The organism is Diaminobutyricibacter sp. McL0608, from assembly GCF_039613825.1.
GTDB lineage: Bacteria > Actinomycetota > Actinomycetes > Actinomycetales > Microbacteriaceae > Diaminobutyricibacter.
In genome coordinates, this window is record NZ_CP154826.1 from 2,050,475 (window position 1) to 2,952,184 (window position 901,710).

A 901,710-nucleotide genomic window follows, 5' to 3' on the forward strand; every position below is an offset into this window, starting at 1 on the left:
GGACTGTCGCTGGCGATGCACGGCTGGGCGCGCGGAGGCAGCCTCAACAAGGTGCTCGAGGATGCGGACATGGCGGCGGGCGATTTCGTGCGCTGGACCAAGCAGACCATCGACCTCCTCGACCAGCTGTCACTGGTCGCCCAGGGACCGGTCGGCCGGACAGCACGTCAGGCGCTCGAGTCGATCCGTCGCGGAATCGTGGCGTATTCATCCGTTGCCTAGGCGTCTTTCGGCGCGCACCCACACGGATGCCCTAAGCTCTCACGACGTGAGTCCTGCCGTCCGTGCGCCGCTGCCCCTGTGGCTGGCGTTGGTCGTCGCGGCCGGGGCGGGGCCGGTGCTCGACGCGGGCTTCCCCGATCGCGATTGGTGGCCGCTCGCGTTCGTCGGCGTCGGGATGATCCTGTGGAGCCTGCGGGGGAGGAGCACCCGCAGTTCGCTTCTCGTCGGCTTCGTCGCGGGAGTGTCGTTCTACCTGTTCCACGTTCAGTGGACCGCCCTGTATCTCGGCCCGGTCCCGTGGATCGCCCTGTCAGTCCTCGAGGCGCTCTTCTTCGCACTCGGTTCCCTCCTGATAACTCTTGCCTACCGCTGGGTTCCGGCCGCCTGGCCGTCGAAGGTCGGCAGACTGGGCCTGCTCCCCGTCGTCGTGGCCGGTCTCTGGACCGCACGGGAGTACCTTGTCGGCAACTGGCCCTACGGCGGCTTCTCGTGGGGCCGGGTCGCCGAGTCGCAGTCTCAGAGCCCGTTCGCGCCGCTGGTCGCGTGGTTCGGGATGTCGGGCCTCACTTTCGTGATCGTGTGGCTGGTGGCACTCGTACTGGAGTGCGCCTTCACGGTGGATGTCCGGCGGGCGTGGCGGGTCTCGATCGCGGTCGGTGCGATCGCGCTCGTGCTGGTCATCCCGGCCTGGCCGGCCACGACCCACGGCACGACCAGGATCGCCGCCGTCCAGGGCAACGGTCCGGCGGGTTACTTCGACGACGCGGCCCCCGGTGACGTGATGGCGACGCAGGTGGCCGCGACGGAGAAGATCATCGACGAGAAGGCCGACATGGTCGTCTGGCCCGAGGGCGCCGCCGACATCGACCCGACCCGCGACCAGGACTCGGCGAACACGATCGACGACCTTGCGACCCGGATGAATGCACCGTTCGTGGTCGGGACGATCACCTACCGCAACCGCGAGTACTTCAACACGTCGCTCCTGTGGGAGCCCGGCAAGGGAGTCACCGACTACTACGACAAGAAGCACCCGGTGCCGTTCGGCGAGTATGTGCCAGACCGCCCGTTCTGGCGGATGTTCGCACCGACGCTCATCGACCTCATCGGTCGCGACTACACACCGGGCACCCGTGACAACGTGTTCGACATCAATGGCGTGAAGGCGGGAATCTCGATCTGCTTCGACATCGTCGACGACCAGCTGCTCACCGACATGATGAACGGCGGGGCGCAGGTGATCCTCGCCCAGACCAACAATGCGGACTTCGGCCGTACGGACGAGAACATGCAACAGCTTGCGATCGCGCGGCTTCGCGCGATCGAGGCCGGCCGGTCGCTGGTGAACATCTCGACAGTCGGAAGCAGCCAGATCATCGACCCGTCGGGTGGCACGATCGCGAGCATTCCGGCGTACCAGTCCGGGTCGATGATCTCGGACGTCCCGCTCGGCACGACCACGACGCCTGCGACCCTGCTCAGCCGAGGGATCGAGCTGCTGGTCTCCGGGGTGGGCCTGGCGGCTCTCGTCATCGCCTTCTTCGCCGTGCGGCCGGTGCGCCCGAGTCGCGCCTCCCGGTCCGGCCGTGCCGAGCCGGCGCAGGACAAGGAAAAAGCCGCCTCACACTCGGTGTGAAACGGCTTCGTCGTTCAGACAGGCGACGCTTGAAGCGTCAGGCGCCGATCTTGTGCTCGCCGCGACGGGCACGCAGGTAGGCCAGGCGCTCCTCGAGGAGCTCTTCGAGCTCAGCGCGTGTACGGCGCTCGAGCAGCATGTCCCAGTGGCTGCGGGGAGTCTTCGCGTCGGAACGGTCGACCACCACCGGCTCGTTACCGACGAGCAGGGTCGCCTCGTGGCCGCAGTGCTTGCACTCCCACGTCTCCGGCGCCTCGGCCTCTGCCGAGAAGATGACCTCGGTCTCCTTGCCGCACTCTGCGCACAGGTAGTTGTAACGGGAACGCGGGGAGTAGACGACGCCTTCTTCGCTCTGTAGGCTCTGGGCGCCAAGTCTCATTCCGCGCAAACTGCGATCTGCCATTGTGTGGTCTCCTTCTCGCGATGCATCCTCAGTTATAAACCGTCAAGCTGGGTTTTCTCTTTCCGTTTGCGACTTCTTCCCAGCGGGCTCTCAGATACGCGAGTCGACGACCCCTTTCAGAACGTCGCAGCGGTCGGTCACGATGCCGTCAACGCCGAGGTCGAGTAGCCGGTTCATATCCTCGGGATCGTTGACAGTCCACACGTGGACTTCCCGTCCGGCGGCGTGGATCGCCGCGACAGTGCGTCTCGTCACGACACGGAACCGCCCGGATCGTTCGGGCACCTGAGTGGCGACGAGGCCTGCCAGCGACCGGCGCACCAGCGGGGAGATTCCCAGCTTTCCGGCGATGACCGAGACCAGCACCCGGCTCACGGACGCGCTGCTCGCGACGCCGGGAAGCGCATCCGCCGTGCGTCGCCGCCGGCCCTCGTCGAACGAAGTGATGAGCACGCGCCGCGTCGCCCGTGCCGCCCGGATCGCTGCGGCCGCGCCTGCTTCGGCGGCCTCGGCTTTGATGTCGATGTTGAATCGCGCCTCCGGAAACGCGTCGAGCGCGTCGGCCAGCGAGACGAAGCTCTGGCCGGCTCCCAGGTCGATGCGTCGCAGCTCGGCCATCGTCAGCTGACCGACTGCGACCTCCCGCCCGACGAGGCGATTCAGATCCGGATCGTGGCTGATCACGGCGATCCCGTCGGCGCTCGCGTGCACATCCGTCTCGAGATGCGTCGCCCCCGCGCTCAACGCCGTGAGGAAGGCGAGGAGAGTGTTCTCGGGCGCGGCGAGCGCCAGGCCCCGGTGGGCGATGATCCTGGGATGCGACGTCGCGAAGAAGTCGCCCTCGTACCCTGTGACGTGCGGAGAGGCTGGTCTAGGCATCCGTTCCGGATGCTCCGGGCGCCGCCTCCGGCGCCGCGGTCTCAGGGGAAGCCGGTGTCGACGGAGCGGCCGGTGCGGCCGGAGCCGATGGTGCCGACGGTGCGACGACGGACGAGGTGGCGGGCGGCGCGGGCGGCGACGGTTCCACACCGGGCGCGCTCTTCTCGCCGAACGCCTTGCCGATACCCTGAAGCGCCTCGGTCAGCTCGCTGGGGATGATCCACAGCTTGTTGGCCGCGCCCTCCGCGAGCTTCGGCAGCGTCTGCAGGTACTGGTAGGCGAGCAGCAGGTTGTCGGGGCGCCCTTCGTGGATCGCACTGAACACGGTGGTGATGGCCTTCGCCTCGCCCTCCGCGCGCAGCACTGCTGCCTTCGCATAACCCTCGGCGCTGAGAATGGCGGCCTGCCGCTGGCCCTCCGCGTTCAGGATCTCCGACTGCTTGCCACCTTCGGCCGTGAGGATGACGGCGCGGCGGTCGCGCTCGGCGCGCATCTGCTTCTCCATCGAGTCCTGGATCGAGAGAGGAGGATCGATGGCCTTCAGCTCGACGCGAGACACCCGGATTCCCCACTTGCCGGTGGCCTCGTCCAGAACGATGCGGAGCTGTCCGTTGATCTCGTCGCGCGAGGTCAGCGCCTGTTCGAGGTTGAGCCCGCCGACGACGTTACGGAGGGTCGTGGTGGTGAGCTGCTCGACGGCGCCGAGATAGTTGGCGATCTCATAGGTCGCGGCCCGGGCATCCGTCACCTGGAAGTAGACGACCGTGTCGATCGAGACGACCAGGTTGTCCTCGGTGATCACCGGCTGCGGGGGAAAGGACACGACCTGCTCCCGCATGTCGAGGAGGGGGCGCACCCGGTCGACGAACGGCACGACGATGTTCAGGCCCGGCAGGAGCGTCTTGTGATATTTGCCCAGCCGCTCGACGACCCCGGCGGTCGCCTGAGGGATGATTCGGATCGACCTGAACAACGCGACCAGCACGAAGATCGCGATGACCGCGACGATCACGAAGATCACGATCTGCACCACGAATGCGGTGGGGTTGCTCAATGGACGCTCCTCTCAGCGGGCGCGACGACGGCGGTCGCCCCTTCGATTGCTACGACGGTGACGTTCTGGCCCGGGACGACATCGGGCGTGCCCGGGGCGGTGCGGGCCGTCCAGGTCTCACCGACGGCGAGCTTCACCTGGCCACCTCCCGGAGTGACGGTCGACACGACCGTTCCGGACATGCCGATCAGCGCATCCACCAGTGTCTTGGCCGGGTCGCCGCCACGCTTCAGCATGCGCAGGAGCGGCGGCCGGATAGTGAAGAGGAGCAGCACGGAAATCACAGCGCCGATGATGAGCTGGACCCACCACTCTGCGCCGAATAGGCCGCTGATCAGGCCGCCGACACTGCCGATCGCCAGCATGAGGAAGACGAGGTCGACTGTGAGCATCTCAATGATGACGAAAATCAGGATGAGAACGAGCCACACGATCCAGGCGAATTCGTCCATGAGCGCTCCCTTCTTCAGCTGATCTGACGCTATCAGTTCCGAGGGCGCAGAGGCGGAATGCACTTGGTAGTCTCAGGGAGGAAAATCCCGCGAAAGCGGGCAGTCGTTCGATCCCTAGGAGTGCTCCGTGTCCAACCCGCTCGCCCCCGGTTCCCTCGACGGCAGACGTGCCCTGGTCACGGGTTCGTCCCGCGGGATCGGCGCCGACACCGTGCGCTATTTCGCGGAGGCCGGCGCGAGCGTCGTCATCAACTTCCGTAACAAGGAGGCGCGGGCCGTGAAGCTCGCAGACGCCATCCGCGAGGCCGGGGGAACGGCGATGACCGTCGGTGCCGATCTGACCGATCCGGCATCCGTCGCCGCCATGTTCGACGCGGTCGGGTCGGAGCTCGGCGGCCTCGACGTCCTCGTGCTGAACGCATCCGGCGGCATGGAGTCCGGCATGGCCGCAGACTATGCCATGCAGCTGAACCGGGATGCCCAAGTCAACGTACTCACCGCGGCGCTCCCACTGCTTGCGCCGGGATCGCGGATCGTGTTCGTTACGAGCCACCAGGCGCATTTCATCCGCACGACGCCCACGATGCCGGAATACGAGCCGGTCGCCCTCAGTAAGCGCGCCGGCGAGGATGCGTTGCGTGCACTCATACCGTCGCTCACCGACAAGGGCATCGAATTCGTCGTCGTCTCGGGCGACATGATCGAGGGAACGATCACGGCGACACTGCTGGAGCGCGCGAACCCCGGCGCGATCAGCGCACGCAAGGACGCCGCGGGCAAGCTCTACAACGTGAGCGAATTCGCCGCCGAGGTCGCATCGGCGGCGGTCGACCCGGTGCCGGACTCCCATACCCGTTACGTCGGCGACACGTCCGACTTCGTTCCGGTGGATGATGAAAGCAACTGATCTCGACCTGCTCACCGGGGTCTCGGCCCCGACCATCCACCCGAACGGCGGGCGCGCCGTCGTCTCGGTGACGCGTCCTGACCTGGGTGCCGACGCGTACGTCGGCCAGCTCTGGACGGTCCCGCTCACCGGGCACGCGGCACCGAAGCGGTTCACCCGCGGGTTCCGCGACACGATGCCGAAGTTCTCGCCCGACGGACGGCTCATCGCGTTCCTGCGCGCGCCGGTCAAAGGCGCGGCACAGCTCTACGTCGTGGATGCGGCGGGAGGCGAACCGGTGCCGGTCACCGACCGCAAGCTCGGTGTCAGCGAGTTCGCCTGGGCGCCAGACGGACGTCAGCTCGCGTTCGTCAGTCGCGTACCGGAGGCCGGCCGCTACGGGACGGTCGAGGGCATCGATCCGAACGCGGAACCGCCGCGACACTTCACCACACTGAAATATCAGTCGAACGGGCTGGGTTACATCACAGACCGCCGGGCGCACGTCTTCCTCGTAGCGGTCCCCGATGTGTGGGGTGAGCCGGTCATGCAGCCGGCGCCGACGGCAGAGGGGGCGGCCGCGGTCGCGCCGACGGTCGTCGAACCGAAACAGCTGACGACGGGGGAGTGGGACGACTCGTCCATCGATTTCTCGCCCGACGGACGCACGGTGACGTTCATCTCGGCGCGGCACGCGAGCACTGACGACGACCTGCGGTCAGACGTCTATGCGCTTCGCCTCGACGGCAGAGGATCGGAGCCGACGAACCTGACGGGGGAGCATGGGGACTGGTCCATGCTCGATGCGGCATATGGGCTCAACGGCGCACTCTATTTCACTGCCCAGGATGTCGGCCCGACAGGCCGCGACTTCGTCGCTCGGAACGGCGCACTTTACGTCATCGACCCCGACGGCGGCGCGCCACGCCTGCTGACCGACCCGGAGACGGTCGATCTCACGGAATCGGACATCGTCGCCTATCAGGACGACTCGGTTCTCGTCCGTGACCGCACGCGTGGCGCACTCCGGCTCCTCGCAGTCGATCAGGCGGGTAGACAACGTGAACTCACCAATCGGAGTCGCGAGATCACTGGGGCGTCCGCTGTAGGGGAGACGCTCGTCGTGAGCTTTGCGGACGCGACCACCAACGGCGACGTGGCCGTCGTGGACGACCGCGGATCACTCCGCAAGCTCACCGACTTCTCGGCGCGCCTCCGCACGAGCGGAATGCTTCCCGCCCGTGAGCTGATCGTGACCGCGCGCGACGGGTACGACATCCACGGCTGGGTGGTCTCACCAGAAGGCGAGGGTCCGCATCCGGTGCTCCTGAACATCCACGGCGGGCCGTTCGCCCAGTACTCGGTGCGCGTCTTCGACGAAGCCCAGGTCTACGCGGACGCCGGCTACGCGGTCGTCATGTGCAACCCTCGCGGTTCCGCCGGGTACGGTCAGGAGCACGGGCGCGTCATCCGGCAGCGGATGGGTACCGTCGACCTCACGGACGTCCTCGACTACCTCGAGGGCGCACTGGACGCTAACCCGTCGTTCGATCGTGCACGGCTCGGGATCATGGGCGGTTCCTACGGTGGCTATCTCACGGCGTGGACCACGTCGCACGACCATCGCTTCACTGCGGCCATCGTCGAGCGCGGCTATCTCGACCCCGAGGCGTTCATCGGCACGAGCGACATCGGCAGCTTCTTCAGCGACGAGTACACCGGAACCGATCGAGACCTGATGCGTGCCCAGAGCCCGCAGTCCCACGTCGAGGCGGTCCAGACACCGACGCTCGTGCTCCACTCCGCCAGCGACCTGCGCTGCCCGCTCGGGCAGGCCGAACGATACTACGCGGCCCTGAAACGCAGGGGAGTGGCCGCCGAGCTGCTGGTGTTCCCGGGCGAAGACCACGAGCTGAGCCGCAGCGGCCGGCCGCGTCATCGCCGCGAGCGCTTCGACGCCATCCTCGACTGGTGGGCACGGTACCTGCCCAGCTCTGCTAACGCGCGCTGAGGCCCGACCTGCAGGAATGACGAAGGCCCCGGTCTCAGTGACCGGGGCCTTCGTCGTGTCGAGAACTACTTGGGCTGAGCTGCCAGTTCCTTGAGCGCGTCACGCCCGAAGGTGAATGCGCGCACGATGCCGATGACACCGAGGACGATCAGGATGATCGCCGAGATCAGCAGAAGCCAGAACGCCGACCAGCCCGGGATGACCAGCACGACGATTCCGGCGATGACGCTGACGATGCCGAAGGTGATCGCCCAGCCGCGCGATGCGGCGCGTCCGGACTCAGCGAGGGCCATCACACCCTCGATGATCCAGCCGATCCCGATGATGGCCACGATCAGGATCAGCAGGGCGGCCGCGGCGGTCTGCGAGTTCTTGATCGCGATGATGCCGGCGATGACCAGCAGCAAGCCGAACAGGATGTCGAGCGTACGGTGTCCACCACTGATGCCTCGGCTGAAGATGCCGAGCGCAAGGCGCACTATACCCGCGATCAGGAAGTAGATGCCGAGGAAGATGGCGAGGACGGACAGCGTTCGGTCCGGCCAGAAGAGCAACAGGATGCCGAAGACGAGCGCGACGATGCCGCTGACCGCGAAGGCCGCACGGATGCCGTTGATGGCAGATCTGGTCAAGTCCCTCGCGTCGAGGGAGAAGTAGGTTGGCTCGGCATCCAGGGGATCAACAGATGTCATGGGTTCGCACCTTTCTCCGCGAGCCGTGTGGCTCGACTGCATGTACTGCAGACGATAGCGCTGTCTCACACAGGTCGCACTCAGTTTTGCCGCCGTGTTACGAGAACTGTTCCCTTCGGCCATCGAGCGAGGGATCACGTTATGTCAAGTGATTGCTGCGAGCACGATGGTCCGTGCGATCTAGCGCCCGCGACCTGGCACTTGTTGTCGCCTTCCTCGCGTCGCAGCCGACAACGAGTGTCAACTCACGGGTTCGGGGCCTTCGGCGAACGGTGTGGGACTCGTGGGGTCGGCTTGGTCGGAGTGAGAACGGGTATTCGCTGGACCTCTCAACACACTTCCGCCTGGCGTTACCATAGCGCTGATAATGCACATTATGTCAAGTGGAAGATGGCTTATCCCCATTGGATGCGAATACGACACTTGGTACGACTCCCCTTGTTGGCTCTTGATGGATGAGCTCGGAGGAGGTCGCCGGGCGCCAATGTGTCGCCAGTTGATGCCATTGAGGTCAGGTTTGATTCGTCGCTGATCAGGGATTTCCCATCGCGACTTGCGCAATATTCGCAGCTAATGCGAAGCTTTCGCATATTATGCGACTGTCTGATGACCTGGTCCCAGGAGCCGTCCCGGCCTATCTGCGGTCCAGTTCGGCGGTCCTGAATGAGGCGGAAAACGTCTGGCTGGCGATGATGGATGGGTGGCGGGCGCAGCAGTTCGCCCGCAACCTTGCCCCGTCGACGGTTGATGCTCGCAGGTCGATCGTGTTGCGCTTTCGTGCCTTCGCCGAGTCCTACCCGTGGTCCTGGACGGCCGGGATGGTGGACGAGTTCTTCATGGAGTTGCGCGGCATCCGCGGAGCTTCCCGCTCGACGGTGCTGGGCTACCAGAACGCGCTGCGGATGTTCCTGGAGTATCTGACCGATCCGGCCTACGGCTGGAGCGAGCAATGCTGGGAACGCTTCGGTGATCACCCAGCGCAGGTGTTCCACGACTGGAACACCGCCCGGCACGCAGCGGAGTCGATCGCCGAACCAGGCAAGCGCCCCTACACCCGCGACGAGCTCGAGGACCTCTTCGACTGCGCCGACGAACGGGTGCTACGGATCCGCCGCTCTGGAGTGAAGGGCTGGCTGCCGGCGTTCCGGATCGCGACGCTGATGAAGGTCGCCTACGCCTGGGGGCTGCGCCGCAACGAGGTCCGCCAGCTAGATCTGGTCGACCTGGCCTCCAACCCGCGGGCCCGCCAGTTCGGCGACGCCGGAATCATCTACGTCCGGTTCGGGAAAGCGATGAAGGGTTCTCCCCCGAAACGACGGACCGTGCTGACGATGCCGGAGTTCTCCTGGGCCGTCGACTGCCTGCAGCAATGGCGCGACGAGATCCGTCCGCTCTATGCCCCGCCGGGTTCCACGAGCCTTTGGCCGAGCGAGCGCGGCAACCAGATCATCACCGCCGGCCAGATCAGCCGAGCCTTTGCCGAGGTCAAACGCGAAGCCGGCCTCACCGACGAACTCGACTTCCACTCGTTGCGCCGCTCCTACGTCACCCACCTGGTCGAGGAAGGCTATGACGCGTTCTTCATCCAGCAGCAAGTCGGCCACGAACACGCCTCCACCACCTCCATCTACACCGGCCTCTCCCCCGACTACCGGGCCCGCGTCGTCAATGACGCGATCGCCCGCATGGCCGCTCAAGCCCTCACCCCCAAGGAGTGATATTTCATGATTCGACGCGTTGAACACGGCTGGCGGCTACGAGAACTGATGGCTGCCCGCGGGATGACCACCATTTCCGACCTCATCCCGCACCTCGCCGACCGCGGCATCAGCCTCTCCGACTCGCAGCTCTATCGGCTCCTCAGCGGCACACCCGAGCGGATCAACCTCACCCTGCTCGGGGCGATCCTGGACACCCTGGACTGCAGCTTCGAGGACCTCGTCCCAGTCACCGTCACCGCGACCGACTCCCGCACCCGAGCGACCGGAACCAACGACGCGGCCCCTCTGGCCCGCACCGACGGGATCCGGCCAGCCCGAGCGCGAATCCACCGACCCAGTTGAGTCGGCCCCGCACTCCAGCCAGCTGCGCTCGCTGCGAGCGGACCGACGTCAGACTCGCCACCACCTGGCCGGAAGGTCGCATCTGCCGACGCTGCTACCAACGGGCCACACGCATCCACGGCACCTGCCCCGCCTGCAACATCCACCGGCTCCTCCCAGGACTTATCGGCGGGGAACCGGCCTGCCGCGACTGCGCAGGGATCCCGAAGGATTTCCACTGCACCCGCTGCGGCCGCGAAGACGAGCCCGTCCGCGCCGGCCTCTGCGCACACTGCTGCCTCACCGACGACCTGACGCACCTCTTCGACGACGGCCGCGGCCAGGTCGCCGCACACCTCCAACCCCTGTTCGACGCGCTCACCAGCCAGAAGCACGCCCGCAGCGCGAAGATCTGGCTCACCGTCAACCCCGACGCCACGACCCTGATCCGAGCCCTCGCACAAGGCGAGCTCCCGATCGAGCACCCCACCTTCACCGAACATCCGACCCCGCGCAGAGTCGCGTTCCTCCGCGAGCTCTGCATCGAGCACGGACTCCTCCCTGCCGTTCACCTCGATATCGAGCGATTTCAGAGCTGGCTAGCCAGCAAGACGGCGCTGGCACACCCAGACGATGGGCGGCTGATCACCCAATACGGGCGTTGGGTTCACCTCAACCGCATGCACCACCTCGCCGAGACCGGCCAGTTGAAGAAGGGCACCTTCCTCTCCGCCAAGCAGTCCACCACCGTCGCTCTCGACTTCCTGTCCTACCTTCGAGCACACGCAACGGCCCCAACCGCATGCAGCCAGGCCGACATAGATAACTGGCTCACTGGCGGCCCGACCACCCGCAGCCTGGCTCGCGGGTTCATCCGCTGGGCCATTCAGCACGGCCACATGCCTGCCATCGAGATCCCCTACCGGCTGGCTAAGACCACGCCCGTAATCACGCAGCAGCAACGCCTCGAGCACATCCAGCAGCTGCTCGCTCCAGCCACAGCATTGCGGCCGCTCGAACGCACCGCAGCATTGCTGCTCTTGCTCTACGGGCAGCCACTCGCGCGGATCGCCCGAATGCGACTCGACCAACTCCACACGACCGATGACGGCATCACAATCCGGTTCGCCACCGACCACCTGCGCATCCCAGAACCCTTCGCAGGAGTCGTCCGCGCGCACCTCGATGACCTGCCCAATCTGAACACCTCAGCCCACCGAGAAAACAGTTGGGTCTTCCCCGGCGTCCAGCCCGGCCAGCACATCCACCAGAACACACTGATGAACCTTCTGCGCGAGGCCGGCATCGACCTCCGCGGCGCCAAGAACGCCGCGCTCCGCGAGCTCGTCCTACAAATGCCCGCACCGATCGTCGCAGACTCGTTCAACTACAGCTACACAGTCGCCGAGCAACACCGCCGAAACGCCGGAGCCCAATTCACCGATTACCGGGCCAAGCGAATGGATAGCCTCTAACCGGGCTGGACAACCAATCAGCCCACGCCGGGCGCGATCTTCATCGCATCCGTCAGCCGCATCGCCAGCGCTCGCACATCGGCATCTCTCCACGTCAACGACCGCTTGCCATCGTCCGAAACCGGCACGATCGGGAGCTCCGTGAACCCAATGCCCGTCCGCACCCTCAAAACAATCGCCAGTGCAACTTGCGGATAAGGCGGTGAAGACCGCGTCTCAGCAACAGAAACGGCCTGAACGCTAGATACCGGAAGTTCCCACAGCGAGGTCTGCTTGCGCATGCCGACGAAACTCAGCCGTTCCGAATCAACCACTACGGCGAATCCAGACGGCAGGCGGGGTCCCCCCAAAGACCTCACGGCATGCACCGTGGTTGGAAACCGGACTGCACGGACCGCCGAACCAGCCGGGAAAGAAGCCATCAAATCGGACACTCTCGGATACTAGAACGTCGCGGCCCAGACGCGAATACGCCGCCGCTCAATACGCAGCCTCACCACTCAAAGCTGGGATGTCCGCATTGGACGCGAATCTGACAGTACTGATGTAGCTCCCGCCTGCTACGCCGAGCTTTGCGGATGAGCCCCATTGAAAGACGTTCGAATCGTCCTCAAAACGCGGAGTGCGGTTTCGCCGAGGAACAGAGTGGGCCCGTTCGTCTGATCTTCTTCGGACCCACTTCACTGAACGCTCCCAATGATGAGCAACACGCCGGAAATTGCCATCGCGCCACCTCCGAGTAGCGCGGGAAGCCTGTGGGACCAAATGAAGGGAATCGGCTTCGAGCGGAAGGCGTTGTTTGCGCGCAATGCAATCAATGACACACGGCGATTCCATATAAGCAGGATTCCCCCAACAAGCAGAAGAAGGATCCCGAGTGCCAGCCGACCGATATTCATTTCCGATTCGATCCAATCACTTTCCAAGCAGAATCCACGTAAATGACTTTCAGTGTGCGACGGTGGCGCCCGCGCCAGCCGTCGGGGCCCAGCCAACTGTCGCAACCCAAATTGCGGCGCCAGACTTATTTGTGCCTTCCGACGATTGCCACTCACCGCCGTATGGCCCAACGCCGCCTTGAATCGTTGTCGTTGTAACCGCGCCTTCTAGGTAGTTGCGGGCGAATTCACTTTGGCTCCGACGGGAATTCAAACCTGCGGCTGACATCCACGGCGCCCGTTGATCCGAGGGAACGCACACTCACGGATGACATTGGTGGCCAGAGTTTGCGCATAATCGAGACCTGGTTCCCTGATGGTGTCCCATAGAGCGCATAAATTCTCGTCGGTGATTGCGCGGAGGCAGGTCCAATGTCGTAGACGCTTGTGTCCTCCGCGGGGTCCCAATTCGCTTCGGAATCGTAGCTCCACCAATTGTCATGGTCTAAGACCACATCAAGAGCCTCCTGCTGCTGAAGGAGGATGTCGTCCACCGTGTCGCTTTCTCTGGTTTCGTAAACTTCAATCAGTCCGAGTTCGACCAGATGTCGAGCTGCCTCAGCAAGCTCTGTCACATATTTCTGCTTTCGGTTCCAATATGGGGCATCCTCGTTCGTGACCCACCCGTTTAATACCACCCAAAGCGGCTCGTACTCGAACGATTCGTCGAGAACGAGTTGTTCTGCCTCGGTTAGATCCTCCCAGGATGGGATCGCACCTTCATTCACCGCCTGCGCCGCCTGTCCCACCAAAAGTGAACTCGCCAGAGATGTCTACATTGCCGGTGCTCTCCCGACTGGTTACGTAGGTGTTCGGCAAGCTCGGGTCACCAATGACACTATTACCGGTCAGTGCCGCGTGATATTGCAAACCGCCAATATTTACCTTCAGGTATGTTCCGCCTGCGTGAACAGGTTCGGAGGAACTGGGAAGCCCAAACTCGGAGTACTCAACGTATCCTTGAGCTCCTGGGAACTTTCCTGCGGGATTGCTCCACTTCGCGAATTTCCGACAGGCGCAAGCCTGATCGTCAGTTTTTCGTTTGCTGAAGGTCTCTCGCGTCTTTCACAGGAAATCCGTTCCGCCGGAGATCCGCATCGAGCGCTCTTTTGAGGCGTCCTTGGCCAAGCCATCCGTCGATCGACCATCCCTGCGCAGTCGGACCGGCAACTTTCAGGACAATAGGCATCTCGAGGTACCCGTCTTCAATTCCGATGGCCAGTCCAACTCCTGCTCGACCTGACGCTAGCGCGATCTGGCGAACGTCTGCTTTCGATATTCGCGCGAGTAGCAAATCCGCCTTGGACACAATCAAGATCGCGTCAGGTCGTATTACCAGGTAAGACTTCCCGATCGGGGTCAGTCCAATGGCAAACGTTGCAAGGCCGGCGTCGCGGGACAGCCGTCTCACGCGTAGATGCCAGAGCTGTGAGGTGGCTAGGAACACATACCCAAGGACGGAGACTGTCACGATAGTGGCGGCAGGACCGATCCAAGCCGTCGTCGACAGCTTGCCGCTATTGGATTGGACCGTAACTACAACGAACAAGAACGTGAACGCCACGCCGAACCCGGTCAACATCGCCACAAGCTGGGTCCGTCCCCGGTCCCGGCGGAATCGGTCGAAAACGTCGTCTGACGACACTCTGTACTGCGTTTGCCCGAGCGAACTGATGTAACTTCCAGCCGGTTCCCCGAGCTTCTCCGATGACCCCCACTGAAAGACGTTCAAATCATCCATTAGCAGGTCTCTCCCAGTCGGCAGGAGGTGCCTCCTCCAGCGGAAAGGCCACCTCCGACGCCAACCTCACCGGAGACAAGCGCCATCCAAATATAGTCGCCTTTGGCGTTGAATCCCCACGAGTAGGTGCCTCCTACTCCAAGCCCGGTCGCATAGTCCCCGGTTGCCAACCAGGTCAAAGAATCTATGTCAGCGCGGGAAGTTGCGTTCGTGTAGCCAAAGCCCACGCCAATGCTCGCGCCAAGCTTTGTCGTCGGCCCGAGCGTGAAGTCGCCGCCCGCGGTGTTGGTGCTATCGAAGTTCCCTAGCTGAAAGTTGCAGATGCTGCCCGACGCGCCCACAACTATTGAACTCGCTTGCGCCGAAATACAGGTGACATGGCCGGGTCCCCCCTCACCGGGGAGGGCGGGCCGGCAGGCGCTGGAAAGATTCATTCCAACGCACACCTGGATTGGCTGCACAGTCTTTGGGGGACGGAGACAACTAGCAACGTTCGGCGACTCACACCCGTCAACGTAGGGCGAATCCTTGGGTTCATCACTCTTTGGCGGTTTGCCCCCATGCCCGCTGTCCGAAATCGGAATAGGCGCCTGATAAGCCGGCCCCGCCCCAGGAGCATTCGTTCCATAGCCACCCGCGCAATTGCTGTTGAAATCGAGCGAGTCCGTCGCCCCTTGAGTGCAATTGCCGCTCGGGTCACTCATCGTAATTGGGTTATCGCCCGCATATCGGTAGCCATTGTTTTGCTGCGGATTGAACGGAGCTAGGACAGGATCGACCGAGAGGAACCGGCCGGTGACAGGGTCGTAAGCCCTTGATCCCAAATGGGTAAGGTCACTTTGGCTTGAGGTTGGAGCGTTCAGATAGCCGTGTGTCGACGACCAAGGCAAGGATGTTGCGCCCCGAGGGACTCCGTACGGGTCGATGAACCGCCGCGAGAGGACGCCACTTCTCGCGTCAATCTCGAGGTCAGCGGTGTGATTCGCGTCGACCCCAAGGAAACACAATTGGGAACCGGAGACCCCGGCTGTGCTACTCCGTTCGGCTACCGGGATCCCATTTACACTGTAGGTGCGGACCGCAGACGGGGTGGAGGAACCTGCTGCGACCTGTAGTTCTGTGTCGCCGAGGAACAAGGTAGTGCCGTTCGTCGGGTCTGTCTGCATCAGCAAGGTTCCGTTGGCGTCGTAAATGTTCGACTGGGTAACCCCACTGGTGGTGACGGTGGCCAGTTTTCCGGTGGCATCGTAGGTGAGGGTTTGCCCGGGCCGGGTGGTGGTGTTCCCGATCTGGTCGTACCCGTAGGTGTCAGTCGAACCGGTGCCGGCGGTGTGGGTCACCGACTGCACTGCGTGCGGATTCGCGGTGCCGGCTGTCGGGTACGCGTAACTGTCGGTGGTGGGGGTGCCCGACCCGGTGGTGGGGTTGTTGGTGACCTTGGTGCGGTTCCCGGTTGCTGGGTCGTTCGTGTAGTTGGTCCAGTATGGGGCGGCTCCGCCGATTGTTGTGGCGGTGGGCGCGGCTGTGCAGTCGTTCGAGTTGGGGGTCCAGGCTTGGGTGAGGTCGTGGAGGTAGTCGTAGCTGAAGCATTGACTGTCCGCGCCAGCGGCGCCAGTGGTTTTGATTGCGGTGACGTCGCCGACGGGGTTGTGGCTGTAAACCCGGTCAGCTTGGGTCACAGTGGTTGTGCCGATGGTTGTGGCGTCTTTGATGTCGGTTGGTGCGCCCGTGGCGGGGTCATATTGGTAGTTGCTGTCGAGGCCGGCTGTGCCGGTGCGGTGGATCTGGGCGATCTGGTTAATGCCGGTGTAGAAGACACCACCGACGATTGTGTCGGCGCTGGAGAGGCCGGAGGCGTGCCCTTCAGAGTTGTAGGCGGTGAGGACGTCTTCGGCAGCAAGGCCGCCTTCAGCCGGGTAGGAGGCCTCACCGAGGGCACCGTTCTGGTAGTACTGCAACCCTGTGGTATAGGAGGTGCCGGCGAACGCGGGGGCACCGGCGGGGATGCTGACGGTGACTCCGGTTGGCCGGTATCCGGCATCGTAGCCGGTCACGGTCGACGAGTACGCAGCCCCAGGGGTGGTTGAAGTGGAGCCGACGTAACTGGTCGACGCGTCGGGCTGGCCTTTCGCCGCCGTGTCGTAGGTCCAGGCGGCGAGGATCGGCCCGGTCGTCGTTCCGGTGTGTTCGCTGGTTTTCCGGTTCAGGGCGTCGTAGGTGTAGGCGAGGGTAACGCCGCGGGCGTCAGTGCTGGTCAGCAGGTTGCCGGCATCGTCGTTGCTGCTGGTGGTGGTGCCGGTGTCGGGGTCGACAGCCGAGGTCTGGTGGCCGAGGACATCGAAAGACCATCCCCAGTGGTTGCCCGCCGGGTCGACCATGCCAGCCATTTTCCCTTGAACGGTGTAGCTGTAGCTGGTGGTCTCGGTGGCACTGCCAGTGGGGGTGCTGTTGAGGTACTGAGTGAGCTGGGTTTGCTGACCGAGGCTGTTGCTGATCTGGGTGGTGGGGGTGCCACCTCCGGGTGGGGTGGTGTCGACCCGATCGGCGCCGGTGTAGGCGACGGTCGTCTGGGAGCGTTGCACGCCGAGTGAGAACACGGTGGTAGCGGTGGGCCGGCCGGCGCCGTCGTAACTGGTGGTGGTCTCGTCCGGGATCGCTGACTCGCTCGACGGGACGAACAGGGTGGCCGACGGGGCGGCAGCGGTGGTCCAGTACGCACTGTTCGTAAGGCGCACCCGGCCGGCCGAGTCGCGCATGGTGTCGGTGACGATCGTGCCGTTGGCGGCGGATGGCGCCTGGGTTTGGATCGGCAAACCGAGACCATCGAACAGCTGGTACGAAGTCATTGTGTTCGTGGGGGCGAGGGTGGTCGTCGCGACCGTATTCGGCACTGTTTTCGACAGGGTGTATGCGTATCCGATCGACGGGGCGGTGGGGAATGACGCTTTGGTATGGTCGGTCAACCAGACCGCGGTGCGGCGGCCGAGCGCGTCATAGGTGGCGGTGGTGGCTTTTCCGTTCTGGTCGGTGACCTTTGTTTCGACGCCCCACCGCGGGTCGATCACGGTGGTGACCGGCCAACCGAACGGGGCCGTGTTTGTTACGGTTGTCGAGGTGGTTGCGCCGGATCCGGCGGCGGCACCGGCCGCGGGGGTGTACGCGGTGGTGGTGGTGTGGCCGAGGACATCGGTGGCCACGAGCGGGCGGCCCATGCTGTCGTAAGTGGTCCGCGCCATTTTTGCCCAGGTGGGGGCGCCGGAAACGTAGGCGTCGACGGTGTCGGTTTCGGTCGGGTCTCCCTTGGTCGGGGCGATGCCGAACGCGGCAGTGTCGTAAGCGGTGCGGGTGTCGCTGATCAGGTCCGCCGGGTAGGAGGCGGAGGCCAGCAGGGTGCAGTCCACCCCTACCTTCTTGATCTCGTACGGGGCGCCGATGATGCCGACGGCGCTGTTCGAAAGGTAGCTGGTGGTGGTACAGGTGTGCGGGGTGTCGGAGGGCGCGACGCTGACCTGGGTGGGGAGCCCTGTGGCCGGGTCAAGAGTGTTGACGGTGTGTACGGTGCGGTTGCCGCCAGTGGAGACCGGTTCGGTGGTGAGAACATCGCCGTCGCCGGTCAGCCGGGCGGTGATGACCCCGTTGTTGGCGGTGACCGCGGATGCCCACGGGGTGGTGACCGTGTCGCTGAGGGTGGCCCCTCCGACCCCGTTCACCGTTTTCGCTTCCCGGGTGCGACCGGCGAACCAGAGCGAGTCGGGCACACCGGGCGAGCCGGTGACGCTGACGGATTTGGTGCCGCCGGAGATGCCGGCCCTGTCGCCGTCGAGACCCTGGTAGAAGGTGTAGTCGGTGGTCTGTTGCAAGGTGGGGGCGCCAGGGGCACCGACTCTGATCTCAATAGTGTTGTAGCCGGCGAACACGTTCCAGGTGCGGGCGTTGTCAGGGATCAGTGGGGAGTTGTTGTAACGCCAGGCCGGCAGTCCGGTGTAGACGTAGTCGGTTTCCTGGGTCTGGTCCATCCCGTTCCCGGTGCCCGGGTTGGAGACCACACTGTTGACGACGTATTTGTGGAACAGGTCCGTCTGCGGCGCCTGCGGTGGCGTGACTTGCGGCGTCCACAATTGTGGGAAGCACCGTTTCGTATTCGTCGCCGGTGCCGCATTGATCGGGGCGACGTCCGCCGCACCGCACTGGGCGGCCGAATAGTTGATCGAGATGACCGCGCCGAGCGAGGTCTGCAACGTGGTGATCCGGTACCGGGCCAGCGGCGACAAACCACTGCCGGTCGTGAGGACCCGGTTGGTCATCGTCGCGCCGGTGAACGTCGTCGTCGGCTCGGTCAGGCTGGCCGTGCCGGCATACCCGGTGTGGCTGATCTGGGTCATCCACAACGCCGGGTTCGCCGTCTCCCCAGTCGGCGGGAACGAATGCCCCAACGTCCACACGTCCACGTTCGAATACGCGCCGGCAACTAATGCTTTCGTGGTGACCGTCGACAGCATGGAGGTGGTCCAGAAGGTGGGCGAAACGAACGCAGTACAAGTCCCGGTGATGCAGTTCTGGTCGAATGGGACATCCGGGTAGTAAGTCGGATGTGCCGGCGTTGTCGCGTACCCGGAGGCTGGCTCAGAAGTGCAGTTCGCGTGCGTCGCGTCGGAGCACCGACCGTACGGGTCGTAGCCGAAAACGACCTTGCCGGATGCGGCGTTCGTCGCGTAGGCGTTGCCGGAAGTGGTCGTGGAGGTGAAGCCGTAGTCGATGTGCTCGAGCTCGCCGCCGCGGGTGTAAGCGGTGGCCGTGGTTTTGTTCTTCGAGTAGATGTTCGTTTGCGCGTTGTAGTAGAACGATTCCGCATTCCCGTGCGTGTCGAGGACGAAGTCAAGGTTCCACCGCCAGGCCTGCAAACCAGACGACGCGGCGAAGGTAGACGCGTGGCACGGTTCCCCAGCGTCGTTCCCGAACACCGGCACGGTCCAGGTCGAGTTTGTCGTCGGCTTCCCGCTCACCCAGCCGGGTAGCTGGTTCTTCCCGAAGAAGTACTGGGTGCCGTCCCTGGTCGTCATCTTCCAGTAGTCGCCGTCAAAGGCCCCACCGGTTCCACAGCCCGCGGCCGCCGGGAAACGTTCGAACTTGGTGCCGTCATCGTTCTGCAGCTTCCAGGTCCCGCTGGTGGTGTCTTTGACCAGCTGCCCGGAATGCCCTGCGAAAGAAATCGTCGCGTTGTCGGTTTTCCAACACAGATCACCAGAGGTGGTAACCGGTACAGTGTCGGACGCACACGATACATAGCTGCGTTCGATGAACCCGGCCCCGGCCAAACTCCAACCGTCACCGATCGCGGACGCCTGGTTGTTCGTTGACCCGGTCTCCCCATCGATCGACTGCGAGTCATAGTTCACCGAGACAGACGGCGCCGGTCCCCCCGCAGCCGGCGGTACCCGGAACGGGTAGGACCAGGAGAAGTCGCCGGTCTGCGCCGACACATCCCACGTCGACGACGGCTTCAACGGGGTGGCGGTGAAAGAACCGGTCCCGGTCGAGGAGATCGGACCCGCCGTTGCGGCTAGCAGCATCGGCTCTGCACTCAGCATCGGGGTGGCCACCACAGCCGAGCTCGCCATATCCATAGTCATCGGCACTGGCTGTGCAGATGCCGGGGATGCCGTCTTCGTACTCGTGGCCGAGGCTGCTGCCGTGGCGGTGGCGGCCGGGTTCGCCCCGTCGACCTGCACCCACTTCAGCCGGGACGCGTAGTCGGCCCCATAGAGGCTGTTCAACAGTTTGTTCGGGATGCGCACGGCGACCGGGGCTGCGGTGGTCGCCGCGTCGGTGCGGGAGAGCTTGATCACCAAACCCTTCAGCCCGAACTTCTTCGCCTCGGCCGGGTCGAGGATCGTTGCCTTCACCGAGGCCACCGGGTTGTCGATCGTGCCTTTCGTCCGCGGTGCCGCCGTTTGGGAGGGTGTGGTGGCGGCCACCGCGATACCCGTGTCACCGAGGTTCTGCCACTGCCCGCGCTTCAACCCGCTACCGCCGTAAGTGGTTAACGGGGTTAGCGTACCGGCGAGCGGGGTGTTCGTCTGGAAGTCACCGGGTGCAGGGAGCTGACCGGTGGCGGGTGCCGCCGATCGGTTGCTGGCAGGCGACGGGTGGGCACTGATCGGTGCGGCGTGGTGGCCGGGCACTTTCGGCCCCCGATTGACCGAGACGGTTGAGGCCTTCTCGGCAGGAGCAACCGGGGGGGTGAACCCGGTCAGTCCGAGCGTTCCCACAGCGATCACCGCCACCGCAACAGTCAGTTTGCGTAGCTGAAAGCGAGCCTTCGCCATCACGTGTCTTCTTCCGATTCCGGGGTACTTGTCAGTCCAGCAGGTGGTGCCCGTAAAACTCGTTCTGTTGGTCACTGTCGATCACGCCCGGGAAAACGAACGGGTCGATGATCTGACCCGTCCAGGCCTGATACTCGGTGGTCGCCGTCTGGCGGGCGGCCCCAACAACGAACGGGCCGGCCAATGACGGCATGCTGCTGTTGCTTTTGACCCCGATCGGGGCGACGGTGTTGTCCTTCACCAACCGCAACTGCTGGGAGACAGAATCCCAGATGCCCGTCACGAGCACCCACTGGTTGGGGGTAACGCCGAGGAATGTCGCGCAGTTTGGGGTGCCCCCGTTGGTGACGCAGAACTTCCAGTTGCCGCCGTCTTGACTGAGCGTGACCACCGACCCAGCGGGGCCGGACTGCGATAGCGCCGTTTGAATCCCGGTTGTCGTGGTCGGGTACAGCCAGGCACCCATCGAGAAGCTGCCGCTCCCCGTCGCCGACGCGGTCGTGGTGTCCGCGTTACCAGACGGGGCGGTAAAGTCCAGTGGACTTCCACTCGGGTACGGGAAAGAGGTGTGAAGCGCCGGCGCCGTGGACCTGCCCGTCCCGATCGTCAACGGGAGCGAGCTGGGGCCGGAAGGCACAACGGTCTGGCCCGCGCTCAGTTGCACTCCCGGTTGATCGGTGAGCCAGGCGTAACCGTGCGCATAGTTCACCGCCGTCGACTCGAGCGCGGTCGTCGTCAGCGGGAACGTCGTAAGTGACACGTTGCCGGCTGCATCCCACGCCGCCACATTCAAGGTGGCGTTTTTATCCGGGGGCGCCACCGTGAGGCTGGCGACACCCGCGGTGACGGCGCAACTGAACACCGCGACCCCTGTGTCAACCAGAGGGGTCGCGGTGTTACAGGGCACCCCGGTCAGGCTGGTGGCGGCGACCGTCGGAACTGGGGGTGTCGCACCGCCGTTCCACCAATACTCGAACGCCACCGTGTCCGACGAGCTCGTCGCCGTCACCGTGAGGGGCGAACCCACCGTGCCCGTGCCGGCGGTAGCTGTCGGATCGTCCGGTGGTGTGTTGTCCACCCGGAAATAGCAGGTGTTCGACACAAGCGAGGTAGCGTACTTGTCGGTCGCGTCCACGTTGTACCCGTACGGCACGTTCTCCCTGAAATCCAAGGGCTGCCATCCGACGGCGTCTGGCGTGATGGCAGGTCCAGGCGCGACCAGCTTTGAGTCCCGATTCGAATACGGCACCAGAGGCGACCCATACAAGGTATGGAAGTGCGTCGTCAAAAGGTCACCGCTGTCGGCATCGGTGGTCGAGGCGTACGGCACCAACGCGACCGTCTTATCGTTCACCCACGCTGGCGCCGACGCATTCGTCGAACAGCCGCGTTGGGGGGTTTGAAACCCTTTCGCGACCGGGGTACCCGGTTTCGTGTCGTAGAGCACATCGAATGTGGCCGCCTGACTGAAATGACGGCGCGTCAACGTGTCCGTTTCGTCCTGTGCCCGCAACCCGATCTGCACAACACTGCTCCCCGAGTTTGCTGCCCAGATCGCCGCCTGTCCCGTGTTGAACCCCTCCGACTTCGCTGCCGCACAGGTGCTGCCGTCGGCCAGGCTGAGGGTGTCCTCGAGATGCACCCACTGGTTCGGGTCCGTGTTCCAGGTGAACCCGGGCGTCGCGACCCCGTACCGCCACGCCTGGATGGGTTTGACCGTGCAGGTGTTCGACCACAGCTCGGTCACGTCGAACCGCGCCGAAATGATGAATTTGTTGCTCAGTGTGCTGGTCGGGAACTGCCAGAACGCCCGCGACATGTACCCGCCGCCGTTGCCCACCGACTGGATACCTCCAGCCTGGTTCCCGTTCAGATACGACTGATCCGGGAACGCCCGATCGGTGAACCAGTACGCGTTCGCGCCCGGCTGCCACTCCGGATCCACAAAGATCGGAAAGATCACGCCAGAGGTTGCCGCAGCGCTGGCCACGCTCAACGAAACCGAATTCGTTCCGGTCGAGAACGGCAATGGCCGCACCTCGGATCCACCGGCCGGACCGTGACCGTCCGAGCCGGCGCCGGAGGAATCCCACCACGTCGGAGACGCCGACGTCACAACCGACCCATCAGAAGCGGTCGCGGTCACCGACTTTGTCGCGTTCGTGGTCACCGAAGCACCTGAAATACCCAACTGCACAGTCTTCAGATTCGGGTTCGCCGCAGCCGTCGCTGTCTTCACCACCAGAACTTCTGACATGCCGGCAGCGGTCGCGGTCAGCTGCAAATCCACCCCCGGGTACACCTCCGGATAGGTCGCTGTCGCCCCCGCCACCTGAGGAGCCGGAAGGCTTCCACCAGGCCACGTTTCGGAAACCCACTTGCCAGCGGCGGTCTGCACCTTCGCCATCAGATTCGAACCGCCAGCAGAGAACTCGACCGGCGCGACAGATGCAGCGGGTACGAATAGTCCGTCCGTCGCTGCCTGCAGAGACAGGTTAACCGGCACCCACGTGGTCCCCTGCTTAACCCGGACTGGCACCGAGGATGCCACCAACTGCATGGACCCGTCCGGTTGCGCGGAAACCTGCGACAACGGCGTGGTCGTCGCGTCGATCGCAACGGGATGCCCGAACTGCTGTGCGATCATCGTCGCCGTCGCTTCGTCGGTGGCACGATTCGCATCGGGCACGGCAGGGGCTGCCGCCGTCTGTATGCCAGAGCTGTCGGCCTGGACCGGGGAGGCTCCTATGCCGATCAAACCGACCGTCAGAATCGCCGCGAGCGACAGGGACCCGACGGAGCCGGCCCTTCGCATCTCAGGGCCGTCCTATAGCGATATCAGAGTCTAGATTCGCTGATTTTGGACACACCTCAAGCACCAATTGGCACTCCCCTAGAGTCGGACTTCGACGCCCGACTGGGTGTCTGCTGACAACGTAGTGGGTGCCAATCCAGAGACGGAAGCGAGTTTCCCCAAGATTTGGGAAATGCCCCTCGAACTGGGGTAAACAATCTCGGCGACAAGTGACTGAACTGCACACGTTTCGCTGGGTCACGCCGAGTGCAGACGAACTCGCCATGTACGGCAAACTCGCTCCCACAGGCCTACCGGGGACACCCCCTTTTGCCCGCCCAGAGCGACCGCAATCAGAGACGCAATAGGCCGCTCACGAATACGCATCTTCACCACTCGAAGACGTTCGCCCTCTCGGTCCTGCACGCACGCCAAGCGACTCGTTCTCGAGTTGGCGTAATGAATCGCAACGTTTCGCGCCCCTCCTTTCGAAGGCCTCCATTGCTTCGTGCGATTCACGCCTTCGAAAGGGAAGGACGACGATCAATGAAGTTCCAAAGCACGTCCATCGGGTCGAGCGTGAATCTGTCGGCGTCTGCGTGGCATGTCGCCTCGATCGCGAACCGTCACACCATGTTTGCCCTCGCGCCGGGCGTGCTGGCAACGGCCGGCTACTTCGTCGCCGTCGCAGTCACCACCCTGCACATGACCGCGCCGAATGCTGCATCTATCCTCGGGCGACGCAGCACCGCGCGAACAGGTCGCCGGGTATCGCGGAAGTAGGCGGCCGAGTCGGCACCTGCGCGCTCCCACAGCATCGTGCTGCAGAACATATCGCTCTATTTCACTCAACCGAGGAAAGCTGGCCCTGATTCCCCCTCGTTACCGAAACAGGCATAACGCAGGCTGCTACCAGTCGGCCCGGTGAAATTGACGCCTTGTCGTGGTTGTCGATCGCGCGGAGCTCCAAAGTTAACAAGACGTGTTGAAGTATTGGTGCTACTCAGCGCGGGTTCGGCACATCGAGACATCGCCGAGACCCTCTTCGTAACCATCCACACTGTGGCGCATCACATAACCGCCACGCAAGAAAGATTCGGGGTCAACAGTCGCTACGCTCTGGTCGCGGCCGGTTTCATTTCGGGTGTCCTCAGCGACCAGATATGGCCCCCATGCTCAACAGGGATTTTGTGCACTCGAATCCCGGCTGGCTCCTCTGAAGCAAAGAACAGGGGCGAGAAGCTGGCATATACCAGGCTTCTCGCCCCCGCCCCTAAGTGAGAAGTCGCTTAGCTATGTAGGCGCCGCTTTCCGGCGATGTAGTTCACGACCGATGCGAACAGGGCGCCTCCCAATCCAACGCTCAGGACTTGCCACAAGGGCCACCCGAAGGTCGAGAAAAGGAACAGCAGACCGGATCCAATAAGCACAAACATGAGGATGCTTGCCACGAGCGGGCTTCCCGCTTGACCTTTTGCGTTAGACATTTGCATCAGATTTTACCGAATTCAGGAGACAGACGATGTAGGTTCCGGCTGCGGTTCCGGCGATGGCAACAGCGGTACCGGCAGCAGTTACCTGGCCGACCGCGGGTACCCAGATTGCTGTTAGAGCAGTCAGACCGACGCCCCCGGCGGCCACGAGTCCAGCTGCGCTGCCCTATTTGATGCAATCGGCGACTTTCTGCCCTGCAGCATTCTTGTTGCTCGTGGAAACCGCACCCCCTTCCGGATTGAACGCCTGGAGCGTGGAAGTCGAGCCCCCGCCAGCAGCGATGATCTGGAATCGGTAGGGACTAGCCGTGGCGTCCTGATAGGGGAAGTTTGCGAAGGAAATCTGGATCGAAGTCGCTGAAGTTGTGAACCCCGCGTACGGACCCAAATATCCCTCTTTGGACACGATCACCGTGTACGAGGTCGCTCCTGGTGCAGCGCTCCAGCCCACCGTTGCATAGGACTTCGTGAACGAAACGTGCGCGTTCGACGGAGCGCCAGCCGCCGCATTTGCGGGAGCGCCAAGCCCCAAAACTAATGTCATTGCCAGCGCGATCGTTGGTCCGATCGCTTTCAGGTGTTTCAAATTGATTCCTTTCGAAGCGTCCCTCAACTGACGGGGACTCTTCGAAACTACGAATATCCATACCGAGAAACATGGTATGAATCCATAGGTTTTGAACCAGCCTCGGGCGGACGCCGTGTGATGCGATTCCGCCACGTCGGCCTCGCGCGATGTCAAGTCACCTTGACATCGCCTCCCACTCTGCCTACGATCGACGTATGACAAGCGACCTTGACACCGGCGGAGAATCGTCGATCGAACTGCGACGCGTTCGCATCTTCCGCATGCGTCTCTGGATCGGAGTCGGCTGTTACCTGCTCGCGAGCGTCGCGCTCGACGTGCTGGGTCATGCCTCCAGCCCGTGGCGTCTTGTCCTTGCAGTGCTGGCGCTGCTCTTCATGGTCTGGAATGTCGTCGTCATCGTGCTCCGCGTGCGTCAGCTGGACGAGTACCAGCGCAAGCTCTTCTTCCCCGGCCTGGCGGTGGGCTTCGCCGTTGCGATCTTCGCGGCGATCACGCTGGGCACCCTCAACGCTGCCGGGTTCGCCATCCCCGACTCGGGATGGCCCATTGCTCTCATCGGGGTCCTGGCCTGGCAGTTCACCAACATCGTGACCGGCGCTCCCACGGCCTGATGGAGAACCTGATCCGTGCGGAGCGCGAACTGCGGGGATGGACCCAGGCCGCGCTCGCCGAACGCCTGGAAGTGTCGCGTCAGACCGTCGTCGCTCTCGAGACAGGAAGGTACGACCCCTCGCTCCCCCTGGCGTTTCGCATCTCTCGCCTGTTCGACAAGCCGATCGAAGGCCTCTTCACGCCATCCCACAGCTCCTGACAGAGCCGCAGCTCGGCACTCACCGATCGACGTGAGCCGGTGTGGCGGGCAGCTCCACCGTGACGCGAAGCCCACCGTCGGCGCGAGGGACGAGGGCGAGGGTCCCGTCGTGCGCCCGCGTGATGCTATCGACGATCGCGAGGCCGAGACCCACCCCGGCATTGTCGGCGTGAACGCGTTCGGTGGCGCGCTGGAACGGCTCGGTGAGTGTCGGGACCAGCTCCGGAGCGAGCCACTCCCCTGTGTTCTCGACACAGAGCGTCACCGACCCCGGACGAGCCGCGGTGGTCACCCAGACCGTGCCACCTTCGGGACGATTGTGGACGATCGCGTTATGCACGAGATTCGTCGTCAGCTGCAGAAGGAGCGCCTCCGATCCGACCAGCGGCGTGATCTCTCCGGAGGGCTCGAGGGTCACTCCCAGCCTCTCGGCGAGAGGGAGAAGCGTCTCGGTGGCCTCGTCGACCAGGAGGGACAGGTCGACGTGTTCTCGGACGTGGGATCGCTGGTCGGACCTGCTGAGCAGCAGCAGCGCTTCAGTGAGGGCTATCGCCCGTGTGTTGACCGCGCTCAGTCGTTCTACGAGCACGCCGATGTCCTGGTCGGGGTCGTTGCGGGCGACCTCGAGAAGGGTCTGGGTGATCGCGAGCGGAGTACGCAACTCGTGCGAAGCGTTGGCCGCGAACCGTTTCTGCTCCGCGACCTGCGCCTCGAGCCGGGCGAGCATCGCATCGAACGCGTCGGCTAGCTCGCGGAACTCATCCTGGCGCCCCGGCAGCCGGATGCGATGGGCGAGCGATCCGTTCGCGGCCACGCGTGTGGCGTCGGTGATCCGCACCAGCGGTGCGAGGATGCGGCCCGCGATGATCCAGCCTCCCACCAGTCCGAACGCCAGCAGCAGGAGGAGTGCCCAGGTCGCTGCCGGAGCGAAGGCCCGTACCAGGTCGTCGCGGCCGGGCACGAATCCACTCTGCGTCACGACCGCCCTGGCCGGCACGTATCGCAGGAGGAACACCCACACCGCGGCGAGCAGCAATGCACCCGCGAGCATGAGGAATCCCGCGTAGCTGAGGGTGAGTTTGAGGCGGATGCTCAGCCCGGGCTCCCTACCCACGCTCGCCTTCCATGGCGCCGACCGGTCCCGAATCGATGCGGTAGCCGGCGCCGGCCACGGTGGAGATGATCCAGGGCTCCCCGAGTCGTTTGCGAAGCGCGGATACGGTGATGCGCACGGCGTTGGTGAACGGGTCGGCGTTCACATCCCAGGCGCGCTCGAGAAGTTCTTCCGAACTGATGACACCGCCTTCCGCTGAGACGAGGACCTCGAGCACAGCGAACTGCTTGCGAGTGAGCGGCACGTAGCGGCCATTGCGGTAGACCTCACGACGGAACGGGTCCAGGCGCAGACCCGCGAGCTCACGAACGGGTGGCCGGTTGTGCGCGCGTCTGCGGTCGAGAGCGCGGAGCCGGAGCACGAGCTCGCGAAGCTCGAAGGGCTTCGTGAGGTAGTCGTCCGCCCCGAGCTCGAACCCGGACGCCTTGTCGTCGAGTCGATCGGCAGCAGTGAGCATGAGGATGGGCATGCCGCTGCCCGAAGCGACGATGCTGCCTGCGATCTCATCACCCGAGGGCCCGGGGATGTCGCGATCGAGAACGGCGATGTCGTATGCGTTGATGCTCAGCAGCTCCAACGCGCTGTCACCATCGCCGGCGATGTCGGCCGCGATCGCCTCGAGGCGCAGCCCATCACGGATGGCCTCTGCCAGGTAAGGTTCGTCCTCGACGATCAGCACTCGCACGCCTCAATGCTACGAGTCCGCGCATATCGTCGAGATATCGAAATCCGCGTACGCGACGGCAACACTGCGCAGGCTTGGCTGAGAGCATGTCCTTCAGCAAAAGAACCCGCACGCCCGGTCGTCGTACCCGAACGAGAGTCTTCGCCGGTGTGGCGGTCGGCCTGGTGGTGCTCGCTGCGGCGACCGTCGCGGCCCTTGGCGGCCTGCCGTCGGCGCACTTGTCTTTGCCGGCAGCGCTCGATCACATCGCCGCCGGGGCTGGTCGCTCTCTCGGGGCGGACGGCAGCGTCCCTGACGGCGTGACCGTCTTCGACGACAGGTACGCTGCGGTGACCAAACTTCGTCGCGATCTGCTCGACGCGGTCAGGGCGGCCGCGACGGATGCTGCCCATGACGGCGTCACGTTCTACGTCAACAGCGGCTGGCGCTCCCCCTCGTATCAGAACCAATTGCTGCGCGAAGCTGTCGCGGAATACGGCTCTGCAGCCGAGGCCGCCCGATGGGTGGCCACCGCGCAGACGTCCCCCCACGTGCAGGGGAAGGCGATCGACATCGGCGAGTGGGACGCCGCTACCTGGCTCTCCGATCACGGCGCCGCCTACGGGCTGTGCCAGATCTATGCCAACGAGCCCTGGCACTTCGAGCTCCGTCCCGGAGCCCTCGACGACGGGTGCCCGGACATGTACGCCGACCCGACGTACGATCCGCGGATGAAGCAGTGAACCCGCACAGGATCCGGCTGAACTTCTTATTCGTCGGCTATCTCGTCCTGCTCGTCTGGATCGTGCTGTGGAAGCTCGGAGTCCCCTATATCGGAGGCGGCGCCTTGCGGGAGATCAAACTCATCCCGTTCGTCGCCGCGGACGGGTTCGGTACCAGTAACCCGCTCGAAGTCCTCGTGAATGTCGTGCTCTTCGTCCCTTTCGGGGCCTATCTCGGCGTCCTCAGGCCTTCCTGGCGGTGGTGGAAGACCGCCGGCGTGATCGCCGTGTCGAGCCTGCTGTTGGAGGTGACCCAGTACGTGCTCGCCATCGGGAGCTCCGACATCAGCGACGTCATCTCCAATACCGCGGGCGGACTCGCCGGGCTCGGACTGCTCGCACTGGCACGCCGCAGGCTCCAAGCGAGGACCGGCGCCCTCCTGCTGCGGTGGCTCACTCTGGGAACCGTGGTCGCGATGCTCGCGACCGCCATCCTCGTCGCCTCCCCCTTGCGCTATGCGCCTCCGCCGGACGCCGGCCGTCTCCATGCCCCCGAGCATCTCGGAAGGGATCGCGGCAGTCCTTAAGCTTCTGCCCGAGTGCCGGCTGCGTCTTGAATGTAGACGAGTCCGTTCCCGAACGGATCGTCGAAGAAGAACATCGGAGATCCACCGCCCAGGGAGATCGGCTCGTCGTTGTGGAGGGTAATGCCTGCTTCCTTGACCCGCGAGAACGCACTCTCCGCGTCCGCGGTGCCCAGACGCAGGGCGACCGGGATCTCGCTGTCAGCGGGAATCAGCACGATGCCCACGGACGAACCCGGCGGCACCACCTCGATCATCCGCGCACCGGGCCACGGCTCGCCGTCGAAACGCACCTCGCAGCCGAGCACATCGCGGTAGAACGCCAGGGCCTTGTCCTGATCCGGAACCGGGACCGTCACGCTGAGCACTTTCGTCGTCATCGCCATGCTGACAGACTCGTACGCGCGATCCCGTCATGGGAAAAAGAGAGACCTACTGCCCGAAAGCAACACAGGTGTCGTCGTGGGTGCCGATCCGAGGTGTAACGGTAGCCTGAGCACATGCGGGGGCGAATCGTCATGTGGATCGTTCTGGGAGCGGCCATAGTCCTGGTGTTCATCGGCGCAGCCGTGCTGCTGTTCGTGCCCGTCTCCTTCGGATGGGTCGGATACGCGACAGTCGCGAACTCGGCATCGTTCGAGTTCTCCGGGATGTATCCACTCACACCCGAACGGGCCGCTGGAGCCCTCTGCGTCATTGTGGGTCTCTTGCTTGGCGCAGTTGTCCTCGGCTGGGTTCTCGGTCGCCGATCGGCGGTGCGGTCTCGCTTTCGGACAGACCCGTCCGACGAATGACGTGAGTCGCCGCCGGGACGGAACCCGTCCGGTCAGTCCACGTCGACGACGACGACTTCGACGTCGGCCGCGCGCAGCCGGTCGAGTTCGGCCGGATCTGCGGTGCTGTCCGTGATCAGCATCGCCACCTGCGCGATGTCGGCGATCGGCGCGAGGGCGACCCCGCCGATCTTCGAGCCGTCGGCCACGACGACCGTGCGCTGCGCTTTCGCCACCATGGCCCGGTTGGTCCGAGCCTCGGTCTCGTCGTGCGTCGTCACTCCGCTCGTCGCGTTGATGCCGTCCGCTCCGAGGATGGCAGTGCCCACGTTCACGGCATTGAACGTGCTCTCAGCGAGCGCCCCGACGAGTTCCAGCGACTGAGGCCGCAGGAAACCGCCGGTCATGACGACGCGCACCCCGGCATATCCGGAGAGCAGGTTCGCGATGGTCAGGGAGTTCGTGACCACAGCGATGTCGCGGTGGTTGGCCAGCGCACGTGCGACGCTCGCGGTGGTCGTACCGCCGCTCAGCGCGATGACGTGCCGCTCGGACGGGAGCCGCTGCACCATCGCCTTCGCGATCGCGCGTTTCGCCTCCTGGAACCGGGTGTCGCGAAGGGCGACGGGGATCTCGCGACCGCGCTCGAGCGCTGACACTCCCCCGTGCGTCCTCACGATCAGGTGCTGGTCGGCGAGATCCGAGAGGTCACGGCGCGCAGTCGCCGCGGAGATTCCGAGCGTGTCGGAAAGTTCGGAGAGGCTGATCGACCCGCGTTCCGAGACGAGATCCAGGATCTCCACCATGCGCTGGGCGCGGCGCCCCGAGGTGACACGTGCGATCAGGGATTGGGCTGCCGGAGCGTCCATGTCCAGTCCTTTCGACGAGCTGATTGCAAATCGATCAATCAATTTGATCACTTTATCCGCAATTCGCTCATTTCGTTGCGCGGAGTAGACAGAGTATCGCAAAATCGCACCATGCCCCAGATTGTTTTCCTCGGCGCGGGAAGCGTCGTCTTCACCCGCCAGTTGCTCGCCGACCTCTTCCGATTCGACGACCTGCCTCCGCTGCGCATCGTCCTGCACGACATCAACCCGGAACGCCTCGACGTCGCCCGCGGAACCGCGGAGCAGGTCGCGGCACGCTTCGGCCGCACGGCCGAGATCGTCGCGACCCTCGATCGCCGCGAGGCGCTGACCGGCGCTGACTTCGTGATCAACATGATCCAGGTCGGCGGAATCGCGGCCACCAAAGTCGACCTGGAAGTACCGGCTGCGGCCGGCCTGCTCCAGACCATCGGCGACACGACCGGTGTCGGAGGCGTCTTCCGCGGCCTGCGCACGTTCCCCGTCCTGTCGGGTATCGCCGCCGACATGCTCGACCTGTGCCCGGACGCCTGGTTCCTCAACTACACCAACCCGATGGCGATGAACGTCTGGTGGATGTCGGTCGTGGCTCCCGAGATCAAGACAGTCGGCCTCTGCCACAGCGTCTACTGGACCGTGCACGACCTCTGCGAACTGATCGGCGTTCCGATGGAGGGCACGCACTTCCGCGCTGCCGGCGTAAACCACCAGGCCTGGCTGGTCGAGTGGTCGCGCGACGGCGAAGACCTCTATCCCCGTCTGCGCGAAGCGATCGAGCGCGACCCCGAGCTCCGCCGTCGTGTGCGCGTTGAGATCTTCAGCCGCGTCGGCTACTACCCCACCGAGACCAGCGAGCACTCCTCCGAGTACCTCTCCTGGTTCCTGCGCTCGCCCGAGCAGATCGAGAAGTTCCGCCTGCGGCCGCTCGAGTACATCGGCATCTCGGAGGAGAACGTCGCCGAGTTCGAGCACGCGAAGACTGCGCTGGCGGCCGGCGAGCCCCTTGAACTCGAAGACGGCGCAGCCGAGTACGCACCACAGGTCATCCACTCGATCCTGACCGGGACGGAGCGGACGATCCACGCGAACGTCGTCAACCGCGGACTGATCGACAATCTTCCCGAAGGCGCGGTCGTCGAAGTTCCCACCCTGGTCGACGCGACAGGCGTTCATCCCCTGCCGTTCGGCGCCATCCCGGCCCAGGGGGCCGCCTTCAACCGCACCTACCTCTCGGTGGCCGAGCTCACGATCGAAGCGGCACGCACCGGCGACCCGGAGCTCGTGCGCCGCGCGGTCCTCACCGACCCGAACGCCGCCTCGTCGCTCACACCGGAGCAGATCTGGGACCTCTGCGACGAGCTCATCGCACGACACGCGCCTCTCCTGCCGGTCGCACTCGGCGGCACGCTCGAGACGTCGGTGCTGTGACGCTCGCCACGACGAGTGAGCTGATCTCTGCGGCGGCAGCCTCAGGCAGGGCGATTGCGGCGTTCAACGTGCTCTCGCTCGACCATGCCGAGGCCGTCGCCGCGGGTGCCGCGTCGGTCGGGTCGCCCGCGCTCCTGCAGATCAGTGAGAACGCGATCGCATTCCGCGGCTCACCCGAACCGCTGCTCGCAGCGTGTCGCGAGATCGCTGCAGCGTCGGATGCGCCCCTCGGCATCCATCTCGACCACATCGAGGACCCTAGGCTCGTGGCGCGTGTGCTGGCAAATGCGACCGAGTTCGGGGTCGGCTCGATCATGTTCGACGCATCGAAGCTGGACTATGCGGACAATGTCGCCGCCACCCGCGACGTCGTCGCACGGGCGCACGATGCGGGCGTGTGGGTGGAGGCGGAGCTCGGCGAGATCGGCGGAAAGGACGGCGCGCACGCGCCGGGAGTCCGCACCGACCCGGGCGAGGCAGCGGCGTTCGTCGAGGCTACCGGAGTCGACGGTCTCGCCGTCGCCGTGGGCAGCTCCCACGCGATGCTGGACCGGTCGGCACAGCTCGATCTGGAGCTCATCGCACGGCTCGCGGAGGCGGTCCCGGTCCCCCTGGTCCTGCACGGATCCTCGGGCGTCGCAGACGAGGTGATCGCGGCGGCCGTGGCATCGGGCATCCGAAAGGTGAATGTCGGCACAGCGCTCAACATCGCTTTCACAGCCTCACTTCGGGAGGCACTCAGCGCGCAGCCCGACGCGGTCGACCCGCGCCGTTACACCCGCGACGCCCGCGCTGGGATGGTCGCCCTGGTCGGCCGGTTCTGCACGGTCGTGGCCGGGGCACGGCAGCCCGCCTGACGCCGAGCGAGGCTCCGGCGGGTGCCACTCCCCCGCCGGAGCGCTCAGTGTCGTCTGCGAACCCTCGTGCCGTCTGACGTCGTTGACGCGGGCACGCGGCTGTCGCACGCACGCCCGTCGTCAGACGGAATTCTGCGCGAGCGAACCCGTCGTCGCGCGCCCTTCGGAAACACCTCTGTAACAAACGATCAGCCAGAGTGAGCGATATGCACAGAATTGTTGTCAATCGCTCACTCTGCGCCAATGATAAGTCCAACGCGCACGGAGAGCGCAGCACCGATTACAACCACAGGAGCACCACGTGACACTGACTTCCCGCGAAATCGCCAGCCAGCCCGCCATCTGGCGTGAGGCGCTGGAGACGCGCGCAGACCGCGCAGCCGAGCTGCTCACAATGCCGGGCGCCCGGATGCTCGTCCTCGGCTGCGGCACCTCGGCCTTCATGGCCGAGTCGTTCGCTACGCTGCGCGAGCAGGCAGGGTTCGGCGTGACCGATGCCGCCTACGCCTCGGAGCCGTGGGCCTGGCGCGACTACGACGCGGTCGTCGTTCTCAGCCGCTCCGGCACGACCACGGAGGTCGTCGAAGCACTCGACGCACTTCCGGCGGGCGTGCGCACGATCGCTGTCACGGGCGTCGCCGACTCCCCCATCGCTGAACGTGTCGACGACGTACTGCTTCTCGATTTCGCCGACGAGGAGTCGGTCGTGCAGACCCGCTTCCCGACCACGTTCCTCCTGCTCGCCCGCTCGGCGTTCGGTGAGAACGTGAACGGGCTGCCTGCCGCCGCCGAAGCGAGCCTGTCCCGTCCGCTCGACCTCGACATCGCGGACCTCACCCACTTCGTCTACCTCGGTAGCGGCTGGACCTACGGATTGGCGCAGGAGGCAGCACTCAAGATCCGTGAGGCCGCACAGGCCTGGGCCGAGTCGTACCCGATGCTCGACTACCGGCACGGTCCGCTTGCGGTCGCCGACAGTCGCTCGATCGTCTGGATCATCGGCCGCGCAGAGCCGACACTGGTTGCCGACATCGAGCGCACCGGCGCCACTGTGCGCGTCGGAACGGCCGACCCGCTGATCGAACTCGCACAGGCGCAGCGCCTTGCCGTCGCGATCGCAGAGCGCAGCGGACTGAACCCGGATGCCCCTCGGCACCTGACCCGTTCGATCGTCCTCGGCTAACGTCCAGCATCCGCCATAGCAGAATATCAGTCACCAAGAACCCGAGAAGAGGAACCGAAGATGTTGACTCCACTCCATAAGCGCGTGCTCCGCGCTTCCAGCGTGCTGGCCGCCACGGGCGTGCTCGTCGCGCTCGCCGGCTGCAGCGGATCGCAGGGCGCGACCACGCTCGACACCAAGGCCAAGACCACCATCCAGGTATGGTCGGGCCAGACCGACGTGGCCGAGACTGCGATCGAAGGGCTCGCGAAGGACTTCGAGAAGGCCCACCCCAACGTCACGGTGGACCTCTCCCCCGGAGCGTCCTCGACCGACCAGCTGCTGCAGAAGCTCTCGGCGGGGTTCGCCGGCGACCAGTACCCGGACATGTCGTACGCGTTCGGTTCCTGGGCCGGCCAGCTGGAGGGTTCTGGACGCACCCTCGACATCTCGGCCGAGGTCAAGAAGCCCGAAGTCAAGTGGGACGAGTTCACGGCAGCCGCCCGCGGCACCGCCCAGCCGACCGGCAACAAGGTCATCGGGTTCCCCGCGGTCGTCGACAACATCGGCCTGCTCTACAACAAGACCCTGTTCGACAAAGCGGGTCTCGCCTACCCGACCCCCGACTGGACCTGGGACGACTTCCGGAACGCTGCGAAGAAGCTGACCGACTCGGCCAACCACGTCTACGGCTACGGATACTCCGTCTCGGGCAGCGAAGAGACCACCTGGCAGTTCTGGCCGCACCTCTGGCAGAACGGCGGTTCCATCATGAACAGCGCCGGCACCAAGTCGGAGTTCGCCTCCCCCGCCGGCGACGACGCGCTCACCTTCCTGCAGTCGATGGCGGTCGACGACAAGAGCGTCTACCTCGACCAGACCGATGAGAAGTTCGGGCAGCTCTTCGTGAGCAACCGCATCGGGATGATCACCTCTGGTCCGTGGGAGCTGTCAGACCTCAAGACCGGTGGCACGAAGTACGGCGTGGTGCAGCTGCCGGGCACGAAGGGCGACCACCAGACCGTGTCCGGCCCGGACATCTGGGCGCTGTTCGACCACCACGACAAGAACCGCGCATACTGGGCCACCCAGTTCGCTGAGTGGCTCACCTCGCCCGCCCAGGACGAGCGTTTCAACGTCGCGGTCGGCAACCTGCCCCTGCGCTCATCGGAGGCCACGTCGGACGCCGTGAAGAAGGAGTCCGCGACCTACCCTGGTTACGGCGTCTTCGTCGCCAATTCGCAGAACGTCAAGCAGACGCGCCCGACGAGCAAGGGGTACGCCGACCTTTCGGTAGCGATCGGCAAGGCGATCTCCTTCGTGCTCCAGGGCCAGGGAGAACCGAAGAGCGCTCTCGACCAGGCGGCGAAGACGACCGACGCCAGTCTTAGCAAGTAGCAGTGGAGCGTGGATGACCGATGGCTGACATGACCTCGCAAACCGTCGCACGACAGACGACACCCGATGCGACCAGCTCCCGCCGCCTCAAGCGGCGGCGGGGGCTGATGTCGGCCCTCACCGGGTGGGGGTTCGTAGCCCCCGCCACTGTGATCATCCTGGGACTTTCGATCTTCCCGGCGATCTGGGCTTTTGTGCTGTCCTTCCAGAGCTGGGACGGTTTCAACCAGGCGACCTGGGTCGGCGGCCAGAACTATGTGGACCTGGTCAGTGATGCAGATTTCTGGAACGCCGTCTCCAACACCGCCGGCTTCACGCTCCTCTTCGTCCCGTCGTCGGTGCTCGCAGGGCTGTTCCTCGCGGTCGCACTGAACCGGCGCATCCGCTGGATGGGTTTCTACCGCACGGCGATCTTCGTTCCGTTCGTGGCTTCCGCTGCTTCGACGGGCATCCTCTCGACCTACCTGTTCAGCCCGCAATTCGGACTGGTCAACAACGTGCTCCGTGTGCTCCACCTGCCGCAGCAGGGCTGGCTGGACGACCCGAAGCAGGCGATGCTGGTGATCGCGATCATGTCCCTCTGGGGTTCCGCGGCGTTCACGACGGTGATCTACCTCGCCGCGCTGCAGGATGTGCCTTCCGAGTTGATCGAGGCGGCGCGTATCGACGGCGCGAACCGCTGGCAGACCTTCTGGCGCATCGTCTGGCCACAGCTGGCCCCGGTCACCGTCTTCGTGGTCATCTGGCAGACCATCGAGGCGATCCAGCTCTTCGACCTCGTCTACACCACGACACGCGGCGGCCCACTGGATGCCACCAAGACGATCGTCTACTTCCTGTACGACAAGGCGTTCCACGCGTTGCAGTTCGGCTACGGCTCGGCCGCGGCTTACGTTCTCTTCGCGGTCACGCTGCTCATCACGATCGGCGTCGTCGTGTTCTCGCGACGCCGAGGTTCGGAGGCTTTCTGATGGCGACGGTACTCGACGAAGTCGCGAGCGCCTCCCGCACGGTATCGCGGGAAGTCGGTGCGAGCGGCGGACGACGCAAGCGGCGGATGAGCGGATGGCACTTCGTGCTGCTCCCCATCGCCCTCCTGTTCCTGCTCCCGTTCATCCAGATGCTGCTGGCATCGTTCTCCCCGGCGAAGGACCTGGTCGCGTTCCCCCCTCCGTTCCTTCCCTCGCGGCTGACCCTCGACGGATACGCCCAGCTGTTCGGGCAGACGGACATCCTTCTCTGGCTCGGTAACACGGTCATCGTCTCGGCGACCGCGATCGTGTCCAACATCGTGCTCTGCTCGCTGGCCGGCTACGGGTTCGCGCGGTTGAAGTTCGCGGGACGCAATTTCGGGTTCCTGATGATCCTCGCGACCATCATGATCCCGACGCAGCTCCTGATGATCCCGACCTACATCCTGTTTGCGAAGCTCGGCCTGCTCAACGGCCTCGGTGCTGCGATCGTGCCCTGGCTGGCGACGGCTTTCGGCATCTTCCTGATGCGGCAGTTCTTCATGACGCTCCCCGCGGAACTCGAGGAGGCGGGCGCGATCGACGGCTGCAACCGCTGGCAGATCTTCTTCCGGATCGTGCTGCCGCTGGCTCGTCCGGCGATCGCCACCCTGGCGATCTTCACGCTCCTCGGCGCGTGGAACGACCTCGTCTGGCCCCTCATCGCGATCAACAACCAGTCGGCGTTCACGCTGCAGCTTGGAATCGCGAACTTCCAGGGCACGCACCAGACGAACTGGAGTCTGATCATGGCCGGCAACGTCATCGCCACGATGCCGCTCATCCTGTTCTTCCTGTTCGCGCAGCGGCAGTTCATCGCCACGATGACCTTCTCGGGTTTGAAGGGATGAGCGGAATCGACGTCCTCGTCATCGGCGACGCCAATCCCGACCTGCTCCTCGCAGGAGACACCGTTCCGCGGTTCGGTCAGGCCGAGCAGCTGCTCGACTCAGCGGAACTGGTGCTCGGCGGCAGCGCGGCGATCGTCGCGTGTGGACTGGCAAGACTCGGCGTGCGTACGGCGCTGGCCGCGGTGGTCGGCGACGACCAGTTCGGTGCCGTCGTGCTCGAGGGACTCGGCGCCGCCGGGGTCGACGTCTCCGCGATCACCACCGATCCGGAGCGACCCACCGGGCTTTCCGTCGTTCTCTCGCAGCCGCACGACCGGGCCATCCTCACCCTGCCCGGCACGATCCCGACCCTCTCGGCGGATGCGGTCAGGGACTCCTGGAGACGGCTCCGACCCCGTCACGTTCACATCGCGTCGTACTTCCTGCAACCGGAACTCGCGGCGGCGCTGCCCGCCCTCCTCGACGAGATCGCGACATCCGGAACAACGATCAGCCTCGACACGAACTGGGACCCGGCAGAGCGCTGGACGGGTCTGGGCGAGGTACTCCGTCGCGTGGACCTCTTCTTACCGAACCGCGAGGAAGCCCTGGCGATCGCATCCGCGGTGCAGGGTCGTCCCATCCCTGACCTGGACGTCGCCGGTGCGACATTGTCGGAGCTCGGATGCCGCGTCGTCGTGAAGGCGGGCGCCGAGGGCGGTCAAGCCTTCGAGCACGGTAGCCGTGTGGCGGCTGCTCCCGGCCTCGTGCTCGACGTGGTCGACACGACGGGTGCCGGCGACTCCTTCGACGCCGGGTACCTCGCGGCGTACCTCGACGCGGCGGCCGACGAGATCGACCGTCTGCGCTGGGCCGCGGTGGCGGGATCGCTCTCAGTACGCGCACGGGGCGGCACCGGCGCCCAGGCCACACGAGCCGAGCTGGCGGGCGTCCTCGCGTGACCATCCACACGCTCGGGATGACCCCTGCTCTCGACGTGGTGTACGTGCTCGACGATGTTCGGCTCGGCGCCATCCACCGCCCGCCGGTGGTGATCCGCTCGGCCGGGGGCAAATCGCTGAACGTGGCGCGTGCGCTCGCCCGACTCGGCGAACCGGTGCGCGCGATCGCTCCACTCGGGGGACGGATCGGCGACCTGATCGTCGACCTTCTGGCCGAGGGCGAGGTCGAGGTGGACCGCATCCACACGGCTGTCGAGACCAGGCAGTGCGTGACGGCGTGCGACACGACCGCACGGGCCCTGACCGAGTTCTACGAGCCCGTGACCGCGTTCGACGTGCCGCTCGACGACATCGCACACCGGACGCGATCGGTGCGGCCCGGCGAGTGGCTGACGATCTCGGGGGCTGTGCCGGCGGGAGTCGACGCGGATGCGCTCGCCCGGCTGCTGGCCGCCGAAACGGCCCGCGGAGTTCAGCTCGCCGTCGATGTGCACGGACCCGCGCTCGGCGAGATCATCGTCCAGGCTCGCCCGCGCATCGTCAAGGTGAACCGCGCTGAGGCTGCCGGCCTGACCGGAGTCTCCGATCCCGAGCGGGCGGCCCAGCTCCTGGTCGAACGAGGCGCGCACACAGCGATCGTCACAGACGGCGAGGCCGGATCACACGCCGTCACCGTTTCGGGCGAGCACATCGTCAGTCGGCCCGTCGACCGCCCGGGACTGTTCCCCGTGGGAAGCGGCGACTGCTTCCTCGCCGGCCTGGTGAGCGTGCTCGCCCACGGCGGGACGCTGCGTGAGGCGCTCGCTGTCGCAGCGCGGGCCGGCGCGGCGAACGCCCAGGTGCCCGGCGCCGCCGTATTCGACGCTGGAACTGTGCGGGCCACGACGGTAGCGTCGGCCTATGGCACAACAGATCTCGGATGCTGAATTCTCCTCCGCCGACGGCGTCGATGAATGGCGCGCGCTCTACTGGGGCGCCAAGATCCTCTACGAGACGGGGGATTTCGCGACCGGCGCGCGGTTCGTCGCTGCGATCGCGGAGGTCGCGGATGCTATGGGTCACGCTCCCCTGATCGACCTCCGACCCGACACGGTGACGATTCAGGTCATCACTCCGGGCGTCGGCCTGAGTGATCTCGACCTCACACTCGCGAGAAGGATCTCCGAGGTGGCTGCCCGGCTCGGGCTTGCCGCGGATCCGTCGGCGGTGCAGCACATCCAACTCGCCTTCGACTCCGCCGAGCCGTCCGCCGTGATGCCGTTCTGGCAAGCCGCACTCGGCTACATCCCGATCGGCCCCGTCGACATCATCGAACCCAACCTGATCGGTCCGACCGTGTGGTTCCAGGAGAAGGGCTATGTCCCGCCGCGCAACCGCATCCATGTCGACGTGTCCGTGCCGCACGACCAGGCGCAGGCCCGTGTCGACGCCGTGCTCGCGGCCGGCGGACGCATACTCGGCGACCGGTACGCGCCGGCATGGTGGTCACTCGTCGATCCCGAAGGAAACGTGGTCGACATCGCCACCTGGCAGGGTCGAGACTGACCAGTCACCTGCGACACCTGCGGATCTTCTCAGATCGGATGGCCCGAATCGTCTGACGGGCTAGATTGTCGAGCATGATCCGGCGCCCGGCTCTCGCGACTGCCTTCGTCGCCCTCACGCTGGCGCTCGCCGCGTGCACCAGCAGCGCCGGCGGCCCGTCGGCCTCGCCGGGTTCGTCCTCATCGACATCGGGCACTCAGTCCGGGTCGCCCCGGACACCGCTCGCCTCGTCGCTGCAGCATGTGGTCATCATCGTCGACGAGAACAAGACGGCCACGTCGATCATCGGCAATAGCGCAGCACCGTTCCTGAACGGTCTCGCCCGGAAGTATGCGACCGCGTACCAGTACTCCGGTGTCACGCATCCGAGCCTTCCGAACTACCTCGCCATGACGAGCGGGACGACAGCCGGCATCAACACGGACTGCAACCCGCCAGGTGGATCGTGCCTGGTCACTGGACCAAACATCGCCCAGGCGCTCGATCGATCGCATCGCACCTGGAAGATGTACGCCGAAAGCATGCCGACGCCGTGCTCGGTCAGGAACACGAAACTGTACGCAGTGAAGCACATCCCCTTCCTGTTCTTTCCGAGCGTCACCAGTGATCCGTCGTACTGCGCTTCGCACGTCGTCAGGTTCTCCCAATTCGCCGCAGACCTCGCCTCGACCGACTCGCTCCCGAACTATTCGTTCATCAGCCCCAATCTCTGCAACGACATGCACAACTGCTCGATCGCCACCGGCGACGCGTGGTTGGCGGCGGTCGTGCCGAGCATCCTTCGCTCCCCCGCGTTCACCCAGCAGCGCTCCCTTCTGGTCGTCACGTTCGACGAAGGGGACTCTTCAGACAATGTGATCGCGTGCGTTTTCGCCGGGTCGGCGGCAGCTCCCCATGCGAAGTCGACGGCGCCGTTCAACCACTACTCGCTCCTGCGGACCATCGAAGGTGAATGGGGGCTGCCACCGATGACCGCGAACGACGCGAGCGCCCTGCCGATGACGCCCCTTCTCCGCTGAAGCTCCAACCATCCACCGAGTCGAAGCCCGAGACTATCGACGGCTCCGCGAGCGCGTCGTCCTCACTCCGTGAGGATTGCAGGTGGCCGGCGTCAGGGTACCCCTGTTCTTGCAACCCGTTCCGGCGTTGAATCGAGCGAACTCCCCGGATTCAGGGGGACACTGGCATCGAGGACCAAGGAGCGAGATGAAGGCAGAGACCCAGCAGCACAGAGTGCTCGATCGCATCTTCGTCGTCAGCCTGATCCTCAAGGGAATCGACGGAGTCCTGGAGCTCATCGGCGGGGTACTCCTCCTCGTCATCCCTGCGGACAAGATCGGCACGTTCGCACAGCTCATCACCCAGCACGAACTCGCTGAAGACCCCGACGACCTCATCGCCAACGCGATCCGCCATGCAGCCGGTGGGCTCAGTGCGTCGGCAACACTGTTCGGAGCGATCTACCTGCTGCTCCACGGAATCGTCAAGGTCGTGCTCGTCTGGGCTGTGCTGCGCAACCAGCTCTGGGCCTATCCGTGGATGATCGGCTTCCTCCTCGTCTTCATCGGCTTCCAGTGCTATCAGCTCGTCGTGGGATTCTCGTGGGGGCTTGTCGCTCTGACAGTGTTCGATGCGTTCGTGGCGTGGCTGACCTGGCGCGAGTACGGCTTCCATCGGGCCGCGCGGCGGTCGAGCCCGGCCCCGGCGATGGACTAGCACTCGCCGTCATGTCGCACGCGCGCTGACGGGGCGGACCCTCGGGATTGCTGTGCACGACCTCGGCGACCTTGTGCGGGACATGGCGTGGTGAAAGACTCGAAAAGACGTCCAGCTCCGTATGGGTCGGTCGCCATCGGGGCTGGTGGATGGTTCACCGATGTCACACACGCGCAGAGATAGCCGAGAAGGCCTGACGAATCCACGACGGGGGTATCCTCGCCGCGCGGGAGTGGTGTGCGCGATCGCCTCCCTGTGCCTGTTCGGGTTCGCCAATCCGGCGACCGTCGAGGCGACCTGCCCACCCACGGACGCTTCGACGACAGTCCCTGCCGATCCGAGCGCGACACCGATTCCTACGCCTGCGCCCTCGGACGGAACCGACGCCACGGGCGGCGAATGCGAGCCGGCGACTCCCCCGCCGACGACTTCCGACCCTGCCGACCCGTCCACGACTCCAGCACCCACGCCGACAGCCGACCCGACCCCTACGCCCACACCGGACCCGACACCCAGCCCAACGCCTACGCCGACCCCGACGCCCAGCCCCACCCCGACACCCAGCCCGACCCCGAAGCCGACCGCTCATCCACCCGTGGACGACGAGCCCGTCACGCCGGACGCGACGGCGCCGCAGCCGTTCGAACAGGCATCCCCGGATGCCGCCGTGAGCGCCCTGGCTGCGCAGTTCGAGGCCGAATTGGCGGCGACAAGTGCGCAGGTCGCCGAGGCTCGCGCGGCCTACGCGAGTGCCTCTGACGAGTACCAGGCGACGAAGCACGAGTTCGACCAGGCGAACCAGCTGGCGTCCGATACCGACCAGCGCGCCGAGGCGGCTGAACAGACCGCAACAACGTCTGCCCGACTGCTGTTGCGTGCGGTGCGTGCCGGAGGCAACCCGCTCGAGTCGGCAGACCCGCTTGCGGCGATCTTCGCCGGCACCGGGGGCAACCTTCTGCAACGCCTCGGCTCGCTCGATCAGCTGGCACGCGCGAGCGCGTCGCCCTCGGAGCTGGCCGCCCGCGCCGAGCACGACGCCGTCGTCGCTCGGGGGCTGCGGACACAGGCCGACAAAGCGAAGGATGCCGTGGGGACGATTCCCGTCGAAAGCAACCAGCAGGCCGTCGCGAGCGCGTCAGCTGCGGTCGATTCGGCGGAGGCGCGTATGGCCTCCGTGCAACTCCAGATCGCATCCACCGGAAGCGTGACACGATTCCCGAACTTCGTCGACGATGGCCGACTTGGCAAGGCGGCCTGGGTCGATCCCCTTCGCGGACAGATCACCGATGGGTACGGTCCGCGGCCGTCGCGTCCGCTCGGAACCGGGCCCTTCCATTACGGCGACGACATCGCTGCCGCGTGTTCGACCTGGATCGTGGCGGCCGCGGCCGGAACAGTCGAATCAACCGGACCGAACGGCTCCTACGGCAATTGGGTGCTGATCGACCATGGCCACGGCGTACAGACGGTCTACGGACACATCGAGAACGGTGGCACGCTCGTTCATGTCGGAGAGGCTGTGGTGGCCGGTCAGCCGATCGCACTCGTCGGCTCGACCGGCCTCTCCACAGGCTGTCACCTGCATTTCGAGGTTCGCATCGACGGACAACGCATCGACCCTCAGCCGTTCCTGGCTGTGCGAGGAGTCATCGTCGGACGTTAGCCGCGCACAACCGACGCCTCACGCGCGCTCCGCGACGGGCTATGGTCGCGGCCCAGCGATGTTCACCAGCCAGGTGACACCGAACTTGTCGTTGAGCATGCCGAAGCTGTCGCCCCAGGGAGCCTTCTCGAGAGGCTGGGTGATCGTTCCGTCGACGGCGAGCTTGTCCCAGTAGCCGCGCAGTTCTGCCTCGTCGTCACCGCTCAGGGAGATCGAGAAGTTGTCGCCGGGGTTATAGTCCATACGGTTGGGGGTGTCAGCCCCCATGAGGACCAGGCCGGTCGGCGACGTCAGCTGACCGTGCATGATCTTGTCTTTCTCGGCCGGATCGTCGCTCGCCTGGAAATCGCCGAAAGTGCTGAGGTTGAGCTCACCTCCGAACACCGTCTGGTAGAACTCCATCGCCGGCTTCGCTGTGTCTCGAAAGCTGATGTAAGGGTTCAGAAGCGTGGGCATATCGGGCCTCCTTGTTCATCGATTTGGGTTCAGGCTACCGACGACCGCTGACATGCGCACCGGTCGATTCCACAACCGGGCTCACGCCGGATGCAACGCCGGGCGCCGTTCGGTAGGCGTCGACGATCAGCGCGCCGCGAATCTCCCCGAGTCGATCGAGCACCCTGTCGACCAGCACATCGGACACACCCGATGCGGTGAGGTCGAAAGGGCCGATCGGCTGGAGTTTTCCGCAGCGGATTCGCACAACTTCCCACCCGACCGACCGAAGAAGCCTGTCTTTGCGACGGTCCGACAGCTCGCGACGACCCACATGTTCGAGGCCGTCTCGACCCGTGGTGTCGTACTCGATGGCGACTTTCAATTCGTCGATGACGATATCCGGCCACACCTCGAGATGGGTATAGAACGGCTTCGCGACCTTCACGGCGTTCGGCGTGAGGTCGACGGCGAGGACCATGCCCAGCTGCTGCCGGAGCTTCGCCTCTGCCGCGGACGCCGGCTGGGGCGCCCACGGGCTCACGAACGCCGCCCCGACCGGATAACGGTCCGCCGCGGCCCCGGCGTGACGGCAGATGGGACACCTGCGCCCGCGAAGCACCGAGTCGATGCTGGCCTCGAACGCCGGATGCCCGTTGCCGCACAGCCACGAATAGCGCCGGTCGACGCGCGTCTCGGATTCCAGTTCGTCTCTGCGCCCCGGGGACGCCATCCCCATCAGCGCCTCGCGCGAAAGTCCCGTCTCGGCGAGTCGTCGGCACAACGCGCAGCGCTCATTCGACTCAAGCTCGCCGACCGCGCGTGGATCCCGTGGATGGCCGCACGCGAACGCCACGACGGGTTCGCGAACGATGCCGACCGGCATCCGACGGCGCTGCGCCAGCTCCGCACACTCCGGGCACCACGTCGAACGCCGGCGCGAACCGCCTGGCCGGCTGCGCTGCTCTTCGGGAGTCGCCGCGAAGCGATGGCCGGAATCGCACTCCCAGACCAGATAGACGTCGGCACCCGGAGGCACCTGGCTCAGGACGATCCCCGCGTTCAGGTCCGGGTGATACTGACGGATCAGCGTCGGGTACCGCTCCCAGTCCGATCGGTACGTGCCCACGGCGTACGGCACGCGCATCCCTTTGGTCCACTGGCGGCGCGCCCACCACTGCTGCACGCTCTCCGGCACGACGGCTCCTCCTTCGACGAAATGTGGGCTCGTCGTACGAACTGTACGTCCGACCCCTGTCATCCGGCGAAGATCGGTGGGTGCCGTTCGATCCACGGCATCGCCTGCTCGAGCTGGGCGGCGACCTGCAGCAGCAGGTCTTCCCGCCCGAGCGGAGCGGCGAGCTGCACGCCGATCGGCAGGCCGGACCGCGACTGTCCGAGCGGCAGGCTGATGGCCGGATGCCCGGAGACGTTGAAGGCCGCAGTGAACGGACCGTACTCGAGGATGCGTTCGAGCCAGGTCCTCGCCGTCCAGCGGGGATCGTTGTAGTCGAGCGTGCCGTGCAGGAGTGGAAGCTCCGCGGTCACCGGGGTCACGAGAAGATCGGCCGTCGCGAACACCCGCTCGACGTCAGCGGTCACGCGATGCTGGGCATCCGCGAACCCGGCGACGTCCGCATCCGTCATCGCCGCCGTCTCTGCGACGATCGACCGTGAGACAGCCTCGAGCTGCCGCGTGTCGGGCCGGCGCGGCGCAAGCAGGAGGGCACGCCCTGCAGCGTGGATGGCGAGCAACTCTGCAGCGACCACGTCTCCCTGGTCGATCGCGGGCGACACCTCCGCGACGTCGTGCCCGATCCAGGCGAGCATGTCCGCGGTCCGCCTGGTGGTGTCTGCGATCTCAGGGACCACCGCGCCACGCGACCACGGCGCTACCGTGACACTGATCCGCAACCTCCCCGGATCGATCCGCACAAGCTCTTCGTAAGGCCGTTCGGGCGTTGCGAGACGTGCGTTCGGCGCTGCCACAGCATCCAGGAGCACAGCGGTGTCACGGATCGTGCGGCTCAACGCGAAATCCACCCCCATCGTCTCTCCCCGCTGCAGTTCGGGACCTGACGTCGTCCTTGCCCTGCTCGGCTTGAGCCCCACCACGCCGCAACACGCGGCAGGGATTCGGATCGACCCGGCACCGTCGCTCCCGTGCGCGACCGGAACCGCACCCGCTGCCACGAGCGCCGCAGCCCCCCCGCTCGAGCCGCCCGCGCCCCGCGCCAGGTTCCAGGGGTTGCCGGTGACGCCGTGCAGTCGGGATTCGGTCGCGAAGCTGAGACTCAGCTCAGGTGCGCACGTCTGACCGATCGCAGCGAGGCCGGCACGTCGAAAGCGGCGCATGAGTTCGTGGTCCTGGTCGGCGACTCCGCGGATCGCCCGGCTTCCGAAAGCGAACGAGACACCGCGGGCGAACGGTCCACTGTCCTTGATGACGAACGGCACGCCGCCGAGCGGTCCGTCCGCGTCGTACGCCAGCGCCGATTCGAAGAGGGGCTGCGTCAGTGCCCCGAGCTCGTCGGCGACACTCGTGACCGCATCCCTCGCGGCGGCCTCGACCTCAGCGGGGCTCACCTGCCCGCGCCGGATCAGCTGCCGCAGGCCGACAGCGTCGAAACGCGCATACTCGGTGCGATCCAGCGTGCCTCCCGATGGCTATGGTCCCCACCAGTCTGGCATCCGGCCGGCGTAAGCTCGCAGAAACGGCCGAGGGAGGACGTGGATGCGCATCCAGGGCGCGGTCGCACTGGTCACCGGGGCGAATCGCGGCCTCGGCCGAGCATTCGCCTCGGCGCTCCTCGATTCGGGAGCGCGTACGGTTTACGCCGGAGTGCGCGATCCATCGTCCGTGACCGACCCCCGTCTCTTTCCGGTGCGTCTCGACGTCACAGATCCGGGCCAGGTCGCGGCGGCCGCCGCACAGTGCGGCGATGTCGGGATCCTCATCAACAACGCGGGCGCGATGCGCGCGAGCCCGTTCATCGGCGCTCCGACCACGGACGGCGCGCGCAACGAGATGGAGGTCAACTATTTCGGGATGCTCAGCCTCTGCCGCGAATTCGCCCCTGTGCTCGAACGCAACGGCGGCGGCGCGATCGTCAACATGCTCTCGGCGGCGAGCTGGGTAACCCCGACGGCGACCGGCTCGTACGCCGCGTCGAAGGCTGCGGCCTGGTCGCTGACGAACGGTGTGCGCGTCGAGCTCCACAGCCAGGGCACGCTCGTCATCGCCGTTCACGCCGGGTTCATCGACACTGAGATGGCCGCGCGCGTGCACGTTGCGAAGCTCGATCCTGATGACGTCGCCCGACTGACGATGGCCGCGATCGAGTCCGGCACCGAGGAGGTGCTCGCCGACGATGAGACGCGCGCCATCAAGGCCGCACTCCCCACCGCGCTCGAGACTCTGTATCCGCCGATCCAGGCGCACTGGGATGAGCGGCATCCCCGCCGGAGCAGCTAGGCAGCAGGCCGCGACCCGCGGACTGCGACGACCTTCTTCTTGAGGAAGACCATCGGGAGGAAAAACGTCGCGAGCGACGTCACGAGCCAGACGACCATGGTCGCGAGGATCCAGGTCTGCCAGCCGCTGATGTTCAGTCCGCCTGCGAACAGCGATGCGATCAGGAGGGCGACGAAGGTCGACACCAGACCCACCCCGCCGAGGAAGGCGCGCGCGTGCTGTGCGGCGATCTTGGCGATGAACGGCGAGAGCACGCCCTGGACCACCGCGAACACGACGATCGTGATCAGGAATCCTTCGGCTGTGAGCCCGAACCCCGGCAGCAGCCACGAGGCCACGAGGAGCCCGAGCGCGGCGGAGACCAGGAAGATCGCGATACGGATGAGCAGACGGACCATGGTCCTCATTCTGTCGGAGCGTCCACCCCTTGTCACCGTTTCGCCCGGCGCGCTCAGAGACGCCCGTCGAGTTCCCGGATCACCGGCCACGCACCTTCTTCGGAGTTACTCAGCACGACCAGGTCGACCTCCTCGGACGGATAGCTGCGCACGATGCCCGAGGTGCCGGCGTTGATGCCCTCCTTGTACCAGGAGCGCACCGTGCCGTCCTCCTCGACGTCGAACTCCAGCCCGAAGCCGTAGAAGACCTGCTCGTCATGCTCCACCTGCGGGAGGAAGAACTCCTCGGTGAACTCGGGGCCGAGGAGCACTCCGCCTCGGGCTGCGTCGACGAATCGGAGAAGGTCGGATGCTGTCGCGTGCGCTCCCCCGTCTGGCGAGCCGATCGGAGGGTAGCTGAAGATGTTCTCGACCCAGCGTCCGTCGGCGTCGCGGTCCCATCCTTCCGCCACCCGCGGCTCGGCGTCCCGCCGGTCGAAGAATCCGCTGTCGGCCATCCCGGCGCGCGCGAAGACGTGTTCGCGCACGTAGTCGCGGTACCGCATCCCGCTGGCCCGCTCGACAGCCAGCCCGGCGAGGATGTACCCGACGTTGCAGTAGCGGCATTGCACCCCTGCCCGTGCGAGCGGCGGCTTGTGGACGAACTGCGGGAGGAAGTCTGCAGTCTCGATGACGGAGTAGCTGGGCTTGTCCACCCACAGTGCCGCGTAGTCTTCGCCTGCCTCCTCGTCCGCATCGTCGGCGATGCCGCTCGTGTGGGTGAGCAGGTGGAGCAGGGTGACGTCGGGCCCGATCGTCGTTCCGGCCAGGTCGACGTAGTAGTGGATGGACGTCTCGAGATCGAGTGCGCCGCGCTCAACCTGCTGGAGCACCGCGACACTGGTGAACAGCTTGGTGATCGAGGCGGTGTCGAACCGCAGATCGAGTGTGTTCGGGATGCCCCACCGCGGTGAGGCGAGCCCCCGTGCGGCTTGGAAGACGACGGCACCGCGCTCTCGCACGAGCACCACACCCGAGAAATCGTCGCCGAGTACGGATTCGAGATCGGAGGTGTCCACCATCCGATCGTACCGACCCGGTCGCCCCGGGGTGTCGGCTAGGCCGTCCCGGCCTCGAGATCGCCGACGGTCTTCTCGATCCGGCGCAGGCGCGTGTCGGCCGCCTTCGCCGCGTCGATCGCCATGACCAGTCGTCGCTTGTTGCTGTAGTTCAGTGCATCGAACGCGGCGCGCGCATCGGGGCGCGACGACAGGGCCTGGGCGAAGTCGGCGGGTACCTCGACTTCGCGTGGCGCGGTGTCCAGCTCAAGATCGACATCGATCGTGTCTCCGGCGACGACGCCGGTATTCTGCCTGACCTCGGCGCTGAGCCCGAGCAGGTAGCGGCCGCCCATCGACGCGACACTGCTGCGATAGGTGTACCCGTTGATGGTGACGCTGACCGGCGGCCGGCGGCCTCCCCCGAGTTGCTCGACGACCGCTGACGGTATTTCGATTCCCGTCGCCGACTTCCCGTGCGCTTCCACTGTCGCCTGGATCCTCATCCCCATCCATCCCCTCTGGTCAGCGCATGTGAAGCGGGCTTGTCAGGCCTCGCCGAAACCGGACTCAACCAGGGCTGCCAACGCGTTGACAGCCGTCTCGCCGCCCGGGTCGGAACTCGCGATCTCCGCCGACGCTCCGACGTTCAAACCGAGCGACATGATGCCGAGGAGGCTCCTGGCGTCCTTGCCGTTGACGGTGACCTTGGCGTCGAAGGTGTTCGCGAGCTTGACGAACTCCGCGGCCGGTCTCGCGTGCAGTCCGTCCTTGTTGCGGAGCGTCACTTCGCGCACGAAACGGACCACGGATTCGTCCGAGCCGGGCGCGTCGCCGGTCTCGGATCGAGCGGGAGAGGATGCAGTGGAAGCGGATGCGATCGGGCCGCCGCTCGCGGGCATCCCCTCCCACGCCTCCCGCGCCCCTTCTGCGGCGGCGACGACAGCCGTGAAATCGCCACGCGTCTCCGCGGCGACGGCTGCCGCGACACCGGCTTCGACGAACGGCGCATCCACGACGGCGACGCGCGAACGCCGGCTGTCGGGCAGCTGGTCCGCGACGGTCTCCGCGATCATCAGCGCAGAGCCCAGGTCGCTGAGCACGACCACGCCGGCACCCGCATCCGCCTCGTCGATCGCGGAGGTCACCTTGAGGAAGCTGGTGCCGACGCCGCCGTCGTCGGTGCCGCCGGCCGCGACCAGCGCGACAGACGGTGCCATCTGTCCGGCGACCTCGACGATTCCGCGGGCGAGGTCGGCGCTGTGGGAGACGAAGACGATGCCGACCAGCGGAGTGTCGCCGTCAGTCATCGCCCGCCACCGTCGCCGCAGCGCGGAGGATGATCGCTGTCGACTGGGCGCCCGGATCGCGGTGCCCGGCAGACCGCTCGCCGAGATAGCTCGCCCGCCCCTTGTGGGCGACCAGTGGCTCGGTCGCGACCGCGCCGGCTTCTGCCGCCGCCGCCGCCGCGGCGAGGATGGCGCCCGGGGAACCCCCCTCGTCCGCAGCGGACTGCGCGGCATCGACTGCCGGTGTCCACGCATCGATCATCGTCTTGTCACCGGGTTCCGCCTTGCCGCGCGAGACGATCCCGTCGCGCGCCGCTCTGAGCATCGAGACCACCTCGGCGCCGTCGAGGTCTGCGGTGTCGCCCACGGGCTCCGCGGCCTTCAGGAACGCCGTGCCGTAGAGCGGCCCGGACGCACCGCCCACCGTCGAGATGAGCGTCATCGCAACCGAGCGAAGCGCCGCCGCCGGGGTCGCATCGTCGGGGAGCGCGGCAAGAGCCGTCACGACGGCCGAGAGACCGCGATCCATGTTCTCTCCGTGGTCACCGTCGCCGATCTCCCGGTCGAGGTTGTTCAGCAGCGCCTTGTTCTCGGCGATCGCCGTCGCCGAGGCGCCCATCCAGGTCTCGACCCATGCCGTGTCCAGCTTCATGCCGCCACTCCCATCGTGTGTGCCCGCGCTTCCCGGTCAGACGCCCCAGCGGAGTGCCGGCGTGTTCACCGGCGCATCCCAGAGAGCGGTCAACTCGTCGTCCAGCTTGAGCACCGTGATCGACACGCCCTGCATCTCCAGCGAGGTGACGAGACTGCCGACGAGCGAGCGCTCGAGAGTGATTCCTCGGTCGTCGAGGATCTGGGCGGCACGGCGGAAGACGATGTACAGCTCGGACTGCGGAGTGCCGCCCATCCCGTTCACGAAGAGCAGGACCTTGTCTCCGGATGCGAACGGCAGGTCGTCGAGGATGGCCGTCATGAGCCGGTCGGTCAGCGAATCCGCGGACTCCATCGTGAGGCGCTCACGGCCCGGTTCGCCGTGGATGCCCACGCCAAACTCGATCTCGTCGTCGGCCAGCTCGAAACCAGGCTCTCCGGCGTGCGGGACGGTCCCGGCTGCGAGGGCGAGACCCATCGACCGGACCTGGCCGTTCACCTTCTCGGCGATCGCCGTCACCCTGTCGAGGTCGTCACCGCGTTCGGCTGCCGCGCCCGCGATCTTCTCGACGAGCACCGTTCCGGCGACGCCACGCCGGCCGGCCGTGTAGAGGGAGTCCTGCACGGCGACGTCGTCGTTGATGACGACAGCGCGCACCGCGACCCCCTCCGCCCCGGCCAGATCGGCGGCGGTCTCGAAGTTCAGAACGTCGCCCGTGTAGTTCTTGACGATGTGGAGGACCCCCGCGCCCCCGTCAGCCGCCTTGGTCGCACCGACGATGGGCATCGGTGTCGGCGAGGTGAACACTTCGCCGGGAACCGCGGCATCGAGCATGCCGAGACCGACGAATCCGGCGTGCAGGGGCTCATGGCCGCTGCCACCGCCACTGACGAGTCCGACCTTGCCCTGGACGGGACCGCCGGCTCTCGAGACGAACCGCGGATCATGGGACACCGTGACGATGTCGGCGTGCGCTCGGGCGAACCCGTCGAGGGTCTCGTCCACGACGTCGGGGACGTCGTTGATGAGCTTCTTCATTGAAACCCTGCCTTTCAGCGTGTGGCCGCAACCCACTCTTCGAGCTTCGAGGCAGCCGCCCCGGAGTCGATCGCCTGGGCGGCGACAGCCATTTTCGAACGGAAACGGTCCAGGATGGCATCCTGGACCCTCGACGGGTCGGCTGCGAGCTCGTACGATACGAGCCCTGCCGCCGCGTTGAGCAATACGATGTCGCGCACCGGACCTTCCTGTCCGGCGAGCACGGCACGGACGACGTCGGCGTTGTGCGCCGCGTCGCCTCCGAGGAGGTCGGCGATGGTGGCCCGCGGGATGCCGAGATCCCTCGGGTCGATGTCGTGCTCGGTCACCAGGCCGCGTGAGACCTCCCACACGTGGCTGTGTCCTGTGGTCGAGAGCTCGTCGAGCCCGTCGTCGCCCCGGAAGACGAGGGCCGTCGCACCGCGTGTCTGGAAGACGCCGACGATGAGCGGAACCCGATCCAGGTGCGCGACGCCGACGGCGGACGCCTCGGGGCGCGCCGGATTGCAGAGCGGACCGAGGAAGTTGAAGACGGTCGGGATGCCGAGCTCAGCGCGCGCGGGGCCCGCGTTGGCGAAGCCCGGGTGGAAAGCGGATGCGTAGGCGAACGTGATCCCGGTGCGCTCGAAGACTTCGGCCACCTTCTCTGCGGGCAGCGCGAGGTCGATGCCGAGTGCCGCCAGCACATCCGACGAGCCTGACGAAGAACTCGCCGCACGGTTGCCGTGCTTTATCACCGGAACGCCTGCTGCGGCAGCGACGATCGCCGCCGTCGTGGACACGTTCACCGTGCCGAAACGGTCCCCTCCCGTACCGACGATGTCGAGTGCCATCGGATTGATGGGAAGAGGGATGGCGTGCTCGAGGATCGCATCGCGGAACCCGACGATCTCGTCGACCGTCTCGCCCTTCGCGCGCAGTGCGACGAGGAATCCGCCGAGCTGTGCGGACGTCGCGTTGCCGGTCATGACCTGCTCCATCGCCCATGCCGCGTTGGCGACACTCAGGTCTTCGCCCCCGAGGAGCGACGTGAGGATGGACGACCAGCTCGGAGATTCCGTCATACAGCGATCCTACTGAGGCGGCGCAGTGCTGTGCCCAACCGCGTTGGAGCCTGCGAACTAAGGCAAGCCTAACCGGAAATAGGGTGCAGACAGACCCTATGAATGAGAAAACCCCGACTCCTTTTCGGCCATAATGGAACGGTGACGAGCACCTCAATTACTCCTACGGCGAGTGCGCCCTCAATCAACCGGCCCAACGTCGTGGCCGTCGGCACCATTGTCTGGCTTGGCAGTGAGGTCATGTTCTTCGCGGGGCTGTTCGCGATCTACTTCACGCTGCGTTCGACGTCCCCCGCGCTGTGGGCCGCCGAGACCGCGCACCTCAACATTCCGTACTCGCTGACGAACACGATCATCCTCGTGTCGAGCTCGTTCACCTGCCAGTTCGGCGTGTTCGCGGCCGAGCGCCTCCAGCCCCGATCGGTCGGCTGGAAGCCCAGCCAGTGGGGCATGGTCGAGTGGTTCACGCTCACCTATGCGCTCGGCGCCATCTTCGTCGCAGGCCAGATCATGGAGTACGCCACGCTCGTCACCGAGGGCATCACCCTGAGCGCGAATTCCTACGGCTCCGCGTTCTACCTCACCACCGGGTTCCACGGTCTGCACGTGACCGGCGGCCTCATCGCCTTCCTCCTCGTCATCGGTCGGGCCTTCGCGGTCAAGACCTTCGGTCACAAAGAAGCGACGAGTGCGATCGTCGTCTCGTATTACTGGCACTTCGTCGACGTCGTCTGGATCGGGCTCTTCCTGGTCATCTACGTTCTCAAATAGGAATCAGGAGCAGACCTCACCACCATGCGCGCAAAAACGCACACTACGGCCGGATCCCGGCGGCAGCCCCGCAAGGGCGGCCGCAGGCACCCGCTGGCCACGATCGCACTGATCGCGATCGGACTGGGGCTCACCGGGGGGGCTTACGCGGCATTCAACACGTCGACGGCCTCAGCCGAGCCGACGGTCGCTTCGCAGGAGTCCGTCGACCAGGGCAAGAAGCTCTTCCAGGCGAACTGCGCCACCTGCCACGGGCTGAACGCGACCGGCACCACCAACGGTCCGAGCCTCATCGGTGTGGGAGCTGCGGCTGTCGACTTCCAGGTCGGCACCGGCCGCATGCCGATGGCGATGCAGGGCCCGCAGGCCCAGGAGAAGCCGGTTCAGTTCACTGAGGCCGACATCAAGGCGCTCGCCGACTACGTGGCATCGCTCGCCCCTGGGCCGGCGATCCCCGACGAGTCACTGCTGCAGGGCAACGGCAACGCCGCGAACGGTGGAGAACTCTTCCGCGTCAACTGCGCCATGTGCCACAACGTGGCGGGCGCCGGCGGTGCACTCACCGAAGGAAAGTACGCTCCGCCGCTGAAGGGCGTCAGCGCCCAGCACATCTACGAGGCGATGGTCACCGGTCCTCAGAACATGCCCGTGTTCAACGACCTCAACATCTCCCCGAAAGACAAAGCTGACATCATCACCTACCTCAAGTACATCGAGAAGAACCAGTCCCCCGGCGGCTTCGAGCTCGGTTCGCTCGGCCCCGTGGCCGAGGGTCTGTTCCTCTGGATCTTCGGTGTGGGCGCGGTCATCGCGCTGACCGTCTGGATCACAGCGAAGTCGAACTAGACGGTACTTGACATGACACAGCGCACGAAGGAGAACAATGGCACAGGACGATAACGGCGGACACGAGCTGACCCCTGCCAGCTCGTCGGCCGTCGAAGTCCACAGGGAGGGCGACCCGGGCACCGCGGTCGTGCTCAGTGACCGTGTGGAGAATCCGGGCTTCCCGCCTCACCGCATGCGGGTGACGGACATCGACCCGAAGAAGGCACGCCGTGCCGAACGCGTGATCTACACGCTCTTCTACCTGTCGATCGCAGGCAGCGTCTGGGCCATCGCCGCATACATGGCGTTCCCGATCGAGGACAACGACCCGGGTTCGGTCCACCTGAACAACATGTTCATCGGCCTCGGCATCGCGCTTGCGCTGCTTGCCATCGGCATCGGTGCGGTCCACTGGGGCAAGGCGCTCATGCACGAGCGCGAGGGCATCGACCTGAGGCACTCGACGCGCGGCAAAGAGCAGACCACCGAACGCGCTGCAGAGATCTTCCGCATCGCCGACGAAGAATCCGGATTCAACCGGCGCACGCTCATCCGAAACAGTCTCATCGGTGCGCTCGTCGTGTTCCCGCTCCCCGCTGTCGTCCTGTTCCGCGGTCTCGCTCCGCAGAACGAGAACCCTGTCACACTCCTCTCCCACACGATGTGGAAGAAGGGGACCCGCCTCACCCGTGACCCCTCCGGTACGCCGATCAAGGCCGCCGATGTCACCCTCGGTTCCGCGTTCCACGTGATCCCCGAGGGGCTCAACGAACGTGAAGACGCACTCGAGCAGAAGGCCAAGGCCGCAGTTCTGCTCATGCGCCTCAAGCCGGAAGACCTCCACGTCTCCCCCGGCCGCAGGGACTGGAACTACGACGGAATCGTCGCCTACTCCAAGATCTGCACCCATGTCGGCTGCCCCGTCGCACTGTACGAGCAGCAGACCCACCACCTGCTGTGCCCGTGCCACCAGTCGCAGTTCGACATCACGCACGAGGCCGAAGTGATCTTCGGACCTGCGAAGCGACCGCTGCCGCAGCTGCCGATCACGATCGACTCCGATGGTTACCTCATCGCACGCAGTGACTTCACCGAGCCAGTAGGCCCGAGCTTCTGGGAGCGCAGTTGACAACCTCAGCAGCCGCATCGTCTGCGGCACATTTCGAAGGGTCCACCACGGACGCCCCGGCGAAGAAGGGCGGCTTCACCGCCGCTGCCGCGAACTACATCGAGGACCGCACCAGCATCTCCGGCGCCGTCAAGGAGTTCGGTCGCAAGATCTTCCCCGACCACTGGTCATTCCTCCTCGGTGAAGTCGCCCTCTACAGCTTCATCGTCATCCTGCTGACGGGAACGTTCCTGACGTTCTTCTTCCAGGCGTCGATGGCAGAGGTCGTCTACAACGGCTCGTACGTCCCGCTCAAGGGCGTCTCGATGTCCGCTGCCATGTCGAGCACGCTGAACATCTCGTTCGAGATCCGCGGCGGCCTACTGATGCGTCAGATCCACCACTGGGCGGCACTGCTGTTCGTGGCGGCGATCGGCCTGCACATGCTGCGCGTCTTCTTCACCGGCGCCTTCCGCAAGCCGCGCGAGCTCAACTGGGTCATCGGCTTTACGCTGTTCATCCTCGCCATGGCCGAAGGATTCACCGGCTACTCGCTCCCCGACGACCTGCTCTCGGGCAACGGGCTCCGGATCATCGACGGCCTGGTCAAGGGCATCCCGGTCATCGGAACCTGGACCTCGTTCCTCGTCTTCGGCGGCGAGTTCCCGGGTACGGCGATCGTCGGCCGACTGTACACGCTGCATATCCTCCTGCTGCCTGCCCTGGTGCTCGCCTTCATCGGCCTCCATCTGGTGTTCGTGGTCATCCACAAGCACACGCAGTACGCCGCGCCGGGTCGCACCGAAGGAAACGTCGTCGGCTATCCGGTCCTTCCGGTCTACGCGGCCAAGGCCGGCGGGTTCTTCTTCATCATCTTCGGTGTCATCGCACTGATCGCCTCGCTGTTCACGATCAACCCGATCTGGAACTACGGTCCATACGACCCGTCGCCCGTGTCCGCCGGAACGCAGCCTGACTGGTACATCGGCTTCGCCGACGGTGCCCTCCGCCTGATACCACCGGGCTGGGAGTTCGTGTGGCTGAACCGTACCTGGTCGTTCAACATCATCGTCCCGCTCGTCGCGATCGGTGTGTTCATCGTCCTGGCGATGTTCTATCCGTTCATCGAAGCCTGGATCACCGGTGACAAGCGTGAGCACCACATCCTCGACCGTCCCCGGAACCAGGCCACGCGCACGGCGATCGGTGCTGCCGGTGTCACGTTCTACGCGGCCCTGTGGGCTGCCGCGAGCTCCGACATCATCGCCACACACTTCAAAGTAACGATGGAGGGTGTTATCCACGCCATCCAGGCAATGGCGATCCTCGGTCCGTTCATCGCCTACTTCCTGACGAAACGCGTCTGCATCGCGCTCCAGAAGAAGGACCGCTCGATCGCCCTTCACGGCTTCGAATCGGGACGTATCGTCAAGTTGCCGGGCGGCGAGTTCATCGAAGTGCACGAGCCGCTCGACGAGTACGAGCGCTGGCGCCTGGTGAGCTTCGACACCTACGAGCCGCTGATGATCCGTCCGAATAAGCAGGGCAAGATCACGATCGGTACGCGAATGCGGTCCGGGCTTTCTCGGTGGTTCTTCGAAGACCGCATCCTGCCACCGACCAAGGGCGAACTCGAGTCGAGTTCGGGTCACCACTAAGCCTGTCGAGCTCTACGAATGCGCCGGCCGCGAGAGAGATCTCGGTCGGCGCATTCGCTGTTCACGGCATGCGGCGCGCACCAGGCCGCTGCACACACGACTGCTGCACGCGCAGTCGCCGCACACGACAGGAGGCGCCGTGTCCACTGAGACTCTCGCCGCGTGGCTGAGATGCCCCACGTGCACCGAGCCCCTCATGCCTGCAGCGGCGACCGTTCTCGGTTGTGTCAACGGCCATCGTTTCGACGTCAACAAGCGCGGCTATGTCACGTTGCTCGGATCGCGGTCGCGGGTCGTCGGCGACACGCCTTCGATGCTGGATGCGCGCGCACGCGTTCTCGAACAGGGAACCTACACGCCGATCGTCGAAGAAGTGAGTGCGTTGCTCGAGCTTCGCCAGGAAGAACATCGGATCCTCGACGCCGGGGCCGGCACGGGTTACTACCTGCAGTCGGTTCTCGCGGTGCGGCCGACCGCGCGGGGACTGGCTCTGGACCTCTCCCCCGCTGCCGTCGCACGCGCCGTCAAGGCTGCCAGTACAATCGACGGCCTCGTCGCGGACACCTGGCAGCCCCTGCCGATCCGTGACGGCATCGCCGACGTGATCCTGAACATCTTCGCGCCGCGCAATCTGTCCGAATTCCACCGCATCCTCGCTCCGAACGGAACGCTCGTCGTCGTGGTTCCGCGCGCCGAACATCTGCATGAGCTTCGCGAGAACGGTCGGATGCTGGACGTGCCGGCCGACAAAGCGCCGACGCTCATCGAAACGGCTCGCGACCAGTTCACCCTTGTCGCGAGCACCAGCGTCGTCCTCGACATCGCCTACGACGAGGTGCTAGCCGATTCGCTTGTGGCGATGGGGCCGTCGGCACATCACACGCCCGAGAGCGTGCACGAACAGGTCGGTCCGCTCGAAGTTCCTGCGCATGCAAGCGTCACCGCAGCTGTGGACGTCCTCGCCTTCGCGGCTCGCTGACGCCGATCTCGGAGTGCTGAGCCGGATGCCGTCCACCGCTACCTCAGGGGCGCAGCCCCGGTTCGGCACCGACGATGATCGATTCGACCACCTCTTCGACAGCGTCATCGTCCGGCAGGCCGCCGAGTTCTCCGGCGAACAGCAGGTGCCCGGTGCCGATCAGAGCGAATGCGAGTCTCTCCGTGTCCGCCTGCAGCGTCAGTCGCCCTAACTGTCGCTCGGCACGCAGATAAGAGGCGATCATTGCCGTCGATTCGGTGAGGATCGGGATGCCTGACGGGGTGCCCGCTCGCAACCTGACGCGAACGTCGTTGCGGGTGCCCGCCACGGCTATGAGCCCCAGGGCCGTCGGGGTGAAGATGCGCATCAGTGCGTCGGCAAGGTTCGACACGAGACTTCCCCTGCCGACCGATTCATCGAGCCGCGAACTCTCCACGCCGAGCAAGGCGATGTGATCGCGGATCAACTCGGCGAGAAAATCATCGAAGTCGACGAAATGACGATGTAGGACACCCTTGGCGACGCCCGCCTCCTCGGTTACCGCCCGGCTGGTCAATCCACCCACGCCGTCCCGTATCAGTACCCGCTCCGCTGCGGCAAACAAGGTCGCTCGCGGATCCTGCAGCGCGATTCCGGTCGGCACGAGACTCTCATTCGATACGTGGACAAATGGGCGAGCGCCCACTTAGAGTGGGCATGTGGTCACTCTAACGCCTCCTCCGGACCCGGTACCGCATCACCATCGCTCGATCGCCGAGTCCTTCGGCGATGACGCCACTCGTTATGATCGCTCCCGACCCCGCTATCCGCAGGCTCTCGCCGACGCAGTCCTGGCCGGCTTGACCGGTCGCCGGGTGCTCGACGTGGGTATCGGCACCGGAATCTCCGCGCTGCCGTTCCGTGAGGCCGGTGCAGAGGTCTCGGGCGTCGAGGTCGATCCGCGTATGGCTGAACTCGCACGCTCGCGCGGGTTTGCAGTCGACGTTTCTCGTTTCGAAGACTGGGACTCAGGGGGTAGATTCTTCGACGCGGTGATTGCGGGCCAGACCTGGCACTGGATCGATCCGGTAGCCGGTGCTGCGAAGGCAGCTCACGTTCTTCCGTCGGGGGGACGGCTGGCGGTCTTCTGGAACGTCGGCGACCCGGACCCAGAAATCGCCGCGGCCTTCGCGGACATCTACCGTTCCGTGGACACCGGATTGCCGTTCACGCCGTGGGTTGCACAAGCCCTGGACGGCTATGACGCCATCACCTCGAACACCATCGACGGGATCAGCACGAGCGGTGCGTTCGCGGAACCCCGACGACTGCGCTTCGATTGGTCGACCGCTGTCACGCGGGATGCGTGGCTCGACCTGGTTCCCACCATGGGCGGCCACAATCGCATTCCCGCGGACCGACTCGCCGAACTCCTCGCCCGGTCCGCACGCGTCATCGACGAGCATGGCGGCAGCTTCACCATGTACTACGCCAGCGTCGCCATCACGGCAGATCGCGCAGCCGCCTGAGAGGCTCCTGCGCGGCCTCCTGAGGCGTGTCAGCGCGCGAAGTAGCCGCGGTAGTACTCGTACGTCCAGCCGACCAGGCAGACGATCGTGAAAGCCACACCGATGTAGGCGATCCAGAAACCGACAGCGATTCCGAGCACCACGAGGCCCGCACCGAAAGCGAGAGCGATCGGCCACCAACTCCACGGGCTGAAGTGCCCGAGCTCCGGATCGCCGTCGTCGACGTTCGCATCGAGGCGGTCCTCAGGGAGTTCACCACCCTGTGACGAGTACGACCGACCGATGTAGAACGCGAGGAACGTCGCCAGGATCGTGCTCAGCGTGAGCGCGACGGTTCCGACCCACTCGACCTTGCCGTAGTACAGCAGGCTCCACACCGTGTAAAGCGCGGCCGAGAGGAGGAAGAATCCGGCGAGGATCCAGAACAGGTTCGAGTTTGCCCTCATCTCACTTCACCTTCTCACTGTCGAGGTCGTACACGGGTGTATCGGGTGCGTCTTTTCCGCTTCCGATTCCGAGCGGGATACCCGCCTCGGGGTGGTTGAGGTCGAACGCAGGCGACTCGCTGCGGATGCGGGGAATCGAGGTGAAGTTGTGCCGGGGTGGCGGGCAGCTGGTCGCCCACTCGAGCGATCGGCCGTAACCCCACGGGTCGTTCACCGTCACCCGCGGAGCATTGCGCGCGGTCAGATACACGTTCACGAAGAACGGGATCATCGAGACGGCGAGGATGCCGGCACCGATGCTCGACACCTGGTTCATCCAGGTGAATCCGTCCTGCGGCAGGTAGGTCGCGTACCGTCGCGGCATGCCGATCACGCCGAGCCAGTGCTGGATGAGGAACGTCGTGTGGAATCCGATGAAGAGGAGCCAGAAGTGCCATTTGCCGAGTCGGTCGTTGAGCATCTTGCCGGTCCACTTGGGCCACCAGAAGTAGAAGCCCGAGAACATTGCGAAGACGACGGTTCCGAAGACCACGTAGTGGAAGTGGGCCACGACGAAGTACGTGTCTGACACGTGGAAGTCGAGCGGCGGCGATGCCAGGATCACACCGGTGAGGCCACCGAAGGTGAACGTGATGAGGAAGCCGATCGCCCAGAGCATCGGGGATTCGAACGTGATCGACCCACGCCACATCGTGCCGATCCAGTTGAAGATCTTCACACCGGTCGGGACTGCGATGAGCATCGTCATCAGCGAGAAGAACGGCAGGAGCACCGATCCGGTCACGTACATGTGGTGTGCCCACACAGTGACGGACAGCGCAGCGATGGAGATCGTCGCGTAGATCAGCGTCTTGTATCCGAAGATCGGCTTGCGGCTGAACACAGGGAACACCTCTGAGACGATGCCGAAGAACGGCAGCGCGATGATGTACACCTCGGGATGGCCGAAGAACCAGAACAGGTGCTGCCAGAGGAGCACACCACCATTGGCCGCGTCATAGACGTGGGCGTCGAACACGCGGTCGGCCGCCAGCGCGAACAGCGCCGCAGCGAGTACCGGGAACGCCATCAGCACGAGGATCGACGTGACGAGTGCGTTCCAGGTGAAGATCGGCATGCGGAACATGGTCATGCCGGGAGCACGCATCGTGATGATCGTCGTGATGAAGTTCACCGCGCCGAGGATGGTTCCGAAACCGGACAACCCGAGACCGAGCACCCAGAGGTTGCCGCCCACGCCGGGTGAGAACGTCGTGCTCGACAGCGGCGCGTAGGCGAACCATCCGAATGAGGCCGCGCCCTGCGGGGTGAGGAACCCGGCTACCGCGATGAGCGAGCCGAAGCTGTAGAACCAGTACGCAAGCGCGTTCAACCGAGGGAACGCCACGTCAGGCGCACCGATCTGGAGCGGCATGAGTGCGTTCACGAAGCCGGCGAACAGTGGCGTCGCGAACATCAGCAGCATGATCGTGCCGTGCATGGTGAACAGCTGGTTGTACTGTTCCTTGGTCTGCACGACCTGGAGGCCCGGCTCGAAGAGCTGTGCCCGGATGATCAGCGCCATGACGCCGCCGATGAGGAAGTAGAGGAACGAGGTGACCAGGTACAGGTAACCGATGGTCTTGTGGTCCGTCGAGGTGATGTAGCTCACCAGGAGGTTGCCCTTGCGCTCCACGTTGCCTGCGGTGAACGCCTGCGTGGCTTTGGGGAGCGGGGTCGCCGTCGATGCGGGAGCGGGTGCTGTAGTCGTAGTCATGGATGCCCCTACTGGTTTACCTTCGGCGGGGTGGTGCCGGGCAGGTTGTTGTTGCGGTCGTACTCGATGCCGAGCTGTCCTTCGAATCCCTTGTCACGCAGCGACTGGATGTGCGCGTCGTATTCAGCCTGCGGAACGATCTTCAGGTTGAAGAGCATCGCCGAGTGGTACTCGCCGCAGAGCTCCGCGCACTTTCCGACGAATGTTCCCGTGCGGCTGGTCGTGCTGAAGTACATGTAGTTCGTCTTACCGGGGATGACGTCTTTCTTGTAGAGCATCGCCGGCACCCAGAACGAGTGGATCACGTCACGCGAGTCGAGAATGATCGTGACCGTCTTGTTCTCGGGGAGGTACAGGGTCGGGATCTTGCTCTCTTCGACCGCTCCCGGCTGCGAGCTCTTGTCATCCGGCTGCGCCTGGATTCCGGGGTCGTAGACGTTCTCGTTGACGTAGTTGAAGTCCCATGCCCACTGCTTCGCGAGGACGTGGATCTTGATGTCGGGGTTGGCGTACGGCTGCTCGATCGCCTCCTGATCCCTCGCCGTGAAGGCGAAGAATCCGAGAACGAGGATGAGCGGCACGATCGTGTAGAAGATCTCGATCGGCATGTTGTACCGCAGCTGTGCGGGAAGGCCCGTCTGCCCCTTGCGGCGGCGATAGACGATGACCGCCCAGATCACAAGGCCCCAGACGATCACACCCACGACCAGCAGGACGATCCAGCTCGTCACCCAGAGGCCGCTGATGCGCTCCGTGTGGTTGGTGACGGGAGGCTGTCCGGCTTGGAAGCCGGGCAGGAATCCGTGCAGCTGGGCCTCAGTGCACCCTGCGAGTACGAATGCAAGTGTCGCTGCGATCGGAATAGCAGCCCATCGGAGACGACGATTGTGACGCACCGGTGACCTTTCGAGAGACTCGTGAACAGTTCAGTAGCAACTGTATTGACCGTAACTACCCTACTCCGAGACACACGCCGGAATGAACCAGAAAGGGCCACCCCGAAGGGCGGCCCGAGCTGGATTCTTGTGGTAAAGAGCGGCTAGTGGAACGAGTCTCCACAGGCGCAGCTGCCCGATGCGTTCGGGTTGTCGATCGTGAAGCCCTGCTTCTGGATCGTGTCCTCGAAGTCGATCGTCGCGCCATCGAGGTATGGGACGCTCATCTTGTCGACGATCACCTCGACACCGTCGAAGTCCACCGTCGCGTCCCCGTCGAGCATGCGCTCGTCGAAGTACAGCTGGTAGATGAGGCCCGAGCAGCCGCCGGGCTGCACAGCAACGCGCAGGCGAAGGTCATCGCGACCCTCCTGCTCGAGCAGGCTCCGGACCTTGCCGGCGGCCGTGTCGGTGAGGCCCACGCCGTGGGCTCGGGTCTCAGCGAGTGTCGTGTCGGTCATAGTGCTCCTGACGAGTTGTGAGGGTGATCCATCGAAATCTAACGAGATTCTACGTCGGAAAACTCGAAAGTCGCCGTGATCATTCCGTCGTGCGCCGATCCAGCCGTGAAAGCAGGAGCGCCTCGGTGAGGACGGCACGCCTGAAGACGCCCAGGTGAAGGGACTCGTTCGGGCTGTGCGCCCGGGAATCCGGGTCTTCGACGCCGGTCACGAGGATCTGTGCGCCGGGGAAGACCCGCACGAGGTCGGCGATGAAAGGGATGGACCCTCCGACGCCCATCTCGACGGGCTCGGATCCCCACGCATCCGCCATCGCACGCTTCGCTTCGGCCACAGCCCAGCCCGACGTGTCCACCAGGAACGGATCGCCGAGGTCGACATCGTCGATCTCGATGTGGGCGCCGAACGGGGCGTTGTCGCGCAGGTGGCGCTCGAGGGCCGTGTACGCATCAGATGCTGCCTGCCCGGGCGCGATCCGCGCGCTGATGCGGACCGCTGCCGACGGAGCGAGCGTGTTGGATGCATTGGCCACGCTGGGTGCGTCGATCCCGGTCACGGTGATCGACGGCTTCGACCAGATGCGGCTCAGGATGGTTCCCGACCCGACCGGGGTGACCCCGTCCAGGAGGGCTGCCTCGTGGCGGAGCTGGTCCTCGTCGTATGCCGGGGTCTCGCCATCGTGCTCGGTGAGGCCTTCGACGCCGACCGACCCGTCCTCAGCGTGCAGGGTCGAGAGCAGCCGGATCATGGCGAGCATCGCATCCGGTACCGCTCCCCCGAACATGCCTGAATGCGACGCGTGCCCCAGCGTCCTGACGGTCAGGCGGAACGTGACGTTACCGCGCAGGCCGACGGTGAGCGCGGGAGTGTCGAGATCCCAGTTGTCGGAGTCCGCGACGACGATGACGTCGGCCGCCAGCGCGTCGCGATGGAGCTGGAGGAAGTTCGCGAAGGATCGGGATCCGAACTCCTCCTCCCCTTCGATGAAGACCGCGAGTCCCAGGTCGAAATCGTCACCGTGTGCTTCGAGGAGGGCGCGCACCGAGGCGACGTGCGCCATCACACCTGCCTTGTCGTCGGCCGCGCCACGGCCGTAGAGCCGGTCTCCGCGCACGGTCGGCTCGAACGGCGACGTATCCCAGTCCTCGTCGCGACCCTGCGGCTGCACGTCGTGGTGCGCGTAGAGAAGGACTGTCGGGCGCCCGTTGCGTGCCGCGCGCGTCGCGAGGACGGCCGGCTGGCCGAGCTCCGGGCCTTCGCCGATCGGCGCCTGAGCCACACGGACCTCGTCGAAGGCGCCGGTCCCCTCGAGGAGGGCCGCCACCGCCCGCGAACTCGCTGCGACGTTCTCGGCATCGAAGGCCGCCCACGAGACCGAAGGGATGCGCACCAGGTTCGACAGATCGGCGATCGTGGACGGGATGCCCCCTTCCACCGCTTCACGCACGCGTGCCTCGAGTGCCGCTGATGCGTCGTCGTTCGTTCCGGGCGTAGTCGACTGTGGATCATTCGTCTGTGGGTGGTTCGTCATGCAGGTAATCTTAGCCGGACACCAATCGAGGGCTTACCGTGGCAAAACGAGACACAACGCCGAGCGCGACCGCTCCGGCGAACCAGCCGGTCCAGGAGACCGCAGAAGAGACTGCAGCGCGAATCGCGGGCAAGGGAGCCCCGACGCCGACGCGCCGTGAGCAGGAGGCCGCCCGCAAGCGCCCCCTCGTGCCCAACGACCGTAAAGAGGCGGCACGCCAGGCTCGAGTCAAGACGTCGGAGGCACGCGAGCGCGCCCGCGTCGGCATGGCGGCCGGCGACGACAAGTACCTCACCGCGCGCGACCGTGGTCCTCAGCGCCGTTTCGTGCGCGACTACGTCGATGCGCGCTTCAACATCGGCGAGTTCATGATCCCCGTCATGCTGCTCGTCATTGTGCTGACATTCTTCCCGCAGCGCGACGTCCAGCTGTACGGCATCATCGCCCTCTGGGCGTTCTTCATCATCGCCGTGCTCGACTGCTTCTTCCTCGGCTACCTGGTCCGCAAGGGCCTCGGCGCCAAGTTCGGCAAATCGAAGGTGGAGAAGGGCGTCCGCTGGTACGCAGCGATGCGCGCCCTCCAGCTGCGCGTCATCCGTCTGCCGAAGCCGCAGGTCAAGCGCGGACAGTACCCCAGCTGACCGTGACGATCGTCGCTGCTGCGGACGGCTCTGCCCTCGGCAACCCCGGTCCGGCCGGATGGGCATGGTACGTCGATGACAACACCTGGGCCGCGGGCGGCTGGCCGCACGGGACCAACAACCAGGGCGAGCTGATGGCGGTCATCGACCTGCTCGACTCGACCGCCCATCTCGATGACGACCTGCGCATCCTGTGCGACAGCCAGTATGTGATCAATGCGGTCACGAAGTGGATGCCCGGCTGGAAGCGCAAAGGCTGGCGCAAGGCCGACGGCAAACCGGTGCTCAACCGCGAACTGCTCGAACGTCTCGACCGCGCGACCACCGGCCGCCGTTACACCTTCGAGTGGGTGAAGGGTCACGCCGGGCACGAGCTCAATGAGGCAGCGGATGTGCGCGCGCGCGCCGTTGCGACGGCGTACCAGAACGGCTCGCCGATTCCGATCGGTCCGGGATGGCCGGGGCGCGGAAGCGAGGGTCGGCCCGCTGTCGAGCCGGCGCCCGAACCCTCCGGCGAGCCCGTCACCGCCGTGAGCGCGCCGCCTGCTTCGACCGCGACGACGGCTCCCCAGCTGGACCTGTTCGGCGACGACGACATCGTGGCCCCGACGGACGACCATCAGCTGGTGGAGACCCTCGAACGCGAACTGCTGAATCCGACCGTCCGGGCGGATTCTTCTCGCGTCGCGGCCATCCTGCACTCCGAATTCGAGGAGATCGGGAGTTCGGGTCGCCTGTGGAGCCGAGACGCGATCGTCAACGAACTGGCCGGTCAGCAGCCAGAACGCATTGACTTCGAGGTGCTCGGGAGCGAACTGGTCGCACCGGATGCGATCCTTCTGACCGCGCGCACCTCCGACTCGCGCGGGTCAGCCCTTCGCAGCTCGCTCTGGCTTCGCGTCGACGGACGCTGGCGCCTGCGGTTCCACCAGGGAACGCCCGAATCCTGACCCGGCGCGGCGATGCGGCAAGCCGCGGCCGGATCAGCGCGTGACGAGGTTGCGCGTGACGAGTCCCCGGTTGATCTGGCGCGCCCAGAGCGGACCGCGATACAGAAACGCCGTGTAGCCCTGCACCAGAGTGGCTCCTGCAGCGAGCCGTTCGGCGACATCGTCGGCAGTTTCCACCCCGCCCACGGAGATCACGCAGAGATCGCTCGGCACGATCGACCTGATCAGGCGCAGCACTTCGAGCGACCGGGCTGCCAGCGGGGCGCCGGAGAGCCCTCCCGCGCCCGCCGCCTCGACGATGGCTGCTTCGGTGCGCAGGCCCTCCCGCGAGATCGTCGTGTTCGTCGCGATGATGCCGTCGAGTCCGATTCGGACGACGAGACCGGCGATCCTCTCGACCTGATCGTCGGTGAGGTCGGGTGCGATCTTCACGAGGAGCGGGACACGGCCGGCCTCGGCCTTGACCGATGCGAGCAGAGGTTCCAGCTGTTCGAGCTCCTGGAGGCCGCGCAGTCCGGGCGTGTTGGGCGAGCTGACATTGACCACGAGGTAGTCGGCCACCGGCGCGAGGGCGCGAGCACTCGTCAGGTAGTCGGCGGTGGCGTCTTCGACTGCGACCACCCGGCTCTTTCCGATGTTCACGCCGAGCACTGCCCGGGTCGTACGTCGCGCTATCCGCGCCAGACGGTCTGCTGCGGCTACTGCTCCCCCGTTGTTGAATCCCATCCGATTGATGACGGCGCGGTCAGGGATGAGGCGGAACAGCCGCGGCTTCTCGTTCCCCGGCTGGGCGATCGCGGTGATCGTTCCGACTTCGACGTGGCCGAAGCCGAGCTGGCCGAGCCCGATGACGGCTTTACCGTCTTTGTCGAATCCGGCGGCGACGCCGAACGGAGAGTCGAACTCGAGGCCAAGGGCTTTCGTCTTCAGGGTCGGGTCGGGGCGGGTGAATCGTCGCACCAGGCGACCGAAGCCGAGGGTCGGGAGCGCCTGGATGACGACGAACGCCAGATGATGCGCCCGTTCGGGGTCGAGCTTCGACAGGACGAGGGTGAAGAGTGTGCGATACATGCCTGTGTCAGCGTACCGGCATGGCCGACGTGACCGGCTCAGTTCGCAGCGTCGACGCGCTCAGAGCCGTGCTCGACCCGCAGCTGGGTGATCGCATCTTCGAAGTCGTCGAGAGAATCGAACCCCTGGTACACGCTGGCGAAACGCAGGTACGCGACCTCATCGAGTTCGCGAAGCGGCGGAAGGATCGCGAGCCCGATGTCGTTCGCGTCGATCTGGGACGCCCCGGTCGAACGGATCGTCTCCTCGACCTTCTGGGCCAGCACGGCAAGGTCGGAGTCGGTGACCGGGCGACCCTGGCAGGCCTTGCGCACGCCGCTGACGATCTTCTCCCGGCTGAACGGCTCGGCCACGCCGCTTCGCTTGATCACGCTCAGGCTCGCGGTCTCGGTCGTGCTGAAACGCCGACCGCATTCCGGGCACTGGCGGCGGCGGCGGATCGACATCCCGTCGTCGCTCGTACGGGAGTCGATGACGCGAGAGTCGGGGTGGCGGCAGAAGGGACAGAACATGGTGCTCGAATCCTAACCGAGTTCGGACCTACGGGGCCGTGAAGCGAGCCGTGACGGCCTCACCGTGGGCAGGGAGATCTTCTGCACCGGACAATGCGACGATTCGCTCGGCGACCTCGCCCAGGGCGTCACGGTCGTAGCGGATGACCTGCTGCGGCCGGAGGAACGAGTACGCACCGAGTCCCGGTGAGAATCGTGCCTGTCCGCCGGTGGGAAGCACGTGGTTCGAGCCGGCGAGGTAGTCGCCGAGGCTCACCGGTGAGTGCGCTCCGAGGAAGATCGCTCCGGCGTTCTCGATATCGGCCAGCACGGCCTCCGGGTCCGCCGTCTGGATCTCAAGGTGCTCGGGCCCGTACGCGTTGCTGAAGGCCGCAGCTGCTGCAAGATCGTCGACCAGCACGATCGCCGACTGCGGACCGGACAATGCAGCGGTGACGCGCACGGAGTGCCGCGTAGCGCGTGCGAGGCGTTCCAGTTCACGCATGACGCGATCAGCGAGCTCAGGACTGTCTGTGGCGAGCACCGCTGCGGCCGCCTCGTCGTGCTCCGCCTGACTCACGAGGTCGGCGGCGACGAGGGTCGCATCCGCCGAATCGTCGGCGATGACGAGGATCTCGGTCGTACCGGCCTCAGAATCGATACCTGCCTGTCCGCGAACCACCCGCTTCGCCGCGGCGACGTAGATGTTGCCGGGCCCGGTGATGACCTGCACCGGATCGAGTCCGAGCTCTTCCACCCCGAAGGCGAGCGCTCCGATCGCCCCGGCCCCGCCCATCGCGTAGACCTCGTCGATGCCGAGCAGACCCGCGGCACCGAGGATGGTCGGGTGAACGGCCCCGCCGAACGCCGCCTGCGGCGGGCTCGCCAGGGCGATCGAGCCGACACCGGCGACCTGGGCGGGCACCGCGTTCATCACGACGCTGGAGGGATAGACCGCTTTGCCGCCGGGAACGTACAACCCGGCGCGGGCGACAGGCTGCCAGCGCTGGACGATGGTCGCCCCCGGGCCGATCGTCGTCAGCACCTCGGCAGGGACCTGTGCAGCAGTAGCCTGCCGGACGCGGACGATGGCCTCGTCGAGCGCCTCGCGCACGTCGGCGGGAAGCCCCCGGACGGCCGCCTCGATCTCGGACGCGGGTACACGGATGCTCGTCGCACGGCCACCGTCGAACTTCTCTGCCTGTTCGTCGAGGGCGGCACGCCCGCGTGAACGAACATCGTCGATGAGTTCTGTCGCGACATGAAGCGCAACAGAGACGTCGACGGCGGGCCGCGGCACCAGACTGGTGAAGGCGGCGCGATTAGGCTGTATTCCGCGAAGATCGATGGTCTGCATCATGGCCTGTCAAGCCTATCCGTTCCGGCCTTCGCGCCCTGATCCATCCACAGGCAAGGAATAACCGTGAGGCGCGCGGCGCTTCATGCATACGTATGAACAGCTTCGCGATTCCCGAGAACCGGCTCCCGTCCGACAGGGTGGAGCCGGATGTCACGCCTGACCTGGCGGCGTTCCGGCAGGGATTCCGCCGTCATGCCGCCGGCGTCGCGATCATCACCGCCCTCACTGCCGACGGGCTCCCCGTCGGGTTCACGGCCACCTCGCTTGCGTCTCTGGCGGCGGTGCCTCCGCTGGCCACGTTCAACATCGCCCGGAGTGCGTCCAGCTGGCCCGCACTCGCCGAGACCGATCGGCTCGTCATCCACACCCTGGGCGTGCGGAATCGGAGCGTTGCGCAGAAACTCGCCGCCGACAACAGCGTGCGGTTCGACGGGGACCATTGGTATCCGGGGCCGCACGGACTGCCGATCATCAAGGACGTGACGAGCTGGATGATCGGCCGGATCGTCGAGCGGTTCCCGGTTCACAACAACGCCGTCGTCGTGGTGCAGATCGAGCAGGGCGAGCTCAACGACGACGACTCGCCGCTCCTTTATCACGAGCGCACCTACTTCGCGCCGGGCGATCCCGCCTGAGCCGGCGCGCGATTCTCGCTCCCGCCGCGACTCAGCTCAGGCAGTTCGGACCGAGCAGCCCCTTCAGCTCGCCGTAGAGATCGGCGCTTACCGACACCGGGTACGGCACTTCGAACACACGCGCCGTCTGGCCTTTGATGAGTCTCAGGCGCACTTCGTTCTTGCCCGCGTGCCGGATGAGCACATCGTTGAGCGCTTTGACCGTATCGGTCGTCGCCCGCTGATCGGGAAGTGAGATCACGAGCGGACCGGACCCCAGACTCTGGCCCAGGTCGGGCGTGAACAGACTGAACGCGTGGAGGTTCATTCCGTCGTCGCGCATGCTGACACGCCCACGGATGACCACGATCGAGTCGCCGACGAGCGCAGGCGCGAATTCCTGGTACGCCTTGCCCATGAACATCACGGTCATCTCGCCGCCGAAGTCCTCGACCTGGATCAAGCCGTACTGATTGCCCGAGTTCTTGGCCGTGCGGTGCTGCACCGAGGTCACCAGGCCCGCGATCGTGACCGTGTCGCCGTCCTGGGTCGATTCAGAGGCGATGAGGTCGGCGATTCCCGTGCTGGCGTGCTTTGCCAGTTGGAGTTCGAGACCGGCGAGCGGATGGTCCGAAACGTACAGACCGAGCATCTCGCGTTCGAAGGCGAGCTTGTCACGTTTCGCCCACTCGGGCCTGTCGGGAACGCGCTCGTGCACCTCGTCGAACTCGAACATGCCGGCGAACAGATCGACCTGCCCGTTCGCCTCGTTGCGTTTGAGGCTCACCGCCGATTCGACCGCGTCTTCGTGGACCTCGACGAGCGCACGCCTCGTCGCACCCAGCGAATCGAATGCGCCTGCCTTGATCAGGGATTCGATCGTCCGCTTGTTTGCGACATGGATCGGAACCTTCGACAGGAAGTCGTGGAACGACTCGAATCGCCCCTTCGCTTCGCGTGCAGCGCGGATGCCGTCGACGACGTTGGTGCCGACGTTGCGCACCGCCCCGAGGCCGAAGCGGATGTCGGACCCGACTGCGGCGAAGAATCCGATCGACTCGTTCACGTCGGGCGGCAGCACCTTGATTCCCATGCGCCGGCACTCGTTGAGGTAGATCGCCATCTTGTCCTTGGAGTCACCGACACTGGTGAGCAGCGCGGCCATGTACTCCGCGGGATAGTGCGCCTTGAGGTACGCGGTCCAATAGGAGACGACGCCGTATGCGGCCGAGTGGGCTTTGTTGAAGGCGTAGTCGGAGAACGGGAGCAGGATCTCCCACAGCTTGTTGACGGCCGCCATGGAATAGCCGTTCGCCTGCATTCCGGACGCGAAGCCCTCGAACTGCTTGTCGAGCTCGGACTTCTTCTTCTTTCCCATCGCGCGCCGGAGGATGTCCGCCTGGCCGAGCGAGAACCCTGCGACCTTCTGGGCGATCGCCATCACCTGCTCCTGGTAGATGATGAGCCCGTAGCTGGTCGAGAGGATCTCGGCGAGCGGCTCGGCAAGCTCCGGATGGATCGGCGTGATCTCTTGCAGGTGGTTCTTGCGGAGGGCGTAGTTCGTGTGCGAGTTGGCGCCCATCGGGCCCGGCCGGTACAGCGCGATCAGTGCCGAGATGTCTTCGAAGTTGTCGGGCTTCATGAGGCGCAGCAGGGATCGCATCGGCCCGCCGTCGAGCTGGAACACCCCGAGGGTGTCTCCCCGCGAGAGCAGGTCGTAGGCGGGCCGGTCGTCGAGCTCCAGCTCTTCGAGCACCGGCCGGATGCCGCGGTTGGCCTCGATGTTGTCGAGCGCGTCGTTGATGATGGTGAGGTTCCGCAGCCCCAGGAAGTCCATCTTGATGAGGCCGAGCGACTCGCACGCCGGATAGTCGAACTGCGTGACGATCTGGCCGTCCTGCTCCCGCTTCATGATCGGGATGATGTCGATCAGCGGATCGGAGGACATGATCACGCCGGCGGCGTGCACGCCCCACTGGCGCTTCAGGTTCTCGAGGCCGAGTGCGGTGTCGAACACCGTCTTCGCCTCCGCGTCCGTCTCGACGACGCCGCGGATGTCCGCAGCCTCCTTGTAGCGCGGATGATCGCGGTCGAAGATGCCGGTGAGCGGGATGTCCTTGCCCATGACGGGCGGCGGCATCGCCTTGGTCAGCTTCTCGCCCATCCCGAACGGGAATCCGAGCACCCGGGAGGAGTCCTTCAGCGCCTGCTTGGCCTTGATCGTGCCGTACGTCACGATCTGCGCCACGCGCTCCTCGCCGTACTTCTCCGTCACGTACTTGATGACCTCGCCGCGACGGCGGTCGTCGAAGTCGACATCGAAGTCAGGCATCGACACTCGGTCGGGATTGAGGAACCGCTCGAAGATGAGTCCGTGCCGCAGCGGGTCGAGATCGGTGATCTTCATCGCGTATGCGGCCATGGAGCCCGCACCGGATCCACGACCGGGACCGACCCGGATTCCGTTGCGCTTCGACCAGTTGATGAAGTCGGCGACGACGAGGAAGTAGCCGGGGAAGCCCATCTGCGAGATCACGCCGATCTCGTAGTCGGCCTGCGTGCGCACCTCGTCGGGGATGCCGGCCGGGTAGCGTTCGTGCAGGCCGTTCTCGACCTCCTTGATGAACCACGTCTCCTCGGTCTCGCCGGCGGGCACCGGGAATCGGGGCATGTAGTTCGCGGAGGTGTTGAACTTGACATCGCAGCGCTCGGCGATCAGCAGGGTGTTGTCGCAGGCTTCGGGGTAGTCCCGGAAGAGCTGGCGCATCTGCGCGGCCGACTTGAGATAGAACTCGTCGGCGTCGAACTTGAAGCGATTGGGGTCGTCGAGAGTCGAGCCGGACTGCACGCAGAGCAGCGCCGCATGACTTGTCGCGTCGTGCGCGTGCGTGTAGTGGAGGTCGTTCGTCGCCACCAGGGGCAGGTCGAGCTCTTTCGCGAGCCGGATCAGGTCGCTCATGACGCGGCGCTCGATGCCGAGCCCGTGGTCCATGATCTCGCAGAAGAAATTCTCTTTGCCGAAGATGTCGCGGAACTCGGACGCCGCCTTCTTCGCTTCGTCGTACTGACCCAGCCGGAGCCTCGTCTGCACCTCGCCGCTGGGGCATCCCGTCGTGGCGATGAGCCCGTCGGAATACTGGTTCAGAAGCTCGCGATCCATACGCGGCTTGAAGTAGTAACCCTCGATAGACGCGCGCGACGACAGCCTGAAGAGATTGTGCATCCCCTGCGTGGTCGCCGACAGCAGCGTCATGTGCGTGTACGAGCCCGCCCCGGACACGTCGTCTTCGCCGCCGTCGCCCCAGCGGATGCGCGTGCGATCCTGCCGGGCCGTGCCTGGCGTGAGGTAGGCCTCGGTGCCGATGATCGGTTTGATTCCGGCATCGGTCGCCGTCTTCCAGAAGTCGAACGCGCCGAAGACGTTGCCGTGGTCGGTGACCGCCACCGCGGGCATCCCCTGTTCGACGGCTGCATCGATCAGAGGTTTGACGCGTGCAGCCCCGTCGAGCATGGAGTACTCGCTGTGAACGTGAAGGTGAACGAACGAGTCGCCGCTTGATGGCACTGTTTCTCCGTCTGGCGATGGTGGTGGATGTCTAGCCTAATTCTCGCGGAGGACTGCGAGTGCGTGTTGGAGATCGCTCGGATAGTCGGAGGTGAAACTCACCCACTCGCCTGTGGAGGGATGGTTGAACGCCAACTGCACGGCGTGAAGCCACTGCCGGGTGAGGCCGAGCCGCGCGGACAGCGTCGGGTCGGCCCCGTACATGGCGTCACCGACGCACGGATGCCTCTGCGCCGCCATGTGGACGCGGATCTGGTGCGTCCTGCCCGTCTCGAGGTGGATCTCGAGCAGGCTCGCCGCGGGGAACGCCTCGATCGTCTCGTAGTGGGTGACCGACGGCTTGCCGTCGGCGATGACGGCGAACTTCCAGTCGGATCGCGGATGGCGACCGATCGGCGCGTCGATGGTTCCTGTGAGCGGGTCAGGATGCCCCTGGACGACGGCGTGGTAGATCTTCTCGACTTCTCGGTCGTGGAACGCACGCTTGAGCGCGGTGTACGCGCGTTCCGACTTCGCCACGACCATGAGACCGCTGGTGCCCGCGTCGAGCCGGTGAACGATTCCGGCTCGCTCGGCAGCTCCGGAGGTGGAGATGCGGAAGCCCGCCGCCGCCAGCGCGCCCAGGACGGTCGGCCCGGTCCAGCCGACGGACGGATGCGCGGCGACCCCGACCGGCTTGTCGATCACGACGATGTCGTCGTCGTCGTAGACCACCGTGAGCTCAGGTACCGCGATCGGCACGATGACCGCTTCGCTGCGCGGCTCCCAGACGACCTCGAGCCAACTGCCGGCGCGCAGCCGGTCGGATTTGCCGACGACCGCGCCGTCGAGGGTGACTCCCCCGGCCTCGGCCACCTCGGCGGCGAAGGTGCGTGAGAAGCCGAGCAGTTTGGCGATGCCGGCGTCGACGCGGCTGCCGGCCAGGCCGTCGGGCAACGGGAGGCTTCGTGACTCCATTGCGCGGCCTACGCTGCGTCGGAGCGCGACTCCGGCCTGAGCGGCGTTTCGCCGTCGGGGCTGCCGGAGGCGGACGTGCCGGATGCCGGGCTGCCGCCGTCTCCCGCTCCCCCGGCCTCAGCCGAGGTGCTCTCGTCGCCGTCGAGCGCGGATCCCGTTCCGGACCCGCCGTCGTGGTGGCGCGATCCGTCGAGTCCGACACCGCGAATCGTGAGGATGATGAACAGGACCATGCTCGAGACGATCGCGACATCGGCCATGTTGAAGATCGCGGGAAGAAGCGGGATCTGGATGAAGTCGACCACGTGGCCGACGCCGAAGCCCGGTTCGCGCAGCAGTCGGTCGGTCAGGTTGCCGAGGAGACCGCCCAGAAGGAGACCGAACAGGACAGCCCAGGCCACGGACTTGATCTTGGGTGCGTACCAGATCACGAAGATCAGCACGCCGACACCGACGATCGAGAAGATCCAGGTGGACCCGCTCCCGATGGAGAAGGCCGCACCCGAATTCTTCACGAAACGGAACTGAAGCAATTGGCCCAGGACCTGGACCTGCTCGTCCTCGACGAGGTTCTTGACGACGAGGAACTTCGTGATCTGGTCGATCGCGTACACGCAGAGTGCGACGATGGCCAGAACGACGAGCGCCCGAACGCTGACCTTCGCCCTGGCGCTAGCCTCCAAAGCCCTGGAACGTCGGCGGCTGCGGAGCCGACTCCTGCGAGCCCTCGTTCGCGGCCGGGAGCGCCGGCGCCGGAGCAGAGGCTACGACGGGAACCTGACCGGAGGCCGGCGACTGGCTTGCCTGCGCCGGCGCTGCATAGCTGCCGGTGCCCGAGACGCTGGACGTCTCGAGGTCGCGAAGCTGGCTCTCGATGTAGCTCCTGAGCTGCTGACGATATTCGCGCTCGAACGTGCGGAGCTCGTCGATGCGGTGCTCGAGCAGCGCACGCTCCTGGTCGAGCTGGCTGATCTGGGCACGCTGCTTCGACTCGGCCTCGGCGACGACCCGTGCCGCGGTGGCATGGCCCTCCGCGATGAGCGCGTCGCGCTTCTCGATGCCCTCGCGCACGTGCTCCTCGTGGAGGCGGCGCGCGAGCTGGAGCAGGTTGTTCGTGCTCGACGGGTCGACCGCGTTCGCGTCGACCGGAGTCGGTGCGGCGTAGGCGGCTGCGACCGGAGTTGCTGCAGCGGCGACGACCGGAGCGGCAACGGTGGCCGGCTGCTCGGGTGCCGCAGGGGCGGCCTGGGCGGCCTGTGCGCCGCTGCGCTGGAGTTCGGCGATGCGCGAGTCGCTCGCCACGAGTCGCTGCTTCAGCTCCTCGTTCTCCTGGTTGAGCCGACGAAGCTCTACGACCACCTCGTCGAGAAAGTCGTCGACCTCGTCCTGGTCATAGCCCTCACGGAACTTCGTCGGTTGGAAACGCTTGTTGACTACATCTTCCGGAGTCAGCGCCATGTCAAGCCACCTTAGATCTTGAAATGCGAACAGAAATCGTGTTCAGCCAACGCTAGCAAAGTCGAACCGGGGTCCGCACGCCGCACGACACGCCAGCGTCGGCTTCGCCTAACACTACAGCCCGGTCCCGCGCGCAACGACGAGCGACCTGAGCGAAATGCCGAGCGACCTCAGCGGAAGAGCACCGTCACGTACAAACCCACGATGACGACCAGCATCGTGAGGCTCCAGCCGAAGTCGATCGCCACCGGCCCCATCGACAACGGCGGGATCAGTTTGCGGAAGAACTTGATCGGCGGGTCGGTCGCCACGTACATGGACTCGGCGAGCACGAGGCCGAAGCCGTGCGGACGCCACGATCTGCTGAAGGCGCGCACCAGGTCGACCACGAACCGCGCCCAGAGGAGGAAGAAATAGAGCAGCAGCAGATAGTAGACGATGGTCGCGAGGATGGAGACGACGGAGGACACGAGTTAAGTATGCGGAAGCACGCGCGATGCCCGGTCATCGACCGGGCTGCGTGAGATCGCTCCGCTCAACCCTGCGCGAAGAAGGAGGCTTCGACCTCGGCGTCCTGGCCGCCGTGCTCGCCCGAGACGACGACGTGCGATGGCGAGAGCAGGAACACCTTCGCGGTGACCCGCTCGATCTTGCCGTAGAGGCCCTGCGACAGGCCGCTGGCGAAGTCGATGAGGCGACGCGCGTCGCCTTCGCTCATCTGGGACAGGTTGATGATGACGGGGATGCCCTCGCGGAAGGACTCGGCGATGACCTGTGCATCGCGGTACTGGCGGGGGTGGACCGTGAGGATCTCGTTCATTTCTTGGACCGTCGCATTCCGTGCGGAGTTCGACTTGCGCAGCGGCGTGACCGGTGCGCGACCGGGCGCAGGGGCGACCGGAGCGGGGTGGGGAACGGGTGCGACGGGAGACTGGTGCGCCTGAGGCTGGTGCTGCTGCACCGGCTGCTCGTCGTATTCGAGCTCTTCGTCGGCCAGGCCGAGGTAGACCATCGTCTTCTTCAGCGGGTTGGTCATCGCATCCTCCGTGTAAACCTTCGCGCGTGTGAACCGGGTCGATACGTCGCCGCACCGAACGGAACCTTCTCTTCGAGATTAACCGTGCTCCGGCCGTTTCCCGGTAATGGCCGTACCAATTCGAAGGTGTGTCGCTCCTTCGGCGATGGCGGCCGCGTAGTCCTGGCTCATCCCCGCCGAGATCGCGGTCGCGCTCGGCGCCAGGCGCCGCACCCGCTCGGATGCGCTCCGCACTCGCGCGAACGCAGCGCGCGGGTCCTCGTCGATGGGCGCCACCGCCATCACTCCGAGCAGCCGGAGCCCTGGCGTCTCGAGCACGTGCTCGACGAGGTGTTCGAGCTCACCGTCAGCGATCCCACCCCGTGCCGGGTCCGATGTCAGGTTCAGCTGCACGAAGCAGTCGACCGTGGACTCGTCGGAGCGGAGCGCGTCGACCAGCGCCCTCCGGTCGATCGAGTGGATGACCTGTGCGTACGACCGGACCTGCCGCGCCTTCTTGCTCTGCAGCTGGCCGACGAAATGCCACGTGAGCGCGAGGTCGGAGAGTTCGGCGGCCTTCGCGCTCGCCTCCTGGTGCCGGTTCTCCCCCACATCCGTCACGCCCAGAACCGCCAGCTCGCGCACCAGCGACGCGGGATGGAACTTGGTCACGACGATGGTGGTGAGCTCCTCCGGGTCCCGCCCGGCAGCGCGTGCAGCATCCGCGATGCCCCGGCGGGCGAACGCGAGACGCTCCGCGAGACCGCTACTTGAGGAAGTCGGGGATGTCGAGGTCGTCATTCTCGTCGTCGAAGGCGGGGTCGATGGGGGCGGCGTCTCCGACGGGGCTCTCGGCTGCGGACCACGCAGTCGCCGGGGCGGGGATGTCCTCGGGGTCGAGCGCCTGCGTGTCGGGGAGTTCCGCGCCGGAAGTTCCAGACGCGACGAACGTCGTGCGTCGCGCATCCACGGCGGAGTGACCGCCGGGCTCACCACCGTCGAAGCCCGCGGCGATGACGGTCACGCGGACCTCGTCGCCGAGGGTGTCGTCGATGACGGCACCGAAGATGATGTTCGCCTCGGGGTGCACTGCCTCCTGCACCAGCCTGGCGGCGTCGTTGATCTCGAAGATGCCGAGGTTCGAGCCACCCTGGATGGAGAGCAGCACGCCGTGGGCTCCGTCGATGCTCGCCTCGAGCAGTGGGGATGCGACGGCGAGCTCGGCGGCTTTGATGGCACGATCGGCACCGCGCGATGAACCGATGCCCATCAGGGCGGAGCCGGCGCCCTGCATGACCGACTTGACGTCGGCGAAGTCGAGGTTGATGAGTCCCGGGGTGGTGATGAGGTCGGTGATCCCCTGGACACCGGCGAGGAGCACCTGGTCGGCGGTGGAGAACGCCTCGAGCATGCTGATGCCGCGGTCGCTGATCTCGAGGAGGCGGTCGTTCGGAACGACGATGAGGGTGTCGACCTCTTCTTTCAGACGGACGACGCCCGCCTCGGCCTGCTCGGAACGCCGCTTGCCCTCGAAGCCGAACGGCTTGGTGACGACACCGATGGTGAGAGCGCCGATCGACTTCGCGATCCGCGCGACGACGGGTGCGCCGCCCGTACCGGTTCCGCCACCCTCGCCGGCTGTCACGAAGACCATGTCGGCGCCCGCGAGCGCCTCTTCGATCTCTTCTGCGTGGTCTTCTGCAGCGCGACGGCCGACCTCGGGGTCTGCGCCGGCGCCAAGACCGCGAGTGATCTCGCGGCCGACATCGAGTTTGACGTCGGCGTCGCTCATCAGGAGCGCCTGGGCGTCCGTATTGATGGCGATGAACTCGACGCCGCGAAGCCCGAGTTCGATCATCCGGTTGACGGCGTTAACGCCGCCACCGCCAATGCCGACGACCTTGATCACGGCGAGGTAGTTCTGGTTTGATGTCACGTCCGGCCTCCGCTGGGAACCTTCAACCTCAAGTCGAGGCTTAAAGTTATGCTCAGTATGCAATTCCTGATTCGACGTTAGGTGTCGCCTGCCCGCGCCCCGGTAGGCGACCCGCGTGTCGCAAAAGTCCAGTGTGCACTGGGCGCCTGATCACTTCCTGACGACGCTGTGCGGAGAGGACACGTCGAACACGCTGCCCGACGTCCCACCAGCCGACTTCATGATCGCAGCGAGATCAGCAGCTTTCAGCTCCGACTGGTCGGGGCTTCCCCAGACGACCTTCGCACCACTGCCGAGAAGCGTGAACGTCACATCGTCCCTCGTGGCCGCAGTGACGGTGTCCACCGTGCTGAGCACATTCGCCGGGAGCGCCTGCAGGACCGCGACGGCCGCGTCGAAACCGCTCTGCGCATCCGAGCTGCCCGCGGGGCCCGACGCGTGGATGATCGGAAAGCCGGCCGGACGCGAGGCGGACTGGCTGATCGTCACTTTCGCAGCGTCGACCAACCGGAACGTCGTGCCGTCGGTGATGATGCCGACCGGGACGCGCTCGACGATCCTCACGACGAGGGTGCTCGGTGGATGGCTCTCGGTGCTGAAGCTTCGGATCAGCGGGAAGGCGGCCAGATCCGCGCGGATCGCAGTGAAGTCGACCAACGGCAGCGGTCGCCCGAGCTGGTCCTTCAATGCGGCGCTCACCGCCGAAGCCTTGATCCGGCTGGTGCCCTGCACGTCGATCGTACGCAGCGCCATCAGCGGGGAGAAGGCGGTGAGCGTGACGGCGACCACGAGGAACACAGCGGTGCCGGCCGCGCTGATCCACATCATCCGCCGCCGCCGCGACCGCTTCGTGAAGCGGCGGACCTCGCCGCGTTCCACGCGCGAGCGATCCTTGCGGGCCCGGCGCAGCGCGCTGCGGACCTCCCGGTTCGACGGGGCGCCGTCACTCGATTTCGCGTCGCGCCGAGGGGGTTCTGCGGGTGCGGCGGACGTCGCGGACTCGGACGCCGTGGACTCGGACTTCGGTGCCGTCGGCGGCGGCGACGAAGAATCACGCGACGACCCTTTCGGGCCGACCAGCGAAATCGGCTCGGTGATGGTCCGGTCATCCGCCGCCGAGCGAAGCTGCGGCGAGTTCGACTGCGGCGTCGCCTTCGGCGGACGCGACGGCGTGGACGACCGCGCAGGCGCCGTGCGCGAAGGAACGGCCGGCGGCTGCGGTGGCCGGTCGAAACCCTGAGGACGCTTCATGCCGGTCGTAGCGTCAGCCGCGGACGCGCTGCAGCGAGTCGAGCAGCTGCGGGACGATGCGATACACGTCCCCGCAGCCGAGGGTGATCACGAAATCCCCGTCTCGTGCGATCTCGGCGGTGTGGTCGGCGGCGGCCTGCCAGTCGGCGATGAACGCGACGTGCTCCGGATGCTCGAACCGCTCGGACACCAGGGCGCCGGTCACGCCCGGCTCCGGATCTTCACGAGCGCCGTAGACGTCGAGCACCACCGTCTCGTCCGCGTACTTCTCGAGGGTCGCTGCGAACTCCTTCGCGAACAGACGCGTGCGGCTGTACAGGTGAGGCTGGTGCACCGCGATGATGCGACCGTCTCCGACCACCGTGCGGGCGGCGGACAGCGCGGCGGCGACCTCCGTCGGGTGATGGGCGTAATCGTCGTACACGCTGACTCCCCCGACGGTCCCGTGCAATTCGAAGCGGCGCTCGGTGCCTCCGAACGTCGCGATCGCGGCGAGCGAGGATTCAGGGTCGAACCCGAGGCCGACCAGGACGGCGAACGCGCCGGCCGCGTTGATCGCGTTGTGGCGCCCGGGATCCGCAGCCGGGCACTGTACTCGGAGCCCGCGAAGCTGAGAGAGAAGGCGACTGGACCGTCGGTGACGATCGAGTGGACCCGCACATCCGCATCCGCTGCCTCACCGAACGTGATGATGCGCTTGTCCGTCAGCCTCGACGTGACATGGACCGCTCCCGGGTCGTCCGAGGACACGACGACGAATTCGCTCGAGGCCTGGGCGAAGGTGACGAACGCCTGCTCGAATGCTTCGAGCGAGCCGTAGTGGTCGAGATGGTCGGGGTCGACGTTGGTGATCAGCGCCACCGCCGTCTCGTAGAGCAGGAAGCTGCCGTCGGACTCGTCGGCCTCGACGACGAACAGTTCGCCGTCCCCGGTCGCCGAACTGACGCCGAGCGACTCGATGACGCCGCCGTTGACGAAGCTCGGGTCCTCGCCGATACCGAGCAGACCGGTGATGATCATGCCGGTCGACGTGGTCTTGCCGTGCGCGCCGGCAACCGCGATGAGGCGCTTGTGGTGGATCAGCCAGGCGAGAGCCTGCGACCGGTGCAGCACCGGCAGGCCCTTCTCCCTGGCGAGGACGTATTCCGGGTTATCCAGCCAGAGCGCCCCTGTGACGACCAGCGTGTCGGCGTCACCGACGTTCGCGGCGTCATGGCCGATCGTGATGGTCGCACCGAGGTCGCGAAGCGCGTGCACATTAGACGAATCGCGCACGTCTGAGCCCGTCACCGTGTAACCCGCTTCGAGGAACAGGCGGGCGATGCCGCTCATCCCCGATCCGCCGATCCCTACGAAATGCAGAGAGCCGAGGTCGTCGGGGATGGTCATGGTCAGGTCGGGCTTGATCACGTGTACTGCTTTCCTTCTCGGTTCACTTCTCGGTTCGACCGGCCGCTCACGCGGCACCCTCCAGTATGACGCTACGCTCTCGCGAGCGAAGTGTGGATGAGCGACACCATGCGGTCCGAACCGTCCCGCACTCCGACGCTCGCCGCCCGCTCCCCCATCGCCGCCACCCTGTCGCGGTCGAGCAACAGCGGGATGAGCCGGTCGTCGACCCATTCCGGTAGGAACCGGGCGTCGTCGACGAGTATTCCGCCGTCCGCTCCGACCACGCCTGCGGCGTTGAAGCGCTGCTCGCCGTTGCCCACCGGGAACGGCACGTAGACGGCGGGGATGCCGAGAGCGGCGAATTCGCACACCGTCGCCGCACCGGCACGCGCGACCGCGACATCGGCGATCGCGAGTGCCAGGTCCATGCGGTCGCAGTAGTCGAGGAGGCGGTAGTGCTCGATGCCGGGATCGGTCAGCTCGCCGCGACCCCCCTGGATGTGGAGCACCTGGTAGCCGGCGGCGATCACCTGTGCGGCCCGATCGAAGACGGTCTGATTGATGCGCCGCGCGCCCAGCGATCCCCCGGTCACCAGCAGGGTGGGACGATCGGCGTCGAGCCCGAACTCCGCCGCGGCCGCGGGCCGGGATGCTGTGCGGTCGAGTTCCTCGATCTCCACTCGAAGCGGCATCCCCACGAACCGGGCGTGCGGCAGGCGCGTGCCCTCGAACGCCACACCGACGAACGGGGTGTAGCGCGCCCCGAGGCGATTGGCGAGCCCCGGCCGGGCGTTCGCCTCGTGCAGGACCTGCGGGATCCGTGCCTTACGAGCCGCCGAATATGCCGGCGCAGCCGCATACCCCCCGAAGCCGACGACGACGTCGATCCCGCGCTCCTGGAGGAGCGCTACGACACGAGAGATCGAGCGGCGGTATTCCGCAGGGAATCGAGCCGCGGCCGCATTCGGGCGACGCGGGAACGGCAGCCGAGGGATGGTCGCCAGCTCGTAGCCCCGATCGGGCACCAGACGCGCCTCCAGGCCCTCCGCGGTTCCGAGGACGAGGACGTTCGCTGCGGGGTCGTCGCGGCGGAGCCGGTCGGCGACGGCGAGCAAGGGGTTGACGTGTCCGGCGGTGCCCCCGCCGGCGAGCAGGTAGTTCGTCATGCGCGCGATGAGATCCCACGTGCTGCGCGTTCGTTCTCGCGGCTGGTCTCCCGGGCGAATGACAGGACGATACCTATTGCGATCATGGAACTGATCATTGCAGTTCCACCTGCGGAGATCAGGGGAAGCGGCACTCCGAGGACAGGGATGACCCCGAGCACGACGCCGATGTTCACGAACGCCTGGGCGATCAGCCACACGAGGATGGCGGCGGTCGTGATCTTCGCGAACGGGTCGCTGCTGGCGTGGATGATGCGCAGGAACGTGATCGCCAGCAGCACGAACAGGACGAGCACGACGATGGCGCCGATCAGACCCAGCTCCTCGCCGATGATCGCGAAGATGAAGTCGGTGTCGGCTGCCGGGAGCCAGGACCATTTGGAATGCGAGTTGCCGAGGCCGACCCCAAAGACGCCACCGGAGGCCAGCGCGTAGAAGCCGTTGTTGATCTGCCAGGTGACATCCGGGTTGGCCGCACTGTGACCACCGAAGAATGCCATGATGCGCCCGACCCGGCTCTTGCTCGAGAAGGCGATCAGCAAGGCGAGCCCCGAGATCACCAGGCTGCCGACAGCCAGGTGCCGGATCTTGACACCTGCGAAGAACAGGGCGCCGAGGACGATCCCGGCCATGATCACGGTCGTTCCGAGGTCGCCGCCCATGATGACCAGGAGGATCGCTCCGCCCGCCACCGGAACCACCGGGATGAGAAGGTGCTTCCAGTTGTCGAGCAGGTCGCGTTTGCGCGCCAGAACGACGCCGAGCCAGACGACGAGCGCCACCTTGATCGCTTCGGATGGCTGACCGGCGAACCCGCCGATCCGCAGCCAGTTGCGGTTGCCCCCGATCTCGACGCCGAGCGGGGTGACGAGCACCAGCAGTTGAAGTAGGCAGGCGAGACCGAGGAACACCCAGACCGTCTTCTTCCAGAACGCGGTCGGGAGTCGCGACACCAGCAGCATGAGCGGCAGGCCGACCAGGGCATAGATCCCCTGTGACCAGAAACGGGAGAAGAAGTTGTCGGTGTCGGTGTGCGACTCGACGGAGGACGACGAGAGCACCATCACCAACCCGAACACGACCATGAACAGCGTGATCCCGAGCAGCATGAAGTAGTTCGCGGATTCGGCCTGGAAGACCCGGCCGAGCGAGATGCGCGCGGCGGTGCCCGGAGCCTGCTCCCGCTCGGCGCCCCGTCCGGCGCCCTGCTCGTGCGCAGTCTGCCGTGGGACCGGCCGGCCGATGCCGCCCACCCGGGGAGCGCGCACGCTGCGGGGCGGATTCGTCATCCGGTCACCTGCTTTCTGGCGGACGTGAACTGTCTCAAGGCGGTCGCCTCCCAACCGGAAGACTAAAGGCACCGGCACCGCATCTCGTGGAGACCCGGCGGGCAGTTGCAATTTCACAGCGCGGCAGCCGCCGACGCGGCTCTGCGGCCGCGGTCAGTCGTCCGTCTCGTCGCCCAGCAAGTCGTTCACGGCCTGCTGGAAATGGCGGCCACGCTCCGCGTAGTCGGTGAACTGGTCCATGGATGCCGCAGCGGGCGCGAGCAGCACCGTGTCTCCCGGCTGGGCCGCCTCCGCCGCGAACCGTACCGCCTCGCGCATCACATCGGCGGGAGCATCCGCATCGACCTCGAACACCGGAAGGTCCGGGGCGTGACGCCGCAGCGCATCCCGGAGCCGTTCGCGCTCCACCCCGATCAGGACGGCGGCGCGCAGGTGATCCGCATGGCCTTTCACCAGCTCTTCGACTTCGACTCCCTTGAGAAGTCCGCCGGCGACCCAGACCACCGACCGGAACGCGCGCAGCGACGCGTCAGCGGCATGCGGGTTGGTCGCCTTGGAGTCGTCGACCCAGCTGATGCCGCCCTCGATGCGGATGAGCTCGATCCGGTGCGCGTCCAGCCGGAAAGCGGTGAGCACTTCACGGATGACCGCCGCCTCGACGCCGTACGACCGTGCCAGCGCGCTGGCGGCCAGGATGTTCGCGACCACATGCGGAGCGGCGAGTCCGGCTTCGCGGAGATCGTCGAGCGTTGTCAGCTCGATCGCACTGGTGAACCGGTCCTCGAGGAAGGCGCGATCGCAGAGGATGCCGTCGACGACACCGAACCCGCTCGGACCGGGAACATCGAGGCCGAAGCTGATGGCGCGGGCACCCTCGATCACCTCGGCGTCCTGCACCATCAACTCAGTGGCCGAATCGGCGCGGTTGTACACGCACGCCACCTGAGTGTTGTCGTACACCTTCGCTTTGGCCGCGCGGTACGCGTCGAAGGAGCCGTGCCAGTCGAGGTGGTCGTCGGCGATGTTCAGGCAGGCGCTCGAGAACGGCGAGAGCTCGCCACCCGGGTTGCGGTTGATCCAGTGCAGCTGGTAGCTGGAGAGCTCCACCACGAGCACGTCGAAGCCCTGCGGGTCGCGGATGGCGTCGAGCACCGGGATCCCGATGTTCCCGCACGGCGCCGCACGATAGCCGGCGGCTGCAAGCATCGTCGCAGTGAGCTGAACGGTGGTGGTCTTGCCGTTGGTGCCGGTGACCGTGATCCAGTCGGCGGGCTCCCCCACCTTGTCACGCAGACGCCACGCGAGTTCGACGTCGCCCCAGAGCGGGATGGCGCGCAGTTCCGCCCAGCGGAGCAGAGGGTGGTCGTAGTGAAAGCCGGGCGAGACGACAATCAACTCGGGGTCGAAGTCGAGCAGCCGCTGTGGCGGGTCGGCGAGGTCGGGATCTTCGACGAGCTCGGCGCCGATGACGCTCAGCAGCATCGCGCGCTCCTCGTCGGCCCTGGCCGCGACCACCAGCACACTCGCGCCCAGTTCGGTCAGCGTGTCAGCGACCGAGAACCCCGTTATCCCGATCCCGAGCACGGCGACCCGCAAGCCCGACCAGTCCGATCGCCAGCTGGTGAGCCCGGCGAGCCGATCTGCGGGGGTCTCCGAAGGTCCGGCAGAGGATGAGTCGCTCATCGCGCAAGCCACTCGAGGTAGAACGAACCGACGCCGGCCGCGACCAGCAGGCCGCCGATGATCCAGAACCGTACGACGACGGTGATCTCCGCCCACCCCTTCAATTCGAAGTGATGGTGGATGGGACTCATCAGGAAGATGCGTTTACCGTGCGTCAGCTTGAAGTAGAGGCGCTGCACGATCACCGACCCGGCCTCGATCACGAAGATGCCGCCGATCAGGAGAAGCAGAAGTTCGGTGTGGCTGAGGATCGCGAGCGCGGCGACCGCGCCACCGAGAGCGAGCGAGCCGGTGTCGCCGAGGAAGATCTGCGCAGGAGACGTGTTCCACCACAGGAAGCCGACGATGGCGCCGACGATCGCCGTCGCGACGATGGCCAGGTCGAACGGGTCGCGCACGTCGTAGCACTTGTAGATGTTCGCCGGGTCGATCTTGCTGGTGAAGCACGACTGGATCGACTGCCAGAAGCCGATGATGATGTACGAACCGAGCGCCAGGATCGAAGCGCCCGCCGCCAGTCCGTCGAGCCCGTCGGTGACGTTCACGCCGTTGGACGTCGCGGTGACGATGAAGTTGATCCACAGCAGGTACAGGCCGTAGGCCAGAATCACGCCGATCACGCCGAACCGGGTGAGCGACATGAAGTCGATCGGGGTGTCACGGATGAGCGACACGCTCGTCGATGCCGGCGTCACCCCGTTCTGCGGGAAGTTGATCGCGAGGATGGCGAAGATCGTGGCGACGACGACCTGCCCCGCCACCTTCGCCCATCCGCCCAGCCCGAGACTGCGCTGATTGCGGGTCTTGAGGAAGTCGTCGATGAACCCGACGATCCCGAGTCCCACCATCATGAACAGGACGAGGAGCGCCGAGACGGACGTCGGATCGCCGGTGATGAGAAGTGCGGTGAAATACCCGAACAACGTGGCCAGGATGATGATGATGCCGCCCATGGTGGCGGTTCCGCGCTTCGCGTGGTGGCTCTTCGGACCGTCGTCACGGATGAACTGCCCCCACTGCAACCGCCGGAAGAGGCGGATGAAGAGCGGGGTGAGAAAAAGGGTGAAAGCCATCGACAGGGCACCGGACGTCAGGAGAGCTCTCACGAGAACAATTCTCCCAGTCGATCGCCCAGAAACCGGAGGCCGGCCGAGTTCGAGGACTTCACGAGCACCGTGTCGCCCGTTTTCAGGGCGGTAGCGAGGTGCTCGTACGCCTCATCCGGCGTGTCGAAGTAGAGGGACTCGCCGTCCCATGACCCCTCGTTGATCGTCGAGATGTGCATCCGCCGGGCGGCCGGCCCGACGATCACGAGCTGGCCGATGTTCAGGCGGACCGCGAGGAGACCGATGCGGTCGTGCTCCTCGCCGGAGAACTCGCCCAGCTCGCTCATCTCGCCGAGGACTGCGACGGTGCGCTCGCCGGGGCCGGAGATCTGGGCGAGCGTCTTCAGGGCTGCAGCCATCGAGTCCGGGCTCGCGTTGTATGCGTCGTTGATGATCGTCACCCCGCGCGCGCCGCCCATCACCTCCATTCGCCACCGCTCGGCCCGCTGGACCGATTGGAGGGCCGAGACGATGTCGTCGATGCCGACGCCGAGCGTATGCGCTGAGGCTGCTGCGGCCAGCGCGTTCATGACATGGTGTTCGCCGAGCACGCGGAACCTGACGGGGCGCTCGACGGTCGCGGACGCACCCGTCGCACCGGGCTCGGCCGGAAGCACGAGGACGAACGAGGTCCCCTGCGAGCTCGAGACCACATCCGTCGCTCGGACGTCGGCGCGGGCGTCCAGCCCGAACCACAGCACCCGGGCCGACGTCTTGTCCGCCATGGATGCGACCCTCGGGTCGTCGAGGTTGAGGATCGCGACGTCGGTCGGGAGAAGGTCGGTGACCATTTCGGTCTTCGCAGTGAGCGTCGCCTCGATTCCACCGAACTCGCCGGCGTGGGCCAGACCGACTTTGAGCACGACCCCGATGTCGGGGCGCGCCATGCGCACCAGGCGCGTGATCTCGCCGATGCCGCTCGCGCCCATCTCGGCGACCAGGAACTCGGTCTCGTCCGTGACCTCGAGCATCGTGATGGGAGCACCCACCTCGTTGTTGAACGACGCGCGCGGCGCGATGGTCGGCCCGACAGGCTCCAGGATCGCCCGCAGCAGGTTCTTGGTCGTGGTCTTGCCGTTCGAGCCGGTGATGCCGACGATCCTCAGAAGGCCCCCGGCGCGCACGCGCGCGATGACCTCGGTCGCCAGGGCGCCGAGCGCGACGACCGTGTCCTCGACCACGAGCTGCGGAACGGGAAGATCGAGTTCGTGGTCGACGACGATCAGCGCTGCGCCGTTCTCGACGGCCTGTGGCGCGAAGAGGTGGCCATCGGTGAACTCACCGGGCTTCGCGAAGAAGATGGAGCCAGGAGTCACATCCCGGGAATCCGTGTGCGAGAGTCCTGAGACGGTCGTCGCGGGGGTCGAATCGGTCGGGCCGAAGACGAGCCTGCCCGCCGTCGCCCGGGCGATCTCTTCCAGGGTGAGGTCGATCATCTACAGCCACCCCGCCTCACGGAGGGCCAGCTTTGCGTCCTCACGCGCGGAATACGGGATCCTCTCGCCCGCGACCTCCTGGTAGTCCTCGTGTCCCGGCCCCGCATAGAGCACCACGTCGCCCTCGCCTGCCAGTGAGAGCGCCTTGCGGAACGCGGCGCGCGGGTCGGGAACTTCGTAGAGTTCGAGATCGGGAACCGCGTGACGGGCGCCCTCGAGGAGGGCGGCACGGATGGTCGCCGGATCTTCGTAACGCGGGTGGAAATCGGTGATGACCACGGCATCCGAGCCACGCGCAGCGATCGCGCCCATATCGGTGCGCTTGGTCGTGTCGCGGTCGCCGTCGGCACCGAACACCATCACGATCCGGCCGTCGGTGACCTTGCGGAGGGCGCCGAGCGTCGAGAGGAAGGCATCAGGGCTGTGGCCGTAGTCGATGAACACGACCGGTCCGGCATCGCCCGAGATACGCTCAGCGCGCCCGGGGATGAACGCGTCGATCCCGCCGTCGCGGTCGAGTGCCTGGGCGATGGCGCCGAGATCGTAGCCGGATTCGACGAGCATGACGATGGCGAGGGCGGCATTTGCCGCCATGTACCAGCCGAGGAGCGGCACACGGGTCTGCAGGTGGCGGCCGTCCGGCCCTTCGAGCACGAACTCGGTGTGGTCGACGCTCTCGTCGACCACGGTCATGGTCCACTCCGCGTCGCCTCCGGCGGAGCTCGACAGGGTGGTGACCGGGATGCGCGACCGCTCGACGAGGGTGCGCCCCCAATCGGAGTCCACCGTCACGACGCCCCGGCGTGCACGATCGGGCTGGAAGAGTTCGAGTTTCGCGGCGAAGTAGTCGTCCATCGCCGTGTAGTCGTCCAGGTGGTCGTGGCTCAGGTTCGTGAAGCCGACCACGTCGAAGACGATGCCGTCGACACGGTGACGGGTGAGCGCCTGGGCGGAGACCTCGACCGCGACCGCGCGCACCGCTTCTTCGCGCATCCGGGCGAGCAGGGCGTGGAGCTCGCTCGCCTCCGGGGTGGTGAGCTTGCTCGAGATCGCCGTGGTGCCGATGCGGCGCTCGGCCGTCGAGCTCAGCCCCGAGACGACGCCGAGCTGACCGAGGATGGCGTTCAGCAGATAGACGACGCTCGTCTTGCCGTTCGTGCCGGTGACACCGAACAGGGTCGCGGTGTTCTCGTCTGTGCGATAGATCCACGCGGCGACCGCGCCCAGCGCAGCGCGCGCATCCTGCGTGACGATGATCGGCAGCCCCGAGTCGGCGGCGATGGCCGCCCCCTCCTCGTCGGTGAGCACGGCGACGGCGCCGGCCTCCGCGGCTGCCGCGGCGAAACGGGCACCGTGCGCGTTCTTTCCCGGCACGCCGACGTACAGGTCGCCGGGCTCGACGGACGCCGAGCTGAGGGCCACGCCGGTCACCTCGACAGCGTCGAGATCACCGCGGCATTCGAGCCCGAATTCCGCCACGAGTTGTGCGAGCGGTCGGGCGACGGGATGCTCCGGGCGCAGTGTTGAGGGCGCCGATCCTGTCACGGGGCTCACTTTCAGTAGTACGGGTCGTAGTTCGCGGGAGCTGTCGTCGACGGCTTGACCCGGAACGTCTTCAGCACCTGGCTCATGATCGTTTTGAACAGTGGCGCCGCTGCTGCCGACGAAGTAATCGTAGTCGGGTACCCGATGTTGACCGAAACGACATATTGCGGATCGTCGACCGGAGCGACGCCCATAACAGAGACGTAGTAGCTCGGCAAGTAGCCGCCTCGTCCGTCCGGCTGCTGTGCCGTACCGGTCTTCGCAGCGACCCGGTAGCCGGGGATGTTGAGCTGCTTGGAGAGCTCACCCTGCTGCACGACGGATTCCATCATTCCCAGCGTCTGCTGCGAAGCAGACCGGGAGATCACCTGCGTCGCCTTGGGCTTCGGAACATCGGTCATGGTTCCGTCGGCCTGCTTGCAGCCGTCGATCAGCTGCAGCGGGATGCGCTTGCCCCCGTTCGCGAGCGCCTGGTACGCGCTCACCATTTGGATCTGGGTCGCCGAGACGCCCTGGCCGAACATCGTCGCGTACTTGGTCTGGTCGTCCCACGAGCTGACCGGGTGCAGGATGCCCGACGATTCGCCCGGGAAGTCGATGCCGGTGTCCTGCCCGATCCCGAAGGCCTTCAGATAGTTGTAACGGACCGTGTCGTCCATTTTGCTGCCGAGGATCGACATGCCGGTGTTCGACGACAGCATGAGCACGCCGGTCAGCGTGAGCCGTTCGGTGTCGTGGAAGCCCGAGTCGTGGAGGTCGGCCCCGTGGCCGGAGACGAAGCGGTACGGCGCCATGACCTGGGACGCCGGGGTCGCTTTGCCGTTGTCGATGAGCGCGGACGCGGTGAGCGCCTTGAAAGTGGAGCCCGGCTCGTACGGGGTCGTGAACGGCAGCGCACCCCAGTAGTTCGACGGCGTCCCGTCGACGTTGTTCGGATCGACGGACGGGTATTGCGCCACGGCGCGGAGCTTGCCGGTCTTGACCTCGGCCACGGTCACGAAGCCGAACTTCGCACCGAGCGCCGGCACGACCTGGGCGAGCTCCTGCTGGGCGAACCACTGCAGGTCGCTGTCGATCGTGGTGACCAGCTGGCCGCCGTTCTTCGCCGGCTTCTCGACGACCGTGCTTCCCGGGATGGCCACACCGTCGGCGCCGAGCTGCGATGTCTCCTTGCCGTTCTGGCCGGCGAGGCACGCGTTCTGACTCAGCTCCAGTCCGGCCTGCGCCTGACCCTCCCCACTGACGAAACCGACCAGGTTGCCGCCGACGGCGCCGTTCGGATAGGTGCGGGACGGTGTCTTCGTGAAGCTCAGCCACGGGATGTTCAGCTTGTCCAGCTGGTCGAACATCGTCACATCCATGCCCGACTTCACCAGGGCGTACTTGGACTGCGGATCCGACTTGAGCGCGTTCTGGATGAGCGCGAGGATCGCTGGTCCGCCCTTGCCGGTGATGCGGCCGATGTCGTTCACGGCCTTCGTCAGCGTGGACTGCCCATCCTGTTTCGCCGCCTCGTTCGCATCGAATGGCGACAGGGCCGCCGTGTACCGCCAGACGCTCCCGGCCAGGGTGTTCCCGGCTTCGTCCACGATGTCGCCGCGGATGCCGTACAGAGGCTGCGAGTACGACTTCGCGTTCACCGACTGCCGTTGCAGTTCGTCGGCACGCACGACCTGGATGTCCACCAGCTTGCCGCCGAGAACACCGACGGTCACGACGATGGCGGCAACCGTGACGGCCGTTCGGCGCCGCATCGACTTGCGGGTCATCACTGTGCTGGTCGTCCTTCCGTCAGCGTCACCAGTCCGCGTCGCGTCGGTGTCGCGTCCATGTCACGTCAGTGCGTCACCGGCGTCGGCAGCGCTCCGTTCAACGGTAGGGTCGTGGGCGCCGCGGGCGTGGCAGGCACGCTCGTGCTTGATGTATTCACAGTCTTCGGCGTCTTCGGGGGTGCCGCGTGCTGGTTCACCAGCGGGACGCCCGCCAGCAACGCGTTCGGAACCAGGTTGCCCTGGCCGCCCGTGACGGTTCCGGCAGCGGATGACGCGGCCTCGGGCGCGCCGAGGATCGCGCCGTCGGAGAGCCGGAGGTACGCGGGGCTGCTGTTGCTCACCATGCCGAGGGCGTTCGCACTGGCCGCCAGGTATTGGGGCGAGGCGAGGCGGTCGAGATCCTCCGACGCGGCCTGGTAGTCCCGCTGCAGTTGCTTCTGGCTGTCCTGGAGGGTGTTGAGCTGGTACGCACCCTGCGAGATCGTGATGCTCAGCAGAAGCTGCGCGATGACGATGGCGAGGAGGGTCGCGACAGCTACGATCGCGTAGACCGTGCGCGGACGAGCGCGACGCTGGCCGCGCGTCGAGACGACCTCGAGGTGGCTCGTGTGCTCCTCGTCGTGGGTGAGGGGCGCGGTTCGACCGATCCACAGCGCCCGGCGGTCTTCAGCCACGTTCGTGCTCATGAGCCCCTCCTCACTCGTTCGGCTGCTCGCAGGCGGACCGGAGTCGCGCGCGGGTTGGCCGCCTTCTCGTCGTCGTCCGCGAGCTCGGCGCCGCGGATCAGCAGTTTCAGTTCAGGTCGGTGCTCAGGGAGCTCGACCGGCAGGCCGGCGGGAGCACTCGAGGTCGATTTCGCCTGGAGGACGCGCTTGACGATGCGGTCCTCGAGCGACTGGTAGGCCTCGACGACGATCCGTCCGCCGACGGCGAGGGCGTCGATCGCAGCCGGTATCGCGCGCTCGAGCACGGCCAGCTCCTGATTGACCTCGATGCGCAGCGCCTGGAACACGCGCTTCGCCGGGTGCCCCTGACGTTGGACAGCGACCGGCGTCGCCTGCGTGATCACATCGACCAGCTGCGCCGAGCGGACGAACGGATGCTCCTGCCGGGCTTCGACGATGCGGTGCGCGTACCGCTGCGCCAGCTTCTCTTCGCCGTAGTCGCGGAAGATGCGCCGCAGGTCCGCTTCGCTGTAGGTCGCGAGAATCGTCTCTGCCGTCAGCTCGCTCGTCGAATCCATACGCATGTCGAGCGGGGCATCCTTCGAGTAGGAGAACCCCCGATCGACCCGGTCCAGCTGGAGGGAGGAGACACCCAGGTCGAACAGCACCCCGTCGATCTCGTCGAAACCCAGCTCGTGCACCGCATCTGCGATCCCGTCGTAGACCGTGTGCACCAGGTGTACGCGGTCGCCGAAACGGCCGAGCCGTTCTCCGGCGATCGCCAGCGCCTCCGGGTCGCGGTCGAGGCCGACGAGCACCAGTTCGGGGAAACGCTCGAGGAACGCCTCCGAGTGTCCGCCCATGCCGAGCGTGGCATCGACGAAGACCGCGCCGGGAGCCTGGAGCGCCGGTGCGAGCAGTTCGACGCAGCGCTCGAGGAGGACTGGCGTGTGGAGACGGTCTGCGGGAGTGTTGTCGGTCATGGCGGCGGGTGCTGCTCCTGATTCCTGATCCCCATCCATTCCGACCTGGCACCGGGGAAGTGTGTCAGGGCGGCGAATGGCTGGGAGTCAGGCGCCAGGGCTAGAAGAGTCCCGGGATCACCTCCTCCGTCGTGTTCGCGAATGAAGCCTCCTGCTCAGCGAGGTAGGTCTCCCATGCCTCTGCGTCCCAGATCTCTGCACGACTGCCGGCGCCGATGACGACCAGGTCGCGGTCGAGCCCCGCGTAGCTGCGAAGCGACTGGGGAACCGTCACGCGGTTCTGCTTGTCGGGTGTCTCGGCGCTGGCACCGGACAGGAACACACGGAGATAGTCACGGGCCTGCTTGCTGGTGACGGGCGCCTGACGGATCTTCTCGTGCAGCGACTCGAACTCGCGCTGGCTGAAGACGTACACGCAATGCTCCTGGCCGCGGGTCATCACGATGCCGGAGGCGAGCTCATCCCGGAATTTGGCCGGCAGGATGATGCGGCCTTTTTCGTCGAGCTTCGGAGAGTACGTGCCAAGGAACATCGGCTTCTCCCCCCACTCTTCCGGCCAAGGTTGCGGTGTGACTCCACTTTACTCCACTACCATCCACGATTCAATGAAATATGCTCGCTTAGCCCCACATTGGGGTCATTCGGCCGCCAAATATCAGGGATTTCAGCGGTGGAGGAAAATGGAGGCCCCGGGAGCCGGCCGAGGCCTCCAGGCACAAAAAAAGGGGCCGATCCGAAGATCGACCCAGATTCTGTTCCGCCGATGGAGGCGGGTGGAGGAGCGCCTAGTTGTTGTGGCCGTCCTGCCGCTTGTCCCACCGGTCGTTGAGCTTGTCCATGAAGCCCGGCTGCGCGGAGCTACTGCCGCCGTTGTGGTTGGCCGGGCGATCGGTCACGTCTTCCGGCGCTGCCGAACTGCGACGTGGCGGAGCGATTGCCAGGAGCACCCCGGCGAACATCAGGACGAATCCCACGACGCCGACGATCGGCACCTGGATGAACACGCCTGTGATGAGCACGCCGACCCCGACGACCGCGAGCAGGATGCCGAGGACGATCGACCGGTATGCTGGTCGACCCCGTCTGCCGCCCACTGTGGCTACGAAGTCTGCATCGTTGTGATAGAGGCTGCGCTCCATCTCTTCGAGGAGGCGCTGCTCGTGTTCTGAAAGCGGCATCCAGGTCCCCCTCTGCTCGGGTTCGACGCGTTGTGAAGCTGATTCTAACCCCGCTGGGGTAGCTAGGCTAGGCGTGTGGGAGAAAGCATACGATTCGTCGACCTGGTGCAGTCCCGAATCGATGATTTCCTCGACACCCGCTCCCCCATTCTCGTCTCGATCGGTGCCGAACTCTCCCCGATCCAAGCGTTCTCTCGGGACTTTCTCAGCGGCGGAAAGAGGTTCCGCGCCCTGTTCTGCTATTGGGGCTGGCAGAGTGCACGGTCCGTCGGTTCCGACCCCGATTCGGCATTCGTCGAATCGACCGGAGCGCTTGCTCCCGTGGTCTCGGCTGCAGGCGCACTCGAGCTCTTCCACGCCGCAGCTCTCGTCCACGACGACATCATCGACAACTCGGACACCCGCCGCGGTTCTCCGGCGGCCCATCGTCGATTCGAGACACTTCACCGTCAGGAGGGCTGGACCGGCGATCCAGCCGATTTCGGGTCGAGCGCCGCGCTCCTTCTCGGCGACCTGCTGCTCAGCTGGAGTGACGAACTCTTCGACGAAGGACTTCAGGAGCTCCCCAGCGCTTCCGGTCGCCGTGCCGCCCGTGCGGAGTTCAACCGGATGCGCATCGAGGTGACCGCCGGCCAGTATCTGGACATCCTCGAGGAGCGCGCCTGGAACACTCAGGACGAAGCCGAGCATCTGTCGCGCGCCGAGCGGGTGATCGTATACAAATCGGCCAAATACAGCGTCGAAGCACCGCTCGTCATCGGAGCCCAACTGGCCGGTGCGACGGTCGGGCAGATCGACTCCCTGCGGAGCTTCGGGCTGCCTCTCGGTATCGCGTACCAGCTGCGAGACGACCTGCTCGGAGTCTTCGGCGATGCATCGGTCACCGGCAAGCCGAGCGGCGACGACCTCCGTGAGGGCAAGCGCACGGTGCTCATCGCGCTGGCGAGGAAGCAACTGTCGAACGGGCAGCGACGACTCCTCGACGAACTCCTCGGCGACCCCGACCTCACCGCGCAGCAGGTGGACATGTTGCAGCGCACCATTCGGGAGAGCGGCGCAGTCGATGCCATCGAGGCCATGATCGCCGAGAACGTCGAGCGTGCCATCGCCGCAGTCGATGCCGCCCCTTTGGCGGCGCAGGCCCGTTTCCAACTCAGGGAACTCGCAACCACGGTCACCCGACGCGACTTCTGACGCGAACCTGTCCGCGTCTACGTGTCGGCATCGGCCTGGGCCGCTGTTGCGCGTCGAGTTCTCGCGGCGGTATCAGCGCGAATTGGCCCGGATCCCTTGCCCGTACCACTCTCCAACCGTTGTTGTGAAGAAGCAGATGGTGATGGCGGCAGAGCAGTACCCCGTCGTCGAGGTCGGTGCGCCCACCGGCGGCCCAGGGGTCGATGTGATGCGCTTCCGTCCAGGACGGCGGCCGATCGCACCCCGGCCACCGGCATCCGCCATCCCGTTCGGCGAGTGCGACGCGCTGCGAACCCGTGAACAGCCTGCGTGCGCGGCCGACGTCGAGCACTTCACTCGCTCCGCCGAACACGATGGGGAGGACACCCGCGTCGCACGCGATTCGTCGCGCAGTCGCCGCGCTGATCGGCTCCGCCGACGTCTCGTGCCTCGGCTGACGTCGTTCAGCTCACGCCGGAGATCTGTGTAATCGACCGAGACCCGAACTGCCGGCTTCGTCGCACCGAAGACGCGGCTGTCGTCGACTTCCCCTGCTATCCGCACCATCTCGACGACCGCATCGACTGCGAGTTGACCCACCGAACGGCCGTCGTCGACGACGCCCTCGGCTCGCCTCCTGTCGCCGACCTCGATGAACCTCGGACCACCCCGTCGGGGCGCCGTCACGGCATCGACGGCCGAGACGATCACTGCGGCCGACTCCGGGTCGAGGAGACCGCTGAGCCTCCGCATCCCGTCGATCTCGGGACCGATGCGGAGGAATCGCTTCTCACGCAGCACCTGCTCCCGCTCCGCAACGCCCTGTCGGTCGAGCGTGTCACGCGCCGAGGCAGCCATACGCGCGACTGCGTCCGAGTGGGTGCTCCGTGATTCACGGGCGAGGGCCCCGATCACCGACCCGAAGGCGGACGGGTCGACCGAGCCGGAAACCGGACTCAGCGACCTGAGGATGCCGTCAGCGGCATCCAACGCAATCGTTGCGTCGAGCAGCCCGGCGACAACCGGGCCGAATTCCACGCCCTGGGCGCCGACTCCTGGTTCGTCGACCGCGCCGCCGGACGCTGCAGCGATCGCAGACCCGACCCTCACCAGTGCGGCGGCCTCGCGGTAGCTCGACCCGGACAGCTGCCGCACCAACGATGCAGCGTTGCGATGCCCGTGCCGTGCCGCCAGGCCGGAATGCCCGGCCTCGCGCCCCGATCTGGTCGCGATCTCTCCCGCCAGCCGGGCACTCGCCGCGTCGACCAATCGCTTGAGCCGGGACACGTCGACCATGCGCCCCTGGAGCTCCCTGTCGGAAAGCACCGCCGGCTCCCCGACAAGGTCGTTCAGAGCAGAGCCGAGCAACGTTTCGCATGAAGCCTCGCCTCGGTTGCGCTGGTCGGTGGTCATGCCTTGAGTCAACCAGCCGCGACAACGGCGCGAAGGGCCGCGCTGCGATCGGTTGAGAGCAGATGCGTCGGGTCGATTGTGGAGGAGCCGCAGCTCAGACGGGCGAGGAACCGGACGCGCCGGCTGAGTACACCGCAACCAGTGAACCTTCGAACTGGGCGACCGAGCGAAGCGTCCCATATCGTTCATCCCAGGTCCCGTCAGCGAGGTCCCGGCCCAACTCCTGTTCGAAGCGTTCGTGAACATCCGCCGGAACGAAGCTCCACGCCGAGTTCGCGCGGCGGGCGCCCGGGTCGAGCAGCAGCTCGGGCCGGCCGTAGTAGGCCTCGCCGAAGCCGTCCACGCATGCCAGCGGAACCGGCACGGGCTCGACGATCGCGTCGTCACCGAGAATCCTCGCGATTCGCCGCGGCGCCGGGTAACGTCGGCGCTCGACCTCGATCACCTCCGGCGCATAGTCGACCAGCCAGAAGCGGTCGAGGGCGTCTGGATCGCACGTCAGGACGACCACCGGCCCCCTCGTGACCCGTCGCAGTTCCGACAGCCCGCGTTTCAGGTCGCGCCACTGGTGCACTGAGAACGTCGACATCCCGCCATCGAACTCGTCGTCGCGGAACGGCAGGTCCTCCGCCAACGCGTCCACGGCTGCCGGCAATTGGCCGCCTCGCTGCGATCGCATCACCGCGGACGGCTCGATCGCGGTGACCCGACGACCACGCGGTTCGTATGAGCCCGCCCCGGCGCCGACGTTGACGACAGTGACAGCCGAACCGAGCATCCGGTGGATGACCGCTGCGATCGCCGGCTCTTCGCGTCGATAGTGCGCGTACTCGGTCCCGATGACGCCATAGTCGGCGTCGCCTCCACGTGGGACAGCCTCGCGATCAGCCGGCGAGGCTCGGGAACTCGCCGACTCGTTCATCCCTGCAGACCCGCCGGCTACCACCACTACACGCCTTCCGTCAGGCGAGCGCCTGGGCGACCCGCCGTACTTCGGCCTTGCGTCCTGCCCGCAGCGCGTCGATCGGCGCGACTCCCAGTGTGTCGTCGTACTCCAGGAGCCAGGCCACAGCTTCATCGTCGTCGAAACCGTCGTCGCCGAGAACGATCAGAGTCCCCCGCAATTCGGTCAGTGGCTCGTCGTCCTTGATGAAGTCGGCCGGGACCTTGAGCACGCCGTCGACACGCATGGCAGCAAGGTGCCGGTCTTCGATGAGTCTGCGAACGCGGCTGACGGACAGCCCCAGACGTTCGACGAGATCGGGAATGGTCAGCCACTCACGGGCGGCGGATTGCTCGGTCACCCTCCTAGAGTGCCACGCGCAGCGCCCGCTGACGAACGCCCTTGATTGTTACGATTGTGTAAACTCAATTCACTTTCGTCACTCTAATTGACTCCTTACACATTGTGTGCCAGCGTTGGAGACCGACGAGGCAAACGGACGGGGGTCACGATGTCGCCACTTCACGCCGCGTTCGATCGACCAGAACACCAGCAGAACGAGCAGCCGAACAGGCCGCGCCACATCCGGTCACGCCAGGGCCGCCGTTCGCCGCGAGCCGTTCTGGCAACCGTGCCGATCGCCATAGCGAGTTCGCTGGCGATGACGCTGAGTCTGATCACGCCCGCGCAGGCGGCAGCACCCGTTAAGGGAGAGAGCGACCGACCCCGCGACAAGGCTCCGGATGCGGCGGGAAGCGTGACGTCGACGATCACGTCGAAGGACTCCGCATCCGCACCCAGATTCGCTGCGGCCGCTGCTCCCGCGCGCTACACCGTGGTATCGGGCGACACCGTCAGCGGAATCGCCGGGCGCTTCGGCCTGTCGACAGCGAGTGTGCTCGCGCTGAACGGACTCAGCTGGAAGAGCCTCATCTTTCCGGGCCAGGTGCTCGCGCTCGTGAGCGCGAATGCAGCCGCCCCGGCCCCGAAACGCGCTGCACCCGTCACTCACGCCCCGACGGTCGCGCGCCACATCGTCGTCTCCGGTGACACGATCAGCGGCATCGCCCAGGCGCACGGCGTCTCCACCCAGGCCGTCCTCTCGGCCAACGGACTCGACCGCTCGAGCCTCATCTTCCCCGGCCAGTCGATCACCATCCCGCTCGGTCTTGCGCTCGCAGCGCACAACACGCCCGTGTCGCGCCCGGCAGCCCCGGCTCCGGCCGCACCGAAACCCGCACCGAAACCAGCGCCGGCACCCGCGGCGCCCGCGCCAGGCAAGATCATCGCGCTGACCGACGAGATGCGTGCCAACGCCGCGATCATCGTCTCCGTCGGCCGGCGCGAGGGCGTCGACGACTACGGCCTCGTGATCGCGCTCGCCGCCGCCGCTCAGGAGTCCGGTCTCCGGAACGTGCACTATGGCGATCGCGACTCGCTCGGAATCTTCCAGCAGCGTCCGAGCACCGGGTGGGGAACGCCGGCCCAGGTCATGGATCCGTACCGCGCAGCGCTCGCATTCTTCGGGGGCCACCACAACCCGAACCCTGGCAGGACCCACGGCCTTCTCGACATCCGGGGCTGGCATTCGATGACGGTGACGCAGGCAGCCCAGGCTGTTCAGCTCTCAGCCTTCCCGAACGCATACGCGAAGTGGGAGGCATCCGCGCGTGTATGGGTCGCCCACCTCCGCTGAAGCCGCCTTCTCCCCCGCGTTCACGGTGTTTTGTCCGGTTCGTGAGCATCCCCTTCCTTAGACTCAGAAGGTGACCACGAGCCAGACCGATCCGATGATCGGCCGTCTAATCGACGGCCGATATCAGGTGCGCTCGCGGATCGCTCGAGGCGGGATGGCGACCGTCTATCTGGCCACCGATCTGCGCCTCGAACGCCGCGTCGCGATCAAGGTCATGCACGGCCACCTCGCCGACGACAACACGTTCAAGAGCCGCTTCGTTCAGGAGGCGCGTTCGGCCGCCCGTCTGGCACATCCCAACGTCGTCAACGTGTTCGACCAGGGTCAGGACTCCGACATGGCGTACCTGGTGATGGAGTACCTGCCCGGCATCACGCTGCGCGACCTGCTCAAGGATTACGGCAAGCTCACCCCCGAGCAGACCATCGACATCATGGAGGCGGTGCTCAGCGGACTCGCCGCCGCTCACAAGGCCGGCATCGTGCACCGCGACCTGAAGCCCGAGAACGTGCTCCTCGCCGACGACGGACGCATCAAGATCGGGGACTTCGGGCTCGCCCGCGCGGCTTCGGCGAACACGGCGACGGGGCAGGCGCTCCTCGGAACCATCGCGTACCTCTCCCCCGAACTCGTCACCCGGGGCGTCGCCGACGCGCGAAGCGACATCTACGCCCTCGGCATCATGATGTACGAGATGCTCACCGGAGAGCAGCCCTTCCAGGGCGAGCAGCCGATGCAGATCGCCTACCAGCACGCCAACGACACAGTGCCGACACCGAGCAGCAAGAATCCGTCGGTGCCACCCGAGCTCGACGAGATCGTGCTGTGGGCGACCGCGAAAGATCCGGACCACCGTCCGAAGGATGCACGGGAAATGCTCGATCGCGTGATCGACGCCGAGAAGTCGATCCGCGGTGAGACGGCGGCGTTCCACCAGACGATGGTGATGTCGCCTGCGCTGGTCGCTGGAGCCGGTGACGCGGATACGCAGATCATCAACCCGGCCATCCGCCAGCAGGTCGCCTCCACCACTCCCGACAATGTCACCCGCCTCACGCAGACGGCCCAGAAGCGGCGCGGTCGCGGCTGGTGGCTGTTCATCCTGGTGCTGCTGCTCGCGGGGGTCGCGGGTGGAACGGGCTGGTACTTCGGCTCAGGACCCGGCTCCATGGTCGCCATTCCCGACGTCTCGTCGAAGGCTCCGGATGCGGCGGCCACCACCCTGAAAGATCTCGGCTTCGAGACGAAGCAGGGCACGGCTTACAGCACGACGATCGCGAAGGGACTGGTCGCGAGCACCGATCCGCCCTCGGGCGCCCACGCCAATCGTGGAAGCACGGTCACGATCAACGTGTCGCAGGGGCCGGCCCCGATCACCGTGCCGACGCTCGCTGGCCTCACACAGGACGCCGCGATCGAGAAGATCACCGGGGTCAAGGCGGTTGTCGGAGCCGTCGACAAACAGTTCAACGCGACGGTGCCGAGTGGCATCGTCATCTCCGCATCGTCGGCAGACGGCAAGGATCTCTCCAACGGCGGACCGTACTTCGAGGGCATGAAAGTGAACCTCGTGGTCTCCGTCGGTGCGATTCCGAACGTCAAGGGCGCGTCCGTCGACGATGCGACCGCGAAACTGACGGCAGCGGGACTGAAGACGACACCGGGTCCGCAGTCGTACAGCGACACGATTCCGAAGGATGCGGTCATCTCGGCCAATCCGCAGAAGGAGGGTCCTGTGCGCCCCGGCGACACCCTGGCTCTCGAAGTGTCGCGCGGACCGGCGCCAGTGCCGGTGCCGGACAACCTCGTCGGGACGACATGGGACGTCGCGAAGAAGGCACTCCTGGACGCCGGCTTCAAACTGAAGTACAACGCCCTCGCCGACGTGGCGCCGGCAGCGTTCACTGTTTCGAAGGTCACCCCGGCATCCGGAACCGAGGTCCCGAAGGGGTCCGAGATAACCGTCAACTTCGCAGGGTTCTAGCCCGAGCACAGGCTCGGCGAACACCCGACGCTCTACGAGTGACGGCCGCCGAGCTCCTCAGCCACCAGGAACGCGAGCTCCAGTGACTGCATGTGGTTCAGCCGAGGGTCGCACAGTGACTCGTAGCGCGTGGCGAGGGTGGCCTCGTCGATCTGCTCGGAGCCGCCCAGGCACTCGGTGACGTCGTCTCCGGTCAGTTCGACATGGATGCCGCCCGGGTTCGTTCCCGCCGCCCGGTGCGCCTCGAAGAAGCCCTTGACCTCGTCGACGACGTCATCGAAACGACGCGTCTTGTAGCCGTTCGGCGTTGTCAGACCGTTGCCGTGCATCGGGTCGGTCACCCAGAGGGGATTGGCGTCGCTCGCCTTGACCGCTTCGAGAAGCGGAGGCAGCGCATCCCGGATCTTCCCGGACCCCATCCGCGTGATGAACGTCAGGCGACCGGGCTGCCGTTCGGGGTCGAGCTTGTCGATGAGCCGCAGCATGTCGTCGATCGTCGTCGTCGGCCCGAGCTTGACGCCGATGGGGTTGCGGACCCGCGAGAGGAAGTCGACGTGCGCGCCGTCGAGGTCGCGCGTGCGCTCGCCGATCCAGATGAAGTGGGCCGACGTGTTGTAGGGGGTACCGGTGCGCGAGTCGATGCGCGTCATCGGGCGCTCGTAGTCCATCAGCAGGCCCTCGTGGCTGGAGTAGAACTCCACCCGCTTCAGCTCGTCGAAGTCGGCACCGGCCGCCTCCATGAACTTGATGGCCCGGTCGATCTCGCCGGCGAGACCTTCGTAACGCTGGTTGGCCGGGTTGGCCGCGAATCCGCGGTTCCAGCTGTGCACCTGGCGCAGGTCGGCGAAACCACCCTGCGTGAACGCGCGAATGAGGTTCAGCGTGGATGCGGCGGTGTGGTACCCCTTCACCAGCCTGCTCGGGTCGGCCGCTCGCGACTCCGGCGTGAAGTCGTAGCCGTTGACGATGTCGCCGCGGTACGCGGGGAGCGTGACTCCGCCGCGCGTCTCGGTGTCGCTCGACCGGGGCTTCGCGAACTGGCCGGCCATGCGGCCCATCTTGACGACGGGCACGGAAGCGCCGTAGGTGAGGACGACCGCCATCTGCAGCACTGTCTTGACCCGGTTGCGGATCTGGTCGGCCGTCGCGCCCGCGAATGTCTCGGCACAGTCACCGCCCTGCAGGAGGAATGCCTTGCCTTCGGCCGCGCGCCCGAGCCGCTCGCGGAGCTGGTCGACCTCACCGGCGAACACCAGCGGCGGAAGCGTCGCGATCTCCGCGGATGCGGCACGCACCGCTTCGGCGTCTGGCCAGTGCGGCTGCTGCTTGATCTCGAGCGTGCGCCAATAGTCCAGCCCGGCAATCACAGATTCGTCAGCCATTACGACGGGATCGGTGGTGTCTAGCACTGGACTTCCGCTTCGTGATCGTGGGCGCGGCTGCAGCCGTTCGCCTCAAACTGGCAGGAAGGCGCCGCAGAAGTCGGCGCCCTGAACCTGAGCCTATCGCGAAAGGGCTCCTCGCTTTTCTTTCACGCTGGTCGCGTAGACGTCGACGTATTCCTGCTCGCTCAGTGCGTGCAGCTCGTACATGATCTCGTCGGTGACCGACCGGAGGATGAACCGGTCGCCCTCCATACCTTCGAACCGCGAGAAGTCGAGCGGCTTGCCGATGATGAGGCCGATGCGCCCGACCTTGGGGAGGCGGCGACCGATCGGCATGATCTTCTCGGTGTCGATCATGGCCACCGGGACGACAGGGACCTGGCCTTCGAGGATCATCCGGGCGACACCCGTGCGACCGCGGTACAGCTTGCCGTCGGGGCTGCGGGTGCCCTCGGGGTAGATGCCCAGCATCTTGTCCTGGGCGAGGACGGCAAGACCGGAGTTCAGCGAGTCTTCTGACGCCTTGCCGCCGGACCGGTCGATCGGCAGCTGGCCGGTGGCGAGCATGAAGTTGCGGGTCATCCAGCCTTTGAAGCCTGTGCGCGTGAAGTACTCGCTCTTGGCGAGGAACGCCACGCGCCGGTCGACGATCAGCGGCAGGAAGACCGAGTCGATGAACGAGAGGTGATTGCTCGCGAGGATCACACCGCCGGTCTTGGGCACGTTCTCCAGGCCGACGACCCACGGACGGAAGATGCCCTTCAGCAGCGGACCTGCGATCAGGTGCTTCATGATCCAGTAGAACATGGGGGCGAATTCTCCTCGACGAGTGCGACTCAGCCTAACGCTGCGAAGCGTGCAGGCGGGCGAGATCCGCGGCCCCGACCACACCGGCGTCGTTGACCAGTTCGGCGATGCGGAACTCGGGCTCCGGATGATATCCGCGCGCCGGCAGGTTCTCGAGGTACGCGAGACGGATCGGTTCGAGGAGCAGGTCACCGGCCTGCGCAACGCCGCCGCCGAAGACGAAGAGCTGCGGGTCGAGGACGGCGCCGAGGCTGGCGCAGGCCTGGCCGAGCCAGTCGCCCAGCTGACGCAGGGCTGCGATCGCGCCGGGATCGCCGTCGAGGATCAGCTTGCTGATGTCCTTGCCTTTGAGCGCACCCTTGCGCGTTCGCACATCGGCGAGGGCCTGACCGATCCCTCCCGCGTCGGCAAGTTCGCCCGCGAATCGTTCCAGCGCGCGTCCTGAGCCGTACTGTTCGATGCAGCCGTGGGCACCGCATCCGCAGGGCAGCCCGCCCGGGACGACCCGCATGTGCCCGACCTCGGCGCCGGCACCGAAGCCGCCCCGGAACAGGCGGTCGTTGCTGACGATCGCGCCGCCGACACCGGTACCGATGGTGAGGATGACCATGTCGCTGACCAGGCGGCCGGCGCCATAGCGGAACTCCGCCCATCCGGCCGCGTTGGCATCGTTCTCGATGATGATGGGCATGTCGAGTCGTGACTCGAGCTTCTCGCGGAACGGTTCGTGCCGCCAGTTGATGTTCGGCGCGTAATAGACGATCGACTGCGCAGCGTCGATGAACCCCGCGGCCGCGACACCGGCCGCGACGATCTCCTCCGGTCCGCCGGAGAGCCGCTCGATCATCTCGACGACAGTGTTCTCGATCTCCTCCGGCTGCCCGGCGGTCGTGGGCTGGCGGTCCTCGCGCACGATCGAACCGAACTCGTCGACGACGGCCCCCGCGATCTTGGTACCACCGATGTCGATACCGATCGAATGCACAGACGGGCGCCTTTCTCGAAGGTGGGGGTGAGGTGACTCGGATGTGGGGTACGCAGGCTCAAAACGGCGCTACCCGCACCATCTAGAGTGTAGTTAACCAATTTGCCGATGGCCATTTGGTGCGAAATCCACAATTGCACGGGTCGCGCCGTGGCCCCCACCGGTACCAAAGGAGTTACCGTGCAACAGTTCGATGTACCCGCCGTCGTCCCGGCAGACCCCGAGGCGAACGCCACCGACCTGCTGATCGACCGTGTCGCCGCAAGCCCGGATGCCGCCCTCTTCGCCACCCCGAAGGACGGCGGCTGGCAGGACGTCACCTCGGCGGAGTTCCTCCGCCAGGTCATCGCACTCTCGAAAGGCCTCGTCGCTTCCGGCATCCAGCCCGGCGACAAGATCGGCCTGATGTGCAAGACGCGCTACGAGTGGACCCTCATCGACTTCGCCACCTGGTTCGCGGGAGCCGTGCTCGTCCCCGTCTATGAGACGTCTTCACCGACCCAGGTCCACTGGAACCTGAGCGACTCGGGCGCGGTCGCCGTGATCCTCGAGACCCCCGACCATTTCACGAAGTTCGACGAAGTGCATCCCGAGCTCCCGCTGATCGGGAACATCTGGCAGATCGACCTGGGCGACCTGGACAAGCTCGCCGCAGCCGGCGTCGACGTGCCAGACGCGGAGATCGAGCGTCGCCGCAACCTCGCCCGCGGCGAGGACATCGCGACCCTCATCTACACCTCCGGTTCCACCGGTCGACCGAAGGGCTGCGTTCTCACCCACTCGAACTTCGTCGAGCTCTCGCGCAACGCCGCCGTCGCCCTGCGCGATGTGCTGGATGCGCCGGGTGGAGCATCCACTCTCCTCTTCATCACGACCGCGCACGTCTTCGCACGCTTCATCGCGGTGCTCAGCGTCCACGCCGGCGTCAAGGTCGGACATCAGCCGGACACCCGGCAGCTGCTCCCCTCGCTCGCGTCGTTCAAGCCGACCTTCCTCCTGGCCGTGCCGCGCGTGTTCGAGAAGGTCTACAACTCCGCCGAGCAGAAGGCCGAAGCCGGCGGGCGGGGCAAGATCTTCCGCAAGGCGGCGGACGTCGCGGTCGAGCACTCGAAGGCGGTCGAGGCCGGCGGCAGCATTCCGCTCGGGCTGCGCCTGCGCTTCGCCCTTTTCGACCGGCTCGTCTACAGCAAGCTGCGGGATGCCATGGGCGGCCGCGTGAAATACGCGGTCTCGGGTTCGGCTCCACTCGGCTCGCACCTCGGACACTTCTTCCACAGCCTCGGCATCAAGATCCTCGAAGGCTACGGCCTGACGGAGACCACGGCTCCCGCGACCGTGAACCTCGCAACCAAGTTCAAGATCGGCACGGTCGGCCCGGCCCTGCCCGGCGTCTCGGTGCGCCTGGCGGACGACGGCGAGATCCAGGTCAAGGGCGTCGACGTGTTCAAGGAGTACTGGAAGAACCCGGAAGCGACCGCCGCTGCGTTCGAGGACGGCTGGTTCAAGACCGGTGACCTCGGCAGCTTCGACGCCGACGGCTTCCTCACGATCACGGGGCGCAAGAAGGAGATCATCGTCACTGCGGGCGGCAAGAACGTCTCGCCCGCAGCTCTCGAGGACCCGATCCGCGCCAATCCGCTCGTCAACCAGGTGATCGTCGTCGGCGACCAAAAGCCGTTCATCGCAGCTCTAATCACGCTCGACCCCGAGATGCTTCCGGCCTGGCTCGCGAACAACGGTGAGGACAAGGAGCTGACCCTGAGGGAGGCGTCGGTGAACCCGGCCGTCCTCGCGGAGATCCAGCGGGCGGTCGACGTCGCGAACACCCACGTGTCGCGGGCCGAGTCGATTCGCAAGTTCGTGGTGCTCTCAACTGAGCTCAGTGAAGCCAGTGGCCACCTGACGCCGAAGCTCAGCATCAAGCGCCACGTCATCCTCGAGGACTTCGCCGACGTCGTCGACGGGATCTACAGCGGCTCACCGGCGACTCAGGGCATCTCGCTGTCCCACTAAGCGCGCTGGCCGGCGAGCACAGGAAAAGTCGGCTGAAACCTTCGGTTCAGGCTGACTTTTCCTGTGCTCGCGGGACCGGGTGGGCCAGGGCGGTACTAGACCGCGTCGCGCCAGGAGTGCGCCGGGGCGTAGCCGAGGACCCGTCGCGCCTTGTCGATCGAGAGCAGCGTGTCGTTCAGCCCGAGGTCACCCTTCACCGGCACGCCGGGGAAGACCGCTTCGACCAGGTCGACGTTGGGCCGGCTCATCACGGTGTCGGCGGCGGCGATGATGAAGCGGTGGAAGCCGGTCGCATCCCAGTCGAGCGCGCGGCGGACAGCCTGAGCCCCGTCGCGACCGTCGATGTAGCCCCACAGGTTCCACTTGCGGAGCATCGGATCGGCGTCGAACGAGGGGAACTCGGCGTAATCGGCGTCGTCCATCACGTTCGAGAATCGCAGGGCGACGATCTTGAGCGCCGGGTCCCAGCGCACCATCTCGATCGCCATCTGCTCTTCGAGGTGCTTGACCAGCGAATACGTGCTCTCGGGCCGGGCGGGGTAGTCCTCGTCGACCGGGATGTAGGGCGGCGGCACGTCGAACGGCAGCCCGAGGACGGTCTCGCTCGACGCATAGACGACGTTGCGGATGCCCGCCCGGCGCGCCGCCTGAAACACGTTGTAGGTGACGCGGATGTTGTTGTGGAACGTCGCCGCATCGCCGAGGATGCCCGGGGCCGGGATCGCAGCCAGGTGGACGATGGCGTCGAAGCCGTCATGCTTGTCGTCGATGCCGAGGATGGCATCGAGCGTCTGCCCGAAATCGGTCAGGTCGACTCTGACGAATCCGGGGCCACGCTCCCCCGCGGTGTCGAGATTGATGACCTGGTTACCCTCTTCGGCGAGTGTGCGCACAACGGTGCGCCCCAATTTTCCTGAACCACCGGTGACTGCAATGCGCATTGTCCAAGTCTAGGGAGCGAAACCACGCAACGGGTCAGAACCAGTCGCTCTCCCGAACCTGCTTCATCGCTTCGCGCCGGCGCTCCTTGTCGAGCCGGTCGAGGTACAGCGTGCCGTTGAGGTGGTCCGTCTCGTGCTGAAGCGCCTGCGCCATCACCCCGGTACCGGAGAGCTCGATGGTGTGGCCCTCCAGGTCGGTCCCGGTCACCCTGGCGAACGGATAGCGCATCGTCGGGAACCACAGTCCGGGAACCGACAGACAGCCTTCGTCGACGAGCTCCGGTTCGCCGGAGAGCTCGACGATCTCCGGGTTGAGAATGTACCCGACCTCACCGTCGACGTTGTAACTGAACGCCCGCAGGTTCACACCGATCTGCGGCGCAGCCACCCCGGCGCGACCCGGCGGCAGGACGCTGTCGATCAGGTCTTCGACGAGACCGTGCACACCGGCATCGATGGTGCCGATCGGGTCGGACACGGTCTTCAGCACGGGGTCTCCGAAGAGGCGGATCTGGCGTTCGGTCACGAATCTTCCTTCGTAGTCACAGGGCCTCTTCGGCCTTCAGCAGGGCGTTCTCGACGACTTCGCTCGCGGCAGGATGCGGCCAGTACTGACCGCGGGCGAGCCCACGGACCGAGATCCCGAAGCTCGCTGCCTGCACGAGCGGCTGGATCAGGATGCTCGCCTCCGGACCGATGATGTGCGCACCGAGGATCTCGCCGCTCTCCCGCTCGACGACGAGCGTGCAGAAACCGGTCTCGTCCTCGGTCGCCCACCCGTAGGCGGTGTGCCGGTAGTCCTGCGTGACGGCGACCGCGTCGATGCCGTCACTCAGCGCATCCGCCTCGGTGAGCCCGAAGTGCGCTATCTGCGGTCGGCTGAAGATCGCGGCCGGGATCGGGCCCGGGTCTCCCCCGATCGGCGAGTCCGGATGCAGGATGTTGTGGGCGACCACCCTCGCTTCATGATTCGCGACATGCTTCAGTTTCGTGACCCACGTGATGTCGCCGAGGGCGTAGAGCCCGGGCACTGGGATGCCGCGGCTGAGCATCCGCTGCTGGCTGTCGACCACCAGGCGTCCGTCGCTGTACAGGTCGAATCCGGCCGCGGCAGCACCGAGGGTGTCCGTGTTCGCGGTGCGGCCCTGCGCCACCAGCACGAGCTCGGTCTCGACCTGGCGACCCGATTCGAGCGTCACCACGAGGTGATCGCCGACGCGGTCGATCGCCTCGACCATCTCTTCGGTCAGAAGTCGCCACTTCTCGGCAGCGCACTCCGTGAACCGTTCCGAGACCGCGGCGTCGAGGCGGGTGAGGAGTCGTTCCGACCGGGTGACGATCGACACGTCTACCCCGAACGACGAGAAGATGTGAGCGAACTCGACCGCCACCGGGCCGCCGCCCACGATCACGAGCGACTCGGGCAGCGATTCGATGCGCATGACCTCATCAGAGTCGAGGATGGCCGGATCGGGGTCGTAGGACGCCAGCAACGGGCGCGGCCGCGACCCGGCGGCGACGACGATGCGGTCGGAGCGGAGTCGCACACCGCTCGCGCTCATCAGTGTGTGCTGGTCTTCGAAGCCGAAGGTCTCACGGAAGACGGTGACATTCGGCGAGGTCGCATCGCGGAAAAGGAGACCGGCTTCGGAGATCGCGTCGGTGCGGGCGAAGATCCTGTCCCGCACGCGCGCCCAGTCGACCGGGTCGACGGATGCGGTCAGTCCGAGCCGCGCACCCGCCGCGGCCGCGGCTGCGACGTCGGCCACCTGCACGAACATCTTGCTCGGGATCGACGCCGCATTGAGGCTGGCACCGCCGAACCGTTCGCCATCGTCGATCAGCGCCACCGACCAGTGTGCGAACTCGGGTCCCACGAGGGCGTTGCCGGAGCCGGCGCCGACGACGATCAGGTCGAAGGTCCGTGCATCCGCCCCAACGCCCGGGGCAGGCTCAGGAGCCACGGTTCGCAGGCAGGCCCTCGACCACGAGGGCTGCGAGCGTGCGGGCGGCATCCTTCGTATACGGCTTCAGGTCCTTGTACGAGATGACGGACCCCGCTGCGAGCTGCGGGTCGTAAGGGATGCGGACGATCTCGCGCACACGGGAACGGAAGTGCGACTCGATCTCGTCGAGCTTCACCAGGTTCGTGCCCTGCGTCGCCGTGTTGAGCGCGACGATTGCGTTGCGCACGAGCTCGCCGTAGCCGTTCGCTTCGAGCCAGGTCAGTGTCTCGGATGCGAGGCGGGCCTCGTCGACGCTGCCGCCGGAGACGATGACCAGGGAATCCGCGCGCTGGAGCGTCGCACGCATCACCGAGTGGACGATGCCCGTGCCGCAGTCGGTCAGCACGATCGAGTAGAACCGGGCGGCCAGGTCGGCGACGACGTTGTAGTCGTTCTCGTCGAACGCTTCGGACAGCAGGGGGTCGGTGTCCGAAGCCAGGATGTCGAGTCGTGTCTCATCGCGCGAGACGAGCGCCGAGAAGTCGGTGAAGCCGCTGATGCTCGGCGCCTTGTGGACGACATCCCGCACGGTCGCGCGGGTCTGCTTCGTCACCCGCTCGGACAGGGTGCCCCGGTCGGGGTTGGCGTCGACGGCGATGATGCGGTCTTCGCGGGCGTCGGCGAGAGCCATGCCGAGGAGTGTGGTGACCGTCGTCTTGCCGACTCCGCCCTTGCGGGTGAGGACGGGCACGAAGCGCGTGCCGCCCTCGAACTGCTTCTGGATGCGGTGATCGAGTTCTTTGCGCGCCCGCACCTTGGCGGAGTCGCCGAGGTTCAGGGTGTGGAACGTGATCGCGTAGACGAACCGGTTCCAGCCGCCCTCGGGGGCCGGCCGGGTCTTGCGATTGACCTCGAGGAGACGGTCGGCCGTCAGCATTGCCGCGGGCTCGGGCTGGGTCGAGTGCTCGCCGCGAAGGCGGTCACGGCGCGACTGGGAGAACTGGTCGGCGTGATGGACAGGTTCGGAACCGTCGGCGAGGGCCACACCGGCGATCGTGGCGGTCGGTCCGGTGGCGACCCGCGGAGTCACGATGGCCATCGACGTGGTGGTCGGCTCGCTCGCGTTGACGAAGCCGGGGTTGACCGGCACATCGTCGATCGCGACCGCGATCTCGTCTTCGGGGATCTCCGGACTCGGCACCGGCGGGAGGTCGACGACGATGCTCAGGCTCTCCGGAAGCGAGATCGCGAGGTCGTCGCCTTCGTCGGGAAGGAGTTCACCGTGGAACTCCTCCGCCGCATCCGTCGAATCGGATTCGAGGACCTGACCTTGCGCATCGCGCTTCTCCGGCTTTTCTGCCACGTGAACAGTCTCCTTCAATCGTCACAGTCCGTGACTCAGTTTAGCGTGGAGGCCGATCACACCCCGCCGCGGGGGCTCACACGGCAGGCGTGATGACGACCAGGAGGTCCCCGGCGTCGACCTGCTGGGTCTTCGGGATCGCGAGACGTTCGATCGTTCCGGCGATGGGCGCCGTGATGGCTGCCTCCATCTTCATGGCCTCGATCGACGCGACGCTCTGGCCAGCACCGACGACATCGCCGATGGCGACCTGGAGAGTGACCACGCCCGAGAACGGTGCTGCGACCTGGCCCGGCTTGGCGCTGTCCGCCTTCTCGGCGGCCTTCGCCTCCACGGTGATGCCGCGGTCGCGCACGAACACGGGCCGCAGCTGCCCGTTGAGCGTGGTCATGACCGTGCGCATCCCTTTGTCGTCGGCCTCGCCGATCGCTTCGAGGCCGATGTACAGGCGAACGCCCTTGTCGATCTCGATCACGTGCTCGGTGCCCTGCTTGAGCCCGTACAGGTAGTCGACGGTGTCGACGACCGAGAGGTCGCCGAACAGCTCGCGGATCTGCTCGAAGATGCGGGTCGGAGCAGGGAACAGCAGCCGGTTGAGTGTTGCGCGGCGCTCAGCGCTCGAGCCGTTCAGCAACTCCGCATCGGCTTCGCTCAGGTCTTCGACCCCCACCTTGACGGTCTTGCCGGCGAGCACCTTCGTGCGGAAAGGCTCAGGCCAGCCGCCGGGCAGCTCGCCGAGCTCGCCGGCCATGAATCCGACGACCGAGTCCGGCACGTCGTAGTTCTGCGGGTTCTCTGCGAAGTCGTCGGGGTCGGCGTGAACGGCGGCCAGGTGGAGGGCGAGGTCGCCGACGACCTTCGACGACGGCGTGACCTTGGGGATGCGGCCGAGGATGCGGTTCGCCGCGGCGTACATGTCCTCGACGAGCTCGAAATCGTCGGCCAGGCCGAGAGCCTTCGCCTGCTGGCGCAGGTTCGACAGCTGGCCGCCCGGGATCTCGTGCTTGTACACGCGCCCGGTCGGGCCCGGAAGACCGGACTCGAACGGCCGGTACACCTGGCGCACGGCCTCCCAGTACGGCTCGAGGTCGCTGACGGCGGCCAGCGAGAGTCCGGTGTCGCGCTCCGTGTGCGCGAGCGCTGCGACGAGAGCGGACGCTGACGGCTGGCTGGTGGTGCCCGCCATCGGCGCGCTCGCCACATCCACAGCATCCGCACCGGCCCGGCTCGCCGCGAGGAGAGTCGCGAGCTGTCCACCCGGGGTGTCGTGGGTGTGCACGTGAACGGGCAGGTCGAACCGTTCGCGGAAGGCCGAGACCAGCTTCTCGGCGGCCGTCGGGCGCAGCAGGCCGGCCATGTCCTTGATGGCGAGGATGTGCGCGCCGGACTGGACGATCTGCTCAGCCAGGCGCAGGTAGTAGTCGAGGGTGTAGAGGTCTTCCTTCGGGTCGAGCAGGTCGCCGGTGTAACAGACGGCGACCTCGGCGATCGAGGTGCCCGTCGACAGGACGGATTCGATGGCGGGGCGCATCTGAGAGACGTCGTTCAGCGCGTCGAAGATGCGGAAGATGTCGACGCCGGTCGCCGCGGCCTCGCGCACGAACGCATCGGTCACCTGCGTCGGGTACGGCGTGTAGCCGACCGTGTTGCGGCCGCGGAGCAGCATCTGGATGTTGATGTTCGGCAGCGCCTCGCGCAGTGCGGCAAGGCGGTCCCACGGGTCTTCGCCGAGGAACCGGAGGGCGACATCGTAGGTGGCACCGCCCCAGGCCTCGACCGAGAGGAGCTCGGGCGTGAGCCTCGCGACGTACGGCGCCACGGCGAGCAGGTCGCGTGTGCGCACCCGCGTCGCCAGCAGCGACTGGTGCGCGTCGCGGAACGTCGTCTCGGTGACCGCAAGGGCGGTCTGCGCGCGGAGAGCCTGCGCGAACCCGGCCGGGCCGAGCTCGAGAAGCCGCTGCCGCGATCCGGACGGGGCCGGAGCGTTCAGGTCGATCTTCGGGAGCTTGTCCTCCGGCTCCGCCCTCTCCGGCCGGGGGCCGTTGGGCAGGTTGACCGTCACGTCGGCCAGCCAGTTGAGCATCTTCGTGCCGCGGTCCTTGGACGCGCGGCCGCGGAAGAGCTCGGGTCGCTCCTCGATGAACGAGGTGCTGACGTTGCCCGCGATGAAGTCGGGGTCGTCGAGAACGGCCTGGAGGAACGGGATGTTCGTGGACACACCGCGGATGCGGAACTCGGCCAGCGCACGACGCGCGCGGCTCACTGCGGCGCCGAAGTCACGCCCGCGGCAGGTCAGCTTTGCGAGCATCGAGTCGAAGTGGGGGCTGATCTGGGCGCCCGGGTTGATGGTTCCGCCGTCGAGGCGGATGCCGCCGCCGCCGGGCGAACGGTAGGTGGTGATCTTGCCCGTGTCGGGACGGAAGCCCGCGGTCGGGTCCTCGGTCGTGATACGGCATTGCAGGGCGGCGCCGCGGATGTGCACCGTCTCCTGGCTCAGGCCCAGGTCGTCGAGGGACTCCCCCGCTGCGATCCGCATCTGGGACTGCACGAGGTCGACGTCGGTGATCTCCTCGGTGACCGTGTGCTCGACCTGGATGCGCGGGTTCATCTCGATGAACACGTGCTCCCCCGCACGCTCGCCCGCGGTGTCGAGCAGGAACTCGACCGTGCCCGCGTTGACGTAGCCGATGGACTTCGCGAACGCGACGGCGTCGCGATACAGGGCCTGGCGCGTCTCTTCGTCCAAGTTGGGCGCCGGGGCGATCTCGATCACCTTCTGGTGACGCCGCTGAACAGAGCAGTCGCGCTCGAAGAGGTGCATCGTGTTTCCGGAAGCGTCGGCCAGGATCTGCACTTCGATGTGGCGAGGACGCAGAACGGCCTGTTCGAGGAACATCGTGGGATCGCCGAAGGCACTGTCCGCTTCGCGCATGGCCTCTTCGAGTGCGCCACGAAGATCGTCCTTCGTGTTGACTCGCCGCATGCCGCGACCGCCGCCACCGGCGACCGCCTTCGCGAAGATCGGGAAGCCGATCTCGTCGGACTGCGAGATCAGGAGGTCGATGTCCTTCGACGGAGGCGTCGACCTGAGGACCGGTACGCCCGCGGCGATCGCGTGCTCCTTCGCCGTCACCTTGTTGCCCGCCATCTCCAGTACCCGCGGGGGCGGACCGATGAAGGTGATGCCGGCCTCACGGGCGGCCTCGGCCAGTTCGGGGTTCTCGGAGAGGAAGCCGTAGCCCGGATAGATCGCGTCGGCGCCGCACTCCTTCGCGACCCGGATGATCTCCTTCACATCGAGGTACGCGCGCACCGGATGGCCCGGCTCCCCGATCTGGTAGGCCTCGTCGGCCTTGAGGCGGTGCATCGAATTCCGGTCTTCGTACGGGAAGACGGCGACCGTCTGGGCGCCCAGTTCATAGGCGGCCCGGAAGGCCCGAATTGCGATTTCACCGCGATTGGCAACGAGGATCTTGCGGAACATAGGGACCTTTCGAGCAGGGGGCGCGCCACACAGCAAACGGTTAGGTTCTCTAAGACTAGTGAAGGTAACGTAGCTACTTGTGCACGTACTCAGCGTTAGTTCCCTCAAAGGTGGTGTCGGTAAGACAACGGTGACGCTGGGCCTCGCATCCGCGGCGTTCGCGAAAGGTTTGCGCACGCTCGTCGTCGACCTGGACCCGCAGTCCGATGTCTCGACCGGCATGGACATCTCGGTCGCCGGTCACCTGAACGTCGCCGACGTCCTCGCATCGCCGAAAGAGAAGATCGTGCGCGCGGCCATCGCCCCGAGCGGGTGGACCAAGGGTCGCACGGGCAAGATCGACGTGATGATCGGGTCGCCTTCTGCGATCAACTTCGACGGACCGCACCCGAGCATCCGCGACATCTGGAAGCTCGAAGAAGCTCTCGCCAATGTGGAACACGACTACGACCTCGTGCTGATCGACTGCGCTCCGTCGCTGAACGCGCTGACCCGCACGGCCTGGGCCGCGAGCGACCGCGTGACCGTCGTGACCGAGCCGGGACTCTTCTCCGTGGCCGCCGCCGACAGGGCGCTGAGGGCGATCGAAGAGATCCGCCGCGGCCTGTCACCGCGACTCCAGCCGCTGGGGATCATCGTCAACCGGGCGCGCGTTCAGTCGCTCGAGCACCAGTTCCGCATCAAAGAGCTGCGCGACATGTTCGGACCGCTCGTGCTGAGCCCTCAGCTGCCGGAGCGCACGTCCCTGCAGCAGGCACAGGGGCAGCGAAGCCGCTCCACGTGTGGCCCGGCGAGAGCGCACAGGAGATGGCGCACAACTTCGACCTGCTGCTGGAGCGTGTGCTGCGCACCGCCCGCATCGGGGAGTATGCAAATCAGGCCTAGCCTGATTTGCACCTACCGCACTAGATCTGCCTCGGCGCACTAGGTCTACTTAGTGCGCCCGGACCAAACTAGTGCGGTGACCGGGAACGCAGACGGGAAGCGGGTCAGGAGGCCTTGACGACGCGACGTGCGGCCAGCTCATCCATCGGATCGACCGTCTGGGTGTCCAGCTCGACCAGGCTGCTCTCGACCTCGCGGAGCACCTTGCCGACGGCGATGCCGAAGACGCCCTGTCCACGGCTGACGAGGTCGATGACTTCATCGTTCGAGGTGCAGAGATACACGCTGGCGCCGTCGCTCATGAGGGTGGTCTGGGCCAGGTCGTTGACGCCGGCTTCGCGCAGCTGGTTGACAGCCGTGCGGATCTGCTGCAGCGAGATTCCGGTGTCGAGCAGCCGCTTGACCAGCTTGAGAACGAGGATGTCGCGGAAGCCATAGAGACGCTGCGACCCGGAGCCCGCTGCTCCACGGACCGTGGGCTCGACGAGACCCGTGCGGGCCCAGTAGTCGAGCTGGCGGTAGCTGATTCCTGCCGCGCGTGCCGCGACCGCGCCACGATAGCCGGCGGTGTCGTCCATCTCAGGGAGACCGTCCGTGAAGAGCAGACCGAGGTCGTACTTGGGCGAGTCGTTGTTTCGACTGAGTTCACTCATTCGTTTGCCTCTCACCCCGGACTGGACCGCGCCGGTTCGACGACGCTTCATCCACGGTACCCATGCTCAGGGTCGCTATCAATGACATTCGGCGAAACCCGCCCGGCGTGTCGAAGTCGGTCACGGGATGAGCCGCCCGAGAGCTGAACGGATCAGGCTGTCACGCACGACCTCGAGCTGGGCCGCGATCTCCCGCGCGAGCTCCGCTGCCTGGGCGCGACCCGACACATCGTTGCGCCGGACGCTGGACACCAGTGCGCTCTCGATCAGCCCGAGCTCACGCTCTGCCGCAGCCCGGAATCCGCGCAGATGCCGAGGTTCGATCCCGCATTTCTGCAGTTCTGCGAGTGCCTTCAGCACCCCGAGCGAGTCTTCGCCGTATACCTCGGCCGGCACGATCAGTGAGGCCGACACCGCGTCCTGCAGGAGCGCGTTCGACGCTCCGGACTCACGCAGCAGGTCGGCCTTCTTGAAACGGCGTCCGGTGGCGAGCATCGAGGTCCCGGATGCGGCGGACGCCCCCGGGATCGCCGGCGACCGTCCGGCGTCCAGATCGTCGAGATAGGTGCGGATGACCTTCAGCGGCAGGTAGTGGTCGCGCTGCATCCCGAGGATGATGCGCAGCCGTTCGACGTCGCCGGGCGAGAACTTGCGGTAGCCGGATGCGGTGCGCGCCGGAGACACGAGTCCGCGCTCTTCGAGGAAGCGCAGCTTGGACGACGACAGGTCAGGGAATTCGGGAGTCAGGTGTGCGAGCACCTGACCGATGCTGAGCAATGCCGGCCCAGCGGTGCGAGCCTGAGCGGCCTGCCGCGCCACTAGGGTGTGTCTCCCGCTGCGTTGCGTGCGGAGCGCATCTAGCTGGACGCCGAAGCGGCGAGGTCGTGCCTGGATGCATAGAACGTGAGGCGGAACTTGCCGATCTGCACCTCGGCCGTGTCGGCGAGGAGGGCGGCTTCGATGCGGACACCGTCGTAGTAGGTGCCGTTGAGCGAGCCGAGGTCTTTGACCTCGAACACCGTGCCGCGACGGGTGAACTCCGCGTGGCGACGCGACACCGTCACATCGTCGAGGAAGATGTCGGCGTCGGGGTGGCGGCCGGCAGTGGTCACGTCGGCGTCGAGGAGGAACCGGGCCCCGGAGTTCGGGCCGCGTCGCACGATCAGCAGAGCGGACCCGGAGGGCAGCGCAGCGATCGCTTCCTGCTCTTCGATCGAGACGTCACCGTCGACCGGGTACATCTGCGACACGAACTCCTCGCCGAAGCGTGCAGTCGTGTCTTCATTCCCCCGGGACGCGTCGCGCAGGGGGTTCGCGGGCTCGTTCTCCGGTTTGTTCTCCGGTTCGTTCTTTTCGTCAGGCACCGTCGACCTCCTCTCCTTCCAGCGTATCGGATGGTCCCGGCCCGGCAGCGGCCGGAATCCGGATTACCCGACGAGTTTCGCCGATATACACGATTCCAGCCCACCAGTACAGGAATGCACCCCAGAGTGCGAATGCCCATCCGAGAGGTAACGATATCGGTGCGAACGCATCGAACGCCTCCCCCAACATGAGGAGGGGTAGGGCGACGAAGAGGCAGAAGGTCGCGACCTTCCCGAGGTGGTGAACGGGCAGCGGTCCGTACCCGTGGTTGGCGAGGATGACACCCAGAATCGCGAGCATCACGTCGCGCGCGAGGATCACAGCGACCAGCCACCACGGCAGAACATCCCGCCAGGCGAGACCGATGAGGGCCGCGAAGATGTAGAGGCGGTCGGCGGCCGGATCGAGCAGCTGGCCGAGCCGCGACACCTGGTTGAGGCGGCGGGCGAGGTACCCGTCGAGGAAGTCGGTGATGCTGGAGACGATGAGGACCAGCAGGGCCAGCGCGTCCTCCCCGACGATGATGAACGCGAGGAAGAGCGGCACGAGCGCAAGCCGGAAGAAGCTCAGGATGTTCGGCAGCGTGAACACCCGCGAGCTCACCTGGGTCACACCGTTTGCGTCCACAGCCTTCGAGTCTAGTAATCCATCGGCCTACTAGTATTCAGCCGTGGACCCCTTCTTCGCGTGCCTCTGGATTCTCACCGGCGCCTGTGCCCTGACCTGGATCCTGTCGCTGGTCACCGGCGAGCATTCCTGGGTCGACCGAATCTGGTCGATCGTTCCCGTCGTGTACGTCTGGGTATTCGCCGCTGCCGCCGGCCTGGCGGATGCGCGCCTCGACCTGATGGCGGCCCTGGTGACTCTGTGGGGCATCCGTCTCACCTTCAATTTCGCGCGGAAGGGCGGCTACGCACCGGGCGGCGAGGACTACCGGTGGGAGACCCTCCGCGGTCGCATGGCGAAATGGCAGTTCGCGCTTTTCAACCTCTTCTTCATCGTGATCTACCAGAACGTGCTGCTTCTGCTCATCGCACTGCCTGCGTGGACCGCGTTCCAGCACCAGCGTCCGCTGGGCATCCTCGACGTCGTCGCGACGGTCGTCTTCCTCGCCTTCCTGGTCGGGGAGACGGTCGCAGACCAGCAGCAGTGGCGTTTCCAGAACTGGAAGAAGTCGGAGACCGCCGCCGGAAGGACTCCGCGGCCGCGGTTCGTCCAGACCGGCCTGTTCCGTTTCTCACGTCACCCGAACTTCTTCTTCGAGCAGGCGCAGTGGTGGGTGGTCTTCCTGTTCGGCGCGATCGCGGCCGGGTCGCTGCTGCAGTGGACCGTGATCGGCGCGGTGCTCCTGACGGCACTGTTTATCGGGTCGACGATCTTCACCGAGAGCATCACACTCTCGCGCTACCCCGAATACGCCGCGTACCAGCGGACGACATCGCCGGTCGTTCCCTGGTTCCGCCGCGGAGCGCGCGACGCGGTCACTGCTCCGTAGCGACGCCCCGTGCTGCTTCGGCAGCTCTGCGACGAGCGGGCCGGGGGAACGCGGCACGCATGTGGTCGGAGTCGAGGTAGTCGGCGACCCCGATCAGAATGAGGCTGAAGACGATCTGTTCGGTCACCATCCAGAGCGGGTAGAGCCCGGGGATCGCGGCGATGACCAGGGTGACCACCGGGAAGATCTTGCTGAACAATCGCAGCCGCGAGTACGCCCAGTAGTAGCCGCTCTGGGCGCGCCAGGCGAAGTAGAACAGCGTCAGCGTCATGCCGAGGACCACGGCGCAGCGCATCCACACCGCCCACTGGACCGGATGCCCGCTCAGCTGCAGGACGACCGCCACGATGACCGCGGCGAGCCCGAGCACGAACTCCGCGACGAGCAGCCAGGTGATGACGACGAAGGCACGCCTCGTGCGAGGGTCGTCGCGCGCCTCGGCCGGGATTGTGTAGTCGGCGTGGCGGCCGCCCGCGATCCGGTCGAGCTTCGCCAGCAGGTTCTTCATCCTTCGACGATAACCCGCACGACATGCCGATTGCTGACTGCGCTGCCGGTGGCGAGCGCGTAGCGTTGAAGGATGTCGTGCATCCGTTTCAACACCCCGGCCCAGCGGCAGGCCATGCGCGAGCAGGCGCCCGTCATGCTCACGCCGGAGGAGGCCGCCGCCCTGCACCCGTCTCCGCCGGTCACCGAGAGCAAGATCCGCCGGCTGCGGCTGCTCGCCTCTCACGAGAACCCGAAGATCCGCGAATCGGTTGCGAGCAGCTACAACACGCCCGACGATGTGTTCCTGGCGCTGGCGACCGACCCCGACGAGGGCGTCAGGTCGTGCCTGGCCCGCAACGAAGCGACGCCCTGCGACGTGCTCCGGATACTCGCCGCCGACCGCTCGGAGACCGTCCGAGGGTGGGTGGCCGTGAATTATTTCGTCCCTGAGGACGTGATGGAGCGTCTCGCCAGCGACACGAGCCGGACGGTGCGCAGTCTCGTGAAGTGGAAGTCGCAGCTGGCCGACGCCGGATGAGCGGCCAGGTTCCCGCGAGCGTGCGGGTGGACAGCTGGGTCTGGGCGGTGCGCCTCACGAAGACGCGGTCGCTGGCCGCAGCCGCCTGTCGTGGCGGGCATGTGAAGGTCAACGGCGACAAGGCGAAACCGGCGCAGGCGGTGCGGATCGGCGACGAGGTGCGCTTCCGGGACGCGGACGTGGAGCGCATCGTGACGGTGCGCAGGCTGATCGTCAAGCGGGTCGGGGCGTCGGTCGCCGCCGAATGCTTCGACGACCTCACGCCGAAGCCGGTCGCACCCGTGGAGGTGCCCGCAGCGGTGATCCGTGAGCGGGGCGCCGGGCGCCCGACCAAGCGCGATCGACGCGTTCTCGATCGCCTGCGGGGTCACGGAGCGTGACAGAGGCGCGTGTGCGGGTCGGAATCTCCGGCTGGACGTACGCCCCGTGGCGGTCGATGTTCTATCCGCAGGGTCTCCCCCACAAGAACGAACTGCGCTACGCCGCCGAACGGCTGGACTCGATCGAGCTCAACGGCAGCTTCTACGCACTGCAGCGGCCGTCGAGCTACCGGCACTGGGCCGAGGAGACCCCAGCCGACTTCGTGTTCTCGATCAAGGGCGGCCGCTATGTCACGCACATCCGGCGTCTGCAGAACCCGACGGAAGCGCTCAGCAGCTTCTTCGCATCCGGACTGCTCACCCTCGGCGACAAGCTCGGACCGCTACTGTGGCAGCTTCCGCCGAACCTCCGCTTCGACAGCGACCTGGTCGACACCTTCTTCTCCACCCTGCCGCGCACGACCTTCGAGGCCGCGGCTCTCGGGCGCAACTCGACCCTCGACGAGAGCCGCACCTGGACGGCGGTCACGGTGGATCGCCCGCTCCGGCACGCGATCGAGGTGCGGCACGACAGCTTCGTCGACGACGCCTTCATCGGGCTGGCGCGGACTCACGGCATTGCGATCGTCGTGGCAGACACCGCCGGACGCTGGCCGCTCCTCCGCGAGGTGACGGCCGACTTCCTGTACCTCCGACTGCACGGAGACGAGGAGCTGTACGCGAGCGGCTACACACCGGAGTCCCTCGAGACCTGGGCGCGCGACGTCCGGGGCTGGGTCGCGGGCGACGCGTGCCCGGACGGCGTCGGACGCGATGTGTACGTCTACTTCGACAACGACACGAAGGTCAGGGCCCCGTACGACGCCATGAGCCTGCGCGAGCTGCTGCGCGGCTGAAGACGCTAGTCCTGGAGCACCGAGAGCACGTTGCCCGCCGGATCGCGGAACCAGGCGATATCCGGTCCCTGGCCGACGGACTTCCCGCGAGCGATGCCCTTCTCATCCGTGGGAAACGAGGCGTCGTCGTAGATTTTCGTCACGACACCGCGCGAGTTCAGCTCGTCGACAGCCGCGTCGATATCGTCGACCACGAAGTTGAGGATGGTGAAGCCCGCCGGCTGGTGGTCGGGCTTCGGGTAGATGAAGACGGTTGCGCCGCCCGGGAGGGTCAGGTCGATGTTGCCCATCGCCCCGTCCTTGGCGTCGAGTCCCAGGGTCTCGGCGTAGAAGGCTTTCGCCGCTGCGATGTCATCGACGCTGAAACCGCTGAAGCCGTGGACCGGTGCAAACATGGTGTTCTCCTTCGCCGGCGGTCTCGTAACCGCCTGCCCATCACGCTACCCCCGTAGGTGCGGGGTGCGGAGGGCTCAGACGAAGCGGATGCCCTCTTGCAGCCGCGTGCGCAGGTCGAAGACGCGGTCGACGCTCTGCCGCTCCGCACCGGATTCTCCATTCCGCAGCACCTGCGGGAGGAGGGAGCGCCGGATGAGCAGCGAACCGGCGAGGCGCCCGCGCTGGATGCGATCGTACGGGACGGCGAGCGCGTCGTCGGGAACCACGATGATCAGCCCGGTGAACCGGACACCGACGTAGCGCGAGAAGGTCTTGGCGTCGCGGTGGAGGTCGTGGAACGGCTCTTCGTCGTCGGCGATGCCGGCACCGACGATGTCACCCTTGGAGAGCTTCACCTCGGAGCCCCAGTCCTCGCTGCGCACGGCGAAGAGGCCGGCGGGCCCGAGAACGACATGGTCGAGTTTCGAGCTCGACTTCGGATGGACGGCGACGTCGTTCCAGATGGTGAAGCCGATGCCGAGGCCGGAGACCGCCGTGGCCGTCGCTTCTTCTGCCAGCGCTGTGGCCAGCAGGCCTCGGATCTCGCGCGGCGCCGACCGCACGAGTGCGGGATCGTACGGGTCCGCGAGTTCCCGGCCGCGGCCGACCCACTCGCGCATGAGGCGGAGGTAGTGCTCTCGTGCCTGGCCGCCGGGGTGGCCGTAGGTGCGCGCACGAACGGCCGTGCCGTGTGACGTGGGAGCCGCGAAGGTCGCGCTGAAGCCGTGCCCGGCCGCGCCTCCCGAGGTCGCCGCCGCCGTATCCGCGATACTCTCCCCGCGGTCGAAGGCGGCCCGGTCCGCCGGGTCTCCGACGAGTTCCCAGGCCCGCTGCACCTCGGTGAAGCGCACGGCGCTTCCTCCGGTGTCCGGATGCGTCTCCCGCAGCAGGCGCCGATAGGCGCGGCGCAGCTCGTCGTGGCTCACCGTCGCGCTCACGCCGAGCACCTCGTAGGGTGTCGGCGACGCGGGGCTCTCGCTCATGCTGCGTGCGGGTCCTTCTCGCTCGTGGGCGGCCGTTCGGCCGCACCATGACGATATCGAATGGCGGCTCGAAGTCCGCTCACAACTGGCTGTGACCGATTTCTATTGCGGCCAGAAAGTGACCGCAATGCTTCCTAGGCTGGAACCAGAGAGTACGACGGATCGCAAGAAGGTCTGCGATCCCCAACGAGAGAAGGAATGTCATGAACTGGAAGATCGAGCTCATCTTCGTCCCCGTCACCGACGTCGACCGCGCGAAGTCGTTCTACGTCGACCAGGTGGGTTTCAACGCCGATTTCGACCAGACGGTGAGCGACGAGATCCGTTTCGTCCAGCTCACTCCCCCGGGCAGCGCCTGCTCGATCGCCTTCGGCCGCGGCCTCAGCGACATGGAGCCCGGTTCGCAGCGAGGCATCCAGGTGGTCATCCCGAACGCCGAGGAAGCCCGTGCTCACCTCGTCGCGAACGGCGTGGACGCGAGTGACGTCGATCCGCAGCCATGGGGCCGTTTCGTCACGTTCTCCGACCCGGACGGCAACCGCTGGACCCTGCAGGAACTTGTTCCGCAGTCTTGACAGCACGGCGCTGGGCGGTATATTTGCCATATCAGTTATAGAACCGATTGGTTATAGATATGGCGACAGACCAGCTCAGCGCCGTCTTCGCGGCGCTGGCCGACCCGACCCGGCGCGAGATCCTCCTCCGGCTGATGGACAGTGACGCCAACGTCTCCGAGCTCGCCGAGCCCTTCGCCGTGAGCCAGCCCGCCATCTCCAAGCACCTCAAAGTGCTCGAGGGTGCCGGGCTCGTCTCGCGCACCCGGGTCGCCACCTCCCGCTTCAGCCACCTCGAAGCGGAGCCGCTGAGGGAGGCGACCATGTGGATGGAGCGCTACAAGCACTTCTGGAACACCGGCTTCGACAAGCTCGACGCGGCCCTTGCGGCGTACCAGGCACGAGAGAAGGCTGTCCAAGGCGACAGCACCGACGAACCGGAGGACGAAGACCGATGACCGACAGCAGACCGAGCGACGTCGCCGACACCGACGTCTACATCACGCGGGCGTTCGATGCACCCCGCGAACTCGTCTTCCGCTTCTTCACGCAGGCGGAGCACCTGGCGACCTGGTTCGGTCCGGCAGGCTTCTCGGTTCCGCTCGACACCGTCGTGGTCGAGCCGTTCGTCGGCGGCCGCTGGGAACTCGCGATGGTTGACGATACGCATGGCGGCTCCTACCCGATGCGCGGCACGATCGTCGAGTTCGTGGAGCCCGAGCTGATAGTGATCGAAGCATCCGCCGAGACCGGAATGGGCGACCTCGATGCAGTGATTCTGCGCATCCAGTTCCACGACCATGGCGACCGAACGCGGATCACCCTCCACCAGGGCCCGTTCGACCCCGAAGCCCGGCACGCCACAGAGGCGGGCTGGCTCCAATCCTTCGACAAGATCGACAGCATCATCGCCGCAGGAGCGGCGCCGGAGACAGGAGAGACCCGATGACCGAACAGACAGCCCTGCGCACCGAGACCGTCACCTCCGCGGACGGCACCCCGATCGCGTTCGAACGCGTCGGGACCGGGCCGGCCGTCGTGCTCGTCGACGGTGCGCTCTGCCACCGGGCGTTCGGTCCGTCGCGGCCGCTCGCCGCTGCGCTCCGTGCACACTTCACCGTCTTCACATACGACCGGCGCGGCCGTGGTGAGAGCGGCAACACCCTGCCATACAGCCCCCGGCGCGAGATCGAGGATCTGCGGGCCGTCATAGCGGCCGCCGGCGACGATGCGTACGTCTACGGCATCTCGTCCGGTGCGGGCATCGCCCTCGAAGCTGCAGCGGCCGGCGTGCGGATGCGCAAGCTGGCGACCTACGAGGCACCCTACGTCGCTGCGCGGTGGAAGGATCCGACGGTCGACCACCTCGCGCACATGGAGGCACTCGTCGCGGCAGACAAACGTGGCGCCGCGGTGAGCTACTTCCTCGTGCCGATGGTCGGCGCACCGGCATTCGTCCCGGTGATGATGCGGGCGATGCCGAAGGTCTGGAACCAGATGAAAGCGGTGGCGCCGACACTGCCATACGACCTGCAGGTCATGGGATCGTTCACGGCGCCCGTCGAGCGGTTCGCCGCGATCACGGTCCCGACACTGGTGATGGTGGGCGGCAAAGCCGCCCAGCCGATGCGTGACGCGCAGGATGCTGTTGCGGCGGCCATCCCGGGCTCGCAGTTCGCTGTGCTCGACGGACAGACGCACCAGGTTTCGGAGAAGGCGATCGCGCCACAGCTCGAGTCCTTCTTCACTGAGTAGACCGTTCTACCGAGCGAGCGCCGCGAACCAGATCAGCAGAAGGGTGACGACGAAGCCGCAGGCGTAGTTGATCCAGAGGAAGCGTCTCCACCCGCCGTTCGCGCGCTCGGAATCGGCATCTGTCACGGACCAGTATGGGACGGCGGCGAGGATGTACGGAACGGCGAGCACCGCTGCGAGCGGCCCCGGCCAGGCTGTCGCCAGCATCGTGAGCCCGGAAACAGTCCACACGGCGATGGCGAAACGCACCGTGCGGTGGGCGCCCAGCGCGGTGGCGACGGAGGCGAGGCCGCCCGCGCGGTCGGGCACGACATCCTGAACCGCGCCGAAGGCGTGACTGCCGACCCCCCAGAGGAAGAAGGCCAGCAGCACCGCCCACAACTGCGGGGTGAACGCGGCGCCGCCCAGCACCAGACCGTACAGGGCCGGACTCACGAAGTGCGTGCTCGATGTCGCCGAATCGAGAAACGGCACCTCCTTGAAACGCAGACAGGGGATCGAGTACGCCAGAAGCGCGAAGATGCTGACGGCGAGGACGAGCCACGACAGCGGAGAACCGACGACAAGTAACCAGATGAGGAACGGTGCGTTGCTCACCACGGCCGCGATCAGCACCCGGTGGTGGAGGCGGCGATCGAGCACGGCGCCCTCCACCCCGCCTTTGCGAGGATTGCGATGATCGGACTCGAAATCGAACACGTCGTTGATCCCATAGAGCGCGAGGTTGTACGGGATCAGGAAATAGAGAGTGCCCACCACGAACGTGACGTCTGCGGTTCCCGTCGTCAGCAGATAGGCGGCCGCGAACGGGAACGCAGTGTTGATCCAGCTGAGGGGGCGCGAGGCCAGCAGCAGCTGGCGCGCGACGTGCGGGACTGCCGTGTCGGTCATCCGTCACCCCGACCGCGGAACAGCACCCACAGCGCCGGAAGAAGAATGACGGCCGCCACCGGGTAGGCGAGATCCCAGGCCGGCATGAGGCCGATGGTCGGCCCCGAGATGTCAGGACCCGCGTAGCGCATGAGGCCCGCCGCGATCATGAGGTTGTCGAAGACGATGGTCAGGATGATGAGGAGAGCACCGGCGATCGCGACCGGTGCACGCCAGCGCCTGACGAGTGCGCGACGATCGCCCGCACGGACGAGAGCGCCGGCGAGCACGATGAGCGCTATCACGAGGAAGCCGGCGGCGAGCAGGGCGTAGGTCATCGCCGTCTCCTCGTGTCGAGCATCCGGCGCGTGCCCATCACCAGGATCATCGTGAGATAGCAGAGGAAGGCAAGGAAGAAGAGCTCTTCGATCGGGAACTCGGGCGCCACGAGCACACCCGTGCTGATCGGAGACGCCCCTCGCTCGAAGATGCCGAGTGCGATGCCCGCCAGGTCCCAGACGACGAAGAACAGCAGCCCGATCAGGGCCACCACGGCAGCGCGCCGCCCGTCCCGCCAGAAGAACAGCCGGAACCGGCGGTCCAGCAGCGACATGCAGCCCAGGCCGCCGATCAGGATGACGAGATAGAGGATGCTCACAGCGGCTCCGCGAGCGGTCCTGCCGACCGGTCGCCGCGCAGTCGCTTGACGACGAGCTCGGCGCTGATCAGGCACATCGGCAGCCCGATTCCCGGGACGGTGCTCCCGCCCGCGTAATAGAGGCCGCTGACGCGCGACGATACGTTCCGACCGCGGAAGAAGGCACTCTGCCGCAGCGTGTGGGCGGGTCCGAGGGCACCGCCCTTCCAGGAGTTGAGGTCGCGTTCGAAATCGGCCGGGCCGATGGTGCGGCGCACGACGACGCGCTCCCGCAGGTCGGGGATGCCCGCCCAGCGCGCGACCTGGTCGATCGCGGCGTCGGCGATCGCCTCCACCTGTGGCGACCCGCGGCCGTCGAGTCCGCCGAAACCGATACGGGGGTCGGCGGGCACGGGCACCAGTACGAACAGGTTCTCGGCGCCGTCCGGTGCGACCCCTGTGTCGGTCGCGCTGGGGCGGCAGACATAGAGCGACGCCGGGTCGGGCACTGAGGACGGGTCGCCGAAGATCCGTTCGAAACCTCCCCGCCAGTCAGCCGTGAAGAAGAGACTGTGGTGGGTGAGGGAAGGAAGCTCGCCCGTCACGCCGAGCAGAACGAGCACAGCCCCGGGACCCGAGTCCCGCGCATCCCACCAGCGCTCCGGATACGTGCGGTGCTCGGGAGGGAGCAGCCGTGTCTCGGTGTGGTGCAGGTCGGCCGTCGAGACGACGATGTCGGCCGCGATGCGTCGCGAGCCGTCCGCACCGGCGACATCCACTCCGACGATCCGGGGACGATCGTCACCGACGGTGAGAACGGCGGAAGCGATCGCCGTCGCGCGTGCACCGGTCACGATCTCCGCGCCTTCGCCATGCGCAAGCGACTCCACGCGCTCGATCAGGGCGGCGAACCCGCCGCGTGGATACAGCACGCCGTCCTCGAGGTCGAGATGACTCATCAGGTGGTACAGGCTCGGCGCAGCGAACGGCGAGGTGCCGAGGAACACGGCAGGGTAGCCGAGCACCTGCTGCAGCCTGCGGTCGCTGACGAACCGACGGATGAACGCATCCAGCGGCTGGAGCAGAAGACGGACGAGCCTCGGGGAACGGGCGAGGACGTCGCGCGTGAGCAGCGGCCGGAACGACGCGAACGTCGTGTACAGGAAACGGTCGACGGCCATCCGGTAGGTCTCCCGCGCGCTCCGAAGGTAGCGGTCCAGAGCGGCGCCCGCCCCGCGCTCGATACGCTCGAACGCTGCGATGTTCGCGGCACGATCGGCCGCGATGTCGAGGGGTTCGCCGTCACCTTCGAAGTAGACGCGGTAACCGGGCTCGAGGCGCACGAGGTCGAGTTGTTCGCCGGCGGTCGTGCCGAGCAGGCGGAAGAAATGGTCGAAGACCTCCGGCATCAGGTACCAGGACGGTCCCGTATCGAAGCGGAATCCGTCACGCTCCCAGGACCCCGCGCGGCCGCCGACGTCGCTCTGTGCCTCGACGACGGTGACGCGGTAGCCCTCGCGGCCGAGGAGCGCTGCTGTCGCGAGACCCGCGATCCCCGCACCGATCACGACGACGCGCTCGCCCTCCCGGCTGCGATCGCCGACCGTCACCGGACTCCCCCGCCCCACCCTGCGGTGGCGCGGACGAGGATGGCCAGCTTCGTGCGCGTGGGCACGCTCACGCGGGTCACGGTGAGCGACCGCGCGGGCGTCGCGCGAAGCCGGTCGCTGAGTTCCGCGAAGAGCCCGTATGCCGCCACGATCGCGCGACGGCGGTTCTCCGGCAGCTCGGGGATCGCCTCGGCCGCGGCGCCGAGATCCGCATCGATGTCGGCGACGACGTCGAGCTTCTGGCGATCCGTCAGCCGTGAGGGATCGATGCCGGGAAAGTAGTTGCGCCCGAGCTGGGCCCAGTCCACGGCGAGGTCACGGAGGAAGTTGATCTTCTGGAACGCTGCCCCCAGTCGGCGTGCGCCGGACTCGAGACGGAGGCGGCGTGAGGTGTCCACAGCCTCGTCGGCCAGGAATGCGCGAAGACACATCAACCCGATGACCTCGGCCGACCCGTAGATGTAGGCCGCGAGTTCGTCGGCAGTGAAGTCCACCGGGCTGAGGTCGCGCCGCATCGACCGGAAGAACGGCGCAGTAAGGTCGGGCCCGATTCCGATCTGCCGCGCCGTCGTCGCGAACGCATGGACGACCAGGTTGGTGCTGTACCCGGTTCGCATCGCCCGTTCGGTCTCCGCCTCCAGGGCATCGAGGAGCTCGCGCTGCCCCGCCAGATCGAGCCCGGCCTGCCCCGCTGCGCCATCGACGATCTCGTCGGCGATCCTCACGAGGGCGTAGATGTCCTCGACCTGGGGCCGCACGGCGGGCGCGAGCAGCCGGGTGGCCATCCCGAACGACGTCGAGTATTCGTGGATGACCTGCGCTGAACTCGCGTGGGCTGCGCGTCGGTACAGCGCAAGGTCGGTCGGCCGGTCGACAGGGGTGCGCGCGACCACCGCGTCCTCGCGGGTCATGCGATCCTCCCGACGCAGGCGTCCGCGAATGGTTCGAGCCGGACCGCCAGCCCTGCCGGAACGGCGGGCACGTCGAGCGCCGCGAGCGCCTCGCGTGCGTAGGTCGCCACCAGTGACTCGACGAAGGCGCGAGCACCGCAGCGTTCCAGCGCTGCCCGCAGGATGTCGACCTCGTCACCGCTGAGGTCGGGTCGCCCGAGCAGCCGGTCGATCTGTGGCCAGTCGTCGGACCCGCGGGCGTAGCTGATTATCGGGGTTCTCTTGCCTCCGCGCAGGTCGCCCGAGACGCTCTTGCCTGTGATGGCTTCGTCTCCGAAGGTGCCGAGGAGGTCGTCGCCCAGCTGGAACGCGATGCCGAGCCTCCTGCCGTATTCCCCCAGCGCGTCGATGCAGGCCCGGTCGGCTCCGGCGAGGAGGGCTCCCGCGACGAGCGGCGCCTCGAAGGAGTACGCCGCCGTCTTGCGTTCCGCCATCGCGATCACATCGGTCAGCAGCGCGTCGCTCATTCCGATGCCGTACGACACGTCGGCGAGTTCACCCGCCGCAGTGACGAAAACGCTGCGGTCGAGCAGGTCGAGCAGTGCGGTACGGGTGGAGCTGTCGATGTCGAGCCGGGCGACCAGAGACTGCGAATAGTGGATGAGCAGATCGCCGGCGAGGATGGCCCCGGTTCTGGCCCACTGCTCGGCCTTCGTGTCTCCGATCGCACGGCGACGCGCATCCGCACCGAATTCTCCCGCGAGGTTCGGAACGCCGCGCCGGACCTCGTCACCGTCGATGATGTCGTCGTGTAGGAGGAAGGCCGTGTGCAGCAGTTCGAAGGCGACGGCCAGGTCGACGGCGGCCTCGGCATCCACTCCGTCGAGACCCCGGTGCGCGACGAGGACGAGCGCCGGGCGTGTGCGTTTGCCTCCCCCGCTCGCGCGGGAAGCCGCCCACCACAGTTGCTCGTACTCGGTCCCGTAGACCGACGCCTCTGCGACGCGGTCCGCGAAGAATTCAGCCAGGCGCCGCTCCACATCGTCCATGAGATCGAGACGGTCTGCGGGCGACGTCAATTGGGTCTGCATCGTCGCCACTCTCCTTTAGCTAGCCAAGTTAGTAAATAACTTAGCACGCTTCTTGCCGGTGGAATAGGATGTTTCCATGCCATCGGGACGAGAGGACGCGCGGAGGATCTCGGGGTCGCTCCTCGACCCGCGCGTGATCGATCCGCGGCAGGAACTGGTTACCCACGACGACCTCGACGAGACGGAACTCGAGCAGGTCGTCGACGTTCTCACCGCCATCCGCGACTGGCGAGAAGCCGAGCAGCGCCTCAACTTCGAGTCCCGCACGCACATGAAGCTCAACGAGACCGACATGAAAGCCCTGCGCTACATCATCGCGTCCATGAACCAGGGCGTCGATGTCACCGCTGGGGCGCTCGCCGAGCATCTGCACGTCTCGACTGCATCCACCACCAAACTCCTCGACCGGCTGGAGCGCGCCGGCCACATCGAGCGGCACGCCCACCCCACGGACCGGCGGGTGATCACGATCGCGATCACAGCCGACACCCACGAAGAGGTCCGCCGCACCGTCGGTCGACAGCACGCGCGACGGTTCGAGGTCGCGAAGAGCCTGACGCCCTCCGAACGCGAGGTGGTCATCCGCTTCCTCACCGACCTCAGTGCGATTGGCGCACCCTCCGCAGACGACTGAGCGTCATCCGCTGCTGCGTCTCTGCGCACAAAAGAGTGGCGCAAGGGGATTGACAATCCGGGCTGACCCTGCACCCCCGCAGAAATGCATGTAGTGCGATGCGGTGTTGTAGTTTCTCAACATGGGCAAGCTCATTTACGGCACGACGACGGAGATCGGATTCGAAGACCGGGTCCTGGCGCACCTGCAGATCGTCATCGGCTTGAAGCTTCGGCGCAAAGAGGGATTCTTCTTCTCCTGGCGCGACGAACAGAGTGTCGGCGACGGGCGCAGCGCGATCTGGATCGACCCCGCGATCCCCCTGCTTTTCAGGTACAACGGCGGCCGCCAGCCCAAGATCAACAAGGAATGGCTGGAAGCCCTCACCCTCTCGTCGAACAGCGCGCAGGGCCTCCAGCTCACTGAGGAGATCGGTGCGCTCGGACGCGACGAAGCCAGCGCGGAGATCACCCAGCAGCGGCGATAGCGTCATTCGGGGTGGGCAGTCGGTTGTTCTTCCGCCCCGACACGCCTAGCGTGGGCTGTGGTGCCGGACAGCGGCGCCGGAAGCAGCAGGAAGCGAGGCTGAAGCTCATGCCGGCCACAGACTCCGGAACCCCCGGTTCCGCCACCCCGCAGGATGCGACGCCCACGACGGCGCCCGCCGGTGGAGCCGCCGACGCCGAAGATGCGGAAGACGACCGTCCGGGCGACATCCCGTTCGACCAGGCCGCGGCGGAACACGAGAACCCCGACCTCGCCTGACCTCGCGCCCAGCCGCGGGGACCACACACCTCAGGCGAGATACTCGCGCAGTTCGGGGCAGCGCAGCCGTTCGAGGCTCCGAGTCTCGAGTTGGCGCACCCGCTCCCGGGTGATTCCGTAGAGTTCGCCGACCTCGTCGAGCGTCAGAGGCTTGTGTCCGTCCAACCCGAAACGGAGCCGGACGACCCGTGCATCCCGCGGAGGGAGCGTGCTCAAGCGTTTCTCGAGGTCGTCGTGCCTGAATGACAGTTCCACGGCTTCGGGGGGACCCGGAAAGTCGTCGTCTTCGATGAGGTCCCCGAGTTCTGCTCCGTCGTTCTCGCCGACGGGCACTGCCAGCGAGACGGTCTCCGAATTGCTCCGCTCGAGCTTGCGCACCTGGTCAGGATGAAGGTTCGAGGCCTCGGACAGTTCGGCGAGCGTCGGCGTCCTGCCGAGCTCGCCGCCCAGATCACGACGGATGCGGTCGAGCTTGTCGATCTTCTCCACCGTGTGCACGGGGATCCGGATCATCCGCGCCGTGTCGGCGATGCCACGGAGGATCGACTGACGGATCCACCAGGTCGCATACGTCGAGAACTTGTTCCCCGTGCGATGGTCGAACTTCTCGACAGCGCGTACCAGTCCGAGGTTGCCCTCCTGGATGAGGTCCATGACCGGCAGCCCGCGTCCGGCATAGCGCTTGGCGATGCTCACGACCAGGCGCAGGTTCGATTCGATGAAACGGTCGAAGGCTTTCCGCCCGTCTTCGGCGAGCCAGATGAGCTCACGCCGCTGGGCGGGAGTCAGCCCCGGCCGCGTGAGCAGGCGCTCATCGGCGAGCACACCGACCTCGATGCGCTTGGCGAGGGAGACTTCCTCCTCGGCCGTCAGCAAGCGCGTGCGGCCGATGGAATTGAGATAGTCGCGAACCGGATCAGTCGTTACTTCGAGGGCAGTCATGGCGATCTCCGTCGTCTTCTTTTGTAGTGGCCGGCTACGATCGGGCATCCAGCCACGCCAAGGCTAAACATGGGCGAGATACCCCCGAAAGGGGTTGACATCGCGTTCGCCCTTCGGCTATAACCGCGCACCACCGACGGCTCGAAGTGTCAACCCCTGACGGTGAGAGACCCGCGATCGTACGGTCGTGACGTGACTACTGACGCGACGAAGCTCACGACGATCAACACCCTGATTCCGGCACGCCTGGACCGATTGCCCTGGTCCCGATTCCACTGGCTCGTTGTGATCGGACTGGGGACCGTCTGGATCCTCGACGGACTGGAGGTCACGATCGTCGGCGCGGTCGGCAGCAGGCTCACCGAGCCCTCCAGCGGGCTCGGACTGACGACCGCTCAGGTGGGGCTCGCGGCTGCGATCTACGTGGCCGGCGCATGTACCGGCTCGCTCGTGTTCGGCTATCTCACCGACAGGTTCGGCCGGAAACGGTTGTTCATCATCACGCTCGGCCTGTACCTGCTCGCAACGGTCGCGACGGCCTTCTCGTTCACGCCGATCGTCTTCTTCATCTGCCGGTTCTTCACCGGCGCCGGCATCGGAGGCGAGTACGCCGCCATCAACTCGGCGATCGATGAGCTGATCCCCGCCCGACGTCGCGGCGTGGTGGATCTGGCCATCAACGGCTCGTACTGGCTGGGGACGGCGTTCGGTGCCGTGCTGACGGTGTTCCTCCTGGATACGAGCATCTTCCCGCCGGAACTCGGCTGGCGCCTCGCGTTCGGGCTGGGTGCGGTGCTGGGGCTTGTCGTCCTGCTGGTTCGCCGCAACGTGCCGGAGTCGCCGCGCTGGATGTTCATCCACGGTCGCGACCAGGAAGCGGAGAAGCTCGTCGGCGAGATCGAGCACGACATCGAAGCCGAGACGGACGAGGCGCTTCCCGACGTGCCTCAGGACAAGGCGCTCGAGATCCATCAGCGCAGGTCGACCGGATTCGGCGAGATCGCACGTGTCGGATTCACCCAGTACCCCAAGCGTGTCGTGCTCGGCCTGTCGCTGTTCATCGGTCAGGCCTTCCTCTACAACGCGGTCTTCTTCACCTACGCGCTCGTGCTCACGAAGCTGCTCCACGTTCCGGCCGACGTCGCACCGTGGTCACTGGTGCCGATCGCCATCGGCAACCTGCTCGGCCCGGTCACCCTCGGCCATCTCTTCGATTCGGTGGGCCGCCGGGTGATGATCTCGACCTCGTACATCGGCTCGGGCATCCTGCTGGTCGGGACAGCGATGCTGTTCTCGGCCGGAGCGCTCGACGCGTTCTGGCTCACGGTCTGCTGGATGGTCGTCTTCTTCTTCGCATCCGCCGGGGCGAGTGCGGCCTACCTCACGGTGAGCGAGATCTTCCCGATGGAGACGAGGGCGATGGCGATCGCATTCTTCTTCGCGATCGGCACTGGAATCGGCGGCATCATCGGCCCGATCCTCTTCGGACAGCTCATCAGCGGTGGAATCCAGGCCGTCGCGATCGGCTACTACATCGGCGCCGGTCTGATGATCGCAGCGGGCCTCGTCGAGGTCTTCCTCGGCGTCGATGCCGAACGCAAGTCGCTCGAGGACGTCGCTGAGCCACTGTCGGAATCCGACACTGACACGTGACCGGACGGCGCGACCTCAGCCGATGAGCTCCAGCAAAGCAGGCTCCGGTGTGCGCCCCCGCGAGACGTCGATCACTTCGCCGGAGCGGTAGCGGTCGAAGACCCGCGGATCGATGTAGCTGTTGCGGGCGATCGTCGGTGTGTTGCCGAGAGCCGCGGCGGTCTCGGAGACGGCTGACGTCATCCGCTTCCTCCGCTGCGAATCCGTACCGGCCGTGCCGAGATGCGCCAGTGATTCGGCCGCGACGATCGTGCCGTGCAGGGTGCGGAAGTCCTTGGCGGTGAACTCTCCCCCGGTCGCCCCCTGAATGTACTCGTTCAGCGACGCCGGCCGGATGTTGTGCCACTGCGTGTCGCGCCACGACAGCAGCCGCGACCGTGGGCCGCGCTCGTCCGCGATCTCGCCGAGCAGCAGCGCGACGTCGGCATCCGTGATGGTGGACGTCCATTTCTGCGCGCTCTTCGCAGGGAAGGTCAGCGTGACCTCGTCGCCGTCGATCCGCACATGCCGACAGAGAAGTGTCGTCAGGCCGCGGCTGCCGTTCGCATGCAGGTACTCCTCGCTTCCGATCCGAAGGGAGCCGAGATCGATGATCCGGAAGGCGGCGGCGAGGATGCGGTCGCGCCCCAGCCCATCGCTCCGGAGGTCCCTGGTCACGCGGCTGCGCGCCGCAGGGAGGGTGCCGGCGAGCTGGAGCGCCCGGTCGAACTTGATGCGATCCTGGTGAACCCTCCACGACTCGTGGTACAGGTACTGGCGCCGGCCGGCCTGATCCGTGCCCACGGCCTGGATGTGCCCGTTCGCCTGCGCGCAGATCCAGACGTCCGTCCAGGCGGGCGGGATGACGAGAGACCGGATGCGCTCCAGCTCGCGTTCGTCGACGAGCGGGTTGCCCGCCTCATCGACGTAGCGGGGGCCTTTCCGCGAGTCGACACGGCGATACCCGGGTCCAGCCGGGTCGCTGTGCCGGAGTCGCGTCACGCGGGCTTGCGCTTCTTCGCTGGCGCAGCCTTCGCCGGCTTCTTGGATGCGCGGCTGCGCTCCACACTGCGCTGCAAGGCCTCCATGAGGTCGATGACCTCGCCGCCGCCCGTCTGCTTCTCCGCCTCCTCGCCGAACGTCTCGGCCGTGTCGACGGTGTCACCGCGCTCGAGCTTCGCGTCGATCAGCTTCCGGAGCTCCTCCTGGTACTCGTCCGCATACTTCTCGGGCGCGAAGTCGCCCGCGAAGCTCTCCATGAGCGCGTTCGACAGGTCGAGTTCCCGTTCGGTCAGGCGCGTGCGCTCCTCGAGTGCCGGGAAGCTCGCTTCGCGCACTTCGTCGTCCCAGAGCAGCGCCTGCAGCATGAGCACGTCGCCGTGGACCCGGAGGGCTCCCAGGCGGGTCTTCTGCCGGAGCGCGAAGAGCACGATCGCCGTGCGGTCCGCATCCTCGAGGGTGCGGCGCAGCAGTGTGTACGCCTTGACCGATTTCGAGTCCGGTTCGAGGTAGTAGCTGCGGTCGAACATGATCGGGTCGATCTGGTCGCTCGGCACGAACTCGACGACGTCGATCTCGCGGCTGCGCTCAGCGGGCAGGGACGAAAGGTCCTCATCCGTCAGGATGATGGTCTTGTCTCCCGCCTCGTACGCCTTCGCGATGTGCTCGTAGGGGATGATCTTGCCGTCGATCTCGCAGCGGCGCTGATAGCGGATGCGCCCCCCATCGGCGTCGTGCACCTGGTGCAGCTGCACGTCGTGGTCCTCTGTCGCGCTGTACACCTTGACCGGTACGTTCACGAGTCCGAAGGTGATGGCGCCCGTCCAAATGGCCCTCATGGCAACTATTCCATCACTGATCGGCCCTATTTCAACCTTTACTTGACGTTTTGGCCCGGCGTAGCGTGGTGGCGCACAGCGATCCCGACGGACGGACGAGGGCTGAATGGCGAACAACGACACCGAGATCGTGGACATCGACGGTCACCGGCTGAAGCTCACGAACCTCGACAAGGTCATGTATCCGGCCACGGGAACGACCAAAGCCGAGGTCATCCACTACTACGCCACGGTCGCGGATGTGATGCTCCCGCACACCCGCGGGCGCCCGGCGACCCGCAAGCGCTGGGTACACGGCGTCGGCACCGAGGACGAACCAGGCGAGGTGTTCTTCCAGAAGAACCTCGACTCGTCGGCGCCTGACTGGCTGCACCGCGGCACGATCAGCCACAAGACCAGCACGAATACGTATCCGCTCGTCGACGACCAGGCGACCCTCGTCTGGCTCGCCCAGATCGCCTCGCTGGAGATCCACGTTCCGCAGTGGCGCTTCGGGCGGAACGGGCAGCCCAAGAACCCCGACCGACTGGTGCTGGACCTCGACCCGGGTGACGGCGTCACGCTTGCGGAATGCGCGGAGGTCGCCCGGTTCGCCCGCGACATCCTGACCGACATGGGGCTCGAGCCGTTCCCGGTGACGAGCGGCAGCAAAGGAATCCACCTGTACGCGGCTCTCGACGGAAGCCAGAACTCGGATGCGGTCTCCGGCGTCGCGCATGAACTCGCGCGTGCTCTCGAAGCCGACCATCCTGACCTCGTCGTCAGCGACATGAAACGGGCGATCCGGGCAGGCAAGGTCTTCGTCGACTGGAGCCAGAACAACGCCGCCAAGACGACCATCGCGCCATACTCGCTGCGTGGGCGCCTGCATCCGACGGTCGCGGCTCCGCGCACCTGGAAGGAGCTCGCCTCCAAGGATCTCGCGCACCTCGACTTCGAGGAGGTGCTGCGGCGGGTTAAGAAGCGGGGCGACCCGCTCGCCGAGCTGTCGGCGGCCGAACTCGACGATCCCCACGCGGCGGCCGCGGACCGCCTCACGACATACCGGAGCAAACGCGACGCTTCGAAGACTCCGGAGCCGGTACCCGACGAGATCCCGCATTCGACGACCGGACGCACCTTCGTCATCCAGGAGCACCATGCCCGGCGTCTGCACTGGGACTTCCGGCTCGAGCACGACGGAGTACTGGTCAGCTGGGCGCTGCCCAAAGGCGTGCCGACCGATACCGGGACCAACCATCTCGCCGTGCACGTCGAAGACCATCCCCTGGAATACGGCGCCTTCGAGGGAGACATTCCTCACGGGGAATACGGCGCGGGCCACGTCGACATCTGGGATGCGGGCGACTACGACGTGGAGAAGTGGCGGGACGGCAAAGAGGTCATCGTCACGCTGCACGGGTCTCATGGCGGCGGCCTGGAGGGGGACAAGCGGTTCGCCCTCATCCACACGGGCGGCGAAGGCAAGGCCGACCAGAACTGGCTCATCCACCTGATGAAGCCGGCCGACGAGAAGGATGCACAGCCGAAGGGCTCACGAGCGAAGTCGGCGGCGTCGGCGACGAAGCGGGATTCCACCCCGCCGGCGCCGCGAGCCACCCCATCGACGATCGCTCCCATGCTCGCGACCCTCGGCAGCGCCGCGGAGATCTTCGACGAAACGGACTGGGCCTTCGAAATGAAGTGGGACGGCATCCGCGCGATCGCGACCGTCTCCGACGGGCGGCTGGCGCTGACCAGCCGCAACGGTATCGACCAGACGGTCAGCTACCCGGAACTCCAGGCGCTCGTCGACCTGGTCGGCGACCACGAGGCGATACTCGACGGGGAAGTCGTCACCCTCGATCATCGCGGACGACCCGATTTCGGGCTGCTGCAGACGCGCATGAAGCTCACCCGTCCGCACGAAGTGGAGGCGGCGGCCAAGCGAGCGCCCGCCCATTTCATGCTCTTCGATCTGCTCGAACTCGATGGGACGAAACTGGTCACGGAGCCCTACGACGACCGGCGCGACGCGCTGCAGAAGCTGGTGCGCCCATCCAAAGGCAGCAGCATCCAGGTGCCGCCCGCCTTTGCCGGCGACCTGGCGCACGCGGTCGCCAGCAGCAAGGAACTCGGCCTCGAGGGCGTGATGGCGAAGGAGCGCGACGGCACGTACACGCCTGGCCGCCGCGCGCGCACCTGGATCAAGATCAAGAACCATCGCGACCTCGAGATCGTGATCGCCGGCTGGCGACCGGGCAACGGACGTCGTTCGAACACCATCGGATCGTTGCTGCTCGGGTTCCCCGACGGGGATGGCCTCCGCTACGTCGGTCGCGTCGGCACCGGTTTCACGGATGCGGAACTCGACGACCTGCTGAAGCTGCTGCGGCCGCGCGAACGCAAGACTCCCCCGGTGAGCGATGTGCCGTCGCTGGATGCGCGTGATGCGCACTGGGTGCGGGCCGACCTCGTCGGTGAGGTCGAGTTCGCGGAGTGGACGCCGACGCGTCGGCTGCGCCAGCCGTCGTGGCGCGGGTTGCGATCCGACAAGGCGGTCGCGGACATCAACACTGCTGAGGCGTAGCCGTCGCCTCCTTCGTGCCGGATTTGATTCTCTCCTTCTGCCTGTGCTTGCATGTTATTTGACCGAGGCATAAATGCCCGATCGTGACATCGAGGAAAGAGAATTTGTGAAGACACTTGCCAAGACCGGAGCCACCGTTGGCCTCATCACCGCGCTCGTTCTTGGAGGGGGAACGATTGCGAACGCGACCACCGCATATCCGGAGGGCGGAACCTGGAACTACGGCGTCCGCTGGTTAGGCGGCAGCAACGATCAGGTGTACTCGGAGTACCAGCACAAGTCACGGAAGCACAAGGCGACTGCTTGCGCAACAGCGGGATGCGCTTACGGAGACTGGGTTAAAGCTGGCGTTGAGGCGAAAAAGTCCAGGCCCGCAGGCAGCTTTGGCAACACAGCGTTCTACAACGTGGGCTGAGCTATTGGTCATGCGCATCGTTCGCGCGTCCGTCATTGCTTTGATCGCCGTTCTTGCGTCGGGGTGCGCGACACACGCTTCCGGGGCCCGAGCGAAGCCTCCCAGCTTCGCCGGGCCCTGGGCTGGTGAGTTTGCGGACCATTACAAGGAAGCCGAGTCCGACTTCGTTCGCGAGGTGCTGAAGGACGGAAAGATCACCGACCAGGAACATCGAGAAATGACCGACAGGTTCCGAAAATGCCTCGCGTCGGCCGGCGTGACATTCACTGATTTCAACCCGGATGGGTCGATGGAGACCACGTTTGCGCCCTCCTTGGGGCCAGACAGAGCCAACGAGGCCGAGGTTCGATGTTCCAGGGAAGCTGGCGAGAACCTGATTTCGTCGCTCTACTTCTGGATCAAGAGCAATCCAGACAACCTGGACGAGCCCACAATCATGGCGTCGTGTCTGGTGAGAAAGGGCGTCGTTCCACCGGTCTATTCGCCGGAAGACTTTCGTCGCGACAGCGACACCGGCTCGTACCCATACGTTGACAAGCAGAGCGGCGACGAGGCGTACACGGCGTGCGCTTCGGATCCCCTGGGGCTGATATTCGGTACGCAGGCCGATCGATGAGAGTGATAGTCAAATTGATCGGTCTGACGGCGACAATCGTTGCACTCAGCGCGTGCGCTCCGGCCAAGTCACCACAACCAGCGGTGCCCGAATTTGAAGGCCCGTGGGCCACCGAGTTCGCCGAACAGTTCCGCGACGCCGACTTCGAATTCGTGCGCGACGTACTACGTGACGGGAAGATCGCGGAGCAGGAGTACGTAGAAATGACAGACAGATACCGAAAATGCATGAATGGGGCCGGCCTCATGACGACGGATTTCCAGTGGGACGGGTCCAGTGAATACACCTTCTCGCCGCAAATGGGACCCGACCGAGCGCATGCTGCTGCGATGAAATGCTCCGACGAATCCGGCGAGTATCCGATCGAATATCTCTACCGCAACATCAAAGCGAATCCCGAGAACCTCGATACCGACACGATCATGGCGGCGTGCTTCGTCAGGAAAGGTGTCGTTCCCCCTGGCTACGACGTCAAGCAGTACCGCCGTGACAACGACGGCGGCGCGTTCGCATTCCGGGACACGGAAAGCGGTCGAGATGTCTACGACGAGTGCGCGGCCGACCCGTTGGGACTGATCCGTGGGCAATAAACCACGCACACTGCAAGAGTCCCTGCGGGGCGAGTGGGCGGCAGCTGCCGTCGGTGCCGTTTTCGTGCTTGCCGTCGGGGTGGCGGGAACAGCGGTGCTCCTCTCGCCGTCGTCTCCGAAGGTGCTCGAGCCCGCTCGCGACGCCTCGACAGCACCTGTCACCCAGTCGACGTTCGGCGACGAGCGGTCCGTCGAACTCGAGCTCACACGGCTGCCGGAAGTGTCCGTCGACGCTCCCGCGGGCGGACGCATCACCTCGTCCACGTGCTCCGTCGGGGCCACGGCCACGTCTGGCGCCTCGCTCCTCTCGGTCGACGGCCGGCCGGCTGTGACTCTGGCCACCTCGATGCCGCTGTGGCGTGATCTGGCACGCGGAGACACCGGCGACGATGTGCGCGCGCTTCAGAGCGAGTTGGCCCGACTCGGCCACAAGGTCTCCGTCGACGGGGTGATGGGACGGTCAACGCTCTCGGCGTTGAACGCCGCGTTCGCCGCCGTCGGAGACTCGCGCGCAGCGCCTGAGGTGGCGAGCCTCTCCCGCATCGTCTGGATCCCGGCGCCAACCGTGACACTTGCGTCGTGTGACGCCGTCGCCGGAGCGACGGTGGGGGCAGGCACGCCCGTCGCGCACGTCGCAGGGGCACTAGCTCACGCCGGCATCCGAGAATTGCCGGCAGATCTCGTGCCCGGAGAACGCATCGTCGACGTTGCGGGAAAGAAGTTCCCGGTCGCCTCCGACGGCTCGTTCGGTGACACAGAACTGGCTGCGCTCACCCGACTCGTCGGGGCGAACGCGCGACTCACCAGCGACGAAGATCCATCCATCACTGTCTCGTTTGCTTTGGCCGCACCGATCGGCATCGCCGTGGTCCCTCCGAGCGCCGTCTTCAACGTCGTCGATTCGAAGGGCTGCGTGAGCACCGGTGGCGCGACGCGTCCGGTCACGGTCACGGGTTCGCAACTCGGCCAGACGTTCGTGACATTCGACGACTCGAAGCCTCCGACGAGCGTCCAGATCGCACCGAAAGTGAAGACATCGTGTCGATGAAACTCCGGAACGTGGGACACCGCTTCGCGAATCGCCCGTGGCTGTTCCGCGGACTGGACACGGAACTCATTCCCGGTCGTGTCTACGCACTGACCGGTCCATCGGGGTCGGGAAAGAGCACCCTCCTCAGCATCCTCGCCGGCTGGCTGCCGCCGGCCGAAGGCGATGTGGTCACGGACGCGCCCGCACGGGTGAGCTGGGTCTTCCAGAACCCGCACGGCGTTGCTCGGAGGACGGCCGTCGATCACGTGGCCCTGCCGTACCTCGCTGCCGGGATGGCCCCGGACGAAGCGGACGCGCGAGCGTTGGAGCAGCTCCAGCTGTTCGGGCTCGACCATGTGGCCGAGCGTCCGTTTCGTGAGCTCTCGGGCGGCGAAGCCCAGCGTCTGATGCTCGCGCGCGGACTTGCCACGCGACCCGGCGTGCTCCTCGTCGACGAGCCGACCGCCCAGCTCGACCCCGCTACAGCGGCCAGCGTGAACGCGGCGATCGCGGTCACCGCCAGTGAGGACACGATCGTCGTCGTCGCGACCCACGACGAACGGACGCGCGACGCCTGCACCGATCACCTCGACCTCGGCGACGTGCAGCCCCAACCGGACGGCGACGGATGAGGACACGAGCGGTCGCGCGGGAAGCGTGGCGGAACATCCGCTCGGGAACGACGCGAACGCTCACCTTCACGATTGCCTCCGGCGCAGTCGTCGTCTCGCTGCTCTGCGCGGACCAACTCGCGATCCGCCAGATCGTCCACGACGCCAACGAATTTCGCGCAGCTGGAGCATCCACGCTCACCCTGACGGCGGACGGCGGCATCGACGGCGCGAGGTGCGAAGCGTTGAACTCACTCGATGGCGTCACCGCCGCCGGTGCCGTTCGGAGCCGAGAGCCCTGGCTGCGACCAGCAGCCCTGCCGAACTCGCCGGTCAACCTGAAAGAAGTCACCCAGGGATTCCCGCGGCTGCTCACCGGCGAGTCCATGCAGGGCGCCGGGATCGTCCTCGAGGCCGAGGCCGCTGAAACCCTGCGGCTGAAGGCTGGGGACACCCTGGAGACGACCTCCGGCGCGACCACGGTCGCAGGAACGTTCGAGTACCCGGACGACGGCCGCAGAAGAGGGTTCGGCTATACCGCGCTGATCGTGACCACGGATGCCGACCCGTTCGACGAGTGCTGGACAGACGTCTGGCCGGCAATGCCCAACCTCGCGGCCATCCTCCTGACCACGCTGAGGCCGGGCGCCAGCGAGAAGGAGACCAAGCCGGTGCTCGGCCAGCTCAACTCGAGCCTCGGGTCCACCTTCGACGGGCAGGCTCGACTGGACGCCCGAATCACGCGAGCGGCTGCACCCGTGTCCGTTGTGGTGGGCATCGTCCTCGGCCTCCTCGCTGTCAGACTGAGGCGGATGGAGCTGGCCGCAGCACTGCACAGCGGGCTCGCACGCCGAAGCCTCGCCACGATGGTCGGCCTCGAGACGGCGAGCTGGGCCGTTCCTGTTCTTGGCCTGTGCACGGCTGTCGCCGCACTGTTCGCCGCCACAGGCAATCGCGAAGACGTCCTCTCGACGTTCGTCTCTGGTCTGCTCATCCCGTTCGCGGCGCTCGCCGGAATCTGCCTGGGCACTGCGGCTGCACTCGCACTGACTCGCGAGAAGAACCTCTTCCGCTACTTCAAAGATCGTTGATGCGGCAGTTCGTCGCCGCGCACTAATCGGCGAGGAGCCGCAGGGCGACCAACGGGCAGAGAGCCACTGCCTCATCGGCCGCCTCGAGGTCGGCCTGCCCGATCGGAATGTCGCTGCGGGCTGAGACGCCGCCGGTGAGCGCAGCCGGGTAACCCCACTCGTCGCGCCCGATCAGGTGCGGCAGGAGCTCCGCGCACAGTCCGCGCCCGTCGCAGGCGGTCCAGTCGATGTGCAATCGCGTCGTGGCCATATCAAGCCTCCTCAGGCCTCGGCCCGTGTGCAGCGACCACTGGCATGCGCTTCCACGTCATCGGCGAAGGCGACGAGCGCACTCCGCACCAGGCGTGCGGTGCCGTCCGGGTGATGACACGCGCCGCGCCCTGTGACCGAATCGGCGAGACGCGCAGCCTCCCCCACCGCATCCCGCTGCACACGACCGGCCGCCAGCGCGGACATCCGTTGTGCGAGAGCCGGGAGCCCGAACATGCACGGCCCGCACTGCCGCGCCGACTCGGAGGCCAGGTATTCCACGATGTCGGCCGTGGCGGCGACCCCGCAACGGTGACGGCCGAGCACGATGAGCACTCCTGCGCCGGGCGCGGCGCCGGCGGGCGCGAGTCCTGCGGCGGAGAGCGGCAGGTCGAGCTGATTCCCACGCAACCAGGTCCCGTGGTAGCCGCCCACGAGCACGGCCGAGACGGAGTCACGGTCGACGCCCGCTGCAGCCAGGACGTCCCGTACCCGCATGTCGCCGGCGATCTCGAAGACCCCCTCGCGGGAGACATCGCCCGACACCGTCACGAGCCGCGTTCCCGGATCGCGCACTGTGCCGGCCCCCCGGAACCAGTCCGCCCCGTGCCGCGCGATCAGTGCGACGTGTGCGAGCGTCTCGACGTTGTGTACGAGCGTTGGCCGCTTGCGCAGACCGCTCTCACTGAGGCGTCGCACGTGATCGCGCGGCCTCGCGTCATGGTTCTCGATCGCGTTCACGACCGCTGAGGCTTCGCCCGAGATGAACGTATCCGCTGAGGCGACGAGGGTGATGATCCGCGCATCCTGGCGCTCGGCAACGGCTGCCCGAACCGTGTCGAGACGTGCCTCGGAGGCATAGAGATAGAGGCGCGAGGTTCCCAGGGCCGCCCCGGCCGCCAGAAGTCCGTCGATGACGAGGTGTGGCGCGTTGTGGAGGAGCACGGCATCCTTCCAGCTGCGGGGCTCGCCCTCGGCGCCGTTCGCGATGACGGCCGCGGAACCTCCGAAGACGCGCTCCCCCGCTGCGTTCGCTGTCGCCTCGAGCTTCCGCCAGGCGGCGAAGCCGGCGCCACCGCGCCCGCTCAGACCGGAGCGCTCGAGCTCACGAAGGAGTCCGGGCGCGACTGCGCGCGGATCGAAGGCGCCGTGCGCGCGGAGATGGGTCGAAAGGTCGGCCGTGGCTCCGGCGGCGAAGAGGCGGTTGAGGTCCACCAGGGCGGCACCCTCGCGCCCGAGAAGGGGCGCGTCATCGACGATGGTCATGAGAGCGTCTCCTGTCGGGTTCGGGATGTCTCGCCGAATCGCGCCGAGAGACGCCAGATCACAGCGGCGAGCACCAGAGCGGATGCGACGACGGAGAAGAGGATGAACCATCCGCTCGTTCCGTTGGTCCCGTTTCCGATCGAGTGCAGCATGGCGACCGGCCACATGGCGTAGGTGAACCAGTGCACGAAGCGGAAGGTGCGCGCTCCGATCCGGCGGCGCAGCAGCCCTGTCACCACGATCGCGATCACGAGGTCGAACGCGACGGTCCCCAGGCCCTGCCATAACGGCTTGAACGTTCCGACGAACGGGATCACCACATCGGTGAGCGTGAGCTTCGAGAACGGGTCGAGGATCAACGTGCCGACGTGGAGTACGAGGAAGATGGATGCGAAGAGTGCGACGTTGCGGTGCACGAGCGCGACCGAGAATCGCGGCATTCCTGGCAGCGGACGGCCGGATCGGTTCGTGATGCCGAGCAGCACCGAGATGGTGAACAGAGCGAGGGCGATGACGCCGCTGGCGCGCCCGAACGCCCACAGTGCCTCATCCATGGCTCACCTCGAGCGGGATCCGGGCTGCTGCGCTCAGCGCATCGTCGGCCGGCCAGGCACCCGTCGTCACGACACGGCCGGCGCGATCGACGAGGCGCGCATCCGCACCCATCGCGGTCAACCAGGACGGAGCGTCCCTCCCGCGCACGATCGCGGCCGTGCTCAGCGCGTTCGCACCAAGGCATGATGGCGCAGCCACGGTCGCACTGCGCCAGACCGGTTCGACCGGGAGGCCGAATCGCGGGTCGAGGATGTGGTGACGCGTCACGCCGGACTGACTCCAGCGCCGCTTGCGGGTGCTCGAGGTCGCCATCGCTCCGCGTGCCGGCACGGCCACCTGCTGGGCGGGATCATCTGCCGTGTCCTGCACGAGGATCTCCCAGCGACCGCCGACGGCCGGCCCTGCGGTGGCGATGTCGCCGCCGAGCGACATGAGCACTCCGCACCCGAGCTCAGTCGCGATGCGTGCCGCGATCCGGTCGGCTGCGAACGCTTTCGCTGAGGCGCCGAGGTCGAGTCGCAGGTCATCGGGAAGGGCGAGGAGGTCCCCGTCGAGTGTGATCCGCCGCCAGCCGGGAGGGCGGCTGGATACCGCCGTCATCGTGAACGAACCGTCTTCGGTCGGCGGGGTCAGACGGGCGAGGTCGCGGTCGTAGCCGAGGGCGATCAGGTCGTTGCCGAGCGTCGGGTCGACAGCGCCGTCGGTCAGGGCGGCAGCCCACAGGGCCGCGCGAACGAGGTCGGCGAGCAGAGGACTGATCCGGACTGCCACGCCGTGGCGCGGCGAGGACTGGAGCTGTGAGAGCTCGGAGTCGTCGCGGAACCTGCTGCACGCCAGCTCGACCGCATCGGCGATCTCACGGGCCATGCGTTCTGCCGGTTCGAGCACACTGGGTTTGGTCACGACGAGATGGGCGGATGTGCTCCACAGATCCCAGCCGGCAGTCACGGAATTCATGTCATGACCCCGAGGACTGACCCTGGGTGGGGCCGCCCTGGCTCTGCCCGACAGACGAGGAGCCGGACGATGAGTCGGTGCCGGTCGACGACGAACCTGTCGACGACGAATCCGACGAGGACGAGTCCGACGACGAATCCGACGAGGACCCGGTGCCGGTCGAGGAGCTGTCCGACGACGATGATCCGGAGGTCGTGGATCCGGAGGTGGACGTCCCGGTCGATGCGGTCGACTGCGAACCGGCGAAGAGCACGACGGACGTGATGCCCGCAGCCGCCAGGCTCGACAGCCCGACGATCGATGTCACCACTGCTGCGGTGCGCTTACCTGCTGAACGGGAATCCATTTCTTCCACCTCCGGAGTCGAGCGGTTGTCGTATGCGATGGGTCAACCTTCGAACCCCGGCGTCCAAGCGCCCTGAGCATTACCCATCATTTGTCTAAGACCTGTCCGGCGCCGCGCTTCGCGGTGAAGGGTCGTCGCAGCGTAGGATTCTCGCTGTGAGCCAAGTACAGATCGCATCGAACCAGCACGAGATCGAGGTCGTCGAAGACGACGAGGTCGGCGGTCTCGTCCGCAGCCTCAGCGCTGAACTGCCGAGCGCGCTGGGCAACCTGCTCGCGACGCTCGTCGTGCTTGCGACGCTCGTCTTCGGCGTCTGGAGCCTCGTCGCCACCTGGACCTACCAGCCGCAGAATGCGCTGCCGCTGTTCCAGGTGTCCGTGGCGGCGACCGTCGTTGCGCTCAACGCGCTCTGGGCCCGGCGCACATTCAGCTATGTGATCACGCTCATCGGCGCCATCCTGTGGCTCTGGGTGTCCGTCACCCCGTTCCAGCCGTTCTTCCAGGTCCTTCTGCAGGCCGTCACCGTGACGATCATGCTCGCCGGTGTCGTGTTCTCGCTCGCTGCTGTGGCTCTGAGCAAGAAACCGCGATTCTGAGCGACCGGATCCGCGACCGAGGCGACGACGCGGAGCCGCTCGAACCGCAGGCAACACCCGCAGGGCCGGAAGGCCCCACACTGTCGCGACGTCGCCATTTCGTCGACCTCTCCCCGCTGAGGGAGAGTCCGGCCTTCGCACGGCTGTGGATCGGCGGCGCGATCTCCGGCATCGGTGGCCAGATGACGATCGTGGCGGTCGGCCTGCAGATCTTCGCCATCACCGGGTCCACTCTCGCCGTCGCCCTGGTCGCCCTTTTCGCCCTGCCGCCCATGGTGATCTTCGGTCTGTACGGCGGCGTACTCGCCGACTCGTTCGACCGGCGCACCGTCGCACTCGTGTCGGCGATCCTCGCGTGGACCTCGACCGCCGGAATCGCCGTCTTCGCGTGGCTCGACATCCGGGTCGTCTGGCCGCTCTATGTGCTCACCACGGTCAACGCGGTCGCTGCCACCGTGATCGGCAGCACCCGGCAGGCGATCACGCCACGCCTGCTGCCGACCCGGCTGCTCCCCGCAGCCAGCGCGCTCGGCGGGATCAGCATGGGCGTGATGGTGACCGTCGGCCCCGCGCTGGCCGGCCTCCTCGTGGCGACCGTGGGCATCCCCTGGACGTACACGATCGACGTGCTCCTGTTCACTGCAGCCTTCCTCGGCATCTTCACCCTTCCGCGCATCATCCCTGAGGGCGAGCGGCAGAGTCCTGGACTCGAATCCGTGATGTTCGGCCTGCGGTTCCTGAAGACGGCTCCGAACATCCGGATGACGTTCATCCTGGACATCATCGCGATGACTTTCGGGCAGCCCAGGGCGCTTTTCCCCGCGGTCGGAGCACTGCTCATCGGCGGCGGACCGGTGACCGTCGGAATCCTCACCGCCGCCGGAGCGGTCGGCACCCTCGTCTGCAGCGTCTTCTCCGGCCGCATCGGGCACGTCCGCTGGCAGGGCCGGGCCGTCGGGCGATCGATCATGGCGTACGGAGGCTGCATCCTCGGATTCGGCATCGTGCTCGCCGTTGTGGCCTTCGGCAGCGGCGGAGCGGCCGTCGGCCAGAACATCGCCGACGCCAACCTGCCCGCCCTCGTCGTCGCGTCCCTCTTCCTCGCAGGCTCGGGGGCAGCCGACAACGTGAGCGCGATCTTCCGCACCACCATCCTGCAGGCCTCCGTGCCCGACGTGATGCGCGGCCGGCTGCAAGGCATCTTCACCGTCGTCGTCGCCGGCGGTCCGCGTCTCGGCGACCTGTACATCGGCGTCCTCGCGCTCACCGGCGCGCTCTGGTTCCCTCCGCTTCTCGGTGGACTCGTCATCATCGTCGCGGTCGGAGTGATCGTGCGCGTCCAGCGCACCTTCCGTCACTACGACGCGCTCTCCCCCACGCCCTGATCCGGGGCGTCTGCCGCCCCGCCGGAGGTCAGTCGATCGGCGCGATCCGCCGCGCGAGCTGCGGGTAGTCGATGACGATGCCGTCCTCGTCCACCGTGAGGTCGGCGACGAACGACCGGTTCGCACTCAGGTACCTCACTACCGCGGACCGCGCATCCGCGTCGAAGGAACGCACGGCCCGGTAGACCTGGTCGCTTCGGATGACCCGCAGCGACGGCAGGTCCACCCAGGCCATGACCAGCTCGGTCTCCGGCGCCGTGGCGCCGAGGAGCCCCAGCCGCAGGATCGGCATCGAGTTCGTCACAGGACAGAGCGCGAGATCGCAGTCCAGGGCACCATCGATCGACGCCGGATCGGCGATGCCCGGGTGCGGAAGGTCGGCGTCGCCGCCCGTCTCCGCCTCGGACGACCAGTGACCGTCCGCGGCGCGCGTGAGGGTGAGGTGACGCCACCAGCCGTGCCCGGTGACGCCGACCTCGAGACGTTCGGTCACCCATCCGGAGCCCGTTTCGAGCGCCCAGCTCGTCGAATAGTCGGCGGCGCGCGAGGTACCGAGCGCACCGAACCGGTCCGCGCTGAGTGTGATGGTCGCAGCTTCAAGCCGGTCAGGATCGTCGTCGCCGCGCCAGGCGACGAATCGGGTTCGGTCGGCGGTGTGCTGGCTCACGGAAGTTCCTCCCGTCCGGTGGCGGTCGTGGCGATGTTCGTCAGGGTACGCGCACCCTCGGACACACGGTGGAGTCAGCTCACCCGCTCGACGTATCGGCCGACGGGCCTCAGCCGCAGAGGACGCTCCCGGTATTCCGCGAGGGCGTGGGCGATCCACCCGACCGACCGCGCCGTCGCGAAGATCGCCTCTCCGGCGTCGGCGGCCATCCCCGTCGCGAGGGTGAGTGCCGCCAGCGCGAAGTCGACGTTCGGATGCGCTCCCGTGCGCGCCCGGATCATCCGCGTCGTCCGCTCCGCCGCATCGAGCACAGGGGCTGCTCCGTCGACCGCTTCGAGCATCCCGAGGATGGCGCGCGCCCGCGGATCCGTTCCGGTGTAGAGCACCTGCCCGAAGCCGGGCACAGCTCCTCCCCGGCTGGCGACCGTGTCGGCGACAACGCGCTCGGGTGTCTCGCCGGCCATGATCCGGCCGAGCATCCGTGACACCTCCACGCTCGCGTTGCCGTGCAGCGCCGAGTCGAGGGCACCGAGTCCTGCCGTCACGACCGCGTACACGTTCGCGCGGGCGGAAGCGGCAGCACGGGCGGCCAGCGTCGAGATCGCCATGTCGTGGTCGATGAGGAGCACGAGGGCGGCATTCAGTGCGGCGATTCCGGCGGGCTGCGCGGGCCGTGGCGTGAGCTTCGGCCAGAGCAGTTCCGCGATGCGCGGGTCACGGTCGGATGCCGCTGTCACGGGCGCGCGGCCCACGTCGGGGAGGACGGCGACCATCCCGGCGACCAGCGACTCCCCTGCCGACACGACCGTCAGGGGGTCGAGTGAGTGTCGGAGCGGATCGAGCGTCGCGAAGGTCGTCACGGCCACCTGCTGGCGGTCACGAAGCGTCGCGGAGGGCGGCATCGCGTCCGACACGGAACGCGCCCGTGCGACCGACCCGGGATGCGCGCGGAACCGCATCCGGGCATCGTCGACGCCTGCGAGCAGCCAGTGCGCGACCTGCTCGAACGGCTCGTGCGCGGCCAGGTCGGTCGCATCGCGCCCGCGATAGAAGAGCTGGTCGTCTTCGATGAGCGCGAGGTCGGTCTCGATGACCATGAGCGGCTGTCCGTCGGAGTGGCCGTGAGCTGCGGTGCCCGCCGGGGCGGTGCGTGATCGCCTTGATGCAGCGAAGCGCTCGACGTCGAGCGGATCGAAGGCCGAACCCTCGGGTCCGCGTGTGCGCCGGAGACGCCCGCGGGCCACGTAGGCGTAGAGGGTTTCGAGCTTGATCCCGAGGCGCGCGGCGGTCTGCTCCGCGGTGAGCGTGGGCAGCTCCTGTTCCTGCATGGCACTCCCTGAAGAGGTTGATCGAATCAACGTTGACGCCCGCATTGAGCAATATCAGACTGAGGATAACACCAGCAGAGACCGAAGGAGAGGGCGATGCTCACCACCGACCGCATGGATGACACCCTCATCGACGTGCCTCGAGGACTCACCAACGTCGTGGCGGCAGAGACAGCTCTCGGCGATGTCCGCGGGCACGAGGGCTTCTACCACTACCGGCAGTATTCGGCGGTGGAGCTCGCTCGGTCGCGCTCGTTCGAGGAGGCCTGGTACCTCCTGCTCTTCGGCGACCTGCCGACGCGCCCGCAGCTCGACGCCTTCCGCTGGCAGGTGGCAGGGGCGCGGTCGATCCCCGATGAGGTCGTCGCGATGCTGCCCCGGATCGTCCGAGTGACCGGCGGAGCGGATTCCCTGGCCGGGCTGCGAATCGCGCTCGGTGCCGTGGCGGCGGCTGACGGCATACGACCCCTCTTCGACACGACGGCGGATGCGCGCATCGACACGGCCATCCGGGTCGCGGCCGTCACTCCCCCGCTCCTCGCCGCCCTCCACAGGCTGAGCACCGGAGAGAAGCCCCTCCCATCGCGGCCGGACCTCGGGCACGTCGCGAACTACCTGCACCTGCTGACCGGGGAGGTTCCGGATGCGCGCACCGAGCGCGCGGTCAGCGCCTACATGACCGCCGCGATCGACCACGGCTTCAACGCGTCGACGTTCACCGCGCGAGTGATCGCCTCCACGGGGGCGGACCTCGGATCTGCCGTCGTCGGCGCGCTCGGTTCGCTGTCCGGACCGCTGCACGGGGGCGCCCCCAGCCGTGCGCTCGACACGCTCGATGCGATCGGCACCCCCGACCGCATCGACGAGTGGGTGACCGACGCGGTGCTGTCCGGCGACAGGATCATGGGCTTCGGACATCCGGTGTATCGCACGGAAGACCCGCGGTCGCGGATGCTCCGGACGATCGCGCTCGGATTCGGAGGCGATCGGGTGGCCTTTGCGACTGCGGTCGAGTCGCGGGTGCTCGCGCTTCTCGCCGAACTCAAACCGGGCCGACAGCTGCACACGAATGTCGAATTCTATGCCGGCGTCGTCATGGAGCTGTGCGGGATTCCGCGGGACATGTTCACGCCGACGTTCGCGGCGGCGCGGGTCGTCGGCTGGACCGCGCACATCCTCGAGCAGGCGGTCGACGAGAAGATCATCCGGCCGTCGTCGCGGTACGTCGGCCAGGCGGCGCCTGCTGCGCTTCCGCCGACCGTGTGAGCGAGCCTGAACGCCGAGTGCGCCCGGTCCGGCCGAGCGCGCCAGGTGCGCCGGTCGCTTTCGACCGGAATCGACGTACTCGACGATGGGGCCCCGCGCGAACGTACACTCGAAGTGTGTCAGACGTCGGCTGGGTCGAGGCGTCCGCCCGCGACGTCGGCATGGATCCCGCCGGTCTTGAACGCGTGGTCGCCCTCATCGACGCGCGTCGGGCATCCGCCCAGCTCTGCGTCCTCCGCGACGGACAGGTCGTGCTCGACCGAAGCTTCGGATGCGCATCCGAAGCCCTGTTCTGGACGTTCTCGGTCAGCAAACCGTTCGTCGCCCTCGCCGTGCACCTCCTCGTCGAGCGCGGGATGCTCGGGCTGGACGACCCCGTCGCTCTGCACTGGCCCGAATTCGCGCGCAACGGGAAAGAGCGGATCACCGTTCGGCACGTGCTCACGCATCGGGCGGGAATCCCGTTCTCGAGTGGTGGGCTCCTCGGGGATGTCGCGGCCATGGCCGACTGGGACCGCTCCACCGCGCTTGCCGAGAACGCGACACCCTGGTGGCCCGCCGGACGCGTCGTCGGGTACCACATCCTCTCCTACGGTTTCGTGCTCGGCGAACTCGTGCAGCGGGTCTCGGGGATATCGGTGCGTGCCTTCGTCGAGGCCAGCCTGCTCACACCGCTCGGGCTCGGCGACATCCAGCTCGGCCTGACCGACGGCGCCTGGCCGCGGCACGTTCCCCTGCGCGGTCAGGTGATGACCGACCAGGTGCGCCGCGTCGTCTTCAACCGGAGGACCGTGCGGCAGGCGGTGATCCCGGCCGCGAGCATCTCGGCGACTGCGCGAGCGATCGCGACGTTCTACAGGATGCTGCTGAACGGTGGTGAGCTCGACGGGGTGCGGGTGCTGGCGTCCAGCACGGTCGACGAAGCCCGCCGCGTCTCCAGTGACGGCGAGATCGACCAGCTCATGCACCATCCTGTGCGATGGGCGCAGGGATTCCAGCTCGCCGGCCCGGCCGGGGCGCACCGTCCGACCGGGACCCACGCCGACCTGCGGACGTTCGGCCACAACGGGAGCAGCATCTGCAACACGTGGGCGGACCCGGGGCGCGGGCTGGTGTTCGCCTACCTCACGAACCTTGCTGCGCCGCGGCGGGCATCCCTTCGGCACAACTCGGACCTGGCCGACATGCTGCTCGACGCCTGCTCGTAGCCGCGCCCTGGATGCGACCGGCGCGCCCGGCTCAGCCGGCGAGCTCGTCGGTCGCCGCGCGGCCGGCGGCGGTCGCCCGTTCGAGGAAGTCCGCGAGCACGGCGAGCTGCGCCTCGTCGTAGTCGTCGAAGATGTCGTCCATGGAGCCGTTCATCCCCGAGTAGAGCCGGAACAGCTCCCCGGTGCGGCCGGGCAGGGCCCGCACCTGCACCGCGCGGCGGTCGGCGGCGTCGCGTTCGCGCACGATCCAGCCGTTCTTCTCAAGCCGGTCGAGTATCCCCGTGATCGTCGCCGGATGCAGTCCCGCGCGACGAGCGAGCTCGCTGGGGCTCATCGGCCCGTGCATCGCAATGACGTCCAGGCAGTCGAGGTCGACGTCACGGAGGTCGACGCGCGACCCGACCTGGTGGTTGAGGAGCGAGATCTGGTTGTTGAACTCGCGCATCGTGAGTTTGATCGACGTCGCGATCCGCCGTCGGCGGCGTGCGTCGTCCGCATCCTCAGTTAATTTGGTTTTCATATGATACCTTTTTCATATTGTACGGATAATTGAGGAGGACATGTTGAACATAGTCGTTTTCGGCGCAAACGGCGGGACCGGGCGCCTACTGGTGCGTCAGGCGCTGGATGCTGGACACACGGTCACGGCCGTCACCCGCCATCAGGACGCCTTCCCCATCGCTCACGAGAACCTGACCGTGCTCGCGGCCGACGTCTACGACCCGAACGCGGTCGACAGCGCGGTCGCCGGCCACGACGTCGTACTCTCGGCGCTGGGCGTGCCATACGGCCGCAAGCCCATCTCCGTCTACTCGACGGGCGTCGCGAACATCATCACGGCGATGGACCGGCACGGCATCCGCCGCCTGGTCTGCGTGAGCTCGAGCGCCACAGATCCCGCGACGCGGTACCACGACACCGGCGGCGGCTTCTTCTTCGAGAAGGTCCTGAAGCCGATCATCACGAAGACGATGGGCAAAGAGCTGTACGCGGACATGCTGCGGATGGAGCAACTGGTGCAGCAGAGCGATCTCGAATTCACGATCGTCCGGCCGTCCGGGCTCTTCGAGACCCCTGGGGTGACCGAGTACGTCGACGCGGCGATCGAGTTGCCCGAACGGTTCACGTCGCGCGCCGACCTCGCCGCGTTCATGATGCGCCTCGGCGAAGGAACCGAGTACTCGCGCACATCCGCGGCCGTCGCGACCGTCTCGACGCATCCGCGGGTCATCGACCTCATCCGCCAGGAGGCCCTGGGCCGCTCCTGATCGCGCCTACAGACCAATCGCGCGAGCACAGGGAAAAGCATCCCGAGTCGCGGATTCGGGATGCTTTTCCCTGTGCTCGGCGGCCGGCTGCGGCAGGCGGACGGGTGGCGCGAGCCGAGCGGCAGGCGGAAGATAAGCAGCGGGGGGCCGCAACGCAGCTGACTATCGGTGAGGATCGCCGCGCATGAGTTCAGAGGTTCCAGGCACGCGAAGCGATGCCGACAGGATCCGGATGCAGTTCGACACGCTGGCCGCGATGGCCGACGACCTGGCCGGGCACTTCGCCCTCGAGCCACTTCTGGAGCGCATCCTCCGCCACACCATGGAGCTGCTCGGCTGCGACTCCGGTTCCATCTGCACGGTCGACGAGGTCGCCGGCACGTACCGCAAGGATGTCGACCTCGGCGTCGGCTGCCAGGCCGGCGAGACCTATCCGCTCGACGAAGGCGTGACCGGCGAGGTGGTGCGTGCCCGGACATCCGTCATCTTCGACGAGTACGCGCAGGTGCGCCGCGGGCACATCTCCGGCCCGGACAGGGCTGCGCTGCACGGCGTGATCGGGGTCCCCATCCGCTGGAACGGCGCCATCATCGGCACCTGTGTGCTGTTCAGCCGCGACCCGGTGCGCAAATTCACCCAATCGGATGCGACCCTGCTCGAACTCTTCGCGACCCACGCCGGCATCGCGATCACGAACGCGCGGCTTCACGCACAGGCCGCCGACCGGGCGAGCGAAGCCGCGATCATGACGGAGCGCGAGCGGGTGGTGCGCGACGTCCACGACACGGTCGGCCGCGGCCTGGCGGCCATCCTGCTGCGGCTGGATGAGGCAGAGCGGGCGATCTACACGTCCGGCGACCCCCGAGGTGCACTGACCGGCGCACGCGACGCCGCCCGTTCTGCGCTGACCGAGACGCAGCGCACGGTGCTCGGGCTCGGCCCGGCACTGCTCGACGGCCACTCGCTGAGCGAGGCGGTCTCGCTCGAACTCGCCTGGGTGGAGTCGGCTGCGTCGCTCAGCACCCGGCTCGTCGTGGTGGGCGAGTCGCAGCCGCTCGCGCCGGAGATCGCGCGGCAGCTCTTCCGGATCGTGCAGGAGGCGCTGACGAATGTGATCGAGCATGCCGGCGCCCGCCAGGTGCGGGTCGGGCTCGTCTACGGGAGCCAGGCCGTGACGGCGTTGATCGAGGACGACGGCCGCGGCTTCGACGTCGAAGCCCTCGCCCAGCCGCCGGCCTTCCCGCTGCGCGGCCTCGGCCTGCAGGGTCTTGCCGCTCGCGCCCAGCACCTCGGCGGCTCGGTGCAGATCGAATCGACGCCGCTCTGGGGCACGCGCGTTCGGGCGGAACTCCCCTACTTCGGCGGCGGCCCGTCGGAAGCGCCTCGGTCACGGTGGCGGGTGCTGGTCGTGCACGAGAACGCGGTGGTGCGCGCCGGCCTCGTGCGGATGCTCGGGCTGGCCGAACCGGACATCCAGGTCGTCGGCGAGGTCGCGGATGCGGCGAGCGCGGTGGAAGCGTACGGGCTGCTGCACCCGCACGTGGTGCTTGCGAATCTCGACCTTCCGCACATCGACGGCGTGCAGTTGACGTCGCACCTGCGAGCGAGCGACCCGGCGGCGGCCGTGGTGCTGCTGATCACGACGGTCACGGATGAGCGGGTCAGGGACGCCGCGCAGGTCGGCGCCGCGGGCTTCGCCGAGTTCGGCACGGACGCGCCGGGCCTTGCGCGTTCGGTGGTCGCGGCGGCCAGGGGCGACCTGCTTGTGACTGCGGAGTTCCTCAGCCGGTTCACCGCATCCCTCGCCCGGGCGGAATCGGATGGCGACTTCGCCGACGACCCGCTGACTGCGCGGGAGCGCGAGGTGCGTGCTCTGGTCGAGCAGGGGCTCCCCGACAAGCAGATCGCGACGGCCCTCGGGATCTCCGTGAAGACCGTGGAAAAGCATGTCGGCGCGATCCTGCGCAAGACGGGAGCGGCGAATCGCACGGTGCTCGCCGGGCAGGCGCTCCACAACTAGCGAATCGATTCGCCGAAGACCGATCTTCACGGCCGGTGGGCTGGTCGTTCTTTGGCGAACGGATTCCGGTCTCGGGCCACGTGCGGGGTTCCCCTACCGCGCAGGTAGGGGAACCCCGCATGTCGCGTGTACCCGCACTCTGCCTACGGTGAGCGTGGACGACCGAGGAGGTTCCCATGCCAGTCGTGTCTTTGCAGGAGATCGTCGGGCGGGCATTCGATGAGCGTTACGGCGTGCCTGCGATCAACATCGTGAACGACCTCACGCTCGAGGCCGTCCTGGCCGGGGTGGTCGAGGCGCGTTCGCCGCTGATCGTCCAGACGAGTGTGAAGACGGTGAAGTCGATCGGCTCCGAGGTGCTGTTCGGCATGTGGACGACGATGACGAAGAACATCGATGTACCGGTGACCCTCCACCTCGATCACTGCCCGGAGCGCGCTGTCATCTCCGAGTGTCTCGAACGAGGCTGGAATTCGGTGCTGTTCGACGCATCCACTCTCGATGTCGCGGAGAACCAGCGGCAGACCGTCGAGGTCGTCGCTGAAGCGCGCCGCTACGGCGCCGGCGTCGAGGGCGAGATCGAGGCGATCAAGGGAGTCGAGGACGGGATCGGCTCCGACACCGAGTCGAAACGGCAGAGTCTGGAGACCGCGGTCACGTTCATCGAGAAGACAGGGGTGGATGTGTTCGCCCCGTCGATCGGCAACGCTCACGGCGTCTACTCGCACACCCCCGAACTGGACTTCCAGCGGGTGACCGACCTCGTTGCTGCGACGAGCACTCCGATCGCGCTGCACGGCGGCAGCGGCATGACGGATGCGCAGTTCGCCGACCTGATCTCGCGCGGCTGCGCCAAGGTGAACATCTCCACCGCCCTGAAGATCGAGTTCATGAAGTCGAGCCTCGCGTACCTGAGGGGGGCCGAGGAGCGGGACAAGTGGGATCCGCCGTCACTGTTCGCGGATGTGCGCCAGCACGTCGTCGATCTGGCCACCGGTCTTGCGGCTTCGTTCGGCAGCGCAGGAAAGGCCTGGTGAGGCCGGCATGCCGACCCTCATCTTCGACTGCGACGGGGTGCTCGCCGACACCGAGCGCAACGGACACCTGCCGGCGTTCAATCGCACGTTCGCAGAGTTCGGTCTTCACGTGCAGTGGAGCGACGAGGACTACGCCCGTAAAGTGCTGATCGGCGGCGGCAAGGAGCGCATGGCGACACTTCTCACCCCGGAGTTCGTCGCCGCGAACGGACTGCCCTCCGATCCTGACGGCCAGCGCGACCTGCTCGCTGCCTGGCACAAGCGCAAGACCGCCATCTACACCGAGCTCGTCGACGCGGGCGCCCTTCCTGCGCGGACGGGGATCCGCCGCATCGTCGAAGAAGCGGATGCTGCGGGCTGGGGCCTCGCCGTGGCCTCCACCTCTGCGGAACCCTCCGTTCGTGCTGTGCTCGTACACGCCGTGGGCGACCGTCTTGCCTCCCATTTCGCCGTCTTCGCCGGCGATATCGTCGCGCACAAGAAGCCGGCACCCGACATCTACCTGCTCGCACTCGAGCAGCTGGGGGTCGCGGCCAGCGATGCCGCCGTCGTGGAGGACAGTGGCAACGGAGTCGCCGCGTCCGTCGCCGCGGGCCTGCGCACGGTGGTCACCGTCAGCGCCTACACCGGCGACGACGACTTCACCGGGGCGTCTCTCGTTGTGAGTTCGCTGGGCGACCCCGGTGAACCCGCACGGGTGATCGCCGACCCGTACGCCATCGGCCCCAGCGACCAGGTGACGCTCGCCGACCTCGCCGCGATGCTCACGCATCCGCTACCGCAACACCCCACCGCCTGACGAGGAGAAGCCATGACGTCACAGAGTTTCGCCGACACCGAGTTCGTCGTGCGCACCATCGCGCAGACAGCCGTCGACAACGAGAAGTATTTCGGCGACCTCGACTCGGTCGTCGGCGACGGGGACTTCGGATTCTCGCTCGCTCGCGGCTTCGAGATCGTGCTGAACGACTGGGACGGCTACGACCGGTCCGACATCGGCACGTTCCTCCAGAAGATCGCTGTGGTGATCACGAGCCGCATCGGCGGAACGTCCGGACCGATCTGGGGCACAGCGTTCCTGCGTGCTGCCACCGTCGCAAAAGGCCGAGACGAACTCACCGGCGAAGATGTGGTCACGATGCTCCGCAAAGCGACGGAAGGCATCATGGCCCGCGGAAACGCCGAACTCGGTGACAAGACCCTGCTCGATGCGATCGCGCCGATGACCGACACGATCGAGGAACGCCTCGCGGCTGGCGATGCGTCGGATGCGGTGGTCGCGGCCGCAACATCCGCCGCCCGGACCGCCGCCGACGCCACCATCACGATGCAGGCGCGCCGGGGTCGCGCCTCGTACACCGGCGAGCGCAGCATCGGGTCGGTCGATCCGGGCGCGATCGCTGTCGCCGTCATCCTGGAACGCCTCCAGTCGACCTGGGCCGACCGCCCGAAGACCACCTGAGGGGTCGCCCCCAGGGACAGCAACAACACACGAGTACGTCACACGACGAAGTGGAGAGAGAAATGAAGAAGTTCGTCAACGATCCCCTGCAGTTCGTTCCCGAGATGCTCACAGGCATCGCGCTCGCCAACCCGGACACCCTCGAGTATGTGCCGGACTACAACCTGATCAAGCGGGCCGACTCTCCGCGCGACGACAAGGTCTCGATCATCCAGGGCTCCGGCTCTGGTCACGAACCCGCCCATGTGATGGTCGTCGGCCCCGGGATGCTCGACGCCGCGTGCCCCGGTGACGTGTTCGCCGCGCCGCCCATGGACTACGTCTACGAGACGACGAAGCTGCTCGCCTCCCCCAAGGGCGTCCTGCTGCTTGTGAACAACTACACGGGCGACCGCATGGCGTTCGACATGGCGCAGGAGATGAGCCTCGCGGACGGCGTGAAGGTGAAGACGCTGTTCATCGACGACGACGTGGCCGTGCAGGACTCGACCTACACGGTGGGCCGCCGCGGTGTCGCAGGCAACTTCTTCGTGATGAAGGCTGTGGGCGCTGCGGCCGAGGCGGGGGCCGATCTCGACGAGGTCGTCCGCATCGGTGAGAAGGTCAACTCGGTCACCCGCACGATGGGGCTCGCGCTGACCGCATGCACGCCTCCGGCGAAGGGGTCGCCGCTGTTCGAACTCGGCGACGACGAGATCGAGATCGGCGTGGGCATCCACGGTGAGCCCGGGCGCCGGCGCGCGAAGATCATGCCGGCGAACGACCTGGTCGACGTGCTGCTCGATCCGGTCGTCAGCGACCTGCCGTTCGAGAGCGGCGACAGGGTCGCGCTGATGATCAACGGGCTCGGCGGCACACCCATCAGCGAGCTGTATCTGGTGTACGGCATCGCCCACGAGAAGCTCGCTGCGAAAGGCATCACGGTCGGACGCAGCTATGTCGGCGAGTACTGCACGTCGCTCGACATGGCCGGCGCATCCCTCACCCTCGTCAAGCTCGACGACGAGATCGAAGGTCTGCTCGCCGCGCCCGCCGAGATCGGCCTGCGCATCTTCTGAGCGCGCCGAATTTCGTCGAGCACAGGAAAAGTCACCTCATCGTCGCGGTTCGGGGTGCTTTTTCCTGTGCTCGCGGGTGCGTGGGCGGGGCTGGGCGGCGCTGGCGTGCGCGCGTAGTGTGAGCGGTGGCGGCGATCGACGCCGATCCTGAGGTGTGGAGGTTCGAATGAGTGCGATCAACGACGACGACATCACGACCGATGCGGCAGGCAGCGGCGAAGGCCCGGCGGACGGGGGCGCGAATCCGGGCGGACACGACGGCGCGGCGGACGGCGGCGCCGGTGAGGGTCCCGCAGACAGCGGTGCGAACCCGGACGGCCACGACGGCGGGGCGGATGGTGGCGCGGCCGAAGGTCCGGCCGACGGCGGCGCGGGCGCAGGCGGAAACGACGGCGGCGCAGACGGTTCGGCTTGATGTCGGCTGACGGGCGCGGGTCGGGCGACCGGCCCGCGCTCTCGCGTTGCATCGCCGTCGATGCCGACCGGTTTGCCGCGGAGTTCTGGGGCGCCCGGCCGGTGCTGTCCCCCGCCGCCGAACTGGGCGAGGACTTCGCCGACCTGTTCAGCGCCGACGCCGTCGACGAGCTGATCTCGGGCCGCGGATTGCGCACTCCGTTCATCCGGATGGCCAACGAGGGCACCGTCCTCGCGCCCGCCCGTTTCACCGCATCCGGTGGCTTCGGGGCCGAGATCGGCGACCAGGTCAGTTCCGACAAGGTGTTGCAGGAGTTCGCCGACGGCTCGACGATCGTGCTGCAGGGACTTCATCGCACGTGGGGGCCGATCGCCGATTTCACGCGGCAGCTCGTCGCCGATCTCGGGCGTCCGTGCCAGGTGAACGCCTACATCACTCCGGCGTCGTCGCGCGGGTTCGACCCGCATTACGACGTCCACGACGTGTTCGTGATCCAGATCGCCGGCGAGAAGCACTGGACGATCCACGACCCCGTGCATCCGGACCCGTTGCGCGACCAGCCCTGGACCGACCACCGGGATGCCGTGGCCGCGCGCGCGGCCGAGCCCCCCGCGATCGATGCGACGTTCCGTCCCGGCGACGTGCTCTATCTGCCTCGCGGCTGGATCCATTCCGCAACCGCGCTCGGCGGCGTCTCGGTACACCTGACGATCGGCGTCGCCGCCTACACTCGCGCGGATGTCGTGCAGCGCGTGATCGCGCGGGCCGCCGACAACGCGGCCCTGCGCGCATCCCTCCCCCTCGGCGTCGACTTCGACGACCCCGCGCAGCTCGCGCCGCTCGTGGAGCAGACAGTGGATGCGCTGGTCGCCGAGCTCCGCGAAGCGGCAGCGGATGCCCGGACCACCGCCGACGTGGCCCGCACGCTCGCGACGCGGCTGCGCGACGACACGCGACCAGAGCCGATCCGTCCGCTCGCCACGATGAGCGCGCTCGCGCTGCTCGACGGGGACACGATCGTGCAGCTGCGGCGGGGACTGCGGGCGCGGTCGTCCGTCGACGGCGAGCGGGTGTGCATCCGGTTGGCGGGGAAGACCGTGACGCTTCCGGCAAGCGCTCGGGCTGCTGTCGACGCCTTGCTCGCCGGCGCACGTCTGCGCGTCGCCGATCTTCCCGACCTCGACCGTGAGTCGGCTGTCGTCGTCGCGCGCCGGCTCATCCGTGAAGGCGTGCTGGCGGTGCGCTGATGCCGGTCGACGTCGAGGGGTGGCAGCCGTGCAGTGACGGTTCGCTGCTGCGGAACGATCCCCTCGGGGGCACGGCCGGCTTCGGTGAGCGCTGGTTCCTGGTCGAGATCGACGGAGCGTGGGGTTCGCACGCCATCCTGCAGTCGCGAATGGATGGTGCCCTCGCGACTCGGCTGGTGTCGCGTGTGGAGCGGGCCGGCATCCGTCCTCTCGCCATCCGCCGCACCGGGCGCCGCGCCGACGAGCGTCGCGCCCAGACGGTGTGGCGGTGGGCGCTGGTCGACTCGCGGCCCGGGCGCGAATCCGTACTGTGGGGACAGGTCGACGCCCCCGAAGCGCTCCTCGAGGTGCCGCTCGACGGGAGCGTGGGCGAGCCGTCGGGCGAACCGGTGCTGTGCGTGTGCACGCATGCCCGGCACGACCAGTGCTGCGCGGTGAAGGGGCGGCCGATCGTGCAGGCGCTCGCACACGAGCATCCGGAACTCACCTGGGAGTGCTCGCATCTCGGCGGCGACCGGTTCGCGGCGACAATGGTGATCCTGCCCGAGGGGCTGCTCTACGGGCGGGTGCCGGTGGCGGATGCGTCGGGCCTGGTCACGCGGTACCGGGCCGGGTTGGTGGATGCGCGCTACCTTCGCGGCCGCACGGCGCTGAGCAACGTGGCGCAGGCGGCTGAGGGATTCGCCCGCGAAGCCACCGGCGACGAGCGCATCGCGGCGTTCACTGTCGTGAGCGAGTCGATGACCGTCGATGACGGTTGGATGGTGACCCTCGACCACGACGGAGCCGGCGTCACCGTCGAACTCGGCACGGCGCTCTCGGAGCCGCTGTACTCGACGTGCAATGCGACCCTCGCGATGCGCGTCCGCGAGTTCGTGCTGCGTTCGATCGCGTTCGGCCCTTCTGCTGGCCGAGCACAGGAAAAGTCACCCTGACCACGTGGATTGAGGTGACTTTTCCTGTGCTCGGTGCGGAAGCGGGGTGCGTCAGCCGGCGGCGGGACGCCCGCCCGGCGCCGCGACTCGCTTGGGCAGCGCGAACACCAGCAGCAGTGCCACCACACTGAAGGCCGCGCTGACCGCGAGAGCGTTGGCTGCGGCGGATGCGAACCCGTCCGCGACGGCCGCGGGGGTGTGCCCGGTGATCGTCAGCGATCCGAAGAGGACGGAACCGATGATCGCGATACCGATCGCGGAGCCGACGCGCTGCATCACGCTGATCACGCCACTCGCAGACCCGGCTTCGGAGCGGTCGACGGTCGCCACGATGAACTGCGCGTTCGGGGCGATGAAGAGCCCGTTTCCGAAACCGGCGATGAACAGGGGCGCGAACAGATCCCAGCTCGTGAGGTCGGATGCGTCGACCACCAGGAGCACCAGCCAAACCCACACGAGTCCGACGACGACGAGGCCGGTGCCGATGACCAGCACGTTGCGCCCGAGGAGTTTCGCGAGCCGGTCGCTGAGCGCCGAACCGATGATGCTCGCGATCGCGAACGGGATCGACACCAGGCCGGATTCGAGAGCCGTGTGTCCGAGGCCCGCCTGCCAGAGCAGCGAAATCGTGAAGAAGATGCTGGTGAACGCTGCGAAGTAGACGAACGCGAGCACGACTCCGCCGGTGAAGTTCGGGTGCGAGAAGAGGTGCGGCGGAACAAGCGGCGATCCATTGGCTTTCGCTACCCGCACCTCCCAGAACGCGAACGCCACCAGCAGAAGCACTCCGGCACCCAGTGTGACGAACGTCCAGGCGGGCCAGCCCTGGTCCTGGCCTTCGATCAGGGGCACGAGCAGCGCGATGAGCCCGGCAGACAGCAGGGCGAAGCCGAACAGGTCCCAGCCGGTGCGGCCGGTGCCTTCCTTGCCTGCGGGCAGGAAGATCGCAGCTGCGATCAGAGCGAGCACGCCGATCGGCAGGTTGACCCAGAAGACGAGGCGCCAGCCGTTCGTGTCGCCGAAGGCCTGGATGATCAGGCCACCGACGATCGGGCCGAGCGCGGTCGAGACACCGATCACGGCGCCCATGATCGCGAACGCCTTGCCGCGGACCTGCGGCACGAAGAGCAGCTGGATCGTCGCAGTGACCGCGGGCACGAAGATACCGCCGGCGAGACCCTGGACGACGCGCGCCACGATCAGCTGGAGGTCGTTCTGGGCGAGACCACAGAAGAGGCTCGCAACGGTGAAGAGCGCGAGACCGGTGAAGAAGACCCACTTGTGGCCGACGCGGTCGCCGACACGACCGGACGGGATCAGCGCCAGGCCGAACGCGAGAGCGTAGCCGGAGATGATCCACGACAGGGTGGCCTCGGACGCGTTGAGGCTGCTTCGGATCGTCGGCAGCGCGACGTTCACGATGGTCGTGTCGAGGAGGGCCATGAACATGCCCACCATGAGCACGATGAGGGCGTTCCAGGCGCGCTGCGGCACGACGGGCGCAGGAGGGCGGCCGCCGGCTGCGGCGGCGCCGGATCTGGCAGCACCGGTCGCGGCAGCACCCGATACGGTGGATGCTTCGGCTGCGACGGCAGTCGCGACCGCCGTTTCGGAGCGGGTCGCGCTCGCGTCGCCGCTCACAGCATCCGTTTCGACCGGAGCCGCGTGAGCGCCCGCGTGAGGTTCGGGGTTCGCCCCCTCGGGGACGACGTCGGGCAGCGCATGCGCACCGGCGTGGGCACCGTGGTGCGGGCCGTCGGGGTGTTCGGGTACCGGCTCGTTTGGCGGGGTGTCAGTCATGGGCGGGGGTGTCCTTTCGGGCGAGTTCGTCCGCGACGATGTCGGGGAGCTGTTCGAGGAGAGCGGTGTGCCAGGCGACTTCGGCCCGGAGTCGTTCGGTCTTGTGACCCATGACGAACTTCTCGGCTTTGGTCAGGTATTTGTCGACGTGGATGCGATGCGATTCTGAGTCTTCGATCATCGCTTGGAGCCCGCGGATGCGCGCCTGGACGGTTTCGGGCAGGTGTTCGAGCCGATCGGTGTCGAGTTTGGTGAGCGCGAGGTCGAACGGGTCTGGTTTGATCACGATGGCGCGGAGACCGTCGAGGCGCATGCTCCGGAGGGATTCGCGCCCCGCTTCGCTGATCTGCCAGACTTGCCGTTCAGGGTACGCGCCTTCGCGTTCGACCCGTGTCTCGACGATGAGCCCTTCTGCCGCAAGTCGTTTGATCGCTCCGTAGAGCGCGCCGACGGTGATGTCGGTCCACAGATTCACGTGTTCCTGTTCGGCCAGCAGTCTGAGCTGGTGACCGTGCATCGGGCCTCGCTCGTCGAGCGAGCCCAGGATGAACAGACGGATGGATGACACGCGACTACTCTCGCACGACTAGTCTTCCTCGTCAACTTTGGTCAAAGGTGAGTTGTGCGTTAAGCGGGTCGGCATCGCTGCTGTGTCACGGCGAGCGGCGAGGCCGGGCCGCGACGCCGGTGTGTCACGGGTTGTTCTGGGCGTTGAAGCCTCCGTCGTCGAACTTTTCGTCGTTGACGAAGCCGCCGCCGGATGCGTTGAGCGCGATGTTGTATGCCGTCTGCTCGCGTTCTTCTTCGGTGTCGGTGGTGCCGTTTTCGTAGTCGCGGACGACGTCGTCACCGTCGGCGATGGGTTCGCCGTCCCACTCGTATTCGCCGTCGTGCTTCTTATCCTTGTGCGTCATGGCTGCAGAGTACGCGCGCTCGGTTGTCGCAGCCATCCCCCGTCACGTGAACTTTGGGCGCCGCCGCGACGCGACAGGGCTCGCGCGCGCCGCTCACTTGGCCAGAAATGTCTTTATGGCAGGGTGAGAACGGCATCGGGCCAACCCGCGCCCCGACCAGAAGGGTGAATCACCATGCGACTCACTTATTTGGTCGCGTCGTGCGCCAAAGCGGCGGGGTGCGACGATACCGGCACCATCTTTGAGCCTCCGTGGTGGGTGTGGGGAATTGTCGCGCTGGTTGGCGTTGCCATCGTTGTCGCGTCCGTGATCTTCGCACGCAGAGGACGGTGAACCGGCCGTGGGTCTGGTGTCCTTCGATGTCTGATGCTCGGAGGGCGGGGCACCCTTGACGCCCGTTCCGCCGTTTCGCGCCGAATCCCGGTTCAGCGGGTGAACGGTACGGCGACGTCGCACACTTCGTCGGTGGGTCCGGCTGTTGTGGGCTCGGCGAGGAGGATTTCGCGGGGTGCCATGCACGGTGTGTAGCCGTGGTGGGTCAGCCAGCCGTAGAGCTCGTCGTAGATGCCGAGGATTGCCGGGTATTCGTATTGGGTGGCGGTGATGCGCAGGTAGGCCTGTTCGCAGCCGGGTTCGATGAACAGGATGGTGGGTTCTGCGATGTCGGATGCTGTCACGTCGTCGCGCACGGGCATCGCGTTTTGCACGTCGCCGTCTTCTTCGTCGCTGACGGGCCCGTGGAAGATGGTGGTTCGCACGCCGGTTGGGCCCCCGAGGGCGGTCGCGATCTCGTTGAGTCGTTGGGTGGATGCGCGCAGGAAGTCGCCGAGTTCGCGCGTGCCGACGTGGCGTCGTTCGCTGATGTAGGTTGTCGTTTCGGTGGTGCGGGTTTGGACGGCCATCCTTCGGCTCCTTCGCGTTGACTCATTGTCCCGCTGTTGGATGCTCTCTGGTGAGGATTTCTCGCACGACAGGGGTCTGCGGCCGCCGACTGGTGCCGGCGACCGCAGTGCTGTTGTCAGCTGTTGTATGGGACGGCGATATCGCAGACTTCGTCGTCGGGTCCTGCAGCCATGAAGTCGGTGAAGTAGATTTCGCGTGGCGCCAGGCGTGGTGTGAGTTTGTGCTCAGTGAGCCAGGCGTACACCTCGTCGTAGGCCTGCAGGATCTGCGGGTACTGCACCTGGGATTTGGTGATGCGGGTGTACGCCTCTTCGCCTGCTGCTTCGACGAGTACTTCGGTGGGCGGCTCGACGTCGGATGCCGTCACACCGGAGCGGACGGGTACCGCGTTGCGGACGTCACCGTCGGTGTCGTCGTTGACGGGTGTTTCGAAGATGGTGGTGAGTGGTCCGGCCCATCCCCCGAACCGGCCTGCCTGTTCGGCGAGCCTGTCGCCCGACCCTTGGATGAAGGCGGGGATTTCGGGTGGCGACACCCGTTTGATTTCGGTGACGTAGGTGGTTTCCGGAACGGTCCTGGTTTGTACGGTCATGGTGGTTTCCTTGTTTGCTGAGACTACCGAGATCACATAGGCGGCGAGGTTGTGTTGACCCCACAGCTGGGCTTCGCGCCTTTTCCAGTAGGCGTCGATCAGCTCAGCTCGTTCGACGTGGTCCGCGTTGATTACGGCACGGATGTTCGCGAGCGGCATTTCGAGGGCGCGCAGCATATTGATGAGTCGCGCATCGAGCAGCTGGTCTTCGCTGTAGTAGCGGTACCTGTTAGCGGGGTCGACGTGCACCGGCTCGAGGATGCCCTGTTCGGCATAGAGTCTCAGCGCTTTCGCGCTGAGCCGGCTTCGCACCTGGAAGGTGCCGCTCAGGATGAGTGCCATTGCGTTCCTCCCTCGTCCTGATCTCGTGTGGCGGCTGCCACTATTCCACTGTCAGGGGCGCCCTTGGGGCAAGGTCAAGCAGGATCACGGAACAGCTTGGGTGTCACGCACGAGCATGCCGGCGGGAGTCTCGGGAACGGGCCCCGGCCAAGGTCCGAGCTTCTCGCGTACGACCTCTGGCGGGATGAACACATACGTGTCGCCCGTGAGTGTGGGAACCCATCCCGCATCTCGGAAGGCCGACTCGAATTCAGAATGAGGCGCGTTCTTGAGCGTGAATGTTAGATCACGATTCGGCCGTTCGACGTTCACCGACCAAGCTAGCCGGAGAAGATATTCGGCGAAGACCGGCATCCTCGCTACTCTGAAGCCCGGCGACAAGGTCACCGATACTAGAGTTCCTGTTTCGCGCTGGAAGCCGTTGTAGCTTCCCTTTGCGTCAATGAAGACTTTTTCGATACCTTCGATTGCACTGATCTGGGCCAAGGCTTCATCATCGCTTTGCCCACCGACGGGAAGCTCCGAACACCCCGCACCCAGCGCGAGCGTCACCAGCAGAAGTGCAATCGTCCTAACCATCCGAAGGATCATGGCTGAGCGCTCTGTCTTTCCTTCGCGTAGTAGTCGGCTACTGTTAGGTCCCCCCTGAAGTATCTTCCAAGCACATCGGTGCCGAGAGGCAAATTGGCCGCTGCCATCCGCGCGTACCTATTGAGGTCGTGTGCCACCTCAGAACCGATCGTTCTTTGAGGGCTCTCGACGGCTAGGGCGAACGCGTCTTGGCGAATGGTTGTCCAACCTGGTGGATTCTCTCTGCCATCCAGTGCCCAGACCGGGTCCTGATTCGCCTCAAAAGCGAGGACTCCTACTTTGTCTGGGATGTTGAATGAACCGATTGGCGCACCTGCCGTAATCACATTTTGGATGTTAAAGCCAGTGTCGGCCGAAGCGATTGCTGCGGCCGTTATCCCCCCGAGGCTGAAACCACTAATGAGTATCGGTGGTCCATCGGGGCCGGAAGGAATACCGTTGGCCCTCATTGCGTCGAGCACAGCACGAGCGAGTGCAGTTTGACTTCCGGCGACCATTGCATGAAGGTCTGTAGTGAGATCGTTCGGCGCACCCTCCCGCCACGGGAGCGCGGATTGCGTGCTCGGAATCTGTACCGTGTATCCGGTGACATGTCCATCCGCGTCCGTACACGTGAGGATTCGTATCGTGGCAAATCCTTCTTTTCCAATGTGATCGATCTGTCGACCGCTAGCAAACAGCGATGCGACATCACTTGGAACGATCCGGTTCGCGTCGTCCAGTACGAGCGCCCCTTTGATCCCGTAAATTGCGCTCGAACTTGCCGCCGCCTGCTGTTTTGCTCGCCTGGCAAGTTCCTCCTCACTCAGCCCGGATGGCCCTAGCTCAGCATCGCGGTCGATGAAGAAGCCGAGGTTGTTTCCGCACGCGATCACGCCGCGGAGTATGTCGTCGAAGAACGGCCCGACGACTCCCAAGGAAGATTCGAAGCGGAGGATGCCCCGTGCGAACGCATCGCTCATCGCGAAGGATTCGCCCGTATTCGCCCCGAACAACATGCCGAACAGTCCCCCGCCACCGATCAGCAATTCCGGATGCGTCGCGTACTCTTTGATCGTCTTCTGTAGCCCAGGGCCGAGCGAGTCGATGAACTCGTCCGCGAATCCCGCGATGAAGGAATCGACTGCGATGCGAAGCGATATCGCAACCGTGCCGACCAGGACTGCTGTTGATCCGAAGGAAACGACTCCCGCGGACACCGCACCCACACCCTCAAAGATCGAGGAACCCACTACGCCACCGACGCCTCCTAGTTCTGACGCCGCAAGCGCAAGAGACTCCTCCATGAGGCGGTAGGTTGAAACAACGGTGGCCGATATGACGGCCATCCCTTCCGCGGCCATCACGTGAACGGCGAGTCCACCCATTGCGACCGCAACGGCGCTCCCTGCCTGCGCACCGGTGACCGGAGAAAGCGGAAGCGATACCGCGAAGTCCGGGTCGCCTGCCGTGCGCGCCAGATGGCCTATGCACGACCGAACGAACTCGGTGTGCGTCCGCACTGACGTCGACAATCGATCGACATCGTCGAACGCGATGACGAGACTGCCAGCATCATCACGCGACATCGCGAATCCTTCGAAGGCCCGCGACCAATTCGAGCAGGTCCGCTCGAATCAGTGAACGAGATACCTTGGCGAGGCGCATCCGACCGCTTTCTGCCAGCGACTGACCGGAAACCGGAAACTCGCCAGGTGCCACGGTCATCGAGATCCACCCGTCGGTGCCACGGAACCAGTCGCCAAGGTAGAGACACCGCGCCTCCTTGTCGAGAAGTTCAAGGTGAAAACCGGCATTCATCTGACCCGTCAGACTCGACATGAGCTCGACATCCGCTTCCGCATCAAGGCGCGAGGCCTCGGACTGGAGGAAGTGCTGGTCCCCAGCGCGCACGGCCTCGACCAGCGCTCGCGATTCGACAAGCCCGATGGTGGTCGATCGCGGCGGCGTCTTCATACCCGATGAGTTGTCCGCGACCAGCTCGAGAAGGTGCTTCGCGAGCTCGCCCAGATACATGAACGTCACAACGACCCGAGTGTTCGGGTCACCGACATGCGCTCCCCGTCTCTGGATCCGCCGGAGGCCCGCACATGCTCCTCTATTGACGCTGATCAATTCGCGCGCTTCATCTGCCGGACTCCACGAAAAGGTGCGGATTGCGCGGTCAGCCACTCCGTGAAGCGAGAGCGCGAAGAGTAGTGCGGGCACGACCGCATCTTGTTCGCTGTCCGCCTGCCGGATGATGAGGCCCCGCGCCTTCAATGAGGCGTATCCGGCCTCAAGGGAAATCACCCGAGCGGCAGGTTCCCCCTCATCGGGCGTCGGAACGAGGTCGCTCACGGTGTACCCGGCAGGCAGAACGAGTTCGGGAACCACGTCGCATACCGCGCGAAGCTCATTCAGGGACAATTCGAATCGCCAACTCTCAGCCACGGCTACACCCACCCCCTGTGTTCGAAGAGCTGTCTGAAATCGAGCCATTCTTTGGACCCTGCCGCGGGCACGTTCCTCGCGGCTGAGGCCACCGCGTTCTCCACGGCACCGACCGCACCCTCTCCTGCATCTCGGACTGCACGCGCGGCTTCATTCAGTCGCGCGGTGACCCACGCCTGAGCATCCTGAATCGCACGCTTTGTCCCTTCGGCAGCCGAGGCATGACGCTCGAGGGCATCGGCCGCCCCGTAAAGCGCGGACACGTGCGAATCGATGTCGCCCGCCAATCCGTGCAACTGCTCACGGAACGCATCTCCGGCGGACGACCGCCACGCCATCGCATCGCACTGCACGCTCAACCCCTTCGCGCGTCCGTCCAGTTCGTCTGCTATCTGCCGCAGCGCGGTCGCCCGGGCTCGCACTCTGACCATCTCGCCATACATGACGTGACTCCTTCGAATAATCGGATTGCAGCCCGGTCAGCGCCCGAGGCGAGCGGCCAGACTTGCGTCTACCTCCTGGAGTGTTTGGGCGGTCGTGCGAAGGAACTGCGCAAGGTCGTCGAGGCCGCCGATCGTGTTCTGCGCTCCAGATGTGAAGCGGTTGTACGCGTCCGCGAACGCCCCCGATGACTTGTCGGTGGTGAAGCCTGCAGCCGTGAGCGCTGAGATCTGGGACTGAAGCTTCGTGAGGGTCGAGTTGATTTCGTCGCGACCGACGACCAGACGGTCGGCGTTGCCGTTGATTTCCTGATACGAGACGTTGATATTTGCCATGATTTCCCCCTTGGGCATGTTGAAACGGGATGGGATGAAGGTTCATACCCCACCTGGAATGACCTGTCTCAACGAGTCTATGAAGACGTCACAGGCGGGGTCCAGCCAATCGGACATCTGTGGAGTGTTACAAAAGCCTTGCAAGTGTTTCGGGTTCGGGCCCGGCGAGCCGACGCTCGGTCAGCGCCACCTGGACGCGTTCATGCCGACCGGCGGATACGAGAATCCCTCGTCCAACAGGGAATTCTGAACGGCGGATTCGCGGAAACTGCACGCGGAAGAGCGCCATCCCGTCGCCCTCGTCGGGCTGAAGGACGATGCCGGATCGCGCAGCCCTCAGCTGGCCGTGAATTGCCCAGGCTGCTGGTCCGGTCACTGTGTCGGTCTCGGCGATGACCGTGGCGCCAGCTCGTCGCGCGACCCCGATGAGCCGTGCAACAGTGGAATCCGCGGCGGAGCCCTCGAAGTTCCCGACCTCCTCGATCACGATCACCACATCTTCCGGCTGAAGCCCATCAGGGGACTCGAGGGACTCGACGAGTTGCTCCGCCAGCGCTGATGCCGATGTCGACGATGTCGACGAATCTGCCCACTCCAGCTCGCCGGCGAGTTCTCCGCCCCGAACCGAAAGCAGCGTGAACGCGGCCTTCGGGCGGGAACTGCGGAGGTTACGAATGATTGTTCGCATGGTCGTCGTGCGTCCCGATCCGAGCGGACCGGTGACGACGAAGATCCCGTCCGGGCGAATCGCGATCGGACTCAGGGACTCGTGGCCCAGTCCGATGACCACACCTCCATCTTCGGTTCGAGGAAGCCCGTTCGAACGGATCGAATCGGGAAGCCGGGCGACGGGCGGCGCCGACTCGGCCCTATCCTTGAGCGCTTCGGCGAGTTGCGCGATCCGGTCTCCGTGGCACGCGGCGTCGCCTCCACCACCCGGCACCCCCACCTGCACCTCACGGTTGCCGGCGACCGCCCGCCCTGGTGGAGCACCGTCCAGCACGTCGGATGCGACCCCGGCTGCAAGGTATTCGCTCGCCCCGGCCAGACGAAGGACAAGGGTGGTCTGCACGTTCGCCTGTATCGCGGTCGGAATCGCACCTGGCCGGTCAGCGGTGAGGACGAAACAGATTCCGACCTGCCGACCGAGAGCGATCAGCCTTGTCACGTCGTCAAACAGTGATCCGGCCGGGCGGAACTCGTAGTCAGTTCTCAGCACTCCCATCCCGTCGACCAGAACCAGGATGCTCGCCTCTGGTCTTCCGGTGAGGCGCCGGTAGTCAGCGAGCGACGCTGCGCCGACGTCACGGAAGCGCCGCGCACGATCTTCGGCGAAATCGTCCAGCATCCCGATAAGCCGCGTCAGCCGTTCCTCGTCATCCCCCGCGATGATCGAGCCGACAGACGGGAGTTGCTCGATCGCACCGAGCGCGCCACCCGCGAAGTCGAGCCCGTAGATCCACGCAGGATGCTCATCCGCCTGTTGGGACGCGGCGAAGGCGATCGTGCGGAGCAGCGACGTCTTGCCGGAACCGCTCGTACCGATGATCGCGATGTTGCCATCGCGGCCGGGGCTGATCGTGAACGGAATCTGACGTTGCGCTTCTGGCTCGTCGATGAGACCGATCGGTAGCTCGCCACTACGGGAGGCAGGTAATGATTCGAGGTCGAGAACATCGGGCAGTTCGTCCAGCCACGGCCGTCGAGGGAGCGCTATTGCCGCGCTCATCCCCGCTCGAGTGATCGTGGAAACCATTCGCGCGCTGTCCTGCGGACCGGTCAGGGAGCGCGCTGTTCCAGGTTGGGGCCACTTCGCTGGAGGCCCGAACGCGAGGTCGGCGACCTCGATCTCGGCCACGGGACGCTCTTCGTCGGTCCAGCCGCCGACGAAGGCGGACTGGAAGTCGAGCAACCGACCGGGGCCGAGCTTTGCCGCAGCCCTTCCCGGCGTCGCGGGGTCGAAATGCGCCGCAGTGTCAGTTCCGAGCACGTCTGCACTGTCGGCTTCGTCCGCGACCCGGAGCGCGACGCGGAGGTTCGTGTTCGCTCGGAGGTTCTCGGTGATCACGCCTGCCGGGCGCTGAGTCGCCATCACCAGATGCAGGCCCAGCGATCGGCCCCGCTGCGCGACATCGATCACTCCGGCGACGAACTCGGGAACCTCCGCCGCGAGGGCTGCGAATTCGTCGATGACGAGGACGAGGGATGGGGGCGCATCCGGATCGGAGCGTCGCTCGAGCGTCTCGAGATCCTTGGCGCCGGTTCTGTTGAGGAGTTGTTCGCGATAGCGGAGTTCGGCTTTGAGAGAGGTCAGCGCGCGTCTGACGAGGCGTGGGGTGAGATCGGTGACGAGCCCGACCGTGTGCGGCAGGTCGACGCAGTACGCGAACGCGCTCCCCCCTTTGTAGTCGACGAGGAGGAAGGTGAGTCGATCGGGCGAGTACTCGGTCGCGAGGCCGAGGATCCAACTCTGCAGGAACTCACTCTTCCCCGACCCTGTGGTCCCTCCGACGAGTGCGTGCGGCCCGTGGGCTCGAAGGTCGAGCCGCAGTGGGGCGGCGACACCTTGCCCGACAGGGGCGTGGATGCCGCCCGGCTCTCGTTGGGCGTCACGTGACCAGAGACGCATGATGCTGTCGTTCTTCCGCCAGCGACGGATGACCGCATCCGCGTCGCTCGCCACCCGGTCGTCGAAGAGGTCGAGGAGTGCGACGCGTCGCGGGAGATCGGATTCGTCCAGGACTTGAGCGCCCGAGTCCTCGATCGGCGCGAGCGATCGAGCCGCGTTCTGGGCACTCAGCACATCCAGGTTCTCGACCTCGGTCAACGCGACTCGACGGCCGGTCCGGACGAAGCCGACAGTGGTGCGACCGGATGCCTCCACGTCGACGAAAGTGCGGCACGAGACCGGCAGGGTCGCCGCATCCGCCGCAATCCACAGGAGGAAGACTCCGTAGTCGGGTCCTCTCTCCGCAATCGTCACAAGTCGAGCCCGGTCGACCGCGTCCTCAGCGCAGACGATCGCCACGATCGCGGGCGTTGCAGGAAGGCGGACCACTGATTCGCCGTGGTCCGCGTCGAGAAGCGTGTTCTCGTCGAGCCGGGATCGCACGAGTTCCCCCTTGCCCGCACCAGCCGACCGTCGGCGTTCGATGAGCCCTTCGAGTTCGGCCATCAGATCGGTTGAGGAGCTGAAGTCGATTGCGAGACCGCCGCCCTTCAGAGGACTGTGTGGAGAGTCGACGTGGGGCAGCCACTTCAGCCATGACCAGTCCTCGGCTATGTCTTCAGTGCAGAAGGCTGCGATCGCGAGGTCGGCGGGCGAGTGCAGTCCGGCGAGTTGCATCACGATGGCACGTGCGACATCGGCGGCGAGGATGCCTGAGCCTGCGACACCGATCGCTCCGGCCCGTTCGAGGTTTTCGATCACAGGAACGCCGTCGAGATCGGCGAATCGTCGTGCAACATCCGTGAGCTCGTCCCAGTCTCCTGCCGCCGAGTTTCCTCGGGATGGGAGTGTGACCGTGTTTCGGGAAGGTAGAGCTCCGATCCCGAAGCGCACCTCGAGGAACGTTGCGTGCTCCGGCTTTCGGGTCCAGAGTCCGGGCGATCGCGTGCGGATGGCACCGACCACGTCTGCAGTCGATGGGGACTCTCCGAGTCGACCGGCTCGCTCACGTTCTCGCTCCGCGGTCAATGCGTCACGCACCCCCTCCAGCGAACCGGCGAATCGTGATGTCGCGTCGCGCATCCTTCGTCGGTGCTGGATCCGATTGTCGACCCAGGTGCCGATCATGATGATCGGTGAGAGCGCGATGAAGAGCAGGCTGATGACCTGCTGCGTGACCGCGAAGAGCGCCGCGCCCATCCCGAGCGGAGCGACTATTGCGAGCAGCGGGAAGCGCAGTCCCTCTGGTGCTCCCGGTGGTTCGGGCAGCGGGAAGTCCTGTCCCCGATAGACCACTTCCACGCGCGGTGAGCGCGTGAATGGAAGGCCGTGAGTGAGGCTCGGGTCTGCTGCTGGTGCCGCACCCGGCGCATGTAATCGGTCGGGCGCCGGAACCCAGCGAAGGTCATCATCACCGATTCGGATGCGGGACGTCGGGGTGAGTTGTGCACGGGCGGATCGACGTCCGTCGATTTCGACACCGTTTGCCGAGTTGAGGTCGGCGATCACGACCGTTTCGCCCACAGCGATGCTGGCGTGGCGTCGTGACACGAGTGTGTCGGCGAGTTGCACGTCGGCCGCGGGATCGCGGCCGATGACGGTCACTCCTGCCGCGACAGCGAACCGCACCCCGGCGTCGGGTCCAGCCACCACACGGAGCTCACCCGCGACCGCGCCTTCCGGGTCGCCCTCTAGGCCTCTGTCCGCGAGGCGCACCACTTCGATCGTGCATCCTGACCGCACCCCGGATTCGTGCACCGCGACGAGCGGGCCGAGCTGGTGCGATCCGAGGAGGCCCGGGTATTCGACGCGGAGGGTCACACCCGACGTGCTTGACTCCGACGCGTCGGCACGCGCAGAATCGGCGCGTAGCAGATGGCTTGCGAGCTCTCCCACTGTCGCGGTCACGTCGACCGTCAATTGGATGTCGCGGGTGGGTTTGCCCCGTTCTGCAAGTGATACCTTGAGTCGCATCTATCTCCCTGGCGCTCTGCTTTCTAGCCTAGGAGAATCGTGATTCGGCCGTTCGCGGCTGTGGATAACCTCGCTGTGCTCGCTCTACTCCACCAGCCGTATGAACGCGGTCAGCTCGAATGTGACGCGGGGCGGATCGTCCCGGATCGGTGACTCGCGAGCTATCGATCAGTGGCTGCATCACCCTCCCTGGCGCCCTGTATTCGAGCCCAGAACAACGACGATCGCGCCGCCAGACCAGCCCTTTCCCTTGAGTCGAATTGACCAAAACAGTACATACCTGCTTGCATGATATATGTCACATTCGACAGATCGTCGTCTGTGGCTTGGAGGCTTGGAATGAAAAAGAGTAGACAGCTGACACGAATTGCCCTCGGAGGATTAGCAAATGAGGCTCAAGCTCCTGTTTAGCAGGCAGACTTGGCACGCACTCGACGCTACGACAGGTCGCAAAATCGGGACGTGGATGGCTCTACTTGTTCCAGGCGCGGTTGGTTTGCTCTGGCCGACGTTGGTTCCATGGTGGGGTTGGATCCTGACGAACGTGGCCTTAGTTGTGGGATTGGCGCTCCTTGGGCGCTATTGGGTCGATAGAGATCTCCGTCTCACAGAGCCCAAGAAGGAGTAATGCATCCCGATGGGCGTGACAGAGTCGACTTGGGCTTGTCGCGCCCATCGGGAGCGCCTCCTACTCGACCAGCCGGATGAACGCGCTCAGCTCGGCGACGCCTTCGGGCCTGATGGGCAGGTACTCCGTCAGTTCGGGCGAGTAGACGAGGAATGCCGCCCATTTCGCCCGCGAGATCGCGACGTTGAGACGGTTCTTCATGATGAGGAACGACATTCCGCGCGGAACATCGAGTGCCGACGAAGCGGCCAGCGAGACGATCGCAATCGCGGCTTCCTGTCCCTGGAATTTGTCCACGGTCCCCACGCGCACCGCACCGAGCCCGGCCAGCTCCAGCGCCTCGTGCACCATCGCCAGTTGAGCGTTGTAGGGAGTGACGACGATCACATCTGCGACACCGAGCGGTTCGCCGAATCGCCTGACCGACGGATCGGTCCACACTCTTCCGAGGACGGACCGAACCAGCTCGACGACGACCGCCGCTTCTTCCGGCGATTCCGTCGCATTGCCCCAGTGCTCGACCGGAACCACGTGCAGCCCCGGCTCGACACCCTCAAGCAGCCGCTCTGACGCTTCGAGTTGCGAACTCAGCTTGCCCTCGTAGGACAGCCGCGAAACCGGAACAGTGAGTGCCGGATGCATGCGCCGGCTTTCGGCGAGAAAGTAGCCGAGCTCGGGCGGCAGCACGTCGTGTCCCTCGCTGACCCAGCCCAGCGCGGATTGGTCGACGGGTTCCGGATGCGTTCCCTGGCTGACCTGGGGCAGTTGCTGCGGGTCGCCGAGGAGCAGCAGATTACGTGCGGCGACGCTTGCCGAGATCGTCGATGCGAGCGAGAACTGCCCGGCCTCATCGATGACGAGCAGGTCGAGACTGTTCCGTGGGATGCGCGCCGCGTTCGCGAAATCCCAGCCGGTCCCGCCAATGACATAGCCGATCTCACGCCGTTCTAGCGCGAACATCAGTTGCCCGTTCTTCTCCAGTTCGGTGTATTCGTGCGTGCCGAGCACAGCATCCGCTTTGGGCACCTTGCCGACGAGTCGCGGGTCCAGGCCGGCGCGCACGACTGCATCGAGCAGATGTTCGACAACGCTGTGCGATTGTGCGACCACCCCGATCTTCCACTGGTGTTTCGCGACCAACTCCGCCATCACGTGGGCGCCGAGGTACGTCTTGCCGGTTCCGGGCGGCCCCTGCACAGCGAGGTAGGACCGGTCGAGGCCGAGCAGGCTGCCGACGACCGACGGGACGAGGTCGGGCCCAGGCGGCGGTAGGGCGCCCGTGCGAGTCCGCGGGGGAACGCGCCGCAGGATGTCGACCACCGGGTCGCGCGGCCATTGCGGTCCGGTGAGCTCGGTCTGCCGCGCGAGCAACGCGCTGCCCCATTCGTCGATCGCGGCGATGAGCCGATCGGCGCGCGGCGGGCTCGCCGGGGTGAGCGCTGTCGGCAGCACCGAGTAGTGCCCCACATCGCGCGGCAGCGTCTCCTCGATGAGCACCGAACCGTCGTCTTCCACTTCGAGGATGCGAACAGACTTCCAGGTGCGCGCCCCCGGTTCCGCCGTCGGATTCGAGAACGGCCCAGGATATTCGTAGAGCACGTAGGGTCCGGCTTGGTCGCCGGGCTTCACGTTCGAGCCCGGACCCCATTGCCCGCGCAGCAGCAGCTCGCGCCGGTCGGATCGCTGCCCGTCTTCGCGGTACCAGTCGCGGATGACGACCGCCGATTCGACGACGAGGGCGTCACGGGTGTCGCCCCATTCGTCGATCGGCTGCACCAGGCGTGTGAAGTGTTCTTGCCAGAAGGTCTTGTTCTCGCGCCGGTGATAGTCGATCGCGGCGGCAGCGAACGCGAGCGCTCGCTGGTCGGGGGTGCGTTCGGGATCGAGCGGGTCGCCCGCGAGGGCGAGCAGACCGTCGCGAATCGGTGACGGTCCGAGGTCGATGTCGGGCTTGTCGGGCGCCAGCTCGCCGACCGGAATGCCGGCGCGAGTCGCCTGTGCGAGGAGGTAGTCGCGGAGCCGAAGAGTGGAGACGCAGTCGTACCGGTTGTAGTCGGCGATGGAGTCAAGCATCCGCTGGCCTTCGGCAACGTCGCCGGTGTCGATCAGATCGCGGGCATCCGCGTATTCGGTGATGGACGCGGCCGCGTTCTGCACTTCTCCTTCACGGATCTCCTCACCCATGTAGAGGGGTTCGAGTTTCTTGATGGAGTACGACCGCGACCCGACGCGCAGTGCCTTGCGCACAATCGGATACAGATCGACGAGGACGTTCTCGCGCAGCAGCTGGTCGACCTCGTCTTCTCCGACGCCGTGACGCGCGGCCAGGCTGAGCAAGTGCGTTCGTTCGTAGGCGGCGTAGTGATAGACGTGCAAGTCCGGATACTCCCGGCGCCGCTCGCCGAGCCACTCGAGAAACGCTCGCAGCGCCTCCCGTTCCTCTCCGAAGTCGTGCGCCCAGAACGCCGTGAAGTCTTCGCGGACGTCGACCGAACCGAACAGGTAGTCGAGTCCCCAGCGCTCCCCCGCACCTTCGGTGTAGAGCGGGTCGCCTTCGAAGTCGAAGAAGACGTCCCCGCGACTCGGTGTCGGCAGGACGGCGAGGGCGGATGCGTCGTAGACGACCACGGGCGGCGGTTCGTCGGGGTGCGCATCCCGTTGGAGCTGCGCTTGCAGCGTGAGCGACGCGAGCGTCGCATCGGCAATTCCGGGAACCGTAGTGAGGTCGGTGGTCGCCAGGTCGTCGATGGTCAGGATGCCCGCTGCCGCGAGGCGCGCACGCTGCGTCACGCGCATCCCAGCCACCAACAGAACGTCGCGGGACGCCTGAATCTCGGCGTCGCAGTCATCGCAGTGTCCACAGACCGCGTATCGGGGGTCGCCCCACTGCACAGCCTGAGTGTCTTCGAGGCGTTCCTGCACGATGTGGAGGAGACGATGGCGTCGCTTGCGGTAGACCGGCGAGATGTCGTCGAGGCGGTGCACGCTGATCGTGCCGTCGCCGAGGAGCAGTTCGACGGTCGGTGCGACGCGCACGCCGAGGTGCTCGAGCTGTTCGGCATACGCGGCGAGCTGCAGAAGGGCGGTGACACGCGCGCTACGGGCCAGCTTGGTGTCCTGCACCTGGTAGCTGCCGTCGGCCTGCCGCACAATGAAGTCGGCGAACCCGAGGAAACTGCCGTCGAAGAAGGTCGCTTGAAAGACGACGTCGGCCCGATCGTCGAATGCTCGACGTGTCGTTGCGACGGCTTGCTCGAGGTTCTCGGCCGTCAGCGGCCCCTCCGGGCGCGGGATCTCGACCGTGCCGGCACCATGCTCGGCCTTGTACCGGTCGAGCACGCGCGCCTCGTGTTCGTCGCCGAGCCGACTCGTGCGCACGTACATCGGGTCTTCGGACACGTCGAGCTTCTCGATGCGGCCGAGCTTCACGTCGAGCTTGCGAAGGAACGCGAACTCGCACTTCGACGCTTCGGTGAGGTCGCTGGCACTCGTGACGACGCTGCCGTCGAGTATGAACACGCGACCCCCCTCTCGCTGCGATGTTGCCCGCTGCTTCGAGCGTATCGGGAGGAGGTGACAGTACCGCGTGGGAGCGACAGGATGTGGATAAAGAGAAACGAGATCGGGTGACCCAGTCAATCCACGTCGTCGCGGCAGTGATCATCGCGGGCGACACGACTCTCGCATGCAGAAGGTCACCTGCGAAGTCAGAGGCAGGCAAATGGGAGTTCCCCGGCGGAAAGGTCGAACCCGGCGAGTCACCGGATGCCGCGCTCGTCCGCGAGCTTCGCGAGGAGTTGGATGTCGCCATCCGGGTAGGCGAACCGATCAGCAGGACAGAGACGCGAGTGGGCGACGTCACGATCGATCTGGACTCGTATCGAGCGACCATCGTCGGACCGCGCCCGACTTCGAGTACCGATCACGACGAGCTTCGCTGGACCGCGATCCCAGACCTCCGGCAGCTCGACTGGGCGGCACCTGACCTGCCGACCGTCGAAGCACTCATCTCGGCCGAAACGCACGATTGACTTGCCGAGCCGACGCTTCCCAAAACCCCGCCCGCCACGCCATGATCGAAACAGCACTTCTTGAGCAACACTCATGGTTGAGGACGAAGCGGAAGAGGGCATCATGGGGGATCCAGCCGACGCAGCCGGTAAAAACGACGCGGAAACGCCGCCGGCGTCCGTGCCCGAGCACGCGCATCCGCACGCCCCGGCGAAGCCGCACCCCAAAGCGGCCGACAAGCCGCCCCGCCAGCGCAACACGCCACCGGTCCGCCTCCCCGACCGACGCCTCCTCCGCACCTACGCCTTCGACCCGATGTCCACGCGGCTCTCCGGACGCTTTCTCACCCTCGACATCCCGTTCGAGCGCGGTCTCGACCCGGGGCCGTCGGGCGAACTCATCCAGGTGATCGACTACGACGCCGCACACGACGTCTGGTACCGGCCGGTCGACCTGAACGATCCGTCGATCCTCGCGCAGAGCGGGCTGGTCCCCTCCGAGTCCGACCCGCGAACCCACCAGCAGGTCGTGTATGCCGTCGCCATGAGCGTCATCGAGCGGTTCGAGCGGTTCGGCGGGCGGCGGTTCCGCTGGCGGGGCGGGCGGGAACTCCGCATCGTGCCCCACGCCTTCGAGGATCGCAATGCGTTCTTCGATCCGGAGCGTCGTGCGGTGCTCTTCGGCTACTACCGTGCCGACGAGCGCGACCCGGGCTCCAATCTTCCCGGCCAGGTGATGTTCACGTGCCTGAGTGTCGACGTCGTCGCTCATGAGGTGACGCACGCGATCGTGCACCGCATCCGCAAGTATTTCTCCGAGGCGACCAACCCCGACGTGTTCGCCTGGCATGAGGCGTTCGCCGATCTGGTCGCGCTGTTCCACCACTTCCTGTTTCCGCAGGTCGTCTCCGAGGCGGTCGCCAACTCCCGCGGCGAGCTCAAGAAGGGCTCGGCGCTTCTCGATCTGGCCCTCGAGTTCGGCGAGTCCACGGGTCGCGGGGCGGCGCTCCGTTCGGCCCTCGGCTCGCCGCGCACGCCGAAACAGTTCCTCAACGCGACGGAGCCGCACGAACGTGGGTCCTGCTTCGTCGCCGCCGTCTTCGACGCCTACCTCGACACCTACATCAACCAGATCTCCGACCTGCGGCGCATCGCGACCGGCGGAACCGGCGTGCTCCCCCCCGGCGCGCTTCCGCCCGATCTCGTCAAACGGGTCACCATCGAAGCCATCCGCAACGCGGACCGGCTGCTCGGGATGGTGGTGCGGGCATTCGAATACCTGCCTGTCGTCGACGTGACGTTCGGCGATGTGGTGCGCGGAATCGTCACGGCCGACCGCGCGCTCTACCCGGACGACGCGCTTCACCTGCGCACCAACCTCGTCGAAGCGCTGCGGCGGCGCGGCATCTACCCGCCGGCGGTCTCCTCCCTCGCGGAGGCGTCACTGGTCTGGCCGACCCCGCCGGCGCCGCTCAGCCTCACCATGGGCGACCACAACGTCGACCTCGCCCCGCTCATCGAGGATGCGACCCGCAACCTCGACACCTACGGCGAGGCGTCCACGATGGTCACCAGCGCGCAGGACGACGACCCGGAGGAGACGGCGATGGATGCGGACGCGCCACCGGAACCGCCGTCGGCCGAGCACAACTCCTCCACGGCGGTCGACCTCATCGCCTGGGGCAAGGCGCACGCCCACGAACTGGGCCTCGACCCCGAGCTGAAACTCGAACTCGTCGGGGTGCACGCGGTCTACGTGCAGGCATCCGACCTGCAGCCGCGCCCGATCGTGGTCGCGCAGTTCGCCCAGCGCCACGAAGAACTCGAAGACCAGGCGCTTCCTCGGGGCAAACGGGTCCCCATCCGGTCGGGAACCACCGTGATCGCACGGGTCGACGGCGAGGTCGTGCACCTCGTGCTCAAGCCGTTGCCGCTCACGAGACCCGAGGTGCTCGACGATCCGCACGCGTTCGAAGACCATCCGTACGGCGATGCGGTCCGCGCTTTCGCGCAGTCCTGCAACGAGATCGGGAAGAAGCGGGCGAAGGCACTGCAGAACTGGAGTGACCAGGTCACGTCGGCGGATGCGCTGGCCGCGTGGACGGACCAGCCCTCGCAGCTGCGCCTCACCTTCGCGCAACTCCACGCCGACCAGGAACTGCACTCGCTGATCGCCGCAAAGACGGCGGCAGAGCGCAGACGCAGGCACGGGCACGGGCACCACTGGCAGGGGGCCGACCATGTCTGACGCGACCGTCGCCAGCACGACCACCGCGACCACCGCCGCGACCACCGCCGAAACGACCGTCTCCGTCCGCATGTACAACGTGGGCTTCGGCGACTGCTTCGTCATCACAGTGAGCCGCGCCGACCAGGTCTGGCGGATGCTCGTGGACTGCGGGGTCCACAACCAGGGGCGCGCGAAAGTGGATGGGGTCTCCCGCACCATCGCAGACGTGGTCAAGGCGGTCATCGCCGACCTCGCCGCCGTCACCCCGGCAGGTTCTCCCCCACGCTTCGACGTGGTCGTCGCGACCCACCATCACCAGGACCACATCACCGGCTTCGCGGTGCCCGACTGGGAGGAAGTGCAGGTCGGCGAGGTCATCATCCCCTTTGTCGAGAACCCAGCGGACAAGGATGCGCAACTGCTGCGCAACTCGCTCGTCTCGACGGCTAACAAACTGAACGGGATCATCGAGGCGACCGCCAAACGCAAGGAGAAGAACGGCAGCGGCTTCACGGACGCGCTCTCGCTCGCCAACTCGTTCGCGATCAACTCGATGGGGAACGCCGCCGCAACCGACCGGCTCCTGCACCAGAACGGCAAGCACTTCCTCGAGCCGACGCACGACATCTTCTTCGCACCCGACCGCGATCCGGCGAAGAACATCCTGCCGACAACGATCGACGGGGTGAGCATCCACATCCTGGGACCGTCGCGTGACCCGAAGCAGCTGTCCCTCATGAATCCGCCCGCCTCAGCCGAATGGCTGCAGCTCGACCCCGACCAGGGCCTCGAGGATGACGACACTCCGGCGTTGTTCCCGGCGATCTACGTGGTCCCGGATGACGAGATCGTCGAGCTCCCCGACGAACTCACCCGGGCCGGCCCATCCCTCCGTCTGTCTCAGCTGGCCACGAGTGACGAGGCTCTCCTCGGGGCGGCGGCCGTGCTCGAGCGCTCCGTCAACAACACGAGCGTGTACTTCGTGCTCGACGTCGCAGGAACCCGACTGCTGTTCGTCGGCGATTCACAGGAGGGCGCATGGGACCACGTCCTCGGCAATGACGCGTCACGCGAGCTGGTGAGCAACGTGGCCTTCTACAAGATCGGCCACCATGGGTCGCACAACGCGACGCCGAAGTCGTTCGTGGATTCGGTGCTGGGCGACGGAGCCTACGCGATGCTTCCGTGGGGGCTGGTCAAGAAGTGGGCGGACACGATCCCGAAAGCGGAACTGCTCGCGGCCCTCGCCGAACACAAGACGCACGTGATCCGGGCGGATGCTCCGGTCGCAGAGACGCCCCAGATCGAAATCGGTCCGGGTCAGCTCTGGAGCCAGGTGACGTTCACGGTGCCGTAGGGGCGACAGGCGCGGATGCTGGGGCCGGCGCGGCCGGTGTCGTCGGTGAGGCCGGTGTCGTCGGTGCGGGCGCGACCTGGCCGGGCAGCGGGTTGAGAGTCTCCCAGGTGGGATCGGCCCACTGGATGGTCGGGGTGATGCGCGGCACGTAACCCGCCGCCCCCTCGATGCGGGCGCGCACGCTCGAATGGAGCACCGCATCCGACGGGATGGGACGCGTGCGGTCGATGAAGATCTTGTAGATCCACGGGTTCTTGTGAATGATCCCCTTGACGTTGTCGGCGCTGACCGTGCACGACTTCGCGTACGCGGGCGGCTCCACGAGCATCCCTTCTTCGACCGCGCCCTCCACGATCCACTTCAGCGACACCGCCGACAGGCGGCCGTCGTCGGGGAAGGTACCCCCCACATCCGTGTGCACGCCGGCGAACCAGACCTCTTCGAGCTGCGAGTCGTCGGTCGGCGTCACGAGGTATTCGCGGAACGGGCGGCGCTTCTCGTCGATCGACACCGCGTGCCGCACCCGCGCGTCGTTAACGAGCTTGCGCGTGTACGGCCACTTGATGTCCCACTTCAGGATGCCTGCCGCTTTCACCGTGTCGAACGCACCGAGGTAAGCGACTGGGACAGTCGTGCGCTGCCCGGTGACTTTGCGGGAAAAATTGGCCGTGAACTCGTCGATGTCGGCCCAGTGGTCTTTGTCGTCGCCTCGCTTGCGGGCGAACTCGGCGACGGCATACGGCACGAGATTCTCCGACCCGGGGTAAAGCAGGCCGATGGTCCGCAGCATGCCCGACAGCGCGCGGGCGGTGTATGCGCCACGGCTGAAGCCGAACAGGAAGATGCGGTCACCGGGGCTCCACTGCTGCATGAGCCAGGTGTACGCCTCGCCCAGGTTCTGGCGCAGGCCGTTGCCGAACGCGAGACCGCCGACCCGGGACAGCCCGCGGGCCAGCGCGCCCCAGGATGCGGCCGACGAGAACGTTCCGACACCGGGATCGTAATAGGCGATCTGCTTGTCCGGATCGCTCAGGTCGAGCATCGAGAAGATCTTGATGACGTTCGAATCCCCGGTCGCGCGCGGCTGGGCGCCTGTTCCGTCAAGACAGATCACCAGGTTCTTGCCCATCGGACACCTCCGCACGTCGCCGTGAAGCTCGGTTGGGTTACACGGTAGTGGCGCGGCACCCGCGGTGGCTAGAGGTAACGCTCCGGGTGCTTACTCGGCCAGATGTACGGCAGGTCGGGCGGCACCCCGGAAAAGAGCGGGGCGTAGAAGGCGGGGTCCTTGCGGATCAGGTTCGACTGATGGCTTCGGTGGAGTTCGTCGTCGCCGATCCACCGGGGCAGTTCGAGCTCGTCCTGTCCGACGGCGTCGACCTCTGGGGCGAATGGCAGGACCTGGTCGCGAACGCTGTCAGGGCGCCCCTGGGCGATCCACTCATCCGCCATCACCAGCGTGTATTTCGTCAGCGCGGGGACATACCCGCGCCACATCGTCGTCGCCGGGTGGTGCTGCCAGCCGTACGTCGGGATCGTCACCGCCCGCAGGAGCTGCAGCCCTTCCACGCGCTGCTTGCCGAGTCGCGCACGATCGAGTACACGCGCACTCTCGAGGAAGGACGAATAGGGCAGGAACGTCTGCATCACCCGCCAGCGTACGCCCGGATCAGCCGAACGTGTCGAGCACGACCCTCAGGGCGAGACCTGCGAGCGGGATGCTGAAGGCGAAGACGAGGCCGAAGGCGAGTCCGGTGAGCCCGGGCCCGAGGCCGTGATACGTCCGGACCCGGAAGAAGCTCACGGCGGCGTACAGGATGGCCATGATCGCGATGCCGGTGCCGACGAGGCACAGCGCGACGGAGATCCAGCCGAGCACCCCGTAGGGCGATACGCGCCAGGCCAGGTCGGCGCACACCACGGTGACGACGAAGAGTATGGCGGCCGCAGCCCCGCAATTGAGACTGCGGTAGGCGAGCACGTTGCGCAGGCGCCCGCGGCCGACGACACCCGTGGCGACGCCCCCGGTGATGACGCCGGGCCGCTGTGGGGCGTAGCCGTCGTCGTCCTCTTCCACCGGCTGAGCATCCTCGGCGATGATCTCGGACACCGACCGCGTGCTCTCACGCGTGTGCTCGCTCCACGTCGCGCCCGTCCACCAGCGCTCGCCGAGGGGGCCGGTCGGGTCGGGGTACCAGCCGGCTTCGGGAGCGGGAGCGTCTGTCATGCAGCGGCCTTTCGTAGAACACAATGCCTCAACAGGCTAGTGAGCCGCGCATCCGCGTCACGAGCCCCAGAGCGCGGGCCACTCACTCCCCGGTGCCGCCCTCGAGGTACTCCTTCAGCCTCGTCATCATGCGCTGGTTCTCTTTCACGGTCGTCCGGACGACGATCGGATGAAGGGCGGCGAGAAACCCGCCGGTCACGATCTCGCCGGTCCTGACCACGCGTGTCCCTTCGGGTACCGGCGCGAGTTCGTAGCTGATCGTGATGGCCAGGTGGCCGTCGGACCGGGCCTGGTGGAAGACGAGTAGGTGATCGGGCTCGCATCGGACCACGGTCCCGTGCATCTGCATTCCCTGGATCTCGTCCGTGTAGGTCGTTCCTTCGACGATCGGGTCGTCGGAGATCCGCACGGTCGCGTGGTAGGTGCTCGACGGGTCCAGCCAGGCCCCGAATCCGGGCAGGTCGGCCAGGAGGGCGAAGACCGCGCTCGGCGGTCGCGCGACATCGGTCGTGATCGTCCGGATGGACTTCATGCCTCAGCCTTCGCCGGACGACCCCAGGTCTGCCGATCCGACATAGCGGTAGAGCACCCGGCCTCCGCGCTCCCACCGGCCTTTCTCGAGCGTGAACTCGGCGGCGAGGTTGTCGGCACCGTAGGTTCCGATGTCCCGGATGACCGGCGCGGGCTCTCCGCCGGACAACGACTCGATCGACTCCCGGTAGATGGTTCCGTCCGGGTTCACGAGCACCGCCGTGTAATGGCTGGATTCGCGCAGGTCGGCGACCGGATACCAGTCACGGTGGTCGATCTGCACCGTCGCCGTCGGGTCCAGGTCGCTCTTCGGACGCACACCGGTGGCCACTCCATCCACCCAGCGCTCGCCGTCGTAGTAGCTGTACAGGTTGCCGATGGGGGCTTCGAAGTCCTCGTCGTCGCAGTCGGAGGTGTTCAGGTGCGCGAGCGGGCTGGTCATGTGGCCGATGGTACTGCCGACAGGCGACCGGCGAAAGGGTCAGCCGTTCTTCGCCGCCGCCTTCGCCGCCCGCTTGAACTCGCGCACGCGGGTGAGGGATTCGGGGTCGACGATGTCAGCCACCGACCGGTACGAGCCCTTCTCACCGTAGGGAGCCGCGGCATCCTGCCAACCGGCCGCGGACACCCCGTACTGCTTGCCCAGCAGGGCGAGGAAGATCTTCGCCTTCTGCTCGCCGAACCCCGGAAGCGCCTTCAGCCGCGCAAGCACCTCGGCACCGTCGGGGTCGCCCTGCGTCCAGATAGCGGATGCGTCGCCGCCCCAGTCGGCGACGAGCGCCCCGCAGAGCGACTGGATGCGGCCTGCCATCGACCCGGGAAACCGGTGAACAGACGGCGGCTGCTTCATGATGGCGAGGAATGCGTCGGGGTCGTACGCGGCGAGCGTCGCCGCATCGAGGCCCCCCATCCGATCGCGCAGTTTCGCGGGACCCGAGAACGCCGTCTCCATGGGGATCTGCTGGTCGAGCTGCATGCCGATGAGCAGCGCGAGCGGGTCGGTCGACAGGAGGGCATCCGCCTCGGCGTCGCCGGTGATGTGAAGGTCGTTGGCCATTCATCCATCGTGGCACCGACCGGCAACACGGACCAACCGTCGCCTGCGAAGCTGTGGGAGACAGAGGCCTGTGGAGTCCGCATCCCCTGTGTTGGGGCTGACCGCCACCGGCGGTTGCTGAAAGGCTGGATCGATGGCGACCGGCAACCGACCCCGAGTCACGCCATGACTACGCGCGCATCCCTCTGGTCCATACGTACCGAGGCACCGAATCCGCTCCCGACGATCCTCCTCCTCACGGTCGCTTCGATCCTGCTCGTACCCCTCGCCGCTCTCTGCATCGTCGGCTGGCTTCTCGCTCCAGGCGTCGACGTCCGCGAACCGGAGAGCGTCGCGAGTGGGGTCCAGCTGACCCTCGCACTGGCCTGGTTCGTGCCGTTCCTCGGCACCGTTGCTGCAGACCTGATCTCGTTCGCGCTCTACCGTCGCAGGCGCGACCCGGTACTCGTCGGCGCGGCCGCGCTCGTGCTCGTCCTCGCCGGGTGGGCTGTCAGTCTGACGGTGCCCGCCATCCTCATCGCCTAGTCGACGCGACCGGCGCTCTCAGGCCGTGATGGTCATCCGCGTGATGGCGTCGGAGGCGACCAGGAACGTGAACGTCGACGGACCGTTGAACCCGCTGCCGCCCACGCGTGCCCGGACGGCGACCCCGTCGGGGATCTCCACGAACACCAGGTCGTCGAGCGTGACGTGCAGTCCGATGAACTCGCGGTCGCTCCAGTCACGGATCTCGTCCCGTCCGGTGAACACCCGCCCCCAGTCGTCGACGGTGCCCGATGCGGCGAAGGCGTCGAGGAACCGCTCGGTGTCGTGGGCGTTCGCGGCCTCGATGGCTTCACTCACCACCGCCGGCACGCCCTCGGGGACATGGATGCGCATGCACCCAGTGTGGGTCACGTAGCCCCCGAAAAGGGGGAAGCAGCGCGCGCGTCGTGGCGCGTTTCGGGGCTCTGGCAGCGATTCGGACTATCCGAAGGGGTCTCGAGGTTGTCAGATGGAGACGAAACCCAGACAGAAACGGAGCGAGTTCATGGCGCGAGTTGTGCAGTACGAAAAGGTGGGCGGGCCGGAGGAACTTCAGATCGTCGAAGTGCCGACCCCCATCCCGGGCGACGACGAGGTCCTCGTCGAAGTGAAGGCGGTCGGCATCAACCCGGTCGATCTGAAGCAGCGCTCCGGCCGGCGCGCCACCGCTGCCACCGGACCGCGGCGGATCGGCTCGGATGCGGCAGGCATCGTCGCGGCGACCGGTTCGGCGGTCGACGGATGGGCGGTTGGCGATGACGTGATCGTGCGGGGCGCGCGCGGTGCGTACGCGACACATGTCGTCGCATCCCCCGGCCAGCTGGTGCGCAAGCCGGATTCCGTCTCGTGGGAGCAGGCAGCAGCGATCGGAGTTCCGGTGAGCACGGCCTACCAGGTGCTGAAGTCGCTGGGGGTCGGACCCGGCACCACTCTTCTCCTCCACGCCGGCTCGGGAGCGGTGGGGACGGCGGCCATCCAGTTCGCGACGGCGTGGGGCGCGATGGTCATCGCCACAGGAAGCGAGGCGAGCCAGGTACGGATGCGCGACCTCGGCGCGATCCCGACGACCTATGGTCCGGGACTCGTCGGGCGCGTGCGCACGCTCGCGCCCGGTGGGGTGGATGTCGTGCTCGACGCAGCAGGAACCGACGAAGCGCTCGACGCGTCCTTCGAACTCGTGCCAGACCGCTCGCGCATCGGGACCATCGTCGTCGGAGCCAAGGCCGCCGATCTGGGGATCCGCGCGTGGGCCGGGGGAAGCCCCGTGCCGCTGACGCCCGGGGAGCAGGCGTTGCGCGCCGAAGCGATCGACGTGGTGGTCGGGCTGCTGGAGCGCGGCGAATTCCAGGTCGAGGTGGCACGCGTCTACCCGCTCGACGAGGTCGTCGCCGCCCACCGCGACCTCGAGTCCGGCGCCGTCTCGGGCAAGGTCGTTCTCGTCCCCTGACGCCTGCTGCCGAGGAGGGTGAGGCACGGAGCGCGCTTGTACACGGGGGCGATCGGGCGTGGAATGGGTCCGGGAGGCTGATCATGAGAATCTCATTCATCGGGCTGGGGCGGATGGGCCGCGAGCTCGTCGTCCACCTGATCGACGCCGGGCACGAGGTGACGGTCTGGAATCGCAGCGCTCCGGCAGCTGAGGAGATCGGCGCGCGCGGCGCCACGGTCGCCCAGAGCGCTGCGGCGGCGGTGGCCGACGCGGAGGTCGTCGTCACCGCACTGTTCGGACCCGACACCGTACGCGAGGTCGTCGTGAACGCCGGCCTCCCGTTCGCGTCCTCGGCTCTGTGGATCGATGTCACCACGGTCGCGCCCGGCGACGCCGCCGCCTTCGCGGCCTGGGCGTCTGACGCCGATGTGCGCTACGTGCACTCCCCCGTGATCGGCTCGCTCGCGCCTGCCCGGGCCGGGCGGCTGGCTGTGCTCGTCGGCGGCGAAGCGGATGCAGCGAAAGAGGCTGCGGGGATCGTGTCGGTCTGGTCCGACCCCGACAAACTGCGGATGGTGGACAGCGCACCGAAGGCAGCGACCGGCAAGCTGATCGCCAATCTCGCGCTCGCGGTCTCGATGGAGGGCGTCGTCGAGGCGCTCCGGCTCGGCCACTCGAACGGCCTGAGCACCGAGGACGTACTCTCCACGCTCGCACTGACGACGCTCGCGCCCCTCGCGGCGTTCAAGGGCGATGTCATCCGCGATCGCTCGTTCGACGACACCCAGTTCTCGGTCGACCTGCTCCTCAAGGACACACGCCTGATGATCGCCAGCAGCCGGTCGCCGCTCCCCACGGTGTCCGTGGTGCACGAAGCGCTGGAGGACGCCTCCCGCGACGACCGGGGCGCGAAGGACATCGCGGTTCTCGCCGAGCGCGACGCCTGACCGATCCCCCACCCGAACTGATTACTTGTATTTGCCTGTCCCGATTGGCTTTCATGCGCTTGCCCCTGGCTCTTTTCGCCGCGCCCCTGCTCGTGGCGTCCCTGTTCACCTCTGTCACGCCCGCAACGGCGGCCGACCTGAATGGGAGTGCATCGGCTGCCACCGTGCTCGCCCAGCTCACGGTCGCCCCCGCAGACCCGACCGGCTACGACCGCACCCTGTTCGTGCACTGGATCGACGCCGACGCCAACGGCTGCGACACGCGCAAAGAGGTGCTGATCCGCGACTCGACGACACCCGTGACCAAGGCCAGCGGATGTTCGCTGACAGGTGGAACCTGGACCTCCTGGTACGACGGCGCGAGCTGGACCAACCCATCGGACGTCGACATCGACCACCTGGTGCCGCTCGGCGAGGCGTGGGCGTCGGGCGCCAGTTCGTGGACTCCCGATCAGCGCCGTGCCTACGCGAACGACCTCGCCCTCCCCGTCGCTCTCCAGGCGGTCACCGACAATGTCAACCAGTCGAAGGGCGATCGCGATCCGGCCCAGTGGATGCCCCCTCTCCCGGGCGTGGCGTGTGAGTACGCCACCGACTGGGTGCTCGTGAAGTACCGCTGGAACCTCACCATCGACACTGCCGAGCAGGCGACCCTCTCCGGCATCCTGTCGGGCACCTGCGGCGACACCGTCGTCGCTGTCCCGGCGAAGGCGGGCACCACCGTGAACGCAGGCGTGGGACGTCTCGCCGGCGCGGACCGCTATGCGACCGCGGTCGCCGTCTCGGGTCAGTACCCCACCGGCGTGCCTGTCGCGTACATCGCGTCGGGCGCGAACTTCCCGGATGCGCTCAGTGCGGCACCGGCTGCCGCCAAGCAGGGCGGACCGCTCCTTCTCACCGCCCCCGGCTCACTGCCCGCCGTCGTCCGCACCGAGTTGCAGCGGCTCGCTCCCGACACGATCGTCGTCGCGGGCGGACCGGGCAGCGTGTCGGATGCGGTGTTCACCGAACTGAGCATGCTGGCCCCGCACATCCGTCGCGACGCCGGCGCGAGCCGTTACGCGACATCGATCGCGGTCAATACCGCAGCGTTCCCCGGTGGTTCCGCAGCCGTGTTCGTGGCCACCGGCCGGAACTTCCCTGATGCTCTGGGCGCATCGGCCGCTGCCGGAGCGCAGGGCGAGCCTGTGCTGCTCGTCGACGGCGCCGCCGGAGCGATCGACCAGCCCACGCTGGATCTGATGACGACACTCGGGGTCGCCACCGTGTCGATCGCCGGCGGGACAGGCGTCGTCTCGACCGGCATCGAGAATCAGCTTCGGTCCCGCCTGGGCTCAGCGAACGTCGTGAGACTGGCCGGTGCTGACCGCTACCACACCGCGAGCGCGATCAACCGGGCCACCTTCACCAGCTCGGCGACCGTCTACCTCGCCGCCGGAACCGGGTTCGCGGACGCCCTGGCCGGGGCAGCCCTCGCAGGCCGTGACCACGACGCACTGTACGTCGTGCCCGGCACCTGCGTACCCGATTTCATCAAGACGGACCTGACGGCGCTCGGCACGACGAAGCGTGTACTCCTGGGCGGCACGGGCACGCTCAGTGCGGGCGTCGCCAACTTCACGACCTGCGCGACTCCTCCGCCGCCTGCTCCTCCGAAGCCGCCGGCACCCCCGACGAAGCCTGGCAACCCCGGCGACACGAAGAACTGCACGGACTTCGCGACGCATGCCGCGGCTCAGGCGTGGTTCAACAAGTACTTCCCGTACTACGGCGACGTGGCGCACCTCGACTCCGACCACGACGGGATCGCCTGCGAGAGCCTGCCCTAGCGTTTCGGCCGCCGGGCGCCCCACCGCTGGCGCGGGCGACCCGGCTGCGGCAAGATCGAGCCATGGAACCCTCGGTATCGTCTCCCGTCGCTCCGATGCTCGCGAAGGCGGTCGACGCCGTCCCTGAACAGGACAGCGTCGCCGGCGGCCTCAGCTTCGAACCGAAATGGGACGGCTTCCGCGCGATCGTCTATTACGACGGGGACACCGTCGAGATCGGCAGCCGCGGCTCCAAGATGCTCACACGCTATTTCCCCGAGCTGACGGAGGCGTTCGCCCGGCTCCTGCCGGGTCCCTGCGTGCTCGACGGCGAGATCGTGGTGCCCACCGGCGCAGCGGGCAGCGAACGGCTCGACTGGGAGGCGCTGTCGCAGCGCATCCACCCCGCCGCCAGCCGCGTGCAGAAGCTGGCGGTCGAGACGCCCGCGATGTTCGTCGCCTTCGACCTGCTCGCAGAGGGCGACAGGAACCTCACGGGCGTGCCGTTCGGTGAGCGCCGCGCGGAGCTGGAGCGCCTGATCGGTCCGCTGCCGCATCCGCTGCACCTGACCCGCACGACGACGGATGTGGACCTCGCCCGCCGCTGGCTGGTCGAGTTCGAGGGTGCCGGGCTCGACGGAGTCGTGGCCAAGCCGCTGTCGTCGGCCTACGCGCCGAACAAGCGGGTCATGCTGAAGATCAAGCACCACCGGACGGCGGATGTCGTCGTGATCGGATACCGCATCCACTCGAGCGGGCGCGGCGTCGGTTCACTGCTGCTCGGTCTCTACGACAGCGACGGCCAGTTACGCAGTGTCGGCGGCGCGTCGGCCTTCAGCGACGCGCGGCGCCTGGAACTGATCGACGAACTCGACCCGTTGGTCGAACGGGATGCGGACGGCGAGATCGTCAAGGGCGAAGGCGAGCGCAGCCGCTTCTCGTCGGGCAAGGACGTGTCGTTCGTACGACTTCGACCAGAACGCGTCGTCGAGGTGCGGTACGACCAGATGGAGGGGATGCGCTTCCGTCACACGGCGCAGTTCGACCGCTGGCGCCCCGATCGCGAGGCGCGCTCCTGCACGTTCGAGCAGCTCGACCGCCCGATCGCCTACGACCTCAGCCAGGTCATCAGCTGAGCCCAGTTCAGCAGTTGTACATTGCGGCGACCGCGTTGTTTAGCGCTCCGGTGCCGCCGATGAGGGTGGCACGCGAGACGCCACGGCTTGCGAGGTCGTGCATCGACCCCTCCGGCACACAGCCGGGCTGAACGACGTAGAGCGGCGAATCGTTGACCGCTGCGAGGACAGCACCCGAAAGCGCATCCGCGAATTGCGTGCCGGTTGCGAAGTAGGCACCGGTGCCCGCCGTGAACGCGTCGGCGTTGATCAGCTGGGACGTGGCGTAGCGGTCACTGCCGTAGATGCGCGTCACCCGCCCGAAGTCACCCAGCTGGTTCGTAATACCGCCTGAGACGACAGTCGGGCCGCCGAGCACGGTGAACGCGTTCGCGCCGTGAGTGGTGAGGAATGCCGTCGTCGCCTGGTCGAGGGATGGATCGGTTCCGTTCACGAGAAGCACCGGGATGCCCGCGGCGCCTCCCGCAGCGGACGCCGACAGTGCATCCGGGAAGTCCTTTCCGGTCGCGACGTACACCTTCGTGAAGCTCGGGAAGGCCACGTCGATCACCTTGCGGGCGGTCTCGAACCGATCGCTGCCCGCCAATCGTGTGACCGTCGGAGCCAAAGAATGAAGCTGCTGTTCGACCGTCGTCGAGATGGCACCCGTTCCACCGACGATGTAGATCGTCGACGGTTGCAGACTCTGGATCTCCGCCTGGACGCTGGCAGGGAGACTGTCGGGATCCGTGAGGAGAAGGGGGCCGCCGAGTTGCGCAGCCGGCGCCGCGGCGGCCAGTGCATCCGCGAAGCCCGTGCCGGTCGCTACGAAGACAACGGGCGCGACGGTCGGGAACGCCGTCTTCGCCACCTCGACCGAGGTGAGGTAACGATCGGCTCCCGAGACGCGGCTGACCGTCGGGTTCCAGCGAGCCGATTTCACGTCGAAGGAAGCAACCATTCCTGGATATGGGTTGGTGAAGCCGTCGATGTCGACCCATGCTCGTTCGCCATCCGGAGTGAAGGCGATATTCGCCATGCCACCCACACTCAGCGGGAAACGTTCGACGACCGTCTCCGTGGCGACATCGATCACTGCGACGTTCGCGCCGTTGGTGTTGAGAACCCAGGCTTGCGCGCCATCCGGGGAGATCCTGATGGCAGCCGGACCGACCCCGACGTGGGAGATGGTCGAGGTGACCGTGTTCGTTGCGGTCGACACCACCGACACCGAACCGGAGAGGGTTCCGTCCCCGAAGTTCGTCGCGAACAGGGCGGACCCGTCGGGAGTGATGGCGATTCCCTTCGGCGAGATTCCGAGAGGGATCGTGGCGGTCACCGCACTCGTAGCGACATCGATGACCGAAATCGCGCCGGTGCCCGTGCCATTTCCGGTGCACAGGACGTAGGCGCGCGAGCTGTCAGGGCTGAACACGAGATCGGAGGGGGCCCGGCACACCGTGATGTAGGTGAGAACGGTGCGTGTGGCCGGATCGACGACGACCACGCTGCCGTTGGGGGTGCCCAGTTGTGGCTCGGTTGCGTAGACCTTGGATCCATCCGGGGTGAAGGCGACATTCCAGAGCGGGTCGGTCCCCGTTATCGTGTCGAGTTTTTTGTAGTTCACGAGGTCGACGACAGTCAGCCCACCCGAGTTGAATGGACCGCTCTGGTAGGTCGCGTAAGCCTGGGTTCCGTCCGGGCTGATGGCGACTCCGTTCGCCCCCACCCCATCGAGGTCGACCCGCCACTTCCACACATGCGTGGCGGCGTCGTACTTCGTGAGGGTGCCGTACTTGTAAAGCGGATCGTCATTGACGATGACCGCCGTCGAGCCGTCCGGTGTGAAGGCTACGCCTCGCGGGTTGTTCCAGACGTGGAACCTGTCGGCCCTGTAGGAGTCGGTGGCGGATGCGGGGGCCGAGACCGCCAGTCCCACGAGCGCGAGTGCAACAACGAAGAGAACTGCGACAGGCCCGCTCGCGCGACCGGTTGGTCGCGCTGATCCGTCTTTTGGCAGGCTGGTTCGTTCGCGCATTTCCCCACGCATTTCACCCATGGCGCGAACGGTGTCCGCTGCTCTGACGCAATTATGCATGAGCGCAGTTGAATGTGAACGGGGCGGTTCACCCCCCATTCAAGGGAGTGATCCGGACCAGTCGGCCGGGGAGCCGTTTGACGACGACTCCCCGGATCCGTCAGCAGTTGTGCATGGCTGCGACGGCGTTGCTCAGCGCTCCCGTGCCGCCGATCAGGGTGATGCCCGTGACGCCACGGCCGGCGAGGTCGGTCTCCGACACATCCGGCACGCAGGTCGGGTTGACGACGTAGAGCGGCGAACCTGTCACAGCCGCGAGCACGGCGCCGGAGAGCGCGTCCGCGAACGAGGTCCCTGTCGCGAAGTAAGCCTTCGTCCCCGAGGTGAACGCGTCGGCGTTGATCAGCTGCGACGTGGTGTAACGGTCGGCGCCGTAGATGCGCGTGACCGGTCCGGATGCGCCGAGCTGGGTCGCGATGCCGGCGGAGACGACGTTCGGGCCGCCGATGACCGTGAAGGCGTTCGCTCCGTTCGCGGTCAGGAAGTCCGTCGTCGCCGAATCGAGCGTCGGCTTCGTTCCGTTCACGAGGAGCACCGGGATACCGGCAGCGCCCGCTGCAGCAGACGCGGACAGCGCATCCGGGAAGTTCATTCCGGTCGCGACATACACCTTCTGCATGGCGTGGTGGAAGGCCACGTCGATGACCTGGCGGGCCGTGTCGAACCGGTCGACGCCGGCCAGTCTGATGACGTTCGAGGCGAGCGGACGCAGCTGGTTCTCGACCGCCGCCGAGATGGCTCCCGGGCCTCCGACGATGTAGATCGTCGACGGATGCAGATTCTGGATCTCCGCCTTGGTGCCGGCGGGGAGCTTCGACGGGTCCGTCAGCAGAAGCGGGCCGTCGAGTTTCGCCGCAGGAGCGGCCGCGGCGAGCGCATCCGCGAAGCCCAGGCCCGTCGCCACGAACACGACGGGCGCGATCGTCGGGAAGGCCTTCTGCGCCACCTGGACGGACGTCTGGTACCGGTCGGTTCCCGAAACGCGGGAGACCGTCGGGTTCCAGCGGGCCGACTTCACGTCGAAGACCGCGATCGTGCCCGCGTGATTCGAGTCGTTGCCGTCGATGGCGACCCAGGCCTGCTTGCTGTCCGGGGTGAGGCCCAGCGACCACGGGCCGCCGCCAGTCACTGCGTACCGATTCACGACGGCTTTGGTTGCGACATCGATGACAGCGACGCCCGTGCCAGGGTAGTCGAGGACCCAGGCCTGGGTGCCGTCCGGAGACATGCTGATGTGATTCGGATTGACACCGACATTGGAGATCGTCGCGGTGACAGCGTTCGTCGCGGTCGACACGACCGACACGGTGCCGCTGTGCGTTCCGTCTCCGCTGTTCGTCACGAACAGCGTGGAACCGTCGGGCGTGATCGCGACGCCCGACGGCAGAACTCCCAGGGGAATCGTGGCCGTCACGGCGCTGGCTGCGACGTCGATGACCGAGAGCGTGCCCGCGTTCGTGCCGTCGCCGTCGTTGACGACATAGGCGTGCGAGCTGTCAGGACTGAAGATGACATCGAGCGGGGCCTCACCCACCGAGATGTGAGTGAGAATGGAGCGCGTCGCCGGGTCCACGACGGCCACGGAGCCTTGCGGGGTTCCGAATTGGGGCTCGACGGCGTAGACCTTCGACCCGTTGGGCGCGAAGGCGTCGTCCCAGATACGGTGAGGCCCGACGATCGTGCCGAGTTTGACATTGTGTGCCAGGTCGACAACGGTGAGCCCGCCACCCACGGTCGATGTGTCGCCCATGAATGTCGCATACGCCTGGGTTCCGTCCGGACTGATCGCGACGCCGTTGGCTCCCGGTCCGTCGACGGTGGTCGACCACAGCACGGCATGCGTTGCGGTGTCATACGTGGTGATTGCACCGAAGTACGTGTTCGGATCTGCGGTCACGACGACGGCTTTACCGCCGTCCGGCGTGAATGCCACGTCTCCCGGATTATTGCCGGCGCGGAAGGCCGGCCCGTGATACGAGTCGGTCGCAGATGCAGGTGCCGCGGCTGCCAGTGCAAGGCCGGTCAGGGCAGTGACGGAAACTGCTGCGATGAGCTTCCGCATCCCGTTCTTCCGTCGTGTGATCCGATCAGTCGACACCGTTGTTCTTTCGCGCATTTCCCCACGCATTCCACCCATGGCGCGGACGAACATCCGCTGCTCTCCCGCAATTATGCATGAACGCAGAAACGCGCAGACCGTGCGGTCACCCCCCTTTCGGGTGCACGACCTGGTCAGTCGCAGTACTCCTTCGCAGCGCCAGAACTGTCGCCGACCCGGATCGAACCGACCATGCCGGTGTCGGTCAGGTCGGAGAACGCGATCCACCTGCCGGCGCCGTTGGATATCGCGTACTCGTCCTCGTTGGAGGCCGCCGCTTTCTTCTCGATGCCCGGGAGGCAGCCATCAGCTGGGCAAGCGACGCGTCGGCTCCGATGCCCGCATCGATCTTCGGCGAGTTCTGGGCCGCCGCCGCGGCCGCATGCGGTCCCCAGAGCGCGCCCATCACCAGGATGCGCGCGACCAGTCCACCAGAATCGGGGGCGAGCGCCAGGTCAGGGCCCTCCGGTCCGTCCAGGAACCGCACAGGACACGCGGCCAGGTCGGACTTGTCCGTGAACGATGTCAGTTCGGCGGCTTCGGCAGTGATGTCACCGCCGACTTTGACCGGTCCGACACCATCGAAACCGATTACCCACGACGACGGGTCGGCCTCGTCGACGGTCGGGGTCGGGGTCGGCGACGGCTGTACGGCCGGCGCGTGAGAACTCCCCGCTTCAGGCTGCGACGGGGAAGGACCGGGTTCTGAGCAAGCCGCCATCGAGCATGCGAAAAGCGCGGCCACAACAACGGCCGCACGGACGCAGGACCGAAGCCCCTCAGGTCTTGGCGCGCGGCTTCGGGAGCTTGGGCGGCAGCTCGGAGACAGCGGCCAACGCACGCTCGATCCACGGCGTGATCAACTCCGGCGAGTCCCACCACTCCGTCGGCAACGCGACATAGCCGCCCATAGGCCGCTCAGGCGGCCCGAACGGCCCAGTCCCCTCGACTCCGGCGAGTTCGTCGCGGGTCGCGTCATCAAGCACCTTCACGCCGATCATGTCGCCGTACAACCCCGCGAACATGTTGCCGTGCACGAACGCACCGAGGTTGCCGAACATGGGCTTCACCTCGACATCCGGCGCGTCCGGCACGACGGAACGGAACAGCGCCTTCGTCTCCTCAGCAGGCTTCGGAATGTGCATGTCAGGCGCCCATCGCCTTCGGCACGTTGTGGATGTTCGCGGCCTCGATCCCGACCTGCTTGGCGATCATCCCCTTCACCAGGACCATCGCCCCCGTGGGTGTGACATCGATCGTGAACGTGACCTCGGTGGTCCCCGGCACGATCTCCCGCAGCACGAACGAGCCGACCGGGCGGGCGGGACCGGCGATCGTCTCGAAGTCGATTCGCGTCGGAGACTCGTAGCGGGTGATGCGGTAGTCGCCCTTGATCGCGCGGCCGCCCGGTCCTTTCATCGTCTGCGCATACGTGGTCCCGACGCCGGGCCCGGTGTCCGCGACGAGCGTGATGGAGACGACGTCGGGCCGCCATTTCTGCTCGTTCAGGCCGTCCGCCAGAAACGCGAACACGTCAGCGATCGGCCGGTTCACGGTCACAGTCTCTGATGCGTGTGCCATCGGGCCCTCACGCTTCCTTGCGTGCCCGGCTCGGCTGCACACGCGGTGGCTCGCCGGGCATCTTGGGATAGTCGGGCGGGAACGGAAGCTCGCCGAGACCGTTCTCGAGGTCGCGGGCCCACCATCCCAGCAGCTGGTCGATGGAGCCGGGCTTCGCGCTGAAATCGGCCCACGGGTCGCCGACGGTCTTCAGGCGCTCCGGCACGGTGAGCACGGTGAACGTCTTCGGATCCGTGGTCTCGAGCTCCTCCCAGCTGATCGGGGTCGAGACCGGGGCGTGCGCGAGGGCTCGCGGGCTGTAAGCGCCGGCGATCGTCCGGTCACGGTTCGCCTGGTTGAAGTCCACGAAGATGCGCTCACCGCGTTCTTCCTTCCACCACGCGGTCGTCACCTTCTCGGGCATCCGCCGTTCGAGCTCACGCGCGGCCGCGATGACTGCGTGACGCACATCCAGGAACTCACGGACGGGCTCGACGGGGGCGAAGACATGCAGGCCGCGGTTGCCCGAGGTCTTGATGAACGCGTCGAGCCCCGCCTCTGCGAGGACCTTCCGCAATTCGATGGCGGCAGGGATCGCGTCGTCGAAATCCGTGCCCGGCTGCGGGTCCAGGTCGATGCGCAGCTGGTCGGGGTTGTCCGAATCCTCAGCCCTGGACGGCCACGGATGGAAGACGATCGTGTTCATCTGCACTGCCCACACCGCCGCCGCCGGTTCGTCGATGATGAGCTGCGGATGCGACCGGGCGCTCGGGTAGATCACCATCACCGAGCGCACGTAGTCTGGTGCGCCCTTCGGCGGATTCTTGGAGAAGAACTGCTCGCCGTCGATGCCCTCCGGGAACCGCTGGAGCGAAAGCGGCCGGTCGCCGTTCGCGGTGACGAACGCGTCGCCGACAGCGATGAGGTAGTTCGCGAGATCGAGTTTGGTGAAACCGAGGTCGGGCCAGAGCACGCGGCTCGGGCTCGAGATGCGCACCTCGCGATCGCCATGAGGACCGTTCACCGTGAGGACAACAGCTTCGCTCGCCATGCGACAACCGTACCCGCTGGGGGTTCACGAGAGAACGGTTCGCACCGCGCATCCGGGCAGTCCCATGAAATGTCAGCACAGGGGCCGTAGGCTGGCACGGTCATGAGGATCATCAGCTACAACCTGCGCAAACATGCCGCCGGCGGTGAACTCGCCGATCTCGCGGACGAACACGACGTCGATGTGCTGTGCCTCCAGGAGGCCGACAGCGAGGCGCTGCCCGACCGGCTCGGGCACCTCGTGCTGGCCGGCTCCACCAAGACGAACCGACTCGGGCTCGCCATCTACACGAGCGCGGAACGCTACGACATCCGCTCGACGAAAGTGTTCGCAGTGCACAAGTCGATGCACGACCGGGTGCTCGCGCCGGCCCACGAACGCCTGCTCGCCGCCCACCTCGTGGATCGCGCAACGGGTCAGGATGTGCTGGTCGGGTCGTTCCACGCGGCGCCGCTGACCGCATCCAATTCGCTGCGGCGCAAGCAGATCGCAGCCGCCCACGAAGGCATGCGGTCACTCGCGGCCGACCTGCCCGCGGTGATGGTCGGCGACTTCAACTACCCGTGGTTCATCCGCGGGCTCGAGCGTCGGCTGACGACCTCGGGTTATGAGCTCATGCGCAGCACCGAGCCGACGTATGCGCGCTACAAGTTCTTCACGGGCTACTTCGACTTCGTCACGTCGACGGGGTTCAGCATCGACCGGGTCGACGTTCTGCCGGCCGGTGCCTCCGACCACCGGCCGATCAGCCTGGCCGCGCACATCACCGCCGCCGCCTGAGCCGCCATCATTGGTTGCCAATATATTGGCAACCAATCGCGCCGCCGGGCGATCTTTTGGCAACCAATCCCACTCTCGACCGTGCGCGCCCGACGGCGTACGGTGGAGCCGGGCCACGGGGTGAGGCGATGGACTGGCTGGCTGCGAGCGACTACTGGTTGGCACGTGAGGTGCTCCAGCGCGGAACTGCGGCGATCTATCTGGTCGCGTTCGTCTCCGCGGTCAACCAGTTCCCGGCGCTCCTCGGCGTTCGCGGACTCCTTCCGGCGCCCGAGTTCCTGAAGACGAGCTACGCCCGCCGCCAGCCCACGCTCTTCCGCTGGCGGTACTCCGACGGCCTGCTCCTCACCGTCGCGTGGTCGGGCGCCGCGGTCTCCGCACTGCTGGTGCTGGGCATCCCCCAGCTCGCACCCGGCTGGGTCCCGCTCATCCTGTTCCTGCTGATCTGGCTCGCCTACCTGTCGATCGTGAACATCGGCCAGACCTTCTACGCCTTCGGCTGGGAGAGCCTGCTGCTCGAGGCCGGGTTCACGGTCGCGTTCCTCGGCGGAAGCCAGGAAGCCCCGCCGATCACGATGATCGTGCTGGTGCGCTGGCTGGTCTTCCGCCTCGAGTTCGGCGCCGGGATGATCAAGATGCGCGGCGACCGGTCATGGCGGGACCTGACCGCGCTCTACTATCACCACGAGACGCAGCCGATGCCCAATCCGGTCAGCCGGTACGCGCACCTGCTGCCGAAGTGGTTCCACCGGTTCGAAGTGCTCGGCAACCATTTCGCCCAGCTGATCGTGCCGTTCTTCCTGTTCGCGCCGCAGCCGGTCGCCTCCATCGCTGCGGCGATCGTGATCCTCACCCAGCTCTGGCTCGTGTTCACCGGCAACTTCGCGTGGCTGAACGTGATCACGATCGTCCTGGCGTTCTCGGCGATCAGTAATCCGGTGGCGCACGCCGTGCTGCCGGTCATCCCGGTGACCGGGCCCTCGGATGCGATGCCGCCCTGGTTCGCGTTCCTCGCGCTCACCGCATCCGCACTGCTGATCGCGCTCAGCTGGTGGCCGGCCGCCAATCTGCTGTCGCGCCATCAGCTGATGAACGCCAGTTTCAACCGCTGGCATCTCGTCAACGCGTACGGCGCGTTCGGCAGCGTCACCAAGGAACGCTACGAGGTCGTCGTCGAGGGGACGAGCGCCGACCAGCCGATCGCTACGGCGGACTGGCTGGCTTACGAGTTCAAGGGCAAACCGGGCGACCCGCGCAGGATCCCGCGACAATTCGCCCCGTATCACCTGCGTCTCGACTGGCTCATGTGGTTCCTCGCGCTCGGTTCGCGCGACACGCGCTGGTTCCTGGCGTTCCTCACTCGACTGCTCGAAGCCGACAGTCGAACCTTGAAACTGCTGCGCGTCGACCCGTTCGGGGGAACGCCGCCGAACTGGGTCCGGGCCAGACTGTACCTGTACCGTTTCGCAACACGGCGCGAACGGCGGGATGAAGGAGTGTGGTGGATGCGCGAAGAGGCTGGGATACTCGTCCCCCCGATCTCGCGGTCCACGCAGGCCCGCCGCGGGTACGGGCGATGATCGACGCGACCGTCGTCGGCAGCGGGCCGAACGGCCTGGCAGCAGCCGTCACGCTCGCCCGGGCGGGCCTCGAGGTCGTGCTCGTGGAGCGCGCGCCGACCGTCGGAGGCGGGATGCGCACCGCCGAGCTGACCCTGCCCGGCTTCCGCCACGACGTCTGCTCGGCCGTGCACCCGGCCGCGCTCGCCTCGCCGTTCTTCCGTGCGTTCGGCCTGACCGAGCGCGTGCCGTTCGTCATCCCGTCGGCCTCCTATGCGCATCCCCTCGACCGCGGTGTCGCGGGGATCGCCTGGCACGACCTCGACCGCACCGTCGAAGACCTCGGCCGCGACGGGAACGCCTGGCGCTCCCTGTTCGGCCCGCTGGTGGACCGCATCGCGTCGGTCACCGACTTCACCGGATCGCAGCTTTTGCGCATCCCGCCGCATCCGTTCGACGCACTCGTGTTCGGGTTGCGCGTGCTCGAACAGGGGACGCCCGCCTGGAACGAACGGTTCAGGGAGCGGATCGCGCCCGCGATGCTGAGCGGCGTATCCGCCCATGCGATCGTGGCGCAGCCGTCACTCGCCGCCGCCGGCACCGGACTGCTGCTCGGAGCCCACGCCCACGCGGCCGGCTGGGGGTTCCCGGTCGGAGGTTCGCAGGCGATCGCGGATGCGCTGGCCGACGACCTGCGCGCCCACGGCGGACGCATCGTGCTCGACACCGACGTGGGCAGCCCCGCCGACCTCGAACCGTCGCGCGTCACCCTTCTCGACACGTCGCCCGAGTTCCTCGCGGGTTTCGCCGGCGACCGCCTGCCCGCCGGCTACCAGCGGGCGCTGCGACGCTTCCCCCGCGGCCCCGGTGTCGCGAAAGTCGACTTCGCCCTGTCCGAACCGGTTCCGTGGACGAATCCGGATGTCGCGCTCGCGCCCACCGTGCACCTCGGTGGCTCGCGGGGGGCCATCGCCCGCTCGGAACGCGAGGTACTGCACGGGCGCATCCCGTCATCCCCGTTCGTGCTGGTCACGCAGCCGAGCATCCTCGACGACACGCGGGCGCCCGCCGGAAAGCACACCCTGTGGGCGTACGTGCACGTGCCGGCCGGGTCGATCTACGACCCGACGGAGGCGATCACGCGCCAGGTCGAACGCGTCGCCCCCGGATTCCGCGACACCATCCTGGCCAGCTCGACGATGACGGCGCGCGACGTCGAAGCCAACAACCCGAACGACGTGGGCGGCGAGATCATGGGCGGCGCGATGAGCGTCTACCGGCTGGTCGACCGGCCGGTGCTCTCGCCGACGCCGTGGGAGACGCCGGTCGACGGACTGTACCTGTGCTCGGCGTCGACCCCGCCCGGGCCGTCGGTCCAGGGGATGAACGGGTGGTACGCGGCTCGGCTGGCCGCCCGCAAGCACTTCGGCGTCGAGGTGGGGTTCGACGACCTGCGGCCGGACGGACGCTGAGCGAGGGGGGCTCCCGCGGGCCATACGCGCTTCCGCCAATCGCACTCGTTCGGATCGAGCGCACTCGTACGTACGCGCGCGCTCGGACAGAAGACGTGCGCGAGACAGCACACCCCGCGCGCAGCCTAGGCGACGAGCAGCAGCACTCCGGCGACGAGGGAGGCCAGCGCGATCAGCAGAGCGATCCAGAGCAGAACCGCGTGCACCCGCAGGAACCGCGTCGGCCGGCCGCCCGCATCCCGTACCCGTGGGTCGGCCGCGACGCGCTTGTAGAAGCGCGGCCAGGCGATGACGTTGAAGAGGGCGTTGACGAAGAGCACGATGGCGGCGAAGACGGTCATGGTCCGTCCAGCCTACGAGAGCCCGCTCAGAAGCCGCCGTACCCGCTGTGCTCCTCCTCCAGCCGGGCCAGGTCGCGCCGGATGAACAGGTTGAGCCGCGCCGGCCGCTCCCTCTCGTAGTCCTCCTTGGTCGCCTCAACGCCCGAGAACGCATCGAGCGAGGCTTCGATCGCCGAACCGATCTCGACCCAGGCGTCCTTCCTGGCCGTCTCGATGAGCTCGGCGAGAGCGTCCTCGTCGTCGGCCCGGCGTCGCAACGCGTTCGCCAGCTCTTCGGCGACCCGCTCCCGGCGGCGCAGGTTGACGTTGTCGATCGCCCGATAGTCGTGGATGTGCTCGCCCTGGCCGTCGAGGGCGAGAGCCAACTCGCGTTCCTCGGCGATGCGCGCACCGCCCGCATCCGATTCGTCGGCGAGCTCGCGAAGCGCTGCGGCGGCGACCGGAAGGTAGCGTGCGGTGTCGAAACCGGACTCGGTGCGGATGGCGTCGACGACGATCCGGTTCTTGACCGACATGCGCGCCGAATACTCCGCGATCATCAGGCCTTCTTCGAGCGCGTGATCGAGTGTCGACGGCACCGGGGACTCGAGCTCCGACTCATTGAACGGGCGCATGACGGGCGTCGCAGGCGTGCGTCGGCGTCTGAACCAGCGCATCCATTCCCCTCCGTCGCAGCTCCTCACACCATTGTCGCCGGTCGCCCTGCGAGGATGGAAAACATGTGCACAGGACGACACGGAACGCCGTATGACCCGCACCGCTGAAGTGGTCGTCGTCGGCGGGGGCGCCATGGGTTCGGCGACCGCCTGGCAGCTGGCCCGGCGCGGTCACGACGTGGTACTGCTCGAGCGGTTCTCGCCCGGGCACACGAACGGCGCCTCCCACGGCGCATCGCGCAACTTCAATGTCTCGTACGACCGGCGTGCCTACCTGGAGATGCTGGTCGAGGCGCTCCCGCTCTGGTGGGACCTCGAAGCCGAGACGGATGCGCACCTGCTGGACCTCGTCGGCATCGTCAATCTCGGCGGCGGCTCGCTCGCAGGCACACGCGACGCGCTGCACGCCGTCGGGATCCCCGGCGAGGTGTTGCCCGCGGCAGAGGCCCGCACGCGCTGGGCGGGCATCCGTTTCGAGTCCGAGGTGCTGTACACGCCGGAGGCCGGCCGGCTGAACGCCGACGCAGCCGTATCCGCTCTCCAGCAGGCAGCATCCGCTCGCGGCGCCGACGTGCGCCATGAGGTCAGGGCGACGCGGGTCGACGTGATCGGCGACGACCGGGTGCGCGTGACCACGGATGGCGAGACCATCGAGGCGAGGCGCGCGGTGGTGACCGTCGGCGCCTGGACGTCGAAGCTCCTCGGTGGCACGGTGCCGCTCCCCCGACTGGTCGTCACACAGGAACAACCGGCCCATTTCGCCGTCACCGATCCGGGCGCGGTATGGCCCGGTTTCAATCACTGGCCGTCAGGCGGCGACGAGTGGTGGCCATCGCAGATCTATGGGATGCTCACACCCGGGCATGGTGTCAAAGCGGGCTGGCACGGTGTCGGTCCTGTCACCGACCCGGATGCGCGGACCTTCCGTTCCGAGCCGCGCCAGCTCGAGCTGCTGAGACGGTACGTTCGCGAATGGCTCCCCGGCGCCAACCCTGACAGTTTCACGGAGATCAGCTGCACGTACACCACGACACCGGACTCGGATTTCGTTCTCGACCGCGTCGGGCCTATCGTCGTCGGGGCAGGATTCAGCGGCCACGGCTTCAAGTTCACTCCCTCAGTCGGCCGCATCCTCGCCGACCTCGCGCTGCGCGGAACGCCGGCGCACCCCGACTTCGCACTCGCACGGTTCTCATGATCGTGCCGCCCGCCCCGAACGGAGACCCCATGACCGAGACGACGATCGAGCGCGCCGAGCGGCCGGCGACGGAGGCGACCATCGTGCGTGTCGACTGGCACGATGAACGCGCGGTCGCACTGCGTGCGGCCATGGACGAGGAGATCTCGCCGCGCTACGCCGACCTCGCCGAGATCGCGGATACCGAGCGCGCCGCCGAGGTGGCCGCAGCGTTCGCGATCGACCCGGGTGACATCATCGTCACCTACCTCGTGCTCGATGGCGACACACCGGTCGCCCACGCCGCCCTGCGGTCGCTCCGCGGCGAGTGGGAGCTGAAACGCCTTGTGACGCTACCCGACTTCCGAGGACGTGGGTTGAGCCGCGCGCTGATCGCGGCCGTCGAGGACGACGTGGCGAGCCGCGGCGGGCGCCGGCTGATCCTGCAGACCGGCAACCGCCAGCCGGAAGCGGTACGGCTGTACGAGGGGCTCGGCTTCACGCGCATCCCGGTGTACGAGCCGTATCTCGCGATCACCGAATCGCTCTGCTTCGAGCGCATCCTCTAGCCACGCGAGCGGCGAGGGGGCCCGCGGGGCGAAACACTGGGTCACATGCCTCGCGCCGAAGCACCCCGATCGGCTAAGACCGTAAGACCATGTCTCGCATCTTCACCAGTAAGACGAACCCCGGCCGCGCGCGCTGGGAGCTCACTGTCAGCCCGGCCGGGGACGTGTACGCCTTTCCGCTGACGCTGCCCATCGCCGACCGGCAGGTGCTCGGCGGACACTCACGCTACCTCGTCGGCCACCTGGTCGAGCATGACGGCACCTGGACCGCGACGGCTGCGTACGGGCTCATCCTGGGCACGACCTTTCGCCACCGGCAGTCGGCGCTCGCCGCGATCGCCGACGAGGCCGAGCTGCGGCCCGTCTCGTAGGCGCTGCGCCGCCCCGCGCATCCGGTCGGTGCCGTCACGCGCATCCGATCAGAGCCGGGTCAGGCCGTCCGCGATGACGACGAAGCCGACGAGCACGAGGATCAGCGCCGAGACGATCCTGTTGTTGGCCTCGAGCCATTTGCGCGCATTCACCAGAGGGATCTCTGTGCGACGCGGCGCCACCAGTCGCGCGATGATCGGAATGGCGACGGTCGATGCCGCGACCAGCGTGTAGATCAGGACGACCACCGCCACTTCGCCCGGCGAAAGTCCGTCGCCCCGAAGCGAGAGACCGGCCGCCGCACTCAGCAGGATCGCCTTCGGGCGCACATTGAGCAGCAGCGCGAAGCCGAGAGACGACCAGGGCCCGAACGAGCTCACTGCCTCCAGCCACCGGGGCACGCCCGACGCCGGGTTGCGCCGCCCCCGCGTCCAGTTGAAGACGGAGAGCGCTATGAGCGCGACCCCGATCACGATGAGGGCGCTTCCGAGGGCCACCTGCGACTGCCTCGGCACTGTGCCCGGCACGGCCTGTGCGATCCAGGTCAGAACGACGAGCACGAGTGCTATCCCGAGGATCCAGCCGATCAGGAACGGGATGGAGGACCGGTTCCGGTTCTTGGAGAGCAGGATGAGGATGGTCGCCATGATCGGGATGGAGCTGAGTGCGAATGCGACCGCGAGCGGCAGCACATGCCCCACAGCTGCCAGCATCGTTCCCCGCCCCACTTTCCGGATAGCGCGCGGGCGCCCCTCCGTGAAAGATAGTGCGCACACCGTGCTCGTCCACATCACCCCGTTGGGATGATGTACCCGACTGCGTCGAACCCTAGCGTAAGGCCCATGAGCGGCACTCCAGGTTTTCCCAGGGGCACGAACATCCTCGTCGCCCTCGGCGCCGCGACGCTGACCGCGATCGGCATCAGCTCGATCAAAGGCATCCTCGCGCCTGTGCTGCTCACCCTCATCCTGACGATCTGCGCCAACCCGGTTCGGACCGGATTGCTGAAACGCGGAGTGCCCGGTGGACTCGCGACTGGATCCGTCATCCTCGTCGTCTTCGGACTGCTCGCCGGCTTCACCTACACGCTCATCCTGGCCACAGCCCAGTTCGTGGCCATGCTGCCCAGCTATTCGAAGCAGTTCGAGCAGATCGGCGCAAGCATCGGGGCATGGCTGACCAGCATCGGGGTCGGCCCCGACCAGGTGCAGGCGGTCGAGAAGGGACTCACGCCGAGCAATCTCGGACACATCATCTCGAGTGCGCTGGGCAGTGTGGTCAGCATCACGGGGGCACTCGTGATCATCCTGACCATGATGATCCTGATGGCAGCGGACGCTGCGTACGCGCGGACGATCCTCCACCAGCTGGGTACGCGCAACCCCGACCTGGTGACCTCTTTCACCGACTATGCGTCGAATGTGCGCCGCTACATGGTGGTGACGACGGTTCTCGGTGTCGTACAGGGCACGCTGAACGCGATCGCCCTCTACATCCTGCACGTGCCGGCCGCACTGCTCTGGGGCCTCCTGGCCTTCCTCTGCAGCTTCATTCCTAACATCGGCTACTTCTTCGCGCTGATCCCGCCGCTCGTCTTCGGTTTCCTCGTCGGCGGGTGGCCGACCGTCATCGCAGTCATCATCGTCTACGGCGTCATCAACGCGGTGGTGCAGTCGATCATCCAGCCTCGCGTCGTCGGGCACGCCGTCTCGCTCAGCCAGACCATCACGTTCTTCTCCGTCCTGTTCTGGGCGGTGGTGATCGGTCCGATCGGCGCGATCCTGGCCATCCCGCTGACCCTGCTCGGCAAGGCGATCCTCATCGACTCGAACCCCGCGGCGCACTGGTGGCGTCCGGCACTCGGGCCGACGACCGAGACGCGCGACCTCCAGAAGGCGGAGGAGGCCGAAGCCAAGCACGACCGCAAGGACCGGCGCGACGCGAAGAAGCACCCGTCGCAGACCGAGCCCACGCCGACCGACGCCTAGCCTGCGGTCGCGAGCACAGGAAAAAGCGGCTTATGTCTCGTTCATGAGCCGCTTTCTCCTGTGCTCGGCGAAGACGTGCGCGGTCAGAGGCCCGGCTGGGCCTCGAGACGGCCGGAGGCGATCGCTTCGAGGAACGCTTCGTAGTCCTGCTCGTTCTGGTCGGCGTACGCCTCGGCGAAATCGGCGATGATCTCGTCGAAGCGACTGCTGCCGCCCATGTAGGCCGCGATCGCCACCCGGTCGCCCGAGCGAGCATGGGCGCGGGCGAGTGTTTCGCCGCAGACCTGGGCGTAGAGCTTCACGCCGACCGGACGGCTGTTCTCGATCTCGAAGGAGCCTTTCCAGTCGTGCAGCTGACGGATGTAGAAGTCACGCTCCTGTCCGTCGTAGCCGGCGACCCTCTGCCAGCCGAGGAAGATGTCGCTCGCCGACTGCATCAGCCGCTGTCCGCGCACCACCCTTTCGCCGTGCGTCTCGTATTCGCTCGGCGCCACGAAACGCTCCAGTACGGAGGGCTGAGCCTCCTTCGCCTGCAACACCAGGTAATCCTTCTTGTTGCGGCCTTTGAGGAGGACGACCCACGCGCGCGTTCCGACGCTTCCGACGCCGACCACCTTCCTGGCCATGTGCACGTAGGAGTACTCCTCGATCGGGTGGTGCTTGAACAGCAGGGTTTGCGTGTAGTTCTCGATGATGCGCGAAATGAAGGCCTCATCCCGTCGCCGCTCCAGGGCATCGGGGACGATGTTCTCGATTGGTTCGATGAGGGGAGGATCCGGCAGGATGCGCAGCTCGCCGTCGACGACGCCGACGAGTTTCTCGAACGCACCCATGCTGTCCTTGGTCCGCGCCTTCGCGATGATCTGGGCGGTGCGTTCCGTCTGCTGGGCGCCGGCCTTCTCATCGCGCTGCTGCTGCTTCACCCAGTCGAGCATCTGGTCGGCGTCCATGTGGTCGTACCACGCGGCCAGGACCGGGATGGACGCCGAATAGCGCATCTGCTTGCGGTAGCCGCGCACGGCGGCGACGACGATCTCCCGACGCTCGATCGGCGAGAAGCCGCGGTATCGGGATGCGATCTCGAAGCTCGTGACCAGCCGTTTCAGGTCCCATTCCCACGGACCGGGCAGCGTCTCGTCGAAGTCGTTGAGGTCGAAGATCAGCGTGCGCTCCGGGGTGCCGAACAGGCCGAAATTCGAGAGGTGAGCGTCACCGCAGATCTGGGTGCTCATCCCGGAGTCGAGCGTGCCGGAGAGGTCGGACGCCATGATCAGTGCCGCACCGCGGTAGAAGGCGAACGGGGAGACCATCATGCGCCCGTACCGGATCGGCACGAGCTCGGGCACCCGGCTTTCGGCCTGCTCCGCGAGGAGCGACACCGGGTCGAGGCGGTCGTCTGGGGGCTCCCACAGGGACTGGACGGATCGCGGCGTTCGCTCACGGGCAGCGCGACCGAGCGCCTCCCGTGCTTCGAAATCGTGCAATGAGACTTCGATCGTCGACTCCATGACGCATCCTTTCGATTCAGCCCCCGGCGCTCAGTGGGTGAACGACGAGACCAGTCCTTCCGTCGGCATCGGCGACTCGAGTGCATCGAGGTAGGCGGCTGCCTCGGCGATGTCGATGACGAGGCTTTCCGCCAGGTTCCGGCTGAGCCCGTTGCGCACGACGATGCGCTGGACGACGATGTCGGTCAGGTCGTCGGGCATCGGGTAGGCGGGAATCAGCCAGCCCTTCAGGCGCAGGCGTTCCGACAGGTGATAGAGATTCCACTTGTCGGTGTGGCCCTTTGCGAGCTGCCAGGCGAAGACGGGAATGTCGGTGCCGTCGTTCCAGAGCTCGAAAGCGGGCATCCTGCCGATCTCGCTCGCGAGATACACGGCGACCTCCTGCGAGGCCTTCTGCACGCGGTAGTACCCGTCGAATCCAAGACGGAGGAACAGGTAGTACTGCAGCAGCACCTGCGCGCCCGGGCGCGAGAAGTTGAGCGCGAAGCTCGGCATGTGGCCGCCCAGGTAGGTGACGTCGAAGACGAGTTCCTTCGGCAGGTCGTCGACGGTACGCCAGATGACCCAGCCGAGTCCCGGGTAGACGAGGCCGTACTTGTGGGCGGAGGTGCTGATGGAGGCGACCCGGGCCAGCCGAAAGTCCCAGAGGAGGTCGGGCTGCAGGAACGGAGCGATCATGCCGCCGGATGCACCGTCGACGTGGATGGGGATGTCGAGCCCGGTGGACTGCTGGATGCGATCGAGCGCCTGGGCGATCTTCTCGACCGGCTCGTACATGCCCGTGTAGGTGACGCCCATGATCGCGACGACGCCGATCGTGTTCTCGTCGACGTACGACTCCAGGTCGTGACCGTCGAGGACTTTGTGTTCGAGCGAGATCGGAACGTAGCGCGGTTCGACATCCCAGTAGTTGCAGAATTTCTCCCAGCACACCTGCACAGCGCTCGAGAGGATGAGGTTCGGCTTGTCGGCCGGTTTGCCGTCGGCTTTGCGCGCGAGCTGCCAGCGGCGCTTCAGTGCGAGACCGGCGAGCATGCACGCTTCTGAGGACCCGATCGTGGAAGTGCCGATCGCGTTCTCCGGGTCCGGCGCGTGCCAGAGACCCGCCATCATCTTCCAGCAGCGGGTCTCGATGGCGGCGGTCTGGGGGTACTCGTCCTTGTCGACCATGTTCTTGTCGGCCGACTCGGCGTAGATCCGGTTCGCGAACGAGTCCATCCAGGTGCCGACGAAGGTGGCGAGGTTGAGTCGCGAATTGCCGTCGAGCATCGCTTCGTCGTGCACGATCTGGTAGGCGGTCTCGGGCAGGGATTCACCGGGCGGCAAGGCGTTGAGCGGAAAATCTGTCGACTCGCCCGCGCGCGCGAAGATCGGGTTGAGCTGGTTCTGGTCACCGATTCCGGTGAAAGCGTGGGGCACATCGCCGTGTTTGAGGGATTCGTTGGCGGTCGTCATGCCTGCCACGCTAAGAACTCGGGCCGACGATGGCATCATCCAATACGGGTGATGTGCCGCGCCTTCGTGAGCGGCGTGCGCAGGTTCACGGGTTCTCCGGCTTGGCGACCTCTGTGTTCAATGCGCCCTGCGCGGCCCCTGAGCCGGACGCGCCCCCGCCCTGGCCGCGCAGCAGGAAAGCCGCGCCGACGGCGACCACCGCGCCAGCGATCGGCCCCACCACGTAGACCCAGTACGACGCGAAGTCACCAGCGAGCAGGTCGGGGCCGAAGGTGCGGGCCGGGTTCATCGAGGCGCCAGAGATGGGGCTGCCCCACAGGCCGGCGAGGGCGATGTAGGCGCCGACACCGAACGCGCCGATGATGCCGAGGTTCTGGGCGCCCGAGGCGGTACCGAGGATGACGCTGACGAGGCCGAAGGTCAGCACCAGTTCCATGACGAACGCGATCCCGGCCGAGTATCCGCTCGCCGGGTAGTTCGAGCCGTACTTCGCCGAGACGGGCAGCACACCGGTCAGGAACCAGGCGGCAAGGGATGCGCCCGCCAACTGCACGATGATGTAACCGGGGACGCGCGCCCACGGGAAGTCGCCGCGCAGCGCGAACGCGATGCTCACAGCAGGGTTGAGGTGCGCGCCGGAGACCTTGCCCATGAACAGGATGATCGCGAACACCATCAGGCCGGGGGCGACGACCGCGTCGGTCCGGGAGATCGTGTTCGGGAACGCCTGGCCCATCATCCCGCCGCCGGCGGCGACGAGCACGAGGAAGAAGGTGCCGAAGAGTTCGGAGAAGAGCCGCCGCCACTCCTGGGAGCCGTCGTGGAAGTCTTCGATCGCCTTGTCCACACTGACGGGCAGGTGCATGATGCGCCCGTGAACCAGGTCGGACATCACGGCGTTGGCCGGCTTGTCGAGTTCGTTTTCGTCGCTCATGGCGACAATTTAGTCCTCAGCCCCCTGTCGGCGATCACCCGGAAAGGATGATGTAGCCGGGGAGCATCCGCGTTAGCTTGTGGCCGAGTGGCCGGCCCGACCCTCCGGCCGCGAACGGATCCGGGGAGTGTGTGATGAGTGCTGACCCGGTATTCCGCCTCCGGCGCGAAGCCTGGGGGTTCGCGATCGGCTCGCTCTTCTTCATGGTCGGAGCGGTTCCGTTCTACGCGGAGGCGGTCGGCACGACGGTCGACAACCTGACGTTCTTCATTGGCGCCCTGTTCTTCACTGGGGCTGCGCTCATCCAGTTGGGCCTGAGCGGCCGGCGGCCGCCGCGTCGCGGGACGAACCGTCCGGACTCGTTCGACTGGTGGTCGGCGGCGGTCCAGTTCGTCGGCACCCTGTTCTTCAACATCAGTACGACGGATGCGCTGCTCCACTCGATCAACGACGCCGCGCGGGTCAACGACGGGTGGCGACCGGACGTGTTCGGGTCGATCTGCTTCCTCGTCTCGAGTGCGTTCGCGGTGGTCGCGACGACGGAACGCGAACGGCTCTGGGATCCACGGGCGCGCACCTGGCAGTGCACGTGGCTGAACATGACGGGCTCGGTGCTGTTCGGCCTGTCTGCGATCGGTGCGTACGTCATCCCGTCGACCGGCGACCTGCTGAGCCTCTTCTGGGCGAACGCTGGCACGCTCCTCGGGGCGGCGTGCTTCTTCGTCGCGGCCCTGCTGAGCCGGCCCGCGCGGGTGCCGGCGCCCACGCCCCAGCACTAGTGCACCGGCTGCGCCTCGTCGCACTAGTTTCGGGACGGAAGTAGTGCGGCGACCGATCGGGGGCGCCGCAGCGGGCCGGCGGCAGCGTCAGGCGGCGACGGATGCGCGGACCGCCCAGGCGCGCGCGACCAGGGCGATGGAGCCGTCCGCCTCGATCGGCAGCCGCTCGCGGATGCGGTCGCGCAGCCGCCCACGCGCCGACTCGTCGAGCGAGGCGACATAGGTGGGAGCCGGACCCTGCCCGCCGAGGAACGGCTGCCAGTAGTCGTCGAAGTCGGCGAACGTCGTCGGAACATCGATGGACCGGGCGTGCGGTCCGGTGAGGCCGGCCCCCGCGAAGAGCTCCTCCAGGCGTCCCGGGTCGCTGATCGGAAACCGCGCCCCCTCGTCCGGCGCGGCGGGGTCGAGCTCGAGCGCCGCACCCCAGAAGTAACGCATCAGCTCCATGTGGCCGACGTAGTCCCAGACGTAGGCGGCGATGGTGCCGCCCACGCGTGTCACACGGCGTGCCTCGGCGACGGCGGCCCGCGCATCCGGAACGAAGTTCAGCACCAGCCCGGAGACGGTGACATCGACGGATGCATCCGGCAGCGGAATCGCGTCGGCGCCCGCCCGATGCAGCTCGACGCGGCCGCCCAGCCGTCGCATCGCATCCGCCACGAAGGCTTCGGACGGCTCGACACCGACCACCGACGCCGGCGCGCAACGGTCGAGGATCTCGGCGGTGAGCGCTCCGGTGCCACTGCCCACGTCGAGCCAGCGCAGACCGGGGGGCAGCTCCAGCCATTCCAGGAACACGCGCGCGACGAGGGAGCTCCAGCGTCCGATGTAGCGCTCGTAGCCGTCGCCACGCTCCCAGGTGTCGGGTGCGCCTGTCTGTGTCACGGCATCCTCCTCACCCGCGGTTGCTGCCTCTTCCAGTCTCCTCCGACTCGGCGACAATTCGTCAGTTTTTGCGAGAATGCGGCTAGCCGGACCCGGCGCTAACCGAAGGTCGTCAGGATGCGCTCCATGAGGTGCGGCGCGAGCGGCTGGTCCGTCTCGAGCACGACCGTCACTGTGCGCGCGAAGCCTGATTCCTCGGATGCGTCGACTGCGCGGGTGCGTCCGCGTTCGGGTCCGTCGGTCACATCCACCTCGATGGCGACGATCGCCGAGCGCGCGGACTCCACACCTCCCACCAGGAGCGCGGCCGCCAGCGGATCGTGCAGGCCGCAACCGCGCCGGCCCAGATACGACACGTAGAACCCGAAGTAGGTCTCCAGCATGACCCCCAGGTTCTGGGGCAGAGGATGCGCGGAGCCGAGCAATCGCGTGCGGTCCGGCTCCTCGAGGAGATGCTGCAGCGTGACGTCGAGCGGCACCAGGGTCACCGGCCATGCGGCCTCGACGACGGCGCGGGCGGCCTCGGGGTCGTGCCCGATGTTCGCCTCGGCGATCGGCGTGATGTTGCCGGGAACATACACGGCGCCACCCATGACGACGACCTCGCGCGCCCTCGTCGCGATGGTCGGGTCGAGCTCGAGCGCCAGCGCGAGGTTCGCGAGGGGACCCACCGCCAGCACGGTCAGCTCGCCGTCGTACTCGTGGGCGAGGCGCACCAGCATGCTCGCCGCGTCTTCGTCGACCGGCTGCAGCGTCGACGGCGGCAGCTCGACGCCACCGATGCCGTTCCCGCCGTGCACGTCGGGCGCACCCCCCGCATAAGAGCCGACCAGCGGATCGTGTGCGCCCACTGCGACCGGCACCTCGGGGTGGCCTGCGAGCGCGAGCAGGTCGAGCGTGTTCCGCGCCGCCTGTGCTGCATCGGTGTTGCCGCTCACCGAACCGATGCCGACGAGCTCCACCTCCGGTGAGGCGAGCAGATAGGCGAGCGCGAGGGCATCATCCACTCCCGTATCGCAGTCGAAATAGACCGGTCGTCGCGCGCCCATGGTCAGTGTTCCTCGTCTCTTCGCCCAAGCGATCCTAGCCCGACCACCCGGCACGAATCGGACGGAAGTCAACCCCTGCCGCTGGCGGGGTCACAGGAGTTGAGTGAGGTTCATGAAACACCGAAGACTCCAGACGTATGCCGACCTCGGGGTCGACGTCGTCGAGATCTCCTCCTCCGAATGGAGGGTGAGCCTCACGGACGGCGATGAAGCCGAGCCGCGCTCCCTCCTCGGCTTCGTACAGCAGGTCGACGGGATGTTCGAAGTGACGGAGATCTGCCGGCCGGGCAAACGGACCTACCATCGCCAGTTCGAGGCGGCCCTCGCCCAGTTGCAAGGGGCTCCCCCGCTGCACCGCGTGCTGGAAACGCCCGTGGAGCGATCGACGTGGGCGACCCCTGTCGCTCAGCACGCAGGTTCGGGAAGCTGGCTCGGGCGGTCGCAGGCCCGTCACCGCTGAGGTACCCGACGAGCCGGGCGTCAGCTCCCCCTCACGCCTTCCGCAGCGACTCGGTCGCCGGGCCTTCGAGCACTTCGCCGTCCGGCGCGAACCGCGACCCGTGCAGAGGGCAGTCCCACGAGAGGTCGGCGTCGTTCCAGTGGACGATGCCGCCCAGGTGGGTGCACACGGCCGAGAGCGCGCAGGTGCGGCCGTCGATCGTGGACACGGCGACCGGATGCCGCCCCGCGTGGCCCACGTGCCCGGTGCCTTCCGCAGGCGGGCTCATCTCCTCGGCGATGTCCGGCGCAGTAGTCTCCGCTGCGACCCACACTTTCGTCATGGTCGCCGCGACTTCCGCGTTCCTCCCCACCCCTGCGGCGAGGTCGGCCGGGTGCGTCCGCCGGTGGTGGAGCACCTCCGCCCAGTCGAGCTTTCCGCCGGTCAGGTCGGCGGTCAGGCTGAGCGCCGCAGCCACCCCGTTGGTCATCCCCCACTTGTTGTAGCCGGTCGCGACGTAGACCCGCCCGCGGCCCCGTGGGAACCAGCCGACGAACGGGATCAGGTTGCCCGAACGATAGTCCTGCGCCGACCAGCGATAGGTCTCGACCGCACCGGGGAAGGTGTCGATCCCCCACTGTGCGAGTGCGTCGACGTACGACCGCTCGGACTCGACGCGCCCGGTCGGATGCCCGTTGCCTCCGACCAGCAGCAGCTCACCGTCCGGGTCCGGTGCCGTGCGAAGGGAATGCGTCGGCCGCTCGATCGACAGGTACATGCCGCGCGGGATCGCGGCCACATCGCCCGGCACGCGCAGCGCGACCACGTACGACCGGCGCACGTCGGTCTTGGCGAAGTAGAGGCCGCGTTCCAGGATGGGCGCCCCGGTCGCCAGGATCACCGCATCCGCGGTCATCGGTCCGGATGCGGTGCTGACCGTCGCGGGTTTCCCCGCGTCGACCCCGACCACCCTTTCGCCCTCGACTACCAGTCCTCCGGCGGCGCGCACGTCGTCCGCCAGGGCGAGCAGCACATCCATCGGGTCGAACTGCGCCTGGTCGCGAAGCCGCAGAGCGCCTTCGATCGGGAACGGCAGTTCCGTCTGGTCGTCGCGCTCGACGGCGAGGCCGGCGACCCGGGAGGCGGCGAGTTCGGCGTCCAGGAGCGCTGCGCCGTCGCTCGTGGTCGCGAACGTCCACGCATCCCTGCGCTGTACTGCGACGGAACGCTCCTCGAGGTAGTCGAGCAGCCAGCGGCGGCCGGCCAGGTTGCCGTCGACATACGCCTGGAGCACGCGATCGTTGGTGTGGTGGCGGATGCTGCCCAGCACGTCGCCCTGGAGCAGGCTGAGTTTCGCGGACGTGTTGCCTGTGGCGGCCGCGCCGATCTGCCGCGCCTCGAGCACGGCGACGCGCATCCCCGCCCTGGCCAGCAGGAGGGCGGTCGTGAGCCCGGTGATCCCCGCCCCGACGATGATCGTGTCGACGTGTTCGCCCGCCGGGTACGGGTCGGTGTTGGCGCGACCCGCGCGCGCAAGCCAGAGAGATGTCATTGCGGCCCTCCTGCCGTGAAAGCCCCTGCGGCGCAGGGCCTCTCGCCGCACGGTACGCCTGATCGGGCCCAACGGTCCATCCCGGCGAAACTTCGGCCAGACTGGTCTCATGCCGGCACGCCGGCGACATCAGGCGAGAACGGCGAGAAAGAGGACCCATGGCTGAACCGGGTGACGGCCGCGTCGCCGTCTACATCGACTTCGACAACATCATCCTGTCGCGTTACGACCAGGTGAACGGCCGCAATGCGTTCCAGCGCGACCGGGCGAAGATCGCTGCGGGCGTCAATTCGGACACTGAGGTCGCGGACCGGCTCGCCCGCGCCCGTGTCGACCTGGGCGCGGTCATCGACTTCGCCTCGTCGTTCGGCACCCTGGTGCTGACCCGCGCCTACGCGGACTGGTCCGCGCCGATGAACGCCGACTACCGAGGCCAGCTCGTCGGGAGGGCCGTGGACCTCGTCCAGTTGTTCCCGGCGGCCGCCTATGCCAAGAACGGTGCGGACATCCGGCTCGCAGTGGATGCGGTCGAAGACCTGTTCCGCCTTCCCGATCTCACGCACGTGGTCATCGTGGCCGGCGACTCCGACTACATCGCCCTCGCCCAGCGCTGCAAGCGCCTCGGCCGCTATGTCGTCGGTGTCGGGATGGCCGGGTCGACCAGCAAGACACTGGCGGCAGCGTGCGACGAGTTCGTCAACTACGACGATCTTCCCGGAGTGGAGCCGGTTAAGCGGGAGACCGCGAAGGCGGCTCCGGTGGCCGCGCCCGCCGCTGCCCCGGCCGCAGTCGATGCGAAGGAGAAGCCGGCGAAGAAGGCGCCCGGGCGAGCCGCGCCTGTGGCCGAGACGGCCGAGACGGCCGAGATTCCCGCTGCCGCGGAGAATGCCGCCGAGACCCCAACGGAGACGGCTGTCGCAGCTCCGGCGCGCTCGCGCCGCAAGTCGCGGTCGGCCGGGCCTGCGGAGACGGCGGAACCCGAGGTCGTCGAGGCTGAACCTGAACCGGATGAACCCACGGAGGACCCGCAGGCGGTCGCAAGCCGGCTGCTCGAACGGGCCCTCCGCCTCGGCCATGAGAAGGACGACGCGGACTGGCTTCACAGCTCATCGGTGAAGTCCCAGATGAAGCGCATGGATCCGTCGTTCAGCGAGAAGACGTTGGGCTTCCGGTCGTTCTCGGACTTCGTGAAGTCGCGCCCCGAGATCGCGGAGCTCGACGAGTCGAGCACGACCCGGCTGATGCGACTCGCACCGGAGCGCGCGGGGAACTGAGCTCAGTCGTCCTGTAGCTGTGGAACAAATCCCTGCTGAGAATCGTTCTCATCAGAGGGAAAGGAATCCACTCATGAAGGTACGCAACTCACTCCGCTCGATGAAGGCTCAGCCAGGATCGCAGATCGTCCGCCGTCGCAACCGCACGTACGTCATCAACAAGCTCAACCCGCGCAACAAGGCCCGCCAGGGCTGACGCTGCGCAACCACGCTCGCCGAGCACAGGGTTGTTCCCGTTAAGAAGCGATCTTTTCGGGAACAACCCTGTTTTCGCGCGGGGTTCATTTTGGGGGCGCGCAGGGGGCATCGCTTCGAATAGCATTCGGATCAACGGGGAGTTACACCCCCCGGGACGGTCGAAGCGGAGCGGACAATGGGGACCCTCGTCTACAACGGCACTGCCGAATTCACCTTCGACGACCGCGTGCTCGCCCACCTGCAGATCGTGATCGGTCTGAAGCTCCGTCGCCGCGAAGGCTTCCTCATGACCTGGATCGACCGCACCACAGGCGACGAGAAGCTCACCACCGTGTGGGTCGACCCGTCGCTGAGTCTGCTCTTCCGGTACTCCGGGACGGAGATGCCGCAGATCAACAAGGAATGGCTGATACTGCTGACGGAGTCGTCGAACTCGTCCGCAGGACTTCGGCTCGACGACGAACTCCGGGCGGAGATCCGTGAGGAGCTCCCGCCGGGCACAGCCGCGAAACGCCGTAGGCGACCGCCGCGCTCTGACGACGTGTCCGTCAGTTGACGCCGGGGATCGCCACCCAGCGCAGGGCCAGCACGATCCACGCGGCGGTCAGGATGAGCGCGACGAGCGTCATCGCGCTGCCGCCGCGACGGCCGGGCAGCACCAGCTGAACCACCAGGACGATCAACGTGACGATCGCGAGCGTGACCGACCCGAACGGGATACCGGGAAAGAACAGCGACAGGACGAAGAGCGCGCCGGCCACGATCTCGATGATGCCGAGGATGGAGGTTCCGCGCCCTCGAGTTCGGGCGGCGCCGTCGACGACGGCGAGCACCCCGCCGACGAGGCCGATGATGAGGAGCCAGGAGAGTGTGAGCACGCTGCGCATCGTACGCCTCCGCTCTGGACCGGATCCGACGGTTGTCTCGCCCGCCGGTCTGGCGTACGGTCGCACGTGATGCGTGAGCAGGGGAGCTGACCTCGAAGGAGTTGGACCGTGATCCGTCGCCGTTTCGTCCTGCCCGTCACCGTCACCACCTTCGCGCTCGCCGCGATCGGCCTCAGTTCCATCAGCGCGAACGCCGCGACCGAGGCCGTGGGGTCGCCAGGGGCGGTGAGTCACCAGGGCCAGTCGCGCAAGGACTGCGTCGGCACCGCTCGCAATACCGGATCCCGGATCTGGTTCACTGTCGCGAACGGCATCCTGAGCGACGTGTACGCACCGACCGTCGACGCGACGAACGTCGAGACGATGCAATACCTCGTCACCGACGGCTCGACTTTCACCGACCTGCAGGAGCGCGACACGACGTACACCGTCGCCAACGACCCGACCGGCATGACCTGCACCGTGACGTCGACGGCGAGGAGTGGCGCCTACCGGTTGGTCACCAGCTATCTGACCGATCCGGCCAGGGACAGCGTCGTCGTGCACACGAAGTACGTGCCCCTCACCAAGAACGCCCGCAATTATGCGCTCTACCTGCGACTGGATGCGAACGCCGGCGGCAACGGGGGCGGCGGCTCGGCGAACGGTGGTGCGGACAACGCTGTCGTCGACACCTCGACGGGAAGCCCGGTCCCCGTCTCATTCGACACCCACACCACAAGCCAGGCCGATCGAACGGCGTATGCGGTCCCGTCGTATCTCGCCCTGCGCGCTGACCGGCCGTTCTCGACGGTGAGCAGCGGTTTCGTCGGGACGGCCAGCGATTCGATCATGCAACTCGACAGCATCCACTCGCTCAGCCCGGCCACGACGACCGCCACCGGCGGCAACATCGAGCAGACGGTCGGCATCAAACGCGGCCACGACGGATCGGCGACGATCGCACTCGGCTTCGGCACGACCCAGGCCGACGCCGTCGCAACGGCAGGTTCGACTGTTGACAGCTCGCTCGCGCGGCTGACGGCCGCCTATCTCCTGGGCTGGGCGAAATACGACGCCGGTCTCAAGCGACCCGACCTGAACGGCAAAGGACTCACGGGCCGTCAGCGCGCGACGGCGCTGGTCGACTACTACCAGTCCGCGAACGTCGTCAAAGCGTCGGAGGACAAGGCCTTCCCGGGTGCGATCGTCGCCGGCCTCGACGCGCCGTGGGGCCAGTCCATCGTCGCCAACGACCCGAACAACCTGTTCACGAGCGGCTACCGCGAAGTGTTCTCCCGTGACCTCTACGAGGCGTGGACCGCGCTCTACACCGACGGCGACCTCGCAACGGCACGGGACACCGTGCGATTCCTGCTGACGAAGAGCCAGCAGGCGAACGGGTCGCAGCCGCGCAACTCGCTCGTCGACGGCACCAAAGCGGCGGATGCGTTCAACGACCAGCTCGACGAGACCGCCTACCCGATCCTGATGGCGCTCCAGTCCGGGCTCGCCTCCGACAACACGCTGTGGCCGCACGTGAAGAGCGCGGCGAACTTCCTGATCAGCCACGGCCCGAGCTTCGGCGTCGAACGCTGGGAGGAGCAGACGGGCTACTCCCCCTCGACCATCGCAGCCGAGATCGCCGGTCTCATCGCCGCGGCGAGCATCGCGGACGTGCACGGGGATGCGGCGAGCGCGAGAGTGTGGCGCGCGACCGCCGACCAGTACCAGCGCACGATCAAGACGTGGGGCGTGACGACGACGGGTGCGCTGTCGACGTCGCCGTACTTCATCCGGCTGTCCAAGACGGGCGACCCGAACGCCGCCATCTCGTACAACGTCGGCAATGGCGGACCCACGCTCGACCAGCGCTCGATCGTCGACGCAGGGTTCCTCGAATACGTGCGTCTCGGCATCCTGCCCGCCGGCGATCCGGTCATCGCCAATTCCCTGGCCGTCACCGACGGCACCATCCAGAAGCACACCGCGAACGGACCCGGCTGGCTGCGGTACAACGGTGACGGCTACGGCGACTGCGTGGCGAACTCGGGCAATAACTGCACGATCACCGGTGCGCCCTGGACGAACGGCAACAGCGGTACCGGCCACCCGTGGCCTGTGCTCGGAGCCGAGCGGGCGCAGCAGTACCTGGCGCAGGGGCAGTCCGGCAACGCGGCGTCCGTTCTCGTGGCCATCAACGCGATGAACTCGGGCGCGGGCCTCGTGCCCGAGCAGGTGTGGGACCAGCCGAACCTCGCGCGGGCGCCGTACGGATCCGACCCGGCCACCGCATCCATCGGGTTCGCGAACGGAGAAGCCGACGGATCGGCCTCGCCGCTCTCCTGGGGCTCCGCCTCCCAGGTGCGGCTGACGGCCGACCTGGCCGCAGGCCGCAGCGTCGAGCAGCCCGCCCAGGTGCGGGACCGGTACGTGACCCACAGCCAGAAGGGAACGGCGCTGACCGTGACCTCGCCGGTCGACGGCACTGCAGCCGGAGCGACGATCACCGTCGCGGGCACAGTGGCCCCGCACGCTGTCGTCGATGTCGCCGATGTCGCCACCGACGGCAACTCGGTCACGACCCACGCGAAGGCAATCGCCGCAGACGACGGCTCGTTCAGCATCGACCTCACCGCGGCGGCGGGGACGAACGTGCTGGTGGTCACGAGCACGGCGCCCGGCGGCGGCACTGCGCAGACCGTTCGATCGGTCGTGAACGACGTGGTCAACGGCACGCTGATCTTCACCAGCGACGACCCGACCGGCGACGACAACGGCCCGGGCACCTACGCTTACCCGACGTCGGGTGACTTCCACCCCGGTGCTTTCGACCTGACCAAGTTCCAGGTCTACGACACCGGCACCACGGTGACGTTCCGCGTGCAGACCGCCGACCTGACACCGACGTTCGGCTCCACCAACGGCGCACAGCTCGTCGATGTCTATGTCGGCCAGCCGAATGCGGCGAGCACCTCGACCGCGTCGAGCTACCCGGGGATGAACTACCAGGTCTCCCCCGCGTGGAGCCGGCTGATCGAAGCGCAGGGCTTCACAGGGAGCAAGATCGTGGATGCGTCGGGCGCGTCGAGCGGCACCGTGACGGTGGGAGCGAACCAGGTCTCGCGGTACATCACGTTCAGCGTCGACAAGGCCGCCCTCGGCGGGACACCGGCGACCGGCTGGACGTTCGCTGTGACACTGACCGGGCAGGACGGAACGCACGGAGTCGACCAGACCCGCGGTTTCACGAGTACGCCCGGACAGTACAGCTTCGGAGTGTGCGGCTCGGGTGCATCGAGCCCGCTGTGCGCCGGTGACCCCAACGCGGTGCCGAAGGTGATGGACACGATCACGCCGTCCGGGGTCACGCAGTCCGACGAGCTGAACTTCCTCGTGCACTCTCCGGTCGTCGTGCAGGGCCTCACCGTGCAGTAAGGCGACGACCACAGGTGCTTTTTCCTGCGCTCGGCGCGTGAGCGCGGCGAAGAGCTGTCGCGGGATTATGCTGCGCGGCATGGACGCTTCATCGCGAACCATCAAAGCGGCTCTCCTCTACGAGGACGGCCAGACCCTCGACAGCGTCGTGGTCGTGCCGCTGATCGGCGGATGCCCGCCCGGCCAGATCCGCGTCACGACCACCTTCTGCGGCGCGCTCGCCTACGACGTCTACGAACTCGAAGACGACACGGACTACTCGCTGATGCCCGCCTACCCGTACCTGGCGACCATCCCGATGACCACAGAGGACCTGCGACAGGACGCCGCGACCTGACCTACCGCTTGGCGTGTGTCCACTCGAGAAGGCGGTCGACGCTCCACGTCGTGACGATCCGTTCGGCCGGTACTCCGTTGGCCGCGGCACGCTCGGCGCCGTAGGAGAGGAAGTCGAGCTGCCCGGGCGCGTGGGCGTCGCTGTCGATGCTGAACAGGCATCCGGCCTCGAGCGCCAGCTGGATGAGGTCGTCGGGCGGGTCCTGCCGTTCGGGCCGCGAATTGATCTCCACTGCGACGTCGTGTTCGGCGCACGCGGCGAAGACCCGCACCGCGTCGAACTCCGACGGCGGGCGCGGTGCGCGAGACCCCGAGACCAGCCGCCCGGTGCAGTGCCCGAGCACGTTGGTGTGGGGGTCGCGGATGCCGCCGAGCATCCGCTGCGTCATGACGATCGAGTCGGACCGCAGTTTCGAGTGCACACTTGCGACGACGACATCCAGGCGGCCCAGCACGTCCGCCTCCTGGTCGAGTTCGCCGCTCTCGAGGATGTCGACCTCGATGCCGGTCAGCAGGCGTACGCCGTCGTCGGGGCCGATGCCGGCTACGACGTCGAGCTGCTCGGTCAGCCGCTCGGCGGTCAGACCGTTGGCGACGGTCAGGGTCGGCGAATGATCGGTGAGCGCCAGGTAGTCGCGCCCGAGGAAGCGCGCCCCCTCCACCATCAGCTCGATCGGCGTCGTGCCGTCCGACCAGTTGCTGTGGCTGTGCAGGTCGCCGCGCAGCTGCGCTCGCAACTCCGCGCCACCGGATGCGAGGGGCTGCGTGTTCCGCTCGCGCAGCGTCGCGAGGCGATCCGGAACCGCGCCATCCACCGCCTGGCTGATGACGGTGAACGTGCTGTCACCGATACCCTTCATCGACTTCAGGCGGCCATCGCGAGCTCGAACGCTCACCTCATCCGGGCCCAGCTCAGAGATGATCGCCGCCGCCTTGCGGAACGCCTGCACCTTGAAGGTCGGGGCGAGCTCGCGCTCGAGCCAGAAGGCGATCTCGTTCAGTGCGTCCGCGGCGTCCACTGCTCCATCTTGCACCCGGCCCCGGCACCCGCGCTCTGGCACCCGCCCAAGCAGATCGACTTGAGGCGAATCACGGTCCCCGAGGCGCCGAGAGCCGGGTTTGCCTCAGGTCGCGGGCCACAGCGGCCGCTAAAGGCCGCCGGCGACCCGGATGACTGTTCCGGTGGCGAACTCCGAGTCATCGGAGAGCAGCCATGCGACGGCGCCGGCGATCTCATCGGGCCGGCCGGCCCGCTGCATCGGGGCGGTCAGGGCCACCTTCGCCGGCCGATCGGGGTCCTGGTGGAAGTCGGTCCAGATCGTCCCGGGAGCGACGCCGTTCACCCGGATGCCGAGCGGCGCGACCTCCTTCGCCAGACCCACGGTCAGCGCGTCGACGCCCGCCTTGGCCGCGGCGTACTGCACGTACATGCCCGGGCTGCCGAGCGTCGCCGCTGCCGACGAGATGTTCACGATCGCGCCTCCACCGGTCGCCGCCATCGACCGGATCGCGTGCTTCGAGCAGATGAGCGTGCCGGTCAGGTTGAGTTCGATGTCGCGCCGCACCTTGGCGATGTCGGCATCGGCGAGTTGCCCGACCCACTCGGCGGCACCGGCGTTGTTGACCAGACCGGTCACTGTACCGAAGTCCGCTGCGCGGGCGAACAACTCGATCACGGAGTCTTCGTCGGTGGTGTCCACGCGGACGGCGAGCGCACGTCTGCCCGCTCGCAGGACATCCTCGACCACCGCATCCGCCGCCTCGCCATTCGCGTGGAAGCAGACGACCACGTCATGCTCTTCGCGCGCCAGGCGCCTCGCGATGGCTGCGCCGATCCCACGACTCGACCCGGTCACGATCGTCAATGGATTCTCCTGCACGGTTCCCCCTCATCCCTCGATCGGCTGCCAGACCGATCCTACGGATCACGTCGACATACCGGGACTCTTTCGCCGCCCGGCCTCACGGGTCTAGCGTTACCGCAGGGAGGGCGCCTTGCTGCATACAAGCCTCATATTCCTGCACGCCACATTCGCGGTCGCCGGGTTCGTGCTCGGCGCCCTGCTGATGGCCAGGCTGCCCGAGACATCCCGCTCCCCGCGGTTCGTGGCCTATGACGCACTCATGGACGCCGCGATGGTGTGCCTGATCGCCGTGGTGGCGCTCGATTGGTCGACCCTCACCGTCACGAAGCGCATCGCATTCGGCATCCTGTCGCTGCTGGCTGTCTACCTGATCATCCGGGTGGAACAGGCGCGGCGCTCCCTGGTGAGGCAGCGTCCAGGATGGCGCAAGGCCTTCCTGGGTCACGTCGGCTTCGTCATGATCTCACTGTTCGACGGCTTCTGCATCGTGGCGGCGATCGACCTGAAGTTGCCGCCCGTCGTCATCGTCGTCGTCGCGGTGCTGGGCGTGGCGGTGGGCATCTGGGTGATCCGGCTGCTGGTGCGCCGGGAACTCAGCCGAGAGGCGGCGACCGCGTGAGTTCCGGGCAGACCGCCTTGTCGGCGCGCCGTACCTTGACGGCACCCGGGGCGCGTGCTTCTACTACTTTCATTCCGACCACCGAAATCGTCCCCCCAAAAGAGTGAAATGACCGAATTCCGCACTGCAGAGCCCGGATTACCTTCGGAATCAGCAGGTGCTACGACCGGCGAGCTGACCCGAACCAGCCCGACGGACACCGCGGGTGGAGCCCAGGACTCCCGCACGGCACAGATCTCCCTGCGCACCCTCCGCAAGACCTTCGGTGCCGTCACCGCCGTCGACGATGTCGACCTCGACGTCTATGACGGCGAATTCTTCGCCATGCTCGGGCCCTCCGGCTCCGGCAAGACGACCGTGCTGCGGATGATCGCCGGTTTCGAGACACCGACCTCGGGCTCGGTGTTCCTCGGCGGCACCGACGCGACAGCACTCCCGTCCTACCGTCGCGACGTGAACACGGTCTTCCAGGACTACGCGCTCTTCCCCCACATGACCGTCGCCAAGAACATCGAGTACGGCCTCCTCGTCGACAAGGTCGCGAAAGCAGAACGCACCCGGCGCGTCGGTGAAGCACTCGAGATGGTGCGCCTCAGTGGGTTCGGGGACCGCAAGCCCAACCAGCTCTCCGGCGGCCAGAGGCAGCGCGTCGCACTGGCGCGCGCACTCGTGAAACGCCCGAAGGTCCTGCTGCTCGACGAGCCGTTGGGCGCCCTCGACCTCAAGCTGCGCGAACAGATGCAGCTCGAACTCAAAGCGATCCAGCGCGACATCGGGATCACCTTCGTGTTCGTCACCCACGACCAGGATGAAGCACTCACCCTCTGCGACCGGCTCGCCGTGTTCAACAACGGGCGCATCGAACAGCTGGGCGATGCGCGCGACGTGTACGAGCATCCCACCACCGCGTTCGTCGCAGGGTTCGTCGGCTCCTCCAATTTCATCAACTCGGCTGCTGCGCAGTCGGTCTTCGGACTGACCGGCTCGTTCGCCGTGCGCCCGGAGACGGTCGCGATCAGCTACCGCGGCGAGCCCGTGCCGACGGGTGCGATCCGGGCCGACGGCGTCGTGCGCGACGTCGTCTACGCCGGCTCGGTCACCCGCATCGTCACCGACGGGCCGGCAGGTCTCGCCCTGAGCGCAACCGTGCTGAATGCGAGCGGCGGCCTCGACCCTCGCATCCAGCGCGGAAGCGAGGTCACCGTCTCCTGGCCGGAAGCGGCCCTCCGCCGGATCTCTGACTGACCGACCGCCCGAGCACCGCAGCACCGCCCGAACCCCCACCGCACATCCCAACACCCCACAGCAGATAAGAGAGGCACATCATGAAAACGATGTTTCGCACCGCGAGCGCCGGAGCGGCAGTACTGCTCGCCGCGACGGTGCTCCTGTCCGGCTGCAGCGCCGGCACGTCGACGACGACGGGCACCCGCGCGCAGCCGCCGAAAGAGAAGATGCAGGCCTCCGTCGGCACCGGCGAAGGCCAGCTCAACCTGATCGCCTGGGCCGGCTACGCCGAAGACGGCTCCAACGACAAGACCGTGGACTGGGTGCACCCGTTCGAAGCCCAGACCGGCTGCCAGGTGCACACCACCTACGGTGCCACCTCGGATGACATGGTCCAGCTCATGCGCACCGGTCAGTACGACGGCGTGTCCGCATCCGGTGACGCAACGCTGCGTCTGATCTACGCGGGCGACGTCGTCCCGGTCAACACCAAGCTCGTGCCCAACTACGACACGATCTCGCCCTTCCTGAAGGACGGCAACTGGAACTCGGTCAACGGTCAGATGTACGGCATCCCGCACGGCTGGGGTGCCAACCTGCTCATGTTCACGCCGTCGACCGTGACGCCGCCCCCCACCTCCTGGTCGGCCGTCTTCGGCGACTCGAGCAAGTACAAGGGCAAGGTCACGGCCTACGACTCCCCCATCTACATCGCGGATGCGGCCCTCTATCTGAAGGCCACGAAGCCGTCCCTGGGGATCACCGACCCGTACTCGCTCACGACCAAGCAGCTCGCCGCCGCCGTCGCAGTGCTCAAGAACCAGAACCAGAACATCGGCGAATACTGGTCCGACTACACCAAGGAGGTCCAGGCCTTCGAATCCGGGACGTCCGTCGTCGGCACCACCTGGCAGGTCATCGCGAACCTGATCAACTCCGACGCGAAGGTCAAGGTCGAGACGGTCATTCCCAAGGAAGGCGCGACCGGCTGGTCGGACACCTGGATGGTCTCCACGAAGGCGAAGCACCCGAACTGCATGTACGAGTGGATGAACTGGATCACCTCGCCGAAGGTCAACGCCCAGGTCGCCGAATGGTTCGGTGAAGCGCCCGCACAGACGCTCGCCTGCAAGGAGACCACCGACCCGAACTTCTGCGCCACGTACCACGCCACCGACGCGGACTACGCGAAGAAGATCGCATACTGGACGACCCCGACGAAGGACTGCGTCGACGGCAAAGGCACCGACTGCACCTCGTACACCGATTGGGTGAACGCGTGGCAGCAGATCCGGGGCTAGCCGCACGGCGGCCCAGCTACCTCTCCACGAGGCCCAGGGCACGGCTGGCGCTGCTTCTCAGCGTCCCGCTGCTCTGGCTCGTGGTGATGTACCTGGGTTCGATCGCCGTCATGCTCGTGTCGGCGTTCTGGACGGTCGACGACTTCACCGGCGCCGTCGTCCACACCTTCACGCTCGACAACATCACGCGGCTCTTCACGGATCCGCTGTTCGGTGAGGTCGCGCTTCGCACCATCCTGGTGGCCGTCACGGTGACGGTCATCGACGTGGTGATCGCCGTGCCGATGGCGCTCTTCATGAGCAAAGTCGCCTCTCCGCGGGGTCGCATCGCCCTCGTCGTCGCAGTGACGACCCCGCTGTGGGCGAGCTACCTGGTGAAGGCGTACGCGTGGCGCATCATCCTCGCGCCGAACGGTCCGCTCGCGGCCGTGACGGGAGGGCACACTCCCGGCTACGGACTGACCGCGACGATCATCACGCTCGCCTACCTCTGGCTGCCCTACATGATCATCCCGGTCTACGCAGGATTCGACCGAGTGTCCGATTCGCTGGTCGAGGCGAGCTTCGACCTGGGTGCGAGCACGTGGCGGACGATCCGTTCGGTGGCGCTGCCGCTGGTCTTCCCGGCGATCGCGGCTGGTTCGATCTTCACGTTCTCGCTGACCCTCGGCGACTACATCGCGGTCGGGATCGTCGGCGGCAAGACCCAGCTGCTGGCCAACCTGATCTACGGCCAGCTGGTCACCGCCAACAACCAGCCGTTCGCGGCCGCCCTCTCGCTGATCCCGCTGGTCGCGATCGTGCTCTACCTCTTCGCGATGCGCCGCACCGGCGCCCTGGAGAACGTCTGATGAAGCTGCCTCTCTCGCTGCGCGTCATCCTCACCATCTGCATGGTGATCGGACTCGCGCTCCTGTACATCCCGCTCGCGCTGATCGTGCTGAACTCGTTCAACAGTTCGCGGACGTTCGGCTTCCCGCCGACGTCGTTCACGCTCGAGTGGTGGCAGCGGGCGGCGGAGAGCAGCGGTGCCCTGAGCGCACTGGGCACGTCGGTGATCGCAGGACTCTGCGCGATGCTGATCGCCCTCCTGCTCGGAACGATGGCGGCCTTCGCGGTGCAGCGATTCGCCTTCTTCGGCAAGAGCACGATCAGCTTCCTCGTCGTGCTGCCGATCACGCTGCCCGGCATCGTCACGGGCATCGCGCTCAATGCGACGTTCGTGCAGGTCCTCGGACCGTTCGGCGTGGCACTCGGGCTCGCGACCGTCATCATCGGTCACGCGACGTTCTGCATCGTCATCGTGTACAACAACGTGCAGGCGCGGCTGCGACGCGTGGGGACCTCGCTCGAGGACGCGTCGGCGGACCTCGGCGCCTCCGGCTGGCAGACCTTCTGGCGGGTGACCTTCCCCGGAGTGCGCGGCGCGTTGATCGCGGGCGCCGTGCTGGCGTTCGCGCTGAGCTTCGACGAGATCGTCGTGACGACCTTCACGGCCGGGCCGGCCATCCAGACCCTCCCGCTGTGGATCTTCAGCAACCTGTTCCGCCCGAACCAGGCGCCGGTCGTGAACGTCGTCGCGGCGGTCCTGGTCGTCGTCGCGGTCATCCCCGTCTGGCTGGCGCAGCGCTTTTCGGGCGACTCCGCGACCAGCCGCATCTGACGCACGCGTTTCCGGCCCGCGAGCACAGGAGAAAGCGCCTTGTGAACGAGCCTCGACGTGCCTTTTCCTGTGCTCGGCGAACGTGGCGACGAAGGGTGCGCTAGGTCGAGGGGGTCGGGATGCGACACAATGGGCACGTGTCCAAGAAGATCGACTCCACGCTGAAAGACCTCCTCAAGGCGCTGAAGAAGCACGCCGAGGTCATGAGCGCTTCGCGCGTTCCCATCAAACAGGCGCAGAAGGCCAGCGCCCGCGTCCAGGCGGCGGCGAACGCGTACACCGAGGCCGTGCACACGCGCACCGGCCAGCCGAGTCCCTTCGTCGACCTCATCGAGCCCGGACTCGACGCCGCCACCCTGCGTTCGCTGAAGAGCGAGCGGGATGCGGTGCTCCGGCGACACAACATCCCGGTCACCTGAGTCCGGCTCGTTTCTGCGACATCACCCGATGCGGGTGATGCCCGGTCGGCCGTCACCCCGTTACGTTCAATCGACTGGCGTTCCCGTCGGGTCCGCATCGCATGAAAGGTCTACGCCGTGAACTTCTGGGACTTCGTATCGTTCTTCTTCTGGACTTTCGTCTTCATCGCCTACCTGATGATCCTGTTCTCGATCATCGGGGACCTCATGCGCGACCACAAGCTCAACGGCTGGTGGAAGGCTGTCTGGGTCATCTTCCTGATCTTCCTGCCGTTCCTCACGGCCCTGGTCTACCTGATCGCGCGTGGGCGCGGCATGGCCCAGCGGCAGCAGGCGGCCATGCAGGCTGCGCAGGCCGACACCAATTCGTACATCCGCACTGTCGCGGGCAGTTCCTCGCCCGCTGATGACATCGCCAAGGCGAAGGCCCTGCTCGACTCCGGCGCGCTCACCCAGGCCGAGTTCGACAACCTGAAGGCGAACGCCCTGGCCAAATCGGGAGCACCCGCAGCACCCGCAGCACCCGCCGCGCCAACCGCCTAGCACGCACGACGAGAACAGGGTTCCTCCCGATAAGACGTTGTCTATTCGGGAAGAACCCTGTTTTCGATGGGATGCGCGTCAGCGCGGGTGCGCGTCAGCGCGAGTGGGGATGCGCTTAGGCGGCTAGACGGAGGCCGGCGGGTTGCGCCGCGGCGACCGTGAGGGCGCCGTCGTGGGCATCGACGTGGACCGTCCCGCCGTCGACCAGCTCGCCGCTGACGAGCAGGTCGGCGATCCGGTCGTCGAGCTCACGTTGGATGAGCCTCCGCAGCGGGCGGGCGCCGTACTCGGGCTCATAGCCGTTCTCGGCGATCCAGGTGACTGCGGCCTCGGTGACGTCGAGAACGACATCCCGCTGCTGGAGCCGTGCCCCCGTCGCCGCGAGCAGCAGCCGAACGATGTCGCGCAGCTGCGCGGTGTCCAGCTTGCGGAACAGCACGATCTCGTCGATCCGGTTCAGGAACTCGGGCCGCATCGCCTCACGGAGCTTGCCCATCACGCGGTCGCGCAGATCCTTCTCCGAAGCGTAGCCGCTGGCGTCACCGGATGCGCCGACTGGCACGAATCCGAGCGCACCGCTTCTCGACGCGAGGAACTCCGAACCGAGGTTCGAGGTCATGATCACGACCGTGTTGCGGAAGTCGACCGTGCGGCCCTGGCCGTCGGTGAGGCGTCCGTCGTCGAGCACCTGCAGCAGCAGGTTGAACACGTCCGGGTGCGCCTTCTCGATCTCGTCGAAGAGCACGACCGAGTACGGGTTGCGCCGGACCCGCTCGGTGAGCTGGCCCGCCTCGTCGTAGCCGACATACCCGGGAGGGGCGCCGACCAGACGCGCGACCGTGTGCCGCTCGCCGAATTCGCTCATGTCGAATCGCACCATCGCCTTCTCGTCGCCGAACAGTGACGCAGCGAGCGCTTTCGCCAGCTCCGTCTTGCCGACGCCGGTCGGTCCGAGGAACAGGAAGCTGCCCACCGGACGGTGCTGGTCGCCCATCCCGGTCCGGTTGCGCCGGACGGCCTTCGAGACCGCGACGACGGCGTCGTCCTGGCCGATCACCCGTTCGTGCAGCTCCGTCTCGAGGCGCGCGAGGCGCTCACGGTCGGCTTCGCCGATGCGGCTGACCGGGATGCCGGTGGCGCGCGAGATCACCGCAGCGACCTCAGGCTCGCCGACGACAGCGTCCACCTGCGGCTTCGTGCTCACCGCGTCGAGCTCGGTCTGCACTCCTTCGATCTCGTCGCGCAGCCGCGACGCATCCTCGTAGTGCTCGGCCGCGACGGCGGAGTTCTTCTCCGCCTCCAGGTTCGCGAGGCGATCGAGGAGACCGGACGCGTCGACCCGCTTGCCGAGTGACAGGCGCAGTCGCGCGCCTGCCTGGTCGATCAGGTCGATGGCCTTGTCGGGCAGGAACCGGTCGGACACGTAACGGGCGGACAGCTCGACGGCCGAGCGGATGGCATCGTCGGTGTAGGTGACGCCGTGGTGCTCTTCGTAGACCTTGCGCAGGCCGGCGAGGATGAGCACGGCGTCTTCGATGCTGGGCTCGCCGACGGTGACCGGCTGGAACCGGCGCTCGAGGGCGGGATCCTTCTCAATGCGGCGGTACTCCTTGAGCGTGGTCGCACCGACGAGGTGCAGCTCGCCGCGGGCGAGGCGGGGCTTCAGGATGTTGCCCGCATCCATTCCGCCTCCGTCACCGGCACCGCCGGCGCCGACGACCGTGTGCAGTTCGTCGATGAAGACGATCAGCTCGTCGCGCCGGGCGCTGACCTCGTCCATGAGCTTGGTGAGCCGTTCCTCGAAGTCGCCGCGGTAACGGGTGCCTGCGAGCATGGCGGGCAGGTCGAGGGCGACGACCCGCTTGCCCTGGAGCTGCTCGGGCACGTCGCCGTCGACGACGGCCTGCGCCAGTCCTTCGACGATCGCGGTCTTGCCGACGCCGGCCTCGCCGACGAGCACCGGGTTGTTCTTGGTGCGCCGCGAGAGGATCTCGACAGTCTGTTCGATCTCATCGAGGCGGCCGATGACCGGGTCGAGCCGGCCGTCGCGAGCGAGCGCCGTCAGGTCGGTGCCGAACTGGTCGAGCATCGGGGTGTCGGAAACGGTGCCGGCCTCAGGTGCGGGCGAGCCGTCGGGTCCGACGCTCGTCGTCTGACGCATGGCAGAGGTGAGCGCTTCTGCGGTCACACCGGCAGACTGCAGGACCTGCCCGGCGGGCGAGTCCTGCACCAGCACGAGCGCGAAGAAGAGGTGCTCGGGGTCGATGTAGGTTGCACCGGATGCGCGGGCGACCTGGTAGGCGTGGAACAGTGCGCGCTGGGCCGAGGGCGTGATCGATGCGGAGTCCGCATCGACGATGCTCCCGCTCTGCGGGAGGCGCTGCTCGGCCGCAGCGGCGACGGCCGCGGGGTCGACGCCGATCCGGCGCATCGCGTCGGCGGCCGGCTCCTGCTCCACCATCACGCGGAGGATGTGCAGGGAGTCCAGCTCCTGGTGGCCGTGCTCGAGGGCGAAGCGGCCTGCCTCCGCCAGGATCTCCTGGGTGCGGCGGCTGAGGAAGCGGCTGATGTCGATCGAGCGCGCGGAACGGGCGCGCTCACCCGCGAGGTAGCGCGCGAGGAACTCGTCGAACGAGTTGCCGCCGTCGCCTTCGGGAGTGAAGTTGTCGGGCACGAGATCTCCTGTTTCTTGAAAGTTGAGTCGTGTACGCTCAAGTTCAACAACAGAGACCTCCGGTTATTCCCTAGCCCCCGGGCGGACTCGTCGGCGGTGCGGACGGCTGATCTGTCGGCCCGGGCAGCCCGGGTGCCCCCGGAGTCGGGGCCGGGGCCCCGCTTCCGTTGCTCACTTCGATCGTGACGGAATCCCCGCTGTTCACCCTGCTCCCCGCCGACGGGTTCGTCGACGCGACCTGGCCCGCGGGCTGCTGGCTGTCCACCTGGTTCGGGTCGACGGTCACCGTGAGGCCGAGGTTCTGCAGCTCGGACTGCGCCACCTGCGGTGTCTGGCCGGACACATCCGGGACCGTGACCTGCGTGCCGTAGAGCTGCGCATCCGACGGCTGAGTGAACGGCGCACCGCCGTACGCCTGGTCGATCGCCTGGAGGATCGGGCGCGCGATGTGGAACTTGACGTCACCGCCGCCGATCCCGTTGAAGTCGAGGCTGCGCAGCGGGGTCGCCCCCGACACGTTGCCCACCCAGGTCGCTGTGGACACCTTGCTGGTCGAGGTCACCAGCCAGTTCTGCAGGGAGTTGTCGGTGGTGCCCGTCTTGCCCATGATCGGTACGCCGTCGTCCGGGTTCGCACTGGCTGCGGTTCCACCACCCTGCAGGACGCCCTGCAGCGCGTAGGTCACGCCGGCCGCGATGTTCGGGGCGAGACCCTGCGTGCACTTCGACGGGGTGACGGCCCGCTCGGAGCCATCGGCGTTGACGACCCGGTCGATCGCCACGGGGGTGCACACGACGCCGCCGTTCGCGATGCCGGCGTAGGCGGTCGCCATCGTCAGCGGCGACAGGTAATTCGTGCCGAGGATCATCGACGGAAACGAGTTCAGCGGGTTGCCGGCGGATGCGGGATGCACGTCCAGGCCTTTGGCAGCGTTCAGGATGGAGCACAGGTCGACTTTGGTGCCCATCATCGCGAAGGCCGTGTTCACCGATTGCGCCGTGGCGGACAGGACGGACAGGTAGCCGGCCGATCCTTCGTCGTTCGACACCTGCCAGTCCGGCCCGTTGATGTCGGCACAGGTGTTGGTGAAGTCGGACGTCGGGAAGTCGTAATGGGTCGCGTCGATCGTGTCGTAGAGGCTGTGGCCGGCTTCGAGCCACGCCGCGAGGTCGAACGCCTTGAACGTCGAGCCGGTCTGGAACCCCTGGGATCCCCCGTACGCCTCGTCGGTGTTGTAGTTGACGGCGGTCGTGCCTGGAACGGCCTGGTCGGTGTTGTTGAAGGCGCGGTTCTCGACCATCGTGATGATGCGCCCGGTGCCCGTCTCCGTCGACACGTTCGACGCGCCGAGGTCGATTCCGTTGGCGGATGCCGGGATGTACGAGCTCAGCGATTGCTGGGCGACCGCCTGCAGGTCGAGGTTCAGTGTGGTGTAGATCTTCAGGCCGCCGCGGTTGAGGGTCGCCCATCGGTCGGCCGAGGTCGCGCCGAACGCGGAGTCGTTGAGCACGACGTCGCGCACGTAGTCGCAGAAGAAGGCCGCGTTGTAGCGGACGGCGGTCGCGCATCCTGACGTCGTCGGCGTGATCGTCGGCTTCACCGGCGTGGCCTTGGCCGCCGTGCGTTGCGCCGCCGTGATCTTGTGGTTCACGTACATCCGGTCGATCACGTAGTCGCGACGTTCCTTGGTCAGCTTGTAGCCGTTCGCAGCGCCGTTGGCCGCGTTCTTGGGTTGGTCGATCCGCAGGTCGGCCGGGTTGTTCAGGATGGCCACGAGGGTCGCCGCCTGCACCAGGTTCAGCTGGGCCGCGGTGACGCCGAAGTAGTAGTGTGCGGCGCTCTCGATGCCGTAGACCTGTCCGCCGAACCCGACGACGTTGAGGTAGCCCATCAGGATCTGGTTCTTGCTGTATTCCTTCTCCAGTCCGACTGCGTAGCGCATCTCCTGCACCTTGCGCGAGAGAGTCTGGCCTGCCGCGTTCTGGTAGCAGGCCTGGACTGCCTTCGCATCGGTTAGCGCGTCGCACTGCTGGACTTCGACGTTCTTCACGTACTGCTGCGTGATGGAGGAGCCGCCCTGCACCGACCCGCCGGAGACGGTCGAGAGCGCTCCGCGCACAGTGCCGAGGATGTCGACCGCCCCTTCCGAATAGAACCGCGGGTCCTCAGCGGCGACCGTCGCATCCTTCACGGTCTGCGCGACCGCGCCCCACGAGACGTTGACCCGGTCCTGGGCGTAGAAGGATGCGATGGGGACCTCGACGCCGCCCTTCTTCGCGTAGATGGCGGAGTCCTGCGCGAACGGCATGATCTTCAGGTCGGATGGGAGCTGATTGAACCCGTTGATGCCGGCGGATGCGGCGGCGCTGACCCCCAGGAACCCGGGAAGGACGACTGCGGCGACCAGCACGGCGGCCATGAGGCAGGCGATCCCGATCTGTGCGAACACGCCCAGGCGGGTCTTCGCCGGGGTGATCTCGTAGCGCCGCAGGGGTTCGAGCCGTCTCGAGAGGTCGGCCATCCGGTCACGACGGAAGAATTGCGGGGAGGTGTCCACGCTCCCACAGTCCCACCGGTTCCCTTGGGTTTCCCTGACGTGGTGGCGGGAAGCCTGACGAAACCTTCATGAAGCGCCCGCGGCGCTCCCACCTATTTCACGGCGACGATGTCTATTGGGGGATGTCCGGGTCCGTCGCCAGCAGATCGGGAGCCACCCGCCCGAGAGGTACCCGAATGTACGCCGCCGCCGGGGCCGCGATGCAGGCTCGCAACAATGTCACAGCCGACCCATCGACCGCGTGCGCGGCGTAGCCTTGGAGTGCGGAACGCGGCGCCGTGCCCATACCGGCGGTCTGCAGCGCGCCCCGACAGGAACAGGACTGCACCACGATGACACTTGCCGACCCGACGACGCGGGCTCTGACGACCGAGGAGGTCGACAGCCTCCGCCGCGATTTCCCGATCCTCCGGGAGCGGGTGAACGGGCATCCGCTCGTCTATCTCGACTCCGGCGCGACGTCGCAGCGTCCGCGTGCGGTGATCGACGCGGAGGTCGATTTCGCGGAGCACCACAATTCCGCTGTTCACCGCGGGGCGCACACGCTCGCGGCGGAGGCCACCGAACTGTTCGAGGATGCGCGGACGACCGTCGCGTCCTTCGTCGGAGTCGGTCACGACGAGATCGTCTGGACGTCCAACGCTACGGAGGCGATCAACCTCGTCGCCTACGCGATGTCGAACGCGAGCGCGGGACGCGGCGGAGAAGCAGCTGAGCGCTTCCGCCTAGGTGAAGGCGACGAGATCGTCGTGACCGAGATGGAGCACCACGCGAACCTGATTCCGTGGCAGGAACTGGCTGCGCGGACGGGCGCGTCCCTCCGGGTGATCCCCCTGACCGATGCGGGCACCCTCGACCTTGAGGAGGCGGCCCGGGTCATCGGCGACCGCACACGGCTGGTCTGCTACACCCACGTCTCGAACGTGCTCGGCACGGTCAACCCCGTCGAGAAGCTGACGGCCCTCGCCCATTCGGTGGGAGCTCTCGCCCTGCTCGACGCCTGCCAGTCGGCGCCGCATCGTCCCCTCGACCTGCGCGCGCTCGACGTCGACTTCGCAGCGTTCTCCGGCCACAAAATGCTCGGCCCGACCGGGGTCGGCGTGCTCTACGGCCGCGCGGAACTCCTCGACGCCCTCCCTCCGTTCCTGACCGGCGGCTCGATGATCACCACGGTGACGCTCGACCACGCGGAGTACCTTCCGGCACCGCAGCGGTTCGAGGCCGGCACGCAGCGTGTCTCCCAGGCGATCGGCCTGGCCGCGGCCGTCCGCTACCTCGACTCGGTCGGGCTCGACCGGGTGCACGACTGGGAGTCCTCGCTCGGCCGTCGACTCGTGGCCGGCCTCGCGGACATCCCGGGCATCCGTGTCCTCGGCCCCGCACTGGGCGACGAGCGGGCCGGGCTCGCAAGCTTCGACGTCGACGGCGTCCACGCCCACGATGTCGGCCAGTACCTGGACGAACTCGGCATCGCTGTACGCGTCGGCCACCATTGCGCCCAGCCGCTCCACCGCCGGTTCGGCGTCACAGCGACGACCCGTGCGAGCACGTACCTGTACACGACGCCGGACGAAGTCGACACGTTCCTGAACGCGGTCGCCGACGTGCGGCCCTTCTTCGGAGTCGGGCGATGAGCGACCACGGCACCGGATCCGAGGGGATGCCCCTGCGCGACCTCTATCAGGAAGTGATCATGGATCACGCCCGCAAGCCCCACGGCTTCGGGCTCACCGATCCGTCGAGTGCCGAGTCGCATCAGGTGAACCCGACCTGCGGTGACGACCTCACCCTGCGCGTCCTCACGGATGCGTCCAGCGGTCTCGTGGAGTCCGTGAGCTGGGAGGGCCACGGCTGCGCGATCTCGCAGGCGTCCGCATCCCTGCTGTTCGACCTCATCCGCGACCTCGACCGCGATGCGGTGAACGCACGGATCGACGCCTTCCGCACGATGATGCAGTCGAAGGGGACCCTCGACGGCGACGAAGAGCTCCTCGGCGACGCGGTGGTTCTCGCCGGCGCCTCCCGCTACGTCGCCCGCGTGAAGTGCGCCATGCTCCCCTGGGTCGCCCTCGAAGACGCCCTCACCCGGGCATAGGCCGCGCGAGCACAGGAAAAAGCATCCGATCGTCGCGATTCGGGATGCTTTTTCCTGTGCTCGCGGGTTGGTCGGGGCGAGCGGCGGGTCAGCCGCCGATGGCGCCCATGCTGCGCTCTGGGGGGATGAAGTCGGCGGCGTTGATCCCGTGGCCGGCCCATTTGCCCCACATGGCACCCCGCCACCATTGGGCGATCTCCGCGTCCGACGCGGCCCCGCGGAGCAACGGCCGCAGGTCGGTCTCCTCGTCGCTGAAGAGGCACGAACGCACGGTGCCCTCCGCCGTGATCCTCGTGCGGTCGCACGCCTCGCAGAACGGCCGCGTCACCGATGCGATGATGCCGACGGTGTGCGGGCCGCGATCCACCGACCACTCTTCAGCCGGCGCCGACGGGTCGTCCCGTCCGATCTCGGTCAGCTCGAAACGCTCGCCGAGCCTCTCGAGGAGTTCGGCCGCAGTGACGAGGTTGTCTCGTGTCCAGGTGTGGTCGGCGTCGAGCGGCATCTGTTCGATGAAACGCAGGCGGCAGCCGTTGGCGATCGCCCACTGGAGCAGGTCGGGCGCGTCATCGAGGGTCGACCGCATCATCACGGCGTTGAGCTTGAGCGGAGCCAGGCCCGCTGCGTGCGCCGCACGGATGCCCGCGAAGACCGAGTCGAGACGGTCACGCCGGGTGAGCTCGGCGAAGTGCTTTCGGTCGACGGTGTCGAGGGAGATGTTGATGCGGGTGAGCCCGGCGGCCACCAGGCGCGCGACACGGTGTTCGAGGCCGACGGCGTTCGTCGTGATCGACAGGTCTATGCCCGGCGCGACTGCGGCACTGCGAGCGATGATCTCTTCCAGGTCGGCGCGCATGAGCGGCTCACCGCCGGTGAACCGCACCTCGCGGATCCCGAGGTCGCGGGCGCCGATGCCGACGAGGCGCGCGATCTCGACCGGCGTCAGCAGGTCTTCGCGAGCGATCACGGGCAGGCCGGCCTCGGGCATGCAATAGGTGCAGCGCAGCGAGCACTTCTCCGTGACGGAGATACGCAGGTCGCGAGCTGTACGACCGAAACGGTCGATGAGGCCCGGAACCTCCGGGCGATCGGCAAGGCTCGGCATCTGCGCCGGGTCGCGCCGAATGCGTGGGATGCCCACGGTGACCTGGGTCATGGTGTCACTGTACGTCGACTTGCGCCCTCCGCACTAATTGTTCGCGACCGCCCTCGTACGTACGCGGGCGCTCAGAAAGAACGCGTGCGGTCGCTCAGCGCGACGGCCCCGGCGGACGGGCTCACCCGGTCTTCGCCTCGTCCCATTTGCGTCCGGCGACCTCGGTCGGGATGCCCTTCGAGAGCAGCAGGGAGCCGAGCGTGATCGCGATCAGGCCGAAGAACGCCGTTTCGAGTGACGACAGCTGGGCATCGGTGTAGACGGCTGCCAGCTGCTTGGACTGGTCTGCGCTGAGACCGTTCTCTTTGCCGATCTCGGTGACGGTCGCGGCCGGGACGATGGCGACTCCGCCCTCGGTCTCTGTGGCGACGGTCGCCTTGACGTCGCTGGGCAGCGTGCTGGCTGCGACCCCTGCCGAGAACGAGGTTGTGAGGGCCCCGATGAGTATGGAACCGATCAGCGCCGTACCGAGCGAGGAGCCGAGGTTCTGGAACACTCCCTGAAGGCCGCCGACCTCGCTCGTCTCCTTCTCGGTCACACTCGACATGTTCACCGCGCCGAGCTGCGATGCGAGCAGGCCGAGCGCGGCCCCGGCGAGGAACATCCCGAGCCCGAACAGGAACGACTGCAGGTCCGGGGAGACCGCGCCGAGCAGAAGGATCGCGCTGCCGACCAGGATCCACTGCCCGACCCGCACGATGCGCCGGGGAGACCAGATGCGCGAGAGCCGGGTGCCCACGATCGAGAACAGGATGAGGGAGATCGAGAGCGGGAAGATCCGGATGCCGGTCTGCAGCGCATCCAGCCCCAGTGTCATCTGAAGGTAGACCGGCACCATGAAGAACAGGCCGGCGGTCACTGCGTACTGCGCGCCCAGGACGCCCAACCCGCTGCGCAGCTGGCGGATGTCGAAGAGGCTGACGTGCACCAGCGGAGGCCGCCCCGTGGCGACCAGACGTCGCTGCCGCGCGATGAACGCCCAGAGCAGGATGGCCCCGAGGAGGATCAGCCACGCTGAGAGCGAGATTCCGAGCGGCTGGATCGGCACGCCGTTGATCTCCGGGGACGCAAGCGGGGTGATCCAGCCCCAGGTCTTGCTCTGCAGCATCCCGAGCACCACGAAGACGAGGCCCGCCGCCGAGAGCAGCACGCTCCAGACGTCGATGCGCTCGGAGCGTCGCCCGGCCTTGTCCGCGATGACCCGCGCGAACAGGACGACCACCGCCATGATGACCACTTCGGCGACGAAGACGTAGCGCCAGCTGAAATACGTGGTGACGAAGCCGCCGATCAGCGGTCCTGCGGCGACCGCGGCCCCCGAGACCGCGCCGATGATCGCGAAGGCCGTGATCCTGCTCGGGCCGGTGTAGTTGTCGGCGACGAGGGCGGCGATCGCGGGGATGACCAGCACCGCGCCGAGACCCTCGATGATCGACCAGCCGAGGAACAGCACCACGATGTTCGGCGCGAGAGCCGTGGTCAGCGACCCGATCGCGTAGACGATCGATCCGATCACGAACGCGCGGCGCCGACCCCACAGGTCGCCCAGCTTCGCCCCCAGCAGCATGACCGACGCCATCGTCAGCGTGTAGAAGGTGATGGCGGCCTGCATCGCCGAGACCGTCGTGTTGAGGTCGGCCACGACCGTAGAGATCGACACGTTCATGACAGTGCCGTCGAGCACCATGACGAACTGGGCTGCGCCGAGGATGATGACGACGGACCACTTCTTCATGTTCTGCCCCGCTTCTCAGCCGTTGTGTTCGTGCCTAGCGGCCGGCAGCGAGCCGGTGTCAGCCCAGTATCTTCCCCGCTGTCGATGGAGCGCAACGGTCGGACACGGTCATGTCGGTCGTATTCATGACCACGGCGGCATGCGCCTGACGCGCGAACGACGGTGAGAACGGCTTCGCTGCGTGCGAGAGAAGCCGCAGCATGCCGAGCGGGACGTGGCGGATGCGCGCAGGAGTCGAGGCACGCGCGACCGCCTCCTCGGCGATCTCGGTGAAGGTGCGGGCGAGCCGGGGCGTGACATCGAGCTCCCGGTTGCGACGCGGATGCTCGGAGACGGCTTCGGCGATCGCGTCGGCGACCGCGGCCGCTCGCACGAAGTCGATGGGATTGGTTCCGGACCCGAACACGAGCGCCTGGTGGCGGTCGTCGACATGGGCGCCGATGATTCCGGTCCACGTCTCGAGGAACGGTGCCGGACGGATGATCGTCCAGGAGACTGCGCTCGCCGAGAGTGCCCTCTCTGCGGCGAACTTGGCCCGGTGCAGGCTCATCGGATGCTGCGGGCCGGCCCCGTAGGCCGAGACCAGGACGATGTGGCGCACGCCGGCGGCTGCCGCCCGCCCGATCGCGGCGATGTTCGCATCCCGGTCGATGGTCTCCGGGCTGATCCCCCGCGGGCCGACGAAGCCGTGAGCGGCGAGAACGACGACCTCGCAGCCGCGCATCGCCTCTTCGACGGCAGCGATGTCACGGACGTCACCGACGACGACCTCGACCCTGTCTTCGGCGATGCGCGATCGATCACGCGTCAGGACCCGGACCTGCTCGCCGCGTGCCAGCAGCTCGGGGACGAGTATGCGTCCGAGGGTTCCACTCGCCCCGATCACGAGGGTCATGGCCGCGCACCCGAACCGCTGGCGTGCGTCACGCGTGCGATGGTCTCGTCGATGCCGACGTCGGCGACGGAGACGGGTTCGAGGTAGAAGCGCGCTTCAGTGATGACGTCGTCTCCAATCGTGAAGACGATCACGCCCCGCATCAGATGGGTCGACCCGTCGCGCCGTGTGCCCCCGAGCTCCCACTCGCTCCACACGGTCCGGTCGTCGACGGCCGTCGCGAGCAGGTTCGCCCGCAGGTCGGGTATGGCGGCGAACAGCTGCCCCCAATTGCGCCCGACCTGGGCGGAGCCGGTGAAACCCTGGGCCGGATGGACCGGCGTCGCGTTCACGTAGTCGTCGGCGAAACATGCGGTCAGAGCGTCGAGGTCATGTGCGTTCGTCGCGGACACGAGTCGCGCTATGACGGCAGTCGGATCAGTCGAACCTCTCATCGGAGGCCTCGATTCCATTATTGGTAGCTAGAATGAATACGGTAGCATAGAATGAATACGGTAGCATAGAATGAATCGCATGTCCACGGATTCGAAGCGCCGACCGTACGATTCCCGCGCACGTCGCGCGCAGGCGCACCGCAACCGAGCCGCGATCCTCCAGTCCGCCCGCAAGCGCTTCCTCGCCGACGGCTACGCTGCGACCACCATCGCGACGATCGCCGACGACGCCCAGCTCTCGATCGACACGGTCTACAAGACCTTCGGCGGCAAAGGCGGACTGGTCCGGGCAATCTACGACGAAAGCCTCCTCGGCAGCGAGGCGACGGCCGCACCGCTCCGGTCCGACGCGCTGCAGGACGGAGAAGCGGATGCACGCGCAGTCGTCCGCGGCTGGGGCGCGCTGACGGCGGAGGTCGCCCCGATGGTGGCGCCCATCCACCTCCTGGTCCGCGACGCGGCTGCATCCGATACCGAGATGGCCGCGCTCCTGCGCGACAGCGACGACAGCCGTCGCGCGCGGATGCGGCACAACGCACTGTCGCTGGCCGACCGCGGCCGGCTCAGGCCGGGAATCACGCTGGAGGAGGCGACCGACATCATGTGGGCGCTCAGTTCGCCCGAGCTGTTCGAGCTGCTGGTACTCCGAGCCGGCTGGTCGCCCGAGCGTTTCGGACGCTACGTCGCCGAATCGCTCGAGTCCGCACTTCTCCCCTGATCGCGGGCGGGGGTACAGACTTGAGCACATGGGATCACTGACCTACGGCGAAACGCAGACATTCGAGTTCGATGACCGAATGCTCAGCCACATGAAGCTCGCCATCGTGGCGAAGCTGCTGCGCCACGAGAGCTTCCTCCTCAACTGGTCCCTGCCGCCCGACAAGGGATCCGGCCGGATCAGCCTGTGGATAAGCAGGGAATCCCAGCTCACGTTCCGCTTCGTTGGAAGCCGGCCGCCGTCGATCAACCTGCGCTGGATCGAGGCGCTCACCGCGACCTCCGTGCGGACCGGTGGGATGCAGGTCATGGACGAGGCCGACGCGGAGATGATGCTGACCGCCTGACAGGTCAGGGACGCGGCACGAAGGCCGCGCGGAAGATCGACCGCGCTTGCGCTCCCACGCCTGCTCGTTCGTCCGCCGCGGTTCGCGCCAGCAGGAATGCGAGCATCGTGAACGCGAGCATGACGTCGGCACTCTCCACGTGCGAGCCGATCGTTCCCGCCGACTTGTCGCGGACCAGGATCGCGTCGACGACAGCGATCACCCGGTCGCTCAGGTGGTCCGCCCGAGGGTCCCCCACGCCCGATGAGACCACCTCGATGAGAGCAGTGGAGCCCAGTGCCTGCTCGGCGACCGCATCGAACAGGTCGCTCAGAGTCGCGTCCTCACGCGTGCCCAATGCCTCGAGTTCGGTGATGTTGTCGTCGAACACGGCCACGGCGAGGTCGAGGCGGTCGGGGAAGTGGCGATACAGGCTCCCTTGACCGACGCCCGCCCGGCGGGCGACAGCACTCAGGGGTGCGTTGTAGCCGGACTCCGCGAAGACCTCGCGCGCGGCCACGATCAGCGCGTGCCGGTTGGCCGGGCCCGCACTCGGCCCGCGATTCGTTTTCTTCGTGTCCGGCACGGGTGTAGCGTACTACCGGACAATGATGTCCGGTAGGAGCGACCCCTCAGACAGCGCTCCCCACAGAAACCAGGAGGAACACCCGCATGGCCAAGACAACCCGACTCACCGGCGACTCGTCGATCGGAACCTGGCTCGACGATCCGATCGGCGGACCGATCATCAGCGAACTGCTCGCGCAGTCCGGCCAGGATGCGTCAGTCATGAAGCCCGTCCGCCGGCTCGCGCTGAAGCGACTGGTGAAGCTCAGCCAGGGCGCCTTCACCGCAGAGATGGTCGACCAGCTCGTACAAGGTGCCGCGGCCGCAGCATCCGCGCGGGGTGCCGAGACCGCCGGAGCGGGTGACGCAGCGGATGACGCCGAGCCGACCGAGCCGACAGCCGAGACCCCGGTGTGGGTCGAGAAGACCACGAACGGCCGCTTCAGCGGCAATACCGTCATCGTGACCGGTGCCGGTTCCGGAATCGGCCGCGCAACCGCATCCCGCGTCGCACGCGAAGGCGGCCGCGTGATCGCGGTCGACATCTCGCAGCAGCGTCTCGACGAATTCGTCGCCGAGCACCCTCAGGCGCAGATCGTCCCCGTCGTCGGGGACATCACCGACGATGCCGCGATCGCATCGATCGTCGCCGCCGCGGGCGACAGGATCGACGCACTGGCGAACGTCGCCGGCATCATGGACAACATGACGCCCGTCCACGAGGTGGGCGACGATGTCTGGAACCGGGTCTTCGCGATCAACGTCGTCGGCACGATGAAGCTGATGCGCGCCGTCGTTCCCACGATGCTCGCCCAGGCGTACGGATCGATCGTCAACATCGCGTCGGAGGCCGCCCTGCGCGGGTCTGCTGCAGGTGCTGCCTACACCGCGTCCAAGCATGCGGTCGCCGGCCTGACGAAGAGCAGTGCGTTCATGTACGGACCGAGCGGGATCCGCGTCAACGCGGTCGCCCCCGGCCCGACCATCACGAACATCCAGGCGAGCTTCGCTTCTCCTCTCGGAGCCGAACGCGTCCAGCTCGCCATGACCGTGCTGCCCGACCCGGTCGAGGCGGATGCTCTCGCCGCATCGATCACGTTCCTGCTTAGCGACGACGGCGTGAACATCAACGGCGTCATCCTGCCGTCCGACGGCGGCTGGTCAGCGGTCTGAACCACCGCCTACGGGCAACAGAAATGGCTGGTGACGCACACTTGCGCACCAGCCATTTCTGACACCTCAGCACCCCTGCTAGCCGAGAAGCTTGGCTTTCGCCGCAGCGAACTCGTCATCCGAGAGGATGCCCTGCGTGTGCATCGTGGCAAGGTTCTGCAGCTGAGTCATCATGTCGTTCGCGGGCGCTGCTGCCGGAGCGGGTGCCGCCGCGGCCTGCTGCGCCTGCTGCGCTGCCACCGCCTGCTGCGCCGCGTAGTCCATCTGCGCCTGCTGCTGCTGCTGCTCGTATGCCTGTGCCTCCGCGGCCTGCTGCGACTTGGCGTCCTGCCGCGAGCGCATCCCGCCCGACACGGCCGTCGCCGTGCCCGCCACGACCGCTGTCGTCGCCGCAGCACGAACCAGCCCGCCTCGGCCCATCCGTCGTCCCAACATAGTGTTCTCCTTCAGACGATCTATTCGGCGCTGCTCAGCGCTGCGATTTCGTTGACGACCGGGGCCGGGATGCGTTCCGTGCGCAACACCGCTCCGCCCGCGTTGAAGAGGGCCTGGGCGAAGTTGCGGGCCCAGGTGTGCTCGACGACGAGCAACGCCGCCGACGTTCCCGGTTCGAGGTCGTCGGCGAAGTCGGCGACATCCTCCTCGCCGGCGATCCCGATCTCGAGGAGTTCGAACTCCGGGAGGCCGTACTCGTCGGCCACCTCATCGATCTCGAGGACCACCACGTCACCGGTCTCGAAGGACTTCGTGACGAAGAGGAGGTCGAGCAGTCTCACTGTTCCCGTCTCGACGACGTCGACGATCGCGTTGACCACATCGGGTCCCGGGCGCTCACCGTCGAAGCCGATGAGGAAGATCTCCACGGGTCCGTACTCGAAGTCAGCCATGATCTACCCCCGGACGCGAGAGTCGGCCCTGAACTGCGATTGTCATGTGTCTTCCCTTCGTGTGGATGGTTCATGGTCGGCGTCCGCGAATTCGCCCGGACGGGGGTTAACGGAGACGAGCTCGATGTTCAGGCTGGCCACAGTGTCGAGCAGTCCGTGAAGTCGCGCCTGATCCGGGACCGTTCCGACGAGGTGAGTGAAGCCCTGCTCCACCTCCTTGACGTGGAAACCGGGGAACGCACCGAGGACGGCCGGGCTGAGTGTGCCCCGGATCACGATCTCGTACGTTTCGTTGAGCACGACGCCCTCTCCCACACGGCTCCGACCTTTCGTGTCTCAGTGTCGACGCATCCCCTGCCGAGGGCATCATCCGAGGAGGGTGATACGTCCCGTCCCACCCCAATTCGGGTGTGGCTTCCGAGGCGATGTCCTGCCACACTGAGGGGGATAGAGAGAGCTGGGTTATGGGTGAAAACCGCAGCGTTCCGCGTCACGCGATAGACAGGCCGACACTTCGGGGAGTGCTCGACGGGGTCCTGTCACAGCCTCTGGCGCTTATCGTGGCGCCCGCTGGGGCTGGGAAGACCGTGCTGCTCGAGCAATGGGCCGCGGTGCATCCCGATCGGTCGTTCGTCTGGCTCGACGTCACAGCGGCCGACAACGATCCCAGTCATTTCGCCGCCAAGCTGATCGCCGCACTTGCCGCGGTCAAGCCGCACTTCCTCGATGTGGCGGCTCCCGTGGCCACCGCCGGTGGCCGGCTCGGTGAGACCTTCCTCGAGGTCCTTCCGTCGCGGCTGGCAAAGCTGCCCGACACCGTCGTCGTGTTCGACGATGTCCACCACCTGACCAACCGGAGCCTCCTCGACGACCTCGAGCGGATCGTCGAGTTCGCCCCTCCGAACATCCACACCGTCTTCTCGACACGATTCGATCTCCCCCTCGGCTGGAGCCGCCACCGCCTCAACGGCGACCTCGTCGAACTGCGCAGTGCCGACCTGGCGTTCGACACGGAACAATCGTCGGAGCTGCTCGCGCGGCTCTGCGGGCGCCGGTTCGACGCAGAGTCCGTGAACGCCCTGGTCGCCCGCACCGAGGGCTGGGTCGCCGGCCTCCAGCTGGCAGCGATGACGCTGAAGGGGCGCGACGACCCGGAGGAATTCATCGAGCAGTTCGGTGGAACGGACCGGATGGTCGCCGACTACCTCACCGACGAAGTCCTGCACGTGCAGCCGAGGCGCAGGCGCACGAGCCTGCTCCGCATGTCCGCGTTCGACGAGATGTCGGCCGACCTGATCACGGAGGTCACCGGCGAAGACGGCGCCCAGTCGTGGCTGGAGTCCCTCGAACGCGAATCGATGTTCCTGGTCCCGCTGGACACGCGCCGGGAATGGTTCCGCTTTCACCACCTGTTCCGCGACCTGCTCCGCTACCACCTGCGGGCCGAAGAGCCCGGCGCCGAATCCACCCTGCTGGCCGGGGCCGCTGACTGGTATCTCGCCCGTGCCGACGTGCAGCGAGCCGTGGAATACCTGCTGCGTGCCAGGGAGTGGGAGCGCGCGCTCATGATGGTGCGCACGCGCGGGGCGGAGATCTTCGAGCGCGGCGAACTGCGCACGGTGATCCGCTGGATGACCGACCTGCCCGACTCCGTGGTGCACGATCGGCTCGACCTCCTCCTGCTGCTCGGAGTCCTGCGCGGACTCGAAGGGCAGATGGTCGCTGCGGCCGATCCGTTGCGTCGCGTGATCAACGACCCGGATGCGACCGTCGGCCAGCAACTCGTCGCGCACGCGATCATCGCCTGCCAGGCGTGGTGGAGCCCGCATCCGGAAGCATCAGTGGATGCGGCGATCCGGTCGCTGGCGCTGCTCGAGGCGAATCCCGGCTCCTCCACTCCTGATCTGCTGGGGATCACCGACTTCGAGTCGCTCCGAACCATGACCCTGTTCTCGGGCGGGCGCGCCCATTTTCTGAACGGAGACTTCTCGGAGGCCCGACTCTGGCTGGAACGCGCGACACGGTCCGAGGGCGCCGGCTACGCGCCGTGGCGGATCAGTTCGCTCGGTTCCCTGGCACTCGTGGAGGCGTGGTGCGGGCACACGAACCGCGCGGAGGACCTCGCACTGGAAGCGCTCGCGATCGCCGAGGAGGCCGGGCTGCTCACGCACGCGTCGACGGCCGACGCCCATTTCGCCGAAAGCCTTGTCGCTACGGAACGCTCGGAGCCGGACCGCGCCGAACGCAGTCTCACCGAGGGCCTCGCGCGAGCGGTGCCGAACAAACGCACCCAGCTCATGTGGATCGCCCACCTCATCCATGCCGAGCTGGGCGGGACGACCACGGACGACATTGCAGGCGTGCCGGATGGCCCGCCGCCGCCCGTGGTCCGCGATCGGCTGACCGCGGTACGCCAGCGCGAGCGCCGGCTGTCGGGTCGGGATGCGCTCCCGTGGGCGGCGGAGCCCGAGGGCCAGGATGCGCCGGCGACGCGCTTCGAGCACACGGCGGCCGCTCTCGTCCACCAGCAGCCGCAGCGGGCACGGGCCCTGCTGGCGACCGATTCGGACACACCGAGCGAGGAACCGCTCCTCGTCGTCGAGCGACTGATCCTGCGTTCGTGGCTCGCGGATGTCGAGGGCCGGCCGACCGCGGCAGAACGAAGGCTCGGAAAGGCACTCGCGCTGGCCGAAGAGCACGCGCTCGTCGATGTCTTCCTCCGCGCCGGCCCCCATGTCGTCGGCCAGCTCTCCCGGCTCCCCGGTGAACGGTCCGCCTTCGCAGAGCGCATCCTCGACCGCGCGGCCAGCGCTCTGGCGCCGGCCGCGGTGTCCACTCTGAGCGAGCCGCTGACCGAGCGCGAGCTGGAGATCCTCGCGTGCCTTCCGAGCCGGTCGACGAACGGTGAGCTGGCGGATCGCTTCTACGTCTCGGTGAACACCATCAAGACCCACATGGTGCACATCTATCGCAAACTCGATGTGCCCAATCGGAGCGCCGCCATCGTCCGCGCCCAGGAACTGGGCCTGCTCCGCTGACCACTATCACCCTCTTCGCGTGATGCGGAACGTCCGCCCGCGGCGGTAGCGTCACCGCAGCAGGTGCCGCGCAGCAGCGCGGGAGCGCGACAGCGAAGGAGCACACCATGGCGGATGACGACCTCGAGCAGGCGGGACCGATCGATTTCGTGATCGTCGAGTTTCCTGCCGGCCAATCGAACTTCAGCGGCGAGATGGCCGACGAACTCGTGAAACTCGTGGATGCCGGAACGATCCGGCTGATCGACGCGATCGTCCTCGCGAAGGACGAGAACGGAGACGTCGAGGCGATGGAGCTCTCCGACCTGGACGATCTTGGGCCGCTCGCGGCACTCGAGGCCGAACTCGCGGAGTTCCTGGCCGAAGAGGATGTGGCGAACCTCGCGGCAGCGATGGATCCGGGCAGTGTCGCGGGAGTGCTCGTGTACGAGAACCTGTGGGCGGCACCGTTCGCTGCCGCAGCGCGACGGGCGGGCGGCCAGCTGATCGCCGACGGCCGCATCCACACGCAGGCGATCGTCGCCGCCCTCGAAGCTGAAGCACAAGCAGAACTCGAAGAAGAAGGAGCCTGACATGTTGCGAGCAGGTCGAGTCGGGCGGGTCGGCGTCGTACGCGCTCCGGTCGCCAAGGCAGCAGTCGTCACGCGGGCGGTCTCCCCCGGCCCGTCGCCGGTCGCGAAAGCGGCGGTGGTGGGTGCGGTCGTGACCCCGCGCCGGCGCCTCTGACGAAAATCCTGTCGGGCGTCTGACAGACGTATCGGTGACCCACGCACTCAGTCTGCGTGGGCCACCGATTTGGCCGCGTCGGTCGTCGCTCAGTGCGCGATGGCCGGCTCGGGAGCTGCGGTGGCAGCGGGTGCAGCTGCGCCCTGTTGCACGACCGCAGTGCTGCGGCGCCGGAACACCAGGGACGCGATGACCGCGCCGATGGCGAAGAACAGCGCACCCCAGAGGTAGGCGACCGAGTAGCTGTGCACCGCGGCATCCGTGACGACCGACGGGGTCGGCGGCAGATGTGACGCCACGTAGTCGGCGGCGGCCGTCGCCGCGAGCGTGTTCAGCAGCGCGGTTCCGAGAGAGCCGCCGACCTGCTGGCTCGTGTTGACCGTGGCCGACGCGACACCGGCGAAGGAGCGGTCGACACCGAGAGTGGCGGTCTGGATCGACGCCGGCATGATCGAGCCCATCGCGAAGCCCAGGATGAGCAGCGGTGGCAGGATGTCCGCGGCGTAGGTGCTGTGCTGGTCGAGGTGCGTGAGGTAGAGCATCCCGATCGCCCCCAGGGTCATGCCGAACGGGACCATCACTTTGGGCCCGAACCTCGGCAGGAAGAGGTTCGTCGACAGCTGCGCCGACACCACGAGCATCCCGATCATCGGCAGGAAGCCGAGCCCGGTCTGGATGGGCGAGTAGTGCAGCGTCTCTTGCATGTAGTAGGTAACGAAAAGGAAGATCCCGAACATACCTGCACCGGCGATGAGCACCGAGATGAAGGCCGCTCCGCGGTTGCGGTTGAGCACGATCGCCAGGGGCAGCAGCGGGTGCTTGGCACGGAGCTGCCAGAGCACGAATCCGACGAGCAGCACGACAGCCGCGGCGAGGAAGCCCCAGGTGAGAGGCGAATCCCAGCCGTCGGTCTCGGCGTTCGAGAACCCGTAGACGAGGCTGAACAGCGCGCCGGAGACGAGCACCGTTCCAGGGATGTCGAGCTTCGGCCGCGGACCGGTGCGCTGGACGCTCGTCACGAACAGGATGGCCCCGACGATCGCGACCATGGCGATGACGACGTTGATGTAGAGACTCCAGCGCCAGCTGAAGTACTCCGTCAGGACCCCGCCGAGCAGGAGGCCGATGGCACCGCCCGCACCCGCGATCGCCCCGAAGACACCGAACGCGCGAGCGCGTTCCTTGGGGATGGTGAAGGTCGTCGTCAGCACGGCCAGCGCGGTCGGCGCGAGCAGCGCCCCGAACGCCCCCTGGAGCGCTCGGGCGCCGACGAGCAGGCCGAACGTGTTGGCGGCGCCACCCAGCGCGGACGCGCCGGCGAAGCCGATGAGGCCGATGATGAACGTCCTCTTGCGGCCGATGAGGTCGGAGAGGCGGCCGCCGAGCAGCAGGAGGCTGCCGAAAGCAAGAGAGTAGGCCGTGATGATCCACTGGCGTTCGGCGTTCGTGAAGCCGAGGTCGGCCTGGGCGGACGGAAGCGCGATGTTGACGACGGTCGAGTCGAGGACGACCATGAGCTGGGCCAGCCCGACAGTGGCGAGAGTCCACCAGTGTCGTGCGGTCGTCGGCGTGTGCGCGACGGTTGGAATCGAGGATGTTGTGGGTGGCATGAGACCCACTATATCCGGAACTCGGCAGTTTCGGATATTAACAGTTCCTTAAATGTTATGATTTATGAAGAACCGCACAGACACAAAGGGAGATAGCCGCAATGACGCAGCTCGACCTGACCCAGAACGAGACGGCCGAACCGTCGAAACTCGGGCGCAAACGCGACCACACCCGCGACCCCGAGATCCTCGAGGCAGCCCTCGACGTCCTCGCCGAGACCGGCTACGACGGCATGACCATCGAGATGGTGGCCAACCGCGCCAAGGCGGGCAAGGCCACTCTCTACCGCCGGTGGGCCTCCAAAGGCGAACTCGTCGTCGACGCCGTCGCCTGCATGAAGACCGCCGACCTCGATCTGGACCACCTTCCAGACACAGGAACACTCCGTGGGGACATGCTCGCGATGGTCAAGCCGCACTCGATGCAGGACGGCGAGAAGAAGCTCCAGGTGATGGCCGGCCTGATGTCGATGCTGTCACGGACCCCCGAACTCGCCGATGCCGTGAACGCGGCGATCGTTGAGCCCCGGGCGAAAGCCAACCGCGTCTTCCTGCGCCGCGCAATGGAGCGGGGCGAGATCTCCCCCGACGCCGATATCGACGCCCTCTCGCTGCTCACCCCGTCGATGGCGGCCTATCGCTCACTCATCCAGCGCAAGCCGGTCGACCGGGCCTTCCTCGTCTCGCTGATCGACGGTGTCCTGCTCCCGGCCGTCGGGCTCACTCCCCCGAAACCCTGACCGCGCGGGCTACGGCTCTGGCCGCGCGGGCTCATGGTCAACCGCGCATCCGCGGAATATCCTGAGAGTCTGAACAGCCGTCCGGCCCGGAACCGCGCCCCAACTATCGGGAGATCTTCGACAATCCCCTAGAACTTTGTCAGGACCTGTGCGTACGCTTCGAGGTCCGTCGGTGTGTGTGCCGGGCTGAGGAATGGGGTGGATGGCATGGCGACAGGTTCGCAGAACGTCCCACGGGCCTCGCGCGCACCCCTGCGGGTGGGGATGATCTCGCGCAAGCGGCTCGAACGGCTCGCGCGTCAGGACGCCGCGACAGCTGCGCCTCCCGTGCAGTACGACGGCGATACGGAGCCCTCGACGCCGACGGTCCAGGCCATCCAGGCGCACGCGAACGGCTACTCACGCCGCGAAGAGCAGCGCTTCCATGCACGTGTCAGCGCGGAGCTGACGGAGTATCGGATGCTCATCCGGTCGCTCGACGACGACATCGCCGCCTACGAGACGAAGACCGACGAACTGGCACCACCCGACCGGGAGGCGATCGCCGAAGGCCGTGGACCGACCTTCGAAGAGCTGCGGCGCCTGGAGCGCAGGATCAGCAGGGGCCGGAGGCGCGTCGACGAACTCAGGGCGGTCATCCAGGCCCGCTTCACGGCTGCCCGACTGCGGGCCAACCGGTACTACGACCACTCGGACGAGAAGATCGCCATCTACTGGGGTGCCTACCGGCGCTCCGGCACCCACGATCGTCCAGTCGACCGCGCTCCGGTGCTGCGGCGCTCGGACTGGCTGACGAGCAAAGAGCAGACCAAGCTCCTCGAACTCTGGCAAGGGGGAACCGATGCCCAGACGTGACCGGCCGGTGGCCGACTACGACGTTCCCAAGACGGGACGCATCCGCCGACGCCTCTTCTGGCGCCTCCGACGGATGCGCGACGCCGTCGACGTGGAGACCCTGGAGGTCTTCGAACACGAGCTGTCCGCCTTCGAGCGGGCGGGAGTCGCCGAGATCGACCGTCAGCGCACACGCAATGTCGCGACGTGCGCCGAGCGGGTCTCCGACGCGCAGAAACGCGAAGAGCTGATCCGCGCCGCGATCGTGCGAACCGACGACCAGATCAAGCGTGCCGACCTCGCGGTCGAACGCCTCGACGCCAAGCTCCTCGGGCGCGACCCCGAGCTGCACAATTACGCGTGATCGGCTGAAGGAGAACACCATGGCCAGGGACATCGTCTCGAAACCGCCGCGCATCCGCTCGCGCATCGGTCACATCTCGCCGCTCGCGCACGTGCTCGTCTACCTGCTGCTGCTCGGCATGATCACCGTCGACTACATCCTGCTCGCGCAGGCGCTCACGCTGCTTCTGCGCAACGACAGCCAGTACGGCTCGATCGGGTTGCAGATGTACGTGATCACCCTGGGCATCTCGCTCGCCGTGGTCGCACTTCCGCACGTCGTCGCCATCCTGATGCGGCGGATCCAGGCCGGCGTCATGTCGCGCCGCTGGTCGATCCTGGTCATCGGGCTCTCGCTCATCTGGGTCGCCGTGCTCGCGGCGATCACGATCGCGCGGATCAAGGCGGGCATCGACGCCCAGAACGCCGGTGGCCTCACCGGCCTCGTCGGCGGCACGACCCCCTCCGGCCCGACCGGCTTCTCCTGGTCCGCGCCCGACACGATCATGGCCTTCCTCATGCTCGGCGTGCTCGTCACCTCGGGCGCGGTCAGCTTCATCGTCGCCTGGCTCACGACCCGTCCGCTGCTCAGCGCCGCAGAGAAGGCTCACGCCCACGCCGACAAGCTCCGTCTGTACCGCGACCAGCTCCTGGGCGAAGCGGTGCAGGCCCGCGAGACCACGCAGCAGACGCTCCGCCTCGACCACGAGGACGCAGTCCGCTACACCGGCGCGCGAATCACATTCGCAGCGCGAGTCGACCTGCTCCGCGCCCAGCTCGCGACCCGGCTTGCGCAGCACGAGCGCGACCCCGAGAGCACCAGCCAGATCATCCGCGAGCTTCGCGCCCGGCGGATGCCGGACCTTCCCGCCCCCGAGACGCCCGAGGTCGCGCCCAGCGTGCAGCCGTCGCAGCTGACCGACTGAACGAACCAGCCCGGACTAGCCCCCACGGCGCATCCGGCCCGAAAGGACTCACCAATGATCATCCGTCGATACGCCAGAGCCGGCCTCGCCATCGCCGCCGTCCTCGCGATCGGCGGCGGTCTGACCTCGTGCGCCTCGGCGACGGCTGCCGGCGCGGCATGTGACCAGTCCCAGAAACGCAACATGGGCGTCGTCGCAGGCAGCACGGCGAACGCGCCCGCGACGAGCCTCGCGTCGTCTGCGGTCGAGCAGCTCTCGGCAGTGAGCAAGAGCAACGGCAGTGTGACCGTGGTCGTCCCGTCCGGCACACCGCAGGTGATGGGGACCACCCTGGTCGGCTCGACGGCGCAGGATGCGATCGTCTGCCAGAACGACCAGCGCAACAAACTGAACCAGATCACGTCATACATCAACGGGTTGAAAGCCACTGCACCGCAGGTCGACTTCCTCGGGTCCATCGACCGGGCGGCCCGCAACCTCGGATCGAAGCCGATGGGGGTGCTCGTGATCGGAAGTGGTCTTCAGACGACCGATCCTCTCGATTTCGCGAGCAGCGGCGTGCTCTACGCCGACCCCGCCCAGGTCGTCAGCGACCTGAAATCGCGCAACCTCCTGCCGAGCGACCTGAACGGCGTCACCGTCTACTGGTCCGGGATGGGCGATGTCGCCGGTGCGCAGGCGCCGCTGACCATCCCCGCGCGCAGCAACCTCATCGCGATCTGGACCGCGATCATCAAGGCGGCGGGCGGCACACTGTCCCTGCTCCCGGAGCCGGCGTCGGGAACCGCCGTCTCCGGTCTTCCGGCGGTCTCGACCGTGCCGATCGAGGCGGTGCAGACGAAGACCGACTGGACGCATCCGATCGTCATCCGCAACAGCGACCTGCTGTTCGTGAAGGACACCGCGACGTTCGCCGACCAGGCGAAGGCACAGGGTGTCCTCGCGCAGTTGGTGCCCTCGATCGAGCAGAACGGCCAGCTGGTGACCATCACCGGGACTGCGTCGAAAGACCAGGCCACCAGCAACACGGCAGACCTCGCGCTGTCACATCAGCGAGCGGCTGCGGTGAAGGCCGCGCTCGTGCAACTGGGCGTTCCGGCATCGCTGCTCCAGACCGCGGGCGTCGGTCACGACTGGTGCGGCTGGAAGAGCGAGACGGATGCAGGTGGCGCGTACTCCGACGCCCTCGCCGAACAGAACCGCTCGGTCATCCTCACCTCCCCCGGAGTCGGCCTCTGCAGCTGAGCGCGCCGCTCGGTCAGGTCCGCGCGATGACGTACTCTCGGGGGTCGAACCGGCGCACGACGCGGCGGAACGACGCCGCCCTCCGCGGCCACAGCACCGTGTTGCGCCCGCTACCGGCATCGAGGAAGAAGTTCGTGCATCCGCTCGACCACACGCCGTCGCTCAGGTCGCGGCCCAGCGACCGGTAGTACGCCGCGACCGACTCGGGTCGCGCATCCACCACCGCATCGCCGCGGATTCGGCGCAGGGCGTCGATCGCATAGCCTATCTCGGCTTCGATCATGTAGATCGCGCTGTTGTGCGAGAGCGCGACGTTCGGGCCGTGCAGGAAGAAAAGGTTCGGGAACCCGGGGACAGCCGCGCCGCGCAGAGCGAACATCCCGTCGTCCCAGGCGTCCGCGAGCGTCGTGCCGTGCACGCCGACGATGTGCTCCGCGATCCTCGGCCGCGTGGCCTCGAACCCGGTGGCGAAGACGAGCACGTCGAGAGCGTGCCGCGCGCCGTCTGCGGTGACCACCCCATCCGGTGTGATGCGTTCGATGCGTTCGGTCACGTAGTCCACGTTCGGCTGCTGGATGGCCGGGTAGAAGTCGTCGGAGACCAGCACGCGTTTGCAGCCGACCCGGTAGTCGGGGCGCAAGCGCTCACGCAGTGCACGATCGGTGACCTGCGAACGCATGTGCCTGGTGGCGATGGCCTCGATCGCAGCCCCGAGCCGCGGGCGTGAGAACCCGAACCACCGGCTGTCGTACACGGCGAAGGTGAATGCCCGGCTGGCGCGCTGCAGGGCAGGGACGACCGCGAACAGGCGCCGCCGCGCGTTGGAGGTCGGCTTGTCACGGCGCGGGATGATCCACGGTGGCGTCCGCTGGAACACGGTCAGTCGAGCGACGGTCGGCTGCAGCGCGGGCACGATCTGGATGGCGGACGCGCCGGTTCCGATGACGCCGACGCGTTTGCCACCCAGCTCCACCGAGTGGTCCCACTGCGACGAGTGGAAGCTCTGTCCCGCGAAGGTCTCGAGTCCGTCGATCGCCGGGACGTGGGGGTCGACCAGTTGTCCATGCCCCGACAGCAGCACGCGGCAGGTCACTGTGCCGCCCGACGTGACGACCGTCCATCGACCGGCCCGGGCATCCCACGCCGCATCCTGCACGTCGCAGCCGAAACGGATGCGCTCACGTAGTCCCGGCCGACTCGCAACCCGCTTCAGGTAGTCGAAGATCTCCTGCTGCCCGCCGTACACCGAACTCCACGACGGGTTCGGCGCGAACGAGAAGGAGTAGAGGTCGCTCGGGATGTCACAGGCAGCACCAGGGTAGGTGTTGTCACGCCAGGTTCCACCCACTTCGTGCGCCCGTTCGAGCAGGACGAAGTCGGTGAAGCCGTTCTCGAGGAGCTGCCAGGCGGCCCCGATGCCGGCGATACCGGCGCCGATGACCGCGATGTCGACGGTGTCGTCGATGTCGTCCATCGCCCGGGTCCTCTCGTCACGAGCCCGCGCCGTCGGGAACGAGGGCTGAGTACCAGGCGGCGATCTGCGAGCGGGAACGAAAACCCATGCGCGCGCAGATCCGCTCGATGTGCGACTCGGCGGAACGCTCGGTGATGGTGAGCCTGGCCGCGATCTCGCGGTTCGTCATGCCATCGGCGACGAGTGCGGCGACCTCCCTCTGGCGCGGGGTCAGGGTCGGCAGTGCGTGGCCGCGAAGGGCGCCCAGGCCGAGGGAGCGCCGCACCTCGCGGGCGAGCGCGTCGACGTCCCCGACATAGGGCAGGTGTGCGCGGCCGGGAAGCGGGACGAGGCGTGCGCCGGGAATCAGCTCGGCCGCGGCCCGCCCCTGCGCGAACGGGACCGCGCGATCGTGCTCGCGATGGAGGACCGTCGTCGGCACCCGGACCGAGCGGAGCGCCTCGGACACGTCCACCTCATAGGAGAGGGCGAGGAGGTCGCGGGCCGTCGAAGCGGATGCGGATGCACGCTGGTAGCGAGCGAACATGGCGCGCGTCCGCGCGTCCACGCCGGGCGCGAAGATGTCGGCGAGCACATCCGACCCGAGACCCCAGTTCGCTGCGACCAGACCCAGCACGTGCTCCTGGATGTCAGGGGTCGCGAGAGCGGCTCCATCCGCCCACGCGCCGTACAGAGTGAGGTGGGACACGGCATCCGGATGCTCTGCTGCCCAGAGCACCGCGATGGCGGCCCCGAGGGAGGCGCCGAAGAGATCGAAGCGTTCGGCTCCGACCGCGTCGACGACGGCGTCGAGCCGCGAGGGCCAACGTGGTCGAGTAGGCGCCGTGAAGGGGGCCGGACAGGCCGCATCCCGGAAGGTCGTACCGCACGACGGTGCGGTCGTGCGCGAGGGCTTCGTAGAATCCCCGCTCCGTCGGCGTCGACCAGCCCAGGTCGAGGTGGCTGACCCAGCCGGGCACGCAGACGAGAAGGGGGCCGGCCCCGCTTGCGGCGTAGGCGACCCTGGTGCCGTCGCGAAGAGTGGTCTCGGCGATCCGCTGTTCCACGGGCCACACTCTACTCAGGGCGGGTGCGGACGGTGCAATGAGTTCTGCGGTGTTCATGCGTCAAGCGTGCGCGCCGGGGTGCGCGGACACAGCGTGGAAACCACGGCACTCTCGTTCGCTCGGGGGTCTCAGCCGCGAGTGCGGCACCGGAGTCGACCGGGCACACGCACCGTTGTCCCGGACTTCGCGATACGGAATAGTCGGAAATGCAAGTGAACCGGACGAAGGGGTACGTCAATGGAACAGAAGCCGCCGACCGAATCGATCGCGAACGCGAACAGGGAGCTCCTCGAAACGCTCCCATTCGAAGACACCCAGGACTTCGAGGATACGGAGCGCGGCTTCATCGCAGCTCTCGAACCGGGCGTCGTCAAGGCCGCCGACAGCACGGTCGTGTGGGACAACGACAGCTACGCGTTCCTCACCGGCGACGCTCCGAGTTCTGTGAACCCGAGCCTCTGGCGCCAGTCGATCCTGGTGTCCAGGCAAGGGCTCTTCGAGGTCGTCGACGGCATCTACCAGGTGCGCGGACTGGATCTGTCGAACATCAGTTTCATCGAGACCGACACCGGCGTGATCGTGATCGACCCGCTGATCTCGACGGAGACCGCGGCTGCAGCACTCGGCCTGTACCGCGCGCATCGCGGAGACAGGCCTGTCGTCGCCGTCATCTTCTCGCACAGCCACGTGGACCATTTCGGTGGCGTCTTCGGCGTCGCATCGGTGGCGGATGTCGAAGCGGGGAAGATCGCGATCATCGCGCCGGAAGGCTTCGTCGAGCATGCGATCGCCGAGAACGTGTACGCCGGCACAGCGATGTCACGCCGGGCCGGGTACATGTACGGCGCGGTTCTCGCCCGGGGGCCGCAGGGCCAGGTCGGTGCCGGCCTCGGCCAGACGACCTCCTCCGGGGAGGTCGGGCTGATCGTCCCGACCGACTTCATCATCACGACCGGTGAGACGCGCACGATCGACGGTGTCGAGATCGAGTTCCAGATGGCTCCCGGAACCGAGGCGCCGTCGGAGATGCACTTCTACTTCCCGAAGCATCGCGCACTGTGCATGGCCGAGAACGCGACGCACAACCTTCACAACCTGCTCACGCTCCGCGGTGCTCTCGTGCGCGATCCACACGTGTGGGCCAACTACCTCAGCGAAGCGATCGAACGGTTCGGTTCCCGCACCGACGTGGCCTTCTCCTCCCACCATTGGCCGACCTGGGACACCGAGCGCGTCGTCGAGTATCTGTCGACGCAGCGCGACCTGTACGCCTACCTGCACGACCAGACCCTCCGACTGCTCAACCAGGGTTACAACGGCGCCGAGATCGCCGAGATGTTCGAAATGCCGCCCGCGCTGCGGAACGCGTGGCACACGCACGGCTACTACGGTTCGGTGAGCCACAACGTGAAGGCGATCTACCAGCGTTACATGGGCTGGTTCGATGGCAACCCGGCGCGGCTCTGGCCGCACCCGCCCGCGGCTCTCGCGGCCCGCTACGTGGATGCGATGGGCGGCGTCGACCGCGTCGTCGAACTCGCGCAGGCTGCATTCGACTCGGGCGACTTCCGCTGGGCGGCGACGCTGCTCGACCACGCAGTGTTCGTCGACGAGAACCACGCCTCCGCGCGCGCCCTCTACGCGGACACGCTGGAGCAGCTGGCGTACGGCGCCGAGAACGGCACCTGGCGCAACTTCTTCCTCTCGGGGGCGACCGAACTCCGAGACGGCAACTTCGGAACACCGACGGAGACCTCCGCTCCGGCGATCATCGCCCAGCTCTCGCCTGAGCAGCTCTTCGATTCGCTCTCGCTGTCGGTCAACGGCCCGAAGGCCTGGGACCTGCACCTCGCCCTCGATGTGACACTCACCGACCTCGACGCGAACTACCGGCTCACTCTCCGCAATGGCGCCCTCACGACCGTGAAACGTGCAGCCCAGGACGACGCCGACGCCGCGATCACCACGACGAAGCCACGGCTGATCGCGATGGCAGGAGGGGACCTCTCCTCCCCCGGCATCGACATCACCGGAGACGCGAGCGCGCTTCAGACCCTGCTGGGCGTGCTCGAGCAGGGCGACCCGTCGTTCGACATCGTGACGCCGTAGGCCAGCGGTCGAGTCGTCGGAAACCGACCGACCCCGCCGAGCGTTTTCGGGGAGTAGTCGACGACTCGAAGTCGAGGTCTGGGATCAGCCGCCGACCCAGAAGCCGCGGCCACCGAACCATTCGCCGTACTCGCTGCCGAAATCCGCATCCGGGGCGGATGCACGCGATCCCAGGTAGGAGCTGACGACGGCGGCACCCAGATCGTCGAGCTCCGGGGCGACGACGCGGCCGGACACCCGCTTGGCCATCGACGCCACGAACCGGGCGAGCCCCGGGTCGTCGCCCAGACGGAAGAACGTGGTCTGGGCACCCAGCCGGCCTGAGTTGTCGAGCTCCTCGAACGTGCGCATGATCGTGCGCGGATGAGGCGGGTAGGAGAAGCTCACGGAACCGTCCGGTTCCAGATGCGAGGTTGGTTCGCCGTCGGTGACGATCAGCAGCACAGGCTGGGCGTTCGGATGCTTGCGGAAGTGCCGGTTGGCCAGCAGCAGCGCGTGGTGCAGGTTGGTGCCTTTGTCCCACATGGCGTCGAGTGCTGTCAGCTGCTCGATGTCCATCACTTCCGCGTGGCGGCCGAAGCCGATCAGCTGCAGGTGGTCGCCGCGAAAACGCGATCGGATGAGCGTGTGCAGCGCGAGCGCGGTCCGCTTCATCGGAACCCAGCGGTTGTCGAGGGCCATCGAGAACGACGTGTCCACCAGGAGCGCGACCGCCGCCTGGGTCCGGTCCTCGGTCTCCTGGATCTCGATGTCGTCGACCGCGACCAGTCGGCCACCGCCCTCGCCGACGCGGCGCCGGACCCCGTTCAGGATGGTGCGCGGGATGTCCCACGGCTCGGTCGCGCCGAACTCCCAGGGCCGCGTCGCCCCGGAACTCTCCCCCGCCGCGCCCGCCTGGTGCAGCTCGCGCTGTCCCTGCCGGCCCGCGGTGCGCGTCGCGATGTCCTTCAGGAGCGACTTGCCGAGTTGGCGCATCGCCTTCGGAGTGAGCTTGAGCGCTCCCGCCGAATCCCGGCGCAGCGTGCCGCTCTCCCGCAACGTCTTCTCCAGTTCGCGGAGGGTGCGAGCCGAAACGGCCGCCTCGTCACCGAGCTGCCGCGAGAGCGTATCGAGGTCGATGTCGTCCATCCGCGCGCCCCGGTACGACTGCGACAGCTGCTCGGAGAGCTCGTCGAGATCGGCCAGATCCTGCAGCACGCCGGTGCCGTCGCCCAGCCCGAGCGGCTGCTCGCCGTCGAAGCGCTGGGAGCCGCGCCAGTCCTCGCCTGGGCGGAGCGCCTGCAGGTTCGAGTCCAGTTGCGAGAGCGACTGCATCAGTTCGGGCGTGCCGAACGCCTGGGCGGACAGCTGCATCAGTTCGTCGCGCTGCTCCTGCGTCATCGAGTTGAGCATCCGTTGCGCCGCCGCGGACCGTTTGGCCAGCGAATCGATCAGCTCGTCCACGTTCTGCGGGTTGTCGGGGAAGAACTGCCCGTGCTTCGCCATGAAGTCGTCGAAGTCCTGCTGCGTGTCCTCGCCGAGCCGGTGCTTCTCCAGCAGGGAATTCAGGTCGGTGAGCATCTCGTTGATCGCGGCGCGGTCCTCGTCGGTGGCGCTCTCCATCGCCTGTTTCATGCCCTCGAAACGCTGGTCCAGCAGCTCGCGGCCCATGAGGTCCTTGATCTTCTCGTAGTCCGCGCGCGCCTGCGGCGACTGCCACGCGTAGTCGCTCAGTTCGGTGACGGCCGCTGCCGTTGAGGCCGGCAGGTTGTCGAGCCGCATCTCGGCGAAGGCGCGGTCATCGTCGTCCATGAGCGCGTCCCTGGCGAGCTGTTTGCGCTCTTCCAGCACGGCGTGGTCGAGCAGCTGCTTCACCTCGTTGAGGGTGCCGTCGAGGTTGTGCCGGCGTAGCAGATCGCGACGACGCTCCGCCACCCGCCGGGCCAGGTCGTCGAGACCGGTCTGGTGCCGGCCTCCACGGCGCAGGAACTCGTTCATCGCCCGTTCGGGCGACGTTCCGCCCATGACCGACTCGCCGATCGCATCCAGCGCCTCGGCGATGTCGACCGGCGGCGCGAGCGGATCCCCGCCGTCGTACCGCCGGAAGTGGGTCCGCCCCTCAGCCATACACGGTCTCGATCCCGTCCGTGTCCTTCCCGACCTTACGGGCCAGGTACAGGCCTTCGAGCGCGAGTTCGATGGCGGCGGCCAGCTCCCCGTCGCTCTGCACGTCCAGTCGGTCGCCGATGTCGTCGTACAGCTCCGATTCGCCCAGCACGGGCAGGTCGTCGAGGAACTGCCTGGCCGTCACCTGCTCGCCCGTCGTCACCATGGCGCCGTCCTCGATCGCTGCGACGAGCGGGCCGAAGTCGAGTCCGGCGAAGTGCTGGCGCACCGCATCCGCCGTCGCCGTCCGCAGAAGGTGGGTGAGCACATCCGATTCGCGTCCTTCTTCGCCGCTCTCGAATTCGATCTTGCCAGCGAGAACGTCGACGGCCGCCTGGAGGTCGACCACCCGCGCGACGGCCTCGTCCTCGCCCTGCATCGTCGCCCGGTGGAGGGCAGCTGCCGCGATCGTCTCGGCGCCGGCGATCGCGAACCGCGCGCTCACGCCGCTCCGCTGGTCGACCGATGTCGACTCGCGCAGGTTGCGGGTGAAGCGCGCCAGGATCTCGACGAGGTGGTCCGGAACGTCGGCGACCAGTTCGGCCTCCTGACGGATCACCGCCACTTCGGCTTCGAGCCTGGTCGGATAGTGGGTGCGGATCTCTGCGCCGAAGCGGTCCTTGAGGGGTGTGATGATGCGGCCGCGGTTCGTGTAGTCCTCGGGGTTGGCGCTGGCGACGACCAGCACATCCAGCGGGAGCCGGAGCACGTAGCCGCGCACCTGGATGTCGCGCTCCTCCATGACGTTCAGCATCGCCACCTGGATGCGCTCGGCGAGGTCGGGCAGCTCGTTGATCGCGACGATCCCCCGGTGGCTTCGCGGGATCAGGCCGAAGTGGATGGTCTCCGGGTCTCCCAGCGAGCGCCCCTCGGCCACCTTCATCGGGTCGACGTCGCCGATGAGGTCCGCGACTGAGGTGTCGGGCGTCGCCAGCTTCTCGACGTACCGCTCGTCGCGATGCCGCCAGGCCACCGGGAGCCGCTCGCCGAGCTCCAGCGCGCGCCGCTGCGACTCGTGGGTGATCGGATCGTACGGATGCTCACCCAGCTCCGCACCGTCGATCACGGGCGTCCACTCGTCGAGCAGGCCGCCGAGCGTGCGCAGGATGCGCGTCTTGCCCTGGCCGCGCTCGCCCAGGAGCACGACGTCGTGGCCGGCGATGAGTGCGCGTTCGAGCTGCGGGATGACCGTGGACTCGAAGCCGTGGAGGCCCGGCCAGGGATCATCGCCCGCCCGAAGCTTCGCCAGGAGGTTGTCACGAATTTCGACCCGCAGCGGCTTCTGGACATGACCGGAGGCACGCAGCTCTCCGAGTGTCGTGATGGTTGGAGCCTGGGTCACCGAGTTGGTCACCTTTTCAGGCTAGACCCGCGTCGAGGCGATTGGTCCGGACTCAGCGAAATGAGAGCATCCGGAAACGCGCACGACGCATCCGCCCGGATGCGCGGTGCGGCGTAGCGTCGGAGGCATGAGTTCACGACCAACGACAGTCCTGGTGTTCGGCGCGACCGGGAGCATCGGCACGCTCGCCGTCGCCGAGGCCATACGGCAGGGGTACGCCACCCGTGCTCTCGTGCGCGATCCGGGCACAGCACAGCTGCCTGACGGCGCCGAGGCCGTCGTCGGCGAGCTCACCGACGCGTCGACCCTCGGCGCGGCCCTCGACGGCGTCGACGCTCTGGTCTTCACCCATGGCTCGCACGGAACCGAGCCTGCCGTGTACGAGGCCGTCGACTACGGTGCCGTGCTGAACGCCCTCGAGGTGCTGGCCGGGCGCCGGGTGCGCATCGCGCAGATGACAGCGCTCGGTGTCACCGATCACACGGGCCCATACGACTGGCCCACCGAGGTGCACGACTGGAAGCGACGGGCCGAACGACTCGTCCGCGCGAGCGGCAACGGCTACACGATCGTGCGGCCCGGCTGGTTCGACTACAACGAAGCAGACGAGCACCGGCTCGTCTTCCGCCAGGGCGACACACACCACGCGGGCGACTCGAGCGACGGCGTCATCGCGCGCGCACAGATCGCCCGGGTGCTCATCGACAGCCTCAGCGCGGACGCCGCCGAGCGCAAGACGTTCGAACTGGTCGCCGAACGCGGTGAGGCGCAGACCGACCTGACACCGCTGTTCGCCGCCCTGGACGCGGACGCGCCGGGCTCGCTCGACGGGGCTCACGACCCCGCGAACTTCCCGGAGGATGCGCAACCCGAGCGCGTGCGCGCCGCCCTGCATTCCCTCGGTGCGTTCTGAGCGGCCTCACGCGCTAGGCTCCCGTGGTGGCTCCTCCTGACGACACCCCGCGCCTCCGGTTCCGTGAGATGACGGATGACGACCTCGACAGCATGTCGGCCCTGCTCGGCGACCCGGATGTCATGACCTACTACACCGCGCCGAAATCGCGGGCCGAAGCTCAGAAGTGGATCGACTGGAACCAGTCCAACTACGCAACCTACGGCTATGGGCTCTGGATCATCGAGACCCACGACGGGGAGTTCGTCGGCGACTGCGGCCTGACCTGGCAGCGCGTCGATGAGCGCCGTGAGCTCGAGGTCGGCTACCACGTCCGTCACGATCTGCAGGGGCGCGGATATGCGACCGAGGCCGCCCAGGCGTGTCGCGCGTTCGCGGCCGTGCTGGGTGAGCCGCACCTCGTCGCGATCATCCACCCGGAGAATGTCGCCTCCCAGCGCGTCGCCGAGAAGATCGGCCTGACGCTCGAATCGTCGTCAGCGGACAGCCTCGGCCAGCAGCGCGCGGTCTTCGGCGCGCGCCTCTGACGCGCATCCGAGCCTCCTCCCGCTCACCTCGAGCCCGCGACTGGGCAGTAGATGTCGCCTCGCGCATCCGGGGCGACGACGACAAGTGTCAACTCGTCACACCCGGACGCTGCCCGGGGCCGGTTAGAGGGCGGGGATCTCCTTGACCACGATGTCGGGGAGCCGGATCATCCGGAACGAGAGGAAGAGTCCGATCAGTCCGGCCAGGAGCGGCACGAGCAGCGCGATCTGGAGCGCGAGCGGCCGCGCCTCCGTGTTGATGCGGATCACTTCTGCCTTGACGTCCGCCGGCTGACCCTCCAGCTGCTTCTCGAGCTGGGTGTTGCTCATCACCTCGGCGTCGTGTTCGAGGGTCTGGACGATCTGCTGCTGCTCAGCCTCCGGCAGCACCGTGCTCGACGTCGTCAGGTCTGTGAAGATCGGCACGAGCGCTGCAAGCAGGATCGCACCGGCGAACGCCAGGCCGAACGACAGCCCGAACGACCCCGCCGCCGAGTTCACGCCGGCCGCCTCGCTGACCCGCTCATCCGAGATCGGCGACAGCGTGTAGTTGTTGAGCTGCGACACCATGAAGCCGAGCCCCGCCCCCGCGATCACGAGCGGTCCGAGCAGCCACCAGCCCGAGTCTGCGCGCGGCACGATCGGGATGAGGATGACCAGCCCCAGGCACAGCAGCGCGAAGCCCCAGCGGATGAGCACCACCGGTCTCCGGCGCCCGGCACGTCGACCCGCGAGTGCGGCGATCGCGAACATGGTCAGCGACAGCGGCGCGATCGACAGCCCGGCCTGCAGTGCGTTGTACTCGAACACCATCTGCAGGTAGATCGGCAACACGATCATCGTGCCGCCGAGCGCGATCTGCTGCAGCATCTGCTGCGAGATGCCGAAGCGGAAGTGCTTGGATCTGAACAACTCCGGGTCTAGCAGAGTCGCCTTGCTGAGCCGCTTGCGCCGCCTCAGCCAGAAGACGAGTCCGACCAGCCCGAGCACTCCGACGCCGAGCAGCACACCGACCGACCCGATGCCCTCCTGCCAGGCGAGGATGCTGAGGACGATCCCGCCCATCCCGACGACCGACAGCAGCGATCCGATCCAGTCGACCGCTCTCGACCCGGTGTACGGCACGTCGTGCACGAGTTTGATGCCGAAGAGCACGACGGCGATGATGACGGCTTCGAGGGCGAACGCGACCCGCCACGACAGGAACGTCGTGATGAACCCGCCGAGGAGCGGTCCGACAGCGGCGGCGATCGCAGCGGAGGCGCCCACGAGTGCGTAGGCCCTGGTCTGGCCCGCGCCGTGGAAGTTCCCGTGGATGAGCGACTGCATCGCCGGGAGGAGCAGGGATGCGCCCAGCCCGCCGATGATCGCCCAGAACACGATGATGGCGAGGATCGTCTGCGCGAAGGTCATCGCGATCGCGCCGGCCGCGTAGGCGAGGAGTCCGATGACGTACGCGCGTTTGCGGCCGATCAGGTCGCCGACCTTGCTCCCGATCAGGATGAACGCGGCCGACACCAGCGCTTCGAGCGCGATCGCCGACTGGACGCTGCTCACCGTGGAGTGGAGGTCGTGCACCACCGCCGAGATGGAGACGTTCATGATCGAGGTGTCGACGACGAGCACGAACATCGCCATCGCGAGGAGCAGCGCGAGCCGTCCGTTGAAGGCCGCGGTCTTGTCCGCGGCGTCGGTCTGCTCCCCGGTCATTCCCACACGATAGGGGCCGCGCGGGGTACCCGGCGTCATCCGTTCCGGGTGATCGCGTTAGTCGAACTTCGGAAGCACGTGAACCGGGATCGCGATGGACAGCGCGATGCACACGATGCCACCGAAGAACGCCAGCCCCTGCCAGGCGGGCAGCGTCGTCGCGTACCCGAGAACGACGATGCCGCCCACAAAGAGTACGAACGAAATGATGACTGCTATTCCTGTTCTCATGGTTCTGCCACCTCCGGTGCGGCCGGTGCCGCTTCGTCTCGTGTCCTGGTCGTATCCGATGGATCATGCTGCCGCCGGCTGGCGAAGAGGAACGGGATGCCGATCAGTTCGACCACACCGCCGATCACCAGCGAGGTTCCGTAGCCCCAGAGGTCGGCGGCACGGCCGAGGGCCGGCTGGATGAAAACCCCGCCGAGGCTTCCGAAGAGCGAGTCGAACGAGAGGACGGTCGCCCTCTGCTTCGAGGGGATCATGTCGTTGAGGTACGACTGCCGGATGGGACCGGCGACCGCGAACACGAATCCCCAGATCACGAGGAAGACGACGGCCAGCCAGAACAGGCTCGTCAGCCCGAGGACGATGAGGCAGACGACACTGGCCAGCGAGGCCCCGATGATCGTGCTGGTGCGCCGGGCGAACAGACCGCGGATGCGCGAGGCGAGCACGCCGCCTGCCACTTGCGACAGGGACAGGATGGCCGCTGCGAGGCCCGCGATGGAGTAGGCCGTCTTGTCGCCGTACAGCTGGAGCAGGTAGGGCTGCAGCGCGTAGAAGGCGTAGATGCCGACCCCGGAGGCGAACGGCGCTGACACGATCACGTACCGCACGGACCGCTTGCGGAGCCCGTGCTGGATGGACATGTCGAGAACGTTCTTGGTCGCCTTCAGCGGTCCCATCGACTTGTCGGGTTTGAACCCCAGGTCTTTCATGACGAACGCAGCGAAGACCAGCATCACGAGCAGGATGCCCGCGCGTATCAGGAAAGGGACCCCGAGGTTGGTCGCCTGGGCGATGATCCCGCCGAGGACGGAGCCTGCGAACATGGAGATCCCGGTGACGACGAGCCCCCTGCCGAAGACGGTCTCCAGGCTGCCCGTGTATTTGGTGAAGGTGAGGGCGTCGACGAGCCACGCATCCACGGCTCCCGAGAAGAACGTGAAGCCCAGGCCCAGCAGGATCGAGACGATCGCCCACCAGACGAACGGCGCGTGCCAGACCCAGAGCAACCAGTACAGCGCGGTCGTGACGGAGAGCGTGACCGTTCCGAGCACGTACGAGACCTTGCGGCCGACCGTGTCGGCGACGACACCGGTCGGGATCTCGAAGATCACCATGCCCGCAGTGAAGAAGGCGTTCGCAGCGAACGCCTCGAAGTTCGACAGCCCGGCATCGAGCAGGAAGAGCGTGTTGATGCCCCAGATGAAGGATGCGGCGAGTGTGTTGCCGAGGAGCAGCGTCAGGTAGATGCGCTGCACACGCCGCGCTGCCGGGTTCATGACCCGGCACCGTATGCAGCGGCGACTTCGCTCACAGACCCATCATCGACCTGTTGGGGTGCTGATGGCTAGGGTGCGGGGACTACCGTTGGAGGATGACGCCTCCCGAAACAGCGCCGAGCGAGGCAGACACTGCCAGCGAAGCGATCACCTTCTCTGACCTCGGGCTGAGCGATGCGACGCTCAGAGCCCTGAAGGATGTGGGCTACGAGACTCCGTCGGCGATTCAGGCCGCGACGATCCCGCTCCTGCTGGCCGGGCGCGACGTCGTCGGCCTCGCCCAGACCGGTACCGGCAAGACTGCTGCCTTCGCGCTGCCGATCATCTCGCGCCTGGACACCTCGCAGAAGACCCCTCAGGCCCTCGTGCTCGCCCCGACGCGTGAACTCGCACTGCAGGTCTGCGAGGCGTTCGAGAAGTACGCCGCCCACGTCCGCGGCGTCCACGTGCTCCCGGTCTACGGCGGGCAAGGCTACGGCGTGCAGCTCTCCGCCCTCCGCCGCGGTGTCCACGTCGTGGTCGGCACTCCTGGCCGCATCATGGACCACCTCGAGAAGGGCACGCTCGACCTTTCGGAGCTCAAGTACCTCGTGCTCGACGAGGCCGACGAGATGCTGAAGATGGGCTTCGCCGAGGACGTGGAGACCATCCTCGCCGACACCCCCGACGACAAACAGGTCGCGCTCTTCTCGGCGACCATGCCCGCCCAGATCCGCCGGATCTCGAAGAAATACCTGCACGACCCGGAAGAGATCACGGTCAAGAGCAAGACCACGACCTCGGCGAACACGACGCAGCGGTACCTGATGGTGTCGTATCCGCAGAAGGTCGACGCGCTTACGCGCATCCTCGAGGTCGAGAACTTCGAGGGGATGATCATCTTCGTCCGCACCAAGAACGAGACGGAGACGCTCGCCGAGAAGCTGCGCGCCCGCGGCTATTCCGCGGCGGCGATCAACGGCGATGTGGTCCAGGCACAGCGCGAGCGTACGGTCGAACAGCTGCGGGCCGGCAAGCTCGACATCCTGGTGGCGACGGATGTGGCGGCGCGCGGCCTCGACGTCGAGCGCATCAGCCATGTCGTCAACTACGACATCCCCATCGACACGGAGTCGTACGTCCACCGCATCGGCCGCACAGGACGCGCGGGCCGCAGCGGCGCGGCGATCAGTTTCGTGACCCCGCGCGAGCGTCGTCTGCTGTCCGCCATCGAGAAGGCGACTCGCCAGCCGCTCACCCAGATGCAGCTGCCCACCGTCGAGGACGTGAACGTCACCCGTCTCGCGCGGTTCGACGACGCCATCACCGAGGCGCTCGCGCAGGCCGATCGGATCGATCATTTCCGTGACATCATCGGCCACTATGTCGAACACCACGACGTTCCCGAAGCCGACGTGGCCGCGGCGCTCGCGGTGGTCGCGCAGGGAGACGAGCCGCTGTTGCTCTCGGCCGACGACGCCCTGTCCCGTCGCGTCGAGCGGGATGATCGCACGCGTGACGACCGCGGCGACCGCTACGACCGCGGGACCCGTGACGATCGCGGCGGCCGTGGGGATCGCGGCGGCCGGCCCGAGCGCCCGGAGCGGCGCGCACGTCCGAGCAGCGGCCCGATGGCCGCCTACCGCATCGAAGTGGGCCGGCGGCAGAAGGTCGAGCCGCGACAGATCGTCGGTGCACTCGCCAACGAGGGCGGTCTGAGCCGGGAGGACTTCGGTGCGATCAAGATCCTCCCCGACTTCTCGCTCGTGGAGCTGCCGGCCGATCTCCCCGGCGACGTGCTGGCGAGGCTGCAGGACACGCGGATCAGCGGAAAGCTCATCGAGATCCGGCCCGACCGCGGGCGCAAGCCGCGCCATGGCAATTAGGGTGCAAGCATTGACAGGCGCCCGCGTCGAGAATTGAATACGGGGCGTCGGCTTGGACTCCATCGGGGTCCGGCCCTGTCGGTAACCGCCTGAAGCGCAACCCGAGGCACGGGGGCAGTTGCGGGGCTTCCTCCGACCTGCCAGAAATCAGGTAATGATGCCACGATTCGGTTCATCGCGCTCCCGTGCCAGGCTGCTCGCGCTCGGGTCGCTCTCACCGTCGCCGGGCTCGGAACGGCTGAGGCTGCGACGGCCGCACCCCCGCCCCCGGTTCCTGCCTCTCCGGATCTCGGACCGAACGTAATCGTCTTCGATCCGACCATGCCGCAGAGCGAGATCCAGGCGACGGTCGACAGCATCGCAGCACAGCAGGTCGACAACGAGATGGGTACGCAGCGCTACGCGCTCCTTTTCAAACCCGGCACCTACGGCTCCGCTGCCAGCCCACTGATCTTCCAGGTCGGCTACTACACCGAGATCGCGGGCCTCGGGCAGTCCCCGTCCGACGTGACCATCAACGGTCAGGTGAACGTCTTCAACCGCTGTCTCGCGGCGGACAACTGCATCGCGCTCGACAACTTCTGGCGCTCGATGTCGAACTTGACCATCAACCCGGTCGGGGGCATGGGCTGCCGCGCGAACACCGAGTTCTGGGCCGTCTCGCAGGCGTCTCCCCTGCGCAGGGTGAACGTCACAGGCAAGCTGACCTTCATGGACTACTGCACCGCTGGACCGCAGTACGCCAGCGGCGGGTTCCTCGCAGATTCGAGGGCCGGCGACATCATCAACGGGTCGCAGCAGCAGTTCCTCACCCGCGACAGCAGCATCGGGTCGTGGTCGAACGGCGTCTGGAACCAGGTCTTCTCCGGCGTGACCGGGGCACCGGCCCAGTCCTTCCCGACGCCGCCGTACACGACGCTGGCGACGACCCCTGCCAGTCGTGAGAAGCCGTACCTCTACGTGGATGCGAAGGGCACGTACAACGTGTTCGTCCCGGCCGCGCGCACCGACTCCTCCGGCCCCACCTGGACCGGCGGCCAGACGGCCGGTCACTCGCTGCCGCTGAGCAGTTTCTACCTGGCGAAGCCGACCGACTCGGCGAAGACCATCGACAAGCAGCTGGACCGCGGAAAGAACCTTCTGCTGACGCCAGGCGTCTACAACGTCGACCGCAGCATCCGCGTCGACCGGCCGGGCACCATCGTGCTCGGGCTGGGCGTCGCCACGCTGACGGCCGTCGGCGGTGCCATGCCGTTGACCGTCGGGGATGTGCCCGGCGTCGACATCGCGGGACTGATGATCGACGCGGGCTCCGTGAACTCGCCGGCCCTCCTCCAGGTGGGCTCCGGGCACGGAGACCGCGGGGACCACGACGGCAAGGGGCACGGATCAGGATGGTCGTCCCAGCCGACCGCCCTGCAGGACGTGTTCTTCCGTGTCGGTGGTCCGCACACGGGCAAGGCGACGGTCAGCCTCGTCGTGAACAGCAGCAACGTCATCCTCGACGACATCTGGGCCTGGCGCGCCGACCACGGAACCGGGGTCGGCTGGACCGTCAACACGGCCGACACCGGAGTTATCGTCAACGGTGACAACGTGACGGCGACCGGGCTGTTCGTCGAGCACTACCAGAAGTACAACGTGATCTGGAACGGGGAGAACGGAACGACCATCTTCTTCCAGAACGAGCTCCCGTACGACGCACCGAACCAGGCAGCCTGGCAGCACAACGGTGTCCTCGGCTGGGCCGCATACAAGGTCGGCGACCGCGTGAAGTCGAACCAGCTGTGGGGCGGCGGCTCGTACATCTTCACCAATGTCGACCCGACCCTGCACGCAACGCGCGGATTCGAGGTTCCGGTGAAGCCCGGCGTCCAGCTCCACGACCTGCTCACAGTGAACCTCGGCGCGGGAACGCTCGACCATGTTGTGAACGACACCGGAGACGCAGCCACGACTGCGGCCGTCGGAACACCCGTATACGTCGTCTCGGCGCCGTAACGGAGTCGGGGGGGCGTGCGGCACCGCGCCGTGCGCCCCCTCTTCCGGCTATTGCGGCAGCGAGCGCGGGAGCCCGAACGACGGCAGCACGCTGCCCTCGAAGCGGGTGATCCCGCTCACGCCGTCGCGACGCACATCCAGTACGAAGAATCCGACGCCGTGACGGATGCCGCCAGCCGGCGCACGCAGGTACATCGCGAACGCGGGCTGGCCGTTCGCCCGCGTCGGGACCAGGTCGTAGATCTTGCCCGGACGGAAGACGACCGTCTCGAAGAACTCGCCGACCGCGTCGCGGCCCAGGTATTCGAGAGCCATCGGCGGCATCGTCATCCGCACGTCGGCGGTGAGCAAGGCGACCAGTGCGTCGACGTCGCCGGCCTCGTACGCCTGGGTGAACTCGGCGACAAGAGACCGCTCTTCTTTCGAGTCGGGTGCGGGCATCCCCTCGCTGCCGCTGCGCTGCGCGAGCGTCGTTCGAAGGCCTGCGCGCGCCCGTTTGAGCGCGCTGTTCACGGACTCGACGGTCGTCTCGAGCATCTCCGCGACCTCGGCGGCGCGGAACCCGAGCACGTCGCGCAGGATGAGGACGGCCACCTGGCGCGGAGGCAGGATCTGCATCGCCGTCACGAACGCCAGCGAGATGGACTCCCTCTGCTCGATGCGAGCCTCTGGTCCCGGCGGCACGGCCACCGATCCATCGAGAAGGGTGTCGGGATAGGGCTCGAGCCAGACGATCTCGCCCATCCTCGTGGGCTCGGGCGGTTCGACGTTGGGGATGTCCCACTCCTTCGCCGGGCGGCGACTGGCTGAGCGTCGGGCGTTCAGGCACCGGTTCGTGGCGATCCGGTACAGCCAGGTGCGGAGCGAGGAACGTCCCTCGAAACCGCCGAGGCCCTGCCACGCGGTCAGCATCGTGTCCTGGAGCGCATCCTCCGCATCCTGGAACGATCCGAGCATCCGATAGCAGTGCACCTGCAACTCCCGACGGTGCGGTTCGACCAGCTCGCGGAAGGCCTCGCCGTCCCCCGACCGCGCCCGTGTCATCAACTCGCCGGCGACCACGCTCATCCCTGCCCCACCCTCTCTCCGATTGCGTACACGTGTACAGACACCGGCCGGATCCGAAACTGGGCGGTGGATGGGCGCCCAGTTTCGCTGCCTCGCAGTGTCTGCATCGTCGACGACTCGGACGATCCGAGAGTACGTCACCGAACGAGAGGGAGACCAGCATGCTGCTGAACAACAAGGTCGCCGTGGTCTACGGCGCAGGGGGCGCCATCGGGGGCGCCGTCGCACGCGCGTTCGCCGCCGAGGGAGCCGACGTGTATGTCACCGGGCATCTGCGTGAGTCCGTCGACGAGGTCGCTGCAGAGATCGTCGCGGCAGGCGGGTCAGCCGAGGCGGCGCAGGTCGACGCGCTGGATGAAGGCGCCATCGACTCGCATCTGCAGTCGGTGATCGACCGCGTCGGGCGCATCGACATCTCGTTCAACGCCGTCGGGCTGCTCGATTCCACAGTCCTCGGCGTCCCGCTCACTGAGTTGCCCGCCGACCAGTTCGTGCTCCCCATCACGGCGTACGCGACGTCGTACTTCCTGACAGCGCGGCTCGCGGCACGGCGGATGGTGCCGAACCGATCGGGCGTGATCATGACGGTCTCGGCCCTCCCGGCACGCAAAGGCACCGCGCTGAACGGAGGCTACGGACCGGCTCAGGCTGCGAAGGAGGCCATGACCCGCGACCTGTCGGTCGAGCTCGCGCCGAGCGGCGTCCGGGTCGTAGCGATCCGCCCCCACGGCATCCCGGAGACGGCGACCATGCGCCACTCCTACGAGACGCGCCCTCCGGGACTGACCTGGGAGCAGTTCCAGGCGTACCTCGCCGGCATGACCCACCCGCGACGCACGATGACGATCGCCGAGGCGGCCAACGTCGCCGCGTTCGTGGCATCGGACCGGGCCAGCGGGCTCACCGGGACGGTCGTCAACCTGACGATGGGCAGCCTGGACGACTGATCGTCGGCGCTCGGGGCGGGCGGAGCGCTACTTCAGAAGGATCTTGAGGAGGATCGCCGACGCCCCGAGACTGGCGGTCGCGAGGGCCCCGAGCACGTGGCCGTACCACGGGATTCCGCGCTTCGAGAAGGCCACCCAGCCGACCGCGGCGAGGATGATCACGCCAGCCAGGAGCGCCGCCCAATACGCGGATTGTCCGCCGTGGAATCCGTTCAGACCGGCGACGAGGAAGAAGAGTGGCACGACCGCGGCGTACAGCAGCCCCTTGGCGCGGTGCAGTGCGAACCTCATCGAGATGAGCAGGTGGATGGGCTCATCCGGCCGCCTGCCCTCGGCCGCGACCGCCTGTGTGAAGACGTCGGTCGCCCAGAAGACGATCATGCTGACGACGGTGATCGTGAAGACGTCGAGGAGGCCACGGCTTTCGTCTGCCACGGCGATGATGACGCTCACCAGCACGGTGCCCGAGACGAACTGCGGGGTGACGAAATTGCGTCTGGCCCAGGACGCATGGGGCCGGTCGCCCTCGATGCGCTGGACCGGAGGGATCGTCCAGCCTTTCCGACCAGCCATGAGCCACAGCCTAGAACCGCGGACGTCAGGTTTCACCCGATTGAGGTGATGCATCCCTCCCGACTTTCCGTTGCGATGGGAACGTCCATCACCCGATACCCAAGATAAGGAACCCACCATGGCTGACTCCGACGCCCCTGTACTCGACCTGCTCGCCCAGATGACCGCCGACTCCCTGGCGGCCTCGACACTCGACCCTCAGACGCTGATGCTGGTGCGGATCGCCGCCCTCGTCGCCGTCGACGCACAGCCGGTGTCGTACACGCTGAACATCGGGGCGGCCGCCGACGTCGGCCTCGACGTGGAAGACATCCGCGGCGTTCTCACGGCCATCGCACCGATCGTCGGCACCGCCAAGGTCGCCGCTGCGACGGGCAACATCGTCCAGGCGCTCGCGGTCGAGCTCGAGGCTGCGGTCGAGGCCCTGGCCGAGCTCGAGGCCGAAGACGAGGAGTAGTGCCTACTCGGCGCGGGAGAACTCGGAGGCCCGGGCCACCTGCTCGGGAGTGAGTAGCACGCCGGTGTAGCGCTCGAATTGGCGGGCGGCCTGCAGTGCGATCACCTCCGCACCGGTGATCAGGTTCTTGGCCGCCGCGCGTGCGGCGGCCACGAGCGGCGTCTCCGACGGGAACGCCACCACGTCGAAGACCGTCGATGCCCGCTCGATGTGCTTCGGGCTGAACGCCAACACGTCTTCCGCGTCTCCGCGCATCCCGAGAGGTGTCACGTTGACGAGGATGTCGAAATCCGGTTCTGGGTCTTCGGCCACCCAGTCGAAGCCGTAGCGCTGGGCGAGCGCCGGACCGGCCACGGGATTGCGGGCCACGATCGTGACCCGCTCGAACCGCGCGTCGCGGAAGGCTGCAGCGACGGCCGACGCCATCCCACCGGACCCGCGAAGCAACACGCTCTCGGCCGGGTCCACCTCGCCTTCGGCGAGCAGCTGGGCGACGGCTTCGTAGTCTGTGTTCGACGCGGTCAGCACCCCGTCGTCGTTGACCACCGTGTTCACCGACTGGATGGCGACGGCCGACGGCTCCATGACGTCGACGAGCGGGATGATCGCCTCTTTGAACGGCATCGAGACCGAGCATCCGCGGATGCCCAGCGCGCGGATCCCGCGCACCGCACCTTCGAGATCCGTCGTCGTGAACGCTTTGTAGATGAAGTTGAGCCCCAGTTCGTCATACAGGTAGTTGTGGAAGCGCGTGCCGAGGTTGCTGGGCCGGGCCGCGAGCGACATGCAGACCTGCATGTCCTTGTTCAGGATGGGCATGGCCCAATCTTTTCAGGAGCCGGGGCTTTTCAGGACGCGGGGTTCTGCAGGGTCACCGTGGTCTTGTGTGTCTCGCCGTCGCGGAGGTACGTGACCGGCACCGATTCACCGGCCTTCGTCGTCATGACCGTCTGCGTGAGGAGGTCGACGCTCGTGGCCGCATGACCGTTGACCTCCGTGATCACGTCGCCTTCCTGGAGACCGGCCTGCTCGGACGGGCCGCCGGGGACCACCGAGACGACGTAGAGTCCGCCTGGGACCTTGAGCTCCTCAGCCGCGGCCGGTGGGATGGGCGCCACTGAGATTCCGAAGTACGGGTAGGTGACCTTTCCGGTCGCGATGATCTGGTCGACGATCGCGTGAGCGAAGTCCGAGGGGATCGCGAAGCCGATGCCGACGCTGCCACCACCGGTCTGCCCGGCCGAGTTCGGCACGGTCGCGATCGCAGAGTTGATCCCGATCAGCGAACCGCCGCAGTTGACCAGGGCGCCACCCGAGTTTCCGGGGTTGATAGACGCATCGGTCTGGATCGCGTTCGCCAGGATCGCGTTCTGGCCGTTGTCGCCCGGCACGGGGACCGTGCGACCGAGCGCGCTGACGATTCCCGACGTGACCGTGCCGGAGAGCCCGAGCGGTGCGCCCAGGGCGACGACTGGCTGACCGACGACCAGGGTCGACGACTGGCCCCAGGGAACGGTGGGAAGAGACGACGACGCGTCGATCTTCAGGACCGCGAGGTCGGATCTCGGATCGCGCCCGACGAGTTCGGCCGGCGCCTGCACGCCGCTGGAGAGGAGCACGCTGATCTGCCCACCCGACACGGCCGGCGAGATCACGTGGTTGTTGGTCACGATGTAGCCGTCGTTGCGGATGATCTCGCCGGTGCCGGTTCCTCCGCCCGACTCCCCCACCGCCGATACCGTGACGATGGCCGGCAGCACGTCGTTCGTCACGGTGATCGCGTTGCAGGTGTTGCCGTTGCCGGGGTTGCCGGACGACGCCGCCCGCGTAGCACCGAGGCGACCGATCCCCCAGCCGAGGAGGCCGCCGATCAGCAGAGCGACGACGACGGCGACGATGGCGATCGACCAGCCGCGCCGCCTGCGCGGACGCACGGCCGGCTCGGATGTCGCCGTCGGCGGTGTCGGCGTGCCGGACGCTGTCGACGCATCGTCGGGTGTCGGTGGTGTCGTTTCGGGGGCGGGTCCGTTGTCAGTCATGTCCACTCCCCGGTGCTCGACCCTCGTTCAGACGCTGCTGGACACGTTCGTGTCTACACCTCTGCGCACGGGACGTGCAAGCAAAGCCCTCGCCGGTTCGGACGAGGGCGAGGGCTTCGGATCAGTGCTCCGACTTGACGAAGTCACCGTGTCGCATCCGGGAGCTTCGCACGAGAGGCACGTGGCCTTCGCGTTCTGCCCCGATGTACGTTCCGACGATGCTCGGATCGGTTCCTTCTCCGTCGGATTCGGTGTACTGCCCCGGCACTGTTCTCGGCTCGGCCGGTTCCGGTTCGATCTGGGTGTACTTGCCTTCCAGCTCGTCGCGTGCGGATGCGGCGAGCGGCTTCTGTTCGGATGACGCGGACATGAGCGTCACCTCCTCTTTCAATTGCGTTATCGCAATTATTGCACCATGATAGGTAATTGTGAAGGATGCAGTCGGTGCCGCGCTCGCAGCGGCCAACGTGATGATGCGCGTTGCTGCACGTTCCGTCGTCGAGGTCGAAGATGTGGTCACGACGCCCCAGTTGCGCATCCTGATGCTGATCTCGGCCTCGGGCCCGCAAAGCATCAGCTCTGTCGCAACCGAGCTGAACGTGCATCCGTCCAATGCGACGCGGCCGTGCGAAAAGCTCGTTCAGTCCGGGCTCATCATGCGCTCCCCGGATCCGACCGACCGACGATTCGTTCAGCTCGAACTCACCGAGCGGGGCACAGCCCTCGTCGACCACGTACTGAGTGAACGACGCGCGGCGATGGCGGATGTGTTCGCACGCATGTCAGCCGACGAGCAGGCGGACGTCGCGGCTGCCTTCGAGTCGTTCGCGGTCGCGGCCCGAAGCGAACCAACGCATGACGGCCGGTTCACCTTCGCTCTTCAGCCGTAGAGCGCGTCAGTCTTCGCGCGGAACGCCGGCGGCGAGCTCCTCGAACACCTCGCGGGCGTCACTGAATCGCGCAAGCGACGCGGCCTGCCCCAGCCACAGGGACTGGAGCTCGCCGATCCCCTGTCGGGCGGCCTCCGCGCGGAACTGTCCGGTCAGCCAGTTCTGAACGGGGAACGGCGCAACGACTCCCTCCGCTTCGATTGTGCGGATGGCGCGGTTCGGCAGTCCCCGTGCGAGCCGACCGCTCATCGCGCGGGTCAGCACAGACGCGTCGGCTGCTGCGTCCGGGATGGCACGGCGATGCGCGTCGGTGGCTGCCGACTGTCTCGTCGCGAGGAAGGCCGTGCCGACCTGTACTCCGGAAGCTCCCAGTGCGAACGCCGCACGCACTCCGCGCCGGTCGGCGATCCCTCCCGCGGCCGCGACGGGCACGCGCACGGCGTCGGTGACCTGAGGGATGAGCGCGAACGTGCCGACGAGCGACTCTTCCGGGGTTCGGAGGAACGAGACCCGGTGACCGGCCGCCTCCATCCCGGTCGCGACGATCGCGTCGACGCCGCCGAAGTCGAGCGCCACCGCTTCGGCGACCGTTGTGGCCGTGCCGATCACGATCGCGCCCTGAGCGTGGGCACGTTCGACGACGTCGGTGGGCGGCACACCGAAGACGAAGCTGATCACCGCCGGCCCAGCCGCGAGCACCGCCTCGATCTGCTCCTCGAAGGTCGGCAGGAAGCGGGCGGGGCGGCTGGGGATGTCGAGGTCGAGCTCGTCGAAGAAGGGGCGGAGCGCCTCGGCGTAGTCTGCGAACTCCTCGTCGGTGACCGGAGGCTCGTCGCCGGTCAGCCACAGGTTGACCGAGAAAGGGCGCGCGGTCTTGGCCCGGATCGCCGCGACGGCCTGGGCGATGCGGTCCGCGTCGTACCCGTACAGCCCGTACCCGCCGAGCCCGCCGAGCTCGCTCACCTGTGCAGTCAGCCCGACCGACGACAGACCACCGAACGGCCCGAGCAGGATCGGGAGATCGACACCGAGCATCGTCGCCAATTCGCCACTCATGAGCGGAGCTCCCCGATGCGCACGCAGCATTCGCCTGCGGTCGGCTCGAGCCAGACGTCACGCGATTCGCGCGACTCGTCGGTGAGCCCGCGGACGAACGCAGTGTTCGCCGTGCAGATGAGGTCCGTATGACGGGCGGCCAGGTGATGGAACGGGCAGTTCGTGAGTTGGAAGCCACCGTCCTCGCATGCGACCGGTACATAGCCGATGCCCGCGAGGGTCTCGACCAGCGGGATGTCGTCGGAGCCGAGCTGGTGCCCCCGGTTCTCGGCGGTCGTGATCAGCGCATCCCGTACCGGCACCCCCGCCTGGTCGGAGTATTCGACGGCCGCCGCGAGCAGATCGCCCGCGAGCTCGTACTGCCGGGCCGGAAGGGATGCGGTGAGCTCGTCATGCGAGAGCGAATAGATCTTCGCGGGACGCCCGGCGCCCGGCCCGGTGCGACCCGAACGGCGCTCGAACCCGACGGTGAGGGCGCCGACTTCGACGAGGCGGTCGAGGTGGAACGCGGCGGTCGCCCGGGGAAGACCGGTCTGCTCGGCGAGTTCGTCGCGCCCGAGAGGGTGGTCGCTCGCTCGTAGTGCGTCATAGAGGGCGCGGCGTGTGGGATCCGCGAGCGCCGCGATGGCGAGTGTCGCGGTGTCCGCCTCCGGAGACTGGCTCATGCGGCCATCCTATCTCTATAAAAGTAAATCTTGACAAAAGAAACCTGACGAACTTACGCTCAGCACACAGCCGATGCTACGAGAAAGGGGCGGCGATGTCGCTGCTGCAGGAGACACGGGAACGGATTGCTGCTCTGCCGGATCGACGCGCGGAAAATGCGGTGACGGAGCTCCTCCTGGCACTCGGCCAGGACCTCGACGACCCCAACCTCGCGGACACCCCGCGCAGGGTGGCCGCGTCGTTTCGCGAGCTGCTCCGCCGCGAGCCGCTCACTCTGACGACCTTTCCGAACGAGGAGGGCTACGACGACCTGGTGCTCGTGCACGACATCCCGTTCACCTCGCTGTGCGCGCACCATCTCCTCCCGTTCCGCGGCGTCGCCCACGTCGGCTACCTCCCCGCGTCCCGGCTGCTGGGACTGTCGAAACTCGCCCGGGTCGTCGAGCACTACTCCCACGGTCTGCAGTTGCAGGAACGCCTCACCGTCGAGATCGCGGAATACCTGGAGAATGAGCTGCTGCCCAACGGAGTCGGTGTCGTGCTCGAGGCCGAACACCTCTGCATGTCCATCCGCGGCGCGCTGGCGCCGACGGCGCGGACCCGCACCTCACGCTTCACCGGTGCGCTCGCCGCCCACGGCCGGGAACGGTTCATGGCCTCGCTTCCGAGGCACAACTAGAACGAGAGAAACGACATGACAACCGCAGAACCCATCGTCATCGTGGGCGCAGCCCTCGCCGGCGCGACCGCGGCCGCGACGCTGCGGGAGGAAGGCTACGACGGGCACCTCGTACTCATCGGGGCCGAGGAGCACATCCCGTACATCCGCCCGCCGCTGTCGAAAGGGTTCCTCGCGGGCACCGACGACCGCGCATCCATCGACGTGCTCGACGCCGGCTGGTACGACGACAACGACGTCGACCTGCGCCTCGGGACCCGCATCGCCCGCGTCGACCGTCAGGCCGCGACCGTCGTGGACGAGAGTGGAACCGAGACACGGTACGACCGGCTTCTCCTCGCGACCGGCTCCCAGCCGCGCATCCTCACCATCCCCGGGTCGGACGCATCCAACGTCCACTACCTGCGGACCCTCGACGACAGCATCCGTCTGCACGAGGCGATCGCCCAGGGCGGCCGGAGGGTCGTCCTCATCGGGTCCGGCTGGATCGGGATGGAGGTGGCGGCGACCGCGCGCACCCTCGGCAACGAGGTGACCATCCTCGAGCGCGACCCCATCCCCCTCGCCATCGTGCTCGGCGACGAACTCGGCACCTTCTTCGCCGAACTGCACGAATCCAGAGGCGTCCGCATCCGCACCCGGATGATCGTCGAGGCGATCGAGACGCGCGACGGGATCGCGACGGGCGTGCGACTGGGCGGCGGCGAGATCGTGCCCGCGGACGTGATCCTCGTCGGTGTCGGCGCGCTCCCGCAGATCGGGCTCGCCGCGGACGCAGGCCTTCGCACGGGCAACGGGGTCGAGGTCGACGCGTCGCTGCGCACCAGCGACGACCGGATCTTCGCCGCCGGGGACATCGCGAACGCCTACCATCCCCTGATCGGGCTGAGGCTGCGCAGTGAGCACTGGGCGAACGCGCTCACCGGCGGCGCCGTGGCGGCGCGGGCGATGCTCGGGCAGCCTGCGGTGCACGACGGCATCCCCTACTTCTACACCGACCAGTTCGATCTGGGGATGGAGTACTCCGGTTTCGCGCCGCTGACGAAAGAGGCTGACATCGTCTACCGTGGCGACCGCGCATCCGGCGCGTTCATCGCGTTCTGGATGGTCGGTGCGCGGGTGGTCGCAGGGATGAACGTGAACACCTGGGACGTGAACGACGCCATCCAGGTGCTCATCCGCGAGGAGACGAAGGTCGACCGCCGTGCGCTGCAGGATCCGGATGTTCCGCTCGACCAGGTCGCAGCGGTGAGCGAGGGCATCGGCTCATGACAGCCACAGGCGACCTTCGACGCGCCGGCGTGAGCATCTGGCTGGACGATCTCTCGCGTGAACGGATCCTCTCCGGCGGCCTTGCGCGGCTGATCGCCGAACGCGACGTGGTGGGAATCACGACCAACCCGACGATCTTCGCCAACGCGTTCGAGGAGTCGGGCGCCTACGAACGCCAGCTCGCCGAGCTCCGCCGGATGGGCGCAAGCGCGGCAGATGCCGCTTTTGCGCTGATGACGGCCGACGTGCAGTCCGCGTGCGACGTCCTTCGGCCGACCTTCGACGCGACCGAGGGCCTCGACGGCCGCGTCTCGATCGAGGTCAGCCCCGCGGTGGCCCACGACTCCGCGGCGACGCTGGCTGAGGCGCACCAGCTGCGGTCGGCGGTCGACCGCCAGAACCTGTTCGTCAAGATCCCGGCCACGGATGCGGGGATCACCGCGATCGCGGACGCGACGGCGGCAGGCATCAGCGTCAACGTGACGCTCATCTTCGGGCTCGAACGCTACCGCCAGGTGATCGACGCCTCCGTGTCAGGGCTGGAACGCGCGAAGGATGCTGGACTCCCCCTCGGAGCGATCCAGTCGGTCGCCTCCTTCTTCGTCTCACGGGTGGACGTCGAGGTCGACCGGCGACTGGAGTCGGCCGGCGTCACCGACTCCCCACTCGCTGGACGCGCCGCCGTCGCAAACGCCAGGCTCGCCTACGAGATCTTCGAGCAGTCGGTGCGCAGTCAACGCTGGCTGGCGCTGGAACGGGACGGTGCCAACCGGCAGCGGCCTCTCTGGGCGTCGACGGGGGTCAAGAACACGCGGATGCGCGACACGGTCTATGTCGAAGAGCTCGTCGCCCCGCAGACGGTGAACACGATGCCCGAGAAGACGCTCGAAGCGGTGTGGGATCACGGCACGATCGCGTCGGACACGGTCACCGGGAACTATGAGGATGCGCTGCAGGTCGTCGACGGACTGGCCGCCCACGGCATCCTGCTCTCCGATGTCTCCGCGACGCTCGAGACGGCCGGCATCGCGACGTTCTCCGCGTCGTGGGAACGACTCGTCGACTCCGTGCGCGCCGGACTGGAGGCCGCGTGAGCGGATGATCATTGTGCCCGCGACCCTTGTAACGGCAGACTCAGTCTCGGAAGGGAACGCTCATGGACGATCTCACCGGAACCTCGGACGAACGGGCTCGACGGCTGGCAGCACTCGAAGGAGAGGGAAGCCTCTCGCCTGACTGGGTTCGACGCCAGCTCGACCTCGCTCTCAACGCATGGAAAGAGGACGAGAAGAAGCTCGATATCGACGCCGAGGGTCGAGAAGACTTCTGATGGCCAACGATCAGCTACCGCCCCTGATCGGCGGCATCCTGATCCTCATCGACCTGGCGATCCGCATCGCTGCGCTGATCATCGTGCCGAGGGACCGCAAACCCACGGCTGCGATGGCCTGGCTTCTCGCCATCTTCCTCATCCCCTTCATCGGCATCATCCTGTTCCTGCTGATCGGCAACGTAAAGCTGCCGAAGAAGCGACGGGAGAAACAGGCCGAGCTGAACCGGATGATCGAAGAGCGCTCGGCCGAAGTCGACCTGTCCGGCGACCGCTCCAGCTGGCCCAGCTGGTTCGCGGGGCTCGTGCACCAGAACCACAGTCTGGGAGCCCTGCCCGCAGCGGCTGGAAACAGCGCCACGCTGATCGGCGACTATACGACCTCGATCGATGCAATGGCCGCCGAGATCGACACGGCCACGCGCTTCGTGAACGCAGAGTTCTACATCGTCTCGTTCGATACGACGACCAAGGGATTCTTCGCCGCGATGGAACGTGCCGTTCAGCGCGGTGTGCCCGTGCGACTTCTGGCGGACTACGTCGCCTCCCGCCGCGTCGCCGCCCACGACGAGACCTTCGCCGAACTCGACCGCATCGGGGTGAAATGGAGCTACATGCTGCCGGTACGCCCCTTCAAGGGCGAGTACCAGCGGCCAGACCTGCGCAACCACCGCAAGCTTCTCGTCGTCGACGGCCGCGTCGGCTTCATGGGGTCGCAGAACCTCATCGACCGCAGCTACAACTCCCCCAAGAACATCAAGCGGGGACTGCAATGGCAGGAGCTGATGACGCGGATCACGGGACCAATCGTCACGGCGACCAACGCGGTGTTCCTGTCCGACTGGTATCTCGAGACCGGCGAACTCCTCGGCGACGAGGCGAGCCTGCGCGCGACCGACGTACCGGCTGATCCGTCAGCGGATGCGCTGGTCTGCCAGGTCGTGCCGAGCGGCCCCGGCTACGACGGCGAGAACAACCTGCGGCAGTTCCTCACGCTTGTCACGTCGGCGCAGAAGAAGGTCATCATCACGAGCCCGTACTTTGTGCCCGACGAGGCGATGATGTACGCGATCACCTCGGCGTGCGAGCGCGGACTGGAGGTGCAGCTCTTCGTCTCCGCGATCGGCGACCAGGGGTCGGTCTGGCACGCTCAGCGCTCCTACTACAAGCCGCTGCTGCAGGCGGGGGTGCAGATCTGGCTGTACCCCGCCCCGTACATCCTGCACTCCAAGCACCTGTCGATCGACGATGATGTCGCCGTGATCGGGTCGAGCAACATGGACATCCGCTCGTTCGCCCTGAACTCGGAGGTTACCCTGCTCGTGCGCGGAGAAGCGTTCGTCACGCAGATGCGCGCCGTCGAACAGGGATACCGGGATGCGGGGCGCCAGTTGACTCTCGAAGAGTGGGAGAAGGAGCCGGCGTCGGCGACCTTCCTCGACGGGGTAGCCCGCCTCACCTCCGCGCTGCAGTAGGGGCGCTCAGCCGAACGTGAAGACGTAGGCCCGCGCGCCGGGGTCGAGAAAGGTGATCTCGAAGGTCCGGTCGACCGCGGGACCGGCCAGGCGAAGCAGTTGGTACATCCGGGGCTCGACGATGGTGCCCTCGCCATGTTCGTCGATGTCCAGGCCGTGGCCGGTGCCGGGATCCCTGCCGTCGACGGTGACACGGAACCGTGCGTGCTCGCCCGGCGGCGGCGCGAGCACCAGGTTCGCGTCGCGCGCGTGGAACCGGAAGACGATCGACCCGCCCGCCCGGTTCACCAGGCCGGCGCCGCTCTCGATCGTCCAGTCGCCGGAGAGCGACCACTGGTTGAGCTCCAGCGGGCCCGGGGAAGCATACCTATGGGGTCGACCGAACGCTGCTTCACCCTCGGACACGAAGTTGCGACCCTGCTCATACCCGAGGTAGGTCTCGGGCGACTCCAGGTGCGCCCAGTCTGCCTGCGCTTCGACGCCCTCGTCGGGAACGCTGACCAGGTCGTCGCCGATCCCCTCTGCCCCGGCTTCGCGGAGCAGTTGCTGGATGACCCGCTCGCCTTCCTCGTATTCGCCTTCGCCGAAATGGTGGTAGCGGATCCTGCCCTGTGCATCGGCGAGGTAGATCGCCGGCCAGTAGTGGTTGGCGAACGCGTTCCAGACGCCGTACTCGGTGTCGACCGCGACGGGAAAGTCGATCCGCATCTCTTTCACCGCCCAGCGCACGTTGTCGAGTTCCCCTTCGAAGGGGAACTCCGGAGTGTGCACGCCGATCACCACCAGGCCCTGCTCCCGGTACTTGTCGGCCCAGGCACGCACGTAGCCGCGGGTGCGCAGCCAGTTGATGCAGGTGAAGGTCCAGAAGTCGACGAGCACGACCTTGCCGCGCAGCGCCTCCGTCGTGAGCACCGGCGAGTTGAGCCAGGCGGTGGCGCCGTCGAAAGGGGCCAGGCGACCCTCGAACGGCAGGTGGGCGGGGATGCTCGGGTCGGTCACGGAAACTCCTTCGTCAGCCGGCGACATCCGCGACGGCTGCCGCAAACGCTTCCGGCGCCTCCTGAGGCAGGTTGTGCCCGACGCCGCCGTCGATCGTGCGGTGCTCGTATCGCCCCGAGAACTTCTTCGCGTAGGCGCTCGGGTCGGGGTGGGGTGCGCCGTTGGCATCGCCCTCGAGAGTGATGGTCGGAACCGAGATGGTCGGGCCCTCGGCGAGCTGCTGTTCGAGCCTGTCGTACTGCGCTTCGCCCTCGGCGAGGCCGAGTCGCCAGCGGTAGTTGTGGATCACGACGGGGACGTGATCGGGGTTGTCGAACGCGGCGGCACTGCGGCCGAACGTGATGTCGTCGAACTCCCACTGGGGCGACGCCGTGTGCCAGATGAGCTTCGCGAAGTCACGGCGGTTGGCGTCGTAGCCGGCCCGGCCGCGCTCGGTCGCGAAGTAGTACTGGTACCACCACTGCAGTTCCGCAGCCGGTGGCAGCGGCTGGCGCCCGGCAGCCTGGTTGCCGATCAGGTACCCGCTGACGGAGACCAGCCCCGTGCAGCGTTCCGGCCAGAGCGCCGCCACGATGTCGGCCGTGCGCGCACCCCAGTCGAAGCCCGCCACGACCGCTTGTTCCAGCTGCAGCGCATCCATCAACGCCAGCGCATCCACCGCGACCACGGACTGCTGACCGTTCCGCAGTGTCTCATCGCTCAGAAAACGCGTCGTCCCGAAACCGCGCAGGAAAGGCACGATCACGCGGAACCCCTGATCTGCGAGGAGAGGCGCCACGTCCGCGAAACTATGGATGTCGTACGGCCAGCCGTGCAGGAGCAGCGCAGGCCGCCCATCCGCCGGCCCTGACTCGGCGTAGCCGACGTTCAGATCGCCGGCGTCGATCTGCTTCAGGGATCCGAGGGTCATCTCGCAGCCGTCGCTTCCTACGTCTCGTACTCTTCGGAGTCGATCAGCCGATACGAGTACTCCGAGGCACCGGCCTCCTCGGAACCTTCAAGCTCGAACGTCTCGTCGAGGAGGAATCCGGTCGCGAGAATCGTCGTCTGCCCGTACGTGCGCTGCGGCAGACCGTTGGGCGCGAACTCCACGCCCTCGACTGCTTCGCCGTCGTCCGAACCGGGTCGCCTCTTGAGAATTGCCGTGTAGGTACGCGACTCGCTCATGCACCGACGGTAGTCCTGTACGGGCCGCGAGGGAAAGACCGTCGGCCGTTATCGGCCCTGTCGGCCTACTTGCCGCCGCGCTCCGCGAGTTGCTTCTCGTATTCGGCGCGGATCTCGGTCATGTCGAGCGCACGCAGCTGCGTGATCAGGTCTTCGACCGCTTCGGCCGGAAGGGCGCCGGCCTGTGAGAAGAGCGGGATGCCGTCGCGGTAGGCGACGAGAGTCGGGATCGAACGGATGCCGTAGGAGCCGGAGAGCTCCTGCTCGGCCTCGGTGTCGATCTTGCCGAAAGTGATGTCCGAGTGTTTCTCGGACGCCTTCTCGAAGACCGGCGCGAACATGTGACAGGGACCGCACCAGTCGGCCCAGAAGTCGAGCAGGACGATGCCCTCGCTCACGGTCTCGTCGTGGTTCTGGCTGGTTATCGCTGTAGTTGCCATGTTGTGTGAAACGCTCCTCATCGCTCGATATTCCGGGCTTCCAGTCAGCGCGCAGCTTCCTCCAGCACGATCGCCTGCACCTCCGGGTCGGACAACCCGCGGAAGTGGCCGCCCTTCGCGACCACGCGATTGGTCGCACCGGCAAGAGTGCTCCCCTCCGGGATGTGCGGATCGAACGGCCCGAAGACCGAGACGATCCTGCTGTTGACGGACTCGTCGGCGCGCAGCGACATCCCGGCCGGATCCGTCGGTGAGAAGTCGCGCAAAGCGCGGATGGGCATGAACTGGGCGTAGCGCGACCCGGCGAACGGTGTGGAGATTGCAACCATCCGCACGACGCGCGGCAGACTGCCCTCCCCCACCATCACCAGCTTGCCGATCAGGCCGCCCTTGCTGTGAGCGACGATGACCACATCACTCAGGTCACGTTCCTCGAGCACGCCTTCGACCGTCGTCGCGGCCTCGCTGAGCACCTTCAGATTGGTGCCGAGCTCCGGCACCACATAGACCGGATGCCCGGCACCGTGCAGCGCGTCGATCAACGGTCTCAGGAACTGCCACGGCTCGTACACGCCGGGGATCATCAGCACCGGCCGCCCGGAGCCGTCCTCGAACACTGCCGGGTCCGTGCGGTCGAAGGCAGCGCGCGCCTGCCAACCGGCCGCATACGCGTAGTCCTCAGCCCACCAGCCCAGATTCTGAAGAAGGCCCGTCATGCAGCGCCCTGAGCGGGCGGTTCCAGACGTCCCCTGTGGAGTTCGTATGCGCGCGCGTGGCCGGGCGAGTCCGGATCGTCCACGATCGGCCGGTCGGCCATGAACTGGCGGATGACGTTGGCCAGCTCGCCGGGATGACTGAAGTTGATCGCGTGCGCCGCCCCCTCGATGACGACGAGCACCACCTGGTTCTCGATGTGGGCGGCGATCTCCTTCACACGCTCAGGCGTCGGCATGAGCGGATCGCGGTCACCGAGCACGACCAGGGTCTTGATGTGCAGGTCGAGCAGTCGTTCGAGCGACGGGTAGTGCATGAGCGCATGGAACATCCGTGCTGTGCTCGAGACGCCGAAACGCAGGTAGTCGGGAGTCGCGACCCGCACCAGCGCGCTCGGCTCACGGCCGCCGTCGCGGGCGAGCTGCGCCATCGCGCGGGAGAGCGGCTGGTTGTGCATCCCGCCGGCCGGGGACACCAGCACTGCGCGGTCGATGCGATCTGGGAAATCGTGCGCGAATTCGAGGATGACCGGGCACCCCATCGAGTTTCCGACCAGCGTCGCCTTCTCGACTCCCCGATCGTCGAGGAACTTCACCGCGGCTCTGGCGAGCCCAGGCACGTCGAGCGGTTTCGCCGGTTTCACACTCCGGCCGAACCCCGGGAGGTCGGGCACAAAGGTATGGAAGTCGTTCTGGAGCACCTCGGCGGTCGGCAGCAGGTACCGGCCCGAAAGGCCGAAGCCGTGCAGGTGCATCATCACCGGGGCGTCGGGCGGATCCTGCGACTCTCGGAAGAAGAAGTCCAGTCCGTCGATGGTGGTCCAGCGTTCGGCCAGGGACGACGCCGGCTTCCTGGGAAGCTTCGGTTCACGTCCGGGCTCATGCCGCGGTTCGCTGGATGCGCGTGACTGCGTCGCCATCGCTGACCCCCTGGGAAGAATCCAACACCCGACATCCCCAGTCTCCACCATCGCGGGCCGCGCCGGGCAGAAATTCTCCTCCGCCTCTCTCGCCGCCGCGCCCGGTGGCATTACCGTGTAGGAATGAGCACTCCACCGCGCGTAGAAAACGAGTACATCGTCGAATACGTCGACGGCCCGCTGGCTGGTACCACCGATCGACGGCTCCTGATCAATGGCAGCGTCGACGAGCGGATCGGCTCGGTCGCGGCGATCGAAGGTCTCGAGTCACTGTTCTGGTATGTGAAAGGCGCCGAGCGTCTCGTCAACAGTGAGAAGTACGTCGCCTATCACTTCGACGCGCCCGACAGCGATCCGGTCGAGACCGACAAGGATCACGAGTCGCTCTGAGTTCCGCGCTCATCCCCCGATGGGCTGCACGAGGAACCCCATCGCGGTGAGCACCTTGACAGCACCCGTCTTCCCACCCTCGAAGTCGGCCGAGCTGAGGCGCTTGCCGGTCGCGAGCTCGTAGGCCACCCCGAGGATCGCCTTCGGCGGGTAACGCCGTTTGCTCCATGACAATTCGTAGGTCGTCGCCGGCGCGAAACCGTGCTCGGCGAAGAACTGCTCGGGCCCGAGCCGGTCGTATTCTTCGAGCGCCTTCACGACGTCGTCGTTGCTCACCACATCCCAGTCGATGGCCGCCATCCTGTCCTCCCACCCTCGTTGTCGTTCCATTCTCGCCCGGGCGTGCCACCATCGGTCACCCCCGTTCGTCGACCCACTCCGGACGGAGCTTCTCGATGCCATCGAGGATGAGGTCCAGGCCGATCATGAACTCGACGTCGTAGTCGTAGCCGGCCATCCCGAGTTCCATCACGACCTCGATCAGGTACGGGAACTGTGCCGCCATCTCTGCCGGCTGCATGCTCAGCTTCTGCGCGGCGATCTCACCGGACTCCTCGGCGTTGTCGAACGGCAGCACTTTCTCCTGCAGGAGGAACCCGTAGGTATAGCTGTCGAGCGTCGAATACGCATGAACTGTCGTCCGGAACGAGAAGCCGGCCTGCCGGAGACAGGCCATGACAGCGTTGTGGTGACGCAGGTTGGCCGGCCCTGGGAGCATCCGGGATTCCATGAAGTTGACCGCCCACCGGTGGCGCACGAGCGCTTCCCGCATCGAGATGGACCGGTGGCGCATCGCGGTCTTCCAGTCGGGCCCGGTCGGGATGTCCACTTCGCTGAAGACGATGTCGACCATTCCGTCGAGCAGGTCTTCCTTGTTTGCCACGTGTTTGTAGAGAGCCATCGGGACGACGCCGAACTCCTGGGCGAGCGTGCGCATGGTGAGCCCCTCGAACCCGTTCCTGTCGGCGAGGGCGACGGCGGTGCTCAGGACCAGGTCGCGGCTCAGCCTGGTCCTGCGGGGCGCCTCCTGCTGCCGGGTCATTGTCATCTCCTCGGATAGTGCGCGAACCCTTGACAAGTGTACGGGGTACACCTATCGTAATCATCACCGGTGTACGTTGTACACCTTTCACACTTCATCAAGGGAAATCCAATGACCTCAACCAGGCGAACAGCGCTCATCGCGGGCATCCTGTTCATCATCACCATCGTCTTCTCGATACCGGGTGCGCTCCTCTACGGCCCGCTGCTGAGCGACCCGAACTACGTCGTCGGTCCCGGCGCCGACGCCCAGATCGCCCTCGCGGCGTTCATGGAACTCATCGTCGCCGCCGCCAACATCGGCACCGCCGTGGTGCTCTTCCCCATCGTCAAGCGCCAGAGCGAAGCCCTCTCGCTCGGGTACGTCGCCTGCCGGATCGTCGAGTCGACCATGATCGTCGTCGGCATCCTCAGCCTGCTCTCCGTGGTCACGCTCCGCCAGGGCTTCGCGGCGGACGCCGGGGCGGATGCGACCTCGCTCGTCACCGCAGGCAAAGCGCTCGTCGCACTCCACGGCGCGACGTTCCTCATCGGCCCGGGGCTGCTCGCCGGCCTCGGCAACGGCCTCATCCTCGGCTACCTGATGTACCGATCGGGACTCGTCCCGCGTGCGATGACCTGGCTCGGACTGATCGGCGGACCGGTCGTGTTCCTCTCCGGCATCGCGGTGCTGTTCGGCGTCTACTCCCAAGTCTCGGTCTGGTCCGGAATCGCGACGATCCTCGAGTTCGCGTGGGAAGCATCGCTTGGCGTGTACCTCATCGTCAAAGGCTTCCGTCCGGTGCCCATCCTGGATGCGGTGACCGCCCCCGCAATCCCGTCGGGACACCCCGTGGCGATGACCTAGGTTGTCAGGTCACCACTCATGGTTCCCGGGGGGGCTGGGCTCGCGACCAGGCGGTCGAATTCGGGATCGCGTTCGGTAAGGCGTGCCCGGACATCTGGGCTCCTATTGAAGAGTGGTATTCCGCGATTCATCGATCCGCGCTTTCGCAGGCACGCTCCCTCGTCCAGCGGATCAGCACCGAGACACGCCAGTGGGTGTTCTATCTTTCGCTGACAGCCGCGTTCGGCGGCGTGCTGCTGTTCTTCATCTTCTTGACCCGCGGGACCCCGTCAGCGTTGGATTTCGCGGTCGCGTGGCTTCTATGGACGCTCCTTTGGCTGGCCGCATACATCGTCGGCCGTTTCCGGCATCGACGAGTCGTGCGCATCCGGCAGAAACGGTTCGAGTGGCTCACCGAGGTCATCTGGACGATGGCGACGACACAGATCCTTCGGATGAAAGTCGAACGGCTCAAGTCGGGCCTGTGACGGAATCCACTGCTACTCTCCGGCTATGCGCATGCCCGACTCGCCGATGACACCATCCGGATTCCGGGCAGGCCTTGCGTTCGCATTGGAAGGCACCATGGTCACCGATATCGGCGCGAGCGAGGAACTCGACGAAGCTTTCGCCGACGTCGCCGTCTCCGAGCCCGGCACGCCTGAACGCGAGGCCGCCATCAATCGAGCACGAGCGGTCTATCAAGCGGAGCGGAAGTCCGGCACGCTGCCGGGCACTCCTGATCCCACACCCCAGGTCTGAGCGCTCAGTCCTTCGTGCCCTCGCCCTGGTGCGCGACCTCGTCGAGGATCGCGGTGATGTCGACGCTGTGCGTCGGCCGCACCTCCAGTGGATCGATGTTCGACATGTGAACCTCCCCTTCACCCCAGTCCTACTCGGGCAATCCGCCCCTCAGGCAGATCTCAGTTCGTCCCCGTGCACCGTGACCGCGTAGATGATCAGCAGGTTCATCGTGACGAGAACCAGCGCCCAGATGGGCTGAGTCGGAAACGCCAGTAGGTTCGTGACGGCATTCACACCGGCGATGATCACGGCGAGCAGCCGAGCCCACAGAGCGCCGCGGAACAGGAACACACCTGTGAGCAGCACGATGACGCCGAGGACGAGCGACCACCATCCCCAGGCTTGCACGTCGTACGCGACGAGAGCCCCATTGCTTCCGCGGAAGTATGCCCCGTCAGGCGCCAGCAGCGCGATGAACCCGAAGAGGATGTCGAAGGCCCCCTCGATGACCAGCAGTATGCCGGCGAACCACACCCAGCCTGCCCAACCGGAAACCCGTGACTCGCTCACCGGCCCACCCCCTCTGTCACCTGAAACGCTATCCGCGCGGTGTGGTGCGGTGGATCACCCCGTCCGGGTGATGTTAGACCGCAGGTGCGGTCCGAAGCTTCTCATGGGTGCCGCACCGCATGCGGCGGTGGTTTGCAGTCGGCCGCGAGAGGCGACCGCTCAAGATGGGAGTGATGGGATGGCTGATCAGCCGTATCTAGCGATTGCTGCGCAGTATGCGAGCGAAGACGAGGCGGTGGCCGACTTCGACAAGATTCACGCGCACTACAAGGAGGCGGGTAAGCACGCGGCGTTCGACGCGGCCGTTGTCGTGCGCGATATGGAGGGCAAAGTCTCCATTCCGAAGCGCGACGACGGCGCCAAGCACCACGGTGGCCGCAAGGGTCTCGCGATCGGGTTGGCGGGCGGTCTCGTGGTAGCCCTGTTCCCGGCCGTCGCCCTGGGCGGCGCCCTCCTGGTCGGCGGCGGCGCGGGTGGCGCGATCGGCGCACTTGCCGGGCACATCTCCAACAAGTCGTCGGCAGAAGACCTCAAGACGATCAGTGAGACCCTGGATGCCGGAAGCGCGGGGATCGTCGTCGTCGTCGAGCCGGCCGAAGCCGACGAGGTCGCAGCCTTACTGACGGGCGCGACGAAGGTCACCACGAAGGAGATCGCCGTCGACGACGAAGCGTTGGACAACGAAGTTCAGGACGCCGCTGAGTAGACCCGAACACCTCAGCGACGGGCGGGGCCGCCTCGGGGTGACCCCGCCTTTTCCATGCCCGGCTATTCCCCGATCAGCCCGGCTATTCCCCGATCAGCAGCGTGGCGAGGTACCGGGTCGGATTCCGCGTGCGGAACGCGTCCTCGAGAACCTGGCGGAGCGCATCCTCGTTCTCCGCCGATCCCTGATCCGAGCCCGCCCCTGACAGCGCCGCCTGCGCCCGGGTCTGCAGGATCGCCCGCTCCCCGACGTCGTGCCGCACGGCGTGGTACGCGTGGAGCGAGACCAGCGGCGCCTCGCCGCGCACCACCACGGCGAGCCGGGACGCGAGGTCGACGGCATCGAGCATCCCGACGTTCAGCGACGAGCCGCCGGCCGAGAACACGTGCGCTGCGTCGCCGGCCAGGAACACCCGGCCCACCCGGTACTGCTCGGCCTGGCGGCTGTTGGCGACCGTGGAGCGCAGCCATGTCGCGTTCTCGACCGGCACGTCGACACCGAGCACGCGGCGGATGCTTGCCGTCAGGTCTTCCAGCGTGATGCGTTCCGCGGACTCCTGCGCCCCGCGCGGCTCATGCGTGCTGACGATGTACCGGTCGCGTGACGCCTGCCGATCGAGGGCGGACAACGGAGCGAGGCTGAACGACCCGGTCGGGGTCGGGTTCGGGCGAAACAGCGCCAGCCGGCGACCATCGGCGAACTCGAAGGAATCCTTGGACACCCGCAACGCACCCGGGCGGATGGTGACGTGTCCGATCCGCGCGATGCGGTCGCTGGTCGTGCCGGGGAATCCGACCTCGAGAAGATGTCGTACGGAGCTGTGGGCGCCATCGCATCCGACCAGGAAGCCGGCCTCGACGACGTATGCGACCCCATCCGCTTCGACCGCGACTCGCACCCGCTCGCCGTCGTCAGCGAAGCCGACGACTGCATGGCCGCGCCGCACCTGCGCTCCGAACCCCAGGGCACCGTCCTCGAGCACCCTCTCCAGGCGGCGTTGCGGAATCGGCAGCACCATCAGCGGATGGCGACGCAGCGGATTCAGCCGCAGTGTAAGCGACCCGAACTGGTACCGCGGAACGGGGATGACGTGCAGCCCCTTCTGGCCCTTCAGCAGCCCGCGCTGTCTCACGACCGTCGCGATCCGCCCGACAATGCCGTTGCCTTTCGGCATCGGGTCGGGTTCGGATGCGCGCTCGAGCACCAGGGACCGAACGCCGTGCCGACCGAGTTCGAACGCGAGCATCAGGCCGACGGGTCCGGCTCCGACGATGACGACCGTCGCTCGTTCGCTCGGCGTTTCAGCGGTCGCCATCGATCCCCTTCGACGTCACGCGGGGGCGCCCGCCCGGTTCCAGAGCGCGAACGCGTTGTCGAGGTGGCCGACGTACGGCTCGAGCTCCGGGCAGTGGCGCACGAGAACCGAGCCCATCGTGTTGTCCTCGATCCACTGCATGCCCTCGCGGGTATACACCTCGTCCGTGAAGTGGGTGGTGAAGAAGCGGTCGCTGTTGAGCCGCCGCGACGCCATCAGGATGAAGATCCGGAAGGCCGTGTCGCTGAACGCGAACCCCTCGGGCCGGTCTTCGGCGAACATCCCGGGGATGAGGTCGACGGAGTCGAGGTCGTTGTCGTAGACCTCTTTCAGCTCGGCGACCCACTGTTCGTTGCTGGAGAGCTCGTCGAACGAGGTCGGCACCGGCAGGTGCAGCAGCCGACGGAACGCCGTGTACCGGGGAACGCCGAGTTCACGGCAGCGCAGGATGTCGGTCGCGGCAAGATCCATCAGTGTCCCCGTGTCAGGCCGGGTGAAGGTCTGCAGATATTTGGGGAAGTTGTGCAGCGTGACCAACCCGGGGTTCTCAGTGCCGAACGTGTAGAGGAGATCCACGAGGCGATTCGCCTTGAGCGCTTCGAGACCGGCGGGCCCCGCGAGAGTGTCGAATTCGGCCTTCCCGAGCGTCTCCGCATCCGTGTCCACCGACCGGAAGTCGAAATGGTCCGGGATGAGCGGGTGCATCCGGTAGACCGCGACGAACTCCTCGGTCAACGCGAAAGGAACCCCGAAGTCTTCGGTCCTGGCCCCCGGAATGCCGGCGATCACCTCGCTTTTGCTGAGGCGGCCGAAGAGCTTGTGGATCCCTTCGCCTTCGAGCCCCCACCAGTTCGCGTGCAACGCCTCGACGGCCGTCGGGTGCGCCGTCACCGCCGGCGTCCATTCGACCGTGTGGATGCGCGCGAGCAACCCTGACAGGATCAGGCGGGCGTGCTGGAACGCCGACTCGTCGTCGAACTCCGGATGCGCTTCAGCAAGCATGTCGCAGATCGCGTTGTGCTCTTTGATGAACAGGACCTGCAGCATCCCGAGCCCCAGCCAGAAGCCGGGAACATGCGTCGGGTTCTTCGCCGGGTCGTCGGGGATCGGCGGCGCGCCATCGACCAGGCGCAGCCTGCCTCCCTTGTGCTCACGCAGGAACTGCTGGTCGTCGAGCGTGTTCCCGTAGACCTGGGAGCCGTCCCACCAGTGGGTCATGATGTTGATGAACGTCGGCGGGTCCGCCGAGTCCGGCGGCGAGGTCGGGTCGGGTGGAGTGCGCATCACCGTGAGCGGAGGTGCCGGCCAGTCGTCGTCGGGCGTCAACGGAAGGATCCACGGATTGTCCGTCGGGCTCGTGCCATGACGGAACCAGTCGCGGATCATGAACTGCAGCCAGGAGGCGATCAGCACGTTGCCGCCGGACGCGGGGATGAGCTCCGAACGCGTCATGAGCCGGCGGCTGATCTCGCGCGGGTTCGGTTCGAGCATCCGTTCGCGGTTCGGCCAGGTCTCCGACAGCGGGACGTTGCGTCCGAAACGCGTGCCGGCCATCCCCATCTCCGGATGCTCCAGGTCGTTCCAGCTGCCGTCCGGGGAGCGCTCCGTGAGGAGTTTCTCGTCATACGGCGGCGGCACGACGGCGTTGACCGCGGGGAGCCTGGAGGTGTCGAACAGGTTCTTCTCGCGCAGAGTGTCGCGGATGCCGATCAACTGCCCGAGGCCGATCAGCTTCGGAAGGGTGTACCAGGGATGCTTCTGGTCGATCGCCTCGGCGACGCCGTCGTAGCCTCGCTGGAGCAGGCCCGGGTCGTCCGGGATGTCCGACGTGCTCTCCTCGCCGTGCAGGTCGGGCTCGGCTGTTTGGCTTTGCTCGTCCGGCTCGTCGTCTTCAGTCGTATCGTTCATGGCCGACCCCCTCGCGTGCACCCAGAACGTCACCGCCAGTATGGTCCTCCTCGCCCGGCAGCGAAAGGGGCGCGTCAGTCGGCCAGCTCGATGATCCTGGCGATCCGTGCAGGGTCGTAGATCGAGTCGATCTCGACGATCCGCCCGTCGGCGATGGTGAAGCCCATCACCGTCACGGCCCTGCCGTCCATCGCCACGATCACGCCGGCTCCGCCGTTGACGATCGCGGGCTGGAGCTCGGTGCCCGGGCGTGTGAGCGAGGTCTTGAGGCCAGCGCTCGTCTGCCGGGCCACGTCCTCTGCCCCGCGGACGACCATCGAGGCGCCTGGGGCTGCGGTGCCCGCGTCGACCCGCAACGTCGCATCGGGGTGGAGCACCGCGACGAGCGCGTCGAAGTCGCCGTCGCGGGCGGCCGCGAAGAACGCATCCACCACTTCGCGCTGACGGCGGCGGTCCTCGTCCGGTGCGGGCACCGGCGCACCCTTCACACGTCGCCGCGCCCTGCTCGCGAGTTGCCGGGCCGCCGCCGAGGTCCGCCCCACCATCGGTGCGATCTCGTCGAACGGAAGACCGAACAGATCGTGCAGCACGAACACGAAACGCTCCGCCGGAGTCAGGGTGTCGAGCACGACGAGCAGCGCGAGGCTGACGGAATCGGCCAGCACGGCCTCCTGCTCAGGATTGGATGCGTCGCTGCGCCAGATGATCGGGTCGGGCACACGAGCGTCGAGCGACTCCTCCCCGCGTGTCTTTCGGGTCCGCAACATGTTCAGGCAGACCCGCGCGACGACCGTCGTCAGCCATCCACCGAGGTTCTCGACCTCGTCGGTGTCCGCGTGCGACAGGCGCAACCACGTGTCCTGCACAGCGTCATCGGCGTCACTGAGCGATCCGAGCATCCGGTACGCCACCGCACGCAGATGCCCGCGATGCGCCTCGAACTGCCTCGCGAGCCACTCTTCTTCGTCCATCGGTCACATTCTCCCGTTCTCAGGTGTCAGAGCAATGACCCCCGAAACACGCGGAGTGTGACAGAGCGGGGAACGACTGGAAGGAAGAACCGCGATGCGAGTATTCGTTTCGGGAGCGAGCGGCGTGATCGGCGCGCGATTGATCCCCCGATTGGTCGAGCACGGTCACGACGTGGTGGGCACGTTCACATCGTCGCCGGAGAAGGCCGCCCGCATTCGCGACCTCGGGGCTGAAGCGGTCCAGCTCGACCTGCTCGACAGCGACGCCGTGCGCAGGGCGGTGCGGGATTCTGCGCCTGACGCCATCATCCACGAGGCGACCGCGCTCGCGGGCGGAGGGTTCTCCCGTTCCCTCGACAAGACCTTCGCGAAGACGAACCGGCTCCGCACCACCGGCACAGACGGCCTCCTCGCGGCGGCTCGGGATGCCGGCGTCCAGCGTTTCGTCGCCCAGAGCTTCGCGCCCTATCGTTACGCCCGCGTCGGCGGCATGGTCAAGACCGAGGACGACCCACTGGACTCGTCGCTTCTCGCCAGTACCCGGGAGACGTTCGACGCGATGACCCACGTGGATACCGCGGTCACCGCGGCCGGCGGAATCGCATTGCGCTACGGAGGCTTCTACGGTGACGCGAGCGACCAGCTGCCGGGTGCGGTGCGCAAAGGGATGTTCCCGATCGTCGGCGGAGGCGGAGGCTACATGTCGTTCGTGCACCTCGATGACGCCGCCTCGGCGACCGTCTTGGCGTTGGAACACGGCCAGGCCGGCATCTACAACATCGTCGATGACGAGCCGGCGCCCCTGAGCGACTGGCTGCCCGCCCTCGCGGAGGCGGTGGGCGCGCGCCACCCGCGCCGCCTGCCGGTCTGGCTCGCCCGACTCGTCGCCGGGGAGAGCGGCGTCAGAACGGCGACCGAGGCACGCGGTGCCGACAACGCGAAGGCGAAACGCGAGCTCGGGTGGACCCTCCGGTATCCCAGCTGGCGTCAGGGATTCGTGGCCGCGTACGCTGCGCCCGCGCCCACACTGAAGCCGCGTGTCGCTCCCTGACGTGTCTCGCGATTCTTGCAGCGCGGCCCGCTCACGCGCGCTCGCTCGAGGGGTCGACTTCCGCTAGTCGCCCGGGGCGGCACTAGCGGAAGTTGACCCTTCTGCGCGTCAGTCGGCGGATGCGCTGGGCCGAGTGAGCGAACCGGGCGTGAGCAGGATGGCTACGCCATCCGGATCGCGCACGACCGCGATGGTGAGGATGCCGCCCGGTGTTGTCTGGTCGATCCGACGCGGGGGCTCGGTGAAGCCGAGCGACGACAGCCGGGCGAGCGTCTCATCGACGTCGACGAAGTACGAGAGCATTGTGAGCCCCGCGTGGAACGCCTGCGGCCGCGGCTCTGGCGCGTCGGACTCGAACGCGTTCAGTTCGAGCACGCCCGCCTGACGATCCGGCACGTCCGGGTTGCCGAGGAAGACCGCCCGCAGCCGCGTCGAGGGCGCGCGGAACAGTGCGGGCCAGTCGCCTTCGACGTCGCGATCCTGAAGTACTGCGAGTCCGATGCCGTCGCGGTAGAACCGCAGGCTCGCCTCGATATCGCTCACGGTGATGACGGCGTGATGGATGGCCGGTATCGGGTTGGGCGTCATGACACTCGCTTTCCTGATCGTTACGACCTCAACGTTACGTCCGCGCGATTCGGCGTAGGGAGGAAAGCGCAGCCATTAAGCTGTGACCAAACGCCAAGCGCACGTCAGGAGTTCGATGGGCAAGCCCACACAGCGGATGCGCCTGACCGTTACGCGCTGGCTGTCGACCATCGGTGAGATCTGTGCAGGGATCGCCGATTTCTTCGTCCTCATGCTCAGCCGCTAGGGCAGCGCTAGCGACGGACGCCTCGCCGCGATCACGCCTCGTCGCTGATCGGGATCTGCTCGTTCTCGGGCTCGCCTACCACATACAGCGGGGGCGCCCAGTACCGGAAGTACAGGTACACGCCCAGGCAGAGAGCGCCGAAGACGATGAATGCGGCCATCCAGAGCCAGAACGCCGTGCCGAGTACCTCCCAGTTGCCGTCCCACGAGACCACGGCCACCAGGAACGCGGTCAGCGCGAAGAGGTAGACCGCAGCCCACAGAATCTTCGACCGCTGGTAGATCCGCTCACCCTCGAGGAAGCGGAACGGCAGCAGCACGACCACGAGCGCCACCAGACTCTCGGTCGTGACCGCGACCAGTGTCTCGGCCAGCAGCGCCGAACCGAACGACTCCTCGGTCGCATGCTCGCTCGCAAGCACGCTGAACGCACCCCACGCGACGATGCCCATCGTCAGCAGGATCACTGTGCGTGTGAGCACGACCTTCCACGCGGACGCCTGCACAGCCTTGCCGCTGGCGATCGTGAGGCCGAGGATCAACCCGACCAGGAATCCGGGCGAGAAGTGCAGGAACCGCGACAGGATGACGCCGATCACTGTGAGAATGAGCCCGAGCGGCCGCACACTGATCGCCACGTCGATATCCCACTGCCGGTGCGCGATGACCAGCGTGATCGCGTTCGCGACGTAACCGACGAAGAAGAGGGCGACTGCGCAGGCGAGGAAGAGGCGCAGGGATGCGAGGGTGAAGCCGAAGGTCGGATCCGCGAACCCGAACAGGAGCGCCGTGGTGACGACGATGGTGAGAACCCCGACGACCGGTTCGCGGTTGAGCCAGCCGGTCACCGCTTCCAGCCAGTGCGGCGGCTTCTTCGGCTTGGGCAGGCGCCGGGCGAAGCGTTCGTACTGTTCCGAGAGCGTCGCATTCAGGAGATGCGCGGGCAGCGTCGCGAAGATGATGAGGACCAGGCCGATCGCAACGGATGCGGACACCTTCTGCGGATGCGCGAGGATGTCCTGAAACGTCCGGATCGCATTGGTCAGGATGTTGGGAGCGACCGTCGCGGGCTTCGTCGCTGTGGGTCCGGCGTCGGGTTTGGTGCCCGGCGAGTCGCTTCCGGTCTGTGTCGCCACGGGCGGCTTCACGGCCACGAACGGGACCAGCGCCAAGGGGATGGCGACGGGTGCCACGACCGGAGTGTCCGCAGCGAGCGGGCTGGGCACGGGCACCGGAACCGGCTCCGGGCTGGGGACACCCGGCGGGGTGACGGCCGGCTCCTCCGCGAGCACTGTGACATGGACGCTCTTCTGCGCCGGCACGATCCCGGGCCCGCTGACCGACACGATGACGTCGTGTCCGCCGGGAACAGTGTCCGTCGGGACGACCGTATCGAGGCTGAACGAGCCGTCCTGCCCCACGGTCGCCGCGCCGAGCACCACCGGGGTGGAATGCAGTTCGATCAGGATCGACAGTCCGGTCGGCAGGCCGTGACCGGTGATCGTGAAGTGATCGCCCAGATGCAGCTTGCTGAGGTCGACGCCGAAGATGCCGAACGACCAGCTGTTCGGGTCGATCGTGACCGGTCCTGGTGGAGCCGGCGCCGCGACCGTCACGCTGACGGGATCCGTGCGAGGGGATATTCCGCCTGAGACATATGTCGCACAGTCGACGCTGCCGGAACCGCCCGACCCGCGGTCGACCTGGATCGCCGTGAAGGTGTGATCCCCGGGCTGGAGCGTGCCGCTCGTGCACGCCGACGTTCCCTCGCCGTCGACGGTCGCCGAGCACGTGCGCTCGTCCCCACCCCAGACGCTCACGCGATCGCCTGCGACCCCGGCGCTCTGGAATGTCACCCTCTGGTCGCCGTTGTCGACCGCGGCGAACGTCGGAGCCTGCGGGACGATGAAGTACACCGACCGGCCGAGCTTGAAGAACGCGTCGAACTCATGCCAGGCGTAGTGCGGCTTGAGTTCCCAGGTGCCCGGTGCGAGTCCGCCGAAATGGCAGACGGGCTTCGACCAGTTCCAGACGCACGCGCTGCTGAACGAGGGATGCCGACCGCTCACCGAGTAGAGGTCGATGCCGTTCGCCCCGTGCTGGAGAGTGCCGAAGGTGGATACCGCACCCGGCGAGAAACTGAACGAGACGGGCGGGACCTGGTCGTGATCATGATCGTGGTCGTCGTGGTGGTGACCCGGCTTCGGAGTCGGGGTGGGTAGCGGTGTCGGCGGCGAAGATGGGGCGGGTTTCGGCGTCTGGGTCGGGGCGGGCGTGGGCGTTGAGTGCTGGGTCGTGGGATGCGAAGGTACGGGGGCGCTCGGTGTTGGATGCGGCGAAGGGGCAGGAGTCGTCGCAGGCGGGCTCGCAGGGGCGGTCGGTACCGGGGCCGGCGCGGGCACAGGATCGGCGACCGGTACCGGCATCGGAGTCGGCGAGGGCTTCGGCGTAGGCGTCGGGGTGGGTGTCGGGGTCGGCTTCGGCGATGGCGACGGATGCTTCGTCGGGGCGGGCGCGTGCCAGCCCGACCCGTGGTCACCGTGATGAGCGCTCTCCGAGGCGGACGCCGGAATCGCGAGGAAGAGTGCCGCACTGAAGGCGAGCGCAAGCACGAAGAAGGCTGCGAGAACGCGTCGCACGCGGACTCCCTTCAAGCAGCGACGAACGTCGTGTGAGCGAGACCGGTAAACGTGGAGCGAAAAGGATCGAAACGCAGGTTTATTAGTGCGTGATGCCGATGGTAGCGCCGCGTCGTCAACTGCGCCACAGAAATACGACTATTTCTCACGTTCTCCAAAGTCTTGTCGCCGACGGTTTTCGGTCATACGGTGGCACATGGTTGGCCGACAACCGTCGGACGACCGACTTTGACGTCAGGAGATCCTTGATGCGTAAACATGCTTTTGGAGTGTCACTGATAGCGGTCGCGGCAGTTGTCGCGGCGCTCACGGGAGCCGGTGCAGCAACCGCGGCCCCCGCCTCGAAACCCATACCTAACTCGTCCCCCGGCTGGCTGGCCCACGGAAAGAACCTCGGCGTCGCTGCGGCGAGCGCCCCGGTCAGTGCCCGCGTGTACCTCGCGCCCAATGGAGGGCTCGCCGCACTGCAGGCCGCAGCGACCGCCGCGTCGAGCAGCAACCAGTACCTCACGCCGGCGCAGTATCACGCGAAGTACGACGCCACCACCGCCACTGTCAATGCTGTCAGTGGATGGCTGACCGGCGCGGGCCTCAAGGTGAGCGTCGGTGCGAATCACCAATACCTCGATGTCTCCGGAAGCGTGAGCGCCGCCAACAAGGCGTTCGGCGTCTCCATCGCCAAGTTCAGCCACGACGGCGAACAGGTCCAGGCGCCCACCGGCCACGCGAGCGCGCCCGACGGCGTCGCCGCATCCGTGATCGCCGTCTCAGGACTCGACACGACCGCCACTGTCGTCGCGCCTCTCACGACGAAGCCCTCACCGCCCAGCGCCGGGTTCCGTAACGCGCCGATCTGCTCCACGTGGTACGGCGACAAGAACCCGAACAACCTCCCCACGCCCGACGGAACGGTGCTGCCGAAGTTCAACGGAAAGGTCCTGCCGTACGCACCGTGCGGGTACACCGGCCCACAGCTGCGCAACAGCTACGAGGCTGGGGCACGCAAGGCTCTCACCGGTAAAGGCGTGACCGTCGCCATCACCGACGCGTACGCTTCGCCGACCATCGCATCCGACGCCAACCGTTACGCGACGGACACCGGCGACAAGGCGTTCACACCGGGCCAGTTCAGCCAGAGCCTTCCGGACTCGTTCACCCAGGTCGGCCCGAACAAGTGCGACGCATCCGGCTGGTACGGCGAGGAGACGCTCGATGTCGAGGCCGTTCACGCGATGGCACCGGCGGCGAACATCCGGTACTACGCAGGCAAGAACTGCCAGGACAAGAACCTGCTCGACACGTTCACCCGCATCAATAACGAGGGAGTCGCGAACATCGTGACCAACTCGTGGGGTGGCGCCGGCGACGTCGTGAAGACGTCGCTGCTCCAGGCATTCGAGCTCGCGTTCCTCCAGGGCGCGATCCAGGGAATCAGCTATGTGTTCTCCTCCGGCGACGCCGGTGACGAGGTCGCTGCGCTCGGTTCGGCACAGACCGACTACCCCGCCTCCGACCCGTACGTGACGGCGGTCGGCGGCACCTCGACGGCGATCACCCAGGCAGGAGTCACCGGTGAGACCGGCTGGCAGACCACCAAGTACACGATCGTCAACGGCGCCTGGTCCCCGACCACACCGTTCCTCTACGGTGGTGGCGGCGGATACTCGACCAACATCCCGGAGCCGAGCTACCAGGTCGCGGCCGGCATCCACAGCCCGACCGGTGGACGCGCGGTGCCTGACGTCTCGATGAACGGTGACCCGACGACCGGCATGCTGGTCGGTCAGACGCAGACCTTCCCCGAAGGCGTGGCGTACGACACCTACCGCATCGGCGGAACGAGTCTCGCTTCGCCGCTGTTCGCCGGAATGACCGCCCTGAAGATCCAGGCCAGCGGTCACCGGCTTGGTCTGCTCAACCCGCTGATCTACGCCAACCCGTCGGGCTTCCACGACGTGACCGGCGCAGGAATCGATGCAGGCAACATCCGCGTCGACTTCGTCAACGGGCTCGACGCATCCGCCGGATACACCTACTCGGTGCGTTCGTTCAACACCACGAACACGACCCTGAAGGTCGGCGTGGGTTGGGACACGGAGACCGGCTGGGGCAGCGCCCGGGTCGGATGGCTCGCAGCAGTGAAGTAGCACAGTGACAGACGAGTGGCCCGGCAGCGATGCCGGGCCACTCGTCTGCGCGGGACACCTTCCCGCCGGGAGCTACCCTGAGTGACATGTCGACTTCGCAGGCCGGTGTTGCGAAGGTGTCTGCGTGGGCGCCGCTCGCCATCCCCGCCTTCCGCGTTCTCTGGTTCGGCGACTATCTCGAGCGACTCGTGGCGCGCGATCCCGCCTGAGGCGTAGCCTGTCCCGCGTGGGGCGGTGGGTGTCGACGTGTGACGACCTGAACACCGGCGGCCAACCCACTCATCCGTCCCGCAACGAACCACACCACACAGGGACAGGAGTAGAGCTATGACCACGAACACCGCTGCTCAAGACGCAACCGGGGACGACGCATCGATTCGACCATTCACCGTCGATGTCTCCCAGGCTGACGTCGAAGATCTGCGCCGCCGACTTCAGGCCACCCGATGGCCGGAGCGCGAGACAGTCTCCGACCAGTCGCAGGGCGTGCCGCTGGCCACCGTCCAGGAACTCGCCCGCTACTGGGCCGACGACTACGACATGGGACGGTTCCAGACTCGACTGAACGCGGTTCCGCAGTTTCTCACCGAGATCGACGGCCTCGACATCCACTTCCTCCACGTGCGGTCGCCGCATCCGAACGCCCTTCCGCTCCTGATCACGCACGGCTGGCCGGGCTCGATCATCGAGATGCTGAATGTCATCGCCCCGCTGACCGATCCGCCCGATGCGGCGGATGCGTTCGACGTCGTCGTCCCCTCCATCCCCGGCTACGGCTTCTCGGCTGTACCCACCTCGACCGGATGGGACCCCTTCCACATAGCCGACGCCTGGATCACGCTCATGAGACGCCTCGGCTACACGCGATTCGTCGCCCAGGGCGGCGACTGGGGCGCGCAGATCACCGACGTGATCGGCTCGAAGGCGCCCGCGGAACTGCTCGGCATCCACTCGAACATGCCCGGCACCGTCCCTCCCGAGATCTCGAGGGCGCTCGCGACGAACGTGCTCGGCGCCGGCGACCCGCCCTCAGGCCTCAGCGCCGAGGAGCAGCGCGCATTCGACCAGCTCAACGCGCTCTTCACGAAGGGTCTCGGCTACGCGATCGAGATGGGGCAGCGCCCGCAGACGCTCTACGGTCTCGCGGACTCCCCTGTCGCGCTGGCCGCGTGGATGCTCGACCACGACACGCGCAGCCTCGCGGACATCGTGCAGGCGTTCGACGGCGATCCCGTCGGCGGCCTCACGCGGGATGAAGTCCTCGACAACATCACGATGACCTGGCTGACGAACACGGGCATGTCGTCGGGCAGGCTCTACTGGGAGAACACGCTCGGCTTCTTCGACATCAAAGGCGCGAACGTGCCGGCCGCCGTGTCTGTGTTCCCGAACGAGCTGTACCAGGCGCCCCGGAGCTGGACCGAGAAGGCCTACCCCAACCTGATCTATTTCAACGAGCTCGACCGGGGCAACCACTTCGCCGCCTGGCAGGAGCCCGACCTGTTCACCTCGGAGCTGCGCGCCGCCTTCCGCTCGCTGCGCTGACCGCATCCCCGCGCACAGTGTACCGGTATGCGGCCGAGGACGACTACCCCGTGCTGGTCCTCGATCAGGCCGAAGTCCTGGCTGCGGTCCGGGAGGGCGCCGCCCTTCCGAAGCACGCGGTCCCGGTCCTGGTGTACCCGCACAGCATCGCATCTGTCTGGCGGTAGGCCACCTTTACCAGCGGAGGCGGCAGGTGTACCGTCCGCGCTGGAATCCTGCGTCGGTGCAGCCCGCACCACGCAGGAGTGGCGAGGGGAGACGCTATGACGACGCCAGAAACACCGACCAGGGGTCCGGCCCGACCCGGCCCCTACATCATCACCGGGATCCTGCTCGCGATTGCGATCGTGCTTCCGCTGGCCGTACCGATCTACGCCCGTTCGGAGCCTGCGCTGTTCGGGATGCCGTTCTTCTACTGGTATCAGATGCTGTGGGTGCTGGTCGACGCGGTGATCCTGTGGATCTGCTACCGGATCATCCTGCGTGAGGATCGCCGCCGAAGGGATGCTGTCCGCGGCAACCCCGACCACCCGGCACACGTGCGATTCGGAAAGCGCGAGGGCCAGAAATGAGCGCGCCCGACGAGCAGATCATCGCTGCCGGACCGACCAATCCCGTGAACGGCGTCGCCCTGACCGTGGTCATCGTCATCTTCGTGGGCGTCGCGGTGATGGGTTTCGTGGCTGCGCGGTGGCGCGTCAGGCCCGAGGAGCGCGGCCTGAAATCCCTTGACGAGTGGGGACTCGGCGGCCGCGGGTTCGGATCCTGGGTCACCTGGTTCCTGCTCGGCGGCGACCTCTACACCGCGTACACGTTCATCGCGGTCCCTGCCGCCATGTGGAGCACTGGCGCGGTGAGCGGCTTCTTCGCCGTCCCGTACACCGTGGTGCTGTACCCGATCGTGTTTCTCCTCATGGGGCGCCTGTGGTCGGTGTCGCATCGGCACGGTTACGTCACACCGGCGGACTTCGTCGGCGGGCGGTACGGCAGCAAGACCCTGTCGACTGCCATCGCCGTGACGGGAATCGTCGCCACGATGCCGTACATCGCCCTCCAGCTCGTCGGGATCAAGGCGGTGCTGTCCGTACTGGGCGTCGGGAGCGCGACGAACGCGTTCACCCAGGATCTCCCGCTGATCATCGCGTTCGTCATCCTCGCCGCCTACACCTACACCGCAGGTCTTCGAGCCCCGGCGGTGATCGCCGTCGTCAAGGACCTCCTCATCTACATCGCCGTGATCGTCGCGATCATCTGGCTTCCGGCCCACTTCGGTGGCTGGGGCGGCATCTTCGACGCTGCCGAGCACAAGATGGCGACGATCAGCCCGGCCACGGGAAAGCCGATCGGCTCCGTGATCCCGGGAGCCGAGAGCTTCAACGCGTACTGGACGCTTGCCCTCGGGTCGGCGATGGCGCTGTTCATGTACCCGCACTCCGTGACCGGCGTGCTGTCCACGAAGAGCAGGAACACCATCCGGCGCAACGCGGTCGTTCTGCCCATCTATTCGCTGATGCTCGGCTTCCTCGCACTGCTCGGGTATGTCGCGATTAAGGCGGGTACGAACCCGGTCGACCTGAACGGCGCGATCAACCCGCAGCTCGTGGTGCCGAAACTGTTCCTCGATAATTTCCCGTCCTGGTTCGCCGGAGTCGCCCTCGCCGCGATCGCGGTCGGCGCGCTCGTGCCCGCCGCGATCATGTCGATCGCCGCGTCGAACCTCTTCACACGCAACATCTACCGTGATCTGTTCAAGCCGAACGCGACCAGCGAGCAGGAGGCGAAGGTCTCCAAGCTGGTGTCGCTGCTGGTGAAGTTCGGCGCGCTGCTGTTCGTGATCCTCATGGACCAGTCGGCGGCCATCAACATGCAGCTCCTCGGAGGGGTGTGGATCCTGCAGACGTTCCCTGCGATCGTCGCCGGTCTCTACACGCGGTGGTTCCACCGCTGGGCGCTCCTGATCGGCTGGGCTGCGGGCATCATGTACGGCACGATGGCCGCCTACAACGTCGTCAACCCGGTGACGCACGCGCATTTCGGCGGATCGATCGCGCCCATTCCCTTCACCAACGTCCCGATCTACATCGCCATAACGGCCTTCGTCATCAACGCACTGGTCTCCGTCATCCTGACGCTGATCTTCCGTGCGCTGAAGGTGCCGGACGGGCGCGACCGCACCACTCGCGCCGACTACGGCGCTGACGAGCACGACCCGAAGGTGGTCGCGATCGAGACGGTCGGCCGTTACGAGCCCGAGGGCACCGGCGAGCCCGCAACCGGAGGGCGCAAGTAGCTCAGCGGACGAGGGGCGGCGCGACTCAGCCGGAGTGCACGCGCGCGAGATACTGCTGGGTCGCGAGTTCGCGCGGGTGGTCGAACACCTGCTCGGGCGGACCCTGCTCGAGCAGGACCCCGTTGTGCAGGAAGATGATGTGGTCGGCGACCGTCCGCGCGAACTGCATCTCGTGTGTGGTCATCAGGATGGTCGACCCTGCCGCCTTCAACTCGGCCACGAGATCGAGCACCTCGCCGACGAGCAGCGGGTCGAGCGCGCTGGTGATCTCGTCGAGCAGCAGCAGTTCCGGGTTGGTCACGATCGCACGGATGATGGCCACCCGCTGCTGCTGGCCACCGGACAGCCGGTCGGGAAAGTCTGTGACCTTCGCGCCGAGCCCGATCCGTTCCAGCCAGCCCAGCGCCGTCGCCTCGGCTTCGTCGCGCCCGATGCCGTGTACTTTGCGGCTTGCGAGCGTCACATTGTCGAGCACGCTCAGGTGCGGGAACAGGTTGAACTGCTGAAAGACGACGCCGATGCGCGCCCGCGTGCGGTCGACGTCGATGCGGGGGTCGCTGATGTCTTCGCCTTTGAGGAAGATGCGGCCGTCGTCGACCCGCTCGAGCAGGTTGATCGTCTTGAGCAGGGTCGACTTGCCCGAACCGCTCGCGCCGATCGCGACGACGACCTGGTGCTGGTCGATCTCCAGGTCGATGCCGCGTAGCACGGGTGTGGTCCCGAAGCTCTTGTAGAGGCCTTCGACGCGCAGGACGACGTCGGCTTCCGCGGTGGTGCCCGTCGCGTCGCTCATACGGTGCCCCCGATCTGCTCGCGCTTCTGCGCTCGCGCCGACAGGTAGTCGGTGAGGCGGATGAGTGGCCAGCTGATCGCGACGAACAGCAGCCCGGCGACGATGTACGGAGTGAAGTTGTAGGTGTCGGCCGACGCGATCTGTGCCGCGCGCACCGCATCCACCGCCCCGAGCACGGAGACGAGGCCCACATCCTTCTGCATGGAGACGAAGTCGTTGACGAGGGCGGGCGTCACCTTGCGGACCCCCTGGGGCAGGACGACGAGCCGAAGTGTCTGGGCGTGCGAGAGGCCGAGCGAGCGGGCGGCGAGACGCTGCGACGGATGCACAGCCTCCATCCCGGCGCGCAGCACCTCCGCGACGTAGGCGGAATAGGTCAGGATGAGCGCCGTCGTTCCCCAGAATTCCGGCGACATGCGCGGGAAGACACCCAGGGCCGGGATGCCGAAGCCGACCAGGTAGAGGACGATGATCAGCGGCATCCCGCGGAACAGGTCGGTGTAGACCGTCGCGATGACGCGCAGCGGGAAGAACACCGGGCCGCGGAGGGTGCGGACGATCGCGATCAGCGTCGCGAAGATGGCCACGCCGATCGCGGCGAAGAACAGGATCTGGATGTTCAGCCACAGGCCGAGCAGGATCGAGCCGAGGTACTCCCAGCCGATCTTCACGTTGAAGAACGACTGCTGCACCAGCGCCCAGCCTGGCGTGTTCACCACGGTCACCCAGACCAGCACCGCGAGCACGATCGTGCTCACGAGGCTGATCAGTACCGACCGACCGGATTGTTTCTTGCGGAAGACGCGTCGGTCCAGCTCGATCTCGCTCAGCGGCGAACCGTCGAGATTGGTCTCCAGTGTCGTTGTTCGTGGACTCACGAGCCCACCCTAGGGGCCTCTGTTCGAGCGCGCACCGTTACTTGAAGACCGGGACGTTCACCGTCGTCGACAGCCACTTCTTGGTGATGGTGTCGAGTTCGCCGCTCGAGCGGAGCGCGTCGACAGCGGCGGTGACCTTCGCCGTGTTCGGCGAATCCTTCGGGAGGACGATCCCGAACTGGTCTCCACCGGAGGTGTCAGCGAACTGCCCGCTGACGACGCCGTTGTCGACCTGCGAGTCTGCGAGGTAGAACGCAGTCGGAAGGTCGGTGGCGACAGCGTCGACCTGCCCGGTCTTGAGGGCGAGCACCGCGTCGTCGTTGGAGTTGAAGACGGCGATGTTGTTACCGCCGATCTCCTTCTTGAGGAGCGTGTAGGTGGTCGTCGCAGTGGCGACACCGATCTTGATCTTCTTCAGACCGTCGATCGTCGTCACCGACGCGGCCGGCGAGGACTTCGTGGTCACGAGCGCCTGGCTCGTCGTGTAGTACGACGAGGAGAAGTCGACGGCCTTCTTGCGGTCGTCTGAGATGCTGAACTGCTGGATGTTCAGGTCGAAGTCCTTCGGCCCCGGTGCAATCGCGCTGTCGAACGTGGTGCGGGTCCACACGACGTCTTTCTTCGCGAAGCCGAGCTTCTCGGCGACGGCATACGCCACGGCGGACTCGAAGCCCTTGCCGTTCTCGGGCTTGTTGTCGATCACCCACGGCGAGTACGCCGGCTCACCGGTCGCGATCGTGAGCTTGCCTGCCGTCAGGGTCTGCAGTCCGCTTCCCGACGGGCTCGTGTTCGAGCTCGACGGGGTCGAACTGCAGGCGGCGAGGGCGGCGACGACGATTGCGACGCCGGCCACGGAGAGCGCACGGGCAATGCGGGAGGGAACAACAGACACAGGGGTACCTTTCATCCAGGTCTCGGGCGACCAATCATTCGATGGTAGAAGAAAACCGCGTGCCGCTCAGTTCACGTTACGGATTGTGTTCGTCGACGAGCGTGAAGTCGTCGAAGCTGAACCCCGGCGCGACCACGCAGCTGACCAGTGTCTCGCCGTCCGACGGCAGCGTGCGCTGCCAGACACCAGCAGGAACGAGCCCCTGGGCGCGCTGACCGCGGCCTTCCTCCGGGCCCAGCATGACGATCTCGCCGTCGACCGGCGAGGCTCCGTCTCCGCCGAGCTGAAGTGCCAGCGCGTCCGGCCCGTGCCAGAGCCAGAGCTCATCGGAGGCGACGACGTGCCAGGCGGATGCCTCCCCCCGCGGCAGCAGGAAGTAGATCAGCGTCGCCGCGGGTCGTTCGCCGCGTTCGGTGGCGACCTGCGCATCCGCCGCCCACGTCCTGCGGTACCAGCCGCCTTCCGGATGCGGTTCCAGCCCGAGTTCGAGGGCGCGGGCCGACGGCACCACCCACTCGATGAGCTCCCCCGCGACCGTGCGTCGCGCGACCGGCTCGGTCATGATCGCTCCGCTCCCGCGACACGCTGTCCGGTCCAGGACGGAGCCGACCATCGTGTCGCCCCGTCGAGGACGGTCGCGACCGCGAGACCGGCGCCGGCCTCGACGAGTTCGGCCAGGGCGTCGTCCACCCGGCTCACCGCGACATCGAAGAACGCGAGGTCGGCCCGGGCACCGACGGCGAGGTGCCCGATGCGTTCGGGTCCCACATCCAGTCCGATCGCGTGCGCACCGCCGAGTGTCGCGGCGGACAGGAGGCGCGAGTGCAGATCCGACCGCCCGTAGCCCTGTTCGCGCGCGATCGCGTAGAGCGCGGTGACGTCGCTCATCAGGTCGAGTGACGGGCTCGACGACAGCGAGTCCGTACCGACCGCGATCGCGCTCCCCTCGCGCAGATAGGCTGCGACGGGCGGAGGCGCAAGACCGATGACCTCGTTGGAGCGCGGGCAGAGTGCGACCGAGGTTCCGCGGGCGCGCAGCAGCGCCCGGTCCTTGGCCGTCATGTAGACGCCGTGTGCGACGTGGCAGTCGGGTCCCAGCACGCCGAGCCGGTCGACGAAGTCGGTTGCGCTCGTGCCGAAGCCGAGCGACCGGAGCGCCCGGAAGCTCTGGACTCCGACGAAATGCCAGGCCCGGTGCGTCTCGCCGCCCTCGGTGTCGACGCGCTCCTCCTCGAACGCGGATTCGCCGAGATGGATGTGAAGGCGCTGGCCGCGCTGCCGCACGATGTCCGGCATGTCCAGCAGCGGGACGGTGTCGAGCGAGTACGGCGCGTGCGGCGACAGGCCGGCGCCCGGTGTCGCCGGGATCCGCTCCAGGTCGGCGATGACCTGCTCGCGGCCGCGTTCGTTCCACTCGGCCGTCTCCCAGTTCATCACCTCCCAGAAGGCGATGCCGCGCATCCCGACCTCGTTGAGCACATCCGCCGCCTCCAGGTCGGTGACGATGTCGGCGACGGCGGTCACCCCGTACCCGAGGAGTTCATTCGCGCCGCGGAGCGCATCCGCCCGCCAGTCGTGCGGTTTCTCGTAGTCGACGGTGAACGCATCCGCCCAGTCGTCGAACCCGTCGTACCGTCGCGACCCCACCTCCGCCATGCCTGTGTACTGCAGGTGCGAGTGCGCGTTGACGAGGCCGGGGAGCACCGCGCCCGCCCAGTACTGTTCGAGGTAGGGAACATCCTGCTGTTCGAGCGAATCGATGACCCACCGCCGTTCGCCGACGTGCAGGATGCGGCCGTCCTTGACCGCGACCGCGCCGCGCAGGATGGGCGGCGCCGTCATCGGGACCACCAGTCCGGCCGAGTAGACCGTCACATCGCCCTTCATGCTTCGCCTCCGAATCGCGGCCAGATCTCCGCGGCGGGCGCGGGTCCCGTCCTGGTGTCGATGCGTACGCCGGCGGCCTTCAGGGCCTCCGCGGCAACGGCGTCGTCCGCTTGCGCGGGCAGTGGATGCACGCCGACAGTCAGCGACCCGGCCGATTCGACGAGCTGACGGATCGCCGCCAACTGGACCGCGAACGAGAGGTCCATGATCTCGATCGGGTTGCCCTCCCCTGCCGTGACGTTGATGCATCCGCCGTCGTCGAGGATCACCACGCTCGACCCCGTCGCGAACGTGAACCGCTCCCGTTTGCGCCCGATGGTCTCGCGCACAGCGCCCTGGGCAAGCGCGTCGTCGATCGCGACCTCCTGCGGTACGCCGCCGGCGACGGCGACCACCGCATCCCGAGCGCAGGCGAGCAGCACCGGGAGGCTGATGGTGTCGCGCACGCCGGTCGCCGAGACGACCAGCTGCGCCGACGCGACAGCCTCGAGGAGCGGGGCGACCCGGAAACCGTCGAAGGATGCGGCGAGCGCGCGAACAGGATCGAGCTCGGTGACCACGACTGTCGCTCCCAGGGCGCGCGCGTGGTGTGCAACGCCCTCGCCGACGTGTCCGTAACCCGCGACCACGACCGTGCTGGTGGCCAGGTCGACGTCGGTCAGCCCGAGGATCGTGAACAGGCACGACTGCCCGGTGCCGTACCGGTTGTCGAACAGAGTCTTGCTGCGCGCGTCGTTGACCGCGACGACCGGGATCTTCAGGCGCCCCTCCTCGGCCATCGTTCGTAACGGCCGCAATCCGCTCGTTGTCTCTTCGGCCGCGCCGATCAGACCGGCGAGCGCCTCCGGGGCCGTCTCGTGAGCCAGCCGGATCACATGAGAGCCGTCGTCTACCAGCACCTGCGAGTGCTCTGCCAGGAAGGCCGACGCGAGCTCGCGGTGCTCGGCGGGTCCCGCATCCGATCGCGCGTAGACGTGCAGCCCGGCATCGGTGAGCGCCGCGGCGACCGTGTCGTCGGTCTCGTCGGGATGCGCGAACACGGCGACCTCCGCGCCGGCCTCACGAAGCGTCAGGGCGAGCACCGCCGTCTTCGGCTCGAGCACCATGCTGAGGCCGACGCGGAGTCCGCGGACGGTGCCGTCGGCCTTCATTCGGGCAGCGAGGCCTTCGGCGGTTGACATGAAGCGGCGCGCCCAGGCGATCCGGGCGACGGCCGGGCTGAGTTCCGGCCCGCGGCGGTCGCGATCGAGACGCACGAGGACGACGTCGGGCACGTTCGTCGCCCACACGCCGTCGCGCAGCTGTTCGACGGGCGCGACGCCGCCATCGAGTGCGGGAGCTTGTGCGGATGCGTCGGCTGACGCGAATGCGGATGCGGTGGCGGATGCTTCCGGGGTCGCGTCGACGACGAGAAGCGGACGCGTGCCGCCGGCGGCACTCGGGAAGGAGAGATCAGCGCGTGTGAGCGGCGACGCATCCTCTCCCGTGCAGAACAGGTAATCCGGCCGCTCTCCGCGCTCGATCCGGCGCGCTCCGATCGCGGCCAGCAGTGCGCTCAGCGCCGGAGCGAGCGGACCGGCCCCGCGAACATCGAACCGCCGGCCGGCGATCGACAGGTTCGTCGTCTCAGCGAAACGGAGTACGACCGCTGTTGCCCACTGCCGGGGACTGGGACGCGCCTGCTCGAACACCGGTTCAGCCTATAGCTCGCCCCGGCCTCGCGACCCTCGCCTCCCGCATCCCGCATCCCGCATCCCGCGAGCACAGGAAAAAGCTGCGAATCCGTGCACGTTTGGCCGCTTTTTCGTGTGCTCGCCGCCGGTGCGAACCAAGAAGATAGGGTGAACGAGGCTCCGCTACGGGGGGCGACAGAGGGGGGATCCGTGGAATCAATCGAACAACCGAACGAGCAGTCGGCCTGGCGCCGGTTCTGGAACCGGGGCGGCTGGTGGAAAGCGCTCCTGGTCGCCGCGGTCTATTACGGCCTCTATCAGCTCGCAGGTGTCCTCATCAATCTCGCCTTCGGCGGCCTCGTCGACAAGGACAATGTCTTCGCGAACGGGCTGAGCGTCTTCATCGGCATCGGTGCCCCGATCCTCGTGGGCAGCATCCTGCTCGTCCTCTTCGGGCTCTCGCTCAGATGGCTGAAGGAACTCTTCGGCCGTCAGCCGGTCCGCGGCTCGTGGTGGATGTGGATCGGCGTCGCGATCGTCCTCGTGTTCAACCTCCTCCGATTCGCGAGCGTCGACTGGGCAGGCTGGAACGCGGGAGCGGTCGTCGGCGTGCTCATCTCCGGCCTCTGCATCGGCTTCGCCGAGGAACTCCTCACCCGCGGCTTCGCCGTCAACCTGCTTCGGCGCGGCGGTTACGGCGAGCGCTCCGTCATGCTTCTGTCGTCGCTGATCTTCGCGGCACTCCACTCAGGCAACCTGTTCACCGGACAGAATCCGCTGGTGGTCGGCATCACTGTCGTCTACACCTTCGCATTCGGCGTGATCATGTACACGTCGCTGCGCGTGACCGGCAACCTGATCTGGCCGATGCTGCTGCACGCCTCCACCGACCCGAGCCTGATCCTTCTCGGCGGGGGAATCGACGCGACCGGCGGCAACCTGCACCCCGGTCCGCTTGCGGGCGTCGCCAACCTCGCGAACTGGGCGGTCATGCTGTTCGCGATCATCCCCATCATCTTCGTGCGCGGACGCGTCGACCGCGCCGCTGCATACGGGATGCACGATCCAGCGATTCCTGCCACCAGCGTTCCGCCGGCGGCTCCGGTCAGCTAGGTCGGTCAGTTAGGTCCGGTCAGCGAGAGAGGTCGAATCGCCTAGCTTGCCGGCCCCTCGATCGGCATCGCCACAATGCCGTGCTCTGCGAAGGTCGAATCGACCTCGTCTTCGCTGATCACGAGCATCCCTCCTGTGCGGGCCGCATTCAGACCGAGCGCCTCGATCCAGCGACGATTGATCGCGGGCGGCCGGCTACCCGCGAACCGGAAGGTGAGCTGCGACTCCCGGCTGATCCAGATGCTGACCCGACCGGAGCCCTGATCGACCGGGACGGTCCAGTTCAGCAGGAAGCTCTCATGACGGAGCAACTTGGCAACGATCGCGAGCTTCATGTGCGCGAGCAGGCGATCTTCGAACTCGAACTCTTCGTTGCCGTAGTAGAGGGTGCCCATTCACTAATTGTGATGGCAGCGGAGGTGAATATCGATGGCTACTGTCCGCCTCGGTAGGCCGCCAAGGCCGTGAGCGCCTTCGCGAGTTTGTTCTTCGCGCCGGGGAGGTCGTTGGTGACTCCCGAGACCTGCACCCCGCTGTGGTCGATGATCGCGTCCGCCAGCAGGTCGGTTCGGTGTCAAAGCGGTACGCGGCGCCTGTCGCCCCGGGAACCGTCAGCGGCGTGGACGTGACACCGGCGGACGACTCCAGTTGCGACCAGATCCATTCCGCGCCGGGGAGCGCCTGGACGACGACCACCCTTGGTTGTCGGGCGCGTTCGACCACTCAGGTAGCCAGTCAACAGAAGGCCCGTCCAGTGGACGGGCCTTCTGTCTGCCGGCAGCGAGTGCTCATCCCCCTGTGAGTTGCACCTGCGCCAGCGCCGCGAGGATCGTCCGCCGGTATTCAGCGTTGGAGTTTCCGACCCGCGCGAAGAGTTCCGCGTCGTGCCTGGGCACTGTTGCCTGGCGTTTCCATTCGGCTTCGTAGAGTGCGTTTCGATATCCGGATGACGCCTGGCAGGCCACATCCTTGAGTGCGAGGTCGCGCTCCGCCTGGCTGACCGTCGACCCCTCGAGGCTCGTCGCGAAATGATCCGCGAGCTGCGGCGACGGCATCCGGGCGGGTGAATCTGCCACCGGCAGGTGCGGATCCGAACCCATGCACTCCTGCCAGCGGCGAGCAGCGGCGAGCACCGTCTGATCGTTCAGCGCGTCCTGATAGGCGGCGTTGCTGAGAGCGACCGCATCCTGATTCGCCTGGTCCTGCTTCACTGACGGGAGTGGAATCACCGTGCGGATCTTGTCGAAGCAGGCGTGAAGCGCCTTGTCCTCCGCGTCGCTGATCGCGGCCGCGTTCAACTCCTGGGTGGCGAGCAGTCCCGGATCGTTCGTCGACGCAGGATGATAGCCGCGCTCGTGTGCAACTGCCGCCGTCAACGGCTGCTGCACCGTCGCATCCCCGGTTCGATTGGCCGCCGCATCGATGTCACGCTTCGGTACGGGCCAGTGGTAGCCCGCGTCGGCCATGCACGGAATCGTCTGCCGATTCTCCACGTATTCCGGCACCACCGAGCTGACACTGATGTAGCGATCGAGCGGCATGACCCACGCATCCACATCCTTCGCCGGAAGGTTCGGCGTCGGCCCGGTCGCCCAGGCGGGAAGGCCCGCGAGAGCGACACCCCCGACCGCGAGCGCGGCCACACTCGCCGTGACGATCTTGGCGATCCGCTGGCGACTGGGGCGAGTCTGCCGATCGCGCTTGCTCGTGGTCTTTGCCATCACAGCCCTCTCCTTACTGACGTGGTCTGGGTGGGGATGAGCCCGTTCTCGTACACGTAGATGACGATGTGCACGCGGCTCCGGAGGTCCAATTTGCTGAGCACCGCACGCACGTGGGTTTTCACTGTGGCCTCGCTGAGGTGGGCGCGGGTCGCGATCTGGGAGTTCGTACATCCGTCGGCGACTGCCAGCATGACTTCGCGTTCGCGTGCGCTCAGTCGCTCGTGAAGCGAATCGTGTCGCTGGTCTTCGGAACCGAACTGGCGGATGAGCCCCACGGCGGCCGCGTCGGTCACCGTCGACTGCCCGCGATGGGTCGCGCGGATCGTGGCGAGCACGTCGTCCGGAGTCGCGTCTTTGGTGAGGAACGCCGAGGCGCCCACCCGCAACGCGCTGTACACGGCTTCGTCCTTCTGGATGGTCGTGAGCACGATCACCCGCGGCGTCTCGGCGGTCCCCCGACCATCCAGAATGCGCCGCGTGGCTTCGATGCCGTTGAGCACGGGCATCCGCAGGTCCATCAGAACGATGTCGGGCCGCGCGCGCTCGACGAGCGCGAGGCTCTCCTCACCGTTCGCCGCGATCCCGACGCATTCGAGGTCGGGCTGGGCTTCGATGAGCATCTGCATTCCGGAGGCGAACAGCGGCTGGTCGTCGACGATCACGACACGAATCGGAGACGCGGTCATCGCTCGAGTCCTGCGCCGGCGGTCATCCGCGGATGCGCGTCGGCCGGAATCGAGGCGGACACCACGAATTCGTCGTCCCCGGACCGTTCGGTGGTCAGCCATCCCCCAGCCAGCCGCGCCCGCTCCTTCATCCCCTGAATCCCGACTCCGGCACCCATTGCGACAGCCGACGGGTTGGCGTTGGCCTGGGTCACCGATGAGACCGTAACCTTCACATCGTTCTCCTCCCAAGCCAGCGACACTCTCACCGCGACGCCCGGTCCGCCGTATTTGAGTGCGTTCGTCAGACTCTCCTGCACGATCCGGTACACGGTGAGCTCGTGGGATGCGCTCAATTCCCCGGTCCCCTGGATGTCCAGGACCGCATCCATGCCGACCGAACGCATGTGGCTGACGAGTCCCGCGAGATCCGCTATCGTCGCGCGTGGCTCGATCGCCTCGTCGTCGTACTGGATGCGCTCGACGAGGCCCCGAACATCCATCAAGGCTTCGCGCCCCACCCACCGCGATGGCCTTCACCGATTCGGTGACGGCCGCCGGCCTGCTGTCCGCAACGGCGACCGCACCTTGCGCCTGGGAGACGATGATCGCGAGCGAGTGAGCGAGCGCATCGTGGACGTCGCGGGCGATCCGGGCGCGGTCCTGCGCCAGACGCAGCTCCAGATCGGCTTGTTCGTAGCGGATTTCCGACTTGTGGAGTTCGATGGCGACCTCGCGCCGAGTGACGAACTCGCGCAACGCCATGCCGATCGCCCAGGCCGCGGCGAAGATGCCGAACGCCGCCAGCGCGACCAGAGCAGCCAGACTGCGCAGTGACGCGCCCGGCCCCTGGTCGAGCGGGTTGGGCGAGAGCGGTGCGATCAACGCGAGGGTCATCAGAATGGAGGCTGCGGCGCCGGCAGGAAGTGCGAGGTAGCGTGTGATCCTGCTGCCGCGGAATCCTACGAAGAACGCAACGATCGCGGCTGCGAGGTAGGTCGCCCACGTCGTGTTGGTGGGCGGTGCCGCCAACCCGGCGCTCTGCAGCGCAGGCACCGCGACGATCAGTGCGAGCGAGAGCAGCGGCATCCAGGTCGAGACCGCGATCGCAAGCGCGAACAGGGCGAAGATCGCCGTGTTGGGAGCCAGCGCGGCTCGGGACCACTCGCCGACCACCCATAGAACGAAATAGACGACGGCCACGGCTGGAGCGAGCCACGTGCGGCTCAGCCGCGTCAACACTGTCATATCGTCACGCTATTGGAAGGCGGCCCCCAGCCTAGGTCGGTGCGCGCCGATTTCATCCGAAGTGATGAGGGGTTCGCGGCCGAATCGCGGACGACCGCGACGCGCCGGGGTCGTGGACGATCGCGTCACCCGACAACCACGGAGTCGATATCGCGGCGTGGCCGGACTTGACGGCGTGATTGCGCGTAACGCCGACTCACCCACGTCGGGTTCGCGTGGTCATCACCCGTTCGCGTAATGATATGGATGTTCTGTCATCCATTAGGTGAGGGCAGTTTGCGCACCGAGCAAACGCCGCGAAAGGCGTCAGCTGTGACTTCACGAGTACGAGCGTTCGCCGGCCTGGTCGTTGTCATGGCCGGGCTCCTGTCGACAGGATGCACGATGGAAAATGCGAGTCTGGGATCGCCGACCGCACCGGCACTGGTCGACCCGCTCACAGAGTTGACCGACGCGAGCTCCGACCGGTTCGTCAGTGAAAATCCCCACGCTGTCATCCATGAGCGAGGCAAAGGCTCTCAGACCTATGCCGCGACCGCGCTGCCCGCGCAATCGACGAAGCTCACCGTGTACATAGCGTGCGTTCCATCCGGCCCATTCACCGTGCGCGTTGGCGCCCAGTGGTATTCGGGCCACTGCGCGGAACGTTTTCAGAACTCCGGCGGGTTCCCCGTCTCCCCGGGCGACCGACCCACGGTCAGGCTGGAGATCTCCGACAAAGCGCAAACCTGGATGGTCGCGGTCCCCGAAGAGCAACCGCAGGACCGCTAGCAAGATCTATTCGCAGGCGACTCCATCGCCGTCACGGTCGAGTTTGCGCGAATAGCCTGGCTGGCCGACGTGCAAGGGTGCGGCCCCGGCCGCTCGGACTGCAGCGCAGTTCGCGTAATAGACGCCAGGAGCGGGTGCCGGAGCGGGGGCAGGCGCGGGTGCCGGCGCAGGAGCGGGGGCAGGAGCGGGAGCGGGTGCCGGCGCAGGGGCCGGAGCCGGCTTGGGGCTAGGCGCAGGCGCGGGAGCAAATACCGAGGTCACGGCAGGCTCGTTCGGGCAGGCCGACAGAACACGTTCGATGGCATCGTGCTCCGCCTGCGTCACCCAGAGTCCATACGTCGCCTTCACGGAAACCTGGTGCGCGACGTAGGTGCAGCGGAAATCCTTGCTCGGCGGCAGCCATGTCGCGGCGTCGCCGTCGCTCTTCTGCTCGTTCGTGGGCCCGTCGACCGCGTACAGGTTCATGGGGTCGTTCGCGAGCGTGACCCGCTGGGCCTGGGTGAGCTGCTGAGCACCGGTCTCCCACGCATCCATGAGCGCCACGACGTGATCGATCTGAACGGCTAGGGATGTCGTCGTCCCGCGAACGAAGTAGATCGTCCGCCCTGTGTACGGATCATTCAGCGTGCCGGAAAGCACCTTGCAGACGCCAGACTTCGTCGTCGGATGCAGGTCGCGGGAGAGGATGTCGTTGCGGGTATCGCATCCGTTCCGGTCGACATCGAGCCAGGCCGTCCCGAAGTCCCCGACACGGTCGTATCCGGTCTTCGGCGCCGAACCTTTGATCGGTAGGGTCGCGAGGAGAGTAAGGGCAGACGTCTTCGTGACCGAAGAATTCACGACCTGAACCGTCGCCTTGTCCCCGGCCGCCTCGACGTTGTCAGGAGCATCCGGTTCTGCGGCTGGATCCACTGTCGGAGTCGGCGTCGGGGAAGGCGATGAACTCGCTTTCGACCTGACGGGATGTGCATCCGCCTCGCTCTTCGGGTGCGCCTGACCCGCCATCACACTTCCAACAATTGTGAGGACAAGCCCGGCGACGAGAACGAAAGCGCCGAGGGAGCGACCTGCGATTCGCACCCAACTGCGCCTGCCAGTGATGAACACGTAGAACCCGGTCAGCAGCGCGATCAACCCGATGAACAAGAGCCCGCTCCCGAACCCTGCAGACGTCATGAAGACAAGCGTCAGGAACACGACCAGCCCGAGAAGAATCCAACTGAACACGCTGAACGACCGCACCCACACCACAAACGGGTTCCGGGCGGGGTTCGTCGTCGGACGTTCGGACGTCAGCACAGGCGGGGTGCTGATCAGCTCAGTAGGCGCAGGCGCTGTGGGGATCAGCTCGGTGGGCACGGGCGCTGTGGCCTCTTTGCGAGCCCTCGACGATCGCACCCACTTCCGCAGCAGGCGCGTAACGGAGATCCTGGGAATCCTGGGTGTCGGCTTTGGCACGCTGAGAATCTTCTCAGGAAGCGGCCTCGAACCGCGCCGCCCAGTATGGGTTACGCAGCCCGCGCTACAGCCACGCTCACGCCCGCAGCCGCGCCCCGAGCATCGCCTCGGCGACCGACACGATCAGCGCCACGACCTCGTCGCTCGACTTCGTGCCGGCCAGAATGTCCATCACAAGACCGTCTTCGAGTGCGACCAGCGCGACAGCCGCCTCGTCGAAGTCGAGACGCGGCTCGAAGACGCCCTCCGCCACCCCGTCGTCGATGATCGTGCGATAGATCGCGGCCTGGCGGCGGTCGAGCGCGTGGTCTGCATCGTTGAGGCGTTCATCCCGGATCCCGGCCGCCCAGAACTCGTAGAGGATGCGGGACTCGTCGCCCTCGATTCCGCCGGTCGAGCCCGCGCGGATGGCTGCGACCATCCGCTCGACCGGTGACTCGGCAGCCCCGACCGCGACCGTGATCGTGTCGATGAAGCGATCACTCGCCGCGAAGACGAGCTCCTCGATGATCTCGCCGAGGCCGTCGAAGTAGTACAGGACGGCGGACGGCTCCATGTCCGCCGCCGTCGCGATCGCCCGGAGCGTTGTGCCTGTCGCCCCCTCGCGCACGGCGACACCGCGGGCCGCTTCGAGGATGTCGAGGCGCCGCTCCGCGCGTCGGTTGGGCCGTGGCATGACCTCATTCTGCCGCACCGGGACGCCTTTTCCGCGCCGCGCGACACGATTATCTGAACACAATTCAGAAAACCCTTGACAGAGCCTGTCCGGAGTTGTTTGAATGCCATTCAGATTTCCTTGCCAACGACGATGAAGGAGAGATCGATGAGCTCGACACCCGTGGGGGCGCACCCCGCCCCAGACGCTCATGGCGCAGCCCCAGGCACGCACGGCGCTCACGACAAAGGACTGCGCCGCAACGCGATCGGACTCGGGCGCATCGTGGCGCTCGGGCTCGCATCCGTCGCCCCCGCCTACAGCCTCGCGGTGACCCTCGGCTTCGTCGTCGGCGCGGTCGGCTTGCAGACGCCGGCCGCGTTCCTGCTCGGCTTCATCCCCATCCTGTTCACGGCGTTCGCGTTCCGCGATCTCAACCAGGTCATGCCCGACTGCGGCGGCGTCTTCGTCTGGATCACCCGGGCACTCGGCCCCGTCGCCGGCTGGTTCTTCGGCGGCTGGGTCCCTCAGATCGCCACCTTCATCGCAACCGCCGCCCTCGCTGAGGTCGCGTCGGTCTACCTTTTCGATGCAGTCGGCCTCGAAGCGATCGCGGCCAACCCGCTGGCGACGACATCCTTCGCCGTCGTCCTGATCGCGATCAGCGCCGCGATCGCCGTGCGCGGGATCGAACTGGCGGCGTGGGTGCAGTACGCGCTCATCGCCCTGCAGATCGTGGCGATCGGCGGATTCTGCGTCGGCGCGTTCATCGCGATGTCGAACGGGACCGCCCCCGGCGCCGGCACGACACCCAGCCTCGACTGGTTCAACCCCTTCGCCGTGTCCGATCCGGGCGGTCTGGTCGGCGGAGTCATCCTCTGCCTGTTCATCTACTGGGGCTGGGATGCGCTCATCTCCGTCAACGAGGAGACAACCGACCGCTCGCGCACACCCGGTCGCGCGGTAATGATCTCGACGGTCATCCTGCTCGTGCTCTACTGCGGCGCATCCGTCGCGGCCATCGGCTTCGGTGGCATCGACCTCATCACCGACCCCAAGAACATCAACGACGTGTTGTCCGTGCTCGGGCCGATGGCGACCGGCGAGGTGTTCGGACGCGTCATCACGCTGGCGATCGGGCTCTCCGCCCTTGCCGCTCTGTTCACCGTCGCGGTCTCGACGCCCCGTTCGTGGCTGAGCATGGCCACCTACAAGGCGCTCCCGTCCGCCATCCGGCGCGTGCACCGCATCCATCGCACCCCGCACGTCGCCACCTACTGGTGGGCCGGCATCAGCATTGCAACGATCGTGCTGCTGACGCTGCTCGCGACCGACTTCATCGGGCTGGCCATCCTGGCGATCGGCGTGATGATCGCCGCCTACTACGCGGTGACGGCGATCTCGGCCATCGTGTACTTCGCGCCAGACATACGACGGAACGTGGGGCGGCTGATCGTGGCCGGAATCCTCCCGGGGCTCGGTGCCGTGATGATGGTGATCGCGTTCGTGGTGAGTGCCGTCCAGATGGCGGCGCCGGACTACGTGGGCGCCTCCATCCTCGGAATCGGCACTGTTTTCTGGATCGGGATCGGCGGGCTGGTGCTCGGGGTCATCGTGACCTACGCGCTGCGGCCGTACTTCCGGGACTTCTTCGGCGGCCGCACGATCCCGACCGGCAAGGTCGGCGACACGGACTTCGTCATCGCAGACCCGGTCGACTCCCCCGTTGTTCGCGGCGACGCGAACGCCGACCTCGCCGACCTCGAAACCGACTCCACCCTGATCCGAGAGGAGCGCTGAGATGCGCGTTCTGTCCATTGCCGCAATCCAGACGGCGCCTGTTTCGGGCGACCTCGAAGCCACGTGGGACCGATTCGAAGCGCAGGTGCGCGCGGCGAAAGCGTTGCGGCCGCACGTCAACCTGGTCGTGGTTCCCGAACTGCTGCTGGCGGCTCCGGGTCCGCTGCTTCTCGAGGATGCTGAAGCGGATGCTCGCGCCGCCACGACGGTTCCAGGCCCGGTGACCGACAGGTTGTGCGCGCTCGCGCGATCACTACAGATCTGGCTCGTGCCCGGGACGCTCGTGGAACAGACCGAGGACGGACGCCTCTTCAATACGGCGCTGGCGATCTCGCCCGATGGGGACATCGCGGCGCGCTATCGCAAACTGTTCCCCTGGCGCCCGTACGAGGAGCTGCTGCCGGGGAGCGAGTTCGTGACCTTCGACATCCCAGGGGTCGGGCGGGTCGGGCTGGCGATCTGCTTCGACGGGAGCTTCCCGGAAGTGTCGCGGCAGCTGGCCTGGCTGGGAGCCGAGGTGATCATCCAGCCCACTCTTACGACCACACGCGACCGCGAGATGGAGATCGTGATGGCGCGGGCGAACGCATTCGCGAACCAGGTGTATGTCGTCAACCTGAACGGGGCGGCTCCCGTGGGAGTCGGCGAGAGTGTCGTCGTGGACCCCGAGGGAACGGTCATGCAGACCGCCGGGGGCGGCGAAGAGGTGCTGTTCGCAGTGCTCGACCTGGATCGCGTGGCGTTGGTGCGCGAATACGGATCGCACGGGATCAACCGGCCGTGGGTTCAGCTGGCCGACCAGTGTGCCCGGCTGCAGTATCCGATGTTCGGCGGGGCGACGGTGCAGGCGCCGGCCTGGGTGACAGCGGACAGCTGACGTCAACTCGAAGGGGACGGCGACGGGCTCGACGAGGGTTTCGGCTGCTTCAGCTCGGCCAACGCCTTTTCGAATGCGCTGATGGTCGCAGCGTCCACCGTCCCGGTCGGCTCGACACCGAGCTTGGTCTGGAACGCCATCACCGCATCCGTCAAGGCGGGCGTCCACACACCGTCCACCGGGCCGTCCCAGAAGCCGGCGAGCTTCAGGGTCTGCTGGATCGCGGCTGTCGTCGCCGTGCTCTGCTGGGCGGCGGCGCCGCCGAGCGCCTGGAGTTTCGCATCCAGAGCTGCGGCCGTCGCCTTGTCGACCGCGCCGGTCACGGGCAGCCCGCTCGCCTTCTGAAGATCTTCGACCGCTGTGACAGTCTGCGGCCCGTAGATGCCGTCCACCTCACCCTTGTAGTATCCGGCGGCCGCCAGATCCTGTTGGAGCGCGGTCACGTACATGCTCACTGCCGCCTGGGCCTGCGGGTCGGACAGGCATCCCGCCTCGGCGAACAGGCGCAGCCACGCGAACTCGAGCGCGACCGCCGCACTGTTGAAGTTCTCCGATGCGTCCGCCAGAGTCGTCGTGTCTGTGATCGACGCTTGCGCGTCAGAGAAATCAGAGTCGGCCTGCTTGACGCGATCCACGGTGGCTGCCGGAACCAGAGAGGTCGCCGTCGGCGTGGGAGTTGCGGCAGGCGCGGGCGAGCCCGAGGGTCCCGCTTTCGCCCGGTCGAGCGCCGCTTGCGCCTCGGCGAGCTCCTTTTCGGCTTTCTCGAGCTCCTGCTGAGCTGCGACCGCAGCCTCGGCACTGTCGAACGCAGTCGCGCGAGGCCTCGCGAGGTCGGAGCCGGCATCCGTCACATCTCCGACTGTGGGGGCGGTCTGGGTGAGCACGTCGCCGTAGCGATCGAGGGCCGTGATGTAGGTCTTGCTCGACTGGCAGAACGTGTCGGACGCAGCCGTCTGCGCTGTTTTTGCCTCCTTGACCGCCTTCTCCTTGGCGGTCACCTGAGCCTGCGCCTTGTCGACTGGGCTTGCATCGGAGCACCCGGCAAGTCCTGCGACAGCTACAACGGCCACCACCAGGGCGGCCGCCCGAACGCTCCAGGCGGTTCCAGACTCGAGCTTCACGTGTACCCCCTGATCACGAACGCTGCCGAAGGATGCCACCCACCCGGATCGCGAGAACCGCACTATCGCTGCGTGGCCGGGTTGGGGTTCAGTATGCACCCCCAGGCGCAGGCGTCGAAAGGGAAGGCGAGCGCCACCCCGAATTGGGGGTAGACACCCTCTCCCGGTCCTGAAAACATGAGCGCGCGCCTCGGATAGACGGCCGCCAAAAACAGAACACGAGCAACTCCTGAGTCAGGCAGAGCTACGGTCCCGAGACAGAGGAGTGCTGTCTGTGCTGAAAAGACGTCGTTCGAGGATCATCGCCGGTTCTGCGCTCCTTGCGACGCTCGCGTCGTTGGCATCCGGCGTAGTCCTCGCCTCACCGTCTCTGGCCGATACCCCGACCTTCACGCTCAGCGGAACGATCACAGTGGACCAGCAGACCGGCCCGGCAGTGCCAGTCGGTTACGGGCAGATCTGGCTGTTCTCCCTTTCGGCGAACGGGGGCGCGCCTGTCCCGGCCCAATGGCCGACGGACGATCCGGAGATCGTCCAATCGCTCCAGTTCGCTCCCGGCGACAACGGCAACTTCTCCTTCTCCGGCGTCTCCCCTGGGCGCTATCGCATCTTCATCAGGCCCGACGGTCTGGCCCCGACGAGCTGGCTCGGCTCAGCGTACAAAGATGAAAGCACGGTCATCACCGTCACGGACAGCGATATCACTGGTCTGAACGATGAACTTCCGGCTCCGGGGTCCATCAGCGGCACCATCGCGACCACCCCCGCTTCGTGGCTGGCGGTAGGCGCGCCAAACGGTCTCATCCAGGCGGTGGCTTACCCGTACGACCCGATCACCGGCCTCCTCGACCCGGTGAATCGCTCACTGTCCCAGAACATTGCGAGCGACGGTTCGTACACGCTCGATGACCTCATGCCCGGCGACTATGTGGTTCGGGTCTCGTGGCCCAACACCGGTGGCGATGCCCCGAAGTTGACCACGCAGTACAGTCCGGAGTCCGGGCTGATCCATGTTTCAGCCGGCAGCACCACCACCGGCGCCGATGTCACATTGCCTTACAACGGCAACTATTGGGTGAATCGCTTTTCAGGTGCCGACCGCTTCGGTACTGCCGTGGCCGTCTCCAAAGTCTTCTTTCCGTCGCCTCAGCCGAAGGCGAACGTCGTCTTCATCGCGGACGGTCTCAACTACCCGGATGCGCTCAGTGCATCCGCGGCAGCCGCGCGCCTCGGCGGCCCCCTTCTGCTCGTCTCGCCGACCGGCATTCCCGCCACGGTCGTTGCGGAGCTCCATCGTCTGGGAGCACCCAGAATCGTTGTCGTCGGAGGTGTGAGCGCTGTCAGTGCAGCCGTCTATGCGCAACTCACAAGTTATGTCGCCTCGCCCGATGACATCACCCGCATCAGTGGAGCGGACAGATACGCGACCTCCCGGGCGATTGCGGACTTCGCATTCCAGGGCACGAATCAACAGACGCACCTCGATGCGGTGTTCATCGCCACGGGAGCGAACTACCCCGATGCCCTCGTCGCAGGAGGAGCCGCCGGCTATGAGCAATCGCCGGTGCTGCTCGTCAACGGGTCAGCGGCCACGCTGGACGCACCGACGATGGACCTCCTGACCACGCTGAACCCGGGCGACATCTATGTGGTCGGCGGCGCAGGTGCCGTCTCGGCGGGTATTCAAGCCCAACTCAACACGCTGGCGACACCCGAGGTGATTCGACTTGCCGGGCTCTCCCGCTATGACACCGCCGTCGCCGTCAACACCGAGATCTTCCCATTCGCAGACGAAGGTGTTCTCGCCACGGCATCCGGGTTCGCGGATGCGCTGTCCATTTCAGCCGTGTCCGGCGTCTCGGGCATCCCGATGTATCTGTCCACCAAGGCCTGCATACCGCAGGTTTCGTGGTCGGCAGCGTTCAGCCTCGGCGTGGTCACGTATTATTCAGTCGGCGGTCCAGCCGCCCTGAGCGATGACGTGGCCAAGGGACTCACGACGTGTAACAACGGCCCTGCCGTCGCCTCATTCCGCGCAGCGGCAGGTCCGCTGAGCGCGCCGGCCTCCCCCCAGCCGGCACCCGCACCGAGCCTTGTCCGCCCGCAGACCGGCCACTGACTCTTACCCCAGACCGACCCCTCCCCAGGACAGGCACACCGTATGAATCGCTCCACCACGCTCACGACCGCCGGCTCATCCTCTCGCTCAGCCGTCGGGAGAATGGTCGTCGTGGCCGCACTCGTCTTCGCGGTCGCTGTCTCACTCGCGGTGCTTCCGATCGCCCGCGCAGAAGCAAAGACGTACACACCTGTCATGCCGACACCGACGCGCATCTCCGGTGCCGACCGTTACCAGACTGCGGTCGCGGTCGCGAAAGAGCTCTACCCGAGCACCGCCTCAATCGTCCTGATCGCGACGGGCCTGGATTTCCCGGATGCGCTCGCTGCCGCCCCCATCGCCGCAAAGCTCGGCGGTCCGCTCCTGCTCACCGCACCAGGCTCGCTGCCGCCTGCGGTCGGTGCCGAGCTCACGTCACTCGACCCGTCGACGGTAGTGCTCGTGGGCGGATCCGGCGCCGTCTCCCCCGCCGTGGCGAGTACGATCTCCTCGCTCCTCCCCGCCGCCACGATCACGCGGATTTCGGGCGCCGACCGCTACGCGACTGCGCGCGCTCTTGTGGATTACGCCTTCCCGAACGGCGCATCCAATGTCTTTCTCGCGACCGGCGCGAACTTTCCGGATGCGCTGGCTGCGGCCGCGACGGCCGGCGCGCAGGGCGAACCCCTGATTCTGGTGAACGGCTCCGCCGGCTCGATCGATAACACGACCGTCACCTTCTTGTACAGCCTGGCTGTGACAGGTGTGTTCGTTGCCGGCGGCGGCGGATCGGTCTCGATGTCGATCCTCAACCAGGTCAACAAAATGGGTCTGCTCGCTGGAATGGCGTCAGAGATCGACCGCTACCAGACCGCGGATGCGATCGCGTCATCAGCATTCGGGCAGATCGGTTCGAACGCTCTGATTGCTACCGGCACCCAGTTTCCGGATGCCCTCTCCGCAGCGACGCTCGCCGCCGCAACGCATACTCCGCTCTACCTGAGCACGCCGACCTGCATCCCGGAAGACACCTACGACTCGATCCAGATCGTGACCCCGAAGGCGGTGACACTGGTCGGCGGAACCGGCGCCCTGAGTCAGGGCGTCGCCAACTACGCTCAGTGCGCGACGAACCATTTCGACGTGACCGAGAACGTCGACGTGGTGGCCACGAAAACCAACGGGAACTATTCGTCCACCTGCGTTCCGGGTGACAAGTACTACTGGTTCTTCCAACCGTTCCGGGGAGCGACGGTCCCGGGGCCCGTTGACTTTCTCTGGACCTACCGCGTGTCTGGACCGAATCTCATCATCTACTACTGCGCGAGTTGATCTCGTGGGGGCTCCAGCCGGCTCGGTTTATGCGCTGGCATACACAAAGATGAGGAATACTCTTAATTTGTGAATACCAAGCGAGCATATTGCGGCCTCCTCGACGATTTCGCTGCTCGGAACAACGACCCGCTGGCGATCGGGACCCTCGCGAAGCTCAATAATCACCTGATCTCCTCGGTGATCATCGGCGATCCGCTGCTCATCAACGACGGCTATCTCGTGATGAATCCGGCGCTCCGCGCAGCGATCGTGAACCCGAAGAAGAGTCCGTTTCAGGAGCTGGTCCGAAGCGGATTCATCAGGATCGTCTCCCGTAACGGCGGCGACCTCCCCGGCCTCCCCAAGCTGATGGCCGACCAGAACATCGAATCAGCCCTGAAACTGATCAGCGACCCGGCCTACGAGCGCGAAATCGCGCCAGCGCTCGAGAAGTGGTCGGCATCGCTCAACTCCGGGCAATCCGACTGGGCCAGACCGTGGCCGGCCCATCGCACGGATGCTGTCTTCGGCAAGCTCGGCCGCCGCATCCTCGACGCCCTCATCCAGAGGAACGGACCTGACCGCGACCAGGTGGTGCGTTTCAGTGACGCTCTGGGCGACCGAGTCGGCTCGCGCAACGCGTGGGAGAAGGTCGCCGCCGATCTCGTCAGGGCGCAGAATCTGTCCAGCCGGACCCGAGCCGAACTGATGGCCGCCGCCAACGAGTCCTACCAGTACGCGTGGGGATGCGGCCTGCTCGACAAGCAGAACCCGGTGAGCGTGCAGACACGCACGACCCGGTTTCTCTACGATCTCGACCTGCCCGGCGAGCAGGTGGCGGCCGAGTCGCGAGACCACGTTCGGGTCTTCGTTCCGAACCAGAAGGTCGTTGCCAAGAAGATCCGCAAGCATTGGGAAGGGCTGGGTCACGTCGCGGGCCCTACCTCCAGCACAGCTGAAATCAAACAGAAGTTTCGCGCAAGCGTAGCGGCGTACTACGCCGGTGAACCGGGTGCGGAAAAAGAGGTCAAACGCCTGTCGCGCGAGTATTCGGCTGCCCTTGCGGATGTGTTCTCGACCGGCGAATTCGCTCGCGCGGGGTTCGACGTCGTCTTTGCGGCGGTGGCCCTTGGCGTTCCGCTTCTCGTGGCCGGCCCACCGGGAATCGCCATCGCAGCCGGCATCGCAGTGGCCGGCATCGCCGCCAACCATACGAAGCCGACGAGCACCCTGATCTCCCGCCTGGGCCAGACGAAGCGGCACAAATGGATCGACAACCTCAGAGCATCCGACGCGAAGAACACGTCTTCCTCGTTCGAACTCAACCCGACAAGTGCGGCCGAGGTCATGGAGAGCATCCCCCTCTTCACTTCCTGAGCGCGCACCAGTGACATACCCCGGATCGCCTCGGATTTCGCCCCCTCCCGGCCGGTAATGTCCGCGGATACGGTGGTTGCATCACGTCAGGTGGCTCGCCGGACCGCATGATGCGGGCGGTAGTCTCGGGGCACCGGCGTGCGCTGTCTCGGGCGTGGCGTGGTTTCGCGTCACGCCCGAGTTCAGGTCCGTGGGCGTGGTAGTGCTGAGTCCGAACACATTGAGGCGGACGCACAGTGAGCGTACGGTGAGGCTCATGCTCATCCTGGTAATCGTGCTCGTCGTGCTGTGGATCATTCTGGCTATCGTCGGGTTCGCCATCAAAGGGCTGCTCTGGCTGGGCATCATCGGGATAGTCCTCGTGCTCGCCACGATCGCGATCGGAGCAATCCGGCGCTCGTCGTCGTCGAAGAAGTAGGCGTAGCGCCACGGGTTCACGCGAGAGGCGCGCGCCCCGGAACCGGGGGAACAGGACCCATTCCGAGGCGCGCAGTGGGGCATACCCGAAATGCCCCTCGGTAACGTTAACAGTCCGGCTGCAGCAAAGACAATTATTCGCCCCCGCGGGTCGCTCTGCGAGAGCTCACAGAAATGAGCCCTTATCGAACCCGTTCCCGCAGGAATCGCCCGATCCGCTCGGTCGCCTCCACGGCCTCCGGAGTGCCGAGCATCAGCTGATACACGTGCGGCAGGCCGTCGCCGACCTGCAGCCGCGCATCCACCCCGGCCTCGGTCGCCGCCGCGACCAGTCGCTCGGAATCGCTGAGGAGCAGATCGGATGTCCCCACCTGCACGAGCATCGGCGGAAGCCCGGAGAGGGATGCGAACAGCGGCGACGCCAGAGGCGTCCTGGGGTCGGCGCCGGCCAGGTAGTCGGCGGCCAACTGCTGGAGCAGGGCCGGGGTCGAAATCGGATCGTCCTCCACGCGCTCGGTCATGGACTCGCCCGAACTCGTCAGATCCACTGTCGGCGACATCAGCACCACGGCTGCGGGCAACGCGTCACCGGCGTCGCGCGTCGCGACGAGCAGGGCGACAGCGAGGCCTCCCCCTGCTGAGTCACCGGCCACCGCCATGGATGCTGCGCTCAGGCGCTGGTCGGTGCGAAGCCAGCGCCACACGGCCAGCACATCGTCGATGGCCGCGGGGAACGGATGCTCGGGAGCAAGCCGATACTCGACGAACAGAACCCGCATCCCGCCCGCGCGCCCCAGTCTGGCGGCCAGTTCGCCGTCGCTGTGAAGCGACCCGAACTCGTACCCGCCACCGTGCAGGAAGAGGAGCACCCGGCCGGGGTCGACGCCAGGAGCATCCAGCCAGTGCGCCGGCACCCCGCCCGCCCTGACGTCTGTCACGACCACATCGTCGGGCAGCGGATGAACGGGGCCGGCCGGGGCGAACGAGGCGCGCGCTTCGGCCACCGTCACAGGCGGCTGGTCGGCCCCGGCTCTCTGGCGTTGCCTCAACGTCTCCATCAGGGCGAGCATCTCCTGGCTCGGCATCGCCGTGTCTCCTGCTAGTTCGACTGGCCGGAGACGGTCGTCTCGAGAGGCTGCACCTCGCTCACGCGCCCGGTGTCCACATCGAAGATGAAACCCCTGACCGACACCTCTGCGGCGATCCACGGGTGCGACCGGGTCTTCTGCATCTGCTCCCGGGTGTTCTGCTCGGGATCGGTGAAGCTGTAGAACCTGGCCGGCGCGATCGGCGACATGCCGGTCTCATCGCGTAGACGCTCCTCGAGTTCACCATCGGTGAAGGTGGTCATCCCGCAGCCGTTGTGGTTGATGATCATGATCTCCCGGGTGCCGAGGACCCTGGTCGAGATGATGAGGGACCGGATGGAGTCGTCGTCGATCACCGTCCCGACATTCCTGATCATGTCGACGTCGGCGTCGGCCAGCCCCAGCATCCGCGCGATGCCGGAGAGCCGGGGATCCGCGCACGTGACGATGGCGATCTTCGGGGCCGGTGGCGCCCCCAGGGCCGGGTCGTACTCGTTGGCGATGGTCGCGTTCGCGGCCACGGCATCGTCGATGAGGCTCATGAGATTCTCCTGACGTGTGGACCGCTTCGAACAGGGAAAGAACATCTGCAGCGTGTCCAGAATCGACGATAGACCCGGGTCGGCCCGATTGGATAGCCACCCGACCGCATCACGTCGGAGGCGCTCGTCAACTCCGCCCGCGGCCCCCGATGAGCGTGTAGAGGAGTGGGACGACCGACGCGACCATGAGGACGGTGCCGAGAACGGCATCCGTTGACAGCACCACGGCACCCGCGATGAGCAGGGCGCCGAACAGGATCGCCGACACTGCCCGCCGTCCAGTGCGCTCCAGCCGGGCGACCCGCTTTTCGAGTTGAGGATTCGTGACGGCGACGTTGCCGTCCTCTATTCGGGTGAGGAGCGCATCCATCCGCTTCGGCAGCCGCAACGCGATGCCCGCGATCTCGACGGCCTGCTGCGCGACGTCCTTGACCACGTTGCCGCGCTCATCGCGCAGCAACTGCGCCGCATACGGTTCGATGGAGTTCCACATGTTGAATTCGGGATCGAGCGCACTGCACACGCCTGAGGTGAGTGACATCGCACGGATGACGAGCAGGAAGTTCTCCGGCAGCTGGAATGGCAACGAGCGCACCGTCTCCCCGAACTGCACGGCGAAGTCGCGGAACTCTCGCGGGTCCACCTCGCGCAGCTCGGCGAAGCCCATCCCGCCGAACCGGGCGAAGAGCTGCGTCATCGCCTTCTCGAGTTCCGTGGAATCGGTCGTCGGCAGCAGCACGCCCACGTCGCGCATCGCGCTGACCAGACCTTTTCCGTCGCGCGCGGCGGCCGCGAACAGCAGTTTGCGCAGGCCGCTGCGCGTGGTCGCAGTGACTTCGCCCATCATGCCGAAGTCGATGAACGTCAGCACCCAGGGATGCGGTCCGTCGGCGACAGGCGTCACGAAGATGTTGCCGGGATGCGGATCGGCGTGGAAGAAGCCGTTCGTGAACAGCTGGTCGAACATCACGGCAGCGAACACCGGCGCCACCTCGGCCGGGTCGATTCCGGCCGCCCGCAGCGCCTCCGCATCCGTGATCTTGATGGCCGTCACGTCGCCGAGCGTGAGCACGCGTCGGGTCGTGCGCTCCCAGACGACCGCGGGCACAGCCACCCTGTCGTCGCCTTCGAAGTCGCTCGCGAAGTGTTCGCAGCCCGCCGCCTCGTGCAGGTAGTCGATCTCCTCGAGGCTGGTACGCGCGAACTCCTCGACAAGCGCGGGCGCATTGACCCGGTCGGACACAAGACGCACCCTGCTGAGCCATCCGCCCACCCTGCGCAGTGCGGCCAGATCGACGTCGACGATCGCACCGATGCCCGGCCGCTGCACCTTGATGATGACCTGTTCGAGGCCGGTCTCGGCCGCATCCGCCGGGGAGAGCAGGGCACGATGCGCCTGGCCGAGGGATGCTGCCGCAACGGGAGTCTCGTCGACCATCGCGAACGCGCGCTCGAGCGGGAGGCCGAGTTCCGCCTCGGCGAGAGCGCGGATGCCGGCGAACGGCACCGGAGGAACCTCGTCCTGCAGCCCCTCCAGCTCGGCCGTGATCTCCGGCGGCAGCACGTCGAGACGCGACGACATGAACTGGCCGACCTTGATCATCAGGCCGCCGAGCTCCACCGCCAGCGCGTGGAAGCGCTGCGCGAAGTGCCGCATCCGTTTGGGCCGGGTGCGCGCCGAGACCCTCGCGAGCCCGATGCGCGGGAGGAACAGCTCGTACCACCACGTCACCGCCAGCTGCCGCCCGGCGAAACGCAGGATGCGGCGGTAGCGGGCGCGCGTGGATCTCGCGTCTGGTGCGCCCGGACCCGGACGGACCTGCGTCACCCGCTTCAGTCCTGAGCGAGGATCGAGTAGAGCCGGCGGCGCGCCTCGTCGAGGACCGCGACAGCCTGCTGGACCTGCTCCGGCGAGCCGGTGCGGCGTACCTGGGCCGCGGCCTGCGCCAACTCGATGCCCGCTTTGGGCAGCGCATTGAAGGCCGGGCCTTCACCCGTGGTCTCCCACGGCGCGGAATCGGCAGCACTGGCAGCCTCTTCGCGACCTTCGTCCGTCAGCGCATACGTCTTGCGGCCGTTAGACTCCTCCACGCTGATGAGCCCCTCATCCGCCAGCAGTTGCAGTGTCGGATAGACCGAACCGGCGCTGGGCTTCCAGCTGCCGCCACTGCGCTCCTCGATCTCGCGGATGATCTGGTAACCGTGCATCGGCTTCTCGGCCAGGAGCGCGAGCACCGCGGCGCGCACGTCGCCCCGGCCCACCCGCGTGCCCACGCGTTTCTCGAACGCGGAGAAGATCTGCTCCATCGTCTGCCAGATGCCCTCGCCAGGATTGCCGGCGCCGAAGCCGCCGGCCGGGAATGAACCGCCCATGATGTGCTCCTCAGAAATGCTCAACGATACTCAACGATATATCGTTAACGGGCCGAGCGATAGGGACCGGTGGCACTGGCGTGTGCGGGCCGCCTAGCCCCCTGCGCCCGGGCGACCTACGCTGACGGAATGACGAACGGCGCGGTCGTGAAGGGCGTCGAGATCGCTCTCGAACCGCGCGACGACGAGCCGAGACGCGTCGTCTTCCGGTTCACGGGTCCCCGCATCGCGTACGAAGTGAGCTCGTTCATGAGCTTCAGCGGTGGAAGCGCCGACCTGGGCAATCCGCGACCGGAGATCTCAGTGGGCGATCCTCCCCTGACCGTCGAGTTGCCGCGCACTGCCGCCGGAATCGATCACGTCGGGGTGATGTGGACCGAGCGGTCGGTGATCGGGCGCCGGTTCCGGGCGGTGCGCATCCGGCTGGACGAGACGCACACCGCCGAGGAATGGCGCATCATCCCCGTGATCGGAGTGTTCGCGCCCAACGCGGGCCACTGGGTCGTGCGGGCGAGTCAGGCGTGAGGAAGCGTCGGAGCTAGGCGGACATCAGTTGATGCGCTCGCTGATGAGATATCCCGAGTATCGATCCGACGTCACGCAGAGGAACGCCCTGAGAGGCGAGATCCTTCGCTAATTTCTGGGCGGCTTCGGCGGCTTCCTTTTCGAGGGCCGCCGCCCGTTCACGGTCGGTTCGGATCATTGCGAGTACTTCTTGAATCCCTTTTACGTCACCAACTGCTTCGACTCGCACATCCAACGCGAATGTATCCGCGCCTCTATCAAGGGTTGCAGCAACATAGTCGCTCGCCATTTGGGCAGCCTCTGAGAGTCGCCGTGCCTGTGTCAGGCCACCGATCTCCGGAATCGCGACCATCCACCATTTGCCTTCGCGAGTCACCGTGACGTCATACCGCTTCATTTCGCCGCCTCCTCAATCGCCTTGTTGACCTGTCTCACAACTCCTGGCGAAATAGTCTTGTGTCCGTCTGGAACAGTGACCGTGTGCCTTCCGTCGGCAGTCGCATATACCGTGTGGCTCCCGACAGTCCGGTCTGCAGAGAACCCCGCCGCCTTAAGCCGTCTGATCAACTTCCGTGTGGGTTCTTCGCTCACCATACAGAATAGTCTAGATAGCCTAGACTAAACAAGATAAACGCTCTCCACAGGCTCCAGGCGATCTATCTTCGAGTGATCCCGCACGAAATGTCGACGTCGTGCATTCGTTCCATTGGGTATATCGTCTGTCCCATCGCCAGTGTCAACGGTCTCGGATGGGCGTTCGGTCGAGCCGTGAGGTAAGAGCGAGTTACTGGGTTTCAGGCGGTTCGTCGGTGGATAGCGCCAAGCAGATCGCGGCTGGTCCCACTCACCGCCGAGCGCATCCGATGCGAGACGTCCGCAGGGTCAACTCAGCCGGCGGATGACGGCGAAACCGTCCCAGCCCTTGAGTCCCACGGTCTGGAGCGCGGTCGCCTCGAGTGACGGATTCCCGGCTACCTCCGCGAGTGCGGCGCGCATCCCCCGAACCTGGTCATCCGCACTCTCCGCGTCGATGACGGCGCCTCCGCGTACGACGTTGTCGATGACGATCACGCTGCCGGGATGCGTCAGCTCCAGTACGAGCCGCAGATACGCCGGGGTGCTCTGCTTGTCGGCGTCGATGAACGCGAAGTCGTACGGTTCGACTCCGGCGTCGACAAGCGCCTGGGCGGATGCGCGAGCCGGGCCGACGATGACGTCGACGCGATCGCCGACGCCCGCACGTTCCGCATTCGCGCGCGCGATCGCCGCGTTCTGCTCCTCGAGTTCGAGCGACGTGACGACGCCACACTCCCCCACAGCTCCGGCGAACCAGATGGCGCTGTAGCCGGCGAGCGTACCGAACTCGATGACGCGCCGCGCCCCGACGAGCTCAGCGAGCATCCGCAGCAGTCTGCCCTGGTTGGCTGTGACCTCGATTCCCGGTGCTGTCGTCTCACTGCTCGACAACCGCGCGGCAGCGAGCGCCTCATCCTCGTCGGCGAGAGTGTCGATCAGGTACCGGTCGACGTCGTTCCAGGATGCGTGCAAATCAGCCATCGTGTGCCTCCCTGCCGGCGTTGCGCCTCGGATGCGGCCATCCTATTCCTGCCGTTTCGTCCACGCCGATCCGCGTCCCCTTGAGAGGGGGATGTGCGGCACCCGTACTGGGGCTGAGAGTGCGCTTCGTGCTCTGTCAAGCTCGGCTGAAGACCCGACCGCTTCAAGAAACGTCAACGATGCCGCAACCCCCTCGCGAAGGCGACCAGCCACCTGTCCCTGCTGTCGTGGGGGCGCTCGGTGGATATCCACCCCTCGGTCCCCAGGAGGAACCCGAGCCGACTCCGAGAAAACGGAGCATCTGGCGGTGGCTCGGCCCGTCGATCGCCGCGTTCGTCGTCCTCGCCGTCGGTGCCGGCGTCGCAATCTTCATCCTGGCCGGGCACTAGGTGCTACGCGCACGTGCATCAGGGGTAACGTGAGCCACGTGCAGGGTAGATGGTTTCGCCGCTGGCGCTCCCGTCGAGTGAAATGACTCGGCACGTTCCGGCGCGCCGGGAAGGGGCCGACTCCGGGCCGCGCGAGAAACCAGGCGCGCCCCACGTGCCGGTCCGTGGGTCACGGGCCCTCGCGGTCGTCGCCATCGCGGCATTGGGCGTCGTCTTCGGCGACATCGGCACCAGTCCGCTCTACGCGTTGAAGACCGTGTTCCTTCTCGACGGCGGCGCCGTCCGGGCGAACCAGGCCGACGTCTTCGGCGTCGTCTCGATGATGTTCTGGAGCATCACGATCATCGTCTCCATCAAATATCTCGGCATCCTGATGCGCGCGGACAACGACGGCGAGGGCGGCGTGATGGCGCTGGCCGCGCTGGCTCAGCGACTGTACGCAAAACAAGCCGGGAAGGCCGGGATCCTGCTGGTGATCGGTATCGTCGGCGTTTCGCTGTTCTATGGCGATTCGATCATCACGCCCGCGATCAGTGTTCTTTCGGCAGTGGAGGGCCTTCAGGTCACCACGCCGGCGATCGCACACCTGATCCTGCCGATCTCGGCCGTGATCCTGATCGGCCTCTTCGTCGTTCAGCGCTTCGGAACGGGCAGGGTCGGAGGCCTTTTCGGCCCCATCATGGTGCTGTGGTTCGTCGTGCTGGCCGCAGCAGGTCTCGGGATGGTTATCCAGGACCCGGCTGTGCTGCTCGGACTGTCACCGACGTACGCGTTCGCCTTCATCTTCGCGCATCCGTCGATCTCGTTCGTCGCGCTCGGCGCGGTCGTCCTCGTCATCACCGGAGCTGAAGCCCTGTACGCCGACATGGGACATTTCGGACGCTCCCCGATTCGCCGCGCCTGGTTCTTCCTGGTCTTCCCCGCGCTGACGATCAACTACCTGGGGCAGGCAGCGCTGGTCCTCAACCATCCTGCCGCCAAGGCCAATCCGTTCTTTCTGCTCATTCCGGACTGGGGGCGTCTGCCCGTGGTGATCCTCGCGACCGTTGCGACCGTCATCGCGAGCCAGGCCGTCATCTCCGGCGCGTTCTCCCTTTCACGGCAAGCGGTCCAGCTGGGTGTGCTCCCGCCGCTGACCGTCCGGCAGACGTCGAGGCACGAAGGCGGTCAGATCTATCTGCCGGCCATCAACGCCCTGCTGTTCATCGGCGTCATGGCCGTGATGCTCGCCTTCGGGTCATCCGAACGTCTGTCCACGGCGTACGGCATTTCCGTGACGGGGGCACTCGTCGTCGACACCCTGCTGCTCTTGTTGGTCGCCCGACCCCTGTGGCACTGGCGACCCTGGAAAATCGTTGTGTCGGCGGTCGTCTTCGGCGGCCTGGAACTGGCGTTCCTCGCCGGCAACCTGTCCAAGGTCATCAACGGTGGCTGGGTTCCCCTGCTCATCGCTGCGGCGGTCATCACCCTCATGACCACCTGGCGAAGGGGCCGCCAGCTGGTTCAGCTGGATCGCAAGAGCAAAGAAGGATCCCTCTCCGACTTCATCGACGATCTTCGCAAGAAGAACCTGCCGAGGGTCCCGGGGATCGCCATCTTCCCCCATCCGAACAAAGACAGCACGCCTCTCGCCCTGCGCGCGAACGTGAAGCACAACCACGTGCTGCACGAACACGTCATCATCGTGTCGGTCATCACGGCTCAGGTGCCTCACGTGCCGAGACGCGAGGCCTTCGACTACGACGACCTGGGCTACGCGGACGACGGAATCGAAGCGCTGACCATCCGCTTCGGGTTCTCCGACGAACCCGACATCCCTCGCGCACTCCGCGCCGCCTGCTACGTCGGGGTACTCCCCCTCAAAGCGAAGGACTTCGAGTCCGCCTCGTATTTCATCTCGCGCGGGGCCATCCGCACCACGCGGGCAAAGGGGATGGTCCCGTGGCGGCGATCACTGTTCGTCGCCCTCGCTCACAACGCCGCGGACCCGGCCGCCCGCTTCGGGCTCCCCCCACTTCGCACGGTCACGATGGGTAGCGACGTCGAGATCTGACCGGCGCCGGAAAGGGGTCGCTCAGTACAGTCCCGCATCGCCCTCCGCGGTGAGCCGGAGCCACCGGTAGCCGTAGCCGTCGAGCGCCACCACGGCTCGGCCGTGCTCGACCGGGAACTCCTCGGCGGAGAACAGATCCCGGAGGCACATCCCCTCACCGCCGATCTTCAGCCGCAGCTCGCGCGGCTCCGGCGCGAAATTGTGCAGGGCCACCACCACGCGATCCCCCGACGTCAGACTGTGAGCGAGCACGGCCGCATCCGGCTGGTCGAGCACCTCGAAAGCGCCCCAGCCGAGTTCGCGCACGTTGCGGTAGTGCCGGATGAGCGTGCGCATGAATTGCAGGAGCGAGTCGGGGTCGCGCTCCTGCTGGGCGACATTCACATGATCCGGTCCGAACCCGCCTCCGGTGACCGGGACTCTCAGGCGAGACGGACGCGCCGTCGAGAAGCCGCCGTTGCGGGCGGCGCTCCACTGCATCGGGGTGCGCACCGACATCCGGCCGCCGACCTCGAGGTTCTCTCCCATCCCGATCTCCTCGCCGTATAAGAGCACGGGAGTTCCCGGAAGGGAGAAGAGCAAGCTGTAGACCATGCGGATGCGCCTTGGATCGCCGTCGAGCATCGGCGGAAGCCGGCGGACCAATCCTCGGCCATAGACCTGCATCCGCTCGTCCGGGCCGAAGGCGGCGAAGACCTCGTCGCGCTCCTCCGCGCTCAGCTTGTCGAGGGTGAGCTCGTCATGGTTGCGAACGAAGTTCGCCCACTGGATGTCGGGCGAGCCTGTGGGACGCGAGAGCAGGGCCGTCGCCAGGGGGCGCGCATCCCCCCTCGCGAGCGAGAGGTACAGGTTCTGCATGCTGATGAAGTCGAACTGCATGGTCAGCTCGTCTCCTTCGGCACCACCGAAGAAGTCGTTCTGCTCGTCACGCGACAGATTGACCTCGCCGAGCAGGATGCCCTCACCTGCCCTCCGGTTCAGGAACGCACGAAGCGAGCGCAGGTAGGCGTGCGGGTCGGGCAGGCGCCGCGCCCCGTCGATGACACCGTCGGTCTGCAACAGGAACGGCACGGCGTCCACACGGAAGCCCGAGACTCCGAGCTGCAGCCAGAACCCCATGACCTTGGCGATCTCGTCGCGCACCCGCTCGTCGGCGATATTGAGGTCGGGCTGCTGACGATAGAAGACGTGCTGGTAGTACTGCCCCGCCTTCTCGTCGTACTGCCAATCGCTGGTCTCCTGGTCGGGAAACACAGGCGCCTGCTGCTTCTTCGGCGGCTCGTCGCGCCACACGTAGAAGTCGCGGAACGGCGAATCCGGTCGGGACCGCGCAGCCTTGAACCACGGGTGCTGGTCGGACGTGTGGTTGACGACGAGGTCCACGATGACGCGCATCCCCCGGTCGCGGGCGATCTGAATCACCTCGACGAAGTCGCCGAAATGCCCGAGGCGGTGGTCGACACCGTAGAAATCGGTGATGTCGTATCCGTCGTCGCGGTCCGGCGACGGATAGAACGGCATCAGCCAGAGGCACATGACCCCCAGCTCCGACAGGTAGTCGAGTCGGGTGGCCAGGCCGCCCAGATCCCCGATGCCGTCGCCGTTCCCGTCGAGATACGTCTCGACGTCAAGGCAGTAGATCACGGCGCTCTTCCACCACAGGTCGCTGGTGTCGCTGACTTTCATTCGAGCTCCATGCCGCACACCGTACGCCCCGTACTCACGCTCAGCCGCATCCGTTCGCCAAGGAACGACCTTCCCGCGTTCTCGAGCGTCGATCTTTGGCGAACGGATGCGACTCAGCGGTGAGGGTGGGCGTCTGCCAGACCCCGACCCAGCCCGGGGCCGGTTGGGGACAACGCCGTGGCGCGCACGTCGTGGGGCACCGCCATCACTCGTTCCCGCCCCCTCGGTCACCCATCGAATTGAGGCAAAACGCGCTCTCGCCCCGCCTGTTGCGTTGTTTTGCCTCAGGTCGACGATTGCAGCGCGAAAGCGTTGCGCGTCCGGTGGGGAGGGGAGCAGACTGAGTTTCGCGACCGCCGGTTCCGACCGCTCGGAAGACTCGAACCGGGGTGTGAACACGCTTGGCGGGCTTGAATGCCCGGCTGGACGGACCGGAGGGGGCCGTTGTCGTGGACTTGGTGGATCTGGCTCGACTGCAGTTCGCGTCGACGAGTATCTACCATTTCTTCTTCGTACCGGTCACGATCGGGCTCGCGTTCCTTGTCGCCCTGCTGCAGACCGCGTGGTTCCGCTCGCACGATCCACGGCACAAGCGCCTGACGAAGTTCTTCGGCACACTCCTGCTGATCAACGTAGCAATCGGGGTCGTGACCGGCCTCGTGCAGGAGTTCCAGTTCGGTATGAATTGGTCGAAATACTCGGTGTTCGTCGGTGACGTGTTCGGCGCCCCGCTGGCGATGGAGGGGCTGGCCGCCTTCTTCCTGGAGTCGACCTTCCTCGGCTTGTGGGTCTTCGGCTGGAACGTGCTGCCCCGCGGCGTGCACCTGCTCTCGGTGTGGCTGGTCGCAGCCGGTGCGATGCTGTCGGCCGCGTTCATCATGGCCGCGAACTCGTGGATGCAGCATCCGGTCGGGTATGCGACCAGCTCGAGCACCGGGCGTCCGGTGCTCGATTCGATCGGCGACCTGTTCACCAACCCGGTATTCGTGTGGGGATACATTCACGTGATCATCGCCTCGCTGATCACCGGGGCGATGGTGATGCTGGCCATCTCGGCGTGGCAGCTCAGGCGAGGGCCGATGCCGTTCAAGACATCCGCACTCCTGTCGCTTGCGGTGCTGGTGCCGCTATCCGCTGTCCAACTCGGCGTCGGCAGCTACCTCGGTGTCATCGAGACCACCTACCAGCCCATGAAGATCGCCGCCGCCGAAGCGCAATGGACGACGTGCCAGCCGTGCTCGTTCTCGCTCTTCCAGATCGGCGGCGGCAACAACGACGAGACGCCGACGAAGATCATCGCGGTTCCGCACCTGCTGTCGATCCTCGCGACCGGCACCTGGGACGGCAAAGTCGTCGGCCTCAACGAACTGCAACAGCAGTCGGTCGAGCAATATGGGCCTGGCAACTACGTGCCGAACGTGTTCATCCAGTACTGGGCGATGCGTGTGATGGCCTACCTCGGATCCCTCGTGCTCATCTTCGCCCTGTGGGGCGGCTGGATTGCTCTGCGCCGAAAACTGCCGCCATCGCGGGCGTTCCTCTTCATTGCGACCTGGGCTGTGCCCGTGCCGTTCATCATGAACACCGCCGGCTGGTTCCTCACCGAGAACGGGCGACAACCGTGGATCGTGCAGGGGCTGATGAAGACGGCCGACGGTGCGTCGACGAGTGTCTCCGCCACCGACCTCATCATCAGCCTGGTCGTGTTCTTCCTCGTCTACATTCTGCTCGCCGTACTCGATGTCGTGCTCATGCTTCGCTACGGCCGCCGCGACCTGGAGCCGATCGACGAGGACGTCGATCATGACGCCCGTTCCGATACCCAAGTACTGACGTACTGACCGACCCGAGACGATGAGGAGGAACCCGTGAATCTCGCCGACCTGTGGTTCGTCATCATCGCCGTCTTCTGGACTGGGTTCTTCGTGCTCGAAGGCTTCGACTTCGGCGTCGGCGCCATCCATTCGGTCGTCGGCCGCTCCGAGACCGAGCGTCGTGTCGCCATCAACACCGTCGGCCCGTTCTGGGACGGCAACGAAGTCTGGCTGGTCGTGGGAGCCGCGGCCATCTTCGCGGCCTTCCCGGCCTGGTATGCGACCTGGATCTCGGCGTCGTACCTGGCGATCGTGCTCCTCCTGGTCGCGCTGATCGTGCGCGGGATCTCCTTCGAATGGCGCGGTCGCGGGCGCGGTGATGGATGGCGCTGGGGCTGGAGCCTCTGCCTCACGCTCGGCAGCATCGTCGCACCCACCATCCTGGGCATCGCCCTCGGCGACCTGCTCGCCGGCCTGCCGATCGACAGCGACGGCGACTTCACCGGCAGCTTCTGGAGTCTCTTCACCGGTTTCGGCGTCTTGACCGGCCTCACCGTTCTCGCGCTCTGCCTGCTGCAGGGTTCAACGTTCCTCGCACTGCGGACGACGGATGCGGTCCGCGGCCGGGCGCGCGCCTTCGGTCACGTGATCGGTTTCGTCGACGTGGCCATGGTCGTGCTGTTCGGGGTGTGGATGGCGCTGGTCGCGCATCCGGGACCGGGCACCTACGTGCTGCTCGCGGTAGCGCTGCTCGCGGTGGTCGGTTCGCTCGTCGGGCAGTTCCGCGCGCGCGACGGCCTCGCGTTCACGGCCAGTTCGATCGCCATCGGCCTGGCCGTCGCATCCCTGTTCGTCAGCCTCTACCCGCAGGTGCTCGTGTCGAGCACGAACGCGTCGTACAGCCTGACCGTCGCCGGCAGCGCATCCGGAGACTACGCACTGACCGTGATGACGATCGTCGCGGCGGTGTGCTTCCCGATCGTGCTCGTCTACCAGGGATATACATACGTGGTGTTCCGGCGCCGCGTGGTCGGCCCTTCGCAACCGACCGAACCGTCAGCCACCGAGTCCGTGGCGCCCGCCGCGGAATGACCCGACGATCACCAACAATTCACGTACGGAGACAGCGATGAACAGCTCAACCTCACCGACCACGACCCCGGCCGCAACTCCCCCCGCCGGCCAGTTTTCGGCGGTCGCCGACGTTCTGGTCGTCTTCGGGATAACGGGCGACCTCGCGAGGGTGATGACGTTCCGCTCGCTGTATCGTCTGGAACGCCGAGGGTTGCTCGACTGTCCGATCGTAGGCGTGGCCGTCGACGACTGGACTCTGGAGCAACTGGTGAAGCGCGCGCGGGACTCGATCGTCGCCACGGGTGAAGTGCTGGATGAGGACGTCTTCACACGGTTCGCCGGGCGGCTGGCTTACGTGCAGGGCGACTTCGGCGATGACGCGACCTACGAGCGCGTCGGCGACGCGATCACGGGCTCGAAGCATCCGGTGTTCTACCTCGAGATCCCGCCCTTCCTGTTCGCCAGGGTCGCACAGGGACTCGCGGAGGCCGGTCTCACGGCCGCCGGCCGGGTCGTGGTGGAGAAGCCGTTCGGTCACGATCTCGAATCGGCTAAGGCGCTGGCAGTGGAACTGCACAAGTACCTGGACGAAGCGCAGCTGTACCGGATCGACCACTACCTCGGCAAGATGGGCTACGAGGAGATCCTCTACCTCCGCTTCGCGAACACGATCCTCGAACCGCTGTGGAATCGCAGCTACGTGGAGTGCGTCGAGATCACCATGGCCGAGGACTTCGGGGTGGATGACCGCGGACACTTCTACGACCCTGTCGGTGCACTGAGAGACGTTGTGGTCAACCACATCATGCAAGTGGTGGCCGCAGCCGGGATGGAGCCGCCATCCGGACAGGGACGCGAGGCACTGCGTGACGCTGCCGTGACCCTCCTGCGCGCCGTCAAGGCCGCCGATCCCGCAAACTACGTGCGAGGCCAGTACGAGGGTTATCAGAAGATCGATGGAGTCGCCGAAGGTTCGACGACGGAGACCTACGCAGCCCTGCGGCTCGAGATCGACAATTGGCGGTGGCAGGGCGTCCCGTTCTACATCCGAACCGGCAAGAGGCTGCCCGTCACGCAGACAGAACTGCGCGTCGTCTTCCGGGAGCCGCCACCCGTTCACATCGGGCTCAGTGCCGGCAACGACCGAGGGCCCGTGCGTGACGAGTTCGTCGTCAAGCTGGATCCTTCCACTGGTGCCCGCCTGATCGTCGACGCTCATCGAGCGGACGCACCCGGCCCCGAGGCGATCACCCTGGACGCTGAGTTCGCCGATGAGGGCGGGGAGGGCGCTACGCCGTACGAGGTGCTGCTGCGCGCTGCGATCGTCGGCGATTCCGGCCGCTTCACGCGACAGGACCTGGTCGAGGAGAACTGGCGCATCATGCAGCCGCTGATCGACAACCCGCCGACCGTGCATCCGTATGCTCCGGGCACCTGGGGTCCCGCGATCGCGTCGACCCTCGTCGCCGATCATGGCGGTTGGCAGGGCCCCTGGATCGTCGAGTCGAACGGGGGCGCGAAATGAGCCTCTCGTCGCCGTTCCCGCCCATCGCCGACTACGCCTTCCTCTCGAACTGCCATACCGGGGCGCTCGTCGCTCCCGACGGTTCGGTCGACTGGCTGTGCATTCCCGCGTTCGATTCGCCCAGCACCTTCGGGAACCTCCTCGACCGGGGGGCCGGCTCGTTCCGGTTCGGTCCGTTCGGCATCAACGTGCCGACGCACCGGTCCTACGTTCCGGGCACCAATGTCCTGACGACGACCTGGCACACTCCCGGTGGCTGGCTGGTGGTGCATGACGCGCTCACGATGGGACCTCGAACGGGACCCGACCTCGTCACCCCGCACACCAGGCCACCCGCGGACGACGACGCAGAGCACGTCCTGCTGCGCCTGGTCGAGTGCCTCGAGGGCTCGGTCGAGGTGGAAATGATGTGCGAGCCCGCTTTCGACTATGGGCGCGAGCCCGCCGAATGGTCGCTCGTCGACCAGGACGGGCATGCCGCCGACGCCACCGGCGCCGGGCAGAAGTTTCGGCTGAGCACCGACATGTCGATCGGCCTGGAGGGCGGCTCGGCCCGAGCCCGGCACACGCTTTCGGCCGGCGAGAAGGCCTACTGCGCACTGTCCTGGGCGCAAGACTTCGCTTCCGCGACGGATGTCGAGGATGCTGCCGAACGGATCGGTCGCACAGTCACGTTCTGGCGGCGCTGGCTGGCGCGGGCGCGCATCCCCGATCACCCGCTGCGCCACCCTCTGGAGCGGTCGGCTCTGACGATCAAGGGCCTCACCTATATGCCGACCGGCGCGACGGTCGCCGCTCTCACCACCTCGCTTCCCGAGACGCCGGGCGGCGAGCGCAACTGGGATTACCGCTACACCTGGATGCGTGACTCCACGTTCACCCTGCAGGCCCTCCATTTTCTGAACCTGGACTGGGAGGCCGACGAATTCATGCAGTTCGTGGCCGACCTTGAACCGAACCAGGACGGCGGCCTGCAGATCATGTACGGGATCGACGGCAGGCGCGACCTGACCGAGTCGACGCGCGATGAGCTCTCCGGTTACGAGGGCGCCCGGCCGGTCCGGATCGGCAACGGAGCGTTCGACCAGCGTCAGAACGATGTCTACGGCGCGGTCCTCGACTCCCTCCTGTTGCACACACGTCGCAACCAGCACCTGCCCAGGCGCCTCTGGCCGCTGGTGGAGGCGCAGGCCAAGGCGGCGCTGGCGTCGTGGCGCGAACCCGACCAGGGCATCTGGGAGGCCCGCGGGGCACCGCAGCACTACGTCTCGTCGAAGCTGATGGGCTGGGTGGCATTGGATCGCGCAGCGAAGATCGCCGCGATCCGCGAGGATCTCGAACTCGAGAAGACCTGGACCGAGGCCGCGGAGGAGATCCGCGCCGACATCCTCGCCCACGGCGTGAGCGACCGCGGCGTGCTGCGCCAGCACTACGACACCGACGCGCTGGATGCTTCGACCCTGCTCGCGGCCATCTTCGGTTTCCTGCCCGGCACGGATGAACGGCTGAAGAACACGGTCGACGCGATCTCGAAGGAACTGACCGAGCACGGTTTCGTGCTGCGGTATGTCACCGGGGAGACCGACGATGGGCTCACCGGCAAGGAAGGCACGTTCCTGATCTGTTCGTTCTGGCTGGTCTCGGCGCTCTCCGTCGTCGGTGAGCGGCAGCAGGCCACCGACCTGCTGGAGCGCCTGCTTCGCGTCGCTTCACCGCTCGGCCTGTATGCGGAGGAGTTCGAGGTCGATCGAGCCCGGCACCTGGGGAACTTCCCGCAGGCGTTCTCGCATCTGGCACTCATCGAGGCTGCGGCCCGGATCATCCTCGCCGACCGACTCGAGGAGCTGTCGCTGTAAGCCGCACATCCACGCTCGCCCGGCTTGCCTGACGAAGCTGACCGCGTGGCTAGGCGCCCACCTTCACACGGGGATCGAGCACGCCGTACACGAGGTCGACGACGAAGTTCGCGAAGACGATGAGGAAGGCGGCGAACAGGGTGAAGCCCACCACGACCGGCAGGTCGAGGCTGCTCACCGCATCCAGCAGCAGCGCACCGAGACCCTGCATCGAGAACACCTTCTCGGTGATGATCGCGCCGCCGAGGAGCGCACCCAGATCGAGGCCGAAGATGGTGACGACCGGGATGAGGGCGTTTCGCAACCCGTGCCGCACGACGACGGTCGACTCGCTGAGGCCCTTCGCACGACCGGTGCGGATGTAGTCCTCCCCCATGGTCTCGATCATCTGGCCGCGGGTGAGCCGGGCGTAGATCGCCCCGTTGATGAAGGCGAGCGTGATCCACGGCAGGATCAGGTGCGTGAACCACCCGACGGGGTCGTCGGTGAAGGGCACGTAGCCGCCGGTCGGCAACCAGCCCAGGGTGAAACCGAAGAGCAGGATCGCCAGCAGCCCGACCAAGTAGCTCGGCGCGGACACGCCCGCGATCGCCAACGTCATCACACCCCGGTCGACTGCTGTTCCGCGCTTGAGCGCCGAGACGACACCGCCGCTGACTCCGAACAGCAGCCAGACGATCGCGGCGCCGACCGCGATCGAGGCGGTGACCGGGAAGCGGGAGATGATCAGGTTGGTGACGGTGTCGTTGAGGCGGAACGAGTACCCGAAGCAGGGGCTGGCGCACTCTATGGCGTCCTGGCCGGTGCCGAAGGTGCGGCCCATGACGATACCGCGCAGGAATTCCCAGAACTGCTGGTACCAGGGCAGGTCGAAGCCCATGAAGGCTTTCGCGCGGGCCAGGTTCTCGGGCGTACAGGGCTTGCCGCAGCTGAGCTGCGCAGGGTTGGTGGGCAGCAGGTAGAAGACTGCGAACGTGATCGCGGCGATGACCAGCAGCACGAGGAGCATGCCGAGCAGCCGGTAGGAGACGAAACGGAACATCCTCATTTGCGGACCGCCTGACGGGGGTCGAGTGCGTCGCGGAGCCCGTCACCGAGCAGGTTGAACGCGAGCGTGATCAGCAGGAGGGCGGCACCGGGAAACACCAGGTACATCGGGTCCGTCGCCACCCACGTCACCGCGTCGCCGATCGTCCGGCCCCAGGAGGGCGTGGGCGGCGGAACACCGACACCGAGGAACGACAGCGCGGCCTCGAGGCCGATCATGCTCGGGATGAGGATGGTCGTGTACACGACGATGGTTCCCGTCACGTTGGGCAGCAACTGCTTGACGAGGATGTGCCACGAGCCGGCACCCATGGCGGTGGAGGCCGTGATGAAGTTGCGTTCACGCAGCGCGAGCACCTGACCGCGCACCACTCGCGCCACCGTCGGCCATCCGAACAGGATGACGATGACCAGCACGATCAGCACCGGCCGCGGAAAGCTCGCGGCGACGATCGCCGTGATGGAGATCATGAAGATCAGCGCGGGAATTCCGAGCACCACGTCGATGACGCGGCTGACGATACGGTCGAACCAGCCGCCGAAGTAGCCGGCCGTCAGCCCCACGAGCACGCCGATCGCCACCGACAGCACCGTTGCCGTGATGCCGACGCCGAGCGACGTCCGCGCTCCGTAGACGACGATCGAGAAAAGGTCTCGCCCGGTCAGCGGTTCGACACCGAACCAGTGGGTGGAACTGATTCCGCCACCCCAGCCGATGGGTGCACCCGAATCGTCGAGCGTATTGAGGTGGTACGTGTAAGGGTTCTGCCCGCTGATGCCGGTCAGCCATGGCGCGAAGATCGCGGCGAGCACGAAGATCGCGATGGTGATCGCGCCTGCGGTCGCCCATTTGTCGGACCAGATATGCGCTGCGACGTGGCGGAACCCGGTCTTGCGACTGGATATCTGTTCCTGCTCGATTCCTGCGGTACTCACTGATGGTTCCTTGGGGCTGGATGGCGGTGGCTGGGTCTCTGGGCGCAGGTCACGCCACGAGCGCCCGCCATTCCTCGCGCCTGACCCGTTGCGCTTCGGGGTCGGGTACCGGCGCCGCCGCCAGTAGTCGCTGGGTGTATGGATCGGATGGTGACCGCAGCACGCTCGCCGTCGTCCCGGTCTCGACGATGCGACCGTCGTGCATCACGGCGACCTGGTCGGCGAGGTCATGGACGACCGCCAGGTCGTGGCTGATGAACAGGCAGGCGAACCCGTAATGGTCCTGCAGGTCGTGCAGGAGATCCAGCACAGTGGCCTGCACCGAGACGTCGAGCGCGCTCGTCGGCTCGTCGGCTATCAGGAGTGCCGGCCGAAGCGCGATCGCGCGTGCGATAGCGACGCGCTGGCGCTGACCGCCGGAGAGTTCGTGCTGGTAACGGTCGGCGAACGCGGTGTCGAGTTGCACAGCCGACAACAGCTCGCGCACACGTTCGCGCCGCTGAGCACCCGTGATCTCGGCGTGGAGTTTCAGTGGTTCCGCGATCGACTGTCCGACCGTGGCGCGAGGGTTCAGGCTCGAGGCCGGGTCCTGGAAGATGTAGCCGATGCGGCTCCGGGCCGCCCGCAGCGCCCCCCGGGACGCATGAGCGAGCTCGACTCCGTCGACGGTCGCCGATCCGGAGCTGAGCGGCACCAGTCCGGCGAGCGCGCGGCCGATCGTGGATTTGCCCGAACCGGACTCCCCCACCAGGCCGAAGATCTGCCCCGGCTCGATGAGCAGGGTGACATCGTCGACGGCGGCGACCGGGTGCGATCCCCAGCCACGGCCGCCGTAGATGACGGACGCGCCGTCGAGGCGGGCCGCCGCACGCGCGACCGACGCATCCGCTGCATCCGCGACCGGCCGGTGCGCGCGATCGGTGACGACCGCGGGATCCGTGAGCCGCAGCGCGTCGAGCCGTGGCACCGCAGCGAGGAGTCGCTGCGTGTACTCGGCGGTCGGATGCGCGAACAGCTCCGACGCATCCGCCCGCTCCACGACCCGCCCCTCCCGCATGACGACGACGTCGTCTGCGAGGTCGGCGACCACGCCCATGTCGTGTGTGATCAGCAGTACAGCAGTTCCGAGTCGGTCGCGGAGTTCGCGGATCAGGTCGAGGATGCCGGCCTGCACGGTGACATCGAGCGCCGTGGTCGGCTCGTCTGCGATGAGTGCCACCGGGTCGCACGAGATCGCCATCGCGATCATCGCGCGCTGCAGCTGGCCGCCGGAGAGTTCGTGCGGGTGCGACCGGGCGACACGGGCCGGATCGGCGATCCCGACCGAGGCCAGCAGGCTCGACACGCGGTCGCCCGAATTCGCGCGACCGCCGGCCAGGCCGTGCGCGGCCAGGGCTTCCGCGATCTGGCGGCCGATCGTGATGACCGGGTTGAACGCGGTCATCGGCTCCTGGAACACGGTGCCCACGCTGCCGCCGCGCACCTGGCGCAGTCGCGCCGGGGTCGCTCCGAGCAGTTCTTCGCCCTGCAGCCGAACACTTCCCGTGACCGTCGCGCCGGCCGGAAGGAGCCCGAGCGTCGACATGGCCGTCACGCTCTTGCCCGAGCCGGACTCGCCGACGAGGGCGAGGACCCGCCCCGCTTCGAGGTCGAAACTGACCCGGTCGACGACCTTGCGGGTGTGCGCCCCTTCGTGGTCGTCCCTGTCGGTGAACGAGATCGAGACCTCGTCCACCGACAGGATCGGCGCGTCACTCATCGGTGGGAGCTCACTTGCCGAGCGTCACCGTCATGTAGTCCGGGTAGGCCGGGAACGACGGGATGAAGAAGTTCTGCACGTTCGAACCGCGCAGGAAGGACTGCTTCGCGTACGACAGCGGCACGACAGGTGCGTCTTCCATGATCTTCTTGTCAGCCTGGGCCCAGAGGTCCTGTGCCTTCGACTGGTCGGTCTCAGCGGTCGCCTGGTCGATCAGGGCGTCGACCGCCGGGCTCGAGTAGTGCGACACGTTGTAGGCGCCGTTACCGATCTGGCTGGAGGCGAACAACGGCTGGATGTTGCTGTTGGCGCTCGGGAAGTCGGGCTGCCAGCTGAACAGGACCAAGTCGAAGTCACCGGCGTTCGCGCTGGCGTCGGTGTAGAAGGAGTTCTGGTCCTCGGGCTTGAGGGTGACCTTGATTCCGCTGCGCTCGATGCCCTGCTGAATAGCCTGCGCCTGGGCGAGCGACGACGAGTCATTCTGCACGAGGAATGTCAGGTTGAGGTTGCTGACGCCGGTCGACTTGGCGAGCAGCTCCTTCGCCTTCGCGACATCGCCATCCGCTCCCGCCGGGTACAGGTTGAACTGCTTGCGCCCTGCGATACCGGGAGTGATCATGGTCGTCGCCGGGATTCCGGCGTCGGCGCCACCGGACGCGATGAGGAAGGCCTTCTTGTCGACGGAATACTCGAGCGACTGGCGCACCGAGAGCTGCTTGAGGGCGCCACGCTGGGTGTTCATCGCGAGGTAGCTGATCGGGCCGGCCTGCGACGTGGCCAGGCGTGCCTTCGCACTCGGGTTGTTCTTGACCTGAGCGAGCTCTGCAGCACCGAGGAACTGGGCGCCGAAACCGCTCTTCGTCTCACCGGTGTCGGAGATCAGGCTCTGAACGGTCGTCGATTGGTTCTGGCTCTCCTTGAACACGACCGAGTCCGGGCCGGCCGTGCGAACACTGTCGGTCTTCGAGCTCCAGTACTTGTTGCGCACGAGAGTCAGCGCGGTGCCGTCCTGGTTCGCCTTCACCTGGTACGGGCCGGAGGCGACGGGGGTGTTCCCGTACGTGGTCGGGTTGTCCTTCGCCTTGGGCACCGGGGTGAAGGCGGGCATGGAGACGATCCACGGCCAGTCGCCGTAGGAGGCGTTCAGGTGGAAGACGATGGTCTTCGAGTCCGGCGTCGCGATGGATGCGAGGTCTCCACCGGTGTACGGGCCCTTGTAGTCGGCACCGCCGACGAGCAGCGTCTTGTGGTAGCCGAGGCCGCCGGTGAGCTGGTCGGAGAACGACCGCTCGACGCCGTACTTGATGTCCTGGCTGGTGATCGGGGTGCCGTCCTGGAACTTCAGGCCGTCCTTCAGCGTGTAGGTCCAGGTCTTGCCGCCGTCGCTCTGCGTACCGGTGTTGGTCGCAAGGTCGGGAACGACCTTCGCGGCCTGGCCCGGCTTGACCTCCCACGTCGTGAGACGACGCTCGATGAGGCTGAGCGTGGTCGTCGCCAGGTTCTGGCTCTTCGCGGGGTCGAGGTTGATCTGGGTCGCGGGAGTCAGGATCGTCAGCGTCCCGCCTTTCGCTGAGCCTGAAGAGGAGGAGGGGGTGCTGCTGCACCCCGCGAGAAGTATGGCAACGGCAGCGGCAACAGCCGCGGCCTTCGTCAGGTTTCGCATGTGTCGGTGGATCTCTCTCACTTGTGATTCGGGCGCGACCATACGGTCTTCTGCAGCGCGCTGTGATTGCAGTCGGGACTTCCAGTATCGTCGGCGTCCGGCCGCCCTCAAATTCGTGTCACGGACTGTGACGCCTCTGGGTCGAACCGCGCGGGCGTGCGCGGTATTCCGAGACTCTTTCCCGGGTCTGTCACGGTTCCTGTACGCAGGTACATGTTGGGCGCGTAACGTCCGAACATGACCGACATGACCGGCAGTTTGACGACCCACGCCATCGCCCAGGGGATTCGCGACGACCGGGAGAAGGCGACGCGGGCACGATGGGCGGCAAGCCAGCCGGCGACGTGGAACGAATCGACCGTGGTACCGATACCCGCTGCTCTGCGCGGGCCGGCTTCGCCCATCCGCCGCGAGACGCGAGCAGCGATCTACGAGGCGAAGAAATTCATCGAGACGCTTCAGCACGAGAACCTCGGTCAGCTTCCACCGAACCTTTTCAATGCGCTTCGCGCGATTCATGACGCGATCGAGCTGGTCGCAGACGACCTGGATGGGCGTGCCGCCTCCCCCGTTGACTCGGGTGACACAGTCGGCGGCTTCTGGTCGAATCGGCAGCGCGTCGGCTGAGCGTAGGCGCGTTGAGCACCCCCGAATGTGAGCGTACGGTGGGCGCATTCCCGTTGTACGAAAGGGGCACGCCGTGGCATTCGGCGAAGTGATTCCGTACCTGTACTACGAAGACGCGGACGCCGCACTCGACTGGCTCGAACGGGTGCTCGAGTTCGGGCCGTCGACCCGCTGGCGCCTGGGTGGACCGTCGACCAAGGAAGCCGACATCCTCGTCGGCGACAACCGAGTGTCGGTCACGGGTCGTCCGCCACGCATCGGTCAGGGCGCCGGCGCGCTCCTCATCGTCCATGTCGACGACATCGTTGCGTACCGCGCGCGGGTCGCGGAAGCAGACGGCAACACCCCCCTCAGCGCCGTCCAGCAGCAGCCGTACGGGCCCCTGACCTTCACCGTCGTCGACCCGTGGGGCTATCGCTGGAACTTCTGGCAAGGCGAGTCGTACCCGCCGACCGATTAGGGATTGCGACTCCCTGCCCCTCAGAGATCAGCGGTGGCGCGGATCCAGTCGACCGCGAGTTCGGGGACGAGGTCACCATCAGTGCCGTCGCTCCATTCGGGGAAATCGAAGACCGCGAGCATCAGCTGAAGCGGATATCGCGGAAGCGTACGACTGCGGTGGTGTTCGACGCCGTCGATCAAGAACGTGGCGTCTTCCTTTCTCCAGACCACCGCGTAGTCGTGAAATCGTGTCGGATCGATGCTCACGCGGGGCGTCGCGAAGTCTTCGACCAGTTCGGGGTCGCGGAATGGATGCACCCCCATACCCACCTCAACGGTGACCGTGTCGGAGTCGTTGCCGATGGACCGACCGAAGATCTCGGCCACGCAGATCTCCCCGCACCGTTGAGGCTCATCCTCGAAACCAACGAGCCACAGTGCGGCCATCGAACGCGGCGAGAGGGTCATGGCGGCGCGCATCTCGACTCGCCCGCCGGTCACGAGCAGTCCCCGGAACGAGTCCTGTTCTTCCATGACCGTCGGGTGGCCCGCGAACGGTTGCTGGCCGATCGTGCTCCCGAGAGGGCCGGAGAAGGTCCCTGACTGCATGCCTGAAACACGGATCGGAGGTTGGTGCAGCCCTTCGCACCAGATGTTGTGATCGATGGGAACATCCAGAACAAGCAGCGAGTCCGCCACCCGATAGCTGGCTGCCGTCTTCGCCCTGGAACTCCACTGCGGGAGATAGTGCGGAAACCAGATCTTCTCGTCGAGTGCCGGTCCGTCGAAGTCGTCCACGAAGGAATCGCTGTCTGTGGATGCGCCCCGCTGGTTCATCCCGCTGTCCGTTCGCCTCACGCCGCCTTTCGCTCACACACTAGACCGTGTCGCTCGACCGCGACCATGCCTATCCCTCAGCGGTCCGCACTCACTCCTTCGTCGCGAAGGAAGTCGTGGAGAATTCGCGCCGCCCGGCCCATGAGCGCCTCCGCAGCGGGCTGTTGCGGGCTCGGCACACGGGACTCGGTGAGGGCAGCGATTGCGAATGTCGGACCATCGCGATGTTCGACGACGCCGATCTCATGGCGGAGGTTGAGGACGGTTCCGGTTTTGGAAGACCACAGCGACGCTTCGGAGCCGAAGTCCGGTGCGAGACGCTGCCGAAACAGGTTTGCGCCCATCAGTTCCCGTACGCGACCGGCGACGCTGGCGTCGATTCGCGCCGGGCGCCAGAGGGCATCGAGGAGGTCGACGAGGGCACGTGCGGTGGAGACGCTTGCCACAGAGGTATTGAGCTGCGGAAGTCGGTGCCCATGACCATCGGTCGCCCCGAGGATTGCGAGTTCGTAGGCGAGATGCATTTCCTCGGCCGGCAGTCTCTCTGCGAGCGTTTCGGCCAGCTCTCCGGCGCTGTGCCGCACGGCTATCCCGTGCACGTCGAGCTCGGCCAGGATGCTGACGACCTCCTGCGGAGGAGTGAGTTCGAAAAGAGCGTCGGCCGCGGCGCCATCGCTGAGCGAGGTGCTGAGATAGAGCAGGTCCTCGATGGCGACGGTTGCCGCGTGCCGGAACCGGCTGATCCCTGTCGGTCCGGGGGTGGTTATCAGACCGGGGGCGACGACGACCGGCGTCGAACCGTCGAGCTCGCCCCGCCGCATCCGCTCGAGTGTCGCGACCGCCAGCGGAACCTTGACGACGGATGCGATGGGGTACGTGTCCTCGGGGTCGATTCCGATCTCTTCGCCGGTGTCCAGATCACGGACGAGAAAGGACCCGCGCAGGCCGCCGTCGTCAAGCATCAGGCGGACGTCGTCCATGACCGCGCGTTCTCTCATGCGGCGTCTCCGGCTCTCGTCGCGTGAAGGCACTGCGATATCGCGTCGCCGAGGATGTTGTGGATGCGGTTGGCGTCGACAAGGTCCTTCGCGGCGAGGTCAAAGCCGCGCACCAGCCGTAGGTCGCCGAACGGCTGCCAGGCCAGCCCGAGCCGGTCGGCCTCCTCTCTCGCGCACAAGAGAAGGTCCCGGCCTGCATAGACCTCTGCAACGGCGGTCGTGGTCGACTGCGTGACCTCCAGCTGAGCAGGTGCGAGTCCGTGGCTGTCGCGCAGTCGGGTGATTCGGTCGCGAATTCCCGGGACATCGTCCTCGGCCTGGATCCAGATCCGCGGTGGTGTCGCGGTGTCGGTCCGGCCGCGCCTGATCGTGTCGAAGAAGAACGGAGCACCAGTCCGACCGCGTACGCTCGCGACACCCAACGGCACCGACCACGTCGCCTCGGCGGGTGTCGCAGGCACGAGAGCGACGTGTACCTCCGCCGATCGAACCTGCTCGATTCGCTCGTCAGCGTCTGCCGTGACGACATCGATCCGCAAGCCCTTCAGGCGCGCATCCGCCACCAGCCGCGCGAGGTCGCCCACCTCCAGCCCCGACGGCAGCGACAGCCGCAGGGTGAGCGACCTGGCTCGTTCCGCATCCGCATCCAGGTTCACCGCCATGCGAACCAGGCGCTTCGCAGAGGGCAACATCGCACGCCCGAACGGCGTCAGAGTCGCCTTTCGGGAGCTTCGATCGAACAGCAGGTCACCGAGCCGCCCCTCCAGCGCCGCTATCCTCCGACTGGCCACCGATTGCGGCACCCGAGCGGCAGCGGCACCGACAGTGAAACTTCCACGCTCGCTCACGTTCACGAACGCCACGCAGGCTGCCACCAGGTCCATAGTCAGCAACCTTATGCCAAAACGGCATGAGAACCGGCGTTGGCGTCTTGGACAACATCAATCGCCCTGTCGAACATGGAACGATGACAGCCTCCCCCGTCGTGAATTCCTTCAATGAGGTCCGACCGTGAGCCGCTGGGCGGCGCTCGGCGCGTTCGTCGGCGCGAGTGCCGTCGCCGGTCTCCTGGTCACCGTCGCCGTCACTCCCGCGATCGCTGTCGCTGGAATGGCCACGAAGGGCAGCATCAGCGCCTTCGAAGGCCTCCCCGAATACCTGAAGATCGACCAACTCGCACAGCCGACCACGATCTACGCGAAGAAGGGCGATGCAGAAGTCACCCTCGCCACCTTCTACGCGCAAGACCGTCTCCCCGTGAAATTCGACCAGATCTCCCAGGCGGCCAAGGATGCGGCCATTGCAGGCGAAGACCCGCGGTTCTACGCGCACGGGGGAATCGACGTTCAAGGCACCGCACGCGGTGTCTTGTCCACGCTTGTAGGCAACCACGTCCAGGGCGGTTCCTCCATCACCCAGCAGTACGTGAAGAACGTCCTGCTCCAGAAGTGTGAAGCGATGACTGTCAAAACAGATGCCGACAAGACCAAATATCGGAACTGTGTCGACGACTCCACCGGCGTCTCCCCCGAACGCAAAGCCAGGGAGATGAGATATGCCATCGGTCTCGAGAAGAAATACTCCAAAGCCACAATCCTCGACGGCTACCTGAACATCGCCGGATTCGGCGGCACGGTCTACGGCATCGAAGCCGCGGCCCGCTACTACTTCAGCACTACCGCGGCCCAGCTGACGCCCGCGCAGGCCGCCAGCCTGATCGCGATCGTCAACGAACCGACGTCGCTGAAGCTCGACGACCCGACGAGTCCGACGAATGGAAAGGCCAACGGATACGCCGCCAACAAAGAGCGTCGCGACTACATCCTGGACAAGATGTACCAGTACAAGAAGCTGACCAAGCAGCAGTACGACGAAGCTCTCACGACGCCGATCACGCCCAAGATCACACCATCGGTTCGCGGCTGCCAGACAGCGGGCGGGGCAGCGTACTTCTGCGACTACGTTCAGCGGATCATCCTCAACGACCCGAAATTCGGGGCAACCGACGACGACCGCGCGGCCAACTTCAACCGCGGCGGCTACAAGATCTTCACGACTCTCGACACGGACCTCCAGGACACAGCCGAGCAGACACTCGACTCGTATGTGCCGAAGACCTACGCAGAGGCAAACCTCGGAGGCGCCCTCGTCGGCGTGCAGCCGGGAACCGGTCGGGTTCTCTACATGGCCCAGAACAAGCAGTACAGCCAGGACCCTGCCGTCCTGGACTCCGGGGCCCAGTACACCTCGATCAACTACAACACCGACGAACGATACGGCGGCTCCGGTGGATTCCAGGTCGGATCGACCTACAAGGCTTTCACCCTCGCCGAGTGGCTGAAACAAGGCCACACGCTCAACGAGACAGTCAATGCGGACATCCGCACCTACGACCAGTCGACCTTCACCGACAGCTGCGGGGGCCCCTGGGTCGGCCCATGGAAGCCCACGAACGACAGCGCCGGCGAAGAAGGCATCCAGAGCGCGCTCAGCGCGACCGCGGCATCCATCAACACCGCCTACGTCGCGATGGCCCGCCAACTCGACCTGTGCGATATCCGCAACGATGCCGAGGCCTTCGGCGTCCACCCTGCCACCGGCGGACACCTCGACACCAACCCCGCCAGCGTGCTCGGGACCAACAACGTGGCGCCCCTCACAATGGCAACAGCGTTCGCCGCAATCGCTGACGGGGGCACCGTCTGCACCCCGATCGCCATCGACAAGATCACCGACGCCAACAACCGGAGCATCCCCGCACCGACCACCACGTGCACCCAGGCCGTCACCCCGCAGATCGCCGCCGCCATGGCCTATGCCCTTGAACGGGTGACCACCTACGGCACCGCTGCAGGCATGAACCCGACGGGCACAGACATGCTGGCCAAAACCGGGACGACTGACGGCAATCAGCAGCTCTGGCTCGTCGCAGCGACAACGAAAGTCGCCGGCGCCTACTGGGTGGGCAACATCGACGGCCATGCGGACATGCGAACGATCTACCCGACCCACGGCACCACACCCGCGTTGGCCCGAACCGCAGTGATGCGCAATGTCATGGCGGCAGCCGTCGCGAAATACGGAGGCGACAGCTTCCCCGCGCCTTCCGCCTCCTCCGTCGTCGGAGCGCGGATCACTCTTCCCGACCTCACCGGGCAGACTCCCGACAGTGCCAAAGCAACGCTCAGTGCACTGGGACTGGGCTACCAGGACGGCGGCATGCGGGCGGGCGACCAGCCGGCGGGCGCCGTGCAGTCCACCTCCCCCAGCGCCGACAGCGCGGTCAACAGGGGCGACACCATCACCGTCTACCTGAGCTCAGGCCCGAGCCCGAAGCCCGCGCCGGCTCCCTCCGGCAAGCCCCGACCTGGTCCTACCGCTCCGGCGCCGACGGCCGGGCCACCGTCTGAAACCGGGCGGTAGACCGGCCGACGCGCTATCGGCTCAGGGTGCTGTGCAGATCCTGGCCCGTCGCCTTCTGGTAGGCCTTGAAGCTGGAGTATGTCTGCCCCAGCCATCCGAATGAGACGTTCGTCGTCCCACTTATCGCGAAGGTGTTGTGGTCGCTGACGTTGTGTCCGCTGACCTTGTCCGCGTCCGCTCGGTCCACGGTCCCGAGGACCGCACCCGCATCGTTGGTGGCAGTGACCGTGTTGTTCTGGAACACGTTGTCATGGGCGTAGAACTGAATGAGTATCTCGGGCGAGCCATCGTTCAGCTTGTTATTGTTGCGCAAGGTATTGCCGATGAACGTGTTGTCAAAGGATTGACCGGTCTTGACATCGCCGCAGTCGCTCGCGCCATCACAGTAGCCGCCGGTGGCGATCCCGACGTACAGGCTGTTGCTGATCGTGTTCGATCGCACCTCGACATGGTCCGCCGAACCACGCCCGTTCTCAGCTGCAACCTCGACACCGATGTCGTTACCCGTCACCACGTTGTTCCGAATGGCGATGTGCGCGCCGCCGTCGACATAGATGCCGTCGGCGCAATTGCACCACGTGCCGTCCTCCCAGTACGCAGGGTTGCCCTGCGATCGGATGTAGCTCACCTGGTTGCCCGAAATCACCCCGTTCCTGGCGCGATTGACATCGGTGTAGCGATCCGTGCCGGAGATCGTCGGTTCGTAGCCGATCGCATCGATTCCGATGTTGTTGTTGTCGTGGATGTCGTTGTTCGTGATCGACCATCCATCGACGTTCCCGTTCACGACGACGCTCTCACTTGCGCCGAGGCTCAGGTGGTCGACCGTATTGCCGCTGATCGTCAGGTCTCTGAGGGAATGGGCGGCGTTGTCGCCATACGCGGCGATCCCGTGGGCGTTGATGTCGAAGCTGCCGAGCGTCTGGTTGTCGTTGCCGAGATCATGCACGTGGTTGCCGCTGATGAGCAGGTGATCACCCGCTCCGTGGATGTAGATGCCGATCGGCATCGCGTTCAGCTGCTGCGACCGATAGTCGGTGATGTCCAGGCCGGTGAGCGCCACGTTCGAGCTGTTGTTGATGTTCACCATCGCGGATCGACCATCCGCCGGCTTGAACCGTGAGCCGTCGAGGATCACGTGCTCGTGATGATAGGCCTCGACGGTTATCTGGTTCACGCCGGTCAGATCGATCTTCTGGTAATAGCGCCCGCCACGGATGTCAACGGTTCCGCCGGCCGGGAGGCGTTTGACGGCCGCCTGGATCGTGGCGAGGGGTGAAGCAAGAGTCCCGGCAGCACTGTCGCTGCCATTGGCCGCAACGACGATCGTCTTCGACGTGGCGACTGCGGCAGTCGGCGCGGCGACGACCAGGCCGGCCACAGCAAGAGCGGCGAGCGACGATAGGAGGGTGGGACGGAGAGACGACAACATTGTGAATCCCATCTACGAATACCCCGCCTCGAGCAACCCTCTGGCGAAATGTGCCGGATCTACCGCGCGCGGCAGCCGGTTGGGCTCTTCGTAACAGTCGTGAAGTTACCACCCGATTCCACGCGGCGACACGAACGCGCAACTCGAGTGAGCGTTTGCGTGGCGCTCACAGTCCGAGCACGAACACCAGGGCGAGCGGTGTCGCCGCCGCTAAGAACTGGATTCCGAGCACGATTCCGGCGGGTGCCGGCGTCTTCGGCAGCCAGCGCACCGCGAAGACCACGACGAGCACGATCTCGACGAGCATCGTCACCTGGAAAATGTGTGCGGCGGTGTCTTCGTCCGACGTGCGTGGGACCTCGAACCAGCTGAGGTATGCGGCCATGAAGGTCAGCAGTGCCAGCGGCACGGCGATAGGCAGCCAGGCCGTGGGGTGGCGAAGGGTGCTCGCGATGGCGTGAGGCACGTTGCACCGCCGTCCTTGTGGCCGGGCTACGCCGGCTCAGTCAATCGGTTCGAGGTCGTTGAGACGCCACGTCTGGTCGAACCAGGGCTCGAGCGGTCCATAGATACGAACGATCGGGAACCACGATTTTCCGGGCAGTGTCTCGACCCAGTTCGACTCGCTGCCTTCCGGAGCGTCCGGACCGAAGTACAGGTCATACGATCCGTCGTCGTTCGCCTGGATCTTCCCATCGTTGCTCGCCACCGCCGGGTATGGGGTGGAAGGAACGATGAGCAGCGACCGAGTCTGCGTGTCATACACGTCGACCGACCAGAAGTTCTTTGCGGGAGGGTTCGGTTCGACGTGGAGCCGGTACGTGCGGGCACCATCGAGCAGATCGCCACCGGCGTCGTGCGCGGCATACGCGTATGCGGAACCGGCACCGACCTGAGCATGCGCCATGGCCGGAGTGATCACCGTCGCCAGGTAGTGGAACTGGGTTCTCGCATCCAGCAGCCGTGCGCCGTTACGCAGGAATTCGTAGCTGCCGCCGACGAACGCGTTCTTCCACGATCCATACAAGGTGGCATCCGGGTCGCGAGGAGCGTACGCGAGCACCCGCGCGATCGCGGCCCCCAGCGGCGCCGCCTTTCCCAGGATGGCGCGCATTCGCGCGTCGGGAGCAAATGGTTTGCCGTGCTCGATGCCGATGGACGCGAGCTGGCCCGCACGTTCGGCATCCAGTGCCTCGACCGGCTCCTCCTGGACGAGCGCGGCGACTTCCTCGAAGAAGCTGTAGTCGTTCGAGTGGATGGTGTTGAAGCGCCGCTCAGCAAGGTTGATGAATTCGTTCGGCGTCGGATCGTCCGCTTCGGACAGCGGGTAGATGCGCGTCTGCTTCATCGCCGGCACCCCACCCAGCGCCCGGAGGACGACGAAGTTCGTGAACGTCGGTGTTCGGAAGACGAAGTAGCCGTCGGGGACATCGCCGTCGTAGCCCGGCGGGAGAAAGAGGTACTTCCCGCCCTCGCCGCGGTCTGGTCCGGCGATGCCCATGTCGGTGACGTACCTGAACCAGAAATCGTCGACGACACAGAGCGACTGCGGTGGAGACTCGATCACCGTCGGACCCCACGCCTTCAGGTCGAGCATGACCGTGCCGTAGGTCGTCTCGGTGTTCGGCGTCAAGAACAGACTCCCCGAGTTGGCGCGAGGCTCGGTGATACCGATGGCCCGCAACGAGGTCATTCCGGCCGAGCGCAGACCGTTCCGGAACGCGACGAGCGAGGCGCCGGGAACAGCGTTCAGAAAGACCTCGATACCGCGCATCAGATCCAGCGCGTCATACGCCGTCTCGACAGTCTCGGCGACGGGAACGCCGTCGAAGAAGGTGAGGTCACCGAACGGCGACGCGACCGTGTCAGGCGTGCTCAAGGTCGCATTGGCCTCGTCGAACTCTTCTGGTGTCAGGCCCGGATGTGCGTCGCTCATGTGATTCCCCTCGATCGTTGCCTCCACTCTGGCAGGCGGTCCGATCGATGAGCAATGACCATAACGACCCGGTCCTCACCTCCGGTAAACGGAAGTGAGGACCGAAAGCCTGGCCGGGCGTGGTTTACGGATTGCCTGGCGTTTGGGGCCACGTCTCCAGTTGGTCGATCCAGCCGCCGAGGGAGTACCACCCGCTCCAGCCATTGCTGGGCGAGGTCTGCCACATGTGCCAGAGAGCGTCGTCGCCGCCACGGGCGAAGATCTCCATTCGGCCATCCGCGTTGGACGCGACCTTGAGCAGGTCGATCCAACCGCCGAGCGAATACCACCCGCTCCAGCCGTTGCTCGGAGCGGTCTGCCACATGTGCCACACAGCACCGTCGCCGCCACGAGCAAAGATCTCGAGCCGTCCGTCGGCGTTTCGGCCCATTTCCAGCCGGTCGATCCAGCCGCCGAGCGAGTACCAACCGCTCCAGCCGTTGTTGGGAGCTGTCTGCCACATATGCCACACAGCACCGTCGCCGCCACGCGCGAAGATCTCCAGCCGGCCATCAGCGTTTCGGGCCATGCTGATCAGGTCGATCCAGCCGCCGAGCGAATACCACCCGCTCCAGCCGTTGCTGGGCGCCGTCTGCCACATGTGCCAGATCGCACCGTCGCCACCACGAGCGAAGATCTCCAGCCGGCCGTCGGCGTTCTGCGCCACCTCCAGCATGTCGATCCAGCCGCCCATCGAATACCAGCCGCTCCAGCCGTTGCTCGGGGCCGTCTGCCACATATGCCAGAGGGCACCGTCGCCACCACGGGCGAAGATCTCGAGTCGGCCATCGGCGTTCTTGACGACATCCAGCCGGTCGATCCAGCCACCGAGCGAGTACCAGCCGCTCCAGCTTCCGCCGGGCGACGTCTCCCAGTTGTGCCACACGGCACCATCACCGCCACGCGCGAAGATCTCCAGCCGGCCATCGGCGTTCGTCGCGACCTTGATCAGATCGATCCAGCCGCCGAGCGAGTTCCAACCAGTCCAGCCGTTGTTCGGGGCCGTCTGCCACATGTGCCAGAGCGCCCCGTCGCTGCCACGCGCCGTCACGTGGATGCGTACGCCTTCCGACACGATAACGGTGGTCGGAACCCGCAGCCATGCCTCGTGAGTGATCGCTCGCATCGACGGCTCGTCGACGATACCGATGGTGTCCCAGGTGTACAGCGCGTAGCCCGGCTGGGAGCCGTCCACGCCGGCCGGCACGGTTACGCCGAGCTGTTGGGCAAGCCAGGTCATTGAGCCATAGCCACACAGCGCAACGCAGTGGTCCTCGTTCGAGTCGGCGTGCCATCCGGTCCCGAACCAGCCAGTGCGGCCCGTGTACGCGCCATCGATCTGGTCGGCGGCGACGCCGAGCTTCACCGGCCCCTGTGAGATGGCGTCCTTGAGGACGCCCGACTGGGTCCAATCGACCGACTGTTTGCCGCCGTCGTTGAACTTCTGGCCATCCTGATCGAAGCCGTCATTGACCATCCAGTCGAGAACCTGGTTGATATAGGCACCCTCCAGAACGCCGTGAGCGGTGGCCCAGTTGATGGCCTCTGCCTCGGTGATGAAGATTTCAGGCTGGTAGCAGGCTTTCGCGAAGGCCTCCTCAGCCGTCACGCAGTCGCCGTGGACATCGTTGCCCCACATCGAGAGTTGGGGCGGAATGACGATGTACTCCGGTGGCGCGCCCAAAAGACGGGCGGAGTACGGTGTGGCGGTTGCTAGCGCAGACCGCGGGGAAGGAAGCGCTCCGCGCTTCGGAGAGATCTTGTCGGGCATGGCGTGTTACTCCTGCCGATGATGGTGGATTACGTTGTCGGTGGTCGCGGCTCCGCATTGGGCCGCGGTGATCTGTCGTGCGGTGCTTAGCCGACCGCGCCAGAGGATGGTCGGGGCGGCGTTCCCGGAGTACCCACGCCGCCGCCAGCGCCCGATGACGAACTCGCCGCCGAGTCGCCGGAGGGCGGAGGAGGCGTGCCGGCCTTCCCCACATTGTCGGAGCTGGCCTGCTGCCCGCCGCCTCCGCCGGCCTGCGGTGGAGGCGGCGTACCGGGAGTTCCCTTAGTGCTGCCGTCGCCCGATTGCGAACCGGCAGCGGTGTCGCTGCCGCTCTCGGGCGGAGGAGGCGTACCTGGAGTTCCGATGCCTGAACCGGATTGCGCGTTTCCCGAGCCGGCCTTCTTGCCGGCGCCTGCGCTGCCCGGGGGCGGTGGTGGAGTGCCGGGGATACCCATATTGGCTTGCGTGTCGCTCACGATTGTTTCTCCTATCCCAGAGTCTGAACGGCCAGATTTTTCCGCAGAAGGTTCCGAACCCGGCTCGGACGCCGGGTCAGTGCTGGGTTCGAATGGGGTCGCCGATTCCAGGACGTCCTTGGGCGTCGCGATTGCTCCGCGCTTCGGCCTCCGGGTAACGGTGGCTTTTGCCGTCGGCTGCTCTTTTGCCGTCGCCGGCTCTTTGGCTGCCGGCTGGCGCTTTGCCGCCGGCCGGCCTTTTGCCGTCGGCTGGTCCTCGGCTTCAGATCCCCCGGCCCGTGCATTCACGAGTGCCATCTCCCCAGTGAGACGTCGACGAACAGTCCTTCTGCGCGACGAACTTCGGCGCATGGAAAGGCGTTCCAATCGACCCCCGATAAATCCTCACTTTATCACAGAGTGGACGAATGGTTCTACTCCGATCAGGAGATTGCCCATGTGCAACGATCGGGAGGAGACAGGGTGGTGGTTTTCGATGAGGTCTTCCGTTCCGATACCCGGCAATCCGTGGCCGCGCGACATGCGCCTCACGATCGAGAACGATTCACAGACGCTGCACGAACTCCTGTGGATCCGCGAGGCGTGGGCCCTCCCTCTCCCCTTGGACGATCCGCCTCGTCTGGTGGACACGCCTCAGCCCATGAGCCGGAGGGATCGCCTTATTGCGCCGAATCAGGAGTGGACGTCGGAATGGGTGCGACTGTGGGACGCGTGCGTTCTCCATGCTGCAACGCCACGCGATCCCGCTCTTCTGGAGCGGCTCTCTCACGACGCTATTGATCCCGAGGAACGAATCGAGCTGCTAGGACAGCTCTACGGCCCGTCGTGGCGAGGACATTTCGGCGACGCGGCATTACCGGATGCGTACAACGCTTGGGATGAGAAAGTCAGGCCGTCTGAATTGCCCGACCTCGCGTCGCCGGAACGAGACGCGTTGGATGCGCTGATCCCGGCATGGGAGCACGGGCTGACGCAGATCGTGGTCATCCCGTGCGTGGGCGATTACGCCAGACGCGTCCGCGACCATGGTCTGCTGGTCACCGCAACGACGCGAAACACACCCTCGCTTTACGAAGCAGCGCTCCGTGGATATGTGCGCCAATGAAGGCTTTCGGGCGCGGCGCCCTTCCACACGGGTGCTGAAGAAGTGCGCTCAGAGTCGGCGGAACCACCGACCGCCAACACGCTCGGTCAGACGCCATGCGCCCGTCTGCGCGAGCCCCCGGAGGCGCGCAACGGCGTGCTCCGCGACCGGGATCGCGTCCTCGACCCCATCCGCAGTGAAACGCACGGTCACCCTGGCCTCGCGGGCCACCACGTCGAGGCTGGACGCCTCGACGACCGTCCGCTCGGCCACGGCGTCGGCGACGGCGGGCAGGACAGCATCTGCGCGGACGCCCGGTCGAAGAAGACCGACAGCCACGATGACACGGAAGGACGGCACCTTTCGAGACTACTTGGGAGGATCCGGGCAAGCGTGATCATGCTGTCGGTGGGAGGATGTGATCGCGTCACAGATGAGGAGAAAACTCATGAGTGCAACAGCCACCGATGCCTTCCATCGGCCACGCGTCACCCCTGTAGGAACTGCCGTTCGCGGTGCGGTCGCAGGTCTGATCGGCACCATGGCGATGGACCTCTGGTTGTACGGCCAATACCGGCGAGAACACGGAAGCGAACCCTTCCTTGAATGGGAGTTCTCTGCCGACGTCACCGACTGGGACAAAGCTCCCGCACCGGCCCAGGTCGGACGACGCGTTGTCGAAGGACTCTACGAAGTCACGCTCCCCGACGCACGCGCTGCACTCGCCAACAACCTCATGCACTGGGGATATTCAGTCTCGGCAGCTGTGGGCTACACGATGGTCTCCGCTTCGCTACATAGACCTCGAACCGGCTACGGGCTGATCTTCGGCGCAGGCATGTGGGGCCTCAGCTACGCCATCCTGACGCCGATGCACCTCTACAAACGCATCACCGAGTACGACGCCAAGACCCTCGGAAAGGATCTGGTCGCGCACCTCGTGTACGGAGTGGGCACGGCGGCCGCCGTCTCACTGCTCTTGTCTCACGGGCGCAGCCGCCGGTGACGATTCGCTGAATCAGAAGCTCCACAAGCGACAGGAGAAACGATGGCAGATGACAGGCCCGCAACCGACCTACGCGAGTACATCGAGCATTTGCGTGCGACCGGGTACACGGTCCAGGGCGGGCACACTGCTGACCCAGACCTGATCGACCCGGAAGGCAACCCGGTCTACACCTGGCAGGAGGGATACCCGTACTCGGAGCGGATGACCCGCGAACGGTACGAACTCGAGAAGTACCAGCTTCAGGTGGAGTTGCTCAAGTTCCAGTACTGGCTCGAAGACAACGACCGCCGCGCTGTCATCGTCTTCGAGGGTCGGGATGCGGCGGGCAAGGGTGGGACGATCAAACGGTTCACCGAACATCTCAATCCGCGCACCTCCCGGGTCGTCGCCCTGTCGAAGCCGAACAGCCGGGAGCGAGGCGAATGGTACTTTCAGCGTTACGTTCAGCACCTCCCCACGGCTGGCGAGATCGTCATGTTCGACCGCTCCTGGTACAACCGGGCGAACGTCGAGCGCGTCATGGGGTTCTGCACCGATGAGGAGTACGAGACTTTCATGCTCCAGGCGCCCGCGTTCGAGAAGATGCTCATCGACTCGGGCACCCACCTCACCAAGTTCTGGTTCTCGGTGTCGCGAACGGAGCAGCGCACACGTTTCGCCATGCGCCAGCTCGACCCGGTGCGCCGATGGAAACTCTCGCCGATGGATATCGCCTCACTGGACAGGTGGGACGACTACACGGCGGCGAAGGAAGAGATGTTCCGTCGCACCGACAAGCGGCATGCACCCTGGACGATCGTGCGCTCGAACGACAAGAAGCGCGCCCGCGTCAACGCGATGCGCTATTTCCTCAGCCAATTCGACTACGAAGGCAAAGACCCTGCGGTCGTGAAACGGCCCGACCCGCTGATCGTCATGCGCGGAAAACAGCTCGACGCAGACGAATAGGCGGCGGATGCGCTGAGCGAGCGTGCGTCGAGGCGAGGGCTCTGCCCTACCTCAGGTATACGTAGAGCGAGCCGATGCGCCCGTCGCGGATGATCGCGACGTCCGTTCCGTTGACGACGGGCTCGGTGCCGGCAGGACCGTACGACCACTCGAGAGTGGCGAGGTCCTGGACTTCGTGGAACCGTCCGGGCACGAACACGAATCCGGGAGTTCGGACGTGAAGCTCGCGGATCTTCTCATTGATGACCTCGAGGCCGATGACCACTCCGTCGTGGTCGGCGAAGCGAGCATCCGGCGCATAGAGCGCCGTTAGGAGCGGAAGACGCAGCGACTCATCCCGCTCATTGAAGACGCCGAGCAGGTTGCGATGGAGCATATCCTCGAAGTTGGTCACACTTCTGTCTACACCCCTCACTGACGTGAGCTAATCTCACGAACGTGTTGACAGAAGTCTGAGAGAACTGACAGAATCCGAGGCACGCAGACGGTCGGTTCTAGTGAGCCTCCGAAAGCTCCGCCTTCCGATCGTGACGCGCTCTGCATGACGTCGTCACAGCCGCTTCTCTCCCGTGGTGACGGGCTATGCGTCGCGCCCAGAAGGGGCGTGAACCAGAGAGCAAGGCTCATGCGTACGCACACAACATCCCTCGTCGCCGTCTTCGTCGCCGCATCCACTCTGATGCTCGCCGGATGCACGGCGCCGACATCGGAGACGGCCTCTACTTCTTCGCCGGTGCCATCGGTCGCGAAAGTGACGCTGCACGTCGGCACAGACGACGATGTCGACGCGCCGGCCGCAAAAGAAATCCTCCAGTACGCGGATGATGTGCACCGGCTCTCCGACGGGGCGATCACCATCCTCGGTGCCTGGCATTCCGCCGGCGACACAGCCAACTGGGACCAAGCGGTTGCGCAGCAAGTCATCAGCGGCGAAGTCGAAATGGGTCTGATCCCAACCCGGGCCTGGGACATGCTCGGAGTCACCTCACTCGAACCGCTCAACGACCCGTTCCTGATCCAAAGCGATGACCTTGTGAAAACGATTGTCACCGGGCCGATCGCCGCCGACCTGATGGCGGGTCTGCCCGACAAGGGTGTGACCGGAATCTCCTTGTTCCCAGAAGGTTTGCGGCACCCGTTCGCCAACGCGAAGCCCCTCCTCAAACCCGCCGACTACAAGGGCGGCACGATGCGGGCGGCGACCTCGGCGGCTTCGACCGCCCTGTATGGCGCCTACGGCGCCAAGGTCACCGACAACGAGTCCGATACCGTCTTGCAGATCGGCACGGATTCCTCCTTCCTACTCGGCAACGAAGAATCCACGGCTACCGGGAATGTGACCTTCTACCCAAAGGTCAACGGGCTCGTGATCTCGTCAAAAGTCCTGGCCATGCTGTCGCAGGCCCAGAAAGATGTGCTCATCCAAGCCGCGAAAGACACCCAGAAATGGACATTCACACACATCGCCGATGAGAAGGCCAGTGCAAAAGTATTCTGCACCGCCGGCGGGTCCATCACCGCAGCGTCCGCCGAAGGCCTCGCCGCCCTCCAAGCAGCGGCAGCCCCGGTCGGCGCAACGCTCGCATCCCACGGCACCAACCAGAAGGTCATCGACGCCATCAGCGCAGCGGGTGGCGGCAAGCCTGCCCCCGACCCCGTCACTGCGTGCCCGTAGTTTCAGGCGGACGTCGGAAGGGTTGTGTCCCGACGTATGGTCGCGGCCCAACCCTCTGACTTGGACGTGGGCTGTTTACGAAACCTGCTAGCTCAACGATCGTGCCGGCCCTCTAATCTTGTTTTCCTCCAACCCGACCAACTCTTTCCTCCACATATCGCTTGCATTAGTGCGCACTCCGAAGTAGGCGCGAAATGACCACCAGGGTCTCCCGACTGAGGTGAGTACAAAGCACCAGGATGCTGACGCGAGGTACTTCATGATTGGCATAGCCAACCTCCTGGGCTTCGGCGAACACGCGCGGGACTCTCGCCGCCTCTAATGACAGCGGGTCCAGTAGCGGCGTGCCGACATCGCGTCGAACATCAAGAGTGCAATTGCAGCACTTCGAACTGATGAGCTGACCAAAGTTTCCGCGCCCGCTCCTCCGGATAGGGCAACTGCTGGGGTCCCGCGCCAGAGGCGAAGACTCCCGTCAATCGCTCCGGGTCACTGAATGCCGCCCAGCCGGGGTCACCTTCTGCGGCGAATGCCGTCCACGAGGCCTGAAGCAGTCTCGACATCTCCGCCGACTCCTCGGGCGGTCGCTCCCCGAACAAGTCTGGGGCCGCCTCGAGATTTCCAAAGACGAGTGGCACATCAAGGTAATGGCAAGCACCGAGAGCCCCGTTCGATGCGGGCGCCGAGTAGGTCAATTCATACAGGTGCGCCTTTCCGCCGCCTCCGGCCTGTGCCTGGGCCAGCTTCAGGGACGGCATACGCAAAAGCCAATCCGATTGCACGATAGTGAAGAGATCCTCCGGCGTCGCGTCGGGGTAGGTGGCGCGAACCGCTTGGGCGCCGCCAGGCTGAGGCCCGAACGTGTCGAGGGCCCACTCGGCGTCTTCGTCAACGATCTGTCCGGCCAGCCCAGTCATCGCAAGAAATAGTCTCCATTCATCACGAGTGTGACCAATGAGCAACGACACGTCCTTTGCGACGCCGGCCTGAAGTGCCGACAACGGGTCCAATGGCAACGCGTCACCATCAACCACCGGCGAAAATGCGGTGACGGTGCCAGCCATCGGACCCCATCTCGTGGCCAACTCACCTGCGCGCCCATAGATTGGTCCCATCCTGGCGTCTAACGCCAGCCCTGCCTCGGCCAGCGCATCCGGGGAAACGTCGCACAGGGCTGCGGCGGTTGGCAACAGTCCCAATGGGGACACCAACTCGCGAGCAATGTCGCGCGCAAGCTCGCGCGTGAGATAAATGCAAGGACAGCTCTGCGCAATCGCTCGTGTGAAGAGTCCGCGCGCAGCCGGGGCAACGAGGAGGTTTGCCACCGCACCAGCACCGGCCGATTCTCCAAAAATCGTGACCGCGTGACTTTCACCGCCGAACTTCGAGATATTCTCCTGGACCCACCGAAGCAATTCGATCTGGTCCAGTAGCGCCCGATTCTCCGGCGCGCCGCCCAACGACGCGTACCCTTCCATGCCGACACGATGATTCGCAGTGACCACGACAACGCCAGACTGAGCGAGTTTCCGTCCATTGATGTCGGGCGAACTGCTGGAGCCGGCGCGGTATCCGCCGCCATAGATGTACACCATAACGGGCAGACCGCGGGCGCCGGGATCAGGCGTCCACACGTTCACCGTGAGCCACTCGTCGGCGTTGTGACGTCTAGTCGGGCCAGAACTCGGCATTTCAGAATCAGCGATTGGCATCTGCGGAGGCGGCGGACCGAAAACGTCCGCCTCTCGCGTCCCCTCCCAGCGTTCTGGCGGTTCGGGTGCTTGGAAACGAAGGAGTCCGACAGGCGGAGCCGCGAATGGAATGCCCAGAAAGGTGCAGATTCCCTGCGCTTCGTGTCCTCGTACCGTGCCACTCGAGGTCAGGACGGAGATTGCTCCCTGGCTCGTCGTCATCTCGCTCCGATCGCAACGGCTGGCGCACGCGTCTGACCGTGTGCTGTGTCCTTACGCGAATCCCTCACAGGTGCGCCACGGGACGGTGGCCGTGATTAGTTCGGCCGAAAACCGCCCACCACGCGACGCTCAGCTTGCGCCGTGCGTCGACGACCGGTCGGCGGGACGATACGGTCGCGCCCCGGTCTGCCTGCGAGAGACGCAGTTCGTTCTCGCGCGCCAGGGTCGCCGCGCGGCGGGAGTCAATGCGGGAGGCGACGAAGGTGTCGTAGTTCATGATCTTTCCCTTCTACAAGCAGAACGGCAGGGTCACGGACTCGCCCGCGCAGTACTCACGAGCGAACTCGAGACTTGCGAGCCCCTCGGTGACGAGGCGCTCAGCGCACAGGTCGTGCGCGCGGGACCGCCAAGTCGGAGATGCGGACGACGGGTGCGGTCGGCGATGTGACTGTGAGGTGTGCATGCGTCCACGATCGCGTGGCGCGGTACTCGATCCCTCCTCGGCCGGTACTCGTCCGATACTCGCCGACAGCGACGAGCCTTGACGGCCTTCCGGATCGCGCCCACACTGTCCTCATGACCGTGAAGGTACTCGGTCCATTGGATACGGGGACCGAGCACACCCTAAGTCCGCGAGAGCGCGTCTTTCTCTCCGCACTGATAGTGCTGGCGGGTCGTACCGTCGCCACCGGCGAGCTAGCCGAGGCGTACTGGGGCGCGGACCTCCCGCGCACGTGGATGCAGCAAGTCAAGACATCGGTTGCGCGAATCCGTGCCGACCTCGGATATGGCGCGGTAATCACGCGAGGCTCGGAGTACACCCTCGGCCTCGACTCTGCGACGATCGACGCGTTCGAATTCGAACGCCTTGTCTCCGACGCCCGCAAGCACGCGATCCACGACGAGAACGACAGGGCGGTGGCCGCATACCGGAGGGCGCTCGCGATGTGGCGCGGCGCACCGTACCCCGAGCTGGCCGACTGGGAACCGGCTGCCGTCGAGGCCGAGAGGCTGGTCGAGATCCGCCGCAGTATCGAGGAGGAGCTGCTCGAGTCCAGGCTCGCGGAGGGCGAGCACAGCGCCGTCGTCGCCGACGCGGAGCGGCTGGTGCGCGAGTCACCGCTGCGCGAGAACCGCTGGGCGATCCTCGCGATCGCCAACTACCGCGCCGGCAGGCAAGCCGAGGCGCTGTCGAGCATCCGGACTGCGCGGGCGCGACTCGCAGACGACCTCGGCATCGACATCGGTGATCAACTGCGCGCGCTCGAATCGTCAATGCTGCAGCATGATCCGGCGCTGGCGCCGACCAAGCCGCTGCATCGCGTGAGCGACACCTGCCCCTACCGCGGCCTCCAGCCCTTCTCGCCAGCCGACACGGAGGACTTCTTCGGACGAGATGCCGACATCGATGCCATCCGCGAACGCGTGCGCGAGGGATCGCTCACCGTCGTCGTAGGCGCCTCCGGATCGGGCAAGTCCTCGCTCGTGCTGGCCGGGGTGCTGCCGCGCATCGCCGACGGACGACGCATCGCGGTGATCACGGCGGGTCGGGATGCCGCGATCGATCTGCGCGCTCGGATCGAACTGGGCGGACCAGCCGATATCGTGGTCGTCGATCAAGCCGAAGCGGTACTCCAGCTACCCGAGCGCGAACGCGCTGAACTGTGCAGTATCGTCGCAGAGGTGCTTGCCGGCGGGTCGACCGTGCTCATGACGCTGCGCAGCGACTTCCTCGACCGCGCAACGGGTCTCCCACACATTGGTGGTCTGATCGGCCGTGGCGTGTATGCCATCGGACCGCTCGATGCCGACGGTCTGCGTGAGGCGATCGAGCGCCCGGCCGCCCGCGCCGGCCTGCGGCTCGAGCCGGGGCTGGTTGAGCTGATCGTGCGGGATGCCGCTGATCGGCGCACCACCCTCCCCCACGTCTCTCACGCCTTGGCGGAGTCCTGGGTCCGACGTGAAGGAGCGACCCTCACGGTGGCCGGGTACGAGGCATCCGGTGGCATCACGGGCGCCATCGCCCAGTCGGCCGAGACGCTGTACCGCTCCCTCGACGCCCGCAACGCCAGCGCATGCCGGTCGCTCATGCTTCGCCTCGTGCACCGCGGCGCCGATGGCGCGTCCGTGCGACGCACCGCCTTGCTCGCGCCCCTCGTCGCCGACCCGGCGTGGCGTGGGGTTCTCAATCGCCTCGTGGCCGCCCGCCTGCTCACGACCGACGGCGACGACGTCACGGTCGCTCACGAGGCGCTCGCGACGGCGTGGCCGCGCCTGGACCAATGGCTGGAAGAGGATGCCGAGGGCGCTCGTCTCGTGGCGACGGTCGCCACCGCGGCCGAACTGTGGAACGGTTCGGGTCGGCGAGACGATGACCTCTTGCGCGGTGCCCGGCTGCAGGCAGCGCTGGACTGGCCAGACGGGTCCGAGCCGGATCTCACCACGGTGGAACGGGAGTACCTCGACGCGTCCGCTGAACGGGAGCGAGACGAGATCCGCGAACTTGCGGGGCGCGCTGCTCGCGACAAGCGCAACAACCGCCGGCTGCGTTGGGCGATGGCGGGTGTGGGCGTGCTGCTGGTCGCAGCGATATTCGGCGCCGGACTTGCCGGGGTGCGAGGCGGAGAAGCGGAGCGTGCTGCAGAGGACGCTCGCATCGAGGCACTCGTGGCGACGTCCCTCTCGCTGCTTGACAACGACCGGGAGACGGCAGCCCTGCTCGCGGCGGAGACGTACCGGCGCTGGCCCGACGATCCCCGGGTGCGCTCCGCGCTCTGGGGGGTCATGACGAGCACGGCCGGTCTCGTCGACACGCACCATGACGAGGGTGCACTCTTCCCCTCGATGGACATGCTCCCAGGCACGAGGACGGCGCTGCACGTCTCGTCCGGCCAGGACCGCACGGATCAGCCCGCCGTCGAGGTCGTCGATGTCGCCACGGGCGACGTCCTCCGAACTTTCGATCTCGGTCTCCCTGATGCACCGCCGGGCTGGGTCCGCGCCGTCGAGGTGAATGCCGACGGATCCATCGCGGCGATCCAATCGCCCGTCTACCCGGATCCCTCGAACACCGACGAGTGCTGCTGGACCCACCTCACGTTCTTGGATCTCACGACCGGTGAGCCGCTGCCCAGCACGGGGCTGGTTCGCGCGCAGACGTCGCCGACCATGACCTTCGACACAGCGGGGCGGACTCTGTACGTCGCGCAACCGGTCACCGCGGACATCATCGCGGTCGACACGACAACGGGCGAGGTGCGCTCGAGCGCTGCGATCTTCGATGACCATCCGAAAGGGATCGAAAACTTCTTCGGTGTGACGCTCCTCGACGACCGCCTTGTCGCTGTCGGTGCTGGCGACCGTCTCCGCCTGTACGATCTCGCGACGCTCGCGCTGATCCGAACCATCCCGCTCGAGGGGGACGTATCGAGTATGGATGTCATCACCGACGGCCAGGGAGGCATCGTGTCGACGGGATGGGACGGCACGGTGCGCGTCCTCCTCGCCACGGGCGAAACCCTCTGGCGACGGTTTCCAGATCCGACGCGAAATTGCTACTCCCTGCACCTCGCAACGGACACGACCATGGCGTGCGGGTCATACGAAGGAGTTGCACTCGTCGATCTTGCGACAGGCGAAACGAGAAGGGTACAGGCCGCGCTTCAGCTGAATGAATTTCCGACGTTTGAAACGATCGATGACGGAACCCTTCTCGTGTCCGTGAGCGAACCTCCGATCTGGATGCGCTGGCGGATCGACGGCGGTGGCACCGGTTCGGGCGTCGTCGCGAAGGGGCGCGAACTCGTGGATGGTCCGGAAAAGGGAGGATCGCTCGTCGTCACCCAGCCCGTCGGCGGTGGCGGGCGCATGCAACTGTGGGACCTGGAGCGCGACGCCCCGGTCGGCGAGGAGGAGGATCTGATCGTGCCGCTCGGCTCCGGTGTCGTGGCGAAGTACCCCCACTATGACTCGGAGAATCAGTCGGGCGAGCCGCGGCTGGAGCGTCAATCGACGGGCGAAAGGATTTCGCTTCGTATCCCCGGGTTGCCGAGATCCTTCAACGTCCTGCCTGGCGGATGGGATCCTCCCGCCTTCGCCTGGTGGCCGGACGGCATCGTCGCCTTCGACCCGTCCACGGGCAAGCCTCTGGGGCCCGTCATGACGGTGCCGGACGGTCAGTTCAGTGTCCTCTCGGCGAGCGAGACACCCGACTCGGCACTCGCTGTGGTCACGTGGTCGGTCGACCCGCCTCACTCGGAGACCGGTGTCTTCGATATCTCGACCGGAAAGCTTCTCGCGCGCGGCCTCTATGACCTCGATTCAAGCCACGCGCTCGACGGCGATCAGTTGATCGGTGTCGCGCCGGACTATGCGCGCCGCTACGACATCCACACCCTCGAGCCGATCTCGGCCCTCCCCCGAGCGATCGGCGGTGGTCAGGCCACGTCAGTCAGCACCGATGGCCGTACCCTCCTCAACGTCGGCTACAACAACGCGCTCACGCTGTACGACCTGACGGCAGACATTGCGCTCGCCACTCCGCTCGACAGCGATGCCCCGGGGGCGCGCCTGCGGGGTGGATACCTCACCGCCGACGGCGAGACCCTGCTCGAGGCTCTCCCCGACGGTATCCGCGTCTGGGACCTGCGCCTGGCTGAGCAGGCGTCACAGGCGTGCGCATTGGCGGGGCGCGAACTGACGGAGGAGGAGTGGTCGACATACTTCCCCGGCGAGGAGCGCATAGCAACGTGCGCCGCGCTCACGTCCTAGCGCTCGTGACATGCACAAGGCTGCCACAAGGGCGACCTTTCCATGCCTAGTCGGACTGCGCCCCACCGAATTTGCATTGGGCTGGACTCCGTCGACCGACGGCTGTGGAAGGGTTGGGTCCCGACGCATGGTCGGGACCCAACCCTCTGTCTTTGAACGTCGGGCTGCGCCCATCGGCACGGCCGTGAAGCCGCTGCGCGGCTCCTCGGAACCGGCGCGATGGGACCCAATAGTCAGCAGCGAGTGATGAAAAAGGGAAGGGTCGCCTTGCAGGCGACCCTTCCCTTTTTCAGAACGTCGGGCTGACAGGATTTGAACCTGCGACCCCTTGACCCCCAGTCAAGTGCGCTACCAAGCTGCGCCACAGCCCGAAGTCATCCGACGCCCGACGTTTTCAGCCGAGAGTCGAAGACAACTTGTCCATAGTACCGTGTCGGGCGGGGGCCGACGCACACCCACCGAGCACGCAAACGGAGACCAAGAGACGTCAGTCGAAGGCGAGCACGCGGACTGCTACGCCATACGGGTCGAGGGAAATGGACGCATCCGACGGCGAGCCGTCGAGCGCGACCAGCGTGCCGGGAACGACAGGCGTGAAGGTCACGGGGTCGGGGTGCTGGGAGACGAAGAAGACGAAGCGGCGGCCGTCGGTGTGGACGAGGGAGTCGACGAAGATGCGGGGGTCGTCGACCTGCACGTCGCGCTCGACGCCTGCGACGTCGGCGAGCGCGTCGTAGAGGCGCCAGGTCTCCTCGGGGTTGATGCGGCCCAGCACGGAGGCGAAGTACTCGAAGGGGTAGGTGCTGAGGACCGCCCTTCCGGTGCCGTGACGTTTGACCACGATGACGGGACGACCCTCGGAGTCGACGGCCACCACCTCCCCGTCCGTCACGGACACCGGAAGGAACGTTCGGGAATGCTCGTTGCCGGCGACGCGGAAACTCAGCGAGGAGCCGGCGGCGAGCGAACCGAAGGGAGCGACGAAGGTGACGCCGACCTCGGACCCTGCCTCGAGAGGCTCGACGAGACCGTAGGAGAGTTCGCGGGTGACACCGAAGAGTTCCTCGGTGTAGATCCACCACGGGCCGCGCTGGGCACCGCTCTCGCCGGCGCAGTACGAGGCGTAGACGGTGGCGCCACCGGCTGCGAGCTCCGCCAGCTTCAGCCAGGAGGGGCCGGTCAGTTGTTTGATCGAGGGCAGGAGATACAGGCCGTATCCGGAAGGGATGCCGCCGTCCTCGGCCTCGCGCACGACAGCGACGGGGATGTGCGCTTCGTGCGCTGCGACATACGCCTGTTCGCCGGCGGCGACGATGAGCTGCCGCTCGGACTCATTGGTGAAGGGGTAGTCGGCGGCGAGGTAGGAGCCGACGACGATGGCGGCGTCGACGGGGGCGCGGCGAGCGTTCGGCAGGTCGACCGATGCGAGGGTGTCGGCGAAGGCGGCCAGCTCGAGAAGCGGGGGCTTGGGTCGGCCGGTCGAGTCGGTGATGCCGAAATGCAGCTCGAACGGATGGTGCGAGTACGGCCGCTGCCCGATGATCGTGTCGTAGTCGGTGTTGTTCCACGCGATCCAGCCGGTGGCGCCGGCGAGCAGGGTGTTGTGCAGCAGCTGCCGGTAATAGGATGCGGCACCGGCCGGCGAGACGAAGTCGCTGGTCAGCCCGAACTCCTCCATGATGATCGGCTGCTCGGAGATGGCGCACAGCTCGGCGATGAACGCAGCCTTGAGGTGCTGGCGGATCTGGTCCGTCTCCATCCGGTACACGTGCGGGCCGATGAAATCGGTCACCCCCGCGAGGTCGACGGCCGAGAAGCCGTTGTCGTGGCCGGTCGTCTCGATGCCCCACGCACCGTCGCCGATCGAGACGGGCTGGGTGCCGCCGCCGGCACGCACGGCGTTCACGAGGATCTCGGCCCACGCGGCGACGACCGGCCGCGGAGCCTCTCCCCCGTAGATCGGCATCTCGTTGGTGATCAGCCACCCGGCGATCGCGGGATGCTCGGCGAACCGTGCCGTCAATTCGCGCACGTACCAGGACTGGCGACCGACGAACCAGATGTCGGAGTAGAGGTCACGGCCTCCCCGCCAGGCGGGGTCCCAGTTCTCCCCCGACATGTGTCCGACCAGGAAGGTGGGCACAGTGGTCAGGCCGAACTCGAGGTGCGCATCCAGAAAGTCCTGGAAGTTCGCGATGCACTGCTCGTCGAGCAGATCGGGCTCCGGATGGAAGTCGGGCCAGTAGAAGAAGGAACGCGTCAGGTTCAGACCGTGGTCGGCCAGAACGCGCAACTCCTCACGCACCACGGCGGGGTCGTATGTGGTCCACATGAGCGGTCCACCGCTGCGCGACCAGAAGTTGGCGCCGAGCCAGATCGCGGGTGTTCCGTCGACGGAGAGCAGGGGGGAAGGGCGTTCCATGGCTTCTTTCTTCGAGACGATGCGTAAAGGCCGCGACTACTTGACCGCACCGGCGGTGAGGCCGGCGACGAAGCTCCGCTGCAGCAGCAGGAAGGCGACGACGATCGGGATGCTCACCACGAGCGAGGCGGCCATGATCTGGTTCCAGTAGACGTTGGTCTGAGTCGAATACAGCTGCAGACCGACTGCGAGCGTGCGGTTCGCATCGGTGGTCATGACGGATGCGAACAGCACCTCACCCCAGCTGGTCATGAAGGCGTAGATGGCGACGGCGATGATGCCGGGCCTCGCGGCCGGAAGCACCACATGCCAGAGCGCACCCATCGGACCGCTGCCGTCGACCTTGGCCGCTTCGTCGAGTTCGCGAGGGATGCCATCGAAGTAGCCGGCCAGCATCCAGATCGCGAACGGGAGGGCGAAGGTCAGGTAGGTGATGACGAGACCGAAGCGGGTGCCGACGAGCTGGATGCCGACAGCCTGGTTGATGTTGACGAAGATGAGGAAAAGCGGCAGCAGGAACAACACGCCGGGGAACATCTGCGTAGACAGCACGGTCGTCGTGAACACTGTCCGGCCTTTGAACCGGTACCGCGAGACGGCGTAGGCGGCGAAGATCGCGATGACCACGCTGAGGATGGTCGCCGACCCGGCCACGATGAGGCTGTTGACGAAATAGTCGGCCAGCGGAATGGTGCTCCACATGTCGACGAACGCCTGGAACGAGATGTTCTTCGGCCACCAGGTGAAGGACGCCTGCACTTCGGGCAGCGTCTTCATCGAGGTCGTCACCATGACGTAGAGCGGAACCACCGTGAATATCGTCAGTACGACGAGGACGACCCAGCGGAACACTTTCGAGGGGGCTGTCTCACGCACGCTGCGACCTCCGGTTGATGACGAGCAGGTAGATGCCCGTGACGATGAGCAGGAAGATGAGCAGGAGCACCGACATCGCGGCTCCTGAGCCGAAGTTCCAGGTGAGGAACGACGCGTTGTAGATGTGGAACGAGATCAGGTCACCGGCTGCAGGTTGGGCGGTGCCGAACAGCACATACGGTGTATTGAAGTCGTTGAACGTCCATAAGAACATCACTAAGACGAGCACCGTGTTCACCGGCCGCAGCATGGGAACGGTGATCGCGCGCCACTGACGGAACGGCTTTGCGCCATCGACAGCGGATGCTTCGTACATCTCTTCTGGGACGCTCTGCAGTCCGGCCATCAGCATCAGGAACGCGAACGGCCACAGCCGCCAGATCGCGACGACGACGATCGAGATGAAGGCGTTGCCGCCGAGGAGCCAGAACGGCCTGCCTCCCGGGATCGCGAGGTTGTCGAACAGCAGATGGTTGATCGCGCCGGTGTCCTTCTGGAACATGAACTTCCACGCGATGATCCCGGCGTACATCGGGATGGCGTACGGCACCAGGAAGAGGGTGCGGAAGAAGCCGCGGCCCCAGAACTTGCGCTGCAGGGCGACGGCGGCGGCCATCCCGAGACTCCACGAGATGCCGACGACCAGGATCGTGAAGCCGCAGGTCACGAGGAACGACTGCAGCAGACCCGCCCCGACGGCGCCGTTGAAGTCGAGGGCGACCCGGTAGTTCTCGAGCCCGACGAACGGCGCCGCGCTCCAGTTGGCGATGAAGAATTTCGTCAGTTTGAGGAGGCTGATCCAGAGCCCTGTGAGCATCGGGATGACGTGGATGAAGATCTCGAAGATGATGGCCGGGGCGAGCAACGCGAACGGCAGCCACCACCCTTTCGGCCGCGGGCGCTTAGGACGCTTGACCGGGCCCTTCGTCTTGGTGCCAGCAGGGCTGGCGCTGCGGGGTATCTCCGCTGATGTCGTCGTCGACATGGAAACCTGTTTCACTCGTGGTCGGAAGTGAGAGGCGGTCCGTCGCCGTGGTGGACGGCGACGGACCGCCGTGGATGGTGCGACTACATGCCGGCCTTGACCTGATCCTGCGCGGTCTTCAGCGCCGCCTTGATGTCGGACTGGGAGACGGTTCCACCGGTCGCGATCTTGGCGAACATGTCGTTCATCGCCTTACCGACAGTGTTCTCGAACTGGTCCTCAGCGGGAACCAGCGGGAGCGGCTTCGACATGGTGTTGTAGATCTTCTGGAACGTCGCGGCCTCTTCGGCGTTGTCGGTGAAGACGGCCTTCGCGCCGTTGAGCACGGGAAGCGAGGAATACGGCTTGCCCAGGGTGGTCTGGGTTGCTTCGCTCGTCATGTACTTGACGAACTTGAGCGCCGCATCCTTGTTCTTCGTGTTCTTCATGATCGACAGGTTGATGCCGGCGACGTGGCTCGCGACGGGCTGGCCGCCGGTCGGCGACGGCAGTGGCACGACACCGTACTGGTCGCTCTTCATGCCGTTGGCGACGATCGAGTTGTCCGCGTTGTTCTGGTTGAGGATCATTGCGACCTTGCCTGTGGCGAAGTCGTTGACCGCCTGCACGCCGTTGTCGTACTGCGCGTTGGCTGGGTTAACGACCTTGGCGGTCTGCATCAGGTCGAGGAAGCGCTGGACGCCGGTGACGACGCCGTCAGACGTGAACGTCGGGTTGCCCTTGGAGTCGAACAGCTCGGCGCCGTTCTGTGCCGCGTTGATGAAGGCGAAGTGCGCGTTCTCGGTGTAGCTGCCCGCTGCGAGGGCGAAGCCGTATTTGCCGCCGGTGGTCAGCTTCTTCGCATCGGTGACCATGTCCTCCCAGGTTGCGGGCGGCGTGAGGCCGGCGTCACTGAACATCTTCTTGTTGTAGTAAAGGCCGTAGGCGAGGCCGTACAGCGGAACGCTGGTCACGGTCTTACCGGGCGCACCACCGGTGTCGAGCGCGGTCTTGACGAACTTGTCGGCGCCGCCGATGGCCTTCATGGCGGAGTCGTCGAACGGCAGGAATGCGCCGGTCGCCTGCAGCGACGCGGCCCACGTGTTGCCGATGTTGAGCACGTCGGGGCCCTGGCCACTGGTGACGGCGGTCTGGATGCGCGTCTGGAGATCGTTCCAGCCGATGACCTCGAGCTTCACCTTGATCCCGGTCTGCTTGGTGAACTCGTCGAGCACCGGCGTGAGCACCTGCTTGTCGTTGGCGAGGCTCGTGCCCTGGTTGCTCGCCCAGTAGGTGAGGGTCGAACCGCTCCCGGAGTTGTTCGAGTTGCCGCTGCATCCAGCGGCAACGAGGGCGACCGCGGCTGCGATCGCGCCGGCGAGAATGGCGCGTTTTCTCATGGTGACTTCCTTGTCTTCTCTTGGTGTGTGACCGTGCGTGGTCGGCGTCGGGCCTCCACCGAATATAACTGAACCGGTTCAGTTGTCAAGGCTTGTATTAGTGGCAATCCGCGGGTATGGCGTGTCGCCTCTGCTAAATGGCGACGCTGGTGCGGCGAACAACCAGTTCACTCGGGCGGGCGAGCGTCTCCGTCGGCCCCAGGCCGAGCAGCACTTCCAAGAGTACCCGGGTACTGCGGGCACCCTGCTCCTCCGGAAAACGATCGAGGGCCGTGATGGCCGGCGAAACGATGCGGCACAGCAGGGAGTCGTCCCAGCTGACCACTGCCACATCCGACCGTCCGAGGCTCCGCAGCGCGGCTGAAGCGCCGAGTGCGAGCAGGTCGCTCGAGGTCACGATCGCCGTGATCCCCGCATCCGCGCCGAGCTCCGCCAGCGCAGCGCTCTCGCCCGCCTCCATGCTGTAGTCGTTGTGGCGATGGGTCGCGCGGATTCCCGCCCGGGCACCGAGCTCGTCGAGCACCTCTCGGCGGTTGGCCTCGTGGACGAACTCGGCAGGGCCCGCGATGTGGAGGATCCGGTGGTGCCCGAGGCTCGCGAGATGGTCGACGATGAGTTGCGTGTCGTGGACGATGTCATAGGTGAGAACCCGCCCCGGCGCCACCTCCGGGTTGGCACCGTGCACCACGTACGCCATCCCCAGCTCGTCGAGCAGCGGAGGCCGCTCGTCGCCGTCGACCAGGTCGAACAGCATCACGCCGTCCACCCGGCCCTCGGCACTCCACCGGCGATAGGTGGCGACCTCGTCACGCGTGCTCGCCCCGACCATCCGGAGCAGCAGCGACTTGCCGGTCTCGGCCAGCACACTCTCGACCCCGGCCAGCAGGCTCATGTAGTACGGCTCCGAGCCGAGCAGTTCGGGATCGCGGCGCAGCACGATGCCGATGGCGTCGGTCCGCGACCGCGACAGTGCGCGTGCGCTCGAACTCGGATGCCACCCGAGCGACGTCGCCAGCTCCAGCACCCGGCGGCGCGTCTCATCGCTCACCCCCGGCTGTCCGTTCAGCGCGTACGACACCGACGCCTTGGACAGCCCGAGCTGATCGGCGAGTCCGCCGATGGTGACCCGGCTCATCCGGTGGTCCTTCCTGTGTGCAGCACAACCATAGTCGCGTGCGGCGCGTTCACTCCGGAACGGACTGCGCCGCCGCGCCGCGGGAACAAGCGTGCCGGCGGGGCCAGACGTGCACCACCCGATGCACACGAAGCCCCCGCCGGCACGGCATCCACCGTTGTACCGACGGCGCGTCTTTCAGCAGCCACCGGTCACGAGGCGAACGCCCCGGGACGACCACCCCGCAGCGGCGTCCCGAAGTCGTGCGTCGCCCGGGCGGGCTCGGGTGCGCCCGGGCGACGTCAGATCACTTTCCTGTCGTATCACCCGATCCGGCGGCCGGCGTCGCGGTGGAACCCGCGACGACGGCATCGATCTCGTCCTGGGTGAGCGGCGTCCACGGGGACGTGTCGGGGTCGCTCGAGGCGGCCTCGGGGCTGTCGCCCTGCGTCCACCACTTCGCCTGGAAAGGAACGCCGTCGAAGAGGATGCGCGCACCCTTGTCGTAAGTGGCGGTACCCGACCAGTCGGGGTAAGTCCCTGCAGGAAGCGTCGGCTGTGGGATGGGCGTCTCACCCGGCAGGACCGGGCCGACGAGATCCCATGGCGTCTCCCACGCGTTCAGCACGGGGTTGTCCGGAAGGTCGCCCTTCGTCCACCACTTCGCCACGTACACGTTGCGGTGCCAGACCACCTTCGTACCGGTCAGGTACGAGGCCGACGGCGACCAGATCGCGTACGGCGAGGTGGCCGGGTCGTCGGTCGCCTGGGCGGCCGCGGTCGGCTCCGACGTGGTGACGGCACGCTCGCCGAGGGCGATCCGCCCGTCGAATTTCGCCGACAGCACCGACGCGAACGTCGTCTTGCCCTGCTTCACGCCGCTGCACGCATCCGACACGATGGAGGTGTCCACGTAGTTCGACCCGCAGGTCTGGTCACGGTTCGCCGACCACATCGAGAGGCGTCCGACACCCTTCGAGACCGCCCACGCGTTGAAGGCCTTCGCGTCGGCGAGCGTGAAGATCTCGTCCTGCACGTCGTTCTGGCCGATCATCGGCGTCGCGCCCATCTTCGCCCAGAGGCTCGGGCCGCTGAGGTTGATGTGCGCTCGGGTGTAGAGCACGCCCAGCTGGTGCTGTGCGGCCGTGACGGAGTTCTCCGAGGCCTGCAGCATGCTCTGCTTCGCGTCCTTGGCCGTGCCGTAGTCCATCGTCATGACGTTGACGCCGGAAATGTCGACCTTGGCGGCGAGCAGTGCCGCGATCGCGTCCGTGGCGCCTGAGGGCATCCCGCTCGGCGTGACCGGAACGGTCACCCACACGGCCAGCGGCTTGCCGTCTGCGCGGCGCGCTTTCTGCAGTGCTGCGATGGCCGTTGCGCGGCGCTCCCCCGCGGCGGCGTTCGCCAGGCCGTCGCCCTCGAGGTCGAGGTCGATCGTGCCGGACTGGTACCGCTCGACGACGGTCTTGTACGCGGATTCGAGCGCGGTGACATCCGTGCATCCGACCGCGAGTTCCTGGTTCGCCTGGCCGCCGAACGACACGGCGACGCTTCCGCCCTGCTGCTCGAGCCGCGCGATGCGGCGGTCGAGGTCGAGGGATGCGCGCGCCTGGTCGAGGGTGTATGCACCGCCCCACGAGGGAGCGCACGCATCCTCTTTCGAGGACACGATGAACGAGAGCACAGCATCCGGCGTCTTCGTCGCACCGAGGTGCTCGAACGCGAACCGCGGTGTCGCAGTTACGTCGACGTAGCTGGCGAACCACGGTTTGGCGTCGACGTCGGCCTGCGCGCTCCACAGCTGGAAGCCGGCAAAGCCGCCGGCCGCGACGATCGCGACGACCACGGCTGCCCCGATGACACGCAGCGGAGACAGGCGGCGCTGGGGTTCGCGGGCAGCGCGAGCCTCGGGAGCCTGCGGCTCCCTCTGCACGACACTCATCAGGCGACCAGCCGTTCGGTGTTCGCGGTGACCGCTGCGTCGGAGGCCGTACCGGAGGCGTCCGAGTCGCTGGCGCCCTCCGCTGCCGTGCCGGCCTCGGTGACGAGCTCGTGCCCGGTCGTCGCGAAGTGCGGCACCGTGCCGTCGGCGTGACCGTGGTACAGCACGCTGCGCCAGTCGAGCACTTCGGCGTCGGTCGCGGCTTCCACCTTGACGCGCTTGCGGTTCTTCTCGACGTAGAGCGGCTTGGTGATGCCCATCCAGAAGTCGACGATCGAGTTGCCGATGCCGATGTAGGCGATGATCGCCCACGAGGCGAGGAAAGCGTTGAACGCGGCGAACGCGGCGTTACCCCAGTTCTGCGCGTTCACGTCGCGCCACAGGGTGAAGAGCGAGAACGCGACGATGAGCAGCGGGGTGATCACGTAGAGCAGCTGCACGGATGTGCGGTTCTTGACCTTCGGCGTGCGGGCGAACGGGATCTTCTTGCCGGTCAGCGCCTGCTGGATCGACTTGAGCACACCGGCCAGGTTCACCGGGAGGAGGATCAGGTTGAACCCGTAGATGCGGAACACATCCGACCCTTTGTAGCCCGCGTAACGTAGATCGCTGGCCATCGCGAGGAAGTACGGCAGCGCCGCCAGCAGCACGACCGGGCTGAGGAGCCGTCCGTCGTACGGATACGCGAGCAGGAAGACGAGTCCGAAGCTCGCCCAGGCGATCGAGGCCATGTAGTTGAGCCGCAGCATGAGTTCGGTGCGCGAGACGAGTTCTCCTCGGCGTTTGCGTTCGCGCACCTGGCGCCACAGCTTCGGCATGATGAGGAGGCCGCCGTTCGCCCACCGGCGACGCTGCACGATCAAGGACCCGAAGTCCGGCGGCGTGGCCGAGTAGCTGAGGCGCTCCGGGTAGTTCACGAGCGTCCAGCCGTGGGTTCCGAGGTCGATGCTCGACTCCGTGTCCTCGATGACGGTGCGGTCCTGGATGAACCGGCGCACCTCGAAGCCGCCGACGAACTCGGTCTCGACGATGTCTTCGAGCGCGCGCTTGCGGATCACCGCGTTCGCGCCGACCCAGAAGGTGGCGCCGAAGTGGCTCATCCCCTGGTGCAGGATGTGCTGGATGTCCGTGGTCGCGCCGGCGAGGCGCTCGATGCGGGTGCCGGCGCCGCGGAACGACGAGTACGGCGTCTGCGTCACGGCGACCCGCGCGTTGTCCGGCTGCTGCAGGAAGTACACGAGGCGCAGGCAGTAGTCGCGCAACAGGATCGAGTCGGCGTCGAGTGTCAGCAGGAAGTCGCTGTCCGGGATGCGGAGGTCGCCCGGCTTGCGGTCGGTCACCGGCTTCAGGACGGGACCGTCCGGTGTCTCATCGAGGCGGTAGGTGCCGCCCATGAGCGCGATGTACGCGTTGAGGTTCATCGCCTTGTTGGCTTCGTGCGACGTCGAGGCGTACTTCTTGCGCTCGAAGACGGCCAGTTCGGCGTCGAAGGTCCAGGCGAGGCGCCGGTAGAGCTGGTTGACGCGGTCGGCGGAGAGCGCCGCGCCCTCGTCCGCAGCGGCCGCGACAGCCTCGCCGGTGAGGGCGAGTTCGTCGGCGAGCGCACGCAGCACCTGGTCGGCGAAGAACAGGTCGACGTGGTCGTCGACGGCCTCGCGGTCGGCCACGTCGCGCAGCCAGCCGGCCGCCCAGGCGTACTCGTCGGCGAGCGCAGATGCTTCGGATCCGTCGACGAACGCGGCCTCGGAGCGCTCGAGCTCGAATCGGAGCAGGGCGTCGCCGAAGCGGAGCCGCGGTTCGGCGAGCAGGTCCATGATGTCCCCGGCGAGCGCGCGGGTCTCGTTGAGTTGCGCCGCGACCGCGGAGTCGGCCGGGTACGGGTTGTCGTCGAGCAGCAGCACGACCCGCAGCGACGGGTACTCCTGCAGCGCGGCGGAGAGCAGGGTGGCGCGCACGACGTGCGGCTCCTCCGCGTAGGACGGCACGAGCACGGTCATCGACGACTGGTGGTCGGCGAAGTGCCGGTCCAGTTCCGCGCGCGGAACGCGCACGTGCTTGCTGAACCGCTGAAGGGCGCCCTGGCGCGCGATGAGGTACATCAGCGCGGAGAAGGTGAGGAACGTGACGACCACGACGTAGCCGATGGCTTCCATCGTGAAACGGAAGTTCTGGGTTCCGCTGTCGAGGAACTGCCGGATGATCGTCGTGACGACATAGATCACCCAGAAACTCACGGTCAGCACGATCGCAATGCGGCTGAAAGTGATCTTCCGGTCCGAGGGGCGGGGGTGGACCGTGGGAAGGGGTTCTGTGCGGCGCTCGGCGCCGAACTGTCGTTTTCGGGCAGGCTGATATGTACTTGTAGAGCTCATTTTCGGGTAAGCGTCCTTGAGGTGGAGGGCCCGCACATTTCGGGTCTGTGCGGTCGGGAGCCCTCTTCTCACAGTGTAGGGGATGCGATAGACCGTTTTGTCTGTCCCCATGCCCCCCTTTGTGGGTGCAAAGTCAGTGAATCCATAGCTACGCGTCACCCGCCGTTCAGTTTCGGCCGTTCGAGCGCCGTTTTCTGTCGCACCGTGCGACCTGTTGGTAAGTTGACGCCATGACACCTGCACCGGGGCGGCTGCGCTTCGAACACGCCCACGTCGTGTCCTTCCAGGAGCGCTTCGACGACGGGCGGGCGGCGCGTTCGAGCATCCCCCGCGGTTCCCACGCCGAGTACACCCCGCGCAGCGACCGCGACCCCCTGGGCATCCTGGAGAAGCAGAACTCCGTCCGCCTCGCCGACCTCATCCCGCTGCGCACCACCCGGATGCTCGCCAACCCGTTCGCCTTCTACCGCGGCACCGCCGCCATCCAGGCCGCCGACCTGCGCACCGGTGTCGACACCAACGCCGAGATCGTCATCTGCGGCGACGCCCACATCGCGAACTTCGGACTGTACGCATCGCCCCAGCGCACGATGGTCTTCGACCTGAACGATTTCGACGAGGCGTCGTACGGGCCATGGGAGTGGGATCTCAAACGCATGGTCACCAGCGTGGTGATCGCAGCCAGGCACAAAGGGTATTCGGCGGCGGATGCGCGCGCCTCGGCCCTCGCATCCACTCTCGCCTATCGCGACTCGCTTCGCGCCGCGATGCAACTGGATGCGCTGCAGCGGTTCTACCTGGCCGCCACCGTCACCCCCGGCGTCTCACGGTTCGGCAAGAAGACCCAGAAGACGATCGACACCACGCTTCGTTCGGCTCAGAACCGCACCTCGGCGCGGGTCGTCGAGAAGATCACGGAGCTCGCGCCCGACGGCACCCGGGTCATCGTCGAGAATCCGCCGACGCTCACCCACGTCGACACCACCCACGAAGAAGAACTGATCGACGCGATGCGGCACTATGCGCTCACCGTGCCGTCGCACGTGGCGCTGCTGCTCTCGCAGTACGAGATCACGGATGTGGCGCGCCGCGTCGTCGGGGTGGGCAGCGTCGGGACCCGGTGCTTCATCCTGATGCTGACCGGGCCGCGCGCCGATCCGCTGGTCCTGCAGCTGAAGGAGGCGACGCAGTCAGTGGTCCAGCAGTTCGGCGGCATCCCCCGGCATGCCCTGCCCGGGGTCGACCCGAAGACGCGCGGGTCGCACAGCGGCGGGCGCGTGGTCTCGAACCAGCGCATCCTGCAGGCGGTGTCGGATCCGTTCCTCGGCTACCTGACCTTCGGCGGCTTCGACTTCTACGTGAGGCAGTTCCGCGACCGCAACGTGTCGTTCGACATCGACGCTCTCGGGCGGCAGCCGTTCACGGACTATGTCGCATCCTGTGGCGCTCTGCTCGCCCGGGCGCACGCGCAGAGCCCGAACGCGGCGTTCATCGCGGGCTACATCGGCTCGTCTGAGTCGATGGTGAATGCCGTCGTCGAGTGGGCGTTCGCGTACGCCGACCAGTCTCTCGCCGACTTCGAGGCTCTCCGCGGGGCAGTGGCCGACGGCCGCTTCGAGGCCGCCCCCTCCCCCGGCTGACGCGCCCATCCGGTCGCCGCACTACTTCCGTCCCACCGCACCAGGCCTACGTAGTGCGCCGAGACGAAACTAGTGCGCTGAGGCGAAATCAGGCGCGGCTCAGGTGCGCTTGCGCTTCTCCCGCACCCGCATGTTGAGGTTGATCGGCGATCCTTCGAAGCCGTAGATCTCGCGCAGGCGACGGATGATGTACCGGCGGTAGCCTGGGTCGAGGAAGCCGGTCGTGAACACGACGAATGTCGGCGGGCGGCTCGACGCCTGGGTCCCGAACAGGATGCGCGGCTGCTTGCCGCCACGGACGGGGTGCGGATGCGCGGCCGTCAGCTCTGCGAGGAACGCATTGAACTTGCCGGTCGGGATGCGCGTATCCCATGACTCGAGCGCAAGCTCCAGTGCGGGCACCAGCTTCTCCATGTGCCGGCCGGTCCGTGCCGAGATGTTGACACGAGGAGCCCACGCGACGTGGGCCAGATCCTGTTCGATCTCGCGTTCGAGGTAGCGGCGGCGGTCGTCGTCGAGGAGGTCCCACTTGTTGAACGCGAGCACGAGCGCGCGGCCCGATTCGAGCACGAGGTCGATGATGCGCACATCCTGTTCGCTGATCGGCTCGCTCACATCGAGCAGCACGACTGCGACCTCCGCCTTCTCGAGTGCCGCGCTGGTGCGCAGCGACGCATAGAAGTCGGCACCCTGCTGCAGGTGCACCCGGCGGCGGATGCCCGCGGTGTCGACGAAGCGCCACACCTTGCCGGCGATCTCGACCTGCTCGTCGACCGGGTCCCGGGTGGTTCCCGCGAGTTCGTTCACGACCACACGCTCTTCGCCGGCGGCCCGGTTCAGCAGGCTCGACTTCCCGACGTTCGGCCGACCCAGGATCGCGACCCGTCGCGGGCCGCCCACTTCCTGCTTCGCGACCGCGGAGACCTCCGGAAGCACCTTCAGGATCGTGTCGAGCATGTCGGCGACGCCACGTCCGTGCAGGGCGGAGACCGGCATCGGCTCGCCGAGGCCCAGCGACCAGAGCACCGCGGCGTTCGGCTCCTGCCGGCTGTCGTCGACCTTGTTCGCTGCGAGGAACACCGGCTTCTTCGTCTTGCGCAGCAGTCGGACCACATGCTCGTCGGTCGAGGTCGCGCCGACGTTGGCGTCGACGACGAACAGCACGGCGTCGGCGAGGTCGATCGCGACCTCGGCCTGGGCGGCGACGGACGCGTTGATGCCCTTCGCGTCGGGCTCCCAGCCGCCGGTGTCGACGACGGTGAAAGGCCGGCCGTTCCACTCCGCCTTGTACGAGACGCGGTCGCGCGTCACACCCGGGGTGTCTTCGACGACGGCTTCGCGCCGGCCGAGGATACGGTTCACGAGCGCAGACTTGCCGACGTTCGGGCGTCCGACAATCGCCAGGACCGGCAGCGCCGGAAGGTAGGTGATCGCGTTCGGGTCTTCGGTCGCGGCCTCGAGGATGTCGAGGTCGCCCTCGTCGAGCTCGTAATCGTCGAGTCCGCTGCGCAGGGCGGTGGCCCGCTGGTGGGCGAGGTCGTCGTCGAGGTCGCTGAGTCTTTCGACCAGGTCGTCTTCGGTCGCGTCGAACTCGTCTGGTTCGATGTCTTTAGGCATGGGCTTCTCTCTGGACGACTGCGATGACCGCATCCACGGTCTGGTCGAAGTCGAGGTCTGTTGAATCGACGGTGGTCACACCGTCGGCGGCGTTCATGAAGTCGACGACCCGGGAATCGGCCCGGTCGCGATTGCGGAGCTGCTCCCCCACCGTTGCGGCGGAATGGCCGGTCAGCTCGGCAGAACGCCGTGCCATTCTAACGGACTCAGCTGCGGTCAACAGGATTCTCACAGGTGCATCCGGCGCGACCACGGTCGTGATGTCACGGCCTTCGACCACGATGCCGGCCCGATCTGTCGTCGCCATGATGGCGCGGAACAGCTCGGTGAGCCGCACGCGCACCTCGGGCACACGTGCGATCGCGCTGACGACGGCGGTCACCTCGGGGTCGCGGATGGCATCGGTCACGTCGTGCTGACCGACCATGACGTGGTACCCGTCAGGATCGGTGCCGATGCGGTAGTCGAAGTCGGGAAGCGTTTCGGTGACGGCCCGAGCATCCGTCGGGTCGACACGACGCCGCAGCACGAACCACGCGAGCGCGCGGTAGGCGGCGCCGGTGTCGAGGTATGCGTAATGGAGGCGACGCGCAGCCGCCTTGCTCACGCTCGACTTCCCACTTCCGGCCGGCCCGTCGACGGCGACGACGACGACATCGCCCCACGGTTTGTCGACGCTCCCGTTCTCACTGCTCATCCGGCGATCCTCCAGCCCCGTGCGGTCAGGTCGTCGATCGTGCGCTGCAGCGCCTCGGGAAGTACGGCGATCTCGGCGAGCCCGACCTGCGCGCCCGGCGAGTGCTCGAGTCGCAGGTCTTCGAGGTTGACGCCGATCTCGCCCATCTCGGTGAACAGGCGCCCCAGTTCGCCGGGCTTGTCGTCGACCATGACGACCACGGAGGCGAACCGGCGATCCTGTCCGTGCTTGCCGGGGAGTCGTGCGACTCCCGCGTTCCCGCCGGCGAGTTCTTCGGCGAGCGAACGCCGTGATCCTGGGGAATCCAGGTCGCCGAGCGCGACGAGCACGCGATCGAGGTCGTCGCGGTACGCGCGCAGGATCTCGACCACCGCGGGCGCGTTCGCCCCGAGGATCTGCACCCACAGTTCCGGCTCACTGCCGGCGATGCGGGTGACGTCGCGCACGCCCTGTCCGGCCAGCGCGAGGGCGGCATCCGACGACCCCTGCAGGCGCTTGGCCATCAGACTCGAGACGATCTGCGGCGCGTGGGAGACCAGCGCCACGGCGGCATCGTGCGCGACCGTGTTCATCTCGATCGGCGTCGCGCCCAGATCGAGCACGAGCGCTTCGACGCGGGACACACTCGCACGCGACACCTCAGGGCGGGTGCAGACCACCCACGGCCGGCCCATGAACAGGTCGGCGCGCCCGGAACTCGGGCCGCCCCGTTCCCGTCCGGCGAGAGGATGCGACCCCACGTACCGGCTGATATCACGGCCCGACGCCTCGAGCTCGGCCATCGGCGCGACTTTCACGCTGGCGACGTCGGTGACCACCGCATCCGGATACGCGGCCAGCTCTGCGAGCACGACCGACGCCGTGACGTCGGGAGGTACGCACACCACGATGAGCGCGGGCGACTCCTCTCCGTCGCTCGTGCGGCCGGCACCGTAGTCGATCGCAAGGTTCAGGTTCGCGGGCGATGCGTCGTCGAGCACGACATCCACACCCCGCGCGCGGAGGCCGAGGCCGACGGATGCGCCGAGCAGCCCAGCGCCGACCACGCGGACAGGTCCGGTGAGCCGGGATGACGTGTCGTTCACGATGCCTCTCAGTCTGCGCGCCTTCCGGCGACGTCGGGGAGGCCGGGATGCGCACCCAGGTCCTCAGCGTTCGGCTGGTTTCTCCCGCGAGATCGTGAGCAACTGGCCGAGTTCTACCTTAGTCAGGTCGCGCACCTGACCCACTCGAAGCGTCCCCAGGTGCAGGGGCCCGAACTGGCGCCGGACGAGTTCGATGACCGGGTGGCCGACCTCGGCGAGCATCCGCCTCACGATGCGGTTGCGGCCGGAGTGCAGGGTGATCTCGACGAGGCTGTCCTGGCTGGCGGCGCTGCGCTCGAGCAGCCGGGCCTTGTCGGCGGCGATCGGTCCGTCTTCGAGGACGACGCCGCGCGTGAGTGTCGCGATCGTCTGCGGTGTCACCGCGCCTGTGACGCGCGCCACGTAGGTCTTCATCACCCCGAACGACGGATGCGCGAGAACGTGCGCGAGTTCGCCGTCGTTGGTGAGGATGAGCAGCCCGCTCGTCTCCGCGTCGAGCCTGCCGACGTTGAAGAGCCGCTCCTCGTAGGCCTCTGCGAACCGTGAGAGGTCGGGGCGACCCTGCTCATCGCGCATGGAGCTGACCACTCCGGCCGGCTTGTTGAGCATCACGTAGCGTCGTGACGGGTCCAGCTGAACAGCGGTCCCGTCGACGGCCACGAGGTCGTGATGCGGGTCGACGCGTCGCCCCAGCTCGGTCACGACGGTGCCGTTCACAGTGACACGGCCTTCGACGATGAGCTGCTCCGAGACGCGGCGGGATGCGACACCGGCGGCCGCCATCACTTTCTGCAGGCGTTCGCCCTCACCGGACGCGCCACTCTGGCCGGACGCCCCGCCGCCCTGTCCCGCCGAGCCGCCGCCCGACGGGGCCTTGTCAGCGGACATCGCCGTCGAACCCGTCCACGCCGTCGGCGAGCAGCGGTGAGATGCGCGGAAGGTCGTCGATCGAGTTGACCCCGAGCTGCGTGAGCAGCAGGTCGGTGGTGCCGTAGTTGATGGCGCCGGTCTCGCTGTCGGTGAAGAGTTCGGTGATCAGACCGCGGCCGAGCAGGGTGCGCACGACCGAGTCGACGTTCACGGCACGGATGGATGCGATGGCACCCCGGCTGATCGGCTGCTTGTATGCGATGACCGCAAGCGTTTCGAGCGCCGCCTGCGAGAGCTTCGTCGGGTTCTGTGCGAGCACGTAGTCGGCCACGACGTCGTCGTATTCGGCGCGCACGTAGATGCGCCAGCCTCCGCCGACCTCGCGCAGCTCGAACCCGCGCCGCACGCCGCCGTCCTCACCGTCGAAGTCGCGCACCAGGGCGTCGATCGCAGCGCGTACGCGTTTGACCGGGGCACGGACGGCGGTCGCGAGCATGACCACACTGAGCGGCTCGTCGGCGACCATCAGAATCGCCTCGAGAGCACGCTCGACGTCGATCTCCGCCTGGACGTCCGCCACGTCCGTAGCGCCGTCCACCTCGATGGCCGAGTCCTCGACTTCGCTTACGCGCGTTGCTTCATCCGTCATAGTCGGCTCCGAGGTTAGCAAGATTCTCCTGTGACCAGTGTTCGGCCGTCCATCTGAGGCTGAGTTCGCCGAGCGGTTCGACCTGCTCGAACGCGATCGCTGCGTGCCGGTACAGCTCCAGCACCGCCAGGAACCGGGCGATCACGACGCCTTTCTGGTCGGCGCCCGCGATCAGCTGCCGGAAGGTCAGCGTCTCACCGGAGCGCAGCATCCCGACGACGTGCGCCGCCTGTTCCCGGATGCTCACCAGCGGCGCGTGGAGGTGGTCCAGTCCGACGGTCGGCAGCTCGCGCGGCGTCAGCGCGAGGGTCGCGAGCGCGGCGAAGTCGTCGACCGACAGGGTCCACACCAGTTCGGGTGTCCGCTGGCGGAACTTGTCCTCCAGTCGAACGCTCCGCGCATGCCGGGTGGCCTCCGCCTCGAGTCCAGCCTGGAACCAGGCCGACGCCTCCTTGAACGCCCGGTACTGCAGCAGCCGCGCGAAAAGGAGGTCACGTGCTTCGAGGAGCGCCACGTCTTCCGCGTCCACGAGTTCGCCCTGCGGCAGGAGCCCTGCGACCTTCAGGTCGAGCAGGGTCGCCGCGACGACCAGGAACTCGCTGGCCTCGTCGAGGTTCTTGTCCGAGTCGATGGTGCGCAGGTAGCTGATGAACTCGTCGGTGACGCGGCTCAGCGAGATGTCGGTGATGTCGAGCTCGTGCTTGGTGATCAGGCTCAGCAGCAGATCGAACGGTCCCTCGAAGTGGCCCAGGTCGACACGGAAACTGCGCGCGACCGGCTGCACTGCATCCGCCTCCGTGCCCGCATCCGGAGCGGTCGGCTCGGCGGACGACAAAGCTGAAGTGGACGACGAGGCCGCAGCGGCAGCATCTGCGTCGGGAAGCTCCGCGTCGAAGCCGGTCGGGCTAGGCGACGGCGCCACGCGCGATCAGCTCTCTGGAGAGCTGCCGGTAGGCCTCGGCGGCCGCGTGCTCCGGCGCGAACTGGGTGATCGGCGTCGCGGCGACCGACGCATCCGGGAACTTGACCGTGCGGGAGATCACCGTCTCGAGCACGTTGTTGCCGAACGCGTCGACGACCCTTTCCAGCACCTCGCGCGAGTGCAGCGTGCGCGAGTCGTACATCGTCGCCAGGATGCCGTCGAGCTGGATCGCCGGGTTGAGCCGCTCGCGCACTTTGTCGATGGTCTCGATGAGCAGGGCGACACCGCGCAGGGCGAAGTACTCGCATTCGAGCGGGATCAGCACGCCGTGGCTCGCCGTCAGCGCGTTCACCGTCAGAATGCCGAGCGACGGCTGGCAGTCGATCAGGATCACGTCGTAGTCGTCGCTCACCTTGCGCAGAACGCTCGCGAGGATCTGTTCCCGAGCGACTTCGTTGACGAGGTGTACTTCGGCGGCCGACAGGTCGATGTTCGCGGGGATGATGTCGAGTCCGGGCGTCTCCGTGTGCTGGATGGCCTCGCTGACATCTTTGGTGCGCGACAGCAGCAGGTCGTAGATCGTCGTGACGTCGTGGGTCTGCGCACCGAGACCGGCGGAGAGAGCGCCCTGCGGATCGAAGTCGACTGCGAGCACACGCCGCCCGTATTCGGCCAGCGCAGCACCCAGGTTGATGCTCGTCGTCGTCTTGCCGACGCCGCCCTTCTGGTTGCAGAGTGCGATGATGCGGGCCGGGCCGTGGGTCTTCAGCGGCTTGGGCATGGCGAAGGAACGCAGCGGGCGACCGGTGGGGCCGAGCGGGGCGGGAAGGGACGCTTCATCCAGGCCGGGGAGCTCTGCTCGAACCTCGTTGCTGCGCGTCACCTGCGTGTTCCTCGTCCCTGTAGTGCGGTCCTTCAAACGCACAGTCTATCGGCGGTCTCCCCGGTTCGCGGGCCGCACCCGCCGCGATCCGCGAGGCCGTTCACCGAGCGCGCGGGTGCGCCGTCGTGTACATGTCGCGCAGGGTGTCGGCCGTCACGAGGGTGTAGATCTGCGTCGTCGCGACCGACGAGTGGCCGAGCAGTTCCTGCACGACCCGCACGTCGGCTCCCCCGGCGAGCAGATGGGTGGCGAAGGAGTGCCTGAGCGTGTGCGGTGACACCTCGACGCCGAGGTGCGCGCGCTCCGCCGCCGAGCGGATGATCAACCAGGCGTTCTGGCGCGACACCCGCTGTCCGCGCATCCCCAGGAACAGCGCCGGTGTCGCCTTTCCCCGCACGGACAGGGCCGGTCGCGCCCGCACCAGGTAGGCGTCGAGGGCCGCGCGGGCGAAACTTCCGAGCGGCACGATCCGCTGTTTCGAGCCCTTGCCGGTGAGTCGCACGATGTCCTCGTCGATCACGTCGTCGACGTTCAGGTCGACCGCCTCACTCACGCGGGCGCCGGTCGCGTAGAGGAGCTCGAGCAGCGCCTTGTCACGCAACGACTGGATGTCGTCGCCGTCGGTGGCCGCGAGCAGGGCTGCGACCTGGTCGATCGTGATCGCTTTCGGCAGGCGGCTGGCGAGTTTGGGCGGCTTCACCTCGCGGGCAACGTCTGCCGGGGCGAGCTGTTCTTCGAGCAGGAACCGGTGGAATCCGCGGACCGTGGACAGCATCCGCGCCATCGACGACGCCGTGAGCGGCGCGTCTTCGCGGGTTCCGAGGTGGCGCGCGAACGCCGACACCTGCGCGGAGGTGATGGCGGCCGGGTCGTCGACCCCTTCGCCGGTGAGCCAGTTCGCGTAGACACCGAGGTCGCGCCGGTAGGCGGCGACCGTGTTGGCCGAGAGGCCCCTCTCGATCGAGACATGCCGCAGGTAGGAGTCCACAGCCGTCGCGATGGTCACGGCCGCATGTCCCCGTCCGGCCGCTCGCGCTCGCCGGCCTTGCCGAGTTTGGGATGCCGCGGCCAGGGGCTGTTGGCGGCTCCCAGCTGCGACCATCCGGTCTCCCGCGCCGTACGGGCCGCGAGGGCTCCGACGATGAGTGACGGGTTCTGGATGCGTCTGGCGAGCACCGCATCCACCACCTCGTCGAGCGGGACCCAGCGCTTCTCGATGTCCGCCTCTTCTTCGGTGCGGTCGAAAGCCGCCGCAGTCGGGCGCACCGTGCGGGCCAGGTAGATGCGGATCGCCTCGTCGCTGCCGCCGGGCGAGGTGTAGAACTCGGCGAGCACGCTCCAGTCGTCGGCTTCGAGGTCGGCCTCTTCGGCGAGTTCGCGTTTCGCCGCGGCGAGCGGAAGTTCGCCGTGCAGATCGAGCAGCCCGGCGGGGATCTCCCAGTCGCGGTACCGCACCGGATGCCGGTACTGCTTGATCAGGAGCGCCCGGTCATCGTCGTCGAGGGCGAGGATCGCCACCGCACCGGTGTGGTCGACGAATTCACGGACGATGTCGTGACCGTTGTACCGGAACGTCTCGCGTCGGAGGTTCCACACCTTGCCCGTGAACACGTTCTCGGACGCGACGATGTCCGGCGTCTCGGGGTCGTCCGAGAGCAGGTCGTCGGTGCGGGCGCCCACCTGTTCAGGCGTCCTGGGTGACTTCGAACAGCCGGCTTGCCTTCTGACGATCGAGTGCCGCTCCCACGAGCCCGCGGAACAGCGGGTGGGCCCGGTTGGGCCGCGAACGCAGTTCGGGATGCGCCTGCGTGCCCACGTAGAACGGGTGGACGTCACGCGGAAGCTCGACGTATTCGACCAGGTGGCCGTCGGGCGACGTGCCCGAGAACCACAGGCCGGCGTCGGCGATCTGTTCGCGATAGCCGTTGTTGACTTCGTAGCGGTGGCGGTGGCGCTCGGACGCTTCGTTCGCCCCGTACAGTTCGGAGACGATGGAGCCTTCGGCGAGCGTCGCCGGGTACAGGCCGAGGCGCATGGTTCCACCGAGGTCTCCGCCGGCGATGATCTCCACCTGCTCCGCCATGGTGGCGATGACCGGGAATTCGGTGTCCGGGTCGAATTCGGATGAGGATGCTCCGGTCAGGCCTGTCTCGTGCCGCGCGTATTCGATCACCATGCACTGGAGTCCGAGGCACAGGCCGAGCGCCGGGATGCCGTTCTCCCGCGCGAAGCGGAGTGCGCCGACTTTGCCTTCGATCCCGCGCACACCGAACCCACCCGGGACGCAGATCGCATCGACGTCGGAGAGTTGCGTGGCGGCGCCTTCCGGGGTTCCACATTCATCGGAGGCGATCCACTTGAGCCTGACTTTCGCGTTGTGCGCGAAGCCGCCGGCGCGAAGCGCTTCGGTGACCGAGAGGTAGGCGTCGGGAAGGTCGATGTATTTTCCGACGAGTCCGATGGTGACGTCGTGGGCCGGCTCGTGGACAGCGTGCAGCAGGCTGGCCCAGCCGTCCCAGCTGACGTCTCCCGCGTCGAGGCCGAGCTGGTCGATGATGTAGGAGTCGAGGCCCTGGTCGTGGAGCATCGTGGGGATGTCGTAGATGCTGGGCACGTCGATCGCGTTGACGACCGCGGCTTCGTCGACGTCGCACATGAGGGCGATCTTGCGCTTGTTGGATTCGGAGACCGGGCGGTCGCTGCGGAGCACGAGCGCGTCGGGCTGGATTCCGATGGAGCGGAGCGCTGCGACGGAGTGCTGGGTGGGCTTCGTCTTCTGTTCGCCGGATGCGTTCATGAACGGCACCAGCGAGACGTGGACGAAGAAGCAGTTCTTTCGGCCGAGTTCGTGGCGCACCTGACGGGCGGCTTCGATGAACGGCTGCGATTCGATGTCGCCGACGGTGCCGCCGATCTCGGTGATGATCACGTCGGGCTGGGGGTCGTCCCCGGCCTGGAGGCGCATCCGGCGTTTGATCTCGTCGGTGATGTGCGGGATGACCTGGACCGTGTCGCCGAGGTATTCGCCGCGGCGTTCTTTGGCGATGACGGTGGAGTAGATCTGCCCAGTGGTGACGTTCGCGGACTGGCTGAGGTTGATGTCGAGGAAGCGCTCGTAGTGTCCGATGTCGAGGTCGGTCTCTGCGCCGTCGTCGGTGACGAAGACTTCGCCGTGCTGGAACGGGTTCATCGTCCCGGGGTCGACATTCAGATAGGGGTCGAGTTTCTGCATCACCACCCGGAGGCCTCGGGCAGTCAGAAGATTGCCCAGGCTGGCTGCCGTGAGGCCCTTGCCCAAAGAAGAAACGACACCACCTGTCACGAAAATGTGCTTGGTAATGCCGTTCGAATTGCCCGCGTCTGTTTTATCCACCACGGGCTTTTATGCTATCACCTTGCGCGCTGGAGCTTGGAACGACGCATCGCGTCGCCGCGACGCCAGCGCCGAGCAAGCTACGCTTGCTCGGATCACACCGAGGCGCCCGAAGCCATCTCGATGAGCTCCCGCGCGTGCGCGAGGCCGCTTTCGGAGTCGGGCAGTCCTGACAGCAGTCGCGCCATTTCGGCGATACGTTCGTCGCCGCCCAGCTGGCGCACGCTCGATGCGGTCACCGACCCGTCGCTGCCTTTGACCACGGTGAGGTGATTCGTCGCGAACGCCGCGACCTGTGCGAGGTGGGTGACGACGATCACCTGGGCGGTCTCTGCGAGCCGGGCGAGTCGCCTGCCGATCTCGATCGCGGATGCTCCCCCGACGCCGGCGTCGATCTCGTCGAAGATGAAGGTGGGCACCGGGTCGCTCCCCGCGATGACGACTTCGATCGCGAGCATCACGCGCGAGAGCTCGCCTCCGGATGCTCCGCGCCCGAGCGCCCGTGGCTCGGCGCCGGCGTGCGGCTGGAGCAGGATCGACACGAGGTCGCGGCCGGTCGCCGTGAACTCTTCGCGCTCAGCGACCTGCACGATGACCCGGGCGTCAGCCATGGCGAGCGCTGAGAGCTCATCGGACACGGCCTCGCCGAGTCGTTCGGCTGCAGTCGTGCGGAGTTCGGTCAGCGCTGTCGCGAGTTCGTCGAGCAGCACCCGGTCGTCGTCGACGCCGTTGCGCAGCTGGTCGATGCGTTCGGAGTCCCCGTCGAGTTCGAACAACCGCGAACTGCCGGTCTCCAGGTTGCGGATGACCTCGTCGAGTGTTGGACCGTACTTGCGGATCAGCGTGGTCAGCTCGGCTCGCCGCTCCTGGACGATCTCCAGCTCACGCGCGCCGTCGGTGTCGAGGCCGGCCAGGTAGGACGAGAGCTGGGCCGCGATGTCGGATACGAGGTAGTTGGCGTTTGCGACGGCTTCGGCGAGCGCGACGAGTTGAGCGTCGTGCGAGGACACACGTTCGAGGTTGCGGCGGGCCGTGTCGAGCAGTGCGAGGGCGTCGGCGCCTTCGGATTCTTCAGCGGAGAGGAGCTCTCGCGCACTCGCGGCGGCGACGCGCAGGTCTTCGAGGTTGGAGAGCCGTTCCGACCGCTCGGCGAGTTCTTCGTCTTCACCGGGCTGGGGAGCCACGGTCTCGATCTCCGCCATCGCGAGCCGCAGGTCTTCTGCTTCTCGTGCGCGTCGATCCTGGTCGGCCACGAGTTCGTCGAGTTCGGCACGGTTCTCGTTCCAGCGGTAGAACACGTGCTGGTAGTTCTGCAGCGCCCCAGCGAGTTCGGCACCCGCGTAGCGGTCGAGCGCTTCTCGCTGGGCGACGGCCGATCGGAGCCTGACTTGATCGGACTGCCCGTGGACGACGACGAGCTGCTCGCCGAGTTCGGTGAGTACGCTCACCGGCGCGCTGCGCCCGCCGACCACCGCACGGCTGCGCCCTTCTGCGGACACAGACCGGCTCAGCACGAGCTCGGCTGTTCCGTTGTCGATGGGGTCGACGTCGCCTCCCGCATCACGCACACGATCGACCACGTCTCCGGTATCGCGTACCCGCCAGCGGCCTTCGACCCACGCCTGCGGGCTGCCGAGCCGCACAGCGCCGGTGTCGGCGCGCTCTCCGAGGAGGAGTCCCAGCGCCGAGACGACCATCGTCTTGCCCGCGCCCGTCTCGCCCGTGAGTGCTGTGAATCCCGGTCCGAGTGGGAGTGCCGCTTCGGCAATGACGCCCAGGTCTTTGATCGAGATCTCCTCAATCACCGTCTCACCTCATTCACGACCCGCCGGCCCCCGCCATCCCGTCACCGGGAGATCGAACTTGTGGACGAGGCGGTCGGTGAATGGTCCCGGGTGAAGCCGCGCCAGCCGCACCGGGATCGGCGAACGCCGAACGACGACACGGGCGCCCGGCGGGAGGTCGAACGCGCGCCGCCCGTCGCACCAGAGGATGCCCGCACCGCCCGCCCTGTCGAGCACTTCCACAGCGAGCGAGGACTCCGCATCGACCACGAGCGGTCGGGCGAAGAGTGCGTGCGCGCTCAGCGGCACCAGCAGCAGGGCCGCCACCCCCGGCCAGACGACCGGGCCGCCCGCGGAGAACGAATACGCCGTCGATCCGGTGGGGGTCGACATCACGACGCCGTCGCAGCCGAAACTCTCCATGGGACGCCCGTCGACTTCGATGACGACCTCGAGCATCCGCTCGCGGCTCGCCTTCTCGACGGTGGCCTCATTGAGCGCCCAGCTTTCGTACACCACCTGGTTGTCGACCTTGACACGTGCCGACAGCGTCATACGCTCCTCGACCGTGTAGTCGTTGGCGAGCCCGCGGGCCACCGCCTCACGCAGGTCATCGCGCTCGCTCTCGGCGAGGAACCCCACATGGCCCAGGTTGACCCCGAGAAGCGGCGCGCCGCATCCGCGCACCAGCTCGGCCGCACGCAGGATCGTGCCGTCGCCCCCGAGCACGATGACCAGTTCGAGTTCTTCGGGGCGCACGTCCGCGCCGAGGACGGCGACTTCGACGAGCCCCGGCTCAGCCGCGAGCAGATCACGCCGCTCGTCTTCACTGAGCACAGGGGTGGCTCCGGCTTCCAGGAGCTGGGAGCAGACGGCGACGCCCGCATCGAGCGAATCCTGTCTGCCTGTGTGCGCAACGACGAGGATGTACCGTGCAGGTGCATCCATAGGCGTCACGCTCCAACCATCGCGTTGATCTCGTTCAACCATTCTGTCGGATTGCGACCCGTCGTCGCGCTCAGCCAGACAAGATACTCATGATTTCCTTGGCTGCCCACGATTGTGGAGGAGACGATGCCGGCCGTTCCGATGCCCAGATCCTGCGCAGCCCACAAGACGTTCGCCACCGCATCCGCCCTCAGCGCCGGCTCCCGAACGATACCCTCGCGGATCCCCGTCCGACCGACCTCGAATTGCGGTTTGACCAGGAGCACGAAGTCCGCGCCATCAGCGGCGGTCTCGACGAGCGCCGGCAGCACCATCCGCAGCGAGATGAAGGAGAGATCGCCGACGACGAGGTCGGGTCGGGTGGTCTCGCCGAGCAGACCGGCGAGCGACTCAGCTGTCAGGGTCCGCGCGTTGACGCCTTCGAACGATCGCAGTCGCGGCTCGCGCGTCAATTCCGGAGCGAGCTGCCCGTGGCCGACGTCGATCGCGATCACGAGCCGCGCATCCCGCTCCAGCAGGACCTGACTGAACCCGCCGGTCGACGCGCCGACATCCATCGCGACGCGTCCGCGGACCGGCACACCGAACGCGTCGAGGGCGCCGATGAGTTTGTGCGCCCCGCGGCTCACGTAGCGGTCGGTCACTGCGACCTCGATCAGCTGGTCGTCGCCGACCTTGGAAGCGGCCTTCACGACTCCTTCACCGTCGACGGTCACCAGCCCGTCGGCGATCAGTTTGGCAGCGTGCGAGCGGGAGCGGGCGAGTCCGCGCTCCGTCATCGCGACGTCGAGGCGGCCCTCAGCCATGGGTGCGCGGAACGTCCCCACCCTCGAGCAGCTGACGCAGTTCGTCGTGCACCTGCGTGTACGCCTCGGCGCGCGAAGCCAGCGGCTGGTCTTCGATCACGCGCAGGCGCGGCATGAGGGCGTCGTCGAGCGCGGTCGCAATGTCGTCGTCGGGTGTCACGTCTCTACGGTAGCGCGTGCGCACGCCATCACGGCTCAGGTGTACAGCCGTTCGGGCACGTTGAGCCCGTAGATCGCCCTGCCGGAGGTCCAGATCACCGCGGTCGCGGCTCGAAGCAGGTCGATCTCGGAGGTTCCTTCCGCCACGATCTGCACATCGTCACCGCTGATCCGGACGCTGGCGTCACCCACCGTCGCGGTCGAGTCGTCCTTGGAGAATCGCGTCTGCGGGTACGGCTCCGCGAGCCCGCGGAGATCCTCGAGGATGTACGTCGGGCGCGACTTCGCGTCGGCGGCGATGAGCTGTTTCGCACGGTCGATCCCCGTGAGAACGTGTACCGACGGGATGCCCGCCCGGTTCGCGCCGAGGATGTCCGTGTCGAGCCTGTCGCCGATGAAGAGCGGTGACTGGGCACCGAACCGTGCGGTCGCTTCTTCGAAGATCGCCACCTCCGGCTTGCCCGCGACGAGCGGCAGCCGTCCGGTGGCCGTGTGGACCGCGGACACCAGGGTTCCGTTGCCGGGAGCGATCCCGCGAGCGACAGGAATGGTCCAGTCCGTGTTGGTCGCGACCCAGGGACGCTCCTCGACGGTGCTGCGCTGCAGCGCGAACGACGCCTCCGCCAGGTCTTTCCAGCCGAGGTCCGGGTGGAAGCCCTGAATGACCGCTGCCGGATCGTCGTCGGCCGACCGCACCACGGCGAAGCCGGCCTTCTCGACTTCGTGCACGAGGCCTTCCCCGCCGACGACCAGGATGCTGGAGCCGGGCGCGACGTGCTGCGCCAGAAGCCGGACCGCCGCCTGCGGCGACGTGACGATGTCGGAGGGCTGGACGTGCAGTCCCAGGTCGGTCAGGTGCTCGGCGACGGATGCGTCTGTGCGGGACGCATTGTTGGTGATGTATCCGACGCGCACGCTCTCGGCCGCCGCGTTGAGACTTTCCACGGCGTGCGGGATCGCCCGCTGCCCGGCATAGACCACACCATCCAGATCGGCGAGGACGACATCGACACCGTCGAGCGGTGCCGTTCCTTCGCTACGCTTTCGCCGGAAGATCGCCATCGCGTCCGTCTTCGCCCTCGATCTCGTCCGCCGTACCGTCGTCGGCTGCGCTGTCGTCTTCGCCCTCGACGATCTCGATGTCGTCGTCTTCGTCCTCGAACTCGATGACGACGTCGCCTTCGCTTTCGTCGTCGAGCGTCGCGCCCAGCGCATCGCCGGCGCTCGGCGCTTCGGACGCATCGATGGCGACATCCGCGTCGGCATCGTCGCGTTCGATCTCTTCTTCGACCACGTCGACGGTCTCGTCGTCGCCTGCGCCGCGCGCCACCCCGATCGCCTGTTCGGCCCGAGCAGCACGGTCGCGCCACGTCGACGCGTCCTCTTCGCGCCCGAGTTCGTCGAGCACATCGCCGTAGGCGTGGAACAGCTCCGGGCTCCACGAGTACGCCCGGTTGGGGTCGAGCTGGGCGATCTCCAGCTCCGCCAGCGCTTCGTCGTTCTGGCCGAGGTCGAGACGCGCACCGGACATTGCGATGGCGAGTGAGACCTGCACTTCGGTGGGAAGCGACGCTCGGTCGACGGACCGCCCGAGCTCGAGTGCCCGGTCCGGACGCCCGACGCCTCGCTCACTGTCCACCATCAGCGGGAGTTGGTCGTTGGAGCCGCTGATTCGTCGGAAGGTGCGCAGCTCACGCAGCGCAAGCCCGAAGTCGCCGGTCGCGTAGGCGGTGATGGCCAGAGTCTCGCGAACGACTGCGACGCGGCCGGCCCGTCGTGCAGCAGAGAGCGCATGCTGGTGCGCGAGCTCGGGCTCGTCTTCGATGAGCTGGGCGGCCATCACCAAGTGGCGCGCCACCCAGTCTGCGTTGTCTTTGCTCAGTGTTTTCAGTTCAGCGCGCGCGACTTTGTCGAGGTCCCGGGCCTGGATGGCCTCAGGGATCTCGGGGTCGTCGTGTCGCGTACGCACCGAACGCAGTTCGCGGGCAAGGCGTTCCTCTTCGGTGAGGGCACGCTCGTAGTCGCGTGCGTCCCGGTCGCCGCGCGCAGGCTTGCCGTCGCGCGTCCACAGCTTCTTCGGACCGCCGTCACGGCCTCCACTGCTGTCGGGCTTCCCGTCCCGCTTCCACGGCTGGCCGCTCTTCGAGTCGCCGGGTTTGCCGTCCCGCTTCCACGGCTGGCCGCTCTTCGAGTCGCCGGGTTTGCCGCCCCGCCACGGTTCTCCACCCGTTGTTTTTCGGGGTGCGCCGCTCCCGTGCTTGTCGCCCGCGTTGCGGTCGCTGTTTCCGCTGCGCGCGGGCCGGCTGTGTTCACCGTTCCCGCTGGGCCGGCTGCCCTGGGGGCGTCCGCCGGTGTGACGTGAGATGTCCCGTCGCTGCCCGTCCCGCTGGGGCCGGTCGCCTTCGCGGTTGGGTTTCTGCTCGTCTGACGGTGAGTCGCTCACGTCTTCTCCTGTTTGTGTGGGGCGCAGCATTGCAAGCCTACGGCTGTGTCCCGGTGGATTTCTGGGGTGACTTAAACGCAAAATGGCCACCCATCACTGGGTGGCCATTTCACAAAGAAGTCCGGCGGTGTCCTACTCTCCCACAGGGTCCCCCCTGCAGTACCATCGGCGCAGAGAGTCTTAGCTTCCGGGTTCGGAATGTAACCGGGCGTTTCCCTCTCGCTATGGCCGCCGAAACACTATTGATGTATCAAAAGTGAACGAACAATCATTGCTGATTGATTCGGTTCTCGACCGTACATCGAGAACCACATAGTGGACGCAAGCATTCTCATGGCCCCTCATACCAGCCTTACAACATGTATGAGAGTAATGATTATCAAGATATCGGCTTATTAGTACCGGTCAGCTCCATGGGTCTTTAGTCCCCACTTCCACATCCGGCCTATCAACCCAGTAGTCTAGCTGGGAGCCTCTCGCCCGAAGGCATGGAAATCTCATCTTAAGGCCGGCTTCCCGCTTAGATGCTTTCAGCGGTTATCCATCCCGAACGTAGCTAATCAGCGGTGCTCCTGGCGGAACAACTGACACACCAGAGGTTCGTCCAACCCGGTCCTCTCGTACTAGGGTCAGATCCTTTCAAATTTCCTACGCGCGCAGCGGATAGGGACCGAACTGTCTCACGACGTTCTAAACCCAGCTCGCGTACCGCTTTAATGGGCGAACAGCCCAACCCTTGGGACCTACTCCAGCCCCAGGATGCGACGAGCCGACATCGAGGTGCCAAACCATGCCGTCGATATGGACTCTTGGGCAAGATCAGCCTGTTATCCCCGAGGTACCTTTTATCCGTTGAGCGACAGCGCTTCCACAAGCCACTGCCGGATCACTAGTCCCGACTTTCGTCCCTGCTCGACTTGTCAGTCTCACAGTCAAGCTCCCTTGTGCACTTACACTCGACACCTGATTGCCAACCAGGTTGAGGGAACCTTTGGGCGCCTCCGTTACTTTTTGGGAGGCAACCGCCCCAGTTAAACTACCCACCAGGCACTGTCCCTGAACCGGATTACGGTTCGAAGTTAGATATCCAGAGTGACCAGAGTGGTATTTCAACAATGACTCCACCGACACTAGCGTGCCAGCTTCAAAGTCTCCCACCTATCCTACACAAGCCACACCGAACACCAATACCAAGCTGTAGTAAAGGTCACGGGGTCTTTCCGTCCTGCTGCGCGTAACGAGCATCTTTACTCGTAGTGCAATTTCGCCGAGTTCGCGGTTGAGACAGCTGGGAAGTCGTTACGCCATTCGTGCAGGTCGGAACTTACCCGACAAGGAATTTCGCTACCTTAGGATGGTTATAGTTACCACCGCCGTTTACTGGGGCTTAAATTCGAGCTTCGCCGAAGCTAACCCTTCCTCTTAACCTTCCAGCACCGGGCAGGCGTCAGTCCGTATACATCGTCTTGCGACTTAGCACGGACCTGTGTTTTTAGTAAACAGTCGCTTCCCACTGGTCTCTGCGGCCTTCAAACGCTCCAGGAGTAAATCCCTTCACGCATCAGGCCCCCCTTCTCCCGAAGTTACGGGGGCATTTTGCCGAGTTCCTTAACCACGATTCTCTCGATCTCCTTGGTATTCTCTACCTGACCACCTGAGTCGGTTTGGGGTACGGGCGGCTGGAACCTCGCGTCGATGCTTTTCTTGGCAGCATAGGATCACCGATTTCGTCAATTAAGACTACCCATCGTGCCTGGGCCTATATGAGGGACGGATTTGCCTATCCCTCGGCTTACACACTTAGACCGGGACAACCATCGCCCGGCTCGGCTACCTTCCTGCGTCACACCTGTTAATACGCTAACCGCACCAGCATAGGGTCGTGTGCTAGGCCCGCTCGTCTAGGCCCGAAGGCTTCGATCAAGGGGATTCAGACACTTAGCATTACTGGATTAGTTTGGGCGGTTCTTCGCCGGTACGGGAATATCAACCCGTTGTCCATCGACTACGCCTGTCGGCCTCGCCTTAGGTCCCGACTTACCCAGGGCGGATTAGCCTGGCCCTGGAACCCTTGGTCTTTCGGAGGACGGGTTTCTCACCCGTCTTTCGCTACTCATGCCTGCATTCTCACTCGTGTAGCCTCCACGGCTGGTTTACACCGCCGCTTCGCTGGCCACACGACGCTCTCCTACCCATCAACACGGCTGGACCACGAAGGCCTACCACTAATGTCAATGCCACAACTTCGGTGGCGTGCTTGAGCCCCGTTACATTGTCGGCGCGGAATCACTTGACCAGTGAGCTATTACGCACTCTTTCAAGGGTGGCTGCTTCTAAGCCAACCTCCTGGTTGTCTGTGCAACTCCACATCCTTTCCCACTTAGCACGCGCTTTGGGACCTTAGTTGGTGGTCTGGGTTGTTTCCCTCTCGACGATGAAGCTTATCCCCCACCGTCTCACTGCTGCGCTCTCACTTACCGGCATTCGGAGTTTGGCTGACGTCAGTAACCTTTTGGGGCCCATCGGCCATCCAGTAGCTCTACCTCCGGCAAGAAACACGCAACGCTGCACCTAAATGCATTTCGGAGAGAACCAGCTATCACGAAGTTTGATTGGCCTTTCACCCCTATCCACAGCTCATCCCCTCCATTTTCAACTGAAGTGGGTTCGGTCCTCCACGACGTCTTACCGTCGCTTCAACCTGGCCATGGATAGATCACTTCGCTTCGGGTCTAGGACATGCGACTGAATCGCCCTATTCAGACTCGCTTTCGCTACGGCTACCCCACTCGGGTTAACCTCGCCACATATCGCTAACTCGCAGGCTCATTCTTCAAAAGGCACGCTGTCACCCCTACAAGGAGGCTCCAACGGTTTGTAAGCAAACGGTTTCAGGTACTATTTCACTCCCCTCCCGGGGTACTTTTCACCTTTCCCTCACGGTACTTGTCCGCTATCGGTCATCTGGGAGTATTTAGGCTTATCAGGTGGTCCTGACAGATTCACACGGGATTTCTCGGGCCCCGTGCTACTTGGGATACTCTTCGGGTGATTGCTGCATTTCGACTACGGGGTTGGCACCCTCTGTGACTGGCCTTTCAATGCCATTCGTCTATACAACGTTCTAACCCTTGCTGTTCGGCAGAATCAGCTGAAAAGTCCCGCAACCCCGACCATGCAACGCCTGCCGGCTATCACACATGATCGGTTTAGCCTCTTCCGGTTTCGCTCGCCACTACTAACGGAATCGCTTTTGCTTTCTCTTCCTGTGGGTACTGAGATGTTTCACTTCCCCACGTTCCCTCTACCCGCCCTATATATTCAGGCGGGAGTCACTGGGTCACCTTACGGGCCCAGCGGGGTTTCCCCATTCGGAAATCCTCGGATCAAAGTTCGTTTATCAACTCCCCGAGGCTTATCGCAGATTACTACGTCCTTCTTCGGCTCCAGATGCCAAGGCATCCACCGTTTGCTCTTAGAATCTTGAAATCACATGAGTTTGAATCGATTTCTCATAAGAAAAATTGACCAATGATTAGTCAGAACATCCCGAAGGATGTTCCTAAAATCTTTTGTGATTGATCCCGAAGGATCAATCTAAGATGCTCGCGTCCACTGTGTAGTTCTCAAAGTACGGGCGGTACCTTTTCTGCAACTCGAGTTATGAGCGCAAGAAAAGGTCCAGAGGTCCAGGTTCTCATCCAAGCGGATGAGGTCCGGTCCCTCAGGACCCAACAGCGTGCATGTGCGGTGCTTCCAGGTTCGTAGTGTTCCTTCTCCGAAGAGCGTACTGACTTCGAGCCGTTCGGCTCCGCACCAATGTCAATGTTCCACCCATGAGCTACCAGCTGAAACGTTTGTTCAGATCTGGCGTGCCTGGACACTCCGAGGAGTGCCAGATGCTCCTTAGAAAGGAGGTGATCCAGCCGCACCTTCCGGTACGGCTACCTTGTTACGACTTAGTCCTAATCACCGATCCCACCTTCGACGGCTCCTTCCACAAGGGTTAGGCCACCGGCTTCGGGTGTTACCGACTTTCATGACTTGACGGGCGGTGTGTACAAGGCCCGGGAACGTATTCACCGCAGCGTTGCTGATCTGCGATTACTAGCGACTCCGACTTCATGAGGTCGAGTTGCAGACCTCAATCCGAACTGAGACCGGCTTTTTGGGATTCGCTCCACCTTACGGTATTGCAGCCCTTTGTACCGGCCATTGTAGCATGCGTGAAGCCCAAGACATAAGGGGCATGATGATTTGACGTCATCCCCACCTTCCTCCGAGTTGACCCCGGCAGTCTCCTATGAGTTCCCACCATTACGTGCTGGCAACATAGAACGAGGGTTGCGCTCGTTGCGGGACTTAACCCAACATCTCACGACACGAGCTGACGACAACCATGCACCACCTGTATACCGACCTTGCGGGGCGACTGTTTCCAGCCGTTTCCGGTATATGTCAAGCCTTGGTAAGGTTCTTCGCGTTGCATCGAATTAATCCGCATGCTCCGCCGCTTGTGCGGGCCCCCGTCAATTCCTTTGAGTTTTAGCCTTGCGGCCGTACTCCCCAGGCGGGGAACTTAATGCGTTAGCTGCGACACGGAGACCGTGGAATGGTCCCCACATCTAGTTCCCAACGTTTACGGCGTGGACTACCAGGGTATCTAATCCTGTTCGCTCCCCACGCTTTCGCTCCTCAGCGTCAGTTACGGCCCAGAGATCTGCCTTCGCCATCGGTGTTCCTCCTGATATCTGCGCATTCCACCGCTACACCAGGAATTCCAATCTCCCCTACCGCACTCTAGTTTGCCCGTACCCACTGCAGGCCCGAGGTTGAGCCTCGGGATTTCACAGCAGACGCGACAAACCGCCTACGAGCTCTTTACGCCCAATAATTCCGGACAACGCTTGCACCCTACGTATTACCGCGGCTGCTGGCACGTAGTTAGCCGGTGCTTTTTCTGCAGGTACCGTCACTTTCGCTTCTTCCCTACTAAAAGAGGTTTACAACCCGAAGGCCGTCGTCCCTCACGCGGCGTTGCTGCATCAGGCTTGCGCCCATTGTGCAATATTCCCCACTGCTGCCTCCCGTAGGAGTCTGGGCCGTGTCTCAGTCCCAGTGTGGCCGGTCACCCTCTCAGGCCGGCTACCCGTCGTCGGCTTGGTGAGCCGTTACCTCACCAACTACCTGATAGGCCGCGAGTCCATCCTTGACCGAAATTCTTTCCACCCCCTGGAGATGCCTCCGAGGGTCGTATCCGGTATTAGCTTCGGTTTCCCGAGGTTATCCCAGAGTCAAGGGCAGGTTACTCACGTGTTACTCACCCGTTCGCCACTGATCCAGAGGAGCAAGCTCCTCTTTCACCGTTCGACTTGCATGTGTTAAGCACGCCGCCAGCGTTCGTCCTGAGCCAGGATCAAACTCTCCATAAATGTTTGATTGCTCGAAGCGCAAGCGCTTCGGCACATCTAGTGCAGAAGGCCACCGGAATGGGTGAGCCTCACTGCAAGTTTGAAACTGACAGAACAAATCATTACTGACTTGCTTTGTTGTTTAATCTGTTTCCAAAGGAATCTCTCACGTAGCCGAAGCTACGAGTCGAGGTTTTTGGCATTTGACATTGTGCACGCTGTTGAGTTCTCAAGGATCGGACGCTCCCAATTTTCAGCCTCTCGGCCTTCTCTTTGGGGCAACTTCTCTACCTTACCACTCTCATTCGCTTTGTCAAATCGGCCGTTTCGCGTTATTCCGGCGATCCGTATTCGGACACAACCGTTTCACGCGATCCGAGCCAGTTAGACCTGCTCAGTGAGTGGGTTTTCCATCCTATGCGCTCAGACAAACTCCTTCAAGAGGAGCTTTGCTTTATGCTTAGGATTGGTCCCGCTTGAGGCCGAGAAGCTCTTCCGCTTCCCGCACCTTTGGGGTGACAAGTAAGTACTTTACGCAGGTCCCCGGGACCTCGCAAATCTGGGATGCAGCCCGGGCGTGTCGCCCCCTTCACGCACCCCTCGTAGCGTCGGACTTCCGCGGAATCACACGGATCTGTGGGCGTATGAGCCCGCGGCGCTGCCTGAAAAGGCGCCCAGAAACGACGATGGCGCGCACCGGCCGAAGCCGATACGCGCCACCATCGAAGCGGGAAACCAGGGCTACTCGAGGAAGACGCCGGCGAGGGTCTTCTTGCCTCGACGGAGCACCGCCATGCGACCGGCCAGCAGGGACAGGCTGAGCGGCGCATCTCCGTCCGCCACTTTGTCGTTGTTCACATAGACGCCGCCCTGGGCGATCGCCCGCCTGGCTTCACCGAGGCTCGCAGTGAGTCCGGTGTCCACGAGCGCCTGGGCGACCGTGGCCGTCGGCACGGTCGTGGTGTTCGGCAGCTCCCGCAGCGCGCTCTCCAGCGTCACCGCATCGAGCTCCGCGAGTTCCCCGCGACCGAAGAGCGCCTCCGCCGCCTTGATCGCCGCATCCGTCGCCTCCGGTCCGTGGACGAGACTCGTCACTTCGTATGCGAGTCGGCGCTGCGCCTCCCGCCGGAAGGGCTCGTCCTTCACCGCGACTTCGAGCCTCTCGATCTCGGCGCGCGTCAGGAACGTGAAGACCTTGAGCCGGTCGATGACATCGGAGTCGTCGGTGTTGACCCAGAACTGGTAGAGCGCGTACGGGCTCGTGAGGTTCGGGTCGAGCCAGATGGCGTTCCCCTCGCTCTTTCCGAACTTCGTTCCGTCGCTGTTGGTGATCAATGGCGTCCCGATCGCATGCGCACCGACGTGCTCCACGCGTCGGATCAGATCCGTCCCGCTGGTGAGATTGCCCCATTGGTCGCTGCCTCCGGTCTGGAGGATGCATCCGTACGTTCGGAAGAGTTCGAGGTAGTCGAGGCCCTGGAGGATCTGGTAGCTGAACTCTGTGTAGCTGATGCCCTCGTCGGAGTTGAGGCGCGCGGCCACCGCATCCTTCTTCAGCATCGTGCCGATGCGGTAGTGCTTGCCTATCTCGCGGAGGAAGTCGATCGCTGACAGCGGGGCCGTCCAGTCGAGGTTGTTGACGAGTCGCGCTGGATTACCGCCCTCGAAGCTGAGGAACCGCGAGACCTGCGCCTGGAGGTACCCGACCCACTCGCTCACGGTCTCCCTCGTGTTCAGGGTGCGTTCGGCGGTGGGTTTCGGGTCTCCGATCAGTCCGGTCGATCCGCCGACGAGCGCGAGCGGCCGGTGCCCGGCCAGCTGGAGACGCCGCATCAGCAGCAGCTGCACCAGGTTGCCGAGATGCAGGCTCTGTGCCGTGGGGTCGAACCCGCAGTAGTAGGTGATCGGCTCTCCAGACAGCAGTTGTTTCAGCGCATCCGGATCGGTCGAGACATGGACCAGGCCACGCCAGACGATCTCCTCCCACAGGTCGTCGAAGGTCGGATCGTTGGCTTGAGCGCTGAGAATGGCCGAGTCTGACACGAGTTTTACAGTAGCAGCGCACTTCGGCGCGATTCACGTTATGCACAATGAGGTCTCAGGATCTATTTCATTCACTATTAGGCTTGAGAATCTAATGTGAAGTGAATTAGACTCTGAGGCCTAAGCAGGAGGTGTCATGTTCGTCATCACCGCCGACCAGGTCGACAGCCGGTCGCGCCCCGACATCGTAGGCGAAACCCTGAGCCGGCTCAACGAGGAGCACGCGGTTCGGCTCGTCCTCCCCGTGGACCGCAACGCCGGCGACGAGCTCCAGGTGCTCACCGATGACGCCGGTACGGCCCTTGCGATCGTCCTCGATCTCACCCGCGGCGGCTCCTGGAGCGTCGGGCTCGGAATCGGCTCCGTCCGACTCCCCCTTCCGGCCGAGACCCGCGAAGCCAGCGGGGATGCGTTCATCGCGGCACGCGAAGCGGTCCGGCGCGCCAAGAAAGCCGCGACGCGCTTCGCGATCGACGTCGTCGTCGCCGACACCGCGGGACGCGCGAACGTCGGGTGGCCGAGCGCCGCGGACGCGGAGGCACTGGTCAACCTGGCCCTCGTCATCCGCGAGCGCCGGACGGTTGCAGGCTGGGAGCTGTACGACCTCGTCTCCGCCGGTCTCACCCAGGCGGATGCGGCCGCGAAGCTCGGCATCACTGCCCCGTCAGCAAGTTCCCGGGCCCGCGCTGCAGCGGTGCGCCCGGAGCTCGCGGCCCTGCCTGCCCTCACTAGGCTGTTGGAGAACGTCGACCGAGCGAACACACGAACGGATCCCGCGGAATGACCCCTTACGTCCACCTCCTGCTCGCCCTCGGACCGATCGCCTTCTGGGCCGGAGTGCTCGTGATGGTCATGACGAGTCTCGTCTGCGCCGCGTTCACGACCCGTTTCCCGCGACGGGCCCTCGTCTACATCTCGGCGATCACGCTCGCGGTCGCGTTCGTCGCCGCTGCAGTGCCGGGTCCGGATGCGCCGCCGTTGGTCAGAGTCCTCCTCGGTGTCGGCGTGCTCGCGCTCAGCGTCGTCGGCGGCGGCCCGGCCGCACAACTCGTCCTCGCTCTCGCATCCCGCGGCAGCGTGACGGCGGGGCTGCACGGCGGCATCGTCATCGACCAGCGCGCGACCGCGGACAACCCGTATGGCGGAACGCGCGAGGTGCTGCGCGGCGGGACCTTCATCGGCTATCTCGAACGATTCGCCACCGCGGGGGCGATCATGGCGGGATTCCCGGAAGCCATCGCGGTACTCATCGCGATCAAGGGCGTCGGGCGATTCACCGAACTCGAAGCGGCCGAAGCCCGTGAGCGATTCATCATCGGCACGCTGGTCAGCCTGATCTGGGCCTGCGTGTGCGCCGGGGTCTTCCGGCTCGCGGTCGCCTGAGCCTCCGGTCGCCTGACACGCCCCAAGCCCCCGCGATCGCACTGTCCTCAGGCTTTCGGATGCCTGCGATACGGCGACACCGTCGGGTCCCCTGGTATCCAGTAACGCCAGGGGAACTCGACTCCGCCCCCTGCCCCGCTGACACCGGTCCTCGGTCCGCTCGCCGCGTCGACCGCATCCTCGGCCAGCCGAAGTCCGAACGGCGGGACGAGCAGATCGGCACCGCCGTCGTCGAGTGCGATGCCCATCGCGACGACCAGCCGGGCCGGCCCGCGTGCCAGGTCCCGGATTGGCACGGACAGCCCGCGCCGCTCGCGGGCGAGCTCCTCTCCCCCGACGATCTCGCCTCCGCGCAGGAGCACGGCCGACGCGACGCCCTCGGGAGAACAGACGACGTTGGCGCAGACGTGCATGCCGTACGTGAAGTACGTGTACAGGTGACCGGGAGGGCCGTACATCACGCCGTTGCGACGGGTGCGCCCGCGGAAGGCATGCGAACCTGGGTCGATGCCGTCGCCGACATATGCTTCGACCTCGGTGATGCGCAAGGAGACGGCACCCTCTGCGGTCTCGTGGGTCAGCACGGCGCCGAGCAGGCGCGGGCCGACCTCGAGGGCCGACGCCGCGAAAAACTCCCGCGAGGGGGTGGACAGAGCGGGCCCGGCCACTAGAACATCCGCCAGCCGTTCACGACGACGATCACGATTCCGACGACGACGATCACCCCGGCGACGACAGCGATCGCCGGGATGATCCACGGATACTTCGGTGAACGCTTCTCACGACGGGCGGAACCGGTCATGTCAGGTTCCTTCTGGCCGCCACGAAAGCCGGGGTCAGCATCCGCACCCGCTCAGTGAGAGCCGCGAGCTGCTCGCGCACGCGGTCCGGGGCGGTTCCGCCGACGCCGTCGCGACTGGACACCGACCCCTCGATGGTGAGGATGCCGCGCACGTCAGGGGTGAGCAGGGGTGAGACGGATGCGAGACCGGCGTCGTCGAGGTCGGCGAGCTCCAGGCCCCGCTCCTCCGCGTGCTTGACCAGGTTGCCGGTGATCTCATGCGCGTCGCGGAACGGCACCCGCCGCTTGACCAGCCATTCGGCGACATCCGTCGCGAGCGAGAAGCCCTGGGGTGCGAGCTCGGCCATGCGCTCGGTGTGGAACCTCATTGTCGCGACCATCCCGGTGAACGCGGGAAGCACGACTTCGAGGGTGGTCACCGAATCGAACACCGGCTCCTTGTCCTCCTGCAGATCGCGGTTGTACGCGAGCGGCATCCCCTTGAGCGTAGTGAGCAGTCCGGTCAGGTTGCCGATCAGTCGGCCGGCCTTGCCACGCGTCAGCTCGGCGATGTCGGGGTTCTTCTTCTGCGGCATGATCGACGAACCCGTCGAGTACGAATCGTCGAGCGTGACGAAGCCGAACTCGCGCGTGTTCCAGATGATGATCTCCTCCGCGAATCGCGAGAGGTCGATCCCGACCTGCGCCGTGACGTAGGCGAACTCGGCGACCACGTCACGGCTGGCCGTTCCGTCGATCGAGTTCTCCACGCTGCGCGCGAAGCCGAGCTCGGATGCGACCAGCCCGGCGTCGAGTCCGAGGGTGGAACCGGCGAGCGCGCCCGAACCGTATGGCGAGACGTTGGCCCGCTTGTCCCAGTCGGCCAGTCGTTCGAGATCGCGCACGAGCGGCCAGCAATGCGCGAGCAGGTGATGCGCGAGCAGGACCGGCTGAGCGTGCTGGAGGTGGGTGCGGCCGGGAAGGATGGCCGTCGGATGCGCATCCGCTTGGGAGGCGATCGCGTCGACTAGCGCGATCAGCTGCTCCGCGATCGTGCCGGCGTGGTCGCGCAGGTAGAGTCGCACCAGTGTCGCGATCTGGTCGTTACGGCTGCGCCCCGCGCGGAGTTTGCCGCCCAGCTCGGATCCCGCTCGGTCGATCAGGCCGCGCTCAAGGGCCGAATGCACGTCCTCGTCGGCCTCGTCCGCGGCGAACTCCCCCGATGCGACGGCCGCATCGAGGTCATTCAGCGCAGCGAGCATGCCGCTGAGTTCGTCATCGGTCAGATAGCCGGCCGCGGCGAGCGCTGTGGCATGCGCACGCGAGCCGGCGATGTCATATGCCGCGAGCTGCCAGTCGAACTGGGTCGACTTGCTCAGCGCGGCGAGCTCGGGCGACGGACCACCGGCGAACCGGCCGCCCCACAGGGCGCCGGCCTCGCCCGCGCGGTTCTCGGAATCGTGCTTCGTCACGGCGCCCTACTGGCCGGCGAGGTCGCGACGGGCCGAGATCTTGCTCGGCAGCGACCACAGCTCGATGAAGCCCTTCGCCAGCGACTGGTCGAAGGTGTCGCCCGTGTCGTAGGTGGCGAGGTTGAAGTCGTAGAGGCTCTCGCCGCTGCGGCGGCCGGTGACCACCGCGGTGCCGGCGTGGAGCTTGAGGCGGATGTCGCCGGTGACGTGACGCTGGGTCTCGTCGATGAAGACATCCAATGCCCTCTTCAGGCCGGAGAACCAGAGGCCGTCGTAGACGAGTTCGGCCCACTTGGCCTCGACACCGCGCTTGTAGCGGGCCACGTCGCGCTCCACAGTGATGTTCTCGAGCTCTTCGTGAGCCGCGATCAGCGCGATGCCGGCCGGAGATTCGTAGACCTCGCGGCTCTTGATGCCGACGAGGCGGTCCTCGACGATGTCGATCCGGCCAACACCCTGGCCGCCTGCGACGGCGTTCATGAGTTGGACGGCCTCGAGCGGCGTGACCGGCTTGCCGTCGATCGCGACCGGGACGCCCTCGCTGAAGCTGATGACGACCTCGACGGCATCCCGCGGCACGGCCGGGTCCTCCGAATAGGTGTACAGGTCTTCGATCGGCGCGTTCCAGGGGTCTTCGAGGAAGCCGGTCTCGACGGCACGACCCCAGACGTTCTGGTCGATGGAGTACGGGCTCTTCTTCGACTGCTCGATCGGCAGGTTGTGCTCGGCCGCGTAGACGATGGCCTTGTCGCGGGTCAGCGCGAAGTCACGCACCGGCGCGAGCGAGGTCAGGTCTGGGGCGAGTGCGGCCACTGCGGCCTCGAAGCGCACCTGGTCGTTGCCCTTGCCGGTGCAGCCGTGTGCGACGCTGTCGGCGCCGAGCGCCTTCGCGGTCTCGGCCAGGTGCTTGGCGATGACGGGGCGACTCAACGCCGACACGAGGGGATAGCGCTTCTGGTACAGCGCATTCGCCTTGAGGGCAGGCATCAGGTAGTCGTTCGCGAACTCGTCCTTCGCATCTACGACGACCGCTTCGACGGCACCGCAGTCGAGCGCACGCTGGCGGATCGCCTCCATGTCCTCGCCGCCCTGGCCGACGTCGACCGCGAGCGCGACGACCTCCTTACCGGTCGCATCCTTCAGCCAGCCGATGCCGACCGAGGTGTCGAGTCCGCCCGAATATGCGAGCACAACGCGTTCAGCCATGGTTCTCCTTCAATGATCAGTTCGAGTTTATGGTCTTGGGTGTCAGGGGGTGTCAGGCCGCGTTGCGTTCGAGCAGCCAGACGAGCAGCGCCTTCTGGGCGTGCAGGCGGTTCTCCGCCTCATCCCAGATGACACTCTGCGGTCCGTCGATGACGTCGGCGGTGACTTCGTAGCCGCGGTCCGCCGGGAGGCAGTGCATGAAGAGCGCATCGGGCTTCGCGAGAGACATCAGTTCGGCGTCGACGCGGTAGGAGCCGAAAACGGTCAGACGTTCCGCCTTCTCCTCCTCCTTGCCCATCGACACCCAGGTGTCGGTGACGACGACGTCGACCCCGGCGACCGCTTCGAGCGGGTCGGTGAAGAGTGCCACCGAGCCGCCGGTCGCCCGCGCGATGGAGTCCGCATCCGCCACGACCTGCTCCGCAGGCGAGTACGCCTCGGGCGACGCGATCCGCACGTGCATCCCCGCCGTCGCGCCCGCGAGCACATAGGACTGGGCCATGTTGCTGGCACCGTCGCCGAGGAACGCCAGGGTGAGGCCGGCGAGGCTCCCCCGCTTCTCCTTGATCGTCAGCAGATCCGCGAGGAGCTGGCAGGGGTGGAAATCGTCGGAGAGGGCGTTGACCACCGGGACGGTCGTGCCGGCCGCCATCTCCTCCAGTCCCGCCTGCCCGTAGGTGCGCCACACGATGGCCGAGACCATCCGCTCGAGCACCCGTGCGGTGTCCGACGGTGTCTCCTTGCCGCCGAGCTGGCTGTTGGCCGTGCTGATGATCAATGGGCTTCCGCCGAGGTCGGCGATCCCGACGGCGAAGGAGACGCGGGTGCGAGTCGACGACTTGTCGAAGATCACTGCGACGGTCTGAGGTCCGGCGAGCGGACGAGTGCTGAAGCGGTCGCGCTTGAGCACGGCGGCCAGTTCGAGGATCTCGGCCTGCTCGGCCGGGGTGATGTCGTCATCACGGAGGAAATGCCTGGTCATCGGTCGCTCTCTTTCGGGGGCGGTAAAGGTTCGGTCTGGGTGGGTGACGCCGGGTCAGGCGTGGAGCGCCTCGAGGGCGCGGCCGAATCGCTCGCGGAAGTCGGCGATCTCGGCATCGCCGACGATGAGCGGCGGTGCGATGCGGATGCTCGACTCGTTGGGTGCGTTGATGATCAGTCCCTGAGCGAGCGCGGCATCCGAGAGCCGATGTGCCACGGGCTCGTTCAGCCCGATGCCGACGAGGAGTCCCTGGCCGCGCAGCGCGTGGACCAGAGGCGACTCGAGCCCGAGGATCACCTGGCGGAGCTGCTCACCGCGCACGGCCGCGTTCTGCACGAGGCCGGCGCGCTCGATCTCGCCGAGCACTGCGTTCGCCGCCGCCGTCGCGAGCGGATTTCCGCCGAACGTGCTCCCGTGCTGGCCGCGGATGAACAGCTCGGACGCCCAGCCGAACGTGACCAGGGCGCCGATCGGTACGCCGCCGGCGATCCCCTTCGCGATGGTGACCGCGTCGGGGACGATGGCCGCGTGCTCGTAGGCGAACCATTTTCCGGTGCGGCCGACGCCGGTCTGGATCTCGTCGATGACCAGCAGGACGCCGTGTTTCTCGGTCAGTTCGCGAGCGCGCTTCAGGAAGCCGTCGGGGAGATCGATCACGCCCGCCTCCCCCTTGATCGGCTCGACGAAGAGCGCTGCGACGTGATCGTCGATCGACGCCTCCAGCGCCTCGATCGTCGAGTCGATGTGCTCCACTCCCGACGGCATCGGCTCGAAAGCCTCCCGCATCTGCGGCTTGCCGGTGAGGGCGAGGGATCCCATGGTGCGTCCGTGGAACGCGTTGTGGAGAGCCAGCACGCGAGAGCGGCGCCCGTGTCCCCGGTTCAGCCGGGCGAGCTTGAACGCCGCCTCGTTCGCCTCAGCCCCGGAGTTGCCGAAATAGACACGGCCCTCTACGCCCGCGCCGGTGATACGGGTGAGCCGTTCGGCGAGCTCCAGCTGCGGCGGGGTCGCGAAGTAGTTCGAGACGTGGGCGAGGGTCGCGATCTGGGCGCTCACCGCATCCACCAGCACGGGATGGGCGTGCCCGAGAGAGTTGACGGCGATCCCGGCGAGGAAGTCGAGGTACTTGCGCCCGTCGACATCCCAGACATAGCAGCCCTCGCCGCGGGCGAGCATGACCTGCGGGGTCGCGAGCGTGCGCATCATGGTGTGGCCGAAGCGCTCGCTCCAGTCTGTGGTCGGCGTCATGCCGGGACCACCTCCGTTCCGATGCCGTCCTGCGTGAATACTTCGAGAAGGATGGAGTGAGGGATTCGGCCGTCGATGATGGCCGCTTTGGCGACACCGCCGTCGACCGCGTCGAGGCACGCCGTCATCTTGGGGATCATGCCCGACTCGAGTCCCGGCAGCAGTGCGCGCAGCGCATCCGCATCGATCTCGGAGACGAGCGAGTCGCGGTTGGGCCAGTCACTGTAGAGACCGGCCACATCGGTGAGGATCACGAGCTTCGCCGCCCCCAGCGCGACGGCGAGCGCTGCGGCCGCCGCGTCGGCGTTCACATTGAGCGACTGTCCCGCCTGGTCGATGTCAGGGGCGATGGAGGAGACGACCGGGATGCGTCCGGCAGCCAACTGCGCGTGGACAGCCTCCGGATCGACCGCGATCACATCGCCGACGAGTCCCAGGTCGACCTCGACACCGTCGACGACCGCGCCGCGCCTGCGGCCCTTGAACAGCCCGGCATCCTCGCCCGAGAGCCCTGCTGCGAGCGGGCCGTGCTCATTGATGTGGCCGACCAGGTCGCGGCTGATCTGACCGGTGAGCACCATCCGTACGATGTCCATCGCCTCCGGTGTCGTCACGCGATAGCCGCCACGGAACTCGCTGGTGATGCCCAGCCGATCGAGCATTGCCGAGATCTGAGGGCCGCCGCCGTGGACGACGACCGGGTGGATTCCCGCGTAGCGCAGGTAGACCATGTCCTCGGCGAACGCCCGCTGGAGCTCGGGGCTCACCATCGCGTTGCCGCCGAACTTCACGACGATGATCTGGTCGTGGAAACGCTTCAGCCAGGGCAGCGACTCGATCAGGGTCGCTGCCTTCTCGGTCGCGTCGGCGTGGCTGACCGTGCCGGTCCGGTTGTCGATCTCGTCCTCCGTGTCCATGCCGGTCAGCTCGCGTAGGCGCTGTTCTCGTGCACGTAGTCGTGCGTGAGGTCGTTGGTGAGGATCGTCGCCGTGTTGGTGCCGGCATGCAGGTCGATGAGCACATGCACTGCACGCGGGGTCAGGTCGACGAGTCCTCGCGGCTGGTCGGGTTCACCGGCCGAGCAGATCTGGACCCCGTTGATCGCCACATCGATCCCGTACGGGTCGAACTCCGCACCGGTTGTGCCTACAGCGGCAAGCACGCGACCCCAGTTCGGATCGTTGCCGAAGATCGCGGCCTTGAAGAGGTTGCTGCGGGACACGGCCCGGCCGACCTCGACAGCGTCGTCTTCGGACGCTGCATTCACGACCTCGATCGCGATGTCGTGGGACGCGCCCTCCGCGTCCGCCTGGAGCTGCTCGGAGAGGCTCCGGCAGACCGAGGTCAGCGCGTCGGCGAAGACCGAAGCGTCCGGCTCGACGCCGCTCGCACCCGAACCCATCAGGGCGACGGTGTCGTTGGTCGACATGCAGCCGTCGGAGTCGAGGCGGTCGAAGGTGACCCGCGTCGCCGACCGCAGGGCTGCGTCCAGCTGCTGCGAGGTCAGGACGGCGTCTGTGGTGATCACGACGAGCATGGTCGCGAGACCCGGCGCCAGCATCCCGGCGCCCTTCGCCATCCCACCGACCGTCCACCCGTCGGGCGACGCGAACATCGCCTGCTTCGCGCGGGTGTCCGTCGTCATGATCGCTTCCGCGGCGGCGAGGCCGGCCTCGTCGGAATCGCTGCCGTCGGTCGCGATCGCAAGGGTCGCATCCCACACACCGACCTTCAGGAGGTCGAGGTCGAGCTGCTCCCCGATCAGGCCCGTCGAGCAGACCAGCACGTCGCCCGCCGACACCTCCAGTCGTGCCGCGACGGCCTCGGCCGTCTGATGGGTCGTCTGGAAACCTGCCGCCCCGGTGTAGCAGTTGGCGCCGCCGGAGTTCAGCACGATGGCGGAGACGACGCCGTCGGCGATGACCTGCTCGCTCCACAGCACAGGGTTCGCCTTGCAGCGATTGGTGGTGAAGACGGCGGCGGCGGCCTGGAGCGGCCCGAGGTTGCGCACGATCGCGAGGTCGCGCTTGCCGCTCGACTTCAGGCCCGCGGCGACCCCCGCGGCTGCGAATCCGGATGCTGTGGTGACGCTCACGGGGCGACTCCATTCACGTTGAGGCCGGTAGTCTCGGGGAGCCCGAGTGCAATGTTCGCCGACTGGATGGCCGCGCCCGCCGTGCCCTTGACGAGGTTGTCGAGAGCCAGCACGACGATGACTCGGCCGACGGCTTCGTCGAGGGCGAGTCCGATCAGGGCGGTGTTGGCGCCGAGCACGTCAGCGGTGCGAGGCACCTGGCCCTCGGGAAGCACGTGAACGAACGCTTCGCCGGCGTAGGCGGACTGCCACGCCTCACGCACCTGCTCTGCGGTGACCCCGGGCTTGAGCCGAGCCGTGACGGTCGCAAGGATTCCGCGGGACATCGGGACGAGCACCGGGGTGAAGGAGACCGTCGGGTTCTCGGCGCCGGCCAGCCTCAGGTTCTGCTGGATCTCCGGGATGTGCCGGTGCGTACCGCCGACGGCATACGGATTCGCGGAGCCCAGGATCTCGCTCGCGAGGTACATCGTCTTCAGGTTCTTGCCCGCGCCCGAGGGGCCGACCGCGAGAACGGAGACGATGTCCTGCTCCTCGACGATGCCGGCCGCGATTCCGGGAGCGACGGCGAGCGACACCGCGCTCGCGTTGCAACCGGGCGCGGCGATACGGGATGCGCCGACAAGGTGCTCACGCTGATGTCCGCCGCCGGCGAGCGGCAGCTCGGGCACCCCGTACGCCCACGCGCCGAAGTAGTCGCCGCCATAGAACGCCGCCCAGTCCGACTCGCTGGTGAGCCGGTGGTCGGCACCACAGTCGACGACCAGTGTGCCGGAGTCGAGCTGCGCGGTCAGTTCACCCGACTTTCCATGCGGCAGCGCGAGGAAGACGACGTCGTGACCAGCGAGATTCGCGGCGGTCGTCTCGACCAGGGTCAGGTGGGCGAACGAACGGAGATGCGGCTGGTGGGCGATCAGGGGCTGGCCCGCGTTCTGGAACGCGGTCACCGTGCGCACCTCGAAATCGGGATGCTCGGCCAGGATCCTGAGGAGTTCTCCGCCCGCGTAACCGGATGCTCCGGCTACGGCTACCGAGAAAGTCATGCTTCTACCTTATTGAGTGGACGACGTGGGAGAAGGACGGCGGCGCCCACGTCAAGCCCCCTCGGGGTCGCGCGTGCGTCGCCTAGATTCGGCGGTCGCCCAGGCGTCGACGCAGTGCGCCAGCGGCCACGAGGCCACGAGCGGAGAGGGTGCGCCGAACGGAAAGCATGCGGCAACCCTAGCGGGTCGCCGGGGTCGGGTCCAAGTCGGCGGGTGGCCGACCGATCAGTCGAGGGATCGGATGTACTCGACTCTGGGGTCGGCGGGGTCACCGGATGCTACGCAGAGTTCAGACGAATAGTGATTGTCATCCCACTGGTAGACCACGTTCACGTAGATCGCATCGGGGTCCCCGCTGGTGTGGTCGGACACGTAGGCGTCCGTGCCGGCAATGCCGAACGTGTTGTACTCCGGCGCGGGAGCCGGTCGCGGTCCCGACGGCCAGTTGCTCGCCGGCACGGCCGCTTCACACGCCGCGTAGACGGTCTGGATGTCGAAGCCGTTCAGCGTTTGCGCCGGCGGCGGCGCCGGTGTCGGTGTCGGTGTGGACGTCTCGGTGGGTGTCGGCGTAACAGACTCGGTGACCACCGGGGGCGCCGGTGGCTCGACGAACGGAAGATGCCCGGTAAGCGCGAGGGCGGTGCCACCGGTCGAGACGAGTACCGCGGCGACGATCAGCGAGACGAGGAAGGCGAGGCGGTGCGGCCGGATCCGCCGGGCGGAGTCATGCTCCACCTGTCGGACCAGCATGTCCGAGATCGCGTCGAGACGGTCGGAATCGAACGGGGACGCGTTGTTCGCTGCGTTCACTGCACACCTCCTGCGAGTGAGGTCGAATCCACCAGGTCGACGGTGAGGTCGACCAGCTTGCTCTTGGCGCGGGAGAGCCGGGACTTCACCGTTCCGACAGGGACACCGAGTGCGGCGGCGGTATCCGCGAGTTGCATCCCCTGGACGATGCACAACGAGACGACGTCCTGCTCCTTGGCCGACAGACGGGCGAACGCAGCTCTCACTGCGGCCCTCCTTGGCTCACCGTCGAGACGATCGTTCACTGTCGGTGCGAAGTCGTCCTGATGCCGAGGCGCAGGCAGACTTTCCATAGCCTGCCGATGACGGCGGCGCGTGCGTGAGAAGTTGCGGGCGACGTTGTTCGTCGTGACCAGGAGCCAGGGAACGATCGATCCGTTGACGATTCGGACCGAATCGCGTCGCCGCCAGGTCTCGAGGAAGACCAGCGCCGCGATGTCCTCGGCATCGTGGAACGAGTCGACCGAACGCATCGCCTGCCAGAGCACGCGCTTGCGGTACGCCTTGAAGAAGACCCCGAATGCGGCCGGATCGCCGGAGCGCGCGAGCACCCAGTCCTCTGGCTCGGCCCAGTCCTCGGGTTCAGCTTCCCCCAACACTGAAGACGTCATAACTCATAGTGTCCGGAAGTGCCGAAAAGGTTCCAATCACCCGCGAGGGCACGCTGGCGGGGCGACCGGGTGCCGAGACTCAGTCGCGGATGTGCGCGCCGAACAGCTCGGCCGCACGTGCGGCACCCGCGAGTTTTGCTTCGCTGGCCTCCGCCGCAGTGAGCGTGCGATCGTCTGCCCGGAAGCGAAGAGCGAAGGTGAGACTCTTCGTGCCCTCCGGAATCCCGGGGCCGCGATAGTCGTCGACCAGGCGGGCGTGCTCGAGCAGCTCACCCGCACCGTCGACGACGGCGCGCTCCACGTCGGCCGCGGGCACCTCGGCTGCGACGACCAGCGAGAGGTCCTGCGTCGCGGCGGGGAACCCGGTGATGTTCGATGCGACGAGATCACGTGGGGCCAGCTCGAAGAGCACGTCGAGGTCGAGTTCGAACACTCCGACGACCCGCGGGAGATCGCTCTCCTCGGCGAACGCGGGAAGAAGCTCCCCTGCGTATCCGATCCGGGTCTCCCCGTCGGCACCACGGACGATCAGCTCTGCCGTGCGGCCCGGGTGGAGTGCCTGATGCGCTCCCTGCGCAGGCTCGATGGCGACGCCGACAGCGGCTCCGACCTGCTCGACCATCGCCAGGACATCGGCGATGCCGGCGGCGACAGCGGGCTGGCCCGGCTGTTTGGGGATCACGTTGCCGACAACCAGTCCGGCGACATGCTGCGGCTGGGACGGAATACCCGCGTTCAGGCCGGACAGCACATCTTCTGGCGGAAGCGCAGCTCCGGGTGGAAGCGCGACGGAGCCGAAGGTCCCGTCCGGACTGGGCAGGAAGACGGTGCCGACCTCGTAGAGCTCCAGGTCGACCAGTCCGCGCGACAGGTTGCGCTTCGCGATCTCGATGAGCCCGGGGAGAAGTGACGTGCGCAGGTAGGGCACCGTCCCGTCGAGCGGGTTGGCGAGTTTCACCGCGGGCACGCGACCGGCGACCGGTGACCCGAAGGTGTCGTTCGCGCTCTCGGTGACGAACGGATAGGCGAGCACCTCGGTCGCGCCGTTGGCGGCGAGGGTCTCCGCCACCGAGCGCCGAAGCAGCTGGATGCGCGTCAGCCCGCGACCGGGAGGAGCGACAGGAAGCACGGACGGGATGCGGTCGTAGCCGACGATCCGCGCGACCTCTTCCGCGAGGTCGGACTTGTCGGTCAGATCGGGACGCCACGACGGCGGCACGACGCTCAGTCCAGTCGACGTCGCGGTGATCGCGCCGCCGATCTCAGCGAGGGCAGACTCGATCTCCGCGTCGGTGAAATCGACGCCGATCAGCGACGAGACGTAGCCTGCGGGCAGCCGGATCGCATCCGGGGTCACGCTCGTGTTGTGCAGTGAGCCGAGGTCGTCCGCGCGCCCGCCCGCGAGCTGCTCCAGCAGCTGGACGACGCGCGCCGCTGCGGCGACGGCGACCTGAGGGTCGACACCGCGCTCGAAACGCCGCGACGCCTCGCTCGGAAGCTTGTGCCTGCGCGCCGTTCGCGCGATCGACACCGGGTCGAAGTTCGCTGCTTCGACGAGAACGTTACGGGTCGACGAACCGATCTCGGTCGAGGCGCCGCCCATGACGCCGGCGAGCCCGATCGGCCCGGACTCGTCTGTGATCAGCAGGTCCTGGGGGTCGAGGGTGCGCTCCTGGCCATCGAGCGTGACCAGCTTCTCGCCCGCACGGGCACGTCGCACCGTGATGCCGCCGGTGAGCGCGTCGAGGTCGTAACCGTGGATCGGCTGGCCGAGTTCGAGCATGACGTAGTTGGTCACGTCGACGACGAGTGAGATCGAGCGGATGCCGGCCAGCTTGAGTCGCGCGATCATCCAGGCCGGGGTCGGCCTGCTCGCGTCGACATCGCGGACGACGCGCGTCACGAAGACGGAGGAGCCGACGCGCCCGCGGATCGGAGCGGCATCGTCGATCGTGACCGGGAAGGTTCCGCCGGTGGTGTGGCTCGGCAGCCCGCGCAGGAGCTCAGGCGCTGCCGCCGGGTCGCGGAATTCCACGCCGGTCGCGTGCGAGTACTCCCGAGCGATGCCGCGGATCGAGAAGGCGTAGCCGCGATCGGGCGTGACGTTGACCTCGACAGCGGTGTCGTCCAGTCCCAGGAGGCCGACCGCATCCGTTCCGACCGGAGGGTCGAGCTCGAGCGTGGTCAGACGAAGGATGCCGTCGTGCTCGTCGCCGAGGCCGAGTTCGCGAGCAGAGGCGATCATCCCGTCGGAGATGTGGCCGTACGTCTTGCGGGCCGAGATCGGGAACGGGCCGGGCAGCACCGCGCCCGGCAGCGACACTACGACCTTGTCGCCCGCGACGAAGTTGTGAGCGCCGCAGACGATCCCGCGAACGTCATCGCCGCCGTCAGCCGCCCGCGCGCCTTGCGGCGCCACGCGTACGTGGCACCAGCGAATGGTCTTGCCGTTCGACTGCGGCTCATCGACGAAGTCGAGCACCTGTCCGACCACCACGGGACCGGAGATCTCGAACGTGTGGACGTCTTCTTCTTCGAGGCCGACGGAGACCAGGGCTGCGTGCACCTGCTCGGCCGTCGTCCCCGGCTCGAGATCGACGTATTCGGCGAGCCAGCTGAGTGGGACGCGCATCAGACCACCATTCCGAACTGCTGCGAGAAGCGCACATCGCCCTCGACCATGTCGTGCATGTCTTTCACATCGTTGCGGAACATCAGCGCACGCTCGACGCCGACGCCGAACGCGAACCCGGAGTACACGTCCGGATCGATGCCGGCCGAACGCAGGACGTTCGGGTTGATCATTCCGCAGCCGCCCCACTCGATCCAGCGCGGCCCCTCCTTGAAGGTGGGGTGCCAGAGGTCCAGCTCGGCGCTGGGTTCGGTGAACGGGAAGTAGTTGGGGCGCAGCCGCACCTTGGCGTCGTCACCGAACATGTTCTTGACGAAGTGGTCGAGCGTTCCGCGCAGGTGGGCCATGGTCAGCCCCTTGTCGACCGCGATGCCCTCCGTCTGGTGGAACACCGGCGTGTGGGTCGCGTCGAGCTCGTCGGTGCGGAAGACGCGACCGGGTGCGATGCGATACAGGGGCAGGTCGTTCTCGAGCAGGGCGCGCAGCTGCACCGGCGACGTGTGGGTGCGCAGCACGAGGTGGGACGAGGTCGGCTCGACGAAGAACGTGTCCTGCATCGCGCGGGCGGGGTGGTCCTCGTCGAAGTTGAGGGCGTCGAAGTTGTACCACTCGCTTTCGAGCTCGGGGCCCTCGGCGACCTCCCAGCCCATGCCGACGAAGACGTCCTGGATGCGCTCCTGGAGCAGCGAGAGCGGATGCCGCGCACCCGGCTGCCAACGCGATGGCAGCGCGGTCACGTCGACCCGCTCGTCGGCGAGACGCTGTGCGTCCTCGGCGGCCTGGATGTCGGTCTCCTTCGCCGTGAACGCCTGGTTGACGCGAGCGCGGGCCTGCCCGACGAGCTTGCCGGCAGCTGCCTTCTGGTCGTTCGGCACGGAGCGCAGGCTCGCGTTCAGCCGCGCCAGCGGAGAGTGCTCGGCCGTGTGCTCGGCACGGACGACCTTCAGGGCAGCCGAGTCGGCGGCCCCGGCGATCGCCGTCAGCGCCGCCTGGACGGCGGCCTCGACCGCGGCTTCGGAGATTTCAGTGGGTTCGGACACGGAACCCAAGTTTAGTGCGAGCGGAGAGTCAGTCTGCCGCGTCCTGTGCGGAGTAGACCTCGTAGGCGGCATCCCAGAGTCCCTCGCGCCGGGGCGCATCAAGGCCTTCGAGCAGCAGGGTGAGACCGTCGACGAGCGAGTGCCAGCCGGCCGCGAAATCGGGGGCGGAACGGAGGCGACCCGCTCCGAATACGTCGGGGATCGCATCCTGGTCCAGCACGAGCAGCGTGCCGCCGTCCTGCTCGGCGAGACGGAACGTCACCGCAGAACGGGCCGGTCCCCAGGTGAACGAGAGCAGGCGTCCGGGCTCGAGCGCCAGAACCTCCATCGTGTGCGTCCCTTCCGGCACGTTCGAGTCGCCGAGCAGGAACGTGTCGCCGAGTTCGAGCGATCGCTCGCGGGCGGGATCGTCGGGCCACTCGACCACCGGCCAGAGCCAGCGGCCGATCCGGTCCGGCCGGCTCAGGGCATCCCACACCTGGTCGATCGGCGCATCGAGCAACCGCTCCAGGTGCACGCCGGACCGGCCGTCCGCGCGCACCATGCGCGCCGGGGTCAGGCCGGCCTCGCGACGGCGGTACTCCTCGAGCGCGGAATCGAACGCCGCGGGGTCGGCGGCCTCGCCGGCATAGCCGCGGTCGCCGAGGTCTCCAGGCTCCTCCTCGCCGCGGAGTTCGCGGTCGAGGTGGGTGAACACGTCTTCCCACACGGCTCCCCAGACGGCCGCGTTGACCGCCTGCGCCCGCCGGTGCGTGAGGGTGAGCACGACGTGGTCATCGCCGTGAGCGACGAGGTCCGCCTCGAGCTGCGCCTCGGCCTCGCCCGTGAACATCCAGAGCACGACGATGCGCTTCTCGGGCTCGCAGCTGAGCACGCGACCGGTCACGACGGGGAATCCGCCGCCCATCTGCAGCCGGTAACCGCCATCGTCACCGTCGGCCGAGTAATGGCCGAGCCAGCGCCCGAGGCGCTCGGGCTCGGTGAGCGCGCTCCACAGGTCGGCTGTCGTCGTCGCGTACTCGCGCTCCACCGTCACGGTGCGCCGGGACCCGTCGAGGGAGATGTCTCCGAAGATCGTCATGATGCCGCCTTCCCACTCTCGAATCGCGCGGCCTTCCCTGCCGCGATGCGCCCCCGCGCGAGTTCCGTCTCGATCGCATCGAGGTGCTGGTTCCAGAACGAACGGATGCCGTCCACCCACTCCGCGACGTCGTCGAAGGCGTCCGGGTCGAGTGCGTAGACCCGCTGCTGGCCGGCGGTGCGGCTGCTGACCAGACCGACCTCACGCAAGACGCGAAGGTGCCGGGATGCGCCGGGCTGGCTGATCCCGAACTTCTCGGTCACCGCATCGGACAGCAGTCCTGCCGTGCGCTCGCCTGCTGCCAGCAGTTCGACGATGTGCCGCCGGACCGGATCGCCGAGAGCTTCGAGCGCGTCCACTCGGCGAACATATCATCTTGCGTTTATATAACGCAAGGGTTAATCGATCAGGATCGCTGCGCGAAGGCCGACTCGTACAGGCAGACGGATGCAGCGGTCGCCAGATTCATCGACTCCGCGTTTCCGTAGATCGGCACCGTCACCGCGCGATCCGCGAGTGCGAGATCGTCGTCACCGAGGCCGCGCGCCTCGTTGCCGAACACCCAGGCGGTCGGCCGGGCGAGCAAGCCCTCCGTGCGCACCGCCAGGAGGTCGTCGCCCTTGATGTCGGCCGCCAGGATCTGCAGGCCCGCCGCGTGGGCCCGGCCCACCACATCCTCCAGGGTCGCTCCGACCGCGACCGGCACATGGAAGATCGAGCCGGTCGACGAACGCACGACCTTCGGATTGTAGAGATCGACCGTGCGTCCGGTCAGGATCACCGCATCCGCGCCCGCAGAGTCGGCAGCGCGGATGATCGTTCCCGCGTTCCCCGGGTCGCGCACCTCCTCGAGGATCGCGACGAGCTTCGGCTCCCCCGACAGGATGTCGCGAATCGACGTCGGAAACTGGTGGCAGACGGCCACGAAACCCTGCGGGGTGACCGTGTCGGCCATCGTCTCCAGCACGTGTTCGGAGGCGAACTCCACATCGACGCCGGCATCGACCGCCGTCTGGGCGATGTCGGTGTACCGTTCGAGCGCCGTGGGAGTCGCATACAACTCGACGACGAGCTCCGGACGGAACGTCAACGCCTCAGCGACAGCCTGCGGCCCTTCCAAAAGAAAGAGCCCGGTCTCAGACCGGGCTCCTCTTTTCGCCAGTTTCGCCACGGCTCGAACGCGCGGTGAGCGCGGGTTATCAAGCATGGCACCAGCCTATATGCGGTGACTGCAGTGCAGTGGCTACGCAGCCGCAGCCTTCGGCGCCGACGTGTCGGCGGGAAGCGCCTTCCTGGCCGTCTCGACGAGGGCCGCGAACGTGGCGGGCTCGTTGACAGCAAGCTCGGCGAGGATGCGACGGTCGACCTCGACACCGGCGAGACCCAGACCCTGGATCAGGCGGTTGTAGGTGAGGCCGTTCGCGCGGCTCGCGGCGTTGATGCGCTGGATCCACAGACGACGGAAGTCGCCCTTGCGCGCACGGCGGTCACGGTAGCTGTAGACCAGCGAGTGGGTGACCTGCTCCTTGGCCTTGCGGTACAGGCGCGACCGCTGACCGCGGTAGCCCTCGGCGCGCTCGAGGATGACCCGACGCTTCTTGTGGGCGTTGACAGCCCTCTTTACTCTTGCCATTTTCTTGTTTTCCTAACGTCGGGCGGCGTTACTTGCCGAGCATCTTCTTGATGACCTTGGCGTCGACTGGAGCGAGCACCTGGTCCTGGTTGAGACGGCGAGTGCGACGGCTGGACTTCAGCTCCAGGTGGTGGCGCATACCGGACTGCTGCTTCATGACCTTGCCGCTACCGGTCAGCTTGAAGCGCTTCTTCGCCCCGGAATGGGTCTTCTGCTTGGGCATTATTTCTCCTCGTTCGTCGCAGGCGTAGCCGGCGAACTCTCTTCGTCCTGCGCAGAAGGCTCTGCGGCAGCAGCCGATTCGTCCGCGGAGCTGTGGGCCCGCGCCTTCGAAGCGGCACGTTGTGCGTTGGCCTCGGCCTTGGCCTCTGACTTGTTCTTCAGAGGGCCGATGACCATGACCATGTTTCGACCGTCGATGGTCGGCGTCGATTCGACAGAACCGAACTCCGCGACATCTTCGGCAAATCTCTGGAGCAAGCGCACGCCCTGCTCTGGGCGGGACTGCTCACGGCCGCGGAACAGGATCATGGCTTTGACCTTGTCACCGGCCTTGAGGAAGCCCTCGGCGCGCTTGCGCTTGGTTTCGTAGTCGTGCTTGTCGATCTTGAGGCGGAAACGAACCTCTTTCAGGATCGTGTTCGCCTGGTTGCGCCGGGCCTCCTTGGCCTTCTGCGCAGCCTCGTACTTGAACTTGCCGTAATCCATGATCTTCGCGACAGGCGGCTTGGAGTTGGGAGCAACCTCAACCAGGTCCAGATCGGCTTCCTGCGCGAGACGAAGGGCGACCTCGATTTTCACGACGCCGACCTGCTCACCGCTGGGGCCGACGAGACGAACTTCGGGGACGCGGATACGGTCATTGGTACGGGGATCGCTGATGCGTTTCTCCTCTGATCAAAGCGATGCTTTCGGCCACGATCTCGTCGGGTGACGAAAGCGGCGAAGAGGAAATTCACGCACCACGAGCACCTGCGAAATAATTCGCAGGCCTGGTACGGCACCCTTGCTACCCTCGCGCTGGGTGCGCGACGGCGGAGTGCGAACAACCCGGTAACCTAGTAGCGGTCAAGCGCGGGTGGGAGAATCTCCACTTTCGTACCGAGACAGAAGCCTCGGAGCCCGAACGATTCTAACAGAGGAAATCAGTGAGCGACAGTTACACCCCTGAGGACGCCGACGCCTACGTCGACGAGGCCGTGCGAGACATCGCGGACGTCCCTGCTGTCGAGGTCATCACCACCACTGCAGTGCACCTCATGAGCGCCGCCGCGGTCAAGTGCGGGCTTGCCGACGACCCGTCGACGCAGACGGACCTGGACGAGGCGCGCAAGCTGATCGACGCGCTCGCGGGGCTGGTGACGGCCAGCGCTCCGCACATCGGCGACCAGCACGCGCGAAGCCTCCGCGATGGGCTCCGTTCGCTGCAGCTGGCCTTCCGCGAGGCCTCCCCCATCCCCGACGAGATCGGCAAAGGCCCGGGCGAGAAATGGACCGGCCCGGTCAACTGAGCTCTCTGGCTGCGCCGGTCCCCGCCCGGCGCAGCGTGGCTTCGCTGTGCCTATTGGCTGCGCCGGTCCCCGCCCGGCGCAGCGTGGCTTCGCTGCGGCCCGGCGCGACGGCCCTTCGCTTCGCTGCTACCGGACGTTGATCGCAGCCAAAGCTGTGCGGACGGGCCCGGCGCGACCGCCCTTCGCTGCGCGCTACCGGGGGTTGACCGCGGTGAGGGCGGTGCGGACGGCGGCGATGGTGCGGGCGACCGCGATCTCGTCGGTCGCCCAGTTGCTGACCGAGAAGCGGAGCACCGCGCGGTCCCTCCAGCGGGACGGCGAGGCGAAGACCGACCCCTCGGCCTGCAGCGCCGCGGCCAGGCCTGCGATCTCATCGTCGTCGTCCAGGGCCAGGCAGACCTGCGTGAACACGACATCGTTGAGGATGGTCACTCCGGGCAGCTCTGCAAGACCACGCGCGAGGGCTGCAGCGCTGTCCCCGAGCCGCTGGACGAGCGCATCCACGCCGTGCCGCCCGAGCCAGGCGAGGGTCGCCCAGACCGGAACACCGCGGGCGCGCCTCGACATCTCCGGGACCTTCTCGTACGGATCGAAGCCCTCGGCTGGACGCGGCAGATATGCGGCATGGATGCTGAACGCACCGTTCATCGCGACAGGGTCGGCGACGATCGCGATGCCGCAGTCGTAGGGGACGTTCAGGGTCTTGTGCGCATCCGTCGCCCACGAATCCGCAGCCTCGTAGCCGCTCGTCAGGTGGCGGAGACGGGACGCGGCGCCCGCCCACAAGCCGAACGCGCCGTCCACATGCACCCACGCACCCGCTTCGTGCGCGACCGCGATCGCGCCTTCGAAATCGTCGAACGCTCCCGAGTGCAGATTGCCGGCCTGCAGGGCGACGATCGCCGGGCCCTCGCCCGCCGCCAGGGTCTCGCGCAACAGGTCGACGCGGATGCGCCCCTGCTCATCCGACGGAACGGTCACGGGCTGCCCGAGACCGGCGTAGCGCGCCGCCAGGTCGACCGACGTGTGACGTTCGGCACCCGCGATGAAGCGGATGCGCGGGCCGCCCGCCAGACCGTCACGGTTCACATCCCATCCCGCCGCGCGCAGCACCTGGGTGCGCCCGGCGATGAGCCCGACCATGTTCGCGGTCGTAGCTCCGGTCACGAAGCCGACGTCGGCCGTCGACGGCAGCCCGAGCAGGTCCAGCAGCCAGTCCCCTGCGACTTCCTCGGCACCGACGACGCCGGGGGTGGCATCGCGCATCCCTGCGTTCTGGTCCCAGGCTGAGACGAGCCAGTCGGCACCGAGTGCGACCGGAAAGGTGCCGCCCATCACCCAGCCGTAGAACCGCGACGACTGGATGCCCATCAGGCCCGGTTCGACGGCACCGGTCAGCCGCTCCAGCACGGCATCCGGATCGGCGCCATCCTCGGGAAGCCGCTCGCCGAGCTGCTCGCGCACCTCGCCGATGCGCTCAGCCGGCGGGATCGGACGCTCCTCGAAACCGTGCAGCCAGGCTTTGGCGGTGGCCGCCGTCCGGTCGATTATGTCGTCGTAGTCTGCGTGCATCAGCGCACCCGCTTCCGTGCGCCGAGCGCACAGCACCGATTGTCCTACCGGCCGCCCAGTGGGGTCAACGCGCGGCCACGGGGTCAGGCGGATGCGGCGAGCTCGACGCGCAGGGAGTCCACGCGGGTGGCGATCACGTCATCGGCCGCCCAGCGCTGCGCGAGACGGCCGAGCACGGTGTCGAGTTCTTCCCGGGTCAGGCCCTGGGCCAGTTCCAGCCGGACGACGAGATCTTCGCCCGCGAGGCGCGCATCCGGGTCACCCGATCGCAGCGAGAGGTCGTGGACGCCGAGCTCGGAACCGATCGATGCGGTGAAAGCCGAGAACACCTCCGGGTCGAGATGGGAGGGAAGCCACGGCTGCGACTGCGCGATCGCCCACAGGGCCGGTCGGCGGAAGACGAACTCCGTGTCGGACAGAGGATCGAGCACGACGAGATCTGTCTGCTCACCTGCCGCCGCCAATGCGACACGAGCTCCGTCGGCCGGTACCGGCCTGGCCTTCGGATTCCAGCGCTGCATCGCCTGCACCGACGAGAACACGGGCAGTACCGTCCTGCCGTCCGGCCCTTCCACGGTCACGATGGCGAGCTCCTGCGATTTGTCCACCAGGTGCCCGGCTTCCGTCACACCCGTTTCACCGAGCTGGGCGACGAGCGGGATGAGCAGACGCACGTGGCGCACGGCGTCGACCACCACATCCGCTGTCGCTTCTCCCGATCGGAAGCGCTCGATCGACTGGATGAGCTCAGGCGGAGCCGAACCGTCATCCCCACCGAAGGTGCTCGGATCGAACTGGCGGCCCGCCCACGGCTGCCCCGCCGAGTCGGCGAGATGGCGGTGGTCGTCAGTCTCCGGCGACATCCAGCGCCTCGGGCAGTGTGAATGCGCCTGCGTAGAGCGCCTTGCCGACGATGGCGCCCTCGAGGCCGTTCGGGACCAGCTCGCGGAGCGCAGCAATGTCGTCGAGGCTGGAGATTCCGCCGGACGCCACGACCGGACGCTCAGTGCGCTCCATCACGTCGCGCAGAAGGTCGAGGTTCGGTCCCTTGAGCGTGCCGTCCTTCGTGACATCGGTGACGACGTAGCGCGCGCATCCTGCGTCTTCGAGGCGGTCGAGCACCTGCCAGAGGTCGCCGCCGTCCTGCGTCCAGCCGCGCGCCGCAAGGGTGGTTCCGCGCACGTCGAGCCCGACAGCGATCGCCTCACCGTACCGGCCGATGACGTTCGCTGCCCATTCCGGGTTCTCGAGCGCCGCCGTGCCGAGGTTGATCCTGGTTGCGCCGATGCCGAGTGCCGCCTCGAGCGAGGCGTCGTCGCGGATGCCGCCCGACAACTCGACGTTCACCCCCCGCACCTGGCGGATGACCTTCTTCAGGAGCGCGTAGTTGTTGCCGCGACCGAACGCGGCATCGAGGTCGACGAGGTGGATCCACTCCGCACCCTGGCCGGCCCAGTCCGCCGCAGCGTCGACAGGGTCGCCGTAGTTCGTCTCCGAACCCGCCTCGCCCTGGGTCAGCCGTACGGCTTTGCCGTCGGCCACATCGACCGCCGGAAGCAGCACGAGTCGGGGTGCGGTGTTGAATTCGCTCATTTCGTAGCTTTCATGAATCACGGCCCTGGCGCAGAGTGCCGAGCCAGTTGTGGAGAAGACGGATGCCAGCCGCGCCCGACTTCTCGGGGTGGAACTGCGTCGCGCTCAGCGGGCCGTTCTCCACGGCGGCGATGAACCGCGACCCGTGTTCGCTCCACGTCACACGTGGCGCCGGGAAGGGCGGCATCACGTCGAGGGTCCACTGCTGCGCCGCATACGAGTGCACGAAGTAGAAGCGCTCGTCGCGGATGCCCTCGAACAGTGCCGAGTCCGCCGGCGCATCGACGGTGTTCCAGCCCATGTGCGGCAGGACGTCCGCGTCGAGGATGTCGACTTCGCCGGGCCATTCGCCGAGACCCGGAGAATCGTTCCCCCGCTCGACTCCGTGCTCGAACAGGATCTGCATCCCGACGCAGATGCCGAGCACCGGCCGTCCCCCGGCGAGCCGACGGTCGACGATCTCGTCGCCGTGGGACGCGCGCAATGCTTCGGCGACCGCTTTGAAGGCGCCGACGCCGGGCACGACGAGACCGTCAGCGGCCTGCGCCTTCGCACGATCGCCGGTCAGTTCGACATCGGCGCCGGCGGCCTCGAGCGCTTTCGCGGCCGAGTGCACATTGCCCGTTCCGTAGTCGAAGACGACGACCGACGGTCGGGTCACAGCGCGCCCTTCGTCGACGGGATGCCCGAGACGAGCGGGTCGAGCGCTTTCGCCTGGCGGAATGCGCGCGCGAAGGCCTTGAACTCGGCCTCGGCGATGTGGTGCGGGTCGCGGCCGCCGAGAACGGTGATGTGCGTCGTGAGCGCGGCGTTGAAGGTGATCGCCTCGAACACGTGACGCACCATGGAACCGGTGAAATGGCCGCCGATGAGGTGGTATTCGAAGCCTGCAGGCTCACCGGTGTGCACCAGGTACGGACGGCCGGAGATGTCGACGACGGCCTGCACGAGCGCTTCGTCGAGCGGCACGAGGGCGTCGCCGAACCGCGAGATCCCCGACTTGTCGCCGAGCGCGGAACGGATGGCCTGGCCGAGCACGATGCCGATGTCTTCGACCGTGTGGTGCACGTCGATCTCGACGTCGCCGCTGGCGCGGACCGTCAGGTCGGTGAGGGAGTGCTTCGCGAACGCGGTCAGCAGGTGGTCGAAGAAGGGCACGGACGACTGCACGTCGGCGATGCCCTTCCCGTCGAGGTCGACGGTGAGCTGGATGCTCGACTCGCTCGTCTCCCGCTGGATCGTGGCCGTGCGATTGGTCATGACTGCGAGTTTAGTGTCGACGCGGTGACGCCCTCGTCTGTGTGACCGAGTGAGGCGAGCGCCGTCAGAAACGCCGTCGTCTCGGCCTCGGTGCCCGCGGTCACGCGCAGGTGGCCGGGGATTCCGACATCACGGATGAGGACTCCCTGGGCCAGGAGCGCCTGGAAGGTCGCGTGCGGGTCGCGCACACCGCCGAAGAGGACGAAGTTGCTCCCGCTGCGGTGCGGCTGGTACCCGAGCGCCGCGAGTTCGGTCACGAGCCGATCGCGCTGCGCGGAGATCTCGCCGACCATGGCGAGCATCTCGGCGGAGTGGGCGAGCGCTGCGATCGCCGCCGCCTGGGTGAGCGCGGACAGGTGATACGGGAGGCGCACCAGTCGGAGGGCGTCCGTGACGGCGGAGTCCGCGGCGAGGTAGCCGACCCGCGCCCCGGCGAAGGCGAAGGCCTTGCTCATCGTGCGCGAGACGAGCAGGCGTTCGCGTCCCGGCAGGAGCGTGAGGGCGGAGGGGCTCCCCGAAGGCATGAACTCGGCGTACGCCTCGTCGACCACGACGATTCCCCGTGCCGCGTCATAGACAGCAGCGATCGTCTCGATCGAGAGCGGTGTGCCGGTCGGGTTGTTCGGGGCGCACAGGATCACGATGTCGGGGTCGACGCGGCGGATCTCTGCGACGGCTGTCTCGGCGCTGAGTTCGAAGTCATCGCCCCGGGGGCCCGCGATCCATTGGGTTCCCGTGCCGGAAGCGAGGATCGAGTACATCGAATAGGTCGGCGCGAAGCCGAGCATGGTGCGCCCGGGTCCACCGAAGGCCTGCAGGATGTGCTGGATGACCTCGTTCGACCCGTTCGCCGCCCAGATCTGCGCAGAGGTCAGACCGTGCCCGAGATACCGGGCCAGGCTTTCGCGCAGCTCGACGAATTCGCGATCGGGATAGCGGTTGACCCCGTGGATCGCTTTGGCGACCGCGGCCACGATGTCTGCCGCCACGTCATCCGGAATCGGATGCGTGTTCTCATTCACGTTAAGCGCGACCGGAACGGTCTTCTGTGGTGCGCCGTACGGGGTCTTTCCCCGCAGGTCATCGCGAATAGGCAGATCAGAGAGGGAGGTCACCTACCCAATGCTAATGCGGCAGGACTGCGCGTCTCCTCGTGCCAGTTCTCACTGCCCGGTGCTGTACTGCGCCGGAATCGCGATGCGCTGACCGGGTGTCACGACGGCCGACTGCAGCTGGTTCAGCGACACGATGTCAGCGATCACGTCGCGCGGATCTGCACTCGGCGCGACCTTCTCGGCGATGCTCCAGAGCGACTGGCCGGAGTGAACCGTCACGTAGGCGAACTGCGTGTGCGTGCTCGAGCCGGTCGCGATGGCGCCCCCGCCGTTGACGGCGAAGAGAAAGGCGCCCACCACCAAAGGAACGGCCGCGAGCGTCGTGAGCACGGCACGACCACGCCGCGTGAGACGGAGGTGCGTGGACGGTTCACCGGCGGGGCGGGACGTCGCACCGGCGAAATGCGTCGGCATCTGAATCGCTGCAGTCATGGCCTGTCCTCCTGGGAGTATTCGCATCCGGCACTCGGCCGGGAGGGCCGGATGCGAAGCTATGTTCCGAATATATCTTCGAATGTCTGAAACTTCAACCACTCCACAGGCACTGATTATGGGACGAATATCGCAACACACTCGAACACATGTTTGTTTCAGCGCTGCATCGTGGATACAGTTTCGATTGTCTGGAGTTCACTCAACCAGGCACCACCGACATTCGTTCCAGAGCACGTCCCGGAACGGACGCGGAGGCGGTCACGAAGGGACGGGGAAGTGACGAACGACACTGGAGCAGGGCGCGAACGCGGCGGGACCCGCCGGCGCAAGAACCTCAGCGAGAAGCAGCTCGCCATCCTCGACGTGATCGCGCGCTCCGTCAGCCAGCGCGGCTATCCGCCGAGCATGCGGGAGATCGGCGACGCCGTCGGGCTCTCGTCGCTGTCGAGCGTGACGCACCAGCTGAACCAGCTCGAGCTGAGCGGCTACCTCAGGCGCGACCCGAACCGGCCACGCGCACTCGAGATCCTGATCGACGTCCCCTCCACCGCATCCGAAAGCCTCGACTACGAGAACCAGACCCCGGTCGGCGACGCCCGGATGGTCCCGCTGGTCGGACGCATCGCCGCCGGCGTGCCCATCACGGCCGACCAGCAGGTCGAAGAAGTCTTCCCCCTCCCCCGCCAGCTCGTCGGCAACGGAGACCTCTTCATGCTGAAAGTCGTCGGCGAGTCGATGATCGATGCGGCGATCTGCGACGGCGACTGGGTGGTCGTCCGGCAGCAGAAGACGGCGGAGAACGGTGACATCGTCGCCGCCATGCTCGACAGCGAGGCCACGGTCAAGGTCTTCCGCCAGCGCGACGGCCACACCTGGCTGCTCCCCCGCAACTCGAACTTCGAGCCGATCCTCGGCGACTTCGCCGAGGTACTCGGCAAGGTGGTGGCGGTCCTCCGCGCGGTCTGAGCATCACCGCCCCGCGTCAGGAGCCGTCGTCAGGGCCCCGGCGCGGACACGATGCCGGAGTCGTAGGCGAAGACCACGACCTGCGCCCGATCACGTGCGTCCAGCTTCGCCATCGCGCGCGACACGTGGGTCTTCGCCGTCGCCGGACTGATGTACAGGCGTTCGCCGATCTCCGCATTGCTGAGACCCACCGCGACCAGCGCGACGATCTCGCGCTCCCGGTCGGTCAGGAGCCCGAGCTTCTCGTCGACGGCCGCATCCCGCCGCGGCAGGGTGGCGAAGCGCTCGATCAACCTGCGTGTGACACTCGGCGCGAGCAGGGACTCGCCTGAGGCGACCACTCGCACTGCCCGCCGGAGGTCGTCCGGTTCCAGGTCCTTGAGAAGGAAGCCGCTCGCGCCCGCACGCAGCGCCTCGAACACCGTGGCGTCCAGCTCGTACGTCGTGACCACCAGAACCCGCGTGCCCGGGAGCGACGCGTCGGCGATCACAGAGGCCGTCGCTGCGATCCCGTCGAGGCGCGGCATCCGCACATCCATCACGATCACGTCCGGACGCATCCGGCGTGCCAGCTCCACCGCCTCGATGCCGTCCGCGGCCTCTCCGACGACCTCGATGTCGTCGGAACGCTCGAGGATCGCGCGGAACCCCTCGCGGATGAGCGCCTGGTCGTCGGCCAGGACGACGCGGATCACGCCGGCTCCTCGATCGGCAGCACTGCGGACACGAGGAAGCCGCCGGCCCGCGACGTGCCGGTTTCGAGCGTTCCGCCGACCGAGTGGGCGCGCTCGCGCATCCCGACCAGCCCGAGCCCGCGGCCGTCGCCGCCCGCAGGCGCGCCGCGGCCGTTGTCCTCCACCGTCACGAGCAGCGCGCGCGTGTCGAGGTCTGCGCGCACCGTCACCCACACTGTGCTCGCCGCTGCGTGACGCACGACGTTCGTGACGGCCTCTTGGACGATACGGAAGGCGGTCAGCTCGACGAACGGTGTGATCTCCGCGCCATCGACGGAGATCCGCGACTCGACCGTCAGGCCCGACGCCTCGAGTTCCGCCAGGAGGTCGGGAAGCCTGTCCAGTCCGGGCTGCGGAGCGGTCTCGGCACCGGGCGCAGGATCGCGACGGAGCAGTTCGAGAGTGCGGCGCAGCTCCGGAATCGCCTGGCGCGACAGCCCGCGCACCTTCATCATCGCCGTGCGGGCCGCATCCGGATGGTCGTCGAACGCGTCGAGGGCGACTCCGGCCTGCACCGAGATAACCGAGATGGTGTGCGCCAGCACGTCGTGGAGCTCGCGCGCCATCCCGAGGCGTTCGTCGGTCAGCTCCTCGCGCATCCGCGCCTCCGCCTCGCTCGCGGCGGCGGCCACGCTCAGCTCGTTGTTGCGTCGAACCTGCGCGGCCGTCGCGCCCAGCACCACCATGACCGCCATTCCGAGGGCAGGACCGGTGATGGCGAACGAAAGCCAGGGCACCGGCTCGGGGGGAAGGGACGGGATGATCATCCACGCGACGATGAAACCGGACGCCATGAGGATCGAGCGCCAGGTCGATCGTCCGTAGGCGCCGATCGCATATGACGTCGCGAACAGCACGAGGGCGGGTGACGCGCCCGGGTAGCCGGCGAAATGATAGACGGCGACCGCGGCGATCACGATGAAGGAGACCAGAACCGGATGCGTGCGCCGCCAGACCAGCGGCGCGCACGCGGCGAAGCCGAGCAGGTAGGCGCCGGCGGGAAACGCCTCGATCGCCGGGAAGGTCGTCGGGGAGGCGTAGGCCAGTTCGGCGTAGATCCCGGCCTCGACGATCACGAGCACCACCACCGCGATCAGCAGGTCGATCTGGAACGCGGTGATGCGGTGTCCGCTGCGGGTCGCCACCGCCGGGCTCGTCACCATGTCAGCCTATCGGGGGCTGCGGACGAAGCCGCAGCAGACGTGGGCGACGGTAGGCCAGGAAAGCGACACCGGACAGAGCCGCGGTCCACGCGACCAGGATGGCGATGGTGGTGGGATCGGGGACGCTCCCGCCCGCGATCTCCCAGCCGAGGTTCGCGAGCCGGTAGGTCGGCATCCACAGCGCCAGGTCGCTCATCCCCGACGGAAGGACAGCCGGAGGAACCCACAAGCCGCCGAGCGCCGACATCGCCATGTAGAGCCCGTAGCTGAGCGGGTAGGCGAGATCGGAGCCGACGAGGAAGCCGATGGCGATCCCGAGGGCCGCGAAAGTCGTGCTTCCGAGCCACAGGGCGGCGACCAGGGCGACCCATTGCCCGATCGACAGCGAGACCCCCTTCGCTACGGCCGCCGTCACGCAGACCAGCACGATCGCAGGCAGTGCGGTCAGGACGCTCGCGAAGACTTTCGACCCGAGTACGGTCGCGCCGGAGATCGGCATGGATCGCAGCTGCTGCAGCCATTCGGTCTGGCGCTCCTCAGCGATCCGAGGGCCAGTCGTGGACAGGACCGCCCAGATCGCGCCGTATGCGGCCATGGCGACCATGATCTCGACCGTGCCAGGGAGCTCGCCGGGCGGGGTCGGACCGCCGCCGAACAACGTCGCGAACAAGAGGTAGAAGCCGATCGGCGCGGCGACGGCCAGTGCGAGGTATTTGGGGTCGCGCAGCATGCGGAGCGTCTCCAGCCGGAGAAGGGAGCGGGTCATGATTGAGCCTCCTGGGTGAGGGTGAGAAAGGATTCGTCGAGGCTGGGCGGGCTCACCTCGAGGGACTTCCACCCGAGACTGCAGGCCGCCAGCGCTCGCACGGTCGAGTCGGCGTCGGTGGTGCGGATCGCGAATCGTCCCCCCGCGCGTGCGACGTCGACGACCCCGGGCAGGCTGCCGAGCAGCCCGTCCTGACCGTCGGCTGCCGGCTCCGGCACCGTGACGCGCACCATGGTCGTCCCTGTGCGTCGACGGATCTCGTCGGGTCGGCCGTCGCCGACGATCCGGCCGTTCGCGAGCACCACGACCCTGGTGGCGTTCTCATCCACTTCGTCGAGGTAATGCGTTGCGAAGACGAGAGTCCGTCCGGTCGCGGCAAAGGCGCGCATCGCCTCCCAGAACTCGGAACGCGCCTGGACGTCGAGTGCACGAGTGGGTTCGTCGAGAATGAGGATCTCGGGGTCGGCGACCACGGCGATCGCGAACCGGAGGCGCTGGGCCTGGCCGCCAGAGAGGCGGTCGACGCGACGACGCTCGAGACCCACGAGACCGGCGAGCTCGATGGCTCGCCCGACGGCGAGTGGCCGAGGGTAGATTCCGGCGCTGAAGCCGACCAGTTCGGCGACGCTCACTCCGGCCATGAAGCCGGTGTCCTGCAGCATGGCCGCGATGGCACCCCGGGCTACGGCCGCGCGGGGCGTCGAGCCGGCCACGCTGATCCGCCCGCGATCGGCGGCGACGAGGCCGACCATCATCCCGATGGTCGTGCTCTTGCCCGCCCCGTTGGGGCCGAGCAGCGCGACGGATTCGCCCCGCGTGAAGTCGAGGTCGAGCGAGCGGATCGCCTCGACACCGCCATAACTCTTGGATACGCCGTCGAGACGGATCGCCACATCCGGAGGCGTCGGGAAGGAGATCGGATCGTTCATGGCCCGATCCTGGCGTGAATGACGAGCGATCGCGTCCTCCGGCTGGATCGGCCGGCATAACGCAGCGGGAGTATTTCCCGCGGGCCCGGACTACGCCCAGCCGAGCTCGTGGAGGCGAGCGTCCGAGAGCCCGAAATAGTGGCCGATCTCATGCGCGAGAGTGACCCGCACCCGCCTGCGGAGCTCGTCGAGATCGGCGCTGCGCTCCTGGATGTTGTTCTTGAACAGGGTGATGCGATCGGGCAATTCGCCGTAGCCGTACACGCCGCGACGCGTCAACGGGTGTCCCGTGTACAGGCCGTAGAGCCGGGGATACTCTCCGCTCGGCTGGTTGTCGATCAGGATCGCGACATTGTCCAGCTGCCCGAACCAGTCGTCGGGAATGGCGTCGTACTCTTCGGTGACGATGCGTTCGAACTCATCGTCGGAGATCTCGACCATGCAGCAATCCTGTCACCGCGGACGCCGGCGAAGGAGAAACGGGCGCACAGGTTCGCTCCCGGCGCACAGGTTCGCTCCCGGCGCACAGGTTGCAACCTGTGCGCCGGTTCAGAACCTGTGCGCCCGACCGACCGTCCGCGACTAGGCGGGAACGCCCGCCTTCTCCCGGACGACCCGTGTCGCCTCGAGGATGTTCTTCAGCGACGCCACCGTCTCGTCGTAGCCCCTGGTCTTCAGCCCGCAGTCCGGGTTCACCCAGAGCTGGCGGCCGGGGATGGCGGCGAGCGCTGTCTCCAGCAGCTCGGTCACCTCGGCGACGCTCGGCACACGCGGCGAGTGGATGTCGTAGACGCCCGGGCCGATCCCGTGGTCGAATCCGCTGGTCTGGATGTCGTGGACGACCTCCATGCGCGAGCGGGCCGCCTCGATACTCGTGACATCGGCGTCGAGGTTGCGGATCGCATCGATGACGACGCCGAACTCCGAATAGCAGAGGTGGGTATGGATCTGCGTCTCGTCGCGCACACCCGCAGTGGCGAGGCGGAACGATCCGACCGACCAGTCGAGGTAGTCGGCGTGGGCGGCACGCTTGAGCGGAAGCAGCTCGCGGAGTGCTGGCTCGTCCACCTGCACGATACGGATTCCGGATGCCTCCAGGTCGCCGATCTCATCGCGGAGCGCCAGCGCGACCTGGCGCGCGGTCTCGCCGAGCGGCTGGTCGTCGCGCACGAACGACCACGCGAGGATCGTGACAGGGCCGGTGAGCATCCCTTTCACGGGCTTCTGGGTGAGGCTCTGCGTGTAGGTCGACCAGTCCACCGTGATCGGCTTCGGCCGCGAGACGTCGCCCCACAGAATCGACGGACGGGTGCAGCGGCTGCCGTACGACTGCACCCAGCCGTTCTGCGTGACGGCGAAACCGTCGAGGTTCTCGGCGAAGTACTGCACCATGTCGTTGCGCTCGGGCTCGCCGTGCACGACGACGTCGATGCCGATCTCCTCTTGGAGGTCGACGACGCGCTTGATCTCGTCGCGCATGAGACCCAGGTATTCGGCTTCGCTGATCAGGCCCTTCGCGAGCTGCGCACGGGCCCGGCGGATGTCGCCCGTCTGCGGGAACGACCCGATCGTGGTGGTCGGCAGGAACGGCAGGCCGAGCGCCTCCTCCTGGGCTGCCAGACGATCGCTGTACTCGCCGCGTGAGAAGTCGGCCTCAGTGAGGCCGGCCGTACGGGCGCGGACGGCGGCATCGCGCACGCCGGGCGCCGACCGGCGGTCGGCAAGCGCGTCGGATGCGGCGCGCAACGCATCCTGCACCGCTTCGTGGCCGTCGAGAAGGCCTGTTGCGAGTGTCGCGACCTGTCCGACCTTCTGGTCCGCGAACGCGAGCCACGACGTCAGCTGCTCGGACAGTGCCGGCTCGTCGTCGACGTCATGGGGCACGTGGAGCAGCGAGGTCGAGGTGGAGACCGCCACGTCCGGTGAGATCGACAGCAGGGAGGTGAGCTTTCCGAAGGCGGCCTCGAGGTCGCCGCGCCAGATGTTGTGGCCGTCGATCACGCCGCCGACCACGGTCTTGCCGGCGAGGGCGGCTGTGGTGGCCGCGTCGAGCCCGGACGGGACCGTTCCTCGCACGAGGTCGAGCCCGATCGCTTCGACAGGGGACGCCGCGAGGACCGGAAGGGCGTCGTCCAGGCTTCCGTACGGCGCCGCGACGAAGATTGCGGGGCGATCCGCTTCGGCGCCGAGCGTCGCATAGGCGGAGCGCACGGCTTCGAGCACCTCGGAACGCGCATCCTCGATGCTCTCGCTCACGAGGGCAGGCTCGTCGAGCTGCACCCACGGTGCTCCCACGGCAGCGAGCCGCGCGAGAAGCTCCTGGTAGACGGGGAGCACGTCGGCGAGACGGGTGAGGGGGCGGAAACCATCGGGGGCTTCGTCGCTCGGCTTGCTGAGGGCGAGGAACGTCACGGGGCCGACGATGACCGGCCGGGTCACGAATCCTGCCGCCTTGGCCTCCTCGAACTCACGCACGATACGGTCGGAGGCGAGTGCGAACGACGTCTCGGGACCGATCTCCGGCACCAGGTAGTGGTAGTTCGAGTCGAACCACTTCGTCATCTCGAGAGGTGCGTTCTCGCCCTCTCCGCGAGCGATGGTGAAGTAGCCGGCGAGGTCGACGTGACCGGCAGCATCCGCGAGGCCGGCGAAGCGTGAAGGCAGCGCGCCGAGCGTCACAGCAGCGTCGAGCACCTGGTCGTAGTAGCTGAAGCTCTCGGGAATCGAAGCATCGTCGCGCCCGAGACCGAGCCCGGCCAGCCGTTCGCGCGTGACGGAACGGAGTTCAGCGGCCTGCGCTTCGAGCTCCTCCGCGGCGATGGAGCCCGCCCAGAAGGCCTCGACGGCCTTCTTCAGTTCACGGCGGCGGCCGATACGCGGATAGCCGAGGATCGTCCCCGTCGGAAAGGCGGCGCGAGTCGTGGTGTCGGTCATTCTGTTCTCTCTTTCAGGTGGTGCTGGCTCAGGCGGTGGCGTTGTGCAGGAGTCCCGTGCGTTCCAGCACGGACAGGACGGCGTGGTGCTGGTTGAAGGTGTACAGGTGGATGCCCGGGGCACCGCCTGCGACGAGCTGCGAGACCACGCCGCTCGCCCACGCGATGCCGATCTCGCGCTGACCTTCCTCGGTCGGTTCGATCTCGAGCTGGATCGCGAGCTCGCTCGGCAGGTCCTCGCCGCTCAGTTCGAGCATCCGCTTCAGTCGCGCGGGGCTGGTGACGGGCATGATCCCGGGCAGGATCGGGAACTCGACCCCCGCATCCTTCGCGCGCTGGGCGAAGGAGAGGTAGTCCTCGGGGTGGAAGAAGAGCTGGGTGATGCCGAGGTTCGCACCGGCGGCCTGCTTCGCGAGGAGGGTGTCGATGTCCTGGCTCGCCGAGCGCGAGTTGGGGTGCCCGTTGGGGAACGCTGCGACCGCGATGCGGACGTGTTCGCGTTCGGTCCGCACCTCGCGCGCTGTCGGGATACCGGGCACGAGGCGCTCCTCGTACGGCACCCGCTCGGCCTGTACCCGGTGGATCAGCTGAACCAGTTCGCCGGCACTGTGAAGGTCCCCGAGTCCGGTGTCGCCGTCGCGGGCGTCCGCGGGCGGGTCCCCGCGCACGGCCAGGAAGCTGCGGACGCCGGCATCGAGGAATTCGCGGATGAGACGGTTCGCCTCGACGTGCGAGGAACCGACGCAGGTCAGGTGCGCCATCGGGCTCACCGTGGTGTTCGAGAGGATGTAGCGGAGCACATCCAGGGATGACGTGCGCGACGATCCGTTCGCGCCGTACGTCACCGAGATGAACTCGGGGCCGGCGGCAGCAAGCCGGTCGATCGTAGCGGGCAGGGCGGCCGCTGCCGCCCCGTTACGGGGCGGATAGAGCTCGAAGGAGAACGGGACGCGGCCCGGACACGGCACGTCGCCGGCGACGGCCGGTGCAGATCCGTGGTCGTTCATCGCATGTCTTCCGTCCAGGTGATGTCGGGATGACCGCATCCACGGGACGGCGGCCGCAGGCTTGCCGCGCACGCCCCTGGAGGGTCATGAGCCCGAAGGCTTTCGCGGGCGGGTGCCGGGCTCGGCTGTCGCTCCATGCCGCCCAGGAGATCCTGCGCGACAACGATTGATAGGCAGATTAGCAAGCACCGCAGCGCACCGACAGGCGTGTGTCGTCATATGACGACACCGCCCGGATCAGGCGACGGCGAACGCGCTGAAGACGGCCTCGTACTCCGGAAGGACGCGCGCCGTCACCTTGGTGCCGTCGTCCACGTACTCGGTCGACATCACCCGTCCGCGCTCGTGCAGCGCGGAGATCAGGTCGCCGCGGTCATACGGGATGACGAGCTCGAGCTCGATCGACGGGTCGGGGATGAGGCGGGCGATTGCGGCGAGGACGTCGTCGATGCCCTCGCCGGTGCGCGCGGAGGCGAAGATCGCTCCGGGCTCGAGCCCGCGCAGCACCAGACGCTCATCGTCGCCGACCAGGTCTGCCTTGTTGAAGACGACCAGCTCGGGCAGGTCGCGCGCACCGACTTCGCCGATGACATCGCGGACGGTCGCGAGTTGGCTCGCGGGGTCGGGATGCGACGCGTCGACCACGTGCACGATCACGTCGGAATCCGCCACCTCTTCGAGCGTCGACCGGAACGCCTCGACGAGCTGGTGGGGCAGGTTGCGGACGAAGCCGACGGTGTCGGCAAGCGTGTAGAGGCGGCCGTCGGCCGTGACGGATTTGCGAACGGTCGAGTCGAGCGTGGCGAACAGCGCGTTCTCGACGAGCACGCCCGCCTTCGTGATCCGGTTCAGGAGACTGGACTTGCCTGCGTTCGTGTACCCGGCGATCGCGACGGACGGCACCGAATTGCGACGGCGGTTCGCGCGCTTGGCCTCACGCGCGGGCTTGAAACCGGCGATCTGCTTGCGCAGCTTCGCCATCCGCGTGTGGATGCGGCGACGGTCGAGTTCGATCTTCGTCTCACCGGGGCCACGCGATCCCATGCCGGCACCCGCGCCACCGACCTGGCCACCGGCCTGCCGGGACATCGACTCACCCCAGCCGCGCAGACGAGGGAGGAGGTATTCGAGCTGGGCGAGTTCGACCTGGGCTTTGCCTTCGCGGCTCTTCGCGTGCTGGCTGAAGATGTCGAGGATGACGGCGGTGCGGTCGATGACCTTCACACGGACCACATCTTCGAGGGCACGCCGCTGGCTCGGGGCCAATTCCGTGTCGGCGATGACGGTGTCGGCGCCGAGGGCTGCGACGGTACCCGCGAGCTCCTGGGCCTTGCCGCGGCCCAGGTAGGTGCTGGGGTCCGGATGCGGTCTCCGCTGCAGGAGGCCGTCGAGTACGACGGCGCCCGCGGTCTCAGCCAGTGCCGCCAGCTCACGCATCGAGTTCTCGGCGTCCTGCAACGAACCCTGCGAATACACGCCGATGAGGACCACGTTCTCCAGCCGCAGCTGTCGATACTCGACCTCGGTGACGTCTTCGAGCTCGGTCGACAGACCGGACACCCGGCGCAATGCCGCGCGGTCTTCACGATCGAACTGCTCGCCGTCGTGCGATGTGTCGTCCACGGTCCCGCGCTGGAGCGCCTGCGCTCCGCTCGTGAACAGCGACACACCCGCGTGGGTATCGGCGTTCGCCAGTACGCGCGCCACGACATCGACGTCGGTGGAGCGTGTCTCTTCGCCGCTCTGCGGCTCATTCAATTCGGTATTCACCATCTCGGGTAACCCTAGTTCGTTCCTGTCCTGTACGTTTCCTCTATGGCCAGCGGCGATCACTACTTCACCTCTGCGCCCGAGAGCGATCCGGGGCTCCGCCCGTTCACGGTGCGGCTGGCCGGTCAGACCTTCGAACTGACCACGGCCAACGGGATCTTCAGCCCGGAGCGCGTCGACACGGGCACACGTGTGCTCCTCGACCATGTGCCCTCTGCACCGCCCGGAGGCCATCTTCTCGACCTCGGCTGCGGCTGGGGGCCCGTTGCGCTCACACTGGCACTCGAATCCCCTCATGCGACGGTCTGGGCCGTCGACGTCAATACCCGGGCCCTGGATCTCGTGCGCAGAAACGCGCAGAAACTCGGCCTCGTCAATGTCAACACTGCGCTGCCCGACGATGTTCCCGATTCGGTGAGCTTCACCACGATCTGGTCGAATCCGCCGATCCGGGTCGGCAAAAACGAACTCCACAACCTGCTCGAGCGGTGGATGCCCCGGCTCGAGCCCGGCTCCGACGCCTGGCTGGTCGTACAGCGCAACCTCGGTTCGGATTCCCTCCACCGGTGGATGCAGACGACCTTCGCCGGCACGCTCTCGGTGACGCGGGCCGCGACGAGCAAGGGGTACCGGGTGCTGCGAGCCCGACGTCGTTCGGACGAATCGCCCGCCGAATAGCCGGACGCACCGCGCATCCCCCCACCAGCAGGTCAGCTCAGTTCGAGATCACCCTCGAAGACGAGTTCGGCCGGCCCGGAGAGCGCAACGTGCTCGCCGTCCTCGGTCGGGAACATGCGCACTCCGACCATGCCGCCCGGAACATCCACCCGCCAGTTGTTCGGGGCTCCGCCGCCGGCCCAGTAGCGGGTGGCGAGCGCCGCTGCGGCCGCTCCCGTGCCGCAGGAGAGCGTCTCGCCGCTTCCGCGCTCGTGGACGCGCATGCGGATGCGGCCGACCCCGTCTTTGACCAGCGGCTCACGCGGAACGACGAATTCGACGTTCGCACCATCGGCCGGCGCCGGATCGAGGTGCGGGATGTAGGTCAGATCGGCGGTGTCGAGCTCGTCCTCGTCGGCCAGCGCGACGACGACGTGCGGGTTTCCGACATCGAGGCCCAGCCCGGGACGCGCCACCGGGAGTTCACGGGCGCGGACGAGCGGCTCGCCGCCGGACAGGGACCAGCGTCCGAGATCGACCTGGAAGCCGGTCAGGTTGCGCTGCACATCGCGGACACCGCCACGGGTTCCGATCGGCAGGGTGTCGCCGTCGGCCAGCTCGGCGAGGCCGGACTCGATGAGGAACCGGACATACACCCGGATGCCGTTGCCGCACATCTCGGCGATCGAACCGTCTGCATTGTAGTAGTCCATGAACCACTCGGCGCCCTCGTCTTCGGCGAGCGACTCGGCCCCCTCAGGGAGGTGGCGCGAGCGGACGGCCCGGATGACCCCATCCGCCCCCACACCGAAATGGCGGTCGCAGATGTCCGCGATCTGGGTCGGCGTCAGGTCGATCTGGCCGTCGGGGTCGGCGAACAGCACGAAGTCGTTCCCCGTGCCATGCCCTTTGGTGAAGTGGAGCGTTGTCGCCATGGCTACAGCCTATCGAGGGCGTGGTCGACGAGTCGGGGGTCGTCGTAGTCGAGCCAGTGCAGCCCAGGGTACCGCTTGAACCAGCTGACCTGGCGGCGGGCGTAACGGCGGGTGAGCTGCTGTGTCTGCGCGATCGCGTCGTCTTCGCTGAGCCTTCCGTGCAACTGCGCGAGCGCCTGCATGTAGCCGATCGCGCGACTCGCGGTGACGCCGCGCTCGATCCCTGCAGGCAGGAGTCGGCGGACCTCGTCGACGAGGCCGGACCGCCACATCCGCTCGACCCTGGCGTCGAGACGCGCGGTCAGTTCTTCGCGGGGCGCACGCAGACCGAGTGTCACGATCGGCATCCACGGCACCGGTTCTTCGGGGAGGGATGCGCTGAACGGCCGGCCCGTCAGCTCGATGACTTCGAGGGCGCGCACGAGGCGGCGCCCGTTGCTCGGGCCGATGGATGCCGCAGCGGCGGGGTCGACGTCGGCCAGGCGCCGATACATCATGCCGGGACCCTGCTGTTCGAGTTCCGTCTCGAGTCGTTCGCGGATGCCGGCGTCTGTTCCCGGGAAGCGGAGGTCGTAGATCACGCTCGAGACATAGAGCCCGGACCCGCCGACGAGGATGGGCACGGCCCCCCGGCGCGCGATCTCCGTGATGACGGCGCGCGCCCGCGGCTGGTAGCGCGCGACGGTGGCTTCATCGGTGACTTCGAGGATGTCGATCAGGTGGTGCGGGATCCCCCGCCATTCGTGCGGCAGGAGTTTCGCGGTACCGATGTCCATTCCGCGGTAGAACTGCATCGCGTCGGCGTTGACGATCTCGGGGTCGCGTCCTTCGGCGCGGATGCGTTCGGCGAGGTCGAGGGAGAGGTCGGTCTTGCCGGTCCCGGTCGGACCGACGACGACGATCAGCGGATGCGCGGCTTCGGTCGCCGGGTCTGCCGGCTGCGCCTCAGCGCTCGCCATCCGTCGGATCGTAGATGGGCATCGTTCCGACGCCCGGAACCGTCAGCGGCTCGCCGGTGCGGAGAGTCGGGAGTCCGAGCGAGACTCGCCCCTGGGTTGCGCCGGACGCTGAGCCGTGCGCGGGCACTGCGCACGATTCGGCCTCGGCACGATCCCAGGCGTCTCCGGCCCGGGTGCGGCGGATCGTGAGGGGTGCGCCGTCGGCCGAGTCCGCGATCAGGTGGAACGGTGCGGCGTGGGTGACGGTCACAGTGACGACGTCGCCCGGTCGCGGCAGTTCGGACCCGGCCGGAACTTCGAAGTGCACGAGGCGGCTGTCCTGCGCGCGCCCGCTCAGTCGATGGGTGTCGGCGTCTTTGCGGCCTTCGCCGTTGGCGACGAGCACCTCGACCTCACGGCCGACGACCTTCTGATTCTCTTCGAGAGAGATGCGCTCCTGGAGCGCGATCAGCCGGTCGTAACGGTCTTGCACGACGGCTTTCGGGACCTGGTCTTCCATGGTCGCAGCCGGAGTTCCCGGGCGGATCGAGTACTGGAACGTGAAGGCGGAGGCGAAGCGCGCGGCTTCTACGACGCGCAGCGTCTCCTGGAAGTCCGCCTCGGTCTCGCCGGGGAATCCGACGATGATGTCGGTGCTGATAGCTGCATCGGGGAGCTTCGCCCGCACGCGGTCGAGGATGCCGAGGAACTTCTCGGAACGGTAGGACCGGCGCATCGCTTTGAGAATGCGGTCGGACCCGGACTGGAGCGGCATGTGCAGCTGCGGCATCACCGCGGGCGTCTCGGCCATGGCGTCGATCACGTCGTCGGTGAACGCTGCCGGATGCGGACTGGTGAAGCGGATGCGCTCCAGGCCCTCGATCTCTCCCGTGGCACGCAGGAGCTTGCCGAATGCCTGCCGGTCGCCGAATTCGACGCCGTAGGAGTTCACGTTCTGGCCGAGAAGCGTCACTTCGATCGCACCGTCGTCGACAAGCGCCTTGATCTCGCGGAGGATCTCGCCGGGCCGGCGGTCCTTCTCTTTTCCACGCAGCGATGGGACGATGCAGAACGTGCACGTGTTGTTGCAGCCGACGGAGATGGAGACCCATCCGCTGTAGCTGGAGTCACGTTTGGTGGGCAGCGTGGACGGGAAGGTCTCGAGCGCCTCGAGGATCTCGATCTCGGCGGCGTCGTTGTGGCGTGCTCGCTCGAGCAGGCTCGGCAAGGATCCCATGTTGTGCGTGCCGAAGACGACGTCGACCCAGGGAGCTTTCTCGAGGATGACGTTCTTGTCCTTCTGGGCGAGGCACCCGCCGACGGCGATCTGCATCCCCTCGTGCCGCCTCTTGACCGACGCCAGATGACCCAGGTTGCCGTAGAGCTTGTTGTCCGCGTTCTCGCGCACGGCGCACGTGTTGATGACGACGATGTCGGCTTCTTCGCCGTTGGCGGGAACGTAGCCTGCTGCTTCGAGGGAGCCGCTGAGCCGCTCGGAGTCGTGCACGTTCATCTGGCACCCGTAGGTGCGCACTTCGTAGGTGCGCGCCCGACCGGTCTCGTCGACCGCCGCATCGGACGGCAGGATCACAGTGCGCGCTTCGGTGATGGTGCTCATGATGCACCTAGTTTACGGTCGGGCGGCGACGTGCGCCGACTCGTGAGCCGAGTGCCCACCAGGCGGGCCCCAGTCACTCGAAACGAACGTCCGGACGCTTGTTCCTGAGCATCGCGACGCTGATCGCGGAGTTCACCGTGTGACCGTCGTAGCCCTTGCGGGAGAGAAAGCCATGCACGCGTCTCTTGATCGTCTCGTCGTCGTACGACGAGAGCTGACGGATGCGCTTGAGCGCCAGCTCGATCGCCTTCGCCTCTTCTTCTTCGCCGTCGAGCTCATGAATCGCCGAGTCGATCTCGTAGTCAGGAATGTGCTTGCGCCTCAGCTCCTGCCTGATCGCCGCGCTGCCGAGCCCCTTGCGCTCGTGGAGGGTGGATACGAGGTACCGGGCGAGTGCGGCGTCGTCGAGCAGGCGAACGTCTTCGAGACGGTTGAGCTGCTGCTGGATCGTCTCGTCGTCGATCTCGCGCTTCTTCAGGACCTGTTCGAGCTCCCAGCGGGACATTCCGCGTCGTGCAAGCTGATCGAGCGAGAGCTTCGAGGCACGGTCGCGCGCCCTCTGCGCATCTGGGTCCGGTACGTCGACCGGCACCGCATCTGCGGCTGTCGGACCATTGATCTTCGTCACGCGTGCGCGCTGAGTCGTCGCCGGCTTGCTCTTCTCGATGAACCCTCCGTCGTCGTCGAACGTGCCTCCGAAGGTTGCGTCCTCGTCAGGATCGTCGAACCGCGTGAACGCGACACGCTCGCGTGCGGGTCTCCTCGGCTGAAGAAAGGTCACCGGAGCGACATGCTCATCGTTCTGCACCTCAGAGTTCTGCGAGCCGGAGTTCGGCGAGTCCGACGATGGCGGGAAACTCACCATGTTCGTCCTCCTTCAGGTGACCCGGTTGCCCGGTCACGCCCCCTTGCGAGCCTGGAGCTTCTCTTCGATGGACCCGACGTTGGACACAGGCTCGGCCACGGCGTTCGGGTCGGCCATGATGCCCAGCTTGATCTTGATCTTCGTCTCGATCTCATTGGCGATGTCGGGGTTGGAGATGAGGAAGTTGCGCGAGTTCTCTTTGCCCTGGCCGAGCTGGTCGCCCTCGTACGTGTACCACGCACCCGACTTCTTGACGATGGCATGGTCGACACCGAAGTCAAGCAGGCTGCCCTCGCGGGAGATTCCGACACCATACAGAATGTCGAATTCGGCCTGCTTGAAGGGCGGTGCCATCTTGTTCTTGACGACCTTGACACGGGTACGGTTTCCAACTGCTTCCGTTCCGTCTTTCAGGGTCTCGATGCGGCGGATGTCAAGGCGCACCGACGCGTAGAACTTGAGTGCCTTGCCTCCGGCAGTGGTCTCAGGGCTTCCGAAGAAGACACCGATCTTCTCGCGCAGCTGGTTGATGAAGATCATCGTGGTGTTGGTCTGGCTCAGACCACCGGTCAGCTTGCGGAGTGCCTGCGACATGAGCCGGGCCTGCAGGCCGACGTGGGAGTCACCCATCTCGCCTTCGATCTCGGCACGGGGCACCAGCGCCGCGACGGAGTCGATGACGATCAGGTCGATCGAGCCGCTTCGCACGAGCATGTCGGCGATCTCGAGCGCCTGCTCACCCGTGTCGGGCTGAGAGACCAGGAGGGCGTCGATGTCGACGCCGAGCTTGCGGGCGTACTCGGGATCGAGAGCGTGCTCCGCGTCGATGAACGCCGCGATGCCGCCGGCCTTCTGCGCATTCGCGATCGCGTGGAGGGTCAGCGTCGTCTTGCCCGATGACTCCGGACCGTAGATCTCGACGATGCGGCCACGCGGGAGGCCGCCGATGCCGAGCGCGACGTCGAGTGCGATCGAACCGGTCGGAACGACCTCGACGGGCGCGCGCTCATCGCTGCCCAGGCGCATGACGGAGCCTTTGCCAAACTGACGGTCGATCTGCGCGAGCGCAGTCTCGAGGGCCTTCTCACGATCGGCGGGTGATGGCATTTCGGTCTCTCCTTCTGGGCTTCGCTAACGAGTTCGACTGTACGCGTGGGCACCGACACTCACGCGCTGACGGGCCAGTATGTGGACAACCCGTTTTCGATTGCCGTTGTGAAGGAGCCTACCAACATCCGAACATATCTTCGAGAAATGCGAGCGGCGTGTCCGCGGTGTCAGCGCCTCGGCGCCGGCTTGCCCGCACCGTGCCAGTGCGACTTCGGCACATCCGTCTCACGGCAGAGCGCGAGCCAGACGTCGCGCGGAAGAACACCGGCCGCGAGCGCCTCGACAGCCGTGCGTCCGCCGAGTTCGCCGAGCACCAGGTCGTGCGTGAGGGCACGCCCGTACTCCACGCCGAACTCGTCGGACACCGCGCGCTGGAATTCGCTCAACTTCATGGGACCACCCTAAAAGCTCCTGCAGACATGACGGACGCCCCGGTCTCCGGGGCGTCCGTCGAAAGAATCGAATCAGCGTGAGACGAGGTCTGCGTCCATCGCTGCGACGAACTCGTCGGGGATCGTATCGGGGATGATCGGCTCGATGCCTTCGAGCACCGCCAGGCGGTCTCCCACCTCGCGCATGATCACCGAGATCGGTGTGTCCAGTGCGTCCGCGACCGAAGCGAGGATCTCGCTCGATGCCTCCTTCTGGCCCCGTTCGACCTCGCTCAGATAGCCGAGTGCGACGCTCGCCTTGCTGGCGACCTGCCTCAGCGTGCGCCCCTTCTGCAGGCGGAAGTCCCTGAGCACGTCGCCGATTTCCTGACGTACAAGAATCATTGGAGCCTCCTTTTCAACCCTGCCACCACGTCGGACGATAGATCCGGATGCCCAACACTACACGCATCCATTGCTTCACGATATCGACGGCGACTGGAGTTTTGTTGTGAATCTACGAGTTGTAACAGACCCGAAACAGGGGGTATTCCCACCTGTCACATACGGCTGATCCCGAGCTCCGCTGCGAGCTCTTCGATCGCCCTGACCACTGTCGCGCGACGGATCTCGGAGCGACCGCCGGACAACGCCAGCTCGACGACCCTCGTGCCCTCACCGAACGAGACCCCGACGAAGACTGTCCCGGGCGTACGTCCGCCCTGCCCGTCGGGTCCCGCCACTCCCGTCGTCGCCAGCCCGACATCCGCCAGCTTCCCGTCGACGGCGAGCCGCTCCCGCACTCCCCGCGCGAGCTGGACGGCGACCTCGGGGTGAACCGGCCCGTGCGAATCCAGGAGGTCCTGGTCCACGCCGAGCAGGGTGTGCTTCAGCGCGGTGGCGTAGACCACCGCACCCCCGAGCACAGTCGCGGATGCCCCCGGCACCCTGGTGAGTTCGGCGACCAGTTCGCCCCCGGTGAGGGACTCCGCCGCGACCACGGTGAGCGAGCGGGCGATGAGTTCGGCGATCACCCGCTCCGTGAGATCCGTCGCGGCAGCCGCATCCGACACAGTGTCCGGGTCAGTCACGCCGCGCCCTCCGGCCCTTCCAGGCCTGCCAGAGATAGTCGATGCCGGTCACCACGGTGAGGATGACGGCAGCGGTCATGAGGATCGTGTTGACCCAGTAGATCCAGTCGCCGAAGATCGTCCACAAGGGGACCAACGCGAACGAGATCGCGACCGACTGGACGATCGTCTTGATCTTGCCCCCGCGTGATGCCGCGATGACGCCCTGGCGGATGACGACGAAGCGGTAGATGGTGATCCCGACCTCGCGAACCAGAATGACGATCGTCACCCACCACGGCAGCTCGCCCAGGATCGAGAGCGCGATGAGAGCGCCGCCGGTGAGCACCTTGTCTGCGATCGGGTCGAGCAGCTTACCGAGCTCGGTGACCAGGTTGCGCCTGCGCGCGATGGCACCGTCGACGCCGTCCGTCGCGATCGCCAGGATGAAGAGGGCGGCCGCAGCCCACCGGAGCCAGCCGTCTTCGCCGTTGTCGGCGAGCAGCATCCACACGAACAGCGGCGCGAGAAGGATGCGCACGACCGTGATGACGTTCGGCAGGTTCCAGTTGCTCGGAGTTCGGAGCGGCTGGCCTCCCGCCGCTGCCGGCGGTGGGGCGTCGGGCACCGACATCGGTCTACTCCCTGTCGGTCAGCTGCCAGGCGTCCTCGTTCGAGTCGCCCTCCACTTCAGGATAGCCCTCGGTCATACGGGCGACAGGATCGCCGTCGTACGGGTCGTCGTAGGCCACGGCTGTGGCGTCCGGCCCTGCGGCACGCGCCTGAGGAGCGGCCGACGCCGTCCCCGGCGGTTCCTCGCCGCGCAGCCTCGCCAGTACCGACGGAAGCTGCTCCGCCGTCACGAGCACGTCGCGCGCCTTCGACCCTTCGGAGGGGCCGACGATCTCCCGCGACTCGAGGAGGTCCATCAGACGGCCGGCCTTCGCGAACCCGACGCGCAGCTTGCGCTGCAGCATCGACGTCGACCCGAACTGGGTCGAGACCACGAGTTCGGCTGCGGCGAGGAGGAGCTCGAGATCGTCGCCGATGTCGGAATCGATCTGCTTCTTCTCGGCCACGGCAGCGACATCCTGCCGGTACTCCGGCCGCGCCTGGCGCGTGACGTGGTCGACGACCTTCTGGATCTCCGACTCGCTGACCCACGCGCCCTGGACGCGTACGGCCTTCGATGCGCCCATCGGGAGGAAGAGCCCGTCTCCCTGGCCGATGAGCTTGTCCGCTCCCGGCTGGTCGAGGATGACGCGCGAATCGGTGACGCTGGTGACCGCGAACGCCAGCCTCGACGGCACGTTGGCCTTGATGAGTCCCGTGACGACGTCGACCGATGGACGCTGGGTCGCGAGCACGAGGTGGATTCCGGATGCGCGCGCCAGCTGCGTGATGCGAACGATCGAGTCCTCCACGTCGCGCGGAGCGACCATCATCAGGTCGGCGAGCTCGTCCACGACGACCAGGAGGTAGGGGTACGGCTTGAGCTTGCGCTCGCTTCCCGCAGGCAGGACGATCTCGTCGTTGACGACCGCCTTGTTGAAGTCGTCGATATGGCGGAAGCCGAAGCTCGCCAGGTCGTCATAGCGCATGTCCATCTCTTTGACCACCCATTGCAGCGCTTCGGCTGCCTTCTTCGGGTTGGTGATGATGGGCGTGATGAGATGCGGGACCCCGGCGTAGATCGTGAGCTCGACGCGCTTCGGGTCGATGAGCACCATGCGCACGTCAGCAGGCTTGGCCCGCATCAGCAGGCTCGTGATCATCGAGTTGACGAAGCTCGACTTTCCGGACCCGGTGGATCCTGCCACCAGGAGATGGGGCATCTTGGCGAGGTTCGCGACGACGTAGCCGCCGCCGACGTCCTTGCCGACGCCGATCGTCATCGGGTGCACACTCTTCGTCGCCGCGGCCGACCGCAGCACGTCGCCGAGTGAGACGATCTCGCGGTCGCTGTTCGGGATCTCCACGCCGATCGCGCTCTTGCCCGGAATCGGCGAAAGGATGCGCACTTCATTGCTCGCGACGGCGTACGAGAGGTTCTTGCTGAGCGCGGTCACCCGCTCGACCTTGACGCCCGGACCGAGTTCGATCTCGTACTGGGTCACTGTCGGGCCGCGCGAGAATCCTGTGACTTTCGCATCCACCTGGAACTGGTCGAGCACCTCGGTGATCTGCCGCACCACTTCGTCGTTGGCCGCCGAACGCGTCTTCGCAGGCGAACCGGCCGAGAGGATGGTCGGTGCCGGCAGACGGTACGGCGCCGGCGGGACCGGGGCGAGCGGACGCGCAGCACCTGCTGCCACCTCGTCGAAGTCGGCCTGCGCATCGGTCGAGAACCCCGGAAGCACTTCTGTCGCACCGTCGGGGCGCAGCCCGGTGGGATGCTGCCCCGCCGCAGACACCTCACCCGTGAACCGCTTGACCGCGTCTTCGGCAACCCGCAGCTCGTCGAGGACTTCGGTGCCGTAGTGGTCGGACTCCGGATCCGGCTCGATCGCCGACGCGAACTCGCCGTTGCTGGCCTGCGCGGGGGTGCCGAGGATGGCGGTGAGGTCGTCTGCGATGACCGGGCTGTCGTAGGCGGGATCGTCTTCGCGCTGCGATTTGTTGCGCCGCCACCAGGGAAGGTTCGCCTCGTCGGCAGGCTCGTCGATGTCGTCGAGCTCAACCTGCTGGGTCCTGGCCTCGCTCTTCGCATCCTTGGCCGCCTTGCGCTCCTCTTCGGTCGCAAGCTGCGCTCCGAACAGATACGCATACAGCTCGCGGATGCGCGCGCCGACCTTGTTGGGCGGGGTCTTGGTGATGATGAAGAGACTGAGGACCAGCAGCAGGCCGATGACGATCCCCGCGCCGACCCACGTGAGCACGATCGACAGCGGCCAGGCCAGGAGCCATCCGAGCACTCCGCCGGCTTCGGCCAGCTTCGTGATGCCGTCGGCCGGCATCGGGTGCGTACTGAACACGTGGCACAGCCCGGACACGGAGATCAGGAGGATTCCGAGCCCGATTCCGATACGTGTGTTGTCGTGGACCGAACTCGGATGACGGAACAGCCAGGCGGCGAACAGCACCATGATGACGGGCAGCGCGTAGGCGACCCGTCCGAAGAGTCCTCCGAACGTCCACACCTCGAGGGTCTGTGCGATGGTGTTGTCGATCAGGAACCATTCGGCGATCGCACCGGCGATCGCCAGCATGATCAGGAAGAAGGGGACGCCGTCTCGACGCTCCTCTTTCGCGAACTTCTCCGGTCCGAGCGCACGGAAGGCGCCGCCGACCATGTGCGCGAGCGCCATCCAGATGCGCACGAGGAGGGCAGGTTTCGGCTCGGCCGACGGGTATTTCACCGTCTTCTGGGCAGCCGTGTTCGCGGCAGGCTTGCGCCCCGTCGAACCTCCGCGCGCGGGGGTGTTCCGGGCGCGTGAAGTCGACTTGGTGCTCGTAGCCATGCCAACACGGTACTTTGCGCCGCCGTCATTGGCCCGGAAGAGCGCGGGGGTGTCTCCGGTACGCAACCGGCAAGCGCCTAGCGGATGGTCGCAACCATCGTGTCGGAGGACTCTCGCGATTCGATGGTCACGTAGCCCTCGCTCACATAGAGCCTCTGGGCGAAGTTCGATCGCTCGACGCTCAGGCTGAGCCGGGAATGCCCTGCGGAGAGCGCTTGCCGGGTGATCGCCTTCAGGAGCGCGCGCCCGACGCCCTGCGCGCGCCACTGCGGATTCACGCCGAGCGTCAGCTCGGGCACCCCCACAGCGACGAACCCGGTGCCGGGAGAATTCGGCGGGAACAACCGCGCCCAGCACGCGCCGATCGGGATGCCGTGGGAATCGATCGCGACCGACCCGAAATCACCGGGCCGCGGCCATCCCGCGATGTACCGGGAGACTTTCGGGTCGTCGAGGATGGCCACCCGCGGGCGCGCACGACTGACACTCCAGTTCGCGGCCTCGACCAGCATGTCACCCATGAAGCGGGCATCGGCCGGGGTCGCACTGCGGATCTCGAACCCTCCCATAGCGGGAGCGTACTCGCGCAGTGTTTCCGGCGGGTTTCGGTACGCCTCGATGCTGCGCCCATCCGTGACCGAGGCTACGCCTCGATGCTGCGCCCATTCGTGGCCGAGGCTACGCCTCGATGCTGCGCCCATTCGTGGCCGAGGCTACGCCTCGATCACCAACGGCACGATCATGGGGCGGCGCCGGTAGCTCGTGTTGACCCAGCGGCCGACTGTGCGGCGGACTACCTGGCTCAGCGCATGCGGGTCGCGCACGCCGTTGTGGGCTGCATCGGCGAGTGCCGCAGCGATCTTCGGCTTCACATCGTCGAACACCGCGTCGTCCTCTGCGAAGCCCTTGGCGTGGATCTCGGGCCCGGTGATGATGCGTCCACTCGCCGCCTCGACCACGACGATGATCGAGATGAAGCCTTCTTCGCCGAGGATCCTGCGGTCCTTGAGGTCCGCATCCGTGATCTCCCCGACACTCGAGCCGTCGACGTAGACATAGCCGACATCGAGCTGCCCGACGACCCGCGCGACACCGTCGCGGAGGTCGATCACGGTGCCGTCCTCGGCCAGGATCGTGTTCTCTGCCGGCACGCCGGTGTCCATGGCGAGCGCGGCGTTCGCGACCAGGTGCCGGTACTCGCCGTGAACGGGCATGACGTTCTTCGGCTTGATGATGTTGTAGCAGTAGAGCAGCTCCCCCGCCGCCGCGTGACCGGAGACGTGGACCTTGGCGTTGCCCTTGTGCACCACGCTCGCGCCGAGCTTGGTCAGACCATCGATGACGCGGTACACCGCGTTCTCGTTGCCGGGGATCAGGCTGGACGCGAGGATGACCGTGTCGCCCGGCCCGACCTCGATCTGGTGATCGAGGTTGGCCATACGGGCGAGGACGGCCATCGGCTCGCCCTGCGAACCAGTCGACATGTAGACGATGCGGTCGTCCGGCAGGTCTGCTGCCTTCTTGTAGTCGATGAGGATGCCTTCCGGCACCTTCAGATAGCCGAGGTCGGCGGCGATGCCCATGTTGCGCACCATCGAGCGGCCGAGGAGCGCGACCCGCCGGCCGTTCGCCTCTGCGGCGTCGAGCACCTGCTGCACGCGGTGAACGTGGCTGGAGAAGCTCGCGACGATGACGCGGCGGGGAGCACGCGCAATGACGTTGTCGAGCACAGGCCCGATCGAGCGCTCGAGTGGCGTGAAGCCCGGAACGTCGGCGTTCGTGGAGTCGGCCATGAACAGGTCGACCCCCTTCTCGCCCAGCCGCGCGAAGGCACGGAGGTCGGTGATCCGGTCGTCGAGAGGAAGCTGGTCCATCTTGAAGTCGCCGGTGTGCAGCACGACCCCGGCTTCCGTGGTGATGGCGACGGCGAGCGCATCCGGAATCGAGTGGTTGACCGCGACGAACTCCAGGGAGAACGGGCCGAGCGCCTCGTGCTGGCCCTCCTTCACCGTCAGCGTGTACGGCTGGATGCGGTGCTCCTTGAGCTTCGCCTCGACCAGAGCGAGCGTGAGGCCGGATCCGATCAGCGGGATGTCGGCGCGCAGGCGGAGAAGGTACGGCACGGCACCGATGTGGTCCTCGTGGCCGTGCGTGAGAACGACGCCGACGATGTCGTCGAGGCGATCGCGCACCGGGGCGAAATCAGGCAGGATCAGGTCGACGCCCGGCTGGTTCTCCTCGGGGAACAGCACGCCGCAGTCGACGATGAGGATCTTGCCGCCGAATTCGAAGACCGTCATGTTGCGGCCGATCTCCCCCAGTCCCCCGGTCGGGATGATCCTGAGGGTGCCCGGTTCGAGTGCGGGCGGGTCGGAGACGAGGTTGGGCATCTGCCCCTCCTATGCGTTTGCGGGCGCTGGGCGCTCCTGGTGATGCGATCCGGGCAGTGGCCAGGACCTAACGTGTTGTGCCGGCGATCTTGGGCAGCGCACCGCCGGCCGCGGCATTGCGGTCGGGCCGGAAGTTGCGGAAGTCCACGCCGGGGATGTCGGTGACGAGGTCGATCTCGTCTTCGATCTGGGCGGCCTCCCACTCCTCGGGGCCGACGAGGGGCAGGCGGACCCGCGGGCTGGAGATCCGTCCGAGCCCGTGGAGGATGTACTTGGCGGCAACCGTGCCTGGGACGTGGGTCATGACCGCACGCACCAGCGGCTCCAGCTTGCGGTGCGCCGCGGTCGCGGTGGCCAGGTCGCCGGAATTGACCGCATCCACGATCTGCCGGTACGGCCTGGCCGCAATGTTCGCCGTCACGCCGATCAGCCCGGAGGCGCCGATCGACAGGTGCGGCAGCACGTTCGCGTCGTCGCCTGAGAAGTACAGGAGGTCGGTCTGGTTGAGCACCCGGCTGACCTCGCTGAAGTCGCCCTTCGCATCCTTGATAGCCAGGATGTTCGGGTGCTTGGCAGCGCGGAGGATCGTCTCGTACGTGATCGGCACCCCGGTGCGGCCGGGGATGTCGTACAGGATCACGGGAAGGTCGGTCGCATCCGCGATCATTCGAAAATGCGTCAGGATGCCGGCCTGCGTCGGCTTGTTGTAGTACGGCGTCACGATCATGACGCCGTCGGCGCCCGCCTTCTCGCTCTGCTGGTAGAGCTGGATGGCGTGGGCGGTCTCGTTCGATCCGCCGCCGGTGATGATCTTCGCGCGGCCCGCGGAGACCGATTTTCCGACCTCGACGAGACGCAGCTTCTCGGGGTCGGTCAGTGTCGACGTCTCCCCTGTCGTGCCGGTGACGACGATGCCGTCGGCGCCGTCGTTGATGACGTCGTCGATGTGCTTCTCCACGCCGGCCCAGTCGACCTCGCCATCGGCGGTGAACGGCGTCACCAGGGCCACCAGCACCTGGCCGAACGGATTCGCGGAGTCAGACATGTTGTACAGGCTATCGCCTCGGCGCGGTCGGCAGAGCGTGCGGAATGCTCAGGGCGCGACCCGGCCGTTCGACTCGAACGCCGCGTGCGTCAGAGGCATCAGCCCGGTCCACAGATCTTCCATCTGCTCGGCACACATCTCGATCTCCCGCTGCGGGAACGACGGGAAACGGGACTCCGGATGCCGTGTCCGCAGCGACAGGAAGTTCATGAGCGATCGCGCGTTCATCGTGACGTACATCGACGAATAGATGTTCAGCGGGAGGACGATCCGAGCGACCTCACGCGCGACGCCGGCCTCGAGCATCCGCTGGTACGCCTCGAACGCCTGGCGGGACGAGGTCCTCGTCTGCTGCTCGACCAGCGCGGACTGCTCCGCGGAGCCGGGCGTGAACTCGTATGCGCCCGGCTTGCCGGTCTGCACGAGCCGTCGCTCGGTGTCGGGAACGTAGAAGACCGGACGGAGTTCGCGGTAGCGTCCGGACTCTTCGTTGTACGACGCGATTCGGTGCCGCATGAACTCGCGGAACACGAAGATCGGCGCCTGCACATAGAACGTCATCGAGTTGTGCTCGAACGGCGAGCCGTGGCGGTCGCGCATGAGGTAGTTGATCAGGCCGCGGTCGCGGGCGGTGTCCGTCTCGGTCTCGGAGCCGTCGAGCCTGCTCTGCTCGAGCGTCTGCTCGCCCTGCGTCGAGACGCGGGCGGCGAAGAGCACATCGGAATCGTGCGCGCTGGAACGAACCAGCTCCACGGTCATATCGGAACGAAACTCGATCTCGGGCACGCGCCAACCCTATCCGGATGCGCGGCCGGGACGTCACCGGCGTGCGCGCGTAACGTCGCGTCACACTTCACCTCGGCGCGCCCTCGCGCGCGTAGTGTCGGCGACACCATGAACGGGCTCGCCTCCCTCGCCATCGTGCTCGGCCTCGTAGCCGTCAGCACGGTGATCGGGCTGCTCTGGCGGTCGCACACGGGCCGCATCCGGAAACGCACGGACGATCGCTCCGTTGTGACGGCGGCGGGCGTCGACTCAACGCAGCCGTTCGGGTCGGCCGCTACGCTGCTGCAGTTCTCCACGGAATTCTGCGCCCCGTGCCGGGCGACAGCGGTCGTCCTCGGAGAGCTCAGCGCCGAACGCGAGGGTGTCGCCCATGTCGAGATCGACCTGACCGAGCATCCCGACCTGGCACGCCGCTTCAACATCCTGCAGACCCCCACGACCTTCCTCGTCGACGGAGCCGGCGTCGTCCGCGCCCGCGTCGGCGGGGCACCGCGGCGCGACGATCTGCGCGCCGCACTCGACGACCTCATCGGGAGATCCCATGTCACAGCCTGAAGCCGGATCAGCCACGCCGGCCGCGACCACAGCACCCGCAATCCCGGGACCCGCGGACGGGATCGACCCGCGCAGTCCGCGCTTCGGCGCCGGGATCACAGCGGTGCTCCTGCTGCTGACGATCTTCCTCGGCCTCGCCGGTCTGGACATCGCGGCGTTCGTCGTGCTCCTCGTCGTCTCGCTGCTGTTCGCGTGGGGCGCTTTCGCCGGCATCCAACTGCATCCCTACGGCCTGATCTTCCGCGCGCTGGTGCGACCACGCCTCGCTCCGCCGACCGAGCGCGAAGATCCGGCGCCGCCCACGTTCGCTCAGGGCGTCGGCTTCGTCATCACCCTTCTCGGCCTGGTGCTGGCCCTGTTCGGAGTGCCGTACGCCGTCGTGATCGCGGCGGGTCTCGCGTTCGTCGCCGCATTCCTCAACTCGGTGTTCGGCTACTGCCTCGGCTGCCAGATCTACCTGCTGCTCGTGCGCGCGGGCGTCATCCGCCGCACGGCTGCGAATCGGGTGTGACCTCGGTCGACGGCCGAGGCCGTCGATAGGCTGGAAGGGAATCCATCAGCCGACCTCAGGAGGATCCCCCATGGCTCTCACCAGCGAATCGACCACCGTCTGGAAAGGCGACCTGAAGTCGGGCGCCGGCACCCTCACCCTCGACTCGTCGCACGCAGCGGAGTTCCCGGTCAGCTGGGCGGCCCGTACCGAAGGCCGTGAAGGCATCACCAATCCGGAGGAGCTGCTCGGTGCGGCCCACTCGGCCTGCTATTCGATGGCGTTCTCGAACATCCTCGCGTCGTTCGGGACTGCGCCTGAGAGCATCCAGACGACCGCGGCCGTCACCTTCGACCCCGCCAGCGGCATCACCGGCAGCCACCTGCTCGTCAATGCGAAGGTCCCCGGCATCAGCGAAGAGGACTTCCAGCGCCTTGCCGAAGAGGCCAAGGCGACCTGCCCGGTCTCCCGCGCGCTCGTGGGCATCCCGATCACGATCGAAGCCGACCTGGCCTGAGTCGGATGCGCATCCTCGTCGCCGGCGCGTCCGGGATGATCGGCTCCGAGTTGCGCGACCGACTCGAAGCCGACCGTCACACCGTCCTCCGGCTCGTGCGCCACGACCCGCGCAGCGAGTCCGAGTTCACCTGGTCGCCGACCGCACGCATCATCGACTTCACGCTCATGGAGCGGGTGGACGCGGTGATCAACCTCGCCGGCGCGTCGCTCAGCCACCTGCCCTGGACCCGCCGTTACAAGAAGCAGATCCTCGACTCGCGCATCCACACGACGCAGACGCTCGCGGACGCCATGCGCATGGCGGCGACGGCGCCCGGCGTGTTCATCAATGCATCAGCGGTCGGATACTACGGTGACCGGCCGGGCGAACGGCTCACAGAGAAGTCGTCGAAGGGCTCCGGGTTCCTGTCCGACCTCGTCGACGCCTGGGAGTCCGCCGCCCGTCTCGCGCCGGAGAAGACCCGCGTCGTGACGGTCCGCAGCGGTGTCGTCGTCGGACGCGGAGGCGCGATGCGGCCGCTGCTCCCGCTCGCACGGCTCGGGTTGTCCGGTCCCATCGGCACCGGCGGCCAGCATTGGCCGTGGATCAGCCTCCACGACGAGGTCGCAGCGATCATCCACCTGCTCGACTCGTCGCTCGAAGGCCCCGTGAACCTTGTCGGGCCGACACCGATCACGGCGGACGGTTTCCTGCGTGAGCTGGCGGCGCAGGTCCATCGGCCATACGGACTCCCGCTCCCCGAGAAGGTCGTCGACGTCACCCTGCGCGATGCCGGCCAGGAACTGCTGCTGTCCAGCCAGAAGGTCATCCCCGAGAAGCTTCTCGCCGATGGGTTCGTGTTCGCCGACGCGAAGGCGCGCGACGCGATCGCCCGCCTCGTCGCGCGGCGGGCGCGCTGACGCGACCGGCGCGTGAGAGCGACGGCTAGGCCGGCTTGCGCTCGCCGTCGCGGTACAGACGGATCGACTCGCGCAGCGCAGCTCGCGCGCGTTTGCGGTCGCCGGACGCGTCGTAGGCGAGCCCGAGACGGAACCAGGCACGCCAGCTCAGCGGTTCGGCCTCCACTTCGGCCTTGTACTGCGGGAAATCGGCATCGGCGGCTTCACGGAGCGGCCGGCCGCTCGCCCGGTGCGGAAGATCGTCCACCGGCAGGCCGCCTTCCTCATCGAGGATGTGCACGAGCTTCTCGGTGCGCGCACCGAACAGAAGCTCACGACCGATCGCCCACGCGGCGATCACGGGGAGCACGAACAGCGCAACACCCATCACGATCGCGATCGGATCACCGGTCTGGATGAGCAGCACACCGCGGTCGAACACGAGCACGAGGTAGATCAGCAGTAGGACCGCCATGAGTATGGCGGCGAGACGGTTCTTCACGAGGTTTCACGCACGCTGGGTTCGGGAACGTCGCCGGCCGGTTCGGCGATTCCGAGGTCGATGAGCCGATCGAGTCCGACGGTCACGCCCCTGGCGGTCGAAGCGGCGCGGATCCCCAGGAGGATGCCCGCCTCATAGGCGCTCGAACCGATCGTGTCGTGCAGGATGGTGAGCGTCTCCCCTTCGCCGCCGAGGATGACCTCCTGGCGGGCCACGACGCCGCGCATGCGCAGGCTGTGGATGGGGACGCTGGCGACCTGCTGGCCGCGGGCGCGCTGGTCGGTGCGGGGAGCATCCACCGGTCCGCGTGACGCGCGTGCCGCACCGATCAGTTCGGCAGTGCGCACGGCCGTTCCCGACGGCGAATCGACTTTGTCGGGGCCGTGGGTCTCGATGATCTCGATCGAATCGAAGAACCGTGCGGCGACCGAGGCGAAGGCCGTGCCGAGCGCGGAACCGAGAGAGAAGTTCGGAACGACGACCGCCCCGACCTCTCCACGCTCGGCAACCCGGCGCTCGAGGTCGACGATGCGGTCGGCCGCCCAGCCTGACGTGCCGACGAGCACGTTGATGCCGTTCTCCACTGCGAAGTGCACGATACCCGGGCTCACCGCCGGGAGCGTCATGTCGACCAGGAGATCCGCGCCGATCATCGCTTCGAGCGGCGTGCGCGAATCGAGCGCTGCGAACAGTTCGAGATCGTCGGCCGACTCGATGAGCCTGACGGCCACGGAACCGAGTTTTCCGGTCGCACCAGCGACGGCCACGCGAATAGTCACCCGTCCAATCTAGATGATCACGCGGGCGATCTAGGCTGGGGGGATGGTGTCTTACGCCGACGTCCCCGTCACCGACCCGACAGCCCACCGGATGCTCGCCGCCTATTTCCAGGAGCGCGCGGCGGGGTTCCCAGCCCAGCTGGGCGCGTACCGCACGGCGTTCCCAGACCCCGAGCAGTTCATCCCCCCGGCCGGGGTCTTCCTTGTCGCCCACGATGAAGACGACAACCCGGCCGGCTGCGGCGGGGTGCGAAGCCTCGCTGCCGAGACGCGGGCGGATGCGGGCCCGGTAGCCGGCCATCGGGTGCGCTACGAGATCAAGCACCTCTGGATCGAACCCGCCCATCGCGGGCTCGGGCTCGGACGCGCGATCCTCAACGAACTCGAGGATCGAGCACGAGGTTTCGGCGCTACCGAGGTCGTGCTCGACACCAATTCGAGCCTCGAAGCCGCCGGCGGACTGTACCGGTCGAGCGGGTACGAGCCGATCGAGCCGTACAACGACAACCCGAACGCGACCGACTGGTTCCGCAAGACGCTCTGAGGCCGGCGGGGTTGCGAGGCCGGCTCAGACGGGCTGGAGTTCCGGGAGGCCGGTGCGCAGCTCGACCGGCAGGTGGCCCAGGTCGTTGTGGACCACGAGAACCGGCGGCTTCGCCGAACGGACCCGGATGATCGTGAGACCGCAGTGGGCCTGGTTGAGGCCCAGCCAGCGCCAATCCGGAGCATCGAAGACCTGCCGCACGAACCATCCGATGACGAAGTTGTGGGTGACGAGCAGGTCGTGCCGGTCGGCACGCGCCGGAGTCAGGAACTCATTGACGGCATCATCCATCTGGGCGCGCCCCGCCTCGATCTCAGCCGGGGTGACGGCGCCGAAGAACGAATCGAACGCCTTCGGCATGTCCGGGGTCGGACCGGACGGGATGCAGTCGAAGAGCAGGCTGGACGGTTCCGGGGTGAGCGCCGGCATCCGCTCCGCCATGATCGCCGCTGTCTCGGCCGCGCGCTTCAGCGGCGAGTGGTACATCGAGGTGAACGGGATGCCTCCGAGCCGCTCGGCGATGAGGTGCGCCTGACGCTTGCCCCGCGCTGAGAGCGGGCCGTCCGGCAGACCGTGTTCGGCATCCTGCTGCTCGCCATGGCGAACGAGGTAGAGATAATGCGGCACCGTAAACCCTTCCGGTGGTTCCTGTGATGAGGGAGCTGGGATCAGGACGTGAGCGAAGTGAACATGTCGTCGTCGACACTGCCGACAGCGGCGACCGTCACGTCACGGGACGCGAGGTCGACCGCCAGGTCGCGCACGTCGTCGGGTGTGACGAGATGGAGCCGCCGGAGGCTCTCGTCGAGGTCGACGAACTCTCCGAGGGTGATCTCGGACCGGCCGAGGCGCGACATGCGGGTGTCGGAATCTTCGAGAGCGAGCGCTGCTCCCCCGGACAGCTGGCCGACGGCGCGCCTGAGCTCGTCCGCGGTCACCCCGCCCGACGCCATCCGGTGCAGTTCGGCGAGCATCAGCTCGGCGACCTGGGTGGCCTTCGACGGCGCACAACCGGCGTACAGGCCGAAGATGCCTGCGTCGGAGTACGCACCAGAGAACGAGTAGACGGCGTAGGCGAGGCCACGCTTCTCCCTGACCTCCTGGAACAGGCGGCTCGACATGCCGCCGCCGAGGATGGAGTTGAGGACGCCCATCGTCACCCGACGCTCGTCGGTCGCGACCAGCCCGGGCACGCCGATCAGGAGGTTGGCCTGCTCGATGGGACGCTCGACCGTCACGATCGCCTTGCCCCTGCGGATCTCGGCCGGGGTGCTGGCGCGACGCGGGACCGGGGAGGAGGCGACGCTCAGGTTCCAGCCGGCAGCCACGAGCGCGCGTTCGACGTCGGCGACCAACAGGTCGTGGTCGACCGCTCCGGCAGCCGTGATCACGAGGTCCTGGGGGCGGTAGTTGGCGCGGTAATGCTCCAGCACGGCGTCGCGCGAGGCTGCGCGGATGGTCGCAGGGCTCCCACCGATCGGGCGTCCCAGCGGATGATCGCCCAGCACCGCTTCGAAGAACCGCTCGTTCGCGACGTCGGACGGATCGTCTTCGGCCATCGACAGCTCTTCGAGGATCACACCGCGCTCGTTCTCGAACTCGGTCGGGTCGAGCAACGACGAGGTCAGCATGTCGGTGATGACCTCGACGGCCATCGGAAGGTCGCGATCCTGCACCTTGGCGTAGTAGCAGGTGTATTCCTTGGCGGTCATCGCGTTGTGCTCGCCGCCGACCGAGTCGAACGAGATTGCGATGTCCAGGGCGGTGCGCGTGGGAGTGCCCTTGAAGAGCAGGTGCTCGAGGAAATGCGTCGAGCCGAAGGTGGCAGGGCGCCCTTCCGAGCCTTCGTTCGGGCGTTCAGCGGGAGTCTCGTCACGGGAGCCGACGGCGACCCAGTAGCCGATCGTGGCGCTGCGGGAGCCGGGAACGTGCTCGCTCAGGATTCGCACTCCGCTGGGGAGGATGGTTCGGCGGACCAGCGCCTCGCCGGATGCGGCGAAAGAGAGGTCGGCCAGACCGAGGGGGAGGTCGACTGCGCTGTTCATCCCCTCCACCCTACGCCAGCGGATATGGACTCGCTGTGACTTTTCAACTGGAGGACAAACAGACTGGTCTGTCTATGTATATACTGACCTGACGTACAACGCAGGTGACGAAACCCCAAAACGTCACGTGCCCCACCGTTAAGATGAAGCCGACCCGAACGCTTCACGAGAAAAGGAGTTGCGCCGGATGGTCGCAAGTGCCCGTTCGACCATCCGGCCGCCCGCTCCCGCGAAACTGAAGATCCTGGCTACAGCCGACGAGCTCTTCTATTCAGAAGGGATCCACACCGTCGGTGTGGATCGCATCATCGCGGGCGCCCGAGTCACCAAGGCGACGTTCTACAAGCACTTCCGCTCGAAGGACTTGCTGATCATCGCCTACGTCGAGGGGCGCGACCGCCAGATCCGCGAGTGGTTCGACGAGAAGGAGCGCACGCTCAAAGATCCGCGCGCTGTCGTGCGGGCGCTCGTCGACGAGATCAGTGTCGAAGCCGTCCGGCCGGGATTCCGTGGTGACCCCTTCATCAACGCTGCGGCCCAGTTCGCCGACCCCAACCATCCGGTCCGCATCGCGGTCACAGCACACCGCGACTGGTATGCGCACCGCATCGAGGAACTGTTCCGTCAGATCGGGCACCCGCACCCGGGTGACGCCGCCGACGACCTCATCCTGGCGCGCGACGGCGCTCTCGCCGGCGGCTACGTCGGCGACTCGATCGCTGCGAGTGCCGCGCTGCACCGCTCGTCGGAGCGGCTCCTCTCCGAGGCGTGACCCGCTGCGCTGCTCCTGCGGCGCACGCCCCCGCGGCGCGTCTGCGGCGGTTCGTTATGTCTGCACCCGGCTCGCGCATGGGCAGACTTTCCGAACACACGCAGACACGATGAACACGCGCTGAAGCGACCAACGCCTTCAGACGCGAGGAAAGTGTGCAGACACGACGAACAGCGTTAGCGCAGGGCGGCTGCGCGAACGCGTCCCGCTACTCGGAGACGCGGTCGAGTTCGAGCATCTGGGCGCGGGTGAGCCGGATGGCCGCAGCGGCCATGAGGGCTTCCACCTGCTCGGGACGACTCGCGCTCGCGACCGGGGCGACGATGCTGCGCTTGGCGAGCAGCCAGGCCAGGGCGATGCTCGCGACGGTCGACTCGTGTTCGCGCGCGACCCGGTCGAGCACGGACAGCACGCGCTGACCGCGCCGGTTGACGTATTCTGCCGCGCGGACGCTCCTCGCCCCAGCCTTCAGGTCGTCCTTCGAACGGTACTTGCCGGTGAGGAACCCGTTGGCCAGTGCGTAGCAGGGCATGACGGCCAGCCCCTGGGCGGACGCGACGATGCGCAGGTCGCTCTCGAACTCGGCACGGTGCACGAGGTTGTAGTGCGGCTCGATCGCGACGAACTTCGGCAGCCCCGTCGATGACAGGATGCGCGCTTCGATGAGCCGGTCGGCCGAGAAGTTGGAGGCGCCGAGGTAGCGCACCTTGCCGGACTCGATCAGCCATTCGACGGTGGCGAGGCTGTCTTCGAGCGGAACGGACAGGTCGTCGTCGTGGAAGTAGAGCAGGTCGATGTGGTCGGTCTGCAGGCGCTCGAGCGAGGCCTCGACCGCCCGGACGATACTCACGGACCCGAGGCCGTGGTTGTCCTGGTGACGGCCGACCTTGGTCGCGATGACCACCGCGTCGCGATTGCGTCGCTCCTGCATCCAGCGCCCGATGAGCACTTCGCTGCGACCTCCGACGTAGCTGTCGGCGGTGTCGACGAAGTTGCCGCCGAGCTGCGCGTAGCGGTCGAGGATGTTCAGCGAGGTCTCGCTGTCGGCGGTCCAGCCGAAGACGCTCGCGCCGAGCGCCAGAGGATAGACGGCCAGATCGGTCTCGCCGATACGCCGCGGTGCGACGATCGAGAGCGGGCCGGTGAGCTCCAGGGCCGGATCGAAAACGGGAAGCGCGGACGTCTCGACGCGCTCGTCAGCGTTCGTCCCGGCGGCCTTCGCAGCCCGGGAAGAGTGGTCGCGCAAGCGCAACGGCAGCAGCTGTGCCATATCCCCTCCCGGTCGTGCCTTGCCATCCCCGATTCGACTCGAGGACGTGAACCCCCCTGTCACGTACTTGCAGCGTACGACATGCCACCGACGCGGCCCGGGCAATCCGGTGAACTGTTACACAAGTTTGGATCACAGTTTGATTACGATGCGGCGCGGTGTCCCCCGAGCAGGTCACACGGCATTTCCGTCGACGACGCGAGCCCTCACAGGCAGGTTAACGCTGTGATCGTCGGAACCGCGCGAAGCCACGCGCGGACGTGCCAAGTCAGCTTCCAGCGCGTCGAAGAACCGTCTCGGCGTGACGCAGCACAGGGCCGTCGACCATGTGCCCGCGGAAGCGGAAGACCCCTGACTGCTCCCCCGCCGCCGCCAGGAGGTCGCGGGCGAACGCGACCTCCTCGTCGGACGGCCGGTACGCCGCCCGGATCACATCCACCTGCCCCGGGTGGATGCACGCCGTCGCCGCGAATCCGACAGCGGACGCGTCTTCGGCCTCCGCCGCGAGCCCGCCGAGGTCGCCGATGTCGACATGGACGGTGTCGATCGCCGCCTTGCCCCACGCGCCCGCAGCGATCAGAACCGCCGACCGAGCGTGGACGGCGACACTCCGGTAGCTCCCGTCGGCGTGCCGGCTCGCGGTGCCGCCGAGGGATGCGACCAGATCCTCCGCGCCCCACATCAGCGCGATGACGCCGCCCGTCGACGCGAGGTCACCGGCCGCCAGCACTCCGGCCGCCGTCTCGCACAGCGCGATCACCCGCAGGCCGTCGAGCGCGGCGAAGTCCGACACGCGCTCCGCCTTCGCGAGCATCACAGTGCGGTACGGACTCGCACGCACTGCCTGAACATCCGCCACGTGGTCCAGGGTCCCAGCGGGGTTGACCCGCACGATCACCCGCGCGGGATCCAGCCCGGAGGCGAGCAGCGCCTCGCGAGCAGCAGGCCGCGCGCCGGGATCGACGGCGTCCTCGAGGTCGATGATGACCGCATCCGCCCGCTCGAGCGCCTTGGCGTACCTGTCGGGCCGATCGGCCGGGCAGAAGAGGAGCGCGGGGCCCCACGGGAGGTCGGTCATGCGTTGCCTGCCGCATCATGCGCTTCGCGGGTCCACACGAGCGCGGAGCGCGTCGCCTTCGCGACGATGACGCCATCCTGGTTGCGACCGGTGTGCTCCATCGTCACGATGCCCTGGCCGGGCCGCGACGACGAGAGCCGCTTACCCGTCACCACCGTCTCCGAGTACAACGTGTCGCCGTGGAACAGTGGATGCGGGAATGAGACGTCGCTGAACCCCAGGTTGGCCACGATCGTCCCCTGGGTGAGCTGGGTGACGGATGCGCCCACAATGGTCGAGAGGGTGAACATCGAATTCATCAGGCGCTGCCCGAACGGCTGCGTCGCCGCCCAGGCCGCATCGAGGTGGAGTGCCTGGCTGTTCATCGTCAGGGTCGTGAACAGCACGTTGTCGGTCTCGGTGACCGTGCGGCCCGGTCGGTGGAGGTACCGCGTGTCCAGGTCGAACTCTTCGAAGTAGAGTCCCCGCTGCTCGACGTTCTTCACGACAGCTCGATCCGGAGCGGAGCGCCAGTGGCCGCCACGATCTCATCGACGGTCACGCCGGGTGCCACCTCACGGAGCACCAGTTCGGACGCCCCGTCACCGGAGCGCTCGACGTCGATGACGGCGAGGTCGGTGATGATCCGGTCGACGCATCTGCGCCCGGTGAGCGGGAGGCTGCACTCGGTCAGGATCTTGGGCCGGCCCTCACGGTCGACGTGCTCCATCATCACGATCAGGCGCTTGGCGCCGAAGACGAGGTCCATGGCCCCGCCCATCCCTTTCACCATCTTGCCCGGGATCATCCAGTTGGCGAGGTCCCCGGCCTGCGACACCTCCATCGCGCCGAGAACGGCGAGGTCGACGTGCCCGCCCCGCACCATGCCGAACGAGTTCGACGAGTCGAAGAAGGCGGCGCCGCGATTGACGGTGACGGTCTCCTTTCCTGCGTTGATCAGGTCGGGGTCGACTGCGTCCTCCGCCGGGTACGGTCCGACGCCGAGGATCCCGTTCTCGGAGTGCAGGATGACCTCCACGCCGTCGGGGATGTAGTTCGGGATAAGAGTGGGCATCCCGATGCCCAGGTTGACGTACTGGCCGTTCTCGAGCTCGAGGGCGACACGCGCCGCCAATTCGTTGCGAGTGAGGCTCATGAGCGGCTCCCATCGGCCAGTGCGACCGTTCGCCGCTCGATGCGCTTCTCGGTGTCGGCGGCGAGGACGACTCGCTGCACGAAGATGCCCGGGGTGTGGATGCACTCCGGATCCAGGTCGCCGGCCTCGACGATCTCCTCGACCTCGGCGATGGTGATGCGACCCGCCATCGCCGCGAGCGGATTGAAATTCATCGCCGCCGCATGGAAGACCAGGTTGCCGTAACGGTCGGCCTTCGCGGCATGCACCAGCGCGAAATCGGGGGTGACGGACCGCTCGAGCACGTAGTCGGCGCCGTCGAACGTGCGCACCTCCTTCGGCTCCGACGCGACCGCGACCGAGCCATCCGGGGCGTAGAGCCGCGGCAGCCCGCCCTCGCTGATCTGGGTGCCGACACCCGCAGGCGTGTAGAACGCCGGAATGCCTGCGCCCCCGGCGCGGAGCTTCTCGGCGAGCGTCCCCTGGGGCGTCAGCTCGACCTCGAGCTCGCCGGAGAGGAACTGCCGCGCGAACTCCTTGTTCTCGCCCACGTAGGAGCTGACCATGCGATGGATGCGACGGTCGGCCAGGAGGATTCCCAGCCCCCAGTCGTCGACGCCGCAATTGTTGCTGACCACTTCGAGGTCCGTCGTCCCCCTCTCGTGCAGCGCCTGGATGAGCGCACTGGGGATGCCGCACAGCCCGAAGCCGCCGACGGCCAGCGACGCGCCGTCGGGGATGTCCGCGACCGCATCCGCGGCACTCGCCACCACCTTGTCGATCATGGTCGATCTCCTCTTCTGCGTTGGAACCCTTCGGCGGGCTAGGCGTCGAAGCCGAGCGCCCGCGAGATGATCATCAGCTGCACCTCGGTCGTGCCTTCGCCGATCTCGAGGATCTTCGAGTCGCGGTAGTGGCGGGCGACCGGGTTCTCGTTCATGAATCCGTAGCCTCCGAAGATCTGGGTCGCGTCGCGCGCATTGTCCATCGCGGCCTCGCTACCCACCATCTTGGCGATCGAAGCCTCCATCTTGAAAGGCTTGCCTGCCATCATCTTGAAGACCGCGTCGTAGTACGCGAGACGCGCCGTGTGCACCCGGGCCTGCATCCGTGCGATCTTGAAGGCGATGTACTGGTTCGAGCCGATGGCGCGGCCGAACACGTTGCGCGACTTCGAGTAGCGGATGGCCTCCTCCAGGCATCCTTGCGCGGCGCCCGTGCAGAGCGCGGCGAATGCGATGCGGCCTTCGTCGAGGGTCTGGATGAAGTTCGCGAAGCCGCGGCCGCGCTCGCCGAGCAGGTTGGCCTCGGGCACGCGCACGTCGGTGAGGGTCAGCGGGTGCGTGTCGGACGTGTGCCAGCCGACCTTGTCGTAGGACGGCTCCTGCACGAGCCCGGCCGTGGGCACGGGCACCAGGATGGCCGAGAGCTCCTTCTTGATGCTGCCGTCGGGGCGGAGCTCCTCGCCGGTCACGGCGGTGATGGTGATCAGCCTGGTGATGTCGGTGCCGGAGTTCGTGATGAACTGCTTGGTGCCGTTGATGACCCACTGGCCGTCGCGGAGGACGGCGCTGGTCTTGGTGCCGGCCGCATCCGATCCGGCATCCGCCTCGGTGAGGCCGAACCCGGCGAGCGCTTTGCCGGCGGTGAGCATCGGCAGCCACTCGTTCCTCTGCGACTCGGTGCCGTTGCGGAAGACCGGCATGACACCCAGCCCGACGCCGGCCTCGAGGGTGACGCCGATGCTCTGGTCGACGCGGCCGAGCTGCTCGACGGCGAGACACAGGGAGAGGTAGTCCTTGCCCTGGCCACCGTACTCGACGGGGAACGGCAGACCGAAGAGGCCCATCTCGCCCATCTGGCCGATGATGTGGTACGGCAGGCTGCGCTTGGTGTCGTAGTCGTACGCCGCGGGAGCGACGACGTTGTCGGCGAAGTCACGCACCTCTGCGACGAGCTTCTTGTGGTCGTCGCTCAGCTCGAAGCCGGTGACCTCGGTGGCGGGCTCGGTTGCAGTCAATGTCATGGTCATCTCGGTACCTCGGTGTTCTCCGGTTCGGCCGATCGTGTCGGCGCTGTGGTGGGGTCGACGGTCGTGTCGTCGACGGGTGCTGCGGTTTCGGTGGCCGGGTCGGCCTGGGTGCCCGGGTCGGTTCCGGTGGTCGGCTCCACGTCGATCGTGGCGACCAGCTGGTCGAGCTTGACCAGGTCGCCGGGGGCGACGGTGACGTGAGCGATGCCGGCCACCGGGGCGGTGAGACGGTGCTCCATCTTCATCGCCTCGACGGTGACGAGAGTGTCGCCGGCTTCCACTCGGTCGCCCGGTGCGACGGCGACGGAGACGACGGTGCCCGGCATGGGCGACCGCACGTCGGGATGGGCGACGCCCTCGGCGCGCGTGAGGGTCGAAAGCTCTTCGGCGAGCACCGCGGCGCGGGTCAGGATGCGGAACTCGCGGGCCCGGCCCCCGGCACCGAGCCAGGTGCCCGACGCGGTCTCGGCGAAGGCGAAGTCGCTCGTCAGACCGTCGAGGGTGAGGGATGCGCGCGCCGCCACCCCCGGAAGCAGCACCAGTTCGGCCACGTGATCGGTGCCGTCGATGGTGACAGCCGCGCGCACCCGCGAGGCGGCGACATCCCCGGCGGCGTCGGATGACTCGAGCACGAGGACGTCCACCCGATCGACCGGGCCTGTCGCGATCCGGTACTCGGACGGCCGGGGCGCGGCGAGGCGCCAGCCGTTCGGCGTGCGCCACAATGCCGAGCTCCGTGCGTGATCGATGTCGTGCCCATCCACCGCCGGGTCCTCCCCGTTCCGACGACGCAGGTGGCGCAGCAGTGCGACAGCGGCGAGTTCGGCCGGGTCGGCCTCGGGTGCCGTCAGGTGCGAGAAGCGGCGGTCGATGAGCGTGGTGTCGATCCGTCCGGCGCGTACATCCTCGTCGGCGAGCAGGGTGCGCAGGTAGGAGACGTTGGTGGTCGCCCCCAGGATCACGGTTTCGGCGAGCGCCGCATCGAGCCGGCGCAGCGCAGTGTCGCGGTCGGCGCCCCACGCGATCACCTTCGACAGCATCGGGTCGTAGTCGGGAACGATGTCGTTGCCCTGCACCAGCCCGCTGTCCACCCGGATGCCGGGACCGGCCGGCTCGTGCAGCACCAGAACAGTCCCGTCGGTGGGGAGGAAGTCGCGCTCGGGGTTCTCCGCGTACACGCGCACCTCGATCGCGTGACCTCGGAGACGGATGTCGTCCTGTGCGAACGGGAGCGGCTCACCCGCTGCGATCCGCACCTGCCATTCGACGAGGTCGATCCCGGTCACGAGTTCGGTGACCGGATGCTCGACCTGCAGCCGCGTGTTCATCTCCATGAAGAAGAACTCGCCGGGAGCTGCGTCCGAGACGAGGAACTCCACGGTTCCGGCGCCGACGTAGTCGACGGTCGCGGCGACGGCGCACGCCGCCCTGCCGATGCGCTCGCGCGTCTCCGCGTCGAGCAGAGCCGACGGCGCCTCCTCCACGACCTTCTGGTGCCTGCGCTGCAGCGAGCATTCGCGCTCGCCGAGGTGGATGGTCGTGCCGTGTGCGTCGGCGAGCACCTGCACTTCGATGTGCCGGGGGGACTCGACGAGCCGCTCCAGGAAGAGTGTGTCGTCGCCGAAGGCCGCGCCGGCCACACGCCGTGCGGCGGAGAGCGCGTCGGCGAGCTGGTCGGCGGACCGCACCACCTGCATCCCTTTGCCACCACCGCCGGCGGACGGCTTGACCAGCAGTGGAAAACCCACCTCGGCGGAGGCTGCGATGAGTTGTTCGTCATCGAGACCCGGCTCGGCGACACCCGGGATCGTCGGCACACCGTGCTCTGCGACGGCCAGCTTCGCGCGGATCTTGTCGCCCATCACGTCGAGGGCGTGAATGCCCGGGCCGATGAACGCGATGCCGGCGGCGGCGCAGGCCTCCGCGAACGCCGCGCTCTCGGAGAGGAAGCCGTAACCCGGATGCACGGCCTCGGCACCGGATCGGCGGGCGGCATCGAGGAGCGCATCGATGTTCAGGTAGCTGTCGCGCGCGGCCGCAGGCCCGATGCGCACAGCCAGGTCGGCGAGGGCGACGTGAGGTGCCGTGCGGTCCGGGTCGCTGTAGACCGCGACGGAACGGATCCCGAGCTCGCGGAGCGTGCGGATGACGCGGCACGCGATCTCGCCGCGGTTCGCGACGAGCACGGTGGTGAACGGTGCGGCGGAGGGCGCGGGGCCCGTGGTGGCTGGATTCATGGTCGTCACATCCGGAACAGGCCGAAGGCCGTGTCGGCCAGCGGGGTACGCGAGCAGGTGTCGAGGGCGAGGCCCAGGATCGTGCGGGTGTCGGCCGGGTCGATGACCCCGTCGTCCCAGAGCCGGCCGGTCGAGTAGTAGGGGCTGCCCTGATGTTCGTACTGTTCGGCGATCGGCGCCTTGAACGCCGCCTCTTCGTCGGCCGACCACTCTTCACCGCGGGCCTCGAGCTGCTCCCGTTTGACGGTCGCGAGCACCGACGAGGCCTGGGCGCCGCCCATGACCGAGATGCGGCTCGCCGGCCACATCCAGAGGAAGCGCGGCGAGTACGCGCGGCCGCACATCGAATAGTTGCCCGCGCCGAACGATCCGCCGATCACCACTGTCAGCTTGGGGACACGGGTCGTCGCGACCGCGGTGACCATCTTCGCGCCGTGCTTGGCGATGCCGCCTGCTTCGTAGTCGCGCCCGACCATGAATCCGGAGATGTTCTGCAGGAACAGCAGTGGAACACCCCGCTGGTCGCAGAGCTCGATGAAGTGCGCGCCCTTGAGGGCGGACTCGCTGAACAGCACGCCGTTGTTGGCGACGATGCCGACCGGATGACCGTGGATGTGCGCGAAGCCGGTGACCAGGGTCGTTCCGTACTCCGCCTTGAACTCGTGGAACTCGCTCGCGTCGACGAGACGTGCGATCACCTCGCGCACGTCGTACGGCGCCTGGACGTCGACGGGCACCGCACCGTAGAGGGATGCGGGGTCCACGGCGGGCTCGCGCGTCTCGATGACCGGCCAGGCCGGCTCGGCGGGCGCCGGCAGGGTCGCGACGATGTCGCGCACGATCTGGAGGGCGTGCCGGTCGTTCTCGGCGAGGTGGTCGACGACACCGGACGTGCGAGCGTGGAGATCTCCGCCGCCGAGCTCCTCCGCGGTGACGATCTCGCCGATCGCCGCCTTCACGAGGGGCGGCCCGCCGAGGAAGATGGTGCCCTGGTTGCGTACGATCACGGTCTCGTCACTCATCGCGGGCACATAGGCGCCGCCTGCCGTGCAGGAGCCGAGCACAGCGGCGATCTGCGGGATCTTCGCGGCCGACATGCGCGCCTGGTTGAAGAAGATGCGACCGAAGTGGTCCCGATCGGGGAAGACGTCGTCCTGCATCGGCAGGAACGCACCGCCCGAGTCGACGAGGTAGATGCATGGCAGCCGGTTCTCCAGCGCGATCTCCTGCGCCCGCAGGTGCTTCTTCACGGTCATCGGGTAGTACGTGCCACCCTTGACGGTCGCGTCGTTGCAGATGACGAGCACCTGGCGGCCGTGCACGAGACCGATGCCGGCGATGACACCCGCGGCGGGGCATTCGTCGTCGTAGAGCCCGGTCGCGGCGAGAGGAGCGATCTCGAGGAAGGGGCTTCCCTCATCGAGCAGCTCGTCGATGCGGTCTCGCGGCAGCAGCTTGCCGCGTGCGACGTGACGCTCGCGTGAGCGCTCGGGGCCACCGGCTGCGGCGACGGCGAGACGCTCGTGCAACTCCTGGACGAGCGCGCGCTGGGCTTCGTCGTTGGCTGCGAAGCGCGGATCCCCGGTTTCGATCGCCGTTGTGAGCGTGTGCATGGGCTGTTCGCCGACTCCCTCGTCGCATCCATTCAGTTAGTAGCCACTAACTCACATTTAGGTTAGTGTTCATTAACCGAATTGTCCAGCGGAAGGAGCAGGCACGTGACAGAAGTCGTCGACGGAGCCCGTCCGACGCAGCGCAGCCAGGCCAAAGCGGACCGCCGCGCCGCCCTTCTCGAGGCCGCCGCCACGCTCTTCGCCGACCGCGGCTTCAACGGCGTATCGATCGAAGACCTGGGAACGGCCGTCGGCGTGAGCGGGCCGGCCGTCTATCGCCACTTCGCCGGCAAGCAGGCCGTGCTCGCCGCACTGCTGGTCGGCGTCAGCCGGGACCTGCTCGACGGAGGCCGCTCCGTCGTGGCGCAGTCCGCGGACGACACCCAGGCCCTCCGCTCCCTCATCGCGTTCCACGCCGACTTCGCGCTCGGCAACCCCGACGTCATCCGCGTCCAGGACCGCGACCTCGACTCCCTCGCCGACGAAGACCGACGCGAAGTGCGCAGCCTCCAGCGTCGCTACATCGAGCAGTGGACGGACGTGCTCAGCCGCCTCCACCCCGCATTCGACGCGACCGTGCTGCGTGTGCGGGTGCAAGCCACGTTCGGCCTGATCAACTCGACCCCGCACAGTGCGCGCACGCACGGCCGCACCGTCGACTCGGCGACGGCGCGGCCGGTGCTCGAAGCCATGGCCTGGGCCGGGCTCAACGCCCCGGTCCGCTGAACCCGCTCAGCCGGCCCGGGCATCCGCCCGTCCCCGTCAGACCATCGTCAGGACGGAACCCGGCTCCGAGAGGATCCGGCCGACGTCCGCGATGAAACGCGAGCCCTGCTCGCCGTCGACCAGGCGGTGATCGAATGAAACGCTGAGCGTCACCACATCACGGAGGGCGATCTCGCCGTGGTGCTCCCACGGCTGGCGACGAACCGCGCCGAGTGCGAGGATCCCGGCTTCACCGGGGTTCAGGATGGGCGTCCCGGCGTCGACACCGAAGACGCCGACGTTCGACACGGAGATCGTGCCGCCGGTCAGCCGCTCGGGCGGCGTACGACCCTCGCGTGCGACCGATACCAGCTCGGTGAGCGCCCTGGCGAGCTCGACCAGGGTCAGCTGGTCGGCATCCGGGATGGTCGGCACGAGCAGGCCGCGCGGCGTCGCGGCCGCGATCCCCAGGTTCACGTAGCCGTACTCGACGATCTCGTTCGCATCGGCATCCCACCGTGAATTGATCGACGGCGTGCGCGCCGCGGCGATGCACATGGCCTTCGCCACGACCGCGAGGAACGTCATGCGCACACCCTCGAAGGCGCGATCGGACTTCATCCGCTCCAGCATCGACACCGTCTCGGTCACATCGACCGTCAGGAAGACCGTGGCGTGAGGCGCGGTGAACGCGCTCTGCACCATCGCCTCGGCGGTGTGCTTGCGGACGCCACGGATCGGGATGCGCGTCTCGCGTTCGCGTACCCGTCGCTGCAGGCCGGAATCCTGCGTCGGGGTGCCCGCCGGAGCGGCTGGACTCTCGCTCGCCGTCTTCGCGCCGGCCGAGAACTCTTCGACGTCGTGGCGGGTGACCAGACCGCGGTCGCCGGTCGCCGGCACCGCGGCCAGGTCCACGCCGAGCTCACGGGCGAGCTTGCGCACCGGTGGTGTCGCACGGGGCCGCTCCAGAGTCGTGGTCGCAGTCGCAGCCGCAGGCGCAGGCGCCGTCCCGGTCGCGGTCGCCGGCGCTGCGGGCGTGACCGGCGCAGGGGTGCTTGCGGGCGCACGGATGCCTGCGGGCGCAGTCGGCGGGGTGCCGACCGGAGCGGGCTCGAGGCCGGGCCGCACGCGGCGAGCGGGACGCCCTGCCGCGTCGGCGCGCGCCCCGTAGCCGACCAGGTTGGGTTCGGGCACGTCGGGCGCGGCCGCCGCGGACTCACCCGATGAGTCCGTAGCCGCGCCCGGCCCGTTCGGCCGAGCACCGTCGTCCGGTTCGCCTTCCACCTCGAACGCGACGATCCGCTCCCCCACGTTGACCGTCACGCCCGGTTCGACATAGAGGCGGGAGATGACACCGGACCACGGTGCCGGCAGCTCGACAAGCGCTTTCGCTGTCTCCACATCCGCGATGATCTGGTTCAGTTTCACCGTGTCGCCCACGGCGACGTGCCATTCGACCAGCTCGGACTCGGTGAGACCCTCACCGAGGTCGGGGAGCGAGAAATCCTTGATCACACCCACGTCAGTCCTCCACACCGGTCAGCGAGTTCGGCCGGTCCATCACGCGGTCGACGCCGTCGAGGATGCGGTCGAGATCGGGCACGTGATACTGCTCGAGCTTCGCGGGCGGGTAGGGGATGTCGTGGCCGGTCACGCGGACCGGCGCATGCTCGAGGTAGTAGAAGCAGCGCTCCGTGATGCTCGCGGACACTTCGGCGCCGAGGCCGCCGGACTGCGCAGCCTCGTGGGCGACGACGAGTCGGCCCGTCTTGCGGACGGATGCCACCACCGTGTCGAAGTCCACCGGCGCGAGCGAGCGCAGGTCGATCACCTCGATCGAGACGCCCTCGTCGGACGCGGCGACGGCAGCATCCTTCGCAGTCTGCACGAGCGGACCGTAGGCGACGAGGGTCACATCCGATCCCGAGGTCACGATCTTGGCCGTGCCCATCGGGCGCGCGTCGTCCAGTGGGGTCAGCTCGTCGACTTCGCCCTTGACGTGGTAGCGCCGCTTCGGTTCGAAATAGAGTACCGGGTCGTCGCAGGCGATCGCCTGCTGGATCATCGTGTACGCGTCCTGCGGGTCGGCGACGCTCACCACGCGCAGGCCCGCCGCGTGGGCGAAATACGCCTCCGGCGAGTCCGAGTGGTGCTCGGCCGCGCCGATACCGCCGGCGAACGGAACCCGGATGGTGATCGGCATCTTAACCGCACCGCGCGTGCGATAGTGCATGCGCGCCACCTGGCTGACGATCTGATCGAACGCCGGATAGATGAAGCCGTCGAACTGGATCTCGCATACTGGGCGGAACCCGCGGTAGGCGAGCCCCACGGCCGTTCCGAGGATGCCGGACTCGGCGAGCGGTGTGTCCATGACCCGGCGCTCCCCGAACTCGGACTGGAGTCCGTCGGTCACGCGGTAGACCCCGCCGAGTTTGCCGATGTCCTCACCCATCAGGACGACCTTGTCGTCGGAGGCGAGCGATCGCCTGAGCCCGGCGTTGATCGCCTTCGCCATCGTCAAGGTGGTCATGATGCCTTCCTGTCCTGCTGGTGGAGCGTGTCGTGCTGGTCGAGCGCTGCGCTCGGGGTCGTGTCGTCGCCGACGAACGTGCGGAGGTAGCGGCTGTAATGGTCGCGCTGCCGGGATATCCCCGTGTGCGCCGTGCTGTACACGTGGTCGAAGACCGCCATCGGCTCGGGGTCGGGAAGCGCGATGCAGCCGGCACGCAGTTCGGCGGCCACCGCATCCGCCTTCGCCGACACGGCCTCCGAGCGCTCGTCGGTGAGGAGACCGCGTTCCGACAGATACGCGGCGAGCCGGGCGATCGGGTCCTTGGCGCGCCACGTCTCGACCTCGGATGCATCCCGGTAACGCGTCGGGTCGTCGGCGGTCGTGTGCGGACCCATGCGGTAGGTGACCGCCTCGATGAAAGTGGGTCCGCCGCCACCGCGGGCACGGTCGAGCGCCAGTCGGGTGACCGCCATCACGGCGAGAACGTCATTGCCGTCGACGCGCACGCTCGGGATGCCGAAGCCGGGTGCGCGCTCGGCCACCGGTCGCTGCGCCTGCAGCTTCACCGGCTCGGAGATCGCCCACTGGTTGTTCTGGCAGAAGAAGATCACAGGGGCCGAATAGGTCGCGGCGAAGATCAGCGCCTCGTTGACGTCGCCTTCACTCGTGGCGCCGTCGCCGAAGTAGGCGACAGCCACCGCATCCGACCCGTCATTCTGGACGCCGATCGCGTACCCGGTCGCGTGGAGCGTCTGGGCGCCGATGATGACCTGTGGCGTCGCCATGTTGATCGCGTACGGGTCCCAGCCCGAAGCCGTGGTACCGCGCCACACGCGGACAAGGTCGGTGAGGTCTGCGCCACGGCAGTAGGCGACACCGTTCTCGCGGTAGCTGGAGAAGACGAAATCGTCGCGGCGGAGGGCTCGGCCCGAACCGACCTGCGCGGCCTCCTGGCCGAGAAGCGGAGGCCAGAGTCCCAGCTCGCCCTGGCGCTGGAGGGCGGTCGCCTCGGTGTCGATGCGGCGGATGACCACCATGTCCTCGTACAGCGCGAGCAGCTGCTCGTCGCCGACGTCGGCCACCCAGGCGTCGTAGCGTGCGTCCGAAAGGCGGGAGCCTTCCGGGGTCAGGAGCTGAACGGTGTCGATGTCGCCCAGATGAAGCTCACCGAGATGGATCTCATCCATGCGCTCGGTGGGCTCGGCGGGTTCGATCCGTTCGTCGACGGAAACACTGCCAGCGGAAACATTCTCGGTTGACATGGGTGCACGCAGCCTTTGCTCTTCGCCCGGTCGTAGCGCTCGTGGCGCGCAGACCGGCCCTCGGCGTCCTTGCCGAAAGTACCTCTGACGGTACGCTTCGTGCTCACACAGCACAACTCGCAACACCCTCATAGTGCACAATGCACTGTTCTGGCGTGTCGCGAACTGCTACATTTCGCACTATGCGCACCCTCGACAGCACCGATTTCCAGCTACTCATAGCTCTCAGCCGCGAACCGCGTGCAACGTATGTCTCCCTGGCCGACGAGCTCGGCCTCAGCCGTAACACGGTCCAGGCGCGGATGGCCCAGCTGGAGCGCTCGGGGGTGTTCCTCGCGTTCGATCGGCGCATCGATCCGGCCGCCGCGGGCTACCCGCTCACAGCCTTCATCACGGTGCACGTGCAGCAGCAGAAACTGGCACGAATCGTGCAGTCGCTGGCCGGGATCCCCGAGATCATCCAGGCGCACGGGCTGAGCGGGCCGAGCGACCTGCTGGTGCGCTGCGTGTGCCTCGACGCCGAAGACCTGTTCCGCATCAACGGCGCGATCCTGGCGTGCGACGGGGTCGAGCGCACCGAGACGGCCCTCGACATGGGCGAGCTGATCCCCTACCGCATCCGCCCCCTGCTCGAGCAGCGCCTGCGTTAAGCGACGGATGCCCGCCCCGGCGAACCGGGACGGGCATCCAATTTCGAGCGGATCGCTACGCGATCACGTCCGCGTCCTCGCCCTCGGCGGGAGCCGCCGGAGCGTCACTGGACGCCTCGTCGGCGAGCACCGGAGCGAGCGACAGCTTTCCGCGGTCGTCGATCTTGGTGATCTCGACCAGGATCTTCTGGCCGACGCCGAGCACGTCTTCGACGTTCTCGACACGCTTGCCACCCGCGAGCTTGCGCACCTCGGAGATGTGCAGCAGGCCGTCCTTGCCAGGCAGCAGCGAGACGAACGCACCGAACGCGGCGATCTTGACGACGGTTCCGAGGAACTGCTCGCCGACCTCCGGGTTGGTGGGGTTCGCGATCGCGTTCACCTGGGCGCGGGCCGCCTCGGCCGACGGACCGTCGACAGCGCCGATGTACACGGTGCCGTCTTCCTCGATCGAGATGTCGGCGCCGGTCTCGTCCTGGATCGCGTTGATCGTCTTGCCCTTCGGGCCGATCAGCTCACCGATCTTGTCGACGGGGATCTGGACCGAGATCACGCGCGGTGCGGTCGGGGCCATCTCGTCCGGCTGGTCGATGGCGGCGTTCAGCACGCTCAGGATGGTCGTACGAGCATCCTTGGCCTGCTTCAGCGCACCGGCGAGAACCGCGGAGGGGATGCCGTCGAGCTTCGTGTCCAGCTGGATGGCCGTGACGAACTCGCTGGTACCCGCGACCTTGAAGTCCATGTCGCCGAGGGCGTCTTCGGCGCCGAGGATGTCGGTGAGAGCCGCGTAACGGGTCTCACCGTCGACGGTGTCGGAGATGAGGCCCATGGCGATGCCGGCGACCGGGGCGCGCAGCGGCACACCGGCGTTCAGCAGCGACAGGGTCGACGCGCAGACGGAACCCATCGAGGTCGAGCCGTTGGAGCTGAGAGCCTCGGACACCTGGCGGATCGCGTACGGGAACTCCTCGCGGCTCGGCAGAACCGGCACGAGTGCGCGCTCGGCGAGGAAGCCGTGCCCGATCTCGCGACGCTTCGGCGAACCGACACGGCCGGTCTCACCGGTCGAGTACGGCGGGAAGTTGTAGTGGTGCAGGTAACGCTTCTTCGTCACCGGCGAGAGCGAGTCGATCTGCTGCTCCATCTTGAGCATGTTCAGCGTGGTGACGCCCAGGATCTGGGTCTCGCCGCGCTGGAAGATCGCCGAACCGTGGACGCGCGGGATGACCTGCACCTCGGCGTCGAGCGGACGGATGTCGGTCAGGCCACGGCCGTCGATGCGGATGCCCTCACGCAGCACTCTGCTGCGCATGACCACCTTCGACACCGACTTGTACGCCGCAGAGAACTGCGAGAGCACCTCGGCGTCGAGCACGCCGGCTTCGACCTTCTCGGTCAGCGCGACCTTCACGCGGTCCTTGAGGGCGTCGTCTGCGTTCTGACGCTCGATCTTGTCGGCGATCTGGTAGACGTTCACAAGCTCGTCGTAGGCGAGGCCGGCGACGTTGTCGTAGGTCTCCTGGGAGTACGGCAGGAAGACCGGGTACTCGGCGATGTCCTTCGCGGCCTGCTGGGCGAGTACGTTCTGCGCACCGACCAGCTGCTTGAGGAAGGGCTTCGCAGCCTCGAGGCCCTGGGCCACGACCTCTTCGTTGGGCTTGGTGGCGCCGCCCTGGATGAGGTTCCAGCTGCCTTCGGTCGCTTCGGCCTCCACCATCATGATGGCGACGTCTTCCGTGCCGTCGGGAGCGGTGATCACGCGACCGGCGACGACGATGTCGAAGACGGCCTCCTCGAGCTGCGAAGCCTTCGGGAACGCGATCCACTGGTCTTCAGCAGCACCGTTGCCGGGGATGAGCGCGAGGCGCACCGCACCGATCGGGCCGCTGAACGGCAGGCCGGAGATCTGGGTCGACATCGAGGCCGCGTTGATCGCGAGGGCGTCGTAGAACTCCTCCGGCGCGATGCTGAGGACGGTGATGACGATCTGGACCTCGTTGCGGAGGCCGTCGACGAACGACGGGCGCAGCGGCCGGTCGATGAGGCGGCAGACCAGGATCGCCTCGGTGGAGGGGCGACCCTCACGGCGGAAGAACGAGCCGGGGATCTTGCCTGCGGCGTAGGAACGCTCTTCGACATCCACCGTCAGCGGGAAGAAGTCGAAGTTGTCCTTGGGGTGCTTGCTCGCGCTGGTCGCGCTCAGCAGCATGGTCTCCTCGTCGAGGTACGCCGCGACGGCGCCCTGCGCCTGCTGGGCGAGACGGCCTGCTTCGAAGCGGACCGTGCGCGTGCCGAAGCGTCCGTTGTCGAGAACGGCTTCGGCGAATTTGATTTCTGGACCTTCCAAGAGGTCTTTCTCCTTTGTTCAGTACTACTGACCGCCCCGTATGGGCGGCGAGGCACGACCCCGTATGGGCGGCGTCTCGTTCATCGGAGCAGGGGGAACAGGCAGATCGACACGCGTGTCTACGTGTACGTGCGGCCTCCCACCCGGTCGGACGTCTCTCGACGTGAACCGCTCGGTGGGCGCGCGTCTGGCCATCAGTAGAAATACACGGTTGCGTTCGAGCGTCGGGTCGCATCCGGATACCACCACCGAGGACCAGCTTCCTGCCAGCCTGCTCCGTTGGTGCTCTGTCTTCAGTTGTCGGCGACGGGAAATATCCACGTCAACCGCAAGAATCCTAGCAGGTGAGCTTGTACGCCGGCTGGATTCAGCGCGGGAGCGCGAGCGTCGCGAGCGCGGCATCGTGCAGGGCGCGACCGTACGACGGCCCGTAGGAGGCCGCGTGGACGGCGAGCGGATGCAGCTGGTGCAGAGGGATGCGCTCCTTCCAGAACCACGGGAGAGGCTTCGTCCGATCCCACGCCGCCGCCTCGTAGCCGGCCACGATCTCGTCGAAGTACGGACACCCGAACAGGGCGAGCATCGCCAGATCGGTCACGCGATGACCGCCGTGGGCGGCCGGGTCGATCAGGATGCCGCCGGCCACATCCCAGAGCAGGTTGCCGTTCCACAGGTCACCGTGGATGCGCGCCGGCTGCTCGTCGTCGTCCAGTTCGCCGGACTCGATGCGTTCGACCGCGCGCTCGATGTCCGGCAGGTGATCGCGACTGACGGCGCCCGATTCGACGGCGATCGGCAGGTACGGCAGGATGCGGTCCCGAGCGTAGAAGAGGCCCCAGGAGTCCTCGTGCGCGACAGGCAGCGGTCGCTTGCCGATGTAGAGAGGGCCGCGCCAGTGTTCAGGCGGCGCGCCGTAGGTATCCGCACCGGCCAGGTGGGTGATCGCGAGGCCGGCGCCGAGTGCTCGCGCCGCTTGCGCCGTCGGACGGACTTCGTGGATGCGGACCAGCTCGAGAAAGCCGGGCCTCACATCGATCACATCGACGATCCGCGCCCCCCCGTCGGCCTCGACCTCGCCCAGCCAGCGCAGGCCCGCAGCCTCGGCTTCGAAGAACAGATCGGGCGCATCCGGGCGCCGTTTCACGAACGTTGCGACGGCCATCCGCCGAATCTACTCGGCCCGGAACCGGCGAAAGGTGACAGAAGTGGTTCATTCGTCGACCGAATGCCACTTCTGGCACCTCTCGCGTGGATCACTCGGCCTGGAAGCCGCCGATCATCGAGCTGAAGTCGCCTTCGAGGGCGAAGGGATCCTTGATCAGGCTCGACCGGTCGGACGTGGCGACGAGAGCGGCGAATTCGCCGGCCGCTCGCTCGACGCGGTCGGGAAGCGCCTTCACGGTGTCGGCTCCGCTTCCCCAGTCGGCGGACGCCGCGTAGACCGAGGTCGGTACGACGGTGGCGTGCAGATAGGTGAACATCGGGCGCATCGCGTATTCGAGTGCCAGCGAGTGCCGTTCGGTTCCACCGGTCGCACCGAGCACGACAGGCATCCCCTCGAGCGCGGTCGGATCGATCACGTCGAAGAACGACTTGAACAGCCCGCTGTAGCTGGTGGTGAAGATCGGCGTGACAGCGATCAGGCCGTCGGCCGTCGTGACCTTCTCGATGACCTCGGCGAGCGACGGGCTCGGGAAGCCGGCCAGCAGGTTGTTCGTCACGTCGCGTGCGATATCACGCAGTTCGGTGACCTCGACCTTTGCGCTGATGCCCTGCTCCGCCAGACGGCTGACCGTCGCGTCCGCGAGGCGGTCGGCGAGCAGTCGGGTGGACGACGGCTGGCTCAGCCCGGCCGAGACGACCGCGATCGTGCGTTCGGTCATCGCCCGTTCGGTCATCGCCCGTTCGGTCATCGCTGCACCTCCGCGGTCTCGGTCGCGTCGGCATCAGCGACGGCGAGGTCTTCGGCGAGCTCGGCGGCGTCGCGCGCAGCCACGAGGGCCTCGTGCGTCGGACCGTCGGGTACGTTCGCCGGGCGGAGGGCGTCGAACTCCTTGCGGAGCACCGGCACGACCTCCTCGCCGAGGATGTCGAGCTGCTCGAGCACCGTCTTCAGCGGGAGTCCCGCGTGGTCCATCAGGAACAGCTGGCGCTGGTAGTCGCCGAAGGAGTCGCGGAACGTCAGCGTGCGGTCGATGACCTCCTGCGGGCTGCCGACCGTGAGAGGCGTCTGCTCCGTGAACTCCTCGAGCGAAGGACCGTGACCGTAGACGGGCGCGTTGTCGAAGTACGGTCGGAACTCGCGGACCGCGTCCTGCGAGTTCTTGCGCATGAACACCTGACCGCCGAGGCCGACGATCGCCTGGTCGGCCGTGCCGTGGCCGTAGTGCTCGAAGCGCTGGCGGTACAGCTGGATCAGGCGCATGTAGTGCTCCTTGGGCCAGAAGATGTTGTTCGCGAAGAACCCGTCACCGTAGAACGCGGCCTGCTCGGCGATCTCCGGGCTGCGGATACTGCCGTGCCAGACGAACGGGGCTACGCCGTCGAGTGGGCGCGGCGTCGACTGGAAGCCCTGAAGCGGCGTGCGGAACTCGCCTTCCCAGTCCACGAAGTCCTCACGCCAGAGCCGGTGCACCAGGTTGTAGTTCTCGAGGGCCAGGTTGATGCCCTGGCGGATGTCCTTGCCGAACCACGGATAGACCGGACCGGTGTTGCCGCGGCCCATCATCACATCCACCCGGCCGTCGGCCACGTGCTGCAGCATCGCGAAGTCTTCAGCGATCTTGACCGGGTCGTTGGTCGTGATCAGAGTCGTGGAGGTCGACAGGATGATCCGGTCGGTCTTCGCCGCGACGTATCCGAGCATGGTCGTCGGGCTGGACGGAACGAACGGCGGGTTGTGGTGCTCGCCTTGCGCGAACACGTCGAGGCCGACCTCTTCCGCCTTCTGGGCGATGGTCAGCATGGCCTTGATGCGCTCGTGTTCCGTGGGCGTCTGGCCGGTGGTCGGGTCCGTTGTGACGTCGCCGACGGTGAAGATTCCGAACTGCATTCTGCCTGCTCCAATTCAATGCGTTTGCATGGATATCTCACCAAACCATAGTGCCGGACTTTCTATTCCCGGGCTCGGGCCGCCCGGATCACGCGCACGACTGCAACGCCGATAGCCGCTCCAGCCGTGTTGGCGACGATGTCCCGCAGGTCGCTGAAGCGGCCCGGGATGAACAGCTGCGCCGTCTCGATGGTCACCGTCATCCCGAAGCCGATCAGCACAGCGACCCACCAGCGCCGCGGTGGCAGAAGCAGTGCCAGGAGTACTCCGACAGGGATGAACATGCCGATGTTCGCCGTGAACTCGAGATGCGAGTACCCGAGCCAGTGGAACAGCGGACTGGCGAGGATCAGCCGGATGAGCTGCTGCTCGAAGCTGTTCGGATCGGGGATCGCCGGCTGCGGGGTCAGCGTCACCCAGCCGACGAATGCGACGTACGCAGCCGTCGCAACGGCGAGCGCGATTCTGCCTCTGCGCGCGCGAGGGGCTCCCGACCGCACACTCACTTCTCGCGACATCGTCACCCGACCATCGTCGCGTATCTCTCCTAGACTGCGGAACATGATCCTCGAACACGCGTTGCTCCCGGTGAAGCCGGGGCAGGAGACGGCGTTCGAGGCCGCCTTCGCGACGGCACGGGGGATCATCTCGTCCACGCCGGGCTTCATCGATCTTGAACTGTCGCGGGGCATCGATTCGCCGAACACCTACCTGCTCCTCGTGCGATGGGAGAACGTCGAGGCTCACGAGGTCGGGTTTCGCGAGTCGCCGCAATACGAGCAGTGGCGGGGACTTCTTCACCACTTCTACGACCCGTTCCCGGTCGTGGAACACTTCGCGCGCGTCTAGCATCGTCGCGTCGGCATCGGGCGGGTTCGCCGCAGGGAGTCGATGTCGGGCGGCGGGATGAGGTCGAACTCGCCCCGGCCGCGGCTCCTCACCACCGACCAGCCGTTGTTGTGCAACAACATGTGGTGGTGTCGGCACAGCAGGATGCCGTCGGCGAGATCTGTGCGGCCTCCGGCGGACCAGGGCCGGATGTGATGAGCTTCCGTCCACGATGGCGGGCGATCGCAGCCCGGCCAGCGGCATCCGCCATCGCGAGCCGCGAGCGCGACCCGCTGGGATCGTGTGAAGCAGCGCTCGGTGCGGCCGACGTCGAGAATCTCGCTGCGGCCGCCGAACACGATCGGCAGCACGCCCACGTCGCAGAGGTAGCGTCGCGCTGTCGCCGCGCTCAGCGGCTCAGCCGATGACTCGACGTGCGCTGAACCGCCGCCGGCAGCCGACACCTCGGCGCGCAGCTCGTCCAGGGAAATCGTGACCCGGACGCCCGGCCGCGCAGTGCCGAAGACGCGACCCGGGTCCGCCTCACCGGCGATGCGGATCATCTCGACGACGGAGTCGAGAGCGAGCTGGCCGTGGGTCCGCTCGTCCTCGGCGATTGCCCGAGCCCTTTCCTGCTGCTCCGGGTCGACGAATCTCGGGCCCCCACGACGTGGCGCCGTCACCGCGTCGACCGCCGAGACGACGATCGCCGCGGACTCTGGATCGAGAAGACCCGACAGTCGCCGCATTCCATCGATCTCGGGACCGATGGTCAGGAACCGCCTCTCTCGCAGGCGATGCTCGCGCTCCGCGATGCCTGCCCGGTCGAGCGTGTCGCGGGCGGCTTTCGCCATGCGCGTCACAGCATCGGCATGCAATGACTCGGACTCGAGCGCAAGCGTCTTGGCAGCCGAAACGAATGCCACCGCATCGGCCTGCTCGGCGACCGGCGCGAGCGCCTTGACGATTCCGTCGGCCGCATCCATATCGATGCGGCCGTCGCGGAAACCATCTGCGATCCGCCCGAGACCCGCAGGCGAGGCCATCAACTCGCCGACGCGCACGAGCGTCGCGGCCTCGCGGTAACTCGAACCGCAGAGCTCGCGCACAAGCGACTCGGCGCTGCGGTGCCCTTCGCGCGCCGCCCACCCACTGTGGCCGTCGACCCTGCGTGACCGCGCCGCCGCCTCCGCGGCCAATGCCGCTTTCACGGCGTCGATACGCCGCCCGAGCGAAGCGGCGGTCTCGAGTCGCAGACGCAACTCCGCCTCTGTCAAAACTGTCGGATCACCCACCAGCTCGCGCAGCAGGTCCGCGATCACGGCCCCTGCATCGCGCGCCCCCGCATCCCGAGCACCCGCGTCGCGCACCCCCGCGTCTCGCGCACTGGGTCGGTCATCCGTCATGAATCCATCCAAACAGATGCCACCGATATAGGGCGCTGACCAGCACTTAAACTGTGGATAACTCGGCACTACCCCACACCTGTGAAGGAGAGGACGTCCGAGCTCCGCCCACCGACCCGGCGTGGCCCTAGTCTGTCTGCATGACGACGCCAACCGAGCCCGCGCGCGGCCGGCGGTTCCCGGGCATCCGCACGCGCATGTCCGGTCGCTCCGCAGACGAGGCCCATCGCGCCTCGAGCCCGCTCGAACTGTTGTTCGACCTGACGTTCGTCGTCGCGGTCGCCCAGGTCGCGTCCCAGCTCGCCCACCGCATCGAGGGCGGAGATGCCGCCAGCGGCATCGGCCCCTACCTCATGGTGTTCTTCGCCATCTGGTGGGCGTGGATGAACTTCACCTGGTTCGCGTCGGCCTACGACACCGACGATGTGCCGTACCGGCTGCTGACGCTGGTGCAGATGGGGGGCGTGCTGGTGCTCGCGGCGGGCGTCCCGAGTGCGTTCGCCGACGGGAACTTCACCGCGATCACCATCGGCTACCTCATCATGCGCATCGGACTGGTGAGCCAGTGGGTGCGCGCGGCGATCGAGCATCCAGAAGGACGCGTGACCGCGCTGCGGTATGCGATCGGGATCTCGGTCGTGCAGGTCGGCTGGCTCTCGCGTCTCGCCTTCCCACCCGAGTGGGGAGTCTGGAGCTTCCTCGTTCTCGCGGCCGCCGACCTGTCCGTCCCGCTCTGGGCGGAGCGCACCGGCAAGACTTCGTGGCATCCGCACCACATCGCCGAGCGTTACGGACTGTTCACGATCATCGTGCTCGGAGAGTCCGTCGCCTCAGCGACGATCGGGGTACAGCAGGGCCTCGACCACAGCGGGCTGACGGTGCCGCTCGTGACGATCGCAGCATCCGGACTCATCCTGCTGTTCGCGCTGTGGTGGCTGTACTTCCTCGAGCCCGCCGGCGACGGACTCGAAGCGCACCGCAGGCTGTCTTATTTCTGGGGTTACGGTCACTACTTCGTGTTCGCGTCGCTCGCAGCCGTCGGGGCGGGCCTCGAGGTCGCGGTCGAACGGGGCGCCGGCGGGATTGAAACGCCGGATGCGGTGGTCGAGTACGCGATCGCGATCCCCGTCGCCGTCTTCCTCGTGATGCTGTGGGTGCTTCACGCCCGACTGGTGGTCCAGCTGGTGATCCGCCCTGTCGCCATCGTCGTCGCCGCAGGACTCGTGCTCCTCCTCCCCCTTGCATCCCCGGCAATCGGGCTCGAGGGCACCGTGGTCGGCATCGCAGTGGTTGCGGCCGCCCTCACCGGCGTGACTATCGTGGATCGAGCGTACGCAGCGTCACGTGAACCGACACCGGAAGAGAGCTGAACAATGCCAACGATGATCTTCGTCAACCTCCCCGTCTCAGACCTCGAGCGATCGAAGGCGTTCTATTCGGCCCTCGGGTTCGACATCAACCAGCAGTTCACCGACGACAAGGCGGCCTGCATCGTCATCAGCGACACCATCTTCGCGATGATCGTGACGAAGCCCTATTTCGAGACGTTCAGCCAGAAGAGCACTGCGGACACGTCGACGAGCGTCGCGGCGATCAACGCCCTGTCACGCGACAGCAAAGAGGATGTGGATGCGATCGCCGACAAGGCGCTGACCTCCGGAGGCATCCAGACCAACGACCCGCAGGACCTCGGGTTCATGTACAGCCGCAGCTTCCAGGACCCGGACGGCAACATGTGGGAAGCGCTCTGGATGGACCCCGGTCACCTCGAGTAACGCATCCGCATCCAGCGAGCACAGACGACGAACGGGCCGCCACCCGGAGGTGACGGCCCGTTCGCAAGAAGTTCGCGGTGTCGAACGATGAGCTGCCGCGAGGACTCCCGCAGAAGTTATCGACGGAGGCCGAGACGCTCGATCAGCGAGCGGTAACGGTTGATGTCGATGTCTGCGAGGTAGCCCAGCAGGCGGCGACGCTGGCCGACAAGGAGAAGCAGGCCACGACGCGAGTGGTGGTCGTGCTTGTGCTCCTTGAGGTGCTCGGTGAGGTCCTTGATCCGCTTGGTCAGGATCGCAACCTGAACCTCGGGGGATCCGGTGTCACCGGGGTGGGTCGCGTACTCTTCGATGATCGCCTTCTTGACATCGGCTTCAAGTGCCATAGATGGGATCCCCTTTCTCTCGTTGCGCGGTGCCCGGGGCAGGATGCCTGGGCTCTCTTTCTCCGCGGCCGTTCAGACGGCAACCGAGTCAGTTTACCAGACCGCGACAGGCCGCCGGTCCCTGGGAGGGCCTACGCGGCGGCGTCACGTGCCCGGTCGACGAGCCGGTACGTCAGGGCGATGAACCCGAAGACGTAGGCGACGACGACAGGGATGGTCGCGAGCGGGATCAGGCGGGCGCCCGAATTCGGATTGACGAGGAAGAGCAGGGCTGTCACCCCACCGACCACGAGCAGGAAACCGCCCAGCGCGAAGGCGATCCAGCGACCCAGCTCCTCGGTCAGCAGGATGACCCGGCCGCGATCGAGACGTCTCAGTGTGTATGCGCTTCGCGAGGCGCGATAGGAGTCGGCGTCGCGGTAGGCGTCCGCTACGTGAGCGAAGTACCAGATGCCGATCGCGAGGATGGCGATGGTGGCGCCCGCGGCCCAGGCATAAGCGCCGAGCCCCGACCCGAGCCCGATGGTGAGCTGCGCAGCCACGGTCCAGGCGAGGGCGACCCCGACAAGCCCGTACAGGAACGCCGCCCACCGAAGCTTGAGACCGAGGTCTGCGACGATCTCGTCGTCGGCGGCGAGGAGCGGGTCGTTGACGAGCTGGCTCGGCGTGTATTCAACGGGCCGCGTATCCGCCGTCTCGAGAAGTGCCTCCTCCAGCACCTCGGCCGGGTCGGCATCCATGCGGTCCGCCCCGATCATCGTGATGTCGACGACGGTGTCGAGGACGACCGTGTCATCGTCGGATGTGTCCGGATCGCCGAACCCGGATGGCAAGGGCGGCGTTTCACCAGTGCCTGCATCGTCGGCGCGCTGCTGGCGCCGGGTCACCATCAGGCGGCCTCGTGTTCGGGTTCGAGCAGGGCGAACGCCCCTCCGAACGGGTCGACGACGACCGCCCAGCGCCCCACTCCGGATGCCGACATCGGAAGCGAGAGGGCCGAACCGCCGAGGCCGGCGAGTCGCTCGAGCGACGCATCGAGGTCGGCGACCTGGAAATAGGCGAGCCAGTGGCTCGGGGTGTCCGGGGAGGCCGGAGCCATGGCGCCAGCGACATTCGCATCGCCGACGTCGAGCAGCGTGTAGACGCCCTCGTTCAGCGGCATCTGGCTGACGCCCACCATGAGCACGTTCTCGTAGAACGACAGGGAATCCTCATAGCCCGTCGCGACGAGCTCCAGCCAGTCCACTGCGCCGGGCTCGTTCCGGAGCCAGGGAGATCCCTTCTCCTGCTGCCACAGCCCGAACACCGCACCCGTCGGGTCGGCGACGATCGCGAGGAAGACGCCGCGTGCGAGCTCGCCGGGCGGCACGAGCACCTGGCCGCCCTGGTCGGTCGCGGCGGCCGCGGCGCGCTCGATATCGTCAGTGACGAAGTAGGTGGTCCAGGTCGAGCGACCGCCGGCCTCGGCGATCATCTGCGGCAGGGGCCCGATCGCGGTGACGGGGGTGCCGCCCAGCGTGGCCACGGCGTAGCCGCCCATCTCTGCGGTCGCCTCCGCGACGTCCCAGCCGAAGAGGTCACGATAGAAGGCGGCAGCACCTTCCGGGTCCGAGCTCTGCAGATCGACCCACACCGGGGTCCCTTGAGGAAACGTGTCGATGACCGGCATGGCACACACCTTACGCCCGGCCTTTGCTCCGCGAACAGGGTCGATGTGCCCCATCCCGACTCCGGTGGCGTCGCTTCAGGACAGGGTGCCAGCCCGCGCGACCGCTCCGGCGAGGAGGCGCAGGCCGTCGCCGACGTCCTCGGGAGCGACACTTCCGAAGCCGAGGATGAGCCCCGGCTGCGCTTCATCGGCGCAGAATGTGGAAAGCGCCTGCACCGAGACCCCGACCGACGCCGCGAGCGCGACGACGCGCTCTGCGGCGAAGTCCGTGTCGGCTGGCCGGATGCAGAGGTGTAGCCCCGCGATCGACGGCACGACCCGGAAGGCGTCGCCGAACTCCGCGGCGACCTCGCTGATGATCTGCTGTTGTCTCGCACCGTATTCGCGGGTCGCGCGGCGGACGTGACGGGCGAAGTGACCACCGTCGATGAAGCGCGCCATCGCCGCCTGGTTCAGGTAGTCGGCCGACCAGTCGGTGAGGCGTTTCGCGCTTCGCAGGGCACCCCGGAGCGGCTCGGGCGCGACGAGGAAACCGAGACGCAGAGCGGGAAGCATCGTCTTCGAGAATGTGCCGACGTAGATCACCCGGCCATCGCGATCGAGGCTCTGCAGCGGGTCGAGGGGCCGGTCCGCGAACCGGTATTCGGTGTCGTAGTCGTCTTCGACGATGGCCGCGCCGCTGCGTCCGGCCCACTCGAGAAGCGCCACGCGCCTGTCGAACGACATCACGGCACCGAGCGGGAACTGGTGGGACGGCGTGACGTAGACCAGGCGAGCAGTGGCGGGAAGGGCATCCACCACCAGGCCGTGGTCGTCGACGGGCACCCCGACGACCACGGCACCGAGGGACTCGAACAACTGGCGGACCGGAGGATAGCCGGGCTCCTCCACCGCCACGACGTCCCCGGGTTCCACGAGCACGCGGCCGATCAGGTCGAACGCCTGTTGCGCGCCGCTGGTGACGAGTACGTCGTCGGGCGCGGCATCCACCGAGCGGGCGACCCCGATGTGGCGGGCGATCGCCGCACGCAGGCGCGCGAGACCCGCGGGGTCCCCGTATCCGCCGGCGTCGAGGATTCCCTTGCGGAGTTCGCCGGCGACGAACCGGCGCCACTGCTCGAGGGGGAACAGCCCGGGGTCGGGTGTGCCGACGCTGAAGTCGTACGCGATGGGTACGGGCTCGGTCCAGAGCGGGTCCGGGAGGTCCTGCCAGAGCGAGCGCGGATGCAGGGCCGAGCTGACGGGCGCCCGACGGCCGCCTGCCCGATGCGGTCCAGGAGTCGGGGCGGCGACGAAGGTGCCGGAGCCGACGCGGCTGACCAGGTAGCCCTCGGCGGCGAGCCGCTCATATGCGACGGCCACGGTGTTCCGCGAGACCGCGAGCCGGCCGGCCAGGTCGCGTGAGGGCGGCAGCCGCTCGCCTCGGCGCAGGCGACCATCGTGGATGGCATCCCGCAGTTGGCGGTAGATGCGATCCGATCGGTCGCCGCGACCTTCGATCCGTACGTGCACATCCATCGGGATCGCCCTCCGATTGGCCCAATGAGAACCGCCTGAATTGGATCTTACAATGGACCGCTTACGGAACTAGCGTCGAGGTATGACAGAACGAATCGACATCTCCAGTATCACTCCAGAGGGCTACCGCAAGGTCATCAACCTGGACGGCTACGCCGGCCAGAACGTCGAGAACCCCCTGCGCGACCTGGTCAACCTGCGCGCATCCCAGTTGAACGGATGCACGTTCTGCGTCGACATGCACTCGGTCGACCTGCAGGCAGCGGGCGTGCCGCTGCGCAAGATCTTCTCCGTCATCACCTGGCGCGAATCCGCGTGGTTCACCGCCCGCGAGAAGATCGCACTCGAACTGACCGAGGAGATCACCCGCATCCAGGGCGGCGTCCCCGACGAGCTGTGGGACAGGGCGCACGCCGAGTTCGGCGAACGCGGCCTCGCCGACCTGGTGCTCGCCATCAGCACGATCAACGTCTGGAACCGCATCGCCATCTCGACGCGGATGCTCCCGCCGGAACTCGAGCCGGCTCTCAGCTGACGCCGAGACCGGGAGGTCGAGCGATCAGCTGACGCCGAGGAGGTCGATCACGAAGATCAGCGTCTTGCCGCTCAGCGGGTGACCGCCGCCGGCCGCGCCGTAGGCGAGCTGGGGCGGCACCGTCAGCTTGCGGCGGCCGCCGACCTTCATTCCCGGGATGCCTTCCTGCCACCCGCGGATGAGGTTGTTCAGCGGGAAGTTGATCGACTGCCCCCGGCTCCAGGACGAATCGAACTCCTCGCCGGAGTCGAATTCCACCCCGAGGTAGTGAACATCGACCTTGGCTCCGGGGGTCGCTTCCGCGCCGTCCCCGATGACGATGTCCACGATCTCCAGGGCCTCGGGCGCGGGGCCCTCCGGGGCGTCGACTTCGGGCTTCTCAAACTTCGAATCAGTCATGGGTCCATCCAACCGTGCCCTGCGCGGCCGCGTCAAAGCTGTCCGCTTGTCGCGTATTCGCAGGGATGTCCGAAATCCGCTCTTGCAATCGGAGGAGCCTCGCGCCACCCTAGGTACAGATCAACTCATCGTTCGGGAGAGTCGCAGGCATCGCCGCACCGCCGGGCGATGAGTCTTTTAACCAGCGGGTTGCAGCTCACGGGTCGCAGCCGACTGCCGCCGCCAGACGGTCGCCGCGCGATCCTGTGAGATTCTGACCTGGTGAACACCGATTCCGCCCTCCCGCGCCGAGCTGCGGGCAGTCTGGTCAGCAGCGACGTGCGCACGCACAACCTCGCGCTCGTGATGCGCACGATCGCGGAGAGCGGCCCGAGTGCGCGCAGCGACCTCGCGACCGCGACAGGCCTCACCCGGGGCTCCATCACCGCCCTGGTGGGAGCATTGTCCGACGCCGGGCTGGTGCGTGAATCTGTCAGCGTGCCCGGTGAAGGTTCCGGCCGCCCCAAGACTCTCATCGGAATCGCCGCCGACCGGCTCGCGCTCGTCGCCGTTCAGATCGATGCCGACCTGGTCACCGTCGTCGTGCACGACCTCGCCGGAAGGGTGCTCGACCGCGCGGCGACCCACCACGGGCGCCCGATGGGCGACCCTGACACGATCCTCGATCTCGCGGCGGAACGCCTCCGCGCCGCCTTTGAGCGCATCGCCGACGCCGGCCGCCGTATCGCGGGCCTGACTGTGATCGTATTCGCGCCGGTGGGCGGCGATCCGCGCGTCGTCGTCGCGGACACCGACCTGGGCTGGGGCAGGGTCGACGTGCTCGCGGGCCTGGAAGCCCGCATCCCGGGTTTCCCTGCTGACGCGACGCTGACGGCGGATGCGCCCCTCGCGGCCCTCGCCGAACGCCGGCTCCTCGGCGATGTCGACGACGTGCTCTATCTCAAGAGCAACAGCGGCATCGGCGGAGCGATCATCTCGAATGGTCAACTGGTCGAGGGCGCCAACGCGATCGCCGGATCCGTCGGCCACATCGCGATCGACCACGACGGCGCACGGTGCGAGTGCGGCCAGCGGGGATGCCTCGTGACCGTTGCAGGTCCCGATGTCGTGCTCGGTCGCGCGGGGCTCGGACCGCTTCTGGCGTCGTCCGGGCTCACGGCAGCCCTGGACGAGCTCGTCGCCCGGGTGCGCGCTGAGGAACCGGATGCTGCAGCCGCGTTCGCAGACGCGGCCGATTGGATCGCGCGGGCCGTCGCCATCCTGCGGATGACGGTCGATCCGCAGGTCGTGGTTCTCGGTGGGTACTGGGCGGACCTCGCCGACCTCATCGCGGACGCCGCGATCCCTCGCCTCCAGCTCGCCGCGGATCCGTCACTGCGCGACTCGGAGACGGCCCGGTCCCTCCGGGTGGTCGCCGGATCCCTGGGTGGCGACGCCGCGCTCACGGGGGCGTTCTGGCAGTTGCGCGACGATCTGCTCGCCGATCCGCTGGCGCTCGTCGACCTGGCGTAGCAGTCGGTCATGACGTTTTAGTTCAACGCTTGAATTATTCGCGAGAAGGCTACATACTCGATACCTAGCGGCGCACGGTTTTGCGCTGACTCGGCCCTCGCAGCCGCAACCCACTCAACGACGAGGAGTGTTGTGTCCACGCATTCACCCGAATTCGACGCCGTCGAATCCGCCCCAGCAGCAGACGCCACCGCCCCCGAGGCCCCCACCTCGCCCCCGGCCACCCGCCGGCTCCTGCCATCGCTCGGCATCGCATCCCTGGTGCTGTTCGCAACGTACGCCGGCCTCATCTCGGTGCTCCTGCCGATCCAGGTCACGGCGATCGACGCCGCCCACAAGATTCCCAACCTCGCCATCGTGACGACCGTGTCGTTCGTCTTCACCCTGTTCGCCCAACCGATCGTCGGCGCGTTCAGCGACCGGACCCGAAGCCGCCTCGGCCGCCGCGCACCCTGGATGATCATCGGCGCTGCGGTCGCCGCCATCTTCCTGGTCGGGCTCGGCAGTCTGAGCTCGATCCTCTGGATCACCGTCTTCTGGGTGATCATCCAGGTCGCGCTCAATGCGCTGCAGGGCCCGCTGAGCGCGATCACCCCCGACCGCTTCCCGCGCAGCCGCCGAGGCATCGCCTCCGCGATGATCGGCCTCGGCACGATGGTCGGCGGAACGGTCGGCGTGATCGTCGCCTCGCAGCTGGCGCGCAACGTCGGCATCGGTTACACCGTCTTCGGTGCGGCAGTGCTGATCGTCACCCTGCTGTTCGTCGTGCTCAACCGTGACTTCTCCAGCAAGAACGTCGTGCACCCGCCGTTCAGATGGAAAGCGTTCGCCGCAGGCTTCTGGATCAATCCACGCAAGAACCCCGACTTCGCGTGGGCGTTCGCAGCGCGCTTCCTGTTCATCCTCGGCTACTTCGTGACGGTGACCTACCAGCTGTTCATCCTCACCGACTACATCAAGCTGCCCTTGGCCCAGGCGACCGGCACGATCGCGCTCCTGAGCATCGCATCGCTCGTGACCACGATCATCTCGATCTCGGTCGCCGGCTGGCTCAGCGACAAGCTGGGGCGCCGCAAGGTCTTCATCTACGTAGCGACCGTGCTGATGATCATCGGCCTTGCTGCGCCGCTGGTCATGCCGACCGTGACGGGGATGTTCATCATGAGCGCCGTCAACGGTCTCGGCTTCGGCCTGTACATGGCATGCGACACGGCCCTCATGACCGAGGTGCTCCCGGGCGGCGGCGTCGCAGCGGGCAAGGATCTCGGCATCCTGAACGTCGCGACCAACATCCCGCAGGCGCTGAGCCCGGTCATCGCCGCGATCCTGATCGGATCGCTCGGCGGTTACCCGGCGCTCTTCGTCTTCGCCATGATCGCCGTCGCGCTCGCGGCGCTCGTGCTCATTCCCATCAAGAGCGTTCGATAGGAGACGAGACCATGTCAGACGCTCGAATCGACGTCACCACCACAGCGGGTGTCGTCCGAGGCATCCAGCGAGACGGGTCGGCCGCCTTCCTCGGCATCCCGTTCGCCGAGCCGCCCGTCGGCGACCTGCGCTTCGCCGCGCCTGTCGCGCACCGCCGCTGGAACGGCGTGCTCGACGCCACACGCTACGGTGCGACCCCTCAGCGCAAAGCCCTCGCCGAGATCACCCTCATTCCCGAGCCGTCCATCGCCGGGACCTCGACGCTCAACGTGAACGTGTTCACTCCTGCGCCCGGACGGACGGATGCCGCACTCCCCGTGCTGGTCTGGATCCACGGGGGCGGCTTCGTCGCCGGTTCCCCGGCCAGCCCCTGGTACGACGGAGCGGCCTTCAGCCGCGACGGCATCGTCACGGTGTCCGTGTCGTACCGACTGGGCTTCGACGGTTTCGGCTGGATCGAGGATGCGCCCCACAACCGCGGGATCCGCGACTGGATCCTGGCCCTTGAATGGGTGCGCGACAACATCGCCCGGTTCGGCGGCGACCCCCGGCGGGTGACGATCGCCGGACAGTCCGCCGGAGGCGGGGCGGTGCTGTCGCTCCTCGCTGTGCCGTCCGCATCAGCTCTGTTCCACCGGGTCATCTCGATCTCCGGGGCCACCTCGGACCTGCCGCTGGCAGCATCCGAGGACGCCGGGCGCGCGCTCGCGGCCGCCGGAGGAGTGCTGCCGACCCGTACCGGGTTGAGCACGCTCGACGAGAAGGAGATCCTGCGGTTGCAGGCCGCCGTCGCCCCGATGGGCGGCGACTCCTCGGGTGATCCGCTCGACGGTATCGTCGCTCTCGCCGCCGGCGGACTCATCTGGGGGCCGGTCGTCGACGGCGACCTGCTGCCCGAACCGGTCGCGGTCGCGATCGCCAACGGCGTCGGGGCGGACAAGCAGCTGGTGCTGGGCGCGACGGACAACGAATTCAACATGGCCCTGGCCCCCGGCGCCGCGCCGCTCGAGGCGGTCGACCCGGCCCTCGTGCTCGGACGGATGGGTCTCCCCGAGGAGACGGTCGCCGGATACATCGCGATGCACGACACGCTCGGGACCGCAGGTGTCCTCGGCCAGTTCGTCACCGACCGGATGTTCCGCGCACCCGCCCTCGCGATCGCGAGGGAACGCATCCGCCACGACGCACCCACCTGGCTGTACCGCTTTGCCTGGCCGTCCCCGACGATGGGCGGAGCCTGCCACTGCCTGGACGTGCCGTTCTTCTTCGACAGCCTCGCTGCCGACCGGGTCGATGTGATCGCAGGGAGCGCACCGCCGCAGGAGCTTGCAGACACGGTGCATGGCGCGGCAGTGCAGTTCATTGCGACCGGCGACCCCGGCTGGACGGCCTTCGACGACGCCGACGAGTCCGCCCGCGTCTTCGACCTGCCGAGCGAGGATGTCGCTCACGGCTACGCGGATGCGGCGGCGCTGCTGCCGGTCGACGAGCGAGCCTGACAGAAGAGGTGCGGACCACGGGGCTGTCCGGGTCCGGCCGACACGGGAGCGGGCACATCGTTGGGGGTGTGCCCGCTCCCGATCTCAGTCGATCAGCCGAACACCTTGCCGGGGTTCATGATGCCGAGCGGGTCGAAGACGCCTTTCAGCTTCACCTGGAGCTCGTAGACGTCGTCGCCCAGCTCGTCCGCAAGCCACCGGCGCTTGAGCAGCCCGACACCGTGCTCGCCGGTCAGGGTTCCGCCCAGTTCGATCGCCGTTCGGAACAGCTCGCCCGCAGCATCCCAGACGCGGTCGGGAACGTCGTCCCCCTCGTACGTGAAATTGGGGTGCAGGTTGCCGTCGCCGGCGTGCGCGACCGTCGGGATGGCGACGTCGTACTTGTCACTGATCGCGCGGATCGCCTCGAACATCTGCGGCATGCGCGAACGCGGGACGGAGACATCCTCGATCAGCACATTCCCGTGCGCTTCGAGGGCCGAATGGAACGCACGGCGGATGGCCAGCAGCCGTTCGCCCTCGGCCGCGTCCGTCGAGACCCGCACGGTGCCTCCGGATGCGCGGATCAGCTCGGATGCGGCAGCCGCATCCGTCGCGGAGGCCAGGCCGTCGAACTGCACCAGAAGAAAGGCTGCTCCCCCGGACGCTCCCATCGCCGCCTCGATCGTCTCCGCGCCCAGATGGGCCGCGATGCTTTCGAGCGAGGGGCCGTCGAGCAGTTCCATCACGGCGGGCCGGAGCCGGGATGCTGTCACCCGGGCGGATGCGGCTGCCGCGCGGCCCACATCCGGGAACAGCGCACCGATCGTCGTGACGCCGCCCACCGGAAGCGGGAGGACCCGGACGGTCGCGTCCACGATCACGCCCAGCGCGCCCTCCGAACCGACGAAAAGAGCCGTGAGGTCGAAGCCGGTCACGCCCTTCACCGTGCGATGGCCCGTGCGGATCAGGCGCCCGTCGGGGAGGACGACCGACAATCCGAGGACGGCTTCGCGGGTCACCCCGTACTTCGCGCACAGCAGGCCGCCGGCGTTCGTAGCGATGTTGCCGCCGACCGAGGAGATCGCCTTGCTCGCCGGATCGGGTGCGAACCAGAGTCCGTGCGGACGGAGCGCGGTGTTCAGGTCGGCGTTGATCACTCCGGGCTCCACGACCGCGAGTTCGTCCTCCGGACTGATCTCGAGGATGCGGTCCATGCCCGCCACGCTCAGCACGATCGCACCGTCGGTGCCGTTCGCCCCGCCCGCGAGTCCCGTGCCGGCGCCCCGGGGGACCACCGGGATGCGGAACTCGGTGGCAGCCTGCATCGTCGCCTGCACATCGGCGACCGATCGGGCCTTCACGAGGGCGAGCGGCCTGCCCGGGGAGACCCAGCCGGACCGATCGGTGCGCAGCGCATCCAGTTCTGCCGGGTCTGTATTGAGGACGCCCGCAGCGGTGGCCTCCGGGCCGAGTGCCGCTGCAAGCCAGCTGATCGCATCCATGCGTGCCAGACTAGCCGCGTGCGGTCAGGTCCGATTTCCGCTACCAAACGTCGGTGGCGAGTGTCAGGCTGGAGAGATGAACGCGCCCCGACCGGAAGCACCGCTCACCGACCCCGTCTTCGCCGAGCGCTATCGGGCGATGTCGTCGCGGGACGCACGGTTCGACGGCCAGTTCATCACGGGGGTCCACACCACCGGAATCTACTGCCGGCCCAGTTGCCCTGCCGTGACACCCAAACCCGGCAACGTCACGTTCTATCTGACCGCGGCGGCCGCCCACGAGGCCGGCCTCCGCGCCTGCAAACGCTGCCTGCCCGATGCGGTGCCCGGCTCCCCCGAATGGAACATCCGCGATGACCTGGCAGCACGTGCCATGCGCCTCATCGCCGACGGCACCGTCGAACGCGAAGGCGTGCCGGGCCTCGCCCGTCGCCTCGGCTACACGCCCCGGCACGTCGGACGCGTGTTGGCCAGTGAGCTTGGCGCCGGCCCGCTCGCCCTCGCCCGCGCCCACCGGGCCCAGACCGCTCGCCTCCTGCTCGCCGGGACCGAACTCTCCATCACGGATGTGGCCTTCGCGGCGGGGTTCACGAGCGTCCGGCAGTTCAACGAGACCATGGCCGACATCTATCGCACCACGCCCGGGGCGATCCGGGCTGCGACGAAAGGGCGACCGGACCGTCCTGCACGCGCGCACCCGCACGCCGGCCAGGCAGCATCCCTCAGCCTGCGCCTGCCCGCCCGGGCGCCCTTCGACGGCGCCGCCCTCTTCTCGTTCCTGGCGGCTCGCGCCGTGCCGACGGCCGAAGCCGGGGACGCCACCACATATTCGCGCGCCATCGCGCTGCCGCACGGGCCGGCGGTCGTCACCCTCACGCTCGACGGAACCGCCACGAGCCCACACGTCAACTGCGAGGCGCACCTCGCGGACGTCGCCGACCTCGCCCCGCTCGTCGCACGTGTGCGACGGCTTCTCGACCTGGATGCGGACGCCGTCGCGATCGACGAGGCGCTCGCCTCCGATCCGGCACTGGCCGCCAGCGTGCGAGACGCCCCAGGCAGGCGCGTGCCCGGAAGCATCGACGCGGAAGAGATCCTCTTCCGAGCGCTCATCGGACAACAGGTGTCGGTGGCCGGTGCGCGTACAGCGCTCGCCCGGCTGACCGAAGCGCTCGGAACCCCGATCGAGGCAGCGCCGTTCACTCGGCTCTTCCCGACCGCGCAACAGATCGCGGAAGGCGGTCGTGACGTGCTCCGGGGCCCCACCCGGCGTGTCGAGACGATCCTCGCGACCGCCGAGGCGCTGGCCGACGGACGCCTCGTCATCGACGTCGGCGAGTCGCGCGAGGAACTCGAGGCGCGACTGACCGCGCTGCCCGGGATCGGGCCCTGGACGGCCGGATACGTGGCCATGCGGGTGCTGGGGAGCCCGGACATCCTGCTCACCAGCGATCTCGTCATCCGGCAGGGCGCAGCACGCCTGGGGCTCCCCGATGGTCCCCGCGAACTGGCCGAACGCGGGGCCCGGTGGGCTCCCTGGCGCAGCTACGCCGGAATGCACTTGTGGCGGGCGGCCCAGGCGTAGGATCGAAATCGAAGCCGGGACGGAGGAGGACGCGCACGTGCCTTCGATCACTGTGGTGATTCCGGCTCTGAACGACTCCGTCATGCTGGCGAGATGCCTGGCCGACCTTCAGGTCCAGTTGCGTCCCGCGGACGAGATCATCGTCGTCGACAACGGCAGCACGGACGACACGGCTGCGGTCGCCCGCGCCGGCGGCGCCCGCGTGCTCGAGCAGCCCGTGCGCGGCATCTGGCCGGCGACCTCGACCGGCTACGACGGCGCGACGGGCGACCTGATCGCACGACTCGACGCGGACTCACGGCCACCCGCGGACTGGCTGCTTCACATCGAGGCGGAGTTCATCGACTCCCCCGAGATCTCCGTCCTCACCGGGCCAGGCGTGTTCTACGACGGCAACCCCCTGGTCGCGGGCCTCGGGCAGTGGCTCTACATCGGAGGGTTCTTCTGGTCCATGTCGGTCTGGCTGGGCCAGCCCCCCGTCTTCGGGTCGAACTTCGCCATGCGGCGGGAAGTCTGGCAGCGCGTACGCGGACGGGTGCACCGTGACCTGCGCGAGATCCACGACGACCTCGACCTGAGCATCCACCTCGACCCCGACCAGGTCGTCCGGCTCGACGAACGGCTCACGGTCGGGATCTCGTCGCGCCCGTTCGCGACGTGGCGCGGACTGGGACGACGCCTCAGCTGGGCGTATTCCACTCTGCGCATGCACCTGCCGGAGGAGTCCCCGTGGCGGCGGCGCGCGGCCAGGCGCCGCTGGGAAGAAGAGCACGCCGAACAGGAACTCCCCGGCGCCATCGCCTGAGCCCCGCCCTGCTGCTCGCCCCATGCTCGCTCGCGAGAACAGAGTTGTTCCCGTTATCGGCTCGTTGGAGCGGGAAGAACCCTGTTCTCGGCGAAAGTGCCTGCGGGTCAGGCCGAAGCGAACAGGGCGAGCATGTCGCGGGCGAGCTGGTTCGGGGCCGTCTCGCAGGGGCTGTGGCCGGTGCGGTACACGGCGAGAGTGGCCGCGATCTGCTGGGCGAACGCCGCATGCAGGTGGGTCGGCCAGAGATCGTGGTTGCCGGTTGCAACGAGCTTGGGGATGGGGTCGGCCGCGACGTCCGCGCGAGTGTCGGGAACCTGCTTCATCAGACCCACGATGTCGTCGACGCTGGAGCGCTTTGTGAGCGCGAACCGTTCGCGCACGAAGGCCAGACGGCTCTGCGGAACCTTGTTCTTGTTCGTGACGATGCCCCAGATCATCAGCCCGGCCCCCTGACGCCCGTTCAGGAACCAGCTCAGCCAGCCGATGGTGCGCACCCCGCGGAAGGCCTGGCCCGGTTCGGGCGGCGTGGTGAGCAGCGTCAGGCTGCGGAACAGCTCTGGATGCTCCACCAGTGCGATCTGGCTGAGGATACCCGCGAAAGAGTAGCCGAGGACATGCGCCGGCGTTCCGGCGCGCAGGAATGCGACGACGTCGGCCACCAGCAGCTCGTAGGTGTAGTGGCCGCCCGGCACGGGCCCCGCGTCAGCGGACTCGTACTGCCCGGCGAGGTCGAAGCTCTGCACGAAGTAGCCGCCCGCGGCGAGAATCGGCGCCAGGAGGTAGAAGTCTTCTTTCGAACCGGTCACCCCCGGGATGAGCACGACGCGGGGATCGCTGGGGTTGCCCAGCGCGAAGGTCGCGAGCCGGCCGCTCGGAGCGTCGAACGTGGAGAAGACCGCGCCGACCGGAGCGATCGACCAGTCGATGTCCGGCAGGCTCGCATCGAGGCGTTCCGCCTCATCGCCTCCGCCCGCGAGCCCGGGCTGCCTTTCTCCGATGGACACACACCCACGCTAGCTGTTTCGACCGACGTTTTCCGGCAGCCGAGCCTGCCCGATAGCCTTGGAGCGTGAGATTCTCGCACCTCAGCTCCGCCACAGATCGCCATCCACGCTTTGCCGCCGTCGTCGGAGACGGGGCACTCTTTCTCGACGAGGTGATGGACGAGGCTCCGCGGGATCTGCAGGAGCTCATCGATCGCGGCGACGAGGGTCTCGCCCACGTCCGCGCCGTCGTCGACAACGCTGTGGCCAACCGGACCGAGCTCGAGCCCGTCCGCGAGTTGCGCCACGCTTCGGCCGTACTGCGCCCGCCGCAGGTGATCGCGATCGGTGCGAACTACGCCGCCCATGCCTCGGAGCTCAAGCTCCGCAGCGAGAAGGCCGCAACGGTCTTCTCGCTCTGGCCGAACTCCCTGGCCGGACACGAGGGCACCACCTCGTGGCCGGAGGACCTCACGACCCAGGTCGACTACGAGGCCGAGCTCGGCGTCATCATCGGCAAGCCCGCGCGCGACGTCCCTGTGCGCGATGCGCTCGACTACGTGTGGGGCTACACGGTCGTCAACGACATCACCGCACGTGACCTGCAGTTCTCCGAAGCGCAGTGGTCGCGCTGCAAATCGTTCGACGGGTTCACCCCGAACGGACCGGTCGTCGTGACCGCCGACGAGATCGCCGACCCGCAGGACCTGTGGCTCACGACCAACGTTGACGGCGCGATCCTGCAGGATGCGTCGACGGCCGACATGGTGCGCAGTGTCGCCGAGATCATCGCATTCCTGTCCCGTTCTGCCACCGTGCAGCCCGGCACGCTCATCTCGACGGGGAGCCCGGGGGGCGCGGGTTACTCCCGCACCCCTCCGGTGTTCCTGCGCGACCGTTCGACCGTGACGGTTTCGATCGGCGGGATCGGCTACCTCACGACGTACTGCCGCGTCACCTGAGCCCGGGCCGAATCGTCCGGGCGTTCATCCGTTCGCCGAAGATCGACACTGAGCACGCTCCGACGCACGATCTCTGGCGAACGGATGCGCCGTTCGGCTTATTTGATGATCGGGATCGACGTGGTGATGGCCTCGAGCCCGCTGAGGCGGGCCGGCGAGAGGAGCTTGGTGACTTCTTCGCGGCTCATCAGGTTGGCCTCGACCACCAGATCGGCGACGTTTCCCCCGGTGAGGAGCGCGGTCTTCGCGAGCGCAGCAGCGGCCGAGTAGCCGATGTGCGGCATCAGCGCCGTGATGACGACGACCGACGAGCCGACCATGGCACCGAGTCGTTCCTCGTTCGCCGTGATCCCGTCGATGCAGTTCACGCGCAGCGTGTGGAAGCCCTGGGTCATCCAGGTGATCGACTGCAGCAGCGAATGCGCGATGACGGGCTCGAACGCGTTGAGCTGGAGCTGGCCGCCCTCGGCCGCCATGGTGACGGTCACATCCGCACCGGCCACCGAGAAGGCGATCTGGTTGACGACCTCCGGGATGACCGGGTTGACCTTGCCGGGCATGATGCTCGAGCCGGCCTGCCGCGGCGGCAGGTTGATCTCGCCGAGACCGGCCTGGGGTCCGCTGGAGAGCAGCCGCAGGTCGTTGCAGATCTTCGACAGCTTGATGGCGGAGCGCTTGAGCGACCCGCTGAACGACATGAAGGCGCCCGCGTCGCTGGTCGACTCGATCAGGTCGGGAGCCGTCTCGAGAGGCAGCCCGGTGATCTCGACGAGGTGGCGGCACGCGGCCGCGGCGTAACCGGGGTCGGCCGTGATGCCCGTGCCGATCGCGGTCGCGCCGAGGTTGATCTCGGCGAGCAGCCACTTGGTCTCGGTGAGACGGGCGTGGTCTTCGGTGAGGGTCGTGGCGAAGCCGTGGAACTCCTGGCCGAGGGTCATCGGCACCGCATCCTGAAGCTGCGTGCGGCCGACCTTCAGCACGTGACGGAACTCTTCACCTTTGCGCGCGAACGAGTCGCGCAGCAGCGCGAGCTCGTCAAGCAGGTGAGAGAGGGCGAACGTGAGCGAGATCTTGATCGCCGTCGGGTACGTGTCGTTCGTGCTCTGGCTGCGATTGACGTCGTCGATCGGGTGCAGATACTGGTACTCGCCCTTGGCGTGGCCGTCGAGCTCGAGGCCGATGTTGGCGATGACCTCGTTGGCGTTCATGTTGGTGGACGTGCCTGCACCGCCCTGCATCACGCCGACGACGAACTGGTCGTGAAAGCGGCCGTCGATGATGAGCTGGCAGGCGCGGTCGATGAGGTCGGCCTTGTGTGCGTCGAGGACGCCGATCTCGAGGTTCGCCCGCGCGGCGGCCTGCTTGACGCTCGCGAGCGCGACGATGAGGTCGGGGTAGACGGAGATCGGTCGCTTGGCGATCTGGAAGTTCTCGAGGGCCCGTGAGGTGTGCACGCCCCAGTAGGCGTCGACCGGGATGTCGCGGGAACCGAGCGAATCGCTTTCGGTCCGGACGGGCCCGTGCTCTGCTGTCGGTGTCGGAACGTCGGACACGTTCTCAGACGCGTCGATGATGGGGATCGGGGTGGTGCGCGGGGGCGTTGCGGTACTGCCGGGGGTGTTCACTTTTGGCTCCATTGCCTGTCGTTGTGCGGTGGCATCGTGTTTCGTCGTCGGCGTGCTCGTGGCTGCCGACGAGTCGACTTTAGCGCGCGAACCTCGGGACATGGTGTCAGCCGAGCTTCCTGAGCAGACCTCGGATGAACCGGTCTTTTCCGGCTGTGTACGGGGGCGAGATCAATCGGATGGTGTCTGGCTTCAGCGGCTTGCTGAGCACGGCTTTCTCGTGGCTGAACGTCCGAATCGAGTGGTCGCCGTGGTAGCCGCCCGTTCCACTCTCGCCGACGCCGCCGAAGGGCAGGCCGGGCACGATGAGATGCGCTGCAGGGATGCCGAATCCGATGGCTCCCGAGCTCGTCTCGGTGAGGAAGCGGCGGCGGACCTTGTCGTTCTCGCTGAAGACGTAGAGAGCGAGAGGCTTCTCCCCCGCCGTGATCTGGCGGATGGCGTCGTCGAGCCCGCTGACGGTGACGATGGGCAGGATCGGGCCGAAGATCTCGTCCTGCATGATCGGCGCATCGCGGGGGACGTCCGCGAGCACGGTCGGCGCGAGGTAGCGGGATGCCGTGTCAGTGCTTCCGCCGACCACAGCGCGTCCCGAGTCGAGCAGCCCGGTCAGCCGTTCGAGGTGCTGCTCGTTGACGATGCGGCCGTAGTCCGGGTTGACGGCGGGATCGTCGCCGTACAGTTCGCGGGTGGCGGCGGCCAGTGCGGGCTCCAACCTGCGAGCGACCTCAGCCGTGGCCAGGAGGTAGTCGGGCGCGACACAGGTCTGGCCGGCGTTCATGAACTTGCCCCAGGCGATCCGTCTCGCCGCGGCCTCGATGTCGACGGTGTCGTCGACATAGACCGGCGACTTGCCGCCCAGTTCGAGCGTGACCGGCGTCAGGTTGGCGACCGCGGCCGCCATCACGATGCGTCCGACCCGGCTGTTGCCGGTGAAGAAGATGTGGTCGAAACGCTGTGCGAGGAGTTCGGTGGTCTCGGCGACACCGCCCTCGACCACGGCGAACGCGCGCTGGTCGAGGTACTGCGGCACCAGGCGCGCGATCGTCGCGGAGGTCGCCGGCGCGAGTTCGCTCGGCTTCATCACGACGGCGTTGCCCGCCGCGATCGCGCCCACCACCGGCGCGAGCAGCAGCTGCACAGGGTAGTTCCAGGGCGCGATGACGAGGACGACCCCGAGGGGTTCGCGGATGACGGATGCGCGGGCCGGCATCACCGCGCCCGGCACGCGGACCGCGCGGGGGCGCAGCCAGGAGCGCAGGTGCTTCAGCGCGTGGTCGATCTCGCCGACGACGAAGCCGATCTCGGCGAGCTGGGCCTCGGTGGGGTTCTTGGCGAGGTCGCTGTGCAGCGCTTTCTCGAAGTCGCTCCCGTGCTCGATGAGCATGCGCCGGAGTGCTTTCAACTGGTCGACACGCCAGGCGAAGGGCTTCGTGGTCCCGGCCTCGAACGTCGAACGGAGGCCGGCAGCAGTGCCGGCGATCTCGCCGTGGGTCATGCACCAATCCTAGGTCCGCCAGAGGCATGAACCGGGCAGACGGAGTGGCGTGTGAACGGCACTCGAACGGCCATTCTGTCTAACGGAACCTCGTTACTGGTGGAAGTACGGGACGATGAGGTAGATGCCGTAGAGCACCGCAGCTCCGCAGAGGATGAAGCAGGTGTAGGCGCCCAGCAGCGCCGCACGTTTCTGCCCGTCTGTCAGAGGGTTCTTCTTCGCCGCCTTGCGTTGCCGTTTCGCGGCTGCGGCGGCCTCCGCGGCGGTCACGACGGTGATCGCATCCGTGAACTCCACGGGATCGACCTGTGGTGCTCGGCCCGCAGCCGCCAGCAGTCGGGTACCCAGCGAGTAGAGCCCGACGACGACGCAGGTCGAGACGAGCGAGGCGAACGCCACCGACAAGAACGATCCCCAGTCGATGATCATGCGCGCTTCTCCTCAGCGTCGCGCTCAGTGTCGCGCTGGGTGTCGCGCGGCCGCATGCGCTGCTTCGGCCTCTTCAGCGGCTTGACCTTCTTGATCTTCACGACCGCGCCCGACTGGGCGACCTCGCTCACGCCGGTCACGCCGGACACCGGGCCGCCGGGGCTGACCGCGTTCGAACTGTCAACGCGGTTGCGGTTCGAGATGATGAAGATGGCGACGATGACGATGACGCCGACCACCATGTCGACGAGGATTCCGATCGGACCGAAGCTCGCGATCCAGGCCGCGACCCCGCCCACGACGGCTGCAGAGGGAAGGGTCAGCAGCCAGCCGACACCGATTCGGCCTGCCATGCCCCAGCGCACCGATGCGCCGCGGCGGCCGAGGCCCGAGCCGATCACCGAACCGGATGCGACCTGGGTGGTGGAGAGGGCGAAACCGAGGTGACTCGACGCGAGGATGGTCGCCGCCGTGCTCGTCTCAGCCGCGAAGCCCTGCGCGGGCTTGATGGCGGTGAGTCCTGTTCCGAGGGTGCGGATGATGCGCCAGCCGCCGGTGTAGGTTCCGAGCGCGATGGCAAGCGCGCAGGCCGTGATCACCCAGAGTTCGGGTCCGCTCCCGGTCGGCTGCAGGCCGGCCGAGATCAGCGTGAGGGTGATGACACCCATGGTCTTCTGCGCGTCGTTGGTGCCGTGGGCGAGCGCGACGAGGGACGACGAGAAGATCTGCCCGACGCGGAAGCCGCCGCGGCCATCCGGTCTCCCGTCATACCGCCTGGTGACCGCATATGCGAGCTTCGTCGCCGCATAGGCCACGAGGCCGGCGGTGAAGGGCGCGATGATCGCCGGCAGGATCACCTTGTCGAGCACGACGACGAAGTCGACGGCCTGGAGGCCGACGCCGACGATCGTCGCACCGATGAGACCTCCGAACAGCGCGTGGCTTGAACTCGAGGGAAGACCGAAGAGCCAGGTCACCATGTTCCAGATGATCGCGCCGATCAGGCCGGCGAAAATCAGTTCCGGTGTGATCTGGACCCCGCCGGGCCCCTCTTTGATGATGCCGCCCGAGATCGTCTTCGCGACCTCCGTCGACAGGAAGGCGCCGACGAGGTTGAGCACAGCTGCAAGGGCGACAGCGACCTTCGGCCGCATCGCTCCGGTCGCGATCGGCGTCGCCATGGCGTTCGCGGTGTCGTGGAAACCGTTCGTGAAGTCGAAGAACAACGCGAGCACGATGACCAGCACGACGATGAGGGTGAGATCCACCAGCGCCCTTCTCGTGGAATACCGGGCGTAATTCACCAGGATTTCATGCAAACCGACCGGCGTCGTTCGACAACCACGACGATACTCACATGCCACGCCGCGATGGTCAAACTCGTTCTCAGACGTGCGGCACGAACTCCTGCCAGGCGACCCGTTTCGTGGCACGCGGATCCGACTCGATCCGGTCGTGCGTGTCGATGATCAGGGTGAGTCGGTAGTCGTCATCCGACGCGGCGTCGTAGCGCGGCCACGCCGGATCGCGCGGACCGGGCGCCAGGTCCGCTTCTGCCGGGAGCGGGCCGTCGGGGTCGCCGGTCGCAGCGAAGGCGAGCCACCGCCGCTGCAGCCGTTCGCCTGCCGCGATGAAGGCCCGTCTGCCTCCGAGGGCGGTCATTGCGCGTCCGAACAGCGAATTCATCCGGTCGAAGACCGCGAACAGCTCCAGTCCGTGGGTAGCGTCGAATCCGAGCACCCGGATCAACCTCGGAGCAATGTCGAACCGATAGAAGTGCACCGGCGCGAACTGTGCGTGCCGCTCACCCACCTTGATGCTCGGGTACCAGAACGAGTAATCGCCGCCGAAGTCCGCGGCGGGCCGGCGGTCCGGCAGTCCCGGGTACTCGCGCTTGATCGCCTTGCGCGTCTTCTTGCGGGTCCGGGAGAAGATCGCCCGGATGCGCGCCGGGGACGTCGCGAGGATGTCGAGCCGCCCTATGAAAAGCGACCCCTCGCGGTCGTTGGTCCCGATGATGAGCGGCACCGGATGCGCATCCCCGCTCTTGAACGCGTCGAGCGGCCGCATCGGCAGGTAGTCACCGTCGATCACGGGACAGAGGCAGATGGTTCCCGGGTTCTCATCCGGTGTCCGGAGCTGAAGGGCAGTGGTCGCGCGCACGATGGCGGCGGTGCCGGCGTGTTCCAGCAGAGTGACCGCATCTTCGGGCGTCGTCGATTCGACGCTCGCCGGGACGACTTCGGCGCTCAGCAGTTCGACGAATTCGCCCGCCCACTTCGCGGTCAGGTCGGGAAGGTACAGCGCGTTCGGCGGCGCGCTCTGGGCGATGGCGCGGTGGAACAGCCCGCGCGCCGCCGGGGTCGTCATCAGCGTGGTCACCGCGTTTGCACCGGCCGATTCGCCGAACACCGTCACCCTGCCGGGGTCACCGCCGAACGACCGTATGTTGTCGCGCACCCATTCGAGCGCGGCCACCTGGTCGCGGAGTCCCAGGTTGCTCTCGAATGGGCGCTCGGGAGTCGAGTAGCGGGTGAAGTCGAGGTAGCCGAGCGCGCCCAGCCGGTAGTTCATCGCGACGTAGACGATCCCGCCACGTCGCGCGAGAGTTTCGCCATTGCGCGGAACGGAACCGATCGAGCCGACGCTGTAAGCGCCGCCGTGGATGAACACCATCACCGGCGCCGGCTCGGCATAGCCGCCTTCACGCCTGAGCACCTCCAGCGTGAGGCAGTCCTCCCCCATCGGCGTCCCCGGCTTCGCACCGAGGAACTGTCCACGGTGCGCCTGCGGCGACACTTTGCCGTGCTCGGCCGCAAGACGCACGCCCTCCCACGGGACCACCGGCTGCGGAGCGCGAAAACGCAGCCGCCCGATCGGCGGGGCTGCGTAGGGGATGCCGCGCCACGCATCCAGGCCCCGCTCGCGAACACCGCGGACGATTCCGCCGGACACCGGCACTTCGAGCGAAGAGGTGGTGCGCGTCTCGACGGTCACCCTCCGAGAGTAGACCGCGGACGCTGGATGCTGCGCCCCCCATCGCCTTTGAATCGGCTCCATCCCGCGTGCGCCGGGGCGGACCGGGACGCCAGGTCAGAGCCGATCGACGGCACGCACCCGGATGACGGCGACTCCGGCCTCTGCAGAAGCCCGAAGGTCGACATCGGCGGAGATCCCCCAGTCGTGGTCGCCCTCCGGGTCGGCGAAGATCTGCCGCACCCGCCAGGTCCCCTCGGCCGCTGCCGGGGTCTCATCCACGATGATCATCGCCGAGCTGCGCGCGTCCGCGTCCGTTCCGATCGCATCGTGTTCCGCGAAGTAGGCGTCGAGCGCATCCGCCCAGTCGAGTGCGGTGAAGCTCGGAACCGCCGCAGCGCTCACGCCGACCCCAGCCGCATCCGAACCGGACGCCGCCGCTTCCGCCTCGAGCGCGCCGAGTTCTTCGAACTTGTCGAGCGCAGCCAGCTGCACCCGGCGGAACAGTTCGTTGCGCACCAGCACCAGGAACGCACGCCGATTCGTCGTCACATTCTTCGGCGCCGGCGGTGCGATCGCCGACGCCTCGGCCGCATGCCGGGTCGCATCGGGATGCACGAGCTCCTCCCACTCGTCGAGGAGGCTCGAGTCGACCTGCCTGACGAGTTCGCCCAGCCACTCGACGATGTCGCGGAGGTCGTCGTTGCGGAGGTCGGACGGAACAGTCTGCCCGAGCGCCCGGTACGCATCCGACAGGTAGCGGAGTACAACGCCCTCGGAGCGCGCGAGTTTGTAGAAGGCGATGAACTCGCCGAACGTCATGGCGCGTTCGTAGAGGTCGCGGACCACCGACTTCGGGCTCAGCTCGAAGTCGTTCACCCACGGCTGGCTGCTCGCGTACGTCTCGAACGCCGCGGTGAGCAGTTCGTCGAGAGGCTTCGGATGCGTCACCTCCTCGAGCGCTTCCATGCGCTGGTCGTACTCGATCCCTTCGGCCTTCATCGCTGCGACGGCTTCTCCGCGTGCCGCGAACTGCTGCGCCGAGAGCACCGGGCGCGGATCGTCGAGCGTCGCCTCGACGACCGAGATGACGTCGAGCGCATACGTCGGGTTCGGCGCATCCTCGGTGCCGCGGTCGAGCAGCTCGAACGCGGCGAGCGCGAAGGGCGACAGGGGCTGGTTGAGTGCGAAGTTCGGCTGCAGGTCGACGGTGAGGCGGATGGCCTTGGTGCCGTCGCCCGCATCCACCGCCTCGACGACACCCGCCGTCAGCAGCGTGCGGTAGATGCCGAGAGCGCGACGGGCGAGTGCGAGCTGACGGCGCCACGGTTCGTGGTTGTCGAAGACGAGCGCCCGGACATGCGCGAACACGTCGCCGCCGCGCGCGACGACATTGATGATCATCGCACTGGTGATCTGCATGCTCGAGGTCAGGGTCTCCGGCTGGGCCTCGACCAGCTTCCGGAATGACGGTTCGCCCCACGAGACGAAGCCCTCCGGAGCCTTCTTGCGGACGATCTTGCGCCGCTTCTTCGGGTCGTCCCCCGCCTTCTCGATCGCTTTCAGGTTCTCCGTCTCGTGCTCGGGAGCCTGCACGACCACGGTCCCGGCCGTGTCGAAGCCGGCGCGGCCCGCGCGTCCGGCGATCTGGTGGAACTCGCGGGCGTTCAGCTGCCGCATCCGCACGCCGTCGAACTTGGTCAGCGCCGTCATCAGCACGGTGCGGATGGGCACGTTGATGCCGACGCCGAGCGTGTCCGTTCCGCAGATCACGCGGAGCAGGCCGCGCTGCGCGAGCTGCTCGACGAGGCGGCGATACTTCGGGAGCATCCCGGCATGGTGCACACCGATACCCGCCCGGATCAGCCGGGACAGGGTTTTACCGAAGCTCGTCGTGAAGCGGAACTCCCCGATCAGGTCTGCGATCGCATCCCGTTGCTCCCGGCTGGCGATGCGCGCGCTCGACAGCGCCTGAGCGCGTTCCAGCGCGGCGAGCTGCGAGAAGTGCACGATGTAGACCGGCGCCTGCCCGGTGCTCAGCAGCTCCTCGACGGTCTCGTGCACGGGAGTCGTCTCGTAGTAGTAGTGCAGCGGCACGGGCCGCTCCACGCCGGTCACCGTCGCGGTCTCACGACCCGTGCGGCGCGTCAGGTCCTCGGCGAGCGCGGTGACGTCGCCGAGGGTCGCCGACATCAGCACGAACTGCACCCTCGGCAGGGTCAGCAGCGGCACCTGCCACGCCCATCCGCGATCCGGGTCGGCATAGAAATGGAACTCGTCCATGACGACCTGGCCGACCGGAGTGTCCGCACCGTGACGCAGTGCCAGGTTGGCGAGGATCTCCGCTGTGCAGCAGATGATCGGCGCGTCCGGGTTCACGGCGGAGTCTCCGGTCATCATCCCGACGTTCTCCGCGCCGAAGATGTCGACCAGCGAGAAGAACTTCTCCGACACGAGTGCTTTGATCGGCGCCGTGTAGAACGTGCGGACGCCGCGGGCCAGCGCTGCGAAATGCGCGGCGACGGCGACCAGGGATTTTCCTGTCCCGGTCGGTGTGCTCAGGATCAGGTGCGCGCCCGAGACGATGTCGATGACCGACTCGTCCTGGGCCGGGTAGAGGCTGATGCCCCCCGACTCGACCCAGGTGACGAACACTTCGTAGACAGCGTCCTCGTCTGTTGATGGAAGGTCGGAGACGGAGAGGATGCTGGGCTGCGGGAGGGCGAGTGCCATGATGCTTCAAGACTGGCATGCATCCACACGCAGCATCCACGTCATAAGCACAGCATTCGCTCGTAGGCTCAGTGCATGGTGGTGCGAGACTCCCCCGCGCAGAGTTCTGCGCCCCCGACTCAGCCTGCACCCCGGCGCGCTCCGTGGTGGCTCGCCGCCGCCGTCGGCATCGCCGCAGTACTCGCCGGCATCGGTGCAGCAGAGCTGGTGAGCTCGTTCCTCGCCCAGAACGGCAGCCCGATCCTCGTGGTCGGGGCAGCCGTCATCGACCTCGTGCCGGCGTGGCTCAAAGAGGCCGTGATCTCCGTCTTCGGCACCAACGACAAGGCCGTGCTCATCATCAGCCTGGCGCTCGTGCTGCTGGTCGGGGCCGCTCTCGCCGGAATCGTCGAGGAGAGGCGACCGCCGTGGGGGCGCATCCTGATCATCGCGGGTGGCGCTCTCGGCGTGCTGGCCGCGCTCACCCGGGCGCAGGCATCTCTCTGGGACGCGGTGCCGTCCCTGGTCGCCATGGTGGTCGCCGCCGTCCTGCTCACCGTGCTCATCCGGATGCTGCACGGCACGATGCCCACCCGCGTGGCGCCGAACGGCAGCGTCACACGTCGCAGATTCGTCACCGCCACGGGAGCGACGGCAGGCCTCGGCATCCTCGGCATCGTGCTCGGGCAGTTCATCTCCGCCGGGTACCGGGCCGCGACCACGGCGCGCGCCGCCTTCCACCTGCCCGCACCGGCCTTGCCCGCCGCCCCCATCCCCGCCGGCGCATCGTTCGCAGTGCCGGGACTTTCGCCGATCATCACGCCGAACGGCCAGTTCTACCGCATCGACACGGCGCTGCAGATCCCCGGGATCGACCCGTCCGCGTGGAAACTGAAGATCACCGGCATGGTCGAGAACGAGGTCGAGCTCACCTTCGCGCAGTTGCTCGCCCTGCCTCTCGAAGAGAGCACGACCACCCTCACCTGCGTCTCGAACGAGGTCGGCGGAAACCTGATCAGCAATGCGACCTGGCTCGGCTACCCCATCCGCCACCTGCTCGCCCAGGCCAAGCCGACCTCGAAGGCCGACATGGTCCTCTCGCGCAGCCAGGACGGCTGGACGGCGAGCACTCCCCTCGAGGCCCTGACCGACGACCGCAACGCGATCCTCGCGGTCGGAATGAACGGCCAGCCGCTCCCGCTCGAGCACGGCTACCCGGTTCGGATGGTGGTCCCGGGCCTGTACGGCTACGTATCGGCCACGAAATGGGTGGTCGAACTCGACGTCACCCGCTTCGACCAGGTCACCTCCTACTGGACGGATCGCGGCTGGTCCGAACGCGGACCGGTGAAGCTGTCCTCCCGGATCGATGTTCCGTCCGGCGGCACGACCGTGAAGGCCGGCGACGTGGTCGTGGCCGGCGTCGCCTGGTCGCAGCATGTCGGCGTCAGTCGCGTGCAGGTCCAGGTCGACGGCGGTTCGTGGAACGACGCGACCCTCGCCGATGCGATCTCGGTCGACACCTGGCGGCAGTGGAAATGGGTGTGGCCGGCCGATTCCGGGCACCACACACTTCGTGTCCGGGCGACGGACAACACCGGCATGGTGCAGACGTCGAAGGAGGCGGATGTCGTACCGAACGGCGCAACGGGCCTTCACGAGATCTCGGTGTCGGTCGGCTGACCGGCGAACGTAGGGTGGATGCCATGAGCGAAGAACAGCGTCCCCCCGGACCGCTTGTGGAGCCCGGACCCGCACTGTCGGCCACGCGGCTCGAACGCTACTCCCGCACGCTCGCCCTGCCCGGATTCGGCGACGAAGCGCAGCGGCGCATCCGTGCTGCCCGCGTTCTCATGATCGGGGCGGGCGGACTGGGAAGCGCCGTCATCCCGGCTCTCGCCGCAGCCGGGTTCGGCACCATCGGCGTCGTCGACGCGGATGCGGTCGAGTCCAGCAATCTCCCCCGCCAGACGATCCACACCCCGGCGGATGTCGGTCGCTCGAAGGTCGCGTCCGCCCGGGACACCATCACCGAGCTCGACCCGGAGACGCGGATCGTGCCGGTCGGCGCCATGCTCGACTCGTCGAACGCCCTCGAACTCTTCGCCGATTTCGACCTCGTGCTCGACGGGAGCGACAACTTTCCCACCCGGTACCTCGTCGATGACGCCGCAACCCTCGTCGGAATCCCGGCCGTCTGGGGAGCCGTGCACCAGTTCGGCGGTCAGGCGGGCGTCAGCTGGGCGCAGTACGGCCCGACCTATCGCGACCTCTTTCCCGTTCCGCCCGAACCCGGATCGGTCGCCAGCTGCGAGGACGCCGGAGCCCTTCCTTCCGTCTGCACCGTCATCGGCGGCCTCATGGTCACCCAGGCGATCGCGCTCGTGACCGGGATCGGGGAGCCGCTCCTCGGGCGAGCGATCGTTCATGACGGGCTGCGGGGAACCTTCCGCGAGGTCCGGTATGAGCGGGATCCTCTTGCCGAACCGATCGTCGGACTGATCGACTACGACCTCTTCTGCGGGATCCGACCCCCGTCGTCGCTCTCGCTCGTCGAGCGGACCGGCGGCGGGCTGAGCATCCAGGCCTTCCAGGAACTGATCGCGCGCGGCGAGAAGATCACCCTCATCGACGTGCGGGAACCGTGGGAGGCTCAGCTCGCCTCCATCCCCGGTTCCGCCCTCGTCCCGCTCGGCGAACTCGAGGCCGACCTGGAGGAAGACGCCGAAGGGGTCGCGACCGCCCTGCGCGACGCGAGCGTCGTCATCTACTGCCACTACGGACCGCGTGCCGAACGCGCTCGGCGCCTACTGATCGAGGCCGGCGTCGCCGACACCGTCGTCCTGGTCGGCGGTATCGACGCCTGGGCACGCGAGGTCGACCCGGAGATGATGCGTTACTGAACGCGCCTCTCGGCGAGTGCGCGCCTGCGCGATACTGAACGCATGACGCCCGCAGCGACCGTCGACGACCACGCCATGCTCATCGACCGACTCCTCGCCCCCGTGATCGGCTCACTCGGCTCCGAAACCGTCGCGCTGCCGGCAGCCCTCGGGCGCGTGACGTCGACGGACATCCACAGCGACGTCGATCTCCCTCTCTTCCGCAACTCGCAGATGGACGGATTCGCAGTGAGGGCGAGCGATGTCGCCACCGCTCCGATCGCACTCGAGGTCACCGGTGACATCCCCGCGGGGCACGCGTCGCCGGTCACGCTGATCCCGGGCACCGCGCTCCGGATCATGACCGGCGCTCCGATGCCTGAGGGCGCAGACGCCGTCGTCCCCGTCGAAGACACCGAACTCGTGCTCGGACGCGACGATGGGCTCGAAGGGGCGATCGTCACCATCGCGCGAGGGCGAGAGGCCGGGGAATTCGTCCGCGAACGCGGCAGCGATCTGCGGCGGGGCGACCTGCTGATCGCCGCCGGCACCCGGCTCGCGCCGCGGCACCTCGCCGCCCTTGCCGCAGCGGGGGTCGGCTCAGTGGATGCGCGGAGACGGCTGAGGGTGGGCGTGATCACCACCGGCGCAGAGCTCGTCGCCGTCGACGAAGAACTCGCACTCGGCCGGATCTTCGATGCGAACCGGATCGCTCTGACAGCCGGCATCATCGACGCCGGCGCCGTCGTCTCCGTCGCAACGAGCAGCGATGACGATCCCCGCACCTTCCGCCACATCCTCGACGACGTGGTAGGCGCATCCGATCTCGTCATCACCTCCGGCGGCGTCTCCAAGGGGGCGTTCGAAGTCGTCAGGGAAGTTCTCGAACCGCTCGGCGCTTCCGTCGGCTCCGTCGCCATGCAGCCCGGCGGACCACAGGGGACCGCTGTCCTCGACGGCGTACCGATCGTGTGCTTTCCCGGCAACCCCGTGAGCACGCAGGTCTCGTTCGCGGTCTTCCTCGCGCCGGTCCTCCGGCGGGTTGCCGGCCTCCCCCCGGAGACGAGGGAATCGCGGGTCCTCGCGGCTGCGGTCGAGTCCGTCGCAGGCAAACGGCAGTTCCTGCGTGGCATCGCCGACGACGACGGGACCGTTGCGGTGGTCGCGGGTCCGAGCTCGCACCTCGTCGCTGCGATGGCGCTGGCCAACGCGCTGATCGACATCCCCCACGACACGACACGCCTCGAAGCCGGAGAGAAAGTGACAGTGTGGATGCTGTGAACAGTGACAACACCGGTGAGGCGCTCTCGCACATCGACTCCGAAGGCCGTGCGCGCATGGTCGACGTCAGCGGCAAGGCGGAGACGGCACGCGTGGCGATCGCGCGTGGCCGGGTTCAGACCACTGCCGACGTGGTCGCACTCGTGCGGGCGGACGGACTCCCGAAGGCGGATGTGCTCGCGACCGCACGCATCGCAGGGATCGCGGGAGCCAAGCGGACGTCCGACCTCATCCCGCTCTGCCATCCGCTGCCCCTGACCGGGGTCTCCGTGATCTTCGAACTCGGCGAATCCACGATCGACATCGAAGCCATCGCCAAGACGACCGGGCGCACCGGTGTGGAGATGGAAGCACTGACCGCCGTCGCCATCGCCGGACTCACGCTGCACGACATGATCAAGGCCGTGGATCCGGGGTCGACGCTCACCGACATCCGTCTCGACTTCAAGAGCGGCGGCAAGCGCGGCCGCTGGGAACGCGGGCGCACGGAATCGTCGGATGCGGCGGCCGGCACGGATGCTGCGGCTGACACGGATGCTGCGGCTGCGGCTGACACGGCAGGTGCGGAACATGCAGGACCCCGGCGCCGCACGGCACGCGTTCTCGTCGCTTCGACCCGCGGTGCCAGCGGCGAGCGCCAGGACACGACCGGACCTGTCATCGTCGACTGGCTCACCGCCCACGGCTTCACCACGGTTCCCGCACTAGTCGTGGCCGATGCCGACATCGCCGGCGCCCTGGCCGACGCGGTGCGCGATCAGCCATCCGTCATCATCACCACCGGCGGCACCGGCGTCTCTCCCACGGACGCGACTCCCGAGGCGACCGCTGCGGTGCTCGACCGCGAACTCCCGGGCGTCGCCGAAGCGCTTCGGGCACGTGGCATGGCCAGCACGCCGGCTGCCGCGCTGAGTCGCGGTCTCGCGGGCACCTCAGGACGCACCGTCATCGTCAACCTCCCTGGATCGCGGGGCGGTGTCGCCGACGGACTGGAGGTGCTCGACGGGGTGCTCGCCCATCTGGTCGATCAGGTGTCCGGTTCGGCCAGGCACGATGAACGATCGGCCCACTACGGTCAGCACCATGACTGACGTCGTCGCGCGGATCACCGCCGAAGTGATCCGACCGGGCGATCTCGACGACGTCGTGCTCTCACCGGCGAACGGCGCGCTGGTCGGATTCCAGGGGATCGTGCGCGACCACGACGGCGGTCGCGGCGTCAGCCTTCTTGAATACCAGGCCCATCCCGATGCCGAGCAGTTCCTTCTCGAGTGCTGTCGCGCCGTCTCCGACAGCACCGGACTACCCGTCGCCGCCATTCACCGGGTCGGCTCCCTCGCTGTGGGCGACCTCGCGCTCCTCGCCGTCGTCGCCGCGCCGCACCGCGCCGAAGCGTTCGCCGCGTGCGCCGCCCTCGTCGAGCGGATCAAAGCGGATGTGCCGATCTGGAAACGCCAGCATTTCGCCGACGGCATCTCGGAGTGGGTGGGGCTCTAACTTTCCGTATCGCATCCGCAGATTCGGCTCTACGATGTGATTCATGCCGCAGATTCGGGTTAAAGACGCCGCGCTGTACCTCGGAGTGAGTGACGACACCGTTCGGCGGTGGATCGAAGCCGGCACCATCGAGAGCAGTCGCGACGACGCCGGGCGCACCGTCGTCGACGGTCTCACCCTCGCCCAACTGGCCCGCAGCAATGCCGTGCTTCCCGCGGATCCCTCCGAGGTCGGCCGCTCCGCCCGCAACAGGTTCGTCGGGCTGGTCACCAACATCGTGACGGACACTGTCATGGCGCAGGTCGAGCTGCAATGCGGCCCGCACCGGGTCGTGTCCCTCATGAGCAGCGAAGCCGCTCGCGAACTCGGTCTCGAACTCGGTTCCGTCGCGATCGCCGTCGTCAAAGCCACCACCGTCATCGTCGAAACACCTCTCGGAAAGGACTGAACGGATCCGCGCCACCACCATCCCCGCCCGTGCTGGACGCCGTGTGCGCACCGTCATCGGAGCGGTGTCCCTCGCGGGCGCCCTCGCCGTCGGTGTGACTGCCTGCTCCGGGTCGGCCGGCACGACACCGACCCCGGCCGCATCCACCTCGGAGCTCAGCGGGTCGATCACCGTCTTCGCCGCCGCATCCCTGACCAAGACCTTCACCGAGATCGGCGACGACTTCCAGAAAGCGAACCCCGGCGCGACCGTGACGTTCTCGTTCGCCGGTTCGAGCGACCTCGTCTCCCAGATCAAGGAGGGAGCCCCCGCCTCGGTCTTCGCATCGGCTGACGAAGCCAACATGAAGAAGGTCATCGACGCCGGTCTCGCCAGTGGAACTCCGGTCGATTTCGCCACGAACGTGCTCGCCATCGCGGTCCCCCCGGGCAATCCTGCCAAGATCACCGGTTGGAACGACCTCGCCAAACCCGGCGTGAAAGTAGTGGTCTGCGCTCCGCAGGTGCCGTGCGGCGCCGCGACGGTGAAGGTCGAGCAGTCGACGGGCGTGACGCTGCATCCTGTCAGCGAGGAATCGTCGGTCACCGATGTGCTCGGCAAAGTGAGCTCCGGTGAAGCCGATGCCGGCATCGTTTACGTCACCGATGTCACAGGCGCAGGTTCCAGTGTCGAGTCCGTTCCGTTCCCCGAGGCTGCTGGTGTCGTGAACACCTACCCCATCGCCGTGCTGAAAGGATCGCCGAACGGCAAGGTCGCCGACGCCTTCGTCGAGTACGTCACCGGCCCCGAAGGACAGAAGGTGCTGAATGCCGCAGGCTTCGGTAAGCCGTAGAACGGCGGAACGCTTCGGCGTCCCTCGGTGGATCATCGGCGTCGCCGTCGTCGGCGCCCTCTTCATCCTGCTCCCGCTGGTCGCCCTGGTGACCCGGGTCGACTGGTCGAACTTCATCCCCCTGATCACCTCCCCGTCCTCGATCGATGCGCTTCTTCTGAGTTTGCGGACCTCACTGGTCGCGACCATCCTCTGCATCGTCCTGGGTGTGCCGATGGCGATCGTCCTCGCCCGGACGACCTTCCGTGGTCAGCGGATCGTGCGCGCACTCGTTCTGCTGCCCCTCGTGCTGCCTCCGGTCGTCGGCGGCCTCGCATTGCTGTACCTGTTCGGTCGTCGCGGCCTCCTCGGGTCCACCTTCGATTTCCTCGGGATCACCATCGCCTTCAGCACCACGGCTGTCATCCTCGCCCAGACCTTCGTGGCGCTGCCGTTCCTCGTCCTCAGCCTCGAGGGTGCCCTCCGTTCGGCGGGAACGCGCTTCGAAGCCGTCGCCGCCACCCTCGGCGCGCGACCGAGCACGGTGTTGTGGCGGGTCACCCTCCCACTCGTCCTCCCCGCGGTCATCTCCGGTGCCGTCCTCTCCTTCGCCCGCGCGCTCGGTGAGTTCGGTGCCACGCTCACCTTCGCCGGAAGCCTCCAGGGCGTCACACGCACCCTGCCGCTGGAGATCTATCTGCGTCGCGAAACCGATCCCGACGCCGCCGTCGCCCTCTCCCTCGTGCTCGTCGTCGTCGCCATCATCGTCGTCGCCGTCGCCCACGGTGCGGCCGAGCCCGCCAGGACCCGGCTGAGGGATGCGCGGTGAGCCTCCGTTTCGATGCCCGGCTGCGGGAGCGCGGCTTCGACATCGCACTCGCGGTCGCCGACGGCGAGACCCTTGCCGTGCTCGGACCGAACGGAGCCGGCAAGTCGACACTCCTCGGGCTGCTCGCAGGTCTCGTGCGGCCGGATGACGGAAATGCGACCCTCGGTGAACGCATCCTGTTCGACTTCGCGGAGACTCGGCAGACCTGGCTCGCATCCCACCGCCGCGGTGTCGCCCTCCTCGCCCAGGAGCCGCTGCTGTTCCCCCATCTCAGCGTGCGAGCGAACGTCGCCTTCGGGCCGCGCAGCACCGGTGCATCGCGATCCGACGCCGCCGCACGTGCCGAGCATTGGCTCGCCGAGACGGAGACCCTGGAGCTCGCCGACCGCAAACCCGGGGAACTGTCCGGGGGGCAGGCACAGCGCGTGGCCATCGCGCGTGCACTCGCGGCGGAACCGCAGCTGCTTCTGCTCGACGAACCTCTCTCCGCCCTCGATGTCGCGGTGGCGCCCACCATCCGGAGGATGCTCCGCCGCGTCATCGCCGATCGCACCACCATCGTCGTCACCCACGACCCGCTCGACGCGTATCTCCTGTCCGATCGCGTCGTCGTCGTCGGCACCGGTTCCATCGTCGAAGAAGGACCCACCCGTGCCGTACTCGAGCGACCCCGTGCCGAATTCACCGCACAGCTCGCCGGAGTGTCTCTCCTCACCGGTCGGCGCACCGCATCCGGTCTCATCACCGACGACGGTGTTGCGATCATCGCCGTCGATTCGAACCGAGTGAGCGTCGACAGCGGCGCAGTCGGGTCAGGGATCCGGCCGAGCGGCGACGTGGGGGTCGCTCCGACTTCGGGGGCTCGCGTCACCGCCGCGTTGAGACCCTCCGCCGTGCGCGTCGACCTGCCCGGCAACCGGACTGCGTCTGTCGCTTCTGCATCTGTCGCTTCGGAGGGCACGAATGTCCTCCACGCGACCGTTCGCGACCTCGAACCGCACGGCGACCTCGTGAGGGTGCGCACCGAGTGGCTGTCCGCGGATGTGACACCCGGACGTGTCGCCGATCTCGACCTCGCTCCCGGTACCCGGGTCGTACTGTCGTTCTCTGCGACCGACGTCGATCTCTATCCGGCCTGAGCGGTCCGGCCTGAGCCGCCCCGGGGTGTGGGTCAGCCGCCCGCGAACGGAGGCAGCACATCCACTGTCTCGCGGATCGTCCGTGACGGATCGCGGCTGACCACCGCATCCACCAGGAACGAACCCGAACCCATCACCCGCTCCATCGGCTCCCCGTAGCGATTCGCGAGCTCCGTGCGCAGAGCCGCGACCGTCGGTTCGTCGAGCGTTATCGTCTCGTCGTCGCGTCCGGCCGCATCCGCAGCCGCCGCGAAGTAGCGAACCACCACTGTCGTCTGCGTCACACCTTCACCATAGACCGGCAGTGGCGTGTGCGAATAAGCTGCCAATGATCCGCAGGGCACCGTGTGTGCCCCCTTCAGCCACCTCGCAGTGAGGAGCGAACCATGGGTATCATCTCGAACGGCTTTCTCGGTCGTCGCCGAACAGACGACCCCCGTCTCCCACCCGGCCAGTACCTCACCGAAGGGTTCCCCGTGCTCTCGGCCGGGCCGACCCCGAAAGTCGCCAAAGCCGAATGGGAATTCACCATCACCAACGAGACCGGGAAAGTGTACCGGTGGAGTTGGGACGAGTTCATGGCGCTGCCGCAGGATGATGTCAGCACGGACATCCACTGCGTCACCAGCTGGTCGAAGCTCGGCACGAGCTGGCGCGGTGTGAAGCTCGACACCCTTTTCGAAAGCGTCGACAGCGATTGCGAGTACACCATGGCGCACTCGTACGGCGGTTACACCACCAACGTCCCGCTGGCGGACCTGCTGGACGGGAAAGCCTGGGTCGCGCACCAGTTCGACGGAAAAGACCTCGCCCCGGAGCACGGCGGCCCTGCGCGTCTGCTGGTGCCGCACCTGTACTTCTGGAAGAGCGCCAAATGGGTTCGCGGCCTCGAAATGCTTCGACGCGACGAGCCCGGTTTCTGGGAGCAGAACGGCTACAACATGTATGGCGACCCGTGGCGGGAAGAACGCTATTGGTGACCAGCAGCTGGAAGGTGGCGGATGTCGTCGCCGTCCACGAGGAGACCTCGAACGCACGGACCCTTCGCCTGCGCGTCCCGAAGCTCATGGGGCATCTTCCCGGACAGCATGTCGACGTGAGGCTCACCGCTCCCGACGGGTACCAGGCCGTACGGTCGTACTCGGTGGCGTCTGCGCTTCCCTCGGATGAGCTCGAGATCACCGTCGAGGAGCTTCCGGACGGTGAAGTCTCGCCCTATCTCGTGCACGGTGTGTCCGTCGGAGATCAGCTCGAAGTCCGCGGGCCTGTCGGCGGATGGTTCGTATGGCATGCCGACGACGCCTCGCCGACCCAGCTCATCGCCGGCGGTTCCGGGGTCGTTCCGCTCATGTCGATGATTCGCGCACACGCCGTGTCTGCCAGTGTCGCCCCCTTCCGGCTCCTGTACTCCGTGCGGAACCCCGACGGCGTCTTCTATCGTGGCGAACTCGCCAGCCTGGCGATGCCCGGTGGTGCCACCCCGTTGGAGATCACGTATGTGTACACCCGCGCGGTTCCGGACGGATGGCCGACACCGCCCGGACGACTGGATGCTGATCTCCTCGCCCGCAGCGTTCTTCCCGCTGCGGAGAATCCCGCGTTCTTCATCTGCGGGGCCACCGGATTCGTCGAAACCGTGTCGGACTGGCTCGTGCAGGCCGGGCATGATCCCGACCGCATCAAGACCGAACGCTACGGCGGGATCGGAGGAGCATCGTGAGCGAACTCGTGGAGGACTTCGCGCGGCAGGACTTTCCGCGCAAGGACTACATGGACGGTAACGCCGCAGCGGGGGTATTCTCGGACATTTTCAGTGCGGACATCACCAGCGCTCGTGGCCAGTGCGCGAGTTGCGGAAACGAGGCGGTCGTCGCTGCCGCCCGGTTGTATCCGGATGACCACGGCATGCTGCTTCGCTGCGCCGTCTGCGAAAGCATCCTGGTGCGGGTTGTCGAGACCGATCACTCGACGTGTCTTGATCTGCGTGGGCTGACCTTTCTGGAGATCTTCGCCTGACGGCCGGTGAACATCTGGGTGCGGCCGCTGACTGATCGGTTGCAGTGCAAGGCGGTGGATACCGGCCCGGTCCTCGCAGTTGTGCCACCACTGTGGCGCGGGCCAACGAGCGTGGATAAGCACACCGGCGCACGTCAACACAATGCCACCAGTTCACGGGCGCGTTCACGGTGCCGCGGCATGAGTAGTCGGCGGGGCCAGCGATGCGGCATCGTCGAGTCATGGTGGTGCGCTTTCGGGGAGGCGGAGTCGTCCGCCTCGGCGCGGTGTCCGGGTTGGGTCGTGGTGGGCGGGTGGGGTGAACCAGGGGGTGTTGTCCCGGATGTGAATGTCCCAGCCGTCGTCGTGCACCCGATGATGATGCTGCGAACACAACAGGATCCCGTTGTCCAGGTCGGTCGGGCCGGTATCGCGGTCCCACCAGCGGATGTGGTGCGCTTGCGCGTAGGAGGGTGGGTGGGGGCAGCCGGTCCAGGCGCAGCCGTCGTCGCGTTCGGCGAGAGCAAGTTTCTGTGCCGGGGTGAACAGCCGTTTGCTGCGGCCCAGGTCGAGGACTTCACTGTTCCCGCCGAGGACCATCGGGATCAGCTGGGCGTCGGCGGCGAGCCGACGGGCGGTGCCGGCGCTGACCGGGGTGGGGACTTCGTCGATCTCGGCGGTGCCGTCCCCGCTACGCAGGTCATCCAACCCGACCCGGACGATCATGGTCACCGGCGGCCGTGACCCGGGGGTGCTGCAGCCGGCCAGGTGCCGGAAGGCGTCGACCGCCCCATCCGACCGCACCTGTGCCAGGGTGCGCGACTCCGGCATCACCGGTGTTGTCTCACCGGCAGAATCATCGAGTTCGGTGTCGTCCCGGAAATGCACCCCGGCAATCGGTGGCTGCTGACGGTCGCGAGCTGTCCGGTAGTCCTGGCTGACGTAGGCGGTGAGTTGCGGAAGCACATGCCCGGCGGACTCGGCGTCGAGGTACCAGTTGATGTGGGTCATCCCGTCTCGGGTGGTGCTGATCGTCAACGACCGGCGGCGGCGCTGCATCTGTTCGCGGGGTTCGGTGCCGTCCTGATCGAGCCGCTCCCGCACCTGGACGGCCAGTTTGCCCAGCTGCTCCACCGTCAACCCGGGCGCATGCTCGATCAGCACCCGTTCGCCCATCGCCCGCTCGTCCAGGCTGCAGCCGGGCCCGGTCTTCCCCAGTTCCCGGATCATCACCGCCGCTTGCTCCACCGACACCCGCGGACGCAGTCCATCGGCAACGTCCCTGGCGTCATCGCCAAGGTTCGCGGCGTCACCGCTGACCGGGTCGTCTCCGTGCTCCGAGCCAGCACCATTGCCGAGCAGCGCCTGGGCGAGATCGGGGAACTCCGCCGGCAGTTCCTCACCCTGCAGGGTGTGCCGGGGTGCTGTCGCGCGGGCTACTCCACATAACTGCCGGGCAGCCGGCAGTGGTGTCTTCCACAGTTCGGCCAGCAGCGACTCGACATTCGGATGCCCGGCCGCCTGCACCGGATCCGACTCCGGATCGAACGAACGCTCCCGTTCGAGCGCGGCGATCCGGTGCAGCGCCACCGCATCCACCGCCGACCGCACCGCACCCAGGACAGCCAACGACCGCACGAGCTTCTGCGCACTGGTCAGACCCAGCGCATCCTCTCCAGCACGCGCATCCACCCCGATTCGCGCATCCACACCAGTACGCGGATCCACGACGGCACGCGCATCCACCCCAGCACGCCCATCCGCGCCTGCTCCGCCATCCGCCTCGGCACCCGCACTCGCCTCGAGTGCGCGCAGCGCCTCGACGGCGGCGGCGAGCCGGTCGAGGTCAGCGTGCGGTGGGAAGGTCATGACTCAACTCAACCAGCAGCCACCGACATTCGAAGCCGCCAATAAACATCCCTGACCAGCTATTTTGCCTGTGGATAACTTCCGAATACCGACAATTGTGGAGGAGAGGATGAAATCCCCGGTCACGCACACAGGCACCCGCTCAGGCGGTCGCGAGTAGAATCCTCCGGTGCTGCACGAGACCCCCGCCGACCCGACAGAATCCGCCGACGACCCCGCGAACCGGGACGGCGCGGCGCCATCGGCGAGCACCCGGGCCCCGGACGCGCAGGCGACCACCGGCCCGAACGCAGCGTCAGCAACGGCCGAGTCCGAGCACCCCCAGCCGATCGACCCCGCAGACCTCGCGACGACACTCCGCGTCCTGGCCGCGATGCAGGACCTCGACGAGGACAGCGACACCTTCATCACCGTCCGCCGCGCGACAGCCCACATGTTCAAGGCCGTCAAGAAGGCCCGCCGACGGGAACTCCGTGACGCCGTCCAGGATGCCGACCGCGCTGTCGTCGCAGCGACGGCAACAGGTGCGCCGGACCGCATCGACGACGAGACCCGCGGAATCCACCTGGCGATCACGACGGGCGCGCCCACCGCCGGCACACTCATCAAGTCCCGCGCCTGCTACATCTGCAAGAAGCACTACACGCTGGTCGATTCCTTCTACCACCAGCTCTGCCCGGACTGCGCTGCCTTCAGTCACCTGAAGCGCAACGCCCGCACGGATCTCACGGGCAAACGCGCACTGCTGACCGGCGGTCGCGCGAAGATCGGGATGCACATCGCACTCCGGCTGCTGCGCGACGGCGCACACACGACGATCACGACCCGGTTCCCGCGTGACGCGGTCCGGCGATTCTCCTCGCTTCCGGATGCGCCCGAGTGGCTGCACCGCCTCCGTGTGGTCGGAATCGACCTGCGTGACCCTGCACAGGTCGTCGCCCTCGCGGACTCGGTCGCAGCACAGGGTCCCCTGGACATCCTGATCAACAATGCGGCCCAGACAGTCCGCCGCTCCCCCGGCTCGTACTCGCTGCTGGCGGATGCGGAGAGCCAGCCTCTTCCGGATGGTCCCCTCCCCGAGATGGAGACCTTCGGTCACACGAACGACCCCCACCCGCACGCGCTCGAAGCATCCGTCGCCAGCCACCCCATCCTGTCGGTCGCCTCCCTCGCGGGCACGATCGCCGAAACGGCCGCACCGGTCCTGACGGCAGACGACCTGGCCGCCCTCGCGATGGCTCCGGGCTCGTCGTCCCTGGCGCGCCATGCCGACGGAAGCGCGATCGACGCGGGCGGCCTCGTGCCCGACATCAACCATGTGAACAGCTGGACGCAGAACATCGAGGACGTCGATCCTCTCGAGATGCTCGAAGTCCAGCTCTGCAACACGACGGCGCCGTTCCTGCTGATCAGCCGACTCCGCGCATCGATGGCCGCGACGGAGCACCACCGCTCGTACGTCGTGAACGTGTCCGCGATGGAGGGCGTCTTCGGCCGACGCTACAAGGGTCCCGGCCATCCGCACACGAACATGGCGAAAGCGGCTCTCAACATGCTCACCCGCACGAGCGCGCGTGAGATGTTCGAGGCGGACGGCATCCTGATGACCAGCGTCGACACGGGCTGGATCACCGACGAACGCCCTCATTTCACGAAGGTCCGCCTGGCGGAGGAGGGCTTCCACGCGCCCCTCGACCTGGTCGACGGGGCGGCTCGCGTATACGACCCGATCGTGCGCGGCGAAGGCGGCGAGGATGTCCACGGGGTGTTCCTGAAGGACTACCGCGTCTCCGCATGGTGATGCGCCGACAGGTAATCTGATTCTGCGCACACCGGTGCGCGAAGCGAAGAAGGATGCAGATGTCCACCACCCCCGCGGAATCCACCCCGGTTCCCGGGCAGGCGCACATTCCGCCTCCCCGCCGCCAGTTGAGTCCGTTCCGGCACTGGCTCCTCAAGGGCATCGTCGACGAACGCGGCCAGCACCAGGGTCCGCACGGCCAGACGCCCGAGCGCACGCACACGTGGTGGCAGGTCATGTGCCTGACCGGTGTCGACTACTTCTCCACCCTCGGTTACCAGCCGGCCATCGCGGCGCTGGCCGCCGGGCTGGTGTCTCCGTTCGCGACGCTCGTTCTCGTCGCCCTCACCCTGCTCGGCGCCCTGCCGGTGTACCGCCGGGTCGCACGCGAGAGCTTCAAGGGTTCCGGCTCGATCGCGATGCTCGAACGACTGCTCCCGTGGTGGGCGGGAAAGCTCTTCGTGCTGGTTCTGCTGGGGTTCGCAGCGACGGACTTCATGATCACGATCACGCTGTCGGCAGCGGATGCGACGGCCCACGCGATCGAGAATCCGTTCGCCCCTTCGTGGTTCCAGGGCAACCAGGTCGGTATCACCCTCTTCCTCCTGGCGCTCCTGGGTGCGGTGTTCCTGAAGGGCTTCCGTGAGGCCATCGGCATCGCCGTGGTCCTCGTCGGCATCTATCTGGCACTGAACGTCGTGGTGATCGCGGTCTCCCTCGGCGAGGTCTTCACGCACGCGTCCACGATCACCGACTGGTGGGCGGCGCTCACGACCGCGCACGGCGACCCGCTGATCATCGTGGGCATCTCCCTGATCGTCTTCCCCCGCCTGGCCCTCGGCCTGTCCGGTTTCGAGACCGGCGTCGCGGTCATGCCGCAGATCAAGGGTGCGCCCGACGACGACCCGAACTACCCACGCGGCCGTATCCGCGGCACGGGCCGGCTGCTCGGCACGGCGGCGATCATCATGAGCGTCTTCCTCATCACGTCGAGTTTCACGACGACACTCCTGATACCGCAGAAGGACTTCCAGCCCGGCGGCCCTGCCAACGGCCGCGCGCTCGCCTATCTGGCGCACGAGTACATCGGAAACGGCTTCGGCACGGTCTACGACATCAGCACGATCCTCATCCTGTGGTTCGCCGGCGCATCCGCGATGGCAGGTCTGCTGAACCTCGTGCCGCGGTACCTGCCGCGCTACGGCATGGCACCCCAGTGGTCTCGCGCGGTTCGGCCGCTGGTGCTCGTCTTCACGGCGATCGCGTTCGTCATCACGCTGGTCTTCGACGCCAATGTGGATGCGCAGGGCGGCGCGTACGCGACCGGCGTGCTGGTGCTCATCACCTCCGCCTCCATCGCTGTGACGCTGTCCGCCCGGCGCAAGCGCCAGCGCAACCGCACGATCGCGTTCGCGGTCATCTCGGTGGTCTTCATCTACACCACGATCGACAACATGATCGAACGGCCCGACGGTCTTCGCATCGCGAGTCTCTTCATCCTCGGCATCCTGGTCATCTCGTTGGTCTCTCGGGTCGGACGGTCGTTCCAGCTGCGCGCGACCAGCGTGACCCTCGATGTCGCCGCCCTCGACTTCGTGCTCGAGGATGCGGAAGAGGGCGAGATCCGCATCATCTCGCACGAGCCCGACGAGGACACCGACAAGGAGTACGCCCAGAAGAACAAGGACGAGCGCCGCTTCAGTCACATCCCGCAGCGCTCACGCACGGTGTTCCTCGAGGTCTACCCGTCCGACTCGTCGGATTTCGAGGAGGACCTAGTCGTCCATGGCGTGGTCAAGCACGGCTTCCGTGTGCTGCAGGTGAGCAGCGGAAACGTGCCGAACACGATCGCGGCGGTCCTGTTGGAGATCAGGGATGTGTCCGGCGTCGTGCCGACGATCTACTTCGAGTGGACCGAGGGCAACCCGATCGGGAACATGTTCCGTTTCCTCATCACCGGTGTCGGCGAGATCGCCCCAGTGACACGCGAAGTCCTCCGCGAGGCGGAGAAGGACGTCAAGCGACGCCCTGCGGTGCACGTCAGCTGACGGTCAGATCGCCCGCACCGAGTTGTTGCGCGCGTCGTGCGTGAGTTCGACGTAGCCGAGCTGCTCGAGCAGGGGTGGCAGGTACATGCCGAACCGGCCCCGGTAGCCCTTGCGCAGTCCGTACCAGCCACCGACCGGGTTGCTCTCGTCGCGGCCCCAGGCCTCGACCGTTCCGTCCGTTGCGGCCTTCTGTTCGTCAGCGGCTCCGAGCGGTACCCAGTCGCCCTGCGCTGCCAGCCACGCCCGCAGGTCGTCGATCGCGCTGAGGTGGTACATCAGCTTGGTCGATCCCACCTGGCAGACGAGGGCGGGCGGATCGGCGCTCTCATCGCGGTACATCGTGTACTCGCTGGTTCCGGGTGCGGTCTTCAGCACCCACGGGTCGTCTTTGGTTCCCTGCGCCATCGTGCGCTCCTCGGTTCAGCCGCCGGTCGGGTCCGACCAGCTCAACGCTAGCGCCGTCCTCTGCGTCCCGCACCCCTGCTGCCGCGAGAGGTGCCCTTCGAGGCCGACCGGCGCGCGCCCGTCCTGGGTTTCGCGGCGCCCTTCCCCGCACCCGCGGCACCCTTCGCGGCGCCCTTCCCCGCACCCGCCGCGCCCTTCGCCCCGCCCTTGCCGGCACCTGCGCCACTCTTCGCGACGCTCCTCGCCGCTTCCTTCTCCCGTGCTTCCGCCGCCTCAGCCGCAGCGACCTCCGGATTCCGCGAACTGTGCGCGGTACGACCGCGCACGATGCCGATGAACTCGTCCACCCACGGGCTCTGCGACTCCCGCGGCCAGGCGAGGGCGACCTCGGCGGGATCCGCATCCTCGAGGAGCATGGCGACGACGTCGCGACGGCGGAGCGCTTTGGCGATGGACTGCGGCATGACGCCGATCCCCTCGCCGCCGGCGACCCGGCGCATGAAGGTCTCGTCCCATTCGTCGTCCGGCCCGGGAGCGACGATCGTCTCACCCTCGAGGTCGGCGAGGAACAGCTTCTTCTCCAGGGTCAGCACGTGCTCGTGGTGCATGGCCGCGACGACGTTCTCGGCGTACAGCGGGATCACGTGCAGGCCTTCGAGCTCCAGCGGGAGCCGCACGAACGCGAGGTCGACCTCGCCGAGATCGAGGCGCGTCTTCAGCTCGTCCGGACGTTCGCGCACCACGGAGAGCTCGACCTCCGGATGCCGCTCCTCGAACACGCGGGTCCATTTGCCCACCGTCACCCCGAGCGGGAATGCGATGGTGAAGGTTCCCGGTGCCATGAGTCGAGGGTAGCGCGGGATACCCTGAGTGCATGAGTGCCGACAAGAAGCCGCAGACCATGAAGCCGGCGACGGCAGCGAAGAAGCTCGGGATCTACCTCCCGGCCGCGCCCGACTCGTTCGGCGACCATGACATCACCCGCACCGAGCTCAACGGACTGCTCGCCGAACCACCGGAGTGGCTGGCCGAGCTGCGTCGCGAGGGGCCCCACCCGCGCGACGTCGTGGCGAATAAGCTCGGCATCTCGGTCTCGGGCCTGGCCCGTGGCGGGATCACCGAGGCGCTGACGACCGCGGAGATCAAAGACCTGCTCGCCGCCCCTCCGGAGTGGCTCGTGAAGGAGCGAGCGACACACGCCGAGGTGCGCGCGGAGAACGCGCGGGTCAAGGCGCGCAACGCTGAGCGCGCCGCACGCTCGGAATGAGTTCATGGAACCGGTGAGACGGCCGCCGACGAGCGTCGGCCGCGAAGCCCAGTCGGCCGTCTATCGCGACGGGGTCTCCGGTCGGCGTCCGCGCATCCCCGTCGGATGGGCGGAGCTGGAACGCACGGCGCGACGGCACCTGTCGCGGGCCGCGTTCGCCTACATCGCGGGTTCAGCCGGCCTCGAGCGGACGGACGCGGCGAACACGGAGGCGTTCCGCCAGCACCGGATCGTGCCGCACGTGCTCCGGGACGTCTCTCGCCGCGACCAGTCGATCGAGCTCTTCGGCCGAAGCCGGCCCACCCCGTTCTTCCTGTCGCCGATCGGTGTGCTCGATCTCGCGCATCCGTCCTCCGACGCCGCAGCCGCCCGGGCCGCCGCGCGGGCGGGCGTCCCGGCCGTGCTGTCCAGCCAGGCGTCGACGCCGATGGAGGCCGTGGCGCGCGCGATGGATGCGGGGCGCACCGCCCACGACACGGCGGCCCGCTGGTTCCAGCTGTACTGGAGTTCCTCCGACGACCTAGTCGTGAGTTTCGTGTCCCGGGCGGAACAGGCCGGATGCGAGGCCATCGTCGTCACGCTGGACACCCACGTGCTCGGCTGGCGTCCCCGAGATCTCGGCCTCGGCTATCTGCCGTTCAGCCGGGGCCGCGGGATCGCCCAGTACACGAGCGACCCGGTCTTCCAGCGCCTGGTCCAGGAACGCGTCGACGCCGCAGCGCGCGCAGCAACGCAGCGGGCGGACGATCCGGATGCTGTGCCCGCGCCACGCACCCGCGTGACACCGACCACGCTCGCCTCGTTCGCCAGCATCCTGCGGCGCCATCCGGGCAGCATGCTCGACAACCTGCGCTCACCGGTTCCCCGGGCGTCCGTCGAGACGTTTCTGGACGTCTTCGCGAACCCTGCCCTCACCTGGGAGCGGATCGCCTTCCTCCGCGAGCACACGAGCCTGCCGATCGTCCTGAAGGGCGTGCTCCATCCCGAGGATGCCCTCCGCGCCGTCGAGCTCGGGGTGGACGGCGTCGTCGTGTCGAACCATGGTGGCAGGCAGATCGACGGCGAGGTCGCGAGCCTGGATGCGCTTCCGGGCGTGGTCGCTGCCGTCGCCGGCCGCATCCCGGTGCTCTTCGACAGCGGGATCCGGAGTGGAGCGGACGCTGTCATCGCCCTGGCGCTCGGCGCATCGGCTGTCGGCATCGGCCGTCCGTACGCCTACGCCCTTGCGATCGCAGGCGAGGACGGCGTGCACGAACTTCTGCGCAACTTCTCCGCGGAACTCGACATCACGATGGGACTCGCCGGTGCGACCTCGGTCGCGGAGCTGACCCCGGACCTCCTCGAGCGTCAGCCGAACGCCTCCCGGATGCGGACGAGCAGCGCACGACCGTAAGCGGTCGCGGCGTCGGCGTCTTCGTACGCAGCGATCCCGCCGTTCGCACGCGGATCCTCCACCTCCACACGGAAGCCGTCGCCGGTGTTCTGGAGCGACCGGAAAGAGGCGCCGAGCAGTTCCCGCAGCTGGTCCTCCCTGGGCAGCCACAGCGCATCCTCGAGCGCCAGCGAGTCGAGCGCCCACTCGGTGGTCCCGTTGAAACCGAGGATGGTCCCGGTGTCGAACTCGTGCGGCTCGATCGTCATCTCGCTGACTGTGAAATGGTCGCCCTGCAGTTCCGGCCGGTCGATCGCGAACGCGTCGCCGGAGACGGGCCGCCAGCGCAACCCGGCATCCCTGAGGTCACGGGCGAGGACGGCGTCGATCATGCGCCGGCAGGCGGCCAGACGCCGATGATCAACGCCATGATCACGATGGTGACGAACTCGTGGGCGAGGTTCAGCACGGTGAGCCCGCTCGGCCGTCGATCGAAGGCGTCGTGGGTGATCATCCGGGCGGCCGTGAAGCCCGCCCACAGGATGATGCCGGTGAGCACGGCGTTCCAGAGGAAGCTGCCGCTGTAGAAGCGCCAGGTGATGTCGGCGGCGCCGGCGAGCACCCACGCGGTGATGAAGCTCACGACGACCGTGATGATCAAGGGGAAGGCGGCGCCGGTGCGCATCGACTCCTCAGTGTGCCCGACGGCCTTCAGCCAGTAGGTGCCGAAGACGCGGCGCGAATACCAGATGGCTCCGACGATCATGCTCGAAGCGGTGGCGAGCAGGACGGCCCAGTAGTTGATTGCGGGAACCATTCGACGAACTCCTTTGTCTCGACCGCAGACGGCCACCGCAGCGGTTCTACGGAGTCTATTACGGGAGTTCTCAGTCGGTGACGAGGATGATCTTTCCGCGGACGTGTCCCGCCGCGAGCTTGCGATACGCCTCGGCCGCCCGCTCGATCGGGAAGATCGAGTCGATCGGCAGCGTGAGCTCGCCCTGTGCGATCAGTTCGGCGACTTCTGCCAGATGCTCGTTGGTCGCCTCGCGACCGCCGGCCCGGGATGCACCGCGGGCAGCCGGACCGTAGGCGGCGATCGTGTTGATCCGCTCGATCGGCACGCCGAGTTCGAGCGCAGCGTCGATGGTCTCCGGACCGTGGTTGTCGAGAGCAGCCGTCAGCGGCTGGCCATCCGGCAGAGCTTCGCGGATGCGCTCCACCAGGCCGTCGCCGTATTCCACCGCGATCACGCCGAGTTCGCTGAGGAAGTCGTGGTTGGCGATGCTCGCGGTGCCGACGACCGTGGCTCCCGCGCGGATCGCCAGCTGGCACACGAGGATGCCGACGCCACCGGCCGCCGCGCTGACGAGGACGGTGTCGGACTCGTCGAGGTCGAGGGATGCGACACTCATCATCGCGGTTCGGCCCACGACGGCGAGCGCTCCGGCCACCTCGAAGGTGAGCGCGGCCGGCTTCGGGACGAGCTGCCCGTCGACGGGCACGATCACGAAGTCGGCGGCGGCCTCGAACGGTTTGGATCCGAAGACGGCGTCACCGGGCGTGTATTGCGTGACCCCCGCGCCGACCTCGTCGACGAAGCCCGAGAAGTCGTAGCCGATCCCCGACGGCAGGGTCAGTCCGAACGCGTTCGCCGCGGGTCCGCCCGCCAGGACTTTGTAGTCGACGGCGTTCAGCCCGATGGCCATCACGCGGACGCGCACTTCGCCGGGGCCCGGCCACGGCGGCTGGACGTTGACGACCTTCAGGTTCTCCGGCGAACCGTACTCGTCGAACTGCACGAAACGCGACATTCTCGTCCCCTCTTGCGGCGCCGCCGACTCGCAATGCGGGACCCGAGCCCGGCGCAGCCCATTAACCGAACAGTAGCGCCGCTTCGTCGTAACGCGACTGCGGAACGGTTTTCAGGCCGCCGGTCGCATCCGCGATGCTGACGTTGACGACGTCGGTGCCCTTGAGTGACACCATGGAGCCCCAGCGTTCTTCGAAGACGGCGTCGATGGCCGCCATGCCGAGGCGGGTGGCGAGCACACGGTCGTAGGCGCTCGGCACGCCCCCGCGCTGCATGTGGCCGAGGACGGATGCGCGGGACTCGATTCCCGTGCGGGCCTCGATCATCGGAGCGAGCATCTCGCCGATGCCGCCCAGGCGCGGGCGGTTGAACGCGTCGAGACCCTTGTGCGAGTGCGCCTCCTCCATCGTGTCGAGGTGGAAGCCCTCCGAGACGACGATCACCGGGGCCCGACCGCGATCGCGCACAGACTCGACCCATTCGCAGATCTGCTCGATCGACTGCGGCTGCTCAGGGATCAGGATGGCGTGCGCACCGCCGGCCATCCCCGAGTGCAGGGCGATCCATCCGACGTGGCGTCCCATGACCTCGACGACCATGCAGCGCTGGTGCGATTCGGCGGTCGTGCGGAGGCGGTCGATCGCCTCCGTCGCGATCTCCACTGCGGTGTCGAAGCCGAAGGAGTAGTCGGTGGCGGCGAGGTCGTTGTCGATCGTCTTGGGGACCCCGACGATCTTGATGCCCGCATCCGTCAGCCGCCTGGCCGCAGTGAGGGTTCCTTCACCGCCGATGGCGATGATCGCGTCGATTCCGTTCTCGTCCATCACGCGCTGGATGTTCTCGGGGCCGCCGTTGTCGCCTTCGAACGGATTGGTGCGGCTCGAGCCGAGGATGGTGCCGCCCTGGCGGGAGAGGCCACGAACGCTGTGGCGGTCGAGCGGCATGATGTCGCCGTCGACGACACCCCGCCAGCCGTAGCGGAACCCGGCGAACTCGGCCTTGTGCACGCGGTCGCCCTTGAGGACGGCACCGCGGATCACAGCGTTCAGTCCGGGGCAGTCGCCGCCGCTGGTGAGAATGCCGATCTTCATGGTGCTCCTAACCTCGTTTACGCCTCTGTTGATCTTGCCCGAGACAGGCTGTACCGCCAAAACGGCGACCGCAAGTTATTCGCCGAGCGAATCCACTCCGAGCGCACGCGCCAGCTTCGACGAGCTGACGGACACGCGTGCGCCCGCCTCGAGGACTCGCGCCTCGATCTCGTCGAGCAGGGCGGTCCGCCGCTCACGGGTGTCCGGCGCCCCCTCGAGGAGCTCGACCTCCCATTCGCGCCACCGCCGCTCGGGTGAGTCGGCCCGGGGGGCGCGCAAGCCCTCCGACCGCACGTGGTCGTCGCAGAGTTCCGCGATCGCGAAGCCGGCGGCATCCTGCAGGATCACAGTGGTACGCGTATTGGTGACGCGCGCGAGTGGTTCGAGGGGCGCATCCCCGATGAACGCCCGCACCGCGTCGACGACCTCAGCCGGCGGGCGCTCGGACCCGGACCCGGCTCCCTCCGCGTCCCCCAGCGGCCAGCTGATCTCGGTGCGTCCTTCGTCGCCCGGCAGCTTCACGGTCCAGCCGGCGTCGCCGCCTCCGTGCCGCACCCGGAGCGCGATCCTGTGATGGGCGAGATCGAGGTCGGGCGTGTCGAAGTAGACCGCGACGAGTTCGACGGTCTCGGGAGCGCTTTCGAGGGCGACGGCCCCGACACCGATGAGACGAGGAGGAACCGCCTTCGCGTCGACGTCGTATTTGCGTTCGATCTCGACCTGGCTGTGCTTGGTCATTCCCCTTGTCTAGTCGAGGTCGGGCCTGTCGCGAAATTACAAGGGGCCCGGAGGCCCGGGCTTTATCGTGTTGTTATGAGCGAGACGATCACAGCACGCTTCCAGGTGACCAGCTGGGACCCGGCAGAGCTTTCCGGAATCGACGGCGACTGGGTGGGAGCGGTGACCATGCGTAAGACCTACACCGCAGGCCTGATCGGCGAATCCGTCGCCCACTTCATCTCCTCGGGCGACGAGTCCGGGCGCGGCTATCTGGCCGCCGAACGGGTCACGGGAACGCTCGACGACGGCAGGTCCGGCTCGTTCACGGTCCATCACGGGGCGCTGCAGCATCCGGATGACGACTCGGCCTTCGGCTACATCGTCCCGGGCACCGGGACCGACGATTTCGCGCCCTTCGCCGGATCGGCGCGAATCGTGCACGACGAGGCAGGCCCGTTCTTCGTTTTCACCCTCGACTGATCCCGTTCGCCTCGACGAGCGGGCCGCGTCGCGCTCCTCACGGTCGCGGGATGTTCCGCAGATTCGTCTTCGCGAGTTTGACGGCCTCGCCGACGCCGCCGTTCATGACGACCTTGGACATCGCGAGGGCGAAGCCCTTCAGCTGCACGCCGGTGATCGTCGGCGGAAGCGAGAGAGCGAGCGGATCCGTCACCAGGTCGACGAGTGCCGGCCCGTCATGCGCGAACGCCGCTCTCAGGGCGCCTTCGATCGCGGCCGGCTTCTCGACCCGCTGACCGAAGATACCGAGAGCGTTCGCGACGGCGGCGTAGTCGACCATCGGCACGTCGACTCCGAAATCCGGGAAGCCGTCGACCAGCATCTCGACTTTGACCATACCGAGCGTGGAGTTGTTGAAGACGACGATCTTCACCGGCAGCCGATAGGCCGCGACGGTCACGAGCTCGCCGAGGAGCATCGAGAGGCCGCCGTCGCCCGACACCGACACCACCTGCCTGCCCGGGTGGCTGACCTGGGCACCGACAGCCTGCGGGAGCGCGTTCGCCATCGACCCGTGCAGGAAGGAGCCGATCAGCCGCCGCTTGCCGTTCGGATTGATGTAGCGGGCGGTCCAGACGTTGCACATGCCGGTGTCGGCGGTGAAGATAGCGTCGTCCGCGGCCAGATCATCGAGGATGGATGCAGCGAACTCCGGATGGATCGGCGTCTTGCGTTCGACGTTCTTCGCGTACGCACCGACGACCGAGTCGAGCAGCTTCGCGTGGCGCTTGAGTGTGCGGTCGAGGAACCGCCGGTCAGGTGTGCGGTCGACGAGCGGAGTCACGGCGGCGATCGTTGCAGCGACGTCCCCGTGGACGGGGACCGCCACGCTCGCACGGCGCCCGAGATGCTCGGCACGCGCATCCACCTGGGCGATGACGACGTCGTCCCCCTCACCCGGCAGGAACTGGTTGTACGGAAAGTCGGTGCCGAGCAGGAGGAGGAGATCCGCGTCGTGGATGCCGTCGTGCGCCGCACCATAACCGAGCAGTCCGGTCATCCCCACGTCGAACGGGTTGTCGTACTGGATCCACTCCTTGCCTCGCAGGGAGTGTCCGAGCGGTGCGGCGAGCAGTTCGGCGAAGGCGATCACCTCGTCGTGTGCGCCGGCGACACCCGCGCCCGCGAAGATTGCGATCCTCTTCGCGCCGTTGATCGCGTCGGCGAGGGCGCGCACGTCGGCCTCCGCGGGAACGATCGTGGGCGGACGGGTCAAAACGAACGCCGGAGCGGGTCCGACGGCGTCGAGCTCGGCGACGTCGCCGGGGAGCGAGACCACCGAGACGCCTTTCGTCGCGACCGCGTGCCGCAGCGCCGAGTTGACCACACGCGGCGCCTGTTCGGCCGTCATGACGAGTTCGCGGTAGCTGGAGCATTCGACGAAGAGGCGATCCGGATGCGTCTCCTGGAAGTATTCGGAGCCGATCTGCGCACTCGGGATGTGGCTCGCGATCGCGAGCACCGGCGCGCCGGAGCGATGCGCGTCGTAGAGCCCGTTGATCAGATGGAGGTTACCCGGACCGCAGCTACCTGCGCAGACGGCCAGCTCACCGGTGAGCTGCGCCTCGGCTCCGGCCGCGAACGCCGCGGCCTCCTCGTTCCGGACGTGGATCCAGTCGATTCCGCCGTTCTTGGCGCCGCCGGTCCGCCGAACGGAGTCGACGATCGGGTTGAGACTGTCACCGACGATCCCGTAGATCCGGTGGACCCCCGCGTCGATGAGCTGGGCGATGAGCTGGTCTGCGACTGTCGTGGCCATGTGCCCCATTCAACTCCCGGGCCGATCCGACCGCCAGAGCGGGGGTCGCCTCGCGACGACCGGCGGCGTACCCTTGCAGCTATGAGCGATCGAGGCACCGATCGGGACGAATCACTCGATGAGTTCATCGAGGCGCAGGACGGCGACTATGAGCCGGCGCCCAGCCATTTCGATGCCGACGACGTTCCCGTCGATGAAGAGGAGGACGAACTCGTTCCCGACGAGGAGCGTCCCGTTCCACTCGATCTCGACGACGCCGAACTCGAGTGATCAGCCCGGGCGCGGCGCTCAGGCCAGCGCAGCCGATCAGGCCAGGGCGTCCGTGAGCAGCCCGATCAGCGCTTCCAGCTGCACGGAGTCCGCTGAGCCCGGCTCGACGTCCGAGCCGTCGAGCGCGCGCGCCGCAAGGCCCTGCTTGGAATCGATCAGCTCGGCGATCTTGGAGTCGATGGTCTGGGCTGCGATGATCCGCCAGGCCGTCACCGGCTCTTCCTGGCCGATGCGGTGCACGCGGTCGATCGCCTGCGTCTGCTCCGCCGCGGTCCACGAGAGCTCCGCGAGCACGACGTTGGACGCGGCCTGGAGGTTCAGGCCGACCCCGGCGGCCGTGAGGGAGCACACCGCCACGGCGACGCTCGGATCGTTGTTGAACGCGTCGATCTCCCGTTGGCGTGCGATGGCCGTCTGGTCGCCGCGGATCGAGATGGTCTTCAGGTCACGGGAGGCGAAAGCCGCCTCCGCGGCATCCATCACGTCGATGTGCTTCGCGAAGAACACGACCTTGCCGACCGAGCGCGCGAGCTGCGCGGCGTAGTCGCTGGCCAGGTTGGCCTTGGCCTGGCCGATCTTGCGGACCATCGTGAAGACGTTCTCGCCGGTCTTGGCCGACTTCGACTCCTCGAGCTCGGACTGGGCGACCAGGCGGATGAGGTGGGCGCGGTGGGCGTCGTCGTCGCCGTCGAACGAGTCCGGCCTTCCCGCCGCGGATGCTCGCTTGAAGCGTGCGACGAGGCGCGCGGCCAGTTCTTTCTCGGCCTGGCGGATCGATCGGCCGAGATCGTCGTCGAGCTCGACCGGAAGGTCGACCACCCGGCGGCTCGGCAGGTCGGCAGCGACGTCGATCTTGCGGCGTCGAACAATGCCCATGTCGATGACCGCCTCGCGTGCGGCGGCGTAGAAGCCGAAGTCGGCCGGTGTCAGCTCGGTCTCTTCCAGCTTCTCCATGAGCTGGGGACGGGGTTTCGTGCCGTCGATCCACCCCAGGAACTGCCAGATGGCGCGGAAGTCGTCGATGTCGTTGATCAGCGGAGTTCCGGTCAGCGCGAGCAGCAGCGGGTCGCCCGCAGGCGCCGTGGCCCGGATCGCCTCAGCGAGCCCGAGCACGTATTTGCTGCGCTGCGAGTGGAGGTTCTTGATGAAATGTGCCTCGTCGACCACCATGCCCTTGAACCCGAGCCTGCTGAGCCAGGCGAGGTGCCGGTCGAGCACTTCGTAGTTCACGATGACGACGTCGGCGAACGCATCCAGCCCCTCGCCGTCGCCGTGGATGACCGTGGCGCGACGGTGCGGCGTCCAGCGCTCCACTTCGCGCGCCCAGTTCATCTTCACGACGTTGGGGACGACGGCCAGCAGCGGGTACGCGCCCGCCACAGAGGCGGCGAGGACGGACTGCGCCGTCTTGCCGAGCCCCGGCTCGTCGGCGAGAAGGAAGCTGCGGTGTCCACGACGGACCTCTTCGACGAAGCGGGCCTGGTGGTGCATCAGCTCGAGACCGGGGGGCGAGTAGCGATCGATGGCGGGCGCCGGGGGGAGGTCCATGCTCGCCGCCTGGCCCCCGGAGCCGTACTCGAACGACTTGAAGAGGGGTCCGAGCAGCTCCCACGAGTCGAGGCGCCTGCGGGGTGTCGACGTGGAGGCCGCTGCACGAGAGAAATCAGGAGCGAGGAACGGATTCGACAGCTGCCGGGCCTTCACCGACTGCGGGATGACCTGCTTCTCGGCCAGTTCCGGCGGGATGATCGACTCCTGCTTGGGTGTCGGCCGCTCTGTCGTGATGATCAGGTCGTCGGGGCTGAGCTCGGTCCCTGATTCGAGGAGCCAGTCACGGCGGAGTTTCTGCGCCGTCGCGCTCGGCGGCGCCTCGCTCTCGAGGAGGGAGATCAACGACGTGTCCCGAGCGGCCGTCTTCGCGAGGATGGTGGCGATCCCGTCCAGTCGCTTCAGCTGCTCAGCGCGGGCGGCATCCGTGAGCTCCTTGTCGGCCTTCGCCCTGGCGCGCTCTTCACGCATGAGGAAGGCGATCACCTGGAACTTCGTGCGGTTCGTCGGCCCGAGCTTCTTGCCGTCGGCGGCCTTCGCCTCGACCTCCCGTACTTTGCGCGCGAGGACGGGGATCAGTCCGTCGTTGTTCGCGTGCCGGGTGCGGCGCTGCTGTGTCGCGCGCGGCGAGGCGCTGCGTTGACCGGAACGGGGCATGGTCCTCCAGTGAGAGCGGGCGGTCTGCGACGACCGCAGCGCGCCGCCGGCAGAGGCGGGCGACGCCGTGTGGCTGAGATGTCAGCCGAGGCGACCGGAGTGGGTGATCCCGGCCGAGACGACGAGCGAGCGCGTCACGAAACCGGTGACGCACGCATCAGTTTACGCGGTAGGCGGCGGTTCGACACCATCCAACGCGAGGTCGCGCCTCCCGGTTTCGTCAGCGACGCTGGTCGACGGGGACTTTGATGACGACCCCGGCGGCGACGAACATGACGGCGGCGACGAGTTCCAGGCCTCGGAGCACCAGATCGTCGAGCGTGATCGGCCAGACAGGGTTCCAGATGACCGCGATCGGGAGAAGTCCAGCGAGCCACCACCACTGCTTCGCCTGCCCCGCGAACACACACAGGATGAGGGCGAGGATGCAGACCGCGTAGCGCACGTACAAGTACCATTCGCCGCCGATGAGGGCGAACCCCGCGATCAGGACGATGGCTCCGAGGAGTCCCGGGACGAGCGCGCTTCGCGAGAATTCGGGCCTGGCCGCCGGTCGTGTCATAGCTCACCGAGTCTACGGCACGGCGATGGAGCCCTTCGTCCAGCGGCCGACCGGCCTGGACGGGATCCCGACCGAGGATCCCGTCCAGGGGGCTCACGCGTGCCGCTTACGCAACGAGTGAGCGTTCCGACCGAATGCTTCGAGCACGCAGGCCGACCCCGCGAGCGTGACTAGCAGGTGCCTTTCCGCAGGACGAACGCGCACGGCGGGGCATCGGACCCCACACGGACGGTCACCACGGACTGGCGGGCGAGCGCGACGAATTCGCCGAGCTCGAGACGTGACATCGATACGCGGCGGAGTTCGGCATCTGACGCAATGCCGTTCACCGCGAACGCCACGTCTGGCAGGTCGGAGAGGGTGCCTGTGCAGTCGAGAAACGCTATGGGAGCCGGATCGTGACAGTCGAGCGGGACGACGCTGAGGATCGCGTCTGCCGCGGCCTCTGTCGTCACCTCACCGAGATGAATGACGGGTGAAACGATTTCTTCTTCTGGATAGCCGCTGCCGACCAACGTTAGGAGGTCGCCATCGTCCATGGAATCCAGAGCGCTCAAGAGCGCACCGGACAGCAGCGGGCTGAGGTTCTTCAGCAAAGTCGGGCCTTTCCTGTTAAACGAATATTTCTCAACCCCTACGCTGAGCATAGACCCGTCTGTTTAGGGCACCCACCCCCCGTTATGGGGTGATTCATGCGACGCGCCGAGAAACCAGACCCATTCCGGGGGACGAATCTGCTAGGTGCAAATGCGGCCCACGGCATATACCCGAGACCCGCGCAGACAAGGGGATCGCGAGGCATCCGTGGAGCGGGTCACGACTGGTCCAATCGTCAGGGAGGCCTATGTACGCGACGGGTTATGCGTTTCGGTGCCGTCGCAGCCGAAGGCTGTTCAGTACATTGGCATGTACCCCATAGGGGTATATGGGGCCGAAGGGTTATCCTTGACCCGTGATCGCAGACATCAAGAAGCGCGCCCTCCACCGCGCGCGCATCCTCGAAGGCCAGCTCCGGGGCGTCGAGAAGATGATCGAGAACGAGGACTACTGCGTGGACATCCTCACGCAGTCCCTCGCCATCCAGAAATCGCTCGGATCCCTCAACAAGCTCCTGGTGGAGAACCACCTCAAGACACACGTGTCCGAGATGTTCGAAGAAGGCGGCGACACCCGCGACGCGGCCATCGCAGAACTGCTGAAAGTATACGAACTGTCCAACAACCGTAGCTGACCATGGCCGAACTCGAGATCGTCCGCGGCGACATCACCGATGAGCACGTCGATGCCATTGTGAACGCAGCCAACAGCTCCCTGCTCGGAGGCGGCGGCGTCGACGGCGCCATCCACCGCGCGGGCGGCCCCGAGATTCTCGAGGAGTGTCGGCGGCTTCGCGCGACCACCTATCCGGACGGGCTTCCGACCGGTCAGGCAGTGGCGACGACGGCCGGCCGCCTGGATGCCCGCTGGGTCATCCACACCCTGGGACCCGTCTGGTCGGCGGTCGACGACCGCACCGCACTCCTGCAGGACGCTTATCGGTCGTCGCTCCGGGTCGCCCGCGAACTCGGCGCCCCCAGCGTCGCCTTCCCGGCGATCTCGGCCGGGATCTACGGCTGGCCGATGGACGATGCCGCCCGCACCGCAGTCAGCACGGTACGGGCCGTGCTCGCCGCGTCGATCGGGCCCGTCGAGCGTGTGCGCTTCGTACTCTTCTCCGATGCCGCACTCGCTGCCTTCCGCACCGCGGCCGGGGAATGACTACAGTCGATCCATGCCCGACCGCACCGTTAGCCCTGCCGCGCCCGACGCGCATCCGACGTCCCCGCCCGCCACGGCCGGCCTCGATCCGGCGCGCGCGGTGGAGCGCTTCCGCGAGCTGCTTCGCATCCCGACGATGTCGCGCAACGACATCGAGACCACGCGGTGGGAAGACTTCGACGCCTTCGTCGAGGCGCTCCCCCGGCTCTACCCCACGCTCCACGATGCGCTCGAACTGACCGTCATCGCCCGGCACTCCCTGCTGTACCGCTGGCCGGGACGCGAGCCCGGTGCGCCGACCGTGCTGATGGCACACTACGACGTCGTGCCCGCGACCGACGAAGGCTGGGAGCATCCGCCGTTCGCCGCCGACCTGGACGGCGAGGGCGAGGGACAGGTGATCTGGGCGCGCGGCGCGATCGACGACAAGGGCGCACTGGTCGCGATCCTCGAAGCCGTCGATTCGCTCGTGCAGGCAGGGCACCTGCCGCTCAACGACGTCTACCTGAGCTTCGGGCACGACGAGGAGACGGTCGGGAAGGGCGCACAGGCGATCGTCGCGCACCTGGCCGAACGTGGTGTGCGGCCCGCGCTCGTCCTCGATGAGGGAGGCGCCATCGTGGAAGGCGTGTTCCCCGCGGTGAGCGACCCGATCGCGATGGTCGGAGTCAGCGAGAAAGGGATCACCACCCTGCGGCTCCGGGTCGCGCAGGCCGGTGGCCACGCATCCACTCCGCCCCGGATGACCGCGACCGTGCGCCTCGCGCGGGCGATCACGCGGCTGAACGCCCGTCCATTCCCTGCGCGTCTCTCCGAGACCAACCTCCTCATGATCGAAACGCTCGGAGGCCACGCGACCGGCCCGCTCCGCCACGTCTTCACCCGGGCGCGCCTGCTGAAACCTCTGATGATCGCCGCGTTCGGCCGCCTCAGCGACGAGACACGGGCGATCGTGCGCACCACCACCGCCGTCACGCGCCTGAGTGGGAGCCTCGCCTCCAACGCCCTCGCCGAGGAGGCGCACGCAGACGTCAACGTGAGGATCGCGGTGGGGTCGACCGTCGAAAAGTCACTGCGGCACGTGCGTCGGGCGATCCGCGACCCGCTCGTCGAGGTGCTCGTGGTCGACGCCAACGAGCCGTCACCGGTCTCGCCGGCCAGCGGACCCGAATGGGACTCCGTCCGCGAGAGCATCACCGCGACCTATGCGGGCGTGATCGTGTCGCCGTACGTGATGCTCGGGGCGAGCGACAGCAGGCATTTCACGCGCATCAGCGACGCGGTCTACCGCTTCACGCCGTTCGAACTGAGCGCCGAGGACCGCGCCACACTCCACGCACGCGACGAACGCATCCGCGTCGCGACCTGGCTCCGCGGGATCAACGTCTACGCGACCCTGCTGCGTTCCCGCTGACCGGCTAGGCGTCGCTCCAGCTGCGACCGCCCAGGTCGGGCAGCTGGATCGAGCGGCTGGTCGGCGGCAGTTGCCGCAGGCGTTCGATCGCCGGCTTCAGCTCGGCGAGCCAGGCGCTGTACCCGGCTTCGTTGAGGTGCAGGCGGTCGTCGGAGTACGCGGGATTCAGTTCGCCGTCTTCGAGCGCCATTGCGGGCCACAGGTCGAGCCACATCGCATGCACGGTCGGAGCGAACTGCCACAGGTGCCGGTTCACATCCCGGATCTCGGAGGCGAACTCGTGCCCGCGCGGCATGACCGACTGCATGAGGATGCGCGTCTCGGGCAGGTCGCGCCGCAATGTCACGAGGATGGTCTCGACGTTGCGGACGATGTGCTCCGCGGACCTGCGCCAGGCGAGGTCGTTGGTACCGATCAGGAGGATCACGGATCCCGGCGCCGCCTCCACCACGTCGCCCAGCCTGGCGATCACGTCATCGGTGGTGTCGCCGCTCACACCGAAGTTCAGCACGTCCTCGTCGGGAAGCCAGTCGCGCCAGTTGCCGCCCTGGGTCAGGCTGTCGCCGACGAACGCAGTGGCTCCGAATTCCGACATGCCTCCATCATCACCCTCACGGGCGCGAACCGCCAGCGGGTTGCCTCTGCGGTCAGATCATGCTCTTCGTGTGCCAGACCGTCTTCGTCTCGGTGAATGCGATGATCCGGTCGAGGCTGGGAGCAGCGGCATCCGGCCCGTTCTCCGGGGGGAGGACACGCTTCAGCGTCTCGGCGGCCGCGATCTGGAGGTCGACCCAGTCGAGATCTCCTGCGCCGACGAGGTCGACCGCGTTCACATCGGAATGCGAGGCGAGCCAGGGGGCGATCTCGGCAGGTGACCCGGTCAGGATGTTGACGACACCGCCGGGGACGTCGCTCGTCGCGAGCACCTCGCTGAGACTGATCGCCGAGAGCGGGAAACGCTCGCTGGCGACCACGACGACGGTGTTCCCGGCCACGAGGGCGGGAGCGACGGCGCTCACGAAGCCGAGCAGGCTCGAGCCCTGCGGGGCGACGATGGCGACGACACCGGTCGGTTCAGGGATGGAGATGTTGAAGTACGGTCCGGCCACGGGGTTGGCATTGCCCGCGACCTGGGCGAACTTGTCCGCCCATCCCGCGTACCAGACCCAGCGGTCGATCGCCTCGTCGACCTGTGCGCCCGCGACCGCTGCCGTCGCGCCCTCGGCCTGGACGATCTCGTCGACGAACTGCGCGCGGCGGCCCTCGAGGAGTTCGGCGATCCGGTACAGCACCTGGCCGCGGTTGTACGCGGTCGCGCCCGCCCATCCGCTCAGCGCCGCACGCGCGGCTACAACCGCGTCGCGGGCGTCCTTGCGGGACCCCTTGGCCGCGTTCGCGAGGAACGCACCCTTCGCCGAGACGACCTCATAGGTGCGACCCGATTCGCTGCGCGGGAACTTTCCGCCGATGTACAGCTTGTACGTCTTCGGCACGGCGAGGCGGCTCATTTCTTCGCTCCCTTGGTCGATGCGGATGCTTTCGGAGCGGCGACAGCCCTGGCGGCCGACCCGGAGAGAGCCGGCTTCAGATAGGCAGCCAGGCCGTGGCGTCCGCCCTCGCGGCCGTAACCCGACTCCTTGTAGCCACCGAACGGGCTCGCCGGGTCGAAACGGTTGAAGGTGTTCGCCCAGACGACTCCGGCACGCAGCTTGTCGGCGACCGCGAGGATACGGCTGCCCTTGTCGCTCCAGATGCCGGCGGACAGGCCGTACGGTGTGTTGTTCGCCTTGGCGATGGCTTCCGCCGGTGTGCGGAACGACAGCACCGAGAGCACCGGTCCGAAGATCTCCTCCCGAGCGATCCGGTGACTGGTGGAGACATTGGTGAAGATCGTCGGGGCGAACCAGAACCCGTTCTCGGGGATGTCGCACTTGGGGCTCCAGCGGTCGGCGCCTTCCGCCTCGCCGATGTCGGACAGCTCGCGGATGCGCTGCAGCTGCTCGGCGCTGTTGATCGCACCGATGTCGGTGTTCTTGTCGAGCGGATCGCCGAGGCGCAGCGTCGACAGCCGGGTCTTCAGCCGGTCGACGACCTCGTCGTGGATGTTCTCCTGCACCAGCAGGCGGCTTCCCGCACAGCACACGTGGCCCTGATTGAAGAAGATCCCGTTGACGATGCCCTCGATGGCCTGGTCGATCGGCGCGTCGTCGAAGACGATGTTCGCCGCTTTCCCTCCGAGCTCGAGTGTCAGCTTCTTGTCGGTGCCCGCGACGGAGCGCGCGATCTCGCGCCCCACCGCCGTCGAACCGGTGAAAGCGACCTTATTCACGTCGGGGTGGTTCACCAGGAGACGCCCGGTCTCCCCCGCGCCGGTGACGATGTTGACGACACCGGCAGGCAGGTCGGCCTGCTGCACGATCTCGGCGAAGAGCAGCGCCGTCAGCGGCGTGGTCTCGGCAGGTTTCAGCACGACGGTGTTGCCCGCCGCCAGCGCGGGCGCGATCTTCCACGCCAGCATGAGCAGCGGGAAGTTCCACGGGATGACCTGGGCTGCGACGCCCAGCGCGCGGGGAGCCGGACCGAGACCCGCGTGGTCGAGCTTGTCCGCCCATCCGGCGTAGTAGAAGAACCATGCGGCCACCAGGGGGACGTCGACGTCGCGGCTCTCCTTGATCGGCTTGCCGTTGTCGAGGCTCTCGGCGACGGCGAGTTCACGCGACCGCTCCTGGATCAGCCGGGCGATACGGAACAGGTACTTGCCGCGATCGGAGCCGCTCATGCGCGACCAGACCCGGTCGTACGCACGACGGGCGGCGGCGACCGCCGTGTCGATGTCGCCGGCGTCGGCCGTCGCGATCGTCGCGATGCGCTCCTCGGACGCCGGGGAGATGGTCTGGAAAGCGGGACCGCCGCCGTCGACGAACTCGCCGTCGATGAAGAGCCCGTACTGGTCGCGCAGGTTCAGGATCGACCGCGATTCGGGCGCCGGTGCGTATTCGAGGAAACTCATTGTCCGTCCTTAGTCGATCGTCACGTAGTCGGCGCCGGAGTAGTGCCCGGTCGTCATCTTCTGCCGCTGGAGCAGCACATCGTTCAGCAGGCTGGACGCGCCGAACCGGAACAGGTGCGGCTGCAGCCACTCCTCGCCGGCGGTCTCGGCGACCGTCACGAGGTACTTGATCGCGTCTTTGGACGAGCGGATGCCGCCCGCGGGCTTCACGCCGATCTTCTCGCCCGTGAGACGGTGCCAGTCCCGCACGACTTCGAGCATCGACAGGGTGACGGGCAGCGTCGCGGCCGGCGACACCTTGCCGGTGGAGGTCTTGATGAAGTCGCCTCCGGCGAGGATGGCCAGCCAGGATGCGCGGCGCACGTTGTCGTACGTGTTCAGTTCGCCCGTCTCGAGGATCACCTTGAGGTGCGCGTAGCTGCCGTCGGAGCGGCGGCAGGCCTCCTTGACGGCGACGATCTCGTCGAAGACCAGTCCGTAGCGGCCGGCGAGGAAGGCACCACGATCGATGACCATGTCGATCTCGTCGGCGCCGGCGGCGACCGCGTCGGCCGTGTCGGCCAGTTTGACGGCAAGGGATGCGCGTCCGCTGGGGAACGCGGTCGCGACGGCCGCGACGGCGATGCCGGCCGGGTTCTTCGCGAGGTGCGCGTCGCCGAGAGCCGCAACGGCGAACGGGACCATGTCGCCGTAGACGCAGACGGCCGCGACGCGTGGGGTGCTGAGGTCGCCGGGGTCGGGGGTCAGCGCCTTCGCCACGAGCGAGCGCACCTTGCCCGGCGTATCCGCTCCTTCGAGCGTGGTCAGGTCGATGAGCTCGATGATCTTGTCGAGCGCCCAGCGCTTGCTGGTCGTCTTGATGGAGCGTGTGCCGAGGCCGGCCGCACGCTGTTCGAGGCCGACAGCGTCGACCCCCGGAATGCCTTCGAGGTAGCGGCGCAGGCTGGCCTCGGTGAGGTCACCGCCCAGCACGTCCACTGCACGTGCCGCCGGGGCGAGGGATCGCCCGGGCGGGGTGGTTTCGATGGTCACTTCACTCCTTCGGTTCTGACGTGGTCGCCGGCGGCGTAGCCGGCGCTCGTCGACCTGCCGAGCAGGTCGTTGGCGGTCGCTTCGTCGGTGATGAGCGTGGTGCACAGTCCGCTCGAGACGACCGCGTGGGCGATCCTGTGTTTGGTCTCACCCGCGATGACGGCGATGCTGACGCGAGCGGACCGCAGTTCGTCGAGCGTGATGCCGAGGGTGCGGCCGTTCAGCTCGTCGTCGGCGACCGAACCGTCTTCGGTGATGAAGCGGCCCACGACATCGCCGACGGCCCCCTTGTCGGCGAGGCTGCGGACATCGTCCGCGGTCAGGTAGCCGCTGTCGACGTGGACCGAGCTGGTGTCCACCACGCCCGCACTGAACAGGTAGGCGGATGCGTTCCGTGCGATCTCGAGGACGCTCTGAACCGCGCGGTCCGCTTCGATGGCGCGACGGGTCGCGGCCTGTTCGAAGATGGCGGGACTGGGGAGCAGGGTCGCCGTGCCCTGCGCTTTGCGCGCGATGACGACGGCGGTGTCGGCCGCCGCGGTGGCCTGGCGGGTGCTGCTCACGCTGCCGTTGATCTGCACGGGGTTGACCCCGACGGCCCAGCCCGGTCGCAGCCGCGCCGCGACCGCGTGGAGGGTGCGACCCCAGCTGACGCCGAGGATGCGGGGCACCGGCCGCAGGGTCGTGAGATAGTCGGCGGCCGCCTGGGCCACCCTGGCCTGCACGTCGGAGTCGGAGTCGATCGTGGGCACGACGACTGCGTCGTCGAGGTCGTAGAAGCCGCAGAGTTCGCGTTCGAGGGAGAAGCGCCGCGCACTCGGGTGCACGATCTCGATGCGCACAAAGCCCTGCTCACGAGCCTGCACGAGGAGCCTGCCGACCTTCCATCTGCTCACGCTGAGCGCGAGCCCGATCTCGTCCTGCGTCTTGCCCGCTTCGTAATAGAGCTCGGCTGCCTTCACGGCGAGGATCTCGTCGCTGTCATTCATCGCAGCTGTCTCCTTTCGCACGATCCGCCGTATTCAGCTTAGGAAGGCGTGCGCGGTCGAGCAACTCTTGCGCGCAGGTTGCTCATATGAGCATGAGGCATTTCCCTTACTCTTGACGGGTGCTCACACCCCTCGCCCTCGCCGTCGATTTCGGCGGCACCAAAGTCGAATCCGCTCTCGTCACCGCCGACGGAACGGTCGTCCCCGGATCGCGGCACCGCCAGCCCACCGGCCGCAGCGCGACGTCCGAAGCGCTCGAGCAGTCCGTCGCCACTGTCGTCCGTGACGCGCTGGCCACGGTTCCGGCGGAAGCCGAGGTCGTCGGCATCGGAATCGGCTGCGCGGGCCCGATCGAGCGCGTGGACGGGCTCGTCTCCCCGCTCAACGTGCCCGCCTGGCGCGGCTATCCCATGCGGTCGTTCGTGGCGGGAGTCGCGGCGGCGCAGGGGCACGCTGTTCCTGCCGCACTCGAAATGGACGGGGTCGCGATCACCCTGGCCGAGCACTGGGTCGGCGCCGCGCAGGGCGTCGACAATGTCATGGGCATGGTCGTCTCCACGGGCATCGGCGGCGGACTCATCGTCGGCGGCCGCGTCATCACCGGCCCGACCGGCAACGCCGGTCACATCGGCCACGTCGAGGTCGGCGGAATGACCGGAGAGGACACGTTCGGCAACCCCACCGCGCTGGAGGCGATCGCCTCGGGTCCCCACACCGTCGCCTGGGCGCGCAGCCAGGGCTTCACCGGCGCCACCGGAGAGGACCTCGCCGCCGCCTATGCCGCCGGGGACCCGATCGCGCGCCAGGCCATCGAACGCACCGGAGAGGCTGTCGGCCGCGCCATCGCATCCGCCACCGCCCTCGTCGACCTCGAGCTCGTCGCGATCGGCGGCGGGTTCTCGCAGTCGACCCCCGACCTGTTCGACATCGTCCGCGCGACGATCTCGCACCACTACTTCGAATTCGTGCGCAAGGTTCGGATCGTCCCTTCGGCGCTCTCCGGCGAGGGCCCGCTCATCGGAGCAGGCGCACTCGTCCACCGCGCGAACCTCCTCCCATAGCGCGACTCCCTTCGCGCCCACGCGCATCCGTCGAAGAATCGGCGCTCACGTTGGGCGCTCAACGGCGCGTGAAGCTGTCCTCGAGCTGGTGCGGGCGCGCCACGATCGAGCCGGCGACGGCGGCTGCTGCGGCTGTGGCCAGCAGCACGACGAGCGCCAGCGTCCACTGGCCGGTCACCTGGTGCAGCACGCCGACGACGAGCGGGCCGAGCGCGCCGAGTGTGTAGCCGACGCCCTGCACGAAGCCGCTCAGCGCGACAGCGCCCTCGTGGGTGCGTGTGCGCACGTTGATCAGCACGAGAGACAACGGGAAGAGCAGCGGGCCGAGGCCGGCGAACACCACCCACACCCAGGTGGCTGACGACGGCACCAGGATGAGGCCGAGATAGCCGACCACGAAACACACGACACCCGCGTAGACCAGCAGCGCGACATTCTTCAGGCGCGCCGCCAGAAGCGGGACGAGGAGGGCGGCCGGGATGCCCATCGCGGCATACAGGGAGAGCAGCGCGCCCGCCGCAGCGGGGTCGGAGCCGGCTGTGTCGTGCAGGATCTCGGGCAGCCAGGCGAACATTGCGTACGCGTTCAGCGACGACACCGCGAAGACGACGGCGAGCGACCATCCGATCGCGGTGTGCCAGACCCGTCCGAGCAGGCGCGGCTCCGGCTCCTCGACCTCGACGTCGTGGTCGGGATGCACGGGCTTGTGCGAGATCAGGATGCGCAGCCATGGCAGAACCGCGAGCAGGCTCAGCGCGCCCCACATCCCGACCGACACGCGCCAGCCGGCGCTGTCGGCGACCGGAACAGCAATGAGCGGAGGAAGGAGTGTGCTGATCGAGATCACGGTCGCGTACAGCGACGTGACCAGCCCGATGCGGTCCGGGAAGTACCGCTTCACGAGCGGAGGCAGCAACACGTTGCCGACACCCATGCCGGCGAACGTGATCGCCGACCCGACTGCCAGCACGACGAACGATCCGGAGAAGGCGCGAACCGCGTCGCCGAGGAGGATCGCCGCAAGCGCGAAGACCATGACCGTCTCGAGACTCGCACGGCGGGTGAAGGCCGGGGTGACGATTCCGAAGATCGCGAAGCAGACCGGGGGAAGCATCCCGAGCACACCTACCGCGATGCTCGAGATCGCGAAATCGACGCGGATCTCCGCGAAGATCGGCGAGAGCGCCGCAACCGCGGTACGCAGGTTGGCTGCGACGAGGAGGATGCCCAGAAGGGCGAGGGTTCGGCCGTGCCAGAGAGGACGTTGCGGTTGGTCTGGCACCATTCGATCCTATCGGCGCACCGGAGACCGCCCGCGCGACCGCGACACCCGGCCCGGATCAGGCGAGGATGGTGCGGGCCCGCTCGACGTCGGCGGCGATCTGGGCGATCAGCGGGTCGATCCCCGAGAATGCGACCATGCCGCGGATGCGCTCGACGAACGCGATCTCCACTCGGTGGTCGTACAGGTCGAGATCTTCGTCGAGCACGTACGCTTCGACCTGCTTGTGCGGTACACCTTCGAACGTCGGGTTGTTGCCCACCGAGATGGCGGCGGGATAGCGCACGCCTTCATCCGTCAGCCACCCGGCGTAGACGCCGTCGGCAGGGATGAGCCCCTCGGATTCGGGCGACAGGTTCGCTGTCGGAAAGCCGAGCTCCCGGCCTCGCGCCGCTCCGTGCACAACGATTCCGCGCACGCAGGGGACGTGACCGAGGAGGCGCGCCGCGTGAGCCACGTCACCGTCGGCGAGGAGCTCGCGGATCCAGGTCGAGGAGACGCGCCTGCCGCCCTCCGGCCGCACATCGTCGATGAGTCGTACGACGAAACCGAACTTCTCGCCCAGCTCCTCGAGCTTCGTCACGTCGCCGGCGCCGCGCGCGCCGAACCGGAAATCGCTGCCGACGAGCACGACCCGCGCGTGCAGCCGGTCGACGAGGATGCTCTCGACGAAGGCCTCCGGACTGAGGTCTGCCGTGTGCCGGTCGAAGGTCAGCAGCAGTGTCGCCGCTACACCGGTTCCCGCGAGCAGATCGAGCTTCTGATCCACTCCGGTCAGGGCGGGCGGGCATTTCTCCGGCGCGAGGAGTTCGAGCGGATTCCGGTCGAACGTGATCACCGTCGCGGTCAGACCTTGCGACGCCGCCACCTCATCCAGCGTCGCGATGACGGCTCGGTGACCGGTGTGGACGCCGTCGAACTTGCCGATCGTGACCGCGCTCGGACCGAAATCGGCCGGAACCTGATCGAGCGAACTGAAGACCTTCACGATCGGCCGGCCCGGTCCGGTTCGTCGGCCGCTTCGCTCACAGGCTTGTTCTTCGACAGCCAGATCATGCCGAGGATCGGCAGCACGAGAGGAATGAACAGGTAGCCCATGCCGTAGACCGACCAGACGGTCGCCTGGCGGCCGAACGGGTCGATACTGGTGAGGCCCAGCACTTCGGGCGCGAACAGGCTGAGAGAGCCGATCACGATCACACCCGCGAGTTCGAAAGAGATCGTGTACCACGCGACGCGGTACCAGACCGGTCCGGGGGCGATCAGGGCGATGGTGGCGACGATGTAGACGATCGCGGCGAGACCGGAGAGCGTGAACGCGATCGGGGCTTCGCCGAACCGGTCGATGATCTGGAAGACGCTCCGTCCGGTGGCGGCGAGCGCGAGGATGCCGTACACGAGGATGAGGAGGCGGCCGACGCCGGTGACACGCGGTCTTCTGGTCTTCGCCTTCTGGTGCACGGCGGGGGTCTGTTCTGGCATCGCCTTACGATTCTAGACGCGCGCCGCTATGCTCCCTGCACGAACCAGATCTGCCCCATCCGGTACACCATGACGGCGATCGCGAGACAGACGGCTCCGAGGATGACCGTGCTCCACCGGTTGCGTTCGATCAGCGCCCAGAAGCCTCCGGCAAGCGGCAGGATGAGCGCCGAGATCAGGTAGATGTAGAACTCGGCGAGACTGCCCGTCGGCTCGTTGCCCACCGCAGGCGCGACGATCGTCACGACGAGCTGGCCGACGAGCAGCACCTCGACGAGCGCGACGGCCCCCATCGTGAGATCGGACGGGACACGACCGGCAAGCCCCAGGACGATGCAGAGCACGCCGGCGATGCAGGCGACGATCACCTGGACCGTCGTGAACCACTCGATCATGCGAGCTCGTCCGCGGGGAAGTTCACCAGGGTCCGGGCTTCTTTGCCGTGGAACTCGATCAGCCCGACCAGGTGGCCCGTCGGCGCAATCGCGGCGACGGGCTCGCCTCCGCCGTCGTGATCGGGCACATGGATGCGCTTGCCGTGGCCGAGATCGATCGCCTGCTGGTCGGTCAGGTCGAGACGCTCGAAGAGCAGGGAAGCGGCGTCGGCAGGTGGGATGACGCGTGACGCGACGTCGAGGCCGTCGATGGGGTGCGCATCCTCGACCACGAACGGACCGACGCGCGTACGCCGCAGCCGGGTCAGATGTCCTCCGACCTCGAGGGTCGCGCCCAGGTCGCGCGCGAGCGACCGGATGTACGTTCCGGATGAGCACACGACGCGTACCGCCAGGTCGATCGCGACGGTCTCCCCGTCGACGACGACCCGCTCGGTGGCGAGGAGCTCGAACTCCGACACCGTGACCGGGCGCGCGGCCAGCACAACATCCTCGCCTGCGCGAACACGGGCGTACGCCCGCTTGCCGTCGACCTTGATCGCGCTCACAGAGCTCGGGACCTGCTCGATCTCCCCGGTGAGGTCGGCGATCCCGGCGAGCACGGCATCCGGTTCGACGGTGTCGAGTCTCCCGCTGCCCGCCTCCGAGACCAGCTCGCCCTCTGCATCGTCGGTCGTCGTCGAGGCGCCGAGCCGGATGGTCGCGTGGTACTCCTTGTCGGTTCCGACGATGTAGGTGAGGAGGCGGGTCGAACTCTGCAGGCCGAGGATGAGCAGGCCCGTCGCCATCGGATCGAGGGTGCCGGCATGGCCCACCTTGCGCGTGCCGGCCAGGCGCCTCGTGCGTGCGACCACGTCGTGGCTCGTCCAGCCCTCCGGTTTGTCGACGAGCAGGATGCCGCTCGGTGCGGGCGTCTGCGCCGGCACGCCGTCGGTCAGGCTCACGCGTCGGCCCCGACCACGCGGGGCCGGCCCGCGGCTTCGAGGGCGGCCAGTTCGAGGACCATCTGCAGCTTCGTGCCGAAGGTGGACTGGAGCAGCTCGCGGGCTGTCTCGTCGGTCAGGTATTCGTCGGGCATCCGCAGCCCGAGCACAGTGTTGAGGAGCATCCCGTGCGCCAGGAATTCGCGGGTCGTCTCGGCGTCGAACCCTGCCTCGTCACGGAGCAGGCGGTAGATCGTGAGGAACCCGTGGCGCGCCTTGCGGCCGACGACGGCGTCGCCACCCATGCTGAACGCCTGCATCAGGGAGAGCAGGATGCCACGGTCTTCGATGAGGTCGACGTATGCGAACCCGATGCGGCTGTGCAGGTCGTGGTCGGATTCGCCCGCATGTCGACCCTCTGCCAGAACGGTGCGGAAGGCTTCGACGAGTTTGTCGACCGCGCGGTCGAGCACTTCGAGGAAGAGGTTCTCTTTGCTGCCGAACATGCGAACGACGTAGGGCTGGCTGATGCCGGCAGCCCGGGCGATCTGGTCCGTGGTCGCGCCGAAGTAGCCGCGCTGGCCGAACACGAGGCTGGCCGCCGCCAGGATCGACTCGCGCCGTTCGCCTGCCGGGATCCGCTCGGCCGAATTGTCTTTCACGCTTGACAGGTTATCAGCCGATTACTACTCTGTCGCTTAGTAATCATTCAATAACCACAACCCTTTCTCATGAATGGAGTTGGGCGATGTCCTCACCCGCACGGCGCGTACCTCTCTGGCTCGCCATCATCGCAGCATCCCTCCCGATGTTCATGGCGACACTCGACAACCTCGTGGTCACCAGCGCCCTTCCGGTCATCGCCAAGGACCTGACGGCGTCCATCGAAGACCTCCAGTGGGTCGTGAACGCCTACACCCTCACCTTCGCGACGATGATGCTCATGGCGGTCGCCCTCGGCGACCGGTTCGGCAGGCGACGGGTGTTCCTCGCCGGCATCGTGGTCTTCACGGTCGCATCCGCGCTCAGCGCGCTGGCGACGGAACCGTGGATGCTCATCGCGGCCCGCGCGGTCCAGGGCGTCGGCGCCGCAGCACTCATGCCGCTGTCGCTGACCCTTCTGGCCGGCACCGTGAGCGAACGGCTGCGGCCTGCCGCGATCGGCATCTGGGGAGGAATCGCCGGACTCGGCGTCGCTCTCGGCCCGCTCATCGGAGGCGCGGTCGTGCAGGGCTGGAACTGGCAGGCGATCTTCTGGCTGAACGTCCCGCTCGGCATTATCTCGGTCCCCCTCGTGCTACTCGCGCTTCCGAACAGCTTCGGCCAGCGCGTGCGCGCCGACGTGGTCGGACTGCTCCTCGCCGGGTTCGGACTCCTGGGGCTCGTCTACGGCATCGTTCGCGGCAACCCCGTCGGCTGGGACAGCTTCGAGGTGGTCGGCTCGCTCGTCGCAGGCGCCGTGCTGCTCGTCGCCTTCGTGATCTGGGAGTCGCGCACCCCGTCGCCGCTCCTTCCCCTCCGCCTCTTCCGCGACCGCAGCTTCACGGTGGCGAATCTCGTCGGCATCACCTTCAGCTTCGGGATCTTCGGATCGATCTTCATCCTGATCCAGTTCCTCCAGGTCGTGCAGGGCCACACCCCGCTCGAAGCGGGCGTCATGACCATGCCGTGGACGCTCGCGCCCATGGTGGTGGCCCCGCTGACCGGTCTGCTGTCACCCCGTACCGGAACGCGCCTCCCGATCTTCATCGGCCTCGTGTTCCTGACCGCCGCGATGCTGTGGATCGCACTGACCCTGTCGGCGACCGAGCCGTACAGCGAGATGTGGCCCGCCTTCGCTGTCGCCGGCATCGGCATGGGCCTGGTGTTCGCGCCCAGTTCGACCGCGGTCCTCGCCAACATGGTGCCGGACGACCAGGCGAAGGCCTCAGGCACCAACTCGACACTGCGTGAGGTCGGCGTCGCCCTCGGTATCGCCGTGCTGACCGCGGTGTTCACCGGCGCCGGCGGAACGCTCACACCGAGCGGCTACGTGAACGCGGCGATCCCGGCCGTCTTCGTCGGGGCGGGCGTGCTCGGCCTCGCCGCGATCGTCTCGCTCGCGCTCCCGTCGGGCATCCGTCGCCGCGAGCCCGCCGGGATGACCGGCGCTCCCGCACCCGCGTCCGTCGCCGAGCCCGCCCGCTCCGCGTAGACCGGGCCGCGTGGCGATCGGATAGGCTCCTCCGCACCCGCGAAAGCGTTCCGGCAGGACCTGTCCGATCGGCGTGCACGCTCGTTCTACGCTGGTGGCATGCGAATCGGAGTGATCGGCGCGGGCGCGATCGGCGGAACGATCGCCGCGCTCCTCGACCGGGCCGGCCACAACGTCGAGGTCACGGCTCGCGGCGCCCATCTGGAGGCGATCCGGGCGACCGGACTGCACTTGTCGGGCGAGTGGGGCACCCACACCGCTCGGGTACGTGCCGCCGAGACCCTCACCACCGCCCCCGAGCTCGCCTTCGTCTGCACCAAAGCGCAGGATGCGGCCGCGGCGATCCGCGAACACAGCCCCCTGCTCGCGGGGATCCCCGTCGTGATCGTGCAGAACGGCCTGACCGGGCTCGGCGAAGCATCCGCCCTCCTCCCCGACTCCGACTGCGTCGGAGCGCTCGCCCTCTGGGCTGCGAGCTACCTCTCCCCCGGCCAGGTGAGCGTCACGACGCCCGCGACGACCTATCTGGGCTCCGGAGACGGCGCGCCGAATGCGGCGACCCTCACCGTCGCGCGTGTGCTCGGCGCGGTCATGCCGAGCGAAGCCACCGCGAATTTCACGGGGTGCCAGTGGACGAAGCTCATGGTCAACCAGATCAACGCCATGCCTGCGATCACCGGGCTGAGCGTGCAGGAGACCCTGAGCGACCGTCACCTGCGGCTGATCGTCACGGCGAGCCTGCGTGAGGCCGTACGCATCGCCCTCGCCTCGGGCGTGCGGTTCGGCAGCCTGCAGGGACTCACCGACACCATCCTCCGGTTCGTGGCCCGCAGTCCGCTCACCGTCGGCCAGGTCGTTCCGCTGCTGATGCGACGGCGGATGGGGCGCACACCGAACCCCGGTTCGACGCTGCAGAGCATCCGCCGCGGCCAGCCGACCGAGATCGACTTCCTCAACGGCGCGGTGGTCGACCAGGCCGCCCTCATCGGCCGGGACGCTCCGATCAATGCCGCCCTCGTCGGGCTCGTGCACCGGGTCGAGCACACCGGAGCGTTCGTCGCACCCGACGAAGTGCGCACCACCCTCGCGCCGCTCCTGTAGCGCTGCAGAAGGGCAGGTCTCAGCAGCTGTCGGCGAAGATCCGTCGTGGATGCGCGGGGTCTGCGTTGTCGACCAGAGCGTTCGCGAATTCCCGCGGGTTCGCCTCGGTGAAGTACAGTTCCTGGCCGTCGCGGTACCGCGCGTTCGCCAGCGCGTCGGCGTCCGGGTTACGGGCGTCGCGTTCAGCGAGGCGGCTGTAGGCGACATCCCACGGGACCTCGAGCAGGATCGAATAGTTCCAGATCCCGCGCAGTTCGGGCCGGAGCAGGAACACTCCGTCGACGATGAGCACGCCGTCCGGCTGACCGGTCACCCAGCGTGACAGCGTGGGCGCATCCCGTCTGACGTCCCACGCCGTGGTCTGGAACCCGGTGCTGCCCGCCATCCGGAACGGGTCGACCAGAACCCGGCGAAACGTCTGGTAATCGAACGAGTCGCGGTAGAACGACTCCGGAGACTCGCGCCCGTCGCGGTACCGCTCGGCACGCGACCGGTGGAAATCCTCCATGGATGCGCGGAAAGCGTCATGACCGGCCTCGCGGAACACCGCGGCCAGATCGTCGCCGAAAGTGGTCTTGCCTGCCCCGTCGACACCGTCGACCGCGACGATCACGCGACCGCGACCGTAATTGTGGGCGATCTCCCCCACGAGCTCCCTCAAGAATTCGTTGCGTGGCGTGGGCAGCAGCTGCATGTGTCGAGCCTAGGACTCCGGCGCCGCCTACGCTGGGTTCGTGACCGAACTCGCAGCCGCATCTTCGCCGCTGCCGTTCGCAGCGACGGTGATCGACTGGTTCCATGCGAACCGGCGCGACCTGCCGTGGCGCCGCGATGGTTTCACCGCCTGGGGAACCCTCGTCAGCGAGTTCATGCTGCAGCAGACCCCGGTCTCCCGCGTCATCCCCCACCTCGAGGAGTGGCTGACCCGCTGGCCCACGCCTGCAGATCTGGCTGCCGTCCCGCCCGGCGAGGCCGTGCGAGCCTGGAAGTCGCTCGGCTACCCGCGCCGCGCGCTCTGGCTGCACGACTGCGCTGTCATCATCACCGACGAGTACGGGGGTGTCGTCCCCGACGACGTGGATGCGCTCCTCGCCCTTCCCGGCGTCGGAGACTACACCGCGCGTGCGGTCGCAGTGTTCGCGTACGGCGGCCGGCATCCGGTCGTCGACACGAACATCCGCCGCGTCATCGCGCGCGTCGTCGACGGCAATGCGGACCCCGGCCCTCCGAGCACGCGACGCGACCTGGCCGCCATGGAATCGCTGCTGCCCGCCGAACGGGCCGCGTCGGTCGCGTTCAACGCCGGGATGATGGAACTCGGTGCGATCGTCTGCACCGCGCGGTCGCCGTTGTGCGATGGATGCCCGGTGCGCGACGCCTGCGCCTGGCGTCTCGCCGGATACCCGGCCTACGACGGTCCACGCAAACCTGTGCAGAAGAAGTTCGAAGGGTCGGACCGGCAGGTCCGCGGTCTGGTGATGGCGGAGCTGCGGGCGTCGCGCATTCCGGTGACGCGCACCGAACTCGAGGCGGTCTGGCCCGACGAGGTGCAGCGCGAGCGGTCGATCGCGGGGCTCATCGTCGACGGTCTGGTCGTCGACTCCGACGATGGCCTGACGCTGCCGTAGCGGCTGCGCTCAGCCTCCGAGGAGGGTTCCGTCCTGCCCGAACTCGAGCGGGTTCCAGTCCAGTATCCGCGAACGCCAGACGTGGCCTTCGGTGTAGAACGGGTCGTTCTCGCGAAACCGCTCCGCGGCCTCACGACTGCGGAAGACGGCCATGGAGCCTTCGGTCGCGGGATTGCCGAATGTCCCGATCATCACCACGTCGCCACTCTTGGCGAACTCGTCGAGGTAGGCGCGATGGCGCGGGTATGCCTCGATGATGCGTTCGAAGATCTTCGGATCGGCGTCGGGATCGCTGTCGTAGAACGATACGGCGTACATGCTCGAAGGCTACCGCCGTCGGCAGAGCTTCGGCTACGCCTTCTCGGCGGCCTCTTCGTCGGCAGCGTCGTCGTCGTCGGCGTAGAAGTCGCTTCCGAAATCGTCGTCCTCGCCGTCGGCCTCGAGGTCACGCGGCTTCACGTACGGATCTTCGTCTCCGGCGTACTCCGCCGTTGCGGCAAGACCGGCGACCTCCGTGTCGCGCTGGCGCGCCTCTCGGAGGAGGTCCTCGATGTGCGCGGCGTTCTCGGGGATCGCATCGAGGATGAACTCGAGCGACGGCGTGAGCCTGGAGGTGATGTTCTTGCCCACCTCGGTACGGAACATTCCGGTTGCGGCCTTGAGAGCGGCAGCGGTGTCGGCGCGCTCCTCATCGGTTCCGTAGACCGTGTAGAAGACGCTGGCGTGCTGGAGATCACCGGTGACCTTCACATCGGTGATGGTGACGAATCCCATCCGGGGATCGCGGATGCCGCGCTCCAGCCGTTTGGCGATGATCACTTTGATCCTGTCGGCGAGTTTCCTCGCGCGTTCCGGGGCGGCCATCGAAGTCCCCTCTCTCTCCCCACCGGGGAGTCACTGCCTGGGTGCCTGCAGAGAATGGCAGACACCGGATGGGCCGGAGGTGGTTGCCCACCCCCGGCCCCTGGTCGGTCAGACGCGCGGCTTCTCGCGCATCTCGATCGTCTCGATCTCGTCGCCGATCTGGATGTCGTTGAACTTACCGAGGCCGATACCGGCTTCGAAGTCGGTACGCACCTCGGTGACGTCGTCCTTGAACCGGCGGAGCGACTCGATTGCGAGGCCGTCCGCGACGACGACGCCGTCACGGATGACGCGCGCCTTCGCGTTTCGGGTGATCGTGCCGGACCGGACGATGACACCGGCGATGTTTCCGAACTTGGAGGACCGGAACACCTCGCGGATCTCGGCCACACCCGACTGGACCTCTTCGAACTCGGGCTTGAGCATGCCCTTGAGCGAGTTCTCGATGTCTTCGATCGCGTTGTAGATGACCGAGTAGAAGCGCACATCCACACCCTCGCGGGCGGCGCGTTCGCGGGCCTTGACGTCCGGGCGGACGTTGAAGCCGATGACGATCGCGTTGTCGATGGTCGCCAGGTCGATGTCGGATTCGGTGACCGCACCCACACCGCGGTGGAGGATGCGCAGCTGCACCGAGTCGTCGACCTCGATCTTCATGAGCGAGTCCTCGAGAGCCTCGACGGCACCGGAGACGTCACCCTTGATGATGAGGTTGAGCGATTCGACCTTGCCCTCTTCGAGTGCACGGGTGAAGTCCTCGAGGCTGATGCGCTTGCGGGCCTTGGCCAGCTGGGCGTTGCGCTCGACGGCTTCGCGCTTCTCGGCGATCTGACGTGCCGTGCGGTCCTCCTCTGTGACGAGGAAGGTGTCGCCGGCTCGCGGAACACTCGAGAGGCCCTGTACCTGGACCGGACGCGACGGGGTGGCCTCGAGGACCACATCCCCGTTCTCATCGGCCATGGCACGGACGCGTCCGTACGCCGTACCGGCGACGATCGCGTCGCCGACGCGGAGCGTTCCGGACTGGATGAGCACCGTGGCGACCGCACCGCGGCCCTTGTCGAGCTTCGCTTCGATCGCGACACCGCGGGCGTCCTTGTTCGGGTTCGCACGCAGGTCGAGCCCGGCATCGGCGGTGAGGAGCACTGCGTCGAGCAGGTCCTGGATGCCGATGTCGTTTCGGGCGGACACGTCGACGAACATGACGTCGCCGCCGTACTCCTCCGCGACCAGTCCGAACTCGGTGAGCTGCTGGCGCACCTTGGCCGGGTTGGCGTCGGGCTTGTCGATCTTGTTCACCGCGACCACGATCGGCACGTTCGCCGCCTGAGCGTGGTTCAGCGCCTCGATCGTCTGCGGCATGATGCCGTCGTCGGCCGCGACCACGAGGATCGCGATGTCGGTGACCTGGGCACCACGGGCACGCATGGCGGTGAACGCCTCGTGGCCCGGGGTGTCGATGAAGGTGATGGCCCTCTCGAGGCCCTCGTGCTCGGTCGTCACCTGGTAGGCACCGATGTGCTGGGTGATGCCACCGGCCTCGCCCGCGACGACGTTCGCGTTCCGGATCGCGTCGAGGAGTCGGGTCTTACCGTGGTCGACGTGGCCCATGACCGTGACGACCGGCGGACGGATCTCGAGGTCTTCGTCGGTTTCGTCTTCGAGCTCCTGGTCGAGATCGATGTCGAAGCCTTCGAGGAGTTCCTTGTCCTCATCTTCAGGCGAGACGATCTGCACCTTATAGCCGAGCTCTTCACCCAGGATGCCGAACGTCGCCTCGTCGAGGGACTCGGTCGCCGTCGCCATCTCACCGAGGTGGAAGAGGACGGTGACCAGGTTTCCGGGGCTGGCGTCGATCTTGTCGGCGAAGTCGGAGATCGAGGCACCGCGACGCAGGCGGACGATGGTGTCGCCGTCGCCGCGGGGTACGCTCACGCCACCCAGCGACGGGGCTTCCCGCAGCTCGAATTCCTGCCTCTTCGTGCGCTTCGACTTGCGCGCCTTGCTCTTTCCGCCACCACGGCCGAATGCACCAGCGGTGCCACCGCCGGGGCCACGACCACGGCCACCACCACCGGCGGGACGAGGCGCGCCGAAGCCGCCACCGCCACCGGCGCCTGCACCGGCGCCACCTGGGCGCTGGAAACCGCCACCGGCGCCTGCACCGGCGCCACCTGGACGCTGGAAGCCGCCGGTACGTGCTCCACCGGGTCCGCCGGGGCGCTGGAAGCCGCCGGGGCGCTGGCCCTGTGCGGGAGCACCCGGACGCGGCGAACCGGGTCGGGGCGCCGACGGACGCGGGATGTTCCCGGGGCTGGGACGCTGGCCCATGCCCTGCGAGCTCGCGAACGGGTTGTTACCCGGACGCGGGTTCGTCGGGCGCTGGCCCATGCCCTGGTTCGAAGCGAAGGGGTTGTTGCCCGGACGCGGAGCGCCGGGGCGCGGGATGCTTCCGCCGGGGGTGGGCGCCGAGGACTTCGCGACGTCACCATCGGCGGTAGCGGCCGCTGCCGGGGCAGGGGGCGTCTCGGCCGAGGCGGACTTCTCAGCGGCCGCCTTGTCGGCTGCCGCCTTCTCCGCGGCAGCCTTCTCTTCCGCGATCGCCTGACGTTGTGCGACCGAGAGCGGTGCGCTCGGAACGGGAGCGGACGGTGCGGCGACGGGCTCTGCGGATACAGGGGCCGGGGCGGCGACGGTCGCCTGGGTCGGGCGGGCCTTGGGGGCCGCGGGGGCCGGTGCGCCCGCGGGCGCGGCAAGGCCATCCGCCTGGAGGGCGGCGCGAAGCTTGCGCGCCACCGGCGGTTCGATGCTGGAGGACGGTCCCTTGACGAACTCGCCCATTTCCTTCAGTTTTGCAAGGGCTACCTTGCTGTCGACTCCGAGTTCGCTAGCGACCTCGTGTACGCGTGGTTTTGCAGCCACAATTCTCCTGTCTGGGCCTGACCCGGACAGGGCAGACCGTTAGTAACGGACGGGTCTCATTTCGAGCCGCTCATTAGTTGTCACTCATTTGAGTTCACTGTGCCGTTCAGCCTGTTCTCTCGTAGTGCGGCCTGGATGGCCATGGTGTCGAGCGTCCCCTCGACCCGCAGCGCCCGCCCGAAGGCCCGTCGCTGCAAGGCCTTGTCGAGGCACTCGCCAGTCGGATGCAGCCACGCACCACGCCCGGGCAGAGTGGCGGAATCGTCCACCACGAGTTCTGAACCCCGGGCGACAACCCTCAGAAGTGAGGACCGGGAGGCGCGAGAACGGCAACCGACGCACGTTCTTACGGGTTCCATCTTACCCCTCCTGAGGCGGAGGCGGCGCACAGGAGGGCCACGTCCATCGTTCAGGCTACCCCGGGCCCTGGACAGACAGCGTTGCCAAACCGCATGGGAAGGGGGACACTGCGAAGCGGGAGGACCGATGCCGGGGGTGCCACGCGAAAGAAATACGGGGTGGGGACGCGCGCTGCGGGTCGCGTTGGCGGCCGGCACGGCGGTCACCCTCCTCACGCTTGCCGCGGTGTCACCGGCGAGCGGCGCAACAGTCGCGTGGCCTCAGTTCGGCGACGGACCTGCTCATTCGGGAGTGAACTCGTCGGAGACCTCGATCGCTCCGACCACGGTCGGCAACATGAAACCGACATTTACAGCGTCGCTGCCCGGCGTGGCCGATGGACCGCCTGTGTATCAGCCGGGAGTCGTCACCGCCTCCGGCACTCGCGACCTGCTGTTCCTCACGACCAAGACAGGGTGGATCGTCGCTCTCGATGCCTCCACCGGATCGACGGTGTGGTCGCGCCAGACCGGCCCGGGCGGCTGCACCATCAACAACGGCGGCACTCCGTGCTACACGACCTCGTCACCGGCCATCGACCCGAGCGCGAAATACGTCTACTCGTACGGGCTGGACGGCCGCGTGCACAAGTACGCGACCGGCACGGGGGTGGAGGTCGTCGCCGCGCCCTGGCCAGAAGTCACCACCACGAAGCCGTTCGACGAGAAGAGCTCCCCCGCACTGACCATCGCGACCGTCGGCGCGACCTCGTACCTGTATGCGGCGAACGGAGGCTATCCGGGCGATCGCGGGGACTACCAGGGCCACGTGACCACGATCAACCTCGCGACAGGCACGCAGACCGTGTTCAACACGCTGTGCAGCGATAAGACGATCCATTTCACAGAGACGGCTGCCACCGACTGCCCGCAGGTCCAGTCCGCCGTCTGGGCACGGCCAAGCGTCGACTACGACGCTGCCACGCAGCTGATCTACTTCACGACAGGCAACTCCGTCTTCGACGGAGTACACAACTGGGGCGATACCGTTCTCGCCATCCACCCGGATGGAACGGGAGCGGGCGGCGGTCCGGTCGACAGTTACACACCCACCAACCAGACGCAGCTCAACACGTCAGACCTCGACCTCGGAAGCACATCGCCCGAGATCGTGACAGCGCCGCCCGGATCGACGGTGGCGAATCTCGGCGTCCAGGGGGGCAAGGATGCGATGCTGCGCCTGCTGGATCTGGCGAACCTGAGCGGAAAGGGCGGCCCCGGCCACCTCGGCGGGGAGCTGCAGCTGCTGGGCGTCCCCCAGGGTGGCATGGTGCTGACCCAGCCGGCCGCGTGGACCGACCCTGCGACGGGGACGTCCTGGGTGTTCGTGGCCAACGGCAGCGGACTCTCCGCGCTCAAAGTCGTCGCGGGTGCCGGGGGCAAGCCACAGTTGACTGCCGGGTGGACGCACACCGGGAGTGCTTTCGGCGGCACGACGCCGATCGTCGCGGGCGGAGTCCTTTTCTATCTGACGAACGGGGGCGCGCGCGCACTCGACCCGGCGACCGGGCTCACCCTGTGGACCGACACCTCGGGCACTGTCGGACTGCACTGGCAGAGTCCGATAGTCGTCAACGGCCACCTCTACTACGCGGACGGCAGTGGAAAGGTGCGGGCGTTCAGTGTTCCCGTGAAGACATCCTCACGGCTGTCCGGCCTCGACCGTTACGCGACGGGCGCTGCCGTGTCGGCGGCGACGTTCGCACCGGGAGTGCCGGTCGCCTATGTCGCGACTGGTATGGGCTTCGCGGATGCGCTCTCAGGATCCGCCGCGGCAGGTGCTGGCCGCGGACCTGTGCTCCTCGTCCCGCCCACGAACATCCCGTCGGCCGTCGCCGCCGAACTGACCCGGCTGCATCCGGCCAGAATCGTCGTGCTCGGCGGCACGGGTGCGGTGAGTGCCGCTGTCGAGAACCAGCTCAGCTCGTTCGCAAGCGCGACCAGGGTAGCCGGGGGCGACCGCTATGCGACCAGCGCTGCGATCTCGTCGACCGCGTTCGCGTCGGGGCCGCACCCTGTGGCGTACATCGCGAGCGGCGAGGACTTCCCGGATGCGCTCTCCGGCGGTGCGCTCGCTGCGGGCGCGACCGGCGGCGGTCCCCTGCTGCTGGTCACCCGGGACGCCATCCCTGCCGCGATCACCACCGAACTCAACCGCCTGCGACCTTCGAAGATCGTCGTACTCGGGGGTCCAGGCGCCGTCGGAGCAGCCGTCAGGGCGACGCTGGGGGCACGCGCACCGGTGACGACTCTCAGCGGGGCCGACCGTTACGCAACCAGCGCAGCCGTCGCAGACGGGTTCCCTGCAGCGGCATCGTCCGTCTACATCGCCGTCGGAACGTCGTACCCGGATGGGCTCGCGGCGGCAGCAGCCGCAGGAAACCGGAATGCGCCCGTGCTACTCGTCACACAGCACTCGATCCCGGCTGTCACCGCCGGCGCGCTGACGCGGCTGCAGCCGAACTCGATCATCGTCGTCGGTGGCACCGCCGCGATCGACAACGGCGTTCAGACCGCACTCGGGGCGTACGTGCACTGAGTCGGGCTGGATGGTGTGCTTGTGCGCCTTCGGCGGCCGAGTCGACGCGGCAGTGCCGCGACGGCTCGGCGCGAAGATCGACATTCAGGAGTTACTCTTCGTCGAGGATCGAGTCCGGCTGAATGGCTGTGCTTTTCGCCTTCGGCGACCGAGTCGACGCGGCAGTGCCGCGACGGCTCGGCGCGAAGATCGACATTCAGGAGTTACTCTTCGTCGAGGATCGAGTCCGGCTGAATGTCGATCTTCGCGCCCGTCAGTTTGGCGGCCAGACGGGCGTTCTGGCCCTCCTTGCCGATCGCGAGAGAGAGCTGGTAGTCGGGAACGAGCGCACGCACAGCCTTGAGCGACTCGTCGATCACGAAGGCACTGGTCACCTTCGCCGGCGACAGGGCACTCGACACGAAGGTCGCGAGATCGGGCGAGTAGTCGACGATGTCGATCTTCTCGTTGTTCAGCTCCGCCGTCACCGCGCGCACACGTTGCCCGAGCTCGCCGATGCAGGCGCCCTTCGCGTTGACCCCGGGCTGCGTCGCCCGCACCGCGATCTTCGTACGGTGCCCGGCCTCGCGGGCCAGCGACACGATCTCGACCACGCCGCTCGCGATCTCGGGAACCTCGAGCGCGAACAGCTTGCGGACAAGCGCCGGGTGCGTGCGCGACACCGTGATCGACGGCCCCTTCAGCCCCTTCGACACGCTGGTGACGTAGACGCGGATGCGCGAACCGTGCGTGTACTCCTCACCGGGAACCTGCTCCTCAGGCGGAAGGATCGCTTCGACGCTGCCCAGGTCGACGTGGATCATGCGCGGGTTCGGACCCTGCTGGATCACGCCCGCGACGATGTCGCCCTCGCGCCCGCGGAACTCGCCGAGTACAGCGTCGTCAGCGATGTCACGCAACCGCTGGTTGATGACCTGCTTGGCTGCGAACGCCGCGATCCGGCCGAAGTCGCTCGGGCTGTCCTCGGCCTCGCCGATGACGTTTCCCTCGTCGTCCAGCTCCGGAACGTAGACGGACACGTGACCGGTCTTTCGATCAAGGTGTACGCGCGCTGCAGGCGGCTGGTCCGTGTGTCCGTGACGGTGATCAGGCTGGTTGGTGTGCTTCAGATACGCAGTCAGGATCGCCTGTTCGATGATCTGCACCAGCTCGTCGAAGGGAATCTCTCGTTCGCGCTCCATGAGACGCAAGACGCTGAGGTCGATGTCCATGCCGGCCTCCTCTATTCAGATCTTGCCGCCGCGAACCGCGCGACGGACTCAGCTATCTACGGTACCCGATCGTGGGCCCGCCCGTAACGCTGGACAATGCCTCCATCGCGCGTACCGTGTGGATGATGACGGCAGAAGTGAAGGGGACCGCGCGTTCCGCGGAGAACAACCCCGCTGTGAAGATCCTCGCCCGTGTCGGCAATGTCGCCGTCGGGATCGTGCACATCCTGATCGGCGGCATCGCGATCAGCATCGCCTTCGGAACGGGTGGCGAGGCAGACCAGTCAGGGGCGTTCAATCAGCTCATGCAGACGCCCGGAGGTGTGATCATCGTCTGGATCGTCGTCGTCGGGCTTGTGGCGCTCGGTTTCTGGCAGATCCTGCAGACGATCGTGGCGCCGGGAGCGGATCCGAAACGGCGCTGGGCCACCCGGCTGAAGGAAGCCGCCAAGGGCGTCATCTATTTCGCGCTCGCGTGGGTCGGGATCGTGGTCGCCCTGGGAGGATCCTCGAATTCGGCGTCGTCCACCTCGTCGGCGAGCGCGAAGATCCTGAGCACGCCGGGCGGTGTCTTCCTGCTGATCCTGATCGGCCTCCTGATCTTCGGGATCGGCGTGGGGTACGTTGTGCGCGGCGCGACGAAGCGGTTCGCCCGCGACATCCAGACGCCGCCCGGCCCTGCCGGGGATGCGACGATCACGCTCGGTGTCGTCGGCTACATCGCCAAAGGCGTCGCGCTGGGCATCGTCGGTGTGCTCTTCGTGGTCGCCGCAGTGACCTTCGACCCGGCCAAGGCGAACGGTCTGGACGGAGCCCTGCTCACGCTGCGCGGGCTGCCCTTCGGCGTCTTCATCCTGTTCGTGGTCGCCGTCGGGCTGATCGCCTACGGCGTGTACTACTGCGTGCGAGCCTTCGTCGTCCGCCTCTGACTACTGCCGGCGAAACGGCCTCAGCGGGACAGGATCCCGGCGACTTCGGCGACCGGCACCTGTGTGCGCTCGCCCGTGCGGCGATCCCAGACCTCGACGACGCCCTCGGCCGCGCTGCGGCCGACGATGACGATCTTCGGCACCCCGATGAGTTCGGCGTCACCGAACTTCACGCCGGGTGAGACTTTCGGGCGGTCGTCGAACAGCACGTCGAGGCCCGCATCCTCGAGGGAGGCGGTGAGCGCTTCGGCGACCTCGAACACGACCGGCTCGCGTCCCGCCGCAACGACGTGCACGTCGAACGGCGCGACCGACTCGGGCCAGATCAGCCCCTTGTCGTCATTGTTGAGCTCGGCGAGGATCGCGAGGATGCGCGTCACGCCGATGCCGTAGGACCCCATCGTCACCGTGACGAGCTTGCCGTTCTCGTCGAGCACCTTGAGCCCGAGGGCATCGGCGTACTTGCGGCCGAGCTGGAAGACATGGCCGATCTCCATGCCGCGGGCGAGTTCGACCGGACCCGAACCGTCGGGCGCCGGGTCTCCGGGGTGCACTTCGGCGACCTCGACTGTCCCGTCACTTGAGAAGTCGCGTCCGGCGACCAGGCCGAAGACGTGGTGCCCTTCTTCGTTCGCGCCCGTGATCCAGCCGGAACCGTCGACGACACGGGGGTCGACGAGGTAGCGGATGCCCGTGCTGGCGTCTTCGCCGAGCACCGGGCCGAGCGCGGACCACGGACCGATGTACCCCTTCACGAGTCCGGGGTTCGCCAGGAAGTCCTCCGGGGTCGCCTGCTCCACCTCGGTGGGCGCGAACGCGACCTCTGCGCGCTTGAGGTCGACGTCGCGGTCTCCGGGCAACCCGACGACAACGAGCTCGCGACGCCCGTCGAGGTGAACGAGGGCGAGCACGACGTTCTTGAGCGTGTCCGCAGCGGACCACGCTCGCCCGTCAGGGCGCGGGTGCTTCTCGTTCGCCAGATCGACCAGGGTCTGGATCGTGGGAGTATCCGGCGTGTGGAGCACCTCGGCAGGCGTCAGTTTCTCGTAGGTGCGCGTGGGAGGCGCCACCGTGGTGAACGCCTCGACGTTGGCCGCGTAGCCCCCGGCGGAGCGAACGAAGGTGTCCTCGCCGACGGCGGTCGGGTGCAGGAACTCCTCGCTGCGGGAACCGCCCATCGCACCGGCGTCGGCCTGCACGATCACATACTCGAGGCCGAGCCGCGAGAAGATGCGCTCATACGCGTCGCGCTGCGCCATGTAGCTCGTGTCGAGTCCCTCATCTGTGTAGTCGAACGAGTACGCGTCTTTCATCGTGAATTCGCGTCCGCGCAGGAGGCCAGCGCGCGGACGCGCCTCGTCGCGGTACTTGTCCTGGATCTGGTAGATCGACAGCGGCAGGTCTTTGTAGCTGGAGTACAGGTCTTTCACCAGCAGGGTGAAGACCTCTTCGTGCGTCGGAGCGAGGAGATAGTCGCCGCCCTTGCGGTCCTTGAGCCGGAAGATGCCGTCGCCGTATTCCTCCCAGCGTCCCGTGGCCTCATACGGGTCGCGCGGAAGCAGCGCGGGAAAATGCACCTCGTGGGCCCCGGCCGCCTCCATCTCCTCACGGATGATCGTCTCGATCTTGCCCTTGACGCGCAGACCGAGCGGAAGCCACGCGAAGATGCCCGGCGCCTGGCGGCGGATGTAGCCGGCACGGACGAGCAGCCGGTGACTGGTCACTTCTGCGTCGGAGGGGTCTTCACGAAGGGTGCGGAGGAAGTAGTTCGACAGACGTGTGGGCACCGTTCCATGTTAGAGGGCGGCGACCGGGACGTTGCGCGGCCTGTGATTGGTGGCCCGCGGATCACGCTGCAGGACGCTGGAGCGCCTTCGAGACGGCCGCTGCGATCACCTGCTGGCCGGCGGGCGTCGGATGCACGTCGTCGGACTGCATCAACGCCGGCTTGCCGAACAGGGGCTGGCCGATGTCCAGCGCACGGCCGCCGACGGCGGAGACGGCGCGCACGACGTCGAGGTCGATGTCGTCCAGCTGGGGCGGGACGTTCTTGTCGTTCCAGACGGGGCTCACCGCGAGGATCTCCGCCCGCGGCAGCGCTGCGTGGAGAGCGCGGATCGTCGCAGCCGTCTCACCTGCGATCATCGTGTCGTCGCTTCCCAGATCGTTGCTGCTCCCCGACACGAACACGATCGACGGATTCAGGCGGGCCGCGACCGCCACCTGGTCGGCGAACGTGTCCCCGTTGTCGCCCGGCGTCACGAAACCGGAGCCGTCGCTTGCGAGGTTGGTGAGCCGCCAGCCGTACTCCTGCGCAAGGAGGGCCGGCCAGGCCTGACCGGGGTGGAGGCCATGGCCTTCCATGATCGAATCGCCGATGGCGACCACGGTCGGTCCCGTCGCGCTGGCTTCCGTGGTGTGCGCGACGATCGTCGGCCGCCCCGTGGCGGACGCGACGCCGACAGCGAGCGACACGGCGACGAGCAGCACGCCGGCAGCCAGAACTGCCGGAATCCTCTCCCGCCGCACACGCATGGCGACAGGATAAGCACCCGCTCCGCAGAACGGCTATGCGATACCTATGCGCTTGCCCGGGCTGGAGATGCTCAGCTGACCGTGACGACAGGCTCGCCGCTGGTCACGTCGGGCATTTCGGCCGCGAGCCGGTTGGCCTCCGCGATGAGAGTCGCGACGATCTCGGACTCCGGCACGGTCTTGATGACCTCGCCTTTCACGAAGATCTGCCCCTTGCCGTTACCCGACGCGACTCCGAGGTCGGCCTCGCGTGCTTCACCGGGGCCGTTGACGACGCATCCCATGACCGCGACGCGAAGCGGAACACTCATCCCTTCGAGCCCGCTGGTGACGTCGTTCGCGAGCTTGTAGACGTCGACCTGAGCCCGGCCGCAGCTGGGGCAGGAGACGATCTCGAGCTTGCGTTCGCGGAGGTTGAGCGACTGCAGGATCTGCAGACCGACCTTGACCTCCTCGGCCGGCGGCGCGGAGAGCGAGACCCGGATGGTATCGCCGATCCCCTCGGAGAGCAGGATCCCGAAGGCGGTCGCCGACTTGATCGTGCCCTGGAAACTCGGGCCCGCCTCGGTGACGCCGAGGTGGAGCGGCCAGTCGCCGCGCTCGGCCAGAAGACGATAGGCCTTGACCATCACGATCGGGTCGTTGTGCTTGACCGAGATCTTGAAGTCGTGGAAGTCGTGCTCCTCGAACAGGCCCGCCTCCCAGACGGCCGACTCGACGAGGGCCTCCGGGGTCGCCTTGCCGTATTTCTCCAGAAGCCGCGGGTCGAGAGAGCCGGCGTTCACACCGATGCGGATGGAGACCCCGGCCTCCTTGGCGCGGCGGGCGATCTCACCTACCTGGTCGTCGAACTTGCGGATGTTGCCAGGGTTCACACGCACTCCGGCACACCCGGCATCGATAGCGGCGTAGACGTAGTTCGGCTGGAAGTGGATGTCGGCGATCACCGGGATCTGGCTCTTCTTCGCGATGATCGGAAGGGCTTCGGCATCGTCGCGGCTCGGAACGGCCACACGCACGATGTCGCAACCTGACGCGGTGAGCTCCGCGATCTGCTGGAGCGTCGCGTTGATGTTCGGTGTCGGCGTCGTCGTCATGGACTGGACGCTGATCTGCGCGTCGCCGCCGACGAGGACTTTGCCGACTCTGATCTGCCTGGACTTCCGTCGCGGAGCCAGGACTTCGGGAACCTTGGGCATTCCCAGATTGATTGCAGCCACGGTTCTAGCTTAGGCGTCCAGCCACACGGAGGGGTGGGCGCGGGGGCTACTCTCAGCCGAAGAGGTTGACCGGCTTGACGATGTCCGCGTAGATGAGCAGCAGGCTCATGCCGCCGAGCACGACCACCACCGCCATGGTCAATGGCATCAGTTTCGCCATGTCGACGGGCCCCGGGTCGCGCTTCTTGAACAGTTTCGCCCAGCTGCGGCGGATGCCCTCCCACAGCGCCCCGGCGATGTGACCGCCGTCGAGCGGGAGCAGCGGGATCAGGTTGAACACGAACAGCGCGATGTTCAGCGAAGCGAGCAGCCCGATCATCGTGTACACCTTGTCGACGACCGGAACGTTGTTGAGCGCGGTGAGCTCGCCCGCCGCGCGACCGACGCCGACCACGCTGATCGGGCCATTCGGGTCGCGCTCACCCGGCCCGAAGGCCGCGTTCCAGACGCCGACCATGCGCTGCGGCAGGTCGACGATCATTCCGCCGACGGCGCCGATCTGCGTGCCGACGGCCGGAAGGACAGCGGTGGGCGGCTGCGGTACGAGTTCACGAAGCGGACCGATCCCGATGAACCCGGCCTGCACGGTCTCGGACGTGCCGCTCGCATCCTTCTGCACCGCGCCCTGCGCGTTCGTCACGTACTTCGTCGTCATGGCGGGCGTCACCGTGAAGGTGTGCCGGGTTCCGTCGCGCTCGACGACGACGGTCAAGGCCTGGTCGGCCGACTTCTGGATGATGGCGGTCGACTGGTCCCAGCTGGTGATCGCGGTGCCGTCGATGCTGACGATGCGGTCGCCCGGTCGAATACCGGCGTCATAGGCGGGCGCGGCCGGGTCGGACGCGCTGCACGTCTGGTTCGTGGCGGTCGGGGAGATGAGACAGGTGCTCACCGTGGCGACCGTGGTGCTGTTCTGCGCCGTGCCGAACCCGCACAGCAGAATGGCGAACAGCGCGATGCCGATGAGCAGGTTCATCACCGGGCCGCCGAGCATGATGACGATGCGCTTGGCGACCGGGAGGCGGTAGAAGGCCCGGCTGTCCTCGCCGGTCTTGATGGTCTGTGCGCTCTGCTCACGCGCATCCTGCACCATGTTCTGCATGAACCCTGTGGTCGCGTCGCGTGCGCCCTCACCGTTCTTGCCGGGAGGGAACATGCCGATCATCGAGATGTAGCCGCCGAGCGGGATGGCTTTGACCCCGTACTGGGTCTCGCCCTTGCGGAACGAGAAGAGCGTCTTGCCGAACCCGATCATGTACTGGGTGACCTTGACGCCGAAGAGCTTCGCGGGAACCAGGTGCCCGATCTCGTGCAGGCCGATCGACAGGGCGAGGCCGACCACCATGATGGCGACGCCGAGGATGAAGAGAAGCACGGATTCCACGCCGCAACACTACCGCCGGGCAGCTTGGAAGCAGCCGGAAGTTCGCTATGGACCGCCGGGCCGTTCAGTGAGCGGCGATCAGCCGGTCGGCCTCCGCTCGCGCCCGAAGCTCGGCCGCGCGGAGCGTCTCCCGAGTGAGATCGGGCTCCGGTACATGCGCGTCGACGACCCGCTCGACGGTGTCGAGGATGTCCAGGTAGCCGATCCGGCCGGCATGGAACGCGGCGACCGCCTGTTCATTCGCCGCGTTGAAGACGGCCGGATAGGTGCTTCCGGCCATGCCGACGCGCTTGGCGAGCGCGACCGCCGGGAACGCATCGTCGTCGAGCGGCTCGAACGTCCAGGTGTGGGCGGTCGACCAGTCGAGCGGGACACCGACTCCCGCGACCCTGTTCGGCCAGTCGAGTCCGAGCGAGATCGGCAGGCGCATGTCCGGCGGGGAGGCCTGGGCGATCGTCGAGCCGTCGACGAACTCCACCATCGAATGGATGACGGACTGCGGATGCACGGTCACGGCGATGTTCTCGTACGGCACGTCGAACAGCACGTGCGCCTCGATGACCTCGAGACCCTTGTTGACCAGGGTCGACGAATTCGTCGTCACGACGAGACCCATGTCCCAGGTGGGATGGGCGAGCGCTTCGGCAGGCGTCACGTCACGGAGCGAGGCGCGGCTGCGCCCGCGGAAGGGGCCGCCGGATGCGGTGAGCACCAGTCGTGAGACCTCGGCCGCGGTACCCGAACGCAGGGCCTGCGCGATCGCGGAATGCTCCGAGTCGACCGGGACGATCTGCCCGGGCTTCGCGATGCGCTTCACGAGGTCTGCGCCGACGATCAGCGATTCTTTGTTCGCAAGCGCGAGGGTGCGCCCGGATTCGAGCGCCGCCAGTGTCGGCCCGAGCCCCACCGACCCGGTGATGCCGTTCAGCACCACATCGGCGTCGACGGAGCGCACCAGTTGTTCGGCGTCCGCGGCACCGAGTGCCGTCTCCGTCACCGAGAACTCCCGGGCCTGTTCGGCGACGAGGTCGGCGTTGGTGCCGGCCGCGAGACCGACGACGGTGAACCTGTCGCGGTTCGCGCGGATCACGTCGAGGGCCTGCGTTCCGATCGACCCGGTCGAGCCGAGAATCACTACCCTGCGCACAGGGCCCATGCTACTTGCCTAGTGCGTCGTCTTCACGATGTCGATGACGAACACCATGGTGTCGGTGCCCTTGATGTCTCCCTTGCCCTTCGTGCCGTAACCGTCGGCCGGCGGGATGATCACGATGACCTGCGAGCCGACCTTCTGGCCTTCGAGCGCCTTGGTGAAGCCGGCCACGAAGCCGGTGACGGCACCGCTGTAGACGCCGCGGCCCCAGCTCTGGTCGAAGACTTTGCCGGTGCGCCAGAGGACGCCCTGGTACTGGAGCGAGATCGTGTCGGTGGACTTCACGACGGCGCCGTCGCCCTGCTTGAGGACCGCGATCTTGGTCGTCGTCGGCGGAGCGGTCTTGGGGATGGTGATGGTGGGCTGGCCGATGCTGGACAGCTTCACCGTCGGGAATCCGGCGGTCGGTGCGACCGGAGTGCCGTTCGCGCGGGTCGGGACAAGGTCGACGACGTCTGCGACGAAGACGACCGTGTCGGTCGCCTTGAGCCCGAGGCTCGACGTGTCCTGGCTGCCGAACGAGTCCTTCACCGTGGACGTCGTGACGACCCGAGAGCCGACCGGCACGCACTCGATCGTGCGGACGAGGCCGGGAACGTACTGCGTGTCGTCGACGACGATCGGCACAGGGCTCGTCTTGTCGAAGCCGCTCGCGCTGAGCAGCTTGCCGGTGGTGCCGTTGTACGCGGCGAGCGCGATGTCGACCGTGCTGGACGGCTTGACGTCGGAACCCTTGCCCTTGATCACAACGGTGCGCTCGGTCGAGGTGGCCTTCAACGGAGCCGAGAACTTCACGGTCGGCGTGGCGCGGAAGTCACCGGTCACCGAGACCGCCTTTGAGGTCGCGCCCGACGGCGTGCTCACACACTTCGCGCTGGCGGCCGACGTGCTGGTCGACGTCGGAGCCGGGGCACCCGAGCTGCAGGCCGCGAGGGCGAGGATGGCGCCGACGGCGGCGATCAGGGAGAGGGTTTTGCGCACGGGATCACTTTCGGAAGACGAAGGGGCAGGGACCCAGTCTGAACCATCGGGCTATGCCGAAGCTGACAGTGGTCTCCACAGATCCTGTCCATCCACCGGTTCAGGCCTCCGGTGACGAGCCGGAAACACGGCCGACCTACGATGGAGCGTATGACACGCGACTTCTCCGTTCCGCAGGCCCGCAAACTCGTCACAGACCTTCCTGGTCCACGATCGATCGCCTTGCAGGAGCGCCGCGTCGCCTCCGTCAGCCGGGGCGCCGGCACGCTCGCCAACATCTACATGGAAAGCGGCTCCGGAGCGATCCTGGTCGACGTCGACGGCAACCGGCTCATCGACCTGGGCTGCGGCATCGGAGTCACGACGATCGGTCACGCGCACCCCGCTGTGGCGGCGGCGGCAGCGGAGCAGGCCGCGAGGCTGACCCACACGCTCTTCACCGTCACCCCCTACGAGAACTACGTGCGCGTCGCCGAGAAGCTCGCACAGATCACACCCGGTGACTTCGAGAAGCACTCGATCCTCGTGAACTCCGGGGCCGAGGCCGTGGAGAACGCGGTGAAGATCGCCCGCAAGTACACGGGCCGGCGAGCGATCGCATCCCTCGACCACGCCTTCCACGGCCGCACCAACCTCACGATGGCCATGACCTACCGTCCGTGGCCGGAGCGCGCGGGTATGGGACCGTTCCCGGGCGAGCTCTACAGCGTGCCGATCAGCTACCCGTTCCGCGACCCGGAGGCCATGACGGGCGAGGAAGCGGCCGAACGCACGATCGACTACATCACCACGCACATCGGGGCGACCGAGCTCGCCGCGCTGTTCGTCGAGCCGATCCAGGGCGACGGCGGGATCATCATCCCGGCGCCCGGCTACTTCAAGCGGCTGAGCGAGTTCTGCACTGAGAACGGCATCGTCTTCGTCGCCGATGAGATCCAGTCCGGCATCGGCCGCACGGGAACCTGGTACGCGATCGAGCACCACGGCGTGGTCCCCGACCTCGTGACCAGCGCCAAGGGCATTGCGGGCGGATTCCCGCTCGCTGCCGTCACCGGGCGCGCGGAGATCATGGATGCGGTCCAGCCCGGCGGGATCGGCGGCACCTTCGGCGGCAACCCCGTCTCGACCGCCGCGGCTCTCGCCGTCTTCGACGTCATCGAAAGCGAAGGCCTGCTCGCCGAGGCGGAGCGCGTCGAGCGGGCCCTGCGGGCGCGCATCGGAGACTGGGCGGAGCGCTTCCCCGTCGTGGGAGAGGTGCGGGAAAGGGCGCCATGTTCGGTGTCGAACTGGTCCACCCCGGAACGAAGAAGCCCAACCCGGAGGCGCTGACCGCTGTGCTCAGGCATGCGACGACGAACGGCGTCATTCCGCTGGATGCGGGCAGCTGGGACAGCGTGCTTCGCATCATGCCGTCGGTGGTCATCAGCGAAGAACTGATCGACGATGCGGCGACGGTCATCGAAGAAGCGCTCGCGCGCTTCAGCTGAATCGGCACGGTATGGGACTCCGCGGCAGGGCCGCCACGATGATCGGCGCGGCGGCCGCAGCGATCGCTGTCGTCGTGACGGTCGCCGCGACACCCGCCTTGGCCGCATCCGACCCTCCGTTCACTCCCGGGCTGATCATCAGCGACGATTCGTTCTACAATTTCCAGTCGATGTCGGCGCAGGACATCCAGATGTTCCTCGAGGCCCGCACCTGCATGCCGAAGGATGCGTCGCCGTGCCTCGCCGATTACGCGACCGACAGCCGCAGCATCCCTGAACAGGGACCGGGCCACTGCGCCGCCATCACCGGCCGTCGCGACGAAGCGGCCAGCAGCATCATCGAGCGCGTGGCGCGGGCCTGCCGCATCAACCCGCAGGTGCTGCTGGTGCTCCTGCAGAAGGAACAGTCCCTGCTCACCGCACCCAGCGCATCCGGTTATTCGAAGGCGACAGGGTACGCGTGCCCCGACACGGCCGCCTGCGACAAGAAATATCTCGGATTCTTCAACCAGGTGTACCGGGCGGCCTGGCAGTTCCGCGAATACACCCTGCATCCCGATGAGTGGCGCTACCGGATCGGGCGCGTGCCCATCCAGTACCATCCGAACGAATCGTGCGGGTCGACTGCGGTGCACATCCGGAACCAGGCGACGGCGAACCTCTACAACTACACGCCGTATCAACCCAACGCGCAGACCCTCGCGCACCCGAAAGGTCCGGCAGGGCCGTGCTCCACGTTCGGCAACCTCAACTTCTCGCGCATCTTCAACTCCTGGTTCGGGTCACCACTCACCGTGCGATTCCCGGACTGGCTTCCCGCATGCCTCAATTTCGTCGGCGGTCACGATTGTCCGCCTGACCGGCCATTCGACTTCCAGAGCCTGACTCAGGGCGATTAAGAGCATGCCCCACAGGGCATACAAAACTCGCTACTCTCGATCACGTGACGGAAATCGAACCCGACGGCGGGGCGACTGAGGCGCCACGGCGCCCTGGTTTCCTCTACCTGTTCATCCGCACGGTCATCGCGCCGCTCGCCCGACTCATCTACCAGCCGACGGTGATCGGTCGCAAGAACGTCCCGCGCACGGGAGCCGTGATCCTGGCCAGCAACCACCTGTCGTTCATCGACTCGGTCGCCATTCCGCTGATGGCTCCCCGCCGCGTGCAGTTCCTGGCCAAGTCGACCTACTTCACAGGCACGGGCATCAAAGGCGCTCTTTCGCGCGCTTTCTTCACGGCCATCGGCGCCGTCGGAGTCGAGCGCGGCGCCGGCCAGGCCGCCCAGGAGGCGCTCGACCAGAGCAAGCGGATCCTCGACACCGGAGCCGCCTTCGCGCTCTACCCCGAAGGCACGCGATCGCTCGACGGCCGACTGTACAAAGGACGCACGGGAATCGCGTGGCTGGCGCTCACCACGGGTGCGCCTGTCGTTCCCGTCGGACTGGTCGGAACCAACGATCTGCAGCCGGTCGGGACGCGTCTGCCGCGTGTCCGTCCGATCACGATCACGTTCGGAAAGCCCATCGACCTCTCCCACTACGGGAGCGCGGAGTCCGGGCGCGCCAGGCGCCAGGCGACCGACGAGGTGATGGCGGCCATCCACGCGCTCACCGGCCAGACACTGGCCAACAAGTACAACGAGACGCCGCCGGTGACGACGGTCGAACGCGTCAGGCGCGCCATCCCCCACGAGCGCCTCTAATCGCCCAGGCGCTCCCTCAGTCGCCGGTCGTCGTCTTCGCGCGGTAGGTACGCGCCTTCTGGCGGTTGCCGCAGACGCCCATGCTGCACCAGGTGCGGGAGCCGTTCTTCGAGCGGTCGTAGAACGCCCACCGGCAGTCGTCTGCCGCACACAGCTTCACCCGGCCCATCGAGCCCTGGATGCTCAGCACCACGGACGAGGCGACGGCGGCTTCGGCGGCGGTGCGCGCCCGTAGCGCGACACCGCGGTCGCCGCAGGTGGTCTCGAGCTCGAGGCTGGGCAGGGCAGGCGTGCCGCCGTCGAGGAACGACCGCAGTGCATCCCTGACCGACTTGGCCTCGGACCGGTCGCCGGCACTCACCCCGTTCTGCTCGCACCAGGCATCGAACGCCGCCGGGTCATCGAGGACATCGGTGCCCTCGTCGACATCCAGGGTGTTGAGGAAGCCGACGAGGAGGTCCGCGCCGAGAACAGGTTCCGGCGCCTCTGTTTCAGGCTCCGTCGCCGTCTCGGACGCGGGTGCATTCGTACGCATGTAACCATTGTAACCCGATAGTGGGTTACGTTACGATGTAACTAGTAAAAAGGGTTTGCAGGTTACACCGTCGTAGGAGGACATCATGCATCCGCTGGCACTCTGGCTCATCAGCTCGTCGCAGCTGCACGAGCGCGACACCGAGGACCGTCTGATGAGGCGACAGCGCCACGCTCGGGAACGGGAAGCCGAACTCGAACGCGACGGGCGCTGGGCTTTGGCGATGCGTCGCTGGGCCGCTCAGGACGAGGCGGCGCGCGCGGCGTCGCCTTCTGAGGCGCCGGCGGTGTCGGTCACCACGGCACCCCACCGCGCTCGGCGGCGCTACCGGGTGGTCCCGACGCCCGGACGGAATCAGACGAGGACGAACGTCTCGGGTTCGTGACCGACGGGAAAGTTCACTGAGGCCGCAATGAAGCATTTCTCAGCGGCCTCGCGGTGGATCGCCCGAGCGGTCTCGAGCATCCCCTCTTCGAGAACGGTGACGCGCGGACGCAGGGTCACGCTCGTGAAGTGGCCCCCGCCGTTACCGGTCTCCTCCATGACGCCGGTCGCCTCGTCGGTGTAAGCGACGACGACGACACCGTGGTTGGTCGCCACGTGAAGGTAGCTGAGCATGTGGCACTGGCTCAGAGCGGACAGCAGGAGATCCTCGGGGTTCCAGCGGTCCCGGTCGCCGAAGAACACGCGATCCGACGAGCCCTGGATGTCGTGCTGCTTGCCATCCACCGACACGACGTGGTCTCTGCCGTAGGCGCGATAGGCACTCGTGCCCGTGCCCCGATTGCCCGTCCATTCGACGGAAACCGCGTAGTGGTGTGCGCTGTTCATGATTCGATTCTGTCAGCATCCGGCCCGGGCTAAACTTGCCCATCATGACTGAAACGCTGAGCACCTCTGCGTCCTCGGACGCCCCCGTCGTCTCCATCCCGCAGGAACGCCGCATCGTCACCGCGATCCCCGGACCCCGGTCGCAGGCACTGCACGAGCGGCGCCTGGCCGTCGTGCCGTCCGGCGTCTCATCGGTACTCCCCGTCTACATCGCAAAGGCGAACGGCGCCATCCTCGTCGACGTCGACGGCAACCAGTTCGTCGACTTCGGCGCGGGCATCGGAGTGACGACGATCGGCCACACCGAGAAGGCCGTCGTCGAAGCTGCAGCGTCGCAGCTCCAGGACGTCATCCACACCCTCTTCACCGTCACGCCCTACGAAGAGTACGTGCGCGTCGCCGAGCTGCTCGCCGAGCACACCCCCGGCGACCACGCGAAGAAGACCGTGCTGGTCAACTCCGGCGCGGAAGCCGTCGAGAACGGCGTCAAGATCGCACGCAAGCACACCGGCCGCCGCGGTGTCGCGGTGCTCGACCACGCTTACCACGGCCGCACCAACCTCACCATGGCCATGAACTTCAAGGCCATGCCGTACGGCACGGGTTTCGGTCCGTTCGCCGGCGACATCTACCACGCGCCCAGCTCGTACCCGTATCACGACGGCCTCAGCGGAGCCGATGCGGCAGCCCGCACGATCGCCTACCTCGAGAAGATCGTCGGAGCCTCCGACCTGGCCTGCCTCGTCGTCGAGCCCATCCAGGGCGAGGGCGGCTTCATGGTTCCGGCAGACGGCTACCTGCCCGCGCTCCAGGAGTGGTGCACGGCGAACGGGGTCGTCTTCATCGCCGACGAGATCCAGAGCGGAATGGCCCGCACCGGCGCGTACTATGCGAGCGAGCACTTCGGGCTCGTCCCCGACCTCGTGCTGAGCGCGAAGGGCATCGCGGGCGGTCTCCCCCTGGCCGCCGTCACCGGCCGTGCCGAGATCATGGACGCGTCGCACCCGGGCGGCCTCGGAGGCACCTTCGGCGGCAATCCGGTCGCCGCCGCCGCCGCAGTCGCCGTTTTCGAGGAGATCGAGCGCAGCAACCTCCTCGCCGAGGGACGCCGCATCGAAGGCGCACTCAAGCCGGCCCTTCTCGCGTTGCAGCAGAAGTACGACATCATCGGCGACGTGCGCGGGATCGGCGCCATGCTCGCGATCGAGCTCGTCCAGCCCGGCACGGGATCCACGACGAAAGAACCCAACGCCGCAGCGGTCAGCGCGATCGCGGCGTACGCGGCGCAGCACGGCCTGCTCATCCTCACCGCCGGCACCTACGGGAACGTCCTGCGCTTCCTGCCGAGCCTCGCCGTCACGGACGAGCTGATCGCCGACGCCGTGACGGTCCTCGACGACGCCTTCGCGGCCCTGTGACCCTGGGAACGACGCCTCTCGGCACCTTCACGGGCGGCGACGCGGTCGAACTGGCGGTCGTCGAGCGGGGCGGGTTCGCTGAATCGCGGCATCTCGGCTCGGCGATCGTGCTCGGGCCCGACGGAACGGTCGTCCGGACCCTCGGCGACCCCCGTGCGCTGATCCTCCCCCGATCGAGTATGAAACCGTTCCAGGCGATCGCGGTCATGGGCGCGGGAGTACCGCTCGACGGCCCGGCTGCGGTACTCGCGACTGCCAGCCACGGCGGGACACCTGCGCATCTCTCCGTCGTGCGCGGCCTACTGGCGCAGGCGCAGCTGACGGAGACGGCGCTGCAGTGCCCGCCGGACTGGCCACTCGACCCTGCAGCGCGTCAGGAGCGCGTCCGCGCAGGCGAGGCGAAGCAACGACTGTTCATGAACTGCTCCGGAAAGCATGCGGCGATGCTGCTCGCCTGTGTGACGAACGGCTGGCCGACCGACACCTACCTGGACCCGCAGCATCCGCTCCAGGTGCGCATCCGCGAGACCGTCGAACGCCTGACCGGCGAGAAGGTCGCCCTCACGGCGGTCGACGGCTGCGGCGCACCCGTCTACGCAATGTCGCTCGAGGGGCTCGCCCGGGGCATCCAGCGGATCGCCAGCGCATCCACCGGCTCGCCGTTCGCCCTCTACCGCAACGCGGCCATCCTCCGGAACGCCGTACTCGCCGACGGCTGGGCCATCGACGGCCCCGGTCGTGCGAACACTGTCGTTATCGACCGGCTCGGAGTGTTCGCGAAGCTCGGCGCCGAAGGCGTGATGGTGATGGCGGCGCCCGACGGAACGACCGTCGCGCTCAAAGTGCTCGACGGGAGCCTTCGTGCGGCCTCGATCGTCGCGCTCCGTCTGCTCGTCGACGCCGGCGCGGTGTCCGCCGCAGACGTGGACGCCCTGGAACCGGAACTCGATCTCGCCGTGCTCGGCGGAGGAGTGCCGGTCGGTGCGATCAGGGTGACCTACCCCGCGTGACCCGCTTCACCGACGTGGCCCGGCTCTGACGCTGCCGGGCCACGCGGTTCCGGGGTCTAGCGGATGCGCGCGAGCCGTCTGGCCCGGGCGGCAGCAGTGATCTGCGTGATCAGCACGACCAGGATCGTCAGGATGAACACCGCCGACGCGATCACGTTCGCCTGCGCCGGAATGCCGCGCGATGCCGCGATGTAGATGTACATCGGGAAGGTCGTCACGGCGCCGGCGTTGAAGTTCGTGATGATGAAGTCGTCGAAGCTGAGCGAGAACGAGAGCAGGGCCGCCGCCAGGATGCCGGGGAGCAGGAGAGGGAAGGTAATCCGCCAGAACACCGCATTCGGCGAGCCATAGAGATCGCGGCCGGCCTCCTCGAGCGCAGGGTCCAGGCTCGCCACCCTGGCCTTCACCGTCACGACCACGAAACTGATGCAGAACATCACGTGCGCGATGATGATGGTCCCGAAGCCCTTGTTCACGGCCAGGCTGAGGAACTGGGCCGCGAGACCTGCGCCGAGCACGACCTCAGGGCTCGCCATCGGCAGGAACAGCAGCAGGCTCGTTTGCGACCGGAAACGGAACCGGTAGCGCATCAGGGCGATGGCGATCATCGTGCCGAGGACCGTCGCGATCACCGTCGAGATGATGCCGATCACAATGCTCGCGGCGAACGCGTCGCAGATCCCCGGCGCATCGCAGACGTTGGTCCAGTTGTGCAGGGTGAACCCGCGCCACGAGATGTTGTTCTTGAGCGCTGCGTTGAACGAGAAGATGAACGTGTAGACGATCGGGATCAGCAGGAAGGCCAGGGCGAGCACCGAATAGGTGGCGAGGCCCAGCCCCCGGAAACGGAAGCGGGTTCGTCTCACAGCAGGTCCTCCGTTCCGCTCCGCTTCACGTAGAAGCCGACGATCACGAGGATGACCGCCATCAGGATGACCGACATCGCCGCCGCCGCCGGATAGTTCTGCAGCACCAGGAAGTTGCTCTCAATGACGTTGCCCATCATCGACGTGTCCGCGCTCCCGAGGAAGTCCTGCGAGGCGTTGATGTAGTCGCCCGCCGCAGGGATGAACGTCAGGAGCGTCCCGGAGACGATACCCGGCATCGACAGCGGGATGGTGATCTTGCGAAATGTGGTGAACGCGCCGGCGTACAGGTCGTTTCCCGCCTCGAGCAGCCGGGTGTCCAGCCGTTCGAGGGTCGAATACAGGGGCAGCGTCATGAACGGGATGAAGTTGTAGGTCAGACCGAAGACAACCGAGAAAGGCGTGCCCGTGAGGTGGGCATCCGGCGGGAGGATCGAGAGCGTCTTCAGGGACGTGGTGAACCAGGAGTCATCGGAGAGCAGCTGCTTCCAGGCGAGCGTGCGCAGCAGGAAGCTGATGAAGAACGGGGCGATGACGAGGGTCATCAGCAGGTTCTGCAGCAGCGGGAACCGCCGCACCTTGACCCCGATGAAGTAGGCGAGCGGATAGCTGATCAGCAGGGCGCACACCGTCGCGATGAGCGCGTAGCCGAACGAGCGGATGATCTGGGGCCAGTATTCGGTGACAGCATCCGTGTAGTTCTGCCACTGGAACGCGGCCTGGTACTGACCGATGTCGCCGCCTTCGACAGGCGCCTGGAACGACGTGATGATCAGCGAGACGAGCGGCGTCAGGAAGAACAGGACGAGATACAGCACCCCCGGCAGGAGGAGGACCAGCGCGATCCCGCTCTTGCGGCGCTGTGCGGGCTCCCTCGCCGGAGCCGCCGTCGTGAACGCAGCCAGCGCCACGTCAGGCCTCCTCGAGTTCGGACAGGAGTCGCTCCCGAGTCTGCGCCGCGATCATCGCCGTGTCCGCATCCTCGGAGAAGGGACCCTCCGAGTCTTGGTCGGGCTGGTCGTCGGCCAGGACGAACGTGTGCTCCGCGTCCCACGACACCCAGACCTCGCTGCCGAGCGTCACAACCGGGCCGGACGCCATGTTCTGGGCGAAGACCACGATGGTGCCCACTCCCGGCACATCGACGAGGTACTGCGTGCTCACACCGCTGAAGGAAACGTCGATGATGCGGCCCGGTCCGAGCTGGTTGCGCCCGCCCGGGATGCTCGCCGCGGCCGGATGGAGCGACAGCTTCTCCGGCCGCACTCCGGCGGTGACCCTGCCGTGCTGGCGCTGGGCCCGGCTCTTGGGGACGACCAGGCGGTGCCCTCCGATGTCCAGGGAGATCGTCGTTCCGCCGTCGTCGCGCACCGGGCCGACGAATAGGTTCGACTGGCCGAGGAAATTCGCGACGAACACCGTCGCCGGCTTCTCGTACAGCACCTCGGGCGACCCCATCTGCTCGATCGTGCCCTTGTTCATGACGGCGACCGTGTCGGCCATGGTCATGGCCTCCTCCTGGTCGTGCGTCACGTGCACGAAGGTCAGCCCGACCTCGGTCTGGATCGACTTGAGTTCGAGCTGCATCTGACGGCGGAGCTTCAAGTCGAGAGCGCCGAGCGGCTCGTCCAGCAGAAGTAGTGCCGGCCGGTTGACCACGGCGCGGGCGAGGGCGACGCGCTGCTGCTGGCCACCCGAGAGCTGGGCCGGGCGGCGCGCGGCGAGGTGGTCGAGCTCGACCAGCCGCAGGGCGTCATGCGCCCGCGCGACCGGATCCGCGATCCTCCGCCTGCGGAGTCCGAACGCGACGTTCTCGAGGATCGTCATGTGCGGGAAGAGCGCATAGCTCTGGAAGACCGTGTTCACGGGACGCTGGAACGGCTTCGTCGAGGTCACATCCTTTCCGCCGATGAGAATGCTCCCGGCCGTCGGCTCCTCGAGGCCCGCGACGAGCCGCAGGGTGGTCGTCTTGCCGCAGCCGGACGGGCCGAGCAGCGCGAAGAACGAGCCTGCCGGGACGGTGAGGTCGAGATTCTCGATCGCGGTGAACCCGGAAATCGCTTGGTGATCCCGACCAGCTGCAGGTCGGCGCCGGACTCGGCGAACTCTCCCCTGGCCATCAGGCGCCCAGGATCACCTTCTGGAAGGCCGCCTGGTACTTCTGTTCCTCCGCGGGGGTCAGGGAGCGGAAGATGTGGGCGTTCGACAGAGTGGTGTCGTCGGGGAAGATGAGCTGATTGTCAGCGAGGTCCGGGTCGATCTTGACCGCTTCGTCCTTGGCCCCGACGACAGGCGTGATGTAGTTCACCCAGGCGGCGACCTCGGCGGCGACGGCCGGCTCGTAGTAGTAGTTGATGAGTTCTTCTGCGTTCGCCTTGCGCGGCGATCCGATCGGGATCACGAAGTTGTCGCTCCAGAGCGTGCCACCCGCCTCGGGGAGCGCGAACTCCCAGTTGTCACCGGCCTCGGCGTTCAGCTGGGTGATGTCGCCCGACCAGCAGATGGCGGCCAGGGTGTCGCCGCTCTTCAGATCGTTGAGGTACGAGTTGCCCTTGATGTTGCGCACCTGGCCGTCGCTCACCTCCTTGGTGAGCTTGTCGATCGCCTTCATGTACTGGTCGTCGGTGAAGCTCTTCGAGATGTCCACGCCCTGCTGGAGCATGATCAGCCCCATCGTGTCGCGCATCTCGCTGAGCACGCCGACCTTGCCCTTGAGGCTCGAATCCCAGAGGTCGTCGATCGACTTCAGGCCGTTCGGGACCTTCTTCTTGTTCCAGCAGATGCCGGCGAAGCCGCTCTGCCACGGGAGGGACTTCTTGCGTCCAGGGTCGAAATCCGCGTTGGCGAGCGCGGGAGTGAGGTTCTTCTTGTTCGGGATCTTCGCTTCGTCGAAGCTCTGGACATAACCGAAGCGGATGAGACGTGCGATCATCCAGTCCGTCAGGCACACGGTGTCCGCGCCGATGTCTTTTCCGAGTGCCAGCTGGTCCTTGACCTTGGCGTAATACGTGTTGTTGTCGTCGACGGCGACGTCGTACTTCACCGACAGACCGGACTTCTTCTGGAAGGCTTCGAGCGTCGGGTATTTGCCGCTGTCGTCCTGGTCCAGGTAGGCCTGCCAGTTCGCCCAGGTCAGGGTCTTGTCGGTCGAGGACTGGTCCTTGGCCGGTGTGGGCCTGGCTGAGGCGCCTCCGGTCGAGCACGCGGCGAGGGCGAGGGCCGCGGCTCCGGCTCCGGCACCGGCAAGGATGCCGCGGCGGGTGACCTGGGTAAGACGGGCGTGCTGGATGAGGCTCTGGATCATCGGGTCCGGGGGCAGCTGCCTCGAGTTCACGTAGGTGCTCCTTCGATATACGACACTAGGGTTGCGTATTTCTTCCGCGACATTGCGGTGGATCGATACTGGCACAGGCATACATCCGAGCGCAGCACTCAATGGTGAAATCGGCCATTTGGAAACATAAACTTCACGAAATCAGCATCGAAGCGTACGTTCTCCGGTCGAAATCGTTGGTCTGACGGTTTACGCTGGTTGCAGCCGCACGGTCATCGAAGATGTGTTAGGAGCACCATGAAGGTCGCGATCCCCCGCGAAATCAAGAACAACGAATTCCGGGTGGCGATCACCCCGGCTGGGGTCCACGACCTCGTCGGAAACGGCCACGAGGTGTTCGTCGAGACCGGCGCAGGCGTCGGTTCGTCGATCCCCGACGAGGCATACGTGTCGGCGGGAGCGACGATCCTCCCCGATGCTGAGAGCACCTGGGAGATCGCGGAGCTCCTCCTGAAGGTCAAGGAACCGATCGAATCCGAATACCGGTTCTTCCGGTCCGACCTGGTGCTCTTCACCTATCTCCACCTCGCTGCCGAGGAATCGCTCACGCGCGCACTCCTCGCCTCCGGAGTCACGGCGATCGCCTACGAGACGGTTCAGCTGCCGAACCGGTCGCTCCCCCTGCTCGCGCCCATGAGCGAGGTTGCAGGACGACTCGCTCCCATCGTCGGGGCGAACACGATGATGAAGCCCAATGGCGGACCCGGCCTCCTGGTCCCCGGCGTGCCGGGAACGCATCCGGCCATCGTCACCGTGCTCGGAGGCGGGGTCGCCGGCACCAACGCGACCAGTGTGGCCGTCGGCCTCGGCGCCGAGGTGACGGTGCTCGACACCAACATCGCCCGACTGCGCGAGCTCGACGCCCTGTATGCGGGCCGCATCAAGACCATCGCCTCCAACAGCTTCGAGATCGACAAAGCCGTCGTCGCCTCCGACCTGGTCATCGGGTCGGTTCTGGTGCCGGGCGCGAAGGCGCCGAAGCTGGTCAGCAACGAGCTGGTCTCGCGGATGAAGCCCGGCAGCGTCCTCGTCGACATCGCCGTCGACCAGGGGGGATGCTTCGCCGACTCGCACCCGACCACCCACACCGACCCGACCTTCACGGTCCACCAGTCCCTCTTCTACTGCGTCGCCAACATGCCGGGCGCGGTCCCGCACACCTCGACCTACGCGCTCACCAACGCGACCCTCCCCTATGCGCGGGCACTGGCGAACCGCGGCTGGCGCGAAGCCCTGTCGGCCGACCCCTCGCTCGCTCTCGGCCTCAACACGCACGCCGGCATCGTCACCAACGATGCCGTCGCGGCAGCCCACGGGCTCACTGCGGGCACTGTGGGCTCGGCCATCGCGGGCTGAGCTCCGGGTCGCCGATCAGTCGACGCCGCCGAATCAGTCGACGTCGAAGTACTGGTCGCCGACCTCAACGCGCGAACCGCGGGCCACCCGGTAGCGTCGTCCGGGCTCGAACTGCCGGATGACGCCGCCCGGCGGCCGCACGATGGTCCCGTTTCCCGAATAGCGATCGCACAGCCAGAGCTCGTCGCCCTCGAGGCCGAATTCGAGGTGGGTCTTCGACACGGACCGCGTGGGATCGTTGATCGATACCAGCTGATCGAACGTCTCGCCGGGCTGTGCGATCGGGCGACGTCCGATCAGGCCGCCGCCGCTCACCCTCACCGTCTCCCCTGTGCTGAACGAAAGGGTGTAGGTCACTCGGGACGCATCGGGTTGGACGGCCTCAGTCGTGGGAGCGACGGCGGGCACAGCGTCGCCGGCGGGCGCAGCATCGACAGCGGGCGCAGAGCCGACGACCGGCGTTGCCTCCAGGGGCTCGACAGGAAGGGCGTCGTCCTCGCCGGCCCCCGGGAAGCGTCCGACGACCGCCGGCTTCGGCAGCGGCTCCACGATGCTCGTGTCTGACGGCCGGGGGTCGGCGACCGCCGGTGGACGAACACGCGTCGCCGTCACGGAGCTTCCGCACTCACCGCAGAAGAGTGCGCCCTCCGGCAACTCGCTCCCGCATACCCTGCAGTTCACTATCGAGGCCTCCGAACTTTCCGCTTGCGACTGACCCCGAGCGACCGCAGCGAGATGAGGGCGACGAACCGGCGCCACCGGGTCTGACGCTTTGCCAGCGCGTGCCGCAACTCGTCGACGGCGCGCCAGACCGTATCCGCTTCGTGCGGAGTGGGAGCGACAGGACTGAAGACCGCGCGGTCGGCCACCGACGCCAGTGCGGATGCACGGGAACCACCGATGGTGCGGGCGAATTCGATTCTCGTCGCGGCCGGCGGCGGATCGTAGCCGTGGTCGATCGCGGCGTCGGCGAACTCTCGCCAGCCTCCGCTGATCCGGTCGACGGAGGTGAGCGCTGTGCGGCGCAGAGTGCGCCTGCGCCATTTGGCGCCGACGACGGCGAGGAACGGGGCGGAGACGAGCGCGATTCCCAGGAGCGACCATCCGACGATGGTGAGTATCGCCAGGATCGTCGCGAGGAGGGGATCGGGGTTGTTCTGGTCGTTGTTGTCCACCTGCGCCTGCGGCGGCTCGTCCCGTTGGCTCTGCGTGTCGTCGACCGGCGGGAGCACGTTCGTCTGCGGGCGCGAGATCTGCGTAGGGGTGTCCGGCTGCTTCGGCGGGATGGGGCGGATGGGCGGAGTCGGGTCGACCGTCACCCAGCCGGAGTCGCGGGTCTGCACTTCGATCCATGCCGAGATGTCCGATCCGGACAGCGTCACCGGCGCGGTCGCCGTCGCGCCCGCAGGTGCGACGAAGCCTACGACCACCCGCGCGGGAAAGCCCAGCTGACGGGCCATGAGCGCCGCTGTGACGGCGTACTGCTCCTGGTCGCCCACCATCGGATCGTCGGTGAGGAGTTGCGTGATGCGGTCTGCCCCGTGGCCGGACCGGCTCACCGGCTCGTTGGGGCCGATGCCGTGGCTGATGTAGCCGTCCGCCTGGAGACCTTTGAGCGCTGCGGCGAGCTTCGCCCCTGGGGTGTTCTGCGAGGCGGAGTATTTCTGCAGGGTCTGGGTCAGCTCATCCGGAACCACGACCGGTTTGGGGACGGAGGCCGTCCCCGGTTCTGAATGGGCGAGTTGCGCAGGCCTGAACTGCGGCTTCACGACGGCGTCGAGCGTATAGGAGTCGCCGGCGCGCAGGCCACGGGTGACCGCTCCCGTGCCAGAGGTGTCGTTGTAGTAGAACGAGCCTGCAAGTGTTTCGGCGTTGCCGCCCGTGAAGGTGATCTGCTGCAGCTGCCCACTGCCCGGCACCCACGGACCGGAGTATGCGCGGACCGTGACCGAGATCGCATCCCTGGTGCCGTCGACGCCCGACTGCTCAAGTCGGTACGGAACGCGCGCGAACGACCCGGAGGCACTGGAGACCTGGTCGTTTCCGACCGAGTAGACGATTCCGTCGTAGGTGTCGAGGGTGGCGATCCGGATGCGATGGTCGGCGGGCAGGCCCGTCACGGTCAGCATCGGCTGGTCGGACTGCGCAGGCTCCAGGTAGTTGCGGAAACCACTGAGGGGGCTCGCGTAGTTCTGCGGATCGAATGGCTGCTCGATCGCAGTTCGTACGACCTGCCTGTCCGTGTGCGCGGGAAGCACGATGGCGGCAGCCGTTCCGGCCACGCCTGCGACGACGAGGATGACGGCAGCGCCGATGACAGTGCGCGCACCGGCGAAACGGCGCTCCCTGGGTGTTTCGACGAGCACGCCCGTGTGCTCGGCGAGCAGCCCGATCGATACCGACCTGCGCTGCCAGCGGAACCAGACCTGCCAGACCAGGAGGATGGCCATCAGACCGAGCGCCAGTCCGATCGGAAGAGACGACGAACCCGGGCCGAGCAGGATGCCCGCTGCCAGCAGCAGCACCGGCGGGATCGCCGCGAGTTCGCCGTGCTTCGCGCGCAGCGCGACCGTCAGGCCCACGACGATCGACAGAAGGATCAGGATGAACGCAGGAACGAGCAGCGCCTGATACGACCCGACCGGAAGCGAGATCGTGACGAGCTGCTTCCAGCTCTCCCAGGTGGCGGTCACGAGTGTCGCGAAACCCTGTGCGGTCGGCACGACGCCGCCTGTCGCCTCGCTGGGCACCGCGAGGGGCACCCCGAGCACGAAATACGTGGCCACGACCGCGCCGCCGACGACGATGCTCGGCCAGCGGAACAACGCACCGCACAGCGCGATCGCCGCACCGACGGCGAGAGTGACCGTGATCATCGTGACGAAGGCGGCATCCTGATAGATCGGCCAGAACGACGCGGCGGCGAGGCCCGTCGTCACGATGGCCAGGATGGTGTTGATCACCACGAAACCGGCGCGTGTCCTGTTCATGTCAGGCCGCCATCCGCTTCGCCAGGCTCTTCTGGAGGTCTTCGAGGTATCCGATGGTGAGCACGCTGAGTTCGGCGACCCGTCGCAGCCGTGGGGTGGCGCCGGTGTCGCACACCACGGCTACGACGTCGACTCCGACCGGGAAGTGCGCGGATGCGGACCGCAGCTGAGCGGGCGTGACCGCTGAACCGCAGACCAGGAACGCGATCGAGATGCCCGCAGCGCCTTCGGCAGCGATACGCGCGAGCTCGGGGACACGCAGGGCAGAATGCGCGGTCTCGACCGCCGAGAGGTCGTCGAGGAGCCTGCCGCGGTTCAGCGTGCTGATGCGGCGAACGGCGTGCACGACGCGTTTGGCGAAGTCGGGCGTCTCTTCGCTCGCGACCACGGAAAGCGTGCGCGAATCGTGGATCGCCCGCACGCCGAGCGAGGCCGTCGCGCTGACCGCCAGTTCGAACTCGTCGGCGGTCGCGTAGTCGTACTTCGACAGGCTGAGGGCCACCAGGAGGTGGCTTCGCCGCGTCTCCTCGTACTGCCTCACCATGTAGCTGCCGGTCTTCGCCGTGCTCTTCCAGTGGATGTTACGTCGTTCGTCGCCGGGCACGTACTCGCGGAGGGCGTGGAATGCGACATCGCTCGCCGTGAGGTCGCGCGTAGGGGCTCCCTCGAGGTCGCGGACGAAGCCGGTGCTCATGCTGGGGATCGCGATGGTCCTGGGGTGTACGAACAGATCCAGAGACTCCGCCCAGACGACCTCGCGCCGCAGCAGGCCGACCGGGTCGGCGCGGACGGTGCGGACCGGACCGATCGGGATGATCCCGCGCCGTGAGGTCGGAACGAGGAAGACGTCGCTGTGGCTGTCTCCACGTGGGAGGGAGGGCGCTGCGAACTCGGCCAGCCCGTTGCCGACGGGGACCTCGACGCGCACACCGGGAAGGCGCCTGCGGGTGGGGTTCGCTACGATCACTTCTCCCGGCGCCTTGTCGCCGACCACGACGCGATTGCCGGGGAGGCCGAGCGTCACGTCGTAGGCGTTCCGGCCGGCGAGGTACAGCGTCGCGATGGCGATCATCACCAGCGCGGTCCAGCCCACCACCACCGCTTCGACCCAGCCGAGCAGGTAGCCCGCCCCGAGGGAGATGAGACCGACGACGACGATGGACCAGCCGAGAGCCGTGATGACACCGGTCAGCCAGGCCCAGACGCGCGAGATCGCCGCACCCGTCGCGCGGGTGACACGCACGAGAGCGACGATGGTGTCGGCGAGCATGCCGTCGCGGGTCCCGACGATCCGGGCACGTGCGTTGGTGAGCTCCGTCTGGGAGAGTTTCGCGGTGTTCGTCACACGGCAGGCCGATCGATCGGCGGCGCGGTCTCGATGAGGATCTGCGCGACCACACTCGAGGAGGTCACCCCTTCGAACTCCGCCTCGGGGTCGAGGACCAGTCGGTGGGCCAGCACCGGTTCGGCCAGTGCCTTCACATCGTCGGGCGTGACGTAGTATCGGCCATTGGCCGCGGCGAGGGTCTTGGCTGCTCGGACGAGCGCGAGAGCGCCGCGCACGCTGACACCGAGGCGGACCTCCGTCGCCGTCCTGGTCGAATCCACCAGCCGTGAAACGTAGTCGTTGATCGAAGCGTCGACGTGCACGATCCGTGCGAGTGCCGCCATCTCGACCACGGTCGCCGCGGGCACCACCTCGGGAACGATGACCTCGTGTGCCTTGCGCTCCGATCCCTCGAGGATGCGGATGGTCGCCTCATGGTCCGGGTACCCGATCGACGCCTTCATGATGAAACGGTCGAGCTGCGCTTCGGGGAGCCGGTAGGTTCCGGCCTGCTCGATCGGGTTCTGAGTGGCGATCACCATGAACGGGCCGGCGACGGGGTGGGTGACACCGTCGACTGTGACCTGCCCTTCCTCCATGACCTCCAGGAGCGCCGACTGCGTCTTCGGGCTCGCCCTGTTGATCTCGTCGGCAAGCACGATGTTCGCGAACACGGGACCTCGGTGGAACTCGAAGTTGCCGGTGCGCTGATCGTAGACGTTGACGCCGGTGATATCGCCCGGCAGCAGGTCGGGGGTGAACTGCACACGGTTGCTCGTGCCGCGCACACTCTGGGCGATCGCCCGCGCAAGCGATGTCTTGCCCGTTCCCGGGAAGTCCTCCAGCAGCAGGTGCCCTTCGCTGAACAGGGCCGTGAGTGCGAGTCGGATGATGTGCGCCTTGCCGAGCAGGACCTGGTCGACGTTCGACACGATGCGCTCGAACACGCCTGAGAACCAGGTGGCCTGTTCCGGCGTCATCGTCATGGTCGGATCTCTTTCGATTGTGCTCGTCTGCGGTGCACTGCTCATCGGCGGCGTTCCATTCATCAGTATGGCGGTCGAGGGACTATCCAAGGTCGGCACTCCTCCAGCTGTGTTCGTAGGCGATTCCGTCGGCACCGACATAGACGATGAGGGTCGGATTCGTCTCTGTCGGCGTCACCGTGCACATCGGCGTCTGCCCGACGGCCGGCATGTCGGTGCGGGTGGCTCCGCCGTCGCAGCTGAAGCGCACATAGTCGTACGAGCCGGTCGGCCAGCCGGTCCAGCTGAACGAACGGGTCGTCGGATCGTAGCGCGCTCCTGTGAGCTGTGTACTGACGGGCGTCCCGAGTGGCTTCGTGAACATGCCGCTGCTGCAGATCGGGTCGCCGCCCGGATAGAGGTCGCAGACCTGGACCTGGAGCGTCAGGGAGACCCCGTAGTGACGCGTGCCTGCCGGTGCGAGCACTCCTCCGCCCAGTCCCAGCTGGCCGGACTCGGAGACACCCGCGCCGGTGAGCCAGTAGTTGACGACAGTCCCGTTGGTGCCGCCGCCCGCCCGGTAGGTGACGTCGGTGAGCGAGAAGTCGAACAGTCCGGTGCCGTCGTCGGTTGGTGGCGCGGTGGTCTGAACGTCCGTCGGCGTTCCCGGTGCGAGCCGCTGGACGGCCTGCACGACCGGCCCGGCCGTGCAACCCTGACCGTTGTACGCGTAGACGATGAAGGAGTAGACGTGGTTCGCGCTGAGCCCGCCGAAGTCGACCGACGTGGCGTCCGTCACCGGCTTGAAATGCGAATCGAAGCCGTCGTGAGACAGTACCGGCTGTCCGTTCTCGACACCCGTCACGGTGCACGACGGCGCGTTGTTGCCTTCGTACACACCCGCGAAGTACGACGTGATCGCGCGTCCGTTGTCGGCGAAGATGCCACCCCAGCTGAAGGTCGCCGTGCGGCCGTCGGCAGAGTGCGGCGTCGCGACGGGGACCGCACCGGTCGCGATCGGCCCGCCGGCCGGCACGCCGCTTCCCGTCGTCTGGTTCCAGACGGTTCTGCCGGCATAGAAGTCGTTCCGCGACGCGATGCTGTACGGAACGCTCGCGCCGTTCGCGATGCTCCCGTCCGTCAGGTTGAGCGAATACGACGTGCCGACGGCGTCTTTGCCGGAGACGGAGTAGGAGGCCGTCGCGCCGCCGAGCGTCAGGAGGTACGACGTGATCGGGCTCGCACCGGGCGCGTCGGCGGGCTTGTTCCAGCTGAACCTGAGGCCGTGGTCGAGCGGTGTCGTCGAGACGGTGGCGGGAGCCGTGGGGACGAGGTCGGACCAGACCGCATCCGTGTACGGGACGGGATCCGAGAGCCCGAGAGCGTTGCGGGCGGCGACAGTGATATGGACGGCGTTGTCCGGTCCGTTGCCCGGCGTGGGCACGGTGCAGGTCGTACTCACACAGGTGGTCGTCCCGACCACCTGGCCGTTGTCGGCGCGCGTCACGGTGAGGTCGTAGCCGACGATCGGCGAGTTGTTGAACGCCCCGGGAATCCACGACAGGGTGAGCGCGCGGTCGGCGAAGGTCGTCACCTGCACGTTCGAGACCGGCCCGGGGCGGTCCTGCACCGAGATGGTGACCGTGCCCCAGGCGTAGCGGTCCGGATCTCCTGTCGCGTCGGCGACTTCATACTGCAGAGTGGTGTCGGCGGGCAACGCGGTGGGCGAGACGGTCACATTCAACGTGCTCTTGTCAGCGCTCGGCTCGATCGAGACCCCGTCCGGAAGGTTGGAACTGCTCAGTCCGCGCACGCCGATGACCTTGAGCGGCTTGTCCGGGAACGGGTTGGTCGCATTGTCGTTCGCGAGTACGTCGACAGTGGTCGTCTTGCCTCGCGGGACGATGACCCGGTCTGCGGCGGGGCTTGCGAGGGGCCTGGTGGACGGCACGACATTGAGGTCGATCCTGCCCGCCTGACCGGCGTTGATCGCGTCCTTGACTCCGATGGAGATCGACGGGTTGGCGCCCTTGGGCGTGTTCGCATCGACGGAGATCGTCAGCTTCTGCCCGCTGAGGCTGAGTGCCACTCCCGCCGGCCTCGGATCATGGATGGAGTAGACGAGCTCGTTCTGGTCCTTCGCGTACGGGTAGCTCGTGAGCTTCGTGAGGTTGATCGTCTTGGACTGCCCCGGCTCGAAGTCGATGAGCGCGCCGGTGAACACGGGCGGCTGGTTCTCGCGCGGCGTCACGGTGATGGGAAGCACGATGGTCGCGACATTCGCGTTGGGATCCGTGTCGCTCGATCCGTCGGTGACCTGGAACGAGATCGACGCCGTGCCGAAGTACCGTGCCTCGCTGGTGAACTGCAGGGTGTCGTCGTTCACGACCAGGTCGTCGCCGTTCGAATGCGTCGCCCGCACTGTGGCCGCATCCGTCAGCCTGACCTTGCGGTCACCCACGGCCACGATGTAGTCGTTCAGGTGGATCGTCAGCTGCTTCTCACTCGGAACGCTCAGTTTCGTCGCACCGCGCTTGAGCTGCGGCAGGGCGTCGTCGTAGCCCGGCACGCGCACGAAGGCGTATGACGCGATCGACTCGTCGTCGGGATGGGCGACCTTGAACGGGATGATCTGGCTCTTTGCGGTGATGGTTACCCGGATGCGCTTGCTGCTCGTGACCTCCGCATTGTTGCCGTACCCGGGAACGACGGACAGCTTGAGGCTGCTGACCGGTCCGTCGGCGAAGAAGACGTTGGCGAGCACGTTCACCGAGACCGTGCGCTTGCCCAGGATGTCGGACAGGCCGAGCACGGTGTCGCTGGCGACGGGGCGGGCAAGGGGCGCGGTCTTGCTGACGGTGACCCGGATGAAGTTCTCGCTGGTTCCGCCGCGCTCGTTCTGGATCGTGTAGATGAAACTCGTGACGCCTTCGATCTTCGGCGCCTTCACGGTGACGATGCTGCCGACGATCTTCGCCGCTGCCTTGCCGTCGAGCGAGGTGACCTTCGTGATCGAGAGGGGGCTGCCGTCGGGGTCGGAGTCGTTGGCCAGCACCTGGATGGAGAGCGTCTTGCCGGGGCGTACGGTCACATCGTCCTCGACGGCGACCGGGTTGCGGGCGCCGTCGATCCGCGGCGCGATCCCCACCCGGATGACGCCGGTCGCACGGGCACCCAGCGCATCCACCACGGCGTAGGTGAACGTGTCCGTTCCCGCCGCGTACTCACCGGCCTGGTAGTCCATCCAGTCGCTCCCCGAGGCGATCACGGCGCCCTTCTGGGGGTTGGTCTCCTGCCCGATGAGCTGGACCGAGTCTCCGTCCGGGTCGATCCCGGACAGCGGGATCGTGATGCGGACCGTGTCGCCTGACAGGACGCGGGAGGTGACGGTCTTCGGCACCGGCGGGTTGTTCGTCGCCTCGTCCGTCTCGCGGACGGAGATGCTGACTTCGGCGGTGGCCCACTGTCCGTCCTCGCCGGTGACCCGGTAGACGGCGGTGAAGTTCCCCGGCTTCGACGGCGCCAGGTAGCGCAGGTGATCGCCCGACGCGAACAGCAGGCCGGCGCCCGCGGGCAGCGGGGAGGCGAGTGTCGGGTCGAGCGTCAGCTTGTCGCCGTCGGGCTGCACGTCATTGGCGAGCACCGGGATGTCGGCCACGTCGCCGACCCGCACGGAGACCGTGTCCGGGTTCGCGATCGGAGGCTGGTGGATCGTCAGCGGCGGGAGCTGGACGACCGTCACGGTTCCCTCGGTCTCGGCGAGACCGTTGCTGATGCGGTAGTGGAAATCGACCGGAGCGTCGAGCGGGCGGTTGAGCGTCACACGGAGAAGGCGCTGGCCGAGGATCTCGACCCGCACGCCCGAACTCAGGGCTGGAGGCGTCACCCCCGTGATCAGGAGCACTCCGCCCGACGGGTCGATGTCCGTCGCGAGGACGTCGACGGTCTGGGTCGTCTGCTCGCGGATGAAGGCGGTGTGCGGCACGGCGATCGGCTGGGTCTTGGCGCCGGGAGGGGCTTTGACGTCGATCCGGATCGTGCCGGTGGCCGTGAGCACCCCGTCGGTGACCGCGTATTCGAGGTTGTGCGTCCCCACCTGGTCGCTCGTGAAGCGGAAGGTGCCCCCCTGGTAGTCGGGGGTGATGGTGGAGTCAGCCTTCGCGGGCACGTTGCTGAGACGGACCGTGCCCGTGCCGCCGCGCACATGCAGGAGCGGGGAAACCGTGATCTCCTGGCCCTGGTACGCCAGCAGGGCGAAGGGGTCCGTGATGATCGGCACCGAGCCGGGCGAGCGGACTGTCACGGAGAGGGTGCCGGTGCCGTCGGCGCGCGAGTCGGAGACCACGAGCGAGACGTCTTTGAGTGTGCCACCCCGACCCTTGTCGGAGTATGCGACCGATCCCTGCGGCGTGAAGGTCACCGAATCCGGGGCCGGCACAGTGGCCGACGCGAGGAAGAACGCATCGCCGTCGGGGTCGTAGCAGTTGCCGAGCACCTGGCTCGTCACCCTGCCGCCCGACTGGACGACCGCTTTGGACGTGCGCGCGCACACCGGTGGAGCGTTCTCCGATGGCAGGCGCACCGTGACCGTGACGGAGGCCGAGGCGCTTCCACCGTGGCCGTCGGAGATCGTGTACTGGAACGAGATCCGCCCCGATGCCGTCTCGGGAAGGGTGATCTGCAGCAGCTGGTCGCTGTTGACCAGCTCGACGGTTCCCTGCGCGGCGGGGATGCCGGTGAAGGACCCGACGACGAGCACATCACCGTTCGGGTCGTAGTCGTTCAGGAGTACCGGGAGCGGGGTCGCCCGGCCCGGCCTGGCCCCGAAGGAGTCGCTGATCGCGACGGGCGGCTGCTGGGCCTTTGCATACTGCGGCGGCGTGTCCTGTTTGCTCTGGTCGACCTGCTCCTGATTGTTCTTCTTCTGGACGAGCTGGTCCCAGTTGTCGATGACGGCGTTGCCGTTCTGCACCGCCCACGCGACACCGGACTTCACGTCGTTGAGCACCACGCGCGATCCATTGGCCTTGAAGGCGAGGGATGCGCCCGGCGGCACCTGCGCCAGTGTCTGCGTCGTTCCCGGCGAGTTCTCGGAGCACGAAGTCCAGGTCGAGCCTCCGGTCCACGCCCCGTAGGTGCATCCGCCGACGACGACGGGAGCCGCCGGGACACCGGTTCGGCCGCCGACGCGCACGGCCGCGGCCGAACCGTCCAGGGGAACGCGGATGAGACTGGTCGAGGTCGCGATCGCAACGCTGTTTCCGGTGATGCTCGGTTGCTGGAGTACGGGATCGGTGGATGTCCCGAGAACGCCGGCCAGGTTCACCGTTCTGCCGTGGAGGTACAGGACGCGGCGATCCGGGTCGAGGAGCGCCCAGTGACCGGCGACCGTCGTGATGGTGTCGTTGACGCCCTGGGCCGCCTGCGGAACCTTCTCGGTCGTGCTCACCGTGTCTTGGCCCGACGTGTCGATACGGTGCACGACCCCCGTGTCCGGGAGGAAGGCATAGAGGACGCCGGAGGCGTCCATGGTCGTCTTGGCCGCCCCACCGAGGTCGAGCGTGGGGGCGGCGCCTGAGTTGAAGTTCGACAGATCGGCCACAGTGGTGAGCCAGATCTGGCCCGTCGCCTCGGAGGCGATGGCCACCCGGTCGCCCGCCAGGTGGATCGAGGGCTGCCGCGGAGGAAGCGGCAGGCTCTTGCCCGCTTCGCTCGTCGCCGGGTCGACGACGGCGACGGTGTTGCTCTCGGTGTCGACCAGGAGAACGTTCGTGCCGTCCTGGACGACGTCGACCGTGCTCCCGGTGGCGGGAACGACGGTGTTCAGACTGTTGATCTCGGTGTTGGCCCGGCCGATCGACTTCTTGGCGTCACTGGCCACCCAGACGGCTGCGTCGCCGAGGTTCATCCGTTGCGCGCTGTAGCCGCTCGACACGACGGCCATCGTCGTCACGAGGGCGACGATCGCCGTACCGCTCGTCGCCGTAGCGACGAGCGACTTGTGCGCTGCGAGCCACTTCCAGATCATGGGCCGGCGGACCGTTCAACACACTTCTGCGCACTGGGCTGCCCGGTGCGCCCGTCCCGGTTGACCGTGACGGTCACGCAGACCCGCGACCCCGGTTTGGCGTCGACCCGGAACTCGGTGCCGCGTTGGATGCTGGGCGGTGAGTCGCCGACGGCCACCTGGTAGGCGTCGTCGGGCTGGAGGCCCGGGTCGCTCCAGCTGAACACGACGGTGCCCTCGGTGAGCTGGCCGGAGAGATCGCGCACGACCGGGATGTCCCCGCTGGCCCCCACGCGAACCAGCACCAGTGTCGCTGTGATGGCCAGTGCCACCACCAGCACCGCGCAGGCCGCGATGCCGAGCACGAGCGCGCGCGACCACCGGGACGGCGCGGGGGACGGCGCCAGGTCGGAGCTGCCGAGGCTCTCGCGCACGATGGTGCTCGACGGAGTGCGCCCGGTCGACGCTCCCCCGCCTGACCTGCGGCGGCGGACGTTGGCCGACGGATCGATGCTCACCACGCCCTTGATTCGCGTGCGGTCTTCGGGGTCCGCCGCCGTCGCGAGCGCCCAGTCGTCCATCGCGACTTCGATCGGTGTCTGCGCGAGCCCCAGTTCGGACTCGACCGCCTGCAACTCGCGGATCAGCTCGAGCACCGAGTGCTGCCGGGAGTTGGGCTTCTTGGACATGGCCCGCTCCAGTACAGCGACCAGTCGGGGCGGCACATCCGGCCGATCGATCGGCTGCGGGCGACCGCGCGTGATGCGGGAGATCAGTTCGGCCGAGGTGTTCTCTTTGCCGGGGATCTCGAACGGCGATCGCCCTGCGAGCAGGGAGTAGATCGTCGCTCCGAGTGCCCAGACCTCGCTTGCGATCGTGCCGGACGTCTCGTCGAGCAGCACTTCGGGGGCCGACCACGGTATGGACAGCCCGATCGCCTCGGTGATGTCGGCCTCGCCGAGCGTGGCCGCGATTCCGAAGTCGCTGAGCACCGGATGCCCGTACACGGTGGTCAGGATGTTCGAGGGCTTGATGTCCCGATGGAGGACACCCGCACGGTGCGCCGTCTCGACGGCACTGGCGATGCGGATGCCGATGCTGAGCACGGTGGGCACCGGCAGCGGCTCCGTACGGTAGCGCTGGCCGATCGCCGCGGAGCAGAGCTCCATGACGAGGTACGGACGCCCGTCTGCGGAGACACTCGCCTGATAGACGGTGAGGATCGACGGATGGGTGCTCAGCTGGGCCATGAGGTTCGCCTCGGCCTGGAACATCTGCCGCACCTGGCTGGTCACGACCTCGGCGAGCATGACCTTGACGGCTACCTGGCGTCGCGGCAGGTTCTGCTCGTAGAGGAAGACGTCGGCGAATCCGCCTGAGCCGAGCACGCGGACATACGAGAAGCCGGGAAGGTTCGGTGGCTGGGATGGCAGACGCCTGGCCATGTCGCCTCCCGTATGAAATCGTGCACTCCGCTAGGCAGTGCGGCCTCTGTCGGTCTCATCAAAACGCCCGCCGGCACGGGTTGATTGGCAAACGTTTCCTTATTCTAGGCAGGCCCAGGCTGTGCTCCAGCCCCAGGCCGCCCTGTGGGGATAACCCGGACACCCCCAACTCGGGGGGCAAAACGACTGGACTTCGGGCACCCGCCTCAGTGTCGGCGGACAGCACGACGCGAGGAGCCCTCGCCGCGAGCGGCGCTCTCGGGCGTCTCCAGGACATCGATCACCACGACGGTCACGTTGTCGCGCCCGCCGTTGCCGAGTGCGGCATCCATCAGCTGCTGCGCCGAATCCAGCGGCGAATGGCCCTCCCGGAGGAAATGCCGGATGCCGTGCTCGGTCAGCTCCTTCGTCAGCCCGTCGGAGCAGACCAGCAGCCGCGTTCCCGCGACGATCGGGATGAACCAGTAGTCGGGCACAGGATCTTCATTGAATCCGACAGCCCTCGTGATCACGTTGCTGTGCGGATGGACTTCCGCCTCCGCGGCGGTGATCGCGCCCGCGTCGAGCAGCTCCTGCACGATCGAATGGTCGATCGTGAGCTGCTCGAGCACCCCGTCGAGGTAGCTGTAGACGCGCGAGTCGCCGATGTTGAACACCAGCCAGTGCGGCACACCGTCGACCAGGGTGAGCGCGAGGCCGGTCACCGTCGTTCCCGTACCGAGGTCGGTGTGCCCGACGCCGCGGCCCATGTCGTCGACCGCGGAACGCAGGGCATCGTTGATCGCGTCCTCGCGGACGAAGTTCACGGACACCTGTTCGGCAAGACGGGTGACGACGGCCGTGCTGGCGAAATCGCCCGCCGTGTGCCCGCCCATGCCGTCTGCCACGGCGAAGATCGGGGATCGGGCGAGGAGGCTGTCCTCGTTGACGGAACGACGATATCCCTTGTCGCTCAACGCCGCCCAGGCGAGCCCGACACGGGTGCCCGAGCCACCGGGGACGGCCACATAATGGCGTCTGTTGCTGCGACCGATCTGGGTCACGCGCATCCTCTCGTTGTCGTGCCTGACGAGTAGGTCATCACGGTACATCCCGGGCGGGTGTGATCTCGATGATATTACCGTCGCCGATGTCCACCCGCGCGCCGGGCAGCACCACGACCGACTCGCCGGGCTTGAGCCTGCTCTGCAGGCCCTCCCGCGACGACACCAGCGTGCCGTTGGTCGAGCGCATGTCGGTGACCACCACGGTGTCGCCGACCTGCTCGAGCTGCACGTGCGTCGACGAGACCTCCTGGTCGCGCGATTCCACCCCGATGAGCCGTGGCATGACACCTGCGACGACCCGAGGAGGTCGTGGGCTGCGTCCGATCAGCACCGGCAGATCGAGCTCGATGGGGTCGGCCGAGCCGATCCGGAACCCCAGCACCGCCTCCGGAGCCTGCGCGAGCACGGGGCGCCGTGCAGCCCGCACCGTGTCGTCGAGGGAGGGAAGGGCGATCGTCGCAGTCGACACGTCGGAGGCGGGTGGAACGCGCTTCGGCCGGATGATGGTCTCATCCGCGTCGCCGGCCCTGTGGGCTTCGTCGGCTTCGTCGGCGGCCGAGGACTCGTCGACCGGAGCGGCCGGGGCCTTGGCGAGCGGAGCATCCGCCACCGGCTCCGCGGAGCGCTCGATGGGATGCGTGGACCAGACGAGCAGTTCGCCGTCGACCACGCCCGTGCCGAGCGGCAGTGCGCCGCGAGCCGCGGTCGCGACGGGACCGGTCGGATGGTCGTCAGCTCCGAGGACGAGACCGATGACCGACCGGAACTCCGCGAGTACCCAGGGCTGGGTCCCCTTCGCCGAGAAACGGCGCGAGCCACCGACCGAGAACACGTCCGCAGACGCGGAGCCGCGCACCACGGCCGTCACAAGGGCCTCGCCGGTATCGTGCTGCATCGCGATCGTCGCAGCGGCGAACGAGCGGACGGCGTCGTCGCCGACCAGCGGAAATGCTCCGACGACAGACTCGATCGTGGCGAGATCCGACTCGGCCAGCCACCAGAGCGCGTCGACGACCGAATCGCTCGCACTGCTGTCGAACATCGCCACGAAGGTTCTGCCCGCGACGAAATGCCACTGCGATCGCCCGCCGTTCGGGGCATACCGCGTATAGCCGGGGGTCACTCCTGCTGCCTCCTGCTGCCGACGGTGCGTGGTGGTCCGCCCGGGCCGACCCGCTGCGGCCTATGAGCCGATGTAGCTCATGACGTGCTTGATCCGAGTGTAATCTTCGAAACCGTACATCGAGAGGTCTTTGCCATAGCCGGAGTGCCGGAATCCGCCATGGGGCATCTCGGCGACGATCGGGATGTGCGTGTTGATCCAGACACAGCCGAAATCGAGTCCCTTGGCGAAACGCATCGCCCGGCCGTGGTCGCGGGTCCAGACCGACGAGGCGAGGCCGTACTGCACGCCGTTGGCCCACCGCATCGCCTCGGCTTCGTCCGAGAACTTCTGGACGGTCTGAACGGGGCCGAAGATCTCCCGTTGCACGGCCTCGTCGTCCTGACGGAGCCCTGAGACGATCGTCGCCTCGTAGAAGTAGCCGTTCGATCCCTGACGGTGGCCGCCGAGCTCGACCGTCGCATGGTCGGGCAGACGATCGATGAAGCCGGACACCTGGGACAGCTGGTTGGCGTTGCTCACCGGCCCGAAGAGGATGCCCTCCTGGTTCGGTGCGCCCGTCGTGGCGTTCGTGCGGGCGTACGCGGCGAGCGCCGCGACGAACTCGTCGTGGATGCCTTCCTGGACCAGCAGCCGCGTGGCGGCCGTACAGTCCTGACCGGCGTTGAAGTAGCCTGCCGCGACGATGCCTTCGACCGCCTTCTCGATGTCGGCGTCGTCGAACACGATCACCGGCGCCTTTCCGCCGAGTTCCAGGTGCACGCGTTTGAGGTCGAACGAGGCGGCGCGCGCCACTTCCATGCCCGCACGCACCGAGCCGGTGATCGAGATCATCTGCGGGATCGGGTCCTGTGTCATCGCAGCACCGGTCGTGCGGTCGCCCGTGATCACGTTGACGACGCCCGCAGGCACGAACTCGGCGATGACCTCCGCGAGGAGGAGCGTGGACTGCGGGGTCGTGTCCGACGGCTTCAGCACCGTGGTGTTGCCTGCCGCGATCGCCGGCGCGAACTTCCAGACAGCCATGTTGAGGGGGTAGTTCCACGGCGTGACCTGCCCGACGACGCCGATCGGCTCGCGGCGGACGAACGATGTGTGGTCCTTCATGTACTCACCGGCGCTGCGGCCCTCGAGGTTGCGGGCCGCTCCCGCGAAGAACCGGATCTGGTCGACCGAGAGGAGGATCTCATCGTCGACGAGAGTCGTACGGGGCTTCCCTGTGTCCTGGGATTCGAGGTCGGCGAACTCTTCTGCGCGTGCCTCCATGGCATCCGCGATCCGGAAGAGTGCGAGCTGGCGTTCGCCCGGGGTGGTCTCGCCCCAGACCTCGAAGGCGTCGTTCGCGGCGGCATACGCTTCAGCGACGTCGGCTTCCGTCGAGACGGGCGACGTGCCGTACACCTCTTCGGTGGACGGGTCGACGAGGTCGATGCGCTCCGTCGCGCGGGATTCGGCGTAGTCGCCGTTGACAAAATTGCGGAGTTCCTGCGTACTCATGCCGCGAGTCTACTGATTTCGTCTGCGAAATGGGCCGATATATACGGAATCACTTGCCGAAGGCGAATCTCACTGACAGAATCGACCCATGAGCACCCTTCGGGCATCGACGCCAGGCAAGCCGATGCAGATCGATGATGTGTCAAAGGCGATCATCGAGCAGCTGCAGGCCGACGGCCGCCGCTCCTATGCAGAGATCGGCAAAGCGGTCGGACTCAGCGAGGCCGCCGTCCGCCAACGAGTCCAGAAGCTGACCGAATCCGGCGTGATGCAGATCGTCGCCGTCACCGACCCGATGCAGCTGGGCTTCTACCGGCAGGCGATGATCGGCGTCCGCGTGAGCGGCGACACGCGCGTCGTCGCCGACAAACTCGCGGCGATGCCGGCCGTCGACTACGTCGTACTCACAGCGGGGACGTTCGACATCCTCGCTGAGGTGGTGTGCGAGAACGATCTCGACCTCATCACCATGCTGAACTCGGAGATCCGCACCCTCGAGGGTGTGCTCTCGACCGAGACGTTCGTCTATCTGAAACTCCACAAACAGTTCTACAACTGGGGAACGCGGTAACACATGAGCACAACCACGGCAGCACCGACCACCTCGTCCGAAGCCGAGCTCCAGGCCAAGGCCAGGGATCACCTCTGGATGCACTTCGCACGCCAGTCCGTCATGGAAGACGGGCACGGAGTGCCGATCATCACGCGGGGTGAAGGCCACCACATCTGGGATTCCCAGGGGCGGAAGTACATCGACGGGCTCTCCGGCCTGTTCGTCGTCAACGCGGGTCACGGGCGGAAGCGCCTCGCTGAGGTCGCCGCGCGCCAGGCCGAGCAGCTTGCGTTCTTCCCGATCTGGTCGTACGCGCATCCGAACGCCATCGAGCTCGCCGACCGGCTCGCGAGCTACGCGCCAGGGGACCTCAACCGCGTCTTCTTCTCGACCGGCGGAGGTGAAGCGGTCGAGACCGCCTTCAAGCTCGCCAAGTACTACTGGAAGCTGCAGGGCCGCCCGACCAAGCACAAGGTGATCTCGCGCAACGTCGCGTACCACGGCACCCCGCAGGGTGCCCTGGCCATCACCGGGATCCCGGCGATGAAGGAGATGTTCGAGCCCCTGACCCCCGGCGGCTTCCGCGTTCCGAACACCAACTTCTACCGCGCGCCCGAGCACGGCGACGACCTCGAGGCGTTCGGTGTGTGGGCCGCGAACCGCATCGAGGAGATGATCGAGTTCGAGGGTCCCGAGACCGTGGCCGCGGTCTTCCTCGAGCCCGTGCAGAACTCCGGTGGATGCTTCCCGCCCCCTCCCGGCTACTTCAAGCGCGTGCGCGAGATCTGCGACAAGTACGACGTGCTCCTGGTCAGCGACGAGGTCATCTGCGCTTTCGGGCGCATTGGCCACATGTTCGCCTGCGACGAGTACGGCTACGTCCCCGACATGATCACCTGCGCGAAGGCCATGACGAGCGGATACTCCCCCATCGGCGCGACCATCGTCAGCGACCGCATCTACGAGCCCTTCAAGCACGGCAACACGTCGTTCTACCACGGCTACACGTTCGGCGGTCACCCGGTGTCTGCCGCGGTGGCGATGGAGAACCTCGACATCTTCGAGGAGGAGAAGCTCAACGAGCACGTCCGCGAGAATTCGCCGCTGTTCCGCGCCGAACTCGAGACGCTCCTCGACCTGCCGATCGTCGGCGATGTGCGCGGCGACGGTTACTTCTTCGGCATCGAACTGGTGAAGGACAAGGCGACCAAGGAGACCTTCGACGACGACGAGTCGGAGCGGCTGCTCCGTGGCTTCCTGTCGAAGGCGCTCTTCGACGCCGGCCTGTACTGCCGCGCCGACGACCGCGGCGACCCCGTCGTGCAGCTGGCCCCGCCGCTGACCATCGGACCCGCCGAGTTCAAGGAGATCGGCCAGATCCTCCGAGGCGTCCTCTCCGAGGCGTGGACCAGGCTCTAACCGACCACGAGCACAGGAGAAGTGGGCTCAAAGCGACGCTGTGGACCGCCTTCTCCTGTGCTCGACTTCTGTGAGGACGAGAGATGAGCGACGACTACCGGCGCGTCAGTTTCTGGATGGATGCGCTCGTCGCGTCGGGCGCGGATGATCTGGAGCCGCGCGCCTCTCTCTCCGAGGATGTGAGCGTCGACGTGTGCATCGTCGGGGGCGGCCTCACCGGCCTCTGGACCGCGTACTACCTCCAGGAGGCCGACCCGACCCTGTCGATCGCGATCCTGGACAAGGACATCGCCGGTTTCGGCGCGTCCGGACGCAACGGCGGCTGGAGTTCCGCGCTGTTCCCTCTGTCCGCATCCGCCCTCGAGTCGCGTTACGGCTTCGATGCCGCAGTGGCGCTCCGCCGGGCGATGGTCGATACCGTCGACGAAGTGGGTCGATCCGCGGAGGCCGAAGGAATCGACTGCGACTTCGTCCGCGGCGGTACGGTTGCCTTCGTGCGCTCCTCCGTCCAGCTCGCGAGCGCGCGGGCGGAACTCGAGGAGGCCACGCACTTCGGGGTCGACCAGGTGTCCCTGCTCGGCACCGACACCGTCCGGGAACGGTTCGGGGTGCCGAGCGCGATCGCCGCGACATTCGCAGCCGAGTGCGCACGCATCCAGCCTGCGAAGCTCGTGCGCGGCCTCGCGCGCGCCGTCGAGCGACGCGGGGCGACCATCTACGAGCGCACCGAGGTGCGATCCTGGGCGGACGGCCGAGTGGATGCGGTGGTCGGCGACACACCGCGAAGCGTCCGCGCTGCGACCGTCGTGAACGCGACGGAAGGATACGGTTCGGCGCTTCGTCAGGTCGGCCGCCGCATCCTGCCGCTGTACTCGCTGATGATCGCGACGGAGCCGCTCAGCGACGCCGTCTGGGACCGCATCGGTATCGAGCACGGCCAGACCTTCACCGACTTCCGCCACCTGCTGATCTACGGCCAGCGCACCGCCGACAACCGTTTCGCGTTCGGCGGGCGGGGCGCGCGGTATCACCTCGGAAGCGCCATCCGGCCCGCCTACGACCGCGTCGGCCGCGTCACACACCACCTGCGGCGGGCTCTCGTCGACCTCTTCCCGGCTGCGGCGGATGCGCGGATCACGCACGAATGGGGCGGCCCGCTGGGGGTCCCCAGGGACTGGCACGCCTCCGTCGGCTTCGATGCCGCACGCAAGGAGGCGTGGGCAGGCGGCTACGTCGGTGACGGGGTGAGCACCACCAACCTCGCCGGACGCACGCTGGCCGACCTCATCACTGGAGCGGACACCGAGCTGACCTCACTCGCCTGGGTGAACCACCGGTCACCGCGCTGGGAGCCGGAACCCCTGCGGTTCGCTGGCGCCAACGCTGGACTGGTGGGGATGCAGTTCGCCGACGCCGAGGAGCGCGTCACGGGTCGTCCGTCCGTCGCCGCCCGTCTCATGCGACCGCTGACCGGCCACTGACCGCACGCGAACGAAGGGCCACGCTTACGCTGTGACCCCTTGTTCGCGCGTGGAGGTCAGACGTCCTCCGAGATCGCCGCGGCGAACTGCGAGTTGTACAGGTTGTAATACGCGCCGCCGGCAGCGAGCAGCTGGGCGTGCGTGCCCTGCTCCACGATGCGGCCCGACTCCATCACGAGGATCAGGTCAGCGTCGCGGATCGTCGAGAGGCGGTGGGCGATCACGAAGCTCGTGCGGTCGGCGCGGAGCGCGCTCATCGCCTTCTGCACCAGCAGCTCCGTGCGCGTGTCGACCGAGCTCGTAGCCTCGTCGAGGATGAGCACGCTGGGTCGCGCGAGGAACGCCCGGGCGATCGTCAGCAGCTGCTTCTCGCCGGCGCTCACGTTGCCGCCCTCATCGTCGAGCACCGTGTCGTAGCCGTCGGGCAGCGAGTGCACGAAGCGGTCGACGTAGGTCGCGCGGGCCGCGTCGAGAATCTCCTCCTCCGTCGCGCCCGGCCGGCCGTACGCGATGTTCTCGCGGATCGTGCCGCCGAACAGCCACGTGTCCTGCAGCACCATCCCCATCCGGCTCCGCAGGTCGTCGCGCGTCATCGACGCGATGTCGACGCCGTCGAGCGTGATGCGCCCGGAGTCGATCTCGTAGAAACGCATCATCAGGTTGACCAGCGTCGTCTTGCCCGCGCCTGTCGGTCCCACGATCGCGACCGTCTGGCCCGGCTGAGCGACCAGCGAGAGGTCCTCGATCAGGGGCGTCTCGTCCACGTAGCGGAATGAGACGTCCTCGAACTCGAGGCGGCCCTTCGTTCCGATCGGGCTCTTCGGCGCGGCGGGGTCGACCGATTGCTCGTCGGCGTCGAGCAGCTCGAAGACCCGCTCGGACGATGCGACGCCCGACTGGAGCAGGTTCGCCATCGAGCCGAGCTGGGTGAGTGGCTGGGTGAACTGCCTCGAGTACTGGATGAAGGCCGTCACGTCACCGATCTGCAGTGCACCGGATGCGACCTGGAGGCCGCCCGCGACGGCGATGACCACATACATGAGGTTTCCGACGAACATCATGGCCGGCATGATGATCCCCGAGATGAACTGCGCGCCGAAGCTCGCCTTGTACATCTCTTCGTTCTTGAGCCGGAACTGCTCCTCGACCTCGCGGTGCCGACCGAACACCTTGACCAGGGCGTGACCGGTGTAGGCCTCCTCGATCTGGCCGTTGAGCTCGCCCGTGTGCTTCCACTGGGCCACGAACAGCTTCTGCGAACGCCGTGCGATCACCATCGTCACGATCAGCGTGAGGGGAATGGTGATGAGAGCGATCAACGCCAGCAACGGCGACACGATGAACATCATCACGACGACGCCGATCACGGTGAGCAGCGAGGTGAGCAGCTGGCTCAGCGTCTGCTGCAGGGTCTGCGAGATGTTGTCGATGTCGTTGGTGACCCGGCTGAGCAGCTCGCCGCGGTTCATGCCGTCGAAGTACCTCAGCGGAAGCCTATTGATCTTCTCCTCGACCTCTTCGCGCAGGCGGTACACGGTGCGCTGGGTGATCCCGTTGAGCACGTAGGCCTGCAGGTAGCTGAAGAGGGACGAGAAGATGTAGAGCAGCAGTACGACCATCAAGACCATGCTGAGGGCGCGGAAGTCGATCCCTTCGCCCGGGGTGAGGGTCATCCCACTCAGCAGGTCGGCCTGCTGGCCGTGCCCTGACGCCCGGAGTCCCGCGATGACCTGGTCCTGGGTCAGCCCCTTCGGCATCGTCTTGGAGATCGCCCCGGCCACGACGATGTTGATCGCGTTGCCGAGGATCTTCGGACCGAGCACGGCGAACGTCACGCTGAACACGCCGAGGATGGTCACGAAGACGACCCCCCAGCGCTCGGGCGCGAGCCGGCCGGCCAGTCGCTTGGCGCTGGGTCCGAAGTTCATGGCCTTCTCGACCGGACCCTGCATGCCGCCGAACGGTCCTCCACCGCCGGGTCCGCGCCGCGGCATCGGGCGGGGAGGCGTCTTCTCTTCTGTCGTGCTCATGCTGCTTCCTCCGCGGTGAGCTGGGACGAGACGATCTCCGCGTAGGTCTCGGAGGTCTCGAGGAGTTGTTCGTGGGTACCCTGGCCGACGATCCGGCCGTCTTCGAGCACGAGGATCTGGTCGGCGTCCATGATGGTCGTGACCCGCTGCGCCACGATGATGAACGTCGCGCCGGTGACATCACGCTTCAGCGCCGTGCGAAGACGGGCGTCGGTGCTCACATCGAGCGCGGAGAACGAGTCGTCGAAGACGTAGATCTCCGGGCGTTTGACCAGGGCCCGGGCGATGGCGAGCCTCTGGCGCTGGCCACCCGATACGTTGGTGCCGCCCTGGGAGATCGGGGCGTTCAGGCCCTCAGGCATCGCCTCGACGAAGTCGCGTGCCTGGGCGGTCGAAAGCGCCGCCCAGAGCTCGTCCTCCGTCGCGTCGGGCTTGCCGTAGCGGAGGTTGCTCTCCACGGTGCCCGAGAAGAGATAGGGCTTCTGCGGCACGAGCCCGATGCGCGACCACAGGAGGTCGGGCTCGAGTTCCGCGACGTCGACGCCGTCGACCAGGACGAGCCCGCTGGTCGCATCGAACAATCGCGGGATCAGGTTGACCAGCGACGTCTTGCCCGCGCCCGTGCTGCCGATGATCGCCGTCGTGCGGCCCGAGCGGGCGAGGAAGCTCACGTCGCTGAGGACCGGCTGCTCCGCACCGGGGTACGCGAAGCTCGCATCCACCAGTTCGACGGTTCCATGCGTTTCGAGAACGCTCACCGGGCTCGCGGCCGACGTGACCGTCGATTCCGTGTTGAGCACTTCCGAGATGCGGTCGGCGCAGACGGCTGCACGCGGAATGAGAACGGCCATGAACGTCGCCATCATCACCGCCATGAGGATCTGCATGAGGTACTGCAGGAACGCGGTCAGCGTGCCGATCTGAAGCGAGCCGTCCTGGATCTGGAATGCTCCGAACCAGATCACGGCGACGCTCGAGACGTTCAGCACGAGCATCACGATCGGGAACATCAGCGCGAACAGGCGGCCGGCGCGCAGTGCAGTGTCGGTGACTTCTTCGTTGGCCTTCTTGAACCGCCGGACCTCGACGTCTTCGCGTACGAACGCACGCACGACCCGGATACCGGTGAGCTGCTCGCGCAGCACCTTGTTGACCTTGTCGATGCGGGCCTGCATGAGCCGGAAGAGGGGCACCATGCGCACGATGATGAGGCCGACCGCGATCAGCAGGATCGGCACGCTGACGACGATCAGCCAGGCGAGCTGGATGGACTGCTGCAGGGCCAGGATGATGCCGCCGATCGCCAGGATCGGTGCCGAGATCAACAAGGTGCAGGTCATGAGCACGAGCATCTGGACCTGCTGCACGTCGTTCGTGTTGCGAGTGATCAGCGAAGGCGCCCCGAATGCGGAGACTTCCCGCTCCGAGAACTCGCCCACCCTCACGAAGATCGCGCCGCGCAGGTCACGCCCGACGCGCATCGCGACCTTCGCACCGAAGTAGACGGCGGTGATCGCGCAGGCGACCTGCAAGACCGTGACGCCGAGCATCCCGGCGCCCACCCAGAGGATGTAGTTCGTATCGCCCTTGACCACACCGTTGTCGATGATGTCGGCATTGAGGGTCGGCAGCCACAGCGACAGCAGCGACTGTCCGAGCTGGAAGAAGACGACGCCGACGAGGAGTCGCCAGTGCGGGCGCAGGAAGCGACCGAGGAGTTTCAGGAGCATTGTGGGTCCTAGTTCGTGACGGATGCGGCGGTTGATTCGGTACTGATGAATAGTGCTGGGGTGGTGCGGGAGAGCGTCTCGCCGATGTCGGCCGGATGCCCGGCGACCCCGTAGAGCACGAAGCGGGCGAGTTCGTCCACGCTGAATTCCATGCCCTCGTTCAGTGCGGGGAACGACGAGGCGACGCTGACCATCCGAACGATGTGCGCGACACGGTCGGCTGGCCAGTTGAGGGAAGCCGCCTCGGGTGCGAGCACCTCGGCGATGATGGCCGGGAATTCGTGACGCGCGTTCGGCACGGGCGGGCGCTCTCCGCCGATGGCCGCGATCATGCGGAACATGCTCGAGAACCGTTCGCGCATCAGATAGATCATCGCGCGGACCTTGTTCTCGAGCGGGAGCGCGGGGTCGATCGACCGGAGTGCCTGCCGGAGCGGCTCGGGGTCGAGATATTTCTCGATGGCAGCCGTGACAAGCGTGTCCTTGTCGCCGAATGCGCGGAAGATCGTGCCTTCGGCGATGCCTGCGGCTTCGGCGATCTGCTTCGACGTGACGGCACGGCCGTGCTCGATGAGCAGCGGGATGACCGCGTCGATGATCATCGACTGCCGCTCCTCGACCGACAACGGCTGCGCTCGCCGATTCTGGACCATGAGGTCGAGACTAGTTGAGTGAGTGCTCACTCACAATGCACGCCGCGTTCGCCGATGGCGAAAATCCCGGCGCGTCCGCCCGGCTCAGGAGAACAGGTCCGAAATGGTCGCGACCTCGTCATCGCTGGGCGTCCACGAAGTGGCCGCCTCCGCATTCTGCACGATCTGCTCGGGCTTCGTGGCCCCCGCGATCACGCTCGTGAGTCCGGGTTGGGCGAGCAGCCACGCGAAGGTCGCCTCGAGCATGGTCACACCGCGCACGTCGCAGAACTCCTGGTACTGCTCGATGACATCCCACGGTGCGTTGTCGGCGAGGTGCTTGCGGATCATCATGATGCGGCTGTCAGCCGGGCCGCCCTGCCGCGAGAATTTGCCCGTGAACAGGCCGTTGTAGAGCGGGAAGAAGGGAAGGAAGCCCAGTCCGAACTTGTTGACCGCCGGCAGCACCTCTTTCTCGGCACCGCGTACCAGCAGGCTGTACTCGTTCTGCGCCGAGATGAACTTCGGGTGGCCGGCGAGCTGCGCGGTGAACTCGGCCTCGGCGATCTGCCAGCCTGCGAGGTTGGAGTGTCCGATGTAACGGACCTTGCCTTCGGAGATGAGGTCGTCGAGAGCGGCCAGGGTCTCTTCGATCGGAGTGACAGCATCCGGCGCGTGCAGCTGGTACAGATCGATCCAGTCGGTCTGCAGGCGGCGCAGTGACGCCTCGACGGCGAGTCGAATGTAGCGTCGCGATCCGCGAGCGCCCCAGTCGGGCCCGTTCGCACCGCTCATGTCCATGCCGAACTTGGTCGCGAGCACGATCCGGTCGCGCTTTCCGGCGAGGGACTTGCCCATCAGGGTCTCCGACAGCCCACGTTCCGCCCCGTAGATGTCAGCCGTGTCGAAGAGGGTCACGCCGGCATCGATTGCCGCGCCGATCACGGCGTCGGTCCCCGCCTGGCTCTCGGATGCGGTCCCCTGCCTTCCGAAGTTGTTGCAGCCGAGGCCGATCGTGGAGACCACGAGGCCGGAGTTTCCGAGGGGGCGATATTCGATCTGAGCCATGTTTCAAGGCTAGCCGCCCCGGCACGTCCGCCCGACCGCGGGCGGCCCCGACGACGGAGGGAAGTCAGCCGACCGGGAGGTTCCCGAGACCGTCAGGGACCGGGATGGAGGCGAGCAGGCGTGCCGTGTAGTCGTTCGTCGGCGAGTTCCAGACCTGGTCGATCGGTCCGGTCTCGACGACGCGACCCGCCTGCATGACGGCGACGCGGTCGGCGATGACGCGGACGACCGACAGGTCATGGCTGATGAACAGGAGCGAGGCGCCGTTCTTCAGAGCGACGTCGCGCATGAGCTGGGCGACCTTGGCTTGAAGCGACGCGTCGAGCGAGGCGATCGGCTCATCGCCGATGAGCACATCCGGCCGCGCCGCGATCGCACGGGCGATCGCGATGCGCTGACGCTGGCCGCCGGAGAATTCGTGGGGGTAGCGGTCGGCCGCGTCCGCGTCGAGGCCGACGTCTGCGAGCAGTTGGGGCACGGTCGAGCGGTCGGGACCGGCGACGGCGAACGCATCCGCGATCTGGGCGCCGACCTTGCGGCGCGGATTGAGGGACGCATACGGGTTCTGGAACACCATCTGGATGCGACGCAGCCGCACCGGACGCGGCCGCAGCCTCAGACGCGGTATCGGTTCGCCGTCGAACGTGATCGTTCCGCCCGACAACGGCTCCAGCCCGCAGATCGCGCGCGCGAGCGTGGACTTTCCGCATCCGGACTCGCCCACCAGTCCGACGACCTCCCCTGTTCCGAGCGAGAGCGAGACATCGTCGACCGCAGTGAGCTTGCTCTGTCCGGGGCGGCGGTACTGCACGCTGACCCCGTCGACCACCAGTTCGCCGGTCATCCGTTCTCCTCCCGGTCGTCTTCGATGCCGGTCTCGACTGCCACCTCGTGGACAACCTGCGGTGGCGGAGGTACCGCGGGCAGCGACTCGATGAGCGACCGCGTGTATTCGGACTGCGGTTCTCGGATGACCTGGTACCGCGTGCCGTGTTCGACGATCGAGCCGTTGTGCATCACGGCGACAGTGTCGGCGACCGCCGACATGACCCCGAGGTCGTGCGTGACGAGCAGGATGGCCAACCCCATGGTGTCGCACAGTTCGCGCAGCAGCCTGAGGATGCCGGCCTGCACGGTCACGTCGAGCGCGGTCGTCGGCTCGTCGGCGATCAGGACCGACGGTTCGCAGGCGATGGCGATGGCGATGGCGATCCGCTGCAGCTGCCCGCCCGAGAACTGGTGCGGGTATTTGGCGAGTGCTGCCTCGGGCTCGGGCACGCGAACGCGCTCGAGAAGTTCGACAGCGAGTTCGCGTGCCTGGCGGCGCCCGAGACCCAGGTGAAGGCGCATGTGGTCGGTGAGCTGCCCACCGATCGAGATCATCGGGTGCAGGGACGCTGTCGGGTCCTGGAAGATCATGGCCAGTTCACGACCGCGGAGGCGGTTGAGCCGTGCCGGGGACAACGCGAGAAGGTTGTCGACCGCGGTGCGCGCACCATCCAGCCTGATGGTGCCCGTCACTCGCGAGCCGGCCGGCTGCAATCCGCAGACGGTGAGCCCTGTCACGGTCTTGCCCGAGCCTGATTCGCCGGCGAGTCCGGTGATCTGGCCCGACGGCACCTCCAGGTCGATACCGCGCAGGATCTGCTTCGGCGATTTCGGATCGCCCAGTTCCAGCTTCAGGTCAGAGATGGTGAGTCCGGTCACACCGACACCCCCTGGACCTTGCCGGCCGACCGCGGGTCGAGGGCGTCGCGCATGGCGTCCCCGAGGAAGTTGAAGGCCATCACCACAGTGAAGATCGCGAGTCCCGGGAAGGCGGACAACCACCAGGCACTGAAGTTCTGTACGCCGTCGGCGACCATCGATCCCCATTCCGGCGTCGGCGGGGTCGCCCCCAGGCCGAGGAATGAGAGGCCGGACAGGAGCAGGATGGCGTTGCCGAAGTCGAGGGTGGCGAGTACCAGCACCGGAGCGGCGACGTTCGGCAGCACATCGCGGCCGAGGGACCGGTATGCGCTCGCGCCGAGAAGCCGGCCGGCGATGACGTATTCTCGCGCCCTCTCGCCGAGCACCATCGACCTCATGACGCGGGCATAGCTCGGCCACGACACGACGAGCAGTGCGATCACGGCATTGGTGAGGCTGGGGCCGAGGGACGCCGCGACGATCATGGCGAGGATGATCGTCGGGAAGGCGAATACCAGGTCGGAGATTCGCATGATCACTTCGTCGACTCCGCGGCCGAAGTAGCCCGCGAAGGCACCCAGAACCGAGCCGATGATCATGGACGACACCACGAGGATGAGTGCGAGCGGAAGGGAGACGCGCGCCCCGTAGAGGGTGCGCGAGAGCACATCGCGCCCGACCGCGTCGGTGCCGAACCAGTGTTCCGGGCTCGGCGGGGAGAGCCGTGCGAAGCTCTGGGCGAGCGGATCGTATGGGGCGATCAGCGGGCAGAAGATGGCGATGATCAGCCAGATGGCGATCACGACCACGCCGATGACGGCCATCGGCCTCCGCCAGACGGCCGGCAGGATGGGGCGCTTTCGTTTGACGGCGATGTCAAGGGTCGCGGTCACTGGACCCTCACTCTCGGGTCGACCACACCGTAGATCACGTCGATCACGAAGTTGGTGATGATGTAGACCATGCCGACGATGAGGCCGACGCCCATGACCGCGGGCAGGTCGAGAGTGGTAGCGGCCTTGTAGGCGTACTGCCCGATCCCGCCCCATGAGAAGACCTGCTCGGTGAGTACGGTGCCCGACAGGAGTGAACCGAAGGCGAGACCGACGATGGTCAGGATCGGCAGGAGCGCGCCGCGCAGCGTGTAGCCGAAGACGACCCGCCGGGAGCTCAGGCCCTTGGCGCGCGCGGCCGTCACGTAGTCCTGGCCCAGGACGTCGAGCACGGCCGACCGCGCGAACCGGATGAGCAGTCCGACGGTGTAGAGCGTCAGCACCAGCCCCGGAAGTGCGAGGTGCGAGAGCGCATCGACGAACGTGTCCCACTGACCGGCGAGCAGGGCGTCGACGGTGTACATGCCGGTGACGGTCGGCGGGGCCTGTGCAGCGGGATCGAGCCGGCCGCTGCCGGGCGCCCAGTGCAGCTGGTAGAAGAAGATGTAGAAGACAGCGAGCGCCAGCCAGAACGTCGGAATCGAGATGCCGCCGAGACTGAAGATCCGGATGAGCTGGTCGGTGAAGCGATTATGTCGGAGCGCCGCGTAGAGGCCGAGTCCGATCCCGATGAAGATCGAGAAGACGATCACGAAGATCGCGAGCTCGGCCGTGGCGGGGAATGCGACCGCGAGATCCTGCGACACCGGGTTATGCGTCTGGGTCGAGACGCCGAGGTTGCCCTGGAGCAGGTGGCCGAGATACACGAAGTACTGCACGACCACCGGCTTGTCGAGCCCCTGCGCCTTGCGGAACTCTGCGACCACGGCCGGATCACTCGCCGCCCGCTCCCCCAATGCGGCCTGCGCCGGGTCGGCGGGCACCAGGTTGGTGAGGGTGAAGGTGACGAGAGTGACCCCGAAGATCAGCAGGACGCTGACACCCAGGCGGAGTGCGATGTAGCGGACGAGAGGGGGGAGGCGCCTACGCTCGTCTGAGACGAGTCTGGCGGGCGCGGGCGCCTCCAGGGTCGAGCTACTTGATTTCTGCGAGATCAACGGTCCACACGGGATTGAGTTCGAGCTGCTTGATCGACGTCGCGGTGACGACGTACTGACCAGGCTGGACGACGGGCAGGAACGCCCCCGTCGCGTTGGCCTGGGTCTGCCAAGCCTGGTACGCCTTCGCGCGGTCCGCCGAACCGACGGCCGATGCGGCAGCATCCGCGAGCGTGGTCACCGCCGGGTCCGCACCCTTCGCCCAGCCGGCACGGAGACCGAGCGACTCACCCGGGTTGAACACGAGGTAGTCGGACGGGTCCGGGAAGTCCGGCCCCCAGTACATGATTCCCGACTGGAGCTTACCGGCGCGGTAGGCGTCGAGGAAGGTCGAGATCGGCGACGGCGCAAGCGTGATCGTGATGCCGATGTCTTTCAGCTGCGCCTGGATCGCCTCGGCGAGGGTCTGCATCTGGAGGCCGTTGACCGTGATGTCGTTCGGGTAGGAGAACGTCACGGCCTGACCCGCGTATCCGGACGCTGCCAGCGCGGTCTTGGCCGCCGCCGCATCGAACGTGTTCGACGGGTCGGAACTCAGCGCGCCGAGGAACATGGACGGGACCATGCCGCCTGGCTGCGTCGAACCCGTTCCGGCGATGGAGAGGATCTTCGAGTAGTCGATGCCGTGCCTGACCGCCGTGAGGAACTCCGCCTTGTTGGTCACTCCGGCGCCGACCGTCGGGTTCTGGTTGTACCAGGTGTAGATCACGTAGGGCGAGACGCCCTTGATCACCTTGGTCGAGCCTCCATCGAGGCCCTGGACCTGGTCGGAGTTGAGGTCGAGTGCCACCTGGCTCGAGCCTGCCTGGACGTTGATCTTCTGGGTCGGACCCGCGACATTCTCGAGGACGACGCGGCCGTACGCGGGTGCATCGCCGACGTAGTGCGGGTTCAGCTTGAACACGACCTTGGTGTTGACGTTGTACGACTCGAGTTCGTACGGTCCGGAGCCGGCCGAGGTCTTGTTGAGGAACGCCTCCGCCTTGTCGGTGTCGTCTTCGGCTCCGCCGTTCTTCTTGACGAGCGTGGAGTTCAGGATTCCGAGCGACGGGTTGGGCAGGATGAACGGCAGGGCCGGGTTCGGGGTCTCGGTCGTCAGGGTGACAGTGTTGTCGTCGACCTTGTTGACGGTGACGCCGTCGAGCAGGAATGAGGGGTTTCCCTTCAGTCCCTGGACGCGCTTGAGCGAGAACACGACGTCGTCGGCGGTCACGGTCGTTCCGTCGGAGAACTTGTGCTTTCCGTCGAGCGTCAACGTGAGTGTCTTGTTATCGGACGACTCCTTGTAGGTGGCGAGCTGCGGCACGGGCTTGGTCACGTCGGAGCCCTTGAAGGTGAGCAGTGTCTCGTACAGCGCACGGTCGACGATGCTGCCCGTGAGCTCGAACGCCCGGCCCGGATCCGACGTCTTGAGGTCGAACGACTGATCGACCACGAGGGTCTTGGTGCTGGACGTCGTCTTACCGCCACTCGGTGAACAGCCTGTGATGACGAGTGCGGTGGCAATGCCGACCGCAATGACGCCCGCAATGGTGCGGCCCGTGTGAGACCTGGTCATGACTACCCCTTCTTCGCTGTGTTCGCCCAGCGTATGGCGCTCACGTTTCGCGCGAGTTTCCGACTCGCGGCGAATCAGAGTTCGAGGACGGGAACGCCGGGTTTCTGACTCGTGAAAGCGCCGTCGGTCGCACGCAGCACGCGAAGGATGTTCTCCCCGGTGAGGGCAGCGAGTTCGGAGGCTCCCCAGCCGCGCCGCGCGAGCTCAGCGAGCAGGGCAGGATAGCCGTCCACCCCGTCGAGGCCCTCGGGGAAGATGTCCGTCCCGTCGAAGTCGCCGCCGATCCCGATGTGCTCGAGGCCCGCAATCGCCCGCGCGTGCTCGACGTGGTCGGCGACGTCCGCGATCGTGACCGCCGGGGCAGGGTCGGTGCGCGGCCCTTCGGCCCATTCGGCGAAAGCCGCTGACAGGAACTGCGGCACGAAGGTGATCATGATGACTCCCCCGTTCGCCGCCAGCCGGACGAGCACGTCGTCGGGCACATTGCGCGGATGGTTCGAGAGCGCCCTGCAGGAGCTGTGGCTGAAGATCACCGGCGCCTCGGTCACATCGAGCGCGTCGTGCATTGTCGCGGGCGACACGTGCGAGAGATCGACGAGGACGCCCAGCCGATTGAGCTCGCGCACGTAGTCTCTGCCGCGCTCGGAGAGGCCTCCGAAACGGGGTTCGTCGGTTGCGGAGTCCGCCCACTCGGTGTTGTTGACATGCGTGAGAGTGAGGTATCGCACGCCGAGCGCGGCGAGCATCCGGAGCACGGCCGGGGAGTCGTTGATCGAGTGGGCGCCTTCGGACCCGAGGAGCGAAGCGATCCGCCCGGACCGGATGGCCGCTTCCACCTCGTCGGCCGTGCGCGCGAGAGCGAAGGTGTCCGGATAACGCGCGACGAGCCGGTGCACCCAGTCGATCTGCTCGAGTGTCCCCTGGACCGCGGATGGGCGGTCGGGCCCGTCGTCGATGTAGACCGACCAGAACTGGGCGCCCACCCCTCCGGCTCGCAGCCGGGGGATGTCGGTGTCGGAGGGAAGGGGTTCAGAGAAGCCCTCCACCGAGTACCCACGGTTCTCCCTGCACTCCCACGCCCAGTCGTTGTGACCGTCGATGACGGGCGAAAGCCGGAGTGCTTCCGCGACTATCGGGTCGATGTCTGCAGGCATGTCGTGAGTGTTCGGCATCTGCCAAGATTAGCCTTTCGTACCGGGCGCTCCGGCGTTCTCCACACCCCGGAGACGAGTTGTCCCCAATGTCCGATTTCCGCGCGTGCGTGTCAGCGGCTCCGTCTACAGTCGAGACATGAGCACTTCATTCGCGTATCTGATTCGCACGGACAGCCCCATCGGCCGACTCGAGCTCACCAGCGACGGCGAGGCCATCACGTCGCTCTCCATCGAGCGCGACGGTCACCTTCCGCTCGAGGAGCACCCCGAGCGAAGCGCCCCGGTCCTCGACGAGGCCGCCCGGCAGCTGAACGACTACTTCGAGGGAACCCGCAAGGACTTCGACCTCCCGGTGCGGCTGGAAGGCACCGAGTTCCAGCGGAGCGTCTGGGAGGCACTGGAGCGGCTCGAGTTCGGGCAGTACACCTCTTACGGCGAGCTTGGCGCAGAGATCGGCCGGCCAGGGTCCGGTCGTGCGATCGGCGGCGCCGTCGGGGCCAACCCGATTCCGATCATCGTCGGCTGCCATCGGGTCCTCTCATCGAACGGTCGCATCACCGGCTACAGCGGAGGCGAAGGCATCCCGACCAAGCTCTGGCTGCTCACCCACGAAGGGATCATGCTGGCCGCATGAGCGCTACCACCATCGGAGACGACGGACTGGCGCGCTGTGCCTGGGCCGGCAGCGATGCGGAGTACGGGCGCTACCACGATGAGGAATGGGGGCGCGAACAGCATGACCCCCGTGCGCTTTACGAGAAGCTCTGCCTCGAGGGATTCCAGGCCGGCCTGTCCTGGATCACGATCCTTCGGCGGCGTCCGGCCTTCCGTGAGGCCTTCCACGACTTCGAACCTGAGCGCGTCGCGTCGATGACCGACACGGACGTCTCGCGTCTCCTGCTCGACGAGCGCATCATCCGCCACCGCGGCAAGATCGAGGCGACGATCTCGAACGCGAGGGCCACCCTCGCGCTCGACGTCGGCCTCGAGGAGCTGATGTGGGGCTTCGCACCGGAGCCGGGTCGACCGAGACCGAGGGACTTCGGCGAGGTCCCTGCGGTTACCGTCGAGTCCACCGCCCTGAGCAAGGAACTTCGGAAGCGCGGCTTCCGGTTCGTCGGGCCGACGACGATGTACGCGCTGATGCAGTCGACAGGAATGGTCGACGACCATGTCGTCGGCTGCTTCCGCGCCCTGAACTGAGAAGGTCGGGCCGACGACAGCGTCAGAGTCGGAGCTTGCAGACTCTCGCTCGTGTGATCACCTCCGCACGTGCCCGACCGCAGGCGGAGTTGGGGGATCATCACGCGTCCGCGCTCCTCAACCCCAGCGCGAGGGGATTCGCGCTGTGTATCCGATGCGTCGGCCCGACAGATTGGCGGGGACCTTCGCAGCGGCCGACCGCCGCTGACCGAGAGCCCACCGAGGCTCAGTGCTCCTCCTCTGTTTCGCATAGCCCGATACGAAGCTGTGATTGAGCTTCACCTTGGGCTGAGCATATCTCACTTTTGGGTCGCATACCACCACGTTCTACTGCAGGTTTTCCGTGAGGAATCCCGCGAGATGCTCTAGCGGAGCGTTGCCATCAGCCGCCCGGGTTGACCGGTCACCGAGGGCACCACGAGTTCGAACTCGCGACCGTTCAGCGCGACCTCGTAGCCTTCGCCCACAGCCCAGTCGACGAGCTCCGACGCGTCGTGGAACTCGGCTCCACTCGCGACGATCGCTCGAGCGAAAAGGCCCTTGGCCTGCTTGTTGAAGTGATTCAGCGCTCGAACCCGACCCGAATCGTCGCGCGCCAGCACGCGCACGTAGATCGAGTCCAGAGTGGACGGCACCGGGCCCAGCCCGGCGTAGCCTTCCGACCGCAGGTCGACGATCAGACCCCGCGACCGCTCGAGTGCCGACGTGATCGGCGATCCCCACGCGCGCTTGAGCGTTGTGCCGGGGAGCCGCGAATCGAAGGAGAGCCGATAGGACGGAATCGAGTCCCCGGCACGGACCAGACCGAAGAGCGCAGAATGCACCGCGACCACCTCGTGCGCCCGAACCTGATCAGCCGAACTGAGAGTCCGTGCATCGAACGCGTCGTAGAGCACGCCCGAATAGAGGTCTATCGCAGGCATCGTCGGCGATCGGCGGATCACCCGGTTTCGATCGACCTCGCTGTGCTGCTTCGGCCCGAGCTTCAGGGCGCGGATGCTCGCGTCGCGATCGCGAGACAATTCACCGATCGCCTTCAGGACCGCCCGCCTGGTGTGCGTGAGCGAAGGAAAACCCAGCTCGCCGAGCCGGAGTGCACCACCGGCCCCGCTGTCGTTCTTCGTCTCCGACGGTGGCAGGAGGAGGAGCACTATCCGTCCAGGAAGGCGAGCGCTGTCTCGACGTTCTCACCGATGGTCGCTGTCGTGTCGATCGTGATCCTCGGAAGGGTTGCGCTGGCACCCCTCCATTCGTCGTACTCTTCAACACTCTGCTCGACGGCGTGCCACGAGGTCTCATCGACGTGGGGGAGACTGCGGATGCGCTTCTCTAGTCGCGCCTTGTGCAACTCCTGATCGCTGCAGACGACCTCGATCACGCGAAGCTTCACGTCGGCCCGTAAGGCGAGGTCGCGCCACTGGAGCCGTGCAGGCTCAACGGCATTGACCGCGTCGACGATGACAGACCCGCCCGCAAGGAGTACCTGCTCGGCGATCGTCTCGGCGACGAGGTAGGCGGCGAGACCGGTCGGCTGGTCTGAGTCGATTCCAGCGCTGAGGATCGCGGATTCGATCGGATCGACCGAGACGATCGCGGCTCCGAGACGCGCGCCGATGATCTCGGCGATGGTGGACTTTCCGGCACCGGGCAGACCGGCCATGGCGATGAGCACTGGTACACGCACATCCCCGAACTGCCGGTCGACAGCCGCCCCCGCTTCGGCCATCGCGCCTAGACCAGTTCCGCCTGGCGGGCGACGACCGTCACCGTGTCGTTCTCTACCGAGAGGAATCCTTCGTCGGCCTGCGCCGTCACGACGGATCCCCCGACCAGCGTCACGCGGACTTCACCGGCCGCCAGCATCGCCAGCAGCGGCTCGTGACCGGCGAGGATACCGATCTGGCCCTCGACGGTACGCGCGACGACCATGCTCGCCTCGCCCGACCACACTTCGTGGTCGGCGGCGACAACGCTCACCTTCAGCGGCGAAGCCATGCTCAGCCGTTCTCCTTCTGGATCTGCGCCCACTTCTCTTCGACATCGGTGATCGGGCCGACGTTGAAGAACGCCTGCTCGGCAACGTGGTCGAATTCACCGCGAGCGATCGCGTCGAACGACTCGATGGTGTCCTTCAGCGGAACGGTCGATCCTTCGACGCCCGTGAACTTCTTGGCCATGTACGTGTTCTGCGAGAGGAACTGCTGGATGCGGCGCGCACGCGACACCGTGATCTTGTCTTCCTCGGAGAGCTCGTCGACACCGAGGATGGCGATGATCTCCTGCAGTTCTTTGTTCTTCTGGAGGATCTGCTTGACCGTGGTCGCCACCCGATAGTGGTCCTCACCCAGGTAACGGGGGTCGAGGATGCGGCTGGTCGAGGTCAGCGGGTCGACGGCCGGGTAGAGGCCCTTCGACGCGATCTCACGCGAGAGTTCGGTGGTCGCGTCGAGGTGGGCGAAGGTCGTCGCCGGCGCCGGGTCGGTGTAGTCGTCGGCGGGGACGTAGATCGCCTGCAGCGACGTGATCGAGTGACCGCGGGTCGAGGTGATGCGCTCCTGGAGGACGCCCATCTCGTCGGCGAGGTTCGGCTGGTAGCCGACCGCGGACGGCATGCGGCCGAGCAGCGTCGAGACTTCGGAGCCGGCCTGCGTGAAGCGGAAGATGTTGTCGATGAAGAGCAGCACGTCCTGCTTCTGCACGTCGCGGAAGTACTCCGCCATCGTCAGTGCGGACAGCGCCACGCGCAGACGCGTTCCCGGCGGCTCGTCCATCTGGCCGAAGACGAGGGCGGTCTTGTCGAACACGCCCGCTTCTTCCATCTCGTGGATGAGGTCGTTTCCTTCACGGGTGCGCTCGCCGACACCGGCGAACACCGACACACCACCGTGGTCCTGCGCGACGCGCTGGATCATCTCCTGGATGAGGACCGTCTTGCCGACTCCTGCACCTCCGAAGAGGCCGATCTTTCCACCCTGCACGTACGGGGTGAGGAGGTCGATGACCTTGATGCCGGTCTCGAAGAGCTGCGTCTTCGACTCGAGCTGGTCGAACTTCGGGGGCTGGCGGTGGATGCCCCAGCGCTCGGTGATCTCGATCTTCTCGCCCGGCTCGCCGTTCAGAATGTCACCGGTCACGTTGAAGACCTTGCCCTTGGTGACATCGCCGACGGGAACCGTGATGGGGCCACCGGTGTCACGGACCTCCTGGCCCCGGACGAGGCCGTCGGTCGGCTTGAGCGCGATCGCGCGAACCAGGTCGTCGCCGAGGTGCTGAGCGACCTCGAGTGTGATCTCGTGTGATTCCTCGCCGATGGTGATCGTCGTCTTGAGGGCGTTGTAGATGCCCGGGATCGAGTCGTGCGGGAACTCGATGTCGACGACGGGGCCGGTGACGCGGGCGATGCGCCCGGTGGCGCCCTCGGCCTGCACCGGCGCGGTCTGCGTCTCGTCGGTTGCGATCGATGTCATTGTCTTCTCTTCTCGTTCTACGTCAAACGTGGTTCGTGACCGGATCAGTTGTCGGCGGTGGCCAGCGCATCGGCACCGCCGACGATCTCGGAAATCTGCTGGGTGATCTCGGACTGGCGCGCGTTGTTGGCCAGTCGGGTGTAGTCGCGGATGAGCTTGTCCGCGTTGTCGCTCGCCGACTTCATCGCCTTCTGCGTCGCGGCATGCTTCGATGCGGCCGACTGGAGCATGGCGTTGAAGATGCGGCTCTCGATGTAGACGGGCAGCAGCGAGTCGAGCACGGTCTCCACGTCGGGCTCGAACTCGTAGAGCGGGAGCACCTCGTTGTCACCGGGCTCCTCGATGCCTTCGACGACCTCGAGCGGGAGCAGACGGACGATCTCGGGTACCTGCGTCAGCATGCTGACGAAGCGGTTGTAGATGATGTGGATCTCGTCGACCCCGCCATCGGATGCGTCACGGAGGAAGGACTCGAGGACGGCGTCACCGATCTCCTTCGCCGTCTCGAACTCGGGTGCGTCGGTTCCGCCTGTCCACACGCGCTCGAAGGCACGACGGCGGAAGCTGAAGTATCCCGCCGCCTTGCGCCCGACGAGGAAGTAGACGACGTCCTTGCCCTGGCTGCGCAGGAGTTCGGCGAGCTGCTCCGACTCTTTGAGCACGTTCGAGTTGAACGCACCCGCGAGTCCGCGGTCGGAGGAGAAGATGACGATCGCAGCGCGCTCGATCTTCTCCGGCTCCGTCGTCAGGACGTGCTCAACGTTGGAGTACGTCGCGACGGCGGACACCGCCCGCGTGATGGCGCGTGCGTATGGGGTGGATGCTGCCACCCTCGCCTGCGCCTTCTGGATGCGTGAGGCGGAGATCAGCTCCATGGCCCGAGTGATCTTCTTGGTCGTCTGGGCAGACTTGATCTTCTGCCGGTAGACCCGAAGTTGCGCTCCCATGTCTCCTACTTACCTAACTCGTCGATGCGTCTCGTGCTGCTCGTCACTGCTTCTGGCGCGCCTCAGCGCTTCGCCTTGACGATGCGCTCCTGGTTGACGTCCTCTTCGGCGCTCGCCTCGAACTTCTCGCTGCCGACCGAGGCGAGGGGCTTGCCCTCTCCGGTCTGGAACTCGAGCTTGAACTTGTCGACCTCGGCCTCCAGCTTGCCGACGGTCTCGTCGGAGAGCTGGTTGGTCTCGCGCAGCACGTCGAGCACATCGGAGTTGCGGCGCAGGTGGTCGAGCAGCTCCGACTCGAAGCGCAGGATGTCTTCGACCGGCACCTCGTCGAGCTTGCCGTTCGTTCCGGCCCAGATCGAGACGACCTGCTCCTCGACGGGGAACGGCGAGTACTGCGGCTGCTTGAGCAGCTCCGTGAGGCGCGCGCCACGGGCCAGCTGACGGCGGCTCGCCGCGTCGAGGTCGGACGCGAACATCGCGAACGCCTCGAGCGAACGGTACTGGGCCAGTTCGAGCTTGAGCGTTCCGGAGACCTTCTTGATCGACTTGACCTGGGCGTCGCCGCCGACGCGGGACACCGAGATGCCGACGTCGACCGCCGGGCGCTGGTTCGCGTTGAACAGGTCGGACTGGAGGAAGATCTGGCCGTCGGTGATGGAGATCACGTTGGTCGGGATGTAGGCCGAGACGTCGTTGGCCTTCGTCTCGATGATCGGGAGACCGGTCATCGAGCCGGCGCCGAGCTCGTCGGAGAGCTTGGCGCAACGCTCGAGCAGACGGGAGTGCAGGTAGAAGACATCACCGGGGTACGCCTCACGTCCCGGCGGGCGACGCAGGAGGAGCGACACGGCGCGGTAGGCCTCGGCCTGCTTCGACAGGTCGTCGAAGATGATGAGGACGTGCTTGCCTGCGTACATCCAGTGCTGGCCGATGGCCGAGCCGGTGTACGGCGCGAGGTACTTGAAGCCTGCCGGGTCGGAGGCGGGGGCCGCGACGATGGTGGTGTACTCCATCGCACCGGCGTCTTCGAGCGCGCCCTTCACCGAGGCGATGGTCGAGCCCTTCTGGCCGATCGCGACGTAGATGCAGCGCACCTGCTTGTTCTCGTCGCCGGACTCCCAGTTGGCCTTCTGGTTGATGATCGTGTCGATCGCGATCGCCGTCTTGCCGGTCTGGCGGTCGCCGATGATCAGCTGGCGCTGTCCACGGCCGACAGGGATCATCGCGTCGATGGCCTTGATGCCGGTCTGGAGCGGCTCGTGCACGCTCTTGCGCTGCATGACGCCGGGTGCCTGGAGTTCGAGCTCACGGCGACCCTCCGCGGCGATCTGGCCGAGGCCGTCGATCGGGACGCCGAGCGGGTCGACGACGCGGCCGAGGTAGGCGTCGCCCACGGGCACCGAGAGGACCTCGCCCGTGCGGGTCACCTCCATGCCTTCGACGATGCCGTCGAACTCACCCAGGATGACGACGCCGATCTCGTTCTCATCGAGGTTCTGGGCGAGGCCCGAGACACCGTTCGCGAAGCGGATGAGCTCGTTGGCCATCACGCCGGGGAGTCCCTCGACATGCGCGATGCCGTCCGATGCGTCGATGACGTGACCGATCTCGGTCGCATCCGTCTTGTTCGGCTCGTAAGCCGAGACGAAGTCCTTGAGCGCGTCCCTGATCTCGTCGGGGCTGATCGTTAGTTCTGCCATCTTTGTTCCCTATCTTTGCGGGACACGTCGTCCCAGATGCCTGTTGAGGTGGTCGACCCGTCGGGTCAGCCCACCAGCTGAAGTCGTAGATCGTTGATGCGGCGTGCAATGCTTCCGTCGATCACATCGTCGCCGACCTGCACCCGCACTCCACCGATCACGGTGGCGTCGACGATTTCGTTGATCTTGAGGCGCGTTCCGTACTTCGCGGAGAGCACCGTCTGCAACTGCTCGAGCTGCGCTGCCGGCAGGGCACGTGCGCTGGTCACCGTCGCGATCGAGTGTCCCGACTGGTCTGCCACGATCCGCGCGGACTCGCGGAGCGCCTCGCGGATGGTGCGGCCGCGCGGCTGAAGCACGAGCTGCCGCACGATCGCCTCGGTCTGCGGCGAGGCCTTTCCTGCGAGGAGCCGGTCGACGAGCGCGGCCTTCTGCGCCGGATCGGCGAGCTTGCTGCGAAGCGCGAGTTCCAGTTCTGCATTGGAGGTCACGGCGCCTCCGAACGTGAACAGCTCGCCTTCGACATCTGTACCGGCCGGCGCCGACAGCGCGATGCTGCGGATGCCCAGCTCCTCGATCGCGGAGAGGAGGTCTTTCTGGCGCGACCACCGCTGTGCGGCGACCGTTGCGAGCAGCGAGACAGCGCTCGGCGAAAGCTGTGCGAACACGCGCGCGACAAGAGCCGCCTTGCCCTGCGGGTCGGCCGAGGGGTCGCTGACGACTGCGCGCAGCTGGGCGGAGTCGGCGACGACTCGTCCTGCGGCGAACAGGTCTTCAGCCGTCGCCAGATCGGCCTTGGCGCCGAGTTCGGCGAGTGCCGACACGGCGTTGGCCAGTGCTTCTCTGGTGGCGCTTCCCATTACTTGCCCGATCCTGCTTTCGCTTCGCTGGCTTCGAGGTCCGCAAGGAACCGGTCGACGATCGCTTGTGCCTTCTTGTCGTCGCTGAGCACTTCTCCGACCACGCCGGACGCCAGGTCTATCGCGAGCGATCCGACTTCGCCGCGCAACGAGACGACCGCCGCCTGGCGTTCCGCCTCGATCTGCGCCTGCGCCGTCGTGGTGATGCGCGCGGCCTCTGCCGATGCCTGCTCCTTCAGCTCGGCCAGGATCTTCTGACCGTCGGTACGAGCCTGCTCGCGGATCTTCGCTGCCTCGGCACGCGCGTCGGCCAGCTGCTCGGTGTACTCCTCGAGGAGTGCCTCCGCCTTGTGCTGGGCCTCGTCGGCCTTCGCGATGTTGCCTTCGATTGCTTCTGCACGCTCATCGAGCAGCTTCTTCATACGCGGAAGCACGAGCTTCCAGAAGAAGAACAGGATGATGGCAAAGCAGATCAGCGATCCGACGATGTCGTACCACGCCGGGATGAGCGGGTTGACCGTCTCGCCCGTTGCGGCTCTAACCACACCGTTGAGCATCGTTCCTCCTTACTGAAGAAAGATAAAGAGGATTAGACGAAGATGAAGCCGACGGCGATACCGATGAACGCGAGCGCCTCGGTGAATGCGATACCGATGTACATCAGGACCTGGAGGCGGCCGGCGAGTTCGGGCTGACGCGCGACGCCCTCGATCGTCTTGCCGACGACGATGCCGACGCCGATCGCGGGGCCGATGGCCGCGAGGCCGTATCCGACGGTGGCAATGTTGCCGGAGATAGCAGCGATGTCCACGTTATGTGTTTCCTTCCGTGATGTGAGCTGTGCGGGCGCGCAGCTCGATTAGTGTTCCTCGGCGACTGCGAGCTGAATGTAAACAGCCGTGAGCAGTGCGAAGACGTAAGCCTGGAGGACTGCCACCAGGATTTCGAACAGGGTGAATGCGAAGCCGAATGCGAACGTGCCGATGCCGAAGAGCGACCACCAGCTGCCTGCGGTGAAGAAGAAGAATGCCGTTGCACTGAAGAAGAGCACGAGCAGGAGGTGGCCGACGACCATGTTCATGAGGAGTCGGAGCGTGAGGGTGATCGGACGCAGGATGAACGTCGAGATGAACTCGATCGGCGTCACGAGGATGTAGAGGAACCACGGCACGCCGGGCGGGAAGAGCGCATTGCGGAAGAAGTTGCCGGGGCTCTTCTTGATACCGGCGTAGATGAAGCAGGTGTAGGCGACGATGGCCAGCACGAGCGGCACACCGATGACAGAGGTACCTGCGATGTTCAGGAACGGGATCGTCCCCGTCAGGTTCATGAACAGCACCATGAAGAAGATGGACGTCAGGACCGGCAGGAAGCGGGTGCCGTCTTTCTTGCCCAGGAGATCTTCGGCGATGTTGACGCGCACGAAGTCGAGACCCATCTCGACGATGCTCTGCCCGCGACCCGGGATGAGCTTCATGCGGCGCGTGCCGAGCCAGAAGACCAGGATGATGGCGAGGACGGCGACGAAGCGTACCAGCATGATGCGGTTGACTTCGAAGCTGCCGATGGAAAATACGGCCGGGGGAAAGAACTCATCGATCGACGGACCATGGAAGCTACCATCGTCGGTAGTCGTGGTCTGGACCAGCAGGTTCACAGCGTTAGCTAACAGCGCTATCTCCTGTTTCGGGGCGTCGAGCTAAGCTCTCGCGACGACGAACATGTGGCACCCGGGATTTCCACGAGAATCGCGGAGCGGGTGGGGGGAATCTCCGATAACTCTACAAGAGTTTCGCTGAGGTAACGAATCGGATCATGCTTTAGGGTTCTCCCCCGGCAGCGTGACGTCGCTGGCGTACGGGATCCTCGAGCGGAAGACGACGAGCACGTCGACGACGAGGGATCCGATGACCCCCGCGATGAGGCTCAGGAACATGATCGTCGGGTTGATCCACGGCTGCCCCTTGAGCGAGAACGCCAGGATGAGGAAGAGCACGAACTTGAGGAGCCACCCGCCCAGGACGATGCCGAAGAACGCCCCGACATAGATGTCCGAGCCGTAGAACCGGTTCGCGAGCAGGATGCTGGCGGCCGTGATGCCGAGGAAGACGACGGCCATCGCGGTGCCGATCAGTGCGCTTGCCACGCCGATCCAGCCGAAGGTGAGGTAGCCGACGATCGCACCGACGACGGCGATGCCGAGCGCGAGGATCCCGCCCCATTTCAGCACGCTGCGGAGCACCGGCTCCGACGACGGCGCAACCCTGGCGGGCTTCGGGTTCTGGTTGTCGGTCACTCACAGCTCCTTGGTGGTGGCGGCCGGGGTCGTGACGGGCTCGTCCTCGTCCATCGGCAGATCGTCGGATGCCCGGTCGAGCGGGTCGTATTGTGCGGTCTGGTTCGCCTCGGCGGACCCGACCGGTGTGAGTTCTGCGGCCGCTTCGGCGATCTTGCGCCTGCTGAGCGGGGCGAACGTGAACGCGGCGCAGATCACCAGGCCGATCGCGATGAAGACGATCGCCATCCAGTACGGCTGGAAGAAGAACAGCAGGCACCCGATGGAGAGCACTGCGGTCCACGCATAGAAGATCAGGACGGCGTGAAGGTGGGAGTGCCCCATGTCGAGCAGGCGGTGGTGCAGGTGCTTGCGGTCGGCGCTGAAGGGCGACTTGCCTGCACGGAGACGCCGCACCACGGCCAGCCCGAAGTCGAGGAGAGGCACGATCAGCACCGCGAACGGCAGGATGATCGGGATGAACGCCGGTACCAGCGCGGAGCGGCCGAGTGTCGGGAGCGTCTCGGGGTTGATGTTGCCCGTCACCGAGATGGCCGACGTCGCCATCAGCAGGCCGACGAGCAGCGCGCCCGCGTCGCCCATGAACATCTTCGCCGGGTGCCAGTTGAGCGGGAGGAACCCCGCGCACGCCCCGACGAGGATGGCGGCGATGACGCCGCCCAGGCTGAAGTAGTTGGTCGGGTTGATCTCGCGCTGCAGAAGATAGGTGTAGATGAGGAAGGTGCCGTTGGCGATCAGTGCGACACCGGCGACCAGGCCGTCGAGCCCGTCGATGAAGTTGATCGCGTTCATCACCAGCACGATCGCGAACAGCGTGATCACGATACTCATCAGCGGCGAACCCACCGTGATTCCGCCGATCGGCAGCGAATAGATCTGGACGCCCAGCCACGCCACGAGACCTGCGGCGACGAATTGGCCGGCCAGCTTGGTCATCCAGTCGAGATCCCAGACGTCGTCGGCGACGCCGATCGCCACGATGAGCAGCGACGCTGCCAGGATCGCGAGGATGGGACCAGGGTCGGCGAAGATCAGGTGGAGCACCTGGAACTGACTCGACAGCAGGTAGGCGGCACCGAAGGCGACGACGATGCCGAGGAACATCGCGATCCCACCGAGCCGCGGCGTGGGCCTGGTGTGCACGTCGCGCGCGCGGATCTTCGGGTAGAGCCGGTACTTGAGGCTGAGCCGATAGACGACCAGCGACATCACGAAAGTGATGACCGCCGAGATCAGCGCGAGAACGAGGTAGAGGGTCACGTGGTCGTCTCGCCTGCAGCGGTCTCGCTCGCGGCGAGCTGGTCGCCGACGACCGCGCGCAGCTGTTCTTCCGTGATCACTCCGTGACGGAGGATGCGCAGCGGACCTGCACCCGATGCGAGCGCCGTGGCATCGACGATCGTGGAGGAGGAGTCGGCAGCGCCATGGTTTTCGTAGCCGGCCCCGGCTTCGCCCCCGTCGAGATAGACGGCGACGGAGTCCCCCAGCATCGCTTCCGCCTCGGGCGCGGTGCGAGCGGAAGGACGCCCGGTCAGGTTCGCGGAGGAGACGGCCAGAGGACCGGTCTCGGACAGCAGTTCGAGAGCGATCGTGTCGCTGGGCATGCGGAGAGCCACTGTGCCCCGGGTCTCGCCGAGGTCCCAGGCGAGGGACGGCTGCGCGGGCACGACGACGGTGAGCCCGCCCGGCCAGAATTCGGCGACCAGGTCGCGCACGGCCTGCGGAACGGACTGCGCAAGAGCATCGAGCGTAGGGATTCCGGGGATCAGCACCGGCGGGGGCGATTGACGGCCGCGACCCTTCGCATCCAGCAGCCTCTGCACTGCGGCGGGATCGAACGCGTCAGCCGCAACGCCGTAGACGGTGTCGGTGGGGATGACGACGAGCTCGCCGCGGCCGATCGCCGCGCGTGCGAGCCTCATGCCGGTGAGGAGTTCGGATTCGACCGAGCAGTCGTAGATGGGAGCCATGTCGGCACCAATGATAGTTGAGGGCGGACCGGACACCCTGAGTACTGGGCGATACTTGACCCGATGGATGTCTACTTCTTCGACTGCGACAAGACGCTGTACGACTACGACTTCCACAAGCGGCTCCCCATGCTTGCGGAGCTCGGCGGTGTCAGCCAGTACCGACTCGCCTCACGTTGGTGGGCGGGTGGCTTCGAACGGGCAGCCGAGATCGGCGAATATGCGACCAGCGAGGAGTACCTGGCCGCGTTCGCCGAGGTGACCGGGGCATCCCTCACCCTCGAGCAGTGGCAGCGCGCCCGCAAGGCGGCGATGACCCCGATCCCCGGCGCGATCGACGCCCTTCACGAGGCCGCAACTCTGGGCACCGTCTCGCTCCTGTCGAACAACCCGATCCCGTTCCGCGACTCGCTGCCGGTTCTCACGCCGGAGATCGTGGATGCGCTCCAGGGCAACGACCTCGTCTCGGCCGTTCTCGGTGCGCGCAAGCCCGAACGGCGCATCTACACCCGCGCTCTCGGCCGCTTCGGCGTGCGGCCGGAGGACGCCATCCTGTTCGACGATTCAGCCGCGAACGTCGAGGGAGCACGCGACCTGGGGATGCACGCCTTCCAGCTCCGGCGCCGGCACGACGGCTTCGACACCGACGGCCTGGTCGCCGCGATGCGGGCGTTCGCCGGGCGGGAGCGCTGATGCTCTTCATCTTCGACATGGACAACGTGCTCTACGAGTACGACTGGCGTCACCGGATGGCCGCGATGACCGAGCTGACCGGCCTCGACCTCAGCCAGCTCCGCGAGCGCTGGTGGAACGACGAGGGAGAGTGGGCCGCGGAGGCGGGCGTCTACTCGACGGCGGACGACTATCTGAGCGCACTCCGTTCGGCGCTCGAGGTCGATGTCAGCGAAGAGGACTGGGTTCGCGTGCGGGCGGCAGCCATGACACCGTGGCATGACTCGCTGGCCGCGGTGAAGCGCGCATCCGAGCTCGGCACCATCACCCTGCTGACGAACAACGGAGCCCTGACGGCCAAGCACCTGCATGCCCTGGCACCCGAGCTGGTCCCGCTGTTCGGCGAGGATCACCTGTTCACATCCTCTGAGTACGGCGCCCGCAAACCGGACCCGATCGTGTTCCGGCGGGTGCTCGAACGATACGGCGCCGCGCCTTCGGAAACCTTCTTCGCCGACGACATGGCGCAGAACATCGCGGGTGCCGAGTCGATCGGGATCACCGCGCACCTGTTCAGCACTCCGGCCTCCCTGGCCGATGCGATCGAGGCCTTCGCAGCGTCGCAACCCCGCCGCGCCTGACAGGATCCTGTCTCCGCGGAATTCTGCGCTGGGGGGTTGACTTCGACTCTAAACCGGTTTAGCGTCTGGTTTACGAGGCCGTTAAACCGGTTTAGGTGTTTTCAAGGGAGATGACAGGGTGGCACAGCAACCGACCATCAACGATGTCGCTCGTGCTGCCGGTGTCAGCAAGGGCCTTGTCTCGCTCGCACTCAACGACCGTGCCGGTGTGGCTCCCGGGACACGTGCACGTATCCTCGAAGCCGCCGAAGAACTGGGATGGCATCCCAACCCGAGCGCGCGCGGCCTCACCAGCAGGCGGGCATACGCACTCGGGCTCATCGTGCGACGCGATCCGAGCATCATCGAGGCCGACCCCTTCTTCTCGGCGTTCATCGCCGGTGTGGAGATCGTGCTCGCCGAACGCGGACAGGTGCTCGTACTGAGCGTCGTTCCCGACGTCGAGAGCGAGCTCAAGGCGTACACCCGCCTGGCTCGCGACAAGCGGGTCGACGGGTTCCTCATCACCGACCTGCTCGACAACGATCACCGCATCCGGCTCATCGAGCGGCTCGGTGTGCACGCGGTGACGCTCGGCGAGCCCAACATCGACACCACCTTCCCGGTGATCAGCCGCGATTACGACCGCGGCATCGCGGCGCTCACTGAACACCTCATCGCCCTCGGCCACACGCGCATCGCGCACGTCTCCGGTGACGAGCAGATGCTTCACGGACGACTTCGCCGCGATCAGTTCGTCCGCTCGATGGAGGCCGCCGGCCTGAAGTACCGCGTCATCCCGACCGACTTCTCGCCCGAGCAGGGAGCCGCGGCCACTGACACCCTCCTCGACTCGGCGGAACCGCCGACAGCGATCATCTTCGGCAACGACCCGATGGCCATCGCCGGCATGTCCGTCGCCCATCGCCGTGGCCTTCGCCTCCCCGACGACCTGTCGATCACCGGACTCGACGGGTCCCAGATCGGAAGCTACGTGTTCCCGGCGCTGACGACGCTCAAGAACGACCCGACCGAATGGGGACTCGCCGCGGCCGGCTCCCTGCTGCGCCTCATCGAAGAGGGAGAAGCAGACGACGTGGCCCTCCCGCCCGCAGAACTCGTGGTGCGCGCTTCGACGGCGCCACCCGCCCGCCCGTGAGCCGCATCCGACTCTCCGGGCACCGCACCAAAAGAGACAAAGGAAAGCACACAATGCAACGACGCAAACTCCTCTTAGGGATAGCCGCCGCGACCACTCTCGCATTCGGCCTCACCGCCTGCAGCGGCTCAGGCGGGTCCACGACGGATGCGATGAAGGCCAAGGGTCCCATCACGATCTGGTACTCCAACAACGCCCAGGAAGTGCAGTGGGGCAAGGCGATGGTCGCCTCCTGGAACTCCTCGCACCCCAAGGAGCAGATCAAAGCGCAGGAAGTACCTGCCGGTAAAAGCACCGAAGAAGTCATCGGTGCGGCCATCACCGCAGGCACCACCCCCTGCCTCGTCTTCAACAACCTCCCGGCAGCGACCGGGCAGTTCGAGAAGCAGGGCGGACTCGTCGACCTCTCGAAGTTCAGTGACGGCAACTCGTACATCGAGTCGCGCAGCGGAAGCGCCGCGGCCCAGTACAAGTCACCGGACGGCGACTACTTCCAGATGCCGTGGAAGTCGAACCCCGTCATGATCTTCTACAACAAGGAGATCTTCGCGAAGGCCGGACTCGGCGACAACCCCGACCTGTCCACGTATGACAAGTTCCTCGCCGCGGCGAAGAAGGTCACGTCGAGCGGCGCAGCCAAGTACGCGATCTACCCGGCTCCGACGAGCGAGTTCTTCCAGCCGAACTTCGACTTCCTCCCGCTCTACGCTGCCCAGACCGGCGGCAAGGGCATGATCGAGAACGGCAAGTCGACTCTCACGAGCCCCGAAGCCACCGAGGTCGCGAATTTCTGGAAGACGATCTACAGTGACGGCCTGGCCGGCAAGGAACAGTACCAGGGCGACCCGTTCGCCGACGGCAAGTCGGCAATGGCCATCGTCGGCCCGTGGGCGATCGCCTACTACGGCGACAAGATCAAGTGGGGTTCCGTTCCGGTGCCCACCAAGGACGGTGTCTCGGCTGACAAGACCTACACCTTCCCTGACGCCAAGAACATCGGGATGTACAGCTCGTGCAAGAACCAGGGCACTGCGTGGGATGTGCTGAAGTTCGCGACGAGCAAGGACCAGGACGGCAAACTGCTGAACGTGACCGGCCAGATGCCGATCCGCGATCAGCTGGCGACCACGTACGCTTCGTACTTCGCAGCGAACCCCGCTTACAAGGAGTTCGGCGCACAGGCGGCGCGCACAGTCGACGACCCGTCGGGTCCGAACACCATCGCGCAGATGCAGGCACTGCGTGACGCATACACGAAGTCCGTGATCAGCGGCAGCGGCACTGTCGAGGATGCCTTCAAGACGGCATCCGACAAGATCGACCAGCTGCAGTCGCAGAAGTAATTCCCATGGCCGACACCAGCACGACCCCGGCGGCCGGAGGGCTCACTGAGCCCCCCGCCGCCGGGCGGCCGGGGCGCGACTCCCGCCGTGCGAATAAACCCCTTCGTGTTCGCGTCTTCGGGCGCAACCCGATGGGATGGCTGTTCAGCGCCCCCTACCTGATCTTCATCATCGCGATCTTCGCGTACCCACTCGTGTTCGCGGTATACATGTCGTTCTTCGACTACTTCTTCTCCGCACCGGGTGCCGTCGTCGATCGTCCCTTCGTGGGCTTCGACAACTACATCCAGGTGTTCACCGACCCGGCGATGCTCCAGTCGTTCGCCAACGTCGGCATCTTCCTGATCATCAACGTTCCGCTGACCGTGGTGCTCTCCCTCGTGCTGGCCAGCGGCCTGAACAGCATCAAGCGCTTCCGCAGCTTCCTCCGGGTCAGCTACTACGTGCCGTATGTCACGGCGAGCGTGGCGATCATCGGGGTGTGGCTGTTCCTCTTCAGCGGGGACGGACTCGTCAACCACATCCTCGGCCCGCTGGCACCCAACCCGACGTGGTTCATCAACCCGGTCCTGGCGATGCCGTCGATCGCGATCTACGTCACGTGGAAGCAGCTCGGGTTCTACATCCTGCTCTATCTCGCCGCACTCCAGAACGTGCCGACGGAGCTGTACGAGTCGGCTTCGACAGACGGTGCCGGGCGCATCCGCTCGTTCTTCTCCGTCACCGTTCCCGGAGTCCGCTCGGCAACCGTGCTCGTCCTGCTTCTCTCGACCATCGTGGGAGCGAACCTCTTCACGGAGCCGTACCTTCTGACCGGCGGCGGCGGCCCGAACGGCGCCTCTGCGTCGCCCGTGCTCCTCATGTACCAGCAGGGCATCGAACAGGGACACCCGGGCTTCGCGGCCGCGATCGGCATCGTGCTGGTCATCGGGGTCCTCATCATCGCATTCCTGGAAAACCGATTCGCCGGAGGGCGGGACAAATGACCTCGATCAGACCTGCGGTGGGCACCACTCCCCCCGTACTGAAGAAGCCCAAGCGGCGCCGGCGGGACATCGGATCGGCGAGGCGCCTGACCCGGGGCCAGGCGATCCTGCAGGGCATCGTGCTGGCCATCGGTGCGATCGCGTTCCTGTTCCCCTTCTACTACATGCTCGTCGGCTCCTTCCAGGCGCAGCCTGACACGACCGTCGCCGGCGCCTTCCCCAACCCGGCGAACCTGACGATCAACAACTACGTGAACATCAATTCGCGCATCAGCCTGCTCAGCGGGCTCGTCAGCTCCGGGATCTTCACCGGTGGCGTGCTCCTATGCACGGTCGTGTTCGGGGTGCTCGCCGGCTACGCGCTGTCGATCCTCCGGTGGCGCGGGCGAGGGACGACCTTCGCACTGGCATTGCTCGTTCAGATCGTGCCGTTCCAGCTGACGATCATTCCGCTCTACGTGCTCATCGCGCGCAACTACGGTCTGGCCGACAACTACCTGGGGATGATCCTTCCGTTCGCGATCAACTCGACCGCGGTGCTGATCTTCCGGCAGTACTTCCTGCAGATACCGCAGGAACTCTTCGACGCCGCCCGGATCGACGGTGCTGGAGAGCTCGCGGTGCTGTGGCGGATCGCGCTTCCTCTGGTCAGGCCGGCGCTCGTCACGGTCATCCTGCTGACCTTCATCGGACCGTGGAACGAATTCCTCTGGCCGTTCCTGATCACCAAAGAGGCGAGCCTGCAGCCGCTCGCGGTGTCGCTGGCCAACTACATCAGTACCGTGGCGGCGTCCACCACGAACCCCTTCGGCTCCATCCTGGCCGGAGCGGTCGTGCTCGCGGCACCCGTCGTCATCCTGTTCATCGCGGGCCAGCGCTACTTCATCTCGACGGACCTCGGCTCGTCGGTCAAGGGCTAGGAGGCCCCCGTACACATGCAGCAAGTTGACATCGGCGCGCTCAGAGACAGCTACCAGGCTGCTCTGAAGCACAGCAACGCCATCACCGACGTGATCTCCACCGACCAGTTCTCCGCCGGCTACGACGAGCGGCCCGACTGGGCGATCGGGCCTTTCTCGCGCGACGAATCGATGACGTTCGAGCTGACCGGGCAATGGGACGACCCGACAGGGATCGATTGGACCAGCGACTCGATCTTCAACCCGACGATGATCGCGCGGGGAGATGAACTCCATCTTTTTTACCGGGCATCCCCACGCAAGGAGTCGACGGCCAGCAGAATCGGCCACGCCGTTCACCGACCGGGGATCGGCTGGACGGATGATCCGGCCAACCCGGTGATCTACCCGACCCTCGAGAACGAGGCTCTGGGCTGCGAGGACCCGAAGATCTACACGGTCGACGGCCGCTACGTGATGTTCTACAACGCCATCCGCTCCATCGCCGGTTCGCCCCATCCGGACACGATGCCGTCGCCTGACTTCCCGTTCGGCGACATCGGCTGCGACATCATGGTCGCGGTCTCGGACGACCTGGTCAGCTGGGAGAAGCGCGGGCTCGTGGTGCCGTACGACGTGTCGAAGCTGTGGGCGAAGGGCGCCGTCATCCCCCGAAACGGAGCGGGCGAGGCCGTGAAGATCGGTGGCGAGTACCTGATGTTCCTGTCCGAGGGATGCGGTGGCGTGCCGACGATCGGGCGATCCAGCGACCTGCTGGAGTGGCGTTTCGAGCGGCAGCCCTACCTCGACCTCGGCGAACTGGGCGGCTCGCTCTACGAAGTCGCCTGTGCCGTCGTCGGGGCGCACGCGGAGGACGACCTCGTGCTCGACTTCTTCTACAGCGACGCCGACGGTCAGTTCGCCGCGGCACAGGCCCACTATTCGACGGACGCCCCGTTCACCCAGCTCGCGCTCAACCACGGCGGCTCGCTGGCGTGGGGCGGCCTGCTGCAGATCGACGGCGACTGGGTCTTCGCCCAGGGCTGGGACGCCCCGAAGCACACCCGTGAAATGTACCTCTACCGATCAGTACCGACAGACCGATCAGTACCGACAGAAGGAACCGCAACCGCATGAGCACCCCAGACGAATTCCCCTACTTCCTCGAGCGGGTCGGAGTCGTGATGACCCCGGAAGAGGGCAATCCACTCGAGTCGGAGGGTGTGCTGAACCCGGCGAGCGGCCGCGGCCCCGACGGCGAGCTCTACCTGTTGCCGCGCCTGGTCGCCGACGGGAACGTGTCCCGTGTCGGACTGGCGAAGGTGAACATCGTCGACGGCGTCCCCGCGAGCGTCACACGCGAGGGCGTTGTGCTCGAACCGGAACGCGAATGGGAGGCGGGGGCGAACAACTCCGGCGTCGAGGACCCGCGCATCACGACCATCCCGGCACTGGGACTCCACGTCATGACCTACGTCGCGTTCGGTCCGCTCGGCCCGCGCACCGCGGTCGCCGTCTCCGACGACCTCCGAACCTGGCGGCGCCTCGGCCCGGTCACGTTCGAGTACAACGACGAGCTCGGAGTCGACCTCGGCCTCTACCACAACAAGGACACGGTGTTCTTTCCCGAACCGGTGATCGCCCCCGACGGTGTCGAGAGCCTCGCCGTTCTCCACCGCCCGGTCTGGGAACTCGGCGAGGTGCGCCCCGGAGAAGGCAACCGTCCCCCGAAGAGCCTCCCCGACCCGCGCCCCAGCATCTGGATCGCGTTCGTCCCGCTCGCCACGGTGCGCGAGGACATTCGCGAACTCGCGCGCTGGCGGGGAAACAGGTTCCTCGCCGGCCCCGAGTTCGACTTCGAAGAGCTCAAGATCGGCGGCGGGCCCGCTCCGCGCCGGGTTCCGGAAGGCTGGCTGCTGCTCCACCACGGTGTCACCGGCGTGATCGTCAACTCGATGGCCCAGCAGCAGAACGTCAACTATGCGGCCGCCGCGATGATCCTCGACGGCGACGAGCCGTGGCGGGTGATCGACCGCACCTCGGCCCCTCTGCTGTCGGCCGAGACCGCCGACGAGCGCTCCGGCACCGTTCCGAACGTCGTCTTCCCGACGGCCATCGAGACCGTCGACGGCGTCGACTTCGTCTTCTACGGAATGGCCGACTCGAAGATCGGGGTCGCTCGCCTCGAGCGTCGCGCGAGCTGAGGCGTCCCGACGACGACGAAAGGTGCGAGAAGTGGTCTATCGCCTGCCGCGATCTCCACTTCTCGCACCTTTCGCGTGCGCGGACTGCGTCGGTCAGCCGCGGTCAGCGGCGGCCCGCCCTCCGGCGGAACAGCCAGGCGCCCCAGACCGCTGAGCCGACCAGGATGAGCAGGCACCAGCCGACGGCCCACCAGGCGTGCCCGCCGATCGGGGTGCCCATCAGCAGCCCGCGGATGGTCTCGATGATGGGCGTGATCGGCTGATTGTCCGCGATCCACTGCAGCCACTCCGGCATCGTGTCGGTCGGCACGAAGGCGCTCGACAGGTACGGCAGGAAGAGCAGCACGAAACCGTACCCGCTCGCCGCTGCCGCGCTGCGGGCGGCGAGGCCGATGGATGCGTACAGCCAGGTGATGGCGAGGATGAACAGTGCGATGAGTCCGAGTGCCCCGAGCCATTCCGCAGGGCCGGCAGTCGGACGGAAGCCCACGAGAAGGGCCACGCCGATCACGACACCGGTGGCGAAGAGGTTGCGCAGCAGGCTGGCGATCACGTGCCCGACGATGACCCCGTCGCTCCGCAGCGGCATGGTGCGGAACCGGTCGATGATCCCGTTGCTCATGTCGTCGGCCACGTCGACCGCCGTGCTCGCCGAGCCGAAGCCCGCGCAGAGCAGGATGATGCCGGGCACCACATAGTTCACGTAGTCGCCGCCCGGGTCGATGGCACCGCCGAACACGTAGGTGAACATCAGCATCAGCATGATCGGAAGGATGATCGCCATGCTGAGCACTTCGATGTTGCGCAGCGTGTGACGGATGCTGCGGCCGATGAAGACGAATGTGCTGGTCGTTGCCGGGACGGCACGGTCGACGGTCGCCGACAGGCCGGTCGTGGCTGCCGATCGAGGCGGCAGGAGTGTGGTGGACATCAGGCCGTGACCTCCAGTTGGTGTTCGCGATGGGTATCGGACGCGGTGAGTGCGAGGAAGACGTCGTCGAGGGTCGGTTTGCGGATGCTGACGTGCGTATCCGGAAGTCGCTCGGCGTCGAGTTCGTCGATCGCCCGGCGGAGGTCGTGGATGCTTCCGTCGGTGGGCAGCTCGTGGAGCACCGTGTCGTCGGGTCCGCGGAGCTCGACGACATCGCCGCCGATCCGCGCCTTCAGCTCGCCCGGCGTGCCTTCGGCGACGACGCCGCCGCCGTCGATGAGCGCGATCCGGTCCGCGAGGAGGTCCGCTTCGTCGAGGTACTGCGTCGTCAGGAGGATCGTGATCCCCTGGGCGGCGAGGCCGAGGATGGTGTCCCACAGCGTCTGACGACTGCGGGCATCGAGGCCGGTGGTCGGCTCGTCGAGGAAGATGACCGGCGGTGTCGCGACCAGGCTGATGGCGAGGTCGAGGCGTCGGCGCATCCCGCCGGAGTACGTCTTCACGCGCCTGCGGGCTGCTTCGCCGAGTTCGAACCGTTCGATGAGCTCCTGTGCGCGCCTCCGCGCATCCGTCGCCGTGTAGCCGGAGAGCCGTGCCATCATCCGCAGGTTCTCCTCTCCGGTGAGCACTTCGTCGACGGCCGCCGACTGCCCGGTGAGGCTGATGGCCGCGCGAACGCCGTTCGGATCAGTGACGACGTCGTGGCCGGCGACGACCGCCGTGCCGCCGTCGGGTGCGACGAGCGTGGACAGGATGTTGATGAGCGTCGTCTTGCCCGCTCCGTTCGGCCCGAGGAGGGCGAAGACGGTGCCGGCCGGCACGCTGAGGTCGATGCCCTGGAGCACGCGCTGGGCGCCGAAGGACTTTCGAAGTCCCTGCACCTCGATCGCGGGGGTGGCCATGTCGTTCTCCTTTCTGCGTATGACGCAAACTGTTTACGTCGCACACTGTTTTGTTTAAGTAATACACAGTTCTAGGATGGGTGTCAACGACCACACCGGAAGGCGGCGACAATGGCCGACGCAGTCGAAGACGCGCTCCCCCGCGCCGTCGCACTGAGCTGGGGCGTCGCCGAACGGCCGCAGCGCGGCCCCAAGCGCGAACTCAGCATCGAGCGCATCGTCGACGCGGCGATCGAGATCGCCGACGCGGAAGGCCTGAGCGCCGTCTCGATGAGCCGGGTCGCCGCATCCCTCGGCTTCACCACGATGTCGCTCTACCGCTACCTGACCAGCAAAGACGACCTGCTGCTGCTCATGCAGGAGGCCGTGTGCGCCGTGCCGATCCCGTCCGAGGACGACGACAGCGACTGGCGGCAGGGGATGCGCGACTGGGTAGCCGTGTCGATGGGCGTCATCAGCGCGCATCCGTGGTTCGTCGACATCCCCATCTCCGGCATTCCGATGACGCCCAACAACCTCGCGGTGCTCGACTGGGGCCTGCGGATCATGAAAGACCTGCCACTGAGCGACCTCGAGAAGATGTCGACAGCGCTGCTGCTCGCGTCGTACTCGCGCGCTTTCGGAATCGTCGAACGCGACGTCGCCCGGGCCGCCGAGCAGAACGGCGCAGACTCCGTCACCGGCGAAGCGTTCGCCGGCGCGCTCGCAGAACTCGTCACGCCCGAACGGTTCCCTTACCTCGGCCCGCTCGTCACGTCAGGCGCATACACTGCACCGCCAGGCGAAGACGGACAGGACGACTTCGCCTTCGGGCTGGAACGCATCCTCGACGGCATCGAGAAGTATGTGGACGCCCGCAACGCCGGCGAACCCGTCGCAGTCGCGCCGCAACGCCCGGAGCCGGTGCCGAACGACAAGGCCGTGCGCGAGGCGGCCAAGGCGCGGCGCGAAGCCGAAGTGCGACTGCGGGATGCACGCAAGCGCGAACGCGACGTCATCGCCAAGGCACGCGAGCGCGCGGCGAAAGAGGCGGCGAAGCGCGCCTGACCCGGCCGCGTCGACCGCGCTGGCCGCGCTGGCCCCGCGAAAAGTGCCGGAAGTGGACTCAGGGTGCGCGGAACACCACTTCTCGCACCTTTCGTCGCCGACGCGGCGGCGAGGTCAGCGAACGGCCGTGGTCGCGCGGTCGCGCGTCGTCAGATCGCGGTGCGTCGCCGGACCGCGCCAGCCATCCGCCGCGAGCAGGGCGCGGATCTCCGCACCCTGAAGTTCGCCGTGCTCGATCACTAGTGTTCCGCCGGGCCGCAGCAGGCGCTGGGCCGTCCGCGACACCGCGCGCACCACATCCAGGCCGTCCGCACCGCCGTACAACGCGTGCTCCGGGTCGAACAATCGCACCTCGGGGTCGCGCGGGATGGCGTCGGCCGGGATGTACGGCGGGTTCGAGATCACGACGTCCACGATTCCGTCGAGCTCCGGAAGCGCCTCCGCGAGGTCGGCGAAGACCACGCGCGCGTTCGCGGCTCCGGACTCGTCGACGTTGCGCTTCGCCCAGATGAACGCCTCGGGCGAATTCTCGACCGCGACGATCCGCGCGTGGGGCACCTCGGTGGCCATGGCGAGAGCGATCGCGCCGCTTCCGGTGCCCAGGTCGACGCCGACCGGCTCAGGCGAAGCGACAGCCCGCAGCGCGTCGATCGCGAACTGGACGACCTGTTCGGTCTCCGGGCGCGGGACGAAGACACCCGGACCCACGGCCAGTTCGAGTGACCGGAACGGCGCACGGCCGGTGATGTGCTGGAGTGGTTCACGTGCGGCACGGCGGTCTGCGAGGCCGAGGACGGCATCCCGGATGCTCGGATCGGCCACAGAATCCATGGCGACCAGCGCCTGGACCCTGCCCCGCCCCTCGCCGATGACATGGCCGATCAGGAGCTCTGCGTCGACCGCCGGATCCGGCACTCCGGCACGTTCGAGGAGGGACGCGACCTGGTCGCGCAAAGACCGGAACGTGGTCGGATCTGGTTCGGGAGCACTCGTCATCGCCCGTCGAGCTTATCTTCTGCCCGGATCCGCCCATCACACTCCGTCATACAAGCCCCGTGGGAAGGGCAGATGATTAGGCTGGTGGCGCCCACGATTCACCCGTCTTTCACAAGGAAGAGAGTCATGTCCGGTCACATCTACGCCAACGTCGCCGAAACGGTCGGAAACACCCCGCTGGTCCGGCTCAACCGCATCACCGACGGGGCAGAGGCCACCGTGCTCGTGAAGCTCGAGTTCGCCAACCCGGCCTCGAGCGTCAAAGACCGGATCGGGGTGTCGATCATCGATGCCGCCGAAGCCTCCGGCGAGCTGAAGCCCGGCGGCACGATCGTCGAAGGAACCAGCGGCAACACAGGCATCGCACTCGCGATGGTCGGCGCCGCACGCGGCTACAAGGTGATCCTCACCATGCCGGAGACCATGAGCAAGGAACGGCGCGTGCTCCTTCGCGCGTTCGGCGCGGACATCGTGCTCACGCCCGGTCCCGATGGGATGCGCGGAGCAGTCGAAAAAGCCCAGGAGATCGTCTCGAACACCGAGAACGCGATCTGGGCGAAGCAGTTCGCCAATGAAGCCAACCCGGCCATCCACCGCGCGACGACCGCCGAGGAGATCTGGGCGGACACCGACGGCGGCGTCGACATCTTCGTCTCCGGAATCGGCACCGGCGGCACCATCACCGGGGTCGGGCAGGTTCTGAAGGAGCGGAAGCCCGGCGTGAAGATCGTGGCCGTCGAGCCGATCGACTCCCCCATCCTGTCGGGCGGAAAGCCCGGACCGCACAAGATCCAGGGCATCGGTGCGAACTTCGTGCCTGAGATCCTCGACACGACCGTCTACGACGAAGTGGTCGACGTCACGTTCGACGACTCGATCGCGGTGGCGAAGCGTCTGGCCGCTGAAGAGGGCATCCTCGCCGGCATCTCGTCAGGCGCGATCGTCTGGGCGGCGCTCGAACAGGCGAAGCGTCCCGAGAACGCAGGCAAGACGATCGTCGCGATCGTGGCAGACACCGGAGAGCGGTACATCTCGACTGCCCTCTGGGCAGACCTGGTCGACTAGCGCGAATGTCCGTTCTGTCCCGCGTGCGCGAAGACATCGCCAATGCGCGCCGCCACGACCCGGCGGCCCGTAGCGGTGCCGAGATCTTCGTCGTGTATTCGGGACTTCACGCCATCTGGTCCTACCGGCTGGCACATCGCCTCTGGCTGGCGCGCGCACGCACCGTTGCCCGCATCGTCTCGCAGTTCACCCGCTTTCTCACCGGGATCGAGATCCATCCCGGCGCGACGATCGGCCGCCGGTTCTTCATCGACCACGGAATGGGCGTCGTCATCGGCGAGACCGCCGAGATCGGCGACGACGTGATGCTCTATCACGGTGTGACGCTGGGCGGGAAGGGTCGCGGCCACGGCAAACGGCACCCGACCATCGGGGATGGCGTGACGATCGGCGCGGGCGCGAAGGTGCTGGGCGCGATCACGATCGGCGCGCACAGTGTCGTCGGGGCGAACGCCGTCGTCGTACACGACGCTCCCCCGAGCTCACTGCTTGTCGGCGTGCCGGCGACGTCGCGACCGCGGACCGGCACCGAGCAGATCCCCGGTGACACCTGGATCGACCCCGGCATCTACATCTGACCCGCGCCCACGAGCCCCTGCCCAGGGCCGCCTAGAGCGTCGAGCACAGGAAAAGGCACCTCAATCGTCAGATTTGAGGTGCCTTTTCCTGTGCTCGAGCGTCTGGGCCGGGATCAGGCGTCGGCGCCGATGTCGGCGAGGCGGGACTCCTCGTCGGCCGTGATGCACGACTCGATCACCGGGTCGAGGGCACCGTTCATGACGGCGTCGAGGTTGTACGCCTTGTAGCCGGTGCGGTGGTCGGCGATCCGGTTCTCGGGGAAGTTGTAGGTGCGGATGCGCTCCGAGCGATCCATCGTGCGGATCTGGCTCTTGCGCACTGCCGAGGCAGCAGCGTCGATCTCTTCCTGCTGGCGGGCGAGCACGCGGGCACGCAGCACGCGCATCCCGGCTTCGCGGTTCTGCAGCTGACTCTTCTCGTTCTGCATCGCCACGACGATGCCGGTCGGAAGGTGGGTGATGCGCACTGCCGAGTCGGTGGTGTTCACCGACTGGCCGCCGGGACCGCTCGACCGGTACACATCGATCTTCAGGTCGTTGGGGCTGATCTCGACCTCTTCGGGCTCGTCGACTTCGGGGAACACGAGGACGCCGGCGGCGGAGGTGTGGATGCGGCCCTGCGACTCGGTCGCGGGAACGCGCTGCACACGGTGCACGCCACCCTCGTATTTGAGGTGCGCCCACACGCCCTGGGCCGGGTCGCTCGAGTTGCCCTTGATGGCGAGCTGAACGTCTTTGATGCCGCCAAGGTCGCTCGAGGTCTGCTCGAGGATCTCGGTCTTCCACTTCTTCGACTCGGCGTAGTGCAGGTACATGCGCAGCAGGTCGGCGGCGAAGAGGGCGGACTCCGCGCCACCCTCGCCCATCTTGATCTCCATGATCACGTCGCGGCCGTCGTTCTCGTCACGCGGGATGAGGAGGCGCCGGAGCTTCTCGGTCGAGTCTTCGAGCTGCTCTTCGAGCCCGGGGATCTCTTCGGCGAACGTCTCATCTTCAGCGGCGAGCTCGCGCGCGGCGGCAAGGTCGTCTTCGAGCTGCTTCCACTGGTGGTACGCGGCGACGATCCGGCTGAGCTCGGCGTAGCGGCGGTTCACGCGCTTGGAGCGCACCGGGTCGCTGTGCAGGTCGGGGTCGGCGAGCTGCTCCTGCAGGTCGTCATGCTCTGCGAGCAGACTGGTGACCGACTCGAACATCTCTTCTTCTCCCTCGGCAGCGTGGCGCTGCCTTCATTCTTCTCGTGGTGCACGTCTCGCACCAATGGAAAAGTGCCCGCCCGGTCGACTCAGGGTCGAACCGGGCGGGCACTTGCATAGTTAGCGGTGGTCGTGCTCGTTGGAGTGCGAGTGCGCCGTTCCGTGGGTGTTCGCCGGGGCCGCGGGCATCGACTTCTGGACCTGCATCAGGAATTCCACGTTGCTCGTGGTCTCCTTGAGGCGGCCGAGGACGATCTCGAGGGCCTGCTGCTGGTCGAGGCCGGCGAGTGCGCGGCGCAGCTTCCAGGTGATCTTGACCTCGTCGGCGCCCATGAGCATCTCTTCACGACGCGTGCCCGAGGCGTTCACATCGACCGCGGGGAAGATGCGCTTGTCGGCCAGCTGGCGCGACAGGCGGAGCTCCATGTTGCCCGTGCCCTTGAACTCCTCGAAGATGACCTCGTCCATCTTGGACCCGGTCTCGACGAGCGCAGAAGCGAGGATCGTGAGCGATCCGCCGTGCTCGATGTTGCGAGCGGCTCCGAAGAAGCGCTTCGGCGGGTAGAGAGCGGATGCGTCGACACCGCCCGACAGGATGCGACCCGACGCCGGGGCGGCCAGGTTGTAGGCGCGGCCGAGGCGAGTGATCGAGTCGAGCAGCACGACCACGTCGTGGCCGAGCTCCACCAGACGCTTCGCGCGCTCGATGGCGAGCTCGGCGACCGTGGTGTGGTCTTCTGCGGGACGGTCGAAGGTGGAGGCGATGACCTCACCCTTGACGGTGCGCTGCATGTCGGTGACTTCTTCAGGACGCTCGTCGACCAGGACCACCATGAGGTGGACCTCAGGGTTGTTCGTGGTGATCGCGTTCGCGATCTGCTGCATGACGATCGTCTTGCCGGCCTTCGGCGGCGCGACGATGAGGCCGCGCTGGCCCTTGCCGATCGGAGCGACGAGGTCGATGATGCGCTGCGTCAGCTTGCCCGGCTCCGTCTCGAGCCGCAGACGCTCCTGCGGGTAGAGCGGCGTCAGCTTGCCGAACTCGACGCGGTTCTCGGCCTCTTCGACGGTCTGGCCGTTGATCGAGTCGACCTTGACGATCGCGTTGTACTTCTGGCGGCCGTTGTTCTCACCCTCGCGCGGCTGGCGGATGGCGCCGACGACGGCGTCTCCCTTGCGCAGGTTGTACTTCTTGACCTGGCCGAGCGAGACGTAGACGTCGCTCGAACCGGGGAGGTAGCCGGAGGTCCGTACGAACGCGTAGTTGTCGAGCACGTCCAGGATGCCGGCGACAGGGATGAGGACGTCGTCTTCCGAGATCTCGGGATCGAGGTCGTCGGTCGCGCCCTGGCCGCGACGCTTGCGGTCACGGTAACGGCTGCGGCTGCTGCGCTCACCATCGACCTGAAGCTGGCCGGCAGGCCCGTTCTGGTTCTGGTTGTTGCGGTCGCCCTGGTTGCGGTCAGCCTGGTTGCGGTCACCCTGGTTACGGTCACCCTGGCTACGGTCACCCTGGTTACGGTCACCCTGGTTACGGTCACCCTGGCTACGGTCGCCCTGCGACTCGCCGCCCTGATTCTGACCGCCCTGATTCTGACCGCCCTGGTTCTGGCCGCCCTGGTTCTGGCCGCTGCGGTTGCGGTTGCGGTTACGGCTGCGACCCTGGCGGGGCTGCTCGGCACCGTCGGCCTGCACGGAGTCGCCCGCTTCGCCCTGCTCGCCCTGGACAGCCTCGGCGCCGGACTCGGCGTCCGCGTCCTGAGCTGCGGCACGATCGGTGCGCTCGGCACCAGGATTGTCGCGCTGGCCGCGGCGGTTGTTGCGCTGCCCGCCTTCCCGAGCACCGTCCTGCGCTGCCGCAGCCTGGTCGCCCGAGGGCTCTTCGGCACGGTCGCGCTCTGCAGCGGCGGCCTGGGCACGGTCGAGAAGGGCGTCGACGGCGGGGATGAGGGACTCGACTCCGGTCGCGCCGGAGTTGACATGCGCACCGGCCGAGACACCCGCGAGGGCATCGGCGCTCGTCGCACGACGGGGCGCACGCTTGCGAGGCGCGGTGGGCGCATCCGTGGCCACGTCGGCTGCCGCGCTGGTCGACGGCTCGGCGATGAGCGGCTCGATCAGCACCTGCGACGCGGCACGTGCGGGTTCGGTCTCTGACTCCGCAGGCTCGGTCACGACAGCGGCATCGGCCGCCCCGTCACCTTCGCCCTGGTTCTGGATCTCGGAGATGGCATCCACGAGTTCTCCCTTACGAAGCTTGTTGGCTCCCTGAATACCCAACTGGGCGGCGAGAGCCTGGAGCTCCACCACTTTGAGAGTCGTCAGTTTGCTCTTTTCCACACCCGGGGCGTGGAGATTGACATCAGTCACTAAGAGGATTCCTTTCCTCCGACGAGCGTTTTTCGCTTGCGTCCGGAGCGCGTGTCACGTGAACTGCCTTTTCACGCGGTGTGTTCTGATCCACACGGCGTCGGTACTCGGTGCTAGAGGCCCGGGTACACAGGCAGGAGTAACAGCTTGATTGCTAGAAAATCACCCGAAGACCAGATTCGCTCGTTACGCGGTTTCTCCCGGGTGCTGCCAGAAGTCTAACACCTCTGACCTTGGTGAATATTCCGTCACGCTGCAGGCGTGTCGGCCGTGCCGACAGACGTCTGCTGCACCGTCGCGCCTTTGAAGTCGACGGCGAGCATCAGGGGCTGCCACCGGGTCTCGGCCTTCTGGGCGACGAGGTCTGCGGCGGCGAGGCGCTGGCTGGGGTCACTGCACAGCACCAGGATCGAAGGGCCCGCGCCTGAGACGACGGCTGCGAAGCCGCTCTCGCGCAGGAGGGTGATGAGCCGGTCCGTCTCCGGCATCGCGGAGGCCCGGTAACTCTGGTGGAGTTTGTCCTCCGTCGCCGCGTGGAGCAGTTCGGGACTCTGGATGAGCGCTGCGACGAGCAAGGCCGATCGGGACAGGTTGAAGACGGCGTCTTCGTGCGGCACCGACTCCGGCTGGAGGCTGCGGGCGAGGGCCGTCGACATCACGTGCTCGGGGACGAAGACCAGCGGCGAGACACCACGGTGCACGATCAGCTTCTTGAAGCGCGGACCTTCGGGCGTCACCCAGGCGATCGTGAGTCCGCCGAACAGGGCGGGCGCGACATTGTCGGGATGCCCTTCCATCTCGTTGGCGAGGGCGAGCAGCCCCTGCGCATCGATCTCGACGATCCCTTCGAGGAGCCCTTTCGCGGCCATGATGCCGGACACGATCGCCGCCCCGGAGGAGCCCAGCCCGCGGCCGTGCGGGATGGCGTTGCGGGCGATGAGGTCGAGTCCGGGCATCGGGTGGCCGACGGCAGTGAAGGTGTGAGCGATCGCCCGCACGACGAGGTTGCTCTCGTCCGTCGGCACCTCGCCGGCGCCCACGCCGTGCACCTCGACCGTCGCACCGGGCTCGTCGCGGACGCGCACCTCGAGTTCGTCGTACAGCGCGAGCGCGAGCCCCAGGGTGTCGAAGCCGGGACCCAGGTTGGCGCTGGTTGCCGGGACCTTGACCGTGACCGAGCGTCCGCGCAGGTCGCCGGCGGCGTGGCTCACGCCCCGGCTCCCGCCGTCAGGCCGAGCACCTCGGCGATGGCGGTGACGTCGACGGGCACGATGGTGGGCTGCACGTCGGAGCCGTCGGCCGTGCGGAGCGCCCACTGCGGGTCTTTGAGCCCGTGGCCGGTGACGGTCAGCACGACGGTCGCGCCGGCCGGGATGACTCCCGCCGCGGAGCGCTCGAGGAGTCCGGCGACGCTGATCGCGGAGGCGGGCTCGACGAAGATCCCGACTTCGGCGGAAAGGATGCGGTGCGCTTCGAGGATGCGGGTGTCGTCGATGGCACCGAAGTAGCCGTCGCTGTCGGCGCGGGCGTTGAGCGCCAGATCCCAGGAAGCCGGGTTGCCGATGCGGATCGCGCTCGCGATCGTGTCGGGGTTCTTGACGGGGTGGCCGAGCACGAGCGGCGCGCTCCCCGCTGCCTGGAAGCCGAACATCCGCGGCAGTTTCGTCGATTCCCCGCGCTTCAGCTCTTCGGTGTAGCCGCGGTGGTATGCGGTGTAGTTGCCGGCGTTGCCGACCGGAACGATGTGGAAGTCCGGTGCGTCGCCCAGTACCTCGACGACCTCGAACGCCGCCGTCTTCTGCCCTTCGATGCGGTCGGGGTTGACGGAGTTCACCAGGTGCACGGGGTAGTTGGTGGCCAGGTCTCGTGCGATCTCGAGGCAGTCGTCGAAGTTGCCCTGCACCTGCAGGAGCTGCGCGTTGTGGGCGATCGCCTGGCTCAGCTTGCCCATCGCGATCTTGCCTTCGGGCACCAGCACGACGGCCTGGATGCCCGCGTGGGTCGCGTAGGCCGCGGCGGACGCCGACGTGTTGCCTGTGGATGCGCAGATGACGGCTTTCGCGCCGTGCTCGACGGCTTTGGAGATGGCCATCGTCATGCCGCGGTCCTTGAACGACCCAGTCGGGTTCATCCCCTCGAACTTGACGAACACGTTCGCACCCGTGCGCGCGGAGAGTGCCGGCGCCGGGAGGAGCGGCGTGCCGCCTTCGCCGAGCGTGATGATCGGCGTCGCGTCGGAGATGTCGAGACGGTCCGCGTACTCGCGCAGGACTCCGCGCCACTGGCGGCTGTTCGGGCGTGGGGTGTATTCGGCGGGCATTACGATCCTTCGACTCGGAGTACGGATGCGATGGCACTGACCACGTCACTCGCGCCCAGTGCCTCCACGGTGGCCGCCAGCGCGGCCTCCTCGGCTTCGTGGGTGCCGATTACAAGGGTAGCGGTGGCCGCCCCGTGTTCCTGACCGTGCTGGGCAGGAGCGTGCAGTCCTGGAATCGATTGCTGCACGGTCTCGACCGATACGCCACCGTCGCTCAGGATGCGTGCGACAGAGGCGAGCACACCGGGCTGGTCGACGACCTCGAGCGTGATCTGGTAGCGGGTGATGACCTGCCCGACGTCGAGGACGGGCAGCTGCGCGTGGGTGGATTCCGCGACACCGGGGCCCCCGACGACGTGGCGGCGCGCGGCCGACACGAGGTCCCCGAGCACGGCGGATGCGGTCTCGATGCCTCCGGCACCGGCACCGTAGAACATGAGGTCGCCTGCCGCGGCGGCCTGGACGAACACCGCGTTGTGGGCGCCGTGCACGGCGGCGAGCGGATGCGTGCGGCTGATCAGCGCGGGATAGACGCGTGCGGAGACGCCTTCGACCCCGGTCACTGGGTGCACGATGCGCTCGCAGATGGCGAGCAGCTTGATCACCGAGCCGCTGTCGCGCGCGGCCTCGACCTGTGCCCGGTTGATCGCGGTGATGCCTTCGCGGTACACGGACTCGATCGGAACGGTGGTGTGGAACGCGAGGCTTGCGAGGATGGCCGCCTTCTGTGCCGCGTCGTACCCTCCGATGTCCGCCGTCGGGTCGGCTTCGGCGTAGCCGAGCTCGGTCGCAGTCGCGAGCGCGTCCTCCAGGGTCTCACCGTTGACATCCATGCGGTCGAGCACGAAGTTGGTCGTGCCGTTGACGATGCCGAGGATGCGGTTGACCCGATCTCCGGCGAGGCTGTCACGCAACGGGCGGATGATCGGGATGGCGCCGCCGACAGCCGCCTCGTAGTAGAGCTGTGCTCCGACCTGTTCCGCCGCCTCGAAGAGTTCCGGCCCGTGGGTGGCGAGGAGCGCCTTGTTGGCCGTGATCACATCCGCCCCCGAGTTGAGCGCGAGCAGTACATAACTGCGCGCCGGCTCGACGCCGCCCATCAGCTCGACGACGATGTCGGCGCCGAGGATCAGGGATTCTGCGTCGGTCGTGTACAGGTGCTTCGGCAGTTCGACATCACGTTTCGCGTTCTCGTCGCGCACGGCGATGCCGACGACTTCGAGACTGGCCCCGACGCGGGCGGCGAGTTCGTCGCCGTGCTCCAACAGAAGCTTCGCGACCTGCGAGCCGACCGAGCCGGCTCCGAGGAGCGCGACCCTGAGGTTGCGGTATTCGATCATTCGGATGCTCCTTCGCGGAATCCGGCGTCGCGCGCCAGCAGGTCGGCCTCGGTCTCGCCGCGCACGATCACGCGGGATGCCCCGTCGCGAACGGCGACGACCGGCGGCCGCCCGAGGTAGTTGTAGTTGCTGGCGAGCGACCAGCAGTAGGCGCCCGTGACAGGAACCGCGAGCAGATCGCCCGGTCGCACGTCGCCCGGAAGGTAGTCGGCGTCGACGACGATGTCGCCGCTCTCGCAGTGCTTGCCCGCGATGCGGACCAGGGCCGGCTCGCTGTCGCTGACCCGGTTCGCGATGCGCACCGAGTAGTCGGCGCCGTAGAGGGCCGGGCGGGCGTTGTCGCTCATCCCTCCGTCGACACTCACATAGCGGCGGACCGCAGTGATCCCGTCGTCGGCGGTGGAGACGAGGACGTCCTTGGTGGTGCCGGCCGAGTAGATGGTGAATCCCGCCGTGCCGATGATCGAGCGGCCCGGTTCGAAAGCGACGACCGGGACCGGGATGCCGAGGGTCGCGCATCCTGCCGCCACCACCTCTGCGATGCGGTCGGCCAGCTCGCCGATCGGGGACGGGTCGTCGTGGGTCGTGTACGCGATACCGAAACCGCCGCCGAGGTTCAGCTCGGGCACGGGACCGCCGGCGAGGAGTTCGGAGTGCACGGCCAGCAGGCGCGCAGCGGACTCGGCGAAACCGTCGGAGCCGAAGATCTGCGACCCGATGTGACAGTGGAGCCCGATGAAGTCGAGGCCGGCGTGCGAGCGGATGCGCGCGACAGCGTCCGCCGTGTCGCCGAGCGAGATGCCGAACTTCTGGTCTTCGTGGGCCGTCGCCAGGAAGGCGTGCGTGTGGGCGTGGACCCCGCTGTTGACACGCAGCCGCACCCGCTGGACGCGGCCCTGGCCGGCGGCGGCCGAGGCGACGCGCTCGATCTCCTGCAGGCTGTCGATGACGATGGCGCCTACTCCGACCGACACCGCGCGTTCGATCTCGGCGACCGACTTGTTGTTGCCGTGGAATCCGAGCCGGCCCGGATCGACACCCGCGGCGAGCGCGACAGCGAGCTCCCCGCCGCTGCATACGTCGATGTTGAGGCCTGCCTCGGCCATCCAGCGCGCGACCTCGATGCTGAGGAACGCCTTGCCCGCGTAGTAGACCTTCGCCGACGATCCGACCCGCGCGAACGCTGACGTGAGCGCATCCCGCACCTCGGCCGCCCGCTCGCGGACGTGCAGCTCGTCGACGACGAAGACAGGTGTCCCGTAGCGTTCGGCGAGTTCACCGACCGTCACCCCGCCGACCGTGACCTCGCCGTTCGAGCGGGTGACCGTACGCGGCCAGAGCGCAGGCGAGAGCGTGTTGGCGTCGTCAGGGACGACCAGCCACTGCGGTGCGAGCGGATTCGAAGCCACGGGGAAACCTCACGGGTCGGGACGAGTGGGGGTCTCTCGGGGCGAGCGGACCCGGCTTGGTCCCTGAAGCCGTTTGGAGAACTGACGCGTCAAGCGCGCGGTACCGGAATTCTAGCGAGGATCGGTGACGGGCTTCGACTTCGTTACGAACAGCTTCCTTTGGTGGCGAGCGTCTCCTGCGAGAGCACGATGTCGTGGGCGGTCAGGTGGATGGTCGCCTCGCCGGGGACGACCGTGACATCGTCGACTTCAACACCGGCCGGGAGGTATTGCGCGACGCAGACCGAGAGCGGTTTCGAGACGACGGCGCCGAGCAGCTTCGAGAGGTCGAGGTTGCCCCCGCCCGCCTTCACCTCGGCCTTCGTGGGCTGCAGGAGGATCGACTCGCCGGCCGCCGTCGGCTCCACCGTCACCGTGTAACCGATCGACAGACCGAGGACCTTCGTGGTCCCGTCGTATTTGATCGTCCCGTCGCCGAGCGTGAGGTCGCCGGTGGCGCCCGGCAGGCGCAGAAGAGAGTTGATCGACGACTGGCTGATCGTGATCGTGCCCGCGATGTCGGACACCGGCTTCGTCAGATCGACGGGCACGCCCTGCGCCACGACGGATGCGGACAGCGGGACCCCTTCGACTGTCAGCTTGGGAGCATCCAGGGTCACCTGTTCGAACGAGCCCGACAGATACTGCGCGATCACCGAGGTGCCGCCGATCTGGACGGTGACGTCGCCCTGCACGAAATCGGGGAAGTTCTGCTCGATCTCGGCCTTGACGCGGCTTTCCGCATAGGCACGCACCAGACCGTCGGCGGCGAAGTAGAGCACGACGAGCGCGATGATCGAGATCGCGATCCAGATCATCGCCCACATTCCGCGACGCCGCCTGCGCGGCGCGGGCGCCGGTGCAGGCGCGGACGGGACGAGCGGTTCAGTCGGCTGGGTTGCGTCCGTCATCGCTTCATCCTCACATGCGGTCGGGTGCCGACACTCCGAGGAGGCCGAGACCGTTGCGGACCACCTGGCTGGTGGCATCGTTCAGCCACAGCCGGGTGCGGTGCAGGTCGGTGATGGGCTCGTCGCCGAGCGGGATGACCCGGGTCGCGTCGTACCAGCGGTGGTAGAGGCCCGCGACCTCTTCGATGTAGCGCGCGACGCGATGCGGCTCACGCAGCTCGGCGGCCAGCGCGACGACCCGCGGGAACTCCTGGAGAGCACCGAGGAGCGCGGACTCCGTCTCGTGGGTGAGCAGTTCTGGGGCGAACGCGCTGCGATCGACCCCGGCGGTCCTCGCGTTGCGGGCGACGGAACGGGTGCGGGCGTGCGCGTACTGCACGTAGAAGACGGGGTTCTCGTTGGTGCGCTTGCTGAGCAGGTCGAGGTCGATGTCGAGCTGCGAGTCGCTCGACGAGCGCACGAGGGCATACCGGCCGGCGTCGACACCCACCGCGTCGACGAGGTCGTCGAGCGTGACGATGGTTCCGGCGCGCTTGCTCATCTTCACCGGCTCACCGTCGCGAACGAGGTTGACCATCTGGCCGATCAGGATCTGCAGGTTGACGCCCGGAGTGTCCCCGAATGCCTCGACCGCTGCCATCAGGCGCCCGACATACCCATGGTGGTCGGCGCCGAGCATGATCAGGTTCTGCTCGAAGCCCCGCTCACGCTTGTTGAGGTAGTAGCCCAGGTCGCCGGAGATGTAGGCGGGCTCGCCGTTACTGCGGATGATCACCCGGTCGCGGTCGTCACCGAACGTGGTCGTGCGCAGCCAGACCGCGCCGTCCTCCTCGAAGATGTGGCCCTGCTCGCGGAGGCGCTCGATGGCGCGCTCGACCGCACCGGACTCGTGCAGCGAGTCCTCGTGGAAGTACACATCGAAGTCGACACCGAACCCGTGGAGCTTCGACCGGATCTCGGCGAACATCAGCTCGGTTCCCATCGCACGGAACACTTCCTGCTGCTGTTCCCGCGGGAGGCTCGCGATGTCGCCCTCGTAGCGCTCCACGACCTGCTCCGCGATGTCGCCGATGTACGCACCGCCGTAGCCGTCATCGGGCGTCGGCTCACCGAGGTAGGCGGCGAGAAGGCTGCGGGCGAACCGGTCGATCTGCGATCCGTGGTCGTTGAAGTAGTACTCGCGCGTCACATCCGCACCCTCGGCCGCGAGGATGCGTGCCAGGCTGTCGCCGACAGCCGCCCAGCGGACTCCGCCCATGTGGATGGGTCCGGTCGGGTTCGCCGAGACGAACTCGAGGTTGATCGGGATGCCCGCGTAGATCGAGCCGTTGCCGAACGCCTCACCGGCGTCGACGATCGTCTTCGCCAGCTGACCGGCGGCGGCGGCGTCGAGACGGAAGTTGATGAAGCCGGGTCCTGCGACTTCGGCCGAGGCGACACCGTCGATGCCGGATGCGGCCTCCGCGATCTCCGCGGCCAGCTCGCGCGGGTTCGCACCGAGCGGCTTCGCCAGCCGCATGGCGACATTCGTCGCCCAGTCGCCGTGCTCGCGGTTCTTCGGACGCTCGAGCGGAACGTCGGCGATGGTCACGACGACCGGCGGAGCATCCGGGTCGGCCGCTCGTCGCCGGTCGACGATCGGGGTCACGATGTCGAGCAGGGCGGCAGAGAGGTCGGCTGGAGTCACAGCCAGCAATTCTACCGGGCCGCGGCTGGACGCCGGACGGGAGTCGGTCGGGAACCGGTCGGGAACCGGCCGCATCGATTCCGCAACGAAGGCCGAGTGTGGACGGTTGCACCCATCCGCTCTTGATAAGGTCGCGATGACGCGCGACGGTGCGCGACTCACGACATTCCGCACACCCGCATCGCACAAGGAATACCCGACATGGTTGAACCGACCCGCAATCGATTCGCAGGCCTCGCGCGCGCAGCCGCCGTCGTCGTGGTCGTGGCCGGCACGATCGCCCTCAGCGCCTGCGCCGGCGCCGGCAAGCCGACCCCCACTGCGACTCACGCGTCCACCACGGCCCCCTCGACGGCGCCCAGCGCCGCGCCGACTCCGACCCCGACGCCATCCGATCCTCCGACGCCGGTGACACTCACCTGCGACCAGATCGTCACGGCAGACCAGATCTACGCCTACAACCCGAACTTCGGCGCGGACCCCGGCTACGCACCGGCGTCCGGTTCGCTCGAAGCGACCATCGCCGGTTACAAGGGCGTCGCGTGCGGCTGGCTGAACCAGACCAGCAACGACGTCATCGAGATCGCGGTGGCGAAGCCTCCGGCGAGCGAGCTCGACGGGCTCAAGAACACTGCGGTGACCAACAGCCAGCCGGTGCCCACGTACGGCGTGCCCCCGCAGGTCGAGGGCTATTTCGCGATGCGCGGCGCCAAGGGCGAGGTGCAGATCTTCACCGGCACGTACTGGGTCGTGGCGAATTCGCCCGCCTTCCAGGAGCCGGGCGACGCCGCGCCCCTCATGCAGAACGTGCTGGACAACCTGCCGAAGCAGTGATGCTAACCTAGGTTTCGCACTCCTGGCCCCCATAGCTCAGGGGATAGAGCGTCTGCCTCCGGAGCAGAAGGCCGTAGGTTCAAATCCTACTGGGGGCACTTTTTCCGGGTCGTTTCCAACGATCGCGTTCCGCGCTCACGCGGCGACTGGTCTCGCCGGGTCCTTGCCCCACTCGGCCCAGCCGCCGTCGTGCACCTTCACGCCGCTGCGACCCAGCAGATAGGTGAGCACGAACCACGCGGTCGAGCCGCGCCCGCCCACCGTGCAGTAGGTGATCATCCGCGTCGGTTCCGCTCCCTCGAGCGCGAACACCATGGCCAACGCCTCCCGGTCGCGATACCGCCCGGCTTCGTCGAAGACCCCGTCGAGGCTGACGTTGGTCGCGCCCGGAATGTGACCCGCGCGCCCGCCCGGCTCCATGCCTCCCGACGGCCAGAACTGCGCACCGTCGAACTCAGGGGGCGTCCGCATGTCGAGGATCCGGGTCCCGGGATCGTCGAGCAACGCCGCCACCTCGTCCCCCGTCGCGCGGATGCTCGCGTCGATCGCGGGCATCCGATACTCCGACGCCTCCGGAACCGCAGCATCCGTCGTCCACGGGAGCCCGGCATCCTGCCAGTCGTCGCGCGAGCCGTCGAGGATGAGCACGTCGGCGTGCCGATAGAGCTTCATCATCCAGAACGCGAGCGCCGGCGCGTACCCGTAGAACACGACGGTGGTGTCGGGTGTCAGTCCCGATCGGCGGAACAGGTCGACGATGGCCGATTCCTCGACCAGGCTGTAGTCCGCGTTGCGGAAATCCCGGTACACGTTCCACAGCAGTGCACCCCGGATGTGGCCGACCGCGAAGTTCTTCGCGTTGACGTCAACCTCGACCACCTGGATGCCCGGATCGTCGAGCCTGCTCGCGAGCCACTCCGGCGAGACGAGCACCTCCGTCTGGGTCATCGTGCGTGCCGCGCCTGCTGTTGCCTGAGACATCGTGGGCCTCCCTCTCGATCACTCCAACTGGATCCAGCTGAGCAGGTCCTCCTGCTCGACCGATTCGTAGAGGGCGGGATGGTCGGTCTTCATGTGCTCGCGGATGGCCGCGATCACGTCGGTGTCACTGTCGCCTCGGGCGATGTACCCGCATTCGCAGCGGATGATCCTGGACATCTCGTCCTCCTGTCGTAGGTGTACTCGGGGACTGTTGACAGAATGTTGGCATGACATTGGCGTCGCGTGCACCGACGCGGATCCAGCTGTGCGGCACGACGATCGTCGAGGCCGCCGGCGAACGTCTCGAAGGCAGGCTTCCCGGTCGCCAGGGACGGATCCTCTTCGCCTTCCTGGTGCTCAATCGCGACCGCCCGACGAGTCGTTCGGAGCTTGCCGAGGCCGTGTGGCCACGCGAATCGTCGCAGGCCGCCTCGGAGACCGGCCTCACCCCCCTGATCTCGAAACTGCGGCGGATGCTCGGCGCCGATCGTCTCGACGGGCACGCGACCATCCGGCTCGTCCTCGACGCGGACGCCCGCGTGGATGTCGAGGACGCCGTCAGTTCCGTCCATCGCGCGGAGTCGCAGCTCGCCCTCGGTAACTTCACCCGCGCCTGGGCACCTTCGATGGCGGCGCTGTATGTGGCCGAACGCGAGTTCCTGGCCGGCGAGAGCAACCCGTGGGTGGACGAGCAGCGACGCCTGATGGCCGGGGTGAGGATGCGCGCACTCGAGGCGTATGCGACGGCGTGCGCGGGTACGGGAGGAACCGAACTCCCCGCGGCGATTCGGGCGTCGCGGGACCTCATCCGCCTCGCTCCGCTGCGCGAGAGCGGATACCAGTTGCTGATGCACGCACTCCGCGACCAGGGCAATCCCGCGGAGGCCCTCGCGGTCTATGCCGACCTCCGTGCGGTCCTCCGTGACGAACTGGGCGTGTCGCCGAGCGCAGCCAGCCAGGCCGTCTACGACGAGCTCATCCGGGACTGATCCGCCCGGACCGGCTATCGCGGGAGCGGCGGGAACTCCGCATCCGGCAGCCTCTCGCCACGGGCGAGTCCGAGTCCGTCTGTGACCGGATGCTCGCCCCCGCTGAAGGTCAGGTCGCGGTCCACGTAGATGTTCACCTGCGCCCAACGGAACTCGTCGGTGTCGTTCGCGTTCGCGGTGTGGGGCGTATACCCGTTGTGGAATGTGACGTCGCCGGCACGGAGCGGGATCGTGACGCGCTGCTCCCAGACGAGGTCGGGCGCAGCCGTGAAAAGGTCTGTGCCTCCGGTGAGGTCGATCGCACGGATGTCGTGCCGGTCCTGCTGGGCGGGGATGAAGGTCATGCAGCCGCGCTCCACGGTCACGTCGGTGAGCGCGATCCACGCAGAAAGACTGTGACGGGAGTTCTCGTGCGGCCAGTACGGGGCGTCCTGGTGATATTCGGTCTTCGCTCCGTTGTGGGGTGCTTTCACCAGGAGCTGGTCGTGCCAGAGCCGGAGGGGAACGCCGGCGAGCTGCGTTGCGATGGAGGCGAGGTCGGCGTTGAAGGTGAGGGCGCGCAGCACGTCGTCCGTCTTCCACACCTGGATGATCTGGCGGAAGATGTTGCCTGCGTAGGCGAGCCCGGTGTCGGCGTCGTAGCGTCGGGCGGCCGCGTCGCGGTAGCGCTCGACCTCCTCGGCGGTGAGCACGGACGGGATGTGCGCGAAGCCGTCGCGCCGATAGGACGATACGAGGTCGTCGTCAAGACGGAACGGAGTCGAGACGAGGTCGGCACTGGCCATGGTTCGAGCCTTTCGGTGAAGTTGTCGTTCGGTGTGAAGGGGATGTTCGACTACGATTCTTTCTCTGCACCGAGCGATCCGCGTAGTACGATGCGACCAATAACTAGCACGATTCTGCATACGATTGGTCCCCCGCGTGGAGCTGTACCGACGCCGCGACATCTTCGTCGCGCCCGACGAGGAGGTCGGCGCCGCCCGCATCGCGGTCGACGGCGACATCGGCGAGCACACGCACGACTTCATCGAGATCGCGTTCGTCCTGCAGGGGCGCGCCCGCCATCGCTCGGTGGCCGGAACGGTCGTTCTCGAGCGCGGCTCCGTCGCCCTCGTCCGGCCGGGCAGCTGGCACGCCTACGAACCTCTCGAGCCCCTGACGGTCGTGAACCTCTACCTCGCGCCGGAACTCCTGCACGGCGACCTCTCATGGATCCTCGAACACCCGGCCCTCGCCTCCGCCCTGCTGCGCGGTGGTGCGCGGATCGCGACCATCTCCGATGCAGCGCTGGAACGCGCATCCGTCTGGCTTGCGCAGCTGGAGTTGCTCGAGGCTCCGCGCCGGCGCCCCGCGCTGCTCGGGCTCACGTCGTGCATCCTCGCCGAGCTGGTCGACGCAGAACTCGTCGGGCCGCCGACCGCCACCCGACCGCCGTCACCGTTCGTGCGCCAGGCGATGACCCTGCTGGCAGACGACCTCGACCGCCCGTGGACCATCGCGGCGCTGGCAGCGGCGACCCGGGTCTCGGCGCCCCACCTCCACCGGTCGTTCCGCAGCCAGGTCGGAGTTGCGCCGCTGGCGTGGCTCGACCAGCTGCGCGGTGAGGCGGCGGCGAGGCTCCTCGTGCAGACCGATCTGCCGGTGGCCGAGATCGGTCGCGCGGTCGGCTGGACGGACCCCAACTACGCCAGCCGTCGTTTTCGAGCGCGGTACGCGATGACGCCGACGCAGTACCGGCACCAGTTCACCCAGCCGGCCGGGTCAGGGCTACGCTGAATCGATACCGGGGACAGGGTAGAGAAGGAGCGGAACGCAATGGCTGCGACACGGACACTTTTCATCGGGGGCACCGGAGTCATCAGTTCGGCGTGTGTCGCCCGGGCAGTCGAAAAGGGCCACGAGGTCACAGTCCTCACGCGAGGACGCCCGACGAACCGGCCGTTGCCGAAGGGCGTCGAGGAGTTGCACGCGGACATCCGCGATCCACAGACCGTGCGCGCCGCTCTCGGCGAGCGTTCATTCGACGTGGCGGCCGAGTTCCTGGCGTTCACGCCCGAGCACATCCGCACCGACCTCGAGTTGTTCGAGGGCAGGGTCGGTCATTACGTGTTCATCAGTTCCGCGTCGGCGTACCAGAAGCCGCCCGCGCGGGTGCCCGTCGTGGAGTCCACTCCGCTGCGCAACCCGTTCTGGCAGTACTCGCGGGACAAGATCGCGTGCGAAGACCTGCTCGTCGAGGCGTACCGCGAGCGCGGTTTCCCCGTGACGATCGTGCGGCCGTCGCACACCTACGACCAGACGCTGATCCCCACCAGCGGCGGCTGGACCGACCTCGACCGGATGCGACGCGGCGCACCTGTCATCGTGCACGGCGACGGGACCAGTCTCTGGACGATCACGCACAACACCGACTTCGCTGTCGCCTTCGTCGGGCTTCTGGGACGCCCCGAGGCTGTCGGCGACTCGTTCCACATCACCTCGGATGAGGCGCCGACCTGGAACCAGATCTATTGCTGGCTCGCCGAGGGTCTCGGTGTCGAGGCCGACCTCGTACACGTCGCCTCTGAGACGATCGCGGCGGTCGTGCCCGAACTCGGTCCTGGCCTCGTCGGCGACAAAGCGCACTCCATGCTGTTCGACAACTCGAAGGTGAAGGCCCTGGTGCCGGAGTTCCAGACCCGCACCACCTTCGCGCACGGGGCCGGCGAGATCGTCGACTGGCACCTCGCGGACCCGGCGCGCCAGCGTGTCGACCGCGATCTGGACGCCGCCTTCGACCGGCTCGCCGACCTCGCGCGCTCGGTCTGACGGCTCAACTCCACCGTTTCAACACTCACCCGATCTTCCGTCTACAGTCGCGCCCGGAAACGGACTCTTTACTATTAAGAAACTTTCCTGATACATTCTGAAATCAGAATCGTTCCAACGAAGGGATGTGCGGCGCGTGACAACGAAACCGGTACCGGGAACGCCCTCGTGGCTCCGTGAGACCAACGACCGCACCGCCCTGGCCCTCCTGCTCGAGCACGGCGTGCTCACTCGCACGAGGATCGGCGAACTCTCCGGATTGTCCAAGCCCACCGCCGCCCAGATGGTCTCCCGTCTCGAAACCGCGGGCCTCATCCACGCGGTCGGCGAAGTCTCCGGCGGTCGCGGTCCGAACGCCGCCAGCTACGCCGTCCGTGCCGACCGTGTGCTCGGTGTCGCCGTCGACATCAACTACCAGGTGATGCGGGCGACAGTCGTCGACGCGAGCGGCCACGAGCATCCGACCGTCACGGTCACACTGTCGCGCTCCGCGAAGGACCGCTCCGCGGCGACGGATGTGCAGACCGCCATCGATGCGGCCTGCGAAGCCGCGGGCACGCCCGCCGACGCGGTACGTACGGTGGCCATCGGCGTCCAGGGCGCCCTCGATCCCCGCACCGACGAGCTGAGCTTCGTCGAGACGCTGCCCGGCTGGCCGCGCAAAGGCATCCGCCGCCACCTCGAAGACGCTCTCGGCATCAGCGTCCACATCGACAACGACGTGAACCTGGCTGCCATCGCCGAGCGCTCCGAGGGCGCGGGAGAGGACTCCAGCGGATTCGCTCTGCTCTGGATGGGCGACGGTCTCGGCCTGTCCGTCGACCAGGGCGGTGTCGTACACCGCGGAGCATCCGGTGGGGCCGGCGAGATCGGCTACTTACCTATCCCGAAGTCCGCCGGCAGACTCGACCCGGAAGCGTCGGACCTGCAGGGCCTCATCGGCGGGACGAGCGTCGCACGCATCGCACGGTCGCACGGGATCCGCGGGCGCAGTTACGCTGCCCTCGTCCAGGCGATCGCCGACTCTCCCCAGCGGGAGGCGGTGCTGCACGACCTGGCACCGCGTATCGCAGCCGGGGTCATCCCGGTCCTGGCGATCCTCGATCCCGAACTCGTTGTGCTCGGCGGACCGACCGGCCGAGTGGGCGGGGACCGTCTCGCCGAGCTCGTCGGCCAGCACGTGAGGCGTGCCTCCCGCTGGACCGCCACCATCGTCTCGACCGACGTGGCCGAGCATCCGGTTCTCCGCGGAGCGCGCGAGCACCTGCTCGCCGAAGTCCGCAACACGCTCTTCTCCGAGGTCAGCCGCATCACCGCCTGAATGTCCAAACCAACGAACAGTGAGGAATACACAGTGAAACACCGTTCCCGCCACATCATCGCTGCAGTCGCGGTCACCGCGGCCGCGGCTCTGACCCTCGCCGGGTGTTCCGGCGGGGGAAGCAGCACAGCCTTCCAGTCGACGGCGCCGTCGAGCCTGTCGGGCACCGTCTCGTTCTGGCACTTCTTCTCCGACCGCGAGGCGAAGGCGATCCAGTCGGTCGTCGACGACTTCGAGAAGAAGTACCCCAAGATCAAAGTCGAGGTGCACTCCGGTCAGGACGACGAGAAGCTCCGTAAAGCGATCGCGACCGGGAGCAAGGTCGACGTCGGAGCCTCGTACTCGACCGACATCGTCGGCAACTTCTGCTCGACGGGCGCGTTCCGCAGCCTCAACAATGTGATCGAGCGCGACAAGGTCGACATGAGCCAATTCTCGCCGACCGTCAAGAGCTACACCGAGTACAAGGGCAACCGCTGCTCGATGCCCATGCTCGCCGACGTCTACGGCCTCTTCTACAACAAGGATCTCCTCAGCGCGGCCGGGTTCAGCGCTCCCCGAAGACGCTGTCCGAACTCGAGAAGATGGCCGACAAGCTGACCACGTACAACCCCGACGGTTCCATCAAGACCCTCGGATTCAACCCGACGATGGGCTGGTACGAGAACGCCGCAGCGCACTACGGCCCCGCGGCGGGTGCCGAATGGCTGAAGGCCGACGGAACCAGCGCGATCAGCTCCTCCCCGGGCTGGACCGAGCTGATCAACTGGCAGAAGGCGTTCGTCGACAAGATCGGCTGGGACAAGCTGAACACGTTCACGTCCGGCCTCGGTCAGGAGTTCTCCGCCGACAACGCCTTCCAGAAGGGCAAAGTCGCCATGAACCTGGACGGTGAATATCGCACCGCGTTCATCGACGACCAGGCGAAGAACCTCAACTACGGAACGGCACCGTTCCCGACCGCCGACGACCACACCGAACTGTACGGCGGCGGCTACATGACCGGAAACATCATCGGCATCTCGAAGGGGTCGAAGAACCCCGAGCTGGCGTGGGCGCTCCTCAAGTACCTCACAACCGACACCGGAGCCGTGGTCAAGCTCGCCAACGGGCTCAAGAACGTTCCGACCACCACGGATGCGCTCAACTCGCCCGACCTCCAGGTCTCGGACCAGTACAAGACGTTCCTCGACGTCGCGGCGAACAAGAATGTCGCGACCACTCCGGCGAGCCCGCTCGGTGCCGGCTACCAGCAGTCCTTCCAGGATTGGTGGAACAAGTACCAGAGCGAAGGCGGCGACGTCCAGTCCGGGCTGAAGAGCGTCGACAAGCAGATCAACGACGCACTCGCTCTCGTCTCGGGTCCGTGACGTGACCTCGACGACCACACGCGAGGGGCGGGCGGCCACCGCCGGCCGCTCCTCGCGGGCGGGCAGGAAGCGGAAGCTGGCGACGCTCGCCCTTCTGACTCCGGCCCTCCTCGGCCTGCTGATCTTCTTCGTCTACCCGCTGATCGCATCCGTCTACTACTCGTTCACCCGGTTCGACCTCGTGTCGGCGCCGCAGTGGATCGGTCTGCGCAACTACGTCTACCTGTTCACACAGGACCCGAACGTGTGGACGGCGACCGTCAACACCCTCTGGTTCATCGTGTTCTGGGTGCCGGCGAAACTCGTCTTCGCGCTTCTGATCGCGGGTCTCCTGGCCCGGGCGAAGAAGGCTTCCGGCGTCTGGCGGACGATCTTCTACCTTCCCGCTCTCGTCCCACCGGTCGCCAGCGTCGTCGCGTTCGTGTTCCTCTTCAACCCGGGGACCGGACCGGTGAATCAGATCCTCAAGGTGTTCGGCATCCAGGGACCGCTGTGGTTCAACGACCCAGCGTGGTCGAAGCCGTCGCTGACGCTGCTCGGCATCTGGGTCATGGGCGACATCATGATCATCTTCCTGGCCGCCCTGCTCGATGTGCCCCGCGAACAGTACGAGGCCGCATCCCTCGACGGCGCCAACGGCGTGCAGCAGGTGCGCTACGTGACGATCCCCAGCATCGGGCCTGTGCTGCTCTTCGCCCTGGTCACCGGGGTGATCGCCGCCGTTCAGTACTTCACCGAGGCGGCGGTCGCGTCGGGCGTCGCGTCGGGCAAGGCGGTCGTCGGCGAAGGCATCGGCACGAACATCGGATACCCGGACCAGTCGCTGCTCACGTACACGCAGTGGCTCTACGTCCGCGGCTTCAGCACCTACCAGCTCGGGTACGCGTCGGCGCTCGCGGTCGTCCTGTTCATCGTCTCCAGCGTGATCCTCATCTTCCTGCTCCGCCGTTTCAAGGCGTTCACCCCGGAAGGCGCACAATGACCTCCGCAACGCTCACCGAGCGACCCGCTCAGCCGCCGGCATCGCCGCCCCCGCCGAAGCGCCACACTCCCCCGCTGCGGGGCCGACGGCTCCTGGGCTGGATCGCCGAACACACGCTACTGGTGGCGCTGGCCGTGGTGTTCATCGCACCGGTCGTCTTCGTCGTGCTCACCTCGCTGATGTCGAGCGACCAGACGCTCACCGCATCCCTCTGGCCTCAGCCGTTCGTGTGGAGCAACTACCTCACGGTGTTCCAGACGGTGCCGCTGCTGCAATGGTTCGGCAACTCCGCGCTCTACGCTGTGCTCGCGACCGCGTTCATGCTGCTGTCCTCAGTGCCGGCCGCCTACGCGCTCGCCAAGATCAAGTTCCGTGGCGCGAACGTGCTGTTCACGGCGATCATCATCGCGATGCTGCTTCCGCCGCAGGTCACCGCCATCCCGATCTACGTGATGTGGTCGCAGCTGAACCTGACCGGGACCCTCTGGCCGCTCATCCTCCCGAACCTCCTCGGGGACGCCTTCTCGATCTTCCTGCTGCGCCAGTTCTTCCTGACGATCCCCAGCGAGTACGCGGATGCTGCGCGCATCGACGGCTGCGGCGAGTTCGGGGTGCTCTGGCGGGTGATGATCCCGATGGCGAAGCCGGGGATCGCGGCGACCGCCATCTTCATGTTCTTCAATTCGTGGAACGACTACTACGGACCGCTCCTCTACACGTCGGAGAACTCGGACAACTGGCCGGTCGCGTACGGTCTCGCATCGTTCCGCGGTGTTCACGGAACGGACTGGGGGCTCACGATGACGATGACGATCCTCGTCACGGTCCCTGTCGTGATCATCTTCTTCTTCGCCCAGCGCGTCTTCGTCGAGGGCATCACACTCACCGGCGTGAAGGGATAGCCGTGAAACTGACAGTCGTCGGTGGAGGATCCACCTACACCCCCGAACTCATCGACGGGTTCGCCCGCATGCGCGAACTGCTTCCGATCGAGGAGCTCTGGCTGGTCGACACCGACCCGGAGCGACTCAGGCTCGTGGGCGGGATGAGCGAACGGATGTTCCGCGCTGCGGGTCACTCGGGGCGGATCGTCGCGACACAGGACCTCGTTGCCGGGGTGTCGGATGCGGATGCCGTGCTCATCCAGCTGCGCGTGGGCGGCCAGGCGGCTCGCCACGGCGACGAGACCTTCCCCCACGAATGCGGGTGCATCGGGCAGGAGACGACGGGCGCCGGCGGATTCGCGAAGGCACTGCGCACGGTGCCGGTGGTCCTGCGGGTCGCCGAGACGGTCCGTGCGCATGCGAAGCCGGATGCGTGGATCGTCGACTTCACGAACCCCGTCGGGATCGTCACCCGCGCACTCCTGCAGGAGGGCCACCGTGCGGTCGGGCTATGCAACGTGGCCATCGGATTCCAGCGCCGGTTCGCGAGCCTGCTGGGCGTCGACCACACGGCGATCACGCTGGGCCATGTGGGGCTCAACCACCTGACGTGGGAACGCGCCGCATACGTGACCGATGCGAGCGGAACCCACGACGCGCTGCCTGCCCTCCTCGCGGCCGACCTCGACCAGCTCGCCGAGGAGATCGAGCTTCCGGCTCCGCTGATCTCGATGCTCGGAAGCGTGCCGTCGTACTACCTGCGGTACTACTACGCGCACGACGAGGTCCTGAGGGAGCAGCTCGGCGCGCCCACCCGCGCAGAAGCCGTGCAGGAGGTCGAACGCGCGCTGCTCGACCTGTACGCCGACCCGTCGGTGGACACGAAGCCGGATGCGCTGGCCAAGCGAGGCGGCGCGTTCTACTCTGAGGCTGCCGTGGACCTCATCGCCTCCCTGACCTCCAACCGTCGAGACACGCAGATCGTGAACCTGCGGAACGACGGCACCCTGCCGTTCCTGCCGGACGACCACGTGATCGAGGTACCGGCCGTCGTCGGCACGGACGGGCTCACCGCGCTTCCGGTCGAACCCCTCCCTGCCGACATCGCGGGTCTCATCTCGCATGTCGCCGGGTATGAGCGGCTTGCGCTGGACGCCGCCGTGCACGGTGGGCGCGGCCGGGTCGTCCGGGCGCTGCTCGCGCATCCCCTGGTCGGCCAGTACGACAAGGCGGAGAAGCTCACAGACCTTCTGCTCGCCCGTAATCGCGAGCACCTGGCGTGGGCACGATGAGCGCGGCGGATAGCCAGGACGGCATCGTCCTCGCTGTCGACGGCGGCGGATCGAAGACGGATGCTGTCGCTCTCGACCTCGCAGGCCACGTCCTCGCCACGGCGCGTGCGGCGACCTCCAGCCCGCACATCATCGGGGTCGATGCGACGATCGCCCTCATCGACGGGCTCGTCGGCGAGATCGCGGCGCAGACCGACGGCAGACCGCTGCTCCAGGCGAACATCTATCTCTCGGGTCTTGACCTTCCTGCCGAAGTGGATGCCTTCTCCCGTTCGATCAGGGGCTTCAGCTGGGCCTCCGGTTCCGGCGGTCGTCCGGCGATCGTCGACAACGACCTGTTCGCGCTGCTGCGCGCAGGAACGAACGAGGCGGATGCGGTCGCCGTCGTCTGCGGGACCGGCATCAACTGCGTCGGGGTCCGGGCGGACGGGACGGTCGCACGCTACGCGTCGCTCGGGATGATCTCCGGCGACTGGGGCGGCGGCTGGCACCTGGGCGAGAAGGCGCTCTGGCATGCCGCGCGCGCCGTCGACGGGCGCGGGCCCGCCACCTCCCTCGTCAAGGCGGTTCCCGAAACATTCGGACTCGCCGACGTGCAGGCCGTGATCGAGGCGATGCATTTCGGGCGCCTCGCGAATGCCGAGCTCTCGGCGCTGAGCCCGGCCGTCTTCCGGGCAGCCCGTGAAGGGGATGCTGTCGCCGGTCGGCTCGTCGACCGGCAGGCCGACGAGATCGTGACCTTCGCAGAGACGACGCTCCGCAAGCTCGACCTGCTCGACCGGCCGACGCCGCTCGTCCTCGGTGGCGGCGTCATCAGCGCACGCGACGAACGGCTCATGGGCGGGATCGAGCGCGGACTGGCTGCGCGCGCACCCCTCGCCCACGTCGAACTCGTGACGGCAGCGCCCATCCTCGGCGCCGGGCTGCTCGCCCTCGAGGCGGTCGGCTCCGGCCGGGATGCCCTGGCGACGGCGCGCGCGGAGCTCTCGTTCCGCCAGGCGTCGTTCTCGGTGGCCGGCTGAGCGCATCCGGCGGTGGGACACCTTCCTGATTCCGCGACCCGGTGGTCTAATCGGAAGGAGGGAGGATCTCACGGCATACGACGACGCTCGGCGCCGGATGGTTCAGCGCCAGCTCATCCCGCGCGGGATCGGGGATCCGCGGGTCCTCGATGCGATGGGTCGCGTGCCGAGACACGAATTCGTCCCTCTCGACATCGTCGACTATGCCTACGAGGACCGGCCGCTGCCGCTGAGTGACGGGCAGACCATCTCGCAGCCGTACATCGTCGCGCTGATGGTCGAGAGCGCCCGGATCGGGCCGGACGACGTGGTGCTCGATGTGGGCACCGGCTCGGGTTACGCGGCCGCGGTGGCGGCGGAACTGGCCGACCGCGTCTACAGCATCGAACGCCAGCCGCGCCTGGCCGCAAGCGCCGCGACCCGTCTGCGCGGACTCGGCTATCGCGTCGAGGTGATCGAAGGCGACGGTTCGCTGGGCTGGCCCGACGGCGCCCCGTACGACGCCGTGCTCGCGGCGGCGACCGGGCCCTCGGTGCCGGATGCCTGGGTGGAGCAGCTCGCGCCGGGTGGCCGCATCGTGATGCCGATCGGTTCGCCCAGGGGATCCCAGCATCTCGCCGCGTTCACGCTCGACACCCATGGCCGGCTGCGCGAAGAGAACCTCGGAGCGGTCAGCTTCGTACCGCTCCTCGGCGCCCAGGCCTGGCCGGTCGACGGCTGAGGCTCGTCAGGCCGCGGCGCGCACGGCGACCGGAACGCGGTCGAGGGATGCGAGCAGTGCGGCGAGCTGGCCGACCGGGGCGCCCGGGTCTTCCGGATGCCACTGGACGCCGACGATCGGCGCGCTCTCGTGCTCGATCGCCTCGATGTCGCCATCGGGCGTGTGGCCGACCGCGATGAGACCGTCGCCCAGCGTCGCGACCGCCTGGTGGTGCGCGCTCTGGACCCGCACCGGGTCTGGGCCGAGCAGCCCGGAGATGGAGCTTCCGGCTGTGAGCTCGACCGGGTGCGCCGCCATGATCTCCTCGATCGGGGCGCCGTGGTTCTTGTGCGCTGTCGAGTCGCCCAGGTGCTGAACGATCGTGCCGCCGAGGGCGACGTTGATGATCTGGTGGCCACGGCAGATGCCGAGGAGAGGCGTGCCGCGGTCGAGCGCGCGGAGCACGACGGCGATCTGGCCTTCGTCTGCGGACGGGAAATGGGCGCTCTCGCCCTCGTAGCCGGTGTCGCCGCCATAGAACTCCGGCGCGATGTCCTCGCCGCCCATGATCACGACGGCGTCGGCGGAGTCGGTCTGCGCAAGCAACGAGGCCGGCCCGAGGTCCGCCGCTGCGACGCGATCGACCTTCCAGCCGAGTTCCGCGGCGAGCGCGATGGTGCGGCCGATCAGTACCTGGACGTAGTCGTGGTAGGCCGGATCGTGTGCCCGGAAACGCGTGACCTCGATGACGGCGAGGGAGCGGGATGCGGGCATGACATCCAGTGTGCCTGCGGTGCGCTGACCGCGCATCCGACGTGTAACACCCCGAAACACAGGCACCGGATTCGAAATACCGGGGCGCCCGCCGTCGTTGAACCTGACATGACCACTCTCGGACTGATCGGCGCAGGACACATCGGAAGCCAGCTCGCGCGCCTCGGCGTCGCGTACGGCTACAACGTCATCGTGAGCAACTCCCGTGGCCCGGAGACCCTGGCCGAGCTCGTCGACGAACTGGGACCGTCGGCTCGCGCGGCGACGGTCGCGGATGCGGCGCGGGAGTCCGATCTCGTCGTCGTGACCCTGCCGCTGAAGAACATCGGAACCCTGCCGGCCGACGCGTTCGACGGCAAGACGGTGATGGACACGAACAACTACTATCCGCAGCGCGACGGACAGATCGCCTCGCTCGACGACGAGACCACGACGGTGTCGGAGCTGCTGCAGGAGCAGCTGCCGGGCGCGCACGTCGTCAAGGCGTTCAACAACATCTTCGCGTCCGCACTCACCGCTGACGGGCTGCCCGCAGGAAACCCCGACCGGCGTGCGCTCGCCATCGCGGGCGACGACGCCGACGCGAAAGCCGCCGTCACCGCCTTCATCGACAGCATCGGCTTCGACGTGGTGGATGCCGGTCCGCTGTCGGAAGGCTGGCGGTACCAGAAGGACACCCCGTCGTACGGTGCCCGGCTGACTGCGGCAGAACTGCGCGAAGCACTCGCTTCAGCCAAGCGCTACCGCGACATGTAGGGCAGACTGGGCACGTGGCTGCACGCTTCCTGGTGATACCCCAATGGCAAGGCTCAGGTTCGTCGCGCGCGATGCGGCTCATCGACGGAGCGGCGGCCATCCAGGGCGACCTTCCCGCTTCGGCGACCCACGTCGTCGACGTTCCGATGGAGGCCGGTGAGGAACTCGAGACCGGCGTGCATCGGTATTCCGCGCTCCTCGCCATCCGCGACGCCGCGCAGACGGAACTACGCGCGCTCGAAAGTCCGGTCGTCACGATCGGCGGCGACTGCGCAGCCGACCTGGGCAGCGTGCAACACGTTGTGGCTTCGCGGCCGGCAGGCGAGGTCGCACTCATCTGGTTCGACGCCCACGGAGACCTCAACGATGCGGCGACGTCGCCATCGGGCGCCTTCCACGGCATGGTCCTCCGCGCCCTCCTCGGCGACGCCCCCGACGGTCTCGCGTCGACCGGCGCCGAGATACTGTCGCCCTCGAACGTGATCCTCGCCGGCACGCGCGCCCTCGACGACGGCGAGAGCGCCTACGTCGACTCTGCGGGCATCCGCGTGCTCGGCGTCGACGACCTGGCCGATCCGGCGATCGTCATCGCCGCGATCGAAGCGGCAGGCGCATCTTCGGTCTATCTCCACGTCGACCTCGATGTGCTCGACCCGGCCACCGTCGCCGGGATCGGCTTCCCGGAGCCGTTCGGCGTGCAGCCGGAACAACTGTGCGACGTGATCCGCGCCGTACGCGGCCGGTTCGAACTCGCGGGCGCCGCGCTCACGGAGTTCGCGCCGGAATCGGTCGACGCGGCCTCCGCCGACCTCGCGGTCATCCTGCGGGTGCTCGGTGCCCTGACGGCCCCGCTCCAGGCCAACGCGGCCGGGTGAGCGCTGCGGTCCGCGGCGGTAGCCTCGGAGCATGACCGAACCCAGGATCCTCACCGAACGTCGCGGGCACGTGCTGCTCATCGGCTTCAACCGGCCCGACAAGCGCAACGCCGCCGATTTCGAGCTCCTCACGCAGCTGGCCCTCGCCTACGGAGAACTCGAACACGACCCGGACCTCCGCGTCGGCCTGGTCTACGCCGTGGGCGACCACTTCACCGCCGGTCTCGATCTCGCCGACCTCGGCCCGCGCATCACAGCCGACGGCATCGACTACGTGACCGAAGGCGGCATCAACCCGTGGCAGGTCTCGGGTGAACGACTGACCAAACCGGTCGTGATCGCCGTGCAGGGTACGTGCCTCACTCTCGGGATCGAACTGATGCTCGCCAGCGAGGTTGCCGTCGCGGCGGAGTCGACCCGGTTCGGGCAGATCGAGGTGACGCGCGGCATCCTGCCCTTCGGCGGGGCGACCCTGCGCTTTCCGCGGGCCGTCGGCTGGGGCAACGCCATGCGCTGGATCCTCACCGGCGACACCTTCGACACCGCGGAAGCGCACCGGATCGGGCTCGTGCAGGAAGTCGTCCCCGACGGCCTGCAGTTCGACCGCGCCCTGGCGATCGCCGAGCGCATCGCAGCCCAGGCGCCACTCGCCGTCCAGGCGACCCTGACCAACGCCAAGCAGGCGATCCGCGAAGGCGACGCCGCGGCCGAGACCGAACTCCAGCCGGCGCTCGCCCGTCTGGCGCAGACCGAGGATGCACGCATCGGCATGGAGGCGTTCCTGCGGCGGACCGAAGCCGAATTCGTCGGGCGCTGAGGGACGCCACCTGTCGTTCGGACGCCGAGCGTACAGTAGCCCTCGGCGTGACACCGAGACCGTGACAACGCCGACACCGGAACCGGAACCGACACCGTGAAGGAGAACTCATGAACGCAGCCGAATACGACGTGATCGTGATCGGAGCAGGCACCGTCGGAGAGAACGTCGCCGACCGCGCCGCCCAGAGCGGAATGCGCACCGTCGTCGTGGAGGCCGAACTCGTCGGCGGCGAATGCTCGTACTGGGCGTGCATGCCGTCGAAGACACTGCTGCGCAGCGGCGCCCTCCTGCGGGCAGCGGGCCGGGTCGGCGGTTCGCGCGAGGCGATCACCGGCGAGCTCGATGTGTCAGCCGTGCTCAAACGTCGCGACTGGATGACGAGCGACTGGACGGACGACGGAGGGGTCGAGTGGCTCACGAGCGCCGGAATCGACCTGGTGCGCGGTCATGCGGTTCTCACGGCACCTCGCGAGGTCACCGTCACGGCCGCAGACGGCACCGTCACGACGCTCACGGCCACGCATGCGATCGCCGTGTGCACCGGCTCAGTCGCCATGCTTCCCGATCTCCCGGGCCTCCGGGAGAGCCGGCCGTGGACCAGCCACGACGCGACCAGCGTGAAACACGTTCCCACGAGTCTCGCCGTCCTCGGCGGCGGTGTCGTCGGCGTCGAACTCGCGACCGCGTTCGCCGGGTTCGGAACACGCGTCGACCTCATCGCCCGCACCACACTGCTGTCGAAAGAGGAACCGTTCGCCGGCGAGCTGGTCGGCGAATCGCTCGAGGGCCTCGGAGCGACGCTCCACCTTCACACCGGGGTCAGGCGCGTCGAACGCACCGCCTCCGACACCGTGCGCATCGAACTCGACAACGGCGACACCCTGGAGGCCGACGAGCTCCTCGTCGCGGTCGGCCGCGTTCCGCGCACCGGCGACCTCGGCCTCGAACTCGTCGGACTCGAATCCGGCGGCTGGCTGGAGACGGACGACACGATGCGGGTCATCGGCGCCGACGGGTCCCCGATCGAATGGCTGTACGCCGCCGGCGATGTCGCGCACCGCGTGCTCCTCACCCATCAGGGCAAGTACGAAGGGCGCATCGCGGGGGATGCGATGGCGGCGCGTGCGAAAGGGCGCACGCTCTCGACGGAGCCATGGACGACGTATGTCGCCACTGCGGACCATTCCGCGGTCCCGCAAGTGACATTCAGCGATCCGGAAGTCGCATCCGTCGGGCTGACCGCCGCTGCGGCCGAGAAGGCCGGCCACCGCATCCGCGTGGTCGACTACGACATGAGCGGGCTGTCCGGCGCGAGCATCGCCGCCGACCACTACGTGGGACAGGCCCGCATGATCGTCGACGAAGACCGGCAGGTCGTGCTCGGCGCGACGTTCGTCGGAGCGGACGTCGGCGAGATCCTCCACTCGGCCACGATCGCCGTCGTCGGCGAGGTGCCGCTCTCGCGCCTCTGGCACGCCGTACCGTCGTTTCCGACGCTCAGTGAAGTCTGGCTGCGGCTGCTCGAAACCTACGGACGACCGACGGAGTGATGTGAAAAGGCTTGAAGACCTGCTGTTCGATTCTGCGATCAGCCGCCTCGGCTATCTCTATGCGACTGCAGTCGGACTGGTCTGGGGCTTCATCTGGAGCACCGGGCCGATCGAACGCAGGGCCGGGCTGTTCGTGTTCCGTGGACTGCCGGCCTGGTCGTTCGGCCGCGGCGGGTCGTGCGTCGGCAGCTGCTATCTCACCGCGCAGAACGTCAGCGACGACGTCATGGAGCATGAAGCAGTGCACAAGCGGCAGTGGCAGCGGTACGGGATGATCTTTCCGCTGCTCTACCTGGCCGCGGGCCGCAATCCGCTGAAGAACCGGTTCGAGATCGAAGCCGGCCTCCAGAAGGGCGGTTACATGTGAGCGCGCGCAAGCGAACGATCGTCCTGACCGGGGCGAGTTCCGGCATCGGCGCTGTCGCCGCAGAGCGTCTCGCGGAGCAGGCCGCTGACCTGGCCGTTGTCGGGCGCAATCCCGAACGGACCCGCGCTGTGGCCGAACGGGTCGGCGGTACTGCGTTCCTCGCCGACTTCGACCGGCTCGATGACGTGCGCAGTCTCGCCGACGCACTGCTCGACCGCTACGAGCGCATCGACGTCCTGGCGAACAACGCCGGCGGACTCCATTCCCGCCGGGAAGCGACCACGGACGGGCACGAGCGCACGATCCAGAGCAACCATCTGGCCCCGTTCCTGCTCACGAACCTGCTGCTGCCGCGACTGATCGCCACGGCTCAGGACACCGCAGAAGGCGAGCGGCCACCGCGCGTCGTCTCGACCGCGAGCCTGGCGAACCTCTTCGGGCACATCCGCCTCGACGATCTGGACTGGGAGAAGCGCCCGTGGCTCGGCGGCTGGCGCGCCTACGGAACGTCGAAGCTGGCCACCATCCTGTTCATCCGCGAACTCGCAGAACGGCTGACCGGAACGGGTGTCGACGCCTACTCGTTCCATCCGGGCACGGTCGTCACCAGCTTCGGGCGGTCGAGCGGGCTCATCCGCTTCGGCAACTGGGTGACCCGCGGCAACTACGGCATCCCGGCCGACGCGGGCGCGGTGCCGCTGATCGCGCTGGCAGGCGACCTGCCGGTCGGCGCGCCGAGCGGAACCTACTTCGACGAGCTCAAGGCGAACGGGCGGATGCGTGCGCAGGCACGGGATGCGCAACTCGGGCGCGACCTGTGGTCGCTCTCAGCGCAGCTCACGGGCGTCGCCTGACGCTCGCATCCGCCGCGCTGCGCCGAGGGCGTCACGTGCGGTCGAGCGCGGCACGCGTGCCGGGCGCTCTCGTCCGGAACTGACGCGCTCGGCAGGCCGCACGGCGGGCGGGGCGCGCCGCCGTCAGTGGGATGCGCGGAGGCGGAACGCGGACGGCGCCGAGACCACGTCGGAGCGCATTCCGATCCCGTCGACCAGGTGATCGTAGACGTCGGCGACCAGCGCGTACCCGCCGGCGAGGATCGCGTGGGTCTCCCCCGGTCCGTCGCAGAGCATCTCGGCGGTCCAGGCTTTCACGGCACGCTGGGCGGCCTGGCCGCGGCGGCAGGGCTCGCCGGTGCCGGGTGCGCCGGCGCGGGCGGCACGCGGAAGCCAGGTGACCGTCATGCGCAGCGGAGTCGACAGCACCGAGACGTCCTCGGGCCGCTCGACTTCGATGAAGACGCGGCCGCGCGCACACAGCGGAAGGAGCGCGAGCTCGCTCTCGAGCTCGGCGAGCGACGACTCGTCGCCGACGACGAGGTACTGCACCCGATCATCGTGGTGCGCCGTCGTCTCGGTGTGCTTCGCGTGATCTGGCCGGTACATATCGCCTTCAGTATAGGCATGCCTTACCTAAGGAATTCTGAGCACGAAGCCGATCCTCAGCCGACTCACCAGACGGGCGGATGGCGCCGATCCCAGCGGATGCGCCGCTCCAGCTGGCGGGCAAGTGCGAGCAGTGTCGCCTCCCCGCCGGGCCTCCCGATCAGCTGCACGCCCATCGGAAGACCGTCATCGGTCTGCGAGACCGGCAGCACGATCGCAGGCAGCCCGCTCACATTGAGCATCGACGTGAACGGCGTGTACTGCACCTGCTGGGCGAAGTTGCGTTCGCCGTCCTCATGATCGAACCAGCCGAGCGGCCGGGGGGTCATCGCCATCGCCGGGGTCAGCACGGCGTCGAACCCCGACAGCTGACGGATCAGTGAGCGTTCGTAGGCGGTCAGCGCCGACAGCGCCTCGCTGAGCTGCCGGGCAGAGAGCTCGCGACCGCGCAGGACGAGCCAGTGCGTGAGCGGCTCGAGCAGGTCCAGCCGGTCGCCTTCGGCCGGGATGCGCGCAGCGCCCGCCTGCCAGATCGTGCGGAAGGCGGGCGCGTACGTCTCATCGTGCTCGAGAGCGGTCTGCTCGATGCCGTGTCCGAGCGCGTCGAAGGCCAGCACGGCCTCATCGAGGGCGGCGAGAGCCGCAGGGTCGAGGGTGATCTCGTACGCGTCGTCCCACGCCGAGGTCGTCATGACCCCCAGCTGGAAGCGCCCCTCCCCGCGGATCGCCGCGCCCAGAAGCGGCCCGTCGTCGTCATCGGGGGCACGAAGCGTGTAGTGGTGGTCGATGGCGCCATGCACCCGGGCGATCATTCCGTCGAGGAGGAGGGCAGCATCCGCCACAGTCCGCGCCAGCGGGCCGTCGACGACGAGACCGGCCAGCGAGTCGATCCCGCTCCCGGCCGGGACCAGTCCTCGGGTGGGCTTCAGGCCCACCAGCCCGCACGCCGCCGCCGGGATGCGGATCGAGCCTCCGCCGTCCGAACCGGGAGCGAAGGGCAGGAGACCCGCGGAGACGGCGACCGCGGCTCCGCCGCTCGATCCGCCGGAACCCAGGTCGGTGCTCCACGGATTGCGAGCGGGCGGGGCCGCGAGGCTCTCGGTGTAGGCCGGAAGCCCGAACTCGGGGGCATTCGTCTTTCCGAGACTGACGCCGCCCGCCGCGTCGAGCGTCTCGACGATCTCGTCGGACGTGTCCGGCACGTAGCCCGCCATCAGGCGCGAGCCGAACCCGGCCGGCACACCCGCCCTGAGCCAGAGGTCTTTGTCGCCGAACGGCAGCCCCCAGAGCGGAGCGGTGCGCGGCACCGCGTTCGTCACCTCTTCTGCGTGCTCGAGGGCAGCCTCCCTCGTCACCGTCACGAACGCACCCAGCTCGGGATTCAGGCGGTCGATGCGATCGAGGTAGTGGGTCGCGAGTTCGACCGGCGAGACGGAGCCGGCCTGCAGCTCCTCCCATTGTTCGAGGGCGGTCAGCTCATGCAGTTCAGCCATGTTGAGAGACTATCCGCGCAACTACAGTGAGGGCATGGATGCGAAGGAACCTGTGGAACAGGCGATCGCACGGTACACGGTCGGCGGCTTCGCGTCGCGCTATGAGGAACGCCATCCGAACTGGCTCGTCGACCACGCGCTGACGGCCGGATGGCTGTGGGCAGCCGTCTGGATCCTGCTGCTGGTGCCGGCGGACCATTTCAACTGGCATCACTGGATCTGGTTCGTCATCGCGATCTTCGCGGTGCTCCCGACCTTCGGGGCGACGGTCACTGTTCTCAGCCAGACACCCCATTCGCATCTGCGGCGCTCGGAGTCCGTGCTCGGCCACTTCTTCTCGAGGTTCGCCGGCTGGGTGTTCGCCTTCCTGGCCTGGACCATCTCGGTGGTGCTCAGCGCCACGATCGCATCGCAGCTGCAGGCGGAGGGGAAGAACAACGAGCTCACGACTCTCGGGCTCGGCCTCAGCCTTCTGGTCGCGTCGGCCCCTGTCGTCATCGTCTTCCTGTGGGTCGTGCTGCTGGTGCGCTACTCGTGGTTCCTGTCGCGGCTGCGCGGCTGGCGTGCGCGGCCCGCACACACGCGCATCCCGAAGGCGTTCCTCGCCGAGGCGCCGCGGACCAGCCGGCTGATCGTCGGCCTCGCGCATCCGGGGCTCTTCCTCGCCACCTGCCTGTTCGCCACCGTCATCGGCGGACTCCTCTACGTGGACGACGTCACGATCAACATCATCTGAGGTTTCTCCGAATCAGGTATTGACAAAGTCGGCGTCGGCTGGTTGGTTAGTTACATGAGTAACTAACCGATGAGGTTAGCCGACGCAGGGAGCAGCGCATGATCGAAGAAGGCAAGCCGATCTTCGTTCAGATCGCCGAACAGATCGAGAACGACATCATCGACGGCGTGTACCCCGCAGAGACACAGGTGCCGTCGACCAACGAGTTCGCGGCCTTCTATCGCATCAACCCCGCCACCGCCGGCAAAGGCGTCAACATCCTCGTCGATGACGGAATCCTTTACAAGAAGAGAGGGATCGGCATGTTCGTGGCCGACGGCGCCCGCGAGCGCCTCATCAGCAAGCGTCGCGACGCGTTCCGCGACGAATACCTCCGTCCGCTCCTCATCGAAGCGGCCAAACTCGGCATCGACCCGGCGCAGCTCGCCGCAATGATCGACAAGGAAGGGGTCAGCGCATGACCACCACCACCTCCATCGCCCCGGCCATCCGTGTCGACGGACTCACCAAGCGTTTCGGTTCGTTCACGGCTGTCGACGACGTCAGCTTCACCGTGAAACCGAACCGCATCTACGGCCTCCTCGGCCGCAACGGCGCCGGCAAGACCACGATCATGCAGCTGCTCACCGGCCAGGACTTCGCAACCCGCGGCGAGATCGCCGTCTTCGGGGAGAAGCCGGCCGAGAACGCGCGGATCCTGCAGAACGTGTGCTTCATCAAAGAGAGCCAGCGGTACCCCGACGACTACATGCCCAAGCACGTGTTCCGCGCCGCACCCTGGTTCTTCGAGAACTGGGACGCCGAATTCGCCGACCGCCTCATCGACGACTTCCGACTCCCGCTGAACCGGCGCATCAAGAAGCTGTCGCGAGGCCAGCTGTCGGCGGTGGGCGTGATCGTGGGCCTCGCGTCCCGGGCACCGCTCACGTTCTTCGACGAGCCGTACCTGGGGCTGGATGCCGTGGCCAGGCAGAACTTCTACGACCGCCTCCTCGAGGACTACTCCGAGCATCCGCGCACGGTCGTGCTCTCGACGCACCTGATCGACGAAGTCGCGAATCTGCTCGAACACGTGCTCGTCATCGATCAGGGGCGCATCATCATCGACGACGAGGCAGACGCTGTCCGCGGATCGGCGACGACGGTCGTCGGATCGCGCACCGCCGTCGACGCGTTCGCCGTCGGTCGCGAAGTGCTGCACCGTGAAGGTATCGGCGGTCTCGCATCCGTCACACTCGGCGCGCTGAGCCGCAGCGAGCGCGCGGAAGCCCTCGCTGCGGGACTCGAACTCTCACCTGTGTCACTGCAGCAACTCATCGTCCGCAAGACCAACGTCCAGGCGACAGAATTCGAGCAGAGCGCATGACCACCTACACCGCCGACCAGGCCGTCGTCAGGACGACCCCCGCATCCGGCCGCCGCATCTGGCGCATCGTCCGCCTGAACCTGGTCAACAAGATGACCACGATCTGGCTGCCCATCATCATCATGTCGTTCATCTGGATCGTGAACTACGCGATCTGGTGGATCATCTGGTCCGCAACCGCGCCGGCCGACCGCGCAGAGACGCTCGACCACACCCAGTACAGCGGGGCGGGCTTCTACATCTTCGTGTACATGCTGGTGCTCGGTGTGACGATCTTCGCCATGACGTTCCCGTTCGCGCTCGGTTTCAGCGTGACGCGACGGGACTTCTACCTCGGCACCTCGCTGACCTTCGGTCTGCTCGCGGCCGGATACTCGATCGCGTTCACGATCTTGGCGTACGTCGAGGAGTGGACGAACGGATGGGGACTCGGCGGCCACCTGTTCACCTCGATCTACTTCGGCGACACGCTGTGGGAGCGGCTCTTCACCGTGTTCGTGGGGCTGCTGTTCTGCTTCTTCGTCGGCTCGACGAGCGCGATCATCTTCACTCGCTGGAAGGTGAACGGGCTGCTGACCGCCGCCGCGATCCTGGTGATCATCCTGCTCGGCTCGGTCGCCCTCGTCACCTTCACGGACAACTGGGGCGCCGTCGGGTCCTGGTTCGTCGCGACCGGCACGACGGGCGTGGTCGCCTGGCTCCTCGTGCCGACGGCGATCGGTGCCATCGCCGGGTTCTTCCTGCTGCGGCGCGCGACGCCCAAGTCCTGACCCGGGTCGCTCGCTCGGCGAGCACAGGAAAAGGTGGCCAAAGATGTGGTTCTTGGCCGCCTTTTCCTGTGCTCGCTATTCGACGCGGGCGGCGAGGTCGGTGAGGAGCTGCTGGAAGGCGGCGGGGGCGTCTGCGATGACGGAGCGGCCGGTGATCGCGCCCGCCCAGTGTGCGGTCTGCGCGACGTTGATGAGTTCGTGTTCGACACGGCTGCCCTGCTCGTCCGGCAGCACACGGTATTCGCCGCGGTACCACCAGCCGCCCTGGAGGATGAGTGTGCGCGTGTCGTCATCGCGGAGGAAGAGGGTCACCTGGCCCTCCTGGGGGGTGACGAGTTCGGCGAGCGTGGCGAAGGTGGTGTCCACGTCGGCGTGCACGACCCCGGCCAGTGCCAGCAGCGGGGTGTGCTTCGCGGGCCGTTCGAGTGACGCTTCCTGCATCCCCCGATGCTACGTCAGCTCAACGCAGCGCCGAGCGCCACCGCGGCACCAGCGAAGCGAAGGGCCGCAGCGAAGCCACGCGGCGCCGGGCGGCCCGAAGGACAACCCGCGGCACCAGCGAAGGGAAGGGCCGTCGCGCCGGGCCGCAGCGAAGCCACGCGGCGCCGGGCGAGGACCGGCGACGCCAATAAATGGACGAGACCGGCAGGTCTCGTCCCTGCCGGTCTCGGTTTTCGCATCTGCCTCGCCACGATCCGATTGCTTTCTTTCCCGAGCATCCGGACCGTCGATGACGTCGATCTCAATCTAGGTCGGTTGCGAGCGCGCGGACGAAACCCCCATCGTTTCCGAAACCGGGTGAAAGGCAACGCTCAGGTTTCGGGTTCGCCGCGTTCTTCGAAGAGGGTGATGTGGAGTCCTGCTGGGGCGTCGAGTCGTGCATTGAGCGACTGCCAGGGCGTGACTGTGGGCGGCGCGACGAGGTCGGCACCCGCCTCGACGAGGGCGTCGGTCGCGGCGACCGTGTCGTCGACTTCAAAGGCGAGTCGGATGTGCGGTGCGACCTGGCGGCCGACTTCCACGTCGTCGATCATACGTTTCTGGGCCGGGTTCGCGATTTCGAGCGTGGCGCGTCCCGCATCGAGGATCGTGACCTGCGCGCCTCCGTCACCCGAGTAGGACTCCTGCTCGGCGAGTCCGAGCACGTCGCGGTAGAACGCGAGCGCTGCCCCGTAGTCGTCCGCCTCGACGACGACGCGAAGCTGCCTCACGCGGGGCTTGCCTTCGTTCGCGACCGGTTCATCCATGACTCCGCTCCTCCCGGCTCGCGCCGCTCAGAATTTGCGGGTGAAGGGCATCGGCTTGCGCATCCGGATCAGCAGCAGCAGCGGCACGAGGACATACGGGCCGTTGTACAGCAGGAAGATGATCGGCTGCGGCGTGCGCTGTGCGGCGTCGCCGAAGAATTCGACCCCGAAGATCGGGATGGCGGTCAGGCTGATGATCATGGTCGCGTAGATCACGCTCGGCAGCTGGATCCAGTTGTAACCCCTGACCAGGCAGATGTTGAGCAGCACGTAGAACGGCAGGTAGATGAAGGCCGATGTGCCCGTGATGAACCGCAGCCAGATCGGCGGATTCTCGTAGAGCGGGTCGTACTGCGAGGAGTACGTGTAGTTCCACTGCGCGAACAGGTTGTGGGTGGTCGCGGTCTGCGGAATGCCCAGGGTCGGGATGGCGTCGCTGATGATGCAGGTGACGATGAACAGCGAGAAGATCACCAGGAAGAAGATGTCGATCGGACGCTGGCGCAACGTAAGGTTCGCCGGGGCGGCGGCAGCGGATGCGGTTGCCTTGTCGTTCTGTGAAGTCACGGTGGTCACGAACGACACAATAGTCAATTCGCAAGCGGTTGCCGGCTAAGGCGCGGGCGCGGGCAGTGAAGAGACGACCCCCGGCTCAGCTGTTGCCTTGCGTGTAGCCGTTGTTCGTGAGCACCGCGCGTGCGAGTGCGACCAGCTGAGCGTCGGTCGCACCCGTTGCCCCGACCTGCACCCAGCCATCCGCTGCGATCACGTTCAACTTGCCGTCCCGCGTGAAGAAGGCGGAATCACCGAGACCTGAGATGTTCCGTGCGACGTTCGTCCTGACCTGCGTCGCGTAGACGGCTCCCCCTGGGAGCACGACGACGCTGACGCTTGCATTCGAACTCGTATCCGAGTCCCAGATGCAGTTGTACCCGCCGACCTGGCGGTCCGTGTTGAACAGTGAGCTCGAGTATTCGCCATCGTCGGACTTCACCGCGCGAGCATCGGCCAGCCCGACGGTCGCTGCCAGCTGCTCGGCCGTGGCCAGACCATCGCAGTCCGTGGTGCCGCGAAGGTCGGGGATCGGCTTCCACATCGGGTCCGGCGCGGCCAGACTCGATACGACGCCGTAGACGCGCTCGAGCAGCGACTGCGCTGCCGTGGCCTGTGTCTTTATCGGGGCCATGTGGGCGATGAATCCGCTTGCTCCGTAGTCGTCGGTGAGGAAGACGAACCCGTCCGCCGAGCCTTTTGCGCCCATCAGGTACGTGTCCGGTCCGACCGTCGACGGGGTCCCGCCACCGGATTCACCGCTGAGGAACGACTGGAATTCGTCGCGCGTCGCGTTCGGCGCAATCGTCACCAGTACCGTCACCGAGTCCGCGGCACTTGCCGTGCTTTGGTTCGACCACTCGCACTGGAGCGATCCGATTCTGGCGCTGCCATAGGACGCGGCAGAGGTCGTGTGTTCCCAGGCAACCGGCGACAGGCTCACTCCGGTCACCTGCTCGATCGTCGCGGTGGACACCAATTCGGCGCAGGTGGCATGCACCCGCACGGTCGGCCCCGTCGCTGCCGGGGTGGGCGTGGGCGTCGGGCTGGGAGCCGCCACAATGGGCGCGCTCGTGTGCGGCGCCACTGGTGCTGAGCATCCCGCCAGCATCGCAATCGAAGCCACCGCCATGATCACGGCGATGACGCGCCCGTGCTTCATATTCCCCCCTGAGCATGTGTCCATCCGGGACCCATTAGCGGGACTCTAGCCGACCGCGACCACCGTCACTACGAGGGATGCGAAACCGTTATTTGAGGGATTTCTGCATGAGCACGGTGCCGAGCCAGCGGTCGAACTTGTAGCCGACCCGGCCCATTTCGCCGATCTTGGTGAAGCCGAAGTTCTCGTGCATCTTGATCGACGCTTCGGCGCCCCTGTCGGCGATGACCGCGATCATCTCTTTCAGTCCCGCTGCCTTCGACTTGTCGATCAGCGCCTGCATGAGCACGGGCCCGAGGCCCTTGCCGGTGGACGCGGCGCCCAGGTAGATGGAGTTCTCCACGGTGAACCGGTATGCGCGCTTCTGCTTCCACGGCGAGACCAGGGCATAGCCCAGGATCTGCCCGTTCGGCGACACCGCGACGATGAACGGCATGTTGAGTTTCTGGAGGTAGGCGAACTTCGACTTCCATTCGCGCAGGGTCATCGCGTCTTCGTCGAAGGTCACGGTGCTGTTGGCGACGTAGTGGTTGTAGATCTCGCGCACCCACGGGAGGTCGGCTGCGACCGCATCCCGGATCGAATACTCGAACGGGGTCTCTTCGGGCGCAGGCTTGCGCAGGTGACGTGGCAGTTCACGTCGGGTCTCGTATTCCTCCTCAAGCACCATGCGAGTTTACGCCAGCCCTGTTTCGGCCACGTAAACGCTCCGTGGGCGAAGGATCAGGCTTCGAGATCCCAGTCGACCGGCTGGGCGCCGAGACGCGTGAGCAGTTCGTTCGCCCGCGAGAACGGGCGCGAACCGAAGAATCCGCGGGATGCGGAGAGCGGGCTCGGATGCGCGGACTCGATCACCGGCGTGGCACCCAGCATCGGTTTCAGTGTTCCCGCGTCGCGTCCCCACAGGATGGCGACGAACGGCTTGTCCCGGGCGACGAGGGTGCGGATGGCGTGATCGGTGACCTGTTCCCACCCTTTTCCGCGGTGAGACGCCGGCTCCCCCGGTCGCACCGTGAGCACGCGGTTCAGCAGCATGACGCCGTGCCGGCTCCACGACGTGAGGTCGCCATGTGCGGGCGGAGTGAGTCCCAGGTCGGACCGCAGCTCGGTGTAGATGTTCTGCAGGCTGCGCGGCAGCGGGCGCACGTGGCGCTCCACCGCGAACGAGAGGCCGATCGGGTGACCGGGTGTCGGGTACGGGTCCTGCCCCACGATCAGCACGCGCACGTCGTCGAGCGGCGCGGCGAAAGCGCGGAGCACGTTCTGACCCGCCGGAAGGTAGCCGCGGCCGGCCGCGGTCTCGGCGCGAAGAAAGTCGCCCATCGCCGCGACGTTCGCAGCGACCGGCTCCAGTGCACGCGACCAGCCGAGATCCATCGAGCCGTCGGCCGCGAGCTCCGCGAGACTCTTGGGCACCACGCGCTAAGCCCCGGCTGCGGCCGTCACCGGCGGCAGCGCCGACCAGGGGAACGTGATCCAGCGCGCGGTGCGGCGCCAGAAGAAGTCGGGCTCGAGGACGGTTCGCGGCTTCGTGTAGAGGCAAGCGGTGCGCACGACCGCTCCGCTCGCTTCGATCAGCTCGACGACCATGGCGAGCGTGCGCCCCGAATCCGACACGTCGTCGACGAGGAGCACCCGCTTGGCGTCCAGTGCGGTCTTGTCGATCATCGGCGGGAGCACCACCGGTTCGGGCAGACGCGAGTCCACTCCGGTGTAGAACTCGACGTTGAGCGCTCCGCACGATTTGATGCCGAGCGCGTAGGACATGGCACCGCCGAGAAGCAGCCCTCCTCGCGCGATCGCCACCACCAGATCGGGCTGGAATCCGCTCTCCACGACCTCGGAGGAGAGGTGCCGTGCGGCCTCCCCGAACTCGAGCCAGCCGAGCACTTCGCGTTCGGTCTCGGCGAGGACGGCGGTTCCGGAATCGTCGATGTCGGTGGCCATCCATCTACCGTACTCGGAGTGCGCCGCCGTGCTGTTAGCATCCTCGAATGACGTCATCGAAGACGGGTGCCCGAACCCGCACGAGCCGCACGATCGGCATCACCGCCGGCCTGATCGGGTGGCTGTTCCTGGTCGAGATCACGAGCGGGATCCTGCAGGGCTATTACGTGCCGCTCATCTCCGACATCGTCAAGCACCTGGGCATCCACGACGCCGACTACAACTGGTTCGAGGCGGCCCAGCTTCTGCTCTCCGCGCTCGTCGTCCCGGTGCTCGCGAAGCTGGGCGACATGTTCGGCCACAAGCGCATCCTTCTCGTCGCGACGGTGCTCACGGCGTTGGCGTCGTGGGGCATCGCGTTCGCCGGGAACTTCACCGGGTACCTCGTCGCCTTCGCCCTGCAGGGTTTCTACACCGTGTGGCTTCCGTTGGAGATCGCCCTCATCTTCGATCGCGGGCGCCGCACCGGCACCGCGGCGTCCAGGACACGCCGTGCGGCCGGGCTCCTGGTGGTCGCACTCGAGGTCGGCGCGATCATGGGCGCCCTCGCCGCGGGAAGGCTGTTCACGGCGTTCGGCGAGAACCTGCAGCTCACCCTGATCGTCCCGGCGATCGCCGTCTCGCTCGTCTTCTTCGCGATCTGGTTCGGCGTGCCGGAATCGGAGCCCATGCCGGGCAAGCGTCGACTCGATGTCGCCGGCTTCACCATGCTGACGCTGTCGCTGCTGCTGATCACCTCGGGCCTCACCTTCCTGCGCATCAACGGCCCGGGTGCGTTCTGGGTCTGGGCGCTCATCGTCGTGGGAGTCGCGGTCATCGTGCCGTTCGTGCGCTATGAGTTGAGACAGGACGATCCGGCGATCGACATCCGGGTGTTCCGGCAGCCGAACATGTGGCCGGTGCAGCTGACCGCCGGCCTCATCGGGATCAGCCTGCTCGGCGCGCAGGCGCCCCTGAGCACCTTCGCGGGCACGGATCCCAAGAACGGATACGGGCTCGGACTCGATGCGAGCGACCGGTCGACCCTGATCGGCGTCTACCTCGTCTCGATGATCATCGGCGCCGTCCTCTTCCCGCTGGTCTCGCGCTGGACGAAGCCGCGGGTGGCGCTGATCGGCGCATCGTTCCTGGTCGCGATCGGCTACCTCTTGTTCCTGCCGTTCCACCAGGAGACCTGGCAGGTGATGACGAACATGGCGATCGCGGGCATCGGGTCCGGTGCCCTCGTCGGCGCACTCCCGGCTGCGGCGGCAGCCGCAGCGCCACGCGGTCAGACCGGCATCGCCGCAGCCCTGACCAACACCACCAAGACCATCGGCGGATCGTTCGCCTCCGCCGTGTTCGGTGTCGTTCTGCTCACCGGCGCCACGGCGGTCACGGCGACGGCCGCGAGCCTTTTCGGCTACATGCTGGTGTGGACGATCTGCGGGATCGGCGCCCTCGTCGCGGCCGTGCTGCTGTTCTTCGTGCCGAAGCTCGCTTTCGCGGACACCGCGCCGGAGGAAGGCGTCGCCGAGGTTCCGACTCCGGTCGGCTGAGGCAGGCGGATGCGAGGCAGGCGGATGCTCCGTTCCGGATGCGCGGGGCTCAGCTGGGTTCCGGCCCGCCCGTGTCGTCGTCCTCGACCAGTTCCAGGTGTCCCGCGCGCTGCTCACGAGCGCGCGCGGTGACCATCCGGTCGTTGAGGAAGGACACCAGCGTTCCGCTCGCAGTACCGACGATGGCGATACCACCGATCATCAGGATGACGGCGAGCACCCGTCCCATGATCGTGATCGGGAAGTAGTCGCCGTAGCCGACGGTGGCCATCGTCACGCACGCCCACCAGATCGAATCGCCGAAGCTCGTGATGTTCGCACCTTTGGCGCCGCGCTCGGCTGCGTACTCGGCGAGGGAGATCACGTAGATGAACATCACGACGAATGTCGCTGCGATGATGATGACCCGGCGGCGCAGAGCGGCGCCCGAGTTGCCTCCGAGGAGCGGGATCCTGCCCAGGTACTTGAGCAGGCGGAACGGCCGGGCGATCGGGAGGATCACCGACAGCAGATCAACCTTGCTGTGGCCGATGAAGAACCATTTGTGCGGGCTCAGGACGATGCGCACGGTGTAGTCGACGATGAACGCGACCCAGACCACGGCGAGGATCACACCGATCACGATGGCCCCATCCGACGTCAAGGTCCTGTCGAGGATGCTCCACGAATAGGCGATCAGGAAGAGGACGGAGGCCGCCATGAGCGGCCACGTCGTGACATCTTCCCAGCGGTCGCGCGCCGCCGTGCTCTTCGTCGACTTCGGCTTTGCGGCCATCAGCTGTCGTCTCGGACGGCGAGCGCGCCTTTGTGGAACCGGTACGGCGCCGCCTGGGCAACCGGTTTGATCACGATCAGGTCGAGGTCGACGTGCGGCGGCCGTTCGAGTGCTGCGACGATCGTCTCGGCGACATCCTCCGCGGTCAGCGGATGAGGTACGTCGGCGTACACCGCGTCGGCGCGCGCCTGGTCACCGCCGAAGCGGACGAGCGAGAACTCCTCCGTCGCGACCATGCCGGGCGCGACCTCCACCACTCTGATCGGCTCACCGTTCAGCTCCAGCCGCAACACCTCGGTCAGCGCGTGCTCGGCGAACTTCGCGGCGTTGTAGCCGCCCCCGCCCACGTACGCTGTGTGCCCGGCGATCGACGTGATGTTGAGGATGTCCGCATGGCCGCTTTCGGCGGCACCGGCACGGAGCAGCGGAAGCAGCGCCTCGATCACCCGCTTCGTCGCGATCACGTTGACGTCGAACATCCGCACCCAGTCCTCGACCAGGGACTTCTCGACGCTGTCGAGCCCGAGCGCGCCACCCGCGTTGTTCACGAGCGAATGGATCGGCCCGGTCTCCTCCAGGTACCGGCGCAGCGCATCCACGTCGTCCTGGTTCGTGAGGTCGGCGGTGAACACCGACATGCCGGTCTCGTCGGCGAGCGCTGCAAGACGCTCTGCGCGCCGGGCGACACCCACGACATCCCACCCCTGGGTACGGAAGAGCCGCGCCGTCGCCGCTCCGATACCGGAACTCGCACCCGTCACGACCACTCGCCTTTTCGTCATGACCCCTATTTTCCTCGTCAGCCCGGATTACGCAGTATTTCGGCGTCATTGCCGCGTGCCGGATGCCCGCCTAGCCTGAGGATGCGGTGACAGGACCACGCTCACCGACCACCCGACTCCCAGGAGAGCACAATGACCAACGCCGCCGAATGGCAGTTCGAGACCAAGCAGATCCACACCGGCGCCTCGCCCGACCCCGTCACCAACGCGCGTGCGACGCCGATCTACCAGACCACGTCGTACGTGTTCAACAACTCGGCGCACGCCAAGAACCTGTTCGCGCTCGCTGAGTTCGGCAACATCTACACGCGCATCCAGAACCCCACCCAGGCGGTCGTCGAGGAGCGCGTCGCCGCACTCGAAGGGGGCACCGGTGCCCTCCTCGTCGCCTCCGGCCAGGCCGCGGAGACCTTCGCTGTGCTGAACATCGCACAGGCGGGCGACCACATCGTCTCGTCGAGCTCGATCTACGGCGGCACGTACAACCTCTTCAAGTACACGCTCGCCAAGCTCGGAATCGAGACCACGTTCGTCGAGAACCAGGACGATGCCGACGAGTGGCGCCGCGCCGTCCGTCCGAACACCAAGCTGTTCTTCGCCGAGACCATCGGCAACCCGAAGATCAACATCCTCGACATCACGCTCGTCGCAGACGTCGCGCACGAGGCGGGTGTTCCGCTCATCGTCGACAACACGATCGCGACGCCGTACCTGATCCGCCCGTTCGAGTTCGGCGCCGACATCGTCATCCACTCGGCGACGAAGTTCCTCGGGGGACACGGAACGGTCATCGGCGGCGTCATCGTCGACGGCGGAAAGTTCGAGTGGTCGAAGAACGTCGCGAAGTTCCCCGGCCTCACCGAGCCGGACCCGTCGTACCACGGCGCCAGCTACACGGCTGCCGTCGGCGACGGACTCGCCTACATCATCAAGGCGCGCGTCCAGCTGCTCCGCGACCTCGGGTCGGCGATCGCCCCCGCCAGCGCCTGGCAGCTCATCCAGGGCATCGAGACGCTCTCGCTGCGCGTGGAGCGCCACGTGCAGAACGCCCAGGAGATCGCCGAATACCTCGAGAACCACCCGGATGTCGCATCCGTCAACTACTCCGGACTCCCGACGAGCCCGTGGTACGCGGCCGCCAACAAGTACGCGCCCAAGGGCGTCGGCGCGGTGCTGTCGTTCGAACTCAAGGGCGGGGTGGATGCGGGCGCAGCGCTCGTCGACAACCTCTCGCTCTTCAGCCACCTCGCCAACATCGGCGACGTGCGCAGCCTGGTGATCCACCCGGCGTCGACCACCCACTCGCAGCTCACCCCTGAGCAGCAGCTGACCGCCGGCGTCACGCCTGGTCTGGTTCGCCTGTCGGTGGGTCTCGAGAACATCGACGACCTGAAGGCGGACCTCGACGCGGGGCTCGCCGCCGCACGCTCGGTCGCGGAGGCCGCGCGCGCCTGAGTTTGCTGGCGGCGCCGGTCCCCGCCCGGCGCCGCATGGCTTCGCTGCGGCCCGACGTGACGGCTCTTCGCGAAGCTGCGCAACGGGATACTCGAAAGTGGCCCGCGGTCTTCGGATCGTGGGCCACTTTTGCGCGCGGCGTAACACGGCGGCGAGTGCACGCACGGTCAGACAGAATTGGTCCATGGAGTGGCAGACATCGGCAGACACCGCGCCGTCGAGTTTCATCACCGAGGCCCAGGCCCGGTCGCTCCTCGGCAAGCCTCCGGCGAGCGGCGCGTGGCGTGAGAGCGACCCGGCCGGCAACCGGCAGTTCGCCGGCATCGGCGCCTTCACGTTCGAGAGCGGCGAGAACCTCCCCTATGTCCGGATCGCCTACGAGACCTGGGGCGAACTCTCCCCCACGCGCGACAACGCTGTCCTCGTTCTTCACGCACTGACCGGCGACAGCCACCTCATCGGAACCGGCGGTCCCGGGCATCCGACCGCCGGCTGGTGGGACGGAATCGTCGGCCCGGGCAAAGCCATCGACACCGACCGCTGGTTCGTCGTCGCCCCCAACATGATCGGCGGCTGCCAGGGAACCACCGGGCCCGCGTCCCTCGCGCCCGACGGTTACGAGTGGGGGCCGCGCTTCCCGTTCACGACCATCCGGGACCAGGTGAACGCGCAGGCCGCTTTCTCCGACGCGATCGGCGTCCAGCGCTGGGCGGGCGTCATCGGCGGATCGATGGGCGGGATGCAGTCGCTCGAGTGGGCGGTCGGCCACCCCGAGCGGGTCGAAAGGGTCGCCGTCATCGCCGCACCGCCGCGGTCCACGGCGGACCAGATCGCACTCAACTCGGTTCAGATCGAAGCCGTGCGCACCGATCCTCTCTTCCGCTCCGGGCACTACTACGACGCGGATGACGGCGACGGCCCGCACCGCGGTCTCGCTCTCGCCCGTCGGATGGCGCTCCTCAACTACCGCAGCCCGTCTGAGCTCAACAACCGGTTCGAACGGGAATGGCAGAGCGAGATCAGTCCGCTCGGCAAAGGCGGCCGGTTCGCTGTCGAGTCGTACCTCGATTTCCACGGAAACAAGTTCACGCGACGGTTCGACGCGAACAGCTACATCACCCTTGTCGAGGCGATGAATTCGCACGATGTCGGGCGTGATCGCGGAGGGGTGGAGGCAGCCCTGGCCCGCGCGACATCACGCGCGCTCGTCGTCGGGATCGACAGCGACCGCCTGTTCCCCCTCGAAGGCCAGGTGGAGATAGCGCGACACCTGCCCGGCAACATCGACGGAGACTCCACCGTCGTATTAGAGTCTGATTTCGGGCACGATGGCTTCCTGATCGAAGACGACCTGGTCGGGGAACAGCTCCGCCGTCTGTTCGCAGAATAGAGAGAAGGTCGAATGTCGCGCATCCAGAAGGAGCGTGATCGCCTTCTCAGCACCACGGCGCGCTACGTCGGCCTGACGGCGACGGCGACGACGCTGCTCTGCCTGAGCATCCCGGGCGCCATGCCTCTGCCTCTCTATCTGGCATCCGTGGTGCTGCTCGCCGGGCTGGCGTACGGCCAGTTGCGCCTCGGCTCGCTGCACCCCGGCATCTGGGTGGTCACGATCGTGGCCGCCGGCGTGGCACTCGTCCTCATGCAGGTGCTCCCCGATGTCCCGCTCAACCCGGCCGCGCTGAGCGCCGTGGGCATGCTCGCGGGCGGTGCCGTCGCATCCACCTCGATCGTGCTCGTCACCACGCCGAGGCGCGTCACGGCCCTGATCGTCTCGTTCTGCATCACCTTCTCGGCCGCTGCCGCCGCCCTGCTCATGACAGGATCGCGGCTCGCCGAACCGCTTGCCCTGACCCTCGCGGGATGGTGCGCCCTCACCATCACGGGCGTCTGGCTGTCACGCACCGTGCCTCGCACGCTCAAACGCATCACGACGATGAGCCGCGCCTACCGCGTCGAACGCCACGCCAGTGAGACCGAAGCCCGTCGACGCCAGGGCGCCCGGCTCCTGCACGACACCGTGCTCGCCACCCTCACCCTCCTCGCACACTCCGGTGTCGGTGTGAGCGTGTCCGCTCTCACCGAGCAGGCGGCAGAGGATGCGGCACTGCTGCGGCAGCTGCGGCTCGGCTTCAACCCCGACCCCACGGCTTCCGGCGACTACAAACTGAAGCCCGTCGAAGAGTCCACCCTCGGCAACACTCTCGAGTCGGTCAAGCAGCGCTTCAAACGCATGGGCCTAGAAGTCAACTGGCACGGGACCGGACAGGTGCTGCTTCCGAGCGAAGTGCTCGACTCGTTCCTCCTGGCACTCGCAGAATGCCTCGAGAACGTGCGCAGGCACAGCGGCGTCAGCGAAGCGCACGTGACCATCACCGACGACGAGACGACCGTGCGTGCCATGGTCACCGACTCCGGCAAAGGCTTCGACGTCGCCAGCATCGAAGAAGGGCGCCTCGGCTTCACGGAGTCGATCGTCGCTCGACTCCGCGACGTCGGCGGGAACGCCCGCCTCTTCTCGTCGCCCGGTTCGGGCACGACCGTCGTCCTGGAGGTGCCGAAGTGACCTCATCCCTCGCCTCCGCAGTGACGAGCGCGACCGAACGCGACGCGCTCAACCGGTCGCGCCTCGAAATCGGGTTCAACCTCACCGGGTGCGTTCTCATCGCCTATCAGGTGACGATCATGCTGCTCAACCTCGGGAGCTACCCGGCGATCCAGTACACGATCGCGGCGTGGGTGATCCTCATCGCGACGCTCGTCGTCGGGCTGATCATCCACCGCCGCTACTCCGAACTCCTGCCGACCGGGCTTTTCATCGGAGCGCTCGCCGCGTGGGCCGTCGTGGTCGGGCTGGACATCGCCGGTACCTGGAACTCCGGAGACCAGGGCGCCCCGCCGACCGCCGCCGTCGCTGTCGGAGCCGCCCTCCTGCTCTGCGTCACACTGCGGCCCCCGCGCGACATCGTGATCACGTCGATCGCACTCGGCATCATCCTCGCCGGAGCGTTCGCGTTGCACGGCCAGCACGACCCCTTCGCACTCGGGCCCGCATTCATCACGATCGCACTGTCCGTCGCGCCTCCCCTGCTCGGTGTGCAGATCGTGCGGTCGCTGCGCACCGTCGTGCAACTCGAGCTCGACCTGGTGCAGGTGCAGAGCACGGTGAGCTCTCCGCGGTTCGCGGTGGGCATGATGGCCAGCGAAGAACTCGCACGTCTCGACCTCGCGGCCGAACGCCTGCTCGACGGCGTCGCGACAGGACGCACCCCGCTGCCCCTGGACGAGCACACGGCCTCCGAAGCCGCGTCCATCGCGACCGAACTGCGGCTCCACCTCATCCAGGGTCGGCGCGAGACGTGGCTCTACCACGCCGTCACAGAATCCGCCCTGCTCGGCCCTGCCGTCACCGTGAGCGACCCCGACGGCCTTGCCGGACTCCTCACCCGCGATCAGCGCGACGGGCTCCTCACTGCCATCTGGCTGCTCATCAGCGATCCCGTGCGTCTGGGCCAGAACCAGCCGCGCGAACTCCAGGTGACGCTCGAACGGCGCGTCCGGGAGCACGGAATGGACCCGTCGGCCGGAATTCACATCCCGATAAGGATTTCAGCCACCGGTGTGCCGCGAAACGGGGTAGACCCTGCGGCGTGGCAAGCTATCAGGAAGGTGGGTCGATACGTCGAGACCTTCACGGGTACATCGCTGCTGATTGAAATCGAAAGCGTTGTCGACAATCCGGCCGACCTGTAACCGGAAGCCCCCCGGCGACCGCATGATGAAAGGCCACACGTGAGCGAGCCAGCGCAACCCATTCGTATTGCGATCGTTGACGACCACAAGATGCTTCTCGGCGCACTCACCGAGTGGATCCGCAGCGCAGCAGACGACATCCGCATGGTCGCGGCCGTCGCCAGCTGGCCGGAGTTGCTGACGCATCCTGAGTTCCCCGTCGACGTCGTACTCCTCGATCTCGACCTCAAAGACAACATCCCCGTGTCGTTGAAGCTGTCGACGCTGAAGACGACCGGCGTCCGGACTGTGCTCATGAGCACGTACTCGGAGCCGGCAGTCGTCCGCGAAGCCCTCGCGGCCGGGGCGCTCGGGTACCTCGTCAAGAGCGAAGACGCGGAGATGATCGTTGAGGCGATCCGCGCCGCGAGCAAAGGCGAGTCGTTCATCTCGGCAGAACTCGACCTGGCGCTCAACGCCGGCGAAGTGGGCGGTGCCCCCAAGCTCAGCGCTCAGGAACGCCGCGTGATGGCGCTCTACGGTGCGGGCGAACCCGTCAAGGCTGTCGCGTTCCAGCTCGGTATCTCAGACGAGACGGCGAAGAGCTACCTCAAGCGGATTCGTGAGAAGTATCGCGTCGCCGGGTACGACGTGGGAACGAAGGTCGCGCTGCGCAAGCGCGCCATCCAGGACGGGATCCTGCTGCAGGGCGACTGAGCCTGTACGTGCTGGCGCGCCGTGCTTGCTGGCGCGCTGTGCTTGCACGCCCGCGAGGGGTGCCAGAAGTGGGTTTCGGCCCGCGTGAATAGTACTTCTCGCACCTTTCGCGGGATCGAAGGTGACCGGCCGGCGCGTCAGAGGCGACTGGAGTCACAGCGCGACGGGAAGTCACAGCGCGACGGGGGCGGTGTCGGCGGGGACGGAGTCGCGGCTCGCAGGCGCCGGAACGGCGGCGGATGCGCGGCGGGAGCGTGAGCGGTCGATGCCGAAGCTCAGCAGCGACAGGGCGATACCCGCGATGCAGAGCCCCACGCCGACGGCGATCGGTGAGAGGTAGCCGAAGCCTGCGGCGATCGTGAGGCCGCCGAGGAACGCCCCGGAAGCGTTGGCCATGTTGAGTGCCGAGTGGTTGAGGGCCGCGGCGATCGACTGGCTGTCGTGCGCCACATCCATCAGCCGGGTCTGGATGGCCGGAGACAGCGCCGAACAGGCTGCCGCGATCACGAACAGCGAGAGCAGCAGGCCCACGACGTTTCCTGCCGTGAAGAACAGCACAGCCAAACTCACGAGGACGATCCCGAACGCGATCAGCATGAACCGCTTGAGGCTGCGGTCCGCTCCCCAGCCTCCGACGAAGTTGCCCACGGTCATGCCGATGCCGACGAGCACCAGCACGAGGGGAACGGCCGACGAGCTGAGGCCGGTTATCTCCGTGACGATCGGAGCGACATACGTGTACACGGCGAAGAAGCCGCCGAAGCCGATGGCGCCGATCGCCAGGGTGAGCCACACCTGCAAGCGAGTGAATGCGCGCAGTTCGCGGCGCATCGTCGCGGCCGGGTTGCCTGCCTGCCACGGCACCAGGAATGCGACGGCGACGAAGGTAAGCACAAAGATCGCTGCCACCACGAGGTAGGCGATGCGCCACCCATGTTCCTGCCCGAGCCAGGTGATCAGCGGCACCCCGATGACGTTCGCGATGGTGAGGCCGGACAGCACGAAGGCGACACCCTTGCCACGATTGCCCGGGCCCATCAGCGAGGCTGCGACGAGCGATGCGATTCCGAAGTAGGCACCGTGCGGAAGCGCCGTCAGGAACCGGGCGAGCAGCACCAGCCCGAAGGTCGGCGCGAGAGCGGACGCGACAGTGCCGATCGCGAAGGCCACGAGCAGCCAGAGCAGGAGCTTCTTTCGGGGCAGCCGTGCCGCCAGTGCCGCGATGGTCGGTGCGCCGACGACGACGCCGAGCGCGTAAGCGGAGATCACCCAGCCGGCCTGCGCGTTCGCGTCGGACGGCGACGCCGCATAGAGCGACGGCAGCAGGTCGTGCGCGAGGTTCGGCAGCAGCCCGATGGAGACGAATTCGGACGAACCGATGCCGAAACCGCCCATGGCGAGGGCCAGGAGCGCAAAACGAATACGGGCCGACGACAGCTGCGTCGGCCCGTTGGTGGCGGGGTTCACACGTCGAGACTACAGGGAAATCGTCGAAAATCGAATCGATTCGATAAATCCGGCGATTTCGGTGTCATGAACAGGTTCGGGTCCGACTCAGCCGCGATCGCAGTACGCTCAGCGCGTGGACCGCAGTCTGCTCAGCCCTCGGACGCCGACCGTTCGAGCGCGGCCTCCAGCCGTTCCACCTTGCCGTCGAGCTCTCCCGTGTGCCCGGGCCGGATGTCCGCCTTCAGCACCAGCGCGACGCGCGTTCCATACGCGCCCACCGCATCCGTCGCCCGTTTGACCACGTCGAAGACCTCGTCCCACTCCCCCTCGATCGTGGTGAACATCGAGTCCGTGTGATTCGGCAGGCCCGATTCGCGCACGATCCTCACTGCTGCCGCGACCGCGTCGTGAACTGATGCGTCGGGCGCTTCGCCGCCACTCGGCGCCACCGAGAATGCAACAAGCATGATTCCTACTCCTTCGTTTCGAGCGAACCGGATGCCGTCAGACTTGCGTCGTCGCCCGCATCCTCGCTTTCGACCGGAAGCGCGCGGAACGGCCAGACGCGCACCGGCACCTCATCAGTATCGTCCGTCGTCGGATGGGCGGCGCGCCAGAGCGACCAGATCGCCCACCCGAGCACGATGAGCAGCATGAGGTTGCGTGCGGTGAGGATGGCCAGCGCGGCCGGGTGCACGTTCAGGATGAGGTCGTACACGTTCGGATAGATGACCTGCGTGAGCAGGGCGGTCGCCGCGATCAGGATCGCCGGCGTGCGGAAGGCGCGGCCGCGATAGACGAGGCCGATCACGACCGGCGCGGCCAGCCACGTGATGTACTGCGGCGACCCGACCTTGTTGAAGACGATGAATGTCGCGACGAGCGCGAGACTCAGCGACGGCAGCAGCCGCGTCATCGGCGCGCCGGACCGCACCGCCCGGATCCCGAGGAGGAGCACGACGACGACCGCGATCCCCAGCAGCGGATTCATGAGGGAGCTGGCGACCGTGCTGCCGTCGCCGGTGACCTGGAAGGTGAGCAGCTGCGGGTCGTAGTAGACGAACGCATGGGGACGCGCGAACGCTGCCTCCCACATCCACGGCGTGCTGATCGGCGCCTCGATCTGCAGACTCCGACCGGTCTGCATCGTGATGAAGCTGAGCACGTGCCAGCCGCTGCCGAACGTGAGGGCGAGGATGAGGAGGATCAGGCTCGTCACCGCGGCGACCACCAAAACCTGCCAGCGGGTGCGGACCGATACGACCACCGCCGCGAGGATCGCAGCGGGCCAGACCTTGATCCAGGTGGCGGCGGTGAGCATCACGACTGCCACACGCTCGCGCAGGGTCAGCCAGAGAAGCCCGACGATCACGAGCGGTACCGAGACGGAGTCCAGCCGTCCGATCGCGACAGGGCCGAGTAGCAGGAGGAACCCGAGCCACCACCACGCTGCGACGAGCTGGCGGGGGCGGCGGCCGATGGTCAGCACCGCGAACGCTCCGGCGTCGAGGAGCAGCACGAGGGTCAGCCACGATCCGATGTAGTTGTCTGCGCCGAGGAGCAGCGGGAGCATGATGGGCACGATCGCCCCGATCGGGTACACCCAGTCGGACTGGATGCCCACCACCGAGCCGGCCTGCGCCAGCTGCGCCCACGGTTTGTAGACGAGGTAGACGTCGCCGAGGGGCTGGCCGTCGGAATGGAACGCCAGGAATCCGAGCAGCAGGTGCACGAGGAGGAACGCGATCCAGAGCGCGAGAGGGGATGCGAACACCCGGCGAAGCTCGGATGCGTCCGGTTCCGGCGTCGCCGAACCCGCTCGTAGTGCCGGTTCGAACGCCATAGACGCCCATCGTACCGGTGCGACATTGCATGCCGCCGCCGAACATCCGTCTCCGGTCAGGCCAGAAGCTCGGCGACCGTCACCGGGAGCGACTCCGTGATGTCCAGCGCCGCGATCGGGCCACCCGCGGAGGCGCGTTCTGCCGCCCGACCATGGATGAACGCCGCTGTCGCCGCCAGCATCGCGAGGGCTGAGGCATCCGCCGCCACCGCACGCGCGTGCGTAGCCACCAGCGCGCCGAGGATGCCGCCGAGGACGTCGCCGCTCCCGGCGGTGGCGAGCCAGGCCGGGCCTGCCGTGACGCGTAGCCGAGTACCCGTCGGATCAGCGACGTAGGTCGTGTGCCCCTTGAGCAGAACGGCGACCCGAAGGAGTTCAGCCGCCCGCACCACCCACTGAGCCGGATCCGCTGCGATGGCGTCCGCGCTGGGGGCGCCGGTGGTCCGCTCCGCCAGGACCTTCGCCAGCTCCCGGAAGTGCGGGGTGATGACGACGGGACCCGTGGCCGAATCGATCAGGTCGAGTGCGCCGGCATCGACGACGATCGGCTTTCCGTCGGCAAAAGCCGCACGCAGCCGGGTCGCGTCGTCCTCCGGGCGGGTCGCCGCGTCCATCCCGGAGCCGACCAGCCAGGCCTGGACCTGGCCTGACGCCGTGACCACCTCCGGACGTCGCTGGAGGACGAGCTCGGCAGGATGCGCGGCCCCGACGTATCGGACCATCCCGAGTCCGGTGCGCACGGCCGCCTCGACCCCGAGCACCGCGGCGCCGGGGTAGCGATCCGAGCCGGTCACGACACCGAGCACACCCCTGCTGTACTTGTCGTCGCTCTCCATCGGAGCTGTGATCCAGATGCTCGCGTCGTCTGCCGTCCAGTCGCGCCACGGGGTCTTTCCGTCCACAGGGGAAGCGCCATCCACAGCTCGCGCACCCCGGGCATTCGTACTCATGCCTTCACGATAGGTTGAAAACGATGAAAGAGGTCAGCACTGTGACTGCGAACGCGAGTATCAGCATTCCCGGCAAGGTCGTCGTCTTCGACTACGGCGAAGTCATCTCGGTCAGCCCGAGCGAGGCAGACCGCACCGTTCTCGCCGGAATGGCCGGTGGCGAATCGGAGGCGTTCTGGCCCGCCTACTGGCGGCATCGAGACGCGCTCGATCAGGGCACGATGAGCATCCGGGACTACTGGCGGGGCATCGGGTCGGAGCTGGGCGAACAGTGGAGCGACTCGAAGATCCATCGTCTGTGGCTCGCGGACTTCCGCAGCTGGCTGTCGATCGACCACGAGACCCTGGAGGTGCTGATCGACCTCCAGGAGGGCGGCACGCGCCTCGCATTGCTCTCCAACGCGGGTCGCGACTTCGGTTCGTATTTTCGCCACGGCTCCCTGGGCGACCTCTTCGAGGCCGTCTTCGTGAGCGGAGAGCTCGGCACGATCAAGCCGAGTGCCGACATCTTCGAGATCGTGATGAGCGAACTCGGAATAAGTGCGGCAGACATGATCTTCATCGATAACAGGGAGGACAACGTCCGCGGAGCCGAAGCACTCGGAATCACCGGACACGTCTTCACCGGCGCAACTGACCTTCGACGGTTCCTCACGTCGCTCGCCGCCTGAGCCGTCCACGATCCCCCGACCAGCGCGCCCGACCACGGAACGGAACTGACACTCCATGCCAACACTCTTCGACCCTCTGAGCATCCGTGGCGCGACCATGCGCAACCGCATCTGGGTCTCCCCCATGTGCCAGTACTCCGTCTCCAAGCGCGACGGCGTGCCGCACGACTGGCATTTCGTGCACCTCGGGTCGCTCGCCACCGGTGGCGCCGGACTCGTCATCACCGAGGCCACCGCAGTCAGTCCTGAAGGCCGGATCTCGCCCGAGGACACCGGAATCTGGAACGACGTTCAGCGTGACGCCTGGGCGCGCATCGTCGGCTTCATCGTCGATCGGGGTGCCGTCCCGGGCATCCAGCTGGCGCACGCGGGCCGCAAGGCGTCGACCTGGGCGCCGTGGGGTCACGATGGAAAGCACGGGTCGGTGCCGGAGGCCGACGGCGGGTGGCAGGCCGTCGCGCCGTCCGCCGTCGCGTTCAGCGGATACGACCAGCCCCTCGCGCTCGATGCCGCCGGCATCGACAAGGTCGTCGCAGACTTCACAGCCGCTGCGCGGCGTGCTGTCGACGCGGGTTTCCGGGTGCTCGAGATCCACGGCGCGCACGGCTACCTCGTACACCAGTTCCTGTCACCGCTCTCCAACCTGCGTGATGACGAGTACGGCGGTTCGCTCGAGAACCGTGCGCGGCTCCTTCTCCGCATCGTGCGTTCCGTGCGTGACGAAGTCGATGACGACATCGCCGTGATCGTGCGGCTCTCCGCATCCGACTACGCCGAGGGCGGCTGGGATCAGGAGCAGACCTCCACCGTCGCCACCTGGGCCGCCGAAGCCGGTGCGGACTTCTTCGACATCTCGAGCGGCGGCAATGTCGCCGGTGTCCGCATTCCGCTCGGTCCCGGATACCAGGTGCCCTTCGCCGACTTCGTCCGGCACCAGTCGGAGGTCGCAGTCGGGGCAGTCGGCCTCATCACGACGCCGCAGCAGGCCGCGGCCGTGATCGAAGAAGGCCGAGCGGATGCGGTGCTCCTGGCACGCGAACTGCTCCGTGATCCGCATTTCCCGTTGCGCGCGGCGCACGAGCTGGGTGTCGAACTCGACTACTGGCCGGGGCAGTACTTGCGGGCCCGCTGGCCGGAGGCCTGACCGGTGCCGCGACGCGATGCGCGGTCAGGCGCGACGCGTCGCATCCTGAACCTCGCCGACCAGTTCCTCGATGATGTCCTCAAGGAAGAGCACGCCTGTCGTGTCCCCGTCCGCGTTGAACACGCGTGCCAGGTGAACGCCTGACCGTCTCATGCTCGCCAGCGCGTCCTCGAGATCGCTTTCGGCGAAAACGGTGACGAGCCGGCGGATGCGCTTCGTCGGTACAGGAAGCTCGAACCCGGTCTCCTCCAGGTCGAGCACATCCTTCAGATGGAGATACCCGACCGGTTCCCCCGACTCGTCCAGGACCACGTAGCGCGAGAATCCGTGCTTCGCGACCGCCCGTTCCACATCGCGGGGGGTCGCATTGTGCGGAAGTGAAACCAGCTTTCCGAGCCGCAGCGCCACGTCGTGCACCTTCTTCTCGGTGAATTCGAACGCCGCCGTCAAAGCGCCGGTGCGGTCGGTGAGAAGGCCTTCCCGCGTGGACTGGTTCACGATGGTGGCGACTTCGTCAAGGGTGAAAGTGCTGGCTGCTTCCGCTTTCGGTTCCACGCGGAACAGGCGAAGAACCGCATTCGCCGACGCATTCAGCGCCACGATGATCGGTCGGAACACCCGTGCGATCGCAACCAGCGGCGGTGCAAGGAGCAGTGCCGCCCGGTCCGGCATGGAGAACGACAGGTTCTTCGGAACCATCTCACCGAACACGACATGAAGGAACGACACCAGAATCAGCGTGATGATGAACGCGATGGTGCCGATCACCTCATCCGGCCACCCGGTGAGTTGAAGCGGACCCTGCAGCAGGTGGTGGATCGCCGGCTCCGACACGTTCAGGATCAGCAGCGAGCACACCGTGATTCCCAGCTGGGTCGTCGCGAGCATCTGTGTCGCATGCTCCATCGCGTACAGAGCCGTGCGTGCGCTCCGCTTCCCGTGCTCCGCCTGCGGTTCGATCTGGGAGCGCCGCGCAGAGATCACCGCGAATTCTGCTCCGACGAAGAACGCGTTGACGAGGAGGAGCACCACCAGCCAGGCGAGTCCGGCCCAGTCACTCATCGCCGCCCTCCCGCCGTCGATCCGATTCGGTTGGCGGGGCCTCATCCGGGTCCGGGGTGAAGCGGATGCGGTCGATACGGCGACCATCCAACCGCTCGACGCGCAGCATGCCGCCGTCGATCAGGACCTCGTCGCCCACCACCGGAAGTCGCCCGAGCTCGTTCATCACGAAACCCGCGACCGTCTCGTAGGGCCCCTCCTCAGGAACCTCGACGCCTGCCCGTTCGAGCAGTTCGTCGGGCCGGAGGATGCCCGGGAATGTCAGCGAGTCCCTCCCCCGCACGACATCCGCACGCGTTCTGTCATGTTCGTCGGCGACTTCCCCGATGAGTTCCTCGACCAGGTCTTCGAGGGTCGCGATCCCGGAAGTTCCGCCGTACTCATCGACGACCACGGCCATCTGGTAGCCGCTCGCACGCAGCTCGCCGAGGAGCGTATCCAGGCTCATCGTCTCCGGCACGCGAAGCGCATCAGTCTGCAGCGCAGACACCGGCACCCGTTCGCGACGGCCACGGGGCACCGCGACCGCCTGCTTCACGTGAACCAGCCCGACCACATCATCCACGTCTTCGTCGACCACCGGGAAACGCGAGTATCCCGTGTTCCTCGCGAGATTGAGGACCGCCTGAGCCGGGTCCGTGCGCTTGACGCTCGCGATCCGAAGTCGTGGGGTCATCACATCGGATGCCGAGTGGCTCGAGAACGCGAGTGTGCGACTGAGCAGTGTTGCCGTATCCGCCTCCAGCACGCCCGCGCTCGCCGACCGCCGGACGAGCGACGAGAGCTCTTCAGCCGTTCGTGCTCCCGACAGCTCCTCCTTCGGTTCGACACCGAACAGGCGGATCACCCCGTTCGCTGTGCCGTTGAGGAGTGCAACGAAGGGTTTGAACACAGCGGTGAACACCGTCTGGAACGGAATGACCAGTTTGGCCGTCGCGAGCGGCAGCGCCAGAGCGAAGTTCTTGGGTACCAGTTCACCCAGGATCATCGACAGCAACGTCGCGACCACGATCGCGACTGTCGTGGCGATCACCGGTACGGCCCCGGATGGGACGCCGATGGATGTCAGCGGTCCGGACAGGAGTGAGCTGATCGCGGGCTCCATCGTGTATCCGGTGAGGAGCGTCGTCAGCGTGATGCCGAGTTGTGCGCTCGACAGGTGAGTGGACGTGATCTTCAGGGCCGCGATCGTCATGCCCAGGCGTGTCTCGCCGCGGGCGCGTCGTGCTTCGAGGTCGCTGCGGTCGAGGTTGACCAGCGAGAATTCACTCGCGACGAAGAGGCCTGTTCCGATCGTCAGCACCACTCCGATGCCGAGCATGATCCACTCATAGGCCATTGCGGCCACCGCGCATCCGGGATGAGCGCCCACTGAGACTCAGCGCGACCGCTGGCCGCGCCGAGGCGAATGGGCTATCGGCAGAAGGGGGGTCGTCCATTGTCAGGCCAAGTATACCGGGAGGGGTGCGGTGTTTTCGGTTGGCTCGGCGGTGACAACCACTCCTCCACAATTGCGGTTCTGATGGAGTTATCCACAGGCAAAATAGCTGGTCAGGGATGTTTATTGGCGGCTTCGAATGTCGGTGGCCGCTGGTTGAGTTGAGTCATGACCTTCCCACCGGCTTCCGACCTCGACCGGCTCGCCGCCGCCGTCGAGGCGCTGCGCGCACTCGAGGCGAGTGCGGGTGCCGAGGCGGATGGCGGGGTCTGTGCGGATGCTCGTGCGGGGATGGATGCGCTGGGCCTGACCAATACACAGAAGCTCGTGCGGTCGTTGGCTGTCCTGGGTGCGGTGCGGGCGGCGGTGGATGCGGTGGCCCTGCACCGGATTGCCGCGCTCGAACGGGAGCGTTCGTTCGATCCGGAGGCGGATCCGGTGCAGGCGGCCGGGCATCCGAATGTCGAGTCGTTGCTGGCCGAACTGTGGAAGACACCACTGCCCGCTGCCCGGCAGTTATGTGGAGTAGCCCGGGCGACAGCGCCTCGGCACTCCTTGCAGGGTGACGAGCTGCCTGCGGAGTTCCCAGACCTTGCGAAGGCGCTGCTCGGCAATGGTGCTGGCTCGGAGCACGGAGGTGAGCCGGTCAACGCCGGCAGCGACACCGCTGACGCGGACCCGGGCGACGACGCCGGCGACCCTGCGGGTGCTGCTGCCAGGGTTGTGCGGTCGTGGATGTCGGTCGCGCAGGCGGGCGTGATCATCCGGGAACTGGGGAAGACCGGTCCCGGCTGCGGCCTGGACGAGCGGGCGATGGGCGAACGGGCTCTGATCGAGCATGCGCCCGGGTTGACGGTGGAGCAGCTGCGCAAACTGGCCGTCCAGGTGCGTGAGCGGCTCGATCAGGACGGCACCGAACCCCGCGAACAGATGCAGCGCCGCCGCCGGTCGTTGACGATCACCACCACCCGCGACGGGATGACCCACATCAACTGGTACCTCGACGCCGAGTCTGCCGGGCATGTGCTTCCACAGCTCACCGCCTACGTCAGCCAGGACTACCGGGCCAGTCGCGATAAACCCGGGTCCGGTGTCAGCCCGACATCGTCAGACGCTGGCCCGGCCGGCGGGGTCCGGTTTCAACTCACCGACACGACCGAAACCGACGTGAACAACCCCGACTCCGACGGCACGAGAGCAGAGGCGGTGATGCCGGAGTCGCGCACTCTCGCACAGCTGCGGTCGGATGGGGCGGTCGACGCCTTCCGCCACCTGGCCGGCTGCAGCACCCCCGGGTCACGGCCGCCGGTGACGATGATCGTGCGGGTCGGGTTGAATGACCTGCGCAGCGGGGACGGCACCGCCGAGATCGACGAGGTCCCCACCCCGGTCAGTGCCGGCACCGCCCGTCGGCTCGCCGCCGACGCGAACGTGATCCCGATGGTCCTCGGCGGGAACAGTGAAGTCCTCGACCTGGGCCGGAAACAACGGCTGTTCAGCCCCGCCCAGAAGCACGCTCTCGCCGAACGCGACGACGGCTGCGCCTGGACCGGCTGCCCCCACCCACCCTCCTACGCGCAAGCGCACCACATCCGCTGGTGGGACCGCGATACCGGCCCGACCGACCTGGACAACGGGATCCTGTTGTGTTCCCAGCATCATCATCGGGTGCACGACGACGGCTGGGACATTCACATCCGGGACAACACCCCGTGGTTCACCCCACCGGCCCACCACGACCCAACCCGCACACCCCGACCCGGCGGACGCATCCGCTTACCTGAATCGGCACCACCGTGACCCAGATGTCAACGAACTCGAACGCCGGCACAAACACCAACACGAACATCGAAATCGACGAGCACACGGGAACCGAAACGGCTCGGGTTCGTGCGCGGCCGATACGCCCTGGCCCGCAAGTGATCGAGCACACTCATGCCACGAACCGATTCGTCGAGCACGGCCAGGTCACCCGTGACGGCTGCATACGACTCGACGATCCCGAACAGGACATGATCGTTGGCGGCGTAAGGGTTCCCCACCGGCAGCAGCTTGAAGGTGTCGAACGAGTGCGAAGCCTCGTACGGCTGCGCGTGCGCGGCGAGAATCCAGGCCCGCAGACCGACCGGTTCGAGCATGGCCGCGGTGCGCGCCCACTCCGACTGGTCCCCGTAGTACGTGGCGGTGGCTCCAGGCCGGGGGCCTCCCGTCAAGAAGACGGGACCGATCGAGCTCACCTTCGAATTCCGCAGGTACAACGCAAGCAGGGCACCGAGGTAGTACGCATGTGCGAGTTCGGCATCGGAGGTGACCAGGACCGGCAGATGCCCCGAGAAGCTGGCATTCCCGGGAGTGAACGCATCCACCCAGAGAGAGCGCCACCGGTCGGCGACGCCGGCGAGGCGTTCGACGAAAGCTGAGGGGGTGCGACGCACCGAGATTGGCCCCTTTGCGCATTCCGCCTCCTGATGCATCACCCGTGGTTGATCCATCGCATGGGAATACTCAGCCGAAGGACTCCAGCAGGTCGTTCGACGGAACGAAGAACGTCGTGCCCGTGGCAGCGGTCGAGAAGTCGAGGATGCGGTCATACGATCCGAGCGGATCGCCCATGAACATCCGCCGCAGCATCTGTTCGATCACCCACAGGTCCCGCGAATAGCCGATGAAGTAGGTGCCGAACTCGCCGCTCCCCGGCCTGCCGAACGGCATGTTGTCACGCAGGATGTCGTGCTCGACCCCGTTGGCGTCTGTGATGGTCGTGAGCGTCTTGTGCGAGGGCCGCTTCTCGGTGTCTCCGTCGAGTTCGACGTTGTCGGACTTCGTGCGCCCGATGATCCGCTCCTGGTCCTCCGTCGAGAGCCTGTCCCAGGCGCCCAGGTCATGAAGGTATTTCTGCACCACGACGTAACTTCCCCCGACGAACTCGGGATCCTCGTCGCCGATCAGTGACGACATCCACATCGAGTCGCCGGTCGGGTTCTCGGTGCCGTCGACGAAGCCCAGCAGGTCGCGCGAGTCGAAGTAGCGGAAGCCGCTCACCTCGTCGACGACGGTGACGGCAGCGCCGAAGGCCTCCAGCAGCAGTCGTTCGAGCTCGAAGCAGAGGTCGCTGCGCTCGCTCCGGATGTGGAACAGCACGTCCCCCGGTGTCGAGACGGCGATGTGGCGGGAGCCGTCTTCGCGTTCGGCACCGATGATGCGCGGAAAGACGTGCAACTGCGCCGGACGCGACGACTGCCCGAACCGATCCCAGGCCTCACGCCCGATTCCGACATTGCACGACAGGTGGGCGTTCAGGTCACGGAAGCCGACTGCGCGAACGAGCGCGCCCATGTCGGCGATCACCGAACGGGCTGTCGCCAGTGCCTCGGCCGATTCGCCGATGCTGACCACGAGGAAGATGGCGGATGCGGAGAGCGGCGCGTTGACGCTCTGCGGCTCGATCGGTACGCGGTTCCAGCTTCCGTCTGACATCCGGTCCTCCCCTGTCGCGATCAGGCCCTTTCGCGAACGAGCCCTGTCGTGAACGAGCCCGTAGCTCTCAGGCCCTGTCGCGTTCAGAGTAGCCGTCGCGTGCCACGGTTGGACAGAGTTTCAGCGCCCGACGGCGTAACCCTGCATTCCGCGCGGATTCGCAGCAGCCCGAACGATTCCGTCCGACCACGAGACGGCCGAAAGCCTGCCGAGCGACCAGGGGCCCGCCACGTCGATACGGTGCCCGAGACGGCGGAGTTCCTCGATGACCTCGTCGCCGAGACGGTCCTCGACGACGAGGCCCGCGGGCTCCCAGTCACGCGGCCAGAACGAGCTCACCAGCGAGGTGGTGTGGAAGCTGGGCGCATCGATCGCCGCCTGCAGGCTGTAGCCGCCGACGACGAGTCGGATCAAGAAGGGCAGCTGCCACTGCTCCTGCTGGTCGCCGCCCGGCGAGCCGAACGCGGCGTAAGGCCGTCCCTCCTGCACGAGCACTGTCGGCGTCAGGGTGGTGCGCGGCCGCAGACCCGGGGTGAGCGTTGTCGGGAGTCCGAGTTCGAGCCGGGTCATCTGCAGGCGGGTTCCGAGCGCGAACCCGACGGACGGGATGTACGGAGAGGACTGCAGCCAGCCGCCCGACGGGGTCGCCGCGACCAGGTTGCCCCACCGATCGACGACGTCGATGTGGCAGGTGTCGCCACGCGCTTCGCCGCGGACGCCGAGGGTCGGTTCGCCGGATGCTGCGGCAGCGACCGGCGCTTCGGTCGCCTCGACCGGTGCTGATCCGACCACGGGATGATCGCCGAGCGACCGATCGCCGTAGCCCGGGACGGAACCCGGCCGCAGCTCGGTCGAGGCGGCGCTGTCGATCAGCGCACGGCGTTCGGCCGCGTACTCTGCGGAGAGCAGGTGGTCGATCGGCACATCCACGCCGTCGCCGTAGTAGGCGTCGCGGTCGGCGAACGCGAGCTTCTGCGCTTCCACGATCCGGTGGATGCCGGCAGCCGTCGATGGGTCGAGCTCGTCATCACCGAAGCCGTCGAGGATGGCGAGCGCCTGGAGGAACGCCGGCCCCTGCGACCAGGCTCCCGCTTTCAGCACCGTCCGCCCGCGGAACGGTGCGGAGATCGGTTCTTCCCAGGTCGCGCGGAACCCGGCGAAGTCGGCGGCGGCGATCACGCCGGCGTGGCGCTCACCGGACGAGTCGAGCGCAGGGCCGGCGACGAACTCTTCGACCTTCTCGGCGACGGCTGCACCCGCCCAGGCTGCGCGCGCGCTGTCGATCCGTTCCTCACGTGTGCCGGCATCGCGACCCGCGTCGATCAGGAGCTCCAGGGTGTGCGCCCAGGCCCCATTGCGCACGATGGATCCCGGCGCCGGTGCGACGCCATCGGCGAGCCACTGCTCGGCAGAGGTCGGCCATTCCGTGCGGAACAGTTCCGCAACGGCGCCGATCGTCTTCACGACACCCGGGGCGACCGGATGCCCGTCGCGGGCGTAGCCGATCGCGTACTCCCACACATCCGCCAGCTCCCACGTGCCGCGGTCTCGGAGCAGCAGCAGCCAGGCGTCGACCGCGCCCGGAACCGCCGCGGCGAGGAAGCCGGACCCCGGAACGAGCCCGAGCCCGAGCTCCCGGTAGGCGGCCGCGGATGCGCCCGCCGGCGCCGGCCCCTGCCCCATGAGCACCTGCGGCTCTTCGCCGCTCGGTGCGACGATCGCGACCAGATCGCCACCCGGGCCGTTCAGGTGCGGCTCCACCACGTGAAGCACGAAGGCACCCGCGACTGCGGCGTCGAACGCGTTGCCGCCACGCTCCAGCACAGCTTGCGCACTCTGACTGGCCAGCCAGTGGGTCGATGCGGCCATACCGAAAGTGCCCGCAAGGGTGGGTCGCGTCGTGAACGCATCCGGCTGGGTGAAGGGGGCCATCGATGATCCTTTCGCAGATGCTTCACGCAGCTGAAGCATTGGCTCGTCTACCTCCACCGTATAGAGTGACGCACGAATCCCGGGACCGCACGGTGAGGTGCGCCTCCCGAATCGATGCGGCGAAGGGGGTTCGCATGACCGGCATCCGACTGAGCGACGGTTCCACGATCGAGGCGGTCATCGAGGGGGCCGGACCGGCCGTCCTGTTGCCCGTCGATCCGATACCCGTCACCGGCGACCGCGCCGCCGAACTCCGCAAGTGGGGCGTCGATCCGGCTCTCGGGCGACGACTCGTCGACGGACTGAGCGACCGCTTCCGCGTGGTGGCGTTCGACTATGAAGGCCACCTGGCCGAGCATCCGAAACCCGACAGCCTCACTCCGGGAAACGTCGCCTTCGATCTCCTCACCGTCGCGGATGCGGCGGGAACCGATCGTTTCGCTTACTACGGCTATTCGTGGCTCGCGCTCGCTGGGCTCCAGCTCGCCCTTCGCACCGACCGCCTCTCGGCGCTCGTGATGGGCGGCTACCCGCCGCTCGACGGACCGTACGAGGAGATGCTCGCGGTGACCGAGGCCGGACACGACCAGGCGATCGCAGCAGCCGAGCGCAGAGAAGCGGCAGCCGCGGCCGACGCGCCCGAGCCCGAGCCCGCACCCACTCCCGCACCCGGCACCGGCTCGCCCGACTCCCCCGACTTCGACCCCGCCGATTTCGACTGGACATCCGTCGAGATCACGCTCACCGAGGAGCAGACACGCCAATACCTCACGCTCTACCGTGAGCTGCAGGGATTCGACGACCGGTCGATCCAGGACCGCCTGACCATCCCGCGTCTCTGTTTCGCCGGCTCCGCAGACACGATCGACTACGACGGGAGTTGGGGAGGCGTGACGGTCGACCTCGCCGGCCCCCTCGTGCGCGAACGGGACACGCTCCAGAGGCTCGGCTGGCAGGTGCACGTGCTCGAGGGGCTCGACCACACGAGTGCGATGCAGCCGGATGCGGTGCTCCCGATCATCCGTCCGTGGCTGTCGGAGAACCTGCTCTGACCCGGCTACGCCCGGATGTCGAGAAACCAGTCCCGGCTCCGACTCCCCTGAGAAGCGCCCACCGGGCGCACCGATCCCTGGAGGAACCATGAAGTACATGATCATGATGTTCGGCAGCGCCGAGTCGATGATGGAGACGCGGACACCGGAGTGGGTGCGCGAGATGATCGGCGCCATGATCCAGCTCGACAAAGACCTGGAGAACGCAGGCGAGCTCGTGTACAACGAGGGCCTCGCCGACCCCGGCACAGCGAAGACCGTCCGGTTCGTCGACGGTGCGGTCACCGCGACGGACGGCCCGTTCGCCGAGGCGAAAGAGTCTGTGATCGGGTTCTGGATCGTCGACGTCGAAAGCGAGGCGCGCCTGCTCGAGATCGCCGAAGGCATCGTGAAATGGTCGGACGTCGTCGAAGTGCGTCCCATCCCGGGCGGGCCGCCGGAAGTGTGACCCGCCGGACCGAGACGGTGCGATTCGAGGAGGCGCTGCGCGACGCCGCGCCATATGCGCTCGGCACGCTGGTACGCCGGTACGGACAGTTCGACGCGTGCGAGGATGCCGTCCAGGAGGCGCTCATCGCCGCGGCGTCCAGCTGGCCGGCGGACGGCATCCCGGACAGCCCGCGGGCCTGGCTGACGACCGTCGCCGACCGCAGGCTCACCGACGCGTGGCGCAGCGAGAGCGCGCGACGGCGGCGGGAACTGGCGGTGATCGAGGCCGAACCGCCAGGTGAGGCCGCGGTGAGCGACGACGACGACACACTGCGCCTGATCTTCCTCTGCTGCCACCCGTCGCTTTCTGCACCGTCGCAGCTCGCGCTGACCCTGCGGGCGGTCGGCGGCCTGACGACAGCCGAGATCGCGAGCGCGTTCCTCGTGCCGGAGGCGACGATGGCGCAACGGATCAGTCGCGCCAAGCAGAGCATCCGTGCCGCGGGCGCCCGCTTCGTGCTTCCCGACGACGAAGACAGGTCGGACCGGCTCGCCGTCGTGCTCCAGGTGCTCTACCTCATCTTCAACGAAGGGTATGCGGCGCGCTCCGGCGATTCCCTGCAGCGTTCGGACCTCACGAGCGAGGCGATCCGGATCACACGGATGCTGCACCGGCTTCAACCCGACGAGGGCGAAGTCGGTGGCCTGCTGGCGCTGATGCTGCTGACGGATGCGCGGAGCGCGGCACGCGAGACCGAAGATGGTCGGCTGGTCCCGCTGGCGGAGCAGCGGCGGGAGCTGTGGGATCGCGCCGCCATCGCTGAAGGGGTGGCGCTGCTGACCCGTACTCTGGGGCGCGGAGTCGTCGGACCGTACCAGCTGCAGGCGGCGATCGCGGCAGTTCACGATGAGGCCCCGAATGATGACGAGACCGACTGGCGGCAGATCCTCGCGCTCTATGACGTGGTCGAGCGCGTCGCACCCTCGCCCGTCGTCACCCTGAATCGCGCGGTGGCGCTGGCGCGTGTCAGCGGACCCCGTGCGGGCCTCGCACTGCTCGGAACGCTCGACGGGGATGAACGACTCGCCACCAGCCATCGGCTCGATGCCGTGCGCGCGCACCTCCTCGAACGCGCGGGCGACCTGCCCGCGGCCGCCGACGCGTATGGCAGGGCCGCCCGAGCCGCCCTCAACCGGCAGGAGCGCGACTATCTCCGCACGCAGGCGGCGCGAATCGCGTCGGCGCTCGCCTGAGTAGCCGATCGCTACCGAAGCCGGTCGCTTCGGGCCGGCATTCGCGACATTTGAGGACATCGGCGGCCACGCCACAGCCGACTCAAAGGTACGGACCCCTAGCATCGAGATCGTACGTGTCGAGAAGCGTCGATGGGATGAATCCGGATGGCAACAGGCAAGGGCGCGAACGGTCCGACGAAACGTGACCGTCGCGAGGAGGCCCGCGAGCACGCGCGCCTGATGCGCGAAGAGGCTCGCAAGCGCGCCCAGCGTCGCAAATGGTGGCTCCAGGGCTCGATCGTTTTCGTCGTCATCGCGATCCTCGCCGTCGTCGGCCTCTTCGTCTACAACGGTGTCTCCGCGTCGGCGAACGTCGCCAACCCGAAGAACATGGTGAGCAACGGCATCCTGCTCACCAGCACGACCAAAGCGGTCTCGACGCCCGCCATCGCCAAGGGAGAGCCGCCGACGCCGACGACGCAGTCCAACGCGGCCGGCAAGGCGAACATCACGATGTACGTCGACTACCAGTGCCCATACTGCAACCAGTTCGAGACGGCGAACGCGACCCAGATCGGCCAGTGGCTCAACGGCGGCATCGCGACGGTGGAGATCCACCCGATCGCCATCCTCGACGCCTCCTCGAGTGGCACCAAGTACTCGACGCGTGCGGCGAACGCGGCGGCCTGTGTCGCCAACTACGACCCGAACAAGTTCTACGCCGTGAACAGCGCCCTGTTCGCGAATCAGCCGGCCGAAGGCGGTACCGGGCTCACGGATTCGAAGATCCTGTCCGTGCTGAAGGGCGCAGGCGCGAGTTCCTCTGCGATCACCAAGTGCGTGAACAATCAGACGTTCAAGGACTGGGTGTCGTCGGCGACCACGCGTGTGCTCACGAAGCCGCTGCCCAACTCCACGATGGCGAAGCTCACCGGCACGCCGACCGTGATCGTCAACGGCCAGCAGTACACGGGTTCGCTGAGCGACGCGAACGCGTTCCTGCAGTTCGTCGGCTCCGCAGTGCAGGCCGCCTCGTCGACTTCGTCGCCGACGCCCACGCCGACTCCGACGCCCTCGAAGTAGTCTCCTGCCTTCGCACTCCGGCAGGTCGCCGCGCATTGACGCTCCGACCTGCCGGAGTAGCGTTCACCTCATGAGCAACGAGAACATAACCCCGCAGTTCGATGCGGACGGACGCGATGCGCTGGGGTACGACAAGGACGGCGACAAGGATTACGCCCTCGATGACGCGATCGGTGACGACGACTTCGCGGATCACCTGGTGACAAACGACGCCGTCGCCGGCGAGACCGTGTGGTCCGGCGCCGGCGACGGCAACGATGGGCCGACAGGCGGGTCGCCCGGCGAGGCGTCACCCACCTACGACGAGCACAACAGGCAGGACGATCCGTTCGACGCGATCCCGAACGACGACGACTTCGTCGAATAGGTCAGGCGGCAGCCGGTCAGGCAGCCTGCGAAAGACGCACCATGTTGCCCGACGGGTCGCGGAATGCGCAGTCGCGCGGTCCCCACGGCTGGTCGATGGGCTCCTGGAGCACCTCCGCACCCGACGCACGGATGGCTTCGAAGGCCGCGTCCACGTCGTCGGACCGGAAGACGATCGGACCGAGAGCGCCCTTGGTGACCAACTCCTGAAGGGTGTCGCCATCGGCCTGCGAGCGGCCGGCGTGCGGGTCGGAGAGCACGATCCCCAGCTCGGGCTGCTCTTCGCTGCCCAGCGTCACCCAGCGGTGCCCACCGCTCGACACGTCGTTGCGTACATCGAGGCCGAGCGCATCCCGGTAGAACGCGATCGACTCGTCGACGTCGTTGACAGTGATGTTCGTGTACTGAAGTGAGATAGTCATACCGACAACGCTAGGCAGCGTCGGAGTCGGCCGCTTCTCGAATCCTGCTCGCCTTGCTCCTGGTGGGTCGCGTGCGAACCTTGGCGACGCACGGCGGCATCGCGGTCACCGCGTGGTGCTCGCGCTGGCGGTAGGAGCTGGGAGTCTCGCCGACGATCTCGGTGAACCGCGAGCTGAACGAGCCGAGCGACGTACAACCGACGGTCATGCACGCGTCGGTCACGGTCATCCCCTCCCGAAGCAGTGCCATCGCCCGTTCGATGCGACGGGTCATCAGGTAGGAGTACGGCGTCTCGCCGTAGGCGGCGCGGAACTGCCGCGAGAAGTGCGCCGGCGACATCAGGGCCTTCGACGCGAGGGTCGGCACATCGAGCGGCCGGGCGTACTCCCGGTCGATGAAGTCACGCGCCCGGCGCAGATGCGCGAGGTTGGCGAGCTCCTGAGGCGTCATGCAACGACAGTAACACCCGCCTGCGACACGTCAACCTCTGATTCGGCCACCCTGCGGCGCCGGCAGCGTGAGAAGCGACCGCCGCGGATTGCTACCCTGAACGGATGACCGCTGCCGACTCCGAGACGACCGTGCCGCCGGCCGCATCGGGAGCGCGATCCCGCTCAGTGGCGCTCGACGTGCTTCGTGTCGCCGCCATCCTCGGCGTCGTCGCCATCCACGTCTTCGCAGGCATGGTGACGAACCCGGCCATCCGCGGGTCCGGAAGCTGGTGGGTCGCGACAGCGCTCGACATCGGCAACGTGTGGGTCATCCCGGTCTTCGTCATGGTGAGCGGCGCGCTCGTTCTCGGGCCCCGAGCGCACGCGGCGGGACCGCGCGCGTTCTATCGCAAGCGGCTGCTCCGGCTTGGCCCGGCTTTCATCGGGTGGCAGATCTTCTACATCCTCGTCGTGCAGCAATGGCTCAGCCATCGCAACCTGAGCCTCGCCGATGTCCTGCAGCAGATCGCAGACGGCAAGACCTACACCCACCTGTACTTCCTCTACCTCATCGTGGGCCTCTATGCCGTCGCGCCGGTGCTGGCGGCGTTCCTTGCCGGCGGCGGCGCGGGGCGGGCCTACATCTTCGCAGGCACGGTTCTCGCGTCGACGCTCCTCGTCTACGTGATCGCCGACCTGTCCGCTCTCAACAGCGCACCGAGGCCGATCGTTCTCGGCGCGCTGACGCAATGGGTTCCCTATGTGGGCTACTTCCTGGCGGGTTGGGCTCTCCGCAACATCGCTCTTTCCTGGCCATGGGCGACTCTCGCGGCCATCGTCACCCTGGCCCTCCTCGCTGAGACGATCTGGCAGTACGCCAATTCGGGTCGTCACGTGCTCCTGAACGCGGTCTCCCCGCTCGGCTACCTGAGCGTGATCGTCGCCGCAGCGTCGATCGGGGTCTTCGTCGTGGGTCAGAGCATTTTCGCGAAGGTGAGCGGGACGGGCCGCGCCGCGCGTTTCGTGAGGGAACTCTCGGACGCGTCGTTCGGTGTGTTCCTCGTCCACTTCTTCTTCATCGTGCTCATCGTGACCCTGTTTCCCGGCTTCGCCGAACTACGCGCGACGAACCTCTTCGGCGCTGCGGCCTTCTGGGCGGTCGTCGTGGTCATCTCGTTCGCAGTGAGCATCGGTGCGCGACGGGTTCCCGTGCTCCGCCGCTTCTTCTGAGCGTCCCGGCCCGCAGTCCGGTCAGGCCCGCACCTTCGCGTCGAAGAGAGCGGACGGGTCCGCGGGATGGTAGGGGACGGTGAAGAAGCCGAACACTTCTGCCTCGTTGCCCGAGTAGGAGAATTTCGTCCCGCGCTCCGGGTGGGCGGTGCTGAACGTGATGGTGACCTCGGTGTCGGGGACATTGCTGTCGTAGACCGAGACGGTCGTCGTGCCGCCGTTGTCGTCGTAGGCGTAGGCCAGCACCTGGTGGTTCTTGCCGAGATCCATCGGATTGGTGGAGTTGACCAGGATCAGCCCGAGCGGACACGGGGTGCCCTTGTCGATCGCCTTCCGCAGCTTCGGGAGCTCCTCCTCGACCGTGCGATAGGAGGTCCCGTGGATGACCAGGCCGAACCCGACATCTTCGCGCCCCAGAACCATCCACTCGTAGTATTCGGCGACGCCGGCAGGGATGTTGAAGCTGTCGATGAGACGCCGCACGATGTAGTCGAAGGCCGGCGAGTCGGCCGGAGGGTTCTGGTTCGTCTCGGGCGGCTGCCGCTTGGCGACGAACAGGTCGGCGGCGGCGAACGCCATGCCTCCGCAGAGTCCGTTCGAGGCGTCACCGATCGGGATGGACCCGAAGGGCGTCGCGATCTTCACGTCCGGTTCGGACGGCCACGAATTGGGATAGTGCAAGCCACTCGTACCCGGCGTGAATCCCGTCAGCGTTCCCATCGTCGATCCCCTCGTCGGCATCGTTCGTGCCGAAACAGTAGCACGCGGGATGCGCATCCCACTTCCGAATTCTGACCATACGGTCTAATATCAGACCATGCGGTCAGATTCTGAATTGGAACCCCGCCTGACGCGCACTCAACGCGCACGCCAGGCGGACATCGTGAACGCCGCGATAGCCCTCCTCGACCGCGAGGGCTACGCTGCCGCTTCCGTGGAACGGATCGCCGCTGAGGCGGGCACGAGCAAGAGCACCGTGCTGTACCACTTCAAGACGAAGGAGGCGATCTACGAGGCGGTCGTCGTCGCGCTGTTCCAGGCCGGCGGCGCCTACATGACCGAACGCATCATGGCCGAAGACAACCGGTGCGACATGCTGCGCGCCTACCTGGCCTCGAACCTGCACTTCATCGCCGAGAATGCCGCGCACGTCAACGCCGTGCACCGCATCCAGGAGAACGGCGGACCCCCCAGCGACGGCTCGGATGCTGTCGCACCGCTGGCGCATCTTCTTGCGTCCGGTCAGGAGACCGGCGAGTTCGGTTCGTTCGATCCGGAGGTCATGGCACTCGCGATCCGCGCGATCGTCGACGGGGCATCCTTCCACTTCACCGCGCATCCGACCCTGGATATCGACCACTACATCAGTGAAGCGATCCAGCTCTTCGACAGGGCCACCGCACCCTGACGAAACACGAAAGGACACACCCATGACAACGAAATCCACGCCCGCGGACCGCGCTGCTGCCGCATCGGTCGCCCCCGGCTTCGGACCGGTCACCTGGCTGGTCGGCGCCTACGCCGTGCTGAGCATCCTGACGGTGATCGCGATCGCCATCCTCTCCGGCGTCGCGCCAGACCTCGTCAGCCCCCAGGCCTGGGTGCGCGGGATCATCATCGCGGCCACGTCCATCCTGACCTTCGCGTTCGCCCGCCGGGCCGCACACGGCTCCCCGCGAGCTCTTCTGCGGCTGCGCATCGTGGTCGCGATCCTGTTGGTCGCGGTCGTCGCGGTGCTCTTCTTCCTCCCGCTTCCGGTGTGGATGGTCGTCGAGCAGGCCGTGTGCGGCGCGCTTCTCCTCGCGACGGCGATCATCATCTTCCGGCCGCAGCCGTCACCCCCGGACGACGAAGGTTAGCTCGCCTCAGGCGAGCCCATCCCACGACCACTGCGGAACGGACAAGTCGGGCGGAACGTCGTCGGGCCCTTCCGGATAGCGCGCCATCGACGTTCTCGTGGCCCACGCGAAGTAGTCGTGCAGAACTCGACGAAGACGCTCGTCGTCGGCCAGTCCGGCGTCGGCGAGCGCCACGTCGAAGCACGCGATCGCGCGGTTGTCCATGTCGTGATGCTCGCCGTTTCCGCTGTGCAACCGCACCACACTGGTTTCGGTACCGTACCGAGCCGAATAATCCGCCGGACCGCCCAGGGCCTCGCCCCAGTAGGCCGCGAGCCTCTCGGTGTGATCGTCGCGGAACCCGTGGTGGAACGCATGAGCGACCACGGGTTCCGCCATGACCCTCTCGTGCCACGCGCCCGCCAGGCGCAGCATCCCATCCGCTCCACCGGCCGCCTCGAATACCGTCTGCATGGCACCAAGGCTGCCACTTTCCGGGGCGGCCGGATAGATGGGGATGCGCGGCAAATGCCTACGTGAGTGCCTGCACCGAACATCCCAGCCCCTGTTGACTTTGGGGATGAACGCGCCTACCGTCCGCCTAAACCGGTTTAGATCTCGCATACCGGCCTGAGGAAAAAGGAATACGCAACGATGCGATCACCCCACTCACCGACACCACACACCTCCGCACTGCGGCGAGGATTGGCGACTGTCGCCGTTGCCGCTACTGCGACAGCCATCGCGATCGCGGGCCAGATGCCCGCCTCCGCAGCGGTCCCGACCACCGCATCCGCACCATCCGCCACCGGAGCATCCGGCTCGCACCCGAACGCCCCGACCCCCAAGCTCACCAACCTCGCGCACCTGGACTGGCTGCTCGACACCGTGCCGCTGCCGGCGAACGTTCCCGGCCACACCACATATCGCCAAGCATCCGAACCGACCGCGACCGCACCGTGGGTCTACGCGAACCGCAACGCAGACGGCACGTTCACCGATGTCGGCGGCGGCCCGATCACGGATGCGGCCAAGGGCTATTACGCGCAGGGATCGTTCGACGCCGACGACATCTCGCGCTCGGCAGTGGTCTACCTGCGCGACTGGGCGCAGAACCACACGCCCTCGAGCAAACAGCACGCGTATGAACTGCTGAGAGAACTCACCTACCTGCAGACGTCGACGGGCCCGACCGCGGGCAACGTCGTGCTCTGGCAGCAGCACGACGGCACGCTCAACCCGAGCGCCATCCCGGTCGAATTGCCGAACCCGAGCGATTCGGCCGAATCATTCTGGCTCGCCCGCACTGTCTGGGCTCTCGGCGAGGGCTACGCCGGTTTCAAGACCGCGGACCCGGCTTTCGCCCAATTCCTGAAGCAGCGGATGGGGCTGGCTCTCGGATCCCTCGGCCGCCAGTCGCTCGCGAAATACGGGACGACCGAGATCGCGAACGGCGTGAAGGTGCCCGGCTGGATGATCGTCGACAGTGCGAGCGCGACCTCGGAGGCGGTCCTCGGCCTCAGCGCCTACGTGAAGGCGGCGCCGGATGACCGCACGGCCGCGACCGCCCTCGCCCGCTATGCGGACGGAATCAACCGGATGTCCAGTGGCGGCATCGGACAGTGGCCGTTCGGCGCGATCCTGCCCGAAGAGAATTCGCCGACGTTCTGGCACGCCTGGGGCGGGATGGAGCCGGCCGCGCTCTCGACAGCCGCAACCGTTCTGCGTCGCGGTGACTACCAGCAGACCGCAGCTGTCGACACGGCGCAGTTCACCGCCCAGCTGCTCGCGACCGGAGGGCCGGACAACGGCTGGACACCCACTCCCGCCGACCAGACCCAGATCGCTTACGGCGTCGACTCGCGGGTGGAAGGCCTGCTCGCCGTCGCCGACGCGACCCAGGCAGCCGGGCTCGATCAGCTGGCGGGCGCCCAGGCGGCCTGGTACTTCGGAGCGAATCCGGCGGGCGTGCCCGTCTATGACCCGGCGACCGGTGTCTGCGTCGATGGAATCAACTCCGACAAAACCGTGAACCGCAACTGCGGAGCCGAGTCGACCATCCACACCGAGTTGTCGATGCTGGCCCTGGATGCGCATCCCGACGTCGCCCGAATCGCCACGTCGCTCAACCGCACCACCGCGACCGACGGGCTGACCGTCGTCGAAGCCGAGAGCGGAAGGCTCACCGGCTCGGCAACCGTCGTCACTCCCCCGTCGGCCTGGACCGGTTCGGCCAACTGGTCGGGCGGCAAGTACGTGCAGGCGGGTGCCGGTGACACGATCACCATGACGCTCCCTGCGCTGACGGGTGCGCACCGGATTCTGCCGATCGCCGACCTGGGCAACCCGGCCGGTAACGGGACGACGTCGTGGATGGCTTCGGGCGGCTCGCGGCCGACCAGGCTCGGGAGCAGCTCCAACTCGACTCACGCGCCGCAGGGCATCGCGCCGACGACGGTGTATCTGCAGCCGCAGATGCTGCCGGGCACCGCGCCCGACGGTACGACGACGCTGACCGCGCGTGTGGGCGGGGCCGTTTCATTGGATGCAGTGATCGTGCAGCCGGTGGTCTCGCACCTCGGTCAGGCGGGCGTCGGGACGAGCCGCGACATCTACGTCAACGGAACGGATTCGCGCGCCTGGCAGAAGCTGAGCGCGACCCGTCCGGTCACAGTGCAGCGTTTCGACCGGTTCGGGCGTGCCGTGGGCGGCCCAGCTGTCGTCGGATCGCACGCGAACGTCACGGTGGAGGCCGGCGGGTTCACGGTGGTGAGCTCGCGGTAGATCGTTTTTCGGCGAGGCGAGGGGTCCCATTCGCGGGGCCCCTCGTGTTCGTCAGCCTGCCGTCACGCCGTCCGCGGCCTGCGCAGCGAAACCGCGGTAGTGATGGCGAGCACAACGATGCCGATCGCCTCGACCACGACCGTCTCAGGTACGAGGGTGAACGTCCACACCTCGCGGATGCCGAACAGCCCGACAGTCAGCGCGAGCAGCAGCGCGAGAAGGCTGGCGATGACGAACAGCAGACTCAGCACCGATGCGATGCCCAGGAGTCGGCCGCGCAGCACGAGCATCCCGATCGCGAGGACGACCGCCGCGATCACGTTGAGGATGAAGAGCACTCTGAGCGTGCCGCCGACGCCATCGAAGACAAGAAAAAGGTGAATTGCCGCAATCGCCAGAAGGACGATCGCGCTCAGGACTCGCATGACCGTGAGCAGTCCCTGTCCGCTCCTGGTCGCCTGCACACTCGTGTCAGTCATCTGCATACTCGCTTCCGGTTCGAGCCTTCCCGGTGGAGGCCCTCCATCAAAAGACACGAGGGAGCGGGCTGTTGGGTTCAATCTCGGGTTGTCGTTCGGGCCGCTGATGCTCACGTCGAACCTCACGCGGGCGGCTCCCACAGCTCGATCGGCAGCCCCTCAGGATCGTGGATGCGGGCGAAGCGCCCGTATTCGGTCTCCCACTCGGGTCGCCGTTCGACGGCGATATCCGCCGCCTCCAGCGACGCGGCCAACTCGTCCAGCCCGGTCACTCGCAGGTTGAGCATGAAGGACTGATCGGATGCGAAATAGTCGGTGTCAGCGGCGAACGGCGCGAAGACGGTCATTCCCGCTTCCTGTTCCCAGTTCGCCCGCGCCTCCGGATCACGACTGGGGAAGAACAGGCCGCCGATTCCTGTGACGCCCATCGTGCGCCTCGTCGGTTTTCAGGTTGATCACTTGTGGATGGGTAGGCGGATGCGACCTGCTCACTGCAGGCAGAACTCGTTCCCTTCCGGATCGCGCATCTGATAGTAGTGCTCGGTCACCGGCCCCCAGGCCTGATCGATGAGACGCGCGACGCTCGCGCCGAGGGCGACGAGGCGATCCCTCTCGGCGTCGAGTTCGTCATCGGTTGGGCGGCGCCCCTGCACGGCCTGCACGTCGAGGTGAACGCGGTTACGCCCGGTCTTCGGGCCATCCGCGTGGTGGAAGAACAACCGCGGCCCGGTGCCATCGGCACTTGCGGCGAGCGCTCGCTTGCCGAGATCGGCCTCGGTGAGGCCGCCAGCGAGGAGTTCCTCCCGGAGTTCGCCGTCGAAGCGTTGAGGCGGGTAGCGGAACACGCCTGCCCAGAAGTCTGAGAGGGCCTGTGGGTCGTTTGCGTAGAAGACGATGTTGGCGAGCGTGGCCACAGGGTGGTGTCCTCTCAGGAGTAGTTGGCGGTGGTGGTCCGATCATCGCCTGCAAAGGGCGCGGGCGTGGGTTCAGTCAGGCCGGTGGTTCGATCGTCAGGCGTCTCGGCGGGTCAGCTTCAATACGGGGATCGTTCGCGTCGTGCGGGCTTCGTAGCTCGTGAAACCGGGGCTGCGTGCAGTGAACTTCGCCCACGCCTCGTCGCGCTCGGCTCCTCTGAGCTCCTCCACGTGGACCTGCACCTCGCCCTCCCCGGGCAGTTCGACCGTGATATCCGGATGCGCGAGCAGGTTGTGGTACCAAGCTGGGTGGTCATCCGCCCCCGCTTTGGACGCCGCAACGAGCCAGCCGCCGTCCTCCGTCGCGATCTGCATGACCGGCGTGACCCGCTCGATGCCGGTCTTCGCGCCGATATGGTGCAGGAGCACCAGGCTGCGGCCGAACCCGCGCGAGGTCACGGTGCCGTCGTTCGCGCGGAACTCGGCGATGATCGGGTCGTTGAAGTTGTCGTGGCGGCGGTCGGTCATGCGTGGGTCCTTGGTCTGGGTGGATGACGTGTGAGGTCTCGTGGGCTCAATGCGAGATTACGCCGGGATGAGCGGGGCGGCGTCTTTCACGGGCTGCATAAGACTGGACACCGACCCACAACCGTCAGCGACGCGAACAGGCCGACTGCCCTCGTGCCAGATTTGGGGGAAGCGTACGATCCAAAGCGGGAATTGATCGCCGACGGAGACGAGTCAGACATGGAAACGAAAAGCATCAAAACGCCCGGCGCCGTGATCGTCTACGACATCGCCGACGCACGGAACGGAGCGGACGCACATCCACCGCTCGTCATGATCGGCCAGCCGATGGATGCGAGCGGCTTCCGTGCCCTGGCGTCGTATTTGCCCGACCGCATGGTGGTCACGTACGACCCGCGCGGCCTGGGGCGCAGCACCCGCAGCGACGGCGAGGTCACCAACACGCCAACTCAGCAGGCTGAGGATGTGCACGCGATCATCACAGCGCTCGGCGCCGGGCCGGTCGACATGTTCGCGAGCAGCGGCGGAGCAGTAACCGCACTGGCGTTGGTGGCCGCCCACCCAGACGACCTGCGAACCCTCGTCGCCCATGAGCCGCCGCTGCCCGGAGTCCTCCCCGACGCGGACGGCGCTGAGCGTGCTCTGGCGGCGGTCCACGAGGCCTACAACTCCAAAGGCTTCGGGTCAGGGATGGCCGCGTTCATCGCGATGACATCGTGGCGCGGAGAGTTCACCGACGACTACCTCGCCCAGCCCGCACCCGATCCCGCGATGTTCGGGATGCCGGCAGACGACAACGGCTCACGCGACGACCCCCTGCTCTCAGAGCGCTCGAGTGCGATAACTGATCTCCGACCGGACATCGACGCCCTCAAGGCTGCGCCGACACGCATCGTGATCGGAGTCGGGGAAGAGTCCGAAGGCATCTTCACCGGCCGCGCCTCTGTCGCCGTCGCCCAGCTGCTCGGCTCGGATCCGGTCGTGTTCCCGAGCCACCATGGCGGCTTTGCCGCCGAAGACTCCGGATATCCCGGGAAGCCGGAAGCGTTCGCCCGCCGGCTCCGCGAGGTACTCGACGAGCGCGGGTAAGCCAGCGCCGCGGATATCAAGTACGCGCGACGCGATGCGATGATGCTGGCATGCCGTCCTCCCAGTCGCTGAGCGAAGCTGATCGCCGCCTCGTCGCAACGTGGGCAGCCGACTGTGCTGAGCGCGTCCTGGTCTTGTTCGAGGCAGAGGCTCCGACGGACGACCGACCGCGAGATGCGATCGCGCGTGCTCGGGCCTTTGCTCGGGGTGAACTCGATACCGCCGGAGAGATTCGCCGCCGTTTCGTTGCCGGTCGGGCCGCGCACGCCGTGAGCTCACCCGCTGCGGTCGCGGCCGCGAGGGCAGCGGCACAAGCCTCCGGTGTCGCTCACATGGGCGCGCATGCTCTCGGCGCAGCCGCCTACGCGGCGAAAGCGGCTGGGCTGGCCGAACCGGACCAGCCCACCGCCGTCGCCGACGAGATCACCTGGCAACTCGAGCACATGAGCGCTCGAGTGAGCGCGGCGCTTCAGCAGCTGCCGCCACTCGGCGAGGACTCCGCCGGCCCACTCGGTCCCGGCCTACTCTCGTCGGGCATCCTCGGGTCCACCATTCGCACGATTCAGGCCGCCATCGGCAGCAGCCCACAGCTGGAAGAAACCCGATAGGCGAGCGCCCGCTCACGGCTCAAGGTCGGTCATCCCCTTGCCGCTGGCGAAGTCGAGCGGCACGGATGCTTGGTCGTGGGTGATCAGCCACTGACCGTCGACCTTCTCGAAGCAGAACGTGACCCTGACCCACATGCCGTTTGTGGCCGTGCCGTTCGTCAGGGTGCCGCTGATCCGACCGAACCCGTGCCCGAACGCCACGACATCGCCCACGGCGAGTGTCAGCTCGCGCACCTCGTAGTCCAGCTCCTGGAACATCGTGAAAACCGTGACCCAGTTGTTCAGCTTCGCAGCGAGCCCCACGTGCTGCAGCGGGGGCTCGACGTCGAACGACACGACATCCGGAGCGTAGATCTCCCTGAGTGCATCCAGGTCTTTGACTCTCAGCGCCCCGATCAGCGCGTCGAGTTGCTGTCTGATAATCGCCTCGTCCGCGTCCCGTGCCGTCGTGTCTACATCGTCTCGTGTCGTCATAGCCTCGCTTCTTTCGATTTACGGTCGATCCTTCAGAAGCTATGACGATTCAGAGGGGTGAATTGTCACATGGCGACGGAGGCAGCAGTCAGTCTCCCGCGTTGCCGCCACTGCTGCTCCCCTCGCGCCCGCGCTCCGCATCCGCCTGTTCCGCCTCGACCGCCCGGTGGATGTTGCCATGGATGTGGTCGGCCCCGACCATCTCGATCACGCCATCGCGTTCGAGCACGACCCGGGGAGCCGGCTTCAGCCGGGTGAGCCGGATATTCACGCCGGCGTCGCGACAGAGAGTCACGACGTCCGCCATCTTCGCCGCGCCCTGGGAGTCGATGAAGTTGATCCCCCCGCAGTCGATCACGATCCCGGTCAGTTCCGGGTTGGCCTGGATGACCTCCCGCAGATGGTCCTCCAGGGCATCGGCGGTGGCGAAGAAAAGGCCGCCGTCGAACCGCACCACCGCTACGCCCGGCAGAATCTCATCGCCGGGGAACGTGTCGACTTCACGGAAGACCTGCGTCCCACGCTCACGACCGAGCGTCGGCATCTCCGGATGCGTGGCCACCGCAACAAGCCAGGCCAGCGACAGTCCGATCCCGATGATGACGCCCGCGAGCACACCGAACACCAGCGTTCCGAGGAGCGCCACAATCGCGATCCAGAAGTCGACCTTCTTCACCCGGAAAAGCCGCCGCATCTCTGGGAAGTCCATCATCCCCATCACGACGGCCTCGATGATCAGCGCGCCGAGAACCGCCTTGGGCAGGTTCGAAAAGAGCGGCGCCAGAAACAGCAGGGTGAGCAGTACCGTGACGCCCGAGGTCAGAGAGGCCAGTCCCGTCTTGGCACCGGAGCGGTCATTCAACGAGCTCGCGGACAGGCTGGTCGAGACGGGCATCCCCTGGAAAAGTCCGGAGCCGATGTTGGCCAGCGACTGGGCAACCGATTCCTGGTTGATGTCGATCTGGTAGCGGTGCCTCGCAGCGAAAGTGCGCGCATCCCCCGCGGTCTGTGAGAAACCGATCATGACCAGCGCCACCGCGGCGAGCGCGACGGTGCCGGCGTGGTCCCACAGCAGCTGCAGATCCGGAACCTGCAGCGAGGGCAGCCCCCGCGGCACGTCACCCACCAGGGCCACGCCCTTTGCCCCGAGGTCGAACAAAGCCGCGGCCAGCAGCCCTCCGACGACGAGCACCAGGGCACCGGGGACTCGCGGCGCGATGGCTCGCAGTCCGAAGACGACGACCAGCGAGATCACGCCGACCAGCACCGTCGTCCCGTGCGCGTCGTCGAGCGTTCCGAACCATGACCACAGTTCCTGGATGGGGTTGGATCCGGTGGTCTCGGTTCCGGTGAGCTTCGGCAGCTCCCCGATCACAACGTCGATCGCGGCACCGAAAAGGAACCCGGTGACCACCGCGCGCGACAGAAATTGCGCGATCCAGCCCATCCTGAACACCGCGAGAAGCAGAAACAGGATGCCCGAAGCCAGCGTGATCCCGGCAACGAACGAGGCGACGTCCTGCTCGCCGGTGATGCTCGCGGCGAGCACGGCACTCGCGGCCACCGCCGCAAGGCCTGAACTCGGGCCCATCGAGATCTGGCGGGAGGTTCCGAAGATCGCGTACAGGATGGCGCCGGCAGCCGCCGCGTACAGCCCGTTCTGCAGTGGCACCCCCGCGATGCCTGCGTACCCCAGGTTCTTCGGGACGATGAGAGCGGCGACAGTGACCCCGGCGATCACATCACCGCGCAGCCACGACCGGTTGTAGGAACGGAGCTGGCCGATAATCGGGACCCGAGTGAGGCCTCGTCCCTTCGCCTTGGTCATGCGTCAGTCTTACCCAAGTTCGGCCGTTCCGCCAGAGCTCGAGTTTGCTCAGAGAAGACCTTCGCGCTGCCCGGCCTCGCGGTGCACCACGACACCTCGACTCTCCTCGTCGTTCAACGGCCTCTCACCGTAGATCGGTGGGACACTGAACTACGGCAATTCATCCTCGCGGAGGTGAGAGTTGAGCAAGTCGAACGCTGCGGTGGAAACCGCGCATGCGGCACCGGCAGCGGGCGTGCCGTTTCTGCGCGATCCCGTAATGGACCTTGCGAGGGTCGGCTGCCTCGCTCTCGTCGTCGTCGGCCACCTCCTGATGATCGGCGCCTCTGTCGGTTTCGACGGCAAGCTCGTCCTCCAACGAACGCTCGGCCTTCAGCCGTGGTTCACACCGGTCACGTGGATCGCCCTCATAATTCCGCTGTTCTTTGTGATCGGCGGGCTGGTCGGAGCGCAAGCGTGGCGGAGAACGGCGGCGCGCGGTGGTACGGCGGCCGAGTTCATCCGGGGACGGTTCCAACGCCTTGCGCGGCCAGCCATACCACTCTTCGCCTTCCTGTCGACGGCCATCCTCATCATGCGATTGGCCGGCCTCGACACGGATACGGCCAACAAGATCGCGGCCGGTGTCGCGTTGCCGTTGTGGTTTCTCGGCGCCTACGCGTTCTGTCAGGCGTTCCTGCCCGGGATGACAGCACTGCATGACCGTGCACCGATCCTGACCCTCGGTGGCGTCGCCGTCGCAGCGATCGCCCTCGATGTCGCTCGCGACACCACGGGGATACAAGAGTTCGGCCTGCTCAACATGATCTTCGTGTGGCTGTTCATCCAGCAGCTCGGAATCTGGGCCGCCGACGGCTGGTTTCGCGCTCGATCCCGTGGAGCGCTTGTCCTCCTCGCCACCGCGAGCTACTTCACGCTCGGCCTACTCACCACTGTCGGCCGATACCCGGCGAACATTCTCGACAATCTCAACCCGCCGACGGTGGTGTTGGCGGTAGTTGCCATCGCCCAGTTCTCGCTGCTGATGCTGCTGCATCCTCTCCTGACCCGGGCTATGCGCGGCCGGGCGATGCAGGTGATCGTCTCCGCGGTCGGAAGCCGATTGATGACGGTGTATCTGTGGCACCTGCCGATACTGGCGCTGATCGTCGGGTCGCTGCTCCTCACGCCGCTCCCGTCACCGGCGCCAGGCAGCGGGATGTGGTGGGCGACGCGTCCTCTCATCCTTCTGATGGGCATCCTCGTGCTGATCGTCGTCGCGCGTGTGCTCGGCCGATTCGAACGATCGGTTCCGACCTATCGGTGGTTCGGGTTCCGTGTGAGCGACTGGAGCATCGGCATTTCCATGTCGCTTCTGATAATTCCACCGTTCACCATCATGCTGTTCGGTCTCAACCTCACCGTCGCGATAGCGGGCACTGTGCTCCTCATGGTGGCCGTGTTCCTGCAGCGCCCGGCCGACAACACGGTACAGACCCGCCGCGCCAGCCGGTCACGCCTGACCACGCACGAACCCGCGATGTAGAGAACGAGCAAAGGCGCAAACGCCCTGCTCACGATGTTCCTCCTACGTCTCATTGCGCGACAGGTACAGCACAGCCGGCCCGGATGCGACCCGTGAGGTGAACTCGACCACGCTCGCGGTCTGGTCAACGATCAGTTCGTCTGCGCGCACGGTCTCGCGACGGTCGATCCCGAACCATTCCACCCCGTACACGCCTGGAGCGAGCTCGATCGTGAACCCGCGGTCGTCGCCATCCACCTGGAGGACGAGGTATTCGACGCCGGGGTTGACCAGCGCAAAACCGGCAGGACCGACATCCGTCCGCGGCAGCATATCGACCAGCCCAACCCGCTCAGCGAAACGGCGAGTGTCCCCCATCGCCCACCGTGCGGGCTCGTACGCTTCGAACGGCGGCACGCCGCTGTCGGCCGGTGCATCGCCGGTTGGTTCGAGTCCGGCGATGAGGCCGAAGTCCATCAGGATCGGGTGGTGACCGCGCAGGAACGTCTTCCACGCCCACAGGGCATCGCCGTGCCCGGGCGCATAGTGGTCGGTGTCGCTGATCACGACCTTCGCTCCGTCGGCGAGGGGAGGGTCGACATACCAGTGCGACGGCGGAGACCCTGGCGCCATCGGATGTCCTCCGTCCGCGAAGATCTCATCGTCGTACCCCGGTGAGATCCACTCGGCGCGGCTTGCGAGCAGCGGATCATTGACTGCGGTCTGCACCGCAACCGGAAACTGCATCGTCATGCCGATGGGATGCGCGTCGTAGCCGTGCGCTTGCTCGTGTTGTTTGACGATCTCGATCACCCCGTACTGCCATTCGGTGGTGTCTCCCCAGTCCGGCGTCGTCTCCAGACCGATGAATCCCGCGAATTCGTCGGTGACGGTTCCACCGCCGGAGGACTCGTTGGCCACCTCCCACAACACGTTGGGGAGGTCGTGGAGCGTGTCGACGACCCTCCGGATGTACGCATCCTGGATCGACTGCACGTGCGGGTCGAGCGGCAGCACCTGCAGGTCGTTGATCGATGCGGCCGCGATGCCGTTCACGTTGTTGTCCGCGTGAAACGGGTGTCCTTCGATGTGGTCGGGCGCAGGGCTGAGGTGGAGCGCCCATCCGTCGAAGAGCATGACCCCGATGTAGATGCCGGCTTCTCCAGCTGCGACGACACGGTCACGGAGCCGCTGGAAGTAGTCGTCGTCCAGCCCTTCCAGGTCGAAGCGCGGCTTGCCGTCCTTCGCGAAGCCCGGACCGGTTCGGGGCCACGGCTGCGGGCTCATGTTCAAGTGATAGCTTCCGCCGGCGGCCTGCGACCGGAACTGCTCCCAGCGCCACAGCCTGATGAAGTTGTGGCCGCGTTCGCTGAGGAATTCCAGGTAGGCGTCGTAGTCCATCCTCTCGGGTTCATCCGACCCTTCCGGTCCCGGGCCCATGCCGTCCTCCAGGTTGTTCCAGATGTGGGATCCGGTCAGGTAGACCGCGCGCCCGGCATCGGGTCCGGATGCTGGCGTGAAATACCGCGGGTTGCGCGCTGAGACGACGAGTGGTCCCGTCGCTGTCCGTGTGGTCGTCATAGTCGTCTGCTCCGTTCCTCAGGCCGGTGTCTGCGGTCTGTGCGACCATACTCCCGACAGGCGATCGATCGGAGGGCGGATGCGGGGCGAGGCCACCGTGTTGCACGCCGATCTCGACGCGTTCTACGCCTCGGTCGAGCAGCGCGACGCGCCTGCGCTGCGCGGCCGGCCCGTCATCGTCGGGGGCGGCGTGGTGCTTGCGGCGAGCTACGAGGCGAAGGCGCGAGGAGTGCGCACCGCGATGGGCGGCCGACAGGCGCGCGACCTGTGTCCGGAGGCCGTGGTCGTCCCGCCGCGGATGGATGCGTATTCCGCGGCAAGCAAGGACGTCTTTGCGATCTTCCGCGATACGACCCCGCTCGTCGAGGGATTGTCGATCGACGAGGCGTTTCTGGAAGTCGGGGGGCTCCGGCGCATCGCGGGCACGCCCGAGGAGATCGCGATGCGACTGCGGGAGCGGGTGCGTGCAGAGGTCGGACTCGCGATCTCGGTCGGGATCGCGAGGACCAAGTTCCTCGCCAAGGTCGCCAGCGCCGTGAGCAAACCCGACGGGCTGCTCATGGTCGAACCCGACCGCGAACAGCAATTCCTGCTCCCGCTCCCGGTGGAACGGCTGTGGGGCGTGGGCGCCGTCACGGCAGAGAAGCTGCACAGACTCGGCATCCGCACTGTCGGTCAGCTGGCCGAGCTCGAAGAGGCAACGGCAGAGAGACTGTTGGGAAGGGCGGCCGGCGCGCACTTGCACGCGCTTGCCCGGCTGAGGGATCCGCGCCCGGTCGACGTCACGCGGCGACGCGGGTCGATCGGCTCCCAGCGTGCGCTCGGTAGTCGCCCGCGCACGGGCGAGGAGCTCGACCTCATCCTCACTCAGATCATCGACCGGCTCGCTCGCCGACTCCGCGACGGCGACCGCACGTGCCGCACGATCGTGCTTCGGCTCCGCTACGGCGACTTCGCCAAAGCCACGCGCTCACGCACGCTCCCATTTCCGACAGACCGGACATCAGTGTTGCTCACCATCGCCCGAGGCCTGCTCGCTACCGTTCAGCCTGAACTCGCAGAACGCGGCATCACGCTCATCGGCATCTCACTGTCGCAGTTGGGACGAGCGGACAGTTTCCAGCCCGAACTGCCGATCGACTGGGACGACGGGGCGCGCCTCGACACCGTGCTCGACGCGGTTCGCGATCGCTTCGGCGCAACCTCGGTCGCTCGTGCCGCACAACTCGGTCGCGATCCAGGCTGGTCGGCGCCGCTTCTGCCAGAACACGAATGACGAGAGCTAGCGGCCCTGACGCTTCTTGAATGGCTTCGGCTGCCCCTTCACGGCCGGGGTGCGACCCTTGCCCTTCGAGGCTTTGGCTTTGCCGCCGGCCGGCTTGACAGGCTTCTCGACCGGGACGGGTACTGCGGCAATCTCTTCCCGCGCTGTGGCAAGAAAGAGGACTCCGGCCTTGGTCAGCCGAGTGGTGGGCTCGCGGATGAAGAGTGGAGTCCCCACTTCGTCTTCGAGCTTCGAAATCGACGAGTAGAGAGCAGCGAGAGGGATGTTCAGTGCGATTGCTGCACGCGGGAAATGCAGCTCCTCGGCCACGGCGACAAACCGGACGAGCAGGGTGATATTCACGTAAGCCCTTCAAGGATCTCGTCGCGGGCGCGGCTCAACCTTGCGCTTCGACCGACAGATGGTTCCATTTGTCCCAGGTCTCGATTCTGCTCGCGTAATCGGCCTTGGCCATCCCGATCGGTGCTGTGCCGAAGAACACGCGCAAGGGCGGCTCCGCAGCATCGACGAGCTCCAGCACCACCTGACCGGTCGCGCCTGGATTGCCCTGGGACGAGACTCGCGCCTTCCGTGCCTCGGCCGCCTTCTCGCGATACGCGTCGTACGCGGCCAGCGGCGCCGCGTGCTTGGCCGAGTCCCCTCCCCAATCGGTCGAGAACGCCGCCGGTTCGATCAGCGTGACCTTGATTCCAAAGTCCGCGACCTCCTGCGCCAATGCTTGAGTGAACCCCTCGAGAGCCCACTTCGAGCCGTTGTAGATTCCGATGTTCGGGAAGGCGCTGATGCCACCGATCGAGGAGACCTGCAGGATGTGCCCGTGGCCCTGCTCACGCATGAATGGCAGAGCGGCCTGAGTGACCCAGAGTGCACCGAAGACGTTCGTCTCGAATTGGTCGCGTGCCTCTTGCTCGGAGATCTCTTCGATCATTCCGAACTGGCCGTAGCCCGCGTTGTTGATGACGACGTCAAGGCTGCCGAACGTCTCATGCGCTCGCGCGACAGCAGCGAAGTCCGCGTCACGATCGTTGACATCCAGTTCGATGGGGAGCAGGTTGTCGCCGTATTTTTCGGACAGGTCTTCGAGCGTCTCGAGCCTGCGCGCCGTTGCCGCCACCCTGTCACCGCGGTCGAGCGCTGCGATCGCCCACTCCCTGCCGAAACCGCGGGAAGTTCCAGTGATGAACCAGTTCTTTGCCATGCTCCAAGACTAGGACGTTCATCGGCGGGGCCGCGTGGGCTCGGCAGATCGTCTCGCTTACTGTGCTGAGCGGCCTGATCGTGCGGCAGACTGGCAGCGTGATGACGATCGAGCGCACTCTCATCCTCCTGCGCCACGCCAAGTCCGATTGGTCCGGTTCCGCTCCGGACTTCGACCGACCCCTTGCCGAACGGGGCCGGGCTCAGGCCCCACTCGCCGGGCGGTGGCTCGCAAACCACGCCGACCGGATCAACCTGGCCATCGTGTCGCCTGCAAAGCGCGCCCGCGAGACCTGGGAGCTCGCGTCCGCCCAGCTCGCACCCGTGCCTCCTGAGCAAATCGACGACCCAATGTACGCGGCGTCCGCCGACCAGCTCCTCGAAGTGGTGTTTGATGTGCCGGACGATGTCCGCACACTGCTCCTGGTCGGCCACAACCCCGGCATGGAAGAGCTGGCCTCGCTTCTCGCTGGCGAGGATGTGATCATGCGAACCGCCGGCATCGTCGAGTTCGGTGTCGAGAGACCGTGGCCCGAACTCGACGCCACATCGACGGTGCTCCGCGCTGCGGGACGCTCCGACGGCCACGTCCTGAGTTGACGATACGCTCGCGCCATGGCGAATCTCGACGGAGTGACCTGGCCTCCTGCCCCGATCTCGACCGAACGACTCATCCTGCGCGCGGCCGAGGGAGGCGACCGCGAATCGATGCTCGACCTGTTCAGCGATGAACGGGTGAACCAGTTCGTCGGCGGGGCGGAGCCGCGCGAGCACCTCGATCAGCTGCTGCCCGCCATCCCCGGCCAGCGGGCCGGCTTCTTCGTCGTCGAGCTCGACCGCCGGGTGTGCGGCATCGTCACGTTCGATTCACGCGATGTCGCGCGGCCGGGTCACGTCCGCGATGGGGGCGGCGAAGTCGAGCTGGGCTACATGCTGTTGCCGGATGCCTGGGGATACGGCTACGCGACGGAAGCGTGCGCGGCGGCGATGGCATGGTTCCGTGCGGCCGCTCCGGATGAGCCGCTCGTCGTTTCGACTCAGCTCGCGAACGAGCCGTCGCTGCGCGTGCTTCGGAAGCTCGGGTTCACCGAACTCGAGCGTCACGAAGAGTACGGCGAAGCGCAATGGTTCGGAGCACTGAGCGCATCCTGACGATGCTCGAAACGCCTCACGGACTGACGCGGACGCTGCGTCCCTCGAAGGTGACGATATCGCCGAGTTGCAGTTGCCGTCCCCTGCGGCGATCGACCTCGCCGTTCACGGTCACGTAGCCGTCGATGATGGCCTCTTTCACGTTGCCACCGGAATCGAGGAGTCCAGCGAACTTCAGGAACTGCCCGAGGCGAATTGCCTCACCAGCGATCGGGACGTCGTCGATCGGAGCCGGGTTCGTCATTCCCGAATGCTAGCCCACCATGTGCCGGGCGCTGACTCGGTCGTGTCAAGAGCCAGGTCGATGGTTCGTAGTCTTCTTGACGCTTCCGTCGGGTGCGTAATACGTCCATACCCCGGTCTTGGACCCGTGATCGAAGTCGCCTTCGTCGATGAGAATCCCGCGGTCCGTCCAGCGCTTCCAGTGACCATGTTTCTGACCGTCGAGGAATCCGCCGTGCTGGCGAAGCTCGCCCGACGGTCGGAACCACACGCACTCTCCCGTGAGCTCCCCGTCCGCGTAGTGAAACTCCGATCGGACGCCGCCGTCGCGAAAGAGGTGGCGCCATAGTCCGGTGCGTTGGCCATCCTTGTACTCACCGGCGGTCGTGCCTCCGTGCGGGTCGGGTTCCTCCCAGAGACCTGTCTTGAACCCCGCAGCGTCGAGTTGGTTCACGGCATGCTCGCGATCTGGATCAGGTTGCCGCAGGTGTCGTCCAGCACTGCCGTGGTCACCGGCCCCATTGTCATCGGCGGCTGCGTGAATCTCACGCCCAGCGCAGACAGGCGCTCGAACTCGGCTGTTGCATCTGAGACGCCAAAACTCGTGAACGGAATTCCGTCCTCGACAAGCGCAGCCTTGAATACTTTTGCCGCCGGATGCTCGTCTGGTTCCAACAGAAGCTCGACGCCGTCCTGCGCGTCCTGGCTCACGACGGTCAGCCACCGGAATTCACCGGCCGGCATGTCGGTCTTCTTCACGAAACCGAGCGTGTTCGTATAGAACTCAAGAGCTCTGGCTTGATCGTCGACCAGCACGGACGTCGTTGTGATCGTGATGTTCATGACAGCTCCTCAATGAGGTGAGCGACTCGTGCCTGCGCCTGGACAAGCACAGTCGGGTCGAGGTGATGGATCGTGGTGCGGCCGCTCGTGGTCAGGTGGACCAGCCCGGCATCCCGCAGGGAAGCAACATGCTTCGCCACGGCTTGTCGGCTCAGGCTGTGGCCTCGGTTGATCAGACGCACGCACAACTCGAACAGAGTCTGATCGTTTCGTCGCGCAAGCTCTTCGACCAGGGCAAGACGGACCGGGTCACCCAACGCACGGAAGACTGCATCCACGTTGTCAGATTAGCAACCTTTTGGTTGCCAATCAATATCGATGGATCCGCGGACCGTGCTCGGTCGTCAGAGCGACCCGTTGACCGCCGCGTCCGACGGGTGGAGGCTTGTTTTGGAGGTTTCCAGGACATTCGCACGCCTGGACGGTGCTCGGTCGTGACTGCACCGACTGTCCGATCGGAAATTCGCGACAATGTGGATCGGACGTTGACGCTCGCGACTGCACTGGTGGCCTTCCGCACCTCATTCCAGAGGGCGAGAGCAGCGTTAGCAAGGGGGCGTTCACATGCAGGACAGTCAACGGTTCACGAGGGGCCTTGAAATTCGTCGTGAAGTGTTGGGAGACGAATACGTCGATAACGATCTGTCTGGGTCAGACGAATTCATGATGACGTTCCAACACATCGTGACGGAACTGGCTTGGGGGCTCGCGTGGGATGGCGCAGCCCTTGATAAGAAGACAAAATCGATCCTGAGCATTGGCATTCTCGCCGCTCTCGGCCGTTTCGAACAGGTCGAGATTTACACAAAGGGCGCACTTGCCACTGGCGTCACCGTCAAGGAGCTCGAGGACGTGTTGACCCACGTCACGGTCTATTGCGGCACGCCGACGGGTCGTGAGGCTTTTCAAGCCGCGCATAGAGCACTTCAGTCTGCGGGGATTGCGTAGAGGCGCAAACTCGGTCTCGGGGCGATGTGGCGATCCATACGTCAAAGAGCCCGCCACAGTTAGCTTCGGTTCGCGAGGCATCCTCTTCACTCTGGGCATCCTCGTCAACTGACGGTCTCGTTCACGGACTCTGAATATCCGGTCTGGTTGAACAAGTAGTAGATGCTGAGTGCGCCGTAGGCGGCGAGCATGATGGGCGCGCTCCAGATACCGATGACTGCCGTCAGCGGGTAGAGGATCGTCCCTGCCCCGAAACGGAGGACTGCCGAACGCCTCTGCGATCTCGTGATGGTTCCCGCAGCCAATCGTGTTGCACTGATTCGAGCGAACAGCAGGGTGAAGGCGACCGCCATGCCCGTCATCGACGCGCCATACAGAAGGGCGCCGATGCGGATGTCCTCACCGGTTCCGTGAGCAAGAGCGGCGGCGAGCGTGGCGGTGGTGAACGGGATCGTTGTGACCACCATCAGAAGGAACAGGTTCTCGAACAGAAGCACCCGATCCACAACCATGGCGAATCGGAGGACCGAATGATGGTTGACCCAGATCACACCGATGACCAGAAAGCTCAGCGCGTAGGCGACGAAGGATGGCCACTGGTTCGCCAGCGCCTCCGCGAGCGAGTGGCCAGGGCTGATGTCGACATGAAGATCGAGCACCAACAGCGTTATCGCCACTGCAAGCACACCGTCGCTGAACGCCTCAAAACGAGCCTTCGACATCATGCACCCATACTGCCCGACCGCCGCGAAACGGTGCTCTGCTCCGCGATCGCTTCAGCACACAGCGTGAAGCACTGTGTGAAACTGACCACCTCAACGGATTCGGAATGGGGACCATGGTGGACGGCAGCATGCAGACGGAGCTTCAGACGCGGGCTCCCGCGGGGAGCTGGAACCTGGGCGATGTGAGCGTCAATCGGATGGGGTTCGGTGCGATGCGCCTGGCTTCCGCAGCCGCGTTCGGAACCGGCCCCAGTCGTGACCGGGCCGAGTCGATCGCCGTTCTGCGACGTGCACGCGATCTGGGCGTCAACCACTTCGACACGGCCGCCTTCTACTTTTCACCGAGGCTCTCCGCGAACGAGCTCCTCAACGCAGCGTTCCCGAACCACGACGACGACATCGTCATCGCGACGAAGGTCGGTCCTGCACGGACTCCGTCAGGCGAGTGGGCTGATCCCGCGACGCCGGATGAGCTGCGCGGCCAGGTCGAGGAGAATCTGCGCCAGCTCGGTCGCGACCGTCTGGAGCTGGTCTATCTTCGTGTCTTCGGCAACGGATCGATCGCAGAACACCTTGGCGCTCTCGCCGACCTGCGAGCGGAAGGGCTGATCGGCAACCTCGGTGTGTCGAACGTATGCGTTGAGCAACTGATCGAAGCGGCCGCGATAGCACCGATCGTCAGCGTGCAGAACCGCTTCGGACTCGATGAGCGCACATCCCTGCCCGTACTCTCCGAGGCGGCAACGCGTGGGATCGCGTTCATCCCGTACTTCGCAATGGCCGGCAGTGGTCGAGAGCGTGGCAGAGCGACCGAGGAACGACGCGACGTGAACCAGCTCGCCGAGGCCCACGGCGTGACCGCGACGCAGATCCGCCTCGCGTGGACGCTCCATCAGGGGCCGAACGTCCTCGCGATTCCCGGCACCGGCGATCTGACACATCTCGAGCAGAACGTCGCGGCGGCCGCCATCCGCCTCAGCGACGAGGACCTGCGGATGCTCGACGCTGCGTAGAACCTTTCGAGGTCAGGCAGGCTTGATGTTCTGGTTCACGTGGAAAAAGTTCTCGGGATCGTACGTGCGTTTGATGGCCGTCAAGCGTTCGTAGTTGACCCCGTAGTTCTCACCGATCCTGCTCTGGTCGTCACCGTCCATGAAGTTGATGTAGCCGCCCGACGACGAATACGGGCGCAACGCTTCTGAGTAGCTGCGCACCCAGTCGATATTCGCAGCGTTGTCTGCGGGGTCATCCCACATGCAGGCGATCACGGGAGAGAATTTGACGTTGCGGTTGACGAAGGCCGTGTCCGTCTGACCCACGCGCTGCACGGCACCATCGATCGGATAGATGTGGACCGACGTCTGGACGCTCGGAACTTTGCTCCCGTACTCGAGATGGGCGGCAATGGCGCCGTCATTGAGTTCGGGGAGGAAGTTCGCCTTCCAGTAGGCCTGCATCCCTTTGGGCAGCAGCGGATCGAAGGCGGAGTTGAGCGCCGGGTACGGCATGACGCCCACCATCGAACCGGCCACGGGAGCCACATCCAGGAACGGCTGCCAGCGGGCTTCGCCTTCGGCGGGATCCCCCGTCCACATGCCGATGATCACGCAGACAGGTTTGCCGTGCCATTCCTCGGGGAGGAACGGCACGGGCGGTCCCTGGTGGAAGCCCATGAACGTCCCGAATTCCTCCGGGGCGGAGGCGATGTAGTCCCGGTAGAATTCAGCCACGGTCTTGGCGTGCTCGATGCCGTAGATGATGATCGCGGCATGGACCATGTCCACGGGGTGAAGTCTGTACTCCAGTGACGTCACCACGCCGAAGTTGCCTCCGCCCCCTCTCAGCGCCCAGAACAGGTCGTCGTTCTGGGTTTCGCTCGCCGTCAGAAACGTGCCTTCTGCGGTGACCACGTCTGCGGAGAGCAGATTGTCGCACGACAGCCCGTATTTTCGGGAGAGGTAGCCGATGCCGCCGCCCAAGGTCAGGCCAGAAATCCCGGTCGACCCCACGATGCCGCCCGTGGTGGCCAAACCGAACGCGTGGGTCGCGTTGTTGAAGTCTGCCCAGGTGGTTCCCGGCTCGGCACGGGCAGTGCGCGCTTCCGGATCGACACGGACTCCAGTGCGGTTGACAAAATCGATGACCAGGGCGTCATCCCAGGTGCCGAAGCCGGGCGCACTGTGGCCGCCGCCACGAATTGCCAGGGCTATGGAGTTGTCGCGCGCGAAGTTCACGCTGGCGATGACGTCGGCCACCTGCGCCACCCGGACGACACCGGCCGGGTGCTTGTCGATCATGCCGTTGTAGACAGCGCGAGCCGAGTCGTATTCAGGATCACTTGGTTCGACCAGTTGCCCGCGGAGCTGCTCACGCAGCCCGTCGAGCGATGTTCCGTTCATGGGTGTACCGCCGATTCCCTCTGATAAGACCGGATTCGTCCACCCGCCACTTCCCCACCGATGATGACGGCTGGGGGTTACGTCGCTAGGCCTACACCCAAGCCGCCGCCGGGTCAAGAGGACGCCAGCTTGCACGTTGGAGGTTAGCGGCCCTGACGCTTCTTGAACGGCTTCGCTGCCCTTTCACGGCCGGGGCGCGACCCGTGCCCTTCGAGGCACGCGGAGTAGTCCGCCGCCAGCCGCTTCCGCCAGGGCACGCCGATCCGGCGGCGACGCTCCGAGCCTTCCGACGGTGATCGCCGACGATTCGAGTGCCGTGCCGATGATCGACTGAACCGCGTCGAGCGTCAGACGCCGTCCGACCACGGCGCCGACGTGGTCGTCCTCCAGGCAGGCGAAGAGCAGCCCGGACATGAAGGCGTCCCCGGCTCCGATCGTGTCGACGACACTGACGGCGCGCGGTGTCACGGCGAACGAGTGCGCGGAGGTGCGTACCAGGCAGGGACGCGGACCGCGCGTGATCACGAACAGCGATACGCCGCGCTCGACGTACGCGTCGGCGATCTGAGCGTGCCCGACTTCGGGATACAGCCATCCGGCGTCCTCGTCGCTCATCTTCACGACGTCGGCCTGCGCGGCCAGTCGTTCGACGCGTTCCACGACCGTCGAGTGGTTACCAAGAACGGCGGGGCGGATGTTCGGATCGAACGAAACCAGGGTCGACGTTTCGGCCGCTTCGAGCGCCTCGAGCACGCGATCCGCTCCCGGCTCCAGGAGTGCTCCGATCGATCCGGTGTGGAGGACGTCGGCGGCACCCAGTCCGCCGAGTTCCGGATCCCACCGGATGTCGAAGAGATAGTGCGCCGCGCCCTCTTCGTCGATGTTCGCCGTAGCGCTGGAAGTGGCGGCTCCCGATACCGAGCCGGGCGCAACGCGGACACCGGACTCGGCCAGATGACACCCGATCATCTGGCCGAGCCGATCCGTCCCGAACCGCGTGTAGAGCGTCGTGTCGACGCCGAGACGCGCGAGACCTACGGCGACGTTCATCGGGCTTCCCCCGGCGACCTCACGAACGGCGCCGTCGGCGCCCACAATACGGTCGACCAGCGATTCGCCGATGACAGTCGCCGCGCTCATCGCGCCAATTGCCAGATCTTCACGGGCTCGGATGCGGCGATCTCGAGCGAGTCGGCCGCCGGCGCGACCGGCACTGCGAAGACTCCGCCATCGGTCGAGACCTCCAGGGTCGGGCCGTCGACGATGATCCGCACCGGTCCGTCTGAGAACGGCATCGGCCAGGATTCGCTGCCCTGCTGGATGCGCAGTCCCTCCCCGTCGAACACCAGGCTCGCGAGCACCGTGGGACCGGAAGCGACACTGAAGTGTCCGCCGGGAGCCGGCTGCCAGCTGCAGTCAGCCGCGAGCCCGGCGATCCGCGATGTCGTCACCTCGCGCCGGTATTTCTCGAGTCCGGCGTGTGGCGTTGCTACGAGAGTCTCGCCAACGAGCGACAGCGTGTGCGGGATGCTGTGGGCACTAGCCCAGCCTGCGTCCCGGTCTTCGACGTGGCGCAGCCAGAAGGTGAGGGATGGTTTCCCGTCGGCATCGCGGAAGAACGAGGGCGCATAGTAGCTGGGCCCATAGCTCAGGCGACCCCACGACGTCGGCGTGAAGTTGCCGTCGACATAGTCGCCCACGGCGTAGATCACGTAGTGGAGCACGTCGTCGTCCCAGACCGAGGTGACCATCACGTGCCGGCCGTCGAGTTCGAACAGCTGCGGGCACTCCCAGAGCGCCCCCGTCCACACCGGCTGGGTCTCGGTCGTGGACCGTTGCACCGCGATCTCGTCGTACGACCACTCCGCGAGGTCGGCAGACGAATAGGAGAGTGCAGTGGCGGTGCCGTCTGCCAGCCCAGCGCCGACGAACATGCGCCACCCCTCCCCATCCCTGAAGACGAAGGGGTCGCGGTAGGCGATGATGTCGAGCTCGGCCGGCGCCGTCGCGACCACGCCCTCCTTGGCCCAGGTGAGCCATTCGGGGTCGGCCGGATGTGCGCGGCGCACTCGACCGATGCCGATCCCGGGTTGTACGACCGAGGTGTAGAAGATGGTCGACTCGCCGGCGTCGTCGGTGACAAGCGACCCCGTCCAGATGCCGTCGTCACCGTCGCCGGGTGCGAGCGCCACCGGCTGGACTGTCCAGTCGAACAAGTCCGGCCCCGTTGCGTGACCCCAGTGGCAGTTCGGCGCCCAGACAAGACTCTCCGGCACGTACTGGTAGAAGAGGTGGTAGCGGCCATCGCGGTACGTGATGCCGTGGGGGTCGTTGATCCAGCCACTTGGGGCGGTGAAGTGGAACTCCGGGCGCGTCACTCTGCGACCCCCGCATCGAAACGGGCGCGGATGTCGCGAGCCTGGGTCACGTTGCCCGCCTCCCAGGTGTCGACCTCTTCCTGACGCTGTCTGCGCATTTCGTCGCGCGCAGCGACGAAGCGTTCCATCCGCTCGGCTGCCCGCGCTCGCGCATCCGTCTGCTCGTCAGTCAACTCGGGCAACGGCGCCTCGACGACGCGGTCGATCGGACGCAGCGGAAGGCGCTGCTCCACGGGAAGGATGGTGAGTTCGGGCGAGGGAAGCGTCTGATACCAGTACGCCGTAGACGACCAGTCATCGGAGAGATGGTTGCCGTGGCCATGCTCGAAGGTGACCTTGATGCGCTTGGAGAAGCGGATCGGGTCGGCCATGTGGAAGCGGTAGCTGTGGTGGAATCCGGGCACGTTGGCCTCGTGCACCATCGTTCCGTTGAACAGGTACGCGTTGTCCTGCATGCCCCACGCGTGCCCGAAGTAGTCCTCCATGCCTGTGCCGTGCAGGCTCGGCGGCCACGTGTCGTCGTCGATGAAGATCATGTCGTCGCCTTCACCCCACCACGAGCCCTGGAAGTGGCGCACCGCCAGGTTGCAGCCGACATAGTGTCCGCGTCCCTCGGTCTCGAGAACGACATAGTTGTCGTCACCGGTCAGGTTCGGGATGGTCGTCTCGATGCTGTTCGCCTGCAGGTCGGGACCCCAGCCCTGGTTGGGCAGCGCCCGACGCCAGTGGGCGTGGAAGTACACCGTGTCCTCAGGCAGCGGCTCGCGCACCAGTTCGTAGTCGATGTAGAAGTACTGCAGGTAAGGGATGTCGTTCTGGTTCTCGACGACGATCCGGGCGCGCGAGTTGAACGGCATCCGGAAGTAGCTGTTGAATGCGGCGCTTCCACCGAACGTGTTGAGCTCCGGTTCTTTGGCCGAAACCGAGAGCGGAAGCGAGTCGTACGAACCTGAGAGCGAGTTCATCAGGCCGAAGAAGTCTCCGAGGGGGGCGATCACACTCGGGGTGTCCTGGTCGTCCCAGTACATCTTGAGCACGATCTTGCGGTAGTAGTCCGGATCATGGACTTCCCAGCTCACGCCGAGCGCGTTGTGGATCTCCAGCATCGGCACGCCGACGACCGCCGGGTCGATCTGGCCAGGGCCGGGCTGGATGCGCGACGACTGCGTCATCCAGATGTGCGTGATAAAGCCCGGACCCTCGATGTCGGCAAGCACGCGCTCCTCGCCCGGCATCACGATCCAGTTGTCCCGGTTGCGGCCCGTCTGGTCGAAACTCGACGCCCGTGCGGTTCGGGTATCGCGACTCACGGTCAGGTTGCCGAGCAGGCCGCTCGGCAGGTAGGGGTTGTTCATCGGGGCTCTTCCTTGAGTGTGAAAGGAGTGTCTAATGCGTCGAAACGTTTGCGCAACTGATGCTAGCTGGCATAGTAGATGCTGGCAACTCGATACTGCGATCGACTCGACGCAGTACATTCCAAACGTCCGCCATCAGGACGACGAACAGAGGTAGACATGGCAACGATCGTCGAAGTAGCGGCACTTGCCGGCGTATCGACATCCACCGTTTCGCACGTGCTGAACGAAACCAGGCATGTCGAGCCGGCTACCCGGCGGCGGGTGATGGATGCGATCGAGAAGACCTCGTATCGTCAGGATGCGCTGGCCCGCGCCATGCGGCGATCGCGAACCGACAGCATCGGTCTCGTGATCCCCGACGCGGGCGAGCCCGCATTCGCCGAAATGGTCCACGGGGTGGAGCAAGCGGCCGCGAAGCTCGGCCTCACACTTCTCCTGTCGAACTCGGCCGAGAGCGCCGAGCGCGAGGCCAAGGCGGTGAAGGTGCTCCTCGAAAGACGGGTCGACGGGCTTATTCTCGCCCGGTCCGCCAACTCGTCAGAAAGCATCATCGACGAGCTGAAGAATGAGAGCGCGGCTGTGGTCCTTCTCGACCGCATGTCGCCAAGCTCACCCTTCGACCAAGTCGGCACAGAGAACCGACAACCCATGCGTTCTCTGGTCTCGCACCTCGTCGATGCCGGTCATCGCCGAATGGTCCTGGTCGCGGGAGACCGTCGTGTCTCGACTCTTCGAGAGCGCGCGGACGGGTTCACGATCGGGGTCATCGAGGCCGGACTGGATCCTTCCGACCAGATCGTCATCGCCTCGAACGGCCCGGAGAACCCGCTCGCTGCCGAAATCGCCAAGGCAATCGATGATCCGCGCGGCCCGACCGCCTTCATCGCGTGCAGCACAGTCCTCGCCGTCGCCACGCTCGAACAGTTGAAGGCCGCGAACAAGCGCATCCCCCGCGATGTCGCGTTCGCCACTTTCGACGGATTCAGCCATTCGGATCTGTTCGAGCCGAGCATCACGACGGTGCGGCAGCCTGCGCTCGAGGTGGGCATCGCAGCGGTCGATCTTCTGAAGGATCGCCTGGCCGGCTCAACATCGATGCCCAGGATTGTCCACCTCGAGCAGTCCATCGAATATCGCGAGAGCACGCGTGGCTATCGATTCGGTGCGCATCCGGATGAGACCATCTAGCACCCGCAATCACAGCCGCCGGATTCATCGACCGGCTTGACAACCCGACGCATGCACGTCTAGCTTACGAAATGAGACGCGCAAACGTTTCGATGAAACCCGGCTCCGGCGGCTCTGTAGACCGCCCCCATCAATGGAGATGAAATGCACAGCACGCACCATCCGAAGAGACTCGCAGCTGTAGTTGCTGTCGCGACTGCAGTCGCATTGAGCATCGCAGGATGCTCGGCCGGATCGTCCAGTGGTCCGACGAAGATCAGCCTGTCGATGCAGAACCCGAACGTGAAGACTGCTGACCCCGCGACCTGGGCCATCGTCCAGGCTTTCGAGAAGAAGTACCCGAACATCTCGGTCACCGTCACCGGTCAGCCCGTGGCCCAGCACCTCCAGGCCATCTCGGTCGCAGCCCAGAGCCACACGCTCCCCGACATCTTCTGGGTCTACAAGTCCACTGCGGAGCAGATGAACAAGGCGGGCGACCTCATGGATCTCGCGCCGGTGCTGAAGAGTCTCGGCCTCACCGACAAGATCGCCTCGAGCACTCTGGACAACTTCTCCACCGGCAAGGTCACCTACGGCGTCCCGTACCAGGGCCTCCTGACGGGCATCTGGTACAACAAGAAGATCCTCAGCGACAACGGGCTGACCGTTCCGAAGACGTTCGACGACTTCGTCAACGTCGCCAAGACCCTGCACAGCAAGGGCATCACGACCCTCTCCGACGGCGCCAACCAGTCGTCGTTCTCGGTCTGGTCCTTCCTCGTCGACCTGGATCGCTACGGCTGGGAGAGCAAGGAGGCTTCGATCCTCGCGGGCACATCCAGCTACGACAACCCGGACTTCATCAACTTCTATGACAGCATCGCCAAGCTCCGCAAAGCGGGAGCCTTCCCGTCCAACGTGACGACGCAGACCTACCAGCAGGCGGTCAACGAGTTCACCAGCGGCAAAGCGGCGATGCTGGATGCGGGCATCTGGGCTTCCAGCGCCATCCAGGATTCATCGGTGGCACCCGACGCCGGCTTCTGGAACGGGCCGACCTTCTCCGACGGCGTTGGCAAGCAGGACATCGTCATGAACGTCGCCTCGGCCCCGTTCGCGGTCAGCGCTGACGTGCAGAAGAATGACAAGAAGAGCGCGGCCGTCAAGAAGTTCATCGCTTTCTACTACAGCGACGCAGCGCAGCAGCTGCTCGTCGACAACGGACAGCCGCCCGTGACGAACTACACGCCCAAGCTCGACGCGACGAAGCAGAGCGTCCTGAAGGGCGCCCTCGAGGCGTCCACCGCCGCGGGGCTCACCAGCCCGAAGACGCAGCCCGACCTCGTCGTGTCCACCGCAGTTGCAAGCGCCATGTATGACAGCATCTACGGCGTGATCGAGGGACAGCTGACTTCAAAGCAGGCGGTCGATCTGGTGCAGAAAGCCATCGAAGCGGGCAAGTAGGTCGCTTCGACCATGATCCGCCGGGCGGGCAGCACCGCCCGGCGGATCATTTCTTGAACACAGCAACAAACGGAGGATCACGTGGTCTGGCTCAGCTCGCGCTGGCGAATCGCACTCATGGTCGCACCGGCGATCATCGTCTTCACCGGACTGATCGTCTACCCGGTGATCTATTCGGCCGGCTACAGTCTCACCGACTTCGCTGGGTTCGGCGACCCCGTGTTCGTCGGCCTCAAGAACTACATAGATCTGTGGAACGACCCGTTCTTCTGGTCGTCACTGAGGAACACCCTGATCATCCTCGTCGTCAGCATCGTCGTACTGGTGCCAAGCTCGTTCGGCCTCGCGCTGCTGCTGCGCCGTCGTTTTCCGGGCGGTGGTGCACTTCGCGCCCTGGTGTTCGCACCGGCGATCATTGCGCCGATCCTGATCGGACTCATCTGGGTCTTCATTCTCGACCCGAAGATCGGCATGCTGAACCACTTTCTCGGCTGGCTCGGCCTTCCCCAGCCGGAGTGGATCGGCGGCAACGTCTTGACCCCGTATTCCGTCGCCCTCGTCTTCATCTGGAGCAGCGTCGGCTTCGCCATGACCATCTTCTACGCAGGGCTGCAACAGCTTCCCGGCGACGTCATCGAGGCGAGCTCACTCGACGGCGCGAGCGGCTGGAAGCAACTTCTCTACGTGACGGTGCCTCTCATGAAAGAAAGCTTCGCGATCGCCTCCGTGCTCCTCATCACCAACGTCTTCAAGATCTTCGAACTCGTATACGTGCTCACGAATGGAGGTCCCGTGCACCGCTCGGAGACTCTCGTCAGCTACATGTACTTCATCACCTTCACCAACCAGCAATACGGATCCGGGATGGCGTTGGCCGTGATCATCACGGTTCTCGGGGCGGTCGTGTCGCTCGCCTACCTGTTGGTCCTGAGAGGCAGGAAATCCGAATGAGCTCCGCAGTGCAGACCGCGCCCACCGCCACCACCCCCACGCCGACACCGGTGCCGACCGCCGCACGGGAGCGACGCCGACGCAAGGGTGGAATCATCGCGGCCGTCGCCGCGTACCTCATCACTTTTCTCGTGCTGCTGCCCATCGTCTGGATCGTGCTGCTCTCATTCCAGTCGAGCTCGAAGATCCTCTCGAACCCGCTCGATCTGAGCTCGCTCAGCCTGACGAACTACGTCCACGCACTCACCTCGCTCCCGCTCGCCCAGATGTACGGCAACACCATCCTTCTTGCCGTCGTCTCGGTGACGATCGGCACCGCCATCTCATTCATGGTCTCGTTCGCACTGACCCGAATGATCTTCCGGCGCAGGCGGGTGCAGTCAGCGCTACGGTTCTACCTGCTCGCCGGCCTCGCCGTTCCGGTCTACATCCTGCTGTTCCCGGTCTATCGGCTCGACCTCGCGATCGGCGTCTTCGGCTCCTATGCGGCACTCATCATCCCCTATGTGGGTGTCTCGATCCCCTTCAACACGTTGCTGTTGACCGGCTTCCTGCGTGACCTGCCGAGCGAGATCGAGGAGGCCGCAATCATCGACGGCGCCGGGCTCTCTCGGCTCATCTGGAGCGTCGTGCTGCCCGTCATGCGTCCCGTCATCGCAACCGTGCTGATCTTCAACGTCGTCTACGTCTTCAACGAGTTCCCATTCGCGTCCATCCTCATCAACAATCCCGACATGGTGACCGTTTCACTCGCGGTGTCGCAGTTCCAGGGCCAGTACAGCATCGACTACGGCGGGATGATGGCTGCGGCGACTCTTGTCCTCATCCCCCAGCTCGTGATTTATGCGATCTTCCAGAAACAGGTGATTGCGGGGATGACCGTGGGAGCCGTGAAGGGCTAGCCGACGCCAGACCCATCGACCGTCAGGGGACTGGCCGCCGTTGCCATCAATGCACCATCGATCGACGTCGGCTCGTCAGAGACGCAAACCACAAAGAAGCTGACGCTTCTGTCTGAGGTCTGGCTCCGCGACAGGAACCGCCTCGAGGTGCGCGCGACGCCCACAACGCGGCAGCTGTCGCCTTTCTGACGGAGAGCGGCACCCCGGTCCCTGAGGCCGTTCCCAAACCCGTCGCGCCAGCTCGGGTAGGTCGGGCTCCACCCGAGCGCAGCCTCCCCCTGCGCCGGTGACGGGTCCCTTGACGATACTCGGCGGGTGATAAGGCATCGCTTGCCCGCAAGAACCCAGGGAACGCCCACCGGCACTGGGCCAGTGGGCGTTCCGTTGTCCTGTCCGAACCTGCCTAGAGGTAGGGCTGGGTGATGAGTTCAATGGCGTGGCCGGCGGGGTCCTTGAAATAGACCCCTCGTCCGCCGTGCTCGGTGTTCGTCTCTCCCGAACGGGTCATCTGCGGGTCCGCCCAGTGGGTGACGTCCCAGTCGACCAGGCGTGAGTACGCGCGGTCGAAGAGTTCCTCGTCGACCAGGAATGCATAGTGCTGCATCTGGATTTCTACGGGCGGTTCCGCGAACTGCAGCATCACGCCGCCGTCGAGGAGAATGTTGCTGAACGGCCCCCAGGATGGGGCTTCCGATGCTTCGATGAGTTCCCGATAGAACTGGGCGGACTCGTTGCGATCCTTCGAGGCGATGATGGTGTGGTTGAACGTTGCTGAAATGATTCTTCTCCTGTTTTTTGCTCTGCTTAGCGTTTGTTGATGCCATTGGAAGCCGGGGCATGTGAATGGCTCGCCGAACGCGGCGGAGCCCGCGAGCGTTGAGGCGTGTGCTCGAGCGAGGAGGAGATCGGCCGGAACGGTCGTGGCGACCGCCCGAGCCTCAGAGAACTACCGGTTTACCAACCTGTGCATGGCGTACAGCCGATCCGGTAATCACATGCCCACCGTAGCGAAAGATTGCGCGCAAGGCGATCGGTCTGCGGGCCGGATCATTCGTGAGCGGCGTCGAGCATGCTCTTGGTCAGGACGGACACGGTCGTCAACTCGATCGTGTCGAGGATGTTGTGGCCAGGGTCAGATCGATCGATCGCACAGACCACGGTGTGCACCCGCGCACCGAGGCTCCGGAGCGCGACCGCGGCGTTGCGCACGGCACCCCCGGTCGTGATGACGTCTTCGATCAGGGTGACCTGAATACCGGCCACATCGTCACCCTCTGCAAGCTTCCGCGTGCCGTACGGCTTGGCTTCTTTCCTGACGAACAGTGTCGGTAATCCAGTCAGCGAACTGACCATCGTGGCGATCGGCACCCCGCCGAGCTCGAGGCCGCCCAGCGCTTCGGTGTCCGTCGGCAGCAGTGGGACCATCGCCTCGGCGACGCGACGCAGCAGCCCCGGCTTGGTCTCAAACCGGTACTTGTCGAAGTACTCCGAGGAGATCAGGCCGCTCCTGAGCGTGAATTCACCGGAAAGCCGGCACGCCGCGTCTATATCCCGCGCAAGTTCGCTGATCGGAGCATCCACGACACGATCATCCCATCCACCCCCCACCCGATGCGCACAAGCGGATCACTCACCGCTCTGTTGTGTCAGGGTTGCGATCTGAAGGCCACCTCGAATACCTCGGACAGCGGGGACTCGAGTCGGGCTTCGGCCTTCCAAAGCAGCAAACTCAAACAACCGCGCCCACTCATCGGTTGTCAGAAGCGCGCACGCTTACCCAAGTGGGTCGCATGCGCAAGCGGATCGGCCATCGGCGACATCGGTCGCCCCTGGGAAGCCAACTCAGAGGTCACCTATTCGTACAGCGCACTCGTGCAGTCTTTCACCGGGTTTGCCCCCCGATGTACTCTGAGCATTAATACAGGGGGGCTCACTATGACCGAAGGCATCCGCAAGGGGAGCCGGTTCCGTCGGGTGCTGCGTTTTTTGACCCTCCGCGACCCGGAGCAGGAATACGGTCCTGAGCAGGTCGACCCGGCGATACAGCGGCAACGCGAGATCCAGGATCGGATCGCAACCGATCAAGCCGCGCGGGAAGCCACGACCGCATTCTGGCCGTGATCGGCCCTCGCTGTGCGACAAGCAAGCCCATGCGCGGCAACGTATCTGGCGTGCGTGCCGCCCGCTCGTCCGCATCGCTCGAACTGACTGCCCGCAGAGCGGTCGATCATCGTGCGCGAATAGCGATCCCTCAGCGAGCCGGCGGTAAGTAGGCACGGACTCGCCAAAGCGGAGCCATCCTCGGGCTCGATGTCAGGCGATCGGCCCGTTGAGAGGTCCCCCGGGTCAGGCAGTGAGCTGAACCGCTAGTTCGGAGAGTCGGTCCTCAAGCGACTCTTCGTGCGCCGTGATCGTAACAACGGCGTCGCCGTGCACAACGACGAACTGGCCGTATCGCCCCTCGAGTCGCCAGGCGTCGTCCGGTCCCGCCCAGGTCGCTAATCCGTATCGGTCCATAGGTGACGGGCGCCCCGTTTCAACCCAGGATGTGTGCATTGCATCTACCCAGCCCGGTGACACGAGAACGTCGCCCTTCCAGCTCCCGCGATCGATGAGTACATCGCTGATGCGCGCCAGTTCGTTGGTGCGAAGTTCAAGACCGGTGCCGCCAAGGATGAAGCCGAGCGGGCAACGATGCCACTGCGGGTTTTCAATCTCCAATGGCTCGAACAGGCGTGGCATCAGCCAGTCGCGAACATCACCCACCTGCTCGGCCAGTATCCGCATCGCCACATACGTGCTCACGTCGGAGTACTGGAAGCGACGACCGGCAGAGGGGCGGCGAAGCATTTCCGCCGCTAAGTCGGGCCAGGGAATCGGCTCGTGGCCGAACCACAGGAAGTCAATTCCGCTGGTCATTGTGAGCAGATGTCTCAGGGTGACATCACCAACTCCCGGCCCGAGAGGGAAGTCCCCGAAAACGTCGATGATCCTCCGATCCAGGTCGAGCAGGCCCTCATCGATGGCGATGCCAGTGGCTAACGCGCACACGCCCTTGGACACCGAGTACAAGTTTTCGCGATCATCGCTACGCCAACGGTGCGACGCCGTCTCCTTGCCCACTCGGATGTGTACACCGTAAACGCCCAGCCGTTCCGAATCGACCGCCGCCACGAACCGCGCCAACACCACTTCAGCAGAGGTCGCCCCCATAAACGTTCATCCATTCTTCTTCATGCACGGAAATCACGGCCCATTGGCTCGAGCAAAAAACCCGTAGGCCATCGCTCTTCATCCGCATGATGTCAGGCACACTGCGACTAGGACCGGAGCATGCCACGCGAGTCACGGTTTGCGATGGCTATTTGCTCACGGAAAGCGATGGTCTTAGGCCGTGTTGCTAGACGGCAGCAGGTGGAGGACCTTGCGGATGTATCGGTCGTATTCGTCGAAGTCGATCGGGTTGAACAGGCGCGCAATCACGACGACGAGGAACACGAGCCCCACCAGGACGAAATAGGTGGCCGTAACCTCGACGACGCCTTGCTGCAGCGATTCGGCCGAAACGCTGGAGGGCAAGCGGCTTACATAAGCAGGGTCCACGGCACGACCCGCGAAGACGTTGTGGACGCCAAGCACACCCCACAGGATCGCTACGACCAAGAACCCGGCAAAGCCCCACACGTCCGACGCTCGGCTTCGCGGCACCCGCCGCTTGCGCAGCTGGAGCTGGTAGTGGATCCCGTCGTTAGTGCTCAGGAGCTGGAACATCCACGCCCACATGATCACGAAGAGTATGTCGATGTAGTCGAAGGTGCCTCGCCCCAGCTGGGCGACGGCCGGCGAGACGTACAACCCGGCGACGCCCGACACGGCCAGAAGTACGAATGCTCCAAGGGCCACCAGACAATTGCGCGTAACGGGATCGCTGATCGGCTACGTACCGTGAACCGGGATGGGTCGATCTCTTGTCGTCAGGTTGTGCTGATGTTTTCTGCTGCGTCCCTGAGTTGATTCGCCGCTTCGTGAATGCGTGAGGCCAGTGTGGCTTCACGAGGGGCAGCCGCCCACCGATCGAAGCCTCTGCGGAAAATCGCGACACCGACGTCCGCGAATAGCTCGGCTGCCGATGGATCGGCGCCACGTTCACGCAGTCCCGCGGCGAGGCCGGCGGCGACGGCGGCGAATTTCGCGTGCCCGCGCTCCTGTAGTTCAGGGCTCGCGGCGATGACCTCACGGCGCTGCGATGCGTACTCGGCGACGCGCTCAGCGAGCATCTCGCTGACGTCAGCCAGGGCCTGAAGCATGGCCTGGAACGGGGCGAGAGTGGAGTCCACCCGCCGCATTGCGTCTGCGAGTGCGCCTGGCAGTTGGTCCGAGCCCGCGAAGAGTACGTCACGTTTGTCGGCGAAGTAGCGAGAGAATGTGCGCCGAGTCAGGCCTGCACGCTCCGCGATCTGCGCGACGGTGACGTTCTCGTAGCCGCGCTCGAGGAACAACTCGATGGCGGCCGCGCGCAAGCGTTCCTCGGCGTTTGGCTCCCACCTGGTCATGAGCCCAACCTAGCAGCATGTCTCAATGAGACATAACTGTGCTAGCGTCTTGATGACGCAATGAGACATGACACTCGCATCGGAGACAGACATGAGCATGGACGGACAGCAGGTCATCATCGTCGGAGGAAGCTCCGGCATGGGGTTGGCGACGGCGCGGGCAGCAGCACGCCAAGGTGCGAACGTGACCATCGCATCAAGCAGCCGGCAGCGCATCGACGCAGCGTTACGCGAGCTGCCCCACGGATGCGCGGGTGCCGTGGTGGATGTTCGAGACGAGGCCCAGATCGCGGCCGTCCTCGAGCAGTTCGACGAGATAGATCACCTGGTCTTCACCGCCGGCGATGACTTCACACCCAAGCCGCTGGCCGAGCTCGACCTCCGGGATGCGCGCTCCATCCTCGACGTCCGATTCTGGGGTGCCGTCACGGTTATCAAGCATGCGATAGGGCGACTGCGCTCGACCGGCTCCATCTCGCTCACCACCGGCACGGTAGGGCAACGTCCGATGCCTGGCGCCGCGCTCGCGGCCGCAGGTGCCGGTGCAACGGAAGCGCTCGTACGAGGCTTGGCTGTAGAGCTTGCCCCGATCCGCGTCAACGCCGTCCGGGCCGGCGCAGTCCGGACCCCGATGTGGGACCGCGTCGCCGCCCCGCAGAGAGACGCCATCTTCGCTCGCCTCTCGCAGCGCACACTTGTCGGAGCCGTCGGCGAACCGGAACAAATTGCTATGGCACACCTCTATCTGATGCACAACGGCTACGTAACTGGCACCACCCTCGCGGTCGACGGAGGCTCACTGCTGACCGCGAACTAACACCGATGCGGCCGTGACCAGCGCCGCACGCCGGTCCCTCATCGCACACGGTTTTATCGGCGACGGGCAGGATACTGATAAGCGTGGAGCGGGAGCGGGCAGCCAAGCCTGAAGATCTGAGTCGACTGTTCGTCGCCCGTGCCAACGCGGGCGATGTGGACGGACTGACTGAACTGTATGAATCAGAAGCAGTGCTCGCATTGCCGGGCGGCCGGCCGGCAGTTGGGGCCGCCGCGATCCGGCACTTCTACGAACAGTTGCTCGCCAATCGGCCGACGTTCACGCCGGGACCACAACGGCAGGCGCTACTCAGCGGTGATTACGCACTGACCTCGACGCGGATTCCGGGGGGAGCTACCACCGAGGTAGCTCACCGGCAGCCGGACGGCACCTGGCGATGGATTATCGACCAGCCCAATATCCTCGGCGACTAGCGGCCAAGCATGTACGCAAGAGGGTCGCTCAGCGGAGCGGTCGGCACGATCGGAGACCCGCCCGTGAAAAAGCCCGGTGAAGGCCCCTCAAACGCAACAGTCGGCGCATGCTTATGGGTTACGCCCGCGTCTCCACCAACAGCCAAGACCTCACCGCCCAACAAGATGCGCCTTGCACGCTGTCGACGCCGAGAACACCCACGTTGACCACGGGCTCACCGGCACTAACCGACGACCAGGATCCGCTCAAGCACTCCGCACCCATCACCGATCGGACTCGTGACAATCGGAATCGACCTGCACTGGATGGACGAGCGGTCGACACTGCGCACAACGTCCCCAATGCATAAGACGACGGATTCGACAATCGTGCCGCAAGGACCAACTTGGCTAGCACGTACAGGTCGCAGTGGATCGTCCGACAGTGGCTTTGTTTAGGATCAACTCCGGCATCGCGATACACCGTGGGGGTGCGAATGGGCTCAGTAACCGCATATGAGACCTGCGGGTGGTAGGCGATACCGGGTCCGCTACCGAAAGCCCGATCATTCGCAAAACCGACAAACGTGGGTTTCGCACCAAACGCGAGGCAGAACTGATCATCACTTTTGTTTTGACCCAAAAGTGCCCCTGGAGGGACTCGAAAACTAGCACAAGGGTTTAATGCCTGTTCAGGCCCGATAAAATCCGCGGAATTCCGGGCTTTTTGAACTCGTTGAGCCCGTTACGATCTCGTTGGATCTTCCACAAGTGTGGGCAAAATGTGGGCACGGATACCCTCCGCGAAGTGAGTGTGCATTGTGATGTCTCAAGACATCCCTGACAAAACTGTCTCAGGACATCTCTGACAGTTGATGTGTCAAGAGAGGGCGAAGCGGCCTCGGCAGGAGCGCCCGGGGTTACAAGGAACCTGCCACCTTGTTAGGAGCCCATCCCCAACTACTGGGCGCCAGGCCATGCAACCAGACATCTAGCTGACCAGTCGTGAATACGGGCTGGTCGGCAGGCCGATCAAACTACGTGTCCACCTGGCGCCGCGATATTGCTGAGACGTCGGTCTCGCGCGTCACAGATGCGCGTAGCGATATCTCGAAGTGAGGCGGAGAGCCACATATCGGCATCAAGGCCTTCGCTATAGTCCGCTCGCGCGATGCTGTTGACACGCCCGTCGTCCTCTAATCGCTTCACATTCTCGTAATTTGTTGGATCGGTCCAGACGCCCAGGGTGGCGCCCCCTTGACGCCCTACCAGCGAAAAGACCGGAACGTCGCTAGGGCCGTCCGCGATATAGATCATGTGCTGAATCGGCACTCGCCGTTCGTCGGGATCCATGCGCGCATTGACGTCAAGACCCGGCTCGACATTGACGCCCTTATTAATTTCGAAAATCGCTCGAGTCTTAGTCGTGTTGTCCAACACGTAACCGACTTGAGTCAACTTGTCAGTCATTTCCATGGAGCTTAGTTCTTCAAGATAGCCATTTCGCGGCGGGTCGGAAAGCAACTCGCAGGCCCAGATGCCGTCGACATGCTTGCGAATTGGGTTTCCCTCGATCATCTGTCGGAGTCCGGTGGAAACGATGTAGTGCTCGACTTTGATGTCGTTGTGCATGAACCGATCATTTTCGGAAACGATCGCGCGCATACGATCCATGAGTTGGGGCATCCCCGGCGCGAGTGGGACTAACGCGCCTAGCTCGCGCAACTTGGCGTTAGTTAGCCCCTCGAACGGTCCCCCGTCAATGTAGCTCAGCATGTGACCCAGATATGCCGTGTCTTTCGAGACGAGGAGCCCCCTCGACGCATAATGGCCCACCAGCGAGTTGACTTCATCCCAAAAGGCTCTGGCGTCGACACCATATTCGTCAAACAACGGTTGTTGCATGTATCCGGGTGTGAGCGTCTTATCAAAATCCCAGATGAACGCGATTACGTTCTGAGAGTTGAGCGGCGGTGGCATTAGGCCATTTCGACAGGCGAGAAGCGCATGGCTGCCTCGCGCGTCCACCAGCCTTGAATGCGTGCTGCAGTCCCGCGTAACCCTTCGTGCGCTGTGCCCAGCGCCGCCAGAGGCGCCAAGACGGTCACATCCCAGCCCCGGTCGGTGAGCGCATTAACCCCAACGCACACTCCGCGCCAATCCGGCCGATCTTGGATAATGCATTCAACCGAGTTGGTACGGCGCACGATTATGGCTTCGCAAATGTTGCTTGCCCCACAATCCGCCAGGCCAAATTGTTTTACAAGACTTTCCCAGGTGACAACCTCGGTCTCCTCACCAGCCGCCCTCCAGCGAATGCACGCCTCCTCGGCCACATCCGGGACCCCCACGTCGCGCAGTTCCTCTACATCGAACATGGACGAAGCCTACGGCCACGCAACGCTGCAGCGCTTCCGAAGCCGGTTCCGACACTCCGCACGAGAGCGAAAGAAGTCCTAGAGCCGTTGAGGTTGCCTTAATAGTGCATACGACGAACGCATTTCTAGGCGAGGGCCCGAATCGCTCGAGCGCAGTACGCCTAGACGGTCCACCCCATAACATTGACCCATGATTGGTCTGCCGACCCGAAACGCGCCTGCACCTGGCGCCTACATTCCAGCCGTACGCTTGCTGGCGGCATCGAAGGACTGTTGAGGCAGCGTGTTTACAGTCGATGCGAAGACGGCCGCCGAGATCTGGGACGCGGCTTGGTCGGAGATCACCACTCGAGGCAATCATCGGACGCATGTCCGAGGAAACTACCGTGAAGCACTACATTCCGTATTGTCACTTGAAGATCCACGGCAGCGTTGGGTGACGACCAGAGTTCCTCCGATCAATCCAGCATTTGCCCTTGCAGAAGTCATCTGGATATTGCGCGGCCGCAACGACTCAGCTTTCTTGACAGCCTGGAATGGCAAGCTTCCGTTTTACGCCGGTGAGGGCGCCGAGTTCTATGGTGCCTACGGTGAACGGCTCCGGTCCAGATTTGGTTTTGATCAGTTGTCGAGCGCAGCCGAGGTGCTCCGCTCCAGGCCAGACCAACGTCAGGTAGTCCTGCAGATCTGGGACGCGAGTTCAGACTTCCCGACAGGATCGGGAGACAGTCGCTCACCGGACATTCCGTGCAACGTTTCTTCCTTGCTGAAGGTAGTCGACGGACGGCTCGAGTGGCTCCAGGTGATGCGGAGCAATGATTTGGTGCGCGGCCTACCGTACAACCTAGTGCAATGGACAACCATCCAGGAGGTACTAGCGGGGTGGCTCGGCTTGGAGGTCGGAAGCTATGTTCACATTAGCGACAGCCTCCACATTTACGACGTGGATTCTTCCCAGTTCTCCGCGAGCACAAGCGGCGAGCTCCCGCTAAGCAGCGCTGACCTCCGCTTAGACGAACGGGAAAGTGAGCGGGTATTTGCCACTCTGGAGAACGCGGCGAATTCGCTCGCCGAGAGCGACTCGCCCGAAGCCGTATTGGCTCGCGCCGAGCCCGACGTACCCTCCGCTTACGCAGACTGGATCAAAGTGTTGGCTGGTGAACGACTTCGAAGACTTGGCCAAGCGGCCGAGGGGCTCGAATTGGCCGAGACGGTGGAGGACCGCGCGCTGCGAGCTGTCTCTCGTGCGTGGCATCTGAAGGCGCAAGAACGGGCCTAATGAGCGACCTGACGTTGGTTCAGTGGAGCGACCTTCATTTTGCTCCCGATGGATCACAAACGCTTCCGCCGAGCAGGGCGGTTGCGCTCGCTTCGGAGGCAGTACGCCGGGATTACGGCGGTGTGGCTGTGCAATTGGCGCTGTCCGGGGACATCACAACAAAGGGAAGGCAGCTTGGGTATGCCGAGGCAGCGACCGCTGTCCAGAGCGCAATTGCGCTTATGAACGTTTCTGCCGTCGTCGTATGCCCGGGTAATCACGACATCGGTGCCGTAGATCCAACCGGCTTCGTCGACTTTAACAGGTTTGCGTTCCGGGTCACGAACGATCCGAATCAGCAATGGGATTCGCGGAACCCGGTTCGAGTAGTGACCATGGGCGCTTACTCGATGGTTCTCGTGAATAGCGCGTACCGCGGCGACCACACTGTCGGAGCTGCGCCGCTTGCAGCCCTAGAGACGGCTTTAGGACGCACCCGATCTACGCACCAAGTTGTTATCTTGCATCACAGCCCGATCTCGAGCGCTTACGCCGGCGGAGGCATGGCCGACGCTTATGATCTGCTTGCCCTCGTCAGCAAGTTCGAAGTGTCTGCGGTACTCCACGGACACGTCCATAGTGATCAAGGACTCTACTTCGGCGGATACCCCACACTTCTATATGGCGCCGGCTCCCTTGGATACGAACCCGACCCAAACATGAATAACCAGTTCGTCGTCCACGAGTTCTCCGAGGGAAGGGCGTCACGACCTCGGCTCTATCGCTACTATCGCAATTTGGACCGATTTGGGAGCGACTCCGCATGATGCATATTGACAAGGACACCCCCGAAGAAGCTGTGGCCGAGGCAGTTCGCATTTGCTCGACCGAGGTTGTGATGAACCTCACACTCAGCTTCCGTATGGAGCTTCCTGCTACGTCGAGTGGGCTTCTATCTACCTTTCGAGAAGAGGCCGAGCGATGGCAGGAATCTCGGCGTCCGCAGAGCCTTCACCTCAATCATGGCGAATATATGTACGCACACGGAGACTGGCTGGACTCTATCGAAGGAGAACTTAGACGGAAACCCAGCTCGAATCGGGCGTGTGTGAGTCTGGTCAATTCTGCTCCAATTTTCGCCAGCGGCGATGGCCCACTGCCGAGCTTCATGCTTGTGCAATTCGGCTTCAGCGGTCCCGCACGCGACACCCTGTACGTCACCTCGTATTACAGGGCGCTAGAGGTCACGGCTTTCCTCCCCCTGAATGTGACAGAGATGGCACTAGTCGCCGAACGGCTGGCGGACAGGTTCCCGTCCATTGAGCGCGCCGAGGTCACTATGCATTCGTTCCGGGCGCACGCGAACCACGGATTTCGCGCCCACCAACGGTCGAAGCTCGACATGGCCACGCCGACACAAATTCACAGGTGGGTTGTTGATCGCAACTACTCGGAGCTCGCAGACTTGCTCCAGGAAAAGTCAGCTCCGGCGAGTATTATCGAGGACTCAGGCCTGACAATTCTCTGGAACGAGGCTCAGTCGGCGGGGTGGCAGAATGAGTTGCTCGATGAGTTAGAGCGGGCTTTGGGTCTCCTAACCGCTTTGCGAACAATGCGCGAGGTCGGTACGCATGAGAACCGAATCGACAGCCTTCAACGCCAGCTAACCGAACGCCTTCTCCGATGCGCAGAAATGATAAGACATGAGCAATGAACAAGCCGATGGAGCAAGCCTGAAGGCCCTCATCGCAATGCAGCAACGGTTCGACACCGAGCGCAATACAACCTTCTCTTGGGCGAGTCCAATCACCGAAAACGACGTACGGCCATTGCTTCACAACGTCTTGTCGCTAGCTGGCGAGGTGGGCGAAGTGGCGAACCTCGTCAAGAAGTTCGACCGCGGTGACTTCGAGTTCGAATCACTGATCAGGGAGCTACCGTCCGAGCTAGCAGACGTCGCCATCTATCTCTTCAAACTTGCATACCAATCAGGAATTGACCTTGAGATGGCGATCCTAGAGAAGATGAAAGTCAACGAAAACCGATTCCCAAAATCCGTTGACGAAAACGAAAAGCCATCGACACATTCGCTGGTAAGTACTGCGCAAGACCTCGCTGCCCTCCTGGAAGAGCGTGAAGTCGCGGCGCTCAGACGCCTCTACACTCTCGCGGAGGTGGTGCCGCCTGCAAGGACGAGCGAAGTAGTCCTCGGAGCCTTGCTTGCCACCGAGGTAGCCAAGCTTGCGGACGCAGAGGGGGACCACATCGGTCAAGAGCTTCGGTGGAAGGAGCTTCAACCTGCGGCCGCTTCCGCCGGCATGACCTACAGCGATCTAGTCCAGCTTGCGCGGCACGATCAAACAATAGCGGCAACGGTGGAACCACTCCTTTCGTCTGTGAGCGCGTCCACTGCATGAGTATCACGACGCGGGGACGCTTCATTGTCTTCGAGGGAATCGATGCGTCCGGAAAATCCACGCAAGTAAATCGGCTCGCCGAGATGGTAAGTGCGGCGGGCAGGAAGGTGCACATTACTGCCGAGCCCACAACAGGACCAATCGGTTCGCTTATTCGCCAGGCATTTAGTGGTCGCACACCCCTCGATGATCGAGTTATCGCCGCGCTATTCGTTGCCGATCGGATCGACCACCTCACGAATGAACGTGATGGCATCCTTGAGCTGCTCGGCCGAGGCATCGACGTCATTAGCGACCGCTATTACCTCTCGTCAGTTGCTTACCATTCGAGTGACATCGACATGAATTGGGTTGTCCGTGCCAACGAGCTGAGTACTGACCTCCTGCTTCCTGACCTGACGATCTATCTTGATGTCGCGCCAGCCGTCGCACTGCGCCGCCTCCAATCGCGAGCGCAGCAAACCGACAAGTTCGAAGTTTTCGAGCGCCTGAGTGCAGCACACAACAACTATGAGCGCGCTATCGAGCTGCTCGGAACCCGCGACAACATCCAAGTCATTTCGGCCGACGGAACTCTTGAAGAGATAGCGGTGGAGGTTCAAGCGGTAGTGAATAGATCAGCCGGGGATGTCTTCCAACAAGCGATTTCGACTGTGTGAGGGTCTGTGCTTTTCGAAGGTAACCTGGCCCGACTGCACGCCGCGGATTGGCAATAGTCAGCTGCTGACTTTCATTTAGTGTCTGCGCTGGCGAACAATTTCGCCTGCTCAAGCACCAGCTCGATCGCCTTTTCCTCCTGATCGGGCGGATAGTCGTAGCGGTCGAGGAGCTTTCGGATCTTCGAGCGCATGGTCGCCTGAACGCTTTCCTTGAGGTTCCAGTCGATCGTCGCGCTCTGTCGAACTGCGACAACGAGATTGCGCGCAATCTCCTTCAGCACATCGTCCCCGAGCTCCATGACAGCTGCGTCGTTCTGGGCGACTGCATCGTAGAAGGCGACCTCATCCTCTCGTAGGCCGAGAGCTTCGTGTCGCTTAGTGCTGTCGCGCATTTGCTTTGCTAGCTTGACGAGTTCGGCGATGATCTCGGCGGTCGTGAGCGATCGGTTTGTGTATCGGTTGATCGCCTCTTCGAGCTGCTCGGAGAACTTGCGCCCCAGCACGAGATTAATACGCTGAAGCGAGCGGATCTGATCGTTGATCAGGCGACGTAGTAGGCCCATCTGAAGGTTCGGCTTATCCTTACCGGCGAGCGAGTCAAGGAAGTCGTCCGAGAGAATCGATAGCTCAGGAGTCTCAACGCCGGCAAGCGCGTAAATGTCCATCACCTGGTCCGCGGCAACGGCTTCGTTGACGAGTTGGCCGATGGCTGTGTCGATCTCGACCGCTCCAACTCCCCCGCGTCCAGCATCCGGGTTGAGGATCTTGAGAATTGCAGAGCGAACATCAATGAACATTCGTACGTCGTTTCGAATTGCGGCTGCCTCGTCTCGTGCACCGCACAGGGCGAAGACCTTGGCCAGCGCAAGTGCCTGGTCATTGAATCGCGGTATCCGATCGGGATCAGCCATCACGAAGTCAAGCACCTTGGCGTGCTGCGCAAGCCGTTCAGCGGGCGGAAGATCCGGCGACGAGTTGTACTCACAGCCGTGGATGATGCCACGGACAACATCGTGCTTATCGAGCATCGCGTCGACCAGCTCTTCGATCGGCACCCCGGCCTGGTCGCGGTCGGACGGTGAGTATTCTTGCAGTGCTTCCTGAAGCTTTGAAAAGACCCCGATGTAATCGACGACCAGCCCACCTGGCTTGTCTCGAAACGTACGGTTGACCCGGGCGATCGCTTGCATTAGTCCGGCGCCCTGCATGGTCTTGTCCACGTACATCGTGTGCATCGATGGCGCATCGAAGCCTGTAAGCCACATGTCGCGAACGATCACGAGTTCGAGCGGATCATCCGGGTTCTTCGCCCGCACCTTGAGCTCCTTACGAACATCTTTTGAGTGGAGATGCGGCTGGAAACTTGCGGGATCGGCCGCGGAGCCGGTCATCACGACCTTGATCTTGCCCATTGCCAAGTCGTCAGAGTGCCAGTCCGGCCGAAGAGCAACGATCTTCTCGTAGAGACAAACGGCGATGCGACGGCTCATCACGACGATCATGCCCTTGCCGAATAGAGCCTCGCGGCGCCTCTCCCAATGCTCCACGATGTCGCGTGCCACCATGTCGAGTCGGTCCTCGGCACCCACGATTGCCTCAAGCCGCGACCAGCGGGACTTCGCTTTAAGGGCCTCGGACTCCTCCACCTGCTCGGTGATCTCATCCGCCATTTCATCGAGGGCCTCATAGTCGCTGGTGCTGAGTTCGACTTTTGCGAGACGGGACTCGTAGTAGATCTTCACCGTCGCGCCGTCCTCGACCGCGCGGGTGAGGTCGTAGACGTCGATGTAGTCACCAAACACAGCCCGCGTGGACTTATCGTTCGATTCGATCGGTGTGCCGGTGAAGCCGAGGTAGGTCGCTCCGGGAAGTGCATCGCGAAGGTGCTTGGCCAAGCCAGCGCGCAATTGCCCCTTCGAGTCGAGCTTCTCACCGAAGCCATACTGCGAGCGATGGGCCTCGTCGGCGACCACAACCACATTGCGACGGTCGGCGAGAACCGGAGCGCGATCGCCGTCTTCGCCTGGTGCGAACTTCTGCAGCGTCGTGAACACAATGCCACCCGATGCCCTACGGAGCAGCTCTCGGAGCTCTACTCGGGTATCGGCCTGAACTGGCCGTTCGGGAAGGATGCGGGCAGGTGCAAAGACCTCGCCGAAAAGCTGGTCGTCGAGATCGTTTCGGTCAGTGATGAAAACCAGAGTCGGATTACTCATACGCGGATCCCGCATAATCTTCGCGGCGTAGAACACCATCTCGAAGCTCTTGCCCGATCCTTGGGTGTGCCAGACGACTCCACCACGGCGATCGCCACCCGGGCTCGATGCCACTACCGTCGACTCAACGGCGGCGTTGACAGCCCAGTATTGGTGGTACTTTGCCACGCGCTTGACAAGGACTTTCGTCGGCTGCCCGCTGGCCTTGTCGGTCGTGGTTTCTTCGCTGAACACCACAAAGTTGCGGATGATGTCGAGGAAGCGCGCCTGGTCGAAGACGCCTTTGATCGCCGTCTCCAGTGCAGGAAGGTTGGTGACAACTTCGCGGCCCTCAATGGTCTTCCACGGCGCGTAGTGCTCGAAGCCGCCGGTGAAGGAACTCATCGCAGCCGAGGTGCCGTCCGAGATGAGGCTAACTGCGTTCGCTGTGAACACCGACGGGATGTCGGATCGGTACGTCTGGATCTGGTTCCAGGCGCTCTTTAGCGTGGCGTTCTCGCTGGCTGGGTTCTTCAACTCCAGAAGTCCGAGCGGCAGGCCGTTCAGGAAGAGCAGGACATCGGGTCGGCGTTTTTTGCCATTCTCAACGATCGTGTATTGGTTAACGGCTAACCAGTCGTTGTTGTTTGGCTCGTCGAAATCGATAAGCCAGATGCGCGTCGTGCGTACCTCGCCGCCCTCGTCGCGGTACTCGACAGGCACGCCTTCGGTGAGGAGCTTGTGGACGCGCGCGTTCTCGTCGACCGGGCTCTGTGACTCGGCACGCTCTAGGCGTTTGACCGCCTCATCTAAGAGCGTTCGGTCTACTCCCGGGTTGATTCGACGAACGGCATCGCGAAGACGACCGTAGAGGTATACCTGCTCGAACGACGTCCGTTCCTCGCCGGGTTCGCCGGGCGCCAACAGCGGGCCATAACCCGTGTGATAACCCAGCTGACGGAAGTAGTCCAGCGCGGCGAGCTCGACCAGGTTCTCGTTCATGTTTCCGCTCAAGAGGCCGTCTCCACGATTGACCCGTCAACCCAGCGCGCGAGAACGCTCAACGCAGCGAGATACTCCAGCGCGACGTGCTTATCGATGTCTGCCGGGTCCTCGTGATTGAACGGGTTACGGATGCCGGCGTAAATGCCCTCAGCAAAGGCCATCGCGCCGCGCTGTACCGAACTGTAAGTGTCACTGCTGTCCGGCTCCATGCGGCGTAGACGCGGCCTGCCTGCTTCCGCCGGTTTTTCCGTGAAGGCCTCCTGGAACAGCCTCGTCTCGCTTAGGTCGCGACGCCCTAGCTTGTTCTGAGTCTCGGCGTTCACCTTCTTGGCTGCGTCCTCAACCGCCGAGCGGAAGTGTCCAGACTGCCAGAGCGAGCGGGCGCCGCCCCAGACCCACGGATGAAGATCGGCAGCCGAGATTTCAGGAGCGTCGTCGCCAAGGTTCGACGTGATCTCTTGTTGACGCACGAGCGCTTCGCGTGCCCGAATCGCAGCCTCTCGGTGGCGGGTCCAACGGTTCTCCTTCGACAGCTCGACTTCGGTGCGCCAGCGGGGGAGGACACGATCCAGAATTTGCTCTACCACTTGCGCTTGCTTTGCCACATCTGCATCAGATGCCGCAGTACTCGATTTATTCGAGATAGAGACGATGCCGTCGCCAACGAAACTGTTGTTGGTCAATACAGTCTGCTCGATGAACTTGTCGAACTCGCCAAGCGCCCATTCTGTGTTGAGACCCGTCACGGCGCGAACTCCAAATCTGCCAACGACTCACCAGTCCGGAGACCACCAGACAGCAACTCAGGCATCAACCCATCGCGGAGAGCGGTCAGGCGTACGATTTCGCGCTCGGCGTGCAAGAGCCAGTCCCACACCGGGGACAACTTTGCGTCGAGCACGCGGAGCGCGTCAGCGCTTGGCACCGCAACGGCTGTGGATTCGAGGTGGCCGCGTTGAATATGCCCCATTGTCGTCGCCTTATCCTTCGCGACAGCCTGGAACAAAGGCATCACTGCTTTGAGCCGATCGAACACAAACCATGCCGGATAACCCGAGGGGATCACTTTGAATATGTGCTGATTGATAATCGCCTCGTCTAGGGCCCATCGGTAGACCCCCAACGACCCTGACCAAGACATAAGGATGTCGCCGGCTCGCGCCGTCTTCGTCTCTGGCACCTCAATGTCGTTGTAGACCGTCGAGCCACCAGGGCCGGAGTTGAGTTCCGCGATGCGGATAACCATCCGTCCAGTACCGGTGGCGCCCTTTGTGTACGCGCCGCCGTTGACAAATGCCGCAAGGCTCGCGACCGGATTCCGTGTGCTTTCATCTGCGAGTGCCTCCGCCACACACGCCGCAAGGAGAGCTGGCACGAGCTCGACCAGTCGACGATTCGACTCGACCTTTTCGTCGAGGGCACCGAGCATCGCAGCAATGGCGCGCTGCTCATCGACTGACGGCAAGTCCAGCTCAATCTTCACCAGTTCGGACTGACGTATACCTGACACAGTCGTCCCAGTGGTACGCGACATTAGTTGATGTCGCACATGGCCTCCGCGTAGCAAGTACGAGAGATACCGGCCGTCAAGGATCTCCGGTCTTCCTCTGAGGGCAAAAAGCCGCTGGCCAACCGCCCAATCGACGTCCTCAGCGATGTATGCCACTTCTCCTGTTGGCGCTTCGGACGTAAGGAGGACATCTCCAGCCCGCAGAGGCTCCTTCATCCATTTTGTGTAGAGTCGATCGTCCACGTAGTGATGGTCGTTGTCGTCCACTCGATTGCCTTTAACGTTGAGCGCAGACACGACTCGATGTCCCGCCGCCGACCAGTCTCCACCCAACTTCTTGGGAGTCATACCGCGGTGATCGATAAGCGCCGCAAGCGCATCTCCGAGGCGCAAATGCGTTCTCACCTCAAAGCCCCTAGGCGCGCTTTGATCTCATCTTCGAGCCGCCGCCCGCGCTCAAATTCGGCAAAGAGTTCCTCGGTAAGGCGTTCGATCTTTTGATCGAGAGGCTCCACATCCACTTCAGCCGCCTCGGCGCCAACATACCGACCAGGTGTGAGCACAAACTCGTGCTCACGGATCTCCTCAAGCTTGGCTGATTTCGCGAAGCCCGGCACGTCGACGTACCCGCCATCGTGATTACGCCAAGCGTGATACGTGCCAGCAATCTTCTGGATGTCTTCGTCGGCCAGAACCCGCAGCCGACGGCTCTCCATCGTGCCAAGATTCCGGGCATCGATGAACAGCACCTCGCCCCGGCGCTCACGATGGCCATTGCCGTGGCGTTCCTTCGATACAAACCACAGTGATACTGGGATGCCGGTGTTAAAGAAGAGCTTGTCGGGCATCGCGACGATGCAGTCCACCAGCTCTGCCTCCACGAGCTTGCGACGAATGATGCCTTCTCCCCCGCTCCTTGAACTCAGCGAACCGTTCGCAAGCACAAAGCCCGCAGTCCCCCTCGCACTCAGGTGATAAATGAAATGCTGCACCCAAGCGAAGTTGGCGTTACCTTCAGGGGGCGTGCCGTACTTCCAGCGTGGATCGTCGGCGAGCTTGGCATCCCACCAGTTGCTGACGTTAAACGGCGGGTTGGCAAGAATAAAGTCGGCGCGAAGGTCGGGATGCAGATCATTGGTGAATGAATCACCCGATGATTTGCCGAGGTCAGATTCGATTCCACGTAACGCGAGGTTCATCTTGGCAAGCTTCCATGTGGTGTCCGTGTACTCCTGGCCAAATACTGAGATGTCGTTGCGCTGGCCGCCGTGTGCCTTCACAAATTCGGCGGACTGAACGAACATGCCGCCCGAGCCGCAAGCTGGGTCGTAGACGCGGCCCTTGTACGGCTCGAGCATCTCTACGAGCGTCTTGACGACGGAGCGCGGTGTGTAGAACGCACCGGCGTCCTTGCCAGTTTCCTTGCCGGCGAACTGCCCGAGGAAGTACTCATATACGCGCCCGAGCACATCGTCGGAGCCGTGATCGTCGCTTTCGGTGAAGCCGATCGAGCCAATTAGGTCGACGAGCTGCCCAAGGCGACCCTTGTCTAGACCCTCTCGGCCGTAGTTACGCGGGAGGACGCCGCGGACGCTTGGGTTCTCCTTCTCGATTAGGTCCATAGCAGTGTCAATATCCTGCCCGATGCTCGGGAGCTTCGCCTGGGACTGTATCGTTCCCCAACGCGCCTGCTCGGGCACCCAGAAGACGTTGTGGCTTGCGTATTCGTCCCTGCTTTCGAGGTATCGGCCGCGACGATCTGGATTCGGGATATAGTCCTCGGACCCTGGGTCGCTCAGCGATGCTTCAATAGCCGCTCGACGCTCTTCAAAACGATCCGAAATGTACTTAAGAAACACCAAACCCAGTACCACATGCTTGTACTCACTCGGCTCTTGGTTTCCCCGGAGGGCATCAGCAGCGTCCCAGAGGCGCTGCTCGAGTGTCTTTTGCAGCTTGGGTTTCGCGGGCCGTTCCATCGGTGCTCTTCCTCCTGCGCGTTGTTTCGCGCGAATGTCGTGAAATCCCAGTGTTTCTTTCTCAGAGTATCCAGCAGCGGCCACCTTGCTAGGGAATGCGCCCGCCGGAACTTGTCGCGTCTCGTGAGGCACTGCTCACCCGTTGCACGTCGCCTGAGTGGCTCGCTGTTGCCTCTCCTTGGGAGTTGCCGATTTTCGGCGTCCGCCGGCACCAGCCACGAACGGGTCTCACAAAGAACTGGCGGCGAGCGAGTTGCGCCGAGAAACGAGTGAAGGAAGGAAGAAAGGAAGAAAGAAAAGGACCGACGGAACCAAGGCGAACGGAATGGAGAGCGTGAGTGAAATGAAGGACGAAGCGAAGACCAAGGAAAAGGGACAAAAGAGAAAAAGTGGATGCACGCAGGCACCCTGCCGGGATGTGCGCGTCATTTGCGCGCGAATGCTGTACGGAAAACGGAATGTACAGGTATGCGAGGTGGTGTGGCCCGCTGGAAGCGCGGGCAAAGGTCCCAAGGGGTGAAGCAAGCGGTTCACTATGCCTTCGGTGGGGTATGCGACTCGACCCTGACCGCTAAGACAGCTGACGGTGCTCTGGCCGCGGCGGACTACGCGGACGCGGTAATGACCCGATACATCGTAGAGAATGGTGCCATCCGCGATGACCTTCTCACGCGTCGCCAGCTCAGGGACTGGGTGGATGGGGTCGACCCGCTTACCGATGAACGGCGGGGCACGAGTATCGATTCTCCGGCCGCGGATCTGATCTTGGACACGACGATTAACGCGCCGAAGTCCTACTCGATCGCTGCCATGCTCGACCCCGACTTGGCTGCCGCGTACGAGGACCTGCAGGACCGGTTGCGAGACCGGATTATCAAGCTCTGGCGAACCGATCTCAACGCCCGCCGGGGCCACGGTGGCGCCATCCGCGAAGGCCTCGCGCGTGTGGAAGTGGTGGAGTTGCGGCATGAGCGGTCACGTTCGCTGGATCCGCACAAGCACCGGCATCTCTGGCTGAACGTCAAAGTCCAAGGCATCGACGGGAAGTGGTCGAATGTGGACACTCGCGTGGCGTTGCGGTTCCAGAACGTAATCAACGCTGAAGGCGACCTCGCCTCTCGCACCGACCCTTCGTGGATTTCCGCCCTCGCCGCGAAGGGCTTCACACTCGACGCGGACGGCGAGATTGCGCAGCTGCTGCACCTGGTCCGGCCTGTGTCGAAGCGGTCCGGGCAGATCGAGGCGAACAAAGCCGTCCGGACACGCTGGTGGAAGGACCAGCATCCTGGCCAGGAGCCGTCCCGGGATGTTCTGAACCAGATTGACCGGTGGGCATGGGCGGCCGGCCGGCCGGACAAGCCCGGCCAACTCAACGAGGACGATTGGGCCGAAGTTGTCCGCGACGAGCTGACAAACGCTGACCCGCGACTCAGCCAAGCGCGCAGTTCTCTATCAGTCTCTAGCGAGTCCATTGCGGAGCTGGACCTCGAGCTGTTGGCGGCCAAAGCGATCGTGGATGCCGACGCCCGCTCGACCGGTACCGGTGGGCGGTTCAGCGCGATGGACGTACGGGCCGGCGCGATCCGGGCCATCGCCGCGTCTCGCATAATCGTGGACAGAGACGAGCTGGACTCACTAATCGATGACGTCACGTCGGACGCGATCCGGACTCACGCGGTCACACTCCTTTCGGCGCCGAACGTCCCCCTGCACATCAAAGGGCTAATGGCGACCTCAACAGCCGCGTTAAAGGCAACCCTCGCTCGCCGAATCGAATCAATATCCACGCCGGGCGAAGCCCTGGTCTCGGATCAGATCAAGAAAGTCTGCAACGCACTCGAAACCGAACGCACCCTGGACGCCGGACAGATCGACGGCGCCGCTGCAATCGCGGGAACAGCCCGAAGCGTCGCCATCCGCGGTGCCGCAGGAACGGGGAAGACGACCATGCTCAAAGTAGCCGGCGCCGCCCTGCGACGTCACGGACACGACATGATCATCGTGGCGCCAACCAAGAAGGCCTCAGCCGTCGCCGGCCTCGAGACGCAAAGTGCCTCATCGTCGCTCCACCAGCTTCTCCACGACTACGGATGGCGGTGGACCACCAACGACGCCGGAGCTACGAAGTGGACGCAGCTCCGGGCTGGAGAGTATGACCCAAGCGCGGGAACTATCTATGAGGGGCCGAGGACCAAGATCCGCGCAGGAGATCGAATCGTCGTCGATGAAGCCGGCATGCTCGACCTCGAAGCCGCAACCGCTCTTCTCGACGTGCTTGAGCGGACGGACGCAGGTGTCGCCGTAGTCGGCGATGAACGCCAAGCCCTCCCCGTCGGACACTCCGGGGCGATGGCTCTCTTCTGGCGCAACGCGGCCGATCGAGTCGAGCTCACGACAATTCACCGTTACGACGATCCTGCTTGGGCCGATCTAACAGCTCGGCTCCGCGACGCCGGCAGTAGGGAACATGCAAGGACTGTCGCCGAAGATCTGGAGCGAACCGGACATGTTGTTCTCGCGAACAACGATGTCCAGGCCCGCGAGGCGATGGTGAAGTCCTGGTTCGATGCGTCTCGGAAGGGGCAGAGAATCGCTCTTGTCACTGCAACGCATGCGGAGGCTCAAATCGTCAGCGAAGCGATCCAAGCCCAGCGCATTAATTCAGGCGACGTCGCTGTAGAGGAATCAACCTTGGGCCAATCGGCCCAGACCATATTCAAGGGTGACGTTGTCCAAACTCGCCGTAATGACAGTGCTTTCGATGTACAGAACCGTCAGAGCTGGATCGTCAAGACGATCACTCCCGGCCATGTGATTCTCGAGTCGGTCTTCGACTCATCCGACCTTCGCAAGGTCTCCCACGAATATGCGGCTTCATACGTTCACTTGGCATACGCCTCGACCGTATACGGCGTTCAGGGTGAGACTACAGACCAGTCCCTCGTGGGACCTGGCGTCGATGCCGCTGGGCTCTACGTCGGCCTGACCCGAGGAAAGCAACACAATGCCGCCATCGTGATCGCCCCGACAGAAGAGGATGCGACATCACAATTGGTCGAGACAATGCAAAGACAAGTAATCGAAGAGACGCTCGAGAAGTCACGCCTGGCAGCTCGAGCCGAACTGACCCGCGCAGCCCGAACAGAGGTCAATCCGCTGAGCCTTTCAACGGCTGTGCGCACCGCATCAGCAGGGATGCACTGAAGTTTCAATCCGAGGCCTTATTGGGGAATCAGCCCCCTCGCACAGATTACTCTTCCGACCGTATTGCCGCCGCCCAAGGATCCTTCCTGAGCGTCGTACCAAAAGAGCGCCACTCCCAGCGCATCTGCCCGTTCTCTGGCGATAGGTCGCACGCCACCACGGAGGAAGATCAAGGCACGACGGCCGTCCGCGGCTGAAAGCCTCGACGCTCGTTCCACAGCCGCCACATCAAGGTTCCCGTGTTGATCAAAGACCCAACCGAGGTAGTGACCGCTGTAAAGGTCGCACAGCCGTCGCGCCTGACCTGAAGCCGCGACAGTCTCGGAAGCGCCGAGGTACACCATCCACTTCCGGCACCACTCGACGGCTTCCTCGCCCGACACCCCGTATGGTCTTGGCCCTGGCTCCTCGGCTGGCACATTAACAGTTCCCATCAGACCACCGGGGCTCCGCCCCCTTCAGCCACCGGCTCCACGTGCCAAAACGTGCTTAGGCGTGGCGTTAGAGTGCGGCGTCGCGCGGCGGTGAACTCCGAATCGTAGTCTGCCGAGACCTCTGGGATGGCCCACGCCGCAATCACTTCAGGTGGGGTGTCGGCGTGGTGCTCGCGAAGCCTCGCGGCCGAAGGCTCGCTCGCGTCAGCCACAAGGACCTCTACGGCGTCGGAGTTCCGCAAACCGCATAGCCAGGGCCTGAGGCATCGGATGCGTCAGGGTCCATCCCTGCACCCCAGTCAGCCGACCGACCTCATCTAGCAAAGCGACCGCGACCGACATGGTCAAGTCAGACTGAGAATGCGCGACGGTGGTGTTGCGATATCGGCGAATAGTCTCGTGCACCGGCAGCAACGGAATTGGGATACCGGGAAACTGCGGCATTTGATCCAGTCGAGAGCGCACGTTGGAGTGGATAAAAGGGCGGATATAGGCGGTCACCGCGTGCATTGTGAGTGGAGCCCACAAGTCGCTGCCCGCTCCGGCTTCCAAAGCCAAATGCAATGTGTGTGACGCCTCGGACAGATCAGATGCGTGGCTGGTCAACTCGACGAGCAACCGAGCGTCGGGCGAGTCGGGTAGGACGGCACTACTGGGCACGGACTTGTCAGTCATAAGAATCCCCACTGCTCGCGACCGAACGGAACATCAAACAATCAGTAGCCTCGCATGGCGCGAACGCGGGCGGCGAGCACTCACCCAGCCACCAAATGTATCGACTCCTCGGGCGCACGGCATCGGCAGGGTCTAATTCCGCTCCTGTCTGAACAGTCGTCGCCTAAGGCGAACGGGTGTCTTTCCGACTGCCGACCATAGGTCACTCCCGACGCTAACCGTGCCGCGCTTTCGCGGCATATCCTCACTCCGCTCCGCTCCCCTCCGGTAATCCACGACACGGCACTACCGCGCCATCCGCTCCCCTATCGGTCCCCTGTCGAAAAGACAACCAAACCGAACGACAGACAGAGGAGCCGGACAATGCAAACACGCATCATCGACGGGAGCAGCTACGGAGAAGTAGGTAAACGCGGCATCGTCGCAGTGACCGGACCCGACCGGCCCACTACCGAAGAGAAAATCGAATGCGTCGAGACCGTCACCAAACTCGGCGACGACGGATGGGCAATCGCAGCCGACCTCACCACGCCCATCGGGAAACTGACCAGACGCGCAGCCGACGCTATCAACGCACCCTTCATCGACGTACGCCAAGCGTTCACGTCGACAAGGCCCACGTAATGGAGCCAGTGTAACGAGAATTGGCGTTCGCTCCGCCGCATCAGAGGGACACGGCCGGGCTGTCACGCGGGCCTACGTCGGCCGGCAATATGCTGCTACTAAATCCAATTGTGGAAGGCGGCGTCGTGAAGCGGATCAACGTTGTTGGAGCCGTGATTGTCCGCGACGGGCTGATCCTCTGTGCGCAGCGAAGTTTCAAGTCGGACCTTCCAGGGCTCTGGGAGTTCCCGGGGGGAAAGATCGAGGACGGCGAGACTCCGCGCGAGGCATTAGAGCGCGAAATTCGCGAGGAACTCGACGCCGAGGTAAGGACCGGCGAGCAGATCGAGACTACCGTGCACGAGTATGCCTTTGGCGAGGTCGCTTTGACAACGTTCTATTGCGACCTGCTCTCGGGCGACGTGACGCTCGTAGAGCATGAGTCCGTGAAGTGGCTTCCGCCGGCCGAACTCGCGACGCTCGAGTGGGCACCCGCCGACATCCCTGCCGTCCGCACGATCGCAAATCAGTCGTCCGCAGCGTGAGCCACCGAACGTTCGACGAGTACGGCGCGATCGGTCGTGACGTCGGCTTCGGCTACCTCGACCAAGCGCTCCACGCCCCGAGGCGACTTCACCCGCAACTCGTACTCAATAACGACCAAGGCACGGTCCTTCAGTCTCTTCGTGCCGAACTGAAGACCGCTTCCTCGTTTACATTCTCTGTGGCCTTCGTCTCAGCGGGTGGGCTTGCCCTCCTGAAGCAGGCTCTCATCGACTTTGTCGGGGTCGGTGAGATCATCACCTCTGACTACCTCGGGTTCAACTCTCCCGCGGCCTTTCTCGAGCTCCTGGCCCTCCGTGAGCTCGGCATCAACGTTCGGCTTCACGACGCCGGCGCATTCCACCCGAAGGGTTACGTGTTCCGCCGGACCGACGGAATAACCGCGATCCTGGGCAGCTCCAACCTCACCGCTGGCGCGCTTATCTCGAATCATGAGTGGAACATCCGCGTATCGGCCGCGACGGAAAGTGATCTCGCCGAACAATTCACGAACCTGCTCGACGGCGAGTTGCAGCACTCCTCCACCCTGACAGCGAACTGGATCGTCGACTATGCACTTGGCTGGGCTCCGCCAGCGAGGCCGACTACGCACCTTCGCTCCGCTGAAGAGCTAGAGCAAGCAATCATCCCGAACGCGATGCAGTCCGCAGCGCTCGATTCGATTGCCGAGCTTCGAAAGTCGGGCGAGCGGCGAGGACTAGTCATTTCGGCGACTGGTACGGGGAAGACGATCCTCGCCGCGCTCGACGTACGGGCAGCCCGGCCAGAACGAGTGCTCTTCGTGGCCCACCGTGGACAGATCCTCGACCGCGCGATCGACGAGTTCCAACGAGTACTTGGTGCACCCCACAGCCACTTCGGAAAACTTGTCGGCCAAACACATCAGGTCGATCGTCACTATGTCTTTTCGACCGTGCAGACGCTGTCTCGCCCAGACGTGATCGCAAGTCTTGATCCGGAGACCTTCGATTACATCCTGATCGACGAGGTGCATCGCGCGACTGCCACCACATACCAACGGGTGATCGACCACTTCAACCCGGCGTTCCTACTCGGCTTGACCGCCACCCCGGAGCGCACCGACGGAACAAGCGTTTACGAACTCTTCGACTTCAACGTGCCTTACGAGATCCGACTCGGTGCTGCCCTCGAACAAGACATGCTGTCCCCCTTCCACTACTACGGCGTCGCCGACTTTACCTTCGAGGACGGCACAACTACTACGGATGCCACTCCCCTTTTCCGCCTCGTCGCCGAAGAGCGGATTCGTCACCTCCTCCGTACCCTGCATCGGTACGGCCAGGCTGGCGTCCCTCCACGGGGACTGATTTTCTGTAGTCGCACAGAAGAGGCTAAGCAGCTCTCTGCGGAACTGAACCGGTGCGAACTTCGAGGGCGACGTCTTCGAACAATCGCACTCTCCGGCGAAGACGGAATCGAGGAACGCGAGCTACAGGTCCGTCGCCTCGAATCAGGGAAACTCGACTACATCCTCACGGTCGACATATTCAACGAGGGGGTCGATATTCCCTCGGTCAACCAGGTCGTCATGCTGCGCCAGACTCAGTCCGCAATCGTGTTCGTGCAACAGCTCGGCCGTGGCCTCCGGAAGGCGCCGGGCAAGGAATACCTGGTTGTCATTGATTTCATCGGCAACTATGCAAACAACTACCTCATTCCGATCGCACTGTTTGGCGACGATTCGCTAAACCGCGAGTCGATCCGACGTTCGCTTATCGCCGCTGAGGAGCGGGGCGCAATCGCCGGCCTTTCCAGCGTCCAGTTCGATCGGATCGCACAGGAGCGTGTGCTGCGCTCGCTTCACACCGCTCAGCTAGACAGCTTGCCAAACCTCAAGGCAGCGATTGAGACGATCCGAAACCGGCTCGGCCAGATGCCAAAGCTCCAGGATTTCCTTCGCTTCGAATCGGTCGACCCAGTGATCCTCGCGAACAAGGTCGGTTCCTATCCCGAGCTGCTTCGGAAGCTGTTCAAGATCGAGCACGGGTTCACCGACCTTCAGTCCGCCTATCTCGCGATGCTCTCCGGCGAGATACTCACCGTCAAACGACTGCATGAATCAGTTCTGTTGCGCGCACTGTTACAGCACCGCAGACTCAGCATCGACGAAATTGGTCGAACACTCGCGGATGCAGGACTGCAGTCGGATGCTTTCTCGGTGCGCTCCACCATCGACGCACTCACTCTGGACTGGAACACCCAAAACGAGCAAGCCCGCTACCGCGGTGCTGCACCAGCCGCCCGATCTGGTGACCTCGTCGTGCTCGTTGATGAATTCAGCTCGGCCTACGACCACTCGGCTGCCTTTCGAGCAAACGTCGATGACCTACTCGAGACGACGCAACGACTCGTTCTCGATCGATTCGCGATCCGCGAACCATTCACCCGCGGGCGCCAATACTCGCGTAAAGACGCAAGCCGTTTGCTGTGCTGGTCCAGCAACATGTACTCAACCATTTACGGCTACCGAGTCGACCAGGAGACAGCAACCTGCCCAGTCTTCGTGACGCTTCACAAGACTGAGGAGGTGTCTGCCAGTACCGCCTACAACGACACTCTGCTCGATCCGAGCACCCTTCTGTGGTACACCCGCAGCAGACGCACACTTGCGAGCGACGAGGTCCGGGCGATAGTGGACGGCTCAGTCGAGGTGCACGTCTTCGTCAAGAAGGACGACGCAGAAGGCGCCGGTCACTACTACCTTGGACGCGCTACCGCGCACCAAGCCGAACAAACGACTATGCAGCAGGGCGAGCCGTTGCCGGTCGTCCGTATGGAGCTGCGGTTCGAGCAGCCGATCGACTCGGGCGTTTTCAGTTACTTTCACCCCGCGCTCACCTCCTAAGCCCAACTCGACGGGGTGCTTCCTGCGTTCTGCGAGCGATCAGGTCTTCACCTGCCGCGCCGCTTGGACGCTGGCCGAGACATCGACCTGACATACCTGGATTCTCCTTTGTCCGCTCGTTCTCCCCGTTCTCTGCAGGAAACATGCACCCCCAAGTGGGGACCGCGGCGCCCGACGCCCAGGCGATATGGTCGAGACCGCTGGACCCGCAACCCGTTGGTATCGGCTCGACACGATTGCGGTTCATCTCACGGCTGCAGAACAAGGCGGGGACATTTGACCAACCAGCTAGGTCCGCGAGACTGGCTATCCGGCGGACGCCACTGGGATGAGATCCCAGTCGCTGGCAGGTCCTCTCCCCCGCGCCGGCCCCCCATCGCCGGGTTCAGTACTGCGCAGTCAGCGCGGCCCCGTCGAAGCTCGGGGTTACTGAGTCTGCTTGCCTTCGTTATCGGCTGCGGTGCCCTCTTCGCGCTGTACGCATCATCCCAGTGGCCCGATCGCGTTCCAACGAGTCTTGGCTTGATCAGCGGCGTTATTGGACTCGTGTTCGGGATCATTGCGTGGAGCCGCCGTCGCCGCGGAAGAGCGAGCTCCATCGTCCTCCCCGCGGCGGCGATTTCTGCCGGTCTTTAAGCATCATGACCGCCGCCGCTCTGTCCGGTATCGTGACGACAGCTCCGACTGCCCCAGCCGCGGCCATCGCGCCGGCGCACCAAGCATCTGTGTCAGGGGTGTCCCCGACCGCGCCTGCAACCTCCATTTCAGGAACAGCGGCACCCGCTCCCGTTCCCGTTCAAGTTCCCGCTCAAGCTCAAGTCCAATCGCCTGCCCGCCTCCCGGCGACCCAAATGACAATGGCTCAGACACTCGGCACCCTGCAATTCGTTCTAAAGATGACGCGTGGGCCCGACGGGCTTCAATCACCAGCGTTGGCGGTAACGAGCGCCGGCGGTGTCTTCGACCCCTTCTCCGCCACGCCGGAGCGGATCCTCACAATCCTTCCGGCGAACACCACACTCAGCTACACCGTCTCCGTCGACCGCCGTAACTATGCCGTTACGCTCACGGACGATGCGAACTCAAGCCTGGTCGCGCGATACGACACAGTGAACGGAAGGATTGAGTTCGGCTGACGTTCAATCGCGTTCCGCTTTAAGGCCACTGGCCGCGCCATCCGTCTGTATCTGGCCACCGCCGATGCGCGGGCTGCGGTGTCGTGAAGCGGCCCAATTCGACAATGAACAATGGGGCCGATCTAGCCTTCGTGGTCTCCGCGCCGTCGGAGCGCTCGCTCGGCGATCCCGCTGGAGAGCTTGCCCGCCACTGATCTGGCCCTGTCGACCGTTTCGTCACCGATGAGCTTGGCGGCATGGACGCCCTCAGATCCCGTAGCGAGTACCTTCTTCCTCACTTCCTCGGCCGCATCCATCCACCGTCTCGCCTCCAATGACTGTCGACTGCGGTCGATGCCGAGCCTGCCGTTGAAGTCGACGATTCCGGTCGCGACGAGGTTGCTCGAATCCACCACGGCCCGGGAGGCGATTGGGTGAAGCAGCACCTTGGTATTCGCCCTGCTGGCGGCCGCGTCTAGGCGAATCATTAGGCGCTGTGTGCTCCGCGCGATGAGGTCCAACCGGTTCTGCCGCGCTGCCTGAAGTCCGAGGCGATGCTGATCCAGGTCCTCCGGGGCCGCGTTCAGCACCCGGTCGAGTTCGAGCACCGCGATCGCGTCCTGCAGTTGGAAACAACGAGCCAGAATGGCGAGCCACTCGTGAACCGTGGACTCGGCTTCCTTCGATGTTTTGGCAAGATCGCCGGCGTTGGTCTTCTTTTCGAGCTTGTCCGCGAGCGCGTCGAGTTGACGCAACGTGTAGGCCTGTGTTCGTGCGACCGTCCCAGATGTGGCCTGCACCTTCGACCACGTGACCTCGGAGACGCGGCCAACATGTTCCCGAACGACCATGGCCTCCTCGATGATCAGGTCCACACCGATCATGTCTGCGAACACCGCGTCTTTCTGGGCTCGCAGGAGATCGTCGACCTTCTCGTCTATCGTGGCGAGATAATCAGTGATCTCCTCCATCGCCTGTTGCATGGCCAACTGCGCCATGATCCCCGCAGCGCCAGCCAGAACCGCCGGGCTCGTCAGTTGCGATCCTGGTCCTTTCGCGAACTCGACGATCCCCTTGATCTTGCCACCGTGCGCCTGCACCACCCCCAGGCTGAGCCCGTTCGAGCCCTTCATCAGCCCGTACTGGTTGATGGCTTTCACGGAGTTATCCGACAGCTGCACCCAGCGACCAGAGGTGGCAGCGATGCCCGAACCTGCCTTTGCGACTCCGGCCGCGACGCCGAGGGCGGGCCGGAGCCGATGCAGTCCAAGGTCTTTCGACGGCAATCCCTCCGAGTGGAGAAAGCGTTCGACCGCTGTCGGATCGCCGATGACCGCCAGGCCATCGCCGTCGCTGATCAGCTGAATCTCGTTATCCACCGGACTCCTAAAATGTGGGCAGGAAAGCGCTGCGAAAGGGTGGGGACGCTTCTTAGTTCGCGGTTGACGAAATCATCCAGGGAGAGGGCGATTTCGGCGGACGCTAGCTCCCGGACTTTCCGAGCCCGTATGTGTATTCGCCTGTGGTCCAATTCACGGTCGCGTTGAAGAAGTAGCCCGATTGTGTGCCGTCTCCGTTGTCTTTGTTTGCGACAAAGCAGTCGAATGTTGTGGTCGTGTCGGTGAGATCGTCCGTAGAGCCCGAAACCGGATTGCACGTGACTGCGATAACCGGTCCTGTCAGCAGATTCTTCGCGATGTCATCTTGGGCCAACTTCTTGACGGACGCCTCGACCTCAGAAACGGTGGCCTGACGTTGTGCTCGCTCCGCATCATCTGCAGCCTTCTTCGCGTCGTCAGCGGCTTGCTTCGCTTCGGCAGCGTTCTTCGCTCGCGCTGCATCCAATCGCTTCTGCGCTGCCTTCTGGTCCGCCACCTGCTGCGCCTGGACGTTGCTCACCAGTACTGTCGTGGTGACTCCCCCGACGAGAACCACGGCGACCACAATCGCCAAGGCAATCCAAAACCGCCGACGGCTTCGTTTCGGTTTGACCATGGGTGTTTCGGCCCCGACCGAAACCAATTCATCCGAAGGAAGATCCGTTCCATCGCTGACTTCTGTACGGGTGGTCGCACCGAAGATCGGCCGAATGTCGCCAGTCCAGTTGTCGCCGTCCCAGTAGACCTCTTCTTCGGGGTTCGATGGATTGGGAAACCATCCGGGTGGGGTACTCAAACAGATTGCCTCTCGTTGCGGTGCCGAGCCAACGCTATCGAACCTGAGGGAACCTTCAGGTCCCCCAGTTCTGGGGTTTAGCGGCCGTTCGGACGCCCAAAAGGTATCCAACCCATCCCCTCCTCTGGGGCAAGCCCTTCGCCCAGTTCGTCCGATAGCGTCGGGGATCGTGGGAGACGACAGCGACGACTCGACGCAGGACAGTGTCGGGCGAGTCGACTTCGCGGGAATCAACGCGCTCTCTTCACGCCCAGCCGGGTATGCCGTTGCATTGAAATGTTTGCAGATTCAGGCTGACGCCGAAGACGTTGACCCGTCTTTGAGAACGGACAAGCGCGTCAAGCTGCACCCGGACGCATGGCCCTGGTACCAGGGCGCCCTCGGAGAAATCGAAGTCGGCGAGATACTCACCGGTCTTGGGCCGGAATGGTTCGTGAGACACTCCGTTCCCATCGGGGCAGACACGAAAGACGTCGATCATCTGGTGATCGGGCCAGGGGGTGTCTTCTCGATCAACACCAAGCACCATCGGGGAGCTTCCGTATGGGTCGGCGACCACGTGCTCCGAGTGAACAATGCGAACACGCCGCATCTGAAGGTGGCGCGAAGCGACGCGCTCGATGTGAGCGGCCGACTCACCAAGAAGGTCGGCTTCCCTGTGCCTGTAACCCCCGTCATCGCAGTGCTGAACGCCGGGTCGATCAAGGACGCACGATCTCCGCAGAATCGCGCGGTGTCAGTCGTGGGAGCCCACAAGCTGGTCTCATGGCTGAAAGCCCAGCCGGCCTCGCTCGGCTCCACAAAGATCTACTTACTCAAGCTCGCCGCCGAGGAACCCGAGACCTGGCACGTCGACCCGCGAGCCGCAGACACATTTCGCATCATGCAGCGATTCGAGCGGCTCGTCGGCCGCGTGGGCGCTCCACACGCGGGTTACCCACCGGTGGCTCCGTCGGCTAGCACTCACCGTCCGACGAGACGTCCAACGCGCCGGCCGGCAGCAGGCCGGACGACCAATGGCCATCCGGCTCTTCCCGACATCATCCGGTTGTGGTTCGCAACGGCGATCATAATTACGGGGCTGCTGATCATTCGAGGCGTTGCAGACCAGCCCTGCGGGTCACCGACGGCGTGCCTGTTTCCAGCCGTCTACATGTCCTTGAAACCGCTCCTGGTACTCGCTGGCATCGCCGTAATTGGGCGCGCGGTCATCAGTACTGTCCGTCTTCTGCGGCCCAGCAATTCGCGGCGACGACCGTAGTAGGCCACCCCCGCCGTCTTTAGGGAAGCTCGAGAACCGCTCGACAGTCGAAACGATTCCGGAAGCCCGTTCGTCCTTCACCGCCGCCGGACCGGCAGCAGTCTTGCGCGTCCAGCGCGTTCAATTCGAGTCGAGTTAAGGGGGCATCAGTGATTAGCCGACGAAACTGTTGCTCTTGCCGAGGTTGCAGGATGCACACAACGTTCGCGCCATTCGTTCGACAGCGGGAACCTGGGTCGACTAGCTCGAGTTAGAGCTCCCGACGCGCCCTGTTTCTCACGCGTTTCGATGGCGATTTCCCACAGCGCTTGATTGACTACAGGAGTCAGCAGTGGCTGTACGCCTACAAAGGAGACGCGCGTGACTGATCAGGACAAAAACGCCACTCGTGCGCGAAACGCTCTTGGCGTTCTCATCGACAACGGTGGCCGTCTTCCGAGAGCGCAAGTTTGGAGGGAGGTCACGTCGACGACGCCGCTCGGCGACGATGAGCAGGACCTGGTCGCGAGCGGCGGCCTCCGCAGCGAGGTCGACTGGAATTGGAGAACCGCCGAATTCGTCAAGGCTGGGTGGCTGACAAAAGGTGGCGCCGAGGGATGGAGCATCACGGACCTCGGCCGCGAGGCCTACTCAGAGCTAACCGACTCCAGCGAGTTGGTCAGGCAGTCGCGACTCTTGTACACCGCGTGGGATCAGACCCGTGCGAAGGATCGGTCACGAGCACTTGCAACTCGAATCGTTCCTCATGACGTTGGTGAAGAGGAAGTGATCCGCGCTGCGGGAGTCTTCGTGGACCGGGCACTGGTTGCTGGTGCGTCCGTGTTTTCACCCGGGCGGAGGATTTGGACGGAGTCAGTGATCACCGAATTGGAGAAGATCTCCATCGGGACAGAAGCGACGCCAGGGGCTACATTCACGCAGCAGCTGGCCGTGCAACTTGAACGCGCAAGTGACGACGCCAAGCTTCTTATGGCGGAGCTCGTGATGTTCCAACTATTACCCGTTACAACCGATTCAATCGGCGCGCGAAAAAAAGCCGAGCGCGTTGAGTCCGTCCTCAGCGTGATGGAGCACCCTGTCCAGATCTCAGCCGAGTTCAGTGCGGCCTTTCTGCATGGAGCGTTCAACCCTGGTACCAGAATGTTGAGCAACCTCGGTGGGGCAATGAAAATCATTGTCAACTTTGCTGCGGCCTGGACGCGAACTGGCAGCGATCGGCGTGAAGAGCTTTTGGAAGATCCATGGGGGTTTCGCGAGTTCGTACGCGAGGTTCCAGGCGAGACGTTTCCATCGCAGCGATGGTCGCTGATGTTTTTGGTGCATCCCCAAGCGTTCGTCAGCATCGTCTCTGAGGACCACAAGCGTCGTATCCGTGACGAGTTCATCGGCGAAATTACCGGCTCAACCGGCGACCTCGATAAGGACCTACTCAGCATTACAATCGCGCTTCAGGTCAAGAACAACGGCCCCGTCAACTACTACTTGTCCCCCCTTAGAGAGAAGTGGCAGCCGCTCGCTCCGGTCCCGGTCTCGGTCCCGGAGCCTGTCCAGCCCGGAACTTCGTCAGCCGGCACGCGAACGCCCTTTCCGCACGCGACCGCGGCTTTGAAAGCAACAACGTATATCGACGAAGACTGGCTACAAGACGTACTCGAATTGCTTGAGCGTCGGCGGCAGATGATCCTGTATGGTCCTCCCGGCACTGGAAAGACCTTCATCGCTAAGGCGTTAGCTCAGCACGTCACGCTTGGATCGGATCCGGACATTGTGCAGTTCCACCCAAGCTACTCGTACGAAGACTTTGTCGAAGGGTACCGACCGGTCGTCGAAGGCGGCCAACTCGTATATCGGCTCAAGGACGGCCCATTCCTCACAATCGCACGAGATGCGCGCAACAACCCCGAGACGAACTATGTTCTGGTCATCGATGAGATCAATCGCGGCAACATCGCGAAGGTGTTCGGCGAACTCTACTTTCTCCTCGAATACCGCAATGACAACATCACGCTGTTGTATGGAGACGAGCGCTTCCAGCTGCCCAGCAACGTGTTCATCATTGGCACAATGAACACGACCGATCGCTCGATCGCGCTGCTCGACGCTGCGATGCGTCGTCGGTTCGCGTTCGTAGAATTGCACCCCGACAGAGAGCCCGTCTCAATGGTGCTCCGTAGTTGGCTCGCAGACAAAGGGATCGACGACGAGCCTGCGCGGATGTTGGAGACCGTGAACACGCGAATAGTCGATAGCTCGGCGCGCATCGGGCCGAGCTATCTGATGCCCGAAGACGGCGATTTGTCAGAAAGACGTCTCCGCGAGATCTGGCGCTATGAACTGATGCCGCTGCTCGAGGAGGCGTACTACGGCGAGAATCGCGATCTGGAATCAGAGTTCGGTCTCGACGCACTACGACGAGCTCAGGCGGTGAACGGCTCTGACGACTGAGCTGCGATCGATCCCGCTGCGCGAAGCAGCCGGCGAGACTTTTCTGCGGATGTCAATGGAGACGGCGTCGGAGATTGCGCGCCTTGGGATCGCATCTGTTAGCCCGACTCCCAGCGGCGAATGGCGCGTCAGTGGGGTATCGAAGGTTGGTGTCGTGAGGTTCGGCGATGCCCAAGTCAGCATCGAGCCGAAGGTTCCGCTCGAGCGTCTCTTCTACCTGCTGGCGCGCGGTCGCGAATGGGGTAACTGGTTTGAGCAGAGCGTGCATCTCGATACCATCGCCAATCTGTACCCAGCAATCGCAGAAGGTTTCGCAACGTGGGCCGAGCGCGTGTTTCGCACAGGCGTTGTTCGCGGATACCGCACGGTTCGCGCAGCGGAGCCCGCCATTCGCGGACGATGGCTTGTCTCCGAGCAAATTCGGGTCCGACAGGGACTGCCGTTGCCCGCCGAACTTCAGTACGACGAGTACACCTCGGACATCGCCGAGAACCAGCTCGTGCGATCGGCCGCCAGGCGACTCGTGACATTCGTCGGGCTGCCCGACTCTGTCCGCGCCCGCATCCTTCGCATCGATCTGCACCTCGGCGACGTCACTCTGCTCACTCGAGGCGAGCCATTGCCATCCGTTCACTTCGATCGCCGCAATTACCGTTACCGCCCGCTTGTAGCCCTGGCCGAGCTAATCCTCACCAACGGTTCACTCGACCATCGAGTTGCAAGCACGGCTGCGAGTGGATTCTTGCTGGACCTCCCGCGAGTGTTCGAACAGTTCGTCGAAACTGAAGTGACCCGCGCAGCCAATCCTTTTGGGGGCGAAGTTGTGCCACAGTTCGATTCCGCGCTCGATGAAGATGGTCACGTGCACATCCGCCCCGACCTCGTTTGGCGTCGGGAAGGGCGCGTGCAAGCGGTGTTCGATGCAAAGTACAAAGCCGAAAAACCTGCGGGCTATCCAAACGCGGACATCTACCAGATGCTCGCGTACTGCATCAGACACGAGCTGACGACAGGCCACCTCATCTACGCTGCTGGCAACTCCGTTCCGCCTCGATACACGATCGCTCAGGCGGGCATCGAGATCTATTGCCACTCGATCGCTCTCGATCAAACTCCGGAAGAGATCTCGCGACAGGTAGACGAAATCGTGGCAACAAGTATGCACACATCGTCGATGTAGTCATCTCTCATCCGCAACCCGTCAGGCACATATCGAACCGCGCCACCGCTTGCGAGAAGTATCTGCCCACGGCTCCGTCCATCAGGTGGAGTGCTTGATCCCGCCTCGCACTCCCTGATCGCAGCGAGATAGGGACACTGGGTTAGCCGCCCGTTGACCAGATGCTTGACTCCGCCAGGTGCAGCCCTCCCACCTCCCCCAACAGCCCTCTAGGCTTCATGCACAGCGCCTCGACCTTCATCCGAAGACAGCGTCAGGCATTGAATAGTTCCGCAAACGCAGCGTCGGCCGCGTCCTCGCTAATGATGAGCTTCCCTCCCGTGCGAGCCGCATTCAAGCTGATCACCTCGACCCACAGGCGGGTGATCGCCGACGGCCCGCGGACGGCGAATCGGAGCGAAAGACCGCGATAACTCAGTCCTTGCCTGGGATGTCTACTAATCGGCCGGCGCTCGCATTTATGGCGACACGGTTGGTTGTGTATTGGGGACGTGCTCGCGCGATGTTGATGTCCGCGACCAGCGCTGATAGAAGGGTGTCGTACAGCGACTGGAATTCTAGAAGAGATTCCCGCGAGATGTCCTCCTCATCTCGTAGTGCGAACATCGTGTCCCATTCGTCGGACCAGGCAGGAGTGCTTTTCCACGACTGACGACGCCGATACGCGCTGCTGTTGATGCGCGCATCCTTGCCCCACGCGCCGAACGAGACAAAGGCTGTTTCAATAAATTCCTTGTATGCGCCTTCGACGTCTGAACTGAATAGCGGCGCAGCCGGAAAGAAGGTCGAGTCTAGCGTCCGCTTCAGCCTTATGATGTCGCCGGGCGAGTCATCTCGCCACGTACCAATGAAGGTCAGGTAGCTCATGAGTCGATTCAGGTCGGGAGCTAACTGCTTGTAGTATTCGAGCCGCACACGAACAAGCTCCTCGTTACGAGACTGCCCACGACCAAGATAGATGCCTAGTACGACTACTAGGACTGGGACGGCGGCCGACGAGATGGCAGTCACGACGTCAGTCCAGTTCGGTTCGCTCACACTTGTATCGTTGCGGACGGATCGCGTTGCGCCCACAGGGCGCGCGGACGAACCTTCTCAATTCAGAGCCGTGACGAGCGCCATACGAGCAATTCACACTGACGAGCTCGTTCTCACGAGCGCGGAGCACAATCCGAGTCGGCGAGCGCTAGAGGGGACGACCCGTAGCGGTCCGGCGCTTACGCGACCACCGCCGGGTTCTCACAGACCCAGACGACCTCGGGACAAGTGCCGAGCATGATGAGCAGCGCGGAGGAAGAAGCCCGCCGACTCGACCGGGATCATAAGGATCGCGTCCGGCGCCTCCTCACGGCACGTCTAGAGAGTCTCGTGACCGTCCCTTGCTCGATAACCGCCCACGGACCGTCGGCCAAGGGCACGGAATCTACACAGTGCGCATTGTCAATGTTGAACACCGCGGCGGCCCGACCAGTCTGAGAGGACCGGTAGAGCATTCCAGTCGCCTCCGCCTTTGCACCCCGCGCACCGTAAACCTTCAGCAAGTACTCGGTGAGAATCTGGGTCGGGATGTACTCAACGTGTTCGTCGGCCGCCGAGATCGGTTTGCTGAGTTCGTCGACGAATTGGTGGAGGAAATGAATCTGACGATGGTATGCACCAAGTGTCGGATGGAAAATGGAGGGGACGTCGCGCAGTCGAGTGAAGTCAACAACCTTCACATCGGATCTCATCGTGAACGCGCCGATCGTCACTCGCTGCTTCTTCTCCACGGCGTGGGCGATCACTTCGGCGAGAGCGGTGTCCTGATCTGCCGCCCCGTAGAACATCGGAATCCCTGCAGGATTCATTCGATTTGACACCGTGGCGCGCTCGATCGGACTTGTGCCCAACCGAGCGGCCGTGCTGGCGACTCGCCGCTCCCGATGTGCTTGAGCACGCCACCACAGTTCGTCTGGTTCAACTGAACGCGTAATTCCAAGAACGTCGATCAACTCACCGATTTCGTCGAGGATTCTCGCGGCGGGAACCTCGCCGGCTCGGAGCAACTCTTCATCGGACGATCGATCAGACAGCCAAATCACAAAGCGAGTTTTGAACTTGACCGCGGAGCAGAACTGAGCCCATGCGTCCCGCAAAACCTCATCCCGTCGCCGCCATGCGAAGTCCTTTTCAACCCAGGTGGTGTCGTTGAGATGTGACTTGACTGCTTCAATCACGTCGTCGTTGGCGAACGCACCTCCGTATTCATCAACGAGATCCCAGGAGTCCCAGTGATCGCCGAGAAACTGATACCCACCTTCTGCAGAGTCGTAGTAGACCTCGTCGATTGCTTCCTCATGCTCGTGGCGAAGTCCACGTACGAAGGCCTCCATCAAGACATCGAAACTGGCTGCGGGCGCGCCGCCACAAAAGTCACAAACCTCTGTGTCTTCGGCCGAATCCACCACCGCCTGCGACAGCGACGTGTCAGCGATGCAGTTGGCGCAAACCGCCTCGTCGGAGAAGGACCATCCCTGGTCCTGCTCGTCCTGCATCTTCTCCTTGGCACGACCCAAAGTCGAGTCCTCCTTTCAGCTGTTCACAACTCGACCGGCAGTGCAAAAACCCGTGCGCCCGCGCAAAGGGTCGACGCATAAGCCGTCTCTCTCCACACTCAGACGGCGAGGCCGAGGATCATCGCGGAGTGGTCAGTTACCCCGTCTAGCCGCGGAGTGTGGTCGTACTCGCAGCTGACCACCATCGTCTCCAGCCGCGACTGGAGATACGTCTGGTCGAGTCGGAAGCCGTTCCCTGAGTTCGAGAACCAGGAGTACTCCCGGATCGCCGGGTGTCGCGTCCGCCAAGCATCGGTGAAGCCGGCCCGTAGAAGTAACGGGATCCTGTCGGCGCCCTCGTACCTGACTCCCTTTGGGTCGCGGTCTAGGAGGTTGTCGCCGGTGTTGAAGTCGCCGATCAGCAGCTGTCGTGAGACGCCGGCGGCGGCTTCGGTGATGAGCGCGTCCCAGTACGGCAGCTTCGCCTTCAGGTTCGGCATGTACACGCCGCCCAGGGTCGTCCAGCCGAGGTCGGCCGCCCAGAGATGCCGCCGGTCGGCCATGCTCTCGCCCATCGGCCGCGCACTAAGGATCGGAGACCTGCTCGCGATGAGCACGGCATTGGCGGAGGGCGTGACGTCTGGGTGCGTGACCTCGTAGCCCGAACTAATGAGAGCGTCGACGAGGAATTTGCCGTTCGCGCCGACGCGGAACTCCGTCACGACTAGGACGTCGGCGTCGAACTTCTCAAGCGTCGCGACGACGCGCGCGAGCCGCTCGGCAGCGCCACCGCCGCGCCTGATGTTCATCGTCGCGATGCGGCGCACTATTCAGCGACCATCTCGACGATCCTTGCGCGTTTCAACTCCACCAAACGACGCGGCGTCTCGCCGTCCGCCGGCTTCACCACAAGCATTACGTCAGCACCGACGGTCGGCGTAAAGAATTCGAGCACCTTCCAGACGGGTTGTTTGCGTCCGTCTCGCACGAGCATCCCCTTGCGGATCCCGGCAGCGGCCGCCTGCTCCCTGGCATAGCGGTCGGCCTTGCGAGACTCGGCCATCCGATCGAGTTCCTGAGTAGCGAGCTCCTCTGCCCTTTCGCGCGTCGCGCCTTGCCGTAGGAAGCGGCGCACGGTGTTCTCGAAGTTGGTCACCGGCTCGAGATGCTCCGGCCGGATGCAATCGCGCCGCTCGCACGTGTGATCCAGCTGCATGCCTTCAGGGATCGGGCCAACGCGCGTCTCGTAGCTGAGACGGTGCGCCCGGAACGTGCGTCCTTCTAATGAGGCCAGGCCATACCCGTCGCGGTCGAGCGCGCCGGTCCAGAGAAGGCAGCCGCTCTCCTCGTGGACGCAGGACTTCCGATCGAGGAGATCTTCGCGCGGTTTGTAGCGCTCGATCGTGAAGGTGATCCTGCCGACAGGGACTGTGGTTCCGACTTCGTACACATCTCTCCTCGGTCGGGTCAGAAGTAGGGCAGCACAAAAATCGGGCTGGACATGATGTAGACAGTCTAGGTACTCGAGCGCGCTCGCCTATCGACACGACGGCGACAATACCGACGATGCCGACGATGCCGACGATGCCGACGATGCCGACGATGCCGACGATGCCGACGATGCCGACGATAGAGCCGAGTGGGCTGCGCCGGTCGAGTGGGAGCACGCCGTTCCACGGGAACAAGGCTTCTGGAAACCGGGGATGTTCGCTACCCAGGACATGGCCACCAAGCTGCGCATTCAGTTCACTTTCGACCAGGTGTCAAAGGTATTCGGGCGGGAGGGCTGAAGAGACGATCGAACGGTGGCCATGCTTTCTGGATGACGCTTGAGCAACACCTCCGGACATCGACGATGGAATGACATCTGTCAGGGGATCTCCCTAGGATCAAGTAGAAGCCTCACATTCGCACTCGGGGGAGGAGAGCATGGGCTCGGTAGCCGCATACGAAACCGCGAGTGGCAGGCGCTACCGTGTCCGCTATCGAAAGCCTGATCACTCCCAAACTGACAAGCGGGGCTTTCGCACCAAGCGCGAGGCAGAGCTCTTCCTCGCCACGGTGGAGCTCTCGAAAGCGCACGGGTCATACTTGGACCCGGTCGAGGCGCGGATCACGGTCGGAGAGCTCGGCGCCGAGTGGCTTGCGAATAAGGAGCAAGCGCTCAAGCCATCTAGCTTCTCCCCCCTCTCAACAGCCTGGCGAGTCTACGTCGCCCCACGCTGGGCAGGAACGTCCATCGGAAGGATCCGACCCTCTACGGTCGAGCAGTGGGTCCGTGAGCTCGGTCAAGGTAAAGCGCCAACCGTCCGTGCTCGAGGCGAGCACTTGAATAAGCCGCGATCTTCGAGCGTGGTAATCCGGGCAGTCGGGATTCTCGCTGGCATTCTCGACGTGGCCGTCCGAGACGGCCGCCTCGCGCGGAATCCTGCACGTGGGCTCTCGAATCTGCCTCGGAAGGTGACCAAGAAGCAGCGCCGGTATCTGACAGACGAAGAGGTCTTCCGGTTCGCCGAATCCGTCCACGATCCGATGCGCAGCACACTGATCCTCACCCTCGCCTACACAGGGATCCGGTGGGGCGAAGCCGTCGCACTTCACTGCGCCGACATCGACCTTGATCGCCACCGGATTCGCGTCCGAGAATCAGCGACGGAGGTCGAGGGCTACATTCACGTCGGACCACCAAAGAGCTGGGAAGCCCGAACCGTGCCCTTTCCCGAGTTCTTGGACTCTTCGCTCGCCCAGCTGTGCGCGGACAAGCCGCTCAACGCGCTTGTCTTTGCCGGCCCGTTGAACGGCTACCTCATGCGACCCGACACCAGTGAGAGTCGACAGTCCTGGTGGCTGACGGCCCTCCGCGACGCTGGAATCGAGCGATTGACCCCGCACGACCTGAAACACACTGCCGCAAGCCTCGCGGTCAGCGCGGGAGCGAACGTCAAGGCTCTCCAACGCATGCTCGGGCACAAGTCCGCGGCGATGACCTTGGACACCTACGCGGATCTCTTCGACGATGACCTGGGCGATGTAGCCGAGCGCTTGAATGACCGTGTCATGGCCAAGGATGTGGGCAAAATGTGGGCACGGATTCAAAATGAAGAGGAAAAATCGTCTGAAACTAGCAGCTGATCAGCACTTTTATTTTCATCCAAAAGTGCCCCTGGAGGGACTCGAACCCCCAACCCTTTCCTTAGGACGGAACTGCTCTTCCATTGAGCTACAGAGGCTGACCAGCCGAGTTTACCGGAGCGGCCGCTAAGACGGCGTCACCGCAGGCTCCGCCCGGGGTTACGCTTGCCTGATGAGCGACGATGCGTTGAGAGCGACCCGTAACACCGTGGATGGACTGCTTTTGACGGAGTCCGACCTGATCGGCGGAGACCGCATCGCTCGCCGGTTCGCAGATTTTCGCGCGAACATCGACGCCATCTCCGACGATGAGCCGTGGCTGAAGGCCTGGCTACGGCAGGAATGCACGAAAGGCGGGGAGCTGTTCCTCGCCGCGAAGGCCGACCGGAGCAAGAACGGTTCCCTCGACGCCCCGGCGTCCGATCCGAATTCCCGCGCAGCGATCATCCGCCGCTTCAACGCCTGGAGCCCAGACGTGGTCGCCCACATCGATGCGTACAGGAACTCGCCGCGCACGCAGGCCGACGTTCAAGCCTGGCTCGACGACCTGACGCTCACCCAGCGCGCATCCGGCTGAACGCGACTCACTGCATCCGGTAGCTCTCGAGCGTCTCCGCCAACGCTTGCTCCACCGGGGTCGCCCGCGCACCGAGCCGCTCGGCGATGGCGCTGCTGTCGACGACGAACGGTTCCTCGAAGAGGTACTCCATCTCGACGAGTTCGCGCACGGTTCCGCTGAACACTCCGATCCCGCGCAGCAACGCGGGCGGCAGCGCCCGCAGCCGCGTCTTGTCCTTGCCTGCGAGACGGTAGACGATGTCGACGAGCTGGCGGGTGGTGCGCGTGTCCGGATCGTTGGGGAGATGCCAGACGGCACCGGGCGCATCCGGATGCTCACCCAGCACCGCGAGTCCCTCACCGATGTCGGGGATGTAGCTGTAGGTGTGCGGCTGGTCGGGGTCACCGAGCACGCTCGCCGTCTTTCCGGCAAGCGCTGGCCGGATGACCCGGTCGCCCAGGTTCGACTGCGCTCCCCCGCGGGGACCGAAATAGTCGGATGCGCGCCCGATCGCGACCTCGACGCGCCCGGCGCGGTGCGCCTCCAGCAGCTCGCGCGCCATCGCGCCACGCAGCCGGCCCTTCTTCGTGTGCGCATCGTAGGCGCGATCCTCAGTCAGTGGACGACCGGCCGGACGCCCGTACATGTACACATTCTCCATGCTGACCAGGCGCGCCCCGCCGGCTTCGGCGGCAGCGAGAACGGCTGCCTGCAGAGGCGGGAACTTGGCCGTCCACTCCGCATACGGCGGGTTCAGCACCTGGTAGATGACGCTCGCGCCGTGCGTGACGGAAACCGTGAACTCCGGATCGCTCGCGTCACCGCCGACGACCTCGACATCCGGCGGGACATCAGCCCGGCCCGAGCGGTTGACCATCCGCACCTGCTCGCCTCGCCGCCGCAGGGCGTCGAGCGTCGCGAGCCCCACGGCTCCGGCCCCGAACACGACGTGCCGCGGAGCGGTCATGACGCTGTCATCGCGCTGTGGGTCTCACGCAGCGGGCGCGAGATACCCCTCCCATTTCGGCTGCGTGCTCTCGACACCGCGCACGACCCACGAGACGTCGTGCGGCATCCGCGGGTCGGAGCGGAGCGACCAGCCCATCTCCGACGGCGTGCGGTCGCTCTTGAGGTTGTTGCAGCGCAGGCAGCACGCGACCAGGTTCTCCCAGCTGTCGGCTCCCCCGCGCGACCGCGGCATGACGTGGTCGATGGTGGTCGCCGTCTTGCCGCAGTAAGCACAGCGGTGGCTGTCCCGTCGGAGCACGCCACGACGGCTCACCGGCACGGAGCGACCGCGCGGGATGCGCACATAACGCGTCAACAGGATCACCGCCGGCCGATCATAGCTGCCGGAGGTTCCCCATACCGGGTGGTCTTCGTCGATCTCGACGACCGTGGCTTTCTGATTCATCACGAGCACGAGAGCCCGCTTGAAGGACACGACGGCGAGCGGCTCATAGCCGGCATTGAGGACCAGTGTGCGCATATCAACCCTTTCTGAACCGGCTGGATGGCTTCCAGACGTTCGGCGGAACGACAGCGGTCGGAAAACGGGTGCAGACAAACAAAAAGGGCACTGTCACACGGACAGCGCCCATCGAAGCCACGGAATGGTGGCGGCAGGTTTGACTGCTGTGCCGGAGGTAGAAAAGGCCGCGCGCGTCCGCGGTGTGGACGCTGCACGACCTAACCATGTGGCACTCCCGGGATCTCTCACGGTGTCAGGGCATCAGGCTAACGCAGAATCGGCGCGCCACATATTCGAGGCGCGCCGATTCCGTGCTGTGAAACCCACTGTTCACACAGTGTTGCTGGACCGTTGGGGTCAGCGGAGTGGATGTGACGAGGTCAGATTCCGAGCCGGACGACGTAGTAGTCCGAGGTCCAGATCGGGCGGATCGAGATCTCACGACCTGAATCCGGGGCGTCCATGATGTTGCCGTTGCCTGCGTAGAAGCCGATGTGGCCGGGCATGACGATCAGGTCGCCGGGAACAGCATCGGCGATCGAGATGGTCTTGCCTCGTGCAGCCTCCCCGGAGACGGAGTGCGGGAGCGAGATGCCGAACTGCGCGTAGACGAACATCACGTAACCGGAGCAGTCGAACCCGGCGGGTGTGGCACCGCCGAAGACGTACGGCGTGCCGATGTACTGCTTGGCGACGTTGAAGACCTGCCCGAGGCTGAAGTTCGGATACGGCGGGTTGGCGAGGAAATCACTGACCGACGGGCCACTGTAGGCCCGGCTGTATGCGGCGAACTGCACAGCGACCTTCTGGCGCTCGGCTTCCGCCCTCTGGTTCGCCAGCGCTGCTTCTGTCGTCGCGCTGGCCGCGTCGCGGGTGACGGCGGCCTGGGCGACGGTCTGCGACACCTGCACGCTCTGGGGCTGTGCCTTCTTCATACCGTCGATGGCGGAGGTCTTGAACTGCGCGCTTTCGGCAGACTGCGGGTTGAAGGCGTAGGCGGGAATGGCCATGGTCGCGACCAGGCCGGCCGCAAGGGTCATGACGGCGATGTTGATGACGCTGCCTTTGACACGTTTGCGGGAAGGCTTCTTCGCTGCTGCAACCGGGACGACGACGGATGCGCGGGCGGACGATCGCGGGGCGACGTTGGAAGGCCTGGCCGGCGGCACTGCCGGTGTGGCCGACTTCACGGAACGATCCTTCGATGCCGACTCCGCCGCGCGCAGCGATCTGCGGGTTGCGAAGTCGTTCGACGGGGTTGCGCTGTGCGGGGTCGTCGGATCGGGTTCGGGGCGATTCTCTTCAGAATCGGGTGTACCTAATGGGGCCAAGGTATAAACCTCCTGCGCTCCGACAGCACTAGGTAGCTGCCCCGTCCTTGATGCTTATAGCTTCGGCTTCGCGGTAAAGGAGACGGGATGGGGGGTGGAGCGTCCTTTTCCGGGTCCAGCGGCCGGCTTCTGGCCTGTGAACTCGTTCGACACTACGGGACACCGCTCGGTTTGTCACATCCCCCAAAGGGGTTTTTAACAAACTGGTAACAGTTATGCGGCGTCAGCGAAGATGTGCGCTGCCAGTTCGTTCGGCAGTTCGAGGCCTGTTTCGAACCCGTCGATCTGCACGAGAACGTAGGAGCCGGCGGCGGAGAAAGTACCGGTCGAGCCAGGAAAGACGCCGGCCTGCTTGAGCTGGAGGAGAAGCTCTGGGTCGACCTGCGCCGGCTCTCCGAGGCGACGGATGCTGGCAGTCACCCCCGAATTCTGTCCACCGACCAGGTCGACGAGGTTCAGAAGTCCCTGGGTCGACCGCGGATCCGGCGCATCGCCGAGCTCGTCGAGACCGGGAATGGGGTTGCCGTAGGGGGACTCGGTCGGGTGGCCGAGCATCGTGAGCAGCTTGCGCTCGACCTGCTCGCTCATCACATGCTCCCAGCGGCACGCCTCTTCGTGCACGTACTCCCACTCGAGTTCGATCACGTCGCTGAGCAGGCGCTCTGCAAGTCGGTGCTTGCGCATGACGTGAACGGCCTTGCGCCTGCCGTCGCCGGTGAGCTCCAGGTGGCGGTCGCCCGAGACGACCACGAGACCGTCGCGCTCCATGCGCCCGACGGTCTGCGAAACAGTGGGACCGGAGTGGCCGAGCCGCTCCGAGATGCGCGCACGAAGTGGCACGATGTTGTCTTCTTCGAGTTCGAGGATGGTGCGGAGGTAGATCTCCGTCGTATCAATCAGATCGGTCATCGCCACCTCCACCTCAGCGCCCAGAATTCGGGCGTCAACAACGTTATAGAGCCTACTGGCTGGGCATGACACCCTCGCTCCTCCTATCCACAAGTGCCAATAGACTCGGTTTATGCCGGATGTGACTATTCCCTCTGAACTGCTGCCCGCCGACGGTCGATTCGGTGCCGGGCCGTCCAAGGTCCGCAGGGAGCAGCTCGAGTACCTCGCAGGCGCCGGCGCGTCCCTCCTGGGCACGTCGCATCGGCAGGCTCCGGTGAAAGATCTCGTAGGTCGCACGCGCAGCGGCCTCGCCGACCTCTTCCGCATCCCCGACGGCTACGAGGTCGTGGTCGGCAACGGCGGCTCGACCGCGTTCTGGGATGCTGCGGCGTTCTCGTTGATCGAGACGCGCAGCGAGAACCTCGTCTTCGGCGAGTTCAGCAGCAAGTTCGCCGCGGCGGCGAAGGCACCGTGGCTGGAAGCCCCACACGTGATCGAGGCGCCGGCCGGCTCGCGCTCCGAGGTGGAGCCCGTCGCGGGTGTCGACGTCTATGCCTGGCCTCACAACGAGACGTCGACCGGAGTGATGGCGCCCATCCGTCGCGTGCACGGTGACGCTGGCGCGCTCACAGTCATCGACGCGACCAGTGCTGCCGGTGGCGTCGACTTCGACGCGTCCGAGGCCGACGTCTACTACTTCGCGCCCCAGAAGAACTTCGCCTCCGACGGCGGCCTGTGGTTCGCCCTGTTCTCCCCCCTGCGATCGAACGCGTCGAGCGCATCGCCGCCGGCGACCGCTACATTCCGGAGTTCCTCAGCATCAAGAACGCGATCGACAACTCGCGCCTCAACCAGACCCTCAACACGCCTGCGATCGCCACCCTCCTGCTGCTGGAGAACCAGGTCGAGTGGATGAACGCCAACGGCGGTCTCGCCTGGTCGTCGGCGCGCACGGCCGAGTCGTCGGGCGCGCTCTACGAGTGGGCCGAGCGCGTTGACTACGCAACGCCGTTCGTCACGAACCCCGCCCACCGTTCACAGGTGATCGCGACGATCGACTTCGACGACTCCGTCGACGCTGCCGCCGTCGCGAAGATCCTCCGCGCCAACGGGATCGTCGACACCGAGCCGTACCGCAAGCTCGGCCGCAATCAGCTGCGCGTCGCGACGTTCGCCGCGATCGAGCCCGACGACGTCCGCGCATTGATCTCGTCGATCGAGTACGTCGTGGAACGCCTGGGCTGAAGCGGATGCGCCCCAGCGAGCGAGCGGACGATGAGACTCTGGCTGCGTGACAGCGAGCGCCGGCCCGACCCGGTGCCCGTTGCGACCGATGACCGGAAGGCCATCGCAACGGGCCTCGTGCTCTGGCTCGTCGCGCTCGTTCTAGTGCTGGTCTTCGCCGTCCCGCTCGCCGCCGCCGGCGACCAGTGGTGGTTCTGGACCGTCATCATCGGAATCGGCCTCGGCGTCGTCGGACTCGTCTACGTCAGCATCAAGCGCCGCTGACTCCTCGGCCTCGAGGTCGAGCGCGGGGTCGAGGTCGGCGTCGTCGTCCAGATCGGGATCGTCGAAGTCGATATCGACACCGTCGATGTCGCCGCTGTGCAGGACAGGCACGACGTCTCCGTCGTCCTCATCCTCATCCTCGTCGTCGTCCTCGTCGTCGTCGTCCGACTCCTCGTCGTCCTCGTCGTCCGACTCCTCGTCGTCGGACTCGTCGCCCTCGTCCTCGTCGTCGTCCGACGCGGCCTCGGCGGCGAGTGCCTCCTGCGAGGCCTGGTAATCGGCAAGGCGCTCCGACCACGGAACCCAGTCGGGTGCGAGCAGCGAGGCTTCACCGGGCATGAGCTCCGTCTCGAGAACGAGCGGCTCCGCCTCACTGTCGACGCGGGAGATGGTGACCGACCAGCGCCACCCGGGGTAGCCGGGCAGAGCGGACTCGAAGAGCAGGGTGAGCACGTGTTCGCCCTCGACGATGTGGCCGACGACGGGACCGACGGTCTCCGCAGGCGTCACATCGAGGAGTGCGTTCCGCGCGAGATCGACGGATTCGAGCAGGGCTGCGTCGGCAGCGATCAGTTCGCGATCGGCAACGGCCGATCCACTGTCGGGTGAGCTCAGTTCGTCGTCGTCAGGCATCCAGGTCATCCGCAACACGGCGGAGCACGGCCGCGATCTTCGCACCGTGCGCCTTGTCGGGGTACTTGCCCCGCTTGAGGTTGGAGCCGATGCCGTCGAGGAGCTTCACCAGGTCTTCGACGATGATCGCCATGTCGTCGGCCGACTTGCGGCTCATCTTCACGAGGCTGGGCGGCGCATCCAGAACGCGCACCGACAACGCCTGCGCGCCGCGCTTGCCGTCGGCGATGCCGAACTCGAGCCGTGTGCCCGATTTGACCACGGTGCCGGCGGGCAAAGCCGAGGCGTGCAGGAAGACCTCCTGGCCGTCATCGGAGCTGATGAAGCCGAAGCCCTTCTCGTCGTCGTAGAACTTGACCTTGCCGGTAGGCATGGGAACCTCTTTCACATGGGGAATCTTGTGACCAACCTCAATTATCCTTGATTTCGTGACCCAACAGACCCCGCCGGCCCCGAGCCGCCTCCAACGCACCCTTGCGTTCATCATCGCCGGCCTCTTCATCCTGTCTGTGCTCGCCATTGTGGCGATCATCGCGGGCACGGCCATGGGCGCATTCGCGGCACAGGGTTCGGGGAGCGGGATCTGGCCGACGATCTTCTTCATCCCGCTGATCGGCCTGCCGATCGCCTTCGTGCTGCTCATCGTGGTGCTCATCGAGAGTTTCAGGCAGAGGAGCCGCGCGAATCGTAATTCGCAGCGCTGAGGCCGGAACAGCTGACGTGCGCGGGCGCCGGAGCCTCCGATGACGAGTGCGTTGTCGCTCGCCGCCCGCCTGCGCGCGGTCGATGATGATTCGCTCGCTGCGATCATCCAGCAGAGAGGTACTCCGCGCTACGGGGTGGCCGACTTCTTCGACCTCGCCGACGCGCTCCTCGATCGCGAGTCGGTGCAGCGCGCGCTGACGGTCTTCGACCGACCGACGCTGGCGGTCCTCGCGGCGCTCACCGCATCCGCGCCCCTCACGCCGAAGGCGGTCGCGGCTGCCCTCGCCACGAGCGGCGCGGTTCCCGTGCAGTCGACGGATGCGGTCCGCGGCCGACTCGACGCCCTGGCGTCCGCGCTCCTCGTCTACTGCGAGGGCGACTCGTTCGCGCCGTACGACGCCGTGAGCGCGCAGCTGGCGTCCTGGCCGACCATCGGGCTGCCGGGCCCCACCGCACTGATCCAGGCCCCGCCACCGTCCGCGCTCGCGCCCGTGCCGGACACCGAGCAGCGATTCACCGATCGGCTCTCGTCCGAACGCGCGTTCGCCGCTGTCGCAACGGTCACCGAGCTCATCGCCGAGCTGACCCGGGAAGGGGCACGCGAACTGCAGAAGGGCGGACTGGCGCTGCCGGCCACCAAACGCATCAGCGCGGCCCTCGCGATCGACGTCACGGATGTCCCGGCCGTCGTCTCTGTGGCAGCACGCGCCGGCCTGATCGCTCTCGAGAACACGATCTGGCTGCCCACCGATGAAGGCGCGGAGTGGCAGCACGAGCCGACCGCCGACCGCTGGGAGGCGCTGGCGATGGCGTGGCGCGACGCACTGCCCGCCGACCTGCGGGGCGTTCTCGCCGAACGCGCGCACGCGGCCTGGGGCGACAATCTGCGCGAATTCGTCGAATGGGCGTATCCGGCCGGCGGCGCAGCCCTGCAGCTTCGGGTTGCCGCATACACTCGCGACGCGGAATGGCTCGGCATCACCGCCCGCCAGATCCCGAGCACAGCGGGAACCCTGCTCCTCGAGGCGCGACCGGATGATGCGGCTGCGGCCATCGGTTCGCTGTTCCCTCCCGAAGTCGACCGCGTCTACCTCCAGCACGACCTGTCGATCGTCTCGCCCGGCCCGCTGGCGCCGGCGATCGACGCGAGGCTGCGCACCATCGCCGATGTCGAGAGCCGGGCGCTGGCATCCACGTATCGGGTCTCGGCCGGCAGCCTCGGTCGCGCGATAGCAGCCGGAGAGACGGCGGACTCGATCCGGTCGTTCCTCGCCGAGATCTCCCTCACCGGGGTCCCGCAACCGCTCGACTACCTGATCACCGACGCGGCGGAACGCTACGGTCGCGTGCGCATCGGCGACCTCGACGCCATTCGCGGGTCCGGCGGCCCGACAGGTGAGGCGGAGGAATCCGCCCACACCCTCATCCACTCAGAGGATCGCGAACTGCTCAAGACGATCGAAATCGATCAGGCTCTCAGACCGATCGCGCTCACCCGGACGGGCGCGACGCGGCTCGTCAGCAGATTCCCGCGCGACGTCGTGTTCTGGGCGCTCAGCGACGCCCGCTACCCCGTTGCCGCAGAGGAGGCCGATGGAACGATCGTCGGCCTGCACCGTCACCGGGTCGCGCGCCCGACCGGATCGGAGGAGGCGAACCCCGCCGGGGCCCTCGTCGAAAGGTTGCGTGCCGCGGAGCTGGCTGAAGAGTCCGATACCAGCGAACAGTGGATGGCGCGTCAGATCACCAGCGCCATCCGCGGCAAGGCGACCATCACGGTCAGCGTCGCTATGCCCGACGGACGCGTCGTCGACTATGTGCTCGAGCCGACCGGCATCGGGGGCGGTCGCCTGCGCGGACGCGACCGCGATGCCGACATCGAGCGCACGCTGCCGTTGTCGAGCATCCAGGGTCTCCGCGAAGGCCCTTAGCTGCCGGGCGCCTAAACGTGCGGCGGGCCGATGCGTTAGCCGCGCAATTGCGGGATGATCGGCCCACTGCGACACCCCTGCGACACGATTCGGAACCCACTGAGACGCCAGTCCGGGATCGTGGTTCGCATGAGACCATCCCTGACGCTTCCCGCACCCGGTTCGACGGCGCCCCCGACCGCACGACGCTCGTACGTTCCCGCGCTGGACGGGATCCGCGGGATCGCGATCATCGGCGTGCTCCTCTTCCACACCGGCTCGTTCGCGGGAGGCTTCCTCGGGGTAGACCTCTTCTTCGCCCTCTCCGGCTATCTCATCACCGACCTCCTCCTGCGGGAGACGGCCATAAACGGCCGGATCTCACTACTGGGTTTCTGGGCCCGCCGGACCCGGCGCCTCCTTCCCGCCCTGGCGGCAATGTTGTGCGTCGTCGCGGCGGCGGTGTGGATGATCGGAGACGCGGATCTTGTCCGCTCGACGCGTTCGGACGGGCCATGGGTCGCGGCGAACCTCACGAATTGGCGGATGATTGCGGAGGCGGCCGGGTATTGGAACCGTTTCGGCGCTGACAGGGTCTTCGAGCACCTCTGGAGCGTTTCGGTCGAGGAGCAGTTCTACCTCGTCTGGCCGCTGATCGTGCTGCTCGTCGCGTGGAGGGGAGTCCGAGTCCAGGGCAGGGTGGCCGCGATCGCGCTCGTCGGGGCCGGCGTCTCGCTCGCCCTGATGATCGCGTTCGTCGACCCGGCCGATCCGACCCGCGCGTACATGGGGAGCGACACGCGAGCGTTCTCGATCCTCCTCGGCGCCGCCGCGGCCACCGGTCCGGTGCGCTCAGTGCTGCGCCGGGTGACCGGCCTCTGGCGGGATGGGATCAGCGTGGCGCTGATCCTGGTGCTCGCGGCGATCTGGGTGATGGCCGACGGCACCCGGTCGACCTGGCTGTTCACGGGCGGCCTGTTCCTCCACTCGGCGCTGTCGGCCGGGCTGATCGGCCTCATCGCGAACGGCTCGGGAGGTCCCGTCGCGTCGCTTCTCGGCTGGCGGCCGCTGCGCTGGGTGGGACGGATTTCCTATGGCCTCTACCTGTGGCACTGGCCGGTCATCGTGCTGCTGACAACGCTGAATACGGGCCTGACCGGCTGGCTCATGACGGCGACGGTCGTCGGCATAGCGACCGTTCTGGCAGCTCTCTCCCACCGATTCGTCGAGAACCCGGTCCGTTTCCACGCCGGGTGGGCTCGCGGGAGGACCGGAACGGTGCTGTGCGTCCTCACCGCCGCAGTCCTCGTCTTCGGATGGGCGCTGCTTCCCGAGCCGCCGGCGACGATGATCGACGTCGACGTCCTCTGATCGATGACGATCAGGGCAGCACCGGACACCTTCTCGGGGCGTTCGCACCCGCCTGCGCGATAGTGAACTCCAGCCGCACCGTCGCGGTCCGCGATCCCCCGGCCTGGATGTAACTGGCGAGCGCTGTGCAGACGATTTGATCGATCCCGGTCGGCGTGACATCGCGCTCCGCGAGGGGCAGCCTGAGTCCGATGCTCCCCTGCTCGGAGAGCAGCTGGACCTGGGTATTGTCCGTCTGGGCGATCTGCGTGTGCAGTCCGGATTCGCCCGGACCCGTCAGGAGGAGCGAGACGGTCTCGGCTATCGTCCCGAGCCTCTCCGTCTCCCTCTCCTGTGGCTGCAGCGTCCCCTGGCCGTCGATGAAGTAGAGAGTGACACCCGGAGCGACCCCCGTCGGCGCATCCTCCCCGCCCGTTACGGCCGAGGGCCGGATGGCGCAGCCCGAGAGCGCGAGGAGGAGCAGGAGGGCTGACGCCGCGACATGTCTCACGATGCCGGCCCCTCGCGAGGCGGAAGCGGGAGCATGAGCACGAATCGAGCGCCGGCTTCTTCGGCCGCGCCGACGATGACATCCCCGCCGTGCAGACGCGCGTTCTCCCTGGCCAGCGCCAGACCGAGGCCGCTTCCCGGGGTGCGCGCTCGCGCGGTGTCGTGCTTGTAGAACCGGTCGAACACGTGAGCGGCCACGTGTTCCGTCAGACCGTCGCCGTGATCGACCACCTCAACGAGCGCGGCCCGGTCGTCTGCGTGGACGCGGACCAGCACGGGCGGGGCACCGTGACGCAGAGCGTTCCCGACGAGGTTCGCGACGATCACGTCGAGTCGGCGCCGATCCAGTCGCATCGCCGGGATGTCCTCGACGACCACCTCCACCCGGTCCGCCCACCCGCGGGCGCGAATGCTCGCGCGCACGGCATCGCCCAGGTCCACATTGTCCACGCGCACCCGCGCAGTCCCCGCGTCGAACCGCGACACCTCCATCAGGTCCTCCATCAGGGTCACGAGCCGCTGCGTCTCTGTGATCGCGAGCTGCGCCGACTCCTGGGCTTCTGGCTCCATGCGGTCCGCTGCGTCGGCAAGCACCTCCGTCACCGCGGTCAGAGTGCTCAGCGGCGTGCGAAGCTCGTGCGAAACGTCGGCGGCGAACCGCTTCGCCTCCGCCTCCATCCTGTTCGTCGTCGCGACCGACTTCTGCACCGCGCCGGCCATCTCGTTGATCGTCGCGGTCAGCTCCGCCACCTCGTCCGCTCCACCGGAGGGCGATCGCGCGTCGAGGTCGCCGGCGGCGAGACGGCGGGCGGTGTCGCGCAGCTCCCGCACTGGACGCAGCACGCTGCGCGCGACGAGCAGGGCGAGCACGATTGCGAGCGGGAGCGACAGCGCGGAGGTGAACCCCGCAGAGCGGACCAGCCCGTCGATCTGCGACTGCACATCGCTCAGATCACGCGCCTCGTACACAACGATGCCGGAGGCGCGCCGAGCGCCGTCCGGCGACGTCAATGCGACCGGCGTCCCCAACAGCAGCCATGGCCGGCCGTCCGTGACCACTCGCTGCATCGAGACGCGATCCCCATCGGCGACCGCGCGACGCAGCTCAGGTGTGAGCAGCCGCGAGGTGACACCCGCTCCGGACTCCAGGCCGCCGAAGACGACCAGGCTGTCGTCACCAACGGCCGAGTGGAGTGCGTCCAACGCGGCCTGATCCGGCGGGAACCTCAGCTGCGGGGTGACGGCACCGATGCGATCCGCGAACTCGGCTCCGAGCCGCTGCTCGCTGGAGGCCACCAGAGCCGCGCTCCCCGCTGCGACGCTGGCCCACGAGGCAAGGCCTGCCCCCGCCACGGTGACGATCACGAAGGCGACGACGAGCCTCGGCCGCAGCCCGCGCAGCCACACACGCCCGCTCAAGCGGTTCCGAATCGGTAGCCGAACCCGCGAACCGTCTGGATGAACCGGGGCGCGGACGGATCGTCCTCGATCTTGGCACGGAGCCGCTGCACACAGTTGTCGACGAGGCGTGAGTCGCCGAGGTAGTCGTGATTCCATACCTCCTCCAGAAGCTGCTGCCGGCTGAGTACGCGCCCAGGTGCCGCGGACAGTGTCAGTAGTAGTCGGAGCTCGGTCGGGCTCAGCGAAAGTACCTCGCCGCGCAGGGTCACCGTGAGTGAGGCGGTGTCGATCTGCAGCTCGCCGACCGCGCGCACCCCGTCGTCCACCGGGTCGCTCCGCCGCAGGACAGCCCGGATCCGGGCGTCCAGCACGGTCGGCTGCACGGGCTTGACGACGTAGTCGTCCGCGCCTGCCGCGAGCCCCTGCAGCACGTCGAAGTCGTCGCCCCGCGCGGTCACCATGATCACCGGGACATCGCCGATCGCGCGGATTCTCCGACACACCTCGAACCCGCTGAGTCCGGGCAACATCACATCGAGGACGACGAGGTCGGGCATGTCTTCCCGGAACAGACGCAGGCCACCCTCTCCGTCGTCGGCGACCCTGACATCGTGACCGTGCCGTTCGAGAGCGAGTTGCATGCCCCGCTGGAGCAGAGGGTCGTCCTCTACGAGGAGAAGTGATGGCACGACACAAGTATCACCACTCGGCGCACTCGGTCACCAACCGGGGGCGGCGTACCCGGCGTCATCACAGCCGGTTGCTACACGACCGGGACATGCGGGCGATCGGGCCGGGACATCCCCGGGGGAGGCTGATTCCCATGACCACACGACACCGGATTCTCGCCGGACTCACAACCCTTCTGCTCCTGACCACAACCGCGTGCTCCAGCCCGCCCGACTCGAAGCCGTCGATATCGGCGGAATTACAGACGGAGCTCCCCGCCGCCGGGGACGGTCTCTCCCGGGTGCTGTTCTTCGGAGACTCGATTGCCGAAGGCTTGGCGTTACCCCTCTCCTTCGCATTCGATGCCAGCCGGGTCGAATTCAGTTCGAGCGCTGCGGCCGGCGGCGGAACGGTCGTCGGCGAGCTGTCGGCGAGCACCTGGACGATGCTTAACGACCGGCTCGCCCATATGAAGCCCAGCACCGTCATCTACCAGATCACGACCTACGACTGGGGCACCCAGGCCGAGCTCGAGGCGGCGTACCAGCGCCTGTTGAGAGCGACCTCCGCCGCGCACGCAGACCTGGTCTTCGTCACCATGCCCCCGATCCACCCGGACGACTTCTACGCGCCCCACATGGAGGACCTGACGCGAACCGCAGACGTTGCCCGCCAGGTCGTGGACGGCTCGAACGGGCACGCGCACCTCTTCGACGCTCACGAGGTCTGGGGGAAGACTTTCAACAAGGATGTGGACGGGAAAAGGTTCCGCAGCGACGACGGCATTCACACCTGCCCTCAGGGAGCCGCGAGTTTCACGAAATGGCTCCTGGAGCAGCTCAAGGGTGTCTACCCGTCGTTCTCCCCCGCCGCACCCCACGCATGGGCGAACACCGGATGGGCCTCGGACAAGCACTTCATCGGCTGCTGATGTCGATGAGCGGCCTCACGTTGGTTCTCCACCCAGCTGCTTTCCGGCCGATCCCGTAAAGCGGTCGTCCGCCGGGCGTAGACTTGCTCGTTATGTCCGACGGCCCACTGATCGTCCAGAGCGACCGCACCGTTCTCCTCGAGGTGGCGCATCCCGCTGCAGAAGACGCGCGGCACGACCTCGCCATCTTCGCGGAACTCGAGCGCGCCCCCGAGCACATCCACACCTACCGGATCACCCGGCTCGGCCTGTGGAACGCGCGCGCGGCGGGCCACACCGCCGCCGACATGCTCGCCACCCTCGAGAAGTATTCGAAGTTCCCGATCCCGCAGACGGTCGCCGTGGACATGGGCGAGACGGTCGCCCGGTACGGTCGGCTCATCATCGACCGCGCCGACGACGGAACCCTGGTGCTGCGATCGACGGATCTCGCCGTGCTGACCGAGATCGCCGGAGCGAAGAGGGTCAGCCCTCTCCTGCTCGAACGCCTCGATGACACGACGTTCGCTGTCGCCGCGTGGGCACGGGGGCAGCTGAAGCAGGAGCTCGTGAAGCTCGGCTGGCCGGCCGAGGACCTCGCGGGCTACACCCCGGGAACCCCCCATCCGATCGACCTCGTCGAAGAAGGCTGGCACCTCCGCGACTACCAGAACAAGGCGGTCGAGAGCTTCTTCGACGGCGGCTCCGGCGTCGTCGTGCTGCCCTGTGGTGCGGGCAAGACACTGGTCGGGGCGGGCGCGATGGCGACCTCGAAGACCACCACGCTCATCCTCGTCACCAACACGGTCTCGGCACGTCAGTGGCGCTCCGAGCTCCTGCGCCGCACCACGCTGACGAAGGAGGAGATCGGCGAGTACTCCGGCCAGGTGAAAGAGATCAGGCCCGTCACGATCGCGACCTATCAGATCCTCACCGCCAAGCGGAAAGGCGAATACGCCCACCTGGCCCTGCTCGACGCGCTCGACTGGGGCCTGGTCGTCTACGACGAGGTCCACCTGCTCCCGGCGCCCGTCTTCAAGCTGACCGCCGAACTCCAGGCACGCCGGCGCCTCGGCCTGACCGCGACCCTGGTGCGCGAAGACGGCCGCGAGGGCGACGTCTTCAGCCTCATCGGCCCCAAGCGGTTCGACGCGCCGTGGAAGGAGATCGAGGCGCAGGGCTTCATCTCGCCCGCGGCGTGCTTCGAGGTGCGCATCGACCTCCCCCAGTCGGATCGGCTCTCCTACGCGGCAGCAGCCGATGATGAGCGTTACCGTCTCGCCGCGACCGCCCCGGCCAAGCTCGACGTCGTGCGCCGGCTCGTGACCAGGCACGCCGGCGAGCGCATCCTCGTCATCGGCCAGTACCTCGACCAGATCGACGAGCTGGCGGATGCGCTGGGTGCGCCGAAACTGACCGGCGCGACCCCGATCGATGAACGCGAACGCCTGTACCAGGAGTTCCGGGAGGGCATCACGCCCGTTCTCGTCGTCAGCAAGGTGGCCAACTTCTCGGTCGACCTCCCCGAGGCGACCGTGGCCATCCAGGTCTCGGGATCGTTCGGCTCCCGGCAGGAGGAAGCGCAGCGGCTCGGCCGGCTGCTCCGTCCGAAGGAATCGGGGCTGTCCGCGAACTTCTACACCCTCGTGGCCCGCGACACGGTCGATCAGGACTTCGCGCAGAACCGCCAGAGGTTCCTGGCGGAGCAGGGGTACAGCTACACGATCCTCGACGCGCACTCGCTGGCGGCCTGACCGGCCCTCGGGCGGGTTGACCGGCCCTGAGGCGCCCCTCTCGGGCCCTGCGCCCTCGGGGCTCAGGCGCGCACGTAGCGGAGCAGGAGCGAGTCACCCGACACGAGCACGTGGGCCAGCCTCATGCCGACCGGCACGATCGGCGATTCGCCGGCTGCGATGCGGGATGCCTCCCCGGCCTCGAGCCGCGGACTCACGGTGAGGCAGAGCTCGTCGAGCGCCGACCCCGCGATCAGGTCGCCGAACAGGTGCGGGCCGCCTTCGCAGTGGATGCGCCCCAGCCCGCGTTCGGCCAGCGCCCGCACCAAAGCTTCCGCCTGTACGCGTACGCGTCCGCAGATCACGACGTCGGCGACCGCCTCGAGCGCGGCGCGCGTGCTGCTGCGTGAGAGCTCCGTGGTCACGATGATGGGCCGCACCGGCGCGTCCGCGAAGATCGGGCTCGACGGGTCGAGGTCGAGGCTGGCCGAGACGAGGGCGAAGACCGGATGCGGTGCCAGCCCGGCCGCGACGCGCGCCCGTTCTCCCGCCTTGTCGACCCGCATCGCGCCGTACCCTTCTGCGCGAACGGTGCCGGCCCCGACAACGACAACGTCGCAGAGACGGCGCAGCAGGTCGAAGACGCGGTGGTCCGCGGCACCGGACAGTCCCGCGGAGAGCCCCTGGTGCGTCGCCGCCCCGTCGATGCTGGAGACGAAGTTGACCCGCACCCACGGCAGCGGACCGACGTCCGCGCTGTAGAGGCGCGTGATGTCCTCGTCGCTGAGCTCCTCGATCGCAGGCAGCGGGAACGCCCGCGTGATCGAGGCCTCACTCATTGGCTTCGCCCATGTTGTGACGGAGGCCTTGTGGTGTCCACAGACCCAGGATCGCCTCGGTCATCCTCGCCGCAGCGACGGACGCGGCGACGTTATGCATCCGGATGATGCGCGCACCGTTCATGATCGACACGACCGCCGCGGCGATCGAGCCCTCGAGTCTCGCCGCACGGTCGGCCTGAAGGGTCTCGCCGATGAAGTCCTTGTTCGAAACGGCCGCCAGGGTGGGAAATCCGAGATCCGCGATCTCGGACAGGCGCCGCGTCAGCTCCAGCGATTGCAGCGTGTTCTTGTTGAGGTCGTGGCCGGGGTCGACGATGATCCGCTCCTCCGGCACGCCGGCGGCCATCGCGCGATCCACCCGCTCGGACAGGAAACGCGCGACATCTACCGCGACGTCCTCGTAATGGGGCCGCGGGTACTGCGTGCGGGGAGCTGCGAGGCTGTGCGTGATGACGAGCGTCGCCTCGCTGTCGGCGACGATCGCGAGCAGCGCCGCGTCGCTGAGTCCGGTCGTGTCGTTGACGACCGTGGCTCCGGCGCGGATGGCGTCACGGGCGACCTGCGCATGGAAGGTGTCGACCGAGATGACCACATCCGATCCCGCCCGCAGTTCGGCGATGACGGGGACGACGCGCTCCGCCTCCTCGTCGACCGGGATCGGTGCGCCCGGCGCGAACGGCGCACCACCGATGTCGACCCAGTCCGCCCCCTCGGCGACGGCGGCGAACGACGCCGAGACGGCAGCGTCGAGCTGGAAGGTGCGGCCCCTGTCGTAGAACGAGTCGGGAGTGCGGTTCACTACCGCCATCACCGCCACCTGCCGGGAGAAGTCGAACGTGCGCGCGCCGATCCGGCGGACGGGGATCCGCAGGGGCGGCAGATACGGCGGGCGGGTGCCGGTGGATGCGGTGGGCAGGCCGTCAGAGCGCGTCAAGGGGGACGTCCTCATCCGCCAGCCGGGCACGGTCGATCTGCGCACCCGACCGGATCAGCCGCTGCACCTGGTCGTTGACATCCCACACGTTCACGTTCATGCCGGCGACCACGCGGCCGTCGCGCACCCAGAACGAGATGAACTCACGTGATGCCCGATCACCGCGGTAGACGATTTCTGCACCGCGTGCGAGCGGTGCGTAGCCCGAATACTCCATCCCCAGATCGTATTGGTCGGTGTAGAAGTACGGGATGTCGTCGTACTGTGCGTCTTCGCCCAGCATCGCCCGGGCGGCGACCGTGCCGCCGGCGATCGCGTTCGCCCAGTGCTCGTTGCGCAGGTGCTGACCGATCGCGGGAAGGTACGGGTCGGCGACATCGCCCGCCGCGAAGATCCCCGCTGCGCTGGTCAGCATCGCTGCACTGGTCGTGATGCCGTTCCCGAGCTCCAGTCCGGCCCGCTCCGCGAGAGCGGTATTCGGCGTCGCGCCGATTCCGGTGACCACCACATCCGCTGCCAGCCGGTCACCCGCATCCGTCGTCACCTCCGCCACCCGCCCGTCTGAGCCGTGGAGCTCCGCCACCGAGCTCCGCATCCGGAACGCGACGCCGTGCTCGCGATGGAGCTGCTCGAAGACCGATCCGAGCTCGGCGCCGAGCGCGCCCTGCAGCGGGATGTCGCCGTGGCCGACGACCGTGACCTCGTTGCCGTACTGGCGAGCGGAGGCGGCGACCTCGAGCCCGATCCAGCTGGACCCTGCGATCACGACGCGCCTGCCTCCCGCCGACAGCTCGTCGCGCAACGCGTCGCTGTCGTCCAGCGTGCGGAGCACGTGCACACCGTCGAGGTCGGAACCCGGCCCGGTGAACCTGCGCGGGCTCGCCCCGGTCGCGAGCAGGAGGTTCGCATAGCCCAGGCGGCCCCCATCCTCGAGGACGACCTCGCGGGCACCGGGATCCAGCGCGCTGACCACCGTCTCGAGCACCAGATCGACGGCGTTGTCCGCGTACCACTGCGCAGGATGCACGAACACGTCGTCGCGGTCTCCCCCGTTCAGATACTCCTTCGAGAGGGGCGGGCGGATGTACGGACGGTGCGATTCCGCACCCACCAGCACGATGCGCCCGTCGTACCCGTGCTCGCGAAGAGTCGTCGCCGCCGTCGCGGCTGCGAGACCACCTCCGACGATGACGATCGTGCGCTCCGTCATAGTGGTTCCTTCCATCGCTGCCTGTGCCGAAGCTAAGCTCCGCCGGAGGGTTCGTCAAGGACTGTCACACGCCCACCACCGACCGCACACCGCGGCCTCACAGCCAAGTCTCAGTCAACGCGCAGATACTAGTTCCCATGAACGCCGGACCACGTATTCTCATCGTCGACGACGAGCCCAACATCCGCGATCTCCTCACCACCAGCCTCCGCTTCGCCGGCTTCGCCGTGCGAGCTGTCGGCAACGGTGCGCAGGCCATCTCCGCGGTCCTCGAAGAGGAGCCCGACCTCATCATCCTCGACGTCATGCTCCCCGACATGAACGGTTTCGGCGTCACCAAACGGTTGCGCGGCGCCGGATACACGGCCCCCATCCTGTTCCTCACGGCGAAAGACGACACCGAGGACAAGATCACCGGCCTGACCGTCGGCGGCGACGACTACGTCACGAAGCCGTTCAGCCTCGACGAGATCGTCGCCCGGATCAAGGCGATCCTCCGCCGCACCATGCAGGCAGACGAAGACGCGGTCATCCGCGCCGGCGAACTCACGATGGACCAGGACACCCACGAGGTGTTCGTCGGCGACACCGCGATCGAGCTCAGCCCCACCGAGTTCAAGCTGCTGCGCTACCTGATGCTCAACCCGAACCGGGTGCTGAGCAAGGCGCAGATCCTCGACCACGTCTGGGAGTACGACTTCAACGGCGACGCAGGCATCGTCGAGTCCTACATCTCCTACCTGCGCCGCAAGGTCGACGCCCACTCGAGCGAACCGCTCATCCAGACCAAGCGAGGCTTCGGCTACATGCTCAAGGCGGCGAAAGTCTAAGCCCACTCACTGTTGGCCCAGCTTCGCTGCATAAACTGGCGGCCTCATGCACGAATCACTCCTGGATCGATGGAACGCGATCTCGCTCCGTACCAAGATCACGGGCGTGACCGTCCTGATGCTGACGCTCGGCCTGCTCGTCTCGGGCATCGGCACGATGGCGATGCTCAAGCCCGTGCTGCTGGCGCAGCTCGACGCGCAGCTGAACGCGGCATCACAGCCGAACAACCTCAACTCGTACCTGGCATCGCGCACCAGCAACAGTGACAAGATCGCATCCGACGGCAGCGCATCCGACTACTTCGTCGCACTGTACAACGCCGACGGCAACCTGATCGACTACAACTGGAAGAACGAACCGACCGCGGAGCGTCCGGTCGTCCCGTCAAAGGTCGACCTCACCCAGGGCCGGGACATGAGCCAGGCCGGGTTCTACCTCAACAGCCGCGACAAGCACACGCTGTATCGCGCCAGCGCGTCGCTCGTGACCTTCACGTCGCCGGCCGGCGCCTACGGCACCGCGATCGTCGCCGCATCCACACACCAGATCGACACCATCATGGCCAGCTACCTGGCCATCTTCCTCGGCTTCGGCGTGATCGTCGTGATCGTCGGCGCGGGGCTCACGCGGATGCTCGTGACGACGACCTTCGCCCCCTTGCGAGAGGTGGAGCAGACGGCCGCCGCGATCGCCGACGGCGACTTCAGCCAGCGCCTCGGCGGCGCGACCCCCAACACCGAGGTCGGGCGCCTCAACCGTTCCCTCAACACGATGCTGAACCGTATCGACAGGGCGTTCAACGATCGCGCACGCACCATCGAGCAGATGCGCCGCTTCGTCGGAGACGCCAGCCACGAACTGCGCACGCCCCTCGTGTCCGTGCGCGGCTACGCCGAGCTCTACCGGATGGGCGCGCTGCAGAGTCCCGAAGAGGTCGCGCAGGCCATGGATCGTATTGAGAAGGAGGCGATCCGGATGGGCGGGCTGGTCGAAGACCTCCTCGAACTGGCCCGTCTCGATGAGACGAAGCCGCTCGACCTGAAGCCCGTCGACCTCGTTCCGATCGCCCGCGATGCGGCGCTGGACGCGATGGCGTCCTCGCCCGGACGCGTCGTCACGGTACTCACGCCTGAGCCCATCCTCCCCACCTACGACATTCCGACCGAACCGTTCGAGGCGATCACCCCCGGGGCGCTGGCGCGGGCGCAGTCGAACACGAACACGGCCACCGGACCGATCGCCTTCGCCGGCGCGACCCTCGCCCGCCTGCGGAGCCGGCGTCCGCGGCGCACGGGCGGAACAGTGGTCATCGCCGAGCCCGTCGTCTCGGTGCCGACGCAACCGCCGAGCGATCCGGCGATCGTCATGGCCGAGGAGAACAAGATCCGCCAGGTCGTCACCAACCTCATGGGGAACGCGATGCGGTTCACGCAGAACGACAGCCCGATCGAGATCCTCGTGCAGGTCAACCACCAGACCGACCGCGCGATCCTCGAGGTGATCGACCACGGCGAGGGCATCCCCCCGCAGATCCGCGAGAAGATCTTCCAGCGTTTCTGGCGCGCCGACACGTCCCGCGCCCGGGAGACCGGCGGAAGCGGCCTCGGGCTCGCGATCGTCTCGTCGATTGTCGCGGCCCACAACGGTACCGTCGAGGTCATCGAGACCGAGGGCGGCGGCGCAACCTTCCGCGTAGCGCTCCCCCTGGCCGGCTCCCCGAGCGCCCCGCAGTCGATCGCGCCCGCCGCCTAGCTGCGCCCGCGCCCGCGCCCGCGCCTAGGCGCGGCGCGGCGGCCGAGCACAGGAAAAAGCACCTCAATCGATCGATTTGAGGTGCTTTTTCCTGTGCTCGAGCGTCGTCACATCAGTGGTGAGCGAGCACCCATGTGCTGAAGGCGACAGTGCCGGCCGCAGCGTTGGTGTTCACCGTCGGGCTCGACACGGACAGCCAGTCGTTTCCCGTGTGGCAATAGTTCTGGGCGCGGTCGCCACCACGAGATGGGTAGGTGCCGTAGTTCGCGCCGGGAGTGGACGTCGACGGGTACCATTCGGCGAGCTTCGTCCAGGCCCCGTCAGCGTTCGGCAGCACCTCGATCGTCAGCGTCGCACCGTGCTTCTCGATATCGGCGGCCTCGGGGCTCCCCCACAGGCACGAGCCTCCGCCCGCCGCTTCGAGCTGGGAGAAGGTCCGGTTGATATCGGTGACTGCGCGTATGCCAGCGTCGATCGCACCTGCGTCAACACCGAGAAGCGAGGAGACGGCGTCGTTCGATGCCAGCGTGGCGCAGTCCAGCGCCAAAGCCAGGTCCTTCGTCGGCGTTGGAGTCGCAGCCGAGGTCGGCGCTCGGGTCGGCTCCTCTGAAGCCCTGGCGGCGCATCCCCTCAGCACGATCGCCAGGACAGTCGCGACGACGACCCCCGCGACCCCCGTGTATGCCCCCGTGCGCATATGATCCCCCAAAACGCTCAGCCCCCAAACCTGTCGAGCACAGGAAAGATCACCCTATCGTTGCGACTTGACGCGACTTTTCCTGTGCTCGACGAAGGGCGGGCGCACCAAAGAGGGCGCCTCCCGAAGGAGACGCCCTCTTCACGAGTTGCGCTGGACTTAGAAGTCCATGCCACCGGTCGGGTCGCCGACCGGAGCCTGGTTCTTCTCCGGCTTGTCGGCGACGACGGCCTCGGTGGTGAGGAACAGGCCCGCGATGGACGCTGCGTTCTGCAGCGCGGAGCGGGTGACCTTCACCGGGTCGTTGATGCCGGCGGCCAGCATGTCGACGTACTCACCGGTCGCGGCGTTGAGGCCGTGTCCGACGGGCAGGTTGCGGACCTTCTCGACGACGACGCCGGGCTCGAGGCCTGCGTTGATCGCGATCTGCTTCAGCGGAGCCTCGATGGCGACGCGCACGATGTTCGCACCGGTCGCCTCGTCGCCGGTCAGCTCGAGCTTCGCGAACGCGTTCTTGCCGGCCTGGATGAGTGCGACGCCACCACCGGCGACGATGCCCTCTTCAACGGCTGCCTTCGCGTTGCGCACGGCGTCTTCGATGCGGTGCTTGCGCTCCTTCAGCTCGACCTCGGTCGCGGCACCCGCCTTGATGACGGCGACGCCGCCGGCGAGCTTCGCGAGACGCTCCTGGAGCTTCTCACGGTCGTAGTCGCTGTCGGTGTTCTCGATCTCGTTGCGGATCTGGGCGACACGGCCCGCGATCTGCTCCGGGTCTCCGCCGCCTTCGACGATCGTGGTCTCGTCCTTGGTGATGACGACCTTGCGGGCCGTACCGAGCAGGTCGAGCGTGACGTTCTCAAGCTTGAGGCCGACCTCTTCGGAGATGACCTGGCCGCCGGTCAGGATCGCGATGTCCTGCAGCATGGCCTTGCGGCGGTCGCCGAAGCCCGGAGCCTTGACGGCGACAGACTTGAAGATGCCGCGGATCTTGTTCACGACGAGCGTGGCCAGAGCCTCGCCGTCGACGTCCTCAGCGATGATGAGGAGCTGCTTGCCGGCCTGGATGACCTTGTCGACGACAGGCAGAAGGTCCTTGATGTTCGAGATCTTCTGGTTCGCGATCAGGATGTACGGGTCTTCGAACACGGCCTCCTGACGGTCAGGGTCGGTCACGAAGTACTGCGACAGGAAGCCCTTGTCGAAGCGCATGCCCTCGGTCAGTTCGAGCTCGGTGCCGAAAGTGTTCGACTCCTCGACGGTGACGACGCCTTCTTTGCCGACCTTGTCGATCGCCTCGGCGATGATCTCGCCGATCGTGGTGTCACCAGCGGAGATGGACGCGGTCGCAGCGATCTCTGCCTTGGTCTCGACCTCTTTGGCAGAGGCGATGAGCTCGGCCGTGACAGCCTCGACAGCCTTCTCGATGCCGCGCTTCAGGGTGATGGGGTCTGCGCCGGCGGCGACGTTGCGGAGGCCTTCCTTGACGAGGGCCTGAGCAAGGACGGTGGCCGTGGTGGTGCCGTCACCTGCGACGTCGTCGGTCTTCTTCGCGACCTCTTTGACGAGCTCGGCACCGATCTTCTCGTACGGGTCGTCGAGTTCGATCTCCTTGGCGATGGAGACACCATCGTTGGTGATCGTGGGAGCGCCCCACTTCTTCTCGAGCACGACGTTGCGACCGCGCGGGCCAAGCGTCACCTTCACGGTGTCGGCCAGAATGTTCAGGCCACGCTCGAGGCCGCGGCGCGCGTCCTCGTTGAAAGCAATGATCTTTGCCATGGTTGTTTTTCGTCCCTCCCGGACGTCTGCGAAAGATACGGAACTTCCGGGCGAATGCCCGGGTTCATTGTTAGCACTCGAATGCGTCGAGTGCTAGAACGATTCTGGCACTCGGATGCCGCGAGTGCAAGTGAACAGACACGCTGGACGCGAACGAACGCCGCCCGGAGAACCGGACGGCGTTCGAATCAGTAGTCGTGCTGTGCTACGCCAGACGCACCGACTCGGCCTGGGGGCCCTTGTTGCCGGTACCGACCTCGAATACGACCTGCTGGCCCTCTTCGAGAACCTTGTAGCCGCTCATGTCGATTGCGGAGTAGTGAACGAAAACGTCCTGTCCCCCACCATCGACGGTGATGAAGCCGTAGCCCTTTTCAGCGTTGAACCACTTCACGGTTCCGTTCGCCATGTATTACTCCCATTGCTGTGTTTCGTCCACGCGTAGCACATTCACCAGCGCGTTGAAACCAGATACTAATGCTTTCGGGGCCCGCAATGAATGGCGATTTCGCCAATAGGTCGTGAAATTACCCGAATTGCGCATGAATTAAACACGCCGGAAACATCGGCGACCGGAATCCCAGATGAGAAGCGCTATCCCGTCGGAGCCTTGTAATCGCTGCCGACGACCACGGTGAGGTCGGCGCCCGTCTCGGCGAAATCCTGCGTCAGCATGACCGTCGCACCCGGCAACGACTGGGCGGCGCCGAGTGCAGCTGCCTCGTTCTTCGGGTCCGAGTAGTAGACCACGGTGCTCGTGATGTTGGACTGGCTCGCGTTGGCGCGCGACTGGACCTTCCATCCCTTGGCGGCGAGTGCATCGCCGACCTGGTTCGCCAGGCCGGCGGTCGTCGTGCCGTTGAGCACGGTGACATTCAGCTTCGGGTCGACCGTCGGGACGATGGTCGGTGTCGGGGTCGAGGTGATCGACGGCGACGGGGTACCCGCCGGGGAGCCGTTGAAAGCGATGCTGCCATTGATGAGGTAGAGCCCGAACACACCCACGCCGACCAGCAGAATGGTGGCGACCGCGGCCCACGCGAAGCCGATCCAGCCGCGACCTTTCTGGTGAGGAGCTCGGTGCGCGCCGACACGCTGGATGTCGTCGGGGATCGCGTCGAAGCGGTCCTTCGGGAATTTCTCTGCCATCGGTTCGGTGGGGGTCCTCAGTCGTGGGGCGTCAGCGTTCGCGCGCTGCGCGCGGCCGTTCGTGCGTCGCGGAGGCGTTGCAGCCTCTTGACGAGCATAGGGTCGTGGGCGAGTGCGGCCGGCGAATCGATCAGAGCGCCGAGCAGCTGATAGTACCGCGCCGCCGACAGTCCGAAGTCCTGGCGGATAGCCTGCTCCTTCGCCCCGGCGTGGCGCCACCACTGCCGTTCGAAGGCGAGGATCGCCTCGTCGCGTTCGGTCAGCTCATCGGTGGTCCCGGAAGAGCGGGTGCGATCTTTGGATGCTTCCGCCATCGCTCACCTCTCTCGACCGACCCCTGACTTGCGCTTCATACTATTTGCGCGTGTCTGAGTGTTCGCCCAAGCGGGCGGGCAGGTCGTGTGATGACGTTTAGGGTTGAAACGGGCCTTTCTCAGGCCTGATCGATGCAGGAAGGACGCCTGGCCCATGGAGTACAACGTCACGAAGAGCGACGACGACTGGCGCTCTGAGCTGAGCCCCGAGCAATTCGCCGTGCTGCGCGAGGCTGCCACCGAGCGCCCGTGGACGGGTGAGCTGCTCGACGAGGAGCGCGCTGGGCTCTACACCTGCGCCGCCTGCGGTGCCGAGTTGTTCAAGAGCGGCACCAAGTTCGATTCCGGCTGCGGCTGGCCGAGCTTCTACGAGTCCGTGCGTCCGGAAGCGGTCGAACTGATCGAGGACCGCACCCTGGGCATGGTGCGCACGGAGGTCCGGTGCGCCAGCTGCGGTTCGCACCTCGGCCACGTCTTCGACGACGGGTTCGGCACGCCTACGGGCGACCGCTACTGCATGAACTCGCTGTCGCTCGACTTCACGCCGGCCGAGTAGCGTAAGTGCGGTCACTGGTCGAAGCCGTCGCGAGCAGGCGGTCGTACTCGCGCGTCACCGACGCAGCCCCGACGCACGCCGAGCTGCTTCCGCTCGTGGCGGCGGCCGGCCGCGTCGCCGACCACAGTTCGCTGCGCCCCTGGCGCATCATCGAGTTGCGGGGGGATGCGCGGGGCCGGCTGGGCCGCGCGTTCGTGAAGGATGCGGGTGCCCACGGACCGGACGCTGAGAAGCTCGAGCAGAAGCCGTTCCGCGCTCCTCTCCTGCTGGCGATCGTCTCGGTGCGCCAGAAGAGCGAGAAGGTTCCCGGGTGGGAGCAGGACGCGGTCGCCGCCGGGGTCGCACACACGCTGAGCCTGCTCCTCGACGACGCCGGCTGGGGTGTCTTCTGGCGGACGGGCACCCACACGCGGTCGAACGCCGTGTCCCGAGCGCACGACCTGGCGAAGAACGAGCGCCTCCTCGGCTGGCTCTATGTCGGCGGCGTGCCTGACGGTTCGCGCGAAGGTCACCGCACGTCGATCGATCCGGAGCGCTACCTCACTGTGCTCGGCTGACGCCAGCGGATGCTCGCCACCGCCACTGCGACGAGGGCGAGCAGGGTTCCGGCGACGGTCGTCCAGGCGATCGGCTGGTTGGAGCTGGGCAGCGCGAGGTCGAGCGCCAGCGCGGTCAGCAGCTGGCCGGCGACGGTCGCGAGACCGAGGATGAGCACGCCGGTGATCCTGACGAGGAGCGATGAACCGGCGATGAACACGCAGCCGATCGCCCCGCCGAGGTAGAGCCACCACTCGGTGGGCAGTGACGACGGCCAGCCGGCGAAGACGGAGTGGACGGCGGTCGCGATGACCAGCACGGTGGTACCGACGACGAAGTTGATGAAGGTCGCGCTCAGTGCGCTGGAGGCGACGACACGGACCTGCCCGTTCACGGCTTGCTGCCACCCCATGCCGAGACCCGCGATCAGCGGCAGGATCAGCATCCAGAGGGGAACGCTCGTGGTGAGTTCTGCGGAAACGGACCAGGTGACGGCGACGAGCGCGAGAGCCGCACCGGTGACCCGCGCGGCGGTGAGCGGTCGGCGACCGCCCGGGCCGAGCCCGCTGCGGTCGAGCGCCAGGCCGCTGACGGTCTGCCCGGCGACGATCGCGACGGTGAAGAGCGCGACGCCGAGCACGGCGGCGGTCAGTCCCTGCGAGAGCACGAGGAAGGCACCCGCGCTCCCGCCGAGCACGTACCACCACGGCAGCGTCCGTGACTGCAGGGCGGACCGGACACGGCCGAGCCCGCGACGCCCGGCGGGCGCGATGGTGAGCGCGACCAGGAGGATCAGAAGGCCAGAACCGAACGAGATCGTCGCTGCGACGAAGCCGTCGCCGAGTCGCTGGCCCAGTTCGCCGTTGATGCGCGACTGCACCGCGACTCCCGCACCGCAGAGCAGCGCGAACACGATCGCGAGCCACACGGGCACCGGAGTGCGGCGAGGCTTCGGTTCGTCGGGCACCACTCCAGCCTATGACCGCGCGCGGGCCGACCGCCTTCCGAACGCTTCGTGATCGTCTCAGGCGGGAGGGGCATCCGCCAGCAGGTCGAACGGATGCTCGATCGAGTCGGCGACGGCCCGCAGCATCCCCGCAGCCACCCCGCCATCGCACACGCGGTGGTCGAAGACGAGGGAGAGCTGGACGATCCGGCGCGGCACGATCGTTCCGCCGACGACCCACGGACGTTCGATGAAGCGTCCGACACCGAGGATCGCCACCTCAGGATGGTTGATGATGGCGGCGCTGCCGTCGACACCGAGGCTGCCGTAGTTGTTGATCGTGAAGGTCGAACCGGCGAGTTCGGCGGGCGCGGCCCGTCCCTCGCGCGCGGCGCCCGTGAGCCGGTCGAATTCCCCGTTCAGTTCGCGGAGGGTCAGCGTCTCGGCGTGGCGGACCACGGGAACGACGAGACCGCGCGGTGTGTCGACGGCGAATCCGAGGTTCACTCCGTCGAACTCCTCGATCGCGGTGGCGTCGGCGGTGAGACGCCCGGCGAGCACCGGATAGGTAGCGAGCGCTGAGAGCGTGAAGCGGGCGATGAAGGAGAGGAGCGAGGGATGCCGTTCTCCGAGCCGCATCCGCGAGCGCAGCTCCCACAGGTCGGTCGCGTCCACATCCACCCAGACGGTCGCTTCGGGGATCTCGCTGCGGCTGCGTGCCATGTTCGCGGCGACGGTGCGGCGGAAGATGCCGAGCGGGGTCGTGGAGCGGATGCCGAGGGCGGTGCGTGCATCCGCGCCGCTATCCGCCCCGACGAGCGTCGCAGGGGCGGCGCTGGGGGTCGCGTTCTCGACGTCGCGTCGCGTGATGAGGCCACCGGGGCCCGATCCGGCGAGGGATGCGAGGTCGAGACCGCGGGTCTTCGCGAGCTGGCGGACGACCGGCGAGATCACCGGGTGGTGGCTGGTGCGTGTCGGCGCGGCGACGGCGGCCGGGGCCGGAGCGGGAGCCGGCTGCGCGGCGACACGGGTCGGCGCGCCCACCAGGGTCGCCCGACGGCGGCGACCGGTGTGCCGCGTCTCGGTCGTCCCGTAGCCGACCAGCACGTTGCCCGAGCGCTGCGCGACCGGTTCGGATGCCACCTGCGAGCCCGACTGACCGGATTCGGGCGACGGGCTGCCGCCGCCGGCATCCACCTCGATCAGCGGCGCGCCGACGCGGAGGTCCTCGCCTTCGTCGCCGTGCAGGGCACTGATGACGCCGCCGAACGGCGACGGCACCTCGACGACCGATTTCGCCGTCTCCACCTCCGCGACCGGCTGGTCGACGACGACCTCGTCGCCGACGCTCACGAGCCAGCGCACGAGGGCCGCCTCGGTGAGTCCTTCACCGAGGTCCGGAAGCCGGAACACCTGGACGCTCATGCTCCCTCCGCCTCGTCGTCCCACTGCAGCCGGTCCACCGCGTCGAGCAGGCGATCGACGCTGGGCAGGTAGAACTCTTCGAGTTTCGGCGGCGCGAAGGGGGTGTCGAAGCCGGTCACCCGGAGCACGGGTGCCTCGAGGTAGTGGAAGCAGCGTTCGGAGACCCGTGCGGCGATCTCGGATGCGACACTCGCGAATCCGGGCGCCTCGGCGACCACGACCGCTCGTCCCGTCGAGCGCACGGCGGCCATCACGGTCTCGTCGTCGAACGGCACGATGCTGCGCACGTCGACGACCTGGAGGCTGCGGCCCTCCTCGGCCGCCGCATCCGCCGCCGCGAGCGCGACCGGCACCGACGGGCCGTACGCGATGATGGTGGCGTCGGAGCCCTCGCGGATCACCTGGGCGCGCCCGAGTTCGGGCAGGGGCGCGGTCGTGTCGACCGGTCCGCTCGTCCAGTAGAGCTTCTTCGGTTCGAGGAAGATGACGGGGTCCGGATGCGCGATCGCCGCGCGGAGCAGTCCGTAGGCATCCTGCGGGGTTGCCGGCGTAACGACGGTCAGTCCGGGAGTGTGCGCGTAGTACGCCTCCGACGAGTCGGAGTGGTGCTCGACCCCGCCGATGCCGCCCGCGAACGGAATGCGGATGACCATCGGAAGGCGCACGGCACCGCGCGTGCGGTTGCCCATCTTGGCCACGTGGTCGACGATCTGCTCGAAAGCCGGGTACGCGAACGCGTCGAACTGCATCTCGACGACAGGGCGCATCCCGTTCATGGCCAGGCCGACAGCACTGCCGACGATGCCGGCCTCCGCGAGCGGGGTGTCGAAGCAGCGCTGCTCGCCGAACCGGGCGGTGAGCCCGTCGGTGATGCGGAAGACGCCGCCGAGCGGCCCGACGTCCTCGCCGAACACGAGAACCGAAGGGTCGGCCTCGAGGGAATCTGCGAGCGCACGGTTCAGCGCCTGCGCCATCGTCATCGTCGGTGTCGGAGTCGTCTCCGGACGCAGGTCGGCGTCATGCATGAGAGTCATCGGAGTCCTTCCGTCCCGGTGGCGTCGCCGGCGACGACCGCGTCGGCCTCGATCTCGGCCGCGAGCATGGCCGCCTGCTCCTGCAGCTGCGGGGTCCGCGTCGCGTAGACGAAGTCGAAGAGATCGGATGGGTCGGGCGCGGTGTCCGCGTTCATCCCGTCGCGCAGGTTACTGGCCACCCGCTCCGCCTGGCTGTGGATCTCGGCTTCGTCTCCGTCGCCGAGCTCGCCGAGTCCTCGCAGATAGGTGCGGATGCGCACCAGCGGGTCCTTCTCACGCCACGGTGCGACCTCGTCGTCCGTGCGGTAGCGCGTGGCGTCGTCAGCGTTGGTGTGGGATTCGATGCGGTAGGTGACGGCTTCGATGAGTCGCGGCCCGGCCCCGGAGCGAGCAGCGGAGACCGCATCCCCCAGCACCGAGAGGAGCGCTGCGAGATCGTTGCCGTCGACGCGCTGGCCGGGCATCCCGTAGCCGATCGCCTTGTGAGCGATCGACGGGGCCGCGAGCTGCTTGCTCAGGGGCACCGAGATGGCGTAGCCGTTGTTCTGCACGAAGAACACGACCGGCAGGTGGAAGACGGCGGCGAAGTTCAGCGCCTCGTGGAAGTCGCCCTCGCTGGTGGCCCCGTCGCCGCAGATCGCGAGCACGACGGTGTCCTCGCCGCGCAGCTTCGCGGCGTGCGCGAACCCGACGGCGTGGAGCAGCTGGGTGGCGAGCGGGGTCGACTGGGGTGCGACGTTGTGGCGGTGCGGGTCGTAGCCCGAGTGCCAGTCGCCGCGCAGCAGTGAGAACGCCTCGACGGGATCGACGCCGCGGCTGAGCACAGCGACGGTGTCGCGGTAGGTCGGGAAGAGCCAGTCCTGGTCGCTCAGCACCAGCGACGCGGCGACCTCGCACGCCTCCTGGCCGTGCGAGGAGGGGTAGACGGCAAGCCGGCCCTGCCGCACGAGCGCGCTCGCCTGGTCGTTGACCCGCCGCCCGATGACGAGGTGGCGGTAGCCGTCGATCAGCCGGTCACGCGTCGGGAGCGCGTAGGTGTCGTCGGGCGTGACCGTGCCGGACGGGTCGATCAACTGCACCGGATCGCGGCGTGGAAGCAGGCTCTCGGGCAGCACTGTGTCGGGGAGCATCCGTTCTCCTTTGAAAGACGTCTCTTCCTCTCAGAGTGAGCCTTTCGGATCCACGGCGCCAGTTCACGCGCATTTTCGAGACGAAGGGCGGCGGATGGACTAATTCTGCGTCATACTGTCCACCATGGGAACGGATGGCGGCGGTCGGCTGGACGGAATGCGCGAGCCGGCGGACGACGTCGATCTGCGCATCGTGCAGGAGCTGCGCCGTGACGGGCGTGCATCCATCACCGCCGTCGCCGAAGCCGCCCACATCTCGCGCGCGAACGCCTATTCGCGCCTGTCCCGCCTGCTCGACGACGGGGTGATCACGGGGTTCACGGCGAAAGTCGATCCGCGTCTCACGGGCCGAGGATCGTCGGCCTACGTGACGATGCGGGTCGACCAGTCGTCGTGGCAGGAGCTGCGCGATCAGCTCGGCAACATCCCTGAGGTGGAGCACATCGCTCTCGTCGGCGGAGACTTCGACGTGATCCTCCTGGTGCGCGCACGCGACAACGAAGACCTGCGGCGCATCGTGCTCGAAGAGCTGACGGCCATCCCGTCGGTGCGGGACACGAAGACCGCCCTGATCTTCGAGGACCACGACACCCGCTGAGCGACCGGCCGCGCACAGGTCGACGGGCCGCAGGTTGCCGGGCGCATAGCGATCTGCAAGAATTACTTCCCGAACGATCGGTCACTAATTATCGATCCGGCGCCTGGTCCGCGCAAAGGACCCGAAGACAACGCGGTCGGGAGAGAGCATGGCAGAGGCCTACCTCGTCGGAGGCGTGCGCACAGCAGTCGGACGCTACGGCGGCGCCCTCTCCGGGGTGCGCCCGGACGACCTCGCCGCCCTCGTCGTCCGCGAAGCACTCGAGCGCGCCGGGGCAGACCCGTCCACAGTCGACGACGTCGTCCTCGGAGCAGCCATCCAGGCCGGCGAAGACAACCGCAACGTCGCGCGGATGTCCGTGCTCCTCGCCGGGTTGCCGGATGCTGTACCCGGCATCACGGTCAACCGGCTGTGCGCATCCGGACTGTCCGCCATCACACTCGCCGCGCAGGCCGTGCGCGCAGGCGACGCCGACCTGATCATCGCCGGAGGAGTCGAGTCGATGACCCGTGCTCCCTGGGTGCAGGCGAAGCCGGAGCGGGCCTTCGCGAAGCCGGGCCCGCAGTTCGACACCTCGATCGGCTGGCGGTTCACCAACGCGCGGCTCCTCGCCCGCGACAAGGCCACATACTCGATGCCCGAGACGGCCGAAGAGGTCGCGCGCGTCGACAGCATCTCGCGCGAGGATTCCGACGCGTTCGCGCTGCGCAGCCACCAGCGTGCGGCCGCAGCGGTCGACGCAGGACGGTTCGACGACGAGATCGTCGCCGTCGCGACGCCGAAAGGCCCCGTGACCGTCGATGAGAGCATCCGTCGCGACACGAGCCTGGACGCGCTCGCTGCGCTGCGGCCCGTCGTCGCCGGAGGGTCCGTCGTCACGGCGGGCAATTCGAGCCCGCTCAACGACGGCGCATCGGCGATCGTGGTGGCCAGCGGCGACGCCGTCAAACGCTACGGCCTGGTCCCCCGCGCACGCGTGATCGTCGGGACCAGTGTCGGCCTCGCGCCGGAGATCATGGGGCTCGGGCCGGTCCCCGCCACCGAGCGCGCGCTGGCCCGCAGCGGCCTCTCGCTGAGCGACCTCGGCTCGATCGAACTCAACGAGGCCTTCGCCAGCCAGTCCATCGCGTGCATCCGGCGCCTCGGCCTCGACGAGACGCGCGTCAACGCGGACGGCGGCGCCATCGCACTCGGGCACGCCCTCGGCTCCAGCGGGTCGCGGCTCGTCGTCACGCTGCTCGGACGCATGGAACGCGAAGACACCCGGTACGGGCTCGCGACGATGTGCATCGGAGTCGGCCAGGGCGCGGCACTCATCGTGGAGCGCGTCCGATGACGACACTCGCCGTCGAACGGTTGTCCGACCGCACGATCGTGCGGCTCGACCGGCCCGAGACCCGGAACGCCATCAACCAGGAGATGGTCGACGAGCTCCACGCGGTCTGCGCGGAACTCGAGGCGAGCCCGCGCATCCTGATAGTCCTGGGCAGCAACGGCGTATTCGCCTCGGGCGCGGACATCGCCGAGCTGCGCGAACGGCGGGCGGCGGATGCGCACCGCGGCATCAACGCCGGCCTCTTCCTGCGCATCGCGGCCCTCCCGATGCCCGTGATCGCGGCGATCGACGGCTACGCCCTCGGCGGGGGCGCCGAACTCGCGTACGCGGCGGACTTCCGGATCGGAACGCCGATGCTGAAGATCGGGAACCCCGAGACCGGGCTCGGCATCATCGCGGCGGCCGGCGCATTGTGGCGACTCCGCGAACTGGTCGGCGAGCCTCTCGCGAAAGAGATCCTGCTCGCAGGGCGGATCCTGGGCGCCGATGACGCGCTGGCAGCACGGCTGGTGACCGAGGTCCATCCGACGGAGGAGCTCGAGGCCGCCGCCAACGCCCTCGCCGATCGGATCGGCGTGAACGACGCGCTCGCGACCCAGTACACGAAGGCCGTGTTCCACGCGGGCGACGACGAGCATCCGCGAGCCGACCAGGACGCGCAGGCCGTGCTCTTCGAATCGCCCGAGAAGATCCGCCGGATGACCGAGTTCCTCGAAAGGCGACGCCGATGAATGCCGTTCCCGACCGTGTCGGCGTGCTCGGCGGCGGCCGCATGGGCGCCGGGATCGCACACGCCTTCCTCCTCGCGGGCGCCGAAGCCGCCGTCGTCGAACGCGATCGGATGTCCGCTGACGCTGCCCGCGCCCGCATCCTGCGCGCCGTCGAGGCCAGCATCGAGCGCGGCACGACCACGTTCCCCCTCGAAACGCTCGCCCCCCGACTTCACGTGGGCGTGGATCTCGACGTCTTCGGGCATGTCGCACTCGCCGTCGAGGCCGTGCCGGAAGACCTGGCGATGAAGCACGAAGCGCTGGCGGCCGTCGAAGCCCGGCTACCGTCGGGCGCCGTCCTCGCGAGCAACACCTCCTCGCTCTCGATCGACGACCTCGCGGTCGTCCTGGAGCGCCCGGAGCGGTTCCTCGGGCTGCACTTCTTCAACCCGGTCCCCGCATCCTCTCTCGTCGAGGTGGTGACCGGGACCGCGACAGACGCCGGCCTCGTCGCCCAGGCGCAGGACTGGGTGCGCGCTCTCGGCAAGACGCCGGTCACCGTCGCCGACGCACCGGGCTTCGCCTCATCACGCCTCGGTGTGACCCTGGGTCTCGAAGCGATCCGGATGCTCGAAGAGGGCGTCGCCTCCGCCGAAGACATCGACGCGGCCATGGTGCTCGGCTACAAGCACCCGATGGGGCCGCTCCGGCTCACCGACCTGGTGGGCCTGGATGTGCGCCTCGGCATCGCCGAATACCTCGCCGAACGGCTTGGCCCGCGTTTCGAGCCGCCAGAGCTGCTGCGCCACCTCGTCGCCGAAGGGAAGCTCGGCCGCAAGACCGGCCAAGGGTTCTACGACTGGAACGACGCCTGATGGTGCCGGTGTCAGTCGGCGGCCTCGTCGAGGATGAGGTTCGTGATGCGCGCCGTGCAGACCCGCTTGCCCTCCTCATCCGTGACGACGACCTCGTGCGACGCGATCTTGCGACCCAGCCGGATCGCGGTGGCCACACCGGTGACCGTGCCCGAGCGCACGCCCCGGTGATGCGTCACGTTGAGGTCGACGCCGACCGCGGTGCGGCCTTCGCCGGCGTGGAGGACGGCAGCCCACGAGCCGAGCATCTCGGCGAACGCGGCGGACGCACCCCCGTGCAGCAGGCCGTAACCCTGGCGGTTGCCCTCCACCGGCATCGTCGCCACCATGCGCTCGGGCGACTGCTCGAGGATCACGATCCCGAGCTTGACGTCGAGTTCACCCAGTTCGATGGTCCAGTCCCGGTGTGCCATGGTCCGCATCCTTTCATCCAGCGCTTCTCCGGCGCTCAGTGTACCCATCCGCCGACCCGTTCGATTTCGAAGAGAGCACAGCCATGACGAGTATTCTTCCCAGCTACGTGAACAGCGCCTGGTGGTCCCCGGCCGATCCTGCGGCCGAAGCCGACGCCGCACTGGTGCGCGACGCATCGACCGGCGAGGTCATCACCGCGGTCAGCACCGCCGGTCTCGATCTGGCCGCTGCACTCGACTACGCACGGACCGTCGGCCAGGCGTCGCTCGGCCGCCTGACCTTCCACCAGCGCGCCATGCTGCTCAAGCAGATGGCGCAGGTGCTCAGCGAACGCAAGGACGAGCTGTACGCGCTCTCGAGCCGGACGGGAGCCACGAAATCGGACTCGTGGATCGACATCGACGGCGGCGTCGGCGTGCTGTTCACCTACTCCTCGAAGGGCCGCCGCGAACTGCCGAACGGCACCGTCTACGTCGACGGTCCCGCCGAGCAGCTCTCGAAGGACGGCTCCTTCCTCGGCCAGCACATCTACACGCGCCTGTCCGGGGTGGCGGTGCAGATCAACGCCTTCAACTTTCCCGTCTGGGGCGCGCTCGAGAAATTCGCGCCCGCGTTCCTGGCCGGCGTGCCCAGCCTGATCAAGCCCGCGACTCCGACCGGCTACCTCGCGGAGGCCTTCGTGCGCATCCTCGTCGAATCCGGGCTGCTGCCCGACGGATCGCTGCAGCTGGTGTCGGGCGCCGTGCCCGGGCTGTTCGACGCTCTGAAGCTCGGCGACCTGGTCGGCTTCACCGGGTCGGCGTCGACCGCCGAGCGGCTGCGCGCCAACGACTCCGTGCAGACCGGCGGAGTGCGCTTCACGAGCGAGACCGACTCGATCAACGCGTCGGTGCTCGGTCAGGATGCGGTGGCCGGCACCCCCGAATTCGATGCGTACGTGAAGCAGCTGGTCGCCGAGCTCACGGCCAAGTCCGGCCAGAAGTGCACCGCGATCCGCCGCGCGATCGTCCCGAACGCTTCCGTCGACGATGTAGTCGCGGCCGTGCAGGCGCGGATCGACGAACGCGTGGTCATCGGCGACCCGCGTGCCGAAGGCGTCACGATGGGGCCGCTCGCCTCCCTCGAACAGCGCGACGAAGTGCTGCGTCAGGTGGCGCGCCTGCGGGAAGGCGGCGGCGAGATCGTGATCGGCTCGACGGATGCGCCCAGCGTGCGGCGGGCCGACGGGTCGGTCGGCGAAGACCCCGCGGGCGCCTACGTCGCGCCGATCCTCCTGCGCTTCCCGGACAACACGGCGAGCGCCGCGCACACAGTCGAAGCGTTCGGTCCGGTGGCGAGCATCCTCGGCTACGGCTCCACGGCGGAGGCGATCACGACGGTGGCACGCGGCGACGGTTCGCTCGTGACCAGCATCGCGACACACGATCCCCAGGTGGCGGTGGAACTCGTCGGGGGCATCGCCGCACTCAACGGGCGCGTGCTGATCCTCGACCGCGACGACGCGCGCACGTCGACGGGACACGGCTCGCCTGTCCCGCACCTCGTGCACGGCGGCCCCGGGCGTGCCGGCGGCGGTGAGGAACTGGGCGGCATCCGGGCCGTTCTCCATCACATGCAGCGCACGGCGGTGCAGGGGTCGCCCGACATGCTGACCGCGATCACCGGGGTCTGGCACACGGGTGCGGCCGTCGCGACCGAAGGAGCGCATCCGTTCCGCAAGTCGCTCGCCGAACTGCGCATCGGGGACAGCGTGCACTCCGCCAGCCGCACGGTGACCCTCGACGACATCGAGCAGTTCGCCCAGACCACCGGCGACACGTTCTACGCCCACATGGACGAAGAGGCCGCTGCCGCGAATCCGTTCTTCCCCGGGCGTGTGGCGCACGGCTACCTCCTGGTCTCGTGGGCAGCCGGACTCTTCGTCGACCCGGCGCCCGGGCCGGTGCTCGCGAACTACGGGCTCGAGAACCTGCGCTTCGTCACTCCGGTGTCGCCCGGGGACAGCATCCGCATCGACCTGACCGCGAAGCAGATCTCGCCGCGCGAGACCGACGAGTACGGAGAAGTGCGGTGGGATGCGGTCATCCGTAACCAGAACGACGAGACGGTGGCGACGTACGACGTACTCACGCTCGTGGCGAAGGAGCTCGCCGCCTGAGCCGGGCCACCCGAGTGGCCAGTGCGTCGGAGCACATCTCAGACGCGGAGACCGTCGAATGCGACGGTGAGCACATCCTCCGCCAGCTGGTCGGCTCCCTCGGCGCCTCCCGGCCGGTACCACTCCACGATCGAGTTGATCATGCCGAAGAGCAGGCGTGTGGCGACGCCTGGGTCGACGTCGCTGCGCAGCGACCCCTCGTCGCGCGCCTCGACGACGAGCGCTGCGACGGCGCGGTCGAAGGCACGCCGTCGGGCGAGCGCCCGGCGCTCGACCTCCGTGTTGCCGCGCACACGCAACAGCAACGTCACGTACGGCAGCTTGTCGGTGAGCACACGAACAGCGCCGCGCAGCACATGGGCCAGCCGGTCCGACGCGTGGCCCGCGAGCGCCGCCTCGTCGCGCAGCACCCCTTCGAGGCCGTCGAGCGCCTGCCCGAGGGCCAGTTCGAGCAGCTCGTCCTTCGACGCGACGTGGTGGTAGATCGCCGACTTCGACAGCCCGAGGCGCGCGGCGAGAACACCCATCGACGTGGCGTCGTAGCCGAACTCGTTGAACGCTCCGACTGCGACCTCCAGGATCCCCTGCTGGTCGTAGCCCGGACGCCCGCGCCGCACACCCGTCTCTGTCATGCCCCAACCCTCCCGCGATCGGTCAGTTTTTGCCTGAATGGCGTGCCGGATGCGGCAAAAGTCGTCCGACGGGCCGGCGCCCGCGTCGGCTAACGGAGGTCGTAGACGCGCTTCAGTTTGCCCGCGCTGCGTTCGAGCGTCCCCGGTTCGACCAGTGCGACCGCGACAGTCGAGCCGATGCGGTCCTTGACCCGTTCGATGAGCAGCGTGCATGCGCGTTCGCCAGCGGACGGATCCGCACCCTCGGCAGGCTCGATGCGCACCGTGAGCTCATCCATCCGGCTCGGCCGGGTGAGTTCCAGAACGAAGTGCGGCGACAGGTCGTCGATGCCGAGCACAATCTCCTCGATCTGCGTCGGGAACAGGTTGACCCCGCGGAGGATGATCATGTCGTCGTCGCGACCGGTGATCTTCTCCATCCGCCGCATGCCGGGACGCGCGCTTCCGGGCAGCAGCCGGGTCAGGTCGCGGGTGCGGTAGCGGATGACCGGGAACGCTTCTTTAGTCAGCGTCGTGAACACGAGTTCGCCGAGCTCGCCGTCAGCGCGCACACGCGTCGTCTCGGGATCGATCACCTCGGGAAGGAAGTGGTCCTCCCAGAGGTGGGGGCCGTCCTTCGTCTCGATGCACTCGTTGCCGACGCCCGGTCCCATCACTTCGCTCAGGCCGTAGATGTCGACGGCATCGATGTCGAGCCGCTCCTCGAGTTCGGCGCGCATCGCGTTCGTCCAGGGTTCAGCACCCAGGATGCCCACCTTCAGGCTCGACGCGCGCGGGTCCAGGCCTGCCTCGGCCATCGCATCCGCGATCGTCAGCAGGTAGCTGGGAGTGCACATGATGGCGTCGGGCTCGAAGTCGTGGATGAGCTGCACCTGCTTGCTGGTCTGGCCGCCCGACATGGGGATCACGGTCGCGCCGAGCGCTTCGATCCCGGCGTGGGCTCCGAGGCCGCCGGTGAACAGGCCGTACCCGTAGGCGTTGTGCACCCGCATCCCCGGCCGCACCCCGGAGGCCCGCAGGCTCCGCGCGACGAGGTCGGCCCAGTTGCGGAGATCCGTCGTGGTGTAGCCGACGACCGTCGGCCTCCCGGTGGTGCCCGACGAAGCGTGGATGCGAGCGACCTGGTCCATCGGCACGGCGAACATGCCGAACGGGTAGGTCAGCCGCAGGTCTTCCTTGGTGGTGAAGGGCAGCAGCGTTACGTCGTCGAGTGTGCGGATGTCATCGGGATGCACGCCCGCTTCGTCCAACTTGCACGTGTAGAGGGGGACGTTCGCGTAGGCGTGGCGCACTGTCCACTGCAGCCGCTGCAGCTGGAGCGCCTGGAGCTCGTCCCGCGACAGGCGTTCCTCGGGGTCGAGCTCGTCGGGCGAGGGCGCGTGGAGCCGCTCGCCGCTCATCGCTGCCTGCTCGTGGTGTGGCTGCGGCCGCGGAACTCGGCGACGGTCTCTCCGGTTTCGTCGGTGACGCTCACGTCGTAGAGTCCAGTACGTCCGCTCCTCGCGCGGACGGACGCGGTGGCCGTGAGCGTCTGTCCTGCCGTGGTCGGCTTGAGGAAGGTGATGTCCGCGCCCGCGGCGAGAGTGATCTGCTCATCTTCGTTGCAGGCGATGGCGAACGCGGTGTCGGCGAGCGCGAAGACGATGCCGCCGTGGGTCACGTCGAAACCGTTGAGCATGTCTTCGCGGATGCGCATGGTCACGACGGCGTCGCGGGCTGAACTTCGGACGACCTGCATGCCGAGAGCCGCGGATGCGCGGTCCCTCTCGATCATGGCCTCAGCGGCGCTCACGGTCGGTTGGGACATCCGTCCTCCTCGTCGAGTTACGGCTTGTCGGCTGATTGCCGGTCGATGACCTAGACTATATACTAACCGAACGATCAGTAAGTAATGCGATCCGCCCACGAGGCGATCCGTTGAGCGCGATCCAGGAGTCGACGATGACCACGCCTGCAGAACTGCTTCCCGACGCTTCCAGCGACAGGGCGGCCGACGCCACCCCCGACGGGAAGAGCCCGGAGGAGCGCCGCTTCACCGAACTCATCGACGCCGACTCGCGCGTCGAGCCGCGGGACTGGATGCCTGCCGCCTATCGCAAGACGCTCATCCGCCAGATGTCGCAGCACGCCAACTCCGAGATCATCGGCATGCAGCCCGAATCCAACTGGATCACCAGGGCTCCGAGCCTGAAGCGCAAGGCGATCCTCATGGCCAAGGTGCAGGATGAGGCGGGCCACGGCCTGTACCTCTACTCGGCCACCCAGACGCTCGGGATCACGCGCGACGAGATGACGGAGCAGCTCATCGCCGGCAAGGCGCGCTACTCGTCGATCTTCAACTACCCGACCCCGACCTGGGCGGACATGGGCGCGATCGGCTGGCTCGTCGACGGCGCGGCGATCTGCAACCAGGTGCCGCTGTGCCGCGCGTCCTACGCCCCGTACGGCCGGGCGATGGTCCGCATCTGCAAAGAGGAGTCGTTCCATCAGCGCCAGGGGTTCGAGATCCTGCTCGAGCTCATGCACGGCACCGACGCACAGAAGAAGATGGCGCAGGACGCGGTCGACCGCTGGTACTGGCCTTCTCTGATGATGTTCGGCCCACCCGACGACGACTCCCCCAACTCCGCCCAGTCGATGGCCTGGAAGATCAAGCGGTTCTCGAATGACGAGCTCCGGCAGCGCTTCGTGGCGATGCTCGTGCCCCAGGCCGAGGTACTCGGGGTGACCCTTCCCGATCCGGACCTGCGCTGGAACGAGGAGCGCGGCGAGTACGACCTCGGCGAGATCGACTGGACCGAGTTCCACGAGGTCCTCGCGGGACGCGGCCCGTGCAACGCCCAGCGCCTGCAGCGCCGGCGGGACGCCCACGAGGAAGGCCGCTGGGTGCGCGAGGCCGCGGCCGCCTACGCCAAGCGCGAGGCCGAACCGCAGGCGGTCGCCTCATGAGCGCTACGCCCGCATCCGCAGCCGAATCGACGCCGGAGACCGCCGGTCACACCGAGACCTGGCCGCTCTGGGAGGTGTTCGTGCGCTCCAGCCGCGGACTCAGCCACGTCCACGTCGGCTCGTTGACCGCACCCGACGAGATCATGGCCGTGCGCAACGCACGCGACCTGTACACCCGCCGCAACGAGGGCGTCTCGATCTGGGTCGTCCCGTCCGACGCCATCACGGCCAGCGATCCGGATGCGAAGGGCGCGTTCTTCGAATCGCCCGCGGGCAAGAACTACCGCCACGCGGTCTACTACACGAAGAGCGAAGGGGTGAAGCACCTGTGAACCAGCGCATCACCGTCGACGGTCTGGACCTGGAGACCGAGGTCATCGACGCCGGCTCCGCGACGACCGAGGACATCGCCGAATACGCGCTCTGGCTCGGCGACGACTCGCTCGTGCTCTCCCAGCACCTCGGCGACTGGATCTCGCGAGCACCCGAACTCGAAGAGGATGTCGCGCTCGCCAACATCGCGCTCGACCTGCTCGGCCACGCGCGCTCGCTGCTCCATCACGCGGGCACCGCATCCGGCCGCACCGAGGACGACCTCGCCTTCTGGCGCGACGAGTCCGAGTTCCGCAGCGCCCAGCTCTTCGAACTGCCGAACGGCGACTTCGCCCACACGATCGCCCGCCAGCTGGTCGCGTCGCACTACTTGTTCGAGCTGTACGACCGTCTGCGTGCATCCGCCGATCCGACTCTTGCGGCCATCGCCGCAAAGGCGGTCAAAGAGGTCGACTACCACCGCGACCACTCCGCCCAGTGGGTGCTCCGCCTGGCGCTCGGGACCGACGAATCGCGCCGCCGCATGACGATCGCGCTCTCCGATGTCTGGCCGTATGTGGACGAACTGTTCGTCGACGAACCGCTTCTCGACCGGCTCGAGGGCGTCGCACCACGGCCGTCCTCGCTGCGGTCCGCGTTCGACGCGACCGTCGCGACCGTGCTGGCCGAGGCCGAACTGGAGGAGCCGCGCGGGTTCGTCTCGAGCGGCGGCGGCCGACGCGGGGCGCACACCGAGCATCTCGGTCCGCTTCTCGCCGAGATGCAGGTGCTCGCCCGGCAGCACCCGGGAGCGAGCTGGTGAAGGCGGCGACGATGATCACGATCGATGAACTCCGCGCGGAGCCGACGGCGACCCCGGCGACCCCGAGGATCCGCAATCGCGGCGTCCTCGCCCAGCAGGCGTGGGCGATCGCGGCCGAGGTCGCAGACCCCGAGGTGCCGGTGCTCACCATCGACGACCTGGGCGTGCTCCGCTCTGTGCGGGTCGGTGACGACGACGTCACCGTCGACATCACGCCGACCTACAGCGGATGCCCCGCGATGGAAGCCATCCGCGACGACGTGGTGTCCGCGCTGAACGCCGCCGGATTCGAGAACGTCGTCGTCAACATCACGCTGTCGCCGGCCTGGACGACCGACTGGATCTCCGATCTGGGCAGAGCGAAGCTCGAAGAGTTCGGCATCGCAGCCCCGAGCGGCCGGTCGAGCGTCGCCGGCGGACCGGTGCGGATGCGGATGTCCGTGAAATGCCCGCAATGCCAGTCGCTGAACACGCGCGAGCTCTCGCATTTCGGCTCGACGTCGTGCAAGGCCCTGTACCAGTGCCTCGACTGCCTGGAGCCGTTCGACTACTTCAAGGTGCTCTGACGTGGCAGCTGTGAACCTGGGCACGAAGAAGCGCGCGAGGTTCCACACCCTGACCGTCGCAGACATCCGCCCGCTCACCAACGCGAGCGTGGAGGTGACGTTCGCGGTGCCTGAGCAGCTCCACGGTGCGTACGACTACGCACCTGGACAGCATGTCGCGCTGCGTGCGACGATCGAGGGCCACGAGCTGCGGCGGAGCTACTCGATCTGCCGGCCTCCGACACCCGGCTCGATCAGTGTGGCGATCAAGCGCGACCTGGGCGGCGCGTTCTCCACCTGGGCCAACGAAGAGCTGCGCGTCGGCGACCGCATCGACGTGATGAGCCCCCAGGGAACGTTCACCACCGACCTCGACGACCTCGACGACAAGCACATCGTCGGCATCGCGGCCGGCTCCGGCATCACACCGCTGATGTCTCTCGCGCACACCGTGCTGGGGCGCAGCGAGACCTCCCGCTTCACCCTCGTGTACACGAACCGCACCGCCGTCGACGTGATGTTCCTCGAAGAGCTGTCCGACCTGAAGGACCGGTACCCGTCCCGGCTGGCGCTGCATCACGTGCTGTCACGCGAACAGCGTTCGGCTCCCCTGCTGTCCGGCCGCATCGATGAGGAGCGGCTGCGTCGGATGCTCGACACGATCATCCACCCGGCCGCGGTCGACGAATGGTTCCTGTGCGGACCGTTCGAACTCGTTCAGTTGTGCCGCGACACCCTCGAGAGCGTCGGCGTCGACCGGGCACACATCCGTTTCGAGCTGTTCACGACGGGCGACCCCGTGCAGGTCGCGGGCGATGTGGGGCGTCCGGTGCTCGTGCATCCGGGCGAGAAGTCGTTCGAGATCGAATTCACCCTCGACGGGCAGACGGCGACCGTCACGACGCCGGTCGACGCGAACGAGTCGGTGCTGAACGCCGCCCTGCGCGTGCGACCGGACGTTCCGTTCGCCTGCGCCGGCGGTGTCTGCGGGACCTGCCGCGCACGGCTCGTCTCCGGCGACGTCCGGATGACCGAGAACTACGCCCTGGAACCCGAGGAACTCGAACGCGGCTACGTTCTCACCTGCCAGTCGCATCCACTCACAGACAAGGTCGCCGTCGACTACGACGTGTGACAGGCCCGACGAAAGGACTCCCCCCTGTGATCGACCTGACCATCGCCGACGGCGTCGCCCGGATCGTCCTGAACGCGCCCGAGAAGCTGAACGCGCTCGACGCCACGGCGCTCGGCGAACTGTCGGAGGCGTACGACCGGGCGGAAGCCGCGCAGGTCCGTGCGCTCGTCCTCCGCGGCGAGGGTCGCGCGTTCTGCGCGGGTCGCGACATCTCGGCGGTCGACCCGCGGACCGACGACGTTTCCGGGTATCTCGACGGCCTCGTCACGCCTCTCCTCAAGCGGATGAGCGCCTTTCCCGCCCCGACCTTCGCGGCCGCCCACGGCGCCTGCCTCGGCGTGGGCCTCGGTCTGCTCATCACGACGGATGTGGTCTACGTCGCCGATACGGCGAAGATCGGCTCGCCGTTCGCCGCGCTCGGCGCCACCCTCGATTCCGGTGGTCACGCCCTGTTCTTCGAACGCCTCGGTGCCCACAAGACCCTCGACCTCATCTATACCGGCAGGCTGATGTCGGGCACCGAGGCTGTGCAGTCCGGGCTGTTCAGTCGCGTCTTCCCGGCGGACGAGCTGACGGATGCGGTGCTGGGGGCTGCCACGAAGGCCGCGTCCGGCGCGACGCAGGCTTTCCTCGCGAGCAAGGAGCTCATCCGCGCGCTGCGAGACGAACGCGTCGGCCTGTGGGATTCGATGACCGCGGAGAACGCGGCCCAGGCCGCTCTCTGCGACACCGACGACTACCGCGAAGGCTTCGCCGCCTTCCAGCAGAAGCGCACGCCGACGTTCGCTGGCCGTTAGTCCAACTCGCCCGGCGTGCGCTCCGGCGCGCGCCAGACGTTCACACGGCCGATCACGTGTGCTGCGGAACATCCACTTCCGGGTCTGCCGCCTCGACGACGCGGCTGACCGCATCCGGAGGCGACGCCTGCCCGCCTGTGTTGCGCAGCAGGACGATCAGCCAGCTGAAGATCAGGGAGAAGGCGACGAGCTCGACCGCCGTCAGGTTGTAGTAGCCCGAGATGAAGAACGCGGCCAGGACGACGATCACGCCCACATAGACATAGCCGAGAATGACGAACACGCGAGGGATCGACGGAACCAGCCACGGGAAGGCGATCACCATCACCACGTAGACGAGCGCCATCCCGCTCGCCGAGAAATTGTGGATCTCCTCGTTCCGGTCAAGCGGAAAGGCACCCACGCACGCGAGCAGGATGCCGATGATCATGAGCCCGACCCGCACGAGAGTGCGACCGCGAGCCTCGGCGCGCGTCGTCGCCGGGAGGGGAGCAGTCGCGTAGTGGGCGATCGTCGTGACCATGATGCCGGCGATGATGAGCGTCACGTTGAAGGTGAGCGACGAGATGTCATTGCCCATCCCCAGCGTGCTCAGGTTCTTCTGCCACCAGAGCGGATCCGTCGCGCTCATCATGCTCGTGATCGCACCGCTCACGATGAACGCGGCGAGCACGAGCGAGAGCAGCATCGCGCTCAGGTGCACAGACGAGAGGAAGACGACGTAAGCCGTGAGGGCGACCGCCACACCGGCCAGGATGACCGCCGAGAGGCTGAAGACGACAGCGCCCTTGAAGCTGATGGCCATCAGGGCGGCGAGCCCGGTCCAGGCGAGCAGGGCGATGACACCGTGCGCGAGCGCGAGCGCGCCGATATCGAACCAGCGCAGGCGCACCCCAGCGGCGTCGTATTCCGGGTTCTGGCCGGCGCCCTGGCGAGAACGGCGGGTACGCAGGACCATACGGGCGAAGATGAACACGACGAACGCGATGATGCCGCCGGTGATCGCCACGAACTGCCCGACCGACCCGTGGCCTGCGATCGGCACGTCCTTGCCGCCGAACGCGATGAACGCGATGACTGCGGCGACGACGAAGACGGCGGCACCCACGACCAGCGCCGCAGACTCCAGTGTCTGCCTGCTCTCGGCGGGATGACGGAACACCCGGCCAACCGACTGCGGTCCGCTCATGACACCCTCCCCGATCCACCGAGACGGGCCTCGGCAGGCACAGTATGCCTTTCGTCGCGATCGAGCTACATCATCCGATCCGGATGATGTAGCACCGCTCAGATGCGCATTACATTCATGCCAATGGCGCACCCGTTTGGTGCACCCCAAGCGAAAGGCCCTTCGATGAGCTTCTGGGATTTCCTCTGGTTCTTCTTCTGGACGTACATCTTCATCTCGTTCATCATCATCCTGTTCCAGATGTTCGCGGACCTCTTCCGCGATCGCAACCTCAACGGGTGGGCCAAGGCGCTGTGGATCATCTTCCTGGTCTTCATCCCCTTCCTCGGCGCACTGATCTACCTGGTCGTGCGTGGTCGGGGAATGGCCGAGCGGCAGGCAGCTCGCATGATGGTGGCCCAGTCGGAGAATGACGCGTACATCCGCACGGTCGCAGCATCCTCCCCCGCCGCCTCCGGGTCGGCGACCGACGACATCGCGAAGGCGAAGGGTCTCCTGGACTCCGGCGCGATCACGCAGGCCGAATACGACGCCCTGAAGGCCCGCGCCCTCAGCTGATGCGCTGACGCTCTCATTCGACTGAAAGGACGGATCACATGTTCTGGGGTTTCATCGGCTATCTCTTCTGGACGTTCGTCTTCGTGGCCTACCTGATGGTGCTCTTCTGGATCATCGCCGATCTGTTCCGCGACGACTCTGTGAACGGCTGGGGCAAGGCGATCTGGATCATCTTCCTGGTCTTCGTGCCGTTCCTCACTGCGCTGGTGTACTTCGTTGCGCGCGGCTCGGGGATGGAGGCGCGGCGGGCCGGCGATTACGCTACCGCCCGATCGGACACCGACGCCTACATCAAGCAAGTGGTGACGACACCGGCCGCCGACCAGATAGCCCAGGCGAAACAGCTGCTGGACGACGGCACGATCAGCCAGGCCGAGTACGAGACGCTGAAGGCCCGCGCGCTGGCCTGACTCCCGGATACCCGGGGCCGGGCCGGCGGATGCGCGCGGTCAGCGGATGGGCGCGATCAGTGGATGAGCGCCTTGAGAATGATCATCGCGACGCCGAACACGGCCGTGCCCAACGCACCGAGGATGCGCACCAGCCACGAATCACCGCGCAGGGAGAACACGATGAATCCCAGCACGCCGAGAATGATGACGCCCAGCCACAGCGCCGTCCAGATCGCGACGGCGTCGTCGATCGCCTGCGTTGCGCCGAGAAGCAGGACGATGGAGGGCGGAAGCGCCGAGGTGAGGAATCCGACGGAGCGTCGGAGAGCGCGGCGGAACGCCGTGAGGAGCGACGAGTCGCCTTCCACCTCTTCGGAGACGCCGTGGCCGGCGATCGTCCCGGCGTAGACATGCGCCGCCCAGAAGACGACGACCGTCCCGAAGACGCTCAGGAAGACCTGCCACGAGGTCGCCCCGTACGAGCCGGCGACGACGATCATGCCGCTGACCAGAACCGTCCCGTAGACCGATTCCTCCGTGATGTAGTCGAGACGCGCCCGCTGAAGCGCTTCAGAGGACAGCCTGCGAGTCTGAGTCATTTCGCCCCTTTCACGACACGCACAAGTATCGCCTCCACGTCGATCCATCGGAAGAGGGTCTCATGAACGACTACCCACAGATCGCCGACCACGGCCTCATCGGCGACCTCCAGACGGCAGCGCTGGTCTCCAGTGACGGAACGATCGACTGGTTCTGCAGCCCGCGATTCGACTCTCCGAGCATCTTCGCCTCGCTGCTCGACCGGGAGAAGGGCGGTCGCTTCAGCATCAGCCCGAAAGCGGAGACGTTCGAGGTGAAACAGCTCTACTTCCCTGACACGGCCGTCCTTGTCACACGCTTTCTGACGGAGGAGGGCGTGGGCGAGCTGATCGACTTCATGCCGGCCACAGGTGAAGCTGCAAGCGAACGCCACCGACTCGTGCGGATCGTGCGCTGCGTGCGAGGATCGATGGACTTCGACATCGAGGTCTCTCCGCGATTCGATTACGGACGCAGCAGTCACCAAGTCACGGTCGGCGACGGGGTGGCCACCTTCACGACGGATGCGACCGTTCTGACCGTCAGCCTCGTCCGCCATCCGGACGATGAGAGACTCGCGGAGATCGACCCGGCACCGGATGGCGACCTCCGCGCATCCGTGCGGCTCGTGGAGGGCCAGTTGCGTGGCATCGTTCTCGAGACGGCACCGAGCGGCGCTCCGGGCGTCGTCCCCGTCGCGGAGGCCAAACGGCTTTTCGACGACACGGTGCACTTCTGGCAGGACTGGGTCGAGCAGTCGACCTACACCGGCCGCTGGCGCGAGGAGGTCCAGCGCTCGGCGATCACCCTGAAACTGCTCACCTACGCACCGACCGGCGGACTCGTCGCCGCGCCCACCGCAGGGCTTCCGGAACAGATCGGCGGCGAGCGCAACTGGGACTACCGCTTCACCTGGGTGCGCGACGCCTCCTTCTCTGTGCGCACCCTCGTCCGGCTGGGATACACCGCCGAGGCTGCAGCGTTCGGCGCCTGGCTGCGCGACCGAGTGACCGAGCAGGCGGGCAGCGCCACCGGACCGCTGAACATCATGTACCGGGTCGACGGCGACCCCGAGCTCGACGAGGAGACCATCGAAGGCTGGGAAGGCTACCGCGGCTCGTATCCGGTGCGGATCGGCAACGGAGCGGCCGGCCAGCTGCAACTCGACATCTACGGCGAGGCGCTCGACGCCGTCTATCAGGTCGACCGCAGCGGAATCGAGATCGGACAGCCCGGCTGGAAGGCCCTCACGCAATTGCTCGACTGGCTCGCCGACAACTGGGACCAGCCCGAAGAGGGCATCTGGGAGACGCGCGGAGGACGCAAGGATTTCACGTACGGCCGCCTCATGTGCTGGGTCGCCTTCGACCGCGGCATCCGCCTCGCTGCCACGCACGGCCGACCTGCGCCGCTGAAACGGTGGAGGTCGGCGCGCGACGCGATCTACAACCAGATCATGGAGAAGGGATGGAACGAGGAACGTCGCGCCTTCGTGCAGCAGTATGGCGAGACGGTACTGGACGCCTCACTCCTCAAGATGTCGCAGGTCGGGTTCATCTCGCCGCAGGATCCGATGTGGCTGGACACCCTGCGCGCTATGGAGGAAGAGCTCGTATCCGACAGCCTCGTCTACCGCTACGACCCGAGTGCCTCACCTGACGGGCTCGCAGGCTCCGAAGGAACGTTCTCGCTGTGCACCTTCCTGTATGTGGATGCGCTCGCCCGCGCGGGCAGGCTGGCGGAGGCCCGTATCACCTTCGAGAAGATGCTCACGTATGCCAACCGCCTCGGACTGTTCTCCGAGGAGATCGCCCTGACCGGGGAACAGTTGGGCAACTTCCCGCAGGCTTTCACCCACCTCGCCCTGATCGATGCCGCGCTGACCCTGAACGACCGACTCGACGGACATCATCCAGATCGGGTGATGTGAGCGCCCGATCGCTCGCGATAGCTTCCGAACACGATGCACCACAAAGCATTCAGGGAGGGCAATCATGAGCACTACGAAAACAACGGGTTGGCTCGGCTGGGGTCTGTTCGCCGGTGCGATCATCCTCATCAGTGGCGTCTTCAGCGTGATTCAGGGATTCGTCGGCCTCATCGCCCCTGACACCTACTACGTCAAGACGAGCGGCAGCCTCTTCATGTTCGACGTGCAGGGCTGGGCCTGGTGGACGCTCATCATCGGCATCCTTCTGGTGCTCACCGCGCTCGCACTGTTCGCAGGCCAGCTGTGGGCTCGGATCATCGCAGTGATCCTGGCATCGCTGAGCGCGATCGGCAACCTACTCCTGGTGCCCGCCCAGCCGTGGTGGTCGCTCATCCTCATCGGCGTCGACATCCTCATCATCTACGCTCTGACAGCCCACGGACACGAGCTCGGCAGGCGCGAATAGCTCGTACTTCGTCCCGCCGCACTTGCTCCGTCCCGCCGCACTTGTTTGTACTAGTGCGGCGGGACGAACCAAGTGCGGTAGCTGTTACCTCACCGCGTCAGAGCCAGTCCTTCTTCTTGAATGTCGCGTAGAGCGCGATGCCGCCGCCGACCATGATGATCGCCGAAGACCAGAATCCGCCCAGGCTGTTCGCGCCGGGGAACGGCACATTCTGCCCGTAGAACCCGGTGACCGCGGCCGGCACCGCGAGGATGGCCGCCCAGCTCGTCACCTTCTTCATGATCACGTTGAGCCGGTTGCCCTCCATCGAGATCTGGGTGTCGGAGAGCGCGGTGACCAGATCCCGGATGCTGTCCGCCCACTCCGCGAGGTGGACCGCCCGGTCGTACAGCCCCTGGAAGAGCGGATAGAGATTGGGACTGATGCACGCTGCTTCGCGGCGCAGCAGCGCATCCACCCCGTCGCGGAGCGGCAGGATGCATCGCCGCAGACCGGCGGTCGACTTGCGGAGCTGATATGTGCGCGTCTGAACCGGCACCGGCGTGGCGCCCGGAGCGAGCAGGCTGTCTTCCACGTCGTCGAGTTCGCTGTCCAACGTCTCCAGGGCCGTGTTCATCTCTGCGAGAAGCTCGTCGATCAGGATCCAGAGCAGGTAGCCGACGCCTTCGTCGCGGTGTTTGGTGGCCGCGGCGAACCGGCGGAGGAGCTCGGTCGAATCGAAGGACCCGTCGTGGTCGATGATCAGGGCGCGCGGCAGCACGTAGACGCGCAGGTCGGACACCGAAAGCTGCAGGGTGGGGATGTCCAACTCGAGCCGGCGGGCGGAGAGCATCACGTGGGAGTCGACCTGGGTGATCGCCGCGTGTCCGGATGCTGGCGCCGGATGCCGGAGCAGCTCCGGGTCGCCGAGGGCCTGCGAGAGTTCTGCGAGTTGATCGTGGCTCGGGTCGGCCAGTTCGACGAACACGAATGTGTCTGCGTCGTCCAGCTGGTCGCGTAAGACCGAGGCGGTCGTGATCTCCATCGACGTCGCCGGGCTGAACGCGATCCCTCGCAGAGACGGCATCGTCTCCTCGAGAACATGCTGCATTGGTGCTCCTGTCTGGGCCATACCGTTATCCCCGACGGCGATGGCGAGTCTAGCCGCGACGTCCGGCATTTCTCGGCTCTGCGGTCGCCCCGCCTCCGGGGGTCTTCTTGACGGGTAGGTTTTTTCCTACATATGATGGCGACATGGCTAACCCTTCTCTGGTCATCCAGACCGTAACGATCCCCGTCGCCGACCAGGAGCGCTCCCTCGCCTTCTACCGCGACGTCCTCGGCTTCGAAGTTCGAGCCGACAACGTATTCGGTGGCGCCCGCTGGCTCTCCGTCGCCCCAGCGGGCAGCTCGGTCGACTTCACGCTTCACCTGCCTTTCCCCGGGCAGGCCGGCCCCGGATGGCAGCAGGGCATAGTCCTCCACACCGACGACATCGCCGGCGTGGTCGCGACCCTGCGCGCGGCCCAGGTGGAAGTGTCGGAGCCCGAAGCTCAGGGCTGGGGCACGCAGGCCCAGTTCACCGACCCGGACGGCAACGGATTCGTCCTGCTCCAGCAGGGCGCCGGAGCCTAGGCCTCCTGGTGCCCGTCCGTTCGAAGCAGTCCCCCACCGACCTGTTGTTCGGCGCGCTCGCCAACCCGACGCGACGCGACATCCTGACGCTGCTCCTCGACGGCGAGTGCACGGCAGGCGAGATCGCCACACGCTTCGAGATGAGCCGGCCATCCGTATCCGAGCATCTGCGAGTGCTTCGGGATGCCGAACTCGTCGCGGAGCGCGCGGATGGACGCCACGTGTTCTACTCGTCGACCCCGGAGCCGCTGATCGCTGTACGGGACTGGCTCACCCCGCACGAACGCTTCTGGCGCGAGCGCCTTCGACGGATGCGCGGGCTTCTTGATTCGATGCCGGAACACCGCTTGGCAGCGGAAGACGCTGACGCAGAAGGCGGTGTCCGGTGACGAACCTCGGGAATCTCGAGGTCGACGAATTCATGGCGCATCCACCTGCGAAAGTCTGGCGAGTGCTCACCGAACCGGACTTGATGGATGCGTGGCTCATGCCGACCGAAGGATTTGCGCCGGTCGTAGGGACACGCTTCCGGTTCCGCACCCAACCGGCGCCGAAGACGAACTTCTCCGGCCTTGTGGAGTGTCAGGTTCTCGAAGTCGATCCCCCGCGCCTCCTGCGCATCTCCTGGTCGGGCGTCGGCACTGCGCTCGACAGTACGGTCACCTGGGAGCTCGTTCCCGAGGGTCGGGGAACCCGGATGCTGCTGACCCACACCGGCTTCGATCTCGACGACCCCGAGCAGGCGCGTGCGTTCGAGATCATGAACGGCGGCTGGCGCTCCCACGTCCTCCGACGGATGATCGTCGCCCTCGACGCCCTCGCTTGACGGTTGGGCGCAACGCGCCAGACAAACACAGAGCCGGCCGCGGGACTCGAACCCGCAACCCCCGCTTTACAAGAGCGGTGCGCTACCAATTGCGCCAGGCCGGCCTGAGACGGGCTTGCCGTCTCGCCTGTCAATACTAAAGGGATCGGCGACCCCGCGACGTCACTTGGAGGGTGACGGGCTGGGCGTCGCAGTCGAGTACGCGTCGCCCTGCGCCTGCAGGACGAATGCTTTGAAGTCGTCCGCGCTGGTCAGCGAGCCGGTGTACTGCTTGCCGTTGACGATCACGAGTGGCGTACCGGTCAGCTTGCTGACGTTGGAGTTGGGGATGGGCCCAGCCAAGGCTCGGTCTGTCGCGTTCGCAACCCACGTCGTATAGGTGCCGTCGTCGATGCATTTGTCGATCGAGCTGACGTTCTTGGCACCTGCGGAGCTCACGTAGCCCTTGAGTTGCGCATCCGTGAGCCCGGCACTGCCCTCCTGCGGCTGGTTAGCGAACAGCAGGCGGTGGAAGTTCCAGAACTGGTCACCCGAATAGTTGGCCACGCAGGCCGCGGCGTTTGCGGCGCGCAGCGAGTATTTGGTTCCAGCCGAGTGGCTGGTGAGGATCGCGATCGGATGCACTTCGACGGTTGCGGCGCCCGACTTGGCCCACTCTTCGAGCTGGTCACCGTTGGTCTTCTCGAACTCACCGCAGAACGGGCAGAGGTAGTCGACATAGAGGCGGATGCTCACCACACTTCCCGAAGGGTCTGGTGTGGATGCGATGGGCGAGGCGTCGGCCGCGAGCGATTCCGTCGGAACGACTTTCAGCCCGGTTCCGACCACGACCCCGTCGCTCGCCATGTTCGCCGGTCCCGGAACGGGTGGGCGGATGGCGCTGACGATGATCAGGACGACGACAGCAGCGACCGCCAGTACGCCGACGATGATCCCCGACTGCAGGAAGACTCTGTTGCGCCGATCGCGCTTCTTCTGCTCTTCGCGGAGCTGGCGAGCCTTCTCCCTGGCCGCCTCACGCCGGTCGTTTCTGGAGGGACGGCTGTCGGTCGGTCCGCCGTGGGTCATGAATGTTCACTCCGGGGTTGGTCTGGGGCGGTTCACAGTTCATGCAAACGCAATGGAGATAGTAGTTCGGCAGTCTGGGAAACGACCAAACGGCGCCTGAGCCTGAGCGGTGCGCCTCATGAGAACCCGGGTAAACGGCACCGCCGCCGATGACATACTATGGGTCGTGGTCGCTGTCGCCCATATGGGGCAGCACCATATCCATTCACTACGGATCGTCCGGCACGTACCTGCCGGTGAAGGAGTCATTACATCATGGCGTCAGTAACATTCGACAAGGCAACCCGCCTCTACCCGGGTTCCACCCGCCCCGCCGTCGACGAGCTCGACCTTCAGGTCGCAGACGGCGAGTTCCTCGTCCTCGTCGGTCCCTCCGGCTGTGGAAAGTCCACCTCCCTGCGCATGCTCGCGGGCCTCGAAGAGGTCAACGACGGCAACATCTTCATCGGTGAGCGCAATGTGACGGATGTTCCGCCGAAGGATCGCGACATCGCGATGGTGTTCCAGAACTACGCTCTCTACCCGCACATGACGGTCGCCGAGAACATGGGTTTCGCCCTGAAGATCGCCGGTGTCAACAAGGATGAGCGCGCCGCTCGCGTTCTCGAAGCTGCAAAGCTGCTCGACCTCGAGCCGTACCTCGGCCGCAAGCCGAAGGCCCTCTCGGGTGGTCAGCGTCAGCGCGTCGCGATGGGTCGCGCGATCGTGCGTAGCCCACAGGTGTTCCTCATGGACGAGCCGCTGTCGAACCTCGACGCCAAGCTCCGCGTCCAGACCCGCACCCAGATCGCGTCGCTGACGCGTCGTCTCGGTGTCACGACCGTCTACGTCACGCACGACCAGACGGAGGCTCTGACCATGGGTGACCGCATCGCGGTCCTCAAGGACGGCGTGCTCCAGCAGGTCGGCACCCCGCGCGACCTGTACGCGCAGCCGAACAACGTGTTCGTCGCCGGCTTCATCGGTAGCCCGGCCATGAACCTGTTCTCGGCCGACGTGGTCGACGGTGGCGTGCAGTTCGGCACCGCGGTCGTCCCGCTCGAGCGCGAGACGCTTGCCGGCGCAGGCAAGGCGGTCACGATCGGTGTCCGTCCCGAAGACGTCGTCGTCTCCACCACAGAGGGCACCGGCCTCAAGGTTGCAGTCGACCTGGTCGAAGAGCTCGGCGCCGACGGCTACCTCTACGGCCACTCCGAGATCGACGGCAAGCGCACCGACATCGTCGGACGCGTCGACGGTCGCATCCACCCCAACGCGGGCGACACGGTCTACATCGCCCCGAAGCCGGGCCACGTGCACGCCTTCCACGCAGAGTCGGGCGAGCGTCTCGGCGGGGCAGTCGTCGACTAATCCGTTCCATCCGTTTCACGCACAGTGCCGTGGCTCCTTCCGGGGTCGCGGCACTGTGCATTTTCGGGCTTTCCAGCCTCGTCCGATAGGTTTCTTCCATGAGCGGTTCACTCAATATCACCGCGGCCACCGTCGATCCGGCCCTTCTCGACCTCCCGTGGAACCTGCCGCTCGACGAATGGTCGAACGACCACATCGCGATCCTGCCGAAAGGCATCTCGCGCCACCTGGTGCGATTCGCGAACCTCTCCGGGTATGTCATCGCGATCAAGGAGACGTCGTCGGAACTCGCCAAGCGCGAGTACGAGATGCTTCGCACGCTGCAGCGCGTCGACATCCCCTGTGTCGACCCTGTCGCCGTGATCAACAACCGTACGGATGACGAGGGCGACGCACTGAAGTCGGCGCTCGTCACCCGCCACCTCAAGTTCTCGCTTCCCTATCGCGCCCTCTTCTCGCAGACGCTGCGCCCCGACACGGCCACACGCCTGGTCGATGCGCTGGCGGTGCTGCTGGTGCGCCTCCACATCGTCGGCTTCTTCTGGGGTGATGTCTCGCTCTCGAACACGCTGTTCCGCCGCGACGCCGGCGCGTTCGCCGCGTACCTGGTGGATGCGGAGACCGGCCAGCTCTATGACGGCGGCCTCTCGAACGGGCAGCGCGAGAATGACCTCGAGATCGCCCGGGTCAACATCGCCGGTGAACTGATGGATCTCGAAGCCGGCGGGAGGGTGGATGAGGAGCTCGACCCGATCAAAGTGTCGAACGGTATCGTCGCCGCCTACCGGTCACTCTGGAAGGAACTCACCGGCAGCGAGTCGTTCGCTTCGTCGGAGCGCTGGCGGATCAGCAAGCGTGTCGACCGTCTGAACGAGCTCGGCTTCGACATCGAGGAACTCGCGATCAAGACGGACGAGAAGGGCACGACGGTGCGCATCCAGCCGAAGGTCGTCGACGCCGGGCACCACCAGCGCCGGCTTCTTCGTCTGACCGGCCTGGATGCTCAGGAGAACCAGGCGCGCCGCCTGCTGAACGACCTCGACTCGTACGCCGCGACCCTGGGCAAGGCCGGACTCGACGAGGAGGCGATGGCGCACGAATGGCTGATGCGTGTCTTCGAGCCGATCGTCCGCGCGATCCCTGCCGACCTGAAGGGCAAGCTGGAGCCGGCTGAGGTGTTCCACCAGTTGCTGGAGCACCGCTGGTTCATGTCGCAGGACGAGGGCCGCGACGTGCCGCTGGCGGAGGCGCTGAGTTCGTACATCAAAGATGTCCTTCGGCACCGTCGCGATGAGGCGACCGTGATCGGCCCCCCCACCGAGACGTTGAGCATCCCCGTGATGACAGGCGCGATCGGCACGATCACCGACGACGAAGACGACTGGCGCGCGAAGGTCTGAGCCGGTGGTGGTTGGCTGCGCCGCTCCTCGAAGTAGCGAGCGCTGCTATTTGGTCGAGCGTAGTTTCGAGATCTCGTAGAGGGTGACGCTCGCGGCGATTCCGGCGTTGAGGGATTCGGTCGCGTCGCTGATCGGAATCGAGACGATCGCATCGCACGTCTCTGTGACCAGGCGCGACAGGCCTTTCCCTTCGCTGCCGACCACGATGACGACGGGACGATCGGCGAGTTCGAGCCCGGGCAGCGAGACATCTCCGCCGCCGTCGAGACCGAGGACGAACACGCCTCGCTCCTTCAACGCTTTGAGGGTCTGCGTCAGGTTGCTCGCCATAGCGACGGGAGTGCGGGCGGCAGCGCCTGCCGAGGTCTTCCACGCTGACGCCGTCATGCCGACCGAACGTCGCTGCGGCACGATGACGGCGTGGCCGCCGAACGCTGCGGTCGAGCGGATGATCGCTCCGAGGTTGCGAGGATCGGTGATGCCGTCGAGCGCGACGAACAGCGGCTTCTTTCCGCGGCTGATGGTCAGGTCGAGAAGTTCCATGGGGTGCGCGTACTCGTACGGCGGCACCTTGAGGGCGACGCCCTGATGGACCGAGTCACGCCCTGCGATGCGGTCGAGTTCCGGCCGCATGACTTCGAGGATCGGGATGCCGCGGCCCGTCGCGATGGAAAGGATCTCCTTGACCCGGTCGTCGACCTCGATGCGCGAGGCGATGTAGAGCGTCGATGTGGGGATCTTGGCCCGAAGCGCCTCGAGCACGGAATTTCGCCCGGTCACGACCTCACTCTCATCGGCCGCCTTCGGGCGTCGAGTCTGTGTTCGGGGTGCCGTCTCGATGCGCCCACCGCGAGTCTGCTGTCCGGGCTTGCCCTTTCCGCCCGCCGCCGAGTAGCGATCGCGGGCAGCCTTCGCCTTGCCTGCCGGGTGATACGGGCGGTCTTCAGCCTTCGGGGTGGGTCCTTTGCCTTCGAGGGCTTGACGCCCCTGGCCGCCCGAGCCCACTTGGGGACCACGTCGTGCTTTGCGCACGGCTCCCGCACGGGGCTTTCCGCCACTGTTCTTCACTGTTCAACACTCCAATGCGCACCCGATGGGGTGTCTTCGATGGTGATTCCGGCGCCGACGAGTTCGTCGCGGATGCGGTCGGCTGCAGAGAAATCGCGATTCGCTCGCGCCGACTGCCGGTCGTCGAGCAGGCGCTCGACGAGTGCGGACAACGCGGAACGAGCGCCCGAGTCCTCCGCAGAGTTCCAAACGGGTGCGAGCGGGTTGATGCCCAGCACGTCCGTCATCGCGAGTACCTGCCCGCGGGCGACGGCCGCCGCCTCCAAGTCTTCCGCATCAAGCGCCGCGTTTCCTGAACGCACGGTGTCGTGCAGTACGGCGAGGGCCTGGGGCACGGCGAGATCGTCGTCCATTGCGTCGGCGAACGCGGCCGGGATGACCGGCGCGCCCGACCCGGCGAATCGCGTCGGGGCCAGCCGACGATCGACACGTTCGAAGAATCCGGAGATCCGTTCGAGCGCCGCCTCGGCTTCGGCAAGCGATCCGTCGTGGAAATCGATGGTCGACCTGTAGTGGGCCGCCCCCAGGTAGTAGCGGATGACCAACGGCCTGGCCTGTCCGAGCAGGTCTGCTGCGTAGACCGAGTTGCCGAGCGACTTGCTCATCTTCTGGCCGTTCACATTCACGAGCCCGTTGTGCACCCAGTAGTTGGCGAAGGCGTGACCGGCCGCAGTCGACTGGGCGAGTTCGTTCTCATGATGCGGAAACCGAAGGTCGAGGCCTCCCCCGTGGATGTCGAAATTGGTGCCGAGGTAGCGTTCCGACATTGCAGAGCATTCGATGTGCCAACCCGGCCGACCGGATCCCCACGGACTCGGCCACGACGCCGATTCGGGCTCGTCCTCTTTTCGTCCCTTCCACAGGGCGAAATCGCGTGCGTCACGTTTGGCACGCGGGTCTGCGTCGGCGGCGGCCTCCATGTTGTCGATGCTCTGCCGGGTGAGTTCGCCGTACGCGGGCCAGCTCTTCACGTCGAAATAGACGTCGCCGGATCCGTCGTCGGCGACGTAGGCATGCCCCGTGTCGACGAGGCGGCGGATGATGTCCTGCATCTGGGGGATGCTCGCAGTGGCCCGCGGTTCGTAGGTGGGTGCCATCACACCCAGTGCCGTATAGCCGGCGGTGAATTCGAGTTCGAACCGGTAGGCGAGTGCCCACCATTGCTCCGAACTGCCCTCGGCCTGCGCCGCCGCCGAGTTGACGAGGATCTTGTCGTCGATGTCGGTGACGTTGCGCACCAGCGTCACAGCGAAGCCACGGTGGGTGAACCACCGGCGGAGGATGTCGTAGACGAGGGCCGAACGCAGGTGACCGATGTGCGGGGAAGACTGCACCGTGGGTCCGCAGACGTACATTCCTACCGCACCATCCGTGATGGGTTGGAAGTCCCGCAGCGCCTGGGCCCGGGTGTCGTAGAGTCGCACAGTCACGCGTCTAGCCTACGGGCAGGCCTTCGTCGCCGCGGCGCTGCCGTCTTATGTGTCAGAACGGCTGACAGCTCCCGCATTGTGGAGGAGAAGTGCCGTCGCGATGACGGCGACGCCTTCGCCACGACCGGTGAACCCCAGGCCGTCGGTCGTGGTCGCGCTGATCGAGACCGGCGCCCCGACGAACTCGCTCAGCAACGCTTCCGCCTCATGACGACGTGCGGCGAACCGGGGGCGGTTGCCGATCACCTGAACCGCGACGTTCCCGACACGGAAGCCCGCGTTCTCGACCAGGCGGCGGGCTTCGCGCACGAACACCTCGCCATGGGCGCCCTGGAACCGGGGATCGTCGGTTCCGAAGGTGCCTCCGATGTCGCCCAGCCCGGCCGCGGAGAGCAGCGCATCCGTTATCGCGTGCGACACCGCATCCCCGTCGCTGTGGCCGGCGAGTCCGGCCTCGCCCGGCCAGTGCAGGCCGGCGAGCCACAGCTCTGCAACCGGGTCGAAGCCGTGAGTGTCCGTGCCGACGCCGATCCGCGGGCTGTCATCCGGACGCGAGACGAGTTCCTCGGCCCGACGCAGATCCCACGGGGTGGTGATCTTGAAGGCCATCGGGTCACCGGCCACGACGCTGACCCGGCGTCCGGATGCACTCACCAGCGCAGCATCGTCCGTCGCCTCTTCCCGCGCCCGGGCATATGCCTCGACGAGGTCGCCCTTCGGGTAACCCTGCGGCGTCTGGACCGCAGAGAGTGCGGACCGATCGACGGTCTCGACGATGTCGTCACGCGCATCCACGCGTTTGACCGTGTCGCTCACGGGAAGTCCGGGTACGACACCGTGACCTCGGGCATCGACTTCGGCGATCACGCGTTCGAAGAGCGCGCTCGGAGTCAGCGCGCGGGCGGCGTCGTGGACGAGCACGACCTGCGCGGAGTCCTGCACCCGGTCGAGGCCTGCCAGTACGGACTGCTGGCGCGTCTCGCCGCCTGCGACGACCGTCACCGCTGCGGCGGCGGCTCCGGCGACATCGGCAGCGATCACTCGGGCATCGTCGACGAACTCGGACGGGGCGACGATGATGACCTGCGCGTGCTCGCTCATACCCAGGACGGAATGGAGAGAGCGTCCGAGAAGCGTGACACCGCCGACGGGAACGAACGCCTTCGGCGTCGCAGCTCCGAGCCGTGTGCCGCTACCCGCGGCGACGACGATCACGGCGACGCGCGGCTCGCTCGTTTCGGTCATGCGTTCGAGCGTACGCGATCGCGCGCGTGTCGAACACGTGGAGCACGAACACGAGCAGCCCGTGCACGCCCAGCGCGAGCGCGCAGAGCGCGAACGTGACAGTTCCGGTCGAGCATGGCAGTTCTACCTGTCACATTCGACCGGAACGGTCACGCTCGGCACTTAGGAAGCGAGTACCTCGTCGAGCAGGCTCGACGCCTTCTCGTCGTCGGTCTTCTCTGCGAGTGCGAGCTCGGAGATGAGGATCTGACGTGCCTTGGCAAGCATGCGCTTCTCACCAGCGGAGAGGCCGCGGTCCTGGTCGCGGCGCCACAGGTCGCGCACGACCTCGGAGACCTTGATCACGTCGCCGGAGGCGAGCTTCTCAAGGTTCGCCTTGTAGCGGCGGGACCAGTTCGTGGGCTCCTCGGTGAACGGAGCGCGAAGCACCTCGAACACGCGGTCGAGGCCCTCTTTACCGATCACATCCCGGACGCCGACGAGGTCGACGTTTTCGGCCGGAACCTCGATGGTCAGGTCGCCCTGAGTCACATTGAGCTTGAGGTACAGCTTCTCTTCACCCTTAATGGTTCTCTTTTTGACTTCGGTGATTGTCGCGGCACCGTGGTGCGGGTATACGACGGTTTCGCCAACCTCGAAAAGCATAGATTGATGTCCCTTCAGCAACCTCTAGGATACCACAGAGACCCAGTGGTAAGGTTCGCCCTGGCCACCCCGGAGGCCCTCCCCCGATACGCTAAACTCGAAGCGCATTCCGCCCATCGACGGACCTCATCGAGGCCATGCGGAACGACTTGGAGGGTCTTGTGAGAGCTCGCATCGCGGCATCCATCGTCTTGGCGATCGCGGTCACGTTGGGTACTGCAGGGTGCGGGTTCCTGGCGCCTCAGTCGACTACGAGGCACTATGACGCGAGCGACGGCGTGAGCGGAAACGTCGGCGACATCGCCGTGCGCAACGCTCTCATCGTGACCGGCGACGGCACCACCGGCAACCTCGTCGTAACGCTCGTCAACAGTGGCGCGGTGGCTCACCGCGTGCAGATCGAGCGGGGGACCGGCTCACAGGAATCGACGTCCGTCGTCGTCGGTGCAGGGCAGACGAAAGAGCTCGGTTCCAAGGGCGACACGATCATCCTCTTCCGCGACCTCAACTCGATCCCGGGCAGCCTCTACCCGCTGTACTTCCAATACGGCGCCCAGACCGGACTCCCGCTGCGGGTACCCGTGCTCGACGGCGGCCTGCCGGAGTACGCCGACCTGACGCCCGCGCACGTGGCTGCGGACGCTCTCAGCACACCGACGCCTTTGCCCAAGCCCGCACCCGCCCTCACTCCGACGCCGACCCCGACCTCCACTCCTTAGGCTGTCCGCACCTCACGCATTGAAGCGGTAGCCGAGCCCACGTACCGTCACGAGCATGGACGGCTCGGAGGGGTTCTCCTCGATGCGTGACCGGATGCGCTTGATGTGCACGTCGAGCGTCTTCGTGTCGCCGAAGTAGTCGCTCCCCCACACCCGGTCGATCAGCTGGCCGCGGGTGAGCACGCGTCCGGCGTTGCGCAGCAGCAGTTCGAGCAGTTCGAATTCCTTCAGCGGCATGGAGATCTCGCTCCCGCTGACTGCGACCGTGTGCCGGTCGACGTCCATCCGCACGGAGCCGGCTTCCAGGATTCCGTCGTCATCGAGTTCGTCGCTTTCCACACGGCGCCGGAGCACAGCGCGGATGCGCGCGAGAAGCTCCCGCGTCGAGTACGGCTTCGTCACATAGTCGTCGGCGCCGAGCTCGAGTCCGACGACGATGTCCACTTCGGAGTCCTTGGCCGTGAGCATGATGATGGGCACGGTCGATCGCACCCGGATCTCCCGGCACACCTCGGTCCCCGGGATCCCAGGGAGCATCAGGTCGAGGAGGATGAGGTCGGCTCCGAGCCGATCGAACTCGGCGAGCGCGGTCGGGCCGTCCTCTGCTACCGATATGTCGTAGCCTTCGCGTTTGAGCAGGAACGCGAGCGGCTCGCTCAACGCTGCTTCATCCTCTACAAGAAGGATGTGGGTCACGTGGTTTCTCCTATCGCGGGACGCGCGGCGGCGTCATGGGATGCTTCGGGCAGGCGGATCGTGAAGGTGGAGCCGCGTCCGGGTTGCGACCAGACGCGGATGTCTCCGCCGTGGTTCTGTACAGCGTGCTTCACGATCGCGAGGCCGAGGCCGGTTCCGCCGGTGTGACGGGAGCGCGCCTGGTCGACCCGGAAGAAACGCTCGAAGACGCGGTCGAGGTCTTCTTCGGGGATGCCCTCGCCCTGGTCGGTCACGGCGATCTCGACGACACCGTCGATGGTGCGCACACCGATCCCGACGCGCGAGCCACTCGGCGAATACTGGATGGCGTTGGAGATCAGGTTGTGCACGGCGACGACCAGCAGGGTCTCGTCGCCGAAGACCTCCGCCTTCTTGTCTCCTCGCATCGCGAGTTCGATCCCGCGCGCCTCGGCGGCGACCCGGTTCTGGTCGACGGCGGAACTGATGGCCTGGGTGACGGAGACGACCTCGGCACCGGTGAGCGCATCCGCCGCCTGCAGTCGCGACAGTTCGATGATGTCCTGCGTGATGCGGGCGAGGCGCTGTGACTCTTCCGAGAGGCGGTGGGCGAATCGCCGCACCTGCTCCGGGTCGTCGGATGCACTGTCGAGGGCCTCCGCGAGGAGGCCGACCGCGCCGATCGGCGTCTTGAGCTCGTGACTGATGTTCGCGACGAAATCCCGCCGCACGTTCTCGAGCCGGAACGACTCCGTCCGGTCTTCGGCCAGCAGGAGGATGTAGCGGGCGCCGAGGCGTGCCACCCGAACACTGAGGTGGATGTTCGCATCACCGAACGGCCCACGCGCGAGCTCGCATTCCTCGGTGATCGGCTCACCGGTGCGGCGAACCCGATCGACGAGTTCGACGAGGCGCGGATGCACGAGCGCCTGGTTCCAGACGAGTCCGATGGACAGCGCCCCGGGCGAGGCCTTGATGACATTGTTCGACGGGTCGAGGACGACGCCCGCCGATTCGAGCGCGTCGATGACCTGGTCGACCCCATCGGGCACGGCGGGGCTGGCGACCTCAGCGGCTCGCGCGCCACGGCGTGCAGCCACATGAAGGATCGCCACGAATCCAGCGCCGACCACAAGGCCGAGTGCCAGAGACAGCAGCACCAACCAGGTGGAGTCCATAATTGCAAGCGTACTGAACGGCACGGGCGGCGAGGCACGAGAACGGCGTGCGGGCGGCGGTACTTTAGACAGTGTTCAGGCTCACGGCACCGTTCGTTAACCTGTTCTGGACATCATGAGTCCGGGGCCAAAGGGCTCCGGCATCTGCGCGCGCTCGCGCCAGGAAGGACCAGGAGACCGATGCGTGAAGTATTCCAGCAGGAGTTGCGTGAAGTTCAGGATCGCCTCGTCGAGATCGCTGAGCTCGTCGTCGTCTCCATCAAGAATGCGACGCAGGCGTTCAATGATTCCGACGTGACGCTCGCCGAGACGGTGATCGCCGACGATTCGAAGATCGATGAGCTGACCGTGATCCTCGACGAGCTCTCGATCCAGATCCTCGCTCGCCAGCAGCCGGTCGCGCGCGACCTCCGTATCGTCGTCAGCGCACTGCGCATCAGCGCGTCACTCGAGCGGATGGGGGACATGTCCGAGCACATCGCCCAGCTCGCTCGGTACCGCTTCCCTGACAAGGTCGTACCGAAGAGCCTGCGCGGCACGTTCGCAGAGATGGGCCGGCTCGACGTCGTCATCGCCGAGAAGCTCGCCGAGCTCCTCCGCACCCAGGACCTGGAACTCGCCGACGAGATCCGCAATGAGGACGATCGCATCGACGAGCTGCACGTGAGCGTTTTCGACAAGGTTCTCGGCGAGACCTGGAAGGGTCAGGCCGTCGACACGGTGGATGCGACTCTCGCCTCCCGCTATCACGAGCGATTCGCCGACCACGCCGTGTCGATCGCCAAGAAGGTGCACTACCTGGGCACCGGCGACTGGGCCCCCGAATTGGCCAGCTGACCCCGCCGGGCTCCGCGGATCCGCGTTAGGGGTCCACTTGACCCGAGGACGTGGGTATCGACGTCGGACTCGTCCGCCGCGATAATCCGAATATGACCGACGGACCACGCGTGCTGCCCTCCGCCGGGTGGTTTCAGGATCCTCATCCGCAACCGCAGTTCCGCTGGTGGGACGGTCACGCCTGGACAGACTACGTGGTGCGCCCTTCGGACGCCCCTGCCGCCGTCTCCGCTGCCGCCGGGCAGGCGCACGCTGCACCCGGCAGGCCCGGCGACCGGAAATGGCTGGGCAGATGGGGCGGACTCATCATCATCGCCGGATGCCTCGGGATCTGGTTGTGGATGTTCGGAACCAGCCTCGCCCTGCACGCGATCAACTCTCACGCCTCGGACTCGGGCGAGCATCTGAGCTCGCTTCCGTCGATGCTGATGATCACCGGAAGCTGCGCGGTGGCCGCCGCCTTCCTCTACACGATGGCATACCGGCTCCAGCCGTTCGATCGCCTTCGGCCCTCATTCCTCGTTCTGGCAGCGGTCGTCGGCGGCGGCGCGGCAACACTCGTCGCCGGTCCGGTCAACGGCGTTGTGAGCATCCTGACCGGGTCCGCGAGCGTGCGAACCAGTTCGGCCGCACTCGCGACCGCCGGACTGGTCGAGGAATTCCTCAAGATCGCGCTAGTGATCGCCCTCGCCTGGCGCCTCCCGGTGAAGAACGCGCGGACCGGCCTCTTCGTCGGTGGGGCCGTCGGTTTCGGGTTCAGTGCCTTCGAGAACATGGACTACCTGCAGCTCGCGAACGACCTCGGCCAGCCGCACGGAACGTCGCTGCTCCAGGTGATCGTGACGGTCGTCATCCGGGAGTTCACGGGACCGTTCCTGCACCCGTTGTTCACCGCACTTCTTGCATCCGCTCTCTTCGCCGCTTCACGGAATGGGCGTTTCCGGGTGACGATCGGGGTCGTCGGCGCCTACCTCGGCGTCGCCGCCGCGCACGGACTCTACGATTCGGCGGGCACCATCACGGCGTTGATCACTCCGAATCGCGTCGCCTCGGGTGCGCTCGCGTTTCTCCTCTGCGTGCTCGTGATGCTGGCCACCGGCTTCGTCTGGCTGCATGTCGCACGGCGGGCGCGAGCATCCGCTTTCGCGAGGGCGGCAGCGGGTGGGACGCAAGTCGGTGATCCCGGAACACTGACCTCAGCGGCATAGCCGATCGCCTAAGCTCCAGCGCGCTAAGCTCCAGCGCGTTACTTGCGCCCTTGCGCGGCAACCGCGGCAGCACCGGCCGCCGCCGCCTCGGGGTCGAGGTATTCGCCCGGAGCGAGCGGTGCGAAGTTCTCGTCGAGCCTGTACACGAGCGGGATGCCGGTCGGGATGTTCAACTCGGCGATGTCTTCGTCGGAAATCCCGTCAAGGTGCTTGACGAGTGCACGCAGCGAGTTGCCGTGCGCCGTGACGAGGACGGTCTTGCCCGTGGCGACCTCGGCCGTGATGTCCGACTCCCAGTAGGGCAGCATGCGATCGATGACGTCTTTGAGGCATTCCGTGCGCGGCAGGTCGTCACCCAGTCCCGCGTACCTGGGGTCGTTCGCCTGTGACCACTCGCTGTCGTCGGAGAGCACCGGCGGAGGCACGTCGAACGACCGGCGCCACAGCTGGAACTGCTCAGGACCGTACTTCTCGAGGGTCTCGGCCTTGTCGAGGCCCTGGAGGGCACCATAGTGGCGTTCGTTGAGCCGCCAGGATCGTTTCACGTCGATCCAGAGCCGGTCTGCGACCTCGAGCGCGTAGTTCGCGGTCTGGATGGCCCGCGTCAGCACCGAGGTGAACAGGACGTCGGGAAGAAGTCCCGATTCTGCGAGCAGTTCGCCGGCACGCTTGGCCTCGGCGATGCCCTGTTCACTCAGCCGGACGTCGACCCAGCCGGTGAAGAGGTTCTTCTGGTTCCACTCGCTCTGACCGTGGCGAAGGAGGATCAAGGTGTATGGCGCAGACATGCTTCTAATCTACCGGCGCCGAAGATCGGCGCGAACCGGCCTGCAACGGGCCGACACGCGCCAGGATGCGGCCGCGGATGCGCGACACTGGATGCATGGCGACGCGCGGACCGATCGGAACGGTCACCCGCGGCACGACCAACACGAACCGCCTTCGACGCGTCGATCGCTGGATAGCGACCCTTCCCGCCCTGCGTCGGACTCACGACCCGCTCGTCATCGATCTCGGCTACGGAGCCAGCGGGGTGACCGCGTTCGAGCTGCAGCAGCGGCTCGCGCACACGCGACAGGATGTGGAGGTGCTGGGTCTCGAAATCGAGCCGGGTCGGGTGCGCACCGCCCTCGCGCAGTTGGCAGAGGTGCGTGACGGCGCGACTCCCTTCTCGTCGGATGCCCGGGTCGGTTTCGCGCTCGGAGGGTTCGAAGTGCCTGTTCCCGGCGACCGCCGCCCGGCCGTCATCCGGGCTTTCAACGTGCTCCGCCAGTACGACGAGGCGGAGGTCGTCGGCGCGTGGCACCGGATGGTGGGCCGGCTTCAGCCCGGCGGCGTGCTCGTGGAGGGCACCTGCGACGAGATCGGCCGCGTCTCCAGCTGGGTCGATGTCGGCGAGAGCGGGCCGGCTCACCTGACCATCTCGCTGCGGCTCGACGGACTCGCGGCGCCATCCATCGTCGCTGAGCGCCTCCCCAAGGTGCTCATCCATCGCAACATCGCCGGCGAGCACGTCCACGACCTGCTGGCCGAACTCGACCGGCAGTGGCGTCACGCGTCACCGCTTGCCACCTACGGCCCCACGCAGCGCTGGATCGCGTCCGTCGAAGCCATGCGGGATGCCGGCTGGCCGGTCCGCGCGGGCCGCACACGCTGGAAGCTGGGCGAGATGACCGTCGACTGGTCGGCGGTCGAACCGCGCGGGTTCGCCTGGAGTTAGCGCGGCGGGCGCGTGACGGCGCCGAGCCGTGGCAGGCGCGGAACGTGCGCTTCGGCCCCGGCGCCGGGTGGCACCACGATGACCTGAGCGGCCGCCAACGTCAGTTCGTCCGCCTCGACCAGCAGCGTCGCATCCGGATCCGTCGACCGTTTGACCACGGCCAACGCGATCGGACCGAGCTCGTGGTGCAGCGCACTCGAGGTGACCAGACCCACCGCGCGCCGTTCCCCGGCGACCTCGATGGAGACGACGCTTCCGCGCGCGGGCAGCACACCCTCGGATCCGTCGAGGTGCAGCATCACGAGCCGGCGGGGCGGGTGCCCGAGGTTGTGGACCTTCGCCACGGTCTCCTGGCCGCGATAGCACCCCTTGGTGAGGTGGACGGCGGTGCGCAGCCAGTCCAGTTCGTGCGGAATGGTCTTCTCGTCCACTTCCGTCGCGAATCGCGGTCGCCAGGCGGCGATCCTCAGTGCCTCGACGGCGAGGAGCCCGGCGACGCCGAACTCGCCGTTGCCGACCCTCGCCACGACGGACCGCAGTGCCTCCCGCGGGATCAGCGTCTCGCTCCAGGTCCAGCCCGACCCGGGGTGCTCGCCGACCGCATACTGGTGCCCGCCCGGAGCTACCTCGCGCCACGGGTCGTTCCAGACGAGCGGAATCCCGTTCGGCGCAGCGATGGGCAGCGCCGGCGTGCCGAGGGAGCCGATCGTCGCGAGTTCGGCTGTGTGGTCCGCGAGCTCGACCCGGAGCATGAAACGCATGCTCTGCAGCCACGCGAGCAGCCCATCCGCCTCATCGTGTTCGACGAGGAGCCACAGGGTCTCACCGTCCTCGATGAGCCGCACGGCGTATTCGAGGCGCCCCGTCGCGTCGAGGAGCAGGGTCTCCGAGGACTCCCCCGCGGCCAGCCCGAGCAGGCTCTGGCTGGTGATCGAGTTCAGCCAGCTCAGCCGGTCGGGGCCGGTGATCGAGAGCACCGCCCGATTCGACAGGTCGACGATGGCGCGACCGGCCTCGAGCTCGCGCTGTTCGACCACAGGATTGCCATAGTGTGCGGCGACCCCGGCATCGCGACCTGTCGAGTCGACTGCGCCGGGAAGTTCCAGAAACGGGGATGCGTTCGTCACCGCTCTCACTCCGCCTTCGCCAGGCGCCCGGACGCATGCGAGGCGAGCTCTTGCCCGAGAGCTGCGATGTCCCATGCCCAGAGGAGATGGTTCTCCACCAGCCCGTAGAGCCGGGTGGCAGCCGCGTAATCCTTGGCGGACGCGGTGCGCATCACAGCATCCGTCGCCAGATCGATGCGCGGACCCTTCACCTGGCCCAGATAGATCTCGCTCACTCCGTCAGGATGGACGATGGCCACCTCGATATCGAACCCTCCCGCCGAGTTGCGGAGTGCTTCGACGGATTGCGCCGTCGTGAACGGCCTGGTGCCGACCCCTGGCAGCATCGCAGGGCCGGGATCGCCCTCGATGAGCAGCCGGCCGAGACGCCAGTATCCGGTCTCCGCCACGAGTGGCGTGCGATCGTCGTCGATGAGCCAGGAATAGGAGTTGTAGTTCAGATACGGCAGGCCGTCGTGACTGAAGCTGATGCGCTGCCCGAACTCCAGCTGCACGTGTTCGTCTCCGGCGGTGTAGTCGAGAACACCGGAACCCTCCCAGACTCCGATGAGCCAGGAGAGCGGAACGAGTTCGGCCGGAAGGTCGGTGGGGATCTCGATCATCGCTGAAGACCTCGTCGCGTCTAGCGCTGACCCCGGAAGAGGTTGTAGACGACCACGACGGAGACGCCGGCTATCGCGAGGGTGGCCAGCCCGAGAAGGCCGACGAAAAGGAGTTCGAGGGTCACCAGCATGATTCGAGTCTAACGGTTCCGGCTCACCTGACCGCCGCCACCAGCGCGAGCACGGCGCCGGCGAGTCCGAGGATGACGAACGCCCCGACGACACTCGCGGCCAGCCTGTCGACGAACCCCTCCTTCTGCTGGGTCGCGAGCTGCGCGATGAGCGCGCCGATCACGCATCCGGCGAGCGCGAGCGCCAGCCAGGACGCATACGCGTGCGGGTCGGAGACGACTCCGATCACCACAGCGAAGACGACCGCCGCTCCCCAGATCGTCAGGAGGCTCGTCCAGCGCAGCGCCGGGGGCAGGTTCTCGGACTCGCTCACGCTCCTATTCTGCCCCCGGACCGGGCGAAGCGGGCGCACACGACTCCGCTAGGATTGCCGCACAGCACGTACAGGAGGTCTGGGTGGCGCAGTTGTTGATCCTCACCTCTGCGCCCGACGCGGAGGTGCTGCCGTCGCTTGCGCTCCTCAGCCATCGCACGCGGCAGATTCCCGCCGAGCCCGCCGCGCTTGTGAACGCTCCCAGTTGCGACCTGATCTTCGTCGACGCGCGTCGCGACCTGGCGAGTGCGAAATCCCTGTGCAAGATCTTGACGACGACCGGCATCAACGTGCCGCTCCTGCTCGTCCTGACTGAAGGCGGTCTCACCGCGGTGAGCGCCGACTGGGGCGTCAACGACGTCGTGCTCGAGAGCGCGGGACCGGCAGAAGTGGATGCGCGCGTCCGCCTCGCCATCGGCCGCCAGACGCAGGAGCACTCGCAGACCAAGATCCAGGCCTCCGGCGTCACCATCGACGAAGCGAGCTACTCGGCGAAGGCGCACGGGCGGCAACTGGACCTGACGTTCAAGGAATTCGAACTGCTCCGCTTCTTCGCAACGCATCCCTCCCGGGTCTTCACACGGGAGCAGCTGCTCAGCGAAGTCTGGGGTTACGACTACTTCGGCGGGACTCGCACCGTCGACGTGCACGTCCGGCGGTTGCGCGCCAAACTCGGCGACCTCGAATCGCTGATCGGCACCGTGCGGAACGTGGGGTACCGGTTCAACGTGTACGAAGAGGACAATGAGCGACTCCCTACGCCTCTCCGTCCCTGACCTGGCCGACCCCAACGAGTCCACCGGGTTCTTCCGGGTTGCGGATGCTGCCATCGATGTCGACGGCTACGACCCGTTCAACGAACAGGCCCGTCTCGACGTCCAGTCCGGCCGCCGCACCCCCATCGTGGCGACTGTCTGGTCGGAGGCCGAGCACACCCGGCCGATCGGCGCGGCCATCGTGGGCCGTGGCGAACTCGACCTCGTGATCGATCCGCTGTTCCGTGGCAAAGGCTACGGCTCCGTCGCGCTCCGCGGGCTTCTCGCGACAGCCCGCGGCAATCTCACTGCGTGGTCCCACGGCGACCATCCCGCGGCGCGCGTTCTGGCCGATCATCACGGGTTCCTGCCCGTGCGCCGGCTGCTCCAGCTGCGATCCGGGGTGCTGAAATCCGTGGCCGACGGTGCGGGCGCATCCGGCACACGGCCGCATGACGGCGTGACGATCGGGCCGTTCCGCCACGGCGACGAAGCCGAGTGGGTCGAGCTGAACGCCCGGATCTTCGAATCTTATCCGGAGCAGGGAAGGCTGACCGTCGACGATCTGCGGGCCCGGCAGGCCGAGCCCTGGTATGAGGCGGGGGACTTCCTCGTCGCCAGGGACGCTCACGGACGCATCGTCGGCTACGACTGGGTCAAGGCCGAACCGGATGCGGCCGATGGCGAGATCTACGTGCTCGGTGTGGATCCGGTGCACGCCGGCAAGGGGACCGGGAAGGCCCTGCTCCTGGCGGGACTCGAACGACTCGCCCAGCGTGGACGTACCACCGCCACCGTCTCGGTCGAGGGCGACGACCCGTCGGCGGTGCGTCTTTACCATCAGCTCGGGTTCACCGAACACACCGTAGACGTCCAGTACCGGCGCCGGATCGACGCAGACGGAGCGTTTTCCACACATTAACCTCGCGCGGCACCACGGGTTGCGCTCCGGTGCAATGATGTTGGAATGGACGGCGAGAACATCCTCCTCGATACAGGGCTCGGCAGCGACTTCGACGACGACTTCGCGCCCTTTGTTTACGAGCCCGACCCGAGCCTGCCCGAAGACCGGTATCTCGACCGTGAACTCAGTTGGCTCGCGTTCAACCAGCGTGTTCTCGAACTCGCCGAAGATCCCGACCTCCCCGTTCTCGAGCGAGCGAACTTCCTGGCGATCTTCGCAAGCAACCTCGACGAGTTCTTCATGGTGCGCGTCGCCGGGCTGAAACGGCGCATCCTCACCGGGCTCGCCGTGCCGACCAACGTCGGGCGGGCCCCGCAGGATGTGCTCGCCGACATCTCCGAGAAGGCGCACGAACTCCAGGCCAGGCACGCCGCGTGCTACGCGGAGCTCGTGCTTCCTGCGCTCGAGGAGTCCGGCATCACCGTCGTGAACTGGGATTCCCTCGACGCAGCAGACAAAGTGCAGATGCGCGATGTCTTCTCCCAGCAGATCTTCCCGGTGCTGACGCCTCTCGCCGTCGACCCCGCGCACCCGTTCCCGTACATCTCGGGGCTCTCACTCAACCTGTCCGTGCGCGTTCGCAATTCCCGCACGGGCAAGGAGCAGTTCGCGCGCCTCAAGGTGCCGCAGATGCTGCCGCGATTCGTGCGCATCGACCAGCGCGAGAGCGTCGACCAGCTGAGGTTCATCCCCCTCGAAGACCTGATCGCCAATCACCTCGGCGATCTCTTCCCCGGCATGGAGATCCTCGACCACCACATCTTCCGGGTCACCCGCAACGAAGACGTCGAGGTCGACGAAGACGAGACCGAGAACCTCATCCAGGCGCTCGAGAAAGAACTCCTGCGACGCCGGTTCGGCCCGCCCATCCGCCTCGAGGTCACCGACGACATGGACCCGGTCACTCTCGGCCTGCTGGTGCGCGAGCTCGACGTCACCGAGCAGGAGGTGTACCGCCTCCCGTTCCCGCTCGACCTTGGCGGCCTCTTCGATCTTGCGAAGATCGACCGCCCCGACCTGCACTATCCGAACCACGTGCCGACGACGGCCCCGCAGCTCATGCCGCGCGAGCCCAACGCGCAGCCCGACGTCTTCGCGTCTGTGGCGCGGCAGGACATCCTTCTCCACCATCCGTACGAATCGTTCGCGACGAGCGTCCAGGCGTTCCTCGAGCAAGCGGCGGCCGACCCGCACGTGCTGGCGATCAAGCAGACGCTGTACCGCACGTCCGGCGACAGCCCCATCGTCGAAGCGCTCATCGACGCGGCCGAGTCCGGCAAGCAGGTGCTCGCCCTCGTCGAGATCAAAGCCCGGTTCGACGAACAGAACAACATCTCGTGGGCGCGCAAGCTCGAGAAAGCCGGAGTGCACGTGGTCTACGGGCTGGTCGGGCTGAAGACGCACTGCAAGCTGGCGCTAGTCGTGCGCCAGGAGAAAGGCATGCTGAAGCACTACAGCCACATCGGCACGGGCAACTACAACCCGAAGACGAGCCGCATCTATGAAGACCTCGGGCTGCTGACGGCCGATGACCAGGTCGGAAAAGACCTCACCCGTCTCTTCAACGAGCTCTCCGGCTACGCGATCGAGAAGAAGTTCAAGCGGCTGCTCGTCGCACCGCTCCACCTGCGCAAGGGGCTCCTGAAGCGGATCCAGGTCGAGACGGAGAACGCGATCGCCGGCAAGCAGTCTGGCATCCGCATCAAGCTGAACTCCGTCGTCGACGAAGCGATCATCGACGCGCTCTACCGGGCGAGCGAGGCAGGCGTTCCGGTCGACCTCTGGGTCCGCGGCATCTGCGGGCTCCGGCCCGGCGAACCCGGTCTGTCATCGAACATCCGCGTGCGATCCGTTCTGGGCCGGTACCTCGAGCATTCCCGCATCTTCTCGTTCCTCAACGACGGCGACCCGCAGGTCTACATCGGCAGTGCAGACATGATGCACCGCAACCTCGACCGCCGTGTCGAAGCGCTCGTCAGGCTCACCGACCCATCGCATCTGGCCGAACTCGACGCACTCTTCAACCGCGCCTTCGACGAACGCACCTCGGCGTGGACCCTCGATTCCGAAGGTGTGTGGACTCGGCACCACCTCGACGAGCACGGCGAACCGCTCGAAGACCTCCAGAACAAGCTCATGCAGCAGATCGCCCATCGGCCACGCGTGGGGTCGAGGCGGTGACGGCAGCGATCTATGCTGCGGGGGCCGTCTGCTGGCGCGTCGTCGACGGCAGGACGATGATCCTCGTCGTCCACCGAACGAAGTACGGTGACGTGACCATCCCCAAGGGCAAGGTAGACCCCGGAGAGACACTTCCCCAGACGGCGGTGCGTGAGATCCACGAGGAGACAGGACTCGCCGTCGCCCTGGGCGTACCGCTCGGCGTATCGACGTATCCCCTCTCCAGCGGCCGCGACAAGATCGTCCACTACTGGGCGGCCGAAGTCAGCGATGCGGCGATCGCGCGATCGACGTTCGTGCCCAACGGCGAGATCGCCGCTCTGGAATGGGTGACCATCAAGAAGGCGCGCACCTACCTCACCTACGAGCGCGACGTCGAGATCCTCGACACGTTCGCGAAGCTGCTCGCCGAAGGAGTCAGCACCACGTTCGCGCTCATCGCGTTGCGCCACGGCAAAGCCACTCCTCCCCAGACCTGGGACGGGCCGGACAGCACGCGGCCTCTGACCGAGCGGGGTGTCCACCAGGCCGCAAGCGATGCGCCGACCATCGAGGCCTGGCAGCCGCGCAAGATCGTGACCAGCCCCGCCGTGCGGTGCGTGGCGACCGTCGCGCCGCTCGCCGCATCCACCGGCATCGTCCCCAAGCACGAGAAACGCATCAGCCAGGACGCCTACGAGAACGGCGACGCCGATGTCCGGGACGTCGTCGGCAAGCGGGTGCGATCCCGCAAAAGCGCCGTTCTCTGCAGCCACGGACCTGTGCTGCCCGAGATTCTGCGCGAGATAGCGCTTGCGACGGGAACACTCCCCGGCTCCTACCTGAGCAGCGCCGCCGACCTCGAGACCGGCGGTTTCTCCGTCGTGCACCTCTCATCGACGAACCCCAGTTCCGGCATCATCGCGATCGAGACCTACTCGCCGGCAGTCTGAGAGACGAGCCGGCGGGTTCCCTTCCACCGCCAAGTACACACCGCTCGTTAACCTTCCGTTTACCACTACGGGGGACGCTCGTAAGGCACCGGGAATAGCGTCGCTGGCGGGTCAGCACCGACCCGCGTCCTGTCAATGATCCCCGGAAGGGACAACTGTGAAACTCAAGCGTTATGGCGCTCCTCTGGCCATCCTGGCCGCTGCCGCTATCTCCCTCACTGCGTGCGCGTCTAATGAAGGCGGCAGCACGGCGTCGACAACCTCCAAGGCACCCTCCAACCTGTCGGGCACGCTCAACGGCATCGGCTCCTCCGCCCAGGGCACTGCGCAGACCACCTGGATCGCAGGCTTCCAGACCGACAACCCGAAGGTCACCATCAACTACGACCCGCAGGGTTCGGGAGCCGGCCGCACCAGTTTCATCTCCGGCGCGGCCGACTTCGCCGGTTCCGACGCGTACCTCAAGGACACCGAGCTCGCGATGGACTTCAAGGGCTGCGCCGCCGGCACCAAGGGAATCGACCTCCCGGTCTACATCTCCCCGATCGCCATCGCCTACAACGTCGACGGTCTGACCGACCTCAAACTCGACGCCGACACGATCGCCGGAATCTTCAACGGCTCGATCAAGACCTGGAACGACCCGAAGATCGCCGCGCTCAACTCGGGCGCGACGCTTCCCTCGGCCGCGATCACCGTCGTGCACCGCTCGGACGACTCGGGCACCACGCAGAACTTCACCGACTACCTCTCGCAGAACGCACCGACGGTGTGGACGAAGCCGGTAAGCCAGACCTTCCCCTACACGGTCGGTGACGCCGCCAAGGGAACATCGGGTGTCGCCGACGCGACGAAGAACGCGAAGAACAGCATCACCTACATCGACGAGTCCGGCTCGGCCGGCCTCAGCATCGCGCAGCTCAAGGTGGGCGACGCGTTCAACAAGATCAGCGCAGCCGGAGCCGCTGACGTCGTCGCCAAGTCGCCGCTGGCGACCGGGCGTCCCGCCAACGACCTCGCCATCGCGATCGACCGCAAGAACACCGACCAGGGTGCCTGGCCGCTGGTGCTCGTCAGCTACCTCCTCACCTGCCAGCAGTACAGCGACTCGGCCAAGGCCGACCTCGTGAAGGCCTACGCAAGCTACGTCGTGAGCGACGCGGCACAGCAGGCAGCAGCACAGCAGGCCGGTTCCGCCCCGCTGGCGAAGGACCTCGCCACCAAGGTCAACACCTCGATCGCTACCATCAAGTAGCACCTCAGGCGTTCGGCCTGGACGCGCGAGTGTCCAGGCCGAACCGCTGGGCTTAACGGCCCCACACCCTCAGACCCGATGAGAGAAAGCCAGGAATGACCACCGGAACAGCAGGTGCCATCAGAGCCAAGGTCCGCCTTGGCGATCGCGTCTTCTCCACCAGCACCGTCGTCGCCGGATCAATCATCCTGGCCACGCTCGCCGCGGTCGCGATCTTCCTGATCATCCAGAGCATCCCGGCCATCACCGCACCCTCCGGAACCCTGCCGAACAACGCATCCAACTTCTGGGTGTACGTCTGGCCCCTCGTCTTCGGCACGATCTGGGCCGCCCTTCTCGCTCTCATCATCGCGACTCCCCTCTCCATCGGGATCGCGCTCTTCATCTCGCACTACGCACCGCGCCGAGTGGCACAGACGCTCGGCTACATCATCGACCTGCTGGCGGCCGTCCCCTCCGTCGTCTACGGCCTCTGGGGCATCGCCACTCTCGCGACCTTTGTGCAGCCCTTCTACGTCTGGCTGGGCACCTATGTCGGCTGGTTCCCACTCTTCGCACCGCCGGTCTCCGGTACCGGCCGCACCATCCTGACCGCATCCATCGTGCTCGCCGTCATGGTCATCCCGATCATGACGGCCATCTGTCGTGAGGTCTTCCTGCAGACCCCGCGCCTCCATGAGGAGGCCGCCCTGGCCCTCGGCGCCACGCGCTGGGAGATGGTCCGCATGGCCGTTCTTCCCTTCGCGCGCTCCGGCATCATCTCCGCCATCATGCTCGGCATGGGACGCGCACTCGGCGAGACCCTCGCGATCGCGATGGTGCTCTCGCCGGCCATCGTCGTGAAATTCGCTGTGCTCCAGGCGCAGAGCCCGAACACCATCGCGGCGAACATCGCACTGCAGTTCCCGGAGTCGACCGGCATCTCCACCAACGCACTCATCGCATCCGGTCTCGTGCTCTTCGTCGTCACGCTGCTGATCAACATGCTTGCGCGCTACATCGTCAATCGCCGCAAGGCCTTCTCCGGAGCGAACTGATGACCACTGCGACGCTCAACCGGCCCATGGCCAACTCCCTGACTGCGGGCAAGCTCCCCCGCGGGTCGACCTGGATGATCCTCGTCGGCAGCTGGGTGATCTTCGGCGCGATCTTCGCCATCCTCGCGGCGGCCGGTGTCACGAAGGACTTCAACATCGTCGGCGCTATCTTCTTCGGGACCGTGCTTTTCGATGTGGTGATCTACCTCACCTCCCTCCTCGTCGAAGGGGCACGCAAGGCCACCGACCGGCTCGTCACATCGCTGGTCGCAACCGCGTTCATCATCGCACTGCTCCCGCTCGTGTCGCTCGCGTGGACGGTCCTTGTCAACGGTCTCGCCCGCTTCGACGTCACCTTCTTCAGCGAGTCGATGCGCAATATCATCGGCGACGGCGGCGGTGCACTCCACGCGATCGTCGGCACGCTCATCGTGACCGCCCTGGCAGCGTTGATCTCAGTGCCGATCGGGTTGCTCACGTCGATCTACCTCGTCGAGTACGGTCGCGGCGCCCTCGCACGCGGCATCACCTTCTTCGTGGACGTGATGACTGGCATCCCGTCGATCGTCGCCGGTCTCTTCGCCTACGCGCTTTTCGCGCTCATCTTCGGCCCGGCCATCCGCAACGGTTTCATGGGCTCGATCGCCCTGTCCGTGCTCATGATCCCTGTCGTGGTGCGATCGAGCGAGGAGATCCTGCGCCTGGTCCCCAACGAACTCCGCGAAGCGTCCTACGCGCTCGGCGTTCCGAAGTGGCTGACCGTTCTCAAGATCGTCCTGCCCACGTCGATAGCCGGACTCACGACCGGCATCATGCTGGCCATCGCCCGCGTCATCGGTGAGACGGCGCCGCTCCTCATCGTCTGCGGTTTCACGACGAGCATGAACTACGACCCCTTCAGCGACCGGATGATGACCCTGCCCGTCTTCGTCTACACGCAGTACACGCAGGCTGCCGGTATCAACGCCCAGGCATCGATCGACCGGGCGTGGACCGGTGCACTCGCCCTCATCATCATCGTGATGCTGCTCAACCTCATCGCGCGCATCATCGCACGAGCTTTCGCCCCCAAGTACGGCCGCTGAGCGACCGCCCGACCAATAGGAACACAGTGTCCAAGCGCATCGAAGTCAACGACCTCAACGTCTACTACAGCAGCTTCCTCGCTGTCGAAGGCGTCTCCCTCACCATCGAACCTCGCACGGTGACCGCCTTCATCGGCCCGTCGGGTTGCGGCAAGTCGACCTTCCTCCGCACTCTCAACCGGATGCATGAGGTCATCCCAGGCGCACGTGTCGAAGGCGATGTCCTGATCGACGGCAACAACCTCTACGGCCCCGGGGTCGACCCGGTGCTCGTACGCCGCCAGGTCGGAATGGTCTTCCAGCGGCCGAACCCGTTCCCGACGATGTCGATCCGCGACAACGTCCTCGCCGGCGTGAAGCTCAACAACCGGCGGATGAGCAAGAGCGAGTCCGACGGCCTCGTCGAGGAGTCGCTCCGCGGTGCCAACCTGTGGAACGAGGTCAAGGACCGTCTTCACCTGCCCGGTTCGGGCCTTTCCGGTGGACAGCAGCAGCGTCTCTGCATCGCGCGGGCGATCGCGGTGTCCCCCGACGTGCTGCTCATGGACGAGCCCTGCTCCGCGCTCGACCCCATCTCGACGCTCGCCATCGAAGACCTCATCGAGGAGCTGAAGAACGACTACACGATCGTCATCGTGACCCACAACATGCAGCAGGCGTCACGCGTCTCCGACCGCACTGCGTTCTTCAACATCGCGGGCACAGGCAAGCCCGGCAAGCTCATCGAGTACAACGACACCAACATGATCTTCTCGAACCCGAGCGTTCAGGCCACCGAGGATTACGTCTCGGGCCGCTTCGGCTAGCCCGTCAGCGCGAGCTCGATGTGATGCGGTATCCGGTCCTCGGGTGCCGCATCAGCTTTGGATCGCGACGATCGGCTTCGTGGTCGGCTGCTTGGAGCCGCCCTTCGGCTCGACCGTGACACCAACGCTGTCGCCCGCGGACATCGTTCCCTCGAGTACTCGCCAGGTGGCGCCGTTGCCGCTCGGAGCCATCGTTCCCGCCGGCGTCGCCTCGCTTCCCCGGATGTACCAGAGCTCGTAGGTCTTGTCGTCGGGCAACTGCGGCAGCCCGGTTGTGACGAGTGCCGACTTGCCGAGATCCCCCGACCAGACGAGCGTCGCAGTGCCGCCTCCTACGACTGGACTCGTCGTGTGCTGGACATCGGCGGCCGAATTGATCTCGGCGAGCGACGCAGCCTGCTGGGCCTCGAATGAGTTGTTTCCCGAAATCGCACTGCCGACGAACACACCGCCGACGAAGAGCACCAGAGCCGCCGCGGCCGCTGCGGCGATCGCGATCGGCCGGGTGAACCAACGAGCACGCGCACGAGTCTCGGCCGGGTCGGGAGGCTCGATGGCCCGACTGTCCGCATCCACCTCGGGCACCGCATCCGATGCGTGCGCGCCTTCAACAGCCTCGGGGGCGAGCTGCGGCGTCGTCGCCAGCTTCGCCATGATGCCCGCCTTCAGCGCGGGCGGCGGCTCCACAGGCTCTGCGGCGAGGCCGAGCTGCGTCGCCACCTCCGCGAACTCTGCGGCCTCGTCGGGCGTCTCGGCGCCCATCCGGTAACCGCTGTGCAGGGGCGACCGGTCCTCGCGATCGGTCACGACGTCACCCCCAGCTCATCTCTCAGACGAATCATCCCATCGCGCAACCGTGTTTTCACTGTGCCGAGAGGGATGCCCAGCCTGTCTGCGATCTCCGTCTGGGTGAGGCCGCCATAGTAGGCGAGGCCGACCGCCTCGCGCTGCGATTCCGACAACCGCGCCATCGCTCCCATCACCCTTCGATGCTCGATCGTCACCTCGGCCGACTCGGCCACCTGATCGAACTCCTGCGGCAGGTCCCGGATGCCGATACGCACGTCACGTTCCCGGCTGGCCTGCGACGCGCGGATCCGGTCCACCGCACGACCGTGCGCGATCGTCATGATCCAGCCGATCGCCCGACCCTTATTCGGATCGAAACGCGTGGCGGATTGCCAGACCTCGAGAAAGACCTCCTGGGCGACCTCTTCGGATTGCGCCTGATCGACGACGAGCCGCCGGATCAGTCCGAGCACCCGCGGCGCCAGTCGATCGTAGAGTTCGCCGAAAGCGGCCTGGTCGCCGTTCGCGGTGCGCTCCAGGAGGTCGTCGATCGCGGGCTCGACGACGCTGTCGTCGGTGTCGCTCTCGCTTCCTGGTGGCACGTTCACCAGCATCGCAGGTCAGGTGGGCGATCGTCGTGCACACGCCCTGCGAACAGAAGAGGCCGGGCCGCAGAACGCCTCTCGGCGCGAGGCCGCTCGGAGCGGCGAATATTGGAGCCCGGGGTTACTGCGGCCCGGCCGACAACAAGTTTACCCGAGCCGCCGGGTCGGAAAAGGCCTGTGGTGTTCGCGACGAGTGAACTATTCGAGCGATTCGTGGCGCCAGAGCCGCGCGCAGCTGGTCAGCTCCTCGGCGGTCTTCGTGAACCGGAGTGCGCGGGTCGTGAGTTCGCTTGCACGCACCGGCTCCGTCGCATCCAGATCGTCGGCGACGCTCGTGCATCCGGCCGCCGTGACTCTGCAGAACGCTGCCGCGCGCTCGAGCGCCACAGCGAAATCGCCTTCGAACACACCACGGAGGATGCGATCGGCAAGTTCGATGATCTCGGCGGGGCCGGTGGGCATGGATGCTCCGGCCACCACGGGATCGATGGTCGCGATCACTTCAGTGCCCCGCTGGAACAGGAAGGCCGTGCCTTCTGGATCCTGCCGGATGAGCAGGCGGATCAGGTAGATGCGCCAGAGTGCGCCCGGCAGGCTCTTCGGGTTGGCCCGGGCCCAGAGCTCCGCGATGGCGTCGATGCCGTTCTCATCGGTGAACGTGACGAGACGGTCGAGGACCTCCGGATCCGGGTCGTTGCGCACCCGGGCGAGAAGCGCGTTCGCTGTCTCGTGGGCGACCCGGCTGATGTGGGCCGGATCTTCGCCTCCCTTGAAGGACTCGAACTTGCTCCCCGAGAACTTGGTCGGCTTGTGGAATTCTTCACCCATACGGTCGTGCCCTCCTTCGAAACCGTGGCTGTCGCGCGCGTGCGCAAGTGGTTCCAAATCCACGGTAGATTAGTTCGGTACGGGCCTGTAGCTCAGTTGGTAGAGCATCGGCTTTTAATCCGCGGGTCGTGGGTTCGAGCCCCACCGGGCCCACCCTTACAATCACTGGGATCCCAGCCATCGGCGGTCGAATCAGGCGTTCGGGTTTTGGGATTTGCCCGTTACTTTGTTGGTGGCCCCTCGGGGTGGGACTCTGAGGGGTAGTGGCCTGCTGCGTCCGGCATGACGTATTTGCCCTGTCGAGCGATGATCCTTTGTGTGTTGTCACCGGGCGTGGCTGGTCGTGAGTGATCGCTGATAAGGACCCGGCCGAAGTGTTGAGAAGGCCATCCGTAACGTGGCTGCCGAGACTTACGATCGTGGGCTGCTGTCGAAGAGGACGGAGCGGTCATGATCGAGAGTCACGATGCGGTTGATGTGTTCGTTGGCGTTGATGTTGGCAAGTCCGCGCACCATGCTGTCGCGTTGGCGCGGGACGGCAGCGTGCTGCTGGATCGTGGCCTGCCGAACGATGAGGCGCAGTTGCGGGAGATCATTGGCGAGCTGAAACGGGTGGGCATCGTGCTGTTCGTGGTGGATCAGCCGGCGACGATCGGGCGTTGCCGGTCGCCGTCGCCCAGGCCGAGGGTGTGCTGGTGGGGTATCTGCCAGGGTTGGCGATGCGGCGGATCGCGGACCTGCATGCCGGGCACGCGAAGACCGATCCGCGGGACGCGTTCATCATCGCTCAGGCCGCGCGGACGCTGCCGCACGCGCTGCGCTCGATTAGCGTCGAGGCGGAATCGGTTGCCGAGCTTGGGATGCTCTGCGGGTTCGACGATGACATTCTCAAGCAGATCAACCAGACGGCCAACCGGCTCCGCGGCCTGCTCACCCAGATCCACCCTGCCTTGGAGCCGGTGCTCGGGCCGCGACTGGATCATCCGGCCGTGCTCGAGCTGCTGCAACGCTATCCCTCCCCAGATGCGTTGCGACACGCAGGGCAGACGCGGATCGGGAACGTCCTGGTGAAACGGGCGCCGAAGATCGGACGCGACCTCGCCAGCCAGATCATGGTCGCGTTGAAGGAACAGACCGTGGTCGTGGCCGGGACCGGCGCCGCCGGGCTGGTGATTCCTCGGCTCGCGGAACAGTTGGCCACCCTGCGGCGGCAAAGGACTGAGATCGGCACCGAGGTCGAACGTCTCGTGGAGGCGCACCCTCTTCACCAGGTCCTGACCAGCATGCCCGGAGTCGGGGTCGGGACCTGCGCCAGACTCCTCGCCGAGATCTCCGGCCGTCATTTCGACACCGCGGCCCACCTCGCCGCCTACGCCGGGCTCGCGTGCAATTCTGCGTGCGTGAGGTACGGACGCTTCTTAGGACGGATACGGGGCAGCCGGATGCCGTCTGCCGGATTACGCCTCAGACGCCCATCACGAACCGCATACTTCAGAATCATCGAGAACACACGATGGTACGAACGAACAGTCCGCGCGCCGACTCGGCTGTTCTCCTCCGAGATCCACGACTGGGTATCGGCGTGCGTGATGCCGTTCAGTGGCGTCGATCCCCACTGTGGTTCAGCCGCCCGCGCGTGATCGAGACGTAACCCTGCAAGGTGCTGGGCTTGACCTGCACGAGCGAGACGATCCACCGCTCGCTCCAGGTCCCGAACGTGACACCGGCATGCGAGGCCGGCACATAGTCCCCTCGAGCCTTAGCCAGTTCGAGCGAGGCGAGGTAAAGCTCGGCCTCACGCTTCGTCCTGAACCCTCGCTTGTCTGTCTGCTGGCGCCCTGGCGTTCGGTACCGCACTTGATAGCGCCGCCCCGTGGCCGTGTCGCACGCGCTGATGCTTCCCATTGAGCTCACCTCGTCGCTGAGTATCCAACCGCGCGCCGACATTCGACCGGCGCGAGAGGAACCGGTGCGACCCCGGCCCTCACTTACAAGTTGTGATCTCGGCCTCGATTCGGCGCGCAGAACACAACATTGCGAGGAATGACACAGTTCTTCGTCCGCCCCAAACGGCTGAGGATGGCGCGTTGGGCGACCGTGTCAAGGGCGCTATGCGTCGCTCCGCGATGCAGCGGAGCTGCACCCTTGACGCGGTCGTTCAACCTGCGAACATACCTTGGGTGCGGCGGACGAAGGGAATCGAGCTCCGGCGAGGCTCTGATGGGGCGAGAAACCGTGAAACGCAAAGACGTATCTAAGGCGGGCGTCGCCCGCGAGGTTCTGTGGTCGCGAACTGGCGGGACCCCACGCACGGAAGCGGATCCCTCAGCGCGCGCGCTGCCGCAAGCGCTTGCCAGAAAAGGCAACGTCACCATCGGCCAAAAGCCGCCCGTCGACGAACACCAGCGCACACGCGTCTTCATGTCGCCAGGCAAGCCGTTGGAGATGTGGATGGACGCCGTGATGGAGCGCAGCGTCCGCGACGTCGACTGGCCCAACCTCAGCCGAGATCAGGTCATCGAGCACGTCGCTGACCTCCACACGAACCTCACTCGCGGATCAGGTTCGTGATGCGGCTCGTCGAGCAGCGCCGCTCGGCCTCGTCGGTCACCACGATCGGCCCTCGCCGCCCTGCTGCGGCGAGGTAGTTCGCATGCATCGAGCCGACTCGCCCAGAACGCAACAGGCGCCGCTGATCGCCGCCCTGAGCGCAATCGCCGGAGTGCACAGAGTTTAACTCGTCGATGAGGACGACCTGGAGTAGCGGTCCGCCCTGCAGAGCGGGCCGCAGGCTCAGGACCGGGGGCAGGGCGCAGGCTCAGGACGCAGGCTGAGCGAAGTGCAGGAGGAGCAGCTGCGGACGGCCGGAGACCGCGCGCGTCGCCTCGGGCACGTATGCCATCAGAGACCATGGCCACGCCGGCCAGTCGCCGATCTCGGTGCTCGGCCTCGGCAGCGGCGAGTCGTCCCAGTGGAGGGCCGGCTCCTCGCAGCCGCGCAACTCGAGTCTCGCGGCGAGCGCGGCCCGAAGATAGTCGCCGAGGGGATGCCGGAATGCCGGGGCGAGGCGGCGCTCGCCGTCGGGTCCTAGACCCTTGATGCCCGAGCCGATCGTGGTGAGCTCGCGATGCACGTCTGAGATGAGGAGCGCGCCACCCGGGCGCAGCACGCGGGCGAACTCGGCGAACACCGGGCCGAGATCGCTCACGTGGACGAGCGCGAGCGCGCACACGACCACATCGACCGATCGGTCGGCGAGAGGCAGTCGATCGACTGATCCCAGGTGGAAGTCGCCCTCCGGGACACGCTCTCGGGCCAGCTCGAGCATGCCCGGTGACCCGTCGACGCCGATCACGGTGTGGCCGAGGTCCGCGAGAATCCGCGCGAATCGCCCTGTGCCGCACGCGGCATCCAGGGCGACGCCGACCTCGCGGTGCGCCAGCCATTCGGTGATGACCGGCTCGTCGATCGCGAAGAGGCCACCGCCCGCATTCGCGTCGTAGGCGGGCGCCTGCTGCTGATAGGTGACGTCAGCGGCCACGCGCTCCGCGAGCACCCCGCGATTCTGGAGTTTCCCGTCGGCGAGCAATCGGCGGATCTCGGCGACCCGGTCTTCGACGAAGGCTTGATCGTGGTCACCGGCCCATGCGTCGAGCAGAGCGGACCCTTCGATGCCGAGCAGATACGCAAGAGGGTCCTGATAGATCACGATCAAGGAGCGTAGCCAGCGCCACGCGCGCAGATCAAGGCACGGCTACTTCCTTCGGGCACCCGTTCAGGGAGATCAAAGGCCGCAGCGCACGCATGTTCCTCGACCACGGGCTCGAGCAGACCAACTACCAGGCCGACTACTCGGCCGTCGACGCCGAGCGCTGGGCCGTCGCCAGCGCGCAGTCCTTCCACCCTGGCCTCCGGCCCGCCGAAGGCCCGCTCGAATACACGGGTGCTCCGCGAGCTCTTCAAGGAAGTCATAGTCGACCGCCCGCAGACGGCCGACGAGAACACGGCCGAGAGCGCCCAGAATGCCGCTCTCAACGCGTCATGGGCGGCTGCGCATCCTCCAGCGCCGACGCACCGTGCGCCGATGCACCCCGTGCTTGCGCGCGAGCTCCCGCATCGAGAGCCCCTCGACCCTCGCATCACGGCGAATCTGCGCGAACAGCTCCAACCTGACCGACCTCATCCCAGGCCCTCCCCGTCATCAACAACACCGACGGGACCACGCTCAGGTGGGTGCAAATAACACCGACACAGCCACCCCGGCGAGTCAGCAACTGGGGCCACTCAACTCCGACAAGTGGGGCCGTTCAACGCTGACACAGCCAGACACTATCGTCGGGGCGCCAGGGCGCCCGATAGCCGGTCGGTCACCGCTCTTCACGCTCGAGCTTCACGAGCGTGGTGCCCTCCCGCACGGCGATGTACGTTTACCCCGTACGGTGACCATGCGCGGTGAGCGGGGGATAACTGCAACCGTCATTCCCGTCTCGTACCCCTTAGGTTGCGAGACGTCTGGGCGGGGCGCGACGACTTACACTTCGGCGTCTCGAGGGGCCGAGCTTCGTAGTCCGTCCAGGTAGCCGCGCCGCTGTCGACTCTTACAATTCGTCGACGAGCCGACCGGGGCCGCACACCTCGACCTGGGTATTGCGTCGCCGGAAAGACGCGATCCCAAAAGCCAACAAGATAAGACAGGGAGCCAAAAGGCCTAAGGCTGAAATGAAGCAGAAAGCCAAGGAGCAAGGACAAGCCGTCGAGAACACTCAATGGACGACTGAATCCAAGCAGCCGGCTAAGTGCAATGCACGCAGGCACTTTGAAGTGGACCGCTCCCCCAGCCCAGTGAATAACAGGGGTCGCGTGTAAACCTGGTTGCATGGCAAATCGGGGGATTTCGAGCCAGGCCGGGCGACGCGAAGCATCTTATGCACGGCAGCGTCAGGCGCACGATGCCGCCGCGATCCGACACTCTGAAGACCGCGAGCGCGAAGCCGCACAGCGGCGCGCCGCCGACGCGTTGTTGAAGCTTGAGGCCAAATGGGGCACTCGCGGCGACGCCCTCAAGCGACTGACCCAGGTCTCACGGACCCTCAGTCGACTCCGGGACGAGCAGGACACCGCACTTCTCGAGAGGGACGACCTCATCGCTCACCTCCGAGAGGTGGGCGAGAGCTGGAACGCCCTCGCCGCACGAACGGGCTTGAGCCGGCAAGCACTCAACAAACGAAACCCTCGCGCGGAACGAGCGGACGAGCATTAGCATCCCTTCCCCGCATCCAATCGTGGTTGGGCTAATACGCGCTACCTTGAATGGATGGAGACCGTGACGCGTCCTGAGATGCGCAACCGCAGTGCCGACATCCTGCGCCGCGTCGAAGCCGGAGAGTCGGTGCAGGTAACGTACAACGGCCATCTGGCGGCACTCATCATCCCGGAGAGTGGCGACCCGCTCGACGGACTCATCGCTCGAGGCGCGGCACGGCCCGCGCGCTCCGGCGCCGACACGCTAGCAACCATCAAACGCGTTGTATCGCCGGTGAGTTCGCGCGAGTTAATCGAGATGAGCCGCGGCCGCGGGTAACGATTGTCCGCCTGCACGCCTCGCCAGTGATGACACGCGCAACGGCCAACCGAGCTGGCTGCTAGGTTCCTGTTCGTGGCGGTATGGGAAGCGGACAATCAGAATCCCGGATTCAACATGATCCAGAACGGGTTCATCACGAAGTTTCGTGCGGTGGCGGTCCTCGACGACGCTCTGTTGTCGTTTCGATCAGCGGGCTATCGAGTGGTCAGTCTTGACGCCGGTCATTGGACGACCGAGTCAGCGCTGCATCAGGCCTTTTCCACGACACTCCGCTTCCCGTCGTATTACGGCCGCAACCTTGACGCATTGTCAGACTGCCTTCGTGATGTCGCCGAGCTGGACTACGGATGGGCCGATTCGGACGCCGGCCTGATCCTGGTCATCGATAACTTTGACCGCTTCTGTTCTGCGATGCCCGAGACCGCCAGCACAGTCCTGGACATCGTTAGCCGTGCAGCACGTCTCGGCGCACTACTCGGCAACCGGATCCTATGTCTCATCCGATCAGACAATCCGTGGCTAGAGCTGGGGAGAGTGGGAGGAGACGAGCCGCAATGGAATCCTCGCGAATGGCTCAACTCCAATCGGGTTGATTAGCCTCAGACATTGGCGGCCGGCACGTTCTGTCTCCTACTTGGAGTGGTATGGGGGTGGGCTCTTCGCATGCCAATATTGGCCAATGACGTCGGCTGACAAACTGCGGTCCAAGCTCAAGTCGTATATCGACAGTGAACGGATCGTGTGCCTACGTCGGCACTCGCACCCGTACTACACGATCAACGGATTCGTCCTCGCCGTCGGACGCAGCTGGGTGCTGCTGTCCAGAGCCATGGAGGGCGGATACTTTGACGGGTTCGCAGCGATTCGAATCCGAGACATCAAGCGGCTCCGTCGTGACACTTCGTTCCAACCCGAATTCGCCAAGACCCGACCAGAGTGGCCTCCAACCCTCCCCACGATCGAGGGGAACCTTGACTTAGACAGCACGCACGGAATGCTGCGTTCGCTGCTTCGGGGGGAGCACGTCTACGGCATCGAGCGGGACAAACGCGTCGACGCGATCTGGATCGGAGTGCCGAACGAACTCAGAAAGCGATGGCTGTACATCTGGGAAGTCGACGCACAAGGGCGTTGGCATGACTCCCCACTCGGATACAAGGTCGGCACTATCACCACGGTGATCTTTGACGATCATTATCAGACGGCGTTGAGGGCTATAGCTGGAGATCCGCCGTCAGAAGCGTCGGCGGACTGGTCACCGACTCATCTGGCAACTAGTTGAAATCACAGACCTAGGTCGAGTTCAGAAGAGGGCTCGGTCGTAGCCTTGCCGTCAGAACAGAGTGGGCTCTACAGGCGGCGCAGACTCCGGGCGAAGGAGCAGATCTAAGAACTTCACATTGATGAAGATCCGCTCGCGGCCGGCCCGGACATCCTGGAGTACCTCTCCAGCGACGAGGCCATTGAGCCAGTTCGTGGCGGTGGGTCGCGAGACCCGGCATCGCTCGACAACGTTCGCGATTCGACAGTAGGGCTGCTCGAAAAGGACGGCGAGCAGGTCCGCGTTCGCTCCGCCGGAGGTCAGCTCCCGGATCCGACCGAGCGTCTCGTCCTGCAACTCTTGAATCTGATCAATCTTCTCGACAGTGCTCAGAGCTGTTTGGCGAATGCCTTCGAGTATGAAGAGCACCCATTCTTCCCAAGCACCGTCGCGAGTAACGGCGAGGAGCAGTTGGTAATACTCGTCTTTGTTTTGGATGATGTAGCGCGACAGGTAGAGGATCGGTTCACCAATCAAACCCGCGTTCATAAGCATGAGGACATTGAGGATCCTGCCGGTGCGCCCGTTGCCGTCCTCGAATGGATGGATCGCTTCGAACTGATAGTGGGCAGCTGCCATCGCGACGAGAGGGTCGAGTCCGGCGGGAGCGTGGATGAATCGCTCCCACTCGCCGAGCTTGTCGCGGATGACCTTCTCCCCTACCGGAGGCGTGTAGATAGCCGCGTGGGTCGATGGATTGCCGATGTACGTGCCCGGTTGCCGGCGGACGTCCATCTGACGACCCTTCACGATCGTGCAAACCTCCGTCGCAGTCGTCACCGAGAGCGGTCGAGCTCGAATCAAGTCGACTCCTGCAAACAAAGCTTTGCGATAGTTCAGCGTCTCCTTGGTGGCGGGGTTGCTCGCGGCGGACTCGTCCTGAGCGAACTTGAACAGATCGTCCGCTGTCGTGACAATGTTCTCGATTTCAGAACTCGCTTGGGCTTCCAAAAGTGGAATCGAGTTGATGAGAACTGTGGGGTTGGTGATTCGGCGCGCTGCTTGGTCGAGCGCGGCGAGCGCGGCTCGCGCCTCGACAGTCGCCTTGAGGACAGCCTTCGTCTCAATGTCCTGGGTCGGCGGCAAGGCGGGAAGGTCGTTGTACGCGGCTTCTGCTCTCCACACCATGTGTCAAGACTAGTGACAGATCTCTGGGACGTGTAAAAAAACACGCCCGAAATTTACACGTCGAGTCGTCGTGTCAAAACCTTTGCAGTTCGGATTACGGTCCCCCTCGACCCACCGTCCGTGCCCACCGTTTGCCCACAGTTGAGGAAGATCCAACGAGATCGTCGTGATCTCTATTAGTTCAAAAGGCCCGTAATTCCGCGGATTTTCGCGGGAAACGTCGCTCTGACGCGGGTCTCGGACCAACTTTAATCCGCGGCTCGTGGATTCGAGCCCCACCGGGCCCCACCCTTACTATCGCTGGGATCGCAAGCCGTCAGCGGTCGAATCGGACGCTGGGTCTTTGGGATTGCCCAGACTTTGCACACAACTTCTGGATCCCCAAGGCGCCTCAATGTTTGGTGTCTTCGGTCGCATCGGCCGGAGGCGCTCGGACCGGCGCCATCCTACTGGCGTGTGGAACGCAAGTACCCCCAAAACGGGTCGAATGGGCTCTTTTGACGGTTCGGCGGTCCAACGTTCTGTAGGCTCAAGCGCCGACTCAGGAGACGCTGCGAGTCGCGAAAGGTAACCCGAACTGAATGAAAAAGAAGCTGATTGTTCCGATCGTGGCGGCGGCCGTCGTCGTCGCAGGCATCACCGCAATGTCGTCACCTGCAAGTGCATCGACGACCACACATGATCGTATTTCGGGCGCGGACCGCTATGCGACCGCGGTCTCGGTAGCGCAGCAGCTGTACCCGTCGCACGCAGACACGGTCTGGATCGCCTCCGGCGAGAACTTCCCGGACGCCCTTTCTGCGGGGCCCGCCGCAACGATGGAGAACGCTCCGCTGTTGCTCACCGCGCACTCATCGCTCCCGGCGTCGGTAGCAACGTACATCAGGGCCCTTAACCCCACGAAGGTCGTGATTGTCGGGGGAACAGGAGCGGTCTCCGCGGCCGTCGGGACCCAGGTGTGGCAGGCGACGGGCGTCACGCCGAATCGAATTTCAGGCACGGATCGATATCAAACGAGCGAGAAGATCGCTACAACTGTGTGGGGTGCGAACTCTTTGGCCGGACAACCTGTCTGGTTCGCGTCGGGCGCGGCATTCCCGGATGCGCTGGCGGCGGCCGCGGCCGCCGGCGACGCTCGCGTTCCGGTGATACTCGTTCCGCCGACCGGCAGCGTTCAGGCTCAGGCCCAGGATGCGCAATCCCTCGGCGCGACCGACTTCAAGATCGCGGGCGGTACCGGTGCCGTATCTAGCCAGGTCCAGAGCAGCATTGCTGCCTATCTGGGTGGTACCGCACAGCGCTTCGGAGGCTCGGATCGCTATTCAACGGCGAACATGATCGCTGCCACCTACGGCGCCGTCCCCGGCATCATCTACATCGCTTCCGGCATGAACTTCCCCGATGCGCTCGTCGGTGCACGACTGGCCGCAGGCACCGATCGGAGGCTCTACCTTTCGGCACCGAGCTACCTTCCCGCATCCGTCTACGCCGCCACGAACGGAAGCGACGTAACCGGAGACGTCGTGATCGGCGGAACTGGCGCCCTCTCGAACAACGTTGAGAACCTCCTCGCTGCGCCGACACCGCCCACAGGGAGCGAGACGAGTGCTCTCGCAACCGCGAAACAGTACTTCCAATACGGATTCCACTTCTCATACCAAGGCCTGATCGATCAGCTCTCGAGCCCGTACGGCGACAAATACTCCGTTGCTGACGCCACATATGCCGCTGACCATGTCGGCGTGAATTGGAACACCGAGGCCGTCGGCGCAGCCAACAGTTACAAGAGCGCCGGAATGCACTTCTCGGTACAAGGCTTGATCGATCAGCTGTCGAGCGCCTACGGCGACCAGTTCACTGTCGCCCAGGCGACCTATGCGGCGAATGTCGTCGGCGCCTTCTGACGCAGGTCACCAGAGTGAAAAGAGGCCCCCGCTTCGACCCAATGCGGCAGGAAGTGCTGACGTTTGGGTGATCTTTGGGCCTCGCCGTTCTCGCCGGCGCCCAGGGATGCGCCTAGCAAAAGCGCATCGCGGACCTATTTGTCCCCGCGAGATGTCGCGGCCCAATCTGGGAACCACTCGGCGACGTCGGAGGTCATCGTCACATACTCGACGTGAGAGCCGTCCGCTCGCGCGGTAAGAATGTCGGGCGCACGTGGTCCGACGCCATGGCTAAGCGAGAACACGATGCTGCGGCCGTCAGGTGACGGCGACGGATCGGAAGCGAAATACGCTCCGGCGACATCAAGCTTGATTTGCGTGATCCCATGACCTTCAGCGTCGATACGCACAAGGTGGCCATCCGGCGTCGACGACAGGAGCGACTTTCCGTCGGGTGACCAAGCAGCCGATTGGATCTCATCCGGCATCAAGACTCCGTAAGGGGTCACCTGACGTGCGCCCGAGTCATCACGATGCGCAACGAAGAGTGAGACTACGGTGATGTCGGGGTCGCTTGTCGGTTTCGTCCGCAGGAATGCAAACCTCGTGCCGTCGGGCGAGAACCCGACCGGGGTGTCGGGGTTGGCGAACGGGTTGGTGGTCAATCTTCGCGGGTCTCCTCCATCACGTGCACGGAAGGTGGCGATTCCCGGTGAGTCGCCGCCGACAGCGCAGACAATTCGAGAATCGTCGGGGGTCCACGCGTTGCAGTACATGTCTGGCGGTTGCGTGGGGAGGTCAAAGAACTTGTAATGGCGTCCGTCCGGGGAGGTGATCGCTGGCCGGAAAGGGAGAAGGTTGCCGGCTTCGTCGACGCGGAGGATGTTGCTGAGGAGGATTTCGCCCGCGTCGTGGGACCAGACCGGTCGGCCGAAGTCCTCGAGTACCTGCGGGAGTTGCAGCTCGACTGCTCCAGTCCCATCTGGGTTCGCTACGACGACATGTGCTCCGCCGCCCGGTATCGACGTCGTGTACGCGATGCGCTCATGCCCGTAAGGGCGGCTTCCTTCTGCATTGGCGGGACCCGCGATTGCACTGACGACCAGTACCGTTGCGATCGTTGACAAAGCGAAGACTCGTGCCGTGCTTCTCATAGCTCACGAGCGTGCTCTGACCACTATCCGCCGGCAATACGCACAATGCGTACTCATCCAGCAGGCAGCTAGGTTGTCGTGCTCCGACTCTCGCTCGCCGTCTGCGCCCGTTCTTGCGTGATTCCGAGAAGTTGACATGCCCGGACGGCATCGTGCCGATTGTGAACCCCGAGTTTCCGGTAGATATGCTCGGCGTGCTTCTGAGCAGTCCTTGGCGACATTCCGAGCCGAGCCGCGACCCCACGAGCTCCGACACCCTCCGCCTGAAGTTCGAGCACAAGGATTTCACGCTGCGTGAGGAGGTCGCCTGTGCCGGTTCGCAAATCAAGGAGGTCCATGGCGACCCTGTGCCTGGCGAATGCGGTCAGCACCGGTGCGATCGCATCGCACACTTCCCTATCCGCGGACGACAAATTCGCAGTGCCGCGACCGAATACCCACGCATGTCGTTCCCCGTCCGGGGCCACTCCCAGCGGAACGGGGATTGCGAAGTGATACTGGCGCCCCCACAATGCGCGCATCATTCGCGCCATCTCGGATTCTAACCACGTCCGTTCGGTGACAAGGTCAGTCACGCTAAATGGCTCATTCGCCCCGTCAACAACTAGGTGGCGGATGCCGGGATGGCCAGCTACCGCTTGGCTTGTCGGCAATCTCTCGAACGGCAGAGCCTGCCACGCGGAACCGGGGGTGATATGTACGGGTGCTGTCCATCCCCGCCGCTCGTGCACGTAGAACCCGGCGATGTCAGCACCGACCAACTCCTGCGTGAGCGCGAGAACCAAGGGGAGTCCGTCTGTCCCGAACGGGGCAGAAAACGCGGCGTAGGCGACTTCCGTGACCGCTTCCCTTGCCCTCGTGACCCGAATCATGGGTGGCACCACCTCCCGCATTTGCCCGCTCAAGCCTCCTCGGCTGACCGAGGAAGCGCAACACCTGACCAATGCATCCAACGACAGTGCCCGGCCTCACCGCGGCGCCGGGACGCCCCCATACATCACCGAAATCAGCACTTCCTGCCGGGGTGGGCTTCGACGGGGGCCTTTTGCGTCACGCTCAGAGGCGATCCGATACCTGGATCGGGCATTGCCGCGCCCGTCGACAACCAGGAGAATGGCGACGGTGCGGGTTCCACCAACGAACCAGCTGGCTGGCCGCCGAGCGAACACACCATTGGCACAATGAACAGGTGGACGTGAACGTGGAGATATCTGATTGGGAGCAGGAGTGCTGCGGAAAGCGGATCTCACTCAATCAGGTTGTGACGTGGGAGGTCTTCCTTCGTCCTCGACCGTTCGGGAAAGAGACCGACGCCTGGGGCACGGGCCTCACCGAGTTGATCGAAACCCACCACGACATGTTCATAGGCGGCACACAGGTCACGGGACGCGTGACTCGAATTCGAGCTGTATGGCCAGAGCAAGGAATTCTGGCCGGAGCAGAGACGGTGTCGGACATCGAGCAGATTTGGGGCCCCGGCGACAGCGAAGACGGCTGCGACTACGGCCGCGAAATCAACCCTGAGTTCTTCGTGGTGACCCTCAGAGTGCCATCTTCAGCAAAGCTCCCAACCAGTCCCGCAGAGCGAAAGACTGACGCGTAGGGACTGCGCCTTTCCGAAACTCGAGCGTCTTCGGCAATGTGCACGGGATCATGTGTAGCGAGGCTCGCGTATTGCGTGGCCCTCGATACCGTCCAGGGTGAGGAGCTCTCGCACGAGCTCACGCGGACCGGCAACTACCGTGTATGGCGCATCGACTTCGATTGAAAGGCACCAGGTCTCATCCGCGGGCCAGATCAGCTGCGGCATGATTCCCGTCTCGTCGTCAGGGGCCCATCCGAGGCCTGCACGCCGCGGCCAGTCGGGTCGAGCCAACTCGTCAAGGTTCGTCGCCCCGAGGGCGTACCTCCTGTGGGGCAAGTCGAATCGTGGCTCGCCGAATTCTCGAACCTCGCCGCGCCTGGCACGCTTGTATGCGCCGCCGTCGAATTCTGCCATGGCGACAAGGCGTGGATCAATCGCTTGGTGCCTCGGCTCGCGTGGGTCCGTGACCGGCTCAGAGGCGGGGTTTTTCTCGCCGTCGAACGCGACATACACACTGACGCTCGAAGCCCCGAACCCCCACCCTTCCCAGACTGCGAGGGTGATATCGTCCGGCCGGGTTGTGTGCGCCCTCAGTGCCGGCACGAACGACGCGAGCAGGGCCGGATCGATTCGTCCTTCGTCGGGCCAGCGGACTTGCCAGCCGTCGGGCCAGGCATTTGCAGTGTCGTCCAAGGTGATGTCGAGCCACTCGCTCGCGGAATCCAATGTCACGTTGTTTCGCGCCGCCACATCGGCCCAGCGCCAGGTGGCCTCCTGATCGTCGTCGAGACGAAACGCGTCCACAGGATTCAGGATGCGAGCGTATGCGGCCATCCCCGAGGGCACCATCATGCCCAACCCGGGGATGCGCTCCTGCAACCAACGCCCGCGCTGCGGATCGACGAACCAGTCCATCCGACGATCATGCCATCTGTGGCATCGGGACCACTGCGCCCGTTACCACTACTGAGCCAAGGTCGGGTCTTACGAGCCCGCCGACGGGCTGTCTCCGTTGGCGTTCCCCAGACTTCTAGTCCATCGGCCCACCTGTGTGAGCAGAAGTCGAACCAGACGCCGTTCTCGAGCACAAAGCCCTCCTTGGAGGATCGGGCGATGCGCCAAGGGCGCCTCTATGTCACGGCGACGGGTCGGATCTTTCGCCATACCTCGCCAAGCGTGCGCCTGCGATTCCCCGCTGATACCAGGGCCCTGTCAAGCAGCTCAATTCTTCATCTGTCGCTCGTACAGCGACGACGAACTGCTCCAGGGATCGACTAGGCGTCCTGTCCAATCGAGCGAGGAGTTTCAGCTCAAGCGGTGCATTCCAATGTGACCCGACCTCGACCGGGTCGACTAGTCCCGCGCTCGCCACAAGACTCAGAACTTCGGTCGACGTGTTTCGGTTGATCAAGAGCGCAATGTGCACCTCCGGGTCGGTTGACCTGGCAAGATACAGCGCGAGATCCACGGGAAGGGCCGGATTGAAAGCAAGCACGCGGCGGTCCTCATCGTCGCCGTCTCTTGCCCAACGCCAAGCATCGATCGGCGAAATTGCTTCATCGCGCAGAAGGTCTTCTCGCTCAGGCGAGTTCATGGTTTATCCGGCTCAGCAATTTCGCCGTTGTGACTTTCACTCTTCTTGATCCGCTTGGCAAGTTGCTGGATCGCTCATTTTCGAAGATACGACATGAGTGGTCGACGGTGACGCTGCGACAACCAAAGCTGAGGGTCAACTGGCTCCGACTCCATTGCGTGACGGCGGCAAGCCGCGGATGCGCGGGCGAAGCAGACGTGGCAGCGGGCCGGGTCAGTTGAGGATCGAATTTCCCCTTATACTCAATCGCTCGCGGTCGTTCAACGGGCTGTGGCGCGCCCTCCGCATGAGTCGGTGAAGCATCGCCGTCTCACAGGAAGGAGCAGGGCTCGTGAGGAATGACGCATTGAGGCGAATCGTGGGTGGGGTCATCCTGGCTACGGTCGCTGCATTGGCGGGCGTTACGGCCGCCGCGCCCGCGCAAGCGGTTAGCCCGTCCACTCCTGCAACGGCTATTCGCCGACTGACGCTCCCCGATGCGCCGGTAACGGTCGAGACGTTGGCCGATGCTCACGGAAACGTCTGGAACCTCGAAGAGCGAGGCATCAGTATGGCGCACGACGGGGTTGTGACGTATTTCCGTGACCCCGCCGGTCGATACAACTGGGGTTTTGCGCTCGACCCGCAGGGCAACGCGTGGTACACGAATGATGACCAGACGTCTGGCGCGCGTTTCGTGACGAGAATCACCTCTACTGGCCAGAGGACAGATTATGCGGTCAGCCTATCCGGCGGCATTTCTGCCGGCCCGGACGGCACCATGTGGTTTATCGGAGCCCAAGGCGGGGTTCTCCGAATCAGCGCGAGCGGTGGGATGACCGCTTTCAGCACACCTCAGATCACCGAATCCACCTTTTCTTCTGATGGCACTCTCTGGTTCGGTGCCGACACCACGCTCGGATGGATCTCACCATCCCAGGTCTCCGCCGTTGCCGGAACCGCTGCAATCTCCGAAGCGGGGCACAGCATGATCGTCGCCGTGGACGGTTCGGTATGGTTCGCCGACGGAGGTGGCGTGGGAGAGATCACCCCTTCGCATGTTGTGAGTGAGTTTGAGCCGCCCGGCAGTAGCTATATTGCATCGAATCTGGTCCAGGGTTCGGACGGCAATATCTGGTTCGAATGGGCCACTCTCGGGAAAGTCGCCAAGGTGACTTCGTCGGGACAGTTCACCTCTTTCGATGTCGGGGGCCTGTCCGGCAACATGGTGCTTGGACCCGGCGGTGATCTGTGGCTGTCTGACGCTCTGCCGAACCCGGCGCAGGGTCTTACGCAGCTCGACGATGTCGTACGGATCAGCAGCGCTGGGGCCATCACCCGATACCGCGTATCGATCGATACGATCGCACTCACTCTCACAATGTCGCCGGACGGAACCTTGTGGTTCCAGAGTCAGGACGACGGAAGGAGTTTCACCACAGCGCCCAGTTTCACGGCGACCATCTCGTCGGACGGCGTGATTCAGAAGCTGGTCGACAACGGCATCTTCGCGGGCGGAGTCGCCTTCGATACCGAAGGCCATGCGTGGACACTCGATTACATGGCACGCACCCTTGACGAGTTGCAGCCGATATCGACCTCACGAGTCTCCGGAACGGACCGATTCGGAACGTCCGTTGCGATCGCTCGGCAGAACTATCCTCAGACCGCGCCTATCGTCTTCGTCGCATCTGGTATCAACTATCCAGATGCATTGTCGGCCGGCCCTGCTGCGGCAGCGATGGGCGGACCACTCCTGTTGACCAGCCCCGGGTCGCTGCCGGCGGTCGTCGCTGACGAGATCACGAGTCTCGCTCCCGCGAAGATCGTCGTCGTCGGCGGCCCGGGTGCCATATCGGACTCCGTTCTGACACAGCTACGCGCCATCGCTCCGACGACTCGCGTGTTCGCGTCCGACCGCTACGGAACCTCCCGCGCGATCGTCCGGGAATTCTTCCCCAACGGCGCTTCGGCAGCCTATGTGGCGACGGGATCGAACTTTCCCGATGCCCTTTCTGCGGGGGCTGCCGCAGGAGCTCACGGGCAACCACTTCTGCTCGTGAACGGCTCGGCAACGACCGTCGACACGGCTACCGCCGACCTGCTCACAAGTCTTGGAGTCAAGCACCTCACTATCGCCGGAGGGACGGGCTCCGTGTCTGCCGGATTCGCGACCCACCTCAGCGCCATAGCGCCCACGACTCGCGCCGCGGGCGCCGACCGCTTCAGCACAGCAGCAGCCATCAACGAGGCCGCCTTCTCTGGCTCCCCTGTCGACCGCGCGATGATCGCCAATGGCCTGAATTTCCCCGATGCTCTCGGTGCATCGGCCTGGGCTGCGGCCACGAAGTCCCCCCTCTTCATTTCAGGGACCAGTTGTGTACCCTCCAGGACAATTGGCGACATCATTGATCTCACTGCGTCGGCTGTCACGATCATTGGAGGCATCGGGGCCCTTTCCGCCAACGTCGACAACCTCGCGAGCTGCTGAACTGGATTCGAGCTCCACCGGGCCCACGCAGTAGATCATTGGGATCCCAGCCCCATCACCACCCGTTCCGGACGCCGCGGTAGTGGGAAGATGTCGACGTGGATGAGGTTCGCGTCGTCGTCGCGCATCAGGAACGGGCGACTCTGCGTGTGGGTGACGTGTTCCTCAAGATCGATGCTGATCAGGCGAATACAGATCGTGAAGTCGACGCCATGGCCTTGGCGCCTCTGCCGACACCGGAGGTCTTGTGGCATAACCCGCCCGTGATCGCGCTGGCCGCGCTACCGGGTGTTGCGCTGGGCCGACTCGGGGAGCGCTCTGCGGCGTCTCGGGAGGCATGGGTGGCGACCGGTGCCGCTGTAAGGGTGCTTCACGATGCTCCCCTTCCGCCCTGGGCGGCGAAAGCACGCGATGATTACCATCGTCTGGACAGCGAGTGCGACTGGCTCCTCAGGAACGGGGTCGTGCCGCCCGCGGTGGTGGCGTACAACCGTGACAATGCGCAGACGGCGTTCCGGCACTTCACCCCGGTCTTCGCCCACGGAGACCTTCAGGTCGATCATGTGTTCGTCGACGGTGACGTCGTCACCGGTGTGATCGACTGGTCCGAAGGGGGACCCGGGGACCCCATGTTCGACCTGGCCACGTTGACCATGGGTCATCCGGAACACCTCGACGACGTGATCGCAGGCTACGGCGCAGGAACGGATCGCACGGTCATCGGCGCATGGTGGTCGCTGCGCAGCCTTCTGAATATTCGGTGGCTGATCGAGCACGGTTTCGACCCGTCCCTACCGGGCTGTGAGATCGATGTTCTCACAGCCCAGATGACGGGACGAGGAATCACGGACAGCGACGCGCCCTAAGTGACCGGGCCGCGCGCGAGGGTGACTGCGGCTGCCTGGGAAGCGCCCGACGAGTCCGTCCAGCTGATGCTGACGCGATCCCCCGGCTTGAGAGCGCTGAGCGCGTCCGTGAGGTCCTGGGCCGAGGAGATCGTGCTGCCGTTCACCGCAGTGATCGTATCGCCGGCGGCCAGTCCTGCCGTCGCGGCCGGGCCGCCATCGATGACACCGGCGATGGGCGCGCCGCCGGTCGCGGATACTGCACCGCCGTCGTATCCGGGTGCGGTGGGATCGCCCGACGAACCGATCTGCACGCCCAGGAAGGCCGGATAGCCGATCGTCACGGTGGACGAGGCGTCGCCTGCCGTGATCTCTCCGGCGATGGTCAGCGCGTTCTCGATCGGGATCGCGTAGCCGGCTGGTGTCGATCCACCATCCTCTGCCGCGGTGTCGATACCGATCACCTCATCAGAGGAGTTGAAGAGGGGACCGCCGGAGTCGCCGGCCTGGATGTCGGCGTCGGTCTCGATGAGACCGTGCAGCGTCTCCGAGACAGCACTCTGCTCCCCCTGCGTCGTGATGGTCTGATCGAGTGCCGTCACAGTTCCTGGGGAAGCGGAGGGCGTGCCGCCCGCACCCCCGGCATTGCCGACACCCGTTACCGCGTCGCCGACAGCCGCATCCGCCGACATGTCGAGGTGGGCCGTGCTGAGGCCGGAGGCACTGCTGAGTTGAAGGACAGCGATGTCGTCGGTGGCATCGGTGCCCACCACGGTGGCCGTGTATTGAGCGCCGGTCGAGACGACCGTGACGCTGATGCTGGTCGCCCCCTCGACCACGTGGTTGTTCGTGAGGATCTCGCCATTGGAGGTGAGTACGAGTCCGGTGCCCATGCTCTCCGCCTGGTCGTAGGTGAGTTCCGAGGTGATGTCGACGACCCCGACCTGCTGCGCGGCCGTGGCGCTTGCGAGGCCGGTTGAGGTCGAATCGGTGGAGGAGCCGGCGCCGCCGTTGCCGTAGTCGTATCCGTAGCCGTTGCTGTAACCGTTGCCGTACGAGGATCCTGAGCCGCCGTAGCCGTAGCCGTATTGCCCGAGAGCGGTGTGGATGTTGGCTGAGACACTCGAGGTCGACGCCGCGGCCGCTCGGATGGACGCGGAACCCTTCGCGGCCAATCCGACCGTGGAGCCGACGACCACCGTTGCTGCGACGCCGATCGACAGCACGACCACCCGCCGACGCCGACCGCGCCGGACACTCGCACGCGCTTCGGCCAGCGCCTCATCCCTCTGATCGATTCCAGTACGTGCGAAAGCCCCGTCTACGGTATCCATGGCTCTTCGTCCTCTCAGCTTCCTACTTGATGTCCAGAGCACACCCCACGAAATTGAGAAGTTGTCATGGGCTACTTATGCTCGCGCCGTGAGAACCCCAGAGTCTGCTGTGAACTCGTCACCCCCGACGTGCTGTTTCAACCGATCTCGACACAACACTGGCCGGGCCGGTCCCCTCAGGGATCGGCCCAGCCAGTCATCGTCAGACGAGAAGTTCAGGACCTTTAGATCAGGTGTTTCGCGTCGAGTCCCCATTTGACAGCGAGCTTCGCACTGATGCCGGCGTCCCGCACTGCCTTGAGCGCGTCGATGAGTCTCTTGTTGATGGGCGCACCCTTGTTCGTGTACGCGCCGATGCTGTTGTCGGCCGGGTACGCGTTAGGGACGGCCTTGAGCTTGTCGCCGGTGGTCTTGATGACATCCGCAGTGGAGACGTCCGTCTGGAACGCAGCATCCGCCTTGCCGTTGAGGACGTTCTGGACCACGTCCACACCCGCATCGGTGCCGAGCGGCTGTACCGGCTTGAGGTGGGCAGCAGCGAGCTGCTTCTGGAGGTCGGCGAGCTTGGGCTCGTCAGCGGAGCCCGTCTGATACGCCAGGGTCTTGCCTGCGAGGTCGGTGAGCACGTGGATGGAGTTGTCGTTCTTGTGAACGAGCAGGGCGTAGCCGGTCTTGAGGTACGGCACCGGGCTCGCGGCCGCACTTCGCTCGGCTGTGACATAGAGCGACGACCAAGCGACGTCGCATCTTCCCGCGTTGAGGGCGGGGATGATCCCCTTCAGGCTCACCTCGACGGGAACGAACTCGAGGTGGAGCTGCTTCGCTGCAGCCTTCGCGAGGTCCACGTCGAATCCGACCGGATTGCTGGTGTCGGTGCCTTCGTAATACTCCATCGGCGCGTAGGCGGCGTTCATGCAAACGGTGAGCTTGCCAGCAGAGACGACTCCCCCGGTTCCGGATGCGCCGCTGGTCGGCGTGGAGCTGCAGCCGGCGAGAGACGTGATAGCCAGAAGCGCGAGCGCGGTTGCGGCTGTCGAGGTGCGGATGAATCTTTTCATGAGTACTCCAAGGGGGTGTGATGTGGTTGGGTGTTCGGGTCAGGAGACGTGGCTGAGATACCGTCGCGCCTCGTCGGTTTCGGGCGCGTCGAAGAATCGGTCGGGTGCGGCGACTTCCACGATCCGTCCGGCATGGAACAGGGCGACTTCGTCGGCCACGCGCCGGGCGAACCTGGTCTCGTGGGTGACGACGACCATGGTCATCCCTTCGGCGGCGAGGGTCTCCATGACGGCCAGGACCTCACCCACGAGCTCTGGATCGAGCGCCGACGTCGGTTCGTCGAAGAGCATGACGCGTGGTTCCATCACGAGCGCTCGCGCGATCGCGACGCGCTGTTGCTGCCCGCCGGACAGCTCGCTGGGATATTGTGCGGACCGTCCCGCCAGTCCGACGCGTTCAAGCATGGCCATCGCCTTCTCTCGCGCGTCGTGTCGCGACATGTGAAGTGCGAGGGTCAGCCCGCTTGCGACATTGTCGACGGCTGTCAGATGGTTGAACAGATTGAATCGCTGGAAGACCATCCCGATCTCGCGGCGCTCTTTTGCGAGCTTGCGCTCCGGAAGGCGCCTTCCGCGAGCGTCGACCCCGAGAACCCGTCCGTCCAGCAGGATCGTGCCGCTGTCGGCAGGCTCCAGGACGTTCATCAGCCGAAGGATCGTTGACTTTCCGGAGCCGGAGGCCCCCAGGATGACTTTGACCTGCCCTGCCTCGACACTGAAGCTGACACCGCCGAGCACCTCCAGGCCTCCGTAGCGCTTGTGGAGGTTGACAGCCTCGAGCACCGGCCCGTTCACGCGTAAACCCTGCGGGGCAGAAACGACTTCTTCGTCGAGGTCCATTGGAATCGCCTTTCGAACATCCACTGAGCGGCCATGAGAAGACTCACAATGACCAGGTAATAGACAGCTGCGGCCGAGTAGAACTCGGCGTAGCGGAAGGTCCGCGACACGAAGATCCCGGCAATGGTCATCAGCTCTTTCAAGGAGATGACGCTGGCGAGCGACGTGTATTTCAGGACCGCGATGAATTCGTTGCTCGTGGGAGGGATCGCGGTGCGAATCGCTTGAGGCATCACCACCCGGAACAGGGTCCGTGCCGGCGTTATCCCGAGTGCTCGAGCCGCGAGGGGCTGGCCTTCTTCGACGGCTTGCATGGCAGACCGGAGAATCTCAGCCATGTATGCGGCTTCGACGATCGTCATGCCGATGAAGCAGGCGAGGAACGGGTTGAACCAGCTCTCCCGGAATGCGGGCCAGAGCTGGGGCGCCGCGTTCCAGACGACGAGAAAGATCAGCAGGGTAGGTATGGCGCGGAAGAACCACACGTACAGCATTCCGAAAGCCTGCGCCAGCCGATTCTTCGATTGGCGCGCGAGGGCGATCAGGAAGCCGAGCACAGTGGCACCCGCCATCGAACAGATCGCGAGACTCAGGGCGACCCAGGCGCCGGTCAGATAATCGGCCGAGAACAGCGCCGACCAGAAAACATTCGGGTCGAAACCCATAATCCCACTCCGAATCTTCATTGAAACGTGGTTATTACGCGACATCGAATGACAAGTACATCTCGAAGGAAGTTTCTTCAGATGAATCATTTGTTGCGTGGTGGACAGCATAGGTGCGGTTGCCCGCGCGGTCAAGCCGAAAGATCCTGATACCAGGCGAGCATCTGTGCGCTCCGTATTAGCCGCTACCGTTGAAGCATGCGTCCGATGCCGCTTGACCCAGCCGACCGCCATGTGAACATCGGCCCGAGGCTCCGCGCCGCGCGCAAAGCGCAACAGCTGACGATCGACGAGGTGGCGAGGGTCACCGGCCTGACCAAGGGATTCCTCTCGCGTGTGGAGCGAGACGTGACGTCGCTCAGCGTGTCGTCGCTGATCACGTTGTGTGACGTTCTTTCGATCCCCGTCGGCTCGCTGTTCGAGGAGCCCGATGTACAGCTCGTCCGCGCAGGCACCGGCGCGCGGATCAACCTGGGCGGCGTGGAGACCGAGGAGCGGCTGCTGTCGCCGCGGTCCGAGGGGAAGGTGCAGGTGATTCGCTCTGTGATCGAGAGCGGCGGCCACGGTGGCGACGAGCTCTACGCCGTCGCGGCGGATGTGGACGTGCTCCATGTGCTCCGCGGCCATGTCGAGGTGCGCTTCTCCGGTGAGGAATGGCAACTCGGCGCAGGAGACACACTGACTTTCAGCGGTCACGAGCCGCACACCTGGCGAGTGCTCAGCGAGGCTGGCGCCGAGGTGATCTGGGTGCTCGTCCCAGCACTCTGGAGCGCCTGACAGCCGCCTGCGAACCTGTCGGGCGGGTTGCGACATGATCAGACGGCGTATAGCCTTGCGCGAAACTAAAGTTTTTCACTGAGCAACTTTTACGCAAGGAGGCCAATGATGGCGTCGTCCGTCGGCCCGATCGACTCGTCCCGGATCCCGCGATACGCGGGGCCCGCCGGATTTGCGAGGCTGCCCCGCCTCGATCAAGTGGGGCACGCGGACATCGTCGTCGCCGGCGTCCCGTTCGACTCCGGCGTTTCGTACCGGTCGGGCGCACGTTTCGGGCCGACCCACATCCGCGAGGCGTCTCGTCTGCTCCGGCCCTACCATCCGGCCCTCGACGTCTCCCCCTTCGAGGTGGCGCAAGTCGCCGACGCCGGAGATGTTGCGGTGAACCCGTTCGACATCCGGGAGGCTATCGAGACCATCCAGGCCGCCGCCTACGACCTCACCTCCGACGGGACACGCCTGGTCACCCTCGGCGGGGACCACACCATCTCGCTCCCGCTGCTGCGGGCCGCTGCCGAGCGGCACGGCCCCGTCGCCCTCCTCCATTTCGACGCACACCTGGACACCTGGGACACGTACTTCGGCGCCGAATACACCCACGGCACCCCGTTCCGCCGGGCGTTCGAAGAGGGAATCATCGACACCGAGGCGCTGAGTCATGTCGGCACCCGTGGCCCGCTCTACGGCAAGAAGGATCTCGAGGACGACCGCCGTTTCGGCTTCGGGATCATCACGAGCGCGGACGTCTACAGGCAGGGCGCGGACGAGGTCGTCGCCAGACTGCGCGACCGCATCGGCGACCGGCCCCTGTACATCTCGATCGATGTGGACGTGATGGACCCGGCGCATGCGCCCGGCACGGGCACGCCGGAGGCGGGAGGGATGACCAGTCGCGAACTACTGGAGATCCTGCGTGGATTCGCAGGCCTCAACCTGATCGGCGCCGACGTGGTCGAGGTCGCCCCGGCATACGATCACGCCGACATCACCGGCGTTGCGGCCTCCCACCTCGCCTACGACCTCGTTTCCCTGCTCGCCCTGAACCACAAGTCGGCCGCGTCGTGACCGCCCGCACGGGTGGCGACGTCGTCATCGAGACCCTTACCGCACTGGGCGCGCGACACGTCTTCGGGATCCCTGGGCAGCACGCGCTCGGACTGTTCGACGCTCTTCGTCGCAGCCCCCTGACCTTCGTCAGCTCCAGGGTGGAGAACAACTCCGCGTTCGGCGCAGACGGCTACTCGAGGGTCACAGGCGAGGTAGGCGTGCTATTCCTCTCGACAGGCCCAGGCGCGCTGACCTCGCTCGGGGCGCTGCAGGAGGCGTACGCCACCGGGGTTCCGCTCGTCGTCGTGGCGAGTCAGGTTCCACGACGCGGGCTCGGCGGCACACGCAACGGCCTGTTGCATCAGCTCGACGACCAGCAGGCCAGCGCACGGAACGTCACCAAGTCGACGGCTCTTGTCCGGGACGCTGCCCAGCTGCCGGCCGCCTTGGCCGATGCATGGGCGCTCGCGCAGTCCGCTCCGTCGGGGCCGACCTGGGTCGAGGTTCCGGAGGATGTTCTGCTCGGTCCGGCCGGCGTGCCGAGAGTCCTCACCGCACCTACAGCGGTCATGTCATCCCGCGGGCCGCGCGCGGAACTGGTGGCGGAGGCGGCCGAACTGCTCTCCTCTGCCCGTCGCCCCGTCATCCTCGCAGGCGGTGGGGTCCGCCGCTCCCCGGGCGGAAGTGAAGCATTGCGCAGGCTCGCCGAGACGCTGGACGCTCCCGTGGTCGCGACGGTCGGCGGCAAGGGTGCCATCGATTTCGCCCACCCGCTCTCAGCCGCATCCTGGATCGAGGACCGGCAGACCACCGAACTGCTCGAGCGGGCGGACGTGCTGCTCGCCGTTGGCACAGCGATCGGCGAGGTGACCAGCAACTACTTCACGTTCGCGCCGCGCGGCCGCCTCATCCAGGTGGACGCGGAACCACGAGTGCTCGGCTCCAACTATCCCAGCCTCGGAATCCCTGCCGATGCCGCAGTGGCACTCGACGCGATCGCGGATGTACTGAGCGCCCACGACCCGGCGCGAACGGTCGAGCAGGCGGGCGCTCGCATCGCTGCGGAACTACGCACAGACGTCGAGGCTCGCCTCGCGGGCCAGGACAGGGAGGTCGAGCGGACGCTGCTGGCCGATCTCCGTTCCGCTGTGCCGTCCGACGCCCACACCTTCTGGGACATGACGATCGCTGCCTACTGGGCCTGGTCGGTGTGGGACCCGCAACACGGCGAATTCCACTCCGCGCAAGGATCCGGCGGGCTCGGATTCGCGTTTCCGGCCGCCGTCGCCGCGGCCGTCGGATCCGGCCGGCGTACCCTCGCCGTCAGCGGCGACGGCGGCGCGCTCTACTCGATCGCCGAGCTGGCTGCCGCGCGTCAGCACGATGCCGACGTCACCTGGCTGATCGTCGATGACGGTGGTTACGGCATCCTCCGTGAGTACATGACCGAGGCGTTCGGCGAGGCAGCAGCCACCGAGCTGGCTCGCCCCGATTTCGTCGATCTCGCCCACGCGTTCGGCATCCCAGCCGAACGCGTAGACGCGGCCTCAATCGGTGCGGCCGTCGCAGCGAGCTTCGAGCGCCGCGGTCCCGTCGTCCTCGTCCTCCCCGCGTTGCTGCGGATGTTCGCCCCCACCCATCTCTGATCCACCGACTGTAACCTCTCAAGGCAAAGGAGCCTTTTCATGGACATCGCCATCGTCGTCATCTATCTAGCCGCGATGGTCGGCTTCGGATTCTGGGGCCGCTCCCGGACGAAGAACTCGGCAGACTTCTTGGTCGCCGGCCGCCGGCTCGGCCCGACTCTGTACACCGGAACGATGGCTGCCGTCGTACTCGGCGGCGCGTCCACTGTGGGTGGCGTAGGCCTCGGATACAAATTCGGCATATCGGGTATGTGGTTGGTCATCGCCATCGCCGTGGGCCTTCTGTTGCTCAGCCTGCTTTTCGCCGGACGCATCCAGAAGCTCCGCGTGTACACCGTCGCCCAGATGCTGCACCTGCGCTATGGGGTCAACGCCACCAGCGCCTCCGGCATCGTGATGATGGCGTACACCCTCATGCTCTCCGTGACCTCGACCATCGCCTACGCGACGATCTTCAACGTCCTCTTCGGCACCGACCAGACACTCTCGGTCATCATCGGCGGCGCGATCGTAATGCTGTACTCCGCTATCGGCGGCATGTGGTCGATCACCATCACCGACATGGTCCAGTTCATTCTGAAGACGATCGGAGTCTTCTTCCTGATGCTGCCGTTCGCGTGGATCCACGCCGGCGGGTACGAAGGCATCGTGAAACGCGTCGGCTCCGCCCACTTTGCACTCGGTGCGATCGGCGTAGACACCATCGTGACATTCTTCGTGGTCTACACGTTCGGAATGCTGATCGGGCAGGACATCTGGCAGCGCGTCTTCACGGCGCGGACACCGCGCGTCGCCAAATGGGGTGGCACGACCGCAGCTCTCTACTGCGTCCTCTACGGCATCGCGGGCGCGCTGATCGGCACCGCGGCAGCCGCCTTCCTTCCCGATATCGCAAACAAGAACGACGTTTACGCAACGGTTGCCGAGACGATTCTCCCCGTTGGCGTAGCGGGTGTCGTGCTGGCCGCGGCGGTGGCCGCCATGATGTCCACAGCATCGGGCGCCCTCATTGCGGCGTCTACCGTCGCACGGGCAGATGTCGTCCCGTTGCTCCTGCGTCTCATCGGCCGGCGCCCTGCAGAAGTATCGTCGGACAACCCGGAACATGACCTGCGCTCGAACCGTCTCTACGTCGTCGTACTCGGTGTGGTGGTAATCGGTATCGCCGCCTTGCTGAACGATGTCGTCGGCGCGTTGACGGTTGCGTACGACATTCTGGTCGGCGGCCTGCTCGTCCCGATCCTCGGCGGATTCGTCTGGCGACGCGCAACGGGTGCGGGCGCACTCTGGGCTATGGGCACCGGGACCGTCGCGACACTCGGCACCATGATCGCGCTCGGCGACGTTCTCGCCAACCCGCCAATCTACGTAGGACTCGGAGTCAGCCTCGTCGCGTACATCATTGCCAGCCTCCTCACGCCCCGCACACCTGCTGCTGTTATGCAACGCTGGGACGCCAGGCTCCGCGGCACGACTGAGCCGACGGGCGACGCAGAAAACGCCGAACCCGACGTAGCCATCAATTCCGCTGCCTGATCTCGCCCCCGACGAAACTCGCCAAAGCAAAGGACTTCCGTTCATGCAGTATGCCGTGACCAATCCTGCGACCGGTCTGACGGTGCGCACTTTCGATTCCATCAGCGACGCCGACCTCGACTCAGTGATCGCTGGTGCAGACGGCGCATACCGGCGCTGGGCCCGCACGACCACCGTCGACGAGCGAGCCGCGCTGGTGCGCCGCGTGGGCGAGCTCCATCTGGAGCGGAAAGACGAGCTCGCAAACATCATCGTCGAGGAGATGGGCAAGCCCATCGACCAGGCCATTAGCGAAGTGGAGTTCGCGGGAGCGATCTACGAGTATTACGCCGACCACTCGGCCGAATTCCTGACGGACGAGTCCATCCCGCTGCTCGGCGGTACAGGCTCGGCGGTCGTGCGGCGTTCGGCTTTGGGTGCGCTGTTGGGGATCATGCCATGGAACTTTCCCTACTATCAGGTGGCCCGGTTCGCCGGCCCGAATCTGATCATCGGTAACACGATCCTGCTCAAGCATGCTGAGCAGTGCCCGGAGTCGTCGGCGGCGATCGAGCGGATGTTCCGGGACGCGGGGTTCCCGCAGGGTGCGTATGTGAACATCTACGCTACGCATGATCAGATCGAGACAGTGATAGCTGACTCGCGGGTGCAGGGGGTTTCGCTGACCGGTTCGGAGCGTGCCGGCGCGGCGGTGGCCGAGATCGCCGGCCGCAATCTGAAGAAAGTGGTGCTGGAGCTGGGCGGCTCCGATCCGTTCATCCTGTTGTCGACGGACGATCTTGAGGCGACAGTGAAGGACGCGGTGGCTGCCCGTTTGGACAACAGCGGCCAGTCTTGCAATGCAGCCAAGAGGTTCATCGTCGCCGACGAACTGTACGACGAGTTCTTGGTCGCCTTCACCGCCAAGCTCGCCGAGGTGGAGGCCACCGACCCGACCTCTACGCACTCAATGCTCGGCCCGCTTTCGTCGCTGCGGGCGGCGAAGGGACTGGACGCCCAGGTGCAGGGTGCGGTCGCGAACGGTGCGACGCTGGTGCGTGGCGGCAGGCGCACCGGTGCGTTCTTCGAGACGACGGTGCTCACCGATGTGGCACCGGAGAATCCGGCTTCGAAGGAGGAATTCTTCGGGCCTGTCGCGCAGGTGTTTCGCGCGAAGCACGAGGCCGACGCGGTGCGCATCGCCAACGACACGCCATTTGGACTCGGCTCCTATGTCTACACGACCGACAGTGAACAGGCGCTGCGGGTCGCCGACCAGCTTGAAGCGGGCATGGTTTTCGTCAACGTCGTCCTCGCAGACGGCGCCGAACTGCCGTTTGGGGGCGTGAAACGGTCCGGTTCGGGTCGTGAGCTCGGCCGCTTCGGCGCCGACGAGTTCGTCAACAAGAAGCTCATCCGCATCGCCCGGTGAGAGGGTCGCTTTCAGTCGACCCGGCCGGATACGAGGGATTGTGCCCGTTCCGCGCACGAGTAGCGTGAAAGACGACAGCACTCAGGGAGGAACGACATGAGCTCCATCGTGGTCCAGGCATTCATCTCACTCGACGGTGTCGTGCAGGGCGGTGGCGGACCGGAGGAGGACCGCGACGGCGGCTTTGATCAGGGCGGCTGGGCGATGGGCTTCGACGAGCAGCACGACGTCGACAACGAGGGTGGCGACATCATCGCTGAGTGGGAGAGCAAGACCGAGGCGCTCCTGCTCGGCCGCAAGACCTACGACATCTTCAGCGACTCCTGGGGCAGGTGGGACGAGAACGCAGAGGGCTTCCAGGGCGAGCTGACCAGACGGTACAACCGCATCCCCAAGTACGTGGCGTCGCGCACCCTGACCGAACTCGGCTGGAAGAACTCGCAACTTCTCGGCCCGGACGTGCCGGCGGCGGTGGCGGAGCTGCGTGCGAAGCCAGGCGGCGAGATCCGCATCTGGGGCAGCACGCTGCTGATCAGGGCGCTGGCCGAACACGGCCTGATCGACGAGTATCGGCTCGTCGTCTATCCGCTCGTCCTGGGTGCAGGAAAGAAGCTCTTCTCCGAGGGATTCCCGCCCTCGGCATTCACACTGGTGGAAAGCCGAGCCCTGCAATCGGGCGCGGTGGTCAGCTCGTATCGGCGCTCCGACGCCGGGTGAGCTCGAACGTCCGTTCCGGTCCCGGTCACGAACGAGCAGACGTCCGAGATCGAGCAGGCGGCTGCTCTTTCAGGCAGATCGGTCACCGATTTCTCCGTGACCGTGCTGGTGCGCGAAGCCGAGGAGGTCATCCGCTTCGAACGCGAACTCCGGATGTCGAGGAAGTGGTGGGATGCGTTCAATGAAATCCTCGACCGCCCGCCAGGCCTGTGGCGAACCATCGCTCAATGAATGGCTTCGTTCGCGAGCTCTGAAGAACGAATCCGTCGGGGCATCACGGACATTCGTCTCGATCGACAAGGGCTCGGACCCGGTTCCGATCCTCTTGATCGGTCGGCTTGCCGTCGATATCACGTTCACGGGCGTCGGGCTGGGCGCATCCTTGCTCCAGATCGCTGTGCTCAAGGGCATCGAAGCATCGCGGATAGTCGGCGCCCGCTCATTTGTCGTCGACGCTCTCAACGAC

Annotated in this window: 871 protein-coding genes, 5 tRNA genes, 3 rRNA genes and 11 pseudogenes (2 of these 890 only partly in view); 373 read left to right on the top strand and 517 right to left on the bottom strand. The window is 66.5% G+C overall.

Going from position 1 to position 901,710, the window contains the following annotated elements; translation table 11 throughout:
• Positions 1-222 carry the end of a DEAD/DEAH box helicase gene (locus AAYO93_RS09685; RefSeq protein ID WP_345764764.1) on the top strand. The gene continues 2,211 nt to the left of window position 1, outside the view, so the window shows 222 of its 2,433 coding nt (coding positions 2,212-2,433); the start codon falls outside the window, past its left edge; its stop codon occupies positions 220-222.
• Between the two features lie 46 nt (positions 223-268).
• Positions 269-1,858 carry an apolipoprotein N-acyltransferase gene (gene lnt / locus AAYO93_RS09690; protein WP_345764765.1) on the top strand — a complete coding sequence of 530 codons (1,590 nt, stop codon included), beginning with the start codon at positions 269-271 and terminating at the stop codon, positions 1,856-1,858.
• A 37-nt stretch (positions 1,859-1,895) separates the two neighbouring features.
• On the opposite strand, the gene AAYO93_RS09695 is transcribed toward lnt, so the two are convergent.
• From AAYO93_RS09695 to AAYO93_RS09710, 4 genes are all read right to left on the bottom strand, one after another.
• A complete protein-coding gene (locus AAYO93_RS09695; RefSeq protein ID WP_345764766.1) occupies positions 1,896-2,261 on the bottom strand; it encodes an RNA polymerase-binding protein RbpA in 366 nt (121 codons plus the stop codon).
• 90 nt (positions 2,262-2,351) lie between these two features.
• Complete coding sequence (locus AAYO93_RS09700) at positions 2,352-3,140, bottom strand: glycerophosphodiester phosphodiesterase family protein (RefSeq protein ID WP_345764767.1); 789 nt, start codon at positions 3,138-3,140, stop codon at positions 2,352-2,354.
• Positions 3,133-4,194: an SPFH domain-containing protein gene (locus AAYO93_RS09705; RefSeq protein ID WP_345764768.1), complete on the bottom strand. Its 1,062-nt coding sequence runs from the start codon at positions 4,192-4,194 to the stop codon at positions 3,133-3,135. The genes AAYO93_RS09700 and AAYO93_RS09705 overlap by 8 nt, the downstream gene beginning before the upstream one ends.
• A complete protein-coding gene (locus tag AAYO93_RS09710; protein WP_345764769.1) occupies positions 4,191-4,646 on the bottom strand; it encodes an NfeD family protein in 456 nt (151 codons plus the stop codon). Before AAYO93_RS09710 ends, AAYO93_RS09705 begins: the two co-directional genes overlap by 4 nt.
• A gap of 127 nt (positions 4,647-4,773) precedes the next feature.
• Between AAYO93_RS09710 and AAYO93_RS09715 the strand changes: the two genes are divergently transcribed.
• Positions 4,774-5,553: an SDR family oxidoreductase gene (locus AAYO93_RS09715; RefSeq protein ID WP_345764770.1), complete on the top strand. Its 780-nt coding sequence runs from the start codon at positions 4,774-4,776 to the stop codon at positions 5,551-5,553.
• Complete coding sequence (locus AAYO93_RS09720; RefSeq protein WP_345764858.1) at positions 5,540-7,543, top strand: S9 family peptidase; 2,004 nt, start codon at positions 5,540-5,542, stop codon at positions 7,541-7,543. The genes AAYO93_RS09715 and AAYO93_RS09720 overlap by 14 nt, the downstream gene beginning before the upstream one ends.
• A 65-nt stretch (positions 7,544-7,608) precedes the next feature.
• Here AAYO93_RS09720 and AAYO93_RS09725 read toward each other — a convergent pair whose 3' ends face one another.
• Positions 7,609-8,235, bottom strand: coding sequence for an HdeD family acid-resistance protein (locus AAYO93_RS09725; RefSeq protein WP_345764771.1), 627 nt, complete (start codon positions 8,233-8,235; stop codon positions 7,609-7,611).
• A gap of 818 nt (positions 8,236-9,053) precedes the next feature.
• Here AAYO93_RS09725 and AAYO93_RS09730 point away from each other — a divergent pair.
• From AAYO93_RS09730 to AAYO93_RS09740, 3 genes are read left to right on the top strand one after another with little or no spacing between them, the layout of a single operon-like run.
• Complete coding sequence (locus AAYO93_RS09730) at positions 9,054-9,953, top strand: tyrosine-type recombinase/integrase (protein WP_345764772.1); 900 nt, start codon at positions 9,054-9,056, stop codon at positions 9,951-9,953.
• 6 nt (positions 9,954-9,959) lie between these two features.
• Entirely contained in the window at positions 9,960-10,298 is a 339-nt protein-coding gene (locus AAYO93_RS09735; RefSeq protein ID WP_345764773.1) for a helix-turn-helix domain-containing protein, read from the top strand.
• The gene (locus AAYO93_RS09740; RefSeq protein WP_345764774.1) at positions 10,295-11,752 is read left to right on the top strand and encodes a recombinase XerD; all 1,458 of its coding nucleotides are present in this window, start codon (positions 10,295-10,297) and stop codon (positions 11,750-11,752) included. Before AAYO93_RS09735 ends, AAYO93_RS09740 begins: the two co-directional genes overlap by 4 nt.
• Positions 11,753-11,769: 17 nt before the next feature.
• Here AAYO93_RS09740 and AAYO93_RS09745 read toward each other — a convergent pair whose 3' ends face one another.
• The 5 genes from AAYO93_RS09745 to AAYO93_RS09765 form a co-directional block, all read right to left on the bottom strand.
• Positions 11,770-12,066, bottom strand: coding sequence for a hypothetical protein (locus tag AAYO93_RS09745; protein ID WP_345764775.1), 297 nt, complete (start codon positions 12,064-12,066; stop codon positions 11,770-11,772).
• A gap of 812 nt (positions 12,067-12,878) precedes the next feature.
• Positions 12,879-13,439, bottom strand: coding sequence for a hypothetical protein (locus AAYO93_RS09750; protein WP_345764776.1), 561 nt, complete (start codon positions 13,437-13,439; stop codon positions 12,879-12,881).
• A 281-nt stretch (positions 13,440-13,720) separates the two neighbouring features.
• Positions 13,721-14,431 carry a hypothetical protein gene (locus tag AAYO93_RS09755; RefSeq protein WP_345764777.1) on the bottom strand — a complete coding sequence of 237 codons (711 nt, stop codon included), beginning with the start codon at positions 14,429-14,431 and terminating at the stop codon, positions 13,721-13,723.
• Positions 14,431-20,757, bottom strand: a complete 6,327-nt coding sequence (locus AAYO93_RS09760) for an RHS repeat domain-containing protein (RefSeq protein ID WP_345764778.1) — start codon at positions 20,755-20,757, stop codon at positions 14,431-14,433. Before AAYO93_RS09760 ends, AAYO93_RS09755 begins: the two co-directional genes overlap by 1 nt.
• A 31-nt stretch (positions 20,758-20,788) precedes the next feature.
• Positions 20,789-23,446: a LamG-like jellyroll fold domain-containing protein gene (locus tag AAYO93_RS09765; RefSeq protein ID WP_345764779.1), complete on the bottom strand. Its 2,658-nt coding sequence runs from the start codon at positions 23,444-23,446 to the stop codon at positions 20,789-20,791.
• Between the two features lie 651 nt (positions 23,447-24,097).
• Here AAYO93_RS09765 and AAYO93_RS09770 point away from each other — a divergent pair.
• Positions 24,098-24,334, top strand: a complete 237-nt coding sequence (locus AAYO93_RS09770) for a hypothetical protein (RefSeq protein WP_345764780.1) — start codon at positions 24,098-24,100, stop codon at positions 24,332-24,334.
• Between the two features lie 213 nt (positions 24,335-24,547).
• A complete protein-coding gene (locus AAYO93_RS20185) occupies positions 24,548-24,832 on the top strand; it encodes a LuxR C-terminal-related transcriptional regulator (protein WP_434056684.1) in 285 nt (94 codons plus the stop codon).
• A gap of 378 nt (positions 24,833-25,210) precedes the next feature.
• Here AAYO93_RS20185 and AAYO93_RS09775 read toward each other — a convergent pair whose 3' ends face one another.
• Complete coding sequence (locus AAYO93_RS09775) at positions 25,211-25,630, bottom strand: hypothetical protein (RefSeq protein WP_345764781.1); 420 nt, start codon at positions 25,628-25,630, stop codon at positions 25,211-25,213.
• Between the two features lie 197 nt (positions 25,631-25,827).
• Here AAYO93_RS09775 and AAYO93_RS09780 point away from each other — a divergent pair, with 197 nt between their 5' ends.
• Together AAYO93_RS09780 and AAYO93_RS09785 are read left to right on the top strand one after the other, a co-directional pair.
• Positions 25,828-26,244, top strand: coding sequence for a hypothetical protein (locus tag AAYO93_RS09780; RefSeq protein ID WP_345764782.1), 417 nt, complete (start codon positions 25,828-25,830; stop codon positions 26,242-26,244).
• Complete coding sequence (locus tag AAYO93_RS09785) at positions 26,244-26,444, top strand: helix-turn-helix transcriptional regulator (protein ID WP_345764783.1); 201 nt, start codon at positions 26,244-26,246, stop codon at positions 26,442-26,444. The genes AAYO93_RS09780 and AAYO93_RS09785 overlap by 1 nt, the downstream gene beginning before the upstream one ends.
• Before the next feature lie 19 nt (positions 26,445-26,463).
• Here AAYO93_RS09785 and AAYO93_RS09790 read toward each other — a convergent pair whose 3' ends face one another.
• Together AAYO93_RS09790 and AAYO93_RS09795 are read right to left on the bottom strand one after the other, a co-directional pair.
• Positions 26,464-27,540: a sensor histidine kinase gene (locus tag AAYO93_RS09790; protein ID WP_434056685.1), complete on the bottom strand. Its 1,077-nt coding sequence runs from the start codon at positions 27,538-27,540 to the stop codon at positions 26,464-26,466.
• Between the two features lie 10 nt (positions 27,541-27,550).
• Positions 27,551-28,243 (bottom strand): response regulator transcription factor, encoded by a 693-nt coding sequence (locus AAYO93_RS09795; RefSeq protein WP_345764785.1) that lies wholly within the window; start codon positions 28,241-28,243, stop codon positions 27,551-27,553.
• An 86-nt stretch (positions 28,244-28,329) separates the two neighbouring features.
• On the opposite strand from AAYO93_RS09795, the gene AAYO93_RS09800 reads away from it, so the two are divergent.
• Positions 28,330-28,965: a M15 family metallopeptidase gene (locus tag AAYO93_RS09800; protein WP_345764786.1), complete on the top strand. Its 636-nt coding sequence runs from the start codon at positions 28,330-28,332 to the stop codon at positions 28,963-28,965.
• Positions 28,962-29,531 (top strand): VanZ family protein, encoded by a 570-nt coding sequence (locus AAYO93_RS09805; RefSeq protein WP_345764787.1) that lies wholly within the window; start codon positions 28,962-28,964, stop codon positions 29,529-29,531. The genes AAYO93_RS09800 and AAYO93_RS09805 overlap by 4 nt, the downstream gene beginning before the upstream one ends.
• On the opposite strand, the gene AAYO93_RS09810 is transcribed toward AAYO93_RS09805, so the two are convergent.
• Complete coding sequence (locus tag AAYO93_RS09810; RefSeq protein ID WP_345764788.1) at positions 29,528-29,914, bottom strand: VOC family protein; 387 nt, start codon at positions 29,912-29,914, stop codon at positions 29,528-29,530. The genes AAYO93_RS09805 and AAYO93_RS09810 overlap by 4 nt on opposite strands.
• A 114-nt stretch (positions 29,915-30,028) precedes the next feature.
• On the opposite strand from AAYO93_RS09810, the gene AAYO93_RS09815 reads away from it, so the two are divergent.
• Entirely contained in the window at positions 30,029-30,322 is a 294-nt protein-coding gene (locus tag AAYO93_RS09815) for a hypothetical protein (RefSeq protein ID WP_345764789.1), read from the top strand.
• 32 nt (positions 30,323-30,354) lie between these two features.
• Here the strand turns inward: AAYO93_RS09815 and AAYO93_RS09820 are convergent, their stop codons facing one another.
• Complete coding sequence (locus AAYO93_RS09820; RefSeq protein ID WP_345764790.1) at positions 30,355-31,170, bottom strand: DeoR/GlpR family DNA-binding transcription regulator; 816 nt, start codon at positions 31,168-31,170, stop codon at positions 30,355-30,357.
• A gap of 111 nt (positions 31,171-31,281) precedes the next feature.
• Between AAYO93_RS09820 and AAYO93_RS09825 the strand changes: the two genes are divergently transcribed.
• From AAYO93_RS09825 to AAYO93_RS09880, 12 genes are all read left to right on the top strand, one after another.
• Positions 31,282-32,598, top strand: coding sequence for an alpha-glucosidase/alpha-galactosidase (locus tag AAYO93_RS09825; protein ID WP_345764791.1), 1,317 nt, complete (start codon positions 31,282-31,284; stop codon positions 32,596-32,598).
• A complete protein-coding gene (locus AAYO93_RS09830) occupies positions 32,595-33,455 on the top strand; it encodes a class II fructose-bisphosphate aldolase (RefSeq protein ID WP_345764792.1) in 861 nt (286 codons plus the stop codon). The genes AAYO93_RS09825 and AAYO93_RS09830 overlap by 4 nt, the downstream gene beginning before the upstream one ends.
• A 301-nt stretch (positions 33,456-33,756) precedes the next feature.
• Positions 33,757-34,638, top strand: a complete 882-nt coding sequence (locus AAYO93_RS09835; RefSeq protein ID WP_345764793.1) for an SIS domain-containing protein — start codon at positions 33,757-33,759, stop codon at positions 34,636-34,638.
• A 60-nt stretch (positions 34,639-34,698) separates the two neighbouring features.
• Entirely contained in the window at positions 34,699-36,015 is a 1,317-nt protein-coding gene (locus tag AAYO93_RS09840) for an ABC transporter substrate-binding protein (protein ID WP_345764794.1), read from the top strand.
• Positions 36,016-36,035: 20 nt separating this feature from the next.
• Positions 36,036-36,986, top strand: a complete 951-nt coding sequence (locus AAYO93_RS09845) for a carbohydrate ABC transporter permease (RefSeq protein WP_345764795.1) — start codon at positions 36,036-36,038, stop codon at positions 36,984-36,986.
• A complete protein-coding gene (locus tag AAYO93_RS09850) occupies positions 36,986-37,876 on the top strand; it encodes a carbohydrate ABC transporter permease (RefSeq protein WP_345764796.1) in 891 nt (296 codons plus the stop codon). Before AAYO93_RS09845 ends, AAYO93_RS09850 begins: the two co-directional genes overlap by 1 nt.
• Positions 37,873-38,817, top strand: coding sequence for a carbohydrate kinase family protein (locus AAYO93_RS09855; protein ID WP_345764797.1), 945 nt, complete (start codon positions 37,873-37,875; stop codon positions 38,815-38,817). The genes AAYO93_RS09850 and AAYO93_RS09855 overlap by 4 nt, the downstream gene beginning before the upstream one ends.
• Positions 38,814-39,743, top strand: a complete 930-nt coding sequence (locus AAYO93_RS09860) for a 1-phosphofructokinase family hexose kinase (protein WP_345764798.1) — start codon at positions 38,814-38,816, stop codon at positions 39,741-39,743. The genes AAYO93_RS09855 and AAYO93_RS09860 overlap by 4 nt, the downstream gene beginning before the upstream one ends.
• Entirely contained in the window at positions 39,718-40,362 is a 645-nt protein-coding gene (locus AAYO93_RS09865; protein ID WP_345764799.1) for a VOC family protein, read from the top strand. Before AAYO93_RS09860 ends, AAYO93_RS09865 begins: the two co-directional genes overlap by 26 nt.
• Before the next feature lie 74 nt (positions 40,363-40,436).
• Positions 40,437-41,381, top strand: coding sequence for an alkaline phosphatase family protein (locus AAYO93_RS09870; protein WP_345764800.1), 945 nt, complete (start codon positions 40,437-40,439; stop codon positions 41,379-41,381).
• Positions 41,382-41,568: 187 nt separating this feature from the next.
• Positions 41,569-42,078 (top strand): DUF2127 domain-containing protein, encoded by a 510-nt coding sequence (locus AAYO93_RS09875; RefSeq protein ID WP_345764801.1) that lies wholly within the window; start codon positions 41,569-41,571, stop codon positions 42,076-42,078.
• A 595-nt stretch (positions 42,079-42,673) separates the two neighbouring features.
• Positions 42,674-43,741 (top strand): M23 family metallopeptidase, encoded by a 1,068-nt coding sequence (locus tag AAYO93_RS09880; RefSeq protein ID WP_345764802.1) that lies wholly within the window; start codon positions 42,674-42,676, stop codon positions 43,739-43,741.
• A 39-nt stretch (positions 43,742-43,780) separates the two neighbouring features.
• On the opposite strand, the gene AAYO93_RS09885 is transcribed toward AAYO93_RS09880, so the two are convergent.
• Genes AAYO93_RS09885 through AAYO93_RS09895 form a run of 3 tightly spaced genes read right to left on the bottom strand, consistent with a single transcriptional unit; the run spans position 43,781 to position 46,762 of the window.
• On the bottom strand, positions 43,781-44,197 hold the full coding sequence (locus AAYO93_RS09885) for a VOC family protein (protein WP_345764803.1): 417 nt from the start codon (positions 44,195-44,197) through the stop codon (positions 43,781-43,783).
• 34 nt (positions 44,198-44,231) lie between these two features.
• Positions 44,232-45,374, bottom strand: coding sequence for a zinc-ribbon domain-containing protein (locus tag AAYO93_RS09890; RefSeq protein ID WP_345764804.1), 1,143 nt, complete (start codon positions 45,372-45,374; stop codon positions 44,232-44,234).
• Between the two features lie 59 nt (positions 45,375-45,433).
• Positions 45,434-46,762 (bottom strand): amidase, encoded by a 1,329-nt coding sequence (locus AAYO93_RS09895; RefSeq protein WP_345764805.1) that lies wholly within the window; start codon positions 46,760-46,762, stop codon positions 45,434-45,436.
• A gap of 148 nt (positions 46,763-46,910) precedes the next feature.
• On the opposite strand from AAYO93_RS09895, the gene AAYO93_RS09900 reads away from it, so the two are divergent.
• Positions 46,911-47,651 (top strand): SDR family oxidoreductase, encoded by a 741-nt coding sequence (locus tag AAYO93_RS09900; RefSeq protein ID WP_345764806.1) that lies wholly within the window; start codon positions 46,911-46,913, stop codon positions 47,649-47,651.
• Here AAYO93_RS09900 and AAYO93_RS09905 read toward each other — a convergent pair.
• From AAYO93_RS09905 to trpD, 7 genes are read right to left on the bottom strand one after another with little or no spacing between them, the layout of a single operon-like run.
• A complete protein-coding gene (locus tag AAYO93_RS09905; protein ID WP_345761017.1) occupies positions 47,648-48,049 on the bottom strand; it encodes a phage holin family protein in 402 nt (133 codons plus the stop codon). The two genes, AAYO93_RS09900 and AAYO93_RS09905, sit on opposite strands and share 4 nt — an antisense overlap.
• A gap of 53 nt (positions 48,050-48,102) precedes the next feature.
• Complete coding sequence (locus AAYO93_RS09910; protein ID WP_345761018.1) at positions 48,103-49,107, bottom strand: serine hydrolase domain-containing protein; 1,005 nt, start codon at positions 49,105-49,107, stop codon at positions 48,103-48,105.
• Between the two features lie 38 nt (positions 49,108-49,145).
• Entirely contained in the window at positions 49,146-49,592 is a 447-nt protein-coding gene (locus tag AAYO93_RS09915; RefSeq protein ID WP_345761019.1) for a YdeI/OmpD-associated family protein, read from the bottom strand.
• Positions 49,593-49,634: 42 nt separating this feature from the next.
• Complete coding sequence (gene dhaM, locus AAYO93_RS09920; protein ID WP_345761020.1) at positions 49,635-50,396, bottom strand: dihydroxyacetone kinase phosphoryl donor subunit DhaM; 762 nt, start codon at positions 50,394-50,396, stop codon at positions 49,635-49,637.
• Positions 50,389-51,027, bottom strand: a complete 639-nt coding sequence (gene dhaL / locus AAYO93_RS09925) for a dihydroxyacetone kinase subunit DhaL (RefSeq protein WP_345761021.1) — start codon at positions 51,025-51,027, stop codon at positions 50,389-50,391. The genes dhaM and dhaL (AAYO93_RS09925) overlap by 8 nt, the downstream gene beginning before the upstream one ends.
• A gap of 36 nt (positions 51,028-51,063) precedes the next feature.
• The gene (gene dhaK / locus AAYO93_RS09930) at positions 51,064-52,065 is read right to left on the bottom strand and encodes a dihydroxyacetone kinase subunit DhaK (RefSeq protein WP_345761022.1); all 1,002 of its coding nucleotides are present in this window, start codon (positions 52,063-52,065) and stop codon (positions 51,064-51,066) included.
• Between the two features lie 14 nt (positions 52,066-52,079).
• The gene (trpD, locus tag AAYO93_RS09935; RefSeq protein WP_345761023.1) at positions 52,080-53,129 is read right to left on the bottom strand and encodes an anthranilate phosphoribosyltransferase; all 1,050 of its coding nucleotides are present in this window, start codon (positions 53,127-53,129) and stop codon (positions 52,080-52,082) included.
• Between the two features lie 102 nt (positions 53,130-53,231).
• Here trpD and ctaE point away from each other — a divergent pair, with 102 nt between their 5' ends.
• The 5 genes from ctaE (at position 53,232) to AAYO93_RS09960 (ending at position 58,473) form a co-directional block, all read left to right on the top strand.
• Entirely contained in the window at positions 53,232-53,900 is a 669-nt protein-coding gene (gene ctaE / locus AAYO93_RS09940) for an aa3-type cytochrome oxidase subunit III (protein ID WP_345761024.1), read from the top strand.
• A 24-nt stretch (positions 53,901-53,924) separates the two neighbouring features.
• On the top strand, positions 53,925-54,746 hold the full coding sequence (gene qcrC, locus AAYO93_RS09945) for a cytochrome bc1 complex diheme cytochrome c subunit (RefSeq protein ID WP_345761025.1): 822 nt from the start codon (positions 53,925-53,927) through the stop codon (positions 54,744-54,746).
• Positions 54,747-54,783: 37 nt separating this feature from the next.
• Positions 54,784-55,857 (top strand): cytochrome bc1 complex Rieske iron-sulfur subunit, encoded by a 1,074-nt coding sequence (gene qcrA / locus AAYO93_RS09950; protein ID WP_345761026.1) that lies wholly within the window; start codon positions 54,784-54,786, stop codon positions 55,855-55,857.
• Entirely contained in the window at positions 55,854-57,494 is a 1,641-nt protein-coding gene (gene qcrB / locus AAYO93_RS09955) for a cytochrome bc1 complex cytochrome b subunit (protein WP_345761027.1), read from the top strand. Before qcrA ends, qcrB begins: the two co-directional genes overlap by 4 nt.
• Positions 57,495-57,633: 139 nt before the next feature.
• Positions 57,634-58,473, top strand: coding sequence for a putative RNA methyltransferase (locus AAYO93_RS09960; RefSeq protein WP_345761028.1), 840 nt, complete (start codon positions 57,634-57,636; stop codon positions 58,471-58,473).
• 43 nt (positions 58,474-58,516) lie between these two features.
• Here AAYO93_RS09960 and AAYO93_RS09965 read toward each other — a convergent pair whose 3' ends face one another.
• Positions 58,517-59,116, bottom strand: coding sequence for a TetR/AcrR family transcriptional regulator (locus AAYO93_RS09965; RefSeq protein WP_345761029.1), 600 nt, complete (start codon positions 59,114-59,116; stop codon positions 58,517-58,519).
• A gap of 55 nt (positions 59,117-59,171) precedes the next feature.
• On the opposite strand from AAYO93_RS09965, the gene AAYO93_RS09970 reads away from it, so the two are divergent.
• Positions 59,172-59,981, top strand: coding sequence for a class I SAM-dependent methyltransferase (locus AAYO93_RS09970; RefSeq protein ID WP_345761030.1), 810 nt, complete (start codon positions 59,172-59,174; stop codon positions 59,979-59,981).
• Between the two features lie 29 nt (positions 59,982-60,010).
• Here the strand turns inward: AAYO93_RS09970 and AAYO93_RS09975 are convergent, their stop codons facing one another.
• The 5 genes from AAYO93_RS09975 to AAYO93_RS09995 all read right to left on the bottom strand — a co-directional run bounded on the left by AAYO93_RS09975 (position 60,011) and on the right by AAYO93_RS09995 (position 65,110).
• Positions 60,011-60,427: a cytochrome c oxidase subunit 4 gene (locus AAYO93_RS09975; RefSeq protein WP_345761031.1), complete on the bottom strand. Its 417-nt coding sequence runs from the start codon at positions 60,425-60,427 to the stop codon at positions 60,011-60,013.
• Between the two features lies 1 nt (position 60,428).
• On the bottom strand, positions 60,429-62,183 hold the full coding sequence (gene ctaD / locus AAYO93_RS09980) for an aa3-type cytochrome oxidase subunit I (protein WP_345761032.1): 1,755 nt from the start codon (positions 62,181-62,183) through the stop codon (positions 60,429-60,431).
• Between the two features lie 8 nt (positions 62,184-62,191).
• Positions 62,192-63,079: an aa3-type cytochrome oxidase subunit II gene (gene ctaC / locus AAYO93_RS09985; RefSeq protein WP_345761033.1), complete on the bottom strand. Its 888-nt coding sequence runs from the start codon at positions 63,077-63,079 to the stop codon at positions 62,192-62,194.
• Positions 63,080-63,222: 143 nt separating this feature from the next.
• On the bottom strand, positions 63,223-63,579 hold the full coding sequence (gene erpA, locus AAYO93_RS09990; protein ID WP_345761034.1) for an iron-sulfur cluster insertion protein ErpA: 357 nt from the start codon (positions 63,577-63,579) through the stop codon (positions 63,223-63,225).
• 79 nt (positions 63,580-63,658) lie between these two features.
• A complete protein-coding gene (locus AAYO93_RS09995; protein ID WP_345761035.1) occupies positions 63,659-65,110 on the bottom strand; it encodes a dipeptidase in 1,452 nt (483 codons plus the stop codon).
• Between the two features lie 38 nt (positions 65,111-65,148).
• On the opposite strand from AAYO93_RS09995, the gene AAYO93_RS10000 reads away from it, so the two are divergent.
• Complete coding sequence (locus AAYO93_RS10000; RefSeq protein ID WP_345761036.1) at positions 65,149-65,751, top strand: DUF3043 domain-containing protein; 603 nt, start codon at positions 65,149-65,151, stop codon at positions 65,749-65,751.
• Positions 65,752-65,753: 2 nt separating this feature from the next.
• Positions 65,754-66,701 carry a ribonuclease HI family protein gene (locus tag AAYO93_RS10005; protein ID WP_345761037.1) on the top strand — a complete coding sequence of 316 codons (948 nt, stop codon included), beginning with the start codon at positions 65,754-65,756 and terminating at the stop codon, positions 66,699-66,701.
• A gap of 33 nt (positions 66,702-66,734) precedes the next feature.
• On the opposite strand, the gene AAYO93_RS10010 is transcribed toward AAYO93_RS10005, so the two are convergent.
• Genes AAYO93_RS10010 through hisD form a run of 3 tightly spaced genes read right to left on the bottom strand, consistent with a single transcriptional unit; the run spans position 66,735 to position 69,623 of the window.
• Positions 66,735-67,772, bottom strand: a complete 1,038-nt coding sequence (locus tag AAYO93_RS10010; protein ID WP_345761038.1) for a quinone-dependent dihydroorotate dehydrogenase — start codon at positions 67,770-67,772, stop codon at positions 66,735-66,737.
• Positions 67,773-67,810: 38 nt separating this feature from the next.
• The gene (gene nrdR, locus AAYO93_RS10015) at positions 67,811-68,284 is read right to left on the bottom strand and encodes a transcriptional regulator NrdR (protein ID WP_345761039.1); all 474 of its coding nucleotides are present in this window, start codon (positions 68,282-68,284) and stop codon (positions 67,811-67,813) included.
• Positions 68,285-68,312: 28 nt separating this feature from the next.
• The gene (gene hisD / locus AAYO93_RS10020) at positions 68,313-69,623 is read right to left on the bottom strand and encodes a histidinol dehydrogenase (RefSeq protein WP_345761040.1); all 1,311 of its coding nucleotides are present in this window, start codon (positions 69,621-69,623) and stop codon (positions 68,313-68,315) included.
• A 92-nt stretch (positions 69,624-69,715) separates the two neighbouring features.
• On the opposite strand from hisD, the gene AAYO93_RS10025 reads away from it, so the two are divergent.
• On the top strand, positions 69,716-70,258 hold the full coding sequence (locus tag AAYO93_RS10025; RefSeq protein WP_345761041.1) for a flavin reductase family protein: 543 nt from the start codon (positions 69,716-69,718) through the stop codon (positions 70,256-70,258).
• Positions 70,259-70,289: 31 nt separating this feature from the next.
• On the opposite strand, the gene dnaE is transcribed toward AAYO93_RS10025, so the two are convergent.
• From dnaE to AAYO93_RS10070, 9 genes are all read right to left on the bottom strand, one after another.
• Entirely contained in the window at positions 70,290-73,802 is a 3,513-nt protein-coding gene (gene dnaE / locus AAYO93_RS10030; RefSeq protein WP_345761042.1) for a DNA polymerase III subunit alpha, read from the bottom strand.
• A 36-nt stretch (positions 73,803-73,838) separates the two neighbouring features.
• Complete coding sequence (locus AAYO93_RS10035; RefSeq protein WP_345761043.1) at positions 73,839-74,759, bottom strand: RluA family pseudouridine synthase; 921 nt, start codon at positions 74,757-74,759, stop codon at positions 73,839-73,841.
• 8 nt (positions 74,760-74,767) lie between these two features.
• The gene (lspA, locus tag AAYO93_RS10040) at positions 74,768-75,442 is read right to left on the bottom strand and encodes a signal peptidase II (protein WP_345761044.1); all 675 of its coding nucleotides are present in this window, start codon (positions 75,440-75,442) and stop codon (positions 74,768-74,770) included.
• Positions 75,432-76,217: a DivIVA domain-containing protein gene (locus tag AAYO93_RS10045; RefSeq protein ID WP_345761045.1), complete on the bottom strand. Its 786-nt coding sequence runs from the start codon at positions 76,215-76,217 to the stop codon at positions 75,432-75,434. Before AAYO93_RS10045 ends, lspA begins: the two co-directional genes overlap by 11 nt.
• Before the next feature lie 170 nt (positions 76,218-76,387).
• Positions 76,388-76,687, bottom strand: a complete 300-nt coding sequence (locus AAYO93_RS10050; RefSeq protein WP_345761046.1) for a YggT family protein — start codon at positions 76,685-76,687, stop codon at positions 76,388-76,390.
• Positions 76,688-76,752: 65 nt separating this feature from the next.
• Complete coding sequence (locus AAYO93_RS10055) at positions 76,753-77,253, bottom strand: cell division protein SepF (protein WP_345761047.1); 501 nt, start codon at positions 77,251-77,253, stop codon at positions 76,753-76,755.
• Between the two features lie 78 nt (positions 77,254-77,331).
• The gene (locus AAYO93_RS10060; protein ID WP_345761048.1) at positions 77,332-78,033 is read right to left on the bottom strand and encodes a YggS family pyridoxal phosphate-dependent enzyme; all 702 of its coding nucleotides are present in this window, start codon (positions 78,031-78,033) and stop codon (positions 77,332-77,334) included.
• The gene (gene ftsZ, locus AAYO93_RS10065) at positions 77,999-79,168 is read right to left on the bottom strand and encodes a cell division protein FtsZ (protein WP_345761049.1); all 1,170 of its coding nucleotides are present in this window, start codon (positions 79,166-79,168) and stop codon (positions 77,999-78,001) included. The genes AAYO93_RS10060 and ftsZ overlap by 35 nt, the downstream gene beginning before the upstream one ends.
• Before the next feature lie 150 nt (positions 79,169-79,318).
• A complete protein-coding gene (locus tag AAYO93_RS10070) occupies positions 79,319-80,047 on the bottom strand; it encodes an FtsQ-type POTRA domain-containing protein (protein WP_345761050.1) in 729 nt (242 codons plus the stop codon).
• Positions 80,048-80,177: 130 nt separating this feature from the next.
• Between AAYO93_RS10070 and AAYO93_RS10075 the strand changes: the two genes are divergently transcribed.
• On the top strand, positions 80,178-80,408 hold the full coding sequence (locus AAYO93_RS10075; RefSeq protein ID WP_345761051.1) for a hypothetical protein: 231 nt from the start codon (positions 80,178-80,180) through the stop codon (positions 80,406-80,408).
• 24 nt (positions 80,409-80,432) lie between these two features.
• Here the strand turns inward: AAYO93_RS10075 and murC are convergent.
• From murC to AAYO93_RS10135, 12 genes and pseudogenes are all read right to left on the bottom strand, one after another.
• Positions 80,433-81,829, bottom strand: a pseudogene (gene murC / locus AAYO93_RS10080) (UDP-N-acetylmuramate--L-alanine ligase).
• Positions 81,830-81,900: 71 nt separating this feature from the next.
• A complete protein-coding gene (locus AAYO93_RS10085; RefSeq protein WP_345761052.1) occupies positions 81,901-82,977 on the bottom strand; it encodes a UDP-N-acetylglucosamine--N-acetylmuramyl-(pentapeptide) pyrophosphoryl-undecaprenol N-acetylglucosamine transferase in 1,077 nt (358 codons plus the stop codon).
• A complete protein-coding gene (gene ftsW, locus AAYO93_RS10090; protein ID WP_345761053.1) occupies positions 82,974-84,266 on the bottom strand; it encodes a putative lipid II flippase FtsW in 1,293 nt (430 codons plus the stop codon). The genes AAYO93_RS10085 and ftsW overlap by 4 nt, the downstream gene beginning before the upstream one ends.
• A 153-nt stretch (positions 84,267-84,419) precedes the next feature.
• The gene (murD, locus tag AAYO93_RS10095) at positions 84,420-85,949 is read right to left on the bottom strand and encodes a UDP-N-acetylmuramoyl-L-alanine--D-glutamate ligase (protein ID WP_345761054.1); all 1,530 of its coding nucleotides are present in this window, start codon (positions 85,947-85,949) and stop codon (positions 84,420-84,422) included.
• On the bottom strand, positions 85,946-87,055 hold the full coding sequence (mraY, locus tag AAYO93_RS10100) for a phospho-N-acetylmuramoyl-pentapeptide-transferase (RefSeq protein ID WP_345761055.1): 1,110 nt from the start codon (positions 87,053-87,055) through the stop codon (positions 85,946-85,948). Before mraY ends, murD begins: the two co-directional genes overlap by 4 nt.
• Positions 87,052-88,491: a UDP-N-acetylmuramoyl-tripeptide--D-alanyl-D-alanine ligase gene (locus AAYO93_RS10105; RefSeq protein WP_345761056.1), complete on the bottom strand. Its 1,440-nt coding sequence runs from the start codon at positions 88,489-88,491 to the stop codon at positions 87,052-87,054. The genes mraY and AAYO93_RS10105 overlap by 4 nt, the downstream gene beginning before the upstream one ends.
• Positions 88,492-90,036, bottom strand: a complete 1,545-nt coding sequence (locus tag AAYO93_RS10110) for a Mur ligase family protein (RefSeq protein WP_345761057.1) — start codon at positions 90,034-90,036, stop codon at positions 88,492-88,494. It abuts the gene before it with no gap.
• Between the two features lie 11 nt (positions 90,037-90,047).
• On the bottom strand, positions 90,048-91,805 hold the full coding sequence (locus AAYO93_RS10115) for a peptidoglycan D,D-transpeptidase FtsI family protein (protein ID WP_345761058.1): 1,758 nt from the start codon (positions 91,803-91,805) through the stop codon (positions 90,048-90,050).
• Between the two features lie 68 nt (positions 91,806-91,873).
• Entirely contained in the window at positions 91,874-92,494 is a 621-nt protein-coding gene (locus AAYO93_RS10120) for a hypothetical protein (protein WP_345761059.1), read from the bottom strand.
• A complete protein-coding gene (gene rsmH / locus AAYO93_RS10125) occupies positions 92,491-93,456 on the bottom strand; it encodes a 16S rRNA (cytosine(1402)-N(4))-methyltransferase RsmH (protein ID WP_345761060.1) in 966 nt (321 codons plus the stop codon). Before rsmH ends, AAYO93_RS10120 begins: the two co-directional genes overlap by 4 nt.
• A 100-nt stretch (positions 93,457-93,556) precedes the next feature.
• Positions 93,557-93,988 (bottom strand): division/cell wall cluster transcriptional repressor MraZ, encoded by a 432-nt coding sequence (gene mraZ, locus AAYO93_RS10130; protein ID WP_345761061.1) that lies wholly within the window; start codon positions 93,986-93,988, stop codon positions 93,557-93,559.
• A 253-nt stretch (positions 93,989-94,241) separates the two neighbouring features.
• Entirely contained in the window at positions 94,242-94,634 is a 393-nt protein-coding gene (locus tag AAYO93_RS10135; protein WP_345761062.1) for a DUF3040 domain-containing protein, read from the bottom strand.
• A 75-nt stretch (positions 94,635-94,709) separates the two neighbouring features.
• On the opposite strand from AAYO93_RS10135, the gene AAYO93_RS10140 reads away from it, so the two are divergent.
• Positions 94,710-95,828, top strand: coding sequence for a polyprenyl synthetase family protein (locus AAYO93_RS10140; protein WP_345761063.1), 1,119 nt, complete (start codon positions 94,710-94,712; stop codon positions 95,826-95,828).
• On the opposite strand, the gene AAYO93_RS10145 is transcribed toward AAYO93_RS10140, so the two are convergent.
• From AAYO93_RS10145 to AAYO93_RS10160, 4 genes and pseudogenes are all read right to left on the bottom strand, one after another.
• A complete protein-coding gene (locus AAYO93_RS10145; RefSeq protein WP_345761064.1) occupies positions 95,809-96,180 on the bottom strand; it encodes an HNH endonuclease signature motif containing protein in 372 nt (123 codons plus the stop codon). The genes AAYO93_RS10140 and AAYO93_RS10145 overlap by 20 nt on opposite strands.
• Positions 96,181-96,266: 86 nt before the next feature.
• Positions 96,267-97,409 (bottom strand): annotated as a pseudogene (locus tag AAYO93_RS20190) (DUF222 domain-containing protein); the annotation flags it as partial.
• Positions 97,315-98,142: a class I SAM-dependent methyltransferase gene (locus AAYO93_RS10155; protein ID WP_345761066.1), complete on the bottom strand. Its 828-nt coding sequence runs from the start codon at positions 98,140-98,142 to the stop codon at positions 97,315-97,317. The pseudogene AAYO93_RS20190 and the gene AAYO93_RS10155, both read right to left, overlap by 95 nt.
• 40 nt (positions 98,143-98,182) lie before the next feature.
• Positions 98,183-98,524: an Rv2175c family DNA-binding protein gene (locus AAYO93_RS10160; RefSeq protein WP_345761067.1), complete on the bottom strand. Its 342-nt coding sequence runs from the start codon at positions 98,522-98,524 to the stop codon at positions 98,183-98,185.
• Between the two features lie 300 nt (positions 98,525-98,824).
• Here AAYO93_RS10160 and AAYO93_RS10165 point away from each other — a divergent pair, with 300 nt between their 5' ends.
• Both AAYO93_RS10165 and pknB read left to right on the top strand, forming a co-directional pair.
• Entirely contained in the window at positions 98,825-99,859 is a 1,035-nt protein-coding gene (locus AAYO93_RS10165; protein WP_434056686.1) for a LysM peptidoglycan-binding domain-containing protein, read from the top strand.
• Between the two features lie 70 nt (positions 99,860-99,929).
• The gene (pknB, locus tag AAYO93_RS10170; protein WP_345761069.1) at positions 99,930-101,843 is read left to right on the top strand and encodes a Stk1 family PASTA domain-containing Ser/Thr kinase; all 1,914 of its coding nucleotides are present in this window, start codon (positions 99,930-99,932) and stop codon (positions 101,841-101,843) included.
• Between the two features lie 32 nt (positions 101,844-101,875).
• On the opposite strand, the gene AAYO93_RS10175 is transcribed toward pknB, so the two are convergent.
• From AAYO93_RS10175 to AAYO93_RS10185, 3 genes are all read right to left on the bottom strand, one after another.
• The gene (locus AAYO93_RS10175; RefSeq protein ID WP_345761070.1) at positions 101,876-103,225 is read right to left on the bottom strand and encodes a class II 3-deoxy-7-phosphoheptulonate synthase; all 1,350 of its coding nucleotides are present in this window, start codon (positions 103,223-103,225) and stop codon (positions 101,876-101,878) included.
• A gap of 120 nt (positions 103,226-103,345) precedes the next feature.
• On the bottom strand, positions 103,346-104,035 hold the full coding sequence (locus AAYO93_RS10180; protein WP_345761071.1) for a lysophospholipid acyltransferase family protein: 690 nt from the start codon (positions 104,033-104,035) through the stop codon (positions 103,346-103,348).
• Between the two features lie 34 nt (positions 104,036-104,069).
• On the bottom strand, positions 104,070-105,020 hold the full coding sequence (locus AAYO93_RS10185; RefSeq protein ID WP_345761072.1) for an ROK family glucokinase: 951 nt from the start codon (positions 105,018-105,020) through the stop codon (positions 104,070-104,072).
• 180 nt (positions 105,021-105,200) lie between these two features.
• On the opposite strand from AAYO93_RS10185, the gene AAYO93_RS10190 reads away from it, so the two are divergent.
• Positions 105,201-107,033, top strand: a complete 1,833-nt coding sequence (locus AAYO93_RS10190; protein ID WP_345761073.1) for an AMP-dependent synthetase/ligase — start codon at positions 105,201-105,203, stop codon at positions 107,031-107,033.
• Positions 107,034-107,128: 95 nt separating this feature from the next.
• Here the strand turns inward: AAYO93_RS10190 and AAYO93_RS10195 are convergent, their stop codons facing one another.
• The 5 genes from AAYO93_RS10195 to AAYO93_RS10215 form a co-directional block, all read right to left on the bottom strand.
• Positions 107,129-107,974: an NAD-dependent epimerase/dehydratase family protein gene (locus tag AAYO93_RS10195; RefSeq protein ID WP_345761074.1), complete on the bottom strand. Its 846-nt coding sequence runs from the start codon at positions 107,972-107,974 to the stop codon at positions 107,129-107,131.
• 34 nt (positions 107,975-108,008) lie between these two features.
• Positions 108,009-108,500 (bottom strand): peptide deformylase, encoded by a 492-nt coding sequence (def, locus tag AAYO93_RS10200; RefSeq protein WP_345761075.1) that lies wholly within the window; start codon positions 108,498-108,500, stop codon positions 108,009-108,011.
• 16 nt (positions 108,501-108,516) lie between these two features.
• Positions 108,517-109,938: a mycothione reductase gene (locus tag AAYO93_RS10205; RefSeq protein WP_345761076.1), complete on the bottom strand. Its 1,422-nt coding sequence runs from the start codon at positions 109,936-109,938 to the stop codon at positions 108,517-108,519.
• On the bottom strand, positions 109,928-111,283 hold the full coding sequence (locus AAYO93_RS10210) for a MinD/ParA family ATP-binding protein (RefSeq protein WP_345761077.1): 1,356 nt from the start codon (positions 111,281-111,283) through the stop codon (positions 109,928-109,930). Before AAYO93_RS10210 ends, AAYO93_RS10205 begins: the two co-directional genes overlap by 11 nt.
• A gap of 76 nt (positions 111,284-111,359) precedes the next feature.
• A complete protein-coding gene (locus tag AAYO93_RS10215; protein ID WP_345761078.1) occupies positions 111,360-114,767 on the bottom strand; it encodes a pyruvate carboxylase in 3,408 nt (1,135 codons plus the stop codon).
• Between the two features lie 79 nt (positions 114,768-114,846).
• Here AAYO93_RS10215 and AAYO93_RS10220 point away from each other — a divergent pair.
• Positions 114,847-115,652 (top strand): annotated as a pseudogene (locus AAYO93_RS10220) (ParA family protein).
• 104 nt (positions 115,653-115,756) lie between these two features.
• On the opposite strand, the gene AAYO93_RS10225 reads toward AAYO93_RS10220, so the two are convergent.
• The 4 genes from AAYO93_RS10225 to AAYO93_RS10240 form a co-directional block, all read right to left on the bottom strand.
• Positions 115,757-116,305 carry a MerR family transcriptional regulator gene (locus AAYO93_RS10225; RefSeq protein ID WP_345761079.1) on the bottom strand — a complete coding sequence of 183 codons (549 nt, stop codon included), beginning with the start codon at positions 116,303-116,305 and terminating at the stop codon, positions 115,757-115,759.
• 120 nt (positions 116,306-116,425) lie between these two features.
• Complete coding sequence (gene ftsR, locus AAYO93_RS10230) at positions 116,426-117,124, bottom strand: transcriptional regulator FtsR (RefSeq protein WP_345761080.1); 699 nt, start codon at positions 117,122-117,124, stop codon at positions 116,426-116,428.
• A 38-nt stretch (positions 117,125-117,162) separates the two neighbouring features.
• A complete protein-coding gene (locus AAYO93_RS10235; protein ID WP_345764859.1) occupies positions 117,163-117,612 on the bottom strand; it encodes an FHA domain-containing protein in 450 nt (149 codons plus the stop codon).
• Positions 117,613-117,661: 49 nt separating this feature from the next.
• Positions 117,662-118,297, bottom strand: coding sequence for a CDP-alcohol phosphatidyltransferase family protein (locus AAYO93_RS10240; RefSeq protein WP_345761081.1), 636 nt, complete (start codon positions 118,295-118,297; stop codon positions 117,662-117,664).
• Positions 118,298-118,340: 43 nt separating this feature from the next.
• Between AAYO93_RS10240 and AAYO93_RS10245 the strand changes: the two genes are divergently transcribed.
• Entirely contained in the window at positions 118,341-119,165 is an 825-nt protein-coding gene (locus AAYO93_RS10245) for a DUF1295 domain-containing protein (protein WP_345761082.1), read from the top strand.
• Here AAYO93_RS10245 and AAYO93_RS10250 read toward each other — a convergent pair.
• Positions 119,152-119,673, bottom strand: a complete 522-nt coding sequence (locus AAYO93_RS10250; RefSeq protein WP_345761083.1) for a hypothetical protein — start codon at positions 119,671-119,673, stop codon at positions 119,152-119,154. The two genes, AAYO93_RS10245 and AAYO93_RS10250, sit on opposite strands and share 14 nt — an antisense overlap.
• A gap of 72 nt (positions 119,674-119,745) precedes the next feature.
• Here AAYO93_RS10250 and AAYO93_RS10255 point away from each other — a divergent pair, with 72 nt between their 5' ends.
• Genes AAYO93_RS10255 through AAYO93_RS10265 form a run of 3 tightly spaced genes read left to right on the top strand, consistent with a single transcriptional unit; the run spans position 119,746 to position 121,408 of the window.
• Positions 119,746-120,192: a hypothetical protein gene (locus tag AAYO93_RS10255; RefSeq protein ID WP_345761084.1), complete on the top strand. Its 447-nt coding sequence runs from the start codon at positions 119,746-119,748 to the stop codon at positions 120,190-120,192.
• Positions 120,189-120,572, top strand: coding sequence for an RNA-binding S4 domain-containing protein (locus AAYO93_RS10260; RefSeq protein WP_345764860.1), 384 nt, complete (start codon positions 120,189-120,191; stop codon positions 120,570-120,572). Before AAYO93_RS10255 ends, AAYO93_RS10260 begins: the two co-directional genes overlap by 4 nt.
• Before the next feature lie 56 nt (positions 120,573-120,628).
• Entirely contained in the window at positions 120,629-121,408 is a 780-nt protein-coding gene (locus tag AAYO93_RS10265) for a DUF72 domain-containing protein (protein ID WP_345764861.1), read from the top strand.
• A gap of 5 nt (positions 121,409-121,413) precedes the next feature.
• Here AAYO93_RS10265 and AAYO93_RS10270 read toward each other — a convergent pair whose 3' ends face one another.
• Entirely contained in the window at positions 121,414-121,803 is a 390-nt protein-coding gene (locus AAYO93_RS10270; RefSeq protein WP_345761085.1) for a VOC family protein, read from the bottom strand.
• Between the two features lie 75 nt (positions 121,804-121,878).
• Positions 121,879-122,826 carry a J domain-containing protein gene (locus AAYO93_RS10275; RefSeq protein ID WP_345761086.1) on the bottom strand — a complete coding sequence of 316 codons (948 nt, stop codon included), beginning with the start codon at positions 122,824-122,826 and terminating at the stop codon, positions 121,879-121,881.
• A 203-nt stretch (positions 122,827-123,029) separates the two neighbouring features.
• Between AAYO93_RS10275 and AAYO93_RS10280 the strand changes: the two genes are divergently transcribed.
• From AAYO93_RS10280 to AAYO93_RS10295, 4 genes are read left to right on the top strand one after another with little or no spacing between them, the layout of a single operon-like run.
• A complete protein-coding gene (locus tag AAYO93_RS10280) occupies positions 123,030-123,401 on the top strand; it encodes a glyoxalase superfamily protein (RefSeq protein ID WP_345761087.1) in 372 nt (123 codons plus the stop codon).
• A gap of 59 nt (positions 123,402-123,460) precedes the next feature.
• Positions 123,461-123,838 (top strand): ArsR/SmtB family transcription factor, encoded by a 378-nt coding sequence (locus tag AAYO93_RS10285; protein ID WP_345761088.1) that lies wholly within the window; start codon positions 123,461-123,463, stop codon positions 123,836-123,838.
• Complete coding sequence (locus tag AAYO93_RS10290; RefSeq protein WP_345761089.1) at positions 123,835-124,329, top strand: SRPBCC family protein; 495 nt, start codon at positions 123,835-123,837, stop codon at positions 124,327-124,329. Before AAYO93_RS10285 ends, AAYO93_RS10290 begins: the two co-directional genes overlap by 4 nt.
• Positions 124,326-125,135: an alpha/beta fold hydrolase gene (locus AAYO93_RS10295; protein ID WP_345761090.1), complete on the top strand. Its 810-nt coding sequence runs from the start codon at positions 124,326-124,328 to the stop codon at positions 125,133-125,135. Before AAYO93_RS10290 ends, AAYO93_RS10295 begins: the two co-directional genes overlap by 4 nt.
• A gap of 6 nt (positions 125,136-125,141) precedes the next feature.
• On the opposite strand, the gene AAYO93_RS10300 is transcribed toward AAYO93_RS10295, so the two are convergent.
• From AAYO93_RS10300 to AAYO93_RS10325, 6 genes are read right to left on the bottom strand one after another with little or no spacing between them, the layout of a single operon-like run.
• Positions 125,142-126,026, bottom strand: coding sequence for a prenyltransferase (locus AAYO93_RS10300; RefSeq protein WP_345761091.1), 885 nt, complete (start codon positions 126,024-126,026; stop codon positions 125,142-125,144).
• On the bottom strand, positions 126,023-126,343 hold the full coding sequence (locus AAYO93_RS10305) for a lycopene cyclase domain-containing protein (protein WP_345761092.1): 321 nt from the start codon (positions 126,341-126,343) through the stop codon (positions 126,023-126,025). Before AAYO93_RS10305 ends, AAYO93_RS10300 begins: the two co-directional genes overlap by 4 nt.
• Positions 126,340-126,663: a lycopene cyclase domain-containing protein gene (locus AAYO93_RS10310; RefSeq protein WP_345761093.1), complete on the bottom strand. Its 324-nt coding sequence runs from the start codon at positions 126,661-126,663 to the stop codon at positions 126,340-126,342. The genes AAYO93_RS10305 and AAYO93_RS10310 overlap by 4 nt, the downstream gene beginning before the upstream one ends.
• Positions 126,660-128,252, bottom strand: coding sequence for a phytoene desaturase family protein (gene crtI, locus AAYO93_RS10315; RefSeq protein ID WP_345761094.1), 1,593 nt, complete (start codon positions 128,250-128,252; stop codon positions 126,660-126,662). Before crtI ends, AAYO93_RS10310 begins: the two co-directional genes overlap by 4 nt.
• Complete coding sequence (locus tag AAYO93_RS10320; protein WP_345761095.1) at positions 128,249-129,163, bottom strand: phytoene/squalene synthase family protein; 915 nt, start codon at positions 129,161-129,163, stop codon at positions 128,249-128,251. The genes crtI and AAYO93_RS10320 overlap by 4 nt, the downstream gene beginning before the upstream one ends.
• Positions 129,160-130,233: a polyprenyl synthetase family protein gene (locus tag AAYO93_RS10325; protein ID WP_345761096.1), complete on the bottom strand. Its 1,074-nt coding sequence runs from the start codon at positions 130,231-130,233 to the stop codon at positions 129,160-129,162. Before AAYO93_RS10325 ends, AAYO93_RS10320 begins: the two co-directional genes overlap by 4 nt.
• A 76-nt stretch (positions 130,234-130,309) precedes the next feature.
• On the opposite strand from AAYO93_RS10325, the gene AAYO93_RS10330 reads away from it, so the two are divergent.
• From AAYO93_RS10330 to AAYO93_RS10340, 3 genes are all read left to right on the top strand, one after another.
• On the top strand, positions 130,310-130,867 hold the full coding sequence (locus AAYO93_RS10330) for a MarR family winged helix-turn-helix transcriptional regulator (RefSeq protein ID WP_345761097.1): 558 nt from the start codon (positions 130,310-130,312) through the stop codon (positions 130,865-130,867).
• A 121-nt stretch (positions 130,868-130,988) separates the two neighbouring features.
• Entirely contained in the window at positions 130,989-131,333 is a 345-nt protein-coding gene (locus AAYO93_RS10335) for an ATP-dependent DNA ligase (RefSeq protein WP_345761098.1), read from the top strand.
• A gap of 107 nt (positions 131,334-131,440) precedes the next feature.
• Positions 131,441-131,611 carry a hypothetical protein gene (locus AAYO93_RS10340; RefSeq protein ID WP_345761099.1) on the top strand — a complete coding sequence of 57 codons (171 nt, stop codon included), beginning with the start codon at positions 131,441-131,443 and terminating at the stop codon, positions 131,609-131,611.
• Between the two features lie 30 nt (positions 131,612-131,641).
• Here the strand turns inward: AAYO93_RS10340 and AAYO93_RS10345 are convergent, their stop codons facing one another.
• Positions 131,642-132,553, bottom strand: coding sequence for a sigma-70 family RNA polymerase sigma factor (locus AAYO93_RS10345; protein ID WP_345761100.1), 912 nt, complete (start codon positions 132,551-132,553; stop codon positions 131,642-131,644).
• Between the two features lie 246 nt (positions 132,554-132,799).
• On the opposite strand from AAYO93_RS10345, the gene AAYO93_RS10350 reads away from it, so the two are divergent.
• Positions 132,800-134,206 (top strand): MFS transporter, encoded by a 1,407-nt coding sequence (locus AAYO93_RS10350; RefSeq protein ID WP_345764862.1) that lies wholly within the window; start codon positions 132,800-132,802, stop codon positions 134,204-134,206.
• A gap of 15 nt (positions 134,207-134,221) precedes the next feature.
• On the opposite strand, the gene AAYO93_RS10355 is transcribed toward AAYO93_RS10350, so the two are convergent.
• Both AAYO93_RS10355 and AAYO93_RS10360 read right to left on the bottom strand, forming a co-directional pair.
• Positions 134,222-135,187: a DNA topoisomerase IB gene (locus AAYO93_RS10355; protein ID WP_345761101.1), complete on the bottom strand. Its 966-nt coding sequence runs from the start codon at positions 135,185-135,187 to the stop codon at positions 134,222-134,224.
• Positions 135,184-136,023 carry a Ku protein gene (locus AAYO93_RS10360; RefSeq protein ID WP_345761102.1) on the bottom strand — a complete coding sequence of 280 codons (840 nt, stop codon included), beginning with the start codon at positions 136,021-136,023 and terminating at the stop codon, positions 135,184-135,186. The genes AAYO93_RS10355 and AAYO93_RS10360 overlap by 4 nt, the downstream gene beginning before the upstream one ends.
• A 106-nt stretch (positions 136,024-136,129) precedes the next feature.
• Here AAYO93_RS10360 and AAYO93_RS10365 point away from each other — a divergent pair, with 106 nt between their 5' ends.
• The 7 genes from AAYO93_RS10365 to AAYO93_RS10395 all read left to right on the top strand — a co-directional run bounded on the left by AAYO93_RS10365 (position 136,130) and on the right by AAYO93_RS10395 (position 142,945).
• Positions 136,130-138,592, top strand: coding sequence for an ATP-dependent DNA ligase (locus AAYO93_RS10365; protein WP_345761103.1), 2,463 nt, complete (start codon positions 136,130-136,132; stop codon positions 138,590-138,592).
• Positions 138,593-138,665: 73 nt separating this feature from the next.
• Positions 138,666-139,007 carry a lactococcin 972 family bacteriocin gene (locus tag AAYO93_RS10370; protein WP_345761104.1) on the top strand — a complete coding sequence of 114 codons (342 nt, stop codon included), beginning with the start codon at positions 138,666-138,668 and terminating at the stop codon, positions 139,005-139,007.
• 10 nt (positions 139,008-139,017) lie between these two features.
• Positions 139,018-139,623: a hypothetical protein gene (locus AAYO93_RS10375; protein ID WP_345761105.1), complete on the top strand. Its 606-nt coding sequence runs from the start codon at positions 139,018-139,020 to the stop codon at positions 139,621-139,623.
• A gap of 14 nt (positions 139,624-139,637) precedes the next feature.
• Entirely contained in the window at positions 139,638-140,213 is a 576-nt protein-coding gene (locus tag AAYO93_RS10380; RefSeq protein ID WP_345761106.1) for a hypothetical protein, read from the top strand.
• Positions 140,203-141,261: a peptidoglycan-binding domain-containing protein gene (locus AAYO93_RS10385; RefSeq protein ID WP_345761107.1), complete on the top strand. Its 1,059-nt coding sequence runs from the start codon at positions 140,203-140,205 to the stop codon at positions 141,259-141,261. The genes AAYO93_RS10380 and AAYO93_RS10385 overlap by 11 nt, the downstream gene beginning before the upstream one ends.
• 11 nt (positions 141,262-141,272) lie before the next feature.
• Positions 141,273-141,875: an ATP-binding cassette domain-containing protein gene (locus AAYO93_RS10390; protein ID WP_345761108.1), complete on the top strand. Its 603-nt coding sequence runs from the start codon at positions 141,273-141,275 to the stop codon at positions 141,873-141,875.
• On the top strand, positions 141,872-142,945 hold the full coding sequence (locus AAYO93_RS10395; protein WP_345761109.1) for a hypothetical protein: 1,074 nt from the start codon (positions 141,872-141,874) through the stop codon (positions 142,943-142,945). Before AAYO93_RS10390 ends, AAYO93_RS10395 begins: the two co-directional genes overlap by 4 nt.
• A 22-nt stretch (positions 142,946-142,967) precedes the next feature.
• Here the strand turns inward: AAYO93_RS10395 and AAYO93_RS10400 are convergent, their stop codons facing one another.
• From AAYO93_RS10400 to AAYO93_RS10415, 4 genes are read right to left on the bottom strand one after another with little or no spacing between them, the layout of a single operon-like run.
• Positions 142,968-143,195, bottom strand: coding sequence for a ferredoxin (locus AAYO93_RS10400; protein ID WP_345761110.1), 228 nt, complete (start codon positions 143,193-143,195; stop codon positions 142,968-142,970).
• A gap of 11 nt (positions 143,196-143,206) precedes the next feature.
• A complete protein-coding gene (locus AAYO93_RS10405; RefSeq protein ID WP_345761111.1) occupies positions 143,207-144,460 on the bottom strand; it encodes an NADH-ubiquinone oxidoreductase-F iron-sulfur binding region domain-containing protein in 1,254 nt (417 codons plus the stop codon).
• Entirely contained in the window at positions 144,457-145,014 is a 558-nt protein-coding gene (locus AAYO93_RS10410) for a ferric reductase-like transmembrane domain-containing protein (protein WP_345761112.1), read from the bottom strand. Before AAYO93_RS10410 ends, AAYO93_RS10405 begins: the two co-directional genes overlap by 4 nt.
• Positions 145,007-145,972 carry an FAD:protein FMN transferase gene (locus tag AAYO93_RS10415; protein ID WP_345761113.1) on the bottom strand — a complete coding sequence of 322 codons (966 nt, stop codon included), beginning with the start codon at positions 145,970-145,972 and terminating at the stop codon, positions 145,007-145,009. Before AAYO93_RS10415 ends, AAYO93_RS10410 begins: the two co-directional genes overlap by 8 nt.
• Positions 145,973-145,998: 26 nt before the next feature.
• On the opposite strand from AAYO93_RS10415, the gene AAYO93_RS10420 reads away from it, so the two are divergent.
• The 3 genes from AAYO93_RS10420 (at position 145,999) to AAYO93_RS10430 (ending at position 148,299) form a co-directional block, all read left to right on the top strand.
• A complete protein-coding gene (locus tag AAYO93_RS10420) occupies positions 145,999-146,394 on the top strand; it encodes a hypothetical protein (RefSeq protein ID WP_345761114.1) in 396 nt (131 codons plus the stop codon).
• A gap of 79 nt (positions 146,395-146,473) precedes the next feature.
• Entirely contained in the window at positions 146,474-146,914 is a 441-nt protein-coding gene (locus AAYO93_RS10425) for a hypothetical protein (protein WP_345761115.1), read from the top strand.
• A gap of 80 nt (positions 146,915-146,994) precedes the next feature.
• Complete coding sequence (locus AAYO93_RS10430; RefSeq protein ID WP_434056687.1) at positions 146,995-148,299, top strand: MFS transporter; 1,305 nt, start codon at positions 146,995-146,997, stop codon at positions 148,297-148,299.
• 28 nt (positions 148,300-148,327) lie between these two features.
• Here the strand turns inward: AAYO93_RS10430 and AAYO93_RS10435 are convergent, their stop codons facing one another.
• Entirely contained in the window at positions 148,328-148,966 is a 639-nt protein-coding gene (locus AAYO93_RS10435) for a putative glycolipid-binding domain-containing protein (RefSeq protein WP_345761116.1), read from the bottom strand.
• Between the two features lie 74 nt (positions 148,967-149,040).
• Positions 149,041-150,294, bottom strand: a complete 1,254-nt coding sequence (locus tag AAYO93_RS10440) for a citrate synthase (protein WP_345761117.1) — start codon at positions 150,292-150,294, stop codon at positions 149,041-149,043.
• Positions 150,295-150,390: 96 nt separating this feature from the next.
• On the opposite strand from AAYO93_RS10440, the gene AAYO93_RS10445 reads away from it, so the two are divergent.
• Positions 150,391-151,560: a citrate/2-methylcitrate synthase gene (locus AAYO93_RS10445; RefSeq protein WP_345761118.1), complete on the top strand. Its 1,170-nt coding sequence runs from the start codon at positions 150,391-150,393 to the stop codon at positions 151,558-151,560.
• 116 nt (positions 151,561-151,676) lie between these two features.
• A complete protein-coding gene (locus AAYO93_RS10450) occupies positions 151,677-152,768 on the top strand; it encodes a serine hydrolase domain-containing protein (RefSeq protein ID WP_345761119.1) in 1,092 nt (363 codons plus the stop codon).
• A 31-nt stretch (positions 152,769-152,799) separates the two neighbouring features.
• Here AAYO93_RS10450 and AAYO93_RS10455 read toward each other — a convergent pair whose 3' ends face one another.
• On the bottom strand, positions 152,800-153,288 hold the full coding sequence (locus AAYO93_RS10455) for a MarR family winged helix-turn-helix transcriptional regulator (protein ID WP_345761120.1): 489 nt from the start codon (positions 153,286-153,288) through the stop codon (positions 152,800-152,802).
• Between the two features lie 40 nt (positions 153,289-153,328).
• Between AAYO93_RS10455 and AAYO93_RS10460 the strand changes: the two genes are divergently transcribed.
• From AAYO93_RS10460 to AAYO93_RS10500, 9 genes are all read left to right on the top strand, one after another.
• On the top strand, positions 153,329-154,036 hold the full coding sequence (locus AAYO93_RS10460) for an NAD(P)-dependent oxidoreductase (protein WP_345761121.1): 708 nt from the start codon (positions 153,329-153,331) through the stop codon (positions 154,034-154,036).
• Positions 154,037-154,220: 184 nt separating this feature from the next.
• Entirely contained in the window at positions 154,221-156,056 is a 1,836-nt protein-coding gene (locus tag AAYO93_RS10465; RefSeq protein ID WP_345761122.1) for a GAF domain-containing protein, read from the top strand.
• A gap of 176 nt (positions 156,057-156,232) precedes the next feature.
• Positions 156,233-157,093 (top strand): class II fructose-bisphosphate aldolase, encoded by an 861-nt coding sequence (locus AAYO93_RS10470; protein WP_345761123.1) that lies wholly within the window; start codon positions 156,233-156,235, stop codon positions 157,091-157,093.
• A gap of 7 nt (positions 157,094-157,100) precedes the next feature.
• Positions 157,101-157,892 carry an HAD-IA family hydrolase gene (locus AAYO93_RS10475; RefSeq protein WP_345761124.1) on the top strand — a complete coding sequence of 264 codons (792 nt, stop codon included), beginning with the start codon at positions 157,101-157,103 and terminating at the stop codon, positions 157,890-157,892.
• A 12-nt stretch (positions 157,893-157,904) separates the two neighbouring features.
• Positions 157,905-158,555: a dihydroxyacetone kinase subunit DhaL gene (gene dhaL / locus AAYO93_RS10480; protein ID WP_345761125.1), complete on the top strand. Its 651-nt coding sequence runs from the start codon at positions 157,905-157,907 to the stop codon at positions 158,553-158,555.
• 62 nt (positions 158,556-158,617) lie between these two features.
• On the top strand, positions 158,618-159,613 hold the full coding sequence (dhaK, locus tag AAYO93_RS10485) for a dihydroxyacetone kinase subunit DhaK (protein WP_345761126.1): 996 nt from the start codon (positions 158,618-158,620) through the stop codon (positions 159,611-159,613).
• Between the two features lie 166 nt (positions 159,614-159,779).
• Positions 159,780-160,028: a BatC protein gene (locus AAYO93_RS10490; RefSeq protein ID WP_345761127.1), complete on the top strand. Its 249-nt coding sequence runs from the start codon at positions 159,780-159,782 to the stop codon at positions 160,026-160,028.
• On the top strand, positions 160,028-161,275 hold the full coding sequence (locus AAYO93_RS10495; RefSeq protein ID WP_345761128.1) for a cupin domain-containing protein: 1,248 nt from the start codon (positions 160,028-160,030) through the stop codon (positions 161,273-161,275). Before AAYO93_RS10490 ends, AAYO93_RS10495 begins: the two co-directional genes overlap by 1 nt.
• Positions 161,275-162,210, top strand: a complete 936-nt coding sequence (locus AAYO93_RS10500) for a sucrase ferredoxin (RefSeq protein WP_345761129.1) — start codon at positions 161,275-161,277, stop codon at positions 162,208-162,210. The genes AAYO93_RS10495 and AAYO93_RS10500 overlap by 1 nt, the downstream gene beginning before the upstream one ends.
• Before the next feature lie 51 nt (positions 162,211-162,261).
• Here AAYO93_RS10500 and AAYO93_RS10505 read toward each other — a convergent pair whose 3' ends face one another.
• The 11 genes from AAYO93_RS10505 to AAYO93_RS10555 form a co-directional block, all read right to left on the bottom strand.
• Positions 162,262-164,010, bottom strand: coding sequence for a DHA2 family efflux MFS transporter permease subunit (locus AAYO93_RS10505; RefSeq protein ID WP_345761130.1), 1,749 nt, complete (start codon positions 164,008-164,010; stop codon positions 162,262-162,264).
• Positions 164,003-164,578 carry a PadR family transcriptional regulator gene (locus AAYO93_RS10510; RefSeq protein WP_345761131.1) on the bottom strand — a complete coding sequence of 192 codons (576 nt, stop codon included), beginning with the start codon at positions 164,576-164,578 and terminating at the stop codon, positions 164,003-164,005. The genes AAYO93_RS10505 and AAYO93_RS10510 overlap by 8 nt, the downstream gene beginning before the upstream one ends.
• A 124-nt stretch (positions 164,579-164,702) precedes the next feature.
• Positions 164,703-164,924, bottom strand: coding sequence for a hypothetical protein (locus tag AAYO93_RS10515; RefSeq protein WP_345761132.1), 222 nt, complete (start codon positions 164,922-164,924; stop codon positions 164,703-164,705).
• Positions 164,925-165,349: 425 nt separating this feature from the next.
• Positions 165,350-165,826: a hypothetical protein gene (locus AAYO93_RS10520; RefSeq protein WP_345761133.1), complete on the bottom strand. Its 477-nt coding sequence runs from the start codon at positions 165,824-165,826 to the stop codon at positions 165,350-165,352.
• 116 nt (positions 165,827-165,942) lie between these two features.
• On the bottom strand, positions 165,943-166,761 hold the full coding sequence (locus tag AAYO93_RS10525; RefSeq protein WP_345761134.1) for a MerR family transcriptional regulator: 819 nt from the start codon (positions 166,759-166,761) through the stop codon (positions 165,943-165,945).
• 84 nt (positions 166,762-166,845) lie between these two features.
• Entirely contained in the window at positions 166,846-167,340 is a 495-nt protein-coding gene (locus tag AAYO93_RS10530; protein WP_345761135.1) for a hypothetical protein, read from the bottom strand.
• An 8-nt stretch (positions 167,341-167,348) separates the two neighbouring features.
• Positions 167,349-168,920, bottom strand: a complete 1,572-nt coding sequence (locus AAYO93_RS10535) for a hypothetical protein (RefSeq protein ID WP_345761136.1) — start codon at positions 168,918-168,920, stop codon at positions 167,349-167,351.
• On the bottom strand, positions 168,910-169,692 hold the full coding sequence (locus tag AAYO93_RS10540; protein ID WP_345761137.1) for a hypothetical protein: 783 nt from the start codon (positions 169,690-169,692) through the stop codon (positions 168,910-168,912). The genes AAYO93_RS10535 and AAYO93_RS10540 overlap by 11 nt, the downstream gene beginning before the upstream one ends.
• A gap of 572 nt (positions 169,693-170,264) precedes the next feature.
• Complete coding sequence (locus AAYO93_RS10545) at positions 170,265-170,561, bottom strand: WXG100 family type VII secretion target (protein ID WP_345761138.1); 297 nt, start codon at positions 170,559-170,561, stop codon at positions 170,265-170,267.
• A 127-nt stretch (positions 170,562-170,688) separates the two neighbouring features.
• Positions 170,689-175,203, bottom strand: coding sequence for an FtsK/SpoIIIE domain-containing protein (locus tag AAYO93_RS10550; protein ID WP_345761139.1), 4,515 nt, complete (start codon positions 175,201-175,203; stop codon positions 170,689-170,691).
• Positions 175,204-175,891: 688 nt separating this feature from the next.
• A complete protein-coding gene (locus AAYO93_RS10555) occupies positions 175,892-179,350 on the bottom strand; it encodes a TM0106 family RecB-like putative nuclease (protein WP_345761140.1) in 3,459 nt (1,152 codons plus the stop codon).
• Positions 179,351-179,457: 107 nt separating this feature from the next.
• Between AAYO93_RS10555 and AAYO93_RS10560 the strand changes: the two genes are divergently transcribed.
• The 3 genes from AAYO93_RS10560 to AAYO93_RS10570 all read left to right on the top strand — a co-directional run bounded on the left by AAYO93_RS10560 (position 179,458) and on the right by AAYO93_RS10570 (position 183,428).
• On the top strand, positions 179,458-179,862 hold the full coding sequence (locus tag AAYO93_RS10560; RefSeq protein ID WP_345761141.1) for a (deoxy)nucleoside triphosphate pyrophosphohydrolase: 405 nt from the start codon (positions 179,458-179,460) through the stop codon (positions 179,860-179,862).
• A gap of 73 nt (positions 179,863-179,935) precedes the next feature.
• Complete coding sequence (locus tag AAYO93_RS10565; protein WP_345761142.1) at positions 179,936-182,089, top strand: hypothetical protein; 2,154 nt, start codon at positions 179,936-179,938, stop codon at positions 182,087-182,089.
• Positions 182,082-183,428, top strand: a complete 1,347-nt coding sequence (locus tag AAYO93_RS10570; protein WP_345761143.1) for a hypothetical protein — start codon at positions 182,082-182,084, stop codon at positions 183,426-183,428. The genes AAYO93_RS10565 and AAYO93_RS10570 overlap by 8 nt, the downstream gene beginning before the upstream one ends.
• Here AAYO93_RS10570 and AAYO93_RS10575 read toward each other — a convergent pair.
• The 6 genes from AAYO93_RS10575 to AAYO93_RS10600 form a co-directional block, all read right to left on the bottom strand.
• The gene (locus tag AAYO93_RS10575; RefSeq protein WP_345761144.1) at positions 183,415-184,557 is read right to left on the bottom strand and encodes a T6SS phospholipase effector Tle1-like catalytic domain-containing protein; all 1,143 of its coding nucleotides are present in this window, start codon (positions 184,555-184,557) and stop codon (positions 183,415-183,417) included. The two genes, AAYO93_RS10570 and AAYO93_RS10575, sit on opposite strands and share 14 nt — an antisense overlap.
• A gap of 68 nt (positions 184,558-184,625) precedes the next feature.
• Positions 184,626-185,075, bottom strand: coding sequence for an MSMEG_6728 family protein (locus AAYO93_RS10580; protein WP_345761145.1), 450 nt, complete (start codon positions 185,073-185,075; stop codon positions 184,626-184,628).
• A gap of 22 nt (positions 185,076-185,097) precedes the next feature.
• Complete coding sequence (locus AAYO93_RS10585; protein WP_345761146.1) at positions 185,098-185,655, bottom strand: DUF2510 domain-containing protein; 558 nt, start codon at positions 185,653-185,655, stop codon at positions 185,098-185,100.
• 82 nt (positions 185,656-185,737) lie between these two features.
• Positions 185,738-186,187 (bottom strand): SRPBCC family protein, encoded by a 450-nt coding sequence (locus tag AAYO93_RS10590; RefSeq protein WP_345761147.1) that lies wholly within the window; start codon positions 186,185-186,187, stop codon positions 185,738-185,740.
• 3 nt (positions 186,188-186,190) lie between these two features.
• Entirely contained in the window at positions 186,191-186,628 is a 438-nt protein-coding gene (locus AAYO93_RS10595) for a hypothetical protein (RefSeq protein ID WP_345761148.1), read from the bottom strand.
• A gap of 39 nt (positions 186,629-186,667) precedes the next feature.
• The gene (locus AAYO93_RS10600) at positions 186,668-187,243 is read right to left on the bottom strand and encodes an HhH-GPD-type base excision DNA repair protein (protein WP_345761150.1); all 576 of its coding nucleotides are present in this window, start codon (positions 187,241-187,243) and stop codon (positions 186,668-186,670) included.
• Between the two features lie 165 nt (positions 187,244-187,408).
• Between AAYO93_RS10600 and AAYO93_RS10605 the strand changes: the two genes are divergently transcribed.
• Positions 187,409-187,768: a hypothetical protein gene (locus tag AAYO93_RS10605; RefSeq protein WP_345761151.1), complete on the top strand. Its 360-nt coding sequence runs from the start codon at positions 187,409-187,411 to the stop codon at positions 187,766-187,768.
• A gap of 18 nt (positions 187,769-187,786) precedes the next feature.
• On the opposite strand, the gene AAYO93_RS10610 is transcribed toward AAYO93_RS10605, so the two are convergent.
• The gene (locus AAYO93_RS10610; protein WP_345761152.1) at positions 187,787-188,122 is read right to left on the bottom strand and encodes a nuclear transport factor 2 family protein; all 336 of its coding nucleotides are present in this window, start codon (positions 188,120-188,122) and stop codon (positions 187,787-187,789) included.
• A 151-nt stretch (positions 188,123-188,273) separates the two neighbouring features.
• On the opposite strand from AAYO93_RS10610, the gene AAYO93_RS10615 reads away from it, so the two are divergent.
• The 4 genes from AAYO93_RS10615 (at position 188,274) to AAYO93_RS10630 (ending at position 193,088) form a co-directional block, all read left to right on the top strand.
• Complete coding sequence (locus AAYO93_RS10615) at positions 188,274-189,215, top strand: quinone oxidoreductase family protein (RefSeq protein WP_345761153.1); 942 nt, start codon at positions 188,274-188,276, stop codon at positions 189,213-189,215.
• A gap of 83 nt (positions 189,216-189,298) precedes the next feature.
• The gene (locus AAYO93_RS10620) at positions 189,299-190,144 is read left to right on the top strand and encodes an NAD(P)-dependent oxidoreductase (protein ID WP_345761154.1); all 846 of its coding nucleotides are present in this window, start codon (positions 189,299-189,301) and stop codon (positions 190,142-190,144) included.
• 53 nt (positions 190,145-190,197) lie between these two features.
• Positions 190,198-191,973, top strand: a complete 1,776-nt coding sequence (locus AAYO93_RS10625) for a cell wall-binding repeat-containing protein (protein ID WP_345761155.1) — start codon at positions 190,198-190,200, stop codon at positions 191,971-191,973.
• Between the two features lie 62 nt (positions 191,974-192,035).
• Positions 192,036-193,088 carry an ATP-dependent DNA ligase gene (locus AAYO93_RS10630; RefSeq protein ID WP_345761156.1) on the top strand — a complete coding sequence of 351 codons (1,053 nt, stop codon included), beginning with the start codon at positions 192,036-192,038 and terminating at the stop codon, positions 193,086-193,088.
• A 7-nt stretch (positions 193,089-193,095) separates the two neighbouring features.
• Here the strand turns inward: AAYO93_RS10630 and AAYO93_RS10635 are convergent, their stop codons facing one another.
• The 6 genes from AAYO93_RS10635 to ligD form a co-directional block, all read right to left on the bottom strand.
• Positions 193,096-195,105, bottom strand: coding sequence for a cell wall-binding repeat-containing protein (locus AAYO93_RS10635; protein WP_345761157.1), 2,010 nt, complete (start codon positions 195,103-195,105; stop codon positions 193,096-193,098).
• A 160-nt stretch (positions 195,106-195,265) separates the two neighbouring features.
• On the bottom strand, positions 195,266-197,227 hold the full coding sequence (locus AAYO93_RS10640; RefSeq protein WP_345761158.1) for a cell wall-binding repeat-containing protein: 1,962 nt from the start codon (positions 197,225-197,227) through the stop codon (positions 195,266-195,268).
• A gap of 241 nt (positions 197,228-197,468) precedes the next feature.
• The gene (locus AAYO93_RS10645; protein WP_345761159.1) at positions 197,469-197,984 is read right to left on the bottom strand and encodes a hypothetical protein; all 516 of its coding nucleotides are present in this window, start codon (positions 197,982-197,984) and stop codon (positions 197,469-197,471) included.
• A gap of 58 nt (positions 197,985-198,042) precedes the next feature.
• Complete coding sequence (locus tag AAYO93_RS10650; RefSeq protein WP_345761160.1) at positions 198,043-198,408, bottom strand: TfoX/Sxy family protein; 366 nt, start codon at positions 198,406-198,408, stop codon at positions 198,043-198,045.
• A 1-nt stretch (position 198,409) separates the two neighbouring features.
• On the bottom strand, positions 198,410-198,817 hold the full coding sequence (locus AAYO93_RS10655) for an SRPBCC family protein (RefSeq protein WP_345761161.1): 408 nt from the start codon (positions 198,815-198,817) through the stop codon (positions 198,410-198,412).
• 34 nt (positions 198,818-198,851) lie between these two features.
• Positions 198,852-199,874, bottom strand: coding sequence for a non-homologous end-joining DNA ligase (gene ligD / locus AAYO93_RS10660; protein ID WP_345761162.1), 1,023 nt, complete (start codon positions 199,872-199,874; stop codon positions 198,852-198,854).
• Positions 199,875-199,976: 102 nt separating this feature from the next.
• Here ligD and AAYO93_RS10665 point away from each other — a divergent pair, with 102 nt between their 5' ends.
• The 3 genes from AAYO93_RS10665 to AAYO93_RS10675 all read left to right on the top strand — a co-directional run bounded on the left by AAYO93_RS10665 (position 199,977) and on the right by AAYO93_RS10675 (position 203,685).
• On the top strand, positions 199,977-200,654 hold the full coding sequence (locus AAYO93_RS10665; RefSeq protein ID WP_345761163.1) for an endonuclease/exonuclease/phosphatase family protein: 678 nt from the start codon (positions 199,977-199,979) through the stop codon (positions 200,652-200,654).
• Positions 200,655-200,782: 128 nt separating this feature from the next.
• Entirely contained in the window at positions 200,783-202,234 is a 1,452-nt protein-coding gene (locus AAYO93_RS10670; RefSeq protein WP_345764864.1) for a lipase maturation factor family protein, read from the top strand.
• Positions 202,231-203,685: a phytoene desaturase family protein gene (locus tag AAYO93_RS10675; protein WP_345761164.1), complete on the top strand. Its 1,455-nt coding sequence runs from the start codon at positions 202,231-202,233 to the stop codon at positions 203,683-203,685. Before AAYO93_RS10670 ends, AAYO93_RS10675 begins: the two co-directional genes overlap by 4 nt.
• Before the next feature lie 125 nt (positions 203,686-203,810).
• Here AAYO93_RS10675 and AAYO93_RS10680 read toward each other — a convergent pair whose 3' ends face one another.
• Positions 203,811-204,026 carry an SCO4848 family membrane protein gene (locus tag AAYO93_RS10680; RefSeq protein WP_345761165.1) on the bottom strand — a complete coding sequence of 72 codons (216 nt, stop codon included), beginning with the start codon at positions 204,024-204,026 and terminating at the stop codon, positions 203,811-203,813.
• A gap of 26 nt (positions 204,027-204,052) precedes the next feature.
• Positions 204,053-204,682, bottom strand: a complete 630-nt coding sequence (locus tag AAYO93_RS10685; protein WP_345761166.1) for a hypothetical protein — start codon at positions 204,680-204,682, stop codon at positions 204,053-204,055.
• Positions 204,683-204,773: 91 nt separating this feature from the next.
• Between AAYO93_RS10685 and AAYO93_RS10690 the strand changes: the two genes are divergently transcribed.
• The 3 genes from AAYO93_RS10690 to AAYO93_RS10700 all read left to right on the top strand — a co-directional run bounded on the left by AAYO93_RS10690 (position 204,774) and on the right by AAYO93_RS10700 (position 206,799).
• Complete coding sequence (locus tag AAYO93_RS10690; RefSeq protein ID WP_345761167.1) at positions 204,774-205,880, top strand: FAD-dependent oxidoreductase; 1,107 nt, start codon at positions 204,774-204,776, stop codon at positions 205,878-205,880.
• Between the two features lie 29 nt (positions 205,881-205,909).
• On the top strand, positions 205,910-206,428 hold the full coding sequence (locus tag AAYO93_RS10695; protein WP_345761168.1) for a GNAT family N-acetyltransferase: 519 nt from the start codon (positions 205,910-205,912) through the stop codon (positions 206,426-206,428).
• Positions 206,429-206,517: 89 nt separating this feature from the next.
• Positions 206,518-206,799 (top strand): hypothetical protein, encoded by a 282-nt coding sequence (locus AAYO93_RS10700; protein WP_345761169.1) that lies wholly within the window; start codon positions 206,518-206,520, stop codon positions 206,797-206,799.
• A 48-nt stretch (positions 206,800-206,847) separates the two neighbouring features.
• Here AAYO93_RS10700 and AAYO93_RS10705 read toward each other — a convergent pair whose 3' ends face one another.
• Positions 206,848-207,513 (bottom strand): GAP family protein, encoded by a 666-nt coding sequence (locus tag AAYO93_RS10705; RefSeq protein ID WP_345761170.1) that lies wholly within the window; start codon positions 207,511-207,513, stop codon positions 206,848-206,850.
• Between the two features lie 129 nt (positions 207,514-207,642).
• Here AAYO93_RS10705 and AAYO93_RS10710 point away from each other — a divergent pair, with 129 nt between their 5' ends.
• On the top strand, positions 207,643-208,788 hold the full coding sequence (locus AAYO93_RS10710) for an AI-2E family transporter (protein ID WP_345761171.1): 1,146 nt from the start codon (positions 207,643-207,645) through the stop codon (positions 208,786-208,788).
• An 83-nt stretch (positions 208,789-208,871) separates the two neighbouring features.
• Here the strand turns inward: AAYO93_RS10710 and AAYO93_RS10715 are convergent, their stop codons facing one another.
• The 3 genes from AAYO93_RS10715 to AAYO93_RS10725 all read right to left on the bottom strand — a co-directional run bounded on the left by AAYO93_RS10715 (position 208,872) and on the right by AAYO93_RS10725 (position 212,685).
• Positions 208,872-210,296 carry a DUF2252 domain-containing protein gene (locus tag AAYO93_RS10715; protein ID WP_345761172.1) on the bottom strand — a complete coding sequence of 475 codons (1,425 nt, stop codon included), beginning with the start codon at positions 210,294-210,296 and terminating at the stop codon, positions 208,872-208,874.
• Positions 210,297-210,326: 30 nt separating this feature from the next.
• A complete protein-coding gene (locus AAYO93_RS10720; protein ID WP_345761173.1) occupies positions 210,327-211,751 on the bottom strand; it encodes a glutamate decarboxylase in 1,425 nt (474 codons plus the stop codon).
• Between the two features lie 85 nt (positions 211,752-211,836).
• On the bottom strand, positions 211,837-212,685 hold the full coding sequence (locus AAYO93_RS10725; RefSeq protein ID WP_345761174.1) for an MIP/aquaporin family protein: 849 nt from the start codon (positions 212,683-212,685) through the stop codon (positions 211,837-211,839).
• A 134-nt stretch (positions 212,686-212,819) separates the two neighbouring features.
• On the opposite strand from AAYO93_RS10725, the gene AAYO93_RS10730 reads away from it, so the two are divergent.
• Positions 212,820-213,464, top strand: coding sequence for a hypothetical protein (locus AAYO93_RS10730; protein ID WP_345761175.1), 645 nt, complete (start codon positions 212,820-212,822; stop codon positions 213,462-213,464).
• An 87-nt stretch (positions 213,465-213,551) separates the two neighbouring features.
• On the opposite strand, the gene AAYO93_RS10735 is transcribed toward AAYO93_RS10730, so the two are convergent.
• Together AAYO93_RS10735 and AAYO93_RS10740 are read right to left on the bottom strand one after the other, a co-directional pair.
• Positions 213,552-214,349 (bottom strand): class I SAM-dependent methyltransferase, encoded by a 798-nt coding sequence (locus AAYO93_RS10735; protein WP_345761176.1) that lies wholly within the window; start codon positions 214,347-214,349, stop codon positions 213,552-213,554.
• Between the two features lie 98 nt (positions 214,350-214,447).
• Positions 214,448-215,398: a nucleoside hydrolase gene (locus AAYO93_RS10740; protein ID WP_345761177.1), complete on the bottom strand. Its 951-nt coding sequence runs from the start codon at positions 215,396-215,398 to the stop codon at positions 214,448-214,450.
• 112 nt (positions 215,399-215,510) lie between these two features.
• Between AAYO93_RS10740 and AAYO93_RS10745 the strand changes: the two genes are divergently transcribed.
• Positions 215,511-215,858 carry a hypothetical protein gene (locus AAYO93_RS10745; RefSeq protein ID WP_345761178.1) on the top strand — a complete coding sequence of 116 codons (348 nt, stop codon included), beginning with the start codon at positions 215,511-215,513 and terminating at the stop codon, positions 215,856-215,858.
• Positions 215,859-215,889: 31 nt separating this feature from the next.
• On the opposite strand, the gene AAYO93_RS10750 is transcribed toward AAYO93_RS10745, so the two are convergent.
• On the bottom strand, positions 215,890-217,389 hold the full coding sequence (locus tag AAYO93_RS10750) for an FAD-dependent oxidoreductase (protein ID WP_345761179.1): 1,500 nt from the start codon (positions 217,387-217,389) through the stop codon (positions 215,890-215,892).
• Positions 217,390-217,547: 158 nt separating this feature from the next.
• Here AAYO93_RS10750 and AAYO93_RS10755 point away from each other — a divergent pair, with 158 nt between their 5' ends.
• The 3 genes from AAYO93_RS10755 to AAYO93_RS10765 all read left to right on the top strand — a co-directional run bounded on the left by AAYO93_RS10755 (position 217,548) and on the right by AAYO93_RS10765 (position 219,417).
• Complete coding sequence (locus AAYO93_RS10755; RefSeq protein WP_345761180.1) at positions 217,548-218,663, top strand: NYN domain-containing protein; 1,116 nt, start codon at positions 217,548-217,550, stop codon at positions 218,661-218,663.
• Between the two features lie 73 nt (positions 218,664-218,736).
• The gene (locus tag AAYO93_RS10760; protein WP_345761181.1) at positions 218,737-218,859 is read left to right on the top strand and encodes a ribosomal protein bL36; all 123 of its coding nucleotides are present in this window, start codon (positions 218,737-218,739) and stop codon (positions 218,857-218,859) included.
• Between the two features lie 177 nt (positions 218,860-219,036).
• A complete protein-coding gene (locus AAYO93_RS10765) occupies positions 219,037-219,417 on the top strand; it encodes a hypothetical protein (RefSeq protein WP_345761182.1) in 381 nt (126 codons plus the stop codon).
• Here AAYO93_RS10765 and AAYO93_RS10770 read toward each other — a convergent pair.
• Positions 219,410-219,739: a hypothetical protein gene (locus AAYO93_RS10770; RefSeq protein WP_345761183.1), complete on the bottom strand. Its 330-nt coding sequence runs from the start codon at positions 219,737-219,739 to the stop codon at positions 219,410-219,412. The two genes, AAYO93_RS10765 and AAYO93_RS10770, sit on opposite strands and share 8 nt — an antisense overlap.
• Positions 219,740-219,856: 117 nt before the next feature.
• On the opposite strand from AAYO93_RS10770, the gene AAYO93_RS10775 reads away from it, so the two are divergent.
• Complete coding sequence (locus AAYO93_RS10775) at positions 219,857-223,165, top strand: glucodextranase DOMON-like domain-containing protein (protein WP_345761184.1); 3,309 nt, start codon at positions 219,857-219,859, stop codon at positions 223,163-223,165.
• 79 nt (positions 223,166-223,244) lie between these two features.
• The gene (locus AAYO93_RS10780; protein ID WP_345761185.1) at positions 223,245-223,502 is read left to right on the top strand and encodes a hypothetical protein; all 258 of its coding nucleotides are present in this window, start codon (positions 223,245-223,247) and stop codon (positions 223,500-223,502) included.
• Position 223,503: 1 nt separating this feature from the next.
• On the opposite strand, the gene AAYO93_RS10785 is transcribed toward AAYO93_RS10780, so the two are convergent.
• A complete protein-coding gene (locus AAYO93_RS10785) occupies positions 223,504-224,520 on the bottom strand; it encodes a PHP domain-containing protein (protein WP_345761186.1) in 1,017 nt (338 codons plus the stop codon).
• A 129-nt stretch (positions 224,521-224,649) separates the two neighbouring features.
• Entirely contained in the window at positions 224,650-225,357 is a 708-nt protein-coding gene (locus AAYO93_RS10790) for an SDR family NAD(P)-dependent oxidoreductase (RefSeq protein WP_345764865.1), read from the bottom strand.
• 139 nt (positions 225,358-225,496) lie between these two features.
• Between AAYO93_RS10790 and AAYO93_RS10795 the strand changes: the two genes are divergently transcribed.
• From AAYO93_RS10795 to AAYO93_RS10825, 7 genes are all read left to right on the top strand, one after another.
• Positions 225,497-225,985 carry a hypothetical protein gene (locus AAYO93_RS10795; protein ID WP_345761187.1) on the top strand — a complete coding sequence of 163 codons (489 nt, stop codon included), beginning with the start codon at positions 225,497-225,499 and terminating at the stop codon, positions 225,983-225,985.
• Positions 225,986-226,093: 108 nt separating this feature from the next.
• Entirely contained in the window at positions 226,094-227,230 is a 1,137-nt protein-coding gene (locus tag AAYO93_RS10800; protein ID WP_345761188.1) for an ABC transporter ATP-binding protein, read from the top strand.
• Between the two features lie 80 nt (positions 227,231-227,310).
• Positions 227,311-228,513 (top strand): extracellular solute-binding protein, encoded by a 1,203-nt coding sequence (locus AAYO93_RS10805; protein ID WP_345761189.1) that lies wholly within the window; start codon positions 227,311-227,313, stop codon positions 228,511-228,513.
• A complete protein-coding gene (locus AAYO93_RS10810; protein ID WP_345761190.1) occupies positions 228,492-229,364 on the top strand; it encodes an ABC transporter permease in 873 nt (290 codons plus the stop codon). Before AAYO93_RS10805 ends, AAYO93_RS10810 begins: the two co-directional genes overlap by 22 nt.
• Entirely contained in the window at positions 229,364-230,176 is an 813-nt protein-coding gene (locus AAYO93_RS10815; protein WP_345761191.1) for an ABC transporter permease, read from the top strand. Before AAYO93_RS10810 ends, AAYO93_RS10815 begins: the two co-directional genes overlap by 1 nt.
• A 137-nt stretch (positions 230,177-230,313) precedes the next feature.
• Entirely contained in the window at positions 230,314-230,595 is a 282-nt protein-coding gene (locus AAYO93_RS10820) for a hypothetical protein (RefSeq protein ID WP_345761192.1), read from the top strand.
• Positions 230,596-230,712: 117 nt separating this feature from the next.
• The gene (locus AAYO93_RS10825; protein WP_345761193.1) at positions 230,713-231,138 is read left to right on the top strand and encodes an SHOCT domain-containing protein; all 426 of its coding nucleotides are present in this window, start codon (positions 230,713-230,715) and stop codon (positions 231,136-231,138) included.
• Between the two features lie 115 nt (positions 231,139-231,253).
• Here AAYO93_RS10825 and AAYO93_RS10830 read toward each other — a convergent pair whose 3' ends face one another.
• Both AAYO93_RS10830 and AAYO93_RS10835 read right to left on the bottom strand, forming a co-directional pair.
• Positions 231,254-233,812: an ATP-dependent Clp protease ATP-binding subunit gene (locus AAYO93_RS10830; protein WP_345761194.1), complete on the bottom strand. Its 2,559-nt coding sequence runs from the start codon at positions 233,810-233,812 to the stop codon at positions 231,254-231,256.
• A gap of 70 nt (positions 233,813-233,882) precedes the next feature.
• Positions 233,883-236,369, bottom strand: a complete 2,487-nt coding sequence (locus AAYO93_RS10835) for a transglycosylase domain-containing protein (protein ID WP_345761195.1) — start codon at positions 236,367-236,369, stop codon at positions 233,883-233,885.
• Positions 236,370-236,701: 332 nt separating this feature from the next.
• On the opposite strand from AAYO93_RS10835, the gene AAYO93_RS10840 reads away from it, so the two are divergent.
• The gene (locus tag AAYO93_RS10840) at positions 236,702-238,003 is read left to right on the top strand and encodes an aminotransferase class V-fold PLP-dependent enzyme (protein WP_345761196.1); all 1,302 of its coding nucleotides are present in this window, start codon (positions 236,702-236,704) and stop codon (positions 238,001-238,003) included.
• On the top strand, positions 238,000-238,464 hold the full coding sequence (gene sufU / locus AAYO93_RS10845) for a Fe-S cluster assembly sulfur transfer protein SufU (protein ID WP_345761197.1): 465 nt from the start codon (positions 238,000-238,002) through the stop codon (positions 238,462-238,464). The genes AAYO93_RS10840 and sufU overlap by 4 nt, the downstream gene beginning before the upstream one ends.
• A gap of 88 nt (positions 238,465-238,552) precedes the next feature.
• On the opposite strand, the gene moaA is transcribed toward sufU, so the two are convergent.
• The 4 genes from moaA to AAYO93_RS10865 all read right to left on the bottom strand — a co-directional run bounded on the left by moaA (position 238,553) and on the right by AAYO93_RS10865 (position 242,684).
• Complete coding sequence (gene moaA / locus AAYO93_RS10850) at positions 238,553-239,620, bottom strand: GTP 3',8-cyclase MoaA (RefSeq protein ID WP_345761198.1); 1,068 nt, start codon at positions 239,618-239,620, stop codon at positions 238,553-238,555.
• A gap of 121 nt (positions 239,621-239,741) precedes the next feature.
• On the bottom strand, positions 239,742-241,355 hold the full coding sequence (locus AAYO93_RS10855; protein ID WP_345761199.1) for an MFS transporter: 1,614 nt from the start codon (positions 241,353-241,355) through the stop codon (positions 239,742-239,744).
• A gap of 58 nt (positions 241,356-241,413) precedes the next feature.
• Positions 241,414-242,250: an SDR family oxidoreductase gene (locus AAYO93_RS10860; RefSeq protein WP_345761200.1), complete on the bottom strand. Its 837-nt coding sequence runs from the start codon at positions 242,248-242,250 to the stop codon at positions 241,414-241,416.
• Positions 242,247-242,684 (bottom strand): nuclear transport factor 2 family protein, encoded by a 438-nt coding sequence (locus tag AAYO93_RS10865; protein WP_345761201.1) that lies wholly within the window; start codon positions 242,682-242,684, stop codon positions 242,247-242,249. Before AAYO93_RS10865 ends, AAYO93_RS10860 begins: the two co-directional genes overlap by 4 nt.
• Before the next feature lie 79 nt (positions 242,685-242,763).
• On the opposite strand from AAYO93_RS10865, the gene AAYO93_RS10870 reads away from it, so the two are divergent.
• Positions 242,764-243,402, top strand: coding sequence for a TetR/AcrR family transcriptional regulator (locus AAYO93_RS10870; RefSeq protein ID WP_345761202.1), 639 nt, complete (start codon positions 242,764-242,766; stop codon positions 243,400-243,402).
• Between the two features lie 28 nt (positions 243,403-243,430).
• Positions 243,431-243,748, top strand: a complete 318-nt coding sequence (locus AAYO93_RS10875; RefSeq protein ID WP_345761203.1) for a hypothetical protein — start codon at positions 243,431-243,433, stop codon at positions 243,746-243,748.
• A 4-nt stretch (positions 243,749-243,752) separates the two neighbouring features.
• Here the strand turns inward: AAYO93_RS10875 and AAYO93_RS10880 are convergent, their stop codons facing one another.
• Positions 243,753-244,313, bottom strand: coding sequence for a TetR/AcrR family transcriptional regulator (locus tag AAYO93_RS10880; RefSeq protein ID WP_345761204.1), 561 nt, complete (start codon positions 244,311-244,313; stop codon positions 243,753-243,755).
• Between the two features lie 86 nt (positions 244,314-244,399).
• On the opposite strand from AAYO93_RS10880, the gene AAYO93_RS10885 reads away from it, so the two are divergent.
• Entirely contained in the window at positions 244,400-245,467 is a 1,068-nt protein-coding gene (locus AAYO93_RS10885) for an SDR family NAD(P)-dependent oxidoreductase (RefSeq protein ID WP_345761205.1), read from the top strand.
• 78 nt (positions 245,468-245,545) lie between these two features.
• Here AAYO93_RS10885 and AAYO93_RS10890 read toward each other — a convergent pair whose 3' ends face one another.
• Genes AAYO93_RS10890 through AAYO93_RS10900 form a run of 3 tightly spaced genes read right to left on the bottom strand, consistent with a single transcriptional unit; the run spans position 245,546 to position 246,654 of the window.
• Complete coding sequence (locus tag AAYO93_RS10890) at positions 245,546-245,902, bottom strand: SHOCT domain-containing protein (RefSeq protein ID WP_345761206.1); 357 nt, start codon at positions 245,900-245,902, stop codon at positions 245,546-245,548.
• Positions 245,903-245,922: 20 nt separating this feature from the next.
• A complete protein-coding gene (locus AAYO93_RS10895; RefSeq protein WP_345761207.1) occupies positions 245,923-246,354 on the bottom strand; it encodes a DUF6325 family protein in 432 nt (143 codons plus the stop codon).
• A 42-nt stretch (positions 246,355-246,396) separates the two neighbouring features.
• Entirely contained in the window at positions 246,397-246,654 is a 258-nt protein-coding gene (locus tag AAYO93_RS10900; RefSeq protein ID WP_345761208.1) for a hypothetical protein, read from the bottom strand.
• Positions 246,655-246,875: 221 nt separating this feature from the next.
• On the opposite strand from AAYO93_RS10900, the gene AAYO93_RS10905 reads away from it, so the two are divergent.
• From AAYO93_RS10905 to AAYO93_RS10915, 3 genes are all read left to right on the top strand, one after another.
• A complete protein-coding gene (locus AAYO93_RS10905; RefSeq protein WP_345761209.1) occupies positions 246,876-249,392 on the top strand; it encodes a LuxR C-terminal-related transcriptional regulator in 2,517 nt (838 codons plus the stop codon).
• A 107-nt stretch (positions 249,393-249,499) separates the two neighbouring features.
• A complete protein-coding gene (locus AAYO93_RS10910) occupies positions 249,500-249,964 on the top strand; it encodes a DUF6325 family protein (protein ID WP_345761210.1) in 465 nt (154 codons plus the stop codon).
• Position 249,965: 1 nt separating this feature from the next.
• Positions 249,966-250,118, top strand: coding sequence for a hypothetical protein (locus AAYO93_RS10915; RefSeq protein ID WP_345761211.1), 153 nt, complete (start codon positions 249,966-249,968; stop codon positions 250,116-250,118).
• Between the two features lie 89 nt (positions 250,119-250,207).
• Here the strand turns inward: AAYO93_RS10915 and AAYO93_RS10920 are convergent, their stop codons facing one another.
• Positions 250,208-251,728 carry an MFS transporter gene (locus tag AAYO93_RS10920; RefSeq protein ID WP_345761213.1) on the bottom strand — a complete coding sequence of 507 codons (1,521 nt, stop codon included), beginning with the start codon at positions 251,726-251,728 and terminating at the stop codon, positions 250,208-250,210.
• 101 nt (positions 251,729-251,829) lie between these two features.
• Here AAYO93_RS10920 and AAYO93_RS10925 point away from each other — a divergent pair, with 101 nt between their 5' ends.
• The 5 genes from AAYO93_RS10925 to AAYO93_RS10945 all read left to right on the top strand — a co-directional run bounded on the left by AAYO93_RS10925 (position 251,830) and on the right by AAYO93_RS10945 (position 255,815).
• On the top strand, positions 251,830-252,468 hold the full coding sequence (locus AAYO93_RS10925) for a TetR/AcrR family transcriptional regulator (RefSeq protein WP_345761214.1): 639 nt from the start codon (positions 251,830-251,832) through the stop codon (positions 252,466-252,468).
• Positions 252,469-252,675: 207 nt separating this feature from the next.
• The gene (locus AAYO93_RS10930; protein ID WP_345761215.1) at positions 252,676-253,323 is read left to right on the top strand and encodes a hypothetical protein; all 648 of its coding nucleotides are present in this window, start codon (positions 252,676-252,678) and stop codon (positions 253,321-253,323) included.
• Positions 253,310-253,666, top strand: coding sequence for a hypothetical protein (locus tag AAYO93_RS10935; protein WP_345761216.1), 357 nt, complete (start codon positions 253,310-253,312; stop codon positions 253,664-253,666). The genes AAYO93_RS10930 and AAYO93_RS10935 overlap by 14 nt, the downstream gene beginning before the upstream one ends.
• Positions 253,667-253,685: 19 nt before the next feature.
• Positions 253,686-254,570 carry a hypothetical protein gene (locus tag AAYO93_RS10940; RefSeq protein ID WP_345761217.1) on the top strand — a complete coding sequence of 295 codons (885 nt, stop codon included), beginning with the start codon at positions 253,686-253,688 and terminating at the stop codon, positions 254,568-254,570.
• A gap of 54 nt (positions 254,571-254,624) precedes the next feature.
• Entirely contained in the window at positions 254,625-255,815 is a 1,191-nt protein-coding gene (locus tag AAYO93_RS10945; RefSeq protein WP_345761218.1) for an OmpA family protein, read from the top strand.
• 13 nt (positions 255,816-255,828) lie between these two features.
• Here AAYO93_RS10945 and AAYO93_RS10950 read toward each other — a convergent pair whose 3' ends face one another.
• From AAYO93_RS10950 to AAYO93_RS10960, 3 genes and pseudogenes are all read right to left on the bottom strand, one after another.
• Complete coding sequence (locus tag AAYO93_RS10950; RefSeq protein ID WP_345761219.1) at positions 255,829-257,289, bottom strand: flavin-containing monooxygenase; 1,461 nt, start codon at positions 257,287-257,289, stop codon at positions 255,829-255,831.
• 16 nt (positions 257,290-257,305) lie between these two features.
• Positions 257,306-257,458, bottom strand: a complete 153-nt coding sequence (locus AAYO93_RS10955) for a LuxR C-terminal-related transcriptional regulator (protein ID WP_345764866.1) — start codon at positions 257,456-257,458, stop codon at positions 257,306-257,308.
• A 186-nt stretch (positions 257,459-257,644) separates the two neighbouring features.
• Positions 257,645-258,022 (bottom strand): annotated as a pseudogene (locus AAYO93_RS10960) (alpha/beta fold hydrolase); the annotation flags it as partial.
• A gap of 550 nt (positions 258,023-258,572) precedes the next feature.
• Between AAYO93_RS10960 and AAYO93_RS10965 the strand changes: the two are divergent.
• Positions 258,573-260,444, top strand: coding sequence for an alkyl/aryl-sulfatase (locus AAYO93_RS10965; RefSeq protein ID WP_345761220.1), 1,872 nt, complete (start codon positions 258,573-258,575; stop codon positions 260,442-260,444).
• Between the two features lie 84 nt (positions 260,445-260,528).
• Here the strand turns inward: AAYO93_RS10965 and AAYO93_RS10970 are convergent, their stop codons facing one another.
• Entirely contained in the window at positions 260,529-262,550 is a 2,022-nt protein-coding gene (locus AAYO93_RS10970) for a vWA domain-containing protein (RefSeq protein WP_345761221.1), read from the bottom strand.
• The gene (locus AAYO93_RS10975) at positions 262,543-263,931 is read right to left on the bottom strand and encodes an ATP-binding protein (RefSeq protein WP_345764867.1); all 1,389 of its coding nucleotides are present in this window, start codon (positions 263,929-263,931) and stop codon (positions 262,543-262,545) included. Before AAYO93_RS10975 ends, AAYO93_RS10970 begins: the two co-directional genes overlap by 8 nt.
• Before the next feature lie 127 nt (positions 263,932-264,058).
• Here AAYO93_RS10975 and AAYO93_RS10980 point away from each other — a divergent pair, with 127 nt between their 5' ends.
• Positions 264,059-264,844 (top strand): SDR family oxidoreductase, encoded by a 786-nt coding sequence (locus AAYO93_RS10980; protein WP_345761222.1) that lies wholly within the window; start codon positions 264,059-264,061, stop codon positions 264,842-264,844.
• A gap of 68 nt (positions 264,845-264,912) precedes the next feature.
• Positions 264,913-265,371: a GNAT family N-acetyltransferase gene (locus AAYO93_RS10985; protein WP_345764868.1), complete on the top strand. Its 459-nt coding sequence runs from the start codon at positions 264,913-264,915 to the stop codon at positions 265,369-265,371.
• A gap of 123 nt (positions 265,372-265,494) precedes the next feature.
• On the opposite strand, the gene AAYO93_RS10990 is transcribed toward AAYO93_RS10985, so the two are convergent.
• Genes AAYO93_RS10990 through AAYO93_RS11000 form a run of 3 tightly spaced genes read right to left on the bottom strand, consistent with a single transcriptional unit; the run spans position 265,495 to position 268,589 of the window.
• Positions 265,495-267,081, bottom strand: coding sequence for an MFS transporter (locus AAYO93_RS10990; RefSeq protein ID WP_345761223.1), 1,587 nt, complete (start codon positions 267,079-267,081; stop codon positions 265,495-265,497).
• A 57-nt stretch (positions 267,082-267,138) separates the two neighbouring features.
• Positions 267,139-267,312 carry a hypothetical protein gene (locus AAYO93_RS10995; RefSeq protein WP_345761224.1) on the bottom strand — a complete coding sequence of 58 codons (174 nt, stop codon included), beginning with the start codon at positions 267,310-267,312 and terminating at the stop codon, positions 267,139-267,141.
• The gene (locus AAYO93_RS11000; protein ID WP_345761225.1) at positions 267,309-268,589 is read right to left on the bottom strand and encodes an MFS transporter; all 1,281 of its coding nucleotides are present in this window, start codon (positions 268,587-268,589) and stop codon (positions 267,309-267,311) included. Before AAYO93_RS11000 ends, AAYO93_RS10995 begins: the two co-directional genes overlap by 4 nt.
• 95 nt (positions 268,590-268,684) lie before the next feature.
• Here AAYO93_RS11000 and AAYO93_RS11005 point away from each other — a divergent pair, with 95 nt between their 5' ends.
• Positions 268,685-270,454: a DEAD/DEAH box helicase gene (locus AAYO93_RS11005; protein ID WP_345761226.1), complete on the top strand. Its 1,770-nt coding sequence runs from the start codon at positions 268,685-268,687 to the stop codon at positions 270,452-270,454.
• A 321-nt stretch (positions 270,455-270,775) separates the two neighbouring features.
• Positions 270,776-272,455: an adenylyl cyclase gene (locus AAYO93_RS11010; RefSeq protein ID WP_345761227.1), complete on the top strand. Its 1,680-nt coding sequence runs from the start codon at positions 270,776-270,778 to the stop codon at positions 272,453-272,455.
• 48 nt (positions 272,456-272,503) lie between these two features.
• Here the strand turns inward: AAYO93_RS11010 and AAYO93_RS11015 are convergent, their stop codons facing one another.
• Complete coding sequence (locus tag AAYO93_RS11015) at positions 272,504-273,523, bottom strand: sigma-70 family RNA polymerase sigma factor (RefSeq protein WP_345761228.1); 1,020 nt, start codon at positions 273,521-273,523, stop codon at positions 272,504-272,506.
• A gap of 161 nt (positions 273,524-273,684) precedes the next feature.
• Between AAYO93_RS11015 and AAYO93_RS11020 the strand changes: the two genes are divergently transcribed.
• The gene (locus tag AAYO93_RS11020; protein WP_345761229.1) at positions 273,685-274,470 is read left to right on the top strand and encodes an SDR family NAD(P)-dependent oxidoreductase; all 786 of its coding nucleotides are present in this window, start codon (positions 273,685-273,687) and stop codon (positions 274,468-274,470) included.
• A gap of 27 nt (positions 274,471-274,497) precedes the next feature.
• Here AAYO93_RS11020 and AAYO93_RS11025 read toward each other — a convergent pair whose 3' ends face one another.
• The gene (locus AAYO93_RS11025; protein WP_345761230.1) at positions 274,498-275,043 is read right to left on the bottom strand and encodes a hypothetical protein; all 546 of its coding nucleotides are present in this window, start codon (positions 275,041-275,043) and stop codon (positions 274,498-274,500) included.
• A 118-nt stretch (positions 275,044-275,161) separates the two neighbouring features.
• On the opposite strand from AAYO93_RS11025, the gene AAYO93_RS11030 reads away from it, so the two are divergent.
• Positions 275,162-275,500, top strand: a complete 339-nt coding sequence (locus AAYO93_RS11030) for a carboxymuconolactone decarboxylase family protein (protein WP_345761231.1) — start codon at positions 275,162-275,164, stop codon at positions 275,498-275,500.
• Positions 275,501-275,503: 3 nt separating this feature from the next.
• On the opposite strand, the gene AAYO93_RS11035 is transcribed toward AAYO93_RS11030, so the two are convergent.
• From AAYO93_RS11035 to AAYO93_RS11045, 3 genes are all read right to left on the bottom strand, one after another.
• Positions 275,504-276,319: a shikimate 5-dehydrogenase gene (locus AAYO93_RS11035; RefSeq protein WP_345761232.1), complete on the bottom strand. Its 816-nt coding sequence runs from the start codon at positions 276,317-276,319 to the stop codon at positions 275,504-275,506.
• Positions 276,320-276,348: 29 nt separating this feature from the next.
• Positions 276,349-277,539 carry a S1C family serine protease gene (locus AAYO93_RS11040; RefSeq protein WP_345761233.1) on the bottom strand — a complete coding sequence of 397 codons (1,191 nt, stop codon included), beginning with the start codon at positions 277,537-277,539 and terminating at the stop codon, positions 276,349-276,351.
• A 121-nt stretch (positions 277,540-277,660) separates the two neighbouring features.
• Positions 277,661-277,909 (bottom strand): hypothetical protein, encoded by a 249-nt coding sequence (locus AAYO93_RS11045; protein ID WP_345761234.1) that lies wholly within the window; start codon positions 277,907-277,909, stop codon positions 277,661-277,663.
• 58 nt (positions 277,910-277,967) lie between these two features.
• Between AAYO93_RS11045 and AAYO93_RS11050 the strand changes: the two genes are divergently transcribed.
• Positions 277,968-278,429 carry a MarR family transcriptional regulator gene (locus AAYO93_RS11050; protein WP_345761235.1) on the top strand — a complete coding sequence of 154 codons (462 nt, stop codon included), beginning with the start codon at positions 277,968-277,970 and terminating at the stop codon, positions 278,427-278,429.
• Positions 278,430-278,435: 6 nt separating this feature from the next.
• On the opposite strand, the gene AAYO93_RS11055 is transcribed toward AAYO93_RS11050, so the two are convergent.
• Complete coding sequence (locus AAYO93_RS11055; RefSeq protein WP_345761236.1) at positions 278,436-279,485, bottom strand: NAD(P)H-dependent flavin oxidoreductase; 1,050 nt, start codon at positions 279,483-279,485, stop codon at positions 278,436-278,438.
• Positions 279,482-280,150 (bottom strand): helix-turn-helix transcriptional regulator, encoded by a 669-nt coding sequence (locus AAYO93_RS11060; protein WP_345761237.1) that lies wholly within the window; start codon positions 280,148-280,150, stop codon positions 279,482-279,484. The genes AAYO93_RS11055 and AAYO93_RS11060 overlap by 4 nt, the downstream gene beginning before the upstream one ends.
• Positions 280,151-280,311: 161 nt before the next feature.
• Here AAYO93_RS11060 and folE point away from each other — a divergent pair, with 161 nt between their 5' ends.
• From folE to cls, 5 genes are all read left to right on the top strand, one after another.
• A complete protein-coding gene (gene folE / locus AAYO93_RS11065; protein ID WP_345761238.1) occupies positions 280,312-280,830 on the top strand; it encodes a GTP cyclohydrolase I in 519 nt (172 codons plus the stop codon).
• Between the two features lie 15 nt (positions 280,831-280,845).
• Positions 280,846-282,102, top strand: a complete 1,257-nt coding sequence (locus tag AAYO93_RS11070; RefSeq protein WP_345761239.1) for an NAD(P)/FAD-dependent oxidoreductase — start codon at positions 280,846-280,848, stop codon at positions 282,100-282,102.
• Positions 282,099-283,196 carry a transaldolase gene (tal, locus tag AAYO93_RS11075; RefSeq protein WP_345761240.1) on the top strand — a complete coding sequence of 366 codons (1,098 nt, stop codon included), beginning with the start codon at positions 282,099-282,101 and terminating at the stop codon, positions 283,194-283,196. The genes AAYO93_RS11070 and tal overlap by 4 nt, the downstream gene beginning before the upstream one ends.
• Before the next feature lie 62 nt (positions 283,197-283,258).
• A complete protein-coding gene (locus tag AAYO93_RS11080; RefSeq protein WP_345761241.1) occupies positions 283,259-283,432 on the top strand; it encodes a hypothetical protein in 174 nt (57 codons plus the stop codon).
• Positions 283,432-284,907 (top strand): cardiolipin synthase, encoded by a 1,476-nt coding sequence (gene cls / locus AAYO93_RS11085; protein WP_345761242.1) that lies wholly within the window; start codon positions 283,432-283,434, stop codon positions 284,905-284,907. Before AAYO93_RS11080 ends, cls begins: the two co-directional genes overlap by 1 nt.
• 6 nt (positions 284,908-284,913) lie before the next feature.
• On the opposite strand, the gene AAYO93_RS11090 is transcribed toward cls, so the two are convergent.
• From AAYO93_RS11090 to AAYO93_RS11115, 6 genes are all read right to left on the bottom strand, one after another.
• Positions 284,914-285,906, bottom strand: coding sequence for a redoxin domain-containing protein (locus tag AAYO93_RS11090; RefSeq protein WP_345761243.1), 993 nt, complete (start codon positions 285,904-285,906; stop codon positions 284,914-284,916).
• Between the two features lie 13 nt (positions 285,907-285,919).
• Positions 285,920-286,816 (bottom strand): alpha/beta fold hydrolase, encoded by an 897-nt coding sequence (locus tag AAYO93_RS11095; protein WP_345761244.1) that lies wholly within the window; start codon positions 286,814-286,816, stop codon positions 285,920-285,922.
• 17 nt (positions 286,817-286,833) lie between these two features.
• On the bottom strand, positions 286,834-287,073 hold the full coding sequence (locus AAYO93_RS11100; RefSeq protein ID WP_345761245.1) for a hypothetical protein: 240 nt from the start codon (positions 287,071-287,073) through the stop codon (positions 286,834-286,836).
• A gap of 65 nt (positions 287,074-287,138) precedes the next feature.
• Positions 287,139-287,534 carry a thioredoxin gene (gene trxA, locus AAYO93_RS11105; protein WP_345761246.1) on the bottom strand — a complete coding sequence of 132 codons (396 nt, stop codon included), beginning with the start codon at positions 287,532-287,534 and terminating at the stop codon, positions 287,139-287,141.
• A 23-nt stretch (positions 287,535-287,557) separates the two neighbouring features.
• Positions 287,558-288,229, bottom strand: coding sequence for an esterase/lipase family protein (locus tag AAYO93_RS11110; protein ID WP_345761247.1), 672 nt, complete (start codon positions 288,227-288,229; stop codon positions 287,558-287,560).
• Complete coding sequence (locus tag AAYO93_RS11115) at positions 288,226-289,146, bottom strand: alpha/beta fold hydrolase (protein WP_345761248.1); 921 nt, start codon at positions 289,144-289,146, stop codon at positions 288,226-288,228. Before AAYO93_RS11115 ends, AAYO93_RS11110 begins: the two co-directional genes overlap by 4 nt.
• A gap of 123 nt (positions 289,147-289,269) precedes the next feature.
• On the opposite strand from AAYO93_RS11115, the gene AAYO93_RS11120 reads away from it, so the two are divergent.
• Positions 289,270-289,536 carry a hypothetical protein gene (locus AAYO93_RS11120; RefSeq protein WP_345761249.1) on the top strand — a complete coding sequence of 89 codons (267 nt, stop codon included), beginning with the start codon at positions 289,270-289,272 and terminating at the stop codon, positions 289,534-289,536.
• Positions 289,537-289,545: 9 nt separating this feature from the next.
• Here AAYO93_RS11120 and AAYO93_RS11125 read toward each other — a convergent pair whose 3' ends face one another.
• Together AAYO93_RS11125 and AAYO93_RS11130 are read right to left on the bottom strand one after the other, a co-directional pair.
• Positions 289,546-289,836 carry a hypothetical protein gene (locus AAYO93_RS11125; RefSeq protein WP_345761250.1) on the bottom strand — a complete coding sequence of 97 codons (291 nt, stop codon included), beginning with the start codon at positions 289,834-289,836 and terminating at the stop codon, positions 289,546-289,548.
• Between the two features lie 55 nt (positions 289,837-289,891).
• On the bottom strand, positions 289,892-290,578 hold the full coding sequence (locus tag AAYO93_RS11130) for a TetR/AcrR family transcriptional regulator C-terminal domain-containing protein (protein WP_345761251.1): 687 nt from the start codon (positions 290,576-290,578) through the stop codon (positions 289,892-289,894).
• Between the two features lie 111 nt (positions 290,579-290,689).
• On the opposite strand from AAYO93_RS11130, the gene AAYO93_RS11135 reads away from it, so the two are divergent.
• The 3 genes from AAYO93_RS11135 to AAYO93_RS11145 all read left to right on the top strand — a co-directional run bounded on the left by AAYO93_RS11135 (position 290,690) and on the right by AAYO93_RS11145 (position 292,165).
• Positions 290,690-291,424: a DUF4386 domain-containing protein gene (locus AAYO93_RS11135; RefSeq protein ID WP_345761252.1), complete on the top strand. Its 735-nt coding sequence runs from the start codon at positions 290,690-290,692 to the stop codon at positions 291,422-291,424.
• A 194-nt stretch (positions 291,425-291,618) separates the two neighbouring features.
• Positions 291,619-291,891: a hypothetical protein gene (locus AAYO93_RS11140; RefSeq protein WP_345761253.1), complete on the top strand. Its 273-nt coding sequence runs from the start codon at positions 291,619-291,621 to the stop codon at positions 291,889-291,891.
• A 31-nt stretch (positions 291,892-291,922) separates the two neighbouring features.
• A complete protein-coding gene (locus AAYO93_RS11145; protein ID WP_345761254.1) occupies positions 291,923-292,165 on the top strand; it encodes a hypothetical protein in 243 nt (80 codons plus the stop codon).
• 150 nt (positions 292,166-292,315) lie between these two features.
• Here AAYO93_RS11145 and AAYO93_RS11150 read toward each other — a convergent pair whose 3' ends face one another.
• Positions 292,316-292,717 (bottom strand): DUF7144 family membrane protein, encoded by a 402-nt coding sequence (locus AAYO93_RS11150; RefSeq protein WP_345761255.1) that lies wholly within the window; start codon positions 292,715-292,717, stop codon positions 292,316-292,318.
• Between the two features lie 178 nt (positions 292,718-292,895).
• Here AAYO93_RS11150 and AAYO93_RS11155 point away from each other — a divergent pair, with 178 nt between their 5' ends.
• A complete protein-coding gene (locus AAYO93_RS11155; RefSeq protein ID WP_345761256.1) occupies positions 292,896-293,423 on the top strand; it encodes a DUF1269 domain-containing protein in 528 nt (175 codons plus the stop codon).
• Positions 293,424-293,505: 82 nt separating this feature from the next.
• Here the strand turns inward: AAYO93_RS11155 and AAYO93_RS11160 are convergent, their stop codons facing one another.
• The 3 genes from AAYO93_RS11160 to sigJ all read right to left on the bottom strand — a co-directional run bounded on the left by AAYO93_RS11160 (position 293,506) and on the right by sigJ (position 297,617).
• The gene (locus AAYO93_RS11160; RefSeq protein ID WP_345761257.1) at positions 293,506-294,738 is read right to left on the bottom strand and encodes an FAD-dependent monooxygenase; all 1,233 of its coding nucleotides are present in this window, start codon (positions 294,736-294,738) and stop codon (positions 293,506-293,508) included.
• A gap of 15 nt (positions 294,739-294,753) precedes the next feature.
• Complete coding sequence (locus AAYO93_RS11165) at positions 294,754-296,646, bottom strand: peroxidase family protein (protein ID WP_345761258.1); 1,893 nt, start codon at positions 296,644-296,646, stop codon at positions 294,754-294,756.
• Positions 296,647-296,720: 74 nt separating this feature from the next.
• Entirely contained in the window at positions 296,721-297,617 is an 897-nt protein-coding gene (gene sigJ, locus AAYO93_RS11170) for an RNA polymerase sigma factor SigJ (RefSeq protein WP_345761259.1), read from the bottom strand.
• A gap of 94 nt (positions 297,618-297,711) precedes the next feature.
• On the opposite strand from sigJ, the gene AAYO93_RS11175 reads away from it, so the two are divergent.
• Positions 297,712-298,668 carry an NAD-dependent epimerase/dehydratase family protein gene (locus tag AAYO93_RS11175; protein WP_345761260.1) on the top strand — a complete coding sequence of 319 codons (957 nt, stop codon included), beginning with the start codon at positions 297,712-297,714 and terminating at the stop codon, positions 298,666-298,668.
• Between the two features lie 108 nt (positions 298,669-298,776).
• Here AAYO93_RS11175 and AAYO93_RS11180 read toward each other — a convergent pair whose 3' ends face one another.
• Positions 298,777-299,256, bottom strand: a complete 480-nt coding sequence (locus AAYO93_RS11180) for a VOC family protein (protein ID WP_345761261.1) — start codon at positions 299,254-299,256, stop codon at positions 298,777-298,779.
• A 257-nt stretch (positions 299,257-299,513) separates the two neighbouring features.
• Complete coding sequence (locus tag AAYO93_RS11185; protein ID WP_345761262.1) at positions 299,514-302,120, bottom strand: hypothetical protein; 2,607 nt, start codon at positions 302,118-302,120, stop codon at positions 299,514-299,516.
• A 269-nt stretch (positions 302,121-302,389) separates the two neighbouring features.
• Here AAYO93_RS11185 and AAYO93_RS11190 point away from each other — a divergent pair, with 269 nt between their 5' ends.
• The 6 genes from AAYO93_RS11190 to mctP all read left to right on the top strand — a co-directional run bounded on the left by AAYO93_RS11190 (position 302,390) and on the right by mctP (position 308,102).
• Positions 302,390-304,267 (top strand): S53 family peptidase, encoded by a 1,878-nt coding sequence (locus AAYO93_RS11190; protein ID WP_345761263.1) that lies wholly within the window; start codon positions 302,390-302,392, stop codon positions 304,265-304,267.
• A gap of 86 nt (positions 304,268-304,353) precedes the next feature.
• Complete coding sequence (locus tag AAYO93_RS11195) at positions 304,354-304,476, top strand: hypothetical protein (RefSeq protein ID WP_345761264.1); 123 nt, start codon at positions 304,354-304,356, stop codon at positions 304,474-304,476.
• Positions 304,477-304,594: 118 nt separating this feature from the next.
• Positions 304,595-305,812 carry an epoxide hydrolase family protein gene (locus AAYO93_RS11200; RefSeq protein WP_345761265.1) on the top strand — a complete coding sequence of 406 codons (1,218 nt, stop codon included), beginning with the start codon at positions 304,595-304,597 and terminating at the stop codon, positions 305,810-305,812.
• A gap of 17 nt (positions 305,813-305,829) precedes the next feature.
• Positions 305,830-305,979 (top strand): hypothetical protein, encoded by a 150-nt coding sequence (locus tag AAYO93_RS11205; protein ID WP_345761266.1) that lies wholly within the window; start codon positions 305,830-305,832, stop codon positions 305,977-305,979.
• Positions 305,980-306,075: 96 nt separating this feature from the next.
• Positions 306,076-306,384: a DUF3311 domain-containing protein gene (locus AAYO93_RS11210; protein WP_345761268.1), complete on the top strand. Its 309-nt coding sequence runs from the start codon at positions 306,076-306,078 to the stop codon at positions 306,382-306,384.
• Entirely contained in the window at positions 306,381-308,102 is a 1,722-nt protein-coding gene (gene mctP, locus AAYO93_RS11215) for a monocarboxylate uptake permease MctP (RefSeq protein WP_345761269.1), read from the top strand. Before AAYO93_RS11210 ends, mctP begins: the two co-directional genes overlap by 4 nt.
• Positions 308,103-308,127: 25 nt before the next feature.
• On the opposite strand, the gene AAYO93_RS11220 is transcribed toward mctP, so the two are convergent.
• From AAYO93_RS11220 to AAYO93_RS11245, 6 genes are all read right to left on the bottom strand, one after another.
• Positions 308,128-308,895 (bottom strand): amino acid ABC transporter ATP-binding protein, encoded by a 768-nt coding sequence (locus AAYO93_RS11220; RefSeq protein WP_345761270.1) that lies wholly within the window; start codon positions 308,893-308,895, stop codon positions 308,128-308,130.
• Positions 308,892-309,773 carry an amino acid ABC transporter permease gene (locus AAYO93_RS11225; RefSeq protein ID WP_345761271.1) on the bottom strand — a complete coding sequence of 294 codons (882 nt, stop codon included), beginning with the start codon at positions 309,771-309,773 and terminating at the stop codon, positions 308,892-308,894. The genes AAYO93_RS11220 and AAYO93_RS11225 overlap by 4 nt, the downstream gene beginning before the upstream one ends.
• A gap of 37 nt (positions 309,774-309,810) precedes the next feature.
• On the bottom strand, positions 309,811-310,665 hold the full coding sequence (locus AAYO93_RS11230; protein ID WP_345761272.1) for an ABC transporter substrate-binding protein: 855 nt from the start codon (positions 310,663-310,665) through the stop codon (positions 309,811-309,813).
• 76 nt (positions 310,666-310,741) lie between these two features.
• Complete coding sequence (locus AAYO93_RS11235) at positions 310,742-311,227, bottom strand: cupin domain-containing protein (RefSeq protein ID WP_345761273.1); 486 nt, start codon at positions 311,225-311,227, stop codon at positions 310,742-310,744.
• Positions 311,224-312,552: an amidohydrolase family protein gene (locus AAYO93_RS11240; RefSeq protein WP_345761274.1), complete on the bottom strand. Its 1,329-nt coding sequence runs from the start codon at positions 312,550-312,552 to the stop codon at positions 311,224-311,226. Before AAYO93_RS11240 ends, AAYO93_RS11235 begins: the two co-directional genes overlap by 4 nt.
• The gene (locus tag AAYO93_RS11245) at positions 312,549-314,243 is read right to left on the bottom strand and encodes an adenosylhomocysteinase (protein WP_345761275.1); all 1,695 of its coding nucleotides are present in this window, start codon (positions 314,241-314,243) and stop codon (positions 312,549-312,551) included. The genes AAYO93_RS11240 and AAYO93_RS11245 overlap by 4 nt, the downstream gene beginning before the upstream one ends.
• 192 nt (positions 314,244-314,435) lie before the next feature.
• Between AAYO93_RS11245 and AAYO93_RS11250 the strand changes: the two genes are divergently transcribed.
• Positions 314,436-315,338 (top strand): CPBP family intramembrane glutamic endopeptidase, encoded by a 903-nt coding sequence (locus tag AAYO93_RS11250; RefSeq protein ID WP_345761276.1) that lies wholly within the window; start codon positions 314,436-314,438, stop codon positions 315,336-315,338.
• Between the two features lie 41 nt (positions 315,339-315,379).
• Here AAYO93_RS11250 and AAYO93_RS11255 read toward each other — a convergent pair whose 3' ends face one another.
• The 5 genes and pseudogenes from AAYO93_RS11255 to AAYO93_RS20195 form a co-directional block, all read right to left on the bottom strand.
• On the bottom strand, positions 315,380-315,733 hold the full coding sequence (locus AAYO93_RS11255; protein ID WP_345761277.1) for a hypothetical protein: 354 nt from the start codon (positions 315,731-315,733) through the stop codon (positions 315,380-315,382).
• A 393-nt stretch (positions 315,734-316,126) separates the two neighbouring features.
• The gene (locus AAYO93_RS11260; protein ID WP_345761278.1) at positions 316,127-317,062 is read right to left on the bottom strand and encodes a hypothetical protein; all 936 of its coding nucleotides are present in this window, start codon (positions 317,060-317,062) and stop codon (positions 316,127-316,129) included.
• Positions 317,059-317,748, bottom strand: coding sequence for a response regulator transcription factor (locus AAYO93_RS11265; protein ID WP_345761279.1), 690 nt, complete (start codon positions 317,746-317,748; stop codon positions 317,059-317,061). Before AAYO93_RS11265 ends, AAYO93_RS11260 begins: the two co-directional genes overlap by 4 nt.
• Entirely contained in the window at positions 317,745-318,230 is a 486-nt protein-coding gene (locus AAYO93_RS11270; RefSeq protein WP_345761280.1) for a sensor histidine kinase, read from the bottom strand. Before AAYO93_RS11270 ends, AAYO93_RS11265 begins: the two co-directional genes overlap by 4 nt.
• Before the next feature lie 61 nt (positions 318,231-318,291).
• Positions 318,292-318,378 (bottom strand): annotated as a pseudogene (locus AAYO93_RS20195) (histidine kinase); the annotation flags it as partial.
• On the opposite strand from AAYO93_RS20195, the gene AAYO93_RS11275 reads away from it, so the two are divergent.
• Together AAYO93_RS11275 and AAYO93_RS11280 are read left to right on the top strand one after the other, a co-directional pair.
• Positions 318,346-318,564, top strand: a complete 219-nt coding sequence (locus AAYO93_RS11275; RefSeq protein ID WP_345761281.1) for a hypothetical protein — start codon at positions 318,346-318,348, stop codon at positions 318,562-318,564. The pseudogene AAYO93_RS20195 and the gene AAYO93_RS11275 sit on opposite strands and share 33 nt — an antisense overlap.
• Before the next feature lie 723 nt (positions 318,565-319,287).
• Positions 319,288-319,746, top strand: coding sequence for a hypothetical protein (locus AAYO93_RS11280; RefSeq protein ID WP_345761282.1), 459 nt, complete (start codon positions 319,288-319,290; stop codon positions 319,744-319,746).
• 6 nt (positions 319,747-319,752) lie between these two features.
• Here AAYO93_RS11280 and AAYO93_RS11285 read toward each other — a convergent pair whose 3' ends face one another.
• Both AAYO93_RS11285 and AAYO93_RS11290 read right to left on the bottom strand, forming a co-directional pair.
• The gene (locus AAYO93_RS11285) at positions 319,753-321,105 is read right to left on the bottom strand and encodes a GmrSD restriction endonuclease domain-containing protein (protein WP_345761283.1); all 1,353 of its coding nucleotides are present in this window, start codon (positions 321,103-321,105) and stop codon (positions 319,753-319,755) included.
• Between the two features lie 175 nt (positions 321,106-321,280).
• Positions 321,281-321,880: a TetR/AcrR family transcriptional regulator gene (locus AAYO93_RS11290; RefSeq protein WP_345761284.1), complete on the bottom strand. Its 600-nt coding sequence runs from the start codon at positions 321,878-321,880 to the stop codon at positions 321,281-321,283.
• A gap of 147 nt (positions 321,881-322,027) precedes the next feature.
• On the opposite strand from AAYO93_RS11290, the gene AAYO93_RS11295 reads away from it, so the two are divergent.
• Entirely contained in the window at positions 322,028-323,659 is a 1,632-nt protein-coding gene (locus AAYO93_RS11295; protein WP_345761285.1) for an APC family permease, read from the top strand.
• A gap of 1 nt (position 323,660) precedes the next feature.
• Positions 323,661-324,536, top strand: coding sequence for a carbon-nitrogen hydrolase family protein (locus AAYO93_RS11300; protein ID WP_345761286.1), 876 nt, complete (start codon positions 323,661-323,663; stop codon positions 324,534-324,536).
• 2 nt (positions 324,537-324,538) lie between these two features.
• Here AAYO93_RS11300 and AAYO93_RS11305 read toward each other — a convergent pair whose 3' ends face one another.
• Positions 324,539-325,657 carry a peptidoglycan-binding domain-containing protein gene (locus tag AAYO93_RS11305; RefSeq protein ID WP_345761287.1) on the bottom strand — a complete coding sequence of 373 codons (1,119 nt, stop codon included), beginning with the start codon at positions 325,655-325,657 and terminating at the stop codon, positions 324,539-324,541.
• A gap of 274 nt (positions 325,658-325,931) precedes the next feature.
• Between AAYO93_RS11305 and AAYO93_RS11310 the strand changes: the two genes are divergently transcribed.
• The 4 genes from AAYO93_RS11310 (at position 325,932) to AAYO93_RS11325 (ending at position 330,864) form a co-directional block, all read left to right on the top strand.
• Positions 325,932-327,776 (top strand): cell wall-binding repeat-containing protein, encoded by a 1,845-nt coding sequence (locus AAYO93_RS11310; protein ID WP_345761288.1) that lies wholly within the window; start codon positions 325,932-325,934, stop codon positions 327,774-327,776.
• 111 nt (positions 327,777-327,887) lie between these two features.
• On the top strand, positions 327,888-329,087 hold the full coding sequence (locus AAYO93_RS11315) for a cell wall-binding repeat-containing protein (protein WP_345761290.1): 1,200 nt from the start codon (positions 327,888-327,890) through the stop codon (positions 329,085-329,087).
• A gap of 69 nt (positions 329,088-329,156) precedes the next feature.
• On the top strand, positions 329,157-330,446 hold the full coding sequence (locus tag AAYO93_RS11320; RefSeq protein ID WP_345761291.1) for a hypothetical protein: 1,290 nt from the start codon (positions 329,157-329,159) through the stop codon (positions 330,444-330,446).
• Positions 330,447-330,702: 256 nt separating this feature from the next.
• Positions 330,703-330,864: a hypothetical protein gene (locus AAYO93_RS11325; RefSeq protein ID WP_345761292.1), complete on the top strand. Its 162-nt coding sequence runs from the start codon at positions 330,703-330,705 to the stop codon at positions 330,862-330,864.
• A 181-nt stretch (positions 330,865-331,045) separates the two neighbouring features.
• Here the strand turns inward: AAYO93_RS11325 and AAYO93_RS11330 are convergent, their stop codons facing one another.
• The 4 genes from AAYO93_RS11330 to AAYO93_RS11345 form a co-directional block, all read right to left on the bottom strand.
• Complete coding sequence (locus AAYO93_RS11330; protein WP_345761293.1) at positions 331,046-331,948, bottom strand: alpha/beta hydrolase; 903 nt, start codon at positions 331,946-331,948, stop codon at positions 331,046-331,048.
• A 14-nt stretch (positions 331,949-331,962) separates the two neighbouring features.
• A complete protein-coding gene (locus tag AAYO93_RS11335; RefSeq protein WP_345761294.1) occupies positions 331,963-332,493 on the bottom strand; it encodes a beta-class carbonic anhydrase in 531 nt (176 codons plus the stop codon).
• A gap of 127 nt (positions 332,494-332,620) precedes the next feature.
• A complete protein-coding gene (locus tag AAYO93_RS11340; RefSeq protein WP_345761295.1) occupies positions 332,621-334,321 on the bottom strand; it encodes an ABC1 kinase family protein in 1,701 nt (566 codons plus the stop codon).
• A gap of 5 nt (positions 334,322-334,326) precedes the next feature.
• Positions 334,327-334,866 carry a PadR family transcriptional regulator gene (locus AAYO93_RS11345; protein ID WP_345761296.1) on the bottom strand — a complete coding sequence of 180 codons (540 nt, stop codon included), beginning with the start codon at positions 334,864-334,866 and terminating at the stop codon, positions 334,327-334,329.
• Between the two features lie 129 nt (positions 334,867-334,995).
• Between AAYO93_RS11345 and AAYO93_RS11350 the strand changes: the two genes are divergently transcribed.
• Positions 334,996-335,391, top strand: a complete 396-nt coding sequence (locus tag AAYO93_RS11350) for a hypothetical protein (protein ID WP_345761297.1) — start codon at positions 334,996-334,998, stop codon at positions 335,389-335,391.
• Positions 335,392-335,404: 13 nt separating this feature from the next.
• Here AAYO93_RS11350 and AAYO93_RS11355 read toward each other — a convergent pair whose 3' ends face one another.
• From AAYO93_RS11355 to AAYO93_RS11360, 3 genes are all read right to left on the bottom strand, one after another.
• On the bottom strand, positions 335,405-335,788 hold the full coding sequence (locus AAYO93_RS11355) for a hypothetical protein (RefSeq protein ID WP_345761298.1): 384 nt from the start codon (positions 335,786-335,788) through the stop codon (positions 335,405-335,407).
• A complete protein-coding gene (locus tag AAYO93_RS20200; RefSeq protein WP_434056629.1) occupies positions 335,785-335,985 on the bottom strand; it encodes a type II toxin-antitoxin system HicA family toxin in 201 nt (66 codons plus the stop codon). The genes AAYO93_RS11355 and AAYO93_RS20200 overlap by 4 nt, the downstream gene beginning before the upstream one ends.
• Positions 335,986-336,273: 288 nt before the next feature.
• Entirely contained in the window at positions 336,274-336,948 is a 675-nt protein-coding gene (locus AAYO93_RS11360; protein WP_345761299.1) for an O-methyltransferase, read from the bottom strand.
• A gap of 179 nt (positions 336,949-337,127) precedes the next feature.
• Here AAYO93_RS11360 and AAYO93_RS11365 point away from each other — a divergent pair, with 179 nt between their 5' ends.
• A complete protein-coding gene (locus tag AAYO93_RS11365; RefSeq protein ID WP_345761300.1) occupies positions 337,128-337,337 on the top strand; it encodes a hypothetical protein in 210 nt (69 codons plus the stop codon).
• 82 nt (positions 337,338-337,419) lie between these two features.
• Positions 337,420-339,390 carry a potassium transporter Kup gene (locus AAYO93_RS11370; protein WP_345761301.1) on the top strand — a complete coding sequence of 657 codons (1,971 nt, stop codon included), beginning with the start codon at positions 337,420-337,422 and terminating at the stop codon, positions 339,388-339,390.
• 21 nt (positions 339,391-339,411) lie between these two features.
• Here the strand turns inward: AAYO93_RS11370 and AAYO93_RS11375 are convergent, their stop codons facing one another.
• Positions 339,412-341,076, bottom strand: a complete 1,665-nt coding sequence (locus AAYO93_RS11375) for an alpha-amylase family protein (protein ID WP_345761302.1) — start codon at positions 341,074-341,076, stop codon at positions 339,412-339,414.
• 449 nt (positions 341,077-341,525) lie between these two features.
• Here AAYO93_RS11375 and AAYO93_RS11380 point away from each other — a divergent pair, with 449 nt between their 5' ends.
• From AAYO93_RS11380 to AAYO93_RS11395, 4 genes are read left to right on the top strand one after another with little or no spacing between them, the layout of a single operon-like run.
• A complete protein-coding gene (locus AAYO93_RS11380) occupies positions 341,526-342,917 on the top strand; it encodes a cytochrome ubiquinol oxidase subunit I (RefSeq protein WP_345761303.1) in 1,392 nt (463 codons plus the stop codon).
• Between the two features lie 27 nt (positions 342,918-342,944).
• Positions 342,945-343,982, top strand: a complete 1,038-nt coding sequence (gene cydB / locus AAYO93_RS11385) for a cytochrome d ubiquinol oxidase subunit II (RefSeq protein ID WP_345761304.1) — start codon at positions 342,945-342,947, stop codon at positions 343,980-343,982.
• A gap of 37 nt (positions 343,983-344,019) precedes the next feature.
• The gene (zwf, locus tag AAYO93_RS11390; protein ID WP_345761305.1) at positions 344,020-345,489 is read left to right on the top strand and encodes a glucose-6-phosphate dehydrogenase; all 1,470 of its coding nucleotides are present in this window, start codon (positions 344,020-344,022) and stop codon (positions 345,487-345,489) included.
• Positions 345,486-347,345, top strand: coding sequence for a glycoside hydrolase family 15 protein (locus AAYO93_RS11395; RefSeq protein ID WP_345761306.1), 1,860 nt, complete (start codon positions 345,486-345,488; stop codon positions 347,343-347,345). The genes zwf and AAYO93_RS11395 overlap by 4 nt, the downstream gene beginning before the upstream one ends.
• Before the next feature lie 49 nt (positions 347,346-347,394).
• Here AAYO93_RS11395 and AAYO93_RS11400 read toward each other — a convergent pair whose 3' ends face one another.
• The 4 genes from AAYO93_RS11400 to AAYO93_RS11415 are packed head-to-tail and all read right to left on the bottom strand — an operon-like array spanning position 347,395 to position 352,750.
• Complete coding sequence (locus AAYO93_RS11400; protein WP_345761307.1) at positions 347,395-348,393, bottom strand: ABC transporter permease; 999 nt, start codon at positions 348,391-348,393, stop codon at positions 347,395-347,397.
• Positions 348,390-349,328, bottom strand: a complete 939-nt coding sequence (locus tag AAYO93_RS11405; RefSeq protein ID WP_345761309.1) for an ABC transporter permease — start codon at positions 349,326-349,328, stop codon at positions 348,390-348,392. Before AAYO93_RS11405 ends, AAYO93_RS11400 begins: the two co-directional genes overlap by 4 nt.
• Positions 349,329-349,377: 49 nt before the next feature.
• Positions 349,378-351,087, bottom strand: a complete 1,710-nt coding sequence (locus AAYO93_RS11410) for an ABC transporter ATP-binding protein (RefSeq protein WP_345761310.1) — start codon at positions 351,085-351,087, stop codon at positions 349,378-349,380.
• Between the two features lie 10 nt (positions 351,088-351,097).
• Positions 351,098-352,750: an ABC transporter substrate-binding protein gene (locus AAYO93_RS11415; RefSeq protein WP_345761311.1), complete on the bottom strand. Its 1,653-nt coding sequence runs from the start codon at positions 352,748-352,750 to the stop codon at positions 351,098-351,100.
• A 237-nt stretch (positions 352,751-352,987) separates the two neighbouring features.
• Here AAYO93_RS11415 and AAYO93_RS11420 point away from each other — a divergent pair, with 237 nt between their 5' ends.
• The gene (locus tag AAYO93_RS11420) at positions 352,988-353,377 is read left to right on the top strand and encodes a hypothetical protein (RefSeq protein ID WP_345761312.1); all 390 of its coding nucleotides are present in this window, start codon (positions 352,988-352,990) and stop codon (positions 353,375-353,377) included.
• Positions 353,378-353,450: 73 nt separating this feature from the next.
• The gene (locus tag AAYO93_RS11425; protein ID WP_345761313.1) at positions 353,451-353,837 is read left to right on the top strand and encodes a VOC family protein; all 387 of its coding nucleotides are present in this window, start codon (positions 353,451-353,453) and stop codon (positions 353,835-353,837) included.
• 20 nt (positions 353,838-353,857) lie between these two features.
• Here the strand turns inward: AAYO93_RS11425 and AAYO93_RS11430 are convergent, their stop codons facing one another.
• The 3 genes from AAYO93_RS11430 to AAYO93_RS11440 are packed head-to-tail and all read right to left on the bottom strand — an operon-like array spanning position 353,858 to position 356,537.
• Positions 353,858-354,676, bottom strand: a complete 819-nt coding sequence (locus AAYO93_RS11430; RefSeq protein ID WP_345761314.1) for a glycoside hydrolase family 16 protein — start codon at positions 354,674-354,676, stop codon at positions 353,858-353,860.
• A gap of 56 nt (positions 354,677-354,732) precedes the next feature.
• The gene (locus AAYO93_RS11435) at positions 354,733-355,653 is read right to left on the bottom strand and encodes a serine hydrolase (RefSeq protein ID WP_345761315.1); all 921 of its coding nucleotides are present in this window, start codon (positions 355,651-355,653) and stop codon (positions 354,733-354,735) included.
• Positions 355,650-356,537, bottom strand: a complete 888-nt coding sequence (locus AAYO93_RS11440) for a LysR family transcriptional regulator (RefSeq protein WP_345761316.1) — start codon at positions 356,535-356,537, stop codon at positions 355,650-355,652. Before AAYO93_RS11440 ends, AAYO93_RS11435 begins: the two co-directional genes overlap by 4 nt.
• Positions 356,538-356,664: 127 nt before the next feature.
• On the opposite strand from AAYO93_RS11440, the gene AAYO93_RS11445 reads away from it, so the two are divergent.
• Positions 356,665-359,076, top strand: a complete 2,412-nt coding sequence (locus AAYO93_RS11445) for a transglycosylase domain-containing protein (protein ID WP_345761318.1) — start codon at positions 356,665-356,667, stop codon at positions 359,074-359,076.
• A gap of 13 nt (positions 359,077-359,089) precedes the next feature.
• On the opposite strand, the gene AAYO93_RS11450 is transcribed toward AAYO93_RS11445, so the two are convergent.
• From AAYO93_RS11450 to AAYO93_RS11465, 4 genes are all read right to left on the bottom strand, one after another.
• Positions 359,090-360,508, bottom strand: a complete 1,419-nt coding sequence (locus AAYO93_RS11450; RefSeq protein WP_345761319.1) for a hypothetical protein — start codon at positions 360,506-360,508, stop codon at positions 359,090-359,092.
• Between the two features lie 166 nt (positions 360,509-360,674).
• On the bottom strand, positions 360,675-360,974 hold the full coding sequence (locus AAYO93_RS11455) for a hypothetical protein (RefSeq protein ID WP_345761320.1): 300 nt from the start codon (positions 360,972-360,974) through the stop codon (positions 360,675-360,677).
• A gap of 36 nt (positions 360,975-361,010) precedes the next feature.
• Entirely contained in the window at positions 361,011-362,444 is a 1,434-nt protein-coding gene (locus AAYO93_RS11460) for a DUF1254 domain-containing protein (RefSeq protein WP_345761321.1), read from the bottom strand.
• 124 nt (positions 362,445-362,568) lie between these two features.
• The gene (locus AAYO93_RS11465) at positions 362,569-364,254 is read right to left on the bottom strand and encodes a hypothetical protein (protein WP_345761322.1); all 1,686 of its coding nucleotides are present in this window, start codon (positions 364,252-364,254) and stop codon (positions 362,569-362,571) included.
• Positions 364,255-365,166: 912 nt separating this feature from the next.
• On the opposite strand from AAYO93_RS11465, the gene AAYO93_RS11470 reads away from it, so the two are divergent.
• Positions 365,167-365,835 (top strand): hypothetical protein, encoded by a 669-nt coding sequence (locus AAYO93_RS11470; protein ID WP_345761323.1) that lies wholly within the window; start codon positions 365,167-365,169, stop codon positions 365,833-365,835.
• A 48-nt stretch (positions 365,836-365,883) separates the two neighbouring features.
• On the opposite strand, the gene AAYO93_RS11475 is transcribed toward AAYO93_RS11470, so the two are convergent.
• Positions 365,884-366,174 carry a hypothetical protein gene (locus AAYO93_RS11475; RefSeq protein ID WP_345761324.1) on the bottom strand — a complete coding sequence of 97 codons (291 nt, stop codon included), beginning with the start codon at positions 366,172-366,174 and terminating at the stop codon, positions 365,884-365,886.
• 88 nt (positions 366,175-366,262) lie between these two features.
• On the opposite strand from AAYO93_RS11475, the gene AAYO93_RS11480 reads away from it, so the two are divergent.
• Positions 366,263-366,820 (top strand): hypothetical protein, encoded by a 558-nt coding sequence (locus AAYO93_RS11480; protein WP_345761325.1) that lies wholly within the window; start codon positions 366,263-366,265, stop codon positions 366,818-366,820.
• A gap of 42 nt (positions 366,821-366,862) precedes the next feature.
• Positions 366,863-367,771, top strand: a complete 909-nt coding sequence (gene ppk2, locus AAYO93_RS11485; RefSeq protein ID WP_345761326.1) for a polyphosphate kinase 2 — start codon at positions 366,863-366,865, stop codon at positions 367,769-367,771.
• 46 nt (positions 367,772-367,817) lie between these two features.
• Here ppk2 and AAYO93_RS11490 read toward each other — a convergent pair whose 3' ends face one another.
• Positions 367,818-368,165 (bottom strand): nuclear transport factor 2 family protein, encoded by a 348-nt coding sequence (locus AAYO93_RS11490; protein ID WP_345761327.1) that lies wholly within the window; start codon positions 368,163-368,165, stop codon positions 367,818-367,820.
• 231 nt (positions 368,166-368,396) lie between these two features.
• Here AAYO93_RS11490 and AAYO93_RS11495 point away from each other — a divergent pair, with 231 nt between their 5' ends.
• The gene (locus tag AAYO93_RS11495) at positions 368,397-369,446 is read left to right on the top strand and encodes a hypothetical protein (RefSeq protein WP_345761328.1); all 1,050 of its coding nucleotides are present in this window, start codon (positions 368,397-368,399) and stop codon (positions 369,444-369,446) included.
• Between the two features lie 365 nt (positions 369,447-369,811).
• Here the strand turns inward: AAYO93_RS11495 and AAYO93_RS11500 are convergent, their stop codons facing one another.
• Both AAYO93_RS11500 and AAYO93_RS11505 read right to left on the bottom strand, forming a co-directional pair.
• Positions 369,812-371,359, bottom strand: coding sequence for a carboxylesterase/lipase family protein (locus tag AAYO93_RS11500; RefSeq protein ID WP_434056630.1), 1,548 nt, complete (start codon positions 371,357-371,359; stop codon positions 369,812-369,814).
• Positions 371,360-371,423: 64 nt separating this feature from the next.
• The gene (locus tag AAYO93_RS11505) at positions 371,424-371,636 is read right to left on the bottom strand and encodes a hypothetical protein (protein ID WP_345761329.1); all 213 of its coding nucleotides are present in this window, start codon (positions 371,634-371,636) and stop codon (positions 371,424-371,426) included.
• A gap of 299 nt (positions 371,637-371,935) precedes the next feature.
• Here AAYO93_RS11505 and AAYO93_RS11510 point away from each other — a divergent pair, with 299 nt between their 5' ends.
• On the top strand, positions 371,936-376,129 hold the full coding sequence (locus AAYO93_RS11510) for a BTAD domain-containing putative transcriptional regulator (RefSeq protein WP_345761330.1): 4,194 nt from the start codon (positions 371,936-371,938) through the stop codon (positions 376,127-376,129).
• A gap of 297 nt (positions 376,130-376,426) precedes the next feature.
• Here AAYO93_RS11510 and AAYO93_RS11515 read toward each other — a convergent pair.
• The 8 genes from AAYO93_RS11515 to AAYO93_RS11550 form a co-directional block, all read right to left on the bottom strand.
• Positions 376,427-376,500: transfer RNA gene (locus tag AAYO93_RS11515), tRNA-Pro, on the bottom strand.
• Between the two features lie 116 nt (positions 376,501-376,616).
• Positions 376,617-378,551: a beta-mannosidase gene (locus AAYO93_RS11520; protein ID WP_345761331.1), complete on the bottom strand. Its 1,935-nt coding sequence runs from the start codon at positions 378,549-378,551 to the stop codon at positions 376,617-376,619.
• Positions 378,552-378,587: 36 nt separating this feature from the next.
• The gene (locus AAYO93_RS11525; RefSeq protein WP_345761332.1) at positions 378,588-379,427 is read right to left on the bottom strand and encodes a carbohydrate ABC transporter permease; all 840 of its coding nucleotides are present in this window, start codon (positions 379,425-379,427) and stop codon (positions 378,588-378,590) included.
• Entirely contained in the window at positions 379,420-380,412 is a 993-nt protein-coding gene (locus tag AAYO93_RS11530; RefSeq protein ID WP_345761333.1) for a carbohydrate ABC transporter permease, read from the bottom strand. Before AAYO93_RS11530 ends, AAYO93_RS11525 begins: the two co-directional genes overlap by 8 nt.
• Positions 380,413-380,495: 83 nt before the next feature.
• Positions 380,496-381,791: an ABC transporter substrate-binding protein gene (locus tag AAYO93_RS11535; protein WP_345761334.1), complete on the bottom strand. Its 1,296-nt coding sequence runs from the start codon at positions 381,789-381,791 to the stop codon at positions 380,496-380,498.
• A gap of 133 nt (positions 381,792-381,924) precedes the next feature.
• Positions 381,925-382,926 (bottom strand): LacI family DNA-binding transcriptional regulator, encoded by a 1,002-nt coding sequence (locus tag AAYO93_RS11540; protein WP_345761335.1) that lies wholly within the window; start codon positions 382,924-382,926, stop codon positions 381,925-381,927.
• Positions 382,927-383,212: 286 nt separating this feature from the next.
• Positions 383,213-384,847, bottom strand: coding sequence for a chitinase (locus tag AAYO93_RS11545; RefSeq protein WP_345761336.1), 1,635 nt, complete (start codon positions 384,845-384,847; stop codon positions 383,213-383,215).
• On the bottom strand, positions 384,847-387,219 hold the full coding sequence (locus AAYO93_RS11550; protein WP_345761337.1) for a glycosyltransferase family 2 protein: 2,373 nt from the start codon (positions 387,217-387,219) through the stop codon (positions 384,847-384,849). Before AAYO93_RS11550 ends, AAYO93_RS11545 begins: the two co-directional genes overlap by 1 nt.
• A 230-nt stretch (positions 387,220-387,449) precedes the next feature.
• Between AAYO93_RS11550 and AAYO93_RS11555 the strand changes: the two genes are divergently transcribed.
• A complete protein-coding gene (locus tag AAYO93_RS11555; protein WP_345761338.1) occupies positions 387,450-388,859 on the top strand; it encodes a DUF2252 domain-containing protein in 1,410 nt (469 codons plus the stop codon).
• A gap of 99 nt (positions 388,860-388,958) precedes the next feature.
• Here the strand turns inward: AAYO93_RS11555 and der are convergent, their stop codons facing one another.
• The 20 genes from der to tyrS form a co-directional block, all read right to left on the bottom strand.
• Complete coding sequence (gene der, locus AAYO93_RS11560) at positions 388,959-390,476, bottom strand: ribosome biogenesis GTPase Der (protein WP_345761339.1); 1,518 nt, start codon at positions 390,474-390,476, stop codon at positions 388,959-388,961.
• Positions 390,469-391,173: a (d)CMP kinase gene (cmk, locus tag AAYO93_RS11565; RefSeq protein ID WP_345761340.1), complete on the bottom strand. Its 705-nt coding sequence runs from the start codon at positions 391,171-391,173 to the stop codon at positions 390,469-390,471. Before cmk ends, der begins: the two co-directional genes overlap by 8 nt.
• Complete coding sequence (locus AAYO93_RS11570) at positions 391,170-392,258, bottom strand: prephenate dehydrogenase (RefSeq protein ID WP_345761341.1); 1,089 nt, start codon at positions 392,256-392,258, stop codon at positions 391,170-391,172. The genes cmk and AAYO93_RS11570 overlap by 4 nt, the downstream gene beginning before the upstream one ends.
• A 63-nt stretch (positions 392,259-392,321) precedes the next feature.
• Positions 392,322-393,041 (bottom strand): pseudouridine synthase, encoded by a 720-nt coding sequence (locus AAYO93_RS11575; RefSeq protein ID WP_434056688.1) that lies wholly within the window; start codon positions 393,039-393,041, stop codon positions 392,322-392,324.
• 94 nt (positions 393,042-393,135) lie between these two features.
• Complete coding sequence (gene scpB / locus AAYO93_RS11580; RefSeq protein ID WP_345761343.1) at positions 393,136-393,777, bottom strand: SMC-Scp complex subunit ScpB; 642 nt, start codon at positions 393,775-393,777, stop codon at positions 393,136-393,138.
• Complete coding sequence (locus AAYO93_RS11585; RefSeq protein WP_345764870.1) at positions 393,767-394,561, bottom strand: segregation and condensation protein A; 795 nt, start codon at positions 394,559-394,561, stop codon at positions 393,767-393,769. Before AAYO93_RS11585 ends, scpB begins: the two co-directional genes overlap by 11 nt.
• 121 nt (positions 394,562-394,682) lie before the next feature.
• Positions 394,683-395,543: a ParA family protein gene (locus AAYO93_RS11590; RefSeq protein ID WP_434056689.1), complete on the bottom strand. Its 861-nt coding sequence runs from the start codon at positions 395,541-395,543 to the stop codon at positions 394,683-394,685.
• Between the two features lie 139 nt (positions 395,544-395,682).
• Positions 395,683-396,588 carry a site-specific tyrosine recombinase XerD gene (gene xerD / locus AAYO93_RS11595; protein ID WP_345761345.1) on the bottom strand — a complete coding sequence of 302 codons (906 nt, stop codon included), beginning with the start codon at positions 396,586-396,588 and terminating at the stop codon, positions 395,683-395,685.
• Positions 396,585-397,262 carry an NUDIX hydrolase gene (locus AAYO93_RS11600; protein ID WP_345761346.1) on the bottom strand — a complete coding sequence of 226 codons (678 nt, stop codon included), beginning with the start codon at positions 397,260-397,262 and terminating at the stop codon, positions 396,585-396,587. Before AAYO93_RS11600 ends, xerD begins: the two co-directional genes overlap by 4 nt.
• 4 nt (positions 397,263-397,266) lie before the next feature.
• Entirely contained in the window at positions 397,267-398,955 is a 1,689-nt protein-coding gene (locus tag AAYO93_RS11605; protein WP_345761347.1) for a CTP synthase, read from the bottom strand.
• 95 nt (positions 398,956-399,050) lie between these two features.
• Complete coding sequence (gene recN, locus AAYO93_RS11610; protein ID WP_345761348.1) at positions 399,051-400,760, bottom strand: DNA repair protein RecN; 1,710 nt, start codon at positions 400,758-400,760, stop codon at positions 399,051-399,053.
• A 9-nt stretch (positions 400,761-400,769) separates the two neighbouring features.
• Complete coding sequence (locus AAYO93_RS11615; RefSeq protein WP_345761349.1) at positions 400,770-401,687, bottom strand: NAD kinase; 918 nt, start codon at positions 401,685-401,687, stop codon at positions 400,770-400,772.
• Positions 401,688-401,692: 5 nt separating this feature from the next.
• On the bottom strand, positions 401,693-402,493 hold the full coding sequence (locus AAYO93_RS11620) for a TlyA family RNA methyltransferase (RefSeq protein WP_345761350.1): 801 nt from the start codon (positions 402,491-402,493) through the stop codon (positions 401,693-401,695).
• Positions 402,486-402,653 (bottom strand): hypothetical protein, encoded by a 168-nt coding sequence (locus AAYO93_RS11625; RefSeq protein ID WP_345761351.1) that lies wholly within the window; start codon positions 402,651-402,653, stop codon positions 402,486-402,488. The genes AAYO93_RS11620 and AAYO93_RS11625 overlap by 8 nt, the downstream gene beginning before the upstream one ends.
• Positions 402,654-402,688: 35 nt before the next feature.
• Positions 402,689-403,714 carry an HAD-IIA family hydrolase gene (locus tag AAYO93_RS11630; RefSeq protein ID WP_345761352.1) on the bottom strand — a complete coding sequence of 342 codons (1,026 nt, stop codon included), beginning with the start codon at positions 403,712-403,714 and terminating at the stop codon, positions 402,689-402,691.
• The gene (locus AAYO93_RS11635; protein ID WP_345761353.1) at positions 403,689-405,095 is read right to left on the bottom strand and encodes a tetratricopeptide repeat protein; all 1,407 of its coding nucleotides are present in this window, start codon (positions 405,093-405,095) and stop codon (positions 403,689-403,691) included. Before AAYO93_RS11635 ends, AAYO93_RS11630 begins: the two co-directional genes overlap by 26 nt.
• Positions 405,096-405,214: 119 nt before the next feature.
• Positions 405,215-405,331 (bottom strand): 5S ribosomal RNA (gene rrf / locus AAYO93_RS11640).
• Positions 405,332-405,470: 139 nt separating this feature from the next.
• Positions 405,471-408,584 (bottom strand): 23S ribosomal RNA (locus AAYO93_RS11645).
• Between the two features lie 421 nt (positions 408,585-409,005).
• A 16S ribosomal RNA gene (locus AAYO93_RS11650) occupies positions 409,006-410,527 on the bottom strand.
• The 16S, 23S and 5S rRNA genes sit together here, the layout of an rRNA operon.
• A gap of 720 nt (positions 410,528-411,247) precedes the next feature.
• Positions 411,248-412,549 (bottom strand): tyrosine--tRNA ligase, encoded by a 1,302-nt coding sequence (gene tyrS, locus AAYO93_RS11655; protein WP_345761354.1) that lies wholly within the window; start codon positions 412,547-412,549, stop codon positions 411,248-411,250.
• A gap of 136 nt (positions 412,550-412,685) precedes the next feature.
• On the opposite strand from tyrS, the gene AAYO93_RS11660 reads away from it, so the two are divergent.
• Positions 412,686-413,333 (top strand): DNA-binding protein, encoded by a 648-nt coding sequence (locus AAYO93_RS11660; RefSeq protein ID WP_345761355.1) that lies wholly within the window; start codon positions 412,686-412,688, stop codon positions 413,331-413,333.
• Positions 413,330-413,932, top strand: coding sequence for a hypothetical protein (locus AAYO93_RS11665; protein WP_345761356.1), 603 nt, complete (start codon positions 413,330-413,332; stop codon positions 413,930-413,932). Before AAYO93_RS11660 ends, AAYO93_RS11665 begins: the two co-directional genes overlap by 4 nt.
• A gap of 47 nt (positions 413,933-413,979) precedes the next feature.
• Here AAYO93_RS11665 and AAYO93_RS11670 read toward each other — a convergent pair whose 3' ends face one another.
• From AAYO93_RS11670 to infC, 19 genes are all read right to left on the bottom strand, one after another.
• The gene (locus tag AAYO93_RS11670) at positions 413,980-414,600 is read right to left on the bottom strand and encodes a DNA-3-methyladenine glycosylase (protein WP_345761357.1); all 621 of its coding nucleotides are present in this window, start codon (positions 414,598-414,600) and stop codon (positions 413,980-413,982) included.
• Entirely contained in the window at positions 414,600-414,734 is a 135-nt protein-coding gene (locus AAYO93_RS11675; RefSeq protein WP_345761358.1) for a hypothetical protein, read from the bottom strand. Before AAYO93_RS11675 ends, AAYO93_RS11670 begins: the two co-directional genes overlap by 1 nt.
• Entirely contained in the window at positions 414,731-416,185 is a 1,455-nt protein-coding gene (gene argH / locus AAYO93_RS11680; protein WP_345761359.1) for an argininosuccinate lyase, read from the bottom strand. Before argH ends, AAYO93_RS11675 begins: the two co-directional genes overlap by 4 nt.
• Before the next feature lie 6 nt (positions 416,186-416,191).
• Positions 416,192-417,391 carry an argininosuccinate synthase gene (locus AAYO93_RS11685; protein WP_345761360.1) on the bottom strand — a complete coding sequence of 400 codons (1,200 nt, stop codon included), beginning with the start codon at positions 417,389-417,391 and terminating at the stop codon, positions 416,192-416,194.
• Between the two features lie 52 nt (positions 417,392-417,443).
• Positions 417,444-418,373 (bottom strand): ornithine carbamoyltransferase, encoded by a 930-nt coding sequence (gene argF, locus AAYO93_RS11690; RefSeq protein WP_345761361.1) that lies wholly within the window; start codon positions 418,371-418,373, stop codon positions 417,444-417,446.
• A gap of 54 nt (positions 418,374-418,427) precedes the next feature.
• Positions 418,428-419,621 (bottom strand): acetylornithine transaminase, encoded by a 1,194-nt coding sequence (locus AAYO93_RS11695; protein ID WP_345761362.1) that lies wholly within the window; start codon positions 419,619-419,621, stop codon positions 418,428-418,430.
• Positions 419,618-420,538 (bottom strand): acetylglutamate kinase, encoded by a 921-nt coding sequence (gene argB / locus AAYO93_RS11700; protein WP_345761363.1) that lies wholly within the window; start codon positions 420,536-420,538, stop codon positions 419,618-419,620. The genes AAYO93_RS11695 and argB overlap by 4 nt, the downstream gene beginning before the upstream one ends.
• A 5-nt stretch (positions 420,539-420,543) precedes the next feature.
• A complete protein-coding gene (argJ, locus tag AAYO93_RS11705) occupies positions 420,544-421,716 on the bottom strand; it encodes a bifunctional glutamate N-acetyltransferase/amino-acid acetyltransferase ArgJ (protein ID WP_345761364.1) in 1,173 nt (390 codons plus the stop codon).
• Entirely contained in the window at positions 421,713-422,759 is a 1,047-nt protein-coding gene (gene argC / locus AAYO93_RS11710; protein WP_345761365.1) for an N-acetyl-gamma-glutamyl-phosphate reductase, read from the bottom strand. The genes argJ and argC overlap by 4 nt, the downstream gene beginning before the upstream one ends.
• A gap of 225 nt (positions 422,760-422,984) precedes the next feature.
• Entirely contained in the window at positions 422,985-423,569 is a 585-nt protein-coding gene (locus AAYO93_RS11715) for a hypothetical protein (protein WP_345761366.1), read from the bottom strand.
• Positions 423,566-424,180 carry an RNA polymerase sigma factor gene (locus AAYO93_RS11720; RefSeq protein ID WP_345761367.1) on the bottom strand — a complete coding sequence of 205 codons (615 nt, stop codon included), beginning with the start codon at positions 424,178-424,180 and terminating at the stop codon, positions 423,566-423,568. The genes AAYO93_RS11715 and AAYO93_RS11720 overlap by 4 nt, the downstream gene beginning before the upstream one ends.
• Before the next feature lie 79 nt (positions 424,181-424,259).
• Positions 424,260-426,812, bottom strand: coding sequence for a phenylalanine--tRNA ligase subunit beta (gene pheT / locus AAYO93_RS11725; RefSeq protein WP_345761368.1), 2,553 nt, complete (start codon positions 426,810-426,812; stop codon positions 424,260-424,262).
• On the bottom strand, positions 426,812-427,852 hold the full coding sequence (gene pheS / locus AAYO93_RS11730) for a phenylalanine--tRNA ligase subunit alpha (protein WP_345761369.1): 1,041 nt from the start codon (positions 427,850-427,852) through the stop codon (positions 426,812-426,814). Before pheS ends, pheT begins: the two co-directional genes overlap by 1 nt.
• 28 nt (positions 427,853-427,880) lie before the next feature.
• Positions 427,881-428,933 carry an SRPBCC domain-containing protein gene (locus AAYO93_RS11735; RefSeq protein ID WP_345761370.1) on the bottom strand — a complete coding sequence of 351 codons (1,053 nt, stop codon included), beginning with the start codon at positions 428,931-428,933 and terminating at the stop codon, positions 427,881-427,883.
• The gene (locus tag AAYO93_RS11740) at positions 428,930-429,292 is read right to left on the bottom strand and encodes an ArsR/SmtB family transcription factor (RefSeq protein WP_345761371.1); all 363 of its coding nucleotides are present in this window, start codon (positions 429,290-429,292) and stop codon (positions 428,930-428,932) included. Before AAYO93_RS11740 ends, AAYO93_RS11735 begins: the two co-directional genes overlap by 4 nt.
• 47 nt (positions 429,293-429,339) lie before the next feature.
• Complete coding sequence (locus AAYO93_RS11745) at positions 429,340-430,140, bottom strand: TrmH family RNA methyltransferase (RefSeq protein ID WP_345761372.1); 801 nt, start codon at positions 430,138-430,140, stop codon at positions 429,340-429,342.
• Positions 430,141-430,176: 36 nt separating this feature from the next.
• Positions 430,177-430,566, bottom strand: coding sequence for a 50S ribosomal protein L20 (rplT, locus tag AAYO93_RS11750; protein WP_345761373.1), 390 nt, complete (start codon positions 430,564-430,566; stop codon positions 430,177-430,179).
• Positions 430,567-430,594: 28 nt separating this feature from the next.
• Positions 430,595-430,789 carry a 50S ribosomal protein L35 gene (gene rpmI / locus AAYO93_RS11755; RefSeq protein ID WP_345761374.1) on the bottom strand — a complete coding sequence of 65 codons (195 nt, stop codon included), beginning with the start codon at positions 430,787-430,789 and terminating at the stop codon, positions 430,595-430,597.
• The gene (gene infC, locus AAYO93_RS11760; RefSeq protein ID WP_345764871.1) at positions 430,789-431,448 is read right to left on the bottom strand and encodes a translation initiation factor IF-3; all 660 of its coding nucleotides are present in this window, start codon (positions 431,446-431,448) and stop codon (positions 430,789-430,791) included. The genes rpmI and infC overlap by 1 nt, the downstream gene beginning before the upstream one ends.
• A gap of 266 nt (positions 431,449-431,714) precedes the next feature.
• Between infC and AAYO93_RS11765 the strand changes: the two genes are divergently transcribed.
• On the top strand, positions 431,715-432,077 hold the full coding sequence (locus AAYO93_RS11765; RefSeq protein ID WP_345761375.1) for a DUF1844 domain-containing protein: 363 nt from the start codon (positions 431,715-431,717) through the stop codon (positions 432,075-432,077).
• A gap of 192 nt (positions 432,078-432,269) precedes the next feature.
• Here the strand turns inward: AAYO93_RS11765 and AAYO93_RS11770 are convergent, their stop codons facing one another.
• From AAYO93_RS11770 to AAYO93_RS11800, 7 genes are all read right to left on the bottom strand, one after another.
• The gene (locus AAYO93_RS11770) at positions 432,270-433,649 is read right to left on the bottom strand and encodes a pyridoxal phosphate-dependent decarboxylase family protein (protein WP_345761376.1); all 1,380 of its coding nucleotides are present in this window, start codon (positions 433,647-433,649) and stop codon (positions 432,270-432,272) included.
• 83 nt (positions 433,650-433,732) lie between these two features.
• A complete protein-coding gene (locus tag AAYO93_RS11775) occupies positions 433,733-434,512 on the bottom strand; it encodes an SseB family protein (protein WP_345761377.1) in 780 nt (259 codons plus the stop codon).
• Positions 434,496-435,242 (bottom strand): bifunctional 1-(5-phosphoribosyl)-5-((5-phosphoribosylamino)methylideneamino)imidazole-4-carboxamide isomerase/phosphoribosylanthranilate isomerase PriA, encoded by a 747-nt coding sequence (gene priA / locus AAYO93_RS11780; RefSeq protein ID WP_345761378.1) that lies wholly within the window; start codon positions 435,240-435,242, stop codon positions 434,496-434,498. The genes AAYO93_RS11775 and priA overlap by 17 nt, the downstream gene beginning before the upstream one ends.
• A gap of 10 nt (positions 435,243-435,252) precedes the next feature.
• On the bottom strand, positions 435,253-435,903 hold the full coding sequence (gene hisH / locus AAYO93_RS11785) for an imidazole glycerol phosphate synthase subunit HisH (RefSeq protein ID WP_345761379.1): 651 nt from the start codon (positions 435,901-435,903) through the stop codon (positions 435,253-435,255).
• Entirely contained in the window at positions 435,900-436,502 is a 603-nt protein-coding gene (hisB, locus tag AAYO93_RS11790; protein WP_345761380.1) for an imidazoleglycerol-phosphate dehydratase HisB, read from the bottom strand. The genes hisH and hisB overlap by 4 nt, the downstream gene beginning before the upstream one ends.
• A complete protein-coding gene (locus AAYO93_RS11795; RefSeq protein WP_345761381.1) occupies positions 436,499-437,617 on the bottom strand; it encodes a histidinol-phosphate transaminase in 1,119 nt (372 codons plus the stop codon). The genes hisB and AAYO93_RS11795 overlap by 4 nt, the downstream gene beginning before the upstream one ends.
• A 48-nt stretch (positions 437,618-437,665) precedes the next feature.
• Complete coding sequence (locus AAYO93_RS11800; RefSeq protein WP_434056631.1) at positions 437,666-438,049, bottom strand: LysM peptidoglycan-binding domain-containing protein; 384 nt, start codon at positions 438,047-438,049, stop codon at positions 437,666-437,668.
• A 279-nt stretch (positions 438,050-438,328) separates the two neighbouring features.
• Between AAYO93_RS11800 and lexA the strand changes: the two genes are divergently transcribed.
• On the top strand, positions 438,329-439,018 hold the full coding sequence (lexA, locus tag AAYO93_RS11805; RefSeq protein ID WP_345761382.1) for a transcriptional repressor LexA: 690 nt from the start codon (positions 438,329-438,331) through the stop codon (positions 439,016-439,018).
• Between the two features lie 29 nt (positions 439,019-439,047).
• Here the strand turns inward: lexA and AAYO93_RS11810 are convergent, their stop codons facing one another.
• The 8 genes from AAYO93_RS11810 to hflX form a co-directional block, all read right to left on the bottom strand.
• Entirely contained in the window at positions 439,048-439,713 is a 666-nt protein-coding gene (locus AAYO93_RS11810) for a response regulator transcription factor (protein WP_345761383.1), read from the bottom strand.
• Positions 439,710-440,915 carry a sensor histidine kinase gene (locus tag AAYO93_RS11815; RefSeq protein WP_345761384.1) on the bottom strand — a complete coding sequence of 402 codons (1,206 nt, stop codon included), beginning with the start codon at positions 440,913-440,915 and terminating at the stop codon, positions 439,710-439,712. The genes AAYO93_RS11810 and AAYO93_RS11815 overlap by 4 nt, the downstream gene beginning before the upstream one ends.
• Position 440,916: 1 nt before the next feature.
• Positions 440,917-441,681, bottom strand: coding sequence for an ABC transporter permease (locus AAYO93_RS11820; RefSeq protein WP_345761385.1), 765 nt, complete (start codon positions 441,679-441,681; stop codon positions 440,917-440,919).
• Positions 441,678-442,610, bottom strand: coding sequence for an ABC transporter ATP-binding protein (locus AAYO93_RS11825; RefSeq protein WP_345761386.1), 933 nt, complete (start codon positions 442,608-442,610; stop codon positions 441,678-441,680). The genes AAYO93_RS11820 and AAYO93_RS11825 overlap by 4 nt, the downstream gene beginning before the upstream one ends.
• Positions 442,611-442,700: 90 nt before the next feature.
• On the bottom strand, positions 442,701-443,051 hold the full coding sequence (locus tag AAYO93_RS11830; protein ID WP_345761387.1) for a metallopeptidase family protein: 351 nt from the start codon (positions 443,049-443,051) through the stop codon (positions 442,701-442,703).
• A gap of 141 nt (positions 443,052-443,192) precedes the next feature.
• Complete coding sequence (metE, locus tag AAYO93_RS11835; RefSeq protein ID WP_345761388.1) at positions 443,193-445,544, bottom strand: 5-methyltetrahydropteroyltriglutamate--homocysteine S-methyltransferase; 2,352 nt, start codon at positions 445,542-445,544, stop codon at positions 443,193-443,195.
• 28 nt (positions 445,545-445,572) lie between these two features.
• The gene (locus AAYO93_RS11840; protein ID WP_345761389.1) at positions 445,573-446,550 is read right to left on the bottom strand and encodes a methylenetetrahydrofolate reductase; all 978 of its coding nucleotides are present in this window, start codon (positions 446,548-446,550) and stop codon (positions 445,573-445,575) included.
• A 237-nt stretch (positions 446,551-446,787) separates the two neighbouring features.
• A complete protein-coding gene (gene hflX / locus AAYO93_RS11845; RefSeq protein WP_345761390.1) occupies positions 446,788-448,323 on the bottom strand; it encodes a GTPase HflX in 1,536 nt (511 codons plus the stop codon).
• 42 nt (positions 448,324-448,365) lie between these two features.
• Here hflX and AAYO93_RS11850 point away from each other — a divergent pair, with 42 nt between their 5' ends.
• Complete coding sequence (locus AAYO93_RS11850; RefSeq protein WP_345761391.1) at positions 448,366-448,998, top strand: class I SAM-dependent methyltransferase; 633 nt, start codon at positions 448,366-448,368, stop codon at positions 448,996-448,998.
• 32 nt (positions 448,999-449,030) lie between these two features.
• Here the strand turns inward: AAYO93_RS11850 and dapF are convergent, their stop codons facing one another.
• The 14 genes from dapF to thyX all read right to left on the bottom strand — a co-directional run bounded on the left by dapF (position 449,031) and on the right by thyX (position 463,539).
• On the bottom strand, positions 449,031-449,912 hold the full coding sequence (dapF, locus tag AAYO93_RS11855) for a diaminopimelate epimerase (protein WP_345761392.1): 882 nt from the start codon (positions 449,910-449,912) through the stop codon (positions 449,031-449,033).
• 2 nt (positions 449,913-449,914) lie between these two features.
• Positions 449,915-450,871 carry a tRNA (adenosine(37)-N6)-dimethylallyltransferase MiaA gene (gene miaA, locus AAYO93_RS11860; RefSeq protein ID WP_345761393.1) on the bottom strand — a complete coding sequence of 319 codons (957 nt, stop codon included), beginning with the start codon at positions 450,869-450,871 and terminating at the stop codon, positions 449,915-449,917.
• Positions 450,858-452,468, bottom strand: a complete 1,611-nt coding sequence (gene miaB, locus AAYO93_RS11865; RefSeq protein ID WP_345761394.1) for a tRNA (N6-isopentenyl adenosine(37)-C2)-methylthiotransferase MiaB — start codon at positions 452,466-452,468, stop codon at positions 450,858-450,860. Before miaB ends, miaA begins: the two co-directional genes overlap by 14 nt.
• Positions 452,469-452,541: 73 nt before the next feature.
• On the bottom strand, positions 452,542-453,333 hold the full coding sequence (locus AAYO93_RS11870; protein ID WP_345761395.1) for a regulatory protein RecX: 792 nt from the start codon (positions 453,331-453,333) through the stop codon (positions 452,542-452,544).
• A 33-nt stretch (positions 453,334-453,366) separates the two neighbouring features.
• Complete coding sequence (recA, locus tag AAYO93_RS11875; protein ID WP_345761396.1) at positions 453,367-454,440, bottom strand: recombinase RecA; 1,074 nt, start codon at positions 454,438-454,440, stop codon at positions 453,367-453,369.
• A 170-nt stretch (positions 454,441-454,610) separates the two neighbouring features.
• Positions 454,611-454,835 (bottom strand): DUF3046 domain-containing protein, encoded by a 225-nt coding sequence (locus AAYO93_RS11880; RefSeq protein ID WP_345761397.1) that lies wholly within the window; start codon positions 454,833-454,835, stop codon positions 454,611-454,613.
• A gap of 72 nt (positions 454,836-454,907) precedes the next feature.
• Entirely contained in the window at positions 454,908-455,219 is a 312-nt protein-coding gene (locus AAYO93_RS11885; RefSeq protein ID WP_223690903.1) for a helix-turn-helix domain-containing protein, read from the bottom strand.
• A gap of 155 nt (positions 455,220-455,374) precedes the next feature.
• Positions 455,375-455,905 carry a CinA family protein gene (locus AAYO93_RS11890; protein WP_345761398.1) on the bottom strand — a complete coding sequence of 177 codons (531 nt, stop codon included), beginning with the start codon at positions 455,903-455,905 and terminating at the stop codon, positions 455,375-455,377.
• Positions 455,898-456,518 carry a CDP-diacylglycerol--glycerol-3-phosphate 3-phosphatidyltransferase gene (pgsA, locus tag AAYO93_RS11895; RefSeq protein ID WP_345761399.1) on the bottom strand — a complete coding sequence of 207 codons (621 nt, stop codon included), beginning with the start codon at positions 456,516-456,518 and terminating at the stop codon, positions 455,898-455,900. The genes AAYO93_RS11890 and pgsA overlap by 8 nt, the downstream gene beginning before the upstream one ends.
• Before the next feature lie 4 nt (positions 456,519-456,522).
• A complete protein-coding gene (locus AAYO93_RS11900; RefSeq protein ID WP_345761400.1) occupies positions 456,523-459,345 on the bottom strand; it encodes an FtsK/SpoIIIE family DNA translocase in 2,823 nt (940 codons plus the stop codon).
• 77 nt (positions 459,346-459,422) lie between these two features.
• On the bottom strand, positions 459,423-459,914 hold the full coding sequence (locus AAYO93_RS11905; RefSeq protein ID WP_345761401.1) for a GNAT family N-acetyltransferase: 492 nt from the start codon (positions 459,912-459,914) through the stop codon (positions 459,423-459,425).
• Positions 459,915-460,058: 144 nt separating this feature from the next.
• On the bottom strand, positions 460,059-461,735 hold the full coding sequence (locus AAYO93_RS11910; protein ID WP_345761402.1) for a ribonuclease J: 1,677 nt from the start codon (positions 461,733-461,735) through the stop codon (positions 460,059-460,061).
• Between the two features lie 67 nt (positions 461,736-461,802).
• A complete protein-coding gene (gene dapA / locus AAYO93_RS11915; protein ID WP_345761403.1) occupies positions 461,803-462,780 on the bottom strand; it encodes a 4-hydroxy-tetrahydrodipicolinate synthase in 978 nt (325 codons plus the stop codon).
• A gap of 48 nt (positions 462,781-462,828) precedes the next feature.
• Positions 462,829-463,539 (bottom strand): FAD-dependent thymidylate synthase, encoded by a 711-nt coding sequence (thyX, locus tag AAYO93_RS11920; RefSeq protein ID WP_345764873.1) that lies wholly within the window; start codon positions 463,537-463,539, stop codon positions 462,829-462,831.
• Positions 463,540-463,674: 135 nt separating this feature from the next.
• Between thyX and AAYO93_RS11925 the strand changes: the two genes are divergently transcribed.
• The 4 genes from AAYO93_RS11925 (at position 463,675) to AAYO93_RS11940 (ending at position 466,030) form a co-directional block, all read left to right on the top strand.
• On the top strand, positions 463,675-464,121 hold the full coding sequence (locus AAYO93_RS11925; RefSeq protein ID WP_345761404.1) for a TlpA family protein disulfide reductase: 447 nt from the start codon (positions 463,675-463,677) through the stop codon (positions 464,119-464,121).
• Entirely contained in the window at positions 464,108-464,632 is a 525-nt protein-coding gene (locus tag AAYO93_RS11930) for a DUF4395 domain-containing protein (protein WP_345761405.1), read from the top strand. The genes AAYO93_RS11925 and AAYO93_RS11930 overlap by 14 nt, the downstream gene beginning before the upstream one ends.
• 70 nt (positions 464,633-464,702) lie before the next feature.
• Positions 464,703-465,128: an OsmC family protein gene (locus AAYO93_RS11935; RefSeq protein ID WP_345761406.1), complete on the top strand. Its 426-nt coding sequence runs from the start codon at positions 464,703-464,705 to the stop codon at positions 465,126-465,128.
• A gap of 5 nt (positions 465,129-465,133) precedes the next feature.
• A complete protein-coding gene (locus tag AAYO93_RS11940; protein ID WP_345761407.1) occupies positions 465,134-466,030 on the top strand; it encodes a TIGR01777 family oxidoreductase in 897 nt (298 codons plus the stop codon).
• A gap of 25 nt (positions 466,031-466,055) precedes the next feature.
• Here AAYO93_RS11940 and AAYO93_RS11945 read toward each other — a convergent pair whose 3' ends face one another.
• Both AAYO93_RS11945 and dapB read right to left on the bottom strand, forming a co-directional pair.
• Positions 466,056-466,511, bottom strand: coding sequence for a tetratricopeptide repeat protein (locus AAYO93_RS11945; RefSeq protein WP_434056632.1), 456 nt, complete (start codon positions 466,509-466,511; stop codon positions 466,056-466,058).
• Positions 466,508-467,290, bottom strand: a complete 783-nt coding sequence (dapB, locus tag AAYO93_RS11950) for a 4-hydroxy-tetrahydrodipicolinate reductase (protein ID WP_345761408.1) — start codon at positions 467,288-467,290, stop codon at positions 466,508-466,510. The genes AAYO93_RS11945 and dapB overlap by 4 nt, the downstream gene beginning before the upstream one ends.
• A gap of 43 nt (positions 467,291-467,333) precedes the next feature.
• Here dapB and AAYO93_RS11955 point away from each other — a divergent pair, with 43 nt between their 5' ends.
• Positions 467,334-467,834, top strand: a complete 501-nt coding sequence (locus AAYO93_RS11955) for a GNAT family N-acetyltransferase (protein WP_345761409.1) — start codon at positions 467,334-467,336, stop codon at positions 467,832-467,834.
• Positions 467,835-467,858: 24 nt separating this feature from the next.
• Here the strand turns inward: AAYO93_RS11955 and AAYO93_RS11960 are convergent, their stop codons facing one another.
• Both AAYO93_RS11960 and AAYO93_RS11965 read right to left on the bottom strand, forming a co-directional pair.
• Positions 467,859-468,461, bottom strand: coding sequence for a histidine phosphatase family protein (locus tag AAYO93_RS11960; protein WP_345761410.1), 603 nt, complete (start codon positions 468,459-468,461; stop codon positions 467,859-467,861).
• Positions 468,462-468,502: 41 nt separating this feature from the next.
• Complete coding sequence (locus AAYO93_RS11965; RefSeq protein WP_345761411.1) at positions 468,503-469,879, bottom strand: M16 family metallopeptidase; 1,377 nt, start codon at positions 469,877-469,879, stop codon at positions 468,503-468,505.
• Between the two features lie 187 nt (positions 469,880-470,066).
• Here AAYO93_RS11965 and AAYO93_RS11970 point away from each other — a divergent pair, with 187 nt between their 5' ends.
• A complete protein-coding gene (locus tag AAYO93_RS11970) occupies positions 470,067-470,651 on the top strand; it encodes a TetR/AcrR family transcriptional regulator (protein WP_345761412.1) in 585 nt (194 codons plus the stop codon).
• 208 nt (positions 470,652-470,859) lie between these two features.
• Here AAYO93_RS11970 and AAYO93_RS11975 read toward each other — a convergent pair whose 3' ends face one another.
• The 8 genes from AAYO93_RS11975 to AAYO93_RS12010 all read right to left on the bottom strand — a co-directional run bounded on the left by AAYO93_RS11975 (position 470,860) and on the right by AAYO93_RS12010 (position 479,995).
• On the bottom strand, positions 470,860-471,921 hold the full coding sequence (locus AAYO93_RS11975; RefSeq protein ID WP_345761413.1) for an aldo/keto reductase: 1,062 nt from the start codon (positions 471,919-471,921) through the stop codon (positions 470,860-470,862).
• Positions 471,922-472,189: 268 nt separating this feature from the next.
• Complete coding sequence (locus AAYO93_RS11980) at positions 472,190-472,999, bottom strand: HpcH/HpaI aldolase/citrate lyase family protein (protein WP_345761414.1); 810 nt, start codon at positions 472,997-472,999, stop codon at positions 472,190-472,192.
• The gene (locus AAYO93_RS11985) at positions 472,996-473,484 is read right to left on the bottom strand and encodes a MaoC family dehydratase (protein WP_345761415.1); all 489 of its coding nucleotides are present in this window, start codon (positions 473,482-473,484) and stop codon (positions 472,996-472,998) included. The genes AAYO93_RS11980 and AAYO93_RS11985 overlap by 4 nt, the downstream gene beginning before the upstream one ends.
• Positions 473,481-474,134, bottom strand: coding sequence for a CoA transferase subunit B (locus AAYO93_RS11990; protein ID WP_345761416.1), 654 nt, complete (start codon positions 474,132-474,134; stop codon positions 473,481-473,483). Before AAYO93_RS11990 ends, AAYO93_RS11985 begins: the two co-directional genes overlap by 4 nt.
• Positions 474,131-474,898, bottom strand: coding sequence for a CoA transferase subunit A (locus AAYO93_RS11995; RefSeq protein WP_345761417.1), 768 nt, complete (start codon positions 474,896-474,898; stop codon positions 474,131-474,133). Before AAYO93_RS11995 ends, AAYO93_RS11990 begins: the two co-directional genes overlap by 4 nt.
• Positions 474,899-474,936: 38 nt before the next feature.
• Entirely contained in the window at positions 474,937-476,145 is a 1,209-nt protein-coding gene (locus tag AAYO93_RS12000) for an acyl-CoA dehydrogenase family protein (protein ID WP_434056633.1), read from the bottom strand.
• On the bottom strand, positions 476,142-478,382 hold the full coding sequence (locus tag AAYO93_RS12005; RefSeq protein WP_345761419.1) for an acetyl/propionyl/methylcrotonyl-CoA carboxylase subunit alpha: 2,241 nt from the start codon (positions 478,380-478,382) through the stop codon (positions 476,142-476,144). The genes AAYO93_RS12000 and AAYO93_RS12005 overlap by 4 nt, the downstream gene beginning before the upstream one ends.
• Before the next feature lie 5 nt (positions 478,383-478,387).
• A complete protein-coding gene (locus AAYO93_RS12010) occupies positions 478,388-479,995 on the bottom strand; it encodes a carboxyl transferase domain-containing protein (RefSeq protein ID WP_345761420.1) in 1,608 nt (535 codons plus the stop codon).
• Positions 479,996-480,100: 105 nt separating this feature from the next.
• Between AAYO93_RS12010 and AAYO93_RS12015 the strand changes: the two genes are divergently transcribed.
• Positions 480,101-480,721: an SACE_7040 family transcriptional regulator gene (locus AAYO93_RS12015; protein WP_345761421.1), complete on the top strand. Its 621-nt coding sequence runs from the start codon at positions 480,101-480,103 to the stop codon at positions 480,719-480,721.
• Between the two features lie 36 nt (positions 480,722-480,757).
• Here the strand turns inward: AAYO93_RS12015 and AAYO93_RS12020 are convergent, their stop codons facing one another.
• From AAYO93_RS12020 to pdhA (AAYO93_RS12030), 3 genes are read right to left on the bottom strand one after another with little or no spacing between them, the layout of a single operon-like run.
• On the bottom strand, positions 480,758-482,215 hold the full coding sequence (locus tag AAYO93_RS12020) for a dihydrolipoamide acetyltransferase family protein (protein ID WP_345764875.1): 1,458 nt from the start codon (positions 482,213-482,215) through the stop codon (positions 480,758-480,760).
• A 7-nt stretch (positions 482,216-482,222) separates the two neighbouring features.
• A complete protein-coding gene (locus AAYO93_RS12025; protein ID WP_345761422.1) occupies positions 482,223-483,233 on the bottom strand; it encodes an alpha-ketoacid dehydrogenase subunit beta in 1,011 nt (336 codons plus the stop codon).
• Positions 483,230-484,402, bottom strand: a complete 1,173-nt coding sequence (pdhA, locus tag AAYO93_RS12030; protein ID WP_345764876.1) for a pyruvate dehydrogenase (acetyl-transferring) E1 component subunit alpha — start codon at positions 484,400-484,402, stop codon at positions 483,230-483,232. The genes AAYO93_RS12025 and pdhA (AAYO93_RS12030) overlap by 4 nt, the downstream gene beginning before the upstream one ends.
• A 257-nt stretch (positions 484,403-484,659) precedes the next feature.
• Between pdhA (AAYO93_RS12030) and AAYO93_RS12035 the strand changes: the two genes are divergently transcribed.
• Positions 484,660-485,127 (top strand): Lrp/AsnC family transcriptional regulator, encoded by a 468-nt coding sequence (locus AAYO93_RS12035; RefSeq protein WP_345761423.1) that lies wholly within the window; start codon positions 484,660-484,662, stop codon positions 485,125-485,127.
• Between the two features lie 55 nt (positions 485,128-485,182).
• Here AAYO93_RS12035 and AAYO93_RS12040 read toward each other — a convergent pair whose 3' ends face one another.
• The 5 genes from AAYO93_RS12040 to AAYO93_RS12060 all read right to left on the bottom strand — a co-directional run bounded on the left by AAYO93_RS12040 (position 485,183) and on the right by AAYO93_RS12060 (position 491,044).
• Positions 485,183-487,474 carry a polyribonucleotide nucleotidyltransferase gene (locus AAYO93_RS12040; protein WP_345761424.1) on the bottom strand — a complete coding sequence of 764 codons (2,292 nt, stop codon included), beginning with the start codon at positions 487,472-487,474 and terminating at the stop codon, positions 485,183-485,185.
• A gap of 367 nt (positions 487,475-487,841) precedes the next feature.
• Positions 487,842-488,636 carry a fructosamine kinase family protein gene (locus AAYO93_RS12045; protein ID WP_345761425.1) on the bottom strand — a complete coding sequence of 265 codons (795 nt, stop codon included), beginning with the start codon at positions 488,634-488,636 and terminating at the stop codon, positions 487,842-487,844.
• 91 nt (positions 488,637-488,727) lie between these two features.
• The gene (locus AAYO93_RS12050) at positions 488,728-489,357 is read right to left on the bottom strand and encodes an FMN reductase (protein ID WP_345764877.1); all 630 of its coding nucleotides are present in this window, start codon (positions 489,355-489,357) and stop codon (positions 488,728-488,730) included.
• Positions 489,358-489,383: 26 nt separating this feature from the next.
• The gene (locus tag AAYO93_RS12055; RefSeq protein WP_345761426.1) at positions 489,384-490,526 is read right to left on the bottom strand and encodes an LLM class flavin-dependent oxidoreductase; all 1,143 of its coding nucleotides are present in this window, start codon (positions 490,524-490,526) and stop codon (positions 489,384-489,386) included.
• 62 nt (positions 490,527-490,588) lie between these two features.
• Complete coding sequence (locus tag AAYO93_RS12060; protein ID WP_345764878.1) at positions 490,589-491,044, bottom strand: VanZ family protein; 456 nt, start codon at positions 491,042-491,044, stop codon at positions 490,589-490,591.
• A gap of 43 nt (positions 491,045-491,087) precedes the next feature.
• Here AAYO93_RS12060 and AAYO93_RS12065 point away from each other — a divergent pair, with 43 nt between their 5' ends.
• Complete coding sequence (locus tag AAYO93_RS12065; RefSeq protein ID WP_345761427.1) at positions 491,088-491,375, top strand: antibiotic biosynthesis monooxygenase family protein; 288 nt, start codon at positions 491,088-491,090, stop codon at positions 491,373-491,375.
• Here AAYO93_RS12065 and AAYO93_RS12070 read toward each other — a convergent pair.
• The gene (locus tag AAYO93_RS12070; RefSeq protein ID WP_345761428.1) at positions 491,372-492,829 is read right to left on the bottom strand and encodes an HNH endonuclease signature motif containing protein; all 1,458 of its coding nucleotides are present in this window, start codon (positions 492,827-492,829) and stop codon (positions 491,372-491,374) included. The genes AAYO93_RS12065 and AAYO93_RS12070 overlap by 4 nt on opposite strands.
• A gap of 71 nt (positions 492,830-492,900) precedes the next feature.
• Between AAYO93_RS12070 and AAYO93_RS12075 the strand changes: the two genes are divergently transcribed.
• Both AAYO93_RS12075 and AAYO93_RS12080 read left to right on the top strand, forming a co-directional pair.
• Positions 492,901-494,130 carry a low temperature requirement protein A gene (locus AAYO93_RS12075; protein WP_345761429.1) on the top strand — a complete coding sequence of 410 codons (1,230 nt, stop codon included), beginning with the start codon at positions 492,901-492,903 and terminating at the stop codon, positions 494,128-494,130.
• Positions 494,131-494,142: 12 nt separating this feature from the next.
• On the top strand, positions 494,143-494,535 hold the full coding sequence (locus AAYO93_RS12080; protein ID WP_345761430.1) for a VOC family protein: 393 nt from the start codon (positions 494,143-494,145) through the stop codon (positions 494,533-494,535).
• A 116-nt stretch (positions 494,536-494,651) separates the two neighbouring features.
• Here the strand turns inward: AAYO93_RS12080 and rpsO are convergent, their stop codons facing one another.
• From rpsO to AAYO93_RS12100, 4 genes are all read right to left on the bottom strand, one after another.
• The gene (rpsO, locus tag AAYO93_RS12085) at positions 494,652-494,921 is read right to left on the bottom strand and encodes a 30S ribosomal protein S15 (RefSeq protein WP_163290947.1); all 270 of its coding nucleotides are present in this window, start codon (positions 494,919-494,921) and stop codon (positions 494,652-494,654) included.
• A gap of 131 nt (positions 494,922-495,052) precedes the next feature.
• The gene (locus tag AAYO93_RS12090; RefSeq protein WP_345761431.1) at positions 495,053-495,811 is read right to left on the bottom strand and encodes a hypothetical protein; all 759 of its coding nucleotides are present in this window, start codon (positions 495,809-495,811) and stop codon (positions 495,053-495,055) included.
• On the bottom strand, positions 495,811-496,590 hold the full coding sequence (locus tag AAYO93_RS12095; protein WP_345761432.1) for a VOC family protein: 780 nt from the start codon (positions 496,588-496,590) through the stop codon (positions 495,811-495,813). The genes AAYO93_RS12090 and AAYO93_RS12095 overlap by 1 nt, the downstream gene beginning before the upstream one ends.
• Positions 496,591-496,665: 75 nt before the next feature.
• Positions 496,666-498,108, bottom strand: a complete 1,443-nt coding sequence (locus AAYO93_RS12100; protein ID WP_345761433.1) for a PLP-dependent aminotransferase family protein — start codon at positions 498,106-498,108, stop codon at positions 496,666-496,668.
• An 82-nt stretch (positions 498,109-498,190) separates the two neighbouring features.
• On the opposite strand from AAYO93_RS12100, the gene AAYO93_RS12105 reads away from it, so the two are divergent.
• Positions 498,191-498,643, top strand: coding sequence for a carboxymuconolactone decarboxylase family protein (locus AAYO93_RS12105; protein WP_345761434.1), 453 nt, complete (start codon positions 498,191-498,193; stop codon positions 498,641-498,643).
• Between the two features lie 24 nt (positions 498,644-498,667).
• Here AAYO93_RS12105 and AAYO93_RS12110 read toward each other — a convergent pair whose 3' ends face one another.
• Positions 498,668-499,042, bottom strand: coding sequence for an FKBP-type peptidyl-prolyl cis-trans isomerase (locus AAYO93_RS12110; RefSeq protein WP_345761435.1), 375 nt, complete (start codon positions 499,040-499,042; stop codon positions 498,668-498,670).
• A 261-nt stretch (positions 499,043-499,303) separates the two neighbouring features.
• On the opposite strand from AAYO93_RS12110, the gene AAYO93_RS12115 reads away from it, so the two are divergent.
• The 3 genes from AAYO93_RS12115 to AAYO93_RS12125 all read left to right on the top strand — a co-directional run bounded on the left by AAYO93_RS12115 (position 499,304) and on the right by AAYO93_RS12125 (position 503,481).
• On the top strand, positions 499,304-500,554 hold the full coding sequence (locus tag AAYO93_RS12115) for an ROK family transcriptional regulator (protein WP_345761436.1): 1,251 nt from the start codon (positions 499,304-499,306) through the stop codon (positions 500,552-500,554).
• Positions 500,555-500,686: 132 nt separating this feature from the next.
• Positions 500,687-501,982 carry an MFS transporter gene (locus tag AAYO93_RS12120; RefSeq protein ID WP_345761437.1) on the top strand — a complete coding sequence of 432 codons (1,296 nt, stop codon included), beginning with the start codon at positions 500,687-500,689 and terminating at the stop codon, positions 501,980-501,982.
• An 11-nt stretch (positions 501,983-501,993) separates the two neighbouring features.
• Positions 501,994-503,481, top strand: a complete 1,488-nt coding sequence (locus AAYO93_RS12125) for a carboxylesterase/lipase family protein (RefSeq protein ID WP_345761438.1) — start codon at positions 501,994-501,996, stop codon at positions 503,479-503,481.
• A 92-nt stretch (positions 503,482-503,573) separates the two neighbouring features.
• Here the strand turns inward: AAYO93_RS12125 and AAYO93_RS12130 are convergent, their stop codons facing one another.
• On the bottom strand, positions 503,574-504,965 hold the full coding sequence (locus AAYO93_RS12130) for an FAD-binding oxidoreductase (protein ID WP_345761439.1): 1,392 nt from the start codon (positions 504,963-504,965) through the stop codon (positions 503,574-503,576).
• 76 nt (positions 504,966-505,041) lie between these two features.
• Between AAYO93_RS12130 and AAYO93_RS12135 the strand changes: the two genes are divergently transcribed.
• Together AAYO93_RS12135 and AAYO93_RS12140 are read left to right on the top strand one after the other, a co-directional pair.
• Positions 505,042-506,550 carry an AlkA N-terminal domain-containing protein gene (locus AAYO93_RS12135; RefSeq protein ID WP_345761440.1) on the top strand — a complete coding sequence of 503 codons (1,509 nt, stop codon included), beginning with the start codon at positions 505,042-505,044 and terminating at the stop codon, positions 506,548-506,550.
• Between the two features lie 37 nt (positions 506,551-506,587).
• Positions 506,588-507,355 carry a glycosyltransferase family 2 protein gene (locus tag AAYO93_RS12140; RefSeq protein WP_345761441.1) on the top strand — a complete coding sequence of 256 codons (768 nt, stop codon included), beginning with the start codon at positions 506,588-506,590 and terminating at the stop codon, positions 507,353-507,355.
• A 107-nt stretch (positions 507,356-507,462) separates the two neighbouring features.
• On the opposite strand, the gene AAYO93_RS12145 is transcribed toward AAYO93_RS12140, so the two are convergent.
• Positions 507,463-508,362 carry an alpha/beta fold hydrolase gene (locus AAYO93_RS12145; RefSeq protein WP_345761442.1) on the bottom strand — a complete coding sequence of 300 codons (900 nt, stop codon included), beginning with the start codon at positions 508,360-508,362 and terminating at the stop codon, positions 507,463-507,465.
• Between the two features lie 65 nt (positions 508,363-508,427).
• Between AAYO93_RS12145 and AAYO93_RS12150 the strand changes: the two genes are divergently transcribed.
• Positions 508,428-509,303, top strand: coding sequence for a fumarylacetoacetate hydrolase family protein (locus AAYO93_RS12150; RefSeq protein WP_345761443.1), 876 nt, complete (start codon positions 508,428-508,430; stop codon positions 509,301-509,303).
• A 98-nt stretch (positions 509,304-509,401) separates the two neighbouring features.
• Here the strand turns inward: AAYO93_RS12150 and AAYO93_RS12155 are convergent, their stop codons facing one another.
• The 6 genes from AAYO93_RS12155 to AAYO93_RS12180 all read right to left on the bottom strand — a co-directional run bounded on the left by AAYO93_RS12155 (position 509,402) and on the right by AAYO93_RS12180 (position 518,564).
• Positions 509,402-510,856, bottom strand: a complete 1,455-nt coding sequence (locus AAYO93_RS12155; protein WP_345764879.1) for an aspartate ammonia-lyase — start codon at positions 510,854-510,856, stop codon at positions 509,402-509,404.
• A gap of 178 nt (positions 510,857-511,034) precedes the next feature.
• Entirely contained in the window at positions 511,035-512,426 is a 1,392-nt protein-coding gene (locus tag AAYO93_RS12160; RefSeq protein ID WP_345761444.1) for an aldehyde dehydrogenase family protein, read from the bottom strand.
• Between the two features lie 93 nt (positions 512,427-512,519).
• Positions 512,520-512,855, bottom strand: a complete 336-nt coding sequence (locus AAYO93_RS12165; protein WP_345761445.1) for a peptidase — start codon at positions 512,853-512,855, stop codon at positions 512,520-512,522.
• Positions 512,852-514,123, bottom strand: coding sequence for an inorganic phosphate transporter (locus AAYO93_RS12170; protein ID WP_345761446.1), 1,272 nt, complete (start codon positions 514,121-514,123; stop codon positions 512,852-512,854). The genes AAYO93_RS12165 and AAYO93_RS12170 overlap by 4 nt, the downstream gene beginning before the upstream one ends.
• A gap of 118 nt (positions 514,124-514,241) precedes the next feature.
• Positions 514,242-515,852 carry a carboxylesterase/lipase family protein gene (locus AAYO93_RS12175; RefSeq protein ID WP_345761447.1) on the bottom strand — a complete coding sequence of 537 codons (1,611 nt, stop codon included), beginning with the start codon at positions 515,850-515,852 and terminating at the stop codon, positions 514,242-514,244.
• A 96-nt stretch (positions 515,853-515,948) separates the two neighbouring features.
• The gene (locus AAYO93_RS12180) at positions 515,949-518,564 is read right to left on the bottom strand and encodes a DEAD/DEAH box helicase (protein WP_345761448.1); all 2,616 of its coding nucleotides are present in this window, start codon (positions 518,562-518,564) and stop codon (positions 515,949-515,951) included.
• 75 nt (positions 518,565-518,639) lie between these two features.
• Here AAYO93_RS12180 and AAYO93_RS12185 point away from each other — a divergent pair, with 75 nt between their 5' ends.
• Genes AAYO93_RS12185 through AAYO93_RS12225 form a run of 9 tightly spaced genes read left to right on the top strand, consistent with a single transcriptional unit; the run spans position 518,640 to position 527,430 of the window.
• Positions 518,640-520,226, top strand: a complete 1,587-nt coding sequence (locus AAYO93_RS12185; RefSeq protein WP_345761449.1) for a molybdopterin-dependent oxidoreductase — start codon at positions 518,640-518,642, stop codon at positions 520,224-520,226.
• 23 nt (positions 520,227-520,249) lie between these two features.
• Positions 520,250-521,446, top strand: a complete 1,197-nt coding sequence (locus tag AAYO93_RS12190) for a ThiF family adenylyltransferase (RefSeq protein WP_345761450.1) — start codon at positions 520,250-520,252, stop codon at positions 521,444-521,446.
• 42 nt (positions 521,447-521,488) lie between these two features.
• Positions 521,489-522,706 carry a molybdopterin molybdotransferase MoeA gene (locus AAYO93_RS12195; protein WP_345761451.1) on the top strand — a complete coding sequence of 406 codons (1,218 nt, stop codon included), beginning with the start codon at positions 521,489-521,491 and terminating at the stop codon, positions 522,704-522,706.
• Positions 522,703-523,797 carry a bifunctional molybdenum cofactor biosynthesis protein MoaC/MoaB gene (gene moaCB, locus AAYO93_RS12200; protein WP_345761452.1) on the top strand — a complete coding sequence of 365 codons (1,095 nt, stop codon included), beginning with the start codon at positions 522,703-522,705 and terminating at the stop codon, positions 523,795-523,797. The genes AAYO93_RS12195 and moaCB overlap by 4 nt, the downstream gene beginning before the upstream one ends.
• Complete coding sequence (locus tag AAYO93_RS12205) at positions 523,790-524,203, top strand: molybdenum cofactor biosynthesis protein MoaE (RefSeq protein ID WP_345761453.1); 414 nt, start codon at positions 523,790-523,792, stop codon at positions 524,201-524,203. Before moaCB ends, AAYO93_RS12205 begins: the two co-directional genes overlap by 8 nt.
• 43 nt (positions 524,204-524,246) lie before the next feature.
• Positions 524,247-524,651 (top strand): TOBE domain-containing protein, encoded by a 405-nt coding sequence (locus AAYO93_RS12210; RefSeq protein WP_345761454.1) that lies wholly within the window; start codon positions 524,247-524,249, stop codon positions 524,649-524,651.
• Between the two features lie 43 nt (positions 524,652-524,694).
• The gene (gene modA / locus AAYO93_RS12215) at positions 524,695-525,483 is read left to right on the top strand and encodes a molybdate ABC transporter substrate-binding protein (RefSeq protein ID WP_345761455.1); all 789 of its coding nucleotides are present in this window, start codon (positions 524,695-524,697) and stop codon (positions 525,481-525,483) included.
• A complete protein-coding gene (locus tag AAYO93_RS12220; protein ID WP_345761456.1) occupies positions 525,458-526,291 on the top strand; it encodes an ABC transporter permease in 834 nt (277 codons plus the stop codon). Before modA ends, AAYO93_RS12220 begins: the two co-directional genes overlap by 26 nt.
• Positions 526,288-527,430 carry a sulfate/molybdate ABC transporter ATP-binding protein gene (locus AAYO93_RS12225; RefSeq protein WP_345761457.1) on the top strand — a complete coding sequence of 381 codons (1,143 nt, stop codon included), beginning with the start codon at positions 526,288-526,290 and terminating at the stop codon, positions 527,428-527,430. The genes AAYO93_RS12220 and AAYO93_RS12225 overlap by 4 nt, the downstream gene beginning before the upstream one ends.
• 32 nt (positions 527,431-527,462) lie before the next feature.
• Here the strand turns inward: AAYO93_RS12225 and AAYO93_RS12230 are convergent, their stop codons facing one another.
• The gene (locus AAYO93_RS12230; protein ID WP_345761458.1) at positions 527,463-527,714 is read right to left on the bottom strand and encodes a MoaD/ThiS family protein; all 252 of its coding nucleotides are present in this window, start codon (positions 527,712-527,714) and stop codon (positions 527,463-527,465) included.
• A gap of 102 nt (positions 527,715-527,816) precedes the next feature.
• On the opposite strand from AAYO93_RS12230, the gene AAYO93_RS12235 reads away from it, so the two are divergent.
• From AAYO93_RS12235 to AAYO93_RS12245, 3 genes are read left to right on the top strand one after another with little or no spacing between them, the layout of a single operon-like run.
• Positions 527,817-528,410 (top strand): sulfite oxidase-like oxidoreductase, encoded by a 594-nt coding sequence (locus AAYO93_RS12235; protein ID WP_345761459.1) that lies wholly within the window; start codon positions 527,817-527,819, stop codon positions 528,408-528,410.
• Positions 528,407-529,150: a ferredoxin reductase gene (locus AAYO93_RS12240; RefSeq protein WP_345761460.1), complete on the top strand. Its 744-nt coding sequence runs from the start codon at positions 528,407-528,409 to the stop codon at positions 529,148-529,150. The genes AAYO93_RS12235 and AAYO93_RS12240 overlap by 4 nt, the downstream gene beginning before the upstream one ends.
• On the top strand, positions 529,147-529,446 hold the full coding sequence (locus AAYO93_RS12245; RefSeq protein ID WP_345761461.1) for a DUF6510 family protein: 300 nt from the start codon (positions 529,147-529,149) through the stop codon (positions 529,444-529,446). The genes AAYO93_RS12240 and AAYO93_RS12245 overlap by 4 nt, the downstream gene beginning before the upstream one ends.
• A gap of 219 nt (positions 529,447-529,665) precedes the next feature.
• Here the strand turns inward: AAYO93_RS12245 and AAYO93_RS12250 are convergent, their stop codons facing one another.
• The gene (locus AAYO93_RS12250) at positions 529,666-531,294 is read right to left on the bottom strand and encodes a DUF222 domain-containing protein (protein ID WP_345761462.1); all 1,629 of its coding nucleotides are present in this window, start codon (positions 531,292-531,294) and stop codon (positions 529,666-529,668) included.
• Positions 531,295-531,622: 328 nt separating this feature from the next.
• Between AAYO93_RS12250 and AAYO93_RS12255 the strand changes: the two genes are divergently transcribed.
• On the top strand, positions 531,623-533,095 hold the full coding sequence (locus AAYO93_RS12255; RefSeq protein ID WP_345764880.1) for an SDR family NAD(P)-dependent oxidoreductase: 1,473 nt from the start codon (positions 531,623-531,625) through the stop codon (positions 533,093-533,095).
• Positions 533,096-533,154: 59 nt separating this feature from the next.
• Positions 533,155-535,143: an amino acid transporter gene (locus AAYO93_RS12260; RefSeq protein ID WP_345761463.1), complete on the top strand. Its 1,989-nt coding sequence runs from the start codon at positions 533,155-533,157 to the stop codon at positions 535,141-535,143.
• Positions 535,144-535,146: 3 nt separating this feature from the next.
• Here the strand turns inward: AAYO93_RS12260 and AAYO93_RS12265 are convergent, their stop codons facing one another.
• Together AAYO93_RS12265 and AAYO93_RS12270 are read right to left on the bottom strand one after the other, a co-directional pair.
• Complete coding sequence (locus AAYO93_RS12265) at positions 535,147-535,548, bottom strand: DUF6855 family protein (RefSeq protein ID WP_345761464.1); 402 nt, start codon at positions 535,546-535,548, stop codon at positions 535,147-535,149.
• A 47-nt stretch (positions 535,549-535,595) separates the two neighbouring features.
• Positions 535,596-536,390, bottom strand: coding sequence for a LysR family substrate-binding domain-containing protein (locus AAYO93_RS12270; RefSeq protein WP_345761465.1), 795 nt, complete (start codon positions 536,388-536,390; stop codon positions 535,596-535,598).
• Positions 536,391-536,422: 32 nt separating this feature from the next.
• Between AAYO93_RS12270 and AAYO93_RS12275 the strand changes: the two genes are divergently transcribed.
• Entirely contained in the window at positions 536,423-536,815 is a 393-nt protein-coding gene (locus AAYO93_RS12275; RefSeq protein ID WP_345761466.1) for a DUF5997 family protein, read from the top strand.
• Positions 536,816-536,819: 4 nt separating this feature from the next.
• Complete coding sequence (locus AAYO93_RS12280) at positions 536,820-538,208, top strand: alpha-hydroxy-acid oxidizing protein (RefSeq protein ID WP_345761467.1); 1,389 nt, start codon at positions 536,820-536,822, stop codon at positions 538,206-538,208.
• Here the strand turns inward: AAYO93_RS12280 and AAYO93_RS12285 are convergent.
• From AAYO93_RS12285 to AAYO93_RS12305, 5 genes are all read right to left on the bottom strand, one after another.
• The gene (locus AAYO93_RS12285; protein WP_345761468.1) at positions 538,163-538,579 is read right to left on the bottom strand and encodes a hypothetical protein; all 417 of its coding nucleotides are present in this window, start codon (positions 538,577-538,579) and stop codon (positions 538,163-538,165) included. The genes AAYO93_RS12280 and AAYO93_RS12285 overlap by 46 nt on opposite strands.
• Positions 538,576-539,004: a DUF1761 domain-containing protein gene (locus AAYO93_RS12290; RefSeq protein WP_345761469.1), complete on the bottom strand. Its 429-nt coding sequence runs from the start codon at positions 539,002-539,004 to the stop codon at positions 538,576-538,578. Before AAYO93_RS12290 ends, AAYO93_RS12285 begins: the two co-directional genes overlap by 4 nt.
• 70 nt (positions 539,005-539,074) lie before the next feature.
• Complete coding sequence (locus tag AAYO93_RS12295) at positions 539,075-540,001, bottom strand: NADP-dependent oxidoreductase (protein ID WP_345761470.1); 927 nt, start codon at positions 539,999-540,001, stop codon at positions 539,075-539,077.
• Between the two features lie 61 nt (positions 540,002-540,062).
• Entirely contained in the window at positions 540,063-541,091 is a 1,029-nt protein-coding gene (locus AAYO93_RS12300) for a 6-phosphofructokinase (RefSeq protein ID WP_345761471.1), read from the bottom strand.
• A 75-nt stretch (positions 541,092-541,166) separates the two neighbouring features.
• Positions 541,167-541,829 carry a CYTH domain-containing protein gene (locus AAYO93_RS12305; RefSeq protein ID WP_345761472.1) on the bottom strand — a complete coding sequence of 221 codons (663 nt, stop codon included), beginning with the start codon at positions 541,827-541,829 and terminating at the stop codon, positions 541,167-541,169.
• Between the two features lie 75 nt (positions 541,830-541,904).
• Between AAYO93_RS12305 and AAYO93_RS12310 the strand changes: the two genes are divergently transcribed.
• Positions 541,905-542,291, top strand: a complete 387-nt coding sequence (locus tag AAYO93_RS12310) for a DUF3224 domain-containing protein (protein WP_345761473.1) — start codon at positions 541,905-541,907, stop codon at positions 542,289-542,291.
• Between the two features lie 37 nt (positions 542,292-542,328).
• Here AAYO93_RS12310 and AAYO93_RS12315 read toward each other — a convergent pair whose 3' ends face one another.
• Complete coding sequence (locus tag AAYO93_RS12315) at positions 542,329-544,089, bottom strand: pyruvate dehydrogenase (protein ID WP_345761474.1); 1,761 nt, start codon at positions 544,087-544,089, stop codon at positions 542,329-542,331.
• Between the two features lie 81 nt (positions 544,090-544,170).
• On the opposite strand from AAYO93_RS12315, the gene AAYO93_RS12320 reads away from it, so the two are divergent.
• Positions 544,171-544,359 carry a hypothetical protein gene (locus tag AAYO93_RS12320; RefSeq protein WP_345761475.1) on the top strand — a complete coding sequence of 63 codons (189 nt, stop codon included), beginning with the start codon at positions 544,171-544,173 and terminating at the stop codon, positions 544,357-544,359.
• A 36-nt stretch (positions 544,360-544,395) separates the two neighbouring features.
• Here AAYO93_RS12320 and AAYO93_RS12325 read toward each other — a convergent pair whose 3' ends face one another.
• The 3 genes from AAYO93_RS12325 to AAYO93_RS12335 form a co-directional block, all read right to left on the bottom strand.
• Positions 544,396-546,564, bottom strand: a complete 2,169-nt coding sequence (locus tag AAYO93_RS12325) for a DEAD/DEAH box helicase (protein WP_345761476.1) — start codon at positions 546,562-546,564, stop codon at positions 544,396-544,398.
• Positions 546,565-546,784: 220 nt separating this feature from the next.
• The gene (locus AAYO93_RS12330) at positions 546,785-547,126 is read right to left on the bottom strand and encodes a DUF6804 family protein (RefSeq protein WP_345761477.1); all 342 of its coding nucleotides are present in this window, start codon (positions 547,124-547,126) and stop codon (positions 546,785-546,787) included.
• A 170-nt stretch (positions 547,127-547,296) separates the two neighbouring features.
• A complete protein-coding gene (locus AAYO93_RS12335; RefSeq protein ID WP_345761478.1) occupies positions 547,297-547,722 on the bottom strand; it encodes an RbsD/FucU domain-containing protein in 426 nt (141 codons plus the stop codon).
• A gap of 356 nt (positions 547,723-548,078) precedes the next feature.
• Here AAYO93_RS12335 and AAYO93_RS12340 point away from each other — a divergent pair, with 356 nt between their 5' ends.
• The 3 genes from AAYO93_RS12340 to AAYO93_RS12350 are packed head-to-tail and all read left to right on the top strand — an operon-like array spanning position 548,079 to position 550,298.
• Entirely contained in the window at positions 548,079-548,357 is a 279-nt protein-coding gene (locus AAYO93_RS12340) for a metal-sensitive transcriptional regulator (RefSeq protein WP_345761479.1), read from the top strand.
• A gap of 2 nt (positions 548,358-548,359) precedes the next feature.
• Positions 548,360-548,884: an O-acetyl-ADP-ribose deacetylase gene (locus AAYO93_RS12345; RefSeq protein WP_345761480.1), complete on the top strand. Its 525-nt coding sequence runs from the start codon at positions 548,360-548,362 to the stop codon at positions 548,882-548,884.
• A 13-nt stretch (positions 548,885-548,897) separates the two neighbouring features.
• Positions 548,898-550,298, top strand: a complete 1,401-nt coding sequence (locus AAYO93_RS12350; RefSeq protein WP_345761481.1) for a M20/M25/M40 family metallo-hydrolase — start codon at positions 548,898-548,900, stop codon at positions 550,296-550,298.
• Positions 550,299-550,302: 4 nt separating this feature from the next.
• On the opposite strand, the gene AAYO93_RS12355 is transcribed toward AAYO93_RS12350, so the two are convergent.
• From AAYO93_RS12355 to AAYO93_RS12375, 5 genes are read right to left on the bottom strand one after another with little or no spacing between them, the layout of a single operon-like run.
• Positions 550,303-550,893: an SGNH/GDSL hydrolase family protein gene (locus AAYO93_RS12355; protein ID WP_345761482.1), complete on the bottom strand. Its 591-nt coding sequence runs from the start codon at positions 550,891-550,893 to the stop codon at positions 550,303-550,305.
• A 52-nt stretch (positions 550,894-550,945) separates the two neighbouring features.
• Positions 550,946-551,806, bottom strand: coding sequence for an aldehyde dehydrogenase family protein (locus AAYO93_RS12360; RefSeq protein ID WP_345761483.1), 861 nt, complete (start codon positions 551,804-551,806; stop codon positions 550,946-550,948).
• Positions 551,803-553,308 carry an aldehyde dehydrogenase family protein gene (locus AAYO93_RS12365; protein WP_345761484.1) on the bottom strand — a complete coding sequence of 502 codons (1,506 nt, stop codon included), beginning with the start codon at positions 553,306-553,308 and terminating at the stop codon, positions 551,803-551,805. Before AAYO93_RS12365 ends, AAYO93_RS12360 begins: the two co-directional genes overlap by 4 nt.
• A gap of 9 nt (positions 553,309-553,317) precedes the next feature.
• Positions 553,318-554,340: a deoxyribose-phosphate aldolase gene (gene deoC / locus AAYO93_RS12370; protein WP_345761485.1), complete on the bottom strand. Its 1,023-nt coding sequence runs from the start codon at positions 554,338-554,340 to the stop codon at positions 553,318-553,320.
• The gene (locus tag AAYO93_RS12375; protein WP_345761486.1) at positions 554,337-555,329 is read right to left on the bottom strand and encodes a sugar-binding transcriptional regulator; all 993 of its coding nucleotides are present in this window, start codon (positions 555,327-555,329) and stop codon (positions 554,337-554,339) included. Before AAYO93_RS12375 ends, deoC begins: the two co-directional genes overlap by 4 nt.
• A 119-nt stretch (positions 555,330-555,448) precedes the next feature.
• Between AAYO93_RS12375 and AAYO93_RS12380 the strand changes: the two genes are divergently transcribed.
• On the top strand, positions 555,449-556,390 hold the full coding sequence (locus AAYO93_RS12380) for an ROK family protein (protein ID WP_345761487.1): 942 nt from the start codon (positions 555,449-555,451) through the stop codon (positions 556,388-556,390).
• A 58-nt stretch (positions 556,391-556,448) separates the two neighbouring features.
• Here the strand turns inward: AAYO93_RS12380 and AAYO93_RS12385 are convergent, their stop codons facing one another.
• The 6 genes from AAYO93_RS12385 to AAYO93_RS12410 are packed head-to-tail and all read right to left on the bottom strand — an operon-like array spanning position 556,449 to position 561,134.
• Positions 556,449-557,675: an MFS transporter gene (locus AAYO93_RS12385; RefSeq protein ID WP_434056634.1), complete on the bottom strand. Its 1,227-nt coding sequence runs from the start codon at positions 557,673-557,675 to the stop codon at positions 556,449-556,451.
• A gap of 55 nt (positions 557,676-557,730) precedes the next feature.
• Positions 557,731-558,660 carry a bifunctional riboflavin kinase/FAD synthetase gene (locus AAYO93_RS12390; RefSeq protein WP_345761489.1) on the bottom strand — a complete coding sequence of 310 codons (930 nt, stop codon included), beginning with the start codon at positions 558,658-558,660 and terminating at the stop codon, positions 557,731-557,733.
• Positions 558,657-559,154 (bottom strand): hypothetical protein, encoded by a 498-nt coding sequence (locus AAYO93_RS12395; protein WP_345761490.1) that lies wholly within the window; start codon positions 559,152-559,154, stop codon positions 558,657-558,659. Before AAYO93_RS12395 ends, AAYO93_RS12390 begins: the two co-directional genes overlap by 4 nt.
• Positions 559,155-559,180: 26 nt before the next feature.
• On the bottom strand, positions 559,181-559,549 hold the full coding sequence (locus AAYO93_RS12400; protein ID WP_345761491.1) for a hypothetical protein: 369 nt from the start codon (positions 559,547-559,549) through the stop codon (positions 559,181-559,183).
• A complete protein-coding gene (gene truB / locus AAYO93_RS12405) occupies positions 559,546-560,493 on the bottom strand; it encodes a tRNA pseudouridine(55) synthase TruB (RefSeq protein WP_345761492.1) in 948 nt (315 codons plus the stop codon). Before truB ends, AAYO93_RS12400 begins: the two co-directional genes overlap by 4 nt.
• A complete protein-coding gene (locus AAYO93_RS12410; protein ID WP_345761493.1) occupies positions 560,490-561,134 on the bottom strand; it encodes a TetR/AcrR family transcriptional regulator in 645 nt (214 codons plus the stop codon). Before AAYO93_RS12410 ends, truB begins: the two co-directional genes overlap by 4 nt.
• 86 nt (positions 561,135-561,220) lie before the next feature.
• Here AAYO93_RS12410 and AAYO93_RS12415 point away from each other — a divergent pair, with 86 nt between their 5' ends.
• Both AAYO93_RS12415 and AAYO93_RS12420 read left to right on the top strand, forming a co-directional pair.
• On the top strand, positions 561,221-562,666 hold the full coding sequence (locus AAYO93_RS12415; RefSeq protein WP_345761494.1) for an MFS transporter: 1,446 nt from the start codon (positions 561,221-561,223) through the stop codon (positions 562,664-562,666).
• Positions 562,667-562,765: 99 nt separating this feature from the next.
• Positions 562,766-563,767, top strand: coding sequence for a ketopantoate reductase family protein (locus AAYO93_RS12420; protein WP_345761495.1), 1,002 nt, complete (start codon positions 562,766-562,768; stop codon positions 563,765-563,767).
• Positions 563,768-563,786: 19 nt separating this feature from the next.
• Here the strand turns inward: AAYO93_RS12420 and AAYO93_RS12425 are convergent, their stop codons facing one another.
• Positions 563,787-564,461, bottom strand: a complete 675-nt coding sequence (locus AAYO93_RS12425; protein ID WP_345761496.1) for a uridine kinase — start codon at positions 564,459-564,461, stop codon at positions 563,787-563,789.
• Positions 564,462-564,501: 40 nt separating this feature from the next.
• Here AAYO93_RS12425 and AAYO93_RS12430 point away from each other — a divergent pair, with 40 nt between their 5' ends.
• On the top strand, positions 564,502-565,395 hold the full coding sequence (locus AAYO93_RS12430) for an A/G-specific adenine glycosylase (protein ID WP_434056635.1): 894 nt from the start codon (positions 564,502-564,504) through the stop codon (positions 565,393-565,395).
• Positions 565,396-565,404: 9 nt separating this feature from the next.
• Here AAYO93_RS12430 and AAYO93_RS12435 read toward each other — a convergent pair whose 3' ends face one another.
• The 4 genes from AAYO93_RS12435 to AAYO93_RS12450 form a co-directional block, all read right to left on the bottom strand.
• Entirely contained in the window at positions 565,405-565,713 is a 309-nt protein-coding gene (locus AAYO93_RS12435) for a YciI family protein (RefSeq protein WP_345761497.1), read from the bottom strand.
• Positions 565,714-565,746: 33 nt separating this feature from the next.
• Positions 565,747-566,259: a 30S ribosome-binding factor RbfA gene (gene rbfA, locus AAYO93_RS12440; protein ID WP_345761498.1), complete on the bottom strand. Its 513-nt coding sequence runs from the start codon at positions 566,257-566,259 to the stop codon at positions 565,747-565,749.
• A gap of 108 nt (positions 566,260-566,367) precedes the next feature.
• Positions 566,368-569,181: a translation initiation factor IF-2 gene (gene infB / locus AAYO93_RS12445; protein ID WP_345761499.1), complete on the bottom strand. Its 2,814-nt coding sequence runs from the start codon at positions 569,179-569,181 to the stop codon at positions 566,368-566,370.
• Positions 569,182-569,261: 80 nt separating this feature from the next.
• Entirely contained in the window at positions 569,262-569,540 is a 279-nt protein-coding gene (locus AAYO93_RS12450; RefSeq protein ID WP_345761500.1) for a YlxR family protein, read from the bottom strand.
• A gap of 136 nt (positions 569,541-569,676) precedes the next feature.
• On the opposite strand from AAYO93_RS12450, the gene AAYO93_RS12455 reads away from it, so the two are divergent.
• Positions 569,677-572,118, top strand: a complete 2,442-nt coding sequence (locus AAYO93_RS12455; RefSeq protein WP_345761501.1) for a cell wall-binding repeat-containing protein — start codon at positions 569,677-569,679, stop codon at positions 572,116-572,118.
• Between the two features lie 203 nt (positions 572,119-572,321).
• Here the strand turns inward: AAYO93_RS12455 and nusA are convergent, their stop codons facing one another.
• Positions 572,322-573,329 (bottom strand): transcription termination factor NusA, encoded by a 1,008-nt coding sequence (gene nusA / locus AAYO93_RS12460; protein ID WP_345761502.1) that lies wholly within the window; start codon positions 573,327-573,329, stop codon positions 572,322-572,324.
• A gap of 125 nt (positions 573,330-573,454) precedes the next feature.
• Here nusA and AAYO93_RS12465 point away from each other — a divergent pair, with 125 nt between their 5' ends.
• Entirely contained in the window at positions 573,455-574,258 is an 804-nt protein-coding gene (locus AAYO93_RS12465; RefSeq protein WP_345761503.1) for a DUF1206 domain-containing protein, read from the top strand.
• Between the two features lie 20 nt (positions 574,259-574,278).
• On the opposite strand, the gene AAYO93_RS12470 is transcribed toward AAYO93_RS12465, so the two are convergent.
• From AAYO93_RS12470 to AAYO93_RS12495, 6 genes are all read right to left on the bottom strand, one after another.
• Positions 574,279-576,045 (bottom strand): proline--tRNA ligase, encoded by a 1,767-nt coding sequence (locus tag AAYO93_RS12470; protein ID WP_345761504.1) that lies wholly within the window; start codon positions 576,043-576,045, stop codon positions 574,279-574,281.
• Positions 576,046-576,106: 61 nt separating this feature from the next.
• The gene (locus AAYO93_RS12475) at positions 576,107-576,793 is read right to left on the bottom strand and encodes an SGNH/GDSL hydrolase family protein (RefSeq protein WP_345761505.1); all 687 of its coding nucleotides are present in this window, start codon (positions 576,791-576,793) and stop codon (positions 576,107-576,109) included.
• A gap of 71 nt (positions 576,794-576,864) precedes the next feature.
• Positions 576,865-578,013, bottom strand: coding sequence for a flavodoxin-dependent (E)-4-hydroxy-3-methylbut-2-enyl-diphosphate synthase (gene ispG, locus AAYO93_RS12480; RefSeq protein WP_345761506.1), 1,149 nt, complete (start codon positions 578,011-578,013; stop codon positions 576,865-576,867).
• A gap of 52 nt (positions 578,014-578,065) precedes the next feature.
• Positions 578,066-579,397, bottom strand: a complete 1,332-nt coding sequence (locus AAYO93_RS12485; protein ID WP_345761507.1) for a M50 family metallopeptidase — start codon at positions 579,395-579,397, stop codon at positions 578,066-578,068.
• Between the two features lie 64 nt (positions 579,398-579,461).
• The gene (locus AAYO93_RS12490; protein WP_345761508.1) at positions 579,462-580,553 is read right to left on the bottom strand and encodes a 1-deoxy-D-xylulose-5-phosphate reductoisomerase; all 1,092 of its coding nucleotides are present in this window, start codon (positions 580,551-580,553) and stop codon (positions 579,462-579,464) included.
• 9 nt (positions 580,554-580,562) lie between these two features.
• Positions 580,563-581,531 carry an FKBP-type peptidyl-prolyl cis-trans isomerase gene (locus AAYO93_RS12495; RefSeq protein ID WP_345761509.1) on the bottom strand — a complete coding sequence of 323 codons (969 nt, stop codon included), beginning with the start codon at positions 581,529-581,531 and terminating at the stop codon, positions 580,563-580,565.
• Positions 581,532-581,672: 141 nt separating this feature from the next.
• Between AAYO93_RS12495 and AAYO93_RS12500 the strand changes: the two are divergent.
• The 3 genes and pseudogenes from AAYO93_RS12500 (at position 581,673) to AAYO93_RS12510 (ending at position 584,723) form a co-directional block, all read left to right on the top strand.
• Positions 581,673-583,018: pseudogene (locus tag AAYO93_RS12500) on the top strand (aminotransferase class III-fold pyridoxal phosphate-dependent enzyme).
• An 11-nt stretch (positions 583,019-583,029) separates the two neighbouring features.
• Positions 583,030-583,917 (top strand): hypothetical protein, encoded by an 888-nt coding sequence (locus AAYO93_RS12505; RefSeq protein WP_345761510.1) that lies wholly within the window; start codon positions 583,030-583,032, stop codon positions 583,915-583,917.
• Between the two features lie 44 nt (positions 583,918-583,961).
• Positions 583,962-584,723: a lysophospholipid acyltransferase family protein gene (locus AAYO93_RS12510; protein WP_345761511.1), complete on the top strand. Its 762-nt coding sequence runs from the start codon at positions 583,962-583,964 to the stop codon at positions 584,721-584,723.
• 16 nt (positions 584,724-584,739) lie between these two features.
• On the opposite strand, the gene AAYO93_RS12515 is transcribed toward AAYO93_RS12510, so the two are convergent.
• The gene (locus tag AAYO93_RS12515) at positions 584,740-585,258 is read right to left on the bottom strand and encodes a CGNR zinc finger domain-containing protein (RefSeq protein WP_345761512.1); all 519 of its coding nucleotides are present in this window, start codon (positions 585,256-585,258) and stop codon (positions 584,740-584,742) included.
• 85 nt (positions 585,259-585,343) lie between these two features.
• On the opposite strand from AAYO93_RS12515, the gene AAYO93_RS12520 reads away from it, so the two are divergent.
• Positions 585,344-585,643 carry a hypothetical protein gene (locus tag AAYO93_RS12520; RefSeq protein WP_345761513.1) on the top strand — a complete coding sequence of 100 codons (300 nt, stop codon included), beginning with the start codon at positions 585,344-585,346 and terminating at the stop codon, positions 585,641-585,643.
• On the opposite strand, the gene AAYO93_RS12525 is transcribed toward AAYO93_RS12520, so the two are convergent.
• On the bottom strand, positions 585,613-586,089 hold the full coding sequence (locus AAYO93_RS12525; protein WP_345761514.1) for an OsmC family protein: 477 nt from the start codon (positions 586,087-586,089) through the stop codon (positions 585,613-585,615). The two genes, AAYO93_RS12520 and AAYO93_RS12525, sit on opposite strands and share 31 nt — an antisense overlap.
• A gap of 44 nt (positions 586,090-586,133) precedes the next feature.
• Here AAYO93_RS12525 and gabT point away from each other — a divergent pair, with 44 nt between their 5' ends.
• On the top strand, positions 586,134-587,507 hold the full coding sequence (gene gabT / locus AAYO93_RS12530) for a 4-aminobutyrate--2-oxoglutarate transaminase (protein WP_345761515.1): 1,374 nt from the start codon (positions 586,134-586,136) through the stop codon (positions 587,505-587,507).
• Entirely contained in the window at positions 587,504-588,517 is a 1,014-nt protein-coding gene (locus AAYO93_RS12535; RefSeq protein ID WP_345761516.1) for an asparaginase, read from the top strand. The genes gabT and AAYO93_RS12535 overlap by 4 nt, the downstream gene beginning before the upstream one ends.
• Positions 588,518-588,573: 56 nt before the next feature.
• Here the strand turns inward: AAYO93_RS12535 and AAYO93_RS12540 are convergent, their stop codons facing one another.
• The 4 genes and pseudogenes from AAYO93_RS12540 to AAYO93_RS12555 all read right to left on the bottom strand — a co-directional run bounded on the left by AAYO93_RS12540 (position 588,574) and on the right by AAYO93_RS12555 (position 592,687).
• Positions 588,574-589,383: an ABC transporter permease gene (locus tag AAYO93_RS12540; protein ID WP_345761517.1), complete on the bottom strand. Its 810-nt coding sequence runs from the start codon at positions 589,381-589,383 to the stop codon at positions 588,574-588,576.
• Entirely contained in the window at positions 589,380-590,294 is a 915-nt protein-coding gene (locus AAYO93_RS12545; protein WP_345761518.1) for an ABC transporter permease, read from the bottom strand. Before AAYO93_RS12545 ends, AAYO93_RS12540 begins: the two co-directional genes overlap by 4 nt.
• Position 590,295: 1 nt before the next feature.
• Positions 590,296-591,503 (bottom strand): annotated as a pseudogene (locus AAYO93_RS12550) (ABC transporter ATP-binding protein).
• Positions 591,503-592,687, bottom strand: coding sequence for an ABC transporter substrate-binding protein (locus AAYO93_RS12555; protein WP_345764882.1), 1,185 nt, complete (start codon positions 592,685-592,687; stop codon positions 591,503-591,505). The pseudogene AAYO93_RS12550 and the gene AAYO93_RS12555 overlap by 1 nt, the downstream one beginning before the upstream one ends.
• 267 nt (positions 592,688-592,954) lie before the next feature.
• Here AAYO93_RS12555 and ald point away from each other — a divergent pair, with 267 nt between their 5' ends.
• Complete coding sequence (gene ald, locus AAYO93_RS12560; protein WP_345761519.1) at positions 592,955-594,073, top strand: alanine dehydrogenase; 1,119 nt, start codon at positions 592,955-592,957, stop codon at positions 594,071-594,073.
• Positions 594,074-594,106: 33 nt separating this feature from the next.
• Here the strand turns inward: ald and AAYO93_RS12565 are convergent, their stop codons facing one another.
• From AAYO93_RS12565 to AAYO93_RS12605, 9 genes are all read right to left on the bottom strand, one after another.
• The gene (locus tag AAYO93_RS12565) at positions 594,107-594,685 is read right to left on the bottom strand and encodes an FHA domain-containing protein (RefSeq protein ID WP_345761520.1); all 579 of its coding nucleotides are present in this window, start codon (positions 594,683-594,685) and stop codon (positions 594,107-594,109) included.
• Between the two features lie 68 nt (positions 594,686-594,753).
• The gene (locus AAYO93_RS12570; RefSeq protein ID WP_345761521.1) at positions 594,754-597,063 is read right to left on the bottom strand and encodes a DUF4129 domain-containing transglutaminase family protein; all 2,310 of its coding nucleotides are present in this window, start codon (positions 597,061-597,063) and stop codon (positions 594,754-594,756) included.
• 1 nt (position 597,064) lies between these two features.
• Entirely contained in the window at positions 597,065-598,408 is a 1,344-nt protein-coding gene (locus AAYO93_RS12575) for a DUF58 domain-containing protein (protein WP_345761522.1), read from the bottom strand.
• On the bottom strand, positions 598,405-599,376 hold the full coding sequence (locus AAYO93_RS12580; RefSeq protein WP_345761523.1) for an AAA family ATPase: 972 nt from the start codon (positions 599,374-599,376) through the stop codon (positions 598,405-598,407). The genes AAYO93_RS12575 and AAYO93_RS12580 overlap by 4 nt, the downstream gene beginning before the upstream one ends.
• Positions 599,377-599,458: 82 nt before the next feature.
• Complete coding sequence (locus AAYO93_RS12585; RefSeq protein ID WP_345761524.1) at positions 599,459-605,383, bottom strand: Ig-like domain-containing protein; 5,925 nt, start codon at positions 605,381-605,383, stop codon at positions 599,459-599,461.
• Complete coding sequence (locus tag AAYO93_RS12590; protein WP_345761525.1) at positions 605,380-606,807, bottom strand: serine/threonine-protein kinase; 1,428 nt, start codon at positions 606,805-606,807, stop codon at positions 605,380-605,382. The genes AAYO93_RS12585 and AAYO93_RS12590 overlap by 4 nt, the downstream gene beginning before the upstream one ends.
• Before the next feature lie 206 nt (positions 606,808-607,013).
• A complete protein-coding gene (locus AAYO93_RS12595; protein WP_345761526.1) occupies positions 607,014-607,850 on the bottom strand; it encodes a PP2C family protein-serine/threonine phosphatase in 837 nt (278 codons plus the stop codon).
• A 37-nt stretch (positions 607,851-607,887) separates the two neighbouring features.
• Positions 607,888-608,976 carry an FHA domain-containing protein gene (locus tag AAYO93_RS12600; protein ID WP_345761527.1) on the bottom strand — a complete coding sequence of 363 codons (1,089 nt, stop codon included), beginning with the start codon at positions 608,974-608,976 and terminating at the stop codon, positions 607,888-607,890.
• A 60-nt stretch (positions 608,977-609,036) separates the two neighbouring features.
• Complete coding sequence (locus AAYO93_RS12605; protein ID WP_345761528.1) at positions 609,037-610,473, bottom strand: gamma-aminobutyraldehyde dehydrogenase; 1,437 nt, start codon at positions 610,471-610,473, stop codon at positions 609,037-609,039.
• A gap of 88 nt (positions 610,474-610,561) precedes the next feature.
• Between AAYO93_RS12605 and AAYO93_RS12610 the strand changes: the two genes are divergently transcribed.
• The 3 genes from AAYO93_RS12610 (at position 610,562) to AAYO93_RS12620 (ending at position 613,926) form a co-directional block, all read left to right on the top strand.
• Positions 610,562-611,044 carry an Lrp/AsnC family transcriptional regulator gene (locus AAYO93_RS12610; RefSeq protein ID WP_345761529.1) on the top strand — a complete coding sequence of 161 codons (483 nt, stop codon included), beginning with the start codon at positions 610,562-610,564 and terminating at the stop codon, positions 611,042-611,044.
• Positions 611,045-611,047: 3 nt separating this feature from the next.
• Positions 611,048-612,445, top strand: a complete 1,398-nt coding sequence (locus AAYO93_RS12615) for an aspartate aminotransferase family protein (RefSeq protein ID WP_345761530.1) — start codon at positions 611,048-611,050, stop codon at positions 612,443-612,445.
• A gap of 83 nt (positions 612,446-612,528) precedes the next feature.
• Complete coding sequence (locus AAYO93_RS12620; RefSeq protein WP_345761531.1) at positions 612,529-613,926, top strand: NAD(P)/FAD-dependent oxidoreductase; 1,398 nt, start codon at positions 612,529-612,531, stop codon at positions 613,924-613,926.
• A 56-nt stretch (positions 613,927-613,982) separates the two neighbouring features.
• On the opposite strand, the gene AAYO93_RS12625 is transcribed toward AAYO93_RS12620, so the two are convergent.
• The 10 genes from AAYO93_RS12625 to AAYO93_RS12670 form a co-directional block, all read right to left on the bottom strand.
• Positions 613,983-615,956 carry an ABC transporter ATP-binding protein gene (locus tag AAYO93_RS12625; protein WP_345761532.1) on the bottom strand — a complete coding sequence of 658 codons (1,974 nt, stop codon included), beginning with the start codon at positions 615,954-615,956 and terminating at the stop codon, positions 613,983-613,985.
• Positions 615,953-617,686 (bottom strand): ABC transporter ATP-binding protein, encoded by a 1,734-nt coding sequence (locus AAYO93_RS12630; protein ID WP_345761533.1) that lies wholly within the window; start codon positions 617,684-617,686, stop codon positions 615,953-615,955. Before AAYO93_RS12630 ends, AAYO93_RS12625 begins: the two co-directional genes overlap by 4 nt.
• Positions 617,687-617,694: 8 nt before the next feature.
• Positions 617,695-618,339 (bottom strand): TetR/AcrR family transcriptional regulator, encoded by a 645-nt coding sequence (locus AAYO93_RS12635; protein ID WP_345761534.1) that lies wholly within the window; start codon positions 618,337-618,339, stop codon positions 617,695-617,697.
• 84 nt (positions 618,340-618,423) lie between these two features.
• Positions 618,424-619,386: an aldo/keto reductase gene (locus tag AAYO93_RS12640; protein ID WP_345761535.1), complete on the bottom strand. Its 963-nt coding sequence runs from the start codon at positions 619,384-619,386 to the stop codon at positions 618,424-618,426.
• 64 nt (positions 619,387-619,450) lie between these two features.
• A complete protein-coding gene (locus AAYO93_RS12645) occupies positions 619,451-620,230 on the bottom strand; it encodes an ABC transporter ATP-binding protein (protein WP_345761536.1) in 780 nt (259 codons plus the stop codon).
• Positions 620,227-621,093, bottom strand: coding sequence for an ABC transporter ATP-binding protein (locus tag AAYO93_RS12650; RefSeq protein ID WP_345761537.1), 867 nt, complete (start codon positions 621,091-621,093; stop codon positions 620,227-620,229). The genes AAYO93_RS12645 and AAYO93_RS12650 overlap by 4 nt, the downstream gene beginning before the upstream one ends.
• Positions 621,090-621,968, bottom strand: coding sequence for an ABC transporter permease (locus tag AAYO93_RS12655; RefSeq protein ID WP_345761538.1), 879 nt, complete (start codon positions 621,966-621,968; stop codon positions 621,090-621,092). The genes AAYO93_RS12650 and AAYO93_RS12655 overlap by 4 nt, the downstream gene beginning before the upstream one ends.
• On the bottom strand, positions 621,965-623,065 hold the full coding sequence (locus AAYO93_RS12660; RefSeq protein ID WP_345761539.1) for an ABC transporter permease: 1,101 nt from the start codon (positions 623,063-623,065) through the stop codon (positions 621,965-621,967). The genes AAYO93_RS12655 and AAYO93_RS12660 overlap by 4 nt, the downstream gene beginning before the upstream one ends.
• Positions 623,043-624,623, bottom strand: a complete 1,581-nt coding sequence (locus tag AAYO93_RS12665) for an ABC transporter substrate-binding protein (RefSeq protein ID WP_345761540.1) — start codon at positions 624,621-624,623, stop codon at positions 623,043-623,045. The genes AAYO93_RS12660 and AAYO93_RS12665 overlap by 23 nt, the downstream gene beginning before the upstream one ends.
• A gap of 74 nt (positions 624,624-624,697) precedes the next feature.
• The gene (locus tag AAYO93_RS12670; protein WP_345761541.1) at positions 624,698-625,777 is read right to left on the bottom strand and encodes a dipeptidase; all 1,080 of its coding nucleotides are present in this window, start codon (positions 625,775-625,777) and stop codon (positions 624,698-624,700) included.
• Positions 625,778-625,913: 136 nt separating this feature from the next.
• Here AAYO93_RS12670 and AAYO93_RS12675 point away from each other — a divergent pair, with 136 nt between their 5' ends.
• Positions 625,914-626,411, top strand: a complete 498-nt coding sequence (locus tag AAYO93_RS12675) for a methylated-DNA--[protein]-cysteine S-methyltransferase (RefSeq protein WP_345761542.1) — start codon at positions 625,914-625,916, stop codon at positions 626,409-626,411.
• Positions 626,408-626,980: a DNA-3-methyladenine glycosylase I gene (locus AAYO93_RS12680; RefSeq protein WP_345761543.1), complete on the top strand. Its 573-nt coding sequence runs from the start codon at positions 626,408-626,410 to the stop codon at positions 626,978-626,980. Before AAYO93_RS12675 ends, AAYO93_RS12680 begins: the two co-directional genes overlap by 4 nt.
• Before the next feature lie 365 nt (positions 626,981-627,345).
• On the opposite strand, the gene AAYO93_RS12685 is transcribed toward AAYO93_RS12680, so the two are convergent.
• The 13 genes from AAYO93_RS12685 to AAYO93_RS12745 all read right to left on the bottom strand — a co-directional run bounded on the left by AAYO93_RS12685 (position 627,346) and on the right by AAYO93_RS12745 (position 638,220).
• Positions 627,346-628,131, bottom strand: coding sequence for a YaaA family protein (locus AAYO93_RS12685; protein WP_345761544.1), 786 nt, complete (start codon positions 628,129-628,131; stop codon positions 627,346-627,348).
• Positions 628,131-628,706, bottom strand: coding sequence for an AAA family ATPase (locus AAYO93_RS12690; RefSeq protein ID WP_345761545.1), 576 nt, complete (start codon positions 628,704-628,706; stop codon positions 628,131-628,133). Before AAYO93_RS12690 ends, AAYO93_RS12685 begins: the two co-directional genes overlap by 1 nt.
• A gap of 5 nt (positions 628,707-628,711) precedes the next feature.
• Positions 628,712-628,975: a F0F1 ATP synthase subunit epsilon gene (locus AAYO93_RS12695; protein WP_345761546.1), complete on the bottom strand. Its 264-nt coding sequence runs from the start codon at positions 628,973-628,975 to the stop codon at positions 628,712-628,714.
• A gap of 2 nt (positions 628,976-628,977) precedes the next feature.
• Positions 628,978-630,447 (bottom strand): F0F1 ATP synthase subunit beta, encoded by a 1,470-nt coding sequence (atpD, locus tag AAYO93_RS12700; RefSeq protein ID WP_345761547.1) that lies wholly within the window; start codon positions 630,445-630,447, stop codon positions 628,978-628,980.
• 44 nt (positions 630,448-630,491) lie between these two features.
• Entirely contained in the window at positions 630,492-631,394 is a 903-nt protein-coding gene (locus AAYO93_RS12705) for a F0F1 ATP synthase subunit gamma (RefSeq protein WP_345761548.1), read from the bottom strand.
• Positions 631,395-631,456: 62 nt separating this feature from the next.
• The gene (atpA, locus tag AAYO93_RS12710) at positions 631,457-633,094 is read right to left on the bottom strand and encodes a F0F1 ATP synthase subunit alpha (protein ID WP_345761549.1); all 1,638 of its coding nucleotides are present in this window, start codon (positions 633,092-633,094) and stop codon (positions 631,457-631,459) included.
• A 65-nt stretch (positions 633,095-633,159) separates the two neighbouring features.
• Positions 633,160-633,954, bottom strand: a complete 795-nt coding sequence (locus tag AAYO93_RS12715) for a F0F1 ATP synthase subunit delta (protein WP_345761550.1) — start codon at positions 633,952-633,954, stop codon at positions 633,160-633,162.
• Positions 633,954-634,511 (bottom strand): F0F1 ATP synthase subunit B, encoded by a 558-nt coding sequence (locus AAYO93_RS12720; protein WP_345761551.1) that lies wholly within the window; start codon positions 634,509-634,511, stop codon positions 633,954-633,956. Before AAYO93_RS12720 ends, AAYO93_RS12715 begins: the two co-directional genes overlap by 1 nt.
• 32 nt (positions 634,512-634,543) lie before the next feature.
• A complete protein-coding gene (gene atpE, locus AAYO93_RS12725; protein ID WP_163290842.1) occupies positions 634,544-634,765 on the bottom strand; it encodes a F0F1 ATP synthase subunit C in 222 nt (73 codons plus the stop codon).
• A 48-nt stretch (positions 634,766-634,813) separates the two neighbouring features.
• Positions 634,814-635,611 (bottom strand): F0F1 ATP synthase subunit A, encoded by a 798-nt coding sequence (gene atpB / locus AAYO93_RS12730; protein ID WP_345761552.1) that lies wholly within the window; start codon positions 635,609-635,611, stop codon positions 634,814-634,816.
• Between the two features lie 156 nt (positions 635,612-635,767).
• Positions 635,768-636,250 (bottom strand): hypothetical protein, encoded by a 483-nt coding sequence (locus tag AAYO93_RS12735; protein ID WP_345761553.1) that lies wholly within the window; start codon positions 636,248-636,250, stop codon positions 635,768-635,770.
• A complete protein-coding gene (locus tag AAYO93_RS12740; protein ID WP_345761554.1) occupies positions 636,251-637,510 on the bottom strand; it encodes an MraY family glycosyltransferase in 1,260 nt (419 codons plus the stop codon).
• Positions 637,507-638,220 carry an L-threonylcarbamoyladenylate synthase gene (locus tag AAYO93_RS12745; protein ID WP_345761555.1) on the bottom strand — a complete coding sequence of 238 codons (714 nt, stop codon included), beginning with the start codon at positions 638,218-638,220 and terminating at the stop codon, positions 637,507-637,509. The genes AAYO93_RS12740 and AAYO93_RS12745 overlap by 4 nt, the downstream gene beginning before the upstream one ends.
• Before the next feature lie 63 nt (positions 638,221-638,283).
• Between AAYO93_RS12745 and AAYO93_RS12750 the strand changes: the two genes are divergently transcribed.
• The 8 genes from AAYO93_RS12750 (at position 638,284) to AAYO93_RS12785 (ending at position 646,103) form a co-directional block, all read left to right on the top strand.
• Complete coding sequence (locus tag AAYO93_RS12750; RefSeq protein WP_345761556.1) at positions 638,284-638,913, top strand: HAD family hydrolase; 630 nt, start codon at positions 638,284-638,286, stop codon at positions 638,911-638,913.
• Positions 638,913-639,533, top strand: a complete 621-nt coding sequence (locus AAYO93_RS12755; protein ID WP_345761557.1) for an HAD family hydrolase — start codon at positions 638,913-638,915, stop codon at positions 639,531-639,533. Before AAYO93_RS12750 ends, AAYO93_RS12755 begins: the two co-directional genes overlap by 1 nt.
• A gap of 118 nt (positions 639,534-639,651) precedes the next feature.
• Positions 639,652-640,671: a LacI family DNA-binding transcriptional regulator gene (locus tag AAYO93_RS12760; protein WP_345761558.1), complete on the top strand. Its 1,020-nt coding sequence runs from the start codon at positions 639,652-639,654 to the stop codon at positions 640,669-640,671.
• 53 nt (positions 640,672-640,724) lie between these two features.
• A complete protein-coding gene (locus tag AAYO93_RS12765) occupies positions 640,725-642,014 on the top strand; it encodes an ABC transporter substrate-binding protein (RefSeq protein ID WP_345761559.1) in 1,290 nt (429 codons plus the stop codon).
• Between the two features lie 5 nt (positions 642,015-642,019).
• Complete coding sequence (locus tag AAYO93_RS12770; RefSeq protein WP_345761560.1) at positions 642,020-643,000, top strand: carbohydrate ABC transporter permease; 981 nt, start codon at positions 642,020-642,022, stop codon at positions 642,998-643,000.
• On the top strand, positions 642,997-643,920 hold the full coding sequence (locus AAYO93_RS12775; protein ID WP_345761561.1) for a carbohydrate ABC transporter permease: 924 nt from the start codon (positions 642,997-642,999) through the stop codon (positions 643,918-643,920). The genes AAYO93_RS12770 and AAYO93_RS12775 overlap by 4 nt, the downstream gene beginning before the upstream one ends.
• 15 nt (positions 643,921-643,935) lie before the next feature.
• Positions 643,936-645,036 carry a hypothetical protein gene (locus tag AAYO93_RS12780; protein WP_345761562.1) on the top strand — a complete coding sequence of 367 codons (1,101 nt, stop codon included), beginning with the start codon at positions 643,936-643,938 and terminating at the stop codon, positions 645,034-645,036.
• Positions 645,033-646,103 carry a glycoside hydrolase family 130 protein gene (locus AAYO93_RS12785; RefSeq protein ID WP_345761563.1) on the top strand — a complete coding sequence of 357 codons (1,071 nt, stop codon included), beginning with the start codon at positions 645,033-645,035 and terminating at the stop codon, positions 646,101-646,103. The genes AAYO93_RS12780 and AAYO93_RS12785 overlap by 4 nt, the downstream gene beginning before the upstream one ends.
• 103 nt (positions 646,104-646,206) lie before the next feature.
• Here the strand turns inward: AAYO93_RS12785 and AAYO93_RS12790 are convergent, their stop codons facing one another.
• Positions 646,207-647,034, bottom strand: a complete 828-nt coding sequence (locus AAYO93_RS12790; RefSeq protein ID WP_345761564.1) for an ABC transporter permease — start codon at positions 647,032-647,034, stop codon at positions 646,207-646,209.
• Positions 647,034-647,936 (bottom strand): ATP-binding cassette domain-containing protein, encoded by a 903-nt coding sequence (locus tag AAYO93_RS12795; RefSeq protein ID WP_345761565.1) that lies wholly within the window; start codon positions 647,934-647,936, stop codon positions 647,034-647,036. The genes AAYO93_RS12790 and AAYO93_RS12795 overlap by 1 nt, the downstream gene beginning before the upstream one ends.
• Before the next feature lie 111 nt (positions 647,937-648,047).
• Here AAYO93_RS12795 and AAYO93_RS12800 point away from each other — a divergent pair, with 111 nt between their 5' ends.
• A complete protein-coding gene (locus tag AAYO93_RS12800; protein ID WP_345761566.1) occupies positions 648,048-648,983 on the top strand; it encodes a TetR/AcrR family transcriptional regulator in 936 nt (311 codons plus the stop codon).
• A 114-nt stretch (positions 648,984-649,097) separates the two neighbouring features.
• On the opposite strand, the gene prmC is transcribed toward AAYO93_RS12800, so the two are convergent.
• Positions 649,098-649,979 (bottom strand): peptide chain release factor N(5)-glutamine methyltransferase, encoded by an 882-nt coding sequence (gene prmC, locus AAYO93_RS12805; RefSeq protein ID WP_345761567.1) that lies wholly within the window; start codon positions 649,977-649,979, stop codon positions 649,098-649,100.
• A gap of 126 nt (positions 649,980-650,105) precedes the next feature.
• Here prmC and cysK point away from each other — a divergent pair, with 126 nt between their 5' ends.
• Positions 650,106-651,044, top strand: coding sequence for a cysteine synthase A (gene cysK, locus AAYO93_RS12810; RefSeq protein ID WP_345761568.1), 939 nt, complete (start codon positions 650,106-650,108; stop codon positions 651,042-651,044).
• 5 nt (positions 651,045-651,049) lie between these two features.
• A complete protein-coding gene (gene epsC, locus AAYO93_RS12815) occupies positions 651,050-651,622 on the top strand; it encodes a serine O-acetyltransferase EpsC (protein WP_345761569.1) in 573 nt (190 codons plus the stop codon).
• A 113-nt stretch (positions 651,623-651,735) separates the two neighbouring features.
• Here epsC and prfA read toward each other — a convergent pair whose 3' ends face one another.
• The 8 genes from prfA to argS form a co-directional block, all read right to left on the bottom strand.
• Positions 651,736-652,815 carry a peptide chain release factor 1 gene (prfA, locus tag AAYO93_RS12820; RefSeq protein WP_345761570.1) on the bottom strand — a complete coding sequence of 360 codons (1,080 nt, stop codon included), beginning with the start codon at positions 652,813-652,815 and terminating at the stop codon, positions 651,736-651,738.
• A 120-nt stretch (positions 652,816-652,935) separates the two neighbouring features.
• Positions 652,936-655,185: a transcription termination factor Rho gene (gene rho, locus AAYO93_RS12825; protein WP_345761571.1), complete on the bottom strand. Its 2,250-nt coding sequence runs from the start codon at positions 655,183-655,185 to the stop codon at positions 652,936-652,938.
• 248 nt (positions 655,186-655,433) lie between these two features.
• Positions 655,434-656,396: a homoserine kinase gene (thrB, locus tag AAYO93_RS12830; RefSeq protein ID WP_345761572.1), complete on the bottom strand. Its 963-nt coding sequence runs from the start codon at positions 656,394-656,396 to the stop codon at positions 655,434-655,436.
• Positions 656,393-657,505, bottom strand: coding sequence for a threonine synthase (gene thrC / locus AAYO93_RS12835; protein WP_345761573.1), 1,113 nt, complete (start codon positions 657,503-657,505; stop codon positions 656,393-656,395). Before thrC ends, thrB begins: the two co-directional genes overlap by 4 nt.
• Positions 657,505-658,845, bottom strand: a complete 1,341-nt coding sequence (locus AAYO93_RS12840; RefSeq protein ID WP_345761574.1) for a homoserine dehydrogenase — start codon at positions 658,843-658,845, stop codon at positions 657,505-657,507. The genes thrC and AAYO93_RS12840 overlap by 1 nt, the downstream gene beginning before the upstream one ends.
• A complete protein-coding gene (lysA, locus tag AAYO93_RS12845) occupies positions 658,842-660,254 on the bottom strand; it encodes a diaminopimelate decarboxylase (protein WP_345761575.1) in 1,413 nt (470 codons plus the stop codon). Before lysA ends, AAYO93_RS12840 begins: the two co-directional genes overlap by 4 nt.
• A 143-nt stretch (positions 660,255-660,397) precedes the next feature.
• Positions 660,398-661,204: an LmeA family phospholipid-binding protein gene (locus AAYO93_RS12850; protein ID WP_345761576.1), complete on the bottom strand. Its 807-nt coding sequence runs from the start codon at positions 661,202-661,204 to the stop codon at positions 660,398-660,400.
• Between the two features lie 10 nt (positions 661,205-661,214).
• Positions 661,215-662,891 (bottom strand): arginine--tRNA ligase, encoded by a 1,677-nt coding sequence (gene argS, locus AAYO93_RS12855; protein ID WP_345761577.1) that lies wholly within the window; start codon positions 662,889-662,891, stop codon positions 661,215-661,217.
• Between the two features lie 201 nt (positions 662,892-663,092).
• Here argS and AAYO93_RS12860 point away from each other — a divergent pair, with 201 nt between their 5' ends.
• Both AAYO93_RS12860 and AAYO93_RS12865 read left to right on the top strand, forming a co-directional pair.
• Positions 663,093-663,725, top strand: a complete 633-nt coding sequence (locus AAYO93_RS12860; protein WP_345761578.1) for an iron ABC transporter ATP-binding protein — start codon at positions 663,093-663,095, stop codon at positions 663,723-663,725.
• A gap of 25 nt (positions 663,726-663,750) precedes the next feature.
• Positions 663,751-663,823 (top strand) — tRNA-Arg (locus tag AAYO93_RS12865).
• Positions 663,824-663,860: 37 nt separating this feature from the next.
• Here AAYO93_RS12865 and AAYO93_RS12870 read toward each other — a convergent pair.
• A complete protein-coding gene (locus AAYO93_RS12870; protein WP_345761579.1) occupies positions 663,861-664,706 on the bottom strand; it encodes a sulfurtransferase in 846 nt (281 codons plus the stop codon).
• 18 nt (positions 664,707-664,724) lie between these two features.
• Positions 664,725-664,883 carry a DUF1059 domain-containing protein gene (locus AAYO93_RS12875; RefSeq protein WP_345761580.1) on the bottom strand — a complete coding sequence of 53 codons (159 nt, stop codon included), beginning with the start codon at positions 664,881-664,883 and terminating at the stop codon, positions 664,725-664,727.
• A 50-nt stretch (positions 664,884-664,933) separates the two neighbouring features.
• Here AAYO93_RS12875 and AAYO93_RS12880 point away from each other — a divergent pair, with 50 nt between their 5' ends.
• Entirely contained in the window at positions 664,934-665,695 is a 762-nt protein-coding gene (locus AAYO93_RS12880) for an AfsR/SARP family transcriptional regulator (RefSeq protein ID WP_345761581.1), read from the top strand.
• Positions 665,696-665,709: 14 nt separating this feature from the next.
• Here AAYO93_RS12880 and AAYO93_RS12885 read toward each other — a convergent pair whose 3' ends face one another.
• Positions 665,710-666,480 (bottom strand): phytanoyl-CoA dioxygenase family protein, encoded by a 771-nt coding sequence (locus AAYO93_RS12885; RefSeq protein ID WP_345761582.1) that lies wholly within the window; start codon positions 666,478-666,480, stop codon positions 665,710-665,712.
• Positions 666,481-666,616: 136 nt separating this feature from the next.
• On the opposite strand from AAYO93_RS12885, the gene AAYO93_RS12890 reads away from it, so the two are divergent.
• From AAYO93_RS12890 to AAYO93_RS12935, 10 genes are all read left to right on the top strand, one after another.
• The gene (locus AAYO93_RS12890; RefSeq protein WP_345761583.1) at positions 666,617-667,471 is read left to right on the top strand and encodes an AraC family transcriptional regulator; all 855 of its coding nucleotides are present in this window, start codon (positions 666,617-666,619) and stop codon (positions 667,469-667,471) included.
• Positions 667,472-667,510: 39 nt separating this feature from the next.
• The gene (locus AAYO93_RS12895; RefSeq protein WP_345761584.1) at positions 667,511-668,503 is read left to right on the top strand and encodes an SDR family oxidoreductase; all 993 of its coding nucleotides are present in this window, start codon (positions 667,511-667,513) and stop codon (positions 668,501-668,503) included.
• 136 nt (positions 668,504-668,639) lie between these two features.
• A complete protein-coding gene (locus tag AAYO93_RS12900; RefSeq protein ID WP_345761585.1) occupies positions 668,640-669,824 on the top strand; it encodes an ROK family transcriptional regulator in 1,185 nt (394 codons plus the stop codon).
• A 33-nt stretch (positions 669,825-669,857) separates the two neighbouring features.
• Positions 669,858-670,424 carry an ABC transporter substrate-binding protein gene (locus AAYO93_RS12905; RefSeq protein WP_345761586.1) on the top strand — a complete coding sequence of 189 codons (567 nt, stop codon included), beginning with the start codon at positions 669,858-669,860 and terminating at the stop codon, positions 670,422-670,424.
• Positions 670,409-671,194 (top strand): extracellular solute-binding protein, encoded by a 786-nt coding sequence (locus AAYO93_RS12910; protein WP_345761587.1) that lies wholly within the window; start codon positions 670,409-670,411, stop codon positions 671,192-671,194. The genes AAYO93_RS12905 and AAYO93_RS12910 overlap by 16 nt, the downstream gene beginning before the upstream one ends.
• A gap of 1 nt (position 671,195) precedes the next feature.
• Positions 671,196-672,176: a carbohydrate ABC transporter permease gene (locus tag AAYO93_RS12915; protein ID WP_345761588.1), complete on the top strand. Its 981-nt coding sequence runs from the start codon at positions 671,196-671,198 to the stop codon at positions 672,174-672,176.
• Positions 672,173-673,078 carry a carbohydrate ABC transporter permease gene (locus AAYO93_RS12920; RefSeq protein ID WP_345761589.1) on the top strand — a complete coding sequence of 302 codons (906 nt, stop codon included), beginning with the start codon at positions 672,173-672,175 and terminating at the stop codon, positions 673,076-673,078. Before AAYO93_RS12915 ends, AAYO93_RS12920 begins: the two co-directional genes overlap by 4 nt.
• A gap of 2 nt (positions 673,079-673,080) precedes the next feature.
• Positions 673,081-674,352 carry a 6-phospho-beta-glucosidase gene (locus AAYO93_RS12925; protein ID WP_345761590.1) on the top strand — a complete coding sequence of 424 codons (1,272 nt, stop codon included), beginning with the start codon at positions 673,081-673,083 and terminating at the stop codon, positions 674,350-674,352.
• Positions 674,349-675,374, top strand: coding sequence for an N-acetylglucosamine kinase (locus AAYO93_RS12930; protein WP_345761591.1), 1,026 nt, complete (start codon positions 674,349-674,351; stop codon positions 675,372-675,374). Before AAYO93_RS12925 ends, AAYO93_RS12930 begins: the two co-directional genes overlap by 4 nt.
• A 97-nt stretch (positions 675,375-675,471) precedes the next feature.
• A complete protein-coding gene (locus AAYO93_RS12935) occupies positions 675,472-676,095 on the top strand; it encodes a protein-L-isoaspartate(D-aspartate) O-methyltransferase (protein WP_345761592.1) in 624 nt (207 codons plus the stop codon).
• A 6-nt stretch (positions 676,096-676,101) separates the two neighbouring features.
• On the opposite strand, the gene AAYO93_RS12940 is transcribed toward AAYO93_RS12935, so the two are convergent.
• Entirely contained in the window at positions 676,102-676,848 is a 747-nt protein-coding gene (locus tag AAYO93_RS12940) for a gamma-glutamyl-gamma-aminobutyrate hydrolase family protein (protein ID WP_345761593.1), read from the bottom strand.
• A 108-nt stretch (positions 676,849-676,956) separates the two neighbouring features.
• On the opposite strand from AAYO93_RS12940, the gene AAYO93_RS12945 reads away from it, so the two are divergent.
• The 6 genes from AAYO93_RS12945 to AAYO93_RS12970 all read left to right on the top strand — a co-directional run bounded on the left by AAYO93_RS12945 (position 676,957) and on the right by AAYO93_RS12970 (position 682,070).
• A complete protein-coding gene (locus AAYO93_RS12945; protein WP_345761594.1) occupies positions 676,957-677,604 on the top strand; it encodes an NADPH-dependent F420 reductase in 648 nt (215 codons plus the stop codon).
• Between the two features lie 14 nt (positions 677,605-677,618).
• A complete protein-coding gene (locus AAYO93_RS12950; RefSeq protein ID WP_345761595.1) occupies positions 677,619-678,479 on the top strand; it encodes an arginase family protein in 861 nt (286 codons plus the stop codon).
• A 31-nt stretch (positions 678,480-678,510) separates the two neighbouring features.
• On the top strand, positions 678,511-679,296 hold the full coding sequence (locus AAYO93_RS12955) for a crotonase/enoyl-CoA hydratase family protein (protein WP_345761596.1): 786 nt from the start codon (positions 678,511-678,513) through the stop codon (positions 679,294-679,296).
• A gap of 110 nt (positions 679,297-679,406) precedes the next feature.
• A complete protein-coding gene (locus AAYO93_RS12960; RefSeq protein ID WP_345761597.1) occupies positions 679,407-680,849 on the top strand; it encodes a dihydrolipoyl dehydrogenase family protein in 1,443 nt (480 codons plus the stop codon).
• 1 nt (position 680,850) lies between these two features.
• Positions 680,851-681,216: a Fe-S oxidoreductase gene (locus AAYO93_RS12965; protein WP_345761598.1), complete on the top strand. Its 366-nt coding sequence runs from the start codon at positions 680,851-680,853 to the stop codon at positions 681,214-681,216.
• Positions 681,213-682,070, top strand: a complete 858-nt coding sequence (locus tag AAYO93_RS12970) for an SDR family NAD(P)-dependent oxidoreductase (protein ID WP_345761599.1) — start codon at positions 681,213-681,215, stop codon at positions 682,068-682,070. The genes AAYO93_RS12965 and AAYO93_RS12970 overlap by 4 nt, the downstream gene beginning before the upstream one ends.
• A gap of 123 nt (positions 682,071-682,193) precedes the next feature.
• On the opposite strand, the gene AAYO93_RS12975 is transcribed toward AAYO93_RS12970, so the two are convergent.
• Positions 682,194-682,658, bottom strand: a complete 465-nt coding sequence (locus AAYO93_RS12975) for an SIP domain-containing protein (protein ID WP_345761600.1) — start codon at positions 682,656-682,658, stop codon at positions 682,194-682,196.
• Between the two features lie 65 nt (positions 682,659-682,723).
• Positions 682,724-684,151, bottom strand: a complete 1,428-nt coding sequence (locus AAYO93_RS12980) for an amidase (RefSeq protein ID WP_345761601.1) — start codon at positions 684,149-684,151, stop codon at positions 682,724-682,726.
• A 34-nt stretch (positions 684,152-684,185) separates the two neighbouring features.
• Here AAYO93_RS12980 and AAYO93_RS12985 point away from each other — a divergent pair, with 34 nt between their 5' ends.
• The 4 genes from AAYO93_RS12985 to AAYO93_RS13000 all read left to right on the top strand — a co-directional run bounded on the left by AAYO93_RS12985 (position 684,186) and on the right by AAYO93_RS13000 (position 687,023).
• The gene (locus AAYO93_RS12985) at positions 684,186-684,887 is read left to right on the top strand and encodes a hypothetical protein (protein ID WP_345761602.1); all 702 of its coding nucleotides are present in this window, start codon (positions 684,186-684,188) and stop codon (positions 684,885-684,887) included.
• 98 nt (positions 684,888-684,985) lie between these two features.
• On the top strand, positions 684,986-685,348 hold the full coding sequence (locus AAYO93_RS12990; RefSeq protein WP_345761603.1) for a GntR family transcriptional regulator: 363 nt from the start codon (positions 684,986-684,988) through the stop codon (positions 685,346-685,348).
• On the top strand, positions 685,345-686,253 hold the full coding sequence (locus AAYO93_RS12995) for an ABC transporter ATP-binding protein (RefSeq protein ID WP_345761604.1): 909 nt from the start codon (positions 685,345-685,347) through the stop codon (positions 686,251-686,253). Before AAYO93_RS12990 ends, AAYO93_RS12995 begins: the two co-directional genes overlap by 4 nt.
• The gene (locus tag AAYO93_RS13000) at positions 686,250-687,023 is read left to right on the top strand and encodes a hypothetical protein (protein WP_345761605.1); all 774 of its coding nucleotides are present in this window, start codon (positions 686,250-686,252) and stop codon (positions 687,021-687,023) included. The genes AAYO93_RS12995 and AAYO93_RS13000 overlap by 4 nt, the downstream gene beginning before the upstream one ends.
• A 75-nt stretch (positions 687,024-687,098) precedes the next feature.
• Here AAYO93_RS13000 and AAYO93_RS13005 read toward each other — a convergent pair whose 3' ends face one another.
• The 7 genes from AAYO93_RS13005 to AAYO93_RS13035 form a co-directional block, all read right to left on the bottom strand.
• The gene (locus tag AAYO93_RS13005) at positions 687,099-687,464 is read right to left on the bottom strand and encodes a hypothetical protein (protein WP_345761606.1); all 366 of its coding nucleotides are present in this window, start codon (positions 687,462-687,464) and stop codon (positions 687,099-687,101) included.
• 371 nt (positions 687,465-687,835) lie between these two features.
• Positions 687,836-688,270, bottom strand: a complete 435-nt coding sequence (locus AAYO93_RS13010; protein WP_345761607.1) for a VOC family protein — start codon at positions 688,268-688,270, stop codon at positions 687,836-687,838.
• Between the two features lie 27 nt (positions 688,271-688,297).
• A complete protein-coding gene (locus AAYO93_RS13015; RefSeq protein WP_345761608.1) occupies positions 688,298-688,846 on the bottom strand; it encodes a DUF2781 domain-containing protein in 549 nt (182 codons plus the stop codon).
• A gap of 76 nt (positions 688,847-688,922) precedes the next feature.
• A complete protein-coding gene (locus AAYO93_RS13020; RefSeq protein ID WP_345761609.1) occupies positions 688,923-689,984 on the bottom strand; it encodes a hypothetical protein in 1,062 nt (353 codons plus the stop codon).
• An 88-nt stretch (positions 689,985-690,072) separates the two neighbouring features.
• Positions 690,073-690,651 (bottom strand): GNAT family N-acetyltransferase, encoded by a 579-nt coding sequence (locus AAYO93_RS13025; RefSeq protein WP_345764883.1) that lies wholly within the window; start codon positions 690,649-690,651, stop codon positions 690,073-690,075.
• Positions 690,652-690,707: 56 nt separating this feature from the next.
• Positions 690,708-691,400 (bottom strand): uracil-DNA glycosylase, encoded by a 693-nt coding sequence (locus AAYO93_RS13030; protein WP_345764884.1) that lies wholly within the window; start codon positions 691,398-691,400, stop codon positions 690,708-690,710.
• Positions 691,401-691,406: 6 nt separating this feature from the next.
• Positions 691,407-691,931 carry a phosphoribosyltransferase gene (locus tag AAYO93_RS13035; RefSeq protein ID WP_345761610.1) on the bottom strand — a complete coding sequence of 175 codons (525 nt, stop codon included), beginning with the start codon at positions 691,929-691,931 and terminating at the stop codon, positions 691,407-691,409.
• A gap of 47 nt (positions 691,932-691,978) precedes the next feature.
• On the opposite strand from AAYO93_RS13035, the gene AAYO93_RS13040 reads away from it, so the two are divergent.
• Complete coding sequence (locus AAYO93_RS13040) at positions 691,979-693,469, top strand: MFS transporter (RefSeq protein ID WP_345761611.1); 1,491 nt, start codon at positions 691,979-691,981, stop codon at positions 693,467-693,469.
• A 49-nt stretch (positions 693,470-693,518) separates the two neighbouring features.
• On the opposite strand, the gene AAYO93_RS13045 is transcribed toward AAYO93_RS13040, so the two are convergent.
• Positions 693,519-694,244 (bottom strand): potassium channel family protein, encoded by a 726-nt coding sequence (locus AAYO93_RS13045; RefSeq protein WP_345761612.1) that lies wholly within the window; start codon positions 694,242-694,244, stop codon positions 693,519-693,521.
• On the bottom strand, positions 694,244-695,026 hold the full coding sequence (locus AAYO93_RS13050) for an SDR family NAD(P)-dependent oxidoreductase (protein WP_345761613.1): 783 nt from the start codon (positions 695,024-695,026) through the stop codon (positions 694,244-694,246). The genes AAYO93_RS13045 and AAYO93_RS13050 overlap by 1 nt, the downstream gene beginning before the upstream one ends.
• 132 nt (positions 695,027-695,158) lie before the next feature.
• Here AAYO93_RS13050 and AAYO93_RS13055 point away from each other — a divergent pair, with 132 nt between their 5' ends.
• From AAYO93_RS13055 to AAYO93_RS13075, 5 genes are all read left to right on the top strand, one after another.
• On the top strand, positions 695,159-696,481 hold the full coding sequence (locus AAYO93_RS13055; RefSeq protein WP_345761614.1) for a bifunctional o-acetylhomoserine/o-acetylserine sulfhydrylase: 1,323 nt from the start codon (positions 695,159-695,161) through the stop codon (positions 696,479-696,481).
• 184 nt (positions 696,482-696,665) lie between these two features.
• Positions 696,666-697,871: a homoserine O-acetyltransferase MetX gene (gene metX, locus AAYO93_RS13060; protein ID WP_345761615.1), complete on the top strand. Its 1,206-nt coding sequence runs from the start codon at positions 696,666-696,668 to the stop codon at positions 697,869-697,871.
• A gap of 12 nt (positions 697,872-697,883) precedes the next feature.
• Positions 697,884-699,047, top strand: coding sequence for a sensor histidine kinase (locus AAYO93_RS13065; protein ID WP_345761616.1), 1,164 nt, complete (start codon positions 697,884-697,886; stop codon positions 699,045-699,047).
• Positions 699,044-700,234 carry a hypothetical protein gene (locus AAYO93_RS13070; protein WP_345761617.1) on the top strand — a complete coding sequence of 397 codons (1,191 nt, stop codon included), beginning with the start codon at positions 699,044-699,046 and terminating at the stop codon, positions 700,232-700,234. Before AAYO93_RS13065 ends, AAYO93_RS13070 begins: the two co-directional genes overlap by 4 nt.
• 90 nt (positions 700,235-700,324) lie before the next feature.
• On the top strand, positions 700,325-700,930 hold the full coding sequence (locus AAYO93_RS13075) for a response regulator transcription factor (RefSeq protein ID WP_193571317.1): 606 nt from the start codon (positions 700,325-700,327) through the stop codon (positions 700,928-700,930).
• Positions 700,931-701,101: 171 nt separating this feature from the next.
• On the opposite strand, the gene AAYO93_RS13080 is transcribed toward AAYO93_RS13075, so the two are convergent.
• From AAYO93_RS13080 to AAYO93_RS13095, 4 genes are all read right to left on the bottom strand, one after another.
• A complete protein-coding gene (locus AAYO93_RS13080; protein WP_345761619.1) occupies positions 701,102-702,397 on the bottom strand; it encodes an MFS transporter in 1,296 nt (431 codons plus the stop codon).
• Between the two features lie 131 nt (positions 702,398-702,528).
• Positions 702,529-702,846 (bottom strand): thiamine-binding protein, encoded by a 318-nt coding sequence (locus tag AAYO93_RS13085; protein ID WP_345761620.1) that lies wholly within the window; start codon positions 702,844-702,846, stop codon positions 702,529-702,531.
• 5 nt (positions 702,847-702,851) lie between these two features.
• Positions 702,852-704,222, bottom strand: a complete 1,371-nt coding sequence (locus AAYO93_RS13090) for a hypothetical protein (RefSeq protein WP_345761621.1) — start codon at positions 704,220-704,222, stop codon at positions 702,852-702,854.
• Between the two features lie 56 nt (positions 704,223-704,278).
• Positions 704,279-705,172, bottom strand: a complete 894-nt coding sequence (locus tag AAYO93_RS13095; RefSeq protein ID WP_345761622.1) for an ADP-dependent NAD(P)H-hydrate dehydratase — start codon at positions 705,170-705,172, stop codon at positions 704,279-704,281.
• A 23-nt stretch (positions 705,173-705,195) separates the two neighbouring features.
• Between AAYO93_RS13095 and AAYO93_RS13100 the strand changes: the two genes are divergently transcribed.
• Together AAYO93_RS13100 and AAYO93_RS13105 are read left to right on the top strand one after the other, a co-directional pair.
• Positions 705,196-705,843: an HAD family hydrolase gene (locus AAYO93_RS13100; protein ID WP_345761623.1), complete on the top strand. Its 648-nt coding sequence runs from the start codon at positions 705,196-705,198 to the stop codon at positions 705,841-705,843.
• A gap of 55 nt (positions 705,844-705,898) precedes the next feature.
• Positions 705,899-706,987 (top strand): NADH:flavin oxidoreductase/NADH oxidase, encoded by a 1,089-nt coding sequence (locus tag AAYO93_RS13105; RefSeq protein ID WP_345761624.1) that lies wholly within the window; start codon positions 705,899-705,901, stop codon positions 706,985-706,987.
• 24 nt (positions 706,988-707,011) lie between these two features.
• On the opposite strand, the gene AAYO93_RS13110 is transcribed toward AAYO93_RS13105, so the two are convergent.
• The gene (locus AAYO93_RS13110) at positions 707,012-708,049 is read right to left on the bottom strand and encodes a hemolysin family protein (RefSeq protein WP_345761625.1); all 1,038 of its coding nucleotides are present in this window, start codon (positions 708,047-708,049) and stop codon (positions 707,012-707,014) included.
• Complete coding sequence (locus AAYO93_RS13115) at positions 708,042-709,370, bottom strand: hemolysin family protein (RefSeq protein ID WP_345761626.1); 1,329 nt, start codon at positions 709,368-709,370, stop codon at positions 708,042-708,044. Before AAYO93_RS13115 ends, AAYO93_RS13110 begins: the two co-directional genes overlap by 8 nt.
• A gap of 285 nt (positions 709,371-709,655) precedes the next feature.
• Between AAYO93_RS13115 and AAYO93_RS13120 the strand changes: the two genes are divergently transcribed.
• On the top strand, positions 709,656-711,287 hold the full coding sequence (locus AAYO93_RS13120) for a DUF222 domain-containing protein (protein WP_345761627.1): 1,632 nt from the start codon (positions 709,656-709,658) through the stop codon (positions 711,285-711,287).
• 8 nt (positions 711,288-711,295) lie between these two features.
• On the opposite strand, the gene AAYO93_RS13125 is transcribed toward AAYO93_RS13120, so the two are convergent.
• The 3 genes from AAYO93_RS13125 to AAYO93_RS13135 all read right to left on the bottom strand — a co-directional run bounded on the left by AAYO93_RS13125 (position 711,296) and on the right by AAYO93_RS13135 (position 714,896).
• Positions 711,296-711,922, bottom strand: a complete 627-nt coding sequence (locus tag AAYO93_RS13125; protein WP_345761628.1) for a hypothetical protein — start codon at positions 711,920-711,922, stop codon at positions 711,296-711,298.
• A 70-nt stretch (positions 711,923-711,992) separates the two neighbouring features.
• The gene (locus AAYO93_RS13130) at positions 711,993-712,964 is read right to left on the bottom strand and encodes a Dyp-type peroxidase (RefSeq protein ID WP_345761629.1); all 972 of its coding nucleotides are present in this window, start codon (positions 712,962-712,964) and stop codon (positions 711,993-711,995) included.
• A gap of 120 nt (positions 712,965-713,084) precedes the next feature.
• Positions 713,085-714,896, bottom strand: a complete 1,812-nt coding sequence (locus AAYO93_RS13135) for a gamma-glutamyltransferase family protein (RefSeq protein WP_345761630.1) — start codon at positions 714,894-714,896, stop codon at positions 713,085-713,087.
• 134 nt (positions 714,897-715,030) lie between these two features.
• Between AAYO93_RS13135 and AAYO93_RS13140 the strand changes: the two genes are divergently transcribed.
• The 5 genes from AAYO93_RS13140 (at position 715,031) to AAYO93_RS13160 (ending at position 719,063) form a co-directional block, all read left to right on the top strand.
• Positions 715,031-715,948, top strand: a complete 918-nt coding sequence (locus tag AAYO93_RS13140) for an alpha/beta fold hydrolase (protein ID WP_345761631.1) — start codon at positions 715,031-715,033, stop codon at positions 715,946-715,948.
• Between the two features lie 88 nt (positions 715,949-716,036).
• Positions 716,037-716,396, top strand: a complete 360-nt coding sequence (locus tag AAYO93_RS13145; protein ID WP_345761632.1) for a YciI family protein — start codon at positions 716,037-716,039, stop codon at positions 716,394-716,396.
• Positions 716,393-717,631, top strand: a complete 1,239-nt coding sequence (locus AAYO93_RS13150) for an RNA polymerase sigma factor (RefSeq protein WP_345761633.1) — start codon at positions 716,393-716,395, stop codon at positions 717,629-717,631. Before AAYO93_RS13145 ends, AAYO93_RS13150 begins: the two co-directional genes overlap by 4 nt.
• A gap of 147 nt (positions 717,632-717,778) precedes the next feature.
• Entirely contained in the window at positions 717,779-718,696 is a 918-nt protein-coding gene (locus AAYO93_RS13155) for a DsbA family protein (protein ID WP_345761634.1), read from the top strand.
• Between the two features lie 70 nt (positions 718,697-718,766).
• On the top strand, positions 718,767-719,063 hold the full coding sequence (locus tag AAYO93_RS13160) for a hypothetical protein (RefSeq protein ID WP_345761635.1): 297 nt from the start codon (positions 718,767-718,769) through the stop codon (positions 719,061-719,063).
• A 16-nt stretch (positions 719,064-719,079) separates the two neighbouring features.
• On the opposite strand, the gene AAYO93_RS13165 is transcribed toward AAYO93_RS13160, so the two are convergent.
• Positions 719,080-719,484, bottom strand: coding sequence for a VOC family protein (locus tag AAYO93_RS13165; RefSeq protein ID WP_345761636.1), 405 nt, complete (start codon positions 719,482-719,484; stop codon positions 719,080-719,082).
• Between the two features lie 10 nt (positions 719,485-719,494).
• Positions 719,495-719,935 (bottom strand): helix-turn-helix transcriptional regulator, encoded by a 441-nt coding sequence (locus AAYO93_RS13170; protein ID WP_345761637.1) that lies wholly within the window; start codon positions 719,933-719,935, stop codon positions 719,495-719,497.
• A gap of 104 nt (positions 719,936-720,039) precedes the next feature.
• Here AAYO93_RS13170 and AAYO93_RS13175 point away from each other — a divergent pair, with 104 nt between their 5' ends.
• Complete coding sequence (locus tag AAYO93_RS13175; protein ID WP_345761638.1) at positions 720,040-721,146, top strand: acyltransferase; 1,107 nt, start codon at positions 720,040-720,042, stop codon at positions 721,144-721,146.
• A gap of 21 nt (positions 721,147-721,167) precedes the next feature.
• Here the strand turns inward: AAYO93_RS13175 and AAYO93_RS13180 are convergent, their stop codons facing one another.
• Positions 721,168-721,866, bottom strand: a complete 699-nt coding sequence (locus tag AAYO93_RS13180; protein WP_345761639.1) for a hypothetical protein — start codon at positions 721,864-721,866, stop codon at positions 721,168-721,170.
• Positions 721,867-721,963: 97 nt separating this feature from the next.
• Between AAYO93_RS13180 and AAYO93_RS13185 the strand changes: the two genes are divergently transcribed.
• The gene (locus tag AAYO93_RS13185; protein WP_345761640.1) at positions 721,964-722,554 is read left to right on the top strand and encodes a TetR/AcrR family transcriptional regulator; all 591 of its coding nucleotides are present in this window, start codon (positions 721,964-721,966) and stop codon (positions 722,552-722,554) included.
• Positions 722,555-722,576: 22 nt separating this feature from the next.
• Positions 722,577-723,005, top strand: coding sequence for a hypothetical protein (locus tag AAYO93_RS13190; RefSeq protein WP_345761641.1), 429 nt, complete (start codon positions 722,577-722,579; stop codon positions 723,003-723,005).
• 6 nt (positions 723,006-723,011) lie between these two features.
• On the opposite strand, the gene AAYO93_RS13195 is transcribed toward AAYO93_RS13190, so the two are convergent.
• The gene (locus AAYO93_RS13195; protein WP_345761642.1) at positions 723,012-723,458 is read right to left on the bottom strand and encodes a group II truncated hemoglobin; all 447 of its coding nucleotides are present in this window, start codon (positions 723,456-723,458) and stop codon (positions 723,012-723,014) included.
• A 180-nt stretch (positions 723,459-723,638) separates the two neighbouring features.
• Between AAYO93_RS13195 and AAYO93_RS13200 the strand changes: the two genes are divergently transcribed.
• The gene (locus AAYO93_RS13200; RefSeq protein WP_345761643.1) at positions 723,639-725,768 is read left to right on the top strand and encodes a hypothetical protein; all 2,130 of its coding nucleotides are present in this window, start codon (positions 723,639-723,641) and stop codon (positions 725,766-725,768) included.
• Positions 725,769-725,830: 62 nt separating this feature from the next.
• Here AAYO93_RS13200 and AAYO93_RS13205 read toward each other — a convergent pair whose 3' ends face one another.
• From AAYO93_RS13205 to AAYO93_RS13220, 4 genes are all read right to left on the bottom strand, one after another.
• Positions 725,831-726,247, bottom strand: a complete 417-nt coding sequence (locus tag AAYO93_RS13205; protein ID WP_345761644.1) for a hypothetical protein — start codon at positions 726,245-726,247, stop codon at positions 725,831-725,833.
• 122 nt (positions 726,248-726,369) lie between these two features.
• Complete coding sequence (locus tag AAYO93_RS13210) at positions 726,370-726,675, bottom strand: VOC family protein (protein WP_345761645.1); 306 nt, start codon at positions 726,673-726,675, stop codon at positions 726,370-726,372.
• A gap of 60 nt (positions 726,676-726,735) precedes the next feature.
• Entirely contained in the window at positions 726,736-727,161 is a 426-nt protein-coding gene (locus AAYO93_RS13215) for a VOC family protein (protein WP_345761646.1), read from the bottom strand.
• A gap of 96 nt (positions 727,162-727,257) precedes the next feature.
• The gene (locus AAYO93_RS13220) at positions 727,258-727,689 is read right to left on the bottom strand and encodes a nitroreductase/quinone reductase family protein (protein ID WP_345761647.1); all 432 of its coding nucleotides are present in this window, start codon (positions 727,687-727,689) and stop codon (positions 727,258-727,260) included.
• Positions 727,690-727,908: 219 nt separating this feature from the next.
• Here AAYO93_RS13220 and AAYO93_RS13225 point away from each other — a divergent pair, with 219 nt between their 5' ends.
• Together AAYO93_RS13225 and AAYO93_RS13230 are read left to right on the top strand one after the other, a co-directional pair.
• Positions 727,909-728,778: an alpha/beta fold hydrolase gene (locus tag AAYO93_RS13225; RefSeq protein ID WP_345761648.1), complete on the top strand. Its 870-nt coding sequence runs from the start codon at positions 727,909-727,911 to the stop codon at positions 728,776-728,778.
• A 50-nt stretch (positions 728,779-728,828) separates the two neighbouring features.
• Entirely contained in the window at positions 728,829-729,386 is a 558-nt protein-coding gene (locus AAYO93_RS13230) for a putative immunity protein (RefSeq protein WP_345761649.1), read from the top strand.
• A gap of 12 nt (positions 729,387-729,398) precedes the next feature.
• On the opposite strand, the gene AAYO93_RS13235 is transcribed toward AAYO93_RS13230, so the two are convergent.
• Positions 729,399-729,860 carry a YybH family protein gene (locus AAYO93_RS13235; protein ID WP_345761650.1) on the bottom strand — a complete coding sequence of 154 codons (462 nt, stop codon included), beginning with the start codon at positions 729,858-729,860 and terminating at the stop codon, positions 729,399-729,401.
• Between the two features lie 88 nt (positions 729,861-729,948).
• On the bottom strand, positions 729,949-731,688 hold the full coding sequence (locus AAYO93_RS13240) for a SulP family inorganic anion transporter (RefSeq protein ID WP_345761651.1): 1,740 nt from the start codon (positions 731,686-731,688) through the stop codon (positions 729,949-729,951).
• Positions 731,689-731,869: 181 nt separating this feature from the next.
• On the opposite strand from AAYO93_RS13240, the gene AAYO93_RS13245 reads away from it, so the two are divergent.
• Positions 731,870-733,213 carry an acyltransferase family protein gene (locus AAYO93_RS13245; protein WP_345761652.1) on the top strand — a complete coding sequence of 448 codons (1,344 nt, stop codon included), beginning with the start codon at positions 731,870-731,872 and terminating at the stop codon, positions 733,211-733,213.
• Between the two features lie 42 nt (positions 733,214-733,255).
• Here the strand turns inward: AAYO93_RS13245 and AAYO93_RS13250 are convergent, their stop codons facing one another.
• Positions 733,256-734,773, bottom strand: coding sequence for a hypothetical protein (locus AAYO93_RS13250; RefSeq protein ID WP_345761653.1), 1,518 nt, complete (start codon positions 734,771-734,773; stop codon positions 733,256-733,258).
• Between the two features lie 79 nt (positions 734,774-734,852).
• Between AAYO93_RS13250 and dinB the strand changes: the two genes are divergently transcribed.
• Positions 734,853-736,049: a DNA polymerase IV gene (gene dinB, locus AAYO93_RS13255; RefSeq protein WP_345761654.1), complete on the top strand. Its 1,197-nt coding sequence runs from the start codon at positions 734,853-734,855 to the stop codon at positions 736,047-736,049.
• 6 nt (positions 736,050-736,055) lie between these two features.
• Here dinB and AAYO93_RS13260 read toward each other — a convergent pair whose 3' ends face one another.
• Both AAYO93_RS13260 and AAYO93_RS13265 read right to left on the bottom strand, forming a co-directional pair.
• On the bottom strand, positions 736,056-736,400 hold the full coding sequence (locus AAYO93_RS13260) for a LysR family transcriptional regulator (protein WP_345761655.1): 345 nt from the start codon (positions 736,398-736,400) through the stop codon (positions 736,056-736,058).
• A gap of 34 nt (positions 736,401-736,434) precedes the next feature.
• Positions 736,435-737,256, bottom strand: coding sequence for an SDR family oxidoreductase (locus AAYO93_RS13265; RefSeq protein ID WP_345761656.1), 822 nt, complete (start codon positions 737,254-737,256; stop codon positions 736,435-736,437).
• Between the two features lie 101 nt (positions 737,257-737,357).
• On the opposite strand from AAYO93_RS13265, the gene AAYO93_RS13270 reads away from it, so the two are divergent.
• Positions 737,358-737,855 carry a SixA phosphatase family protein gene (locus tag AAYO93_RS13270; RefSeq protein ID WP_345764885.1) on the top strand — a complete coding sequence of 166 codons (498 nt, stop codon included), beginning with the start codon at positions 737,358-737,360 and terminating at the stop codon, positions 737,853-737,855.
• A gap of 15 nt (positions 737,856-737,870) precedes the next feature.
• Positions 737,871-738,407 (top strand): GNAT family N-acetyltransferase, encoded by a 537-nt coding sequence (locus tag AAYO93_RS13275; protein ID WP_345761657.1) that lies wholly within the window; start codon positions 737,871-737,873, stop codon positions 738,405-738,407.
• 16 nt (positions 738,408-738,423) lie between these two features.
• On the opposite strand, the gene AAYO93_RS13280 is transcribed toward AAYO93_RS13275, so the two are convergent.
• Genes AAYO93_RS13280 through AAYO93_RS13295 form a run of 4 tightly spaced genes read right to left on the bottom strand, consistent with a single transcriptional unit; the run spans position 738,424 to position 739,750 of the window.
• Positions 738,424-738,651, bottom strand: coding sequence for an RNA-binding S4 domain-containing protein (locus AAYO93_RS13280; protein ID WP_345761658.1), 228 nt, complete (start codon positions 738,649-738,651; stop codon positions 738,424-738,426).
• Between the two features lie 45 nt (positions 738,652-738,696).
• Positions 738,697-739,083 (bottom strand): toxin-antitoxin system YwqK family antitoxin, encoded by a 387-nt coding sequence (locus AAYO93_RS13285; RefSeq protein ID WP_345761659.1) that lies wholly within the window; start codon positions 739,081-739,083, stop codon positions 738,697-738,699.
• Positions 739,080-739,472 (bottom strand): VOC family protein, encoded by a 393-nt coding sequence (locus AAYO93_RS13290; RefSeq protein ID WP_345761660.1) that lies wholly within the window; start codon positions 739,470-739,472, stop codon positions 739,080-739,082. The genes AAYO93_RS13285 and AAYO93_RS13290 overlap by 4 nt, the downstream gene beginning before the upstream one ends.
• Positions 739,469-739,750, bottom strand: a complete 282-nt coding sequence (locus AAYO93_RS13295; protein ID WP_345761661.1) for an ArsR/SmtB family transcription factor — start codon at positions 739,748-739,750, stop codon at positions 739,469-739,471. The genes AAYO93_RS13290 and AAYO93_RS13295 overlap by 4 nt, the downstream gene beginning before the upstream one ends.
• 286 nt (positions 739,751-740,036) lie before the next feature.
• Here AAYO93_RS13295 and AAYO93_RS13300 point away from each other — a divergent pair, with 286 nt between their 5' ends.
• Positions 740,037-740,420 carry a carboxymuconolactone decarboxylase family protein gene (locus tag AAYO93_RS13300; protein ID WP_345761662.1) on the top strand — a complete coding sequence of 128 codons (384 nt, stop codon included), beginning with the start codon at positions 740,037-740,039 and terminating at the stop codon, positions 740,418-740,420.
• 104 nt (positions 740,421-740,524) lie between these two features.
• Here AAYO93_RS13300 and AAYO93_RS13305 read toward each other — a convergent pair whose 3' ends face one another.
• Complete coding sequence (locus AAYO93_RS13305) at positions 740,525-741,145, bottom strand: TMEM175 family protein (protein ID WP_345761663.1); 621 nt, start codon at positions 741,143-741,145, stop codon at positions 740,525-740,527.
• A 104-nt stretch (positions 741,146-741,249) separates the two neighbouring features.
• On the opposite strand from AAYO93_RS13305, the gene AAYO93_RS13310 reads away from it, so the two are divergent.
• Positions 741,250-742,158, top strand: a complete 909-nt coding sequence (locus AAYO93_RS13310; protein WP_345761664.1) for an aldo/keto reductase — start codon at positions 741,250-741,252, stop codon at positions 742,156-742,158.
• Between the two features lie 12 nt (positions 742,159-742,170).
• Here AAYO93_RS13310 and AAYO93_RS13315 read toward each other — a convergent pair whose 3' ends face one another.
• The 4 genes from AAYO93_RS13315 to AAYO93_RS13330 form a co-directional block, all read right to left on the bottom strand.
• On the bottom strand, positions 742,171-743,544 hold the full coding sequence (locus AAYO93_RS13315; protein WP_345761665.1) for an FAD-binding oxidoreductase: 1,374 nt from the start codon (positions 743,542-743,544) through the stop codon (positions 742,171-742,173).
• A gap of 183 nt (positions 743,545-743,727) precedes the next feature.
• Positions 743,728-744,684 carry a carbohydrate kinase family protein gene (locus AAYO93_RS13320; RefSeq protein WP_345761666.1) on the bottom strand — a complete coding sequence of 319 codons (957 nt, stop codon included), beginning with the start codon at positions 744,682-744,684 and terminating at the stop codon, positions 743,728-743,730.
• On the bottom strand, positions 744,681-745,922 hold the full coding sequence (locus AAYO93_RS13325; protein WP_345761667.1) for a glycoside hydrolase family 32 protein: 1,242 nt from the start codon (positions 745,920-745,922) through the stop codon (positions 744,681-744,683). Before AAYO93_RS13325 ends, AAYO93_RS13320 begins: the two co-directional genes overlap by 4 nt.
• Positions 745,919-747,277 (bottom strand): glycoside hydrolase family 172 protein, encoded by a 1,359-nt coding sequence (locus AAYO93_RS13330; protein WP_345761668.1) that lies wholly within the window; start codon positions 747,275-747,277, stop codon positions 745,919-745,921. The genes AAYO93_RS13325 and AAYO93_RS13330 overlap by 4 nt, the downstream gene beginning before the upstream one ends.
• Before the next feature lie 159 nt (positions 747,278-747,436).
• Here AAYO93_RS13330 and AAYO93_RS13335 point away from each other — a divergent pair, with 159 nt between their 5' ends.
• The 4 genes from AAYO93_RS13335 to AAYO93_RS13350 all read left to right on the top strand — a co-directional run bounded on the left by AAYO93_RS13335 (position 747,437) and on the right by AAYO93_RS13350 (position 751,767).
• Positions 747,437-748,468: a LacI family DNA-binding transcriptional regulator gene (locus tag AAYO93_RS13335; RefSeq protein WP_345761669.1), complete on the top strand. Its 1,032-nt coding sequence runs from the start codon at positions 747,437-747,439 to the stop codon at positions 748,466-748,468.
• A 144-nt stretch (positions 748,469-748,612) separates the two neighbouring features.
• Positions 748,613-749,914: an ABC transporter substrate-binding protein gene (locus AAYO93_RS13340; RefSeq protein WP_345761670.1), complete on the top strand. Its 1,302-nt coding sequence runs from the start codon at positions 748,613-748,615 to the stop codon at positions 749,912-749,914.
• An 81-nt stretch (positions 749,915-749,995) separates the two neighbouring features.
• Entirely contained in the window at positions 749,996-750,865 is an 870-nt protein-coding gene (locus AAYO93_RS13345) for a carbohydrate ABC transporter permease (protein ID WP_345761671.1), read from the top strand.
• A complete protein-coding gene (locus AAYO93_RS13350; protein ID WP_345761672.1) occupies positions 750,862-751,767 on the top strand; it encodes a carbohydrate ABC transporter permease in 906 nt (301 codons plus the stop codon). The genes AAYO93_RS13345 and AAYO93_RS13350 overlap by 4 nt, the downstream gene beginning before the upstream one ends.
• 403 nt (positions 751,768-752,170) lie before the next feature.
• On the opposite strand, the gene AAYO93_RS13355 is transcribed toward AAYO93_RS13350, so the two are convergent.
• Positions 752,171-752,548 carry a VOC family protein gene (locus AAYO93_RS13355; RefSeq protein ID WP_345764886.1) on the bottom strand — a complete coding sequence of 126 codons (378 nt, stop codon included), beginning with the start codon at positions 752,546-752,548 and terminating at the stop codon, positions 752,171-752,173.
• 266 nt (positions 752,549-752,814) lie between these two features.
• Entirely contained in the window at positions 752,815-753,348 is a 534-nt protein-coding gene (pyrE, locus tag AAYO93_RS13360) for an orotate phosphoribosyltransferase (protein ID WP_345761673.1), read from the bottom strand.
• Between the two features lie 354 nt (positions 753,349-753,702).
• Here pyrE and AAYO93_RS13365 point away from each other — a divergent pair, with 354 nt between their 5' ends.
• A complete protein-coding gene (locus AAYO93_RS13365) occupies positions 753,703-753,888 on the top strand; it encodes a hypothetical protein (protein ID WP_345761674.1) in 186 nt (61 codons plus the stop codon).
• Positions 753,889-754,113: 225 nt separating this feature from the next.
• Here the strand turns inward: AAYO93_RS13365 and AAYO93_RS13370 are convergent, their stop codons facing one another.
• The 3 genes from AAYO93_RS13370 to AAYO93_RS13380 all read right to left on the bottom strand — a co-directional run bounded on the left by AAYO93_RS13370 (position 754,114) and on the right by AAYO93_RS13380 (position 756,320).
• On the bottom strand, positions 754,114-754,980 hold the full coding sequence (locus tag AAYO93_RS13370; RefSeq protein WP_345761675.1) for a serine hydrolase domain-containing protein: 867 nt from the start codon (positions 754,978-754,980) through the stop codon (positions 754,114-754,116).
• 174 nt (positions 754,981-755,154) lie between these two features.
• On the bottom strand, positions 755,155-755,670 hold the full coding sequence (locus AAYO93_RS13375; RefSeq protein ID WP_345761676.1) for a hypothetical protein: 516 nt from the start codon (positions 755,668-755,670) through the stop codon (positions 755,155-755,157).
• A 71-nt stretch (positions 755,671-755,741) separates the two neighbouring features.
• On the bottom strand, positions 755,742-756,320 hold the full coding sequence (locus AAYO93_RS13380) for a TetR family transcriptional regulator (RefSeq protein ID WP_345761677.1): 579 nt from the start codon (positions 756,318-756,320) through the stop codon (positions 755,742-755,744).
• A gap of 67 nt (positions 756,321-756,387) precedes the next feature.
• Between AAYO93_RS13380 and AAYO93_RS13385 the strand changes: the two genes are divergently transcribed.
• The gene (locus tag AAYO93_RS13385; RefSeq protein ID WP_345761678.1) at positions 756,388-757,137 is read left to right on the top strand and encodes an SDR family oxidoreductase; all 750 of its coding nucleotides are present in this window, start codon (positions 756,388-756,390) and stop codon (positions 757,135-757,137) included.
• An 83-nt stretch (positions 757,138-757,220) separates the two neighbouring features.
• Entirely contained in the window at positions 757,221-757,571 is a 351-nt protein-coding gene (locus tag AAYO93_RS13390) for a YybH family protein (RefSeq protein ID WP_345761679.1), read from the top strand.
• A gap of 1,011 nt (positions 757,572-758,582) precedes the next feature.
• Here the strand turns inward: AAYO93_RS13390 and AAYO93_RS13395 are convergent.
• The gene (locus tag AAYO93_RS13395) at positions 758,583-759,530 is read right to left on the bottom strand and encodes an HAD family hydrolase (RefSeq protein ID WP_345761680.1); all 948 of its coding nucleotides are present in this window, start codon (positions 759,528-759,530) and stop codon (positions 758,583-758,585) included.
• On the bottom strand, positions 759,530-759,928 hold the full coding sequence (locus tag AAYO93_RS13400) for a hypothetical protein (RefSeq protein WP_345761681.1): 399 nt from the start codon (positions 759,926-759,928) through the stop codon (positions 759,530-759,532). The genes AAYO93_RS13395 and AAYO93_RS13400 overlap by 1 nt, the downstream gene beginning before the upstream one ends.
• 283 nt (positions 759,929-760,211) lie before the next feature.
• Between AAYO93_RS13400 and AAYO93_RS13405 the strand changes: the two genes are divergently transcribed.
• From AAYO93_RS13405 to tmk, 5 genes are read left to right on the top strand one after another with little or no spacing between them, the layout of a single operon-like run.
• On the top strand, positions 760,212-761,207 hold the full coding sequence (locus AAYO93_RS13405; protein WP_345761682.1) for a thymidylate synthase: 996 nt from the start codon (positions 760,212-760,214) through the stop codon (positions 761,205-761,207).
• Positions 761,207-762,013, top strand: a complete 807-nt coding sequence (locus AAYO93_RS13410) for a metallophosphoesterase family protein (RefSeq protein WP_345761683.1) — start codon at positions 761,207-761,209, stop codon at positions 762,011-762,013. Before AAYO93_RS13405 ends, AAYO93_RS13410 begins: the two co-directional genes overlap by 1 nt.
• Positions 762,010-762,900 carry a hypothetical protein gene (locus AAYO93_RS13415; protein ID WP_345761684.1) on the top strand — a complete coding sequence of 297 codons (891 nt, stop codon included), beginning with the start codon at positions 762,010-762,012 and terminating at the stop codon, positions 762,898-762,900. The genes AAYO93_RS13410 and AAYO93_RS13415 overlap by 4 nt, the downstream gene beginning before the upstream one ends.
• A complete protein-coding gene (locus AAYO93_RS13420; protein WP_345761685.1) occupies positions 762,890-763,603 on the top strand; it encodes a hypothetical protein in 714 nt (237 codons plus the stop codon). The genes AAYO93_RS13415 and AAYO93_RS13420 overlap by 11 nt, the downstream gene beginning before the upstream one ends.
• Positions 763,600-764,262 (top strand): dTMP kinase, encoded by a 663-nt coding sequence (tmk, locus tag AAYO93_RS13425; RefSeq protein ID WP_345761686.1) that lies wholly within the window; start codon positions 763,600-763,602, stop codon positions 764,260-764,262. The genes AAYO93_RS13420 and tmk overlap by 4 nt, the downstream gene beginning before the upstream one ends.
• Before the next feature lie 71 nt (positions 764,263-764,333).
• On the opposite strand, the gene AAYO93_RS13430 is transcribed toward tmk, so the two are convergent.
• The 4 genes from AAYO93_RS13430 to AAYO93_RS13445 all read right to left on the bottom strand — a co-directional run bounded on the left by AAYO93_RS13430 (position 764,334) and on the right by AAYO93_RS13445 (position 770,951).
• The gene (locus AAYO93_RS13430) at positions 764,334-767,459 is read right to left on the bottom strand and encodes a type I restriction endonuclease subunit R (RefSeq protein WP_345761687.1); all 3,126 of its coding nucleotides are present in this window, start codon (positions 767,457-767,459) and stop codon (positions 764,334-764,336) included.
• A gap of 8 nt (positions 767,460-767,467) precedes the next feature.
• Entirely contained in the window at positions 767,468-768,208 is a 741-nt protein-coding gene (locus AAYO93_RS13435; RefSeq protein ID WP_345761688.1) for a TIGR02391 family protein, read from the bottom strand.
• Positions 768,205-769,239: a restriction endonuclease subunit S gene (locus tag AAYO93_RS13440; RefSeq protein WP_345761689.1), complete on the bottom strand. Its 1,035-nt coding sequence runs from the start codon at positions 769,237-769,239 to the stop codon at positions 768,205-768,207. The genes AAYO93_RS13435 and AAYO93_RS13440 overlap by 4 nt, the downstream gene beginning before the upstream one ends.
• Before the next feature lie 134 nt (positions 769,240-769,373).
• The gene (locus AAYO93_RS13445; RefSeq protein WP_345764887.1) at positions 769,374-770,951 is read right to left on the bottom strand and encodes a type I restriction-modification system subunit M; all 1,578 of its coding nucleotides are present in this window, start codon (positions 770,949-770,951) and stop codon (positions 769,374-769,376) included.
• A gap of 621 nt (positions 770,952-771,572) precedes the next feature.
• Here AAYO93_RS13445 and AAYO93_RS13450 point away from each other — a divergent pair.
• The 5 genes from AAYO93_RS13450 (at position 771,573) to AAYO93_RS13470 (ending at position 780,433) form a co-directional block, all read left to right on the top strand.
• Positions 771,573-774,155: an AAA family ATPase gene (locus AAYO93_RS13450; RefSeq protein ID WP_345761690.1), complete on the top strand. Its 2,583-nt coding sequence runs from the start codon at positions 771,573-771,575 to the stop codon at positions 774,153-774,155.
• Positions 774,156-775,627: 1,472 nt separating this feature from the next.
• The gene (locus AAYO93_RS13455; RefSeq protein ID WP_345761691.1) at positions 775,628-775,888 is read left to right on the top strand and encodes a hypothetical protein; all 261 of its coding nucleotides are present in this window, start codon (positions 775,628-775,630) and stop codon (positions 775,886-775,888) included.
• A 125-nt stretch (positions 775,889-776,013) separates the two neighbouring features.
• Positions 776,014-776,412, top strand: a complete 399-nt coding sequence (locus AAYO93_RS13460) for a (deoxy)nucleoside triphosphate pyrophosphohydrolase (protein WP_345761692.1) — start codon at positions 776,014-776,016, stop codon at positions 776,410-776,412.
• Positions 776,409-779,297, top strand: a complete 2,889-nt coding sequence (locus AAYO93_RS13465) for a DEAD/DEAH box helicase (protein ID WP_345761693.1) — start codon at positions 776,409-776,411, stop codon at positions 779,295-779,297. Before AAYO93_RS13460 ends, AAYO93_RS13465 begins: the two co-directional genes overlap by 4 nt.
• 857 nt (positions 779,298-780,154) lie before the next feature.
• Positions 780,155-780,433, top strand: coding sequence for a hypothetical protein (locus AAYO93_RS13470; RefSeq protein WP_345761694.1), 279 nt, complete (start codon positions 780,155-780,157; stop codon positions 780,431-780,433).
• Between the two features lie 122 nt (positions 780,434-780,555).
• Here AAYO93_RS13470 and AAYO93_RS13475 read toward each other — a convergent pair whose 3' ends face one another.
• Together AAYO93_RS13475 and AAYO93_RS13480 are read right to left on the bottom strand one after the other, a co-directional pair.
• Entirely contained in the window at positions 780,556-781,572 is a 1,017-nt protein-coding gene (locus tag AAYO93_RS13475; RefSeq protein ID WP_345761695.1) for a hypothetical protein, read from the bottom strand.
• A gap of 322 nt (positions 781,573-781,894) precedes the next feature.
• Entirely contained in the window at positions 781,895-782,587 is a 693-nt protein-coding gene (locus tag AAYO93_RS13480) for a DUF2510 domain-containing protein (RefSeq protein WP_345761696.1), read from the bottom strand.
• Positions 782,588-782,756: 169 nt separating this feature from the next.
• Here AAYO93_RS13480 and AAYO93_RS13485 point away from each other — a divergent pair, with 169 nt between their 5' ends.
• The 3 genes from AAYO93_RS13485 to AAYO93_RS13495 all read left to right on the top strand — a co-directional run bounded on the left by AAYO93_RS13485 (position 782,757) and on the right by AAYO93_RS13495 (position 787,473).
• Positions 782,757-783,848 (top strand): nuclease-related domain-containing protein, encoded by a 1,092-nt coding sequence (locus AAYO93_RS13485; RefSeq protein WP_345761697.1) that lies wholly within the window; start codon positions 782,757-782,759, stop codon positions 783,846-783,848.
• A 360-nt stretch (positions 783,849-784,208) separates the two neighbouring features.
• Complete coding sequence (locus AAYO93_RS13490) at positions 784,209-786,293, top strand: McrB family protein (protein ID WP_345761698.1); 2,085 nt, start codon at positions 784,209-784,211, stop codon at positions 786,291-786,293.
• 154 nt (positions 786,294-786,447) lie between these two features.
• Complete coding sequence (locus AAYO93_RS13495; RefSeq protein WP_345761699.1) at positions 786,448-787,473, top strand: McrC family protein; 1,026 nt, start codon at positions 786,448-786,450, stop codon at positions 787,471-787,473.
• A gap of 414 nt (positions 787,474-787,887) precedes the next feature.
• Here AAYO93_RS13495 and AAYO93_RS13500 read toward each other — a convergent pair whose 3' ends face one another.
• From AAYO93_RS13500 to AAYO93_RS13515, 4 genes are all read right to left on the bottom strand, one after another.
• The gene (locus AAYO93_RS13500; RefSeq protein ID WP_345761700.1) at positions 787,888-788,511 is read right to left on the bottom strand and encodes a hypothetical protein; all 624 of its coding nucleotides are present in this window, start codon (positions 788,509-788,511) and stop codon (positions 787,888-787,890) included.
• A gap of 281 nt (positions 788,512-788,792) precedes the next feature.
• Complete coding sequence (locus AAYO93_RS13505; protein ID WP_345761701.1) at positions 788,793-790,007, bottom strand: HEPN-associated N-terminal domain-containing protein; 1,215 nt, start codon at positions 790,005-790,007, stop codon at positions 788,793-788,795.
• A 119-nt stretch (positions 790,008-790,126) separates the two neighbouring features.
• Positions 790,127-790,834: an endonuclease/exonuclease/phosphatase family protein gene (locus tag AAYO93_RS13510; protein ID WP_345761702.1), complete on the bottom strand. Its 708-nt coding sequence runs from the start codon at positions 790,832-790,834 to the stop codon at positions 790,127-790,129.
• Positions 790,834-791,457, bottom strand: coding sequence for an HNH endonuclease signature motif containing protein (locus tag AAYO93_RS13515; RefSeq protein WP_345761703.1), 624 nt, complete (start codon positions 791,455-791,457; stop codon positions 790,834-790,836). The genes AAYO93_RS13510 and AAYO93_RS13515 overlap by 1 nt, the downstream gene beginning before the upstream one ends.
• A 1,010-nt stretch (positions 791,458-792,467) precedes the next feature.
• Between AAYO93_RS13515 and AAYO93_RS13520 the strand changes: the two genes are divergently transcribed.
• A complete protein-coding gene (locus AAYO93_RS13520; protein WP_345761704.1) occupies positions 792,468-793,139 on the top strand; it encodes a tyrosine-type recombinase/integrase in 672 nt (223 codons plus the stop codon).
• 26 nt (positions 793,140-793,165) lie between these two features.
• Here AAYO93_RS13520 and AAYO93_RS13525 read toward each other — a convergent pair.
• Positions 793,166-793,237, bottom strand: a tRNA-Arg gene (locus AAYO93_RS13525).
• A gap of 74 nt (positions 793,238-793,311) precedes the next feature.
• On the opposite strand from AAYO93_RS13525, the gene AAYO93_RS13530 reads away from it, so the two are divergent.
• A complete protein-coding gene (locus AAYO93_RS13530; protein ID WP_345761705.1) occupies positions 793,312-793,716 on the top strand; it encodes a hypothetical protein in 405 nt (134 codons plus the stop codon).
• A 7-nt stretch (positions 793,717-793,723) separates the two neighbouring features.
• On the opposite strand, the gene AAYO93_RS13535 is transcribed toward AAYO93_RS13530, so the two are convergent.
• The 4 genes from AAYO93_RS13535 to AAYO93_RS13550 form a co-directional block, all read right to left on the bottom strand.
• Positions 793,724-794,665 (bottom strand): NAD-dependent epimerase/dehydratase family protein, encoded by a 942-nt coding sequence (locus AAYO93_RS13535; RefSeq protein ID WP_345761706.1) that lies wholly within the window; start codon positions 794,663-794,665, stop codon positions 793,724-793,726.
• Positions 794,666-794,689: 24 nt separating this feature from the next.
• Positions 794,690-795,187, bottom strand: coding sequence for an HNH endonuclease (locus tag AAYO93_RS13540; protein ID WP_345761707.1), 498 nt, complete (start codon positions 795,185-795,187; stop codon positions 794,690-794,692).
• Positions 795,188-795,549: 362 nt separating this feature from the next.
• Positions 795,550-796,359: a C40 family peptidase gene (locus AAYO93_RS13545; RefSeq protein WP_345761708.1), complete on the bottom strand. Its 810-nt coding sequence runs from the start codon at positions 796,357-796,359 to the stop codon at positions 795,550-795,552.
• 354 nt (positions 796,360-796,713) lie between these two features.
• Positions 796,714-797,409, bottom strand: coding sequence for a metal-dependent transcriptional regulator (locus tag AAYO93_RS13550; protein ID WP_345761709.1), 696 nt, complete (start codon positions 797,407-797,409; stop codon positions 796,714-796,716).
• Positions 797,410-797,521: 112 nt separating this feature from the next.
• Here AAYO93_RS13550 and serC point away from each other — a divergent pair.
• Positions 797,522-798,636, top strand: a pseudogene (serC, locus tag AAYO93_RS13555) (phosphoserine transaminase).
• Positions 798,637-798,666: 30 nt separating this feature from the next.
• A pseudogene (locus AAYO93_RS13560) lies at positions 798,667-798,837 on the top strand (DUF2530 domain-containing protein); the annotation flags it as partial.
• Here AAYO93_RS13560 and AAYO93_RS13565 read toward each other — a convergent pair.
• Together AAYO93_RS13565 and AAYO93_RS13570 are read right to left on the bottom strand one after the other, a co-directional pair.
• Positions 798,778-799,533 carry a DUF3027 domain-containing protein gene (locus AAYO93_RS13565; protein ID WP_345761710.1) on the bottom strand — a complete coding sequence of 252 codons (756 nt, stop codon included), beginning with the start codon at positions 799,531-799,533 and terminating at the stop codon, positions 798,778-798,780. The pseudogene AAYO93_RS13560 and the gene AAYO93_RS13565 sit on opposite strands and share 60 nt — an antisense overlap.
• Positions 799,526-799,906: a cold-shock protein gene (locus tag AAYO93_RS13570; protein WP_345761711.1), complete on the bottom strand. Its 381-nt coding sequence runs from the start codon at positions 799,904-799,906 to the stop codon at positions 799,526-799,528. Before AAYO93_RS13570 ends, AAYO93_RS13565 begins: the two co-directional genes overlap by 8 nt.
• Before the next feature lie 55 nt (positions 799,907-799,961).
• On the opposite strand from AAYO93_RS13570, the gene AAYO93_RS13575 reads away from it, so the two are divergent.
• The 3 genes from AAYO93_RS13575 to AAYO93_RS13585 all read left to right on the top strand — a co-directional run bounded on the left by AAYO93_RS13575 (position 799,962) and on the right by AAYO93_RS13585 (position 803,519).
• A complete protein-coding gene (locus tag AAYO93_RS13575; RefSeq protein WP_345761712.1) occupies positions 799,962-800,237 on the top strand; it encodes a hypothetical protein in 276 nt (91 codons plus the stop codon).
• 39 nt (positions 800,238-800,276) lie between these two features.
• On the top strand, positions 800,277-802,169 hold the full coding sequence (locus AAYO93_RS13580) for a helicase-associated domain-containing protein (RefSeq protein WP_345761713.1): 1,893 nt from the start codon (positions 800,277-800,279) through the stop codon (positions 802,167-802,169).
• 129 nt (positions 802,170-802,298) lie between these two features.
• Entirely contained in the window at positions 802,299-803,519 is a 1,221-nt protein-coding gene (locus AAYO93_RS13585; protein WP_345761714.1) for an acyltransferase family protein, read from the top strand.
• Between the two features lie 10 nt (positions 803,520-803,529).
• Here the strand turns inward: AAYO93_RS13585 and AAYO93_RS13590 are convergent, their stop codons facing one another.
• Genes AAYO93_RS13590 through AAYO93_RS13600 form a run of 3 tightly spaced genes read right to left on the bottom strand, consistent with a single transcriptional unit; the run spans position 803,530 to position 806,098 of the window.
• Complete coding sequence (locus AAYO93_RS13590; protein ID WP_345761715.1) at positions 803,530-804,009, bottom strand: hypothetical protein; 480 nt, start codon at positions 804,007-804,009, stop codon at positions 803,530-803,532.
• On the bottom strand, positions 804,006-805,427 hold the full coding sequence (locus AAYO93_RS13595; RefSeq protein WP_345761716.1) for a HAMP domain-containing sensor histidine kinase: 1,422 nt from the start codon (positions 805,425-805,427) through the stop codon (positions 804,006-804,008). Before AAYO93_RS13595 ends, AAYO93_RS13590 begins: the two co-directional genes overlap by 4 nt.
• Positions 805,424-806,098 carry a response regulator transcription factor gene (locus tag AAYO93_RS13600; RefSeq protein WP_345761717.1) on the bottom strand — a complete coding sequence of 225 codons (675 nt, stop codon included), beginning with the start codon at positions 806,096-806,098 and terminating at the stop codon, positions 805,424-805,426. Before AAYO93_RS13600 ends, AAYO93_RS13595 begins: the two co-directional genes overlap by 4 nt.
• A 134-nt stretch (positions 806,099-806,232) precedes the next feature.
• Between AAYO93_RS13600 and AAYO93_RS13605 the strand changes: the two genes are divergently transcribed.
• Both AAYO93_RS13605 and AAYO93_RS13610 read left to right on the top strand, forming a co-directional pair.
• Positions 806,233-807,009 carry an SGNH/GDSL hydrolase family protein gene (locus tag AAYO93_RS13605; protein WP_345761718.1) on the top strand — a complete coding sequence of 259 codons (777 nt, stop codon included), beginning with the start codon at positions 806,233-806,235 and terminating at the stop codon, positions 807,007-807,009.
• A gap of 92 nt (positions 807,010-807,101) precedes the next feature.
• On the top strand, positions 807,102-808,742 hold the full coding sequence (locus AAYO93_RS13610; RefSeq protein ID WP_345761719.1) for a DNA repair helicase XPB: 1,641 nt from the start codon (positions 807,102-807,104) through the stop codon (positions 808,740-808,742).
• Positions 808,743-808,804: 62 nt separating this feature from the next.
• Here AAYO93_RS13610 and AAYO93_RS13615 read toward each other — a convergent pair whose 3' ends face one another.
• The 3 genes from AAYO93_RS13615 to AAYO93_RS13625 are packed head-to-tail and all read right to left on the bottom strand — an operon-like array spanning position 808,805 to position 811,707.
• A complete protein-coding gene (locus tag AAYO93_RS13615) occupies positions 808,805-809,560 on the bottom strand; it encodes a pyrimidine reductase family protein (protein WP_345761720.1) in 756 nt (251 codons plus the stop codon).
• Positions 809,553-810,512, bottom strand: a complete 960-nt coding sequence (gene folP / locus AAYO93_RS13620) for a dihydropteroate synthase (RefSeq protein ID WP_434056636.1) — start codon at positions 810,510-810,512, stop codon at positions 809,553-809,555. The genes AAYO93_RS13615 and folP overlap by 8 nt, the downstream gene beginning before the upstream one ends.
• Positions 810,484-811,707 (bottom strand): NAD(P)/FAD-dependent oxidoreductase, encoded by a 1,224-nt coding sequence (locus AAYO93_RS13625; RefSeq protein ID WP_345761722.1) that lies wholly within the window; start codon positions 811,705-811,707, stop codon positions 810,484-810,486. The genes folP and AAYO93_RS13625 overlap by 29 nt, the downstream gene beginning before the upstream one ends.
• Positions 811,708-811,844: 137 nt before the next feature.
• Here AAYO93_RS13625 and AAYO93_RS13630 point away from each other — a divergent pair, with 137 nt between their 5' ends.
• Together AAYO93_RS13630 and AAYO93_RS13635 are read left to right on the top strand one after the other, a co-directional pair.
• Positions 811,845-812,537, top strand: coding sequence for a response regulator transcription factor (locus AAYO93_RS13630; RefSeq protein WP_055895214.1), 693 nt, complete (start codon positions 811,845-811,847; stop codon positions 812,535-812,537).
• 46 nt (positions 812,538-812,583) lie between these two features.
• On the top strand, positions 812,584-814,290 hold the full coding sequence (locus tag AAYO93_RS13635; RefSeq protein WP_345761723.1) for a sensor histidine kinase: 1,707 nt from the start codon (positions 812,584-812,586) through the stop codon (positions 814,288-814,290).
• 112 nt (positions 814,291-814,402) lie between these two features.
• Here the strand turns inward: AAYO93_RS13635 and AAYO93_RS13640 are convergent, their stop codons facing one another.
• The 5 genes from AAYO93_RS13640 to AAYO93_RS13660 all read right to left on the bottom strand — a co-directional run bounded on the left by AAYO93_RS13640 (position 814,403) and on the right by AAYO93_RS13660 (position 818,229).
• A complete protein-coding gene (locus AAYO93_RS13640; RefSeq protein WP_345761724.1) occupies positions 814,403-814,987 on the bottom strand; it encodes a hypothetical protein in 585 nt (194 codons plus the stop codon).
• A 159-nt stretch (positions 814,988-815,146) separates the two neighbouring features.
• Positions 815,147-816,766: a chaperonin GroEL gene (gene groL, locus AAYO93_RS13645; RefSeq protein ID WP_345761725.1), complete on the bottom strand. Its 1,620-nt coding sequence runs from the start codon at positions 816,764-816,766 to the stop codon at positions 815,147-815,149.
• 205 nt (positions 816,767-816,971) lie between these two features.
• Complete coding sequence (locus AAYO93_RS13650) at positions 816,972-817,175, bottom strand: cold-shock protein (protein ID WP_163287411.1); 204 nt, start codon at positions 817,173-817,175, stop codon at positions 816,972-816,974.
• Positions 817,176-817,360: 185 nt separating this feature from the next.
• Complete coding sequence (locus tag AAYO93_RS13655) at positions 817,361-817,915, bottom strand: LytR C-terminal domain-containing protein (RefSeq protein ID WP_345761726.1); 555 nt, start codon at positions 817,913-817,915, stop codon at positions 817,361-817,363.
• A gap of 17 nt (positions 817,916-817,932) precedes the next feature.
• Positions 817,933-818,229: a DUF3263 domain-containing protein gene (locus AAYO93_RS13660; RefSeq protein ID WP_345761727.1), complete on the bottom strand. Its 297-nt coding sequence runs from the start codon at positions 818,227-818,229 to the stop codon at positions 817,933-817,935.
• 154 nt (positions 818,230-818,383) lie between these two features.
• Here AAYO93_RS13660 and msrB point away from each other — a divergent pair, with 154 nt between their 5' ends.
• Entirely contained in the window at positions 818,384-818,785 is a 402-nt protein-coding gene (msrB, locus tag AAYO93_RS13665; RefSeq protein ID WP_345761728.1) for a peptide-methionine (R)-S-oxide reductase MsrB, read from the top strand.
• 5 nt (positions 818,786-818,790) lie between these two features.
• Positions 818,791-819,342, top strand: coding sequence for a nitroreductase family protein (locus tag AAYO93_RS13670; RefSeq protein ID WP_345761729.1), 552 nt, complete (start codon positions 818,791-818,793; stop codon positions 819,340-819,342).
• On the opposite strand, the gene AAYO93_RS13675 is transcribed toward AAYO93_RS13670, so the two are convergent.
• The 4 genes from AAYO93_RS13675 to pdhA (AAYO93_RS13690) are packed head-to-tail and all read right to left on the bottom strand — an operon-like array spanning position 819,321 to position 823,857.
• Complete coding sequence (locus tag AAYO93_RS13675) at positions 819,321-820,289, bottom strand: DMT family transporter (RefSeq protein WP_345761730.1); 969 nt, start codon at positions 820,287-820,289, stop codon at positions 819,321-819,323. The two genes, AAYO93_RS13670 and AAYO93_RS13675, sit on opposite strands and share 22 nt — an antisense overlap.
• A 57-nt stretch (positions 820,290-820,346) precedes the next feature.
• A complete protein-coding gene (locus AAYO93_RS13680; protein ID WP_345761731.1) occupies positions 820,347-821,693 on the bottom strand; it encodes a dihydrolipoamide acetyltransferase family protein in 1,347 nt (448 codons plus the stop codon).
• Positions 821,690-822,727, bottom strand: coding sequence for an alpha-ketoacid dehydrogenase subunit beta (locus AAYO93_RS13685; protein ID WP_345761732.1), 1,038 nt, complete (start codon positions 822,725-822,727; stop codon positions 821,690-821,692). The genes AAYO93_RS13680 and AAYO93_RS13685 overlap by 4 nt, the downstream gene beginning before the upstream one ends.
• Positions 822,724-823,857, bottom strand: a complete 1,134-nt coding sequence (pdhA, locus tag AAYO93_RS13690) for a pyruvate dehydrogenase (acetyl-transferring) E1 component subunit alpha (protein ID WP_345761733.1) — start codon at positions 823,855-823,857, stop codon at positions 822,724-822,726. Before pdhA (AAYO93_RS13690) ends, AAYO93_RS13685 begins: the two co-directional genes overlap by 4 nt.
• A gap of 124 nt (positions 823,858-823,981) precedes the next feature.
• On the opposite strand from pdhA (AAYO93_RS13690), the gene AAYO93_RS13695 reads away from it, so the two are divergent.
• The 4 genes from AAYO93_RS13695 to AAYO93_RS13710 all read left to right on the top strand — a co-directional run bounded on the left by AAYO93_RS13695 (position 823,982) and on the right by AAYO93_RS13710 (position 827,376).
• The gene (locus AAYO93_RS13695) at positions 823,982-824,455 is read left to right on the top strand and encodes an Lrp/AsnC family transcriptional regulator (protein WP_345761734.1); all 474 of its coding nucleotides are present in this window, start codon (positions 823,982-823,984) and stop codon (positions 824,453-824,455) included.
• Between the two features lie 148 nt (positions 824,456-824,603).
• Positions 824,604-825,791, top strand: a complete 1,188-nt coding sequence (locus AAYO93_RS13700; RefSeq protein WP_345761735.1) for a thiolase family protein — start codon at positions 824,604-824,606, stop codon at positions 825,789-825,791.
• Positions 825,788-826,522 (top strand): enoyl-CoA hydratase/isomerase family protein, encoded by a 735-nt coding sequence (locus AAYO93_RS13705; RefSeq protein ID WP_345761736.1) that lies wholly within the window; start codon positions 825,788-825,790, stop codon positions 826,520-826,522. Before AAYO93_RS13700 ends, AAYO93_RS13705 begins: the two co-directional genes overlap by 4 nt.
• Positions 826,519-827,376, top strand: coding sequence for a 3-hydroxyacyl-CoA dehydrogenase family protein (locus AAYO93_RS13710; RefSeq protein WP_345761737.1), 858 nt, complete (start codon positions 826,519-826,521; stop codon positions 827,374-827,376). The genes AAYO93_RS13705 and AAYO93_RS13710 overlap by 4 nt, the downstream gene beginning before the upstream one ends.
• An 11-nt stretch (positions 827,377-827,387) precedes the next feature.
• Here AAYO93_RS13710 and AAYO93_RS13715 read toward each other — a convergent pair whose 3' ends face one another.
• On the bottom strand, positions 827,388-827,789 hold the full coding sequence (locus AAYO93_RS13715) for a PaaI family thioesterase (RefSeq protein WP_163287423.1): 402 nt from the start codon (positions 827,787-827,789) through the stop codon (positions 827,388-827,390).
• 83 nt (positions 827,790-827,872) lie between these two features.
• On the opposite strand from AAYO93_RS13715, the gene paaZ reads away from it, so the two are divergent.
• On the top strand, positions 827,873-829,948 hold the full coding sequence (paaZ, locus tag AAYO93_RS13720) for a phenylacetic acid degradation bifunctional protein PaaZ (protein ID WP_345761738.1): 2,076 nt from the start codon (positions 827,873-827,875) through the stop codon (positions 829,946-829,948).
• 38 nt (positions 829,949-829,986) lie between these two features.
• Here the strand turns inward: paaZ and AAYO93_RS13725 are convergent, their stop codons facing one another.
• From AAYO93_RS13725 to paaI, 3 genes are all read right to left on the bottom strand, one after another.
• A complete protein-coding gene (locus tag AAYO93_RS13725) occupies positions 829,987-830,580 on the bottom strand; it encodes a TetR/AcrR family transcriptional regulator (protein ID WP_345761739.1) in 594 nt (197 codons plus the stop codon).
• A gap of 89 nt (positions 830,581-830,669) precedes the next feature.
• Complete coding sequence (gene paaK, locus AAYO93_RS13730) at positions 830,670-831,980, bottom strand: phenylacetate--CoA ligase PaaK (RefSeq protein WP_345761740.1); 1,311 nt, start codon at positions 831,978-831,980, stop codon at positions 830,670-830,672.
• A complete protein-coding gene (paaI, locus tag AAYO93_RS13735; protein WP_345761741.1) occupies positions 831,977-832,387 on the bottom strand; it encodes a hydroxyphenylacetyl-CoA thioesterase PaaI in 411 nt (136 codons plus the stop codon). The genes paaK and paaI overlap by 4 nt, the downstream gene beginning before the upstream one ends.
• A 134-nt stretch (positions 832,388-832,521) precedes the next feature.
• Here paaI and paaA point away from each other — a divergent pair, with 134 nt between their 5' ends.
• From paaA to AAYO93_RS13765, 6 genes are read left to right on the top strand one after another with little or no spacing between them, the layout of a single operon-like run.
• Entirely contained in the window at positions 832,522-833,529 is a 1,008-nt protein-coding gene (gene paaA, locus AAYO93_RS13740; RefSeq protein ID WP_345761742.1) for a 1,2-phenylacetyl-CoA epoxidase subunit PaaA, read from the top strand.
• A complete protein-coding gene (gene paaB / locus AAYO93_RS13745) occupies positions 833,526-833,861 on the top strand; it encodes a 1,2-phenylacetyl-CoA epoxidase subunit PaaB (protein ID WP_345761743.1) in 336 nt (111 codons plus the stop codon). The genes paaA and paaB overlap by 4 nt, the downstream gene beginning before the upstream one ends.
• Positions 833,858-834,664, top strand: a complete 807-nt coding sequence (paaC, locus tag AAYO93_RS13750) for a 1,2-phenylacetyl-CoA epoxidase subunit PaaC (protein ID WP_434056637.1) — start codon at positions 833,858-833,860, stop codon at positions 834,662-834,664. The genes paaB and paaC overlap by 4 nt, the downstream gene beginning before the upstream one ends.
• 11 nt (positions 834,665-834,675) lie before the next feature.
• Entirely contained in the window at positions 834,676-835,230 is a 555-nt protein-coding gene (gene paaD / locus AAYO93_RS13755) for a 1,2-phenylacetyl-CoA epoxidase subunit PaaD (protein WP_345761744.1), read from the top strand.
• Position 835,231: 1 nt separating this feature from the next.
• Positions 835,232-836,344, top strand: coding sequence for a 1,2-phenylacetyl-CoA epoxidase subunit PaaE (gene paaE / locus AAYO93_RS13760; protein ID WP_345761745.1), 1,113 nt, complete (start codon positions 835,232-835,234; stop codon positions 836,342-836,344).
• Between the two features lie 26 nt (positions 836,345-836,370).
• Positions 836,371-837,141 (top strand): enoyl-CoA hydratase/isomerase family protein, encoded by a 771-nt coding sequence (locus tag AAYO93_RS13765; protein WP_345761746.1) that lies wholly within the window; start codon positions 836,371-836,373, stop codon positions 837,139-837,141.
• Positions 837,142-837,193: 52 nt separating this feature from the next.
• On the opposite strand, the gene AAYO93_RS13770 is transcribed toward AAYO93_RS13765, so the two are convergent.
• The gene (locus tag AAYO93_RS13770; RefSeq protein WP_345761747.1) at positions 837,194-838,330 is read right to left on the bottom strand and encodes a hypothetical protein; all 1,137 of its coding nucleotides are present in this window, start codon (positions 838,328-838,330) and stop codon (positions 837,194-837,196) included.
• Between the two features lie 165 nt (positions 838,331-838,495).
• Between AAYO93_RS13770 and AAYO93_RS13775 the strand changes: the two genes are divergently transcribed.
• Both AAYO93_RS13775 and AAYO93_RS13780 read left to right on the top strand, forming a co-directional pair.
• The gene (locus AAYO93_RS13775; protein ID WP_345761748.1) at positions 838,496-838,888 is read left to right on the top strand and encodes an SHOCT domain-containing protein; all 393 of its coding nucleotides are present in this window, start codon (positions 838,496-838,498) and stop codon (positions 838,886-838,888) included.
• A 38-nt stretch (positions 838,889-838,926) separates the two neighbouring features.
• Positions 838,927-839,298, top strand: a complete 372-nt coding sequence (locus AAYO93_RS13780; protein ID WP_345761749.1) for an SHOCT domain-containing protein — start codon at positions 838,927-838,929, stop codon at positions 839,296-839,298.
• Positions 839,299-839,354: 56 nt separating this feature from the next.
• On the opposite strand, the gene AAYO93_RS13785 is transcribed toward AAYO93_RS13780, so the two are convergent.
• Positions 839,355-839,879, bottom strand: a complete 525-nt coding sequence (locus AAYO93_RS13785) for a hypothetical protein (protein WP_345761750.1) — start codon at positions 839,877-839,879, stop codon at positions 839,355-839,357.
• Positions 839,880-839,941: 62 nt separating this feature from the next.
• Here AAYO93_RS13785 and AAYO93_RS13790 point away from each other — a divergent pair, with 62 nt between their 5' ends.
• Entirely contained in the window at positions 839,942-841,789 is a 1,848-nt protein-coding gene (locus tag AAYO93_RS13790; protein ID WP_345761751.1) for a glycoside hydrolase family 15 protein, read from the top strand.
• 64 nt (positions 841,790-841,853) lie between these two features.
• The gene (locus AAYO93_RS13795) at positions 841,854-842,255 is read left to right on the top strand and encodes a DUF7144 family membrane protein (RefSeq protein ID WP_345761752.1); all 402 of its coding nucleotides are present in this window, start codon (positions 841,854-841,856) and stop codon (positions 842,253-842,255) included.
• 97 nt (positions 842,256-842,352) lie between these two features.
• Here the strand turns inward: AAYO93_RS13795 and AAYO93_RS13800 are convergent, their stop codons facing one another.
• Positions 842,353-843,345, bottom strand: a complete 993-nt coding sequence (locus AAYO93_RS13800; protein WP_345761753.1) for a magnesium transporter CorA family protein — start codon at positions 843,343-843,345, stop codon at positions 842,353-842,355.
• Between the two features lie 143 nt (positions 843,346-843,488).
• Here AAYO93_RS13800 and AAYO93_RS13805 point away from each other — a divergent pair, with 143 nt between their 5' ends.
• The 3 genes from AAYO93_RS13805 to AAYO93_RS13815 are packed head-to-tail and all read left to right on the top strand — an operon-like array spanning position 843,489 to position 844,695.
• Positions 843,489-843,869 (top strand): VOC family protein, encoded by a 381-nt coding sequence (locus AAYO93_RS13805; protein ID WP_345761754.1) that lies wholly within the window; start codon positions 843,489-843,491, stop codon positions 843,867-843,869.
• Positions 843,870-843,877: 8 nt separating this feature from the next.
• A complete protein-coding gene (locus AAYO93_RS13810; RefSeq protein ID WP_345761755.1) occupies positions 843,878-844,258 on the top strand; it encodes an ArsR/SmtB family transcription factor in 381 nt (126 codons plus the stop codon).
• On the top strand, positions 844,255-844,695 hold the full coding sequence (locus AAYO93_RS13815; RefSeq protein ID WP_345761756.1) for an SRPBCC family protein: 441 nt from the start codon (positions 844,255-844,257) through the stop codon (positions 844,693-844,695). The genes AAYO93_RS13810 and AAYO93_RS13815 overlap by 4 nt, the downstream gene beginning before the upstream one ends.
• 31 nt (positions 844,696-844,726) lie before the next feature.
• Here the strand turns inward: AAYO93_RS13815 and AAYO93_RS13820 are convergent.
• Both AAYO93_RS13820 and AAYO93_RS13825 read right to left on the bottom strand, forming a co-directional pair.
• Positions 844,727-844,799 (bottom strand) — tRNA-Thr (locus AAYO93_RS13820).
• A 58-nt stretch (positions 844,800-844,857) separates the two neighbouring features.
• A complete protein-coding gene (locus AAYO93_RS13825) occupies positions 844,858-845,763 on the bottom strand; it encodes a DsbA family protein (protein ID WP_345761757.1) in 906 nt (301 codons plus the stop codon).
• Between the two features lie 255 nt (positions 845,764-846,018).
• Here AAYO93_RS13825 and AAYO93_RS13830 point away from each other — a divergent pair, with 255 nt between their 5' ends.
• A complete protein-coding gene (locus tag AAYO93_RS13830) occupies positions 846,019-847,113 on the top strand; it encodes an ABC transporter ATP-binding protein (protein ID WP_345761758.1) in 1,095 nt (364 codons plus the stop codon).
• 98 nt (positions 847,114-847,211) lie between these two features.
• Positions 847,212-848,513, top strand: coding sequence for a DUF4032 domain-containing protein (locus AAYO93_RS13835; protein WP_345761759.1), 1,302 nt, complete (start codon positions 847,212-847,214; stop codon positions 848,511-848,513).
• 45 nt (positions 848,514-848,558) lie between these two features.
• Here AAYO93_RS13835 and rlmB read toward each other — a convergent pair whose 3' ends face one another.
• The 4 genes from rlmB to AAYO93_RS13855 form a co-directional block, all read right to left on the bottom strand.
• Positions 848,559-849,581, bottom strand: a complete 1,023-nt coding sequence (gene rlmB, locus AAYO93_RS13840) for a 23S rRNA (guanosine(2251)-2'-O)-methyltransferase RlmB (RefSeq protein WP_345761760.1) — start codon at positions 849,579-849,581, stop codon at positions 848,559-848,561.
• Positions 849,578-851,011, bottom strand: a complete 1,434-nt coding sequence (cysS, locus tag AAYO93_RS13845; RefSeq protein WP_345761761.1) for a cysteine--tRNA ligase — start codon at positions 851,009-851,011, stop codon at positions 849,578-849,580. The genes rlmB and cysS overlap by 4 nt, the downstream gene beginning before the upstream one ends.
• A 45-nt stretch (positions 851,012-851,056) precedes the next feature.
• Positions 851,057-852,256: a 2-C-methyl-D-erythritol 4-phosphate cytidylyltransferase gene (ispD, locus tag AAYO93_RS13850; RefSeq protein WP_345761762.1), complete on the bottom strand. Its 1,200-nt coding sequence runs from the start codon at positions 852,254-852,256 to the stop codon at positions 851,057-851,059.
• 162 nt (positions 852,257-852,418) lie between these two features.
• Entirely contained in the window at positions 852,419-852,901 is a 483-nt protein-coding gene (locus AAYO93_RS13855; RefSeq protein WP_163287471.1) for a CarD family transcriptional regulator, read from the bottom strand.
• 161 nt (positions 852,902-853,062) lie between these two features.
• Between AAYO93_RS13855 and AAYO93_RS13860 the strand changes: the two genes are divergently transcribed.
• Positions 853,063-853,620: a hypothetical protein gene (locus AAYO93_RS13860; RefSeq protein WP_345761763.1), complete on the top strand. Its 558-nt coding sequence runs from the start codon at positions 853,063-853,065 to the stop codon at positions 853,618-853,620.
• A 12-nt stretch (positions 853,621-853,632) separates the two neighbouring features.
• Here AAYO93_RS13860 and AAYO93_RS13865 read toward each other — a convergent pair whose 3' ends face one another.
• Positions 853,633-854,316, bottom strand: a complete 684-nt coding sequence (locus tag AAYO93_RS13865; protein WP_345761764.1) for a response regulator transcription factor — start codon at positions 854,314-854,316, stop codon at positions 853,633-853,635.
• Positions 854,313-855,473, bottom strand: coding sequence for a sensor histidine kinase (locus AAYO93_RS13870; RefSeq protein WP_345761765.1), 1,161 nt, complete (start codon positions 855,471-855,473; stop codon positions 854,313-854,315). The genes AAYO93_RS13865 and AAYO93_RS13870 overlap by 4 nt, the downstream gene beginning before the upstream one ends.
• Positions 855,474-855,653: 180 nt before the next feature.
• Here AAYO93_RS13870 and phoU point away from each other — a divergent pair, with 180 nt between their 5' ends.
• Together phoU and AAYO93_RS13880 are read left to right on the top strand one after the other, a co-directional pair.
• The gene (gene phoU, locus AAYO93_RS13875) at positions 855,654-856,310 is read left to right on the top strand and encodes a phosphate signaling complex protein PhoU (RefSeq protein ID WP_345761766.1); all 657 of its coding nucleotides are present in this window, start codon (positions 855,654-855,656) and stop codon (positions 856,308-856,310) included.
• A gap of 92 nt (positions 856,311-856,402) precedes the next feature.
• Positions 856,403-857,518, top strand: coding sequence for a PrsW family glutamic-type intramembrane protease (locus AAYO93_RS13880; protein ID WP_345761767.1), 1,116 nt, complete (start codon positions 856,403-856,405; stop codon positions 857,516-857,518).
• A gap of 38 nt (positions 857,519-857,556) precedes the next feature.
• Here the strand turns inward: AAYO93_RS13880 and AAYO93_RS13885 are convergent, their stop codons facing one another.
• Entirely contained in the window at positions 857,557-858,306 is a 750-nt protein-coding gene (locus tag AAYO93_RS13885; protein ID WP_345761768.1) for a phosphoglyceromutase, read from the bottom strand.
• Positions 858,307-858,401: 95 nt separating this feature from the next.
• Here AAYO93_RS13885 and AAYO93_RS13890 point away from each other — a divergent pair, with 95 nt between their 5' ends.
• Positions 858,402-859,238 (top strand): class I SAM-dependent methyltransferase, encoded by an 837-nt coding sequence (locus AAYO93_RS13890; RefSeq protein ID WP_345761769.1) that lies wholly within the window; start codon positions 858,402-858,404, stop codon positions 859,236-859,238.
• On the opposite strand, the gene AAYO93_RS13895 is transcribed toward AAYO93_RS13890, so the two are convergent.
• From AAYO93_RS13895 to AAYO93_RS13905, 3 genes are all read right to left on the bottom strand, one after another.
• Positions 859,235-860,365, bottom strand: coding sequence for a YgfZ/GcvT domain-containing protein (locus AAYO93_RS13895; protein WP_345761770.1), 1,131 nt, complete (start codon positions 860,363-860,365; stop codon positions 859,235-859,237). The genes AAYO93_RS13890 and AAYO93_RS13895 overlap by 4 nt on opposite strands.
• 5 nt (positions 860,366-860,370) lie before the next feature.
• Positions 860,371-860,967, bottom strand: coding sequence for an FABP family protein (locus tag AAYO93_RS13900; protein ID WP_345761771.1), 597 nt, complete (start codon positions 860,965-860,967; stop codon positions 860,371-860,373).
• 154 nt (positions 860,968-861,121) lie between these two features.
• The gene (locus AAYO93_RS13905) at positions 861,122-861,412 is read right to left on the bottom strand and encodes a hypothetical protein (RefSeq protein ID WP_345761772.1); all 291 of its coding nucleotides are present in this window, start codon (positions 861,410-861,412) and stop codon (positions 861,122-861,124) included.
• Positions 861,413-861,495: 83 nt separating this feature from the next.
• Between AAYO93_RS13905 and AAYO93_RS13910 the strand changes: the two genes are divergently transcribed.
• The 8 genes from AAYO93_RS13910 (at position 861,496) to pstB (ending at position 870,427) form a co-directional block, all read left to right on the top strand.
• The gene (locus AAYO93_RS13910; RefSeq protein WP_345761773.1) at positions 861,496-862,188 is read left to right on the top strand and encodes a response regulator transcription factor; all 693 of its coding nucleotides are present in this window, start codon (positions 861,496-861,498) and stop codon (positions 862,186-862,188) included.
• The gene (gene mshD / locus AAYO93_RS13915; RefSeq protein ID WP_345761774.1) at positions 862,157-863,089 is read left to right on the top strand and encodes a mycothiol synthase; all 933 of its coding nucleotides are present in this window, start codon (positions 862,157-862,159) and stop codon (positions 863,087-863,089) included. Before AAYO93_RS13910 ends, mshD begins: the two co-directional genes overlap by 32 nt.
• Before the next feature lie 45 nt (positions 863,090-863,134).
• Positions 863,135-865,312: an RNA degradosome polyphosphate kinase gene (locus AAYO93_RS13920; protein WP_345761775.1), complete on the top strand. Its 2,178-nt coding sequence runs from the start codon at positions 863,135-863,137 to the stop codon at positions 865,310-865,312.
• Positions 865,309-866,244, top strand: coding sequence for an NUDIX hydrolase (locus AAYO93_RS13925; RefSeq protein WP_345761776.1), 936 nt, complete (start codon positions 865,309-865,311; stop codon positions 866,242-866,244). Before AAYO93_RS13920 ends, AAYO93_RS13925 begins: the two co-directional genes overlap by 4 nt.
• A gap of 157 nt (positions 866,245-866,401) precedes the next feature.
• Positions 866,402-867,499, top strand: coding sequence for a phosphate ABC transporter substrate-binding protein PstS (pstS, locus tag AAYO93_RS13930; RefSeq protein ID WP_345761777.1), 1,098 nt, complete (start codon positions 866,402-866,404; stop codon positions 867,497-867,499).
• A 95-nt stretch (positions 867,500-867,594) separates the two neighbouring features.
• Positions 867,595-868,536 carry a phosphate ABC transporter permease subunit PstC gene (pstC, locus tag AAYO93_RS13935; RefSeq protein WP_345761778.1) on the top strand — a complete coding sequence of 314 codons (942 nt, stop codon included), beginning with the start codon at positions 867,595-867,597 and terminating at the stop codon, positions 868,534-868,536.
• Positions 868,536-869,621 carry a phosphate ABC transporter permease PstA gene (gene pstA, locus AAYO93_RS13940; protein WP_345761779.1) on the top strand — a complete coding sequence of 362 codons (1,086 nt, stop codon included), beginning with the start codon at positions 868,536-868,538 and terminating at the stop codon, positions 869,619-869,621. Before pstC ends, pstA begins: the two co-directional genes overlap by 1 nt.
• Positions 869,622-869,647: 26 nt before the next feature.
• On the top strand, positions 869,648-870,427 hold the full coding sequence (gene pstB, locus AAYO93_RS13945) for a phosphate ABC transporter ATP-binding protein PstB (protein WP_345761780.1): 780 nt from the start codon (positions 869,648-869,650) through the stop codon (positions 870,425-870,427).
• Between the two features lie 51 nt (positions 870,428-870,478).
• Here pstB and AAYO93_RS13950 read toward each other — a convergent pair whose 3' ends face one another.
• The 3 genes from AAYO93_RS13950 to AAYO93_RS13960 all read right to left on the bottom strand — a co-directional run bounded on the left by AAYO93_RS13950 (position 870,479) and on the right by AAYO93_RS13960 (position 872,649).
• The gene (locus AAYO93_RS13950) at positions 870,479-871,234 is read right to left on the bottom strand and encodes an anti-sigma factor (protein ID WP_345761781.1); all 756 of its coding nucleotides are present in this window, start codon (positions 871,232-871,234) and stop codon (positions 870,479-870,481) included.
• Positions 871,231-871,830, bottom strand: coding sequence for a sigma-70 family RNA polymerase sigma factor (locus AAYO93_RS13955; RefSeq protein WP_434056638.1), 600 nt, complete (start codon positions 871,828-871,830; stop codon positions 871,231-871,233). The genes AAYO93_RS13950 and AAYO93_RS13955 overlap by 4 nt, the downstream gene beginning before the upstream one ends.
• 189 nt (positions 871,831-872,019) lie before the next feature.
• Positions 872,020-872,649 carry a DNA-directed RNA polymerase subunit beta gene (locus tag AAYO93_RS13960; RefSeq protein ID WP_345761783.1) on the bottom strand — a complete coding sequence of 210 codons (630 nt, stop codon included), beginning with the start codon at positions 872,647-872,649 and terminating at the stop codon, positions 872,020-872,022.
• 81 nt (positions 872,650-872,730) lie between these two features.
• On the opposite strand from AAYO93_RS13960, the gene AAYO93_RS13965 reads away from it, so the two are divergent.
• The 3 genes and pseudogenes from AAYO93_RS13965 to AAYO93_RS13975 all read left to right on the top strand — a co-directional run bounded on the left by AAYO93_RS13965 (position 872,731) and on the right by AAYO93_RS13975 (position 874,289).
• A tRNA-OTHER gene (locus tag AAYO93_RS13965) sits at positions 872,731-872,802 on the top strand.
• A 297-nt stretch (positions 872,803-873,099) separates the two neighbouring features.
• Positions 873,100-873,536 (top strand): annotated as a pseudogene (locus AAYO93_RS13970) (IS110 family transposase); the annotation flags it as partial.
• Between the two features lie 396 nt (positions 873,537-873,932).
• Positions 873,933-874,289: a transposase gene (locus AAYO93_RS13975; RefSeq protein ID WP_345764889.1), complete on the top strand. Its 357-nt coding sequence runs from the start codon at positions 873,933-873,935 to the stop codon at positions 874,287-874,289.
• Here AAYO93_RS13975 and AAYO93_RS20205 read toward each other — a convergent pair.
• A complete protein-coding gene (locus AAYO93_RS20205; protein ID WP_434056639.1) occupies positions 874,246-874,596 on the bottom strand; it encodes an Arm DNA-binding domain-containing protein in 351 nt (116 codons plus the stop codon). The two genes, AAYO93_RS13975 and AAYO93_RS20205, sit on opposite strands and share 44 nt — an antisense overlap.
• A gap of 288 nt (positions 874,597-874,884) precedes the next feature.
• Here AAYO93_RS20205 and AAYO93_RS13980 point away from each other — a divergent pair, with 288 nt between their 5' ends.
• Positions 874,885-875,220 (top strand): hypothetical protein, encoded by a 336-nt coding sequence (locus tag AAYO93_RS13980; RefSeq protein WP_345761784.1) that lies wholly within the window; start codon positions 874,885-874,887, stop codon positions 875,218-875,220.
• A 247-nt stretch (positions 875,221-875,467) separates the two neighbouring features.
• Here AAYO93_RS13980 and AAYO93_RS13985 read toward each other — a convergent pair whose 3' ends face one another.
• Together AAYO93_RS13985 and AAYO93_RS13990 are read right to left on the bottom strand one after the other, a co-directional pair.
• Positions 875,468-876,358, bottom strand: a complete 891-nt coding sequence (locus AAYO93_RS13985) for a class I SAM-dependent methyltransferase (protein ID WP_345761785.1) — start codon at positions 876,356-876,358, stop codon at positions 875,468-875,470.
• Positions 876,359-876,688: 330 nt separating this feature from the next.
• The gene (locus tag AAYO93_RS13990; protein ID WP_434056640.1) at positions 876,689-876,832 is read right to left on the bottom strand and encodes a helix-turn-helix domain-containing protein; all 144 of its coding nucleotides are present in this window, start codon (positions 876,830-876,832) and stop codon (positions 876,689-876,691) included.
• Positions 876,833-877,963: 1,131 nt separating this feature from the next.
• On the opposite strand from AAYO93_RS13990, the gene AAYO93_RS13995 reads away from it, so the two are divergent.
• The 3 genes from AAYO93_RS13995 (at position 877,964) to AAYO93_RS14005 (ending at position 879,515) form a co-directional block, all read left to right on the top strand.
• The gene (locus tag AAYO93_RS13995) at positions 877,964-878,230 is read left to right on the top strand and encodes a type II toxin-antitoxin system Phd/YefM family antitoxin (protein WP_345761786.1); all 267 of its coding nucleotides are present in this window, start codon (positions 877,964-877,966) and stop codon (positions 878,228-878,230) included.
• A 75-nt stretch (positions 878,231-878,305) separates the two neighbouring features.
• On the top strand, positions 878,306-878,830 hold the full coding sequence (locus tag AAYO93_RS14000; protein ID WP_345761787.1) for a barstar family protein: 525 nt from the start codon (positions 878,306-878,308) through the stop codon (positions 878,828-878,830).
• 82 nt (positions 878,831-878,912) lie between these two features.
• On the top strand, positions 878,913-879,515 hold the full coding sequence (locus tag AAYO93_RS14005; protein WP_345761788.1) for a hypothetical protein: 603 nt from the start codon (positions 878,913-878,915) through the stop codon (positions 879,513-879,515).
• 51 nt (positions 879,516-879,566) lie between these two features.
• Here the strand turns inward: AAYO93_RS14005 and AAYO93_RS14010 are convergent, their stop codons facing one another.
• A complete protein-coding gene (locus tag AAYO93_RS14010; RefSeq protein ID WP_345761789.1) occupies positions 879,567-880,682 on the bottom strand; it encodes a Fic family protein in 1,116 nt (371 codons plus the stop codon).
• 581 nt (positions 880,683-881,263) lie between these two features.
• Between AAYO93_RS14010 and AAYO93_RS14015 the strand changes: the two genes are divergently transcribed.
• Complete coding sequence (locus AAYO93_RS14015) at positions 881,264-882,586, top strand: cell wall-binding repeat-containing protein (protein WP_345761790.1); 1,323 nt, start codon at positions 881,264-881,266, stop codon at positions 882,584-882,586.
• 134 nt (positions 882,587-882,720) lie between these two features.
• Here AAYO93_RS14015 and AAYO93_RS14020 read toward each other — a convergent pair whose 3' ends face one another.
• Both AAYO93_RS14020 and AAYO93_RS20210 read right to left on the bottom strand, forming a co-directional pair.
• Complete coding sequence (locus tag AAYO93_RS14020; protein ID WP_345761791.1) at positions 882,721-883,692, bottom strand: TolB family protein; 972 nt, start codon at positions 883,690-883,692, stop codon at positions 882,721-882,723.
• Between the two features lie 95 nt (positions 883,693-883,787).
• Positions 883,788-884,612 carry a response regulator transcription factor gene (locus AAYO93_RS20210; RefSeq protein ID WP_434056641.1) on the bottom strand — a complete coding sequence of 275 codons (825 nt, stop codon included), beginning with the start codon at positions 884,610-884,612 and terminating at the stop codon, positions 883,788-883,790.
• 296 nt (positions 884,613-884,908) lie between these two features.
• Between AAYO93_RS20210 and AAYO93_RS14025 the strand changes: the two genes are divergently transcribed.
• Positions 884,909-885,322, top strand: coding sequence for a DUF6578 domain-containing protein (locus AAYO93_RS14025; protein ID WP_345761792.1), 414 nt, complete (start codon positions 884,909-884,911; stop codon positions 885,320-885,322).
• Between the two features lie 48 nt (positions 885,323-885,370).
• Here the strand turns inward: AAYO93_RS14025 and AAYO93_RS14030 are convergent, their stop codons facing one another.
• On the bottom strand, positions 885,371-886,219 hold the full coding sequence (locus tag AAYO93_RS14030; protein WP_345761793.1) for a hypothetical protein: 849 nt from the start codon (positions 886,217-886,219) through the stop codon (positions 885,371-885,373).
• A gap of 1,010 nt (positions 886,220-887,229) precedes the next feature.
• Here AAYO93_RS14030 and AAYO93_RS14035 point away from each other — a divergent pair.
• Together AAYO93_RS14035 and AAYO93_RS14040 are read left to right on the top strand one after the other, a co-directional pair.
• Positions 887,230-889,368, top strand: coding sequence for a cell wall-binding repeat-containing protein (locus tag AAYO93_RS14035; protein ID WP_345761794.1), 2,139 nt, complete (start codon positions 887,230-887,232; stop codon positions 889,366-889,368).
• 98 nt (positions 889,369-889,466) lie between these two features.
• Positions 889,467-890,234 carry a phosphotransferase family protein gene (locus tag AAYO93_RS14040; RefSeq protein WP_345761795.1) on the top strand — a complete coding sequence of 256 codons (768 nt, stop codon included), beginning with the start codon at positions 889,467-889,469 and terminating at the stop codon, positions 890,232-890,234.
• Here the strand turns inward: AAYO93_RS14040 and AAYO93_RS14045 are convergent.
• The 4 genes from AAYO93_RS14045 to AAYO93_RS14060 form a co-directional block, all read right to left on the bottom strand.
• A complete protein-coding gene (locus tag AAYO93_RS14045) occupies positions 890,231-891,547 on the bottom strand; it encodes a S1C family serine protease (RefSeq protein WP_345761796.1) in 1,317 nt (438 codons plus the stop codon). The genes AAYO93_RS14040 and AAYO93_RS14045 overlap by 4 nt on opposite strands.
• A 224-nt stretch (positions 891,548-891,771) precedes the next feature.
• Positions 891,772-892,605, bottom strand: a complete 834-nt coding sequence (locus AAYO93_RS14050) for a transporter substrate-binding domain-containing protein (protein ID WP_345761797.1) — start codon at positions 892,603-892,605, stop codon at positions 891,772-891,774.
• A 39-nt stretch (positions 892,606-892,644) separates the two neighbouring features.
• Positions 892,645-893,445 carry an amino acid ABC transporter ATP-binding protein gene (locus AAYO93_RS14055; RefSeq protein WP_345761798.1) on the bottom strand — a complete coding sequence of 267 codons (801 nt, stop codon included), beginning with the start codon at positions 893,443-893,445 and terminating at the stop codon, positions 892,645-892,647.
• A complete protein-coding gene (locus tag AAYO93_RS14060) occupies positions 893,397-894,245 on the bottom strand; it encodes an amino acid ABC transporter permease (RefSeq protein ID WP_345761799.1) in 849 nt (282 codons plus the stop codon). Before AAYO93_RS14060 ends, AAYO93_RS14055 begins: the two co-directional genes overlap by 49 nt.
• 63 nt (positions 894,246-894,308) lie before the next feature.
• Between AAYO93_RS14060 and AAYO93_RS14065 the strand changes: the two genes are divergently transcribed.
• The 8 genes and pseudogenes from AAYO93_RS14065 to AAYO93_RS14100 form a co-directional block, all read left to right on the top strand.
• Complete coding sequence (locus tag AAYO93_RS14065; protein ID WP_345761800.1) at positions 894,309-894,887, top strand: helix-turn-helix domain-containing protein; 579 nt, start codon at positions 894,309-894,311, stop codon at positions 894,885-894,887.
• Positions 894,888-894,992: 105 nt separating this feature from the next.
• Positions 894,993-895,952: an agmatinase gene (gene speB, locus AAYO93_RS14070; protein ID WP_345761801.1), complete on the top strand. Its 960-nt coding sequence runs from the start codon at positions 894,993-894,995 to the stop codon at positions 895,950-895,952.
• On the top strand, positions 895,949-897,580 hold the full coding sequence (locus tag AAYO93_RS14075) for a thiamine pyrophosphate-binding protein (protein ID WP_345761802.1): 1,632 nt from the start codon (positions 895,949-895,951) through the stop codon (positions 897,578-897,580). The genes speB and AAYO93_RS14075 overlap by 4 nt, the downstream gene beginning before the upstream one ends.
• A gap of 39 nt (positions 897,581-897,619) precedes the next feature.
• The gene (locus AAYO93_RS14080; RefSeq protein ID WP_345761803.1) at positions 897,620-899,116 is read left to right on the top strand and encodes a sodium:solute symporter; all 1,497 of its coding nucleotides are present in this window, start codon (positions 897,620-897,622) and stop codon (positions 899,114-899,116) included.
• Between the two features lie 43 nt (positions 899,117-899,159).
• Positions 899,160-900,527: an NAD-dependent succinate-semialdehyde dehydrogenase gene (locus tag AAYO93_RS14085; RefSeq protein WP_345761804.1), complete on the top strand. Its 1,368-nt coding sequence runs from the start codon at positions 899,160-899,162 to the stop codon at positions 900,525-900,527.
• Between the two features lie 96 nt (positions 900,528-900,623).
• Positions 900,624-901,244: a dihydrofolate reductase family protein gene (locus AAYO93_RS14090; protein ID WP_345761805.1), complete on the top strand. Its 621-nt coding sequence runs from the start codon at positions 900,624-900,626 to the stop codon at positions 901,242-901,244.
• A 48-nt stretch (positions 901,245-901,292) separates the two neighbouring features.
• Positions 901,293-901,475 (top strand): DUF1778 domain-containing protein, encoded by a 183-nt coding sequence (locus AAYO93_RS14095; protein ID WP_345764890.1) that lies wholly within the window; start codon positions 901,293-901,295, stop codon positions 901,473-901,475.
• Positions 901,426-901,689: pseudogene (locus tag AAYO93_RS14100) on the top strand (hypothetical protein); the annotation flags it as partial. The gene AAYO93_RS14095 and the pseudogene AAYO93_RS14100, both read left to right, overlap by 50 nt.
• Here AAYO93_RS14100 and AAYO93_RS14105 read toward each other — a convergent pair.
• Positions 901,684-901,710, bottom strand: partial view of a CDP-alcohol phosphatidyltransferase family protein gene (locus tag AAYO93_RS14105; RefSeq protein ID WP_345761806.1) — the end only. The gene runs 801 nt beyond the window's last position; 27 of the gene's 828 nt are visible here — the last part of the coding sequence; its start codon lies off the right edge, out of view; its stop codon occupies positions 901,684-901,686. The pseudogene AAYO93_RS14100 and the gene AAYO93_RS14105 overlap by 6 nt on opposite strands.

Excerpts from the sequence above, each read along its gene's own strand:
- AAYO93_RS13240 (WP_345761651.1), bottom strand. The coding sequence starts at position 731,688 with ATGACCAAGGCGAAGGGACGAGGCCTCACTCGGGTCCCGATTATCGGC.
- AAYO93_RS11495 (WP_345761328.1), top strand. The coding sequence starts at position 368,397 with ATGCGTACGCACACAACATCCCTCGTCGCCGTCTTCGTCGCCGCATCC.
- AAYO93_RS13955 (WP_434056638.1), bottom strand. The coding sequence starts at position 871,830 with ATGCTGGTGAACGTGCCACCAGGAAGCGAGAGCGACACCGACGACAGC.
- AAYO93_RS11830 (WP_345761387.1), bottom strand. The coding sequence starts at position 443,051 with ATGGTCGAGATCTCCGACGATGAGTTCGAACGCATCGTCACCGAAGAG.
- AAYO93_RS12520 (WP_345761513.1), top strand. The coding sequence starts at position 585,344 with ATGCATCCGCTGGCACTCTGGCTCATCAGCTCGTCGCAGCTGCACGAG.
- AAYO93_RS12090 (WP_345761431.1), bottom strand. The coding sequence starts at position 495,811 with ATGGTGACCCGGCGCCAGCAGCGCGCCGACGATGCAGGCACTGGTGAA.
- AAYO93_RS11095 (WP_345761244.1), bottom strand. The coding sequence starts at position 286,816 with ATGACCCTCGGATCCCTGAAGCAGATCGACGCCGGCGATCTGAACGTC.
- dhaL (WP_345761021.1), bottom strand. The coding sequence starts at position 51,027 with ATGAAGCTGGACACGGCATGGGTCGAGACCTGGATGGGCGCCTCGGCG.
- AAYO93_RS10405 (WP_345761111.1), bottom strand. The coding sequence starts at position 144,460 with ATGACCATCGTCGATGACGCGCCCCTTCTCGGGCGCGAGGGTGCCGCC.
- AAYO93_RS12955 (WP_345761596.1), top strand. The coding sequence starts at position 678,511 with ATGACCGAACCCAGGATCCTCACCGAACGTCGCGGGCACGTGCTGCTC.
- pdhA (WP_345761733.1), bottom strand. The coding sequence starts at position 823,857 with ATGCTCCCCGACACAGTGCTGCCCGAGAGCCTGCTTCCACGCCGCGAT.
- AAYO93_RS11400 (WP_345761307.1), bottom strand. The coding sequence starts at position 348,393 with ATGAGGATGTTCCGTTTCGTCTCCTACCGGCTGCTCGGCATGCTCCTC.
- AAYO93_RS12475 (WP_345761505.1), bottom strand. The coding sequence starts at position 576,793 with ATGCGTGTGCGGCGGGAGAGGATTCCGGCAGTTCTGGCTGCCGGCGTG.
- AAYO93_RS10570 (WP_345761143.1), top strand. The coding sequence starts at position 182,082 with ATGTCTGACGCGACCGTCGCCAGCACGACCACCGCGACCACCGCCGCG.
- AAYO93_RS13280 (WP_345761658.1), bottom strand. The coding sequence starts at position 738,651 with ATGACGAACCCGGCTCCGATCGACGACGTCCCGATCGCTGGTGAGGCA.
- AAYO93_RS13785 (WP_345761750.1), bottom strand. The coding sequence starts at position 839,879 with ATGACTCAGACTCGCAGGCTGTCCTCTGAAGCGCTTCAGCGGGCGCGT.
- AAYO93_RS10620 (WP_345761154.1), top strand. The coding sequence starts at position 189,299 with ATGAGAATCTCATTCATCGGGCTGGGGCGGATGGGCCGCGAGCTCGTC.
- AAYO93_RS11815 (WP_345761384.1), bottom strand. The coding sequence starts at position 440,915 with ATGGTGACGAGCCCGGCGGTGGCGACCCGCAGCGGACACCGCATCACC.
- AAYO93_RS11665 (WP_345761356.1), top strand. The coding sequence starts at position 413,330 with ATGACCCCTTACGTCCACCTCCTGCTCGCCCTCGGACCGATCGCCTTC.
- AAYO93_RS10255 (WP_345761084.1), top strand. The coding sequence starts at position 119,746 with ATGTCGTGCATCCGTTTCAACACCCCGGCCCAGCGGCAGGCCATGCGC.
- AAYO93_RS10760 (WP_345761181.1), top strand. The coding sequence starts at position 218,737 with ATGAAGGTACGCAACTCACTCCGCTCGATGAAGGCTCAGCCAGGATCG.
- AAYO93_RS13655 (WP_345761726.1), bottom strand. The coding sequence starts at position 817,915 with ATGGCAGAGAAATTCCCGAAGGACCGCTTCGACGCGATCCCCGACGAC.
- AAYO93_RS11175 (WP_345761260.1), top strand. The coding sequence starts at position 297,712 with ATGCGAGTATTCGTTTCGGGAGCGAGCGGCGTGATCGGCGCGCGATTG.
- AAYO93_RS13380 (WP_345761677.1), bottom strand. The coding sequence starts at position 756,320 with ATGACCAGGTGGGAGCCAAACGCCGAGGAACGCTTGCGCGCGGCCGCC.
- AAYO93_RS09875 (WP_345764801.1), top strand. The coding sequence starts at position 41,569 with ATGAAGGCAGAGACCCAGCAGCACAGAGTGCTCGATCGCATCTTCGTC.
- AAYO93_RS12450 (WP_345761500.1), bottom strand. The coding sequence starts at position 569,540 with ATGGAACCCGTAAGAACGTGCGTCGGTTGCCGTTCTCGCGCCTCCCGG.
- dhaM (WP_345761020.1), bottom strand. The coding sequence starts at position 50,396 with ATGACTGACGGCGACACTCCGCTGGTCGGCATCGTCTTCGTCTCCCAC.
- ctaE (WP_345761024.1), top strand. The coding sequence starts at position 53,232 with ATGAGAAAACCCCGACTCCTTTTCGGCCATAATGGAACGGTGACGAGC.
- AAYO93_RS13130 (WP_345761629.1), bottom strand. The coding sequence starts at position 712,964 with ATGTCAGACGGAAGCTGGAACCGCGTACCGATCGAGCCGCAGAGCGTC.
- AAYO93_RS11885 (WP_223690903.1), bottom strand. The coding sequence starts at position 455,219 with ATGATTCTTGTACGTCAGGAAATCGGCGACGTGCTCAGGGACTTCCGC.
- AAYO93_RS10780 (WP_345761185.1), top strand. The coding sequence starts at position 223,245 with ATGGACGCTTCATCGCGAACCATCAAAGCGGCTCTCCTCTACGAGGAC.
- AAYO93_RS12800 (WP_345761566.1), top strand. The coding sequence starts at position 648,048 with ATGGCCGACGCAGTCGAAGACGCGCTCCCCCGCGCCGTCGCACTGAGC.
- AAYO93_RS11000 (WP_345761225.1), bottom strand. The coding sequence starts at position 268,589 with ATGAACCCGGCAGCGCGGCGTGTGCAGCGCATCTACCTGACGCTGCTC.
- AAYO93_RS13270 (WP_345764885.1), top strand. The coding sequence starts at position 737,358 with ATGACGATCGAGCGCACTCTCATCCTCCTGCGCCACGCCAAGTCCGAT.
- AAYO93_RS11990 (WP_345761416.1), bottom strand. The coding sequence starts at position 474,134 with ATGAGCCTCACTCGCAACGAATTGGCGGCGCGTGTCGCCCTCGAGCTC.
- AAYO93_RS13195 (WP_345761642.1), bottom strand. The coding sequence starts at position 723,458 with ATGCAGACGGTATTCGAGGCGGCCGGTGGAGCGGATGGGATGCTGCGC.
- AAYO93_RS13185 (WP_345761640.1), top strand. The coding sequence starts at position 721,964 with ATGCGGTCAGATTCTGAATTGGAACCCCGCCTGACGCGCACTCAACGC.
- AAYO93_RS11010 (WP_345761227.1), top strand. The coding sequence starts at position 270,776 with ATGCCGCAGAGCGAGATCCAGGCGACGGTCGACAGCATCGCAGCACAG.
- AAYO93_RS12975 (WP_345761600.1), bottom strand. The coding sequence starts at position 682,658 with ATGTACCGGCCAGATCACGCGAAGCACACCGAGACGACGGCGCACCAC.
- AAYO93_RS12060 (WP_345764878.1), bottom strand. The coding sequence starts at position 491,044 with ATGTCGCGAGAAGTGAGTGTGCGGTCGGGAGCCCCTCGCGCGCGCAGA.
- AAYO93_RS11350 (WP_345761297.1), top strand. The coding sequence starts at position 334,996 with ATGACGAACGGCGCGGTCGTGAAGGGCGTCGAGATCGCTCTCGAACCG.
- AAYO93_RS14050 (WP_345761797.1), bottom strand. The coding sequence starts at position 892,605 with ATGAAAAGATTCATCCGCACCTCGACAGCCGCAACCGCGCTCGCGCTT.
- paaB (WP_345761743.1), top strand. The coding sequence starts at position 833,526 with ATGAGCGCTACGCCCGCATCCGCAGCCGAATCGACGCCGGAGACCGCC.
- AAYO93_RS09915 (WP_345761019.1), bottom strand. The coding sequence starts at position 49,592 with ATGAGGATCCAGGCGACAGTGGAAGCGCACGGGAAGTCGGCGACGGGA.
- AAYO93_RS12310 (WP_345761473.1), top strand. The coding sequence starts at position 541,905 with ATGAGCGAGACGATCACAGCACGCTTCCAGGTGACCAGCTGGGACCCG.
- AAYO93_RS12320 (WP_345761475.1), top strand. The coding sequence starts at position 544,171 with ATGAGCGATCGAGGCACCGATCGGGACGAATCACTCGATGAGTTCATC.
- AAYO93_RS10705 (WP_345761170.1), bottom strand. The coding sequence starts at position 207,513 with ATGCTGGCAGCTGTGGGGCATGTGCTGCCGCTCGCGGTCGCATTCGCA.
- AAYO93_RS12345 (WP_345761480.1), top strand. The coding sequence starts at position 548,360 with ATGGCCGAACTCGAGATCGTCCGCGGCGACATCACCGATGAGCACGTC.
- AAYO93_RS13335 (WP_345761669.1), top strand. The coding sequence starts at position 747,437 with ATGGCAACGATCGTCGAAGTAGCGGCACTTGCCGGCGTATCGACATCC.
- AAYO93_RS12365 (WP_345761484.1), bottom strand. The coding sequence starts at position 553,308 with ATGAGTTTCCTCGAATACGCACCGGCGCCCGAATCGCGGTCGATCCTG.
- AAYO93_RS11165 (WP_345761258.1), bottom strand. The coding sequence starts at position 296,646 with ATGAACGATACGACTGAAGACGACGAGCCGGACGAGCAAAGCCAAACA.
- AAYO93_RS12790 (WP_345761564.1), bottom strand. The coding sequence starts at position 647,034 with ATGTCCACCACACTCCTGCCGCCTCGATCGGCAGCCACGACCGGCCTG.
- hisD (WP_345761040.1), bottom strand. The coding sequence starts at position 69,623 with ATGATGCAGACCATCGATCTTCGCGGAATACAGCCTAATCGCGCCGCC.
- AAYO93_RS11155 (WP_345761256.1), top strand. The coding sequence starts at position 292,896 with ATGGCTGATCAGCCGTATCTAGCGATTGCTGCGCAGTATGCGAGCGAA.
- AAYO93_RS13045 (WP_345761612.1), bottom strand. The coding sequence starts at position 694,244 with ATGGCCGCAAAGCCGAAGTCGACGAAGAGCACGGCGGCGCGCGACCGC.
- AAYO93_RS10945 (WP_345761218.1), top strand. The coding sequence starts at position 254,625 with ATGATCATCCGTCGATACGCCAGAGCCGGCCTCGCCATCGCCGCCGTC.
- AAYO93_RS12105 (WP_345761434.1), top strand. The coding sequence starts at position 498,191 with ATGACAGAACGAATCGACATCTCCAGTATCACTCCAGAGGGCTACCGC.
- AAYO93_RS10895 (WP_345761207.1), bottom strand. The coding sequence starts at position 246,354 with ATGGCTGACTTCGAGTACGGACCCGTGGAGATCTTCCTCATCGGCTTC.
- AAYO93_RS09975 (WP_345761031.1), bottom strand. The coding sequence starts at position 60,427 with ATGAGGGCAAACTCGAACCTGTTCTGGATCCTCGCCGGATTCTTCCTC.
- AAYO93_RS13135 (WP_345761630.1), bottom strand. The coding sequence starts at position 714,896 with ATGGCCCCCTTCACCCAGCCGGATGCGTTCACGACGCGACCCACCCTT.
- AAYO93_RS11575 (WP_434056688.1), bottom strand. The coding sequence starts at position 393,041 with ATGGCGGCCGCCGGTGTCGCATCCCGCCGCGTCTCGGAGCAGCTCATC.
- AAYO93_RS13210 (WP_345761645.1), bottom strand. The coding sequence starts at position 726,675 with ATGGGCGTCACAGGAATCGGCGGCCTGTTCTTCCCCAGTCGTGATCCG.
- AAYO93_RS10685 (WP_345761166.1), bottom strand. The coding sequence starts at position 204,682 with ATGCGCTGGTTCAGACGCCGACGCACGCCTGCGACGCCCGTCATGCGC.
- argF (WP_345761361.1), bottom strand. The coding sequence starts at position 418,373 with ATGACCAGGCATTTCCTCCGTGATGACGACATCACCCCGGCCGAGCAG.
- AAYO93_RS09900 (WP_345764806.1), top strand. The coding sequence starts at position 46,911 with ATGCGCATCCAGGGCGCGGTCGCACTGGTCACCGGGGCGAATCGCGGC.
- AAYO93_RS13635 (WP_345761723.1), top strand. The coding sequence starts at position 812,584 with ATGCACGAATCACTCCTGGATCGATGGAACGCGATCTCGCTCCGTACC.
- AAYO93_RS13770 (WP_345761747.1), bottom strand. The coding sequence starts at position 838,330 with ATGAGCGGACCGCAGTCGGTTGGCCGGGTGTTCCGTCATCCCGCCGAG.
- AAYO93_RS12505 (WP_345761510.1), top strand. The coding sequence starts at position 583,030 with ATGGGACTCCGCGGCAGGGCCGCCACGATGATCGGCGCGGCGGCCGCA.
- AAYO93_RS20200 (WP_434056629.1), bottom strand. The coding sequence starts at position 335,985 with ATGGTGAGCGAAGAACCCACACGGAAGTTGATCAGACGGCTTAAGGCG.
- AAYO93_RS12355 (WP_345761482.1), bottom strand. The coding sequence starts at position 550,893 with ATGTCGGAATTCGGAGCCACTGCGTTCGTCGGCGACAGCCTGACCCAG.
- AAYO93_RS12715 (WP_345761550.1), bottom strand. The coding sequence starts at position 633,954 with ATGGGAAGCGCCACCAGAGAAGCACTGGCCAACGCCGTGTCGGCACTC.
- AAYO93_RS13160 (WP_345761635.1), top strand. The coding sequence starts at position 718,767 with ATGAGCAACGAGAACATAACCCCGCAGTTCGATGCGGACGGACGCGAT.
- AAYO93_RS13725 (WP_345761739.1), bottom strand. The coding sequence starts at position 830,580 with ATGACAGAGACGGGTGTGCGGCGCGGGCGTCCGGGCTACGACCAGCAG.
- AAYO93_RS13795 (WP_345761752.1), top strand. The coding sequence starts at position 841,854 with ATGAGCACTACGAAAACAACGGGTTGGCTCGGCTGGGGTCTGTTCGCC.
- AAYO93_RS12250 (WP_345761462.1), bottom strand. The coding sequence starts at position 531,294 with ATGACCTTCCCACCGCACGCTGACCTCGACCGGCTCGCCGCCGCCGTC.
- AAYO93_RS12190 (WP_345761450.1), top strand. The coding sequence starts at position 520,250 with ATGAGCGAAGAACAGCGTCCCCCCGGACCGCTTGTGGAGCCCGGACCC.
- AAYO93_RS12555 (WP_345764882.1), bottom strand. The coding sequence starts at position 592,687 with ATGATCCAGAGCCTCATCCAGCACGCCCGTCTTACCCAGGTCACCCGC.
- AAYO93_RS12570 (WP_345761521.1), bottom strand. The coding sequence starts at position 597,063 with ATGAACAGGACACGCGCCGGTTTCGTGGTGATCAACACCATCCTGGCC.
- AAYO93_RS12755 (WP_345761557.1), top strand. The coding sequence starts at position 638,913 with ATGCTCTTCATCTTCGACATGGACAACGTGCTCTACGAGTACGACTGG.
- AAYO93_RS10055 (WP_345761047.1), bottom strand. The coding sequence starts at position 77,253 with ATGACCAACCCGCTGAAGAAGACGATGGTCTACCTCGGCCTGGCCGAC.
- AAYO93_RS10370 (WP_345761104.1), top strand. The coding sequence starts at position 138,666 with ATGCCCGATCGTGACATCGAGGAAAGAGAATTTGTGAAGACACTTGCC.
- AAYO93_RS13420 (WP_345761685.1), top strand. The coding sequence starts at position 762,890 with ATGAGCAATGAACAAGCCGATGGAGCAAGCCTGAAGGCCCTCATCGCA.
- AAYO93_RS09905 (WP_345761017.1), bottom strand. The coding sequence starts at position 48,049 with ATGGTCCGTCTGCTCATCCGTATCGCGATCTTCCTGGTCTCCGCCGCG.
- AAYO93_RS20205 (WP_434056639.1), bottom strand. The coding sequence starts at position 874,596 with ATGTCGGCGCGCGGTTGGATACTCAGCGACGAGGTGAGCTCAATGGGA.
- AAYO93_RS13975 (WP_345764889.1), top strand. The coding sequence starts at position 873,933 with ATGCCCGGAGTCGGGGTCGGGACCTGCGCCAGACTCCTCGCCGAGATC.
- AAYO93_RS10980 (WP_345761222.1), top strand. The coding sequence starts at position 264,059 with ATGAGTTCACGACCAACGACAGTCCTGGTGTTCGGCGCGACCGGGAGC.
- AAYO93_RS10915 (WP_345761211.1), top strand. The coding sequence starts at position 249,966 with ATGTTGCGAGCAGGTCGAGTCGGGCGGGTCGGCGTCGTACGCGCTCCG.
- AAYO93_RS10640 (WP_345761158.1), bottom strand. The coding sequence starts at position 197,227 with ATGCGGAAGCTCATCGCAGCAGTTTCCGTCACTGCCCTGACCGGCCTT.
- AAYO93_RS12690 (WP_345761545.1), bottom strand. The coding sequence starts at position 628,706 with ATGGCCGAAGCGGGGGCGGCTGTCGACCGGCAGTTCGGGGATGTGCGT.
- AAYO93_RS10135 (WP_345761062.1), bottom strand. The coding sequence starts at position 94,634 with ATGCCGCTTTCAGAACACGAGCAGCGCCTCCTCGAAGAGATGGAGCGC.
- AAYO93_RS10860 (WP_345761200.1), bottom strand. The coding sequence starts at position 242,250 with ATGACCCTCGTGATCGGGGCGAGTGGAACCCTCGGACGCATACTCGTC.
- AAYO93_RS10290 (WP_345761089.1), top strand. The coding sequence starts at position 123,835 with ATGACCGACAGCAGACCGAGCGACGTCGCCGACACCGACGTCTACATC.
- AAYO93_RS12275 (WP_345761466.1), top strand. The coding sequence starts at position 536,423 with ATGAGTGCCGACAAGAAGCCGCAGACCATGAAGCCGGCGACGGCAGCG.
- AAYO93_RS13305 (WP_345761663.1), bottom strand. The coding sequence starts at position 741,145 with ATGATGTCGAAGGCTCGTTTTGAGGCGTTCAGCGACGGTGTGCTTGCA.
- cmk (WP_345761340.1), bottom strand. The coding sequence starts at position 391,173 with ATGAGCAGTGAGAACGGGAGCGTCGACAAACCGTGGGGCGATGTCGTC.
- AAYO93_RS11410 (WP_345761310.1), bottom strand. The coding sequence starts at position 351,087 with ATGAGTGACGCGCCGATCCTGTCGGTGGACGAGGTCTCGATCTCGTTC.
- AAYO93_RS12695 (WP_345761546.1), bottom strand. The coding sequence starts at position 628,975 with ATGGCTTCGCCGCTGAAGGTGAGCGTTGTCGCCGCCGACCACGAAGTG.
- AAYO93_RS10715 (WP_345761172.1), bottom strand. The coding sequence starts at position 210,296 with ATGGAGTCGACGATCGAAGTCTCATTGCACGATTTCGAAGCACGGGAG.
- AAYO93_RS13920 (WP_345761775.1), top strand. The coding sequence starts at position 863,135 with ATGGACGGCGAGAACATCCTCCTCGATACAGGGCTCGGCAGCGACTTC.
- AAYO93_RS09730 (WP_345764772.1), top strand. The coding sequence starts at position 9,054 with ATGGTGGACGAGTTCTTCATGGAGTTGCGCGGCATCCGCGGAGCTTCC.
- groL (WP_345761725.1), bottom strand. The coding sequence starts at position 816,766 with ATGGCAAAGATCATTGCTTTCAACGAGGACGCGCGCCGCGGCCTCGAG.
- AAYO93_RS10105 (WP_345761056.1), bottom strand. The coding sequence starts at position 88,491 with ATGATCGACCTCACCCTGGAAGAGATCGCCCGGGCGACGGCGGGCAGG.
- AAYO93_RS10515 (WP_345761132.1), bottom strand. The coding sequence starts at position 164,924 with ATGACGCACAAGGATAAGAAGCACGACGGCGAATACGAGTGGGACGGC.
- AAYO93_RS09755 (WP_345764777.1), bottom strand. The coding sequence starts at position 14,431 with ATGGATGATTTGAACGTCTTTCAGTGGGGGTCATCGGAGAAGCTCGGG.
- AAYO93_RS12195 (WP_345761451.1), top strand. The coding sequence starts at position 521,489 with ATGACGCCCGCAGCGACCGTCGACGACCACGCCATGCTCATCGACCGA.
- AAYO93_RS10545 (WP_345761138.1), bottom strand. The coding sequence starts at position 170,561 with ATGGCAAATATCAACGTCTCGTATCAGGAAATCAACGGCAACGCCGAC.
- AAYO93_RS10630 (WP_345761156.1), top strand. The coding sequence starts at position 192,036 with ATGGAACCCTCGGTATCGTCTCCCGTCGCTCCGATGCTCGCGAAGGCG.
- AAYO93_RS12010 (WP_345761420.1), bottom strand. The coding sequence starts at position 479,995 with ATGCACACGCTCACAACGGCGATCGAAACCGGGGATCCGCGCTTCGCA.
- AAYO93_RS14005 (WP_345761788.1), top strand. The coding sequence starts at position 878,913 with ATGACGTCGGCTGACAAACTGCGGTCCAAGCTCAAGTCGTATATCGAC.
- AAYO93_RS13800 (WP_345761753.1), bottom strand. The coding sequence starts at position 843,345 with ATGCAGCATGTTCTCGAGGAGACGATGCCGTCTCTGCGAGGGATCGCG.
- AAYO93_RS10180 (WP_345761071.1), bottom strand. The coding sequence starts at position 104,035 with ATGTTCTACTGGATCATGAAGCACCTGATCGCAGGTCCGCTGCTGAAG.
- AAYO93_RS12620 (WP_345761531.1), top strand. The coding sequence starts at position 612,529 with ATGAGCGACGACTACCGGCGCGTCAGTTTCTGGATGGATGCGCTCGTC.
- AAYO93_RS10475 (WP_345761124.1), top strand. The coding sequence starts at position 157,101 with ATGCCGACCCTCATCTTCGACTGCGACGGGGTGCTCGCCGACACCGAG.
- paaA (WP_345761742.1), top strand. The coding sequence starts at position 832,522 with ATGACCACGCCTGCAGAACTGCTTCCCGACGCTTCCAGCGACAGGGCG.
- AAYO93_RS09850 (WP_345764796.1), top strand. The coding sequence starts at position 36,986 with ATGGCGACGGTACTCGACGAAGTCGCGAGCGCCTCCCGCACGGTATCG.
- AAYO93_RS13615 (WP_345761720.1), bottom strand. The coding sequence starts at position 809,560 with ATGAGTGAGGCCTCGATCACGCGGGCGTTCCCGCTGCCTGCGATCGAG.
- AAYO93_RS13155 (WP_345761634.1), top strand. The coding sequence starts at position 717,779 with ATGGCAACAGGCAAGGGCGCGAACGGTCCGACGAAACGTGACCGTCGC.
- AAYO93_RS10060 (WP_345761048.1), bottom strand. The coding sequence starts at position 78,033 with ATGACGACCTCGACATCCCCGACTTCCTCAAGTAGCGGTCTCGCGGAG.
- AAYO93_RS20210 (WP_434056641.1), bottom strand. The coding sequence starts at position 884,612 with ATGCGGGAGGTGGTGCCACCCATGATTCGGGTCACGAGGGCAAGGGAA.
- AAYO93_RS11100 (WP_345761245.1), bottom strand. The coding sequence starts at position 287,073 with ATGAGCGAGTCGCGTACCTACACGGCAATTCTCAAGAGGCGACCCGGT.
- AAYO93_RS10935 (WP_345761216.1), top strand. The coding sequence starts at position 253,310 with ATGCCCAGACGTGACCGGCCGGTGGCCGACTACGACGTTCCCAAGACG.
- AAYO93_RS13580 (WP_345761713.1), top strand. The coding sequence starts at position 800,277 with ATGACGAGTGCGTTGTCGCTCGCCGCCCGCCTGCGCGCGGTCGATGAT.
- AAYO93_RS12400 (WP_345761491.1), bottom strand. The coding sequence starts at position 559,549 with ATGATCGAGTGGTTCACGACGGTCCAGGTGATCGTCGCCTGCATCGCC.
- AAYO93_RS12670 (WP_345761541.1), bottom strand. The coding sequence starts at position 625,777 with ATGCCTGCAGACATCGACCCGATAGTCGCGGAAGCACTCCGGCTTTCG.
- thrC (WP_345761573.1), bottom strand. The coding sequence starts at position 657,505 with ATGCCCGCCGAATACACCCCACGCCCGAACAGCCGCCAGTGGCGCGGA.
- AAYO93_RS11745 (WP_345761372.1), bottom strand. The coding sequence starts at position 430,140 with ATGCTTGATAACCCGCGCTCACCGCGCGTTCGAGCCGTGGCGAAACTG.
- mshD (WP_345761774.1), top strand. The coding sequence starts at position 862,157 with ATGAGCGACTCCCTACGCCTCTCCGTCCCTGACCTGGCCGACCCCAAC.
- AAYO93_RS10530 (WP_345761135.1), bottom strand. The coding sequence starts at position 167,340 with ATGGTTAGGACGATTGCACTTCTGCTGGTGACGCTCGCGCTGGGTGCG.
- AAYO93_RS12610 (WP_345761529.1), top strand. The coding sequence starts at position 610,562 with ATGAGCACCCTTCGGGCATCGACGCCAGGCAAGCCGATGCAGATCGAT.
- AAYO93_RS11040 (WP_345761233.1), bottom strand. The coding sequence starts at position 277,539 with ATGACTGACAACGGACCCGCCCCCGAAACGACACCACCGACACCCGAC.
- AAYO93_RS12050 (WP_345764877.1), bottom strand. The coding sequence starts at position 489,357 with ATGACCGAACGCACGATCGCGGTCGTCTCGGCCGGGCTGAGCCAGCCG.
- AAYO93_RS10600 (WP_345761150.1), bottom strand. The coding sequence starts at position 187,243 with ATGGCCAACGACCTTCACATCACCGGCGACGCCGAGGCGGATGCCCTC.
- AAYO93_RS11360 (WP_345761299.1), bottom strand. The coding sequence starts at position 336,948 with ATGGCTGATTTGCACGCATCCTGGAACGACGTCGACCGGTACCTGATC.
- AAYO93_RS13540 (WP_345761707.1), bottom strand. The coding sequence starts at position 795,187 with ATGCGCACACTGGTCCTCAATGCCGGCTATGAGCCGCTCGCCGTCGTG.
- AAYO93_RS10740 (WP_345761177.1), bottom strand. The coding sequence starts at position 215,398 with ATGGGCGCGCGACGACCGGTCTATTTCGACTGCGATACGGGAGTGGAT.
- AAYO93_RS12775 (WP_345761561.1), top strand. The coding sequence starts at position 642,997 with ATGACCTCGATCAGACCTGCGGTGGGCACCACTCCCCCCGTACTGAAG.
- AAYO93_RS13235 (WP_345761650.1), bottom strand. The coding sequence starts at position 729,860 with ATGACGACACGAGACGATGTAGACACGACGGCACGGGACGCGGACGAG.
- paaI (WP_345761741.1), bottom strand. The coding sequence starts at position 832,387 with ATGTCCCAACCGACCGTGAGCGCCGCTGAGGCCATGATCGAGAGGGAC.
- AAYO93_RS11375 (WP_345761302.1), bottom strand. The coding sequence starts at position 341,076 with ATGAAAGTCAGCGACACCAGCGACCTGTGGTGGAAGAGCGCCGTGATC.
- AAYO93_RS11840 (WP_345761389.1), bottom strand. The coding sequence starts at position 446,550 with ATGAACGACCACGGATCTGCACCGGCCGTCGCCGGCGACGTGCCGTGT.
- AAYO93_RS11200 (WP_345761265.1), top strand. The coding sequence starts at position 304,595 with ATGACCACGAACACCGCTGCTCAAGACGCAACCGGGGACGACGCATCG.
- priA (WP_345761378.1), bottom strand. The coding sequence starts at position 435,242 with ATGAGCGAATTCAACACCGCACCCCGACTCGTGCTGCTTCCGGCGGTC.
- AAYO93_RS11195 (WP_345761264.1), top strand. The coding sequence starts at position 304,354 with ATGTCGACTTCGCAGGCCGGTGTTGCGAAGGTGTCTGCGTGGGCGCCG.
- AAYO93_RS10585 (WP_345761146.1), bottom strand. The coding sequence starts at position 185,655 with ATGACAGACGCTCCCGCTCCCGAAGCCGGCTGGTACCCCGACCCGACC.
- AAYO93_RS13330 (WP_345761668.1), bottom strand. The coding sequence starts at position 747,277 with ATGAACAACCCCTACCTGCCGAGCGGCCTGCTCGGCAACCTGACCGTG.
- AAYO93_RS13400 (WP_345761681.1), bottom strand. The coding sequence starts at position 759,928 with ATGTTCGATGTAGAGGAACTGCGCGACGTGGGGGTCCCGGATGTGGCC.
- AAYO93_RS12260 (WP_345761463.1), top strand. The coding sequence starts at position 533,155 with ATGTCCACCACCCCCGCGGAATCCACCCCGGTTCCCGGGCAGGCGCAC.
- AAYO93_RS10400 (WP_345761110.1), bottom strand. The coding sequence starts at position 143,195 with ATGGCCACGACGCGATTGCACATCGACTGGACCGCCTGCGACGGGCGC.
- AAYO93_RS13310 (WP_345761664.1), top strand. The coding sequence starts at position 741,250 with ATGGGGACCATGGTGGACGGCAGCATGCAGACGGAGCTTCAGACGCGG.
- AAYO93_RS13115 (WP_345761626.1), bottom strand. The coding sequence starts at position 709,370 with ATGCTCGGCATCGGAGTGGTGCTGACGATCGGAACAGGCCTCTTCGTC.
- rbfA (WP_345761498.1), bottom strand. The coding sequence starts at position 566,259 with ATGGCCGCCCCGGAACGCGCGAGGAAACTCGCCGACAGGATCAAAGTG.
- AAYO93_RS12465 (WP_345761503.1), top strand. The coding sequence starts at position 573,455 with ATGACGGCAGAAGTGAAGGGGACCGCGCGTTCCGCGGAGAACAACCCC.
- AAYO93_RS13220 (WP_345761647.1), bottom strand. The coding sequence starts at position 727,689 with ATGACCGACCGCCGCCACGACAACTTCAACGACCCGATCATCGCCGAG.
- AAYO93_RS10940 (WP_345761217.1), top strand. The coding sequence starts at position 253,686 with ATGGCCAGGGACATCGTCTCGAAACCGCCGCGCATCCGCTCGCGCATC.
- folP (WP_434056636.1), bottom strand. The coding sequence starts at position 810,512 with ATGAGGACGTCCCCCTTGACGCGCTCTGACGGCCTGCCCACCGCATCC.
- AAYO93_RS10925 (WP_345761214.1), top strand. The coding sequence starts at position 251,830 with ATGACGCAGCTCGACCTGACCCAGAACGAGACGGCCGAACCGTCGAAA.
- AAYO93_RS10495 (WP_345761128.1), top strand. The coding sequence starts at position 160,028 with ATGTCGGCTGACGGGCGCGGGTCGGGCGACCGGCCCGCGCTCTCGCGT.
- AAYO93_RS11015 (WP_345761228.1), bottom strand. The coding sequence starts at position 273,523 with ATGAGCGTGGTCGCCGGCGAGTTGATGACACGGGCGCGGTCGGGGGAC.
- AAYO93_RS13550 (WP_345761709.1), bottom strand. The coding sequence starts at position 797,409 with ATGACCGATCTGATTGATACGACGGAGATCTACCTCCGCACCATCCTC.
- AAYO93_RS13825 (WP_345761757.1), bottom strand. The coding sequence starts at position 845,763 with ATGACCCACGGCGGACCGACCGACAGCCGTCCCTCCAGAAACGACCGG.
- pdhA (WP_345764876.1), bottom strand. The coding sequence starts at position 484,402 with ATGGATGAGATCCATCTCGGTGAGCTTCATCTGGGCGACATCGACACC.
- AAYO93_RS11180 (WP_345761261.1), bottom strand. The coding sequence starts at position 299,256 with ATGACGCCCAACCCGATACCGGCCATCCATCACGCCGTCATCACCGTG.
- AAYO93_RS13105 (WP_345761624.1), top strand. The coding sequence starts at position 705,899 with ATGCCAACACTCTTCGACCCTCTGAGCATCCGTGGCGCGACCATGCGC.
- AAYO93_RS10445 (WP_345761118.1), top strand. The coding sequence starts at position 150,391 with ATGCTCACCACCGACCGCATGGATGACACCCTCATCGACGTGCCTCGA.
- AAYO93_RS12580 (WP_345761523.1), bottom strand. The coding sequence starts at position 599,376 with ATGACGATGACGCCGGAACAGGCCACCTGGTTCTCAGGCGTGTTCGAG.
- AAYO93_RS09800 (WP_345764786.1), top strand. The coding sequence starts at position 28,330 with ATGTCCTTCAGCAAAAGAACCCGCACGCCCGGTCGTCGTACCCGAACG.
- trxA (WP_345761246.1), bottom strand. The coding sequence starts at position 287,534 with ATGAGGAGCGTTTCACACAACATGGCAACTACAGCGATAACCAGCCAG.
- AAYO93_RS10970 (WP_345761221.1), bottom strand. The coding sequence starts at position 262,550 with ATGGCTGAGGGGCGGACCCACTTCCGGCGGTACGACGGCGGGGATCCG.
- AAYO93_RS11550 (WP_345761337.1), bottom strand. The coding sequence starts at position 387,219 with ATGAGCTCTACAAGTACATATCAGCCTGCCCGAAAACGACAGTTCGGC.
- AAYO93_RS12680 (WP_345761543.1), top strand. The coding sequence starts at position 626,408 with ATGAGCGCTACCACCATCGGAGACGACGGACTGGCGCGCTGTGCCTGG.
- AAYO93_RS12615 (WP_345761530.1), top strand. The coding sequence starts at position 611,048 with ATGAGCACAACCACGGCAGCACCGACCACCTCGTCCGAAGCCGAGCTC.
- AAYO93_RS12220 (WP_345761456.1), top strand. The coding sequence starts at position 525,458 with ATGCCGCAGGCTTCGGTAAGCCGTAGAACGGCGGAACGCTTCGGCGTC.
- AAYO93_RS13145 (WP_345761632.1), top strand. The coding sequence starts at position 716,037 with ATGAAGTACATGATCATGATGTTCGGCAGCGCCGAGTCGATGATGGAG.
- AAYO93_RS10175 (WP_345761070.1), bottom strand. The coding sequence starts at position 103,225 with ATGGCTGACGAATCTGTGATTGCCGGGCTGGACTATTGGCGCACGCTC.
- AAYO93_RS11800 (WP_434056631.1), bottom strand. The coding sequence starts at position 438,049 with ATGACTGCAGCGATTCAGATGCCGACGCATTTCGCCGGTGCGACGTCC.
- AAYO93_RS10690 (WP_345761167.1), top strand. The coding sequence starts at position 204,774 with ATGACCCGCACCGCTGAAGTGGTCGTCGTCGGCGGGGGCGCCATGGGT.
- AAYO93_RS10730 (WP_345761175.1), top strand. The coding sequence starts at position 212,820 with ATGAGTGCTGACCCGGTATTCCGCCTCCGGCGCGAAGCCTGGGGGTTC.
- metX (WP_345761615.1), top strand. The coding sequence starts at position 696,666 with ATGGAGTGGCAGACATCGGCAGACACCGCGCCGTCGAGTTTCATCACC.
- AAYO93_RS10985 (WP_345764868.1), top strand. The coding sequence starts at position 264,913 with ATGACGGATGACGACCTCGACAGCATGTCGGCCCTGCTCGGCGACCCG.
- AAYO93_RS12160 (WP_345761444.1), bottom strand. The coding sequence starts at position 512,426 with ATGACCCACGGCGAGATCGCCGGCACTGCTGCCGGCCTCCGTTCGACG.
- AAYO93_RS13205 (WP_345761644.1), bottom strand. The coding sequence starts at position 726,247 with ATGACTGACACGAGTGTGCAGGCGACCAGGAGCGGACAGGGACTGCTC.
- AAYO93_RS13790 (WP_345761751.1), top strand. The coding sequence starts at position 839,942 with ATGAACGACTACCCACAGATCGCCGACCACGGCCTCATCGGCGACCTC.
- AAYO93_RS13565 (WP_345761710.1), bottom strand. The coding sequence starts at position 799,533 with ATGCCTGACGACGACGAACTGAGCTCACCCGACAGTGGATCGGCCGTT.
- AAYO93_RS11695 (WP_345761362.1), bottom strand. The coding sequence starts at position 419,621 with ATGACGCCGACCACAGACTGGAGCGAGCGCTTCGGCCACACCATGATG.
- AAYO93_RS11325 (WP_345761292.1), top strand. The coding sequence starts at position 330,703 with ATGCTCATCCTGGTAATCGTGCTCGTCGTGCTGTGGATCATTCTGGCT.
- dhaL (WP_345761125.1), top strand. The coding sequence starts at position 157,905 with ATGACGTCACAGAGTTTCGCCGACACCGAGTTCGTCGTGCGCACCATC.
- AAYO93_RS11975 (WP_345761413.1), bottom strand. The coding sequence starts at position 471,921 with ATGGCACAGCTGCTGCCGTTGCGCTTGCGCGACCACTCTTCCCGGGCT.
- AAYO93_RS13085 (WP_345761620.1), bottom strand. The coding sequence starts at position 702,846 with ATGCTTGTTGCATTCTCGGTGGCGCCGAGTGGCGGCGAAGCGCCCGAC.
- thyX (WP_345764873.1), bottom strand. The coding sequence starts at position 463,539 with ATGACCGTGGAGCTGGTTCGTTCCAGCGCGCACGATTCCGATGTGCTC.
- AAYO93_RS13470 (WP_345761694.1), top strand. The coding sequence starts at position 780,155 with ATGGCTCAGACACTCGGCACCCTGCAATTCGTTCTAAAGATGACGCGT.
- AAYO93_RS10930 (WP_345761215.1), top strand. The coding sequence starts at position 252,676 with ATGGCGACAGGTTCGCAGAACGTCCCACGGGCCTCGCGCGCACCCCTG.
- AAYO93_RS10285 (WP_345761088.1), top strand. The coding sequence starts at position 123,461 with ATGGCGACAGACCAGCTCAGCGCCGTCTTCGCGGCGCTGGCCGACCCG.
- AAYO93_RS12945 (WP_345761594.1), top strand. The coding sequence starts at position 676,957 with ATGACCACTCTCGGACTGATCGGCGCAGGACACATCGGAAGCCAGCTC.
- paaD (WP_345761744.1), top strand. The coding sequence starts at position 834,676 with ATGATCACGATCGATGAACTCCGCGCGGAGCCGACGGCGACCCCGGCG.
- AAYO93_RS09840 (WP_345764794.1), top strand. The coding sequence starts at position 34,699 with ATGTTGACTCCACTCCATAAGCGCGTGCTCCGCGCTTCCAGCGTGCTG.
- AAYO93_RS13570 (WP_345761711.1), bottom strand. The coding sequence starts at position 799,906 with ATGCCTACCGGCAAGGTCAAGTTCTACGACGACGAGAAGGGCTTCGGC.
- AAYO93_RS13960 (WP_345761783.1), bottom strand. The coding sequence starts at position 872,649 with ATGGGTGAAGAATTCCACAAGCCGACCAAGTTCTCGGGGAGCAAGTTC.
- AAYO93_RS14085 (WP_345761804.1), top strand. The coding sequence starts at position 899,160 with ATGCAGTATGCCGTGACCAATCCTGCGACCGGTCTGACGGTGCGCACT.
- AAYO93_RS13225 (WP_345761648.1), top strand. The coding sequence starts at position 727,909 with ATGGAAACGAAAAGCATCAAAACGCCCGGCGCCGTGATCGTCTACGAC.
- AAYO93_RS09700 (WP_345764767.1), bottom strand. The coding sequence starts at position 3,140 with ATGCCTAGACCAGCCTCTCCGCACGTCACAGGGTACGAGGGCGACTTC.
- AAYO93_RS09810 (WP_345764788.1), bottom strand. The coding sequence starts at position 29,914 with ATGGCGATGACGACGAAAGTGCTCAGCGTGACGGTCCCGGTTCCGGAT.
- AAYO93_RS11300 (WP_345761286.1), top strand. The coding sequence starts at position 323,661 with ATGCGCGTTCTGTCCATTGCCGCAATCCAGACGGCGCCTGTTTCGGGC.
- AAYO93_RS09725 (WP_345764771.1), bottom strand. The coding sequence starts at position 8,235 with ATGACATCTGTTGATCCCCTGGATGCCGAGCCAACCTACTTCTCCCTC.
- AAYO93_RS13350 (WP_345761672.1), top strand. The coding sequence starts at position 750,862 with ATGAGCTCCGCAGTGCAGACCGCGCCCACCGCCACCACCCCCACGCCG.
- AAYO93_RS12675 (WP_345761542.1), top strand. The coding sequence starts at position 625,914 with ATGAGCACTTCATTCGCGTATCTGATTCGCACGGACAGCCCCATCGGC.
- AAYO93_RS10995 (WP_345761224.1), bottom strand. The coding sequence starts at position 267,312 with ATGAGAACAGGAATAGCAGTCATCATTTCGTTCGTACTCTTTGTGGGC.
- AAYO93_RS12185 (WP_345761449.1), top strand. The coding sequence starts at position 518,640 with ATGGTGGTGCGAGACTCCCCCGCGCAGAGTTCTGCGCCCCCGACTCAG.
- AAYO93_RS11505 (WP_345761329.1), bottom strand. The coding sequence starts at position 371,636 with ATGAACTACGACACCTTCGTCGCCTCCCGCATTGACTCCCGCCGCGCG.
- AAYO93_RS13890 (WP_345761769.1), top strand. The coding sequence starts at position 858,402 with ATGGCGACGCGCGGACCGATCGGAACGGTCACCCGCGGCACGACCAAC.
- paaZ (WP_345761738.1), top strand. The coding sequence starts at position 827,873 with ATGACGAGTATTCTTCCCAGCTACGTGAACAGCGCCTGGTGGTCCCCG.
- AAYO93_RS10805 (WP_345761189.1), top strand. The coding sequence starts at position 227,311 with ATGAAAACGATGTTTCGCACCGCGAGCGCCGGAGCGGCAGTACTGCTC.
- AAYO93_RS10910 (WP_345761210.1), top strand. The coding sequence starts at position 249,500 with ATGGCGGATGACGACCTCGAGCAGGCGGGACCGATCGATTTCGTGATC.
- AAYO93_RS12180 (WP_345761448.1), bottom strand. The coding sequence starts at position 518,564 with ATGGCACTCGCCCTCCCGCAGCCCAGCATCCTCTCCGTCTCCGACCTT.
- AAYO93_RS12490 (WP_345761508.1), bottom strand. The coding sequence starts at position 580,553 with ATGGGCCCTGTGCGCAGGGTAGTGATTCTCGGCTCGACCGGGTCGATC.
- AAYO93_RS10680 (WP_345761165.1), bottom strand. The coding sequence starts at position 204,026 with ATGACCGTCTTCGCCGCCATCGTGCTCTTCGTCAACGCCCTCTTCAAC.
- dapF (WP_345761392.1), bottom strand. The coding sequence starts at position 449,912 with ATGGCGACAACGCTCCACTTCACCAAAGGGCATGGCACGGGGAACGAC.
- AAYO93_RS11345 (WP_345761296.1), bottom strand. The coding sequence starts at position 334,866 with ATGGGCGGTTCATTCCCGGCCGGCGGCTTCGGCGCCGGCAATCCTGGC.
- AAYO93_RS10300 (WP_345761091.1), bottom strand. The coding sequence starts at position 126,026 with ATGACCGACACGGCAGTCCCGCACGTCGCGCGCCAGCTGCTGCTGGCC.
- AAYO93_RS12635 (WP_345761534.1), bottom strand. The coding sequence starts at position 618,339 with ATGGTCCAGAATCGGCGAGCGCAGCCGTTGTCGGTCGAGGAGCGGCAG.
- AAYO93_RS11620 (WP_345761350.1), bottom strand. The coding sequence starts at position 402,493 with ATGGCTGAGGGCCGCCTCGACGTCGCGATGACGGAGCGCGGACTCGCC.
- AAYO93_RS12385 (WP_434056634.1), bottom strand. The coding sequence starts at position 557,675 with ATGGTGCCAGACCAACCGCAACGTCCTCTCTGGCACGGCCGAACCCTC.
- AAYO93_RS11480 (WP_345761325.1), top strand. The coding sequence starts at position 366,263 with ATGAGTGCAACAGCCACCGATGCCTTCCATCGGCCACGCGTCACCCCT.
- AAYO93_RS10875 (WP_345761203.1), top strand. The coding sequence starts at position 243,431 with ATGGGATCACTGACCTACGGCGAAACGCAGACATTCGAGTTCGATGAC.
- AAYO93_RS10270 (WP_345761085.1), bottom strand. The coding sequence starts at position 121,803 with ATGTTTGCACCGGTCCACGGCTTCAGCGGTTTCAGCGTCGATGACATC.
- atpA (WP_345761549.1), bottom strand. The coding sequence starts at position 633,094 with ATGGCAGAACTAACGATCAGCCCCGACGAGATCAGGGACGCGCTCAAG.
- trpD (WP_345761023.1), bottom strand. The coding sequence starts at position 53,129 with ATGACGGAATCTCCGAGCTGGTCGTCCATCCTCACGTCGCTCCTCGGG.
- AAYO93_RS13190 (WP_345761641.1), top strand. The coding sequence starts at position 722,577 with ATGACAACGAAATCCACGCCCGCGGACCGCGCTGCTGCCGCATCGGTC.
- AAYO93_RS13075 (WP_193571317.1), top strand. The coding sequence starts at position 700,325 with ATGCTTCTCGGCGCACTCACCGAGTGGATCCGCAGCGCAGCAGACGAC.
- AAYO93_RS12590 (WP_345761525.1), bottom strand. The coding sequence starts at position 606,807 with ATGGCCAGGCGTCTGCCATCCCAGCCACCGAACCTTCCCGGCTTCTCG.
- AAYO93_RS11115 (WP_345761248.1), bottom strand. The coding sequence starts at position 289,146 with ATGGCGACGCAGTCACGCGCATCCAGCGAACCGCGGCATGAGCCCGGA.
- AAYO93_RS09865 (WP_345764799.1), top strand. The coding sequence starts at position 39,718 with ATGGCACAACAGATCTCGGATGCTGAATTCTCCTCCGCCGACGGCGTC.
- AAYO93_RS11160 (WP_345761257.1), bottom strand. The coding sequence starts at position 294,738 with ATGGCGACCGCTGAAACGCCGAGCGAACGAGCGACGGTCGTCATCGTC.
- AAYO93_RS12315 (WP_345761474.1), bottom strand. The coding sequence starts at position 544,089 with ATGGCCACGACAGTCGCAGACCAGCTCATCGCCCAGCTCATCGACGCG.
- AAYO93_RS11465 (WP_345761322.1), bottom strand. The coding sequence starts at position 364,254 with ATGCCCGACAAGATCTCTCCGAAGCGCGGAGCGCTTCCTTCCCCGCGG.
- AAYO93_RS13320 (WP_345761666.1), bottom strand. The coding sequence starts at position 744,684 with ATGAGCGCGGCGACTGTCATCGGCGAATCGCTGGTCGACCGTATTGTG.
- AAYO93_RS09695 (WP_345764766.1), bottom strand. The coding sequence starts at position 2,261 with ATGGCAGATCGCAGTTTGCGCGGAATGAGACTTGGCGCCCAGAGCCTA.
- AAYO93_RS11255 (WP_345761277.1), bottom strand. The coding sequence starts at position 315,733 with ATGGGCACCCTCTACTACGGCAACGAAGAGTTCGAGTTCGAAGATCGC.
- AAYO93_RS12515 (WP_345761512.1), bottom strand. The coding sequence starts at position 585,258 with ATGCGTACGAATGCACCCGCGTCCGAGACGGCGACGGAGCCTGAAACA.
- AAYO93_RS11470 (WP_345761323.1), top strand. The coding sequence starts at position 365,167 with ATGTGCAACGATCGGGAGGAGACAGGGTGGTGGTTTTCGATGAGGTCT.
- AAYO93_RS10250 (WP_345761083.1), bottom strand. The coding sequence starts at position 119,673 with ATGAAGAACCTGCTGGCGAAGCTCGACCGGATCGCGGGCGGCCGCCAC.
- AAYO93_RS13585 (WP_345761714.1), top strand. The coding sequence starts at position 802,299 with ATGAGACCATCCCTGACGCTTCCCGCACCCGGTTCGACGGCGCCCCCG.
- AAYO93_RS11440 (WP_345761316.1), bottom strand. The coding sequence starts at position 356,537 with ATGGACCTGGTGGCAGCCTGCGTGGCGTTCGTGAACGTGAGCGAGCGT.
- AAYO93_RS10670 (WP_345764864.1), top strand. The coding sequence starts at position 200,783 with ATGGACTGGCTGGCTGCGAGCGACTACTGGTTGGCACGTGAGGTGCTC.
- AAYO93_RS10035 (WP_345761043.1), bottom strand. The coding sequence starts at position 74,759 with ATGGAGTCACGAAGCCTCCCGTTGCCCGACGGCCTGGCCGGCAGCCGC.
- der (WP_345761339.1), bottom strand. The coding sequence starts at position 390,476 with ATGCCTAAAGACATCGAACCAGACGAGTTCGACGCGACCGAAGACGAC.
- AAYO93_RS10890 (WP_345761206.1), bottom strand. The coding sequence starts at position 245,902 with ATGTTGGGACGACGGATGGGCCGAGGCGGGCTGGTTCGTGCTGCGGCG.
- AAYO93_RS13715 (WP_163287423.1), bottom strand. The coding sequence starts at position 827,789 with ATGGCACACCGGGACTGGACCATCGAACTGGGTGAACTCGACGTCAAG.
- phoU (WP_345761766.1), top strand. The coding sequence starts at position 855,654 with ATGCGTGAAGTATTCCAGCAGGAGTTGCGTGAAGTTCAGGATCGCCTC.
- AAYO93_RS12350 (WP_345761481.1), top strand. The coding sequence starts at position 548,898 with ATGCCCGACCGCACCGTTAGCCCTGCCGCGCCCGACGCGCATCCGACG.
- AAYO93_RS10965 (WP_345761220.1), top strand. The coding sequence starts at position 258,573 with ATGGAACAGAAGCCGCCGACCGAATCGATCGCGAACGCGAACAGGGAG.
- AAYO93_RS12850 (WP_345761576.1), bottom strand. The coding sequence starts at position 661,204 with ATGACGGACGCAACCCAGCCGACTGAACCGCTCGTCCCGTCCGCGCCT.
- AAYO93_RS10720 (WP_345761173.1), bottom strand. The coding sequence starts at position 211,751 with ATGACGACCGCCAACGAATCCCTCAAACACGGCGATGTGCCCCACGCT.
- argC (WP_345761365.1), bottom strand. The coding sequence starts at position 422,759 with ATGACTTTCTCGGTAGCCGTAGCCGGAGCATCCGGTTACGCGGGCGGA.
- AAYO93_RS13090 (WP_345761621.1), bottom strand. The coding sequence starts at position 704,222 with ATGGCGTTCGAACCGGCACTACGAGCGGGTTCGGCGACGCCGGAACCG.
- AAYO93_RS10580 (WP_345761145.1), bottom strand. The coding sequence starts at position 185,075 with ATGCAGACGTTCCTGCCCTATTCGTCCTTCCTCGAGAGTGCGCGTGTA.
- AAYO93_RS12770 (WP_345761560.1), top strand. The coding sequence starts at position 642,020 with ATGGCCGACACCAGCACGACCCCGGCGGCCGGAGGGCTCACTGAGCCC.
- AAYO93_RS11210 (WP_345761268.1), top strand. The coding sequence starts at position 306,076 with ATGACGACGCCAGAAACACCGACCAGGGGTCCGGCCCGACCCGGCCCC.
- AAYO93_RS13855 (WP_163287471.1), bottom strand. The coding sequence starts at position 852,901 with ATGCTTTTCGAGGTTGGCGAAACCGTCGTATACCCGCACCACGGTGCC.
- AAYO93_RS11330 (WP_345761293.1), bottom strand. The coding sequence starts at position 331,948 with ATGCCGAGCCAGGAGATGCTCGCCCTGATGGAGACGTTGAGGCAACGC.
- AAYO93_RS13340 (WP_345761670.1), top strand. The coding sequence starts at position 748,613 with ATGCACAGCACGCACCATCCGAAGAGACTCGCAGCTGTAGTTGCTGTC.
- AAYO93_RS13455 (WP_345761691.1), top strand. The coding sequence starts at position 775,628 with ATGCAAACACGCATCATCGACGGGAGCAGCTACGGAGAAGTAGGTAAA.
- AAYO93_RS10700 (WP_345761169.1), top strand. The coding sequence starts at position 206,518 with ATGTCTCGCATCTTCACCAGTAAGACGAACCCCGGCCGCGCGCGCTGG.
- AAYO93_RS12360 (WP_345761483.1), bottom strand. The coding sequence starts at position 551,806 with ATGAGCCGCCTCGCCGTGCCGAAGACGTACAAGCTGTACATCGGCGGA.
- AAYO93_RS14030 (WP_345761793.1), bottom strand. The coding sequence starts at position 886,219 with ATGGACTGGTTCGTCGATCCGCAGCGCGGGCGTTGGTTGCAGGAGCGC.
- pheT (WP_345761368.1), bottom strand. The coding sequence starts at position 426,812 with ATGCGCGTCCCACTCAGCTGGCTCGCCGAATACGTCGATCTCGAGCCG.
- AAYO93_RS11070 (WP_345761239.1), top strand. The coding sequence starts at position 280,846 with ATGACAACCGCAGAACCCATCGTCATCGTGGGCGCAGCCCTCGCCGGC.
- AAYO93_RS10025 (WP_345761041.1), top strand. The coding sequence starts at position 69,716 with ATGAACAGCTTCGCGATTCCCGAGAACCGGCTCCCGTCCGACAGGGTG.
- AAYO93_RS13685 (WP_345761732.1), bottom strand. The coding sequence starts at position 822,727 with ATGACTCTCATGCATGACGCCGACCTGCGTCCGGAGACGACTCCGACA.
- AAYO93_RS13035 (WP_345761610.1), bottom strand. The coding sequence starts at position 691,931 with ATGGCCACCGACATCGACGATTCCGGAACCGCCGTCCTCGCCGAGACC.
- AAYO93_RS11080 (WP_345761241.1), top strand. The coding sequence starts at position 283,259 with ATGGACGATCTCACCGGAACCTCGGACGAACGGGCTCGACGGCTGGCA.
- AAYO93_RS13705 (WP_345761736.1), top strand. The coding sequence starts at position 825,788 with ATGACGACACTCGCCGTCGAACGGTTGTCCGACCGCACGATCGTGCGG.
- AAYO93_RS12415 (WP_345761494.1), top strand. The coding sequence starts at position 561,221 with ATGTCCTCACCCGCACGGCGCGTACCTCTCTGGCTCGCCATCATCGCA.
- AAYO93_RS13535 (WP_345761706.1), bottom strand. The coding sequence starts at position 794,665 with ATGACCGCTCCGCGGCACGTCGTGTTCGGGGCCGGAGCCGTGGGGCTC.
- AAYO93_RS13695 (WP_345761734.1), top strand. The coding sequence starts at position 823,982 with ATGGGAACGGATGGCGGCGGTCGGCTGGACGGAATGCGCGAGCCGGCG.
- AAYO93_RS11935 (WP_345761406.1), top strand. The coding sequence starts at position 464,703 with ATGGCTCTCACCAGCGAATCGACCACCGTCTGGAAAGGCGACCTGAAG.
- AAYO93_RS10650 (WP_345761160.1), bottom strand. The coding sequence starts at position 198,408 with ATGCACATTCCGAAGCCTGCTGAGGAGACGAAGGCGCTGTTCCGTTCC.
- rsmH (WP_345761060.1), bottom strand. The coding sequence starts at position 93,456 with ATGACCGACAACACTCCCGCAGACCGTCTCCACACGCCAGTCCTCCTC.
- AAYO93_RS12980 (WP_345761601.1), bottom strand. The coding sequence starts at position 684,151 with ATGGCTGAACTGCATGAGCTGACCGCCCTCGAACAATGGGAGGAGCTG.
- AAYO93_RS11145 (WP_345761254.1), top strand. The coding sequence starts at position 291,923 with ATGCCCGACTCGCCGATGACACCATCCGGATTCCGGGCAGGCCTTGCG.
- AAYO93_RS10855 (WP_345761199.1), bottom strand. The coding sequence starts at position 241,355 with ATGAAGAAGTGGTCCGTCGTCATCATCCTCGGCGCAGCCCAGTTCGTC.
- AAYO93_RS11545 (WP_345761336.1), bottom strand. The coding sequence starts at position 384,847 with ATGAGTGTCGTGCAGAGGGAGCCGCAGGCTCCCGAGGCTCGCGCTGCC.
- AAYO93_RS10725 (WP_345761174.1), bottom strand. The coding sequence starts at position 212,685 with ATGAGCGACGAAAACGAACTCGACAAGCCGGCCAACGCCGTGATGTCC.
- AAYO93_RS12875 (WP_345761580.1), bottom strand. The coding sequence starts at position 664,883 with ATGTCCAGGATCATCCGCTGCGAATGCGGGTACATCGCCCGAGGCGAC.
- AAYO93_RS11930 (WP_345761405.1), top strand. The coding sequence starts at position 464,108 with ATGTCACAGCCTGAAGCCGGATCAGCCACGCCGGCCGCGACCACAGCA.
- metE (WP_345761388.1), bottom strand. The coding sequence starts at position 445,544 with ATGACCGACACCACGACTCGCGCCGCCTTTCCGACGGGGACGATCCTC.
- AAYO93_RS10415 (WP_345761113.1), bottom strand. The coding sequence starts at position 145,972 with ATGAATTCCGTGACTGCCGGCTGGGATCTGTGGAGCACATCCGCCCAT.
- AAYO93_RS13700 (WP_345761735.1), top strand. The coding sequence starts at position 824,604 with ATGGCAGAGGCCTACCTCGTCGGAGGCGTGCGCACAGCAGTCGGACGC.
- AAYO93_RS11450 (WP_345761319.1), bottom strand. The coding sequence starts at position 360,508 with ATGTTGTCGTCTCTCCGTCCCACCCTCCTATCGTCGCTCGCCGCTCTT.
- AAYO93_RS11540 (WP_345761335.1), bottom strand. The coding sequence starts at position 382,926 with ATGAGCCGGGTCACCATCGGCGGACTCGCCGATCAGCTCGGGCTGTCC.
- AAYO93_RS11045 (WP_345761234.1), bottom strand. The coding sequence starts at position 277,909 with ATGTCCGCGTCATCCGAACAGAAGCCGCTCGCCGCATCCGCACGCGAC.
- AAYO93_RS11955 (WP_345761409.1), top strand. The coding sequence starts at position 467,334 with ATGGTGTCTTACGCCGACGTCCCCGTCACCGACCCGACAGCCCACCGG.
- AAYO93_RS10745 (WP_345761178.1), top strand. The coding sequence starts at position 215,511 with ATGAAACACCGAAGACTCCAGACGTATGCCGACCTCGGGGTCGACGTC.
- AAYO93_RS11520 (WP_345761331.1), bottom strand. The coding sequence starts at position 378,551 with ATGGAACGCCCTTCCCCCCTGCTCTCCGTCGACGGAACACCCGCGATC.
- AAYO93_RS10870 (WP_345761202.1), top strand. The coding sequence starts at position 242,764 with ATGTCCACGGATTCGAAGCGCCGACCGTACGATTCCCGCGCACGTCGC.
- AAYO93_RS12330 (WP_345761477.1), bottom strand. The coding sequence starts at position 547,126 with ATGACACGACCGGCGGCCAGGCCCGAATTCTCGCGAAGCGCGCTCGTC.
- AAYO93_RS11910 (WP_345761402.1), bottom strand. The coding sequence starts at position 461,735 with ATGCCCAACCTCGTCTCCGACCCGCCCGCACTCGAACCGGGCACCCTC.
- AAYO93_RS12165 (WP_345761445.1), bottom strand. The coding sequence starts at position 512,855 with ATGATCATCGACTGGGGATCGTTCTTGTCGGTGGCGTTCGCCTCGCTC.
- AAYO93_RS13650 (WP_163287411.1), bottom strand. The coding sequence starts at position 817,175 with ATGGCGAACGGAACCGTGAAGTGGTTCAACGCTGAAAAGGGCTACGGC.
- AAYO93_RS11980 (WP_345761414.1), bottom strand. The coding sequence starts at position 472,999 with ATGACCGACCTCCCGTGGGGCCCCGCGCTCCTCTTCTGCCCGGCCGAT.
- AAYO93_RS11940 (WP_345761407.1), top strand. The coding sequence starts at position 465,134 with ATGCGCATCCTCGTCGCCGGCGCGTCCGGGATGATCGGCTCCGAGTTG.
- AAYO93_RS10645 (WP_345761159.1), bottom strand. The coding sequence starts at position 197,984 with ATGGCGGCTTGCTCAGAACCCGGTCCTTCCCCGTCGCAGCCTGAAGCG.
- AAYO93_RS11535 (WP_345761334.1), bottom strand. The coding sequence starts at position 381,791 with ATGAGAAAACGCGCCATTCTCGCCGGCGCGATCGCAGCCGCGGTCGCC.
- AAYO93_RS12960 (WP_345761597.1), top strand. The coding sequence starts at position 679,407 with ATGAACGCAGCCGAATACGACGTGATCGTGATCGGAGCAGGCACCGTC.
- ftsW (WP_345761053.1), bottom strand. The coding sequence starts at position 84,266 with ATGACGAATCCGCCCCGCAGCGTGCGCGCTCCCCGGGTGGGCGGCATC.
- AAYO93_RS12935 (WP_345761592.1), top strand. The coding sequence starts at position 675,472 with ATGGTTCAGCGCCAGCTCATCCCGCGCGGGATCGGGGATCCGCGGGTC.
- AAYO93_RS11135 (WP_345761252.1), top strand. The coding sequence starts at position 290,690 with ATGACCTCAACCAGGCGAACAGCGCTCATCGCGGGCATCCTGTTCATC.
- AAYO93_RS10490 (WP_345761127.1), top strand. The coding sequence starts at position 159,780 with ATGAGTGCGATCAACGACGACGACATCACGACCGATGCGGCAGGCAGC.
- AAYO93_RS11460 (WP_345761321.1), bottom strand. The coding sequence starts at position 362,444 with ATGAGCGACGCACATCCGGGCCTGACACCAGAAGAGTTCGACGAGGCC.
- AAYO93_RS13055 (WP_345761614.1), top strand. The coding sequence starts at position 695,159 with ATGACCAACGCCGCCGAATGGCAGTTCGAGACCAAGCAGATCCACACC.
- AAYO93_RS13065 (WP_345761616.1), top strand. The coding sequence starts at position 697,884 with ATGTCGCGCATCCAGAAGGAGCGTGATCGCCTTCTCAGCACCACGGCG.
- AAYO93_RS10275 (WP_345761086.1), bottom strand. The coding sequence starts at position 122,826 with ATGAGCGAGAGCCCCGCGTCGCCGACACCCTACGAGGTGCTCGGCGTG.
- AAYO93_RS11235 (WP_345761273.1), bottom strand. The coding sequence starts at position 311,227 with ATGACCGAGCCGGTCGCGCGACGCACGGTCGCGGGGGAGCTCATCGAG.
- AAYO93_RS11735 (WP_345761370.1), bottom strand. The coding sequence starts at position 428,933 with ATGACGATCTTCGGAGACATCTCCCTCGACGGGTCCCGGCGCACCGTG.
- AAYO93_RS11995 (WP_345761417.1), bottom strand. The coding sequence starts at position 474,898 with ATGATCGACAAGGTGGTGGCGAGTGCCGCGGATGCGGTCGCGGACATC.
- AAYO93_RS11005 (WP_345761226.1), top strand. The coding sequence starts at position 268,685 with ATGACGCCTCCCGAAACAGCGCCGAGCGAGGCAGACACTGCCAGCGAA.
- AAYO93_RS12795 (WP_345761565.1), bottom strand. The coding sequence starts at position 647,936 with ATGGCCACCCCCGCGATCGAGGTGCAGGGACTTCGAAAGTCCTTCGGC.
- speB (WP_345761801.1), top strand. The coding sequence starts at position 894,993 with ATGATGGCGTCGTCCGTCGGCCCGATCGACTCGTCCCGGATCCCGCGA.
- cls (WP_345761242.1), top strand. The coding sequence starts at position 283,432 with ATGGCCAACGATCAGCTACCGCCCCTGATCGGCGGCATCCTGATCCTC.
- AAYO93_RS10695 (WP_345761168.1), top strand. The coding sequence starts at position 205,910 with ATGACCGAGACGACGATCGAGCGCGCCGAGCGGCCGGCGACGGAGGCG.
- AAYO93_RS11030 (WP_345761231.1), top strand. The coding sequence starts at position 275,162 with ATGGCTGACTCCGACGCCCCTGTACTCGACCTGCTCGCCCAGATGACC.
- AAYO93_RS12920 (WP_345761589.1), top strand. The coding sequence starts at position 672,173 with ATGACCTCCGCAACGCTCACCGAGCGACCCGCTCAGCCGCCGGCATCG.
- AAYO93_RS10865 (WP_345761201.1), bottom strand. The coding sequence starts at position 242,684 with ATGAGAGGTTCGACTGATCCGACTGCCGTCATAGCGCGACTCGTGTCC.
- AAYO93_RS11220 (WP_345761270.1), bottom strand. The coding sequence starts at position 308,895 with ATGAGCGACGCGACGGGCACCACCGCGGAAGCCGACGTCGTCCTGCGC.
- AAYO93_RS11905 (WP_345761401.1), bottom strand. The coding sequence starts at position 459,914 with ATGGGAGGGTTCGAGATCCGCAGTGCGACCCCGGCCGATGCCCGCTTC.
- AAYO93_RS13625 (WP_345761722.1), bottom strand. The coding sequence starts at position 811,707 with ATGACGGAGCGCACGATCGTCATCGTCGGAGGTGGTCTCGCAGCCGCG.
- AAYO93_RS10465 (WP_345761122.1), top strand. The coding sequence starts at position 154,221 with ATGAGTTCAGAGGTTCCAGGCACGCGAAGCGATGCCGACAGGATCCGG.
- gabT (WP_345761515.1), top strand. The coding sequence starts at position 586,134 with ATGACTGAAACGCTGAGCACCTCTGCGTCCTCGGACGCCCCCGTCGTC.
- AAYO93_RS13005 (WP_345761606.1), bottom strand. The coding sequence starts at position 687,464 with ATGCAGGAAGCGTCACTCGAACGGCCCGCGAAGCACACCCCGCTGCTG.
- AAYO93_RS13050 (WP_345761613.1), bottom strand. The coding sequence starts at position 695,026 with ATGACGAAAAGGCGAGTGGTCGTGACGGGTGCGAGTTCCGGTATCGGA.
- AAYO93_RS11365 (WP_345761300.1), top strand. The coding sequence starts at position 337,128 with ATGCCGCAACCCCCTCGCGAAGGCGACCAGCCACCTGTCCCTGCTGTC.
- AAYO93_RS09760 (WP_345764778.1), bottom strand. The coding sequence starts at position 20,757 with ATGGCGAAGGCTCGCTTTCAGCTACGCAAACTGACTGTTGCGGTGGCG.
- AAYO93_RS10675 (WP_345761164.1), top strand. The coding sequence starts at position 202,231 with ATGATCGACGCGACCGTCGTCGGCAGCGGGCCGAACGGCCTGGCAGCA.
- AAYO93_RS11675 (WP_345761358.1), bottom strand. The coding sequence starts at position 414,734 with ATGACCGGTTCCGCCCGTCGTGAGAAGCGTTCACCGAAGTATCCGTGG.
- AAYO93_RS11530 (WP_345761333.1), bottom strand. The coding sequence starts at position 380,412 with ATGTCGACGACGACATCAGCGGAGATACCCCGCAGCGCCAGCCCTGCT.
- AAYO93_RS10950 (WP_345761219.1), bottom strand. The coding sequence starts at position 257,289 with ATGGACGACATCGACGACACCGTCGACATCGCGGTCATCGGCGCCGGT.
- AAYO93_RS11965 (WP_345761411.1), bottom strand. The coding sequence starts at position 469,879 with ATGAACAGCGCAGTCGACCTCCCCCTCGGTCTGGCCGACCTCTCTTTC.
- AAYO93_RS10920 (WP_345761213.1), bottom strand. The coding sequence starts at position 251,728 with ATGCCACCCACAACATCCTCGATTCCAACCGTCGCGCACACGCCGACG.
- AAYO93_RS13995 (WP_345761786.1), top strand. The coding sequence starts at position 877,964 with ATGGAGACCGTGACGCGTCCTGAGATGCGCAACCGCAGTGCCGACATC.
- AAYO93_RS13040 (WP_345761611.1), top strand. The coding sequence starts at position 691,979 with ATGACGTCATCGAAGACGGGTGCCCGAACCCGCACGAGCCGCACGATC.
- AAYO93_RS13450 (WP_345761690.1), top strand. The coding sequence starts at position 771,573 with ATGACCCGATACATCGTAGAGAATGGTGCCATCCGCGATGACCTTCTC.
- AAYO93_RS12435 (WP_345761497.1), bottom strand. The coding sequence starts at position 565,713 with ATGTACGCCGTATCGTTCTACGACAGCGATCCCGACGCCGATCCGAAG.
- AAYO93_RS13775 (WP_345761748.1), top strand. The coding sequence starts at position 838,496 with ATGAGCTTCTGGGATTTCCTCTGGTTCTTCTTCTGGACGTACATCTTC.
- AAYO93_RS10335 (WP_345761098.1), top strand. The coding sequence starts at position 130,989 with ATGGGCAAGCTCATTTACGGCACGACGACGGAGATCGGATTCGAAGAC.
- AAYO93_RS12285 (WP_345761468.1), bottom strand. The coding sequence starts at position 538,579 with ATGATCGACGCCGTCCTCGCCCGTGACCTCAGGGATGCCGGGTTGCGC.
- AAYO93_RS13990 (WP_434056640.1), bottom strand. The coding sequence starts at position 876,832 with ATGAGGTCGGTCAGGTTGGAGCTGTTCGCGCAGATTCGCCGTGATGCG.
- AAYO93_RS12100 (WP_345761433.1), bottom strand. The coding sequence starts at position 498,108 with ATGGATGTGCACGTACGGATCGAAGGTCGCGGCGACCGATCGGATCGC.
- AAYO93_RS13605 (WP_345761718.1), top strand. The coding sequence starts at position 806,233 with ATGACCACACGACACCGGATTCTCGCCGGACTCACAACCCTTCTGCTC.
- AAYO93_RS10610 (WP_345761152.1), bottom strand. The coding sequence starts at position 188,122 with ATGCGCATCCATGTCCCCGAGGGCGTGCCGGCGGTGGTGAGTGAAGCC.
- AAYO93_RS11685 (WP_345761360.1), bottom strand. The coding sequence starts at position 417,391 with ATGGCTGAACGCGTTGTGCTCGCATATTCGGGCGGACTCGACACCTCG.
- zwf (WP_345761305.1), top strand. The coding sequence starts at position 344,020 with ATGAACAGCTCAACCTCACCGACCACGACCCCGGCCGCAACTCCCCCC.
- AAYO93_RS10885 (WP_345761205.1), top strand. The coding sequence starts at position 244,400 with ATGGCCAAGACAACCCGACTCACCGGCGACTCGTCGATCGGAACCTGG.
- AAYO93_RS12525 (WP_345761514.1), bottom strand. The coding sequence starts at position 586,089 with ATGAACAGCGCACACCACTACGCGGTTTCCGTCGAATGGACGGGCAAT.
- AAYO93_RS13165 (WP_345761636.1), bottom strand. The coding sequence starts at position 719,484 with ATGACTATCTCACTTCAGTACACGAACATCACTGTCAACGACGTCGAC.
- AAYO93_RS11720 (WP_345761367.1), bottom strand. The coding sequence starts at position 424,180 with ATGACGTCTTCAGTGTTGGGGGAAGCTGAACCCGAGGACTGGGCCGAG.
- AAYO93_RS10615 (WP_345761153.1), top strand. The coding sequence starts at position 188,274 with ATGGCGCGAGTTGTGCAGTACGAAAAGGTGGGCGGGCCGGAGGAACTT.
- AAYO93_RS13275 (WP_345761657.1), top strand. The coding sequence starts at position 737,871 with ATGGCGAATCTCGACGGAGTGACCTGGCCTCCTGCCCCGATCTCGACC.
- AAYO93_RS11825 (WP_345761386.1), bottom strand. The coding sequence starts at position 442,610 with ATGAACGATCCGATCTCCTTCCCGACGCCTCCGGATGTGGCGATCCGT.
- AAYO93_RS12895 (WP_345761584.1), top strand. The coding sequence starts at position 667,511 with ATGGCTGCGACACGGACACTTTTCATCGGGGGCACCGGAGTCATCAGT.
- AAYO93_RS09785 (WP_345764783.1), top strand. The coding sequence starts at position 26,244 with ATGGAGAACCTGATCCGTGCGGAGCGCGAACTGCGGGGATGGACCCAG.
- AAYO93_RS12745 (WP_345761555.1), bottom strand. The coding sequence starts at position 638,220 with ATGGCTCCCATCTACGACTGCTCGGTCGAATCCGAACTCCTCACCGGC.
- paaK (WP_345761740.1), bottom strand. The coding sequence starts at position 831,980 with ATGAGCGGCGAGCGGCTCCACGCGCCCTCGCCCGACGAGCTCGACCCC.
- AAYO93_RS11820 (WP_345761385.1), bottom strand. The coding sequence starts at position 441,681 with ATGACCCGCTCCCTTCTCCGGCTGGAGACGCTCCGCATGCTGCGCGAC.
- AAYO93_RS13095 (WP_345761622.1), bottom strand. The coding sequence starts at position 705,172 with ATGAGTACGAATGCCCGGGGTGCGCGAGCTGTGGATGGCGCTTCCCCT.
- AAYO93_RS12095 (WP_345761432.1), bottom strand. The coding sequence starts at position 496,590 with ATGCCGGTCATCGACACGTTTCCTCAAGGGACCCCGGTGTGGGTCGAT.
- dinB (WP_345761654.1), top strand. The coding sequence starts at position 734,853 with ATGCGGGGCGAGGCCACCGTGTTGCACGCCGATCTCGACGCGTTCTAC.
- miaB (WP_345761394.1), bottom strand. The coding sequence starts at position 452,468 with ATGAGCACCATCACCGAAGCGCGCACTGTGATCCTGCCGTCCGATGCG.
- AAYO93_RS11630 (WP_345761352.1), bottom strand. The coding sequence starts at position 403,714 with ATGGCGATCTTCCGGCGAAAGCGTAGCGAAGGAACGGCACCGCTCGAC.
- AAYO93_RS13900 (WP_345761771.1), bottom strand. The coding sequence starts at position 860,967 with ATGATCGAGATCCCCACCGACCTTCCGGCCGAACTCGTTCCGCTCTCC.
- AAYO93_RS12135 (WP_345761440.1), top strand. The coding sequence starts at position 505,042 with ATGAACGCGCCCCGACCGGAAGCACCGCTCACCGACCCCGTCTTCGCC.
- AAYO93_RS12025 (WP_345761422.1), bottom strand. The coding sequence starts at position 483,233 with ATGACCACCTTGACGATGGCGAAGGCGATCAACGCCGGGCTCAGGCGA.
- AAYO93_RS13000 (WP_345761605.1), top strand. The coding sequence starts at position 686,250 with ATGACCACCTACACCGCCGACCAGGCCGTCGTCAGGACGACCCCCGCA.
- AAYO93_RS09870 (WP_345764800.1), top strand. The coding sequence starts at position 40,437 with ATGATCCGGCGCCCGGCTCTCGCGACTGCCTTCGTCGCCCTCACGCTG.
- AAYO93_RS11055 (WP_345761236.1), bottom strand. The coding sequence starts at position 279,485 with ATGAGTGGCGAATTGGCGACGATGCTCGGTGTCGATCTCCCGATCCTG.
- AAYO93_RS12630 (WP_345761533.1), bottom strand. The coding sequence starts at position 617,686 with ATGCTCCTGAAACTCCTCGGTCGCTTCCTGCGCCCGCACTGGCGACTC.
- ald (WP_345761519.1), top strand. The coding sequence starts at position 592,955 with ATGAAGGTCGCGATCCCCCGCGAAATCAAGAACAACGAATTCCGGGTG.
- AAYO93_RS13885 (WP_345761768.1), bottom strand. The coding sequence starts at position 858,306 with ATGTCTGCGCCATACACCTTGATCCTCCTTCGCCACGGTCAGAGCGAG.
- AAYO93_RS09720 (WP_345764858.1), top strand. The coding sequence starts at position 5,540 with ATGAAAGCAACTGATCTCGACCTGCTCACCGGGGTCTCGGCCCCGACC.
- AAYO93_RS13290 (WP_345761660.1), bottom strand. The coding sequence starts at position 739,472 with ATGAACATCACGATCACAACGACGTCCGTGCTGGTCGACGATCAAGCC.
- AAYO93_RS13640 (WP_345761724.1), bottom strand. The coding sequence starts at position 814,987 with ATGCGCACGGGGGCATACACGGGGGTCGCGGGGGTCGTCGTCGCGACT.
- AAYO93_RS09885 (WP_345764803.1), bottom strand. The coding sequence starts at position 44,197 with ATGCCCACGCTTCTGAACCCTTACATCAGCTTTCGAGACACAGCGAAG.
- AAYO93_RS10215 (WP_345761078.1), bottom strand. The coding sequence starts at position 114,767 with ATGTTCCGCAAGATCCTCGTTGCCAATCGCGGTGAAATCGCAATTCGG.
- AAYO93_RS10990 (WP_345761223.1), bottom strand. The coding sequence starts at position 267,081 with ATGACCGGGGAGCAGACCGACGCCGCGGACAAGACCGCGGCCTTCAAC.
- AAYO93_RS11295 (WP_345761285.1), top strand. The coding sequence starts at position 322,028 with ATGAGCTCGACACCCGTGGGGGCGCACCCCGCCCCAGACGCTCATGGC.
- AAYO93_RS13530 (WP_345761705.1), top strand. The coding sequence starts at position 793,312 with ATGAGCGACGATGCGTTGAGAGCGACCCGTAACACCGTGGATGGACTG.
- AAYO93_RS13100 (WP_345761623.1), top strand. The coding sequence starts at position 705,196 with ATGAAAGAGGTCAGCACTGTGACTGCGAACGCGAGTATCAGCATTCCC.
- scpB (WP_345761343.1), bottom strand. The coding sequence starts at position 393,777 with ATGACGGATGAAGCAACGCGCGTAAGCGAAGTCGAGGACTCGGCCATC.
- AAYO93_RS10340 (WP_345761099.1), top strand. The coding sequence starts at position 131,441 with ATGCCGGCCACAGACTCCGGAACCCCCGGTTCCGCCACCCCGCAGGAT.
- AAYO93_RS11775 (WP_345761377.1), bottom strand. The coding sequence starts at position 434,512 with ATGTCGCCGGAGACTGACGACCACCGCCATCTCGCCGACTCGGCGGGG.
- AAYO93_RS14010 (WP_345761789.1), bottom strand. The coding sequence starts at position 880,682 with ATGGTGTGGAGAGCAGAAGCCGCGTACAACGACCTTCCCGCCTTGCCG.
- AAYO93_RS11555 (WP_345761338.1), top strand. The coding sequence starts at position 387,450 with ATGACACCTGCACCGGGGCGGCTGCGCTTCGAACACGCCCACGTCGTG.
- AAYO93_RS12130 (WP_345761439.1), bottom strand. The coding sequence starts at position 504,965 with ATGGATGCGATCAGCTGGCTTGCAGCGGCACTCGGCCCGGAGGCCACC.
- AAYO93_RS11900 (WP_345761400.1), bottom strand. The coding sequence starts at position 459,345 with ATGGCTACGAGCACCAAGTCGACTTCACGCGCCCGGAACACCCCCGCG.
- AAYO93_RS10665 (WP_345761163.1), top strand. The coding sequence starts at position 199,977 with ATGAGGATCATCAGCTACAACCTGCGCAAACATGCCGCCGGCGGTGAA.
- tmk (WP_345761686.1), top strand. The coding sequence starts at position 763,600 with ATGAGTATCACGACGCGGGGACGCTTCATTGTCTTCGAGGGAATCGAT.
- AAYO93_RS12640 (WP_345761535.1), bottom strand. The coding sequence starts at position 619,386 with ATGGCTCAGATCGAATATCGCCCCCTCGGAAACTCCGGCCTCGTGGTC.
- AAYO93_RS10455 (WP_345761120.1), bottom strand. The coding sequence starts at position 153,288 with ATGAAAACCAAATTAACTGAGGATGCGGACGACGCACGCCGCCGACGG.
- AAYO93_RS12665 (WP_345761540.1), bottom strand. The coding sequence starts at position 624,623 with ATGACCAGGTCTCACACGGGCCGCACCATTGCGGGCGTCATTGCGGTC.
- AAYO93_RS10330 (WP_345761097.1), top strand. The coding sequence starts at position 130,310 with ATGCCATCGGGACGAGAGGACGCGCGGAGGATCTCGGGGTCGCTCCTC.
- AAYO93_RS12210 (WP_345761454.1), top strand. The coding sequence starts at position 524,247 with ATGCCGCAGATTCGGGTTAAAGACGCCGCGCTGTACCTCGGAGTGAGT.
- ctaD (WP_345761032.1), bottom strand. The coding sequence starts at position 62,183 with ATGACTACGACTACAGCACCCGCTCCCGCATCGACGGCGACCCCGCTC.
- AAYO93_RS10115 (WP_345761058.1), bottom strand. The coding sequence starts at position 91,805 with ATGACCCGCAAGTCGATGCGGCGCCGAACGGCCGTCACGGTTGCCGCC.
- AAYO93_RS12295 (WP_345761470.1), bottom strand. The coding sequence starts at position 540,001 with ATGTCGCGTTTCGTGCAGTTCGACGAGTACGGTTCGCCGGAGAACCTG.
- AAYO93_RS09780 (WP_345764782.1), top strand. The coding sequence starts at position 25,828 with ATGACAAGCGACCTTGACACCGGCGGAGAATCGTCGATCGAACTGCGA.
- AAYO93_RS10320 (WP_345761095.1), bottom strand. The coding sequence starts at position 129,163 with ATGACCCGCGAGGACGCGGTGGTCGCGCGCACCCCTGTCGACCGGCCG.
- AAYO93_RS13680 (WP_345761731.1), bottom strand. The coding sequence starts at position 821,693 with ATGAGCGTCCAGGTGTTCCGGCTTCCGGACCTCGGTGAAGGACTCACC.
- pgsA (WP_345761399.1), bottom strand. The coding sequence starts at position 456,518 with ATGTCGGTGCCCGACGCCCCACCGCCGGCAGCGGCGGGAGGCCAGCCG.
- AAYO93_RS11870 (WP_345761395.1), bottom strand. The coding sequence starts at position 453,333 with ATGGTGAGTTTCCCGCCATCGTCGGACTCGCCGAACTCCGGCTCGCAG.
- AAYO93_RS10520 (WP_345761133.1), bottom strand. The coding sequence starts at position 165,826 with ATGGCCGTCCAAACCCGCACCACCGAAACGACAACCTACATCAGCGAA.
- AAYO93_RS13505 (WP_345761701.1), bottom strand. The coding sequence starts at position 790,007 with ATGCAGGACGAGCAGGACCAGGGATGGTCCTTCTCCGACGAGGCGGTT.
- AAYO93_RS10120 (WP_345761059.1), bottom strand. The coding sequence starts at position 92,494 with ATGAGCACGAACGTGGCTGAAGACCGCCGGGCGCTGTGGATCGGTCGA.
- ligD (WP_345761162.1), bottom strand. The coding sequence starts at position 199,874 with ATGGCGAGCGAAGCTGTTGTCCTCACGGTGAACGGTCCTCATGGCGAT.
- AAYO93_RS12425 (WP_345761496.1), bottom strand. The coding sequence starts at position 564,461 with ATGCAGCTGCTGCCCACGCCACGCAACGAATTCTTGAGGGAGCTCGTG.
- moaA (WP_345761198.1), bottom strand. The coding sequence starts at position 239,620 with ATGACCCAGGTCACCGTGGGCATCCCACGCATTCGGCGCGACCCGGCG.
- AAYO93_RS11880 (WP_345761397.1), bottom strand. The coding sequence starts at position 454,835 with ATGAAGTTGAGCGAATTCCAGCGCGCGGTGTCCGACGAGTTCGGCGTG.
- AAYO93_RS11265 (WP_345761279.1), bottom strand. The coding sequence starts at position 317,748 with ATGACCGCGTCTCCGATTCGTGTCGTGATCGTCGACGACCAGCCGCTG.
- rpsO (WP_163290947.1), bottom strand. The coding sequence starts at position 494,921 with ATGGCACTTGAAGCCGATGTCAAGAAGGCGATCATCGAAGAGTACGCG.
- AAYO93_RS12765 (WP_345761559.1), top strand. The coding sequence starts at position 640,725 with ATGCAACGACGCAAACTCCTCTTAGGGATAGCCGCCGCGACCACTCTC.
- AAYO93_RS10460 (WP_345761121.1), top strand. The coding sequence starts at position 153,329 with ATGTTGAACATAGTCGTTTTCGGCGCAAACGGCGGGACCGGGCGCCTA.
- AAYO93_RS13870 (WP_345761765.1), bottom strand. The coding sequence starts at position 855,473 with ATGGACTCCACCTGGTTGGTGCTGCTGTCTCTGGCACTCGGCCTTGTG.
- AAYO93_RS11395 (WP_345761306.1), top strand. The coding sequence starts at position 345,486 with ATGAGCCTCTCGTCGCCGTTCCCGCCCATCGCCGACTACGCCTTCCTC.
- AAYO93_RS11510 (WP_345761330.1), top strand. The coding sequence starts at position 371,936 with ATGACCGTGAAGGTACTCGGTCCATTGGATACGGGGACCGAGCACACC.
- AAYO93_RS12785 (WP_345761563.1), top strand. The coding sequence starts at position 645,033 with ATGAGCACCCCAGACGAATTCCCCTACTTCCTCGAGCGGGTCGGAGTC.
- AAYO93_RS12780 (WP_345761562.1), top strand. The coding sequence starts at position 643,936 with ATGCAGCAAGTTGACATCGGCGCGCTCAGAGACAGCTACCAGGCTGCT.
- AAYO93_RS13445 (WP_345764887.1), bottom strand. The coding sequence starts at position 770,951 with ATGGAACGGCCCGCGAAACCCAAGCTGCAAAAGACACTCGAGCAGCGC.
- AAYO93_RS11420 (WP_345761312.1), top strand. The coding sequence starts at position 352,988 with ATGACCGACATGACCGGCAGTTTGACGACCCACGCCATCGCCCAGGGG.
- qcrC (WP_345761025.1), top strand. The coding sequence starts at position 53,925 with ATGCGCGCAAAAACGCACACTACGGCCGGATCCCGGCGGCAGCCCCGC.
- erpA (WP_345761034.1), bottom strand. The coding sequence starts at position 63,579 with ATGACCGACACGACACTCGCTGAGACCCGAGCCCACGGCGTGGGCCTC.
- AAYO93_RS12705 (WP_345761548.1), bottom strand. The coding sequence starts at position 631,394 with ATGGGAGCGCAACTTCGGGTCTACCGGCAGAAGATCAAGTCTGCCCAG.
- AAYO93_RS11290 (WP_345761284.1), bottom strand. The coding sequence starts at position 321,880 with ATGCCACGGCCCAACCGACGCGCGGAGCGGCGCCTCGACATCCTCGAA.
- AAYO93_RS12270 (WP_345761465.1), bottom strand. The coding sequence starts at position 536,390 with ATGGCACCGGGAACCTTCACCATCGCATTCCCGCTCGGGGTGACGGTG.
- AAYO93_RS10765 (WP_345761182.1), top strand. The coding sequence starts at position 219,037 with ATGGGGACCCTCGTCTACAACGGCACTGCCGAATTCACCTTCGACGAC.
- AAYO93_RS10085 (WP_345761052.1), bottom strand. The coding sequence starts at position 82,977 with ATGACGAACTACCTGCTCGCCGGCGGGGGCACCGCCGGACACGTCAAC.
- AAYO93_RS13880 (WP_345761767.1), top strand. The coding sequence starts at position 856,403 with ATGACCGACGGACCACGCGTGCTGCCCTCCGCCGGGTGGTTTCAGGAT.
- AAYO93_RS11500 (WP_434056630.1), bottom strand. The coding sequence starts at position 371,359 with ATGACGACGAGCCAGGGAGCAATCTCCGTCCTGACCTCGAGTGGCACG.
- AAYO93_RS12125 (WP_345761438.1), top strand. The coding sequence starts at position 501,994 with ATGTCAGACGCTCGAATCGACGTCACCACCACAGCGGGTGTCGTCCGA.
- AAYO93_RS13250 (WP_345761653.1), bottom strand. The coding sequence starts at position 734,773 with ATGACGACCACACGGACAGCGACGGGACCACTCGTCGTCTCAGCGCGC.
- AAYO93_RS13010 (WP_345761607.1), bottom strand. The coding sequence starts at position 688,270 with ATGGATGAACCGGTCGCGAACGAAGGCAAGCCCCGCGTGAGGCAGCTT.
- AAYO93_RS10280 (WP_345761087.1), top strand. The coding sequence starts at position 123,030 with ATGAACTGGAAGATCGAGCTCATCTTCGTCCCCGTCACCGACGTCGAC.
- AAYO93_RS12290 (WP_345761469.1), bottom strand. The coding sequence starts at position 539,004 with ATGGTTCCCGCAATCAACTACTGGGCCGTCCTGCTCGCCACCGCTTCG.
- dapA (WP_345761403.1), bottom strand. The coding sequence starts at position 462,780 with ATGTCTGACTCCGCGAATCCGTTCGGCCAGGTGCTGGTGGCCCTGGTG.
- AAYO93_RS10710 (WP_345761171.1), top strand. The coding sequence starts at position 207,643 with ATGAGCGGCACTCCAGGTTTTCCCAGGGGCACGAACATCCTCGTCGCC.
- AAYO93_RS10225 (WP_345761079.1), bottom strand. The coding sequence starts at position 116,305 with ATGAGTGAACTCAGTCGAAACAACGACTCGCCCAAGTACGACCTCGGT.
- AAYO93_RS11970 (WP_345761412.1), top strand. The coding sequence starts at position 470,067 with ATGGTCGCAAGTGCCCGTTCGACCATCCGGCCGCCCGCTCCCGCGAAA.
- AAYO93_RS10840 (WP_345761196.1), top strand. The coding sequence starts at position 236,702 with ATGACACTTGCCGACCCGACGACGCGGGCTCTGACGACCGAGGAGGTC.
- AAYO93_RS14015 (WP_345761790.1), top strand. The coding sequence starts at position 881,264 with ATGAAAAAGAAGCTGATTGTTCCGATCGTGGCGGCGGCCGTCGTCGTC.
- AAYO93_RS10260 (WP_345764860.1), top strand. The coding sequence starts at position 120,189 with ATGAGCGGCCAGGTTCCCGCGAGCGTGCGGGTGGACAGCTGGGTCTGG.
- AAYO93_RS12645 (WP_345761536.1), bottom strand. The coding sequence starts at position 620,230 with ATGACCGGCGAACTGGTGGTCGACGGGGTCAGCGTGCAGTACCGCCGC.
- AAYO93_RS11415 (WP_345761311.1), bottom strand. The coding sequence starts at position 352,750 with ATGCGAAACCTGACGAAGGCCGCGGCTGTTGCCGCTGCCGTTGCCATA.
- AAYO93_RS12265 (WP_345761464.1), bottom strand. The coding sequence starts at position 535,548 with ATGGCGCAGGGAACCAAAGACGACCCGTGGGTGCTGAAGACCGCACCC.
- AAYO93_RS10755 (WP_345761180.1), top strand. The coding sequence starts at position 217,548 with ATGGCTGAACCGGGTGACGGCCGCGTCGCCGTCTACATCGACTTCGAC.
- rplT (WP_345761373.1), bottom strand. The coding sequence starts at position 430,566 with ATGGCAAGAGTAAAGAGGGCTGTCAACGCCCACAAGAAGCGTCGGGTC.
- AAYO93_RS12985 (WP_345761602.1), top strand. The coding sequence starts at position 684,186 with ATGGATGCGAAGGAACCTGTGGAACAGGCGATCGCACGGTACACGGTC.
- AAYO93_RS09825 (WP_345764791.1), top strand. The coding sequence starts at position 31,282 with ATGCCCCAGATTGTTTTCCTCGGCGCGGGAAGCGTCGTCTTCACCCGC.
- AAYO93_RS10265 (WP_345764861.1), top strand. The coding sequence starts at position 120,629 with ATGTTCTATCCGCAGGGTCTCCCCCACAAGAACGAACTGCGCTACGCC.
- AAYO93_RS12585 (WP_345761524.1), bottom strand. The coding sequence starts at position 605,383 with ATGATCTGGAAGTGGCTCGCAGCGCACAAGTCGCTCGTCGCTACGGCG.
- AAYO93_RS10295 (WP_345761090.1), top strand. The coding sequence starts at position 124,326 with ATGACCGAACAGACAGCCCTGCGCACCGAGACCGTCACCTCCGCGGAC.
- hflX (WP_345761390.1), bottom strand. The coding sequence starts at position 448,323 with ATGGTGAATACCGAATTGAATGAGCCGCAGAGCGGCGAAGAGACACGC.
- AAYO93_RS11660 (WP_345761355.1), top strand. The coding sequence starts at position 412,686 with ATGTTCGTCATCACCGCCGACCAGGTCGACAGCCGGTCGCGCCCCGAC.
- AAYO93_RS12005 (WP_345761419.1), bottom strand. The coding sequence starts at position 478,382 with ATGAATCCAGCCACCACGGGCCCCGCGCCCTCCGCCGCACCGTTCACC.
- rpmI (WP_345761374.1), bottom strand. The coding sequence starts at position 430,789 with ATGCCCAAGCAGAAGACCCATTCCGGGGCGAAGAAGCGCTTCAAGCTG.
- AAYO93_RS11130 (WP_345761251.1), bottom strand. The coding sequence starts at position 290,578 with ATGACCCGGCAGCAGGAGGCGCCCCGCAGGACCAGGCTGAGCCGCGAC.
- AAYO93_RS13835 (WP_345761759.1), top strand. The coding sequence starts at position 847,212 with ATGAGCGGTTCACTCAATATCACCGCGGCCACCGTCGATCCGGCCCTT.
- qcrA (WP_345761026.1), top strand. The coding sequence starts at position 54,784 with ATGGCACAGGACGATAACGGCGGACACGAGCTGACCCCTGCCAGCTCG.
- AAYO93_RS13660 (WP_345761727.1), bottom strand. The coding sequence starts at position 818,229 with ATGGCGGAAGCATCCAAAGATCGCACCCGCTCTTCCGGGACCACCGAT.
- AAYO93_RS11850 (WP_345761391.1), top strand. The coding sequence starts at position 448,366 with ATGGCCAGCGGCGATCACTACTTCACCTCTGCGCCCGAGAGCGATCCG.
- AAYO93_RS12720 (WP_345761551.1), bottom strand. The coding sequence starts at position 634,511 with ATGCTCAACGGTGTGGTTAGAGCCGCAACGGGCGAGACGGTCAACCCG.
- AAYO93_RS13395 (WP_345761680.1), bottom strand. The coding sequence starts at position 759,530 with ATGCCACCGCCGCTCAACTCTCAGAACGTAATCGCGTTCATCTGGGAT.
- AAYO93_RS09770 (WP_345764780.1), top strand. The coding sequence starts at position 24,098 with ATGAAGTTCCAAAGCACGTCCATCGGGTCGAGCGTGAATCTGTCGGCG.
- AAYO93_RS14055 (WP_345761798.1), bottom strand. The coding sequence starts at position 893,445 with ATGGACCTCGACGAAGAAGTCGTTTCTGCCCCGCAGGGTTTACGCGTG.
- AAYO93_RS12420 (WP_345761495.1), top strand. The coding sequence starts at position 562,766 with ATGCGAATCGGAGTGATCGGCGCGGGCGCGATCGGCGGAACGATCGCC.
- AAYO93_RS12205 (WP_345761453.1), top strand. The coding sequence starts at position 523,790 with ATGACTGACGTCGTCGCGCGGATCACCGCCGAAGTGATCCGACCGGGC.
- AAYO93_RS10440 (WP_345761117.1), bottom strand. The coding sequence starts at position 150,294 with ATGCAGGAACAGGAGCTGCCCACGCTCACCGCGGAGCAGACCGCCGCG.
- AAYO93_RS13200 (WP_345761643.1), top strand. The coding sequence starts at position 723,639 with ATGCGATCACCCCACTCACCGACACCACACACCTCCGCACTGCGGCGA.
- AAYO93_RS09710 (WP_345764769.1), bottom strand. The coding sequence starts at position 4,646 with ATGGACGAATTCGCCTGGATCGTGTGGCTCGTTCTCATCCTGATTTTC.
- AAYO93_RS09820 (WP_345764790.1), bottom strand. The coding sequence starts at position 31,170 with ATGGACGCTCCGGCAGCCCAATCCCTGATCGCACGTGTCACCTCGGGG.
- prmC (WP_345761567.1), bottom strand. The coding sequence starts at position 649,979 with ATGACGAGTGCTCCCGAACCAGATCCGACCACGTTCCGGTCTTTGCGC.
- AAYO93_RS12045 (WP_345761425.1), bottom strand. The coding sequence starts at position 488,636 with ATGGCCGTCGCAACGTTCGTGAAACGGCGCCCGGATGCGCCCGATCTG.
- AAYO93_RS12995 (WP_345761604.1), top strand. The coding sequence starts at position 685,345 with ATGACCACCACCACCTCCATCGCCCCGGCCATCCGTGTCGACGGACTC.
- recA (WP_345761396.1), bottom strand. The coding sequence starts at position 454,440 with ATGCCATCACCCGCCGATCGTGAGAAGGCCCTCGAGACTGCGCTCGCG.
- AAYO93_RS11035 (WP_345761232.1), bottom strand. The coding sequence starts at position 276,319 with ATGCCCATCCTGAACAAGGACATGCAGGTCTGCATGTCGCTCGCGGCC.
- AAYO93_RS10365 (WP_345761103.1), top strand. The coding sequence starts at position 136,130 with ATGGCGAACAACGACACCGAGATCGTGGACATCGACGGTCACCGGCTG.
- AAYO93_RS11025 (WP_345761230.1), bottom strand. The coding sequence starts at position 275,043 with ATGGCTGGTCGGAAAGGCTGGACGATCCCTCCGGTCCAGCGCATCGAG.
- murD (WP_345761054.1), bottom strand. The coding sequence starts at position 85,949 with ATGAGCGACTCATCCTCTGCCGGACCTTCGGAGACCCCCGCAGATCGG.
- msrB (WP_345761728.1), top strand. The coding sequence starts at position 818,384 with ATGGAGTACAACGTCACGAAGAGCGACGACGACTGGCGCTCTGAGCTG.
- AAYO93_RS10010 (WP_345761038.1), bottom strand. The coding sequence starts at position 67,772 with ATGTATCGCACACTCTTCACCCTCGTCCTGTCGAAGCTCGACCCCGAA.
- AAYO93_RS11925 (WP_345761404.1), top strand. The coding sequence starts at position 463,675 with ATGAACGGGCTCGCCTCCCTCGCCATCGTGCTCGGCCTCGTAGCCGTC.
- hisB (WP_345761380.1), bottom strand. The coding sequence starts at position 436,502 with ATGACCAATCGCACGGCCACGATCCAGCGGGAGACGAGCGAGTCGAGC.
- AAYO93_RS11120 (WP_345761249.1), top strand. The coding sequence starts at position 289,270 with ATGAGCACTCCACCGCGCGTAGAAAACGAGTACATCGTCGAATACGTC.
- AAYO93_RS10525 (WP_345761134.1), bottom strand. The coding sequence starts at position 166,761 with ATGGCACTCATCCTGAGCGGCACCTTCCAGGTGCGAAGCCGGCTCAGC.
- AAYO93_RS11770 (WP_345761376.1), bottom strand. The coding sequence starts at position 433,649 with ATGCACGCAGACTACGACGACATAATCGACCGGACGGCGGCCACCGCC.
- AAYO93_RS13300 (WP_345761662.1), top strand. The coding sequence starts at position 740,037 with ATGCAGGACAGTCAACGGTTCACGAGGGGCCTTGAAATTCGTCGTGAA.
- AAYO93_RS10500 (WP_345761129.1), top strand. The coding sequence starts at position 161,275 with ATGCCGGTCGACGTCGAGGGGTGGCAGCCGTGCAGTGACGGTTCGCTG.
- AAYO93_RS10155 (WP_345761066.1), bottom strand. The coding sequence starts at position 98,142 with ATGAACGAGTCGGCGAGTTCCCGAGCCTCGCCGGCTGATCGCGAGGCT.
- AAYO93_RS11615 (WP_345761349.1), bottom strand. The coding sequence starts at position 401,687 with ATGGATGCACCTGCACGGTACATCCTCGTCGTTGCGCACACAGGCAGA.
- AAYO93_RS12055 (WP_345761426.1), bottom strand. The coding sequence starts at position 490,526 with ATGCAGTTCGGAATCTTCACCGTCGGCGACGTCACAACGGACCCGACC.
- AAYO93_RS13120 (WP_345761627.1), top strand. The coding sequence starts at position 709,656 with ATGACCTTCCCACCGGCTTCCGACCTCGACCGGCTCGCCGCCGCCGTC.
- AAYO93_RS12280 (WP_345761467.1), top strand. The coding sequence starts at position 536,820 with ATGGAACCGGTGAGACGGCCGCCGACGAGCGTCGGCCGCGAAGCCCAG.
- sufU (WP_345761197.1), top strand. The coding sequence starts at position 238,000 with ATGAGCGACCACGGCACCGGATCCGAGGGGATGCCCCTGCGCGACCTC.
- AAYO93_RS10395 (WP_345761109.1), top strand. The coding sequence starts at position 141,872 with ATGAGGACACGAGCGGTCGCGCGGGAAGCGTGGCGGAACATCCGCTCG.
- AAYO93_RS13170 (WP_345761637.1), bottom strand. The coding sequence starts at position 719,935 with ATGACGCCTCAGGAGCTCGCCAACCTCGCGCATCTGCGCCGGGCGCGT.
- AAYO93_RS13610 (WP_345761719.1), top strand. The coding sequence starts at position 807,102 with ATGTCCGACGGCCCACTGATCGTCCAGAGCGACCGCACCGTTCTCCTC.
- AAYO93_RS11355 (WP_345761298.1), bottom strand. The coding sequence starts at position 335,788 with ATGAAGCGGTATGACGTCACGGTGACTCGCGAAGGCAAATGGTGGATG.
- AAYO93_RS11125 (WP_345761250.1), bottom strand. The coding sequence starts at position 289,836 with ATGGCGGCCATCGACTGGGATGTGGTGAGCAACGACGACGTCGTGAAG.
- AAYO93_RS11020 (WP_345761229.1), top strand. The coding sequence starts at position 273,685 with ATGCTGCTGAACAACAAGGTCGCCGTGGTCTACGGCGCAGGGGGCGCC.
- AAYO93_RS10595 (WP_345761148.1), bottom strand. The coding sequence starts at position 186,628 with ATGACCAGCCCGCTCGCGCACCTGAACACCTCCGACTGCGACGACGAG.
- AAYO93_RS10750 (WP_345761179.1), bottom strand. The coding sequence starts at position 217,389 with ATGACATCTCTCTGGCTTGCGCGCGCGGGTCGCGCCAACACCGACCCG.
- AAYO93_RS12235 (WP_345761459.1), top strand. The coding sequence starts at position 527,817 with ATGGGTATCATCTCGAACGGCTTTCTCGGTCGTCGCCGAACAGACGAC.
- AAYO93_RS13410 (WP_345761683.1), top strand. The coding sequence starts at position 761,207 with ATGAGCGACCTGACGTTGGTTCAGTGGAGCGACCTTCATTTTGCTCCC.
- AAYO93_RS12305 (WP_345761472.1), bottom strand. The coding sequence starts at position 541,829 with ATGACCAAGCACAGCCAGGTCGAGATCGAACGCAAATACGACGTCGAC.
- AAYO93_RS14045 (WP_345761796.1), bottom strand. The coding sequence starts at position 891,547 with ATGGATACCGTAGACGGGGCTTTCGCACGTACTGGAATCGATCAGAGG.
- nusA (WP_345761502.1), bottom strand. The coding sequence starts at position 573,329 with ATGGACATCGACCTCAGCGTCTTGCGTCTCATGGAGCGCGAACGAGAG.
- cysK (WP_345761568.1), top strand. The coding sequence starts at position 650,106 with ATGTCCGGTCACATCTACGCCAACGTCGCCGAAACGGTCGGAAACACC.
- AAYO93_RS12860 (WP_345761578.1), top strand. The coding sequence starts at position 663,093 with ATGGTTGAACCGACCCGCAATCGATTCGCAGGCCTCGCGCGCGCAGCC.
- AAYO93_RS09845 (WP_345764795.1), top strand. The coding sequence starts at position 36,036 with ATGGCTGACATGACCTCGCAAACCGTCGCACGACAGACGACACCCGAT.
- AAYO93_RS10535 (WP_345761136.1), bottom strand. The coding sequence starts at position 168,920 with ATGTCGCGTGATGATGCTGGCAGTCTCGTCATCGCGTTCGACGATGTC.
- AAYO93_RS14080 (WP_345761803.1), top strand. The coding sequence starts at position 897,620 with ATGGACATCGCCATCGTCGTCATCTATCTAGCCGCGATGGTCGGCTTC.
- AAYO93_RS11435 (WP_345761315.1), bottom strand. The coding sequence starts at position 355,653 with ATGAGAGAACGCGCGGTCATGGACGACGTCCGCCTGATGCTTGACGAC.
- AAYO93_RS13805 (WP_345761754.1), top strand. The coding sequence starts at position 843,489 with ATGGCTAACCCTTCTCTGGTCATCCAGACCGTAACGATCCCCGTCGCC.
- AAYO93_RS11370 (WP_345761301.1), top strand. The coding sequence starts at position 337,420 with ATGACTCGGCACGTTCCGGCGCGCCGGGAAGGGGCCGACTCCGGGCCG.
- epsC (WP_345761569.1), top strand. The coding sequence starts at position 651,050 with ATGTCCGTTCTGTCCCGCGTGCGCGAAGACATCGCCAATGCGCGCCGC.
- AAYO93_RS13385 (WP_345761678.1), top strand. The coding sequence starts at position 756,388 with ATGACACTCGCATCGGAGACAGACATGAGCATGGACGGACAGCAGGTC.
- AAYO93_RS12910 (WP_345761587.1), top strand. The coding sequence starts at position 670,409 with ATGGCCGACAAGCTGACCACGTACAACCCCGACGGTTCCATCAAGACC.
- AAYO93_RS10800 (WP_345761188.1), top strand. The coding sequence starts at position 226,094 with ATGACCGAATTCCGCACTGCAGAGCCCGGATTACCTTCGGAATCAGCA.
- sigJ (WP_345761259.1), bottom strand. The coding sequence starts at position 297,617 with ATGGACGAAGAAGAGTGGCTCGCGAGGCAGTTCGAGGCGCATCGCGGG.
- AAYO93_RS11270 (WP_345761280.1), bottom strand. The coding sequence starts at position 318,230 with ATGGATGTTCGGGGCCTCGTCGAGCGCATCCAGTACGACGACGAGGCG.
- AAYO93_RS13110 (WP_345761625.1), bottom strand. The coding sequence starts at position 708,049 with ATGAGTGACTGGGCCGGACTCGCCTGGCTGGTGGTGCTCCTCCTCGTC.
- dhaK (WP_345761126.1), top strand. The coding sequence starts at position 158,618 with ATGAAGAAGTTCGTCAACGATCCCCTGCAGTTCGTTCCCGAGATGCTC.
- AAYO93_RS12990 (WP_345761603.1), top strand. The coding sequence starts at position 684,986 with ATGATCGAAGAAGGCAAGCCGATCTTCGTTCAGATCGCCGAACAGATC.
- AAYO93_RS09855 (WP_345764797.1), top strand. The coding sequence starts at position 37,873 with ATGAGCGGAATCGACGTCCTCGTCATCGGCGACGCCAATCCCGACCTG.
- AAYO93_RS14090 (WP_345761805.1), top strand. The coding sequence starts at position 900,624 with ATGAGCTCCATCGTGGTCCAGGCATTCATCTCACTCGACGGTGTCGTG.
- AAYO93_RS12940 (WP_345761593.1), bottom strand. The coding sequence starts at position 676,848 with ATGCCCGCATCCCGCTCCCTCGCCGTCATCGAGGTCACGCGTTTCCGG.
- mraZ (WP_345761061.1), bottom strand. The coding sequence starts at position 93,988 with ATGTTCCTTGGCACGTACTCTCCGAAGCTCGACGAAAAAGGCCGCATC.
- AAYO93_RS10550 (WP_345761139.1), bottom strand. The coding sequence starts at position 175,203 with ATGCGACTCAAGGTATCACTTGCAGAACGGGGCAAACCCACCCGCGAC.
- AAYO93_RS10360 (WP_345761102.1), bottom strand. The coding sequence starts at position 136,023 with ATGAGGGCCATTTGGACGGGCGCCATCACCTTCGGACTCGTGAACGTA.
- AAYO93_RS13365 (WP_345761674.1), top strand. The coding sequence starts at position 753,703 with ATGACCGAAGGCATCCGCAAGGGGAGCCGGTTCCGTCGGGTGCTGCGT.
- AAYO93_RS13315 (WP_345761665.1), bottom strand. The coding sequence starts at position 743,544 with ATGAACGGAACATCGCTCGACGGGCTGCGTGAGCAGCTCCGCGGGCAA.
- AAYO93_RS10305 (WP_345761092.1), bottom strand. The coding sequence starts at position 126,343 with ATGACCTACGCCCTGCTCGCCGCCGGCTTCCTCGTGATAGCGCTCATC.
- AAYO93_RS10410 (WP_345761112.1), bottom strand. The coding sequence starts at position 145,014 with ATGGATGAGGCACTGTGGGCGTTCGGGCGCGCCAGCGGCGTCATCGCC.
- AAYO93_RS10195 (WP_345761074.1), bottom strand. The coding sequence starts at position 107,974 with ATGCGCATTGCAGTCACCGGTGGTTCAGGAAAATTGGGGCGCACCGTT.
- AAYO93_RS13630 (WP_055895214.1), top strand. The coding sequence starts at position 811,845 with ATGAACGCCGGACCACGTATTCTCATCGTCGACGACGAGCCCAACATC.
- AAYO93_RS12395 (WP_345761490.1), bottom strand. The coding sequence starts at position 559,154 with ATGCCAGAACAGACCCCCGCCGTGCACCAGAAGGCGAAGACCAGAAGA.
- dhaK (WP_345761022.1), bottom strand. The coding sequence starts at position 52,065 with ATGAAGAAGCTCATCAACGACGTCCCCGACGTCGTGGACGAGACCCTC.
- AAYO93_RS10505 (WP_345761130.1), bottom strand. The coding sequence starts at position 164,010 with ATGACTGACACCCCGCCAAACGAGCCGGTACCCGAACACCCCGACGGC.
- AAYO93_RS10045 (WP_345761045.1), bottom strand. The coding sequence starts at position 76,217 with ATGGCGCTGACTCCGGAAGATGTAGTCAACAAGCGTTTCCAACCGACG.
- AAYO93_RS12325 (WP_345761476.1), bottom strand. The coding sequence starts at position 546,564 with ATGCCCCGTTCCGGTCAACGCAGCGCCTCGCCGCGCGCGACACAGCAG.
- AAYO93_RS12750 (WP_345761556.1), top strand. The coding sequence starts at position 638,284 with ATGGATGTCTACTTCTTCGACTGCGACAAGACGCTGTACGACTACGAC.
- miaA (WP_345761393.1), bottom strand. The coding sequence starts at position 450,871 with ATGGCGAGCGCTGAGGCGCAGCCGGCAGACCCGGCGACCGAAGCCGCG.
- AAYO93_RS10605 (WP_345761151.1), top strand. The coding sequence starts at position 187,409 with ATGACTACGCGCGCATCCCTCTGGTCCATACGTACCGAGGCACCGAAT.
- AAYO93_RS13175 (WP_345761638.1), top strand. The coding sequence starts at position 720,040 with ATGACCGCTGCCGACTCCGAGACGACCGTGCCGCCGGCCGCATCGGGA.
- AAYO93_RS11335 (WP_345761294.1), bottom strand. The coding sequence starts at position 332,493 with ATGAGCCTCATCGACGATGCCGTGGCCGCGAACGCGACCATCGCCAAC.
- AAYO93_RS10165 (WP_434056686.1), top strand. The coding sequence starts at position 98,825 with ATGACGCTGAGTCTGATCACGCCCGCGCAGGCGGCAGCACCCGTTAAG.
- AAYO93_RS14065 (WP_345761800.1), top strand. The coding sequence starts at position 894,309 with ATGCGTCCGATGCCGCTTGACCCAGCCGACCGCCATGTGAACATCGGC.
- AAYO93_RS10375 (WP_345761105.1), top strand. The coding sequence starts at position 139,018 with ATGCGCATCGTTCGCGCGTCCGTCATTGCTTTGATCGCCGTTCTTGCG.
- AAYO93_RS12080 (WP_345761430.1), top strand. The coding sequence starts at position 494,143 with ATGATCTTCGTCAACCTCCCCGTCTCAGACCTCGAGCGATCGAAGGCG.
- AAYO93_RS11240 (WP_345761274.1), bottom strand. The coding sequence starts at position 312,552 with ATGAAGGGCGATGTGACGGTCTACTCGGCCGGACTGGTGGTCCCGATG.
- argB (WP_345761363.1), bottom strand. The coding sequence starts at position 420,538 with ATGGACACGGAGGACGAGATCGACAACCGGACCGGCACGGTCAGCCAC.
- ppk2 (WP_345761326.1), top strand. The coding sequence starts at position 366,863 with ATGGCAGATGACAGGCCCGCAACCGACCTACGCGAGTACATCGAGCAT.
- AAYO93_RS10590 (WP_345761147.1), bottom strand. The coding sequence starts at position 186,187 with ATGAAGTCCATCCGGACGATCACGACCGATGTCGCGCGACCGCCGAGC.
- AAYO93_RS10345 (WP_345761100.1), bottom strand. The coding sequence starts at position 132,553 with ATGACTGCCCTCGAAGTAACGACTGATCCGGTTCGCGACTATCTCAAT.
- AAYO93_RS12625 (WP_345761532.1), bottom strand. The coding sequence starts at position 615,956 with ATGAGCACGACAGAAGAGAAGACGCCTCCCCGCCCGATGCCGCGGCGC.
- AAYO93_RS12065 (WP_345761427.1), top strand. The coding sequence starts at position 491,088 with ATGATCCTCGAACACGCGTTGCTCCCGGTGAAGCCGGGGCAGGAGACG.
- AAYO93_RS11110 (WP_345761247.1), bottom strand. The coding sequence starts at position 288,229 with ATGACGGGCCTTCTTCAGAATCTGGGCTGGTGGGCTGAGGACTACGCG.
- AAYO93_RS11060 (WP_345761237.1), bottom strand. The coding sequence starts at position 280,150 with ATGAGCCAGTCTCCGGAGGCGGACACCGCGACACTCGCCATCGCGGCG.
- tal (WP_345761240.1), top strand. The coding sequence starts at position 282,099 with ATGACAGCCACAGGCGACCTTCGACGCGCCGGCGTGAGCATCTGGCTG.
- AAYO93_RS12375 (WP_345761486.1), bottom strand. The coding sequence starts at position 555,329 with ATGAATGACAGCGACGAGATCCTCGCCGTGAAGGCAGCCGAGCTCTAT.
- AAYO93_RS12300 (WP_345761471.1), bottom strand. The coding sequence starts at position 541,091 with ATGAAGATCGGCATTCTCACCAGCGGCGGCGACTGCCCCGGACTGAAC.
- mctP (WP_345761269.1), top strand. The coding sequence starts at position 306,381 with ATGAGCGCGCCCGACGAGCAGATCATCGCTGCCGGACCGACCAATCCC.
- AAYO93_RS13780 (WP_345761749.1), top strand. The coding sequence starts at position 838,927 with ATGTTCTGGGGTTTCATCGGCTATCTCTTCTGGACGTTCGTCTTCGTG.
- AAYO93_RS10635 (WP_345761157.1), bottom strand. The coding sequence starts at position 195,105 with ATGCGCGAACGAACCAGCCTGCCAAAAGACGGATCAGCGCGACCAACC.
- AAYO93_RS13140 (WP_345761631.1), top strand. The coding sequence starts at position 715,031 with ATGACCGGCATCCGACTGAGCGACGGTTCCACGATCGAGGCGGTCATC.
- pstA (WP_345761779.1), top strand. The coding sequence starts at position 868,536 with ATGACCACTGCGACGCTCAACCGGCCCATGGCCAACTCCCTGACTGCG.
- AAYO93_RS10325 (WP_345761096.1), bottom strand. The coding sequence starts at position 130,233 with ATGCAGACCCAATTGACGTCGCCCGCAGACCGTCTCGATCTCATGGAC.
- AAYO93_RS13180 (WP_345761639.1), bottom strand. The coding sequence starts at position 721,866 with ATGGGAACGCTGACGGGATTCACGCCGGGTACGAGTGGCTTGCACTAT.
- AAYO93_RS12605 (WP_345761528.1), bottom strand. The coding sequence starts at position 610,473 with ATGAGTACGCAGGAACTCCGCAATTTTGTCAACGGCGACTACGCCGAA.
- AAYO93_RS13230 (WP_345761649.1), top strand. The coding sequence starts at position 728,829 with ATGCCGTCCTCCCAGTCGCTGAGCGAAGCTGATCGCCGCCTCGTCGCA.
- AAYO93_RS13430 (WP_345761687.1), bottom strand. The coding sequence starts at position 767,459 with ATGAACGAGAACCTGGTCGAGCTCGCCGCGCTGGACTACTTCCGTCAG.
- nrdR (WP_345761039.1), bottom strand. The coding sequence starts at position 68,284 with ATGTTCTGTCCCTTCTGCCGCCACCCCGACTCTCGCGTCATCGACTCC.
- AAYO93_RS12075 (WP_345761429.1), top strand. The coding sequence starts at position 492,901 with ATGACGACGCCAACCGAGCCCGCGCGCGGCCGGCGGTTCCCGGGCATC.
- AAYO93_RS13830 (WP_345761758.1), top strand. The coding sequence starts at position 846,019 with ATGGCGTCAGTAACATTCGACAAGGCAACCCGCCTCTACCCGGGTTCC.
- AAYO93_RS12840 (WP_345761574.1), bottom strand. The coding sequence starts at position 658,845 with ATGATCGAATACCGCAACCTCAGGGTCGCGCTCCTCGGAGCCGGCTCG.
- AAYO93_RS12035 (WP_345761423.1), top strand. The coding sequence starts at position 484,660 with ATGCGCACCCTCGACAGCACCGATTTCCAGCTACTCATAGCTCTCAGC.
- AAYO93_RS12110 (WP_345761435.1), bottom strand. The coding sequence starts at position 499,042 with ATGACTGATTCGAAGTTTGAGAAGCCCGAAGTCGACGCCCCGGAGGGC.
- AAYO93_RS13265 (WP_345761656.1), bottom strand. The coding sequence starts at position 737,256 with ATGGCAAAGAACTGGTTCATCACTGGAACTTCCCGCGGTTTCGGCAGG.
- AAYO93_RS10625 (WP_345761155.1), top strand. The coding sequence starts at position 190,198 with ATGCGCTTGCCCCTGGCTCTTTTCGCCGCGCCCCTGCTCGTGGCGTCC.
- atpD (WP_345761547.1), bottom strand. The coding sequence starts at position 630,447 with ATGACATCGATCGCAACCGACGAGACGCAGACCGCGCCGGTGCAGGCC.
- prfA (WP_345761570.1), bottom strand. The coding sequence starts at position 652,815 with ATGTTCGAGTCGGTCACCAGTCTGCTCGCAGAGCATGACGACCTGCAG.
- AAYO93_RS10815 (WP_345761191.1), top strand. The coding sequence starts at position 229,364 with ATGAAGCTGCCTCTCTCGCTGCGCGTCATCCTCACCATCTGCATGGTG.
- AAYO93_RS10955 (WP_345764866.1), bottom strand. The coding sequence starts at position 257,458 with ATGACGAACCGCGAGATCGCGGCCAGGCTCACCATCACCGAGCGTTCC.
- AAYO93_RS10575 (WP_345761144.1), bottom strand. The coding sequence starts at position 184,557 with ATGGGCAAGAACCTGGTGATCTGTCTTGACGGAACAGGCGCCCAGCCG.
- AAYO93_RS09815 (WP_345764789.1), top strand. The coding sequence starts at position 30,029 with ATGCGGGGGCGAATCGTCATGTGGATCGTTCTGGGAGCGGCCATAGTC.
- AAYO93_RS09735 (WP_345764773.1), top strand. The coding sequence starts at position 9,960 with ATGATTCGACGCGTTGAACACGGCTGGCGGCTACGAGAACTGATGGCT.
- AAYO93_RS12000 (WP_434056633.1), bottom strand. The coding sequence starts at position 476,145 with ATGACCATGACATTGACTGCAACCGAGCCCGCCACCGAGGTCACCGGC.
- AAYO93_RS13710 (WP_345761737.1), top strand. The coding sequence starts at position 826,519 with ATGAATGCCGTTCCCGACCGTGTCGGCGTGCTCGGCGGCGGCCGCATG.
- AAYO93_RS13020 (WP_345761609.1), bottom strand. The coding sequence starts at position 689,984 with ATGAAGCACGGGCGCGTCATCGCCGTGATCATGGCGGTGGCTTCGATT.
- AAYO93_RS13370 (WP_345761675.1), bottom strand. The coding sequence starts at position 754,980 with ATGGGGGCGACCTCTGCTGAAGTGGTGTTGGCGCGGTTCGTGGCGGCG.
- AAYO93_RS10565 (WP_345761142.1), top strand. The coding sequence starts at position 179,936 with ATGGTTGAGGACGAAGCGGAAGAGGGCATCATGGGGGATCCAGCCGAC.
- AAYO93_RS12870 (WP_345761579.1), bottom strand. The coding sequence starts at position 664,706 with ATGTCTCAGGCAACAGCAGGCGCGGCACGCACGATGACCCAGACGGAG.
- AAYO93_RS12930 (WP_345761591.1), top strand. The coding sequence starts at position 674,349 with ATGAGCGCGGCGGATAGCCAGGACGGCATCGTCCTCGCTGTCGACGGC.
- AAYO93_RS09995 (WP_345761035.1), bottom strand. The coding sequence starts at position 65,110 with ATGACGAACCACCCACAGACGAATGATCCACAGTCGACTACGCCCGGA.
- pstC (WP_345761778.1), top strand. The coding sequence starts at position 867,595 with ATGACCACCGGAACAGCAGGTGCCATCAGAGCCAAGGTCCGCCTTGGC.
- AAYO93_RS12885 (WP_345761582.1), bottom strand. The coding sequence starts at position 666,480 with ATGGCCAGTGCCGACCTCGTCTCGACTCCGTTCCGTCTTGACGACGAC.
- AAYO93_RS13415 (WP_345761684.1), top strand. The coding sequence starts at position 762,010 with ATGATGCATATTGACAAGGACACCCCCGAAGAAGCTGTGGCCGAGGCA.
- ispD (WP_345761762.1), bottom strand. The coding sequence starts at position 852,256 with ATGACCGAAACGAGCGAGCCGCGCGTCGCCGTGATCGTCGTCGCCGCG.
- AAYO93_RS12880 (WP_345761581.1), top strand. The coding sequence starts at position 664,934 with ATGACATTGGCGTCGCGTGCACCGACGCGGATCCAGCTGTGCGGCACG.
- AAYO93_RS10470 (WP_345761123.1), top strand. The coding sequence starts at position 156,233 with ATGCCAGTCGTGTCTTTGCAGGAGATCGTCGGGCGGGCATTCGATGAG.